The sequence below is a fragment of the Bordetella pertussis 18323 genome (assembly GCF_000306945.1).
Classification (GTDB): Bacteria; Pseudomonadota; Gammaproteobacteria; order Burkholderiales; family Burkholderiaceae_B; genus Bordetella; species Bordetella pertussis.
The window spans coordinates 3,305,658-4,043,846 of record NC_018518.1; the positions used below are offsets into that span (position 1 = coordinate 3,305,658).

697 protein-coding genes, 13 tRNA genes, 3 rRNA genes, 2 other RNA genes, 48 pseudogenes and 5 riboswitches (1 of these 768 cut by a window edge) are annotated in these 738,189 nt (G+C 67.4%); of the genes and pseudogenes, 355 read left to right on the top strand and 408 right to left on the bottom strand.

All coding sequences use genetic code 11. The annotated features are described in order from the left end of the window. Both prfA and hemA read right to left on the bottom strand, forming a co-directional pair. Positions 1–419, bottom strand: partial view of a peptide chain release factor 1 gene (prfA, locus tag BN118_RS15565; protein ID WP_003807618.1) — the beginning only. The gene continues 664 nt to the left of window position 1, outside the view; only the first 419 of its 1,083 coding nucleotides appear in the window; it begins with the start codon at positions 417–419; its stop codon lies beyond the left edge, outside the window. Between the two features lie 86 nt (positions 420–505). Next, positions 506–1,780 carry a glutamyl-tRNA reductase gene (hemA, locus tag BN118_RS15570; RefSeq protein ID WP_010929957.1) on the bottom strand — a complete coding sequence of 425 codons (1,275 nt, stop codon included), beginning with the start codon at positions 1,778–1,780 and terminating at the stop codon, positions 506–508. Positions 1,781–2,034: 254 nt separating this feature from the next. On the opposite strand from hemA, the gene BN118_RS15575 reads away from it, so the two are divergent. Beyond that, positions 2,035–2,110, top strand: a tRNA-Phe gene (locus BN118_RS15575). A 392-nt stretch (positions 2,111–2,502) separates the two neighbouring features. Here the strand turns inward: BN118_RS15575 and BN118_RS15580 are convergent. Next, complete coding sequence (locus BN118_RS15580) at positions 2,503–3,453, bottom strand: IS481-like element IS481 family transposase (protein WP_005013747.1); 951 nt, start codon at positions 3,451–3,453, stop codon at positions 2,503–2,505. Positions 3,454–3,470: 17 nt separating this feature from the next. Here BN118_RS15580 and BN118_RS21100 point away from each other — a divergent pair, with 17 nt between their 5' ends. Beyond that, positions 3,471–3,602 (top strand): hypothetical protein, encoded by a 132-nt coding sequence (locus BN118_RS21100; RefSeq protein WP_255033505.1) that lies wholly within the window; start codon positions 3,471–3,473, stop codon positions 3,600–3,602. Positions 3,603–3,648: 46 nt separating this feature from the next. On the opposite strand, the gene mgtE is transcribed toward BN118_RS21100, so the two are convergent. From mgtE to BN118_RS15595, 3 genes are all read right to left on the bottom strand, one after another. Then, positions 3,649–5,121 (bottom strand): magnesium transporter, encoded by a 1,473-nt coding sequence (gene mgtE, locus BN118_RS15585; protein ID WP_003814555.1) that lies wholly within the window; start codon positions 5,119–5,121, stop codon positions 3,649–3,651. 10 nt (positions 5,122–5,131) lie between these two features. Continuing rightward, positions 5,132–5,542: an acyl-CoA thioesterase gene (locus BN118_RS15590; RefSeq protein ID WP_003814554.1), complete on the bottom strand. Its 411-nt coding sequence runs from the start codon at positions 5,540–5,542 to the stop codon at positions 5,132–5,134. 63 nt (positions 5,543–5,605) lie between these two features. Next, positions 5,606–6,652: a YeiH family protein gene (locus BN118_RS15595; protein WP_014906006.1), complete on the bottom strand. Its 1,047-nt coding sequence runs from the start codon at positions 6,650–6,652 to the stop codon at positions 5,606–5,608. A gap of 106 nt (positions 6,653–6,758) precedes the next feature. On the opposite strand from BN118_RS15595, the gene BN118_RS15600 reads away from it, so the two are divergent. After that, positions 6,759–7,637 carry a LysR family transcriptional regulator gene (locus BN118_RS15600; RefSeq protein WP_003814552.1) on the top strand — a complete coding sequence of 293 codons (879 nt, stop codon included), beginning with the start codon at positions 6,759–6,761 and terminating at the stop codon, positions 7,635–7,637. A gap of 13 nt (positions 7,638–7,650) precedes the next feature. Here BN118_RS15600 and BN118_RS15605 read toward each other — a convergent pair whose 3' ends face one another. Further along, a complete protein-coding gene (locus BN118_RS15605; RefSeq protein ID WP_014906007.1) occupies positions 7,651–8,832 on the bottom strand; it encodes a M20 aminoacylase family protein in 1,182 nt (393 codons plus the stop codon). A 76-nt stretch (positions 8,833–8,908) separates the two neighbouring features. On the opposite strand from BN118_RS15605, the gene BN118_RS15610 reads away from it, so the two are divergent. Beyond that, the gene (locus BN118_RS15610; RefSeq protein ID WP_023852727.1) at positions 8,909–10,585 is read left to right on the top strand and encodes a long-chain-fatty-acid--CoA ligase; all 1,677 of its coding nucleotides are present in this window, start codon (positions 8,909–8,911) and stop codon (positions 10,583–10,585) included. On the opposite strand, the gene BN118_RS15615 is transcribed toward BN118_RS15610, so the two are convergent. From BN118_RS15615 to BN118_RS15625, 3 genes are all read right to left on the bottom strand, one after another. Next, positions 10,582–11,532, bottom strand: a complete 951-nt coding sequence (locus tag BN118_RS15615) for an IS481-like element IS481 family transposase (protein ID WP_010930048.1) — start codon at positions 11,530–11,532, stop codon at positions 10,582–10,584. The genes BN118_RS15610 and BN118_RS15615 overlap by 4 nt on opposite strands. 98 nt (positions 11,533–11,630) lie before the next feature. After that, on the bottom strand, positions 11,631–12,581 hold the full coding sequence (locus tag BN118_RS15620) for an IS481 family transposase (protein ID WP_014486105.1): 951 nt from the start codon (positions 12,579–12,581) through the stop codon (positions 11,631–11,633). A gap of 108 nt (positions 12,582–12,689) precedes the next feature. Further along, on the bottom strand, positions 12,690–13,586 hold the full coding sequence (locus tag BN118_RS15625; RefSeq protein WP_023852715.1) for an inositol monophosphatase family protein: 897 nt from the start codon (positions 13,584–13,586) through the stop codon (positions 12,690–12,692). Positions 13,587–13,716: 130 nt separating this feature from the next. Between BN118_RS15625 and mnmC the strand changes: the two are divergent. The 6 genes and pseudogenes from mnmC to BN118_RS15655 all read left to right on the top strand — a co-directional run bounded on the left by mnmC (position 13,717) and on the right by BN118_RS15655 (position 21,002). After that, positions 13,717–15,569: pseudogene (gene mnmC, locus BN118_RS15630) on the top strand (bifunctional tRNA (5-methylaminomethyl-2-thiouridine)(34)-methyltransferase MnmC2/FAD-dependent 5-carboxymethylaminomethyl-2-thiouridine(34) oxidoreductase MnmC1). 294 nt (positions 15,570–15,863) lie between these two features. After that, positions 15,864–18,089, top strand: coding sequence for a glycoside hydrolase family 31 protein (locus BN118_RS15635; protein ID WP_003814547.1), 2,226 nt, complete (start codon positions 15,864–15,866; stop codon positions 18,087–18,089). 164 nt (positions 18,090–18,253) lie between these two features. Continuing rightward, a complete protein-coding gene (locus BN118_RS15640) occupies positions 18,254–19,342 on the top strand; it encodes a methionine ABC transporter ATP-binding protein (RefSeq protein ID WP_003814544.1) in 1,089 nt (362 codons plus the stop codon). Continuing rightward, on the top strand, positions 19,299–19,952 hold the full coding sequence (locus tag BN118_RS15645; RefSeq protein WP_019247918.1) for a methionine ABC transporter permease: 654 nt from the start codon (positions 19,299–19,301) through the stop codon (positions 19,950–19,952). The genes BN118_RS15640 and BN118_RS15645 overlap by 44 nt, the downstream gene beginning before the upstream one ends. A gap of 47 nt (positions 19,953–19,999) precedes the next feature. Next, positions 20,000–20,797 carry a MetQ/NlpA family ABC transporter substrate-binding protein gene (locus tag BN118_RS15650; protein ID WP_010931144.1) on the top strand — a complete coding sequence of 266 codons (798 nt, stop codon included), beginning with the start codon at positions 20,000–20,002 and terminating at the stop codon, positions 20,795–20,797. A 129-nt stretch (positions 20,798–20,926) separates the two neighbouring features. Then, a tRNA-Lys gene (locus BN118_RS15655) sits at positions 20,927–21,002 on the top strand. Positions 21,003–21,009: 7 nt separating this feature from the next. Here the strand turns inward: BN118_RS15655 and BN118_RS21105 are convergent. Further along, positions 21,010–21,135 carry a hypothetical protein gene (locus BN118_RS21105; protein ID WP_023852737.1) on the bottom strand — a complete coding sequence of 42 codons (126 nt, stop codon included), beginning with the start codon at positions 21,133–21,135 and terminating at the stop codon, positions 21,010–21,012. Positions 21,136–21,304: 169 nt separating this feature from the next. On the opposite strand from BN118_RS21105, the gene BN118_RS15660 reads away from it, so the two are divergent. Continuing rightward, entirely contained in the window at positions 21,305–22,459 is a 1,155-nt protein-coding gene (locus tag BN118_RS15660) for an iron-containing alcohol dehydrogenase (protein ID WP_010931145.1), read from the top strand. A 56-nt stretch (positions 22,460–22,515) separates the two neighbouring features. Here BN118_RS15660 and BN118_RS15665 read toward each other — a convergent pair whose 3' ends face one another. The 5 genes and pseudogenes from BN118_RS15665 to BN118_RS15685 form a co-directional block, all read right to left on the bottom strand. Continuing rightward, positions 22,516–22,821 carry a putative quinol monooxygenase gene (locus BN118_RS15665; RefSeq protein ID WP_003814535.1) on the bottom strand — a complete coding sequence of 102 codons (306 nt, stop codon included), beginning with the start codon at positions 22,819–22,821 and terminating at the stop codon, positions 22,516–22,518. A 28-nt stretch (positions 22,822–22,849) separates the two neighbouring features. After that, positions 22,850–23,284 (bottom strand): aconitase X swivel domain-containing protein, encoded by a 435-nt coding sequence (locus BN118_RS15670; RefSeq protein ID WP_003820797.1) that lies wholly within the window; start codon positions 23,282–23,284, stop codon positions 22,850–22,852. 1 nt (position 23,285) lies between these two features. Continuing rightward, positions 23,286–24,531: pseudogene (locus tag BN118_RS21260) on the bottom strand (aconitase X). Beyond that, the gene (locus BN118_RS15680) at positions 24,528–25,238 is read right to left on the bottom strand and encodes a FadR/GntR family transcriptional regulator (protein WP_003820799.1); all 711 of its coding nucleotides are present in this window, start codon (positions 25,236–25,238) and stop codon (positions 24,528–24,530) included. Before BN118_RS15680 ends, BN118_RS21260 begins: the two are co-directional and overlap by 4 nt. Positions 25,239–25,252: 14 nt before the next feature. Further along, the gene (locus BN118_RS15685; RefSeq protein ID WP_033446288.1) at positions 25,253–26,164 is read right to left on the bottom strand and encodes a Bug family tripartite tricarboxylate transporter substrate binding protein; all 912 of its coding nucleotides are present in this window, start codon (positions 26,162–26,164) and stop codon (positions 25,253–25,255) included. Between the two features lie 374 nt (positions 26,165–26,538). Between BN118_RS15685 and BN118_RS15690 the strand changes: the two genes are divergently transcribed. The 10 genes from BN118_RS15690 to BN118_RS15735 all read left to right on the top strand — a co-directional run bounded on the left by BN118_RS15690 (position 26,539) and on the right by BN118_RS15735 (position 35,494). After that, entirely contained in the window at positions 26,539–27,489 is a 951-nt protein-coding gene (locus BN118_RS15690) for an IS481-like element IS481 family transposase (RefSeq protein ID WP_005013747.1), read from the top strand. Between the two features lie 85 nt (positions 27,490–27,574). Further along, the gene (locus tag BN118_RS15695; RefSeq protein WP_010931149.1) at positions 27,575–27,979 is read left to right on the top strand and encodes a hypothetical protein; all 405 of its coding nucleotides are present in this window, start codon (positions 27,575–27,577) and stop codon (positions 27,977–27,979) included. Beyond that, positions 27,976–28,434: an MmgE/PrpD family protein gene (locus BN118_RS15700; RefSeq protein WP_019247890.1), complete on the top strand. Its 459-nt coding sequence runs from the start codon at positions 27,976–27,978 to the stop codon at positions 28,432–28,434. Before BN118_RS15695 ends, BN118_RS15700 begins: the two co-directional genes overlap by 4 nt. A 15-nt stretch (positions 28,435–28,449) precedes the next feature. Then, positions 28,450–29,349 (top strand): MmgE/PrpD family protein, encoded by a 900-nt coding sequence (locus BN118_RS15705; protein WP_224019489.1) that lies wholly within the window; start codon positions 28,450–28,452, stop codon positions 29,347–29,349. Then, entirely contained in the window at positions 29,346–30,212 is an 867-nt protein-coding gene (locus tag BN118_RS15710; RefSeq protein ID WP_010931150.1) for a carbohydrate ABC transporter permease, read from the top strand. The genes BN118_RS15705 and BN118_RS15710 overlap by 4 nt, the downstream gene beginning before the upstream one ends. Beyond that, entirely contained in the window at positions 30,199–31,026 is an 828-nt protein-coding gene (locus BN118_RS15715) for a carbohydrate ABC transporter permease (protein ID WP_003814524.1), read from the top strand. Before BN118_RS15710 ends, BN118_RS15715 begins: the two co-directional genes overlap by 14 nt. 10 nt (positions 31,027–31,036) lie before the next feature. Then, positions 31,037–32,164, top strand: a complete 1,128-nt coding sequence (locus BN118_RS15720) for an ABC transporter ATP-binding protein (protein ID WP_003820806.1) — start codon at positions 31,037–31,039, stop codon at positions 32,162–32,164. A 4-nt stretch (positions 32,165–32,168) separates the two neighbouring features. Then, positions 32,169–33,431: an FAD-dependent oxidoreductase gene (locus BN118_RS15725; RefSeq protein ID WP_014906008.1), complete on the top strand. Its 1,263-nt coding sequence runs from the start codon at positions 32,169–32,171 to the stop codon at positions 33,429–33,431. A gap of 41 nt (positions 33,432–33,472) precedes the next feature. Further along, positions 33,473–34,735, top strand: a complete 1,263-nt coding sequence (locus BN118_RS15730; protein ID WP_014906009.1) for an ABC transporter substrate-binding protein — start codon at positions 33,473–33,475, stop codon at positions 34,733–34,735. 6 nt (positions 34,736–34,741) lie between these two features. Beyond that, positions 34,742–35,494 carry an IclR family transcriptional regulator gene (locus BN118_RS15735; protein ID WP_010931153.1) on the top strand — a complete coding sequence of 251 codons (753 nt, stop codon included), beginning with the start codon at positions 34,742–34,744 and terminating at the stop codon, positions 35,492–35,494. A gap of 51 nt (positions 35,495–35,545) precedes the next feature. On the opposite strand, the gene BN118_RS15740 is transcribed toward BN118_RS15735, so the two are convergent. Then, positions 35,546–35,731: a hypothetical protein gene (locus BN118_RS15740; protein WP_019248355.1), complete on the bottom strand. Its 186-nt coding sequence runs from the start codon at positions 35,729–35,731 to the stop codon at positions 35,546–35,548. A 275-nt stretch (positions 35,732–36,006) separates the two neighbouring features. On the opposite strand from BN118_RS15740, the gene soxR reads away from it, so the two are divergent. The 3 genes from soxR (at position 36,007) to BN118_RS15755 (ending at position 39,415) form a co-directional block, all read left to right on the top strand. After that, a complete protein-coding gene (gene soxR / locus BN118_RS15745; protein ID WP_003820813.1) occupies positions 36,007–36,471 on the top strand; it encodes a redox-sensitive transcriptional activator SoxR in 465 nt (154 codons plus the stop codon). Between the two features lie 31 nt (positions 36,472–36,502). After that, positions 36,503–37,162 (top strand): DNA-3-methyladenine glycosylase I, encoded by a 660-nt coding sequence (locus BN118_RS15750; RefSeq protein ID WP_003820814.1) that lies wholly within the window; start codon positions 36,503–36,505, stop codon positions 37,160–37,162. A 144-nt stretch (positions 37,163–37,306) separates the two neighbouring features. After that, on the top strand, positions 37,307–39,415 hold the full coding sequence (locus BN118_RS15755; RefSeq protein WP_010931154.1) for an AsmA family protein: 2,109 nt from the start codon (positions 37,307–37,309) through the stop codon (positions 39,413–39,415). A gap of 1 nt (position 39,416) precedes the next feature. Here the strand turns inward: BN118_RS15755 and BN118_RS15760 are convergent, their stop codons facing one another. Continuing rightward, positions 39,417–40,037, bottom strand: a complete 621-nt coding sequence (locus tag BN118_RS15760; RefSeq protein ID WP_010931155.1) for a TetR/AcrR family transcriptional regulator — start codon at positions 40,035–40,037, stop codon at positions 39,417–39,419. A gap of 103 nt (positions 40,038–40,140) precedes the next feature. Between BN118_RS15760 and BN118_RS15765 the strand changes: the two genes are divergently transcribed. The 4 genes and pseudogenes from BN118_RS15765 (at position 40,141) to BN118_RS21270 (ending at position 41,822) form a co-directional block, all read left to right on the top strand. Next, complete coding sequence (locus tag BN118_RS15765; RefSeq protein ID WP_041166302.1) at positions 40,141–40,881, top strand: glucose 1-dehydrogenase; 741 nt, start codon at positions 40,141–40,143, stop codon at positions 40,879–40,881. A 116-nt stretch (positions 40,882–40,997) separates the two neighbouring features. Further along, positions 40,998–41,073, top strand: a tRNA-Lys gene (locus tag BN118_RS15770). A 125-nt stretch (positions 41,074–41,198) separates the two neighbouring features. Further along, positions 41,199–41,443, top strand: a pseudogene (locus BN118_RS21265) (hypothetical protein). A gap of 202 nt (positions 41,444–41,645) precedes the next feature. Then, positions 41,646–41,822 carry an integrase core domain-containing protein gene (locus tag BN118_RS21270; protein ID WP_306317648.1) on the top strand — a complete coding sequence of 59 codons (177 nt, stop codon included), beginning with the start codon at positions 41,646–41,648 and terminating at the stop codon, positions 41,820–41,822. Positions 41,823–42,015: 193 nt separating this feature from the next. On the opposite strand, the gene BN118_RS15775 is transcribed toward BN118_RS21270, so the two are convergent. From BN118_RS15775 to BN118_RS20425, 6 genes are all read right to left on the bottom strand, one after another. Continuing rightward, a complete protein-coding gene (locus tag BN118_RS15775) occupies positions 42,016–43,140 on the bottom strand; it encodes an MORN repeat-containing protein (RefSeq protein ID WP_019248356.1) in 1,125 nt (374 codons plus the stop codon). 45 nt (positions 43,141–43,185) lie between these two features. After that, complete coding sequence (locus tag BN118_RS15780; RefSeq protein ID WP_019247402.1) at positions 43,186–43,554, bottom strand: hypothetical protein; 369 nt, start codon at positions 43,552–43,554, stop codon at positions 43,186–43,188. A gap of 241 nt (positions 43,555–43,795) precedes the next feature. Continuing rightward, complete coding sequence (locus tag BN118_RS15785) at positions 43,796–44,746, bottom strand: IS481-like element IS481 family transposase (RefSeq protein ID WP_005012067.1); 951 nt, start codon at positions 44,744–44,746, stop codon at positions 43,796–43,798. Beyond that, positions 44,733–45,773: a hypothetical protein gene (locus BN118_RS15790; RefSeq protein WP_227914956.1), complete on the bottom strand. Its 1,041-nt coding sequence runs from the start codon at positions 45,771–45,773 to the stop codon at positions 44,733–44,735. The genes BN118_RS15785 and BN118_RS15790 overlap by 14 nt, the downstream gene beginning before the upstream one ends. Before the next feature lie 8 nt (positions 45,774–45,781). After that, the gene (locus tag BN118_RS15795) at positions 45,782–46,393 is read right to left on the bottom strand and encodes a hypothetical protein (protein ID WP_227914954.1); all 612 of its coding nucleotides are present in this window, start codon (positions 46,391–46,393) and stop codon (positions 45,782–45,784) included. A 128-nt stretch (positions 46,394–46,521) separates the two neighbouring features. Further along, on the bottom strand, positions 46,522–46,692 hold the full coding sequence (locus BN118_RS20425; RefSeq protein WP_162471243.1) for a hypothetical protein: 171 nt from the start codon (positions 46,690–46,692) through the stop codon (positions 46,522–46,524). Between the two features lie 17 nt (positions 46,693–46,709). Between BN118_RS20425 and BN118_RS15800 the strand changes: the two genes are divergently transcribed. Continuing rightward, positions 46,710–47,660 carry an IS481-like element IS481 family transposase gene (locus BN118_RS15800; protein WP_005013747.1) on the top strand — a complete coding sequence of 317 codons (951 nt, stop codon included), beginning with the start codon at positions 46,710–46,712 and terminating at the stop codon, positions 47,658–47,660. Here the strand turns inward: BN118_RS15800 and BN118_RS15805 are convergent. From BN118_RS15805 to BN118_RS15825, 5 genes are all read right to left on the bottom strand, one after another. Beyond that, a complete protein-coding gene (locus BN118_RS15805) occupies positions 47,657–48,445 on the bottom strand; it encodes an ABC transporter ATP-binding protein (RefSeq protein WP_003809019.1) in 789 nt (262 codons plus the stop codon). The two genes, BN118_RS15800 and BN118_RS15805, sit on opposite strands and share 4 nt — an antisense overlap. An 11-nt stretch (positions 48,446–48,456) precedes the next feature. Further along, complete coding sequence (locus BN118_RS15810) at positions 48,457–49,347, bottom strand: ABC transporter substrate-binding protein (protein ID WP_224019461.1); 891 nt, start codon at positions 49,345–49,347, stop codon at positions 48,457–48,459. 223 nt (positions 49,348–49,570) lie between these two features. Next, a complete protein-coding gene (locus tag BN118_RS15815; protein ID WP_003809022.1) occupies positions 49,571–50,005 on the bottom strand; it encodes a PaaI family thioesterase in 435 nt (144 codons plus the stop codon). After that, the gene (locus BN118_RS15820; RefSeq protein ID WP_010931167.1) at positions 50,002–51,012 is read right to left on the bottom strand and encodes a zinc-binding dehydrogenase; all 1,011 of its coding nucleotides are present in this window, start codon (positions 51,010–51,012) and stop codon (positions 50,002–50,004) included. The genes BN118_RS15815 and BN118_RS15820 overlap by 4 nt, the downstream gene beginning before the upstream one ends. 43 nt (positions 51,013–51,055) lie before the next feature. Further along, complete coding sequence (locus tag BN118_RS15825) at positions 51,056–51,982, bottom strand: VOC family protein (protein ID WP_041166216.1); 927 nt, start codon at positions 51,980–51,982, stop codon at positions 51,056–51,058. 284 nt (positions 51,983–52,266) lie between these two features. Between BN118_RS15825 and BN118_RS15830 the strand changes: the two genes are divergently transcribed. Then, on the top strand, positions 52,267–52,635 hold the full coding sequence (locus tag BN118_RS15830; protein ID WP_003809026.1) for a cupin domain-containing protein: 369 nt from the start codon (positions 52,267–52,269) through the stop codon (positions 52,633–52,635). A 52-nt stretch (positions 52,636–52,687) separates the two neighbouring features. Here BN118_RS15830 and BN118_RS20265 read toward each other — a convergent pair whose 3' ends face one another. After that, complete coding sequence (locus BN118_RS20265; RefSeq protein WP_154698394.1) at positions 52,688–52,834, bottom strand: hypothetical protein; 147 nt, start codon at positions 52,832–52,834, stop codon at positions 52,688–52,690. Positions 52,835–52,851: 17 nt separating this feature from the next. Between BN118_RS20265 and BN118_RS15835 the strand changes: the two genes are divergently transcribed. The 5 genes from BN118_RS15835 (at position 52,852) to BN118_RS15855 (ending at position 59,356) form a co-directional block, all read left to right on the top strand. Then, entirely contained in the window at positions 52,852–53,802 is a 951-nt protein-coding gene (locus tag BN118_RS15835) for an IS481-like element IS481 family transposase (protein WP_014905668.1), read from the top strand. A gap of 44 nt (positions 53,803–53,846) precedes the next feature. Then, positions 53,847–56,273 carry a heavy metal translocating P-type ATPase gene (locus BN118_RS15840; protein WP_014906012.1) on the top strand — a complete coding sequence of 809 codons (2,427 nt, stop codon included), beginning with the start codon at positions 53,847–53,849 and terminating at the stop codon, positions 56,271–56,273. Between the two features lie 48 nt (positions 56,274–56,321). Beyond that, entirely contained in the window at positions 56,322–57,014 is a 693-nt protein-coding gene (locus BN118_RS15845; protein ID WP_010931164.1) for an HD domain-containing protein, read from the top strand. Positions 57,015–57,086: 72 nt separating this feature from the next. Beyond that, positions 57,087–58,286 (top strand): amino acid aminotransferase, encoded by a 1,200-nt coding sequence (locus BN118_RS15850; protein ID WP_010931163.1) that lies wholly within the window; start codon positions 57,087–57,089, stop codon positions 58,284–58,286. A 119-nt stretch (positions 58,287–58,405) separates the two neighbouring features. Next, the gene (locus BN118_RS15855; RefSeq protein ID WP_014906013.1) at positions 58,406–59,356 is read left to right on the top strand and encodes an IS481-like element IS481 family transposase; all 951 of its coding nucleotides are present in this window, start codon (positions 58,406–58,408) and stop codon (positions 59,354–59,356) included. On the opposite strand, the gene BN118_RS15860 is transcribed toward BN118_RS15855, so the two are convergent. After that, positions 59,353–60,282, bottom strand: a complete 930-nt coding sequence (locus tag BN118_RS15860; RefSeq protein WP_014906014.1) for a LysR family transcriptional regulator — start codon at positions 60,280–60,282, stop codon at positions 59,353–59,355. The two genes, BN118_RS15855 and BN118_RS15860, sit on opposite strands and share 4 nt — an antisense overlap. A gap of 126 nt (positions 60,283–60,408) precedes the next feature. Between BN118_RS15860 and panB the strand changes: the two genes are divergently transcribed. Further along, positions 60,409–61,245, top strand: coding sequence for a 3-methyl-2-oxobutanoate hydroxymethyltransferase (panB, locus tag BN118_RS15865; protein ID WP_003815281.1), 837 nt, complete (start codon positions 60,409–60,411; stop codon positions 61,243–61,245). A gap of 512 nt (positions 61,246–61,757) precedes the next feature. Then, on the top strand, positions 61,758–62,867 hold the full coding sequence (locus BN118_RS15870; protein ID WP_010931158.1) for a porin: 1,110 nt from the start codon (positions 61,758–61,760) through the stop codon (positions 62,865–62,867). Positions 62,868–62,928: 61 nt separating this feature from the next. Here BN118_RS15870 and BN118_RS15875 read toward each other — a convergent pair whose 3' ends face one another. From BN118_RS15875 to BN118_RS15895, 5 genes are all read right to left on the bottom strand, one after another. Beyond that, a complete protein-coding gene (locus BN118_RS15875) occupies positions 62,929–63,879 on the bottom strand; it encodes an IS481-like element IS481 family transposase (protein ID WP_005012067.1) in 951 nt (316 codons plus the stop codon). A gap of 162 nt (positions 63,880–64,041) precedes the next feature. Further along, positions 64,042–64,854, bottom strand: coding sequence for an SDR family NAD(P)-dependent oxidoreductase (locus BN118_RS15880; RefSeq protein ID WP_003819553.1), 813 nt, complete (start codon positions 64,852–64,854; stop codon positions 64,042–64,044). Positions 64,855–64,867: 13 nt separating this feature from the next. Further along, a complete protein-coding gene (locus BN118_RS15885) occupies positions 64,868–65,617 on the bottom strand; it encodes an SDR family NAD(P)-dependent oxidoreductase (protein WP_010931160.1) in 750 nt (249 codons plus the stop codon). A gap of 27 nt (positions 65,618–65,644) precedes the next feature. Continuing rightward, entirely contained in the window at positions 65,645–66,991 is a 1,347-nt protein-coding gene (locus BN118_RS15890; protein WP_010931161.1) for an MFS transporter, read from the bottom strand. Positions 66,992–67,016: 25 nt separating this feature from the next. Continuing rightward, complete coding sequence (locus BN118_RS15895; protein WP_014906015.1) at positions 67,017–67,946, bottom strand: alpha/beta hydrolase; 930 nt, start codon at positions 67,944–67,946, stop codon at positions 67,017–67,019. A 115-nt stretch (positions 67,947–68,061) separates the two neighbouring features. On the opposite strand from BN118_RS15895, the gene BN118_RS15900 reads away from it, so the two are divergent. Beyond that, complete coding sequence (locus tag BN118_RS15900) at positions 68,062–68,967, top strand: LysR family transcriptional regulator (protein ID WP_003819549.1); 906 nt, start codon at positions 68,062–68,064, stop codon at positions 68,965–68,967. Here the strand turns inward: BN118_RS15900 and BN118_RS15905 are convergent. Further along, positions 68,964–69,914: an IS481-like element IS481 family transposase gene (locus tag BN118_RS15905; protein WP_010929956.1), complete on the bottom strand. Its 951-nt coding sequence runs from the start codon at positions 69,912–69,914 to the stop codon at positions 68,964–68,966. The two genes, BN118_RS15900 and BN118_RS15905, sit on opposite strands and share 4 nt — an antisense overlap. Positions 69,915–70,025: 111 nt before the next feature. On the opposite strand from BN118_RS15905, the gene BN118_RS15910 reads away from it, so the two are divergent. Then, positions 70,026–70,808, top strand: a complete 783-nt coding sequence (locus BN118_RS15910; protein WP_010931170.1) for an ABC transporter permease — start codon at positions 70,026–70,028, stop codon at positions 70,806–70,808. Between the two features lie 3 nt (positions 70,809–70,811). Here the strand turns inward: BN118_RS15910 and BN118_RS15915 are convergent, their stop codons facing one another. Next, on the bottom strand, positions 70,812–71,903 hold the full coding sequence (locus BN118_RS15915; protein WP_010931171.1) for a M14 family metallopeptidase: 1,092 nt from the start codon (positions 71,901–71,903) through the stop codon (positions 70,812–70,814). 105 nt (positions 71,904–72,008) lie between these two features. On the opposite strand from BN118_RS15915, the gene BN118_RS15920 reads away from it, so the two are divergent. Then, the gene (locus BN118_RS15920; RefSeq protein WP_010931172.1) at positions 72,009–73,484 is read left to right on the top strand and encodes a class I adenylate-forming enzyme family protein; all 1,476 of its coding nucleotides are present in this window, start codon (positions 72,009–72,011) and stop codon (positions 73,482–73,484) included. A gap of 141 nt (positions 73,485–73,625) precedes the next feature. After that, positions 73,626–74,174 (top strand): cysteine dioxygenase family protein, encoded by a 549-nt coding sequence (locus BN118_RS15925; protein ID WP_010931173.1) that lies wholly within the window; start codon positions 73,626–73,628, stop codon positions 74,172–74,174. Positions 74,175–74,189: 15 nt separating this feature from the next. On the opposite strand, the gene BN118_RS15930 is transcribed toward BN118_RS15925, so the two are convergent. Beyond that, a complete protein-coding gene (locus BN118_RS15930; RefSeq protein ID WP_003809010.1) occupies positions 74,190–74,651 on the bottom strand; it encodes an Lrp/AsnC family transcriptional regulator in 462 nt (153 codons plus the stop codon). Between the two features lie 100 nt (positions 74,652–74,751). Then, positions 74,752–75,741 (bottom strand): Bug family tripartite tricarboxylate transporter substrate binding protein, encoded by a 990-nt coding sequence (locus BN118_RS15935; protein ID WP_014906016.1) that lies wholly within the window; start codon positions 75,739–75,741, stop codon positions 74,752–74,754. Positions 75,742–76,039: 298 nt separating this feature from the next. On the opposite strand from BN118_RS15935, the gene BN118_RS15940 reads away from it, so the two are divergent. Beyond that, on the top strand, positions 76,040–76,741 hold the full coding sequence (locus BN118_RS15940) for a riboflavin synthase (RefSeq protein ID WP_010931175.1): 702 nt from the start codon (positions 76,040–76,042) through the stop codon (positions 76,739–76,741). 38 nt (positions 76,742–76,779) lie between these two features. On the opposite strand, the gene BN118_RS15945 is transcribed toward BN118_RS15940, so the two are convergent. Both BN118_RS15945 and BN118_RS15950 read right to left on the bottom strand, forming a co-directional pair. Next, complete coding sequence (locus tag BN118_RS15945) at positions 76,780–78,153, bottom strand: amidase (RefSeq protein WP_010931176.1); 1,374 nt, start codon at positions 78,151–78,153, stop codon at positions 76,780–76,782. Between the two features lie 38 nt (positions 78,154–78,191). Next, positions 78,192–79,175, bottom strand: a complete 984-nt coding sequence (locus tag BN118_RS15950) for a tripartite tricarboxylate transporter substrate binding protein (protein WP_014906017.1) — start codon at positions 79,173–79,175, stop codon at positions 78,192–78,194. Positions 79,176–79,315: 140 nt separating this feature from the next. On the opposite strand from BN118_RS15950, the gene gcvA reads away from it, so the two are divergent. Beyond that, positions 79,316–80,218: a transcriptional regulator GcvA gene (gene gcvA, locus BN118_RS15955; RefSeq protein WP_003808997.1), complete on the top strand. Its 903-nt coding sequence runs from the start codon at positions 79,316–79,318 to the stop codon at positions 80,216–80,218. On the opposite strand, the gene BN118_RS15960 is transcribed toward gcvA, so the two are convergent. Genes BN118_RS15960 through BN118_RS15970 form a run of 3 tightly spaced genes read right to left on the bottom strand, consistent with a single transcriptional unit; the run spans position 80,166 to position 82,577 of the window. Beyond that, positions 80,166–81,386, bottom strand: a complete 1,221-nt coding sequence (locus BN118_RS15960; RefSeq protein WP_010931178.1) for an MFS transporter — start codon at positions 81,384–81,386, stop codon at positions 80,166–80,168. The genes gcvA and BN118_RS15960 overlap by 53 nt on opposite strands. Continuing rightward, the gene (locus tag BN118_RS15965) at positions 81,383–81,892 is read right to left on the bottom strand and encodes a nucleoside deaminase (RefSeq protein WP_010931179.1); all 510 of its coding nucleotides are present in this window, start codon (positions 81,890–81,892) and stop codon (positions 81,383–81,385) included. The genes BN118_RS15960 and BN118_RS15965 overlap by 4 nt, the downstream gene beginning before the upstream one ends. After that, the gene (locus BN118_RS15970) at positions 81,882–82,577 is read right to left on the bottom strand and encodes an ankyrin repeat domain-containing protein (protein ID WP_010926062.1); all 696 of its coding nucleotides are present in this window, start codon (positions 82,575–82,577) and stop codon (positions 81,882–81,884) included. Before BN118_RS15970 ends, BN118_RS15965 begins: the two co-directional genes overlap by 11 nt. 70 nt (positions 82,578–82,647) lie before the next feature. Between BN118_RS15970 and BN118_RS15975 the strand changes: the two genes are divergently transcribed. Continuing rightward, the gene (locus BN118_RS15975) at positions 82,648–83,517 is read left to right on the top strand and encodes a LysR family transcriptional regulator (RefSeq protein ID WP_010931181.1); all 870 of its coding nucleotides are present in this window, start codon (positions 82,648–82,650) and stop codon (positions 83,515–83,517) included. A gap of 10 nt (positions 83,518–83,527) precedes the next feature. Here BN118_RS15975 and BN118_RS15980 read toward each other — a convergent pair whose 3' ends face one another. The 10 genes and pseudogenes from BN118_RS15980 to BN118_RS16025 form a co-directional block, all read right to left on the bottom strand. Beyond that, complete coding sequence (locus BN118_RS15980; RefSeq protein ID WP_005013747.1) at positions 83,528–84,478, bottom strand: IS481-like element IS481 family transposase; 951 nt, start codon at positions 84,476–84,478, stop codon at positions 83,528–83,530. 98 nt (positions 84,479–84,576) lie between these two features. Next, positions 84,577–85,659, bottom strand: coding sequence for an NADH:flavin oxidoreductase/NADH oxidase (locus BN118_RS15985; RefSeq protein ID WP_014906018.1), 1,083 nt, complete (start codon positions 85,657–85,659; stop codon positions 84,577–84,579). 18 nt (positions 85,660–85,677) lie between these two features. Continuing rightward, positions 85,678–86,367, bottom strand: coding sequence for an ABC transporter ATP-binding protein (locus tag BN118_RS15990; RefSeq protein ID WP_014486089.1), 690 nt, complete (start codon positions 86,365–86,367; stop codon positions 85,678–85,680). Then, positions 86,360–87,147, bottom strand: a pseudogene (locus BN118_RS15995) (ABC transporter ATP-binding protein). Before BN118_RS15995 ends, BN118_RS15990 begins: the two are co-directional and overlap by 8 nt. Next, positions 87,144–88,106 (bottom strand): branched-chain amino acid ABC transporter permease, encoded by a 963-nt coding sequence (locus tag BN118_RS16000; protein WP_003818691.1) that lies wholly within the window; start codon positions 88,104–88,106, stop codon positions 87,144–87,146. The pseudogene BN118_RS15995 and the gene BN118_RS16000 overlap by 4 nt, the downstream one beginning before the upstream one ends. Positions 88,107–88,109: 3 nt before the next feature. Further along, complete coding sequence (locus BN118_RS16005) at positions 88,110–88,970, bottom strand: branched-chain amino acid ABC transporter permease (protein WP_014486091.1); 861 nt, start codon at positions 88,968–88,970, stop codon at positions 88,110–88,112. Further along, the gene (locus tag BN118_RS16010; protein WP_003808978.1) at positions 88,964–89,356 is read right to left on the bottom strand and encodes a RidA family protein; all 393 of its coding nucleotides are present in this window, start codon (positions 89,354–89,356) and stop codon (positions 88,964–88,966) included. Before BN118_RS16010 ends, BN118_RS16005 begins: the two co-directional genes overlap by 7 nt. Before the next feature lie 30 nt (positions 89,357–89,386). Next, positions 89,387–91,018 (bottom strand): acyl-CoA synthetase, encoded by a 1,632-nt coding sequence (locus BN118_RS16015; protein ID WP_014906019.1) that lies wholly within the window; start codon positions 91,016–91,018, stop codon positions 89,387–89,389. 16 nt (positions 91,019–91,034) lie between these two features. Continuing rightward, positions 91,035–91,514, bottom strand: coding sequence for a MaoC family dehydratase (locus tag BN118_RS16020; protein ID WP_014906020.1), 480 nt, complete (start codon positions 91,512–91,514; stop codon positions 91,035–91,037). Positions 91,515–91,518: 4 nt separating this feature from the next. Further along, a complete protein-coding gene (locus BN118_RS16025) occupies positions 91,519–92,712 on the bottom strand; it encodes an ABC transporter substrate-binding protein (RefSeq protein ID WP_227914952.1) in 1,194 nt (397 codons plus the stop codon). A gap of 253 nt (positions 92,713–92,965) precedes the next feature. On the opposite strand from BN118_RS16025, the gene BN118_RS16030 reads away from it, so the two are divergent. Continuing rightward, complete coding sequence (locus BN118_RS16030; protein WP_014486094.1) at positions 92,966–93,763, top strand: IclR family transcriptional regulator; 798 nt, start codon at positions 92,966–92,968, stop codon at positions 93,761–93,763. A 33-nt stretch (positions 93,764–93,796) separates the two neighbouring features. Here the strand turns inward: BN118_RS16030 and BN118_RS16035 are convergent, their stop codons facing one another. The 11 genes from BN118_RS16035 to BN118_RS20275 form a co-directional block, all read right to left on the bottom strand. Next, positions 93,797–94,576 (bottom strand): short-chain dehydrogenase/reductase, encoded by a 780-nt coding sequence (locus BN118_RS16035; RefSeq protein ID WP_014486095.1) that lies wholly within the window; start codon positions 94,574–94,576, stop codon positions 93,797–93,799. A 28-nt stretch (positions 94,577–94,604) separates the two neighbouring features. Further along, positions 94,605–95,477, bottom strand: a complete 873-nt coding sequence (locus tag BN118_RS16040) for a polysaccharide deacetylase family protein (RefSeq protein WP_003818697.1) — start codon at positions 95,475–95,477, stop codon at positions 94,605–94,607. A gap of 21 nt (positions 95,478–95,498) precedes the next feature. Next, on the bottom strand, positions 95,499–96,248 hold the full coding sequence (locus BN118_RS16045; protein ID WP_003818698.1) for an ABC transporter ATP-binding protein: 750 nt from the start codon (positions 96,246–96,248) through the stop codon (positions 95,499–95,501). Between the two features lie 7 nt (positions 96,249–96,255). After that, positions 96,256–97,113 (bottom strand): ABC transporter permease, encoded by an 858-nt coding sequence (locus BN118_RS16050; protein ID WP_014486097.1) that lies wholly within the window; start codon positions 97,111–97,113, stop codon positions 96,256–96,258. A 40-nt stretch (positions 97,114–97,153) separates the two neighbouring features. Then, a complete protein-coding gene (locus BN118_RS16055; protein ID WP_019247597.1) occupies positions 97,154–97,717 on the bottom strand; it encodes an ABC transporter substrate-binding protein in 564 nt (187 codons plus the stop codon). Between the two features lie 30 nt (positions 97,718–97,747). Beyond that, positions 97,748–98,044: a substrate-binding domain-containing protein gene (locus BN118_RS16060; protein WP_019247598.1), complete on the bottom strand. Its 297-nt coding sequence runs from the start codon at positions 98,042–98,044 to the stop codon at positions 97,748–97,750. 80 nt (positions 98,045–98,124) lie between these two features. Next, entirely contained in the window at positions 98,125–98,928 is an 804-nt protein-coding gene (locus tag BN118_RS16065) for an enoyl-CoA hydratase (RefSeq protein WP_014486098.1), read from the bottom strand. A 20-nt stretch (positions 98,929–98,948) separates the two neighbouring features. Continuing rightward, entirely contained in the window at positions 98,949–100,145 is a 1,197-nt protein-coding gene (locus tag BN118_RS16070; protein ID WP_003818702.1) for a CaiB/BaiF CoA transferase family protein, read from the bottom strand. Positions 100,146–100,147: 2 nt separating this feature from the next. Continuing rightward, entirely contained in the window at positions 100,148–101,116 is a 969-nt protein-coding gene (locus BN118_RS16075) for an amidase (RefSeq protein ID WP_230306698.1), read from the bottom strand. After that, positions 101,029–101,505, bottom strand: a complete 477-nt coding sequence (locus BN118_RS20920; RefSeq protein WP_230306697.1) for an amidase family protein — start codon at positions 101,503–101,505, stop codon at positions 101,029–101,031. Before BN118_RS20920 ends, BN118_RS16075 begins: the two co-directional genes overlap by 88 nt. Next, positions 101,502–101,672 carry a hypothetical protein gene (locus BN118_RS20275; RefSeq protein WP_019249309.1) on the bottom strand — a complete coding sequence of 57 codons (171 nt, stop codon included), beginning with the start codon at positions 101,670–101,672 and terminating at the stop codon, positions 101,502–101,504. Before BN118_RS20275 ends, BN118_RS20920 begins: the two co-directional genes overlap by 4 nt. 94 nt (positions 101,673–101,766) lie before the next feature. Between BN118_RS20275 and BN118_RS16085 the strand changes: the two genes are divergently transcribed. The 3 genes from BN118_RS16085 (at position 101,767) to pagP (ending at position 104,039) form a co-directional block, all read left to right on the top strand. Beyond that, complete coding sequence (locus BN118_RS16085; RefSeq protein ID WP_014486100.1) at positions 101,767–102,429, top strand: GntR family transcriptional regulator; 663 nt, start codon at positions 101,767–101,769, stop codon at positions 102,427–102,429. A gap of 102 nt (positions 102,430–102,531) precedes the next feature. After that, positions 102,532–103,482: an IS481-like element IS481 family transposase gene (locus BN118_RS16090; protein ID WP_005012067.1), complete on the top strand. Its 951-nt coding sequence runs from the start codon at positions 102,532–102,534 to the stop codon at positions 103,480–103,482. A gap of 8 nt (positions 103,483–103,490) precedes the next feature. Continuing rightward, entirely contained in the window at positions 103,491–104,039 is a 549-nt protein-coding gene (gene pagP / locus BN118_RS16095) for a lipid IV(A) palmitoyltransferase PagP (protein ID WP_010931248.1), read from the top strand. Here pagP and BN118_RS16100 read toward each other — a convergent pair. The 4 genes and pseudogenes from BN118_RS16100 to BN118_RS16115 form a co-directional block, all read right to left on the bottom strand. Next, on the bottom strand, positions 104,036–104,644 hold the full coding sequence (locus tag BN118_RS16100; RefSeq protein ID WP_003814557.1) for a gamma-glutamylcyclotransferase: 609 nt from the start codon (positions 104,642–104,644) through the stop codon (positions 104,036–104,038). The two genes, pagP and BN118_RS16100, sit on opposite strands and share 4 nt — an antisense overlap. Before the next feature lie 182 nt (positions 104,645–104,826). After that, a complete protein-coding gene (locus BN118_RS16105; RefSeq protein ID WP_023852720.1) occupies positions 104,827–105,285 on the bottom strand; it encodes an Lrp/AsnC family transcriptional regulator in 459 nt (152 codons plus the stop codon). Positions 105,286–105,303: 18 nt separating this feature from the next. Continuing rightward, the gene (locus tag BN118_RS16110) at positions 105,304–106,563 is read right to left on the bottom strand and encodes a D-amino acid dehydrogenase (RefSeq protein WP_010931250.1); all 1,260 of its coding nucleotides are present in this window, start codon (positions 106,561–106,563) and stop codon (positions 105,304–105,306) included. Between the two features lie 84 nt (positions 106,564–106,647). Further along, positions 106,648–107,428 (bottom strand): annotated as a pseudogene (locus BN118_RS16115) (SDR family oxidoreductase). Positions 107,429–107,542: 114 nt separating this feature from the next. Here BN118_RS16115 and BN118_RS16120 point away from each other — a divergent pair. Beyond that, positions 107,543–108,097 carry a cysteine dioxygenase family protein gene (locus BN118_RS16120; RefSeq protein ID WP_003814561.1) on the top strand — a complete coding sequence of 185 codons (555 nt, stop codon included), beginning with the start codon at positions 107,543–107,545 and terminating at the stop codon, positions 108,095–108,097. 9 nt (positions 108,098–108,106) lie between these two features. Here the strand turns inward: BN118_RS16120 and BN118_RS16125 are convergent, their stop codons facing one another. From BN118_RS16125 to BN118_RS16140, 4 genes are all read right to left on the bottom strand, one after another. Continuing rightward, positions 108,107–109,096, bottom strand: coding sequence for a tripartite tricarboxylate transporter substrate binding protein (locus BN118_RS16125; protein ID WP_023998380.1), 990 nt, complete (start codon positions 109,094–109,096; stop codon positions 108,107–108,109). A 179-nt stretch (positions 109,097–109,275) separates the two neighbouring features. After that, entirely contained in the window at positions 109,276–109,995 is a 720-nt protein-coding gene (locus tag BN118_RS16130) for a VOC family protein (protein ID WP_003814563.1), read from the bottom strand. 16 nt (positions 109,996–110,011) lie between these two features. Next, the gene (gene secA / locus BN118_RS16135) at positions 110,012–112,747 is read right to left on the bottom strand and encodes a preprotein translocase subunit SecA (protein ID WP_003814564.1); all 2,736 of its coding nucleotides are present in this window, start codon (positions 112,745–112,747) and stop codon (positions 110,012–110,014) included. 179 nt (positions 112,748–112,926) lie between these two features. Next, a complete protein-coding gene (locus BN118_RS16140) occupies positions 112,927–113,913 on the bottom strand; it encodes a M23 family metallopeptidase (RefSeq protein ID WP_003814565.1) in 987 nt (328 codons plus the stop codon). 128 nt (positions 113,914–114,041) lie between these two features. On the opposite strand from BN118_RS16140, the gene BN118_RS16145 reads away from it, so the two are divergent. Next, positions 114,042–114,449 (top strand): flagellar hook-length control protein FliK, encoded by a 408-nt coding sequence (locus BN118_RS16145; RefSeq protein WP_010931255.1) that lies wholly within the window; start codon positions 114,042–114,044, stop codon positions 114,447–114,449. 111 nt (positions 114,450–114,560) lie between these two features. On the opposite strand, the gene lpxC is transcribed toward BN118_RS16145, so the two are convergent. The 16 genes from lpxC to rnpB all read right to left on the bottom strand — a co-directional run bounded on the left by lpxC (position 114,561) and on the right by rnpB (position 133,515). After that, a complete protein-coding gene (lpxC, locus tag BN118_RS16150) occupies positions 114,561–115,484 on the bottom strand; it encodes a UDP-3-O-acyl-N-acetylglucosamine deacetylase (RefSeq protein WP_003814567.1) in 924 nt (307 codons plus the stop codon). Between the two features lie 228 nt (positions 115,485–115,712). After that, complete coding sequence (ftsZ, locus tag BN118_RS16155) at positions 115,713–116,897, bottom strand: cell division protein FtsZ (RefSeq protein ID WP_003814568.1); 1,185 nt, start codon at positions 116,895–116,897, stop codon at positions 115,713–115,715. A gap of 188 nt (positions 116,898–117,085) precedes the next feature. After that, positions 117,086–118,312: a cell division protein FtsA gene (ftsA, locus tag BN118_RS16160; protein ID WP_003814569.1), complete on the bottom strand. Its 1,227-nt coding sequence runs from the start codon at positions 118,310–118,312 to the stop codon at positions 117,086–117,088. A 4-nt stretch (positions 118,313–118,316) separates the two neighbouring features. After that, positions 118,317–119,138 carry a cell division protein FtsQ/DivIB gene (locus BN118_RS16165; RefSeq protein ID WP_003814570.1) on the bottom strand — a complete coding sequence of 274 codons (822 nt, stop codon included), beginning with the start codon at positions 119,136–119,138 and terminating at the stop codon, positions 118,317–118,319. Between the two features lie 12 nt (positions 119,139–119,150). Then, positions 119,151–120,101 carry a D-alanine--D-alanine ligase gene (locus BN118_RS16170; RefSeq protein WP_003814571.1) on the bottom strand — a complete coding sequence of 317 codons (951 nt, stop codon included), beginning with the start codon at positions 120,099–120,101 and terminating at the stop codon, positions 119,151–119,153. Continuing rightward, complete coding sequence (murC, locus tag BN118_RS16175) at positions 120,098–121,504, bottom strand: UDP-N-acetylmuramate--L-alanine ligase (RefSeq protein WP_010931256.1); 1,407 nt, start codon at positions 121,502–121,504, stop codon at positions 120,098–120,100. The genes BN118_RS16170 and murC overlap by 4 nt, the downstream gene beginning before the upstream one ends. Next, entirely contained in the window at positions 121,501–122,574 is a 1,074-nt protein-coding gene (gene murG, locus BN118_RS16180; protein WP_014906022.1) for an undecaprenyldiphospho-muramoylpentapeptide beta-N-acetylglucosaminyltransferase, read from the bottom strand. Before murG ends, murC begins: the two co-directional genes overlap by 4 nt. Further along, the gene (ftsW, locus tag BN118_RS16185; RefSeq protein WP_010931258.1) at positions 122,571–123,764 is read right to left on the bottom strand and encodes a putative lipid II flippase FtsW; all 1,194 of its coding nucleotides are present in this window, start codon (positions 123,762–123,764) and stop codon (positions 122,571–122,573) included. The genes murG and ftsW overlap by 4 nt, the downstream gene beginning before the upstream one ends. After that, the gene (gene murD / locus BN118_RS16190) at positions 123,761–125,293 is read right to left on the bottom strand and encodes a UDP-N-acetylmuramoyl-L-alanine--D-glutamate ligase (RefSeq protein WP_014906023.1); all 1,533 of its coding nucleotides are present in this window, start codon (positions 125,291–125,293) and stop codon (positions 123,761–123,763) included. The genes ftsW and murD overlap by 4 nt, the downstream gene beginning before the upstream one ends. Then, positions 125,290–126,459 carry a phospho-N-acetylmuramoyl-pentapeptide-transferase gene (mraY, locus tag BN118_RS16195; RefSeq protein ID WP_019247664.1) on the bottom strand — a complete coding sequence of 390 codons (1,170 nt, stop codon included), beginning with the start codon at positions 126,457–126,459 and terminating at the stop codon, positions 125,290–125,292. Before mraY ends, murD begins: the two co-directional genes overlap by 4 nt. After that, positions 126,449–129,286 (bottom strand): bifunctional UDP-N-acetylmuramoyl-L-alanyl-D-glutamate--2,6-diaminopimelate ligase MurE/UDP-N-acetylmuramoyl-tripeptide--D-alanyl-D-alanine ligase MurF, encoded by a 2,838-nt coding sequence (gene murF, locus BN118_RS16200; RefSeq protein WP_014906024.1) that lies wholly within the window; start codon positions 129,284–129,286, stop codon positions 126,449–126,451. The genes mraY and murF overlap by 11 nt, the downstream gene beginning before the upstream one ends. Next, on the bottom strand, positions 129,283–131,013 hold the full coding sequence (locus BN118_RS16205) for a peptidoglycan D,D-transpeptidase FtsI family protein (protein WP_014906025.1): 1,731 nt from the start codon (positions 131,011–131,013) through the stop codon (positions 129,283–129,285). Before BN118_RS16205 ends, murF begins: the two co-directional genes overlap by 4 nt. After that, complete coding sequence (gene ftsL, locus BN118_RS16210) at positions 131,010–131,288, bottom strand: cell division protein FtsL (RefSeq protein ID WP_014906026.1); 279 nt, start codon at positions 131,286–131,288, stop codon at positions 131,010–131,012. Before ftsL ends, BN118_RS16205 begins: the two co-directional genes overlap by 4 nt. After that, complete coding sequence (gene rsmH, locus BN118_RS16215) at positions 131,288–132,382, bottom strand: 16S rRNA (cytosine(1402)-N(4))-methyltransferase RsmH (protein ID WP_003814582.1); 1,095 nt, start codon at positions 132,380–132,382, stop codon at positions 131,288–131,290. The genes ftsL and rsmH overlap by 1 nt, the downstream gene beginning before the upstream one ends. An 8-nt stretch (positions 132,383–132,390) precedes the next feature. Then, entirely contained in the window at positions 132,391–132,819 is a 429-nt protein-coding gene (gene mraZ / locus BN118_RS16220) for a division/cell wall cluster transcriptional repressor MraZ (RefSeq protein WP_010931263.1), read from the bottom strand. Positions 132,820–133,097: 278 nt separating this feature from the next. Further along, positions 133,098–133,515, bottom strand: an RNA gene (gene rnpB / locus BN118_RS19305) — RNase P RNA component class A. 106 nt (positions 133,516–133,621) lie between these two features. Here rnpB and BN118_RS16225 point away from each other — a divergent pair. Further along, entirely contained in the window at positions 133,622–135,430 is a 1,809-nt protein-coding gene (locus BN118_RS16225; protein WP_014906027.1) for an ATP-binding cassette domain-containing protein, read from the top strand. A 39-nt stretch (positions 135,431–135,469) separates the two neighbouring features. On the opposite strand, the gene pyrC is transcribed toward BN118_RS16225, so the two are convergent. Together pyrC and BN118_RS16235 are read right to left on the bottom strand one after the other, a co-directional pair. After that, the gene (gene pyrC, locus BN118_RS16230) at positions 135,470–136,549 is read right to left on the bottom strand and encodes a dihydroorotase (protein ID WP_010931265.1); all 1,080 of its coding nucleotides are present in this window, start codon (positions 136,547–136,549) and stop codon (positions 135,470–135,472) included. Next, positions 136,546–137,739 (bottom strand): M20 aminoacylase family protein, encoded by a 1,194-nt coding sequence (locus BN118_RS16235; protein WP_003820761.1) that lies wholly within the window; start codon positions 137,737–137,739, stop codon positions 136,546–136,548. The genes pyrC and BN118_RS16235 overlap by 4 nt, the downstream gene beginning before the upstream one ends. 149 nt (positions 137,740–137,888) lie before the next feature. Here BN118_RS16235 and BN118_RS16240 point away from each other — a divergent pair, with 149 nt between their 5' ends. Next, positions 137,889–138,167 (top strand): SWIB/MDM2 domain-containing protein, encoded by a 279-nt coding sequence (locus BN118_RS16240; RefSeq protein ID WP_003814592.1) that lies wholly within the window; start codon positions 137,889–137,891, stop codon positions 138,165–138,167. Positions 138,168–138,495: 328 nt separating this feature from the next. Here the strand turns inward: BN118_RS16240 and BN118_RS16245 are convergent, their stop codons facing one another. From BN118_RS16245 to BN118_RS16275, 7 genes are all read right to left on the bottom strand, one after another. After that, positions 138,496–138,888, bottom strand: a complete 393-nt coding sequence (locus BN118_RS16245) for a DUF4870 family protein (protein ID WP_003814593.1) — start codon at positions 138,886–138,888, stop codon at positions 138,496–138,498. Between the two features lie 564 nt (positions 138,889–139,452). Beyond that, a 5S ribosomal RNA gene (rrf, locus tag BN118_RS16250) occupies positions 139,453–139,565 on the bottom strand. A gap of 175 nt (positions 139,566–139,740) precedes the next feature. After that, positions 139,741–142,622, bottom strand: a 23S ribosomal RNA gene (locus BN118_RS16255). Between the two features lie 314 nt (positions 142,623–142,936). Then, positions 142,937–143,012, bottom strand: a tRNA-Ala gene (locus tag BN118_RS16260). A 20-nt stretch (positions 143,013–143,032) separates the two neighbouring features. Next, positions 143,033–143,109, bottom strand: a tRNA-Ile gene (locus tag BN118_RS16265). Between the two features lie 97 nt (positions 143,110–143,206). After that, a 16S ribosomal RNA gene (locus BN118_RS16270) occupies positions 143,207–144,737 on the bottom strand. The 16S, 23S and 5S rRNA genes sit together here with 2 tRNA genes alongside, the layout of an rRNA operon. Positions 144,738–145,612: 875 nt before the next feature. Further along, positions 145,613–146,089 (bottom strand): Lrp/AsnC family transcriptional regulator, encoded by a 477-nt coding sequence (locus tag BN118_RS16275; RefSeq protein WP_003820758.1) that lies wholly within the window; start codon positions 146,087–146,089, stop codon positions 145,613–145,615. A gap of 152 nt (positions 146,090–146,241) precedes the next feature. Here BN118_RS16275 and hppD point away from each other — a divergent pair, with 152 nt between their 5' ends. Beyond that, positions 146,242–147,354, top strand: coding sequence for a 4-hydroxyphenylpyruvate dioxygenase (hppD, locus tag BN118_RS16280; RefSeq protein WP_014906029.1), 1,113 nt, complete (start codon positions 146,242–146,244; stop codon positions 147,352–147,354). A gap of 67 nt (positions 147,355–147,421) precedes the next feature. Here the strand turns inward: hppD and msrA are convergent, their stop codons facing one another. The 3 genes from msrA to ilvD are packed head-to-tail and all read right to left on the bottom strand — an operon-like array spanning position 147,422 to position 150,010. Then, the gene (msrA, locus tag BN118_RS16285) at positions 147,422–147,982 is read right to left on the bottom strand and encodes a peptide-methionine (S)-S-oxide reductase MsrA (protein WP_010931268.1); all 561 of its coding nucleotides are present in this window, start codon (positions 147,980–147,982) and stop codon (positions 147,422–147,424) included. A gap of 23 nt (positions 147,983–148,005) precedes the next feature. Beyond that, positions 148,006–148,338, bottom strand: a complete 333-nt coding sequence (locus BN118_RS16290) for a c-type cytochrome (RefSeq protein WP_010929235.1) — start codon at positions 148,336–148,338, stop codon at positions 148,006–148,008. Further along, positions 148,322–150,010, bottom strand: coding sequence for a dihydroxy-acid dehydratase (gene ilvD / locus BN118_RS16295; RefSeq protein WP_010931269.1), 1,689 nt, complete (start codon positions 150,008–150,010; stop codon positions 148,322–148,324). The genes BN118_RS16290 and ilvD overlap by 17 nt, the downstream gene beginning before the upstream one ends. A 119-nt stretch (positions 150,011–150,129) precedes the next feature. On the opposite strand from ilvD, the gene lgt reads away from it, so the two are divergent. Beyond that, complete coding sequence (lgt, locus tag BN118_RS16300; RefSeq protein WP_003820749.1) at positions 150,130–150,918, top strand: prolipoprotein diacylglyceryl transferase; 789 nt, start codon at positions 150,130–150,132, stop codon at positions 150,916–150,918. On the opposite strand, the pseudogene BN118_RS16305 reads toward lgt, so the two are convergent. Next, positions 150,893–151,528 (bottom strand): annotated as a pseudogene (locus BN118_RS16305) (SIMPL domain-containing protein); the annotation flags it as partial. The gene lgt and the pseudogene BN118_RS16305 overlap by 26 nt on opposite strands. Positions 151,529–151,625: 97 nt before the next feature. On the opposite strand from BN118_RS16305, the gene BN118_RS16310 reads away from it, so the two are divergent. Further along, the gene (locus BN118_RS16310) at positions 151,626–152,576 is read left to right on the top strand and encodes an IS481-like element IS481 family transposase (protein WP_005012808.1); all 951 of its coding nucleotides are present in this window, start codon (positions 151,626–151,628) and stop codon (positions 152,574–152,576) included. A gap of 212 nt (positions 152,577–152,788) precedes the next feature. Here the strand turns inward: BN118_RS16310 and ssrS are convergent. From ssrS to BN118_RS20430, 4 genes are all read right to left on the bottom strand, one after another. Beyond that, a non-coding RNA gene (gene ssrS, locus BN118_RS19695) (6S RNA) lies at positions 152,789–152,974 on the bottom strand. 46 nt (positions 152,975–153,020) lie between these two features. Next, positions 153,021–153,332, bottom strand: a complete 312-nt coding sequence (locus BN118_RS16315) for a cell division protein ZapA (RefSeq protein ID WP_003814611.1) — start codon at positions 153,330–153,332, stop codon at positions 153,021–153,023. Then, on the bottom strand, positions 153,332–153,862 hold the full coding sequence (locus BN118_RS16320; protein WP_003820745.1) for a hypothetical protein: 531 nt from the start codon (positions 153,860–153,862) through the stop codon (positions 153,332–153,334). The genes BN118_RS16315 and BN118_RS16320 overlap by 1 nt, the downstream gene beginning before the upstream one ends. Then, the gene (locus BN118_RS20430) at positions 153,819–154,007 is read right to left on the bottom strand and encodes a hypothetical protein (protein WP_162268687.1); all 189 of its coding nucleotides are present in this window, start codon (positions 154,005–154,007) and stop codon (positions 153,819–153,821) included. Before BN118_RS20430 ends, BN118_RS16320 begins: the two co-directional genes overlap by 44 nt. A gap of 17 nt (positions 154,008–154,024) precedes the next feature. Between BN118_RS20430 and BN118_RS16325 the strand changes: the two genes are divergently transcribed. The 5 genes from BN118_RS16325 to BN118_RS16345 all read left to right on the top strand — a co-directional run bounded on the left by BN118_RS16325 (position 154,025) and on the right by BN118_RS16345 (position 160,071). Then, positions 154,025–154,975 (top strand): IS481-like element IS481 family transposase, encoded by a 951-nt coding sequence (locus BN118_RS16325; protein WP_010929577.1) that lies wholly within the window; start codon positions 154,025–154,027, stop codon positions 154,973–154,975. A 289-nt stretch (positions 154,976–155,264) separates the two neighbouring features. Beyond that, positions 155,265–155,729: a tripartite tricarboxylate transporter TctB family protein gene (locus tag BN118_RS16330; RefSeq protein ID WP_003820744.1), complete on the top strand. Its 465-nt coding sequence runs from the start codon at positions 155,265–155,267 to the stop codon at positions 155,727–155,729. A gap of 14 nt (positions 155,730–155,743) precedes the next feature. Further along, a complete protein-coding gene (locus tag BN118_RS16335; protein ID WP_010931270.1) occupies positions 155,744–157,249 on the top strand; it encodes a tripartite tricarboxylate transporter permease in 1,506 nt (501 codons plus the stop codon). Between the two features lie 253 nt (positions 157,250–157,502). After that, on the top strand, positions 157,503–159,110 hold the full coding sequence (locus tag BN118_RS16340) for a gamma-glutamyltransferase family protein (protein ID WP_010931271.1): 1,608 nt from the start codon (positions 157,503–157,505) through the stop codon (positions 159,108–159,110). A 55-nt stretch (positions 159,111–159,165) separates the two neighbouring features. Further along, complete coding sequence (locus BN118_RS16345; RefSeq protein WP_003814620.1) at positions 159,166–160,071, top strand: NAD(P)-dependent oxidoreductase; 906 nt, start codon at positions 159,166–159,168, stop codon at positions 160,069–160,071. A 48-nt stretch (positions 160,072–160,119) separates the two neighbouring features. On the opposite strand, the pseudogene BN118_RS16350 reads toward BN118_RS16345, so the two are convergent. Both BN118_RS16350 and BN118_RS16355 read right to left on the bottom strand, forming a co-directional pair. After that, positions 160,120–160,524 (bottom strand): annotated as a pseudogene (locus tag BN118_RS16350) (FMN-dependent NADH-azoreductase); the annotation flags it as partial. Then, positions 160,512–161,462: an IS481-like element IS481 family transposase gene (locus BN118_RS16355; protein ID WP_005013747.1), complete on the bottom strand. Its 951-nt coding sequence runs from the start codon at positions 161,460–161,462 to the stop codon at positions 160,512–160,514. The gene BN118_RS16355 and the pseudogene BN118_RS16350, both read right to left, overlap by 13 nt. Positions 161,463–161,600: 138 nt before the next feature. On the opposite strand from BN118_RS16355, the gene BN118_RS16360 reads away from it, so the two are divergent. The 3 genes from BN118_RS16360 to BN118_RS16370 all read left to right on the top strand — a co-directional run bounded on the left by BN118_RS16360 (position 161,601) and on the right by BN118_RS16370 (position 165,595). Continuing rightward, positions 161,601–162,353, top strand: a complete 753-nt coding sequence (locus BN118_RS16360) for a uracil-DNA glycosylase (protein ID WP_003818450.1) — start codon at positions 161,601–161,603, stop codon at positions 162,351–162,353. A gap of 238 nt (positions 162,354–162,591) precedes the next feature. Further along, positions 162,592–164,316: a DEAD/DEAH box helicase gene (locus tag BN118_RS16365; protein ID WP_010931273.1), complete on the top strand. Its 1,725-nt coding sequence runs from the start codon at positions 162,592–162,594 to the stop codon at positions 164,314–164,316. Positions 164,317–164,335: 19 nt separating this feature from the next. Further along, positions 164,336–165,595, top strand: a complete 1,260-nt coding sequence (locus BN118_RS16370; protein WP_004566001.1) for a class I SAM-dependent methyltransferase — start codon at positions 164,336–164,338, stop codon at positions 165,593–165,595. Positions 165,596–165,609: 14 nt separating this feature from the next. Here the strand turns inward: BN118_RS16370 and BN118_RS16375 are convergent, their stop codons facing one another. Further along, the gene (locus BN118_RS16375; RefSeq protein ID WP_014906030.1) at positions 165,610–166,704 is read right to left on the bottom strand and encodes a CCA tRNA nucleotidyltransferase; all 1,095 of its coding nucleotides are present in this window, start codon (positions 166,702–166,704) and stop codon (positions 165,610–165,612) included. Continuing rightward, complete coding sequence (locus tag BN118_RS16380; protein ID WP_080019452.1) at positions 166,701–168,827, bottom strand: lytic transglycosylase domain-containing protein; 2,127 nt, start codon at positions 168,825–168,827, stop codon at positions 166,701–166,703. The genes BN118_RS16375 and BN118_RS16380 overlap by 4 nt, the downstream gene beginning before the upstream one ends. Before the next feature lie 12 nt (positions 168,828–168,839). Between BN118_RS16380 and BN118_RS16385 the strand changes: the two genes are divergently transcribed. The 4 genes from BN118_RS16385 to BN118_RS16400 all read left to right on the top strand — a co-directional run bounded on the left by BN118_RS16385 (position 168,840) and on the right by BN118_RS16400 (position 173,227). Continuing rightward, a complete protein-coding gene (locus BN118_RS16385) occupies positions 168,840–169,520 on the top strand; it encodes a 5-formyltetrahydrofolate cyclo-ligase (protein WP_010931276.1) in 681 nt (226 codons plus the stop codon). Positions 169,521–169,797: 277 nt separating this feature from the next. Continuing rightward, positions 169,798–171,171, top strand: coding sequence for an MFS transporter (locus BN118_RS16390; protein WP_014906032.1), 1,374 nt, complete (start codon positions 169,798–169,800; stop codon positions 171,169–171,171). Position 171,172: 1 nt separating this feature from the next. After that, positions 171,173–172,192 (top strand): histone deacetylase family protein, encoded by a 1,020-nt coding sequence (locus BN118_RS16395; RefSeq protein ID WP_003818444.1) that lies wholly within the window; start codon positions 171,173–171,175, stop codon positions 172,190–172,192. Positions 172,193–172,255: 63 nt separating this feature from the next. Next, positions 172,256–173,227, top strand: a complete 972-nt coding sequence (locus tag BN118_RS16400; protein ID WP_003818443.1) for a LysR family transcriptional regulator — start codon at positions 172,256–172,258, stop codon at positions 173,225–173,227. Between the two features lie 64 nt (positions 173,228–173,291). Here BN118_RS16400 and BN118_RS16405 read toward each other — a convergent pair whose 3' ends face one another. Further along, a complete protein-coding gene (locus BN118_RS16405; protein ID WP_014905391.1) occupies positions 173,292–174,242 on the bottom strand; it encodes an IS481-like element IS481 family transposase in 951 nt (316 codons plus the stop codon). 98 nt (positions 174,243–174,340) lie between these two features. Continuing rightward, on the bottom strand, positions 174,341–174,901 hold the full coding sequence (locus BN118_RS16410) for a cob(I)yrinic acid a,c-diamide adenosyltransferase (RefSeq protein ID WP_003807159.1): 561 nt from the start codon (positions 174,899–174,901) through the stop codon (positions 174,341–174,343). Between the two features lie 424 nt (positions 174,902–175,325). Between BN118_RS16410 and BN118_RS16415 the strand changes: the two genes are divergently transcribed. Next, entirely contained in the window at positions 175,326–175,631 is a 306-nt protein-coding gene (locus BN118_RS16415) for a copper-binding protein (protein ID WP_003807161.1), read from the top strand. Between the two features lie 13 nt (positions 175,632–175,644). On the opposite strand, the gene hslU is transcribed toward BN118_RS16415, so the two are convergent. After that, a complete protein-coding gene (gene hslU / locus BN118_RS16420; protein ID WP_003807162.1) occupies positions 175,645–176,979 on the bottom strand; it encodes an ATP-dependent protease ATPase subunit HslU in 1,335 nt (444 codons plus the stop codon). Between the two features lie 131 nt (positions 176,980–177,110). Between hslU and BN118_RS16425 the strand changes: the two genes are divergently transcribed. Further along, entirely contained in the window at positions 177,111–178,061 is a 951-nt protein-coding gene (locus BN118_RS16425) for an IS481-like element IS481 family transposase (protein WP_005013747.1), read from the top strand. Here BN118_RS16425 and hslV read toward each other — a convergent pair. From hslV to BN118_RS16445, 4 genes are all read right to left on the bottom strand, one after another. Next, entirely contained in the window at positions 178,041–178,589 is a 549-nt protein-coding gene (gene hslV, locus BN118_RS16430; protein WP_041166222.1) for an ATP-dependent protease subunit HslV, read from the bottom strand. The genes BN118_RS16425 and hslV overlap by 21 nt on opposite strands. 147 nt (positions 178,590–178,736) lie before the next feature. Next, positions 178,737–179,201 carry an RNA polymerase-binding protein DksA gene (gene dksA, locus BN118_RS16435; protein WP_003807164.1) on the bottom strand — a complete coding sequence of 155 codons (465 nt, stop codon included), beginning with the start codon at positions 179,199–179,201 and terminating at the stop codon, positions 178,737–178,739. Between the two features lie 142 nt (positions 179,202–179,343). Then, positions 179,344–180,453 carry a CobW family GTP-binding protein gene (locus BN118_RS16440; RefSeq protein WP_003818423.1) on the bottom strand — a complete coding sequence of 370 codons (1,110 nt, stop codon included), beginning with the start codon at positions 180,451–180,453 and terminating at the stop codon, positions 179,344–179,346. Between the two features lie 276 nt (positions 180,454–180,729). Further along, the gene (locus tag BN118_RS16445) at positions 180,730–181,233 is read right to left on the bottom strand and encodes a Fur family transcriptional regulator (protein ID WP_003807166.1); all 504 of its coding nucleotides are present in this window, start codon (positions 181,231–181,233) and stop codon (positions 180,730–180,732) included. Between the two features lie 173 nt (positions 181,234–181,406). Between BN118_RS16445 and BN118_RS20300 the strand changes: the two genes are divergently transcribed. Genes BN118_RS20300 through BN118_RS16480 form a run of 7 tightly spaced genes read left to right on the top strand, consistent with a single transcriptional unit; the run spans position 181,407 to position 187,887 of the window. Beyond that, entirely contained in the window at positions 181,407–181,571 is a 165-nt protein-coding gene (locus BN118_RS20300; RefSeq protein ID WP_019248127.1) for a hypothetical protein, read from the top strand. After that, on the top strand, positions 181,562–182,284 hold the full coding sequence (aztA, locus tag BN118_RS16455) for a zinc ABC transporter ATP-binding protein AztA (RefSeq protein WP_010931288.1): 723 nt from the start codon (positions 181,562–181,564) through the stop codon (positions 182,282–182,284). Before BN118_RS20300 ends, aztA begins: the two co-directional genes overlap by 10 nt. After that, a complete protein-coding gene (locus tag BN118_RS16460) occupies positions 182,281–183,177 on the top strand; it encodes a metal ABC transporter permease (RefSeq protein ID WP_010931287.1) in 897 nt (298 codons plus the stop codon). The genes aztA and BN118_RS16460 overlap by 4 nt, the downstream gene beginning before the upstream one ends. Continuing rightward, complete coding sequence (locus BN118_RS16465) at positions 183,174–184,109, top strand: metal ABC transporter substrate-binding protein (protein WP_010931286.1); 936 nt, start codon at positions 183,174–183,176, stop codon at positions 184,107–184,109. The genes BN118_RS16460 and BN118_RS16465 overlap by 4 nt, the downstream gene beginning before the upstream one ends. Positions 184,110–184,156: 47 nt before the next feature. Next, complete coding sequence (locus tag BN118_RS16470; RefSeq protein ID WP_010931285.1) at positions 184,157–184,738, top strand: DUF1007 family protein; 582 nt, start codon at positions 184,157–184,159, stop codon at positions 184,736–184,738. After that, the gene (locus tag BN118_RS16475) at positions 184,729–185,697 is read left to right on the top strand and encodes a nickel/cobalt transporter (protein WP_003818434.1); all 969 of its coding nucleotides are present in this window, start codon (positions 184,729–184,731) and stop codon (positions 185,695–185,697) included. Before BN118_RS16470 ends, BN118_RS16475 begins: the two co-directional genes overlap by 10 nt. Positions 185,698–185,745: 48 nt before the next feature. After that, positions 185,746–187,887, top strand: coding sequence for a TonB-dependent receptor domain-containing protein (locus BN118_RS16480; RefSeq protein ID WP_014906033.1), 2,142 nt, complete (start codon positions 185,746–185,748; stop codon positions 187,885–187,887). 12 nt (positions 187,888–187,899) lie between these two features. Here BN118_RS16480 and xerC read toward each other — a convergent pair whose 3' ends face one another. Genes xerC through BN118_RS16505 form a run of 5 tightly spaced genes read right to left on the bottom strand, consistent with a single transcriptional unit; the run spans position 187,900 to position 192,309 of the window. After that, positions 187,900–188,880, bottom strand: a complete 981-nt coding sequence (gene xerC, locus BN118_RS16485; RefSeq protein WP_010931282.1) for a tyrosine recombinase XerC — start codon at positions 188,878–188,880, stop codon at positions 187,900–187,902. 14 nt (positions 188,881–188,894) lie between these two features. Further along, positions 188,895–189,587: a DUF484 family protein gene (locus BN118_RS16490; RefSeq protein WP_010931281.1), complete on the bottom strand. Its 693-nt coding sequence runs from the start codon at positions 189,585–189,587 to the stop codon at positions 188,895–188,897. 26 nt (positions 189,588–189,613) lie between these two features. Then, on the bottom strand, positions 189,614–190,525 hold the full coding sequence (gene dapF / locus BN118_RS16495) for a diaminopimelate epimerase (RefSeq protein WP_003807183.1): 912 nt from the start codon (positions 190,523–190,525) through the stop codon (positions 189,614–189,616). Between the two features lie 42 nt (positions 190,526–190,567). Beyond that, positions 190,568–191,458, bottom strand: a complete 891-nt coding sequence (locus BN118_RS16500) for a lysophospholipid acyltransferase family protein (RefSeq protein ID WP_014906034.1) — start codon at positions 191,456–191,458, stop codon at positions 190,568–190,570. Further along, positions 191,455–192,309 carry a lysophospholipid acyltransferase family protein gene (locus tag BN118_RS16505; protein WP_014906035.1) on the bottom strand — a complete coding sequence of 285 codons (855 nt, stop codon included), beginning with the start codon at positions 192,307–192,309 and terminating at the stop codon, positions 191,455–191,457. Before BN118_RS16505 ends, BN118_RS16500 begins: the two co-directional genes overlap by 4 nt. A gap of 283 nt (positions 192,310–192,592) precedes the next feature. On the opposite strand from BN118_RS16505, the gene metK reads away from it, so the two are divergent. The 12 genes from metK to cuyB all read left to right on the top strand — a co-directional run bounded on the left by metK (position 192,593) and on the right by cuyB (position 203,108). Continuing rightward, entirely contained in the window at positions 192,593–193,756 is a 1,164-nt protein-coding gene (gene metK, locus BN118_RS16510) for a methionine adenosyltransferase (RefSeq protein WP_010925730.1), read from the top strand. Between the two features lie 110 nt (positions 193,757–193,866). Continuing rightward, entirely contained in the window at positions 193,867–194,118 is a 252-nt protein-coding gene (locus BN118_RS16515; RefSeq protein ID WP_003818441.1) for a DUF1289 domain-containing protein, read from the top strand. Positions 194,119–194,197: 79 nt separating this feature from the next. Continuing rightward, positions 194,198–195,238 carry a glycosyltransferase family 4 protein gene (locus BN118_RS16520; protein WP_003807194.1) on the top strand — a complete coding sequence of 347 codons (1,041 nt, stop codon included), beginning with the start codon at positions 194,198–194,200 and terminating at the stop codon, positions 195,236–195,238. 57 nt (positions 195,239–195,295) lie between these two features. Then, positions 195,296–195,416, top strand: a riboswitch (S-adenosyl-L-homocysteine riboswitch). A gap of 101 nt (positions 195,417–195,517) precedes the next feature. Beyond that, the gene (gene ahcY, locus BN118_RS16525) at positions 195,518–196,936 is read left to right on the top strand and encodes an adenosylhomocysteinase (RefSeq protein ID WP_010931278.1); all 1,419 of its coding nucleotides are present in this window, start codon (positions 195,518–195,520) and stop codon (positions 196,934–196,936) included. A 70-nt stretch (positions 196,937–197,006) separates the two neighbouring features. Beyond that, positions 197,007–197,342 (top strand): phage holin family protein, encoded by a 336-nt coding sequence (locus tag BN118_RS16530; RefSeq protein ID WP_010931277.1) that lies wholly within the window; start codon positions 197,007–197,009, stop codon positions 197,340–197,342. After that, positions 197,342–198,184 (top strand): methylenetetrahydrofolate reductase [NAD(P)H], encoded by an 843-nt coding sequence (gene metF, locus BN118_RS16535; RefSeq protein WP_003807199.1) that lies wholly within the window; start codon positions 197,342–197,344, stop codon positions 198,182–198,184. Before BN118_RS16530 ends, metF begins: the two co-directional genes overlap by 1 nt. A gap of 98 nt (positions 198,185–198,282) precedes the next feature. Next, positions 198,283–199,233 (top strand): IS481-like element IS481 family transposase, encoded by a 951-nt coding sequence (locus BN118_RS16540; protein ID WP_005012808.1) that lies wholly within the window; start codon positions 198,283–198,285, stop codon positions 199,231–199,233. A 93-nt stretch (positions 199,234–199,326) separates the two neighbouring features. Beyond that, the gene (locus BN118_RS16545) at positions 199,327–200,226 is read left to right on the top strand and encodes an amino acid ABC transporter substrate-binding protein (protein WP_010929594.1); all 900 of its coding nucleotides are present in this window, start codon (positions 199,327–199,329) and stop codon (positions 200,224–200,226) included. Positions 200,227–200,305: 79 nt separating this feature from the next. Next, the gene (locus tag BN118_RS16550; RefSeq protein ID WP_023852650.1) at positions 200,306–201,067 is read left to right on the top strand and encodes an amino acid ABC transporter permease; all 762 of its coding nucleotides are present in this window, start codon (positions 200,306–200,308) and stop codon (positions 201,065–201,067) included. Next, entirely contained in the window at positions 201,064–201,753 is a 690-nt protein-coding gene (locus tag BN118_RS16555) for an amino acid ABC transporter permease (RefSeq protein WP_003817737.1), read from the top strand. Before BN118_RS16550 ends, BN118_RS16555 begins: the two co-directional genes overlap by 4 nt. 24 nt (positions 201,754–201,777) lie before the next feature. Then, entirely contained in the window at positions 201,778–202,368 is a 591-nt protein-coding gene (locus BN118_RS16560) for an amino acid ABC transporter ATP-binding protein (RefSeq protein WP_019247224.1), read from the top strand. A 5-nt stretch (positions 202,369–202,373) separates the two neighbouring features. After that, the gene (gene cuyB / locus BN118_RS16565) at positions 202,374–203,108 is read left to right on the top strand and encodes a cysteate racemase (protein WP_010929592.1); all 735 of its coding nucleotides are present in this window, start codon (positions 202,374–202,376) and stop codon (positions 203,106–203,108) included. A 57-nt stretch (positions 203,109–203,165) separates the two neighbouring features. Here the strand turns inward: cuyB and BN118_RS16570 are convergent, their stop codons facing one another. From BN118_RS16570 to metX, 5 genes are all read right to left on the bottom strand, one after another. Further along, positions 203,166–204,230, bottom strand: coding sequence for a porin (locus BN118_RS16570; protein WP_014906036.1), 1,065 nt, complete (start codon positions 204,228–204,230; stop codon positions 203,166–203,168). Positions 204,231–204,341: 111 nt separating this feature from the next. Then, positions 204,342–205,598, bottom strand: coding sequence for a muropeptide transporter (locus BN118_RS16575; RefSeq protein ID WP_029443813.1), 1,257 nt, complete (start codon positions 205,596–205,598; stop codon positions 204,342–204,344). Between the two features lie 42 nt (positions 205,599–205,640). Next, positions 205,641–206,591, bottom strand: a complete 951-nt coding sequence (locus BN118_RS16580) for an IS481-like element IS481 family transposase (protein ID WP_010930048.1) — start codon at positions 206,589–206,591, stop codon at positions 205,641–205,643. 135 nt (positions 206,592–206,726) lie between these two features. Then, a complete protein-coding gene (gene metW, locus BN118_RS16585) occupies positions 206,727–207,341 on the bottom strand; it encodes a methionine biosynthesis protein MetW (RefSeq protein WP_003817748.1) in 615 nt (204 codons plus the stop codon). Continuing rightward, entirely contained in the window at positions 207,338–208,585 is a 1,248-nt protein-coding gene (gene metX / locus BN118_RS16590) for a homoserine O-succinyltransferase MetX (protein WP_010929590.1), read from the bottom strand. The genes metW and metX overlap by 4 nt, the downstream gene beginning before the upstream one ends. Continuing rightward, a riboswitch (SAM riboswitch) is annotated at positions 208,575–208,655 on the bottom strand. Its footprint overlaps the gene before it by 11 nt. 93 nt (positions 208,656–208,748) lie before the next feature. Here metX and BN118_RS19705 point away from each other — a divergent pair. Further along, a pseudogene (locus BN118_RS19705) lies at positions 208,749–209,667 on the top strand (Ldh family oxidoreductase); the annotation flags it as partial. On the opposite strand, the pseudogene BN118_RS16600 reads toward BN118_RS19705, so the two are convergent. Continuing rightward, a pseudogene (locus BN118_RS16600) lies at positions 209,646–210,323 on the bottom strand (AEC family transporter); the annotation flags it as partial. The pseudogenes BN118_RS19705 and BN118_RS16600 overlap by 22 nt on opposite strands. A 127-nt stretch (positions 210,324–210,450) precedes the next feature. Between BN118_RS16600 and BN118_RS16605 the strand changes: the two are divergent. Then, positions 210,451–210,687, top strand: a complete 237-nt coding sequence (locus BN118_RS16605; protein WP_014906037.1) for a helix-turn-helix domain-containing protein — start codon at positions 210,451–210,453, stop codon at positions 210,685–210,687. Here the strand turns inward: BN118_RS16605 and BN118_RS16610 are convergent. Beyond that, positions 210,659–211,207, bottom strand: a complete 549-nt coding sequence (locus BN118_RS16610; RefSeq protein ID WP_010929589.1) for a hypothetical protein — start codon at positions 211,205–211,207, stop codon at positions 210,659–210,661. The genes BN118_RS16605 and BN118_RS16610 overlap by 29 nt on opposite strands. A 112-nt stretch (positions 211,208–211,319) precedes the next feature. On the opposite strand from BN118_RS16610, the pseudogene BN118_RS16615 reads away from it, so the two are divergent. Beyond that, a pseudogene (locus BN118_RS16615) lies at positions 211,320–211,794 on the top strand (alpha/beta fold hydrolase); the annotation flags it as partial. On the opposite strand, the pseudogene BN118_RS16620 reads toward BN118_RS16615, so the two are convergent. Next, positions 211,794–212,744: pseudogene (locus tag BN118_RS16620) on the bottom strand (IS481-like element IS481 family transposase). The pseudogenes BN118_RS16615 and BN118_RS16620 overlap by 1 nt on opposite strands. Positions 212,745–212,761: 17 nt before the next feature. On the opposite strand from BN118_RS16620, the gene BN118_RS21110 reads away from it, so the two are divergent. The 4 genes from BN118_RS21110 to BN118_RS16635 are packed head-to-tail and all read left to right on the top strand — an operon-like array spanning position 212,762 to position 215,245. Next, positions 212,762–212,884 carry a hypothetical protein gene (locus tag BN118_RS21110; protein ID WP_257792198.1) on the top strand — a complete coding sequence of 41 codons (123 nt, stop codon included), beginning with the start codon at positions 212,762–212,764 and terminating at the stop codon, positions 212,882–212,884. After that, complete coding sequence (locus BN118_RS16625) at positions 212,881–213,798, top strand: reductase (protein ID WP_014906038.1); 918 nt, start codon at positions 212,881–212,883, stop codon at positions 213,796–213,798. Before BN118_RS21110 ends, BN118_RS16625 begins: the two co-directional genes overlap by 4 nt. Continuing rightward, positions 213,795–214,043, top strand: coding sequence for a glutaredoxin family protein (locus tag BN118_RS16630; protein WP_003815842.1), 249 nt, complete (start codon positions 213,795–213,797; stop codon positions 214,041–214,043). Before BN118_RS16625 ends, BN118_RS16630 begins: the two co-directional genes overlap by 4 nt. Beyond that, complete coding sequence (locus tag BN118_RS16635; protein ID WP_003815840.1) at positions 214,040–215,245, top strand: CaiB/BaiF CoA transferase family protein; 1,206 nt, start codon at positions 214,040–214,042, stop codon at positions 215,243–215,245. Before BN118_RS16630 ends, BN118_RS16635 begins: the two co-directional genes overlap by 4 nt. Positions 215,246–215,317: 72 nt before the next feature. On the opposite strand, the gene BN118_RS16640 is transcribed toward BN118_RS16635, so the two are convergent. From BN118_RS16640 to BN118_RS16665, 6 genes are all read right to left on the bottom strand, one after another. Next, the gene (locus BN118_RS16640; protein ID WP_014486045.1) at positions 215,318–216,313 is read right to left on the bottom strand and encodes a tripartite tricarboxylate transporter substrate binding protein; all 996 of its coding nucleotides are present in this window, start codon (positions 216,311–216,313) and stop codon (positions 215,318–215,320) included. Positions 216,314–216,335: 22 nt separating this feature from the next. Continuing rightward, a complete protein-coding gene (locus tag BN118_RS16645) occupies positions 216,336–217,556 on the bottom strand; it encodes a CaiB/BaiF CoA transferase family protein (protein ID WP_014906039.1) in 1,221 nt (406 codons plus the stop codon). Then, the gene (locus tag BN118_RS16650) at positions 217,553–218,197 is read right to left on the bottom strand and encodes a cysteine dioxygenase family protein (protein ID WP_014486047.1); all 645 of its coding nucleotides are present in this window, start codon (positions 218,195–218,197) and stop codon (positions 217,553–217,555) included. The genes BN118_RS16645 and BN118_RS16650 overlap by 4 nt, the downstream gene beginning before the upstream one ends. Next, the gene (locus BN118_RS20925; protein WP_019248028.1) at positions 218,194–218,514 is read right to left on the bottom strand and encodes a rhodanese-like domain-containing protein; all 321 of its coding nucleotides are present in this window, start codon (positions 218,512–218,514) and stop codon (positions 218,194–218,196) included. Before BN118_RS20925 ends, BN118_RS16650 begins: the two co-directional genes overlap by 4 nt. Then, complete coding sequence (locus BN118_RS16660) at positions 218,475–219,827, bottom strand: rhodanese-like domain-containing protein (protein WP_049787733.1); 1,353 nt, start codon at positions 219,825–219,827, stop codon at positions 218,475–218,477. The genes BN118_RS20925 and BN118_RS16660 overlap by 40 nt, the downstream gene beginning before the upstream one ends. Positions 219,828–219,927: 100 nt before the next feature. Beyond that, a complete protein-coding gene (locus BN118_RS16665) occupies positions 219,928–220,737 on the bottom strand; it encodes an IclR family transcriptional regulator (RefSeq protein WP_010929483.1) in 810 nt (269 codons plus the stop codon). Positions 220,738–220,954: 217 nt separating this feature from the next. Between BN118_RS16665 and trxB the strand changes: the two genes are divergently transcribed. The 7 genes from trxB (at position 220,955) to BN118_RS16700 (ending at position 228,130) form a co-directional block, all read left to right on the top strand. Beyond that, positions 220,955–221,995 (top strand): thioredoxin-disulfide reductase, encoded by a 1,041-nt coding sequence (gene trxB, locus BN118_RS16670; RefSeq protein ID WP_014906040.1) that lies wholly within the window; start codon positions 220,955–220,957, stop codon positions 221,993–221,995. Between the two features lie 98 nt (positions 221,996–222,093). After that, on the top strand, positions 222,094–223,044 hold the full coding sequence (locus tag BN118_RS16675) for an IS481-like element IS481 family transposase (RefSeq protein WP_005012067.1): 951 nt from the start codon (positions 222,094–222,096) through the stop codon (positions 223,042–223,044). A 100-nt stretch (positions 223,045–223,144) separates the two neighbouring features. After that, positions 223,145–223,966: a phosphodiesterase gene (locus BN118_RS16680; protein ID WP_003815921.1), complete on the top strand. Its 822-nt coding sequence runs from the start codon at positions 223,145–223,147 to the stop codon at positions 223,964–223,966. A gap of 105 nt (positions 223,967–224,071) precedes the next feature. Next, a complete protein-coding gene (locus tag BN118_RS16685) occupies positions 224,072–225,112 on the top strand; it encodes an ABC transporter ATP-binding protein (protein WP_010929634.1) in 1,041 nt (346 codons plus the stop codon). 42 nt (positions 225,113–225,154) lie between these two features. Next, positions 225,155–226,447 carry an ABC transporter substrate-binding protein gene (locus BN118_RS16690; RefSeq protein ID WP_003815926.1) on the top strand — a complete coding sequence of 431 codons (1,293 nt, stop codon included), beginning with the start codon at positions 225,155–225,157 and terminating at the stop codon, positions 226,445–226,447. 10 nt (positions 226,448–226,457) lie between these two features. Then, the gene (locus BN118_RS16695) at positions 226,458–227,333 is read left to right on the top strand and encodes a carbohydrate ABC transporter permease (protein ID WP_003815927.1); all 876 of its coding nucleotides are present in this window, start codon (positions 226,458–226,460) and stop codon (positions 227,331–227,333) included. After that, positions 227,330–228,130, top strand: coding sequence for a carbohydrate ABC transporter permease (locus tag BN118_RS16700; RefSeq protein ID WP_003815929.1), 801 nt, complete (start codon positions 227,330–227,332; stop codon positions 228,128–228,130). The genes BN118_RS16695 and BN118_RS16700 overlap by 4 nt, the downstream gene beginning before the upstream one ends. A gap of 75 nt (positions 228,131–228,205) precedes the next feature. Here BN118_RS16700 and BN118_RS16705 read toward each other — a convergent pair whose 3' ends face one another. The 3 genes from BN118_RS16705 to BN118_RS16715 all read right to left on the bottom strand — a co-directional run bounded on the left by BN118_RS16705 (position 228,206) and on the right by BN118_RS16715 (position 230,256). After that, the gene (locus tag BN118_RS16705; protein ID WP_014905678.1) at positions 228,206–229,222 is read right to left on the bottom strand and encodes an IS110-like element IS1663 family transposase; all 1,017 of its coding nucleotides are present in this window, start codon (positions 229,220–229,222) and stop codon (positions 228,206–228,208) included. A 278-nt stretch (positions 229,223–229,500) separates the two neighbouring features. Beyond that, a complete protein-coding gene (locus BN118_RS16710; protein ID WP_003815930.1) occupies positions 229,501–229,818 on the bottom strand; it encodes a hypothetical protein in 318 nt (105 codons plus the stop codon). 90 nt (positions 229,819–229,908) lie between these two features. Further along, complete coding sequence (locus BN118_RS16715) at positions 229,909–230,256, bottom strand: DUF1840 domain-containing protein (RefSeq protein WP_003815933.1); 348 nt, start codon at positions 230,254–230,256, stop codon at positions 229,909–229,911. 287 nt (positions 230,257–230,543) lie between these two features. On the opposite strand from BN118_RS16715, the gene argS reads away from it, so the two are divergent. The 3 genes from argS to BN118_RS16730 all read left to right on the top strand — a co-directional run bounded on the left by argS (position 230,544) and on the right by BN118_RS16730 (position 233,610). Beyond that, the gene (gene argS, locus BN118_RS16720) at positions 230,544–232,226 is read left to right on the top strand and encodes an arginine--tRNA ligase (protein ID WP_023853376.1); all 1,683 of its coding nucleotides are present in this window, start codon (positions 230,544–230,546) and stop codon (positions 232,224–232,226) included. A gap of 9 nt (positions 232,227–232,235) precedes the next feature. Continuing rightward, on the top strand, positions 232,236–232,919 hold the full coding sequence (locus tag BN118_RS16725; RefSeq protein WP_010927242.1) for an SPOR domain-containing protein: 684 nt from the start codon (positions 232,236–232,238) through the stop codon (positions 232,917–232,919). A 61-nt stretch (positions 232,920–232,980) separates the two neighbouring features. Then, entirely contained in the window at positions 232,981–233,610 is a 630-nt protein-coding gene (locus BN118_RS16730) for a thiol:disulfide interchange protein DsbA/DsbL (RefSeq protein ID WP_010929628.1), read from the top strand. Between the two features lie 81 nt (positions 233,611–233,691). On the opposite strand, the gene metC is transcribed toward BN118_RS16730, so the two are convergent. Further along, on the bottom strand, positions 233,692–234,885 hold the full coding sequence (metC, locus tag BN118_RS16735) for a cystathionine beta-lyase (protein WP_010929627.1): 1,194 nt from the start codon (positions 234,883–234,885) through the stop codon (positions 233,692–233,694). A 173-nt stretch (positions 234,886–235,058) separates the two neighbouring features. Between metC and BN118_RS16740 the strand changes: the two are divergent. After that, a pseudogene (locus tag BN118_RS16740) lies at positions 235,059–235,683 on the top strand (LysE family translocator). 98 nt (positions 235,684–235,781) lie between these two features. Then, complete coding sequence (locus tag BN118_RS16745) at positions 235,782–236,732, top strand: IS481-like element IS481 family transposase (protein ID WP_014906041.1); 951 nt, start codon at positions 235,782–235,784, stop codon at positions 236,730–236,732. A 115-nt stretch (positions 236,733–236,847) separates the two neighbouring features. Here the strand turns inward: BN118_RS16745 and BN118_RS16750 are convergent, their stop codons facing one another. Then, positions 236,848–237,291 (bottom strand): helix-turn-helix domain-containing protein, encoded by a 444-nt coding sequence (locus BN118_RS16750; RefSeq protein ID WP_003807452.1) that lies wholly within the window; start codon positions 237,289–237,291, stop codon positions 236,848–236,850. A 62-nt stretch (positions 237,292–237,353) separates the two neighbouring features. On the opposite strand from BN118_RS16750, the gene BN118_RS16755 reads away from it, so the two are divergent. Continuing rightward, a complete protein-coding gene (locus BN118_RS16755) occupies positions 237,354–238,148 on the top strand; it encodes a response regulator transcription factor (RefSeq protein ID WP_010925762.1) in 795 nt (264 codons plus the stop codon). Positions 238,149–238,313: 165 nt separating this feature from the next. On the opposite strand, the gene proB is transcribed toward BN118_RS16755, so the two are convergent. The 4 genes from proB to rplU form a co-directional block, all read right to left on the bottom strand. Then, a complete protein-coding gene (gene proB, locus BN118_RS16760; RefSeq protein WP_041166305.1) occupies positions 238,314–239,450 on the bottom strand; it encodes a glutamate 5-kinase in 1,137 nt (378 codons plus the stop codon). A 70-nt stretch (positions 239,451–239,520) separates the two neighbouring features. After that, entirely contained in the window at positions 239,521–240,654 is a 1,134-nt protein-coding gene (obgE, locus tag BN118_RS16765; protein WP_003807459.1) for a GTPase ObgE, read from the bottom strand. A 149-nt stretch (positions 240,655–240,803) separates the two neighbouring features. Beyond that, complete coding sequence (gene rpmA / locus BN118_RS16770) at positions 240,804–241,064, bottom strand: 50S ribosomal protein L27 (RefSeq protein WP_003807460.1); 261 nt, start codon at positions 241,062–241,064, stop codon at positions 240,804–240,806. A gap of 33 nt (positions 241,065–241,097) precedes the next feature. Next, positions 241,098–241,409 carry a 50S ribosomal protein L21 gene (gene rplU / locus BN118_RS16775; protein WP_003807462.1) on the bottom strand — a complete coding sequence of 104 codons (312 nt, stop codon included), beginning with the start codon at positions 241,407–241,409 and terminating at the stop codon, positions 241,098–241,100. Between the two features lie 424 nt (positions 241,410–241,833). Here rplU and BN118_RS16780 point away from each other — a divergent pair, with 424 nt between their 5' ends. From BN118_RS16780 to BN118_RS16790, 3 genes are all read left to right on the top strand, one after another. After that, complete coding sequence (locus tag BN118_RS16780) at positions 241,834–242,982, top strand: fumarylacetoacetate hydrolase family protein (protein ID WP_010929987.1); 1,149 nt, start codon at positions 241,834–241,836, stop codon at positions 242,980–242,982. Positions 242,983–243,096: 114 nt separating this feature from the next. Beyond that, the gene (gene ispB / locus BN118_RS16785; RefSeq protein WP_003807467.1) at positions 243,097–244,062 is read left to right on the top strand and encodes an octaprenyl diphosphate synthase; all 966 of its coding nucleotides are present in this window, start codon (positions 243,097–243,099) and stop codon (positions 244,060–244,062) included. A gap of 46 nt (positions 244,063–244,108) precedes the next feature. Next, positions 244,109–244,185: transfer RNA gene (locus BN118_RS16790), tRNA-Pro, on the top strand. 145 nt (positions 244,186–244,330) lie between these two features. On the opposite strand, the gene BN118_RS16795 is transcribed toward BN118_RS16790, so the two are convergent. Further along, a complete protein-coding gene (locus BN118_RS16795; RefSeq protein WP_014906043.1) occupies positions 244,331–245,197 on the bottom strand; it encodes a LysR substrate-binding domain-containing protein in 867 nt (288 codons plus the stop codon). 130 nt (positions 245,198–245,327) lie between these two features. Here BN118_RS16795 and BN118_RS16800 point away from each other — a divergent pair, with 130 nt between their 5' ends. The 7 genes from BN118_RS16800 to hprK all read left to right on the top strand — a co-directional run bounded on the left by BN118_RS16800 (position 245,328) and on the right by hprK (position 254,134). Continuing rightward, positions 245,328–247,376: a hydantoinase/oxoprolinase family protein gene (locus tag BN118_RS16800; RefSeq protein WP_014906044.1), complete on the top strand. Its 2,049-nt coding sequence runs from the start codon at positions 245,328–245,330 to the stop codon at positions 247,374–247,376. A gap of 17 nt (positions 247,377–247,393) precedes the next feature. Next, positions 247,394–249,391, top strand: coding sequence for a hydantoinase B/oxoprolinase family protein (locus BN118_RS16805; protein ID WP_014906045.1), 1,998 nt, complete (start codon positions 247,394–247,396; stop codon positions 249,389–249,391). A gap of 34 nt (positions 249,392–249,425) precedes the next feature. Then, positions 249,426–250,763, top strand: coding sequence for an NAD(P)/FAD-dependent oxidoreductase (locus tag BN118_RS16810; protein ID WP_014906046.1), 1,338 nt, complete (start codon positions 249,426–249,428; stop codon positions 250,761–250,763). 262 nt (positions 250,764–251,025) lie between these two features. Beyond that, complete coding sequence (locus tag BN118_RS16815) at positions 251,026–251,976, top strand: IS481-like element IS481 family transposase (protein WP_005012067.1); 951 nt, start codon at positions 251,026–251,028, stop codon at positions 251,974–251,976. Between the two features lie 142 nt (positions 251,977–252,118). Beyond that, positions 252,119–252,457: a ribosome hibernation-promoting factor, HPF/YfiA family gene (hpf, locus tag BN118_RS16820; RefSeq protein ID WP_014906047.1), complete on the top strand. Its 339-nt coding sequence runs from the start codon at positions 252,119–252,121 to the stop codon at positions 252,455–252,457. 276 nt (positions 252,458–252,733) lie between these two features. Then, positions 252,734–253,189 (top strand): PTS sugar transporter subunit IIA, encoded by a 456-nt coding sequence (locus tag BN118_RS16825; protein WP_010929966.1) that lies wholly within the window; start codon positions 252,734–252,736, stop codon positions 253,187–253,189. Positions 253,190–253,207: 18 nt separating this feature from the next. Next, on the top strand, positions 253,208–254,134 hold the full coding sequence (gene hprK / locus BN118_RS16830) for an HPr(Ser) kinase/phosphatase (protein WP_003815180.1): 927 nt from the start codon (positions 253,208–253,210) through the stop codon (positions 254,132–254,134). 53 nt (positions 254,135–254,187) lie between these two features. On the opposite strand, the gene BN118_RS16835 is transcribed toward hprK, so the two are convergent. Together BN118_RS16835 and BN118_RS16840 are read right to left on the bottom strand one after the other, a co-directional pair. Further along, the gene (locus tag BN118_RS16835) at positions 254,188–255,474 is read right to left on the bottom strand and encodes a cytochrome c (RefSeq protein ID WP_014906048.1); all 1,287 of its coding nucleotides are present in this window, start codon (positions 255,472–255,474) and stop codon (positions 254,188–254,190) included. A gap of 10 nt (positions 255,475–255,484) precedes the next feature. Next, positions 255,485–256,233: pseudogene (locus tag BN118_RS16840) on the bottom strand (c-type cytochrome). Positions 256,234–256,404: 171 nt separating this feature from the next. Between BN118_RS16840 and rapZ the strand changes: the two are divergent. The 3 genes from rapZ to BN118_RS16855 all read left to right on the top strand — a co-directional run bounded on the left by rapZ (position 256,405) and on the right by BN118_RS16855 (position 259,273). Continuing rightward, complete coding sequence (rapZ, locus tag BN118_RS16845; protein ID WP_003815183.1) at positions 256,405–257,277, top strand: RNase adapter RapZ; 873 nt, start codon at positions 256,405–256,407, stop codon at positions 257,275–257,277. Continuing rightward, on the top strand, positions 257,274–258,224 hold the full coding sequence (locus tag BN118_RS16850; protein WP_010929963.1) for a septal ring lytic transglycosylase RlpA family protein: 951 nt from the start codon (positions 257,274–257,276) through the stop codon (positions 258,222–258,224). Before rapZ ends, BN118_RS16850 begins: the two co-directional genes overlap by 4 nt. 98 nt (positions 258,225–258,322) lie before the next feature. Further along, on the top strand, positions 258,323–259,273 hold the full coding sequence (locus tag BN118_RS16855; protein ID WP_005012067.1) for an IS481-like element IS481 family transposase: 951 nt from the start codon (positions 258,323–258,325) through the stop codon (positions 259,271–259,273). Here BN118_RS16855 and BN118_RS16860 read toward each other — a convergent pair. Beyond that, positions 259,273–259,614 (bottom strand): annotated as a pseudogene (locus BN118_RS16860) (acyl-CoA dehydrogenase family protein); the annotation flags it as partial. The gene BN118_RS16855 and the pseudogene BN118_RS16860 overlap by 1 nt on opposite strands. A gap of 207 nt (positions 259,615–259,821) precedes the next feature. After that, the gene (locus BN118_RS16865) at positions 259,822–260,196 is read right to left on the bottom strand and encodes a MerR family transcriptional regulator (RefSeq protein WP_003818201.1); all 375 of its coding nucleotides are present in this window, start codon (positions 260,194–260,196) and stop codon (positions 259,822–259,824) included. A 74-nt stretch (positions 260,197–260,270) separates the two neighbouring features. Here BN118_RS16865 and BN118_RS16870 point away from each other — a divergent pair, with 74 nt between their 5' ends. Then, on the top strand, positions 260,271–261,329 hold the full coding sequence (locus tag BN118_RS16870) for an MBL fold metallo-hydrolase (protein ID WP_010929807.1): 1,059 nt from the start codon (positions 260,271–260,273) through the stop codon (positions 261,327–261,329). 23 nt (positions 261,330–261,352) lie between these two features. Here BN118_RS16870 and BN118_RS16875 read toward each other — a convergent pair whose 3' ends face one another. The 7 genes from BN118_RS16875 to BN118_RS16905 form a co-directional block, all read right to left on the bottom strand. Beyond that, on the bottom strand, positions 261,353–262,303 hold the full coding sequence (locus tag BN118_RS16875; RefSeq protein ID WP_014905388.1) for an IS481-like element IS481 family transposase: 951 nt from the start codon (positions 262,301–262,303) through the stop codon (positions 261,353–261,355). 98 nt (positions 262,304–262,401) lie between these two features. Further along, positions 262,402–264,777 carry a molybdopterin-dependent oxidoreductase gene (locus tag BN118_RS16880; protein WP_014906049.1) on the bottom strand — a complete coding sequence of 792 codons (2,376 nt, stop codon included), beginning with the start codon at positions 264,775–264,777 and terminating at the stop codon, positions 262,402–262,404. Between the two features lie 19 nt (positions 264,778–264,796). Next, positions 264,797–265,633: an IclR family transcriptional regulator gene (locus BN118_RS16885; RefSeq protein ID WP_010929954.1), complete on the bottom strand. Its 837-nt coding sequence runs from the start codon at positions 265,631–265,633 to the stop codon at positions 264,797–264,799. After that, positions 265,630–266,427 carry a citryl-CoA lyase gene (locus tag BN118_RS16890; protein ID WP_010929953.1) on the bottom strand — a complete coding sequence of 266 codons (798 nt, stop codon included), beginning with the start codon at positions 266,425–266,427 and terminating at the stop codon, positions 265,630–265,632. Before BN118_RS16890 ends, BN118_RS16885 begins: the two co-directional genes overlap by 4 nt. Beyond that, positions 266,424–268,613 carry an acetate--CoA ligase family protein gene (locus tag BN118_RS16895; protein ID WP_010929952.1) on the bottom strand — a complete coding sequence of 730 codons (2,190 nt, stop codon included), beginning with the start codon at positions 268,611–268,613 and terminating at the stop codon, positions 266,424–266,426. The genes BN118_RS16890 and BN118_RS16895 overlap by 4 nt, the downstream gene beginning before the upstream one ends. A 51-nt stretch (positions 268,614–268,664) precedes the next feature. After that, a complete protein-coding gene (locus tag BN118_RS16900; RefSeq protein ID WP_014906050.1) occupies positions 268,665–269,651 on the bottom strand; it encodes a Bug family tripartite tricarboxylate transporter substrate binding protein in 987 nt (328 codons plus the stop codon). 81 nt (positions 269,652–269,732) lie between these two features. Next, a complete protein-coding gene (locus BN118_RS16905) occupies positions 269,733–271,535 on the bottom strand; it encodes a DNA alkylation response protein (protein WP_010929950.1) in 1,803 nt (600 codons plus the stop codon). 257 nt (positions 271,536–271,792) lie between these two features. Here BN118_RS16905 and BN118_RS16910 point away from each other — a divergent pair, with 257 nt between their 5' ends. Continuing rightward, the gene (locus BN118_RS16910) at positions 271,793–273,910 is read left to right on the top strand and encodes a 3-hydroxyacyl-CoA dehydrogenase NAD-binding domain-containing protein (RefSeq protein ID WP_014906051.1); all 2,118 of its coding nucleotides are present in this window, start codon (positions 271,793–271,795) and stop codon (positions 273,908–273,910) included. 29 nt (positions 273,911–273,939) lie between these two features. Continuing rightward, positions 273,940–275,124: an acetyl-CoA C-acyltransferase gene (locus BN118_RS16915; protein ID WP_010929948.1), complete on the top strand. Its 1,185-nt coding sequence runs from the start codon at positions 273,940–273,942 to the stop codon at positions 275,122–275,124. A gap of 21 nt (positions 275,125–275,145) precedes the next feature. Here the strand turns inward: BN118_RS16915 and BN118_RS16920 are convergent, their stop codons facing one another. After that, the gene (locus tag BN118_RS16920; protein WP_003815701.1) at positions 275,146–275,634 is read right to left on the bottom strand and encodes an Lrp/AsnC family transcriptional regulator; all 489 of its coding nucleotides are present in this window, start codon (positions 275,632–275,634) and stop codon (positions 275,146–275,148) included. Positions 275,635–275,783: 149 nt separating this feature from the next. Between BN118_RS16920 and glmS the strand changes: the two genes are divergently transcribed. After that, positions 275,784–277,616 (top strand): glutamine--fructose-6-phosphate transaminase (isomerizing), encoded by a 1,833-nt coding sequence (gene glmS, locus BN118_RS16925; protein WP_010929946.1) that lies wholly within the window; start codon positions 275,784–275,786, stop codon positions 277,614–277,616. 197 nt (positions 277,617–277,813) lie between these two features. Here the strand turns inward: glmS and BN118_RS16930 are convergent, their stop codons facing one another. From BN118_RS16930 to BN118_RS16940, 3 genes are all read right to left on the bottom strand, one after another. Continuing rightward, positions 277,814–278,794, bottom strand: a complete 981-nt coding sequence (locus BN118_RS16930; protein WP_010929945.1) for an NAD-dependent epimerase/dehydratase family protein — start codon at positions 278,792–278,794, stop codon at positions 277,814–277,816. 56 nt (positions 278,795–278,850) lie between these two features. Continuing rightward, entirely contained in the window at positions 278,851–279,870 is a 1,020-nt protein-coding gene (locus tag BN118_RS16935; RefSeq protein ID WP_010929944.1) for a Bug family tripartite tricarboxylate transporter substrate binding protein, read from the bottom strand. A gap of 63 nt (positions 279,871–279,933) precedes the next feature. Next, the gene (locus BN118_RS16940; protein WP_014906052.1) at positions 279,934–280,827 is read right to left on the bottom strand and encodes an ABC transporter substrate-binding protein; all 894 of its coding nucleotides are present in this window, start codon (positions 280,825–280,827) and stop codon (positions 279,934–279,936) included. Between the two features lie 398 nt (positions 280,828–281,225). Between BN118_RS16940 and BN118_RS16945 the strand changes: the two genes are divergently transcribed. The 3 genes from BN118_RS16945 (at position 281,226) to BN118_RS16955 (ending at position 285,238) form a co-directional block, all read left to right on the top strand. Further along, on the top strand, positions 281,226–282,005 hold the full coding sequence (locus tag BN118_RS16945) for an enoyl-CoA hydratase/isomerase family protein (RefSeq protein WP_010929943.1): 780 nt from the start codon (positions 281,226–281,228) through the stop codon (positions 282,003–282,005). Then, positions 282,005–284,146: an acetate--CoA ligase family protein gene (locus BN118_RS16950; RefSeq protein ID WP_014906053.1), complete on the top strand. Its 2,142-nt coding sequence runs from the start codon at positions 282,005–282,007 to the stop codon at positions 284,144–284,146. Before BN118_RS16945 ends, BN118_RS16950 begins: the two co-directional genes overlap by 1 nt. Before the next feature lie 147 nt (positions 284,147–284,293). After that, the gene (locus tag BN118_RS16955; protein ID WP_010929941.1) at positions 284,294–285,238 is read left to right on the top strand and encodes a LysR family transcriptional regulator; all 945 of its coding nucleotides are present in this window, start codon (positions 284,294–284,296) and stop codon (positions 285,236–285,238) included. 83 nt (positions 285,239–285,321) lie between these two features. Here BN118_RS16955 and acuI read toward each other — a convergent pair whose 3' ends face one another. Beyond that, the gene (acuI, locus tag BN118_RS16960) at positions 285,322–286,305 is read right to left on the bottom strand and encodes an acrylyl-CoA reductase (NADPH) (protein ID WP_010929940.1); all 984 of its coding nucleotides are present in this window, start codon (positions 286,303–286,305) and stop codon (positions 285,322–285,324) included. A gap of 364 nt (positions 286,306–286,669) precedes the next feature. Between acuI and BN118_RS16965 the strand changes: the two genes are divergently transcribed. From BN118_RS16965 to BN118_RS16995, 7 genes are all read left to right on the top strand, one after another. Beyond that, complete coding sequence (locus BN118_RS16965) at positions 286,670–287,944, top strand: flavin-containing monooxygenase (RefSeq protein ID WP_014906054.1); 1,275 nt, start codon at positions 286,670–286,672, stop codon at positions 287,942–287,944. Between the two features lie 30 nt (positions 287,945–287,974). Continuing rightward, positions 287,975–288,403, top strand: coding sequence for a RidA family protein (locus BN118_RS16970; RefSeq protein WP_010929939.1), 429 nt, complete (start codon positions 287,975–287,977; stop codon positions 288,401–288,403). A 10-nt stretch (positions 288,404–288,413) separates the two neighbouring features. Next, the gene (locus BN118_RS16975; protein WP_003815682.1) at positions 288,414–289,088 is read left to right on the top strand and encodes a DUF1028 domain-containing protein; all 675 of its coding nucleotides are present in this window, start codon (positions 288,414–288,416) and stop codon (positions 289,086–289,088) included. Further along, positions 289,081–290,253, top strand: a complete 1,173-nt coding sequence (gene argE, locus BN118_RS16980; RefSeq protein WP_014906055.1) for an acetylornithine deacetylase — start codon at positions 289,081–289,083, stop codon at positions 290,251–290,253. Before BN118_RS16975 ends, argE begins: the two co-directional genes overlap by 8 nt. Positions 290,254–290,385: 132 nt before the next feature. After that, complete coding sequence (locus tag BN118_RS16985; RefSeq protein ID WP_014906056.1) at positions 290,386–291,405, top strand: Bug family tripartite tricarboxylate transporter substrate binding protein; 1,020 nt, start codon at positions 290,386–290,388, stop codon at positions 291,403–291,405. A 180-nt stretch (positions 291,406–291,585) separates the two neighbouring features. Further along, entirely contained in the window at positions 291,586–292,776 is a 1,191-nt protein-coding gene (locus BN118_RS16990) for an acyl-CoA dehydrogenase family protein (protein ID WP_010929936.1), read from the top strand. A gap of 13 nt (positions 292,777–292,789) precedes the next feature. Beyond that, entirely contained in the window at positions 292,790–293,920 is a 1,131-nt protein-coding gene (locus tag BN118_RS16995; protein WP_010929935.1) for an acyl-CoA dehydrogenase family protein, read from the top strand. Positions 293,921–293,963: 43 nt separating this feature from the next. On the opposite strand, the gene dld is transcribed toward BN118_RS16995, so the two are convergent. Together dld and BN118_RS17005 are read right to left on the bottom strand one after the other, a co-directional pair. Continuing rightward, entirely contained in the window at positions 293,964–295,685 is a 1,722-nt protein-coding gene (gene dld, locus BN118_RS17000; RefSeq protein ID WP_014906057.1) for a D-lactate dehydrogenase, read from the bottom strand. Positions 295,686–295,803: 118 nt separating this feature from the next. Continuing rightward, positions 295,804–296,766, bottom strand: coding sequence for a LysR substrate-binding domain-containing protein (locus BN118_RS17005; RefSeq protein WP_003815672.1), 963 nt, complete (start codon positions 296,764–296,766; stop codon positions 295,804–295,806). Positions 296,767–296,872: 106 nt separating this feature from the next. On the opposite strand from BN118_RS17005, the gene BN118_RS17010 reads away from it, so the two are divergent. The 3 genes and pseudogenes from BN118_RS17010 (at position 296,873) to BN118_RS17020 (ending at position 299,535) form a co-directional block, all read left to right on the top strand. Continuing rightward, positions 296,873–297,844 (top strand): Bug family tripartite tricarboxylate transporter substrate binding protein, encoded by a 972-nt coding sequence (locus BN118_RS17010; protein WP_003815671.1) that lies wholly within the window; start codon positions 296,873–296,875, stop codon positions 297,842–297,844. A 50-nt stretch (positions 297,845–297,894) separates the two neighbouring features. Beyond that, a pseudogene (locus BN118_RS20930) lies at positions 297,895–299,131 on the top strand (aconitase X). After that, a complete protein-coding gene (locus BN118_RS17020; RefSeq protein ID WP_003815668.1) occupies positions 299,128–299,535 on the top strand; it encodes an aconitase X swivel domain-containing protein in 408 nt (135 codons plus the stop codon). The pseudogene BN118_RS20930 and the gene BN118_RS17020 overlap by 4 nt, the downstream one beginning before the upstream one ends. Here BN118_RS17020 and BN118_RS17025 read toward each other — a convergent pair. The 4 genes and pseudogenes from BN118_RS17025 to BN118_RS17040 form a co-directional block, all read right to left on the bottom strand. Further along, positions 299,532–300,482, bottom strand: a complete 951-nt coding sequence (locus BN118_RS17025; RefSeq protein ID WP_005013747.1) for an IS481-like element IS481 family transposase — start codon at positions 300,480–300,482, stop codon at positions 299,532–299,534. The genes BN118_RS17020 and BN118_RS17025 overlap by 4 nt on opposite strands. A gap of 98 nt (positions 300,483–300,580) precedes the next feature. Further along, positions 300,581–301,036, bottom strand: coding sequence for a PaaI family thioesterase (locus BN118_RS17030; protein ID WP_014906058.1), 456 nt, complete (start codon positions 301,034–301,036; stop codon positions 300,581–300,583). A 12-nt stretch (positions 301,037–301,048) separates the two neighbouring features. Continuing rightward, a pseudogene (locus BN118_RS17035) lies at positions 301,049–302,222 on the bottom strand (CaiB/BaiF CoA transferase family protein). Positions 302,223–302,224: 2 nt separating this feature from the next. Beyond that, positions 302,225–302,932: a haloacid dehalogenase type II gene (locus BN118_RS17040; protein ID WP_003815479.1), complete on the bottom strand. Its 708-nt coding sequence runs from the start codon at positions 302,930–302,932 to the stop codon at positions 302,225–302,227. 228 nt (positions 302,933–303,160) lie between these two features. Between BN118_RS17040 and BN118_RS17045 the strand changes: the two genes are divergently transcribed. Next, positions 303,161–304,105: a LysR family transcriptional regulator gene (locus tag BN118_RS17045; RefSeq protein WP_014906059.1), complete on the top strand. Its 945-nt coding sequence runs from the start codon at positions 303,161–303,163 to the stop codon at positions 304,103–304,105. A 15-nt stretch (positions 304,106–304,120) separates the two neighbouring features. Here BN118_RS17045 and BN118_RS17050 read toward each other — a convergent pair whose 3' ends face one another. Further along, positions 304,121–305,089 carry a Bug family tripartite tricarboxylate transporter substrate binding protein gene (locus BN118_RS17050; protein ID WP_014906060.1) on the bottom strand — a complete coding sequence of 323 codons (969 nt, stop codon included), beginning with the start codon at positions 305,087–305,089 and terminating at the stop codon, positions 304,121–304,123. 362 nt (positions 305,090–305,451) lie between these two features. Here BN118_RS17050 and ctaD (BN118_RS17055) point away from each other — a divergent pair, with 362 nt between their 5' ends. Together ctaD (BN118_RS17055) and BN118_RS17060 are read left to right on the top strand one after the other, a co-directional pair. After that, positions 305,452–307,047, top strand: a complete 1,596-nt coding sequence (ctaD, locus tag BN118_RS17055; protein ID WP_014906061.1) for a cytochrome c oxidase subunit I — start codon at positions 305,452–305,454, stop codon at positions 307,045–307,047. Positions 307,048–307,074: 27 nt separating this feature from the next. After that, on the top strand, positions 307,075–307,620 hold the full coding sequence (locus BN118_RS17060) for a DUF2244 domain-containing protein (RefSeq protein WP_003815472.1): 546 nt from the start codon (positions 307,075–307,077) through the stop codon (positions 307,618–307,620). Between the two features lie 31 nt (positions 307,621–307,651). Here BN118_RS17060 and BN118_RS17065 read toward each other — a convergent pair whose 3' ends face one another. Beyond that, on the bottom strand, positions 307,652–308,362 hold the full coding sequence (locus BN118_RS17065) for a GntR family transcriptional regulator (RefSeq protein WP_014906062.1): 711 nt from the start codon (positions 308,360–308,362) through the stop codon (positions 307,652–307,654). Positions 308,363–308,560: 198 nt separating this feature from the next. Here BN118_RS17065 and BN118_RS17070 point away from each other — a divergent pair, with 198 nt between their 5' ends. The 4 genes and pseudogenes from BN118_RS17070 to BN118_RS17085 all read left to right on the top strand — a co-directional run bounded on the left by BN118_RS17070 (position 308,561) and on the right by BN118_RS17085 (position 312,354). After that, positions 308,561–309,757, top strand: a complete 1,197-nt coding sequence (locus BN118_RS17070) for a pyridoxal-phosphate-dependent aminotransferase family protein (RefSeq protein WP_014906063.1) — start codon at positions 308,561–308,563, stop codon at positions 309,755–309,757. A gap of 8 nt (positions 309,758–309,765) precedes the next feature. Next, a pseudogene (locus tag BN118_RS17075) lies at positions 309,766–310,515 on the top strand (serine hydrolase domain-containing protein); the annotation flags it as partial. Between the two features lie 97 nt (positions 310,516–310,612). Then, a complete protein-coding gene (locus BN118_RS17080) occupies positions 310,613–311,305 on the top strand; it encodes a Crp/Fnr family transcriptional regulator (protein WP_004567894.1) in 693 nt (230 codons plus the stop codon). Between the two features lie 98 nt (positions 311,306–311,403). After that, positions 311,404–312,354, top strand: a complete 951-nt coding sequence (locus BN118_RS17085; protein WP_005013747.1) for an IS481-like element IS481 family transposase — start codon at positions 311,404–311,406, stop codon at positions 312,352–312,354. On the opposite strand, the gene BN118_RS17090 is transcribed toward BN118_RS17085, so the two are convergent. The 7 genes from BN118_RS17090 to BN118_RS17120 form a co-directional block, all read right to left on the bottom strand. Continuing rightward, on the bottom strand, positions 312,351–312,716 hold the full coding sequence (locus BN118_RS17090; protein WP_041166307.1) for a hypothetical protein: 366 nt from the start codon (positions 312,714–312,716) through the stop codon (positions 312,351–312,353). The genes BN118_RS17085 and BN118_RS17090 overlap by 4 nt on opposite strands. Before the next feature lie 5 nt (positions 312,717–312,721). Beyond that, the gene (locus BN118_RS17095; protein ID WP_014906065.1) at positions 312,722–314,401 is read right to left on the bottom strand and encodes an ATP-dependent acyl-CoA ligase; all 1,680 of its coding nucleotides are present in this window, start codon (positions 314,399–314,401) and stop codon (positions 312,722–312,724) included. Positions 314,402–314,410: 9 nt separating this feature from the next. Then, positions 314,411–315,427: a tripartite tricarboxylate transporter substrate binding protein gene (locus BN118_RS17100; protein WP_010929742.1), complete on the bottom strand. Its 1,017-nt coding sequence runs from the start codon at positions 315,425–315,427 to the stop codon at positions 314,411–314,413. Between the two features lie 12 nt (positions 315,428–315,439). Then, a complete protein-coding gene (locus BN118_RS17105; protein WP_010929743.1) occupies positions 315,440–315,853 on the bottom strand; it encodes a Zn-ribbon domain-containing OB-fold protein in 414 nt (137 codons plus the stop codon). Next, the gene (locus BN118_RS17110; RefSeq protein ID WP_010929744.1) at positions 315,850–317,046 is read right to left on the bottom strand and encodes a thiolase domain-containing protein; all 1,197 of its coding nucleotides are present in this window, start codon (positions 317,044–317,046) and stop codon (positions 315,850–315,852) included. Before BN118_RS17110 ends, BN118_RS17105 begins: the two co-directional genes overlap by 4 nt. Positions 317,047–317,132: 86 nt before the next feature. Further along, positions 317,133–318,017, bottom strand: a complete 885-nt coding sequence (locus BN118_RS17115) for an MBL fold metallo-hydrolase (RefSeq protein ID WP_010929745.1) — start codon at positions 318,015–318,017, stop codon at positions 317,133–317,135. 12 nt (positions 318,018–318,029) lie between these two features. Continuing rightward, on the bottom strand, positions 318,030–319,007 hold the full coding sequence (locus BN118_RS17120; RefSeq protein ID WP_014906066.1) for a tripartite tricarboxylate transporter substrate binding protein: 978 nt from the start codon (positions 319,005–319,007) through the stop codon (positions 318,030–318,032). A 104-nt stretch (positions 319,008–319,111) separates the two neighbouring features. On the opposite strand from BN118_RS17120, the pseudogene BN118_RS20935 reads away from it, so the two are divergent. From BN118_RS20935 to BN118_RS17135, 4 genes and pseudogenes are all read left to right on the top strand, one after another. After that, a pseudogene (locus tag BN118_RS20935) lies at positions 319,112–319,252 on the top strand (helix-turn-helix domain-containing protein); the annotation flags it as partial. A gap of 79 nt (positions 319,253–319,331) precedes the next feature. Beyond that, positions 319,332–320,066, top strand: coding sequence for a LysR substrate-binding domain-containing protein (locus tag BN118_RS17125; protein ID WP_019248014.1), 735 nt, complete (start codon positions 319,332–319,334; stop codon positions 320,064–320,066). A 109-nt stretch (positions 320,067–320,175) separates the two neighbouring features. Next, positions 320,176–321,495 (top strand): DUF3300 domain-containing protein, encoded by a 1,320-nt coding sequence (locus BN118_RS17130; RefSeq protein WP_014906067.1) that lies wholly within the window; start codon positions 320,176–320,178, stop codon positions 321,493–321,495. Continuing rightward, on the top strand, positions 321,492–322,322 hold the full coding sequence (locus BN118_RS17135; RefSeq protein WP_010929747.1) for a DUF2950 family protein: 831 nt from the start codon (positions 321,492–321,494) through the stop codon (positions 322,320–322,322). Before BN118_RS17130 ends, BN118_RS17135 begins: the two co-directional genes overlap by 4 nt. A 9-nt stretch (positions 322,323–322,331) precedes the next feature. On the opposite strand, the pseudogene BN118_RS17140 reads toward BN118_RS17135, so the two are convergent. The 4 genes and pseudogenes from BN118_RS17140 to BN118_RS17155 form a co-directional block, all read right to left on the bottom strand. Continuing rightward, positions 322,332–323,470, bottom strand: a pseudogene (locus BN118_RS17140) (GGDEF domain-containing protein). 94 nt (positions 323,471–323,564) lie between these two features. Further along, positions 323,565–324,152, bottom strand: coding sequence for a methylated-DNA--[protein]-cysteine S-methyltransferase (locus BN118_RS17145; protein WP_010929749.1), 588 nt, complete (start codon positions 324,150–324,152; stop codon positions 323,565–323,567). Positions 324,153–324,172: 20 nt separating this feature from the next. Next, positions 324,173–324,823: a DNA oxidative demethylase AlkB gene (gene alkB / locus BN118_RS17150; RefSeq protein ID WP_003815451.1), complete on the bottom strand. Its 651-nt coding sequence runs from the start codon at positions 324,821–324,823 to the stop codon at positions 324,173–324,175. An 11-nt stretch (positions 324,824–324,834) separates the two neighbouring features. Beyond that, positions 324,835–325,557, bottom strand: a complete 723-nt coding sequence (locus BN118_RS17155; protein WP_010929750.1) for a 2OG-Fe(II) oxygenase — start codon at positions 325,555–325,557, stop codon at positions 324,835–324,837. 144 nt (positions 325,558–325,701) lie between these two features. Here BN118_RS17155 and BN118_RS17160 point away from each other — a divergent pair, with 144 nt between their 5' ends. Continuing rightward, on the top strand, positions 325,702–326,202 hold the full coding sequence (locus BN118_RS17160; RefSeq protein WP_003817864.1) for a 2-thiouracil desulfurase family protein: 501 nt from the start codon (positions 325,702–325,704) through the stop codon (positions 326,200–326,202). A gap of 3 nt (positions 326,203–326,205) precedes the next feature. Here BN118_RS17160 and BN118_RS17165 read toward each other — a convergent pair whose 3' ends face one another. From BN118_RS17165 to BN118_RS17200, 8 genes are all read right to left on the bottom strand, one after another. After that, the gene (locus tag BN118_RS17165; RefSeq protein ID WP_014906068.1) at positions 326,206–326,994 is read right to left on the bottom strand and encodes a heme ABC transporter ATP-binding protein; all 789 of its coding nucleotides are present in this window, start codon (positions 326,992–326,994) and stop codon (positions 326,206–326,208) included. Positions 326,995–327,008: 14 nt separating this feature from the next. Further along, positions 327,009–327,953 carry a FecCD family ABC transporter permease gene (locus BN118_RS17170; RefSeq protein ID WP_041166308.1) on the bottom strand — a complete coding sequence of 315 codons (945 nt, stop codon included), beginning with the start codon at positions 327,951–327,953 and terminating at the stop codon, positions 327,009–327,011. Between the two features lie 43 nt (positions 327,954–327,996). Continuing rightward, entirely contained in the window at positions 327,997–328,866 is an 870-nt protein-coding gene (locus BN118_RS17175; RefSeq protein ID WP_014906070.1) for a heme/hemin ABC transporter substrate-binding protein, read from the bottom strand. Continuing rightward, a complete protein-coding gene (locus BN118_RS17180) occupies positions 328,863–329,909 on the bottom strand; it encodes a hemin-degrading factor (RefSeq protein ID WP_010929754.1) in 1,047 nt (348 codons plus the stop codon). The genes BN118_RS17175 and BN118_RS17180 overlap by 4 nt, the downstream gene beginning before the upstream one ends. Positions 329,910–329,944: 35 nt before the next feature. Next, entirely contained in the window at positions 329,945–332,557 is a 2,613-nt protein-coding gene (locus tag BN118_RS17185; RefSeq protein ID WP_029443809.1) for a TonB-dependent receptor, read from the bottom strand. A 132-nt stretch (positions 332,558–332,689) separates the two neighbouring features. Then, positions 332,690–333,607: a DUF4880 domain-containing protein gene (locus BN118_RS17190; protein ID WP_010929756.1), complete on the bottom strand. Its 918-nt coding sequence runs from the start codon at positions 333,605–333,607 to the stop codon at positions 332,690–332,692. Positions 333,608–333,642: 35 nt separating this feature from the next. After that, a complete protein-coding gene (locus BN118_RS17195) occupies positions 333,643–334,152 on the bottom strand; it encodes a sigma-70 family RNA polymerase sigma factor (RefSeq protein ID WP_003815434.1) in 510 nt (169 codons plus the stop codon). A 173-nt stretch (positions 334,153–334,325) separates the two neighbouring features. Beyond that, complete coding sequence (locus BN118_RS17200; protein WP_010929757.1) at positions 334,326–334,496, bottom strand: hypothetical protein; 171 nt, start codon at positions 334,494–334,496, stop codon at positions 334,326–334,328. 334 nt (positions 334,497–334,830) lie between these two features. On the opposite strand from BN118_RS17200, the gene BN118_RS17205 reads away from it, so the two are divergent. Genes BN118_RS17205 through BN118_RS17220 form a run of 4 tightly spaced genes read left to right on the top strand, consistent with a single transcriptional unit; the run spans position 334,831 to position 336,716 of the window. Further along, a complete protein-coding gene (locus BN118_RS17205; RefSeq protein ID WP_003815429.1) occupies positions 334,831–335,148 on the top strand; it encodes a 2Fe-2S iron-sulfur cluster-binding protein in 318 nt (105 codons plus the stop codon). 1 nt (position 335,149) lies between these two features. Further along, on the top strand, positions 335,150–335,449 hold the full coding sequence (locus BN118_RS17210) for a hypothetical protein (RefSeq protein ID WP_004567880.1): 300 nt from the start codon (positions 335,150–335,152) through the stop codon (positions 335,447–335,449). Positions 335,450–335,467: 18 nt separating this feature from the next. Beyond that, on the top strand, positions 335,468–335,773 hold the full coding sequence (locus BN118_RS17215; RefSeq protein WP_003815425.1) for a 2Fe-2S iron-sulfur cluster-binding protein: 306 nt from the start codon (positions 335,468–335,470) through the stop codon (positions 335,771–335,773). A gap of 10 nt (positions 335,774–335,783) precedes the next feature. Continuing rightward, positions 335,784–336,716, top strand: a complete 933-nt coding sequence (locus BN118_RS17220; RefSeq protein WP_010929758.1) for an ornithine cyclodeaminase family protein — start codon at positions 335,784–335,786, stop codon at positions 336,714–336,716. Here the strand turns inward: BN118_RS17220 and BN118_RS17225 are convergent. After that, positions 336,713–337,663, bottom strand: a complete 951-nt coding sequence (locus BN118_RS17225) for an IS481-like element IS481 family transposase (RefSeq protein ID WP_010930179.1) — start codon at positions 337,661–337,663, stop codon at positions 336,713–336,715. The genes BN118_RS17220 and BN118_RS17225 overlap by 4 nt on opposite strands. Positions 337,664–337,737: 74 nt before the next feature. Between BN118_RS17225 and BN118_RS17230 the strand changes: the two genes are divergently transcribed. Next, positions 337,738–338,682, top strand: a complete 945-nt coding sequence (locus BN118_RS17230; RefSeq protein WP_039251062.1) for an IS481 family transposase — start codon at positions 337,738–337,740, stop codon at positions 338,680–338,682. Here the strand turns inward: BN118_RS17230 and BN118_RS19715 are convergent. From BN118_RS19715 to BN118_RS20940, 5 genes are all read right to left on the bottom strand, one after another. Continuing rightward, positions 338,662–338,838 (bottom strand): nuclear transport factor 2 family protein, encoded by a 177-nt coding sequence (locus BN118_RS19715; protein ID WP_227914948.1) that lies wholly within the window; start codon positions 338,836–338,838, stop codon positions 338,662–338,664. The two genes, BN118_RS17230 and BN118_RS19715, sit on opposite strands and share 21 nt — an antisense overlap. A gap of 57 nt (positions 338,839–338,895) precedes the next feature. Continuing rightward, entirely contained in the window at positions 338,896–339,975 is a 1,080-nt protein-coding gene (locus tag BN118_RS19720; RefSeq protein WP_227914947.1) for an aromatic ring-hydroxylating oxygenase subunit alpha, read from the bottom strand. A gap of 74 nt (positions 339,976–340,049) precedes the next feature. After that, positions 340,050–341,000, bottom strand: a complete 951-nt coding sequence (locus tag BN118_RS17240; protein ID WP_010930048.1) for an IS481-like element IS481 family transposase — start codon at positions 340,998–341,000, stop codon at positions 340,050–340,052. A 166-nt stretch (positions 341,001–341,166) separates the two neighbouring features. Further along, positions 341,167–341,757, bottom strand: coding sequence for an IclR family transcriptional regulator (locus BN118_RS19725; RefSeq protein WP_227745256.1), 591 nt, complete (start codon positions 341,755–341,757; stop codon positions 341,167–341,169). Positions 341,758–341,817: 60 nt separating this feature from the next. Beyond that, a complete protein-coding gene (locus BN118_RS20940) occupies positions 341,818–341,964 on the bottom strand; it encodes a helix-turn-helix domain-containing protein (protein WP_227914946.1) in 147 nt (48 codons plus the stop codon). A 297-nt stretch (positions 341,965–342,261) separates the two neighbouring features. Between BN118_RS20940 and BN118_RS19730 the strand changes: the two are divergent. Beyond that, positions 342,262–342,495: pseudogene (locus BN118_RS19730) on the top strand (DUF1348 family protein); the annotation flags it as partial. A gap of 165 nt (positions 342,496–342,660) precedes the next feature. Here the strand turns inward: BN118_RS19730 and BN118_RS17245 are convergent. The 5 genes and pseudogenes from BN118_RS17245 to BN118_RS17265 all read right to left on the bottom strand — a co-directional run bounded on the left by BN118_RS17245 (position 342,661) and on the right by BN118_RS17265 (position 346,861). Then, positions 342,661–342,734 (bottom strand) — tRNA-Gly (locus tag BN118_RS17245). Between the two features lie 97 nt (positions 342,735–342,831). Next, positions 342,832–343,659: a Bug family tripartite tricarboxylate transporter substrate binding protein gene (locus BN118_RS17250; RefSeq protein ID WP_014906071.1), complete on the bottom strand. Its 828-nt coding sequence runs from the start codon at positions 343,657–343,659 to the stop codon at positions 342,832–342,834. Positions 343,660–343,706: 47 nt separating this feature from the next. Continuing rightward, complete coding sequence (locus BN118_RS17255; protein ID WP_010931596.1) at positions 343,707–344,654, bottom strand: hydroxymethylglutaryl-CoA lyase; 948 nt, start codon at positions 344,652–344,654, stop codon at positions 343,707–343,709. Further along, positions 344,651–345,846: pseudogene (locus BN118_RS17260) on the bottom strand (CaiB/BaiF CoA transferase family protein). The gene BN118_RS17255 and the pseudogene BN118_RS17260 overlap by 4 nt, the downstream one beginning before the upstream one ends. Positions 345,847–345,961: 115 nt before the next feature. Continuing rightward, positions 345,962–346,861 (bottom strand): LysR family transcriptional regulator, encoded by a 900-nt coding sequence (locus tag BN118_RS17265; RefSeq protein WP_010931595.1) that lies wholly within the window; start codon positions 346,859–346,861, stop codon positions 345,962–345,964. A gap of 93 nt (positions 346,862–346,954) precedes the next feature. On the opposite strand from BN118_RS17265, the gene trmB reads away from it, so the two are divergent. The 4 genes from trmB to lysM all read left to right on the top strand — a co-directional run bounded on the left by trmB (position 346,955) and on the right by lysM (position 349,439). Beyond that, on the top strand, positions 346,955–347,719 hold the full coding sequence (gene trmB / locus BN118_RS17270) for a tRNA (guanosine(46)-N7)-methyltransferase TrmB (protein ID WP_010931594.1): 765 nt from the start codon (positions 346,955–346,957) through the stop codon (positions 347,717–347,719). Beyond that, positions 347,720–348,637 (top strand): prolyl aminopeptidase, encoded by a 918-nt coding sequence (gene pip / locus BN118_RS17275; protein ID WP_014906072.1) that lies wholly within the window; start codon positions 347,720–347,722, stop codon positions 348,635–348,637. It abuts the gene before it with no gap. A gap of 10 nt (positions 348,638–348,647) precedes the next feature. After that, a complete protein-coding gene (thiS, locus tag BN118_RS17280; protein ID WP_003807812.1) occupies positions 348,648–348,848 on the top strand; it encodes a sulfur carrier protein ThiS in 201 nt (66 codons plus the stop codon). 141 nt (positions 348,849–348,989) lie between these two features. Beyond that, on the top strand, positions 348,990–349,439 hold the full coding sequence (lysM, locus tag BN118_RS17285; protein WP_041166227.1) for a peptidoglycan-binding protein LysM: 450 nt from the start codon (positions 348,990–348,992) through the stop codon (positions 349,437–349,439). Positions 349,440–349,564: 125 nt separating this feature from the next. Here the strand turns inward: lysM and ffh are convergent, their stop codons facing one another. Next, a complete protein-coding gene (ffh, locus tag BN118_RS17290) occupies positions 349,565–350,974 on the bottom strand; it encodes a signal recognition particle protein (protein WP_014906074.1) in 1,410 nt (469 codons plus the stop codon). A gap of 105 nt (positions 350,975–351,079) precedes the next feature. Here ffh and BN118_RS17295 point away from each other — a divergent pair, with 105 nt between their 5' ends. The 5 genes from BN118_RS17295 to BN118_RS17315 all read left to right on the top strand — a co-directional run bounded on the left by BN118_RS17295 (position 351,080) and on the right by BN118_RS17315 (position 354,546). Continuing rightward, positions 351,080–351,922, top strand: a complete 843-nt coding sequence (locus BN118_RS17295) for a cytochrome C assembly family protein (RefSeq protein ID WP_010929606.1) — start codon at positions 351,080–351,082, stop codon at positions 351,920–351,922. A 1-nt stretch (position 351,923) separates the two neighbouring features. Continuing rightward, complete coding sequence (locus BN118_RS17300; protein WP_003807805.1) at positions 351,924–352,175, top strand: PP0621 family protein; 252 nt, start codon at positions 351,924–351,926, stop codon at positions 352,173–352,175. An 88-nt stretch (positions 352,176–352,263) separates the two neighbouring features. Then, positions 352,264–352,845, top strand: coding sequence for a 1,6-anhydro-N-acetylmuramyl-L-alanine amidase AmpD (gene ampD / locus BN118_RS17305; protein WP_003807804.1), 582 nt, complete (start codon positions 352,264–352,266; stop codon positions 352,843–352,845). 98 nt (positions 352,846–352,943) lie between these two features. After that, a complete protein-coding gene (locus tag BN118_RS17310) occupies positions 352,944–353,894 on the top strand; it encodes an IS481-like element IS481 family transposase (protein ID WP_005015810.1) in 951 nt (316 codons plus the stop codon). Between the two features lie 31 nt (positions 353,895–353,925). Next, complete coding sequence (locus BN118_RS17315) at positions 353,926–354,546, top strand: glutathione S-transferase family protein (protein ID WP_010929605.1); 621 nt, start codon at positions 353,926–353,928, stop codon at positions 354,544–354,546. 161 nt (positions 354,547–354,707) lie between these two features. On the opposite strand, the gene htpG is transcribed toward BN118_RS17315, so the two are convergent. Next, a complete protein-coding gene (htpG, locus tag BN118_RS17320) occupies positions 354,708–356,615 on the bottom strand; it encodes a molecular chaperone HtpG (protein ID WP_010929604.1) in 1,908 nt (635 codons plus the stop codon). 161 nt (positions 356,616–356,776) lie between these two features. Here htpG and BN118_RS17325 point away from each other — a divergent pair. After that, positions 356,777–356,861: transfer RNA gene (locus BN118_RS17325), tRNA-Leu, on the top strand. A 158-nt stretch (positions 356,862–357,019) separates the two neighbouring features. Here BN118_RS17325 and BN118_RS19295 read toward each other — a convergent pair. From BN118_RS19295 to BN118_RS17335, 3 genes and pseudogenes are all read right to left on the bottom strand, one after another. Continuing rightward, positions 357,020–357,802, bottom strand: a pseudogene (locus BN118_RS19295) (IS3 family transposase); the annotation flags it as partial. A 5-nt stretch (positions 357,803–357,807) separates the two neighbouring features. Continuing rightward, positions 357,808–358,122 carry a DUF1153 domain-containing protein gene (locus BN118_RS17330; protein ID WP_003816713.1) on the bottom strand — a complete coding sequence of 105 codons (315 nt, stop codon included), beginning with the start codon at positions 358,120–358,122 and terminating at the stop codon, positions 357,808–357,810. A 93-nt stretch (positions 358,123–358,215) separates the two neighbouring features. Further along, the gene (locus BN118_RS17335; RefSeq protein ID WP_005012808.1) at positions 358,216–359,166 is read right to left on the bottom strand and encodes an IS481-like element IS481 family transposase; all 951 of its coding nucleotides are present in this window, start codon (positions 359,164–359,166) and stop codon (positions 358,216–358,218) included. A 102-nt stretch (positions 359,167–359,268) separates the two neighbouring features. Here BN118_RS17335 and BN118_RS21115 point away from each other — a divergent pair. Continuing rightward, positions 359,269–360,603 (top strand): annotated as a pseudogene (locus BN118_RS21115) (dipeptide ABC transporter ATP-binding protein); the annotation flags it as partial. Between the two features lie 6 nt (positions 360,604–360,609). Here BN118_RS21115 and BN118_RS17345 read toward each other — a convergent pair. Together BN118_RS17345 and BN118_RS17350 are read right to left on the bottom strand one after the other, a co-directional pair. Next, entirely contained in the window at positions 360,610–361,518 is a 909-nt protein-coding gene (locus BN118_RS17345) for a TPM domain-containing protein (RefSeq protein WP_014906075.1), read from the bottom strand. Continuing rightward, complete coding sequence (locus BN118_RS17350; RefSeq protein WP_003815889.1) at positions 361,496–362,125, bottom strand: LemA family protein; 630 nt, start codon at positions 362,123–362,125, stop codon at positions 361,496–361,498. Before BN118_RS17350 ends, BN118_RS17345 begins: the two co-directional genes overlap by 23 nt. Positions 362,126–362,407: 282 nt before the next feature. Here BN118_RS17350 and BN118_RS17355 point away from each other — a divergent pair, with 282 nt between their 5' ends. From BN118_RS17355 to BN118_RS17370, 4 genes are read left to right on the top strand one after another with little or no spacing between them, the layout of a single operon-like run. Next, a complete protein-coding gene (locus BN118_RS17355; protein ID WP_010929660.1) occupies positions 362,408–363,838 on the top strand; it encodes a DEAD/DEAH box helicase in 1,431 nt (476 codons plus the stop codon). 33 nt (positions 363,839–363,871) lie between these two features. After that, the gene (locus tag BN118_RS17360; protein ID WP_010929661.1) at positions 363,872–364,501 is read left to right on the top strand and encodes a LysE family transporter; all 630 of its coding nucleotides are present in this window, start codon (positions 363,872–363,874) and stop codon (positions 364,499–364,501) included. A 48-nt stretch (positions 364,502–364,549) separates the two neighbouring features. Then, positions 364,550–366,136, top strand: a complete 1,587-nt coding sequence (locus tag BN118_RS17365; RefSeq protein WP_041166228.1) for a peptide chain release factor 3 — start codon at positions 364,550–364,552, stop codon at positions 366,134–366,136. Between the two features lie 24 nt (positions 366,137–366,160). Beyond that, the gene (locus tag BN118_RS17370; RefSeq protein WP_003815897.1) at positions 366,161–366,844 is read left to right on the top strand and encodes a hypothetical protein; all 684 of its coding nucleotides are present in this window, start codon (positions 366,161–366,163) and stop codon (positions 366,842–366,844) included. 81 nt (positions 366,845–366,925) lie between these two features. Here the strand turns inward: BN118_RS17370 and bfr are convergent, their stop codons facing one another. Next, complete coding sequence (gene bfr, locus BN118_RS17375) at positions 366,926–367,402, bottom strand: bacterioferritin (RefSeq protein ID WP_003815898.1); 477 nt, start codon at positions 367,400–367,402, stop codon at positions 366,926–366,928. A gap of 206 nt (positions 367,403–367,608) precedes the next feature. Here bfr and BN118_RS17380 point away from each other — a divergent pair, with 206 nt between their 5' ends. From BN118_RS17380 to BN118_RS21120, 7 genes and pseudogenes are all read left to right on the top strand, one after another. Beyond that, positions 367,609–368,559, top strand: a complete 951-nt coding sequence (locus BN118_RS17380; RefSeq protein WP_005012067.1) for an IS481-like element IS481 family transposase — start codon at positions 367,609–367,611, stop codon at positions 368,557–368,559. 90 nt (positions 368,560–368,649) lie between these two features. Continuing rightward, positions 368,650–369,078 carry an Lrp/AsnC family transcriptional regulator gene (locus BN118_RS17385; protein WP_010931297.1) on the top strand — a complete coding sequence of 143 codons (429 nt, stop codon included), beginning with the start codon at positions 368,650–368,652 and terminating at the stop codon, positions 369,076–369,078. Next, a pseudogene (locus tag BN118_RS21385) lies at positions 369,075–370,957 on the top strand (TonB-dependent receptor domain-containing protein); the annotation flags it as partial. The gene BN118_RS17385 and the pseudogene BN118_RS21385, both read left to right, overlap by 4 nt. Before the next feature lie 33 nt (positions 370,958–370,990). Next, positions 370,991–371,215: a hypothetical protein gene (locus BN118_RS21390; protein WP_229203111.1), complete on the top strand. Its 225-nt coding sequence runs from the start codon at positions 370,991–370,993 to the stop codon at positions 371,213–371,215. A 15-nt stretch (positions 371,216–371,230) separates the two neighbouring features. Continuing rightward, positions 371,231–371,710 carry a membrane protein gene (locus BN118_RS17400; RefSeq protein ID WP_010931296.1) on the top strand — a complete coding sequence of 160 codons (480 nt, stop codon included), beginning with the start codon at positions 371,231–371,233 and terminating at the stop codon, positions 371,708–371,710. A 151-nt stretch (positions 371,711–371,861) separates the two neighbouring features. After that, positions 371,862–372,161, top strand: a complete 300-nt coding sequence (locus tag BN118_RS17405) for a DUF4148 domain-containing protein (RefSeq protein ID WP_004566249.1) — start codon at positions 371,862–371,864, stop codon at positions 372,159–372,161. A 45-nt stretch (positions 372,162–372,206) separates the two neighbouring features. After that, entirely contained in the window at positions 372,207–372,329 is a 123-nt protein-coding gene (locus BN118_RS21120) for a hypothetical protein (protein ID WP_003816327.1), read from the top strand. Positions 372,330–372,421: 92 nt separating this feature from the next. Here the strand turns inward: BN118_RS21120 and BN118_RS17415 are convergent, their stop codons facing one another. Then, positions 372,422–373,003 (bottom strand): CGNR zinc finger domain-containing protein, encoded by a 582-nt coding sequence (locus BN118_RS17415; RefSeq protein WP_010931294.1) that lies wholly within the window; start codon positions 373,001–373,003, stop codon positions 372,422–372,424. A gap of 87 nt (positions 373,004–373,090) precedes the next feature. On the opposite strand from BN118_RS17415, the gene BN118_RS17420 reads away from it, so the two are divergent. The 4 genes from BN118_RS17420 (at position 373,091) to modC (ending at position 376,689) form a co-directional block, all read left to right on the top strand. Further along, positions 373,091–373,975, top strand: a complete 885-nt coding sequence (locus BN118_RS17420; protein ID WP_010925959.1) for an alpha/beta fold hydrolase — start codon at positions 373,091–373,093, stop codon at positions 373,973–373,975. 135 nt (positions 373,976–374,110) lie between these two features. Further along, entirely contained in the window at positions 374,111–374,866 is a 756-nt protein-coding gene (modA, locus tag BN118_RS17425; RefSeq protein WP_003808340.1) for a molybdate ABC transporter substrate-binding protein, read from the top strand. Between the two features lie 21 nt (positions 374,867–374,887). Next, on the top strand, positions 374,888–375,568 hold the full coding sequence (gene modB, locus BN118_RS17430; protein ID WP_003808339.1) for a molybdate ABC transporter permease subunit: 681 nt from the start codon (positions 374,888–374,890) through the stop codon (positions 375,566–375,568). A gap of 11 nt (positions 375,569–375,579) precedes the next feature. Next, the gene (gene modC, locus BN118_RS17435; protein WP_010931293.1) at positions 375,580–376,689 is read left to right on the top strand and encodes a molybdenum ABC transporter ATP-binding protein; all 1,110 of its coding nucleotides are present in this window, start codon (positions 375,580–375,582) and stop codon (positions 376,687–376,689) included. Between the two features lie 6 nt (positions 376,690–376,695). Here the strand turns inward: modC and BN118_RS17440 are convergent, their stop codons facing one another. Together BN118_RS17440 and BN118_RS17445 are read right to left on the bottom strand one after the other, a co-directional pair. Continuing rightward, a complete protein-coding gene (locus BN118_RS17440) occupies positions 376,696–378,270 on the bottom strand; it encodes a phospholipase D family protein (protein WP_014906077.1) in 1,575 nt (524 codons plus the stop codon). A gap of 216 nt (positions 378,271–378,486) precedes the next feature. Further along, the gene (locus BN118_RS17445) at positions 378,487–379,437 is read right to left on the bottom strand and encodes an IS481-like element IS481 family transposase (RefSeq protein ID WP_005012808.1); all 951 of its coding nucleotides are present in this window, start codon (positions 379,435–379,437) and stop codon (positions 378,487–378,489) included. A gap of 147 nt (positions 379,438–379,584) precedes the next feature. Between BN118_RS17445 and BN118_RS17450 the strand changes: the two genes are divergently transcribed. Beyond that, a complete protein-coding gene (locus BN118_RS17450) occupies positions 379,585–380,055 on the top strand; it encodes a LysR family transcriptional regulator substrate-binding protein (RefSeq protein WP_230456776.1) in 471 nt (156 codons plus the stop codon). 183 nt (positions 380,056–380,238) lie between these two features. Here BN118_RS17450 and BN118_RS17455 read toward each other — a convergent pair whose 3' ends face one another. The 3 genes from BN118_RS17455 to BN118_RS17465 all read right to left on the bottom strand — a co-directional run bounded on the left by BN118_RS17455 (position 380,239) and on the right by BN118_RS17465 (position 383,177). After that, positions 380,239–381,465, bottom strand: a complete 1,227-nt coding sequence (locus tag BN118_RS17455; protein WP_010929595.1) for a type II toxin-antitoxin system HipA family toxin — start codon at positions 381,463–381,465, stop codon at positions 380,239–380,241. Then, positions 381,465–381,884: a helix-turn-helix domain-containing protein gene (locus BN118_RS17460; protein WP_010929596.1), complete on the bottom strand. Its 420-nt coding sequence runs from the start codon at positions 381,882–381,884 to the stop codon at positions 381,465–381,467. The genes BN118_RS17455 and BN118_RS17460 overlap by 1 nt, the downstream gene beginning before the upstream one ends. A 183-nt stretch (positions 381,885–382,067) precedes the next feature. Beyond that, complete coding sequence (locus BN118_RS17465; protein ID WP_019248277.1) at positions 382,068–383,177, bottom strand: hypothetical protein; 1,110 nt, start codon at positions 383,175–383,177, stop codon at positions 382,068–382,070. Between BN118_RS17465 and BN118_RS20015 the strand changes: the two are divergent. Continuing rightward, positions 383,067–383,310 (top strand): annotated as a pseudogene (locus BN118_RS20015) (integrase core domain-containing protein); the annotation flags it as partial. The gene BN118_RS17465 and the pseudogene BN118_RS20015 overlap by 111 nt on opposite strands. Before the next feature lie 122 nt (positions 383,311–383,432). Here the strand turns inward: BN118_RS20015 and BN118_RS19740 are convergent. From BN118_RS19740 to BN118_RS17500, 8 genes are all read right to left on the bottom strand, one after another. Beyond that, positions 383,433–384,407 (bottom strand): tripartite tricarboxylate transporter substrate binding protein, encoded by a 975-nt coding sequence (locus BN118_RS19740; protein ID WP_050849198.1) that lies wholly within the window; start codon positions 384,405–384,407, stop codon positions 383,433–383,435. Between the two features lie 56 nt (positions 384,408–384,463). Further along, entirely contained in the window at positions 384,464–385,045 is a 582-nt protein-coding gene (locus BN118_RS17470) for a DJ-1/PfpI family protein (protein ID WP_010929599.1), read from the bottom strand. 12 nt (positions 385,046–385,057) lie between these two features. Next, positions 385,058–385,375: a Rieske 2Fe-2S domain-containing protein gene (locus BN118_RS17475; RefSeq protein WP_080019454.1), complete on the bottom strand. Its 318-nt coding sequence runs from the start codon at positions 385,373–385,375 to the stop codon at positions 385,058–385,060. A 103-nt stretch (positions 385,376–385,478) separates the two neighbouring features. Beyond that, the gene (locus BN118_RS17480) at positions 385,479–386,537 is read right to left on the bottom strand and encodes an FAD-binding oxidoreductase (RefSeq protein WP_029443770.1); all 1,059 of its coding nucleotides are present in this window, start codon (positions 386,535–386,537) and stop codon (positions 385,479–385,481) included. 34 nt (positions 386,538–386,571) lie between these two features. After that, entirely contained in the window at positions 386,572–387,843 is a 1,272-nt protein-coding gene (locus BN118_RS17485) for a TRAP transporter large permease (protein ID WP_019247832.1), read from the bottom strand. Positions 387,844–387,873: 30 nt separating this feature from the next. After that, positions 387,874–388,242: a TRAP transporter small permease gene (locus BN118_RS20960; RefSeq protein ID WP_235094350.1), complete on the bottom strand. Its 369-nt coding sequence runs from the start codon at positions 388,240–388,242 to the stop codon at positions 387,874–387,876. 230 nt (positions 388,243–388,472) lie between these two features. Then, the gene (locus BN118_RS17495) at positions 388,473–389,654 is read right to left on the bottom strand and encodes a TRAP transporter substrate-binding protein (RefSeq protein WP_010929603.1); all 1,182 of its coding nucleotides are present in this window, start codon (positions 389,652–389,654) and stop codon (positions 388,473–388,475) included. 20 nt (positions 389,655–389,674) lie between these two features. Continuing rightward, the gene (locus BN118_RS17500) at positions 389,675–390,058 is read right to left on the bottom strand and encodes an aromatic-ring-hydroxylating dioxygenase subunit beta (protein WP_080019455.1); all 384 of its coding nucleotides are present in this window, start codon (positions 390,056–390,058) and stop codon (positions 389,675–389,677) included. Between the two features lie 17 nt (positions 390,059–390,075). On the opposite strand from BN118_RS17500, the gene BN118_RS17505 reads away from it, so the two are divergent. From BN118_RS17505 to gcvP, 6 genes are all read left to right on the top strand, one after another. After that, complete coding sequence (locus tag BN118_RS17505) at positions 390,076–391,026, top strand: IS481-like element IS481 family transposase (RefSeq protein WP_014906080.1); 951 nt, start codon at positions 390,076–390,078, stop codon at positions 391,024–391,026. Positions 391,027–391,128: 102 nt separating this feature from the next. Further along, positions 391,129–391,764 (top strand): superoxide dismutase, encoded by a 636-nt coding sequence (locus BN118_RS17510; RefSeq protein WP_010929673.1) that lies wholly within the window; start codon positions 391,129–391,131, stop codon positions 391,762–391,764. Then, on the top strand, positions 391,761–392,654 hold the full coding sequence (locus BN118_RS17515) for a ZIP family metal transporter (RefSeq protein WP_010929674.1): 894 nt from the start codon (positions 391,761–391,763) through the stop codon (positions 392,652–392,654). The genes BN118_RS17510 and BN118_RS17515 overlap by 4 nt, the downstream gene beginning before the upstream one ends. An 80-nt stretch (positions 392,655–392,734) precedes the next feature. Beyond that, a riboswitch (glycine riboswitch) is annotated at positions 392,735–392,827 on the top strand. A 21-nt stretch (positions 392,828–392,848) separates the two neighbouring features. After that, positions 392,849–392,968: riboswitch (glycine riboswitch) on the top strand. A gap of 80 nt (positions 392,969–393,048) precedes the next feature. Continuing rightward, entirely contained in the window at positions 393,049–394,149 is a 1,101-nt protein-coding gene (gcvT, locus tag BN118_RS17520) for a glycine cleavage system aminomethyltransferase GcvT (protein ID WP_014906081.1), read from the top strand. 81 nt (positions 394,150–394,230) lie between these two features. Further along, positions 394,231–394,605, top strand: coding sequence for a glycine cleavage system protein GcvH (gene gcvH / locus BN118_RS17525; RefSeq protein WP_010929676.1), 375 nt, complete (start codon positions 394,231–394,233; stop codon positions 394,603–394,605). A 59-nt stretch (positions 394,606–394,664) separates the two neighbouring features. Beyond that, the gene (gene gcvP, locus BN118_RS17530; RefSeq protein WP_014906082.1) at positions 394,665–397,529 is read left to right on the top strand and encodes an aminomethyl-transferring glycine dehydrogenase; all 2,865 of its coding nucleotides are present in this window, start codon (positions 394,665–394,667) and stop codon (positions 397,527–397,529) included. Positions 397,530–397,673: 144 nt separating this feature from the next. Here the strand turns inward: gcvP and BN118_RS17535 are convergent, their stop codons facing one another. After that, the gene (locus BN118_RS17535; protein WP_014906083.1) at positions 397,674–398,414 is read right to left on the bottom strand and encodes a FadR/GntR family transcriptional regulator; all 741 of its coding nucleotides are present in this window, start codon (positions 398,412–398,414) and stop codon (positions 397,674–397,676) included. Between the two features lie 69 nt (positions 398,415–398,483). Between BN118_RS17535 and BN118_RS17540 the strand changes: the two genes are divergently transcribed. From BN118_RS17540 to BN118_RS17550, 3 genes are read left to right on the top strand one after another with little or no spacing between them, the layout of a single operon-like run. After that, positions 398,484–399,695, top strand: a complete 1,212-nt coding sequence (locus tag BN118_RS17540) for a CaiB/BaiF CoA transferase family protein (RefSeq protein ID WP_010929679.1) — start codon at positions 398,484–398,486, stop codon at positions 399,693–399,695. 28 nt (positions 399,696–399,723) lie between these two features. Then, positions 399,724–400,692 (top strand): Bug family tripartite tricarboxylate transporter substrate binding protein, encoded by a 969-nt coding sequence (locus BN118_RS17545; RefSeq protein WP_010929680.1) that lies wholly within the window; start codon positions 399,724–399,726, stop codon positions 400,690–400,692. Between the two features lie 17 nt (positions 400,693–400,709). Next, entirely contained in the window at positions 400,710–401,207 is a 498-nt protein-coding gene (locus tag BN118_RS17550; RefSeq protein ID WP_019249674.1) for an enoyl-CoA hydratase/isomerase family protein, read from the top strand. Here BN118_RS17550 and BN118_RS17555 read toward each other — a convergent pair. The 3 genes and pseudogenes from BN118_RS17555 to BN118_RS17565 all read right to left on the bottom strand — a co-directional run bounded on the left by BN118_RS17555 (position 401,204) and on the right by BN118_RS17565 (position 404,925). Continuing rightward, positions 401,204–402,154: an IS481-like element IS481 family transposase gene (locus BN118_RS17555; RefSeq protein WP_010930048.1), complete on the bottom strand. Its 951-nt coding sequence runs from the start codon at positions 402,152–402,154 to the stop codon at positions 401,204–401,206. The genes BN118_RS17550 and BN118_RS17555 overlap by 4 nt on opposite strands. Positions 402,155–402,252: 98 nt before the next feature. Next, a pseudogene (locus BN118_RS17560) lies at positions 402,253–403,870 on the bottom strand (ArnT family glycosyltransferase). Continuing rightward, on the bottom strand, positions 403,867–404,925 hold the full coding sequence (locus BN118_RS17565; protein ID WP_003814720.1) for a glycosyltransferase family 2 protein: 1,059 nt from the start codon (positions 404,923–404,925) through the stop codon (positions 403,867–403,869). Before BN118_RS17565 ends, BN118_RS17560 begins: the two are co-directional and overlap by 4 nt. A 129-nt stretch (positions 404,926–405,054) precedes the next feature. Here BN118_RS17565 and BN118_RS17570 point away from each other — a divergent pair, with 129 nt between their 5' ends. The 3 genes from BN118_RS17570 to BN118_RS17580 all read left to right on the top strand — a co-directional run bounded on the left by BN118_RS17570 (position 405,055) and on the right by BN118_RS17580 (position 408,479). Next, positions 405,055–405,570 carry a GNAT family N-acetyltransferase gene (locus BN118_RS17570; RefSeq protein ID WP_014906084.1) on the top strand — a complete coding sequence of 172 codons (516 nt, stop codon included), beginning with the start codon at positions 405,055–405,057 and terminating at the stop codon, positions 405,568–405,570. A 195-nt stretch (positions 405,571–405,765) separates the two neighbouring features. Continuing rightward, positions 405,766–406,971: a sodium/glutamate symporter gene (gene gltS / locus BN118_RS17575; RefSeq protein ID WP_010929785.1), complete on the top strand. Its 1,206-nt coding sequence runs from the start codon at positions 405,766–405,768 to the stop codon at positions 406,969–406,971. Next, positions 406,968–408,479, top strand: a complete 1,512-nt coding sequence (locus BN118_RS17580) for a TAXI family TRAP transporter solute-binding subunit (protein WP_010929786.1) — start codon at positions 406,968–406,970, stop codon at positions 408,477–408,479. The genes gltS and BN118_RS17580 overlap by 4 nt, the downstream gene beginning before the upstream one ends. 15 nt (positions 408,480–408,494) lie before the next feature. Here the strand turns inward: BN118_RS17580 and BN118_RS17585 are convergent, their stop codons facing one another. The 6 genes and pseudogenes from BN118_RS17585 to BN118_RS21125 form a co-directional block, all read right to left on the bottom strand. After that, a complete protein-coding gene (locus BN118_RS17585) occupies positions 408,495–409,808 on the bottom strand; it encodes a short-chain fatty acid transporter (protein ID WP_003814726.1) in 1,314 nt (437 codons plus the stop codon). A gap of 190 nt (positions 409,809–409,998) precedes the next feature. Further along, the gene (locus BN118_RS17590) at positions 409,999–410,178 is read right to left on the bottom strand and encodes a hypothetical protein (RefSeq protein WP_003814728.1); all 180 of its coding nucleotides are present in this window, start codon (positions 410,176–410,178) and stop codon (positions 409,999–410,001) included. Between the two features lie 275 nt (positions 410,179–410,453). Continuing rightward, positions 410,454–410,528, bottom strand: a tRNA-Val gene (locus BN118_RS17595). Between the two features lie 59 nt (positions 410,529–410,587). Continuing rightward, a complete protein-coding gene (gene dnaQ, locus BN118_RS17600) occupies positions 410,588–411,322 on the bottom strand; it encodes a DNA polymerase III subunit epsilon (RefSeq protein ID WP_003814730.1) in 735 nt (244 codons plus the stop codon). 8 nt (positions 411,323–411,330) lie between these two features. Beyond that, positions 411,331–413,679: pseudogene (locus BN118_RS17605) on the bottom strand (efflux RND transporter permease subunit); the annotation flags it as partial. Then, positions 413,615–413,749, bottom strand: a complete 135-nt coding sequence (locus BN118_RS21125; protein WP_257792199.1) for a hypothetical protein — start codon at positions 413,747–413,749, stop codon at positions 413,615–413,617. The gene BN118_RS21125 and the pseudogene BN118_RS17605, both read right to left, overlap by 65 nt. 17 nt (positions 413,750–413,766) lie before the next feature. Here BN118_RS21125 and BN118_RS17610 point away from each other — a divergent pair, with 17 nt between their 5' ends. Continuing rightward, the gene (locus BN118_RS17610) at positions 413,767–414,717 is read left to right on the top strand and encodes an IS481-like element IS481 family transposase (protein ID WP_005012067.1); all 951 of its coding nucleotides are present in this window, start codon (positions 413,767–413,769) and stop codon (positions 414,715–414,717) included. Between the two features lie 170 nt (positions 414,718–414,887). Here the strand turns inward: BN118_RS17610 and BN118_RS17615 are convergent. The 4 genes and pseudogenes from BN118_RS17615 to BN118_RS17630 all read right to left on the bottom strand — a co-directional run. Next, positions 414,888–415,247: pseudogene (locus BN118_RS17615) on the bottom strand (GTP-binding protein); the annotation flags it as partial. Between the two features lie 410 nt (positions 415,248–415,657). After that, a complete protein-coding gene (locus BN118_RS17620) occupies positions 415,658–416,128 on the bottom strand; it encodes a universal stress protein (RefSeq protein ID WP_003814701.1) in 471 nt (156 codons plus the stop codon). An 88-nt stretch (positions 416,129–416,216) separates the two neighbouring features. Further along, positions 416,217–416,561: a protein tyrosine phosphatase family protein gene (locus BN118_RS17625; protein ID WP_003820700.1), complete on the bottom strand. Its 345-nt coding sequence runs from the start codon at positions 416,559–416,561 to the stop codon at positions 416,217–416,219. A gap of 99 nt (positions 416,562–416,660) precedes the next feature. After that, the gene (locus BN118_RS17630) at positions 416,661–418,061 is read right to left on the bottom strand and encodes an aminotransferase-like domain-containing protein (protein WP_014906085.1); all 1,401 of its coding nucleotides are present in this window, start codon (positions 418,059–418,061) and stop codon (positions 416,661–416,663) included. Positions 418,062–418,086: 25 nt separating this feature from the next. On the opposite strand from BN118_RS17630, the pseudogene fusA reads away from it, so the two are divergent. Further along, positions 418,087–419,853 (top strand): annotated as a pseudogene (fusA, locus tag BN118_RS17635) (elongation factor G); the annotation flags it as partial. Here fusA and BN118_RS17640 read toward each other — a convergent pair. Next, complete coding sequence (locus tag BN118_RS17640; protein ID WP_010929789.1) at positions 419,850–420,368, bottom strand: MgtC/SapB family protein; 519 nt, start codon at positions 420,366–420,368, stop codon at positions 419,850–419,852. The pseudogene fusA and the gene BN118_RS17640 sit on opposite strands and share 4 nt — an antisense overlap. Positions 420,369–420,478: 110 nt before the next feature. Here BN118_RS17640 and BN118_RS17645 point away from each other — a divergent pair, with 110 nt between their 5' ends. The 4 genes from BN118_RS17645 to BN118_RS17660 all read left to right on the top strand — a co-directional run bounded on the left by BN118_RS17645 (position 420,479) and on the right by BN118_RS17660 (position 424,478). Further along, entirely contained in the window at positions 420,479–421,234 is a 756-nt protein-coding gene (locus tag BN118_RS17645) for a TerC family protein (RefSeq protein WP_003814694.1), read from the top strand. Positions 421,235–421,429: 195 nt separating this feature from the next. Further along, positions 421,430–422,662 (top strand): CaiB/BaiF CoA transferase family protein, encoded by a 1,233-nt coding sequence (locus BN118_RS17650; protein WP_003814691.1) that lies wholly within the window; start codon positions 421,430–421,432, stop codon positions 422,660–422,662. After that, on the top strand, positions 422,655–423,440 hold the full coding sequence (locus BN118_RS17655) for a crotonase/enoyl-CoA hydratase family protein (RefSeq protein ID WP_010929791.1): 786 nt from the start codon (positions 422,655–422,657) through the stop codon (positions 423,438–423,440). The genes BN118_RS17650 and BN118_RS17655 overlap by 8 nt, the downstream gene beginning before the upstream one ends. Before the next feature lie 66 nt (positions 423,441–423,506). Continuing rightward, the gene (locus BN118_RS17660; RefSeq protein ID WP_014906086.1) at positions 423,507–424,478 is read left to right on the top strand and encodes a Bug family tripartite tricarboxylate transporter substrate binding protein; all 972 of its coding nucleotides are present in this window, start codon (positions 423,507–423,509) and stop codon (positions 424,476–424,478) included. Between the two features lie 10 nt (positions 424,479–424,488). Here the strand turns inward: BN118_RS17660 and BN118_RS17665 are convergent, their stop codons facing one another. Further along, a complete protein-coding gene (locus tag BN118_RS17665; protein ID WP_010929255.1) occupies positions 424,489–425,406 on the bottom strand; it encodes a LysR family transcriptional regulator in 918 nt (305 codons plus the stop codon). A gap of 185 nt (positions 425,407–425,591) precedes the next feature. Between BN118_RS17665 and BN118_RS17670 the strand changes: the two genes are divergently transcribed. The 3 genes from BN118_RS17670 to BN118_RS17680 all read left to right on the top strand — a co-directional run bounded on the left by BN118_RS17670 (position 425,592) and on the right by BN118_RS17680 (position 429,033). Then, entirely contained in the window at positions 425,592–426,764 is a 1,173-nt protein-coding gene (locus tag BN118_RS17670; protein ID WP_041166230.1) for an acyl-CoA dehydrogenase family protein, read from the top strand. Positions 426,765–426,790: 26 nt separating this feature from the next. Next, complete coding sequence (locus BN118_RS17675; protein WP_014906088.1) at positions 426,791–427,774, top strand: acyl-CoA dehydrogenase family protein; 984 nt, start codon at positions 426,791–426,793, stop codon at positions 427,772–427,774. Positions 427,775–427,839: 65 nt separating this feature from the next. Next, positions 427,840–429,033, top strand: coding sequence for an acetyl-CoA C-acyltransferase (locus BN118_RS17680; RefSeq protein ID WP_003814674.1), 1,194 nt, complete (start codon positions 427,840–427,842; stop codon positions 429,031–429,033). 48 nt (positions 429,034–429,081) lie between these two features. Here the strand turns inward: BN118_RS17680 and BN118_RS21130 are convergent, their stop codons facing one another. The 5 genes from BN118_RS21130 to BN118_RS17700 all read right to left on the bottom strand — a co-directional run bounded on the left by BN118_RS21130 (position 429,082) and on the right by BN118_RS17700 (position 433,148). Continuing rightward, entirely contained in the window at positions 429,082–430,176 is a 1,095-nt protein-coding gene (locus tag BN118_RS21130) for an AMP-binding protein (RefSeq protein ID WP_250645281.1), read from the bottom strand. Further along, positions 430,067–430,714, bottom strand: coding sequence for an AMP-binding protein (locus BN118_RS21135; RefSeq protein WP_250637162.1), 648 nt, complete (start codon positions 430,712–430,714; stop codon positions 430,067–430,069). Before BN118_RS21135 ends, BN118_RS21130 begins: the two co-directional genes overlap by 110 nt. Positions 430,715–430,814: 100 nt before the next feature. Beyond that, entirely contained in the window at positions 430,815–431,765 is a 951-nt protein-coding gene (locus BN118_RS17690; protein WP_014905499.1) for an IS481-like element IS481 family transposase, read from the bottom strand. Positions 431,766–431,863: 98 nt separating this feature from the next. Continuing rightward, on the bottom strand, positions 431,864–432,769 hold the full coding sequence (locus BN118_RS17695) for a LysR family transcriptional regulator (protein ID WP_014906089.1): 906 nt from the start codon (positions 432,767–432,769) through the stop codon (positions 431,864–431,866). A 175-nt stretch (positions 432,770–432,944) separates the two neighbouring features. Beyond that, positions 432,945–433,148, bottom strand: coding sequence for a cold-shock protein (locus BN118_RS17700; protein ID WP_010929795.1), 204 nt, complete (start codon positions 433,146–433,148; stop codon positions 432,945–432,947). A gap of 510 nt (positions 433,149–433,658) precedes the next feature. Here BN118_RS17700 and BN118_RS17705 point away from each other — a divergent pair. Next, entirely contained in the window at positions 433,659–434,099 is a 441-nt protein-coding gene (locus tag BN118_RS17705; RefSeq protein WP_010929796.1) for a hypothetical protein, read from the top strand. Between the two features lie 29 nt (positions 434,100–434,128). Here BN118_RS17705 and BN118_RS17710 read toward each other — a convergent pair whose 3' ends face one another. The 3 genes from BN118_RS17710 to BN118_RS17720 all read right to left on the bottom strand — a co-directional run bounded on the left by BN118_RS17710 (position 434,129) and on the right by BN118_RS17720 (position 437,911). Beyond that, complete coding sequence (locus BN118_RS17710; protein ID WP_010929797.1) at positions 434,129–434,788, bottom strand: GntR family transcriptional regulator; 660 nt, start codon at positions 434,786–434,788, stop codon at positions 434,129–434,131. Between the two features lie 85 nt (positions 434,789–434,873). Then, a complete protein-coding gene (gene pruA / locus BN118_RS17715) occupies positions 434,874–436,490 on the bottom strand; it encodes an L-glutamate gamma-semialdehyde dehydrogenase (protein WP_041166312.1) in 1,617 nt (538 codons plus the stop codon). Between the two features lie 20 nt (positions 436,491–436,510). Beyond that, complete coding sequence (locus BN118_RS17720; RefSeq protein ID WP_023995398.1) at positions 436,511–437,911, bottom strand: short-chain fatty acid transporter; 1,401 nt, start codon at positions 437,909–437,911, stop codon at positions 436,511–436,513. Between the two features lie 146 nt (positions 437,912–438,057). Between BN118_RS17720 and BN118_RS17725 the strand changes: the two genes are divergently transcribed. Next, positions 438,058–439,008 (top strand): IS481-like element IS481 family transposase, encoded by a 951-nt coding sequence (locus tag BN118_RS17725; RefSeq protein ID WP_014906091.1) that lies wholly within the window; start codon positions 438,058–438,060, stop codon positions 439,006–439,008. On the opposite strand, the gene BN118_RS17730 is transcribed toward BN118_RS17725, so the two are convergent. Then, positions 439,005–440,174 (bottom strand): S1C family serine protease, encoded by a 1,170-nt coding sequence (locus BN118_RS17730; protein ID WP_020699655.1) that lies wholly within the window; start codon positions 440,172–440,174, stop codon positions 439,005–439,007. The genes BN118_RS17725 and BN118_RS17730 overlap by 4 nt on opposite strands. Positions 440,175–440,194: 20 nt before the next feature. Between BN118_RS17730 and BN118_RS17735 the strand changes: the two genes are divergently transcribed. Next, positions 440,195–440,971: a Nif3-like dinuclear metal center hexameric protein gene (locus BN118_RS17735; RefSeq protein ID WP_010927226.1), complete on the top strand. Its 777-nt coding sequence runs from the start codon at positions 440,195–440,197 to the stop codon at positions 440,969–440,971. Between the two features lie 24 nt (positions 440,972–440,995). Here the strand turns inward: BN118_RS17735 and mscL are convergent, their stop codons facing one another. Then, positions 440,996–441,454: a large conductance mechanosensitive channel protein MscL gene (gene mscL / locus BN118_RS17740; RefSeq protein ID WP_003815814.1), complete on the bottom strand. Its 459-nt coding sequence runs from the start codon at positions 441,452–441,454 to the stop codon at positions 440,996–440,998. Positions 441,455–441,593: 139 nt separating this feature from the next. On the opposite strand from mscL, the gene petA reads away from it, so the two are divergent. The 6 genes from petA to BN118_RS17770 all read left to right on the top strand — a co-directional run bounded on the left by petA (position 441,594) and on the right by BN118_RS17770 (position 445,938). Continuing rightward, entirely contained in the window at positions 441,594–442,235 is a 642-nt protein-coding gene (gene petA, locus BN118_RS17745; protein WP_003815815.1) for a ubiquinol-cytochrome c reductase iron-sulfur subunit, read from the top strand. 64 nt (positions 442,236–442,299) lie between these two features. After that, positions 442,300–443,682, top strand: a complete 1,383-nt coding sequence (locus BN118_RS17750; RefSeq protein ID WP_003815816.1) for a cytochrome b — start codon at positions 442,300–442,302, stop codon at positions 443,680–443,682. Positions 443,683–443,701: 19 nt separating this feature from the next. Next, positions 443,702–444,556 (top strand): cytochrome c1, encoded by an 855-nt coding sequence (locus BN118_RS17755; RefSeq protein ID WP_019247426.1) that lies wholly within the window; start codon positions 443,702–443,704, stop codon positions 444,554–444,556. Between the two features lie 158 nt (positions 444,557–444,714). Further along, the gene (locus BN118_RS17760; RefSeq protein ID WP_003815819.1) at positions 444,715–445,326 is read left to right on the top strand and encodes a glutathione S-transferase N-terminal domain-containing protein; all 612 of its coding nucleotides are present in this window, start codon (positions 444,715–444,717) and stop codon (positions 445,324–445,326) included. A gap of 9 nt (positions 445,327–445,335) precedes the next feature. After that, positions 445,336–445,785 (top strand): ClpXP protease specificity-enhancing factor, encoded by a 450-nt coding sequence (locus BN118_RS17765; RefSeq protein ID WP_003815821.1) that lies wholly within the window; start codon positions 445,336–445,338, stop codon positions 445,783–445,785. 77 nt (positions 445,786–445,862) lie between these two features. Next, positions 445,863–445,938: transfer RNA gene (locus BN118_RS17770), tRNA-Thr, on the top strand. Positions 445,939–446,303: 365 nt separating this feature from the next. On the opposite strand, the gene BN118_RS20505 is transcribed toward BN118_RS17770, so the two are convergent. From BN118_RS20505 to BN118_RS20560, 3 genes are read right to left on the bottom strand one after another with little or no spacing between them, the layout of a single operon-like run. After that, positions 446,304–446,444, bottom strand: a complete 141-nt coding sequence (locus BN118_RS20505) for a site-specific integrase (RefSeq protein ID WP_010929719.1) — start codon at positions 446,442–446,444, stop codon at positions 446,304–446,306. A 7-nt stretch (positions 446,445–446,451) separates the two neighbouring features. Next, positions 446,452–446,706, bottom strand: coding sequence for a DUF4224 domain-containing protein (locus BN118_RS20970; RefSeq protein WP_225975617.1), 255 nt, complete (start codon positions 446,704–446,706; stop codon positions 446,452–446,454). 20 nt (positions 446,707–446,726) lie between these two features. After that, a complete protein-coding gene (locus BN118_RS20560; RefSeq protein WP_173651708.1) occupies positions 446,727–446,873 on the bottom strand; it encodes a hypothetical protein in 147 nt (48 codons plus the stop codon). Positions 446,874–446,890: 17 nt separating this feature from the next. On the opposite strand from BN118_RS20560, the gene BN118_RS17785 reads away from it, so the two are divergent. Next, entirely contained in the window at positions 446,891–447,841 is a 951-nt protein-coding gene (locus BN118_RS17785) for an IS481-like element IS481 family transposase (protein ID WP_005012067.1), read from the top strand. Here BN118_RS17785 and BN118_RS17790 read toward each other — a convergent pair. The 4 genes from BN118_RS17790 to gpmA are packed head-to-tail and all read right to left on the bottom strand — an operon-like array spanning position 447,838 to position 452,422. Beyond that, positions 447,838–448,632 carry a HesA/MoeB/ThiF family protein gene (locus BN118_RS17790; RefSeq protein ID WP_010929912.1) on the bottom strand — a complete coding sequence of 265 codons (795 nt, stop codon included), beginning with the start codon at positions 448,630–448,632 and terminating at the stop codon, positions 447,838–447,840. The genes BN118_RS17785 and BN118_RS17790 overlap by 4 nt on opposite strands. Then, positions 448,629–450,074, bottom strand: coding sequence for a protease CptA (cptA, locus tag BN118_RS17795; protein WP_010929911.1), 1,446 nt, complete (start codon positions 450,072–450,074; stop codon positions 448,629–448,631). The genes BN118_RS17790 and cptA overlap by 4 nt, the downstream gene beginning before the upstream one ends. Before the next feature lie 26 nt (positions 450,075–450,100). After that, on the bottom strand, positions 450,101–451,666 hold the full coding sequence (locus tag BN118_RS17800; RefSeq protein WP_010929910.1) for a murein hydrolase activator EnvC family protein: 1,566 nt from the start codon (positions 451,664–451,666) through the stop codon (positions 450,101–450,103). 3 nt (positions 451,667–451,669) lie between these two features. Further along, on the bottom strand, positions 451,670–452,422 hold the full coding sequence (gpmA, locus tag BN118_RS17805; RefSeq protein ID WP_003807430.1) for a 2,3-diphosphoglycerate-dependent phosphoglycerate mutase: 753 nt from the start codon (positions 452,420–452,422) through the stop codon (positions 451,670–451,672). Positions 452,423–452,574: 152 nt separating this feature from the next. Here gpmA and BN118_RS17810 point away from each other — a divergent pair, with 152 nt between their 5' ends. The 5 genes from BN118_RS17810 (at position 452,575) to BN118_RS17830 (ending at position 455,995) form a co-directional block, all read left to right on the top strand. Next, entirely contained in the window at positions 452,575–452,997 is a 423-nt protein-coding gene (locus BN118_RS17810) for a rhodanese-like domain-containing protein (RefSeq protein ID WP_010929909.1), read from the top strand. Positions 452,998–453,030: 33 nt separating this feature from the next. Then, the gene (grxC, locus tag BN118_RS17815) at positions 453,031–453,291 is read left to right on the top strand and encodes a glutaredoxin 3 (RefSeq protein WP_010929908.1); all 261 of its coding nucleotides are present in this window, start codon (positions 453,031–453,033) and stop codon (positions 453,289–453,291) included. Between the two features lie 53 nt (positions 453,292–453,344). Further along, positions 453,345–453,872 carry a protein-export chaperone SecB gene (gene secB, locus BN118_RS17820; RefSeq protein WP_003807422.1) on the top strand — a complete coding sequence of 176 codons (528 nt, stop codon included), beginning with the start codon at positions 453,345–453,347 and terminating at the stop codon, positions 453,870–453,872. 15 nt (positions 453,873–453,887) lie between these two features. Continuing rightward, positions 453,888–454,943 (top strand): NAD(P)H-dependent glycerol-3-phosphate dehydrogenase, encoded by a 1,056-nt coding sequence (locus BN118_RS17825; RefSeq protein WP_010929907.1) that lies wholly within the window; start codon positions 453,888–453,890, stop codon positions 454,941–454,943. A gap of 86 nt (positions 454,944–455,029) precedes the next feature. Continuing rightward, the gene (locus tag BN118_RS17830; protein WP_029443792.1) at positions 455,030–455,995 is read left to right on the top strand and encodes a Bug family tripartite tricarboxylate transporter substrate binding protein; all 966 of its coding nucleotides are present in this window, start codon (positions 455,030–455,032) and stop codon (positions 455,993–455,995) included. Positions 455,996–456,013: 18 nt separating this feature from the next. On the opposite strand, the gene BN118_RS17835 is transcribed toward BN118_RS17830, so the two are convergent. Both BN118_RS17835 and BN118_RS17840 read right to left on the bottom strand, forming a co-directional pair. Continuing rightward, positions 456,014–456,484 (bottom strand): tRNA (cytidine(34)-2'-O)-methyltransferase, encoded by a 471-nt coding sequence (locus BN118_RS17835; RefSeq protein ID WP_010929906.1) that lies wholly within the window; start codon positions 456,482–456,484, stop codon positions 456,014–456,016. Positions 456,485–456,558: 74 nt separating this feature from the next. After that, positions 456,559–457,290 (bottom strand): ComF family protein, encoded by a 732-nt coding sequence (locus BN118_RS17840; protein ID WP_020699687.1) that lies wholly within the window; start codon positions 457,288–457,290, stop codon positions 456,559–456,561. Positions 457,291–457,326: 36 nt separating this feature from the next. On the opposite strand from BN118_RS17840, the gene BN118_RS17845 reads away from it, so the two are divergent. Then, entirely contained in the window at positions 457,327–458,304 is a 978-nt protein-coding gene (locus BN118_RS17845) for a methyltransferase domain-containing protein (RefSeq protein ID WP_019247635.1), read from the top strand. A 15-nt stretch (positions 458,305–458,319) separates the two neighbouring features. Here BN118_RS17845 and BN118_RS17850 read toward each other — a convergent pair whose 3' ends face one another. The 10 genes from BN118_RS17850 to BN118_RS17895 form a co-directional block, all read right to left on the bottom strand. After that, complete coding sequence (locus BN118_RS17850) at positions 458,320–459,561, bottom strand: YbdK family carboxylate-amine ligase (RefSeq protein WP_003818939.1); 1,242 nt, start codon at positions 459,559–459,561, stop codon at positions 458,320–458,322. Positions 459,562–459,909: 348 nt separating this feature from the next. Further along, positions 459,910–461,568, bottom strand: coding sequence for a TRAP transporter large permease (locus BN118_RS17855; protein WP_014906093.1), 1,659 nt, complete (start codon positions 461,566–461,568; stop codon positions 459,910–459,912). Between the two features lie 2 nt (positions 461,569–461,570). Continuing rightward, on the bottom strand, positions 461,571–462,200 hold the full coding sequence (locus tag BN118_RS17860) for a TRAP transporter small permease subunit (protein WP_010929901.1): 630 nt from the start codon (positions 462,198–462,200) through the stop codon (positions 461,571–461,573). 39 nt (positions 462,201–462,239) lie between these two features. Next, on the bottom strand, positions 462,240–463,013 hold the full coding sequence (locus tag BN118_RS17865; protein WP_003807400.1) for an ABC transporter permease: 774 nt from the start codon (positions 463,011–463,013) through the stop codon (positions 462,240–462,242). After that, positions 463,010–463,798, bottom strand: coding sequence for an ABC transporter ATP-binding protein (locus BN118_RS17870; protein ID WP_003816301.1), 789 nt, complete (start codon positions 463,796–463,798; stop codon positions 463,010–463,012). Before BN118_RS17870 ends, BN118_RS17865 begins: the two co-directional genes overlap by 4 nt. Beyond that, on the bottom strand, positions 463,795–464,823 hold the full coding sequence (locus BN118_RS17875) for an ABC transporter substrate-binding protein (protein WP_014906094.1): 1,029 nt from the start codon (positions 464,821–464,823) through the stop codon (positions 463,795–463,797). The genes BN118_RS17870 and BN118_RS17875 overlap by 4 nt, the downstream gene beginning before the upstream one ends. 34 nt (positions 464,824–464,857) lie before the next feature. Further along, the gene (locus BN118_RS17880; RefSeq protein WP_010929899.1) at positions 464,858–466,045 is read right to left on the bottom strand and encodes a xanthine dehydrogenase family Fe-S subunit; all 1,188 of its coding nucleotides are present in this window, start codon (positions 466,043–466,045) and stop codon (positions 464,858–464,860) included. After that, on the bottom strand, positions 466,042–466,878 hold the full coding sequence (locus BN118_RS17885) for an FAD binding domain-containing protein (RefSeq protein WP_010929898.1): 837 nt from the start codon (positions 466,876–466,878) through the stop codon (positions 466,042–466,044). The genes BN118_RS17880 and BN118_RS17885 overlap by 4 nt, the downstream gene beginning before the upstream one ends. Next, positions 466,875–469,247, bottom strand: a complete 2,373-nt coding sequence (locus BN118_RS17890) for a xanthine dehydrogenase family protein molybdopterin-binding subunit (RefSeq protein ID WP_014906095.1) — start codon at positions 469,245–469,247, stop codon at positions 466,875–466,877. Before BN118_RS17890 ends, BN118_RS17885 begins: the two co-directional genes overlap by 4 nt. A gap of 29 nt (positions 469,248–469,276) precedes the next feature. Further along, on the bottom strand, positions 469,277–470,380 hold the full coding sequence (locus tag BN118_RS17895; RefSeq protein WP_014906096.1) for a TRAP transporter substrate-binding protein: 1,104 nt from the start codon (positions 470,378–470,380) through the stop codon (positions 469,277–469,279). A 469-nt stretch (positions 470,381–470,849) separates the two neighbouring features. Between BN118_RS17895 and BN118_RS17900 the strand changes: the two genes are divergently transcribed. From BN118_RS17900 to BN118_RS17915, 4 genes are read left to right on the top strand one after another with little or no spacing between them, the layout of a single operon-like run. Further along, positions 470,850–471,161, top strand: coding sequence for a non-heme iron oxygenase ferredoxin subunit (locus tag BN118_RS17900; protein ID WP_003807389.1), 312 nt, complete (start codon positions 470,850–470,852; stop codon positions 471,159–471,161). 2 nt (positions 471,162–471,163) lie between these two features. Continuing rightward, positions 471,164–472,426: an NAD(P)/FAD-dependent oxidoreductase gene (locus BN118_RS17905; protein ID WP_010929895.1), complete on the top strand. Its 1,263-nt coding sequence runs from the start codon at positions 471,164–471,166 to the stop codon at positions 472,424–472,426. Between the two features lie 35 nt (positions 472,427–472,461). Continuing rightward, positions 472,462–473,751, top strand: a complete 1,290-nt coding sequence (locus BN118_RS17910) for an aromatic ring-hydroxylating dioxygenase subunit alpha (RefSeq protein ID WP_010929894.1) — start codon at positions 472,462–472,464, stop codon at positions 473,749–473,751. A gap of 14 nt (positions 473,752–473,765) precedes the next feature. Then, positions 473,766–474,281, top strand: coding sequence for an aromatic-ring-hydroxylating dioxygenase subunit beta (locus BN118_RS17915; protein ID WP_003816293.1), 516 nt, complete (start codon positions 473,766–473,768; stop codon positions 474,279–474,281). Between the two features lie 70 nt (positions 474,282–474,351). On the opposite strand, the gene BN118_RS17920 is transcribed toward BN118_RS17915, so the two are convergent. The 6 genes and pseudogenes from BN118_RS17920 to BN118_RS17945 all read right to left on the bottom strand — a co-directional run bounded on the left by BN118_RS17920 (position 474,352) and on the right by BN118_RS17945 (position 479,597). Continuing rightward, the gene (locus BN118_RS17920; RefSeq protein WP_010929893.1) at positions 474,352–474,969 is read right to left on the bottom strand and encodes an isochorismatase family protein; all 618 of its coding nucleotides are present in this window, start codon (positions 474,967–474,969) and stop codon (positions 474,352–474,354) included. Positions 474,970–474,984: 15 nt separating this feature from the next. After that, positions 474,985–476,016 (bottom strand): M29 family metallopeptidase, encoded by a 1,032-nt coding sequence (locus BN118_RS17925; protein ID WP_010929892.1) that lies wholly within the window; start codon positions 476,014–476,016, stop codon positions 474,985–474,987. Positions 476,017–476,043: 27 nt separating this feature from the next. Continuing rightward, a pseudogene (locus BN118_RS17930) lies at positions 476,044–476,863 on the bottom strand (alpha/beta fold hydrolase). Between the two features lie 19 nt (positions 476,864–476,882). Next, positions 476,883–477,635 carry a maleate isomerase gene (locus tag BN118_RS17935; protein ID WP_010929891.1) on the bottom strand — a complete coding sequence of 251 codons (753 nt, stop codon included), beginning with the start codon at positions 477,633–477,635 and terminating at the stop codon, positions 476,883–476,885. A 25-nt stretch (positions 477,636–477,660) separates the two neighbouring features. Then, positions 477,661–478,623: an amidohydrolase family protein gene (locus tag BN118_RS17940; protein WP_010929890.1), complete on the bottom strand. Its 963-nt coding sequence runs from the start codon at positions 478,621–478,623 to the stop codon at positions 477,661–477,663. Positions 478,624–478,946: 323 nt separating this feature from the next. Next, the gene (locus BN118_RS17945) at positions 478,947–479,597 is read right to left on the bottom strand and encodes a nucleotidyltransferase family protein (RefSeq protein WP_023995228.1); all 651 of its coding nucleotides are present in this window, start codon (positions 479,595–479,597) and stop codon (positions 478,947–478,949) included. Between the two features lie 82 nt (positions 479,598–479,679). On the opposite strand from BN118_RS17945, the gene BN118_RS17950 reads away from it, so the two are divergent. Next, positions 479,680–480,675 (top strand): XdhC family protein, encoded by a 996-nt coding sequence (locus BN118_RS17950; RefSeq protein ID WP_010929888.1) that lies wholly within the window; start codon positions 479,680–479,682, stop codon positions 480,673–480,675. A gap of 7 nt (positions 480,676–480,682) precedes the next feature. On the opposite strand, the gene BN118_RS17955 is transcribed toward BN118_RS17950, so the two are convergent. The 7 genes from BN118_RS17955 to rsmB form a co-directional block, all read right to left on the bottom strand. After that, complete coding sequence (locus BN118_RS17955; RefSeq protein ID WP_010929887.1) at positions 480,683–481,150, bottom strand: MarR family winged helix-turn-helix transcriptional regulator; 468 nt, start codon at positions 481,148–481,150, stop codon at positions 480,683–480,685. A gap of 145 nt (positions 481,151–481,295) precedes the next feature. Beyond that, positions 481,296–482,765, bottom strand: coding sequence for a TrkH family potassium uptake protein (locus BN118_RS17960; protein ID WP_014906097.1), 1,470 nt, complete (start codon positions 482,763–482,765; stop codon positions 481,296–481,298). Between the two features lie 48 nt (positions 482,766–482,813). Continuing rightward, a complete protein-coding gene (gene trkA / locus BN118_RS17965; RefSeq protein WP_003818498.1) occupies positions 482,814–484,193 on the bottom strand; it encodes a Trk system potassium transporter TrkA in 1,380 nt (459 codons plus the stop codon). Then, on the bottom strand, positions 484,190–484,879 hold the full coding sequence (gene plrR, locus BN118_RS17970; protein WP_014906098.1) for a two-component system response regulator PlrR: 690 nt from the start codon (positions 484,877–484,879) through the stop codon (positions 484,190–484,192). Before plrR ends, trkA begins: the two co-directional genes overlap by 4 nt. A gap of 10 nt (positions 484,880–484,889) precedes the next feature. Next, positions 484,890–487,199, bottom strand: coding sequence for a two-component system sensor histidine kinase PlrS (gene plrS / locus BN118_RS17975; protein WP_010929884.1), 2,310 nt, complete (start codon positions 487,197–487,199; stop codon positions 484,890–484,892). Next, complete coding sequence (locus BN118_RS17980) at positions 487,196–487,807, bottom strand: DUF4390 domain-containing protein (RefSeq protein WP_014906099.1); 612 nt, start codon at positions 487,805–487,807, stop codon at positions 487,196–487,198. Before BN118_RS17980 ends, plrS begins: the two co-directional genes overlap by 4 nt. A gap of 18 nt (positions 487,808–487,825) precedes the next feature. Next, positions 487,826–489,160 carry a 16S rRNA (cytosine(967)-C(5))-methyltransferase RsmB gene (gene rsmB / locus BN118_RS17985; protein ID WP_010929882.1) on the bottom strand — a complete coding sequence of 445 codons (1,335 nt, stop codon included), beginning with the start codon at positions 489,158–489,160 and terminating at the stop codon, positions 487,826–487,828. Positions 489,161–489,267: 107 nt separating this feature from the next. Here rsmB and BN118_RS17990 point away from each other — a divergent pair, with 107 nt between their 5' ends. Next, complete coding sequence (locus BN118_RS17990; RefSeq protein WP_010929881.1) at positions 489,268–489,897, top strand: LysE family translocator; 630 nt, start codon at positions 489,268–489,270, stop codon at positions 489,895–489,897. 45 nt (positions 489,898–489,942) lie between these two features. Here BN118_RS17990 and BN118_RS17995 read toward each other — a convergent pair whose 3' ends face one another. After that, complete coding sequence (locus BN118_RS17995; RefSeq protein ID WP_014906100.1) at positions 489,943–490,719, bottom strand: aspartate dehydrogenase; 777 nt, start codon at positions 490,717–490,719, stop codon at positions 489,943–489,945. A gap of 133 nt (positions 490,720–490,852) precedes the next feature. Here BN118_RS17995 and BN118_RS18000 point away from each other — a divergent pair, with 133 nt between their 5' ends. Beyond that, the gene (locus BN118_RS18000) at positions 490,853–491,701 is read left to right on the top strand and encodes a VOC family protein (protein ID WP_010929879.1); all 849 of its coding nucleotides are present in this window, start codon (positions 490,853–490,855) and stop codon (positions 491,699–491,701) included. 134 nt (positions 491,702–491,835) lie between these two features. After that, the gene (locus BN118_RS18005) at positions 491,836–492,786 is read left to right on the top strand and encodes an IS481-like element IS481 family transposase (protein WP_005013747.1); all 951 of its coding nucleotides are present in this window, start codon (positions 491,836–491,838) and stop codon (positions 492,784–492,786) included. Here the strand turns inward: BN118_RS18005 and BN118_RS18010 are convergent. The 3 genes from BN118_RS18010 to BN118_RS18020 form a co-directional block, all read right to left on the bottom strand. Next, entirely contained in the window at positions 492,783–493,439 is a 657-nt protein-coding gene (locus BN118_RS18010) for a GntR family transcriptional regulator (protein WP_224019279.1), read from the bottom strand. The two genes, BN118_RS18005 and BN118_RS18010, sit on opposite strands and share 4 nt — an antisense overlap. Before the next feature lie 102 nt (positions 493,440–493,541). Continuing rightward, on the bottom strand, positions 493,542–494,537 hold the full coding sequence (locus BN118_RS18015) for a tripartite tricarboxylate transporter substrate binding protein (protein ID WP_004566010.1): 996 nt from the start codon (positions 494,535–494,537) through the stop codon (positions 493,542–493,544). 154 nt (positions 494,538–494,691) lie between these two features. Beyond that, the gene (locus BN118_RS18020; RefSeq protein WP_023853430.1) at positions 494,692–495,912 is read right to left on the bottom strand and encodes an NAD(P)/FAD-dependent oxidoreductase; all 1,221 of its coding nucleotides are present in this window, start codon (positions 495,910–495,912) and stop codon (positions 494,692–494,694) included. A gap of 320 nt (positions 495,913–496,232) precedes the next feature. Here BN118_RS18020 and BN118_RS18025 point away from each other — a divergent pair, with 320 nt between their 5' ends. Together BN118_RS18025 and rimO are read left to right on the top strand one after the other, a co-directional pair. Then, positions 496,233–496,424: a 4-oxalocrotonate tautomerase gene (locus BN118_RS18025; protein ID WP_003807315.1), complete on the top strand. Its 192-nt coding sequence runs from the start codon at positions 496,233–496,235 to the stop codon at positions 496,422–496,424. 106 nt (positions 496,425–496,530) lie between these two features. After that, a complete protein-coding gene (rimO, locus tag BN118_RS18030) occupies positions 496,531–497,850 on the top strand; it encodes a 30S ribosomal protein S12 methylthiotransferase RimO (RefSeq protein WP_003807313.1) in 1,320 nt (439 codons plus the stop codon). Positions 497,851–497,920: 70 nt separating this feature from the next. On the opposite strand, the gene BN118_RS18035 is transcribed toward rimO, so the two are convergent. Beyond that, a complete protein-coding gene (locus BN118_RS18035) occupies positions 497,921–498,490 on the bottom strand; it encodes a ferritin-like domain-containing protein (RefSeq protein ID WP_010929869.1) in 570 nt (189 codons plus the stop codon). 180 nt (positions 498,491–498,670) lie between these two features. On the opposite strand from BN118_RS18035, the gene BN118_RS18040 reads away from it, so the two are divergent. Genes BN118_RS18040 through BN118_RS18055 form a run of 4 tightly spaced genes read left to right on the top strand, consistent with a single transcriptional unit; the run spans position 498,671 to position 501,143 of the window. Next, on the top strand, positions 498,671–499,258 hold the full coding sequence (locus BN118_RS18040) for an LOG family protein (RefSeq protein ID WP_010929870.1): 588 nt from the start codon (positions 498,671–498,673) through the stop codon (positions 499,256–499,258). Between the two features lie 6 nt (positions 499,259–499,264). Continuing rightward, on the top strand, positions 499,265–499,867 hold the full coding sequence (locus tag BN118_RS18045; protein ID WP_010929871.1) for a hypothetical protein: 603 nt from the start codon (positions 499,265–499,267) through the stop codon (positions 499,865–499,867). Continuing rightward, positions 499,864–500,520: an HAD hydrolase-like protein gene (locus BN118_RS18050; RefSeq protein WP_003818481.1), complete on the top strand. Its 657-nt coding sequence runs from the start codon at positions 499,864–499,866 to the stop codon at positions 500,518–500,520. The genes BN118_RS18045 and BN118_RS18050 overlap by 4 nt, the downstream gene beginning before the upstream one ends. Next, the gene (locus tag BN118_RS18055) at positions 500,517–501,143 is read left to right on the top strand and encodes a pyridoxamine 5'-phosphate oxidase family protein (RefSeq protein WP_010929872.1); all 627 of its coding nucleotides are present in this window, start codon (positions 500,517–500,519) and stop codon (positions 501,141–501,143) included. The genes BN118_RS18050 and BN118_RS18055 overlap by 4 nt, the downstream gene beginning before the upstream one ends. A gap of 22 nt (positions 501,144–501,165) precedes the next feature. On the opposite strand, the gene fmt is transcribed toward BN118_RS18055, so the two are convergent. The 3 genes from fmt to kynU all read right to left on the bottom strand — a co-directional run bounded on the left by fmt (position 501,166) and on the right by kynU (position 504,034). Next, the gene (gene fmt, locus BN118_RS18060; protein WP_010929873.1) at positions 501,166–502,104 is read right to left on the bottom strand and encodes a methionyl-tRNA formyltransferase; all 939 of its coding nucleotides are present in this window, start codon (positions 502,102–502,104) and stop codon (positions 501,166–501,168) included. A 65-nt stretch (positions 502,105–502,169) separates the two neighbouring features. Further along, the gene (gene def / locus BN118_RS18065; protein WP_003807300.1) at positions 502,170–502,682 is read right to left on the bottom strand and encodes a peptide deformylase; all 513 of its coding nucleotides are present in this window, start codon (positions 502,680–502,682) and stop codon (positions 502,170–502,172) included. 101 nt (positions 502,683–502,783) lie between these two features. Next, positions 502,784–504,034, bottom strand: a complete 1,251-nt coding sequence (kynU, locus tag BN118_RS18070) for a kynureninase (RefSeq protein ID WP_003818477.1) — start codon at positions 504,032–504,034, stop codon at positions 502,784–502,786. A 136-nt stretch (positions 504,035–504,170) separates the two neighbouring features. On the opposite strand from kynU, the gene BN118_RS18075 reads away from it, so the two are divergent. From BN118_RS18075 to BN118_RS18090, 4 genes are all read left to right on the top strand, one after another. Beyond that, positions 504,171–504,656, top strand: a complete 486-nt coding sequence (locus BN118_RS18075; RefSeq protein WP_023853429.1) for an Lrp/AsnC family transcriptional regulator — start codon at positions 504,171–504,173, stop codon at positions 504,654–504,656. 100 nt (positions 504,657–504,756) lie between these two features. After that, the gene (gene dprA / locus BN118_RS18080) at positions 504,757–505,869 is read left to right on the top strand and encodes a DNA-processing protein DprA (protein ID WP_010929874.1); all 1,113 of its coding nucleotides are present in this window, start codon (positions 504,757–504,759) and stop codon (positions 505,867–505,869) included. A 113-nt stretch (positions 505,870–505,982) separates the two neighbouring features. Next, entirely contained in the window at positions 505,983–506,891 is a 909-nt protein-coding gene (locus BN118_RS18085) for a hydroxymethylglutaryl-CoA lyase (RefSeq protein WP_003807291.1), read from the top strand. A 142-nt stretch (positions 506,892–507,033) separates the two neighbouring features. Then, positions 507,034–507,510: a membrane protein gene (locus BN118_RS18090; protein ID WP_010929875.1), complete on the top strand. Its 477-nt coding sequence runs from the start codon at positions 507,034–507,036 to the stop codon at positions 507,508–507,510. Positions 507,511–507,544: 34 nt separating this feature from the next. Here BN118_RS18090 and BN118_RS18095 read toward each other — a convergent pair whose 3' ends face one another. Continuing rightward, positions 507,545–508,561, bottom strand: a complete 1,017-nt coding sequence (locus tag BN118_RS18095) for an amino acid ABC transporter substrate-binding protein (RefSeq protein ID WP_003807287.1) — start codon at positions 508,559–508,561, stop codon at positions 507,545–507,547. Positions 508,562–508,674: 113 nt separating this feature from the next. Beyond that, the gene (locus tag BN118_RS18100; RefSeq protein ID WP_010929876.1) at positions 508,675–509,916 is read right to left on the bottom strand and encodes an aminotransferase-like domain-containing protein; all 1,242 of its coding nucleotides are present in this window, start codon (positions 509,914–509,916) and stop codon (positions 508,675–508,677) included. Positions 509,917–510,138: 222 nt separating this feature from the next. Here BN118_RS18100 and BN118_RS18105 point away from each other — a divergent pair. Both BN118_RS18105 and BN118_RS18110 read left to right on the top strand, forming a co-directional pair. After that, positions 510,139–510,892: pseudogene (locus tag BN118_RS18105) on the top strand (YggS family pyridoxal phosphate-dependent enzyme). Between the two features lie 98 nt (positions 510,893–510,990). Further along, positions 510,991–511,941 carry an IS481-like element IS481 family transposase gene (locus tag BN118_RS18110; protein WP_005012067.1) on the top strand — a complete coding sequence of 317 codons (951 nt, stop codon included), beginning with the start codon at positions 510,991–510,993 and terminating at the stop codon, positions 511,939–511,941. Here the strand turns inward: BN118_RS18110 and BN118_RS18115 are convergent. The 7 genes from BN118_RS18115 to BN118_RS18145 all read right to left on the bottom strand — a co-directional run bounded on the left by BN118_RS18115 (position 511,938) and on the right by BN118_RS18145 (position 519,882). Further along, positions 511,938–512,999, bottom strand: a complete 1,062-nt coding sequence (locus tag BN118_RS18115) for a glycosyltransferase family 4 protein (RefSeq protein WP_010931619.1) — start codon at positions 512,997–512,999, stop codon at positions 511,938–511,940. The genes BN118_RS18110 and BN118_RS18115 overlap by 4 nt on opposite strands. Then, positions 512,996–514,318, bottom strand: coding sequence for a UDP-glucose dehydrogenase family protein (locus tag BN118_RS18120; protein ID WP_014906101.1), 1,323 nt, complete (start codon positions 514,316–514,318; stop codon positions 512,996–512,998). The genes BN118_RS18115 and BN118_RS18120 overlap by 4 nt, the downstream gene beginning before the upstream one ends. Before the next feature lie 111 nt (positions 514,319–514,429). Continuing rightward, positions 514,430–515,380, bottom strand: a complete 951-nt coding sequence (locus tag BN118_RS18125; RefSeq protein WP_005013747.1) for an IS481-like element IS481 family transposase — start codon at positions 515,378–515,380, stop codon at positions 514,430–514,432. A 98-nt stretch (positions 515,381–515,478) separates the two neighbouring features. Further along, positions 515,479–516,864 (bottom strand): MFS transporter, encoded by a 1,386-nt coding sequence (locus tag BN118_RS18130; protein WP_003815720.1) that lies wholly within the window; start codon positions 516,862–516,864, stop codon positions 515,479–515,481. Then, the gene (glmU, locus tag BN118_RS18135) at positions 516,861–518,234 is read right to left on the bottom strand and encodes a bifunctional UDP-N-acetylglucosamine diphosphorylase/glucosamine-1-phosphate N-acetyltransferase GlmU (RefSeq protein ID WP_003818080.1); all 1,374 of its coding nucleotides are present in this window, start codon (positions 518,232–518,234) and stop codon (positions 516,861–516,863) included. Before glmU ends, BN118_RS18130 begins: the two co-directional genes overlap by 4 nt. A gap of 74 nt (positions 518,235–518,308) precedes the next feature. Beyond that, positions 518,309–519,022 (bottom strand): PhaM family polyhydroxyalkanoate granule multifunctional regulatory protein, encoded by a 714-nt coding sequence (locus tag BN118_RS18140; protein ID WP_003815722.1) that lies wholly within the window; start codon positions 519,020–519,022, stop codon positions 518,309–518,311. A 215-nt stretch (positions 519,023–519,237) separates the two neighbouring features. Next, positions 519,238–519,882: a glycine zipper 2TM domain-containing protein gene (locus BN118_RS18145; RefSeq protein ID WP_003815724.1), complete on the bottom strand. Its 645-nt coding sequence runs from the start codon at positions 519,880–519,882 to the stop codon at positions 519,238–519,240. Between the two features lie 127 nt (positions 519,883–520,009). Between BN118_RS18145 and BN118_RS18150 the strand changes: the two genes are divergently transcribed. Continuing rightward, complete coding sequence (locus BN118_RS18150) at positions 520,010–520,231, top strand: DUF3717 domain-containing protein (protein ID WP_003815725.1); 222 nt, start codon at positions 520,010–520,012, stop codon at positions 520,229–520,231. A gap of 171 nt (positions 520,232–520,402) precedes the next feature. On the opposite strand, the gene BN118_RS18155 is transcribed toward BN118_RS18150, so the two are convergent. The 5 genes from BN118_RS18155 to BN118_RS18175 are packed head-to-tail and all read right to left on the bottom strand — an operon-like array spanning position 520,403 to position 524,379. Further along, positions 520,403–521,005 (bottom strand): SCO family protein, encoded by a 603-nt coding sequence (locus BN118_RS18155; RefSeq protein ID WP_003815727.1) that lies wholly within the window; start codon positions 521,003–521,005, stop codon positions 520,403–520,405. 19 nt (positions 521,006–521,024) lie between these two features. Beyond that, the gene (locus tag BN118_RS18160; RefSeq protein ID WP_014906103.1) at positions 521,025–521,918 is read right to left on the bottom strand and encodes a heme o synthase; all 894 of its coding nucleotides are present in this window, start codon (positions 521,916–521,918) and stop codon (positions 521,025–521,027) included. Positions 521,919–521,928: 10 nt separating this feature from the next. After that, positions 521,929–522,960, bottom strand: a complete 1,032-nt coding sequence (locus BN118_RS18165) for a COX15/CtaA family protein (protein WP_010931623.1) — start codon at positions 522,958–522,960, stop codon at positions 521,929–521,931. A 2-nt stretch (positions 522,961–522,962) separates the two neighbouring features. Beyond that, complete coding sequence (locus BN118_RS18170) at positions 522,963–523,583, bottom strand: SCO family protein (RefSeq protein ID WP_010931624.1); 621 nt, start codon at positions 523,581–523,583, stop codon at positions 522,963–522,965. 25 nt (positions 523,584–523,608) lie between these two features. After that, the gene (locus tag BN118_RS18175; protein ID WP_023995706.1) at positions 523,609–524,379 is read right to left on the bottom strand and encodes an SURF1 family protein; all 771 of its coding nucleotides are present in this window, start codon (positions 524,377–524,379) and stop codon (positions 523,609–523,611) included. Positions 524,380–524,415: 36 nt separating this feature from the next. Here BN118_RS18175 and BN118_RS18180 point away from each other — a divergent pair, with 36 nt between their 5' ends. After that, positions 524,416–524,616 carry a twin transmembrane helix small protein gene (locus BN118_RS18180; RefSeq protein ID WP_003815736.1) on the top strand — a complete coding sequence of 67 codons (201 nt, stop codon included), beginning with the start codon at positions 524,416–524,418 and terminating at the stop codon, positions 524,614–524,616. A 109-nt stretch (positions 524,617–524,725) separates the two neighbouring features. Here the strand turns inward: BN118_RS18180 and BN118_RS18185 are convergent, their stop codons facing one another. From BN118_RS18185 to coxB, 5 genes are all read right to left on the bottom strand, one after another. Continuing rightward, positions 524,726–525,601 (bottom strand): cytochrome c oxidase subunit 3, encoded by an 876-nt coding sequence (locus tag BN118_RS18185; RefSeq protein ID WP_003815738.1) that lies wholly within the window; start codon positions 525,599–525,601, stop codon positions 524,726–524,728. Between the two features lie 36 nt (positions 525,602–525,637). Further along, positions 525,638–525,862, bottom strand: a complete 225-nt coding sequence (locus tag BN118_RS18190; protein ID WP_003815740.1) for a DUF2970 domain-containing protein — start codon at positions 525,860–525,862, stop codon at positions 525,638–525,640. A gap of 13 nt (positions 525,863–525,875) precedes the next feature. Further along, positions 525,876–525,998: a cytochrome oxidase small assembly protein gene (locus BN118_RS20975; protein ID WP_003815743.1), complete on the bottom strand. Its 123-nt coding sequence runs from the start codon at positions 525,996–525,998 to the stop codon at positions 525,876–525,878. Between the two features lie 34 nt (positions 525,999–526,032). Then, complete coding sequence (gene ctaD / locus BN118_RS18200) at positions 526,033–527,640, bottom strand: cytochrome c oxidase subunit I (RefSeq protein ID WP_014906104.1); 1,608 nt, start codon at positions 527,638–527,640, stop codon at positions 526,033–526,035. Positions 527,641–527,750: 110 nt separating this feature from the next. After that, positions 527,751–528,908 carry a cytochrome c oxidase subunit II gene (coxB, locus tag BN118_RS18205; protein WP_003815748.1) on the bottom strand — a complete coding sequence of 386 codons (1,158 nt, stop codon included), beginning with the start codon at positions 528,906–528,908 and terminating at the stop codon, positions 527,751–527,753. Positions 528,909–529,176: 268 nt separating this feature from the next. On the opposite strand from coxB, the gene BN118_RS18210 reads away from it, so the two are divergent. Next, positions 529,177–530,010, top strand: a complete 834-nt coding sequence (locus BN118_RS18210; RefSeq protein WP_010931628.1) for an NUDIX hydrolase — start codon at positions 529,177–529,179, stop codon at positions 530,008–530,010. Between the two features lie 103 nt (positions 530,011–530,113). Here the strand turns inward: BN118_RS18210 and BN118_RS18215 are convergent, their stop codons facing one another. Beyond that, positions 530,114–532,657: a cation:proton antiporter gene (locus BN118_RS18215; protein WP_014906106.1), complete on the bottom strand. Its 2,544-nt coding sequence runs from the start codon at positions 532,655–532,657 to the stop codon at positions 530,114–530,116. 177 nt (positions 532,658–532,834) lie between these two features. Between BN118_RS18215 and BN118_RS18220 the strand changes: the two genes are divergently transcribed. Next, positions 532,835–533,647: a phosphodiesterase gene (locus tag BN118_RS18220; RefSeq protein ID WP_003815754.1), complete on the top strand. Its 813-nt coding sequence runs from the start codon at positions 532,835–532,837 to the stop codon at positions 533,645–533,647. A gap of 393 nt (positions 533,648–534,040) precedes the next feature. Here BN118_RS18220 and rpoH read toward each other — a convergent pair whose 3' ends face one another. The 4 genes from rpoH to BN118_RS18240 all read right to left on the bottom strand — a co-directional run bounded on the left by rpoH (position 534,041) and on the right by BN118_RS18240 (position 537,777). Beyond that, on the bottom strand, positions 534,041–534,964 hold the full coding sequence (gene rpoH, locus BN118_RS18225) for an RNA polymerase sigma factor RpoH (RefSeq protein WP_003815756.1): 924 nt from the start codon (positions 534,962–534,964) through the stop codon (positions 534,041–534,043). A 107-nt stretch (positions 534,965–535,071) separates the two neighbouring features. Next, positions 535,072–535,710 carry a hypothetical protein gene (locus BN118_RS18230; protein ID WP_014906107.1) on the bottom strand — a complete coding sequence of 213 codons (639 nt, stop codon included), beginning with the start codon at positions 535,708–535,710 and terminating at the stop codon, positions 535,072–535,074. A gap of 110 nt (positions 535,711–535,820) precedes the next feature. Further along, positions 535,821–536,669, bottom strand: coding sequence for an S-formylglutathione hydrolase (gene fghA, locus BN118_RS18235; RefSeq protein ID WP_003818100.1), 849 nt, complete (start codon positions 536,667–536,669; stop codon positions 535,821–535,823). 1 nt (position 536,670) lies between these two features. Then, positions 536,671–537,777, bottom strand: a complete 1,107-nt coding sequence (locus tag BN118_RS18240) for an S-(hydroxymethyl)glutathione dehydrogenase/class III alcohol dehydrogenase (protein WP_003815761.1) — start codon at positions 537,775–537,777, stop codon at positions 536,671–536,673. A 183-nt stretch (positions 537,778–537,960) separates the two neighbouring features. Between BN118_RS18240 and BN118_RS18245 the strand changes: the two genes are divergently transcribed. From BN118_RS18245 to BN118_RS21395, 28 genes and pseudogenes are all read left to right on the top strand, one after another. Next, on the top strand, positions 537,961–538,725 hold the full coding sequence (locus tag BN118_RS18245; protein ID WP_010931632.1) for a hypothetical protein: 765 nt from the start codon (positions 537,961–537,963) through the stop codon (positions 538,723–538,725). Positions 538,726–539,069: 344 nt separating this feature from the next. Continuing rightward, on the top strand, positions 539,070–543,809 hold the full coding sequence (locus BN118_RS18250) for a glutamate synthase-related protein (RefSeq protein WP_014906108.1): 4,740 nt from the start codon (positions 539,070–539,072) through the stop codon (positions 543,807–543,809). An 8-nt stretch (positions 543,810–543,817) separates the two neighbouring features. Continuing rightward, positions 543,818–545,284 (top strand): glutamate synthase subunit beta, encoded by a 1,467-nt coding sequence (locus BN118_RS18255; RefSeq protein WP_010931634.1) that lies wholly within the window; start codon positions 543,818–543,820, stop codon positions 545,282–545,284. Between the two features lie 291 nt (positions 545,285–545,575). Further along, entirely contained in the window at positions 545,576–546,214 is a 639-nt protein-coding gene (locus tag BN118_RS18260) for an OmpW/AlkL family protein (RefSeq protein WP_003815769.1), read from the top strand. A gap of 81 nt (positions 546,215–546,295) precedes the next feature. Next, positions 546,296–547,279, top strand: a complete 984-nt coding sequence (locus tag BN118_RS18265; RefSeq protein ID WP_010931635.1) for a Bug family tripartite tricarboxylate transporter substrate binding protein — start codon at positions 546,296–546,298, stop codon at positions 547,277–547,279. 154 nt (positions 547,280–547,433) lie between these two features. Beyond that, the gene (locus BN118_RS18270) at positions 547,434–548,270 is read left to right on the top strand and encodes an ABC transporter ATP-binding protein (protein WP_010931636.1); all 837 of its coding nucleotides are present in this window, start codon (positions 547,434–547,436) and stop codon (positions 548,268–548,270) included. Next, positions 548,267–549,052 carry a lipid asymmetry maintenance ABC transporter permease subunit MlaE gene (gene mlaE / locus BN118_RS18275; protein ID WP_010931637.1) on the top strand — a complete coding sequence of 262 codons (786 nt, stop codon included), beginning with the start codon at positions 548,267–548,269 and terminating at the stop codon, positions 549,050–549,052. Before BN118_RS18270 ends, mlaE begins: the two co-directional genes overlap by 4 nt. 12 nt (positions 549,053–549,064) lie before the next feature. Beyond that, positions 549,065–549,571, top strand: a complete 507-nt coding sequence (gene mlaD / locus BN118_RS18280; protein ID WP_003815777.1) for an outer membrane lipid asymmetry maintenance protein MlaD — start codon at positions 549,065–549,067, stop codon at positions 549,569–549,571. A 99-nt stretch (positions 549,572–549,670) separates the two neighbouring features. Beyond that, entirely contained in the window at positions 549,671–550,462 is a 792-nt protein-coding gene (locus BN118_RS18285; protein ID WP_010931638.1) for an MlaA family lipoprotein, read from the top strand. A 33-nt stretch (positions 550,463–550,495) separates the two neighbouring features. Then, positions 550,496–551,119 (top strand): MlaC/ttg2D family ABC transporter substrate-binding protein, encoded by a 624-nt coding sequence (locus tag BN118_RS18290; protein ID WP_003815780.1) that lies wholly within the window; start codon positions 550,496–550,498, stop codon positions 551,117–551,119. Positions 551,120–551,223: 104 nt separating this feature from the next. Further along, positions 551,224–552,036 (top strand): ABC transporter ATP-binding protein, encoded by an 813-nt coding sequence (locus BN118_RS18295; protein ID WP_033446832.1) that lies wholly within the window; start codon positions 551,224–551,226, stop codon positions 552,034–552,036. Further along, entirely contained in the window at positions 552,033–552,848 is an 816-nt protein-coding gene (locus tag BN118_RS18300; RefSeq protein WP_010931639.1) for an ABC transporter permease, read from the top strand. The genes BN118_RS18295 and BN118_RS18300 overlap by 4 nt, the downstream gene beginning before the upstream one ends. 5 nt (positions 552,849–552,853) lie before the next feature. Beyond that, positions 552,854–553,099, top strand: a complete 246-nt coding sequence (locus BN118_RS18305) for a BolA family protein (protein WP_023853613.1) — start codon at positions 552,854–552,856, stop codon at positions 553,097–553,099. Beyond that, on the top strand, positions 553,099–554,367 hold the full coding sequence (murA, locus tag BN118_RS18310) for a UDP-N-acetylglucosamine 1-carboxyvinyltransferase (RefSeq protein ID WP_014906110.1): 1,269 nt from the start codon (positions 553,099–553,101) through the stop codon (positions 554,365–554,367). Before BN118_RS18305 ends, murA begins: the two co-directional genes overlap by 1 nt. Further along, positions 554,364–555,035 carry an ATP phosphoribosyltransferase gene (hisG, locus tag BN118_RS18315; protein WP_010931640.1) on the top strand — a complete coding sequence of 224 codons (672 nt, stop codon included), beginning with the start codon at positions 554,364–554,366 and terminating at the stop codon, positions 555,033–555,035. The genes murA and hisG overlap by 4 nt, the downstream gene beginning before the upstream one ends. A gap of 50 nt (positions 555,036–555,085) precedes the next feature. After that, the gene (gene hisD / locus BN118_RS18320; protein ID WP_010931641.1) at positions 555,086–556,390 is read left to right on the top strand and encodes a histidinol dehydrogenase; all 1,305 of its coding nucleotides are present in this window, start codon (positions 555,086–555,088) and stop codon (positions 556,388–556,390) included. Beyond that, positions 556,387–557,484, top strand: a complete 1,098-nt coding sequence (gene hisC, locus BN118_RS18325) for a histidinol-phosphate transaminase (RefSeq protein WP_014906111.1) — start codon at positions 556,387–556,389, stop codon at positions 557,482–557,484. The genes hisD and hisC overlap by 4 nt, the downstream gene beginning before the upstream one ends. A 1-nt stretch (position 557,485) precedes the next feature. Beyond that, entirely contained in the window at positions 557,486–558,073 is a 588-nt protein-coding gene (gene hisB, locus BN118_RS18330) for an imidazoleglycerol-phosphate dehydratase HisB (protein WP_003815795.1), read from the top strand. 31 nt (positions 558,074–558,104) lie between these two features. After that, a complete protein-coding gene (gene hisH, locus BN118_RS18335; protein WP_010931644.1) occupies positions 558,105–558,782 on the top strand; it encodes an imidazole glycerol phosphate synthase subunit HisH in 678 nt (225 codons plus the stop codon). Positions 558,783–558,845: 63 nt separating this feature from the next. Continuing rightward, a complete protein-coding gene (hisA, locus tag BN118_RS18340) occupies positions 558,846–559,586 on the top strand; it encodes a 1-(5-phosphoribosyl)-5-[(5-phosphoribosylamino)methylideneamino]imidazole-4-carboxamide isomerase (RefSeq protein ID WP_010927224.1) in 741 nt (246 codons plus the stop codon). Then, entirely contained in the window at positions 559,583–560,392 is an 810-nt protein-coding gene (gene hisF / locus BN118_RS18345; protein ID WP_003815802.1) for an imidazole glycerol phosphate synthase subunit HisF, read from the top strand. The genes hisA and hisF overlap by 4 nt, the downstream gene beginning before the upstream one ends. Then, on the top strand, positions 560,389–560,793 hold the full coding sequence (hisI, locus tag BN118_RS18350; RefSeq protein WP_003815804.1) for a phosphoribosyl-AMP cyclohydrolase: 405 nt from the start codon (positions 560,389–560,391) through the stop codon (positions 560,791–560,793). The genes hisF and hisI overlap by 4 nt, the downstream gene beginning before the upstream one ends. Next, positions 560,790–561,137 carry a phosphoribosyl-ATP diphosphatase gene (locus BN118_RS18355; protein WP_003815805.1) on the top strand — a complete coding sequence of 116 codons (348 nt, stop codon included), beginning with the start codon at positions 560,790–560,792 and terminating at the stop codon, positions 561,135–561,137. Before hisI ends, BN118_RS18355 begins: the two co-directional genes overlap by 4 nt. A gap of 14 nt (positions 561,138–561,151) precedes the next feature. Beyond that, positions 561,152–561,520 (top strand): histidine triad nucleotide-binding protein, encoded by a 369-nt coding sequence (locus BN118_RS18360; RefSeq protein ID WP_003815807.1) that lies wholly within the window; start codon positions 561,152–561,154, stop codon positions 561,518–561,520. A 15-nt stretch (positions 561,521–561,535) separates the two neighbouring features. Further along, entirely contained in the window at positions 561,536–561,763 is a 228-nt protein-coding gene (gene tatA / locus BN118_RS18365) for a Sec-independent protein translocase subunit TatA (RefSeq protein WP_003815808.1), read from the top strand. Positions 561,764–561,835: 72 nt separating this feature from the next. Beyond that, positions 561,836–562,279 (top strand): Sec-independent protein translocase protein TatB, encoded by a 444-nt coding sequence (gene tatB, locus BN118_RS18370; protein WP_014906112.1) that lies wholly within the window; start codon positions 561,836–561,838, stop codon positions 562,277–562,279. 98 nt (positions 562,280–562,377) lie between these two features. Continuing rightward, a pseudogene (gene tatC, locus BN118_RS18375) lies at positions 562,378–562,923 on the top strand (twin-arginine translocase subunit TatC); the annotation flags it as partial. Positions 562,924–562,931: 8 nt separating this feature from the next. Beyond that, a pseudogene (locus BN118_RS21395) lies at positions 562,932–563,639 on the top strand (helix-turn-helix domain-containing protein); the annotation flags it as partial. An 88-nt stretch (positions 563,640–563,727) separates the two neighbouring features. On the opposite strand, the gene BN118_RS20330 reads toward BN118_RS21395, so the two are convergent. Continuing rightward, positions 563,728–563,865, bottom strand: coding sequence for a hypothetical protein (locus tag BN118_RS20330; protein WP_154403049.1), 138 nt, complete (start codon positions 563,863–563,865; stop codon positions 563,728–563,730). Between BN118_RS20330 and BN118_RS18385 the strand changes: the two genes are divergently transcribed. The 16 genes from BN118_RS18385 to BN118_RS18460 all read left to right on the top strand — a co-directional run bounded on the left by BN118_RS18385 (position 563,858) and on the right by BN118_RS18460 (position 576,722). Further along, complete coding sequence (locus BN118_RS18385; protein WP_010931647.1) at positions 563,858–564,838, top strand: Bug family tripartite tricarboxylate transporter substrate binding protein; 981 nt, start codon at positions 563,858–563,860, stop codon at positions 564,836–564,838. The genes BN118_RS20330 and BN118_RS18385 overlap by 8 nt on opposite strands. A 266-nt stretch (positions 564,839–565,104) precedes the next feature. Next, on the top strand, positions 565,105–565,914 hold the full coding sequence (gene ptxA, locus BN118_RS18390) for a pertussis toxin ADP-ribosyltransferase subunit S1 (RefSeq protein ID WP_014906113.1): 810 nt from the start codon (positions 565,105–565,107) through the stop codon (positions 565,912–565,914). A 39-nt stretch (positions 565,915–565,953) separates the two neighbouring features. Further along, the gene (gene ptxB, locus BN118_RS18395) at positions 565,954–566,634 is read left to right on the top strand and encodes a pertussis toxin binding subunit S2 (RefSeq protein WP_014906114.1); all 681 of its coding nucleotides are present in this window, start codon (positions 565,954–565,956) and stop codon (positions 566,632–566,634) included. Further along, the gene (ptxD, locus tag BN118_RS18400; RefSeq protein ID WP_014906115.1) at positions 566,628–567,086 is read left to right on the top strand and encodes a pertussis toxin binding subunit S4; all 459 of its coding nucleotides are present in this window, start codon (positions 566,628–566,630) and stop codon (positions 567,084–567,086) included. Before ptxB ends, ptxD begins: the two co-directional genes overlap by 7 nt. 11 nt (positions 567,087–567,097) lie before the next feature. Beyond that, a complete protein-coding gene (gene ptxE / locus BN118_RS18405; protein ID WP_023853616.1) occupies positions 567,098–567,460 on the top strand; it encodes a pertussis toxin binding subunit S5 in 363 nt (120 codons plus the stop codon). Positions 567,461–567,542: 82 nt separating this feature from the next. Further along, positions 567,543–568,226 (top strand): pertussis toxin binding subunit S3, encoded by a 684-nt coding sequence (ptxC, locus tag BN118_RS18410; protein WP_010931651.1) that lies wholly within the window; start codon positions 567,543–567,545, stop codon positions 568,224–568,226. A 55-nt stretch (positions 568,227–568,281) separates the two neighbouring features. Continuing rightward, the gene (gene ptlA / locus BN118_RS18415; protein ID WP_010929493.1) at positions 568,282–568,590 is read left to right on the top strand and encodes a type IV secretion system protein PtlA; all 309 of its coding nucleotides are present in this window, start codon (positions 568,282–568,284) and stop codon (positions 568,588–568,590) included. An 18-nt stretch (positions 568,591–568,608) separates the two neighbouring features. Further along, positions 568,609–568,923, top strand: a complete 315-nt coding sequence (ptlB, locus tag BN118_RS18420; RefSeq protein ID WP_010929494.1) for a type IV secretion system protein PtlB — start codon at positions 568,609–568,611, stop codon at positions 568,921–568,923. Beyond that, the gene (gene ptlC, locus BN118_RS18425; RefSeq protein WP_014906116.1) at positions 568,920–571,394 is read left to right on the top strand and encodes a type IV secretion system protein PtlC; all 2,475 of its coding nucleotides are present in this window, start codon (positions 568,920–568,922) and stop codon (positions 571,392–571,394) included. The genes ptlB and ptlC overlap by 4 nt, the downstream gene beginning before the upstream one ends. Positions 571,395–571,401: 7 nt before the next feature. Beyond that, the gene (gene ptlD / locus BN118_RS18430) at positions 571,402–572,793 is read left to right on the top strand and encodes a type IV secretion system protein PtlD (protein ID WP_010931653.1); all 1,392 of its coding nucleotides are present in this window, start codon (positions 571,402–571,404) and stop codon (positions 572,791–572,793) included. Then, entirely contained in the window at positions 572,790–572,975 is a 186-nt protein-coding gene (gene ptlI / locus BN118_RS18435; protein ID WP_010929497.1) for a type IV secretion system protein PtlI, read from the top strand. Before ptlD ends, ptlI begins: the two co-directional genes overlap by 4 nt. Then, positions 572,954–573,655, top strand: a complete 702-nt coding sequence (ptlE, locus tag BN118_RS18440; RefSeq protein ID WP_010929498.1) for a type IV secretion system peptidoglycanase PtlE — start codon at positions 572,954–572,956, stop codon at positions 573,653–573,655. The genes ptlI and ptlE overlap by 22 nt, the downstream gene beginning before the upstream one ends. Further along, positions 573,652–574,473: a type IV secretion system protein PtlF gene (gene ptlF, locus BN118_RS18445; RefSeq protein ID WP_010931654.1), complete on the top strand. Its 822-nt coding sequence runs from the start codon at positions 573,652–573,654 to the stop codon at positions 574,471–574,473. The genes ptlE and ptlF overlap by 4 nt, the downstream gene beginning before the upstream one ends. Then, on the top strand, positions 574,454–575,578 hold the full coding sequence (gene ptlG / locus BN118_RS18450; RefSeq protein ID WP_010931655.1) for a VirB10 family type IV secretion system protein PtlG: 1,125 nt from the start codon (positions 574,454–574,456) through the stop codon (positions 575,576–575,578). The genes ptlF and ptlG overlap by 20 nt, the downstream gene beginning before the upstream one ends. Beyond that, positions 575,571–576,590: a type IV secretion system protein PtlH gene (gene ptlH, locus BN118_RS18455; RefSeq protein WP_010929500.1), complete on the top strand. Its 1,020-nt coding sequence runs from the start codon at positions 575,571–575,573 to the stop codon at positions 576,588–576,590. The genes ptlG and ptlH overlap by 8 nt, the downstream gene beginning before the upstream one ends. Positions 576,591–576,646: 56 nt before the next feature. After that, positions 576,647–576,722 (top strand) — tRNA-Asn (locus tag BN118_RS18460). Between the two features lie 73 nt (positions 576,723–576,795). On the opposite strand, the gene BN118_RS18465 is transcribed toward BN118_RS18460, so the two are convergent. After that, positions 576,796–577,686 (bottom strand): DMT family transporter, encoded by an 891-nt coding sequence (locus tag BN118_RS18465; RefSeq protein WP_010931656.1) that lies wholly within the window; start codon positions 577,684–577,686, stop codon positions 576,796–576,798. A gap of 142 nt (positions 577,687–577,828) precedes the next feature. On the opposite strand from BN118_RS18465, the gene BN118_RS18470 reads away from it, so the two are divergent. From BN118_RS18470 to BN118_RS18505, 8 genes and pseudogenes are all read left to right on the top strand, one after another. Then, positions 577,829–578,722 carry an AraC family transcriptional regulator gene (locus tag BN118_RS18470; RefSeq protein ID WP_014906117.1) on the top strand — a complete coding sequence of 298 codons (894 nt, stop codon included), beginning with the start codon at positions 577,829–577,831 and terminating at the stop codon, positions 578,720–578,722. Between the two features lie 82 nt (positions 578,723–578,804). Next, positions 578,805–579,179 (top strand): YkvA family protein, encoded by a 375-nt coding sequence (locus BN118_RS18475; protein WP_003815873.1) that lies wholly within the window; start codon positions 578,805–578,807, stop codon positions 579,177–579,179. Continuing rightward, on the top strand, positions 579,157–580,566 hold the full coding sequence (locus BN118_RS18480; RefSeq protein ID WP_010931658.1) for a DUF2868 domain-containing protein: 1,410 nt from the start codon (positions 579,157–579,159) through the stop codon (positions 580,564–580,566). Before BN118_RS18475 ends, BN118_RS18480 begins: the two co-directional genes overlap by 23 nt. Continuing rightward, on the top strand, positions 580,559–581,941 hold the full coding sequence (locus BN118_RS18485; RefSeq protein ID WP_014906118.1) for a GTPase/DUF3482 domain-containing protein: 1,383 nt from the start codon (positions 580,559–580,561) through the stop codon (positions 581,939–581,941). Before BN118_RS18480 ends, BN118_RS18485 begins: the two co-directional genes overlap by 8 nt. Positions 581,942–582,275: 334 nt before the next feature. After that, positions 582,276–583,880 carry an ABC transporter substrate-binding protein gene (locus tag BN118_RS18490; RefSeq protein ID WP_003815878.1) on the top strand — a complete coding sequence of 535 codons (1,605 nt, stop codon included), beginning with the start codon at positions 582,276–582,278 and terminating at the stop codon, positions 583,878–583,880. A 77-nt stretch (positions 583,881–583,957) separates the two neighbouring features. Next, a complete protein-coding gene (locus BN118_RS18495) occupies positions 583,958–584,929 on the top strand; it encodes an ABC transporter permease (protein ID WP_014906119.1) in 972 nt (323 codons plus the stop codon). Positions 584,930–584,939: 10 nt separating this feature from the next. Then, positions 584,940–585,866, top strand: coding sequence for an ABC transporter permease (locus tag BN118_RS18500; RefSeq protein WP_014906120.1), 927 nt, complete (start codon positions 584,940–584,942; stop codon positions 585,864–585,866). 7 nt (positions 585,867–585,873) lie between these two features. Further along, a pseudogene (locus BN118_RS18505) lies at positions 585,874–586,257 on the top strand (ATP-binding cassette domain-containing protein); the annotation flags it as partial. On the opposite strand, the pseudogene BN118_RS18510 reads toward BN118_RS18505, so the two are convergent. The 14 genes and pseudogenes from BN118_RS18510 to BN118_RS18575 form a co-directional block, all read right to left on the bottom strand. After that, a pseudogene (locus BN118_RS18510) lies at positions 586,257–587,207 on the bottom strand (IS481-like element IS481 family transposase). The pseudogenes BN118_RS18505 and BN118_RS18510 overlap by 1 nt on opposite strands. A gap of 98 nt (positions 587,208–587,305) precedes the next feature. Next, a pseudogene (locus tag BN118_RS18515) lies at positions 587,306–588,332 on the bottom strand (gamma-glutamyltransferase family protein); the annotation flags it as partial. A gap of 4 nt (positions 588,333–588,336) precedes the next feature. Then, complete coding sequence (locus tag BN118_RS18520) at positions 588,337–588,882, bottom strand: tripartite tricarboxylate transporter substrate binding protein (RefSeq protein WP_041166231.1); 546 nt, start codon at positions 588,880–588,882, stop codon at positions 588,337–588,339. After that, positions 588,858–589,208, bottom strand: a complete 351-nt coding sequence (locus BN118_RS21140; protein WP_019247923.1) for a tripartite tricarboxylate transporter substrate-binding protein — start codon at positions 589,206–589,208, stop codon at positions 588,858–588,860. The genes BN118_RS18520 and BN118_RS21140 overlap by 25 nt, the downstream gene beginning before the upstream one ends. Positions 589,209–589,376: 168 nt before the next feature. Next, entirely contained in the window at positions 589,377–590,171 is a 795-nt protein-coding gene (locus BN118_RS18530; protein ID WP_003814657.1) for an ABC transporter ATP-binding protein, read from the bottom strand. Then, positions 590,168–591,217, bottom strand: a complete 1,050-nt coding sequence (locus BN118_RS18535; protein WP_010931416.1) for a FecCD family ABC transporter permease — start codon at positions 591,215–591,217, stop codon at positions 590,168–590,170. Before BN118_RS18535 ends, BN118_RS18530 begins: the two co-directional genes overlap by 4 nt. After that, on the bottom strand, positions 591,217–591,906 hold the full coding sequence (ybgF, locus tag BN118_RS18540; RefSeq protein WP_003814652.1) for a tol-pal system protein YbgF: 690 nt from the start codon (positions 591,904–591,906) through the stop codon (positions 591,217–591,219). Before ybgF ends, BN118_RS18535 begins: the two co-directional genes overlap by 1 nt. A gap of 86 nt (positions 591,907–591,992) precedes the next feature. Continuing rightward, on the bottom strand, positions 591,993–592,490 hold the full coding sequence (gene pal / locus BN118_RS18545; protein WP_003814650.1) for a peptidoglycan-associated lipoprotein Pal: 498 nt from the start codon (positions 592,488–592,490) through the stop codon (positions 591,993–591,995). 31 nt (positions 592,491–592,521) lie between these two features. After that, the gene (gene tolB, locus BN118_RS18550) at positions 592,522–593,838 is read right to left on the bottom strand and encodes a Tol-Pal system beta propeller repeat protein TolB (protein ID WP_010931417.1); all 1,317 of its coding nucleotides are present in this window, start codon (positions 593,836–593,838) and stop codon (positions 592,522–592,524) included. A gap of 16 nt (positions 593,839–593,854) precedes the next feature. Then, complete coding sequence (gene tolA / locus BN118_RS18555; RefSeq protein ID WP_014906121.1) at positions 593,855–594,985, bottom strand: cell envelope integrity protein TolA; 1,131 nt, start codon at positions 594,983–594,985, stop codon at positions 593,855–593,857. Between the two features lie 36 nt (positions 594,986–595,021). Beyond that, positions 595,022–595,480: a protein TolR gene (gene tolR, locus BN118_RS18560; RefSeq protein WP_003814643.1), complete on the bottom strand. Its 459-nt coding sequence runs from the start codon at positions 595,478–595,480 to the stop codon at positions 595,022–595,024. After that, positions 595,480–596,160: a protein TolQ gene (gene tolQ, locus BN118_RS18565; protein WP_003814641.1), complete on the bottom strand. Its 681-nt coding sequence runs from the start codon at positions 596,158–596,160 to the stop codon at positions 595,480–595,482. Before tolQ ends, tolR begins: the two co-directional genes overlap by 1 nt. A 2-nt stretch (positions 596,161–596,162) precedes the next feature. Next, the gene (ybgC, locus tag BN118_RS18570; RefSeq protein WP_010931419.1) at positions 596,163–596,591 is read right to left on the bottom strand and encodes a tol-pal system-associated acyl-CoA thioesterase; all 429 of its coding nucleotides are present in this window, start codon (positions 596,589–596,591) and stop codon (positions 596,163–596,165) included. Positions 596,592–596,643: 52 nt separating this feature from the next. Further along, positions 596,644–598,374: a proline--tRNA ligase gene (locus BN118_RS18575; RefSeq protein WP_003814636.1), complete on the bottom strand. Its 1,731-nt coding sequence runs from the start codon at positions 598,372–598,374 to the stop codon at positions 596,644–596,646. 65 nt (positions 598,375–598,439) lie between these two features. On the opposite strand from BN118_RS18575, the gene BN118_RS18580 reads away from it, so the two are divergent. From BN118_RS18580 to BN118_RS18595, 4 genes and pseudogenes are all read left to right on the top strand, one after another. Next, positions 598,440–599,012: an RNA pyrophosphohydrolase gene (locus tag BN118_RS18580; RefSeq protein WP_003814635.1), complete on the top strand. Its 573-nt coding sequence runs from the start codon at positions 598,440–598,442 to the stop codon at positions 599,010–599,012. Beyond that, positions 598,993–599,679, top strand: coding sequence for a response regulator (locus BN118_RS18585; RefSeq protein ID WP_010931420.1), 687 nt, complete (start codon positions 598,993–598,995; stop codon positions 599,677–599,679). Before BN118_RS18580 ends, BN118_RS18585 begins: the two co-directional genes overlap by 20 nt. Next, positions 599,676–599,951: pseudogene (locus tag BN118_RS18590) on the top strand (sensor histidine kinase N-terminal domain-containing protein); the annotation flags it as partial. The gene BN118_RS18585 and the pseudogene BN118_RS18590, both read left to right, overlap by 4 nt. 83 nt (positions 599,952–600,034) lie before the next feature. Beyond that, positions 600,035–600,706: an SOS response-associated peptidase gene (locus BN118_RS18595; protein WP_010931421.1), complete on the top strand. Its 672-nt coding sequence runs from the start codon at positions 600,035–600,037 to the stop codon at positions 600,704–600,706. 6 nt (positions 600,707–600,712) lie between these two features. Here the strand turns inward: BN118_RS18595 and BN118_RS21290 are convergent, their stop codons facing one another. Further along, on the bottom strand, positions 600,713–600,913 hold the full coding sequence (locus BN118_RS21290) for a hypothetical protein (RefSeq protein ID WP_019247783.1): 201 nt from the start codon (positions 600,911–600,913) through the stop codon (positions 600,713–600,715). Positions 600,914–601,035: 122 nt separating this feature from the next. Between BN118_RS21290 and BN118_RS20440 the strand changes: the two genes are divergently transcribed. Both BN118_RS20440 and BN118_RS18605 read left to right on the top strand, forming a co-directional pair. After that, on the top strand, positions 601,036–601,257 hold the full coding sequence (locus BN118_RS20440; protein WP_010931422.1) for a hypothetical protein: 222 nt from the start codon (positions 601,036–601,038) through the stop codon (positions 601,255–601,257). Continuing rightward, positions 601,257–601,538: a hypothetical protein gene (locus BN118_RS18605; protein WP_010926433.1), complete on the top strand. Its 282-nt coding sequence runs from the start codon at positions 601,257–601,259 to the stop codon at positions 601,536–601,538. The genes BN118_RS20440 and BN118_RS18605 overlap by 1 nt, the downstream gene beginning before the upstream one ends. Here the strand turns inward: BN118_RS18605 and BN118_RS18610 are convergent. The 8 genes from BN118_RS18610 to BN118_RS18640 are packed head-to-tail and all read right to left on the bottom strand — an operon-like array spanning position 601,535 to position 605,402. After that, positions 601,535–602,068 (bottom strand): DUF2514 family protein, encoded by a 534-nt coding sequence (locus BN118_RS18610; protein WP_080019457.1) that lies wholly within the window; start codon positions 602,066–602,068, stop codon positions 601,535–601,537. The two genes, BN118_RS18605 and BN118_RS18610, sit on opposite strands and share 4 nt — an antisense overlap. Further along, the gene (locus tag BN118_RS18615) at positions 602,050–602,601 is read right to left on the bottom strand and encodes a lysozyme (RefSeq protein ID WP_010931424.1); all 552 of its coding nucleotides are present in this window, start codon (positions 602,599–602,601) and stop codon (positions 602,050–602,052) included. Before BN118_RS18615 ends, BN118_RS18610 begins: the two co-directional genes overlap by 19 nt. After that, entirely contained in the window at positions 602,580–602,822 is a 243-nt protein-coding gene (locus tag BN118_RS18620) for a holin (RefSeq protein WP_010931425.1), read from the bottom strand. The genes BN118_RS18615 and BN118_RS18620 overlap by 22 nt, the downstream gene beginning before the upstream one ends. 4 nt (positions 602,823–602,826) lie before the next feature. After that, a complete protein-coding gene (locus BN118_RS18625; protein ID WP_010931426.1) occupies positions 602,827–603,639 on the bottom strand; it encodes a hypothetical protein in 813 nt (270 codons plus the stop codon). Next, positions 603,639–603,902 (bottom strand): spike base protein, RCAP_Rcc01079 family, encoded by a 264-nt coding sequence (locus tag BN118_RS18630; RefSeq protein ID WP_010926428.1) that lies wholly within the window; start codon positions 603,900–603,902, stop codon positions 603,639–603,641. The genes BN118_RS18625 and BN118_RS18630 overlap by 1 nt, the downstream gene beginning before the upstream one ends. 40 nt (positions 603,903–603,942) lie before the next feature. Then, positions 603,943–604,140, bottom strand: coding sequence for a hypothetical protein (locus BN118_RS20020; RefSeq protein ID WP_126967226.1), 198 nt, complete (start codon positions 604,138–604,140; stop codon positions 603,943–603,945). Then, the gene (locus BN118_RS18635) at positions 604,121–604,537 is read right to left on the bottom strand and encodes a hypothetical protein (protein ID WP_010931428.1); all 417 of its coding nucleotides are present in this window, start codon (positions 604,535–604,537) and stop codon (positions 604,121–604,123) included. The genes BN118_RS20020 and BN118_RS18635 overlap by 20 nt, the downstream gene beginning before the upstream one ends. 4 nt (positions 604,538–604,541) lie before the next feature. Continuing rightward, complete coding sequence (locus BN118_RS18640) at positions 604,542–605,402, bottom strand: DUF1983 domain-containing protein (RefSeq protein ID WP_167321123.1); 861 nt, start codon at positions 605,400–605,402, stop codon at positions 604,542–604,544. Between the two features lie 17 nt (positions 605,403–605,419). Here BN118_RS18640 and BN118_RS18645 point away from each other — a divergent pair, with 17 nt between their 5' ends. After that, a complete protein-coding gene (locus BN118_RS18645) occupies positions 605,420–606,370 on the top strand; it encodes an IS481-like element IS481 family transposase (RefSeq protein ID WP_014905922.1) in 951 nt (316 codons plus the stop codon). Here BN118_RS18645 and BN118_RS18650 read toward each other — a convergent pair. Beyond that, positions 606,365–607,483, bottom strand: a pseudogene (locus BN118_RS18650) (acyl-CoA dehydrogenase family protein); the annotation flags it as partial. The gene BN118_RS18645 and the pseudogene BN118_RS18650 overlap by 6 nt on opposite strands. Positions 607,484–607,592: 109 nt before the next feature. Between BN118_RS18650 and BN118_RS18655 the strand changes: the two are divergent. Next, entirely contained in the window at positions 607,593–608,495 is a 903-nt protein-coding gene (locus BN118_RS18655) for a LysR family transcriptional regulator (RefSeq protein ID WP_014906122.1), read from the top strand. A gap of 1 nt (position 608,496) precedes the next feature. Here BN118_RS18655 and purU read toward each other — a convergent pair whose 3' ends face one another. The 6 genes and pseudogenes from purU to BN118_RS18685 form a co-directional block, all read right to left on the bottom strand. Continuing rightward, the gene (gene purU / locus BN118_RS18660; RefSeq protein WP_003814312.1) at positions 608,497–609,351 is read right to left on the bottom strand and encodes a formyltetrahydrofolate deformylase; all 855 of its coding nucleotides are present in this window, start codon (positions 609,349–609,351) and stop codon (positions 608,497–608,499) included. Positions 609,352–609,397: 46 nt separating this feature from the next. Next, positions 609,398–610,507, bottom strand: coding sequence for an NAD(P)/FAD-dependent oxidoreductase (locus tag BN118_RS18665; RefSeq protein WP_010931373.1), 1,110 nt, complete (start codon positions 610,505–610,507; stop codon positions 609,398–609,400). Between the two features lie 10 nt (positions 610,508–610,517). Further along, positions 610,518–611,036, bottom strand: a complete 519-nt coding sequence (locus BN118_RS18670) for a flavin reductase family protein (protein WP_010931372.1) — start codon at positions 611,034–611,036, stop codon at positions 610,518–610,520. A gap of 29 nt (positions 611,037–611,065) precedes the next feature. Further along, entirely contained in the window at positions 611,066–611,698 is a 633-nt protein-coding gene (gene pdxH, locus BN118_RS18675; RefSeq protein ID WP_003814302.1) for a pyridoxamine 5'-phosphate oxidase, read from the bottom strand. Positions 611,699–611,769: 71 nt separating this feature from the next. Continuing rightward, positions 611,770–612,429: a gamma-glutamylcyclotransferase gene (locus tag BN118_RS18680; protein ID WP_014906123.1), complete on the bottom strand. Its 660-nt coding sequence runs from the start codon at positions 612,427–612,429 to the stop codon at positions 611,770–611,772. Beyond that, a pseudogene (locus tag BN118_RS18685) lies at positions 612,426–613,645 on the bottom strand (MFS transporter). Before BN118_RS18685 ends, BN118_RS18680 begins: the two are co-directional and overlap by 4 nt. A gap of 268 nt (positions 613,646–613,913) precedes the next feature. Between BN118_RS18685 and BN118_RS18690 the strand changes: the two are divergent. Next, on the top strand, positions 613,914–614,786 hold the full coding sequence (locus BN118_RS18690) for a tRNA threonylcarbamoyladenosine dehydratase (protein WP_019247745.1): 873 nt from the start codon (positions 613,914–613,916) through the stop codon (positions 614,784–614,786). 155 nt (positions 614,787–614,941) lie between these two features. Here BN118_RS18690 and BN118_RS18695 read toward each other — a convergent pair whose 3' ends face one another. Together BN118_RS18695 and BN118_RS18700 are read right to left on the bottom strand one after the other, a co-directional pair. Next, entirely contained in the window at positions 614,942–615,679 is a 738-nt protein-coding gene (locus tag BN118_RS18695; RefSeq protein ID WP_010931370.1) for a GntR family transcriptional regulator, read from the bottom strand. 2 nt (positions 615,680–615,681) lie between these two features. After that, positions 615,682–617,313: an AMP-binding protein gene (locus BN118_RS18700; protein ID WP_010931369.1), complete on the bottom strand. Its 1,632-nt coding sequence runs from the start codon at positions 617,311–617,313 to the stop codon at positions 615,682–615,684. A gap of 95 nt (positions 617,314–617,408) precedes the next feature. On the opposite strand from BN118_RS18700, the gene BN118_RS18705 reads away from it, so the two are divergent. Both BN118_RS18705 and BN118_RS18710 read left to right on the top strand, forming a co-directional pair. Next, positions 617,409–618,398: a Bug family tripartite tricarboxylate transporter substrate binding protein gene (locus tag BN118_RS18705; protein WP_010931368.1), complete on the top strand. Its 990-nt coding sequence runs from the start codon at positions 617,409–617,411 to the stop codon at positions 618,396–618,398. After that, entirely contained in the window at positions 618,395–619,105 is a 711-nt protein-coding gene (locus BN118_RS18710) for an SDR family NAD(P)-dependent oxidoreductase (RefSeq protein WP_010927020.1), read from the top strand. The genes BN118_RS18705 and BN118_RS18710 overlap by 4 nt, the downstream gene beginning before the upstream one ends. Positions 619,106–619,197: 92 nt before the next feature. On the opposite strand, the gene BN118_RS18715 is transcribed toward BN118_RS18710, so the two are convergent. The 4 genes from BN118_RS18715 to uvrA all read right to left on the bottom strand — a co-directional run bounded on the left by BN118_RS18715 (position 619,198) and on the right by uvrA (position 628,018). Beyond that, on the bottom strand, positions 619,198–620,214 hold the full coding sequence (locus tag BN118_RS18715) for an IS110-like element IS1663 family transposase (RefSeq protein WP_014905865.1): 1,017 nt from the start codon (positions 620,212–620,214) through the stop codon (positions 619,198–619,200). A 271-nt stretch (positions 620,215–620,485) separates the two neighbouring features. Then, positions 620,486–621,112, bottom strand: a complete 627-nt coding sequence (locus tag BN118_RS18720) for an aminotransferase class IV family protein (RefSeq protein ID WP_003814287.1) — start codon at positions 621,110–621,112, stop codon at positions 620,486–620,488. A gap of 55 nt (positions 621,113–621,167) precedes the next feature. Continuing rightward, a complete protein-coding gene (locus BN118_RS18725; RefSeq protein ID WP_010931367.1) occupies positions 621,168–622,295 on the bottom strand; it encodes an aminodeoxychorismate synthase component I in 1,128 nt (375 codons plus the stop codon). A gap of 5 nt (positions 622,296–622,300) precedes the next feature. Beyond that, the gene (gene uvrA, locus BN118_RS18730) at positions 622,301–628,018 is read right to left on the bottom strand and encodes an excinuclease ABC subunit UvrA (RefSeq protein WP_014906124.1); all 5,718 of its coding nucleotides are present in this window, start codon (positions 628,016–628,018) and stop codon (positions 622,301–622,303) included. 370 nt (positions 628,019–628,388) lie between these two features. Here uvrA and BN118_RS21145 point away from each other — a divergent pair, with 370 nt between their 5' ends. Beyond that, positions 628,389–628,517 carry a hypothetical protein gene (locus BN118_RS21145; protein ID WP_006226408.1) on the top strand — a complete coding sequence of 43 codons (129 nt, stop codon included), beginning with the start codon at positions 628,389–628,391 and terminating at the stop codon, positions 628,515–628,517. Between the two features lie 68 nt (positions 628,518–628,585). Here BN118_RS21145 and BN118_RS18740 read toward each other — a convergent pair. Next, positions 628,586–629,593: pseudogene (locus BN118_RS18740) on the bottom strand (LysR family transcriptional regulator). A gap of 125 nt (positions 629,594–629,718) precedes the next feature. Here BN118_RS18740 and BN118_RS18745 point away from each other — a divergent pair. From BN118_RS18745 to BN118_RS18755, 3 genes and pseudogenes are all read left to right on the top strand, one after another. Next, positions 629,719–630,654, top strand: a complete 936-nt coding sequence (locus tag BN118_RS18745; RefSeq protein ID WP_003814275.1) for a glycosyltransferase family 2 protein — start codon at positions 629,719–629,721, stop codon at positions 630,652–630,654. A gap of 117 nt (positions 630,655–630,771) precedes the next feature. Then, complete coding sequence (locus BN118_RS18750; protein WP_010931365.1) at positions 630,772–632,343, top strand: ABC transporter substrate-binding protein; 1,572 nt, start codon at positions 630,772–630,774, stop codon at positions 632,341–632,343. A gap of 79 nt (positions 632,344–632,422) precedes the next feature. Then, positions 632,423–633,400 (top strand): annotated as a pseudogene (locus BN118_RS18755) (ABC transporter permease); the annotation flags it as partial. 100 nt (positions 633,401–633,500) lie between these two features. Here the strand turns inward: BN118_RS18755 and BN118_RS19780 are convergent. Further along, positions 633,501–634,016 carry a hypothetical protein gene (locus BN118_RS19780; protein ID WP_003814261.1) on the bottom strand — a complete coding sequence of 172 codons (516 nt, stop codon included), beginning with the start codon at positions 634,014–634,016 and terminating at the stop codon, positions 633,501–633,503. A gap of 112 nt (positions 634,017–634,128) precedes the next feature. On the opposite strand from BN118_RS19780, the gene BN118_RS18760 reads away from it, so the two are divergent. From BN118_RS18760 to BN118_RS18780, 5 genes and pseudogenes are all read left to right on the top strand, one after another. Then, positions 634,129–635,046 carry a DMT family transporter gene (locus tag BN118_RS18760; protein WP_019247693.1) on the top strand — a complete coding sequence of 306 codons (918 nt, stop codon included), beginning with the start codon at positions 634,129–634,131 and terminating at the stop codon, positions 635,044–635,046. Between the two features lie 94 nt (positions 635,047–635,140). After that, positions 635,141–636,761, top strand: a pseudogene (ettA, locus tag BN118_RS18765) (energy-dependent translational throttle protein EttA). 20 nt (positions 636,762–636,781) lie between these two features. Beyond that, positions 636,782–637,321 (top strand): isochorismatase family protein, encoded by a 540-nt coding sequence (locus tag BN118_RS18770; RefSeq protein WP_014906125.1) that lies wholly within the window; start codon positions 636,782–636,784, stop codon positions 637,319–637,321. A 197-nt stretch (positions 637,322–637,518) separates the two neighbouring features. After that, complete coding sequence (locus BN118_RS18775; RefSeq protein ID WP_014906126.1) at positions 637,519–637,740, top strand: glycine zipper 2TM domain-containing protein; 222 nt, start codon at positions 637,519–637,521, stop codon at positions 637,738–637,740. Positions 637,741–638,070: 330 nt separating this feature from the next. Continuing rightward, positions 638,071–639,087: an IS110-like element IS1663 family transposase gene (locus BN118_RS18780; RefSeq protein ID WP_010930525.1), complete on the top strand. Its 1,017-nt coding sequence runs from the start codon at positions 638,071–638,073 to the stop codon at positions 639,085–639,087. A 120-nt stretch (positions 639,088–639,207) separates the two neighbouring features. Here the strand turns inward: BN118_RS18780 and minE are convergent, their stop codons facing one another. From minE to BN118_RS18800, 4 genes are all read right to left on the bottom strand, one after another. Next, complete coding sequence (minE, locus tag BN118_RS18785) at positions 639,208–639,459, bottom strand: cell division topological specificity factor MinE (protein ID WP_003814252.1); 252 nt, start codon at positions 639,457–639,459, stop codon at positions 639,208–639,210. A gap of 3 nt (positions 639,460–639,462) precedes the next feature. Beyond that, positions 639,463–640,278 (bottom strand): septum site-determining protein MinD, encoded by an 816-nt coding sequence (gene minD, locus BN118_RS18790; RefSeq protein ID WP_003814250.1) that lies wholly within the window; start codon positions 640,276–640,278, stop codon positions 639,463–639,465. Positions 640,279–640,390: 112 nt separating this feature from the next. Next, complete coding sequence (minC, locus tag BN118_RS18795; protein WP_010931362.1) at positions 640,391–641,269, bottom strand: septum site-determining protein MinC; 879 nt, start codon at positions 641,267–641,269, stop codon at positions 640,391–640,393. A 111-nt stretch (positions 641,270–641,380) separates the two neighbouring features. Continuing rightward, positions 641,381–643,144 (bottom strand): glutamine--tRNA ligase/YqeY domain fusion protein, encoded by a 1,764-nt coding sequence (locus BN118_RS18800; RefSeq protein ID WP_003820957.1) that lies wholly within the window; start codon positions 643,142–643,144, stop codon positions 641,381–641,383. A gap of 115 nt (positions 643,145–643,259) precedes the next feature. Here BN118_RS18800 and BN118_RS18805 point away from each other — a divergent pair, with 115 nt between their 5' ends. Together BN118_RS18805 and BN118_RS18810 are read left to right on the top strand one after the other, a co-directional pair. Continuing rightward, positions 643,260–644,600 carry a cytochrome ubiquinol oxidase subunit I gene (locus BN118_RS18805; RefSeq protein WP_010931361.1) on the top strand — a complete coding sequence of 447 codons (1,341 nt, stop codon included), beginning with the start codon at positions 643,260–643,262 and terminating at the stop codon, positions 644,598–644,600. Further along, positions 644,597–645,654: pseudogene (locus BN118_RS18810) on the top strand (cytochrome d ubiquinol oxidase subunit II). The gene BN118_RS18805 and the pseudogene BN118_RS18810 overlap by 4 nt, the downstream one beginning before the upstream one ends. A gap of 16 nt (positions 645,655–645,670) precedes the next feature. Here the strand turns inward: BN118_RS18810 and risK are convergent. Next, positions 645,671–647,095 (bottom strand): sensor histidine kinase RisK, encoded by a 1,425-nt coding sequence (gene risK / locus BN118_RS18815; RefSeq protein ID WP_010927010.1) that lies wholly within the window; start codon positions 647,093–647,095, stop codon positions 645,671–645,673. Beyond that, the gene (locus BN118_RS18820) at positions 647,095–647,802 is read right to left on the bottom strand and encodes a response regulator (RefSeq protein ID WP_014906127.1); all 708 of its coding nucleotides are present in this window, start codon (positions 647,800–647,802) and stop codon (positions 647,095–647,097) included. The genes risK and BN118_RS18820 overlap by 1 nt, the downstream gene beginning before the upstream one ends. 157 nt (positions 647,803–647,959) lie before the next feature. Between BN118_RS18820 and BN118_RS18825 the strand changes: the two genes are divergently transcribed. The 4 genes and pseudogenes from BN118_RS18825 to recQ all read left to right on the top strand — a co-directional run bounded on the left by BN118_RS18825 (position 647,960) and on the right by recQ (position 652,357). Next, positions 647,960–649,225, top strand: coding sequence for a fimbrial protein (locus BN118_RS18825; RefSeq protein WP_227914943.1), 1,266 nt, complete (start codon positions 647,960–647,962; stop codon positions 649,223–649,225). 81 nt (positions 649,226–649,306) lie between these two features. Next, on the top strand, positions 649,307–650,257 hold the full coding sequence (locus BN118_RS18830; RefSeq protein ID WP_005012067.1) for an IS481-like element IS481 family transposase: 951 nt from the start codon (positions 649,307–649,309) through the stop codon (positions 650,255–650,257). Then, positions 650,254–650,460: pseudogene (locus BN118_RS18835) on the top strand (fimbrial protein); the annotation flags it as partial. The gene BN118_RS18830 and the pseudogene BN118_RS18835, both read left to right, overlap by 4 nt. Positions 650,461–650,536: 76 nt before the next feature. Then, on the top strand, positions 650,537–652,357 hold the full coding sequence (recQ, locus tag BN118_RS18840; protein ID WP_010931467.1) for a DNA helicase RecQ: 1,821 nt from the start codon (positions 650,537–650,539) through the stop codon (positions 652,355–652,357). A 4-nt stretch (positions 652,358–652,361) separates the two neighbouring features. On the opposite strand, the gene ruvB is transcribed toward recQ, so the two are convergent. Further along, a complete protein-coding gene (gene ruvB / locus BN118_RS18845; protein ID WP_010931466.1) occupies positions 652,362–653,435 on the bottom strand; it encodes a Holliday junction branch migration DNA helicase RuvB in 1,074 nt (357 codons plus the stop codon). Between the two features lie 122 nt (positions 653,436–653,557). On the opposite strand from ruvB, the gene BN118_RS18850 reads away from it, so the two are divergent. Together BN118_RS18850 and BN118_RS18855 are read left to right on the top strand one after the other, a co-directional pair. Further along, positions 653,558–654,526, top strand: a complete 969-nt coding sequence (locus BN118_RS18850) for a threo-3-hydroxy-L-aspartate ammonia-lyase (RefSeq protein WP_003814230.1) — start codon at positions 653,558–653,560, stop codon at positions 654,524–654,526. Positions 654,527–654,599: 73 nt separating this feature from the next. Continuing rightward, positions 654,600–655,511 (top strand): complex I NDUFA9 subunit family protein, encoded by a 912-nt coding sequence (locus tag BN118_RS18855; protein WP_010927008.1) that lies wholly within the window; start codon positions 654,600–654,602, stop codon positions 655,509–655,511. 18 nt (positions 655,512–655,529) lie between these two features. Here the strand turns inward: BN118_RS18855 and ruvA are convergent, their stop codons facing one another. From ruvA to BN118_RS18885, 6 genes are all read right to left on the bottom strand, one after another. After that, positions 655,530–656,102 carry a Holliday junction branch migration protein RuvA gene (gene ruvA, locus BN118_RS18860; RefSeq protein WP_003814226.1) on the bottom strand — a complete coding sequence of 191 codons (573 nt, stop codon included), beginning with the start codon at positions 656,100–656,102 and terminating at the stop codon, positions 655,530–655,532. A gap of 80 nt (positions 656,103–656,182) precedes the next feature. Continuing rightward, positions 656,183–656,731 (bottom strand): crossover junction endodeoxyribonuclease RuvC, encoded by a 549-nt coding sequence (gene ruvC / locus BN118_RS18865; RefSeq protein WP_010931465.1) that lies wholly within the window; start codon positions 656,729–656,731, stop codon positions 656,183–656,185. After that, a complete protein-coding gene (gene purH / locus BN118_RS18870) occupies positions 656,731–658,320 on the bottom strand; it encodes a bifunctional phosphoribosylaminoimidazolecarboxamide formyltransferase/IMP cyclohydrolase (protein ID WP_014906128.1) in 1,590 nt (529 codons plus the stop codon). Before purH ends, ruvC begins: the two co-directional genes overlap by 1 nt. 69 nt (positions 658,321–658,389) lie before the next feature. After that, a complete protein-coding gene (locus BN118_RS18875) occupies positions 658,390–658,629 on the bottom strand; it encodes a helix-turn-helix domain-containing protein (protein WP_003814221.1) in 240 nt (79 codons plus the stop codon). 40 nt (positions 658,630–658,669) lie between these two features. Then, entirely contained in the window at positions 658,670–659,695 is a 1,026-nt protein-coding gene (gene dusB / locus BN118_RS18880) for a tRNA dihydrouridine synthase DusB (protein ID WP_023995141.1), read from the bottom strand. Positions 659,696–659,760: 65 nt separating this feature from the next. Beyond that, a complete protein-coding gene (locus BN118_RS18885) occupies positions 659,761–660,948 on the bottom strand; it encodes a UbiH/UbiF/VisC/COQ6 family ubiquinone biosynthesis hydroxylase (protein WP_014906129.1) in 1,188 nt (395 codons plus the stop codon). A 96-nt stretch (positions 660,949–661,044) separates the two neighbouring features. Here BN118_RS18885 and BN118_RS18890 point away from each other — a divergent pair, with 96 nt between their 5' ends. After that, on the top strand, positions 661,045–661,497 hold the full coding sequence (locus tag BN118_RS18890; protein WP_010931463.1) for a TM2 domain-containing protein: 453 nt from the start codon (positions 661,045–661,047) through the stop codon (positions 661,495–661,497). Positions 661,498–661,506: 9 nt separating this feature from the next. Here BN118_RS18890 and BN118_RS18895 read toward each other — a convergent pair whose 3' ends face one another. Beyond that, positions 661,507–662,847 carry an aminopeptidase P N-terminal domain-containing protein gene (locus BN118_RS18895; protein ID WP_010931462.1) on the bottom strand — a complete coding sequence of 447 codons (1,341 nt, stop codon included), beginning with the start codon at positions 662,845–662,847 and terminating at the stop codon, positions 661,507–661,509. A 79-nt stretch (positions 662,848–662,926) separates the two neighbouring features. Continuing rightward, positions 662,927–663,120, top strand: a riboswitch (yybP-ykoY riboswitch). Positions 663,121–663,163: 43 nt separating this feature from the next. On the opposite strand from BN118_RS18895, the gene BN118_RS18900 reads away from it, so the two are divergent. The 4 genes from BN118_RS18900 to BN118_RS18915 all read left to right on the top strand — a co-directional run bounded on the left by BN118_RS18900 (position 663,164) and on the right by BN118_RS18915 (position 667,257). After that, positions 663,164–664,201 (top strand): sodium:calcium antiporter, encoded by a 1,038-nt coding sequence (locus BN118_RS18900; RefSeq protein ID WP_010931461.1) that lies wholly within the window; start codon positions 663,164–663,166, stop codon positions 664,199–664,201. A gap of 381 nt (positions 664,202–664,582) precedes the next feature. Then, positions 664,583–664,942, top strand: a complete 360-nt coding sequence (locus BN118_RS18905; RefSeq protein ID WP_003814209.1) for a hypothetical protein — start codon at positions 664,583–664,585, stop codon at positions 664,940–664,942. A 257-nt stretch (positions 664,943–665,199) separates the two neighbouring features. Further along, positions 665,200–666,294, top strand: coding sequence for a porin (locus BN118_RS18910; RefSeq protein ID WP_014906130.1), 1,095 nt, complete (start codon positions 665,200–665,202; stop codon positions 666,292–666,294). An 81-nt stretch (positions 666,295–666,375) separates the two neighbouring features. Continuing rightward, the gene (locus BN118_RS18915) at positions 666,376–667,257 is read left to right on the top strand and encodes a cytochrome c oxidase assembly protein (RefSeq protein WP_003814205.1); all 882 of its coding nucleotides are present in this window, start codon (positions 666,376–666,378) and stop codon (positions 667,255–667,257) included. Between the two features lie 21 nt (positions 667,258–667,278). Here the strand turns inward: BN118_RS18915 and galU are convergent, their stop codons facing one another. Continuing rightward, positions 667,279–668,118 (bottom strand): UTP--glucose-1-phosphate uridylyltransferase GalU, encoded by an 840-nt coding sequence (gene galU, locus BN118_RS18920; protein ID WP_003814203.1) that lies wholly within the window; start codon positions 668,116–668,118, stop codon positions 667,279–667,281. Between the two features lie 75 nt (positions 668,119–668,193). Here galU and BN118_RS18925 point away from each other — a divergent pair, with 75 nt between their 5' ends. Continuing rightward, entirely contained in the window at positions 668,194–669,711 is a 1,518-nt protein-coding gene (locus BN118_RS18925) for a M48 family metalloprotease (protein WP_003814201.1), read from the top strand. Positions 669,712–669,807: 96 nt separating this feature from the next. Here BN118_RS18925 and BN118_RS18930 read toward each other — a convergent pair whose 3' ends face one another. From BN118_RS18930 to BN118_RS18945, 4 genes are read right to left on the bottom strand one after another with little or no spacing between them, the layout of a single operon-like run. Continuing rightward, a complete protein-coding gene (locus BN118_RS18930; RefSeq protein ID WP_010931458.1) occupies positions 669,808–670,908 on the bottom strand; it encodes a YheT family hydrolase in 1,101 nt (366 codons plus the stop codon). A 16-nt stretch (positions 670,909–670,924) separates the two neighbouring features. Continuing rightward, positions 670,925–671,347 carry a YybH family protein gene (locus tag BN118_RS18935; RefSeq protein ID WP_010931457.1) on the bottom strand — a complete coding sequence of 141 codons (423 nt, stop codon included), beginning with the start codon at positions 671,345–671,347 and terminating at the stop codon, positions 670,925–670,927. Between the two features lie 22 nt (positions 671,348–671,369). After that, positions 671,370–671,582: a zinc-finger domain-containing protein gene (locus tag BN118_RS18940; RefSeq protein ID WP_003814195.1), complete on the bottom strand. Its 213-nt coding sequence runs from the start codon at positions 671,580–671,582 to the stop codon at positions 671,370–671,372. Positions 671,583–671,628: 46 nt separating this feature from the next. Next, a complete protein-coding gene (locus BN118_RS18945; RefSeq protein ID WP_010931456.1) occupies positions 671,629–672,549 on the bottom strand; it encodes a branched-chain amino acid transaminase in 921 nt (306 codons plus the stop codon). A gap of 182 nt (positions 672,550–672,731) precedes the next feature. Between BN118_RS18945 and BN118_RS18950 the strand changes: the two genes are divergently transcribed. The 3 genes from BN118_RS18950 to BN118_RS18960 all read left to right on the top strand — a co-directional run bounded on the left by BN118_RS18950 (position 672,732) and on the right by BN118_RS18960 (position 675,453). Further along, positions 672,732–673,481, top strand: a complete 750-nt coding sequence (locus BN118_RS18950) for an AzlC family ABC transporter permease (RefSeq protein WP_010931455.1) — start codon at positions 672,732–672,734, stop codon at positions 673,479–673,481. A 2-nt stretch (positions 673,482–673,483) separates the two neighbouring features. Further along, positions 673,484–673,813: an AzlD domain-containing protein gene (locus tag BN118_RS18955; protein ID WP_003814188.1), complete on the top strand. Its 330-nt coding sequence runs from the start codon at positions 673,484–673,486 to the stop codon at positions 673,811–673,813. 206 nt (positions 673,814–674,019) lie between these two features. Then, positions 674,020–675,453 carry a DEAD/DEAH box helicase gene (locus BN118_RS18960; protein ID WP_010931454.1) on the top strand — a complete coding sequence of 478 codons (1,434 nt, stop codon included), beginning with the start codon at positions 674,020–674,022 and terminating at the stop codon, positions 675,451–675,453. Between the two features lie 11 nt (positions 675,454–675,464). On the opposite strand, the gene BN118_RS18965 is transcribed toward BN118_RS18960, so the two are convergent. Beyond that, positions 675,465–675,848, bottom strand: a complete 384-nt coding sequence (locus BN118_RS18965; protein ID WP_003814185.1) for a thioredoxin family protein — start codon at positions 675,846–675,848, stop codon at positions 675,465–675,467. A 61-nt stretch (positions 675,849–675,909) separates the two neighbouring features. On the opposite strand from BN118_RS18965, the gene BN118_RS18970 reads away from it, so the two are divergent. The 5 genes from BN118_RS18970 to dnt all read left to right on the top strand — a co-directional run bounded on the left by BN118_RS18970 (position 675,910) and on the right by dnt (position 684,229). After that, the gene (locus BN118_RS18970; protein WP_010931453.1) at positions 675,910–676,710 is read left to right on the top strand and encodes an EI24 domain-containing protein; all 801 of its coding nucleotides are present in this window, start codon (positions 675,910–675,912) and stop codon (positions 676,708–676,710) included. A gap of 98 nt (positions 676,711–676,808) precedes the next feature. Next, entirely contained in the window at positions 676,809–677,759 is a 951-nt protein-coding gene (locus tag BN118_RS18975) for an IS481-like element IS481 family transposase (protein WP_005015810.1), read from the top strand. Positions 677,760–677,814: 55 nt separating this feature from the next. Continuing rightward, positions 677,815–678,627: a competence/damage-inducible protein A gene (locus tag BN118_RS18980; protein ID WP_014906131.1), complete on the top strand. Its 813-nt coding sequence runs from the start codon at positions 677,815–677,817 to the stop codon at positions 678,625–678,627. Positions 678,628–678,785: 158 nt separating this feature from the next. Continuing rightward, positions 678,786–679,634, top strand: a complete 849-nt coding sequence (locus BN118_RS18985) for an IclR family transcriptional regulator (protein ID WP_003814178.1) — start codon at positions 678,786–678,788, stop codon at positions 679,632–679,634. A 200-nt stretch (positions 679,635–679,834) separates the two neighbouring features. Continuing rightward, positions 679,835–684,229, top strand: coding sequence for a dermonecrotic toxin (gene dnt / locus BN118_RS18990; protein ID WP_010931478.1), 4,395 nt, complete (start codon positions 679,835–679,837; stop codon positions 684,227–684,229). Positions 684,230–684,322: 93 nt separating this feature from the next. Here the strand turns inward: dnt and BN118_RS18995 are convergent, their stop codons facing one another. Next, positions 684,323–685,300 (bottom strand): tripartite tricarboxylate transporter substrate binding protein BugD, encoded by a 978-nt coding sequence (locus BN118_RS18995; protein WP_010931479.1) that lies wholly within the window; start codon positions 685,298–685,300, stop codon positions 684,323–684,325. A gap of 386 nt (positions 685,301–685,686) precedes the next feature. On the opposite strand from BN118_RS18995, the gene phaP reads away from it, so the two are divergent. Next, positions 685,687–686,265: a TIGR01841 family phasin gene (phaP, locus tag BN118_RS19000; protein ID WP_003814172.1), complete on the top strand. Its 579-nt coding sequence runs from the start codon at positions 685,687–685,689 to the stop codon at positions 686,263–686,265. A gap of 147 nt (positions 686,266–686,412) precedes the next feature. On the opposite strand, the gene BN118_RS19005 is transcribed toward phaP, so the two are convergent. The 5 genes and pseudogenes from BN118_RS19005 to BN118_RS19020 form a co-directional block, all read right to left on the bottom strand. After that, complete coding sequence (locus BN118_RS19005; protein WP_003814170.1) at positions 686,413–687,462, bottom strand: quinone-dependent dihydroorotate dehydrogenase; 1,050 nt, start codon at positions 687,460–687,462, stop codon at positions 686,413–686,415. Between the two features lie 40 nt (positions 687,463–687,502). After that, positions 687,503–688,237: an arginyltransferase gene (locus BN118_RS19010; protein ID WP_003814165.1), complete on the bottom strand. Its 735-nt coding sequence runs from the start codon at positions 688,235–688,237 to the stop codon at positions 687,503–687,505. A gap of 27 nt (positions 688,238–688,264) precedes the next feature. Continuing rightward, positions 688,265–689,027: pseudogene (aat, locus tag BN118_RS19785) on the bottom strand (leucyl/phenylalanyl-tRNA--protein transferase). A 4-nt stretch (positions 689,028–689,031) separates the two neighbouring features. After that, positions 689,032–689,613 carry an NUDIX hydrolase gene (locus tag BN118_RS19015; protein ID WP_014906132.1) on the bottom strand — a complete coding sequence of 194 codons (582 nt, stop codon included), beginning with the start codon at positions 689,611–689,613 and terminating at the stop codon, positions 689,032–689,034. Then, complete coding sequence (locus BN118_RS19020) at positions 689,610–690,503, bottom strand: LysR family transcriptional regulator (protein WP_003814158.1); 894 nt, start codon at positions 690,501–690,503, stop codon at positions 689,610–689,612. The genes BN118_RS19015 and BN118_RS19020 overlap by 4 nt, the downstream gene beginning before the upstream one ends. 133 nt (positions 690,504–690,636) lie before the next feature. On the opposite strand from BN118_RS19020, the gene BN118_RS19025 reads away from it, so the two are divergent. After that, complete coding sequence (locus BN118_RS19025; protein WP_014906133.1) at positions 690,637–691,038, top strand: DoxX family protein; 402 nt, start codon at positions 690,637–690,639, stop codon at positions 691,036–691,038. A 17-nt stretch (positions 691,039–691,055) separates the two neighbouring features. Here the strand turns inward: BN118_RS19025 and BN118_RS19030 are convergent, their stop codons facing one another. The 9 genes and pseudogenes from BN118_RS19030 to BN118_RS19070 all read right to left on the bottom strand — a co-directional run bounded on the left by BN118_RS19030 (position 691,056) and on the right by BN118_RS19070 (position 698,050). Continuing rightward, the gene (locus BN118_RS19030) at positions 691,056–691,658 is read right to left on the bottom strand and encodes a DUF2946 family protein (protein WP_010927005.1); all 603 of its coding nucleotides are present in this window, start codon (positions 691,656–691,658) and stop codon (positions 691,056–691,058) included. 57 nt (positions 691,659–691,715) lie between these two features. Continuing rightward, positions 691,716–692,099: a hypothetical protein gene (locus BN118_RS19035; protein WP_014906134.1), complete on the bottom strand. Its 384-nt coding sequence runs from the start codon at positions 692,097–692,099 to the stop codon at positions 691,716–691,718. 112 nt (positions 692,100–692,211) lie between these two features. Beyond that, a tRNA-Cys gene (locus BN118_RS19040) sits at positions 692,212–692,285 on the bottom strand. Positions 692,286–692,345: 60 nt separating this feature from the next. Beyond that, a tRNA-Gly gene (locus BN118_RS19045) sits at positions 692,346–692,421 on the bottom strand. A 122-nt stretch (positions 692,422–692,543) separates the two neighbouring features. After that, positions 692,544–692,801: pseudogene (locus BN118_RS19050) on the bottom strand (LysE family translocator); the annotation flags it as partial. Next, on the bottom strand, positions 692,798–693,748 hold the full coding sequence (locus tag BN118_RS19055; RefSeq protein WP_005012067.1) for an IS481-like element IS481 family transposase: 951 nt from the start codon (positions 693,746–693,748) through the stop codon (positions 692,798–692,800). The gene BN118_RS19055 and the pseudogene BN118_RS19050, both read right to left, overlap by 4 nt. A gap of 98 nt (positions 693,749–693,846) precedes the next feature. Continuing rightward, on the bottom strand, positions 693,847–695,052 hold the full coding sequence (locus BN118_RS19060) for a BaiN/RdsA family NAD(P)/FAD-dependent oxidoreductase (protein WP_019249381.1): 1,206 nt from the start codon (positions 695,050–695,052) through the stop codon (positions 693,847–693,849). A gap of 75 nt (positions 695,053–695,127) precedes the next feature. Further along, positions 695,128–697,398 (bottom strand): arginine/lysine/ornithine decarboxylase, encoded by a 2,271-nt coding sequence (locus BN118_RS19065; RefSeq protein ID WP_003808393.1) that lies wholly within the window; start codon positions 697,396–697,398, stop codon positions 695,128–695,130. 154 nt (positions 697,399–697,552) lie between these two features. Beyond that, positions 697,553–698,050 carry a hypothetical protein gene (locus BN118_RS19070; RefSeq protein WP_003808391.1) on the bottom strand — a complete coding sequence of 166 codons (498 nt, stop codon included), beginning with the start codon at positions 698,048–698,050 and terminating at the stop codon, positions 697,553–697,555. A gap of 52 nt (positions 698,051–698,102) precedes the next feature. Here BN118_RS19070 and BN118_RS19075 point away from each other — a divergent pair. From BN118_RS19075 to BN118_RS19085, 3 genes and pseudogenes are all read left to right on the top strand, one after another. Further along, positions 698,103–698,623: pseudogene (locus BN118_RS19075) on the top strand (N-acetyltransferase family protein). Positions 698,624–698,651: 28 nt separating this feature from the next. Beyond that, positions 698,652–699,071 (top strand): VOC family protein, encoded by a 420-nt coding sequence (locus BN118_RS19080; RefSeq protein WP_010929671.1) that lies wholly within the window; start codon positions 698,652–698,654, stop codon positions 699,069–699,071. A gap of 27 nt (positions 699,072–699,098) precedes the next feature. Next, the gene (locus BN118_RS19085; RefSeq protein ID WP_003808385.1) at positions 699,099–699,521 is read left to right on the top strand and encodes a VOC family protein; all 423 of its coding nucleotides are present in this window, start codon (positions 699,099–699,101) and stop codon (positions 699,519–699,521) included. A 7-nt stretch (positions 699,522–699,528) separates the two neighbouring features. Here the strand turns inward: BN118_RS19085 and dcd are convergent, their stop codons facing one another. The 4 genes from dcd to apbC are packed head-to-tail and all read right to left on the bottom strand — an operon-like array spanning position 699,529 to position 706,757. Then, a complete protein-coding gene (gene dcd, locus BN118_RS19090; protein WP_010929670.1) occupies positions 699,529–700,092 on the bottom strand; it encodes a dCTP deaminase in 564 nt (187 codons plus the stop codon). A gap of 60 nt (positions 700,093–700,152) precedes the next feature. Beyond that, positions 700,153–703,767 (bottom strand): translocation/assembly module TamB domain-containing protein, encoded by a 3,615-nt coding sequence (locus tag BN118_RS19095; protein WP_014906135.1) that lies wholly within the window; start codon positions 703,765–703,767, stop codon positions 700,153–700,155. Next, positions 703,764–705,668, bottom strand: coding sequence for an autotransporter assembly complex protein TamA (locus tag BN118_RS19100; RefSeq protein ID WP_010929668.1), 1,905 nt, complete (start codon positions 705,666–705,668; stop codon positions 703,764–703,766). Before BN118_RS19100 ends, BN118_RS19095 begins: the two co-directional genes overlap by 4 nt. A 3-nt stretch (positions 705,669–705,671) precedes the next feature. Further along, complete coding sequence (gene apbC, locus BN118_RS19105) at positions 705,672–706,757, bottom strand: iron-sulfur cluster carrier protein ApbC (RefSeq protein WP_041166235.1); 1,086 nt, start codon at positions 706,755–706,757, stop codon at positions 705,672–705,674. Between the two features lie 101 nt (positions 706,758–706,858). Between apbC and BN118_RS19110 the strand changes: the two genes are divergently transcribed. Further along, positions 706,859–707,131, top strand: a complete 273-nt coding sequence (locus BN118_RS19110) for a hypothetical protein (RefSeq protein ID WP_003808374.1) — start codon at positions 706,859–706,861, stop codon at positions 707,129–707,131. 249 nt (positions 707,132–707,380) lie between these two features. After that, entirely contained in the window at positions 707,381–709,459 is a 2,079-nt protein-coding gene (metG, locus tag BN118_RS19115; protein ID WP_010929666.1) for a methionine--tRNA ligase, read from the top strand. Between the two features lie 37 nt (positions 709,460–709,496). On the opposite strand, the gene BN118_RS19120 is transcribed toward metG, so the two are convergent. The 3 genes from BN118_RS19120 to BN118_RS19130 all read right to left on the bottom strand — a co-directional run bounded on the left by BN118_RS19120 (position 709,497) and on the right by BN118_RS19130 (position 711,726). Next, a complete protein-coding gene (locus BN118_RS19120) occupies positions 709,497–710,231 on the bottom strand; it encodes a sulfurtransferase (protein WP_003808370.1) in 735 nt (244 codons plus the stop codon). A 60-nt stretch (positions 710,232–710,291) separates the two neighbouring features. Next, a complete protein-coding gene (locus BN118_RS19125; protein WP_010929665.1) occupies positions 710,292–711,107 on the bottom strand; it encodes an META and DUF4377 domain-containing protein in 816 nt (271 codons plus the stop codon). Between the two features lie 91 nt (positions 711,108–711,198). After that, entirely contained in the window at positions 711,199–711,726 is a 528-nt protein-coding gene (locus tag BN118_RS19130) for an META domain-containing protein (RefSeq protein WP_010929664.1), read from the bottom strand. Positions 711,727–712,037: 311 nt separating this feature from the next. On the opposite strand from BN118_RS19130, the pseudogene BN118_RS21295 reads away from it, so the two are divergent. Beyond that, a pseudogene (locus BN118_RS21295) lies at positions 712,038–712,845 on the top strand (response regulator transcription factor). Here the strand turns inward: BN118_RS21295 and BN118_RS19140 are convergent. After that, positions 712,842–713,792: an IS481-like element IS481 family transposase gene (locus tag BN118_RS19140; protein ID WP_005012067.1), complete on the bottom strand. Its 951-nt coding sequence runs from the start codon at positions 713,790–713,792 to the stop codon at positions 712,842–712,844. The pseudogene BN118_RS21295 and the gene BN118_RS19140 sit on opposite strands and share 4 nt — an antisense overlap. Positions 713,793–713,923: 131 nt before the next feature. Between BN118_RS19140 and BN118_RS19145 the strand changes: the two genes are divergently transcribed. Further along, complete coding sequence (locus BN118_RS19145) at positions 713,924–715,363, top strand: catalase (RefSeq protein WP_003816030.1); 1,440 nt, start codon at positions 713,924–713,926, stop codon at positions 715,361–715,363. 60 nt (positions 715,364–715,423) lie between these two features. Here BN118_RS19145 and BN118_RS19150 read toward each other — a convergent pair whose 3' ends face one another. From BN118_RS19150 to BN118_RS19195, 10 genes are all read right to left on the bottom strand, one after another. Further along, positions 715,424–716,305 (bottom strand): ABC transporter permease, encoded by an 882-nt coding sequence (locus BN118_RS19150; protein WP_010927255.1) that lies wholly within the window; start codon positions 716,303–716,305, stop codon positions 715,424–715,426. Continuing rightward, positions 716,302–717,117 (bottom strand): ABC transporter ATP-binding protein, encoded by an 816-nt coding sequence (locus BN118_RS19155; RefSeq protein WP_010931681.1) that lies wholly within the window; start codon positions 717,115–717,117, stop codon positions 716,302–716,304. The genes BN118_RS19150 and BN118_RS19155 overlap by 4 nt, the downstream gene beginning before the upstream one ends. A gap of 1 nt (position 717,118) precedes the next feature. Beyond that, positions 717,119–718,162 carry an ABC transporter substrate-binding protein gene (locus BN118_RS19160; RefSeq protein ID WP_010931682.1) on the bottom strand — a complete coding sequence of 348 codons (1,044 nt, stop codon included), beginning with the start codon at positions 718,160–718,162 and terminating at the stop codon, positions 717,119–717,121. Positions 718,163–718,205: 43 nt separating this feature from the next. Continuing rightward, positions 718,206–719,129, bottom strand: coding sequence for a TauD/TfdA dioxygenase family protein (locus BN118_RS19165; RefSeq protein ID WP_003816037.1), 924 nt, complete (start codon positions 719,127–719,129; stop codon positions 718,206–718,208). Between the two features lie 129 nt (positions 719,130–719,258). Beyond that, positions 719,259–720,458 (bottom strand): M20 aminoacylase family protein, encoded by a 1,200-nt coding sequence (locus BN118_RS19170; RefSeq protein WP_003816039.1) that lies wholly within the window; start codon positions 720,456–720,458, stop codon positions 719,259–719,261. A gap of 57 nt (positions 720,459–720,515) precedes the next feature. Continuing rightward, on the bottom strand, positions 720,516–721,532 hold the full coding sequence (locus tag BN118_RS19175) for an ABC transporter ATP-binding protein (RefSeq protein ID WP_003816041.1): 1,017 nt from the start codon (positions 721,530–721,532) through the stop codon (positions 720,516–720,518). Further along, positions 721,529–722,530, bottom strand: coding sequence for an ABC transporter ATP-binding protein (locus tag BN118_RS19180; RefSeq protein WP_014906137.1), 1,002 nt, complete (start codon positions 722,528–722,530; stop codon positions 721,529–721,531). The genes BN118_RS19175 and BN118_RS19180 overlap by 4 nt, the downstream gene beginning before the upstream one ends. A gap of 26 nt (positions 722,531–722,556) precedes the next feature. After that, positions 722,557–723,477, bottom strand: coding sequence for an ABC transporter permease (locus BN118_RS19185; RefSeq protein WP_014906138.1), 921 nt, complete (start codon positions 723,475–723,477; stop codon positions 722,557–722,559). Continuing rightward, complete coding sequence (locus BN118_RS19190) at positions 723,474–724,448, bottom strand: ABC transporter permease (protein ID WP_014906139.1); 975 nt, start codon at positions 724,446–724,448, stop codon at positions 723,474–723,476. Before BN118_RS19190 ends, BN118_RS19185 begins: the two co-directional genes overlap by 4 nt. A 19-nt stretch (positions 724,449–724,467) precedes the next feature. After that, the gene (locus BN118_RS19195; protein ID WP_014906140.1) at positions 724,468–726,054 is read right to left on the bottom strand and encodes an ABC transporter substrate-binding protein; all 1,587 of its coding nucleotides are present in this window, start codon (positions 726,052–726,054) and stop codon (positions 724,468–724,470) included. A 116-nt stretch (positions 726,055–726,170) separates the two neighbouring features. Between BN118_RS19195 and mnmE the strand changes: the two genes are divergently transcribed. Then, on the top strand, positions 726,171–727,523 hold the full coding sequence (gene mnmE, locus BN118_RS19200; RefSeq protein WP_010931687.1) for a tRNA uridine-5-carboxymethylaminomethyl(34) synthesis GTPase MnmE: 1,353 nt from the start codon (positions 726,171–726,173) through the stop codon (positions 727,521–727,523). Here the strand turns inward: mnmE and BN118_RS19205 are convergent. After that, positions 727,468–728,742 (bottom strand): MFS transporter, encoded by a 1,275-nt coding sequence (locus BN118_RS19205; protein ID WP_019248780.1) that lies wholly within the window; start codon positions 728,740–728,742, stop codon positions 727,468–727,470. The genes mnmE and BN118_RS19205 overlap by 56 nt on opposite strands. A 557-nt stretch (positions 728,743–729,299) precedes the next feature. Here BN118_RS19205 and BN118_RS19210 point away from each other — a divergent pair. The 5 genes from BN118_RS19210 (at position 729,300) to BN118_RS19230 (ending at position 734,617) form a co-directional block, all read left to right on the top strand. Then, positions 729,300–729,980, top strand: coding sequence for a response regulator (locus tag BN118_RS19210; RefSeq protein WP_003816057.1), 681 nt, complete (start codon positions 729,300–729,302; stop codon positions 729,978–729,980). A gap of 22 nt (positions 729,981–730,002) precedes the next feature. Beyond that, positions 730,003–731,430 carry a sensor histidine kinase gene (locus tag BN118_RS19215; RefSeq protein WP_041166236.1) on the top strand — a complete coding sequence of 476 codons (1,428 nt, stop codon included), beginning with the start codon at positions 730,003–730,005 and terminating at the stop codon, positions 731,428–731,430. Positions 731,431–731,550: 120 nt separating this feature from the next. Next, positions 731,551–732,555 carry a Bug family tripartite tricarboxylate transporter substrate binding protein gene (locus BN118_RS19220; RefSeq protein ID WP_010931690.1) on the top strand — a complete coding sequence of 335 codons (1,005 nt, stop codon included), beginning with the start codon at positions 731,551–731,553 and terminating at the stop codon, positions 732,553–732,555. A 104-nt stretch (positions 732,556–732,659) separates the two neighbouring features. Continuing rightward, entirely contained in the window at positions 732,660–733,097 is a 438-nt protein-coding gene (locus BN118_RS19225; protein WP_033446144.1) for a tripartite tricarboxylate transporter TctB family protein, read from the top strand. Continuing rightward, positions 733,094–734,617, top strand: a complete 1,524-nt coding sequence (locus tag BN118_RS19230; protein ID WP_010931692.1) for a tripartite tricarboxylate transporter permease — start codon at positions 733,094–733,096, stop codon at positions 734,615–734,617. Before BN118_RS19225 ends, BN118_RS19230 begins: the two co-directional genes overlap by 4 nt. Positions 734,618–734,692: 75 nt before the next feature. On the opposite strand, the gene BN118_RS19235 is transcribed toward BN118_RS19230, so the two are convergent. Next, positions 734,693–735,859 carry a pyridoxal phosphate-dependent aminotransferase gene (locus BN118_RS19235; RefSeq protein ID WP_014906142.1) on the bottom strand — a complete coding sequence of 389 codons (1,167 nt, stop codon included), beginning with the start codon at positions 735,857–735,859 and terminating at the stop codon, positions 734,693–734,695. A 399-nt stretch (positions 735,860–736,258) separates the two neighbouring features. On the opposite strand from BN118_RS19235, the gene BN118_RS19240 reads away from it, so the two are divergent. Beyond that, the gene (locus BN118_RS19240) at positions 736,259–736,465 is read left to right on the top strand and encodes a cold-shock protein (protein ID WP_010931694.1); all 207 of its coding nucleotides are present in this window, start codon (positions 736,259–736,261) and stop codon (positions 736,463–736,465) included. Positions 736,466–738,189 lie beyond the last annotated feature (1,724 nt).

A 738,189-nucleotide genomic window follows, 5' to 3' on the forward strand; every position in this document is an offset into this window, starting at 1 on the left:
TCCGCGTAGCGCGTATACATGCGCAGCAGGTCGCCGGAGAACAGCGCGCTTTCGTCGCCGCCCGTGCCGGCACGGATTTCCAGGAACAGGCTGCGGCCATCGTCGGGGTCGCGCGGCAGCAGCAGCAACTGCAGCGCCGCCTCCATCTCCTCGATGCGCGCGCGGCCGGTCTTGATCTCGTCCTCGGCCATGGCCTTCATGTCGGGATCGGACAGCATCTCCTGCGCGGTGGCCACATCGGCCTCGACGCCCAGGAACGCATTGAACGCCTCGACGACCGGCTCCAGCTCGGCGCGCTCGCGCGACAGCTTGCGAAAACGGTCCATATCGGCCGCCGTTTCCGGCTCGGCCAGCAAGGCGTCGACTTCGATGAGACGGTGGGCCAACTGCTCGAGTCGGCTGCGCATGGACGGTTTCATGGGCGTTCGGTATCAGGAAAGAATGGACACAAGCGGACGCCCGGCGCACGAACGCCCGCCGCGAAGGCGGGGTCTGGCGCGCGCAGCTAACGGCGGGAATCGCGGCCGGGAAACAGGCGCGGCACCCAGGCCAGCAGCTGGCGGCGTTCGTCGCCCTCGCTGCGGTTGAGCGCGGCCAGCGGGCCATGCAGGTACTTCTGCGTCAGCCCGTGCGCCAGCTGTTCCAGCACGGCCTCGGGCGACTCGCCGCGCGCCAGCATGCGGCGCGCGCGCTCGAGCTCGGCGGCCCGCACGTCGTCGGCGGCCTGATGCAGGTCGCGGATCACGGGCACGACTTCGCGCGACTGCATCCAGTGCATGAAGCCCTGCACGCGCGTCTCGATGATGGCCTCGGCCTGCACCACCGCCGCGCGGCGCGCGTCGGTGCCGCTTTGCACCAGCCGGCCCAGGTCGTCCACCGAATACAGATACACGTCGTCCAGGCGGCCCACTTCGGGCTCGATATCGCGCGGCACCGCCAGGTCGATCATCACCATGGGGCGATGCCGGCGCTGGCGCGTGGCGCGCTCGACCATGCCCAGCCCCAGGATGGGCAGGGAACTGGCCGTACAGGAAACAATGACGTCGAACTCGGCCAGCCGTTCGGTCAGGTCGGCCAGCTTCATGGTCTGGGCCGAGAACCGGCCCGCCAGGGTCTCGGCGCGCTCGATGGTGCGATTGGCCACCACCATGCTGCGCGGGCGCTGGGCCGCGAAGTGCGTGGCGCACAGTTCGATCATCTCGCCGGCGCCGATGAACAGCGTGCGCGCGTCTTCCAGCTGGCCGAACACGCGCTCGGCCAACCGCACCGCGGTGGCGGCCATCGACACCGAATGTGCGCCGATGGCGGTCTGCGAACGCACTTCCTTGGCCACCGAGAATGTGCGCTGGAACAATTGATGCAGCAGCGTGCCCAGCGCGCCGGCCTCGTTGGCCGCACGCACCGCGTCTTTCATCTGGCCCAGGATCTGCGGCTCGCCCAGCACCATGGAATCCAGGCCGCTGGCCACGCGGAACGCATGGCGCACGGCATCGTCGTGCTGGTGGCGGTACAGGTGCGGGCGCAAGGCCGCGGCTTCCAGCCGGTTGTGCTCGGCCAGCCAGGCTGGCAGATGCTCGGCCACCTGGCCCTCGGCCGCGCAATAGAGTTCGGTACGATTACAGGTCGACAGGATCGCCGCCTCGCGCACCGCGCCGCCGAACGTCGCGCGCAGGCCTTCCAGCGCGGGCTTGACCAAGTCCACGGGCATGGAAACGCGCTCGCGCACCGAGACCGGGGCGGAGGTGTGATTCAGACCGAAGGCAAGAACGGCGACTGACATGAAAGGCTGGGATGGGCAAGCGCCCGGCGCAAAGCTGCTAATTTTGTAACAGCGACCGCCAAGGATTATACCCCGTACCCCCTGCCCGGCCCCCTATACCCCTGCGTCCGGCGCGCCGGACGCGGCGGCCCCGCCACAGCACCTGGGGTGCGCCGCTTTTGCGCAATCGCTGCGCAAGTGCGCGGCTTTTTTCACACAAGCGGGCGGTGCGCGTGCACAGCCGCGAAAAATTGTGTATAGTTGCGGACTTCGTTGGCCTGGTAGCTCAGTCGGTAGAGCAGAGGATTGAAAATCCTTGTGTCGGTGGTTCGATTCCGCCCCAGGCCACCAAGAATTCGATGCCCAGCCCTTGCACTGGGCATTTTCATTTGTGCGCCAGGGGCTTGGGTGAAAAGTCTCGCCCATAACGTCCCAAGTCGTGCCGCTACATCCCGCTTGCTAAACGGGTGACAACTTCTACGTGTGTGCGATAAGGCCAAGCCTGGATCTGGTAGACCCCATAAACTCGGCATAGGGCCATATCTAGAGACCACACTCGCCCAAACTCGAGCCTAAGCATACTAAGCCAACAGTCACAACAGTCGACGACCAAAACCCAATAGAAGTCCGCGAACAGCAGGAGGAGCAGGCGCGCCTGGCCCGCCTGCGCACCTTCGAACTGAGCCTCGAGGAGCCGCCCCCTGTCTCCCAGAAGGTCCGCCAGTCAAGCATGACCACTTCGACTAGGTGTGAACTGTCAATAGGTTGTATTCGTCCAGGTTGAGTCTGGAGATGGGTACAGCGCGCCCGATGCCTTGGTGGGGTCGATGCCAGTTGTAGTGGTGTAGCCAGGATTTCATGGCATCGGCTCGGTGTTGGGAGTTCTGGTAGGTGTGAGCGTAAGCCCACTCACGCAAGGCCGACTGGATGAAGCGTTCGGCCTTGCCATTGGTCTGTGGGCGGTAAGGTCGGGTAAAGCGGTGCTTGATGCCCAGCTCATGGCACAGCGCGGCGAAGGCGCGGCTGCGAAAGGCCGAGCCATTGTCGGTGAGCAAGCGCTGGATGGTCACGCCCAGGCGCTGGTAGTAGGCCACTGCGTCCTTGAGGAACTGGACGGCGCTGGGGAAGCGCTCGTCGGGGTGGATGTCGGTGAAGGCCACGCGGGCGTGGTCATCGATGGCCACGAAGACGAAGTCCCAGCCGGCCCCCTCAACGGTATCGCGTCGGTTGCCCGTGACCCGGTGGCCAGGGCGCTGGATACGTCCCAGCTTCTTGATGTCGATGTGCAGCAGATCGCCGGGGGCCTGATGCTCGTAGCGCACCACCGGCTCGGCCGGCTCCAGGTCGGCCAGGTGCGACAGACCGGCGCGGGCCAGGACGCGGCTGACGGTGCTGGCTGACACGCCCAGCGCCTGGGCGATGCGCGCTTGGGTCAGCCGCTTGCGGCGCAGCTCCACGATAGCCAGCGCCTTGGCCGGCGCAATCGCTCGGGGCGAGACCGTCGGGCGCGAGGACGCATCGGCCAAGCCCGCCTGGCCCTGAGCCAGGAAGCGGCCCAGCCATTTGCGCACAGTCGGCGCGGTGACCCCATAGGCGCGGGCCGCTTCAGGCACACAAACTTGATGGGCGATCAATTGCTGGACCATTTCGAGTCGACGTAGGAAGGTCAATCGGGCATGCTTATGGGTGTTCATCCGGCCGGGCTCCTTGAGTGAACTGGGGAGTTGGCGATTTCCAGTTTCTCAAATCCGGTTCGGATGAACCATGCATACAACCTATTGAATCTTCACAGCTAACGGGAAAAAGTGCAAACCGACACCTTAACCGATGGCGCAACATATAGCCTTTCAGGGAGCTGTCAAGGGAAATGGCCTACCTGGAATGCGGAGCTACAGTAGGAAGATCGTGGCCAGCCCAAGGAAAATGAAAAAGCCGAGCGAGTCGGTGGCGAAGGTCAGCAGCACCGACGAGCCGATGGCCGGGTCCTTGCCGAAGCGCGCGCGCAACATGGGCACCATGACGCCTACCGAGGCGCCGACCAGCATGTTGCAGATCATCGCGGCCATCATGACGACGGCGATGGACAGCGAATCGGAAATGGCCCAGGCGAACAGGGCGGCCACCAGGCTGCCGCACAATCCCACCAGCAGCGTGACCAGCATTTCGCGCTTGACCAGTTGCCAGAGGTTGCGGCCGGTGATGCGGCCGACGGCCAGCGCGCGGATGATCATGGTCATGGTCTGGTTGCCGGAGTTGCCGCCGATACCCGCCACGATGGACATGAGAAACGCCAGGATCACGATGTGGCTGACGGTATCCTCGAAGCGCGAAGCCACGAACGAGGCGGTGGCCGCGGTACAGAGGTTGAACAGCAGCCAGGGGGCGCGGTTGCGCAAGGCCATGAGCACGGGCGCGAAGATGTCTTCTTCCTGCAGGCCGGCGCGCGACAGCGCCTGCTCCTGCGAGTCTTCCTGGATCACGTCCACCACGTCGGCAATGGTGACGCGGCCGATCAGCCGGCCCTGTTCGTCGGTGACCGGGGCCGAGACCAGGTCGTAGCGTTCGAACGCGCTGGCGGCGTCGGCGTCGGAATCCAGCGGGCCCAGGGTCAGGAAATCCGAGTTCATGACCGCGCGCACTTCGGTATCGGGCTCGCTGACCAGCAGCGTGGCGATCGGCAGGACGCCTTGCAGCTTGTCCTGGCGGTCGACCACGAAAATCTGGTCGGTGTGGTCGGGCAGTTCGTGCAGGCGGCGCAGGTAGCGCAACACCACCTCCAGCGACACGTCCTCGCGCACCCGGACCATTTCGAAGTCCATGATGGCGCCGACGCTGTCCTCGGGGTAGCCCATGGCCTCGAGCAGCTGGGCACGCTCTTCCTCGGTCAGGCCCTTCTGGACTTCGGCCACCACGTCGGGCGGCAGATCGGGCGCCAGGTCGGCCAGCTCGTCGGCGTCCATGCTGCCGGTGGCGGCGACCAGGTCCTGGCGGTCCATCGCCTCGATCAGCGATTCGCGCACCCAGTCTTCGACTTCGATCAGGACATCGGCATCGTGCTCGGTACTGACCAGCCGCCACACCGTCTGGCGTTCGTCCTTGGGCAGCGATTCCAGGATGAAGGCAATGTCGGCCGGGTGCAGCCCGTTGATCAGGGTCGCCAGCTCCGCCTCATGCTGGCGGTGCACCAGGTCTTCCACCAGGTGGGCCTTGTCGTCGCCCTGTTCCTGGCGATGGACCAGGTCTTCGACCAGATGTTGCCGGCGCAGGCACTCCTGGACCTCGGCCAGTGCGTGCTGGGCGTCTTCGGGGTCGAGCCGGCGGGGCGTCGCGGGCGGCTTGGGCGTGGCGGAGGACTGCGTCATGCAACAGGACTCAAAGGGTGGGCAGCGGGCGGCTGCGCCGGGCTTCGTCGGTGGCGACGTAGGTGAGCACCGCTTCGGTGACCTTCACGACTTCGGCGTCCAGGCGCTGGCGTTCAGCATACACTTCGACCGACACCGTGACCGAGGTCGTGCCGGTGCGCGTGATGGAGGTATAGAAACTGAGCAGGTCGCCGACGAATACCGGTTGCTTGAACTGGAATGCGTTGACGGCCACGGTGGCCACGCGTCCGGCGGCGCGCCGGGCGGCAGGGATCGAGCCGGCGATATCCACCTGCGCCATGATCCAGCCGCCGAACACGTCGCCATGGATATTGGCATCGGCGGGCATGGGCATGACGCGCAGGACCGGCTCGCGCCCGCTGGGCAGGCTGGTGAAGGGGGATTTGGGTGGGTTGGTCATGCGGGCCGGCTCCTGAAGGGACCCGGCCGATTATGCAGGAAAAACGTGTCCTAAGCGCGCGGCTCAGGTCGCCAGCTTCACGATTCCGTAGCCGCCGAACACCAGCCAAGCGTACAGGACCAGTCCCAGCGCCATGACGCGCGGTCCGGCCTTGCGGATCTGGGCGAAGCGGGTTTCGATTCCCAGCGCCGTCATGGCCATGGTCAGGACGAACACATCCAGCTTGCGGATGGCGGTGACCAGGTCGGACGGCAGGATGTCGAGGGAGTTGACGATGGCCAGGACCAGGAAGCCGATCGCGAACCACGGCACCGGCAGCTTGGCGTGGGATTTGCCGTCGGCGCCGGCGGCGGCGCTGGCGCGCAGCCAGAAGCCCAGCACCAGCAGGACGGGCACCAGCAAGGCGACGCGCGTCATCTTGACGATGGTGGCGACCTCGGTCGTGGCCGGATCGATGTTGCTGGCCGCGCCGACCACCTGGGCAACCTCGTGCACGGTGCCGCCGATATAGATGCCCAGCGCCTGGGTGTCGAAGGGCAGCCAGCCGGCGTGGTAGATCACCGGGTAGAGGAACATCGAGAGCGTGCCGAACAGGACGACGGTGGCGACCGCCACTGCGCTCTTGTGAGGGGCGGCGCGCAGGGTCGGTTCGAAGGCCAGCACGGCGGCGGCGCCGCAGATCGCGCTGCCGGCGGCCGTCAGCATGGCGGTGTCGCGGTCCAGGCCGAGCAGCCGCTGGCCGGCCACCGTGCCGATGAGCAGGGTGGAGGCGACCACGCCGACCGACACCGCCAGGCCGGGCAGTCCTACCGCGGCGATTTGCTGGATGCTGATGTTCAGGCCGTAGAAGGCGACGGCGATGCGCAGCAGGCGGCGCGCCGTGAAGTGCACGCCGGCGCCCCAATCGGCCGGCATGGTGCCGCGCAGGAAATTGCTATACAGCATGCCACAGACGATGCCGACCACCAGGGGCGAGAAGCCGAATTGCCGGATGAACGGCAGGTCGGCCAGTTGCACCACGGCCGCCGCCATCAGGGCGACGAACAGGATGCCATTGAGCTTGTCGCGCCACGGGGTGGGCAAGGGCAGGGTAGAGGTAGTGGTGGTCATAGCGCCGTCAGCGATAACTAAATAACTGGCAGAAATATTACGACCCGGACTATTATCTGAAAAATCTTTATTTTTAATATCTATCATCAGGAATTACGATATCGGCATGACACCGGAGCAATTGCTTACCTTCGCCAGCGTGGCCGATGCCGGCAATATCAGCCGCGCCGCCGAACTGCTGCACCTGTCGCAGCCGGCGGTGTCCGGCCAGTTGCGCATGTTGCAGGACTGGTTCGGCGAGCCGTTGTATCGGCGCAGCGGCCATGGCATCGTCCTGACCGCGGCCGGCGAGCGGCTGGCCGAGCACGCGCGCCAACTGCGCCAGGTATACAGCCAGGCCGGCGCGCTGCGCGACGCCTGGCGCGGCCTGGAAACCGGTTCGTTGCGCCTGGGCGCCAGCACCACGCCGGCCAGCTACCTGCTGCCCGGCCTGGTGGCCGCCTTCCGGGCCCGCTACCCGGCCGTCGGCGTGCATCTGTCGGACGGCAATACGCGCCAGATCGTCGAGCGGCTGCCGTCCCTGGACCTGGCTTTCATCGAAGGCGAAGTGCCGGCCGGCCTGCCCGCCGATACGGTGGTGCACCCCTGGCGCCAGGACGAGGTGGTGGCGATCGTGCGCTCCGACCACACGCTGGCGGGCAACGGCGCGGCCACGCTGCGCGACCTGGCGGCCTGGCCCCAGGTCACGCGCGAGCCGGGTTCGGGCGTGCGCGGGCTGGTCGAGCGCGCCTTCGCCAGCGCGGGGCTGGCGCCGGCCGTGGGGCTGGAGCTGGCGGGCGTGGAAGGGGTCAAGCAGGCGGTGCGCGCCGGCCTGGGCGTGGGCTTCGTCTCCATCATGTCGGTGCGGCACGAAGACGGCTCGCTGGCGACGCTGCGGCTGCTGCCGCGGCCGCTGACGCGCACGCTCAGCATCCTGGCGCCGCACGCCAGCGCCGCGGCGCGCGCCACCCAGCGCTTCCTGGACGCCTGCCTGGCGCTGCCCTAGGGGCCTGGCCGGCTCAGGGGCGCGCCAGCTCTACCCAGTAGGTGGCGCCCAGCGGCAACAGTTCGTCGTTGAAGTCGTAGCTGCCGTTGTGCAGCATGCAGGGGCCGGCGCCATGGCCGGCGTCGCGGTGGTCGCCCGATCCGTTGCCGATCCAGACGTAGCAGCCGGGCTTGTCCTGCAGCATGAAGGCGAAGTCCTCCGCGCCCATGGTGGGCTGGACGTGGTCGTTGACGTTCTCCGCGCCCACGATGCCGCGCATGACGCCGGCGCAGAACGCCGATTCGGCGGGGTGGTTGATGGTGGGCGGATAGTTGCGCCGGAATTCCAGCTCGCCCTCGCAATCGAGGGCGGCACAGGTCAGGCGCGTGATTTCGCCCATGCGGCGCTCGATCAGGTCGAGCGTTTCCAGCGTGAAGGTGCGCACCGTGCCGCGCATGACGGCCTCGTTGGGCACCACCTTGTCGGCGCTGCCGGTGTGGATCTGGGTGATGCTGAGCACGGCGGCGTCGAGCGGGTTGCGGTTGCGCGTGACGATGGTCTGCAGCGATTGCGCCAGCTGCACCGCCGCCATGACCGGATCGACGCCCAGGTGCGGCATGCCGGCGTGCGTGCCCTTGCCCTTGATGTGGATCGCGAACTCGTTGCTCGAGGCCATGATGGGCCCGGCGGTCAGGCCGAACTGGCCGACTTTCATGCCCGGCCAGTTATGCATGCCGAATACCGCTTCCATGGGGAAGCGGGTGAACAGGCCATCGTCGATCATGCGCTTGGCGCCGCCGCCGCCTTCCTCGGCCGGTTGGAAGATCACGTACACGGTGCCGGCGAAATCGCGCTGCTGCGACAGGAAGCGCGCCGCGGCCAGCAGCATGGCGGTATGGCCATCGTGGCCGCACGCGTGCATCTTGCCCGGATTGCGGCTGGCGTGCTCGAAAGTGTTGGCTTCCTGCATGGGCAAGGCGTCCATGTCGGCGCGCAGGCCGACCGCCCGCGGGCCTTCGCGCGTGCCGCGGATGATGCCGACCACCCCCGTGCCGCCCAGGCCGCGGTCGACCTCGATGCCCCATTCCTGCAGCCTGGCCGCCACCACGTCGGCGGTGCGAAATTCCTCGAATGCCAGTTCGGGGTGCGCGTGTATGTCGCGGCGTATGGCGGCGATATCCTGGCGCCACGCGACGATGGGTTCGATCAGTTTCATGCCGTGGGCTCCATGCGGAAGTCCGAGGCAACAAGGTTATCATCAAACAAAACTCGAATTAATGGAGGCAAACACCATGCTGCGCCCCTGGCTCGCCCACTATCCCGCGGGGGTTCCCCACGAGATTTCGCCGCAGGACTACACGTCGCTGACCGACCTGCTGGACCAGGCCTGCCGGCGCCATGCCGGCCAGGTGGCCTGCCGCTCGATGGGCTCGGACATGACCTATGCGCAACTGGATGCCCATGCGCGGCACTTCGCCGCCTGGCTGCAGGGGCGCGGCCTGGCGCGCGGCGCGCGCGTGGCGCTGATGATGCCCAACGTGCCCGCCTACCTGGTGTGCCTGCTGGGGACGCTGCGCGCCGGCATGGTGGTGGTGAACGTCAATCCGCTCTACAAGGCCGACGAATTGCAGCGCCAGCTGCTCGACAGCGGCGCCGAGACGATCGTCATCCTGGAGAATTTCGCGCACACGCTGCAGGCGGTGCCCGATCGCGGCGCGCTGTCGCATGTCGTGGTGGTCGGCCCTGGCGACTTGCTGGGAGGCCTGAAAGCGCCGCTGGTCAACCTGGCGGCGCGCTATGTGAAGAAGTTGATTCCGCCGTGGCGCATCGACGGGGCGCACCGCCTGCCGGATGCCTTGCGCGACGGCGCGCGCGCCACGTTCACGCCGCCCGCACTGGGCATGGACGACCTGGCCGTGCTGCAGTACACCGGCGGCACCACCGGCGTACCCAAGGGCGCCATGCTGTCGCATGGCAACCTGGTAGCCAACGTGCTGCAGACCGAAGCCGTGGCGCAGCCGGTGCTGCACGACCTGCATGGCCGGCAATTGACGATCATCAGCGCGCTGCCGCTGTACCACGTGTTCGCCATGACGGTCTGCGGCCTCTACGGCATGCATGCCGGCATGCGCAATCTGCTGGTCATCAATCCGCGCGACCAGGCGGCGCTGATCGTTGCCTGGCGCCAGGCGCCGATCAATATCTTCCCCGGCGTCAATACCTTGTTCAACGCCCTGGTCAACAACCCGGATTTCGCCAAGCTGGATTTCACCGACCTGCGCCTGACCCTGGGCGGCGGCATGGCGGTGCAGCGCCAGGTCGCCGAGCGGTGGCTGGAGCTGACCGGCCATCCGCTGATAGAAGGGTACGGCCTGTCGGAGACCTCGCCGGTGGCCACCGTGAACCCCACCGACGCCAAGACCTATTCGGGCTCCATCGGCCTGCCGCTGCCATCGACCGACGTGGCCATTCTCGATGATGACGGTGCGCCGGTGCCGCTGGGCGAGCGTGGCGAGGTTGCGATCCGCGGCCCGCAAGTCATGCTGGGGTATTGGCAGAAGCCCGAGGAAACGCGCAACGTCATGACGGCCGACGGATTCTTCCTGACCGGCGACATCGGCATCATGGACGAGGCCGGCTACACACGCATCGTCGACCGCAAGAAAGACATGATCGCGGTGTCGGGCTTCAAGGTGTATCCCAATGAAGTCGAGGCCGTCATCGCGGCGCATCCGGGTGTCCTGGAGTGCGCGGTCATCGGCGTGCCCGACGAGCATTCGGGCGAGGCGGTCAAGGTATTCGTCGTGAAGAAGGATCCGGCCCTGACGGCCGAAGCGGTGCTGCAATGGTGCGAGGAGCGGCTGACCGGCTACAAGCGTCCGCGCCACGTGGAATTCCGCGACGAACTGCCCAAGAGCAACGTGGGCAAGATCCTGCGGCGCGAACTGCGGCCCGAGGCGGGAAGCTAGCTGTGAACTGTCAATAGGTTGTATTCGTCCAGGTTGAGTCTGGAGATGGGTACAGCGCGCCCGATGCCTTGGTGGGGTCGATGCCAGTTGTAGTGGTGTAGCCAGGATTTCATGGCATCGGCTCGGTGTTGGGAGTTCTGGTAGGTGTGAGCGTAAGCCCACTCACGCAAGGCCGACTGGATGAAGCGTTCGGCCTTGCCATTGGTCTGTGGGCGGTAAGGTCGGGTAAAGCGGTGCTTGATGCCCAGCTCATGGCACAGCGCGGCGAAGGCGCGGCTGCGAAAGGCCGAGCCATTGTCGGTGAGCAAGCGCTGGATGGTCACGCCCAGGCGCTGGTAGTAGGCCACTGCGTCCTTGAGGAACTGGACGGCGCTGGGGAAGCGCTCGTCGGGGTGGATGTCGGTGAAGGCCACGCGGGCGTGGTCATCGATGGCCACGAAGACGAAGTCCCAGCCGGCCCCCTCAACGGTATCGCGTCGGTTGCCCGTGACCCGGTGGCCAGGGCGCTGGATACGTCCCAGCTTCTTGATGTCGATGTGCAGCAGATCGCCGGGGGCCTGATGCTCGTAGCGCACCACCGGCTCGGCCGGCTCCAGGTCGGCCAGGTGCGACAGACCGGCGCGGGCCAGGACGCGGCTGACGGTGCTGGCTGACACGCCCAGCGCCTGGGCGATGCGCGCTTGGGTCAGCCGCTTGCGGCGCAGCTCCACGATAGCCAGCGCCTTGGCCGGCGCAATCGCTCGGGGCGAGACCGTCGGGCGCGAGGACGCATCGGCCAAGCCCGCCTGGCCCTGAGCCAGGAAGCGGCCCAGCCATTTGCGCACAGTCGGCGCGGTGACCCCATAGGCGCGGGCCGCTTCAGACACACAAACTTGATGGGCGATCAATTGCTGGACCATTTCGAGTCGACGTAGGAAGGTCAATCGGGCATGCTTATGGGTGTTCATCCGGCCGGGCTCCTTGAGTGAACTGGGGGGTTGGCGATTTCCAGTTTCTCAAATCCGGTTCGGATGAACCATGCATACAACCTATTGAATCTTCACAGCTAGCTGTCGATTCTCAATAGGTTATTCACATCTGGGATACGCGTGATGGGTGGCTGATGTCCGAGAGCGGAGTGTGGCCGATACCAGTTGTAGCGGTCAATGAAGGGCTGCAAGGCAGCCTGTCGTTCGGCTGAGCTCGTGTAGGGCCTGGCGTATGCCCACTCCCGTAAGCAGGTCTGCACGAGGCGCTCGGCCTTGCCGTTGGTCTTGGGGGTGTAGGGGCGGGTGCGGATGTGACGGATTCCCAGCTCCACGCACACCGCCCGAAAGGTCCTGGAGACGTAGCCGCTGCCGTTGTCGGTCATCACGCGGTCGATGCGCACGCCCAGACTGGCGTAGTAGGCGGTGGCTTGGCGCAGGAACTCAGCGCACTGATCGCCGCCTTCATCGTCGAGGATGCGAGCAAAGGACACGCGCGAGAAGTCATCGATGGCCAGGTGCACAGCGTCCCAGCCAATGCCGCGGTTGCGGTTCTGGGCCCGATCGCCGGTGATGCGATGGCCCACGCCCCGGATGCGGCCCAGCCGCTTGGTGTCGATGTGCAGCAGCTCGCCTGGGCTGGCGCGTTCATAGCGGCGCACCGGCGCCGGCGGCTCCAACGAGGCGAGTCGACTCAGGCCGATGCGTTCCATATACCGCGCCACGGTGGCCAGGCTGCGGCCGGCTTCACGCGCGATGCGCCACAGCGGCAGACGCTGGCGGCGCTGCTGGGCGAAGTGCTCAACCTGCTCGGGCGCACAGGCCTTCGGGCTGCGGTGCGGGCGAGAACTGCGGTCAAGCAGGCCGTCCAGACCTTCGCTTCGGAAGCGGGCAAGCCACTTGTAACCGGTGCGCAGGCTCACCCCTGCCGCCTGGCTGGCCTGCCTCATCGTCCAGTTCTGTTGCATCACCCTGTTAACAAGAAGGGCTCGACCTAGGCGGGTCAATCGCGCATGCTTATGGTTGTTCATCCAGTGTCCTGCCCTGAGTTGCGATGGCGTGGTAACCACAGCATCCCAGGTCCGGCCTGGATGAACAACCTATTGAGACATCACAGCTAGCGCGGGCCGCGCGGGCGCTCAGGCCTGGCTGGAATCGGGCGCGGGCGCGTCCAGGTGCGGGCTGACCATGTCGAACAGCGCGCCGTGGATGTGCCGGTTGCCGGCCACCACGCGGCCGCCGCTGGGCCACGACTGCTGTCGCATCATGTCGGTGCACACGCCGCCGGCCTCGCGCACGAGCAAGGTGCCGGCCGCGACATCCCACGGCGCCAGGCCCATTTCCCAATAGCCGTCGTAGCGGCCGCAGGCCGTCCAGGCCAGGTCCAGCGCCGCCGCGCCCATGCGGCGCACGCCGCGGGTGCGGCGGATGGCATCGTGCAGCATCGGCATGTACTGGTGGGCGAAGGAAAAATCGCGGAACGGAAAGCCCGTGGCCAGCACGGCATCGTCGAGCGTCGACGTGCGCGAGCACGAGATGCGATGGCCGTTGAGCCACGAGCCGATGCCATGGACGGCGGTGAAAAGCTCTTCGCTGCTGGGGTCGTAGACCACGCCGATGACCGGCGTGTCTTCCTGCAGGTCGGCGCCCGCCACCACGCGCGTGCCCGCGTGGGCGACCAGCGCGATCGACACCGCGTAGTGCGGGATGCCGTGCAGATAGTTGGTGGTGCCGTCCAGCGGGTCGATGTACCAGGTGGTTGCCGGCCCTTGCGCCGCGCCGCCGGTTTCTTCGGCCACGATGCCGAACTGCGGCGTGCGCTCGCGCAATACGCTGATGACGGCGGCCTCGGACTCGCGGTCGGCCTGCGAGACCAGGTCGTTGCGCGCCTTGCGGTCGATGACCAGATCCGAGCGATGGTGCGCGTACGACTGCAGAATGGCGGCGCCTGCATGGGCCGCTGTGACGGCTGCGTCGACGGCCGCGCCGAGGTCCAGGGTGGCGGAGGCAGGGGAGCGTTGGGCGGAGGTCTGCATAGCCCAAGTGTAAGCCCATGCTCGCAACGCATTCCGCAACCAGGGAGAATTCGGGCCCGCTGCCAGGTATTTCGTTGCAACGGCGTGGTGCTTATCCAACGGCCGGCGATGGCTTTATAGTGGCAAACCTTTGAATAGTCGGATCTTTCCTGCCGCCATGTCTGCCCCGTATGCGCCCCTGCAGCCCGCCGTCGTCGTCCATGACGAACAGGGCCGCCTGTACAGCGCCGCCTATGGCGATGTCTATCACTCGCGCGACGACGCGGCCGGCCAGGCGGAGCATGTTTTCCTGCGGGGCAACGGCCTGCCGCAGCGTTGGCGCGGCCGGGCGCGCTTTACCGTCTGCGAGACGGGCTTTGGCATGGGGCTGAATTTTCTCACCCTGTGGCAAGCCTGGCGTGACGATCCGGCGCGGCCGCGCCGCCTGCACATGCTGTCGCTGGAGGGACACCCGTTTGCGCGCGAGGATCTGCTGGCCGTGCTGCGCGCCCATGCGCCGGCGGGACTGCAGGCGCTGGCCACCCAGTTGGCCGTGCAGTGGCCCCCGCTGCTGCCCGGGCTGCACCGGCTGGAGTTCGAAGGCGGCGCGCTGACCTTGACGCTGGGCTTCGGCGCGGCGCAACAGCTGGCGCCGCGCCTGACGGCGCGCGTCGACGCCTACTTCCTGGACGGCTTCGCGCCGCGCGGCAATCCCGCCATGTGGGACCCGCACATGCTGCAGGCCCTGGCGCGGCTGGCAGCGCCGGACGCCACGCTGGCCTCCTGGTGCAGCGCCGGGCAGGTGCGACAGGCGCTGCAACAGGCAGGCTTTGCCGTCCGGCGCGCGCCGGGCTTTGGCGGCAAGTGGCACATGACGCTGGGCCAGCGCCTGCCTGGGGTGGCGACACCCGACGATGCGCCCGATGATGACGGCGCGCCGGTGCTGGTGGTCGGCGCCGGGCTGGCCGGCGCGGCGGTGGCGCATGCGCTGGCCTTGCGCGGCCGGGCCGTGACGGTACTGGATGCGGCGCGGCTGGCGGGCCTTGCGTCGCACGCCGGCCATGCCGCCGCGGCCCTGACGCCGGTCATCGCGCGCGACGACAATCCGCGTGCGCGCCTGTCGCGCGCGGGCAGCCAGCGCGCCTGGCTGCGCTGGCGCGACCTGCCGGCGCCGGCCGCGCGGCGGCGCTGGCGCAGACGCTGCAGATCCTGCAATTTCCGGCCGACTGGGTGCGCATGGTGGACCGCGACCAGGCGGGGGCGCTGGCCGGCTTGCCGGTGGCGCGCGGCGGCGTGTTCTTCGCCGACGGCATGCTGGTGCAGCCGGGCGCGCTCATCGATGCGCTGCTGGCGGGCGAGGGCATAAGCACGATCGCGGCGCAGGCTGCGCGGCTGCGGCGCCACGGCGCCCAGTGGCAGGTGCTCGACGCGCAGGGACGGCAGGTGGCGCAGGCGCCGGTGGTGGTCCTGGCCAATGCGGCCGACGCGCCGCGCCTGCTGGCCGACAGCGGCCTGCTCGAACCCTTGCCGCGGCTGGCCCGGATGCACGCGCTGGCCGGCGAAGTGACCCTGCTGCCGGCCGAGGCCCTGTCCGGCGGGCCGCGCTGCGTCGTCGGCGGCGAGGGATACCTGCTGCCCGCCGTGGACGGCTGGTACGTGGCCGGCAGCACCTATGTGCATGGCGCCGCGCAGGCGCTGACCGGCGCCGAAGGCCAGCGCGTCAACCTGGACAAAGCCGCGGGCCTGCTGGGCCAGGCGCCGGCCGCCTTCGCGTCCCTGCAGCCCGGTTCGTTGCCCGGCTGGGCGGGATGGCGCGCCGTGCTGCCGGGCCGGTTGCCGGCGGCCGGGCCGGTTGCCCATGCGCCGGGGCTGTGGCTGGCGGCGGGATACGCATCGCGCGGGCTGAGCTGGGCGGCGCTGATGGGCGACGTGATCGCGGCGCGCCTCTGCGGCGAGCCCGGGCCGCTCGAAACCGACTTGCTGGCGCAAATCGCGCCACGATGAAAATAAAATGGTGTCGCATCTATTGCCGACCACGCGCGGCGCAGTGGGCGCATAATCGGCCGGGGTTGGCGGCAAAATAGGGCCCGAAACACCGATATAAGCTGAACGATAGTGGTGATTGGCGATTTTGCGGGGGTTGGAAGTAAGTGACTGCTCAGGCCGCAAAATGGCGCCTGAAGCGCCGCCTACGGCATGCCGGCACCCTCAAAATGAGGGGGCGAGTTTATTTCAGGGCCCAAATCCGTCAAAATAGCGTCTTTTAATGGTTTTTTGGCTAAAGCCGGGGGATGCTCTGTGCCGCCGAAGTTCGACTTTGCTCATACTACCCAGCTCGACACCGTCGAGTTGTTGACGTCCCGCCCTAGCCGCATCGACTTCGACGCGGGCGACGGCTTGCACCTGGTAGTCGAAGCGCACGCGCCGGGCGTATACCGCCTGCGTTGTGGCGAGGCGAGTCTCCTCACCGATGAAAAATCCAGCGCGCGTGCGCGCGCCGTGGCTGAAATGTTGCTGGCGCGCCAGGAGGCCGTGGGCGAGGCGACGTTGACGCCGCGCGACGACGGCGGCGGCTGGCGTATCGCCCAGGGCGATACCACGCTTGAGGTGCTCTCCGATCCCGTGCGCGTGAAACTGTATCGCGGCGACCAGGAAGTCTTTGCTTCCGAAGTGTCCGCGCATACGCCCGCGTTCGGCCACAACGCGCTCGACGAAACCGACGAGGCCGTGTGGACCGTGGGCCTGGGCCTGGAGGGCGCCGAGCCCGTCTATGGCCTGGGCGAAACGCCGGGAGATCTCAACCGCCGCGGCGAAGCCGTGGTGTCCGATGACCCCGAGCATCGCGCCTTGCCGCTGGCCTGGAGCCCGCGCGGCTGGGGCGTGTACGCCAACACGATGCGGCGCGTCGAGCACGCGGTGGGCCTGGAGCCCGCCGAGGGCGCCTATGTGCTCACCATCGACGACCCGGTGCTGGACCTGTTCCTGTTCGTCGGCGAGCCGGCCGAGATCCTCAACCAGTACACCGCGCTGACCGGCCGCGCCGGCCAGCCGGTGCTGTGGGCGATGGGCGCATGGCTGCAGCAGGCCGACGGCCAGATGCCGACCGAGACGGCGGCCCTGGTGGCGCGCCTGCGCGATCAGCAGATTGCGCTGGATGCCGTGACGCTGGCCTTGCCGGCGGCCTGGAGCTTCCAGGCCGACAAGCCGGTGCTCGAGTGGGATGCCCAGCGCTTCCCCGACGCGCGCCAGATGCTGGCGCTGTTCCACAAGCATCATGTCCATGTGGCGGCGAGCGGTTTTCCGGGCGTGCTGAAATCCAGCCTGTTGTTCGAAGAGCTGGAAGACCGCGGTTGGCTGCTGACGCGCGACGATGGCAGCGCCCAGGTGTTCGACGGCAACGCCGCCACCGGCGGGCAGCCCTACGGCCTGCTGGATCTGTCGTATCGCGACGCTTACGCGATGTGGGTGGAGCGGCACCGCCAGTTGATCGAGGACGGCCTGGACGCGCCGGCCTGCGACGCGCAGATCGCGATTCCCGATGGCGTGTCGGCGCGCAACGGCGAAACCGGCCCGGCGCTGCGCACCATGTATCCACTGCTGGCCCGCCGTGCGCTGTTCGACGCGGTGGCCGGCCTGAAAGTGCCGCCCGAGGGCGTGGTGCCCAGCACCGACCTGTTCCCGGCGGCGCAGCGCCTGCCGTGGCAGGTGGGCCCGCGCGTGACCAACGACTGGGCCGGGCTGGAGCACAGCCTGCGCACCGCGCTGTCGATCGGCGCGAGCGGCGTGCCGGTGCAGGTGCATGCGCTGGGTTCGGCGCAGGCGCCGCTCGAGGGCATGACCGCCGAGCTGTACCTGCGCTGGCTGGGGGCCTGCGTGCTGTCGGCCAATTTCAGCTTCCAGGGCGTCCCTGGCCTGCTGCCCGACGCCTTCGGCGAAGAAGCCCTGGCGCATGCCCGCACCTGGATGCAGTGGCGCTACCGCCTGATTCCCTACGTGCTCGGCGCCATCGAGGACTCGGCGCGTACCGGCCTGCCGGTGCAGCGTTCGATGGCCATGTCGTTCCCGCACGATCCGCATGCGCATGCCTGGGACCTGCAATACCTGCTGGGGCCGGCCTTGCTGGTCGCGCCGGTGACGCAGCCGGGCAAGCAGGTGCGCGTCTACCTGCCCAAGGGCGACGCCTGGTGGGACCTCAACACCGGCCACCGCTACGAGGGCGGCACGACCTGGACCGTCGAGTGCGAACTGGACCGCTACCCCGTGTTCGGCCGCGAAGGCCACATGCTCTGTCTCGGCCCGGCCGCGCAGCACACGGGCGAGTTCAACTCGGCGCGTATCCTGGACGAGGTCTGGATGTTCGGCATGCCGGTCCACAATCCGGTGGTCATGCGCAATAAAATCCGCGTAATGCAAATGCAGGGTTCCAGCTATATCAAGGGGCTGGAAGGACTGCGCATCCTGCCTTCCGAAGGGCTGGAAGTGAAGCGCCGCGGCGCTGAAGTCCGCATCTCGCGCGCTCGTTGACGCCTGCCGGGCCTGGTGCCCGGCGCGTTCCCTTCCGACCCGATGCGTCGCCGGCCCGTTGCCGGCACGCATCGGGTCTTATCCATTTTATATAACTAATAGTTATAAAAAGAGGAATAAACAGTCGTTCTCTTAAGAAGAGCGGCGATTCACAATCGCATGCCATGATTCATATCGAAAATCTATCCAAGACGTACGCCACCCCGCATGGCCGCTTCGAAGCGCTGCGGGGCATCAACCTGCACATCCAGCAGGGCGAGGTATTCGGCATCATCGGGCCGAGCGGCGCGGGCAAAAGTACGCTGGTTCAATGCATCAACCTGCTCGAGCGCCCGGACCAGGGCAGCATCGCCATTGGCGGCCAGGCCCTGGTGGGGCTGGGCGAGGCGCAGCTGCGCAACCAGCGCCGCCGCATCGGCATGGTGTTCCAGGGGTTCAACCTGCTGGCGCGCCGTACCGTGTACGGCAACGTGGCCCTGCCGCTGGAGATCGCCGGCGTGGCGCGCGCCGAGATTCCCGCCAGGGTCGAGCGGCTGCTGGCGCTGGTCGGCCTGGAGCACCTGCGCGACCGCTATCCCAGCCAGATCAGCGGCGGGCAGAAGCAGCGCGTGGGCATCGCGCGCGCCCTGGCCAATGACCCCGACGTGCTGCTCAGCGACGAGGCGACGTCGGCGCTGGACCCCGAGACCACCCACAACATCCTGGCGCTGCTGCGCGATATCAATCGCAAGACGGGCGTGACGGTGGTGATGATCACCCACCAGATGGAAGTGGTGCGCGAGATCTGCGACCGGGTCGCCGTGCTGTCGCATGGCGAGGTGGTGGAGCTGGGCAGCACGCGCGAAGTGTTCGCCGCGCCCCGGCACGAAGTCACCCGCGCCATGGTCTCGGCCGCGACCGCGTCGGATCTCAGCGAGGCCACCCTGGCCGCCGTCAAGCAGCGCATCGACGCGCTGGCGGCCGCCGAGCCCGGCCGCGCCGTGCGCCTGTGGCGCCTGTCGCTCAAGGGCGTGGCCGCCGGCGAGCCGCTCTGGTCGGACCTGGCGCGCGAGTTCGCGCTGGACGTGAGCCTGGTGCAGGCGCGCGTCGAGGACATCCAGGGCGTGGCCGTCGGCACGCTGTTCGTACTGGCGCAAGGCGCGCCGCACGCGGTCAAGGACGCGCTCGCCGCGCTGGCCGCCCGTGAAATCACCGTAGAAGAAATCGCCCATGAGCCCGCAACTGATCGATCTGCTTATCACGTCGCTGCATGAGACCCTGCTGATGGTCGGCGTGTCCGGCGCCATTTCGGTGGTGGTCGGCATTCCGCTGGGCGTGCTGCTCATCGTCACCGGACGCGGCGGCATGCTGCAGAACCTGGCGGTCAACCGGGTGCTGGCGGCCGTCGTCAACGGCACGCGCTCGGTGCCTTTCATCATCCTGATGGTGGCCATCATCCCGTTCACCCGCCTGCTGGTGCAGACCTCCATCGGCACCACCGCAGCCATTGTTCCGCTGGCGGTGGCGGCGATTCCCTTCATGGCCCGCGTTGCCGAGAACGCCATGCGCGAAGTGGATCCAGGCCTGATCACCGCGGCGCGCGCCATGGGCACCTCGCCCTTGCAGATCATCTGCAAGGTGCTGCTGCCCGAGGCCCTGCCTGGCCTGGTGGCCGCCACCATCGTCACCATCGTCAGCCTGATCGGCTACTCGGCCATGGCCGGCGCCATCGGCGGCGGCGGCCTGGGCGATCTGGGCATCCGTTATGGCTACCAGCGCTTCCTGCCTGAAGTCATGCTGGCTGTCGTGGTCGTGCTGATCGCGCTGGTGCAGGTCGTCCAGAGCCTGGGCGACTGGCTGGTGCGCCGCATGTCGCACCGCTGAATCCCGCACGATTCTTTTCATCACTCCGTATCTGGGAATATCGCAACATGAGCACCAAGTTCCTGAAAACCCTCGCCGCGTTCGCCCTGGGCGCCGCCGTGTTTGCGCAGCCTGCGCTGGCGCAGGACAAGCCGCTGAAGATCGGCGTGACCGCCGGTCCGCACGCGCAGATCTTCGAGGTGGTCAAGCAGGAGGCCGCCAAGCAGGGCCTGAATATCCAGGTCATCGAGTTCTCGGACTACGTGCAGCCCAACGTGGCGCTGGCGTCCGGCGACCTCGACGCCAACAGCTACCAGCACCAGCCGTACCTGGACAACGCCAATGCCGACCGCGGCTACAAGCTGGTCAGCATCGCCAAGACCGTGATCTTCCCCATCGGCGTCTACAGCAAGAAGGTCAAGAACCTGAACGAGCTGAAGGACGGCGCGCGCATCGGCATCCCCAACGATCCCACCAACGGCGGGCGCGCCTTGCTGCTCTTGCAGGAGCATGGCCTGATCAAGTTGCGTCCGGAAGCCGGCCTGAAGGCCACGCCGATCGATGTGGTGGAGAATCCGCGCAAGCTGCGCTTCATCGAACTGGACGCCGCCCAACTGCCGCGCTCGCTGGACGACACCGACGCCTCCGCCGTGAATACCAATTTCGCGCTGGAAGCCGGCCTGGATCCGAGCAAGGACGCGCTGGTGCGCGAATCGGCCGAGTCGCCTTATGCCAACGTCCTGGTGGTGCGCGAGCAGGACAAGGACCGCGCCGACCTGCGCAAGCTGGTTTCCATCTACCAGAGCGCGCCGGTCAGGGAGTTCATCCTCGGCAAGTACAAGGGCGCCGTGGTCGCCGCCTGGTAAGCCTCGGCAGCACGCGTCCGGCGCTGGCCGGGCCTGCATCCCGCCAAGCCGCCCTCGGGCGGCTTGGCTTTTTCACCCGGCCGATTTTGACACGGGGCTGGAAATCCGTCATAATTCCTGACTTCGGTCGGGTCGTTAGCTCAGTTGGTAGAGCAGCGGACTTTTAATCCGTTGGTCGCGCGTTCGAGTCGCGCACGACCCACCAACCAGATTCAGCAAGCAAGGCCAGCAACAAGGCCAGCAAGAAAAAAGCCGCTCATGGAAGCGGCTTTTTTCTTGCTGGTTTTTTTCTTGCTGGCTATTTTCATGCGGTGCGCCTGGTTGTTGCGCGCGGCCATTATCCCGCCTTCGATATCCGTTTGCCGTGACGCGGTTTCCCGACAATTGGGAAACCGCCGCGCCTGCCTGCCTGCGCGATCCCGCAGCCTGCTAAGCTGGTTTTCCGAGTCGCGCCGCGCGGGCGGATGCCGTGCGTCGGCGTGCGGACTTCAGCCTGTTCTGAGCGAGGTGGCGATGTTTGAGTTCTGTACGCATGCGAGGACGCTGGTTGGCGCTGGCGCCAGCGACGCCCTGGGAGAGACGCTGGCGGCCCGGTGGGGCGCGAGCCGCGTCCTGCTGGTGACGGACGGCGCGCTGGTTTCACTGGGCCTGGCGGGCCGGCTGCGCGACGCGCTGACCAGCGCGGGCCATACGGTGGCCATGTTCGATGAGGTGGTCGCGGATCCGCCGGAGTCGGTGGTCGAGCGCGCCATCACGGCGGCGCGCGATGCCCGGGCCCAGATGATCGTGGGCTTTGGCGGAGGTTCTTCGATGGATGTGGCCAAGCTGGCTGCCGCATTCGCCGGGACGACGCAGGACTTGCGCCAAGCCTATGGCATAGGCCTGGTCGCGGGGCCGCGCTTGCCGCTGGTGCAGGTGCCGACCACGGCGGGCACCGGCTCGGAGGCCACGCCGATCGCCGTCGTGACGACCGGCGAGGGCGCCAAGGCCGGCGTCATCTCGCCCGTGCTGTACGCCGACCTGGCCGTCCTGGACGCCTCCTTGACGCTGGGCCTGCCGCCGGCCATCACCGCGGCCACCGGTATCGATGCCATGGTGCACGCGACCGAAGCATATACCAGCCGGGTGCTCAAGAATCCCATTTCCGACGCCCTGGCGCGCGAAGCGTTGCGGTTGCTGTTTCGCGCGTTGCCGGTCGCTTGCCGCGACGGCGGCGACCTGGCGGCGCGGCAGGACATGCTGCTGGGCGCGATGCTGGCGGGCCAGGCGTTCGCCAATGCGCCGGTGGGCGCCGTGCATGCGCTGGCCTATCCGTTGGGCAGCGCATTCCATGTGCCGCACGGGCTGTCCAATTCCCTGGTGCTGGGGCCGGTGCTGCGGTTCAATTCGCTGCGTTGCGAGACCCAGTACGCGGAGCTGGCGGACGTGATCCTGCCGGGGCATGCCGGCGGCGTGGCGGAAAAGGCCGCCGCGTTCGTGCAGGCGATGGCCGAGGTGGCAGGGGCGCTGGAACTGCCGACGCGGCTGGCGCAGGTCGGCGTCACGGCGGCGGACATCCCGGCGCTGGCCGGGCTGGCCCTGCAGCAACAGCGCCTGCTGGCGAACAATCCGCGCGATGTCACGCTGGCCGACGCCACGCGACTCTACGAAGAGGCGTTCTGACGCCGCTGGCGCCGCGCGCACCGCCGTCGCGGCGGCGCGCGCGAATCCCTGGAGATCTAGCTGTCCGGGGTGACCATGTGGCTTTCGACCTCGCGCCTGGCCAGCAGGGGAATGATCTGGCCGATGCCGATTGCCTGGAAATGCGCGGTCTGGCGATGCTCATCCAGGCCGTGCATGTCGCGATATTTTTCCAGGATGACGAAGTGGCACGGATCGCTTCCCGACTGGAAGTACTCGTAATACAGATTCGCCGGTTCGGTGCGGGTGTGTTCCGCCAGCCGGGCAAGCAGCGCACCGACTTGCTCCTGGGCGCCCGGCTGGGCGTGATAGTGCGCGATGACCTGCAGATAGGGTTGGGACATAGGGGTACCTTTGGTGGAGGGGACGGTATCAGGCTTGCCCGGGGGTGAGGGTGATCGTACCGTTCTCGCCGTCTATCCGCACCAGGTCTCCGTCCTGGATCTGCTCGAACGGATCGAATCCGCTCGCCTGCAGCAAGGGGATGTTGTTGACGAGACAGCCCATGACGGTCACGGGGTCCATCTCTACCTGGATCATCGCCGCGGGCGCGTGGCCGGCGCGCGTCGCCAGCGAGAGCATGCCCGATGTCCCGGACGAGCCTTTCGAGGACAGCAGGATCAGGACGCAATCGGAGATGTCGCGTCCGCGCAGGGAGGAGTAGGGGTCCACGATCCTGCCGGTCTGCGGGTCGAAGCCGCCCCAGAACGAGATCCGTTCGCGAGCGATGACCGCCTTGCCCTGTGTCTGGCCCGTCACCCAGGTCTTGCAATGGAAAGTGCGGGAAGCCGTATCGATAGTGAGCATGTCAAAGTCCTTGCCAAGTGCCGGTCATCGCCGCGGAAACCACGTCGGTCAGTTTGCCGACGGCGACCTCGTGGCCGGTCATTCCCTGTAGATAGTTGCCTTGCTTGACCGCATTGGTGACCATGCGGCGGCCATGGCCGGAGCGGGTGATCGAGGGGCACGAGTCGGTCAGCACCTTGCCGCCGGCCCGTTCGATCACATCGACCAGCCCCATGCGCTGCGCGACCGCGCGCACTGCCCAGGCCGTCCAGACTTCCAGGCGCACGTTCGGGGATACGCGGCGGCCCTCCAGCTGGCTGGCGATGACCTGGATCTCGTGCAAGGTGGCGTGCGGACAGCCCAGCACGACGTAATCGATCCGTTCGCTCGTCAGGGTGTTCAGCTTGGCAGCGATGCGCGCGCGGTCCGCCGCCGTGTAGCGGATGCGCTCCAGCGGGCGCCTGGCCACGGCGTCCAGCGTGGGGGCCTCGGGGGGTGACGCCGGCGATATGAAACATGGTGCAGCCGCCGCCGGTGGCCACCGCGGCGGACAATTGCTTGGCTTCTTCCAGGGACGGCGCGCGCAGCTGATCGAGGACCGGGGTTCGCAGGCCCGATACTTCGCCGGCGAAATAGCCCAGGAAGCCCCAGTCGCACAGTTCCTCGGAAGGGGCGGCCTCGACTTCCACGATGAGATCGGCCTGGCGGTTTTCTTCCAGCAGCACGCCGAACTCGGGGAACCAGCCGGACATGGCCGCCGCGATGGCGCTTTCGGTGCCGTTGCGGGTGGATCGGGCTCCGACCATGGCGTTGATGTAGACGACCGCCGAGGACTCGGTCCAGGCGCAGATCTGGTTCTTGCTGGGCAGTATGCCCGCGATGTACGGCGCGCAGGTCCAGGTCAGCTGGATGCCCGCGTCGCGCGCCCGGTCTATCACCAGCTTCTGGAATTCCTGGTCTTCCGCCGACAGGCCGCCGCCCTTGTCGTCCTCCACGCATACGCGCGCCACGTGGGTGGCAGTCGGCGCTCGCATGCGGACGCTGGTGAACTCGATGACCTGTTCGAGGGTTTTCTTGCGGGCTTCGGGGCTTACCGCGCCGGCGACCCTGCCTTGCGCGGTGATGCCGGAAGTGTGCACGCTGTCGACCTTGACCAGTCGTTGCGCGCCCATCAAGCGTCCCCATTCGACCAGCCAGGTGAAGTACTTCGCAACGACGTCGCCGGCGTCGCCGTTCAACAGACCTTGTTGTTCGTCCGTCAGTATCATGATTTCTTCTTCACGTATTTCGAGTCCCAGAAGCGTTCCGCGCTGTTCAGGTGGGTCCGGATGGCCGTGCTGACGGCATCCGTGTCGCCTGACGCCACGGCGTTGAGGATCTCCTGGTGCTCGATGATTGATTGTTTACCCAGCTTGGGCTGCGAGAAATACTCGACGCGCCGGCGCCATGACAGGCGCAGGAACAGATCCAGCACCTGGCTCAGGGTGACATTGCCGGCCGCGTCCGACAGCGCCCGGTGGAACGCCTCGTCGGCCTCGGCGGCCTCCAAGCCCCGCGCGCCGGTGGCCGCCAGCCGCTCGATTTCGGCCGCCATCCGGTCCAGGTCCACCTGCCGGTGGTTGAGCGCGGCCAGGCGGCCGGTTTCCAGTTCCAGGATCGCGCGCACCGACATCGCTTCGGCGATGGAGCGTGGCGACAGCGGCGCCGATTGCTCCAGCAGCACCAGCGCTTCGGGGCTGCGCTTTTCCGGCGCAACGATGTAGAGGCCGGAACCCTGGCGGCGCGTCACCATGTTGAGCGATTCCAGTCTCGAAAGACTCTCGCGTATCACCGGACGGCTGATACCCAGCTGGGCGGCCAGCTCCATTTCGGTCGGCAGTTTCGCGATTCGACGGGCGTCGGCCAGTTGAATCATCCGCACCAGTTCCTGGGTGATTTCGTCAGCGCGGGAGGCAGGTCGTTTCGTCGAGCTCAAGTGGGAATCCTTTGTTATTCGGGCTTGGCGTTGGTCGCGATGATGATCTCCCGCCAGCGTTTGATTTCGTCCTGGATGTGCTGCTTGAACACTTCCGGGGGGCCGCCATGCAAGGTAGCACCGACCTCAGCATAACGGGTGCGCAGTTCGGGATCCTGCAGCGCCTGGTTGCCGGCCTGGTTCAGCACGGCGACCACGTCCGCGTCCATGCCCGCGGGGCCTACCAGCCCGAACCAGCCGTAGGCACTGTAGCCCGGGAGGGTTTCCGCCACGGCAGGGATGTCGGGCGCGCTCGGTATGCGTTCCGGGGAAGTGACGCCCAGCGCCTTGATGGTGCCGCGGCGGATGTGCTGGATGGACGACGGATATCCGTCGCACAGCGTCTGCACGGTGCCGCCGATCAGATCCTGCAAGGCCAGCGCGCCGCCGCGGTACGGGACGGTGGTGAATTGGGTGGCCGTGACGTGGCACAGCAATTCGGCGGCCATGTGCTGGCTGCTGCCCAGGCTGCCCAGCGCCATCATGACCGCGGGGCCTTGCTGCCTGGCGATGTCGACGAAATCGGCAATCGTGTCGCCCGGGAAGTTCTTGTTCGCCACGAACAGGTTCGGCGAGGAGGAACAGTACAGGATGGGCGTGAAGTCGCGTTCGGCATCGAAGTTGATGCTCTTGAACAGGGTGGGGTTGATGCCGTGCGTGGCGGAGTTGTTGAAAAGAATCGTGTAGCCATCCGGCGCGGCATCGGCCACGTATTTGGCAGCGATATTGCCCGCCGCGCCCGGCTTGTTCTCGGGAATGATGGTCTGCCCGAGTTCCTCGGCCATTGCCGCCGCCAGCAGGCGCGCCGAAATGTCGGTCACGCCGGCGGCGGGAAAGGGAATGATCATGCGGATGGGCTTGCCCGGATATTTGCGTGGGCTGGCCATCGCGCGTCGGGCCAACAGCGGCGCCGCGATACCCGCGGCCAGGCCGCCCAATAACAACCTGCGTCTTTCCATAATCGGATCCTCAAAAGTTATATTACCAATTGCGCATTTTCATCTTACCAAATAAACTCGCTGCAACACTGAGGGTTATCCAGAAAGCGGTGGAAATATCGCCGCGGCGAGGGCGTCAGCCGGCGTTCGAGGCGGGGTCATGAACAGCGCAAGCATCCGGCGCGACGGGATGCGCCACGCGCGCGGCAAAACAGACTAGCCTAGCTGTGAAGATTCAATAGGTTGTATGCATGGTTCATCCGAACCGGATTTGAGAAACTGGAAATCGCCAACCCCCCAGTTCACTCAAGGAGCCCGGCCGGATGAACACCCATAAGCATGCCCGATTGACCTTCCTACGTCGACTCGAAATGGTCCAGCAATTGATCGCCCATCAAGTTTGTGTGCCTGAAGCGGCCCGCGCCTATGGGGTCACCGCGCCGACTGTGCGCAAATGGCTGGGCCGCTTCCTGGCTCAGGGCCAGGCGGGCTTGGCCGATGCGTCCTCGCGCCCGACGGTCTCGCCCCGAGCGATTGCGCCGGCCAAGGCGCTGGCTATCGTGGAGCTGCGCCGCAAGCGGCTGACCCAAGCGCGCATCGCCCAGGCGCTGGGCGTGTCAGCCAGCACCGTCAGCCGCGTCCTGGCCCGCGCCGGTCTGTCGCACCTGGCCGACCTGGAGCCGGCCGAGCCGGTGGTGCGCTACGAGCATCAGGCCCCCGGCGATCTGCTGCACATCGACATCAAGAAGCTGGGACGTATCCAGCGCCCTGGCCACCGGGTCACGGGCAACCGACGCGATACCGTTGAGGGGGCCGGCTGGGACTTCGTCTTCGTGGCCATCGATGACCACGCCCGCGTGGCCTTCACCGACATCCACCCCGACGAGCGCTTCCCCAGCGCCGTCCAGTTCCTCAAGGACGCAGTGGCCTACTACCAGCGCCTGGGCGTGACCATCCAGCGCTTGCTCACCGACAATGGCTCGGCCTTTCGCAGCCGCGCCTTCGCCGCGCTGTGCCATGAGCTGGGCATCAAGCACCGCTTTACCCGACCTTACCGCCCACAGACCAATGGCAAGGCCGAACGCTTCATCCAGTCGGCCTTGCGTGAGTGGGCTTACGCTCACACCTACCAGAACTCCCAACACCGAGCCGATGCCATGAAATCCTGGCTACACCACTACAACTGGCATCGACCCCACCAAGGCATCGGGCGCGCTGTACCCATCTCCAGACTCAACCTGGACGAATACAACCTATTGACAGTTCACACCTAGCGGATGGCGAGGCCGGTCCCATAGGGGAGTAACCGCGGTTTCATGGAAATTCCCAGAAACTGCGAAACTCTCGCCGCGCACAATTGTGCCGTGCCGCGTTGTCCCCAATACTCCGGCCATCTTTTGCCACGGGAAACGCGCCATGTTCTTCGAAGACATAGAAAGAATCCGCAGCGCCTTGCAGCGCAGCGGACGTAAATACCTGACACCAAGGCTGGAAGCAGTATTGGGCACGGTCTATCAGCTCAAGCGCGGCGAAGAGTCCGTGTACCTGTGCGTGGAGCCGTCCATGGCCGTGCGCAAGCACGCGCATCGGCCCCATTGCACGATCGAGCTCGGCGCGCCCGACTGGGATACGGTGCTCAGCGGCGAGCGTTCCATCATGAGCAAGGTGCTGGCCGGGAAGTGCGGCTTCCTGAAGCACGAACGTCGCTACATCATGCATTTCTCCATGTTGCTGCAGGCCGTCCTGCTCGAGGAAAAACAATGAACAGCTCGGCTCCCCTCATCGATTTCGCCCATGACCTGCGCTACGAGGATATTCCCGTCCACGTGAGGTCCATCGTGCGCGAACAGATCATCGCCACGGTGGGCTCGATACTGGGCGGCGCGCAATTGCCGGTCGCGAAGTCCTTCGAGCAATCCATCCTGGCGACGTTCGGCCGCGGCGAAAGCTCGGCCTTCGGCGCGGGCACGGGCATGTCCGCCGCTTCGGCGGCGCTGTACAACTCGGGCCTGGCGCAGATCCTGGACTGGGAAGACTGGGTGCTCATCAGCCACGTCGGCGCCGCCGTCGTGCCGGTGGCATGGGCGCTTGCCGAAGAGCGCGGCCTGCGGCTCAACGACGTGATCGTGGCCGTGACGATCGGCAATGAAATCGCCGGCCGTACGTCGCGGGCGATCCAGCGCGGCGCTTACCTCGGCAACGGCCTGCCCAACCATTAGATCGAGTTGCCGCTGGTGGCCGGCCGGTTGCTGGGGCTGGACCGGCGGCAGCTGGGCTATGCCTTGGGCCATAGCTGCTACATGGCGATGGAAAACTGTCCGGTGGGCTGGACGACCGATTCCAAGCTGCTGGTCAATGGCCTGTCCGCGATGTGGGCCATCGCCTCGGCCAACATGGCCCGGCAGGATATCGTGGGCCGCGGCGACATCGTGGAACACCCGGCGGGCTATCTCGCCACGGTGTCCGAGTCTATCGATTTCAAGGAGCTGACGCGGGATATCGGCGTCAAGTGGTACACCGAAACACTGTCGACCAAGAAGCACGCGGGTTGCGCGTACAACCTGCCCGCGGCCGAGTGCGCCATGTCCATCCGCGAAGAGATCGCGCCCGAGGACGTGAAGCGGATCGTGGTCGAATGCAGCACGGCCACGCTGTACGTGGGCGGCCGCTACGACGACTTCGAACCCGGCGTCCTGGACGCTTACGAGCAGGGGCTGCTGACGCACGTGAGCCTGTGTTTCGACACGAAGTTCTGCGTCGCCGCCGCCTATGTCCATGGCGATCTCATCCACGAGCAATACCTGGTCGAAAACGCCACCGACGCGCGGGTCAAGGCCCTCTACGGCAAGATCAGCCTGGTTCCCAGCGAGCGCCTCCAGAAGGCGCAGTTCCAGGACTTCAAGTACGGCGCGACGGTGACCGTGCATGGCCGGGACGGGCGCACGGCTACCCGGACCGTCGAGCAGATGCTCGGCGGCTACGACCGTCCTTTCGACCATGCCACCAAGCTGGCCGACGGCGCGCGGGGCTTGCTGCCGCCCGAGGCGGTCGACGGCATCGTGGCGCGTCTGCGCGACGAAACCGGCAACCCGCTGGCAAGCGAAATCTCGACACTGATCAATGGCGCGCCATGAAGGAGAACCGGCTGGGAATGCTGCTGCTCAGCCCCGCGCTGCTGGTCCTGACGGCGCTGGTGATCGTCCCCTTGCTTGCCACCATTGCGTTCTCGTTCTTCGACCTGAGGCTGGGCGAGTCGAGCGCGAAGTTCATCGGCTTGCAGAACTACGGCGATCTGCTGGCCAGCGAGCCGTTCTGGCGATCGCTCAGGATCACTTTCCTGTGGATCGTGCTGTCGGTCATTCCACAGCTGGCGCTCGGCACCATCATCGCGGTGCTGCTCGATCGCGTCACCCGGTTCAGGGCGTTCCTGCGGGGCGCGATCTTCCTGCCCTGGGTGATACCCGTCGCGGTGGTGGCGTACATGTGGCAATGGCTGCTGACACCGGAGACCGGCCTGGTCTCCGGCATCGCGGGCGGCGCGGGGCTGGAAGGGCTGGCGCGGTTTCCCTTCCTGTCCTCGCCCGACACGGCCTTCGCGACGGCGCTGATCGTGAGCGCATGGCGCGGGATTCCGTTCGTCGTGATCATGGTCTTCGCGGCCTTGCAGGGGATCAGCGACGAGGACTATCACGCAGCCAGGGTCTCGGGGGGCAATTCGATCCAATGCTTCGTCTACGTGACGCTTCCGTATCTCAAGGGCCTGCTGCTCATTCTTGCCGTGATCCGCACGATGCAGATCGCCAACAACTATTCCCTGATGGCCTTGCTGACCAACGGCGGACCGGCGGACAGCACGCGGATCCTGCCGCTGATGATCTACGAACTGGCCTTTCGGGAGTTCGCGTTGGGCAAGGCTTCCGCCCTGGGCGTCATCGCCCTGGCGCTGACCTGCCTATGTATCGCTTTCATGATGAGACGACGCCATGCGGATAATTAACCGATTCCCGCTTCCGGCCGCGATGGCGTGGCTGGTCGGCGCGGTGCTATTCGTTCCGATCGCCTGGATGGTGCTGACCGCGATCCGGCCGGAACACGAGCTCTACCAGGTGCCGTTGCGCATCCTGCCCGGCGCGCTCGACATGGCGAACATCCAGTCGGCCTGGTACGAGAAATCGTTCGGCCAGTTTTTCTTCAACAGCGCGGTCAACTCGGTGCTTTCGGTGCTGTTCTCCATGCCGATCGGGATCCTGGCCGGTTATGCCTTTTCCCGGTTCGAGATCCGCCACAGCAAGTACTACCGGGCCTATGTGCTGTTCGCGTACATGGTGCCGATCATCATCCTGGTCGTGCCGTTCTACCTGATCGCGGTCTGGCTGAACATCTACAACACGCGCATGGGCCATGTGCTGGGGCTTTCCACCTATGCCATACCGTTCGCGACCTGGGTCATGATCGGGTATTTCGAGCAACTGCCCAAGGAGGTGGAGCATTCCGCCGCCATCGATGGCGCGGATCGGATGAAGACGCTGATCTACATCCTGGCTCCGATGATCAAGCCCGGCGTGGTCGCAACGGCCTTGCTGACGTTCATCCTGGCCTGGGACGATTACATATTCGCCCTCATCCTGCTCGATTCGGAAACCCTGCGAACCCTGCCGCTGGCGATTGGATACCTGTCGTCCGATTATGAACTGACCGACGGCCTGATGATGGCGATGGGTACCATCACCACGCTGCCGATCCTGCTGCTTTTCGTCTTCTTCCAGAAGTATTTCGTGGGCGGGATGACGTCGGGCGCAGTCAAAGGATGAGAACCACTCTATGAAGTCAACAAGCACGGCAATCCAGCTGAATTCGGTATCGAAGTCGTATGGCGGCTCGCCCATACTGGACGATATTTCCCTGGCGATCGCACCGGGGGAGTTCGTGGTGATACTCGGCGAGTCGGGGTGCGGCAAGAGCACGCTGCTCAAGATCATCGCCGGCCTCGAGCAACCCACATCCGGAGCCGTTCGCATCGGCGATGCGGTCATGACGGACGTGCCGCCGAAGGACCGGCGCCTGGCGATGGTCTTTCAAAGCTACGCCCTGTATCCGCATCTGAAGGTCTGGGAGAACATCTCGTTTCCCATAAAGATGAGCCTGTGGAAGTATGCGTACTCGCTTCCCCTGCTCGGCCGGCTGTTTCCGAACCGCAAGCGTATCCTCAAGACCATGCGCGAGGCCGCCGAGCGGGCGGCCGGAAAAGTCAGGCTGACGCCCTTGCTCGACAGGAAGCCGCGCGCGCTGTCGGGCGGGCAGCGGCAACGCGTGGCGCTGGCCCGGGCCATCGTCGATGGCCGGGAAATCTGCCTGATGGACGAACCGCTTTCCAACCTGGATACCCAGCTCAGGGCCTCGACACGGCGCGAGATCGCCGACCTGCACCGAGACCTCGGCCACACCATTGTCTACGTGACCCATGACCAGACCGAGGCCATGACGATGGGCACGCGGGTCATTCTCATGCGGGAAGGGCGCATCGAGCAGGATGGCGCGCCGGCCGAACTGTACGAACAGCCGGCCACCACGTACGCGGCGGAGTTTCTTGGCTCGCCCCGGATCAATTTCATGCGTGTCGCGAGCGCGCAGTTTTCCCAAGCCGCGGCGCAGGCCGTCGTGACGCTGGGCGATGGACGTTGCCCGCTCGATCCGCACGGCGACCTGCTCATTGGGGTCAGGCCCGACCACCTGGAGATCACACCCGACGCCCAGGGGGAGTTCCTGTTTCTTTCTTCCGAGTATCTCGGCGGAAAGACCATTGTTTCCCTCAAGCGCGAGTCCGGCGAGACGATGGTCCAGGCCTTCGGCTCGGACCGGCTCGACCGGGCGCAGCGCTACAGCGTCCGCTTCGAGGGCAGGCATGCAATGTGTTTCGATCCGCAAAGCGGAAGGAGGATTCGTGAGTAAGAATATGGATAGTCCACAGGACAGTTATGACCTGGTCGTCGTGGGCGGCGGCACCAGCGGCGTCTTCGCGGCCATCAGCGCGGCCCGCAGGGGGCTGCGCGTGGCGCTCGTCGAGGCATCCGGGATGCTCGGCGGGACGCTGACGCAGGTGACCCTGGGCGGCATCTGCGGGGCCTGGACGGGCGCGGCGCATACCCAGGTCGTGCATGGCCTGTTCGACGAGTTTGTCCACGCGATGCGCAAGGCGCAGGCGTGCGATGGCCTGTATTCGTACGGCCATGTCACGGCCTTGCCTTACGAGCCGGTCAAGGTGCGATACCTGCTGGATCAACTCCTGCCGCCCAACGTGACGACTTTCTTCCATTCGCGGCTGTTCGCGGTCGACATGGAAGGCGAGCGGATCGCGCGCGTTCACCTGGCCGGCGTGGAAGGCCCGTTCTCCCTTGCGGCGCGCGCGTATGTCGACGCGACCGGCAACGCCTCCCTGGCAGGCCTGTGCGCGACGCCCTTGCGCCGCGGCGAGAACGGCACCGTGCAGGCGGCATCGTCGATGTTCCGCGTCATCGGGGCCGAAGTGGACCCGCGCGTGCGCGACGTGCGCACGGAAATCAGGCTGGCCATCGAGAAGCACAATGCCAGCGGCCAGGCGGAGGCGTTCAAGCGCAGCGCGGTCGCGGTCTATGTGCATCCCGACCAGCGGCTGCTGCATTTCAACGCGACCAGGGTGTATTTCGAATCGACCGCCGATGATGCGCTGGCCGCCGCGCTGGACATGTCCCGGGTGGAGACCGAGGCGCGCAAGGAAGCCTTCCGGCTGGTCGAACTGCTGAAGCGCGAGGTCGACGGCTTCGCCAATATCGAGATCGTCGACCTGGGGGCGTCGGTGGGCGTGCGGGACTCGCGCAACATCGTCAATGACCATCCCCTGACCGAAGCCATGGTGCGCGACGGGGACAAGCCGGCCAACTCGGTCGCCTATTCAGCCTGGCCGATCGAGTTCCACGGCTCGAATACGCAGATGCACTGGGAGCCCCTGGAAGGGGACCGCTACTACGGCATACCCTACGAGTCGTGTTTGCCGCAGGACATCCAGAACGCCCTGGTCGTCGGCCGCGCGATCAGCAGCACGCCGTTGGCGCAGGCCTCCTGCCGTGTCACTGCGCCGTGCATCCAGATGGGCGAGTCGGCCGGGATCGCGGCCCATGAGCTCGTTGCCAGCTCATCCAGGACAGCGTTTTCCGAGCTGGCTTCCATGAAGTTCATATAGACAGGCGTCGACCTGTCTCAACCAGAATCGTCGAAGGGGACATGATGAAACGCGTTGCTTCACTGTTGGTGTCGTCGCTGCTGTATTCCGGCTGTGCGATGGCTGATGGTTCCATCGTCGTGTGGATGACGGACTCCCGTCCAGGCTACAAGAAATGGCTCGAAACGGAGGCCGCCGCGTTCAAGGCCAAGCATCCCGGCGTCAAGGTTAGCGTGGTGCAGATGTCTCCCAACGACGCTTACCTCAAGATTCCCGCCGCGGCGGCGGCGGGCGGCTTGCCCGATGTCATCTGGACGACCTATGGGCTGGCGCCCTGGCTTGACGGGATGAAAGGCGGAAAGCTGGCGGATGTGTCGGACCTCATCGACCGTCTGGGGAAAAACCGCTTCGATGAAGACGCGCTCAAGCAATGGAGCTACCGGGGCGCGGTGGCCTGCGTGCCGGTGGCGCGCACGCCGACCTACCTGATGCACCGGGCCGACCTTTTCAAGAAGGCCGGCCTGGCGGCTCCCGAGAGCTGGGAGGACGTGATCCGCGCGGCGCAGAAGCTGAATGATCCCGCCAATGGCAAGTACGGCATCGCCATGCCGGGCAAGACCGATTTCTCGCCGCGTTTCGCCTACGGCATGATTCTCTATTCCATGGGCGGCAGCACGTTCGACACGCAGGGCAACCCCATCTTCGAGTCCCCTGCGTCCATCGATGCGCTGAAGGTCTACAAGCAGCTGTATGCCTACTCGCCGCCGGGGTCGTTGAATTTCGGCTTCTCGGAGATCCAGCGCGCGCTGGCGCAGGGCAGGGTGGCCATGACCATCTCCAATCCCTCGTCGATGGCAACCTTCCAGCGCACCAATCGCGACGAGGGCTCCACCCTGGCCCTGGCCTTGCCGGGCAAGGTGAACCGCACGATCCAGAACCAGCGCGGCTGGTGCATCGCCGACGGCAAGAACAGCCAGGACGCCAAGGCGTTCGTCGAGCATCTGTTCTCCACCAGCTCGTTCGCCGCCTACCTGGATGCCGCGTCCATCAGCTCGTTTCCGGTCTACCACGACCAGGCGGCCTACGACCAGTTCCAGGCGTCGAACGAGACGGTCAAGCGCTTTCCCGGCGCCACCGATTTCATCCGCCGCCATACGGTCGGCACCATGCCGGGGATCGACGGGGTCGGGCTGACGCCGAAGTCCGGCGATCTGATCAGTTCCGGCCAGATCGAGAGCGCCATCAACAGAATGCTGGCCAATGACATGTCGGAGCAGGAGACGGCGGCGGCGATGCAGAAAGAAACCCTGCGGCTGCTGAATTGACCTGACATGGCGCCATTTTCGATCTGCGTGTCGATACTGCTGCTGGTGGGCGACAGCAACCGCGCCGGGGTGACGGCCCGCTACGTCAGCGAGCAGCTCGGCCTGTCGCTATCGACGGCGTATCGCTGGATAGACATGCTGCGGCAGTCGGGCCTGGTCGTGCGCCACCCCAATACGCGCAAGCTGCACTTGGGCCCGGTGGCGTTCGACCTGGGGGTGCAGGCGGTCGCGCGTCCGTACGTGCCGCCCGCCATCGAGGAGGTGCTCAAGCCGATTGCCTCCCGGCATGCATGCCGCCTGCATCTGGTTCGCTGCTCGGGCGATTATTCGGTCCTGCAGCGGACCTACTTCGACCGTGCCGAACTGGAGATCGTGCCGAGCAAGGTGGCGGCCATGCGCCTGCTCGGCATCGGCCCCGCCGGCGTCTGCCTGCTGTCCCGTTGGCCGGACTACGAAATAGACCGCTACCTGGTGCGCAACCAGGACGGGCTGCTCGCCGCCGGCTACCAGGGGGCGGATATCCGCGAGCGGGTCCGGCAATGCCGCAAGCTGGGGTGTTTCGTGACCCGGAGCGTGCTGACGCCCGGTTATACGGCCGTGGTCATCGATTTCGAGGTCGACGGGGTGGTCTATGGGGTCAGCGCGGCTTCCGCCGGCAGCGAGGGCGGCAAGCAGTTTCACGCCATACGCGAAGCCCTGGATCGGGCGCGGGCGTCGTTGGCGACCCAGGCGATTCCGGAGTTCGCGTTGCACGGATAAAGACGGGCCGCGACGGCTGGCGCGCCAGGACGAGGCTGTCCTGGCCGTTTTCTATGACACGTTGCTCCAGGCGCGCACCAGTTCGTGCTCGATCGCATCGCGCGGCCGGCCGGACGCGTTGGCGCCAGCGCGCGCCGCGGGGCGCGAGCGCGGCGCCTGCCGCGGGGCCATCGGCTCGGCGGCGGACGAGGCTGGCTGCTTGCCCGGGCGGGAGGCGGTGCGTACGGGTTCGGACATGGGTACTCCTTGGTGTGGCGGCGCGGCGCATGCTGCCGATGCTCGAAGCATTAGGATCGTCCGGCCGGGCATAAGTTCATTGCACCGTGGTGACCGGGCAACGCGCCCTGGATGTCTACACTGCCCGGCGTGCGGACGTATCGACGACGGACACCACTATGGACCCTCAAGCTAGCTTGAGGTCAAGCGCAAAGCCCCTGCGTGTCGCGGGGTTGTGGGCGTTCGGCGCGGGCGCGCTGTTAGCATTTCGCGATGACCAGGATTTGGGGTGGGTGATGATGCGATCCGCGCAGGCCGTCCGGCGTCCGGACTTGCTGTCGGTGGGCGAGGTGGCCGCGCGCACCGGGCTGGCCGTATCGGCCCTGCATTTCTACGAAGCCAAGGGGTTGATCGCCAGCACCCGCACGGCCGGCAATCAGCGCCGCTACGCGCGCGCCGTATTGCGGCGGGTGGCGGTGATACGCGTGGCGCAGCGCATGGGTTTGCCGCTGGCCGCGATCGCGCAGGCGCTGGCCACCCTGCCGACCTCGCGCGCGCCCACCGTGGCCGACTGGCGGCGCCTGTCGCGTGCCTGGCGCCAGGAGCTGGACCAGCGCATCCTGGGGCTGACGCAACTGCGCGACCAGCTCGATGGCTGTATCGGCTGCGGCTGCCTGTCGCTGCGGGAGTGCCCGTTGCGCAATCCCGACGACGCCATGGCGCGCCTGGGCGCGGGGCCGCATTTCCCGCCGCACGAATGATGCCGGGCAGGACAGGAGTTTTCCGGAAGATTTGCTAGCATCGGTGGTTCCGGAACTTGCCTTTCTGTCTCCCCGCATCATGGACCCTCGTACCGATTTTGCCGATGGCCTGACCCGCTGCGGCTGGCTGGATCATTCCGTCGATTATGTGGCCTACCACGACCACGAATGGGGCCGGCCGCAGGCCGACGATCGCGCCCTGTTCGAGCAACTGAGCCTGGAAGGCTTCCAGTCCGGCCTGAGCTGGCGCACCATCTTGAACAAGCGCGCCGCCTTCCGGCGCGCCTTCGCCGACTTCGACATGGAGCGGGTGGCGGCTTTCGATGAGCGCCGGGTCGAGGCGCTGCTGCAGGACGCCGGCATCGTGCGCCACCGGGGCAAGATCGAGGCGGTGATCAACAATGCGCGGCGCGCCCTGGCCCTGCGCGACCGGGAAGGTTCGCTGGCGGCTTTCTTCTGGCGCTACGAGGCGCCGCCGCGCGGCGCGGATGCCCCTTTCGAGGTGCTGGCCTGCACCGCCGAGTCCGAGGCCCTTTCCAAGGCGCTCAAGAAGCAGGGCTGGTCCTTCGTGGGGCCCACCACCGTCTACGCCTTCATGCAGTCGGTCGGCATGGTCAACGACCATCATCCCCAGTGTCATCATCACGCCGCCTGCGAGCAGGCGCGTTATCGCTTCCAGCGCCCCGATTGAGGGGGCGTCGAGTACACGTAAGGCAGTATTGCCGGCTGTATCCCGATGGTGCGCCGGTCTTTGCGCCCGCGCATGCCTGCGCTACCCTAAGCAAGGATAAACAGCCGGATCCGCCCCGGGCGGCAAGGCAAAGGGATCCGCGGGATGACGCGCAAGAAGAAGATTTTCCTGGGAGTGGCCGGCGCCGTGCTGGTCCTGTTGGCGGCCGTGCTGGTGGTCCTGGCCACGCTGGACTGGAATCGCTTGAAGCCGACCATCAACGAGCAGGCGAGCGCCGCGCTGGGCCGGCCGTTCGCCATCCAGGGCGACCTCAGCGTGCAATGGGCGTGCGAACCCGGGCAGGGCGGCTGGCGCGGCTGGGTGCCGTGGCCGCATTTCGTCGTCCATGATGTCGCCATCGCCAACACCGTCTGGGCCCGCGATCCCAACCTGCTGACGCTGCGCCGCGGCGAATTCCGCCTGGCGCCCTTGCCGCTGCTGCGGCAGCGCGTGGTCATCCGGCGCATCCAGCTGAGCGGCTTGCGCGCCGACCTGCAGCGCCGCGCCGATGGCGTGGCCAACTGGGAATTCACCATGCCCGATACGGGCGAGCCCTCGCCCTGGAAGGTGGATATCGACGCGATCGGCTTCGACCAGGGAGCCATCCGCTATGCGGACGCCATTGCGCAGGCCGACCTCGACGTGCTGGTCGACCCATTGGGCAAGCCCGTGCCGTTCGCCGAGCTGGCCGGAGCGCCGGCCGCCGGCGGCGCCGCGGACCAGGCGGCCGGCAAGGCGGACAGCGGCAAGGCGGCGGATGCCGCCGCGCCTGCCGCGCCGCCCGATTACGCGTTCGGCTGGCAAGTGAACGGCCGCTACAAGGACCTGCCGCTGGAAGGGACGGGCAAGGTCGGCGGCATGCTGGCGCTGCGCGACGCCCGCCAACCGTTTCCGGTGCAGGCCGAGGTGGCCATCGGCTCGACCCGGATCGCGGTGGCGGGCACCCTGACCGACCCCATGAGCCTGGGCGCGCTGGACCTGCGCCTGAAGCTGGCCGGCGCTTCGATGGCCAACCTGTATCCCCTGACCGGGGTGACCTTGCCCGATACGCCGCCGTACTCCACCGACGGCCGCCTGGTCGCCCGGCTCCAGGACTCCAAGGGCGCGCGCTTCGAATACCGCGATTTCAATGGCAAGGTGGGCGCCAGCGACCTGCACGGCGACATCACCTTCGCCTTGCAGCAACCGCGCCCCAGGCTGAGCGGCAAACTGTCTTCCCGCCTGCTGCGCATGGCCGACCTGGGGCCGCTGATCGGCGTGCAATCGGGCGGCGCCAAGTCCGTCAAGGCCGAAGGCGAGAAGGCCGTCGCGCAGCCGGCGGACAAGGTCCTGCCGGTGCAGGAGTTCCGCACCGACCGCTGGCGCGTTATGGACGCCGACGTGGAATTGCGCGGCGAACGCATCGTGCACAGCGACAGGCTGCCCATTAGCGACCTGACCGCGCATGTGCTGCTCGACGACGGCATGCTGACCCTGGCGCCGCTGCGTTTCGGCATGGCGGGCGGCAGCCTGGACGCCACGCTCAAGCTGGACGGGCGCGAGGCGCCCATGAGCGGCAATGTGCACCTGGCCGTGCGGCGGCTGCGCCTGAAGCAGCTGTTTCCGAACGTGCAGGCCATGCAGAAGGCGCTGGGCGAGGTCAACGGCGACGTGGCGCTCTCCGGCCAGGGCAACTCCGTGGCGGCCCTGCTGGGCAGCGCCAGCGGCGAGACCAAGCTGCTGGTCAACGACGGCGTGATCAGCCGCGCGCTGATGGAGATCGCCGGTCTGAATGTCGGCAACTACGTCGTCAGCAAGCTGTTCGGCGACGACGAGGTCAAGATCAATTGCGCCGCGGCCGACATGGGCATGACGTGCGGGGTCATGACGCCGCGCGTGTTCGTGATCGACACCGAGAACGCCGTCGTCAACATCACCGGCTCGATCGACTTCCGCAAGGAACTGCTCAACCTCGATATCGATCCCGACAGCAAGGGCTTTCGGCTGTTCTCGCTGCGCTCGCCGCTGTACGTGAAAGGCAGCTTCAAGAAGCCCGACGCCGGCGTGCATGTCGGGCCGCTGGCCGCCCGCGGCGCCGGCGCGGTGGCCCTGAGCGTGCTCTTGACGCCGGCGGCCGGCCTGCTGGCGCTGATCGCGCCCAGCACCAACGACGAGAATCACTGCGCCACCCTGCTGACGGAAATGCGCAAGCCCGCCCGGGCGCCGCGCCGCTAGGTCAGCGGGCGGCGGCGGGCGGGTGCGCCAGCGCGTCCCAGGCGTGCATGGCCTGCCGCGCCACCGCTTGCAGCGCCGCGCGGTCGGCGCCGTCGCGGGCCTGGATCGACATGCCATGCAGGACGGTGGCGTAGAAGGCCGCCAGCGCGGCCAGGTCGGCACCCGGGCCGATCTCGCCGTCACGGCGCCCCTGCTCCAGCCGCTGCAGGATCAGGTCCTGCATCGTGCGGCGGTGCTCGCACAGCCAGCCGCGCACCGGCGCATGCTGCGCCGGGCCCGCGGTGGCGCCCAGCACCATCAGGCAGCCGGGCGGCTTGCCGTTCAGCGTGCAGGTCTGCGCGCCGGCCAGCAGCATGCCTTCGATGGCGGCGCGCGCGTCGGGCGCCTCCAGCAGGGCGCGCCGCGTGCGCGCGCCCTCGGTGTCGGCGTAGCGTTGCACCGCTTCGCGGAACAAGGCCTCTTTCGAGCCGAACGCCGCGTACAGGCTGGGCGCATTGATCCCCATGGCCGACGTCAGGTCGGCCAGCGAGGCCCCTTCATATCCCTTGGACCAGAAAACTTCCATTGCCTGGCGCAGCGCTTCGGTCCGTTCGAAGCTGCGCGGGCGACCACGTTCTGCCATGCCTGGATTCTACCCGTGGGGCCCGCTATCGCCGGGGTATTGACAGACCGGGTGGCCCGCCTTCATTATATATGTATCGATCACTACACAAATGGAGCTGGCCATGGCCGCACTCGACGGAAAAGTTGCTTTCATCACCGGCGCAAGCCGCGGCATCGGCGCGGCCATCGCGCGCCGCCTGGCCGCCGACGGCGCGGACATCGCGCTGACCTACGTCAGCGCCGCCGACAAGGCCCACGCGCTGGTGGAAGAACTGCGCGCCGCCGGGCGGCGCGCCCACGCCTACGCCGCCGACGCGGCCGATGCCGGGCAGGTCCGCGAGGCCGTGGCCCGGGCCGCCGCCGACCTGGGCCGCCTCGATATCCTGGTCAACAACGCCGGCATCTTCCTGGCCGGGCCGGTCGAGGACATCTCGGCCGACGACTACGACCGCTCGATGGACATCAACGTGCGCGCCGTGTTCGTCGCCACCCAGGCGGCGCTGCCGCACCTGGGCGAGGGCGGGCGCATCGTCAACATCGGCAGCTGCCTGGCCGGGCACACCGGCCGGCCGGGCGTGGCCCTGTACGCCGCTGGCAAGGCCGCCGTCGCCGCCTTCACGCGCGCGCTGGCGCGCGAACTGGGCCCGCGCGGCATCACCGCCAACGTGGTGCGCCCCGGGCCCATCGACACCGACATGAACCCCGCCGGCACCGACCAGGCCGCGGCGCTGGTCCAGATGCTGGCCGTGCCCCACTACGGCGAGCCGGCCGACATCGCCAACATGGTCGCCTACCTGGCCGGGCCCCAGGCGCGCTACGTCACCGGCGCCGAGCTGTCGGTCGACGGCGGCTACGCCGCCTGAGCACAAAGAAAACCGGGCGCGGCTGGACAGGTCCGAAAATTCGTGTACAATGCGCCCTCTTGCAATTGCATCAGAACTGCAAACCGGCTGGCCCGGAATGACAGGCAGCAATCGCCGGGCTGTTAGCTCAGTTGGTAGAGCAGCGGACTCTTAATCCGTAGGTCGAGTGTTCGAGCCACTCACAGCCCACCATGATTTGTAAGGCCGTTAGTGATAGTAGTCACTAACGGCCTTTTTGCTTTTCGGCTTCATGTAGGCGCTGTGCAGGCATTCTGAGTCTGCATCGATCAATTCAGGTCATGGTGAGGCGGTAGGCGATGCCCGAACATGGAACACGAACGGAGCCGGGTGGCAGTGACGAAAGCAAGAGCGCGCTGGTGCTGGGCATTATTCAAGGCAAGACCATCGTGGCCGAGGCCAGCCCCCAGTACGACCTGTCGCCCTCGGAAGTCGAGCAGTACGAATGTCATCTCAAAGACCTTCAAGAAGCGTACGGCGAGGCGATGCTGGAGCCACGCGCGAGAAAAAACTGCAGTCCCTGCTGGACGAGGACGAGAAGTGATCGAGACGATCCGCCAGGGACTGCAAGCCGACGGCATCACCGTCTCGATCGCCAAGCTGTGCCGCTGGTTCAACGTGCCGCGGCGCACGGTCTACTATTCGACAACGGGTTGGTCTGCACGTCTCGCAGCTATACCGCGTTGGTGCGAGGCTACGGGCTGCGCCAGGATTTCATCACGCCGCATTGCCCGCAGCAGAACGGCATGATCGAACGCGTGATCCGCACGTTGAAAGAACAATGCGCACATCGGCATCGCTTCGAGACCATCCACCACGCCAGCCGCGTCGTAGGGGACTGGATACGCTTTTACAACCGCCGGTGCCCGCACCGGGCGCTTGGCATGAAGACTCCGGCTCAGGCATTTGCATTAGCCGCTTAACCTGAGCAGGTTCCGCTGGGTCATTACATTCGACAGGAATGACACCTTCCGCCATTTTTAAAAGGCCTTGCAACGCATCGAGTTGCAAGGCCTTGGTTTCTAGAGCCGGAAGTAGGACACGCCGCCAATCGACAGTTCGCGCCCGTCGTAGCTGCAGGCGACAGTGCCGCCGGGCATGCGGGTACGCTGCATTTCATTGCCCGTCGCATCGCGGTAGACGGCTTCGTCGCATCTTGGAATCAGTGCTCGTCCAACGGAAATCGACGTCAAAGGTATAGGCGCGCGCGCCACCATATGTTTTTTGCCAGAAATGCCCGCGTCCGCCGGCATCGAAAGACACCTTGCTCAAACCCGTGGTGGTGGAAAACCGGCCCGCTACCCGCGCGCAACCGCTGGCCGCTGGCGCGGCATTCGATAGTTGCGGGCGATCGAGTTTGCCGTCGACAGCGGGCGCGTCCTGATGACGGGCCTGGTTTTCCTGGGCGGCGGCAACCGCCGCGGCAAGGCCTTGTTTACTCATGGGATCGGTTCGCGAGGCCGGCTGGCTTTGCCGGGCAACCTCGGCCAACTCGCGCGCCTGCGCAACCTCACGCGCTGTCGCGGCCTGCCGCGCCTTGTCGCGACGCTTGTATTGCGCAAGAGAAGCCTGTCTTTCGCCCTCGAAATAAGCGCAGTTGACGGTGCGGCCGCTCGGCGCGGTGCATTCGTACTCGCCGTCAAATGCCGACTCGTCGATGCCCGGCACATCGTGAACCACCGTACCGTCGGGCAACGTCAAATCTCCGTTGCCTGCCGGCTGTCCATTGCTCACCTTGCCCGTCCACGTCCTGCCATCGGTCAGGGTCAACTTGCCTGTGTCGGGTTCCGTGCCGGTATAGCCGCCCTGGAAAACACGGCCGTCCGGAAAACGCATGACGCTGCCCTCGGCCAGGCTCCTGCCCTGCCAGCGGCCCGCCACTTGCCGGCCGTCGTCAAATACCGGCACGCCCTCGAAACCGCTTCGCGCACCCGGCAATGCCAGGGCATTTTCGAGGCGAGCCACGCGAGACTGGGCTCGGAAGAGCTCCAGCCTACCCGTACCGCGAGCCTGTCCATCGCCCCTGGGGCCATGCCAGCGCCCCTCCAGACCGCCGTCGAATACCAGACGAAACGGGCTGAAAGTCTGCGCCAGACCCAGATCCCGGGACAGCGCCAAGGACTCGGCAAGACGTTTCAGGGCATCTTCGCCATGCAGGACTAGAACGTCGTCCATCACGACGCCCAAGTCCACATGGATGACAGTGTACCTTCCGGCCTCGACCGCCACCCACTGGGACAAGCGTGTCTCGCCACGCAAAGACACCCGGACCTGGTATTGATCCGGCTACAAGGTCAGCTTGAGGTGATAGCCCAACCTGGCATCGGACTGCAAAGGGATGAAGCCAGCCGTGGACTTGGCCGCCAACGCCTCGAAACGCCAACCCTCCGTACCCCAGGGGGAATCGGGCAGGACGAAATGCAGGAAACCCGGCGCGAGAGGATCCTCGGCGGATTCGTCGGCAGGGCCAGCCGACGAATCCGCCACGGAAGTCCCGGGAGCCGGCGGGGCCTCGACCGCCGCATCGCTTTGAGGCGCCGGCGCAAAGGCATCGCGCACGCTGGTCGCCATATTGGTCAGCGTTTCGCACCCCGAAAGCGCCAGGCTTGCCAAGGCTACCAGGGCCAACCGCCGCGCGGCATGGATGATATTCATTCGACACACTGCGGCGAACCGCAGCCCTGTGCGCATTGCCGCGCGACTTGTTCAAACTCGCCCACCAGATTGCAAGCGTAGACGCGCGCCATTTCCTGCTTGGCCGCGAGGCAGGAAGCGCTTTTGTATGGAATGGGCACCGTGCTGGAATGCCCCGCCGGGCAGGTGACACGGTATTGCTGGGTGCGTTCGGCGCCGCCGCGGGCGGGCGTATTGCCGGCGGACGCAATCGCGGCTCCGTCTAGCTGTGAACTGTCAATAGGTTGTATTCGTCCAGGTTGAGTCTGGAGATGGGTACAGCGCGCCCGATGCCTTGGTGGGGTCGATGCCAGTTGTAGTGGTGTAGCCAGGATTTCATGGCATCGGCTCGGTGTTGGGAGTTCTGGTAGGTGTGAGCGTAAGCCCACTCACGCAAGGCCGACTGGATGAAGCGTTCGGCCTTGCCATTGGTCTGTGGGCGGTAAGGTCGGGTAAAGCGGTGCTTGATGCCCAGCTCATGGCACAGCGCGGCGAAGGCGCGGCTGCGAAAGGCCGAGCCATTGTCGGTGAGCAAGCGCTGGATGGTCACGCCCAGGCGCTGGTAGTAGGCCACTGCGTCCTTGAGGAACTGGACGGCGCTGGGGAAGCGCTCGTCGGGGTGGATGTCGGTGAAGGCCACGCGGGCGTGGTCATCGATGGCCACGAAGACGAAGTCCCAGCCGGCCCCCTCAACGGTATCGCGTCGGTTGCCCGTGACCCGGTGGCCAGGGCGCTGGATACGTCCCAGCTTCTTGATGTCGATGTGCAGCAGATCGCCGGGGGCCTGATGCTCGTAGCGCACCACCGGCTCGGCCGGCTCCAGGTCGGCCAGGTGCGACAGACCGGCGCGGGCCAGGACGCGGCTGACGGTGCTGGCTGACACGCCCAGCGCCTGGGCGATGCGCGCTTGGGTCAGCCGCTTGCGGCGCAGCTCCACGATAGCCAGCGCCTTGGCCGGCGCAATCGCTCGGGGCGAGACCGTCGGGCGCGAGGACGCATCGGCCAAGCCCGCCTGGCCCTGAGCCAGGAAGCGGCCCAGCCATTTGCGCACAGTCGGCGCGGTGACCCCATAGGCGCGGGCCGCTTCAGGCACACAAACTTGATGGGCGATCAATTGCTGGACCATTTCGAGTCGACGTAGGAAGGTCAATCGGGCATGCTTATGGGTGTTCATCCGGCCGGGCTCCTTGAGTGAACTGGGGGATCGGCGATTTCCAGTTTCTCAAATCCGGTTCGGATGAACCATGCATACAACCTATTGAATCTTCACATCTAGCGTGCTGGGCGCGTATGCGCCTCGACCACTTCGCGCAATGGCGGCGCGCCTGTGTTTGGCCGTCGGTCATCACGTCTTGGAACAAGGCCGCGCCGATCTGGGCGACATCCGCCCCGGGAATATCGGCCGACGACAAAATCAAGCCACCCAGGCCCAGCGCCAGCAAGGCCCCGAATCCGTCGCCGCCGCCAGAGGCCTCGGCTTGCCGCCGCTGGCGCTCCGACTCGCGGAAAGACGCCACCTGATCGGCGTAGCGCTGCTCCATTTGGGCAAGATAGGCAGGCGTGGCCCTGGTGAATTTCAACGCGTGATTGCCATTGCCAAAATTCGCCACGTAAATGCCAGGTTCCCGCACGCCATCGTGACGGACAAAGGTGCCAATCATCACGTAAGACCCCGTGCGAATGGCCGGGTCGGTCAATTCCAATTCCTGGTCAAGCTTGCTGGGCGCCTGCAGGAACATGTTGAAATCACCCTGGTACTGCCCATTGAATCCAGCCGGCGCCTGGTTCAAGCCCGATGCAGGACCGAGGTAGGTGGATGCCGGCGAGGAATGATACGTACCTTTGTGATAGGTGAGCGCCAGTTTATGGGTGTATGCATCGCGCACCAGGCTCATTTGCCCGTCAAAGCGATCAAAGTCGCCGCGAACGCGCACCCCCTCGAACAGCGATGTATCCCCTGAGCGCATGCGGTACGCCAGCATTTCATCGGCAACGGTTTCCAGCGCTGCGTTGTTTGCCTTCTCTTGCGTGAACTGCTGATGGAAGGCAGCGAGGCGAGCATTGTCGTCCGCCTCAATCTTGGCTCGTTCCGCGGGCGCATAACCCGCGTAAGGGTCGTGGTCCCCCATGCAACCAGCCAATACGCCGCACGCCAGCAGGATCAGTCCCGCGCTAATTTTGTTTTTACATTGCATCGTCATCCCGTGCCTCAAAGGTCGGCGCATTCGGTCGCATGGATTTGCACGGCATGTTGGTAGCACACGCTATTCCCGCGTGGCTTGAGGTATTCGTACCAACCATGCAAGACGTATTGCCCGTCCATTTTTCTGGCCCGAAAGCGCCTGACGGGCTCGCCATCCTCATAAATCGTGACGACTCTGCGCGATGCGTCAGGGTATGCGGCCACCGTGATCGTGGTTTTGAGAGGCTGTGCCAGCCAGTCCGGAGAAAAGAAATCGACCGTCCCGCCAACGGGCGTTCCGGCCAGCTCCGGCGCGCCGCCGCCTCCGTAGCTTTGGTAGTAGACGGAATACATGGGTTTGCCGGCGTCACGGCCTGCCGCTCGCATCTCCATGACCTCCCCGGAAAACAGGCGACGATAGTGCTTGTGCCATGCGCGCCCGAATTCCTTGTGCTCACCGACGGGCATGCCCCCGGCGTAAACCCCCACGCGGCGCTCCTGCGACAGAATGTCGTCATGGTCGTCGCCCGTGGTCTTCTTGCGTTTGTGCGTGACCAGTATGTAATCCACCGGCCCTTCGAACTTGAAATCCTCCGCGCTCGATCCCTGGCTGGGGCAAGCGCCCGAGACGACATTCAAGGCTTATACCAGCGGTGGCGCCTCTTCCGGCGACCCGTTGGCGCGCAAGCGCCTGTTAACCGCTTCCAACGGGTAAGAAACCGGGCACGAAACACCCTGCTCCGGAGCGAACAGGGCTTCGCCTTGCGTCAGCAGATGGTTGATGTCCCGCAAGGCACGGGCTTGCAGCGCAGCGGCAGGATCGGGAACCGGCCCCAGCGAACGCAGTTGGCCGCTAGCTGTGAAGATTCAATAGGTTGTATGCATGGTTCATCCGAACCGGATTTGAGAAACTGGAAATCGCCAACTCCCCAGTTCACTCAAGGAGCCCGGCCGGATGAACACCCATAAGCATGCCCGATTGACCTTCCTACGTCGACTCGAAATGGTCCAGCAATTGATCGCCCATCAAGTTTGTGTGCCTGAAGCGGCCCGCGCCTATGGGGTCACCGCGCCGACTGTGCGCAAATGGCTGGGCCGCTTCCTGGCTCAGGGCCAGGCGGGCTTGGCCGATGCGTCCTCGCGCCCGACGGTCTCGCCCCGAGCGATTGCGCCGGCCAAGGCGCTGGCTATCGTGGAGCTGCGCCGCAAGCGGCTGACCCAAGCGCGCATCGCCCAGGCGCTGGGCGTGTCAGCCAGCACCGTCAGCCGCGTCCTGGCCCGCGCCGGTCTGTCGCACCTGGCCGACCTGGAGCCGGCCGAGCCGGTGGTGCGCTACGAGCATCAGGCCCCCGGCGATCTGCTGCACATCGACATCAAGAAGCTGGGACGTATCCAGCGCCCTGGCCACCGGGTCACGGGCAACCGACGCGATACCGTTGAGGGGGCCGGCTGGGACTTCGTCTTCGTGGCCATCGATGACCACGCCCGCGTGGCCTTCACCGACATCCACCCCGACGAGCGCTTCCCCAGCGCCGTCCAGTTCCTCAAGGACGCAGTGGCCTACTACCAGCGCCTGGGCGTGACCATCCAGCGCTTGCTCACCGACAATGGCTCGGCCTTTCGCAGCCGCGCCTTCGCCGCGCTGTGCCATGAGCTGGGCATCAAGCACCGCTTTACCCGACCTTACCGCCCACAGACCAATGGCAAGGCCGAACGCTTCATCCAGTCGGCCTTGCGTGAGTGGGCTTACGCTCACACCTACCAGAACTCCCAACACCGAGCCGATGCCATGAAATCCTGGCTACACCACTACAACTGGCATCGACCCCACCAAGGCATCGGGCGCGCTGTACCCATCTCCAGACTCAACCTGGACGAATACAACCTATTGACAGTTCACACCTAGTGCGCCACGTTGGAGAACAGCGAGCGCAGCTCGGCGCACAGCTGGGCGAACTTCGGGCTGGCAAGCGTTTCCTCGGTCCGCGGGAAAGGCAGGTCGATGTCGATCTCGCGCAGCACCCTGGCCGGCCTGGGTCCCAGCACCACCACCTTGCTCGATAGGAACACCGCCTCGGGAATGGAGTGGGTGATGAACATGACCGACTTGCGGGTCTCGCTCCAGATGCGCTGCAGCTCCACCATCATGGTCTCGCGCGTCATCGCGTCGAGCGCGGCGAACGGCTCGTCCATCAGCAGCAGGCTGGGGTCGTGAATCAGGCCGCGCGCGATGCCCACCCGCTGCTGCATGCCGCCGGAGAGTTCGTGCGGATAGTGCTGCTCGAACTTCTCCAGCCCCATGGTCTTGAGCAGGGCATGCGCGCGCGCGGTGCCCGCCGCGATGTCCATGCCCATGGTGCGGATCGGCAGCAGCACATTGTCCAGCACGTTCTGCCAGGGCAGCAGGGTGGCGTGCTGGAACACGATGCCGACGTCGCGCCGCGGGCCGTCGATGGCCTGCCCGCGCAGCTCGGCCACGCCGGCCGAGGGCTTGAGCAGGCCGGCGGCCACCTTGAGCAGGGTGGACTTGCCGCAGCCCGAGGGGCCCAGTATGGACAGGAATTCGCCTTCGGCGACCGTGGTGCTGAATCCCTCGAGCGCCGTGGTCGGGCCGCGCGAGGACCGGTAGGTCACCTCCAGGCCCTGGACGCGGAAGACCGGTGCGCTGCCATTGTGTTGTGCCTGATTCACGCTGCCGGCTCCTAGTCCTTGAACGCCTTGGCCTGCGCCTGCACGGCAGCCGTGTCGAAGTCGGAGAACTTGTCCACGAACGCATTCGTATAGACGCTGTCCAGGTCCACGTCGAGCGTTTCGAGCTGCCCGCCTTCGTGCAGGGCGGCGGCGAAGTCGCGCCAGGTATCCGGGTTGTACTGCCCCCACTGGCGCGGCTTGCCTTCCGGGAACACCAGCATCTTGTTGAAGCGCGCCGAGAACACCTTGACGCTGTCGGCCAGCACCTTGGCGTCGTCGCCGGCCGGCTTGGTGTTGGGGTACTCCTTCCAGAACAGCCGCACGCAGGCCTCGCGGTTGGTCTCGCAGAACACGGTGGCCTTGGCCATGGCCCGGCCGAATCCGGCCAGCACCTCGGGCTTGTCGCGGATCATGTCCTCGTGCGCCACCATGCCGTTGCTGAACAGCGCCTCGTAGCGCGGCAACTGCGGCAGGCGCCGGATGGCGGTGCCCTGCGTCTCCAGCGTGGCGTGCTGCGAATCGAACAGGTTGAGCGCGTCGATCTGCTTGTTCTGCAGCGCCAGGAAGGCGGCGCTGCCGATGCCCACCGGCACCATGCTCGCGTCGATGCCCAGTTCCTTGAACTCGGCCTTGGTGATGGGCACGTTGCCGAAGGTCATCGCGCCCACGCCGACCTTGCGGCCGTCGAGGTCCTTGAGCGACTTCAGGGGCGAATCCGCCAGCACGGCGAACTCCCACCCCGAGGCGCGGGTGGCGTTGTAGAAGAACTTCAGCGGCAGCTTGTCCTTGCCCGGCGCGCGCGAAATGATCAGCGTGTCCGGGTTGGGGTAGCCGATGTCCACCCGCTTGGCGAGCATCTGCGGGATCAGGGTGCCGGTGCCCTTGAAGCCCATCAGCTCCACATCCAAGCCCCTCTTCCTTGAAGTAGCCGAGCTGCTTGGCGGCGACCATGGGCGCCTGGGACAGCGTCATGTCGGTGACGTTGCCGTATCTCAGCTTGGTCAGTTCGGCATGCGCCGGGGAGTACAACACCGTGGACATCACAATGGCGCAGGCGGCCCGCGCAAGGTTACTCGGTACAAGCAGCATGTTCGGCTCCTTCAGGTTCGGTCGGTTTGCGGAAATTCAGCCCGTGATCGGCACATAGGTGCCGCGCCCGATGGCCACCAGCTTGCCGGCCGGGCACAGGATGTCGATATCGACCACCGCGGCCGACTTGCCGGCCTTGCGGACCACGGCCACGCCGTCCACGTAGTCGCCCACGGCGGGACGCAGGTAGTCGATGCGCAGGTTCATGGTCGGCACGCCGCCGCCCACCAGCATGCCGATGGCGAAGTCGCCGACCACGTCGATCAGCGCCGCCAGCGCGCCGCCGTGGAACTGCTTGGTGCCGGGAGCGCCGCGCTCGTAGGTGTCCTGCAGCGGCATGCGCACGGAGAAGCGCGAGCCGGCATGGTCGATGTCGAGGATCTCCAGGTTCATCGCGCTGATGAACCGGGAACGGGCGAAGATGGCCTCGATGTCGGCCTTCTCCAGTTTGCGTGCGGCTTGCTGACTCATGGTTTCACCAGGATTTTGCCGAAGACCTGGCGGTCTTCGAGTTGACGGAACGCGTCGTTGATATCGGCCAGTCCGTAGGTGCGGTCGACGATGGGTTGCAGCTTGCCGGCGCGCACCTGTTCGAGCAGGGCGATCAGTTCGTCGCGGGTCCAGCCGTTCGAGCCCAGGATCTGCAGCTCGTAGCTCCAGATGAAGCGCAGGTCTTCCTTGGGGTCGTAGCCGGCGGTGGCGCCGCAGGTCAGCACGCGGCCGTTGCGGTGCAGCGTGCGCAGCGACTTGACCCAGGTGTCGCCGCCGGTGAAGTTGACCACCACGTCCACGCCGTTCTCGTAGAGGCGGCGGTGCGGCTTGCCGAACTTGGCGAAGATCGCCTTCATGAAGTCTTCCTGCTTGTAGTCGATCACGTGATCGGCTCCCAGCTCGGTCAGGCGCGCCAGCTTCTCGGGGCTGGAGGCCGCCGCGACGACCTCGGCGCCGGCCATCTTGGCCAGCTGCACGCAGCAGGTGCCGACCCCGCCGGAGGCTCCCAGGATGAGCACGCGTTCGCCGGACTGGATCTTGCCGATGGTCTGCATCATGCGCCAGGCGGTGCCGTAGGCCACCGGCAGGCAGACGGCGGTCTCGAAGCTGACGTCGTCGGGCAGGCGCACCAGGTGGTGATCGGGCACCGCGCAGTACTCAGCCAGCCCGCCGTGGCGCGCTTCGCCGATGACGCCGCCGAAGGTCTTGCGGTCCGAGGGGTCGACCAGCACGCGGTCGCCGACCTTCCAGTCCTTGACGTCCGCGCCGACCTCGACGACTTCGCCGGCGAAGTCCAGGCCCATGATGATGGGCATGGGCACCGTGATGCCGGGCATGCCGTTGCGGGTGAACACGTCGTGGTAGTTCAGCGTGGCCGCGCCGACCTTGAGGATGACCTCGTCGGGCTTGGCGACCGGGTCGGGGAAGGCGGTCTCGTACTTGATGCTGCCGGGACCACCGTGTTCGTAAATGACTGCTGCTCTCATTGCTTTTCCTGTCAGGAAGGGGTTATTGGGTGTTATTGGAAGGTTATCGGGCTTGGATGAATTGCAGCGCCGCGCAGCTGGCCTGCGCGGGCGCCACCCAGATGGACGGCGCGGCCCCGTCCAGGTAAGGGGCGGCGACGTAATCGATCTGGCGGGCTTGCAGGTATTCCTGCAGCGCCGGCAGCGACCGGACCTCGATGCAGGCGGCGGCGACCCGGTGCACGGGGCCGTCGACCAGCACCGGACAGTGCTCGCGCATGGCCGCCTCGGACATGACCCAGAAGCGGCCGCGCCGCAGCTCGAAGCAATAGGCGTCGCCGTGCGCGCTGGGCGTGCCCAGCAGGCGCTGGAAGCGCTCCAGCGTGGCCGACAGGTCGGCGGCGGCGAAATACATGGCCGCCAGGCCGGTGGCGCCGTTCGGGTGGTCGAGCAGGTGGGGCTGCCACAGCACGTCGCGCGTGCCGTGCTCGATGACGATGAAGCGCGCCTCGGGATAGGCCTCGCCGTCCAGGTTGATGTTGCGAAAGCGCGCGCGCCGGGTCTGGTCGTTGGCCGGCCCGAAGGCCGCGTCGCGCTCCAGCGTGGCCGGCGCCGGCGCCGGCACGCCCGCCGCCGTCAGCTGCGGGTGCATGGCGTCGGCCGACTCGCAGTCCATGGCCACGATGTGCAGGCCTTCGTAGCGGTCCAGCATGCGGCGCGCGGTGCTGGGCTTGTCCGGCTCCACCAGTCCCAGCAGTTCGAAGTAGCCGTTGCGGAACATGGCGCAATGGTTGCCCGATCCCCAGGGCACCACCGGGCCGCCCGGGGTCAGCGCGCCGGCGTGCATGCTGCGCGGCGTGAGGGTGAAGCCCAGGCGTTCGAAGGCCTGGCGCGCGTCTTCCAGCTTGAAGACGATCAATCCGGTATGGTCGAGGCTGAGGTTCAGGTTGGGCATGCCGATGGTGTCGTGGTCGGTAGAGTGCGAGGTCAATCGCGGGCAGCAATGATGGTACGCGGCGCGCGGCGAAATAACGTGCTCATGAAAACTGCGAAATCCCGGAAAAGTAGTTTTTTTTCCAGAACGGAGTTTGACCTGAGTTTTGCATACTAAAACTAGGGTTTTCCATGAAATTTTAGGCTGGTGTTTATACGCTTTAGGCATATAGAGGCCCGCGGCGGGCGCGCCGCGCCTGTCGGAGCCGTGATTGGCTATAGTCCGATTCCGGGCGCCGCAGTGGCGGCGCTGGCCTTCCAGTGAACTTGCAAAGGGAACCCATGCCGCAACACGACAAATCGCGCCTGGTCCGCATCGATACGGGCCCCATGATCAACCCGGTGGCGGGCAAGCCCAGCCGGCCCATAGCCGGCGACGCGTCGTTTCGCACGGTGACCGCCTTCGAGGGCGGGCAGGGGAAGGTCGAGTCCGGCGTGTGGGAGAGCACCAGCGGCAGCTTCCAGTCCAACACCACCGGCTACATCGAGTACTGCCACATCATCGAGGGCGAGGCGCGCCTGGTGGACCCGGACGGCACGGTCCACGCGGTCAAGGCGGGCGACGCCTTCATCATGCCCGAAGGCTATACCGGCCGCTGGGAAGTGGACCGCCACGTCAAGAAGATCTATTTCGTCACGCATCTGGCGTAGGGCGCACGGCGCCGCGCGCCGCGGACGCTTGACCTTCCAATCATGGCAAGGTCTACAGTGGAGTCATGCTGTCGAATCCCATTGTTTGAAGGAGCCATGATGAATGCCAGTTCCCTAGCTGTGAAGATTCAATAGGTTGTATGCATGGTTCATCCGAACCGGATTTGAGAAACTGGAAATCGCCACCCCCCCAGTTCACTCAAGGAGCCCGGCCGGATGAACACCCATAAGCATGCCCGATTGACCTTCCTACGTCGACTCGAAATGGTCCAGCAATTGATCGCCCATCAAGTTTGTGTGCCTGAAGCGGCCCGCGCCTATGGGGTCACCGCGCCGACTGTGCGCAAATGGCTGGGCCGCTTCCTGGCTCAGGGCCAGGCGGGCTTGGCCGATGCGTCCTCGCGCCCGACGGTCTCGCCCCGAGCGATTGCGCCGGCCAAGGCGCTGGCTATCGTGGAGCTGCGCCGCAAGCGGCTGACCCAAGCGCGCATCGCCCAGGCGCTGGGCGTGTCAGCCAGCACCGTCAGCCGCGTCCTGGCCCGCGCCGGTCTGTCGCACCTGGCCGACCTGGAGCCGGCCGAGCCGGTGGTGCGCTACGAGCATCAGGCCCCCGGCGATCTGCTGCACATCGACATCAAGAAGCTGGGACGTATCCAGCGCCCTGGCCACCGGGTCACGGGCAACCGACGCGATACCGTTGAGGGGGCCGGCTGGGACTTCGTCTTCGTGGCCATCGATGACCACGCCCGCGTGGCCTTCACCGACATCCACCCCGACGAGCGCTTCCCCAGCGCCGTCCAGTTCCTCAAGGACGCAGTGGCCTACTACCAGCGCCTGGGCGTGACCATCCAGCGCTTGCTCACCGACAATGGCTCGGCCTTTCGCAGCCGCGCCTTCGCCGCGCTGTGCCATGAGCTGGGCATCAAGCACCGCTTTACCCGACCTTACCGCCCACAGACCAATGGCAAGGCCGAACGCTTCATCCAGTCGGCCTTGCGTGAGTGGGCTTACGCTCACACCTACCAGAACTCCCAACACCGAGCCGATGCCATGAAATCCTGGCTACACCACTACAACTGGCATCGACCCCACCAAGGCATCGGGTGCGCTGTACCCATCTCCAGACTCAACCTGGACGAATACAACCTATTGACAGTTCACACCTAGCCGGCGCGCCCGCGGCGGGCGCCATCAGCCTGCCTATCGAGGGCATGACTTGCGCCTCGTGCGTGGGACGTGTCGAGCGCGCGCTGAAAGCCGTGCCGGGCGTCAGCGACGCGGTGGTCAACCTGGCTACCGAGCGCGCCGACGTGCGCTTTGCCGGCGCGCCGGATGTCGGCGCGGCGGTGCAGGCGGTCGAGCAGGCCGGCTACGCCGTGGCCGCCAGCACCATGGAATTGGCCGTCCCCGGCATGACCTGCGCTTCGTGCGTGGGGCGGGTCGAGCGCGCGCTGAAGGCGGTGCCGGGCGTGCGCGCGGCCAGCGTCAACCTGGCGACCGAACGCGCCCATGTCGAAGTCGCGGGTGCGGTGGCGCCGCAGGCGCTGGTCCAGGCGGTGGCCGCCGCCGGCTACGAGGCCCGCCCGCTGGATCCGGGGGGCGCCGCCGCCGATGCCGCGGCCCGGCGCCAGGCGGCCGAACTGCAGGGCCTGCGCCGCGCGCTGATCGTGGCGGCGGTGTTCGCGCTGCCCGTGTTCGTGCTGGAAATGGGCTCGCACATGATCCCGGCCTTCCACCATGCCGTGGCCGGCAGCATCGGCGTGCAGAACAGCTGGTACATCCAGTTCGTGCTGGCCTCCATCGTGCTGTTCGGCCCGGGGCTGCGCTTTTTCCGCAAGGGGGTGCCGGCGTTGCTGCGCGGCGCGCCCGACATGAACTCGCTGGTGGCCGTGGGCACGGCGGCCGCCTATGCGTATTCGGTCATCGCCACTTTCGCCGCCGGCGTATTGCCGCCGGGGACGGTCAACGTCTATTACGAGGCCGCCGCGGTCATCGTGGCGCTGATCCTGCTGGGCCGCTACCTGGAGGCGCGCGCCAAGGGCAACACCTCCGAGGCGATCAAGCGCCTGATGGGCCTGCAGGCCAAGACGGCGCGCGTGCGGCGCGACGGCGCCACCGTGGAAGTGCCGATCGCGCAGGTGGCGGCGGGCGACGTGGTCGAAGTGCGGCCGGGCGAGCGCGTGCCGGTGGACGGCCAGGTGACCGAGGGCACCAGCTTCGTGGACGAGTCCATGATCAGCGGCGAGCCCGTGCCGGTCGAGAAGCAGCCGGGCGCCGAGGTCGTGGGCGGCACGGTCAACCAGAACGGCGCGCTGGCGCTGCGCGCCACCAAGGTGGGCGGCGATACCGTGCTGGCGCAGATCATCCGCATGGTCGAGCAGGCCCAGGGCTCCAAGCTGCCCATCCAGGCGCTGGTGGACCGCATCACCATGTGGTTCGTGCCGGCGGTCATGGCCGTGGCCCTGGCGACCTTCGCCATCTGGTTCGTGTTCGGCCCCGATCCGGCGCTGACCTTCGCGCTGGTCAACGCGGTCGCGGTGCTCATCATCGCCTGCCCGTGCGCCATGGGGCTGGCCACGCCCACCTCCATCATGGTGGGCACCGGGCGCGCCGCGCAGCTGGGCGTGCTGTTTCGCAAGGGCGAGGCGCTGCAGGCGCTCAAGGACGCCCGCGTGGTGGCGGTGGACAAGACCGGCACCCTGACCAAGGGCCGCCCCGAGCTGACCGACCTGGTGCTGGCCGAAGGCTTCGAGCGCGCGGCGGTGCTGGGCAAGGTGGCCGCGGTCGAGGCCAAGTCCGAGCACCCCATCGCGCGCGCCATCGTCGACGCCGCGCAGGTCGAGGGCGCCCGGCTGGGCGCGATCGAGGCGTTCGAGTCGATCACCGGCTACGGCGTGGCGGCGCGGGTCGACGGCGCGCGGGTCGAGATCGGCGCCGACCGCTACATGGCGCGGCTGGGGCTGGACGTGGCCGTGTTCGCCGCCGAGGCGGCGCGCCTGGGCGACGAGGGCAAGACGCCGCTGTACGCCGCCATCGACGGCCGCCTGGCGGCCATGATCGCGGTGGCCGATCCCATCAAGGACACCACCGCCGCGGCCATCCGCGCCCTGCATGGCCTGGGCCTGAAAGTGGCCATGATCACGGGCGACAACCGCCGCACCGGCGAGGCGATCGCGCGCCAGCTGGGCATCGACGAGGTCATCGCCGAAGTGCTGCCTGACGGCAAGGTCGACGCGGTCAAGCGCCTGAAGGCCGAGCATGGCGCGCTGGCCTACGTGGGCGACGGCATCAACGATGCGCCGGCGCTGGCCGAGGCCGACGTGGGCATCGCCATCGGCACCGGCACCGACATCGCCATCGAGGCGGCCGACGTGGTGCTGATGTCGGGCGACCTGGGCGGCGTGCCCAACGCCATCGCGCTGTCGCAGGCCACCATGGCCAACATCCGGCAGAACCTGTTCTGGGCCTTCGCCTACAACGTGGCGCTGATCCCGGTGGCCGCCGGCGTGCTGTATCCGGTCAACGGCAGCCTGCTGTCGCCGGTGTTCGCGGCCGGCGCGATGGCGCTGTCCAGCGTGTTCGTGCTGAGCAACGCGCTGCGGCTGCGCCGCTTCGCCGCGCCGTTCGCCGCGCGTTAAGATCCTCGTTTCGGGCCGCCGCGGCGGCCCCGCACGGAGGTCCGGACGATGACAAACCCTGGCGATGGCGCGGCCGGCGCGGCGGATCGCGCCACCCTCGACCACTGGCGGCCGCGCCTGGCCGCCATTGCTGCGGCCGCCGGCCAGGACGACGCCGCGCATGACCTGGGCCACCTGCGGCGGGTGTGGGACGCGGCGCGCGCCATGCTGCAGGCGCATCCCGAGGCCGACGCGCTGGTCGTGCTGGCCGCCAGCTACCTGCACGATCTGGTCAACCTGCCCAAGAACCATCCCGAGCGCCACCTGGCGTCGCGCCAGGCCGCCGCGGCGGCGCGCGAGCGCCTGGCGCGGGCGGGCTTTCCGGCCGCGCGGCTGGACGCGGTGGCGCATGCCATCGAAGCGCACAGTTTCTCGGCCGGCATCGCGCCGCGCACCATCGAGGCGCGCATCGTGCAGGACGCCGACCGCCTGGACGCGCTCGGCCCGGTGGGACTGGTGCGCATGTTCCATGTGGGCGGCAGCCTGGGCCGCGCGCTGGCCCATCCGTCCGATCCGCTGGCCGCGCAGCGCGCGCTCGACGACAGCCGCTATACCCTGGACCATATCGAGGCCAAGCTGGCCCGCCTGCCGCACGGCATGCAGACCGAGGCCGGCCGCCGCCTGGGCGAGCAGCGCCTGGCGTGGCTGCGCGACTTCCGCGCCGCCTTCTCGGCGCAGTGGGGCGGCGGCCAGCTTCGATAAAATCCTGTTACCGTGTCGGTATCCGCGGGCGCGGGCGTGCCCGCGCCGTTATTCATTGTAGGAAGCCGTTCCATGTTCGAGCACGTCCAAGCCTATCCGGGCGACCCCATCCTCAGCCTGAACGAGGATTTCCAGAAAGATCCCCGTGTCGGCAAGGTCAACCTGACCATCGGCATCTATTTCGACGAAGCCGGCCGCATCCCCGTCATGGCCGCCGCCCGCGAGGCCGAGGCCGCGCTGCTGGCCGACATCGGGCCGCGCCCCTACCTGCCGATGGCCGGCCTGCCGGCCTATCGCGACCTGGTGCAGGAACTGGTGTTCGGCGCCGGCAGCGCCGCGCGCCGCGCCGGCCGCATCGCCACCGTGCAGACGCTGGGCGGGTCGGGCGCGCTGAAAGTGGGCGCCGATTTCCTCAAGCGCTATTTTCCCAAGTCGGAAGTCTGGGTCAGCGACCCGAGCTGGGAAAACCATCGCACCATTTTCGAGGGCGCCGGCTTCGCGGTGCACACATATCCCTATTACGACGACGCCAGCGGCGGCCTGCGCTTTGACGAGATGCTGGCCACGGTGGGCGGCCTGCCGGCCGGCAGCGTCGTGCTGCTGCACGCCTGCTGCCACAACCCGACCGGCGTGGACCTCGATCGCGCCCAGTGGGACGCGCTGATTCCGGTGCTGCGCGAGCGCGGCCTGATCGCCTTCGTCGACATGGCCTACCAGGGCTTCGGCGATGGCCTGGACGACGACGCCTATGCTGTGCGGGCCCTGGCCGAGGCGGGCGTGACCTGTGTGGTGGCCAACTCGTTCTCGAAGAATTTCTCGCTGTACGGCGAGCGCTGCGGCGGGCTGAGCGTGGTCTGCGAAACCGCCGAGCAGGCCGGCTGCGTGCTGGGCCAGCTGACCAGCACCATCCGCGCCATCTACAGCAACCCGCCTACCCATGGCGCGCGCATCGTCGCCCAGGTGCTGGGCACGCCGGCGCTGCGGCAATCGTGGGAGGCCGAGCTGGGCGCCATGCGCGAGCGCATCCAGGCGATGCGGCGCGCCATCCACGACGGCCTGGCCGGCCGCGTCGAGCCGCGCATGCTGCAGCGCTACCTGTCGCAGCGCGGCATGTTCACCTACACCGGCCTGGGCGCGGAGCAGGTCGAGACCTTGCGGCGCGACCAGGGCGTGTATCTGCTGCGCTCGGGCCGCATGTGCGTGGCGGGCCTGAACCGCGACAACGTGGCGGTGGCCGCCGACGCCATCGCCAGCGTGCTGGCGCGCGGCTAGGGCGGGGCGCGCCGGGCCTAGCTGTGAAGATTCAATAGGTTGTATGCATGGTTCATCCGAACCGGATTTGAGAAACTGGAAATCGCCACCCCCCCAGTTCACTCAAGGAGCCCGGCCGGATGAACACCCATAAGCATGCCCGATTGACCTTCCTACGTCGACTCGAAATGGTCCAGCAATTGATCGCCCATCAAGTTTGTGTGCCTGAAGCGGCCCGCGCCTATGGGGTCACCGCGCCGACTGTGCGCAAATGGCTGGGCCGCTTCCTGGCTCAGGGCCAGGCGGGCTTGGCCGATGCGTCCTCGCGCCCGACGGTCTCGCCCCGAGCGATTGCGCCGGCCAAGGCGCTGGCTATCGTGGAGCTGCGCCGCAAGCGGCTGACCCAAGCGCGCATCGCCCAGGCGCTGGGCATGTCAGCCAGCACCGTCAGCCGCGTCCTGGCCCGCGCCGGTCTGTCGCACCTGGCCGACCTGGAGCCGGCCGAGCCGGTGGTGCGCTACGAGCATCAGGCCCCCGGCGATCTGCTGCACATCGACATCAAGAAGCTGGGACGTATCCAGCGCCCTGGCCACCGGGTCACGGGCAACCGACGCGATACCGTTGAGGGGGCCGGCTGGGACTTCGTCTTCGTGGCCATCGATGACCACGCCCGCGTGGCCTTCACCGACATCCACCCCGACGAGCGCTTCCCCAGCGCCGTCCAGTTCCTCAAGGACGCAGTGGCCTACTACCAGCGCCTGGGCGTGACCATCCAGCGCTTGCTCACCGACAATGGCTCGGCCTTTCGCAGCCGCGCCTTCGCCGCGCTGTGCCATGAGCTGGGCATCAAGCACCGCTTTACCCGACCTTACCGCCCACAGACCAATGGCAAGGCCGAACGCTTCATCCAGTCGGCCTTGCGTGAGTGGGCTTACGCTCACACCTACCAGAACTCCCAACACCGAGCCGATGCCATGAAATCCTGGCTACACCACTACAACTGGCATCGACCCCACCAAGGCATCGGGCGCGCTGTACCCATCTCCAGACTCAACCTGGACGAATACAACCTATTGACAGTTCACAGCTAGCGGCCGCGCTGGGTGCACTCCCAGACCGCCTCGGCCAGCGCCGACAGGCGGGTACGCGGCCGGTACAGGCGCACCTCGAAAGCGATTTCCTCGGCCCGTCCGCCCAGCGCGGCCAGGGCGCCGCGCCGGCAATCCCCGGCCACCATCGACCACGGCAGCCAGGCGATGCCCAGCCCCTTCTGCGCCATGCCGTGCGCGGCATCGAGGGAGTCGCAGCGCACGAACGGCGCCAGCGCATAGGGAAAGGTCTCGAGCCGGTCGCCGGCGATGCGCGCCATGGCCAGTCCGCCCGAATACGTGATCAGCGGCGCGGCCGGCCCGCCTTCGCTCAGGGCATGGCGCGGGCGGCCGCGCGCATCGGCCTGGCATACCGGCACCAGTTTGTCGATGCCCAGGGTCATGTAGCGAAACCGTCCCGGCGTCAATTGCACCGACAGCGCCGGATGCTCATAGCAGCACACCAGGTCGACACGGCCCTGCTCCAGCAACGCCGCCATCTCCTGCATCACGCCGGTAGACAGTTCCACCTGCGCGCCGTCCAGCAGGCGCGCGGGGCGCTGGCGCAGGCGCGCGGGGCGCTGGCGCAGCCGCGCTATCCAGTCGGCCACCAGGGTACGCGCCAGGCTGCGGCCGGTGCCGATGCGCAAGATGCGCTCTTCCTGGCGGCCAGCGCTGCGCAGCTGTTCGCGCACCCGATCGACCTGCTCGACGACCTGGCCGGCCGCCTGCAGCAAGGCTTCGCCCTGCGCCGTCAGCACGACCGGCGTGCGGCCGCGCTCGACCAGCGGCGCGCCGGCCCAGGTCTCCAGCGCGCGGATGCGCCGCCCGAAGGCCGGATGCGTGACGTGGCGCAACTCGGCCGCGCGCACGAAGCTGCCGGTCTGCGCCAACGCGATCAGGTCTTCGAAGAGTTTCAGGTCGGACATGGAAAACCGCCGCACAAGTCGCTGCGCCGATACAATCGGCTTCTGATCCGGCACCATGCCGGGCCATCGCGCAGCAGAGTGCTCTTGTAGCATGCGACGCGCGCGTCAACCCCTTACGGAGACATCATGAGCGTGCCCACCGCCGCCAAACGCATCACCACCCGCCAATTGCGCATGCGCACGCCGGACGAGCCCATCGTGGCGCTGACCGCCTACACGGCTCCCATCGCCGGCCTGCTGGATGCGCACTGCGACCTGCTGCTGGTGGGCGACTCGCTGGGCATGGTCATCTACGGCATGGAAACCACCCTGCCGGTTACCGTGGACATGATGATCCAGCACGGCCGCGCCGTGATGCGCGGTTCGCAGCGTGCCTGCGTGGCGGTGGACATGCCGTTCGGCAGCTACCAGGAAGACGAGCGCCAGGCCTATCGCAACGCCGCCCGCATCATGGCCGAGACCGGCGCAAGCTGCGTCAAGCTGGAGGGCGGCGCGGAAATGGCCTCGACCGTGGCGTTCCTGGTCGAGCGCGGCATTCCCGTGATGGGCCACGTCGGGCTCAAGCCCCAATCGGTGCACGGCCATGGCGGCTTCCGTACCGTCGGCCGCGGCGCCGAGGCCGAGCAGGTCATGGCCGACGCACAGGCCATCGCCGCGGCGGGCGCCTTTACGGTGGTCATCGAAGGCACGCTGGAACCCGTGGCGCGCGCCATCACCGAGGCCTTGCCCGTTCCCACCATCGGCATCGGCGCCTCGCCCGCCTGCGGCGGACAGATCCTGGTGTCGGACGACGTGCTGGGCCTGTTCTCGGATTTCACGCCGCGCTTTGTCAAGCGCTACGCGCAGCTGGGCCCCATCATCGAACAGGCCGCCGCGGCCTACGCCAGCGAGGTCCGCGCGCGCACGTTCCCGGCGCCGGAACACTGCACCGGCATGCCGGCGCCCGACGGCCGCCCGGCCTGAAGCCGGGCACAGGAAGCGGCCGCCGCCAAGCGGCTGGCCGGCTCCTCGGGCCGCTCGGACTCCTGCGCACGGCCAAACGGCCAGCGCTGCGGCCTGACGGGAGGCGTGGCGGGAGGTTGATCGGTCATTGCTCAATCCCTTGCTATAGATGGGCCGAGCATAGCCGCTATGCCGTGCCATGATTGTCAACAATTGCCAATGATGTGCGCGGATCCTGCAAACCCGCTCCCGCGCGCCGTAGGGTTTTCGCCACAGGCAAACCCGGCCACGGGCTGCCCCGCGCCGCGCCCATGGCGCCATCCCGCGTGCTACGCGCAGGCGCGGCGCGCCCGCGATAGCAAGGCAATATGACAGCACCACGCACGCATTGCCTCAGTGCATGGAAATGTCAATTCGCGCACCGCGTAACACTCCGGCACATATAGCGCCCCTAGACTTCGCCGGGTCCACGTTCCAGCACGAACCGTGCCGGACGTATGTCGGACCTTCTGCAGAAATTTGGGAGCATCACAATGAAGAAAACCTTGCTTGCCGTCGCCCTGGCCAGCGGATTCGCGGGCACGGCGCAAGCCGCCGCCACCAGCGTCACGCTGTATGGCCTGATCGACTCGGGCATCGGCTATGAACAGGTCAAGGGACCCGACGGCTTCAAGCAAAGCCATGTCGGCGCGACCAGCGGCGTCAGCAGCGGCTCGCGGTGGGGCCTGAAAGGCGCCGAAGACCTCGGTGACGGCCTGCAGGCCGTGTTCACTCTCGAGGCCGGCTTCAACAACCAGACCGGCAACTCCGAACAAAGCGGCCGCCTGTTCGGCCGCCAGGCCACCGTCGGCCTGTCCAGCAGCGCCTGGGGCAAGCTGGAGTTCGGCCACCAGACCAATATGGCGTCCAAGTACATGGCCGACATCAGCCCGTTCGGCACCGACTACGGCATGGCCGGCATCGGCAGCACGTTCGGCGCGACCAAGTCGCTGCGCCTGGACAACATGGTGATGTACCAGTCGCCCGACTTCAGCGGCTTCCGGTTCGGGCTGGGCTATTCGTTCAACGCCGACACCACCAAGGGCGACAACTTCAGCACCAGCGACAATCCGCGCGTCGTGACCGCCGGCGCGAAGTACGCTTCCGGCCCGCTGACCCTGGTCGCCACCTACGACCGCCTCAGCCCCAACCACGCCGCCACCAACGGCGAATCGCAAAGCGTGCAGGAATACGCCCTGGGCGGCATGTACGATTTCGAGGTCGTCAAGCTGCACGCGGCCTGGGGCCAGACGTTCGACGGCTGGTTCTCCGGCTACTCGATGGGCACCAACCCCAGCTTCGCCGGCTACAGCAAGCTGCCTTCGCTGGCGTACAAGGACGGGGCCAAGGTCGATTCCCTGATGCTGGGTGCGACCGTGCCGCTGGGCAAGACCAAGGTATTCGGCTCGTGGCAGCGCGCCGATCCGAAGAACGACAAGCTGACCGGCGGCGACAAGACCTACAACATCTTCGCCCTGGGCGCCACCTACGACCTGAGCAAGCGCACCAACCTGTACGCCTATGCCGCCTACGGCGACAACTACGCGTTCCATGACGAAGTGCGCAACACCGCCGTGGCCGTGGGCCTGCGCCACCGCTTCTGAGCCGTTGCATGATGGGCCGGCCCCCCGGGGCCGGCCCCGCGAGGCATGCGAGTCCAGCGTCCTAGCTGTGAACTGTCAATAGGTTGTATTCGTCCAGGTTGAGTCTGGAGATGGGTACAGCGCGCCCGATGCCTTGGTGGGGTCGATGCCAGTTGTAGTGGTGTAGCCAGGATTTCATGGCATCGGCTCGGTGTTGGGAGTTCTGGTAGGTGTGAGCGTAAGCCCACTCACGCAAGGCCGACTGGATGAAGCGTTCGGCCTTGCCATTGGTCTGTGGGCGGTAAGGTCGGGTAAAGCGGTGCTTGATGCCCAGCTCATGGCACAGCGCGGCGAAGGCGCGGCTGCGAAAGGCCGAGCCATTGTCGGTGAGCAAGCGCTGGATGGTCACGCCCAGGCGCTGGTAGTAGGCCACTGCGTCCTTGAGGAACTGGACGGCGCTGGGGAAGCGCTCGTCGGGGTGGATGTCGGTGAAGGCCACGCGGGCGTGGTCATCGATGGCCACGAAGACGAAGTCCCAGCCGGCCCCCTCAACGGTATCGCGTCGGTTGCCCGTGACCCGGTGGCCAGGGCGCTGGATACGTCCCAGCTTCTTGATGTCGATGTGCAGCAGATCGCCGGGGGCCTGATGCTCGTAGCGCACCACCGGCTCGGCCGGCTCCAGGTCGGCCAGGTGCGACAGACCGGCGCGGGCCAGGACGCGGCTGACGGTGCTGGCTGACACGCCCAGCGCCTGGGCGATGCGCGCTTGGGTCAGCCGCTTGCGGCGCAGCTCCACGATAGCCAGCGCCTTGGCCGGCGCAATCGCTCGGGGCGAGACCGTCGGGCGCGAGGACGCATCGGCCAAGCCCGCCTGGCCCTGAGCCAGGAAGCGGCCCAGCCATTTGCGCACAGTCGGCGCGGTGACCCCATAGGCGCGGGCCGCTTCAGGCACACAAACTTGATGGGCGATCAATTGCTGGACCATTTCGAGTCGACGTAGGAAGGTCAATCGGGCATGCTTATGGGTGTTCATCCGGCCGGGCTCCTTGAGTGAACTGGGGGGTTGGCGATTTCCAGTTTCTCAAATCCGGTTCGGATGAACCATGCATACAACCTATTGAATCTTCACACCTAGACGCGGAATCGGCCCCTCAGCGTTCCAGATACAGAACGCTGGGGGGGACCGTCCGCCGTTTCAGAGATTGCCCGTGGCCTTGCCGATACGCCAATAGATGCCGCCGCCGGTCATGCCGCCGTCGACCGGCAGGTCGGCGCCGGTGATGAACGAAGCGTCCGGCCCGAGCAGGAACACCACCGCCGCGGCGATCTCGTCGGGGTCGGCGCCGCGCCCAAGCGGCGTGGCGTCGCGGTTGCCGTCGTGGAACAGGCGCGCCCGCGCCGCGTCGTGCACCGCGTTGGGCTGCATGATCATGGGCGTCTCGACCAGGCCCGGGCACACGGTATTTACCCGCACTCCCTGGTCGGCCAGCTCCAGCGCGGCTGCGCGGGTCAGCCCGCGCAGCCCCCATTTGCTGGCCGTGTAGGCGGCGCTGAAATAGCCGGTCAGGCCGGCCGTCGACGACGTATTGACGATCGCCGCGCCGCGCGGCATCAGCGGCGCCAGCGCCCGGATCGCCAGGAACGGCCCGTCCAGGTTGATCTCCAGCAAGCGCCGCCATTCGTCGGGCGCGGTTTCGGTGACAGTCTTGCGCAGCGTGATGCCGGCGTTGTTGACCAGCCCGTAGAGCGGCGCGCCGGCCGCGGCCAGGTCGGCCGCCAGCGCGCTCCAGGTTGCCTCGCGCGCCACGTCGGCCACGCGCGGATGCAGGCGACTCGCCGCCGGCCCGGCGGCCTCGGCCAGCTCGCGCCAGCACGCGTCATCGGCCGGCAGCACGTCCAGCGCGTATACGATGGCGCCGGCGGCGAGCAGCCGCAGCACCTCGGCGGCGCCCTGCCCGCGCGCCGCGCCGGTCACCACCACGGCCTTGCCTTCCCAGTATTGCGTCATGATGTGCTCCTCCTCAGGCCTTGGAGACGCCGCCATCGGCCATCAGCACATGGCCGGTGACATAGGACGAAGCCTGCGACGCCAGGTACAGCGTGGCCGCGGCGATGTCCTCGGGCTGCCCCAGCCGGCGCGACGGGATGCGGGCGATGTACTCGGTGTAGGTCTGCGCATCGCCGTGCATCCAACTGCTCATGGGCGTGTCGATGAAACCCGGCGCGATGGCGTTGACGCGCACGCCCAGCGGGCTCCACTCCAGCGCCAGACACTGCGTCAGGTGCGCCACGCCGGCCTTGGCCGACGCATAGTCGGCGCAATTGGGGCGCGGCTTGATGCCCGCGTAGCTCGACAGGTTGATGATGGCGCCGCTGCCCTGGCGCGTCATGTGGCGCGCCGCCGCCTGGGCGCCGAAGAACGTGCCCTTGAGGTTGATGTCCAGGGTGCGCTGCCAGGTCTGCTCGTCGAGCTCCAGCGCCGGCATGCGTGCCATGAAGCCGGCATTGTTGACCCAGATGTCGAGCACGCCGTACTGCTGCGCCACGGCATCGGCCAGCGCGCGCGAGGCGGCCGGATCGGCGACGTCCAGGGCGCGGCAATCGACGTCCTGGCCCGATTCGCGCATGGCCTGAGCCAGCGCCTGCGGGTCCAGGTCGGTGGCCACCACCCGTGCGCCCTGCTCGCGCAGGGCCGCCACGATGGCGCGCCCGATGCCGCCGCCCGCGCCGGTCACCACGGCGATTTTTCCTGCCAGATCCTGATATTGCATGTTGTTCTGCTGCATGAGAGTCGAGGTTCAGTTGTAGGCGGCGCGCCGCGAGACGGCCGCATTGTCCGGTTCGCCCGGCAAGGGAATGTCGTTCAGGTCCAGGCCCGCGGTTTCCCGGATCAGGAAGGCGCCGATGAATGCCATCACGCCCAGCGCCGCGACATAGGCGGTGTAGACCCAGCCCAGGTCGTGCGCGCCCAGCCAGGCGTTGATATAGGGCGCCGTGCCGCCGAAGATGGCCACCGACAGCGAGGAGATGAAGCCCACGCCCATGGCGCGCGCCTGGGTCGGCACCTGTTCGGCGATGAAGGCCGGGAAGATGGCCGCCAGCAGCGCCCACACCAGCAGGCCGATCAATTGCGCCACGAACAGCGTCCAGGGCTGCGCGGTCACGATGTGCGCCACCGGGAACACGGCCAGCGCCACGCCCAGCCCGAACGCCATCACGATGGGCTTGCGGCCGTAGCGGTCGGCCAGCCACCCGCATACGGGCAGCCACAGCAGGCACACCAGTTGCGCGATCAGGCTGGCGGTGTAGGCGCCGGACGGGTCCATGCCCCGCGTGGCGATGGCGGTGGCCGGCGCGAACGTCACCCAGGTGTAGTAGGTGGCGTTGGAGGCGACGGCGATCATCACGATGTTGCGGGCGATGCGCAGCGCCTGGCCGCGCGTCATGGCAGGGCCGGCCGGCTGGCCGCCGGCCTGGCGCGCATGCTCCTCGAACACTTCGCTTTCGCTGGCGCTGCGGCGCATGTACAGCGCATAGACGCCCAGCAGCGCGCCGACCCCGAAGCCGACCCGCCAGCCCCAGGCCTCCATGGCCTCCTTGCCCAGCATGGAGGTCAGCAAGGCGGCCAGCGCGGTGGCCGCCATCACGCCCAGCGTCACGCTGATGAACACCGAACTGGACCACAGGCCGCGGCGCGCCGGCGGCGCGATCTCGGCTACATAGGTATACGCCACGCCCGACTCGCCGCCGTGCGCCAGGCCCTGGGTCAGGCGGCACACGAACAGCAGGACCGACGCATAGACGCCCGCCTGCTCGTAGGTGGGCAGCAGCGCAATGGCCAGGCTGGTCAGGGCCAGCAGGCACATGGTCAGCACCAGCGTGAACTTGCGCCCGTAGCGGTCGCCGATGCGGCCGAACAGCCAGCCGCCCACCGGGCGGGCCAGAAAGCCCCCGGCGAACACGCCCAGCGTGGCCAGCAGCGCCGAGGTCGGGTCGGCCGGGTCGAACAGGTTCATCGCCAGGTAGGCCGAGAACGTGCCGTACAGGGTCCAGTCGAACCACTCCAGCGCGTTGCCGACGGCGGCTGCCCGCAGCGACGTCAGGCGGCGCCGCAGGTCCTGTGTCTCCATGATCTGTTGTGTCATTTTCTTGTATTCCGGTGTGCGCGCGTCAGCGCAGGTGAAGGGCAAACCAATCGGCCGCCGCCTGGCTGGTGCGGTCGAAGTGGTCGGTATAGACGGAGTAATGTCCGCCAGGCAGCAGCAGCAATTCCTTGGGCTGCTGCGCGTTGTTGAAAGCGTCCTGCTGCAGGTCGGCCGGGGTCAGCCCGTCGCTGGCGGCCACGATCATCAGCAGCGGCGTGGGCGCGATGCGCCGTGCATACACGCCCGGCTCGTAGGTGCGCGCCAGCTCCAGCGAACGCAGCGTCACCGCATTGACCCATTGCGGGCAACGGCGCGCCTCGCCGGTCATGTAGCGGTAGGAGTCGGGGCCGGGATACGCGACCGGCGCCTCCGGATCGGGGTCGACCATGCGCAGCGTGGCCGGCTCCGCGCCGGCGAAGCGCGCTTCGCGGTCGGCCTCGAAGGCGGCCTGCAGCGCCTGCGCCTTGTCGTAGCGCACGCGCCGCTGGGCGGCCGAGAAGCCGCTGGTCGTCGGCACCTGGCTGACCACGCATTTGACGCGCCGGTCGATCGCCGCCACCGTCAGGGCGTGGCCGCCGCTGTAGCTGCTGCCCCAGATGCCGATGCGCTCGCGATCCACCTCGGGACGGCCGCGCACGTACGAAATGGCGGCGCGGAAATCCTCGACCTGGCGATACGGATCGATCTCCTGGCGCGGCAGGCCGCCGCTCTTGCCCAGGTTGCGAAAATCGAACGTCAGCGCGGCCAGACCACGATTGACCACCGCCGCGGCATAGTCTTCCAGGTCGCCGCCGGCCACCATGGACCAGCCATGCGCCAGCACCACGGCCGGCACCGGCGCGCCGGCGCCGGCCGGGCGGTAGAACGTGCCCCGGATGCAATCGCCGTCGAGCATGAATTCAATCGGCTCCGCCGATCCATTTGGCGCCGCACGCCCCTGCCAGGATTCACTCATTATCTGGCTCCTCCCTGGAAACAAAGCTAGAATGGGCAGATTCTGCCCAGCCGCCAAGCCGGGAACAAGCGGTATTATTCATTCAATCAATCGTCAATCCCGATCAATCAACCTCATGGACCTGCGCCAACTCGATTGTTTCCTGGCCGTGGCCAGCGAGCTGCACTTCGGCCGCGCCGCCGAAAAGCTGTACATGAGCCAGTCGTCCGTCTCGGAAGCCGTCAAGGCGCTGGAGCGCGCGCTGGGCGCGCCGCTGTTCGACCGCACCAGCCGCCGCGTGGCGCTCACGCCGCTGGGCGAGACGCTGCGCCAGGGCGCCGCGCCGGCGGTCATCATGCTCAAGGCCGCGCTGGACGATTGCCGGCGCCAGGCCAGCGGCAAGCAGCGCCGGCTGAGCATCGGTTTTCTGGGCGGGGGATTCTACGAGCTGTACCGGCCGCTGGTGGCCGAATTCACGGCCGCGCATCCGGGCGTCGAACTGGACTTCACCGAACTGACCTACGTCACGCACTACGCCGCCGTGGCCGACGGCTCGGTCGATGTCGCCTTCTGCCGCCTGCCGCTTGGCGCCGATGGCCTGTGCCATGGCCCCATCGTGCTGCGCGACCAGCGCATGCTGTGCGTGCCGCACGACCATCCGTTCGCTGCGGCCCATTTGCTGGACCCCGAACTGCTGGCGCGCGAGCGCCTGGTGCGCATGGTGCCGGGCTCGGTCAACCAGGAGTGGCAGGACTATCATTTCCCGCGCCATACGCCGCGCGGCAAGCCGATCGGCGACGGCCCCATCGTGCGCACCGTGCGCGAGGGCATCGAGGCGGTCAACGCGCGCCAGGGTCTGCTGATGCTGACCAAGCGCGCCGCCAGCTATTACGCCACGCCGCAGATCGCCTTCGTGGAGATCGACCTGCCGGCCATGCCGTCGGCGCTGGTGCGGCGCATCGATGACCACCGCCCCATCCTGCAGGAGCTCGATGCGCTGCTGCTGCGCATCGCGATGCGCTACGGGGTGGCGCCGGGCTAGGTGTGAACTGTCAATAGGTTGTATTTGTCCAGGTTGAGTCTGGAGATGGGTACAGCGCGCCCGATGCCTTGGTGGGGTCGATGCCAGTTGTAGTGGTGTAGCCAGGATTTCATGGCATCGGCTCGGTGTTGGGAGTTCTGGTAGGTGTGAGCGTAAGCCCACTCACGCAAGGCCGACTGGATGAAGCGTTCGGCCTTGCCATTGGTCTGTGGGCGGTAAGGTCGGGTAAAGCGGTGCTTGATGCCCAGCTCATGGCACAGCGCGGCGAAGGCGCGGCTGCGAAAGGCCGAGCCATTGTCGGTGAGCAAGCGCTGGATGGTCACGCCCAGGCGCTGGTAGTAGGCCACTGCGTCCTTGAGGAACTGGACGGCGCTGGGGAAGCGCTCGTCGGGGTGGATGTCGGTGAAGGCCACGCGGGCGTGGTCATCGATGGCCACGAAGACGAAGTCCCAGCCGGCCCCCTCAACGGTATCGCGTCGGTTGCCCGTGACCCGGTGGCCAGGGCGCTGGATACGTCCCAGCTTCTTGATGTCGATGTGCAGCAGATCGCCGGGGGCCTGATGCTCGTAGCGCACCACCGGCTCGGCCGGCTCCAGGTCGGCCAGGTGCGACAGACCGGCGCGGGCCAGGACGCGGCTGACGGTGCTGGCTGACACGCCCAGCGCCTGGGCGATGCGCGCTTGGGTCAGCCGCTTGCGGCGCAGCTCCACGATAGCCAGCGCCTTGGCCGGCGCAATCGCTCGGGGCGAGACCGTCGGGCGCGAGGACGCATCGGCCAAGCCCGCCTGGCCCTGAGCCAGGAAGCGGCCCAGCCATTTGCGCACAGTCGGCGCGGTGACCCCATAGGCGCGGGCCGCTTCAGGCACACAAACTTGATGGGCGATCAATTGCTGGACCATTTCGAGTCGACGTAGGAAGGTCAATCGGGCATGCTTATGGGTGTTCATCCGGCCGGGCTCCTTGAGTGAACTGGGGGATCGGCGATTTCCAGTTTCTCAAATCCGGTTCGGATGAACCATGCATACAACCTATTGAATCTTCACAACTAGGGGGCCGACATGAAAGAGCGCACCAAATCCATCGTCTATCCCCTGCTGCTGCTGGCCGCGCTGCTGGTGCTGTGGTTCATCGCCAACCGCTACCTCGGCGTGCCGTACTACGTGCTGCCGCCGGTCGAAGGCGTGCTGGCGGCGCTGTACCGCGGCTATGTGCAGGGCGATTTCTGGGGAGATTTCGGCTTCACGCTGGCGTCCATGGCGATCGGCTACGTGGGCGGCTGCACGGCGGCCTTCATCATCGGCGTGCTGTTCGCCGAATACCGCTGGCTGGAACGCCTGCTGTATCCCTTCGTGCTGGCCCTGCAGTCCATGCCCAAGGTCGCCCTGGCCCCGCTGATCCTGGTGTGGTTCGGCTTCGGGCTGGAGTCCAAGGCCATCATGGTGGCCCTGGTCTGTTTCTTCCCCATGTTCATCAACACGGCGGTGGGCCTGGAGGCCACCGATCCGGCCCTGCTGGACCTGATGCGGGCGTTCTCCGCCAGCCGCTGGCACATCCTGACGCGCATCAAGATCCCGTCGGCGGCCAGCCACATCTTCGCCGCGCTGCAGATCTCGGTGGTGCTGGGGCTGATCGGCGCGGTGGTGGCCGAGTTCGTCTCGTCGTCGAAGGGGCTGGGCTACCTGATCAACGCGGCGACGACCACGCTGGACACCAGCACCATGTTCGCCGCGCTGATCAGCCTGGCCGTGCTCGGCATCGCCGGCAGCCAGCTGATCAGGGTCCTGCATCGCAAGCTGGTGTTCTGGGACCGCGGCGAAGCCGGACGGACCCTCACCGAGTAGGCGCTAATCTTGCCCAAGTCCCGCCAAGGCGCGGTCGAAGATCTCGCGCGATTGCACCAGCACCCCGGCGCGCCAGTCCGGCGCGCTGGGGTAGAACGCCTCGCGGATGTCGCGCATCAGCATGGCGCGCAGCGCGCCGTCGGCGTCCTGGTGCTCCCACAGCCAGCGCGCCGCCATCGAGGCGCGCTGCATGCGCGGACGCGGCAGCGTGCCGAACTCCACCACTACCGCCGTGGTCTCGGCCTCGGGCAGCATGGCCACGAAGGCATCGACCAGCAGGCCCTGGTAACGCGCCACGGCCTTGTGCGTCACGCCGTCGCGGTTGACCGCGCGCTCGCCCCACCAGCGCCGCGCCCGTTCGTAGGCCGGGCTGCCGGCCTCGTGGAAACACAGGAACACGTGGCCGCGCTCGGGACCGATGCCGGTATGCAGGTCGATGAAGGCGGCCTGGCGCACGCCCGCCAGATGGGTGGCGATGGCCTCGCGCAAGGCGCGGTTGGACCATTGCTGGCGCATGCCGCCATAGAAGATGCCGGTCGGGTGGCTGTACTGCCCGCCGTTGAAGGCATCCGAATAGACCTGCTCGCCCACCGATTCGCGGAAATCCGACAGCTTGCGGAATATCGCCTCGACGTCCTGCTCGTCCCAGTGGTCGCGCGCGATCAGCGCATGCACCTCGGCGTAGCGCGGATTCTGCGGCAGGGGCTGGCTGAAGTCGACGAAGTTGCGGTTCAGGTCGACGTTTTCCTCGGTGAACCGCAAGGCATGCGCGAACCCCCACGGGTTGTGCGCGTGCAGCAGCAGCACGCCGGTGTCGCGCGGCAGGCGCGACGGATCGAGACGGCGCAGCCAGTCGGTCTGCGCCGCCGAGCCGCTGTAGCCTTCGATGCCATGCGTGCCGCAGCCCACCACCACCATCCGGCTGGCCTGCGCGCCGCCCAGGCGCGCCACGTCGAGATACAGCGCTTCACCGTCGGGGCCGCGCTGTGTATCGTGGCAATAGGAATGGATATCGGCCCCGGCGGCGCGCGCCGCCTCCAGGAATTTGGCGCGGGCCTGCGCATAGGTTTCGGAGAAAGGATCGGACGCGTGCACATTGGCTCCTAGACATGGGTTGGCAAATTCAATCCCATTCTACGGAATGGTTCTGGAATTTTTTTTCGTTTTCCCGCTCGAGATATGCCGTTTACAGGTGAAATCATGTCGTTGAATCTGGGCCAGCTTACTGACCCGAACAAGAACCCCGCCGCCATTGCGCTGATCGACTGCCTCGACCACGAGGCGCCGCGGATCTACACCCACGGGGACCTGGACCGGCTGGCCAACGCCTGCGCGCGCGGCCTGTTGCGCAAGGGCCTGAAAACGGGCGACGCCGTCGCCCTGATGGGCATCAACCGCGCCGAGTTCCTGATCGCCTACCTGGGCATCATGCGCGCGGGCATGGTGGCCGTGCCGGTCAACTACAAGCTGGCGCCCGACACGCTGTCGTTCCTGCTGCAGGACTGCCAGGCGCGTCTGGCCTTCGTCGACAAGCCGCGCGCGGCGCTGGCGCCGGCCGGGCTGGACACGGTGCGCTTCGACACCGCGCAATGGGACGAATTTCTCGACCCGGGTCCGTTCGAGACGTACGCGCCGCCGCTGCGCACCACGGCCATGATCCTCTACACCTCGGGCTCGACCGGCCGCCTCAAGGGCGTGCAGCTGTCGCACGACGGCCAGCTCTGGACCATCCGCTCGCGCTTCCTGAACCGCAAGGACTTCGACGACGAGCGCTTCATCGTGGCCGCGCCGATGTTCCACATGAACGCGCTGGCCAACTGCAAGTTCGCGCTGGCCGCCCACGCCAGCATCGTGCTGCTGCCGCAGTTCGACACGCATCGCTTCATCGAGGCGCTGGGACGGCACGAAGTGACGTGGATCACCTCGGTGCCCACCATGATGGCGCTGGTGGTCAAGGAAAAGCAGGCGCTGGCGCAGATCGACACCGCCCGCGTGCGCTATATCCGCATGGGCTCGGCGCCGGCCACCGACCAGCTCTACGAGGCCGTGCGGCGCGCCTTCCCCAATGCCGCGATCGCCGGCGGCTACGGCACGACCGAGGCCGGCCCCATCGTCTTCGGCCCCACCCAGGGCCGCGCGCTGCCGGGCGGCGGCGGGCTGGGCTGGGTGCTGCCCGACGTGGAAGTGCGCCTGGTGGACGCGCAAGGCCGCGACGCCGACGAAGGCGAGCTGTGGATGCGCACGCCCGCCAACATGCTGGGCTACCTGAACCTGCCCGACAAGACCCGCCAGGTCCTGACCGAGGACGGCTGGTATATCTCGGGCGACGTGTTCCGGCGCGACAGCGACGGCTGCTACTACTTCATCGGCCGCGCCGACGACATGTTCAACTGCGGCGGCGAGAACATCTACCCGGGCGAGATCGAGCAGGTCATCGAGCGCCTGCCCGCCGTCATGCAGGCCTGCGTGGTGCCGGTGGCCGACGAGATCAAGGGCCACAAGCCGGTGGCGTTCGTGGTGCTGCAGCGGGGCATGAGCCTGTCGGAACAGGACGTCAAGTCGTACGTCCTGGCCAATGCGCCGGCCTACCAGCATCCGCGCCGCGTGTTCTTCGTCGAGTCGCTGCCGCTGGCGGCCACCAGCAAGGTGGACCGGCGCGCCCAGGCCGAGGCGTAGCGCAAGAAGACTGTGCCGATCGGCAATGGGCTGCTCCATGAGCAGCCCATTCCAATTCCGGGCCCGGACACGCCCGAGAAGGCACTTATTTTCCACGCGCCGGCGCGTAGCATGGATCCATCGCATCAATAAGGTGGAGACATGCGCTTCAATGCCACATCGGTTGCCGGCGCCGCGCAGCCGCAACGCCTGCACGGCCTGGCGGCCGACATCGACCGCGCCGTCGCCGCGGCCAGCACGGCCCAGACCCCGGCCGCGGTGGCCGGCGTGCTGGCCGCCTACCGCGAACCCGACGAACTGCTGACGCCGGCCCAGCAGGCCGGCAACGCCGAGCACTACGCCCGCCACCTGCTCTACGCCCATCCGCTGGGGCGCTTCAGCATCGTGGCGCTGGCCTGGCAGCCGGGGCAATGCACGCCGGTGCATGGCCATTTCACCTGGTGCGCCTACGCCGTGCTGCGCGGCGCCATGCAGGAGGAACAATACGACTGGGACGCGGCCGGCCAGTGCGCGCTGGCCACGCGCGTGGTCGCGCGCGCGCCGGGCGATTGCGTGGCCAGCCTGGCGGGGCTGGACGCCATCCACCGGCTGCGCAATGTCGGCGCCGGCACGGCGATCTCGCTGCACGTCTACGGCGTCGAGGGCGACCGGGTCGCCACCCACGTCAACCGCATCGCCCGCGCCGCGTGAGGGCGGCCGCGGGCGCTACGACGCGTAGTCGACCGGCAGCGCGGTGGTGTACTTGAGCTGCTCCATGGCGAACGACGAGCTGACGTCGTGCAGGTCGGCGATGCGGATCAGCTTCTTGTAGACCGTGTCGTAGGTGGAGATATCGGGCACCACCACGCGGATCAGGTAGTCGATGTCGCCGCTCATGCGGTAGAACTCGACCACCTCGGGGATGTCGGTCACGTGGTCGGCGAAGCGGTCCAGCCAGGCCTGCGAGTGCTGGTTGGTCTTGACCGAAATGAAGACCGTCACGCCCACGTTGAGCGCGACCGGATCGCACAGCGCGACCTGGCGCCGGATCACCCCGCTTTCCTTCAGCTTCTGCACCCGCCGCCAGCATGGCGTGGTCGATAGGCTGACCTGGTCCGCAATGGACTGGATCGGCGTCTCCGCGTTCTCCTGGAGAATCGCAATGATCTTCCTGTCTGTGGCATCCATGTTCGCACCGCCATGAAAAGGCGCGGCGGCCTCCCGCGAGGGAAGCCGTCCGCGCCGGGATGAGCGGCGGGCGCGGCTGCGCCCGCCGCGGCCGTACTGCTCAATCGATGGTGACCTTGGCGTCCTTGATGACCTTGCCCCAGCGCGCGGTCTCCTGCTCCACCAGCCGGGCCAGTTCCTCGGGCGTGGACGGCGCCGGCTCGGCGCCCTGCTTGGCGATGCTCTGCTTGACGTCGGGCAGGGCCAGCAAGGCGTTCACGTCCTTGTTGATCTTGGCGATGATGGGCTGCGGCGTGCCGGCCGGCGCGAACAGCGCCCACCAGGTCGTGACGTCGTAGCCCTTGACCCCGGCCTCGTCCATCGTCGGCACGTCGGGCAGGTCGGGCGAGCGCTTGGGCGAGGTCACCGCCAGCGCGCGCAGCTTGCCCGCCTTGATATGCGCCAGGGCGGCGGGAAGATTGTCGATCGCCATCGGCACCATGCCCGCCATCACATCGGTGAGCGCCGCGTTGCTGCCCTTGTAGGGCACGTGCGTGATGGGCGTATCCGTCATGCGCTTGAACAGTTCGGACGACAGGTGCGGCGAGGTGCCGGCGCCCGGGCTGGCGTAGAACGCCTTGGACGGGTCGGCCTTGAAATAGGCCAGCAGTTCGCTGACGCTTTTGGCCGGCACCGACGGATTGACCACCAGCACGTTCATCACGGTGGCGATCTCGGAGATCGGCGCGAAGTCCTTGATGTGGTCGTAGCCCGGGTTCTGGTACAGGCCCGGATTGATGGCGTGCGTGTTGATCGAGCTCATGTAGAGCGTGTAGCCGTCGGCCGGCGCGTGGGCGCCCGCCTGGGCGCCGATATTGCCGCCGGCGCCGGGCCGGTTCTTGACCACCACGGGCTGGCCCCACATCTTGCTGAGATTGTTGGCAACCAGGCGCGTGAAGAAATCCGAGCTGCCGCCCGGCGGGAACGACACGATCATCGTCACGGGCTTGGTGGGATACGCGGCCCCGCTCGCCACGGCCGGGCCGGCCAGCATGCCCGCGGCGGCGCACACGGCCCAGGTCGCCAGCAGGCGGGATTGAATGGACTTCATTGGAAATTCCCTTATAGATGTGTTGTATGGCTGCGCCTTGCCAGCATCAGCCCCCGTTCCCGGCATTATGGAAGTCGCGCAGGAAAATATATTTGCGACTTCTGGCTCGAAAACGGCCAAACCGGGAATTAATTTCTAATATATCCCGGGTTGCAGGGTAATTTCTTACAATTATTAGTTATATCGTGCGGCTATTTTTCTCTATAGGCGGCCTGGACGCGCCGGCCGCCGGCGGCGAAGTCGGTTACTCTCGTCGTTTGTCCAGGCGCCCCGCCGCCTCGCCCGCATCAGGAGCTGTATGTTTACTGGCATCGTCCAAGGCACCGCCACCATCGCCGGCATCGCCGACCGGCAAGGCCTGCGCACCTTCACCATCGATTTCCCGGCCGGTTTCTGCGTCGACCTGGCCATCGGCGCCAGCGTATCGGTCGACGGCGTCTGCCTGACCGTCACGCGCATCGTGTCGGCCGACACCGCCACCTTCGACGTCATGCTGCAAAGCCTGGACATCACCACGCTGGGCGGGTATGCGGTCGGCGCGCGCGTCAACGTCGAGCGCGCCGCCAGGGATGGCGCCGAGATCGGCGGCCACCCGCTGTCGGGCCATATCGATTTCGCCGCGGCCGTCGAACGCGTCCGGAGCATGGACAACAACCGCGTGCTGCGCATCGGCATCCCGCCGGCGTTTCGCAAGTATGTGTTCGCCAAGGGCTATATCGCCGTCAACGGCGCCAGCCTGACCGTCTCGGAAGTCGACCGCGGGGAAGGCTGGTTCGAAGTCTGGCTGATTCCCGAAACGCGCCGCATGACGGTGTTCGAGGAAAAGCAGGCCGGCGATGCGCTGAACATCGAGATCGAGCGCAGCACCCAGGTGGTGGTCGACACGGTGCGCGAAGCCGTGCAGGAAAGCCTGGGCAAGCTGCAGCCCGTGCTCGAGGCCATCCTCAAGGAGAAGGGCCTGAGCCTGGAAGACTTCGTGCGCCCGCCGGCGCTCAAGTAAGGCAAGCCGCCCGGCCGGCACGGCCGGCCAGGCGCCGCTCAGCGCGGCGCGGCCAGCAGCGCGTGCAGCCAGCGGCCGATAGCCGTGACCTGCTCGTCGCCATGCGGCTGGCCGATCACCTGCAGGCCCACCGGCATGCCGTCCACGCCCAGCGCCGGCACGCTGATCGCCGGCGCCCCCAGCAGCGAGGACACGCAGCTGAACGAATAATCGCCGGTGGGATAAGGCGTGCCGCGCAGGTCGGCGATGCGCGGGGCCGGTCCGCTCGAGGCCAGGCTGACCAGCGCGTCGCACTGGGTGGCCAGCGCCGCCAGCCGCTGGCGCGCCGCCTCGCGCTCCAGCATGTCGTGGCGATAGCGCTCCAGCGTCATGGCCTGGCCCAGCTCCAGCTGGCGCACCAGGCTGGGGCCGAGCGTGCCGGGATGCTGCTCGGCCATGTTCTTCAGGCTCCAGTGGTGCTCCCAGGAAATCAGGCGCATCGACAGCGCGCCCGCTTGCGCGATGGCGCGTTCCAGGCCGTCGACCAGCGAGCAGTCGGCGCGGCGCACGATCCGCACGCCCTGCCCGGCGATGCGCTCGAGCGCCGCCTCGAAGGCGGCGCGCGAAGCGGCGTCCAGGCGCTCCCAGCCCTCGGTCTCGAGCACCGCCAGCCGCGCGGGCTTGCGCCCGGCCGGCGGCGCGGCCTCGCCATACAGGCCCGGATGGCCGGGGTCGCCGCCGACGCGCCGCACGATCTCGATCGAAGTGGTCCACATGTCCTGCGCGCAGCCGGCATGGATGCCGACGTGCGACTGGCTGAAGCCCTGGCGCTCGCCGCGGTTCATGCCGCCGTAAGTGGGCTTGAGCACCCAGTTGGCGTTAAAGCTGGCCGGCCGCAGCATGGAGCCGACCAGTTGCGAGCCGACCGCCACCGGCACCATGTTGGCGCCCACCACGGCGCCCGAGCCGCTGGACGAGCCGCCGGGGGTGCGCTCGGGGTCGAACGCATTGGTGGTGGGCCCGGGGTCCAGGAACCCCAGCGCGGTGGTTACCGTCTTGCCCAGCACGATCGCGCCGGCCTCGCGCAGGGCGCGCACCACGGCGCTGTCGCGCTTGGGAAAATTGCCGGTGTAGGCGGGGCTGCCCATCTGGGTGGGCATGTCGCGGGTTTCGATCAGGTCTTTGATGCCCACCGGCATCCCGTCGATGGCCGACAGCGGGCGGCCTTCGCGGTAGCGGCGCGCCGAGGCGTCGGCCGCCTCGCGCGCGCCCGCCTCGTTGAGCACCACCCATCCCTGCACCACCGGTTCGCGCCGGGCAATCGTGTCCAGGCAGCGCTCCAGGTAGTCGCGCGGCGAATCGCCGCCATCCAGGAACGCCTGCGTGCGGTCATGGAAAGTCAGGGGAGTGTGCGTACTCGGGTGGTAATTCAAGGTCTGCTCCTGGGTAATGAACCAGGCGGTCGGCCGGCTCAGTTGATCTGTATGCCGGCGTCTTCGATGAGACGCGTCCAGCGCTGGTATTCGTCATGGAAGAACGCGTCGAACTGCTGCGGCGTGCCGGGCTGCACCTGCATGCCGAACGACACCAGGCGATCGCGGATATCCGGCATGGCCAGCACCGTGGCCAGGTCGCGGTTCAGTTTCTCCACCCGCTCGGGCGGCAGGCCGGCCGGCGCGAACAGGCCGTACCATGCCTCCAGCTGCAGCCCGGGCAGGCCGGCCTCGGCGGTGGTCGGCACGTCGGGCAGCGCGGCCAGCCGCTGCGGCGAGGCCACGGCATAGGCCTTGGCCTTGCCGCTGGTCACGTAGCCGATGACGTTGCCATTGCCCAGCTGCACCAGCAGGTCCACCTCGCCGCCCAGCACGGCGCGCGAGGCTTCCAGCGCGCCGCGGTACGGCACGTGCATGATGTCGACCTTGGCCGCTTGGCGGAACATCTCGGTGTAGAGCTGCAGCGCCGAGCCGATGCCGTTGGAGGCATACGAATACTTGCCGGGGTCCGCGCGCAGGCGGGCGACCAGCTCGTCCATGGTGTTGGCCGGCATCGACGGATGCTCGAGGATCAGCACCGGCAGGCTGCCGATCTTGCCCACCCGCGTGAGGTCCTTGACCACGTCGATGCGCGCGTTCTTGTTCAGCGCCGGCAAGGTCGCCAGCTCCGAGTAGGTGATCATCAGCGTATAGCCGTCGGGCTGGGCGCGCGCGGCGAACTCGGTGTCGATCAGCGTGCCGGCGCCCGAGCGGTTTTCCACCACCACAGGCTGGCCCCACAGCGCGGTCAGCTTGGGCCCGATCAGGCGGGCCAGGATGTCCGCCGTGCCGCCCGCGGTGGTCGGCACGACGATGGTGACCGGGCGCGCCGGATACGTTTCGGCCACGGCCGCCGCGCCCGCCAGCGGCGCCATGCAGGCCAGCAGCCATCTGGCGCAGGCAAGCCTCAATCCACGACTCATTTGAACCCCCTTTGTGCTTGTGATCGTCCGGCTGCCGACGGCGCCGGATGCGGGGCCATAGTGAGGGTTGGCGACATTGCGCTCAAACGACTTTATCGCTAGGATGGTTTACATTTTCTTAAGCGAACGCGGGATCGGGCATGGATGGTTTGCCGCCTCTCAATGCAGTGCGGACGTTCGAGGTAGCGGGCCGGCTGTGCAGCATCACCGAGGCGGCCGCCGAGCTGTGCGTCACCCCGTCGGCGGTCAGCCGGCAAATCCGGCTGCTGGAAGAACACCTGGGCCGCAAGCTGTTCATCCGGCAGCATCGCGGCGTCGTCCTCACCACCATCGGCCACCAGTACCTGGGCGATATCTCCAAGGCCCTGGTGGAGGTGCGGCGCGCCACCTCGGAGGCGGCCAAGCCGCGCCAGCGCGCGGTCTTCACCGTGCGCGCGCCGCACAGCATCGCAATGCGCTGGCTGCTGCCGCGGCTGGCCCGCTTCCATGCCGCGCACCCGCACATCGACGTCAAGCTGCACACCTCGCTGACGCCGCCCGACTTCGAACGCGAAGACCTGGACGCCGGCGTGATGCTGGGGCGCGGCCAGTGGAAGGGCCTGCTCAGCCACATGCTGATCCGCAACGAGCTCATCCCGGTCTGCGCGCCGCACAAGGCCCGCGCGCTGCGCACCCCGGCCGACCTGGCCGACGAGACGCTGCTGCACGTGTTCGGCAGGCCCGACGATTGGGTGGCGTGGCTGGGCGCGGCCGGCGTCGAACACGTGGACGTGCACCGCGGCATGAAATACGAATCGTCGGCGCTGGCCTACGAGGCCGCCCTGGAGGGCTATGGCATCGCCATCGCGCAGAAGGCCCTGATCGACAAAGACCTGCAGGAGGGCCGCCTGGTCACGCCCTTCGACCTGAGCGTGGACCAGGGCGACTACACCTATTACTTCGTGCTGCCGCCCGAGGGCTACAAGCGCCGCTCGCCGGCGCTCGATACCTTCAGGCGCTGGGTGCGCGACGTGTCGCTGCCGCGCCAGGCTGCGCCGCCATGACCTGGGCATAGCTGGCGGGATCGAGCCGCTGGATCAGCAGGCACGCGATCGCCACGCACGCCAGGTGCATCGTCCAGCCGCCGGTGGCCGCGCGCAGCGCCGCGACCGCGAACGGCGCCAGCCCGGCGATGAGAAAGCCTCCGCCCTGCATCAGGGCGGCCAGCACGCCGGCCGGCTCGGCCTGCGAAAAGTGATCGAGCGCGGCGATGAAGGTCAGGGCGAAGCAGCCGCCCAGGCCGGCGCCGCCGATGAGCGCCCAGGCCAGCGGCGCCGCCGCCGGCCAGAACGCCATGCCGGCAAAGCCCATCGCCTGCATCGCCAGCGTCGCGTACAGCCACGGCCGGCGGTCGGGGCGGCGCGCGGCCAGGGCCGGCAGCGTGAGCGCCGCGGCGGCCTGCGCGATGGTCATGGCCACCATCAGGTCGCCGCTTTGCGCGATGCTCCAGCCCTGCGCCTGCACGGCCGGAGCCAGCCACGCCACCATCGACGAATAGCCGCCGTTGACCAGCCCGAACGCCGCGATCAGCAGCCAGGTGCGCGGCCGGCGCATCAGCGTGCCGGCCAGCGCGCCATCGCGCCGCGCCGCCGGCGTCTCGGCCAGGTGGCGCCAGGCCGCGGCGAAGGCGATCAGCGCCGGCACGGCCAGCCAGGCCAGGGCGGCGCGCCACGAGTCGCCGGCGCCCCCGGCCAGCCGCGAGGTCAGCCGCGCGCCGAGCGCGCCGCCGCCCATCATCATGGCCGAGTACACGCCCATGACGGCGGCCATGCGGCCGGGGAAGCGGTCCTTGATCACGCCGGGAAACACCGCCTGGATGTAGGCCACCCCCAGGCCGCACAGCGCGGCGGTGGCGACCAGCAGCGCGCCGTCCCAGGCCGCCAGCCGCAGCGCCGACCCCAGGGCCAGCGCCAGCAGCGCGGCCAGCACGCCGCGCCGCGTGCCCACGCGCGCCTGGACCGCGGGCGCGAGGAAGGCGCCCACGCCCATCAGCAGCATGGGCAGCACGGTCAGCATGGACGCGCCCAGGTGGCCCAGCCCGGTGTCGGCTTCGATGCCGGCCAGCACCGTGCCGGGGCCGGTCAGGAAGGGACGCAGGTTCAGGCCGATCAGCGCCACCAGCGCCAGCATGGCCCAGGCGCGCGGCGCGGCGCCCAAGCGCGGGGCCGTCATGGCGCTTGCGGCCCGTCCTGCCACTCGCGGTACAAGTCGGCATCCGGCGCGGCGGCGCCGGGCCGGTGCTCGAAGGCGAAGCCGGGCTGGCGCTGCGGCGGCAACGCCAGCTCGACGGCCAGCGCCGCGGTGGACAGGCCATAGGGCTCGGCCTGCTCGTTGGAATAGGCGTAGACCGCGCGCGCCACGCCGCTCATGCGCATGGCCGCCAGGCACATCGGGCAAGGCTGGCCGCTGGCGTAGACCACGCAGCCGTCCAGCCGCGCCGAGCGCAGCGCCCTGCCCGCCTCGCGCAGCGCCAGCAACTCGGTATGCGCGGTCGGATCGTGGTCGGCCAGCATGCGATTGACGCCGCGCGCCAGCACCACGCCGTCCTTGGCCACCAGCGCGCCGAACGGCCGGCCGCCGGCGCGCGCGTTGGCGCGCGCCAGCGCGATCGCTTCGCGCAACAGGGCGTCGTCGTCCGGCGTCGCGGCGCCCGGGTTCGAGTTCGAATTAGCGCGCATGGGCGGCCTCCAGCAGTTGGACGATGGCGGCCTGGCCGCGCTGGCGGGCGTGGCGCAGGGGCGAGACGCCATCGCCGTCGGCCAGGTTCACGTCGGCGCCGCCCTCGATCAGGCGCGCCACGATGGCCTGGTGGCGCGTGCCGCCGTCGCCCAGGATGATGGCTTCGAGCAGGCCGGTCCAGCCCAGCCGGTTGACGTGGTCGGGGTCGACTCCGGCGCGCAGCAGCATGTCGACCACTTCGACATGGCCGCGCTCGCAGGCCGGAATGAGCGCCGTGCCGCCGTAGCGGTTGGTGCTTTTCAGGTCGGCGCCGTGCGCCAGGGTCAGGGCCAGGATTGCGCGGTAGCCGCGCGCGCCGGCCAGCAGGTAGGCGCTGTCCTGGATGCCGTTCTGCGCGTTGACGTCGGCGCCGGCCTCGATCAGCGCGCCGGCCGCCTCGGCATGGTTGCCCTGCGTGGCGCGCAGCAGCGGCGTATTGCCTTGCGCGTCGCGCGCCTCCAGCGGCGCGCCGCCGGCCAGCAATGTCTTCACGCGCGCCGCGTCGCCGTCGGCGGCCGCCTGCAGCAGCGCCTGGCCGGCATCGCCGGCCGCCACGGACGCGCCGCCCAGCGACACCAGACACGCGGCCAGCCAGCATCGATAAAACCGGATGATGGGCATACCCAATCCTCCTTGCTTGAACATGCTGCCAGTATCGGGGTTTGTTCAAGTATTATGAAATTAATTGGTTTAATGAATATCAGTGGGAAACGCGATGCTCGATCCCGTACTGCTGCGCAGCTTCGTCACGGTGGTGGATACCGGCAACTTCACGCGCGCCAGCGAACACCTGCACCTGACCCAGTCCACGGTCAGCCAGCACGTGATCCGCCTGGAGGAAAACCTGGGCTGCCGGCTGCTGGACCGCGGCCAGCGCCACGTGCTGCCCACCGAGGAAGGCGAGCGCCTGCTGGGCTATGCGCGCAGCATCCTGCGGCTGGCCGACGAGGCGCGCGAAAGCGTGGCCGCGGCCCAGGGCAACGCCGTGCTGCGGCTGGGCGCGCCGGAGGACTTCATGGGCGCGGCGCTGATGCCCGTGCTCGCGCCGCTGCTGGCGCGCTATCCGCTGCTGCGGCTGGAATTCGACAGCGGCCTGAGCCACCAGCTGCTGCGGCGCTACCGCGATGGCGAGCTCGACCTGCTGCTGGTCAAGCAATGGGAGGTGGACGCGGACTGCCAGGCGCACTGGCCCGAGCCGCTGTGCTGGGTGGCCGCGCGCGACGGCCCCACCCTGCCCGCCGGCGAGGCGGTGCCGCTGGCGGTGTTCCCGGCCGGCGCGCTGTACCGCCAGGAGATGACGCGCACGCTGGAAGCTAGCGGCCGGCCCTGGCATATCCGCTACGCCAGCACCAGCCTGGCCGGCCTGGTAGCGGCGGTCGGCGCCGGACTGGGCGTAAGCCTGATGCCGGCGGCCAGCGCCGGCGGCGAGCTGCGGGTGCTGCGCAAGCGCGACGGTTTCCCGGCGGTCGACGGCCTGCAGCTGGGGCTGTACGCACGCGCCCGGCTGGGCGCGGCCGGACGCGACCTGCGCGACGCCCTGGCCGCCCATTGCGGGCGGCGCGCCGCGGCCATGAACCAGGCCTGATGCCGGCGCGCTAGGTGTGAACTGTCAATAGGTTGTATTCGTCCAGGTTGAGTCTGGAGATGGGTACAGCGCGCCCGATGCCTTGGTGGGGTCGATGCCAGTTGTAGTGGTGTAGCCAGGATTTCATGGCATCGGCTCGGTGTTGGGAGTTCTGGTAGGTGTGAGCGTAAGCCCACTCACGCAAGGCCGACTGGATGAAGCGTTCGGCCTTGCCATTGGTCTGTGGGCGGTAAGGTCGGGTAAAGCGGTGCTTGATGCCCAGCTCATGGCACAGCGCGGCGAAGGCGCGGCTGCGAAAGGCCGAGCCATTGTCGGTGAGCAAGCGCTGGATGGTCACGCCCAGGCGCTGGTAGTAGGCCACTGCGTCCTTGAGGAACTGGACGGCGCTGGGGAAGCGCTCGTCGGGGTGGATGTCGGTGAAGGCCACGCGGGCGTGGTCATCGATGGCCACGAAGACGAAGTCCCAGCCGGCCCCCTCAACGGTATCGCGTCGGTTGCCCGTGACCCGGTGGCCAGGGCGCTGGATACGTCCCAGCTTCTTGATGTCGATGTGCAGCAGATCGCCGGGGGCCTGATGCTCGTAGCGCACCACCGGCTCGGCCGGCTCCAGGTCGGCCAGGTGCGACAGACCGGCGCGGGCCAGGACGCGGCTGACGGTGCTGGCTGACACGCCCAGCGCCTGGGCGATGCGCGCTTGGGTCAGCCGCTTGCGGCGCAGCTCCACGATAGCCAGCGCCTTGGCCGGCGCAATCGCTCGGGGCGAGACCGTCGGGCGCGAGGACGCATCGGCCAAGCCCGCCTGGCCCTGAGCCAGGAAGCGGCCCAGCCATTTGCGCACAGTCGGCGCGGTGACCCCATAGGCGCGGGCCGCTTCAGGCACACAAACTTGATGGGCGATCAATTGCTGGACCATTTCGAGTCGACGTAGGAAGGTCAATCGGGCATGCTTATGGGTGTTCATCCGGCCGGGCTCCTTGAGTGAACTGGGGGGGTGGCGATTTCCAGTTTCTCAAATCCGGTTCGGATGAACCATGCATACAACCTATTGAATCTTCACAGCTAGGCCCGCAGCCCGGCGCCCAGCCGGTACTGCGGCGCATAATAGGCCGGCGCGCCCAAGGTCTCGGCGGCCCGCCACACCCAGCGCGGATCGGCCAGGAACGCGCGCGCCAGCGCCACCTGGTCGGCCTGCCCCGTCTCGATGATGGCCTGCGCCTGGCGCGGATCGGCGATGCCGCCGACCGCGCGCACCGGCATGCCGGTGCGGCGGCGCACTTGCTCGGCCAGGCCGGCCTGGTAGCCGGGGCCGAACGGAATGCGCGCCCCGCGCACCACGAAACCGCTGGTCACGCACACATAGTCCACGCCGGCCTGGCGCAGCTGGCCGGCCAGCGACACCGCATCCTCGATGTCCAGGCCGCCGGGCAGCCAGTCAGTGCCGGTGATGCGCGCGCCCAGCACGCAGCCGGCCGGCAGGGCCTCGCGCATGCGTCGCGCCACCGCCAGCGCCAGGCGCTGGCGCGCGGCCGCCGTCCCGCCCCAGGCGTCGGTGCGCGCATTGGCCAGCGGCGACTGGAACTGGTGTAGCAGGTAGCCGTGCCCGGCGTGCAGCTCGACCACGTCGAATCCCAGCCGGGCCGCGCGCCGCGCGGCCGCGCCGAAGGCCTCGATCACGCCGGCGATGCCCTCCTCGTCCAGCGCCTGCGGCGTCGGCCAGCCCTCGGCGAACGGCGTGGCCGACGGCGCCACGCAGCGCCAGGCGCCGGCTTGCGGCGCCAGGGGCCGGTCGCCCAGCCAGGGCGCATCGGCCGACCCCTTGCGCCCGGCATGGGCCAGCTGGATGCCCAGGCGCGCATGCGGCGCGGCCACGGCGCGCGCGGCGGCCAGCACCCGCGCCAGCGCCGCCTCGGTCGCGTCGGAATACAGGCCCAGGCAGCCGTGGCTGATGCGCCCGCGCGGCTCGACCGCGGTGGCCTCGACCATCACCAGGCCGGCGCCCGACAGGGCCAGTTGCATCAGATGCTGCATATGCCACTCGTTGGCCTGGCCCTCGCGCGCCGAGTATTGGCACATGGGCGACACCACGATACGGTTGGGCAGCTCCAGGGCGCCGATCTGCAAGGCAGAGAACAATGCCGACATGCTTTCCTCCGGGCGAAATCAGAGATAGGAGGCGCGTATGGCCTCGGAATGCGCCAGCTCGGCGGCCGGCCCCGCCAGCGTGATCGCGCCGGTCTCCATGACGTACCCGTACGATGCCGCGTCCAGCGCCAGCGCCACGTTCTGCTCCACCAGCAGGATGGTGGCGCCGTTGGCGTTGATCTGGCGGATGATGCGGAACATGTCGTCCACCAGTTGCGGCGCCAGGCCCAGCGAAGGCTCGTCGAGCAGCAGCAGCCTGGGCCGCGCCATCAGCGCGCGGGCGATCGCCAGCATCTGCTGCTCGCCGCCGGACAGCGTGCGGGCCGGCTGCGCCGCGCGTTCGCGCAGGCGCGGAAACTGGTCCAGCAGCGACTCGTAGTCGCGCCGCGCCTGCGCCCGGTCGCGCTGCAGGTAGCCGCCCAGCAGCAGGTTGTCGGCCACGCTCATGCTGGGGAACAGCTCGCGCTGCTCGGCCACCAGCGCCACGCCGGCGGCCAGCGCCTGGTCGGCGCGCCGGTTGGGCATGGGCGCGCCATCGAGCTCGATCGCGCCGGCCGTGGGCTGCACCAGGCCCACGATGGCCTTGAGCGTGGTGCTCTTGCCCGCGCCGTTGGCCCCCAGCAGGGTCACGATGGCGCCCTGCGGCACCGTCAGGCTGACCGACTTCAGGACCGTCTTGCCGCCGTATCCGGCGTCTACGTTATGCAAGGACAGCATCGCGCCCCCTTTCCCCAAGATAAGCCTTGATGACCGCCGGCGACCGGCGCACTTCCTCGGGCCGGCCCTCGGCGATCTTCTGGCCGAAGTTCAGCACCGTGATGCGGTCGGAGATCTTCATCACCAGCGCCATGACGTGGTCGATCACCAGGATGGACAGGCCGCGCTCGCGGCGCACGCGCAGCAGGATGTCGTTGAGCCCTTCGATCTCGGCGGCGCGCAGTCCCGCCGCCGGTTCGTCCAGCAGCAGCAGGCTGGGCCGGTGGCCAGCGCGCGCGCCACCTCCAGCCGGCGCTGCTTGCCGAACGGCAGCGCGGCGGCCGGCGTGTCGCCGTCCTGCGCCAGCCCGACCAGCTCCAGCAGCTCCATGGCCTGCGCGCGCAGGGCGCGTTCGCCGCGCGCGTAGCGCGGGCCGTGCAGCAGCGCGCCGGCCATGCCGTACGGCGGCGCCAGGTGGAAACCCACCTGCACGTTCTCCAGCGCCGACATCTCGCCGAACAGCTCGGTGTTCTGGAAGGTGCGGCACACGCCCAGGCGGCAGATGCGATGCGGCGGCAGGCGATCGAGCTGCCCGCCCTGCAGGCGCACCGCGCCCGAGGTCGGACGGTAGATGCCGGTGATGACGTTGAGCAGCGTGCTCTTGCCCGCGCCGTTGGGACCGATGACCGCGTGGATGTCGCCCTGGCGCACCTGCAGGCTGACGTCGTTGAGGGCCACGATGCCGCCGAAGCGCATGGTGACGCGCGCCACCTCGAGAATGGGATGGGTCATTTGCTCGCCTCCCCGGGCGCGGTGGAAAGCGCGGCCGGCGCGGGGCGCGGGCGCACGATGAAACTGGCCAGCCCGGCCGGGCGCAGCATGATGAAGGCCAGCAGCAGGAGCGCGAACACCAGGCCCAGGTACGACTGCAGGCCCTGCAGCACTTCGGGGATGAACACGAAGATGGCGCTGCCGATCAGCGCGCCCAGCGGGCTGGCCATGCCGCCCACCACCGCGATGGCCAGGTAATACACCGTCTGCGTGATGCCGTACTGCGACGGATCGAGATAGGACGACAGCGCGCCCAGCAGCCCGCCGCCCAGCGCGCCGAGGAACCCGCTGGCGGCAAACGCGCTGGCCTTGTAGTGCAGCACGTTCACGCCCATCGCGGCCGCCGCGATCTCGCCCTGGCGCACCGCGCCGAAGGCGCGCCCGATGCGCGAGCGCATGAGGTTGCGCACCAGCGCATACGACAGCGCGAACACCGGCACGATCACCAGGTACAGCGAGGCGCCGTTGTCCAGCACGTGGCCGGCGATCTCCAGCGGCGGCATGGGCATGCCCGCCGCGCCGCCGGTCAGGTCGTCGAGGTTGATGACGGCCAGCTGCACGATAGCCGTCACCGCCATGGTAGCCAGCGCCAGGTAGTGGCCCGACACGCGCAGCGTGGCCAGGCCCAGCAGGTAGCCCAGCAGCGCGCATGCCGCGGCCGCCAGCGGTATGCCGGCGTAAAGCGGCACGCCCAGGCGCGTGGCCAGGATGGCGGCGCCATAGCCGCCCAGCGCCACGAAGGCGGCCTGGCCCAGCGAGATCTGGCCCGCGATGCCGCACACCACGACCAGGCCCAGCACGATGATGGCCGTGGCGGCGATCAGGCTGACCTGGTAGAGCTGGTACTCGGGCAGGTATCGATAGGCCAGGCCGAACAGCAACGCGGCCGCGGCGTACGCCAGCAGTTTTTTCGCAAGCATGTTCTACACCTTTTTGACGATGAGTTTTCCAAACAGCCCGTGCGGCATCAGCAGCATCACCAGGATGAGCACGGCGTAGCTGATGACGTCCTTCATGGCGCTGGACACGTACGCGCCGGCCAGGCCTTCGAGCACGCCCAGCAGCAGCCCGCCCAGCACCGCGCCGGGCAGGCTGGCAAAGCCGCCGATGACCGCCGCCGTGAAGCCCTTGATGGCGATGATGCCCATGTCGGGCGAGAGCGTGAGCTGCGACGCGATCAGGATGCCGGCCACCGCCGCCAGCAGCGAGGCCAGGATCCAGATGGTCAGGTACACGCGCGAGACGCGGATGCCGACCAGGCTGGCGCCTGTGCGGTTCTCGCACGCCGACAGGATCGCCTTGCCGCGCAGGGTGCGCTCCAGGAACAGGGCCGCCAGGATGAGCACCGCGATGCCGGCGATCGCGAGGATGGCGGGCACCAGGTAGATGCCGCCCACCTCGAAGGCCTGCTGCGACAGCAGGAACGGGAACGGCCAGGCGGTCGGCCCCATGTAGGCTCGCAGCCCCTCGCGCAGCGCGATGCCGATGGCCAGGGTGGCGATGATGCGGGTCCACAGCGTGGCGTGGCGCAGCGGCCCGGCGAACAGGCCGAAGATCAGCCAGCCCAGCAGCGCCGAGGCCGCCAGCGCGAACAGCAGCGCCAGGCCGAACGGCAGCCCCAGCAGCGACTGGCCGATCAGCGCCATGTAGGCGCCGAAGGTCAGTTGCTCGCCGTAGCCGAAGTGCACCACGCCGGTGCCCTTGTAGATCAGCACGAACCCGAGCGCGACCAGCGCGTAGACCGCGCCGGCCGTGAGCGAGCCGATCAGGATTTGCATCAACATGATGGCAGCACTCCGATGGCCTTGATCTCGATCAGCGCGTCGGGGCGGATGAGGCCGGCCACCACGACGCCGGTGGCCGCCGGCCAGGGATCGCCGAACACTTCGCGGCGCACGCGCGCGGTCTTGCGGTACTCGTCCAGCGACAGCACGTAGTCGGTGGTCTCGACGATGTCGCGCAGCGACCCGCCCACGCTGCGCATGATGAGGTCGAACTTGCGGTAGATCTGCCGGGTCTGGGCTTCGATGTCGCCCGGGCCGACCAGGTTGCCCTGCTCGTCGGTCGCGGTGGTGCCCGACAGGTAGACGGTATTGCCGATGCGCACCGCCGGCGAGTACGTGTAGCCGGGATGCCAGGGATAGGGAACGATGGCTTCGATTCTGGACATGCTGGATTTCCTCGTAGTGGTTGCAAGGCCCTAGGCGCGCTGGCGCAACGCGAAGCGCTGGATCTTGCCGGTGTCGGTCTTGGGCAGGTCGGGCACGAACTCGACGATGCGCGGGTACAGGTGCGCGCCGCAGTGGGTCTTGACGAACAGCTGGATCTCCTCGGCCAGCCGCGGGCTGGCCGCATGGCCGGGCAGCAGCACGATGTAGGCCTTGACCAGTTCGCCGCGCAGGGCGTCGGGCACGCCGACCACGGCCGCCTCGGCCACCGCCCCGTGGGCCAGCAGGGCGCTCTCGACTTCGAACGGGCCGATGCGATAGCCCGCGCTCTTGATCATGTCGCCGGCGCGGCCGTCGAACCAGTAGTAGCCCTCGGCGTCGCGGTGCGCCAGGTCGCCGGTGACGATCCACTCGCCGCGCTCCAGTTCGGCGGTGGCGCCGGCGTCGTCCCAGTAATGGCTCCAGTACAGCCGGTCGGCGCTGCGGCGCTTGGCCAGCCAGCCGCTGGCGTGCGCGCCGGCCAGCGGCTGGCCGGCGTCGTCCAGCACGGCGATCTCGTAGCCGGGAAACGGCAGGCCCATGGAGCCGGCCTTGGCCGGCACCGCGACCGCATTGAAGTTGCCCACCGGCAGGCCGTACTCGGTGGCGCCGAAATGGTCCATCGGCGTGCGGCCCCAGGCCTGCTGGAAGAATTCCACCACCTCGCCGTTGAGCGGCTCGCCGCAGCTGGATATGGCCCGCACCGCGTTGGGCCGCGCGCGCACGGCGTCCATGCCCAGCGCCATCACGCCGCGCAACAGGGTAGGCGTGGTCGCGAAGTTGCTGACCCGCTGGCGCGCCAGCACATCCAGGCACACCTCGGGCGTCGGATTGGCCGCCAGCGACACAATGGTCGCCCCCATGGCCAGCGCGCCCAGATAGCACACGAAGCCGTATCCCCAGCCCGGATCGCCGGTGGGCCAGACCACGTCGTCGGCGCGCATGTCCGCGCCGTAGGTCAGGTAGGGCCAGACCGCGGCCAGGAAGTTGACCGCGATGGCGCCGCCCTTGGGCCGGCCGGTCGAGCCCGAGGTATAGATCAGCGCGGCGATGTCCTCGCGCTCGCGCGGCTGCGCCGCGAAGCGCGGCTCGGCCTCGCGCAGCGCCGCGGCGAAATCGATATCGCCCGCGGCCGTGTCGGCGGCGCCTGCCGCCACGGTCACGCAGCGCGCCTGGCCCGGCAGCACGGCCGACAACTGGCCGCGCAGCGCCGCGTGGGCGAAGACCACGCGCGCGCCGCTATGGCCCAGGCGGTATTCGATGGCGTCGCGCTTGAAACCGGTGAAGATGGGTACGTAGATCGCGCCGATCTTGATGGCCGCCAGCATCGCGACCAGGATTTCCGGGCCGCGCGGCAGCAAGCCCGCCACGCGGTCGCCCGGCCGCACGCCCAGCCGGGCCAGCAGGTTGGCGGCGCGGTCGCTTTGCTCGGCCAGTTCCGCGTACGAGTGGCGCGACTCGCAGCCCTGCTGGTCGATGAAGACCAGCGCCGTGCGCCCGCTGTCGCGATGGCGGTCGATGATGGCGTGCGCCAGGTCCACGGCGTGGGCTTCGCCCCAGCCCAGCGCGCCGCGTACCGCGCGCCAGTCGAACCGTTCAAGCGCGGCGGTGTATTCGGGAGTCATGCTTGGTGATCCTCTGTCAGGTGTCCGGTTGCATCCGGACCAGGTACGTGTGCTTGCCTTGCATGACGGTGTCGCCCGCGTCGTTGGTCAGCCACATGTCGAAGCGCAGCAGCGACAGGTTGCGCGCCGGCTTGTGCTCGATCTGCGCCACCTCGAAATGGCTGGTGACGGTATCGCCGATGAAGACCGGCTTCAGGAAGGAGAACTGGCTGTCGACGAAGGCGACCATGGCGTCCTCGATCCGGCGCGACAGCGGCGTGGCGCCGAACGCGCCCAGCGAGGCCAGCAGCAGCCCGTGCACCACGCAGCGTCCATGGCGCGTGCGCGCCGCGAACGCCTCGTCGTAGTGGATGGGATGGCTGTCGCCGGTGAGCGCGGCGAAGCCGAGGTTCTCGGTGCGGGTGATGGTCGCGGGCGAGCCATGGCTGGCCAGCCCGGGACGCAGGTCCACGCCGTACAGCTGGGCGGATTGCCCGTCCTGGGTGGCCGTGTTCATTGCTTCACGCCATCGACGCTGACCACGATGGGCAGGATGCTGCGCGACAGATCGTCGCCGACCTCCACGATGCGCGTGGCGCGGTTGCCCTCGCGTACGCCGGGACCGAAGGTGGTGGGCAGCGGAAGCCCTGCAGCGACTCCAGCGCCTTGACCAGGCCCTGCTGCGTGGGCTGCGCGCCGGCGCGCTTGATGCCTTCCAGGAACGCCAGCGCGCCGCCGTAGCCGAGCGCGCCGCCCAGGTCCGGACGCCCCTGGCGCGCCAGGTCCGGGAAGCGCGCCACGAACGCCTCGCGGAAGGCCTGCGCCTGCGGCGTGCTGGACGACTCGGGCAGGATCTCCAGCGTCATGATGTTCTGCGTGCCGGCCGCGGCCTTGCCGACGATCTCCGGATACTTGCGGCTGCCGGCCGAGTTCGAGCCCAGGACGACGCCCTGCACGCCCAGCTGGCGCGCCTGGCGCGTGATGATGGCCGAGGGGTTGGGATAGCCGTACACCACCAGCACATCGGGCCTGGCCGCGGCGATCTTGGTCAGCTGCGCGTTGAAGTCGGTGTCGTACACGTTGAACACTTCCAGCGCCACGGGCTCGGCGCCGCGCGCCTTCAGGCGCTGCAGCACGCTTTCGCCGCCGCTCTTGCCGTACTCGTCCGACTGGCGGATCAGCGCCACGCGCTTGGCCTTGAGGTGGTCGAGCGCGTAGTTGGCGATGGCCACGCCCTGCTCGCGGTCGTTCATCGGCCCGGTGCGAAACACATTGGGCAGCGGCGGGTCGGTGACGATGGGCGTGGAGAACACCGAGATGAACGTCGGCGTGGTCGAGGTCTTGAAGGTCTGCACCATGGCCTGGCCCACGGCGCTGGCCGACGGGCCGAACACGGCGAACACCTGCTCGGGGCCGACCAGCCGCTTGTAGGCCGCGATGCCCTTGGGCGGCGAGGACTCGTCGTCCAGCGACAGCCACTCCAGCTTGCGGCCGTGGATGCCGCCGGCGGCGTTGGCCTGCTCGAAGGCCAGCGTGGCGCCGGCCAGGTTGCCCGAGCCGAAGATGGCGAACGGGCCGGTCAGGCTGCCCAGGATGCCGATCTTGAGGCTGTCGGCAGTCACGCCGGGTTCGGCGGCGGTGGGCGCCATGCCGGCCGCCAGGGCCAGCGGCAGGGCGACGAGCGCCAGGCGGCGCATGAGGGAAGTGGGAAGCATAAGGTCCTCGCTAGGGTGGCGCCGCGGGCGGCGCATGGGTTGCGCTTCGAAAACCAGGTGCGTCCGGCCGGGCCGCCCCCTGAAAAAAATAAGTCTCGATTTTCGGAACTTTGTCTCTATTTTCGATTATGATAAGAACAGAGCCGACGTGAGAACATTGGTGTTTGCACCAATGCCGCCCCAGAAGGGGTACGCTGCGCGGCCAGACCAGAACCCTTCCGGCCCGCCCGCGCGGGCGTTCCTATCCGAACCCATGGCTACAGAGAAACTTCCCCCGCTCGAACGCTATATCCGCATGCTGGAACTGCTGACCGCGTTCCCGGACGGCCTGGCGCTGAGCGAACTGTCGGCGATGATCGAGCTGCCCAAGGCCAGCGCGCACCGCCTGATCAAGACCCTGCAGGAACTGGAGCTGGCCGCCACCAGCAGCCCCGGCTCGGCCACCTACGTGACCGGCCCGCGCCTGCGCAAGCTGGCGTTCATGAGCGCCGACGCGCAATGGGTGGTGGCCATCCTGCGGCCCTTCCTGCGCGAGCTGACCCAGGAGATGGGCGAAACCGCTTTCGTGGCGCGGCTCGAAGGCGCCTCGGTGCGCACGATCGCGTTCGAGGCGCCCGAGACGCCCTGGCGCGGCTTCATCCTGCCGGGCTACGAAATGCACCCCAACGCGGCCGCCTCGGCCAAGGCCATCCTGGCCTTCCAGGACGCCGCCACGCTCAAGCGCGCCTTGCGCGAGCCGTTCGAGAAGCTGACGCCGCAGACCAATCTGTCCAAGGAGCGCTTGCTGGAGGAATACGCGGCGATCCGCCAGTCGGGCGTGGCGACGTGCATCGGCGAAATCGACGAAGGGCTGGCGGCCGTGGCCGTGCCCATCGAGGTGGGCGGCGCGGCCGGGCTGTACAGCCTGGGCCTGACCGGCCCGATGAACCGGGTCATGGCGCTGGGCGTGGAACGCGCCGCCGAGCGCATGATGGCCTACGCGGCGCGCATGGCCAGCGGCCTGTCGGCCGGCTTGTCGGCCGAAAGCACGCGCGCCGCCGGCCTGTCCTGAAGCGGCGGCGCCGCGCGGACGCGGCGCGCCGGATTACGCGGCGCCGCGGTACTGCTCGCCGCCGTCCAGGTCGATCACCGTCGCGCTCAGGTAGCCCGCGCGCGGCGAACAGCCGAACACCACGACGTCGGCCACTTCGGCCGGCTCCATCAGCCGGTCGAACGGCAGGCCGCTGAGGGTCTCCTGCCAGCGGTCCGGATCGTTCCAGCGCGCCTGGGCGCGCTGCTGCGCCAGGCCCAGCACGCGGTCGGTGCGGGTGCGCGACGGGTTGACGCCGAACACCCGCACGCCATGGCGCGGCCCCTCGCCGCCCAGCGCGCGGGTGAACGCCACCAGCGCCGCGTTGGCCGCGGCGCCGCAGACGTAGTCGTGGCGCGGGCTGGAAGCCGCCATGCCGATCACGTTGGCGATCACGCCCGCGCCGGCGGCGCGCATGCGCGGATAGTAGACGCGCGCCAGGTTGATATAGCCATGGACCTTGAGCTCCCAGCCGGCGCGCCAACGCTCGTCCTCGACCTGGTCGAGCGCGCCGCCGGGCACCGCGCCGGCGTTGTTGACCAGGATATCGATCGCGCCGGCGCGCGCCGCCAGCGCCTGGGCGGCGCCGGGCAGCGCCAGGTCCTGCGCGTGGGTCTCGGCCGCCTGGCCGGTCTGCTCCCGCACCGCGTCGGCCGCGCGCGCCAGCGCCTGCGCGTCGCGCGCGACCAGCACCGGCGTGGCGCCCTCGCGCGCGAACGACAGCGCGCAGGCCAGCCCGATGCCCTTGGAAGCGCCGGTGATCAATACGCGCTTGCCCGCCAATTGCAGATCCATATGTGCTCCGGTTGTACAGGGTGGCCCGTCAGGGGGCAGGATACTGGGACTTGAACCAATCCGCGATCTGGCCGCCGTTCATGAACACCACGTCGGGGTGGCCGGCCAGCAGGTCCAGCATCTGCTCGAAATAGCCGTAGCGGTGCGGCACGCCCATCAGGTGCGGGTGCAGGCCCAGCGCCAGCACCCGCGGCCAGCGCCGGCACTCGCGCTCGAACAGGGCCAGGGTGCGCTCCAGACGCAGCAGGAATTCGGGCGAGGAATGCTTTTCCACCGCGTAGATCACCGAGTCGTTCAGCTCCAGGTTGTACGGCATCTGGATCAGCGCGCCGCGCTCGACGCGCATCCAGTTGGGCAGGTCGTCGACCACCCAGTCGCACACGTACTCCACCCCCGCGGCCGCCAGGATGTCGGGCGTATCCACGGTTTCGCGCAGGCCCGGGCTGAGCCAGCCGCGCGGGCGCGCACCGGTGAAGGCGCGCAGCTTGTCCAGGCATTGCGCGATCAGCTCGGCCTCGCCGCCGCCATGGTTGAGCGACTGCTGGTGCATGCCGTGGCCGATGAACTCCCAGCCGGCCCGCAGCATGGCCTCGGCCGCGCGCGGGTAGGCGTCGATGACGCTGGCGTTGCAGCTGGTCGAGGCCGGCAGCCCGCGCTCGCCGATGGCCTGCAGCATGCGCGCCAGGCCGGCGCGCATGCCGTAGTCGACCCAGCTGAAGTTGGGCACGTCCGGCACGGTCTCGCGGCCATGCGGTGGCGTGATGAGCGTGCGCGGCATGGGCTGGTCGAAGCGCCAGTTCTCGACGTTGACGACCAGGTGCACCATGATGCGCCCGCCGGCCGGCGGCGCGCACGGCGCGCGGTCGTCGGGAAAGGCGTGGGCAATGCGGGGGTTGGCCATGGCGGGCTCCGGCGTGGCGGCTCAGTGCCGCATCTGTTTGAGGATTTCGCGCTTCAACCCGTTGAACACCTCGCCGGTGATCAGGTCCAGCGAGCGCGGCCGCTCGATGGGCACCTCGATGCGGGTGGCGATGCGGCCCGGGCGCGCCGACATGACGTAGATGGTGTCGGCCAGCAGGATGGCCTCGTCGATGTCGTGGGTGACGAACACCACCGTGGTGCGCAGCGTCTGCCACACCGACAGCAGCAGCTCCTGCATGGTCAGGCGCGTCTGCGCGTCCAGCGCGCCGAACGGCTCGTCCATCAGCAGGACCCTCGAGCCCAGCGTCAGCACGCGCGCGATGCCCACGCGCTGGCGCATACCGCCCGACAGCTGCACCGGCAGGTGCCGCTTGAAGGCCGACAGCCCGGTGATCTCCAGCATCTCCTCGGCGCGCGCGGCGTACTCGCGCCGCGACAGCCCGGCGATCTTTGGGCCGAACACCACGTTCTCCCAGACGTTGAGCCAGGGAAACAGCGCCGCCTCCTGGAACACCACGCCGCGCTCGGGGCCGGGCCGCGCGACCGCGCCCCCGCCCACGCGCAGTTCGCCGCCCGACGGCGCCTCGAACCCGGCGATCAGGTTGAGCAGAGTCGATTTGCCGCAACCCGACGGCCCCAGCAGCGCGACGAACTCGCCCTCGGCGACCTGCAGGTCGATCTGGTCCAGCGCATGCACCGGGGTGACGCCGGGATAGGTCTTGCTCAGTTGCGTAACGGAGATGTGCGACATGGCGGCCTCAGTGGTTTTGCAGCATGCGCCACGCCAGGACGCGGTGCTCGATGGCAACGATGAGCCGGTCGCTCAGAAAGCCCATCATGCCGATGGACACCATGTTGGCCAGCACGATGTCCATGCGGCCCACGTAATAGGCGTCCCACAGCACATAGCCCAGGCCCGACTTGACCGCCACCATTTCCGAGACGATCACCGCCGTCCAGGAAATGCCCAGGCCGATGCGCAAGCCGGTGAAGATCGACGGCATCGCCGCCGGCAGCACCACGCGGCGCATCAACTGACCCGACGAGGCGCCCATCATGCTGGCCGCGCGCACCAGGTTGCGGTCCACGTCGCGCGCGCCCTGCGTGGTGTTGACCACGATGGCGTAGAAACCGCCCAGGAAGATCAGGAAGATCGAGCCCATGTCGCGGATGCCGAACAGCGCGATCGAGAACGGCAGCCAGGCCGTGATGGGAATCGGCCGCAGTCCCTGGATGAGCGGGTCCAGCAGCTGCGAGGTCAGGCGGCTCCAGCCGATGGCCAGGCCCAGCGGTATGCCCGTGGCCATGGCCAGCGCGAAGCCCTGCGCCACGCGCATGGTGGAATACTGCACGTTGCTGACCCAGGTGCCCTGGTAGGGATTGAGCCCCATGCCCGGATCGCCGAAGATCCACGCATACCAGGCGCGCGCCACCTGCACCGGCGTGGGCACCACGCCGGCCATCGCGGCCGACTGCCCTACCAATTGCCACACCACGAGGATCAGCACGGGCACGGCCAACCCCAGCCCGAGACGCCGCAGGGCCCGCCCGGCCGGCGCGCCGGCCGGCGCCGCTGGCGCGGGAGCCGCGGGACGCTTCAATATGGAAGAACTCACCGCCATCTCCTTGGCGCCGGCGCGCCGGCGCGCCACATGCCTACCTGACTTCCCGGGCCAGCGTCGGGTCCCAGACCTTGTCGATCTGGCCGCTGACATCCTTGGGGATGACGCCCAGCTCGTTGAAGGTCTTGGCCTGGCGCCGCAGCTGGTCGAGATCGAGCACGCCGCCCAGCTTGATCAGCTTGACCGACTCGCGCGTCACCGACAGCGGCAGGTTGGTGTACTTGGAATAGGCCTGGGCGAACGCCTCGGGATCCTGTTCGAGCTGCTTCTCGGCGCGCTGGTAGGCCCACAGGAAGCACTTGACCGCCTCGCGCTTGGTCTGCAGCGCCTCGCGCGTGGCCGCCAGCAGGCCAAGCTCGGCGCCCACCGCCTTGGACTGGCTGTATTCCAGGTTCTTGGCGAAGAACGCGGTGCCGCCGCCCTGGATGTTGACGGCCGTGAAGCTGTTGTACGGAATGCCCTTCTCGGCCAGGGTGGCGGCCCACTGGAACCACACCGCCGAGCCCGGCGCGATGCCCACGCGCTTGCCCGCCAGGTCTTTCCAGTCGTCCATCTTCACGCCCTTGCGCGTGACCAGGTACTTGGGCGATGACGCCACGCCGGCCAGGCCGACGATCTTGTCGCTGCCCTACGCCAGCGCGATGGCCAGGTCGGCCGGGCCGATGCCGGACACGTCGATCGAGCCCGACAGCAGCGCGGTGCGCGCGTCGGCATAGCGCACGAACTCGACCGGCTTGACCTCCACGTTGCAGGCCTTGAGCGGCTCGGAGACAAAAATCATGGGCGACAGATGGCCCACCTTCACATAGCCGATGGTCAGCACTTGTTTCTGCGGCGCGGCCGGCGGCTGCGCGGACTGCGCCGCGGCGACCGCGGCATACCCGGAAAACAGGACAGCCAGGGCCGTCCGATGGAGCGTTTTCATGCGATTTCCCCTTGTGCTTGCTGCATGGTGGCCAAAGCAGACTGCGGGCGGCCGTTCGATGGCGGGAGTTCGGCGCGGGCCTACCTCCCCTTGAAAACCGGTGGGCGCTTTTCGCGGAAGGCCGCCTGGCCTTCCTGGTAATCCTCGCTGTCGAAGCAGGTCCGCACGGCCTGGTCCACGCTGTCGGCCGACGGCGCATGCGCGCCGCCCAGCAGGTGGCGCAGGGCCAGCCGCGCCGCGCGCAGCGTCAGCGGCGCGTTGCCCGCCACCGCCGCCACGCGCTCGGCCGCCGCCTGCGTGAAGTCGGCGTCGGCGAACACTTCATGCGCCAGGCCGATGCGGCCGGCCTCGGCGCCGCCGAAGGTGCGGGCGGTAAGAAACAGGTCGGCGGCGCGCGCCGCCCCCAGCATGTCGCACATGCGCTTGACGCCGTCGAGCGCGTAGCCCAGGCCGAGCCGCGCGGCCGGCATGCGAAAGCGCGCGCTCTCGTTGCAATAGCGCAGGTCGCAGGCCAGCGCCAGGCCCATGCCGCCGCCCATGCAGATGCCGCGCACCAGCGCGATGGTGGGCACGGCGCTCTCGGACAGGGCCTGCTGCGCCTGCGTCACCGCGCGGTCATAGCGCGCGATCTGCGCGGGATCCTTGCGCTGCGAGGCGAACTCGGAAATATCGGCGCCGGACACGAAGGCGCGCTCGCCCTCGCCTTCGAGCACGATGGCGCGCAGATCGTCGCGGCCCTGCGCGTCGCGCACCGCCTGGCCCAGCGCTTCCCACATGGACAGCGACATGGCGTTGTAGCGCGCCGGGTTGACGATGCGCACGCGCAGCAGCCCGTCGGCGTCGTCGATGGCCAGGCGGCCGGGAGGATGGGTGTCCGTGCTCATGGATCGGGTTCCTTTGTGGTTCAGACCGCGCCTGCCGCGCGCAGCTTGTCGATTTCGTCTTCGCCGTAGCCGGCTTCGCGCAGCACTTCGTCGGTGTGCTCGCCCCAGCCCGGCGCGGTGCGGGCGATGTCGGCCGGCGTGCGCGCCAGCGTCACCGGCTGCGTGATCATCACGCGCTCGCCGCCCTGCCAGGCTTGGCAGCGGCGCGCCACGTCCAGGTGGCGCACCTGCGCGTCGTCGAACATCTGCGGCACCGTGTAGACCGGCCCGGCCGGCACGCCGGCCTCGTTGAGCAGGCCGACCCAATGCGCCACGGTGCCGCCGGCGAACACCTCGCCGATCAGGGCGTTGAGATCGCGCCGGTTGCGCACCCGCAGCTTCTCGGTCTGGAAGCGCGGATCGGCCAACCACCCGGTCTGCCCCAGCACCTGGCAGAAGCGCTTCCAGTTGCCTTCGCCCGAGGCGCCCAGGTTGAACATGCCGTCGCTGGCGGCGAACAGCCCCATGGGGCTGCTGGTGGGATGGTCGTTGCCTTCCTGCGCGGGCACGTCGCCGTCGTTCAGGTAGCGCGCCGCCTGGAAATCCATCATGGCGATCTGCGCATGCAGCAGCGAGGCATGCACCCATTGCCCCTGCCCGGACTGCTCGCGTTCGAGCAGCGCGGTCAGGATGCCGATGGCGGCGTACAGGCCGGTGCTGGAATCGGCCACCGCCAGCCCGGCGCGCACCGGCCCCTGGCCGGGCAGCCCGGTCACCGACATCAGGCCGCCCATGCCCTGCGCGATCTGGTCGAAGCCGGGCCGGCCGGCATACGGGCCGCTTTGCCCGAAGCCGGAAATGCTGGCCAGGATGATGCGCGGGTTGATGGCGCGCAGCGATTCATAATCCACGCCCAGGCGCGCTTTCACGTCCGGGCGCCAGTTCTCCACCACCACGTCGGCGCCGGCCACCAGGCGCCTGAGCACCGCCATCCCTTCGGGCTTTTTCAGGTTGAGCGTCAGCGACCGCTTGTTGCGGTTCAGGTTCTGGAAATCGCCGCTCCAGCGGTCGGCGGCGAACATCGCCTCGTTGGGATCGACGCCCGGCGGCGGTTCGATCCGGATCACGTCCGCGCCGAAATCGGCCAGCATGCGCACACAGGTCGGGCCGGCCCGCACGCGCGACAGGTCCAGGACGCGGAAGCGCTGCAGTGCCGGCGATGCGGATAGCTGGGGCATGGTCAGACTCGCTCTCGGGAACGGGCAAGGGGAAGGCCGGGCTGCTGCGCGAAGCCCCGGCCGCCGAAACGGCTATGCCCGGCCTGGCGCGCCAGCGCCAGCAGCATGGCCTCGCCGCCGGGGCGCGCGATGGCCTGCACGCTGATCGGCCGCCCGGCCGCGTCGCGGCCGATCGGGAACACGATCGCCGGCAGGCCCAGGTAATTGACGAACGACAGCCAGCAGAACAGGTCCAGCAGGCGCCACGCCTCGAAACCGGGCGAGCTGGTGAGCACCTGCGACCAGTCGGGCACCGGGCCGGGCAAGGCGGGCGTCAGCAGCACGTCGCTGTCGGCCAGCGCCTCGGCCACGAAGGCGTCGACCTGCGCGCGGCGTTGCGCCAGGGCGGCATGCGCCCAGGCCGGCGGCATGGCCGCGCCGGCCAGCGCCAGGTTGCGCGCCAGCGCGCCCAGCGCCGGCGCCTGCCCGCGCAGGGCCTGCGCATGCGCGGCGGCGCTGCCCGCATACAGCAGCGTCTGCGCCAGGCGTATCCATTGCGGCAAGGCCGCCAGGCGCGCCTCGCGGCGCCGGCCGCGCGCGCTGCACTCGGTGGCGTAGTCCTCCAGCGCGGCATGCACGGCCGGGTCCAGGCGCACCGCGGGGTCGGGATGGATCCAGCACGTGGCGATGCGCCACCGCTCCATGGCCGGCGTGGCCGCCGCGTCCAGCGCGGCCGCCTGCGCGGCGTCGAGCGCGGCGTGCAGCACCGCTTGCGCGTCGTCGGCGCAACGCGCCAGCAGGCCCACCGTATCCAGTTCGCCGGCCAGCGGCGCCACGCCGTCGCCCGGAAGCAGGCCGCGCGTCGGCATCAGGCCCACCACGCCGCAGGTGGCGGCCGGAATGCTCACCGACCCCGCCGTGTCCGTGCCCAGCGAGCCATAGCAAAGGCCCGCGGCCACCGCCACGGCCGAGCCGCTGGACGAGCCGCCCACCGCCGCGTCCGCGTCGAGCGGATTGCGCGGCAAGGGATAGCGCGGGTTCTCGCCGCCAGCGCCGCCAGGGGCCGGCTGCCGGCGGCGGCCAGGCGGCGGATCACCGTGGCCGCCCGCACCGGCGCATCCGGCCAGGGATGGCGCGCGCCGCACTCGGGCACGCGGCCGGGCAGCACGAAGATATCTTTATGGGCCAGGCCCACGCCGGCCAGCGGCAGGGATGCCTGCGGCGGCTCGCCCGCGTCGTCGGGCAGCGCCACCACGCAATGCCAGCCATCGGCCTCGCAGGCCTGGCGCTGCAGCGCCAGCGCCTGCGCCACGTCCAGCGCGCCAGCAGCCAGTTGCGCGCGCAGGCCGGCAATGCCGTCGGGCAGGCCGGCCGGGGTCATGCCGAGCCTCCCGGCGCGGCGCCCGCCAGCCGCGCCAGCGCCCTGGCCACCGCGCGCGCCTCGCGCTCGCTGGCGGCGATGCCCTGGCTCGCCAACAGGGCGCGCACGGCGGCTTCGTCGGGCGGCGCAACGGCCGGATCGGACGGCGCCAGTGGTTGATCCTGCATACCCAAACACCCCTTGATGTATTATTTAATCAGAGTATAAATATATTTATAGACCACCGAATAATTTCATGCAAGCCACGTTTGCCCCTATGCCATGAAGGTCAGCGACCGCATCCGGCTGGCGCTCGAAGCCGATATCCGCAACGGCGTCCTGCTGCCGGGCGATGCCATCGACGAACAGGCACTGGCCGCCCGCCACCAGGTTTCGCGCACCCCGGTGCGCGAAGCGCTGCTGCAGCTCAAGGTCCAGGGCATCGTCGACAGCCAGCCGCGCGGCGGCGCGGTGGTGGCGCGCATGGACGTGCAGGAACTGTTGGCGATCTGGGAGCTGATGGCGGAGATGGAAGGCGTGTGCACCCGCATGGCGTGCCAGCGCATGACGGCCGAGGAGCGGTCCGAGCTGGCCCGCGTGCATCGCGAGGCCGCGCCAGTGGTGCAGGCCGACGACGCGCAGGCCTGGCGCAAGGCCAACCACCGCTTCCATGAAGTGCTGTACCGCGGCTGCCGCAACCCTTACCTGCGCGAGCAACTGCTGGCGCTGCGCGCGCGCACCGGCGCCTATCTGCGCCACGCCTTCATCGCCGTCGGCCGGGTGCGCGCCTCGTACGAGCAGCACGGCGAGCTGGTCCAGGCCATCCTCGACCACGATCCCGAGCGCGCGCACCGGATGATGATGCGCCACATCAGCCTGGCGCAAGGCGCCAAGGGCCTGGCCGACTTCCTCATCAACCTGCCCCGCTCGATGGTCAAGCCCTAGCTAGCTGTGAAGATTCAATAGGTTGTATGCATGGTTCATCCGAACCGGATTTGAGAAACTGGAAATCGCCAACTCCCCAGTTCACTCAAGGAGCCCGGCCGGATGAACACCCATAAGCATGCCCGATTGACCTTCCTACGTCGACTCGAAATGGTCCAGCAATTGATCGCCCATCAAGTTTGTGTGCCTGAAGCGGCCCGCGCCTATGGGGTCACCGCGCCGACTGTGCGCAAATGGCTGGGCCGCTTCCTGGCTCAGGGCCAGGCGGGCTTGGCCGATGCGTCCTCGCGCCCGACGGTCTCGCCCCGAGCGATTGCGCCGGCCAAGGCGCTGGCTATCGTGGAGCTGCGCCGCAAGCGGCTGACCCAAGCGCGCATCGCCCAGGCGCTGGGCGTGTCAGCCAGCACCGTCAGCCGCGTCCTGGCCCGCGCCGGTCTGTCGCACCTGGCCGACCTGGAGCCGGCCGAGCCGGTGGTGCGCTACGAGCATCAGGCCCCCGGCGATCTGCTGCACATCGACATCAAGAAGCTGGGACGTATCCAGCGCCCTGGCCACCGGGTCACGGGCAACCGACGCGATACCGTTGAGGGGGCCGGCTGGGACTTCGTCTTCGTGGCCATCGATGACCACGCCCGCGTGGCCTTCACCGACATCCACCCCGACGAGCGCTTCCCCAGCGCCGTCCAGTTCCTCAAGGACGCAGTGGCCTACTACCAGCGCCTGGGCGTGACCATCCAGCGCTTGCTCACCGACAATGGCTCGGCCTTTCGCAGCCGCGCCTTCGCCGCGCTGTGCCATGAGCTGGGCATCAAGCACCGCTTTACCCGACCTTACCGCCCACAGACCAATGGCAAGGCCGAACGCTTCATCCAGTCGGCCTTGCGTGAGTGGGCTTACGCTCACACCTACCAGAACTCCCAACACCGAGCCGATGCCATGAAATCCTGGCTACACCACTACAACTGGCATCGACCCCACCAAGGCATCGGGCGCGCTGTACCCATCTCCAGACTCAACCTGGACGAATACAACCTATTGACAGTTCACAGTTAGCGCAGCATATGACCCAGTATTTCCGGTCCCTGGCTTTCTTTCTTTTGCCGGTGCCGGCAACGGCCATGGCCTGTGACGGCTGGCCTTCCTGGGCGCGTGGCGCCTGCCAGCGCGTGGACCAGATATGGAATGAGGGCGGCAACGACCTCTACCTGACCGGCTACTCGTGGCACAACCGGGCCATGTACAGCAGCGACAAGATCCGCAGCTTCAACGAGCTGGCCTGGGGCGGCGGACTGGGCAAGAGCATCTACGACGAGGACGGCGACTGGCAAGGGCTGTACGCCATGGCGTTTCTCGATTCGCACAGCGACATCGAACCGATAGCCGGCTATGGTTTCCAGAAAATCGGCCGCATCGGCGCCGATACCCGCCTGGGCATCGGCTACACCGTCTTCCTGACTTCGCGCTCCGACATCATGAGCCGGGTGCCGTTTCCCGGCATCCTGCCGCTGGTCTCTGCCGGCTACAGGGATGCCACCCTCTACGCCACGTATATCCCGGGCGGCAAGGGCAACGGCAACGTGCTGTTCATGTTTGGCCGCTGGGAGTTCTAAGGCTGCGCCAGCCTGTCGACCAGCGCCCCCAGGCGCCAATCGACAATGCCATGCTCGTTGAGCGCCCGATGGGTTTCCCGCACGTAATCCAGGCATGCGCCCGAACGCCCCACCGCCTGGCGTACGGCGCGTATCAGGAGCTCGTCGCTGAGCGCGCCCGCGTAGTGCCGGCAACGCCGGTCCGGCACGAAGGCCAGCCCGCGCACCGGCGCCTGCCCGGTATGGCAGCGTAGCCAGCGCGGCTTGTATGCCCCGCCGCTCATTTCGCGATGCCATAGCGCCTGGAAGACCTCGGGCACGTCGCGCCCGGCCACCCGGAACGCCACGCCCCGGCAGCATCCGCCACGGTCCAGGCCGAACACCAGGCCCGGATTGTCGGGCGAGCCGCGATGATCGTGCGACCACAGGCACAGCGAGCGATGGTACCCGCGCACCGTCGCCAGCCGGCGCTCCTGCCAGGCGAAGTCGGGTCGCCAGATCAGCGATCCATACGCAAATACCCAGACGTCCTCGCCGCCGTTCCACTGCGCCAGCAGGTCGCGCGCCGAACCGGCCAGCGGGCCGGCCCCTGCGTCCGCCGCGGCGGCGGACTCCCGCAATGACATAACCAAAACCACCTCTGCCTGTGCGCCGGCACGCGCTGCGCGAGCCGGATAGCGAGCTATGCTACGCTGGCGCCGAAGAAATTACCTTGCGAGATGACGGGCCTGGCATGCCCCGCCAGGCAAAACCCGTTCACGGCGCACGCCCGCGGCGAAAAATTTTTGCACGCGCTCGGCGCCCCCCTCTACACAGCGTCCAGCGGCAGTTCCGTGGTGCTCTTGATGACTTCCATCGAAAAGCTGGCGCTGACGTCCAGCAAGTCGACCGCTTCGATGAGACGCCGGTAGAACCGGTCGTACGCCGCCATGTCCTCGACCACGACCTTGAGCAGGTAGTCGATATCCCCCGCCATGCGGTAGAACTCCACCACATTGGGCAGCGACATGACCGCGTTGATCAGGTTGTCGGTCCATTTGGCATTGTGCTGGTTGGTCTTGATGGACACGAAGACGGTCAGGTTCAGCCCCAGCGCCTTGGGGTCGAGCAGCACTGCGTTGCGCGCGATCACGCCGTCGTCCTTCAGCTTCTGGATGCGGCGCCAGCATGGCGTCACCGACAGGTTCACCTGCTCGGCGATCTCGGCCACCGAGCAGGTGGCGTCTTTCTGCAGCAGGCGCAGAATCTTGATATCGGTTTGATCCACGGGAACCCCCAAATAGCGTCAGGTGTAGCGGTCGGCGGTCAAGCCATCCAGGTCAATCTGCGGCGTGCGGCCGGCAACGATGTCTGCGACGATCCTGCCGGTACCGCAGGCTTGTGTCCAGCCATTCGAGCCATGGCCGCAGTTCAGGTAGAGATTGGCGTAGCGGGTCGGCCCCAGTATGGCCGGGCCGTCCGGCGTCATGGGCCGCAGGCCGGCCCATGCCTGCGCCGCGTCGTAATCGGCGCCTTGCGGAAACCACTCGCGCACCACGCGCTTGAGAAACGCCACGCGGCCTGGGTCGATCGCCAGGCCGTACCCTTTCAGTTCGGCCATGCCGGCCGCGCGCAGACGCGGGCCCAGCCGGGAAATCATCACCTTGTTGTATTCGTCCATGATGGCCGCCCGCGGCGCGCGCGCCTCGTCGGCGATCGGCGCGGTGATCGAGTAACCCTTGACCGGGTAAATGGGCAGCTTCAAGCCCAGCGGCCGCAGCAGGAAAGGTGTGCTGCCGCCCAGGGCGATCACATAGGCGTCGGCCTGCAGCAATCCCTGGTCGGTGTGCACGCCCGCGATCGCCCCGCCGGCTTGCGCCAGGCTCGCCACGGTACAGCCGTAACGGAACGCCACGCCCTGGCCGGCCAGCCAGGCGCCTATGCCGCAAACGAATTTGTAGCAATCCCCGGAGCCATCGAGCGGCAGGAACAGGCCGCCCGCCACCGGCGCGCCGGCGCCGGCCAGCGCCGGCTCGCGTGCGGCGGCCTCGGCGCCGCTCAAGAACTGCCATGGCACCTCGAACTCGTCGAGCGCACGCGTGATATTGGGCACGGCCTTCAGGTCGGCCTCGCCGCGAAACAGCTGTAGCGTGCCATCCTGGTGGAAGTCGAACGAAATCGGCAGCCCGGCTGCGGCGATCTCGCGCAGGCAGGCCTGGCTGTAGTGCGCCACGCGCTGCATGCGCAGCTTGTTGACACGAAAGCGCTCGGCGGAGCACTCGCCCAGCCAGCGTGCCAGCCATGCCAGCTTGCGCGGCCGCGGCGCCAGCGAGAAACGGATCGGCGCATTGCGCTGCAACGCCATGCGCAGCACCTTGGCCACCATGCCGGGCGCGGCCCACGGCCCGGCGAAGCTGGGGCACAGCCCGCCGGCGTTGCCGAAACTGGTTTCGCGCGCCGGGCCGGCCTGGCGCTCGACCACGGTCACGGCATGGCCATCGCGCCACAGGTAGTAGGCTGCGGTCATGCCGGCCACGCCCGCCCCCAGGACCAATACACGCATCAATGGCTTCCTTGTGTGAGAGGCCGCGTGGCCGCCCTTTTCGATAAGGGGCGCATTATGCCGCAGCGCCCGCGCCGCGCGTGCGCGTCAATAGGTGCCTGGATAGCCCCCCGCCGTCGATCAGAATATTCTGACCGGTCATGTAGCCGGTATGCATCGAACATATGTAGGCGCACAACGCGCCCAGTTCCTCGGGCTGGCCGTAGCGGCCGGCCGGATTGGCACGGCCGCGCTCTTCCCACAGTTTCTCGAACGGCTGGCCCGACTGCTCCACCAGGCCCTGGATGTGGCGCACCTGGGCATCGGTCGCGAAGGCGCCGGGCAACAGGTTGTTGATGGTGACGTTATGGCGCACGGTCTGCCGCGCCAGGCCCGCGACGAACCCGATCAATCCGGAGCGCGCGCCATTGGACAGGCCCAGCTCCGCGTGCGGCGCCTTGACGCTGCGCGAGACGATATTGACGATGCGGCCGAAGCCGCGCTGCGTCATGCCATCGACCACCCGGCGGATCATGTCGATGGGTCCCAGCATCATCGCGTCCAATGCGCTGATCCAGTCATCGCGGCTCCAGTCGCGGAAGTCGCCCGGCAAGGGGCCGTCGGCATTGTTGATCAGGATGTCGGGCGCCGGACAGGCCGCCAGCGCGGCCTCGCGACCCTCGGCGCGGGTCAGGTCGGCGGCCACCCAGCCCACGCCGATGCCGGCTTCGCGGGTGATCTGCGCCGCGGCCTGCTCCAGCGTTTGCGCCGTGCGCGCCGCCAGCGTCACCTTGACTCCTTCCAGCGCCAGTTGGCGGGCACAGGCCCGTCCCATTCCACGGCTGCCGCCGAACACCAGCGCCGTCCTGCCTGCGATACCCAGATCCATGCCGACTCCTGATGAAATATTTTTCTAATCCGTCCCCTGCCGGCCTGCCATTTGGCAAACCCATTCCGGAACGTAGCCCCTAGGATAGGAAGACTGTCAGCATTCGTCCATCCCATGCGCACGCCACCGCTTGTATCCGTCCCTATTTCACCCAGCCTGCAGAATTTGTGCGCCTCGGTGCAGTCCGCGCAACTGAACGCGGCGCAGGCCTTGCTGCGTGAACTGGCCGCCAGCGTGGCCGGCGCGAACGGCGCGCTGGCCGACCTGCCGCCCGAGCTGCGCGCCGGGCATCCCGATCACTACAGCCGGCACGTCGCCTACGCCGACCCGCACGGCAGCTTCACCATTGCCTACCTGATCTGGCGTCCGGGACAGTTCAGCCCGGTGCACGGCCACAAGACCTGGTGCACCTACCGGGTCCTGCAGGGCGAGCTCACCGAATCCCATTACCGCTGGGACCCCGAACTCGGGCTGGCCCTGCGCACCGGCGCCGTGGCGCGCCGCCCGGGCGACATCGTCACCGCCACCCCCGGCCTGGCGCAGATCCACCGGCTGGGCAACGCCGGCGACGAGGTTGCCATTTCCCTGCACATCTATGGCGTGGCCCAGAGCGATATCGCCACCGGCGTCAACCACGTCGTGCAGGAAGCCGCGCCACGCCCGCACTAGGCGCCGCCGTCAGTTCTCGAGGCTGATGTTGTTGGCCTTGATGAACGAATCCCAACGCTCGTACTCGCTGCGCACGTACTGTTCCAGCGCCGGACCGTCCGAGGCGACGATTTCGAAGCCCGCCTCGTTCAGCTTGCGGCTCACCTCGGGGTCGGCCAGCACCGTCTGGAACGCCGCGGTCAGCTTGCGCACCGTATCGGCGGGCGTGCCGGCCGGCGCGAACATGCCGCTCCAGGAGTAGGCGACAAAACCGGGAAAGCCCGATTCGATCACCGTGGGCACCTCGGGCAAGTCGCTCAGGCGCTTGTCGCCGGCCACCGCCAGCGGCTTTATCTTGCCGGCCTGGATCTGGCCGCGCAACGCCGCGTAACTCAGCCAGGTCATGTTCGCCTGCCCTCCCACGACCGCCTGCACCGCCGGCCCCGCTCCGCCGTAGGGTACGTGCAGCAGTTCGACCTTGGCGCGCCGCTTCAGCTCTTCGGGCACCAGGTGATTCAGCGAGCCCACGCCCGTGGAGGCGTAATTGAAGGTGTTGGCCGGCCGCTTGCGGGCGGCGTCCAGGAACTCGGCCAGCGTCTTGCCCGGCACCGACGGATTGGCCCCCACCACCAGCGGGAACCGCACGGTCTGGCTGATCGCCACGAAGTCCTTGAAGGTGTCGTAGGGCAGCTTGGGCTTGACCGCCGGGTTGATCGCATGATTGTCGAAGCTGACCAGCAGGGTGTTGCCGTCCGGCTCGGCACGCGCCACGTACGCGGTGGCGATCTGGCTTGCCGCGCCGACCTTGTTCTCGACCACGACCGCGCGCCCGCCCAACTCCTTGGACAGGCGCGGCTGCATGATGCGCGCCAGGATATCGGTGCTGCCGCCCGGCGGATACGGGACGACCAGCACGAGCGGCCGTTCGTCGGCGTGCGCGGGCGCGTAGGCTACACCCGCGCCCAACAGGGCCAACGCGCACAGGCTGGCCGCAAAACCCTTCAGTATTCGAGGTTTCATAGATTTTCTGCCCCATAAGGTCAGTGAAAACGGCCTGCCGGCCATCCATGGATCACGCATGCGGATCGCCGGCCGCCTTGCGCGGCCTCGGCCCGACCCAGGCCATGCTCAGCCACTATGATGCGCCATCGGCGCGCGCCGCGCATGCGCCGGCGCAAAGCCGGCGGCATGCGTGCCGCTCAGACGCCGGTATCCAGCGTGTAATGCGCGCCGTCGCGGTTTTCCAAGGTCAGCGTGCGCAGCCGCGGCGTGGCGCAGGCCGGATCCTGCCGCACCCGCAGCCGCAGGTTGCCCAGGGGTACGTCCCAGCCGCCGGCGACGGCCTCGGCCGGCACGTCCACCACCGCTGCCAGGCGCTGCGCCACGGCCTGCGCGTCGGCGGCGTCCGCCTCGATGCTGACGATGCCGCGGGCGCCGTTCGGGTGGGACAGGAGTTCATCGTTCCAGACCAGCTCGGGCGTGAGATGGCGGCAGAAGTACATCCGGATTCCCGGGATGGGCTGCTCGGCGAAACGCACGGTATGGAAGCGCGCCTGGACCTCGCGGCCCTGCCACTGCGCCGCGCGCGTCAGTTCCTGCACGGGATTGACGGCGAAACCTGCCTCGAGCAGGCGCCGGTACGTCGCCTCGGCGTCGTAGGTGCGAAACACCAGGGCCTCCAGGCCCAGCGGCGAGTCGGCGATTTCCTTGCGCGCCGGCGGCGCGCCGGGCGGCCAGCCCAGCAACTCGACGTAGGTGCCTTCCAGCACGATCAGGCGATTGCACGACCCCAGGTTGTGCACCGCCTTCTCGCTGAGGTGAAAGCCCTGGCGCTCGAAATGCGGCGCCAGCGCATCCAGCCGGTCGCGCACCATGACCACGGCATGGTCGAATTCGGTGCGGCCGACGGCATGCAGCATGGCGTTCTCCGGTGCGTCAGGCCAACTGGCCGTGGCAATGCTTGTACTTCTTGCCGCTGCCGCACGGGCAGGGTTCGTTGCGGCCGACCTTGGGCAGCACATTGCGCACCGGCTGCGCGCCCTGCGGCTGGCCATCGTCGGCCAGCGCCTCGTCGTAGTCGGAGTGGTGGTACTGCACGTTCTGCACGTGGGGTTGCGCCGCATCGGCCTCGGCCTGCTCGACCTGCTCGGCCGACTGCACCCGCACCGTCATCAGCACCCGCACCACGTCGTCGCGGATACGGTCCAACATGCCCGAGAACAGCTCGAAAGCCTCGCGCTTGTATTCCTGCTTGGGGTTCTTCTGGGCGTAGCCGCGCAGGTGGATGCCCTGGCGCAGATAGTCCAGCGCAGACAGGTGCTCGCGCCAATGCGTATCGATCGACTGGAGCATGATCGAGCGCTCGAACTGCGCCCACGACTCGGCCCCGACCTGCTCCACCTTGGCCGTGTAGATCTGGCGCGCGGCCGCCACCACACGCTCGAGCAGTTCCTCGTCGGTCAGGTTGGGCTCCTGCTCCAGCATATCGGTCAGCGGCAGCTGGATGTGCCAGTCGCCCGCCAGCGCCTTTTCCAGCCCGGCGACGTCCCATTGCTCCTCGACCGATTCCTCGGGGATGAAGCCACGGAACATTTCGGCCACGGCGGCATCGCGCAGGCCCTCGACGGTCGCGCCGATGGAAGCGGCTTCCAGCACCTCGTTGCGCTGCGAATACAGTACCTTGCGCTGGTCGTTGGCCACGTCGTCGTATTCGAGCAGCTGCTTGCGGATGTCGAAGTTGCGGCCCTCGACCTTGCGCTGGGCAGTCTCGATCGAACGGGTCACCATGCCGGCCTCGATGGGCTCGCCCTCGGGCAGCTTGAGGCGCTCCATGATGGCACGCACGCGGTCGCCGGCGAAGATGCGCATCAGCGGGTCTTCGAGCGACAGGTAGAAGCGCGACGAGCCCGGGTCGCCCTGGCGCCCCGCGCGGCCGCGCAGTTGGTTGTCGATACGACGCGACTCATGGCGCTCAGTGCCGATGATGCGCAGGCCGCCGGCCTGCTTGACGCGCTCGTTGAGCGGTTTCCACTCGGCACGCAGCGTTTCGATGCGCGCCTCCTTCTCGGCCTCGCTCAGCGCCTCGTTGGCGTGGATCAGGTCGACCTGCTTGTCGACGCTGCCGCCCAGCACGATGTCGGTGCCGCGGCCGGCCATGTTGGTGGCGATGGTGATGTGGCCCGGCTTGCCGGCCTCGGCGACGATCTCCGCCTCGCGCGCGTGCTGCTTGGCGTTGAGGACCTCGTGCGGCAGCTTGGCCTGGCGTAGCAGGCCGGCCAGCAGCTCGGAGTTCTCGATGCTGGTGGTGCCCACCAGCACCGGCTGGCCGCGCTCGTGGCAGTCGCGGATGTCGTTGAGGATCGCCTGGTATTTCTCTTGCGTCGTCTTGAAGACCTGGTCGTTCTGGTCCTTGCGGACCATCGGCTTGTTGGTCGGGATGATGACGGTTTCCAGGGTGTAGATCTCCTGGAATTCGTACGCTTCGGTATCGGCGGTCCCGGTCATGCCCGACAGCTTGTCGTACATGCGGAAGTAGTTCTGGAAAGTGATCGAGGCCAGCGTCTGGTTCTCATGCTGGATCTTGACGCCTTCCTTGGCCTCGACGGCCTGGTGCAGCCCATCGGACCAGCGGCGGCCAACCATGAGGCGGCCGGTGAATTCGTCGACGATCACGACCTCGTCGTCCTGCACCACGTACTGCTGGTCGCGGAAGAACAGCGTATGGGCGCGCAATGCCACCATCATGTGGTGCATCAGGGCGATGTGGCGCGGGTCGTAGAGCGACTCGCCCTCGGGCAGCAGGCCCACGCGCGTGAGGATCTTCTCGGCGCTCTCGTGGCCGGCCTCGGACATGTAGACTTGCTGGCTCTTCTCGTCAACCCAGTAGTCGCCTTCGGGCTCGGGCTCGTGCGGCTTGGGTTCGGACGCCATGCGCTTGAGCAGCGGCGGCACCGCGTTCATGCGCACGTAGAGCTCGGTGTGGTCCTCGGCCTGGCCGGAGATGATCAGCGGCGTGCGCGCCTCGTCGATCAGGATCGAGTCCACTTCGTCGACGATGGCGTAGAAGAGGCGGCGCTGGCGGCGGTCCTCGACGCGATACTCCATGTTGTCGCGCAGGTAGTCGAAGCCGAATTCGTTATTGGTGCCGTAAGTGATGTCGGCAGCGTAGGCGGCGATCTTCTCGTCGTTGGGCTGCTGCGGCACCACCACGCCGGTCGACATGCCCAGGAAGCGGTACAGCCGCCCCATCCACTCGGCGTCGCGGCGGGCCAGGTAGTCGTTGACCGTCACGACGTGCACACCCTTGCCGGCGATGGCGTTCAGGTAGACCGGCAGCGTGGCCATCAGCGTCTTGCCCTCGCCGGTACGCATTTCGGCGATCTTGCCGTTGTGCAGCGCGATCCCGCCCAGCATCTGGACGTCGAAGTGGCGCATCCCGAACACGCGCTTGCCCGCCTCGCGGACCACCGCGAAGGCTTCCGGCAGCAGGTCGTCCAGCGACGTGCCCTGCTGATGCCGATCGCGAAACTCCTGAGTCTTTGCCGACAATTCCTCATCGGAAAGAGCCGAAATCTTGGGCTCCAGGCTATTAATCTGAGCTACCTGCTTGCGATATTCCTTCAGCAAGCGGTCGTTACGACTACCAATGAGTTTTTTGAGCAGAGAAACCATGCGTGTCGTTGGCGGCACCGGCCGGTTTGCGCCGCAACGGCGGCGGACAGACCCGTGACTGGATTGTTGTTGTCTGGTTGAGCGGGCAAACCCGCCGGGAAACGATCCAGTTTAACGCACCTGGACCGCAACGGCCTGCCGTGCGCACGGCGGCCCCATCCGGCCTCGCGACGCGCCGTTCAGCGGGTCGCCGAAGCCGCGGGCGCCGTGGCTGGCGCCTGGGCCACGGTGGGCGGCGCCGTCTGCTGGGGCCCCAGGAACAGGCGCGGATCCAGCGGCTGGCCGGCCAGCCGCACCTCGAAATGCAGGTGCGGCCCGGTGGAACGGCCCGACGAGCCCACGCGGGCGATCTCCTGGCCGCGCTCGACCACGTCGCCCGGCTTGACCAGCAGGCGCGAGGCGTGGGCGTAACGTGTGATCAGGCCGTTGCCGTGGTCGATTTCCACGCTGTTGCCGTAGCCGCTCTGGTATTTGGCCACCAGCACCACGCCCCCCGACGCCGCCAGGATGGGCGTGCCGCTGGGCGCCGAGAAATCGAGCCCTTCGTGCATGGCGTAGCGGCCCGTCACCGGGTTGCGGCGCCAGCCATACGATGAACTGAGGTAGGGGTATTCAGTGATGGGCATGGCCGAAGGCAGCAGCGCCTTGTCCGCGGAACGGCGCGTCAGGGCTGCATCCAGCAGCCGCAGGTTGTCGGCCTGCTGCGCCATGCGTACCTGGATCTCGTCGAGCTGCTGCGCCAGGTCGGCGGCCGTGGCCGGCGACGGCGGCTGCCGGTCGGTGAACAGGTCATCCATCACGTGGGTGGCTTCCTCGGGCATGCCCTGCAGCTGGGTGGCCAGTTCCGGGTCGGTATAGGCGACCCCGGCCACCTGGGCCACGCGCCGCCCCAGCCCGTCGATACTGGCCAGCTTGGCCTGCAGCGTGCCGACCTTGGTGGCAAGCATGGTAACGTTCTCACGCACGAACGCCGTATCCCGGTCGGGGCTGACGGCCTGGGCGTAGGCAGGCCAATCGACCGCGTACGCGGCCGGAGCCGACGGGGACATATAGCGTTGCACGGCCGCGCCCACGATGGCGGCGGTCAGCAAGGTGGCGCCCACCAGCAATGCCAGGCGCCCGCCCCCGAGAGTGAAATGCCCTTCCCGCCCGGGCTGGGCATGCATAATCACGATCTTCAAGCTTGCATCCTGTTATTTGAGCCGGCATGGCCAGTCGAAACACATACCGTCCTCCGCGTTCTTCCACCAACCGCCCCGGCGACCGTAGCGCCCTGGGGTGGCTGGGTCATGACATGCGCGGCGCCGGCGTATTGGCCACGGCGCGCAAGCACCTGCAGATACAGCACGCCGTGGCGGCGGTCCTGCCGCCGGCGCTGGGAGCGCTGTGCGTGGTCGCCAAGCTGGAGAACCAGCATCTGCAGTTGGCAGTGCCGGGCCCGGCCCACGCGGCCAAGCTGCGCCAGATGGCGCCGCGCATTGCCCAGACCCTGACAGGTCAAGGTTGGAACGTAAACGAAATCAGCGTCCGGGTGCAAGCCGGCATGCCGCGGCCGGGACAAAAAGCGCCACGCCCGCCCAAGCTGGCCCAGCCCCTGGGCTCGACTGCCCTGGATGCCTTCGAGACGCTGCATCGGGGCTTGCGCCCCGGCCCCCTGGCCGACGCCGTGGCGCGGCTGCTGAAACACCACAAGAACCGCTGACGCGGGGCCGGCCAGCGGCCGGCAAACCGGGGACGCCTGAGCATCCCCACCAAAAAGCCTATGGCCGCTCAGCGCGGCCATAGGACGAAAACCGATATCGGCAAGGCCTGGTCAGGCCAGCTTCCATTCGTGCCGGAACGCCTGCGGCGCCTCGGCTTGGGATTCATACGTCACCAGCTCCCAGGCATCCTGCTGTTCGAGCAAGGCGCGGGCCAGCTGGTTGTTCAGGGCATGGCCCGATTTGTAGGCAACGTAGCGCGCCACCAGCGGCTTGCCCAGCAGATACAGGTCGCCGATGGCGTCCAGGATCTTGTGCTTCACGAATTCGTCATCGTAGCGCAGGCCGTCGCTGTTGAGCACCCGGAACTCGTCCATGACGATGGCGTTGTCCAGGCTGCCGCCACGCGCAAGGCCCATCGAGCGCAGGGCCTCGACCTCGTTGACGAAGCCGAAGGTGCGCGCGCGCGCGATTTCGCGCACGTACGAATGGGTGGCGAAATCGATTTCGGCGAAATTGGCCGTGGAATCGATGGCCGGATGGCGGAAGTCGATCGAGAACGCCAGCGCGAAACCCTCGTGCGGCTCCAGGCGGGCCCATTTTTCGTTGCGGCCCTCGCCTTCGCGCACCTCGATGGGCTTCAACACGCGGATGAAGCGCTTGGGCGCATTCTGCTCGACGATGCCGGCCGAACGCAGCAGGTACACGAACGTGGCCGCGCTGCCATCCATGATGGGAACTTCTTCGGCCGTCAGGTCGACATGCAGGTTGTCGATGCCCAGGCCGGCCAGTGCCGACATCAGGTGCTCGACGGTGGAAACGCGCACGTTGCCCTGCTGCAGCACCGACGCCATGCGCGTGTCGCCCACGCCGATGGCCGAGGCCGGCAGGTCCACGACCTGGGGCAGGTCGACGCGGTGGAAGACAATGCCGGTATTCGCCTCGGCCGGACGCAGGGTGAGTTCGACCCGGCGACCCGAATGGACGCCCACGCCTATCGTGCGTACGAGATTTTGAATACTGCGCTGTCGGAACATGACGACTCTATTATTCTTGCGAAAGCCGGAAATCTACCAATAGACACCGGCATAACCGGGCTATTGTAACCTCCAGGGAACAATGCTGCCAGCCAAGTCCATTGCCAATAAATAATGCGTCCCTTTTATTGGCGGACAGGCGGACCGCTCCGACTCCGGCCCGCCGGGGAAAGGGCGGGCCGGAGTTGAGGGAGTTAGAGCCGTAGGACGGCTCTTTGGTTCACTACGTCAATCGGCTTGCTTGCGCAGGAAGGCCGGAATGTCGAAGTGGTCCATCCCGGAGCTTTCCAACGCGCGCACCTGGGCCGAAGCCTGGCTGCGCGGGTTGCGCATCACCGACGGCATGTCCAGCCCGCGGTAATCGCCCTGCTGGCCAGCCAGCATGTTGCCCACCGGCATGTTGTCGGTGCCGGTACGCAACGCCTCGCTGGTGTGCTGCACCAGTTGCGGACGGACGGCCTCGCGGCCCAGGCCGGTGGCCACCACGGTCACGCGCAGCTCTTCGCCCATCTGCTCGTCGTAGGCGGTGCCGAAGATCACGGTGGCGTCGTCCGAAGCGTAGCTGCGGATCGTTTCCATGATTTCGCGCGTTTCGCGCATCTTCAGCGTGCGGCTGGCGGTGATGTTGACCAGCACGCCGCGCGCGCCGTTCAGGTCCACGCCTTCGAGCAGCGGGCAGGCGATCGCCTTTTCCGCCGCCACGCGCGCGCGGTCCGCACCGCTGGCCGCGGCCGTGCCCATCATGGCCTGGCCCTGCTCGCCCATGATCGTCTTGACGTCTTCGAAGTCGACGTTGACGTTGCCCTCGACATTGATGATCTCGGCAATGCCCGCGCAAGCGTTGTGCAGGATGTCGTCGGCCGCCTTGAAGCAGTCTTCCTGCGTGGCGTCGTCGTCCATCAGCTCGTAGAGGTTCTCGTTGAGGACCACGATGAGCGAATGCACGTGCTTGCCCAGCTCGCCGATACCGTCTTCGGCCATGCGCAGGCGTTTGTTGCCTTCGAAGGTGAACGGCTTGGTGACCACGCCGACGGTCAGGATGCCCAGCTCCTTGGCCACTTCCGCGACCACGGGGCCGGCGCCCGTGCCGGTGCCGCCACCCATGCCCGCGGTGATGAACACCATGTGCGCGCCGTTGAGCGCCGCGCGAATCTCCTCGCGCGCCGTCTCGGCCGAAGCACGGCCCTGCTCGGGCTTGGCGCCCGCGCCCAGGCCGGTGCGGCCCAGGCGGATCTGCACCGGCGCATTGGTAGCCGCCAGCGCCTGCGCGTCGGTATTGGCGCAAATGAAGTCCACGCCGCTGACACCGCTGCGAATCATATGCGCGACGGCGTTGCCGCCCGCGCCCCCAACACCAACGACCTTGATTACGGTCCCCTTGGCGTTGTTCTCAAGCATCTCAAAGTTCATCATGATGACTCCCTCACAAGTCCGAATTGCAAATCACAAAAATTCCCCAACAACCTATCTTTTGTGAATCGCCTCAAAGCCGAAGCCGACCGTGGTCCGCAACGGGTTTGAGACGCCTCCCCTTTCCGGTCCGCCCGGCAATACCGCCGCCGCGCGCACCGAGGAACAGGCCCCGACCTGTCCCTTCCTGATCAGTTCATGAACCATTCCTTCATGCGCGCCAGCAGGGTCTTGAAGTTGCCGGTCTGCGCCGCCACCTTGCGGCCGCGCAGACGCTGCATGCGCGCTTCCTGCAGCAAGCCCATCACCGTCGAGAAGCGCGGGTTGCGCATCACGTCGGCCAGGCTGCCTTCATATTCGGGTACCGCCACGCGCACCGGCTTGAGGAACACGTCCTCGGCCAGTTCGATCATGCCGGGCATCTGCGCCGAACCGCCGGTGAGCACCACGCCCGAGGCCAGCAGATCCTCGTAGCCGGAGTCGCGCACCACCTGCTGGATCAGCGTGAACAATTCCTCGACGCGCGGCTCGATCACCGCCCCCAGGGCCTGGCGCTTGACCTGGCGCGGGCCGCGATCGCCCAGGCCCGGCACTTCGACCGCCTCGTCGGGACGCGCCAGCACTTGCTTGGCCACGCCGTAGCGCAGCTTGATTTCCTCGGCATCGGGCGTGGGCGTGCGCAGCATCGCCGCGATGTCGTTGGTGATCTGGTCGCCCGCGATCGGGATCACGGCCGTGTGGCGGATCGCGCCGCCGGTGAAGATGGCGACGTCGGTGGTGCCGCCGCCGATATCGACCAGCACCACGCCCAGCTCCTTCTCGTCGGCGGTCAGGCACGCCAGGCTGGAGGCCAGGGGCTGCAGGATCAGATCCTGCACTTCCAGGCCGCAGCGGCGCACGCACTTGACGATGTTCTGCGCGGCGCTGACCGCGCCCGTGACGATGTGCACGCGCACTTCCAGGCGCAGGCCGCTCATGCCGATGGGCTCGCGGATGTCTTCCTGGCCGTCGACGATGAACTCCTGCGTCAGCACGTGCAGCACCTGCTGGTCGGTGGGAATGTTCACCGCCTTGGCGGTTTCGATCACGCGGGCGACGTCGGTGGCTGTGACTTCCTTGTCCTTGACGGCCACCATGCCGCTGGAATTGAAGCTGCGGATATGGCTGCCGGCGATGCCGGCGTACACGTCGCGGATCTTGCAGTCGGCCATCAGCTCGGCCTCTTCGAGGGCGCGCTGGATGGAGTTGACCGTGGTTTCGATATTGACGACCACGCCCTTGCGCATGCCGCGCGATTCATGCTGGCCCAGGCCCAGCACTTCGAAGCGCCCTTCGGGCAAGATCTCGGCCACGACAGCCACCACCTTGCTGGTGCCGATATCGAGGGCGACGATAAGGTCCTTGATGTCACGGGTCATGGCGTTAGCGTTTCTTGGCAGGTTTCGATTTGGAATGTGATGCATGCTCGGGCGGCAGCGGCGCCAGCGCCAGGGCAAATCCGGTTGGGTAGCGCAGGTCGGCCTGCGTCACCGTGCGTCCTTCGAGCCGGCTGCTGACCACCGGCCAGGCCTGCACGAAGCGCTGAATGCGCGCGGCGAACGGCAAGGCGCCGGGCAGGCCGTGCGGATCGGGCGCATCGGCACCCGGATCGCGGCCCAGGTCCAGCTTCATGCCGTTGGACAGCGTCACGGCCCACGCATAGCGCGGGTTGAGCACCAGCTCGCGCACATGCATGTCCAGCGGCGCGAACCAGCGCGCCAGCTCGGCGTAGCGCTGCACCACCAGGCTCTCCGTGCCTTCCGGCCCGGTGAAGTGCGGCAGCACCATGTCGTCGGCCAGCTCGCCCGTGTTGGCGGTGAACGCTTCGCCCCAGGTGTTGATCATCTGGTTCTCGTTCCACAGCGCCAGCGGCTGCTGCTCCTCGACGCGCACGCGCAAGGTATTGGGCCAGATGCGCCGCACCGTGGCATGGCGCACCCAGGGCACCGACTCGAACGCCTCGCGGGCTTCGTCCAGGTCGACGGTAAAGAAATTGCCCCCGAAGCGCCCCGCGATCGCCGCGCGCACGGCGCCGGTCGAGACATAGTGCATCTCGGTCTCGGGCATGGACTCGATCTCGATGGCCGCCAACGTGAAATAGGGACGCTGCGCCACCCACGCCACGCCGGCCAACAGCATGGCGGCTACCGCCAGCACGGCCAGCGTGTTGGCGATCAGGTTGATGGTGCGAGCGTCGTTCCACACAGAGCGTCCCGTTCAATCTTGTCGCGCCGGGCTGCGCACTTTGCACGCGGCCTCGGCCAGGATGGCCACGCACAGGTCGGCATAGCTCATGCCCACCGCGCGCGCCGCCATCGGCACCAGTGAATGGCCGGTCATGCCGGGCGAAGTATTCATTTCCAGCAGCCAGGGCCGGTTCTCCCGGTCCAGGATGAAGTCGACCCGGCCCCAACCCTCGCAACCCAGCGCGGCGTAGGCGCGCTCGGCGACGGCGGCCACGTCCGCGGCCACGTCCGCGGGCAGGTCGGCCGGGCAGAAGTACTGCGTGTCGTCCGAGAAGTACTTGTGTTCGTAGTCATAATTGCCGCCGGGCGCGACGATCTCGATCACCGGCAAGGCGCGCGCCGCGGCGCCCGAGCCCAGCACGGCGACGGTCAGTTCGCGGCCCGTGATGAACTGTTCGGCCAGCACCTCGGCGTCGAAACGCGCGGCCAGCTCGTACGCCGCCTTCATGTCCGAATAGCCCGCCACCTTGGTGATGCCGACGGTCGAGCCCTCGTGCGGCGGCTTGAGTATCAGCGGCAGGCCCAGGCGGTCGGGCACCAGGCGCAGTTCGGTGCTGCCGCCCAGCACCTCGAAGGCCGGCGTGGGCAAGCCGTGCTGCAGCCACACCCGCTTGGTCATGATCTTGTCCATCGACAGGCTGGAGGCCAGCGGCCCGCTGCCGGTGTAAGGAATGCCCAGCAGCTCCAGCGCTCCCTGCAGCGTGCCGTCCTCGCCATAGCGGCCATGCAGGGCGATGAACACGCGCTCGAAACCCGCCGCGGCGAGGTCCGCCAGGCTGCGCTCGCCGGTGTCGAACAGGTGCGCGTCCACGCCGGCGCTCAGCAGGGCTTCGTGCACGCCCTTGCCGGACATCAGCGACACTTCCCGCTCGGCCGAACGGCCGCCGTACAACACGCCGACTTTGCCGAATTGCTTGCTCATGCCAGTTCTCCCACGAGGGCCGGCGTCTTGCTGATCGAGCCTGCTCCCATCACCACCACGACGTCGCCGTCGCGCACGAAATCGAGGATGGCCTGCGGCAATTCGCCCACGTCCTCGACGAAGACCGGCTCGACCTTGCCGGCCACGCGCAGCGCGCGCGACAGGGCGCGGCCGTCGGCCGCCACCAGCGGCGCCTCGCCCGCCGCGTAGACCTCGGTCAGCAGCACGCCGTCGGCCGAGCCCAGCACACGCACGAAATCCTCGAAGCAGTCGCGCGTGCGGGTATAGCGGTGCGGCTGGAAAGCCAGCACGATGCGCCGCTGCGGCCAGGCGCCGCGCGCCGCGGCCAGCGTGGCCGCCATTTCCACCGGGTGATGGCCGTAGTCGTCGACCAGTGTGAAGATGCCGCCGCCATGCGCGGCCGGCACCGGCAGGTCGCCCCATTGGGTAAAGCGCCGCCCGACGCCCTTGAAGGCGGCCAGCGCCTCGCGGATCGCGGCGTCGTCCACGCCCAGCTCGGTGGCCACGGCAATGGCCGCCAGCGCATTGCGCACGTTGTGCAGGCCGGGCAGGTTCAGCTCGACCTGCAGCGCGGGCAGTACCACGTCGCGGTCGCGCCGCTGCACCGTGAAGCGCATGCGGGTGCCGTCGGCCTGCACGTCCTGGGCGCACACCTGCGCGTCGGGGCTGAGTCCGTAGGTGGTGATCGGCCGCGACACGAACGGCATGATCTCGCGCACGTTGGCGTCGTCGGCGCAAAGAATGGCGCTGCCATAGAACGGCAGGCGCTGGGTGAATTCGATGAAGGCGCTCTTCAGGCGCGCCACGTCGTGGCCGTACGTATCCATGTGATCGGCGTCGATGTTGGTCACGATGGCCATCACCGGCAGCAGATTCAGGAACGAGGCGTCCGACTCGTCGGCCTCGACGACGATGTACTCGCCCTGGCCCAGGCGCGCGTTGGCGCCGGCCGAGGTCAGCCGCCCGCCGATCACGAAGGTCGGATCGAGGCCGCCGGCCGCCAGCACGCTGGCCACCAGACTGGTCGTGGTGGTCTTGCCATGCGTGCCCGCGACCGCGATGCCGCGCTTCAGGCGCATCAGTTCGGCCAGCATCACGGCGCGCGGCACGACCGGGATGCGCGCGGCGCGCGCGGCCAGGACTTCCGGGTTGTCGCCGGCCACGGCGGTGGAGGTGACGATGGCGCCGGCGCCGGCCACGTTGGCGCGGTCGTGCCCGATGGCGATGCGCATGCCCAGCTCGGCCAGGCGGCGCGTCACGGCGGATTCGTTCAGGTCGGAACCGCTGATGGTATAGCCCAGGTTGAGCAATACCTCGGCGATGCCGCTCATGCCCGAGCCGCCGACGCCGACAAAGTGTATGTGTTGGATGCGATGTTTCATGATGCCCGCCTCGCTGCCTGCTCGCAAACGTCGGCGATATGGGCCGCGGCGCGCGGCAGCGCATGCGTGCGCGCCCGGCCGGCCACGGCCTGGAGTTCTTGTCGGGTACGCTGGCCCAGCCACTGCGCCAGCCACTGCGGCGTCAGGCTGGCTTGCGGCTGCAGCCAGGCCGCCTGCGCGTCGCTCAGGAAGCGCGCGTTGGCGGTCTGGTGGTCGTCGATGGCGTGCGGGAACGGCACGAACAGGGCCGCGACGCCGGCCGCCGCCACTTCCGACACCGTCATGGCGCCGGCGCGACAGATCAGCAGGTCGGCCTGGGCCATGGCGTCGGCCATGTCGTCGATGAAGGCGCGGCAATCGGCCTGCACGCCCGCTTGCGCATAGGCCTGCTGCAAGGCGGGCAGATGCTGCTCGCCCGCCTGGTGCACCACCTGGGGCCGCGCCTGCTCCGGCAACAGCGCCAGCGCCTGCGGCACGGTGGTGTTCAGCGCATGGGCGCCGAGACTGCCGCCAACCACCAGCACGCGCAACGCGCCGCTGCGGCCGGCATAGCGTTCGGCGGGCTCGGGCAGCGCGCACAGATCGGCGCGCACCGGGTTGCCCAGCGCCTCGCCGCGCGGCAACACGCCGGGAAAACCGCTGAGCACGCGGCGCGCCAGCCTGGCCAGCCAGCGGTTGGCCGTGCCGGCCACCGCATTCTGTTCGTGCACGACCAGCGGCGTGCGGCGCAGCGCTGCCATGACGCCGCCCGGGAAAGCCACATAGCCGCCCATGCCCAGCACCACGTCCGGCCGGATATCGGCCAGCCTGCGCCAGGCCTGCGCGCAAGCGCACGCCAACAGGAACGGCAGTTTCAGCAGCGCGGCGGCGCCGCGCCCGCGCACGCCCTGGAAGCGCAGGGGAACCAGTTCGATGCCGCGCGGCGGCACCAGCCGGCCTTCCATCTTGTCGGGATTGCCCAGCCACAGCACGCGCCAGCCGCGCTCGCGCAGCACTTCGGCCACCGCCAGGCCCGGCATGATGTGGCCGCCCGTGCCGCCCGCCATGATGAGGATGGTCGGTGCGCTCATACCCGGCCTCCCCGCATCATGACGCGATTCTCGACGTCCACGCGGATCAGCATCGCCAGCGCGCACAGGTTCATGACGATGCCCGAGCCGCCGTAGCTCATCAGCGGCAGGGTCAGGCCCTTGGTGGGCAGCAGGCCCAGGCACACGCCCATGTTGATGAAGGCCTGCACGCCCACCCACATGGCCACGCCGTGCGCCACCAGCCCGGCGAACGTGCGCTCCATCGCGATGGCCTGCCGGCCGATGTCGAAACCGCGGTAGACGATGATCGCGAACAGCGTGATCACCAGCATGACGCCGGCGAACCCCAGCTCCTCGCCCACCACGGCCATCAGGAAGTCGGTATGGGCCTCCGGCAGGTAGTGCAGTTTCTCGACGCTGGCGCCCAGGCCCACGCCGAACCACTCGCCGCGCCCCAGGGCGATCAGCGAATGCGACAACTGGTAGGCGCTGCCGTAGGCATTGGCCTTGTTCCAGGGGTCCAGGTAGGCGAACAGGCGCGCGCGCCGCCAGGGCGACACCCAGATCAGCATCAGGAAGGTGCCCACCAGCACGGCCAGCAGGCTGCTGAAATACTTGCCGTTGATGCCGCCCAGGAACAGGATGCCGATGGCGATCGCCACGATCACCATGAACGCGCCCAGGTCCGGCTCCAGCAGCAGCAGCATGCCCACGCCGCCCAGCGCGCAGGCCATCGGCAGGAAGCCGCGCGAGAACGCCTGCATGTGCTCCTGCTTGCGCACGGTGTAGTCCGCGGCATACAGGAGAGCGGCCAGCTTCATCAATTCGGAGGGCTGGAAATTCAGCGGTCCCAGCGGGATCCAGCGATGCGCGCCGTTGACCTCGCGGCCGATGCCGGGAATCAGCACCGCCACCAGCAGGATCAGCGCGAACATGAACAGCGGCACGGCCAGGCGCTGCCATACCCGGATCGGCACGCTCAGCACGACGGCGGCGGCCAGCAGGCCGGCCGTCAGGAACAGCCCGTGGCGGATCACGAAGTAATAGCGGCCGTAGGAGGCGTAGCGCGGCCCGTCGGCCAACGCGATGGAAGCCGAATACACCATCAACAAGCCCAGCAGCAGCAGGGTCGACGCGGCGACGATCAGCGGCATGTCGTAATTGCGCATGCGCGTGCGGCCGGGCCGTACGGCGTTCACACTGGCGGTGAGTTCGGCGAACAGGCTCATGCCACCTCTCCCCGGTCGAGCGCGAGTTCCCGCACCTCCGCGGCGAATACTTCGCCACGGTGCGGGTAATTGCGGAACATGTCGAAGCTGGCGCAGGCCGGCGACAACAGCACGGCATCGCCGGGCTGCGCCAGCTCGGCGGCGCGGCGCACGGCCTCGCGCATGTCGGCAGCGGCCACGCAGGGAACGCCGGTGGGCTCGAGCACCTTGCCGATAGCCGCCCCGTCGACGCCGATCAGCACCACGGCGCGCGCGTGGCGGCGCACCACCGGCACCAGCGGCGAGAAATCCTGGCCCTTGCCCTGTCCGCCAGCGATCAGCACGACCTGCTGGCCCAGGCCTTCCAGGGCGGCCACGGTGGCGCCCACGTTGGTGCCCTTGCTGTCATTGATGTAGTCGACATCGCCGATCGAGCGCACCAGTTCGGCGCGATGCGGCTCGCCGGCATAGTCGCGCAGGGTGCGCAGCATCGGGCCCCAGCCCAGGTCGAGCGAGCGGGCCAGCTGCATCGCGGCCAGGGCATTGAGGGCATTGTGCACGCCACGGATGCGCAGGACATCCACCGGCATCAGGCGGCTCATGCGGCCACCGGCGCGGGTGGGCGGCGGCGCGTCCTTCTTGCGTCGCGGCGCCGGCGCCGGCTCGTCGAAATCGTTGGATTCGCAGGCGGTCAGCCACGCAACGCCCTGACCCAGCTCCAGGCCCATGTCACCGACCAGGGCGGGCACGTCGCGGCCGAAGCTGCGTACATTCAAGGCTTGCAGGCTCTCGACCATGGCGACCGTCAACGGATCGTCGCGGTTGACGATGGCCAGGCGCGCCGGCTTGAGGATGCGGGCCTTGGCTTGCGCATAGGCCTGCATGTCGCCATGCCAGTCGAGGTGGTCCTGGGTCACGTTCAGCACGACCGCGGCGTCGGGCGCCAGCGTCCGCGTGGTTTCCAGCTGGAAGCTGGAGAGTTCCAGCACCCACACCTGAGGCAGATCATCCTGGTCCAGCGCATCCATCAGCGCGGCCAGCGCGGCGGGGCTGATATTGCCGGCCGCGCGCGCGCTCATCCCGCCTGCCTCGATCAGCTGCCGGGTCAGCGCGGTGACGGTGGTCTTGCCATTGGTGCCAGTGATCGCCAGCACGCGCGGACGATACTCTCGGGATTCGGCCAGGCCGGCCAGCGCGCGGGCGAACAGCTCGATCTCGCCCACCACTTCCACGTTGCGCTCACGGGCCTGCTCCAGCAGTTCGCGGGTAGGCGACTCGTGCGGCACCAATCCCGGGCTCAGCACGATCTGCGCCACACCGTCGAGCAGGTCCGGGGGGAACTGCTCGCCGCAGCCCAGCCGGTATTCGACCGTGGCATCGGCCAGCGCCGCTTGCAGCGCGGCCAGCCCTCCCGGTTGCGCGCGCGAGTCCGTCACGCGCAGGGGCGAACCCTGGCGGGCGTACCAGCGCGCGGCGGCCACGCCCGTCTCGCCCAATCCGAGGATCAGGACAAGCGGTGCGGCGGCACGGGAGGTTTCAGTCGTATTCATCGCAACTTCAGTGTGGAAAGGCCGACCAGCACCAGCATCATGGTGATGATCCAGAACCGCACGACAACCTGGGTTTCCTTCCAGCCGCCCACCTCGAAATGGTGATGCAGCGGCGCCATGCGGAATATCCGCCGGCCCTGGCCGTACTTGCGCTTGGTGTATTTGAACCAGGTGACTTGCACCATGACCGAAAGGGTTTCGACCACGAACACGCCACCCATGATGAAGAGCACGATTTCCTGGCGCACGATCACCGCGATGGTGCCCAGCGCGCCGCCCAGCGCCAGCGCGCCGACATCGCCCATGAACACTTGCGCCGGATAGGCGTTGAACCACAGGAAGGCCAGGCCCGCGCCCCCGATGGCGGCGCACAGCACCATCAGCTCGGCCGCGCCGGGAATGTACGGGAACAGCAGGTACTTGGAATAATCGACGCGGCCAACCACGTAGGCGAAGATGCCCAGGGCGCTGCCGACCATGACCGTAGGCATGATGGCCAGGCCGTCCAGGCCATCGGTCAGGTTGACGGCGTTGCTGGTGCCAACGATGACGGCCCAGGTCAGGGCCACGAAGCCCAGCACGCCCAGCGGATAGCTGACCGACTTGAAGAACGGCACGATCAGGTCGGCCCGCGTCGGCAGCGGCATCGTGAACCCGCTACCCACCCATGCCTTGAAGAGCGGCCACAGTTCGGTATTGGCGGGTGCCGAGACGGCGAAGGCCAGATACACGGCGGCGACCAGCCCGATGGTCGCCTGCCAGAAGAACTTCTGCCGGGCCGGCATGCCTTCGGGATCGCGGTAGACGACCTTGCGATAGTCGTCCATCCACCCGATCCAGCCAAAGCCGAACGTCACCAGCAACACCACCCAGACGAAGCGATTGGTCCAGTCCGCCCACAGCAGCGTGCTGATGGCGATCGCGATCAGGATGAGCGCGCCGCCCATGGTCGGCGTGCCCGTCTTGACCAGGTGCGACTCCGGGCCGTAGGCGCGCACGGCCTGGCCGATCTTCATTTCGGTCAGGCGGCGGATCACGCGCGGCCCCGCCACCAGGCCGATCAGCAGCGCCGTCGCGCACGCCAGCACGGCGCGCAGCGTGATGTACTCGAATACGCCAATGGCGCGCACGTCGTCGGACAGCCACCGGGCGATCTCAAGCAGCATGCTTGTCCCCCTGCCCCGAAGGCGCCTGATTGTTGCCGCTGAAAGCCGTCACTACCCGCTCCATGCGCATAAAGCGCGAACCCTTGATCAAAATGCTGGACGGGCGCAGGCCGCGCAACGCGGCCACGACTTCGTCAACCGATGCGCAGGCGCGCGCCGCCGGACCGAATGCGTGTGCGGCATCCCGGCTGGCCTCGCCTAGCGTGATAAGCGCGTCGATGCCATGCTCGCGCGCGTAATCGCCCACCTCGCGATGCATGGCGGGCCCGTTGTCCCCGACTTCGCCCATGTCGCCGAGCACCAATGCGCGCGGCGCGGGCAGCCGCGCCAGCACGTCGATGGCGGCGCGAGCCGAGTCAGGATTGGCATTGTAGGTGTCATCGATGAGCACGGTTCCGTCACTCATTTGCCGATGCTGCATGCGCCCGGCGACGGCCTGGAAACCGGCCAGCGCCGCGATGCAGGTATGCAGGGGCGCGCCGGCCGCCAGGCCGCAAGCAATCGCCGCCAGCGCATTGCGCAGGTTGTGCAGGCCCGGCACGGGCAGGTCCAGCCCGGCGCTGCCGGCCGGGGTCACCACGCCGCATTGCGTGCCATGCGCCTGCGTCACGACACGCTCGGCGTAGACATCCAGGCCCGGTTGCAGGCCGAAGCGCAGCACCCGGCGCGCGCCCGCCAGCTTGTCCCAGATGGCGGCGTAGGGTTCGTCGCCCGGATAGACGGCCACGCCGTCCTCCGGCAAGGCGCCGATGACCGCGCCGTTCTCGTGCGCCACCGCCTCGACGGTATGCATGAATTCCTGGTGTTCGCGCTGGGCATTGGTCACCAGCGCAACCGTCGGCGCCGCCATCGCGGCCAGGCGTTCGATCTCGCCGGGATGGTTCATGCCCAGCTCGAAAACGGCGGCGCGATGCCGCGCGCGCAGGCGCAGCAGGGTCAGCGGCACGCCGATCTCGTTGTTGAAATTGCCAGCCGTCGCCAGGCGGCCGTCGTCGCCCTGCCACTGCGCCAGGATGGCGGAAATCATTTCCTTGGTGGTGGTCTTGCCATTGCTGCCCGTCACGGCGACGACCGGCAGCGTGAAACTGGAACGCCAGGCCGTGCCCATGCGGCCCAGCGCGGCCAGCGTATCGCCCAGCACCAGCTGGGGCAGCGCCACATCCGCCACGGGATGCGCCACCACGGCGGCGCAGGCGCCGGCCGACTGCGCCTGCGGCAGATAGTCGTGGCCGTCGAAATTTTCGCCCGACAGGGCCACGAACAGCTCGCCGCGGCCGATGCGGCGCGTATCGGTCGACACCGCGCCCGCATGCGGCAGCAACAGCGCCAGCCGGGCCCACTGGCGATCGTCGAACGGCAATTTGCGGCCGCCGATGTCCTGGTAGGTTTCATGTCCCTTGCCGGCCAGCAGTATCACGTCGTCGGGAGCCGCGCTCCACAGCGTCTGCATGATGGCCAGCGCGCGGTCAGGCTGCACCGCCGCGCGCATGCCGGCGGGGATGCCGGCCAGAATCTGGTCGATGATGTCCTGCGGCGATTCGCTGCGCGGATTGTCGCTGGTGACCACCACCCGGTCGGCCCGCTCGACGGCGATACGGCCCATTTCGGGTCGCTTGCCGGGGTCGCGCTCGCCGCCGCAGCCGAACACGCACACCAGGCGCCCGCCGCGCGCCTGCGCCACCGGGCGCAAGGCGGTCAGCGCGCGCGCCAGGGCGTCGGGCGTATGGGCGTAATCGACCACCACCAGCGCCCCTTGGGCGCCCGCGGTCAGGTGCTGCAACGGCACCGGCGTCACGGCCTGCAGGCGGCCGTCGACCGGCGAAATCGCCGCCAGTTCGCGCGCGATCTGCGGCAGCGGCCAGCCCAGCTTGCTCAGCGCGCCGGCCACCAACAGCAGATTGGAGATATTGTGCTGGCCGAGCAGGCGCGTGACGATCTGCGCTTCGCCATCGGGCAGCGCCAGCGTGAACACCTGGCCATGCGCGGTGGCCTGCAGGTCGCGCGCGTGGACGTCGGCGGGAGCCCCTTGCAGCGAGTAGCCGGTCTTCAGCGCGGCCGGCAGGGACGCCAGCAACCGTTCGCCGGCGGGATCGTCCGCATTGACGACGGCGGCCTGCAGGTCCGGCCATTGGAACAGCGCCGCCTTGGCCTGCTCGTAGCGCTGCATGGTGCCGTGGTAATCGAGATGATCGCGCGTCAGGTTGGTAAAACCCGCCACCGCGATGCGGATATGGTCCAGCCGGCCCTGCTCGATGCCGATGGACGAGGCCTCCAGGGCCACCGCGCGCGCGCCCGCGGCACGCATCCGGGCCAGCGTGCGGTGCATGGTCAGCACATCCGGCGTGGTCAGGCTGCCGCCCAGCGACTGGCCGTCGGGCAGCAGCGCGCCCAGGGTGCCGATGCTGCCGCACGGCTTGCCCATGCGCGTGAGCACCTGCGCCAGCCATTGGGTGCACGAGGTCTTGCCGTTGGTGCCGGTTATCGCCACCACGCTCAGGTCCTGCGACGGACGGCCATACCATTCATCGGCCAGCGCGCCAAGCAAGGTGCGCAGCTGCGCGACCGGCAAGGCCTGCGCGCCCACGGGCGCGACCGACGCGCCTTCGGTTTCGTACAGGATGGCGCTGGCGCCACGCGCCAGCGCCTGATCCATGAATTGGCGACCGTCGCTGGCCAGGCCGGGGCAGGCGACGAACACATCGCCCGGCTCGATCTCGCGCGAATCCAGGCGCAGATCGGCCGTCGGGGCGACGCATCCGCGCAGCCACGCCAGCGCCTGGTCCAGGTGCTGCCGTTGCACGGCGTTCAGGCGATTCGTCGGGCTCATCGCGCGCCCTCCGGATTGCCGGCCACGATGGTCGACTCGAACGGCGCGTCGGGCTGCACGCCCATCAGCCGCAGGCTGCCGCCCACGATGCGCGAGAACACCGGCGCGGCGATGGCGCCACCGTAATAACCGCCCACCTGCGGCTCGTCGATCGAGACCGCCACCACGATCTTGGGATTGGAGACAGGCGCAAAACCCACGAACGAGCTGCGGTGGCGCTGAGCGCTGTACTTTCCGTCGACAATCTTGCGCGCGGTGCCGCTCTTGCCGGCCACCCGGTAGCCCTGAACCTGGGCGCGCTTGGCCCCGTCGGGCCCGGCTGCGGCCTCCAGCATGGCGCGCACGGTGGCGGCGGTCTTGGGGTTGTAGACCCGTACGCTGGTGGGCGCGCTTTCGCGCTTGACCAGCGTCAGCGACACCATGTCGCCATCGCGCGCGAAAACGGTATAGGCACGAGCCACCTGCAGCAGCGACACGGACAGCCCGTAGCCGTAGGCCATGGTGGCCTTCTCGATCAGGCGCCAGCGGTCCCACGGACGCAGGCGGCCGGGCGCAGCACCGGGAAAGCCCAGCTGGGGCGCCTGCCCGAGCCCCAGCCCTGTGAACAGATCCCACATCTCGCGCGACTGCAGCTTCTCGGAGATCATGGTCATGCCGATATTGCTGGACTTCAGCAGCACTCCGGCCAGATCCAGCGTGCCGTTGCGGCTGACATCGCTGATCGTGCTGCCCTGGTATTGAAAGCGGCCGTTACCGGTCTCGAACATGGTCGCGGTCGAGATGCGGCCCAGATCCAGCGCCAGCGCGGCGGTGAACGGCTTCATGATCGAACCCGGCTCGAATGTATCGGTGATCGCCTGGTTGCGCAGCGTCGAGACCTGGAACGTCTCGCGATGGTTCGGATCGAACGAGGGCAGGTTGACCAGCGCCAGGACCTCGCCGGTATGCACGTCGATCACCACGGCCGTCGCGCTCTTGGCCTGGTGCGCGACGCGCGCGTCCTGCAGTTCCTTGTACACCAGGTACTGCAGGCGCGTGTCGATGGACAGGCGCAGGTCGCGGCCGTCGACCGGCAAGGCCACCGCCTGCACGTCCTCGATGACGCGGCCCAGGCGATCCTTGATGACGCGGCGCGAGCCCGGCTGGCCCGACAATTGCTGGTTGAACGTCAGCTCGACGCCCTCCTGCCCCTGGTCCTCGACATTATTGAAGCCCACGATGTGGGCCGTGACCTCGCCTTCCGGGTAGTAGCGGCGCGACTCCGGCTGCTGGTGGATTCCGGGCAGGGCCATTTGCTTGATCTTGTCGGCAACGTCCATCGGCACCTGACGCTTCAGGTACACGAAATTGCGGTCTTCGTCGGCCAGCCGGCGACGCAGCTCGGCCACCGGCGTCTGAAGCAGTTGCGCCAGCGCGGCCACCTGCTCGGGCGGGATCGGCTTGGCGTCCTCGGGAATCGCCCATATGGCGCGCGCCGGCACGCTGGATGCCAGCACCACGCCGTTGCGATCCAGGATCTTGCCGCGCGTGGCGGCCAGGGTCAGCGTGCGCTCGTAGCGGCGCTCGCCCTGCTGCTGCAGGAACTCGGTCGACAGGCCCTGCAGGAACAGGGCGCGCCCGGCCAGCACGACAAAGCCGCCGAACAACAGTATCAGCACCAGACGGGCGCGCCACATGGGCAGCTGCCCGCGCAGCACGGGATTGTCGAAGAAAGGCACCCGCCTCACTGGGCGCCTCCGGCGGGCTGGTTCATATAGAGCGTGCGGTCGGGCACGATCGGAATCATCTGCAGGTCGTCACGCGCGGCACGGTCGATGCGGGCGTTGCGCGCCAGCTCGGCCCGCTCCAGCTGCAGGCGGCGCCAGTTCGTATCGAGATCGCGCGCCTCGGCCTGGCTACGCCCCAGTTCGATGAAGAGCTGGCGCGACTGGTAGCGGCTGGTGACCAGGGAAATGGCCGACAGCATCAGCAACGCGGCAACGATGAGACTGATGCGCCCCATTAGCGACGCCTCCCCTTGGAACCGGCGCGCGTGCCGCGCACCGGCTCGCCGGGCACCCGGCCGGCCTTGACGAAACCAGCCCCGCCGCCAGGCGGCAGCGGCTCGCCCGTGCGTTCGGCCACCCGCAGGATGGCCGAACGGGCGCGCGCATTGCCGGCCACTTCGACGTCGTCGGCGACAACCTTGCCCAGCGAGCGCACCAGCGGTTGCGGCAATTCGCTTTCACGCAAGGGCAGGCGCGCGTGCGCGGCGGCCGGACGAGCCGCCGCCGCGATGCATTGCTTGACCATGCGATCTTCCAGCGAATGAAAACTGATCACCGCCAACCTCCCCCCCGGGCCAAGCAGGTCTAGAGCTGACGCGAGGGCGCGAGCGAGCTCTTCGAGCTCCCGATTGATGTAAATCCGTAGAGCCTGAAAGGTGCGTGTGGCCGGATGCTGCCCCTTTTCGCGCGTGCGGACGGCGCCGGCGACGCACTCGGCAAGCTGGAGCGTGGTGTGCAGCGGCCGTGTTGCGCGGCAAGCAGCAATCGCTTTTGCAACCTGAAAAGCAAACCGTTCTTCGCCATAATCTGCTATGACCTCCCGCATCTCATCCACGCTGGCTTGCGCCAGCCAATCCGCCACCGTGGGGCCGCGGGTCGTATCCATCCTCATGTCGAGGGGACCGTCCCGCATGAACGAAAACCCCCGTTCGGCATCGTCAATCTGGGGCGATGACACGCCCAGATCCAGCATCACGCCATCGACCTGCTCGATGCCGCGCGCCGTCAATTCCTCGGCCATGGTGGCAAAGCCGCCATGCACCACTTCCACCCGCCCATCGCCGGCGGCCAGTTCCCGGGCCACCGCGATCGCCTGCGGATCCTTGTCGAACACCACCAGGCGCGCCTGCGCGCCCAGCCGGGCCAGCAGCGCGCGGCTGTGTCCGCCGCGGCCGAACGTGCCGTCGACGAAGACGCCGTGCTGCAGGCGCGTGGCCGCATCCGGCCCCGGCTCGCCGGCCTGACGGTGGGCGCCCTTGCCGCCGAAATCCGGCAGCACCAACGCGTCAACCGTCGGCTCCAGCAGCACGGGCCGATGTTCGAATTCCATATCCGGCTTCAGAACGAAAACTGATTCAACACATCCGGCATTCCCTGAGCCAGGTCCTCTGCCTCTCGGCGGGCCAGGGAAGCGGCATCCCAGAGCTCGAAGTGCGCGCCCATACCGAGCAGCATCACATCGCGCGTCATACCGGAAGCGTTGCGCAGCTCAGGAGCGATCAGAACCCGACCCGACCCGTCGATGTCCACGTCCTGCGCGTTGCCCAACAGCAGACGCTGCAGCGCACGCGCCGACATGGGAAACGCCGCGATCTGCGCGCGCTTCTCTTCCCACTCGGGACGCGGATACACCAACAGGCAGCCATCGGGATGACGGGTCAGGGTCAACCGGCCTTCGGCACGGTCCATGAGCGCGTCACGATGCCGGGTCGGAATCGAGATCCGCCCCTTAGCATCCAACGTGAGTGCGCTGCTTCCCTGGAACACCCGTTTGCCCCACTTAGTTGCACAAATTCCTACTTTTTCCCACTCTACGGGAAGCAACTTCATGGGTCAAGGCCGTGGTTGCAATTTTTTCAATCACAACAAGGACTTAGAGCCAATTGTAAAAACGGCGCGCGGAAAACTTGCTGATAAATCAGCAGCTTGCGCCGACTATTAAATGTCATTCATCAGAAGTAGGGCCTGGGCGCGTGCTTTCATTGTTTTACGTAGGGCGCCGTAAGCCAGCCGGCCGGATTCCGGCCGGCTGTCATGAAAATGCAGTGCAGAGCAGATCTATAGGCCGGATTCTGTACGCCGGGTTTCCCCGGCGGGCAATCATTCCTCTTGGCGAACCATTGCTGGACCGCTCCAGCCACCTACCCGCATGCTTGGACGGAGCCGCCCTTCCCGGCCTTACGGCCGTACGCATGCCTATTTGATGTTGCTCCGGATAGAGGTTGCCGCGTTTCACCCTGTCATGCCGCCGCCCGTTTCCGGACGGCGCGGCACGGAGATGGCCGTGCCGGTGCGCGCCAGGCGCGCCCTCATGACAGACTCGTCTCTGTGGCCCTGTTCCTCGGCTTTTCCGGCGGGCAAGCCCGCCAGCGTCGCCGGACGGCCGTTAGCCGCTATCCCGCCCTGTGGAGTCCGGACCTTCCTCGAAGGATTTGCATCCCCCGCGATTGCCCGATCTGCCCTGCGAGCGGCATTTTAGTACAGTCGGCGCCCCGGCTCCCGGCCGCGCGCTGCCCGCCCCGCGCGTTCCTGCGACAATACAGGCCAATACGCATCACTCTGTCTGTCCATGGCCCTCGCTTCCCTTATTACGCTTACCGACGTTCAACTGGCCTACGGCCACCACCCCTTGCTGGACCACGCCGATTTCGCCATCCAGGAAGGCGAGCGCATCGGCCTGATCGGGCGCAACGGCGCGGGCAAATCTTCGCTGCTGCGCCTGCTCGATGGCCGCACGCAGCCCGACGACGGCGACATCGCCCGCAGTTCGGGCCTGCGCGTGGCCACGGTCGAGCAGGAACCCGCACTGGATGAAACCGGCACGGTGTTCGACGTCGTGTGCGACGCCCATGCCCATCCCGAAGACTGGCAGCGGCCGGCGCGCGTACGGGCCGCGCTCGAACGCCTGGGACTGCCGGCCGAAGCGGCGATCGCCAGCCTGTCCGGCGGCATGCGCAAGCGCGTCGCGCTGGCGCGCGCCCTGGTCGACGAACCCGACCTGTTGCTGCTGGACGAACCGACCAACCACCTGGACTTCGACGGCATCGCATGGCTGGAAGCCATGCTGCGCAACTGGAAGGGCGCGGCCGTCATCATCACCCACGACCGGCGCTTCCTCGACGCGGTGGCGACCCGCATCGTCGAGCTCGACCGCGGCCGCCTGCTCAGCTTTCCCGGCAATTTTTCGCAGTGGCAGGAGCGCAAGGCGCAGTGGCTCGAAGCCGAGCGCCTGGAGCAGGCCCGCTTCGACAAGCTGCTGGCCCAGGAAGAAGTCTGGATCCGCAAGGGCATCGAGGCGCGCCGCACCCGCAACGAAGGCCGCGTGCGCCGGCTCGAACAGCTGCGCGTCGAACGCGCCGAGCGCCGCGAACGCGTCGGCAACGTCAGTCTGGCGCTGGCCCAAGGCCAGCGTTCGGGCAAGCTGGTCGCCGAACTCCAGGACGTCGGCAAGGCGTTCGGCGACAAGGTCGTGGTGCACGACTACTCGACCACCATCCTGCGCGGCGACCGCATCGGCATCGTCGGCCCCAACGGCGCGGGCAAGACTACCCTGCTCAAGCTGCTGCTCGGCGAACTGCCGCCCGACAGCGGCACGGTGCGCCAGGGCAGCAACGTCTCGGTGGCCTATTTCGACCAGATGCGCGCCCAGCTCGACGAGAACGCGACGCTGGTGGACATCATCAGCCCAGGCAGCGAGTGGGTGGAGATCGGCGGCGCGCGCAAGCACGTGATGAGCTATCTCGGCGACTTCCTGTTCTCGCCGGCCCGCGCCGGCTCGCCCGTCAGCAGCCTGTCCGGCGGCGAGCGGGCCCGCCTGCTGCTGGCGCGCCTGTTCGCGCGCCCGGCCAACGTGCTGGTGCTCGACGAACCCACCAACGACCTGGACATCGAAACGCTGGAACTGCTGGAAGAACTGCTGCAGGAATACGCCGGCACGGTGCTGCTGGTCAGCCACGACCGGGCCTTCCTGAACAACGTCGTCACCCAGACCATCGCCGCCGAAGGCGACGGCCGCTGGCGCGACTACGTCGGCGGCTACGACGAATGGCAGGCGCAACGGCCCGCCCAGGCCGCCGCGCCCAAGGCCGAGAAACCCGCCGAAACCGCCAAGCCCGCCGCGGCGCGCCCCAAGCCGGTGCGCGCGGCACGGCTGAGCGCCTGGGATCTGCGCGAACTGGAAGCCCTGCCCGATGCCATCGCCACCATCGAGGCCCGTCAGGCCGAATTGAGCGGCAAGCTGGCCGACGGCAGCCTGTACCGCGACGCGCCGGACGAAGTCGAACGCATCAACGCGGAACTGGCCACCCTGGAAAGCGAACTGGAAGAAAAATTCGCGCGCTGGGAACTCCTGGAAGCGCGTCGGGGCGACTCCGCCTGACACGCAGGCCGGGCCTCGCAAGGTCCGGCCTGCCCTGGCTCAGGCCAGGGCCCGCCAGCCGAGCGACTCGCCGCCGGACAGCGGCACCAGGGTCGTATCGCCGAACGCGACCTCCGCCGGAATTTCGTAGGCTTCGCGCCGCAGCGTGAGCGTACCCGTATTGCGCGGCAGGCCGTAAAAATCCGGGCCGTGGAAGCTGGCAAAGCCTTCCAGCCGATCCAGGCGGCCGACCGCGTCGAACGCGGTGGCGTAAAGCTCCATTGCATGCAGGGCCGTATAGCAGCCCGCGCAACCACAGGCATGTTCCTTCAGGCCGCGCGCATGGGGCGCGCTGTCGGTACCCAGGAAGAAACGCGGACTGCCGCTGGTGGCCGCCTCGACCAGGGCCTGGCGATGCACCTCGCGCTTGAGGATCGGCAGGCAATACCAATGCGGCCGCACGCCGCCCGTGAAAATCGCATTGCGGTTGTAGAGCATGTGCTGCGGCGTGATGGTCGCGGCGGTGGGTCCTTCCGCGTCGCGCACGTAGTGGGCGCCTTCCCGGGTCGTGATGTGCTCGAACACCACCTTCAGGCCGGGATACGCGCGCCGCAGCGGCTGCATGACACGTTCGATGAACACCGCTTCGCGGTCGAACACGTCGATCGCCGGATCGGTCACCTCGCCGTGCACCAGCAGCGGCATGCCGCAGCGCTCCAGCGCAGCCAGCGCGGCGCCGCACTTGCCCAGCAGGTCGGTCACGCCGGCATCGGAGTTTGTGGTGGCCCCGGCCGGATACAGCTTGACCGCGGCGACCTGCCCGGACTCATGCGCGCGCACGATTTCCTCGGCCGGCGTGTTGTCGGTCAGGTACAGCGTCATCAAGGGCGTGAAGGCAGCCGTATCGCCACCCGCCTTGCGCAGCGCCGCTTCGATCCGCGCGCGATAGACCAGCGCCTGCTCGGTGGTGGTCACCGGCGGGCGGAGGTTGGGCATCACGATGGCGCGCGCGAACTGCCGCGCCGTATCCAGCACCACCGCCTCGAGGGCGCTGCCATCGCGCAGGTGCAGGTGCCAATCGTCCGGGCGGGTGATGGTAAGTTCTGTAGCGTGTTGGTTGGACATGGAAGCGGGCCTCAATCGGCCAAAGGCATGCCGCGCTCGGCCAGCGCGCTGAACATTGCGCTGCCCAGGGGAATCACGGCATCGTTGAAATCGAAATGGCTATTGTGCAGCACACAGCCCGACTCGGCGCCGCCCTGGCCGAGCCGGAAATACGCGCCGGGCCGCATCTGCAGCATAAACGAAAAATCCTCCGAGCCCATCGAGGGCACCAGATCACGCACCACGTTCTCGCGGCCGATCATCTCGGTGGCGATATCGGCGACCAGGTTGGCGTGCTGCGGCGTATTCAGCGTGGCCGGGTAAATGCGCTCGTAGAGCACTTCCGCCGTGGCGCCGAACGCGCTGGCGATGGCGCTGGCCAGTTCACGCATGCGGGACTCCACCATCTCCTGGACGGAACGGCGGAACGTGCGCACCGTGCCCACCATCCGGGCCTCGCGCGGAATCACGCTCATCGCGCCCGGGTGGCCGGCCTGCACCGAACCGATCGACAGCACCGCCGAATCGAGCGGATTGACGTTGCGCGACACGATGGTCTGCAGCGCGGTAATCAGGTGCCCCGCCACCGTGACCGGATCGATCGTCTGATAAGGATGCGCGCCATGGCCGCCGCGGCCGTTGATCGTGATCTCGAAACGATCGGCCGCCGCCATCATCGGACCCGGATTGATCCCCACCGTGCCCGGCTTGAGGCCCGGCCAGTTGTGCAAGGCGTAGATCGCGTCGCAGGGAAACGTATCGAAGAGCCCGTCGTCGATCATCGCCTTGGCGCCGCCGCGCCCTTCCTCCGCCGGCTGGAAGATCAGTACGGCCGTGCCATCGAAATTGCGGGTTTGCGCAAGATACTTCGCCGCCCCGATCAGCACCGCCGTGTGGCCGTCATGGCCGCAACCATGCATCAGGCCCGGTTTCGTCGATTTGTGCCCGAAATCGTTGTCCTCGGTCATCGGCAGCGCGTCCATGTCGGCACGCAGGCCGATCATGCGGCCGCTGTCACATGTACGGCCACGGATGACCCCCACCACGCCCGTCTTGCCTATCCCGCGATGCACCTCGATGCCCAGCGCTTCCAGCGCGCCGGCGACAATGCCCGAAGTACGGACCTCCTCGAACCCCAGCTCGGGGTGGGCATGCAGATCGCGCCTCAACGCCGTCAATTCGTCATGAAACAGCCGGATGGATTCGAGCGGGGAACGGGCGTACATGGGCAGTTACAGGTTGCTGTCCCGAGGGGGACCGATCAGTAATTTTAGTTGCTACAGAGGATAAATGGCTTTGTCTTTAGGGGAGAGACACGTTATGCTGCGGCCCGCAGGACTATTTTTCCAACAAGCCAGAGAAGGAGCGCCGCATTATGGCCACACCCTCCAAAACCGCGACCGCACGCAAGCCGAACGCCGCGTTCATGAAGCCCCTGACCCCCAGCGCCGAGCTGGCCGCTGTCATCGGCTCGGAAGCCGTGCCGCGTACCGAGGTCACCAAGAAGATCTGGGATTACATCAAAAAGCACAACCTGCAGGATGCCAGCAACAAGCGCAACATCAACGCCGACGCCAAGCTGCGCCCCATCTTCGGCAAAGACCAGGTCACGATGTTCGAACTGACCAAGCTGGTCAACGCGCACCTGAAGTAATCGATCGGGCCAAAGGGCGTACGGCGTACGTCCCTTCCCGTCTCAGTGCCGGGCCTGCCGCAACAGCGGGCATTCGGTTGGCACAATCCGCTTCAAGCAATCTCCGCACGCGCTGGCCCACATCCGGTCCGCACTGCCTCGCAGCTGTTCCCCTGCCTCCCCCCCCCCCACGCGAACATCCGCAGCACCGCCAGACGGCCCCTGCCGCACCCCGCTGCACCCTGCTGCATCCTGCTTCTGCTGCGAGCTGTACACACCAGCCGCCTGCAAACGAAAACGGCTGGCACGAAGCCAGCCGTTGCGAGCGGAACCGCGGCCTGCACCCGATTCAGGTGTAGCTCGACGGCGCATTGCCTTCGAGCAAGGCCAGCCAGCCCTTGATCAGGCGATACAGCACCCATACCACCGTTGCCACCACGCCGATCCAGCCGATGAAAATCAACGTGGCGATGGCGCTGATGGCCAGCCACAGCAAGGCCCACCAGAAGGTGCGCAGCAGCCAGTCGAAATGACTCGCGTACATCGTGCCCGCGGTGTCGCCGCGCTTGACGTACATCAGCACTACGGCAGCCAGCGTGGCTATACCCAGAAAACCGCCGGTCAAAAAGCCCAGCGCGTACAGACCGTAAGCCACATGGGTAAGCGTGCGCAGATCCGGGGCACCGCCCGGCTGAAGGGTCTGGGGGTCACTCACGATTACTGCTCCATCGAATAAGTTCACAGCAATCTTACCGCAAGATGCACACCCGCCTCGGCCGGCGTTGTTATTTGTAGACGGCGTCCTGTTCAACGCTGTTGACGGCGGTTCACTCCGTATTGACGACGACTCGCGAGCCTTGGAAGAATTGCCGCCGTGCGTGGGCAAGGCGCTTGAAAGTGCACGGCACGGCCAGGCCAGCAACACCTCATCCGCATCGCCGTGACCTCGTCCGGACATCGCTTCGGCCTTGCGTTGCCACGCCTGAGGCATCCGGAATACCTTGCCTGTCTCGCATCCGGTGGAGTCACGGTTGGCGGGAGTGATGCCGAGGCAGGATTCCACAGCGTGTGTCTGTCCCCGCAGGGGGACTGACACACGCTGCAGGCGGTTCGTCAGAAGATGGGGATGTCTGCAGGTGCCTGTCCCCCTGCGGGGACAGGCACCCGGGCCGCAGGTATCCTTCCCCCCGCAGGGACAGGCCCCCCGGCCGCGGCTGTCGTGCCCGTTGCGGGGCCAGCCGCCTGGGCGTACCCCCAAAAACAAAACCCCGCGAGCCGTGAGGCTGCGGGGTTTTGAGCAATAAAAGCCTGACGATGACCTACTTTCACAGATGTACATCCACTATCATCGGCGCGAAGGCGTTTCACTGTCCTGTTCGGGATGGGAAGGAGTGGGACCACCTTGCTATGGTCGTCAGGCGTAACCGGCTAAGCGGTTGACGCAGGGTCAACGGCTTGAATTTGGAAGAAGCACAGCGTGCGCCTGGCAGTCGGTTGGGACTGGCAGCGACGCGGGTTGCGTGTGTATGTTGTGTTGGTATGAACGGCGCTGGCGCTTACTGTCCAGCGGTAATAATTAAGACTTGAGAGTTATAGGATCAAGCCTCACGGGCAATTAGTATCGGTTAGCTTAACGCATTACTGCGCTTCCACACCCGACCTATCAACGTCCTGGTCTCGAACGACCCTTCAGGGGGATCTAGTCCCCGGGATACCTAATCTTCAGACGAGTTTCCCGCTTAGATGCCTTCAGCGGTTATCTCTTCCGTACTTAGCTACCCGGCAATGCCATTGGCATGACAACCGGTACACCAGAGGTACGTCCACTCCGGTCCTCTCGTACTAGGAGCAGGCTCCGTCAAGTATCCAACGCCCACGGCAGATAGGGACCAAACTGTCTCACGACGTTTTAAACCCAGCTCACGTACCTCTTTAAATGGCGAACAGCCATACCCTTGGGACCGGCTACAGCCCCAGGATGAGATGAGCCGACATCGAGGTGCCAAACACCGCCGTCGATATGAACTCTTGGGCGGTATCAGCCTGTTATCCCCAGAGTACCTTTTATCCGTTGAGCGATGGCCCTTCCATTCAGAACCACCGGATCACTATGTCCTGCTTTCGCACCTGTTCGACTTGTCAGTCTCACAGTCAAGCACGCTTATGCCATTGCACTATCAGCACGATTTCCGACCGTACCTAGCGTACCTTCGAACTCCTCCGTTACGCTTTGGGAGGAGACCGCCCCAGTCAAACTGCCTACCATGCACTGTCCCCGATCCGGATAACGGACCAAGGTTAGAACCGCAAACAAACCAGGGTGGTATTTCAAGGATGGCTCCCTCGAATCTGGCGACTCGAGTTCTGCGCCTCCCACCTATCCTACACAGGCCGGTTCACAGTCCAATGCAAAGCTACAGTAAAGGTTCATGGGGTCTTTCCGTCTAGCCGCGGGTAGATTGCATCATCACAAACACTTCAACTTCGCTGAGTCTCAGGAGGAGACAGTGTGGCCATCGTTACGCCATTCGTGCAGGTCGGAACTTACCCGACAAGGAATTTCGCTACCTTAGGACCGTTATAGTTACGGCCGCCGTTTACCGGGGCTTCGATCAAGAGCTTGCACCCCATCACTTAACCTTCCGGCACCGGGCAGGCGTCACACCCTATACGTCGACTTTCGTCTTTGCAGAGTGCTGTGTTTTTAATAAACAGTCGCAGCCACCGATTCTCTGCGACCCCTTCATGCTCAGCGCGCAGGCGCTTCACACTACCAGGGTATACCTTCTCCCGAAGTTACGGTATCAATTTGCCGAGTTCCTTCTCCTGAGTTCTCTCAAGCGCCTTGGAATATTCATCCCGTCCACCTGTGTCGGTTTGCGGTACGGTCTCGTACAGCTGAAGCTTAGAGGCTTTTCTTGGAACCACTTCCAATCACTTCGCGAGACTTGCTCGCTCGTGCCACACCCTTGATTCTCGCGCCCGGATTTGCCTAAGCGCCATCTTCAATGCAGCAACAGGGACGTCCAACACCCTGATGACCTTCCGCGATCCGTCCCCCCATCGCACTGTACGACGGTGCTGGAATATTAACCAGCTTCCCATCAGCTACGCATCTCTGCCTCGCCTTAGGGGCCGACTCACCCTGCGCCGATGAACGTTGCGCAGGAAACCTTGGACTTACGGCGAGGGGGCTTTTCACCCCCTTTATCGCTACTCATGTCAGCATTCGCACTTCTGATACCTCCAGCAGCCTTTACAAGCCACCTTCGCAGGCTTACAGAACGCTCTCCTACCGCGCGCACTAAAAGTGCACACCCGCAGCTTCGGTTTATCGCTTAGCCCCGTTACATCTTCCGCGCAGGACGACTCGATCAGTGAGCTATTACGCTTTCTTTAAAGGGTGGCTGCTTCTAAGCCAACCTCCTGACTGTCTATGCCTTCCCACTTCGTTTCCCACTTAGCGATAATTCGGGACCTTAGCTGGCGGTCTGGGTTGTTTCCCTCTTGAGTCCGGACGTTAGCACCCGGTGCTCTGTCTCCCAAGCTGTACTTGCAGGTATTCGGAGTTTGCCATGGTTTGGTAAGTCGCCATGACCCCCTAGCCATAACAGTGCTCTACCCCCTGCAGTAATACTTGAGGCACTACCTAAATAGTTTTCGGAGAGAACCAGCTATTTCCAGATTTGTTTAGCCTTTCACCCCTATCCACAGCTCATCCCCTAGTTTTTCAACACTAGTGGGTTCGGTCCTCCAGCACGTGTTACCGTGCCTTCAACCTGGCCATGGGTAGATCATCTGGTTTCGGGTCTACACCCAGCGACTGGACGCCCTATTCGGACTCGCTTTCGCTACGCCTTCCCTATTCGGTTAAGCTCGCCACTGAATGTAAGTCGCTGACCCATTATACAAAAGGTACGCCGTCACCCCATAAAGAGGCTCCGACTGTTTGTATGCATACGGTTTCAGGATCTATTTCACTCCCCTTCCGGGGTTCTTTTCGCCTTTCCCTCACGGTACTGGTTCACTATCGGTCGATCACGAGTATTTAGCCTTGGAGGATGGTCCCCCCATCTTCAGACAGGATTTCACGTGTCCCGCCCTACTTCTCTTACGCCTAGTTCCACACTCTGCATTTCGTCTACAGGGCTATCACCTGCTACGGCCGGACTTTCCATTCCGTTCGACTATGCAAAATGCTAAATCGTAAAGGCTCTTCCGATTTCGCTCGCCACTACTTTCGGAATCTCGGTTGATTTCTTTTCCTCGAGCTACTGAGATGTTTCAGTTCACCCGGTTCGCCTCCACTGGCCTATGTATTCAGCCAGGGATACCGCTTGCGCGGTGGGTTTCCCCATTCGGATATCTGCGGATCAATGCTTGTTTGCCAGCTCCCCGCAGCTTTTCGCAGGCTACTACGTCCTTCATCGCCTGTGATCGCCAAGGCATCCACCATATGCACTTAGTCGCTTGATCCTATAACACTAAAGTCTTATAGGTGCTGTTCATTCGCGCTTGTGCCGTTCATAAGTTCAAAGCATCTGACCAAACGCTTGCGCGCCCAGCCAGTTCTTGAGACTTGGAACAAAATCATGCAATCACAACCCGTATCCGTCTTCATCGACTCGCGCCGACTACTAAACGAACACTTTACGTTGTGCTTCTTCCAAATTGTTAAAGAACATATATAGCTGTCGGGCCAAAACCCAACGCTTAACACTGACTCGCAGCACTAAGCGTTGCTCTCTCGCCTTCTGGTCTCGCCCCACACCCATCCTCTGGACAGGCTTTGGTGGAGGTGAACGGGATCGAACCGATGACATCCTGCTTGCAAAGCAGGCGCTCTCCCAGCTGAGCTACACCCCCATTTCCCTCTCAGGAAACCTTGGTGGGTCTGGTTGGATTCGAACCAACGACCCCCGCCTTATCAAGACGGTGCTCTAACCGACTGAGCTACAGACCCGCGAAACCTTTCTCTCTCGGATCAGCAGCCACCGATCCAGCAGCTATATAACAACAACCGATAAGCGTGGACACTTGACACGAGCACTCAAGCTCTTAAAGGAGGTGATCCAGCCGCACCTTCCGATACGGCTACCTTGTTACGACTTCACCCCAGTCATGAATCCTACCGTGGTAATCGCCCCCCTTGCGGTTAGGCTAACTACTTCTGGTAAAACCCACTCCCATGGTGTGACGGGCGGTGTGTACAAGACCCGGGAACGTATTCACCGCGACATGCTGATCCGCGATTACTAGCGATTCCGACTTCACGCAGTCGAGTTGCAGACTGCGATCCGGACTACGACCGGGTTTCTGGGATTGGCTCCCCCTCGCGGGTTGGCAACCCTCTGTCCCGACCATTGTATGACGTGTGAAGCCCTACCCATAAGGGCCATGAGGACTTGACGTCATCCCCACCTTCCTCCGGTTTGTCACCGGCAGTCTCATTAGAGTGCCCTTTCGTAGCAACTAATGACAAGGGTTGCGCTCGTTGCGGGACTTAACCCAACATCTCACGACACGAGCTGACGACAGCCATGCAGCACCTGTGTTCCGGTTCTCTTGCGAGCACTCCCAAATCTCTTCGGGATTCCAGACATGTCAAGGGTAGGTAAGGTTTTTCGCGTTGCATCGAATTAATCCACATCATCCACCGCTTGTGCGGGTCCCCGTCAATTCCTTTGAGTTTTAATCTTGCGACCGTACTCCCCAGGCGGTCAACTTCACGCGTTAGCTGCGCTACCAAGGCCCGAAGGCCCCAACAGCTAGTTGACATCGTTTAGGGCGTGGACTACCAGGGTATCTAATCCTGTTTGCTCCCCACACTTTCGTGCATGAGCGTCAGTGTTATCCCAGGAGGCTGCCTTCGCCATCGGTGTTCCTCCGCATATCTACGCATTTCACTGCTACACGCGGAATTCCACCTCCCTCTGACACACTCTAGCCCGGTAGTTAAAAATGCAGTTCCAAGGTTAAGCCCTGGGATTTCACATCTTTCTTTCCGAACCGCCTGCGCACGCTTTACGCCCAGTAATTCCGATTAACGCTTGCACCCTACGTATTACCGCGGCTGCTGGCACGTAGTTAGCCGGTGCTTATTCTGCAGGTACCGTCAGTTGCACAGGATATTAGCCCGTGCCGTTTCTTTCCTGCCAAAAGTGCTTTACAACCCGAAGGCCTTCATCGCACACGCGGGATGGCTGGATCAGGGTTGCCCCCATTGTCCAAAATTCCCCACTGCTGCCTCCCGTAGGAGTCTGGGCCGTGTCTCAGTCCCAGTGTGGCTGGTCGTCCTCTCAAACCAGCTACGGATCGTCGCCTTGGTAGGCCGTTACCCCACCAACTAGCTAATCCGATATCGGCCGCTCCAATAGTGCGAGGCCCGAAGGTCCCCCGCTTTCCCCCGTAGGGCGTATGCGGTATTAGCCACGCTTTCGCGTAGTTATCCCCCGCTACTGGGCACGTTCCGATACATTACTCACCCGTTCGCCACTCGCCACCAGGCCGAAGCCCGTGCTGCCGTCCGACTTGCATGTGTAAAGCATCCCGCCAGCGTTCAATCTGAGCCAGGATCAAACTCTTCAGTTCAATCTCTGTGTGTGGACCCTGATCGAAACCAGGATCCGTATCGCTTGCTCAAAGGAAGTGAGGTTTAAAAAACCTTACTTCATTCAGTGAGCACTTGATAATGCTTTGCTTTCGATGACGACCGTAGCCACCACCGTGCGCTCGCACCAAGTGCCCACACTTATCGGTTGTTAAATTGTTAAAGAGCGGTCCTGCCAACCGGCCTTCCGACCGGCGCTGCGTTTTCAGCAGCAGAGAAACGAGATTATGAAGAAGTTTTTTCAGCTTGTCAAGTCGGCCTCGCCTGCTCCGCACCTGACTCACCCCCTTCCTCAAGGCCTGCGCCTCTCACCTGGCACTTCTCGAAACCCCAGCACCCGCGCCGATCGGCATCAGGGTTAACCCTTAGGTTTCGGCAACTGCCAAGCCCGAAACTATAACACGACTTTTGCAGAATTTGCAACCCGAAGGCAGCGATTCGTTAACCGTCGTGCAACAACACCTGCCAGAACCCCGGGAACCGCCACATCGGCATAATCCCGCCCGCCCTGCCCCGGTGCTGCCCGCGCCTCCTGCCCTGGCTTGCCGGCTCCCGCACCTGGGCGGAGATCCTGCAAACCGCATGATTCGCGGTTCCGGCTTCGTCGCGCTGAAAGATCAGTGCGGCGAAGAAGCGAGACTATAGCACAGAAAAAATTCGTACGCTGGCGCTATGACACCAATTTTGCAGTTTCATTAATTATTTTGTGCGCCCGCGCTGTTTTCCCTCTGGAATGAACCGCCCCCCTTTTTATCAAGGGCCGGCCGATGGCGACCGCGCGGCGCCCTGCCATGGCCCTATATATATGGACAGGCCGCGGCGCGCGGCGCCATGCCCCCTATATATACAGCGCCCGCTATATGCGCAGCTCGGTGGTTTCCTTGATCTGCTGCAGTGCGAAGTAGGATTTCATGTCGACCACGGCCGGATGCTGCATCAGGGTGTCCATGGCGAACCGGGAGAAGTGCGCCAGGTCCGCCACCTGGATGCGCAGCAGATAGTCCATGTCCCCCGACATCGCGTAGCACTCCACCACTTCGGGCCATAATTGGACATCCCGGGCGAAATTGCCCATTGGCGCGTGGCTGCCGCCGCTGTGCTTGTTCAGCTTGATGGTGACGTAGGCCAACAGACCCAGCCCGACTTTCTCGGCATCGACCAGCGCCACGTAGCGCTTGATATAGCCCTGCTCCTCCAGGCGCCGTACCCGGCGCAGGCACGGACTGGGAGAAAGCGAAACCCGTTCGGCCAGCTCCTGGTTGCTGAGCCGCCCGTCGCGCTGCAATTCGGCAAGAATTCGCCGATCTGTCCTATCCAACTCAACTCCTAGCATCATCAGCCCCAAATTTGATCAGTACGGCAATATTATTGCCGATAATAGACTTTTCCAGGGCATATTTGCAATCGCCTGCCCGCCTTCGCTGCCTACAATCTGCGTTCTGGTTTCAAGCAAATTGATTGCACAACATACAAGGGAGAGCAGCCATGGCTGAGAATTTCCAACCCTGGGAAAATCCGATGGGTACGGCCGGTTTCGAGTTCATCGAATACACCGCCCCCGATCCTGTCGCGTTGCGCAAGGTTTTCGAACTGCTGGGCTTCAAGGCCATCGCGAAGCACCGGCACAAGGATGTGACGCTGTACCGTCAGGGCGGGGTGAACTTCCTCATCAACGCCGAACCCGATTCGTTCGCCCAACGCTTCGCGCGCCTGCACGGCCCGTCGATCTGCGCCATCGGCTTTCGCGTGCAGGACGCCAACAAGGCCTACAAGCGCGCGCTCGAGCTCGGCGCGTGGGGGTTCGACTCGCATAGCGGCCCGATGGAGCTGAACATACCGGCCATCAAGGGCATCGGCGACTCGCTCATCTATCTGGTGGATCGCTGGCGCGGCAAGCAGGGCCATGGCGGCATCGGCGACATCAGCATCTACGACGTCGACTTCGAGCCGATCGATCGCGATACCGCGCAGACCGACCTGAACCACACCGGCGCCGGCCTGACGCTGGTCGACCACCTGACGCACAACGTACACAAGGGCCGCATGGCCGAGTGGTCCGAGTTCTACGAGCGCCTGTTCAATTTCCGCGAGATCCGCTACTTCGACATCGAAGGCAAGGTGACCGGCGTGAAGTCGAAGGCCATGACCTCGCCCTGCGGCAATATCCGTATCCCGATCAACGAGGAAGGCACCGAAGAGAAGGGGCAGATCCAGGAATACCTGGACCTGTACCGCGGCGAAGGCATCCAGCACATCGCGATGGCCACCGACGATATCTACCAGACGGTGGAAGCGCTGCGCCGCAACGGCGTGGTGTTCCTGGATACGCCGGACACCTACTACGAATTGCTGGACCGCCGCCTGCCCGACCATGGCGAGGACGTGACGCGCCTGCGGAAGAATCGCATCCTGCTCGACGGCGCGCCCGGCGGCGGACTGCTGCTGCAGATCTTCACGGAAAACCAGATCGGCCCGATCTTCTTCGAAATCATTCAGCGTAAGGACAACGACGGTTTCGGCGAAGGCAACTTCAAGGCGCTGTTCGAATCGATCGAACTCGACCAGATGCGCCGAGGCGTGGTCAAGCAGGTCGACTGAGCCCTGCCTGGCGCGAGTAAGGCCCACCCTCGCGGTGGGCCTTGTCATTTCGGGCGCGGCGGCGCGCTCAGCGTGCCAGGCGGTCCTGGAACTGCTTGCGGAACTTGGCGACCTTGGGCGCGATGACGAACTGGCAATAGCCCTGCTCCGGATGCAGGGCGTAATAGTCGCGGTGATAGTCTTCGGCCGGCCAGAACTTCGCCGGCGCGAGCAGGCGGGTCACGATGGGGGCATCGAAGACCTGTTGCGCACGCAATTCGTCCATGACGGCTTGCGCCTGCTCGCGTTGCCGTTCGTCCTGCCAGAAGATGGCGGACTCGTACTGCGGCCCGACGTCATTGCCCTGGCGCCCCGGGGTGGTAGGATCATGGGTGGCGAAGAAGACCCGCAACAGATCGCCGTACGACAGCACGGCGGGGTCGAACTCGACGCGCGCCACTTCGATATGGCCGGTGTCCTTGCCGCAGACTTGTTCGTAGGTGGGATGCTCGACGTGGCCGCCGGCATAGCCGGGTTCGATGCCGGTCACGCCACGCAGGTCCTTGAAGACGGCTTCGACGCACCAGAAGCAGCCGCCCCCGAGAACGGCTGCTTCGGTGGCCGCGCCGGCCGGTTGGGATGAAGACATGGCTTTCGCTCCGGAAAGAATGCTCAGGGCTTGGCGGGCAAGGACAGGATCCACTCGGCCAGCGCATGCGCGTCGGCGTCGCTGACCTGCGGCTGGGCCGGCATGGGCACCGCGCCCCAGGCGCCGCGCCCGCCGCCACGGATCTTGCCCGCCAGATAGGCCGCGGCCTCGGACTGCCCCGCGTAGCGTTCGGATATGCTGCGCAAAGGCGGCCCCACCCGCTTGCTGTCGACCTGATGGCAGGCCATACAGTTCTTGTTGCGCGCCAGCGCCTCGCCCGCCGGCTGCGCGCCGGCGCTACCGCCGGCCAGACAGGCCAGGACCGCCCACGCGGCCAGACTACTCTTCAAATGCATCGGTTACTGCCCCACGGCTGGCGGTACAGGCCAGCTTGCCGAACTTGGCAAGCACGCCGCGCACATAGCGCGGCTTGGGCTGGGCCCAAGCCTTGCGACGAGCCGCCATTTCCTCATCGCTGATGTTGAGCAGCAGCAGCAGCAGCTGATGGGCATCGATGGTAACCGAATCGCCCTCGCGAATCAGCGCGATCGGCCCGCCAACGAACTCCTCGGGCGCCACGTGCCCGACCACCATGCCCCAGGTGCCGCCGGAAAACCGCCCGTCGGTGATCAGGCCGACGGTTTCGCCCAACCCCTGGCCGACCAGCGCGGAAGTCGGCGCGAGCATCTCGCGCATGCCTGGACCGCCCTTGGGGCCCTCGTAGCGTATCACCACCACATCGCCATCGCGGATGCGGCGGTCCATGATGGCGGCCATGGCATCGTCTTCGGAATCGAACACGCGCGCCGGGCCGGTAATGACCGGATTCTTCAACCCGGTGATCTTGGCCACGCAGCCTTCCGGCGAAAGATTGCCCTTGAGTATCGCCAGGTGCCCCTGTGGGTAGAGCGCGCGTTCGATGGGCATGATGACGTCCTGCCCGGGCGGCGGCGCATCAGGTACGTTCGCCAGCGTCTCGGCCACGGTCTTGCCGGTGATGGTGATGCAATCGCCATGCAACAGGCCGGCGTTCAGCAGGATCTTCATCACTTGTGGAATGCCGCCGGCGCGATGCAGGTCGGTCGCCACGTACCTGCCGGACGGCTTGAGATCGCAGATGACCGGCACGCGCTTGCGGATGCGCTCGAAGTCGTCGATGTTCCACGGCACTTCCGCCGCGTGGGCGATGGCGAGGAAGTGCAGCACGGCGTTGGTCGAGCCGCCCGTGGCCATGATCACCGCCACGGCGTTCTCGATGGAGGCGAGGGTGATGATGTCGCGCGGCCGCAGCTGGCGCCGCACCGCCTCGACCAGCACGCGCGCCGATTCCGCCGCCGACGCGACTTTCTCCTGGTCCTCGTTGGCCATGGTGCTGGAATAAGGCAGGCTCATTCCCATGGCCTCGAAGGCCGAGCTCATGGTGTTGGCCGTGTACATGCCGCCGTAGGAACCCGACCCGGGGATGGCGCATTGCTCGATGGCCTTGAAGTCGGTTTCGTCCATGCGGCCCATGGTGTATTCGCCGACGGCCTCGAACACCGATACGATGGTCAGGTCCTTGCCCTTGTAGTGGCCGGGCTTGATGGTGCCGCCATACACGTAGATGCCGGGCACATTCATGCGCGCGAGCGCCATCATGCCGCCGGGCATGTTCTTGTCGCATCCGCCGATGACCACCACGCCATCCATCCACTGCCCCTGCGCGGCGGTCTCGATGCAGTCGGCGATGACCTCGCGCGACACCAGCGAATACTTCATGCCTTCGGTGCCCATGGACATGCCATCGGAAATCGTCGGCGTGCCGAACACCTGGGGGTTGGCGCGGGAGACGCGGATGGCCTCGATCGCCGCGTCGGCCAGGCGCTGCAGCCCGCTGTTGCATGGCGTGATCGTGGAATGTCCGTTGGCCACGCCGATCATCGGATTCTGGAAATCCGCCTCGGTGTAACCCAGCGCGTAGTACATGGCCCGATTGGGCGCGCGCGCCACGCCCTCGGTAATGTGACGGGAACGATTGTTGTCGGACATGGTCTTGTCTCCAGGTGCGTAGGCCCATGCCGGGCCGGCCAGATCGCTGTCGGAAGGCAGCGCTACGGAACAACACGCTCGCCGGTTATTATCGGACATCTTCTTGCGCCAGGCGGAACATGCTTCAGTACCCTCAAATCGACCCCGTAGCCCTGCGTATCGGCCCGCTCGCCATCCATTGGTATGGATTGATGTATCTGATCGGCTTCGCGCTGGTCTATGCGTTCGGCCGCCGTCGCATCACGTCAGGCCATACGACCTCGATGACGGTGCGCGACCTGGAAGACCTGATTTTCTACAGCGTGCTGGGCGTGGTGCTGGGCGGGCGGCTGGGCTATGTCCTGTTCTACAAGCCCGCCCACTATCTGGCCAACCCGCTGGAGATTTTCTATCTGTGGGAGGGCGGCATGTCGTTCCACGGCGGCCTGATCGGCGTCATCGTGGTGATGCTGCTGTTCGCCCACAAGAAGCGGCTGGGCTTTTTCACCGTGAGCGATTTCATCGCGCCGCTGATTCCGCTGGGTCTGGCCGCCGGCCGCCTGGGCAATTTCATCAATGGCGAATTGTGGGGCCGGCCGACCGACGTACCCTGGGCGATGATCTTCCCGCAATCGGGCGACGGGCTGCCGCGGCACCCGTCCCAGCTCTACGAACTGGGCCTGGAAGGCATCGTCCTGTTCGCGCTGCTGTGGTGGTATTCGAGCAAGCCCCGCGCGGCGGGGCAGGTAAGCGCCATGTTCCTGATGGGTTATGGCGCATTCCGGTTCCTGGTGGAGTTCACGCGCGAACCGGACAACTTCCTGGGGCTGCTGGCGGCCGGACTCAGCATGGGGCAATGGCTGTCGATACCCATGGTGCTGGCCGGCGCCGGCCTGTACCTGTTTACTGCAAGGCCACCGTCCCGTTGACGGCGATGCTGACGGTGACTTCGCCCGCCTCGAGGGGAGCCTCGGGGTTGGGCGCGCCGCCGCCGGCATCCTTGGCCATCATCATCTGCGCGCCCACCGCGCGCGGGACGGGCGCCCCGCCGCTGCCGCCCAGGTCCAGCTTGATCAGGCGATAGCCCGAAAAGCCGAAGGCATTGGCCGCGGCCAGCGCGCGCTCGCGAAACGCCGTGGCGGCCTGGCTGAGCAGCTTGCGCTCCTCGGCTTCGCGGCCGGCGCGCGACAGCTGGAAACTGATGTTGGTGATGGCGGTCTTGTCGCCCAGCTTGGCAGCCAGCGCCGAGGCCGCCTGGAAGTCCTTGGACTCGAGCACGACCTCGCCCTGGCCGCGCCAGTTGATGACCTTGCCCTTGGAGTTGGTATTGGGCCACACGTTGTAGCCGCCGGTGCGCACGTCGATGTTCTTGGCGCCGCGCGCGCGCTTGACGACGTCCTCGAGCGCGGCCGACAGCTTCTTGCCGGCGCCCGGCTGGTCATTGGCCTCGACCTCGGCGGACAGGGTGATGCGCACCGTATCCTGCTTGACCTCGGAAGACGCGGTTGCCTGCAGCGTCAGCTCGGGCGCGCGGCTAGCTGTGAAGATTCAATAGGTTGTATGCATGGTTCATCCGAACCGGATTTGAGAAACTGGAAATCGCCAACCCCCCAGTTCACTCAAGGAGCCCGGCCGGATGAACACCCATAAGCATGCCCGATTGACCTTCCTACGTCGACTCGAAATGGTCCAGCAATTGATCGCCCATCAAGTTTGTGTGCCTGAAGCGGCCCGCGCCTATGGGGTCACCGCGCCGACTGTGCGCAAATGGCTGGGCCGCTTCCTGGCTCAGGGCCAGGCGGGCTTGGCCGATGCGTCCTCGCGCCCGACGGTCTCGCCCCGAGCGATTGCGCCGGCCAAGGCGCTGGCTATCGTGGAGCTGCGCCGCAAGCGGCTGACCCAAGCGCGCATCGCCCAGGCGCTGGGCGTGTCAGCCAGCACCGTCAGCCGCGTCCTGGCCCGCGCCGGTCTGTCGCACCTGGCCGACCTGGAGCCGGCCGAGCCGGTGGTGCGCTACGAGCATCAGGCCCCCGGCGATCTGCTGCACATCGACATCAAGAAGCTGGGACGTATCCAGCGCCCTGGCCACCGGGTCACGGGCAACCGACGCGATACCGTTGAGGGGGCCGGCTGGGACTTCGTCTTCGTGGCCATCGATGACCACGCCCGCGTGGCCTTCACCGACATCCACCCCGACGAGCGCTTCCCCAGCGCCGTCCAGTTCCTCAAGGACGCAGTGGCCTACTACCAGCGCCTGGGCGTGACCATCCAGCGCTTGCTCACCGACAATGGCTCGGCCTTTCGCAGCCGCGCCTTCGCCGCGCTGTGCCATGAGCTGGGCATCAAGCACCGCTTTACCCGACCTTACCGCCCACAGACCAATGGCAAGGCCGAACGCTTCATCCAGTCGGCCTTGCGTGAGTGGGCTTACGCTCACACCTACCAGAACTCCCAACACCGAGCCGATGCCATGAAATCCTGGCTACACCACTACAACTGGCATCGACCCCACCAAGGCATCGGGCGCGCTGTACCCATCTCCAGACTCAACCTGGACGAATACAACCTATTGACAGTTCACAACTAGCGCCGTCGGCCTGGGCCTGCGGCGCTGCCGCGGGCGGCTGCGATTGGGCAAGGACGGGCTGCGCGGCGGCCAGGGCCAGGGCGGCAGCGCATGCGGCACCCAGCCGGGTCAGCGAAAACGCGGAATGTCGAAGCATGGTGGACCTGTGAGGGAACGTGGGGGGAGGGAGAGAGACATCCGAAGGCAGGCCTGCGATACAGGCCTGCCTGGATAGATGCCCCGCCTGTGCCGTCAAGGCCGGCATCTCGAACCCTGAGGTTCAAGGTGGTCGCGATCCGAAGAGCATCGGGTTCGTCTACGAGTAGACGATCACTCCAACTCTACACTCCCGCAACCCATATGCCGTAAGACATAGGTTCAGAGAATGTATGGCCAAGTCACGAGCACGGCAGGGACAAACCATGAATACTGCATGAATACTGCGCGCGAGTTACCGCGTTGATGCTAGAGCAGCTTTTCCTGTCCGGACAGCGCGTCGTCCAGCATCAAATTCATTTCCTCGATTCTACGCTTGAAGTCGCCCACCGCCAAACCACCCAGCGGACCATCCGGCGCCTTCATGGCGAGCAGTTCGCCAGCGACTTGCAGCGCCGCCATCACGGCGATGCGCTCGTTGCTGGATACCTTGCCCGACCCCTGGATGCGCAGCATGAGCTGGTCGACATGGCGAACGGCGGCCATGAGCACGGGTTTTTCTTCAGCGGAACACGCCAGCGAGTAGTCGCGCCCCAGAATCGTGACGTCTACACGTTCCATTACGGTTGCTCCCCGGCCGGCGCGCCCGGCAAGCGGGCCAGCACGGCGTCGATACGTTCGCGCGCCGTCGAGGCAGCCACGCGCAGGCGCTGCAGATCGGTGTCGCGCGCCCGCAGGTTGCCCTGCAGCTCGGCCTCGCGCGCACTGACGCGGGACTCCAGCGCCTGGCGTTCGGCAGCTTCGCGCGCCAGCTGCTCGCGCAGCGCGACTTCGGTCTGCTGCGCCTCGGCCAACTGGGTCGCGGTGGCGCCGTCGTGCTCGCGCAAGCGGGCCTGCAAAGCCTGGAGCTCAGTCTCGAAATCGGCGCAACGCTGCTTGAGCTTGCGCTGTTCGGATTCGCTGTCGTTCAGGCGGACACGCAACGCGTCACGCTCGGCATGCAGATGCCGGGTGCGTTGCACCAATTGCCCGATGCGGGCGGCGAGTTGGTCGAGGTCTTGCAGCATGGGCGCTATCGTAAACCATCCGGGAACCGAACGGGCCTCTTCACGCAAGCTGAGAAACACGGCAATATTCGGTAGAACCTGCATCTGCCGCTTTGCGGCGCGGCCCAGGCGCCATAAGCGCCCGCCAGCCGGCTTGGCTTTCGGCTAGCTGTGAAGATTCAATAGGTTGTATGCATGGTTCATCCGAACCGGATTTGAGAAACTGGAAATCGCCAACCCCCCAGTTCACTCAAGGAGCCCGGCCGGATGAACACCCATAAGCATGCCCGATTGACCTTCCTACGTCGACTCGAAATGGTCCAGCAATTGATCGCCCATCAAGTTTGTGTGCCTGAAGCGGCCCGCGCCTATGGGGTCACCGCGCCGACTGTGCGCAAATGGCTGGGCCGCTTCCTGGCTCAGGGCCAGGCGGGCTTGGCCGATGCGTCCTCGCGCCCGACGGTCTCGCCCCGAGCGATTGCGCCGGCCAAGGCGCTGGCTATCGTGGAGCTGCGCCGCAAGCGGCTGACCCAAGCGCGCATCGCCCAGGCGCTGGGCGTGTCAGCCAGCACCGTCAGCCGCGTCCTGGCCCGCGCCGGTCTGTCGCACCTGGCCGACCTGGAGCCGGCCGAGCCGGTGGTGCGCTACGAGCATCAGGCCCCCGGCGATCTGCTGCACATCGACATCAAGAAGCTGGGACGTATCCAGCGCCCTGGCCACCGGGTCACGGGCAACCGACGCGATACCGTTGAGGGGGCCGGCTGGGACTTCGTCTTCGTGGCCATCGATGACCACGCCCGCGTGGCCTTCACCGACATCCACCCCGACGAGCGCTTCCCCAGCGCCGTCCAGTTCCTCAAGGACGCAGTGGCCTACTACCAGCGCCTGGGCGTGACCATCCAGCGCTTGCTCACCGACAATGGCTCGGCCTTTCGCAGCCGCGCCTTCGCCGCGCTGTGCCATGAGCTGGGCATCAAGCACCGCTTTACCCGACCTTACCGCCCACAGACCAATGGCAAGGCCGAACGCTTCATCCAGTCGGCCTTGCGTGAGTGGGCTTACGCTCACACCTACCAGAACTCCCAACACCGAGCCGATGCCATGAAATCCTGGCTACACCACTACAACTGGCATCGACCCCACCAAGGCATCGGGCGCGCTGTACCCATCTCCAGACTCAACCTGGACAAATACAACCTATTGACAGTTCACAGCTAGCTGTCTGCAAACTTTCAATTTGCTTTCATTCCGGCTTCGCCACCGCGATCCCGTTACACATTCAAGCCCCTGCAGGTGCATTTCTAGGGAAAACCCCGAGCAACTGGCGGAAAACCAGGGTTTCCAGCGCCCTTGCCCTCCATTACCATTCGGCCTTCAAAAATACGCAAGAGCCGATTTACAGAAAACCAAACGGCACCACCAAGTGCCTTTTTTGTGCCCGCCACCCAGCACGAGCCGGAGCAGGCAGTCTTTTAAATACATGCTGTAAAACAGGAGCCAACCAATCATGCAGCTACGCAATCGACAGGACTTCTGGTCGGGGGTGATGTTCATCGTCCTCGGACTGGGATTTTCCTGGCAAGCCAGCAGCTACCAAATGGGTACTGCCGCCCGCATGGGGCCGGGATACTTTCCTTTCTGGCTGGGGCTCGTCCTGGCTTTGTTGGGCGCCATCGTGCTGATCAGCGCGCTGTCCAAGAAAGCCACAGAGACAGCGGTCGAAGGCTTCGATTGGCGCATCGTTTTCCTGGTGGTGGGCTCGGTCGTCCTGTACGCCCTGATCCTCAAGCCGCTGGGTGTCTATCTGTCCGTCTTCATCCTCGTGGTAGTCAGCAGCCTGGCCAGCCACGAATTCAGTTGGAAGGTGGCCGTTGCCAACGGCATCTTCCTCGTGGTCTTCAGCTATCTGGCGTTCATCAAGGGACTCGGCCTGATTTTCCCGCTGTGGCCGTCGTTTCTGGGCATGAACTAAGGAGACCATGAATCATGGAATTGTTTGACAACCTGATGCTGGGTTTCTCGGTGGCGTTCACCCCCGAGAACCTGGCGTACGCATTGCTCGGCTGCATCCTGGGCACCCTGATCGGCGTGTTGCCGGGCATCGGCCCGGTTCCGACCATCGCCATGCTGCTGCCCATCACCTATGTGCTGCCGCCGGTGGCCGGCCTGATCATGCTTGCCGGTATTTACTACGGCGCCCAGTACGGCGGCTCGACCACGACCATCCTGGTCGCGCTACCCGGCGAGACGTCAGCGGTGGTGACCGTGCTCGACGGCCACCAGATGGCCCGCAATGGCCGCGCCGGCGCCGCCCTGGCCATCGCCGCCCTGGGCTCGTTCTTCGCCGGTTGCGTCGCCACGCTGCTGCTGGCTGCCTTCGCGCCCCCGCTGGCCGAAGTCTCCTTCAAGTTCGGCCCGGCCGAATACTTCTCGCTCATGGTGCTGGGCCTGGTGGGTGCGGTGGTGCTGGCTTCGGGCTCGCTGCCCAAGGCCATCGCCATGATCATCCTCGGCCTGCTGCTGGGCATGGTCGGCACCGACGTGAACTCCGGCGTGGCCCGCTATGACTTCGGCATCCCCGAGCTGCAGGACGGCATCGACTTCGCCATCGTCGCCATGGGCGTGTTCGGCTTCGCCGAAATCATGACCAACCTGGAGCAGAAGGAAAACCGCGTCGACATCACCGACAAGATCGGCTCGCTGTATCCGAACTTCCAGGAATTCAAGGAAGCCGCCCCGGCCGTGGTGCGCGGCACCGCCCTGGGTTCGGCCCTGGGCATCCTGCCGGGCGGCGGCGCCGTGCTGTCCTCGTTCGCCTCCTACACGCTCGAGAAGAAAATCTCGAAGAACCCGGAGCGCTTCGGCAAGGGCCACCCGGCCGGCCTGGCCGGTCCCGAGTCGGCCAACAACGCGGCCGCGCAGACCTCGTTCATCCCGCTGCTGACCCTGGGCATCCCGGGCAACGCGGTGATGGCGCTGATGGTCGGCGCGATGACCATCCACAACATCCAGCCGGGCCCGCAGGTCATGACCAGCCACCCCGAGCTGTTCTGGGGCCTGATCGCCTCGATGTGGATCGGCAACCTGATGCTGGTGGTGCTGAACCTGCCGCTGATCGGCCTGTGGGTCAAGCTGCTGAAAGTGCCCTACCGCATCCTGTTCCCGGCCATCCTGGTGTTCTGCACCATCGGCGTGTACTCGTTGAACTACAACACGTTCGACATCTTCATGACCGCGGCCTTCGGCGTGGTGGGCTACGTGTGGGCCAAGCTGAAATGCGAAGGCGCGCCGCTGCTGCTGGGCCTGGTGCTGGGCCCCATGATGGAAGAGAACTTCCGGCGCGCGCTGCTGCTGTCGCGTGGCGACTTCAGCACCTTCGTGACGCGCCCGCTGTCGGCGACCCTGCTGGCCGTCGCGCTCTTCCTGGTGGTGCTGGTGGCGCTGCCGGCGATCCGCAAGAAGCGCGAGGAAACCTTCGTCGAGGAAGAATGATCCCTCGATGCAGCCGGCGCCTGCCGGCCGGCGCGAACCGGGCCCTCGGGCCCGGTTTTTTTTTGCCTCGGCTTCGCAGTGCCGCATGCCTGTCCTGCCCCGACGCGCGGGGTGCCGGTCCCCGCAGGGACGGGCGCCCCATACGCCATGGGCACCAGGCCGTAAGATTTCAAACTGCAACCAATCACAACAAATTTGACATGAATCGGCCGCGAGTGCGTTAAGCTACGGGTTTACCCGTGTCTATCGGCTTGTGATGAAGTTCGATTGGAACAACCCCTACCCCAGCACCCGGATTCCTGTTTTCGCGCGCAACGTGGTCGCCACGTCCCACCCGCTGGCGGCGCAGGCCGGGCTGCGCATCCTGGCGCTCGGGGGCAACGCCGCGGATGCGGCGGTGGCCAGCGCCGCGACGCTGGCGCTGGTCGAGCCAGCCAGCAATGGCCTGGGCTCGGATTGTTTCGCCCTGGTCTGGGATGGCGCCCGCCTGCATGGCCTGAACGCCTCGGGCACCGCCCCGGCGGCGTGGAGCCCCGGCTATTTCCAGCGCAAGCATCAGGGCGCGATCCCGCTGCGCGGCTGGGACAGCGTGACCATACCGGGCTGCGTGGCGGGCTGGGCCAGCCTGCACGACAAGCTGGGCAGCCTGCCCTTCGCCGACGTGCTGGCGCCCGCCATCGAATATGCCGAGCGCGGCTTCGCGGTGCCCCCGACGGTGCAGCGAAGATGGGCTGACCAGGTGGACCCGCTGCGCAGCCTGCCCGGATTCGCCGAACACTTCCTGCCGCATGGACGCGCGCCCGAGGTGGGCGAGCATTTCGTGCTGGCGGGCGCGGCCGCCACGCTGCGGCGCATTGCCGCCAGCGGCGGACGCGATTTCTACGAAGGCGAAACAGCGCAGAAGCTGGTGGCGCACGCGCAGGCCCACGAGGCGGCGCTGACGCTGGGCGACCTGCGCGATTATGCGCCGCAATGGGTCGAGCCCATCAGCCAGGCCTACCGCGGCCATGCGTTGCACCAGCTGCCGCCCAATGGGCAGGGCCTGGCGGCCCTGATCGCGCTGGGGATCGTCGAACACTTCGACCTGGCATCGCGCCCCGCCGAACATCCGGATACCCAGCACATCCTGATCGAAGCCATGAAGCTGGCGTTTGCCGATGTCCATGCGCACGTGGCCGACGCGGCGCACATACGCATTCGCGTCGAACAGCTGCTGGACCCGGCCTACCTGGCCGAACGCGCGCGCCTGATCGACCTGCGCCGCGCTCGCGTCTACAACGCCGCGCAGGCGCCGCAAGGCGGCACCGTCTACCTCGCATGCGCCGACCGCAATGGCATGATGGTCAGTTTCACCCAGTCCAATTACATGGGGTTCGGATCCGGCATCGTGGTGCCGGGCACCGGCATCAGCCTGCAGAACCGCGGCTGCTGCTTCAGCATGGACCCCGATCATCCGAACGTCGTGGGCGGCGGCAAGCGTCCGTTCCACACCGGCATTCCCGCCTTCCTGACGCAGGATGGCGCGCCACTGATGAGTTTCGGCATCATGGGCGGCAACATGCAGCCGCAGGGACATCTGCAGGCGCTGGTGCGCATGCTCGACTATCGGCAGCAGCCGCAGGCGGCATGCGATGCGCCGCGCTGGAAATGGAACCGCGGACTCTCGGTCGATATCGAGGCCGCCATGCCCGCGCAGGTGACCGACGCCCTGCGTGCCCGCGGCCATATCGTGGAGGTCGCGGCGCCGGCCGACAAGGATTTCGGTTCGGGCCAGTTCATCTGGCGCCTGGGGGATCCGGCGGTCGATGGCTATGTCGCGGCCAGCGACAGCCGCCGCGACGGACTCGCCGCGGGCTTTTGATTGCGTTAAGGTTACTGTCCTGTATCCCAACAGCGCCCTTTAACGGAGATCCGGCATAGCCACCATCGGCTCGAAGACGTACGACACCACCACCCCGCGCAACGTCGCTTTCCTGGGCCTGGGCGTCATGGGCCTGCCCATGGCCGGTCACCTGGCCCGCGCGGGCCATCAGGTCACGGTCTACAACCGCACGGCAGCCAAGGCGCAGGCCTGGGCCGCCGAATTCGGCGGCAAGGCCGCCGCCACGCCGCGCGAAGCCGCGGCAGGCGCGCAAATCGTGTTCTGCTGTGTCGGCAACGACGACGACCTGCGCAGCGTGGTGCTGGGCGCGGACGGCGCCTTCGCCGGCATGCAGGCCGGCGCGGTCTTCGTCGACCACACCACCGCCTCGGCCGATGTGGCGCGCGAACTCTATGCGGCGGCGCGCGAACTGAATCTGCAGTTCATCGATGCGCCGGTCTCCGGCGGCCAGGCCGGCGCCGTCAATGGCGCGCTGACCATCATGTGCGGCGGCGACAGCGCCACGTTCGAGGACATCAAGCCCGTGGCGCACGCCTTCGGCCGCGCCGTGACGCTGGTGGGCCCGCCGGGAGCCGGCCAGCTGGCCAAGATGGTCAACCAGGTCTGCATCGCCGGCGTGGTGCAAGGCCTGTCCGAAGCCATCGCTTTCGGCCAGACCGCGGGATTGGACATGAAGCTGGTGCTGGATGTGATCAGCAAGGGCGCCGCGCAAAGCTGGCAGATGGAAAACCGCGGCGCCACGATGGTGGACGACCAGTTCGATTTCGGTTTCGCCGTGGACTGGATGCGCAAGGACCTCGGCCTGGTGCTGGCAGAGGCGCGCAACAATGGCGCACGCCTGCCGCTGACCGCCCTGGTGGACCAGTTTTACGGCGATGTGCAGAAAATGGGCGGCAACCGCTGGGATACGTCCAGCCTCATCAAGCGGCTGCGCGACTGAGGCCGCGGCGCCGGCCGCTCGCAGCCCGGGCGGCCGGCGCCCGTTCGATCAGGCCGCCGCCAGACCCTGGCGCGCATCAAGCGACAGCGCATCGATGCGCTGCCTGGCCAGGGCCAACCCTTCCTGGGCGGCCAGCTCGCCCATCGCCATGCCTTCGGCCGCGATGAACGTCACGTCGGTCATGCCCAGGAAGGCCAGCATCTGCTTCAGGTAGGGCGTCATCGTGTCGTCGGGCGTACCCTCGGACTTGCCGCCGCGAGCGATCAGCACCAGCACCTGCTTGCCCTGCACCAGGCCTTCGGGCTTGCCTTCGGCCGTATAGCGGAACGTCACGCCGGCGCGGGCGATATGGTCGATATAGCTCTTGAACTGGGCCGGCAGATTGAAGTTGTAGACCGGCACGGCGAAGACGATGCGATCGGCATCGAAGAGTTCGGCGACTAGGTGTGAACTGTCAATAGGTTGTATTCGTCCAGGTTGAGTCTGGAGATGGGTACAGCGCGCCCGATGCCTTGGTGGGGTCGATGCCAGTTGTAGTGGTGTAGCCAGGATTTCATGGCATCGGCTCGGTGTTGGGAGTTCTGGTAGGTGTGAGCGTAAGCCCACTCACGCAAGGCCGACTGGATGAAGCGTTCGGCCTTGCCATTGGTCTGTGGGCGGTAAGGTCGGGTAAAGCGGTGCTTGATGCCCAGCTCATGGCACAGCGCGGCGAAGGCGCGGCTGCGAAAGGCCGAGCCATTGTCGGTGAGCAAGCGCTGGATGGTCACGCCCAGGCGCTGGTAGTAGGCCACTGCGTCCTTGAGGAACTGGACGGCGCTGGGGAAGCGCTCGTCGGGGTGGATGTCGGTGAAGGCCACGCGGGCGTGGTCATCGATGGCCACGAAGACGAAGTCCCAGCCGGCCCCCTCAACGGTATCGCGTCGGTTGCCCGTGACCCGGTGGCCAGGGCGCTGGATACGTCCCAGCTTCTTGATGTCGATGTGCAGCAGATCGCCGGGGGCCTGATGCTCGTAGCGCACCACCGGCTCGGCCGGCTCCAGGTCGGCCAGGTGCGACAGACCGGCGCGGGCCAGGACGCGGCTGACGGTGCTGGCTGACACGCCCAGCGCCTGGGCGATGCGCGCTTGGGTCAGCCGCTTGCGGCGCAGCTCCACGATAGCCAGCGCCTTGGCCGGCGCAATCGCTCGGGGCGAGACCGTCGGGCGCGAGGACGCATCGGCCAAGCCCGCCTGGCCCTGAGCCAGGAAGCGGCCCAGCCATTTGCGCACAGTCGGCGCGGTGACCCCATAGGCGCGGGCCGCTTCAGGCACACAAACTTGATGGGCGATCAATTGCTGGACCATTTCGAGTCGACGTAGGAAGGTCAATCGGGCATGCTTATGGGTGTTCATCCGGCCGGGCTCCTTGAGTGAACTGGGAGGTTGGCGATTTCCAGTTTCTCAAATCCGGTTCGGATGAACCATGCATACAACCTATTGAATCTTCACAGCTAGCCGGAACGCCGACCGGCCTGTGCCACAATCGCGTCCATGCCGAACGACAACCGCCTCGCCCCCGCCGCGCTCGCCGCCCAGGCGGCCGCCCTGCCCGCCGCCTGGCGCCACGTCCTGGAACAACCCGCCGTGGCGCGCGCCTTCGCATCCGTTCTCGGACACGTCGAACAACGCCTGGCCGAGGGCGCCGTGGTCTACCCGGCCGCGCCCTTTCGCGCCCTGGACCAGCTCGCCCCGGCGGACGTGCGCGTCGTGATCCTGGGCCAGGACCCTTACCACGGGCCCGGCCAGGCCCAGGGCCTGGCCTTTTCGGTGCCGGACGACTGCAAGTGCCCGCCCAGCCTGCGCAACATCTTCAACGAGATCGCGGTGGACTATCCGCGCCCGACGCGCCATGACCTGTCGGCCTGGACGCGCCAGGGCGTGCTGCTGCTCAATACCTCGCTGACGGTGGAAGACGGCCAGCCCGGCTCGCATGCCAAGCGCGGCTGGGAAACCGTCACCGACGCCCTGATCGCCGAGGTGGCACGCGACCCGTCCCCCAAAGTCTTCCTGCTATGGGGCGCGCATGCGCAGGCCAAGCAGGCGCTGGTGCCGGCCGACGCCGGGCACCTGGTGCTGGCGGCCAACCACCCGTCGCCCCTGTCGGCGCGCCGCCCCCCGGTGCCCTTTGTCGGTTGCGGCCATTTCCGCCAGACCAATGCGTGGCTGCAACAACGCGGCCAGAAACCGGTAGATTGGTCGGGTGAGCAAAATAATGCTTCCCGTCAAGGGGAATTCGCGTTATGATCGCTGCACTGCACAAACCAGATTCGGCATACACGCGCTTTTGATGCGCATTCGACGCAGTCTTTCCGGCACGGCTACACGCTGCCGGCCCATGCCGAAGCTCATCGCTTCCTGACCTCTTTCCTTTCGCCCCGCGCTTGAAGTTGCAAGCGCAATCCGCGCACGGTTGATTCGGTCGGCACGATGCTCCATCAACCGCTGCCCGGACCGACACCTTTTCCCTTGTTCGGCCTGGCGCATGCATATGCGCCGCTATATGCGGCAAGGAAAAGCTATGTCTTTCGAAGACTTGGGCTTGGCGCCCACTATTCTCTCGGCCCTGAGCGAGGCCGGTTTCACCGAACCCACTTCGGTGCAAGCCGCTGCCATTCCCCAGGCCATGGCCGGCGCCGACCTGATGGTCTCTTCGCAAACCGGTAGCGGCAAGACCGCCGCGTTCATGCTGCCGGCGCTCAACCGCATCGCCCACCAGCCCGGCAACAAGGGCGTCGGCGTGCAAGTGCTGGTGCTGACCCCGACGCGCGAACTGGCGCTGCAGGTCGCCGACGCCACGGCGTCGTATGGCCGCAACCTGCCCGGCCTGCGCACCGCCACCGTCGTGGGCGGCATGCCCTATGGCGCGCAGCTCAAGGCGCTGTCGCGCCGCGTCGACGTGCTGGTGGCCACCCCAGGCCGCCTGATCGACCACCTGAAAGCCGGCCGCGTCAAACTGAATACCGTGCACACCCTGGTGCTGGACGAAGCCGACCGCATGCTGGACATGGGCTTCATCGAAGATATCGAAACCATCATCGAGCGCCTGCCGAAAGAGCGCCAGACCCTACTGTTCTCGGCCACCCTGGACGGCAGCGTGGCGCGCCTGGCCGAGCGCATGATGCGCGAGCCACAGCGCATCGAAATCGCCGGCCATCGCCAGAAGCACGCCAACATCACGCAAAGCCTGCTGTACGCCGACGACGCCGCGCACAAGATGCGCCTGCTGGACCACGTGCTGCGCGACGCGCGCCTGGACCAGGCCATCGTGTTCACGGCCACCAAGCGTGGCGCCGACGACCTGGCAGACCGCCTGGCCGACCAGGGCTTTGCCGCCGCGGCGCTGCATGGCGACATGAACCAGCGCCAGCGCACCCGTACGCTGGGCCAGCTGCAACGCGGCCAGCTGCGCGTGCTGGTGGCGACCGACGTGGCCGCCCGCGGCATCGACGTGCAAGGCATCAGCCACGCCGTCAACTTCGACCTGCCCCTGCAGGCCGAGGATTACGTGCACCGCATCGGCCGCACCGGCCGTGCCGGCCGCGACGGCCAGGCCTTCACGCTGGCCACGCACGCCGAACGCCACAAAGTGCGCCGCATCGAGCACTACATCGGCCAGTCGATCAACGCCGAAGTCATCGCCGGCCTGGAGCCGCAGCGCACTCCGCGCCCGAGCACGGGCGGCCCGCGCCGCGGCGGCAAGCCGATGGGCGGCAAGCGTCCCGGCGGCTACGGCGCGCCGCGCGAGTTCGGCGATCGGCCCCAGCGCCCCTATGGCGACCGTCCGCAACGCGACTTCGGCGATCGGCCCCAACGCGACGCCAGCGACCGCCCGCAGCGCAGCTTCGGCGATCGTCCCCAGCGCGATTTCGGTGACCGGCCCCAGCGCCCCTACGGCGACCGTCCGCAACGCGACTTCGGCGATCGTCCGCAACGCGATTTCGGTGACCGTCCCCAGCGCCCCTACGGCGACCGTCCGCAGCGCGACTTCGGCGATCGCCCGCAGCGCAGCTTCGGTGACCGTCCGCAACGCGACGTCGGTGACCGTCCGCAACGCGACTTCGGCGACCGCCCGCAGCGCAGCTTCGGCGACCATCCCCAGCGCGAAGGCGGCTGGCATGGCGCCCCGCGTGAAGGCCGTTCGTTCGACAAGCGCCCCGGCGGCCCCGCCAAGCGCTTTGCCAAGCCGGCCGCGCCCCGCCGCGGCTAAGGCCTGACCCAACCGGACCATGCGGCGCGGGCCTGCCCGCGCCGCTGCGCTCCACCGGGCGTTTTCCCTTCATGGGAAAATAGCAGTCATGCAACGCCCTGCTTCCTCTTCGCTTCCCCCTCTCGACCCCGCCGCCAGCGCGCATAGCGCGAGCGTGGCCCGGCACCTGCGTGCGGCCATCGCCGCCGCCGGCGGCTGGCTGCCGTTCTCGCAATGGATGTCCGCCGCGCTGTACGCGCCCGGGCTGGGTTATTACACCGCGGGCGCCACCAAGCTGGCCTCGCCCGCCGATGCGCAAGGCCCGGCCCTGCCGGCCGGCGACTTCGTCACCGCCCCCGAACTGACTCCGCTGTTCGCCGCCACCGTGGCGCGCCAGGTCGCGCAGGTCCTGCGCGCAACCGACACCGCCAGCGTGCTCGAATTCGGCGCGGGCACCGGCGCGCTGGCCGAAGGCGTGCTGCGCGCGCTCGCTGGCATGGACTGCCCGGCGCGCTACCTGATCGTGGAAGTCTCGGCCGATCTGCGGCAACGACAGCAGTCCCGCCTGGCGCCATTCGGCGATCGGGTGCAATGGCTGGACCAGCTGCCCGATGCGTTCGCCGGCTGCGTGCTCGGCAACGAAGTGCTCGACGCCATGCCGGCCACGCTGTTTCGCTGGAGCGAGACCGGCACGGTGCAGGAGCGTGGCGTCACCGTGGACGCCGACGGCGCATTCGCCTGGCAGGATCGCGACGCCGACGCCCCCCTCGCGCAAGCCGTGGCGCAACGCATGCCGCCGCTGCCCGGCTACGTATCGGAAATCAACCTGCAAGCCGAGGCCTGGGTCCGCGGCATGGGCCTGTGGCTGCAACGCGGCGCGGCGCTGCTGCTGGACTACGGATTTCCGCGCAGCGAGTACTACCATCCGCAACGCGCCGGCGGCACGCTGATGTGCCACCTTCGCCACCATGCCCACGCGGACCCATTCGTCGCGCCGGGCCTGCAGGACATCACCAGCCACGTCGATTTCACCGCCATGGCCGATGCCGCGCTGGCCGGCGGCCTGCAGGTGCTGGGCTATCTCTCGCAGGCGCGCTTCCTGGTGAACGCCGGCCTGCTCGACGCGCTTTCGCAGCTGGATCCGGCCGATGCGCGCGCCTACGCGCAAGCCGTGGCGCCGGTGCAGAAACTGCTGTCCGAAGCGGAAATGGGCGAACTGTTCAAAGTGCTGGCCGTGGGCCGCGACATGCCCGAACCCTTGCTGGGCTTTGCCCGCGGCGACCGGCGCGGCACCCTGTAGCGCCGGCGCAATTCCTACGCGCCGCCCAGCGCCTGCAAGCGCGCCTGGCGCAGCGCCGGCTTGATGCGCGCCGGATCGCCGGCGCATTGCCGCGCGATCGCGCCGGCGTCGATGGCGCGCACGGCCTGCACGCGCGCGCGCCAGGCGGACAGGTCCACCGGCGCCACGATCGCCGCCGCCTGCAGCAGCGCGTCGAAACGCTCGGGCTTGCGCAAGGCGTCGCAGCGCTCGATCAGGTCCAGTTGCGCGGCCGGCGTCGCGCTGGCGGCCAGCGCGTCGACCGCCAGCGGCAGCAGGCGAGCCTGATCCATGCATTCGACCGGCGCGCGCAGCCGGCGGCCCAGCGCGTCGCGCTCGGGCGTATGGCGACACAGCAAGGCATAGCGGCCGGCCAGCGGCAGGCCCGCGGCCGCGGCGCGATCGATCTCGGCGCGCACCGCCGTGTCGTCGTGCAACTCGGGCATCACGCGCGCCAGCGCGCCGGCCCGGGCCAGCACATCCAGCATGCGCGACGGCGCCTGCGCCATCAACCCGCGCGACACTTCTTTCCAGACCCGCTCGGGCACCAGCGCATCGGCCTCGCCGGCCTCGACCATGCGGCGGCACAGCTGCATGGTTTCCGGCGCGATGCTGAAGTCGCCAAAGCGCGCGGCAAAACGGCCCAGACGCAGGATGCGCACCGGGTCCTCGGCGAAGGCCTCGCCCACGTGGCGCAGCACGCGGGCCCGTACATCGGCCACGCCATCGAGCGGGTCGACCAGTTCGCCCTGCGGCGTGCGGGCGATCACATTGACCGTCAGGTCGCGCCGCTGCAGGTCCTGCTCCAGCGTAACGTCGGCGCCGGTGTAGAAGGTGAACCCCTTGTAGCCGCGTCCCGACTTGCGTTCGGTGCGCGCCAGCGCGTATTCCTCTTTCGTGCGCGGATGCAGGAACACGGGGAAATCTCCGCCCACCGGGATGAAGCCGCGCCGCGCCATGTCCTCGGGCGTGGCGCCCACCACGACCCAGTCGCGATCGCCGGCCGGCAGGCCAAGCAGGTCGTCGCGCACCGCGCCGCCGACGATGTAGACCCGCAGCCCGGCAACGCCTGGATCGTCGGTCCTGCTCATCGCTGGTTGGTGGCCAGGGCCGCCTGCGGCGGCACGATGCTGCCCAGGCGCTCTTTCAGCGATTGCGGTTGTCCGCTGAACATGGCGGCGTAGTACACGGCGTTGGACATGACGTTCTTGACGTACAGGCGCGTCTCGTTGAACGGGATGGTTTCGGCGAAGATGGCGCCTTCGACCGGGTGGCCGAACGAGGCGCGCCAATTGCGCGGACGGCCCGGCCCGGCGTTGTAGCCGGCGCTGGCCAATACCTGGGAACCATCCAGCCCCTGCAGCACGATGTTCAGGTACTGCGTGCCGAGCTCGGTATTGACGTCGAAATCGTTGACCGAGCCAGGCCGGAAATCGCTCATGCCGATCTTGCCCGCCACCCATTTGGCGGTGGCCGGCATCAGCTGCATCAAGCCGGACGCGCCCGCGTGCGAGCGCGCATCCATGATGAAGCGCGATTCCTGGCGGATCAGGCCATACACCCAGGCCGGGTCCAGGTCGATGGCGCGCGCCTTGGCGCTGACCCGGCCTTCGAAGGGCGCGATGAAGCGCTGGCTGAAATCGAACTGCTCGGCGGTGCGCTCGGAGGTATTGACCACGCGGTCGTAGATGCCCTCGGCGCGCGCCAGCTCGGCGGCGGCGAACAGCTGGCGGTCGGACATGCCGCGCAGCGAGAAATTCCACTCCGGCACGGCTTCGGCGCGCCAGCCCAGGCGGAACAGGTAGATCGCGCGGCGCAGGCCGGGATGCGCGCGGGCCTCGGCGATCTCGGCATCGGTGACCGGCGCGGGCGCCGGCGGCACGGTGATGCGGCGGCCCAGTTCCTCGGCGGCCAGCTGGCCATAGAAATTGAACTGGTCGGCGATGCTGGCATAGGCCTGGCTGGCCTGCTGGGCGCGGCCCAGCGCGGCCTGGCCGCGGGCCTTCCAGTACACCCACACGGGCTCGGCCTGCTGCGACGGCGGCATGCCCTCGATGGCCTCGATGACCCATTTCCAGTCGATGCGCGGCTGGCGCAAGGCCGAGCGCACTTTCCAGGCATGGCTGTACTCGGTCATGCGCACCGCGCCCGCTTCGCGGTACCACTCGTAGGCGCGCGGATCCTGGTTGAGCACCGCCACCAGCGCGTACTGGCTGCGCACCCAGGCCAGGTTCTGCCTGGGCAGGTGGCGCGACCATTCGCGCCGCAGGTACGAGTCCGCCACGCTCACATCCGGCTTGTTCAGGCGGGCCAGGGCCAGCGTGACCAGCTCCTTCTCGTTGCGCCCGACCGGCGACTTGTCCTGGCGGACCAGCCACTTCATCGGGTTTTTCATCATCTGGTCGTAGCTCTTCTGGTCTTTCGGCTCGAAGATGTATTGCGCCAGCTTGCGCGCATCGGACAGCTTGCCGGCCTCGATGGCGTCGCGCAGCTGCGGCTGGATCTCGTCCCAGCCCAGCACCCCGTCGGCCACCAGTTGGTCGTACAGGGCCCAACAGGCCGTGCCCGGCGCGAACGCCGCCACGGCCTCGGCGGCGCTGGCGCGCTGCCCGGTCATGTGGCGCGCGTCGAGCCCGGCGCAGGCGATCTGCGCATTGCCCTGCTTGACCGGCCCCAGGCGGCGCACGGTCTCGAAGTCTCCGGCGCGCGCCGCCGCCTGGATCCAGTCGCCGCGCAGGCGGTCCTCCAGGTAGCTGCCGGCATGCGCGGCCAGGAACCGCTGCAGTTCCGCGTCCGGCCGGCGGCCGCCGGGCGGACTCCAGAGCTGGTAGCGCAGCAGCCAGTACTCCGGGTACATGCCCAGCGGATCCGTCCTGGCTTGCGGCGCCAGCGCGCCGAGCACGGACCACTGCTTGCGCTGGGACGCTTCGCGCGCGGCCACCACGGCCTGCTGGGCGGGAGTCTGCGGCGCCGGCGGCAAGCCGGCCAGCACCGCCGGCGGCACCGCGATGGGCCGCCTGGCCTGTTCGGCATCGGGCGCGGCCTGCATCGGCACCGCGGCAGGCGCGGTGCTGGCCGCGGCGCGTTGCTGCGCGTCCACCGGCGCACAGGCCGCCGTGAAAAGCGCCAGCACCGGCAGCCAGCCACGCATGCCGTCGGCCGCGTCACGGAGCGCCAATTTCTGATACCGTCTTGCTTCAAGCACTCGTTTCATCGCCAGGCCCGCATGCACACTCAAAATACCGCCAAGAATACCGCAGCCGCGCTGCGCGCGCGATTGCGGCAGTCCCGGGCCGAGCTGACCAGCAGCCAGCGCAGCCGCGGGGCGCTGTTGATGCGCGGACGTCTGTTCACCTGGCTCAACCTGGCCTGCGAACAGGCCGCCGCCCAGGGCCGCCCCCTTTCCCGCGTGGCCGCCTTCTGGCCCATGGAAGACGAACCCGACCTGCTGCCCCTGCTGGAGCAATGGGTCGAATCCGGCATCGCCGTCTGCCTGCCCGCCGTCCAGGAGCGCGACGCCCCGCTGGTGTTTCGGGACTGGACGCCCGACAGCGCCATGCGCACCGGCGCGTATGGCGTCCAGGAGCCCGCAGCCGGCCCGGCGGTGGTGCCGGACGTGGTGCTGGTGCCGACGCTGGGCTACACCCTGGACGCCGCTCGCCTGGGTTACGGCGGCGGCTACTACGACCGCACGCTGGCTGCCTGGCAGGCCGCCGGCGCGTCGCCGACCACCATCGGCATTGCCTGGTCGGAAGGGCTGCTGCCGGATGACTACCAGGCTGCCGCGCACGACATCGCCCTGGACGCCATTCTCACGCCCGACGGCTGGGTGCCGGGCGCTCCCCTGGTGGCCAGCGGCGCCGCGGCCGGCCACCGCAGCGCCGGCAGCCGTTTCCTGCTGCGCTGAACACGCCAACCCGGGCGGCCCGTCCTCCCGGGGTTTTCCCTAGGGTCGACACTCCCCCCGTCTCCGACGCCGGCCGCGGCCGGAGTCGGGGCCAGGCCGGCGGAAACATCGCAATTCATTGATTCATAAGCAGTTCTTGGCCGATCATGGCGCAAAACAGCCACCACGGCGGCGCGCCACGCGCGTCACGTAAATCAAACGAATATGGCGAATAAATAAATAGAATTTTTCTTATGTGCAGTGGTGGCCGTATAACAACGGCGGCCACCGGGCAATCGTGCCGGCCATCCGCCAGTCATACGAGAGAAACATGCAGGGGAATCACCAAACGGCTACCCATCAGCCGGTGCGCGCGTCCATCGCCGCATTCGTCGGCACCATGATCGAGTGGTACGACTTCTATATCTACGCCACGGCAGCCGCCCTGGTATTCGGCAAACTGTTCTTCCCGTCGGTCGACGGCTTCTACGGCACCCTGGCCGCGTTCGGCACCTTCGCCGTGGGCTTCCTGGCGCGTCCGCTGGGCGGCGCGGTGTTCGGCCATATCGGCGACCGCATCGGCCGCAAGAAGTCGCTGGTCATCACGCTGCTGCTGATGGGCACGGTCACGGTGCTGATCGGCCTGCTGCCCACCTATGCCTCCATCGGCATCTGGGCCCCGATCCTGCTGGTGGCGCTGCGCTTCATCCAGGGGATTGCCGTGGGCGGCGAGTGGGGCGGCGCCGTCCTGATGGCCGGCGAACACTCGCCCGACCGCAGCAAGCGCACCTTCTTCGCCTCGTTCGCGCAGCTGGGCAGCCCGGCCGGCCTGATCCTGTCGATGCTGATGTTCAAGCTGGTGACCTCGCTGGACGACGCCGCCTTCATGGACTGGGGCTGGCGCGTGCCGTTCCTGTTCAGCGCCGCGCTGCTGGTGGTGGGCTTCGCGATCCGCCTGAGCGTGAACGAGTCGCCCGACTTCCTGGCCGAGCAGGCCGAGAAGGCGCGCCTGAAGGACGCCGCCGCGAAGCAGGCCGCCGACAAGGCGCCCATCGTGGAAGTGCTGCGCGGCGCCTCCGGCCTGCTGGCCCTGGCCGTGGGCGCCAACGTGCTGGGCATCGCCGGCTTCTACTTCACCAACACGTTCATGCTGGCCTACACCACGCAGTACGTGGGGCTGAGCCGCGGCGTCATCCTCGACTGCCTGCTGGTGGTGTCGGTGATGCAATTCATCATCACGCCGCTGTCGGCCTACATCGCCACCCGCATCGGCAGCCGGCGCTTCCTGCTGATCACCTCGTTCCTGTCGATCTTCACGCCGTACGTGATGTTCAACATGGTCGACCAGGGCACGCTGACCAGCCTGACGCTGGGCGTGGGCCTGGCCGTGGTCTGCCTGGGCGCCTACTATGCGGTGATCGCCGGCTACGTGAGCGACAGCTTCCCCACCCGCATCCGCTATACCGGCATTTCCATGGCCTACCAATTGTCGGGCGCCATCTTCGGCGGCCTGACGCCCATCCTGGGCACCATCCTGGCCGAGAAGTTCCAGGGCCACTGGTGGCCGCTGGCCCTGCTGTTCAGCGGCATCTCGCTGCTGTCGATGATTTCGGTAATCTTCCTGGCCAACCATCGCACCGATGCGATGACGGCCCCGCTGCGGAGCGCATGACATGAAAGCCTTCTACCATCCCGACCAGAAGCTGCACCACCCGCAAACCTATTTCTCGCGCGGCAAGATGCGCACGCCCCAGGAAGTGCCGGCGCGCCTGGACGCCCTGGCCGAGGCCGCGCGCAAGCTGAAGTTCGACGTGCGCGAACCGGTCGACGCCGGGGCCGGCGCGATCGGTGCGGTCCATTCGCTGGACTACCTGCGCTTCCTGCGGGAGGCGCATGCACGCTGGAAACAGTTGCCCGACGACTGGGGCGACGAAGTGGTGTCGAACGTCTTCGTGCGCGAGCCCAACGCCCTGCGCGGCGTGCTGGCGCAGGCGGCCCGCTACCTGGCCGACGGCAGCTGCCCGGTCGGCCCGCATACCTGGCAGTCGGCCTACTGGGCGGCGCAATGCGCCATCTCCGGCGCGCAGACCCTGCTCGACGGCGAGCGCCATGCCTACGCGCTGTGCCGCCCGCCCGGCCACCATGCGCGGCGCGACGCCGCCGGCGGCTTCTGCTATCTCAACAACGCCGCCATCGCCGCGCAGATGCTCACGCAACGCTACAAGCGCGTGGCCATCCTCGATACCGACATGCACCATGGCCAGGGTATCCAGGAAATCTTCTACGAGCGCAGCGACGTGCTGTACGTGTCCATCCATGGCGATCCGGAGAACTTCTATCCGGTGGTGGCGGGCTTCGAGAACGAGCGCGGCGCGGGCGAAGGCTATGGCTACAACGTCAACCTGCCCATGCCGCACGGCTCGCCCGAGCCGGTGTTCTTCGACCGCCTGCAGCAGGCGCAGCGGGCCATCGAACTGTTCCAGCCCGACGCCCTGGTGTTGTCGCTGGGCTTCGATGTGTTCGAGAAAGACCCGCAAGCCATGGTGGCGGTCAGCGCCAATGGCTTCGAGCGCCTGGGCCAGGCGATCGGCGCCTTCAAGCTGCCGACGTTGATCGTGCAGGAAGGCGGCTACTATATCGAGGGCCTGGAGGACAACGCCGAGCGCTTCTTCGCGGGCCTGGCCAAGGCCTGAGGTCCCGCCTGTCCATCCGGAAAAGGCGGCCGCGGCCGCCTTTTTTCATGCCTTCCACAAACCATGTCCGCCAGCCCTGCTCCCAAGAAATCCGCCGCGGCGCTCGCTCCCGAGCGCCTGGACTGGAACCTGTTGCGCACCTTCATGTTCGTGGTGCAGGAACGCGGCGTCGGCCGCGCCGCGACCGCGCTGCACCTCAGCCAGCCCGCCGTCAGCCAGGCGCTCAAGCGGCTGGAGCAGGCGGTGGGCGGGGTGCTGCTCTACCGCCGCAGCGGCGAGTTCCGCCTCACCAACCTGGGCGAGGAAATCTATCGCCTGGCGCGCGAAATGTACGGCATGGTGGCGCGCGTCGAGGAAGCCGCCATCCAGGACGAGGACGATATCGCGGGCACCTTGCGGCTGCTGGTGATGAGCAAGATCCAGAGCACGGCCTACGACGATTTCCTGGCGCACTTCCACCGCCGCTATCCCAAGGTGGAGTTCTCCGTCGACGTCATGCAAAGCGCCGCCATTCTCGACGCGCTGGCCAAGCGGGTGCCGGCGCTGGGACTGTGCCTGTGCCGCAAGGCCATCGACACGCTGGAACGGCGCCTGTTCCTGCGCCATCGCTACGTGGTGGTGTGCGGCCGCCACCATCCCTTCTTCTCGCGCCGCAACGTGCGCGTCGAGGACCTGATGGACCAGAACTTCGTCTGCTTCGCCAGCGACCAGCTGGGCGACACGCTCTCGCCGCTGACGATCTTCCGCGACCAGCAGGGCTTCACCGGCCGTATCGTGGGCACCTCGCCCTATCTCGAGGAAATCCGCCGCATGGTCGTGGCCGGCGTGGGGCTCAGCTTCCTGCCCGAACACCTGATCCGCCAGGACGTGCTGGCCGGCGAACTGCGCCGCCTGCCGCCCGAGCACAACGTGGCCGAGATCGATGTGTTCCTGGCCTGGCACCGGCAGCGCAAGCTGAGCGCCGCCGAACAGGCCTTTCTGGCCGCGTTCGAGCGCTTCCTGCACCGCACCCCGCTGGAGATGCGGGCGCGCTGAGCCGGTCCTCTCGGGGCAATCCCCATCCGGTCCGCGCCAAGCGCGCCCAAGGGCGCGCCGGGCGCTAGGTGTGAACTGTCAATAGGTTGTATTCGTCCAGGTTGAGTCTGGAGATGGGTACAGCGCGCCCGATGCCTTGGTGGGGTCGATGCCAGTTGTAGTGGTGTAGCCAGGATTTCATGGCATCGGCTCGGTGTTGGGAGTTCTGGTAGGTGTGAGCGTAAGCCCACTCACGCAAGGCCGACTGGATGAAGCGTTCGGCCTTGCCATTGGTCTGTGGGCGGTAAGGTCGGGTAAAGCGGTGCTTGATGCCCAGCTCATGGCACAGCGCGGCGAAGGCGCGGCTGCGAAAGGCCGAGCCATTGTCGGTGAGCAAGCGCTGGATGGTCACGCCCAGGCGCTGGTAGTAGGCCACTGCGTCCTTGAGGAACTGGACGGCGCTGGGGAAGCGCTCGTCGGGGTGGATGTCGGTGAAGGCCACGCGGGCGTGGTCATCGATGGCCACGAAGACGAAGTCCCAGCCGGCCCCCTCAACGGTATCGCGTCGGTTGCCCGTGACCCGGTGGCCAGGGCGCTGGATACGTCCCAGCTTCTTGATGTCGATGTGCAGCAGATCGCCGGGGGCCTGATGCTCGTAGCGCACCACCGGCTCGGCCGGCTCCAGGTCGGCCAGGTGCGACAGACCGGCGCGGGCCAGGACGCGGCTGACGGTGCTGGCTGACACGCCCAGCGCCTGGGCGATGCGCGCTTGGGTCAGCCGCTTGCGGCGCAGCTCCACGATAGCCAGCGCCTTGGCCGGCGCAATCGCTCGGGGCGAGACCGTCGGGCGCGAGGACGCATCGGCCAAGCCCGTCTGGCCCTGAGCCAGGAAGCGGCCCAGCCATTTGCGCACAGTCGGCGCGGTGACCCCATAGGCGCGGGCCGCTTCAGGCACACAAACTTGATGGGCGATCAATTGCTGGACCATTTCGAGTCGACGTAGGAAGGTCAATCGGGCATGCTTATGGGTGTTCATCCGGCCGGGCTCCTTGAGTGAACTGGGGGGTTGGCGATTTCCAGTTTCTCAAATCCGGTTCGGATGAACCATGCATACAACCTATTGAATCTTCACAGCTAGTCGGCCGGCCGGGCGTGGCGGCTGGCCCAGTACACGTCGCGCGCGCCCTGCGCCTGGTTGACGTGGCGCGCCAGGACGAACAGCAGGTCGGACAGGCGGTTGAGGTACTGGCGGACCGGCGCGTTGACCACTTCGGCGCGCGCCAGCGCCACCACGCTGCGCTCGGCGCGGCGGGCCACGGTGCGGCCCAGGTGGCACAGCGCCGCGGCGCGCGAGCCGCCGGGCAGGATGAACTCGCGCAGCGGCGCCAGGCCGGCGTTGTAGTGCGCCAGCCGCGCATCCAGGTGGGCGACCTGCTCGTCGGCCAGCGCGATGTGGCCCGGGATGCACAGCTCGGCGCCCATGTCGAACAGGTCGTGCTGGATGGTCGACAGGTCGGCGTCCATCTCGGCGGGCAGGGTTTCGGCCCGCAGCAGGCCGAGCACGCTGTTGAGCTCGTCGACATCGCCCAGCGCCGCGATGCGGGCGGTGTCCTTGCCGACACGCGAGCCGTCGCCCAGGCCGGTGCTGCCGTCGTCTCCGGTACGGGTGGCAATTACGGACAAGCGGTTGGCCATGGCGGGAAATCCTGGAGGTGGAAAATGTCAGGCCGCTATCCTAGCATCGTGCCCGCCGCTGGGGCGGCGGACACAGGGCACGGAAGCGCCGGCTTCAACCCGCCAGGGCCGCGTGGCGTCCAGTTCCACCGGCGGCGGGCGTACGGCGGCCCATTGGAGGGCGTCGGACTTCCAGGCGATCGCGGCCTGCATGGCCGGAATCATGGGAAGCCGCTGGCAAGCGGCGCGTATGCTTACGTGCCGGGAACCGACTGGCACAGCATGCGTCGATCGGTAAGCGCGCCGCCTCGCATGGGCCCAGGCCGCGCAGAAATGTCAGGATTGTTGCAATTTGCCCCTGGCGTGCCCGCGTCGGCGCGGTATCCTGGCGATGATGCGCGTGCAGGGCCGGCAATCGCGGCCCCGCGCGACTTTGGAGGAATACATGGCTTTTTCCCGCAAATACTCGTCCCGGATGGCCGTCGCCACGGCCATGGCCGTGGTATCGCTGGCCACTCCGCTGGCATTTGCGCAGCAGGCCGACGCGACCGGCGAGGTGCGGCGCGTCGATGCCGCCGCCGGCAAGGTGTCGATCAAGCACGACGCGATCAGCGCGCTGGACCTGCCGGCCATGACGCTGGTCTATCAGATAGATCCTGCGCTGCTGGCCGGCATCAAGCCGGGCGACAAAGTGCGCTTTACTGCCACGCGCAAGGACGGGCGCTACGTCGTCACGGCCATATCCAAGTAAGGGAAAGGCCGCGCTACAGCACGTAGCGGGCCAGGTCCTGGCTGCCGGCCGTCTCGGCCAGTTGCAGGTCGACGTAGGCGGCGTCGATGGTGATCACTTCGCCCGAGTTGGCGCTGGCATCGAACGACAGCTCTTCCAGCAGTTTTTCCATCACCGTGTACAGGCGTCGTGCGCCAATGTTCTCGGTGCGCTCGTTGACCGAGAATGCCAGTTCGGCCAGCCGGCGGATGCCGTCGTCGGTGAATTCCAGCTTCACATCCTCGGTGCCGAGCAGGGCGGTGTATTGCTTGATCAGCGAAGCGTCCGTCTCGGACAGGATGCTGACGAAGTCTTCGGCGCTCAGCGAATCCAGTTCGACCCGGATGGGGAAGCGTCCCTGCAATTCAGGGATGAGGTCCGAGGGACGGGCCAGATGGAAGGCGCCCGAGGCGATGAACAGAATATGGTCGGTGCGCACCATGCCGTAGCGGGTGTTGACCGTGGTGCCTTCGACCAGCGGCAGCAGATCGCGCTGCACGCCCTGGCGCGACACGTCGGCGCCGCCTGTCTCCTGGCGTGCGGCGATCTTGTCGATTTCGTCCAGGAACACGATGCCGTTCTGTTCGACGTTGGTGATCGCGGCCGCGCGCAGATCGTCTTCGTTGACGCGCTTGGCGGCTTCTTCCTCGACGATCAGCTTGAAGGCTTCCCTGACCTTGATCTTCTTGGATTTCTTCTTGTCGCGCGCCAGGCCGGCGAACATGCCGCGCAACTGCTCGGCCATTTCTTCCATGCCGGGCGGCGTCATGACGTCCATCTGCGGCATGGGCTGGGCGATCTCGATCTCGATCTCCAGGTCGTCGATCTTGCCCTCGCGCAGGCGTTTGCGGAAAGTCTGGCGCGCGCTGTTGTCCTCGCCGCGCTCGGGCTCGCCGGAGGCGCCGCGCGGCGGCGGCACCAGCGCGTCGAGGATGCGGTCTTCGGCCGCGTCTTCGGCATGGCTGCGCACGCGGCGCATTTCCAGCTCGCGTGTCTGCTTGATCGAGTATTCGGTCAGGTCGCGGATGATGGTGTCGACGTCGCGGCCCACATAGCCCACCTCGGTGAACTTGGTCGCTTCGATCTTGATGAACGGCGCATTGGCCAGCTTGGCCAGGCGGCGGGCGATTTCGGTCTTGCCCACCCCGGTCGGCCCGATCATCAGGATGTTCTTGGGGTGGATTTCATGGCGCAGCGGCTCGGCGACCTGCTGGCGCCGCCAGCGGTTGCGCAGCGCCACCGCGACCGCGCGCTTGGCGCGATTCTGGCCAATGATGAATTTGTCGAGTTCGGAGACGATCTCGCCGGGGGTCATGTGATTTGCGGACATGGGGTCGGTCCTTCGTGACAGCTACGCGCCTAGCTGTGAAGATTCAATAGGTTGTATGCATGGTTCATCCGAACCGGATTTGAGAAACTGGAAATCGCCACCCCCCCAGTTCACTCAAGGAGCCCGGCCGGATGAACACCCATAAGCATGCCCGATTGACCTTCCTACGTCGACTCGAAATGGTCCAGCAATTGATCGCCCATCAAGTTTGTGTGCCTGAAGCGGCCCGCGCCTATGGGGTCACCGCGCCGACTGTGCGCAAATGGCTGGGCCGCTTCCTGGCTCAGGGCCAGGCGGGCTTGGCCGATGCGTCCTCGCGCCCGACGGTCTCGCCCCGAGCGATTGCGCCGGCCAAGGCGCTGGCTATCGTGGAGCTGCGCCGCAAGCGGCTGACCCAAGCGCGCATCGCCCAGGCGCTGGGCGTGTCAGCCAGCACCGTCAGCCGCGTCCTGGCCCGCGCCGGTCTGTCGCACCTGGCCGACCTGGAGCCGGCCGAGCCGGTGGTGCGCTACGAGCATCAGGCCCCCGGCGATCTGCTGCACATCGACATCAAGAAGCTGGGACGTATCCAGCGCCCTGGCCACCGGGTCACGGGCAACCGACGCGATACCGTTGAGGGGGCCGGCTGGGACTTCGTCTTCGTGGCCATCGATGACCACGCCCGCGTGGCCTTCACCGACATCCACCCCGACGAGCGCTTCCCCAGCGCCGTCCAGTTCCTCAAGGACGCAGTGGCCTACTACCAGCGCCTGGGCGTGACCATCCAGCGCTTGCTCACCGACAATGGCTCGGCCTTTCGCAGCCGCGCCTTCGCCGCGCTGTGCCATGAGCTGGGCATCAAGCACCGCTTTACCCGACCTTACCGCCCACAGACCAATGGCAAGGCCGAACGCTTCATCCAGTCGGCCTTGCGTGAGTGGGCTTACGCTCACACCTACCAGAACTCCCAACACCGAGCCGATGCCATGAAATCCTGGCTACACCACTACAACTGGCATCGACCCCACCAAGGCATCGGGCGCGCTGTACCCATCTCCAGACTCAACCTGGACGAATACAACCTATTGACAGTTCACACCTAGCGTTTCGATCACGTGATTCTGGTTCGTGTAGATGCACAGGTCGCCGGCGATCTCCAGCGACTGCTTGACGATGGCTTCGGGCGGCAGTTCGGTATTGCGCAGCAGCGCCAGCGCGGCCGATTGGGCGTATGCCCCGCCCGAGCCGATGGCCGCCAGCCCGTGTTCGGGCTCCAGCACGTCGCCGTTGCCGGTGAGCACCAGCGTATGTTCGGTGTCGGCCACGATCAGCATGGCTTCCAGGCGGCGCAGCACGCGGTCGGTGCGCCAGTCGCGCGTCAGTTCGACGGCGGCGCGCATCAGGTGGCCCTGGTGTTTTTCCAGCTTGGCTTCGAAACGTTCCTGCAGCGTGAAGGCATCGGCGGTGGCGCCGGCGAAACCGGCCAGCACCTTGTCGTGGTACAGGCGGCGGATCTTGCGGACCGTACCCTTGATGACGATATTGCCCAGCGTGACCTGGCCATCGCCGCCCAGCGCGACATGGTTGCCGCGCCGTACGCACACGATGGTGGTGGCGTGAAATTGTTCCATTCGTTCCTTCCTTTAAACGGTTCAGATGGGGGTGGCGAGGCCGATTTCAAGCCGGCCCGGTCCGAAAACAAAAGGGCTATGCCGTGGAGCATAGCCCTGGTAATGCGTTCGGCCGGTGACCGAAGAATACGGGACGGGTTTGGAGCCTCAGTCGCCGTACAGCTTCTGGCGCATTTCACGGCGTTCCTGCGCTTCCAGCGACAGGGTGGCCGTGGGGCGTGCCAGCAGGCGCGGAACGCCGATGGGCTCGCCGGTTTCCTCGCACCAGCCGTATTCGCCGCTGTCGATGCGTGCGATCGCCTGCTGCACCTTCTTCAGCAGCTTGCGCTCGCGGTCGCGCGTGCGCAGTTCCAGCGCATGCTCTTCCTCGATGGTGGCGCGGTCGGCCGGATCCGGGACGAACTGCGTTTCGCGCAGGTGCTCGGTGGTTTCGCCCGCGTTGGCCAGGATGTCCTGTTCGAGTTGTTTGAGCCGTTCCTTGAAGAACGCCAATTGGCGATCGTTCATGTAGTCGGCCTCGGGCATGGCCAGCAATTCCTGTTCGCTGGGCAGATCAATCGCCGTATCGCTCGTCGACTTGCTTGATTTTTTCGTTGCTGCCTTCGTAGCCATGTAAATACTCCACTATGAATCGATCCGGGCGCGGCCCGAATATTCGCGCCTGGCTGGCCGTATAACCGTTGTACTTGCGCTAGCTTGTCCTCGCAGTACGGTTTTTACTCTGGGTTTCGCATACGCTTCGATCAGAGGTGCGTTATCCGACCAGGCACTGCTCAAGACCCCGGGTGAAAATCTCCTGGGGCAGCTTGCGGCCGATGAACACCATCTTGGTGGATGGCTTTTCGGCCGCGGTCCATGCTTTGCCGGGTTCGGCGCCCATCATCATGTGCACACCCTGGAACAACATGCGGCGGTTGATGCCCTTCATGTACAGGATGCCCTTGTAGCGCAGCAGGTCGGGACCATAGACCTGCACCACGCCGCCCAGGAATTCTTCCAGCCGGGCTGGATCGAAGGGCTTGTTCGAGCGAAACACGAACGCGCCGATTTCGTCATCGTGGTGGGCGTGGTGATGATGGTGGTGATGGTTGCAATGGGCCCCGCATTCGCCTTCGTGATCATGATCGTGATCATGGCCGTGGCCATGGTCGTGGTCATGATGGTCGTGGGCGGCGTCGGGGTGCTCGTCGGCCAGGAAGGCCGGGTCGATGTCCAGGATCGAGTTCAGGTTGAAGCCGCTGATGTCGATGATGGACTTGAGGTCGGCTTCGCCGAAATGCACCGGCGTGATCGGCGCGCGCGGGTTGATGCGCACCAGGCGCTGGTGCAGCGCCGCGTAGTCGACGTCGTTGACCAGGTCTTTCTTGGAAACCAGGATGCGGTCGGCGAAGCCCACCTGCTTCTGGGCTTCTTCCTGGGCGTCCAGGGTCGCCATGCCATGCTTGGCGTCGACCACCGTCACCACCGCGTCCAGGCGGTAGTACTCGGCGATGTCGTCGTCCATGAAGAAGGTCTGGCACACCGGGCCGGGGTTGGCCATGCCGGTGGTCTCGATGATGACGCGCTCGAACGACAGTTCGCCCGCTTCGCGCCTGGCGCGCAGGTCCGACAGCGTGCGCATCAGGTCGCCGCGCACGGTGCAGCAGACACAGCCGTTGGACAGCTCGATGATTTCTTCGTCGCGATCCTGCACCAGCAGGTCGTTGTCGATGCTCTCGGGCCCGAATTCGTTTTCGATCACCGCCACGCGCCGGCCGTGGTATTCGGTCAGGATGCGCTTGAGCAGGGTGGTCTTGCCCGCACCGAGAAAGCCGGTGAGGATCGTGACGGGAACCATTTTGTCCAGACTGCGCGCGGTGTTCATGGGCGAAGCGAAAGCTAAGGTCGAGTCGCGCAGGCCGCGGCTCGGATGTTGGGGCTGCGAGGGGCCGCCATTCGCGGCCGGACGCAGGATTACAGCACAGACGGGGGCCAGGGGCAAACCCCGGAGCAACCCTGGCGCGAGGGCCGAAAATCAGGCCTGGCGCGCCGCTGTGCGGGCATCGCTTATCGATGCAATGAAAGAAGATGGGGGCGGAATTTCCATCTTCAAGAGGGGACGGAGCGACGGCGGGAATTGTTACTTGTCGTCGCCGTGTTTTCAGTGATGCGAATGCGTGTGGCCGTGCGCCTGCGCCGGGCGGTTCTGCTGGCACTGCGGGCACAGGGCGCGGATTTCGGTTTCGTGCGTCGCCAGTGCGAAGCCGGTGCGGGCCACGCGCTCGGCCAATTGCCGGCTCATGTCGGGATCGCTGATTTCGGCCACCGCGCCGCATCCGGTACATACCACCAGCAGGTCGTGCGGTTCGCCGGCCGCGTCGTGGCAGGCGCTCCATGCGTTGACCGCGTCCAGGCGGTGGATCAGGCCTTCGTCCATCAGGAAATCGAGCGCGCGATAGACCGTGGGCGGCGCCGCGCCGGGATGTTCGGCGCGCATCGCCTCGAGCAGCTCGTACGCCTTGAGGCTGCGGCCGTGGACCAGCAGCAGCTCCAGCACTTTGCGGCGGATGGGCGTCAGCCGCCGGCCGCGCTGCGTACAGAGGGATTCGGCCAGATCGAGCTGGGCGCCGACGGTATCGGCGCGGGTAGGGCGAGAGGCGGACATAACGGTCAAAAGGCGTAGTAAGTGGCCAATTCGGGCCGCAATGCGTTGAAGGTATCAGAAATCCGCCAACGGCGTGCCGCGCAATCGGCCACGCCATGGCGCGCCGCATTGATTGTTATGATATAACATAATGATTCTTGCGCCACCCGGCCCGAACCCACCGCGCCCTGCCCGTGTCCCTGTCCCGTCTTTCCCGCTTCTACACCCCGCTGCGCCGCGGGCCGCGTCCGCCGCATTCGGTGCTGCGCGCCGGGGCCGGCGCGCGGCTGGCGGCCGCGGTGCTGGCCGCCGCCGGGCTCTGGGGCCTGACCCTCTGGGCCCTGGGGGCATGGCCATGACCGCGCCGTGCATCGCCTTGCGGGGCGCGGCCTTCGGCTGGCACGGCCGCCCGGCCGTGCATGGCCTGACCGGCGAGTTTTCCCGGGGCTCCATGACCGCCATCGTCGGCCCCAACGGGGCGGGCAAGTCGACCTTGCTCAAGGGGCTGGCGGGCGTCTTGCGGCCGTTGGCCGGCGCGCTCGAGTGCGAGGCGGACCTGCGGCGCCGGCTGGCCTGGCTGCCGCAGGCCAGCGAACTGGAGCGCGGCTTTCCCATCACGGTAGCCGACATGGTGGCCCTGGGTGCCTGGGGCCGCGTCGGCGCGTGGCGGCGTTTCGATGCCGCCGAGACGGCGCGCGTGCACGCCGCGCTGCGTCGCGTCGGCCTGCAGGAACTGGCCGGACGGGCGCTTGCAACCCTGTCGGGAGGCCAGATGCAGCGGGCGCTGTTCGCGCGCCTGCTGTTGCAGGACGCGCCCCTGTTGCTGCTGGACGAGCCCTTCAGCGCGATCGACGCGGCGACCACGGACGTGCTGCTGGCCCTGTTGCGCGAGCAGCATGCCGAAGGCCGCACCGTCATCGCCGTGCTGCACGATCTCGACCTGGTGCGGCGGCATTTCCCGCGCACCCTGCTGTTGGCGGGGCGGCAGGTGGCCTGGGGCGAGACCGGCCAGGCGCTGGGCGATGCCAACCTGGCGCGCGCCCGCGGGCTGGCCATGCGGGAGGCGGCATGACATTGGCCGAATGGCTGGCCGGCCCGTTCGCCGACTATGGCTTCATGCGGCGCGCCCTGGCTGGCGCGGTGGCGCTGTCGGCGGGCGCGGCGCCGCTGGGCGTGTTCCTGGTGCTGCGCCGCATGAGCCTGATGGGCGATGCGATGGCGCATGCCATCCTGCCCGGCGTGGCCGCCGGCTACCTGCTGTCGGGCCTGTCGCTGGGCGCGATGATGGCCGGCGGCCTCCTCACCGGGCTGGCCGTGGCCTTGCTGGCGGGCCTGGTGGCGCGCCTGACGCCGCTGCGGGAGGACGCCAGTTTCGCGTCCTTCTATTTGATATCGCTGGGGCTGGGCGTACTGCTGGTTTCGCTGCGCGGCTCCAACATGGATTTGCTGCACGTGCTGTTCGGCACGGTGCTGGGCCTGGACGATGCGGCCTTGCTGCTGGTGACGGCCGTGGCCAACGCCACCCTGTGCATCCTGGCGCTGGCGTACCGGCTGCTGGTGGCCGAGTGCCTGGATCCGGGTTTCCTGCGCGCGGCCGGCGGGCGCGGGGCCTGGGTGCACATGCTGTTCATGGGCCTGGTGGTGCTGAACCTGGTGGCAGGGTTCCAGGTATTGGGCACGCTGATGGTGGTGGGCCTGATGATGCTGCCGGCCGCCGCCGCCCGGTTCTGGGCCGGGTCGGCGCCCGGGCAGATCGCCCTGGCCGCCGTTTCGGCCTGCGCGGCCAGCGCCGTCGGCCTGCTGGTTTCGTTCCACGCCAATGTGCCGGCCTCGCCCGCCATCATCCTGGCCGCCGGCGCGTTCTACCTGTTTTCGGTCGCGTGCGGGCCGCACGGCGGGCTGCTGGTCGCGGCCCGGCGCGCGCGCCGCGCGCGGCCATGGCAACCCGAAGGAGATCTTCCATGAAATCGCGCATCCTGGCGTTGGCGGCCGCTGTCCTGCTGGCCCCGCTCGTCGCCGCGGCCCAGCCCTTGCAGGTCGTCGCCAGCTTTTCCATCCTCGCCGATATCGCCGCCCAGGTGGGCGGTCCGGACGTGGCCGTGCAGAGCCTGGTAGGCCCCGATGGCGACGCGCACGAATACGAGCCGACCCCGGCCGACGCCCGCAAGCTGGCTGCCGCGCAGGTGCTGGTGGTCAACGGACTGGATTTCGAAGCCTGGCTGCCGCGCCTGCAGAAGGCCGCCGGCTTCGCGGGCCGCACCGTCGTGGCCTCCGAGGGCATCGAGCCACGCCGGCTCGATGACGCCCACGAGGAGCATGGCGATCACGATCATGGCCATCATGGCGAGCATGGCCATCATCATCATGGCGACCTTGACCCGCACGCGTGGCAGGACCTGGCCAATGGCGCGACTTATGCGCGCAATATCGCGCGCGCCTTTGCCGAGGCCGACCCCGCGCATGCGCAGGCCTACCGGCAGCGCGCCGATGCCTACGTGGCGCGCATCGAGGCGCTGGACCAGCGCGTGCGGCAGCTTTTCGGGGCCATCGAGCCGGCGCGCCGCAAGGTCGTCAGTTCGCACGACGCCTTCGGCTACTTCGGCCAGGCCTACGGCGTGCGCTTCGTTGCACTGGCTGGCGTGTCCACCGACGCCGAGCCGTCGGCCGCCGACATGGCGCGCATCATCGAGCAGGTGCGCCGCGAACGCGTGCCGGCGGTGTTCGTCGAAAACATCGCCAACCCGCGGCTGGCGCAGCAGTTGGTGCGCGAAACGCAGGCCCGGCTGGGGGGCACCCTGTATTCCGATGCGCTGGCCCAGCCCGGCAAGCCGGCCGGTACCTACCTGGGAATGTTCGAATGGAACGCGCAGCAACTCGCCGCCGCCTTGCGGCCCTGACGGCGCTGGGCGCGCTGTGGGCGGCCGGCGCCGGTGCGCATCCGCATATGTGGATCGACGCCCGGGCCGTGGTGGAGTTCGATGCCGCCGGCCGCATCGCGGCGGTGCGCCAGGTATGGCGCTTCGACGACATGTTCGGCGCCTACGCCACCCAGGGCCTGTCCAGGAAGCCCGGCGGCGGGCTGCCGCCCGACGTGCTGCGGACCATGGCCGAGGACTGGATGAAGGCGCTGGGCGAGCCGGTGTCGCACTATTTCACGCGGGTCACCCAGGGCGCGCGCACCCTGCCGTTCGGCCCGCCGCGCGATGCCGCCGTCAGCTTCGAGGATGGCCGGCTGACGCTGGCCTTCACGCTGCCGTTGGCGGAGCCGGCGCCAGCAGGCGGGGCGACGGCGGTCGATATCTACGATCCCACTTATTTCGTGGCCTATGCCTTCGACGAGGTGGGCGCGACCGCGTTGCGCGGCGCGCCCGCCGGATGCAGCCAGGCTTACCGGCCGCCGCGTCCGCTGGATTGGGCCACCATGCAGCAACTGGCGGCCATCCCCGCCGACCCCGAGGCGTTGCCGGAAGAGCTGTTCGCCATCACCAAGGGTTTGACGCATCGTATCGAGGTGACATGTCCGTAGTTCGAGCAGGCGCGCTGGCCGTGCTGGTATTGGGTTGTCTGGCGGCGCTGCCGGCCGCCGCGCAAGGGGCGCATCCGTTCGGGGTGCCCGAGGCCACGGGCGCGCCCGGCTGGCTGGCCGGCTGGTTCGGGCAGGTCGCGATGTGGCAGGCGCATTTCTACCGGCAGTTGACCGGCGCGGTGCGGGCCTGGCAGGCCGAGGGCGGCGCGGCCTGGATGCTGATCGGCCTGTCGTTCGCGTATGGCGTCTTCCATGCGCTGGGCCCCGGCCACGGCAAGGCGGTGATTGCTTCGTACGTGCTGGCCAATCGCCAGACGGCGCGCAACGGCGCGTGGCTCGCCCTGTTGTCGGCGCTGGCGCAGGCGCTGGTGGCCGTGGCGCTGGTTACGGTGCTGGCGGTGGCCCTGGGGGCCACGGCCGCGGCGATGAACCGTGCGACGCAATGGCTGGAAACCGCCGCGTACGCGGTGGTAAGCCTGCTGGGCGCGTGGCTGGTCTGGCAGAAGGCGTTGCGGCCGTGGTGGGGGAGCAAGGGTGGCCACGGCCATGGCCATCACGCGCATCACCACGCGCCGGGCTGCGCTTGCGGACACGCGCACGCGCCGTCGGCGCGGCAGGCGGCCGGTCCGCTGAACGCCCGCAAGGCGTGGGCCGCGATTCTGGCGGTGGGGTTGCGGCCGTGCAGCGGTGCGCTGATCGTGCTGGTGTTCGCGCTGGCGCAGGGTTTTTTCCTGGCGGGCGTGGTGGCCACCCTGGCCATGGGGCTGGGCACGGGCTTGACCGTGGCCACGCTGGTGGCGCTGGCGGCTGGCGCGCGCGATGCCGCGACCCGGCTGGGCGCGCGCCTGTCGACCCGCCGCGCCGCGATGCTGCGCCAGGCCATCGAGGCCTTGGCGGCCGTGGCGGTGCTGCTGCTCGGGCTGTCGTTGCTGGGAGGGCAATTGGCGGCCTTGCGCTGAGGCCGGCGGCAACGGGACGAATTTTGCACGCCCGGGTGCCGGATTCAATTGATATGTTATATCGTTTCATTTAATGAGAATGGCACATCGTTTTATAGGGAAGGGAACATGCGATTCGAACGGCATCCGCTGAGCGCCGCCCTGGCGCTGGCATTGGCTTGGCAAGGCGCGCACGCGCAGGCAAGCGCGGACGGTACCCCCGAGGCGGCCACGCTGGCGCCGATCACGGTTTCGGCCAGCCCGCTGGCCGGCGATCTCGACAGCATGACGGCGCCGGCGGCGGTGCTGGAAGGCGATCAACTGCTGCTGCGCCGCCAGGGAACCCTGGGCGATACGCTCGACGGGCTGCCGGGCGTGCATGCCGATACGTTCGGCGGCGGGGCGAGCCGGCCGGTCATCCGCGGCCAGACGGCGCCGCGCGTCAAGGTGCTGTCCGATGGGTCCGAGCTGATGGACGCCTCGGCCATTTCGCCGGACCATGCCGTCACCACCGAGCCGCTGCTGGCCGACAAGATCGAGGTCCTGCGCGGGCCGGCCACGCTGCTCTATGGCGGCGGCGCGATCGGCGGGGTGGTGAATGTGCTGGACCGCAAGATCCCCACCGCCGTGCCGCAGCAGGGCATCGAGGCCGAGGCTGAACTGCGCGGCGCCACCGGCACGAAGGAGCGCGCCGGCGCCATTGGCATCACCGCCGGCAGCGGCAATTTCGCGGTCCGGGTCGAGGGCCTGAAGCGCCGCAGCAGCGACTATCGCGTGCCCGACTGGCCCGACGGCAAGCTGGCCGGCTCGTACAGCGAATCGGGCCAGGGCACGGTCGGCATGTCATGGATCACGCTGCGCGGCTACGTCGGCGTGGCATTCACCCATCTCGAAAGCAAGTACGGCCTGCCCGGGCACAACCACGAGTACGAGGGCTGCCATCCGCACGGTTCGCACCTGCACTGCGGCGGCCATGACGACCACGGCCACGGTCACGACGAGCACGAGGAGGGCGAGGCGGAACACGATCATGGGCACGAGCACGGCGCGGGCGACGTGCCGTATGTGAAGCTGCGCAGCAACCGTACCGACCTGCGCGCCGAATACACCGACCCGTTCGCCGGGTTCGAGAAAATCCGCTTTCGCGGCGGGCTGACCGATTATCGCCATGACGAGATCGAAGGCGGGCAGCTGGGCACGCGCTTCCAGAATCGCGGCTATGACGCACGCCTGGAGCTGACGCACCGGCCGCTGTACGGCTGGCATGGCGTGGTGGGCGTGCAGACGTCGTACAGCGACTTCCGCGCCACGGGCGAAGAGGCGTTCCTGCCGCGCAGCAAGACGCGCGCCCATGGGCTGTTCCTCCTGGAAGAGTATCGCTGGGCCGACTGGCGCTTCGAACTGGGCGCGCGCCAGGACTGGCAGCGCGTCTCGCCGCAGAGCGGCGCGCCGGCGTCCCGCACCGCCGGCACGTCGCTGTCGGCGGCCGCCATCTGGGACTTCGCGCCGCAGTACTCGCTGGCCCTGTCGGTGTCGCGCTCGCAGCGCCTGCCCTCGGCCCAGGAGCTGTATGCCGACGGCGTGCACCTGGCCACCAACACCTACGAGATCGGCGACCCCGGGCTGGATCGGGAAACCTCGCGCAACGTCGACCTGACGCTGCGCAAGCACAGCGGCGACACCACCTTCAGCGTCAGCGCCTTCCACAACCGGGTGAAGAACTATATCTACGCCAATACGCTGGACCGCTACGAAGACTTCCGCCTGATCGAGTACACGCAGCGCGACGCCGAGTTCACCGGCGTCGAGGGCGAAGTCCGGCACCGCTTCGGCAAGGTGTTCTCGGCGGCCGTGTTTGGCGATTATGTCCGCGGACGGCTCACGGGCGGCGGCGGCAACCTGCCGCGTATCCCGGCCGCGCGCCTGGGCGTGCGCGCCGATGCGCAATGGCAGAACTGGGCGGGGGGCGTCGAGTACTTCCATGTCTATCGCCAGGACGATATCGCGGCCTACGAGTCGTCCACGCCCGGCTACGACATGGTCAACGCCACCATCCGCTATCGCGGCAAGCTGGACCGCACCGCCTACGAGATCTACCTGCGCGGCAACAACCTGCTGAACAAGCTGGCGTTCAACCATGCGTCGTTCATTTCGACCGTGGCGCCGCTACCCGGGCGCAGCGTGTTGCTGGGCGTGCGGCTGACGTACTGACCGCAGCCGGGTTCAGCGCGAGGTCTTGCGGCCGGCGCGCGGGTGCGCCTGGTCGTAGGCGCGCGCCAGGTGCTGGAAATCCAGCCGCGTGTAGACCTGGGTGGTCGATATGTTGGCATGGCCCAGCATTTCCTGGACCGCGCGCAAGTCCTGGGCCGATTGCAGGACGTGGCTGGCGAAGCTGTGGCGCAGCACGTGGGGATGCACATGCGCCGGCAGTCCGGCCGCCTGGGCCAGGCGCGCCAGCTGCAGCTGCACCACGCGCGGCGCGATGCGCCGGCCGCGGGCGCCGACGAACAGCGCCGCCGCATCCTGCGCACCGGCGCCGGCGGCAGCCAGTTGCGGGCGCGCCTGCAACCATTTGTCCAGCGCGGCCAGCGCGCTCTGCCCGACCGGCACCGAGCGCCGCTTGCCGCCCTTGCCGACGACGATGACCTCGGCGTCGTCGCGGTTGAGCCAGCTGCGGGATTCGTACTCGGGCGTGCGCTCGTAGCGCAGGTCCAGGCTGACCAGTTCGGCCAGCCGCAGGCCGCTGGAATACAGCAATTCGAACATGGCGTGGTCGCGCAGCGCGGCCGGCTCGGTGGCCAGGCGCGCGGGGGCGTGGTCCAGCAGCACCTGGGTCTGTTCGACCGAGAGCGCCTTGGGCAGGCCGCGCGGCGCCTTGGGGGCGCGCACGCCGGTGGCCGGATTGCCGGGCAGGCCGGCGGCCGGGGCCCACCATTGATAGAAGCCGCGCCACGCCGCCAGCGCGCGCGCCAGGCTGCGCGGGCCCAGGCCTTGCGCATGCAGGCGGGCGACGAAGTGGCGGATATGGCCGTTGGCCACGCGCTCCAGCGGCAGCCCGGCCGCGGCGGCCTGTTGCGCCAGTTGCCGCAAGTCGCGCGTATAGCCGTCCAGCGTGTGCGCCGAATAGCGGCGGTGCGCCTGCAGGTGCCGCAGCCAGTCCGCCATGGGCTGGGGCAGGGGGCTGGCGGCGGGGGCGGCGCTCATGCGGTGCGCAAGAGTCAGGCGGCGGCCAGCGGTGGCGTACCCAGGCGCCGCAGCGCGGCCGAGGCCAGCTTGCCGATGGCCTCCAGGAAGGCGGTGCCCATGTCGGGGGCAAAGCGCTCGGCATCGTCCGAACCCAATACGAGCAGACCGAAGGTCGGCGCGTCGGCGTCCGGACGCAGCGCCACCAGCGCCAGCGACTTGGGCTTGGCGTCCAGCCAGCTCACCGCTTCGAATTCGGTGTCGGTGCCGCAATAAGGCGTCTTCAGGCTGTCGGCGAAGGTGCGCACGTCGTCGGAGACGGGTTCGCCGTAGCCGCTTTCCGGCAGGCCTTCCAGGCGCCACAGGCGCAGCGCCACGTGGTTGAGGTCGAACTGCTCGGCCAGGCCCAGGGCGATTTCTCCCGGGACGTGCTGCGCATCGGCCTCGGCCAGCATGCGGCAGCACCACTGCGACAGGTGGTCGCCGATGGTTTCGTTGCTGTTGGCGTTGCGGATCAGTTCACTCAGGCGCCATTCGAGTTCGCGGGTGCGTTCGCGCAGCGTCTGGATCTGGCGCTCGCCCAACGAAATGGCGCGCGAGCCGTGCGGGTTGGGAATCTGCAGCGTGGCGAACACGTCGGCGTGTTCGATGAAGAAGTCGGGGTTGTGTTGCAGGAATTCGGCAACAGCGTGGGCGTTCAGGGGTTCGGTAGGGGTGTGCGCAGTCATGGGGACGCTGATCTCGTACTCGCTGGCTAACGGTGCAGGCCGCTGGTGAACACCAGGCGGTCGATATCGACCTGGCCGCTGAAAACGGAAATGGCCGGACCGGTCATGCGCAGGCGCTCGCCGTTCCAGTCCACGGTAAGCATGCCGCCGCGCGTGTGTACGCGCACCGGCGAATCGAGCAGGCCGCGCCGCACGCCCGCGGCGACGGCCGCACAGGCGCCGGTGCCGCAGGCCAGCGTTTCGCCGGCGCCGCGTTCGTAGACGCGCAGACGGATCTGGTGGCGGTCGACGACCTGCATGAAGCCGACGTTGACGCGGCGCGCGAAGCGCGGGTGCGATTCGACCAGCGGGCCGATCACACCGACCGGCGCGGCGTCGACATCGTCGACCACCTGCACGGCGTGCGGGTTGGAAATGGCCACGGTCGAGATCGCCACGCTGCGCGGCAGGCCGGCCGGCGCGTCGATCTCCAGGTTCCAGACCGTATCCTGGCCCTGCGTCTGGGCGCTCAGGCCGGTGGAGTCGAACGGCAGGGACGGCGGGTCGAAGCGGGTGCTGCCCATGTCGACGGTGACCTGCTCGTCTTCGCCCTCGTCCAGCACGATGACGCCGGTCACGATCTCGGCGCGCAGCGGATTGCGCGCCGACAGGCCTTGCTCGTGCACGAAACGCACGAAACAGCGCGCGCCGTTGCCGCAGTGTTCGACTTCGCTGCCGTCGGCGTTGAAAATGCGGTAGCGGAAATCGGCGTCGGCCCGCGTGGCGGGTTCGACCAGCAGGATCTGGTCGGCGCCGATGCCGAAATGGCGGTCGGCCAGCGCGCGGGCGCGCTCGGGCGTCATCGCTATGTCTTGACGGACGCCATCGAGCACGACGAAGTCGTTGCCCGCGCCGTGCATTTTGGTGAAGTTCCACATCATGCATGGATTATCACCCATTCCGACGCGGAAAGCCCCTGGACGCCCGGGATGGCCGCCGTTTCAGTACAGCTTGGGCTCGCCCAGCGGGCGCGTCTTGAAGCGGCGGTGCACCCAGTAATACTGGCTGGGGCAGCGCAGCACCCAGGACTCCAGTTCGCGGTTCAGGCGCGTCGTGGCGTCTTCCAGCGAACCGTCGCCCGGGAAGTCGGGCAGTTCCGGCAGGACTTCCACGTGATAGCGCCCGGTGCGCGGATCCCAGAAGTCGAGAATGGGCAGCACCGCGGCATTCCATTTGCGCGCCAGCTGGGCGGTGGCCAGCAGGGTCGCGGCCGGCACGCCGAAAAAAGGCACGAAGATCGATCCGGCGCGTCCGAAATCCATGTCGGGCAGGTAGTAGACCGGCCGCGGTTCGCGCAGGTGGCGCACCAGGTCGCGTACGCCGTCCTTGCGGCTGACCAGGAATACTTCGTTGAAGCGCGCCCGGCCGGCCCGGACGATGGCGTCGACCGCGGGATCGCTTTGCGGCGTGTACATGGTGGCGCCGCTGGGCACCTCCATGGTCAGGCGCGTGGCCGCCGCGTCCAGCGCCACGAAATGGGGCGCGAGCAGGATGACGGGGCGGCCTGCCGCGATCAGGGCATTGATGCGTTCGGCGCCGGTCTGGGTGACCATCTCGCGCACGGCTTCGGGCGAGCCGTACCACAGCACGCCGCGGTCGACGATGGATTGGCCCAGGGCGCGGAAATGCTCGCGCGTCCAGCGTTCGCGCACGGCTTCGGGCTGGCCGGGAAAGCACAGCTCCAGGTTGCGCCGCACGATGCGCACGCGCGAGCGCGCCAGCCGGTAGCTCAGCCAGCCCACCAGGGCGCCGGCCCGTTGGCGCGTGGCCGGGCGCATGCGTGCGAAGCCGCGCAGCATGGCGGTCAGCGCGCGGGTCTTGAATTGGCTCATCGTTCGGGTTCCTGCCGCGCGCTGTCGGGCGCCGGCGGTGCGCCACGCGGGACTTTGTAGCGGTTGTATCCCCACAGGTATTGCTCGGGGAAGCGCCGGATCAGCGACTCCATGGCGCTGTTGATCAGGGCGGCCTGCTCCTGCGGGCCGTCGGGCAGCGGCTCGGGCACGCGGGCATAGTGGATACGCCAGCCGCGCCCGCCCGGCAGGCGTTCGCCGGCGGTCAGGATGACGGCCACGCCGGTCTGGCTCGCCAGCTTGCCGGGCAGCGTCATGGTGTAGGCCATGCGGCCGAAGAACGGCGCCCAGACGCCGTCGCCCACGCCCGGCGCCTGGTCGGGCAGCATGCCCACCGACTCGCCGCGCCGCAGGGTGCGCACGCCCTGCATGGTGGCGGGCACGGCGTTGACCGCCGAGGTGTTGCGCGCCGTCTCCAGTACCGGGGCCAGCGCGGCCTTGCGCGGTGGGCGGAACATCACCGTCATGGGCATCTGGCGCGCCAGGTAGCGCGCGGTGATTTTGAAGCAGCCCAGGTGCGGCGTCAGGAACAGGATGCCGCGCCCCTCGGCGCGCGCCGCCTCGACGATGGCGTAGTCATCCGACACCACTTTTCCCAGGCTTTGTTCGTTGCGAAACCACACCTTGGGCATTTCCAGGATCATGGCCCCGATTTCGCCGGCGGCGCGCCGGGCGAAGGCGGGCTGGGGATAGCCGGCCTGGGCGGCATTGGCCCGCAGGCGGTCGCGGTATTTGCCGGGAAAGGCATACGCCAGCCGTCCCAGCAGCCGGCCGGCCGCATGCAGGAACGGCAGCGGCAGGGCCGCGGCCATACGTAACAGGGTGACGAGCATCGATGCGAATGAAAGGGCGGTACGTTGGGCGTTGGCCTGGCGTGTCCGCTATTTGTATAGAAGGACTCAGCCAAGCATAAAGTGCGCATTTTCGCCTAAAATGCTCGGGTCGCCGAGTTAACCGACAACTTGCGGGGCGACAGCGGGGGTGGCGCAGGTGCGCCAAGTCCGCGCAAAATCCGCTAAAGCGTCGCGCCCAGATCTTCCGTACATAGCGATCCCGGGGTGCAGCGCGCCTCGTAACCTATGCGCCGGCTTCAGGCCGGTACGTGAGGAAGTATCTGTGGCCAATAACGATTTTCTGTTTACCTCCGAATCCGTCTCCGAAGGGCACCCCGACAAGGTCGCCGACCAGATTTCGGACGCGATCCTCGACGCCATCTTTACGCAGGACCCCAACGCCCGCGTAGCCGCCGAAACGCTGTGCAACACCGGCCTGGTGGTGCTGGCCGGCGAGATCACCACCACCGCCAACGTCGACTACATCCAGGTCGCCCGCGACACGATCCGCCACATCGGCTATGACAACACCGAGTATGGCATCGACTACAAGGGTTGCGCGGTGCTGGTCGCCTACGACAAGCAGTCGCCCGACATCGCCCAGGGCGTGGACCGCAGTTCGGAAGACTATCTGAACCAGGGCGCCGGCGACCAGGGCCTGATGTTCGGCTATGCATGCGACGAGACCCCCGACCTGATGCCGGCGCCGATCTGGTATGCGCACCGCCTGGTGCAGCGCCAGAGCGAATTGCGCAAGGACGGCCGCCTGCCCTGGCTGCGTCCCGACGCCAAGTCGCAGGTGACGTTCCGCTACGTCGACGGCCGCCCGGCCGAGGTCGACACCGTGGTCCTGTCCACCCAGCACTCGCCCGAGATTTCGCAGGCCTCGATCCGCGAGGCGGTGATCGAGGACATCATCAAGCCCAGCTTTCCCGAGGGCCTGATCACGCCCAAGACCAAGTTCCTGGTCAACCCGACCGGCCGCTTCGTCATCGGCGGCCCGCAGGGCGATTGCGGCCTGACCGGCCGCAAGATCATCGTCGACACCTACGGCGGCGCGTGCCCGCACGGCGGCGGCGCGTTCTCGGGCAAGGATCCGTCCAAGGTCGACCGCTCGGCCGCCTACGCCGCCCGCTACGTGGCCAAGAACGTGGTGGCCGCGGGCCTGGCGCGCCAGTGCCAGGTGCAGGTCAGCTACGCCATCGGCGTGGCCGAGCCGATCAACATCACGGTGTACACCGAAGGCACCGGCGTGATTCCCGACGAGCAGATCGCCAAGCTGGTGCGCGAGCACTTCGACCTGCGCCCCAAGGGCATCGTCAACATGCTGGACCTGCTGCGCCCCATCTACACCAAGACCGCTGCCTACGGGCACTTCGGCCGCTCGGAGCCGGAGTTCTCCTGGGAAGCCACCGACAAGGCCGCCGCGCTCAAGCAAGGCGCCTGAGCCGTTCTCCCGTGTCGCGAAACGCCCCGCCTGGCGGGGCGTTTTGCTTGGCCGCGCCGGCGGCAGGGATATCGGAACCGGGACGGGGTCCCGATGCTAAGCTGTTGCCCATGACTGATGCTTCTTTTCCCGTCGCGCCACGGGTCGAGTCCGATGAGACGCCCGACCGGCCGGCGCGGGTCTTCACCGCTACCGACTCGCCCTGCGTGGCGGTCTGCTCCACCCTGTTCGACGATATCTGCCGCGGCTGCGGCCGCACGGCGATGGAAGTCGCCAACTGGGTGTTCATGAGCGAAGAGGAAAAGCGCGAGGTCTGGGTACGCATCCAGGCCCAGGGGTATCCGCGCCGCAACAACTACTGAGGGGCGCACGGCGGCCTGTCTTGGCCATGTCACATCGCGCGGGCTAAATCGCGGCATTGTCCACCTGCCGTCCCGCACCATGCGCATCGTCCTCGTCACGGATGCCTGGCATCCGCAAGTCAACGGCGTGGTCCGTACCTGGACCACCATGCAAGGCCTGCTGCAGGATTGGGGGCACGAGTTGATCGTGGTCAGCCCGCAGGGCAGCCGTACCGTGCCGGCGCCGTCCGAGCCGGACCTGCGCCTGTGCCTGCAGCCGGGGCGCCAGTTGCGCCGCGTGCTGGGCGATGTCGTGCCCGATGCGCTGCACATCGCCACGGAAGGGCCGCTGGGCCTGGCCGCGCGCCGCATGGCGCTGCGCCGCGGCTGGCGCTTCACCACTTCGTTCCACACGATGTTTCCCGACTACCTGCAGGCGCGCATGGGCATTCCGGCGGGCCTGCCGTGGCGCTACCTGCGCTGGTTCCACCGGCCGTCGCAGCGGGTCCTGGTACCCACGCCCACCGTGCGCGACATCGTGGCGCGGCGCGGCCTGGGCAATCTGCAGGTATGGTCGCGCGGCGTCGATGCGCGCCGTTTCGCGCCCGGGCCGCGCGATTTCCTGCCCGAGCTGCCGCGCCCGCTGTTTCTCTGCGTGGGCCGCGTGGCGCGCGAGAAGAACCTGGATGCCTTCCTGTCGCTGGCGCTGCCGGGCAGCAAGGTGATCGTGGGCGGCGGCCCCGACGAAGCCCGCCTGCGCAGGAAGTTTCCGGCCGCGCATTTCGCCGGCCCGCAGGCCGATGACCGCCTGGCGGCCTACTACAACGCCGCCGATGTGTTCGTCTTTCCCAGCCTGACCGACACGTTCGGCCTGGTGATGCTGGAGGCCATGGCTTGCGGCACGCCGGTGGCGGCCTTTCGCAGCGAAGCGCCGCTGGCCGTGGTGCAGCAGGGCGCCACCGGCTTTCTCGACGACGACCTGGCGCAGGCCTGCCGCGCCGCGCTGGCGCTGGATCGCGACGAGGTGCGGGCGCATGCGCTGACGCGTACCTGGGACGCGGTGGCGCGCGACCTGCTGGCGGCGTTCACGCCGCTGGTCGAGGCGCCGCTGGCCTTGCCGCCGGCCGCCCAGCGCATATGACGCGCCTTGCATGCGTCACCGTTTGCGGGGCCACGGCGAGCCGGTACAATGCCGCCTATCCCTGAGGAGCGCTGCGACGACCCGGGCCGTGTCCACGGCATGCCGGTCGCCAGGCTCAGGAAATCCTTGTTCACGCGCCGCACATCGCGCGGCGCCGCAGCAACGGCGCTCACCTTTGTCGCATGAAGCGGGAAAGGCGAGTACGCGCCGTGCGGATCATGGTGCTACGCGTTGTCCGGCTTCATTGCGCGCCGTTCGACTTTCACGTGGAGCCACACCATGAATGCTGTAACCGATAAATCCGTTGCCGACTATATCGTCGCCGATATGGCGCTGGCCGGCTGGGGCCGCCGCGAGCTGGCCATTGCCGAGACCGAGATGCCCGGCCTGATGGCGATTCGCGACGAGTACGCCGCCAGCCAGCCGCTCAAGGGCGCGCGCATCGCCGGCAGCCTGCACATGACGATCCAGACCGGCGTGCTGATCGAAACGCTGGTGGCGCTGGGCGCCGAAGTGCGCTGGGCCTCGTGCAACATCTTCTCGACCCAGGACCACGCCGCTGCGGCCATTGCCGCCACCGGCACGCCGGTGTTCGCCATCAAGGGCGAAACCCTCGAGGAGTACTGGCAGTACACCCACAAGATCTTCGAATGGCCCGAAGGCCGCCATGCCAACATGATCCTGGACGACGGCGGCGATGCCACCCTGCTGCTGCACCTGGGCGCGCGCGCCGAGCAGGACATCTCGGTGCTGGCCAAGCCCGGCAGCGAGGAAGAGCGCGTGCTGTTCGCGGCCATCAAGGAAACCCTGGGGCGCGATCCCAAGTGGTACTCGACCCGCCTGGCCCAGATCAAGGGCGTGACCGAGGAAACCACCACCGGCGTGCACCGCCTGTACCAGATGTCGCAAAAGGGCGAGCTGGCCTTTGCCGCCATCAACGTCAATGACTCGGTCACCAAGTCGAAGTTCGACAACCTGTACGGTTGCCGCGAGTCGCTGGTCGACGGCATCAAGCGCGCCACCGACGTGATGGTGGCCGGCAAGATCGCGGTGGTGGCCGGCTATGGCGACGTGGGCAAGGGCTGCGCCCAGGCGCTGGTCGCGCTGCGCGCGCAAGTGTGGGTGACCGAGATCGATCCGATCTGCGCCCTGCAGGCCGCGATGGAAGGCTTCAAGGTCGTCACCATGGAAGAGGCCGCTGCGCACGCCGATATCTTCGTGACCGCCACCGGCAACTACCACGTCATCACGCGCCAGCACATGGAAGCCATGAAGGACCAGGCCATCGTGTGCAACATCGGCCACTTCGACAACGAGATCGACGTCGCCGGGCTGGAAAACTGCCAGTGGGAAGAGATCAAGCCGCAGGTCGATCACGTGATCTTCCCCGACGGCAAGCGCATCATCCTGCTGGCCAAGGGCCGCCTGGTGAACCTGGGCTGCGCCACCGGCCACCCGTCCTTCGTGATGTCCTCGTCGTTCGCCAACCAGACCATCGCGCAGATCGAGCTGTTCACGCGCAACGAGGCCTACACCACGGGCCAGGTCTACGTGCTGCCCAAGCACCTGGACGAGAAGGTGGCGCGCCTGCATCTGAAGAAACTGGGCGTCAAGCTGTCGACGCTGAGCAAACAGCAGGCCGACTACATCGGCGTGCCGGTCGAAGGGCCCTTCAAGCCGGACCACTATCGCTATTGATGGATGTAGCACAATAGGGGCGGGGCCGCGCCATCGTGGCGCTGCCCGCCTCATACCAAGGAGATCGAACATGGCTCTGATTCTGGTCTGGATCCTCAATGCAGTCGCGCTGCTGGCGGTGGCCTATCTGCTGCACGGCATCACGGTGGCCAGCTTCGGCTCCGCGCTGGTGGCGGCGCTGGTGCTCGGCTTGCTGAACATGCTGGTCAAGCCGGTGCTGGTCCTGCTGACGCTGCCTATCACCATAGTCACGCTCGGCCTGTTTCTGATCATTCTCAACGCCCTGTTGTTCTGGTTCGCCGGCTCCGTGCTGCGCGGCTTCCAGGTCAACGGGTTCTGGTGGGCCGTGGCGGGAGCGATCCTGTACAGCATCATCGCCGGCCTGCTGACCAAACTGATCCCCTGATGACCCAATCCACTGCTCCCGCTTTCAGCCTGGAGTTTTTCCCGCCGCGCGACATCGCCGCCCAGGAGCGCCTGGTGCGCGCGGCCAAGCAGATGCTGGCGATCCAGCCGCGCTACGTCAGCGTCACCTTCGGCGCGGGCGGTTCCACGCGCGCCGGTACGGCCGACACCGTGCGCACGCTGCGCAATCTCGGCTGCGACGCGGCGCCGCACCTGTCCTGCATCGGCGCCACGCGCGACCAGCTGCGCGACATCCTGGCGGCCTACCGCGAGCAGGGCGTGCGCCGGCTTGTCGCGCTGCGGGGCGACCTGCCTTCGGGCATGGGCGGCGACGCGGGCGAACTGCGCTACGCCAGCGATCTGGTGGCCTTCATCCGCCAGGAAACCGGCGACTGGTTCCATATCGAGGTGGCCGCCTACCCCGAGATGCATCCGCAAGCCGAAAGTCCGTCGGCCGATCTGGCGCATTTCGTCAACAAGGTGCAGGCTGGCGCCGACGCGGCCATCACGCAGTACTTCTTCAACCCCGACGCGTATTTCGATTTCGTCGAACGCGCGCAGGCCAAGGGTGTGGCCATACCCATCGTGCCGGGCATCATGCCCATCACCAACCACACCCAGCTGGTGCGTTTCTCGGAGATGTGCGGGGCCGAAATCCCGCGCTGGATCCGCCTGCGCCTGGCCGAGTACGGGGACGACAAGGCCTCGATCCGCGCCTTCGGCCTGGATGTCGTGTCCGAGCTGTGCCAGACCCTGCTGGAAAACGGCGCGCCCGGCGTGCATTTCTACACGCTCAACCACGCCGAAGCCACGCTCGGCATCTGGAAGGCGCTCAACGCCTAGCTGTGAAGATTCAATAGGTTGTATGCATGGTTCATCCGAACCGGATTTGAGAAACTGGAAATCGCCAACCCCCCAGTTCACTCAAGGAGCCCGGCCGGATGAACACCCATAAGCATGCCCGATTGACCTTCCTACGTCGACTCGAAATGGTCCAGCAATTGATCGCCCATCAAGTTTGTGTGCCTGAAGCGGCCCGCGCCTATGGGGTCACCGCGCCGACTGTGCGCAAATGGCTGGGCCGCTTCCTGGCTCAGGGCCAGGCGGGCTTGGCCGATGCGTCCTCGCGCCCGACGGTCTCGCCCCGAGCGATTGCGCCGGCCAAGGCGCTGGCTATCGTGGAGCTGCGCCGCAAGCGGCTGACCCAAGCGCGCATCGCCCAGGCGCTGGGCGTGTCAGCCAGCACCGTCAGCCGCGTCCTGGCCCGCGCCGGTCTGTCGCACCTGGCCGACCTGGAGCCGGCCGAGCCGGTGGTGCGCTACGAGCATCAGGCCCCCGGCGATCTGCTGCACATCGACATCAAGAAGCTGGGACGTATCCAGCGCCCTGGCCACCGGGTCACGGGCAACCGACGCGATACCGTTGAGGGGGCCGGCTGGGACTTCGTCTTCGTGGCCATCGATGACCACGCCCGCGTGGCCTTCACCGACATCCACCCCGACGAGCGCTTCCCCAGCGCCGTCCAGTTCCTCAAGGACGCAGTGGCCTACTACCAGCGCCTGGGCGTGACCATCCAGCGCTTGCTCACCGACAATGGCTCGGCCTTTCGCAGCCGCGCCTTCGCCGCGCTGTGCCATGAGCTGGGCATCAAGCACCGCTTTACCCGACCTTACCGCCCACAGACCAATGGCAAGGCCGAACGCTTCATCCAGTCGGCCTTGCGTGAGTGGGCTTACGCTCACACCTACCAGAACTCCCAACACCGAGCCGATGCCATGAAATCCTGGCTACACCACTACAACTGGCATCGACCCCACCAAGGCATCGGGCGCGCTGTACCCATCTCCAGACTCAACCTGGACGAATACAACCTATTGACAGTTCACAACTAGGCTGTCCGTCCGGACAGCCGAGCATTCAACACAGGGGCGCCATCTCCTGATCGCGGCCGGCAGAGCCGCAGGCGCCCCACAGGAGACAAGAGAATGAAGATAAGTACGGTATTTTTTGCCGCGCTCGTCGGCGTCGCGGCAAGCGCGCCCGCCCATGCCGAGGGCCGGCTCGACAAGATCAAGTCCTCGGGCACCATCACCATCGGGCATCGCGACGCCTCCATCCCGTTTTCGTACCTGGACGACAAGCAGAAACCGATCGGCTACTCGATGGAAATCTGCGAGAAGGCGGTCGAGGCCATCAAGGCCAAGCTGGGCATGGCGCAGATCAAGGTCAACCTGGTGCCGGTGACCTCGTCGACGCGCATCCCGCTGGTGGCCAACGGCACCGTGGACCTGGTCTGCGGCTCCGCCACCAATACCGTGGAGCGCCAGCAGCAGGTCGCGTTCGCGCCGACCACCTTCGTGACCGCGACGCGCTTCGCGGCCAAGAAATCGTCCAACCTCAAGAAGCTGGATGACATGAAGGGCAAGACCGTGGTCTCCACGGCCGGCACCAGCAATATCCGCTGGCTGACGCAGGCCAACGAAAAAGATAGCCTGGACATGCGCATCATCCCCACCAAGGACCACCCCGCCGCCATGCTGACGGTCGCCAACGGCCGGGCCGCCGCGTTCTTCATGGACGATGTGCTGCTGGCAGGGCTGGTCGCGACCGAGCGCAAGCCGGACGAGTGGATGATCAGCGAGGACACCTACACGGTGGAGCCCTACGCGCTGATCCTGCCCAAGGATGATCCCGCATTCAAGAAGGTGGTCGACGACACCGTGACCGGCATGATGCGCGATGGCAGCCTGGCCAAGCTGTACAAGAAATGGTTCGAATCGCCGATTCCGCCGCGCAACGTCAACCTGCACCTGCCGATGAGCGCGGCGCTGCAGCGCGTCATCGCGAATCCGACCGATTCGGCGGACCCTGCCACCTATCGTTGAGCGCGGGCCGGGGCCAGCCCCGCGCCCCGCGCTCGCCGCGTCCGCCGTGCCGTCCCGCCTGCGCAGCCTGGATACAACCATGAACTACAACTGGAATTGGCATATTTTTCTTGAGATGTCGCCGACCGGCGGCATCTACCTGGGCACGCTGCTGACCGGCATGGCGTGGACGCTCGGCACCGCGGCGCTGGCCTGGATCCTGGCGCTGGGCATCGGCATCGTGGTGGGCGTGGCCCGCACCACGCAGTCGAAATGGGCGCGCATCCTGGGCGCCACGTACGTCGAGTTCTTCCGCAACATTCCGCTGCTGGTGCAGATGTTCCTCTGGTACTTCGTCGTGCCCGAAATCCTGCCGGTGCAGCTTGGCGACGCGATCAAGAGCATCCCGCCGCCATGGGGCATCTTCATCCCGGCGGTCCTGTGCCTGGGCTTCTACACCTCGTCGCGGGTGGCCGAACAGGTGCGCGCCGGCATCGAGTCGCGTCCGGCCAGGCAGCGCATGGCGGCCACCGCGCTGGGCATGCGGCCCAGCCAGGTGTACCGGTACGTGCTGCTGCCGACCTCGTTTCGCATCATCCTCCCGCCGCTGACCTCGGAACTGCTCAACCTCATCAAGAACACCTCGGTGGCATTCACCATCGGCCTGCTCGAACTGGTCGGCGCGGCCCGCTCGATGCAGGAATTCAGCTTCCAGGTCTTCGAAGCCTTCGCCGGCGCGACGCTTTGCTACTTCCTGCTCAACCTGATCGTGCTGCGCGCAATGCGATACATTGAAACGCGGCTGGCCGTGCCGGGCTTCATCGGCCCCGTCTCCGCCACCACCAAACTGGCTCCGACATGAACGAATTCGACTTCGACGTCATAGGACGCTCCCTGGGATACCTGTTCCGCGACGGCATGGTGTTCACGCTCAAGCTGACGTTCCTGTCCACGGCCATGGGGCTGGCGCTGGGAACCCTGCTGGCGATGTGCCGCCTGTCGGGCATCAAGCCGCTGAGCGCGGTCGCCGCCGCGTACGTGAACGGGCTACGCGCCTTGCCGCTGATCCTGGTCATCTTCTGGTTCTACTTCCTGGTGCCCTACATAGGCGGCTGGCTGACCGGCGCCGGCAGGCCGCTGCAGGTGGGCGGCTTCACCTCGGCGCTGATCACCTTCACCCTGTTCGAGGCCGCCTACTTCTGCGAAATCATGCGCGCCGGTATCCAGTCCATTCCGCGCGGCCAGACCTCGGCCGCCTACGCCATCGGGCTCAATTACTGGCAGACGATGGCTTATGTGGTCCTGCCCCAGGCGCTGCGCAACATGGCGCCGGTCCTGCTCACCCAGACCATCGTCCTGTTCCAGGACACCTCGCTGGTCTACGTGCTGTCGCTGACCGACTTCCTGGGAGCGGGCATCAACGTCGCCCAGCGCGACAACCGGCTGGTGGAAATGTATCTCTTCGTCGCGGCGGTGTACTTCGTCATGAGCTTCGCGGCATCGCGATTCGTGCACTACCTGCAGCAACGCAACACCATGGCCGCGTAAGCGCGGCGAAGAACAGGACGTCACATGATAGAAATCAAGAATGTCAGCAAGTGGTATGGCGCGACGCAGGTGCTCAATGACTGCGTGACCAGCGTGGCCAGCGGCGAAGTCGTGGTCGTCTGCGGCCCGTCGGGCTCGGGCAAGTCCACGCTCATCAAGACCGTCAACGGGCTGGAGGCCTTCCAGAAGGGCGAAATCATCGTCGACGGCGTTTCGGTGGGCGCGCACGCCATCGCCCTGCTGGAGCGGGTCGGCCTGCAGGCGCACCAGCACAAGTATCCCGGCCAGTTGTCCGGCGGGCAGCAGCAGCGGGTCGCCATCGCCCGCGCGCTGGCCATGCAGCCCATCGCCATGCTGTTCGACGAACCCACCTCGGCCCTGGACCCGGAAATGGTCAACGAAGTGCTCGACGTGATGATCGACCTGGCGCGCGAGGGCATGACCATGATGGTGGTGACGCACGAGATGGGCTTTGCCCGCAAGGTCGCCGATCGCGTCATCTTCATGGACGCCGGCAGTATCGTCGAAGACTGCCGCAACGACGACTTCTTCCAGAACATGGATCAACGCTCCCCGCGGGCGCGGCATTTCCTGTCCAAGATCATTTCCCACTGACCGCCATGCCTAGCGACGACGACAAGCAATTCGAGGGCCGCTTCCTGGGCGTGCTGGGCGGCATGGGGCCGATGGCCGGCGCCAGTTTCATGCAACGGCTGGTGGCGCTGACCGAAGCCGCCTGCGACCAGCAGCATGTACCGGCCATCCTGTGGAACGACCCGCGCGTGCCGGACCGGCCCGCTGGGCAATCCGGACAGGGCGCCGATCCGCTGCCGTGGATGCGCCACGGCATACGGCGGCTGGAGCAGGCCGGCGCCACCGCGATCGCCATCCCCTGCAATACCGCTCACGTCTGGTATCCGCAACTGGCGCAATCGGCGAGCGTGCCCGTCCTGCATATCGTGGAGGCGGTGCTGGACGACCTGCGGCGCCAGGGCATCCATGCGGGCCGCGTCGGCCTGCTGGCCACCGCCACGACGCTGCGGCTGGGCCTGTACCAGCATGAAATGCTGGCGCAAGGCTACGAACCGGTCGTGCCGCCCGTCGACCTGATAGATGGCCTGTGCGCGCAATCGATACGCCTGGTCAAGCAGAACCTGCTGCCGCAGGCACTGCCGCCGGCGCTGGCGTGCATCGACAGCCTGCGCGCCATGGGCGTGGACGCCATCGTGCTGGGGTGTACGGAGTTGCCGCTGGCGCTGCCGCACGCGTTGCGCGCGGAGCTGGGCGTCGCGATGACCGACTCGATCGACGCGCTGGCGCTGGCCGGGCTGGGCTGGTATCGCCGCGGCGGCTGAAGTTCCGGCCGCCGGGGCTGGTGAGCGGGGAGCTCTTGCGGGCGCCCCGCCGCCGCATCAGAAGATGTGGCGGATTCCCACCGCGGCGCCGATCTGCTTGTCGTCGCCCTGGATTTCGCCGGTGGCAGCGTCCTTGACCTTGTTGTAGTCGATGGTGCCGTAAACCTGCGTGCGCTTGGAGAGCGCGTACTCGGCCACCCCGACCAGCGCGTAGCGCTTGCCCTTGTCGCCTTCCTCGACCAGGTTCTTGCTGGTGTCGTAGTACGCGGCGCCCGTCAACGCCCAGCGCGGCGTGGCCTGCCAGGTGACGCCGGCGAAATAGCCGTTGTCCTTGCGCTCCAGGCCGCTGTCCGGCAGGCTGGTATTGCCCATCACGGCATTGACGAAACCGGTCTCATCGCGGCCATTGAAGTACCCGATGAACACCTTGGCGGTCTCGAACTTGTACGAGGCGTTGAGGTTCCAGACCCGCTGCTGGTAGTCGGAGTTGCTGGCCGAGTGCGTCAGCATGTAGCCGCCGCCGATCGAGAACGGGCCGGTCGTATAGGACAGCGTGCCGCCATACTGTTCGCCCAGCTTGTGGTCCTCGAAGCTGTCGCTGAACGCATACGACAGGATCATGTCGAAACCGGCCAGCTTGTCGTTGCGATAGCGCACCGAGTTGGAGCTGCGCGCGCGCGACATCGCCACCGGCAGCCACGAGTTCTGCGCATAGTTGCCGACGGTCAGCGGGTCGTACGAATCGGCCAGGATCGTGAACAGGGGCGTGTCCTGGCGGCCCAGCGAGATCGCGCCGATCTCGCCGCCGTCCAGGCCGACGTAGGCGTGGCGGTTGAAGAAGCTGTCGGGATCGGAGCGCTCGCCGTTCTGGACATTGAACCCGCTTTCCAGGCGGAAGAAGGCCTTCATGCCATCGCCCAGGTCTTCCACGCCGCGCAGGCCCCAGCGGCTGTTGGAGATGGCGCCGTTTTCCATCGACACGCGGCTGTTGCCGTTGTCGTTGCCGGTGCTCAGGTAGCGGACGCTGACGTCGGCGATTCCGTACAGCGTGACACTGGTTTCGGCGTGGGCGGTACCCACGAACATGCCTGCCAGCGCGACGGCTGGGATCAGTCGCTTCATTTTCCAGTCTCCTCTTTTTCGGACGTGAGTTGCCCGAATTGTTATCAATACCGCCACTGCGGGCGGCTTGCGCGGGTAGCGCTGGCCGTAACCTTAGCACCATCGCCACGCTCAGCGCGCGGTTTGGGCGTCCAGTTCGTCGATAACGTTGCGCCGCAGCCGCAGCAGCCATAACCCGGGCAGCGCGATGAGGACGGTGACGATGAAAAAGCCCGGCCAGTCGAGCCACTCGACCAGCACCGGCGTCAGCGGCCCGGCCAGGTAGGTGCGGCCCACCGCGGCCAGCGCCGACAGCAGCGCGAACTGCGTGGCCGAGAACTGCTGGCGGCACATCGCCATCAGCAGCGCCACGAAGGAGGCCGTGCCCAGGCCGCCGCACAGGTTCTCGACGCCGACCGCCAGCCCCATCAGGTAGAGGTTCTTGGGGCTGACGGCGATCAGCCAGTAGCCCAGGTTGGAGACGGCCTGCAGCAGGCCGAACGCCATCAGCGAGCGGTACAGGCCCCAGCGCGTCATGATGGAGCCGCCGGCCAGCGCGCCGACGATGGTGGCGGCCAGGCCCAGCACCTTGTTGACGGTGCCGACCTCGGTGGCGCTGAACCCGGCGCCGCGCAGCAGGAAGGTGGTGGACAGCGCGCCGGCGAAGGCGTCGCCCAGCTTGTACAGGACGATCAGCAGCAGCATGTCGATGGCGCCGCGGCGGCTGAAGAACTCGCGAAAGGGTTCGACCACCGCCGCGCCGAGATCGCGCGGCGGGTTGGCCGGCCGCTCGGGCTCGGGCGCCCATAGCGTGCCCAGCGCGCACGCCAGCATCAGGCCGCCCATCAGCACATAGGTGTTGCCCCAGCCCAGCCAGCGATCGGCCACGATGAGCGCCAGGCCGCCGGAGACGATCATGGCCAGCCGGTAGCCCATGACCCGCATCGCGGCCCCGGCGCCGCGCTCTTCCTGGCGCAGCACATCGGTGCTGTAGGCGTCGAAGGCGATGTCCTGCGACGCCGACAGGAAGGCCACCAGCACCGCCACCAGGGCCAGCGGCAGCAGGGCCGAGCCCGGCGACAGCATGCCCATCACCATGATGGCGGCGGCCAGCAGCACCTGGGTCAGCAGCATCCAGCCGCGGCGGCGCCCCAGGAACGGCGGCACGTAGCGGTCGATGAGCGGGGCCCAGAGGAATTTCAGCGTATAGGCGGTGCCGGCCAGCGTCAGGAAGCCTATGCTCTGCAACGAGACGTTCTCGACCGTGGCCCAGGCCTGCAGCGTGCCGCTGCTCAGCGCCAGCGGCAGGCCGCTGGCAAAGCCCAGCACCAGCAGCGGCGCCACGCGGCGGTTGGTATAGACCTTGGTGGTTTCGGTCGCGGCGGTAATGGCGGATCTCCCGTGGAACGACCGGTAGGCGCGCCGGTCCTGCTAGCTGTGAACTGTCAATAGGTTGTATTCGTCCAGGTTGAGTCTGGAGATGGGTACAGCGCGCCCGATGCCTTGGTGGGGTCGATGCCAGTTGTAGTGGTGTAGCCAGGATTTCATGGCATCGGCTCGGTGTTGGGAGTTCTGGTAGGTGTGAGCGTAAGCCCACTCACGCAAGGCCGACTGGATGAAGCGTTCGGCCTTGCCATTGGTCTGTGGGCGGTAAGGTCGGGTAAAGCGGTGCTTGATGCCCAGCTCATGGCACAGCGCGGCGAAGGCGCGGCTGCGAAAGGCCGAGCCATTGTCGGTGAGCAAGCGCTGGATGGTCACGCCCAGGCGCTGGTAGTAGGCCACTGCGTCCTTGAGGAACTGGACGGCGCTGGGGAAGCGCTCGTCGGGGTGGATGTCGGTGAAGGCCACGCGGGCGTGGTCATCGATGGCCACGAAGACGAAGTCCCAGCCGGCCCCCTCAACGGTATCGCGTCGGTTGCCCGTGACCCGGTGGCCAGGGCGCTGGATACGTCCCAGCTTCTTGATGTCGATGTGCAGCAGATCGCCGGGGGCCTGATGCTCGTAGCGCACCACCGGCTCGGCCGGCTCCAGGTCGGCCAGGTGCGACAGACCGGCGCGGGCCAGGACGCGGCTGACGGTGCTGGCTGACACGCCCAGCGCCTGGGCGATGCGCGCTTGGGTCAGCCGCTTGCGGCGCAGCTCCACGATAGCCAGCGCCTTGGCCGGCGCAATCGCTCGGGGCGAGACCGTCGGGCGCGAGGACGCATCGGCCAAGCCCGCCTGGCCCTGAGCCAGGAAGCGGCCCAGCCATTTGCGCACAGTCGGCGCGGTGACCCCATAGGCGCGGGCCGCTTCAGACACACAAACTTGATGGGCGATCAATTGCTGGACCATTTCGAGTCGACGTAGGAAGGTCAATCGGGCATGCTTATGGGTGTTCATCCGGCCGGGCTCCTTGAGTGAACTGGGGGATCGGCGATTTCCAGTTTCTCAAATCCGGTTCGGATGAACCATGCATACAACCTATTGAATCTTCACAGCTAGCGGATAGTAGCAATCCGCGCCGGCTTGCGGATGTCAGGACGCAGCGAAACGATACAGCGCCAATGTACTGCGCCAACTGGGGAATACGCGGACTTCCCTGCCCTCGTTGAACGTGGCGCGCTGCAGGATGCGCAGGCCCAGGGTGCCGGCCAGATCCTCGAAATCGCGCAGCGTGCAGAGGTGGATGTTGGGCGTGTTGTACCACTGGTACGGCATCTGGCCGGTCACGGGCATGCGGCCGCGCAGGATCGACCAGCCATGCGGCCAGTAGCCGAAGTTGGGAAACGACACCACGCCATGGCGCGCCACCCGCGCCATTTCGCGCAGGATGTGCTCGGTACGGTGCATGGACTGCAGGGTCTGCGACAGCACCACGGTGTCGAACTGCTGGTCGTCGAACAGCGCCAGGCCATCTTCCAGGTTCTGCTGGATGACCTCGACGCCGCGCTGCACGCAGGCGATCACGTAGTTGTCGTCGATCTCGACGCCGGCGCCGCGCACCTGGCGATGGTCGCGCAGGTACGCCAGCAGCGCGCCGTCGCCGCACCCCAGGTCCAGCACGCGCGAGCCGGGCTCGATCCAGCCGGCGATGCGCGCCAGGTCGGGCCGCAGGGCGGCGGGTTCGAAACGGGCCGAAACGGGGCTCATGCGGAATTTCCCTCCGGCGCGACGGCGCCGTTCAGGCCCAGTTCGCGCGCAATCCGTTCGTAGTAGCCGCGCACTACCGCGTGATAGCGCGCGTCATCCAGCAGGAAGGCGTCGTGGCCGTGCGGTGCGTCGATCTCGGCATAGGTGACCGGGCTGCCGTTCTTGAGCAGCGCGCGCACCATTTCGCGCGAACGCTCGGGCGGAAAACGCCAGTCGGTCGAGAACGAAACCAGCAGGAAATCGGCCGTGGCCGGCGCCAGCGCGCGCGCCAGGTCGCCACCGGTGGCGCGCGCCGGGTCGAAATAATCCAGCGCGCGGGTGATCAGCAAATAGGTATTGGCGTCGAAATAGCGCGAGAATTTCTCGCCCTGGTAGCGCAGGTAGGACTCGACCTCGAATTCGACATCGTAGCCATAGCGATAGGCGCCGTCGGCGGCCGGCTCGCGGCGCGTGCGGCCGAATTTCTCGGCCATGTCGTCGTCGGACAGGTAGGTGATATGGCCGATCATGCGGGCCACCGACAGGCCGCGCCCCGGCACCGTGCCGTGCGCGTAGTAGTCGCCGCCATGGAAATCGGGGTCGGTGATGATGGCGCGCCGCGCCACCTCGTTGAAACCGATGTTCTGCGCCGACAGGCGCGGCGTGCTGGCGACGACCACGCAATTGGCCACCCGCTGCGGGCAGGTGATGGCCCAGCTCAGGGCCTGCATGCCGCCCAGCGAACCGCCCATGACCGCGGCGAAGCGCTCGATGCCGAAATGATCCGCCACGCGCGCCTGGGCGCGCACCCAGTCTTCCACGGTCAGGACCGGGAACGCGGCGCCCCAGGGGCGGCCGGTGGCCGGATTGATGCTGGCCGGCCCGGTCGAGCCGAAGCACGAGCCCAGGTTGTTGACGCCGATGACGAAGTAACGATTGGTGTCTACCGGCTTGCCGGGCCCCACCATGTTGTCCCACCAGCCGACATCCTTGGGGTTGTCGGCGGACACGCCGGCCACATGGTGCGAGGCATTGAGCGCGTGGCAGACCAGAACCGCGTTGGTGCGCTGCGCATTGAGCGTGCCGTAGGTCTCGATGGCCAGTTCGTAGCCATTGAGGGTCTGGCCGCTGGCCAGCGGCAGCGGTTCGTCGAAACGCAGGAATACAGGAGCAACGATGCCGGCGGAACCCACGGCCGAAGGCGTGGCGGCGACAGGGGCGGCGGCCATGGCAGGCAACGCCGGATTCAGGACAGGATTGGTCATTCAGACCTCTTTAGCTGGATTTATAAGAGGCGCCCGCAAGCGGATCAGGCAAATCGGCGCCGAACAATGTGCGCAATTCTAGCACTGGCCGGAATCCGATGTTCGTGGCAGCATCGATATCTGCGATGCCTGCCGCGACGCGGCGCGTTTCCGGGACCTTCCGATGGCCCATATCTACCTGGACGAACTGCAGCACCTGGCCGCCGCCGCGCTGGCGGCGGCGGGCGCCAACCCCGACATGGCCGAGAGCACGGCGCGCGCCCTGGTGCACGCCGACAGCCAGGGCCTGGTGCCGCAAGGCGTGGCGCGCGTGCCCGGCTACGCCGCCCACCTGCGCGTGGGGCGCGCCAAGGGCGCCGCCCGGCCCAGGCTGGCGCGCGAGCACGGCGGCACGGCGCTGGTCGACGCGGGTTCGGGCCTGGCCTATCCGGCCTGCGCGCTGGCGGCCGCGCTGGCCATCGAACGGGCGCGCCAGCACGGCGTGGCATTCGTGGCGGTGGCCAACAGCCATCATTTCGGCGCCGCCGCCTACCACCTGGAGACCGTCGCCGCGGCCGGCCTGGTGGGCCTGGCCTTCGGCAACTCCCCGGCGGCCATGCCGGCCTGGGGCGGCCGGCGGGCGCTGCTGGGCACCAACCCGGTCGCGGCGGCCTTCCCGCGCCGCCGCGCCGCTGGAGATCAACCTGGCCCCGGGCGAGGCCACGCGCGGCCAGCTGATGATCGCCGCGCGCGACGGCGAGTCCATTCCGGAAGGCTGGGCGCTGGATGCCGAAGGCCGGCCCACCACCGACCCGCGCGCCGGCCTGGCCGGCACCATACTGCCCGCCGCGGGCGCCAAGGGAACCATGCTGGCGCTGATCGTCGAACTGCTGGTGTGCAGCCTCTCCGGCGCGCGGTTCGGCTTCGAGACCGAATCGCTGTTCGACGACGACGGCGAGCCGGCGCGACTGGGCCAGGCCTTCCTGGCCATCGACCCGGCCGCGCTGGCCGGCACCGACACCTACCTCGAACGCGTGGAAACCCTCATCGAGGCCATGCTCCACGACGATGGCGTGCGCCTGCCCGGCGAGCGCCGCAGCGCGGCCACCACCGCGCCGGCGCGCATGCCATTGGCGGGAATCAGCGCCAGCGCGTGGCCCAGGCTCAGCAGCATCAGCGGCACCGTCACCGCCCCCAGCATGCGGCTGGTCGCGACCAGCCAGTCCGGCACCGGAATGTCCAGCGCGCGCAGGGTCACCGCGGCCACCGAGGCCAGCAGGACCGGGCTCTTCCAGCTGCCGGGCGTGTTGGCGCCGGGCAGCATGCGCACGGCGATCGTGTGCGTCACGAAGGAGTTGACCGCGAAGAACGCCACCGCCGCCGACAGCCCGGCGTCGCCGAACGCCAGTTGCGAAACCGGCAGGCCGAGATTGCCGGCGTTGGGCACGAAGGCGGTGGGCAGCAGCGTGCGCACCGGCAGGCCGAACAGCCGCAGCAGGCCGGCGCACGCCAGCGCGCAGGCCAGCAGCGCCAGCAGCGAGGCGCCGGCGATGGCCAGCAGCGCGCGGTCGTCCAGTTGCGTGGTGACGAAAGTGTGGAACACCAGCGCCGGGGTGGTCACCGTGGTGACCAGCATGGTGATGAACGTGCCGCCGAAGGGGTAATCGCGCTTGGCCCAATAGGCGCCGATTCCCGCGCATGCCAGCAGGGGCAGCAGCAGCACGACGGCAGACCAGTAGAACTGTACGACGGCAAGCATGAACGAGGCTGGGCCTATTCAGATATGGATAAACGGCTTGATGCCGCCACGAATCGAGACTTGGCATGCCGGCGCGGCGCGCCGCATGATGGCCGGCCGCCCCTCATGGGCAAGGACGGGGTCCGCCATGCCGCAACGCACCACCCTCACCCCGCGCGAGCTGGACTGCCTGCACTGGTCGGCGCTGGGCAAGACCAGCTGGGAAACCGCCCGCATCCTGGGCATCGCCGCGCGCACGGTCGATTTCCACCTGGCCAATGCCTGCGCCAAGCTGGGTGTGGCCAACCGGCGCGCCGCGGTGGCCCACGCCGTGCAATGCGGGCTGCTGCCGGCGCTCACCGCCGCAGCTCCACCGCATCGATGAATTCGCGCGCCCGCTCGGCGGGCAAGGTCTGGCGGGTGCCGGCGGCCACGGCCTCGATCAGCATGTCGTCGGTCGCCCACACCCGCGCCAGCAGCCAGTCGTCGCGCTCGCCCGGCGGGGCATGGATCTCGATGTCGGCGCCCGGCGCGGGCAGCGGGTCGGGCGGCTGGACTCCCAGGTTGGCGTACAGCGAGCGCGCCAGCGCCTCGCCCAGCGCGCGCCGGCGCGCCGGATCGGCCGCCACCTCGGGCGGCAGCGGCGCATGGCCGATGGCGAATACCGCCTGCTCGACCCGCGCGGAGGTCAGCGAAAACCGCAGCGGCACCTCGGCCAGGGCCAGGTCGCGGGTGTCGGTCTGCACCCGGCCGGGGAACGCCGCGCGCACGCGGCCATCGGCCACGTCGATCTCGCGCCAGTTGTAACTGGGCGAACAGGCGGCCAGCAGCAGCGCGGCGCAGCCGGCCTGCCACAGGATCCGCACGCGTTTCTTGAGCATGAAACGAAACAGCGTTGAAATCATGGGTATGGGTTCGCTATCGACCTGCAGAGGCCTGAAATTGTCGCCGATTTCATTTACTCCCGCCGCGGACGGCGTCAGCCTGGCCAATTACGCCTGGCCGGCGGCCCCGGGCGTGGCCGCGCCGCTGCCCGGCCCGGGCACGCCCAGCATATACCTGCTGCATGGGCTGAGCGAGCACGCCGGCCGCTACGAGCGCCTGGCCGGCTGGCTGGCCGCGCGCGGCTGGCGGGTGGGCGCGCACGATCACCGCGGCCACGGCCGCTCGGGCGGCCCCCCCGGCCGGCCTGGCCCGACCCGACGACCTGGTGCGCGACGCCACGCAGCGGCTGCTGGACTGGAGCCGCGACTGCGGACGCCCGCCCATCCTGCTTGGCCACAGCCTGGGCGCGCTGGTGGCGGTGCGGTTGGCGCAGCGGCAATGGGCGCCGCTGGCCGGCCTGGTGCTCAGTTCGCCGCCGTTTCGCCTGCGCATCCCGGCCTGGTCGCGCCCGGCGCTGACCTGGCTGGCGCGCCGCCAGCCCGAACTGCGCGTGCCGCACGGCCTGGCGCCGGCCTGCATTTCGCATGACCGCGCGGTCGTGGCCGCCTAGCTGTGAACTGTCAATAGGTTGTATTCGTCCAGGTTGAGTCTGGAGATGGGTACAGCGCGCCCGATGCCTTGGTGGGGTCGATGCCAGTTGTAGTGGTGTAGCCAGGATTTCATGGCATCGGCTCGGTGTTGGGAGTTCTGGTAGGTGTGAGCGTAAGCCCACTCACGCAAGGCCGACTGGATGAAGCGTTCGGCCTTGCCATTGGTCTGTGGGCGGTAAGGTCGGGTAAAGCGGTGCTTGATGCCCAGCTCATGGCACAGCGCGGCGAAGGCGCGGCTGCGAAAGGCCGAGCCATTGTCGGTGAGCAAGCGCTGGATGGTCACGCCCAGGCGCTGGTAGTAGGCCACTGCGTCCTTGAGGAACTGGACGGCGCTGGGGAAGCGCTCGTCGGGGTGGATGTCGGTGAAGGCCACGCGGGCGTGGTCATCGATGGCCACGAAGACGAAGTCCCAGCCGGCCCCCTCAACGGTATCGCGTCGGTTGCCCGTGACCCGGTGGCCAGGGCGCTGGATACGTCCCAGCTTCTTGATGTCGATGTGCAGCAGATCGCCGGGGGCCTGATGCTCGTAGCGCACCACCGGCTCGGCCGGCTCCAGGTCGGCCAGGTGCGACAGACCGGCGCGGGCCAGGACGCGGCTGACGGTGCTGGCTGACACGCCCAGCGCCTAGGCGATGCGCGCTTGGGTCAGCCGCTTGCGGCGCAGCTCCACGATAGCCAGCGCCTTGGCCGGCGCAATCGCTCGGGGCGAGACCGTCGGGCGCGAGGACGCATCGGCCAAGCCCGCCTGGCCCTGAGCCAGGAAGCGGCCCAGCCATTTGCGCACAGTCGGCGCGGTGACCCCATAGGCGCGGGCCGCTTCAGGCACACAAACTTGATGGGCGATCAATTGCTGGACCATTTCGAGTCGACGTAGGAAGGTCAATCGGGCATGCTTATGGGTGTTCATCCGGCCGGGCTCCTTGAGTGAACTGGGGGGTTGGCGATTTCCAGTTTCTCAAATCCGGTTCGGATGAACCATGCATACAACCTATTGAATCTTCACAGGTAGCCGGGCGCTGTCTTGACACCGTCCGGCGGCAATCGTGAACATGGCTGCTCACTGCCAGGAGCCATGCATGGGAACGCCCGTTCGCTATATCGACAAGACCCGCGATTACTACCTGCCCCAGGGATACGAAAAACCATATCAGTGGGCGCAGTACGACGACGTGCCGTTCACCCCGCTGGGCAAGCCGCTGTCCGAATGCCGTGTCACGCTGATTTCGACCAGCGAGATCTCCATCGTCGGAGACACGCACCCCGAGGACGAAACCCGCATGGGCATCGTCGGGGGCACGTACACCATCCCGTCCAGCCTGCCGGCCAGCCAGCTCTACAGCCCGTCGCGCAGTTTCGACCAGGCCGCCACCACCCTGGAGGACGTGGACGCCTTCTTCCCCACCACGCACCTGCATGCGGCCGCGCAGGCCGGGCGCATCGGCGGGGTGACGCAACGGTTCCATGGCGTGTTTAACGCCTACAGCCAGCGCCGCACGCGCGAGCGCGACGCGCCGCTCGTGCTGGAGCGCTGCAAGGAGGATGGCGCGGACGTGGCCATCCTGGTGCCGGTCTGCCCGGTCTGCCACCAGACCATCAGCCTGGTCAGTCGCCATCTCGAGGCCAACGGCATTCCGACCGTCATCCTGGCCGCGGCGCGCGATATCGTCGAGCATGTCGGCGTCGCGCGTGTCGTGCATACCGATTTCCCGCTGGGCAATCCGTGCGGCGAGCCCGGCAACGCCGCGCAGCAGCGCGAGATCCTCGAATACGGCTTCCAGCTGCTCGAACGCGCTTTCCTGCCGCGTACCACCGTGCAATCGCCCATGCGCTGGTCGGCCGGCGAGGCCTGGAAGGACCTGGTCTTCACGCCCGAGCAGCCGTGGAAGAGCGGTGAAACCGAACAGGACTGGCTGCGCAAGAAAGAGCTCTACAAGAAACTCAAACAGGAAGGCAAGGTATGAACATGGCCCACGACATCGTTGTCTACGCCACGCCGTTTTGCGCGCCATGCGAACGGCTCAAGAAATTCCTGCAGGAAAAGCAGGTGCCGTTCAGGTCGGTCGACCTGATGATGGATGAAGAGGCCGCCGAGAAGCTGGAGGACCTTGGCATCCGGTCCTCGCCGGTGCTGGAGGTGGACGGCCGCTATTATCACGGCGGCCAGTTGCAGCCCGACACCTTGGCCGCGCTGCTGGGCCTGCCATGAAAGGGCCGCTCGATGGCGTGAGAATCGTCGACCTGACGACGGTGCTGATGGGGCCGTTCGCGACCCAGATGCTCGGCGACATGGGCGCCGACGTCATCAAGATCGAGGCGCCGCACGGCGACGTGTCGCGCCAGATATGGCCCTATCGCCATCCCGGCATGGGCCATATGTTCATGAACGTCAACCGCAACAAGCGCTCGGTGGTGCTCGACCTCAAGCACGCCGAGGCGCGCAAGGCCCTGTTCGCGCTGCTGGCCGGGGCCGACGCGCTGATCTACAACATCCGGCCGCGCGCCATGGCGCGCATCGGGCTGTCGTACGACGAGGTGGCGCGGCACAACCCCCGCCTGCTTTACGTGGGCGCGTTCGGCTACAGCCAGCGCGGGCCCTATGCCGCCAAGCCCGCCTACGAAGACTTGATCCAGGGCGCGGTGGGCCTGCCGCATCTGTTCCAGCGCCAGGGCTCGCAGTGGCCCCACTACGCGCCGATCAATCTGGCCGACCGCACCGTGGGCCTGCAGATCGTCAATGCCGTGTGCGCGGGCCTGTTCTGCCGCGAGCGCACCGGCCAGGGGCAGCGCATCGATGTGCCGATGTTCGAGGCCATGCTCGCGCTGGTCATGGGCGAGCACCTGGGCGGCGCCGGTTTCGAGCCGCCGGTCGACGGGCTGGGGTACAACCGCATCCTCACGGCGGATCGCCGGCCGTTCGCGACCCGAGACGGCCACATCTGCGTGCTCATCTACAACGACAAGCAATGGCAGGGGTTCTGCCGGCTGATCGGACGGCCGGAACTGGCCGCCGATCCGCGCTACGCGACCGCCGCGAGCCGCAGCCAGCAATATTCCGAGATCAACGGCCTGCTCGCGTCGGAGTTCGCGCAGCGCGATACGCAGGATTGGATAGCGGCGTTCGAGGCGGCCGATATTCCGGTGCAGAAGATGAACGATCTGCAGGACATCCTGGACGATCCGCATCTGAACGCCATTGATTATTTCCAGGAACACCCGCATCCCACCGAAGGCACGATACGCACGACCGCGCCGCCGGTCGAATGGTCGGGCACGCCCGGCGGGTATCGCCGCCACGCGCCGCGGCTGGGCGAGCACACGCTCGAGGTATTGCGCGAAGCCGGCATCGGCCAGGGCGATATCGATGCGCTGCTTGCCAGTGGCGCCGCGCGGTGCGCCGTGTCCGGCTGAGCGCCGGCCCGGGTGCCTGTCCCCGCGCGGACAGGCACCGGTTTTCCTGCGGGGACAGGCGCCGTCCGGACTTCAGTCGAAACTCATGTTGCGCTGGCGCGTGAACGCCAGCCATTTCTCGTAGTCGCCGCGCTCGAAATCGCGTAGCGCCTGCGGGCTGCTTGCCACCACTTCGACACTGAGCTTGCGCAGTTTCTGCTCGATCTCCGGATCCCGCAGCACGGCCACGAAGGCCTGGTTCAGCCGCTTGATCTCGGCGGCCGGCGTTGCCGCCGGCACGTAGATGCCGACCCAGGAATAGGCCTCGAAGCCCGGGAACCTCGATTCCTGCAGCGTGGGTACGTCCGGCAATTCGGGCAGGCGCTTGGCGCCTGTCACGGCCAGCGGCTTGATACGCCCTTCCTGGATGAAGTTGCGCAGGGCGCCATAGGAAAAGAAGCCGTAGGCCACCTCTCCGCTGCGGATCGCGGTGGTGGCCGGGCCGCCGCCGGCGTACGGGACGTGGACGATATCGACCCCTGCGGTGGCGTTCAGCAACTCGGCGTGCAGGCGGTTCGAGCTGCCCACGCCGATCGAGGCGAAGTTGTACTTGCCGGGGTTGCGCCTGGCCAGTTCCAGCAGGCCTTGCAGGTTGTCGACCGGCAGGCCGCCCCACGCGCCCATGATGAGCGGCATGCGCACCATCAGGGTCACCGGGGCAAAGTCGCGGAAGATGTCGTATGGCAGGTCCTTCATCGCGATCGAATTGATCGTATGCGAGTCCCACGACAGGAACAGCGTATGGCCATCCGGCTCGGACTTGGCCACGTAGCTGGTTGCCACGACACCGCCGGCGCCGGGGCGATTGCTGATGACCACGGTCTGGCCCAGCGCCTCCGACAGGCGCGGCTGGATCAGGCGCGCGATGAGGTCGGTGACGCCGCCCGGGGCGAACGGGATCACAAGCTGGACGGCGCGGCCCTGGGGATTCGCGGGCGCGGCCGTGGAGGCGGTGCACGACAGGCCCAGCGCGGCGGCCAGCCCCAGGTGCGCGGTCGTTGCATAGATCTTCTGGAGGATCCTGGACATGCTTTTCTCCCTTGTGTTGGAATCAGGTTCCGTCGCGCGGCGATCCCTTGAGGACGCGCCGCAGGCGCAGTGCTTCGTAGGTGTCGCCGTCCATGCCCAGGTCCCGCAGGATTGCCTGGGTGTCGGCGCCGTGCGCGGGCGCGGGCGCGCACGGCATGGCCGGAATCGCGGAAAACGCCACGGGCAGGCCGACGACCTCGATCTCGCCAAGGTCGGGATGCGCCATGGGTCGCAGCGCGGCCAGCTGCGCCGCCTGCGGATCGGCCAGCGCCTGGGCGACCGAGTTGACGGGGGCCGCCGGCACGCCGGCCTGCCGACAGCGCTCCAGGGCGTCTTCCAGCGGCAACGAGGCGAAGCAACCGTCGAGCAGTTTCAACAGCTCGCGCCGGTGCGCGACGCGATCGATGTTGCGCAGGAAGCGCGGATCGTCGGCCAGGTCCGGCTGTCCGATGGCGGTGGCCAGCCGACGCCACAGGCGGTCGTTGCCGGCGGCCACGAAAATCCAGCGATGGTCGTGGCACAGAAAGCACTGGTAAGGGACCAGCGAAGGATGGGCCGAGCCCATGGGGGCGGGCTTCTGGCCGCACAGCAGGTAGTTCTGCGCCTGGAAGTTGAGCAAGCCCACGGCGGAGTCGAACAGCGAGGCGTCCAGCCGCTGGCCGACGCCGCTGGTCTGCCGCATCAGGATGGCATTGCTCACCGCGAAGCCGGCCAGGGTGCCGGTGAAGATGTCCAGGGCGGAGACGCCGCACCTGACCGGCGGGCGGCCGGGTTCGCCGGTGATCGACATGACGCCGCTGAACGCCTGCATCAAGGCCTCGTAGCCTGCCTCGTCGGCGCGCGGACCTTGCCGGCCGAAGGCCGCGATCGAGCAATAGACGAGGCGCGGGTTGCGCGCCGCCAGGGTGTCGTAGCCCAGGCCCAGCCGCTCCATGGCGCCGGTGCCGAAGTTCTCGATCAGCACGTCCGCCGTGTCGATGAGGGCGGCGACAATGTCGCGGCCTTCCGGCGCCTTCAGGTCGACCGCGATCGAGCGCTTGTTGCGGTTGTTGGCCACGTATACCGGAGAATGCCCTTCGCGCTGGGGCGCCCAGTGCCGCGATTCGTCGCCGCCCTCGACGTCCTCGACCTTGATCACGTCGGCACCCTTGTCGCCCAGCAGCGCGCCGCACACGGGGCCGGCCAGCACCCGGGACAGGTCGATGACGCGGATTCCCGCCAGCGGCAGCCTGGCGCCGTTCATGCCAGGCCGCCGCGCAGGGCGCCGTGCGCGGACACGACGCCCGTGGCCGCGGGAAACGTCCTGGAGGTGCCCTTGGACAGGCTGTACATGCGGCGATCGTGGCAATGCTCCACGCTCATGCCATACAGGTGCAGGCTGCCGTGCGGGCCGTCTTCGCCGAGCGCGATCGAATGGATGTCTTCCGGCATCAGGACCACGGCCGTGCCTGCGACGATGTCGAGCTCGCCGCTGACTTCGAGGCGCGCCTGGTCCGGATCCGAGCCGTCGTCGAGGCGCCGGTACAGCTTGTTGCGCTCGCGGCCATACATGCCCGCTATGACCGCCCAGGTGCGATGATCGTGCGGCGGCGCGAAACCGCCCGCGGCCGGGGCGACGACATAAAGGGCATAGCGATGGTCCGGATCCTCGGCCAGGCAATACATGCTGGAGTTGCCGCCTTCGATCGGCGGAAACTCCTCGATGGGAAACAGGTCGCGCTCGGCCGCCAGGGCCAGCAGTTCGTCGCGGATGCGCGCCAGGCCCGCGCGCGTGATTGCCGGTTCGGCGATCTTGCGCACGCGCGCCAGCATGGCGCGGATCCTGCCGTTGCGCGCCGCCAGCAAGGCGTCGCGCGCGGTGCGGGTGCCGGGTTGCGTGGTCATGGGGCCTCCTGGTCTTGTTCCATGTCGGCTGCCGGCGGCCGGGGCACCCGGTACGCCGTGTACAGCGGGAGCGTGGGAATCGCTTGCCGCGTCAGGGCCTGTTCCCACTCGAGGTAATCGCGCATGGCCTGCAGGCCGGCGTCATACGGTTGCACGACGACGTCGGCGGCTTGCGCGACGCCGCCGCCAGGCCCGCTCGCCAGCGGCAAGCCTTGCGCCTGCCAGGCTGTTACGCCACCGGCCAGCACGGCCGCGTCGAAGCCGGCCAGCCGGGCATTCAGCGCGGCGGACCTGGCCAGCGACTCGTCGTGCGCCATGAGCACGACGGCGCGCTCGTCCTGCCGTTTGGCGCGGGCGGCGAGCCACGCTTCCAGGCCGCCGAACGGCACCCATTCGGCCGCGTCGGGGCGGCCGGCGAGAAAGCGGGCCTGCGTATCGACGTAGACGCGCTGCATGCGCGCGCCCGCTTCGTGCACGTCGTGCGCCGGGCACGGCCGTGCCGCCATCGCGTCGGCATGGTCGGCAGGCCGTGGCCCAGGGCGTATCCGGCGGCGTTCCAGGCCGGCAGCCCGCCCGCCAGGACGGCCACGCGGGGCAGGCCCATGGCGCGCAGCCAGTATCCGGCCAGCGCGGCGCGCGCTTCGTCGTCATCGACCAGCACGACCTGGGCTGCCCGTACCGGCAGGAATTCATCGGTGCGTTGCACGGCCAGGCCTCCGGGCAGCGCGATCGCGCCGGGCAGGTGCCCGGCCCGGTATTCGGCGACCTGGCGTATGTCCAGCACGTAGAGATTGGTGCGCCCCGCGTCGCGCTCGTCGAGCCAGCGCGCCAGCATCGCGGCCTCGACGCTGGCGACCCCGGCCGCGCGCGCCAGGGCCTGCGTGCGGCGAGCGCCGTCGCGCCGGCTTGCGGCGCTTGCCGCCAGGCTGCCGGAACCCGGACCGCGCTCCAGGGCCAGGCCGGCCAGGCGCCAGCCCATGGTGCCATTCTCCAGCGCATAGGCGTCCTGCACGCCCAGCAGGCGCAGGCTCTCGCAGGCGATGATGCTGCGGGTGCGTCCCGAGCAGTGCACCACTACCGGCTGGCCCGCGCGGCGCAGGTCGTCGGCGTGCCAGGCCAGGTCGCTGCCGAATGCGCCGGCCGCGCCCGGAATGCGTGCGCGGCCGTATTCCTCGGGAGAGCGGATATCGCAGATCCGATGCGCGCTGCCGGTTTCGCGCCAGGCCTGCAGGGTCGCGATCGGCAGGGCCGGCGTGGCCGCATGCGCATGGACCGTTTCGCCGAACCATTTGCTTGGCACATTGCTGCCGCGGCATGGCGCTTCGCCTTGGGCCAACCATGTCCGCAGGCCGCCATCGAGCACGCGCACACCGGTGTAGCCAAAGCGGGCCAGCGTCTGCGCGGCCAGCCGCGCGCGCGGGTCGGGCCCGCCCTCGTCGTACAGCACGATGGGCGTGGACCTGCGCGGCACCAGGCTGGCGATGCGCGCCGCCAGCATGCGGCGCGGCAGGAAGGTTGCGCCGAAGATGTGGCCTTGGTGCGCCTGCGCGCTTTCGCGCACATCGAACAAGGCGTATTCGTCGGAGGTTGCGCGCAAGTCCCGCAGCTCGGAAACAGTGGACAGTTCCATGCAGGCAGTATCTGTGATCGAACCGGCGATCACAACGCGATTGCCATGCCGCGCGCCTAAGGTTCACATACTGAAAGCTAGTGGCGCGTGTGGCGCGGACTCAATCTTCCAGCGCGCGCCGGATGGCGTCGACCATGTCGAGCAGGCGCGGTCCCACCACGTCGATGAGATGCAGGCCCAGCTCCTCGGCCTGCCTGTTCTTCACGCGCACGGCGCAGTTGAACACCAGCAGTTCCTGGCTTTCCGGCACACGCATGGGCGCCGCGACCGCCCAGGTGCCGCGGTCGTAGTCGCCGCGTGACAGGCAGAAGCCGTATGCGGCGTAATCGGCGCGGCTGTGTTCGAGTTCTTCGGCCTGTTCTGCCATCAGCTCGGGATGGTAGATGCGCAATTGGTTCATCAGCCGTTCGCGCTCGGAGGGCTGCGAGGCGGCCAGATAGGCGCGGCCCATGGCGGACACGAGCATCGGGAAAGTTTGTCCGATATCCGGTTTGACGTCCAAGGCATTGCGGGCCCTGGCCGTCTCCAGGTACACCATGCTCAACCGCTCGCGCGCGCCCAGCGACACCCAGCCGTGGGCGTACTCGGCCAGCTCGCGCATCGGTACCCGCGCAACCTGGCGCACATTGACGTTGGCCAGCAAGGGGTGGGCCAGCGAAAGCACGGCATTGCCCAATTCGTACTTGCCGTACTTGCCCAGATGGCGGTGATGCTTGAGGTACCCCATGAGCGTCAGGGTATAGGTCAGGCGCGATACGGTCGGGCTGGGAATCCCTGTCCGGGCGGAGATTTCCTTGTTGGTCAGAAACGGTTGCCGGACGTCGAAACAGGCCAGCACCAGCAAGCCTCGTTGCAGCGTCGTCGCGAACTGCCGGTCCGTGGTTTCCATTGCGTCGATGAGCTGGTCCATGTCATCCGGCCTCCTTCGCTACCGACGACCTGTCGGCCCTGGGCCAAGCATAGCCGTCCCCTCATCCGGCCGGCGCTTGTTGCGCTGCGATCGTTCGCTATGCGAAATCTTCGCCCCGGCGGCGCCGTTGCGCAGGGCGCTCCGAGTGTACTTGAGCCGCGCCTGCGCGGGCGCTCGGCCCGGGTTTTCCCGCCTCGCGGCCGGCGTGCATTTCGCCATGCAAGCGCTAGGCGCGCGCTGGCCTGCGCGGCCGTTTCGCGTACCTATAATCGCCGGCGTTGAACACACCGCCGGAGGCTGGTTCGTGAATCCACCCAAGCATGCCAAAGTCCTGATCCTGGGTTCCGGCCCGGCGGGATATACCGCCGCCATCTATGCCGCCCGCGCCAATCTCGCGCCGCTCGTGGTCACCGGCCTGGCGCAAGGCGGACAGTTGATGACCACCACCGACGTCGACAACTGGCCGGCCGATCCCGACGGCGTCCAGGGCCCGGACTTGATGCAGCGCTTCCTGCGGCACGCGCAGCGCTTCGATGCCGGCGTCGTGTCGGATGCCATACATACGGTCAGGCTGGACCGGCGCCCGTTCGCGCTGACGGGCGACCAGGGCGCCTATACCTGCGACGCCCTGGTCATTGCCACCGGCGCCTCTGCGAAGTATCTGGGCCTGCCTTCCGAGCGCGCGTTCATGGGCAAGGGCGTGTCGGGCTGCGCCACCTGCGACGGCTTTTTCTATCGCAATCGGGATGTATTGGTCGTCGGCGGCGGCAATACCGCCGTCGAGGAAGCGCTGTATCTCTCGAACATCTGCCGCACCGTGACCGTGGTGCACCGCCGCGACCGGTTCCGGGCAGAGCCCATCCTCGTCGATCGCCTCCAGGCCAGGGCGGCGCTGGGCAAGGTGAAGTTCGAGTACTTTCACGAACTCGACGAGGTGCTGGGCGATGCGTCCGGCGTGACGGGCGCGCGCCTGCGCGACAACCGCGACGGGACCGCCAGGGACGTCGCGGCCAAGGGCGTTTTCATCGCCATCGGCCACGCGCCCGACACCGGCCTGTTCGAGGGCCAGCTGGCGCTGCGCAACGGCTATATCGTCACGCGCGGCGGCTTGTCCGGCCTGGCGACGATGACCTCGATACCGGGCGTGTTCGCGGCGGGCGATGTCCAAGACCAGATCTATCGCCAGGCTGTCACCAGCGCCGGCACGGGCTGCATGGCGGCGCTGGATGCGCAGCGCTGGCTGGAAGGGGCCGCCTAGCTGTGAAGATTCAATAGGTTGTATGCATGGTTCATCCGAACCGGATTTGAGAAACTGGAAATCGCCACCCCCCCAGTTCACTCAAGGAGCCCGGCCGGATGAACACCCATAAGCATGCCCGATTGACCTTCCTACGTCGACTCGAAATGGTCCAGCAATTGATCGCCCATCAAGTTTGTGTGCCTGAAGCGGCCCGCGCCTATGGGGTCACCGCGCCGACTGTGCGCAAATGGCTGGGCCGCTTCCTGGCTCAGGGCCAGGCGGGCTTGGCCGATGCGTCCTCGCGCCCGACGGTCTCGCCCCGAGCGATTGCGCCGGCCAAGGCGCTGGCTATCGTGGAGCTGCGCCGCAAGCGGCTGACCCAAGCGCGCATCGCCCAGGCGCTGGGCGTGTCAGCCAGCACCGTCAGCCGCGTCCTGGCCCGCGCCGGTCTGTCGCACCTGGCCGACCTGGAGCCGGCCGAGCCGGTGGTGCGCTACGAGCATCAGGCCCCCGGCGATCTGCTGCACATCGACATCAAGAAGCTGGGACGTATCCAGCGCCCTGGCCACCGGGTCACGGGCAACCGACGCGATACCGTTGAGGGGGCCGGCTGGGACTTCGTCTTCGTGGCCATCGATGACCACGCCCGCGTGGCCTTCACCGACATCCACCCCGACGAGCGCTTCCCCAGCGCCGTCCAGTTCCTCAAGGACGCAGTGGCCTACTACCAGCGCCTGGGCGTGACCATCCAGCGCTTGCTCACCGACAATGGCTCGGCCTTTCGCAGCCGCGCCTTCGCCGCGCTGTGCCATGAGCTGGGCATCAAGCACCGCTTTACCCGACCTTACCGCCCACAGACCAATGGCAAGGCCGAACGCTTCATCCAGTCGGCCTTGCGTGAGTGGGCTTACGCTCACACCTACCAGAACTCCCAACACCGAGCCGATGCCATGAAATCCTGGCTACACCACTACAACTGGCATCGACCCCACCAAGGCATCGGGCGCGCTGTACCCATCTCCAGACTCAACCTGGACGAATACAACCTATTGACAGTTCACAGCTAGCAGTTCGCCGCCATCGCGGCGCCCGACAGCACCTATCAGACCGGCCAGTCCGTCAGCGTGGTGCTGGCGGCCCATTGAATTTCCTGGAACATCGAACGCCATGCTTATCGCCCAAATCAGCGACCTGCACATCCGCATGCCGGGCCAGAAGGCCTATCGCGTGGTCGAGACCGACCGCTACCTGCCGCCGGCCGTGGCGGCGCTCAACCGCCTGGAGCCAGCGCCGGACCTGGTCATCGTCAGCGGCGACCTGACCGACTTCGGGCGCCCGCAGGAATACGCGCACCTCAAGCAGATGCTCGACGCGCTGCGCGCGCCTTACCATGTACTGCCCGGCAATCATGACGACCGCGTCCAGCTTGCCGCCACCTTCGCCGATCACCCTTACTTGCGCGAGGCCGGCGAGTTCGTGCAATACACCATCGAGGACCAGCCGCTGCGCTTCATCGTGCTCGACACGGTGGTGCCGCAGCAAAGCCACGGCGCATTGTGCGAACGCCGCCTGCAATGGCTGGCGCAACGGCTGGCCGAACAACCCGGCCGTCCGACCGTCATCGTGATGCATCATCCGCCGTTTCGCACCGGCATCGCCCACATGGATGCCATCGGCCTGCTGGCCGGCGCGCCCGAGCTGGAGGCCCTGGTCGCACGCCATTCCAACGTCGAACGCATCATGTGCGGCCATTTGCACCGCACCATTTTCCAGCGTTTCGGCGGCACGATCGCTTCCACCTGCCCCAGCCCGGCCCACCAGGTCGCGCTGGATCTGCGGCCCGACGGCCCGTCGGCGTTCGTCATGGAACCGCCCGGCTTTCACCTGCACGAATGGCGCGATGGCGCGCTCGTGACGCACCATGCCTATATCGAGAGCTATCCGGGGCCGTATCCGTTCCACGAGGGCGGGGAACTGATCGACGAGTGAAACAAGCGCCGCCGCTGACATGGCGGCGTCATGTTTGCACCGCAGAATGAAAAGGATTTCATTTGCGGCCAGAATTGAGCTTCCGCGCAACAAACAAGAAATGGCATGTCTCATCTCGTTCTGGACGACCTTACCAAGCAATACGGCGAAGCCGCGGCGATCTCCGGCGTCAGCTTCACGGCGCCGGCCGGCAGCTTCACGGTTCTGCTCGGTCCCTCGGGATGCGGCAAGTCGACCACGCTGCGCATGATCGCCGGGCTGGATACGCCCACCTCCGGCCGGATCCGCATCGGCGACCGTGACGTCACCGACCTGCCGCCAGCCAAGCGGCGCATCTCGATGGTGTTCCAGTCGTACGCATTGTTCCCGCACCTGAGCGTGCGCGAGAACATCCTGTTCGGCCTGAAGGTGCGCAAGGAGCCCGCGCGCGACTACGAACGGCGGCTTGCGCGCGTGGCCGGGCTGCTGGGCCTGCAAGCCTTGCTGGACCGCAAGCCGGCCCAGTTGTCGGGCGGCCAGCAGCAGCGCGTGGCGCTGGGGCGCGCGGTAATCTCGGAGGCGCCGGTATGCCTGATGGACGAGCCCCTGTCGAACCTGGACGCACAGCTGCGCCATGACATGCGGCGCGAAATCCGCGCGCTGCAGCAGGAGCTTGGCATCACCATGGTCTACGTCACCCACGACCAGACCGAGGCCATGAGCATGGCCGACCAGGTGGTGCTGATGCGCGGCGGGCGCATCGAGCAGCTCGATACGCCGGATGGCCTGTACGCGCGGCCGGCCACCGAATTCGCGGCGCGCTTCATCGGTACGCCCCCCATGAACCTGATCGCCCTGGACACGCACGACGGCCGGCCCGTCGTCGCCGGCACCCAGGGGCCGGCCCTGGCGAACGCGCCGGCCGGCGCCGTCACGCTGGGCCTGCGGCCCGAACACATCCGCATCGATGCCGACGGCATGCCGGCCGTCATCGAAAGCGTGGAATATTTCGGCGCCGATTCGGTGGCGGTATGCCGCTTGGGTTCGTGCGGCGGCGTGGCGGTGCGGGTCAATGGCCACCTGCGCAGCGCGCCGGGCACGGCGGTTGGCCTGGCCTGGCCCGACGAACGACAGCATTTCTTCGCCGCCGACGCGGCGGTTCTGTGAACCACCGGACGCACAGCGCGCCGATTTTTTAGGAAAGCCCCCATGCGACGCATTGTTCTCAAAACCCTCGCCGCCGGCCTGGCCGGTGCCTTCCTGGCGCTGCCGGCGCAGGCGCAACAGCCCGTCGAAGTCGAGTTCTACTATCCGGTGGCCGTGGGCGGCCCCATCACCAAGATCGTCGACGACATGGTGGCGGATTTCCACAAGGAAAATCCCGATATCCGCATCAAGCCGATCTACGCCGGCACCTACCAGGATTCGATCGCCAAGGCGTTGACCGCGTTGAAGGGCGGCACGCCGCCGCAGCTGGCCGTGCTGCTGTCGACCGACATGTTCACGCTGATCGACGAAGACGCCATCGTGCCCGTCGACGGCCTGGCCAAGAGCGATGCCGACAAGAAATGGCTGGGCGGCTTCTACGACGCCTTCATGCAGAACAGCCGCACCGGCGGCCACGTGTGGGGCGTGCCGTTCCAGCGCTCGACCATCGTCATGTACTACAACAAGGACCTGTTCAAGGAGGCCGGCCTGGATCCCGAGCGCGCGCCGGCCACCTGGGACGAACTGGTCGAGTACGGCAAGAAGCTGACCAAGAAGGACGCCAACGGCAACGTCTCGCAGTGGGGCATCAAGATCCCGTCGGGCGGCGCCTTCGCCTATTGGCTGTTCCAGGCGCTGACCACGCCCAACGACGCCATCCTCATGAACGAGGAAGGCAGCCAGGTGTACCTGGACAAGCCGGCCGTGGTCGAGGCGGCGCAGTTCTGGCAGGATCTGTCGGTCAAGCACGGCGTCATGCCCAAGGGCACCATCGACTGGGGCACCACGCCCAAGGACTTCCTCGAGAAGAAAGCCGCCATCGTCTGGACCACCACGGGCAATCTCACCAACATCCGCAAGAACGCCGACTTCCCGTTCGGCGTGGCGATGATGCCCAAGAAAAAACGCGGCGGCAGCCCCACCGGCGGCGGCAACTTCTACATCTTCAAGAGCGGCACGCCGGCGCAGCAGCAGGCCGCGCTGAAGTTCGCCCAATGGGCCACCACGCCCGAGCGCGCCGCCGACTGGAGCATCGCCACCGGTTACGTGGCGGTGACGCCCGCCGCCTGGCAGACCGAGCGCATGAAGAAGTACGCCCAGGAAGTGCCGGCAGCCACGGTGGCGCGCGACCAACTGGAGGTCAGCGTGGCCGAGTTCTCCACCCACGAGAACCAACGCGTGACCAAGGTGCTCAACGATGCGCTGCAGGCCGCGCTGACCGGCTCCAAGACGCCGCAGCAGGCCCTGACGGACGCGCAGCGCGAAGCCGATCGCGTGCTGCGCTCGTACAAGTGATGCGCAGCGCATGAGCCGCACGACGCAAGCGGTGTACGGCTGGCTGCTGTTGCTGCCAGCCGTCGTCCTGCTGGCCGCCTTCACCCACTACCCGGCGCTGGCCACGCTGTGGCACAGCTTCTTCTCCACTCCCAAGGGCAGCCGGCCGGCGCGCTTCGTGGGGCTGGAGAACTACGCGCTGCTGCGCGACGACCCGGTGTTCTGGCAGTCGCTGTGGAACAACCTGTGGTTCGCGCTGGGTACGATCCCGACCTCGATCGCCATCGCGCTGGCCATGGCGCTGTGGGTCAACGGCAAGCTGCACGGTCGCGGCTTCCTGCGCATGGCGTACTTCACCCCCACCGTGCTGCCCATGGTGGCGGTGGCCAATATCTGGCTGTTCTTCTACACGCCGCAGTACGGACTGATTGCGCAAGTCATGCAGTGGTTCGGCCTGGCCGGCCCCAACTGGCTGGGCAGCCGCGACACCGCCTTGCCGGCGTTGATGATGGTGACCGTGTGGAAGGAGTCGGGCTTTTTCATGATCTTCTACCTGGCCGCCCTGCAGACGGTGTCGCCCTCGCTGCGCGAGGCCGCCATGCTCGAAGGCGCCTCGCGCTGGCAGTATTTCCGGCGCGTGCTGTGGCCGCTGCTGATGCCCACGACGCTGTTCGTGCTGGTCAACGCCCTGATCAATGCGTTCCGGCTGGTCGACCACGTCGTGGTCATGACACGCGGCGGCCCCGATAATGCCAGCACGCTGCTGCTGTTCTACATCTATCAGGTCGGTTTCAGCTTCTGGGACACCGCCTACGCGGCCACGCTGACCGTGGTGCTGCTTGCCGTGCTGGCGGCCACCGCGCTCATCAAGTTCCGCTGGCTGGACCGCAGGACACACTATCAATGAACCGCACGCTGGATACGCTCGGGGCCTGGCTGCTGGGCCTGCTGTGGATACTGCCGCTGGCCTACGCGGCCTGGGCGGCGTTTCATCCGCCGGCCTACGCCACGCGCTTCGACCTGCTGGCCCCGCTGACGCTGGAGAACTTCGCGCGTGCCTGGAACGCCGCGCCGTTTCCGCGCTATTTTCTCAACACCTTCCTGCTGGTCACCATGGTGCTGGCCGCGCAGCTGGTGCTGTCCACGTTGGCGGGCTACGCCTTCGCGCGCTTCGAGTTCCGCGGCCGCGACTTCGTGTTCATGCTGGTGCTGCTGCAGCTGATGGTGATGCCGGACGTGCTGCTGGTGGAGAACTACCGCTCGATGAGCCTGCTGGGGGTGCGCGATACGGTGTTCGCGGTCGGCTTGCCGTACTTCGCCTCGGCCTTCGGCATCTTCCTGCTGCGCCAGACCTTCAAGACCGTGCCGCGCGAACTGGAGGAAGCGGCGCGGGTCGAGGGCGCCAGCCCCTGGCAAGTGCTCATGAAAGTCTATGTGCCGCTGGCGCGTCCCATCTACGTGGCCTACGGCCTGGTATCGGTCAGCCACCACTGGAACAACTTCCTGTGGCCGCTGATCATCACCAACTCGGTCGAATCGCGCCCGCTCACCGTCGGCCTGCAGGTGTTCTCGTCGACCGACCAGGGCATCGACTGGTCGGTCATCACCGCCGCCACGCTGCTGTCGGCCGCGCCGCTGCTGGTCGGCTTCCTGCTGTTCCAGCGCCAGTTCGTGCAATCGTTCATGCGCGCGGGGATACGCTGAAGGAGGACGGGTGCCTGTCCCCGGATGGAGCATGGGCGCCTGTCCCCGGAAGGGGGACAGATACCGTCTTGGCAGTCAACCGTTCATGGCGTAATTGGGCTGGTAGGGGATGCGGTTTTTGAGGACCCCGAAGCACAGATGCACCAGTTTTCTCATGGCCGCGCCCAGCGCGGCCTTTTTGCTTTTTCCTGTTTTGAGCAGGCGCTGGTAAAGGGCGCGGATGTGGGGGTTGTGGCGGGTCCCAACCAGGGCCGCCATGTATAACGTGGCGCGCACCTGGGAGGGGCCGGCTTTGGACAGGCGTGCGCAGCTGTTCAGACTGCTGCCGGATTGGCGCTGCACAGGGACCACCCCGAGATAGGCGGCCAGGCTCTGGGCGGAGTCGATATGCCGATTGTGCATGACGGCCAGGATGGCGTTGCCGGCCTGAGGCCCGATGGCGGGGATGGAGTTCAGCAGCTCGCAGTCTTGCTTGAGGTCGGGGTGGTTGTCGATGTGCTGATCGATCGCCCGCTCGATTTGTTTGATCTGTTCGCGCAAGAACGCGATGGCCTTGTCGATGGAACCATCGACCAAGGGCGCCGAGGGGCTGAACTGGCTCTTCTCTTTGCGATTGAGCTCACGCAACAGATCCTTGCTCAGCGCCTCGCGTCGCGTCAACAAGGCGCGCAGTTGACGCGCATGCAAGGGCGCCGGGTGCCACAGCGCCGGGCTCAGCGTCTGTCCATAGCGAGCCAGCACGTAGCTGTCGAGCGCATCATTTTTGGAGCGCAGCGCCAAGGCCTTGGCAAAGTCCCGGGCCTGGGCGGGATTGACCAAAGAGACCCGGACCTGGGGCAGCGCCGTGGCCGCTTGCTCGTGATACAGACCCGTAGGCTCCAGGATGGCGTGCAACTGCGCCGGCTGTGCGCCGTGTTTGGCGCACCACGCCAGCAGGGCTTGTACGCCCGCGGCGGTGTTGACCACCACCTTGGTCTTACGCTTGTCAGCCTCAGCCGTCAGCAACGTGCAATCCAGCTTGGCCTTTGATACATCAATACCTATGAAAACATGGACTTGGCCTCCTGCAGATAACAAACTGCTGTCAGCCACTGCGCCCACTTGCCTTGTACATACAGGGTCCTCGCCCTACGATACCGTCCAGTGTCTCGCCGGCCCAGCAGTGCGCTGCCGAGCCGCTATCTGTCCCACAAAGTCCTCGCTTTGGGCACCAACTCGCGGTCATCGGCGCGCGGTGGTGATAGCTAATCACCACCGGAGGAAAGATACAAGGCACCCATGCAACCCGCGGGAGCCAGTCCCCCTGCGGACACAGGCTCCCCAAGTTTGCGGGAGCCAGTCCCCCTGCGGGGACAGGCTCCCGGGTATGGTTAATGGCCTACCATCAGCCCGGGCAGATCCACCACGATGCGGGCCTTGCCCAGGGCCAGCGCGGCCTGTTCGGCGAACTCGCGGCTTTCCTTGGCGTCGCCCGACAGGGTGTCGTAGCCCAGCGCATCGGCCACGCCCAGGATCTTGTCCAGCAACAGCACCTTGCCGCTGGGGCGCAGCGGCTCGCAGCCGAGCATTTCCCAGGCACTGTCGAACCAGTCGCGCGCGGCGGCGGCCGCCTGCACCGAGGGTTCGACGTCGACGCTCAGGTCGACGGTGCGGCGGGCATCGAAAACAACGGTCACTTCGCTGCGCATCGACGGATCTCCTGGTGGTGGCGCGGGGGCATCCCTGCGCACAGTATGCGCAAGAACCCGCGCGGAAAATGTCAGGCTTGCGATATTGCGCTACCAGCCGCGCGAGACTTCCCAGGTCAGGTCGGCCCCGGCCGCGGCAGTCTTCCTCATCATGTCCAGCAGCGGAAAGGCGCGCTGGTGCAGGCCCACGGCGAGCTCGATCGGATGCACCGGCTCCTTGTCGGGATGAGGCTCGTCATCGTCGGGCGGGCTGCGATCGGCGGCGGCAATGGCGCGCTCCAGCCCGGTGATGGCCGATTGCAGCTGGTCCGCGGTGAACACGCCGCGCTCCGGAATGGCGTCGCGAAAGCTCTTGCCGGCGGCGCGCAGCAGGGGCGCAGCATCGTCGGTGCGCATGAGAACCTCGGCCGCGACCTTGGAATGGAATGTAATGAGCATGTTGCGGACTCCCATACGGATAATTTCATACACTACCGCAAGCTGCGCGGACTGCCAACTGCACGGCCCGACACCCCGATGCGGTCCCGGACGGCCGGATTGCAGCCCAATTCAGCTATGATCTAGGCATCTTCCATGACCGTCATGACTGCCGGTACGTCCCGCGTCGCCGACCGTCCCGCTTGCGCGGACACCTCCGCCAGACGCCAGGGCGGCCGCCCGGCGGCTCCGCCCGCCCCGCGGCGCGCCAGACCTGCCGCCGCCACTTACCATTCTGCCGATTACCCATGCTCCTCGAGCAACAAAAACAACTGATTTCCCTGATCCAGGCCGCCGTCGCGCAATGCCTGCCCGAGGCGCAAGCCCAAGTCCAGCTCGAGCGCCCCAAGGTCGCGGCGCACGGCGATATCGCCACCAACGTGGCCATGCAGCTGGCCAAGCCGGCGCGCCGCAACCCGCGCGAGCTGGCCCAGGGCATCGTCGATGCGCTGATGGCGCAGCCGCAGGCGCGCGAACTGATCCAGGATGCCGAGATCGCCGGCCCGGGCTTCATCAATTTCCGCCTCACCCCAGCTGCCCGGCAGGCGGTGGTACAGGCAGTGGCCAGCCAGGCCGACGCCTACGGCCGCGCGCCGCGCAATGGCGAGAAAGTACTGGTCGAGTTCGTCTCGGCCAACCCGACCGGCCCGCTGCACGTCGGCCATGCCCGCCAGGCAGCGCTGGGCGATGCCATCTGCCGCCTGTATGACGCCAGCGGCTGGGACGTCACTCGCGAGTTCTACTACAACGATGCCGGCAACCAGATCGACAACCTGGCCATCAGCGTGCAGGCGCGCGGCCGCGGCATCGCGCCGGACGCGCCGGACTACCCCGCCGACGGCTACAAGGGCGACTACATCGTCGAAATCGCGCGCGATTTCGCGGCGCGCAAGTCGGTGCAGGCCTCCGACGGACAGCCGGTCACGGCCACCGGCGATCTCGACAGCCTGGACGATATCCGCGCCTTCGCCGTCGCTTACCTGCGCCGCGAGCAGGACCTGGACCTGCAGGCTTTCGGCCTGGCCTTCGACAACTACTTCCTGGAAAGCAGCCTGTACGCCTCGGGCCGCGTCCAGGAAACGGTCGACACGCTGGTCGCCAAGGGCCACACCTACGAGGAAGGCGGCGCGCTGTGGCTGCGCACCACCGAGCTGGGCACCGGCGACGACAAAGACCGCGTGATGCGCAAGAGCGAGGGCGGCTATACCTACTTCGTGCCCGACGTGGCCTATCACAAGGTCAAGTGGGAGCGCGGCTTTCACCACGCGGTCAATATCCAGGGCAGCGACCACCACGGCACCGTGGCGCGCGTGCGCGCCGGCCTGCAGGGGCTGGCCGGCATCCCCAAGGATTTCCCGGCCTACGTGCTGCACAAGATGGTCAAGGTGATGCGCGGCGGCGAGGAGGTCAAGATTTCCAAGCGCGCCGGCAGCTACGTCACCATGCGCGACCTGATCGACTGGGTCGGCCGCGACGCGGTGCGCTATTTCCTGATCCAGCGCCGCGCCGATACGGAGTTCGTGTTCGACATCGACCTGGCCCTGTCCAAGAGCGACGAGAATCCGGTCTACTACATCCAGTACGCGCACGCCCGCATCTGCACCATGATCGGCAATTCGGGCGCGAGCGCCGCAGAGATCGCGCAGGCCGACACGGCGCTGCTGACCGCGCCGTCCGAATACGCGCTGCTGCAGCGCCTGGCCGAGTTTCCCCAGGTGGTGGCGCTGGCCGCGCAAGAGCTGGCGCCGCACCACGTGGCGTTCTGGCTGCGCGATTGCGCCTCCGACTTCCACGCCTGGTACAACGCCGAACGGGTGCTGGTCGACGAACCAGCCCTGAAGCTGGCGCGCCTGCGGCTGGCCGCGACCACGCGCCAGGTGCTGGCCAACGGCCTGGCCCTGCTGGGCGTCTCGGCCCCGGACCGGATGTAACCCCCGCACATGGCCACCAAGCGTAAATCGACCCGGCGCTCCAAGGAGCGCGGCAGCACCATGTACGGTGTGCTGGCCGGCCTGCTGATCGGCCTGATCGTCGCCGCCGCTGTCGCGTTCTACGTGACCAAGGCGCCCATGCCGTTCGTCGACCGGGCCACCCGCCAGCCCGACCAAGGCAAACTGCCCGATCCGCGCAACGCGCCCGACCCCAACCAGGGGTTGTACGGACGGGACGGGGCAGCCGGCACGCCGCCCACCGGACCGACCGCCACCGCGCCGTCGCCGCTGCCTGGCGTAACGCCCGGCGCGCCGTCCAGGCAACCGGACGACCTGGGTGCGCTGATCGCCACCCTGCCCAACCTGGACCGCGCTCCCGCCCCCGCCGCCACGCCCGCCCCGGCGGCCAAGTCCGCCAAGCCGGCCGCCCCCGCGGCCAGCGCAACGCCGGCCGCGCCGGCATCCGGCACCTATTTCCTGCAGGCCGGCGCCTATCGGGTGCTCGAAGACGCCGAAGCCCTGCGGGCGCGCATCATCCTGCTGGGATTGCCGGTGGTCATGCAGCGCGCCGAAGTCAACGGCGTACAGGTCAACCGGGTGCGCGTCGGTCCATTCGGACGCCTGGACGACATGAATCGCGCCCGCAGCAGGCTGGGCGAGAACGACATCAAATCCGCGGTGGTGCGACAATGAATCGCCATGGAACTTCCCCGCGGCATCCGCAGTCTGTAACGCTTTAACTCAGGAATTCGAGATGCAGTCGACCACGTTTACCCGTCTCCTGGCCGCCGCCGCCCTGGGCGCGACGACCCTGTTCGCGCCCGCCACCCAGGCCCAGGGCGCGCAGCAGTACGTGAACATCAACCCGCCGATGCCGTCCGACACCCCGGGCAAGATCGAAGTCCTGGAGTTCTTCGCCTACACCTGCCCGCACTGCGCCGCCATCGAACCCATGGTCGAGGACTGGGCCAAGACCGCGCCCCAGGACGTGGTGCTCAAGCAGGTGCCCATCGCCTTCAACGCCGGCATGAAGCCGCTGCAACAGCTCTACTACACGCTGCAGGCGCTCGAGCGCCCCGACCTGCATCCCAAGGTCTTTACCGCCATCCACACCGAGCGCAAGCGCCTGTTCGACAAGAAAGCCATGGGCGAATGGGCCGCCAGCCAGGGCGTGGACCGCGCCAAGTTCGATTCGGTATTCGATTCGTTCAGCGTGCAGACGCAGGTGCAGCACGCCTCCCAGCTGGCCGAGGCCGCCCATATCGATGGCACCCCGGCTTTTGCCGTGGGCGGCCGCTACATGACTTCGCCCGTGCTGGCCGGCAACGACTACGCCGGCGCCCTGAAGGTGGTGGACCAGCTCATCGTCCAGTCCCGCAAGTAGGCAGGGCGGCCCCGGCCGCCCCCGACGCCACAAAGCCTCCGTCCATGCGGAGGCTTTGTCGTTGATGGGGCCGCGCCGTTCTCAGGCCGAGGCTGCGCGCGCCAGCGCCTGGGTCAGGTCGGCAATGACATCCTCGGGCGACTCCAGCCCGATATGCAGCCGCACCAGCGCATTGCCGCCGCCCTGCCAATAGCGGTGGCGGGCCAGCTCCCCGGGCGTGACCAGCTGCACCAGGCTTTCGAAGCCGCCCCACGAGAAGCCGATGTCGAACAGCTGCAGCGACTCGACGAACACGCGCGCCGCGGGCTGCGACAGGCGCAGCTCGACCGTCAGCATGCCGTTGGAGCCGGAGCAGTCGCGCAGCCACAGCGCGTGGCCGGGGTCCTGAGGCCAGGCCGGATGGTAGATGCGCGCGACCTCGGGACGGCCCTGCAGGAACTCGCACACGCGCTGGGCGTGGCGCGCGTGCTGGGCCATGCGTATCGGCAGCGTACGCACGCCGCGCAACGCCAGCCAGGCATCGTCGGCGCTGACCGAGTAGCCCATGGCGTACTGCGTGCGGTTCAGGCGCTGCGCCACGGCCTCGTCATTGGTAACCACCGCGCCCAGCATCAGGTCGGAGTGGCCGCCCACGTACTTGGTGCCGGCGATCACCGAAACCTGCGCGCCCAGTTCCAGCGGGCGATAGATGTAGCCCGAGCCCCAGGTGTTGTCGGTGGCCAGCACCAGCTGGTTGCGGCGCGCGAACTCGGCCAGCGCGGGCAGATCCAGCATCTGGAACAGCAGCGACCCCGGCGACTCGACATACAGCAGGCGGGTGTTGGGACGCACCAGCGCCTGCAGGTCGTCGCCGGGCGCGAAGAAGGTCAGCTCGATACCCATGCGCTTGAGCACCGCGTTGTCCAGTTCGTAGACCGGGCCATAGACGCAATCGGCCACCAGCGCATGCTCGCCGGCCGACAGCAGCGACAGAAACGCCATCGTGACGGCGCCCATGCCCGAAGACGCCAGGTAGCAGTGCGTGCCGGCTTCCAGCTCCTTGAACACGTGTTCCAGCGCCGCATGCGTATCCATGCCCATCCGGCCATAGGTCACGGCCCGGTCGCCGCCGGCCTTGCGGCGCTGCGCCTGTTCCAGCGCGGCCAGGTCACGAAAGCGCACCGTGCTGGCGCGCATCGACGGCAGGTTGACCGGGGCGGCGCCGGTATCGGGGTCGAAGGGCGCGGTGCCCAGGTGCTGGAGCAGGGTGTCGATGTGGCGGGATTCGTCGGTCATGTTCGGGTAGGCAAGTAGCGGGCGGGACGAGGGCGGCGGCGGCCGGCCTTTGAATGCGAAGCGTACCGCACCCCGTCATTACCGCGGGCAATTAGCTCATGCGGCAGCGGGTTTGCCCGTATGATGCCAGTGACGGCCCGCCACGGGCGGGCGCTTGCCCTCGAGCCGCCACCATGCTGCCTTTCGACACCTTGACCGCGTTTTTCGGCATCGCCGTCCTGCTGGCGCTGACGCCCCGGCCCGGACAATCTGTTCGTGCTGATGCAATCGGCCATCTGGGGCCGGGCCGCGGGGCTGTTCGTCGTGCTGGGGCTATGCACCGGCCTGCTTGGCCACACCGCCGCGGTGGCGGTCGGGCTGGCCGCCGTATTCGCCGCCTCGCCGGCCGCCTTCACGGCGCTGAAGCTGGCGGGGGCCGCCTACCTGGCCTACCTCGCCTGGCAGGTATTGCGCGCGCCCGCGGGCGGCGGCGGACAGCGGCCCGAGCCGCTGGCGCGCGGCGCGCTGTACCGGCGCGGCATCATCATGAACCTCACCAATCCCAAGGTGCTGTTGTTCTTCTTCGCGTTCCTGCCCCAGTTCACGCGGCCCGAGGCCGGGCCCATGGGCTGGCAGATCGTCGAGCTGGGCGCGGTCTTCATGCTGGCCACGCTGCTGGTGTTCGGCGCGATCGCCGTGTTCTCGGGCGGCTTCGGCCGCTTGCTGCAGCGCTCGGCGCGCGCCCAGCGCTGGCTCAACCGCCTGGCCGGGCTGGTATTCATCGGCCTGGCGCTGCGGCTGGCAACCGCCAGCCGCTAGCTGTGAAGATTCAATAGGTTGTATGCATGGTTCATCCGAACCGGATTTGAGAAACTGGAAATCGCCACCCCCCCAGTTCACTCAAGGAGCCCGGCCGGATGAACACCCATAAGCATGCCCGATTGACCTTCCTACGTCGACTCGAAATGGTCCAGCAATTGATCGCCCATCAAGTTTGTGTGCCTGAAGCGGCCCGCGCCTATGGGGTCACCGCGCCGACTGTGCGCAAATGGCTGGGCCGCTTCCTGGCTCAGGGCCAGGCGGGCTTGGCCGATGCGTCCTCGCGCCCGACGGTCTCGCCCCGAGCGATTGCGCCGGCCAAGGCGCTGGCTATCGTGGAGCTGCGCCGCAAGCGGCTGACCCAAGCGCGCATCGCCCAGGCGCTGGGCGTGTCAGCCAGCACCGTCAGCCGCGTCCTGGCCCGCGCCGGTCTGTCGCACCTGGCCGACCTGGAGCCGGCCGAGCCGGTGGTGCGCTACGAGCATCAGGCCCCCGGCGATCTGCTGCACATCGACATCAAGAAGCTGGGACGTATCCAGCGCCCTGGCCACCGGGTCACGGGCAACCGACGCGATACCGTTGAGGGGGCCGGCTGGGACTTCGTCTTCGTGGCCATCGATGACCACGCCCGCGTGGCCTTCACCGACATCCACCCCGACGAGCGCTTCCCCAGCGCCGTCCAGTTCCTCAAGGACGCAGTGGCCTACTACCAGCGCCTGGGCGTGACCATCCAGCGCTTGCTCACCGACAATGGCTCGGCCTTTCGCAGCCGCGCCTTCGCCGCGCTGTGCCATGAGCTGGGCATCAAGCACCGCTTTACCCGACCTTACCGCCCACAGACCAATGGCAAGGCCGAACGCTTCATCCAGTCGGCCTTGCGTGAGTGGGCTTACGCTCACACCTACCAGAACTCCCAACACCGAGCCGATGCCATGAAATCCTGGCTACACCACTACAACTGGCATCGACCCCACCAAGGCATCGGGTGCGCTGTACCCATCTCCAGACTCAACCTGGACGAATACAACCTATTGACAGTTCACAACTAGCCGATTGAATCTTGCCAATCCATTACGATGGTAGTTGGAAAATTACCTTGGTGTTGATATGCTCGGGCTTCGGTTCCAGGCAGGCGGGCGGCGCACACCGGCATCAGCATTTGCATCAGTGCTTGCGCGCGCGGCCGCGGCCGTCGGCGTATTCGGCATGGCAGGCTTCGACAAAGCTGCGCAGCATCTGTTCAAGCAGGCGTTTGTCGCGGGCGGCCAGTGCTTCGTACTGCGCACGCGCAATGGTCGTGAACGGCCACGGCGGCAGCGCGCGCGGCGGCGCTTCGCCACTGCCCGGTTCCATCAGGTAGTAAGCGCCGCCAGCGGGCGAAGCGCTGTAGTCGGCCAGGCTTTCCATCGAGCCCTTGCCGGTCTCCAGCCAGTCCAGGTTCACCTGCAGGGCGGCCGCCAGCTTGCGAACCGAACGGCTGGATTGCCGTTGGCCGTTCTCGTAGCTGGCTACCGCGCTTTGCGACAGGCCGCTGGCGCGCGCCAGATCCTGTTGCGTTAGCGAACGCAGTGCCCGCGCATGTTTCAATCGGTCTGAGAATGTCTTCACGGCCTGATTGAATCGTGCGAATCAAGCACTATGGTGGTTGAATTTATTACGTTAGTGTTGAAATGTCCACCTATTCCATTCCTGACGATTCCTGCGCCGGCCGCATATTGTTGGCGTTCAGCAGCGTGATGATCGAAGCGCGCGTCCAGCTCGAGGCTGGCTGGCGGCAGGCCGGCTGGATCGTCGACTGGTGCGAGGGCCAGCATGCGCTGGCGCGGCTGCTGGCCATGCACCCGCCCGATGCGGTGGCTCTGTGCGGCGTGGCCGGCACGCTGTCCGGCCTGGTTCGCACCACCCGCACCAGCGTGCCCGCCGCGGTGGTGGTGGCCTTGCTGTCCGAGGGCGGCCTGCCGGAGCGTATCGCCATGATGCGCGCCGGCGTCGACCTGTGCTGGCCGATCGAGACGCAGGTCGAAGAGGTGGCCGCGATGGTGGATGCGTTCGCGCGCCGGGGCACGGCCTCGGCCGCCGCGGCCAGCGCCTGGTACCTCAGCAATGCCGGCCGGGTCCTGGCCGGGCCTGGCGGCGTGCGCCTGCCCCTGACCGTCGCCGAGCGCGAGTTCATGGCGCGCTTGCTGGCCGCTCCCGGCCATCGCCTGGCGCGCCAGCAGCTTGCCTGCGGTTTCAGGCAGCGCGGCGTTCAGGATGGCGCGCCTGTCTCGTCCGAGGTGCTGCCTTCGTGGACGGCCAATTCTTCGCATGCCGCGTCGTATGACGCGGCCGCGGGCCTGTCGCGCAACGTCGACGTCATGGTCTCGCGTCTGCGCGCCAAGGCGCAGCGCATGGGCATCAATCTGCCCTTGCTGTCGGTGCGCCGCTGGGGGTACCTGTTCATCGCCGACAGCGACGCGGGCTGACTTGCTGCGCGAAGCCGCCGCTCGTACTGCCTGATAAACAATCCGGGGCATCGGGCGCGCACGGAACTGGCCTACACCTGGCACGCCATGGACGGTCAGGAATACAGGACAAATCGGAGGGGCTTGTCCGGCATGTTGGTTGGTGTTGCCGGACAGTCCAGCGGCTCAGGTGACGACCAGGTTGTCGCGGTGCATCAGTTCCGGGTCTGTCATGCTGCCCAGGATGCGCGCGATCTGGCTCGACGGCTGGCGCAGGATGCGCCGGGTATCGGCCGACGAATAATTGATCAGGCCGCGCGCGCACTCGCGTCCATGCATGTCGACGCAGGCCACGACGTCGCCGCGCTCGAACTCGCCCTGGACTTCGGCCACGCCGATGGGCAGCAGGCTCTTGCCCTCGTGCAGCAGGGCATGCACGGCGCCATCATCGAGCACCACGCGGCCGCGCAGGCGCAGGTGGTCGGCCAGCCATTGCTTGCGCGCCGACCATACCGGCAGGACCGCGCGCAATTCCGTGCCGATGCATTCGCCTTGCGCCAGGCGGGTCAGCACATTGCGTTCGCGGCCTGATGCGATGACGGTATGGGCGCCGCTGTGGGCGGCCCGCTTGGCCGCCAGGATCTTGGTGAGCATGCCGCCGGTGCCCACGCCGCTGCCGGCGCCGCCGGCCATGGCTTCCAGGGCGGCATCGCCGGCTTGCGCATGCGCCACGAAGCGCGCGGCCGGGTCGCGGCGCGGGTCGGCTTCGTACAGGCCGCGCTGGTCGGTCAGGATGATGAGCGCATCGGCTTCGATCAGGTTGGTGACCAGGGCGCCCAGGGTGTCGTTGTCGCCGAAGCGGATTTCGTCGGTGACGACGGTGTCGTTTTCGTTGACGATGGGCACTACGCCCAGGCGCAGCAGGGCGAACAGGGTCGAGCGCGCATTCAGGTAGCGGTGCCGGTCGGCCAGGTCTTCGTGGGTGAGCAGGATCTGCGCGGTGCGCAGGCCGAACTCGGCGAAGGCGGCTTCGTAAGCCTGGCACAGGCCCATCTGGCCCACGGCGGCGGCGGCCTGCAATTCGTGCATGGCCGAAGGGCGCTTGCGCCAGCCCAGCCGCGCCATGCCTTCGGCAATGGCGCCGCTGGAAACCAGCACGACCTGCTTGCCCTGCTGGTGCAGGGAGGCGATCTGGGCTGCCCAGTGGCCTACCGCGGCGCGATCGAGGCCCCGGCCTTCGTTGGTGACCAGCGAGGAACCCACTTTGGCGACCAGCCGATTGGCCGCGGAAATGACAGAAACGGCAGAGGTTTGGGCAGTCATGGCGATGACCGGCGTGGCGTTTCGAGGGCTGCCGCGCGATGCGCGGCGGGTGACGGAGTGCGGGAAAGGGTTATTCGTCACCGCCAGGCGGCGTGGCGGGCGCGGCGCCGCCACGGCTGGCGTCGAAACGCGGATCTTCGAACACATAGGTGCCGTCGGCCTGGTCCTGGGCGTCCTGGTCCTTGCGCTTTTCGGCGTCGAGGTAGTCCTGCAGGGCCCAGATCAGGTCCTGGGTGCCTTCGCCGTTGAGGCCGGAGATCGCGAAGACCGGGCCGGTCCAGCCGAATTCGGCGCAGAAGCGCTGCTGGGCGTCCTGGGCGTCGGGCACCATGTCCAGCTTGTTGAGCACCAGCCAGCGGGGCTTGGCGGCCAGCTCGGGATCGTAGCGGCGCAGTTCTTCGACGATGGCGTTGGCATCGACGACCGCCTGCTCGATGGGATCGGCTTCCGGGTCGGGGCTGGAGATATCGACCAGGTGCAGCAATACGCGCGTGCGCGCCAGGTGGCGCAGGAACAGGTGGCCCAGGCCGGCGCCCTCGGAGGCGCCTTCGATCAGGCCGGGAATGTCCGCCACCACGAAGCTGCGCGAGGGCGAGGTGCGCACCACGCCCAGGTTGGGGTGCAGCGTCGTGAAGGGGTAGTCGGCGATCTTGGGCCGCGCGTTCGAAATGCGGCTGATCAGCGTCGACTTGCCGGCATTGGGCAGCCCGAGCAGGCCGACGTCGGCCAGCACCTTGAGCTCCATGCGCAGGCGGCGCTGTTCGCCTTCCTTGCCGGGCGTCCATTGGCGCGGCGCGCGATTGGTGCTGGACTTGAAATGGATGTTGCCCATGCCGCCGGCGCCGCCCGCGGCCAGCGTGACCTTCTGGTCGTGCCGGTCCAGGTCGAACAGCACCTCGCCGGTATCGGCGTCGTGCACCACGGTGCCCACCGGCACGCGCAGGGTGATGTCGGGGGCCGCTGCCCCGTATTGGTCCGAGCCGCGGCCGTTCTCGCCGTTCTTGGCGCGATGCAGGCGGGCGTAGCGGAAGTCGATCAGGGTGTTGATATTGCGGTCGGCCACGGCATAGATGCTGCCGCCGCGCCCGCCGTCGCCGCCGTCCGGGCCGCCCTTGGGGATGAATTTTTCGCGCCGAAAGCTGGCCACGCCATTGCCGCCCTTGCCGGCGATGACTTCAATGGTGGCTTCGTCTACGAATTTCATGATCTTTGGTGGCTATTCGGTGTCTGCCCGCCAGGCGGGCGGATGTTGCGCCGCGGCGGCGCGGCCGTGCGGTTCCGGCTATTCTGCCTGAAAACAAAAAGCCCTGCCGCGTGCGGCAGGGCTCGCCGTTCCGGGGAACGCGCAGCCGATTACTCGGCGGCGACCACCGAGACGGTGGGTTTGTTCAGGGCGCCCTTGACGCTGAAGTGCACCTTGCCGTTGGCCAGGGCAAACAGGGTGTGGTCCTTGCCCACGCCGACGTTCACGCCGGGGTGAAAGCGGGTGCCACGCTGGCGCACGATGATCGAGCCAGCCAGGATGCTTTGGCCGCCATACACCTTGACGCCCAGTCGTTTCGATTCCGAGTCGCGGCCGTTCCGGGTAGAACCGCCGCCCTTTTTCTGTGCCATGTTTAGCTCCTGCTAATTAGGTACCGGGCCGTATCAAGCCGTGATGGCTTCGATGCGGATCTCGGTGTAGTTCTGACGGTGGCCTTGGTGCTTCTGGTAGTGCTTGCGACGGCGCATCTTGAAGATCTTGATCTTGTCGTGCCGGCCATGTGCAAGAACCGTCGCCTTGACCACGGCGCCGGAGACGAGCGGCGTGCCAACTTTCAGCTGGTCGCCTTCGCCCACGGACAGCACTTGGTCCAGGGTGATTTCTTGCCCAATGTCAGCAGGTATCTGTTCTACCTTGAGTTTTTCGCCGGTGGCAACGCGATACTGCTTGCCGCCGGTTTTTATGACCGCGTACATGGGATATATCCTTAAATTGAAATGTGGATTGCAGGCATTTGCATGGCCTGCGGTGCAACACTGGCTCTCGCAAGGTGCGCAAGGCTTGGCCGGCGCACCCGCGTGTTTCCCAGTAATGCCCATCCAGGCACCGTGCGGTGCGGGCAATCCAGGCGCAATTCGGCCAAAGACCGAATCGACGATTCTAGTCCGCGCCTGTGGAAAAGTCAAAAAGCCGTGCTGGGCTAAGGGCTTAGGGCGGCGGGAGAGGGCTGCGGCGGCCCGCGCGCTGTGGCGTGCGGGCCACAGGCGCGGCGTCCAATCGCCGCGGGCGCGGTCTTGCGCGGCGCCGGGTGCGGCCCTAGACTCGCGCGATTCTTCCTGGCGGCCCTGCCGTTTGCAACGGCCCGGCGATGCCCCGGCGTCCTCTTGGAGATTGCTGGCCATGGCGGTACCTCATGACGACTTGCCCGAAGACCTGGAGCGCGCCTTGCTGGTTGGCCGCGTGTGGCAGCCGGCGCCCGTCGACGGGCCATGCGTGGTGGCGGTGCGGGGCGGGCGGCTGTACGACCTGACCGCGGTGACGCCGACGCTGGCCGACCTGCTCGATCGCGGCGACCGCGTTGCGCTGGCGCGCAATGCCGCCGGCGAATGCCTGGGGCCGGCGGCCGATTGGCTGGCCGGCCGCGCCGCCGGGGCGATGCTGGCCCCGTGCGACCTGCAGCCGGTCAAGGCCGCCGGCGCGACCTTCGCGGCCAGCCTGGTCGAGCGGATAGGCGCGGAACAGGCCGGCGGCGACGCCGGTCGCGCCGCGGCGGTGCGCGAGCGCATCGCCGGGCTGATCGGCACCGACCTGTCGCAGTTGCGGCCGGGTTCGCCCGAGGCGGCGCGCCTGAAGGCCGTCCTGTGGGCGCGGGGAATGTGGTCGCCATATCTCGAAGTGGGACTCGGCCCCGATGCCGAGGTGTTTTCCAAGGCGCCGCCCATGGCCTCGGTGGGATATGGGTCCTGGATCGGGCTGTTGCCGGAGTCCGAGTGGAACAACCCGGAGCCGGAGATCGTGCTGGCGGTGGACGCGCGCGGCCAGGCGGTGGGCGCGACCCTGGGCAACGACGTCAACCTGCACGATGTCGAGGCGCGCAGCGCGCTGCTGCAGAACCGGGCCAAGGACAACAACGGCTCGTGTGCCATGGGGCCGTTCGTGCGCCTGTTCGACGCCAGCTACGGACTGGGCGATGTGCGCCGCGCCGACGTGCGGCTGCGCATCGAGGGGCAGGAGGACGGTTTCGTGCTGGACGCCACGAGCCACATGCGCGAGATCAGCCGCGACCCGCTCGAACTGGTGCGCCAGACCTGCGGCGGCCATCATCAGTATCCGGATGGGTTTATGCTTTTCCTTGGCACCATGTTTTCGCCCACCCAGGACCGCGCCGCCGCCGGCCGCGGTTTCACGCACCGCCCGGGCGACCTGGTACGCATTGCCTCGCCGCGGCTGGGGGCGCTGGTCAATCGCGTAGGCCTGGCCACCGCCATCGCGCCCTGGACGTTCGGCGTGCGGGCGCTCTATGCCAATCTGCGCCGCCGTGGCCTGTAGCGGTCCGGCGGGTCCTGGGCAGACCGTATAATTCGGCCGACGTGTGCCGGCGCTGCGTGCGCCGGGTATGAGTGTGCGAGCCGCCGGCCGGCTCCCTTACCTGTCGGATACGCCTTGAATCTCCCTGAGTTGATTGCCCCTATTGCCGACGACATGAAGGCTGTCGACGCGGTCATCCGCGACCGGCTGAATTCCGATGTCGTGCTGATCCGCACCATCGGCGACTACATCATCGGCGCCGGCGGCAAGCGCATGCGGCCCGCCATGGTGCTGATGGTGGCGCGCGCGCTCGGCTACCAGGGCACGCACCACCAGTTGCTGGCCGCGGTCGTCGAGTTCATCCACACCGCCACGCTGCTGCATGACGACGTGGTCGACGAGTCGGACCTGCGCCGTGGCCGCGACACGGCCAACGCCGTGTTCGGCAACGCCGCCAGCGTGCTGGTGGGCGATTACCTGTATTCGCGTTCGTTCGAGATGATGGTCGAGGCCGACTCGATGCGCATCATGCAGATCCTGTCGCAGGCCACCACGGTGATCGCCGAAGGCGAGGTGCTGCAGCTGCTCAACGTGCACGACCCCGATGTGTCGCAGGAGCGCTACCTGCAGGTGGTGCGCTACAAGACCGCCAAGCTGTTCGAGGCCGCAGCCCAGGTCGGCGCGGTGCTGGCTGGCGCCAGCCCCGAGCAGGAGACCGCCGCGGCCGCCTATGGGCGCCACGTCGGCACCGCCTTCCAGCTGGTCGACGACGTGCTGGACTACAGCGGCGATGCCCACGCCTTGGGCAAGAACGTGGGCGACGACCTGCGCGAGGGCAAGCCCACGCTGCCCCTGATCCGCGTCATGGAGACGGGCACGCCCGAGCAGCGCGAGCTGATCCGCGAGGCGATCAAGACCGGCCAGGCCGACTTCGCCGCGGTGGCCCAGGCCATCCAGGCCACCGACGCCCTGGCGCATGCGCGCCAGGCCGCCGAAAACGAGGCCGAACTTGCCCGACAGGCGCTGTCGGCCTTCCCGGTTTCCCTTTATCAAAAATCTCTGCTAGAATTCTGCGCTTTCGCGGTGAATAGAGATCGTTGATCGAAATCCAGGCGCCGGGGAAGAAAAAAAGCAAGACAGCAAGAATCGGGGCGTAGCTCAGCCTGGTAGAGTACTGCGTTCGGGACGCAGGAGTCGGAGGTTCGAATCCTCTCGCCCCGACCAACTTCCGTTGGTCGAATTTCCCGGGTGGCGCCATGTGCGTTGCCAGCCCACAAGCCGTACAGCGAAGGGGCGCATAGCGAAAGCCGATACCGCAAACGTGGTGTCGGCTTTTTTGCGTTCGCGCCGCGTCTTCGGCGCGGCGGGCTCAGCCCGCCTGGCGCCGCGCCCGCTTGCGGCCGGCGCTGATTTCATAGCATTCGCAGAAGGTCTGGGCCAGCAGGCTCAGCGGGCTGCTGGACGGATACACCAGGTACGTCGAGAAGCGGATGTCCGGCGCGAACGGCTTGATGGCGATGTCCAGCGAGCGAAAGCCGTCGGCCACGTCCGGGTTGGCGATGCTCACGCCCAGTCCCAGGCCGACCATGTGGCAGATGGCGGCGGCGAAGACCTTGTCGATTTCCTTGCGCATGGCGTCGTTGGGCGAAAGCGATAGAAAGCGCTCGCCGGCCAGGTCCGCCGGCGCGAGGGCGCGCGGCATCCCGGCCAGCCGGTGGCCGGCCGGGACGATGCATACGCCCAGCGCTTCGCTGGCCACGTGGTGGCCGATGCCGGGGCTGCTGAATATGTCCGAGGCCACGCCGATGTCGCTATAGCCCGCGGCGGTCCATTGGCAGACCGTGATCGAGTCGGCCACGTGCATGGACACCGTGACGTCGGGGAAGCGCTCGGCGAACAGCTGCATGGCCTCGGGTACCGTGACCAGGGCGGGCGAGGGCACGGCCGAGATGTGCAGGTGGCCGGTGCCGCGCCTGCGCAGGGTGGCGGCGGAGCTTTCCAGGCTGCGCAGGCCCGCGAACGTCATCTCGACGTCGCGAAAGAACACCTCGCCTTCGCGCGTGGGCACCAGCTTGCCGGCCACGCGCTCGAACAGGCGCAACCCGATGCGCGCCTCCAGCTGGGCGATGACCCGGCTGACGTTGGGCTGCGTGGTATGCAGGTCCTTGGCCGCCTGTGTCATGGAGCGCGTCAGCATGACTGCCCGGAAAGTCTCGACCTGGCGAAAGTTCAGCATGGGTCATATCAATTTTGCATGGACCATGATGATAATCCAATTAGTCATATGGGGTGCGAGTCCATAACATGGCCGCATCGACATCAGGGAGGCCGCCACCGGGCCTCCCGACTTTAAGGAACGTGCCCCAATGAGCCTTCGGATCGGAGTGGACATCGGCGGGTCCTTCGCGGACTTTGCCGTGCTGGATGAATCCACGCGAACAATTCAAACCCTGAAAGTCTTCTCCCGCCCGGACGCGCCGGGCAGCGAGGTCCTGGCTGGCATCGAGCAGCTGAAGGCGCGGCATGGCCTGGATCCGGCCCAGGTGTCGTACTTCACGCACGGCACGACGGTGGGGGTCAACGCCGTGGTGCAGCGCCGCGGCTTGAAGCTGGCGCTGATCACCACGCGCAACTTCGAGGACGTGCTGGACATCGGCCGGCTGAAGATTCCCGACATGTACCACCTCATGTCCAAGCGGCCGGCGCCGCTGATTTCGCGCGACCGGGTGTTCGGCGTGGACGAACGGCTGGGCGCCGATGGCAGCGTGGTCGCGCCGGTGGACGAGGCCAGCGTGCTGGCGGCGGCCGAGGCGCTGCGCGAGGCCGGCTGCGAAGGCGTGGTCGTCTCGCTGCTGCATGCCTACCGCAACCCGGCCCATGAACGGCAGGTCAAGGCGATCCTGCAGCGCGCGCTGCCGGGAATGTTCGTGTCCTGCTCGCATGAGGTCTGGCCGATCATCCGCGAATACGAACGTACGCTGACCGCCACCATCGGCGGCTATGTGCAGCCGCGCGTCTCGCATTACCTGGAAAGCCTGCAGGGCGCGCTGCGCGAGAGCGGGGTGCCGGTGGACCTCAAGGTCACCAAGTCCAACGGCGGCGTGATGAGCGCCGAGCATGGCAAGGCCAATTGCGTACAGATGATCCTGTCGGGCACCGCCTCGGGGGTGATCGGCGCGGCCTACATCGCCGATCTGTGCCATATCCCGAACTGCATGAGCCTGGATATCGGCGGCACGACTGCCGATATCGCCCTGATCGTCGACGGCAAGCCGCAGTTCGCCACGGGCGAGTACATCGGCGACTTCCAGATCCATATTCCCTCGGTATCGGTGTCGTCGGTGGGCGACGGCGGCGGGTCGATCGCCTGGGTGGACGAACTGGGCGTGCTGAAGGTGGGGCACCAGAGCGCGGGTTCCACGCCCGGGCCGGTGTGCTACGGCAAGGGCGGCACCCAACCCACCATTACCGACGCGTTCGCGGTCATGGGCGTGATCGGCTCGCAGCAACTGGGCTACAACGCGGTCCAGGTCGACGTCGAGGCGGCGCGCCGGCCGATCGAGCCGCTGGCCGAAAAACTGGGCACCGACGTGCTGCGGACCGCCGAGGCCATCGTCAACGTGTCGGTGTCCAGCATGTACGCGGGCGTGAGCCGGGTGATTTCGCGCTTCGGCATCGATCCGCGCGTGTTCAGCCTGATGCCGTTCGGCGGCGCCGGCCCGATGCTGGCCTGCTACCTGGCCAAGGCCCTGAAGGTGCAGAAACTGCTGGTACCCACCACGCCGGGCGTGCTGAGCGCGCTGGGCGGGCTGATCGCGGATGTGAAGAACGATTTCGTGCGCACCACGTACTGCGACCTCAATGCCGCCACCGTGGGCTCGCTGGCCCAGGCGGCCAGCGAGCTGGAGGCGCAGGCACGCGCGTGGCTGGTGGCCGAGGTCGGCACCGACGCGGACGCCGAGATCGATATTTCCGCCGACATGCGTTATCGCGGCCAGTCGTTCGAGATCGATACCCCGGTCGAGCGGGCATGGCTGGAGGCGGGCGCCATCGACAGCCTGAGCCAGGCCTTTCACAAGGAGCACGAACGGCTGTACGGGCACGGCGACGCCAGCGCGGGCGTGCAGGTCGTGGCGATGCGGCTGGTCATTACGTCCAGGACGCCCAAGCCCGAGCTCAACCATATCGCCCAGGGCGCCGGCGTGCCGCCGCGCGAATCCACCCTGCGCATCTGGCTGGAGGGCCAGTACCGCGACGTGCCGCTGTACCGGTGCGAGAAGCTGCTGGCCGGCCAGGCCTTCAGCGGTCCCGCCATCGTGGCCCAGGACGATTGCACCACCTGCGTGCTGCCCGGCTTCGACGCGCGCGTCGATACCTACGGCAACCTGGAACTCACCGCGCTCGCGCTGAACTGACCTGGACAGGGCATCACATGAACTTCGACAAAACCGTACTGCAGATCTTCGCGAACTACTGCGTGGCCGCCGCGGAAAGCATGGCGCATACGCTCATGCGCACCGCGCACTCCGCGTTCGTGAAGGAAACCGAGGACTTCTCCTGCACCATCATGACGCCGCGGGGACAGACGTTCGCCTCGCCCAAGACGTTGGGCGCGACCTGGTACCCGGGCCTGGATTTCAGCGGCGCCATCGACATGATCGACGGCTACGAGCCGGGCGACATCTGCATGACCAACGACGCGTACAGCGGCTATGTGGCCACGCATACGCCCGACATCATGATGTGGAAGCCGGTGTATTACCAGGGCGAGATGGTGTGCTTCGTGGGCGGCCATATCCACAACACCGACATGGGCGGAGCGGTGCCGGCGTCCCTGTCGCGCACCCTGACCGAGGTGCACCAGGAAGGGATACGCTTCCCGCCCACCAAGATCGTGCGCCGCGGCGTGCTCAACGAGGAACTGATGCGCCTGATGGAGCTCAACGTGCGCTCGCCCGACCAGAACCGGGGCGACCTGCAGGCGCAGACGGCCATGCTCATGACCGGCGAGCGCCGCATCGTCGAGATCATCGAGCGCTTCGGACTGCAGGCTTTCAAGGAAGGCATGGCGGCGATGCTCGATTATTCGGAGCAGCAGGCGCGCGCCATTGTGCGTGCCATGCCTGACGGCGAATATTTCTTCGCCGAGTACGCCGACGAGGATTCGCTCAACGGCAAGCCGCTGCGCGTGGCGATCACCCTGCGCATCCGCGGCGACGAGCTGGAGTTCGACTTCACCGGCAGCGATCCGCAGCTGACCTCGTCGCTGAACATGCCCACCGGCGGCAAGGAGCGCCACGTGCTGGCCCTGGTCGGCCTGAACTACGTGCTGTATTCGCTCAACCCGGAGATCCTGCTCAATGCCGGCATGCTGCGCGTGGCGCGCTGCATCCTGCCGGAGGGCTCGGTGGTCAATCCGCTGGCGCCGGCGGCGGTGGGCATGCGCAGCCTGACCTGCAAGGTGGTGCAGTACGCCACCATGGGGGTGTTCTCGCAAGTGGTGCCGGACCGCCTGCCCGCCTCGCCCGCCGGCGGGATGAGCATCGTCAACGTGAAGACGACCGACCGCGACGGCAAGACCATCATCGCCGCCATCGAGCCGGTGGGCGGCGGCGCGGGCGGCGATCCGTACAGTGACGGCGCCGACGCGTCCGGGGCCATCGTGGCGTTCCTGCGCAATACGCCGGTCGAGATCAACGAAACCGAAGTTCCCATCCGCATCACCCGCTACGGCATGGTGCCCGACAGCGGCGGCCCGGGACGCTACCGCGGCGGCCTGGGCACATGCATGGAGTTCCAGGTGTACACGCCCAATTCGGCGGTCACCGCGCGCAACCGCGACCGGTCCCGTTTCGCGTCCTGGAGCGTGCTGGGCGGCAAGGCCGGCACCGTGTCGCGCTTCCTGCGCAACCCCGGCACCGCGCACGAGGAGGACCTGGGCGTGCACGATTTCATCCACTGCCAGCCGGGCGATGTGATCCGTCTGGAGGGCTGCGGCGGCGGGGGCTACGGCTCGCCCTGGGAGCGCGATCCGGCCAGGGTGCTGCACGACGTGCGCTGCGGCTACGTGTCGGTCGAGAACGCCCGCGGGCAGTATGGCGTGGTCATCGAGGGCGGCGAGGTCAGCCGGGATGCCACGGCGCGGTTGCGCGCCGAACTGGCTGGGCGCGATCCGGCCGTCGCGCACTATGACCACGGCGCCGGCCGCGACGCCTTCGAGGCGGTCTGGACGCTGGCCCGCTACGAACGCATGACCCATCACCTTGCCGGCGTGGCGCCGATCTGGCGCCACTTCCTGAAGATCAAGATCTTCGATGCGCTGGAGCAGCGCCTGGGCGGCAACGTTGCGGACACACGGCCGGAAATCGTCGACGAGATTTTCGCGCAACTGCTCAAGGCCTGTCCGCAGTTGCAGGCCGCCAGCGCCTGAGGCGCCGATCGCAACGCTACCGATACATACCGTCATGCAACAACTGAAACAGGCATTGCTGCGCATCGACACGCCCCACACGCCGCCAGCCGAGGTGGATGTGGCCATCATCGGCGCGGGCGCGGCCGGGGTCGCGACCGCGCACGAACTGACGCGGCTCGGCGTGCGGGTCGCGGTCATCGAGAAGGGCTGGGTGGCCGCCGAGCAGAGCAGCCGCAATTGGGGGTGGTGCCGCACGCTGGGGCGCGATATCCGCGAGCTGGAGCTGGCCAGGCTGAGCGTCGACCTGTGGCGCAGCGTGCAGGCCGATACCGGCGTGGATGCGGGCTTTCGCGAGACCGGCGTGGTGTTCGTGACCGACGATCCGTCCGAGCTGCGGACCTGGGAGCGCTGGCAGCAGGCCGCCGCCGCGCGCGGCGTGCCGGCCCGGATGCTGTCGGCGCGCGAGGCCAACGCCACCCACGCCTGGGGCAAGACGCCCTGGATAGGCGGCATCCGTACCGAGCGCGATGGCTATGCGGAACCGGCGCGCGCGATTCCGCTGCTGGCGCGCCACGCCATGGACAACGGTGCGCAGGTCATCCAGCAATGCGCGGTCAATGAACTGCTGGTCGAGGGCGGCCGCGTGGCCGGTGTGCAGACCGAGTGCGGCCTGGTGCGCGCCAGCCAGGTGGTGGTGGCCGGCGGCGTCTGGTCGTCGCTGTTCTGCCGCAAGCACAAGCTGCCCTTGCCGATCCTGCAGGTGCATTCCTCGGCCTCGCGCAGCAGGCAGTTCGACACCGGCGGGGCGGCGCCGGCAAGAGCGACGCATTTCTCGTTCCGCCACCGCGAGGATGGCGGGCTGACGCTGGCCAAGAGCGGCCGGGGCACCATGCACGTCGTGCCCGACCTGTTGCGCTACGGCATGAAATTCCGCTCGCTCTACCGCGCCCGCAAGGCCAACGTCAGATTGTCGATCGGCAGGCAGTTCTTCGCGCAGTGCTGGGACGAGTTTCGCTACTTCCACCTCGACAGGCCTCCCTATGCCCGCCATCGGGTGCTGGATCCCGGGCCGGACATGGCCCTGGTGCGCAGCGCCTACGAGGACGCAGGGGCCGTGTTTCCCGGCATGGGGCCCGACCTGATCGACCAGGCCTGGGGCGGCGTCATCGACAACACGCCAGACGGCATCCCCGTCATTTCCGACGTGGCCCGGATGCCGGGCCTGTATTTGTGTACCGGTTTCAGCGGCCATGGGTTCAGCTCCTCCCTGGGAGCCGGCCGCTGCCTTGCGCAATGGATCGCGCGGGGGCGCTCCGACCTGTCGCTGGACGCGTTCTCGTACGCGCGCCTGGTCGACGGGCGGCGCCTGCAACCCAGCATTCTGTATTGAACGGCCCGCACGTACCGGCGGTCTTGGGCAGTCATCACTTCTGCAAGGGGAATACCAATATGCGATACAACCGAAGAGCCTTCCTGGGCGCGATGGCCGCGCTGCCGGCGGCATTGGGCGCCGCACGCCTGGCATCGGCGGCGCCGGCCGGCGAGGCCGGCTATCTGTGAAGATTCAATAGGTTGTATGCATGGTTCATCCGAACCGGATTTGAGAAACTGGAAATCGCCAACCCCCCAGTTCACTCAAGGAGCCCGGCCGGATGAACACCCATAAGCATGCCCGATTGACCTTCCTACGTCGACTCGAAATGGTCCAGCAATTGATCGCCCATCAAGTTTGTGTGCCTGAAGCGGCCCGCGCCTATGGGGTCACCGCGCCGACTGTGCGCAAATGGCTGGGCCGCTTCCTGGCTCAGGGCCAGGCGGGCTTGGCCGATGCGTCCTCGCGCCCGACGGTCTCGCCCCGAGCGATTGCGCCGGCCAAGGCGCTGGCTATCGTGGAGCTGCGCCGCAAGCGGCTGACCCAAGCGCGCATCGCCCAGGCGCTGGGCGTGTCAGCCAGCACCGTCAGCCGCGTCCTGGCCCGCGCCGGTCTGTCGCACCTGGCCGACCTGGAGCCGGCCGAGCCGGTGGTGCGCTACGAGCATCAGGCCCCCGGCGATCTGCTGCACATCGACATCAAGAAGCTGGGACGTATCCAGCGCCCTGGCCACCGGGTCACGGGCAACCGACGCGATACCGTTGAGGGGGCCGGCTGGGACTTCGTCTTCGTGGCCATCGATGACCACGCCCGCGTGGCCTTCACCGACATCCACCCCGACGAGCGCTTCCCCAGCGCCGTCCAGTTCCTCAAGGACGCAGTGGCCTACTACCAGCGCCTGGGCGTGACCATCCAGCGCTTGCTCACCGACAATGGCTCGGCCTTTCGCAGCCGCGCCTTCGCCGCGCTGTGCCATGAGCTGGGCATCAAGCACCGCTTTACCCGACCTTACCGCCCACAGACCAATGGCAAGGCCGAACGCTTCATCCAGTCGGCCTTGCGTGAGTGGGCTTACGCTCACACCTACCAGAACTCCCAACACCGAGCCGATGCCATGAAATCCTGGCTACACCACTACAACTGGCATCGACCCCACCAAGGCATCGGGCGCGCTGTACCCATCTCCAGACTCAACCTGGACGAATACAACCTATTGACAGTTCACAGCTAGCGCAACTTGTATTGGCCAATAGAGTCTATACACTAGTACTCAAGGATCCCGCACGCGGATCCACCTGCCCTACAGGAGGACGCCCCCCATTTACCCGCGCTCATGCGCACCCTTTTTTCTCTTTTCGGAAGGAGAGCAGACTATGAACCTGAGCATCTGCGGTCGTCACCTCGACGTCACCCTGGCAATCCGGGAATATGTCATGAACAAGCTGGCGCGAGTGCTGCGGCATTTCGATCATGTTATCGATACCCAGGTCATGCTTTCGGTAGAGCCCCTGCGGCACAAGGCCGAAATCACCATGCGTCTGCGCGGCAAGGATATCCATTGCGAAGCCGTCGACGAGAACCTCTATGCAGCCATCGATCTACTGGTCGACAAAATAGACCGTCAGGTCATCAAGCACAAAGACAAGGTTCAGAGCCACTCCGCCGAGTCCGCAAAGCGACAAGCCGCTGCGCTGGCCGCGCAGCAACCGTAGTCCCGCGCCTTGCGAACGCTCGTAGCGTGAGCTTGCCCCCATCGTGATCCGGACCACCGGATCCGTTATCGCGACCGATGTCCCAGGAAGTACTCCGCGGGACATCGGCAAGCAAACTCCCCCATCTGTCCCTCAATTGGTCCTCGTCATGCCGCGTTGCATGCATGCGTCCGCCCTCCCATAATTGCCCGGTTCGGACTATGCTTGCGCAGTCCCGGCAGGGCAGGAAAGGCAACGATTTTTTGCACTGCGACATATAACCATATAATGACCCGCATGAATCACTTGTCGCGCATCCTACCCGCCGGCAATGTCGTGCTCGACATGCTCGCCACGAGCAAGAAACGGGCGTTCGAACAGGCCGGCCTACTTTTTGAAAACCATCACGGATTGGCCCGCTCGGTCGTGTTCGATAGCCTGTTCTCGCGTGAGCGGCTGGGCTCGACAGCGCTGGGCCAGGGCGTCGCCGTGCCGCATGGCCGGGTCAAGGGCCTGGACCAGGCGCTGGCCGCGTTCATCCGCCTGGCCCAGCCCATCCCCTTCGACGCGCCCGACGGCCAGCCGGTTTCCATGCTGCTCTGTCTGCTCGTTCCCGAAGCCGCCACGCAGCAGCACCTGGACATCCTGGCCGAACTGGCCCAGCTCATGTCCAACAAGCCGCTGCGCGAAGCGCTGGCCAGCGAAACCGATCCGGCCGCGGTGCACCGCATGCTGACCACCGGCCAACTCTGACGCCACGCGAAACTTGCCATGCTTACGGTCCAGGAACTGGTCGACGACAACGCCGACAAAATCCCCTTCAGCTGGATCGCCGGCCATGACGCCGCCGACCGGGCCATCCCCGACGACGGCATGGCCGCCGCCGACCTGGTAGGCCACCTGAACCTGATCCACCCGTCCCGCATCCAGGTGTTCGGCCAGGAAGAACTGGCGTACTACACGCGCTTCGACCTGCGCCGCCGCATGCACCACATGGACGAGCTGCTGATCGGCGGCGTGCCGGCCATCCTGCTGGCAGACGGCCTGACGCCGCCGCAAGACCTGATCGACCAATGCGCGCAGCACCAGGTGCCGCTGCTGTCCACGCCCGTGGCGGCCGCCCAGCTGATCGACCTGCTGCGCATCTACCTGGGCAAGAAACTGGCGCCCACCACGACCGTGCACGGCGTCTTCCTCGACGTGCTGGGCCTGGGCGTGCTGATCACCGGCGAATCGGGCCTAGGCAAGAGCGAACTGGCGCTGGAACTGATCTCGCGCGGCCACGGCCTGGTGGCCGACGACGCGGTCGAACTCTCGCGCACCGCCCCCGGCGTGATCGAGGGCCATTGCCCGCAACTGCTGCAGAACCTGCTGGAAGTGCGCGGCCTGGGCCTGCTCGATATCCGCACCATCTTCGGCGAGACCTCGGTGCGCCGCAAGATGCGCCTGAAGCTGATCGTGCACCTGGTGCGGGCCACCGCGCAGGACAAGTTCGAGCGCCTGCCGCTGCAGGACATCACCCAGGACATGCTCGGCCTGCCGATCCGCAAAGTCATGCTGCAAGTGGCCGCCGGCCGCAATCTCGCCGTCCTGGTCGAAGCCGCCGTACGCAATACCATCCTCAAGCTGCGCGGCATCGACACGCTGGGCGAATTCATGGAACGCCAGGCCATGGCGATCCTGCAAAGCAGCAAGTAACGCCACGGTGCCTGTCCCCCTTGCGGGGACTGGCACCCACACCGAACCCCGCCCTACCGCCCCGCTCCGCTCTCCCGCGTGCGTTTCACGTCCAGCGGCGTGACCGCGTCGGCCTGGTTGCCCCAGCTGTTGCGCACGTACGAAACCAGCATGGCGATGTCGTTGTCCGGCAGCGCCTGCGCGAACGGCGGCATGCCATGCGGGCGCGGGTTGGCCGCGGTCGCTGGCGCGAAGCCGCCATCGAGCACCATGCGTATCACGTTGGCCGGTTCGGCCGCGATGACGCTGGGGTTGCCGGCCAGCGCGGGCCAGGCGGGGAAACTGCCCTTGCCGTCGGCCTGGTGGCACTGCGCGCAATGCTGGCCGTACAGCTTGCCGCCCAGCTCCATCACCGTCGCGGACGGGGCGCCGCGCCTGGCGGGCGGCGACGCCGCCGCCGGCAAGGACTTGAGGTAGGTGCCGATGGCCAGCGCGTCGTCGCCGCTGAGATACTGCGTGCTGCCCAGCACCACTTCGGCCATGGGGCCGGCCACGGTCGAGTGCGGCGCGATGCCGGTCGTCAGCAGCGCGGCGATGTCCTGCGCGCTCCAGTCGCCCAGGCCGGTGCCCGGCTGGCCGGTCAGCGGCGGCGCGTACCAGCCCAGCCCGTCGATCATGCCTCCGCCCAGCGCCTCGGCGGCGCGGGTGGCCCCCAGGCTGTTGCGCGGCGTATGGCAGGCCGCGCAGTGGCCCAGCCCTTCGGTCAGGTAGCGCCCGCGATTCCACTGCAGCGACTGCCCGGGATCGGCCTGCGGCCCGCCCGGCTCGAAATACAGCGCCCGCCACGCCGCCAGCAGCAGGCGCTGGTCGTACGGCGACGCCAGCTCGTGCGGGCGACTGGCCTGGCGCACCGGCTCGACCGTGCGCAGGAAGGCGTACAGCGCATCGGCGTCGGCGCGCGTCATGCGGGTGTATTCGGTGTACGGAAAGGCCGGGTACAGCAGCCGTCCGCCGGGGCCTTTGCCGTTGTGCAATACCTGCCAGAAATCGTCGGCGCTCCAGCCGCCGATGCCGGTTTCGGCGTCGGGCGTGATGTTCGGTCCATACAAGGTGCCGAACGGCGTGGGAATGGGCGTGCCGCCCGCGTAGGCCTGCCCGCCGCGCGCGGTGTGGCAGGCCATGCAATTGCCGGCCCGCGCCAGGTAGCGCCCTTGCTCGACCAGCTCGTCGGCTGATCCGGTGGCCGGCGCGGCTTGCGGGCCGGCGGGCACGTGGTCGCGGGTGCCCAGCCAATACAGGGTGGCGACGGCGGCCAGCAGGGCCAGGATGGCGACGACGAGGACGCGCTTGATGATCTTCATGGCCGCCTCCTCAATGCCCCGCCTGGCTGCCGCACTCCAGCGGCAGCGTCAGCGAGCCGGCCGGTTGCGGCGTGTACGGATGTCCCACCGGCTGGCCAGCCAGGCCGACACCGCGCCGATATCCTCGGGCGTCAGCTTGAGCGAGACCTGCGCCATGCAGTCGGGCTCGGCGGCGCGCCGCAGGCCGTTCTGCCAGCTGCCGATCTGCGCCACGAGGTAATCGCGCGGCAGGCCGAGCAGGCCCGGGATGGCCGGCGCGACGCCGGCCAGCGATGCGCCATGGCAGGACGCACAGGAAGGGATAGCGCGGGCCGGGTCGCCCTCGCGCACCAGCAAGCGGCCGCGCTCGACCAGGGCGGCCGAGGCTTCGACGCGCGCCGGCGGCGGATAGGGCACGTCCTGGCCGGCGAAGTATACCGCCATCTCGCGCAGATACGCATCGGGCAGGCCGTTGAGCAGATGCGCCATGGGCGGATACTGGCGCCGGGCATCGCGAAAATTCAGCAACTGGTGGTACAGATAATCCTGCGGCTTGCCCGCCAGGCGCGGATAGTAGCCGTCGGGGCCGGCGCGGCCCTGTTCGCCATGGCAGGCCGTACAGGCGGCGACCCGGGCGGCCATGGTGTCGGGCCGCAGCGCGGCCTCGCCCTGGGCCACGGCCTGGGACATCGCCAGCATGCCCGCGGCTGCGGCCAGCACGCCACACGCGGCGCGCCAGGCTCGCATTGCAATACGCAAATCGGATTTGAAGGCTAACATCGGACTGTCGAAGTTGACGCGGGCCCGGCCCGCCGGAACGTCGGCCGCTTGGCCGACTGCCAGGATACCCGCCTGCCCGCCATCGGGACAGGCGCAGATCCGGCAGCCGAGACCATAGCAGATGCCGGCCGGCGCGCACGGGCGATCGAATTCCATGCCACAATCACAGCCATGTTGAGAGTCGTCCTTATTACCGGCATTTCCGGCTCCGGCAAGTCGGTCGCCCTGCGCCTGCTCGAAGATGCGGGATTCACCTGCATCGACAACCTGCCGGTGCGCTTTCTGGCCGAATTCATCGCCAATGCCCGCGATGACGCCATGGAACGGGTCGCCGTCGCCATCGACGTGCGCTCACCCGGCGAGCTGGCCGAACTGCCCGATGTCATCACCGCCTCGCGCGCCATGGGCACCAGCCTGAGCGTGATCTTCCTCGACGCCAACACCGACACGCTGGTGCAGCGCTATTCCGAGTCGCGGCGCCGCCACCCGCTGACCGACCGCCTGGCGCGCGGCGGCAAGACCCCGTCGCTGGCCGAGTGCATCGCGCTGGAACGCGAGCTGATGGCGCCGCTGCGCGACCAGGAACACGTCATCGACACCTCGGATCTCACGCCGGGCCAGTTGCGCGCCTGGATCCGCGACCTGATCCAGGCCGACCGGCCGCCGCTGGTGCTGACTTTCGAATCGTTCGCCTACAAGCGCGGCGTGCCCAGCGACGCGGACCTGATGTTCGACGTGCGCTGCCTGCCCAACCCCTACTACGACCGCACCCTGCGCCCCCTGACCGGCCGCGACGAACCGGTGGCCACCTGGCTGGGCGGCTTCGATATCGTGACCCAGATGATCGACGATATCGCCGCGTTCATCCGCCGCTGGCTGCCCCAGTACACGCAGGACACCCGCAACTACCTCACCGTCGCCATCGGCTGCACGGGCGGGCAGCACCGCTCGGTATACGTGGTCGAGCAACTGGCGCGGCGCTTCTCCGACCACGACCCGCTGCTGGTGCGCCACCGCACCCAACTGCCCGACGACCCCGCATGATCCGTTCGCGTCCGCTTGCCCTCCTGTCGACACTGCTGCTGGCGCTGGCCATCGCAGGCTGCTCCACGCCAGGCAAGAAACGCGGCGGCTACTACAAGGACGACGGCCCCGACGCCAACCCGCCGTCCAACCTCGACAACGTGCCCGACGCGACGCCGCGCCTCGAACCGCTGGCCAGCGGCCCGAACCGGCCCTATGTGGTGTTCGGCAAGCGCTATGTGCCCGACACCAGCGAACGCCCGTTCCGCCAGCAGGGCCTGGCCTCCTGGTACGGCAAGAAGTTCCATGGTAACTCGACCTCCAACGGCGAGTCGTACGACATGTACGCCATGACGGCGGCGCATCCGACGATGCCGATTCCCAGCTACGCGCGCGTCACCAGCAAGATCAACGGGCGCACGGTCATCGTGCGGGTCAATGACCGCGGACCGTTCCACAGCGACCGCATCATGGACCTGTCCTATGTGGCGGCCCACAAGCTGGGCATCATCGGCCCGGGCAGCGGGCCCGTCACCGTCGAGCGCATCCTGCCTGCCGAGATCCTCGCGATGAATGGCGGCGCGGCGGCGCCACGGCCCGGGCCCGCCTCGGCCACCGGGCCGCTGCCCGTTGCCGCGCCCAGCGCGGCCGCCGCCGTCGAGCTGCACCCCGCGACCCAGCTCGCCTCGAACGCGCCGACGCCGCCGCGCCCGGCCGCGGGCGCGGGCAGCGGCGTCTACCTGCAACTGGGCGCCTTCAGCCAGCCGGCCAACGCCGAATCGCTGGTCAGCCGCATCAACGGGCAACTGGATCCGGCCAGCGGCATTCCGCCGGCGGTGGTCGAGCAGGCCAACAACCTGTACCGCGTACGCATCGGCCCCTACGCCACGCGCGAAGCGGCGCTGGGCGCGGTGCAGCCGGTGGCCGACCGCACCGGCATCCTGCCCAGTCTCAGCGCCACGCCCTAGGTGTGAAGATTCAATAGGTTGTATGCATGGTTCATCCGAACCGGATTTGAGAAACTGGAAATCGCCACCCCCCCAGTTCACTCAAGGAGCCCGGCCGGATGAACACCCATAAGCATGCCCGATTGACCTTCCTACGTCGACTCGAAATGGTCCAGCAATTGATCGCCCATCAAGTTTGTGTGCCTGAAGCGGCCCGCGCCTATGGGGTCACCGCGCCGACTGTGCGCAAATGGCTGGGCCGCTTCCTGGCTCAGGGCCAGGCGGGCTTGGCCGATGCGTCCTCGCGCCCGACGGTCTCGCCCCGAGCGATTGCGCCGGCCAAGGCGCTGGCTATCGTGGAGCTGCGCCGCAAGCGGCTGACCCAAGCGCGCATCGCCCAGGCGCTGGGCGTGTCAGCCAGCACCGTCAGCCGCGTCCTGGCCCGCGCCGGTCTGTCGCACCTGGCCGACCTGGAGCCGGCCGAGCCGGTGGTGCGCTACGAGCATCAGGCCCCCGGCGATCTGCTGCACATCGACATCAAGAAGCTGGGACGTATCCAGCGCCCTGGCCACCGGGTCACGGGCAACCGACGCGATACCGTTGAGGGGGCCGGCTGGGACTTCGTCTTCGTGGCCATCGATGACCACGCCCGCGTGGCCTTCACCGACATCCACCCCGACGAGCGCTTCCCCAGCGCCGTCCAGTTCCTCAAGGACGCAGTGGCCTACTACCAGCGCCTGGGCGTGACCATCCAGCGCTTGCTCACCGACAATGGCTCGGCCTTTCGCAGCCGCGCCTTCGCCGCGCTGTGCCATGAGCTGGGCATCAAGCACCGCTTTACCCGACCTTACCGCCCACAGACCAATGGCAAGGCCGAACGCTTCATCCAGTCGGCCTTGCGTGAGTGGGCTTACGCTCACACCTACCAGAACTCCCAACACCGAGCCGATGCCATGAAATCCTGGCTACACCACTACAACTGGCATCGACCCCACCAAGGCATCGGGCGCGCTGTACCCATCTCCAGACTCAACCTGGACGAATACAACCTATTGACAGTTCACAGCTAGCGGGCCTTCTGGGCCTCGCTGCCGTTGCGGAAGATCTGGTTGACGCACAGGTTGGAGTGCGCGCCATAGGACAGCGCCACCGAGGCGCTGGCGCGCGAGATTTCCTCCATGACCAGCATATGGGCCAGGTAGCCCAGCCCGGTTCCGCCGTATTCGTCGCTGACCGTCATGCCCAGCACGCCCAGGTCGCCGAATTTGCGCCACAGGTCCATGGGGAACTGATCGCTGCGGTCGATCTCGGCCGCGCGGGGCGCGATCTCGGCGTTGGCGAAAGTGCGCACCGCGTCGCGCAGCATATCCAGGTCTTCGCCCAGATTGAAATTAAGGCCGGGAATGTCCATGGGTGTCTCCGTGATAGTGAGCACTTACACCTTTAGCGGGGCCGGGTGCACCCCGGATCGGGATTGCAGCTAGCCACATCATGCGCCGCCGCGTGGGCCCGGGCAATGATGCAGTGCAAATATTACGTTTACGTAAACGTAAAGTTGAGTCGGGTTTTCCCTAGCAGTTTCATGCGCGGGCACCGCCATGGGCACGGCCGTGCGGGCTTACTGTTTTTGCGCCAGCAGGCGCTGGCATTGCAATTCCTGCTGGGCGATTTCGGCCAGGGTATCCTCGATGTCGCGCTGTTGTTGTGTCAGGGTGGCGCGGTGCTGGGCGAGTATGGTCAGGTAGTGGCGCAGTTGCGGGGCGGTGTCGCCCGGGCCATCGTACATGTCGATCAGGCTGCGGATCTCCGACAGCAACAGGCCCAGCCGCTTGCCGCGCAGGGCCAGCTTCAGGCGCGCGCGGTCGCGCGTGCTGTAGACGCGGTTGCGGCCATCGCGCAAAGGGCTGACGATGCCCTGGTCTTCGTAGAAACGAATCGTGCGTGGCGTAATGTCGAACTCGCGTGCGAGTTCGGAGATGGTCCAGGTAGACATGAGCGTTTGGCAGTTTACGTAAACGTAAATTATGATGAGTTGAAGCAGGCGTCAAGCCAATACAGGGAGAGGCAATGAATCCGAACGAGCAGAAACTGCAGTATCCGTGGGACCAGACACAACCCGAGCCCGGCGTGGCCCTCGTGGTGGCCGAAGGGGTGAAGTGGATACGGATGCCGCTGCCGTTCGCCCTGGACCACATCAACCTGTGGCTGCTGCGTGACGAGATCGACGGCCGCCAGGGCTGGACCATCGTCGATTGCGGCATCGCGCGCGACGAAGTGAAGACGATCTGGGAGCAGGTGTTCGAGAACGAACTGGAAGGCCTGCCGGTGCTGCGCGTGCTGGTGACCCACATGCACCCCGACCACATCGGGCTGGCGCACTGGCTGTGCGAGCGCTGGAATGCGCCGCTGTGGATCAGCATGACCGATTTCATGGTGGCCAGCCTGTGGTCGCGGCGTACCGATGGCGGCGCCTCGGGCGGCCAGGCCGCGGTCGAGCACTTTGCCCGCCACGGGCTGACCGACACGGATGCGCAGGAGCAGATCCGCCAGCGCGCCGGCTATTACCCCAACCTGGTGTCCGCCGTGCCGTCGCGCTACACGCGCCTGCTGCATGGCGACGAGGTCGCCATCGGCGGACACCCCTGGCGCGTCATCGTGGGTTATGGGCATGCGCCCGAGCATGTGTCCCTGTTCAGCCCCGCGCACAAGGTGCTGATCTCGAGCGACATGGTGCTGCCGCGCATTTCGACCAACGTCAGCGTGTTCGACCACGAGCCGGACGCCAATCCGCTGCCGCTGTACTTGCGCTCGCTCGATCGCTACGACGATCTGCCGGCCGATACCGTGGTGCTGCCTTCGCATGGCCGTCCGTTCGTCGGGCTGCACGAACGCATCGCCCAGCAGCACGCGCACCACGACGAGCGCCTGGCTGAAGTCCTGCAGGCCTGTGCGACGCCGCAGTCGACGGCCGATATCGTCCCGGTACTGTTCAAGCGCAAGCTGGACCTGCATCAGCTGACCTTCGCCATGGGCGAGGCGCTGGCGCACCTGCACGCGCTGTATTTCGAAGGCAAGCTCAAGCGCCGCACCGATGCCGACGGCATCGTGCGTTTCCAGGCGGCGTAGCGGGCGCGCCTGCTGCGGGCAGGCTAGCTGTGAACTGTCAATAGGTTGTATTCGTCCAGGTTGAGTCTGGAGATGGGTACAGCGCGCCCGATGCCTTGGTGGGGTCGATGCCAGTTGTAGTGGTGTAGCCAGGATTTCATGGCATCGGCTCGGTGTTGGGAGTTCTGGTAGGTGTGAGCGTAAGCCCACTCACGCAAGGCCGACTGGATGAAGCGTTCGGCCTTGCCATTGGTCTGTGGGCGGTAAGGTCGGGTAAAGCGGTGCTTGATGCCCAGCTCATGGCACAGCGCGGCGAAGGCGCGGCTGCGAAAGGCCGAGCCATTGTCGGTGAGCAAGCGCTGGATGGTCACGCCCAGGCGCTGGTAGTAGGCCACTGCGTCCTTGAGGAACTGGACGGCGCTGGGGAAGCGCTCGTCGGGGTGGATGTCGGTGAAGGCCACGCGGGCGTGGTCATCGATGGCCACGAAGACGAAGTCCCAGCCGGCCCCCTCAACGGTATCGCGTCGGTTGCCCGTGACCCGGTGGCCAGGGCGCTGGATACGTCCCAGCTTCTTGATGTCGATGTGCAGCAGATCGCCGGGGGCCTGATGCTCGTAGCGCACCACCGGCTCGGCCGGCTCCAGGTCGGCCAGGTGCGACAGACCGGCGCGGGCCAGGACGCGGCTGACGGTGCTGGCTGACACGCCCAGCGCCTGGGCGATGCGCGCTTGGGTCAGCCGCTTGCGGCGCAGCTCCACGATAGCCAGCGCCTTGGCCGGCGCAATCGCTCGGGGCGAGACCGTCGGGCGCGAGGACGCATCGGCCAAGCCCGTCTGGCCCTGAGCCAGGAAGCGGCCCAGCCATTTGCGCACAGTCGGCGCGGTGACCCCATAGGCGCGGGCCGCTTCAGGCACACAAACTTGATGGGCGATCAATTGCTGGACCATTTCGAGTCGACGTAGGAAGGTCAATCGGGCATGCTTATGGGTGTTCATCCGGCCGGGCTCCTTGAGTGAACTGGGAGGTTGGCGATTTCCAGTTTCTCAAATCCGGTTCGGATGAACCATGCATACAACCTATTGAATCTTCACAGCTAGCCGGCTGGCGGCGCAAGCGGGCCCGGCGGTCCGGGCCGCGTGGCGATGGCCGGCGGGCAATAGGCGCGAACATCCCTGAGCGGGCCCAGGTACTTTTCGATCTGCACCGCCGTCAGCTGCCCCGAGCAGCCCTGGGCCAGGGACGAGGTGCCCGCGTCGCGGGTCACGGCATTGGGATTGCCGTGCACGCACATGGGCAACCCGCGCTCGTCCTGCTCCGGGTCGTACCAGGCGCCGGTAGGCAGGCGCACGACGTCCTCGCGGATATCCGTGGACAGGGTCGCCGCCGCGAGGCACGATCCGCGCGGGCTGTAGATGCGCACGATGTCTCCCTCGCCGATCTCCCTGGCGCGCGCGAGCGCCGGATGCAGCGTGCAGACCTCGCGGCCCTCCCGCTTCGATGCCTGGCTGTAACCGCCGTAGTCGAACTGGCTGTGCAATTTGTTGGCAGGCTGGTTGGCGACGAGATAGAGCGGGTAGGCCGCCGAGACGGGGTCGGCGGGAGGCAGCCAGGCCGGGTGCCCGGGGCAATCGTCATAGCCGAACGCCGCGATCTGTGCCGAGGCGATCTGTATCCGGCCGCTCGGCGTGGGCAACGGGTGTGCCGCAGGGTCCAGCCGGAATGCCCGTTGCGCGCCGCCATCGTCCGGGCGCTGGGGCAGCCTGAGCTCGCCCTTCTCCCAGAACGCGTCGAACGACGGCGCGTCGAGGCCTTTGGCTGCCAGCTGCTCGCGGGTTGCCGCGTAGATCCATTGCAGCCAATCGGACGCCGAGCGCCCTTCGGTCATTGCGGCGCCGCAACCCATGCGCTGCGCCAGGTCGCTGAAAATATCGTAATCGTTCCTGGCATCGGCGTAAGGCGGGACGACCTGCTGCATCGCGACCATCAGATCGTCGGTCGGCGAGGCGCCGATATCGTCGCGCTCCAGTGTCATGGTGCAAGGCAGGACGATGTCGGCATGCCTGGCGGTCGCGGTCCAGCCGATTTCGTGGACGACGAAGGTGTCGAGCCGCTGGAATGCCTGGGCCAGGCGGCCGAGGTCCTGGTGATGGTGGAAGGGATTGCCGCCGGCCCAGTACGCGAGCCGGATATGCGGGTAGCGCAGCGTCCTGCCGTTGTATGGGAACGTCTCGCCTGGCGAAAGCAGCATATCGGCGATGCGCGCGCAGGGGATGAAGCGTTTCTCGTGGTTGGCGCCTTGTGGCAGCGCCGCGATCGATACGGCATTCTTGCGCCGCCCGTACTTGGAGATCGAGCCCAGCGCATAACTGTATCCGCCGCCTTCCAGTCCCACTTGCCCCAGCAGCGCGGCGAGCACCAGGCCCATCCAGACCGGCTGTTCGCCATGGTCTGCGCGCTGCAGGGAGTGGGCCACGGTCACGAGGACCCGCTTGCCCGCCAGTCCCAGGGCGAGCTCCGTGATGGCCGCAGCGTCGATGCCGCACAGGGCGGCTGCCCATGCCGCGTTCTTGGCCAGGCCATCGGCGCGGCCGAGCAGATAGTCTTCGAATACCGGCCAGCCGTCGCAGAAATCGACGACGAAATCCCGGTCATGCAGGCCCGCTGCGACCAGCGTGTGCGCGATGCCCAACATCAGCGCGACATCCGTGCCCGGCACCACCGGCAGCCAGGTCGCGGCCGCCTCCGTGGGCAGATCGTCCCGTTGCGGGCCTATCGTATAGAAGCGGCAGCCGCGTCCGGCGGCCTGCGCCATGGCCTGGCGTTCGATGTGCCGGCTGACGCCGCCGGCGGCCACGCGCGAGTTCTTCAGCGCCATGCCCCCAAATGCCAGCACGACGTCGGTATGCCGGGTGATCTGTTCCCAGGAGACGTTGCACAGCGTGACTTCGTCGAAGCCGCCAACCACGTGCGGAAGCACCACCTGCGCGGCACCCGAACTGTATGAATGGACCGAGCGGACATAGCCGCCCAACGCGACATTGAGAAAACGATGCAGCTGGCTTTGCGCATGGTGGAAGCGCCCCGCGCTGGACCATCCGTATGAGCCGCCAAACACGCCGGCGGTGCCATGGTGATCGACCACGCGGCGCAATTTACGGGCAAGACGATCCAGTATCTCGTCCCACGACATCGGCACATAGTCGTCGCTGCCGCGCCGGGTGTCCGGCCCGGGGCCGTCGCGCAGCCAGCCCAGCCTGGCCATCGGTTCCGGAACGCGCACGCCATGGCGGATGGCGTCCGGCAGATTCTCGATGAGGCGGTTCGGATCGGGATCGCCCGCAAACGGACGGACCTTCAAGCGGTCGCCGGTGTGCGCGGCGTCGAAGACTCCCCAGTGCGAGCTGTGCCGCCGCCATTGCACAGGTGGCTCGCCATCCGGACGAGCCGCGTTCGTGTCGCGTTCTTTCATGGACGTATCCTTGGCGGAATTACGATTGGTCGCCTGCGTTGCCCAGGTGCGGGAGATACTGCCCGATGCCCTCCCTGAGCAGCGACGCAAGTTCGGCGGTGCGCGTGCGTATCGTCACGCTGGGGCCGCCGACGGCCACCGCCATGGGCCGGGTGCCTTCGCGTTCCGGCAGCAAGGCCGCGATGATGCCTACCCCTGGCACGAGCCGGTCTAGCGATGTGGCATAGCCGTTCTTGCGTATCTGGGTGGCGTCGCGCGTGACGGTGGACAGATTGATCTCGGGCTCGTTGGCGCCGCGCAAGGCGTTGTGCCGGAATACGGCGCGCCGCACCTGGTCGGGCTCCATCGTTGAGACGAACAGCCTGCCGGTTCCGGAGGTCAGCAAAGGGCGTACGTCTCCGACGTTGACATGCAGGCGTACGCGCTGCGTCGAGGGAATGATGTGGATGTAGCGGGCGCCGGCATCCACTTGCAGGGCCAGGATGATGGTTTCGCCCGTTGCCTTGGACAAATGGCTCATCAGCGCCATCAGGGGGCCGTCGTGGGCGAGCAGCGGGTCGATCCAGCTGCCCAGCAATGTCACGCGCGGGGTCGGACGATAGAGCCGTTGCTCGTCCTGGACCAGGTAGCTGAGCCGCTGCAGGCTGCGCAGGATGCCGGCCGTGCTGGACGCCGGGAAACCCAGTGCGCGCGAAATCTCCAGTACGCCGGCCTCGCGGCGCACGGTGTCGAAGTATTCGAGGATCTGGATGACACGGACGGCCGATTTGACTTCGTTGGTCATGGTTTGGAGACCCGAAAGAACGAACGCCGCGGCGCGCGAACCAGGGCAGGCATGTCGCAGCGCGCCGATCATGACGGCATGGGCCCGGTGTAGTGCACGCACTCCTGGGGGACATGACGCCACTTCGTATTCTGCCCCTTTTCTTCCAGGTAGTGCGTCAGGACGCTGAACTTCCTGGCGATCATCACCAGCGCGGCGGCGCAGCCGTCGGGCAATCCCAGGTCGAGTGCCAAGGCCGCCACGATGCCGTCGATGTTGATGGGGATATCCCTGCCCTTGGCGGCGGCGAGATGGCGTTCGGCCGCGAGCAGCAGTTCGCAGTGGATGCCCGCGGTGCCGGCGCAGCGCGCTACCTCCAGCAGGACGCGCGGGCGCGGATCCCTGGCGTGCGGCGGATTGCCGAAGCCGGGCATGCGCCCGCCGGCCCGCAGGGCCGCGGCGACCAGGTTCCCGGCGGCGGCATCGACGTCGTGCTCGCCGGGTGCGCCGTTGCGCGCGCCGGCTTCGGCGATGGCCTGCTTCATCATGGCAGCCAATGGGTCGCCGACGCCGCCGGCCACGTCGCCGTACAGCAGCGCCGCGCCCGCCATGGCCTGGGCGATGGGCGCCCCGTAGGAGGCGAAGGTGCGGCCGATGGCCGCCGCCGGCGTCACGCCATGGTCCACGCACGCGGTCAGCACGGCATCCAGCGTACGCGCTTCGCCCGCGTCGGGCAGCCGGCCGGTCAGGAGCAGGAAGGCCGATGCCACGAACGGCTGTTCGCGAATGAGGTCGGACAGGCGATGTCCGCGGATGATGGTCTCTTCTTCCTGTGGCGTGCTGACGATCTTCGAGATGGCGGTCGTGAAGTGATGCATGTCGTTCATGAGTGCGCTTCCTGTGCAGGACAAACCGTCGCTTCGCCGGGCTCCGTCGGATGCCGTACGGTCGTGGCCAGCGCATCCAGCGCCACGACGCCCTGGCCCGCGGGAAGTACCCGCAATGGATTGATCTCCAGGCTTTCGATGTGGCGACGATTGGCATACGCGTAGACCGAAAGCATCGCAACGGCCTGCGCCAGGGCATCGGTGTCGGCGCGTGGCATGCCGCGCGCACCGTCGAGCAGCGGCGCGCCTTTGAGCTGCGCGATCATCGAGCGGGCCGTCGCGGCGTCGAAAGGCGCCCGCCGGATCACGGCATCGGCAAGGATCTCGGTGTAGACGCCACCGCTGCCCAGCATCAGGCAGGGCCCGAAGGTCGGGTCCTGGATGCAGCCCAGGATCAGATCCACGCCAGGGCGCGCCATCGGGGCTATCGCGATGCCGTCGATGCGCGCTTGCGGACAGTTGCGCCGCACTCGCGCCATCATGGATGTGTAGACGGAGCGCGCCTCGTCGGCTGTCTGCACGGCGAGCTGCACGCCGCCGACGTCCGATTTGTGGAGAATCTCGGGCGACACGATTTTCAGCGCCACCGGAAAGCCCAGCTCGGTGGCGATTGCCGCGGCTTGGGCGGGATCCTGCGCGATACGCTCGGGCAGGGTCTGGATGCCGATCGACCGTACCAGGCGCTTGGCCTCGGTCTCGCTGTATTGCATGCCGGGCGTGACGGCATGGGCGGTATCGGGTAGCCGCGGCAGCGTCCGCGCCGGGCGCGCCTGCGCCTGTGCCGTCGCAATCTCCATCAAGGCCGCCACGGTGCGGATAGCCCGGGTCGGATCCTCGAACACACTGAAGCCCAGGGCCTCCAGTTCCTGGCGCACCTCGTCGCAGGCCAGCAGGCAAGCCACGCGCACCTGAGGGCCCGGCCGCTTCGAGAGCGCAGTCAGGGCTGGCATCAGGCGCCGCATCATCGCGGCGTTCAGCCCGAGGTGGGACAGGAAAAGCAGCAAGGAGCCGACCGTCCCGGAGGCCAGCAGCGCGTCGAGCATGGGCCCCAGAATCTCCGGCGTGTTGGTGATCTGCGCGGTGACGTCGACCGGATTGCGCGTGCCTGCATAGGGCAGCAATTCACGGATGCGAGCCTGGGCGATCGCGGGCAGCTCCGGCATGTCCACGCCCAGCCGCTCGGCTTCGTCGGCCAGCAGCACGCCTACCCCGCCCGACGTGGTAACGACGGCCAGCGAGCGGCCGCGGGGGCTCTGGTGTACGGTCAGTGCATAGGCGACGTCGAGCATGTCTTCGATCGAATGCGCGCGGTACACACCGAACTCGCGCAGCACGGCGTCGAAGACCTGATCGGAGCCCACCATCGATGCCGTATGCGACGCCGCGGCGGCCGCGCCGATCGGCGATGATCCTACCTTCATCATCACGATCTGCTTGCCGTGCGTGCGCGCCAGTTCCAGCGCCTCGATCAGGCGGCCGGCGTCGCGCACGCCCTCGATGCAAGCCACGATCACGTGGGTGCCCGGGTCGGTCGCCATGTAGGCAATCAGCTCGGCCACATCGATGTCGCTTTCGTTGCCGCTGGTCGCCCAGACGCTGAAGGCGATGCCGCGGCGTTCGGCCAGCACCAGGCAGTGGGCGCCCAGTGCGCCGGACTGGCTGGCCAGCCCTATGGATCCGGGCCTCGGGGGAGCATGTCCCACCGCGCCGCTGAACGTGGCGATCAGCTTGCTGCGGGTGTTGATCACGCCCAGGCAGTTTGGCCCCAGTACGCGCACGCCGCTGGCGCGCGCCCGGGCCGTCAATTCGGCCTGTACCTTGACACCCTCGGCGCCGATTTCGGCAAAGCCGGAGGTGTAGACAATGGCCGCGCGCGCGCCAGCCGCAACGACGTCGTCGAATGTGGCCAGGACATGCGCCGCCGGCACCGCGACGATGGCCAGATCCGGCCGAGTCGGCGTTTCGGTGATACGGGCGTAGGCGTCCAGTCCCTGCACCACGCTGCGCGCGGGATTGACGGGGTAGATCGGTAGCGCGAAGCGCGCCGCCTTCAACAGGTGCAGGGGGCGGCCGCCGATTTTCGACGGATCGTCCGATGCGCCCACGACGGCGACCGAGCGGGGCTCGAACAGGGCGGTCAACGTGTGCCCGGAACCGGGACGGCGGGATTGGGATGGGGTCGGCATGCGGCAGGGGCGTTGGATGAGTCGGAGTCGTCGCGGGTGGGGAGGGACTGGCTATTTGGCCGGCTTGAGGCCGGCGGCCCTGACCGTTGCTCCCCAGTCGGCCATCTCGGAGGCGATGAACTTGTCGTAGGCGTCGGGGCCGAGTCCGGCGACGGTCATCCCGAGGTTCTCGAAACGGGTTTGCATGACAGGTTCGGCCAGTTGGCCCAGGATCTCCGCCGCCACGGCGTCGATGGCCGCGCGCGGGGTGCTGCGTGCCGCCGAAATGCCGAACCAGGAGAAGACGTCGAAATTCTCGATGTCGGACTCCTGGATGGTGGGGACGTCCGGGAAGTTGGGCGAGCGCTCGGCGGTGGATACCGCCAGCAGCCGCAGGCGCCCTTCCTTGACCAGGGCCGCGAAGGTGGGAATGTTCTCGATGGTGAAGAACACATCGCCCTGCAGCAGGCCCAGCATGTTGCCCGCGGCGCCCTTGAAGGGAATGTGCAGCAGATCGATGCCCAGGCGCTGGCCCAGCATCACGCACGAAAGGTGCGAGGTCGTGCCGATCGCCGCGGAGCTGAATACGCGTTTTTCGGGATCCTTGCGCAGCGTGTCGAACAGCTGCTGCGCGCTGGTGATGCCGGTATCCGAGCGCACGAACAAGCCGTTGGGCAGCGTGCAGCACCGCGCCACGCCCGGCAGGTCGGTATGCCAGTCGAACGGCACTTTCTCGTACAGCAGCACACTCAGTACGTTGGAGGCCAGGTTCGAGACGAAGAAGGTGTGGCCGTCGGTGGCCCGCGCGGCGTTGCCGGCGCCGATCAGGCCGCCGACCCCCGGCATGTTCTCGATCACCACGGACTGTCCGAACTTGCTTTGCAGCGGTTCCTGCAGGTTGCGCGCCACGATGTCGCTGGTGCCTCCCGCGGCGCCGCCGGAGATGAAGCGCAGATGGCGGGTCGGCCACGCCGGCCCCTGGCCGAAGGCCTGTCCGGCCAAGGCCGGGAACGCACTGGCGCCAAGCAGGGACAACAGCGCTCTACGTTTTTTCTGCATGGATGGCTCCTGATCGGAAAATGGGTGCGGCGGAAATCTCGTGGGCCAACGGGTGGCTGCTGGCGATGCGTTTGCAGGCGTTCATGCGGCGTTGGCGTCGAGCATGCCGGTCACGGCGTGCAGGGCTTCCAGCGTCACGGGTCGGTCGACGTCCAGCAGCAGGTCGGCGGCGCGCGACTCGCGCCGGGCATGCTCGCCATCGAATGGCTCGGCATGTTCGATGCGATGCATCAGCACCATCCAGCTCAGGAGCAGCCTGCGGGCATCGCCGGTCCTGGCGGCCAGCATGGCGCCTTCGTGGGCGAGCAGCACGGCGGTCATCACGTGATAAAGACGCGAGGAGGCCGACCGCGCAAGGTGTTCGAGCTGTGGATCGGCGGCGATCGCGGCGATACGCGCGACGGCTTCCTCTACGGCCTGCGTCAGCGCCGCGCCGTGGCGTGGCGGCACGCGGGCATCGCGAGCCAGCTCCATGAGGCGCTGGCGCAACGCCTCATGGGCGGCATCCCTGGCCACCGCGCGGGTGACGATGTCGAGCGCGTTGATGTTGCTGGTGCCTTCCCACAGCAGCCCGGTCTGGGCATCGCGCACCAGACGAGCATTGATCCATTCTTCGATGTAGCCGCTGCCGCCGCGCACTTCCATCGCTGCGGTGGCGACCGTCGCGTTGTCGCGGCAGGCTCGGAACTTCAGCAGCGCGGTGGCCAGCCGCACGATCTTCCTGTCCCGCGGATCGTCCGCGCCGGCGCGGTGCATCGTCGAGGCAACAAACATGCATGCCGACAACGCCTGCTCGGTGGGCACCATGATCTTCAACAGGCTGCGTTTCATCAGCGGATGCGCGATCACCGGTTTGCCGAAGGCGGCGCGACGGCGGGCGAAATGCAGGGATTCGTTCAGGCACCGGCGCATCATGCCGGCTGCGCGCACGCCGTGCGAGAGCCGCGAGGCGTTGATGGGCAGGACGGCGTACCGTATGCCGTCCCTGCCCTGGCCGATGGCATGGGCGAGGGCGCCGTCGAAGACGACCTCGCCGGTGGCCATCGAACGGGTGCCCAGCTTGTTCTTGAGCCGCGCGATGCGGTAGCGATTGCGAGTGCCGTCTTCCAGCAAGCGAGGGACGACGAACATGCCAAGGCCGCGCGTTCCCGCCGGGGCGCCTTCCGGACGCGCCAGCACCAGCACGTAATCGGCGTCGATGGCGCTGTAGAACCATTTCTCGCCATATATCTTCCATGCGCTCCCGTCGAACCGGGCATGGGTGCCGATCCCGGCGAGGTCGGAGCCGCCGGTGCGCTCTGTCATGAAATGGCCAATTTTCAGCAGGGTACGCATATCCTGGCTGAGCATGCCGGCCATGCGTTGCTTGAGTGTGTCGTCGGCGTAACGCTGGATCATGCCGACCGCCGCATCGTTGCCATTGACGGGGCACAGCAAGCCGAACTCCGCCTGCGAGAACAGGTAGGTCAGCGTGTACTTGACCAGTGGCGACGCGTGGCCAGGCCAGCCGAGCACGCCGGGCTTGTGGCCGATCGCGGCCATGCCGAACTCGCTGAACGCGATCCGCTCCATTTCCCGGTATGCCGGGTGGTAGTCGATGCGGTCGACGTCGCGGCCGTGGCGGTCGCGCGGCGCCAGCGTCGGCGGATGCTTGTCCGCGGCGTCCGCCAGTTCGTCCAGCGTGTTGCCGGCCAGCTCGCCGAGCCGGTCGAAGTGCGGCGTGAAATGGCGCAACTCTTCGGTATCGGCGCAAAGCGCCAGCAGTTGGCGCAGCGATGGATCGAGGCGCCAGAAGTTCTGGCCCCGGCAGTCGTTCGGAATCGATTCGGCCGCGTCCGCGGTGCGGGGCCGTGATGGTGAAACTTCATGATTCGCCAGCGGCATGCGTGTTGTCTCCGTGTATGCGACCGGCTTCGAGGTATGCGCCAGTTCTGATGGAACGAAGAGTACCCAGGCCGCGAACATCGAATCAACGGCTGAGCGCAGTATTCATGCTTATGAATGAATAATTCGAATATGCGAATACTTGGCCTGATTGCGGCGAGGTTAGGCGTGTAGATTTCATGCTGTCCACGTTGCCCAGGCCAACGTGGCGATTTCCCTACACGTAGCATTTCCAACCAGCTGGAGGCAGGTCGAGAATGACGAACCCGGACTTCGAACACATCAAGCCGGTGGTGAGCGTTGCCCGGCATCGGAACGTAGCCGTCCTGAGCGTCGACAATCCGCCGATCAACGCACTGTCGGATACGGTACGTGCCGGCCTGTGCTCGGCGCTGCGCGAGGCGGAAGCGGACCCCGCAGTGCGGGCGGTGGTGCTGGCGTGCGAGGGCAACACGTTCGTCGCCGGCGCGGATATCCGGGAGTTTACGCGTGCGAAGGGCGCTGCCGAGGCAATCGATGTGCCCGCCGTGATCGAATCGTGCCGCAAGCCTGTCGTGGCGGCGCTGCATGGCCAGGCGCTCGGTGGCGGACTGGAACTCGCGCTTGCATGCCATGGCCGCGTCGCGCTGGCGGGATGCCGGCTCGGACTGCCGGAGATCACCCTGGGGCTGATTCCTGGCGGAGGCGGCACGCAGCGCCTGCCCCGTCTCATCGGATTGGAGGCGGCCGCCGAACTCATCCTGTCCGGCGCGACGATCGATGCCGAGACGGCGCGCGAGTCGGGCCTGCTCGACGCTGTCTGGCCGGACAGGCTGCGTGAACGGGCCATTGAATTCGCGGCATCCCTGGCCGACAGTCCTGCAGGCGTGCGCCGTGCCAGCACGTTGGCGCATCCGCCCATGTCGCCGCAGACCGGGCAGGACCTGCGCAAGATTGCCGAGTCCCGTCCTGCCGCGTTGCGCGCACCCCAGGCGGGCGCGGCGGCCGTGGAGGCCTTGTCGGCAGCGGCGCAGCCGGACTTTGCCCGCGGCCGGGCGCTCGAACGCGAGCTGTTCGCCCGATTGCGCGACGGCGAAGAGTCGCGCGCGTTGCGCGCGCTGTTTTTCGCCGAGCGTTCAGCCAGGCGCGTCGGGCTCGATGACGCCACGTCCGCGCCGCCGATGGCGCACGATGCCGCCGTGGTCGGCGCGGGGACGATGGGCCGGGGCATCGCCATCGCGCTGGCCGATGCGGGATTGCGCGTGCGATTTATCGATGTCGAGCAGGCCAGCCTGGACAGGGCGCTTGAAGCGATTCGCGCGCATTACCGGTCGCTTGCTGCGCGCGGCCGCATGACGGAGGCGGCGGCACGGGATGCCGTGGCACGGATCTCGCCTGCCAGCGACATGCAGGCGGCAGCCGAGGCCGACGTGGTGGTCGAGGCCGCCTTCGAGGATCTCGCGATCAAGCAGGCGATTTTCCGCCAGCTCGATAGCATTGTGCGGCCCGGGGCTGTCCTGGCGACCAACACGTCCACGCTCGATGTCGACGCGATCGCCGCCGCGACCCGGCGGCCGCAGGATGTCGTGGGCACCCATTTCTTCAGCCCGGCCAACGTGATGCGCCTGCTGGAGGTGGTGCGCGGCGCGCGCACCGCGCCACGGACGCTGGGAGCGGTGCTGGCATTGGGCCGCCGCATGGGCAAGGTATGCGTAACGGTTGGCGTATGCGATGGATTCGTCGCCAACCGCATGTCGGCCCACCGCGCCCGTCAGATAGAGTTGCTGCTACAACACGGCGCGTTGCCGCAGGACATCGACCAGGCCGCGCGCGAGTTCGGGTTCAGCATGGGGCCGTGCGCGGCCACCGACCTGGCGGGCCTGGACATCAGTTGGCGCATCCGGCGTGGCAAGGGAGCACGCTCCCCCATTGCCGATGCCCTGTGCGAACTTGGCAGGTTTGGCCAGAAGGTTGGCCGCGGATATTTCTCCTATGCGCCTGGCAGCCGCGTCGCCGTCCCGGACCCCGAGGTCGAAGCGCTGATCCGGCGCATGGCGGAACAACTGGGCATACGCCGCCAATCGTTCGATCTCGCCACGATTACCGACCGGCTGATCCTGCCGGTGATCAACGAAGGCGCGCGTGTATTGCAGGATGGCGTTGCGCGGCAGGCCCGCGACATCGACCTGATCTGGGTCCACGGCTTCGGCTGGCCGGCACGGCGCGGCGGGCCCATGCTCCATGCCGAACGGGTAGGGTTGGCCAGCGTGTGCGACCGGCTCGCCCGCCTGGCCGACGCCCTGGAGGACGCTTCGTTGCAGCCGGCGCCGCTGTTGCGCGATCTCGCTACCCGCGGTGCCGGGTTTGCCTCGCTGCATGCCGCGCGCCAGGCATGACCGGCACATTCTCGACAGGAGACTCGAAGATGCTTGATGCAGTCATCGTATCGACGGCCCGCACGCCGATCGGCAAGGCCCGCCGCGGGGCGCTCAATCTGACGCACGGCGCCGACCTTGGCGCCCATGCCATACGCCATGCCGTCCTGCGGGCCGGCCTGGAGGCGGGCGAGGTCGAGGATGTCATTCTCGGATGCGGCTACCCGGAAGGCGGGACCGGCAGGAACGTCGCCCGGTTGAGCGCGCTGCGGGCCGGCATGCCGGTCACGGTTTCAGGCATGACGGTGCAGCGCGCCTGCAGCTCCGGCCTGCAGGCGATCGCAATCGCGGCCGGCCGGATCCGTACCGAAGGCGTGCCGGCGATCGTGGCCGGCGGTGTCGAGTCGGTCAGCCTGGTGCTGGACCATATCAACAGGTCGTCGCACCGCAACGAATGGCTGTCGGCGCACTTGCCGGGCATAGACATGACCATGATCGAGACGGCGGATCTGGTCGCGCAACGCTACGGTATTTCGCGCGAGGCCCAGGATGAATACGCGTTGCGCAGCCAGCGCCTGACCGCGGCCGCGCAAGAGGCGGGCAGATTCGAGCACGAGATCGCGCCGATCCGCACGACCATGCGCACGATCGACCCGGCCACCGGCGAGGCCGTGCTGCGACAGGTGGAGTGCGCGCGGGACGAGGGCGCTCGTCCGGATACCTCGCTCGACAATCTTGCCCGGTTGGCGCCTGTGCGTGGCGACGGGCAATTCGTGACCGCAGGCAACGCCAGCCAGTTGTCCGATGGGGCCGCGGCCTGCGTCCTGATGTCCGGCCGCGAGGCTGCCCGACGCGGCCTGGAACCGCTGGGGGTGTTCCGCGGCTTCGCCACCGTCGGATGCGAGCCGCAGGAAATGGGTATCGGGCCCGTGCTGGCGGTGCCCAGGCTACTCGAACGCCATGGCCTGACGGTCGACGACATCGATCTGTGGGAACTCAACGAGGCCTTTGCCTGCCAGGTGCTTTATTGCCGGGACCGGCTGGGTATTCCCGACGCCCGCCTGAACGTCGACGGCGGCGCGATCTCGATCGGCCATCCATTTGGCATGAGCGGCGCCAGGATGGTCGGCCACGCACTGATCGAGGGCCGCCGCCGGGGGGCGCGCTACGTGGTGGTGACCATGTGCGTGGGTGGCGGCATGGGGGCGGCCGGCCTGCTGGAAGTCCAGCAGTGATTGGTACGGCCGGCCCGTGGCCTACCCGCCGATCCCGATGCGCGTCTCGAACTTGGCGCGGTGCACCGAGAAAAAGGTGCGCACGTTGCGCACATTGGCCTGGGCGGTGAACACCCGGTGGGCCAGGGCGTGGTAGGCCGGCATGTCGGCCACCTGTACGATCACCACGAAGTCCGGGCCGGGCGAGACGCGGTAGCACTGCAGCACCGCCGGTTCGTCCAGCAGGCTGGCCTCGAATTCGGCCAGGCGTTCGGCCGCCTGCACGTCCAGCGTGATTTCCACGATGGCCGTCAGCGTGCTGCCCACCTTGGCCGGCGCGACGATGGCCACCTGCTTTTCGATCACGCCTTCGTCCACCAGGCGGCGCACCCGGCGCAGGCAGGTCGGCGGCGAGGCGTGCACGCGCGCGGCCAGTTCCTGGTTGGTCAGGGCGCAGTCACGCTGCATTTGGTCGAGGATGCGGCGGTCCAGGTCATCCAAAGGGACGGAAGGATTAGGCGTGTTTTGCATGATTAATTCAAAATAACGCTCCGGAAGAAATTATATTTAATCACGTTTCTGTAAGAAAATAACCTTCCAAAATTCGTAGAATTAAGAAATCTAATTTCTTGGCGGGCAGCGCACAATGCGTCCGAACCTGAATTCTTAGGAGTCCACCCATGTGCGGCATTGTTGGCGCCGTCGCCCAGCGCGACATCACCCCGATCCTGATTGAAGGCCTCAAGCGCCTCGAGTACCGCGGCTACGATTCGTGCGGCGTCGCCCTGTATATGGACGGCCACCTGCGTCGCACGCGCAGCACCAAGCGCGTGGCGGAACTGTCCGAGCAGGTCGCCGAAGACAAGCTGGGCGGCTTCACCGGCATCGCCCACACGCGCTGGGCCACGCACGGCATTCCCGCCACCTACAACGCCCACCCGCATTTCTCGGCGCAGGGCAAGGACGAGCCGCGCATCGCGCTGGTGCACAACGGCATCATCGAGAACCACGAAGAGCTGCGCCAGGAGCTGCAGGGCGTGGGCTACGTGTTCGAAAGCCAGACCGACACCGAGGTCATCGCGCACCTGGTCAACCACCTGTATGCGGGCGATCTGTTCGAGGCGGTGCAGCAGGCCGTGCGCCGCCTGCAGGGCGCCTACGCCATCGCCGTGTTCTGCCGCGACGAGCCGCACCGCGTGGTCGGGGCCCGCCAGGGTTCGCCGCTGGTGGTCGGGCTGGGCCAGAACGAGAACTTCCTGGCCTCCGACGCGCTGGCCCTGGCCGGCACGACCGACCAGATCATCTACCTGGAAGACGGCGACGTAGTCGACCTGCAGCTGGCCCGCGTGTGGATCGTCGACCAGGCCGGCAAGCAGGTCGAGCGCAAGGCGCACACGGTGCAGGTGCACACCGGCGCGGCCGAGCTGGGCCCGTACCGCCACTTCATGCAGAAAGAGATCTTCGAGCAGCCGCGCGCCGTGGGCGACACGCTGCAGGACATCGAGTCGATCACGCCCGAGCTGTTCGGCGACGGCGCGTACAAGGTCTTCAAGGAGATCGATTCGCTGCTGATCCTGGCCTGCGGCACCAGCTACTACGCCGGCCTGACCGCCAAGTACTGGATCGAGTCCATCGCCCGCATCCCGGTGGCGGTGGAAATCGCCAGCGAGTATCGCTATCGCGACAGCGTGCCCAACCCCAATGCGCTGGTGGTCACCATCTCGCAGTCGGGCGAAACCGCCGACACCCTGGCCGCGCTCAAGCATGTGCGTTCGCTGGGCATGCAGCACACGCTGACGGTGTGCAACGTGGTCACCAGCGCCATGGTGCGCGAGTGCGAGCTGGCGTACATCACCCGCGCGGGCGTCGAGATCGGCGTGGCGTCGACCAAGGCCTTCACCACGCAGCTGACCGCGCTGTTCCTGCTGACGCTGGCCCTGGCGCAGACGCGCGGCCGCCTCACCGAGGAGCAGGAGGCCGAGCACCTGAAGGCCTTGCGCCACCTGCCCGCGGCCATCGGCGCGGTGCTGGCGCTGGAGCCGCAGATCATGGCCTGGGCCGACCGCTTCGCGTCCAAGGAAAACGCGCTGTTCCTGGGGCGCGGCATGCACTATCCGATCGCGCTGGAAGGCGCGCTCAAGCTGAAGGAAATCAGCTATATCCACGCCGAGGCCTATCCGGCCGGCGAACTCAAGCACGGCCCGCTGGCGCTGGTGACCGAGCACATGCCGGTGGTCACGATCGCGCCCAAGGACGCGTTGCTGGAGAAGCTGAAATCCAACATGCAGGAAGTGCGCGCGCGCGGCGGCGAGCTGTATGTGTTTGCCGATGCCGACAGCAAGATCGCCAACGCCGAGGGCATGCATGTGATCCGCATGCCCGAGTACTACGGCGCGCTCTCGCCCATCGTGCATACGATCCCGCTGCAGCTGCTGTCGTACCACACGGCGTGCGTGCGCGGCACCGACGTGGACAAGCCGCGCAACCTGGCCAAGAGCGTGACGGTGGAGTAAGGGGAAAAGCCGGCGGCCGGTCAGGGAGGCTGTCCCCGCATGGAGACCGGCGCCTGCGGCATGGTGTGCCTGTCCCCGCTGGGACAGGCACACCGGTCTACGCCATGAGCGCTTGACGGCCAAGACGCGGGGACAGGCACACCACGCGATGCGGGTCTGGCTCTCCGTGCATCGGCACGGGTCAGGCTGCGGCGGATTCAGGCGATCCTGCCCACCGCCGCCCGCCAGGCCAGGTAGTCGTCGAAGGCGCGCTCCAGCATGTACAGCGGTTCGTAGCCGGTATCGCGGCGCAGGCGGGCGATATCCATCGGCGCGCGCTGCACGGCCTTGTCGCGCCCGATGGTGCATTCGTCCAGGTTGTCGGCCATGCGATAGGCGAAGCGCGGGAAGCGCTCGCGCAGGCGTTCGCACCAGTCCCGCACCGACCAGCGCGCGCCGGCCGACAGGTGGTAGACCGGGTCGGGCGTCTGCCCGCGGTCCAGCACGGCGAGGATGCCGCGCGCCACGTCCACCGAGTAGACCCAGTCATCGGCCGCCAGGCTATGCACCACGGCCTGTCCGCCGGCCTCGGCGATGCCCGACAGCTGCAGGGGCAGGCTCAAGGTATCGCGTACGCCCGTGTCGTACTCCCAGCGGCCGAAGACCGTGCCCAGCCGCAGCACGGTCAGGTTCAGGCCGCGCGTTTTCCGGTAGCGCACGCCGGTGCGTTCGGCGGCGAACTTGCTGATGCCGTACAGCGTTTCGGGCAGCACGGCGCTGGTTTCGTCCAGCATGCCTTCGACCTGGCCGGCGGCGCCGAACACCGAGCCCGTGCCCAGTTGCACCACCTGCCGCACGCCATGGCGCAGGCCGGCCTCCATCACTTTCACGGCGCCGAGCAGGTTGACGGTGAAGATATCCGCGGCCGCGTTCTTTTCGCGCTCCAGGCCGGCGGTGACGGCCGCGCCATGCACCACGCGATCGACGGCATGCTCGCGCAAGGCGGCGTCCAGGTCCGCGCCGCGGCGTACGTCGCCAAGTACGGTGGACAGTCGCCCCGGCAGATGCGCCATGGCCGCGGTGGCCGCGTCCGGCAAGGGGGCGGGCCCGAACGCCACGACGTCTTCGCCGCGTTCAAGCAGTTGCTCGATGAGGTTCAGGCCGACAAACCCCGCCCCACCCGTGACCAGTACCGACATGATTTCCTGCTCCGTATCGGGCGGCCGTTCCACCTGGGCGCGGCCGCCTGTGTCGATCAATCGACGCTGATGTCGGCGACGTTGGCGATGGTTTGCCACTTCTGCGTTTCGGCGGCGATGAAGTCGCGGGCTTCCTGGTCCGTCAGCACCAGGGGCTGCACGGCCAGTTCGGCCAGGCGCGCGGCGTAGTCCGGGTTGGCGACGATCTTGCTGTTGGCCGCCTGGAACCTGGCCTGGATGTCGGCGGGCGTGGCCTGCGGCAGCGCGATGCCCCACCAGGTGCTGGAGACCATCTTGGGCAATCCGAGTTCGGTAAAGGTCGCCACGTCCGGCAGCAGCGCCAGGCGGTTCTTGTCGGCCACCGCCAGGGCGCGCAGCTTGCCGCTGGCGATGTGGTTCTTGATGGTCGTCAGGTCGTTGACCGTCATGTCGACTTCGCCGCCGAGCAGCGCCAGCGTGGCCGGCCCGCCGCCCTTGTAGGGCACGTGCATGAGGTTGATGCCCGCGGTGTACTTGAGCAGTTCGCCGCCCATCTGGACGATGGTCCCGATGCCGGAGGTGGCGAAGGTGTATTTGCCGGGGTGCTGCTTGGCCAGCGCGATCAGTTCGGGCACGGTCCGGGCGGGAAAGTCCGCGCGCACCGCCAGGACGTGCGGCGCGTTGGCGATCAGGCCGACCAGCGAAAAGTCGCGGAAGAAGTCGTACGGCAGCTTCTTGGAGATGATCTGGTTGATGACCATGGTGCTGGTCGTGCCGAATACGATGGTATAGCCGTCGGGGGCGGCGCGCGCGGCTTCGTTGGTGCCGATGATGCCGCCGGCGCCGTCGCGGTTCAGCACTACCACGGGCTGGCCCATCAGGTCGGACAGGTGCTGGGCGTAGAGGCGGCTCACGATGTCGGCGGGTCCGCCGGCCGAGAAGGGCGCGATCATCCGTATGGAACGGTTGGGAAACGCGTCGGCGGCCGACGCGGCCGGCGATGCCAGGCTGGCCAGCAGCAGGATCGATGCGCTCAGGGCCAGGCGCGGCAGGCGGCACAGGCCGCGCGCGAAGTTCAGGGGGTGCAGAATGGCCATCGTGATGATTTCCGAGAAAGATGGTGGGCAACGCAATCGGGCGCCGTGCATGGCCGTCCCGCGTCAGTGGTCGAAATTGTGGACACAGGCCTCATAGCCTATGCGCGACGAAACGAATCCGCCGCTGTGCAAGCTGCAGGCAAGGCGATCGAAGCCCTCCTTGTTCACGTGGGTGGTTTCGGACCAGATGCCGTTGCGCCGGTAGCGCTCGATGGCCGCGTGGAGGATGTCCGGCGCAAGTTCGGTGAAGAACGGCGCGGTGAGGCGGGCAAGGTCGCGCGCGTCGTGCGCGTGGATCCATGCCTGCGTCGCGCGCAAGGCGCGATCCAGCGCGGCCAGGGCGGCGCCGTTGCGCGCCAGGCCGTCGCGGCTGCAGATGAAGGTGGTGTAGACCGTGGGGCCGCGGCTGGCGGCGTCGTAGAGCAGCCGGCCGCCGGCCGCGAGCGCCTGGCTGGCGCACGGCTCGAACAGCTGCGCGACGTCCAGCGTTCCGTCCGCCAGGGCCTGCACTTGCTGCGGCATGGTCAGGGCCTCGACGAGCCGCCCGTCGCGCGCGATATCGATGCCGCGGTCGTGCAAGTCGGCCCGCAGGCAATACCAGGGCGTCGGCACTTCCGACACCACGCCCAGGCGCAGCGAGGGCAAGTCGTGGAGGCCGCGAGCGGCCAGGCCGGCCCGGCCGACCAGGCTGAACGGATCGCGCCCGACCGCTTCGCCGAAGGACCGCAGCGAGGCGCCGTTGTCCGGCGCGCTGTCGTGGTCCTTGATGACGCGCATCGGGCCGCCCCAGGTCAGGTCGACCGCGCCCGCTTTCACCTCGTCGATCGCGCCGCCGGGGCCGGCGGGGGGCAGCCATTCGATTTCCAGGCCCTCGCGCCCGGCGTGGCCGAGCGCCTTCAGGGCGTAGAACGGCGCATAGAACACGGCTCGAAAGTTTTCGGCCAGACGCAGTTTCATGATGTCCGGACCCAGGCGGGATGCAGGCGAGCGCCGCGCAGGCGCATGGCGGTCGCGGTCCGGACGGATACGCGGGCTTCGGGCGGGTTCACCATATTCTCCCCTGCATAATTTATTATTAAATGAATTATAAATATATTTATAGGGCGTTGCCAATGTCTTGTCAAGGCACGCCGCGGGCCGTGCGGGGTCCGCGCGCAGGCCCTGGCGTCCCGCAATCCCGGCAGTCCCGGCACAGCTTTGGATTTCTTGATGCGCTGGCGCGGAATTTGAAGATTTACAGCTTGCCGCAAGCCCGTGAACATGGAGCCCAGCGATCAGGAGGCCGCCCGGCGGGCTGTGCGGCTCCGTGCAAGCACTTCCAGATTCTTTCCCCCATATCAAAAAGGAGACGTTGGATGGCCGGGACGATTGACATTACGCATGAGGGCGCCGTCAGCACAATGACGATCAACGCGCCTCCCTTGAACGTATTCTCGGTCGAGATGCTGCACGCATTGCTCGAGGGGCTGCAGGCGCTGGAGCAGCGCGAGCAGACGCGCGCCATCGTGATCCGCGGCGCGGGCAGCCGCGCGTTCTCCGCCGGGGCCAACCTGAACGACCAGGCCGATTTCTCGGAGCACGACGCCCGCATGCTGCGCGTGATCGGCCGCGAGGTCGTCGAGCGAATCGAAACGCTGGAAAAACCCGTGATCACCGCCATCGAGGGCTGGTGCATCGGCGGCGGCACGGGCATTGCGTGGATCGGCGATATCCGCATCGCCTCGGACACCGCCAAGTTCCGCGCGGGGGACGCCTATCTCGGGATCATCCCGACGTGGAGCATCGGCATGGTGCGCCTGGTGCATTTCCTGGGCCGCAACCGTACGCTGGGCCTGCTGCTGCTGGGCGAGGACATCGATGCCGCGGCGGCGCTGGAGCTGGGCCTGGTGACCCGGGTCGTGCCGGCCGGGGAGTTCAATGAGCAGGTGGCGCAGATCGCGGCCCGGCTGGCCACCGCCGCGCCCATGTCGGTCAAGGCCATCAAGCTGGCCGTGCGCGCCCAGTATCGCGACAACACCGACCGGGCCGCGCAGCTCGAAGAGGAATGGTGCACCCGCATCTGGGCGTCCGAAGACAAGAACGAGGGCATTGCCGCGTTCAAGGAAAAGCGCCAGCCGCGCTTCAAGGGCAGGTAATGGACAACGCTTCCGTATCGCCCGGTTTTACCAGGCCGCCCCGGTTGAGCGTGGCGCGCATCGTCGCGCCGGGTTCGATCGCCGTCGTGGGGGCCTCCGACGACCTGAAGAAGTTCGGCGGCCGCATCATCCACTACGTCACGCGCAACGGCTACCGCGGCACCGTGATACCCGTCAACCCGCGCAGGGCCGAAGTGGCGGGGCTGCTGGCGGTGCCGAGCATCGCCCACCTGGGTCCGGTGGATGTCGCCATCCTCGCGCTGCCGGTGGACATGATCGAGCAGGCCATCGGCGAATGCGCCGCGGCGGGCGTGGGCGCCTGCGTGATCGTGTCGGCGGGGTTCGCCGAGCTGGGCGACGAAGGCGTCGCGCGGCAGGACCGGATCGTGCGCATTGCGCGCGAGGCGGGCATGCGGCTGGTGGGTCCGAACTGCATGGGCATCATCAATCCCCACCATCGCATGGCGTTGACGTCCTCGCTGGTGGTGGAACAGGGCGAGCTGCTGCCGGGCAACATCGGCCTGATCAGCCAGAGCGGCGCGCTCATGGTGTCGATGTACGACCGGGCATGCCGCGAGCAGATCCGCTTCAGCGCCTGCGTGTCGCTGGGCAACCAGTGCGACCTGGAGATCTGCGACTTCTTCGAGTACATGATCGACGATCCGCTGACGCGCGTCATCACGATGTATGTCGAAGGTTTCGTCGATACCGGCCGGTTCGCCAAGCTGGCGCGCCGCGCGCAGCGCGCGGGCAAGCCCGTGCTCCTGACCAAGACCGGCCGCACCGCCGCCGGCGCCGAGGCCGCGCGCTCGCATACCGCCAGCCTGGCGGGCAACTACCGGGCGCTCGAAGCGCTGTGCGAAGCCACGGGCGTGACGATCGTCGACGACCCCGACGGGATGCTGCAGCTGGCCGCGATCCTGGCGCGATTCGGGCGATGCGCCGCCGAAGGCGTGGGCATTGTTTCCCCGTCGGGCGGCGCCATCGGGATCGGGGTCGACCGCCTGTCCGACGTGGGCATCCGGCTGGGCAGGCTGGACGCCGCGTCCCAGCAGTTGCTGGGCACGGTGATGAACCCCAGCCATGCCTTCAATCCGGTGGACCTGGGCAATCGGACCACGGAAGAGATGAGCCAGCTGCGCACCATCGTGCAGGCATACAACCAGGCGCCCGATATCGGCGTCATTTTCGTCATTCTCACGACTTCGCCGCACTTCGAGCAGGTGACGCTGGCGCTGGGCCAGGCCATGGCGCAGGCGGGCGGCAAGCCGGTGCTGTTCCTGGTGACGCCCGGGGGCGTGGCCGACAACTGCCGGACCTTGCTGCAGGATCTGGGCCTGCCTTATGTCGATCGCATGGATGATGCGACCCGCATCCTGCGGCACTACGTGCCGAAGGCCGACGCCCTGCCCGCCCGGGACGCGCCGCGGCCCGCGTCGTGGCCGATGCCCGAGGGCGCCGGCCGCATGCTGGGCGCGCGTCCCGGCGAATCCGAGGTCAAGGCGCTGCTGCGCGCGTACGGGATCCCGCTGGCGCAAGAGCGTTTCTGCCGCACGGCCGAACAAGCCGTCGAGGCCGCGCGGGCCATCGGCTTTCCCGTGGTACTCAAGGCTGTCAGCGCGCAACTCGTGCACAAGAGCGATATCGGGGCGGTCAAGCTGAGGCTGGCGGACGACGCGGCCGTGCGGCGCGCCTGGGCGGAGATCGAACAGGCCCTGTCCAGCCAGGTCGACGGCGCCGTGCTCGATGGCTGCCTGGTGGCCGAGATGGTGACCGCGCAAAGCGAGCTGCTGGTTGGCGCGATCAACGACGCCCAGTTCGGCCCGATGATCATGGTCGGGTTCGGCGGGGTCACCGTGGAGCTGGTGCCGGATACCCAGTTGGCGGTGGCGCCCGTGGACACGGAACAGGCCATGGCGCTATTGCGGCGGCTCAAGCAATGGCCGCTGCTCGATGGCTACCGAGGCATGCCCAAGGCGGATGTGGCGGCCGTGGCCGAGGTCGTCAGCCGGGTCAGCTGGCTGATCGCGGACTTGCGCGACCAGATGGCCGAGCTCGACATCAATCCGTTGCTGATCCGGGCCGGGGACGGCAAGCCGATCGGCGTGGATGCGCGGGCCGCCATGCTCGGCCCGGGCTGACAGTAGGCGGCCCAGGCTGGCGCGCATGCGTCGCGGCAAGGCCTTGCCGCGACGCGCCGCCGGCATGCTGTTGGCTTGTCATGGTGACTGAATTGGTGAATGATCCGTGACGAAGTATTTTTCACTTTCGCTGACGGTTCATTCTCCATGCTCTCCCGAATCACGTTACGCCAGCTGGAATACTGTCTCGCCGCCGGCGACTACAAAAGCATTGCCGAAGCCGCGGCCTGCATACATGTGTCGCCGTCATCCATCTCGGCGGCGATTGCGCATATCGAATCCGAGCTGGATGCCCAGGTGTTCGTGCGGCACCATGCCCAGGGCCTGTCGACGACGCCGCTGGGCGAGGACCTGCTCAAGCAGATGCGCGGCGTGCTGGACCAGACCGCCGGCCTGTACGGCATCGTCTCGGACGCGCAGTCGAGTATTCGGGGGCCTTTGCGGGTGGGATGCTTCACCACGCTGGCCGCGATGGTGACGCCGGAGCTGTGCCAGGGTTTTTCGCGCGCCCATCCGCAAGTCCAGGTGACGCATGTGGAAGACCATCACGAAGGCTTGATCGAGCGCCTGTACAAGGGCCAGATCGACGTGGCGGTGACCTATGACCTCGAAGTGCAGGGCACCGATATCACGTTCGAGCCCTTGGCCACCCTGCCGCCGCATGTCATCGTCGGCGAGACCTCGCCGCTGGCCCAACAGCGCGTGGCGGACCTGAAGGGCCTGGCCGAGCATCCCATGGTGCTGCTGGACCTGCCGAGAAGCCGCGAGTATTTCTTCGGACTGTTTCACGCCCAGCAGCTCGAACCGCTGGTGGCCGCGCGCTCGGGCAGCCCGGACGTGGTGCGTTCCCTGGTTGCCAACGGCGTGGGCTATTCGCTGGTGAACGTGCGGCCGCGCATGAGCCATTCGCTGGACGGCAAGCGCGTCTTGAGCCTGCGCCTGGCCGGCAAGCACCAGCCCATGCGCCTGGGCATGGCGTGGATCCCCGTGCCCAGGCCGCGTCGCGTGCTGGAGGCCTTCATGCAGCGATGCCGGACCTATATCTCGGACGAGCACGTGCCGGGGATGGTCGCGCCTTCGCACTTCATGTGAAGCCCGCAGGCCGACCCTGCATCCGGCGATACGGCCTAGGGCCATGGCGGGTCCGCGCCTTGGGCGGCGGACCCGCGCAGTCGTCAGGCGTTGCCGGTGCCGACCAGGATCCGGCCTCGCACCCTGCCGGCCATCAGCTCGTGCGCTGCCGGGATGGCCTCGGCCAGCGCAATCTCGCGCGTCAGCGTCTCCAGCATGGCGAGGTCCAGGTCCTTCGCCAGGCGTTGCCAGGCCTGGTTGCGGATTTCAAGCGGCGCCATGACGCTGTCCACCCCGATCAGCGACACGCCGCGCAGGATGAAGGGCATGACGGTGGCCGGCAGGTCCGCGCCCTGGGCAAGCCCGCAGGCCGCGACCGCGCCGCCATAGCGCGTCTGTGCCAGCACATTGGCCAGCGTGTGGCTGCCCACCACATCGACCGCCGCGCTCCAGCGCTCTTTCTGCAGGGGCTTGCCCTGGCCGGACAGTTCGGCCCGGTCCAGGATCTCGGCGGCGCCGAGGCTGCGCAGGTAAGGCGCCTCGCTGGCCTTTCCGGTCACGGCGACGACCTGGTGGCCCAGTTTCGCCAGCAGCAGCACCGCGATGGAGCCCACGCCGCCGGTGGCACCCGTGACCAGCACGGGTCCATCTCCGGGACGCACGCCGTTGCGCTCCAGCGCCATCACGCACAGCATGGCGGTGTAGCCGGCAGTGCCGATGGCCATCGCCTGCCGCAGGCTCAATCCCTCGGGCAGGCGCACCAGCCAGTCGCCTCGCAGGCGCGCGCGCTGGGCCAGGCAGCCCTTGTGTTTCTCGCCCACGCCAAAGCCGTTGAGTATCACGGCGTCGCCGGGCCGCCAGGCGGGGTTTTCGCTGGCGCGGACGATGCCCGCGCCATCGATGCCGGCCACCATCGGCCAGTCGCGCACCACGGGAGACCGATTGGTGATGGCCAGGCCGTCCTTGTAGTTGAGCGTGGAGTAATGGATGTCGACGGTCACGTCGCCGTCGGGCAGGAAGCTGTCGTCGACCTGGCGTACCGAGGCGTTGAAATCGTCATTCTTTTCAAGGACAAGCGCGTCAAACATGCATCGACTCCTCAATGTGCGGTGGTGTCAGTGGGGTTGGGCGGCGGCCGGTCGAAGCGGCGCCATTGGCCAGATCTTATAGACACCCACGGATGCACTGCTTCGTATTTGTCGACGTTCGGATTCGTATATGCCGACGCAACAGGCATCGCATGCGCCTCGCATCGTCCGGCATGGCATTTTTCGGCATTACTGGTGTACGCCATCAGTAAATCCAACGCAGCGCGCGGGCTTTTTTCGCTGTAATGCTGCCAAGCCAGCGGGTGCACGTTGTGGCACCCCGATGCCGATGGCGACGTTGCGCGGTCTCCCATCCGCCGCGCGCCCACGGCATGAAACCCTTGACGTCGATTACAGAGAAGACGTGACTGTTGATAGCCCCATTTTGACCGACACCCTCGTCGTCGGCGGTGGCCAGGCGGGCATCGCGATGAGCGAGCACCTGACTGGGCAGGGAGTGCCTCACATCGTGCTGGAGCGTGACCGCATCGCGCAGCGCTGGCGAACCGGGAGGTGGGACTCCCTGGTGGCGAACGGCCCCGCCTGGCACGATCGCTTCCCCGGCCTGGAATTCGAAGGGCTCGATCCGGACGGTTTCGCGTCCAAGGACGCCGTGGCCGACTACCTGGAGGCTTATGCGCGCAAGTTCAATGCGCCCATCCGTACCGGCGTGGAAGTGGTGCGCGCCGAGCGCAATGGCGGCAGGTACGGCTTTACGGTGGAGACGTCGGCCGGCACCTACGAGGCGCAGCGCATCGTTGTCGCGACCGGGCCGTTCCAGCGGCCGGTGATCCCGGCCATCGCGCCGCGGGACCCCGCGCTCACGCAGATCCATTCGGCCGATTACCGCAACCCCGGGCAACTGCCCGAGGGCGCCGTCCTGGTGATCGGCGCGGGGTCGTCCGGGGTGCAGATCGCCGATGAACTCCAGCGCGCCGGCCGCGAGGTCTATCTTTCCGTCGGGCCGCACGACCGTCCGCCCTGGCGCTACCGCGGCCGCGATTTCTGCTGGTGGCTGGGCGTGCTCGGCCTGTGGGACCAGGAGACGGTCCAGCCCGGCCGCGAGCACGTGACCATTGCGGTCAGCGGCACGGATGGCGGACGCACCATCGAGTTTCGGGCGCTCGCGCACCAGGGAATCACGCTGGTGGGCGTGACGAAGTCGTTTCGCGATGGCGTCGTGGCGTTCGAGAACGATCTGGCCGAGAACGTGGCGCGCGGCGACGCCAATCACTTTGCCTTGCTGGACGCCGCCGACGCCTACATCGCGCGCAACGGCCTGTCGCTGCCGGACGAGCCGCAAGCCCGCCGGGTGCCGCCCGACCCCGCATGCATGACCGAGCCCATTCTGCAGCTCGACCTGGCCGCGGCCAACGTGACGTCGATCATCTGGGCAACCGGATATGCCGCCGAGTACGGCTGGTTGAACGTCGACGCGTTCGATGCCAACGGCAAGCCCCGCCACCAGCGCGGCGTCTCCAGCGAGCCGGGGGTGTATTTTCTTGGCCTGCCCTGGCTGTCGCGGCGTGGCTCGGCCTTCCTCTGGGGCGTCTGGCACGACGCGAAGCACATTGCCGGCCACATTGCGATGCAGCGCAACTACCTGTCGTATCCCGATTTCGGCCAGTCCCAGCAGTGAGTGTGAAACCCGCCTACAGGAATGCTATCGATGCCTACGCATACACGCGTACGCATGTTCAACACCAAGGACACGTACCCGAACCAGACCCTGGACAATGATCTTTGCCAGGCTGTCCGTGCCGGGCAGACGGTCTACGTGCGCGGCCAGGTCGGCACGGATTTCGAGGGCCGGCTGGTCGGCCTGGGGGATGCGCGCGCCCAGACCGAGCAGGCCATGAGCAACGTCAAGCAGTTGCTCGAGGAAGCCGGCAGCGACCTGTCCCACATCGTCAAGACCACGACCTATCTGGTGGATCCGCGCTACCGCGAACCGGTGTACCAGGAGGTGGGCAAGTGGCTCAAGGGAGTGTTTCCGATCTCCACGGGCCTGGTGGTAAGCGCGCTGGGCCAACCGCAATGGCTGATGGAGATCGATGTGATCGCGGTCATTCCGGACGGTTGGCAGGCCCAGCGCTAGGGAGGGGAACATGACATTCTCGATCATCGGGCTGTGTCCCGACACCGGGCAGCTCGGCGTTGCCATCAGCTCGTCCAGCATCGCGGTCGGCGCCCGCTGCCCATGGCTCAAGCCCGGCGTGGGCGCCGTGTCCACGCAGAACATCACCCTGCCGTCGCTGGGTCCCGCCATCCTGGACCTGCTGGCCGCGGGCGCCGCCCCGCGGCAGGCCCTGGAGCAGGCGCTCGATGCCGACCCCTGGCGCCAGCACCGGCAGGTCACGGTCATCGACGCGCAAGGACGCACCGCGTCCTTCACCGGCTCCGGCGCCCTGGGCGTGCATCACGTCGTCGAGGCGGAAAACTGTGTCGCCGCGGGCAACCTGCTGAGCAATACCGCCGTGATCGGCGCCATGGCCAGCGCCTTCGAGCGCGCCGCCGGTCCCCTGGCGGATCGCCTGCTGGCGGGCATGGCCGCCGGCGTGGCCGCGGGCGGCGAAGCCGGCCCCGTGCATTCGGCGGCGTTGAGCCTGGCCGGCGAGGTCAGCTGGCCGATCGCCGACCTGCGCGTCGATTGGGATGAGGGCTGCCCCATCGCCTCGCTCGACGCGCTGTGGCAGGCCTATCGCCCCCAGATGCAGGACTACCTGGCGCGGGCCTTGAACCCGACTGTCGCGCCCACCTATGGCGTGCCGGGCGATGAGTAGCGCCACCGGCGACCTGCTGGCGCGATTGGTCGCGTTCCCGACCGTCAGCCGCGAGTCGAACCTGGCGTTGAGCTCGTTCGTGCAGGACTACCTCGCACAGGCCGGCGTGGCCAGCGAACTGTTCTACAACGAAGCGGGCACCAAGGCCAATCTGTTCGCCACCATCGGGCCGCGCGACCGGGCCGGCATCGTGCTGTCCGGCCACACGGATGTCGTGCCGGTGGACGGGCAGCCGTGGACCACCGATCCGTTCTGCCTCACGGAAAAGGACGGACGTCTCCATGGCCGCGGCACGGCCGACATGAAGGGTTTCATCGCCGCGGTGCTGGCGGCGGTGCCGGCCCTGGTGGAACGACCGCTGCGGATTCCGGTCCACCTGGCGTTTTCCTATGACGAAGAACTTGGCTGCCTGGGCGTCGGGTCCATGCTGGCCGAGATCGAAAAACGCGCGCCGCTGCCGTCCATGTGCCTGATCGGCGAGCCGACGCTGCTGCGGCCCGTCCTCGGCCACAAGGGCAAGGCCGCCATGCGTTGCCAGGTAAAGGGACACGCGTGCCATTCCGCATATGCGCCTTCCGGCGTCAACGCCATCGAGTACGCTGCCCGGCTGATCGGCAAGCTCAACGAGATCGGCGAGCGCCTGGCAAGGCCGCAGCACCACGATGGCCGCTTCGATCCGCCGTTCTCGACGGTGCAGACCGGGACCATCGCCGGCGGACGCGCGCTCAATATCGTCCCGGCCGAATGCGAATTCGACTTCGAGGTGCGGGCCTTGCCGGGCTTCGACCCCGGCCTCGTGCAGCGCGAATTGCGAACCTATGCGGACCGCGAGCTGTTGCCCCGCATGCAGGCGGTCAATCCGGAAACCGGCATCGAGATGCGGCCGTTGAGCGCCTATCCGGGGCTGGCCACCGAGGCGCACAGCGAAGCGGCGCGCCTGCTGGCGCAATGGTGCGGTTCGGACGATTTCGGCACCGCGGCCTATGGCTCCGAAGGGGGGCTGTTCAGCCGTTCGGGCATCCCCACGGTGATATGCGGGCCGGGCAGCATGGACCAGGGGCACAAGCCCGATGAGTTCGTGTCGCTGCAACAGCTTGCGCAATGCGACGCGATGCTGGCGCGCCTGGTCGCGCATGTGCGGGAGCCGGCCGCGCAAACAGAGTAAGCGGCAGCGGCGAGGCTGCCATGACGCGTTTTCGGTAGTGGTGATGTACCCCCCCGTCACGAACGCCGGGCTTTCGGATCCGGTCCATGACGGTGGCGCTTTTTCTACAACTATGAGACAAGGAGAAATCATATGTGCATTCAAATCGCTGCAAGAACAAGCCGTCTGTTGCGCAGGCTGTTGTTTTCGCTGTCCGCGCCGCTGCTGTTGGGCGCGTGGGCGCCGACGGCGATGGCCGCGGATGTGGCGTGGCCCGGCCTCAAGCCGGTGACGCTGATCGTGGGCTATCCGGCCGGCGGCGGCGCCGATACGGTGGCCCGCCTGGTGGCGGACCGGCTGGGCAAGAAGTACAACCAGCGCTTCATCGTGGAAAACCGTTCCGGCGCCAGCGGCACGATCGCGGCGACGGTCGTCGCGCGGGCCCCGGCCGACGGCTATACCTTGCTGGCGTCGGCCTCCTCGGAATTGACGGTCGTGCCCACCATCAGGACCTCCCTGCAATACGATCCGGCGAAGGATTTCGAACCCGTCGCGGTCACCAGCCAGACGACCTATCTGCTGGTGTCGAACCTGGAGTTCCCGGCCAATACGCTGCAGGAGCTGGTCGCTTACGCCAAGAAGAATCCGGGCAAGGTCAGCTACGGCTCGTATGGGCAGAACACCTTCACGCACCTGACGGGCGAGTATCTGCAGTTGCTGACGGGCACGAAGCTGCTGCATGTGCCCTACAAGGGCGGCGGCGACCTGATTCCGGCGCTGCTCGGCAACCAGATCGAGATCTCGTTCAATTCGCCGGCCGAAGTGCTCAGCCAGGTCCAGGCCGGCCGCATGAAGGCGCTGGCCGTGCTGTCGCCGCAGCGCCTGAAGGAAATGCCTTCGTTGCCGACCAGCGCCGAAGCGGGCTATCCCGATCTGACCGCGCGCGGGTGGAACGGCCTGATGGCGCCCAAGGGCACGCCGACCCAGGTGCTCGATGAACTGAACGCCGCCGTCAACGAGATCATGTGTTCCGAGGATGTCGTGCGCGACCTGCAGGCGCGCGGCATCGAGCCCGGCGGCGGCACGCGCCAGGCCGCGCGCGAGCGGATCGACAACGAGCTGCAGCGCTGGCGCGACGTGGTCGAGAAGGTCGGATTGCAGCGGATCGACTGATCGCGGCGGGCGCCCGCGGCCCGGGCGCCCGTTGTGCCGTGTCGGTTCGGTTCGATGCCGGCCTTCTGCGCGAGCAGTTCGCCGGATATTTTTTCCCTCAATCCGCAATGAGGAGGCTATCCTGGCTGGACGTGGACGCGTTGGGCGTTCCGCTCTCCACCTACAAGAAAGAGATATCTCATGGATCTGCGCTTCACATCAGAGGAACAGGCATTTCGGGAGGAGGTTCGAGGCTTTCTTGCGCAGGCCCTGCCAGGGGAGTTGAGCGAGAAAGTGCTCGCGCACCAGCATCTGCTGCGCGATGACTACATCCGCTGGCACCGCATCCTGCATGCGCATGGCTGGGGCGCGCCGGGATGGCCGGTCGAGTTCGGGGGCACGGGCTGGACGCCGTTGCAGCGACTCATCTTCGACATCGAGTGCGGACGCGCCGGCGCGCCGCGCCTGCTGCCATTCGGCTTGAGCATGATCGCGCCGGTGTTGATGAAGTACGGCAGCAGCGCGCAGCAGCAGCGCTTCCTGCCGCGCATGCCGGGCGTGGAGGATTTCTGGTGCCAGGGCTACTCCGAGCCCGGGGCCGGCTCGGACCTGGCCTCGCTGCGCACGCGCGCCGAGCGCAAGGGCGACCGCTATGTCGTCAACGGCCAGAAAACCTGGACCACGATGGCGCATTGGGCCGACTGGATCTTCTGCCTGGTGCGTACCGACGCCGAGGCCAAGCCGCAGGCCGGCATTTCGCTGCTGCTGATCGACATGAAGACGCCTGGCATCACCGTGCGTCCGATCAAGACGCTGGACGGCGGGCACGACATCAACGAGACCTGGTTCGAGGACGTGGAGGTGCCGGTGGAGAACCTGGTCGGCGAGGAGAATCGCGGCTGGACCTACGCCAAGTACCTGCTCGGCCACGAGCGCACCGGCATTGCCGGCATTGGCAATTGCCACCGCGAGCTGGCGCAGCTCAAGCGCTATGCCGCTGCCACCGCCGACGGGCATGGCCGCACGCTGATCGAGGATCCCCGGGTGCGCGACAAGATCGTGCGCATCGAGATGGACGTGATGGCGCTGGAGATGCTGTTGCTGCGCGTGGCCACGCAGGCGGCCGGCGCTCCGGGGCCGGAGGCGTCCATCGTCAAGATCCGCGGCTCGGAACTGCAGCAGGACCTGGCGATGCTGCAGATGGAGATCGCAGGGCCCGATGCCTGGCCCTTTGACAGCGCATGGTTGGACGGCGGCGGCCAGGCCGTGGACAGCCCCGCGTGGGCCGCCTGCGCCACCGCGACGTACTTCGACATGCGCAAGACCACCATCTTCGGCGGCGTGACCGAGGTGCAGAAGAACATCATTTCCAAGGCCATCCTGGGACTTTGAGCGAGAGGCGGATATGGACTTCAGTTACAGCGAAGAGCAGCGCATGCTGGCCGACAGCCTGCGGCGCTTCATCGAGACCGGCTACACGTTCGAGAAGCGCCGCGCCATCGTCTGCGGCGACGCGGGCATGGACCCCGCCATCTGGGCAGGCCTGGCCGAGCTGGGCATACAGGGCCTGAATGTGCGCGCCGAGCATGGCGGCTTCGGCGCGGACGCGGCCACCCAGCTGGTGGTGCAGCACGAGCTCGGCCGGGGCCTGGTGAGCGAGCCCATCACGCCGAGCGCGGTGATCGCCACCACGATCATCCAGGGGCATGGCAACGACGAACAGCGACGGGCATGGCTGCCCGGCCTGGCGGCCGGCGCATGCATCGCCGCGACCGCCTATCTGGAACAGGGCGGCCGGTCCAACCCCGAAGCGGTGCAGACCGTGGCCGAGCGCGCGGGCGAGGCCTATGTGCTCAATGGCGCCAAGACCCTGGTCTGGCATGGCGCGGCGGCGGACGTGCTGGTGGTCAGCGCCAGGCTGGCCGGCACGGACGGGCTCAGCCTGTTCCTGGTTCCCACTCGCGGCACGGCCGGCCTGGCGCTGGCCAGCCAGCCCACCATGGACGGCCAGCGCGCGGCCAGCGTCAGGCTGGCCGATGTCCGGCTGCCGGCGTCGGCGCTGCTGGGCGCGCCGGGCGCGGGCCTGGCCGCATTGCAGGCCGGCCTGGACTGGGGCATCGCCGCGCTGTGCGCGGAGGCCGCCGGCGCCATGGAGCGCCTGATCGAGCTGACGGCGGAATACCTGCGCACGCGCAAGCAGTTCGGCGTACCGCTGGCCAGCTTCCAGGCCCTGCAGCATCGCATGGCGGACATGCTGGTACAGAAAGAGCTCGCGCTTTCAATGGCCTACGTGGCCGCCCAGGCGCTCGATGAGGCCGACGCGGCCGCGCGCCAGCGCAAGCTGTCGGCCGCCAAGGTCGTGGTCGCGCGCGCCGGCCGCTATGTGGGCGAGCAGGCCATCCAGCTGCATGGCGGCATGGGCATGACCGACGAGATGGCGCCGGGCGATTACTTCAAGCGGCTGGCCATGATCGACCCCCTGCTCGGCGGCACCGACCATCATCTGGACCGGTACGCCGCGTTGCTGCAAGCCTGAACCGCGCACGGGCGAGGGCAGCCCTCGCCCGTGCGCATCCGCCCTAGCGCCATCCCTGCAGTTTCGAGGTGCGGCCGATGCCCGGGTTGAACTGATTGCACGGATCGAGGCCGCGATAGAACGCCTTCAGTTCGGGCTTGGCGTCGTACAGGTGGCCGACGTTGTGTTCGGCGGGGTATTCGGCGCCGCGCTCGTCCAGCAGCTTCCACATCCGGTGTTCCAGCGCCAGGCAATCTTCGCCCTTCTTGACGATATAGTCCTGGTGGAATACGTGGCAGAAAAAATGCCCGTAGTACAGCTTCATCAGGATCGGCGCCTCGACGTCGGGCGGCAGCTGTTCCAGCCAGTCCCGGTCATTGCGCTTGAGCGCGATATCGAGCGCGACGATGTCTTCCACCTGGCCGGCATGCACGGCGCGATACCGCACGGCGGCGCCGGCCGCCGCGAAGCGCAGGAGAAAGGCCGCCTTCCCTTCCTCGGGCGTGCATTCGAAGCTGGCGCCGGTGGCGTCGTCGAAGTAGGCCTGCAGGAAACGCCGGGTCTGGTCGCCGATCTTGCCCGGCACCTTGATCATCAGGTGGTGCGCGTAGGCGTCGCGGTATTCGCGCAGCCGCCTGGGCAGGTGGTCGGGGAACAGCCGGCTGGCAAATTGCAGGACGCGGTCGCTGAGGTACTTCGGCAGCAGCGGGACGCGCTCGCAGAAGCTGTCGATCCGGGCCTTGATCGCGAACAGCCTGGGCAGGCGGGCGGTGCCCAGCTGGCGTATCGCCAGGAAGGTGTCCTTGCCGTAGACGTCGGCGATATCGAACGCGTCGCGGTGCAGGTACTCGCCGGCGATCGGCAGCGCCGGCAGCCTGGTCAGCATGTGGCGGCGTATCGCCGTCAGCTCGCCGGGATCGTTGGTGCCGATATAGAAGACGCGCGTCTGGGTTTCGGCGGGAAACGTGTCCAGCCGCACCGCGAAGAGAATCAGCTTGCCGGCGCTGCCCGAGGCCTCGAACAGGCGACGCGGGTCGGCGTTGTAGCGCGCCGGCGAGTCCGCGTCGACGGCGCGCACGTGCTCGGCGTATTCGTGGTCCGAGCCGCTGCCCACCGCGGTCTCCACGTCGTTCGCGCCGAATTGGCCCTGGTCGAGGCGGCCCAGGATTTCCTCGGGAGAGTCGCCCAGCGCGACGCCGAGATGGTTGACGAGCCGCAGCCGGCCGTCTTCGCCCAGTTGCGCATAGACCGCCAGTTCGGTGTAGGCCGGGCCGCGCTGGATCAGCGAGCCCCCGGAGTTGTTGCATATGCCGCCGAACACCGAGGCGCCCAGGCACGACGAGCCGATCAGCGAATGCGGTTCGCGCCCCAGCGGCGCGAGCGTCTGTTCGAGCTGGTCCAGGGTCGATCCGGGAAAGCAGATGACCTGGCGGCCGTCCAGGATGAGCTGGATCTTCTTCATGCGCATCGTGCTGATGATCACGATCTCGCGGTCATAGTCATTGCCGTCCGGCGTCGATCCGCCGGTCAGGCCGGTGTTGGCCGCCTGCATGATGACGATCTTGCCGTGCGCCACGCAGGCCTGGACGATGCGCCACTGTTCCAGCAGGCTGCCGGGCCGGACGACCGCGATGGCGCGCCCGAAGCCGAAGCGAAAGCCGGCGCGGTAGCGGCGGGTGCGATGTTCGTCGGTCAGGACGTGCGCGGCGCCGACGATGCCGCGCAGTTGCTCGACAAAGCCGCGGCTGTCGCCCGGGCCGGGCGTGGGGGGCGTGGCGTGTACCACTGAAACTCCGGAGAAAAGGGGCGGGATCGGGCCAGGCGCATAGTGTGCATCAAAGATCATTCCCCGGTGATCAGTTATTGGGCGGAGGTGATAAACACCAGTGATCACCGGGCGCTGTTCAGGCCTGGCCGAGGTCCCGGGCGGCCCGCAGGACGATGGCCTCGAACTGCCGCACGACGGGCGGCTGCTCGAAGTCCTGGCGCGAGATCAGGCTGATCGGGGCGAACCGCGCCCGCTCCGCGGGGGAAAGCCTGGCGATGTCGCCCTGCGCCTCGCCTTGCAGGGCGACGGAGGTGGGCAGCAGCCCGATCAGCTGGCTGCCCGCGATGACGTAGCGCATCTGGTGGAAACTGCTGTACTCGACCGAGACGACGGGGCGCAGGATGCCGCGGCCGGTGAACAACTGCTCGGCCATGTCGCGCAGCGGCGACCCGGTTGCCGGCAGGATCCAGCGTGCCTGGCTCAGGTCTTCCCAGCTGACGCGCGCCTTGCGCGCCAGCGGGTGGCCCGCCGCGCTGACCACCTCGAAGGACTCGGTATAGACCTCGACCACGCGCAGCTCGGAGATGCGCGCCCGGTCCAGGATGCGGCCGAAGATGAGGTCGAGATCGTTACGCCGCAAGCCCTCCATCAACCGGTCGGTGGCGCCTTCGGTCAGTTCCAGCCGCACGTTGGGGTGGGCCGACAGCAGGTCGTCGGTAATGCGCGCAAGCAGCTGCGCGGACAGCGACGGGACGATGCCCAGCCTGACCACGCCCGCGCCGCCGCTGGCGTACAAGGCCAATTCGTCGCACATATGGCCGACATCGGACATCACCACGTTGAAGTGCCGCTTGATCAGATCCCCATGCGCGTTGGGGCGCATGCCGCGCCGGTCGCGCTCGAACAGCGGGACGCCGAACATGCTTTCCAGCTCCTGGATCAGCTTGGTCGCCGCCGGCTGCGTCATGCTGGAGGCCTCGGCGGCCTTGCGCAACGAGTGCAGCTCGCAGAGATTGCGAAAGAGTTCCAGGTGCTTCATCCGCAGCCGTGATTTGAATACGGCCGGCACCGAACCGCCCGCCAGTCGTTGCTGTGCCATGGCCTTCTCCACGGGGTGATAACGAAAATATGTCACATAGCCTGTTTTCGTGATTATCCAAGAATGCCTGGAGCGCGCATAGTCACGTCCAGCAAGAGGAGACATCATGAAACTCAGAAACCTGATCGCCGGCGGCCTGGCCGCCACGGCACTGGGCCTGGGCAGCGTGGCGGCCGCTGCCTATCCCGACAAGCCCATACGCATCATCGTGCCCTTCCCGGCCGGCGGCGCGACGGATGTAGTGGCGCGCATGCTGGGCGCCCGCCTGGGCGAGGAGCTGGGGCAATCCGTCATCGTCGAGAACCGCTCCGGCGCCGGCGGCAATATCGGCGCCGACACGGTGGCGCGCTCGCCCGCCGATGGCTATACCTTGCTGGTCGGCTCGCCCGCCGAGGTGGCGATCAACCCGCTGCTCTACGCCAAGATGCCCTATGACCCGGCCAAGGATCTCGTCGCGGTGGCGCGGGTGGCGTCCGCGCCCCTGGTGCTGGTGGTCAACGCGCGCAGCCCCGCCCATTCGGTGGCCGACCTGCTGGCCCAGATCAAGGGCAAGGACGGCGCGGCGAACTATGCCTCGTCCGGTACTGGCGGGCCGCAACACCTGGCCGGCGAATGGTTCCGGCTGGAGTCCAGGGCGGGCATTGCCCATATCCCGTACAAGGGCGGCGCGCCGGCGATGACCGACCTGCTGGGCGGCCAGGTCGACATGTTCTTCTCCGGCCTGCCGCCGGCGCTGCCGCACCTGAAGGCCGGCAAGCTGCGGGCGCTGGCCGTCACCACGCCCCAGCGCTCCGCGCTGTTGCCTGAGGTGCCGACCATGGCTGAGCAGGGCTTTGCGGGTTTCGCCATCGAGAACTGGCAGGGCGTGTTCGCGCCGGCCGGAACGCCGCCGGAGGTGATCAAGCTGCTGTCCGGGAAGATCGGCGCGATTACCCGCGAGCCGGGTTTCGCCGAGCGCCTGCAGGCGCAGGGCGCCAGCCCCGCGTTCATGGACGCCGGCGATATGGCCCGGTTCGTTGACGCGGAACGGCGGAAGTACGGCAAGTTGGTCAAGGAATCAGGCGCGAAAGCGGACTGAACAACGAAGGAAAGGCGATGAGCAACACAACTACGTTGGATCAAGGGACCATGCGGCTGAGCGAGGAAGAACTCGCGATGCTGCGCGGCGACAAGGGCGCCGCGGTGCAGGAAGCGATCGAATTCCAGATTCAGGTCGGCAACTTCTTCGGCGCCGAGCGCTTCGTTCCCATCACCCATGCCCATGTGATGGGCGACATCGAGGTGATGGGCGATGGCGGGCTGCAGCATCTGCGGCACATGACCGACCAGCATGCGAGCTGTGCCGTGCCCGCATCGAGCAATGCGCAATGCATGCATTTCCACGCCGATCCCAGGATGGCGCAGGACGCCGAGGAAGAGGAAAAAGAGAAGGATATCCTCTCGCGCTACAAGACGATGCGCATCGCGGCCACCGATTCGTGCATCCCGTATCAGCACGTGTACCAGCCGAAGATCGGCGAGCACGTGGCCTGGGGCGACACCGGCACCGTCATCTACGCGAACTCGGTGCTGGGCGCGCGCACGAACTTCGAGGCCGGCAAGTCCAGTTTCGCCGCGGCGCTGACCGGCCGCACGCCGGAGTACGGCTTTCACCTCGACGCGGCGCGGAACCCTCCATGTCAGGCTGCAGGCGCAGATGCGCGACTTCGCGGACTGGGGCGCGCTGGGCAAGATCATCGGGCATCCCAACCAGGACTATTTCGCGGTTCCCGTGATCGACGGCTACGGCAAGACGCCGATGTCCGACGAACTGAAGCATCTCGGCGCCTCGCTGGCGAGCTACGGCTCGATGGCGATGTTCCACATGGTCGGCGCGACGCCGGAAGCGCCGACGCTGGAGGCCGCCTTCGGCGGCGTGGCGCCCGCCGCGGCCATGACCGTCACGGATGCCGACCTGCAGGCCGTCTTCGACGCCTACCAGTACAAGGACGGCGGCGCGAACATCGTGGTCTTCTCGGGCCCGCAGCTTTCGTTGTACGAAATGCAGTCGCTCTCCGAGCGGTTCGCGGGGCGCCGCGTGGCGCCGGGCATGACCGCGGTCGTGACGACCAACCACATGATCTACAGCGATGCGAAACGGCTGGGCTATGTCGACGTGCTGGAAGCCGCCGGCGTGACGATCCTGCAGGGCGTCTGCTTCTACATCCTGCAGCGCCTGTCGAAGATCCGCGAGGAAAACGGCTGGACCAACCTGATCTCCAATTCGGGGAAGCTGGTCAACACCATTACCGCCCATCGCTTCAACACCATCTTGCGCCGCACGGCGGATTGCGTGGACATTGCCTGCACGGGAGAACTCCGATGAGTGAAGTTTTTGCGGTCGATCGCGCCTGGGGGCCGGTCGTCGAGGGCCAGGCCCTGGTCATGCGGGAGGGGTTCAGCCCGCGCTACGACCTGGACCGCTGGAGCGGCGTGATCTCGCGCATCGGGCACAGCGCGGAAGGCGAATCCATCAAGGATCGCATCCTCGTCATCCCGACCGCCAAGGGTGGCGTGGCGGGCGGCTGGGCGTTCTACGACCTGCTGCACAAGGGCATCGCGCCCAAGGCCCTGGTGTTCGGCAAGCTCAACCCGGTCATGGTCCAGGGAGCGGTGCTGGCCGGCATGCCCATCATGGAAGGCTTCGACGCGCGCCTGCTGCAGGCCATCGCCAGCGGAGCCGCCCTGCGCCTGGACCCGGCGGCCAAATCCATCGCGCTGCTCGGCTAGGTGTGAACTGTCAATAGGTTGTATTCGTCCAGGTTGAGTCTGGAGATGGGTACAGCGCGCCCGATGCCTTGGTGGGGTCGATGCCAGTTGTAGTGGTGTAGCCAGGATTTCATGGCATCGGCTCGGTGTTGGGAGTTCTGGTAGGTGTGAGCGTAAGCCCACTCACGCAAGGCCGACTGGATGAAGCGTTCGGCCTTGCCATTGGTCTGTGGGCGGTAAGGTCGGGTAAAGCGGTGCTTGATGCCCAGCTCATGGCACAGCGCGGCGAAGGCGCGGCTGCGAAAGGCCGAGCCATTGTCGGTGAGCAAGCGCTGGATGGTCACGCCCAGGCGCTGGTAGTAGGCCACTGCGTCCTTGAGGAACTGGACGGCGCTGGGGAAGCGCTCGTCGGGGTGGATGTCGGTGAAGGCCACGCGGGCGTGGTCATCGATGGCCACGAAGACGAAGTCCCAGCCGGCCCCCTCAACGGTATCGCGTCGGTTGCCCGTGACCCGGTGGCCAGGGCGCTGGATACGTCCCAGCTTCTTGATGTCGATGTGCAGCAGATCGCCGGGGGCCTGATGCTCGTAGCGCACCACCGGCTCGGCCGGCTCCAGGTCGGCCAGGTGCGACAGACCGGCGCGGGCCAGGACGCGGCTGACGGTGCTGGCTGACACGCCCAGCGCCTGGGCGATGCGCGCTTGGGTCAGCCGCTTGCGGCGCAGCTCCACGATAGCCAGCGCCTTGGCCGGCGCAATCGCTCGGGGCGAGACCGTCGGGCGCGAGGACGCATCGGCCAAGCCCGCCTGGCCCTGAGCCAGGAAGCGGCCCAGCCATTTGCGCACAGTCGGCGCGGTGACCCCATAGGCGCGGGCCGCTTCAGGCACACAAACTTGATGGGCGATCAATTGCTGGACCATTTCGAGTCGACGTAGGAAGGTCAATCGGGCATGCTTATGGGTGTTCATCCGGCCGGGCTCCTTGAGTGAACTGGGGGGTCGGCGATTTCCAGTTTCTCAAATCCGGTTCGGATGAACCATGCATACAACCTATTGAATCTTCACAGCTAGCGCGCCGCGGCGTCGGCGCCCGGCGCGCGCGCCGGCGACAGCGCCTTCCAGGTGGAGGTGGCCATGGCCAGCGGCTCGCCTTGCGCGTCGGTCAGGGTCGACTTCAGGAACGAGATGCTGCGCCCGCGCTGCAGGAACTCGCCGCGGCAGTACACCGTGCCCTGGCGTACGGCCTTCAGGTACTGGGTCTTCATTTCCAGCGTCAGGCCGGCGCCCTGTACGTGGTTGAGCAGGTGTCCCATCGAGATGTCCATCACGGTGGCGATGATGCCGCCGTGCAGGCTGCCCTGCGGATTGAACAGGAAATCCTGGGGTTCGAAGACGATCAGGCACTGGCCGTCGGGGTAGCTGATGTCCAGGCCCAGCAGGCGGGCCAGGAAAAACTGCCCGAACTCGGGGCGCTGGGTGCGCAATGCGTCCTGGAAGGCGCGCAGGGCGGCGCTTTCGTCCATCGATGATTCTCCTCAGTTGCTGGTGGCGTGGGTGCGTATGATGCCGCGCGCGGCCAGGTCCGCCACGCGTTCGGGCCGCAAGCCGGCATGTTCGCACAGGATCGCCGCCGTATGCTCGCCCAGCAGCGGGGGCGCGCGATGCGCCGCCGTCCCGGCCCCGTCGAAGCGGAACGGGCTGGCGATGTTGCGCACCTGTCCGGCGCTCGGGTGCGGCATGTCGAACACCATGCCGCGCGACACCAGTTGCTCGGCCTCGCAGACCTCGGCCACCGAGCGTATGTCGCCGCACGGCACGCCGGCTTCGCGCAGCGCGGCGATCCAGTATGCGCGCGGTTTCGCGGCGATCAGGGCGGCGATGCGCGGCACCAGTTCGGCGCGCAGCGCGACGCGGTCGGCGGCGCGCGATCACGCCGCAGAACAATTGCCAGAACTTGTCGTTGGCCACGCCGATGTTCAGCCAGCCGTCGGCGGCCTGGAACGTCTCGTACGGGGCGATGGTCGGGTGCGCGTTGCCGCGCCGCGTGGGGCTGGCGCCGGTGGTGAAGTAGATGCCGGCGTTGAAGGTCAGCAGCGACGCCATGCAGTCGAGCATGGCGATGCCGACATGGCGGCCCTGTCCGCTGGACGCGCGTTCCAGCAGCGCCGCGGTGATGGCCTGGGAGGCGAACTGGCCGGTGATCAGGTCGGCGATGGAGGTGCCGATCTTGGTCGGCAGGCCGGCCGGGTCGCCCGTGATGTCCATGATGCCCGATTCGCCCTGGATGATCAGGTCGTAGCCGGGCCGCTGCGCGTCCGGGCCGCTGTCGCCGAAGCCGGTGATCGAGCAGCTGACCAGGCGCGGGTTAGCGGCCCGCAGCGCGTCGTATCCGAGGTCGAGCCGCTCCATCGTGCCGGGCCGGAAGTTGTCGATGACGACGTCGCTGGCGCGCGCCAGCGCGCGCAGCAGCTCCTTGCCTTCGGGCTGCTTGAGGTCGATGGCGCAGCTGCGCTTGTTGCGGTTGACCGAAAGGAAATAGGCGCTTTCGCCGCCGCTGAACGGAGGCCCGAAGGCGCGGCTGTCGTCGCCATGGACCGGCTCCTCGATCTTGATGACCTCGGCGCCCAGGTCGCCCAGCAGCATGGTGCAGAACGGGCCGGACACCACGCGCGTCAAGTCCAGGACGCGTATTCCGTGCAGCGGCGACATGCTCAGCCCACCATCGCGTCGGCCAGCGACTTCATGTCGTCGACCCACAGGTCGGGCTGGTGCGGCGTGCCGCCGAACGGACGCTTGCGGCGGTCGATGAAGGCGCTGTGCATGCCGGCCGATTTGGCGCCCAGGCAGTCGAACGCGTGGTTGGCCACGAACAGCACCTCATCCATGCGTACCCCTTCGATTTCGGCGGCCTTGGCGTACGTGGCCACGTGCGGCTTGAACGAATTGGCCTCGGCCACCGAGATGACGTTGTCGAACGGGATGCCGTGATGGCGCTTGGCGGTTTCCAGCATGTCGCGGTCGCCGTTGGACAGCACCACGATGCGGTAGCGGGTCTGCAGGCGCGCCAATGCCTCGGGCACGTCCGGGAAGGGCTTGAGCTGTTCGATGCAGCCGACCAGGTAGCGCACCTCCTCGGCGGTGTGCGCGATGCCGGCGCGCTCCAGCGTGTAGGCCACGGCGCGGTGGCCGATTTCGCGGTACGGCGTGTGTTCCTGGTGCAGCAAGGCGTCGATCATCGAGTTCTCGAAGTGCGTGCGGCGCCACCAGGTCACGAACGAATTGGGGTTGCCGGTCCAGCCCTTTTCCTTGAGATAGGGGGCGGCGATCTCCACCAGCCCTTTCTGCATGTCGACCACCGTTCCGTACTGGTCGAACATGACTACCTTGATCTTTTGCTTGAGAGTTTCTGCGGTCGCCATGTGGTTTCTCCTGGTTGGCGTGAAAGCGCGTGTGTCGCGGCCCTGCCATGTTCGGTTCCGGCTATATATTCGTCCAATGGATAGTCATTATGGAATTATTCTTTATTTCAATAATTGTCCTGGGCAGGCTGGAATAACGCTGGTCACGAGGAATCGTTGCGATAGAACGCGCCGGCGCGGCGTCGCCTGCATTAGAATTCGGCAGTCTTTTCCGCTACGGGAACTGTCATGCGCGCCGCCGTCAATCTGCGATCGGTCGATCTGAACCTGCTGGTGTTTTTCGACGCGCTCATGACCGAGCGTCATGTCACCCGCGCCGCCGACCGCATCGCGGTCAGCCAGCCCGCGATGAGCAACGCGTTGTCGCGGCTGCGCATGGTGTTCAAGGACGAGCTGTTCGTGCGCACGGCCAAGGGCATGGAGCCCACGCCGCGCGCGCTGGAGCTGGGCGAGAGCGTGCACGCCACGCTGCAGCAGGCCGCGCGCCTGATGACCAGCGACATCCAGTTCGATCCATCCAGCACGCAGCGCCAGTTCAGCCTGCGCATGTCGGACCTGGTGGGCACGCTGGTCCTGCCGGCCCTGATGGCGCGGGTGGACGCGGCCGCGCCCGGGCTGGCCATCGATACCGTGCATCTTTCGCCCGAGCAGACCATCGAGGCGCTGGAGGCCGATCGCCTGGACCTGGCCGTCAGCATGGAGCTGCAGCACACCAGCGCGATCCGCGCCGAGGCCCTGTTCAGCGACAGGATGGTGTGCGTGCTGCGCAAGGGGCACCCGCTGGCCGGGCGCCGGTTGACGCTCAAGCAGTTCCTCGCGTACCGCCATGTGCGCGTTTCGATGAGCCCTACCGACATCCGCTTCGTCGACAGCGTGCTGGCCGGCCAGGGCCTGCGCCGCGAGGTGGCGCTGAACGTGACGCACTGGCTGCTGGTGCCGGCCGTGCTGCGCGACACGGACCTGCTGGTGGTGAAGTCCGAGCGGGCGGCGCAGCGCATCGCGGGGCCGGACACCATGATCCGGCCCTTGCCGTTCGCCACGCCCGGCTTTCAATGGACCTTGTACTGGCATCGGCGCTACGAGCACAGCCGCGCCCATCAATGGCTGCGCGAGCAGGTGCGGGCGGTGGCGCCGCAGGGCCAGGGCCTGTCCACGCCCGGCGCGGCGGGGTGAACAGGCCGCCGGCGGTCAGCCGATCTTGATGCCCAGTTCGCGCACCGCTTTCTGCCAGCGCTGGTTCTCGGCGCGCACGTAGTCCTGCAGGGCGGCCGGCTCCATGGCCGGCGGGACTTCGGCGCCCTGGCTGCGCCAGGCCTCCAGCACCGCCGGGGCCTGCAGCGATTGCGCGATGCCGGCGCGCAGGCGCGCCAGTACGTCGGCCGGCGTGCCCGCCGGCGCCCACCAGGCATACCAGATCGATGCATCCATCGCCGGTCCGCCGGCTTCCTTGAGCGTGGGCGCATCGGGAAAGGCCGGGCTGCGGGCGTTGGAAGTGACGGCCAGCAGCCTGATGTTGCCGGTCCTCACCTGCGGCGCGGAGGTGCCCAGCCCGTCGAACATCAGGTCGCACTGGCCGCCGATCAGGTCCTGCATGGCGGGCGCGGTGCCGCGGTACGGAATGTGCGTCATGGAAACGCCGGCCAGCTGGCTGAAGGTGGCGGCCACGATGTGCTGCGCCGTGCCGCTGCCCGACGAGCAATAGTTCAGCTTGCCGGGGTTCTTCCTGGCATATGCGATCAGCTCCTCGACGTTGCGAAACGGCGCCTTGTTGGTGACCACCAGCACGTTGGGCACTTTGGCCACCAGCGCCACCGGCACGAAATCGCGGTCCATGTCGTAGCCGCGGTTCGGATAGAGGCCCTCGGCCATCATCTGGTGCACGCCGCCGGCCAGCAGGTGATAGCCGTCGGGCGGCGCCGTGGCGGCGCGCTGCACGCCGATGGTGCCGCCGGCGCCCGGGCGGTTGTCCACCACCACCGTCTGGCCCAGTTCCTCGCCCAGCTTGGCGGCCACCGGGCGCGTGAACGTATCGACGCCGCCGCCCGGGTTGTACGGCACCACGACTTGCACGGGCTTGTCGGGCCAGGCCGCCGTCGCCGCCGCCGTGGCGCAGGCCAGCGCGAGGATGCCGGCCGCTTGGCATACCTTCTTCTTCATCTCGTTGTCTCCTTTGTGCCGGCCCGCCGGTGTGCAGGGGGTGGTCCGGCCGCGCGCGCTTGGCGCTGGCGGTCCGGGCGGGCTTGACAAAATGGTAGGTAGCCGGCGCAGATACGACTAATGGATAGTTGGTATGGATATATTGACCGCGTCAATGATGCGGCGCGGCCGCGCGGTGCGCGCGGCCTGCCTTATGGGGCCGCATCAAAGACCATGCTGGCGGTGTGCTTGCGGTGGCGCAGCGGCGCCATAAGGCGTACAACTGAGCGCTGGAGCCGATCCGGCTCCCGGCCGCCACCCTGGCGGCGGGCTCGGCAGCATAGGCCCGGCCGGTGGCGCCGCCATGTTCCCGGAGGCGCGACATGAGTACCATTGTCCACGATCACAGTCCTTCGGCCGGCCATGCCGACCATCACGCCGCGCCCAGCGGGTGGCGACGATGGTTGTTCGCGACCAACCACAAGGACATCGGGACGATGTACCTGATCTTTTCGCTGGTGATGCTCATGGTGGGCGGCGTGCTGGCGCTGGCCGTGCGCACCGAGCTGTTCGAGCCGGGCCTGCAGTTCTTCCGCCCCGAACTGTTCAACCAGTTCACCACCATGCACGGCCTGATCATGGTGTTCGGCGCCGTCATGCCGGCGTTCGTGGGCTTCGCCAACTGGATGATCCCCTTGCAGATCGGCGCCTCCAACATGGCGTTCGCCCGCATGAACAACTTCAGCTTCTGGCTGCTGCCGGTGGCTTCGGTGCTTCTGCTCAGTTCGTTCTGGGTCGACGGCGGCGCCACCGCCGCCGGCTGGACGCTGTATGCGCCGCTGTCGGCCCAGATGGGCCCGGGCATGGACCTGACCATTTTCGCGCTGCACATCATGGGCGCCTCGTCCATCATGGGCGCGATCAACATCATGGTGACCATCCTCAACATGCGCGCGCCCGGCATGACGCTGATGCGCATGCCGCTGTTCTGCTGGACCTGGCTGATCACCGCGTTCCTACTGCTGGCCGTGATGCCGGTGCTGGCGGCGGGCATCACCATGCTGCTGGCCGACCGCCATTTCGGCACCGGCTTCTTCAACGCGGCGGCGGGCGGCGACCCGGTGATGTACCAGCACGTGTTCTGGTTCTTCGGGCATCCCGAGGTCTACATCATGATCCTGCCGGCCTTCGGCATCGTATCGGCGGTGGTGCCGGCGTTCTCGCGCAAGAAGCTGTTCGGCTATGCGTCCATGGTGTACGCCACGGCGTCGATCGCGGTGCTGTCGTTCCTGGTGTGGGCGCACCACATGTTCACCACGGGCATGCCGGTGACCGGGCAGCTGTACTTCATGTACGCCACCATGCTGATCTCGATCCCGACCGGCGTGAAGGTGTTCAATTGGGTGGCCACCATATGGCGCGGCTCGCTCAGTTTCGAGACGCCGATGCTGTTCGCGGTGGGTTTCATCTTCGTGTTCACGGTCGGCGGCTTCACCGGCCTCATCCTGGCGGTGGCGCCGATCGACATCCAGGTGCACGACACCTACTACGTGGTGGCGCACTTCCACTACGTGCTGGTGGCGGGCTCGCTGTTCGCGCTGTTTGCCGGCGCGTATTACTGGCTGCCCAAATGGACCGGCCGCATGTACGACGAGAAGCTGGGCAAGCTGCACTTCTGGTCCACCATGATCTCGTTCAACGTGACCTTCTTCCCGATGCACTTCCTGGGCCTGGCCGGCATGCCGCGCCGCTACGCCGACTACGCCGCGCAGTTCACCACCTTCCACCAGGTGGCCACCATCGGCGCGATCTGGTTCGGCCTGTCGCAGTTCATCTTCGTCTGGGCGGCGCTGCGCTGCTACCGCGGCAAGGGCGAGGCGGCCACGGCCAAGCCGTGGGACGGCGCCGAGGGGCTGGAGTGGACCGTGCCGTCGCCCGCGCCGCATCATACGTTCGTGACCCCGCCCGAGGTCAAGTAGGCCCCGGAACCCCCAGGCTGGCAGGCCATGCGCGACACGCTTTCCCATCCTCTTCTGCCGCAGGCCGGCGCGCAGGGCGCCGCGCCGTGCCGCTGGAGCCTGCGGCGCAGCAGCGTGGCGCCGGCCCAGTTCATGGCCGGCATGGGCATCATGGCGGCCATCGCCGTGCTGGTGGGGCTGGCGGGCGCGGCCTACGGATTGTGGGCGATCACCGCCTGGTGCGTGGTCGAGCTGGCGTTCATCGCGCTGGCCGGCTGGCATTTCGCGCGCCATGCGCGCGATGGCGAGGACATCGAACTGCGGGCCGACGGCACGCTGGTCGTCGAGGTCCACGACGGCGAACGCGTGTCGCGCCATGTCTTCGACCGCGGCCGCGCGCGCGTCATCCGCCACCGCGCCTGGTCGGCCGCGGACGAATCGCTCTGGCTGCATTGCGGCCGCCGCCAGGTGCGGCTGGCGCGCTACCTGGACCGGCGCCGCACCTGTGCGTTCGAGACCGACATCCGCCAGGCGCTGGGCACGGGCCCATCCAGGGCGCCGCGCCTGGGCGCGGCCGATACGCTGTTTGAATGAGCAGGATCCTGGCGCCGGGGGACCGCGGCGATCAACGGATCCCGGACGCCGCCGCCAGGCTGCGCAGCGCCGCCTCGCACTTGCGCCGCAGGTGGCCGCGCATGAGGTCGGCCAGCCGTTCGGCGTCGCGCGCCTGCAGGGCGTCGGCCATCGCCATGTGCTCGCGCATCGCCTCGTCCCATTTGTGGCGGTCTTCGTTGGAAACGAAGCGCAGGTTCTGGATGCGCGCGTTCTGCGCGTCGTACAGCTGCTTGAGCAGGGCGTTGCGCGCGGCCAGGCCGATGCGTTCGTGGATGGCGCGGTTGGTGCGGAAGTACGACGGCAGGTCGCGCCGCGCGTGGCTGGCCATCATCTCGTAGGTCAGCGCGCGGATCTCGGCGATCTCCCGGTCGGTGGCGCGCGCGCAGGCCAGGCGGCACGACATCTCTTCCAGGCCGCCGATGACTTCGAAGGCTTCGCGGATATCGGCGGCGGACAGGGCCACTACCTGGGCGCCGCGCTTGGGTTCGATGCGCACCAGGCCCTCGGCCGCCAGCGCGCGCAGCGCCTCGCGCAGCGGCGTGCGCGATACGCCCAGCTGGTCGCACAGCGCGCGTTCGTTGAGCCGCGCGCCGGGCGGGAAATCGCCCTGGATGATGCGTTCGCGCAGGCGTGCGGCCACGGCGGCAGGCAGGGTGCCAGCGCCGGCAGCGCCGTCGGCGCAGGCGCTGGCCGAGGGCGGCTGGCTGACTTCTAGGCTCATTGGTATACCAGGTTTCGGCAGTCTGCCCACGACTATACGTGTCTCGGCCGCGCCGCGATCATGCGTGAATACCCTAGGCCATCGCGCCAATTCAATAGGCTAGAGTGGCATGAGCCCGGCGCGGGATGGCCGGGCCTGTATCGCCCGCCCGCGTCGCGGCTTGAGTTGGTATACCAATAATCCAATGCGAGGCCCTGCATGTTCGCCCTGAACCCGCATCCGTCCGGTCGCCACTTCCTGCAGATTCCCGGCCCCACCAATGTGCCGGATCGCGTGCTGCGCGCCATCGACCAGCCCACCATCGACCACCGCGGCCCGGTGTTCGGCCAGCTGGGGCTGGCGGTGCTGGACGGACTGAAGCACGTCTTCCGCACCGAGTCGCCGGTGCTCATCTTCCCCGCGTCCGGCACCGGCGCGTGGGAGGCGGCGCTGGTCAATACGCTGTCGCCGGGCGATGCCGTGCTGATGGCCGAGACAGGCCATTTCGCCAGCCTGTGGCGTCGGCTGGCCGGCCGCCTGGGCCTGGAGGTCGATTGCCTGGAAAGCGACTGGCGCCATCCGGCCGACCCGCAGGCCATCGGCGCCAGGCTGGCGCAGGACACGCAACACCGCATCAAGGCCGTGTGCGTGGTGCACAACGAAACCTCCACCGGCGTCACCAGCGACATCGCGGCGGTGCGCGCGGCCATCGACCAGGCCGGCCATCCCGCCCTGCTGATGGTCGACACGATATCCTCGCTGGGCTCGATCGATTATCGCCACGACGAATGGGGCGTGGACGTGACCGTGGCCGGCTCGCAGAAAGGCCTGATGTTGCCGCCCGGGCTGTCGTTCAACGCCGTCGGCCCGCGTGCGCTGGCCGCCGCCGGGCAGGCCCGCCTGCCGCGTTCGTACTGGGACTGGCGCGAGATGCTGGCGGCCAACGAGCGCGGCTACTTCCCGTACACGCCCGCCACCAACCTGCTTTACGGCCTGCACGAAGCGCTGGCGATGCTGCGCGAGGAGGGCCTGCCGCAGGTCTACGCGCGCCATCGCCGCCACGCGCACGCAACGCGGCTGGCGGTGGCCGCCTGGGAGCTGGAGCTGCTGTGCCTGGATCCGGCGCAATGCAGCCCGGCGCTCACGGCGGTCCTGATGCCGGGCGGCCACAGCGCCGATGCGTTTCGCCAGCGGGCGCTGGCGCGTTTCGATATCTCGCTGGGTCAGGGCCTGGGCAAGCTGGCCGACCGCGTATTCCGCATCGGCCACCTGGGCTATTTCAACGACTTGATGCTGTGCGGCACGCTGGCCGGCGTCGAGATGGGCCTGGCGGCCGCGGGCGTGCCGCACCGCGCCGGCGGCGTGCAGGCCGCCATGGCGTTCCTGGCCCAGACCCCGGTCGGGCAGCCTGCCTGAACCGCATCATGGAGAGGATAGCGATGAACCCCCTCATGCAGCAGGCGATCCAGTTCGCCAACGATCACGAAACCGCCTGGGACCGCAGCGTCCAGGGCAACTTCGGCGTGCATCTCGAGGATCCGCCGCCCTGGAACCGCCTGCTGGGTCCGGTGCACGATCGCGGCCCGGTCTCGGGCGTGGTCGTGGTCGACGGCCAGACGCTGGCGTCGTGGGGCGAGCCCGAGCGCGCCGACCTGACCTTCAGCGTGGCCAAGCTGTACCTGTCCATCCTGGCCGGCGTGGCGCACGACCGCGGATTGCTGCCGGACGTGGACGAGCCGGTGGGCCGGCGCGTGCCGGGCATCGGTTTCGACGCCGGCCGCAATGCGCGGATCACCTGGCGCCACTTGCTGCAGCAGACCAGCGAATGGGAGGGCGAGCGCTTCGGCGTGCCCGACCAGGCCGACCGCTACCGGGCGGTGGCCTTCGGCATCCCGCCCGACGGCAGGAAGGGCGACGCACGGCCGCTGCAGGAGCCCGGCACCTACTGGGAATACAACGACGTACGCATCAACCAGCTGTCGTATGCGCTGCTGCATGTGTTTCGCCGGCCCTTGCCCGAGGTGTTCCGCGAGGCGGTCACGCGGCCGCTGGGCGCCAGCGAGGACTGGCAGTGGGTGGGCTACGACAATGCCTGGGTGGACATCGACGGCGTGCGCATGCCGTCGGTGCCGGGCGGCACGCAATGGGGCGGCGGCATGTCGATCAGCGCGCGCGGCGGACCACCCGGGAAAGCGATGATGCCGGTCCGCGCGCTTTGCCTTGCCAAGGGGTCCGCCGCGGGCTAAAACCGGCGGCATGGAGGAGGCGAGGATGTGGGATACGGCGCTTGAAGGTCTGTCCGAAACCGAGCGGCAACGCATCGAGGCGTGCATGACGCGGCGCCAGCTTGCGCCCCGCCGCATGCTGCTGCGCCAGGGCAGGAAGGCCGGCTGCATCAGCGTGATCCTGAGCGGCCGGATACGCAGCGCCCAGCTTGCCTGGGACGGCCGGGAGTCGAGCAATGTGTTCGGCAAGGGCGCCATGCTGGGCGTGATCTCGACCATGCTGGACGAGCCGGCCTTCGCGTCGCTGGAAACCCTGGACCGGGCCGAGGTGGCGCAGCTGGACCGCGCCAGCCTGCTGCGCCTGATGCAGGCCATCCCGCGCCTGTCGCTCAATATCGCCATGACGCTGGCGCGCTTTGGCGCCACCAGCGTGCAACGCCGCTACCGCGCCGAAGAACAGACGCCCCTGCGGCTGGCGCAGGTGCTGTGCGAACTGGCCATGCTGGATGAGGCCGGGGAGCGCGGCGAAATCCGCGGCCTTACCCAGCAGGACCTGGCCACCATGGTCAATGCGTCGCGCAGCTGGGTGGCGCTGAAGCTGGGCTGCCTGGAAAGCCAGGGCCTGATCGATTACCGGCGCGCCATCATCGTCATTCCCGACCTGCCGGCGCTGGCGCGCTACAGCCGCGGGCAGGCGGACATGGCCGAGGCGGCGCGCCCGCGCCGCGCCGCCGCCTAGTTGTGAAGATTCAATAGGTTGTATGCATGGTTCATCCGAACCGGATTTGAGAAACTGGAAATCGCCACCCCCCCAGTTCACTCAAGGAGCCCGGCCGGATGAACACCCATAAGCATGCCCGATTGACCTTCCTACGTCGACTCGAAATGGTCCAGCAATTGATCGCCCATCAAGTTTGTGTGCCTGAAGCGGCCCGCGCCTATGGGGTCACCGCGCCGACTGTGCGCAAATGGCTGGGCCGCTTCCTGGCTCAGGGCCAGGCGGGCTTGGCCGATGCGTCCTCGCGCCCGACGGTCTCGCCCCGAGCGATTGCGCCGGCCAAGGCGCTGGCTATCGTGGAGCTGCGCCGCAAGCGGCTGACCCAAGCGCGCATCGCCCAGGCGCTGGGCGTGTCAGCCAGCACCGTCAGCCGCGTCCTGGCCCGCGCCGGTCTGTCGCACCTGGCCGACCTGGAGCCGGCCGAGCCGGTGGTGCGCTACGAGCATCAGGCCCCCGGCGATCTGCTGCACATCGACATCAAGAAGCTGGGACGTATCCAGCGCCCTGGCCACCGGGTCACGGGCAACCGACGCGATACCGTTGAGGGGGCCGGCTGGGACTTCGTCTTCGTGGCCATCGATGACCACGCCCGCGTGGCCTTCACCGACATCCACCCCGACGAGCGCTTCCCCAGCGCCGTCCAGTTCCTCAAGGACGCAGTGGCCTACTACCAGCGCCTGGGCGTGACCATCCAGCGCTTGCTCACCGACAATGGCTCGGCCTTTCGCAGCCGCGCCTTCGCCGCGCTGTGCCATGAGCTGGGCATCAAGCACCGCTTTACCCGACCTTACCGCCCACAGACCAATGGCAAGGCCGAACGCTTCATCCAGTCGGCCTTGCGTGAGTGGGCTTACGCTCACACCTACCAGAACTCCCAACACCGAGCCGATGCCATGAAATCCTGGCTACACCACTACAACTGGCATCGACCCCACCAAGGCATCGGGCGCGCTGTACCCATCTCCAGACTCAACCTGGACGAATACAACCTATTGACAGTTCACACCTAGTCCCGCAACGTGATGCCGCCCGCGCCATCGGGCGCGAACACGGGTGTGGCGGCGGTGAACACGTAGGCCAGACGCTGCTCGGCCAGCGCATCGGACATGCGCATGGCGGCCGTGTCCGGGCGCGCCATCAGGTCGTCCAGCGTGGCCTGCAGATCGTCGGTGTCGATCTCCAGGATGGTCAGGTAGCGCCACGTCTGGGCGTGCGGCTTGGCCTGTGCGTGCGCCCAGGTGAAGCGCTGCCCGGAAACAAAGCCCGGCACGCGCATGACGTCCGGCATGTGGGTATTCATGTACCAGTCGTCGAACTCCTGTTCGCGTCCTTCGACCGGGTTGGTCAGGACCACCAGTTTGTGCCTGGGCATGGCGTTCATCCTCCGGTTGCCGCCGCGCGGGCCGTCCCGCCGGCGTGTTGCTGGCTATCCCACAGCGCGGCCGGATCGGCTTCGGCGCGCGCCCGCAGCTTGTACTTCTCCACCTTGTTGGTCAGCGTCAGCGGCAGCTCGGCCACGAACTCGACAAAGCGCGGCACCATGAAACTGCTCATGTTGTCGCGGCAATGCAGCACCAGGGCCTCGGGCGTGAGGGCCTGGCCGTCGTGCAGCACGATCGAGGCGGCCACTTCGTCCTCGGTGAACTCGGAGCGCACCGGGTAGACGGCGGCCTGGCGCACGGCCGGGTGGCCGAGGATGATGGCCTCGACCTCGTAGGCCGAGATGTTCTCGCCGCGCCGCCGGATGGCGTCCTTCTTGCGATCGGTGAAATGCAGGTAGCCGTCGGCGTCGAGGCGGCCGCGGTCGCCGGTGTGGAACCAGCCGTTGCGGTGCGCGGCGAGGGTGGCCTCGGGCATCTTGTAGTAGCCCAGCGGCGTGCCCCACGGCTGCTCGACGCGCAGCAGGATCTCGCCGGGCGAGTCGGCGGGCAGGTCGAAGTCGTCGTCGTCGACGATGCGCACCCGCACGCTGTCGCGCGCCAGGCCGGCGCTGAAGACCTTCTGCGGCGGTGCGTCCAGCGGGCTCCAGGTGGCGGCGCAATAGTCGCTCAGCGCATAGCCGTTGAGCACCTTGATGCCGAAGCGGCGCTCGAAGTCGTGCACGAACGGCGGCGGCGGCGCCAGCGAGCACAGCCGCACCTTGTGGTCGCGGTCGCGCGGGTCGGGGGGCTGCGAATACAGGAAGTTGCCCACGGCGCCGATGGCGTTGAAGCGCGTGGCGCCCGCCGTGCGTACGTCGCTCCAGAACCGGCTGGTCGAGAAGCGGCGCGCCAGCGCCACCGTGGTGCCGGCCATCAGCGCCGAGGTGACGCCCAGCAGCAGCGCATTGGCGTGGAACAGCGGCAGGAAGACATAATCCACCTCGCCAGGCAGGAAGTGGCGGTAGCGGATGTTCTGCTCGCCCCAGAAGTGCGCGCAGGCGTGCGTGATCATGATGGCCTTGGACGGGCCGGTGGTGCCCGAGGTGTACAGCAGGTAGGCCAGGTCGTCGAACCGCACCGGGACGCGCGGCGCGGCATCGCTGCCGTCCACGTCCGGAAAGGGATGCACGGCGACGCCGTCGGGCAGTCCTGCCGCCGCGGCGCGCGCCTGGCCCAGCACGATCACGCGTTGGAGGCGCGGCAGGGCCGCGATGATGTCGGCCAGCTGCGCGGCCAGCGTGTCCGAGACCACGATGGCGGTGCAATCGGCATGGTCCAGGTAGTAGCGCAGCAGCTGGCCCTTGGCGGCCGTATTGATGGGCACCGAGACCGCGCCCAGCTTGCCGAGCGCCACGTAGCTGAACACCTGTTCCGGACAGTTCTCCAGCATGACCGCGACGTGGTCGCCATGGCCGATGCCCAGCGCCGCCAGCGCCTGCGCGATGCCGTTAGTCTGGCGATGCAGGTCCAGGTAGGTATGGCAGCGGCCGTCGGCCATATTGCGCAGGAAAGTCTGCGAGCCCGACAGCGCGGCGCGCCGGGCCACGATGTGGCCGGTCGTCCAGTGGCGCATTTCGCCGAAGGCGGCGTGCACGTCGATGGCCGCCGCCGGGGGAGTTGGCTGGGTTTGCTTCATGGATGGTGGTCAGCCCTGTTTCGGTTTGATGAGTCCTGCTTCGCGCAGCAGTCCGGACCAGCGCGCCTGCTGGTCGGCGGCCTCGGCCGGCCAGGCGTCGGGGCCCATGAACGCCGGCTCCACGCCCTGCTCGCGCGCGAATTCGCGGAACTCGGCGCTGGCCGCCACGGCGCCCATGCCCTCGGCCAGGCGGGCGATGGCGGCCTCTGGCGTGCCGCTGCGCACGAAGGCGGCGTTCCACGACACGAATCCGAAGCCCGGCGCGCCGGCCTCGGCCAGGGTGGGAATCTCCGGCACGGCCAGCGAACGCGTCGGGCCGCTTACACCCAGCGCGTTGAGCATGCCCGAGCGCACCAGCGGCGCGACGCCGGCGATGGCCGCGGCCACGGCGTCGACATGGCCGGCGGCGGCGTCGGTGATGGCTTGCGAAGTGCTGGTATAGGGCACGATGTTCAGCCGCGCCCCGGTGGCGTTCTTGAGCGCGGTCGCCACCGCCATGGCGGCCGAGCCCGAGACGGCGATGTCGGCCGCGCGGCCCTGGCGCTTGTCCAGCGCGATCAGTTCGGCCAGGTTGGCGAACGGCGCCTGCCTGCCGGCGGCGAACAGCCACATCGCGCTGGAGACGCGCGCCACCGGCTGGAAGTCGCGCAGCGGAACGTACGGCGCGGTCTGCAGCATTTCGGTGTTGTAGAGAAAGGGCGGGCCGGTGAACAGCACCATGTGTCCGTCGGCGGGCGCCTGCAGCACGGCGCGCGTGCCCACCACGCCGTCGGCTCCGGCCTTGTTCTCGACCAGCACGGTGGTGCCCCACAGCGCCGTCAGCTTGGCGGCGATGAAGCGCGCCACCGCGTCGGCCGCCGTGCCGGCCGTGTAAGGCACCAGCAGGGTGACGCGATGCGCGGGGTAGGCGGCGGGCTGCGCGCGCGCAACGGCGCCCAGCATCAGGCCGGGGATGGCCGCCAGCAGCGAGCGGCGGACGGCGTCGGGGCCGGCGGCCCCGGCGCGATGGACAGGCATGGGTTTCATGGTGAGTCTCCTTCAATCCGCCAGCGCGACGAAAACCGGCGCGCTGCGTCCTTCCTGGGTACGCTGGAACGCGACCCGCACCGGTTGGCCGATGCGCAGCCGCTCGAGATCGCTGTCGACGATATTGGTCAGGACCAGGGGGCCTTCGGCCAGCTGCACATAGGCAATGGCATAGGGCTGCGGCGCGGCGCGCATCACGCTGTACGAATACAGCGTGCCCGTGCCCGCGGCGTCCTGCCATTCGAGCGCGGTCGAGCCGCACAGCGGGCACAGGCCGCGCGGGTACCAGTGACTTTGCCCGCAGTCGCGGCAGCGCGGCAGCACGAACCGGCCTTGCGCCGCGGCCTCCCAGAAGGCGCGGGTTTCCGGATACGCCTGTACGTAAGGATCCTGGTCCAGGATCGGGGCGGGGTTCTCGATATTCATTCGCGCTCCAGGATGACGGTGGCGTGCGAGTGGCCGACGCCGAACACCAGGCCGGGGCCGGCGGCCAGCGCCAGGTCGCAGTTGGGAACTTGCACGGATGGATGCGCTTCGCCGCGCAACTGGCGCACCGCTTCGATGGCCTTGGTGATGCCGCCGCGATTGGCCGGATGGTTGTTGCACAGTCCGCCGCCATCGGTGTTCCAGGGCAGCCGGCCCGTGCCGGAGATCAGGTTGCCGTCGGCGACGAAGCGGCCGCCGGCGCCTTTCTCGCAAAAGCCCAGGTCTTCGAGCTGCATGATCACCATGATGGTGAAGTTGTCGTAGACCGATGCGTACTTGATGTCGGCGGGCGTGACGCCGGCCTCGGCAAAGGCGGCCGGGCCGGAGCGCTGCGCGCCGGTGTGCAGCATGTCGGCGTGGTGGCCGCCGTTGTTGGTGCGTATGGTCTCGCCGCAACCCAGCACCCGGATGCGCGGGCGGGCGAGGCTGCGCGCTACCTCGGGCGCGGCCAGCACCAGCGCGCCGCCGCCGTCGGTGATGACGCAGCAGTCCAGCCGGTGCAGCGGGTCGGCGATCATGGGCGAGGCCAGCACGTCCTCGACGCTGTAGACTTTGCGCAGCAGCGCGTGCTCGTTGTGCTGGGCGTGGTGCGAGGCCGCCACCTTGACCCAGGCCAGTTGTTCGCTGGTGGTGCCGTACTCGTGCATGTGGCGGCGCGCGAAATTGCCGTAGATGCCTGCCACCGTCCAGCGATAAGGCGCCTCCCAGGCCGAGGCCGGACGGTCCGGTCCCGGCTGGCGCGCCTCCGTGCCGGTGGCCTGGCCGGCGCTGCGCGGCTTGCCCGCCAGCGTGATCAGCGCCACGCGGCACTTGCCGCTGGCGATGGCCTGGGCGGCGTGGCCGATCAGCGCCAGGTACGAGCCGCCGCCGATTTCCGTGCCATCGACGTGGCGCAGCCGCAGGTTCATGTGGTCGACCAGCGTGGCCGGACTGGCCCCGGCGTCGCCGGCGCAGAAATAGCCGTCCACGTCGGCCAGGGTGAGGCCGGCGTCGGCCAGCGCGCCCAGCGCGCATTCGGCATGCAGTTGGGCCACGGAATGCGCTGGCGCGTAGCGCAGGGGGTGTTCGAAGGCGCCGACGATGTAGGCTTTGCCGCGTATGCTCAAGTTGGTCTCCCGCTGTTCGCCGCCCATCCGGGGATGGGCGGGCGTGTCGGGAGCAATCTACGCGGGTCGGCCGCGCGCTGTCTGTTTACTTGTCGACAGATCGGCGCGCGGCTTCAGTCCAGCCGGGTCTGGCGCGGACCGGCGAAGGGGATCTCCATGCCGTCCTCGCCGAAGAAGATATTGCCCCGGTAGATCTCCCCGACTTCGCGCACGATCCGCTCGCGCATGCCGGGGTGGTCGAACTGTTCGGTCACGTGCGAGATGACCAGGTTGCGGACGTTGGCCTCGGCGGCCAGCTCGGCCAGCTCACGGTGCCCCATCGTGAACGCGGCGAAGGTCTTGCTGGGGGCGGTGCCCGAGACGTAGTGGCACATATGGACCAGCACGTCGCAATCCTGGGCCAGTTCGCGCAGCGCGCGGCTGGGGCCGGTATCGCCGGAATACACGAAGGACTGTCCGTCCGCGTCCAGGCGGTAGCCATACGACACCAGGTGCGGCGCGAAGTGGTTCACGGGCGCCACGCGCACGGTCCAGCCCGGCGTGCGCACCACCGCATCCGCGGCCAGTTCGTGCAGGTGGGGCTGCGGGCGGGCGCGCATGCCCGTGCCGCCGCGCGCCTGGTACACGTCGATGCTGCACTGGTTCTCCGTGCGCGAGATCAGGTCCGGGCCGAAGGCGCCGTCGTCGCCGATCAGGCGCTCGGTGATCAGCTTCAGCGGCGGCGGTCCGTAGACGTCCATGTCGTCGATCCTGCCCACGCCCTGGTCCCAGCGGGTCAGCAGTAGGCGCGGATAGTCGCCCATGTGATCGTAATGGTGATGGCTGAAGAAGGCGTGCGAGACCTGGGTGGCGCGCACGCCCAGTTCGAGCATGCGATGGTGCGCGCCGAACCCGTGGTCGAAGACCAGGTATTCGTCGCCGACGCGCACGAGATAGCCCGAACACATGCGCCACAAGGACGGCGTGGGCGTTCCGGTGCCCAGTAACCACAGATTCATGCTTGTTCCTCGTTATTCGGCCGCGATGCCGAGTTCGTCGATGAAGCGCGCGTACTTCTTCTGTTCGGCGGCCACGAAGTCGCCGAAGGCCTGCGCGCTCATCGGCCGGGTTTCCACGCCCTGCACGGCCAGCGCCTGCCTGATGTCGTCGGCGGCCAGGGCGGCGGTGATGCGGTCGTGCAGCGCAGCCTGCACCGGCGCCGGCACCTCGCGCGGCGCGAAAAAGCCGAACCAGCCGGCCAGGTCCAGCCGCGGGTAGTCCTGCGCGGCCAGCGCCGGCACATCGGGCAGGGCGGGGCTGGGCTGGCGGGCGGTGACGCCCAGCGCCGTCAGCTTGCCGTTCTTGACGAACGGAACCGCCGGCGGCATGCCCGAGAAGTAGATGCTGACCACGCCGCCCACCGTGTCGGTGACCGCCTGGCTGCCGCCCTTGTATGGGACGTGCAGCAGCTGTATGCCTGCCTCGCGCGCCAGCAGCGCGCCGGCGATATGGGCCGGGCTGCCGGGGCCTGCCGAGGCATACGAAAGGCGGTTGGGCTTGGCCTTGGCCAGCGCGACCAGCTCGGCGATCGAGTTGACGCCGACCGTCGGGTTGGCTACCAGCAGCAGCGGCGTCGAACCCGCCAGCGCCACGGGCGCGAAGTCGCGCGCCACGTCGTAGCTCACGCCTTTTTGAACGATGGGGTTGATGACCATCTCGGAGGTGTAGCCCAGCAGCAGGGTATTGCCGTCGGCCGCCGCGCGGGCCACGGTCGACGCGCCGATCGAGCCGGCCGCGCCGGGCTTGTTCTCGACCACGACCGATTGCCCGGATTGCTCGCCCAGTTTCTTCGCGACCAGCCTGGCGATGACGTCGCCGGTGCCGCCGGGCGCGTAGGGGACGACGATGCGCAGGGGCTGGTCGGACGGCGCGGCGCCGGCCTGCGCGAACGCGGTGGTGATGATGGCTATCGCGCCCATGAGCCGCGTAGGTCTGTGTAGATGCTGCATGGCATTCCCCGTATGGTGGTTTTCCTGAGTTGCATGATTTTCGTGTGATTCCGTTGTTTGAAGTGATACCATTTTTGTTATGCAAAACCCAGGGTTTACCCGCAATGCACGATTCCGCCCCTAGCGACCCGGTTCCGTTTGCCCGGCTGCGGTTTCGCGATCTGCAGTTGCTGCGCGAGATCGCCGCGGCCCGCTCCCTGACCGCCGTGGCCGAACGGCGCGGGCTCACGCAGCCGGCGCTCAGCCGTACCTTGCGCGACATCGAGGCGGAACTGGGCGCCCAGGTGTTCTCGCGCGAGCGGGGCGCGGCTGGCGCCCACCGCGGTGGGCCGGCACATCCTGGCGCGCGTGGACCTGCTGATGGCCGACGCCGGCGCGCTGCACAGCGAGTTGCGCGCGTTCGAGGAAGGGCGCGGCGCCCACCTGCGGCTGGGGGTGATTCCGTTCGTGTCCAACGCCCTGATGCAGGAAGTGCTCAAGACGCTCACGGGCGAGCCCTTGCGCATGTCGGTGAGCACCTTCGAAGGGGCCACGGACCAGTTGGTGCTTGCGCTGCGGCGCCAGGAGCTCGACATCGTGATCGGGCGGCTTTCGGCGGACGCCGGCGCCGACACGTTGGCGCAGGAGGGCCTGTTCTCGCAGACCGCGTCCATCGTAATGAGCGAGGCGCTGTACGAGCGGCGCGCCAGCCTGACGCTGGCGTCGCTGCACGGCCATCCATGGGTGCTGCCGCCCGCGTCCAGCCCGACGCGCATGGCGTTCGTGGAGGCCTTCGTCAGCCGCAATGCCGTCGCGCCGGTGGCGCGCATCGAAACCACCTCGGCGCGCCTGGTCCACTCCGCCATCAGCAGCAACATGGCGTCGCTGGGCCTGCTGCCGCTCGATATCGGGCAGGAGCTCGAGCGCTGGGGCGGCGTGCGCTGCATGGCGTTTCCCGTCCCGTTCCGCATGCCGACCGTGGGCCTGATCGTGCTGGCCGAACGCCGGGCGCTGGCCATGAACCGGGTGGTGCGCGATGTGTTGCATCGCTGCATTGCGCGGGTGGCGGCCTACGCCTGAGCGCCACGCGCTGCTTCTCAAATTGCGCGCCAGCCGTTACGCTGGCAAGCGGCGTTCCTCGGACCGGGGGGCACCGGCCGTCCGACGGGCAAACTCCTGGGAGTGGGATATGTTGCGATTGCGCTATCTGCTTGTGAGTCTGCTGTATCTGGGGGCGATATGGGCCAGTCCGGCGCAGGCGCAGGCGCAGGCCAAGCTGGACAACGCCCGGCTCGACCAGTTGCTGGCGCCGGTGGCCCTGTATCCCGATTCGCTGCTGTCGCAGGTGCTGATGGCCGCCACCTATCCCGACGACGTGGCCGCCGCGGCCAAATGGTCCGCCGATCATCCCAAGGATTCGGGCGACGCCGCCGTCAAGGCCGCCGAAGGCCAGCCGTGGGATCCCAGCGTCAAGTCCCTGGTGGCGTTTCCGTCGGTCATGGATCTGATGGGGCGCCAGCCGCAATGGGTCAAGTCGCTGGGCGATGCTTTCCTGGCGCAGCCCGACGACGTCATGGATTCCGTGCAGCGCCTGCGCGCCGAGGCCAGGAAGGCCGGCACGCTGAGCAGCAACAAGCAGCAGAAAGTCACCACCACCGAAAGCGCCGGCAAGACCGTCGTGGTGGTCGAGCCGGCCGATCCGCAAGTGGTCTACGTTCCCAGTTACAACCCCACCGTGGTGTACGGCGCCTGGCCGTATCCGGCCTATCCGCCCTATTACTATCCGCCGCCGCCCGGCTCGGCCTTCGCGACCGCCCTGGTCGGCGGCATCGGCTTCGGCCTGGGCGTGGCGGCGGTCGACGCCATGTGGGGCGGCTTCGACTGGGGCCACAATGACGTCGATATCGACGTCAATCGCTACAACAACGTCAATATCAACCACCGTATCGACACCAGCAACACGCGGGTGGACTGGCAGCACAACGCCGCCAATCGCGGCAGCGCGGCCTACGCCGACAGCGCCAGCCGCCAGCGCTTCGACGCGCAGCGCCAGGCCGGCCAGCAGCGCCGCGCGCAGGCCGGCCAGCGCGCGGGCGGAGGGTCGATCGACGCCGAGCGGCAGCGCGCCGCGCAGGCGTTCGAAGGCCATACCGGCCATGCCGTCGCCGGTTACGGCGGTCCCGGCCATGGCGGCGAGCGCGCCGGGGCGCCTGGGCTCGACGCCCGGCCGACCGGCAGCCGGCCGGGCCAGGCGGGCGCCGGGCAGCGCCAACCGGGCCAGCACAATCCGGCTCACGCGGACGGCATGCAACGCCAGCGCGCCGACCAGGCCGCGGCGCGCGAGCGAGCCGAGCAATTCAACCGCACGCCGGCGCTGCACGACGCCGGCGACGGCGCGCGCATGCGCCAGCAGACCCAGCGCGGCGACTTCGCGCAACAGCGCGGCGGCTTTGGCGGCCGCGGCGGCACGGGCGGCGGCGCCCACCATTTCGGTCATGGCCGGAGATGAGCATGCACAACAAGCATTCGATGGTCCGGCGCGCCCTGGGCGCCCTGGCGCTGGCCTGGGCGACCGCCGGCGCGGCCATGGCCCAGGCGCCTTACCCCACGGCCCAGGCCGCCGGCGATGCGCTGGTCGACGCCATCGCCACGTCCGACGACGTGGCGATGGCGCGCGTGCTGGGCGCCAATTACCGCCAGGTGTTCCCGGCCGGCGATCACACGCAGGCGATCTACCGTTTCCTGGCCGCGTGGGCCGATCGCCACGACATCCAGAGCGAGGGCGACCGCCGCGCCTGGCTGGCGGTGGGGCTCTCGGGCTGGACCTTCCCGGTTCCGATGGCGCGCGGCGGCCAGGGGCAATGGCGCTTCGACCTGCAGGCGGGCGTGGCCGAAATGCGCCGGCGCACCATCGGGCGCAACGAACTGGTCGCCATCGACGGCGTGAGGCAGTTGGTGCAGGCGCAGGCGCGCTATGCGCAGGGGCCGGGGCAGGGACGCTACGCAAGCCGGCTGGTCAGCCGGCCCGAGCATCGCGACGGCCTGTACTGGCCGGCGGCGGACCAGGCCGACGCGCCGCCCTTCGGGCCCGACGCCCTGGCCATGGGCGCGGACACGCCGCTCGACCAGGCGTATGCCGGCTACCGGTTCCGGGTGGAGGCTGCGCCCGACGGCAAGGATTTCCGCGTGGTGGCCTGGCCGGCCCAATACCGGCGCAGCGGCGTGTACACCTTTGCCGCCGACGCCAGCGGCCAGGTGCTGCAGCGCGACCTGGGCGGCGCGGGCGCGGTGGGCATGCGCACCGACCTGGCCGGCTGGCAGCCGGTCGCGCAGTAGCCCGGCCGCTCAGGCGGCCAGCGCGGTACGCGACTTGCCGGCCGACTTGGCCAGGTACAGCGCCCGGTCGGCGGCCTTGAGGATGGCCGTCATCTCCTGGCCATGGCGGGGCACCAGCGCGATGCCGACGCTGCCGCCAATGCGGACCGGGCGCGGCGTCCCCAGGTCGTAAAGCTCGCAGATCCGCGCCACGATGCGATCGCCCAACGCGGTGGCGCAGGCCTCGTCGCAATCCCGCACCAGCAGCACGAACTCGTCGCCGCCGATGCGCGCGATCGCCGCGTCGGCCGGCGCCAGCTCCGTCAGCCGCGCCGCCACGTCGCGCAGCAGCCGGTCGCCGGCGGCATGGCCGTGGGTGTCATTGACCGACTTGAAACCATCCAGGTCCAGGTACAGCAGGGCGAACTCGTTTCCGTCGCGGCGCGTCGCCGCCACGGCGCGCTCCAGCGCGAAGCCCAGGCCGAAGCGATTCATCAGCCCGGTCAGCGCGTCGCACCGCGCCAGCCGGTCGCTGTCGCGCTCGGCCTGCATGGTCGCCACCAGCATGCGATTGAAGCGGTACGCCGCCACCGTCATGCTGGCCAGGTAGAGCGGCAATTGCACGCTGACGATCCACAGGCTGTGCTCGCCGGTGAACCAGGGCAGGGTAGTGCAAGGCCCCAGGCTCACGCAGATCATCAGCGCGGTCAGGCGCGGCGCGCTGAAATTGCGGAAACAGATGCCGCCCACCATGGCGGCGGCGGACAGGCAGGCCAGGATCGCCGCGACCCAGTCGCCGCTGGCCACGCTGATGAGCGTGCCGTAGCCCACGCTGCACGACCACAGCACGGTCAACACGATATAGGCGTCGGTATGGGTGGGCCGGCCGCGGCGGCGCGGCGCGCCGACACCAGCACGACGGCGCGCGCCAGGCAGCAGGCCAGCTCGAACGCCAGCCATGCGATGAACGGCGCCTGCGGCAGGCGGATGGCGATGATCAGCGCCACCAGCACGCTGTTGAGCACGCCGCCCACGAAGATCGAAATCGTGCCGAACAGGCCTCCGAGCAGCGCCTGGCGGATGTCGTCCGGCACGTTCCGTCCGGGATCGGCCAGCCAGCGGGTCACAGGCCAGGCAGGGGGGCTGTAGAGGCGGTCGGTGCGGTACATGCGGCGGGCGCCAGGGTGCGGGAGAAGAAGTTCCGCGACGGTACAACGTCCTTGCCCGCTTGTATATGGCGCCGTTGCCGGCGTTGCAAACGGCTCAGCCGGCCTCGCGCAACAGCCCCGCCGCGGCGTTCTCGTGCGCCAGCAGCCAGCGCTTGCGCTCCAGCCCCCAGGCATAGCCCTTGAGCGCGCCATCCTTGCCGATGACGCGGTGGCACGGCACGATGAGGGCGATGGGGTTGGCCGCGTTGGCGCCGCCGATGGCGCGCGCTGCCTGGCGGTCGTCATGCCCCAGTTGCCGCGCCAGCGCGCCGTAGCTGGTGACCTCGCCGGCCGGAATCCGGCGCAGCGCCTGCCAGACCCGCTGCTGCAGCGCGCTGCCGCCGGTGGCGGTGGCAATGCCGTCCAGCGCGTCGCACTGCCCCGAGAAGTAGTGCGCCAGCGCAGTGACGATGGCCGCCGGGGCCGGCGCCTCGCGCAGGGTGTATGTCCCGTAGTGCAGATGCAGCAGCCGCTGCAGGCGTTGCGGCGAGTCGGCGAACTCCAGCGCGCGTACCTGCTGCCGGTCGTCGGTGACCAGGCTCAGGGCGCCGAGGGGCGATTCGAGTTGGGCCTGAAAGAATTGCATGATGCGCTCCTGGTTTGATGGCGCCTTGACTGTATGCGGCGCGCGCGTGCCGCGCATCCCGGCACTTGCGGCCGAATTCAGGCGCCGGCGCGGCGCAGCGTGAAGTTGATGCGCTGGCGGCCCAGCAGCGGATGTTGGCCCTCGGCCAGCGGCATCACGCCGTGGTAGCGCAGCCGGTCCACGCCGCCCCATACGGCCACGTCGCCGTGCAGCAGCGGTATGCGGGCGGGCCGCTCGTCGCGCCGCGCGCCGCCGAACAGGAACATGGCGGGCAGGCCCAGCGACACCGACACGATGGGCGCGCCGAAGTCGCGCTCGTTCTTGTCCTGGTGCAGCGACATGCGCGCGCCGGGCGCATAGCGGTTGACCAGGCAGGCGTCGGGATCGAAGCCGGCAAAGCCCGCCTGCGCCGCCGCCTCGCGCGCCAGTTGCGCGAACGCCTGCGGCATCGGCGGCCACGGCAAGCCGGTCTGCGGATCGTCGGGCCGGTAGCGGTAGCCGTGCGCGTCGGTGGTCCAGCCCAGCGCGCCGCAATTGGTCAGCGCCACCGACATGGTGAAACCGCCTGGCGTGGCCATATGGCGCAGCGGCGCCTGCGCGATGACCGCGCGCAAGGCGGGCAGCAAGGCGTCCAGCCAGGGCAGGGCGAAACCCCGCAGCACCCACGCCTGCTCGCCCAGGCGCGTGCGGATGCCGGTTTGCTCGGCGTCGAAGAGGTCGGCTTGCATGGCGCTGCGTCTCAGGTGGCGTCGTGGAAGATGATGCCTATCGTATAGCGTTGGCCGGCCCGCAGTTCGCTCACCCCATGGCGCAGGCTGGCCTGCACCGGCCCGCGCGCGCCTTGCGCCGGCCGCCGGTTGACCGCGAAAACCAGCGCGTCGCCCTGCGCCAGCGGCATGACCTCGGCGCGCGCCGCGTGTCCGGAGCGCTGCTCGGTCATCACGAACTCGCCGCCGTCGAAGTCGCGGCCGGGCCGCGACAGCAGGATGGCCACCTGCAAGGGGAACACCCGTTCGCCGTACAGGTCCTGGTGCAGGCAGTTGTAATCGCCCGGCCCATACTTGAGCAGCAGCGGCGTGGGGCGCGCCTGGTCGGCCTGGTGGCAGGTATGCAGCCAGTCGGCATGCCGCGCCGGATAGCGCATGGGATCGCGCAGCGCCGCATTCCAGCGGTTGGCCACGGCCGCCAGCGGCGGATAGAACGCCGTGCGCAGCTGCGCCACCAGCGGCGGCAGCGGATAGGCGAAATACTGGTACTCGCCGCGGCCGAAGCCGTGCCGGGCCATGACGATGCGGCTGCGGAACAGCCGCGGCTGTGCGTACAGGGCGGCCAGCTCGCCGCATTCGCGCGCATCCAGCAGGCCGTGCGCGACGGCGGCGCCGCGCGCATCGAGCGCGGTTTCCAGGGCCGGCCAGTCCAGCGCGCCGATGCGCGCCTGCACCGTGTTCGGGCAAGTATCCATACCGGCCAGTCTAGCGCCGCGCGGCCGCGCCGGCCTCCGGCGGCTTGCGTCCGAATTCGGCCGTGCCCCCGCGCCCGCGCCGGGGGCGGCGCGACAGCGCTACAGTAGCGGCTGTAGCGCCCGCCGGGCGCCGGGAGAGCCGCGATGGAATGGGTCTTGGTCAGTGCCTGCCTGCTGGGCCGGCCGGTGCGCTACGACGGACGCGATGCCGCGACCGGGCATCCGGTGCTGGCGCGCTGGCAGGCCGAGCGGCGCGTGGTGGCGGTGTGCCCGGAAGTCGCCGGCGGCTTGCCCACGCCGCGTCCGCCGGCGGAAATCGCCGCCGGCGCCGGGGGCGCCGCGGTGCTCGACGGCCTGGCGCAGGTGCGCGAGGCCTCGGGCGTCGACGTCAGCGCCGCTTTCGTCGAGGGCGCGCGGCAGGCGCTGGCGCTGGTGCGCGAGCGCGGCATCCGCGTTGCCGTGCTCAAGGAGGGCAGCCCGTCGTGCGGCAGCGGGTACACGTACGACGGCAGTTTCAGCGGCGCGCGCATCGCGCGCGAAGGCGTGACGGCGGCCAGCCTGAGGCGCGCCGGCGTGCGCGTGTTCAGCGAGCACGAGCTCGACGCCGCCCAGGCCTGGCTGCGCCACCTCGAAACCGGCGCCTGAGGTTCAGCGCGCCAGCACCAGCAGGCGGCCGGGCAGGGTGGGATGCGCCAGCACATCGGCCTCGATGCCATAGACGCGCCGCATGTGGTCCGGCGTCAGCACGTCGGCGGGCGGCCCCAGCGCGGCCAGCCGGTCATCGGCCAGCAGTGCCAGCGTGTCGCACCAGCGCGCCGCCTGATTGATGTCATGCACGATCACCAGCACCCCCATGCCGGCCTCGTGGGCCAGCGCCCGCGCCGTGGCCAGCAATTCCATCTGGTGCCTGGGGTCCAGGTTGGAAATGGGTTCGTCCAGCATCAGGTAGCGGGTCTGGCCGGGCGCGTGCATGGCATGGCACTGCGCCAGCACGCGCGCGAACTGCACGCGCTGCTGCTCGCCGCCGGACAGCTGCGGATAGCGCCGCTGCGCCAGGTGGGTCACGCCCGCCTGCTCCAGCGCGTCGCGCACCAGCTGGCGCACGGCGGCCGGATCCAGTTCCGGAAACGGATAGGCGCCCATGCCGACCACGTCGCTGACGCCCAGGTCGAACGACAGCGAGGGTTTTTGCGGCAGCACGGCGCGGCGGCGCGCCAGCTGCCGCGCGCTCAACGTCGCCAGGTCTGCATCGCCCAGGAAGACCTGGCCCGAGCGCGGCGCCAGTTCGCCGGCCAGCGCCGCCAGCAGGGTGGACTTGCCGGCGCCATTGGCGCCCAGCAGGCCCACCAGCGCGCCGGGCGCCAGCGTCAGCGACACGTCGGTGAGGATGGGCGCGCCGCCGCGCGCCAAGGTCAGATTGCGGGCTTGCAGGGTCATGGGCGTTGCTGCGGTCAGAGACGGCGGCCGCGCGCCAGCAGCCACAGGAAAAAGGGGCCGCCCACCAGGCTGGTGACCAGTCCGATGGGCAGTTCCGCCGGTACGATGACCACCCGCGCCAGCCAGTCCGCCAGCGTCAGGGCCAGGGCGCCGGCCAGCATCGAGGCGGGCAGCAGCCAGCGGTGGTCGGCGCCCAGCGTCATGCGTATCAGGTGGGGCACGACCAGGCCGACGAACCCGATGCCGCCGGTGGCCGCCACCAGGGGGCCGACGATCAGCGCGGTGGCCAGCACCAGTTGCCGCCGTACCGAGCGCAGCGCGAGACCGAGGTGGTGCGCCTCGCGCTCGCCCAGCAGCAGTGCGTTCATGGCGCGCCACTGGCGCATCAGCCACCACGACCACAGCAAGGTCCAGGGCGCCAGAAACGCCAGCAACGACCAGCGCGCGCCGGCCAGGCTGCCCATGCTCCAGAACGTGAGGTCGCGCAGTTGCGCGTCCGAGGCCATGAAGGTCAGCAGGCCGATCACGCTGCCGGCCACCGTGTTGATGGCGATGCCGGCCAGCAGCAGGCCCGCCACGCCATGCGCGCGGCGTCCCAGCACGTAGGCGCAGCCGGTAGCCAGCAGGCTGCCGGCGAAGGCCGCGGGCGCCGTGATGGCGAAGCCGCCGGAGGTCAGCACGATGGCCAGCACCGCGCCCATCGCGCCGCCGGCCGAAATGCCTACCAGCCCGGGCTCGGCCAGCGGATTGCGAAACAGCGCCTGCATGGCCGCGCCGCAGATCGCCAGCGCCGCGCCCGCGGTGGCCGCGAACAGCACGCGCGGCAGGCGGATGTCGAACAGCACGTTGCGCCACAGCGCATCCCGCGGCGTACTGTCGCCGCCGATCAGGCGCGCCAGGTCGGCCAGCGGAATATGCACCGCGCCGCTGGCGGCGGCGAGAATGCCCACCGCCAGCAGGGCAGCGCCCAGCGCCAGCAGCAGCGCGACCGGATGGCGCCGGCTAGCGGGCGGGCGGGGCGCCGTGGCCAGCGACACAAGGCGTCTCCTTGAGTTGGCGGATCGCCTGCGGCAGGCGCGGGCCGGTTCCCAGCGCCAGCAGGTCGTCCATGACCACGATGCACTGGCGTTGCGCGGCGGGCGTGGCGGCGATTCCTGGTTGCGCGCGCAGCTTCTCCAGGCCGCCCGATGCCGCCAGCGAGGCCGCGGTCACCACGATGACCTCGGGCGCCAGCGCCCCGAGCGCTTCGGCCGACAAGGGCTTGTAGCCCTCCTGGCCGGCCAGCGCGTTGGCCAGCCCCGACAGGCGCAGCAGCAGGTCCGCCGCGGTGTCGCGCCCGGCGCCCAGGGGTGTGCCGGTGCGGTTCATCAGCAGCAGCGCGCGCGCGCCCGAGGCCGGCAGCGCCTCGGCCCGGGCCAGCTCGGCATCGAGCTGGGCGGCCAGGCGCTCGCCTTCTGGCACGGCATCCAACGCCTGGGCGATGGCGCGTATGCGCGCATGCAGCGACTTCACCGACGCCTGGTCGGAGACGACCGCGACACGGACGCCCACCGCCTTCAGGCGCTCGATGGCGTCGGGCGGTCCGGCCTGTTCGGAGGCCAGCACCAGGTCGGGTTCGAGCGCCAGCACGCCCTCGACCGGCACCGCCCGGTAGTAGCCGATGCGCGGCAGTTGCGTGGCCGCCTGCGGGTACAGGCTGGACAGGTCGTCGCCGACCAGGCGGCCGCCCTGGCCCAGCGCATAGACGATTTCGGTAACGGTGCCGCCCAGCGTGACGACGCGCTGCGCCGGCGCGGTCTGCGCCGCGGCCGCGGCCCCGGCGCAGGCCATCGCCAATAGCCATGCCAGCAAGCGCTTCATGGCCTGCCTCACTCGGCCAGCGGCTGGCCGCACAGGCCAGACAGCAGTTGGCGCCAGGCGGTCAGTTCGGGCTTGCCGGGCTTGCGCTCGCCGAAGAACTGCACGATCAGCTCGCCGCCGGCCGTGTACAGCTCCAGCGAGGTGACCCAGCCGTCGCTGGTGGGCTTGCTGACCACCCAGGCCGAATCGACGGTCTCGGTGTTCAGGTGCAGGTTGAAGCGCGGGTCCAGCACGTTGTACCAGGGGCCGGTACGGCGCAGCTTCTCGACCGGGCCGGTATGGATCTGGATCATGCCACGGTTGCCGACGAAGCACATGATGGACAGGCCGCTGGCCGCGGCCTGCGTCAGCATGTGCTCGACCGTCTCGGCCGGCACCTGTTGCGCCAGGTCGGCGCCGGCGGCCTTCAGGGCCGCCAGCCGCCCGACCTTCAGCCTGCGCAGCAGCGGGAAGAACTCGTGCGTGTCCTGCATGGCCAGCCAGTCACGCCGCAGCGCGGCCGGATCGTCCACGGCGGCGGCGTCGGCGGCGGGCGGATAGGGCTGCGGCTCGGGCCATTCGGGCTCGCCCGCGTAGCGGGCGACCAGCGCCTCCCAGGCCGCGCCGTCGGTCGCTTCGGTGCGGTACACCTTGTGCACCGCCACGCCCGCGCCGTCGAAGAATTGCAGGCTGGTGTGGCCGTCCTGTTCGACGGCCCAGGCGCTGGCCCAACAGTTGAAGAACACGCGCAGGTCGATATCCGGCCCCAGCACCAGGCCCACCGGCCCCTCGGCCTGGATGTCCTCGTAGCGGCCGTGCCGTTCATGCACGCACCAGTCGTTGCGGGTGAGGGCCATGACTTCGCCCAGCTCGCCCAGGTCGCGGAAGATGGCTTGCGGCTTGCCGCGCAGCGCGGTGACGCGCGCGCCGTTGCAGCCGGCCGCGATCCATTCGGCTTCCGAGACGCCGAGCGCCTGGGCCAGGTTGCGGGCACGCTGGCCGGGCTGGCTGGCGGCCAGCTCGTCGTTGCGCTGGCGCAGCGCCGCGGCGCGGGTGGCAAAGGTCGGTTCGGTCATTGCATTCTCCAGGGTATGGTTCTGGCGCGCCGGGTTCAATACTGGTAGGTCAACGATACGCGCACGCTGCGGCCTGGCTCGTTGTACCAGTCTAACGGTCGCGGAATCGCAATGGCACCCGCCGTGGGCACGTTGATGGCTTCCCAGTATTTCTTGTCGAACAGGTTGAACACGCCCGCCTGCAGCTGCAGGCCCTTGACGGCGGCCGGGCGCCAGTAGGCGGACAGATCCACCACGCCGTAGCCCGGGGCCTGGAAATCGGCGTAGCGCGCGCTGGCGGAGGCCTCGGGGTATTGCACGTCGTCGCGGCGCGTGGCGGCCGTCAGCATGGCGTCGATGCCCCATTCGTCGCGCTGGTAGCCCAGGCCGAGGATGGCCTTGAGCGGCGGCACCGAATTCAGGTGCTGGCCGGTGTTTTCGTCCTTGCCCACGGCCCAGGCCAGCGAGCCCCAGGTGCGCCAGTTGGGCGCGAACCGCCAGTGCGCCGAGGCTTCGGCGCCATAGATGCGCACGCGCGCCCGGTTGGCCAGCCCGGTGACGCCCAGCGGGTACTGGCCGTCCCAGGCCGGCTGCCATTGCGGCGAACCCTTGCCCAGCGGCACGTTCTTGTCGATGAAGTTCTGGTAGCGGTTGTCGAACAGCGATACGGCGCCTCCCAACTGGTCGTCGCCCAGGCGGGCGCCCAGTTCCCAGCCCTTGCTGGTCTCGGGCTTCAAGGAGGGATTGCCCACGCGCAGATAGGTTCCCGGGCCGCCGTAGTTGGTGTACAGCTCGGTGGCCGACGGCGCCCGGTAGCCGAAGCCGTATTGCGCATACAGCGTCAGCGCCTCGCGCGCCTTCCAGGTGCCCAGCAGCTTGGGCGAGAAGCGGCCCCCCGACGACGACGGCGGCAGCGCGCCGGCGTTGGGGTTGTTCTGGTAGCCGCCGCCTTGCTGCGGCTTCTGCTCGTAATGGTCGTAGCGCAGTGACGGGGTCAGGATGTAGCGCCCGTCGGCGAAGGCGATTTCGTCCTGCGCCCAGATGGCCCACTGGCTGCCCTTGACCCGGGGCATGTCGGCCTGGTTGGTATGCAGCATGTCGCACAGGCGCGGCCCCATCGGCGCGGGCGTGCCGGGCGGGATGGCGGGGCAGTTGTCGTAGCCGTCCGAGTACTGCTCGGTGCGGTTGCCGTACCATTCGCCGCCTATCGTCACGCGCTGCGACACCATGCCTTCGAAGCGGCTGGAGAGCTCGCCGTTGACGCCGAGGATCGATTCCTGGATCGAGTTGCTGCGCCCGTAGGGGCCGCTGGGGTAGCCGTAGAAGTACGGGTCGCCGGGGCGGGCGTAGGCGCGCCCGTCGCGCGTGCGGCGGGCGTCCTGCGAGCTGTCCAGCCGCAGCCGCTGCCAATACACCATGGCCCGGGCGCTGTCGATCGCGGCGCCGGCCTGCGGGGCGTTGTACTGGTAGTCCAGCGAGACGCGCTTGCGCGTGGTTTCCTCGTGGGTGCGGTTGGCGCCGTACTGGTAGCTGGTGCCGGCGCCCTGCTGGTACATCTGGTCGAGGTCGGCGCGGCGCTTGAAGTATTCGCCCGTCAGGCCGAGGCGATGGCCGCCGTCGATGCGCTGCTGCAGCTTGAGCAGGAAGTTGTTCTGGGCGTAGTCCTCGGGGCTGGGCTGGCTGCGCTTGCTGCCGTAGCCGCCCGTGTCGGCGCGGTTGTCCAGGTCGTGCCCATTGCGGGTGCCCGCCTGCAACAGCCAGCTGGTGTCGTCGTGGACCTGCCCGGCCAGGGCCGCGTTCAGGCCCCAGCTGGCGTCGGCCGAGTCATAGTCGGACTTGGCCAGCGCGCCGAAGCGGCGCCCGTCGCGCAGCAGGTCGGCGGGTTCGAGCGTGCGCAGGTCGGCCAGGCCGCCCAGCGCGCCGGAGCCGGCCGCGCTGGAGTCGGCGCCGCGCACGACGTCCAGGCGCGACAGGGTGTTGAAGTCCACCGCGTTCAGCCCGCCCTGGATGCCGCGCGCGCCGTCGTCGAGCCAGGGCAGGCGGATGCCGTCGATGCGCGTGACCACGCGGTTTTCGTCCAGGCCGCGGATGTTGATGCTCTTGGTGCGGCGGTTGTAGTTGACGCCGGGATCGACGCGCTTGCCGATATCGCTCCAGTCGAGCACCTGGCGCGCGTCGAGCTCGCGGCGCGTGGCGGTGCGGGCCCAGGCGGGATCGGCGCGCACGCCGTCAGCCTCGATGGTGACCGGCGCCAGCTGGGCGACCGGGCCGGCGGGCAGCGCCTGCAGCACGTAGGTGCCGGCGCCGCGCTGGCGCGCGTCCAGGCCGCTGCCATCGAGCAGGCGCGCCAGGCCGTCGGGCACCGAGTACACGCCTTGCAGGCCGGCGCTGGCGCGGCCGCGCACCGCGGCGGGGTCGTACAGCAGGGTAATGCCGGCCTGGTCGGCAAAGCGCGCCAGGGCCTCGCCCAGGGGGCCGGCGTCGATGTGCCAGGCGCGCGCGCCCGCCGATGCGGGCGCCGCCGTCGGCTGCGCGGCGGCGGGAGCGGCCGCCAGCGTACCGGCCAGTGCGCATGCCGCCAGCGCGCCGCGCATGGCCAGTGCCGTTTGGGGGCGCCTTGGCGGCGCGGGACGGGCGCGGCGGGCGCCCTGATCGCAAGCGTAAACCATGATCTTCCTTTCCCATCGAGAGCAGGCACGAGCGTGCTTGTGCTGTCGATGACCACCGGCGCGTCGAAACCGGACAGGGAACAGGAATTTTTTTTGCCGAGGGACGTTCTGCGCTCATGGCTGGCCGCTTCTTCACGTCGTGGCGCCGGCGGGCCGGGGCCCGACGGTGATCCAGTACGGCGTTACATAGGACAGTTGCACCGGCAGCAGCGCCGGCAGGGCGCGCAGGATGTCGTCGGTGTGGGCCAGCTGGAACACGCCGGACAGACGCAGCCCGGCCACCCTGGGGTCGCAGCGCAGCGTACCCGGGCGGTAGCGGCTCAGTTCGCGCAGGAAGCGGTCCAGGCGCATGGCATCGGCGCGCAGCACGCCGCGCAGCCAGTCCGGCGAGCCATCCAGCGTTTGCGCCGCGCCCTGCAGGGCGCCGTCGTGCCACGCGATGCGTTGTCCGGCCGCAACCGAGTGGGTGCGGTTGTCGGCGCCCTGCCAGAAGGCCAGCCCGGCCACCACGCCGAGCAGGCCGTCGGCATCGTCCTGGCGCAGCCAGAGGTGCGCCGCCTGCGTGCGGATCATGCCGCCGCGGGTCAGCACGCGGCAGGGGCGGTCGGCTTCGAGGTAGATTTCGCCGCGGTGCAGGCGCAGGCTGAGCAAGCCGGAGCCGTCGTCCAGGCTGACGGCGGTGCCGGTATTCAGGCGCAACTGCGTGCCCGGGCCCAACGCCACCGTGCGGGTTTCGCCGGTGCCGGTGCGCAGGTCGGCCAGCCAGCCGCTGTTCCGGGCGCCCCGCAGCGCGGCCCAGGCGGCCGGCGGCGCCGCCAGCAGTGCGACCAAGGATTTCAGCATCGCGCGGCGGTCCCGCGCGCGGCCCAGGGCGGCCTGGCCCACGGCCGGCGGGATGCGGTCGAACATGCTCGTCAGCCGGCGGGCGCGCTGCCAGGCGCGTTCGTGCTCGGCATGGCTGGCGCGCCAGTGGTCGCAGGCCTGGATTTCGTCGGCGCTGGCCTGGCCGGAGCCCAGCCGCACGAGCCAGCGGGCGGCCTCGCGCGCCACCCGGCGCTCGATCGGCGCGTCGTCGCCGGGCGGATTCAGGGGGCCAGCAGGATGCATTGCTCGTAGCCCTGCGCGATGTAGCGCTGCACGGTGCGTACCGATACCTGCAGGCGCCGGGCGATGTCCGCATATGGCAGGCGTTCCAGCTGGGCCAGCAGGAACGCCTGGCGCACTTTCGGGGCCAGGCTGTGCAGAAAGGCATCGATCTGGTCCAGGGCTTCCAGGATCAGGGCGCGTTGTTCGGGCGAGGGGGCGTGCGCCGGCGGCAGGCTGGCCAGGGCCTCGAGGTAGGCCCGTTCGAGCGAGCGGCGCCGGTAGTGGTTGACGACCAGTCGGCCGGCGATGGTCAGCAGGTAGGCGCGCGGCTCGCGCAGCGTGGCGAGTTCGGCGCGGTGGCGCAGCACGCGCACGAAGGTGTCCTGCGCCAGGTCGGCGGCGTCGTAGGCATCATTCAGCTTCTTGCGCAGCCAGCTTTGCAGCCAGCCGTGATGTTCGCGGTACAGCGCGTGGACGGCGTCCTGGGGGGCGAGGGAGGTGAGGGGCACGGTAGGCAGGCGTGATGATAATGCAAACCACTATCATTTTAGATAAAAACCGCGCGCATGCAACCGGTGCCTGCCGGCGCGCCAGCGCCGACGGCCCGACGCCGGGCAGGCGCGGGCCAGGTCATGGCAGGGAAATGGGCCGGGGCGCCGGGCCAGGCCGGCCGGCCCGGCGCTCAGCGGGCGTCGAGCGCGGGCTCGTCGGAGCCGGGGCGGTTGGTGGTCTTGCGGCGCAGCGGGGCCAGCAGTTCGGCCAGCGTGAACGGAAACAGCGGGATCGTGCGGCGCAGTTCGGCGCGCTGGGCGAAGTGCGGCAGCAATTGCTGGCCGATACGGGCGTGTTGCATACGAGGCGTAACGGTTTTCATGGTTAGTACCTATTGCTTTATTTACCAAGCAATTGTACATCGAATACCGTTTCGATGCAGCCCTGGCCCGCTTTGTACAACAATGGCCGTGATTTTTGCCGTCTATATGCCTGATTCAATAGACTAATCAAGCAATTGGCGCGGTTTGCAGGCGCGCGATGCAGAACTGTCCGCCTATCGGTGAATTCCCTAGGTCGGCACAAACGGCATACGATATACAATGTTCATAACGGTCGCCGAGTATCGGCGCCGGCACGAGCCGGGCCGCCCATGGCGGCCCGGCATTCCAGGACATTGTGAGCGCGAACCGGCCATGCCTATCGTTGTATTCCACAAGGGCGACGAAACCTTTACCGATGAGGTGAAGGACAACACCAATCTGGTGGTGCGCGCCGGGATCAAGCAGTTTCCCTATCCGAACCTGCGCTACCAGTGCGGGATGGGCAAGTGCGCCACCTGCGCGTGCCGCATCCTCGCTGGCGGCGAACACCTGCCCGAGCCGAACTGGAAAGAGAAAAAGCAGCTGGGAGACCGGCTGGCCCAGGGCTACCGCCTGGCTTGCCAGCTGTGGATTACCCACGATATAGAGCTGCGCCAGGACGCGGCGGCGCCGGCCGGCGGCGGAGACTGATATGTACGTGATCCTGACCAACAAGCCGGGCCAGTTCCATACCGAGGCGGGGCCCGAGTTCGAGGTGGTGGAGGAGTACGACTACCTCTTCTATGGGCAGCGCAAGGCCATCTACCAGATCGCCGCCCTGCGCGGCGAGGCCAAGGTGGCCATCGTCGAGGAAGGGCCCGGCGCGGTGGTCAACCACGTGCCTTCCAAGTTCCTGGAGAAATTCGAATCGCTGCAGGGCGCGCGCGACGCGCTCACCGATCTGACGCGCTTTGGCAGCATGCAGGCCGAACTGGTTCGGCGCGACGCCTGAGCCGCCGACAACCCAATCGTGAACACCATGGTCGAAATCACCTTCATCACCAACGGCGGCAAGGTCGTCACCGCGCCCGAGAACAGCAATCTGCTGCGCGTTTCCCTCAAGGAGCAGGGCGGCATTCCCTTCAAGTGCGGCGGCGGGCTGTGCGGGACCTGCAAGTGCCTGATCGAATCGGGGCTGGAGCATACCGATGCCATCAAGCCCAAGGAGCGCCGGCACCTGACGCCGGAAGACTTCGAGCGCGGCTACCGCATGGCGTGCCAGACGTTCGTCAACGGCGACATCAAGGTGTCGTGGCAGAAACCCAAGCCCGTTTGAGGGAGCGCGCATGCTGCACATCGACGACGCAATGATCGAGGACGCGGTCACTCCGCAGGCCGCGCAGGAGGTGCTGCACGCCGCATTCCTGGACTTCGGCCGGGGCTCGGCCGCCATGCAGCGGCGCGTGCGCACCGAGGCCGGCGGCGTGAAGCTGTCGACCCTGGGCGCGGTGATTCCCGGCCAGGGCGTGGCCGGCGCCAAGGTGTACACCACGATCAAGGGGCAGTTCCAGTTCGTGATCCTGCTGTTTTCGGCCGCCGACGGCCGGCCGCTGGCGACGTGCGACGCAGGCACGCTGACGCGCAAGCGCACCGCGGCGTGCACGGTGCTGGCCGCCGGCGCGCTGGCCCGTCCGCGTTCCAGCGTGCTGGGGCTGTTCGGCGCCGGCACCCAGGGCGCCGAGCATGCGGCGCAGCTGAGCGCGCGCTTTGCCCTGGAGGCCATCCTGGTCCATGACCCGTATGCGTCGCCCGAGATCCTGGAGCGCATCGGCCGGCGCTGCGGCGTCCCGGCGCGCATGGCCGCGCCCGCCGACATTGCCGCGCAGGCCGATATCGTGGTGACCGCAACGCGCTCGACCACGCCGCTGTTTGCCGGGCAGGCATTGCGCGCGGGCGCGTTCGTGGGGGCGATCGGGTCCAGCCTGCCGCATACGCGGGAACTGGACGACGAGGCCTTGCGCCGCGCGCGGGCGGTCGTGGTGGAGTGGCGCGAGCAGACGCTGTCCGAAGCGGGCGACCTGGTGCTGGCCGCGCCGGATACCGGCCTGGACGCCAAAGTGGTCGAACTGGCCGATGTGCTGGCCGGGCGGGCGGCGGCGCGCCAGGCGGATGAAGATATCGTGATCTACAAGTCGGTGGGCGTGGGGCTGGAGGACGTGGCCCTGGCCGGGTACGCCTACCGCCGCCTGGCCGCCCAGCGCGGCTGGCCGGCGCCCTAGCTGTGAACTGTCAATAGGTTGTATTCGTCCAGGTTGAGTCTGGAGATGGGTACAGCGCGCCCGATGCCTTGGTGGGGTCGCTGCCAGTTGTAGTGGTGTAGCCAGGATTTCATGGCATCGGCTCGGTGTTGGGAGTTCTGGTAGGTGTGAGCGTAAGCCCACTCACGCAAGGCCGACTGGATGAAGCGTTCGGCCTTGCCATTGGTCTGTGGGCGGTAAGGTCGGGTAAAGCGGTGCTTGATGCCCAGCTCATGGCACAGCGCGGCGAAGGCGCGGCTGCGAAAGGCCGAGCCATTGTCGGTGAGCAAGCGCTGGATGGTCACGCCCAGGCGCTGGTAGTAGGCCACTGCGTCCTTGAGGAACTGGACGGCGCTGGGGAAGCGCTCGTCGGGGTGGATGTCGGTGAAGGCCACGCGGGCGTGGTCATCGATGGCCACGAAGACGAAGTCCCAGCCGGCCCCCTCAACGGTATCGCGTCGGTTGCCCGTGACCCGGTGGCCAGGGCGCTGGATACGTCCCAGCTTCTTGATGTCGATGTGCAGCAGATCGCCGGGGGCCTGATGCTCGTAGCGCACCACCGGCTCGGCCGGCTCCAGGTCGGCCAGGTGCGACAGACCGGCGCGGGCCAGGACGCGGCTGACGGTGCTGGCTGACACGCCCAGCGCCTGGGCGATGCGCGCTTGGGTCAGCCGCTTGCGGCGCAGCTCCACGATAGCCAGCGCCTTGGCCGGCGCAATCGCTCGGGGCGAGACCGTCGGGCGCGAGGACGCATCGGCCAAGCCCGCCTGGCCCTGAGCCAGGAAGCGGCCCAGCCATTTGCGCACAGTCGGCGCGGTGACCCCATAGGCGCGGGCCGCTTCAGGCACACAAACTTGATGGGCGATCAATTGCTGGACCATTTCGAGTCGACGTAGGAAGGTCAATCGGGCATGCTTATGGGTGTTCATCCGGCCGGGCTCCTTGAGTGAACTGGGGGATCGGCGATTTCCAGTTTCTCAAATCCGGTTCGGATGAACCATGCATACAACCTATTGAATCTTCACACCTAGGTCGAGCCCTTCTTGTTAACAGGGTGATGCAACAGAACTGGACGATGAGGCAGGCCAGCCAGGCGGCAGGGGTGAGCCTGCGCACCGGTTACAAGTGGCTTGCCCGCTTCCGAAGCGAAGGTCTGGACGGCCTGCTTGACCGCAGTTCTCGCCCGCACCGCAGCCCGAAGGCCTGTGCGCCCGAGCAGGTTGAGCACTTCGCCCAGCAGCGCCGCCAGCGTCTGCCGCTGTGGCGCATCGCGCGTGAAGCCGGCCGCAGCCTGGCCACCGTGGCGCGGTATATGGAACGCATCGGCCTGAGTCGACTCGCCTCGTTGGAGCCGCCGGCGCCGGTGCGCCGCTATGAACGCGCCAGCCCAGGCGAGCTGCTGCACATCGACACCAAGCGGCTGGGCCGCATCCGGGGCGTGGGCCATCGCATCACCGGCGATCGGGCCCAGAACCGCAACCGCGGCATTGGCTGGGACGCTGTGCACCTGGCCATCGATGACTTCTCGCGCGTGTCCTTTGCTCGCATCCTCGACGATGAAGGCGGCGATCAGTGCGCTGAGTTCCTGCGCCAAGCCACCGCCTACTACGCCAGTCTGGGCGTGCGCATCGACCGCGTGATGACCGACAACGGCAGCGGCTACGTCTCCAGGACCTTTCGGGCGGTGTGCGTGGAGCTGGGAATCCGTCACATCCGCACCCGCCCCTACACCCCCAAGACCAACGGCAAGGCCGAGCGCCTCGTGCAGACCTGCTTACGGGAGTGGGCATACGCCAGGCCCTACACGAGCTCAGCCGAACGACAGGCTGCCTTGCAGCCCTTCATTGACCGCTACAACTGGCATCGACCCCACCAAGGCATCGGGCGCGCTGTACCCATCTCCAGACTCAACCTGGACGAATACAACCTATTGACAGTTCACATCTAGCCAGACCATCTCCTTGCCCAATTCCGGGCTGAACGCGCTTACCTGGTAATGAAAGTCAGCGTCGCACAACGACAGAAAATCTTCGTATAACTCTTCGTCCAGCTTTTCCGATAGCAGATAGAGAAAATCACCAATCTCTTCGCGATAATCGCTCATTAATCACAACCCCAGATCGTTAAAATTTACGGAAACTTATAAAGGAAAATAGACGAATCAACCCAAGGGATTGCTGGCTGGCTTGCCCATCATGCGTCCCCAGACTCGATAATAGGCGCGCATGATTTCATCGTCCTGGGCCTTGAGCCCTTCATGCCGAGCGAATAATCCCCACTTGGATGCTTCGCGGCGATGCGTTTCCGAAACGGTTTCAACGAAAATGACGTCTTCGGCCAGATTTCTTCCTAATGGGCCCCATATTTCGTTGTGATGCTTGACTCGCACCTTGCGATCTTGCTCTGACTCACCGAGAATTCCCAAACCGCGCTGCTCAAGCAAGGTGATACCTGGCGCAATTGGCGTGCTTGTATCTATACGGATCGCTGTCGCCCGCACCAGAATGGTTGTGTTGGGGAAGAGATCAACCATACGCAATTCGCCGGGCCCCAAGCCAGGTAAAAGATGACCGCTTCGAGTTTCCCAACCCTTGTAGTTGTCATACGAAACCTCCATGGGATCCAGTGTTCCGTGACCGTTCTCGTGGATGCACCAGGTACGGTTGTGATAGCCATCGGCAGCGATAGCAGTGGATCTGTTCACGATGTGCCCCCATTCGTGATATAGCTCCATGTTCGTTTCATGCCATTGCTTCCAATTGGCGTTCATCGTGACCTGGTGATGATGGAAGACCTCCAGGGGCTTGGTTGTCATCACCTCTTCCAAGCAATCCATGACATTTCCAACGTGCTGATCAAAATCGTCAGCATCGTCATCTAGATTAATAAAGAGCATGCCAAATTTGTTATGGCATCGGATCCGGCGAAGCCCTTGCTCGCCCTTACAAACACCCGACTGGGCATAACCGTCTTCGCGCGTAATCTCAATGCATCGCCCCTTATCGTCAAATGTCCACAGATGAAAGAAGCAAGCCAGATTCTTCGCATTACCGCGAACATCCGTGACCAGCTTGGATCCTCGATGCGGACAGGCGTTAACAAAGGCACGTACGCTGCCATCCTCACCCCGGATAACGAAGACGGGAATGCCCGCGTGATTCAATGCTCGATAGTCGCCGAGATTAGGAATTTCGCTTTCATGACATGCAAATTTCCAGGTCTTTGCGAAAATATTCTTCAACTCGTCGTCAAATATCTGCTGCGACGTGTAGATGTCGACATCAACATAATGGTCATCGGGGAGGTCCGGGCGAGCTAACTGTGAACTGTCAATAGGTTGTATTCGTCCAGGTTGAGTCTGGAGATGGGTACAGCGCGCCCGATGCCTTGGTGGGGTCGATGCCAGTTGTAGTGGTGTAGCCAGGATTTCATGGCATCGGCTCGGTGTTGGGAGTTCTGGTAGGTGTGAGCGTAAGCCCACTCACGCAAGGCCGACTGGATGAAGCGTTCGGCCTTGCCATTGGTCTGTGGGCGGTAAGGTCGGGTAAAGCGGTGCTTGATGCCCAGCTCATGGCACAGCGCGGCGAAGGCGCGGCTGCGAAAGGCCGAGCCATTGTCGGTGAGCAAGCGCTGGATGGTCACGCCCAGGCGCTGGTAGTAGGCCACTGCGTCCTTGAGGAACTGGACGGCGCTGGGGAAGCGCTCGTCGGGGTGGATGTCGGTGAAGGCCACGCGGGCGTGGTCATCGATGGCCACGAAGACGAAGTCCCAGCCGGCCCCCTCAACGGTATCGCGTCGGTTGCCCGTGACCCGGTGGCCAGGGCGCTGGATACGTCCCAGCTTCTTGATGTCGATGTGCAGCAGATCGCCGGGGGCCTGATGCTCGTAGCGCACCACCGGCTCGGCCGGCTCCAGGTCGGCCAGGTGCGACAGACCGGCGCGGGCCAGGACGCGGCTGACGGTGCTGGCTGACACGCCCAGCGCCTGGGCGATGCGCGCTTGGGTCAGCCGCTTGCGGCGCAGCTCCACGATAGCCAGCGCCTTGGCCGGCGCAATCGCTCGGGGCGAGACCGTCGGGCGCGAGGACGCATCGGCCAAGCCCGCCTGGCCCTGAGCCAGGAAGCGGCCCAGCCATTTGCGCACAGTCGGCGCGGTGACCCCATAGGCGCGGGCCGCTTCAGACACACAAACTTGATGGGCGATCAATTGCTGGACCATTTCGAGTCGACGTAGGAAGGTCAATCGGGCATGCTTATGGGTGTTCATCCGGCCGGGCTCCTTGAGTGAACTGGGGGGGTGGCGATTTCCAGTTTCTCAAATCCGGTTCGGATGAACCATGCATACAACCTATTGAATCTTCACAGCTAACCATTGCTGGGAGGATCTGGACATTCTAAGTTTCCTTCAAATAGGAGCGAATATTGATGAAATATCAAAAGAGCCAGTCATGAAGCAGTTTCAGCGAACCGGAAACGGTCTGAATGCTTTTCACGCAGCGCAACATTTCTTCAATCAGGAATGCTTCACGACTCTCATTTAGCGATGCACTGTCTACCGTTAATGTGATGCAACCCACGGTTTTCCCGAGTACCACCACCGGATAGCCGAAAGCAGACACGCCCTCATAGCCCTCATTCTTGGAAACACAATAGTGTTGTCTCCGGATGGCCTGAATTTCCGCCACCATCTCTTCATACGTCGTAATGGTGGAAGGCGTGTGGGCCTGGTAAGGCTCATGGCCGATTAAATCGACCCAATTATTCTCAGGAACCGTGCTGAGCAGCAGTTTTCCAGATGCGGATCCGTGCGTTGGGCTTCTCAGCCACGTCTGGTAGTTAGGACTCAAAAGCCGTTGACCGATTACAAAATCCTGCACCAGCCGTTCGTATCCAATAAACAGCACAAACGCGGAAGTTTCCCCAGTTCGCTCACGCAGCTCTTCGATTGCCGATCGACACGCCAGCCGCACCAGGGTAATCGGGTGCTGGAAACTCAGTGATGCCAAGACTTGGGGGGCGGCCAAATAACGCTTACCTCGAGGCTCCCGTACAACCTGACCAAGCTTTGTCAGTGTCCCCAACAGTCAGTGCACGGTACTGGGTCCTAGCGCTAACTCGTGTGCGAGCTCTGCCAGGCTCATTGGACCTGGCGCATCCAATAAGACACGGATGATCAGGAGGCCTCGCTCCAGGGAGCCCACTGCACTTTCTTTCTCATTTTGTTCAGACATTTTTTACAATTCCGTATATCGGAATAAATATTCCAACATTAGAAAAAAGTATGCCAGTTTTAGCGATGGCAGTCACATCCGGGTTATCCCTGGATATGCAAAATCGCGATATTCGGCGGAATTTCGCCCTGAAAATCGGGCAGTTGAGGGCTAGGAGGGTTCAGGCGAAACGAGCCCAGAGAGGACATCGCCATGAAACAGTCAACGTTCACGCAAGCGCGGATGGCGTTCGACACCACGGCGCCACTCGAGGAGGTCTGCCGCAAGATGGGCATGTTCGAAGCGGCGTTCTATGCGTGGCTGCATGAAGGCAACCGGATCGCAGTTCGTTATGCGTATGAGTGGCACGACGATGCGGGGAATTGGTTCCGGTCGTACGGGAACGAGAACTGGGAATTCGAGGCTAACGCCCTCATGCACCGTCGCTCGGCATGCATCAACGACATGCCTATCCAAGAATCGGAGCGGAAGTTCCACTGGCCGCTTGGTCGTGGACCCGACGGCCATCCCGGACTATCTGACCTCGGTCTGCAGGGAAAAACTTCGGGCTGCAGCGCGGTGAGTTCACCGAGGCGCCCACGCTCGCCAGCGGCACACATGGCCCACGATTCACCGACCCAACCAAAGTGGGCGGTCCGCTTTCGGATCACACTTGGACTTACATCTCAAAGTGACAAGATGGATGTGAGCCGTAATTGGAGCGGGTGATGGGAATCGAACCCACGCTTGAGGCTTGGGAAGCCGCCGTTCTACCATTGAACTACACCCGCTCTGGATGCCGCCGGCCCGCAAGGGGCCGGGGAAGTTGCGCATTATAGCGCCCAGCGGCGCCGCGCGCACGCGCGGCGGGCGGGCGATCGCGCAGCCTCAGTTGGCGCTGATATGGGCGGCCTTGACGACCTTGCCCCAGCGGTCCAGTTCTTCCTGGGTGTAGGCGCCCAGTTGCTTCGGATCCATGTAACGCGCCTCGGCGCCCTGCTCGGCGGCTTTCTGGCGAAAGGCCTCGGTGGCCATGATTTTCCGGATTTCGCCCGACAGCTTCTCGACGATGGCGGGCGGGGTGCCAGCCGGGGCGTACATGGCGAACCACGACGAGACGATGAGGTCGGGGTAGCCGGCTTCGGCGGCGGTGGGCACGTCGGGCAGGCTGGGCAGGCGCTTGTCGCCGGTGACGGCCAGGGCGCGCAGCTTGCCGGCGGCGATGTGGCCCAGCAGCGGCGGCGGGGTGGTGATGGTGAGGTCGACGGCGCCGCCAAGCAGGTCGTTCAAGGCCGGCCCGGTTCCCTTGTAGGGAATGTGGGTGATCTGGATGCCGGCCATCTGGTTGAGCAGTTCGGTGGCCACCTGCTGCAGCGAACCGTTGCCGGAGGAGGCGTAGTTCAGCTTGCCCGGGTTGGCCTTGGCGTAGTCGACCAGGTCCTTGAGGGTCTTGATGGGCAGGTCGGGCCGCACGACGACGACTTGCGGGGCCGAGAGCACGTTGGCGACGGGCGCGAAGTCCTTGATGGGGTCCCAGCCGAGGTTGCTGGAGACGTGCGGAGTGATGGCCTGGAAGCCCGAGTATTGCAGCAGCAGGGTGTAGCCGTCGGGCTGGGCGCGCGCGACCATCTGGCCGGCGATGCCGCCGGAGGCGCCGGCGGCCAGGGTGGCGGCCAGGGCGGCGCCGCGCAGCAGGCGTAGCTTGGCAAGGTGCATGGTGGGTCTCCTGTTTGTTATGGGTACTGAGGTGACGATGGCCGCCGTCAGGCGGCCGGGAAACGCTCGGCCAGCCAGGCCGGCGGCTGGTGGGTGGCCAGGCGTGGGCCGGCCGCCAGCAAGGGGTTGGTCAGGGCGCGCTGCACCAGGCCGGGCAGGCCGTGCACGATGTCGAGCAGGGGCGCCAGCGCGACGCCGGTGGCCACGCCCATGCACGCGAACATGTGGACGATTTCCTCGGTGTTGACGTTGCCGCTGGCGCCGGGCGCGTAGGGGCAGCCGCCCAGGCCGCCGGCGGCGGCGTCAAAGCGCGTGACGCCGGTCTGCCAGGCGGCCACGGCGTTGACCAGGGCCATGCCGCGCGTGTTGTGCAGGTGCACGGTCAGCGCGGCGCCGGGCAAGGCGCGCTGGAAGGTCTCGCACAGCTGCGCGACCTGGGTGGGATAGGCCATGCCGGTGGTGTCGCACAGGGTGATGCCCTGGGCGCCGGCGTCGGCCAGCCGGCGCGCCAGCCGCATGACGTCGCCGGCGGGCACGTCGCCGTCGAAGGGACAGCCGAAGGCCGTGGACAGCGAGACGTTGCACGGCACGCCGGCCTCGCCGGCGCGGCGCAGGATGGCGGCCAGCTCGTCGAAGGACTGGTCGCGCGTCATGCGCAGGTTGGCGCGGTTGTGGGTTTCGCTGCACGACATGACGAGGTTCATCTCGTCGGTGCCGGCTTCCAGCGCGCGTTCCAGCCCGCGGATGTTGGGGATGAGCGCGGTGTAGACGACGCCGGGCCGGCGCGCGATGCGGCGCATGACGTCCTGGGCGTCGGCCAGGGCCGGAATGGCCTTGGGCGAGGTGAAGCTGGTGACTTCGATGCGCGCGAAGCCGCAGGCCGACAGGGCGTCGACAAAGGCGACTTTGTCGTCGGTGGCGACCAGGGCGCGCTCGATCTGCAGGCCGTCGCGCGGGCCGACTTCGTTGATTTCGATGCGTGGCGGGCCTTTCATGCGATCACTCCACGGGCGCGCAAGCCGGCGCGCGCCGCGTCGTCGAGGCCGGCCTCCTCCAGCACGGCGTCGGTGTGCTCGCCCAGCAGCGGGGCGCGCTCGCGGATGGCGCCGGGGTTGTCGGACAGGCAGGGAAAGACCGCCGGCATGTCGACGTCGATGCCGCTGGCCGCGCGCAGCCGGGCGATGGCGCCGCGGGCCTGGTAGTGCGGGTCTTGCGCGATATCGGCCACGCTGTAGATGCGCCCGGCCGGCACGCCGGCCGCGCGCATGGCCTCGAGCACGCTCTGCCGATGTCGCGCTGGGCGGTCCAGGCGCCGATGGCGGCATCCAGCTCGTGGGCGCGGCGCGCGCGGCCGTCGTTGTGCGCGAGCTCGGGGTCGTCGCCCAGGTCGGTGCGCTCGATGCGCTGCATGAGGCGCTGGAAGATGGCGTCGCCGTTGCCGGCGATGAGCACGTAGCCGTCGCGGCACGGATAGGCGTTGGACGGGGCGATGCCCGGCAGCGCGGCGCCGGCCGGCTCGCGCACGGCGCCGAACACGGAGTACTCGGGCAACAGGCTCTCGCTCAGGTTGAAGATGCTCTCGTAGAGCGCGGCGTCGATGACCTGCCCTTGCCCGCCGCGCGCATCGCGCTGGTACAGGGCCAGCAGCACCCCCATGGCGCCGTGCAGGCCGGCAATGGTGTCGCCCAGCGACAGGCCGGCGCGCACCGGTGCGCGGCCGGGCTCGCCGTTGAGATAGCGCAGCCCCGCCATGGCTTCGCCGATGGCGGCAAAGCCGGGCTCCTGCGCCTTGGGGCCGGTCTGGCCGTAGCCCGAGATGCGCAGCATGATCAGACGCGGGTTGAGGGCGTGCAGCGCCTCCCACGACAGGCCCCATTTCTCCATGGTGCCGGGGCGGAAGTTCTCGATCAGCACGTCGGCCTGGGCGGCCAGCTGGCGCGCCAGGTCCTGGCCCTCGGGCTGGCGCAGGTCCACGCACACGGATTGCTTGTTGCGCGACTGCGCTTCCCACCAGACCGAAGTGCCTTCATGCAGCAGGCGCCACTTGCGCAGCGGGTCGCCCTGCCCGGGCGGCTCGATCTTGATGACCTGCGCGCCGAAGTCGGCCAGCGTCTTGGCGGCAAAGGGCCCCGCGATCAGTTGCCCGAGCTCCAGCACCCGTATGCCGGCCAGTATCTGCCCCGCCATGTCGTCTCCGTATTCGTGACTTGATATGGAGAAGCAGTGTGCGGGCAATCGCCGCGCGGCAGGTATGGGCAAATGGGCAAGGGGGCTTTCGTGGATGGAGAAGGCCGGCGGCGCCTCAGGCCGCTCCTTCGGCCAGGCTGCGCACCAGCAGCCGCGCGGCCACGGGCAGGCTGTCGAGGTCGCGCACGCCCAGCAGCAGCCAGCGCTGGGCCCAGTCGTCGGCCAGCGGTATCAGCCGCACCTGCATCGAGCGCGCGTGCGGCTCGGCGGCGATGCGCGGCAGGATGCCGACGCCGCCGGTGGCCACCACCATGCGGCAGATCGCGTCGAAGCTGCGCACCTGGATGCGCAGCCGGATGCGCTTGTCGAGCCGGGCGCTCTCGTCGGCCAGGCGGGTGGCCAGCGAGGTGGCGGGCGGCAGCCCGACGTAGTCGCAGTCCAGCGTATCGGCAAACGCCACCTGCGCGCGGGCGGCCAGCGGGTGGCGCGGCGGCGTGATCAGCACCAGTTCGTCCAGCCGGTACGGCACGGTGGTCAGCCCGGCGGCGGGCGTGCGGTCGGCGAAGATGCCGACGTCGGCGCGGTTCTCGGCCACGGCGGTGACGATGTCGCTGCTGTTCTGCTCTTCGAGGTGGATGCGCACCGCCGGATGGCGCTGCATGAAGCCGGCCAGGTCTTCGGGCAGGAACTGGGTGATCGACGAGGTATTGGCGGCGATGCGCACCTGGCCGCGCACGCCCTGGGCGAAGTCGGACAGCACGCCGGCCATGTGCTCGACCTCCTGCAGCACCCGCACGGCGTGCGCCAGGCAGGCCTGGCCGGCGTCGGTCAGCTCGACGCCGGCCGCGGTGCGATACAAGAGCGGCGTGCCCAGCGCGCTCTCCAGGTCGGAAATGCGCTTGCTGGCCGCGCCCACCGCCAGGTGCGACTGGCGGGCGCCGGCCGAGATGCTGCCCTGGCGCGCCACCGCGACAAACAGCGCCAACGTGACCAGATCGAAGCGGGCTGGGTTCATGGATGGGGTGTCGTGACAGATACGCAGTGATGAACTATACCTGTAGCCAGCGGCCCGCCCGGCCGGGGTCACGGCCCTACTACAATTCAGCCTATGAATACGAACACCCCCGCCCATCCCCCCGAAGGCGCCCCGCTGAGCGAGGCCACCCAGGCCGCGCTGGCCAGCGCCGAGCACGCCCCCGACAGCCCGGGCGCCACCCATATCCGCAGCTTCGTGCACCGCCGCGGCCACATCACGCAGCGCCAGCGCGACGCGCTGGAGCAGCTGATGGGCAAATGGTCCGTGCCGTACGCGCCGCGCCCCCTGGACATGGCCGCCGCCTTCGGCCGCCAGGCGCCCACCATCCTGGAGATCGGTTTCGGCATGGGCGAGACCACCGAGAAAATCGCCCTGGCGCGCCCGGGCGACAATTTCCTGGGCGTGGAAGTCTTCAACGCCGGCGTGGGCTCGCTGCTGCACCGCATCGAGGAATCGGCCATCTCCAATCTGCGCATCGTCCAGCACGACGCGGTGGAAGTGGTGCGCGACATGATCGCGCCCGACTCGCTGGCCGGCGTGCACGTGTATTTTCCCGATCCGTGGCCTAAGAAGCGCCACCACAAGCGCCGCCTGCTGCAGCCGCCCTTCGTGGCGCTGCTGGCTAGCCGGCTGGCGCCGGGCGGCTACCTGCACTGCGCCACCGACTGGGAAGACTACGCCGTCCAGATGCTGGAAGTGCTGGGCGGCGAGCCGCTGCTGCGCAACACCGCCGACGGCTACGCGCCGCGCCCGGATTTTCGTCCGCAAACCAAGTTCGAGACGCGCGGCCTGCGCCTGGGCCACGGCGTCTGGGACCTGATGTTCAAGCGAGCCTGAATGCTCTACCCACCGATCGAACCCTATCGCCAGGGCACCCTGGATACCGGCGACGGCCACCAGGTCTATTGGGAGCTGTGCGGCAACCCGCAGGGCAAGCCGGCGGTATTCCTGCATGGCGGCCCGGGCAGCGGCTGCTCGCCGGTGCGCCGCCAGCTGTTCGACCAGCGCGGCTGCGGCCGCTCGCTGCCGCACGCCAGCCTGGAGAACAACACCACCTGGCACCTGGTGGCCGACATCGAGCACCTGCGCGCCGAAGTGATGGGCGCCGAGCGCTGGCTGGTGTTCGGCGGCTCGTGGGGCTCGACCCTGGCGCTGGCTTACGCGCAGGCCCACCCGCAGCATGTCAGCGAACTGGTGGTGCGCGGGATTTTCGGGCTGCGGCGCGCCGAAGTGCAGTGGTTCTACCAGGAAGGCGCGTCGTGGCTGTTTCCCGACCGCTGGGAAGAATACGTGGCGCCCATCCCGCCCGAAGAGCGCGGCGACCTGATCGCGGCCTACCACAGGCGCCTGACCGGCGACGATCCGGCCGAACAATTGCGCGCGGCCAAGGCCTGGAGCCGCTGGGAAGACCACACCATTACCCTGCTGCCCAGCCCGCGCTACCAGCAAAGCCATGCGGTCGACCGCGCGGCGCTGGCCTTCGCCCGCATCGAGAACCACTACTTCGTGCACGCCGGCTTCATGGAAGAAGGCCAGCTGATCCGCGATGCGCACAAGCTGCACGGCATACCCGGCACCATCGTGCAGGGCCGCTACGACGTGTGCACGCCGGCGCGCATCGCCTGGGACCTGCACCGCGCCTGGCCGCAGGCGCAGTTCCACCTGATTCCGGACGCGGGCCACGCGTTCGACGAACCCGGCATCCTGGCCCGGCTGATCCAGGCTACCGATACTTACGCAGCCAACCCCGCTTGAGGAGATTCGTATGCACATCACATTGAACGGCGAGGCACGCGAGTTCCCTCTGCAGACCACCGTCGTCGAACTGCTGGAAACCCTGGGCTACCAGGGCAAGCGCGTGGCGGTCGAGCGCAACGGCGAAATCGTGCCCAAAAGCAAACATGGCGATACCCTGCTGGACGATGGCGACCAGATCGAAATCGTCGTGGCGGTGGGTGGCGGCTAAATCGCGAGGCCGCCCATCCGCGGGCGCCGCGGCGGCAGCATGAAGCTGCAAGACGTTACATCTTGCTGCATCACCCACGCCGCCGCTGCACCCATAATCGTTTTCGCGATCAATGCTTTTTTCAACGCACAAGGAAGAAAAATGGGCTTGCTCAACTTCATCAAGGAAGTCGGAGAGAAACTGTTCGGCGCCAGCGAAGCGAAGGCCGCGACCGCCGACGAGCTGAAAAAGGAATTGGACAAGCACGGGCTGTCGGCCGAAGGGCTGGACATCTCCGTCGATGGCGACAAGGTCACGGTCAAGGGCAGCGTGGCCTCGACCGAGGCGGCCGAGAAAATCGTGCTGGCCCTGGGCAACACCGTGGGCGTGGCGCAGGTGGACAACCAGCTGCAGACCGCGCAGGCCGCCCCCGCCGCCGTGATGTACACGGTACAGAAGGGCGACACCCTGTGGAAGATCGCCGAAGCCAACTACGGCAAGGGCAAGGGCGCCAAGTACCCGACGATTTTCGAGGCCAACAAGCCCATGCTCAGCGACCCGGACAAGATCTACCCGGGCCAGGTGCTGCGCATTCCGCCGCTTGCCGAGTAACAACCAGGACAGACCGGCAAACCCCGCAGCGTTTGCCGGTTTGTATCGGGGCGGCTATCCCCGCTTAGCCCCGATCGATTCGGCCAGACGCAAAGTCTGGCCGTTTTTTTACTGCGCGCTCGCCGCTAGCGCATGCCGCCAAAGCGGCCCAGGCCCTTCATGCCGCCCATGGCGCGCATCATCTTGGCCATGCCGCCTTTTTTCATCTGCTTCATCATGCCCTGCATCTGCTCGAACTGAGACAGCAGGCGGTTGACTTCCTGCACCGGCACGCCGGCGCCGGCGGCGATGCGGCGCTTGCGCGAGGCCTTGATCAACTCGGGCTTGGCGCGCTCGCCCGGCGTCATGGAGTTCAGGATGCCCTCGGTGCGGCGCAGCTGCTTCTCGGCCTGGCCGCCCTGCAGCTGGCCGGCTGCCTGCTGGAGCTGCGCGGGCAGCTTTTCCAGCAGCGAGCCCATGTCGCCCAGCTTCTTGACCTGGCCGAGTTGGTCGCGGAAGTCGTTCAAGTCGAACTTGTTGCCGGACTTGATCTTCGAGGCCAGCTTCTGCGCCTCGGCGATGTCGATGTTCTTCTGCGCCTGCTCGACCAGCGACACGATGTCGCCCATGCCCAGCACGCGCTGCGCCATGCGCTCGGGGTGGAACGGCTCGAGGCCGTCCAGCTTTTCGGAGACGCCGACGAACTTCAGCGGCTTGCCGGTGACGTGGCGCACCGACAGCGCCGCGCCGCCGCGCGCGTCGCCGTCCAGCTTGGTCAGCACCACGCCGGTCAGCGGCAGCGCGTCGCCAAAGGCCCGCGCGGTATTGACCGCGTCCTGGCCCTGCATCGCGTCGACCACGAACAGCGTCTCGATCGGCTTGACCAGGTCGTGCAGCGCGCGGATCTCGCGCATCATGGCCTCGTCGATGCCCAGCCGGCCCGCCGTGTCGACGATCAGCACGTCGTAGTGGTGGCGGCGCGCATGGTCGATCGCGTTGCGGGCGATGTCTTCCGGCTTCTGGCTAACGTCCGACGGCAGAAAATCCACCCCGACCTGGGCGGCCACGGTCTTCAGCTGCTCGATGGCGGCCGGGCGATACACGTCGGCGCTGACCACCAGCACCTTCTTCTTGCCCGTCTTGCGGCCGCCCTGGACGTGCTGCCCCTCGGACAGCCAGCGCGCCAGCTTGCCGGTGGTGGTGGTCTTGCCCGCGCCCTGCAGGCCGGCCATCAGGATGACCGCGGGCGGCTGGGTGGCCAGCGACAGCTCGCCGGCGTGCTCGCCCAGGTCGCCGCCCATCAGGCTGGTCAGCTCCTTGTGAACCACGCCCACCAGGGCCTGGCCGGGGCTGAGGCTGCCGGCCACTTCTTCGCCCAGGGCCTTTTCCTTGACGCGCGCCACGAAATCGCGCACCACGGGCAGCGCCACGTCGGCCTCCAGCAGCGCCATGCGCACTTCGCGCAGCATCTCCTGGGTGTTGGCCTCGGTCAGGCGGGCTTCGCCGCGCAGCGTCTTGACGACGCGCGACAGCCGTTGAGTCAGGTTATCGAGCATGAGAGGCGTTTCCGCTTACACTAGTTGATTGAACGAGGCCGCCTGGGCGCAGCTAGCCGCCGGCGGGCGACAAGCGCCCATGGCCCCATCCAGACAACGGTTTTTATGTCATCAGGCATTGTATTTCACGCCGTGGCCGCGCTGGCTTATGCGGTACTCGCAGGGTCGCTGTGGCGACGCCTGCAAGGCCGCGGCAGCGTGGATCAAGCAAGCAAGCTAACCCGAACCGGCCTGCTGGGCGCGCTGGCCCTGCACGGCGTGGCCCTGCAGCAAGCCATGCTGGGGACGCAACACCTGTACATCGGCTGGGCGCTGGCCCTGTCGGCCGCCGTATGGCTGGGCCTGGTCGTGTTCTGGCTGGAAAGCCTGCTGATCCGCATCGACGGCCTGCAGCTGCTGTTGCTGCCGGCAGCCGCTATCGTAACCGCAATAGCCGCGCTGTTCCCGCAGGCCCAGCTGGTGCCCCATGCCAACAACCCCTGGCTGCGCGCCCACCTGCTCATCGCGCTGGCCGCCTACGGCCTGATCACCATCGCCGCGCTGCACGCCATGCTGATGGCCCTGCTCGACCGCCACCTGCACCGCCCGCTGGATGCGCCGGCCGAGCGCAGCATCGTCGGCCGCGTGCTGGACGCCCAGCCGCCGCTGCTGGTGCAGGAGCGCCTGCTGTTTCGCGTCATCTGGATCGGCTTCGTGGTCCTGACCCTGGCGGTGGGCTCCGGCTCGGTCGCCTCCATCACCCTGACCGGCAAATTCCTGCCGTTCGACCACAAGACCATCTTCACGCTGCTGTCCTGGGCCACCTTCGGCGTGCTGCTGCTGGGCCGCCACATCTGCGGCTGGCGCGGCCGCGTCGCGCTGCGCTGGACCCTGACCGGCTTCGCGTTCCTGATCCTGGCCTACACCGGCAGCCGGTTCGTGCTGGAAGTCATTCTGCATCGAGGTTGAAGTGGGCAAGCTGATCTTCTGGTTCGTCGTCATTCTGGCCGTGCTGTTCATCGCGCGCCTGGCCGGCGCCCGCGCCGCCTCCAAGCGCGCCCCGCGCGCCGAGCCGCCCCGCCCCGCCCAGGACGCCGCCAGCCAGCCCATGGTGCGCTGCGCCCATTGCGGCGTGCACCTGCCGCGTTCCGAGGCCGTGCTGCTGGGCGGGCAGACCTGGTGCAGCAGCGACCACGCCCGCCGCGGCGCCGAGCGCGGCTGAACGGCGGCCGCCGCAAAACCCCACGGGCTGGAGGATCCGGCCCCATCCTGCATAATGCAGGGTCACCCGCAACAAGCCTGACCCCATCATGCAACGATTGCTACTGGACCGCCACGGCTGGCTGATCCCCGGGCCCGCGGTCACCCGCGCCCCTTCGCCCAACGTCAACGCCCGCCCCGCGGGCACGCAGATCAGCCTGCTGGTCATCCACAACATCAGCCTGCCGCCCAGCCAGTTCGGCGGCCCGTACGTCGCCGACCTGTTCCTGAACCGCCTGGATTACAGCGCCGACCCGTGGCTCGAGCGCCTGCGCGGCCTGCATGTCTCGGCCCACTTCTTCATCCGCCGCGACGGCGCCGTCATCCAGTTCGCCGCCACCGAAGCGCGCGCCTGGCACGCCGGCGTATCCCGCTTCAGGGGCCGCGACAACTGCAACGACTTCTCGATCGGCATCGAACTGGAAGGCACCGACATCCTGCCCTACGCCGACGCCCAGTACGCCACGCTGGCGCGCCTGGCGCAGGTCCTGCGCGCGCGCTACCCGCTGGCCGACGCGCGCGGCCACGAACACATCGCCCCGGGCCGCAAGACCGACCCGGGACGCGCCTTCAACTGGGTGCGCTTCGGCCGCGAAAGCGGGTTCCCGCGGCGCAACCTGCCGCCCGTATAGCTGTGAAGATTCAATAGGTTGTATGCATGGTTCATCCGAACCGGATTTGAGAAACTGGAAATCGCCACCCCCCCAGTTCACTCAAGGAGCCCGGCCGGATGAACACCCATAAGCATGCCCGATTGACCTTCCTACGTCGACTCGAAATGGTCCAGCAATTGATCGCCCATCAAGTTTGTGTGCCTGAAGCGGCCCGCGCCTATGGGGTCACCGCGCCGACTGTGCGCAAATGGCTGGGCCGCTTCCTGGCTCAGGGCCAGGCGGGCTTGGCCGATGCGTCCTCGCGCCCGACGGTCTCGCCCCGAGCGATTGCGCCGGCCAAGGCGCTGGCTATCGTGGAGCTGCGCCGCAAGCGGCTGACCCAAGCGCGCATCGCCCAGGCGCTGGGCGTGTCAGCCAGCACCGTCAGCCGCGTCCTGGCCCGCGCCGGTCTGTCGCACCTGGCCGACCTGGAGCCGGCCGAGCCGGTGGTGCGCTACGAGCATCAGGCCCCCGGCGATCTGCTGCACATCGACATCAAGAAGCTGGGACGTATCCAGCGCCCTGGTCACCGGGTCACGGGCAACCGACGCGATACCGTTGAGGGGGCCGGCTGGGACTTCGTCTTCGTGGCCATCGATGACCACGCCCGCGTGGCCTTCACCGACATCCACCCCGACGAGCGCTTCCCCAGCGCCGTCCAGTTCCTCAAGGACGCAGTGGCCTACTACCAGCGCCTGGGCGTGACCATCCAGCGCTTGCTCACCGACAATGGCTCGGCCTTTCGCAGCCGCGCCTTCGCCGCGCTGTGCCATGAGCTGGGCATCAAGCACCGCTTTACCCGACCTTACCGCCCACAGACCAATGGCAAGGCCGAACGCTTCATCCAGTCGGCCTTGCGTGAGTGGGCTTACGCTCACACCTACCAGAACTCCCAACACCGAGCCGATGCCATGAAATCCTGGCTACACCACTACAACTGGCATCGACCCCACCAAGGCATCGGGCGCGCTGTACCCATCTCCAGACTCAACCTGGACGAATACAACCTATTGACAGTTCACATATAGCGGTACCGACAATCAAACCAGGGGTTTCGACATGCTGAAGATCTGGGGCCGGCTGAGTTCGGTCAACGTGCAAAAAGTCATGTGGGCCGTGCGCGAACTGGCGCTGCCGCACACCTTCATCGAGGCCGGCGGCCAGTTCGGCGGGCTCGACACCCCCGAATACCTCCGCATGAACCCCAACCGCAAGGTACCGCTGATCGACGACGGCGGCTTCATCCTGTGGGAATCCAACGCCATCGTGCGCTACCTGGGCGCGCGCTACGGCGAAGGCGCCATCAGCCCCGCCGACCCCTGCGTGCGCGCCGACGCCGACCGCTGGATGGACTGGCAGACCACCGAATGGCAACCCAGCATGCTGGCCGCCTTCATGGGCCTGGTGCGCACCGCGCCCGAACAGCGCGACGCCGCCGCCATCGAAGCCTCGGCCCGCCAGGCCGGCAAGATCGCCCTGATGCTGGAAAACGCCCTGGCGGGCCGCGACTTCATCGCCGGCCCGCAATTCAGCATGGGCGACATCGCGCTGGGCTGCGCCGCGCACCGCTGGCTGGGCCTGCCCGTCGAACGCCCCGCCACGCCGCACATCTCGGCCTGGTACCGCCGCCTCATGATGCGCCCCGCCACCCAGGGCATCCTGACACTGCCGCTAACCTGACACTTCGGTGCCTGTCCCCGAACGGGGACTGGCACCAGCCACCTCCTCCGCGTGCCTGCCCCCGCAGGGACAGGCACCCCGTCGTACGCCCTCAATGCCAGCCTGCCAAAACGGTGTCAGCCCCCCGCGCGGGGACAGCCACCCCTTGATCGAGCGCATCCTCAAGCCTTCAACAGCAACCCATTCAAGCGCTTCACGAAGGCCGCCGGGTCGGCGATCTGCGCGCCTTCGGCCAGCAGCGCCTGGTCCAGCAGCAGCGCGGCCCAATCGCCGAACTCCGCATCGCTGGCATCGCGGATCCGCGCGACCAGCGCGTGGTCCGGGTTGATCTCCAGCACCGGCTTGACCTCCGGCGCCTCCTGGCCGGCCGCCTTCAGCATGCGCAGCAGATGCGGGCTGAGCTCGTTCTGGCCCACCACCACGCAGGCCGGAGAATCCACCAGGCGCTGCGTCACCCGCACCTCCTTCACCTGCTCGGCCAGCGCCTGCTGCAGGCGCTCGACCAGCGGCTTGAACGTCTCGGCCACCTCGGACTGACGCTTCTTCTCTTCTTCGTCCGCCAACTCCGCCAGATCCAGGCCGCCCTTGGCCACCGACACCAGCGACTTGCCGTCGAACTCGCGCAGATAGGACAGCATCCACTCGTCCACCCGATCCGACAGCAGCAGCACCTCGATGCCCTTCTTCCGGAAAATCTCCAGGTGCGGACTGTTCGCCGCCGCCGTGAACGTATCCGCCGTCACGTAGTAAATCTTGTCCTGGCCATCCTTCATGCGGCCCACATAATCCGCGAACGACACCGTCTGCGCCTGCTCGCCATCGTGCGTCGACGCAAAGCGCAGCAGCCTGGCGATGCGCTCGCGGTTGGCCGCGTCCTCGCCCGTGCCTTCCTTCAGCACCTGGCCGAACTCCGTCCAGAACGTCGCGTAATCCTCCGCCTTGTTCTCCGCCATGTCCTCCAGCAGCGACAGCACCCGCTTGGCCGAACCCTCGCGGATCGCCCGCACATCGCGGCTCTCCTGCAGGATCTCGCGCGACACGTTCAGCGGCAAATCCGCCGAATCGATCACCCCGCGCACGAAACGCAGATACGACGGCAGCAACTGCTCCGCGTCGTCCATGATGAACACCCGCTTCACATACAGCTTCACCCCGCGGCGCGCATCGCGGTCCCACAGATCGAACGGCGCATGCTTGGGCACATACAGCAGCTGCGTATACTCGCTGCGGCCCTCCACCCGGTTATGCGTCCACGCCAGCGGATCGTCATAATCGTGCGACACCGTTTTGTAGAACTCGCGATACTGCTCGTCGGTAATATCCGATTTGTTGCGCGTCCACAGCGCATTCGCCTGGTTCACCGTCTCCAGCTCATCGCCCTTGACCTGCTCGCCCTTCTCCGCGTCCCAATCCTCCTTGGCCATGCGGATCGGCAGCGAAATATGGTCCGAATAGCGGCGCAGGATCTCGCGCAGCTTCCAACCATTGAGCAACTCGTCCTCGTCGGCGCGCAAGTGCAGCACCACATCCGTACCGCGCCCGGCCTTCTCGGCCGGCGCGATGCTGAACTCGCCCTGCCCGTCCGACTCCCAGCGGATCGCCTCATTGGCCGCCAGGCCGGCGCGGCGGCTCAGCACCGTCACCTTGTCGGCCACGATGAACGAGGAATAGAACCCCACCCCGAACTGGCCGATCAGCTGCGCGTCCTTCTGCTTGTCGCCCGTCAGCTGCGAGAAAAACTCGCGCGTGCCCGAGCGGGCAATCGTGCCCAGATTGGCCACCGCCTCGTCGCGCGACAGGCCGATACCGTTATCGGAAATCGTGATCGTGCGGGCGGCCTTGTCGTAACCCACCCGGATCGCCAGCTCCCCGTCGCCTTCCAGCAAGCCCGGCTGGTCGATCGCCTCGAAGCGCAGCTTGTCGCACGCGTCCGACGCGTTCGACACCAGCTCGCGCAGGAAGATCTCCTTGTTGCTGTAGAGAGAGTGAATCATCAGGTGCAGCAGCTGCTTCACCTCGGCCTGGAACCCCAGGGTTTCGGATGCGGAAGTCGTGGTGGTCTGGCTCATCGTGGTACGTAACTGGTCAGAAAATGAACAATCGCGGGCCGGCGCACGGCAGCGGCCCCGGGCGTGCCCCTACACATGAGGGCACAAGCGAAGATTTTCAAGACCGCATATAATCGCAACCTTCCTTCCAGACGGCCTTCGCTCGAAGCCCGTTCCCCCGTGCCCGGGTGGTGAAATTGGTAGACGCAGGGGACTCAAAATCCCCCGCCGCAAGGCGTGCCGGTTCGATTCCGGCCCCGGGCACCATCTGCAAAATTCCCCTGTATTTCGTTCGAGCCGGTCTTGCCCTTGCCGGGCCATGGTCGCGTCTTCGCCATGGGTCTACGGTTCGTGTGGGTGACTCCTGCCGTGTATTGACCCAGCGAAACCTGCTCAGGTTCGGCTAAAGCGTATGCCTCGGCCGGAGTCTTCATGCCCAGCGCCTGATGCGGGCGCCGGTCGTTATAAAAGCGTATCCAGTCGCCGATCACGCGGCTGGCATGTTGGATGGTCTCGAAGCGATGCCGATGTACGCACTGCTCTTTCAGCGTCCGGATGACGCGTTCGACCATGCCGTTTTGCTGTGGGCAGTGCGGCGTGATGAACTCCTGGCGCAGACCATATCCCCGCACCAGCGCGGTATAGCTGCGCGAGGTGAAGACCAAGCCGTTGTCCGATCGCAGCAGGAACGGCGCCGGCACGCGGCCCAACGTCCCGAAGCGCGCTATCAGGGCATGCTCGAGGGCACTGCCCGCAGTGCAAGCTTTACCGCTACGCGACAGGTGCCAGCCCAGCAGTTCACGGGTGTGGCAGTCGATCACCAGCGCCAGCGTCGCCCAGCCGTTCCGACCCGCCCACACCCGGCACAAATCCGTGGACCAGCGCTCATTGGGCATCGTTGCCACTGATGGCAGCGCCTGGATGCGAGGCCTGAAGCCGATTGGACGTTTACGAACCTGCCAGCCCATCAACTGGAACACGCGCTGCACGGTGTTCTTGTTGAATCCCAACAGGTGCGCGACCGTACGGTAGCCAAATGACGGCGACTCTTCGATCATCGCCTTGATCGGCGTCGCGAACTTCGGATCAACCTTGGGCGGGACCTTCACCGGCTTGTAGTACACCGTGCGGCGCGGCACGCCGAACCAGCGGCACAGCTTGACGATCGAGACGGTGATGCCGTCGGCTTGCAGTCCCTGGCGGATCATCTCGATCACTTCTCGTCCTCGCCCAACAGGGACTGCAATTTTTTTCGCGCGCGTAGCTCCAGCATCGCCTCGCCATACGCTTCCTGCATGTCCTTGAGCTGCCGCTCGTACTGCTCTCGCACATCCTGCGGATTGGCCCGCAGGGCGTTCTCCATGCCCCGCTTGCCGTCGTCGACCCACTGCTCGACTTCCGATGGCGACAGGTCATATTGACGGCTCGCTTCGGCCACGGTGGTCTTGCCCTGGATGATGTCCAGCACCAACGCGCTCTTGCGCTTGGCCGTCCATCGTTTGATGTCTTCTTCCATCTTCATGCTCAACGTCGTTTCCTCGATTATGACGTGAGCAGGTTTTCACTGGGTCAATACAGCCGTTGCGCCATGCGTCCATGCTTGATGCGGTCCGAAGTCTGACTAGTTGTGAACTGTCAATAGGTTGTATTCGTCCAGGTTGAGTCTGGAGATGGGTACAGCGCGCCCGATGCCTTGGTGGGGTCGATGCCAGTTGTAGTGGTGTAGCCAGGATTTCATGGCATCGGCTCGGTGTTGGGAGTTCTGGTAGGTGTGAGCGTAAGCCCACTCACGCAAGGCCGACTGGATGAAGCGTTCGGCCTTGCCATTGGTCTGTGGGCGGTAAGGTCGGGTAAAGCGGTGCTTGATGCCCAGCTCATGGCACAGCGCGGCGAAGGCGCGGCTGCGAAAGGCCGAGCCATTGTCGGTGAGCAAGCGCTGGATGGTCACGCCCAGGCGCTGGTAGTAGGCCACTGCGTCCTTGAGGAACTGGACGGCGCTGGGGAAGCGCTCGTCGGGGTGGATGTCGGTGAAGGCCACGCGGGCGTGGTCATCGATGGCCACGAAGACGAAGTCCCAGCCGGCCCCCTCAACGGTATCGCGTCGGTTGCCCGTGACCCGGTGGCCAGGGCGCTGGATACGTCCCAGCTTCTTGATGTCGATGTGCAGCAGATCGCCGGGGGCCTGATGCTCGTAGCGCACCACCGGCTCGGCCGGCTCCAGGTCGGCCAGGTGCGACAGACCGGCGCGGGCCAGGACGCGGCTGACGGTGCTGGCTGACACGCCCAGCGCCTGGGCGATGCGCGCTTGGGTCAGCCGCTTGCGGCGCAGCTCCACGATAGCCAGCGCCTTGGCCGGCGCAATCGCTCGGGGCGAGACCGTCGGGCGCGAGGACGCATCGGCCAAGCCCGCCTGGCCCTGAGCCAGGAAGCGGCCCAGCCATTTGCGCACAGTCGGCGCGGTGACCCCATAGGCGCGGGCCGCTTCAGGCACACAAACTTGATGGGCGATCAATTGCTGGACCATTTCGAGTCGACGTAGGAAGGTCAATCGGGCATGCTTATGGGTGTTCATCCGGCCGGGCTCCTTGAGTGAACTGGGGGGGTGGCGATTTCCAGTTTCTCAAATCCGGTTCGGATGAACCATGCATACAACCTATTGAATCTTCACAGCTAGCGCGCCGTCGAACTGCTGCGCCAGGTCGGCATCGACGAGCCGGAACTGCGGGTCAAGCAGTATCCGCACCAATTCTCGGGCGGCATGCGGCAACGGGTGGTGATCGCCCTGGCGCTGTCGTGCGGGCCGGAAGTCATCATCGCCGACGAGCCGACCACCGCGCTGGACGTGTCGATCCAGGCGCAGATCCTCGACCTGTTGCGCAAGCTGTGCAGGGAGAAACAGGTCGGGATGATCATCATCACGCACGACATGGGCGTGATCGCCGACGTCACCGACCGCGTGGCCGTACTGTACCGCGGCAAGCTGGTCGAACAGGGGCCCACCGCCAAGATACTCGGCAACCCGGACCACCCCTACACGCGCAGCCTGATCTCCGCCGTGCCGCGCCCCGACGTCAAGCTGCGGCGCTTCCCCGTGGTGACCTATATCGAGGACGTCAAGCGCCCGACCGTGGAACTGGACATCGCCACCCACTGGCTGGGCCAGCGGCGCGAGTTCGCCCGGCGCGCCGCAGGGCCGCTGGTGGAAGTGGAAGACCTGGGCATGCGCTTCGTGCTGCGCAACGCCTTCCTGGCGCGCAACCGGCGCACGCTGGACGCGGTCAAGCAGGTCAACCTGTCGATCAACGAGGGCGAAGTGTTCGGGCTGGTGGGGGAGTCGGGTTCGGGCAAATCCACCGTGGCCCGCCTGATCGCCGGCCTGTACACGCCCACGAACGGGCGCGTGCTCTTTAACGGCGTCGACCTGACCGGCCTGAAGGACGAGAAGCGGATGAACGCGTTCAGGCGCCAGATCCAGATGGTGTTCCAGGATCCCTATTCGTCGCTCAACCCGCGCATGCGGGTGCAGGAAATCGTGGCCGAGCCGATCCGCTTTCACCGCCTGGCTGAAGGCGAGGCGCAGACCCGCCGCGTGGTGGCCGACCTGCTCGACGTGGTCGGCCTGGGCGCATCCGCCGCGCAGCGCTATCCGCACGAATTCTCCGGCGGCCAGCGCCAGCGCATCTGCATCGCGCGCGCGCTGGCCACCCGGCCGCGCTTCCTGATCTGCGACGAACCGACCTCGGCGCTGGACGTGTCGATCCAGGCGCAGATTCTGAATCTGCTCAAGGATCTGCAGGAACAGCTGGGCCTGACCATGCTTTTCATCAGCCATGACTTGCCGGTCATCCGCCAGATGTGCGACCGGGTCGGCGTCATGCTGCACGGCCAACTGCTGGAAACGGCGGCCACCGAGACCCTGTTCACGCATCCGGAGCACGATTACACCCGGCACCTGCTCAGCCTGATGCCGCGGCTGCAGTCTCTGCAGCCGGTGCCGTCGGCCGGGTAGGCCGGCCTACCAGCGGCCCGAGGCGCCGCCTCCGCCGCTGCGCCCGCCGCCCCCGCCACGAAAGCCGCCGAAGCCGCCGCTGCCCGACCCGCCGCGCCAGCCGCCGAAACCGCCCCCGCCGCTGCCGCCGCCTCCGCCACCTCCACCTCCACCTCCACCGCCGCTGGGCAAGGCCTTGATGATGACCTTGATGCCCAGCACCAGCAGCGCCATAGCCAGGCCGGCGGAAATGCTCTGCATGTAGATCGCCACGCCCACGCCGGCCAGCGCCGCCGCGATCGGCCCCGGCAGGATGAGCAGCACCACCAGCGCCGCGATGCCGTTCTCGCCCAGCCAGCCGCGTATGCCGGCCAGCCGCGAGCCCTCGTCGCGCCCGCTGGCGGCGGGCGGCGGCAACTCCTCGCCTTCGATGCGCCGCTCGAGCGCCGTGACGCCGGCCTGCACCGCGCCGGGCCAGTCGCCGGCGCGCAGGCGCGGCACGATGTATTCATTGATGATGCGGCCGGCCGCGGAGTCCGGAATCGCGCCCTCCAGGCCGTAGCCCACCTCGATGCGCAGCGCGCGGTCGTCGCTGGCCATCAGCAACAGCACGCCGTCATCCACTTTGTCGCGGCCTATCTTCCACTTCTCGAAGGCGCGCGTGGCGTACTGCTCGATGGTTTCCGGGGCAGTGCTCGGCACGATCAGCACCGCCACCTGCGCGCCCTTGCGCTGTTCCAGCGCCGCCAGCTGGGCCTCCAGCCGTTGGCGCTGCGCCGCGTCCAGTACGCCCGATTGGTCGACGACGCGGGCGCCGAACTCCGGCACCGGCGCCAGCTGCTGCGCCTGCGCCAGCAGCGCCCAGCCCGCCAGCCACGCGCCCAGCCACAGCGTCCGCAGGAAGCGCCAGGCGTTACTGGGCCGGACGTGGGGCACTGCCGCCCTCGTTGCTGAACTTCACCTCCGGCGCGCGGGTGATCTCGGCCTCGTTGTCCACGCCGAAATTGGCCTTGGGCGCATAGCCGAAGACCTTGGCCGTGATCACTTCGGGGAACTGCCGCACCAGCACGTTATAGGCCTGCACCGAGCGCACATAGCGCTCGCGTTCGACCGCCAGCCGATTCTCGGTGCCGGCCAGCTCGGTCTGCAGATCGCGGAACAGGCCCTCGGCCTTGAGCTGCGGGTAGTTCTCGGTCACCACCAGCAGCCGCGACAGGGCCGAGGACAGCTCGCCCTGCGCCTGCTGGAAGCGCTGCACCGCGGCCGGATCGTCGAGCTGGTCGGCCGTCAGCTGCACGCGGCCCACCTTGGCGCGCGCCTCGGTCACTTCGACCAGCACCTGGCGTTCGTGCGTCATGTAGGCATCCACCACCTTGACCAGCCGCGGCACCAGGTCGGCGCGGCGCTGGTACTGGTTGAGCACCTGCGACCAGGACGCCTTGACCTGCTCGTCGGCGGCCTGGATGGCGTTGTATCCGCAGCCCGACAGCAACGTGGTCAGCAGCGCCAGCAGGCCGGCGCCCAGCCAACGGGTAATCGTCATGGCATGTCTTCCTGTAACAATGGATCGCCGGCATTACAACAGGTCGGAGCCGGCTTGCCTATGACTGGACGCGGCCGAGCTGTTACAGGTTATGGCCAAACAGGGCGCCTCCCGGGGCCGGCATGGGATACAATCATTCTCCGTGTGCATAGCCAATCGGCACACGTCTGCTGGCGCTTTCACCGCCATGCCCGTGAAAACGGGTTTCCTGTATCTCCTCACATTCGTCCGCCTGGATTGGAGTCTCTCAACTTTGAGCGACAGGCTACCGCTGGAGTTGTTTTGACTACCTCTATTTCCTTTGCCGACCTCGGGCTGGCCGATTCCCTGTTGCGTGCGATCGCCGATACCGGCTATACGGCGCCCACCCCCATCCAGGCGCAAGCCATCCCGCTGGTGCTGCAAGGCGGCGACCTGCTGGCCGCCGCGCAAACCGGCACCGGCAAGACCGCGGGGTTCACCCTGCCCATCCTGCACCGGCTGATGCAGACCAAGCCCGCCGCGCGCAAGCCTGGCCGCCCGCGCTGCCTGATCCTCACCCCCACCCGCGAGCTCACCGCCCAGGTGGCCGAATCGGTGCAGACCTACGGCAAGTACGCCAGCCTGAGCTCCATGGTGATGTTCGGCGGCGTCAACATCAATCCGCAGATCAGCGCCCTGAAAAAGCCGCTCGACATCCTGGTGGCCACGCCCGGCCGCCTGCTCGACCATGCCGGCCAGAAAACGGTCGACCTCTCCGGCGTGGAAATCCTGGTGCTGGACGAAGCCGACCGCATGCTGGATATGGGCTTCATCCGCGACATCCGCAAGGTACTGGCGCTGCTGCCCAAGCAACGCCAGAACCTGCTGTTCTCCGCCACCTTCTCGGACGAAATCCGCTCGCTGGCGCGCGGCGTGCTCAACGATCCGGGCGAAGTCTCGGTCACGCCGCGCAACACCGCCACCGAACTGGTCACCCAGACGGTGCACCTGGTCGAACAGCACCACAAGCGCGACCTCGTCAGCCACCTGATCCGCGAAAGCGGCTGGCACCAGGTACTGGTGTTCACCCGCACCAAGCACGGCGCCAACCGGCTGGCCGAGAAGCTGGTCAAGGACGGCCTGAGCGCGGTCGCCATCCATGGCAACAAGAGCCAGTCGGCGCGTACCCGCGCCCTGTCGGGCTTCAAGGACGGCAGCGTGGCCGTGCTGGTTGCCACCGACATCGCCGCGCGCGGCCTGGACATCGACCAACTGCCGCAAGTGGTCAACTTCGAACTGCCCAACGTCCCCGAGGACTACGTGCACCGCATCGGCCGCACCGGCCGTGCCGGCGCCACCGGCGCGGCGGTCTCGCTGGTGGACGATAGCGAGATCAAGCTGCTCAAGGCCATCGAACGCCTGATCAAGAAGCCCATCGAACGCCGCGCCGTCGACGGCTGGACGCCGCCTGCCGGCGGCCCGACCGCCGAGGACCGCGCCGATCGCGGCCAACGCGCCGGCGGCGACAACCGCGCCCCCCAGGCGCGCGACGGCCAGCGCCGCGCCACGGGCGCCCATCCGCAAGGCAGCGCGCCGCGCAACGCCGCCGGTCCGCGCGCCGACGCCAAGCGCAACGACGCTGGCCGCCCCCAGGGGCGTGCCCCCGGCGAAACGGGTGCGACCCGCGCGCCGGCCCCGGCGCGCAACCGGCCCGTCGGCAACGGCACGCGCGGCGTGTTGCTGGGCAAGTAATCCCGCTCACGCGGCATCGACAGGAGCCAGCGCATGACGCTCTCGACGTGGTTGACCTTTTTCGTCGCATCATGGGCGATCTCATTCTCGCCCGGGGCGGGCGCCATTTCGGCCATGTCCTCGGGCCTGAAGTACGGGTTCGCGCGCGGCTACTGGAACACGGCCGGGCTGATCCTCGGCATCCTGTTCCAGTTCCTGATCGTCGCCGTCGGGCTGGGCGCGGTGCTGGCCACCTCCGAGCTGGCCTTCACCCTCGTCAAGTACGCCGGCGTGGTCTACCTGATCTACCTGGGCATGCGCCAGATCCGCACCGACGCCGCGCCGGTGACGGTCGATGCCGGCGATCCGCATCGCGCCTCGATTCGCGAACTGGTGGGCCGCGGCTTCCTGATCAACACCATGAACCCCAAGGGCACGGTGTTCCTGCTGGCGGTCGTGCCGCAGTTCGTCGACCCCGCGCAGCCGCTGACCCAGCAATACCTGGCGCTGGCCGGCACGCTGGCCTTCACCGACCTGGTGGCCATGGACGTGTATACGCTGCTGGCCGCCAAGGTGCTGCGGATGTTGCGCAAGGCGCACCACATCCGCTGGATGAACCGCGTCTTCGGTTCGCTGTTCATCCTGGCCGGCGTATTCCTGGCTACATTCCGTCGCCACTCGTAAAGACACCCCGCTGGCGCGCCCGCGGTGCGCCAGTACAATCCACCCGCCATGAACATTCCCCAAGAAGTCGCGCGGCGACGCACCTTCGCCATCATTTCCCACCCGGACGCCGGTAAAACGACGCTGACCGAAAAACTGCTGCTGTTCGCAGGAGCGATCCAGATCGCCGGCAGCGTGAAGGCGCGCAAGGCCTCGCGCCATGCGTCGTCGGACTGGATGGAAATCGAAAAGCAGCGCGGCATCTCGGTGGCATCGTCGGTCATGCAGATGGAGTACCGCGACTGCGTCATCAACCTGCTTGACACCCCGGGCCACCAGGACTTCTCGGAAGACACCTACCGGGTGCTGACGGCGGTGGACGCCGCGCTGATGGTCATCGACGCCGCCAATGGCGTCGAACCGCAGACGATCCGCCTGCTGCAGGTCTGCCGCGCGCGCAACACGCCCATCATCACCTTCATCAACAAACTCGACCGCGAAGTCCGCGAGCCGCTCGAGCTGCTGTCGGAAATCGAAGGCCACCTCGGGTGGCCGGTGGGCATGGGCAAGGCGTTTGGCGGCGTGTTCGACATCCGGCGCAACCGCATGCGCATTTTCCGCGCCGGGCAGGAGCGCCGCGGCGAGGACGACGAATTCATCGACGGCCTGGACAACCCCGAGATCCCGCGCCGCTTCGGCGCCGCCTTCGCGCAGGCCAGCGGCGAGATCGAGCTGATCAACGAAGCCGCGCCGGCGTTCGACCGCGAGGCCTTCCTGGCCGGCAAGCAAACGCCCGTGTTCTTCGGTTCGGCCATCAACAACTTCGGCGTGCAGGAAGTCCTGGACGCGCTGGTCGACCAGGCGCCGGCCCCCGGCCCGCGCCAGGCGCTGGAGCGCGAAGTCCGCCCCGACGAACCCAAGTTCACCGGCGTGGTCTTCAAGGTGCAGGCCAACATGGATCCGGCGCACCGCGACCGGGTCGCCTTCGTGCGCGTGAGCTCGGGCCGCTTCGAACGCGGCATGCGCCTGAAGGTCGCGCGCACCGGCAAGGAAATGCGGCCCAACAACGTGGTGTCGTTCCTGTCACAGCGCCGCGAGCTGCTCGACGAAGCCTATGCCGGCGACGTCATCGGCATTCCCAACCACGGCGTGCTGCAGCTGGGCGACGTGCTGACCGAAGGCGAGAGCCTGCGCTTTACCGGACTGCCGTTCTTCGCCCCGGAACTGTTCCAGGCGGTGGAAGTCAAAGATCCATTGCGTACCAAGCAATTGCGCGTGGGCCTGACGCAGCTGGGCGAGGAGGGCGCCATCCAGGTGTTCCGCCCCGAGGCCGCCGGCGGCGCGCTGCTGCTGGGCGCGGTGGGCCAGCTGCAGTTCGAAGTGGTCGCGCACCGGCTCAAGACCGAGTACGGCGTGGACGCCCGGATGATGCCTTCGCGCTACACCAGCGCGCGCTGGATCACCTCCGACGACCCGCGCGCGCTGCGCAAGTTCATGGATGCCAATGCAGCCCATATCGCCTATGATGTGGTCGATGCGGCGGCGTTCCTTATCACTTCGCCCGCGCAATTGCGCGTGGCCGAAGACCTGTATCCGAATGTGAAATTCCACGCCTTGCGCGAGCATGGCGGCAAAGTCTTCGGAGACAAGGCGTAAGCCGGGTCGGAGACCGCACGGCAGATGAGGGTAGCAATGTCTTGGCGTTTATTGATCGCAACGCTTCTGGTCGCCCTGGGCGCAGCCGCCTGGGGCGGTATTCAACTGGGTGACTGGCTGGTGGCGCATGCCCCGCAGGCCGCGCCCGCGCCTGGCCAGGAAGGCGACGCATCGCAGCAACCCGTCCTCGACGCCAATGGCCGGCCGTATGTCGCGCAGCCTCCCCAGCCGCGCGTCGACGGCACGCTGGGCGTGCCGGACCAACCCGCCAGCCGCGACTGGGCGGTGAACACCGTCTCGCTGTTCGACACCACCGGCGACCCGGCGGTACAGATCTCCCGCGACAGCATCACCATGGACCGCGCGCGCGAGATCGCCGCCAATTCCGATGTGCCGCTGCCTTCGGGCAACTCCGACATCACCACGCTGGACTTGCAGGCGCTGGGCGGCCAGGCGCCGATCGTGCCGCAGGAAGCCATCCCCGCGTCCGGCATGCAGCAGAATCCCGCGGCGGTCGCGCAGGTCGCGCCGCAAACCAACCGCGCCGGCGGCGGCAACTGGCAGGACGCGCTGCGCCGCGAACTGGCCCACTGCGCCACGCAGGGCTTTTTCGAGCGCCCCAGTTGCTCCTGGGCGGCACGCAACAAGTACTGTGCGCCCAACCGCGCATGGGGCACCATGGCCGAGTGCCCGCGCCGTCCCGACTGACCGCACCCAGCCGCAATGCAAAGGGCGCACCGCATGGTGCGCCCTTTTTCATGCCATGGCCGCCGAAGCGGCCACGATGCCTCAGCCGTCGACTTCCATCTGGCTTTGCAGGTAGTTCTGCAGCCCCACCTGGTCGACCAGGCCGATTTGCGTTTCGAGGTAATCGATATGCTCTTCGGTGTCGTCCAGGATGTCCTGGAACAGATCGCGCGACACATAGTCGCGCACCGATTCACAGTGCGCGATGGCTTCCTTGACGGTCGCCTGCGCGGCCTGTTCCAGCTTCAGGTCACAGGCCAGCAGTTCCGGCACGTCCTCGCCGATCAGCAGCTTGTGCAGGTCTTGCAGGTTGGGCAGGCCATCGAGCATGAAAATGCGTTCGATGAGACGGTCGGCGTGCTTCATCTCGCCGATGGACTCTTCGTATTCATGCTTGCCCAGTTTGTTGAAGCCCCAGTGGCGCAGCATGCGGGCATGCAGGAAATATTGGTTGATTGCCGTCAGTTCGTTGGTGAGTTGCTTGTTGAGGAACTGGATGACGGTTTTATCGCCTTTCATGATGTACTCCTGGCAGACAGGCGCGTAAAGCTGGCGCGCAGTGACGCGCATGCGCCCAGCACATGCGCAACCCCGGCAGACTACCATCGCTTGCGCCTTGACTGCTAGCTGTGAAGATTCAATAGGTTGTATGCATGGTTCATCCGAACCGGATTTGAGAAACTGGAAATCGCCAACCCCCCAGTTCACTCAAGGAGCCCGGCCGGATGAACACCCATAAGCATGCCCGATTGACCTTCCTACGTCGACTCGAAATGGTCCAGCAATTGATCGCCCATCAAGTTTGTGTGCCTGAAGCGGCCCGCGCCTATGGGGTCACCGCGCCGACTGTGCGCAAATGGCTGGGCCGCTTCCTGGCTCAGGGCCAGGCGGGCTTGGCCGATGCGTCCTCGCGCCCGACGGTCTCGCCCCGAGCGATTGCGCCGGCCAAGGCGCTGGCTATCGTGGAGCTGCGCCGCAAGCGGCTGACCCAAGCGCGCATCGCCCAGGCGCTGGGCGTGTCAGCCAGCACCGTCAGCCGCGTCCTGGCCCGCGCCGGTCTGTCGCACCTGGCCGACCTGGAGCCGGCCGAGCCGGTGGTGCGCTACGAGCATCAGGCCCCCGGCGATCTGCTGCACATCGACATCAAGAAGCTGGGACGTATCCAGCGCCCTGGCCACCGGGTCACGGGCAACCGACGCGATACCGTTGAGGGGGCCGGCTGGGACTTCGTCTTCGTGGCCATCGATGACCACGCCCGCGTGGCCTTCACCGACATCCACCCCGACGAGCGCTTCCCCAGCGCCGTCCAGTTCCTCAAGGACGCAGTGGCCTACTACCAGCGCCTGGGCGTGACCATCCAGCGCTTGCTCACCGACAATGGCTCGGCCTTTCGCAGCCGCGCCTTCGCCGCGCTGTGCCATGAGCTGGGCATCAAGCACCGCTTTACCCGACCTTACCGCCCACAGACCAATGGCAAGGCCGAACGCTTCATCCAGTCGGCCTTGCGTGAGTGGGCTTACGCTCACACCTACCAGAACTCCCAACACCGAGCCGATGCCATGAAATCCTGGCTACACCACTACAACTGGCATCGACCCCACCAAGGCATCGGGCGCGCTGTACCCATCTCCAGACTCAACCTGGACGAATACAACCTATTGACAGTTCACAGCTAGCGAAAAGCCAGAAAAATGGCAATCCTGAGGCAATATGGAGCAGATCGCCAGCTACGGCTGGCGATCTGCCCAAACGGCCTGGAGACTGCCATGGATCATGCGCTCGACGCCCTGGACCGCCGCCTGCTGGCGCTGCTGCGCGCGGACGCCCGCCTGCCCACCGCCACGCTGGCCCGCCAGCTGCACGTGTCGCGCGGAACGGTGCAGAACCGCATGGCGCGGCTCGAGCGCAGCGGCATCGTGGCCGGGTACACGGTGCGCCTGCGCAACGAGGACGAGCACGGCATACGCGCCATCACGCTGATCGAAGTGCGCGGCGCGGCCACCGATGCCGTGGTCGCGGCGCTGCGCCGCATCCCCGAGGCGCTGCAGGTGCATTCCACCAACGGCCGCTGGGACCTGGTGGTGGAGCTGCGCGCCGCCGACCTGCCCGCCTTCGACCGCGTGCTGCGCGACCTGCGCAGCATCGACGGCGTGGCCAACTCGGAAAGCAACCTGCTGTTGACGGCCCACCGATGAACACGCTGCGACGCCTGCGCATCCTGGGCGCCGCCGCCACGCTGGGCGGGCCGGCCGCCGCGCAGGAGGCGCCCGCCATGCTGGAGCCGGTGCGCATCAGCGGCACGCGCACCGGCACCTCGGTGCTCGATACGCCCGCGTCCGTGGACGTGGTCGATGGCCACGAGCTGCGCGCGCGCAACCTGCAGGTCAACCTGTCCGAAGGCTTGGCCGGCGTGCCCGGACTGCAGCTGCAGAACCGCCAGAATTACGCGCAGGACCTGCAGCTGTCGATACGCGGCTTCGGCGCGCGCTCGACCTTCGGCGTGCGCGGCGTGCGGCTGTACGTGGACGGCATCCCGGCCACCATGCCCGACGGCCAGGGCCAGACCTCGAACATCGACATCGGCTCGGCCGGCCGCGTGGAAGTGCTGCGCGGCCCGTTCTCGGCCCTGTACGGCAATTCGTCGGGCGGCGTGGTGCAGGTGTTCACCGAACAGGGCAGCGATCCGCCCGAGGCGACGGGCAGCGCGGCGGCGGGCAGCTTCGGCACCTGGCGCTACGGCGCCAAGCTGCGCGGCGCCAGCGCGGCAGACGGCCTGGATTACGTGCTGGACTTCAATCGCTTCACGACCGAGGGCTATCGCGACCACAGCGCCGCGCGCAAGAACCTGGGCAACGCGCGGCTGGGCCTGCGCATGGACGACGGCAGCCGCCTGACGCTGAGCGCCAACCACGTGGACCTGACCGCGCAGGATCCGCTGGGCCTGACGCGCGAGCAATTCGAGGACGACCCGCGCAGCGCGCCGGTGGCCGAGCGCTTCGATACGCGCAAGACCGTGCGCCAGACCCAGGGCGGCCTGCTGTACGAGCGCGCCTTCGACACGCGCAACGACCTGCGCGTGATGCTGTACTACGGACAACGCCGCACCACGCAATACCAATCCATCCCGGTGGCCGTGCAGCAAAGCCCCACGCAGGCCGGCGGCGTGATCGACCTGGGCCGCGACTACGGCGGCGCCGACCTACGCTGGACCTCGCGCCAGCAGGTGGCCGGCCTGCCGCTGACCCTGATCGGCGGACTGGCCTATGACACCATGAAGGAGCAGCGCCGCGGCTACGACAACTACACCGGCCCGCCCGCCGCGCCCACCGGCCATGGGCGTCAAGGGCGCGTTGCGGCGCGACGAGACCAACACGGTCTACAACCTGGACCCGTACCTGCAGGCCTCGTGGCAGTTCGCCGAGCGCTGGACGCTGGACGCGGGGCTGCGCTACAGCACGGTGCGCTTCGACTCGGACGATCATTACCAGGCGCCGGGCAACGGCGACGACAGCGGACGCGCCACCTATCGCAAGGCCTTGCCGGTGGCGGCGCTGCGCTATGCGGCCAACGAGAACCTGAGCCTGTACGCCTCGTACGGACGCGGCTTCGAGACGCCCACGCTCAATGAACTGTCGTACCGGCCCGACCAGGCCCCGGGACTGAACTTCGGCCTGCGGCCAGCCGTCAGCACCAACCTGGAGGCCGGCGTCAAATGGCGCACCGGCGCCGGCCTGGTGACCGCCGCGCTATTCCATACGCAAACCGACGACGAAATCGTCTCGGCTGGCAGCCTGGGCGGGCGCGCCACGTACCGCAACGCCGGCCGCACGCGGCGCGACGGCGTGGAGCTGCAATGGAACGGCGAGTTCGCCCGCCACGCGCGCGCAGCTGGCCTATACCTGGCTGGACGCGCGCTATCGCGACGACGGTCCGGGCGCCATCCGGGCCGGCAACCGCATCCCGGGCGTGGCGGCGCAGGCGCTTTACGCCGCGCTGTCGTGGGCCCCGCCGCAAGGGTGGCAGGCCGGCATCGAAGCGCGCTACCTGGGCCGCATCGAGGTCAACGACGCCGACCAGACCCTCACCATCGAAGCGCCCCTGACCGAAGTGCGCTATCGCAACCCGCACGCCGAAGTCAAAGTGGATTATCAGGGCGCCAGCTGGGAAGTGGTGCTGGCGCCCGTTTCGCGCATGGAGTCGCGCGGCCTGGCCAAGGATGCGCTGGCGGTCGGCAAGACGGTCACCATCGTCGGTTATCCGCGCAAGGACGGCACGCACGAGGTGCGGGCCGAGCGCATCACCGTCGATGGCAAGACCATAGAGCTGCGCTGAAGCGGGCCGGCCGGCATGGATCCGCCTGCCTGGGCCGCGCTGCTCGAAGCCTGCGCGCTGGGCGCGTGGATGCGCGGCTCGTCCTGGGCCTATCCCGCGGCCAACCTGGCCCACCTGCTGGGCCTGGTGCTGCTGGTGGGTGCCATGCTGCTGCTGGACCTGCGGCTGCTGGGACTGGGCCGCCGCTTTGCGCTGGCCGATGTGTCGGCCGTGCTGACGCCGCTGGCCGCGGGCGGACTGCTGCTGCAGCTGGCCAGCGGCGCGCTGCTGTTCAGCGCCGACGCCGTGCCCCTGTCGGGCAACGCGCTGATGCAATACAAGGCGGCGGGCATCGCCCTGGGCGTGGCCAACGCCCTGCTGTTTCGCGCGCTGTGGGGCGCCCGCCTGGCGGGCTGGGACAGCCGCCCGCCGCCCTGGGGCCGCCTGCAGGCGGCCCTGTCGCTGCTGCTGTGGCTGGCGGTCGCCACGCTGGGCAGGCTGATCGCCTACGCCTGAGATTGCTATCGGCGGAATACGAAAAAACAATGGGGCCATGACTTGCCTATCTATCTACTAGTAGATAACATGCAGTCCATGAACCACCGCCTTCCGGCGTTTTTATTTCCCTCGACATCTATCTAGTAGTAGATAACTTTCTGGAGCCATCATGAGAACCTTCACGTCCGCCGCCCTGCTCGCCGCCGCCCTGTTCGGCTTCAACGCCTTTGCCGGCTCCGGCGAGCTGGACTATCCGCCCGCCGGCGCCCAGGGCGGCAGCCTGACGCGCTCGCAGGTGCAGCACGAACTGGCGATCGCGCGCGCCGCGGGGCAACTGGTGTTCGGCGAAGCGCAGGAACCCGCGGCCCGGCCGGCCGGCGACGCCGCCACCCGTGCGCAGGTCCAGGCCGAACTGGCCCAGGCGCGCGATGCGTCGGCCGCGTCCGAGTACGTCGAAACCGGCGCATAACCCCGCCATCGCGGCCCGCCGCCCATCCCTCGCAAGGAGCCCATCATGAAGCAGTTTGCCGTTACCTTGTTGGCCCTGTTCGGCGTCGACGCCCAGGCCAGCGTCGCCGGGCCCCAACGCCTGTTGCCCATCCTGTCCGGCGAACCGACGCGCACTGAGCGACGCTAAGCGCCGCGACGTCGGTCTCGCCCCATGACGGCCGCCCCCCGGGGCGGCCGCGTCCTTTTGCGGTACGCGCCGGCGCCCTGCCCGGCCCGGCGTCAGCCGGCGCCCTGCCTGCGGGAACGGAACGCCGCCACCTTCATCCGGTTGCCGCACAAGGCCATGCTGCACCAGCGCCGGCGGTGCGACTTGGTGACATCCAGGAAAACCAGCGTGCAATCGTGCGCCTCGCACCGGCGCACATGCCGCAGCGCATCGCCGGCGAGCAAATCGGCCAGCGCGGCGGCCACCGGTTCGAGCAGGCTGGCCGCGCTGTGGTCGCGCGGGCATTCGGCAAGCGTGTAGCCGCCCTGGCCGTTGTCCCACGCCAGCTTCCTGGCCGGCCGGCCCGCCTCGAGGACTTGGTTCACCAGCGCCGCGTCGCCGCCCTGCCCGGCCTGGGCGGCCCGCACCATGCGCGCCGCCGCCTCGCGCAGCGCGCGGGCCAGTTCGGCCAAACCCGCGGGCGGGCCCGCCAGGCCGGCCGGCACATGTCCCGCCGCCTCGAGCCAGGCGAGGGCGCTCTCGTCGTCGCCCAGGCAGTCATGGCTGGCCGGCCCGACGCCGAACGCGCTGTTGATGAAATCCAGCGCCAGGTTGTTGGCGATGAAATGCGGGGGATGCGTGGCAGGCGTCGCCATATTCGTAACTAGTGAATTTGAGATTGACAGGTTACACCGGATCCACGTAACCTTCAAATTCAATTTTCAATGGTTACCAAGGAGGCCATGATGCCTGGCAACGCCGCCCCACGCCCCGTCCACTATCGCCATGAGCAGGTCGGCGACGTGAAGATCTTCTACCGCGAGGCGGGCGACCCCGCCTCGCCCGCCGTGCTGCTGCTGCACGGGTTCGCGGCCTCGTCGTACATGTACCGCGACGTGATCGCGGCGCTGGCCGACGGCTATCGCGTCGTGGCGCCCGACCTGCCGTCCTTCGGCTTCACGGAATCGCCGGCACGGGACGCCTACGCCTATACGTTCGACAACATCACCAGGACCATGGACCGGTTCACCGAACAGCTGAAGCTGGACCGCTATGCGTTGATGGTGCACGACTACGGCGCGCCGGTGGGCTGGCGCCTGGCGAGCGCGCATCCGGACCGCGTCACCGCCCTCGTTTCCCAGAACGGCAACGCCTATGAAGAAGGCCTGGCGCAAGGCTGGGATGCGATCAGGCGATACTGGGCGTCGCCGACGGCCGAGAACCGCGCCGCGTTGCATGGCTTTCCCACCCCTGCGTCGATCAAGTGGCAGTACCTGGAAGGAGTGCCCGACCCCAGCCTGGTCGCCCCGGACGGCTACACGCTGGAAGGGCTGCAGGTATCCCGGCCGGGCAATGCCGAGATCCAGCTGGACCTGCTGCTCGACTACGCGTCCAACGTGCAGCGCTATCCGCAGTTCCAGGCCTATTTCCGCGACAGGCAGCCGCCGCTGCTGGCGGTCTGGGGCAGGAACGATCCGTACTTCCTGCCCGCCGGCGCCGAGGCCTGGAAACGCGACATCCCCGCGGCCGAGGTGCGCTTCTACGACACCGGCCACTTCGCCCTGGAGACGCACGGCGCGGAAATCATCCCGGCGATCCGGGCCTTCCTGGACGCCAAGGTCCGCTAAGCGGGCGGGGCGCGGGCCTGCTTTTGTGGGCGCGACGCATTTCGTTATATATTCCACTACATAACGCTCTGCTGCGCGCTATGCGGGCCTGCCGCGACGGGCGCGCGAACCTTCTCACCACAAAGGCAAAGTTCCATGAAAATCCGTGCCATTCCGACGCTGTGGGCCCTGGCCGCCACCCTGCTTGCCGCCCCCGCGCTCGCCGGCGAGGTGCAGGTGGCGGTCGCCGCCAATTTCACCGCGCCCATGCAGGCGATCGCCAAGGCGTTCGAGGAAGACACCGGCAACCGGGCGGTGGCCTCCTTCGGCGCCACCGGCCAGTTCTACGCGCAGATCAAGAACGGCGCGCCGTTCGAAGTGTTCCTGGCGGCCGACGACAGCACGCCGGCCAAGCTGGACGCCGAGCAGGAAACCGTGCCCGGCTCGCGCTTCACCTACGCGACCGGCGCGCTGGCGCTGTGGTCGGCGCGCGCCGGCTATGTCGACGACCAGGGCGCCGTGCTCAAGCAAGGCGATTTCAAGCACCTGTCCATCGCCAACCCGAAGACCGCGCCATACGGCCTGGCCGCCACCCAGGTGCTGGCCAAGCTGGGCCTGGCCGACAAGCTGGCGCCGCGCATCGTCGAAGGGCAGAGCATCTCGCAGGCGTACCAGTTCGTCGCCAGCAGCAATGCCGAGCTGGGCTTCGTGGCCCTCTCGCAGATCTACAAGGATGGCAAGCTGACCGGCGGCTCGGCCTGGATCGTGCCGGCCTCGATGCACGAGCCGATCCGCCAGGACGCCGTCATCCTGAAGAAAGGCCAGGACAACGCCACCGCGCGCGCCTTCGTCGAGTACCTGAAGTCGCCCCGTTCCGCGGCTATCATCAAGTCCTTCGGCTATCAGCTGTAACCCCTTGCAGGAGTCCCGCCCTTGTCGCTGACCAGCGCCGACTGGGCCGCCATCTGGCTGACGATAGAACTGGCCTCGCTGACCACGCTGCTGCTGCTGGTGATCGGCACGCCCATCGCCTGGTGGCTGGCGCGCACGCGCTCGCGCCTGAAGGGGCCGGTGGGCGCCATCGTGGCGCTGCCGCTGGTGCTGCCCCCCACGGTGATCGGCTTCTACCTGCTGGTGGCGATGGGACCCAACGGCTATGTGGGGCAACTGACCCAGAGCCTGGGGCTGGGCACGCTGCCGTTCACCTTCGCCGGGCTGGTGGTGGGCTCGGTGTTCTACTCCATGCCGTTCGTGGTGCAGCCGCTGCACAACGCCTTCGAGGCCATCGGCCGCCGTCCGCTGGAGGCCGCCGCGACCCTGCGCGCCGGCCCGTGGGACCGGTTCGTCTCGGTAGCCCTGCCGCTGGCGCGGCCCGGCTTCGTGACCGCCGGCATCCTGGGCTTTGCCCACACGGTGGGCGAGTTCGGCGTGGTGCTGATGATAGGCGGCAACATCCCGGGCAAGACCCGTGTCGTATCGGTGCAGATTTTCGACCACGTCGAGGCGCTGGAATATGCGCAGGCGCATTGGCTGGCCGGCGGCATGGTCGTGTTCTCGTTCATCATCCTGCTGTTGCTGTACTCGCGCCGCCAGCGCGCCACGGCGGCACTCTGAGCGCATACCGCATGCCATCCGATTTCCCGCCGGGCCAGGCCGGCATCCACGCCCGCTTCCGGGTGGACTATCCCGAGTTCTCCCTCGATGTCGATCTGCGGCTGCCCGGCCGCGGCGTCACGGCGCTGTTCGGCCAGTCGGGCTCGGGCAAGACCACCTGCCTGCGCTGCATGGCCGGGCTGGCCCCGGTCAGCGACGGTTACCTCGACATCAACGGCGAGGTGTGGCTGGACAGCGCGGCGCGCCGCGCCGTACCCACGCACAAGCGCGCGCTGGGCTATGTATTCCAGGAAGCCAGCCTGTTCGAACACCTGGACGTGCTGGCCAACCTGCGCTACGGCATGAAGCGCGTGCCGCCCGCGCTGCGCCGCGTCGACCTGGAGCAGGCCACCGGGCTGCTGGGCATCGGCCACCTGCTGGCGCGCATGCCGGCCGGCCTGTCGGGCGGCGAACGCCAGCGCGTGGGCATCGCCCGCGCGCTGCTGACCAGCCCGCGCCTGCTGCTGATGGACGAGCCGCTGGCGGCGCTGGACGTGCAGCGCAAGCGCGAAATCCTGCCCTACCTGGAGCGCCTGCACGACGAACTGGACATCCCGGTGATTTACGTCAGCCATTCGCCCGACGAAGTGGCGCGGCTGGCCGATCACCTGGTGCTGCTGGAGCAGGGCCGCGCGGTGGCCAGCGGCCCGCTGGACGCGCTGCTGACGCGGCTGGACCTGCCCATGGCGATGACCGACGACGCCTCGGTCGTGGTGACCGGCGAGGCCGCCGGTTTCGACCCCGGCTATGCCTTGCTGACGCTGCAGCTGCCCGGCGGGCGGGCGCGGCTGCGCTTCGTGCACCAGGCCGCGCCGGCCGGCCAGCGCCTGCGCGTGGTGGTGCATGCGCGCGATGTCAGCCTGGCGCTGCAGCAGCCGCGCGAGGGCAGCATCCTGAACGTGCTGGCGGTGCGCGTGCTGGAGATGGCGCCGGCGGCCAACCCGGCCCATGTCATGGTGCGCCTGGACGCCGACGGCACGCCGCTGCTGGCGCGCATCACCCGCTACTCGCGCGACCGGCTGGCGCTGGCGCCCGAGATGCAGGCCTGGGCGCAGATCAAGGCCGTGTCGCTGCTGGCCTGAGCGCGCCTACAGCAGCGGCTCGAGCGGCAGCAGCGAGAACAGCCACACGCTGAAGCGCCGCCACAGGCTGACGCCCGGCTCGCTGTCGTGCCGCACGGTGGCGCCGTCGCGCTGTTCCAGCCAGTACAGGCTGCCGTCGTCGTCCAGGCGCACCTCGTAAGTGGCGGCGGGAATATCCTGGTCGAACGTGGCGGCGATGTGGCGCGCCATGTCGGGGCTTTCGATCACGAAGCCCAGTTCGGTGTTGAGATTGGCCGAGCGCGGATCGAAGTTGAACGAGCCTATGAAGACGCGCTCGCCGTCGACGCCGAAGGTCTTGGCGTGCAGGCTGGACCCGGAGCTGCCGAATCGGCCCCTGCCCTGCGGCTTGGGCCCGGCGTAGCTGCGCCGCATTTCGTAAAGCCGCACGCCCGCCTGCAGCAGCGCCTTGCGGCGCTTGGCGTAGCCGGAATGCACCACGGCCACGTCGGTCGCTTCCAGTGCATTGGTGAGCACGCGCACCTGCGCGCCGCCCCGGGCCAGCGCGGCGAACGCCTGCGTGCCGGCCTCGGCAGGCACGAAATACGGCGACACCAGGTCGAGCGTGCGGCGCGGCTCGCCCAGGATGTTCCTGAGCTGCTGCGTCAGCAGGCCGGCCGGCGGCGCCTTGCCCAGGCCCTTGGCCGGATCGTCGCTGACCATGCGGGCCGGCGCCCATTGCAGCGGCAGGCGGCCGGCCATCAATTCGCGGATGAAGGGCAACTCGCGCAGCGCGCTCATGTAGTCGCCGGCGGCCGGGTCCTGTTCGATGCGCGCGGCGCGCTCGGCCAGGGCGCGCAGTGTCTGCGCGCCCGGCGCGGGCAGCAGCGGGCCGGCCGGCCAGGCGGACTCGCTGGCCCAGTAGGCGTCGAACTCGGCGGACACATCGCCCACCACCGGCCCCACCGCCAGCACGTCCAGGTCGGCGAACAGCACGCCGTCGGTCGCGCCGAAGTACTCGTCGCCGATATTGCGCCCGCCGATGATGGTGGCCTGGTTGTCGACGGTGAATGATTTGTTGTGCATGCGCCGGTTCAGGCGCGAGAAATCCGTCAGGTAGCCCAGCGCCTTGAACGAGCGCGTGGGAAACGGATTGAACAGCCGCACTTCGGCGTTGGGATGCGCGTCCAGCGCGGCCAGCGCGTCGTCCAGGCCGGAGATGCCGTTGTCGTCGAGCAGCAGCCGCACCCGCACGCCGCGCTCGGCGGCCGCGTGCAAGGCCTGCAGCAACAGGGTGCCGGTCATGTCGTTGCGCCAGATGTAGTACTGCACGTCCAGCGTGCGCGTGGCCGCGCGCGCCAGCAGCATGCGCGCGGCGAAGGCGTCCTGCGCGTCGCCCAGCACATGAAAGCCGCTAAGCCCCGGATGCGCGTCGGCCAGCTCGCCGACGCCCTGGCCCAGTGGCGTGGCGCGCGCCTGCGTGGCGTCCAGGGCGTGCGAGGCGGTGCGGTCGACAGGCGGCGGCAAGGTACAGGCTCCCAGCAGAATGGCGCAGCCGGCCAGCGCCAGCAGCGCGGCCGCCCGCGCGCGGGCGGCCCGGATACGCGAGAGGAGACGAGGCATGGAACTCCGGAGGGCCTTGAAACGGAATCGGACGCGGCAGGGCCGGCCGACGCAGGCCACGATTATGCAAAAGATCACCGGCAGGCGAAAGCGCGCCGGCCGCGTGCATTGATACATAAAGACGCAATATTCAAATCCAGAAACGCAATAAAGCGCAACAATCGGCATTGGCGCCGGCCCGTACGCGGGCGCGCCGTCCTGATCTCAAGCTGGTCGCTAGTTGTGAACTGTCAATAGGTTGTATTCGTCCAGGTTGAGTCTGGAGATGGGTACAGCGCGCCCGATGCCTTGGTGGGGTCGATGCCAGTTGTAGTGGTGTAGCCAGGATTTCATGGCATCGGCTCGGTGTTGGGAGTTCTGGTAGGTGTGAGCGTAAGCCCACTCACGCAAGGCCGACTGGATGAAGCGTTCGGCCTTGCCATTGGTCTGTGGGCGGTAAGGTCGGGTAAAGCGGTGCTTGATGCCCAGCTCATGGCACAGCGCGGCGAAGGCGCGGCTGCGAAAGGCCGAGCCATTGTCGGTGAGCAAGCGCTGGATGGTCACGCCCAGGCGCTGGTAGTAGGCCACTGCGTCCTTGAGGAACTGGACGGCGCTGGGGAAGCGCTCGTCGGGGTGGATGTCGGTGAAGGCCACGCGGGCGTGGTCATCGATGGCCACGAAGACGAAGTCCCAGCCGGCCCCCTCAACGGTATCGCGTCGGTTGCCCGTGACCCGGTGGCCAGGGCGCTGGATACGTCCCAGCTTCTTGATGTCGATGTGCAGCAGATCGCCGGGGGCCTGATGCTCGTAGCGCACCACCGGCTCGGCCGGCTCCAGGTCGGCCAGGTGCGACAGACCGGCGCGGGCCAGGACGCGGCTGACGGTGCTGGCTGACACGCCCAGCGCCTGGGCGATGCGCGCTTGGGTCAGCCGCTTGCGGCGCAGCTCCACGATAGCCAGCGCCTTGGCCGGCGCAATCGCTCGGGGCGAGACCGTCGGGCGCGAGGACGCATCGGCCAAGCCCGCCTGGCCCTGAGCCAGGAAGCGGCCCAGCCATTTGCGCACAGTCGGCGCGGTGACCCCATAGGCGCGGGCCGCTTCAGGCACACAAACTTGATGGGCGATCAATTGCTGGACCATTTCGAGTCGACGTAGGAAGGTCAATCGGGCATGCTTATGGGTGTTCATCCGGCCGGGCTCCTTGAGTGAACTGGGGGGGGTGGCGATTTCCAGTTTCTCAAATCCGGTTCGGATGAACCATGCATACAACCTATTGAATCTTCACACCTAGCCGCCTTGCGGCCGCGCGTGCACGTCCAGCTGATCGAACGCCCCGTGCCCGAACTGTTCGCCGCGCTCCAGGAAGGCGACGCCGACGCGCTCGTCACCACCTACGCGCCGCAGCACATCGAAGCCGTCAAGATGCCGTTGCACCAGGAAAAACTCTACGAATCGACCTACCAGCTCGTCGCGCCCCCGGAACATCGGTTCGCCAGATCGCGCCGGCCCGTGCCGCTGGCGAAACTGGTCAACGAAGACTGGATCCTGCCCGCCCAGGACTCGATGCTGCGCAAGGAGATAGACTGGGTCTTCCGCCGCGCCGGGCTGCTGCCCCCGGTGCCCGTGGTCGAAGCCAACAACCCCACCACCAGCATCCAGCTGGTCGTGGCCGGCATAGGGCTGGGTTTCGCGCACGGCGAAACGCTGCAGAACGTCCCCCCCCGGCACCGTCGCCCCCATCCGCATCTCGCCCTCCCCGGCCAGCGCGCAGGTCGCGCTGATCTATCGCGCCAAGCGGGTCAATGAAAAGGTCCAGGCATTGCGGGCGGCGCTGGGGTTGTAGAGGGATTTCAAAGGCTGCGCAAAGCGCTGCGGCCACATCGCAAGCAATGGCTGGACCATCGCTGTCTGCACCCACTCTTTCACGCACGACCGCAGCGACGATTTACGGCAATTCGTGCCAGTTTGATGGGCCTGGATAGTACGGCCCTACGCAAATGCGGGCTCGAAATCCACCAGATCAGTGCCTTGCATGCCGAGCCCCCTGGCCACGACGCGCCAGCTGCCTACGGCCTGAGCTACCTCCGTCCAGATTGCGGCCGCTTCTTCCGCAGCCAATCTGAAGTAAGGCGCCCCTTCCATCAACATGTCCCGGCTCTCAATCGGCCCGGAATCCTCCGTCAACCATGTCTTGCTCTCGCGGCGATCCCCTGGCATCGGATTGAGGTCGAATGCTGGCGACAGACGCCAGCCATGGTTACGCGAGTCATACAGGAACCCGGTATTCCGCAAATGGTCATCGGTATTGCAGATCAGAAAATTGAGGACCAGCCGGCGCCACAACTGATGTATGTCGGCAATCGGGTCCGCACCTTCCCGCAGCAGGACATCGACCAGTTCCGTATAGGCGTGCACGGTGTCCCGGCCATCAGACTGCAGCATCGTCGCGGCCGATACATAGGGAATACGGCCGCCATCGTCGGTACGATCGAACCGCCGGATGATGGCAACCGCCGTCCCGCCGATCAACTCCACACGCGCCGCTGCCACCTTGATGCCTGCTTTGGCAGCAAGATGCATGGCCAGCACTTCGCCTCGGATGACATCGCGTCGGTCAGCCTGGCTGGGAAACTTGCCCAATGCCAGGCGGCCATCCGTATCCCGCACGCTCGATTTGGGCCGAGCTCCGCCCAGCGAAGTCCCTTGCCCGAGCAGATATTGCAGGTCGCGCGCGGTCTCCGTTCCAGCCTCCAACGCTCGAGCCGCTTGCACGACCTTATCCAGCTCCACCAACGGCGGCACATGCCCGGGCGTTGCGCCTGAGCGCAAATAGACTTTGGCGTGAGGATCGAAAAGCCGCAGCGCGCCGACACGAGCCTCGTCATCGACCCACATCAGGAAGTCGACAGGCTCCAGCGGAGGCGTCTCTCCGTCCTGCTGTCGCAACCTCGCATGCGCACGCCGGATCACGCGTTCGCCCCACGAGTCCGGCGCAGTGTCCTCCAGCGCGCGAAAGAATACTTCCTGAGGGTGCTGTACGCTGAGGACGGGCAGCAAATCAGGCGACAGCGTGAAGAACCTCGCATCGCGCAACCAGCGCTCGTCGTAGCTGAACGCACTGCGCTTGCCGCTGCCCAGATACAAGCGCCCGACAACCTGGCCGGTAGATCCCAGATGCACTTCCAGGTCCTGACGCCTCAAGGACTTGGTCGCCATCAGAAACCCTCCAGTTCATCGGCGTCATCGGACGCACCTTCCTTGACTGCAGCGGAATGACCGACTCGCGGCTTGCTGCCGCGAACCGTACGCACTCGTTGCGGCAGTTGCTCCCGCACCAGTTCCATCCCCAGCACATCATTCTCGGTGGCCATCACGCGCAGCACATCGTCAAGACGGCCAAGCACATGCAAGGCGCGCAGGAAAGTATGCAAGGCAGTGCCGGGATGGCCGTCTTCCATACGCCTGACTGTACTGAGCGAAGTGCCAACACGCTGCGCCAAGTCTTCCTGGCTCAAGCGACGCACACGGCGCGCGGTGGAGATGTCCTGTCCAAGGCGTTGCAACGCACGCTCCACAGGCCGAGGCATCGCGACCCGCGGGCTGCAATTTCTCTGTTCGGAAGTCGGCATGCGCACACCTGCTCAGATATGGATGAAAATCGCCACTAGGCGCTCATATTTGAACATATCGACACAGCACAATCAACGAGGCGACTTAACAATAAAAATTCAAATATGAATGTTTAATTTAGTTAAAGGCTTATAAAAGAACGAAGTACTCTGCAAGCCCTGTAATCAGCGAAGCGAGCGACGGATCAGTTAAGTACCAACCTCGTTAAACCAATGAACTACTTCGAACAAATGTGGCTCAGTGGTCAACAACATCCGAACGGCTTCAAGCACACGGTGTGACACGACAGGATTACGCGCGCCCGCACGTGCTTCGCCGATAGTGAAGCCGCAGAATCGCTCGCCGTTGTTTGACAGCGTCAGCGCGATCACTCGGTAACCGACCTCTACCGGCAGGCCTAAAGCAAGCACTCTACCTTCTTGCCGCCTGGCACTGGCCAGAGGGAAAGGGTCGAATATAAAGTACTCACCTGTTTCTATCAGCTCACCATTCGAGCCCGCGATGTCAGATATCTCTGGAACCTCCCAGTGCATATGCGAGGGCATAGACTCCGGCACAGAGATATGTACTAAACCCACAAATGGGAAACCATAGCACAGCAACCCTCTTACCTGTGCTCTCCCCATTGTGTTTGCATTCCGCCCCGGATTGCTAATTGATGGACGAACGATCTTGGCTTCAATGGCAATCGTCCGTTCTAAGAGGATTTCGTTGTCAGAGAACGGAACGATCAAACAGTCAACGTCTCCTGGCCGTTGATCAGGAGAAAGCTGCAGCTTGGCTCTTGGAATGTTGATCCCGACGTAAACGCTTTGAGCGAAGGCATGTTCAGGATAAGGAAATGCGGAGTCAAGCGCAAAGTACATCGTGCTGGCAAGCGCTTGCCGATTAGCAACAATACGCTTGAGAACTTCTGCCTCGGAGCTAAGCCAATCAAGCATAAGTGCCGCTATCTGACGGATTCGGAACGCACCAAGCAGTCTTGGGCGCGAAACGAGCCTGCTGTCCCAAAGAAAATCGCATCGAAATTCAGCTTCGGGCATCCGGAATGCCCGGGTCAGTTCCGGAACAGCACCGCCTATAACTGCCCCACCGTCCGCATGCTCCAAGGACGGAAGTTCGGTATCCATATGGGTTTGCGGTGAAAGTTGGAACGGGTGATGGCGTAAAAGGGCATAGCGATCCGCTATATCCAGCCTGGCAAGCCAAATCAGAACGCCTTTATCGAGCGCTTCAATCGAACTTATCGGACCGAGGTGCTCGACGCGCACCTGTTCGCCAACCTTGAGCTGGTCCAAGCGATTACCGATCAATGGCTGGTCGATTACAACCAGTACCCGTCCGCACAAATCGCTGGGCGGCCTCCCGCCGATGCAATTCATGCCCCGGTTAACCCTCGCTCCGGTCGTCTATCAGACAATGTCTACTTGACAGGGGGGGCTTACGACAGCAAACGCTCATGGCCCACTGCCTCTGCCTCGATCAAGGGCCGTTTGAACGACCATCGTGGTCCCTATTTTGAGTTGCATAAAGAGACGTACAACCGGCTCACATCACTCGTCTTCTTTCAGCGCTTCGGTGGCGGAGGCTCCCCAAGCGCGTACATTTTCATTAAATAGCGCCTGCCACTCTCCGGGCGATGTAGACGGTGTTATCGGAACAGTGCCGCTTGCAACGACTAATTTTTGCATCTCGGGCTTAGCCAAAATTTTATTAACCGCCACGTTCAGGATTTGCGTTATCGCTGGTGACAGGCCTGCTGGAGCAAACAAGCCAAACCAACCTACATCATCATACGAAATGCCAGCCTCGACAAGCGTTGGCACATCTGGCAGCGCCTGAGCCCGCACAGGTCCTGTTATGGCCAATGCTTTCAATTTCCCATCTTTGACCATGGGCATCATCGATATAACATCGAGAATGCCAATGGACACCTGCCCGGACAGCAGCTCGGTGATTGCCTCGCTGCCACCCTTGTATGGAATGTGCAGCATTTTCATGCCTGCCAACTCCTGTATTTTCTGCCCGGCGAGATGGGGTGGAGAGGCGACGCCAAAGGTAGCAAAAGAAATACTATCTTCATTTTGTTTTGCCGCTGCGACAAGATCTGAAATCGAGTTCAGTGGTGAGTTCGCACGCGTTACCACCAGCAACGGCACCATGGATATCTGCGTTATTGCAGTAAAGTCCTTGATGGGGTGAAAGCTGAGATCTGGAAAAATGGCGGGAGCGATGGCAAATGGAGCGGATGTCATTAATAGTGTATAGCCATCATTATCCGCACGCGCCACGGAAGCCGCCCCAATATTACCGGCAGCTCCACTCCGATTTACCACAATGACCGGCTGCTTTAACTCCCTGCCTAACTGTTCTGCAAGGGCGCGGCCCATGATATCCGTGCCCCCACCGGGTGGGAACGGTACGACCAGTGTAATAGCTTTGTCGGGATAGGCCGCAGCATTCGCACCCCCCCATGCCCCTAAGATACCGAGCGCCGTTCCCACTACCGTCTTAGCAATCCAGTTCATTTGTCTCTTCCTTTATTTTTAATATGATTTATTTTTACTGGAAAGGTCGGCCCTGCTTAATTGTGAGTAATTTTTGTTCCCAGCAACGTTGCAAACTGAGCAATCCACGCCGGGTGTGAAGGCCAGGCAAAGGCGGTAACCAAGTTTCTATCGGTAATCGCTTCATCCATGGGAATATCGACATACGTCCCCCCCGCGGCTGTCACCTCGGGGGCGCAGGTGTTATAGCAGGCGCATTTATACCCTTCCAACACACCCGCAGTACTGAGAATTTGAATGCCGTGGCAGATACAGGCAACTGGCTTTTCGGCTTCAAAGAAATAACGAACCAACGCCAACAATTTCGAGTTGAGACGCAAATACTCGGGCGCCCTGCCTCCCGGGATCACCAGTCCGTCGTACTTCTCCATCTCTATCTGATCGAATGAAGCATTCAATGTGAACCTGTGGCCCGGCTTTTCACTATAGGTTTGCGCTCCTTCGAAGTCATGAACGGCTGTCATGACGTAGTCCCCAGCAGCCTTGTCCGGGCACACAGCATCCACCTGATACCCGAGCGCCTGAAAGGCCTGAAAAGGCACCATCACTTCATAATCTTCAACGTAGTCCCCTACAAGCATCAGCAATTTCCTGGCCATACTGTTCTCCTATTAATTATCCACACCTACGTAGACGACACCTTCTTTTACAGTCGTCTTGTATATCTGAATCGGCTTCTCTGCGGCGCCCAAGGGTTTCCCCGTTTCAAGATCCCACTGCCAGAGATGCTTGGTACATATCAATTTTGTTTTCTTGAACAATCCATTGCACAGCTTTTCATCCATATGTGGACAGATAGCCTGGGCCGCGAAGAACTGCTCTCCATTTCGCATCAATATGATATCGAGCCCGTTAATTTTCTTTTCAACTATATCGCCTTCTCTTATCTCATTTTCTTCGCAGGCTTTAACCAAGTTAGCGCCCGTCACAGAGAACCTTTATTTAAATATGCAGTGATCGTTTTCACTGCTCTTTGAAAAAATATTTCCAGGGCTTTCGGAATTTGGGCTTTCAATGATAATCGCTGCAACTTCAAACAAAACTATCGCACTCGATATCAAGCGCATCGATCTCTGTGTTGATCATCAGCTGCCTAATCGTATGATCCACCATCGGCGGTGGCCCTGAAATATATACTTCCTTGCCTTCCCAGCTTATGCTCGCATCATTAACGATGTGATCAGCGGGATACCCTGTAAAAAACTCGATATACGGGAATCGGCCCCTGTCCTGTACGCTTGGCGATATATCGCTGCATACGGCAACCCGGAGGTTGGAATGAACCGCCGCATATCGATTGAACACTCCGATAAGGTCGATGGGCGATGTGTCTCGAACACCCCAGAATATCGTCAGGTGCCGATCATCTATGTAATGGGAGGAAATGGCCCACTCCAATGTGGACAGAGCCACCGACACGCCCGACCCGCCGACTAACATGACAAGTTCGTTATCTTTCTTGGGACGGATGTAGGCTTTACCCAGTGGCCCATATCCCTGCAATTGCATACCGATATTGTTGATATCACAGAGCTGCGGCGACATCGCTCCATTTGGGTTGCATGAAAGAATGAATTCCAACTGGCGGGAATCCTGCGCAAAATTTGCGACGGAATATGCGCGCGCCCGCCCCCCCGCCTTTGTAGCCAGCATCACATACTGGCCAGGTAAAAAACGAATGCTATCGTCAAGATCCACCAATAAACGATACAAGCCAGAACCCAACGGCCGTACATCGTTAAGCGACGCGGCGTAATGTTTTGGCGCTGCCAAATCAGGCGGTACATTCTTGTCGTATAAGGCCTCGAATACGCAATCAGACACGGCGTGGCTTTGACACAAATGCACCTCGGGGCATTCGCATGCTTGGCCCGCTGAATGCGAAACCTGTATGAAGTCGGTACCGGTATAGACTTTCAACGCTCCTTGAATGAGACGCGCCTTGCAAGAACCGCAGCTACCACTTGCGCAATGATAATTAAGCGGAACCGACTGCCGCAGCCCAGCTTGCAGTACCGATTCTTCTCCTGCAGCTACTGCAGCGTAATCGCCGACATCGTTCTTGAATAATATGCGTTGTTCTTGCTGCATCAATTTTTACCCTTCAAATAAGCCAGCATCTCATCTATACAAAAACAAGGCTGATATATGGGAAAGCGGCAACGATAAGCCAGGCAACAAGAATTGGAATAATCATTCTCACAATCTCGGCCATCAACTCCCCGTAATCTATTTTCATTGTCATCGACGTAATGAACAGATTCAGGCCATGCGGAGGGCTAATAAATCCTATCGACGCGCCAATAATAAAAATCATGCCCCAGTGCACACCATTCATGCCAATTTCTGTTGCGATAGGAGCAAATATCGGCGCCAAAATCAGTATTACTGCAATGACTTCCATGAACGTGCCGAAGAGCAAAACAATGCCCATCATTACCGCTAGCGTAACCGTTGCGCCATAAGCAGATGAAAGTTCTACCAACTGAACCAATATCAAGTCTGGAATTTCCATTACGGAAAGAATCTGTTGAAACTGGATGGAAAAAACAACGATCGGCCCGATGATTCCGGTCACCGAAGCGCTTTCCATAAGTATTTTTGGTATGTCTCGAATGCCAAACTGGCTAGACCAATATAGTCCGATCACCGCGCAGTAAATCGTGACGACGCCCGCGGCTTCGGTCGGGCTAAACAGGCCCGAATACAGGCCGACAAACAAAAGCGCGATAGCGATAAAGGCTGGGGTTGCCCCAAGCACCGAGGTTCCTACTTCTTTAAAGTAGCCATCTGTGGATTTCGATGCGGGCTCATACTGACGCGTACGCATGATCGACACGAAAAATATGAACAGCAGTATGAGTATGCCTGGCAATATCGCTGCCAGATTCAGCTCAACCGGAGAAACGTTAACCGTCAAGCTATAAATGATGATGATGGTGCTTGGCGGAATGAGTCCGCCAAGGATTCCGCCGGCGGCTACCGTCGCGCCTCCTCGTCGCATGGGAATTTGGGCCCGTTTAAATTCCGGAGCCATCAACTTGCCCATGGTCGCTGCAGCGGCTGCACTCGAACCACTAATGGCGCAAAACATGCCACTGGCCAGCACCGAGGTGGCTGCCGTTCGACCTGGCACGGCACGGATAACCGCGCGCGAAAATTTGATCAATTGTTGTGAAACGCCGCCCGCGGTGAGTAGATCCCCCGTAGCAATAAATAAAGGTACTGCCAGGAATGTATAGTTCTTTAACGAATCAATGGACGTCAATCCCATACTCATCAAAGGATAATCAATTACCCAATAAGATGTTGCCGCCACCCACACAGCAAGCAAGAGGACCATCGGCGTGCCGAGAATGAACAGCGCTATACAAAAAAATGAAATTAGTAAGAGCATAAATAGTCCCGACAATTAATTTCAGCTGACTCAAGCGCTCAAATAATTATTAATTCGCTCGTTTTCAAGAAAGTCCCACTGAAACAGAACCAGCCATAACCGCTGAACAATTCTCAACATTGAAAAGGCCCAACCCAGGGGTACCCCCAAATTGATGATCCATGCGGGAATAGGCGTACTCATGACCATTTGCTCGGTCACAAAATTGCTCGAGATAAGTTCGGCCGTACTCCAGAACACGACGGCGCCAATGGCCAGCCATAGAATTGCATCGATGACTTCCAATACTCTTCTGACAGGCGCAGGAAGGGAGTTTCTGATCTTTGTGAAGCCCAGGTTGGTTCCGTAGCGACAATGCCTTGCCATGGCAAACCAAGATAGCCAGATAAATGAGTACATCGCAATCTCAGGCCCCCACAAGTTGCTTGCTCTTGGAAAATGGCTCTGCGAATAGTCTCTCCGCCCACCAGACAGATGAGTATGAGATAAGTGACTATCATCACCGAGTTCTCTATTCTCAGGAGAACCCGGTCAAGATTGGCGTTTGTGCAAATCTTCTTCAGCGTCATCTTTTCCCGCCGCTTTTAGTATTCAAATTTTTGATGCATTGGCGAATTGCAGAGACGTGCTTATGTCCACCACTTCTCGGCCATTAATTCTGTACTTGATGTATTTTTGGCATACTCGCTCAGGGCACCGTAGACATCGATTCCTGCAATGTCATCAAGTTGCTTTCTCAGATTTGCATACAACTGTGAGTTGTTTTCAACCGAGCCGCTCTCCTTGAACGCTGCGTGCTGCTCGTGGCTCAGTTTTATCTGGCGGATTTTGCCTCGTTGATACGCGGAATCAGGAGATGGGTTGGGGCCAATACCTACTAGCGTAGACTCGGCAATAATCGAAGTTTGGTATGCTTCGACCATGCTCTCGTATGCAGATTCGTAGATCAGCTCTTGCAAGCGCTCAGGCAGTTTGTCAAAAGTCTTGGCTGCCATGAAAATCATCGAATAGCCTGGACAAAACTGAACGTCAATATCCTGAGACAAGACCGAGTACATACCGAACCCCGCGGCAGCGCTTGGGTAGGTTTCTGTCGCGTCCACCAACCCAGACTTCAAACCCTCCAGCAGTTCTCCCCAGGCTAATGGGATGGGTGCCATCCCCATACTCTTGGCGAAATTGCTGATCATCTCGCTATTCGTAATTCGGATCTTGGCGCCGTTGAGTGCATCGGGCGATGTGATATCCGCTGCCTCGGAATATTTTTTGCCCATCATAATGTTGCGCATACTTCCGCTTGCATACAGAGGCACCACGCCGTATTTGTTTCGCAGCACGTCGCGATACAGGCGATTCGATTCTTTACTCAACAAAAAATTATGATAGGCGACTCGGCTTTTCCAAAGAAATGGCCAGTCCAACGCGACGGAATACGGCATGGTTGCGCCGGTATTCTGAAAGGTCGAGGAACCCATGTGCAGAATGCCACTCATTACTCGCTGAGCACACTGATCTTCAGAGCACGCCTGGGCTTTATCAATCAGCTGAATTGCAATCTCGCCATCCGATTTTCGCTGGACGCGCTCCACGAAGTCGTAAATACCAGGAGCTGTATACTCTGCCGCTGACGGAGTATAAATAGTGCCGAATCTGAATCGGTAAGCCGCCTTTGCTTCCGATTTGGCAAAAGAATTAAACGGTGCGAGGACCGCGGCGGCACCGGCTCCAGCCGTCAGAATGGTGCCCATGCCAAGACCAGTCAACTTGCGCAGCGTGCTACGGCGCATACTGTTGTGATTGCTGTGTGTCATACCTCGTCTCCGTTAATTTATTAGATAGGCACATGAATGCCTGAGCCAAGATCACGGGTATTCAAATACACCTTGCGCTCCAGCAGCCGCAGTTGATCCTGTTTACGTGTGACTTTGTCTGTATAACTACCTACTGCAAACAACTTGGTGGTTCCGCACTGGTCGGTGTGCATGACCATGATCTGCGAGCGGACCTCATAGCAGTTCTCCTCAGCAGCTCTAATGCGCACCATGCTGATATTTCTGGTGAAATCTCCCTTCATCCGAACATGCTGATAAATCAGCAGCATCAGATTACGTATTTCCTTGTAATCATGATCTAGCTGTGAAGATTCAATAGGTTGTATGCATGGTTCATCCGAACCGGATTTGAGAAACTGGAAATCGCCGACCCCCCAGTTCACTCAAGGAGCCCGGCCGGATGAACACCCATAAGCATGCCCGATTGACCTTCCTACGTCGACTCGAAATGGTCCAGCAATTGATCGCCCATCAAGTTTGTGTGCCTGAAGCGGCCCGCGCCTATGGGGTCACCGCGCCGACTGTGCGCAAATGGCTGGGCCGCTTCCTGGCTCAGGGCCAGGCGGGCTTGGCCGATGCGTCCTCGCGCCCGACGGTCTCGCCCCGAGCGATTGCGCCGGCCAAGGCGCTGGCTATCGTGGAGCTGCGCCGCAAGCGGCTGACCCAAGCGCGCATCGCCCAGGCGCTGGGCGTGTCAGCCAGCACCGTCAGCCGCGTCCTGGCCCGCGCCGGTCTGTCGCACCTGGCCGACCTGGAGCCGGCCGAGCCGGTGGTGCGCTACGAGCATCAGGCCCCCGGCGATCTGCTGCACATCGACATCAAGAAGCTGGGACGTATCCAGCGCCCTGGCCACCGGGTCGCGGGCAACCGACGCGATACCGTTGAGGGGGCCGGCTGGGACTTCGTCTTCGTGGCCATCGATGACCACGCCCGCGTGGCCTTCACCGACATCCACCCCGACGAGCGCTTCCCCAGCGCCGTCCAGTTCCTCAAGGACGCAGTGGCCTACTACCAGCGCCTGGGCGTGACCATCCAGCGCTTGCTCACCGACAATGGCTCGGCCTTTCGCAGCCGCGCCTTCGCCGCGCTGTGCCATGAGCTGGGCATCAAGCACCGCTTTACCCGACCTTACCGCCCACAGACCAATGGCAAGGCCGAACGCTTCATCCAGTCGGCCTTGCGTGAGTGGGCTTACGCTCACACCTACCAGAACTCCCAACACCGAGCCGATGCCATGAAATCCTGGCTACACCACTACAACTGGCATCGACCCCACCAAGGCATCGGGCGCGCTGTACCCATCTCCAGACTCAACCTGGACGAATACAACCTATTGACAGTTCACATCTAGCCTGGCGGGCACGGCGCATGCGGGCAGGGCCGCGCGCCTATTGTTTTGGTAAATGGAAATGACTATCATTTGTCTTTACCAAATGCAAATGCCGGAGACCGCATGCCATACGTCCTGCCTGCCCTTTCGTATGCCTACGATGCGCTCGAGCCGCATATCGATGCACGCACGATGGAAATACACCATACGCGCCATCACCAGACCTACGTCAACGGCCTGAACGCCGCGCTCGAAGGCGCCGGCCTGGACAGCGAGGAGCCGGTCGAGCAACTGTTGCGCCGCATCCCGGCGCTGCCGCCGGGCATCCACGGCGCGGTGCGCAACCACGGCGGCGGCCATGCCAACCACAGCCTGTTGTGGACCGTCATGTCGCCGTCGGGCGGCGGCCGCCCGGATGGACGGCTGGCGGCCGACATCCAGGCCCAGCTGGGCGGGCACGACGCCTTCCAGGCGGCCTTCACGCAGGCCGCGCTGGGCCGATTCGGCAGCGGCTGGGCCTGGCTGACCGTCACGCCTGCCGGCCGCCTGCGGGTCGACAGCAGCGCCAACCAGGATTCGCCGCTCATGGAGGGCAACACCCCGATACTCGGCCTGGATGTCTGGGAGCACGCGTATTACCTCCAGTACCAGAACCGCCGCCCCGAATACATCGAGGCCTTCTACCGGGTGGTGGACTGGGCCGAAGTGGCGCGCCGCTACGAGATCGCCCTGGCCGAGCTCGGCCGGGAGGCCGCATGAATACCCACAGCCGCCACCGCGTCCGTCCGGCGCTCACCAGCGTCAGCGCCATGACCCTGGCGGTGCTGGTGGCCTGCCTGGCCTGCTACCAGCTGTGGGAGTTCCTCGACCGGCGCTGGCCGCACGTCGCCCTGGCCATGGCCGGCGGCATGGTGGCCGCCGGCGCCACCGCCCTGGGCGCGGTGCCGGTGCTCTTCTCCCAGACCCTGTCGCAGCGCGTGCAGGACTGCATGTTCGGCTTCGGCGCCGGCGTCATGCTGGCGGCCAGCGCCTTCTCGCTGGTGGTGCCGGGCATCGCCGCGGCCGGCGCGCAGGGCTACGGCCCCTGGGGGGCGGGCATCCTGGTGGGGGCGGCCATCCTGCTGGGCGGCGCGGTCCTGCTGGCCAGCGACAGGCTGCTGCCGCACGAGCACTTCATCAAGGGCAAGGAAGGGCGCGCCTCGCGCACCCTGCGCCGCACCTGGCTGTTCGTCTTCGCCATCATGCTGCACAACGTGCCCGAAGGCCTGGCCATCGGCGTGGGCTACGCGGGCAGCGACAGCCTGCGCGGCGCGGCGCTGGCAACCGGCATCGCCATCCAGGACGTGCCCGAAGGGCTGGTGGTGGCGCTGGCCTTGCTGGCCGCCGGCTACAGCCGTGCGTTCTCGGTGGCGCTGGGCATGCTGTCCGGCCTGGTCGAGCCGCTGGGCGCCATCGTGGGCGCGGCGGTGGTGGGCTGGTCGGCGGCGATGCTGCCGTGGGGGCTGGGTTTCGCGGCCGGCGCCATGCTGTTCGTCATCAGCCACGAGATCATCCCCGAGTCGCACCGCAAGGGGCATGAGGTGCCGGCCACCGCCGGCCTGATGCTGGGGTTCGTGCTGATGATGCTGCTCGATACCGCGCTGGGCTGAGGCGCCGAAACAGGGGCGGATCGGCGCCCATCCGGACGCTTTGCGGCATGGCGCTTTCGATGTATGCTTTGCGCGCTGTCACGCATGTCGCGGGAGAGAGCGGCCGATTGCGGCTGCCGCCGAAGGCGCAATTCGCCCGGAATCGCTCAGGTAACCCATACCGCGACTGCATCGAGTAGCGCCTGGCGCGCTCGAAACAGCACTCTGGAGAGACCTGGCGCGGCCACCTTCGCGGTGCGCAAGCAGCCCAGGCGCCGAAGGTGCAAACCCGCTCGCGCGGGGCAACTCTCAGGCAAAAGGACAGAGGGGCGGAAAATTCGACCGGTTCCCGGACGCTTTCCGCATCGGGGCCGGCATTCCGTAATCCTGGCAATGCTGCCGCTGGAGCCCTCGCATGTCCGCACCGCTCAAACGCACCCCCTTGGCCGAAGAACATCTTGCCGCCGGCGCCTGTATGGTCGACTTCGGCGGCTGGAACATGCCGCTGGCCTATGGCTCGCAACTGGAAGAGCACCACGCGGTGCGCCAGGACGCCGGCATGTTCGACGTCTCGCACATGCTCAACGTCGATGTCGGCGGCGCCGACGCCACCGCCTTCCTGCGCCGCCTGGTGGCCAACGACGTGGCCCGCCTGGCCACGCCGGGTAAGGCCCTGTACAGCTGCATGCTGAACCCGCAGGGCGGCATCATCGACGACCTCATCATCTACTACTTCGCGCCCGACCAATGGCGCGTGGTGGTCAACGCCGGCACGGCCGACAAGGACATCGCCTGGATGCAGCGCGTGGCCGCCGCCGACGGCTTCGATGTCGTGATCGCGCCGCGCCGCGACCTGGCCATGGTGGCGGTGCAGGGCCCCAACGCCCGCGCCAAGGTGTGGGCGGCCCGTCCCGCGTGGCAGGCGGCGTCCGAGCCGCTGGCGCCGTTCTCGGCCGCGGCCGTCGAGGCCGGCACGCTGGTGGCGCGTACCGGCTATACCGGCGAGGACGGGTTCGAAATCGTGCTGCCCGCCGACGCGGTGGTCCAGCTGTGGCGCGACCTGCTGGCGCAGGGCGTGCGGCCCTGCGGCCTGGGCGCGCGCGACACGCTGCGCCTGGAGGCGGGCATGAATCTCTACGGCCAGGACATGGACGAACTCGTCCATCCCGACCAGGCCGGCCTGAGCTGGACCGTTGCGCTCAAGGACGAGGCGCGCCGCTTCGTGGGGCGCGATGCCATCGAGCAGTTCGCCGTGCCGCGCGCCTTCGTCGGCCTGAAGCTGCAGGAGCGCGGCGTGATGCGCGCCCACATGCCGGTGCGCTGCGCGCAGGGCATGGGCGAGCTCACCAGCGGCACCATGTCGCCCACCCTGGGCGTGTCGGTGGGCTTTGCCCGCATGCCGGTGGGCGTGCAGCCCGGCGACGCCGTCGAGGTGGAAATCCGCGGCAAGTGGGTGCCCGCCCTGGTATGCAAATTGCCGTTCGTGCGTCACGGCAAAGCCGTCGAACACTCGTAAACTCGAGGCTTCCGCGCGGCCGTTGGCCGCCGGAGGCGCGCAAACTTTCTCCATTCCCACTGAATTGCCAGAGGAGCTCCCATGAGCCTGCCCACCGATCGCAAGTACACCGAGTCCCACGAATGGGTCCAAGCCGAAGGCGATGTGTTCGTCGTCGGCATCACCGACAACGCCCAGGAGCAGCTGGGCGATCTGGTCTTCGTCGGCGACGTCAAGGTCGGCGCCACGCTGAAGGCCGGCGAAACCGCCGGCGTGGTCGAGTCGGTCAAGGCCGCCTCGGACATTTATGCGCCGGTCGACGGCGAGATCGTCGCGTTCAACGACGAACTCGAAGCCAACCCCAGCCTGATCAACGAATCGGCCTATACCGCCTGGATCTTCAAGATCAAGCCGGCCAACGCGGCCGACCTGGACAAGCTGCTTGACGCGGCCGGCTACCAGGCCGTCGCCGGCTGACAGGCCGCAACGGGCCGGCCCGCGGGCCGGCCCCGCCTCCCCGTTATTTCGAGAAAACCATGTCGCGCGCCCCTGACACCCATTCCGATTTCATTCCCCGCCATATCGGCCCCTCCGACGAGGACCAGGCCACGATGCTGGTCGCCATCGGCGCAGCCAGCCTGGATGCCCTGATCGACGAAGTCGTGCCGCCCCGCATCCGCAGCCGCGCGCCACTGGCGCTGCCCGCCGCGCGCAGCGAAACCGATGTGCTGCAGGACCTGAAGCGGATTGCCGCGCGCAACCAGATCTATCGCAACTACATCGGCCAGGGTTACTACGGCACGCACACGCCCAACGTGGTGTTGCGCAATGTGCTCGAGAACCCGGCCTGGTACACCGCCTACACGCCGTATCAGCCCGAAATCTCGCAGGGCCGCCTGGAGGCGCTGCTCAATTACCAGACCATGGTCGCCGACCTGACCGGCCTGGACATCTCCAACGCCTCGCTGCTGGATGAAGGCACCGCCGCGGCCGAGGCCATGACGCTGGCGCGCCGCGGCAGCCGTTCGTCCAGTCCGGTGTTCTTCGTGTCGCAGCACTGCCACCCGCAGACGCTCGAAGTGGTGCGCACGCGCGCCGAGGGCCTGGGCATCGAACTGGTGATCGGCGACGAGTCGCGCGGGCTGCCCGAATGCTTCGGCGTGCTGCTGCAGTATCCGCACAGCCTGGGCGGCGTGGCCGATTACCGCGAACTGGCGCAAGCCGCGCACGCGCAGGGCGCCGTGGTCGCCTGCGTGACGGACCTGCTGGCGCTGGCGCTGATCGAGCCGCCGGGACAATGGGGCGCCGACATCGCCGTGGGTTCGGCGCAGCGCTTCGGCGTGCCGTTCGGCTTCGGCGGCCCGCACGCCGGCTTCATGGCCTGCCGCGATGCGTACAAGCGCAACATGCCCGGCCGCCTGGTCGGCGTCTCGAAGGACGCCCAGGGCAACCCGGCGCTGCGCCTGGCCCTGCAGACGCGCGAGCAGCACATCCGCCGCGAGAAGGCGACCTCCAACATCTGCACCGCCCAGGTGCTGCTGGCCGTGATGGCCGGCCTGTACGCCGTGTGGCATGGCCCGCGCGGCGTGCGCCGCATCGCCGAGCGCGTGCAAAGCCTCACCGGCGCGCTGCGCGCCGCGCTGGCCGGGCTGGGCGTGAAAGTCGCCAACGACACCTGGTTCGACACGCTGTCGCTGGAAACCGGCGCGGCCACCCCGGCCATCCTGGCCGCCGCGGATTGCGCCCGGATCAACCTGCGCCAGGTCGATGGCGCGCGCCTGGCGGTGTCGCTGGACGAAACCGTGACCCTCGCCGACCTGCAGGCCTTGGTCAATGTGTTCGCGGCCGGCCTGGGCAAGGACGAGGTGGCGCTGGCGCCGCCGCAGGCGTCGCTGGACGGCATCCCCGCGGCGGTACGCCGCCAGGGGCCCATCCTGTCGCATCCGGTGTTCTCCAGCGTGCAGTCCGAGACCGACATGCTGCGCTACCTGCGCAAGCTGGCCGACAAGGACCTGGCGCTGGACCGCACCATGATCCCGCTGGGCTCGTGCACCATGAAGCTGAACGCCACGGCCGAGATGATCCCCATCACCTGGCCCGAGTTCGCGCTGATCCACCCGTTCGCGCCGGCCTCGCAGACGCCGGGCTATCGCGAGCTGATCGAGGGCCTGTCGGCGCAGCTGTGCGAGATCACCGGTTACGACGGCATCAGCCTGCAGCCCAACTCGGGCGCGCAGGGCGAGTACGCCGGCCTGCTGGCGATCCGCGCCTACCACCAGGCCAATGGCCAGCCCCAGCGCAATGTCTGCCTGATCCCGGCCTCGGCGCACGGCACCAACCCGGCGTCGGCCCAGCTGGCCGGCATGGACGTGGTGGTGGTGGCGTCCGACGCCAACGGCAACGTCGACCTGGCCGACCTGCGCGCCAGGATCGCGCAAGTGGGCGAACGCCTGGCGGCGCTGATGATCACCTATCCCTCGACGCACGGCGTGTTCGAGGAAGCCGTGACCGAAATCTGCGATGCGGTGCACGAGGCCGGCGGGCAGGTCTACCTGGACGGCGCCAACATGAACGCCATGGTCGGCGTGGCGCAGCCCGGCAAGTTCGGCTCCGACGTCTCGCACCTGAACCTGCACAAGACCTTCTGCATTCCGCACGGCGGCGGCGGGCCGGGCGTGGGCCCGGTGGCGGTGCGCGCGCACCTGGCGCCCTACCTGCCGGGCGTGCTCGACGCCCGGGGCCGCCTGGACCCCGAGGCCAAGGTCGGCCCGGTCTCGGCCGCGCCGTACGGCTCGGCCGGCATCCTGCCGATTTCCTACGTGTACATCGCGTTGATGGGCGCCGAGGGCCTGCGCCGCGCCACCGAGGTGGCCATCCTCAACGCCAACTACATCGCCACGCGCCTGCGCGGCCACTACCCGGTGCTGTATGCGGGCCGCAACGGCCGCGTGGCGCACGAGTGCATCCTGGACGTGCGGCCCCTGAAGGAAACCAGCGGCATCAGCGCCGAGGACATCGCCAAGCGCCTGATGGACTACGGGTTCCATGCGCCGACCATGAGCTTCCCGGTGGCCGGCACGCTGATGGTCGAGCCCACCGAATCCGAAGGCCTGGCCGAGCTGGAGCGCTTCATCGAGGCCATGATCGCCATCCGCGCCGAGATCGCACAGGTCGAAAGCGGCGAACGCGACCGCGACGACAACGTGCTGCGCAATGCGCCCCATACGGCCCAGATGCTGCTGGCCGAGGAATGGCACCACGACTATCCGCGCCAGCAGGCCGCCTATCCGGTGGCGTCGCTGCGCGAGAACAAGTATTGGCCGCCGGTGGCGCGGGTGGACAACGCCTATGGCGACCGCAACCTGGTGTGCGCCTGCCTGCCGGTGGAAGCCTACGCGTAAGCGGTGCGCGCTCATGGCGCATGACGAGGTGCCTGTCCCCCCATGGGGACTGGCACCTGCAAGATTTCATGGCGTCTGCCCGTGCGTGCGCCTGTCCCCGCTGGGACAGGCACATTGCCGTACGCCATCGACGCTTGCCGGCGATCACGCCGAAGGCGTGAGGCCCAGCCGCTCGTAGTGTTCCTGGTAGCCGGCGACGTGGCGCTCCATGCGGCGGCGGGCGGCCGGCGCGTCGCCGGCGATGACGGCTTCGACCACGCGGCGGTGCGACTGCAGGATGAGGCGCCGGGTGGGTTCGGGCGTTTGCCCTTCGCGGCTGGTCGCCGTCAGGATCAGGCCGGCGATGGACACGATGAACGCGCGCAACAGGTCGTTGTGGCAGGCGTCGGCCAGCGCGAAGTACCAGCGCACGTTGAGATCCAGGAACTGCTCCACGTGCGGCAGGGCCTCCTGCAGCAGGTCGGTCGCCTGTATCAGCGCCTGCAGGTCTTCGGGCGTGCGGCGCAGCGCGGCGAGTTCGGCGATGGTCGGCTCGATGGAGACGCGGGCTTCGATCATCTCCTGCAGCGAGATGCCGCGCGCGCGGGCAAACAGCGCCACGGGGCGGGCCAGCGCGTCGTTGGCCGGCAGCTTGACGACCGAGCCGCCATAGCGCCCCTGGCGGGTTTCGATCAGGCCTTCGCTTTCCAGCACACGCAGCGCGTCGCGGACGGCGGCGCGGCTCAGGCCGGTCTCTTCGGTGAGCTCCCGTTCCGAAGGCAAGGCCACGCCGCTGGGGCGGGCGCCGCTGAGGATCTGTTCGCGCAGGGCGTCGGCCAGCAGGTCGCGCGAACGCACGGCCTTGATCGGACCCAGCGGATTAGGGTTTGTCTCTACGGTTTTCATCGCTGCAGCCATTGTACAGCGTTTGGTTATCCATATAATGGTCAACCATTGAACTTTTAATCGAGCATCATGGCTGCAGTCTCTTCTTCCGTGCCGCCCACTCCGCTGGGCGGCGTGCGCGTGCTGGACCTGTCCAAGGTCCTGGCCGGGCCGCTGTGCACGCAATACATGGCCGACATGGGCGCCGACGTGATCAAGGTCGAAGCGGCCGGGCAGGGCGACGATACGCGCGGCTGGCCGCCGTTCCAGGATGGCCAGGCGGCGGTGTTCCTCAGCTGCAACCGCAACAAGCGCAGCATCGCGCTGGACCTGAAATCGGCGCACGGGCGCGCCGTGGTGCAGCGGCTGGCCGCCTGGGCCGACGTGGTGGTCCACAGCTTCGGTCCGGGCGTGGCGCAAAAGCTGGGCGTCGATTGGGAGGCCCTGTCCGAAATCAATCCCCGCCTCGTGTACTGCGCCATCTCCGGCTTCGGCCCGGTCGGCAGCCTGAGCCACGGCAAGGGGTTCGATGTGGTGCTGCAGGCGTTCTGCGGCATGATCTCGATCACCGGCGAGACCGAGGGCGGCGCGGTGCGCAGCCCGTTCTCGCCGGTGGACCAGGCCACCGGCCTGCATGCCCTGATCGGCATCCTGGCGGCCTTGCGCCAGCGCGACGCCAGCGGCCGCGGCGTCACCGTGGACGCCTCGCTGTTCGATACCGCGCTCGGTTTCATGGGCTACTTCATGCAGGGTTACTGGGCCCGCGGCACCGAGCCGGCGCGCGCGGGCGCCGGGCACGAGTCGCTGTGCCCGTACCAGGATTTCGCGACCGCCGACAAGCCCATCATCCTGGGCATCGCCAACGATGCGCTGTGGCGCGCCTTCTGCGCCCTGGCCGAGCGTCCCGAACTGGCCAGCGACCCGCGCTTTGCCACCAACGCGCAGCGCGTGGCCAACCGCGCGCAGACCCTGGCGGCCACGCGCGCACTGCTGGCGGCGCGCACGCGCGGCGAATGGCTGCCCGCGCTCGAGCAGGCCGGCATTCCCTGTTCGCCCATCCATACGCTGGTCGAGGTCGATGCGCATCCGCACACGCGCGAATCGGGCATGGTGTTCGACTACCCCGAGACCGGTACCGATGCCGGGCCGCTCAAGGGCGTGGCCCAGCCGGTGCGCTTTGACGGCATGCGCCTGACCACGCCCAAGCGGCCGCCGAGCCTCAATCAGGACTGGGCGTCGGTGCTTGCCGACGCCGGCTACTCCGATCCGGAAGTCCGGGATCTATTGCAACAGATGGCCTGAAAGAGCCATCCCACTCGTACAAGGAGACATGATGAATGTTTTGATACGCCGCGCCCTGTGCGCCGCCATCGCCTCGCTGGCGGCAGCCGCCGCGCACGCCGCCTATCCCGAACAGCCGGTCCGCATCGTGGTGGCGTTCGCGCCCGGCAGCGGCACCGACAACGTCGCCCGCTACTACGCGACGCGCCTGAGCGAGGAACTGAAGCAGCCCTTCGTCGTCGAGAACAAGCCCGGGGCCAACGGCAGCATCGCGGCCACGCAGGTGGCCCGCACGCAGCCCGACGGCTACACCCTGTTCCTGGGGTCGAACTCCACGTTGTCGGCCGCGCCGTTCCTGTTCAAGAAGCTGCCGTACGAGCCGCTCAAGGATTTCACGGCCGTCGCGCGCCTGTCCGATATCCCGTCCATGCTGGTGGTCGGCGCCGACTCGCCGATCCGCGACTTCGACCAATTCATCGGCAAGGCGCGCGCCGAGCCGGGCAGGGTGACCTGGGCCAACGCCAATACGGCCCACCTCGCCGCCGGCATGGCGCTGACCAAGCAGGCGCAGCTGGACATGATTTCGGTGCCCTACAAGAGCAGCCCCCAGGCGCTGACCGATGTGATCGGCGGCCAGGTCACGGCCATGGTCGTCGATACGTCCGCGGGCACCGCGTTCGTGCAGCAGGGCAAGGTGCGCGCGCTGGCCGTGACCACGGCCCGTCCGGTGGCGGCCATGCCCGGCGTGCCCAGCATGAGCGAGCGCTTTCCCGGCATCGACGTCTATTCCTGGCTGGGCATCGTGGGCCCCGCCGGCATGCCCGACGAGGTGGTGACCGTGGTCAACAAGGCCATCCTGAAGATCAACGCCAGCGAGGACACGGTCCGCTTCCTGCGCGAGAACGCCGGCGCCGAGCCGCCGCCGTCCTCCAGCCCGGCCGAGTTCACGCAGTTCATGCACGCGCAGCTCGAGGTGTGGCGCAAGCTGTTGCGCGACGCCAACGTGGAACCCATGTGACCCGGCAGGAGAGCCGCATGTCCGCACCCGCCTGCGTGTCCGAGTTCGTCCGCTACGACGTCGACGCGGGGGTGGCCCGCATCACGCTCGACCGGCCGGATCGCCGCAACGCCATCGACGTTCCCATGCGCGCGGCCCTGCTGGCCGCGGTCCAGGCCGCCACGGCCGACCCGGCGGTGCGCGCCGTCGTCCTGGCCGGGGCGGGCGGCCATTTCTGCAGCGGCGGCGACGTCTCGACCATGCGCGGCGCGTCCATGAGCGCCGAGCAGGGACGCGACCGGATGGCGCCGATCGGCGCCTGTGCGCGGGCCTTGCTGGAAATGCCCAAGCCGGTGATCGCCGCCGTCGACGGGATCGCCTTCGGCGGCGGCTTCGGCCTGTGCCTGTGCGCCGACCTGGTGCTGGCCACGCCAGCGGCGCGCTTTTGCCTGTCGTTCATGCGGATCGGGCTGGTGCCCGATTTCGCCGCGGCGTTCACCTTGCCGCGCCTGGTCGGCCTGCAGCGCGCGCGCTAGCTGTGAACTGTCAATAGGTTGTATTCGTCCAGGTTGAGTCTGGAGATGGGTACAGCGCGCCCGATGCCTTGGTGGGGTCGATGCCAGTTGTAGTGGTGTAGCCAGGATTTCATGGCATCGGCTCGGTGTTGGGAGTTCTGGTAGGTGTGAGCGTAAGCCCACTCACGCAAGGCCGACTGGATGAAGCGTTCGGCCTTGCCATTGGTCTGTGGGCGGTAAGGTCGGGTAAAGCGGTGCTTGATGCCCAGCTCATGGCACAGCGCGGCGAAGGCGCGGCTGCGAAAGGCCGAGCCATTGTCGGTGAGCAAGCGCTGGATGGTCACGCCCAGGCGCTGGTAGTAGGCCACTGCGTCCTTGAGGAACTGGACGGCGCTGGGGAAGCGCTCGTCGGGGTGGATGTCGGTGAAGGCCACGCGGGCGTGGTCATCGATGGCCACGAAGACGAAGTCCCAGCCGGCCCCCTCAACGGTATCGCGTCGGTTGCCCGTGACCCGGTGGCCAGGGCGCTGGATACGTCCCAGCTTCTTGATGTCGATGTGCAGCAGATCGCCGGGGGCCTGATGCTCGTAGCGCACCACCGGCTCGGCCGGCTCCAGGTCGGCCAGGTGCGACAGACCGGCGCGGGCCAGGACGCGGCTGACGGTGCTGGCTGACACGCCCAGCGCCTGGGCGATGCGCGCTTGGGTCAGCCGCTTGCGGCGCAGCTCCACGATAGCCAGCGCCTTGGCCGGCGCAATCGCTCGGGGCGAGACCGTCGGGCGCGAGGACGCATCGGCCAAGCCCGCCTGGCCCTGAGCCAGGAAGCGGCCCAGCCATTTGCGCACAGTCGGCGCGGTGACCCCATAGGCGCGGGCCGCTTCAGACACACAAACTTGATGGGCGATCAATTGCTGGACCATTTCGAGTCGACGTAGGAAGGTCAATCGGGCATGCTTATGGGTGTTCATCCGGCCGAGCTCCTTGAGTGAACTGGGGGGTTGGCGATTTCCAGTTTCTCAAATCCGGTTCGGATGAACCATGCATACAACCTATTGAATCTTCACAGCTAGCCGCCTGTGGGCGTTCCGTCACAGACACGCCCCTTGAAGGCTTCGTCCACCAGCACCAGCCAGAGGCTGCGCCGCGCGTCGGCAAAGCGCGCCGCCTGGCCGCGCAGCGGCGCGTACGCCTCTTCGTCGGCCGCCGTGCCCCAGACCCAGTAACGGCTGCCCTCCGGCGCCTGGCACAGGCGCTGCTGGAAAGTATCTGCCGAGACCAGCAGCCGCTCGCCCAGGGCCGGCTCGAACTGGACCGCGTCGTAGAGCTCCCTGCGCCAATTGTCGCGCTTGGGAATTTCGGGGTTGCTCCAGTCGTCGACCACCCACATCGGCCGGGCCGCATGGGCATACAGCTGCAGGTCGAACGGATAGGTATGCAGGGCCACCAGCGTGTCGTCCGGCCGCAGCTCGCCGCGCAGCGACAGGGCCAGCTCGCGCGAACTGCCGCGGGCGTTGAACGACGCCACGAACACCGCGGTCACGCAGATGGCCACCGCCACCAGGGCGCTGACGCGCGCCATGCGGCGCGTGGCCCGCGCCACCGCCGGGTCGCGCAAGGCGCCCATCACCACTTCGGCCAGCAGGAAGGCCAGCGGCGGCAGCACCGGCATGATGTAGCCGACCAGCTTGGACTGCGGCATGGAGAAACGCCACGATGACCGCCAGCCAGACCAGCGCCAGGCGGCGCAAGCCGTCCGGGTCGGCGTCGGCGGCCCAGAATTGCTTGCGCAGCAAGCCGCCGGCCCACAACGACCACGGCAATGCCAGGCCCGCGATGACGGGCAGGTAGAACCAGAACGGCTGCACATTGTTGAAGCCGGTCTGCGCGAAACGCTCGAAATGCTGGTGGACGAAGAAGTACTGGAAAAAGCCCGGGTAGCGTACCTGCATCAGCCAGAACCAGGGCACGGCCACCACCGCGAACGCCAGGATGGCGGGCGGCCACAGCAAGGCCCGCAGGCCGCGCCAGTCGCGCCGCCACGCCAGCCAGGCCAGCAGGATCGCGCCCGGCAGCACCAGCCCGATCAGCCCCTTGGCCAGCATGGCCAGCGCGGCGCACACGCCGGTGGCCAGCGCCATGGCGCGCCAGGCCTGCCCGCCGCGGACACGCAGCGCCGTGTCGGCGCCGGCCAGCACGCACAGCGTGATCATGCCGGCCACCAGCATATCCATGTTGGCGTACTGGGCGCCGCCGAAAAACAGCGGCAGCGTGGCCAGCACCAGCACGCAGAGCGTCGCGGACGCGGCGTCGCGATGGCGGCGCACGAACAGGTACAGCGCGACGGCGCTGGCCCAGGCGGCCAGCGCCGAGGGCAGGCGCGCCGCCCATTCGTTGACGCCGAACAGGCGGAACGACAGCTCGGCCAGCCAGTAGTACAGCGGCGGCTTGTGGAAATACGGCATGCCGTCGATGAGCGGCACCGCGAACGAGCCGTTGCGCAGCATGTCCCAGGCCACGCCGGCGTAGCGCCCTTCGTCGGGCAGCGCCAGGGGCCGCATCCAGGACAGGAAGGCCAGCCAGACGCCGACCGCGAGAAGCAGCCAGCCCGCCGCGGGCAGGGGCCAGGACCTGGCCTGGCCAGGGGAAACCGCATGGGGTTGCATGGATCGGGTAGCGAGAGTCATTGGGAACGCGCCTTGGCCGCGCGCTTGGCGCGCCCGCGGCGTTGACGGGCGATGAACAGGGGCCGGCCTTTCACTTCGTCGAAGATCCGGGCCACGTACTCGCCCACCACGCCCAGCGAAATCAGGTTGATGCCGGCAAAGAACAGCAGCGCGGTGACGATGGTGGTCCAGCCGGACACCGCGTTGCCGCTGATGAGATAGTCGGCCACCAGGTAACCGCCGTAGGACAGCGACAGCAGCGCGAACAGCACGCCGATGAGGCTGACCAGCCGCAGCGGCCAGGTGGTGAAGGCGGTCAGGCCGTCGCAGGCCAGGCGAAACAGCTTCCAGGCGCTGAAGTGGCTGGCGCCATGGCGGCGCGCTTGCGGGGTGTAGGGCACGGCCTGCGACTTGAAGCCCACCCAGGCATACAGCCCCTTCATGAAGCGGGTGCGTTCGGGCAGCGCCACCAGGGCCTCGACCACGCGGCGGTCCATCAGGCGGAAGTCGCCCGCGTGCGGCGGCACCTCGACGCCGCGCGCCGTGCTCAGCAGGCGGTAGAACGCGCGGGCGCCGACACGCTTGAACCACGGCTCGTCGTCGCGCTGGCGCCGCACCGCGTAGACCATGTCGGCGCCGTTGCGCCAGGCCGCCAGCATGTCGCCTATCAGTTCGGGCGGATGCTGCATGTCGGCGTCCAGACAGATGACGGCGTCGCCGTCCGCGGCTTCCAGGCCGGCCGTCAGGGCGGCCTCCTTGCCGAAATTGCGCGACAGCTGCACGTAGCGGATGCCCTCGACCGCGGACCATTGCGCCATCAGCTCGGCGGTATCGTCGGTGCTGCCGTCGTCGACGACGATGATTTCCCAGCTGGCACACCATTGCTCCAGGCAGGCGCGCAGGGCCGGCACCAGCACCCGCAGGTTGGCCGCCTCGTTCAGGCCCGGCACCACGCAGCTGACCTGCACGCCGGTGGCGCCGTCCCCCGCCAGCACCGCCATGCGCGCGGACTGCCCGGCGGCGGACGTGCCGGCGCCGGCAAGCAGCTGGGATCGGAATTCGGTATACATGAACACACCACGGCGAAATTGACGGGAACGGCCGCCAGTATTCGTGAAGCCCCGTCAAATTTTCATCAAATCCGCTGCCGTTGGGAGCGTTCGCCGGGCTTCGGTAAAATCGCCGCACCCCGAACGGAGAAGTACGTGCCCCAAAGTTACATTGTGCGAACAATGCGGCCGGCCGACGTGGAGGCAGTGCTGCGAGTCCAGGCCGCTGTGTACCCGGCCAGCCTGCTCGAGAGCGCCGCCCTGTTCCAGAACCGGATCGAGATCGCGCCAGCCACCTGCCAGGTCGCGCTGGACGGCCAGGATCTCATCGGTTACCTGATCGCCTATCCCTGGGACGCCGGCCTGCCGCCGGCCCTGGACCGATCGCTCGAGCGCCTGCCGGGCGCCGCCGATACCTGGTTCGTCCATGATTGCGCCGTGCTGCCCGCCGCCCAGGGCGGCGGCGTGGCCGCGGCCTTGCTGGCCGGCGGACGCGCGCAGGCGCGGCGCCTGGGCCTGCGGCGCGCCAGCCTGGTGGCGCTGGCCCAGGCCGTCGGCTACTGGCTGCGGCACGGCTACCAGCCCCTGGCGGATTCGGACGCGCTGCGCGCCAAGCTGGCCGGCTATGGCGACGGGGCCCGCTACATGGTGCGCGCCGACCTGGCCGGCTGAAATATTGAGCCCGGCGGTCAACTGGCCCACAATAGGCCATCAGCGAGACTGCCCGCCGCCCGGAAATCCGGCCAGCGGACAGGCCGGTCATGGAGCAGCCGGCCAGGCGCACGCGCCGTTGCGCCCGGCCACGGCTTTCGCGCAGCGCTAGTTCGTCCTGAGGTTTCAACCGGCCCCGGAGGGCCAAAGGCTCGCATGATTTCCCTCACGCCCGTTCAGTCGCTTCTGGCCTGCTGCCTGGTGCTGGTCGCAGGCCGCATTCTGACCACGCGCATCGGCGTGCTGTCGCGCTACAGCATTCCCGACCCCATCGTCGGCGGCCTGCTGTTCGCGGTCCTGGCCACCGCCCTGGACACCTGGGGCGGGATCCAGATCTCGCTCGAGACCAACATCAAACCCACCCTGCTGCTGATCTTCTTCGGCTGCATCGGCCTGACCGCCGACCTCAAGCTGCTGGCGCGCGGCGGGCCGCGCCTGATCGCCTTCCTGCTGGCGCTGATTCCCTTCCTGGTGCTGCAGAACGCCGTCGGCCTGGGCCTGGCCTGGCTGCTGGACATGCATCCGCTGATGGGGCTGATCGGCGGCACCATCACCCTGGTGGGCGGGCACGGCACCGGCGCCGCCTACGCGGCGCGCTTTGCCGACATCAACAATATCCAGGACGTCATGGCGCTGGCCATGACCGCCGCCACGATCGGCCTGGTGCTCGGCGGCATCATCGGCGGCCCGGTGGCCGAATGGCTGATCCGCCGGCACAAGCTGGACCCGCGCATGGCCGGCAAGGACGCCAACCAGGTACTGCCCGAAGTCGAGACCACCGCCGAGGCGCCCACCGCCACGTCGTTCATCACCTCGCTGACGGCGGTATTCGTGACGGTCGTGGTCGGCACCTACCTGGCGGGCCTGGTCGAGGACGCCCCGATCAGCCTACCGAATTTCCTGTGGTGCCTGGCCACCGGCGCGATCATCCGCAACTTCGGCGGATACGTCGGCATACGGCTGGACGACCGGGTCTCGGAAATCATCGGATCGATCTCGCTGTCGCTGTTCCTGGGCCTGACCATGATGACGCTGGACCTGTCCAGCGTGGTGCGGCTGGCCGGCCCGCTGGCGCTGATGCTGGTGGCGCAGGCGCTGGTGTGCGCGCTGTATGCCGGCTGGGCGGTGTTCCGGATGCTCAAGCGCGACTACGAGGCGGCCGTCATGGCGGCGGCGTTCTGCGGTTTCGCCATGGGCGCCACCGCGACGGCCATCGCCAATATGCAGGCGCTGACGCGGCGCCACGGCCCGGCGCCCGAATCGTTCATCGTGGTGCCGGTCACCGGCGCGTTCCTGGTCGACATCCTGAACGTGATCGTCCTGACCTCGCTGATCGCCCTGCCGTTCGTGGGAGGCATGTGACCATGTTCATCCGCTGGCTCATTCTCTCCGCCTGCCTGCTGCTGGCCGCCTGCAGCCGCGCTCCCGATACCGAGATCCTGCAGCGCGATGTCGGCCAGACCCTGGCCGCCACGTACGGCCCGGACCTGTTCGACATCGTCGCGCTGCGCCGCATGGGCTCGGCCACCGACAGCACGGCCCCGCCGGGCCAGACGCGCCGGGTGGTCTATTACGATGTGGTGCTGGGCCTGAAGAAGGACCTCACCCTGGGCGCCTGGGACCAGCCCGGCGCCGCCGCGCTGGTCAGCCTGCTGGGCGCCGGGCCGCGCAGCATCTCGGGGGTGAAATCCAGCGGCAATGCCGCCGGCGACCAGATCGTCGCCCACGCCAGCGCCATCTACCAGCGCGACGCAGAGCAATGGGTGCACGTCGCCCCGGCCAGCTTCACGGCCACCGAAGCGCCCTCGCTGGACACCGGCGCGCCGCCGCCGGTGACGCGCCAGCTGCTCCAGACGCTGGAGCAGATCACGCGTTCCGTGCCCTACAGCGCCTCCAGCACCGCCCAGCACGTGGTGCAACAGGAGCTGGAGCGCTCGGTGGCGCGCATCAATGGCCGGCTTGCCCGCCTGCAAAAGGGCTACCCGCTGGCGACCGGCCCCGACAAGGGCGAGTACCTGGCGTTCGGCCAGGCGCTGGCCGCGATCGGGCGCAACGAGCAGGTGCGCGTCATTCCCCTCATTACCGGCGGCAGCGCGGACAACATGGCCATGCTGCGCAGCGGCGCGGCGGTGGCCGCCCTGTCGCAGGCCGACATCGCGCAACTGGCCTACGAGGGCAAGGGGCCGTTCGAAAGCCAGGGACCGTTCTCCGGGTTGCGCGCGCTGGGCAGCCTGTATCCGGAGCTGGTGCACATCGTGGTGCGCCAGGGCGATGGCATCGCCACGGTGGGCGCGCTGCGCGGCAAGAAGATTGCCCTGGGCCCGTCGGGCTCGGCGGTACGCACCACGCTGGAGACCGTGCTGGCAGCCCATGGGCTGCAGCCGGGGCGCGACTATGCAGTCATCGACACGCCGGCCGCCGCGGCCCTGCCGCAGCTGAGCGAAGGACGGGTCGACGCGGTGGCGCAGGTCATCGGTACGCCGGCCGCGCCCTTGCGCGCGGCGCTGACCCAGGCGCGCCTGGCGCTGCTGCCGCTGGACCGGGCTGCGATCGACAAGCTGGTGCAGGCCGATCCGACCCTGATGGCGCTGGACATCCCGGCCAACACCTACCCCAGCCAGGCCGCGGCCATCCCCACGGTGGGCATGGCGGCGCTGCTGGTCACCACGGCCGATCTGACGCGCGACGAGGCCGCGCATATGGTGGACGTGGTATACCGGGCCGGGCAGGACCTGCTGGCCGCCGGGTCCGCGCAGGGCGCGCAGGTATCCGCGGCCAACGCCGGGCGCGGATTGAGCATTCCCCTGCACGACGGCGCCGTGGAAGCCTTCGAGAAACTGGGCGCGCCGCCCCTGCCCGAGGGCAGGTAGGCGGCTGGCGCCGGGCTAGAAGAAGCTCAGTCCCACCGAAATGATGACGCCGGTCACCAGCAGCTGGATGATGCAATAGCCCATGATGTCCTTGGCCTTCAGGCCGGCAATCGCCAGCACCGGCAAGGCCCAGAACGGCTGGAGCATGTTGGTCCAGGCGTCGCCCCAGGCAACGGCCATCGCCACCCTCGGCATATCCGCGCCGAGCGCCTGCGCCGCGCTGATCACGATGGGGCTTTGCACCGCCCATTGCCCGCCGCCCGACGGAATGAAGATGTTCACGATGCCGGCGCTGATGAAGGTCCAGAACGGCAGCGTGGCGGCCGAGGCGATCGACACGAACCACTCGGACAAGGTGGCGGCCAGCCCCGAGTCCATCATGATGGCCATGATTCCCGCATAGAACGGGAACTGGATCACGATGCCCGCGCCTCCCTTGATGGCTTCGTCCAGGCTGGCCAGCAGGCGGCGCGGCGTGCCGTGCAGCAGGATGGCCAGAATCAGGAAGCTGAAGTTGATGACATTGAGGTTCAGGCCGGCGCCGCGCACGACGTAGTAGTCGAACATGTAGGCCAGCCCGCCCGCGGCGATCAGCCAGGCCAGCAGCCTGCTGTTCTCCAGGCGCGCGGCCGGACGCTTGTCGTCGTCCGAGGCCGGCACCGAGGCCTCTTCCAGGCGCGCCGGATCGACATAGACGCTTTCCTTCTCGTCGGGCAGCATCAGCCGGTTGACCAGCGGCACGAGGATGAACATCGCCACCACGATCACCAGGTTGAATACCGCGAAAATCGTATCGCCGGTGGGAATGATGCCGATCTTGTCGGCGGAGAAATGCCCCTCGGTCGCGATGGTCAGCGGAATCGAGCCGGCCAGACCGCCGTGCCAGATGATGAAGCCGGAATAGGCGCTGGCCACCAGCAGCCGGTAATCGACCCGCACCTGGCGGGCGATCTGCTTGGCGAACAGCGCGCCCACCACCAGCCCGAAGCCCCAGTTGATCCAGCTGGCGGCCAGCGACACCACGCTGACCAGGATGATCGCCCCGCCGGCGCTGGTGGCCAGGCTGGCCAGCCGCGCCAGCATCCGCTTGACCAGCGGCGTGCTGGCCAGCATGTAGCCGGTGACCAGCACCAGCAGCATCTGCATCGCGAAAGTCAGCAGCCCCCAGAAGCCGTTGCCCCACCAGCGCACGACGGCCATGGGGGTCTGGCCTTCGATGATCATGGCCGCGCCGGCGGCGACCAGCGTCAGCAGCACCACGAATACGTAAGGGTCGGGCAAATAGCGCTCAACCATTTTCACGGCTGAACGAGACATCAGTTTGAACACATCATCCTCCTGTTGGCTGGCCAGGCGCCACGGAGGTCCATGGATAATGAACGGGCGGCGCGCAAGCCATGGTCGTTGTTCGACGATAGCCCAGGCCTGGCGCGCAGGCCCGGGGATGCGCACAGACAGCACCCGGCCGTCCGCACGCGGCGCATCCTAACATGCCGCGCGTGCCGGCCCCGCGGCCGGCTCAGTAGTAGAAAGAGTTGAAGGTAATGTATGCCTTGTAGGCGATCGTCGCGAGCGCGGCGATCAGGCCGATGCCCAGCAGGCCCAGGCCAAGGTTGCGGTCGCGCAGGCCGAAGCCCACGATCATCAAGGCGACGGCCGCCGCGATGATGATCAGCATCGTGTTCGTATCCGGGTGCATGCTTTTGTTCTCCCTGGTTGACCTGGCCGCGGCCGCCCCGCGACGATGCGGCCCGCGCGCGCCACCGGCGCCTCCCCAAAACGGCAACCCCGCCCCATCTTAGCTGCCGTGCCTGCCTTGCGGACTCTACCGCATGGCGCAGGCTTGCGCCAAATCAACGGCGACGGCCCGCCCGCGCCACAAGACGCAGCACGCGCTCGCGCAAAGGTAGAAAAAAGGAAGCGGAAATGAAGAAGGGCCGGTGCTTTTGCAAGCGACCGGCCCTTCTGGGATGCTGGTGGGTGGTACAAGTTTCGAACTTGTGACCCCTGCCGTGTGAAGGCAGTGCTCTACCACTGAGCTAACCACCCCGAAAGAGGCGAAATTCTAGCACGAAAAAAACATTGTGTGCAAACGACCGCCCGCAGGCTCAGCCAGGCTGCCCGGATTCCGCGGGCAGCGGCTCGATCGCGCGCCAGGCGCAGGCCCCGCCGACCGCCTTGTCCAGCGCCTGCAGATAGGCCGCATGCTCGGCCAATTCCGCTTCGCTGGCGGCCAGCACGGTCAGCACCGAGGCATCGAACTTGCCCAGCACCAACGCGCCGTTGGCGTTCGCGCCCTGGTCATCGACGTCGATCAGCAAGGCGTCCTGGCCGCGCGTCATCGCCAGCCAGACCTCGGCCAGCAGCTGCGAGTCGAGCAAGGCGCCGTGCAGGGTCCGGTGGGCGTTGGAGATGCCGTAGCGGTCGCACAGCGCGTCGAGCGAGTTGCGCTTGCCGGGGTGCAGGCTGCGCGCATGCAGCAGCGAATCGACAATGTTCTCGCAGTGGGTGTTCAGCGGATCGCGGCCGATGCGCTGCAGCTCGGCGTTGAAGAACTTGACGTCGAACGCGGCGTTGTGGGCGATCAGCTCGGCGTCGGCGATGAAAGCCAGGAATTGCTCGGCCACTTCGGCAAAGCGCGGCTTGTCGGCCAGGAACTCGGTGGTCAGGCCGTGCACCGCCAGCGCCTCGGGGTCGCTGTCGCGGTCGGGGTTCAGGTAGAGGTGCAGATTGTTGCCCGTGACCATCCGGTTGACGATCTCGACGCAACCGATTTCGACGATGCGATGGCCCTGGGCCGGGTCCAGGCCGGTGGTTTCCGTATCGAAAATGATCTGGCGCATAAGCGGTGCTACTCCGAGGCGGGCGGCACGACGGCCGGCCCGGTATGGCTGGCGCCGGTGCGCTGCCCTTGCGGGCGCGCCGCGGCGATCATCGAATACGCCACCGGCACCACGAACAAAGTCAGTAGTGTACCCAGCATCAGCCCGCCGACCAGCACCCAGCCGATCTGCTGGCGCGATTCGGCGCCCGCGCCCTGCGCCAGCGCCAGCGGCACGGTGCCCAGCACCATGGCGCCGGTCGTCATCAGGATGGGACGCAGGCGCAGCACGCTGGCCTCGACCACGGCCTCGTGCATGGCCTTGCCCTGGTCGCGCAGCTGGTTGGCGAATTCGACGATCAGGATGCCGTGCTTGGTGATCAGCCCCACCAGGGTGATCAGGCCGATCTGGCTGTAGATGGACAGCGTGCCGCCGGTCAGCCACAGCGCCAGCAACGCCCCGGTCATCGACAGCGGCACCGACAGCATGATGATGAAGGGATTGCGCCAGCTCTCGAACTGGGCCGCCAGCACCAGGTAGATGAAGGCCAGCGCCATGGCAAACACCAGGTAGATGCTGCCCGACGAGTCGCGGAACTCGCGCGACTGGCCATCGAGGTCGGTGATCACCGTATTGGGCAGCACGTCGCGCGCCACCCGGTGCATGTGGTCGAGCACTTCGCCCAGCGCATAGCCCGGCGCCACCGCCGCGTCGACCTTGACCGCGCGCAAGCGGTTGAAGTGGTTGAGCGACTGCGGCGACACGCTTTCGCGCACCGACAGCAGGTTGTCCAGCTGCACCATGCTGCCATCGCGCGCCCGCACGTAAATGCCCGAGATGTCGGTGGGCGTGGCGCGGTCGCCCTGCACCACCTGCACGATCACGTCGTACTGTTCGCCCTGGTCCTTGTAGCGCGTAACCTGCCGCCCCCCCAGCATGGATTCCAGGGTGCGCCCGACCACTTCGACGCTGGCCCCCACGTCGGCCATCTTGTCGCGATCGACGTGCACGCGCAGTTCGGGGGTGTTCAGGCGCAGGTCGGTATCGATGTTCTGCAGGCCGGGATAGTCGCGCAGCGCATTGGTGAACACGCCGACCAGCTTGGCCAGCTCGGGATACGAGGCCTGGCTCATGATGATGAATTCCACCGGCTTGGAACGGGCCGACTGCCCCAGCGAGGGCGGATTGGTCGGGAACGCCCGCACGCCCGGCAGCGACGCGAACTTGGGCTGCAGCTCCTGGGCGATCTGCTGCTGGCGCCGGGTGCGCTCCTCCCAGGGCGTCAGGCGCAGGATGGCCGTGCCGTCGGTGACCGTCGGAAAGCCCACCGTCACCTGGGCGGTGGCGGCCTCCGGGATGGCGGCGTAGAACTGTTCGATACCCAGCATGCTGTCGAGCGTGTAGTTCAGCGTGGCGCCTTCGGGCGCACTGACGATGCCGAACACGACGCCGCGGTCCTCGATCGGGGCCAGTTCGCTCTTGACCACCGAGAACAGCACCCCGCTGGCGGCCGCCACCACGGCGCCCACGCCCACCACCGTCCAGCGATGGCGCAAGGCCAGCTCCAGCGCGCGCCGGTAGCCGCGCCCCAGCGCTTCCAGCCAGCCCTCGATCAGGTTGTACCAGCGATTGTGGCTGTACTGGTGCCGCAGCAGCACCGAGCACATCATGGGGGTAAGCGTCAGCGCCACGAAGCCCGACACCAGCACGGCGCCCGCCAGCGCCAGCGCGAATTCGATGAACAGCCGCCCGGTGCGGCCGGTGGCGAACGCCAGCGGCGCGTACACCGTGACCAGGGTCAGGGTCATCGCCACCACCGCGAAGCCGATCTCGCGCGACCCCTGGAACGCCGCCTGCTTGCGCGGCATGCCTTCCTCGATGTGCCGGAAGATGTTCTCCAGCACCACGATGGCGTCGTCGACCACCAGCCCGATGGCCAGCACCATCGCGAGCAGGGTCAGGGTGTTGATCGAAAAGCCGAACAGGTACATCAGGGCGCAGGCGCCCACCAGCGATACCGGGATGGTGACGATGGGGATGATGCTGGCGCGCAGGTTGCGCAGGAAGAAGAAGATCACCAGCACCACCAGGATGATGGCTTCGCCGATGGTCTTGAACACCGAGTCGATCGAGCGCTCGATGAACACCGACGAGTCATAGGCGATGTTCAGCTTCATTCCGGCCGGCAGGCTCTGGTTGAGCTGCACGATCTCGGCGCGCACCGCCTTGGAGAGCTCCAGCGGATTGGCGGTGGACTGGCGCGTCAGGCCGATATTGATGGCCGAACGCCCGTTGTAGCGCGACAGCACGCGATCATTGGCCGCGCCGATCTCCACCTTGGCCACGTCGCGCAGGCGCACCGGATAGCTGTGAAGATTCAATAGGTTGTATGCATGGTTCATCCGAACCGGATTTGAGAAACTGGAAATCGCCAACCCCCCAGTTCACTCAAGGAGCCCGGCCGGATGAACACCCATAAGCATGCCCGATTGACCTTCCTACGTCGACTCGAAATGGTCCAGCAATTGATCGCCCATCAAGTTTGTGTGCCTGAAGCGGCCCGCGCCTATGGGGTCACCGCGCCGACTGTGCGCAAATGGCTGGGCCGCTTCCTGGCTCAGGGCCAGGCGGGCTTGGCCGATGCGTCCTCGCGCCCGACGGTCTCGCCCCGAGCGATTGCGCCGGCCAAGGCGCTGGCTATCGTGGAGCTGCGCCGCAAGCGGCTGACCCAAGCGCGCATCGCCCAGGCGCTGGGCGTGTCAGCCAGCACCGTCAGCCGCGTCCTGGCCCGCGCCGGTCTGTCGCACCTGGCCGACCTGGAGCCGGCCGAGCCGGTGGTGCGCTACGAGCATCAGGCCCCCGGCGATCTGCTGCACATCGACATCAAGAAGCTGGGACGTATCCAGCGCCCTGGCCACCGGGTCACGGGCAACCGACGCGATACCGTTGAGGGGGCCGGCTGGGACTTCGTCTTCGTGGCCATCGATGACCACGCCCGCGTGGCCTTCACCGACATCCACCCCGACGAGCGCTTCCCCAGCGCCGTCCAGTTCCTCAAGGACGCAGTGGCCTACTACCAGCGCCTGGGCGTGACCATCCAGCGCTTGCTCACCGACAATGGCTCGGCCTTTCGCAGCCGCGCCTTCGCCGCGCTGTGCCATGAGCTGGGCATCAAGCACCGCTTTACCCGACCTTACCGCCCACAGACCAATGGCAAGGCCGAACGCTTCATCCAGTCGGCCTTGCGTGAGTGGGCTTACGCTCACACCTACCAGAACTCCCAACACCGAGCCGATGCCATGAAATCCTGGCTACACCACTACAACTGGCATCGACCCCACCAAGGCATCGGGCGCGCTGTACCCATCTCCAGACTCAACCTGGACGAATACAACCTATTGACAGTTCACAGCTAGGAGGTGACATGGGAAAGATTTGCCTCTGGATGGGAGAAAGCGGCCGGCCGGGCTTGCCGTGCCGGCGCATTGGTGTCACTCTACGCATAGATATCGGTACAGTACCGGTACACTTTTTCATGTCACTTTAATCACTGGCCTGGTAAAACCACCATGACAGTTGCGACTTCTTGCACGCCGCCCACCGAGTCGTAGACCATGCAGGCGCCGTCGAGCACCCGCATCGAGCGCTCGACCTCGATGGTGAAGTCCACGTGCCCCGGGGTGTCGATGATGTTGATGCGGTGTTCGGGATAATTGCCGGCCATGCCGCGCCAGAACGCCGTGGTGGCGGCCGACGTGATGGTGATGCCGCGCCCCTGCTCCTGCTCCATCCAGTCCATGGTCGCCGCGCCTTCGTGCACCTCGCCCAGCTTGTGGGTGATGCCGGTGTAGAAAAGGATGCGCTCGGTGGTGGTGGCCTTGCCCGCGTCGATATGGGCGCTGATGCCGATGTTGCGGTAGCGTTCGATGCTCGTCCTGCGAGTCATGATGGCCTCTTGATGGCAAGGGATCGTGGTTTTTCCACGCGTCGCGGAGGTCGTCCGCGCCGCCTTGCGCACCTGCGCTGCAATCGGCTGTGGCTGGATCTGGCGCCGATGCGCTATTGCAGACAATACTACGACTGGCGCCGCCCATGGCAGATATCCCTGGCGTCGCCGGGGTGGCTTGCCGCAAGGCGCGGGACATCTCCCGCGCCTGTCCCGTCCTGTCGCCGGAGGTGCCTGTCCCCGCCGGGACAGGCACCCGGGCCCAGGAAAACCCCCACGCTGCGCCCGCTGTGCGGGCGTGCCTGTCCCCGCCGGGACAGGCACACTGTCGTACGCCATCGACGACAGGCCGAAAAAAAGCCCCGCGGCCTGCGGCCGGCGGGGCGTGTACGGCGCCGGGACTGCCGGCGCTATTTCTTGTCCTTGTCTTCCTTGACCCGGTACACCAGCACGGCCGTGTGGGCCAGCGACAGCACCTTGGCGGTCACGCTGCCCAGCAGCAGGCGCGACAGGCCGCTGCGGCCGTGGCTGCCGATGAAGATCAGGTCGCAGCCGGCCTCGCCGGCGGCCTGGACGATGCCGTCGGCCACGTTGAAATTGGACACCGCGCGCGACTCGGCCTTGACCCCGGCGGTTTCGGCCCGGTCGAGGATCAGCTTGAGGTATTTCTCAGCCTGTTCGGCCGAGGCCTTTTCGTAGTCTTCGTCGGTAATGGCGTAGGCGGCGGCCATGCCATCGAACCCGATGGTGGCGGCAAACGGCTGCGTGACATGCAGCGCGACGACTTCGGCGCCGGTGGAGCGGGCAAAGCAGATGCCCGCATTGGCTGCTTGCGCGGACAGCGGGGAACCGTCCGTGGGAATCAGGATCTTCTTGAACATGCTGCCTGCTCCTGTCTGGTAAGAGACTCCATGCTAACGGAAAACCACCCGCCGACGCACCCCGGGGGAGACCCGCCCTTGACCCGCGTCAACCCAGTTGCTGGGCGGCCGCGAACAGGTTGGTGCAACGGGTGCCGGTACGGCAGTAGGCGAGCACAGGGCCCGGCATCGTGCGCAACAGCTCGGCGAAGCGCGCGACGTCGGCGGCGGTCATCGCGCTGCCGACCACCGGCTGGTACTCGACCTGCAAACCCAGCGCCTGGGCGGCCTGCGACACATCGGCGGCGGTCGGCTGGTCGGGGCCGCCTTCGAAATCGGGCCGGTTGATGATGACGCTCTTGTAACCCGCGGCGGCCACATCAGCCATGTCGGCCGGCCCCAGCTGGGGCGCGACGGCGAAATTCTCGGTAAGGGGCTTGATAGCGGCGGACATGGTTGCAACCTCGAATGGTGAAACGCCGGACAGGCGGGATCTGTGGAAAGTATATTCAGTTCTGCGGATCGGCGTATGCCCGGCGCGGCTTCGTCGGCCCTATTGCGCCATCACCGCGGCGATCGATTGCCAGATGCCCGGCGTATCGACCATGGCGACCGAGAACCGCAGCATGGTCGACGGCGCGCCGCTGGGCGAGAACAGGGTGCCCGGCGCCAGCAGCATGCCGCGCTCGGCCGCGTTGCGCGCCACCGGCTCGGAATCGCGGCCGCAGTCGGCCCAGACGAACATGCCGGCGTGCGGCTCGTGCGGGACGGACAGCCCGAGCTGCTGCAGGGCCTGGATGCTGCGCAGGCGCGCTTCGTTGACGCGCGCGCGCACGCGCTCGATGTGGCGCTGGTATTGCCCTTCGACCAGCACCCGGTGCACCACCCGCTCGCCCAGCTCCGGCGAGGTCAGCCCGGCCAGCATTTTCAGGTCGGTCAGGCGCTGCAGCGTCTCGGCCCCGGCCGCGATATAGCCCACGCGCAGACTGGCCGCCAGCATCTTGGAAAAGCCGCCCACCAGGATCACGCGCTCGAGGCGGTCGAGCGCGGCCAGCTTCATGGCGCCGCCCGGGTGCAGGTCGGCATAGGTGTCGTCCTCGACCACCATGAAATCATGGCGCTCGGCCAGGCGCAGGATGTCGTAGGCCGCGCCGGCCGACAAGGTATGGCCGGTGGGATTGTGGACCGCGCCGTTGATGATGTACAGGCGCGGCTTGTGCTCGGCCGCCAGGCGGTCGAGCATGGCCAGGTCCGGGCCATCGGGGCCGCGCGGCACCCCGACGGGACGCGCGCCGAATGCAGCCAGGCGCCCGAAGATGACGAACCACGCCGGGTCTTCGACCAGCACCGTGTCGCCTGGCTTGATCAGATGGCGCGCCACGATGTCCAGGCCATGCGTCACGCCATTGGTGGTGAGCAGATTGCGCTCCGGATGGGCCGGCACGCCATCGGCCTGCAGCATGGAAGCCAGCTGCTGGCGCAGCGGCGCGTAGCCTTGCGGGCTGCCGTACGACACCAGGTTGCCGCGCACCGTGCGGCCCACCGCCCGCACCGCCGCGGCCACCATGTCGGGGTCGAGCCACTCGGGCGGCAGCAGGCCGGCGCCGCCCGGCATGCCGGCGGCGGTTTCGCGGAACATGTTGCGCAGCAGCCAGCTCACGTCCACCCGCACCGGGGTTTCGGGCGCGGCCTGCGGCACCCGTGCGCTCGCCAGGGCGGTCAGGGAGGCGCTGCGGGCCCGCACGAAGAATCCGGCGCCGTGCCGGGATTGCACCAGCCCGCGCGCCACCAGCCGGTCATAGGCCTCGACCACGGTGAAGCGGCTGACACCGCTTTGCTCGGCCATCCGACGTATGGACGGCAGCCGGGTGCCCGGCCGCAGGCCGTGCTCGTCGATGCGCCGCGCCAGGTCATCGGCCAGTTGCGTCACCAGGGTGGCATCGGCCTGCCGCACCGGCTGCCACCCGGCGCCGGAGGGGGAAGAGCAGTCCGAGACGGTCTGGCGCCAGGCCAACAAGTATGGCGTGCCGCGCATCGCCTTCGTCAACAAGATGGACCGTGTCGGGGCCGACTTCTTCCGCGTGCAGCGCCAGATCGTCGAGCGCCTCAAGGGCGACGCCGTGCCGATACAGATCCCGGTCGGCGCCGAGGACCATTTCGAGGGAGTGGTGGACCTGGTCAAGATGAAGGCCATCATCTGGGACGACGCCAGCCAGGGCGTGCGTTTCGAATACCGCGACATTCCGCCCGAGCTCCAGGCGCAGGCCGAGCAGTGGCGCGAGAAAATGATCGAAAAGGCGGCCGAGGCCAACGAAGCCCTGCTCGAAAAATACCTGTCGGGCCAGCCGCTGAGCGAGGACGAAATCAAGAGCGGTCTGCGCGCCCGCACCGTCGCCAACGAGATCGTGCCCATGCTGTGCGGCAGCGCATTCAAGAACAAGGGCGTGCAGGCCATGCTGGACGCGGTCATCGACTACCTGCCCTCGCCGGCGGACGTGCCGGCCATCATCGGCCACGACGAGCGCGACCGCGAGATCGAGCGCCATCCCGCCGACGACGAGCCGTTCTCGGCGCTGGCGTTCAAGATCATGACCGACCCCTTCGTGGGCCAGCTGGTTTTCTTCCGGGTCTACTCGGGCGTGGTCAAGTCGGGCGATTCGGTGCTCAACCCGCTCAAGAGCAGGAAAGAGCGGCTGGGCCGCATCCTGCAGATGCACGCCAACGAACGGCGCGAAATCAGCGAGGTCTACGCCGGCGACATCGCCGCCGCGGTCGGCATCAAGGAAATCACCACCGGCGACACGCTGACCGACCCGGCGCACGTCATTATCCTCGAGCGCATGACCTTCCCCGAACCGGTGATTTCGCAGGCCGTCGAGCCCCGCACCAAGGCCGACCAGGAAAAAATGGGCATTGCGCTCAACCGGCTGGCGCAGGAGGATCCGTCGTTCCGGGTGCGGACCGACGAGGAGTCCGGCCAGACCATTATTTCGGGCATGGGCGAGCTGCACCTGGAAATCCTGGTCGATCGCATGAAGCGCGAGTTCGGGGTCGAGGCCAACGTGGGCAAGCCCCAGGTCGCCTACCGCGAGACCATCCGGTCCACCGTCACCGACGTCGAGGGCAAGTTCGTCAAGCAGTCGGGCGGGCGCGGCCAGTACGGTCATGTGGTGCTCAAGCTGGAGCCGCAGGAGCAGGGCAAGGGCTACGAGTTCGTCGACGCCATCAAGGGCGGCGTGGTGCCGCGCGAGTTCATCCCCGCGGTCGACCGCGGGGTGCGCGAGACGCTGAACACCGGCGTGCTGGCGGGCTATCCGGTGGTCGACGTCAAGGTCACGCTGGTGTTCGGCTCGTACCACGACGTGGACTCGAACGAGAATGCGTTCCGCATGGCGGCGTCGATGGCCTTCAAGGAGGGCATGCGGCGCGCCAAGCCGGTGCTGCTCGAACCCATGATGCACGTGGAGATCGAGACGCCGGAGGATTTCACGGGCAACGTGATGGGCGACCTGTCGTCGCGGCGCGGCATGGTGCAGGGCATGGAGGACATCGCCGGCGGAGGCGGCAAGCTGGTGCGCGCCGAGGTGCCCCTGGCCGAGATGTTCGGCTACTCCACGTCGCTGCGTTCGCTGACGCAGGGGCGCGCCACCTACAGCATGGAGTTCAAGCATTACGCCGAGGCGCCGCGCCAGGTGGCCGAGCAGATCATCGCTGCCCGCGGTTCGGGGGCGGCGGCGCGGGGCTAGGGCGGCGGCTGCGCGACGACCCGCTTGTCGTCGCGGGCCGCGATGCGCTTTTCCAGGCGGCGCAGCGCCGCCAGGACGAACAGGGCGATCAGCGTGCTGGCCAGCGCGGTGGCCTCGCGCCCCATGCCGGCGGCCACGCCGATTGCGGCGGTCAGCCAGATGCCGGCCGAGGTGGTCAGGCCGCGGATCTCGCCCTCGTTGCCCAGCTTGATGATGACGCCCGCGCCCAGGAAGCCGATGCCGGCGATCACGCCCTGCAGCACGCGGCTGAGGTCGCCGACCTCCATGCCGCCTTGCAGCGGCACCAGGACGAACAGCGCCGCGCCCAGGGCCACCAGCATGTGGGTGCGCAGCCCGGCCGCCTTGCCGCTGCGCTCCCGCTCGTAGCCCAGCAGCCCGCCCAGCGCCACCGCCATGCCCAGGCGCAGTACGATGCGGGTGGCCTCGGCGACATCCGGAATGTCGGCGAATTCGTTGCGCACGGTGGTCCAGATTTCCATCCAGACAGTGTCCATGGCTGCGTGCTCCCGGAAAAGGGAATTCCAGCATAGCAGGGCCACGCGGCGCTGTGCACGGCGGCCGGGGGTCGTTATGATCGGCAAACCCGCCTGCGTTGGAGACGCCGATGGACTATCTTGTTTCGCTGGCCCAGCAACCCGCCGCCTGGGCAGCCCTGGCTACCCTCATCGCCATGGAAGTCGTGCTGGGCATCGACAACCTCATATTCATCTCCATACTCACCAACAAGCTGCCGCCCCAGCACCAGACCAAGGCGCGGCGCATCGGGATCGGCATGGCGCTGATCCTGCGGCTGGCGCTGCTGGGCACGGTGGCGTTCATCGTGCAGCTGACGCAGCCGGTGTTCGAACTGTTCGGCCACGGGTTTTCGTGGCGCGACGTCATCCTGGTGGCCGGCGGCCTGTTCCTGGTGTGGAAGGCCACCAAGGAAATCCACCACCATGTCGATCCCAACCCGGGCGACGACATGTTCGGCGGCAAGGCCGCCACGCTCGGCTTTGCCGCGGCGGTGGCGCAGATCCTGATGCTGGATCTGGTGTTCTCGATCGACAGCATCATCACCGCCGTGGGCATGACCGAGCACATTCCCATCATGTTCGTGGCGGTGATCGTCGCGGTGGCCGTCATGCTGCTGGCGGCCGAGCCGCTGGCGCGCTTCATCGAACGCAATCCGACCGTGGTCATGCTGGCGCTGGCCTTCCTGATGATGATAGGCATGACGCTGATTGCCGAAGGGTTCGGCGCGCATGTGCCCAAGGGCTATATCTACGCCGCGATGGCGTTCTCGGCCCTGGTCGAGGGGCTGAACATGATGGCGCGCCGCGCCCGCGAAGGGCGTGGCGCGGGGGCCGCCGGCGGATGACGCCGCGGCCGCGCGGCGGCAATACCTGCGATGTATCGGCCGACCCAAATATAGTATTTCCGCGGCGCGCCCTTCTTGCCTAGGATGTTCGCAAAGAACATCCTGGGCAGGAGTCGTGATGCAAGAAGGCAATACAGGAAAGCGCATGGCCGGGCGCCCCGCGCGCGCCGGAGCGGGGCATGGCGGAGGCGGCGCATGAGCGGCCCCTTGGAGGGCGTACGCATCCTCGACGTCACGACCGTGTTGATGGGGCCGTACGCGACGCAGATACTGGGCGACCTGGGCGCCGACGTCATCAAGGTCGAACCGCCCGCCGGCGACAATGTGCGCGGTATCGGGCCCGGCCGCCACGCGGACATGGGCGGCATCTTCCTGCACGCCAACCGCAGCAAGCGCAGCATTGCCCTGGACCTGAAAAACCCCGCCGGCCGGGAGGCGCTGCTCAAGGTGGCCGCCACCTGCGACGTGCTGGTCTACAACGTGCGTCCCCAGGCGATGGCGCGGTTGGGGCTGTCGTACGCCGAAGTGGCGCAGGCCAATCCGTCGATCCTGTATGTCGGCATGTACGGCTACGACCAGCGCGGCCCCTACGCCGCCCGGGCGGCCTATGACGACCTGATCCAGGGGGCCGTGGGGATTCCGTCGCTGTCGGTCGAGGCGGGCAGCGACATACCGCGCTACGCGCCCAGCGCCATGGTCGACCGCATCGTCGGCATCAGCGCCGCCAACGCCGTCACCGCCGGCCTGTACCACCGCGCCCGCACGGGCCAGGGGCAGGCCATCGACGTGCCCATGTTCGAGACCATGGCGCACCTTATCCTGGGCGACCACATGATGGGCCAGACCTTCGAGCCGCCCCTGGGGCCGCCCGGCTATCCGCGCATCCTGAACGCCGACCGGCGGCCCTACGCCACCCGAAACGGCCACATCTGCGTCCTGCTCTATGCGGACAAGCACTGGAAGGCGTTCTTCGAGCTCATCGGCCAGCCTGGCCGCGACGCGGCCGACCCGCGGTTTCGCGACATCGGCACCCGCACCCAGCACATCCACGCCATTTATCGCCTGGTGTCGGACGCCATCGCCAGCCGCACCACCGAGGAGTGGCTGGCCGCGTTCGAGGCCGCCGATATCCCGGCCATGCCCGTGCACACCATGGCCTCGCTGCTGCGCGACCCGCATCTGGAGGCCATCGGTTTCTTCGGCATGGTGGACCATCCCAGCGAAGGCGCGGTGCGCATGATGGCGGTGCCGTCGCGGTGGTCCGGCACGCCGCCCCAGCCGCGCGGCCATGCGCCGCGCCTGGGCGAACACAGCGTCGACGTGCTGAAAGAAGCGGGATACGACGACGAGGCCATTGCCGCGCTGGTGCGGAACGGGGCGGCCATCGCCGCGGCCCGCCAGCTTCCGGAGGGAACCGATCATGACTGATTTCCTGCGCCACGAACGGCACGGCGGCGTGCTGCTGTTGACCATGGACCGCGAACGCACCCGCAACGCCCTGTCCGATGCCGACGCGGTCGAGGCGCTGGTCCAGGCCTGCGCGCGGATCGGCGCCGACCTGTCGGTGCGGGCCGTGGTGCTGACAGGCTCGCATGGCGTGTTCTCGTCCGGCGGCAATCTCAAGACGCTGTCCGATACGGTGGGCGCCGGGCTGGGCGAGCCGGTGCACAGCCTCCAGGCCTATCGCAGCGGCATCCAGCGTATCCCGCTGGCGCTGTACAACCTGGAGGTCCCGACCATTGCCGCGGTCAATGGGCCGGCCATCGGCGCCGGCTGCGACCTGGCCTGCATGTGCGATATCCGGCTGGCCGCCCGCCAAGCCAGCTTTGCCGAGAGTTTCGTCAAGCTGGGCCTGACGCCGGGCGACGGCGGCGCCTGGCTGTTGCCGCGCATCGTCGGCATGTCGCGCGCTTGCGAGCTGGCGTTCACGGGCCGCAGCATCGACGCCGCGCGCGCCCGCGAACTGGGGTTGGTCTCGGAGGTGTTCGACGCCGACGCGCTGCTGCCGGCGGCGCTGGCGCTGGCCCAGGAGATTGCCCAGCATTCCGGCCATGCGCTGCGCCTGACCAAGCGGCTGTTGCGCGAGGGCCAGCATACGCGGCTGGATACCTTGCTGGAGCTGTCGGCGGGCTTCCAGGCGCTGGCGCATCACACGCAGGAGCATGCCGGCGCGCTCGACGCCCATCTGAGCCGCAAGCGAGGCTGACGCGGCTGCGCGCCGGCCTTGCGGCCGCCGCGGCATCCGACAAGCACCAACAGAACGGAGACGACCATGCATTCCAGGACCCTGGCCCTTGCGCTATTGTTCGTCGCGGCGTTGGCGCAGGGTGGCAGCGCCCGCGCGGCGTCCGACTATCCCGCGCATCCGGTGAAGATCATCGTGTCCCTGCCGCCGGGCAGCGGCGCGGACACGACCGCGCGGTTCCTGTCCAAGCATCTGGCGGAGCGTTTCAAGCAGCCTTTCGTGGTGGAAAACCGGCCCGGCGGCAACAGCTTCATTGCCGCCCAGGCCGTGGCTACCGCGCCGCCCGATGGCTACACCCTGTTCGTCGCCAGCAATTCGCCCATGACGACCAACGCGGCTGTCTTCAAGAACCTGCCCTACGACGCGGTCAAGGACTTTGCCCCGGTCGCGCCGATCGCGCGCTTTCCGATGGCCCTGGTCGTGCCGGCCAATTCGCCCTACCGCAGCGTTGCCGATCTGGTGGCCGCCGCGCGGGCGGCGCCCGGCCAGCTGAACTTTGCCAGCGGCACCGCGACCTACCAGGTCGTGCTGGAGCTGTTTCACGAGCAGAACGGAATCAAGGCCACCCACGTGCCGTACAAGGGTACGTCGGCCGCGCTGGCCGACGTGGCCGGGGGCGTCGTGCAATACAGCGTGGCCGACGTCAGCGCCGCCTTGCCGTTGATCCGCGGCGGCAAATTGCGGCCGCTGGCGGTGACCAGCACACGGCGCATCAAGGACCTGCCCGACGTTCCCACCATGCAGGAAAGCGGCAACAAGGGGTTCGAAGCCTATGCCTGGACCGCCGCCTTCTTTCCCGCGAAGGTCGATCCGGCCATCGTCGCGCGCGTGTCCGACGCCGTCCAGGCGCTGGTGCGCAGCCAGGAAGGCAAGGCGTTCATGGAGCAATTGGGCGGCGAGCCCTTCGTCGGCGGCCCCGATACCCTGGCGGCGTTCCAGCGCGACGAGCTGGCGTCCATGCGGCGCATCGCCAAACTGGCCAATATCCAGCAGGAATAGCGATCGGGGCTCAGCGCGCCTGGCCGGCGGCCGGCTCGGTCTGCATCAGGCGGCACGCCATGTCGACGAAGTTGGCGGTGGTCGGCGTGGCGTTGTCGGGATGCACGGCCAGGGCGATGCCGACCTTGATGGTTTCGGCCAGTTGCGGCACATTGACCAGCCGCACGCCGCTGCCGGCCTGCCGGCATGCCACCTTGGGCACGATGGCCAGGCCCAGCCCGCTTTCCACCAGGCTCAGGATGGTCTGCACCTGGATCGCCTCCTGCGCGATGTGAGGCACCACGCCATACTGTTGAAACGCGTACATGATCAACGCGTGCATGCCCGGCACGTGCGTGCGCGAATAGCCGATGAACGGTTCGTCCGCCAGCTCGTCGAGCGCGACGTCGTCGCGCTGCGCGTAGCGGCTACCGGCCGGCACCGCCAGCATCAGATGATCGGCCTGCAGCAGCGTGATGCGGGCCGTCGACGGTTCCAGCACCGGAAAGCGCACCAACGCGACGTCCAGGGTGTGCGCATCCAGGCGGCGCAGCAGGTCCACCGTGGTGGACTCCTCGATGACCAGGTCCACGCGCGGGTAGTCCTTGCGGAACGCCGACAGCAGCTGCGGCATCAGCGAGTAGATCGACGAGCCGACAAAGCCCACCTTGAGCATGCCCTGCTTGCCGCTGGCGCCTTCCTGGGCAGCGCGCTGGATTTCATCGGCGTAGAACAGCGTGGCGCGCGCATAGCGCAATACCACCTCGGCCGCCGGCGTGGGTTGCAGGCCCGCGGGCAGCCGCTCGAACAGCTGTACGCCCAGTTCCTGTTCCAGTTTCTTGATCGCGGTGGAAAGGGGCGGTTGCGCCATATGAAGCCGCTCGGCCGCCCGATGGAAATTGAGCGTTTCGGACAGGACCAACAATTGCTTGAGCTGGCGTAGCTCCACGGCGCGCCTCCAGTGATGCGCCGGGCTGGCGATATGCACGATGTATTGCCCGGTCCACATCTAATATTAGACCGTGATATGGGCTGCGTGTAGATTGTCGTGATGCCCGCGCAGCCGCGCGGGCCATGGGTTTCACGGCATCTTCAAGAACCGGCGCGCGTGCGCGGTGCCGTGCCGCCGCACGTATGGGAGCCATCTTGGGCACGATCATCGAGGCGCTGCAGCTCGCCGCCATTCCCGCGCACGACGAGGCCCTGCGTCCGGCCGTGCGCGCCTTCCTGGACGAGGCGCTGCGGGAAATGCCGGCGGATCGGCGGGCGCGCTCCTGGATGGGGCATGACGCCGAATTCAGCCGCGCGCTGGCGCGGCAGGGCTGGCTGGGCCTGACGCTGCCCGTCGAGTACGGCGGCGCGGGCCGCAGCAATTTCGCGCGCTTCGTGCTTAGCGAAGAACTGCTGGCCGTCGGCGCGCCGGTGTCGGCGCACTGGATCGCCGATCGCCAGACCGCGCCATTGATCCTGCGCTTCGGTTCGCCGGCGCAGCGCGCGTTCTACCTGCCCAGGATCATCCGCGGCGAGGCCTTCTTCGCCATCGGCATGAGCGAACCCGACACCGGGTCGGACCTGGCCAGCGTGCGCACGCGCGCCACGCCCGTCGCCGACGGCTGGTTGCTGAACGGACGCAAGATCTGGACGACGAACGCCCACCGTTCGCACTACATGTGCGCGCTGGTGCGCACCTCCGGCGCGCCGGAAGATCGCCACCGCGGGCTGTCGCAGATGATCTTCGACCTTGCCCTGCCGGGCATCGAGATCCGGCCCATCCGCGACATCGCCGGCGATGCGCATTTCTGCGAGGTGCTGTTCGACAACGTGCTGCTGCCGCACGATGCGCTGGTGGGCGAGGAAGGCAGCGGCTGGCGGCAGGTGATGGCCGAGCTGGCGCTCGAACGCAGCGGTCCGGAGCGCATCTACTCCAGCATGGTCCTGCTCGATGGCTGGCTGGCCCATCTGCGTTGCGACGCCGCGCCCCAGCGGGCGCAGGTCTGCCTGGCGGGCCGCCTGGCCGCGCGGCTCGCGGTGCTGCGCTCGATGTCGCTGGCGGTATCGCAGCGGCTGGAGCAGGGCGCCGACGCCAGTCTCGCCGCCGTATTGGTGAAAGACCTGGGCACCGAGTTCGAGCAGGCGGTTCCCGAGCTGATAGGGCAGGCGCTGCACGCCAGTCCGCAGCCGGCGCCCGACGATGTGCTGATGCGTACGCTGGCCTACCTGACGCTGATCAATCCGACATTTTCCTTGCGCGGCGGAACGCGCCATATCCTGCGCGGCATCATCGCGCGCGAGCTCGGGCTGCGCTGAGGCGGACCTACATCGAGGGGGAGTACATGGTGTCCACCATGCAGCAGGATCTATACGAAACGTTTGCCCGGGCGCTGGCCGGCCTGTGTCCGCTGGAGCGGGTGCGCGAGCTCGAAGCCGCGGCCGATCCGCGCGCCGGCGCCGCGCGCGCCTGGAACGAGGTGGACGCCCTGGGCTATGGCGACGCCTTGTCGCCCGCCGAACACGGCGGCGCCGGCCTGTCGCTTGCCGATGCCGAAGGCTTGCTGCGGGCCGCCGGGGCCATGGCCTTGCCGTTTCCGTTTGCCGACACCTTGCTGGCGCGCGCCTTGCTGCGCGCCGCCGGGCAGGCCGTGCCGGACGGGCCGATCGCCCTGGGCGTGGCGCTGCCCCATGGCGCCGGCTGGCGCTGCGCGCCCATCGCGGGCGTGGCGCTGGCGCAGGCCGTGGCGGTCGAGCACGATGGTTGCCTGGCGCTGTGGCCGGCGCCGGACGCGGTCCAGCCCGGCTTGTTCCGGCCGCGCGCCAGCGGCGCGCCCGCCGGCGCCGTGCAGGCCTGGCGCAATGCGGCCGACGCCGCGGGCATGGCAGGGGCCATGCAGGCGGTGCTGGATCGCTGCGTGGCCTATGTGCAGGAGCGGCAGCAGTTCGGCCGGGCCCTGGGGCGGTTTCAGGCGGTCCAGCAGGACATCAGCATGCTGGCCGAGCAAGTGGCGGCCGTGGCCATGGCCGCGCGGCTGGCATGCGCCAGCGGCGTGCTGTTTCCCGATCCCGCGCTTGCCGCCTGTGCCCGGCTCAGGGCCTGCGAGGCCGTGCCCGTTGTCTGCGCGCTGGCGCATGCGGTGCATGGCGCCATCGGTATCACCGAGGAATTGCCGCTCGGCCTGTACACGGCGCGGCTGCACGAGTGGCGCGCCACCGGGATGAGCGAAGACGATTGCGCCGAGCTGCTTGGCCGGCGCGTGCTGGCCGATGGCGAGCGGACGCTGCTGGACGTGGTGCGCGGGATGGTGTCCGCCGCCCACGCCTAGCGTCGTCCGCACGCCGCGCCGCCGGCGCAGCGATTTTTCCCCTTGTCTCCTTTCCGAGGTCCATCATGTCCGTCCATCCAGATCCCGTAGTCATCGTCGCGGCGCGGCGCACACCCATCGGCGCGTTCCAGGGCGCGCTGGCGCACTACAGCGCGCCGCAACTGGGCGCCCATGCGCTGGCCGCCGCGGTGCGGCAGGCGGGCCTGCAGCCCGACGCGGCGCAGGAGGCGCTGATGGGATGCTGCCTGTTCGCCGGGCTGGGGCAGGCGCCGGCCCGCCAGGCCGTGCTCGGCGCAGGGCTGCCTACCGACGTGCAGGCCACCACCCTGAGCAAGATGTGCGGCTCGGGCATGAAGGCCGCCATGCTGGCGCATGACATGTTGCGCGCCGGATCGGCCGATGTGGTGCTGGCCGGCGGCATGGAGTCGATGAGCAATGCGCCGCATCTGATCCCCAAGGCGCGCCAGGGATATCGGCTCGGTGACGGCCAGTTGCTCGACCACATGTACCGCGACGGCCTGCAGGATGCCTACGAAGGCCGGCTGATGGGGCATTACGCCGACCTGGCCGCGCGCGAATACGGCTTCTCCCGCGAACAGCAGGACGCGTATGCGCACGAGAGCGTCCTGCGGGCGCAACGCAGCGTCGCCGAAGGCGAATTCGCCGAGGAAATCGCGCCCATAGCCGGCCTGGCGCGCCGTGGCGCGCCGGCCGCCATGGTCGCTGTCGACGAGACGCCCGGCCTGTGCGACGTGTCGCGGCTGGCCAGCCTCAAGCCGGTCTTCAATGCCGACGGCACGGTGACTGCCGGCAACGCCTCTTCGATCTCCGACGGCGCGGCCGCCCTGGTGCTGACGCGGCAGGCGCACGCCGAGCGCCTGGGGCTGGCTCCCCAGGCGCGCATCGTCGGCCATGCCACCGCGGCGCTGCCACCGGGCCAGTTTCCGGCCGCGCCCGTGCGCGCCATCGCGCGGCTGTTCGAGCGGGTGGGCTGGGACCGCGACTCGGTCGACCTGTTCGAGATCAACGAGGCTTTCGCGGTCGTGACGATGATCGCCTTGCGCGAACTGGGCCTGCCGGCCGAACGGGTCAATGTCAACGGCGGCGCCTGCGCCTTGGGGCATCCGGTCGGCGCCACGGGCGCGCGCCTGATCGTCACGCTGATGCACGCGCTGCGGCGGCGCGGCCTGCGTCGCGGCGTGGCCTGCCTGTGCCTGGGCGGCGGCGAAGCGACGGCGATCGCCGTCGAGCGCGCCTGAGGCCGCGGCCGCCCGCCGGCCCGCTTGCCGGGCGGCGGGCGCGGCGCGCTACGCCCTGGCGCTTGCGCGCGAGACGACGATACCCGCCGCCTCGCGGTCCCACAGCGGAGATAGCCGCTGCTCGGCGCGCTGCTTGAGCTTGAACTTCTCGATCTTGCCGGATTCGGTCAGCGGCAACGCATCGACGAATTCCAGGAAGCGCGGCACCATGTAGTAGCTCATGTTTTCCACGCAATACCGGGTCAGGTCCTGGTAGCTCAGCGCGCTGCCCGGGCGCAGCAGCACCGAGGCGCCGACTTCATCCTCGGGCAGATCGCCGCGTACGGGGTAGACCGCGGCATTGACGACTTCGGGATGCGACATGAGGACGGCCTCGACTTCCTGCGAGGAAATATTCTCGCCGCGCCGCCGTATGGAGTCCTTCTTGCGGTCGACGAAGTACAGATAGCCGTCCGCGTCCAGGTAGCCCCGGTCGCCCGTGTGGAACAGGAAGTTGCGCCGCGCCTGCAGCGTCGCCTCGGGCATCTTGTAGTAGCCCGAGGCCGTGCTCCAGGTTTCGTGGCTGCGCAACGCGATCTCTCCGGTCTGGCCGGCGGGCAGTTCGATGTCGTTGTCGTCGACGATGCGCAGGTCGATGCCCGGGCGCGGCTTGCCGCAACTGAAGGCCTTCTCGGCGGGATCGTCCAGCCGGGTGGAGGCCGCCAGGCAATAGTCGCTGAGCCCGTAGCCGGTGAAAACCTTGACGCCGAAGCGGGCCTCGAACTCGTGCACATAGGGCGGGACGGGCGCCATCGAGCACAGCCGGACCTTGTGGTCGCGGTCCTGCGGCGTGGGCGGCTGGGTCCACAGGAAATTGACGATCGCGCCCAGCGAGTTGAAACGGGTGGTGCCGCACTGGCGGATCTCGCTCCAGAAGCGCGTGGTCGAGTAGCGGTCCGTCAACGCCACGGTGGCGCCCGCCACGAACGCCGTCCAGGTACTGTTGAGCAAGGCGTTGGCATGGAACAGCGGCAGGCAGACATACTCCACGTCGTCATGGGCGACCCAGCGGGCCATGGCGTTCTGCGCCGCCCACACATTCACCCCCGCCTGCGGCCACATGACGGCCTTGGACGGCCCCGTCGTGCCCGACGTGAATAGCAGCGCGCCAAGCTGCCAGGGGTCGGCGTCGAACGCCTGGTCCTCGCGGCCATCCTGCTCCAGCGCGGCGTAGCGGATGGCCCGGGGGGCCTGCTGCGCGGCATGTCCGGCCATCGTCGACGACGACGATCCGCTGCAGCCTGGGAAGTTCGTGCAGGCACGCCGCGATCAGGGCCAAATACTTCTCGTGCACGATCAGCGTCGTGATGTCGGCGAAATCCAGGTAATAGACCAGCAGCTTTCCCTTGGCCGCGGTATTGATCGGCACCCACACCGCGCCGATCTTGGCCAGCGCGAATACCGCCAGGATCATCTCCGGGCAATTGTCGAGAATCAGCCCGACATGCGCGCCGGCCTGCACGCCATGGGCTTTCAGGCCCCGGCCGACGGCGCTGCTGCGCCGGTCGAACCCGGCATAGCTGATCCTTTCGTCGCGCGGCAGGAAATGAAGAAAGGTCTTCTCGCCATGCCGCCGGGCCTGCATCGCGGTGATTTCCGCCATGCTGCGTTGCTTGATATCGTCCAGCGTGAAGTCTGCCATGTGGGCCTTGATGTCGTTGCCGCCGTGCACATTCGGTGCGGAGAGCGCCGCGCGCCGGGGTTGCCCGGTCGGCGTGGCGCCGGCCGGGTGATGGGCTCGTCTAGTTGTGAACTGTCAATAGGTTGTATTCGTCCAGGTTGAGTCTGGAGATGGGTACAGCGCGCCCGATGCCTTGGTGGGGTCGATGCCAGTTGTAGTGGTGTAGCCAGGATTTCATGGCATCGGCTCGGTGTTGGGAGTTCTGGTAGGTGTGAGCGTAAGCCCACTCACGCAAGGCCGACTGGATGAAGCGTTCGGCCTTGCCATTGGTCTGTGGGCGGTAAGGTCGGGTAAAGCGGTGCTTGATGCCCAGCTCATGGCACAGCGCGGCGAAGGCGCGGCTGCGAAAGGCCGAGCCATTGTCGGTGAGCAAGCGCTGGATGGTCACGCCCAGGCGCTGGTAGTAGGCCACTGCGTCCTTGAGGAACTGGACGGCGCTGGGGAAGCGCTCGTCGGGGTGGATGTCGGTGAAGGCCACGCGGGCGTGGTCATCGATGGCCACGAAGACGAAGTCCCAGCCGGCCCCCTCAACGGTATCGCGTCGGTTGCCCGTGACCCGGTGGCCAGGGCGCTGGATACGTCCCAGCTTCTTGATGTCGATGTGCAGCAGATCGCCGGGGGCCTGATGCTCGTAGCGCACCACCGGCTCGGCCGGCTCCAGGTCGGCCAGGTGCGACAGACCGGCGCGGGCCAGGACGCGGCTGACGGTGCTGGCTGACACGCCCAGCGCCTGGGCGATGCGCGCTTGGGTCAGCCGCTTGCGGCGCAGCTCCACGATAGCCAGCGCCTTGGCCGGCGCAATCGCTCGGGGCGAGACCGTCGGGCGCGAGGACGCATCGGCCAAGCCCGCCTGGCCCTGAGCCAGGAAGCGGCCCAGCCATTTGCGCACAGTCGGCGCGGTGACCCCATAGGCGCGGGCCGCTTCAGACACACAAACTTGATGGGCGATCAATTGCTGGACCATTTCGAGTCGACGTAGGAAGGTCAATCGGGCATGCTTATGGGTGTTCATCCGGCCGGGCTCCTTGAGTGAACTGGGGGGTCGGCGATTTCCAGTTTCTCAAATCCGGTTCGGATGAACCATGCATACAACCTATTGAATCTTCACAGCTAGCCGGGCGCGGCGATGGGGTCTTGCCGGGCCCCGCAGATCTCGTGCACCAATGCGCGCACCTGGGCGATGTCGTCGCCGGCTTCTTGCGAGCGCCGGGTGGCCGTCACCAGCTCGCGGGTAAGCGCCGGATCGCAGACAGGGGTTGCCGACAGCAGCCCCTGTTCCATTTCCAGCCGGTACACCATGGGCGCCAGCAGGGTGTACGCCACGCCTTGGGAGACCAGGTGCTTGATCTCGGCGATCGAGTCCAGGGTCGTATGGTGCCGCAGCTCGACCCCCTGCGCGCGGGCCTGGGCCTGGATGTGGCGCGTCAGGCCATGCTTGGCATTGGGCAGGATCAATGGGTAGCCCGTCAGGTCGCGGAACGCGACCGGCCGCTGGGCATCCAGCGCGCCCGGCGGGCCGACCAGGTCGATCGAGTCCGCCGTCAGCCGGCGCACCTCCAGCTGCCTGAGCGGCTGGCTGGCGAACAGCACGGCGATATCCGGGCGCCCCGACTTCAGCCATTCGAGCAGGTGGCCCGACATGCCCTCGATGAGCTCGATGTCGAAGCTGCACTGCTGCCGGGCGCGCTCGATCAACTGGCCGGCGAAGGTGCGCGTCATGCCATTGGGGATGCCGATCTTCACCGCGCGGCCGGAATGGGCAGCCGCGGCATGGCGCCGCTTCAGGTCGTCCACCGCCCGCAGGATGGCCACGGCGTCGCGCAGTACGGCCTCGCCGTCGACGGTAAGGCTGACGCCGCGGGCCGAGCGCTCCAGCAGCTGGGTGCCCAGCTCGTCTTCAAGCGCCTTGATCTGCGCGGTCAAGGCCGGCTGCACGATGTGCAGGGCCGACGCCGCCTTGGTGATGCTGCGGCGGTGGGCGGTCTCGACGAAGTAGCGCAGCTGGCGAAGTTCCATAGCCTGGGGAGTTGGCAAACATGGAGAGATCAGCCCGCATCGTATCAAGTTACGCCGCCGCCGTAACGATGCACGGAACGTTGCGCGAACCGGCGCAGCCAAGGCCCTGCTGCGTTGCGCCAAAGACAAAGGCCGCCCGGCATGCCGGGCGGCCTTTGCGGGCAGCGCGCCTAGATCACAACGGAGTGATCTTGGTGGCCATCGGCCCCTTGGGTCCGTGGCCTGGGACGTAGCTCACTCGCTGCTGTTCGACGAGGACTTTGTGGCCTTCGCCCTGGATTTCAGAGTAGTGAGCGAAAAGATCGGGGCCGCCGTTTTCCGGCATGATGAAACCAAACCCTTTCTCGTCGTTGAACCACTTGACTATGCCTGTTTGCATGAACTTTCCTTGGATATGGGGGCACCTCTCCCCAAATAGAGAGGCTGATCAAGGAAAGGATGGTGAACCATAGGGCACGCAAGGGCGCTTACCGTACAGCGATCTCGATGCTTGACGAGCCATTTTCACTATGGGCTGTCGTGGCGGTCACGTCAAGCACAATCGCGCCATCGAGCCACTGTTTCTATTGATTGACAGGGCAATCCGGCAATAGCGCAGTCCGGCGTATCCTCCGCAGGGGCTCTGGAGAAAACACGCACAAAATTTCGCTGAACGAAGATGAGGCCCGGGTGGTGGCCGCCGCCTCCCGCTTCCACACGAAGCGCAGGGCGTGCAGCGTTGCGTCGGCTTGTTTCAATTAAACCGTAGGTACAGCCTGTCATTGCGCGTACCGTGGGTCAGGGACGCTCGCCGCGACAACCATGGACGCGCGAGCCGGTGTAAGGCGATGCATCCATCCGCCTTGCGCCACCTGCCCTGCCATGGCCTCAATCCATTCGGTTTTCCATCATGAAGCGCTTGAAGAAGGCCCTTGCACGCGTGGCGAATGCCTGCCTCGGGATTCTGCCACCGGCAACAACCGCCGAACGCCCCAACAAGGCCCACAACCGGCATCAGCCAGGCACGCATGCGGCGATCCTGTCGCCTTGGCGCGTTTACCGGATATATGCTCGCCCGGGGCACCTGTTGCTTCGAAACGATCAAGGCCGAATCTATGACCTGGGCATCATGAAGGGCGTGGAACCTCATCTGACTTATCGCCTGTTCACGCGAGGGCTCAAGGGCCAAGGTTTTGCCTCGCGCACGCTGCTGCTGGACGATATCGCCCGCCGGATCGAGGATGGCGAGATATCGGATGAATTGCTTACGCTTTCCGAATGCACGGCCGAACCCGGCGCCGATCTGGATCGCGGCACCCACACCGACGTTTCAATGAGGCTGGCACGCTGACGAGACACCCGCCACGCCCCGATTACCGCTCAAAGCGCCGCGGCGAACAGCGGTTTCCACGATTCGATGTGGCGGGTGATCAGCGCCACGATGGCGTCGGGTTGCTGCTTGACAGCCAGGTCGATCATTTCGTAGTGCTCTTCCACCGAGGCGCGCTGGCGCACGCGGCCCTCTTCGGAATTGATGCCGTAGAGCCGCATGTCGGCGCGCAGATGCATGATCATCCGGGTGAGCAAGGGGTTGCCGGCGCGCGAGACCAGGGCCTCGTGGAAGCTGCGGTCGGATTCGATGTACTGCCCCACGTCCTGGTCCTTGACCGCCTGGGCGACCTCGTCGGCCAGCGCGACCAGCGGCGCGGTGTCGGTCAGGCCCTGGCGCGCCAGGGTGGCCAGTGCGCCGGATTCCAGCATGACGCGCACGTCGAAGTGGTTCTCCAGGTCCTGCAGCGTAATGGCCTGGACCCGGAAGCCGCGATTGCGCAGGGGTTCGACCAGGCCCGAGCGGCTCAATTCCAGCAAGGCTTCGCGCACGGGCGTGGTGGAGATACCCAGCTCGTTGGCCAGGCTGGGAACCGAATAGATCATGCCCGGCGCCGCTGCGCCCGACACGATCTGGGAACGCAATTGCGCAATAACGGATTCCCGCAAATTCGCGGGCGGCACCATCCTCGCCATTCGGTTTACCTCCATGCTGGTTCGTGCGTTGTCGTAGCCCTCACTTTAACAAAACCGATGATGTAGCGCGTGACGCGCCGCCGTGGGAGGCGGCGGTTTTTCAGGCTGCATCGTCCATGGACGGGTAGCCGTAATGGCGGGCCGGCACCCAGGTTTCCTTGACGGTGCGCGGCGACACCCAGCGCTGCAGGTTCAGCATCGAACCCGCCTTGTCGTTGGTGCCGCTGCGGCGGGTGCCGCCGAAGGGCTGCTGGCCGACCACCGCGCCGGTGGGCTTGTCGTTGACGTAGAAATTGCCCGCGGCGAACCGCAGCGCGGCGGCGGCCTGGCCGATGGCCTGGCGGTCGTTCGCGAACACCGCGCCGGTCAGGGAATAAGGGCTGGTCTGGTCGACGAGCGCGAGCACGTCGTTCCAGCCGGCGTCGGGATAGACGTGGACGGACAGCACCGGGCCGAAGATTTCTTCCTGCATGGTGGCCGCCTTGGGATCGGCGGCTTCGATCACGGTAGGCTGGACGAAGTACCCGACGCGGTCGTCTCCCCTGCCGCCGGCCAGCACCGTGGAGCCCTGCGCCGGCGCGCGGTCGATGTATCGCATGACGCGCTCATAGGCCTTGCGGTCGATCAGGGCGCCCATGAAGTTGCCGAAATCGGCGACGTCGCCCATGCGCACCGTGGCCAGGTTATCGAGCAGGGCTTGCCGGGCGCGCGGCCACAGCGAGGCCGGAACATAGGCGCGCGACGCGGCGCTGCATTTCTGGCCCTGGTATTCGAAGGCGCCGCGTAGCAAGGCCACGCCCAGCGTCTCGGGGTCGGCCGAGGCGTGCGCAAGCACGAAGTCCTTGCCGCCCGTCTCGCCGACCAGCCTGGGGTACGTCCGGTACCCCGGCAGGTTGCGCGCCACCTGTTGCCACAATCCGTCGAAGACCGCGGTCGAGCCGGTGAAATGCAGGCCGGCGAAATCGGCCGAGCGCAGCACGGCGGCCGAGACCGCGGCGGAATCGCCGGGCACGAAGTTGATGACCCCGGGCGGCAAGCCGGCGGCTTCGAGCAGTTCGAGAATCAGGTAGTTGCTCAGCGACGCCGTAAACGCGGGCTTCCAGACCACGGTATTGCCCATGAGCGCGGGCGCGCACGGCAGGTTGCCGCCGATGGCCGTGAAGTTGAACGGGGTGACGGCATAGACGAATCCCTCGAGCGGACGGTAGTCGAGCCGGTTGAGGGCGCCGTGGGTCGAGAGCGGCTGCGATTGCTGCAGGCGTTCGGCGAAGGCGACGTTGAAGCGCAGGAAATCGATCAGCTCGCAGGCCGAGTCGATTTCCGCCTGGTGCACGGTCTTGCTCTGACCCGCCATGGTCGCCGCATTGAGCGTCTGGCGCCACGGCCCGGCCAGCAGCTCGGCCGCGCGCAGGAAAATCGCCGCGCGCTCGCCAAACGGCATGGCGGCCCATTCGGCCTGGGCGGCCACGGCCGCCTGTACCGCGGCGCCGGCCGTAAGTTCGTCGGCCTGCTCGACCATGCCCAGGGTGTGCCCGTGGTCGTGCGGGCAATGCAGCGCGCGGGCGGCGACGCCGCGCTGGCGCTGTCCGCCGATGACCAACGGAACGTGCGATTGGGCGACGCGCAGCGCATCCAGCGCGTTGGCCAGGCACTGGCGCTCGGCGCTGCCGGGGCGGTAGTCCAGGACGGGTTCGTTGGCGATGTACGAGGTATTCATCAGGCTGTTCACGGATGGCCTCACTGTCCCGGGATGACGGGCGGAACATAGCTGAAGGTGTGCATCAGGATCGCGCCGGCGGCCACGACGATGGGGAAGTGCACCAGGAACTGCATGGCGGTATAGCCGACCAGGTCCTTGGATTTGAGGCGCAGTATCCCCAGCAGCGGCAGCATCCAGAACGGGTTGATGAAGTTGGGCAGCGTTTCGGCGATGTTGTAGACCATGACGGTCCAGCCCAGGTGGGCCTGGATCTGGTTGGCCGCGTCCATGATGTACGGCGCCTCGATCACCCACTTGCCGCCGGCCGACGGGATGAAGAAGCCGAGGAACGCCGAATAGATGCTGACCAGTATCGAGAACACGCTGCTGTCGTGCGCCAGGCTGACGAACCAGTGCGCGATCGCATCCGACAACGTATGCCCCTGCACGTTGGCGACCTTGGTGAGCACGTAGCCGATGCCGCCGTAGAACGGGAACTGCAGCATCACGCCGCCGATGCTGGGCATGGCGCGGCCGAAACTCTCCAGGAAGCTGCGCGGCCGCCAGTGCAGCAGCAGGCCCAGCAACAGGAACACGAAGTTGTAGGTGTTCAGCTGCGACATCGTGATGAAGGGGTTGCCGCTGCGGAAGGTGAGGTACAGCCATCCCGACGCCAGCCCGACAACGGCCACGGTCAGCCAGGGGCTGAACTCCAGGTAATCGCCGGGGCGCTGGCGTTGCGCCGCCTGCGCCTCGGGTTCCGTCAGGTCCACGCCAAGGTCCTGGGCGGTCAAGGAGCGCTCCGGGCTGGGCGCCGTGAAGTAGCACACCAGTCCCGAAACCACGGTAACCAGGATCACCACCACCAGGTTCTGCCAGGTCAGTATGGTTTCGGAGAAGCCGATCACGCCGGTGATGGGCATCAGCGACGCCGGAATGCTGGCCGGCGTGGCCTGCAGCTGCGCGGCCGACGAGCTCATGCCCAGCGTGAACCCGCAGCCCAGCCCCAGGTACCCGGCGGCGCCGGCTGCCCGGTAATCCAGGCGCAGGTCGGTGCGACGGGCCATTTCGCGCACCAGCAAGCCCGAGAAAATCAGGCTCAGGCCCCAGTTGACCAGCGACAGCAGGATGCTCAGGGTGCCGATGAACACCACGGCGCCGCGCGGGGTCGAGGGCACGTGCGCCAGCGCCCGCAGCAGCCGCGCCACGGGCGGGGACAAGGCCAGCACGTAGCCGGTAATGGCCACCATGGCCATCTGCATCGTGAAGGGGATGATGCTCCAGAAGCCTTCGCCGAAGGCCTTGCTGACGGCCAGCGGGTCGCCGCCGTGCAGGACGGCGCCGAGCGCGACCACCGCGCACGCCACGACCACGAAGACGTAGGCATCGGGAAACCATTTCTCCGCCCAGGCGACCATGGCCTGGGAGAAGCGTTCCATGGGACTGGCTATGGCCTGCCTGCCCTGTGCGGGGGCAGCGGCGGCTAGATGTGAAGATTCAATAGGTTGTATGCATGGTTCATCCGAACCGGCTTTGAGAAACTGGAAATCGCCCCCCCCCCAGTTCACTCAAGGAGCCCGGCCGGATGAACACCCATAAGCATGCCCGATTGACCTTCCTACGTCGACTCGAAATGGTCCAGCAATTGATCGCCCATCAAGTTTGTGTGCCTGAAGCGGCCCGCGCCTATGGGGTCACCGCGCCGACTGTGCGCAAATGGCTGGGCCGCTTCCTGGCTCAGGGCCAGGCGGGCTTGGCCGATGCGTCCTCGCGCCCGACGGTCTCGCCCCGAGCGATTGCGCCGGCCAAGGCGCTGGCTATCGTGGAGCTGCGCCGCAAGCGGCTGACCCAAGCGCGCATCGCCCAGGCGCTGGGCGTGTCAGCCAGCACCGTCAGCCGCGTCCTGGCCCGCGCCGGTCTGTCGCACCTGGCCGACCTGGAGCCGGCCGAGCCGGTGGTGCGCTACGAGCATCAGGCCCCCGGCGATCTGCTGCACATCGACATCAAGAAGCTGGGACGTATCCAGCGCCCTGGCCACCGGGTCACGGGCAACCGACGCGATACCGTTGAGGGGGCCGGCTGGGACTTCGTCTTCGTGGCCATCGATGACCACGCCCGCGTGGCCTTCACCGACATCCACCCCGACGAGCGCTTCCCCAGCGCCGTCCAGTTCCTCAAGGACGCAGTGGCCTACTACCAGCGCCTGGGCGTGACCATCCAGCGCTTGCTCACCGACAATGGCTCGGCCTTTCGCAGCCGCGCCTTCGCCGCGCTGTGCCATGAGCTGGGCATCAAGCACCGCTTTACCCGACCTTACCGCCCACAGACCAATGGCAAGGCCGAACGCTTCATCCAGTCGGCCTTGCGTGAGTGGGCTTACGCTCACACCTACCAGAACTCCCAACACCGAGCCGATGCCATGAAATCCTGGCTACACCACTACAACTGGCATCGACCCCACCAAGGCATCGGGCGCGCTGTACCCATCTCCAGACTCAACCTGGACAAATACAACCTATTGACAGTTCACATCTAGCCGGGCCTGATGGCTGGCCAGGGCGGGCAGCGAAGCGGCATGCATGCGGGCAACAGTCGATCCGCCGGCTTGCCGGCGCGCAGCACGCTGGCCACCGCCTGCTGGCCGGGCTGCAGCGACGCAATCTGGCCCAGCAGGCCACGCGTGTCGATCACCGGCGCGCCGTTGAGCGCCTGCACGATGTCGCCCACCCGCATGCCGGCCTTGCCCGCCGGCCCGTCGCGCATGACGCCCGCGATAATCACGCCGCGCGCCTCGCGCGGCAGCTGGAAGGCCCGCGCCAGTTCGGGCGTCATGTCCTGCGGCTCGATGCCGAACCAGCCACGCCGCACGGCGCCCGTGCGCACGATGTCTTCCATCACGCGGCGCGCGCTGTCGACCGGGATGGCGAAGCCTATGCCCAGCGAGCCGCCGGTCTCGGAGTAAATGGCCGTATTGATGCCGACCAGGTCGCCATGGGCGTCGATCAGCGCGCCGCCCGAATTGCCGGGATTGATCGCCGCGTCGGTCTGGATGAAATTCTCATAGGTATTGATACCCAGGCCATTGCGCCCCAGCGCCGACACGATGCCCTGCGTAGTGGTCTGGCCCACGCCGAAGGGGTTGCCGATGGCCAGCACCACGTCGCCCACCCGCGGCGCGCGCTTGTCGGCGAAGGTCGCGACCGGCAGCTCGCCCAGCTTGCCCGCCAGCTTGAGCACCGCCAGGTCGGTCTCCGGATCCGCGCCCACCACCTTGGCCGCCGCCTGGCGCCCGTCGGCCAGGGCCACCTCGATGGCGTCGGCGGCTTCGACGACGTGATAGTTGGTCAGCACATAGCCCTCGGCGCTGACGATCACCCCCGAGCCCAGGCTGGTGGACGCCTCGCGGCGGCTCAGGCCGGGCACCTGGCCGAACAGCTGGCGCAGCACGGGATCGTCGGGCAGCGGCACCAGCGGCACGTTGACATGCTTGGTGGTGTATACGTTGACCACCGCCGGCGCGGCGCGCGCCACCGCGTCGGCATACGACGCCCCTGCCTGGCCGGACGCGGCCGCCGCGGGCGCGCGCGTGGCCGGCGCCGGACCCGACAGCCGCAGCCAATCGGGGCGCAGGGTGGTGACGACGAATAAAATGGCCAGACTGACTGTCACGGCCTGAGCAAATATCAGCCAAAGACGGCGCATGATTTTCGATAGGGCGAGTAATGAAAACGATCCATATCCGCGAGCTGGCCGACTGGCTGGACGGCGCGCTGCAAGCGGCGCGATTCAAGGACTATTGTCCCAACGGGCTGCAGGTCGAAGGCAAGGCCGAGATCGCGCACATTATCACCGGCGTGACGGCCTCCGAGGCGCTTTTGCGCGCGGCGATCGAGCGCGGCGCCGACGCGGTGCTGGTGCACCACGGCTGGTTCTGGCGCAACGAGGACCGCCGCGTGCTCGGCCCGCGCCGCACCCGCCTGGCGCTGGCGCTGGGCCACGAACTGAACCTGCTGGCCTATCACCTGCCGCTGGATGCCCACCCGCAATGGGGCAACAACGCCCAGCTGGCGCGCGTGCTGGGCCTGCAGGCCGAAACCGGCCCGGACGGCGCGCCGCGCACCTGTGGCGCCGACAACCTGGTGTGGCTGGGCAGCGCGCCCGGCGTGCAGACCGTGGCGCAACTGCAGCAGCGCGTGGCCGAGCGGCTGGGCCGCACGCCGCTGGTGGTGGGCGAACCGGACCGCCCGGTACGGCGGGTGGCCTGGTGCACCGGCGGCGCGCAGGGCATGCTGGCCGATGCCGTGGACGCCGGCGCCGATGCGTACATCACCGGCGAGGCGTCCGAATCCACCGTGCACCTGGCGCGCGAGACGGGCGTGGCGTTCGTGGGAGCAGGGCACCACGCCACCGAACGCTATGGCGTGCAAGCGCTGGGCGAAGCCGTGGCGCGACAGTTCGGCATCCGGGTCGAATTCATCGATATCGACAACCCGGTCTGAATGGCCGTCCCGCCGCGCATGCCGTCACGACCCCTGCTTGTCCTTGAGCAGGTCGCGGATCTCACGCAGCACGGTGACATCTTCCGGCGGCGCGGCGGGCGCTTCCGGCGCGGCCTCTTCCTTGCGGCGGGCGGAATAGATGGCCTTGACCATCCAGAAGATCACGAACGCCAGCAGGACGAAGTTGATGATGATGGTAATGAAGTTGCCCCAGGCCAGGACGTTGGCGCCGGCCTTGGTCAGGTCGGCGTACGTCATCGGGCCGGTATAGCCGTCGGGCATCGACAGCACCAGGAATTTGTTGGAGAAATCGACCGAGCCACCCAGGATGAAGTTGACCAGGGGCATCACCACATCCTTGACCAGCGAGTCGACAATCTTGCCGAACGCCGCGCCGATGATCACACCGACGGCCAGATCGATCGCATTGCCCTTGACCGCGAAATCGCGAAATTCTTTGATAAAACCCGTGGCTTTGCTCATGCGTACTCCTTAAGTAACATGCCCGGCATTAGGCAGGCGCTATAATACGCGGTTGCTATGTTGTTACATGTTCCCACAAAACCGGATGCTGCAAGCCCGATCCTACATGCAGAAAGGACACATCAACAAGGATAGGAAGATGAGTCAGGATACGCTGGTGCACGATGATGATGGCGCAGTTGACCCCAACCTGCCACCTGACCCATCGCGCCGTTTCTGGGTAACAACGGCCTGTGCCGTGGGCGGCGTTGCCGGCGTCGCGACCGCAGTGCCGTTCGTGAGTACCTTTGCACCGTCCGAGAAGGCCCGCGCCGCAGGCGCGCCGGTCGAAGTCGACGTGGGCGACCTGGCGCCGGGCCAGATGCGCACCGTCGAGTGGCGCGGCAAGCCGGTCTGGATCATTCGCCGGACCGATGACCAGCTCAAGGGCATCAAGTCGCAGGACGGCCTGATGGCCGACCCCAATTCCGAGCGTCCCGGCTTCACGCCGGCCTACGCCAAGAACGAGTACCGCTCGCGCAAACCCGAGCTCTTTGTCTGTGTCGGCATCTGCACGCACCTGGGCTGTTCGCCCACGGCGCATTTCGAAACGGGTGGCGGGGCAGGCATGCCCGGCAACTGGCAAGGCGGCTTCCTGTGCCCCTGCCACGGTTCCACGTTCGACATGGCCGGCCGCGTCTACAAGGACAAGCCCGCGCCGGACAATCTGGAAGTTCCGCCGTACCAGTACCTGAGCGACACCCGCATCATTGTCGGTGTCGACGAAGACAACAAGGCCTGACGCCCGCGTCGCCTTATCCTGACCTACGCAGAATACGCCACGTATAAAGAGAAGGAGCCGTTTCATGGCTGGCGAGAAAACCGTCGAGACGACAGGCTTGTTGGGCTGGCTGGACCAGCGCTTCCCGGTGACCTCCACCTGGAAGGCGCATCTGTCCGAGTACTACGCCCCGAAGAATTTCAATTTCTGGTATTTCTTTGGCTCCCTGGCACTGCTGGTGCTGGTGATCCAGATCGTGACCGGCATTTTCCTGGTCATGCATTACAAGCCCGATGCCGAACGCGCGTTCCAGTCGGTTGAATACATCATGCGCGAAGTCCCGTGGGGCTGGCTGGTGCGCTACATGCACTCCACCGGCGCCTCGATGTTCTTCGTGGTGGTCTACCTGCACATGCTGCGCGGCCTGTTCTACGGCTCGTACCGCAAGCCGCGCGAGCTGGTGTGGATCTTCGGCGTGGCCATCTTCCTCTGTCTGATGGGCGAGGCCTTCTTCGGCTATCTGCTGCCCTGGGGCCAGATGTCGTACTGGGGCGCCCAGGTGATCGTGAACCTGTTCTCGGCCATCCCGTTCATCGGCCCGGAACTGTCGATCTGGATCCGCGGCGACTACGTCGTGTCCGACGCCACCCTGAACCGCTTCTTCTCGTTCCACGTCATCGCCATCCCGCTGGTGCTGATCGGCCTGGTGGCCGCCCACCTGGTGGCGCTGCACGAGGTCGGCTCGAACAACCCCGACGGCGTCGAGATCAAGAAGGGCCCCAAGGACAAGTACGGCCGCCCCAAGGACGGCATCCCGTTCCACCCGTTCTACACGGTGCACGACATCATGGGCGTGGCGGGCTTCCTGATCATCTTCGCGGCCATCGTGTTCTTCGGCCCCGAGATGGGCGGGTACTTCCTGGAATACAACAACTTCCTCCCGGCCGATCCGCTCAAGACGCCGCCGCACATCGCCCCGGTGTGGTATTTCACGCCGTTCTACTCGATGCTGCGCGCCACCACCGACGTGTTCACCTGGGTGCTGGCCGGCGCGGCCATCCTGGGCGCCATCGCGCTGCTGCTGCGCGCCAAGGGCGCCATGCGCATCGTGGCGCCGGTCATCCTGGTGGTGGTCGCGGTCCTGCTGCGCACCATCGACGCCAAGTTCTGGGGCGTGGTGGCCATGGGCGGCGCGGTCGTGATCCTGTTCTTCCTGCCCTGGCTGGACCACTCCCCGGTCAAGTCGATCCGCTACCGGCCGACCTGGCACAAGTGGCTGTACGGCATTTTCATCGTCAACTTCCTGGTGTTGGGCTATCTGGGTACGCAACCGCCTAGCGATGCGTTCAACCTGACCTCGCAGATCGGCACGCTGATCTATCTGGGCTTCTTCTTCCTCATGCCCGTCTGGAGCCGGCTTGGCACGTTCAAGCCCGTCCCCGACCGCGTGACGTTCCATGCCCACTGAGCCAACTATCCATAACGGAATGACCATGATCAAAAAGCTGATTGGTGCCGTCGCGTTGATGCTCACGTGCACCGCCACCCTGGCTGCCGAAGGCGGCTTCCCCCTGGAGAAGGCGCCCGATCGCATCAACGACGTCGCCTCGCTGCAAAACGGCGCCAAGCTGTTCGTCAACTACTGCCTGAACTGCCACAGCGCGCAGTCGATGCGGTACAACAAGCTGCAGGACATCGGCCTGACCGACCAGCAGATCCAGGACAGCCTGCTGTTCACCGGCGACAAGGTCGGCGACCTGATGAAGATCGCCATGACGCCGCAGGACGCCAAGAAGTGGTTCGGCACCACGCCGCCCGACCTCTCGGTGATCGCGCGCGCCAAATCGGTCAACGCCGGCCCCAGCGGCGCCGATTACCTGTACACCTACCTGCGTACGTTCTACCGCGACACCTCCAAGGCCACCGGCTGGAACAACCTGGCGTTCCCCAACGTGGGCATGCCGCATGCGCTCTGGGATCGCCAGGGCCCGCGCGAGCTGACCACGGTTGCCGTGCACCAGGTCGAAGCCGCCGACGGCACCAGGAACTGGGAGCGCGTCACCACGGTTTATGATGCGCAGGGCTACGCAACCGCCAAGACCGAACCCCTGGCCGATTACCGCGGCCACGGCTCGCTGGAGACCCGATTCAAAGCTGTCAATCCGGCCCAATCCGCCGACTACGACCAGGACGTGGCCGACCTGACCGCGTTCATGTCCTGGATGGCCGAACCGGTCCAGCTGTACCGCAAGCAGCTTGGCGTCTGGGTTCTGCTGTTCCTGGGCTTGTTCCTGGTGGTGGCCTGGCGCCTTAACGCCGCTTACTGGAAACACGTGCGCTAACCCGCATTGCCCCGCCAGGTCCGAACCCGCGCTGAGTTTCCCGGTAAGGTTCGGCATGTACCGATAGGGCTGTACGCCTATCCCGCCTGGCAATCGGGGCCAGCGCCTGCTAATTTGGCGGCGCTGGCCTTTCGCTTTTCATACAAGGACTTATCGCCATGATGGTGCTCTATTCCGGAACCACCTGCCCGTTCTCGCAACGCTGCCGTTTCGTGCTGTTCGAGAAGGGAATGGATTTCGAAATCCGCGACATCGACCTGTACAACAAACCCGAAGACATTTCGGTCATGAACCCGTACGGTCAAGTGCCCATTCTGGTCGAACGCGACCTGGTGCTGTACGAGTCCAACATCATCAACGAGTACATCGACGAGCGCTTCCCGCACCCGCAGCTGATGCCGGCCGACCCGGTCATGCGCGCGCGCACCCGCCTGTTCCTGTACAACTTCGAGAAAGAGTTGTTCGTGCACGTCTGCGCCCTGGAAGACCGCAGCGCCAAGCCGGACGACAAGAAGATGGTGCAGGCCCGCCAGAGCATCCGCGACCGTCTCGCGCAGCTGGCCCCGATGCTGCTGAAGAACAAGTACATGCTGGGCGATGAATTCTCGATGCTCGACGTGGCCGTGGCCCCGCTGCTGTGGCGCCTGGACCACTACGGCATCGAACTGCCCAAGAACGCCGCGCCCCTGCAGAAGTACGCCGAACGCATCTTCTCGCGCCCGGCCTATATCGAAGCGCTGACGCCTTCCGAAAAAGTCATGCGCCGCTAAAGGAAGTCCATGGGCGAAACTTCGACCAAACCGTACCTGATCCGCGCACTGCACGAGTGGTGCACGGACAACGGCTACACGCCGTACATCACCGTGCAGGTCGACGAGCACACCATGGTGCCCGTCGCCCATGTGCGCGATGGACAGATCACCCTGAACGTCGGCACGCTGGCCACCAACAAGCTGTCGCTGGGCAACGAATTCATCGAATTCCAGGCCCGCTTCAGCGGCGTCACCGAGAACGTCTACGTGCCGGTGGGCGCCGTCAGCGCCATCTACGCGCGCGAAACCGGCGCCGGCATGGGCTTCGAGGTGCAAGCCTACGAAGCGCCCGAGCACGCGGACGCCGCCCCCCCGCCGCCCGAGTCGGCCGAGGCCGGCGATGCCGCCGCCTCGCCGGCTGGCGACGATGGCGACGGCGACGAACCCAAGCGGCCGCATCTGACCATCGTCAAGTAGCCTGTCCGAAAGACTGCGGCGCGAAGTTTCACTACAATGCAGTCCCTCGCAAGCGGCCATGCGCCGCTTGCGTTCATGCCGGTGTAGCTCAGTTGGTAGAGCAGCTCACTTGTAATGAGAAGGTCGAGGGTTCGATTCCTTTCACCGGCACCAGCCAAATCAACGATCTAGGCCGTTTCCTCTGGAGACGGCTTTTTCGTTTATGTAGTTTAGGTGTAATCGTGCCGGAGATCCGGCCTTCCAAGTTGCTCATGGCGGCACGAATGTGGTCGCCGTTCTGGTGGGCATAGCGCGCCACAATTGCCAGCCTTGGCCCACTCATGCGCTGCACGGTGGACAGGCTCACGCCTACCTGTACCAGATGAGACACGGCAGTATGACTGACCACTCGCGCGATGTTCAGGCCGGCCCGCCCCACGGCGAGTCTGAAAGGGTTTTCGATAGCGACTGTGTACCCCGATCGGGAGCCTCTGGAAGACGGAAAGAGCCAGGGGGATATCGGCGGGACACCGACTCCTTCAGAAAGCGTCCAGAAATTCAGCCAGTGCCGCCGTAATGGGTTGCTCCCTGGCACCCGCCTTCGCCTCGGGCAGATAGATCATCCGGCGTGGCAAGTCGATATCTGCCTTCCAGATTCTCAGCACCTCGCTCTTGCGCACGCGGCTCCTAATGCGGGATACCCAGGCTGGTCCGGAACACCAAAAGTGTACCGTCTGGCCGAATCTGAAGGCGGATGCCCAGCGCCTTCAGCACCTTGGCCTGTGCCTGGCGGCGCTTCTTACGGGTGACCTGCTCGATTTCGTCGCCGGTGACGGTTAGGATACCCATCACAAAAAGACAGCAACGCGAAAAGTACTGTAAATTTAGACAGCACAATACAACTGTTGCGAGTAAAATCCAAGCATGGACCTCCCAGAACAATCCGCCTCCCAATTCCTGTTCTACGCCTCGGCCGATGGCGACGTTCGTGTACAAGTCGTAGCAGAGGACGAGACCGTCTGGGCTAGCTGTGAAGATTCAATAGGTTGTATGCATGGTTCATCCGAACCGGATTTGAGAAACTGGAAATCGCCACCCCCCCAGTTCACTCAAGGAGCCCGGCCGGATGAACACCCATAAGCATGCCCGATTGACCTTCCTACGTCGACTCGAAATGGTCCAGCAATTGATCGCCCATCAAGTTTGTGTGCCTGAAGCGGCCCGCGCCTATGGGGTCACCGCGCCGACTGTGCGCAAATGGCTGGGCCGCTTCCTGGCTCAGGGCCAGGCGGGCTTGGCCGATGCGTCCTCGCGCCCGACGGTCTCGCCCCGAGCGATTGCGCCGGCCAAGGCGCTGGCTATCGTGGAGCTGCGCCGCAAGCGGCTGACCCAAGCGCGCATCGCCCAGGCGCTGGGCGTGTCAGCCAGCACCGTCAGCCGCGTCCTGGCCCGCGCCGGTCTGTCGCACCTGGCCGACCTGGAGCCGGCCGAGCCGGTGGTGCGCTACGAGCATCAGGCCCCCGGCGATCTGCTGCACATCGACATCAAGAAGCTGGGACGTATCCAGCGCCCTGGCCACCGGGTCACGGGCAACCGACGCGATACCGTTGAGGGGGCCGGCTGGGACTTCGTCTTCGTGGCCATCGATGACCACGCCCGCGTGGCCTTCACCGACATCCACCCCGACGAGCGCTTCCCCAGCGCCGTCCAGTTCCTCAAGGACGCAGTGGCCTACTACCAGCGCCTGGGCGTGACCATCCAGCGCTTGCTCACCGACAATGGCTCGGCCTTTCGCAGCCGCGCCTTCGCCGCGCTGTGCCATGAGCTGGGCATCAAGCACCGCTTTACCCGACCTTACCGCCCACAGACCAATGGCAAGGCCGAACGCTTCATCCAGTCGGCCTTGCGTGAGTGGGCTTACGCTCACACCTACCAGAACTCCCAACACCGAGCCGATGCCATGAAATCCTGGCTACACCACTACAACTGGCATCGACCCCACCAAGGCATCGGGCGCGCTGTACCCATCTCCAGACTCAACCTGGACGAATACAACCTATTGACAGTTCACAGCTAGGCGCAATGCGCCGCGTCGCCGCGCGCGTGCTCGGCGGCCTGCCCGCCCTGCCCGCACACCGCGCAGTCCGGATCGCGCGGCACGTTGACGCTATGCCATTGCATGCTGCGCACGTCCAGCTGCAGCAGGCGCCCGGCCAGGCTCTGGCCGATGCCGGCCAGCAGCTTCAAGGCCTCGGCGGCCTGCCCGCTGCCGATGATGCCCACCAGCGGCGCGAACACGCCGGTGGTGGCGCAGTTGAGTTCCTCGACATCGTCGGCCTCGGGGAACAGGCAGTGATAGCACGGCGCCTGCGCATCGCGCAGGTCATACACGCTGACCTGGCCATCGAAGCGAATGGCCGCGCCCGACACCAGCGGCTTGCGGTGCCGTACACAGGCGCGGTTGATGGCGTGGCGGGTGGCGAAGTTGTCCGAACAGTCCAGCACCACGTCAGCCTGCGCCACGGCGGCATCCAGGGCGGCGCCGCCCAGGCGCTCGACGCGCGCCTCGACCTGCGTTTCCGGATTGAAGCGGGCCAGCATGTCGCGGCCCGATTCGGCCTTGGCGCGGCCCACGCTGTCGCTGGCATGCAGGATCTGGCGCTGCAGGTTGCTCAGTTCGACCACGTCGTCGTCGACCAGGGTGATATGCCCCACGCCGGCCGTGGCCAGGTAAAGCGCGGCCGGGCAGCCCAGGCCGCCTGCGCCGATGATCAGCACACGCGCCGCCAGGAACCGCTCCTGCCCCTCGATGCCGAGTTCGTCGAGCAGGATATGGCGGGCGTAGCGCAGCAGCTGCTGGTCGTTCATTTGCTCTTGGCGGGCTCCACACCAGTCGGCGTGATCGTCATGCGCTGGGTCTTGCCTTCGCTGGGTTTGATGTCGGCCTTGGCCTGCGCGCGGGCCGAACCTTTCTGTACCGGCTTGCCGGCCAGCAGGTTCAGCGCCTGTTGCAGCTGGAAGTCGTCCTTGCCGCCGAACTCGAACGCCTTGCCGGCCACTTCGGTGTTGTCGTCGTTGTTCGACTTGACCTCGGCGTCGGGGCTTTGCTGGTTCGACAGGTGGCGCTGCAGGTCGGCTTCGCGCGGCAGGCGGAACAGATCGCCGTCGGCGGTATCGGCCACGACGTAGTCGGGTTCGATGCCGGTGGCCTGGATCGAGCGGCCGCTGGGCGTGAAGTAGCGCGACGTGGTCAGCTTGACCGCCGTGCTTTCGCTCAACGGCAGGATGACCTGCACCGAGCCCTTGCCGAACGTGCGGTTGCCCAGCACCTTGGCGCGCTTGTGGTCTTGCAGCGCCCCCGCCACGATCTCGGAGGCGGAAGCCGAACCCACGTTGACCAGCACCACCATCGGCACGGTCTTGACCCAGCCCGGCAGGTCGTTGAGGTAATTGCCTTCGCCGCGCGCGTATTCGCTGGGCGTGGCGCGGTACTTGTGGCGCGAATCGGGCGTGCGGCCGTCGGTCGACACCACCAGGGCGTCGGGCGGCAGGAAGGCGCCGGCCACGCCGATGGCGCTGGTCAGCAGGCCGCCCGGATCGTTGCGCAGGTCCAGCACCAGGCTCTTGGGCGCACCCTTGGCGCCGAGTTCCTTCAGATGGCGCGCCAGATCGGGGCCGGTCTTCTCCTGGAACTGCGCGATGCGCAGGTAGGCCACGTTGCTGTCCAGCATCTTGCTGCGCACGCTGCGCACCTTGATGATGTCGCGCACGATCTTGACCACGATGGGCTGCGGCCGGTCGGCGCGCATGATCGTCAGCGTGATGGGCGACTTGGGCGCGCCGCGCATCAGCTTGACCGCGTCGTTGAGCGACATGCCCTTGGTGGGCGTGTCGTCGATCTTGATGATCAGGTCGCCCGCCTGGATGCCGGCGCGCGCGGCCGGCGTGTCCTCGATGGGCGAGATGACTTTCACGAAGCCGTCTTCGGCGCCGACCTCGATGCCCAGCCCGCCGAACTCGCCCTGCGTGGCCGTCTGCATTTCCCGGAAAGCGTCGGCATCCAGGTAGGCAGAGTGCGGGTCCAGGTTGGACACCATGCCGGAGATCGCGTTGCCGATCAGCGTCTTGTCGTCGACCGCCTCGACATAGTTGTTCTTGATGGCCGCGAACACATTGCTGAGCTGCCGCAGTTCATCGAGCGGCAGGGGACTGCCGCGCTGTGCGACCGCGGACACGCCCACGCTCAGCAGGATGCCCGCCACCGCACCGATGGCTACCAGACCGAAACCACGAAACTTGCGAGTGCTCATGCACACTTCCCGATATTTATGCCGGATTATTGGGCCAGCCACTGGGCCGGGTCCACCGGTGCGCCACGATGGCGAATTTCAAAGTATAGGCCCGATTCCACTTGGCCGCCGGTCGCGCCTACCGTAGCAATAGTATCGCCTGCCGCCACCCGGTCGCCCACCCGTTTGAGCAGGCTCTGGTTGTAAGCGTATACCGTCAGGTACTGCTGTCCATGGTCGACAATGATGAGATTGCCAAAACCCCTCAGCCATTCGGCGTAGACCACGGTGCCGGGAGCCACCACCTTGACCGGCGTGCCCTCGGCGGTGCGCAGTACCAGCCCGCGCCACACGCCGCCATCGGGGCGGTCGACGCCGAAGCGGCCCTGGATCGTCCCGCGCACCGGCATCGGCAGCCCGCGCCGCAGGCCATTGCCGCCGCCCACCGGGGCGGCGGACGCCGTACGGGCAGGCGCGGCCTCGCGCGGCGCCGGCTCGGCCGGTTCGGCGCGAGCCGCCGGGCGGGTTTCGCGCGGCGGCGCGGCCTGCGGATCGACCAGCCGGCCGCCCTCGACCTGGCGCAGGCCAGCGGCGTCAGGGTCGGCCAGCGCCACCGGGCCGCGCCCCTGGCGGGCCGCCGCCTCGGCCTGCTCGCGCGCGGCGGCGGCGTCGCGCGCCTCGGCATCGCGCGCCTGCTGCGCCTGGCGGGCCGTCTCGGCCTGGCGCCGGGCGTCGGCCTCGCGGGCCGCGGCGGCCTGACGGGCCGCCTCCTGCTGGCGCGCCGCCTCGGCGCGGCGCGCGGCCTCGGCCTGGCGGGCTTCCTCTTCCTTGCGGCGGGCCTCCTCGGCGGCGCGCCGGCGGGCATCTTCCTCCGCCTGGCGCGCGATGGCGCTTCCCAGGTCGTCGATCAGGTGCGACAGCCGCTGGTCGTCACGGCCCAGCTTGCCGGCCTCGGCGCGTTGCGCCGCAATCTGTCCCTCTAATTTCGCCAACAGGGTGGCGCGGGTTTTCTGCTGTTCGACCAGCGCGGCCTTCTGGCTGGACGTCTCGGCCACCAGCGTCTGGATGTCGTCGCGGCGGGCATCGGCCTGCCCCTGCAGCGCCGCGAGCCGGGCGATATCCTCGCGCAACGCATGCACCGCCTGCGCGCGGGCGCGCGATACATAGTCCAGGTAGCCCAGGTTGCGGCCCAGCTGCTGCGGGTCGTCGCCCGACAGCAGGGCCGTCCAGGGCGACAGGCCGCTGGTGTACTGGGTGCGCAGCTGGTCGGCCAGCTCGGCGCGGCGCTTTTGCAGCACCGCCTGCTGCGCCACCACCTGCTTTTCCAGGCCGGCGAGTTCGGCTTCGGCCTTGCGGCTGGCCTCGCCCAATTCACGCAGCCGGAGATTGATGCGCGAAATGGCTGATTCGGATTCCTTCAACGCGTCGGCGGCCTCCTTGCGGGCGGCCTCGCGCGTGTCGATCTCTTTCTGCAGCGCGTCGATGCGGTCGCGCAGCGCGGCCTGCTGTCGTTCGGCTTCGGACTGGCGACCCGCCAGGTCCGAAACCGCCCAGGCCGCCGGTGGCGCTACCGCCACCGCCGCCCACACCAGCAAACCCGCCGCGACCCGCATGAATCAGTCCTTTTTCGCCTTGCCCTGCGCCGCCACGGCAGCCATCGCCGCCTCGATCTCGGCGGCATCGCCCAGATAATAGTGGCGAATCGGCTTCAGGTCCTCATCCAATTCATACACCAGAGGCTGGCCGGTCGGAATATTCACGCCCACGATGTCATCATCGGAAACATTGTCGAGGTGCTTGATCAGCGCGCGCAGGCTGTTGCCATGCGCGGCCACCAGGACGCGGCGGCCGGCGCGGATGGCCGGGGCGATCGATTCGTTCCAGAACGGCAGCACGCGCGCCACCGTATCCTTCAGGCATTCGGTGGCCGGCAGCTGGTCGGCCGGGATCTTGGCGTAGCGGCCGTCGAAACGCGGGTGGCGCGGATCTTCCAGGTCCAGCGGCTCCGGGGCGATCGCGTAGGCGCGGCGCCAGATCAGCACCTGCTCGTCGCCGTACTTGGCGGCGGTCTCGGCCTTGTTCAGGCCTTGCAGCTGGCCGTAGTGGCGCTCGTTCAGGCGCCAGTTGATGCCCACCGGGGTATACATGGCGTCCATGGCGTCCAGGGCGATCCAGAGCGTGCGGATGGCGCGCTTGAGCACCGAGGTATAGGCCAGGTCGAAGGCGTAACCCTCGCGCTTGAGCAATTCGCCCGCCTTGCGGGCCTGCTCGCGGCCGGTTTCGGTCAGGTCCACATCGGTCCAGCCCGTGAAACGGTTTTCCAGGTTCCACTGGCTTTCGCCGTGGCGCATCAGAACAAGTTTGTACATGGTGTAGGCCGCAACCTGAGCGGGTTAAAGTTGAACAATGCGGTCATTTTATAATTGACTGGTTTTTCTCTGCTTTTCCCCCTGGCCCGCCCTGTTTCGCGGCGCGGCCGGGCCGTTGTTTCCAGGCTCGCGCCGCCCCCCTAGGATGCCCTGTGGATTTACTGCAATTCTTGATCGATAAAAACAACGTCTTCATCGTCGCCGTGGCCGTGGTGTCGGGCATCATGCTGATGCTGCCGGCCCTGCGCAAGGGCCGCGCCGGCGCCGCGGTGGGTACGTCCGAAGCCATCCAGATGGTCAACCAGCGCCAGGCCGTCTGGGTCGACGTGCGCCCGACCGAGCAGTTCCAGGCCGGCCACATCGCGCAGGCCCGCAGCCTGCCCGCCGCCGACCTCGAGAAAAAGGCCGGCGCGCTGCCCAAGAACAAGCCCCTGATCGTCGTGTGCGAGCAGGGCCGCGACGCCGCGCGCATCGCCGCGCGCCTGCGTTCGCAGGGCTTTGCCGAAGTGTCGGTGCTCGAGGGCGGCATGCGCGCCTGGTTTGCCGCCGGCCTGCCGGTCACCCAGAAAGGCTGAGTGCCCGCCATCCCATCCCCACCCGGAGCGACCATGCAGAAAGTAGTGATGTACAGCAAGGACTATTGTCCCTACTGTGCGCGCGCCCAGGCGCTGCTCAAGCAGCGCGGCGTCGCCGATCTCGAAATCATCCGTATCGACCAGGATCCGTCGCAACGCGACATCATGATCGAGCGCACCGGCCGGCGCACGGTCCCGCAGATTTTCATCGGCGAGACCCATGTCGGCGGGAGCGACGACCTGCAGGCGCTGGACCGCTCAGGCGGCCTGCTCCCGCTGCTCAACGGCGGCTGAAGGCGCTCGCCGCGCCGCCATTCCACTCGTTTTTCATTCACCCGGAAATTCTCATGGCTGATCAGGACCAAACCAACCAGCAAGCGGGCTCGGACGCGCCCTCGTTCAATCTGCAGCGCGTCTACCTGAAGGACTTGTCGCTGGAAATGCCCAATGCGCCGCACGTGTTCCTGGAACAGGAAGCGCCGCAAGTCGAGGTCAGCATCAACGTGGGCGGCCAGCGCCTGGCCGAGACCGTGTTCGAGTCGACCGTGACCGTGACCGTCACCACCCGCGTCAACGACAAGGTGCTGTACCTGGTCGAAGGCACCCAGGCCGGCATCTTCGAACTGGCCAACATCCCGGCCGAGCAGATGGACCCGCTGCTGGGCATCGTGTGCCCCACCATGCTGTATCCGTACCTGCGCGCCAACGTGGCCGACGCCATCACGCGCACCTCGCTGCCGGCCCTGCACCTGGCCGAAGTCAACTTCCAGGCCCTGTACGAGCAACGCCTGGCCGAAATGGCCCAGCAGCAACCGGACGCCGCCAACGGCAACGACTCGGGCATCATCCTGCCCCCGGGCGCCACGCGCCAGTAAGTCCGCGGCCAAGCCATGAGCCAAGCACGCCCCGCCACGCTGCGCGTCGCCGTGCTGGGCGCCGGCAGCTGGGGCACCGCCCTGGCGGCCGCGGCCAGCCGGCGCCACCCCACTGTCCTGTGGGCGCGCGACGGCGCCCAGGCGCAGGCCATGGCGGCCCGGCACGAAAACACCCGCTACCTGCCTGGCGTGGCGCTGCCGCACGCCCTGCAGGTCAGCGCCGACCTGGCGCAGGCGCTCGCGCACCTGGCGCACGATCCCGCCCACGCCCTCATCATCCTGGGCGTGCCGGTCGCCGGCATGACGCCGCTGTGCACCGAACTGGCCGCCCGCCTGCCGGCCCTGGGCCTGCAGGCCGTGCCGCTGGTATGGACCTGCAAGGGGTTCGAGGAACAGACCGCCCGCCTGCCCCATGAAACCGTGCAGGCCGCGCTGGGCGCCATGCCCGGCCTGGCCGCCGGCGTTCTTTCCGGCCCGTCGTTCGCGCGCGAGGTCGCGCAGGGGCTGCCCGTGGCGCTGACCGTCGCCAGCGGATCGTCCGCCGTGCGCGACGCCGTCACGACCGCCCTGCACGGCGCGGCGGTGCGCATCTACGCCAGCACCGACGTGGTCGGCGTCGAAGTCGGTGGCGCGCTCAAGAACGTCATCGCCGTGGCCTGCGGCATCTGCGACGGCCTGGCGCTGGGCACCAACGCGCGCGCCGCGCTGATCACCCGCGGCCTGGCGGAGATGGCGCGCTTTGGCGCCGCGCTGGGCGCGCAACAGGAAACCTTCGCCGGCCTTACCGGCCTGGGCGACCTGGTGCTGACCGCCACCGGCGAACTGTCGCGCAACCGGCGGGTCGGGCTGGAAATCGGCGCCGGCCGCAAGCTGGCCGACATCCTGGCCAGCGGCATGACCGCCGAGGGCGTACGCTGCGCGCGGGCCGCGCGCGACCGCGCCCGCGCACTGAACATCGAATTGCCGATCACCGAGGCCGTCTGCGCCGTGCTGTTCGAGGGACTGTCGCCCATGACGGCGGTATCGGCCCTGCTGGCACGCGAGGCGCGCCCCGAAAGCCCGACGCCATAACGCCCGCACTCCCGAAAACCGCTCGTATCGCCCTGAAAACCAAGGAGTCCCTTCATGCTCTTGAACGCCTTGCCCGGGCTGGCCGCCTGCTGCGCCGTCTGTGCGCCCCGCTGGCCGTCGCCGCCCTGCTGCCCGCCGCCGCCCACGCCGCCTGGCCCGAACGGCCCATCCATCTGGTGGTGCCGTTCCCGCCGGGCTCCTCGCCCGACCTGCTGGCGCGCACCATCGCCGAGCCGCTGTCGCAGGCGCTGCAGCAATCCATCGTGATCGACAACAAGCCGGGCGCCGGCGGCAATATCGGCACCCGCATGGTGGCGCAGGCAAAGCCTGACGGCTACACCCTGCTCTACACCATCAACGGGCCGCTGGTCACCGCCCCGACCCTGTACAAGCGCACGCTGGGCTACGACCCGCTGAAGGACCTCGCGCCGGTCACGCTGGTGGCCACCAGCCCCAATGTGCTGACGGTGCCGGCCAGCCTGCCCGTCGACAACGTGCAGGATTTCGTCAAGCTGGCGCGCGAGCGCGCCGGCGCGCTGAATTATGGCTCGGTCGGCCCCGGCAGCTCGGCCCACCTGGCCATGGAAATGTTCAAGCACGAAGCCGGCATCGACCTCACGCAGATCCCGTATCCGGGCTTTCCGCAGGTAATCACCGCCATCATCGGCGGCGACGTGCACGCCGGTTTCATGGTGCCCGCCATCGCCATGCCGCACGCACGCGACGGCAAGGTCAAGACGCTGGCCGTCACCAGCCTGGAGCCCAGCGACGCGCTGCCCGGCATCCCGACCATGGCCTCGCAAGGCTATCCCGGCTTCGAGGCCATTTCCTGGAACGCCATCCTGGCCCCGGCCGGCACGCCGGCGCCCATCGTCGAGCGCCTGAACCGCGAACTGGCCACCATCATCGACAGCGACGCGGTGCGCAAGCAACTGGCCGCGCAGTACTTCACGCCCGCCCCCTCCAGCCCGCAGGCGCTGACCGAACGCATCCAGGCGGAGAAAGCGCGCTGGGACCAGGTGATCGGCCGCTTGAACCTGTCGCTGGACTGAGCGGGCGCCTGTCCCGCCTCAGATACTGCCGGCGTACCCCGACTGGCGCCAGGCCTCGAACACCGTCACCGCCACCGCGTTGGACAGATTGAGGCTGCGCTGGCCCGGCCGCATGGGCAGCCGCAGTTGCTGGGCTGGTCCGAACAGCGCCATGTGCGCCTCGGACAGCCCGGCGGTTTCCCGCCCGAACACGAACACATCGCCCGCCTGGAACGCCATGTCGGCCAGGCTGGTGCGCGCGCGCGTGGTCAGCGCGAAGATGCGCGGCGCAGCCGCGCCGGTGGCCGCCAGCGCCTGCGGCAGCGTGTCGTGCACCTGCACCGGCTGCCATTCGTGATAATCCAGCCCGGCGCGGCGCAGGCGCGCATCGTCCAGCTCGAACCCCAGCGGGCGCACCAGATGCAGCTGCGCGCCGGTATTGGCGCACAGGCGTATGGCATTGCCCGTGTTGGGCGGGATTTCCGGAGAGACCAGGACGACGTGGAACATGGCGGGATGGGCGCGCGGGCGCCGCGTGCATGACGGGAAGACCGCCATTTTGCCAGCCTTGGCCTGGGCGGACTTCAGCCATGGCTGGCCGGCGTGCGCGCCGCGGCCAGCACGATGACGCGGCCGGCGCCGGCGGCCAGCAAGGCGCGCGCGGCGCAATGCGCCGTGGCGCCCGTGGTGACCACATCGTCGACCAGGGCCACGGTGGCGCCGGCCGGCACCGGCAAGGCGCGCCACCGGCCCGTGGCGCCCCGGAGCCGGTCGCGGCGGCCGCGCAGGGTCTGGCGGCCGGCAAGCACCCGGGCCGGGCGCAGCTGGGTACGCGCCAGCGGCCAGCCCAGGCGCGCGGCCAGCGCGGCCACCAGCTCCGCCGCCGGATTGAAGCCCCGCCGGCGCAGCGACGCCGCGCTGGCCGGCACCGGCACCAGCAGGCAAGGGCCGCGCAGCGGCGGATCGGCCTGCCGGATGGCGCGCAGCATCAGGTCGGCCAGCGCCACGGCCAGCTCATGCCGGCACGCGGTCTTGTAGCGGGAGATCAGCCCGCGGTAGGGCCCGGCGTAATCGAGCGCCGCCACCACGCGCTGGTAGGCGGGCCGCAGGCGCAGGCAATCGGCGCAATGGCGCGCCCGCGGCGCCAGGCGCACCGCGCAGCAGGGGCAGCGCGGCGTGGCCGGCCCCAGGGCCGCCATGGCCTCGGCGGCGCAGGGCTCGCACAGGCGGCCGCCGGCGGCGCGCAGGCCGCACAACGGGCAGTCCGACGGCAGCCGGGCAAGCCAGCGCCGCGAATGCGCAATAATGTGGGTCATGGGCCGCCTGGCTTCCTCGATGCGGGCGTGCGCCCGATGGCCCTGATCACATCATGCCTGCCCGCGCCCGTGGGCGGCACCGCGATACAAATGTCCTTGCCTTCTTCCCTGCCTTCGCTTCCCATCGTGGCCGCCGACGTGGTGCGCCAGTTCTCCCGCCGCGGCGATCTCGCGCAGGCTCAGTTCCTGTATGGCGAAGTCGCGCAGCGCATGATGGGCCGGCTGCGCTATATCAGGCTGCAACCGGCCGCGCTGCTGGACGCCGGCTGCGGCGCGGGCGCCAGCCTGCCGCTGCTGCGCGACCGCTTTCCGAGCGCCGCCTATACCGGGCTGGACGCCGCCGAGCCGCTGCTGGCCCACGCGCGCCAGGCCTGGACGCCGGGCGGCGTGGCCGCCTGGCTGGGACGCCTGGCCCAGCGCGGCAAGCCCGCCGTCTCTTTCGTGCGCGCCGACCTGGCCGCCAGCGGGCTGCCGCCCGAGCAGCTGGACCTGGTGTGGTCCAACCTGGCCCTGCACTGGCATCCCGAGCCGCACGCGGTCCTGGCCGAATGGCGCCGCATCCTCAAGGTGGGCGGGCTGGCGATGTTTTCCTGCCTGGGTCCCGGAACGCTGCGCGAGCTGCGCGAGGCGCTGGCCGATGCCGGCCTGCGCACGGCCACGCCGACCTTCGTGGACATGCACGATTTTGGCGACCTGCTGGTCGAGAACGGTTTTGCCGATCCGGTAATGGACCAGGAAACCCTGACGCTGACCTACGAGACCCCCCAGCGCCTGCTGGAGGATGTGCGCGCCCTGGGCGGCAACCCGGCGCGCGACCGGCGCGCCGGCCTGGCCGGGCGCGCCTGGCTGGATCGCCTGCATGCGGCGCTGGAGGCCCGGCGCGGCCCGCAAGGCCGCATCAGCCTGAGCATCGAAGTGGCCTACGGCCACGCCTGGCGGGCGCCGGCGCGGCGCGCCGCGCCCGGCGAAACCCATCTCTCGGTCAGCGCCATCGGCGGACGCCGGGCAGGCTGACGCCGCCGGCCTGCGTCAGTGCAGGCGCTCGGCCCAGCCGGGCAGCGGATCGCCCTGCGGCGTGCTCAGGGCGCACACGCCTCCCACTGGCTCGGAGGTCGCGCGGATGCGGCGCCGCACCGCCGACGGGGGGGTGTCCTGGACGCCCTGGCCGCGCCAGTTTTGCGCCATGGACTCGACCACCAGGGGCAGTTCGCGCACCTTGAGGAATTGGCCGCGCAGCCAGCGCGCGTCGTTGCCATTGCGCAGGATCTCGTCGCGCAGGGTTTGCAGCATGTCGCCGGTGCCCAGTTCTTCGGCCACCGGCGCCAAGCGCTCGAACAGCGCGCGCAGGTGGTCCACCAGCCGCACGCGCTGCCCGTCCGGCGTGACGTAGCTGCCGTGCAGGCCGAAACGGCAGGCCTGGAAATGGTTGCTGCGATAGGCCAGCCAGGCCTGCTGGCTGGGTTCGGGGTCGCGCGCCACCTGCACCGCCAGCGCCTGCGCGAAGGCAGCCAGCTGGCAGGCCCGCTCGACGGTCAGCGGGGTGTCGCAGACCCGGATCTCGACCGTGCCGTACTCGGGCTTGGGCCGGATGTCCCAGTACAGGTCCTTGATGCTCTCGGCCAGGCCGCTGGCGCGCAGCTGGGCCAGGTGGGCCTCGAAGCGGTACCAGTCGGTCACGTCGGCGGGCATGTGGCCAGCCAGCGGGAAACTGTTGACCGCGTTGAGGCGGCAGCACGAAAACAGGGTGTCCACGCCTTCGCAATAGGGCGAGGCGGCCGACAGGGCGATGAAATGCGGGACATACGGCGACAGCCCGCGCACCATGCGCACCGCCGCGTCGCCGGAGGGCACGCCCAGGTGGATATGCTGGCCGAACACCGTGAACTGGCGCGCCAGGTAGCCGTACATCTCGGCCAGGTACTGGAAGCGCGGCGTATCGGAAATGGCGCGGTCCTGCCAACGCATGAAGGGGTGGGCGCCACCGCCCGTGACGCCAACGCCGACCGCGTCGGCGGCTTCGCAAAGGACATCGCGCATTTCGCGCATTTCGGCCAGCAAGCCGGCCGGGTGCTCGTGCACCGAGGAATTCAGCTCGATCATCGATCGGGTGATTTCGGGTTTGACCCGATCGGCGATGGGATGGTTGGCCAACTGGGCCAACAACTCGTCAGACGCGGCAGCCAAGTCAAAGCTGCGGGGATCGACCAACTGCAATTCGAGCTCGATACCCAAGGTGTTGGGGGCTGACGAAACGAAGGGGATCTGTTCCATCTCCGACTCCTTGCGTGTTCTTTCGATTGAGGGAACGCGCCATTCGGCTTTGAAGCCCGGAAACTGCCCGGGGAGCACTCGACGGCGTCTTATGAAGGCATGATAGCCGCAACTTTGTGGCAAGAAGATTGAAATTCGTGACATTTATGCGCAACATCATGAATCGGAGATTTTTTACCTGTGACAATCATGTGAGCAACCACTCACACTCAAGTATTGGCGCGGATGAGCGGGCAGCGAGGTACGCAAAGGGCCGCGTAGCGCGGCCCTCGGGGGGTCAGGGGAAACCCGAATCAAGGGTTTTCCCTTAGATAAAACGGGCGTTACCAAACGCCCGGCAGGTAACCACTATTTGAATGGCGTGGCGTCGCCTCCCCCGTATACGCTGCCGCCGTAGCCCCCCTCCACTTCGATCTTCACGCTGGCCGGGTCGACGGTGGACTGGCCGCCCTTGTAGTGCATGACCATGCCGGGAAACAGCATGACGGCGGCCACCATGAACAGCTGGATCACGATGAACGGCACCGAGCCCCAGTAGATCTGGCCGGTGGTCACCGGCTGGATGACCTTGCCGGTGATCTTGTCCTTGTAGGCGTCCTTGGGCGCGACCGAGCGCAGGTAGAACAGCGCGAAGCCGAACGGCGGGTGCATGAACGAGGTCTGCATGTTCACCGCCAGGATGATCCCGAACCAGATCAGGTCGATGCCCATCTTGTCGGCCACCGGGCCGAGCAGCGGCACGATGATGAACGCCAGCTCGAAGAAGTCCAGGAAGAACGCCAGCACGAAGGTCAGCACGCTGACCACGATCAGGAACCCCCACTCCCCGCCCGGCAGCCCGATCAGCAGGTGCTCGACCCACAGATCGCCGTTGACCCCGCGGAAGGTCAGCCCGAACACCGTCGAGCCCACCAGGATGAACACCACGAAGCACGACAGCTTGGTGGTCGTGTCCATCGCCTGCTTGAGCAGGTCCAGCGTCAGGCGCCGGCGGATCAGCGCCATGATGATCGCCCCCACCGCCCCCATCGCCCCGCCCTCGGTGGGCGTGGCCACGCCGATGAAGATCGTGCCCAGCACCAGGAAAATCAGGAACAGCGGCGGGATCATCACGAAGGTCACCCGCTCGGCCAGCGCCGAGAGCATCTTCAGGCGGAACACCTTGTTGGCGATCGCGATCACGAACGCCGTCAGCCCCCACAGCAGCAGGCTCACCACCACCTGCTCGTCGACCGGCGCCGTGTCGTTCTCCAGCCACTGCCCCAGCACATAGGCCGACAGCGAGGAAATCAGCATCAGCACCAGCAGCGAACGCCCCCCGCGCGAGCCGTTGGGCTCGCGAAACCTGCGCGCCTCCTCGGGCAGCGCCGGCGCCGCCGAGGGCTTGACCAGCGAGACGATCACCACATAGGCGATGTACGCCCCCGCCAGCACGAACCCCGGCACCATCGCCGCGCGGTACATGTCCCCGATCGAGCGCCCCAGCTGGTCGGCCAGGATGATCAGCACCAGCGAGGGCGGAATGATCTGCGACAGCGTGCCCGAGGCCGCGATCACCCCGCTGGCCAGCCGCCTGTCATACCCGTAGCGCAGCATGATGGGCAGCGAAATCAGTCCCATCGAGATCACCGAGGCCGACACCACGCCGGTGGTCGCCGCCAGCATCGCGCCCACGAACACCACCGCGATCGCCAGCCCCCCGCGCAACGGACCGAACACCTGGCCGATCGTCTCGAGCAGGTCCTCGGCCATGCCCGATCGCTCCAGCACCAGCCCCATCAGGGTAAAGAACGGCACCGCCAGCAGCGTGTCGTTGGAAATAATGCCGAACACCCGCTGCGGCAAGGCCTGGAACAGCGCCGGGCTGAGCAGGTCCAGCTCGATGCCCACCAGACCATACAGAATCCCGTTGGCCGCCAGCGCGAACGCCACCGGAAAACCCAGCAGCAAGAACAGCACCAGCGTCGCGAACATGATCGGCGCCAGATTGGCTATCAGAAACTCCATGATCAGCGGCCTTCGTGGTTATTACGTTGTTCTTGCACGCTCGCCTCGCGCTCCAGCGCCTCGCGGGCGATCTCCTCGGCCAGCAGCTCCTCGGCGCTCTTGCTGCCCTCGCGCGCGGTCGGGTCCGGACACTGCCCGCGCAAGAACCCGATGCACTTGATCAGGTGCGACAGCCCCGCCAGCACCAGCAGCGCAAACCCCACCGGAATCAACAGCTTGACCGGCCAGCGGATCAACCCGCCCGAGTTCGACGACTGCTCGCCGCTCAGGTACGAATCCATGAACACCGGCCACGACAGAACCATGATCAGGGTGCACGCCGGCAGCAGAAAGAACACCACCCCGAAAATCTCGATCCAGATCTGCTTGTGGCGCGGCAGCCGCGAGGACAGAATGTCCACCCGCACGTGTTCGTTCTTCAGCAGCGTGTAGCCCGCGGTCAGCAGGAACATCGCGCCGAACATGTACCACTGCAGTTCCAGCCAGGCGTTCGAACTGCTATGAAACACCTTGCGCACCACGGCATTGCCGGCGCTGACCAGCACCACCAGCAAGGTGACCCATGTCACGGCCCGGCCGACCCGCAGGTTCAGCGCGTCTATGCCGCGCGATAAGGCAAGCAATGCCCACATGTATTCCCCGATATAAATATGTAGGTATGGAAAACCGGCTCAATGGCCCTCGACGGGCGTGCGCCACGGCGTGGCCTTGCGCTCGAACCACACCAGCAGCGCGAACAGGGCCATGCCCATGACCGCCAGCACCGTCAGGGCCGCGAACACGCGCACGGTGTCGAAGGTGCCTTGCGCGCTCATGATCACGTAGCCCAGCCCGCGCTGCGAGGAAACGAACTCGCCGACGATGGCGCCCACCAGCGCCAGCGACACGGCGACCTTCATGCCGGTCACGATGGACGGCAGGGCGCCAGGCAGGCGTACCTTGAAGAAGAAATCGCGCCGCGACCCCTTGAGCACGCGGCCCAGGTCCAGCACGTCCTGCGGCACCGACTTCAGGCCGTGCACGGTGTCGACGATGACGGCGAACACGGCGATCAGGAAGGCGATGGCGATCTTGGGCTCGGCGCCGGTGCCCAGCCAGATGACAAAGAGCGGCGCAATCGCCACCTTGGGCACGCTGTTGAGCGCCACGATCAGCGGGTACAGGAAGCTCTCGCACCAGCGCGAACTGACCAGCATCACGGCGATCAGCACGCCGCCCACCACCGCGACCGCGAAGCCGGCCACGGTGGTCATCAGCGTGTACCAGGCCTGGTCGGCGTACCAGCGCCATTCCGCGGCCAGCTCCAGCGCTATCTGCGAAGGCAGCGGCAGCATGATGGGCCGCACCTCCAGCGCCCGCCCCAGCCCTTCCCACAACAGCAGGAACACCGCCAGCGATACGGCGCCCGCTGCCGCATGCAAGCATTTGCGACCCGTGGCTGTCATGGCGCACGCCCTCCCTCGTCGATCAGGCCCATCTGCTCGAACAGGCCGCGTATATGGCGCACATAGCGGCCGAACTCGGCCGTCTCGCGCACCGCCAGCGGCCGCGGACGCGGCAGGTCGATGCGGATGGTCTCGAGCACCCGTCCGGGACGCGGCGAGAACACCATCACTTCGTCGCCCAGGAACACCGCCTCGGCGATGCCATGCGTGACGAACATCACGGTGTTGCGCGTTTCCATCCAGATGCGCTGCAGTTCCACATTCATCTGGTCGCGCGTCAGGGCGTCCAGCGCGCCGAACGGTTCGTCCATCAGCAGCAACGCCGGGTCGTCGACCAGCGCGCGGCAGATGGCGGCGCGCTGGCGCATGCCGCCGGACAGTTCGCGCGGATAGTTGTCCGCGAACGCCGCCAGGCCCGTCAACCGCAGCAGCGCGTCGACCTTGTCGCGGTAGCGCGCCACCGGCTTGCCGGCAAACTCGACCGGCAGCAGGATGTTGCGGCGAATGTTGCGCCATTCAAGCAGCGCGTCGCGCTGGAACACCATGCCTATGCCATCCGGCGGCCCTTTGACGGGCTGGCCGGCCACGCGCAGTTCGCCCTCGCTGATCGTCTCCAGGCCGGCCACGCAGCGCAGGAAGGTGCTCTTGCCGCAACCGCTGGGGCCGAGAATGCTCACGAAACGGCCCGCGGGCACATCGATCGAAATGGTTTCCAGCGCCTGCACCCCGCGTTCGCCGGGGTATTTCTTGCGCACCCCGGCCGCGCTGACAGCCGCCACGCTCACGGTTTCACCAGCGCGTCGTAGCGTTGCGGCCGGGCCAGGTCCGGCACATAGAAGTCGGCCGCCTTGGCGTCGGCGCGTACCAGGCCCACCGACGACAGCGTCTTGACCGCCTGCTCCCAGTCGGCCGGCACCGGCGCGCCCACGCGCTGGCCGGCCGCCAGGCCGAAGTAGCCGCGCAAGGCATCGATCTGGCCGCGCAGCACCGTACGGTCCAGGCGCGCCTGCGGCCGCTGCGCCAGGATGGCGGATACGGCCTCGTCCTCGTGGCCCGCGTAGATGTATTCCCAGGCGCGCGCGCTGACGCTGGCAAAGCGTCCGATGGCCTCGCCGCGCTCGCGCAGCTTGTCCTCGCTGGCGAACAGCCCGAAGCTGGGCATGTCCAGGCCGAAGTCGGCAAAGCGCACGGCCCGCGACGGGCGGTTCTGCGATACCACGGGCAGGAAGAACGGGATGGTCGAGAACGCCGCGTCGGCACGGCCCACCGCATAGGTGGAGGCCTTGCTGGCGGCATCGACGTTGATCAGCTCCAGATCGCTTTTCTTCAGCTTGCCGCGCGCCAGGAAGGCGTCGATGAACGGCGCCTCGAGCGAGCCGGCGGTATAGGCCACCTTGCGTCCCTTGAGCTGTTCGGGCCCGGCAATGCCGGAATCGGCCGGCACCAGCAGGCCAATGTCGCTGTGGCGCGCGAACACGGCCACCGCCTTGACCGGCAGCCCCTTGTCGCGCGCAATCATCATGGACGCCAGGGCGGCGTGCCCCAGGTCGAAACGGTCGCTGCCGCCCACGATCTGCACCGTCGTGACCGAACCGTTGCCGTCCTCCAGCGTGACGTCCAGGCCCGCCTGCTTGTACCAGCCCTTCTGCTGCGCCAGGTGGAAAGCCGCCTGCACGCCCCAGGGCGTCCAGTCCAGCCGCACCCGCAACGGCTCCGGCGCCTGCGCGCCGGCCGTACCCGCCGCCGCCAGCAGGGCGATACCGCCCATGGCCCGGCGCCACCACTTCCCGATTGCCTTCTGCATCTCCATCCCCCTGGAATCGCGCGCGACGCCGGCGCGCCGTTCAGCCGCCGTGGCCGAACCAGCGCTTGATCCGCATCCACAACACGCTGAAGAACATCGCCACCGGGTTGAACTGCGCCTGCGGCAACGCCTCGCCGCCAGGCTGGCGCAGGCGCGCCGTCACGTTCTTGCCGAAATCGGCGATCATGCGCCGCACGAAATCCTGCACCAGCCCCGAGCGCGAGAACTGCGCCAGCGGCCCCTGCAGGGCGTACTGCAGATCCACCTTGACGCGCGTCTCGTTCTCGGACACCGCCTCGACCTGGTAGGCAATATCGCCGGTGGCGCGCGACTGGCTCAGCGAATCCTGGCCGGCGCCGCGAAAAACCGCGCGCATGGCCGCTTCGTCGCGCTCCAGGCGAGCCGCGCCGTTGAACGCGGCAGCCATGGGGCCGAACTTGATGGCGATCTTGCCCTTGACGCGCTGGCTGTCGGTTTCCTCGATGACCGCGCCCGGCAGGCAGGCCGCCACGGCCGGCAGGTCCACCATGAAGGCCCACACCTCGGCCGCGGGAAACGGCACGGTGAACGCGTCGACGATCTGGTTGCCCTTGCCGCCGACCGGGCTGGCGGCCGCGGCCGGCCGTGGCTCCGCCTGGGCAGCCGTCGGCGCGCTGGGCGTGAAAGGCTGGAAAGCGATGGGCTGCTCGCCGCGCGGCGCCGGCAGGCGCCCGTCGGCCGCGGCCGCGCGCAAGGCCTGCACGGCCGCGTCGGGTTGCTCGCGCAGGTCGCGCAGCACCGACATCACGGCGCCCACGATGCCCATGTAGCCGGTGCAGCGGCACAGGTTGCCCGACAGTTCCACGCGCACGCGCGCTTCGTCGGCATCGGGCATGCGCAACACGATGTCGCGCGACGTCGTCAGCATGCCCGGGGTGCAATAGCCGCATTGCAGCGCATGGTACTTGGTGAAGGCGGCGCGCAGGCGCGCCATGACCGGATCGCCGTCATAGCCTTCGATGGTGGTCACCTGGCGGCCTTCGCACGCCACCGCATAGGTGATGCACGAACGGACCGGCTGGCCGTCGACCAGCACGGTACAGGCGCCGCATACGCCGTGCTCGCAGCCCAGGTGGGTGCCCGTCAGGCGCGCCTGGTCGCGCAGAAAATCGCCCAGGTGCATGCGCGGCGACGCCTCGTGGGCCACCTGCCTGCCGTTGACTTCCAACGTTACTTGAACCATCGTCATTCCTGTACGCCCAGCGCCTGCTTCAGGCAGCGCGCCACGGCGGTTGCATGCAATTTGCGATGCAGGGCATCCTTGCCGGGCATGGCCTGCGCCACCGCTTCATCGATCCGCTCGGCCTGCAGCGCGGCCGCGCCCTGGCGCGCCACGGCGTCGGCCAGCCCCGGCAGCAGGCAGGGCGCGCCGTCGAGCGCGCCCACCGCGATGCGTGCCACCCACCGCGCGGGCTCGAACCAGGCCGCGCAACTGGCCTCGGCGAACTCGCCGGCCTTGCGGCAGAACTTGTAGTAGCCCCAGCGCGCGCCATCGGTCATGGCCGGTACGTGCACGGCGGCGATCAATTCGCCCTCGCCCACCACCGTGGTGTAGGCGCCCTGCATGAAGGATTCGGCCGGCACCATGCGCTCGCCGTCCACGCCGGCGATCTCGATGTCGGCGCCCAGCGCCACCATGGTCAGCACCCAGTCGGCCGCCGGATCGGCGTGCGCCAGGCTGCCGCCGATCGTGCCGCGGTTGCGGATGGCGCGATAGGCGATGCCCGTCGCCACCTGCTGCAAGGCCGAGCCGCGCAGCGCCGCGTGCACGCCGTCCTCGATCTCGGCGTGGGTGACCGCGGCCCCCACGCGCACGCGGCCGCCGCGCTCGCCTACCTCGCGCAGCGCCGGCACCCCCGAGATGTCGATCACCACCGGTGGACGCGCCAGGCGCAGATTCAGCATCGGGCCCAGCGACTGGCCGCCGGCCATCAGCTTGGCGCGGCCGTCGTGCTGGCGCAGCCACTGCAGCGCCTGCTGCATCGACTCGGCGCGGAAATATTCGAACTGCGCCGCTTTCATGCTGCCTCCCCGGCGCCTTGCGCAATGGCCTGCAGCACGCGGATCGGCGTCAGCGGGGTGCGCGACAGCTCGGCGGCGCCCAGGCCGCGCAGCGCATCGTTGACTGCGTTGAACAGCACCGCGGGCGGCGCGATCGCACCGCCCTCGCCCATGCCCTTGGCGCCGAATTCCGTATGCGGCGACGGCGTCTCGAAATGGTGCAGCCGCATGTTGGGCACCTCGGTCGGGCCGGGCAGCATATAGTCGGCCAGCGTCGAGGCCAGCGGCTGGCCATTGGCGTCGTAGGGCGTCTCTTCGTAGAACGCGGTGCCGATGCCCTGCGCGATGCCGCCGATGGTCTGGCCTTCCACGACCATGGGGTTGATCATGGTGCCGCAATCCTCGACGACCACGTAATCCAGTATCTCGACCGCGCCGGTGTCCGGATCCACCGCCACCACGGCGGCGTGGCTGGCGTAGGTGAAGCAGCCGGTGTCGACCTTGGGCTTGTAGCCCACGTTCACTTCCAGGCCCGCCGGGTCCACGTCGGGCGGCAGCAATTGCGGCCGCAGGTACCAGGCGTCGGCAACGTCGCCGGTGGCGACCGATTTCTCGCCGGCCCGGTAGATGCCGTCCTGCAGCGTCACCGCGTCGTCGGCCACGCCCAGCATGTGCGCGGCGATGTGCCGCATGCGCGGCAGCAGGCGCTTGCATGCCTGCGACACCGCGCCGCCGGACATGACCAGCGAGCGCGATGCGTAGGTGCCGGTGGAGAACGGCGTCTGGCCGGTATCGCCATGCAGCACCTTGATGCGCGCCACGTCGATGCCGAGAATCTCATGGGCGATCTGGGCGAAGGTGGTTTCCATGCCCTGGCCGTGCGAGTGCACGCCCACGCGCACTTCCAGCCCGCCATCGGGCGTCACGCGCACCGTCGCCTGGTCGAAGCCCGGAATCACGGGCGTGCCCCAGGCGGCGAATACCGAGGTGCCGTGCGCGGCCTGCTCGGTATAGGTGGCCACGCCCACGCCGATGCGCCGGCCGTCGGCCTCGCCGCGGGCCTGGCGGGTCCGCACGCCGTCGATGTCTATCATCTCCAGCGCCTTGCGCAGGCTGGCCGGGTAGTCGCCGCTGTCGAAGTGCTTGTTGGTCACATTGACGTAAGGCATCTGCTCGGGTTGCACCAGGTTCTCCAGGCGCACTTCCCAAGGCTCGCGGCCCACTTCGCGCGCCACGGCGTCCATCGTCAGCTCGATGGCGAAGCACACGCCGGTACGCCCGCGATATGGCACGAAGCCGGGTTTGTTGGTAGCCACGCAGCGCGTCTCGCAGCGGTAGCCGCGAAAGCCATAGGGCCCGGGCAGGTTGCCGACCGCCTGGCCAGGCTCGAGCCCGATGGTGAAGGGCCACACCGAATAGGCGCCGCCGTCTATCGTGATCCGGGCGTCCAGCGCCAGCAGCTTGCCGCGCTTGTCCGCATAGGCGGTCATTTCGTAATGGTGCTCGCGCGAATTGGCGCCGGCCGTCAGGTGTTCACGGCGGTCCTCGATGAAGCGGAACGGGCGCTTGTAGGTCTTGGCCAGCCAGGCCACACAGAGCTCTTCCTGCTGCAGCACGCACTTGTAGCCGAACGCGCCGCCCACGTCGGGCGACACCACCCGCACGCGGCCCTGTTCGAGGTCCAGGCACTGGGCCAGCACGCTGCGTATCATGTGCGGCACTTGCGTGGCGCTGATCACCACCAGCTGGTCGGCCTGGTGGTCCCAGTAGGCCAGCACCGCCTTGCCTTCCATGGGAACCATGCATTGCCGCGCCAGGTCGATCTTGCGCCTGACCACCACCTCGGCGCGCGCGGCATGTTCGTCGAAGTCGCGGTCGGCGTTCAAGGTGACGAACACGTTGTCGCGCCAGTGCTCGTGCACCAGGTCCGACGTGGCCTGCTGCGCGCCGGCCACGTCGGCATAGACCGGCAGGTCGTCATAATCGACTTCCACCAGCTCGGCATGGTCTTCCGCCTCGGCGCGCGTCGGCGCGAACGTCATGGCCACCGGCTCGCCGACGAAGCGCACCTTGCCGCTGGCCAGCGGCGGCTGAACCGAGGGCTGGTAGGTCGGCAGGGTCGAATCGGCCGCGATATCGCGCGCATCGCCCATCATCGAGCGCAGCACGACCTTGTCGCGCACGCTCTCGGGCACCCGCACATCGGTAATGCGCGCATGCGCCAGCGGACTGCGCAGGAATGCCACCTCGCACAGCCCGGGCATGGCCATGTCGGCCACGAAGTTGCCCTTGCCATGCAGATGGCGCGCGTCCTCCTTGCGGGGAACGCGCGCCCCGACTCCTTGCCGTGAACCGGCGCCAACCTCGGCGCCGGTATGTTCTGTCGTCATGACTGCCCTTTGAAACTGAATGACGTCGATTACTTGGCCTGCGCCCGCGCCACGGCCGCGAAGGTGTAGTTGTCCAACGCGTTCTCCGCGACGCGGAACCAGCCCGCCTCGTCTTCCTGGAATTTCTTCCAGCCGGGATAAATGGCCTTGAAGTCGGGATTCTTTTCCGACAGCTCGGTCCACAATTGCTGTGATGCCTTGTATACCGCGTCCATGACTTCCTTGGGGAAGAAACTGACCTTGGCGCCGCCGGCGATCAGCTTGCGCAGCGCAAGGGGGTTGCGGGCGTCGTAGTTCGCCAGCATTCTCATGCTCTGCTCGCCGCAGGCGGCCTCGAACGCCGCCTGGTAGGCCGGCGGCAGCGCTTCCCAGGCCTTGTCGTTGACCATGGAGGTGATCGAGGCGCTGCCTTCGAACCAGCCCGGCGAGTAGTAGTAGGGCGCCACCTTGTTGAAGCCCAGCTTTTCATCGTCGTACGGCCCGATCCACTCGGCCGCGTCGATGGTGCCCTTCTCCAGCGCGGGGTAGATGTCGCCCGGCGGAATCTGTTGCGGCACCACGCCCAGCTTGGACAGCACCATGCCGCCGATGCCCCCGATACGCATGTTCAGGCCATTGAGGTCGGCGGTAGACTTGATTTCCTTGCGGTACCAGCCGTCCATCTGCACGCCCACGTTGCCACAGACGTGGTTGACGATGTTGTATTTCTTGTACAGCTCGCGCAGCTGCTGCAGACCCCCGCCGTAGTGGATCCAGGCGTTGTGCTGGCGCGCGTTCAGGCCGAACGACAGGCCAGTATCGAACGTCAGCGCCGTGTTCTTGCCGATGTACATCGTGCTCAGCACATGGTTGCATTCCACGGTGCCGTTGCTGACCGCGTCCATGTTCTGCGCGGAAGGAACCAGTTCACCGCCGGGAAATGCGCGGATCTCGAACTTGCCGTCGGTCAGCTGGCCGACACGCTTGCACAGCTCGTCGGCCGAGCCGTAGATCGTGTCCAGGCTCTTGGGCCAGCTGGTCGACATGCGCCAGCGGACGGTCGGGTTGGCCTGCGCCATGGCGGGCATGCCCACCGCGGCCAGGCCGGCGCCGGCAGCGCCGGCGGCTTGTGCGAGAAAACGGCGTCGTTGCATGACTTGCTCCTGAGCTGTCGAATCGAATGCGAATATCTGCTTGTCTGGACACGGCCGGCCGTGTCCGGGGAATCCCGGCCGTCGGCGCGCCGGGTTGTACCGCCAACTGCATCCGGGAGCTGAAGCCCGGTTTGGAACGACTTGCCCGCATGCCCGCTTCGGCCGCCTGAAACGTGCCGAAAAAAAGTAAGTATGCTGACGTTTTATTCAGCATACTGATAGTGTTTTTGAGTGTCAACGAGGTTTTCCCCGGTGTTCCTGCCGGGCTCGCGTCCGCGTTTTCGCGGGCCGGTGCGGCGAGCGGCAAGTCCAGCAATGGCGCGGCTTGGCGCGTGATCGGCGCGTGCCCGCCGGGGCGGGCCGGCCAGCCCCGCGACCGGGCGGCGCGACCAGGGAAATCCCTAGGATAAATTTCCGTTTTATAGGAAGTACACTGCGCATACTTACTCAGTACACTGAATATTTAGCCATGAACTGGATCAAGATCGCGACTACCGACCAACTCGAGGACGACGAGGTCATGCCCGTTACCGCCGGCGAGGCGAAATTGGCCCTGTATCGCAGCGAAGGCGAATACTTCGCTTCGGACAATGTCTGTACCCACGCCTATGCCCTGCTGTCCGACGGCTATCTGGAGGATGGCTGCATCGAATGCCCGCTGCATCAGGCCAGGTTCGACATCAAGACCGGCAAGGCCATGTGCGCGCCGGCGACGGCCGACATCCGCATCTATCCGCTGAAGATCGAGAACGACGACATCTACGTCGATCTGCAAGCCTGATCATGGACGAGATCCAATCCATCGTGATCGTGGGCGCGGGCCAGGCTGGCGCGGTCGCCGCGGCCAGCCTGCGGCAGCTGGGCTATCGCGGCGGGCTGACCCTGGTCGGCCAGGAGGCCCACCCGCCCTACGAGCGCCCGCCGCTGTCCAAGGCGGTCTTGCAGGGTACGGCCACGCATGCCGAGGCCGCCGTGCACCCCGCCGGCTTCTATGCCGAGAACGACATCGCGCTGCTTACCGAGACGGCGGTCGCCGCGCTCGATCCGGCCGCGCGCACGGTGCGGCTGGCCGACGGGCGCACGCTGCCATACGACCGCTGCCTGCTGGCCACCGGCGGCCATGCGCGCGAATTGCCGGCCCTGCCGCGCGGACGCGCCGGCGTGCACTACATCCGCACGCTGGACGACGCCCTGGACCTGCGCGCGGCGCTGCGCCCGGGCGTGCGCGCAGCCGTCATCGGCGGCGGCTTTCTGGGCCTGGAGGTGGCCTCCACCGCCCGCGAACTGGGCGCCAAGGTCACGGTAATCGAAAACGGGTCCCGCCTGCTCGAGCGCGCCCTACCGGCCATCGTGTCGGACTGGCTGGCCGAACGCGTGCGCGCCAGCGGCGTCGACCTGCGCCTGGGCGGCGCGATCGCCGCCATCGGCGACGGCCCGCCCTATGCCATCACCCTGGCCGACGGTACGCAGGTGAACGCCGACCTGATCGTGGTCAGTATCGGCCTGGCGCCCGAGGTCACGCTGGCGCGGCAGGCCGGCCTGCCGCTGGACGACAACGGCGGGATTTGCGTCGACAGCCAGGCGCGCACGGCCGACCCCCAGGTCTATGCGGCCGGAGACTGCGCCAGCCAGCCGCGCGCCTGCCTGGGCACGGCCGCGCGCTTCGAATCGTGGCAGAACGCCAACGAACAGGCGCGCGCGGCGGCCGCGGCCATGCTGGGCCTGGCGCCCGCCGCCGAACCCTATCCGTGGTTCTGGACCGACCAGTACGGCTGCAACATCCAGATCCTGGGCTTGCCGCAACCCGGCCTGCGCTATGTATGCCGCCCGCAAACGGACCCGCAGGCCGCGCCGCGCGTGCTGTGGATCGGCTTGCGCGATGGCGTGCCCTGCCATGGCATCGCCGTCAACGCGGGCGGCGACCTGCGCCAGCTGCGGGTGCTGTTCGAACGCGGCATCCCCGTCGATCCGCACCGCCTGGCCGATCCGGCCGAAGCGCTCAAACCCCTGGTCAAGGCCTGGCAGGCCGCCATCGCCGTGGCCTGACCGCACTCGATAACGCCCACACAGGAGCTGTCTCCATGTACCAATCCCAAACCGTCATCGGCCGTACTCTGGCGGCCAAGGACGCCCCGCTGTCGGAATGCGCGTGGCCGCAGTATGCCCTGCACTTCATCCCCGACTGGGTCTACACGAACAACGCGGTCTACGAGCAGGAGCTGGAAAAGATCTTCCGCGGCAAGACGTGGAATTTCGTCGCCCTGGAAGCCGAGCTCCCCAATGCCGGCGACTACAAGCGCTCGTACGTGGGCGCCAAGCCCGTCGTGGTGTCGCGCGCCGAGGACGGCTCGATCAACGTGTTCGAGAACCGCTGCGCGCACCGTGGCGCCGAGTTCTGTCGCCACAACCAGGGCAACGCCAAAGAGTTCGTCTGCCCCTACCACCAGTGGTCGTACGATCTGAAGGGCAACCTGCAAGGTATCCCGTTCAAGCGTGGCGTCAACCGCGAAGGCGGCATGCCCAAGGATTTCAAGAACGACGAGCACGGCCTGCGCCGCCTGCACGTGACCACGCGCAACGGCGTGGTATTCGCCTCCTACAGCAGTGAAGTCGAACCGATCGCGGAGTACCTCACGCCCGAGATCCTGGCCGATTTCGACGCCGTCTTCCCCGGCAAGAAGCTGAAGATCCTCGGCTACTACCGCAACGAGTTGCCCTGCAACTGGAAGATGTACCACGAGAACCTGAAGGACCCGTACCACGCCACGCTGCTGCACTCCTTCCTGGTGGTGTTCGGCCTGCTGGTGGCCGGCAACAAGTCCGCCATGCTGGTCGACTCGGTCCATGGGCGCCACGGCACCATGGCCTCGGCCAAGAGCGAGGACAAGTACGCCACCGTCAGCGAAGAGAACAAGAAGGAAATGCGGTCGTTCCACGATGGCCTGCGCCTGCGCGACGACCGCTTCCTGGAATTCATCAAGGAATTCGACTCGCCCTGGTCGGTGACGATGCAGACCATCTGGCCCAACCTGATCGTGCAGCGCGAAATGAACACCCTGGGCGTGCGCCACATCATCCCCAACGGCCCCGACAGCATGATCATGCAATGGACCATGTTCGGGTACGAGGACGACACCGAGGAGATGCAGCGCCACCGCCTGCGCCAGGGCAACCTGATGGGCCCGGCGGGCTTCCTCGGCCTGGAAGACAACGAAGCCATGAAATTCGTGCAGGAGGGCGTGCGCCGCGCCAGCACCGACGTCAACGTGATCAAGCTGGAGTCGGGCAAGCAGGGCACCTCGAACACGCTGATTTCCGAAGCGGCCATCCGTTCGATGTACAGCTACTACCGCGAAGTCATGGGCTTCTGAATCAGGACAGCATAATGAGCCAGACGTTCTTCCCTCCCCGTACGATCGACCCCGCCCGCGCCATTGCGCTGAAGCTGGAGGTCGAAGAGTTCAACGCCGACTACTGCGCCGCCCTGGATGGCGGCCAGGTCGAATCGTGGCCGGATTTCTTCACCGAAACCGCGCTGTACCGCGTGACGGCGCGCGAGAATGCCGAGCTGAACCTGCCGGTGGGCCTGGTTTATGCCGAAGGCCGCGACATGATGCACGACCGCGCCGTGGCGATTTCGCGCACGCAGATGTTCGCGCCGCGCTATATGCTGCACATGGTGAGCAACACCCGCGTCACCAGCGAAACGCCAGACGGCGAGATCGCCGCATCCAGCACTTTCCTGCTGATGCAGACCCTGGTCGAGGGCCCCACCACCCTGCACCTGGCCGGCAGCTACCACGACCGCTTCGTGCGCGAGAACGGCACCCTCAAGCTGCAGGAACGCCAGGTCATCTACGACACCGCCATCCTGGCCAACGACCTGGTCTATCCCGTGTAGGCAGCGGGGAGGACGGGCTCCCAGGGTTCGGCAGGTGCCTGTCTCCCGTGCGGGGACAGGCACCTGAGTGTCACTTTGTCTTTGCCAGCGCCTCGTCATGCGTCATCACGGCGGCGTATTTCTGGCGCATGTCGAACAGGTTGGCCTCGTGCGGGCCCAGCGCGCGATCGCCCACGCAATCGGACAGCACCAGCGGCCGAAAACCCGCCGACATCGCGTCGACCACGCTGGCGCGCACGCACCCGCTGGTGGTCGCCCCGGCCACCAGCAGCGTCTGCACCCCGCGCTGCGCCAGCCACGCCGCCAGCATCGTCCCGTAGAACGCCGACGGCGTGCTCTTGCGCACCACGTACTCGCCGGCCTGCGGCGCGAGCTGCGGCACGATCGCGCTGGCCGGCGCGTGCTCCTTGAGCGTGAGCATCCCCGGCACCTTGATGCTGAAGATATTGCCGTCGGCATCGTCGTCGGCATACACGATGCGGCTGTGCGCCACCGCCCAGCCCCGCTCGCGCGCGGCCGCCAGCACCGTGCGCGTGGTCTCGATCGCCGCCGCGATGTTGCCCCCGCCAAACTGCGCCGGGTCCGCGAACCCGTTGACGAAGTCCACGATCAGCAGCCCGTACGGCGCCTTCAACGGCAGCGCCGCCCCGAACCCCTGGCGCTCGTAGCTGCCCAGATCATTGCTCATGTCCCTGCCCCTTCCTCAGTCCAGTACCTTGCCCTCGCGCACCACTTCGCGCCCGTCCAGGCGCACCGTGCAGCGGCGCAGCGGAATGTCGATATGGCAGGCCGTCGTGCGGCTGCCCCCCGCCTCGTTGTTCGGCCCCAGCGAGAACAGGAAATTGCCCTCGTAGGCCCGCGCATCCATGCCGATGGTCGCCTCCCGGTCGTACAGCCCCAGCGTGGTCCAGCTCGCCCGCGGCTGCAGGCCCCAGCCGATGTGCGAGATCGCGTACGCCTGCGGGTCCTTGAACGTGGCCACGTACTCGCGCAGCATCTCCGCATCCAGCCCCCCTTCGATGCGCGTCGCGTAGCCGTTTTCCACCGTCAGCACGATGGGCTCGCTCACGTACGACTTCTGCGGCAGCAAAATGTCGCCCCGGTCGATCACGATCGTGCCGTTGGCCGAGCCCTCGTCGGGCCAGGTCAGCGCAAACCCGCTGGGCCAGTGGTCCCACCGCCCCGGCTCGTCCACGTAGCCGTACTCGCTGATCGCCGGAAACTCCCCCAGCCCGCAGCGCAGCCGCGTGCCCGCCTCCGACTCCACCGTCATCTCGCGTGCGCCCGCGATGCGAGCCGCCGCCGCCTTGACCCGCTGCCGGTCGCCCTCGGTGGGCACCAGCCGCGCCAGCACCTCCGGCGGCTCGACCGCCAGCAAAATCCGCGTGCCCCCCTGCAGGATCTCGTGCTGCTCGGGCGAGAACAGCAGCGTCATCAGGTCCAGCACCAGGTCGCTCGCCTTGAGCATCGCGATCGCCGCCTTGTTGCCCGTCAGCGGCGTGGTCCCCAGGTACGCCAGCGCATCGCGGCTGAGCGCCTTCTCCCCATTGACCGGCGGCAGGTCCAGCCGATTGACCACCGCCCCCAGCGACTGCGCCGCCACCAGCGCCGTGCCCAGCGTCTGCGGGTGCGTGGCCGCGCTGGTCAGCACCGTCACCGTCTGCCCCGCCTGCAGCCTGGACAGGCGCAGCACCTGCGTCCAGGCCCGGATCATCTCGTAATCGCTCACCGGCATCGCTACTCTCCTTGTGTCCTCGCGGCCTCAGCCCGCCCGCAGGCGCGCGCCCAGAAAATCCCCGAACGCCGCGTAAAAACCTTCCTCGTTGTCCCACGGAATCATGTGCCCCGCGCCCGCCACCCGCACGTGCACCGTGCCCGGCGCCAGCGCCTCGATCTCGGCCACGTCCGCATCGAGCACCACCTCGCCGCGCGGCCGTCATCAGCAGCCGCGCCGCCCGCACCCGCGGCAGGTCCGCGTGCACGTCGTCCTCGTGAAACCCCTCGAAGCTGGCGATCACCGCCCGCTCCTCGCACGTGTGCAGCCACTCGGCGCGCAGCTGCAGCTGCTCGGCCGTCCAGCTCGGGCAGTACGCCTTCATCTGCTCGCCCGTCATCCCCTGGCGCGCCTGCGCCATCGAGTCCACGTACCACGGCAGCTTCGACGGGTACGCCCGCCGGCCCGGCCCCGACACCGGCGGATCCACCATCGCCAGCCGCGCCAGCCCCGCCTCGCCCGTGCGCGCCGCACGGATCCCGATGCGCGCGCCCATCGAGTGGCCCACCACGCTGTAGCGCGACAGCCCCAGCGCGCGCGCAAACGCCAGCAGGTCCTCGGCCTGCACATCCAGGCCATAGTCCAGCTGCGGCCCCGACTGCGACAGCCCGCGCCCGCGCACATCCAGGATGTAGGTGTCGAACTGCTCGCCAAAACGCTCGCCCACGAACCCCCAGGTCACCGCCGGGCTGGTGATCCCCGGCACGATGATCACCGGATCGCGACCGGCCCGCTCGCCCCCATAGCGCAGGTAGTGCTGCCGGATCCCGTTGGCCTGCACGTTGCCGCCATACCGAAAATTGCTCATCGCTCGCTCCTTCTCCGGCTCAGTACGCACCCGACAGCAGCGCGCCCGCACCGGGCACCACCGCCTCCAGCCCCAACGCCTTCAGCATCGCGTACGTCGTGGCCACCGCCGCCGTCACCACCGGCTTGCCCGTCTGCGCCTCCACCTTCGCAATCGCCCCCAGCGACGGCATCTGCACGCACGCCGACAGCACGATCACGTCCGCCTCGCGGTAATCCAGCCCCGCCACGATCTCCGGCAGCCGCCCCGCATCATGGCGTCCCACCTCCAGGTTGTCCGCAATCTCCAGCGCCCGGTAATCCACCACCTCGTAGCCCTCGTTGCCGATGTAGTCCACCACCAGCTCGGTCAGCGGCTTCATGTACGGCGCCACCACCGCGATCTTCCGCGCTCCCATCACCTTCAACGCATCGACCAGCGCCCCCGCGCTGGTGATCACCGGCGCCTCGCCCCCGTTGGCCGCCGTGTGCGCCGTCAGCCGCGCCTGCGACTGACGGTGATACCCACGGCCCATCGCCATGATCGCCACCAGGCACGCATAACCCAGCACGTCCACCCGCGCATCGCTCAGCTCCACCGCGCACCGATCCGACTCCGCGTCCATCGCCGCCAGCTCCTCCTTGACCACCTTCTTCATCCGCATCCGGCTCGAATGAAAGGTGAAACGCTCCCCCCGAATCTGCTGGCGCGCCAGCAACATCGCCGGAATCTCCGTCTCCATCGTCGTATTCGAACTCGGCACGATCTGGCCAATGCGGTAGGTCTTCTGCATTACTCGTTTCTCCAAGACAGGGGCGTCACAGTTTGAACAGGCGCGCGGCGTTGCCGTAGCAGACCAGGTCGCGCGTCGCCGCGTCCAACGGCGCGGATTCGATGAACTCGACCGCCAGCGCGGTCGACTCGTACGGATAATCGATCGAGAACATCACGGCCTCGGCGCCCATCTCGGCGATCGCGCCGACCAGCGTCGGGTGGGAACAGACGCCCGAAGTCGTGATCAGGATATTGGAGCCGATGTACTCGGACGGCGCGCGCTGCAGCTTGACGCCGTACGGGTAGGCGGCGAAACGGCTGTCGAAGCGCCAGCGCTGGAACGGCAGGCCTTCGCCCATGTGTCCCAGGATGATCTTCAGCTTCGGGAAACGGTCGAACACGCCGCCGAACAGCAGCCGCAGCGCATGCGTGCCGGTTTCCACGCCCCAGCCCCAGGTCGCGCCGGCCAGTTCCGGGTGGCCCTTGTAGGCATGCGGCAGCACGTAGGCGTCGAACGGATGCAGGTACAGCGGCACGTCCAGCTCCTGCATCTGCTCCCAGAATGCATCGTAGGCGGGGTCGTCGTAATACACGCCGTTGGTGTGGCCATTGACCAGCGAGCCCTTGAAGCCCAGTTCGCGCACCGCGCGCGTCAGTTCGGCGGCGGCGGTCTTGGGATCGTGCATGGGCAGGGTCGCGAATCCGCCGAAGCGGTCCGGATGCCGGGCAATGCGTTCGGCCAGGAAATCGTTGTTCTCGCGCGCGCGGCGCAAGGCCACGGCGGCGTCGGGCTCGCCCTGCACGCCCGGGCCTGTCTGCGACAGGATCGCATAGTCGATGCCGGCGGCGTCCATTTCGGCCAGGCGCCCCGCGCCGAAGTCGGTCAGGCGCGCGCCCAGTTCGGCGGCAAAGCCCGGATCGAGATGCTGTACGAATGCCTTGGAGTAATCGCCAAAGCCGACCGCCGTGAAATGCTCCTCGAAGGCGATCTTGCGCACTTTTGTCATACGTCTGCTCCCTGGATGATGAGTCGGGTGAAGGCGCGGTTTCCAGGCCGTCCTTTTTAATCAGTATACTGACTATATGGACTCAAGTCCGCACCGCCAGGCTTTGCGATCGGGGCGTGGGCGCCGTCTCGCGGGACGCGCCGAAACCCTTGCCATGCGGGACTTTACGCGCCCGGCCAGCGACCCGCGGCAGTCCGGCCGCCCACGGCGGCACTTATATCAGTACACTGATTTTATAGTCAGTATACTGACAATTAAAAGAAAAATCTACGCCTCCTAGGGGCAACCCTGAGCCGGCCCCGCAACACCCGGGCCGGCGCCGCTCAGGCGCGATCGCCCGCCAGGTCCCCTGGCGTATCCACGTCCGCCGCCACGCCCGGGTCATCCACCGCGACCGCGGCGACGCGGTGGCGCCGCAGCAACTCCCGCGCGCCGACGTCGCCGCGCAGCGCCGCCAGCTCGCCCCACAGCGACCGCCCGAACGCCACCGGATGGCCGCGCCGCCCCTGGTGAACCGGCACCGTTATGCCATCGGCACACGCCGCCGCGCGCACGGCCGACAGCGTATCGCGCCGCACCCATGGCATATCGGCCAGCGCCACCAGGCAGACATCGGCCCGCTGCGGCATATTCGGAACCGGCCCGGCCAACAGGAAGCGGGCCGCCGCCGCCAGGCTGGCGCCCATGCCCTCGCTGGCCTGCTCGCTCTCCAGCACATGGCAGCCCTGCCCGCGCAGCAAGGCGGCCAGGGCGGCGCTTTCCGGTCTGACCATCGCCACCACGGCGTCGGTCGCCTCGCGCAAGGCCGCCGCGGCGCGCACCGCCACGGCCGTGCCGTCGGCCAGCCTGGCCAGGAGTTTGTCCTGCCCCCCGGAGGCGGCGGCGAACCGTCGGCCCTGGCCGCCCGCGAGCAAAATGCCCACGCAGGGCGCGGGCGGACCAGCCTGGGGAGAACCATGATCGACGCGTGGCATAGTATTCAGTATAGTGAGTAAATTCCAGGCGCATGCCGGCGCGTTGCTGGCCGCGCCGCCCGTCCGCGAGTAGAGTAGCCCCATGAACGCCCTGGATCTGGATGTATTGCAGCACGCCCGCGACTGGCTTGCCAGCGGCCGGCGCGTGCACCTAGTCACCGTCGTGCAGACCTGGGGGTCGGCGCCGCGCCAGGCGGGCGCCATGCTGGCGGTGCGCGACGACGGCCAGGTCGTGGGCTCGGTGTCGGGCGGCTGCATCGAAGACGACCTGATCGCGCGGGCGCGCGCCGGCACCCTGCCCGAGCGCGCCGAACGCCTGACCTACGGCGTCACGCGCGACGAAGCCACCCGCTTCGGCCTGCCCTGCGGCGGCACGCTGCGCCTGGTGGCCGAGCCGCTGGCGCCGCGCGATGCCTGGCTGGACGAAGTGCTGCAGGCGATTGCCGAACACCGCCTGGTGCGCCGCACGATCGACCTGCACACCGGCGCGGCCGCGCTGGAAGCCGCCGCGCCGGCCGAAGGGCCGGATTTCGACGGCCGCATGTTCCGTGCCGTGTACGGCCCGCACTGGCGCCTGCTCATCATCGGCGCCAACCAGACCGCGCAGGTGCTGGCCGATATTGCCGCCACCCTGGATTTCCAGGTGATCGTGTGCGACCCGCGCGAGGAATTCCATGCAGCCTGGCATGCGCCGCACGCCACGCTGGTCGCCACCATGCCGGACGACATCGTGCTGGAGATCGGCACCGACGAACGCACCGCCATCGTGGCGCTGACCCACGATCCCAAGCTGGACGACATGGTGCTGCTCGAGGCGTTGAAGTCGCGCGCGTTCTATGTGGGCGCGCTGGGATCGCGCGCCAACCAGGAAAAGCGGCGGGAAAGGCTGCGCCTGTTCGACCTGGGCGACGAGGACATCGCCCGGCTGCGCGGGCCGGTCGGGCTGCCCATCGCCAGCCGTACGCCGGCCGAGATCGCCGTGGCGGTGGCCGCCGAACTGGTCTGGGTGCGCAATACCCTGGGCGATCGCGAACCGTCCGGCGCGCCATTGCCGGCGGCGTTGGCGCCGGCGCGCTGAAGCCCGGCTACATGGCCTTGAGCGCCGTGCGGCTGTACTGATTGTTGGCGTCGACCAGCGTCGACAGCAGCTTCATGAAGATTTCGCGGTTGCACGGCGACAGGGGCTCGAGCAGCCGTTGCTGCGCGCGCGCCATGCCGCCTTGCAGCAGCCCCATGATGCGCAGGCCTTCCTGCGTGATCACGGCCTGGCGCGAACGCTTGTCGTTGGGGTTGACGCGGCGCTCGACCAGCCCGCGCTCCTGCAGCCGCTTGATGACGTCGGCGGTGGTGGTGCGGTCCAGCCCCAGCTCCATGCCGATCGCGGTCTGGTCCAGCCAGGGGCTCAGCGACAGGGCCGTCAGCACGCCATATTGCACCGGCGTGACGTTCTGCGTCTTGCACTCTTCGTAGAACAGCGCGTAGTGGATCTGGTTCAGGCGCCGCACAAGGTATCCGGGCCGCGACCACAGCACCTGCTTGGCAGGATCGAACACCGTACTGTCCGTCAGGGAGGACGTTGTGCGCTTCTTTCTCGTTGCTTGCTTGTCTGGTTCTGGCATGGGAGAGAAAGGCCTTACGCCAAATTTAGTGAGTACACTGAATAGTACACCACCGCGCGGGCAGCGGCCGCGCGCGCCGCTATTTGCGCCAGAACAGCGGCGTGAACAGCACCAGCACCGTCAGCAATTCGAGACGCCCGATCAGCATCGCGAACGTGCATACCCAGGTCTGGAAATCATTCAGTACCGAGAAGTTGCCCATCGGCCCCACCGGCCCCAGCCCCGGCCCGGTATTGTTGATCATGGCCATGACGGCCGAAAAGGCCGTGATCAGGTCCAGCCCTGACAGCAGCAGCAGGCTGCTCAGCACGCCCACCGACAGGCCGTACACCAGCATGAAGGCGAGCACCGACGCCATGACGCGCTGGTCCACCACGCGCGAACCGATGCGCACCGGGCTGACCGCGTGGGGGTGCAGCATGGTGACCAGCTCGTTGCGCGCCTGCTTGACCAGCAGGATGATGCGGATCATCTTGATGCCGCCGCCGGTCGAGCCGGCCGAGGCCACGAACGCCGACAGCAACAGCATGGTCAGCGGCGCGAACAGCGGCCAGGACGCGTAGTCCACATTGGCGTAGCCGGTCGTGGTAGCCACCGAAATGGTGTTGAACATGCCATAGCGCAACGCCTCCCAGGGGTCTCCGTATACGCCCTTGATATAGAGGAATACGGAGATCACCAGGCCCGCGCCCAGCATGACCGTGAGGTACGGAATGGTCTGCGGGCACACCACGTAGGCGCGCCAGTTGCGCTGGCGCAGCGCGTTGAAGTGGGTGGCGAAGTTGATGCCCGAGATGGTCATGAAGACGATGGCCACCAGCTCGACCGACAGCGAGTCGAAATGCGCGAAGCCATCGTCATAAGTCGAGAACCCCCCCAGCCCCATGGTCGTGGCCATATGGCACCAGGCGTCGAACCACGACAGGCCGACGGCCCGATAGGCCAGCAGGCATACCATGGAGAAACCGAAATACACCGCGTACAGCGCCTTGGCGGTGCTGGCGATGCGCGGCGTGAGCCGCTCGTCCTTCATGGGCCCGGGCGTCTCGGCCCGCACCACCTGGTGTCCGCCCACGCCCAGCAAGGGCAGGATGGCCACCGCCAGCACCAGGATGCCCATGCCGCCGATCCAGATCAGCGTGGCGCGCCACAGGTTGATCGAGGCCGGCAGGGCGTCGAGCCCGCTCAGAACCGTGGCGCCGGTGGTGGTCAGGCCGGACATGGCCTCGAAATAGGCATCGGTGAACGACAGCGGTATGCCCACGTCGTCGTAGTAGAGCAGCAGCGGGATGGCCGCCAGCGCGGGCAGCGCGGCCCATACGGTGGACACCAGCAGGAAGCCGTCGCGCGCGTGCAGCTCGCTGCGGCCGCGGCGGGTCGCCAGCCAGGTGCCCGCGCCGATGCCCAGCGCCAGCAGGAAACCTTCGAGAAAGGCGGTGAAGCCGGCGTCCTGGCCGATGTAGGCGACCGCCAGCGGAATCACCATGGTGAGCGCGAACACCACCATGGTCAGACCCAGCACGTAAAAGGTCGCCAGCAAACGCTTCATGAATACCGCTCGACGTCATGGCCCGGCGCCCGAGCGCGGCCGCGTGGTTCAGAAAAAGGAGGCCGACACCTGGAACAGTTTCTCGACGCGCGGCATCTGCCGGCGCGAAGGCACGAAAACGATGACATGGTCGTCCGACTGGATTTCGGTGTCGGCGTCGGGAACGATGATCTCGTCGCCACGCACCAGCACGCCGATGCTGGCGCCCTTGGGCAGCCCGATCTTGCCCACCGCGCGGCCGACCACCCGCGAGTTGGAGCGGTCGCCATGGGCGACGGCCTCCAGGGCCTCGGCCACCCCCTGGCGCAGCCGGTGCACCGCCACCACGTCGCCGCGCCGCACATGCCGCAGCAGCTCGCTCATGGTGGCCTGCGACGGCGAAACCGCCACGTCGATATGGCTGCCCTGCATGAGTTCGCCATACGCCTGCCGGTTGATCAGGGCGATGACCTTGCGCGCGCCCAGCCGCTTGGCCAGCAGCGAGGACATGATGTTGTCCTCGTCGTCGCTGGTCAGGGCCAGCCAGGTGTCCATGTCCTCGATATTCTCGCGCTCGAGCAGCGCTTCGTCGGTGCCGTTGCCATGCAGCACCAGTACGTTGTCGGGCAGCTCGGCGGCCAGGTATTCGCAGCGCTTGGCATCGTGCTCGATGATGCGCACGCTGTAGCCTTCCTCGGCCAGCTGGCGCGCCAGCCGCAGGCCGATGTTGCCGCCGCCCGCGATCATGACCCGGTGCACGGTCTTCTCGGCCTCGCGCAGCTGGCGCACAGCGCGCCGCGCGTGCCGGGTGTCGACGGCCAGCACGACCTCGTCGCCCGGCGCCACCACCGTGCCCGTCCCGGCATGCAGCGGGCGTCCGTCGCGCAGCACGTCGACGATGCGGGCCGTGACGTCCGGCCAGACCTCGCGCAGTTCGTCGACCGGGTGATGCGCCATGGGACTGCCGTGGCCCACCCGGACCGTGATGACGCTGACGCGCCCGCCGGCGAACTCGACCACCTGCAGCGCCTCGGGAAACTCGATCAGGCTGTGCAGGTAGGTGGTGACGCTGCGCTCGGGACTGATGAGCGCGTCGATGGCGAAACCCTCGTCGCTCATCAGCTCGGGATGGTCGGCGAACTCGGGCATGCGGATGCGGGCGATGCGGCGCGGCACGTTGAAGACTTCGCGCGCGATCTTGCACGCCACCAGGTTGGCCGCGTCGGAAGCCGCGCAGGCGATGAACAGGTCGGTGTCGTCGGCGCCGGCCGACTCCAGCACCGATACCTGGATGCCGTCGCCCTGCACCACGCGCAGGTCGAAGCGATCCTGCAGGTAGCGCAGCTGGCCGACGTCGGTATCGATGACCGTGATGTCGTTCTGCTCGGACACCAGGTTTTCGGCCACGCTGGTGCCAACGCGCCCCGCCCCCATGATGAGGATCTTCATGTGCCTCGCTTGCGCGCGGATTCGATGCCCAGCTGCTTGAGCTTGCGGTACAGGTGGGTGCGTTCCAGCCCGGTGCGTTCGGAGATGCGCGTCATGCTGTGATTCTCGCGCACCAGGTGGTATTCGAAGTAGATGCGCTCGAATTCGTCGCGCGCCTCGCGCAGCGGCTGGTCGAGCGAGATGCTGCCCAGCTGGCCGTTGGAAGCGGCCGGCGCCTCGACCGGAGCCTGGAATGGCTGCGGCGGGTCGAGCTCGTCCTCGAGCGCGACGGCCACCGGCGCCGCGGCGGCATGCGCCAGCGGCGGCGCGGCGCGCGGCGCGCGGACGCGCGCCAGGCCGGCTTCGATGGTCTTGAGCAGGCGCTGCAGCGTAATGGGCTTTTCGAGAAAGTCCATGGCGCCGATGCGGGTCGCCTCGACGGCCGTGTCGATGGTGGCGTGGCCGCTCATCATGATGACCGGCATGTCCAGCAAGCCCTGCGACGCCCACTCCTTGAGCAGACTGACGCCGTCGGTATCTGGCATCCAGATGTCGAGCAGGACCAGGTCCGGGCGCATGCGCAAGCGCGCGGCGCGAGCCTGCGCCGCGTTCTCGGCCAGTTCGACCGTGTGCCCCTCGTCGTATAGGATCTCGGACAGCAGCTCGCGAATGCCAACTTCGTCGTCGACCACCAGAATTCTGGCCATAACCTCTCACCTATTGCGTAGCCGCATTATCCTTTTTTTGCGCGGTCGCGTCCATAGTATCGGACGGCAAAGCCAGGCGGGTCAACAATATGGAGATCCGCGCGCCCCCTTCCTTGCGATTGGCGAGATCGATGCGGCCGCCATGTTCTTCAATGATCTTGCGCACAATGGCTAATCCTAACCCAGTCCCGTGCGCCTTGGTCGTCACGTAGGGCTCGAAGGCGCGCTGCATGACCTGCGGCGGAAAGCCCGGTCCGGTATCGGCCACGGTGAAACGCACCGCGCGCTGCTGCCCGCCGTCGGGCTGCTCGCTTTGCACGATCTGCGTGGTGACCTTCACGCGCCCCTCGCCGCCCTGCTCGGCGACCGCGTCGCGGGCGTTGGACAGCAGGTTGTGGATGACCTGGCGCAGCTGGGTCGGGTCGCCCTCGATGTCCGGCAGGCCGGGCGCCAGCTCCACGTCCAGATTGAGCACGCGCGCCGCGCCGCGGCCGCCGCCGTCGCCCGGATCCCACCCATACAGCGACAGCACGTCGGCCACCAGCGCATTGAGGTCGATGCGCTGCATGACAGCCGGCGGCGTGCGGGCGTACTCGCGGAAGTCGTCGACCATCTGCTTGAGCGAGCCCACCTGGTTGACGATGGTGTTGGTGGAGCGGATTAGCATCTGCGCGTCGGCCGGCTGCAGCCGGTCGGCCAGCTTCATGGCCAGGCGCTCGGCCGACAGCTGGATCGGCGTGAGCGGATTCTTGATTTCGTGGGCCAGCCGGCGCGCCACCTCGCCCCAGGCCACGGTACGGTTGGCCGAAATGACCTCGGTGATGTCGTCGAACACCACCAGGTAGCCGTTGCCGCGGCCGTCCACGCGCAAGTGGGTGCCGCGCGCCAGCAGCGTCACCGGCTGCCCGCCGGTTTCGTCCAGCCCCGGGGTAATCTCGAACTGCTGCTGCCAGTGCAGGCGTTCCGAGCCCACCGCCGCGTGGGCCGCGAAGGCCTGGCGCACCACCTGGGCGAACTCCAGCATGCCGTCCACGGTTTCCAGCGGCCGGCCGATGACCGAGCGCAGGTCGGCCTGCAGAATGGTCTGGGCGCCCTGGTTGACCGTGGTGACGCGGAACCCTTCGTCGAAGGCGATCACCCCGGACGACAGGTTGGACAGCACGCTTTCCAGGTAGACGTTGGAGCGCTCCAGCTGGCGCCGGTTGCTTTCCACCATCTGGCGCGCCTCCTCGAGCTGGCGCGTCATGGCGTTGAACGAGCGGGTCAGTTGCCCGACTTCGTCGCGTTCGGGCGGCTCGGGCAGCGGCCGGAAATCGCCCACGCCCACCGCCTGGGTACCGCCGGCCAGCCGCAGCAGGGGCCGCACCAGCCGCTTGGACAGCGACAGCGCCACCGCGATGGCGGCGAACACCGCCAGCAGCAGGGCCAGGGTCAGGGTGATGCCGTACAGCTTGCGCAGGCCCAGCCGCGACAGCGCCAGCTCCTGGTAGTCGCGAAAGCCCTGCTGCACCCGGTTGGCGTTATGGGCGATCTGGTCGGGCACGGCATGCATCAATTGCAGCCAGCGCGGCTCGGCCGAGCCGCCCAGGATGCCGTCGAAGCGCGCCGGCGCCGACAACGGGATCACCACGCGCAGGTGCAGGCCGCCCTCGGCGCCCGGAATCGCCGGGTCGTCGGCCTCGGCGGCCGAGTAGCCGCGCGCCAGCCGCAGCTGGTTCAGCAAGGTGGCAGGCAAGCTGGGCGGCAGCAGCTGCCCGTAGGTATTGGTGGAGAAGGCCAGTATCCGCCCGCTGCCGGTGAATACGGTGGCCTCCTGCGCCCCGTTGGCCTCGCGCAGCCGCGTCAGCGCCAGCGGAATGTCGTTATCGGACATGTTGTTCAACTCGGCCGCCATGGCGCGGGCGCGCACATCCATGTCGGCCAGCTGCGAGTCGAGCGCGGCGCGGCCCAGATTCAGGCCCGACTCCAGCGCGCTGTCGACGCGGACGTTGAACCACGACTCGATCGAGCGCGACATGAACTGCACCGACAGGGTGTAGATCAGCGCGCCCGGCACCACCCCGATCAGGGCGAAGGCCAGCGCAAAACGGGCCGTCAGGCGGGCGCCGAACTGGCGCCGGCGGATCTGGCGCGCCAGCCGCACGGTCAGCGCCACCACCCAGACGAACAGCGCGAAGGCGAAAATACCGTTGAGAATCAGCAGGGTGTCGTAATAGCGCGCAAAGCGTGACGCATTGCCGGTGGACCAGGCCAGCAGGCCCAGCAGGGCCAGGCCGCTGACGCCGCCGACCACCAGGGCAAGGCGTAGAAACATTCTCATGAGGGGTCCCGCGCGGGCTCGGCCAGGGCGAAGGAGAACTCCGCCCACGGCGTGGCCGGCGACCACGAGCTGCTGTTGAGGGCGTTGACCTGGAACGGCCGCGCCAGTTGGGAGGTATCCAGGCGTACGCGCAGCTGGCCGCCATAACGCACGCCGGGGTCGAACTCGGACGCGTCGGCCACCTGCCAGTTGCGGATATGGCGCACCAGGTCCATGGCGTCGTCCAGCGAGGCGACCGGCAGCGAGAGCTCGCCCGCGCCGGCCCGCCACTGGCGGGTCAGGGCGTTGTAGGCAATGCGCCAGGTAATGCTTTTGTCGACCAGCGTGTGATCGAACCACCACCAGCGCGACCGGGTGATCTGCAGGTCGGCGGTGAAATAGAGCGGCACGCCACGCTGCGCCGCGTCACGCAGCTGGTCGTTGAGCTCGAAATGGACGTCGGCGCTCAGCTCCAGCTTGCCGTCGCGCACCAGCGGCTCGATGCGCTGGACGTGCGGATCGGCGGCATGGGCAAGCCCGCTCGTAATCGGCGAGAACGAGCCAAATACCAGCAACAACGCGACAAATAGGCGAAGAATCATCGACATACGGCAAATGCGCAGCAGCATGACCCTATTCTTGGCGATTCAGGTCCGCTTGGCAAACAAGGCATAGAAAAAACCGTCGTGTTGCGCCTGCGGTGTTGCATCGATGGCAACAGGCAGCAGCTGCCCGGGCGCGTCCAGGGGCGCGGCGTCGGCATGGCGGCGCGCGAAGGCCTCGGCCTGCTCGCGCCCTTCGGCCGGAAACACCGAGCAGGTCACGTAAAGCAGGCGCCCGCCCGGGGCGACCGTGCGCCACAGGGCGTCGGCGATGCGCGCCTGCAGGGCGGCGGTGCGCGGCACGTCCTTGGCGCGGCGCAGCCAGCGGATGTCCGGGTGGCGGCGCACGATGCCCGACGCGGTGCACGGCACGTCGGCCAGCACCGCATCGAAGGGCCGGCCGTCCCACCAGGCGTCCAGGTCGCTGGCGTCGGCGGCCGCCAGCCGCACCCGCGGCGTGCGCAGGCCCAGGCGTTCCAGGTTCTGGTCCACCCGCTCCAGGCGTTGCACGTCCGCGTCCAGGGCCAGCAGGTCGATATCGGCCAGTTCCAGCAGGTGGGCGGTCTTGCCGCCCGGCGCGGCGCAGGCGTCCAGCACTCGCATGCCGTCGGCCGGCGCCAGCAGCGGCGCGGCCAGTTGCGCGCCTGCATCCTGCACCGACCACCAGCCCGCGCCATAGCCCGGCAACTGCGGCACCGGGCGCGGCTCGGCCAGCACCAGGCCGGCATCGCCCACCGGCGCGGCGGCCACGCCGGCCTGCGCCAGCGCCTGGCGCGCCTGCTCTACCGTGGCGCGGCGGCGGTTGACCCGCAGGGTCAGCGGCGCGGGCACATTGGCCCCGGCCAGGATGCCGCGCCATTGGTCCGGATAGGCGCGCTCCAGCAGCTCCACCCACCAGCGCGGGTGGTTCCAGCGCGCCGCGGGGCGCTCGGCCACGCTGTCCTGCAAGGCTTCCCGCTCGCGCAGGAAGCGCCGCAGGCTGGCGTTGAGCAGGCCCTTGTAGGCGGCCAGCTTGCGCTGGCCGGCCGCCGCCGTCACCGCCTGGTCGACCACCGTATGCGGCGCATACTGCGGCGCGCCGGGCTGCGCCGCGGCGCCGGGCGCGGGACGCAGCAGGCTCAGCGCCACCCGCAGCAGCGCGTCGAACAAGGGTCCGGGCGAGCGCCGCACCAGCGTTTCGGCCACGGCGTCGGCCCAGCCCAGCTGCCGCATGGCGTGGAAACTGATCGCCTGCACGGCCGGCCGCAGCGCCGGCGGCGTCTCGGCCAGCGCATCGGTCAGCGAGCGTCCCTTGCGCACCGCCTGCACGGCGGCGGCGGCGCCCAGCAGCACGGCCGACAGGGGCGGGGCCAGGACGGAGGAATCGACAGAGGAAGGCATATGAAACGTTTCTGACGGCAGGACCGATATGGTAGCCGGACACTGGACGCGACCGGCGGCCGGCGTCACACTGCACGCTTGCCCGGCCATGCCGCGCGGAGCCCGCCATGACGCTTGCCACCCTCGCCCTGTTTGTCCTCGCCTCCGGCCTGATCATCGTCACGCCCGGCCCGACCGTGCTGCTGGCGCTCAGCAACGGCTCGCGCCACGGGGTGCGGCGGGCCTGCTGGGGCATGGCCGGCGCGGTGCTGGCCGACCTGGTGCTGGTGGCCGCCGTCGCCGGCGGCCTGGGCATGCTGCTGGCGGCGTCCGAACCGGCCTTCCAGGCCCTCAAATGGATCGGCGCTGGCTATCTGGCCTATCTGGGCTGGCGGCTGCTGCGCAGCGACGCCGCCCTGGTGCTTCCCGCGCCGGCGGCGGGCGGCGGCGACAGCGGCGCCGGCGCGCTGTTCTCGCGCAGTTTCCTGGTCGCCCTGACCAACCCCAAGGCGCTGCTGTTCATGTCGGCCTTCCTGCCGCAGTTCATCGACCCGGCCGCGGCGCTGGCGCCGCAGTACGGCGCGCTGGCGCTGGTGCTGGCCGTGCTGAACCTGGCCGCTATGCTGGGCTATGCCGCGCTGGGCGCGCGCCTGGTCCGGGCATTGCGCACCGGCGGCCTGCGCTGGATCAACCGCCTGTGCGGCGGCATGCTGGTCGTGCTGGCGGGCACGGTGGCACTGTACCGGCGCGCCGGCTGAGGCAGACCGCCCGGCGCGGCTCGCGCTTGCGCCGCGCCCGCCCCGTCAGGACAGGGCGAGAAAACCCGAGCCCAGCGCCGCCTGGGCCAGGCTGCCGGCCACGATGCGCGACGACGGCGACGATTCGGATATCCGCAGGCCGCTGACGCGCGCGTGGAAATCGCCGAACTCGCCCCGCGCGAGCAATTCGTGGACGTTGGCCGTCGCATCGGGATCGATCAGCATCTCGACCCGCGTACGGTCAAAGCCGATGCCGGCCAGCGCGATCGTGCCCGTCAGGTTGGCGTTCTTGGGAAACCGGGCCACGGCCTCGCGCGCCGAGCCGGCGAACGCCAGCCCGCGCTCGGGCAGGGGCCCGCTCACATAGCGCTGCAGCGCCACCGGCGGCATGGTGCCCCGGTACAGGACTTCCGCCACGCCCACGTGCCGGGCGGCGGCCAGGCCGTCGATGCCCACCATGGCGCCGCTGGGGATGCGGATGCGCGCGCCGGCAGCGGCCGCGGCCTCGAGCAACGCGCCGCGCAGCGCGTCATCGGCCAGGGCGCCGACCGAGGCCGGCACCAGGTCCACCCCGGCGGCCAGGATGGCCTGGGCGTATTGCGCCAGCGCGGCCTGGCCCGCGCATTCGACCACCACGTCCGGCCGTTGCGCCAGCAACGCCTCCCAGCTGCCGTGGCAGGGCAGCGCGCCGCGTGCGCGTCCCGGGTCGCGCACCAGGCAGCCCACGATCTCCACTGGCCGGGGCTGGCGGGCCAGATGGCCGGCCATCGCATTGGCCAGCACGCCGCATCCCACGATGCCCACGCGCAACGGTGTATTCATAGTCGATTCCCCTCGCTGGATGGCCGCCGGCGCCACGCCGTGGCCCATACGCAAAATTAGTATACGATAATATTTAATAGTATAATCTTAGCCACACAGGCGGGCAGCCGCCCGCGCATGAACAGGAGTGGAAATGACCGCCAGAGTCGGTAGAGTTGATCATCCGGTCGTAGCCGTGCACGACCTGGACCGGACCAGCCAGCAATACAGGAAGCTGGGGTTCGTCGTGCCGCCCAGTGGCAAGCACCAGGAATGGGGCACCGAGAACCTGTGCATCATGTTCCCCGGCGACTATCTCGAAATCCGCGGCATCGGCGACCCGAACAAATTCCTGGCGGGCGTGGACAAATTCCTCGCCAAGGGCGAAGGCCTCTACAGCGTGGCGTTCAACGCGGCATCGGCCCAGGAAAGCTACCAGGCCGGTCTCGCGGCCGGCCTGGAGATCGAACCGCCGCGCCACCTGAACCGCAAGCTGGTGCTGGAAGACCGTACGCTGGACCTGCACTTCGAGACGGTCATGCTGGGGCACGACCTGTATCCCGGCCTGACGCACGCCAATCTGTGCCAGCACCTCACGGCCGACACGCTGCGCCAGCCCGGCTGGACCGATCACCCCAACGGCGTGGTGGCGTTCGGGCGCCTGGTGGGCATGGTGTCCGATTTCGACGCGGCCGCGGCCGCCTACACCCGGCTGATCGGGGCGGAGAACGTCACGCGCGGGGACGACCATATCCTGCTCGACTTCGGCGCAGGCGCCGACATCGAGCTGATCGGCCCGGCCGAGGCGCAACGCCGCGGCGATGCCCAGCCCCAGCTCGGCGACGCCTACCTGGCCTCGGCCACCTTGCTGGTCAAGGATGCGGCCGCCACGGCCGCCCTGTTCGAAGCCAACGGCGTGCGCTTTACCCGCCAGCCCGGCGGCGAACTGAAGGTCGACCCCGCCGACGCCTGTGGCGCGCACCTGTATTTCAAGCAGGCCTGAAACCGCATCCGGCGCCCGGCCCAGGCCGGGCGCTAGGTGTGAAGATTCAATAGGTTGTATGCATGGTTCATCCGAACCGGATTTGAGAAACTGGAAATCGCCAACTCCCCAGTTCACTCAAGGAGCCCGGCCGGATGAACACCCATAAGCATGCCCGATTGACCTTCCTACGTCGACTCGAAATGGTCCAGCAATTGATCGCCCATCAAGTTTGTGTGCCTGAAGCGGCCCGCGCCTATGGGGTCACCGCGCCGACTGTGCGCAAATGGCTGGGCCGCTTCCTGGCTCAGGGCCAGGCGGGCTTGGCCGATGCGTCCTCGCGCCCGACGGTCTCGCCCCGAGCGATTGCGCCGGCCAAGGCGCTGGCTATCGTGGAGCTGCGCCGCAAGCGGCTGACCCAAGCGCGCATCGCCCAGGCGCTGGGCGTGTCAGCCAGCACCGTCAGCCGCGTCCTGGCCCGCGCCGGTCTGTCGCACCTGGCCGACCTGGAGCCGGCCGAGCCGGTGGTGCGCTACGAGCATCAGGCCCCCGGCGATCTGCTGCACATCGACATCAAGAAGCTGGGACGTATCCAGCGCCCTGGCCACCGGGTCACGGGCAACCGACGCGATACCGTTGAGGGGGCCGGCTGGGACTTCGTCTTCGTGGCCATCGATGACCACGCCCGCGTGGCCTTCACCGACATCCACCCCGACGAGCGCTTCCCCAGCGCCGTCCAGTTCCTCAAGGACGCAGTGGCCTACTACCAGCGCCTGGGCGTGACCATCCAGCGCTTGCTCACCGACAATGGCTCGGCCTTTCGCAGCCGCGCCTTCGCCGCGCTGTGCCATGAGCTGGGCATCAAGCACCGCTTTACCCGACCTTACCGCCCACAGACCAATGGCAAGGCCGAACGCTTCATCCAGTCGGCCTTGCGTGAGTGGGCTTACGCTCACACCTACCAGAACTCCCAACACCGAGCCGATGCCATGAAATCCTGGCTACACCACTACAACTGGCATCGACCCCACCAAGGCATCGGGCGCGCTGTACCCATCTCCAGACTCAACCTGGACGAATACAACCTATTGACAGTTCACACCTAGGCCTTGCGGAAATACGCCTGGACTTCGCGCTGGGTGTGCTCGATGTGCTTGCGCAGCAGCGCCACGGCGCGCGCGGCATTGCCTTCCTCGCAGGCCGCGAGGATCTTCAGGTGCTCCTGGTGCGAGCGGTCATGGCCCGCGGCCTCGGTCACGCGCAGCCGCATCAGCTTGCCCATGTGGTCGCGCACCGACCGGATCATGGCCAGCAGGCGCGGCCGGTTGGCCGGCGCATACAGGCAATCATGGAATTGCGCGTTCAGCTCGCTCCATTCGGACGCGTTCTCGTGCCTGCTGTAGGCATCGAGCAGGCGGCGCGCCTGCGCCAGATCGGACGGCGCCATGTTGGGCACCGCCAGCTCCAGCGCCCGGCATTCGATGGCCAGGCGCAGGTCCAGCATCTCGACATAATCGGCCGCGGTCAGTACCGCCACCGTCGCCCCGGCGTTGGGCGTGAAGACCACCAGGCCCTCCGACTGCAGCCGCACCAGGGCTTCGCGAACCGGAATCTTGCTGATGCCCAGATCGGCCGCCACCTCGTCCTGGCGGATCGGCGCGCCCTCGGCCAGGCTGCCTTCGAGAATGCGCTTGCGCAGCTCGCCATACGCGCGCTCGGTGGCTGTACCGGCGACTTTTCTCTGAGCGGTTTCGGGCATGGGGGCAACCAGGTTCATGACGAAAGGGATTCTAACAACAGCCCGCCTGGCCGGCGGCGGCGCCGGCTGCCATCGGCCAGGCGCCGCCGCCCTGTCGATCGCTCAATTCCCGCTCAGGCTGGCATTGCCGATCAACGTCTTCTGGGCAGCCAGGTCGGACTGCACGAAAGCCGTGAACTCGTCCACCGTATTGGCCTGGAACGCATCGGCGCCCAGGTCTGTCATGCGGGCCTGGACGCGCGCATCGGCCATCACCTTGTTGACCGCCTGGTTCAGCCCGGCCACCGCCTGCGCGGGCGTGCCCGCCGCGACGAACAACCCCAGCCAGGTGCCGTGCGAATAGCCCGGCACGCCGGCCTCCGCCACCGTGGGCACGTCCGGCAGGGCGCCGATACGCTTGTCGCCCGATACCGCCAGGGCATGGAAACGGCCGCCGTTGACATGCGGAATGGCAGACGCCGCGCCGGAGAACATCGACTCCACGTGTCCGGCCATGACGTCGGTTTCGGCCAGGCTGCTGCCCTTGTATGGCACGTGCAGCATCTGCACGTTGGCCTGGCGCATCAGCAACGCCATGGACAGATGGTTGCTCGACCCGACGCCGCCCGAGCCATAGGTCAGCTTGCCGTCGGCCTTGCGCGCGCCGTCCAGCAGCTCGGCCAGCGAACGGTACTTGCTGTTGGCCGAAACCACCAGCACGTTGGGCAGGCTGGTCACGCGCGCCACCGGCGCGAAATCCTGGATGGAATACGAGAGCTCGGGCGAGATCAGCGTGTTGGTGATCAGGCCGGGCGGCGACAGCAGCACCGTGGCGCCGTCCTTGGCCGAGCGCGCCACCGCGGTGGCGCCGATCGCGCCGTTGGCGCCGGCCCGGTTCTCGACGATGACCGATCGATTGAGCGAGTGCCCCAGCTGCTCGGCCAGGATCCGCGCGATCACGTCGGTGTAGCCGCCCGCGGAAAAGCCCACGATCAGCCGGATGGGCCGCTTGTCCGCGCCGGATTCGTCGGCATGCGCCGTTCCGCCGGCCAGCAGGCAGCCGGCCAGCGCCGCCGCCAGCAGCGTGCGGCGCCTGTTTTCCCTTGCATATCCTTTCATTTTTTTTACCCCCGGTACTGCGTTGAAGAAGTGTCATGCGCAGGGCCGCGCGTGCGCGCGGCTGCCCCGACTACATCGCCAGCCTGTCCTGCAGCCGCTTGTAGCGGGTCGCGGCGGCGACCCCCAGATGACGGAACCCGTGCAGGCGCACCGATCACAGATCGCTCACCGGCACCGACAGCGATTCGGCCGGCGCGCCCAGCACCCGCTCGGCCAGCTCGATGTCCAGCGCGGTCGAAATGGCGATGCCGCGGCCGTTGCACCCCAGCGAAACGTGCATGCCCGCGGCGGGCTCGTGCACATGCGGCAGGTGATCGGTGGTGACCGCGAAGTAGCCGCTCCAGTGGTACTCCCAATCCAGCTTGCCCAGGTGCGCGAACAGCTCCGCGCCCGCGCGATGCAGGAACGGCACGATGCGTGCGTGCTCCAGGCCCGCGGTCGCGCCAGCGCCCCCCATCACCAGGCGGCCGTCCGGAGACAGCCGGAAGGAGGTCAGCAGCTGGCGCGTATCGCTGGACACGTGCCCCTGCGGCAGGATCTCGCGGCGCATCGCCTCGGGCAGCACACGCGTGGCGACCTGCGCCGTGCGTACCGGCACGATGGACGTGCGCAGGCCCGGCACCAGCCGGTCGGCATAGCCGCCGGTGGCCACGATCACGCTGGGCGCCCTGGCCTCGCCGGCCTGGCAGCGTGCCAGCCATTGCCCGGCTTCGCGGCGCAACGCCTCGACACGCGCGCCGCCGCAGATCGTCGCGCCCAGCGACAGGGCCACGCGCGCCAGGCCACGCGCGTAGGCCAGGGGCTGCACATGGCCGCCGCGCGGATCCAACCAGCCCAGCCGATAGCGCGGCGTGCCCAGCAGGCGCGCCAATTCGTCGGCCTGCAGCAGGCGCGTGGCCACGCCACGTTCGCCCCAGGCCTGGCAACGGCGCTCGACCGCGCGCAGGCCGCTGCGGGTGAACGCGGGCTGGATCCAGCCCTTGTTGCCGGCGGCGCAATCGATGCCGAATTCGTCGATCAGCCTGAATACGACGCCCGGCGCCTCGCTGCCGAAGCGCACCAGCCGGCGGCCGGCCTCGCCCGGGTAGAGCGTCTCGATTACCTCGGGATCCTGCTTCAGGCCGGCGATCACCTGCCCGTTGTTGCGCCCGGACGCCCCCCAGCCGGGCTCGGCCGCATCCAGCACGATCACCCGCCTGCCTTCGCGGCACAGGCGTATGGCGGCCGACAGGCCGGTGAACCCGGCGCCGATGATCAGCACGTCGGCGGCATGGCGCCCGTCCAGGGACGGGAGCGCCGGCGCCGCCGGCGCGGTGGCCGCCCACAATGAATCGGGCAACCGCAAGGGTTCGCCCAGCAGTCGGTCGGGATTCATCGCGCCTGCGCCCCCGCCACCGCGCCGCAAGGGCGGGTTTGCCGTGGCGCGGTGCGCCGGGCGGTCCATCCGTATTTCGTCTTGCTGTCAGCCATGATGCCTGAGTGGTCCGTGCGCGGCGCCTTGCGCAACGCGCGGCGCCCTGTATCCGTATCTCGATTCATACGTATACGTAAATCTTATATCGTATACGAATATAGGCGCTGCTGGTGAAATCCCTAGGGCGGCACGATGTCATGATATGTATATCATTTAATATAATCGTATACGAATATAGCGGCCGGGCGGCCTTGCCCGGCGGCCCTTCCTGGATCCTGCACATGCCCACCGTACGCGTCGAACTCTCCCCCGGCCGCAGCGCCGAACAGAAAACCCGCTATATGCAGGAAGTCACGCGCCTGACGGTGGAGATCCTCAAGTGCCCGGTCGAAAGCGTGGATGTCATCTTCATCGAAATCCCGCCGACCGAATGGGCCCACGGCGGAAAGTTCTACGCCCAGCCCCCGGCTTGAGCATCGGCGCGGCCCGCCTCGGGATGCCAAGGCCGCGGCCGCGCCGCGCCACGGTAAAATCGACGGTTTTCGACCGTGGCGCAGGCGCGCCCATCGAGGTTTTCCCATGTCTTCCCCCAAAGTCGGCTTCGTCAGCCTCGGCTGTCCCAAGGCCCTGGTCGATTCCGAACGCATCCTGACCCAGCTTCGCACCGAAGGCTACGAGGTCACGCCCGAATACAACGACGCCGATGTCGTGGTGGTCAACACCTGTGGCTTCATCGACAGCGCCAAGGCCGAATCGCTCGAAGCGATCGGCGAGGCGATCGCCGAGAACGGCAAGGTCATCGTGACCGGCTGCATGGGCGTGGAAGAATCCGTCATCCGGCAGGTGCATCCCAGCGTGCTGGCCGTGACCGGACCGCAGCAGTACGAGGAAGTGGTGCGCGCGGTGCACGGCGTGGCGCCGCCCCGCCAGGACCACAACCCATACCTGGACCTGGTCCCGCCGCAAGGCGTCAAGCTGACGCCGCGCCATTATGCCTACCTGAAGATTTCCGAAGGCTGCAACCATCGCTGCAGCTTCTGCATCATTCCCTCCATGCGCGGCGACCTGGTGAGCCGGCCGGTGGGCGACGTGCTCAGCGAGGCCGAGCGGCTGGTGCGGGCCGGCGTCAAGGAACTGCTGGTCATCTCGCAGGACACCAGCGCCTATGGCGTGGACATCAAGTACCGCAGCGGTTTCTGGAATGGGCGGCCGGTCAAGACGCGCATGACCGAGCTGTGCGCCGCGCTGTCCGAGCTGGGCGTGTGGACCCGCCTGCATTACGTCTATCCGTATCCGCACGTGGACGAAGTGATCGGCCTGATGGCCGACGGCAAGGTGCTGCCCTATCTGGACATCCCGTTCCAGCATGCCAGCCCGCGCATCCTGCGCGCCATGAAGCGCCCGGCGTTCGAGGACAAGACGCTGGCGCGCATCAAGCGCTGGCGCGAAGAGTGCCCCGACCTGACGCTGCGCTCGACCTTCATCGTGGGCTTTCCGGGCGAGACCGAGGAAGACTTCCAGTACCTGCTGGACTGGATGAGCGAAGCCCAGCTCGACCGCGTCGGCTGTTTCCAGTACTCGCCGGTCGAAGGCGCGCCGGCCAACACGCTCGACAATCCCGTGCCGGACGAGGTCAAGCAGGAGCGCTGGGAGCGCTTCATGGAACACCAGCAAGCCATCTCCACCGCGCGCCTGAGCACGCGGGTAGGCCGGGAGATCGACGTGCTGATCGACAGCGTGGACGAAGAAGGCGCGGTCGGCCGCTCCAGCGCCGACGCGCCGGAGATCGACGGCTGCGTCTACGTCGACAGCGAGCAGCCGCTGAAGGCCGGCGACATGGTGCGGGTGCGCGTCACCGACTCCGACGAGTACGACCTCTGGGGCGAGCGGATCGCCTGATCGAAAGCACAGGTGCCCGTCCCTGTCGGGACAGGCACCGAATCAACACGGCGCCTCCTTCATGGCGGGATCACAGAAGGTCCGACAGGTCGTCGGCGTGCTCCTCTTCCATGGCGAGGATGTCCTCCAGCAGCCGGCGCGTGGTCGGATCGGCCTCGCCGACATAGTCGACCATCTGGCGATAGCTGTCGATGGCGATGCGTTCGGCGATGAGGTTCTCCTTGATCATGTCCTTGAGATCCTTGCCTTCCACATATTCGGCGTGGCTGCGTTCGAGCAGGCCGACCGGCGAGAGATCGGGCTCGCCGCCGAGCTGCACGATGCGTTCGGCCAGACGGTCGGCGTGCCCCTGTTCCTCGGCGGCATGCTCGGCGAATTCGGCGGCGACCGGCTCGGCGCTCAAGCCGCGCGCCATGAAGGCGTGGCGCTTGTAGCGCAGCCAACAGACCACTTCGGTGGCCAGGGCTTCGTTGAGCAGGCGCAGCACGGTCGCGCGATCGGCGCGGTATCCCTCGGTCACGGCGCCGGACTCGATGTCGCGGCGGACCTTGGCCCGGATGGCCTTCACATCGACGGCGAACGCGCGGTGTGGCTGGGTGGCTGACTGTTCCATATCGCTGACTCCCAAAATAGAAGACAAAACGACGCTGTATGTTCAAGCGCCCCTCTCGATCCAGTGTACAGACCTGGGCGCGCCGCGCTGTGTCAAGACATTGCCCATGGCCGTCCGCGGCAGGCCTCGTCCCAGTTTGCGTAAACTAGGGCCTGGCCCGCGCTCGCGATGCAACTGGTAACGAGCGCATGGACTCTTGAACGAGTTATGAAAATTCAGAACATCTGTGTGTACTGCGGCTCGAACAGCGGCCGCCAACCCGAGTACATCGAGCACGCGCAAGGCTTCGCACGCGAGCTGGTCAAGCGCGGCCTGGGACTGGTGTACGGCGGCGCCAGCGTCGGCATCATGGGCGCGGTGGCCGATACCGTGATGGCCGAAGGCGGCCGGGTCATCGGCATCATTCCCGAGGCGCTGATGAAGAAGGAGCTGGCGCACCGCGGCCTGACCGAACTGCATGTGGTGCAGTCGATGCACGAGCGCAAGACGCTGATGGCGCAGAAGGCCGACGGTTTCGTCGCCCTGCCCGGCGGCGCGGGCACGCTGGAAGAGATCTTCGAAATCTGGACCTGGGCGCAATTGGGCATGCACCAGAAGCCATGCGGCCTGCTCAATATCGCCGGCTATTACGACCTGCTGGGTCAGTTCCTGAATCACACGGTGGATGAAGCCTTCATGCGCCCGCAACATCGCGCCATGCTCGCCATCGACCACGACCCGGCAGCCCTGTTGGACCACTTCGCCAGCTACGTCGCGCCCACGGTTTCCAAGTGGATCGCGCCGGGCGAACACTGACCCGCGATGACCCACGCCATGCCGACCCAACCCGCCGCTCCACGCACCACGGCCTGCCTGCTGCGCGACTACTTCCGCGCCAAGGACGAAAACCGGCCGTTGTACATGGCCCGCGCCTTCGCGCCCGACGCCGTGCTGAAAATGGCGCTGCGCACACAGGCCATCGCCTTTCCGCCCGAGTCGCACGGATTGGCGGCCATCGCCGACACGCTGTCGCGCAAGTTCGGCCAGACCTACGACAACGTCTACACCTTCTACCTGGCGCATCCGGGCGAACACGCCGTGCTGCCCGAGTTCTCGTGCGACTGGATAGTGGGCATGACGGACAAGGCCAGCGGCGAGGTCCGCGTCGGGTGCGGCAGCTATGACTGGGTGTTCCAGGCCGAGCCGCACCTGGTCAAGCGGCTGACCATCACCATCGAATCGATGCTGACGCTGCCCGCCGACACGGCCGGCCCCGTGTTCGGCTGGCTGACCGCGCTGCCCTACCCGTGGACCGACGCGCAGCGCGTGGTGGCCAGCGCGCCGCCCATCGAGAGCCTGGCGCCGATCATGTACTGGCTGCGCCGCGACGTGCGCCGCGCCGATCCCACCGGCGGCATGGCATGAAATACCGGCTGGCCGCGTTCGATTTCGATGGCACGCTGGCCGATACCCTGCCCTGGTTCGAATCCGTCATGGACGGGGTAGCCGACAAGTACGGCTTCCGCAAGGCCAGCGCCGCCGACAAGGCGCAGCTGCGCCACCGCAGCACGCGCGAGATCATGGCGTTCCTGGAAGTGCCGGTCTGGAAGCTGCCGGCCATCATGGCCCATGTGCGCCAGCTGATGCGCGAGATCGATCCGGCGGTGCGCATGTTCGCCGGCGTGCCGGCCGCGCTCGCGCAACTGAAGGCGGCCGGCCTGCGCCTGGCCGTGTGCAGCTCGAACTCGCTCGACAACGTGCGCCGCGTGCTGGGTCCGCAGACCGGCGCGCTGATCGACGACTACGAATGCGGCGCCGACCTGTTCGGCAAGCCCGCCAAGCTGGCGCGCCTGATGGCCCGCCATGGCGTGGAGCGGACCCGCTGCATCCTGATCGGCGACGAAATGCGCGACATCGACGCCGCGCGCAAGGCCGGCGTGATGGCGGGCTCGGTGGCCTGGGGCTACAACCACGTCGACGCGCTGCGCGCCCGTGCGCCAGACGAAATCTTCGAGCAGGTGGCCGATCTGGCCGCCGTGCTCGCGCCCGGCTTTCCCTCCTTCCCACCGACGCCATGAGCTCCGATCCCACGCATCGCATCACCGACCTCGACACCCTGCAGGCCCGGTACGGCACGCCGGCCCCGAACTCGCTGACCAAGGAAGTCGATTACCTGCACCCCCATTACCGCGCCTTCGTCGAAGCGGCGCCGTTCGTGGTGCTGGCCACCAGCGGCCCGCAGGGGCTGGACGCCTCGCCGCGCGGCGACGGCCCGGGTTTCGTCGTCATCGAGGACGACCGCACGCTGCTGCTGCCGGATCGACGCGGCAACAACCGCATCGACAGCCTGCGCAACATCGTGGCCGATCCGCGCGTGGCGTTGCTGTTCCTGGTGCCGGGGGTGGGCGAGACGCTGCGCGTGAACGGGCAGGCCGAGATCAGCGTCGAACCGGCGCTGCTGGCGCGCTTCGCGGTCGACGGCAAGCCGCCGCGCAGCGTGCTGCGCGTGCGCTTGGAAACGGTGTTCTTCCAGTGTTCGCGCGCCATCGTGCGGTCGGCGCTGTGGAACCCCGATGCCCGCGTGGACCGCGCCAGCCTGCCCAGCGCCGGCCAGATCCTCGGCGCGCTGAGCGCCGGGATGCTCGACGGCGAACGCTACGACCGCGAGCTGCCCGAGCGCGTGCGCGCGACGGTGTACTAGCAGGCTGGCGGCGGCGGACGCCTCAGGGCTGCCAGCCGCGCACGAAGACGTCCACCGGCTGGCGCTTGCCGCCGGCCTTCTGCAATTCCAGCAGGCGCAGCACGCCCTGCCCGGTGGCGATATCTATGCCTTGCGCATCGGCACGCAACACGGCCCCGGACGTGCCGCCGGCAGCCTGCTCCAGCGCCTGGGCGCGCCACACCTTGACCGGATCGTCCAGGCCGGGCAGGCGGATGGTCGCGCCCGGCACGGGGTTGAAAGCGCGCACACGGCGCGCCAGCACCGCGGCCGGCAGGCTGCAGTCGAGCGCCGCCTCGGCCTTGTACAGCTTGGCCGCGTAGGTCACGCCGGCGTCGGGCTGGCGGCGCGGCGCCAGGCCGCCCTGGGCCAGCGCGGCCAGCGCGTCGACGATGGCCTGCCCGCCCACGCGGGCCAGTTCGTCGTGCAATTGCGCGGCGGTCTGCTGCGCGCCGATGGGCACGGCGCGCTCCAGCAGCATGTCGCCGGTGTCCAGGCCCGCGTCCATCTGCATGATGGTCACGCCGGTCTCGGCGTCGCCCGCCTCGATGGCGCGCTGGATGGGCGCCGCGCCGCGCCAGCGCGGCAGCAGGCTGGCGTGGATGTTCAGGCAGCCCAGGCGCGGCAGGTCCAGCGTCCATTGCGGCAGGATCAGGCCGTAGGCGGCCACCACCATGACATCCGGCGCCACGCGCTCCAGTTGCGCGCGCGCGGCGGCCGCCTCGTCCGGATAGCGGCCGTCGAGCCGCAGGCTGCGCGGCTGGGCGACCTCGATGCCGGCGGCCAGGGCCGCCTGCTTGACCGGGCTGGGCGTCAATTTCAGGCCGCGGCCAGCCGGCCGGTCGGGCTGGGTCAGCACCAGCGGCACGTCGTGGCCGGCGGCAAGCAGCGCATCGAGCGCGATACGGGCGAATTCGGGAGTGCCGGCGAAAACAAGGCGCATGGGACGGTCGGAAACGGGTCAGGGCGCGGCGCGCGCGCCGCGGACATCAAGAACGGGCGCGCCGCCTAGGCGCGCTCGGCCTCGCGCTCGGCCTTCTTGAGCTTGGTCTTGATGCGGTTCTGCTTGAGGTTGGACAGGTATTCGACGAACACCTTGCCATCGAGATGGTCGATCTCGTGCTGCACGCACACGGCCAGCAGGCCGTCGGCCTCGAACTCGTAGGGCTGGCCTTGCTGGTCCAGCGCCTTGCAGCGGATGCGCGCGGCGCGCTCGACCTCGTCGTAGATGCCGGGCACCGACAGACAGCCTTCCTCGTAGGTCTGGCGTTCGTCGCTCTTCCAGGTGATCTCGGGGTTGATCAGCACGCGCAGGTCGTTGCCCTCTTCCGAGACGTCGATCACCACGACGCGCTCGTGCACGTCGACCTGGGTGGCCGCCAGCCCGACGCCCGGCGCATCGTACATGGTGTCGGCCATGTCGCGAACCAGCTGCCGGATGCGGTCGTCCACCACCGCGACCGGCTTGGCCGTCTTGTGCAGGCGCGGGTCGGGATAACGAAGGATGGAAAGCAAAGCCATGAGGAATCAAGCGCCAAAGTCTATGTATGCAGACTCATATCATAATTCATTAGACACTTGATTTCTAATAGGTTTCTCCTAAGTCCGGGATATGCCGGGCTTCAGGTCACCGCGGCGCGCTCGCGGTATTGGGGACGGTCCCAGGCGCGGGTGTCCAGCACCTCCCGGAGGATCTCGACGGCATCCCAGATATCGGCGTGGCTCAGGTACAGGGGCGTGAGCCCGAAGCGCAGCAGCTCAGGTTCGCGATAATCGCCGATGACCCCGCGCGCGATCAGCGCCTGCATCACGGCGTAGCCCTGCGGATGCAGGAAGCTGACATGGCTGCCGCGGCGCGCATGCTCGCGCGGCGTCGCCAGGGTCAGGGGATGGTCGGCGCAGCGGCTTTCCACCAGCGCGATGAACCGATCGCCCAGCGCCAGGGACTTGGCGCGCACCTGCGCGATATCGGCCCGCAGGGCGATATCCAGGCCGCATTCGGCGGTGGCCAGCGAGACAATCGGCTGGGTGCCGCACAGATAGCGGCGTATGCCTTGCGCGGGCACGTAGGTGTCGGCCATTTCGAACGGCTGGCGATGCCCCCACCAGCCCGACAGCGGCTGCCAGAAGTCGTCGCGATGGCGCGGCGCGACCCAGATGAAGGCCGGCGAGCCCGGGCCGCCATTGAGGTACTTGTAGGTGCAGCCCACGGCGAAGTCCGCGCCATCGGCATCCAGCGCCACGGGCACGGCGCCGGCCGCGTGCGCCAGGTCCCAGATGATGAGCGCGCCGCGGGCATGCGCCCGCCGCGAGACGGCGGCCATATCGTGCATGGCGCCGGTGCGGTAGTTCACGTGCGAGAGCAGCACCACGGCGACGTCGTCGTCCAGCGCCTGCTCCAGCGACAGCCCGGCGTCGACCAGGCGCAGTTCGTAGCCCTGCCGCAGCAGGTCTATCATGCCCTGGATCATGTACAGGTCGGTCGGGAAGTTGTCGCGCTCGGACACGATCACCTTGCGCTGCGGCGCGGCGCGCTGCGCCAGCCGCAAGGCGGCGGCCAGCGCCTTGAAAATGTTCAGCGAGGTGCTGTCGGTCATGACGACCTCGTCCTGTCCGGCGCCGATCAGCCCGGCCAGCTTGTTGCCCAGCCGCGCCGGCAGCTCGAACCAGCCTGCGGTGTTCCAGCTGCGGATCAGGCCCTGCCCCCATTCCTGGCCGATGACCTGCGCGGCGCGCGCCGCCGCCCCCCTGGGCAGCGCGCCCAGCGAATTGCCGTCCAGGTAGATCAGGCCGGCAGGCAGTTCGAACTCGTCCTTGAAGGCGGCCAGCGGATCGCGGCGGTCGGCCTCCAGGCAAGCCTGGCGCGTCGTCATTGCTTCTTCCCGATACTTGAAATATCAAATATGGTAGCAGCGGGCGGCCCGGGGTTGATTGCAAAATCACCATGACAGCGAGGCCGATTTGCACGAATATGCGAACCAATTCGAACAGCACGAAAGAAAATTGCCCATGCAACTGGACGCCATCGATCGCCGCATCCTCGACATCCTGCAAACCGAAGGCCGCCTGAGCAACCAGGACCTGGCCGACCGGGTCGCGCTATCGCCGTCGGCCTGTCTGCGGCGCGTGCGCGCCCTGGAAGACGGCGGCGTCATCCAGGGCTACCGGGCGGTGCTGGATCCGCGCTGCCTGGGCCTGGACTTCGAGGCCATCGTGCACGTATCGCTGGATCAATCCCAGGCTGGCTGGCACGAGGCCTTCGTCGCGCGCCTGGCCGGGCTGGAGGAAGTGCGCCAGGCCAGCATCGTGACCGGCTCGTCGAACTATGTGCTGCAGGTGCGCACGCGCGACCTGGCGGCGTTCTCGGCCTTCGTGGTGGACAAGCTCAACGGCATCGCCGGCGTGCGCGAGATCCACTCGCACATCGTCATGCGCAAGGTGAAGGATTGCGGCGGCGTGTTGCCCGTGGGCCCGGCCGGCCTGGCCGGGCCATAGCGGCTCGGCAGCAGCCGAGCGTGGCGGCAAAGTCGCGCATCCGTCCGCGCACGCCGCGCACGCATGCGACACTACGGCCGTCCGATTTCTTTCTCACGCCATGCCGCTCACGCACACCCGCGCCGAACTCTCCGCCTGGCTGCGCCTGTCGCAGGAACCCGGCGTCGGTCCCGCCGCCGCCTATGCGCTGCTGGCCGCGCTGGGCATGCCCGAGCAGATCTACGCCCAAGGCAGCGCCACGCTGGCGCGCCATGTGCCGCAGGACGTCGCGCGCCAGCTGCGCGCGCCACTGTCCGACGAGGCCGCGGCGCTGATCGAACAAACGCTGCAATGGGCCGAGCAACCCGGCCACCACATCCTGACCCTGGCCGACCCCGCCTATCCGCAACAGCTGCTGACCATCGCCGACCCGCCCATCCTGCTGTACGTCAACGGCGACCCCGCCTGCCTGCGCCGGCCCGCCATGGCGGTGGTGGGCGCGCGCAACGCCACGCCCGGCGGGCAGGACAACGCACGCGCCTTCGCGCGCCACCTGGCCGGCCAGGGCTGGTGCATCGTCAGCGGCCTGGCCCTGGGCATCGACGCGGCGGCCCACGAAGGCGCGCTGCTGGCCGGCGAGCAGGGCGCCGGCACGGTGGCCGTGATGGGCACCGGCATCGACCGCATCTACCCCGCCGCGCACCGCGACCTGGCGCACCGCATCGTCCAGCACGGCGCGCTGGTCAGCGAACTGCCCCTGGGCACGGGCGCCCAGCGCCACCATTTTCCGCGCCGCAACCGCCTGGTGGCGGGCCTGGCGCGCGGCGTCCTGGTGGTCGAGGCGGCGCGCCAGAGCGGCTCGCTCATCACCGCGCGGCTGGCCGGCGAAAGCGGCCGCGAAGTGTTCGCCATCCCCGGCTCCATCCACTCGCCCCTGTCGCGCGGCTGCCATGCCCTGATCCGCCAGGGCGCCAAGCTGGTCGAAACCGTGCAGGACATCGCCGACGAGCTGGGCGGCGCGGGCCCGGCCGCCTCGGCGCGGACCGCCCCGCCGGCCCGGCCGGCGCCGCCCCACCCCCTGCTCGATGCGCTGGGCTTCGATCCCCTGCACCTGGATGCGCTGCAAGCCCGCACCGGCATGGACGCCGCCAGCCTGAACGCCCAGCTGCTGGAGCTGGAACTCGATGGCCGCGTCGCGCGCGTCGAGGGCGGCCGGTTCCAGCGCCTGCGCTAAGGCCGCTGCCCGCAAGCGGGGCGGCGCCCGCCGCGCGGAACGTACTAATATTGTTCGTTGATCGCGAATCACGGCCGCCCGCGCGGGCGGCCGACCCATCCACAGGAACAGCCATGTCCCAGCCCAGCCGCGTCAAGATCGTCGAAGTCTCGCCCCGCGACGGCTTGCAGAACGAGAAGGAATTCATCGCCACCGACATCAAGGTGGAACTGGTCGACCGCCTGAGCGCAGCCGGCTTCCAGAATGTCGAGGCCGCGTCGTTCGTATCGCCCAAGTGGGTGCCGCAAATGGCCGACGGCGCCGAGGTGATGGCGCGCATCGCGCGCCGGCCGGGCACGATTTATTCGGTGCTGACGCCCAACATGAAAGGGCTGGAAGGCGCCCTGGCCGCCCGCGCCGACGAAATCGTGATTTTCGGCGCGGCCAGCGAGGCGTTTTCGCAGAAGAACATCAACTGCTCGATCGCCGAATCCATCGCGCGCTTCGAGCCGGTGGCCGCCGCCGCCAGGCAGGCCGGCGTGCGGGTGCGCGGCAGCATCAGCTGCGCGCTGGGCTGTCCCTACCAGGGCGAAGTGCCGGTCGAGGCCGTGGTGGATGTGGCCCGGCGCTTTCTGGCGCTGGGCTGCGACGAAATCGACGTCGCCGACACCATAGGCGTGGGCACGCCGCGCCGGGTGCGCGAGGTCATGGACGCCGTCACGCGCGTGGTCGACCCGGCGCGCGTCTCGGGCCATTTCCACGACACCTACGGCCAGGCGCTGGCCAATATCCTGGCGGCCCTGGAGACCGGCATCGCCATCTTCCACGCCTCGGCATCGGGCCTGGGCGGATGCCCCTACGCCAAGGGCGCGACCGGCAACGTCGCCACCGAGGACGTGCTATACATGCTGCGCGGCCTGGACATCGAGACGGGCATCGATTTCGACGCCGTGGTCGATATCGGCCAGTGGATTTCGGGCCACCTGCAGCGCAAGGGCTCCAGCCGCGCTGGCAACGCCGTGGCGGCCAAGCGCGCGGCCTGAGCCAGGGACCAGCCCGCGTAGAATGCACGACCCGCAGGAGCTCCCGCGCCAGGCCCCGCGCCGGAGCCCCGCGGCAACGACGCCAGGGCGCCCATACGCCCTCCTCATGCTACGCGGCCTCGCCGCATCGCCCGTTCCATTCATGAACAATCTATTCGCCGCACCGACCCCGGAAGAACACGCCGCCTTGCTGCAGGAAATCGGCCCGTTGCCGCTGTCCGGCCAGGCCTGGCCCGATTGGGTGCGCATCCTGGCCTGGATCGTGCTGGCCGTGATCGGCGTGCAGATCGTGACGACCGCCATCGGCCTGCCGCCCGGCCAGGTCAACCCCATACTGGCCGGCACCATCATCCTGTGCTTCCTCGGCCTGGCGCTGGTGTCGTGGCACATGCAGATTTCGGTCACCCGCATCGACGAGTCGGGCCTGCGGCAGACCTGGATCACCCGCCGCGAAGTCGCCTGGCAGGACATCCAGTTCGCCAAGTTCGTGCCCTTGCTGTTTTCCAAGCGGCTGGTCGTCTTCACGCGCCATGGCCGCCCCATCGTGTTCCAGGGCGGCACCCGCGACCTGCAGGTCGCGTTCGCCAAGATTTCGCTGCTGTACCGCCGCAAGCGCTGAGACGGCGGCCCGCCACGGACCGCCGGGCGCTGCGTCAGCGGATCGGCAGTGCGTACATCAGGCCGCCCTGGGTCCATTGCGCGTTCAGGCCGCGCTGGATCTTCAACGGGCTGCCCTGGCCGACGTTGCGCTCGAAGCTCTCGCCGTAGTTGCCGACCTGCTTGATGATGTTGTAGGCCCACTTTTCATCCAGGCCCAGGTTGGCGCCGGCGCCCGGCGTCACGCCCAGGATGCGGCGCACGTTGGGGTTTTCGCTCTTGAGCTGCTCGTCCACGTTGGCCGTGGTCACGCCGTACTCCTCGGCCTCGATCATGGCCGACAGCGACCAGCGCACGATATTGAGCCACGCGTCGTCGCCCTGGCGCACGAAAGGCCCCAGGGGCTCTTTCGAAATGATCTCCGGCAGCACGACGTAGTCATCGGGCTTCTCGAGCCGCGAAATGCGGATCGACGCCAGGCCCGACGCATCCGTGCTGAACACGTCGCAGCGCCCCGAGGCAAAGGCATTGACCACTTCGTTGAAGGTTTCGATCACCACCGGCTTGTAGCTGACCTGGTTGGCGCGCGCCCAGTCGGCCAGCGTGTTCTCGTTGGACGTGCCCGTCTGCAGACAGATGGTGGCGCCGTTGAGTTCCTTCGCGCTCTTGACGCCCAGCGACTTGGGCACCATGAAGCCCTGGCCGTCGTAGAAATTGATGCCGGCGTGGATGATGCCTAGCGCGGTGTCGCGTTGCTGCGTCACCGTCGTGTTGCGGGTCAGCACGTCCACTTCGCCCGATTGCAGGGCGGTGAAGCGCTGCTGCGAATTCAGCGGCACGACCTTGATCTTGCTGGCGTCGCCGAACACCGCCGCGGCGACGGCACGGCACAGGTCGACGTCCAGGCCGCGCCAGGTGCCTTGCTTGTCGGGCGCCGAGAACCCGGCGAAACCGGTTGTGGTGCCGCACACGACCGTGCCGCGTTTTTTCACCACATCCAGCGTGGCGCCCTGCGCGCCGGCCACCATGCCGGCCAGCAGCGCGGCCGCGGCCAATCCTTGTGCGATCTTCATGTTCCTGCCCTCCGTTGCGTTGCGGCGCCCCCGGCGCCGACCAAACCCGCAAGATTACCCAGCCCGCCAGGCACCGGCAAATAACCGGGCGTTCGAACCATATGCCGGCGGCCTCAGGCCGCCAGCGAAATCGATACCGGCGCGTTGGCCTCGCAGGCCTGCAGCGCGCGGCCCAGGCGCACGATGCCCTGCGCGATCTGCGTCTCGTTCATGGTGGCGAACGACATGCGCAAGGCATGGGGATCGGCCTGGGCCGGGTCGGCGTAGAACGCCTTGCCCGGCACATAAACGACTTCGTGCTCGATAGCGTAGGGCAGCAGGCGCGTCGCGTCGATAGCGCCGTTCAGGCGCGCCCAGAAGAACATGCCCCCCTCGGGTTTGCGAAACACGACCCGGTCGCCCAGCTCGCGTTGCAGCGCCGCGGCCATGGCGTCGCAGCGCGCGCCGTAGGCGGCGCGAATGCGCGGCACATGCTGCGCATAGCGGCCGTCGGCCAGGTACTGGGCCACCATTTCCTGGGTCCAGGCCGAGCAGGCCATATCGTCGGCCGCCTTGGCCCCGACCACGCGGCGGCGCACCTCGGCCGGCGCCACCACCCAGCCGATGCGCAGCGCCGGCGCCATGGTCTTGGACATGCTGGAGATATACACGGCCCAATGGCGCGCCTGCCCCTCGGCCAGCGCCGCGATGGGCGGCACCGTCTCGCCGGCAAAGCGCAGTTCGCCATAGGGGTCGTCCTCGACGATCAGGAACCGATGCCTGACCGCCAGCTCCAGCAGCCTGAGGCGGCGTTCGCGGCTGATGGTGGCCCCGCATGGATTGGAAAACGAAGCCACGACGCAGACCATCTTGGGACGCACCCGCGCGGCCAGCGCATCGAGCGCATCGAGATCGATGCCGCTCGGCCCGGACGGCACGGTATGCACCGCGGCGCCGGTGTAGCGCAACGCCTGTACCGAATTGGGAAAGGCCGGCGTCTCGATGACCGCGGCGTCGCCCGGCTGCAGCATCACCCGGGCAAGCAGCGCCAGCGCCTGCTGCGACCCGCCCGTGACCGCCAGTTCGGTGTCGGCGTCGCAGTGCAGGCCGCGCGCCGCGCTCAGGCGCGCCAGCTCGTGCCGCAGGCTGGCCTGTCCGTCGATGTTCGAATACTGCAGGCAGGCGCCCAGGCGTTCGAGCACCTGGCGCGAAGCCGCGGCCAGCCCCTCGACGTCGAACAGCTCCTGGGCCGGGTAGCCTCCCGCCAGCGAAATGGTGCCCGGCCGCATGGCATAGGGCATGAGCGAGCGGATCGGCGAGGCGGGCGGATGCTGGAAAGGCGCGGCAAACGCATAATCGGGCGCGGCGAGGGGCATGGGAGGCGGAGGCGGAAAGAGTAAGGAGGGCGCGGCGCCGGGCAGGCCGGCGGCGGGCCGCGCCAGAACGTTGAAATCTAAACAAATACCCGACGATTCTAAGAGGGGGACAAAGCAGGGTCAACGCACGGCGGCCCGGATGCGGCATCGGCGCAACCCGCGCCGCCCGCTCCCGCAGCGCCAGGCGCGGCCAGGCCCTAAACTATGGGTGCTATGGGTGACATGGCCGCGCAACGCCGCGGCGCATACGAGAGATACCGCATGACAGAAGTAGATTCGATGCCGCACCGGCTGGCCGCCATCCAGGCCCGCATCAAGGCCGCCTGTGAACGCGGCGCACGTCCGCCCGAAAGCGTGGCGCTGCTGCCGGTAAGCAAGACCTTTCCCGTCGAGGCAATCCGGCACGCCGCGGCGCTGGGCCTGCGGCGTTTCGGCGAGAACAAGACCCAGGAAATCCGCCACAAGGCGCCGGAGCTGGCCGACCTGGACCTGCAGTGGGTCATGATCGGACACCTGCAGACCAACAAGGCCAAGGACGTGGCGCGCGATGTCGCCGAAGTCCAGTCGCTGGACCGGCTGGAACTGGCCGACGCGCTGCAGCGCCGCCATGGAAATGGAGGCGCGCTCGCTCGACGTGCTGGTGCAGGTGAAGACCTCGCCCGAACCCAGCAAATATGGACTGGCGCCCGAACTGCTGCCTGGCTTCCTGCGCACCCTGGTCAGCGACTTCCCGGCCTTGCGCGTGCAGGGCCTGATGACCATGGCCGTCAACGACGAGGATCCGCGGGCCGTGCGCGCCTGCTTCCGCCTGTTGCGCGAACTGCGCGACCGCGCGCGCGACAGCGTGCCCGGCGTGGCGCTGGACCGCCTGTCCATGGGCATGAGCGGCGACTTCGAAATTGCCATCGAGGAAGGCTCGACCGAAATCCGCATCGGCAGCGCCCTGTTCGGCGCGCGCCCGGCCAGCGCGCCCTAGGTGTGAAGATTCAATAGGTTGTATGCATGGTTCATCCGAACCGGATTTGAGAAACTGGAAATCGCCACCCCCCCAGTTCACTCAAGGAGCCCGGCCGGATGAACACCCATAAGCATGCCCGATTGACCTTCCTACGTCGACTCGAAATGGTCCAGCAATTGATCGCCCATCAAGTTTGTGTGCCTGAAGCGGCCCGCGCCTATGGGGTCACCGCGCCGACTGTGCGCAAATGGCTGGGCCGCTTCCTGGCTCAGGGCCAGGCGGGCTTGGCCGATGCGTCCTCGCGCCCGACGGTCTCGCCCCGAGCGATTGCGCCGGCCAAGGCGCTGGCTATCGTGGAGCTGCGCCGCAAGCGGCTGACCCAAGCGCGCATCGCCCAGGCGCTGGGCGTGTCAGCCAGCACCGTCAGCCGCGTCCTGGCCCGCGCCGGTCTGTCGCACCTGGCCGACCTGGAGCCGGCCGAGCCGGTGGTGCGCTACGAGCATCAGGCCCCCGGCGATCTGCTGCACATCGACATCAAGAAGCTGGGACGTATCCAGCGCCCTGGCCACCGGGTCACGGGCAACCGACGCGATACCGTTGAGGGGGCCGGCTGGGACTTCGTCTTCGTGGCCATCGATGACCACGCCCGCGTGGCCTTCACCGACATCCACCCCGACGAGCGCTTCCCCAGCGCCGTCCAGTTCCTCAAGGACGCAGTGGCCTACTACCAGCGCCTGGGCGTGACCATCCAGCGCTTGCTCACCGACAATGGCTCGGCCTTTCGCAGCCGCGCCTTCGCCGCGCTGTGCCATGAGCTGGGCATCAAGCACCGCTTTACCCGACCTTACCGCCCACAGACCAATGGCAAGGCCGAACGCTTCATCCAGTCGGCCTTGCGTGAGTGGGCTTACGCTCACACCTACCAGAACTCCCAACACCGAGCCGATGCCATGAAATCCTGGCTACACCACTACAACTGGCATCGACCCCACCAAGGCATCGGGCGCGCTGTACCCATCTCCAGACTCAACCTGGACGAATACAACCTATTGACAGTTCACAGCTAGCGCCGCGCCAGCAATTGCTCGAATCGGGCCAGGTAGCGCCGGCCCATTTCCGTGACGTCGTGTTCGGTGCGCACGTAATCGTAGGCGCGCTGGGTGACGTCGGCGCGAAACGCCGCGTCGTCCAGGCAGCGCGCCATGCCGGCGGCCAGCGCATGATGATCGCCCACGGCGCACAGGACGCCGCGGCCGTCGGCCAGGCTTTCCTTCAGGCCGCCGGCGTCGGTCGATACCACCGGCACCCGTTGCAGGAAGGCATCCAGCACGCTGCTGCCCAGCGCCTCTTCGAGCGAGCTCATGACGAATACGTCCATGATGCTGTAGAAGTCTTCGACGCCCTTGCGAAAACCCGCGAACACGTACACGCCGTCCAGGCCCAGGGCTTGCGCCTCGGCACGCGCCTGCGCCTCGCGGTCGCCGCCCGCGCCGAAATGCAGGAACACGAAGTCCTGCCGCTGGCGCGCCAGCTCGCCGACCGCCCGCACCAGCGTCAGCGGGTCCTTGTCGTGGATCAGCGCCGCCGAGGTGGCCAGCACCTTCTTGCCTTGCAGGGCGAACTCGCGCGCCAGCCGCTCGACGTTGACCGGATCGATGACGTGCGGCTCGACCGCGCTGCGGATGATGACCGGTTCGATGCCCAGGCGGCGCGGCTCGCCGGCGGCCATCTCGCTGATCGCCACGAACAGGTCGACCCGGCGCCATTTGAAGCCGGTCTTCCACTCCTCGCCCGGTTCGACCACGAACGAAGTGCGGCGCGAGAACGCCACCGGCCGGCGGTGCAGCGCCTTGGTCAGCACGGCCCAGGTCACGGTGTTGGCGGTCTGGGCATGGATGATGTCGTAGCTTGCGCCGGCGCTGGCCAGAAAGCCCAGCTGGCCGGGCACGTTGCGCCGGCCATGCGTGACGAAGCCTTCCTCGGCGGCGCGCGCCTGCAGGGGCCCGCCGGCGCGGCATAGCAGCTCGACATCGTGGCCGGCCTTGCGGAAGGCGCGCATGCAGTACAGCGTCTGGCGTTCGCCGCCGCGCCAGCCTTTCTCGAAGTTGAGCTGCAGTATCCTCATGCGCGGCCTATGCCCTGGTAATCGAAGCCCTGCGCGCGCATGTCGGCCGGCACATAGAGGTTGCGCCCGTCGATGATCAGCGGCGCCTTGAGCAATTGCTTGACGCGGGTCAGGTCGGGCGCCCGGAACACCTTCCACTCGGTGGCGATCAGCAGGCCGTCGGCGCCGTCGAGCGCCTGGTACATGTCGTCGACCAGTTCGACCGCGGGGTTGTCGTCCAGGACCTTGGCGGCCTGCGGCATGGCCACCGGGTCGTAGGCCCGGATGCGCGCGCCGCGCCGCGTCAGGTCGGCGATGGTGCTCAGGCTGGGCGCCTCGCGCATGTCGTCGGTATTGGGCTTGAAGGCCAGGCCCCACAGCGCGAACGTGCGGCCCTGCAGGTCCGCGCCGTAGCGCGCGACCACCTTGTGCGCCAGCCGCAGCTTCTGCGCCTGGTTGGCCGTCTCGGCGGCCTCGATCACGCGCATGGGCAGGGCGTGCTCGCCGGCGCTGCGCATCAGCGCCTGCACATCCTTGGGGAAGCACGAGCCGCCATAGCCGATGCCCGGGTACAGGAAGTGGTAGCCGATGCGCGGATCGGCCCCGATGCCGCGCCGCACCTGTTCGATGTCGGCGCCCAGCGCCTCGGCCAGGTTGGCCATCTCGTTCATGAACGAGATGCGCGTGGCCAGCATCGCGTTGGCGGCGTACTTGGTCAGCTCGGCCGAGCGCACGTCCATCACCATCACGCGCTCGTGGGTGCGCTGGAACGGCGCATAGATGCGTCGCATGGTGTCGATGGTGTGCTCGTCGTCGGTGCCCACGATGATGCGGTCGGGGCTCATGAAGTCGTTGATCGCCGCGCCTTCCTTGAGAAACTCGGGATTGGAGGCCACGCTGAACGGCACCTCCACCCCGCGCTCGGCCAGCACTTCCTGCATGGCCGCCCGCACCTTGTCGGCGGTGCCCACCGGCACGGTGGACTTGTCCACCACCACCTTGCGGGCCGTCATGTGGCGGGCGATGCTGCGCGCCGCCGCCAATACGTACTGCAGGTCGGCCGAGCCGTCCTCGCCGGGCGGCGTGCCCACGGCGATGAACTGGACGTCGCCGAACGCCACGCTGGCGGCGATGTCGTCGGTGAACTGCAGGCGGCCGCCCGCCACGTTGCGCTTGACCAGGTCTTCCAGGCCCGGCTCGTAGATGGGTATGTGCCCTTCGCGCAGCATCGCCACCTTGGCGGCGTCCGTGTCCAGGCACAGCACCTCGTTGCCCATATCGGCCAGGCACGCGCCCGACACCAACCCGACATAGCCGGTACCAACGACTGTGATTTTCATGCCTGCAACCTCGCAATACGCGGCGTCAGCGGACCATCCGCCGCACTGCGGGCATTATAGAAGTAGTGGAGCGCCGCTCCCGCCCGGGCCGGCGCCCGCCCTGGGCGGCCCCTAGGTGTGAACTGTCAATAGGTTGTATTCGTCCAGGTTGAGTCTGGAGATGGGTACAGCGCGCCCGATGCCTTGGTGGGGTCGATGCCAGTTGTAGTGGTGTAGCCAGGATTTCATGGCATCGGCTCGGTGTTGGGAGTTCTGGTAGGTGTGAGCGTAAGCCCACTCACGCAAGGCCGACTGGATGAAGCGTTCGGCCTTGCCATTGGTCTGTGGGCGGTAAGGTCGGGTAAAGCGGTGCTTGATGCCCAGCTCATGGCACAGCGCGGCGAAGGCGCGGCTGCGAAAGGCCGAGCCATTGTCGGTGAGCAAGCGCTGGATGGTCACGCCCAGGCGCTGGTAGTAGGCCACTGCGTCCTTGAGGAACTGGACGGCGCTGGGGAAGCGCTCGTCGGGGTGGATGTCGGTGAAGGCCACGCGGGCGTGGTCATCGATGGCCACGAAGACGAAGTCCCAGCCGGCCCCCTCAACGGTATCGCGTCGGTTGCCCGTGACCCGGTGGCCAGGGCGCTGGATACGTCCCAGCTTCTTGATGTCGATGTGCAGCAGATCGCCGGGGGCCTGATGCTCGTAGCGCACCACCGGCTCGGCCGGCTCCAGGTCGGCCAGGTGCGACAGACCGGCGCGGGCCAGGACGCGGCTGACGGTGCTGGCTGACACGCCCAGCGCCTGGGCGATGCGCGCTTGGGTCAGCCGCTTGCGGCGCAGCTCCACGATAGCCAGCGCCTTGGCCGGCGCAATCGCTCGGGGCGAGACCGTCGGGCGCGAGGACGCATCGGCCAAGCCCGCCTGGCCCTGAGCCAGGAAGCGGCCCAGCCATTTGCGCACAGTCGGCGCGGTGACCCCATAGGCGCGGGCCGCTTCAGGCACACAAACTTGATGGGCGATCAATTGCTGGACCATTTCGAGTCGACGTAGGAAGGTCAATCGGGCATGCTTATGGGTGTTCATCCGGCCGGGCTCCTTGAGTGAACTGGGGAGTTGGCGATTTCCAGTTTCTCAAATCCGGTTCGGATGAACCATGCATACAACCTATTGAATCTTCACACCTAGGCCTCGGCGCGGCGGCGCACCACGTTGACCACCACGCCCAGCGAGGCGCATACCGTGCCCAGCGCCAGGGCCAGCGTGGGCCCGTGCTGGGGATAGACGCTGAAGGCAATGGCCACCAGCGCGGTGCCGAAGCTCTGGCCGAACACCCGGGTGGTGGCCTGCACGCCACCGGCCGCCCCGCTGCGCTGGCGCGGCGCCGACGACAGCATGGCGCGGTTATTGGGCGTCTGGAACAGGCCGAACCCCAGCCCGGTCAGGAACATGCCGGCCATGATCCACGGGTTGGACACCGTGGTCGGCAGCAGGGTCAGGCAGGCCATGCCCAGCGCCATGATGCCGGCCCCCGCGCCGCTCAGCGTCGAGGCCGCGTAACGGTCGGACAGCCGCCCGGCCACCGGCGCCACCACGGCGGTGCCCACCGGCCAGGCCGCCATCAGCAGGCCGATCTGCAGGTAGGGGCGTTCAAGCACCTGCTGGAAATAGAAGGGCAGCGCCACGTACGAGGCCATCTGCGCGGCGAAGGTACAGGCCGAGGCGGCCACGGCGTACGCCACCGCCTGGATGCGCAACAGGTCCACCGGCACCAGCGGCGCCGTCTGGCCGCTGGCGCGCCGCACCAGCAGCCAGCCGATGGCCACAGCCACGGCGATCATCCCGATGCCGCGCAGCACGTCGTGCCCCAGCAGGTCCACGCCGGAAATGAAAATGCCCAGCGTCAGCATGGCCAGCAGCGCGCTCAGCCAATCCAGCGGCATCTTGTTGCGCGGCACCTCGGGCAGGAAACGCAGGCCGCACATGATGACGATGCCAATGGGCAGGTTGACGGCGAAAATCCAGCGCCACGACGCCACCGACAGGATCAGCGAACCCAGCGTCGGCCCCAGCACCGACATGACGGCCACCGTCGTGGCGTTGATGCTGATGCCGCGGCCCAGCATGCGCAGGGGGTAGATGTTGCGCACCAGCCCGCCGAACATGCACATCAGCGTCGCCGCCCCCACGCCCTGGCAGACCCGCGCCAGCGTCAGGTGCCATAGCTGCCCGGCGAAGACACAGGCCAGCGACGACAGGGTGAACAGCAGCAGGCCGAAGGTGAACATGCGCCGGAAGCCCACGCGCTCGGCCAGCGCCGACATGGGCAGCAGCATGACCACCACCGCGACGTTATAGGCGTTGATCACCCACACGGCATCGGAAGGCGCGGCATTCAGGTCGCGCGCGATCGTCGGCAGCGCCACGTTGGCGATGGTGGCATCGAGCACCGCCAGGCTCATGCCGGTCAGGACCGTAGCGGCGGCCCAATACCGGCGCGGCGTGGGCAGCCCGTCGGGCGGCGAGTTGCGGGAGCCGCACCGGGCGGCGGACGCATCCTCGCCGATCACGATTTCTTGACCGGGCGCTTCCAGCCTTCGATGGTGCTCTGGCGCGCCCGCGAAATCGTCAACTGCCCGGCCGGCGCATCCTTGGTGAGCGTCGTGCCGGCCCCCAGGGTCGCGCCCTTGCCCACGCGCACCGGGGCCACCAGCTGGGTATCGGAACCGATGAAGGCATCGTCCTCGATCACCGTGCGATGCTTGTTCACGCCGTCGTAGTTGCAGGTGATCGTGCCCGCGCCGACATTGACGCGCGCGCCGATGTCGGCATCGCCGATATAGGCCAGGTGGTTGGCCTTGCTATCGGCCTGCAGCACGCTGTTCTTGATCTCGACGAAGTTGCCCACATGCGAGCGCTCGCCCAGGTCGGCGCCGGGACGCAGCCGCGCATACGGGCCGACCACGGCTTCCTGGCCCACCTTGGCCTGCTGCAGGTGCGAGTATGCCTCGATGCGCGCGCCGGCCTGCACGGCCACGTCGCGCAGCACGCAGTGCGGGCCCACCCGCACGCCGTCGCCCAGCGTAACCGTACCCTCGAACACGCACCCCACGTCGATGAACACGTCGCGGCCACAGCTCAGCGTGCCGCGCACGTCGAAGCGGGCCGGATCGGCCAGGGTGACGCCGGCCTCCAGCTGGCGGCGCGCCAGCTCGCTTTGCCAGGCGCGCTCCAGCTGGGCCTGCTGCACGCGGCTGTTCACGCCCAGGGTCTCCCAGCTGGCGCCAGGCTGCGCGGCGCCCACCGGCACGCCGTCGCCCACCGCCAGGCCGATCACGTCGGTCAGGTAGTACTCGCCCTGGGCGTTGTCATTGGTGATGCGGCCCAGCCAGTCCTTCAGGCGCGCCGTGGGCGCGGCCAGGATGCCGGTGTTGACTTCCTTGATGGCGCGCTCGGCCTCGCTGGCGTCCTTGTGCTCGACGATGCGGCACACCTGGCCCTGCGCATCGCGCACGATGCGGCCGTAGCCGGTCGAATCGGCCAGCACCTCGGTCAGCACGGCGACGCCGCGGCCGCGCGCCTGCAGCAGGTTCTGCAAGGTGGCCGGCTGCACCAGCGGCACGTCGCCATAGAGCACCAGGGTGACGTCGTCCTCGCCATCGCCTTCCAGCAATTGCGGCACCGCCTGCTGCACGGCATGGCCGGTGCCATGCTGCGGCTGCTGCAGCGCGAACTGCAGGCCGGGCTGGCCCTCGAAGGCCGCCTTGACGCGATCGGCGCCGTGCCCGACCACCACGATGATGCGCGCCGGCTGCAACTGCCGCGCGCTGCCGATGACGTGATCGAGCATGGGCCGGCCGGCCAGGGTATGCAGCACCTTGGGAAGATCGGACTGCATGCGCTTGCCCAGTCCGGCGGCGAGTATCACTACATTAAGCATAGAAATCTGAGATATCCAAAGTCAGTAAACGCGAAGGTTCGATAAGCGCGACGATTCCAGGGCGTGCCGGCGCGCTACGGCTTGTCCGCCGCGCCCTTGGCGGGCGCCCGCTTGCGCGGCGCCCGCGGCTTGGCGGCGCTCTTGCGCGCCGCCTTGGGCTTGCCGGCGGCGGCGGGCGGGGCATCCGCCGCGCCCGGCGGCGGCGTTTCGCCCGCCGGGGCCTGCATCGACGCGGCCGTGGCCGCGGCCAGGTTGTTGAATTGCTGCTGCATCAGGTCCCACCAGGCCTGCGACGCCGACTGGGCCGCCGCGTTGATGGAGGGAGGAACGGCGCCAGCTTCCGCAGCCGGCGCGGCGGCCTGGCCACCCGCTTGGCCGGTCGGCGCGCCGCCGCCCTGCGGCGCCGGCTTCAGGCCCAGCGCCACTTCCAGCGGCGAAGCGCCGCCCGCGGCCTCGTCGGCGCCGACCGACGACACGCTGTCGACGAACGAGCGCAAGGTGGCAATGGTGGCGCGCTGCACCTCCAGCCCCTGGATCGAGCTCGACAGCATCGACAGGTTCAGGCGCAGCCAGTTCTCGACGCTGCGCAGTTCGTTGATCCGGCGGTCGAGGTCTTCCAGGTTCATGGGCACCGCCATGGGCAAGGCCTGGGTCAGGCCGCCCGGGCCCGCCAGCCCGGCCCACGCCTGGCGCATCATTTCCATGCTCGCCAACAGGGGATTGCCGGACAGATCCGAATTCTGGCCCATCCCGGGCAGCACGAACGGATTGGTGTGCGAGTCGCTCATTCGGTCTCCTGCGATGGCTGGGGCGCGCCGGCCCGTTATCGACATGCGGCGGGCCGGTATGCGACCCGCATTATCGCTGCCCGATATTACGCTCGATTCCAGCCCCTGCCAAAACGCCGGATGACCTACGCCGCTGGCCGCAAGTCTGCCACGGAACGGCCGCTCGCCATGCTGCGAATTCTTTGCACCTGTATCCGGGCGCGCCGGCCGCGCGCTCAACCCGGCAGCAGCTGGTCGTTCTCGACCCGCACCCGGTCGCCCGAGGCGAACGCGAAGGGCTGGGCGCTGCGGAACTGGCGCCGGCTGCCATCGCTCATGCGCACGGTCAGCTCATAATGCGTCACCGTCTGTTGCTCACGGATATTGCGCTCGACTTCACGGCCAGCCAGCGCGCCGCCCACCGCGCCCAGCACGGTCAGGGCGTCGCGCCCGTGGCCGCCGCCGAACTGGTTGCCCACCACGCCGCCGACCACGCCGCCGGCGACCGTGCCGATCAGATGGTTGCTGTCATCGCGCACCGGCACCTGCACGGTGCGGATGCCCTCGACCACGCCGCAGGTGGCGCAGGCCGGCGCGCCCGCCTGGGCGGGCTGCTGGGCAGGTTGCGCCGATTGGGCCGGCTTCTGGGCCTGCTTGGGCGCCTGCTGCGGCGCGGAAGCCACATTGGCGGCCTCCGGCCCGGCCAGCGCGGCCTCTTGCGCCGAGGCGGCCGCCTGCGGCGACGACCCGGCCGACAGGTTGGGCAAGACCCCCGTCATGGCCGCCACGGCGACGGCGCTGAGAATGATGACGGAAACGGCCGCGGCGCCCAGCAACGGGTGCAGCCTGCGCCTGGGCGCGGATTCTGAGGGACGATTCATGTCGGTTCTCCGGCAACGACTACGGCCCGTTGTATAGCACCGCCGCCGCGTTTCCGCGTATTGCGATGGTGACCCTTTGCAAAGAATACGCCATTCGCCGCGCTGGCAATTCTGGGACAATGCCACGATGGATACGCCGATCACCCTGCCCGAGCTGGAACAAGCCATCAACTACTGGCGCCACCGCGCGCCTTCGCAGGGCGACGAGTCCCGCCTTTGCGCCCAGGCCGCCGCGCTGGCCACCCCCTATGCGCTGATGATCATCGGCCATCGCCGCGACATCACCCCCGCCGAGCTGAGCCAGGCCGCCCGCGCCGCCTACCAGGCGTGGCTGGACAGCCGGAAATAAGGCGCGCGGCCGGGCGCTTTGGGCGTCCACAGATATCGGCCCCCCATGCGGGGACAGATACCGTCTTGGCAGTCAACCGTTCATGGCGTAGCGCGGTGTGCCCTGTCCCAGTGGGGACAGGCACACCCTGCCACAGATGTCAGTCCTCATGCGGGGATGGACACCCCGCGTCTACAGCAAGGCCTTGATGTCGTGCGCCAGCGCTTCGGCGCCGGCGGTATTGGTGGCCAGTACGCGCGATTCGCCCTTGCCGTCGAACAGGTAGAAGGCGGCGGTATGGTCCATGGTGTAGTTGGCCCCGTCCTGGGTCGGGACCTTGGCGTAATAGGCCTTGAACGACGCGGCGGCCTGCTTGATCTGCTCGGGCGTGCCGGTCAGGCCCAGGAAGCGCGGATCGAACGTCGTCACGTACTGCTTGAGTATTTCGGGCGTGTCGCGCTCGGGGTCCACGGTGACCAGCAGCACCTGCACGCGGTCGGCGTCCGGCCCGAGCTGCTTCATGACCTGCGACAGCTCGGCCAGCGAGGTCGGGCAGACGTCGGGACACTGGGTGAAACCGAAGAACACCACCACCGCCTTGCCGGCGAAGTCCTGCAGGGTGCGCGGCTTGCCGTTGTGGTCGACCAGCGCCAGCTTCTTGCCCAGTTGCGTACCGGTGATATCGCTGCCCTTGAAGGCCGGCGCGCTTTCGCCGCAGGCGGCCAGCAGCGCGGCCACGCCCATCGCGGCTACGGCTTGCAGCGCACGGCGGCGTGCGGAAGTAAAGGCGAACATCGAAACAACCCTCCTACAGTCAGCGCAGCAGGCCGACCCAGTGATCGATCAGCAGCGCGCCGAACAGCAGCGCCAGGTACAGGATCGAGAAGCGGAACAGGCGGCGCGCCAGCGCATCGCTGTATTCGCGATACAGGCGCCAGGCATACCAGACGAACATACCGCCCAGGGCCAGCGCGCTGGCCAGGTACAGCGCGCCGCTCATGCGGATGGCGTACGGCAGCAAGGTGGTGGCGAGCAGGGCGAAGCTGTAGAGCAGGATATGCAGCCGCGTGAATTGCTGGCCGTGCGTCACCGGCAGCATGGGCAGGCCGGCCTTGATGTAGTCGTTGTTGCGGTACAGCGCCAGCGCCCAGAAATGCGGCGGGGTCCAGATGAAGATGATGAGCACCAGGACCCAGGCCTCGGCCGGCACGGAATCGGCCACCGCGGCCCAGCCCAGGGCCGGCGGCATGGCGCCCGACAGGCCGCCGATCACGATGTTCTGCGGCGTGCGCGGCTTGAGGATGACGGTGTAGATGATGGCGTAGCCGACGAAGGTGGCGAAGGTCAGCCACATGGTCAGCGGGTTGACCAGGTGGTACAGCACCAGCATGCTCGCGCCGCCCAGCAGGCCCGACAGGCTCAGCACCTGGATGTCGGAGATGGTGCCGCGCGCCGTCGCGCGCCGCGCGGTGCGCAGCATGCGGGCGTCGACCTCCTGCTCGATCAGGCAGTTGATGGCGAATGCCGCGGCGGCCAGCAGCCAGATGCCCAGGGTGCCAAACACCACGTGGCTCAGATCTGGCATGCCAGGCGCGGCCAGGAACATACCGATCACCGCGCAGAATACCGCCAGCTGCGTGACACGCGGCTTGGTCAGGACGAGGTATTGGCGCAGCAATCCGGTTTGGGGGGCAGCAAGACTGGACATGGTCGCTATTCTAAACGCGATCGAATTGGGGCCGGATCACCCCGGCGGCTTGCGGCGCGTCGGCCAGGCGCACCAGGATGACCACGGCGGCCAGGGTCAGCCCGGCCGCCCCGCCATTGTGCAACACCGCGATCAGCAGCGGCCACTGGAAGAAGATGGTGGTCAGCCCGGTGAACAGCTGGGCCGCCAGCAGCGCCAGCATCAGCGTGGCCGGCCCGCGCAGGCCCGGCTCGCCGCGCAGGCGCCAGGCCAGCACGCCGACGTAGGCGAACACCACGAAAGCGAAATTGCGATGCGTCCAGTGGATGGCGGTCAGCGCGTGCTGGGAAATCATTTCCCCCGAGGGCAGCTCGCCCAACGCGCGAATCAGCGAAAAACCGCCATGGAAATCCATCTCCGGCAGCAACTGGCCATGGCAAGTCGGGAAGTCCATGCAGGCCAGCGCCGCGTAATTGGTGCTGACCCAGCCGCCCAGGGTGATCTGCGCCAGCAGCAGCAGAAACCCGACCGTCATCCACGGCCGCCAGCGCCGTGTCTGCGGCGACAGGGGCGCGTGCGGCCGTTCGCGCGCCGACAGCCAGGTCATCAGCGACAGCACCAGCAGGCCGAACACCAGGTGCGCGGTCACCACCACCGGCATCAGCTTGTGGGTCACCGTCCAGGCGCCGAACGCGCCCTGCACGCACACCGCGATCAGCGCGCCGACGGCCAGGGCCGGCGAGCGGCCCAGCTCGCGCCGGTAGCGCCAGGCCATCCAGACGATGGCGATGATCAGCATGCCCAGGAAGGCGCCGACGTAGCGGTGGATCATCTCGATCCAGGCCTTGGACAGAGTGACCGGCCCGAACGGCATGCTGCTGGCGGCCTGATGGATGTCGGACATGGCGCCCAATGGAGTCACGCTGCCGTAACAGCCCGGCCAGTCGGGGCAACCCAGCCCGGAATCGGTCAGGCGCACAAAGGCGCCGAACATGATGAGGTCCAGCGTCAGGAACCAGGTGAAGAAGACGAGTTTGCGATAGCGCTGCTTGATGCGGTCCATGGTCAGCCGATGCGCGAGTTGTACAGAAGCCTGCTGATGTCCTTGCGCACCTTGACGCCATCGGCGTCGGGAGGGAACTGCAACATCAGGTTGCCCAGCGGGTCGATGACCCACATGGGCCCGAACAGGGCCGCCGACGCGGCGGCGTCCTGCCCCAGCAGATAGCGACCCAGCTGTTCGGGACGGGCGCGCAGCATCAGGGTGCCGCGATAGGCGTCCAGCACTTTCTGCGGCACCTCCCCGTCGTCGGTGATGAACCAGACGCGCTGCACGCGGTCGACGTTCTTGCCCTGGCTGGCGTGGCTGTTGCGGGTGATGAACAGCTTGCGGGCGCAAGATTCGGGGCAGGCGGCCTGGTCGGCCACGCCCAGCAGCCACTTGCCCTTGAGCCCGGCGGGGTCGAACGGCTTGCCGTCCAGGGTGGTCAGCTGCAGCTGCTGCGCCGTCGGCATGGGCCGCTGCGGCTGCACCAGCGTGCCGTAGTTGCTGCTGTCCTCGGGCCACCACTGGGGATTGTTGTACACGATGACGGCCGCCAGCACGGGGGCCAGCGCGCACAGGAACACCAGCACCAGGGGCAGCATCGAGCGCTTGGGCGCGGAAGGAGCAAAAGAGCGGGCCACGTATGTTTTCCTGTATCGGGAGGGATCAAGCCTGGCGCCGGCGCCGCCAGGCGCGCGCGGCCACGACCAGCCAGGCGATGGCGGCGATGCCGGCAAACGCGAACCATTGCATGGCATAGCCGATGTTCTGGTTGTAATCGACCGAGGGCTGCGGCCAGTCGCGCGCCAGGCCGTCGTTGTGCTCGCCGGTCTGCATCAGCACCGTCGGCAGCAGCGTCAGGCCGCTGGCGCGCGCGTAGTCGTCGAGCTGCAGGTTCTGCACCACCGGCGGCAGCGCCCCGGATGCCGGCAAGGTGTCGGGCAGCTTGCCGGCGCGCGCGTCGCCGAACGACCACAATTCGAACAACCTGGGCACGCGCGGCATCAGTTCGCCGGTGACCGCCTGCGGGCCGGCCGGCGGCGCCGGCACCGAAAGCGTCTGGCCGGCGCCCAGCGCGCGCGGCAGCCAGCCGCGCAACACCAGCACGGCCGCCCCGCCGGCGTGCAGCCGCAGCGGCGTGGCCAGCCAGTAACCGGGCCGCCCGCCATGGTTGCGATTCTCCAGCAGTACACTGAACTGCGGCAGCCATTGGCCCTCGGCGCTGGCGGCGCGCCATGCGGTCAGCTGCGGCGCCGGCGTATCGGGCGCCAGGGCCAGCGGCGCCAGCGCGCGCCCGCCCTCGATGGCGGCCAGCACGGCGCGGCGCTCGTCGGCGCGATGCAGCTGCCAGCGTCCCAACGATGCGAGAATGGCAGCCGCGATACCCAACAGCAACAAGGCTGCCAAGGTCAATTTCCACGAGTGCGGTCGAGCCATGTCTGCAATAATTTCCGTTTTGCGCCGGAGGCCTGCATGCGCGTCATAGTCATAGTGGCCTTCATCGGTATTCTCGCCAGCCTGGCATCCGCCCTGGTCTACCTGATGAAGGACAAAGGCAGTACCAACCGCACGGTCAATGCGCTGACGGTGCGCATCGGGCTGTCGGTTGCCCTGTTCCTGTTCGTGCTGCTGGCCCATCACCTGGGCTGGATAGAAAGCACGGGATTGAGATAGCGCACGGCGGCGCGAGTTCCCGCGGCCGCGCCCTGCATGATAGCCCTGCCGGCGAACGAATGCCCCCTTGCGGGGGCATTCGTCGTCAAGGCTCGCTGCGGCGGCGGGTCTAGAACCAGTACACGAACAGGTACAGGCCCAGCCACACCACGTCGACGAAGTGCCAGTACCAGGCCGCGCCCTCGAAGCCGAAATGGTTGTCGGCGGTGAAGTGGCCGCGGATCAGGCGGATCAGGATCACGGTCAGCATGGTGGCGCCCACGATCACGTGAAAGCCGTGAAAGCCCGTCAGCATGTAGAACAGCGACCCATACGCGCCCGAATTGAACTTCAGGTTCAGGTCGGCATAGGCATGGATGTACTCGGCGGCCTGACAGGCCACGAAGATGAAGCCCAGCGTCACCGTCGCGAACAGCCAGAAGATGGCCTTGCCGCGCAGGTTCTCGCGCAGCGCGTGGTGCGCGATGGTCAGCGTCACGCCCGAGGACAGCAGCAGGGCGGTGTTGATGGTGGGCAGCCAGAACGGGCCGACCGTCTGGAAGTGCTCGACCACGCCGGCCGGGCCGAAGTTGGGCCAGGTGGCGTTGAAGTCGGGCCACAGCAGCAGCTTGTGGTCCAGGTCACCCAGCCAGGGCGTGGTGATGGTGCGCACATACCAGAGCGCGCCGAAGAAACCGGCGAAGAACATCACTTCCGAGAAGATGAACCAGCTCATCCCCCAGCGGTACGACGCGTCGATACGCTTGCTGTACAAGCCGCTCTCGGACTCCTGGATGGCGTCGCCGAACCAGAAGTACAGGGTGAGGAACAGGCCGATCACGCCGGCCAGCACCACCCACTTGCCCCACACGGCGCCATTGACCCAACCGGCCGCGCCCAGGCCCATGGCCAACAGTGCCAAGGCGGTCCGCACGGGGTGCCCGGAATCTGCAGGCACGTAGTAGTACGGGGCCTCTTTGCCTTGAACCGAGTGGCTCGCACTCATGGTCTTCTCCCTGGTACAGATTGTTGAATTATTGCTTCATGCCAGGCCGGCGACGGCCCAGCGCACGATCGCCACCAGGGCGATCACGAAAATTGCAGCAGCCAGCAGGCCGGCCACGATGACATGCACCGGATTCAGCCTGGCGATGTCGTCCTGGTAGCCCGCACCCTTGCGCACCCCGAAAAAGCCCCACAGCACGGCTTTCATGGTCTGGAAAAAGCTCAGCTTGCGCTGGCTGAGCTTGTGCAGGTCGTCGGTCATGTCATGCCCTCCGTCAGCCCGTCACGCCGGCAAACAGCACGGCGCCGCGGATAAAAGTCCAGACGAACACCGCCGCGACCAGCGCCAACAGGATGAGGGCGACGTTGCGATTGCGGCGGCGTTGTTCAGGAGTCATGTTACTGCCTTGCTACGTAGGGGGTGCGATGACCTTACTTTACTTCGGGCGGGGTTTCAAAGGTATGGAACGGCGCCGGCGACGGCACGGTCCACTCCAGGCCTTCGGCGCCTTCCCAGGGCTTGGCCGAGGCCACTTCGCCCTTGCCGCGGTAGCAGCGCAGCACGGCCCACAGGAAGATCAGCTGCGACAGGCCGAACCAGAACGCGCCGATCGTGGCCAGCTGGTGGAAGGTGGTGAACTGCGCGGCGTAGTCGGCGTAGCGGCGCGGCATGCCGGCCAGGCCCAGGAAGTGCATCGGGAAGAAGGTGATGTTGAACGAAATCATCGACGACCAGAAATGCAGCTTGCCCAGCTTCTCGCTGTACATGCGGCCGGTCCACTTGGGCAGCCAGTAGTACGTGCCGGCGAACAGCGCGAACAGCGAGCCCGCCACCAGCACGTAGTGGAAGTGCGCCACCACGTAGTAGGTGTCGTGCACCTGGATGTCGATCGGCGCGACCGACAGGATCAGGCCGGTGAAGCCGCCGATGGTGAACACGAAGATGAAGCCCACCGAGAACAGCATCGGCGTCTCGAAGGTCATCGAGCCGCGCCACATGGTGGCCACCCAGTTGAACACCTTCACCCCGGTCGGGATCGAGATCAGCATGGTGGCGTACATGAAGTACAGCTGCCCGGTCACCGGCATGCCCGTGGTGAACATGTGGTGCGCCCAGACGATGAACGCCAGGATGGCGATGGCGGCGGTGGCGTACACCATCGACGCATAGCCGAACAGCTGCTTGCGGGCAAAGGCCGGCACGATGGCCGACACGATGCCGAACGCCGGCAGGATCATGATGTAGACCTCGGGGTGCCCGAAGAACCAGAACACGTGCTGGTACATCACCGGGTCGCCGCCGGCGGCCGCGTTGAAGAAGCCGGTGCCGAAGTGGCGGTCGGTCAGCACCATGGTGATGGCAGCGGCCAGCACCGGCAGCACCGCGATCAGCAGGAACGCGGTGATCAGCCAGGTCCAGCAGAACAGCGGCATCTTCATCAGCGTCATGCCGGGCGCGCGCATGTTCAGCACCGTGACGATGATGTTGATCGCGCCCATGATGGACGAGGCGCCCATGATGTGCAGCGCGAAGATGGCCAGGTCCATGCCGGGGCCCATCTGGGCCGACAGCGGCGCATACAGCGTCCAGCCGGCGGCGGTGGCGCCGCCGGGCACGAAGAACGACACCGTCAGCATGATGCCGGCGACCGGCAGCAGCCAGAAGCTGAAGTTGTTCATGCGGGCGAACGCCATGTCGGAGGCGCCGATCTGCAGCGGGATCATCCAGTTGGCGAAGCCCACGAACGCCGGCATGACGGCGCCGAACACCATGATCAGGCCGTGCATGGTGGTGAACTGGTTGAACAGTTCGGGGCGGAAGAACTGCAGACCGGGCTCGAACAGCTCGGTGCGCAGCAACAGGGCCAGCACGCCGCCTTCCATCAGCATGAAGAACGAGAAGATGAGGTACATCGTCCCGATATCTTTGTGGTTGGTAGCGAAAAGCCAGCGGCGCCAGCCGCTCGGCATGGCGTGGTGGTGGTCATCGTGACCGTGGCCGTGGCCCGGCGACACGTGGTCTACAGTGACGCTGCTCATGATGGACTCCTTCCTGCTGATTGCCGGCCTCGGTCCAGGAGGCCGGCAGGGATCTCGATCGAACGTAACGGTGGAAACTGCCAACTACAGGAACAGCAGCGGGGCGCGCTTCAGCGCGCCGCCACCACGTCCTTGGGTTGGACCACCGGGTCCTGGCCCTTGCCTGCATTGCTCCAGGCATTGCGCGTGTAGGTGATGACCGCTGCGACTTCGACATCGTTGAGCTGGCCGCCGAACGCCGCCATGGCGGTGCCGGGCTTGCCCTTGAGCACGGTATTGATCTGCGCGGCCTTGGGGCCCAGCACGACGGGATCGCCGTCAAGCGGAGGGAACGAGCCCGGAATGCCCTTGCCGTTGGCCTGGTGACAGGCCACGCAATTGGCGGCAAACACCTTCTCGCCGCGCGCAACCAGTTCGGCCTGCGTCCATTCCTTGTTGGGATCGTCCGCCGAAGCCGCCATCTTCTTTTTCTGATCGGCGACCCACTTGTCGTACTCGGGCTGCGCCAGCACTTCCACCACGATGGGCATGAAGGCGTGGTCCTTGCCGCACAGTTCGGCACACTGGCCACGATAGATGCCGGGCTTCTCGGCGCGGAACCAGGCATCGCGCAGGAAGCCGGGGATCGCGTCCTGCTTGACGCCGAAGTCCGGAACCATCCAGGAGTGGATGACGTCGCCGGCGGTCAGCACCACGCGCACCTTCTTGTCGACCGGAACCACCATGTGGTTGTCGACTTCCATCAGGTAGAACTGGCCCTTGGGCTCGCGGTTCTCGATCTGCGCGCGCGGCGTGGACAGGGTGGAGAGGAACTTGATGCCGGCGGCTTCGCCGTCAAGGTACTCGTAGCCCCACTTCCATTGGTAGCCCGTGACCTTGACGGTCACGTCGGCGCTGGAAGTGTCCTTCATGGCGACCACGGTCTTGGTGGCCGGCAGCGCCATGGCGATGACGATGAGGAAAGGAATGACCGTCCACGCGACTTCCACGCCCAGGTGCTCGTGGAAAGTGGCGGCCTTGTGCCCGCGCGACTTCCGGTGCGCCCAGATCGAATAGAACATCACGCCGAACACGCCGATGAAGATCACGATACAGATCGCGAGCATCATCCAATGCAGCCACACGACGTCTCGCGAGATCTGCGTGACGCCTTCGTGCAGGTTTAGCTGATTGACCCTTGGGCCCCCGGGCATGTCTTGCACTTGCGCCGCGGCCGCGCTGCCAATCAGCAGCGCACAAGCGCCCAGTATCCCTCTCCACTTCTTCATGCTTACCTCGAAACACGGCACGATGCCCGTTCCTTGATACGCCGTACAGGCCGTCCTAAAGGCGGGCAAACGCGCGATTTATTAGACGGTAGGGCAAGGCAGGGTAGAAGCAGCCCCGTCGATCCCACTCGAATTCACAAAGAAACCGCGGAATTATAGCGGACGCGCAAACGAATGTAATTTTGCTCACTTGAATTCGTTCCGCAGCGCCCCCATCTGTGCGCCCGCCATCGGGTCCCCGGCGCGCGGCTGAACTAAAATCCATCGCATGCCAGACACTCACTATGCAAGCCAGCAGCGGCTCACGAGGCTGTATGCCGAGCTCGGCCAACGCGCCCAAGCCCTGCCGCCCGACCAGGCCCGGCCGCTCTACATTGCCGGCCATTGTTGCGGCTGGGTCACGCATGCCGCGTGCGACGCCCTGCGCGCCAGCGGCCTGGCCGACCTGCAGCCCGACGCCGACGGCCTGCGCATCGGCGCCGATCTCGCGCCTGGCCCGACGCTGGACGCCTTGCTGGCCCAGGTTGCGCAATCTTTACGCGATGCCCGTTGCCTGCGTGGGTGGCGCGACGAATTGCTGGACGTCTGCGCCGGCGATCTGCGCCTGGGCGCCATCGAGCGCGCCGCGGTGCGGCCGCTGGGGCTCAATACCCGCGCCGTGCACCTGAACGCCTGGACGCCGCAAGGCGAACTGTGGATCGCCCGCCGCGCGATGACGAAGTCCACCGATCCGGGCATGTGGGACACCCTGGTGGGCGGCCTGGCCGGCAGCGGCGAAAACCTGGAAACCGCGCTGGTGCGCGAATGCGGCGAAGAAGCCGGCCTGGATCCGCACCAGCTGGAACAACGCACCCCGCTGCGCACCATCCTGCACATGCACCGGCGACTGCCCGAGGGCTACCAGGTCGAAGACCTGCTGACCAGCACGTGCGTATTGCCGGCCGACGCACGGCCGGCCAACCGCGACGGCGAAGTCATGGAAATCGCCACCACCAGCGTCGACCACGCCGTACGCCGCATCGAAGCCGGCGAATTCACCCTGGAAGCCGCGCTGGTCATCGTCGAGGACATCATGCAACGCAGAGCCGAAGGCACAACCTGACCCCCGGGTGCCTGTCCCCGCAGGGGGACTGGTACCCGCCGACTTCCCGGTGCCTGTCCCCGCGGGGACAGGCACACTGCCGTACGCCATGCCACTCGGCCGCCTACGCCGGCGCCGAATCCTCCGAGGCCGTGCTGGCGGCGGCCGCCGCCGCGGCTTGCGAGTATTGCTTCCACACCTCGATGGCGCGCATGCGCTGCTTGGCAACGGTCTGGATGCGCTCGTGCAGGTGCTCGTCGCGCGCCAGCAGGGCATGGAAATCGCGCGCCGACAGCATCAGCAGCTTGCTGTAGCCCAGCGACGTGACATCGGGCACCAGTTGCTCCTCGCCCAGCAGGGCGAGCTCGCCGAAGAACTCCCCGCTGCCCAGTTCGATGGTGGTGTGGTCGGGCAGATGCACCACCACGGCCCCGGACGCCACGATGCACATCTCCTGGCCATGGCGGCCCTCGGTCAATATATGCTGGTCGGGCAGGGCCAGGCGCGGCTTGAGCAGGCGGCAGATCGCGCGCAGCGAATCCTGGCTCAGGCCCTCGAACAGCGGCACGCGCTTGACCAGTTCGGCCGAGCCCAGCTCGATGTCCAGTGGCGGATGCTTGTCGATGTGCTGCCAGCGGGCTTTCAACTGCGCCATCAAGTCGGCATAGACTTCGCCGCTGATGAGGAACTGTTCCAGCATGTCGCGATAGCGCCGGCGCTCCAGCTCGCGCGCCACCCGGCCCAGGTGGCTTTCCTGCAGCCAGAGCGAATACGACGGGTACTGCAGCGTCAGCGCCTGCAGCGCGTTCTCGATCAGGTCCAGGCGGCGCTGGTGCGCGGCGATGATGCGGTCTGCGGCCTCTTCGCCCAGCAGGGGGGCCACCTGTTCGCGCGCGAACTTCATCAGGTCCCGCGCCACCGACCGCTTGGTCAGCAGGCTGGCGAAACGCTTGCCCAGCTCGCGCGCCAGCCAACCCTGGAAGCCGAACATGTAGTGCGTCCGCAAGGCCATGCGGAACAGCCGCGAATAGCGCACGTCGGCAACGATGCCCGCCTCGAAGCCGGCCAGCCCGCCGGCGCGCACCGCGTCTTCCAGGCGCTCGGCGCGCGCCAGCAGGCCTTCGGCCAGGCGCCAGTCGACGATCTGCGCCTTCAGGATATCGAAGAACATTTCCTCTTCGCGCCGGGCCACGATGGACAGGCCGACCGCCACCCGCTGGTCCAGCGTCATCTGGCCGACCTGCCCGTCGTGCACGCTGGTCAGGCTGGCATCGAACACCGCCCGGATGCGGTCGCGCGCCTCGGGATTGACATGGTCGACCTTGGCGATCTCCTCGGTGCGGCCCTGCAGGTCCTCCAGCGCGGCCGCCAATACCTGGTTGCGGATGGTGCGCTCCACCGGGGACAACTGGTTCAGGCCCAGCATGCGGATCAGCGGACGCAGGCTCACGCCGTTGATCATCAGGGTCATCAGCACGAAACCGGTGGTCGCCACGGCCACGAACTGGCGCGCCTGCTCGGGCACCGAACTCTGCTCGGTCACCGCCAGGGCCAGCGCCAGCGACACGGCGCCGCGCAGGCCGCCCCACCACATGACGCTCTTGTACGGGTTGCTGACCTCGGCGCCGATGCGCGCCACCCGCAGCAGCGGCAGCAGGCCGAACACCACGATGGCGCGCGCGGCCAGGGTGGCGGCGAACACCACCAGCACCAGCAGCAGCTCCTGCCAGTCCGCCTCGGCCATCAGCTTGGGAATCAGCATGGCCGCGAACAGGAAGATCAGAGAATTGGCCCAGAAGCCGAACTGCCCCCAGGCGCTGGACAGGAACTCGAACGTGGTGGGCGACATGCGCGTGCGCCCGGTCGAATCCACCACCAGTCCCGCGATCACGGTGGCCACCACCCCGGACACGCCCAGGTAATGCTCGGAAATGAAGAACGACAGATAAGCCAGCGTCAGCGTCAGGGTGATTTCGGCGGTCGGAAAGCCGCGCAGCCAGGCAAACAGCGCGCATGCCAGGCGCCCCATCAGGAAACCGGCCAACCCGCCGCCCACGAAATGGAAAATGAAATCGTTGAAGACCGCGCCCACCGACAGCTCGCCGCTGCCGCCCAGCGCCGCCAGCAGCACTGAATACAAGGCGATCGAGGCCGCGTCGTTGAACAGGCTCTCGCCCTCGACCAGCGTGGTCAGCCGCTTGGGCGCGCCCACTTCGCGGAAGATGCCCACCACCGCGGCCGGGTCGGTCGTGGCCACGATGGCGCCCAGCAGAAGGCAGACGATCAGGCCATACGACGAAACGGCGTCGACCGCGAAACCCACCACCAGGGTGCACACCACGACCGCCACGATGGCCATCATCAGGATTGGACCGATATCGTCGATCAGCCGGCGCACGTTCATCGACAACGCGGTCTCGAACAGCAGCACCGGCAGGAACACCATCAGGAAGGTTTCGGATGAAATCTCGAAATGCTCGATGGTGTCGAGCAGGTCGCCCAGCACGGGCGGGGCCCAGCCGTGCAAATGCACGCCGATGCCCAGCAGGCAGCCGACCAGCGCCAGCAGCACCGAATAGGGCAGCTTGAGGCGGCCGGCAAGCGGCGGCATGAAACAGACCAGCGTCAGCAGCCCAGCCAGTCCAAACACGAGAAAACCGATATCCATGGGCGTGACTTCTTGTCCTGGCTGCCTTATAAAGAGCAACAAGAATAGCGTTTTTTTCCGGAAAACCGACGCTGGCCGGCGGCCGGGCGCACACTTGGTTACGCGGCCGGCATGGCGCGCCCGGCCTGTGCCGGGAAATTTCGGTATGGTGAAAACCCCGTTTGCCCTGGAGCCATCTTGTCCGATTCCGCCGCCCCCGTTCGCGCCGACGCGCCCGCCGTGCTGGTGCAATTGACCGACATGCACCTGTTCGACGAACCGCATACGGCGATGCTGGGCGTGGATACCGAAGCCAGCCTGCAGGCCGTGCTGCGGCAAGTCGGCGAGGATGGCTTGAACCCCGACGCGCTGCTGCTCACCGGCGACCTGTCGCAGGACGGTTCGCCGGCCTCGTACCAGCGCCTGCACGCCCTGCTGGCGCAGACCGGCTTGCCGGTGCGCTGCCTGCCCGGCAACCATGACGCGCCTGCCACGCTGCGGGCGGAACTGGGCGCGTGGAGCGACCCGGTGCTCGACCTGGGCGCCTGGCGCATCGTGCTGCTGGATTCGACGGTGCCCGGCTCCAACGGCGGGCATCTCGCAGACGATCAGCTCGACTTGCTCAGCCGCGCCGCCCGCCTCGCCGGCGACCGCCCGCTGCTGGTGGCCGTGCACCACAACCCGGTGCAAGGCGACCCCGACTGGCACGACACCATGATGCTGGACAACGCGCAACTGCTCTTCCAGCGCCTGCAGCGCCTGCCGCAGGCGCGCGTGCTGCTGTGGGGGCACGTGCACCAGGAATTCGACTGCCGCCGCCACAACCTGCGCATGCTGGCCACGCCGTCGACCTGTTTCCAGTTCGTCGTGCGCGACGGCAAGCATTGCGTGGACGACGCCGCGCCGGGCTATCGCTGGCTGAAGTTGTATGCGGATGGATCGCTGGCGACCGGCGTGCGGCGCCTGGACGGCGACCGGTGGCGCGCCTTGCTGCGCCAGAACGCCGGTTGAACCGGGCCGCCGCGGGCGGCTTGCGCAACGAGCAGGCAAAAAAATGGGGCACCGATATGCTAGGTGCCCCGCAAGCATCCGTCTCATAGGGGAGGGGAAAGAGGAGAAGCCGAGACGGATGACAAGACTGCAACCGTTGGCATGGCCAAGTTCGCGGTCTACGTATGTTTAGGCGCACGAGCCGCGATTTAGTTTCCAGCGTGCCAGGGTGGCGGACAAGTATTTTGTATCTGAACGTATCAAAAATGCGGGGTTCCCCGTCGAGGCCCGCATGTCATGGCGTAGGAGGGTGTGCCTGTCCCAGCGGGGACAGGCACACCCTGCCGCAAAGGCCCCCAAAAAAACAGACCGCCGTAGCGGTCTGTCTTGCATGCGCGGGCGCCGCGTACGGCGTCAGGCGGGGGTCAGCGCACCGCGCATTTTCTTCAGCGCCGCTGCTTCGATCTGGCGCACCCGTTCGGCCGATACGCCGAACTCCTGGGCCAGTTCGTGCAGGGTCAGGCCGCCGTCGTCCTGCAGCCAGCGGGCCTCGATGATGCGGCGCGAACGCGCGTCCAGCGCTTCGAGCGCCCGGCCCAGGCCGGCGCCCTGCAGGTCGTCGTGCGCCATGCGGTCCAGCACGCGGCTCGGCTCTTGCCGGCCCTCATCGGACAGATAGGCGATCGGCGCGAAACTGTCGTCATCGTCGTCCTGGCTTTCCAGCGACAGGTCGCGCCCGGACAGGCGCACTTCCATCTCGCTGACGTCCTCGCGGCGCACATTGAGCTCGCGCGCGATGTGGTCGACCTGCTCGGGATCCAGCGTCTGGCCGTCGGGGCGCATGCTGCGCAGGTTGAAGAACAGCTTGCGCTGCGCCTTGGTGGTGGCCACCTTGACCAGCCGCCAGTTGCGGATGATGAATTCGTGGATTTCGGCCTTGATCCAGTGCACGGCGAACGACACCAGCCGCACCCCGCGCTCGGGGTCGAAGCGCTTGACGGCCTTCATCAGGCCGACATTGCCTTCCTGGATCAGGTCGGCGTGCGGCAGGCCGTAACCCAGGTACTGGCGCGCCACCGACACCACCAGACGCAGGTGCGACACGACCAGTTCGCGCGCGGCCTCGAGGTCGCCTTCGTCGCGCAGGCGGCGCGCGAGCTGGCCTTCCTGTTCGGCGGTCAGGATGGGCAGGCGGTTGACGGCGGAAATGTAGGCATCGATGGTGCCAAGCGCACCCGGGTTGGCCACCGCCAACGCCAGGGCGTTGCCGGAAAGGGCCAACGAACTACTGGGTTGAGTCATGTTTGCGGCCTCCAGGGGAAGGTTGTCTACAGGCATGGAACGATGTTAGCACTCCACGCAATCGAGTGCTAATACGACTGCTGCGCCGCGCCAAAGTTCCGGAATTTCCCAGTACGCAGGATATTTTTCTATGCGTCCCTTATTTACCAGCCCAATTGCTTCAGGCGCTCGGCCGTGGCCGCGTCCGCCGGCCGGATGAACAGCGCGCCGCGCGGGTCCAGGTACACCTGGTAGCGCGCGCCGTCGAACATGGGCATATATGCTGCGCTGCCAAACTGGACATCCACGAACGGCAGCCAGTTGGGCACCAGCCGCTTGACCTGGGCCAGGTCCGGCGCCGGCCAGTCGTCCAGGGCATGCACCGAGCGGGGCGCCGAGCGTTCGCGCGCCGTGTCCTGGTAGCGCCCCGACAGGCGCTCCAGCCGGTACAGCGGCGGGACGCCCGCCAGCAGCGCCGGCAGCCGCCAGCGCACCACCTTGGCATCGATCTGCCATTGGTCGCCGTACAGGGTGTAGTCGCGCATCCGCTGGTCGGGGGTGCGCGTGGCCAGCTGGAACTGGCCATCGCCCTGCTGGCGCACCATGACCTTGGCCACCGGCTTGTCGTCGGTCAGGCGGACAAACTGCACCAGCGACAGGGCCAGCAGGCCCGAAACGCCGGCCAGGGCCAGCAGCAGCAGGCCGAACAGCCGGCGCACCGGCCGCAGCCGGAACACGCGGCGGCCGGCCTCGTCGCGCGGGCCGCCGCGTCCGAACAACATGGCCAGGCCCGGCAGCAGCACGATCAGCGCCGCCAGGCCGATCCAGGCAAAGGAGCAAGAGCGTCGATCACTGGGGTCCTTGCGCGGGCATCCGGGCCGCCCAGTATATAAAGCGGCCCGGGCCCGGCCTGTTACCCCAGCCGCTCGACGTGAAACCGGATGTGATCCTCGATGAAGGTCGAAATGAAGTAATAGCCGTGGTCGTAGCCCTCGTGCCGGCGCAGCGTCAGCGGCTGGCCGGCGTGGCGGCACGCCGCTTCGAACAGCTCGGGACGCAGCTGCTCGACCAGGAAACCATCGGCCAGGCCCTGGTCGACCAGGATGCCTTCCGGATAGGGCTGGCGCAGCGTGCGCATCAATGCGCTGGCGTCATAGGCCTCCCAGGCCTGGCGGTCGGGGCCCAGGTAGCGTTCGAAGGCCTTGTGGCCCCACGGCACCTGGGCAGGCGCGACGACCGGCGCGAAGGCCGAGACCGAGCGGAACTTGTCCGGATTGCGCAGGGCCAGCACCAGGGCGCCATGGCCGCCCATGGAGTGGCCGAAGATGCCCACCCGTCCCGCGTCGCCCGGCAGCTCGCCGGTGACGATGCCATGCAGCTCGTCGACCACGTAGCTGTACATCCGGTAGTGGCTGCGCCACGGCTCGGCGGTGGCATCGAGGTAGAACCCCGCGCCGACGCCGAAGTCCCAGTGCTCGTCCTCGCCGGGGAGGCCGGCGCCGCGCGGGCTGGTGTCCGGCGCCACCAGCATCACGCCGTGCTGGGCGGCCAGGCGCTGCGCGCCGGCCTTGATCATGAAGGTTTCCTCGGTGCAGGTCAGCCCGGCCAGGTAGAACAGCACCGGCACCGGGCCGTGCGCGGCCTGGGGCGGCACGAAGACCGAAAAGCGCATGGGCAGGCCGATCTCCTTCGAGGCATGGCGATAGTAGCGTTGCCAGCCATCGAAGCAGCGATGCTGCGATACGAGTTCCAGGACCGCCATGTCAGTACACCACGACGGAGCGGATGGACTCGCCGCGCTTCATCAGGTCGAAGCCTTCGTTGATGCGGTCCAGGGGCAGGGTGTGCGTGATCAGGTCATCGATGTTGATCTTGCCTTCCATGTACCAGTCGACGATCTTGGGCACGTCGGTGCGGCCGCGCGCGCCGCCGAACGCCGAGCCTTTCCACTCGCGGCCGGTCACCAGCTGGAACGGACGGGTGCTGATTTCCGCCCCGGCCTCGGCCACGCCGATGATGACGGACTGGCCCCAGCCCTTGTGGCAGCACTCCAGCGCCTGGCGCATGACCTTGGTGTTGCCGATGCACTCGAACGAATAGTCCGCGCCGCCGTCGGTCATCTGGATGATGTGGTCGACCACGTTCTCGACTTCGCTCGGGTTGACGAAATGGGTCATGCCGAACTTGCGCGCCATGGCTTCGCGCGCCGGATTGAGGTCCACGCCGATGATCTTGTCGGCGCCCACCATCTTCGCGCCCTGGATGACGTTCAGGCCGATGCCGCCCAGCCCGAACACCACCACATTGGCGCCGGCCTCCACCTTTGCGGTGAACACCACGGCGCCGATACCGGTGGTGACGCCGCAGCCGATATAGCAGATCTTGTCGAACGGAGCGTCGGGGCGCACCTTGGCCAGCGCGATCTCGGGCACCACGATGTGGTTGGCGAAGGTGGACGTGCCCATGTAATGGAACAGGGGCTTGCCGTCGATCGAGAAGCGCGAGGTGCCGTCCGGCATCAGGCCCTTGCCCTGGGTGGTGCGGATGGCCTGGCACAGGTTGGTCTTGCGCGACAGGCAGAATTTGCACTGGCGGCACTCGGGCGTGTAGAGCGGAATGACATGGTCGCCTTTTTTCAGCGTGGTCACGCCCGGCCCCACGTCCATGACCACGCCCGCGCCCTCGTGGCCCAGGATCGCCGGGAAAATTCCCTCCGGATCAGCACCTGACAAAGTGTAATAATCGGTGTGACAGATGCCGGTGGCCTTTATCTCCACCAGGACCTCTCCGGCCTTGGGGCCCTCGAGGTCGACGTCTTCGACCGTCAACGGGGCACCAGCTTTCCAGGCGATAGCGGCTTTCGTCTTCATATATTGCTCCTGATGTCCTAGGGAAACCTGCGGGTATTGATCCTTGACTTCGGATGTTAACCTGCGTGAATCTAGCCTGATCTGTCCACTGGCTTCCCATACAGGCTTGACCGAAGGCAATAGCGGCACTATTTATATAACCGTGGCACTCCATCCAACCCGTTAGCGCGAAGCCCCCAGCTTATGGCCCGTCTGCCCCGCTTGTACGCCCCCGGGCTGCCCCAATTGGTGCAGGCCAATTTCGTCCAGCCGCTGGTGCCGCCCTCGCAGCCGGCGCCGCAAGACATCCTCAACCAGCTGGGAAGCTGGCTGGGCGAGTCGGCCCAGCGCCATCGGGTCGGCGTGCACGCATGGGTGCTGGCCAATGACCGGATCCTGCTGCTGGCCACGCCGGCCGACGAGGAAGGCCTGCCGCGCCTGATGCAGACGCTGGGCCGCAATCTGGCCGCGCGCCTGCGCGGCGGCCGGGTGTTTGCCGGCCGCTACCGCTCCGCGCTGCTCGAGCCGGGCGCCTGGGTGCTGCCATCGCAAGTCTGGCTGGAAACCTACCCGGTGCGCAGCGGCGCCGCCACGGAGCCGGACGGCTGGCCCTGGTCGTCGGCCGGCAGCCACACCGGCAACACCGGCGCGCCCCCGGCGCAATGGCAATCGGATCACGCCGATTACTGGGCCTGCGGCAATACGCCGTTCGACCGCCAGGCCAATTACCGCCGCCTGCTGCACGACGGCCTGTCGCGCGAACAGACGCAACGCATCGAGCAGGCGGTATCGGGCCAATGGGCGCTGGGCAGCCCGGCATTCATCGCCAGCCTGGCCCACACCGCCAGCCGCCGCGTGGCCCCCGGCCAGCGCGGCCGGCCTCGCAAGAAGCCCGCGCCGGCCGCGGCCGACACCCCCGATACCCCCGGTACGGTCCACACACCGACCACGCCGAATACCTCGAACTGAAGCGCCGCCCCGGTCGGGGCGTTGCATGCTGCCCACCCGGCCCCTGTGCCGCGTGGGCATTTTGCTGCGCCCGCCGGGCCGGCTCCGTGGCGCAGAAACAATAGGGGACACATAAAGACTGAACGGCCTCAAGCGGGAGGCAAGGCCGTGCTTTCCTGGGCATCCGGGCCGGCCGGCGCCGCGATCGGCCATTGCAATTATATGTCCCCAATAATTTCATCTATGAGAAACAATGGATTAAATTAGGGTCATACCCCATATTTTTGGCTTGCATGCGCACATCCTGCGCAGTATTGTCCCTTTGCACTGCAACATTCTCGACGCAGGCAACTACGGAGCGCGTTATGCCCTATACCAAGTCTTCCGATTCCTGTCGCCCGGTCGCGGCGACCCCCATCGACGCAAGCCGTATCGGCCTGCCCGCCCCCCAGGGCCTGTATCACCCGCACAACGAGCACGACGCCTGTGGCGTCGGCTTCGTGGCCCATATCAAGGGCCGCAAGAGCCACTCCATCATCCAGCAAGGCCTGAAGATCCTGGAAAACCTGGATCACCGCGGCGCCGTGGGCGCCGACAAGCTGATGGGCGACGGCGCCGGCATCCTGATCCAGATTCCCGACGCGCTGTACCGCGACGAACTGGCCCAGCAAGGCATCGTCCTGCCGCCGCCGGGCGAATACGGCGTGGCAATGGTGTTCCTGCCCAAGGAAACCGCCTCGCGCCTGGCCTGTGAACAGGAGCTGGAGCGCTCGGTCCGCGCCGAAGGCCAGATCGTGCTGGGCTGGCGCGACGTGCCGGTGGACGTCGAAATGCCGATGTCGCCCGCGGTGCGCGGCCTCGAACCGGTCATCCGCCAGCTGTTCATCGGCCGCGGCGCCGACGTGATGGTGCCCGACGCGCTGGAACGCAAGCTGTACGTGATCCGCAAGACCGCCAGCCACGCCATCCAGAACATGCGCCTGGCGCACAGCAAGGAATACTTCGTGCCCTCGGCCTCGGTGCGCACCGTGGTCTACAAGGGCCTGCTGCTGGCCGACCAGGTCGGCCGCTACTATCGCGACCTGGCCGATCCGCGCACGGTATCGGCGCTGGCGCTGGTGCACCAGCGCTTCTCGACCAACACGTTCCCCGCCTGGCCGCTGGCCCACCCGTACCGCATGATCGCCCACAACGGCGAAATCAACACGGTCAAGGGCAACTTCAACTGGCTGCGGGCCCGCGAGGGCATGATGCAGTCCGCGGTGCTGGGCGACGACCTGAAGAAGCTGTACCCCATCGTCTACGAAGGCCAGTCCGATACCGCCACGTTCGACAACTGCCTCGAACTGCTGGTGAACTCCGGCTATTCCCTGGCGCACGCCATGATGATGATGATCCCGGAAGCCTGGGAACAGCACACGCAGATGGACGAAAGCCGGCGCGCCTTCTACGAGTACCACGCCGCCATGATGGAGCCCTGGGACGGGCCGGCCGCGGTCGCCTTCACCGACGGCCGCCAGATCGGCGCCACGCTGGACCGCAACGGCCTGCGTCCGGCGCGCTACCTGATCACCGACGACGACATGGTCATCATGGCGTCCGAGGCGGGCACGCTGTCGATCCCGGAAAACCGCATCGTCAAGAAATGGCGCCTGCAACCGGGCAAGATGTTCCTGATCGACCTGGAGCAGGGCCGCATCATCGACGACGGCGAGATCAAGCTGCAGCTGGCCAACAGCCGCCCGTACCGCCAATGGATCGAACGCCTGCAGGTCAAGCTGGAATCGCTGCCCGCGCCCAGGACCGCCTCGCCGGCCACCCAGACGGCCGTGCCGCTGCTCGACCGCCAGCAGGCGTTCGGCTGGACCCAGGAGGATTTCAAGTTCATCCTCGAACCCATGGCCGCCAGCGGCGAGGAAGTGATCGGCTCGATGGGCAACGATGCCCCGCTGGCCGTGCTGTCGAACCGCTCCAAGCCGTTCTACAACTACTTCCGCCAACTGTTCGCGCAAGTGACCAACCCGCCGATCGACCCGATCCGCGAGCAGATGGTCATGTCGCTGGTCTCGTTCATCGGCCCCAAGCCCAACCTGCTCGACATCAACAACGTCAACCCGCCGCTGCGCCTGGAAGTGACGCAGCCCGTGCTGGATTTCGCCGCCATGGCGCAGATCCGCGACATCGACCAGGTCACCGGCAAGAAATTCCGCAGTTATGAGCTGGACATCACCTATCCGGCCGCCTGGGGCTCGGAAGGCATCGAGGCGCGCGTGGCGGCGCTGTGCGCGCGCGCCGTCGACGCGGTGCAAAGCGGCTACAACATCCTGATCGTGTCCGACCGCCTGGTCGACGCCGACCGCGTGGCCATCCCGGCGCTGCTGGCGACCTCGGCGGTGCACCAGCACCTGATCCGCGCCGGCCTGCGCACCAACGCCGGCCTGGTGGTGGAGACCGGCTCGGCGCGCGAAGTGCACCATTTCGCGCTGCTGGGCGGGTACGGCGCCGAAGCCATCCACCCGTACCTGGCGCTGGAGTCGCTGGGCCACCTGGCCGACCCCGACAAGGCGATCAAGAACTACATCAAGGCCATCGGCAAGGGCCTGAACAAGGTGATGTCCAAGATGGGCATCTCCACCTACATGTCGTACTGCGGCGCGCAGATCTTCGAAGCGGTGGGCCTGCAGCGCGCGCTGGTGGACAAGTACTTCACCGGCACCGCCTCCAACATCGAAGGCATCGGCATCTTCCAGGTGGCCGAGGAAGCGCTGCGCATGCATCACGCCGCGTTCGGCAACGACCCGGTGCTGGCCAACGATCTGGATGCGGGCGGCGAGTACGCCTTCCGCATCCGCGGCGAAGAGCACATGTGGACGCCCGACTCCATCGCCAAGCTGCAGCACGCGTCGCGCTCGAACAACTACCGCACCTACAAGGAATACGCGCAGATCATCAACGACCAGAGCCGTCGCCACATGACGCTGCGCGGCCTGTTCGAATTCCGTTTCGACCCGACCCGCGCCATCCCGCTGGACGACGTCGAGCCGGCCAAGGAAATCGTGCGCCGCTTTGCCACCGGAGCGATGTCGCTGGGCTCGATCTCGACCGAGGCCCACTCGGTGCTGGCCGTGGCCATGAACCGCATCGGCGGCAAGTCCAACACCGGCGAGGGCGGCGAGGACGAACTGCGCTACCGCGCCGAGATGCGCTCGGGCGGCAGCGCCATCAAGGACGGCGACACGCTCGCCTCGGTGCTGGGCAACGACCGCGTCGAGGCCGACGTGGCCCTGCGCGCCGGCGACTCGCTGCGTTCGCGCATCAAGCAGGTGGCCTCGGGCCGCTTCGGCGTCAGCGCCGAGTACCTGTCCAGCGCCGACCAGATCCAGATCAAGATGGCCCAGGGCGCCAAGCCCGGCGAAGGCGGCCAGCTGCCGGGCCACAAGGTCTCCGAGTACATCGCCAAGCTGCGCTACTCGGTGCCCGGCGTGGGCCTGATCTCGCCGCCGCCGCACCACGATATCTACTCGATCGAGGACCTGGCCCAGCTCATCCACGACCTGAAGAACGTCAATGCCCGGGCCTCGGTCTCGGTCAAGCTGGTCTCGGAAGTGGGCGTGGGCACGGTGGCCGCCGGCGTGGCCAAGGCCAAGGCCGACCACGTCGTCATCGCCGGCCATGACGGCGGCACCGGCGCCTCGCCGGTCTCGTCCATCAAGCACGCCGGCACGCCCTGGGAGCTGGGCCTGGCCGAAACGCAGCAGACGCTGGTGCTCAACCGCCTGCGGTCGCGCATCCGCGTGCAGGCCGACGGCCAGATGAAGACCGGCCGCGACGTGATCATCGGCGCGCTGCTGGGCGCCGACGAATTCGGCTTCGCGACCGCCCCGCTGGTGGTCGAAGGCTGCATCATGATGCGCAAGTGCCACCTGAACACCTGCCCGGTGGGCGTGGCCACGCAGGATCCGGAACTGCGCAAGAAGTTCCAGGGCAAGCCCGAGCACGTGGTGAACTACTTCTTCTTCGTCGCCGAGGAAGTGCGCGAAATCATGGCCCAGCTGGGCATCCGCAGGTTCGACGACCTGATCGGCCGCACCGACCTGCTGGACATGCGCGCCAGCGTCGAGCACTGGAAAGCGCAAGGCCTGGATTTCTCGCGCGTGTTCCATCGGATCGTCTCGGACGCCGACGTGCGCCAGACCGAAGAGCAGGACCACGGCCTGGCGGGCGCGCTGGACCACCAGCTGATCGAGCGCAGCAAGCCCGCGCTCGAGCGCGGCGAGAAAGTCTCGTTCATCGTGCCGGTGCGCAACCGCAACCGCACCATCGGCGCCATGCTGTCCGGCGCGGTGGCCGCGCGCTACGGTCACGACGGCCTGCCCGACGACACCATCCACATCCAGTGCAACGGCACCGCCGGCCAGAGCTTCGGCGCGTTCCTGGCGCACGGCATCACGATGGACCTGGTGGGCGAAGCCAACGACTACGTGGGCAAGGGCCTGTCGGGCGGCCGCATCGTAGTGCGCTCGCCCAACGACTTCCGCGGCTTCGGCCCGGACCACATCATCGCCGGCAACACCGTGTTGTACGGCGCGCTGTCGGGCGAAGTCTTCTTCAACGGCGTGGCGGGCGAGCGCTTCGCGGTGCGCAATTCGGGCGCGGCCACGGTGGTCGAAGGCACCGGCGACCACGGCTGCGAATACATGACGGGCGGCACCGTCGTGGTGCTGGGCACCACCGGCCGCAACTTCGCCGCCGGCATGTCGGGCGGCGTGGCGTATGTCTGGGATCCGGATCGTACCTTCCGCGAGCGCTGCAACAGCGCCATGGTCGAACTCGAGCCGGTGCTGCCGCACGCCGAGCAGCAATCGGCCAACGAGATCGAATCGTGGCACAGCGCGCAGCGCGGCGGCGAGCGCAGTACCGACGAAACCATTCTGCGCCGCCTGGTCGAAGACCACTTCCGCTATACGGGCAGCTTCCGCGCCCGCGAGATCCTGGGCGACTGGGAAGCGTCGCGCGGCAAGTTCGTCAAGGTCATGCCGACGGAGTATCGCCGCGCATTGGGTGAATTGTGGCGTGCAGCCAACCCGCAACAAATGGCTGCGTGAGGATTAGCATGGGAAAGATCACTGGCTTTATGGAATTCCAGCGCCTGCAGGAGGCCGCCGAGGCCCCGCAGAAGCGCCTCAAGCACTGGCGCGAGTTCGTCCTGCACCTGAACGACGAACAGGCCAAGCAACAGGCGGCGCGCTGCATGGACTGCGGCATCCCGTTCTGCAGCAACGGCTGTCCGGTCAACAACATCATCCCCGACTGGAACGACCTGGTCTACCGGCAGGACTGGCGCCGCGCGCTGGACGTCCTGCACTCGACCAACAACTTCCCCGAATTCACCGGCCGCATCTGCCCCGCGCCGTGCGAGGCCGCCTGTACGCTGAACATCAACAGCGACGCCGTCGGCATCAAGTCGATCGAGCACGCCATCATCGACAAGGGCTGGGCCGAGGGCTGGGTGACGCCGCAGGTACCGGTGCGCAAGACCGGCAAGAAGGTTGCCGTGGTGGGCTCGGGCCCCGCCGGGCTGGCCTGCTCGCAGCAGCTGGCGCGCGCCGGCCATTCGGTCACCCTGTTCGAGAAAAGCGATCGCATCGGCGGGCTGCTGCGTTACGGCATTCCCGACTTCAAGCTGGAGAAGTCGCAGATCGACCGCCGCATCGCGCAGATGGAAGCCGAGGGCGTGGAATTCGCTCCCTCGACCTACATCGGCAACCCGGATGACGCCGCCGCCGATGGGCTGACGGTGCGTACGCCGCAGTCGCTGCTGGCGGACTTCGACGCCGTCGTCATGACCGGCGGCTCGGAAACCCCGCGCGACCTGCCGGTGCCGGGCCGCGAGCTGTCCGGCGTGTACTACGCCATGGACTTCCTGCGCCAGCAGAACAAGGCCGTCGCCGGCGATCGCCTGAGCGGCCAGACGCTGGCCAAGGACAAGCACGTGGTCGTGATCGGCGGCGGCGACACCGGGTCGGACTGCGTCGGAACCAGCAACCGCCACGGCGCGGCCTCGGTCACGCAATTCGAACTGCTGCCCCAGCCGCCCGAATGCGAGGACAAGCCCATGGTCTGGCCGTACTGGCCGCTCAAGCTGCGCACCTCGTCCTCGCACGATGAAGGCTGCGAGCGCGACTGGTCGGTGGCCACCAAGGCGTTGGCCGGCAGCGACGGCCAGGTCGAGAAGCTGGTCGGCGTGCGCGTCGAGTGGTTCAAGGACGAAGCCACCGGCCAGATGAAGATGCGCGAGATCGAAGACTCGGAATTCGAAATCCCGGCCGACCTCGTCCTGCTGGCCATGGGCTTTGTCTCGCCGGTGGCCACGGTGCTCGACGCGTTCGGCGTGGACCGCGACGCGCGTGGCAACGTGCGCGCCAACACCGACGATTACCGAACCAATGTTGACAAGGTGTTCGCCGCCGGCGACATGCGGCGCGGCCAGTCGCTGGTCGTCTGGGCCATACGCGAAGGGCGCCAGTGCGCGCGCTCGGTCGACGAGTACCTGATGGGCGCATCCGAGCTGCCGCGTTGAACGGGAGCCTGTCCCGGCGGGGTGCCTGTCCCGCGTGGGAGCGGCACCTGCGACAAGAGTGCCTGTCCCCGCGGGGACGGATACCGTCTTAGTACGTACGGCAGTGTGCCTGTCCCAGCGGGGACAGGCACACGCGCAGACGCCGGTCACCATGCGCGGACAGGTAGTCCGATCCCTTGACGTACCGCAAACAACCCGTGCGCGCGGTCCGGCCCGCTTGACCTGGGTCAAGCTGCCGGCGCGGCCGAACTGTCACGATTTCCACACACTCAACGCAGATGGAGATCGTGCATGTACACGCTTTACCGGCAGGGCCGCGCCACCCTTGGCGCCGCGCTGCTCGCCGCCGGCCTGCTGGCCGCGCCGGCCCGGGCCCACGAGGCCGGCGACTGGCTGCTCAAGGTCGGCGCCTCGCAGGTCCGCCCCAAATCGAACAACGGCAGCGTCCTGAACGGGTCGGTGGACCTCGACGCCAACAATAGTGTCCGGCCGTCGTTCACCGTCACCTACATGGCCACCCGCAACATCGGCATCGAACTGCTGGCGGCCTGGCCTTTCGAACACGATATCCGCGGCAGCGGCCTGGGCCGCATCGCCAGCACCAAGCAACTGCCGCCCACGCTCAGCGTGCAATGGCACTTCCTGCCGGACAGCACGGTGCAGCCGTATGTCGGCGTCGGCCTGAACTACACCACCTTCTTCGACACCAAGACCCACGGCGCGCTGGAGGGCTCGGACCTCAGGCTGGGCGATTCCTGGGGCCTGGCGGGACAGCTGGGGGTGGACGTCAAGCTGAACGAGCGCTGGTTCCTCAACGCGGACCTGCGCTACATCGACATTTCGTCCAAGGTCAAACTGGACGGCCAGCGCATCGGCACCGCCCGCATCGATCCGTGGGTCGCCACCGTGGCGGTGGGCTACCGCTTCTGAGGCGCCCGCCCCCCGGGCCGGCAGGGGCGCAAGGCATAATGCGGGATTCACGCGACCATGAAACCAACGAGGAGCCCGCGCATGAAATCCTTCCGCCCCCTCGCCGCGGCGCTGCTCGCCGCCGCCACGCTGGCCGCCGCCGGCCCGGCCCGCGCCCAGGCCGACAGCTGGCCGTCCAAGCCCATCACCCTGATCGTGCCGTACGCCCCGAGCGGATTCGCCGACACGCGCGTGCGCCTGCTGGCCCGCAAGCTGGGCGAATCGCTGCAGCAGAGCATCGTGGTCGAGAACAAGGCCGGCGCCGGCGGCGTCATCGGCACCAACCTGGTCGCCAAGGCCGCTCCCGACGGTTACACCATCGGCACCGGGAACCTGGCGCCGATGGCGGTCAACCCCACGCTCATGCCCGCCATCCCCTACGATGCGCAGAAAGACCTGGCCCCGGTCGTGCTGATCGAGAACAGCCCGCTGGTGCTCAGCGTGCACAACACGCTGCCGGTCAAGAACCTGCAGGACCTGATCGCGCTGGCCCGGCAGGAACCGGGCAAGCTGACCTTCGGCTCGTCCGGCGTGGGCGGCGCGCACCATCTGTCCGGCGAGATGTTCCGCGAGCAGGCCGGCATCGATATCGTCCATGTCCCCTATAAGGGCGGCAGCCTGGCGGCCACCGACCTGATGGGCGGCCACATCACCATGATGTTCGAAATGGGCTATTCGGCGCTGCCGTCCATCCAGAGCAAGAAAGTCCATCCCATCGCGGTCACCTCGCTCAAGCGGCTGGACGTCCTGCCGGATGTGCCCACCATGGCCGAATCCGGGCTGCCGGGCTTCGAGTCCTACAACTGGCAGGGCATCGTCGCACCGGCCGGCACGCCGGCTCCCATCATTGCCCGCTTGAACGCCGAGTTCAATAAGATCCTGAAAGATCCCGAGGTGGTGAAGGCAATTGCCGATACCGACAGTCAGGCAGGCGGAGGAACGCCTGAAGAATTTGGCGCTTTCATCAAGTCCGAGACGGAAAAATGGGCCAAGGTCATCAAGGCGGGCAATATCTCGCTGCAATGAAGGATGGATGCGTCCCTGATTATATTGACCCATAGGCGGACTTCACTTTCCCATTTGCGCACCAACGGCCGGCGACCATTGCGCTCGCGATACAATGGCCGTTTCGCCCGGCGCGGGCCGCCCGTGGGCGGCCCCCAACCTTTTACCGCTGCCTATGCCCGTTCATACCCGCAATAGCTCGGAACTCGCCCTGTCCCTGGAAGACGTGGCGCTCGGTTATGGCGACTTCACGGTACTGGACGGCATCTCCATGCAGGTGCACGCCGGGCAGGTCGTGGCGGTGATGGGCGGCTCCGGGTCCGGCAAGACGACGCTGCTGCGCGCGGCCACCGGCCAGATCGTCGCCCAGCGCGGCTCGGTCCAGGCCTTCGGCACCGATGTCGGCAGCGTCAGCCAGGACGGCCTGCAATCCCTGCGCAAGCGCATGGGCGTGCTGTTCCAGCAAGGGGCCCTGTTCACCGACCTCAACGTCTTCGAGAACGTCGCCTTCCCGCTGCGCGAGCACACCGCGCTGGACGAGGCGGAACTCACCGCGCGCGTGCTCGACAAGCTGGACGCGGTGGGCCTGCGCACCGCCGCCCACCTGCGGGTGGCCGAAATCTCCGGCGGCATGGCGCGCCGGGTGGCGCTGGCCCGCGCCGTGGTGCTGGAGCCCGAACTCATCCTGTACGACGAGCCGTTTGCCGGGCTGGATCCGATTTCCATGGGCATCACCGCGCGCCTGATCCGCAGCCTGGCCGACCGCCTCGGCTGCGCCACCGTGCTGATCACCCACGACGTGCAGGAATCCTTCGCGATCGCCGACCAGGTCTACCTGGTTGGGCAGGGCCGGCTGGCCGCGGCCGGCACGCCGCAGCAGCTCGCGGCCTCGCAAGACCCCTACGTCAAACAATTCCTGAACGGCGAGCCGGACGGGCCGGTGGCGTTCCAGTATCCGGAAACGCCGGCCTTCCGTGCCTGGCTCGCACAACAAGAAGGACGCAAGCCATGAGCGCGCACAAGGCGCTGAACGGCCTGGGCGGCTGGGTGCGCGGCCAGATCGGCGGCATCGGCTATTTCACGCGGTTCCTGGGCGCGCTGCTGGCGCGCAGCGGCATCGCCGTGCGCCGCCCCGGCCTGGTGTCGCAGCAGGTTCACTTCATCGGCAACTATTCGCTGCTGATCATCGCGGTCTCGGGCCTGTTCGTGGGCTTCGTGCTGGGCCTGCAGGGCTACTACACCCTCAACCGCTACGGTTCCGAAGAGGCGCTGGGCCTGCTGGTGGCGCTGTCGCTGGTCCGCGAGCTGGGGCCGGTGGTCACGGCGCTGCTGTTCGCCGGCCGCGCCGGCACCTCGCTGACGGCCGAAATCGGCCTCATGAAGGCCGGCGAGCAGCTCTCGGCCATGGAAGTCATGGCCGTGGACCCGATGCGCCGCGTGCTGGTGCCGCGCTTCTGGGGCGGCATCATCGCCATGCCGGTGCTGGCGGCGGTGTTTTCCATGGTCGGCATCCTGGGCGGCTGGATCGTCGGGGTGCTGATGATAGGCGTGGACGCCGGCGCCTTCTGGTCGCAGATGCAAAATGGCGTGGATGTGCTGGACGACGTGCTCAACGGCGTGATCAAGAGCCTCGTGTTCGGCGTGACCGTCACCCTGGTGGCGCTTTACGAAGGCTGGCAGGCCCGGCCGACGCCCGAAGGCGTGGGCCGCGCCACCACCCGCACGGTGGTGGTCGGCTCGCTGGCCGTCCTTGGACTGGACTTCATCCTCACCGCCCTGATGTTTGGCAATTGATACGGATTCATCATGTCACGAGAAAAAACCGATTTCTGGGTAGGGCTTTTCGTGCTGCTGGGCGCGGCCGCCTTGCTGTTCCTGGCGCTGCGCGCGGGCAACCTCAGCACCTTCTCCTTCGCGCCCACCTATCAGCTGACTGCCAATTTCGACAACATCGGCGGGCTGAAGGTGCGCGCGCCGGTCAAGAGCGCCGGCGTGGTGGTCGGACGGGTTTCCAGGATTGCCTTCGACGACAAAACCTTCCAGGCTGTTGTAACCTTTGACCTGGAAACCGCCTACCGATTCCCCACCGATTCGTCGGCCGCCATCCTGACCTCGGGCCTGCTGGGCGAGCAATATGTCGGCCTGGCGCCGGGCGGCGAGGAAGAGGATTTCGCCGAGGGCGGCAAGATCCGCTATACCCAGAGCGCCGTGGTATTGGAACAACTGATCAGCCAGTTCCTGTACGGTACCGCTGAGAAACAGGGCTCCAGCGCAGCGCCGGAAACGGGCGCGGAACCCAAACCTCAGCAATAATCGCTGACACAGACCCGCGGGCGCCGGCCTATCGCAGCCGGCGCCGCGCCCAGAACAACAACGGGCACCGTTGCGTTGCCCCCACAGGTTGACCTTGCCATGACGAAGCACTCTGCCGCTCGAATCGCCACCATCGCCGCCGCAGGCGTCCTGCTGGCCGGCTGCGCAGCGCCCAAGAATCCTGATCCGCGCGATCCCTGGGAAGGCTTCAACCGGGGCGTCTACAAGTTCAACGACACGGTCGACCGCGCGCTGTTCAAGCCGGTGGCCCAGGCCTATACCTTCGTCACCCCGCAGCCGGTGCGCAGCTGCGTGCACAATATGTTCAGCAACGTGGGCGACCTGTGGTCGGCCACCAACAGCTTCCTGCAAGGCCGCGGGCACGATTTCGTCAACACGATCGGCCGCTTCCTGTTCAATACCACCATGGGGATCGGCGGCTGCTTCGACGTCGCGTCGACCACCGGGGCGCGCAAGATCCCCAACGACTTCGGCGTGACGCTGGGCGTCTGGGGCTTCGGCCAGGGACCGTACCTGGTGCTGCCGATCTGGGGCGCCAGCAGCCTGCGCGACGGCGTCGGCCTGATCGGCGACTGGACCGGCAACCAGGGCGCGACCATCGGCGCGATCGACAACGTGCCGCTGCGCAACTCGCTGTGGGGCCTGGAGGCCGTCGACCTGCGCGCCAGCCTGCTCGATACCACCGACACCGTGGACCGCGTGGCGCTGGATCCCTACAGCTTCGTGCGCGACGCCTACCTGCAGCGCCGCGCCGCCATGGTGCGCGGCACCAAGACGGGCGACGACACGCTGCCCACCTATGAAGACGAGGGCGATGACGACGCGGCCCCCGCCGCGCCGGCCGCCCAGCCGGCCGCCCAGCCGCAGTAAGGCCGGCCACCGCCCGATTCGCAAGGAGATTTCATGCGTTTTTCCATCGTTTCGCTGCTGCATCGACTGTTCCTCGCCGGCGCCCTGGCCCTGGCCGCCGGCGCCCAGGCCGCGCCCGACCCCATGGGCCCGCCCGACAAGTTCGTGCTCGACGCGGCCACCCAGACCATCGACATCCTCAAGAGCGACCAGAACGTCAAGGCCGGCAACTTGGCGCACATCAACCAGGTCGTCGACGCGCATATCCTGCCGTTCGTGAATTTCCAGAAAACCACCCGCCTGGCGGCCGGCCGCTACTGGCGCCAGGCGACCGACACCCAGAAGGCCGAGCTGGCCAAGGCGTTTCGCGGCACCCTGGTGCGGACCTACAGCGGCGCGCTCACCAAGGTCGACAACGGCACCACCATCAAGCTGCTGCCGTTTCGCGGCGACCCCAACGCCGACGACGTCGTGGTCCGTTCGCTGATCAGCCAGAGCAACAGCCAGCCGGTACAGGTCGACTACCGCCTCGAGAAGACGCCGCAGGGCTGGCGCATCTACGACATGAACGTCGAGGGCATCTGGCTGATCGAGAACTATCGCAACCAGTTCGCCCAGCAGATCAACCAGAACGGGATCGACGGCCTGATCCAGGCGCTGAACCAGCGCAACCAGTAAGGCCGCGACGGCAAAACCCCGGCTGGCCAGGGACATTGCCCGGCAACGGCGAGGCCCCCTCTATAATGGGGAATTCGCTCTTTTTTCCGGGCACTTCCCGCTTTATGTCAGCCGTCAGCCTCGAACACGTCTCAAAAATCTACCAGCCGCGCCGGCGCGGCTGGAAGCAGCTTTTCGGCCAGCCGGCCGCCCCGGGCTTCCAGGCGCTCAACGATGTCAGCCTGCAGATCGAGCACGGCGAGTTCTTCGGCCTGCTCGGCCCCAACGGCGCCGGCAAGACCACCCTGATCTCGATCCTGGCCGGCCTGGCGCACGCCACCACCGGCCGCGCCAGCGTGTGCGGCTACGACGTCGTGGCCGACTACAAGACCGCCCGCCGGGCCCTGGGCGTGGTGCCGCAGGAGCTGGTCTACGACCCATTCTTCACCGTGCGCGAGACGCTGCGCATCCAGTCCGGCTATTTCGGCCTGCGCCGCAACGACGACTGGATCGACGAAATCCTGTTCAACCTGGGCCTGGCCGACAAGGCCGATACCAACATGCGCGCGCTGTCGGGCGGCATGAAGCGCCGCGTGCTGGTGGCGCAGGCCCTGGTGCACCGCCCCCCGGTCATCGTGCTGGACGAGCCGACCGCCGGCGTGGACGTGGACCTGCGCCGCACCCTGTGGGAGTTCATTTCGCGCCTGAACAAGGCCGGCCACACCATCATGCTGACCACGCACTACCTCGAAGAGGCCGAAGCGCTCTGTACGCGCATCGCCATGCTCAAAGGGGGACGCATTGTCGCCCTGGACACCACGCAGGCGCTGCTGGCGCGGGTCGGCGGCGTGGATCTCGAAGACGCGTTCGTGCGCATCATGCACCAGGACGACCCGGCCGAGCCGCGCGCCCTGAACCCGGAAGAGGCCGCATCGTGAGCCAGTCCGATACCTCCGCCGCCAGCCGCCCCCTGGTACAGCCGCGCCTGGACGCCGGCTCGGGCTTTCCGACCCTGCTGCGCAAGGAGCTGCTGCGTTTCTGGAAAGTCAGCTTCCAGACCATCGCCGCGCCGGTCATTACCGCCTTGCTGTACCTGCTGGTGTTCGCCCATGTGCTGGAAGGACGCCTGGTGGTCTATGGCAGCGTGCCGTACACCGCGTTCCTGATCCCCGGCCTCATGATGATGAGCATGCTGCAGAACGCCTTCGCCAACCCGTCCTCGTCGCTGATCCAGAGCCGCGCCACCGGCAACCTGGTGTTCATGCTGCTGCCGCCGCTGTCTCACCGCGAGATTTTCGCCGCCTACGTGCTGGCGGCGGTGGTTCGCGGCATGGCGGTCGGGCTGTGCGTGTGGATCGTGGCGCTGTTCTTCATCCCGCTGCCGCCGCAGAACCTGGCCTGGGTGCTGCTGTTCGCGATGCTGGCCTGCGGCATCATGGGCGTGCTGGGCCTGATCGCCGGGCTGTGGTCCGAGAAATTCGACCAGCTCGCCGCCTTTCAGAACTTCCTGATCATGCCCGCCACCTTCCTGTCCGGCGTGTTCTATTCCATTCACACCCTGCCGCCGTTCTGGCAGGCGGTGTCGCACTGGAACCCCATTTTCTACACGATCGACGGCTTCCGTTACGGCTTCTTCTCGGTGTCCGATGTGTCGCCATGGCATAGCCTAGCGGTCGTGGCCGGCGTCTTCGTCGTGTTGTCGCTCTACGCGCTGCGCCTGCTGGGCAGCGGCTACAAACTCAGGAACTGATGTCCATGCTTCCCACCCCCGAGCAGGTCCGCCAGTACATTGCCGACGGACTCCCGTGCGAACACCTCGACGTGCAGGGCGACGGCTCGCACTTCGACGCGGTGATCGTCAGCGCCGCCTTCGAGGGCAAGCGCCTGATCGCGCGCCACCAGCTGGTCTACGCCGCGCTGGGCGATCGCATGAAGGCGGAGATCCATGCGCTGTCGATGCGCACGCTGACCCCCGCCGAGTACGCCAAGGCAGGAAGCTGATGGACAAACTGCGCATCACCGGCGGCTCGCCCCTGCGTGGGGAAGTCACCGTCTCGGGCGCCAAGAACGCGGCCCTGCCCATCCTGTGCGCCAGCCTGCTCACCGCCGAGCCGCTCGTGCTGGGCAATGTGCCGCAACTGAACGACACCTCGACCACGCTGCGCCTGCTGGGCCGCATGGGCGTGCGCGCCGAACGCGCCGGCGACGGCACCGTCACCCTGCAGGCCGACCAGGTCGACAACCTGGAAGCGCCGTACGAGCTGGTCAAGACCATGCGCGCCTCGATCCTGGTGCTGGGCCCGCTGCTGGCCCGCTTCGGCCAGGCCCGCGTCAGCCTGCCGGGCGGCTGCGCGATCGGCCAGCGGCCGGTCGACCAGCACATCAAGGGGCTGGCGACGCTGGGCGCCGAGATCGAGATCGAGCACGGCTTCGTGGTGGCGCGCGCCACGCGCCTGAAGGGCGCCTCGATCCGCACCGACATGGTCACCGTCACCGGCACCGAGAACCTGCTGATGGCGGCGGTGCTGGCCGAAGGCCAGACCGTGCTGGAAAATGCCGCGCGCGAACCCGAAGTGGTCGACCTGGCCGAGCTGCTCATCAAGATGGGCGCGCGCATCCAGGGCCACGGCACCGACCGCATCGTCGTCGATGGCGTCGCGCGGCTGCACGGCGCGCGCCACGACGTCATTGCCGACCGCATCGAGGCCGGCACCTTCCTGTGCGCGGTAGGCGCGGCAGGCGGCGACATCACGCTGCGCGGCGCCGCGCCCGACACCATGGGCGCCACGCTGGACAAGCTGGTCGAGGCCGGCCTGACCATCGAAACCGGGCCGGACTGGATCCGCGGCGCCATGCACGGCCGCCCTCGCGCCGTCGGCGCGCGCACGCACGAGTATCCCGGTTTCGCCACCGACATGCAGGCCCAGCTGATGGCGCTGGACACGGTCGCCGACGGCACCGCCGTCATCGTCGAGAACATCTTCGAGAACCGCTACATGCATGTGCAGGAGCTGTGCCGCCTGGGCGCCGACATCGACATCGACGGCCATACCGCCGTCGTGCGCGGGGTCGCCCGGCTGTCCGGCGCCACCGTCATGGCCACCGACCTGCGCGCCTCGGCCAGCCTGGTGATCGCCGGCCTGGCCGCCGAGGGCGAGACCCTGGTCGACCGCATCTACCATCTCGATCGCGGTTACGATCGGATGGAAGTCAAACTGCGCGCCCTGGGCGCGAGCATTCAACGCGTAACTGGCAAGGAAACGGCATGAACCCCGCCGCCGCCCCCCTGACGCTGGCCCTGTCCAAGGGCCGCATCTTCGAAGAAACCATGCCGCTGCTGGCCGAAGCCGGCATCGAGGTCCCCGAGAACCCGGAAAGCTCGCGCAAGCTGATCCTGCCGACCAGCGACCCGGGCCTGCGCCTGATCATCGTGCGTGCCTCCGACGTGCCTACGTACGTGCAGTACGGGGCGGCCGACCTGGGCATCGCCGGCAAGGACGTGCTGATCGAGCACGCCGCCCAGCAATCGGGGCGCCTGTACCAGCCCATCGACCTGAACATCGCCAAATGCCGCCTGTGCGTGGCGGTGCGCCAGGACTTCGACTACCAGGCGGCCGTGCACCAGGGCGCGCGCCTGCGCGTGGCCACCAAGTACGTGCAGTCGGCGCGCGAGCACTTCGCCGCCAAGGGCGTGCACGTCGACATCATCAAGCTGTATGGCTCGATGGAGCTGGCCCCGCTGGTCGGCCTGGCCGACGCCATCGTCGACCTGGTCTCGACCGGCGGCACGCTGCGCGCCAACGGCCTGGCGGCGGTCGAGGACGTCATGCCGATCTCCTCGCGCCTGATCGTCAACCAGGCCGCGCTCAAGACGCGCGGCGCGCGCCTGCAGCCGCTCATCGACGCCTTCCGGCGCGCCAGCGAACGCATCGCCTGAACCCCGCCGCCCGCGCCGGCGGGCGGCCTTCCTTGCAGTACCATGACGCCATGGCCTTGATCAATCGTCTCGACTCCCGCGATCCCGGGTTCAAAACCGCCCTGTCCCAATTGCTGGCCTTCGAGGCCGAGCAGGACGAATCCATCGACCAGGCCGCCGCCGGCATCCTGGCCGACGTGCGCCGCCGCGGCGACGCCGCGCTGCTCGAATACACCCAGCGCTTCGACCGCCTGGCCGTCGACGACGCCACGGCCCTGGAAATCCCCCAGGCCGATTGGCATGCGGCGCTGGATTCGCTGCCGGCCGCCCAGCGCCAGGCGCTGGAAGCCGCCGCCGCGCGCGTGCGCGCCTATCACGAGCGCCAGCGCGGCGAGACCTGGACCTACACCGAGGCCGACGGCACCATGCTGGGCCAGCAGATCACGGCGCTGGACCGCGTCGGCCTGTACGTGCCCGGCGGCAAGGCCGCCTATCCGTCGTCGGTGCTGATGAACGCCATTCCGGCCAAGGTTGCCGGCGTGCCCGAGCTGATCATGGTCACGCCCACGCCGGACGGCGTGCGCAACCCCATCGTGCTGGCCGCCGCCGCCATCGCCGGCGTCGACCGCGCCTTCGCCATCGGCGGCGCCCAGGCCGTCGGCGCGCTGGCCTACGGCACCGCCACGGTGCCGGCGGTCGACAAGATCGTCGGCCCGGGCAACGCCTATGTCGCCGCCGCCAAGCGGCGCGTCTTCGGCACCGTCGGCATCGACATGATCGCCGGCCCGAGCGAAATCCTGGTGATCTGCGACGGCAAGACACCGGCCGACTGGATCGCCATGGACCTGTTCTCGCAGGCCGAGCACGACGAACTGGCCCAGTCCATCCTGCTCTGTCCCGACGCCGCCTTCCTGGCCGAGGTCGAGGCCGCCATCGAACGCCTGCTGCCGGGCATGCCGCGCGCCGACATCCTGCGCGTCAGCCTGGCCAACCGCGGCGCGCTCATCCTGGTGCGCGACCTCGAAGAGGCCTGCGCCATCGCCAACGACATCGCCCCCGAACACCTGGAGATCTCCACCGAGCAGCCGCAGCGCTGGACCGCCCTGATCCGCCACGCGGGCGCGATCTTCATGGGCCGCTACAGCTCGGAGGCGCTGGGCGACTACTGCGCCGGCCCCAACCACGTCCTGCCGACCTCGCGCACGGCGCGCTTCTCGTCGCCGCTGGGCGTGTACGACTTCCAGAAGCGCTCCAGCCTGATCCAGGTCTCGCGCGAGGGCGCCCAGACGCTGGGGCGCATCGCCGCCGAACTGGCCCTGGGCGAAGGCCTGCAGGCCCACGCCGCCAGCGCCCAGTACCGGCTCGACCAGCCATGACCGGCGTCGCGGCGCCCGAGCGCATCGCCCGCGCCGTGCGGGCCGACATCCGGGCGCTGACCGCTTATCCGGTGGCCGATGCCGCCGGCTGTATCAAGCTGGACGCGATGGAATGCCCGTACGAGCTGCCCGCCGAGGTGCGCGACGATATCGCCCGGGCCGCCCGCGAGACGCCGCTCAACCGCTATCCGGCCGCCGCCAACCCGGCGCTGCAGGCCCAGGTGCGCCAGGCGTTCGAGGTACCGGCCCAGGCAGGCCTGCTGTTCGGCAACGGCTCGGACGAACTCATCCACCTGATCATCCAGGCCTGTTGCGAGCCCGGCGACACGGTGCTGTCGCCCTGGCCTTCTTTCGTGTATTTCGACATGGCGGCGCGCCTGTCGCACGCCCGTTTCGTCGGCGTGCCGCTGACCGCCGGGCTGGAGCTGGACCTGCCGGCCACCCTGGCCGCCATCGAGGCGCACCAGCCCAAGGTCGTGTTCCTGGCGCTGCCCAACAATCCCACCGGCGACCTGTGGCCCGACGCGGCGGTGCGCGCCATCCTGGACGCCGCCCCCGGCCTGGTGGTGCTGGACGAGGCCTACCAGCCGTTCGCGGGGCACACCTGGATGCCGCGCATCATGGACGAGCCCAACGCCGTCGTGATGCGCACCGTATCCAAGATCGGCCTGGCCGGCCTGCGTTTCGGCTACCTGGCCGGCCATCCGGCGTGGATCGCCGAATTCGACAAAGTGCGTCCCCCCTACAACATGGACGTGCTCAGCCAGGCGGTGCTGGCGGCAGTATTGCGCCACAAGCCGGTACTCGACGCGCAGGCCGACCGCCTGCGCGCCGACCGCCAGCCGCTGGCCGACGGCCTGGCCGCATTGCCCGGCGTCACCGTGTTTCCGAGCACCGGCAACTTCGTACTTGCGCGCTTTTGCGGCAAGCTGGACGGCAACGCCGTGCATCTTGCGCCGAAAACGCGCAAAATACTGGTTAGAAACTTCTCGAATGCTCACCCGCTGCTGGCCGACTGCCTGCGTATCTCCGTAGGCACGCCTACCGAGAACGCGGCGGTCCTGTCAGCGCTGCAAGACATCCTGAGTGCTTAACATGCGTACCGCTGAAATTACCCGCAACACCAATGAAACGCGCATCCGCGTGGCCGTCAACCTGGATGGCACCGGCAAGCAGACCATCGACACCGGCGTGCCGTTCCTGGACCACATGCTGGACCAGATCGCCCGCCATGGCCTGATCGACCTGGACATCAAGGCCGACGGCGACCTGCACATCGACGCCCACCACACGGTCGAGGACGTCGGCATCACGCTGGGCATGGCCATCGCCAAGGCGGTCGGCAGCAAGGCCGGCCTGCGCCGCTACGGCCACGCCTACGTGCCGCTGGACGAGGCGCTGTCGCGCGTGGTGATCGATTTCTCGGGCCGTCCGGGCCTCGAGTACCACATCGACTTCACACGCGCGCGCATCGGCGACTTCGATGTGGACCTGACCCGGGAGTTCTTCCAGGGCCTGGTCAATCACGCCCTGATGACCCTGCACATCGACAACCTGCGCGGCTTCAACGCCCACCACCAATGCGAAACGGTGTTCAAGGCCTTCGGCCGCGCGCTGCGCATGGCCCTGGAGGTCGATCCCCGCATGGGCGATGCCGTGCCGTCCACCAAGGGCGTGCTGTAACGCCCCGTACCCGCACCAGGCAGACACACTCGTGAGCACCATTGCCATTGTCGATTACGGAATGGGCAACTTCCATTCCGTCGCCCGCGCGCTGCAACATGCCGCGCCCGACGCCGACATCCGGATCTGTAACCGCCCCGAGCAGATCGACGCGGCCGACCGCGTCGTCTTCCCCGGCCAGGGCGCCATGCCCGACTGCATGCGCACGCTGAACGAATCCGGCCTGCGCGCCGCGGTCGAGCGCGCCGCCGCCAGCAAGCCGCTGATGGGCGTGTGCGTGGGCGAGCAGATGCTGTTCGAGCGCAGCGAGGAAGGCGGTACGCCGTGCCTGGGCATCTTCCCGGGCGAGGTGCGCCGCTTCGCCGGCCCGCAGTTCGCCGACCCGGTCGCCGCCGACCAGGCCGCCGCGGCGCCCCCCGCTGCCGCGCGGGAACGCCTGAAAGTCCCGCACATGGGCTGGAACCAAGTGCGGCAAACGCGCTCCCATGCATTGTGGGAGGGCATCCCGGACGGCACGCATTTCTATTTCGTGCACAGTTATTATGCGGCTCCATCCGATCCGGCCCTGACCACCGGCGTCACCGATTACGGGGTCGCCTTTACCTGCGCCGTGGCGGCCGCTAACATTTTCGCGGTGCAGTTCCACCCCGAGAAGAGCGCCGAGCACGGTTTGCGCCTGTACCGCAATTTTGTAGACTGGCAACCGTAAACGCCTGTCGCGACGGCCTTGGGCCGATATTTCCAACGACTTTTTCAACGCTCGCTATCCACCATGCTGCTGATCCCCGCCATCGATCTCAAAGACGGGCGCTGTGTGCGCCTGCGCCAGGGTGACCTGGACGATGCTACGGTGTTCTCCGAAGACCCCGCCGCCATGGCAAGCCACTGGCTCGACCTGGGCGCCCGCCGGCTGCACCTGGTCGACCTGAACGGCGCTGTCGCGGGCAAGCCCAAGAACGAAGCGCCGATCAAGGCCATCCTGCAGGCCGTCGGCGACGACATCCCGGTGCAGATCGGCGGCGGCATCCGCGACCTGGACACCATCGAGCGCTACCTGGACGCCGGCATCTCGTACGTGATCATCGGCACGGCCGCGGTCAAGAACCCGGGGTTCCTGCAGGACGCCTGCGGCGCGTTTCCCGGCCAGATCATCGTCGGCCTGGACGCCCGCGACGGCAAGGTCGCCACCGACGGCTGGAGCAAGCTGACGCGCCACGACGTGCTCGACCTGGCCAAGAAGTTCGAGGACTATGGCTGTGAAGCCATCATCTACACCGACATCGGCCGCGACGGCATGCTCTCGGGCGTGAACGTCGACGCCACGGTGCGGCTGGCGCAGCACGTGCGCATCCCGGTGTTCGCCTCCGGCGGCATTGCCGGCCTGTCCGATATCGAAGCCCTGTGCGCGGTCGAGGACGACGGCGTGGAAGGCGCCATCCTGGGCCGCAGCATCTACGAAGGCGCGCTCGACTTCCAGGCTGCCCAGGCCCGCGCCGACGAACTCGCCAAATGAATGCCAGCCGCATTGCCGCCGCCGGCGCCAGCACGCTGACGCGCCGCATCATCCCCTGCCTCGACGTGACCGCCGGCCGCGTCGTCAAGGGCGTGAACTTCGTCAACCTCACCGATGCGGGCGATCCGGTCGAGATCGCGCGCCGCTACAACGAGCAGGGCGCCGACGAGCTCACCTTCCTCGACATCACCGCCACCAGCGACGGGCGCGACCTCATCCTGCCCATCATCGAGCAGGTGGCCTCGCAGGTCTTCATTCCCCTGACAGTGGGCGGCGGCGTGCGCCAGGTCTCCGATGTACAGCGCCTGCTCAATGCCGGCGCCGACAAGATCAGCATCAACAGCGCGGCGGTCGCCAACCCCGAGCTGGTGCGCGCGGCGGCCGACTACCATGGCTCGCAATGCATCGTGGTCGCCATCGACGCGCGCCGCAGCTCGGCCGAGGGCGAACCGGCCCGCTGGGAAGTCTTCACGCACGGCGGCCGCAAGGCCACCGGGCTGGACGCCGTGGCCTGGGCGCGCCGCATGGCCGCCTATGGCGCCGGCGAAATCCTGCTGACCAGCATGGACCGCGACGGCACCAAATCGGGCTTCGACCTGGAGCTCACCCGCGCCGTCTCCGATGCCGTACCCGTGCCCGTCATCGCCTCGGGCGGCGTGGGCAACCTGCAGCACCTGGCCGATGGCGTGACCACCGGCCGCGCCAGCGCCGTGCTGGCCGCCAGCATCTTCCACTTCGGCCAACACACCGTGCGCGAGTGCAAGCAGTACATGGCCGAGCGCGGCATTGCCGTGAGACTGACATGAATACCGAACCCACCTGGATGGCCGAGGTCGTCTTCGACGAGAACGGCCTGATCCCGGCCATCGCCCAGGATGCCGAAACCGGCCAGATCCTGATGGTCGCCTGGATGAACCGCGAAGCGCTGGCCGAGACGGCCGCCACCGGGCGCGCCGTGTACTGGTCGCGCTCGCGCCAGCGCCTGTGGCGCAAGGGCGAAGAGTCCGGCCATGCCCAGGACGTGCACGAACTGCGGCTGGACTGCGACGGCGACGTCATCCTGCTGAAGGTTCACCAGAACGGCGGCATCGCCTGCCACACCGGGCGCGCCAGCTGCTTCTACCGCCGCCTCGAAGGGACCGCCAGCCAGGCCGAGTGGATCACCATCGACCCGGTGCTGAAAGACCCGGAGCTGATCTACAAATGACCACCCCGACCGCCGGCGACGACATCCTGTCGCGTATCGCCGATACCCTGGCCACGCGCCGCCCCGAGGCCGGCGGCGATCCGCAGTCGTCCTACGTCGCGAAGCTGCTGTCCAAGGCGCCCGACGCCTTCCTGAAGAAGATCGGCGAAGAAGCTACCGAGCTGGTCATGGCGGCCAAGGACGGCCAGCCCGACCGCATCATTAGTGAAACCGCTGATCTCTGGTTCCACTGTCTGGTAGCCTTGACCCATTACAATCTGCGACCCGAGGACGTACTGGCCGAGCTGGCGCGCCGCGAGGGATTGTCCGGCCTCGAGGAAAAGGCCCGGCGGCCGCGAGACTGAGCACGGAACCTGACATGAGCGACAACTGTATCTTCTGCAAGATCGCCCGCGGCGAAATCCCGGCCAAGAAAGTGTTCGAGGATGACGAATTCGTCGCCTTCCACGACATCAACCCGGCCGCGCCGGTGCACCTGCTGCTGATCCCGCGCCGCCACGTCGTGTCGCTGCAGGACATCGCCGAGGGCGACGCCGGCTGGTTGGGTAGAATGACTGTACTGGCGTCGCGCCTGGCGGCCGGCAACGGCTGCAACCCCGGCCCCGACGGGGGCTTTCGCCTGATGGCCAATTCCGGGGCCGAAGGCGGCCAGGAAGTACCGCATCTGCATTTCCATATTCTGGGTGGTCCGCGTCCCTGGAAAGGCCGCGTGGCTCCCGCCGCATAATTTCGGAGAACCGTCATGGGTAGCTTCAGTATCTGGCATTGGTTGATTGTCCTGGTCATCATCGCGCTGGTGTTCGGCACCAAGAAACTGCGCAACGTCGGCTCGGACCTGGGAAGCGCCGTCAAGGGCTTCAAGGAAGGCATGAAGGACGCCAGCGCCGACAAGCCGGCCGATCAGGTCACGCAGCAACGCGTGTCCGACGACACCATCGACGTGCAGGCCAAAGAGAAAAGCAACTCCTAGTCCCGGCCCGGGACCGGCCCATGACGGCGCCGGTCCTTTCCTATCGTTCCAGTTCTTACAAGCGGCAGCCGCATGTTTGATGTCAGCTTCACAGAGCTGATGGTGATCGGCGTCATTGCGCTGGTCGTCATCGGCCCCGAACGCCTGCCCAAGGTGGCGCGCACCATCGGCCATCTCCTGGGCCGGGCGCAGCGCTATGTCAATGACGTGAAGTCCGATATCCGGCGCGAGATCGAACTCGACGAACTGCGCAAGTTCAAGGACGAAATGGACGAGACCGCGCGGTCGATGCAGACTTCCTTGCGCGAGACCGAGGATACGCTGCGCGACAGCACCCAGGCGCTGCGCGCGGAGCTCGACGACACCGCCCGCGACGCCTCCAAGGCCGTCAACGGCGCCGACGCCCCGGCCGAACCCGCGCCCGCCGTCGCCAGCGACACCGACACGCGCAGCATCGCGCCTCCCGCGGCGGCCACGCCCGCCGACAAGACCCCGCCTACCGGTAGCGCAACGTGAGCCAGGACGCCTCCAACGACAATCCCGACCAGCAGCAGGACAGCTTCATCTCGCACCTGGTCGAACTGCGCAGCCGCCTGCTCAAGGCCGCCGGCGCCGTGGTCGCCGTATTCATCGTGCTGTTCCTGTATCCCGGCGCCTCGGCCATCTACGACGTGCTGGCCCAGCCCATGCTGGCTTCGCTGCCCGAAGGCACCCGCATGATCGCCACCGGCGTCATCACGCCGTTCATGGTGCCCGTCAAGGTCACCATGATGGCCGCCTTCGTGGTGGCCCTGCCGGTGGTGCTGTACCAGGCCTGGGCCTTCGTCGCCCCCGGCCTGTACAAGCACGAGAAGCGCCTGGCGCTGCCGCTGATCCTCTCCAGCACGCTGCTGTTCATCATCGGCATGGCGTTCTGCTATTTCTTCGTGTTCCGCACGGTCTTTCACTTCATCGCCACGTTCGCGCCGCAGTCGATCACGCCGGCGCCCGACATCGAGGCCTATCTCAGCTTCGTCATGACGATGTTCATGGCCTTCGGCATCACGTTCGAGGTTCCGGTGGCCGTGGTGCTGCTGGTCAAGACCGGCATCGTCGAAGTGGCCAAGCTGCGCGCCGCGCGCGGCTACGTCGTGGTGGGCGCCTTCGTCATCGCGGCCGTGGTCACCCCGCCCGACGTGGTCAGCCAGTTCATGCTGGCCGTGCCGCTGTGCCTGCTGTACGAGGTAGGCCTGCTGTGCGCGCGCCTGGTCACGCCCAGACGCCGCGGCGAGGAAGAATCCGAAGACGACCAGGCCCTGACCGAGCGGCACTGAGACGGACCGGCCGCGCTCGTGAAAAAGTAGACGGTTTCACGCTTGCCGCGGCCGCCCGGCATGCCTACATTGCCGGCATGAGCCAAGCAGACCGTCTGCGCGCCTTGATGCGATGGCGCGGAATTTCCAGCCAGAACCAATTGGCGCGCATTTCCGGCGTGCCGCAATCCACCATTCACCGCATCCTGGCCCGCGGCGACGCCTATGCGCCCACCCGCGCCACGCTGGAGCGGCTGGCGCGCGCGCTGCACACCACCGTACCCTGGCTCAGCGACGGCATGCTCGGCACCAGCGCCGCGCTGTGCCATGAGCTGGGCATCAAGCACCGCTTTACCCGACCTTACCGCCCACAGACCAATGGCAAGGCCGAACGCTTCATCCAGTCGGCCTTGCGTGAGTGGGCTTACGCTCACACCTACCAGAACTCCCAACACCGAGCCGATGCCATGAAATCCTGGCTACACCACTACAACTGGCATCGACCCCACCAAGGCATCGGGCGCGCTGTACCCATCTCCAGACTCAACCTGGACGAATACAACCTATTGACAGTTCACAGCTAGCGTTCGCATACCAAATCCTTGCCGGCGCCAAGATTTCAGTATGAGAAAGATAGACGCCTATCCGCTGCCCGCCGTTGCGGACGCACGGTCAATGCCAGATACTGATTTCGACCGGATGCAGGCGGTCGACGGCGCGCAATGCGGCGCGGACCGGCACCGAACCACAAGGCTCATGGCCATATAAAAGTTCGCGCAGGCGACGACCCGAGGAGACTTCCATGAACATGACCAGGCTGCTCGCCGTGATCGGCATTTTCATCGCCACGGCGGGCATCGCGGCGCCTGTCTCGGCCGACACCTATCCCGCCCGGCCAATCCAGATGATCGTGCCGTTCCCGCCCGGCGGCAGCACCGACGTGATGGCGCGCGTGCTGGCCCGCACGCTGCAGGATTCGCTGGGCCAACCCGTCGTGGTGCAGAACCGTGCCGGCGCCGGCGGCGTGATCGGCACCGACGCCACGGCGAAGTCGGCCGCCGACGGGTACACCCTGTTGCTGTCGTCGTCGTCGGCGCCGCTGGCGGTGGGCCTGAGCCTGATGCCCAGCATCCCGTACAAGGTGCTCGAGGACCTCGTGCCGGTGTCGATGGTGGGCGACGTGCCCCTGGTGCTGGTCACCAACCCCAAGCTCAAGCTGGACAGCCTGGACGCGCTCATCGCCCAATGCAAGGCCAGGCCGGGCGAGGTCGCGTTCGCGCTCAACGCGCTGGGATCGCAGGCGCACCTGCTGACCGAACTGTTCCAATTGCGTACCGGCGCCGCCATCAACATGATTCCCTACAAGGGATCGGGCCCCGCGGTGGTGGACCTGCTGGGAGGCGTCGTGGCGGCCGACATCGAGAACATGCCCGCGGTGCTGGAACATATCCGCTCCGGCAACCTGCGCGCGCTGGCCATCCTGTCGTCGGATCGCTCGACGCATTTCCCGGCCGTACCCACCATGGCGGAGCTGGGATATCCCGAATTCGTCGCCTCGCCCTGGTTCGCCGTCATGGCCCCCAAGGGAACCGACCCCAAGATAATCGTCCTGCTCAACCGCCACATCAACGAGGCGCTGCAGTCCAAGGCGGTCGTCGAGGCCTTTGCCGCCCAAGGCGCCACGCCGGTCATCGCCACGCCGGATCAGACCCGCGGCTTCATCGCAGACGAGATCCAGCGCTGGGCCGGCGTCGTGCGCGAAACCGGCGCCAAGCTGAAGTAGCAGCGCAGCCCTCCAACGCGCCATCCCCGTCCGGCCGGCACCATCCCGCATACGTGTTGGCAACCGCCAACGCGTATGCGTGCGGATGCGTCGTACAAAACCCTCGATTATTCCGTACATCCCGCTACTGCAATCCAACACGGCGTAAACGCTCCTTCGGCGCAAAGTCGCGCGATGGTACCGGTCACCGTCCGGACCGTGCTGACCCCCCTGCCATGGTGTGATCCGTAAAATAGGCACCACCGAAACGCAGAGGGGAAGACGGGATGCGTTGCACTCGGGCAATTCGCCAAACCGCAAGAACAGGCTGGCTGACGTGGCTGGCGATTCTTGCCGTCACGGCGCCCGTGACTTCGCCGGCATGGGCCGACGATCCTCCCGCCACCGTATACCGCTATGACTCCCGCCCGCCGGAGGACGTTTTCCAGAACGGATTCACGGCGTGGGGAAACAACGACAATGTGCTCGAACATCTGACCGGACGTTCCTGCCAGGTCGGCAGCAGCAACAGCGCTTTCGTCTCCACCAGCAGCAGCCGGCGCTATACCGAGGTCTATCTCGAACATCGCATGCAGGAAGCGGTCGAGGCCGAACGCGCCGGCAGGGGCACCGGCCACTTCATCGGCTACATCTACGAAGTCCGCGCCGACAACAATTTCTACGGCGCCGCCAGCTCGTACTTCGAATACGTCGACACTTATGGCGACAATGCCGGCCGTATCCTCGCCGGCGCGCTGGCCACCTACCAGAGCGAATATCTGGCACACCGGCGCATTCCGCCCGAAAACATCCGCAGGGTAACGCGGGTCTATCACAACGGCATCACCGGCGAGACCACGACCACGGAGTATCCCAACGCTCGCTACGTCAGCCAGCAGACTCGCGCCAATCCCAACCCCTACACATCGCGAAGGTCCGTAGCGTCGATCGTCGGCACATTGGTGCGCATGGCGCCGGTGATGGGCGCTTGCATGGCGCGGCAGGCCGAAAGCTCCGAGGCCATGGCAGCCTGGTCCGAACGCGCCGGCGAGGCGATGGTTCTCGTGTACTACGAAAGCATCGCGTATTCGTTCTAGACCTGGCCCAGCCCCGCCCAACTCCGGTAATTGAACAGCATGCCGATCGACCGCAAGACGCTCTGCCATCTCCTGTCCGTTCTGCCGTTGGCCCTCCTCGGATCTCACGTGGCGCGGGCCTCCACGCCAGGCATCGTCATTCCGCCGCAGGAACAGATTACCCAGCATGGCAGCCCCTATGGACGCTGCGCGAACAAGACCCGTGCCCTGACCGTGGCGGAATTGCGCGGCAGCGGCGATCTGCAGGAGTACCTGCGTCATGTGACGCGCGGCTGGTCAATATTTGCGCTCTACGATGGCACCTATCTCGGCGGCGAATATGGCGGCGTGATCAAGGACGGAACACCCGGCGGCGCATTCGACCTGAAAACGACGTTCTGCATCATGACCACGCGCAATACGGGTCAACCCGCAACGGATCACTACTACAGCAACGTCACCGCCACTCGCCTGCTCTCCAGCACCAACAGCAGGCTATGCGCGGTCTTCGTCAGAAGCGGGCAACCGGTCATTGGCGCCTGCACCAGCCCGTATGACGGCAAGTACTGGAGCATGTACAGCCGGCTGCGGAAAATGCTTTACCTGATCTACGTGGCCGGCATCTCCGTACGCGTCCATGTCAGCAAGGAAGAACAGTATTACGACTATGAGGACGCAACGTTCGAGACTTACGCCCTTACCGGCATCTCCATCTGCAATCCTGGATCATCCTTATGCTGAGACGCTTCCCCACTCGAACCACCGCCCCGGGACAGGGCGGCGCCCGGCGGTCGCGCGTGCGCGCCCTGTCGTGGTTGCTGGCATCCGGCGCGATGACGCATCTTTCCCCCGCCCTGGCCGACGTTCCTTATGTGCTGGTGAAGACCAATATGGTGGTCACCAGCGTAGCCATGAAGCCGTATGAAGTCACCCCGACGCGCATGCTGGTCTGCGGCATCGCCGCCAAACTGGGCGCCGCGGCCAGCAGCCCGGACGCGCACGTGCCGTTCTGCTTCGGCAAGGATCTCAAGCGTCCCGGCAGCAGTCCCATGGAAGTCATGTTGCGCGCCGTCTTCATGCAACAACGGCCGCTGCGCATGTTTCTGGGTCCCAAGCAACTCACTTTCGAAGGCAAGCCCGCGCTCGAACTGATCCGGATGGTCGAATGCAGCGGCAAGCAGGATTGCCCCTGAAGGCGAACCCCATGCATACCATCGCATCCATCCTGTTGTCCGTGCTCGGCATATACAGCCCGGCTGACGTCGCCGGCTTGCCGACCCATCTGTACAAGAACTTCACTGTCCAGGAGCTGGCCTTGAAACTGAAGGGCAAGAATCAGGAGTTCTGCCTGACCGCCTTCATGTCGGGCAGAAGCCTGGTCCGGGCGTGCCTGTCCGACGCGGGACACGAGCACGACACGTGGTTCGACACCATGCTTGGCTTTGCCATATCCGCGTATGCGCTCAAGAGCCGGATCGCGCTGACGGTGGAAGACTCGCCGTATCCGGGCACTCCCGGCGATCTGCTCGAACTGCAGATCTGCCCGCTCAACGGATATTGCGAATGAACCCTTCCGGAGGTTTCGACGTTTCCGCGCAATCCGCTTGAGACGATCTTCCGCCCTGGTTCCATTCCGGGAACACCGCAACATGCTGATCAACAACAAGAAGCTGCTTCATCACATTCTGCCCATCCTGGTGCTCGCCCTGCTGGGCATGCGCACGGCCCAGGCCGTTGCGCCAGGCATCGTCATCCCGCCGAAGGCACTGTTCACCCAACAGGGCGGCGCCTATGGACGCTGCCCGAACGGAACCCGCGCCTTGACCGTGGCCGAACTGCGCGGCAACGCCGAATTGCAGACGTATTTGCGCCAGATAACGCCCGGCTGGTCCATATACGGTCTCTATGACGGTACGTACCTGGGCCAGGCGTACGGCGGCATCATCAAGGACGCGCCGCCAGGCGCGGGGTTCATTTATCGCGAAACTTTCTGCATCACGACCATATACAAGACCGGGCAACCGGCTGCGGATCACTACTACAGCAAGGTCACGGCCACGCGCCTGCTCGCCAGCACCAACAGCAGGCTGTGCGCGGTATTCGTCAGGGACGGGCAATCGGTCATCGGAGCCTGCGCCAGCCCGTATGAAGGCAGGTACAGAGACATGTACGACGCGCTGCGGCGCCTGCTGTACATGATCTATATGTCCGGCCTTGCCGTACGCGTCCACGTCAGCAAGGAAGAGCAGTATTACGACTACGAGGACGCCACATTCCAGACCTATGCCCTCACCGGCATTTCCCTCTGCAACCCGGCAGCGTCGATATGCTGAGCCGCCGGCTCGGATCTGTTCGCCTGCCCATGTTTTTCCTTGACGGATACCGCGAATGAATCCCTTGAAAGACTTGAGAGCATCGCTACCGCGCCTGGCCTTCATGGCAGCCTGCACCCTGTTGTCCGCCACGCTGCCCGACCTCGCCCAGGCCGGCGGCGGGCTGCAGCGCGTCAACCACTTCATGGCGAGCATCGTGGTCGTACTGCGCGGCGCGTCAGTGGCCACGGTGACCATCGCCATAATCTGGGCGGGCTACAAGCTGCTGTTCCGGCACGCCGATGTGCTGGACGTGGTGCGAGTGGTGCTGGCGGGACTGCTGATCGGCGCATCGGCCGAAATCGCTCGTTATCTGCTGACCTGAATCCTGGACGTATCGAACATGCGTGATCCGCTTTTCAAGGGCTGCACCCGGCCCGCGATGCTGATGGGCGTACCCGCCACGCCGCTGGCCGTGTGCAGCGGCACCATTGCCCTGCTGGGCATCTGGTTCAGCATCGCCTTTCTGGCCTTGTTTCCCGTGGCATTGCTGGCGATGCGGATCATGATCCGGCGCGATGACCAGCAGTTCCGCCTGATCTGGCTTTACCTGCGCATGCGTTGGCTGAGCCGGGACCGCACGCATGCGTTCTGGCAAAGTACCGTCTATGCGCCGCTGCGTTACGCCGAGCGCCGCCGGCGCCTGCGCAAGCCATGAACCGGCGCGGCGGCCAGACCGCATTTGCGGCCATTGCGCGCAACGAGCGCGCCATCGCTGCGTTCATCCCCTACAGCAGCCACCTGACGGACACGACGCTGATCACCCATGGCGCGGACCTGGTCCGCACCTGGCGCGTACAGGGGATCGCCTTCGAAAGCGCCGAGCCAGAGCTGGTTTCGCAGCGCCATGAACAGCTCAACGGCCTGTGGCGCGCCATCTCGTGCGAGCAGGTCGCGCTTTGGATCCATTGCATCCGGCGCAAGACGCAGGCCGGGTTGGATGCGCGGTACGAAAATCCGTTCTGCCGCGCGCTCGACGCCTCGTACAACGCCCGGCTGAACGCGCGGCAGGCAATGACGAACGAATTCTACCTCACCCTGGTATATCGGCCTGGCCACGCCGCGCTCGGCAAGCGTGCGCATCACGGCCAGGCCGAGGTCCGCCGGCAACTGCTGGCCCATGTACGACGCATGGACGAAATCGGATCCCTGATCGAAACGACGCTGCGCAGCCATGGCGAGAACCACGAGCAGGCCATCACCGTGCTGGGCTGCGAGACGGACAGCGCCGGCCGGCGATACTCCCGGACGCTGACCCTGCTCGAATTCCTGCTCACCGGCCACTGGCAGCCGGTACGTGTGCCGGCCGGGCCGGTGGACGCGTATCTCGGTTCGAGCCGGATCCTTGCCGGCGCCGAAATGATGGAGTTGCGTTCTCCGACCTGCCGCCGCTACGCGCAGTTCATCGATTTCAAGGAATACGGCACGCACACCGAACCAGGGATGCTGAATGCCTTGCTGTACGAGGATTACGAATATGTGATCACGCATTCGTTCAGCGCGGTCGGCAAGCGACAGGCGCTGGCCTACCTGCAGCGGCAGCGCGCCCAGCTGGCCAACGTGCAGGACGCCGCGTACTCGCAGATCGACGACCTCGCGCATGCCGAAGACGCCCTGGTCAATGGCGATTTCGTGATCGGCGAGTATCACTTCTCGATGATGATCCTCGGCGCCGACCCCCGGCAACTGCGGCGCGATGTCAGTTCGGCCATGACGCGCATCCAGGAGCGCGGCTTTCTCGCCACGCCGGTGACGTTGGCCCTGGATGCCGCCTTCTATGCGCAATTGCCTGCCAACTGGGCATACCGGTCGCGCAAGGCCATGTTGACCAGCAGAAACTTCGCCGGACTGTGCAGCTTTCATAATTTCTACGGCGGCAAGCGCGATGGCAACCCCTGGGGCCCGGCCCTGAGCCTGCTGTCCACGCCTTCCGGCCAACCGTTCTACTTCAATTTCCATCACTCCGGGCTCGACGAGGATTGCCGCGGCCAGATGATGCTGGGCAACACGCGCATCATCGGCCAGTCCGGCAGCGGCAAGACCGTGCTGCTCAATTTCCTGCTTTGCCAGCTGCAGAAATTCCGATCCGCGGATGCCGATGGCCTGACGACGATTTTCTTCGACAAGGACCGGGGCGCGGAAATCTGCATCCGCGCCCTCGATGGCCAGTACTTGCGGATACGCGACGGCGAACCGACCGGCTTCAACCCCTTGCAGCTGCCATGCACCGACCGCAATGTCATGTTCCTGGACTCGCTTCTGGCGATGCTCGCGCGCGCTCATGACTCGCCGCTGACGTCGGCGCAGCACGCGACGCTGGCCACCGCTGTGCGCACGGTGCTGCGCATGCCGGCGTCGCTGCGGCGAATGTCCACGCTGCTGCAAAACATCACCCAGGCCACGTCCGAGCAGCGGGAACTGGTCAGACGCCTGGGGCGCTGGTGCCGCGACGACGGCGCCGGTGGCACGGGAATGCTGTGGTGGGTCTTCGACAATCCGAATGATTGCCTCGATTTTTCGCGGCCGGGCAACTACGGCATCGACGGCACCGCGTTCCTGGACAATGCCGAGACGCGCACGCCGATCTCGATGTACCTGTTGCATCGGATGAACGAGGCCATGGATGGACGGCGCTTCGTCTATCTCATGGACGAAGCCTGGAAGTGGATCGACGACCCGGCCTTCGCCGAGTTCGCAGGCGACCAGCAGCTGACCATACGCAAGAAGAACGGGCTGGGCGTCTTCTCCACGCAAATGCCAAGCAGCCTGCTCGGCGCGAGGGTCGCCGCATCGCTGGTACAGCAATGCGCAACCGAGATCTATCTGCCCAACCCCAGGGCCGATCGCGCCGAATACCTGGATGGTTTCAAATGCACCGAAACCGAGTACCAGTTGATCCGCTCCATGGCGGAGGACAGCCATCTTTTTCTCGTCAAACAGGGCAGGCAGGCAGTCGTCGCACAACTCGACCTCTCCGGCATGGATGACGAATTGGCCATCCTGTCCGGCAACGCCAGGAACCTGCGCTGTTTCGAGCAAGCGCTGGCACTGACGCGGGAGCGCGACCCAAACGACTGGATCGCGGTATTCCATCGGCTTCGACGCGAAGCCAGCGCCGGCCTCAGGTGAAACCAGCATGGCCGGCCTGTCACGAATCCTGCTGTCCTGCACGCTTGCATGCCTGCTCGCCGGGCAGGCCGCCCAGGCCTCCGTGGACGACCCCACCCGGGCTGGCGGCGACAATCGGGTACGGGCGCTGCGCGCCGACCAGGCGCGACGAGACGTCCTGCTCACCGCCTGCCGCGACGACCCCGGCCACCGGCGCGGTGAGCCGGATTGCGTCAACGCCGAGCGCGCCCAGGCGCTGCAGCAGTGGCAGGCCGCCGCCATGACCAGCGTGGATGCCGCCTTCTCCGATTTGGCTGGTGCGCTGCGCAATGCGGCGCCGCGGCGGATGGAGGCCGCGATCGTACGGCTGACGCGCCAGCTCCAGCCGCTGGTCTATTCCATGATGACGCTGCTGGTACTGTTGACTGGCTATGCACTGCTGGCGCGACGCGACCGCCCGTTCGAATGGCATATCCGGCACGCCCTGCTGGTTGCGGTCGTGACCTCGCTGGCACTGTCTCCCGACCGCTACCTGTCCACCGTGGTGGCAGGCGTCCAGGACGTCGCGGGCTGGCTGAGCGGGCCCTGGACAGCGCCGGACGGCGCGGCGGGGCGCGGCGGACTCGCGCAACTGGACCAGTTCGCCGCCCAGGCCCAGGCCTGGGTCGCGCAACTGGCCGGCCAGGCCGCCAACGACGCCAACCCGGGCAGCGCCGTCAACTGGCTGCTCTGCGCCATGATCGTGGCCGCCAGCGCGGGAGGCTGGCTTTGCCTGGCGGCGTCCCTGCTGATCGTGCCGGGCCTGATAGTCACGCTGCTGCTGTCGTTGGGGCCGCTCTTTCTCGTGCTGCTGCTGTTTCCCGCGCTGCAGCGCTGGACCAACGCCTGGCTCGGCGCGCTGGTCCGCGCGCTCGTCTTCATGGCGCTGGGCACGCCGGCCGTCGGCCTGCTGTCCGATGTACTGGCTGGCGCCTTGCCGGCCGGCCTGCCGCAGCGGTTTGCCACCGACCCGCTGCGCTCGACCATGCTGGCGGCAACGCTATGCGCCACGGCGACACTCATGCTGCTGACCCTGGTCCCGCTGGCCAGCAGCGTCAACGCGGGCCTGCGGCGCCGCCTGTGGCCTAACGCGGCCCATCCCGGGCTCGCGCAGGCTCATCGGCAAGCCGCTGCGCGCCAGTACGCCCCCCGTCCGGCCGCGGCGGCCGCCGCCGCGGGACCGCACCAGGCCGGTACGTACGCAGCCTCGGCCACGCCGGCGCCGGCGCCGGCCCGCCCGGCCCCATCCTTCCCGGCGCACGCCTATAGGCAGTACGCCCTGGGCGGCGCGAGAAGGCCGCCGCCCAGGGTGCGACGCGACGACCGGCCCGCGCCGGCGCCGGACCGACGGGTTCTTCCCCGCAAACCCAACCTGCCATGATCCACGCACATTCCAACGCCAGATTATTGCGATGGGCCATCCTGGCCATCGCCCCCGTCACGCTCGGCGCCTGCGCCCCGAACGGGCCGCCCGGCTTGCCGTATCCCGATGGCAAGCCCCTGATTCCCATCAACACCGCCGCCCCGGAGCAAGGATCGTCATGCCAGACCCGCGCCCCTTGACGCCTGACCAGACGCATGGCCGCGGGCATGCCGAGGCCGCGGTGGACTGGGAAGCGTCCCGCCTGTACCGGCTGGCGCAGTCGGAACGCCGTGCATGGACGGTGGCGTGGGCGGCGCTCGCCGTGACCGCGCTGTCATTGATCGCCATCGCGACGATGCTTCCGCTCAAGACCACCATTCCTTACCTGATCGAGGTCGAAAAGAGCAGCGGCGCGGCCTCGGTCGTCACGCAATTCGAACCCCGAGATTTCACCCCGGACACCTTGATGAACCAGTACTGGCTGACGCGCTATGTCGCGGCGCGCGAGCGCTACGATTGGCACACGATCCAGCACGATTACGACTACGTGCGCCTGCTGTCCGCGCCCGCCGTCAGGCACGATTACGAAACCAGCTACGAGGCGCCCGATGCGCCGGACCGCAAGTACGGCGCTGGCACGACCCTGGCCGTGAAAATTCTCAGCGCCATCGACCATGGCAAGGGCGTCGGCACGGTGCGCTTTGTCCGGACACGGCGCGACGCGGACGGGCAGGGCGCCGCCGAATCCTCGATATGGGTAGCGACCGTGGCATTCGCCTACGATCAGCCGCGCGCGCTGACCCAGGCCCAGCGCTGGCTCAATCCGCTGGGCTTTGCCGTCACCAGCTATCGCGTCGACGCGGAGGCTGGACAGCCATGATGGCGGCACGGATGATGGCGGCCGGCCTGGCGGCCACGGCGCTTTCGGCGCATGCGTTCCGGATACCCACGCCAGGAGAACAGGACGCCCGCATACAGACCGTGCCGTACCACCCGGAGGAGGTGGTGCTGGTGCGCGCCTGGAACGGCTACGTCACCCGGATCGTATTCGACGAGCAGGAGAAGATCATCGACGTCGCCGCGGGGTTCGCCGACGGCTGGCAATTCAGCCCGGAAGGCAATGTGCTGTATATCAAGGCCAAATCCTTCCCCGCGCAGGGCTCGCCCGCGCAGGCGCCGGAGCCGGGATTGTGGAACACCAATCTGCTCGTCAAAACCGACCGCCGGCTCTACGACTTCGACCTGGTGCTGGCCAGCGCGGACGCGGCGACACCGCAGGCGTTGCAGCGTTCGCGCATGGCCTATCGCCTGCAATTCCGCTACCCGGCCGCGCCGCAGGCGGCATCCCGCGCCAGCCCCGTCGGCCCGGCTGTTCCCGCCGGCGCATTGAACCGGCGCTACGCCATGCAGGTGGGCAACGGGTCGGACGGCATCGCACCCATCGCTGCGTACGACGACGGCCGGCATACCTGGCTCACGTTCAGACCGGGTCAGCCGTTTCCGGCCGTATTCGCGGTAGCGCCGGACGGAACGGAAACCCTGGTCAATCTGCATATCGACAACCAATCACTGGTCATACACCGGGTAGCGCCGGTCCTGATGCTGCGGTCCGGCGCCAGCGTCATCCGGATCGTCAACCAGAACGGCGATGCGTCCGAGTCCCCAGCCTTCGAATGCCATGCTGAACCGGCCCTCTAGTCCCGATGGCGGCGAAGCGCACGCTTGGCCGCCGGACCCCGAAATCCCTGTTTTCGCCAATGCCGAGCATGCGCATCGGCGTCCGCTGCGCTGGATGTTCGCCCTTGTCGCCGTGGCCCTGTCATGCCTGCTGGCAACGGGGATATGGCGCAGCCGCGCCGCGCCGCCGCACGCCGCGACGCAGACCGTCGCGCCGGCGGGGCAAGCCCTGCCGCCGGGGCGCATATTCACGGTCCACCCACGCGAACCCGAACCGGCGCCGCTTCCGGACATGCCGGCGGCTCCCGACCCGATCCTGCCGCAGCCGCGGCCGGCGCCACCCGTCCCGCCCCCGCCAATCCGCGCGCCGTACGACTACGATGAACCGGCGCCCCGGCGCGACAGCGCGGCGCTCAAGTCCGGCCCGGCCATGATGGTCGCCACGGCCGCGCGCCTTGGACAAACCGAGCGGGCGGGCATGGCGGACGACGGCGTGTCCGCGGATGCGGCCACCCTCATCGGCAGGAACGTCAGCCGCGCAACCCGCTCCGGGGGCCGCGATTACCGGCTGCTGCCCGGCACGTTTATCGATTGCATCCTGCAGACCCGGATCGTCACCAACGTCCCGGGGCTGACGACCTGCATCGTATCGCGGGATGTCTACAGCGCCAGCGGCAAGCGCGTCCTGGTGCCGCGTGGCACGACAGTGGTGGGCGAATACCGCGCCGACCTGGCGCAGGGCTCGCAACGCATCTACGTCGCATGGAGCCGGCTTTTCATGCCGTCCGGGCTCACGATAGAGCTGGCATCGCCGGCCGTGGACGGAACCGGCGCCGCGGGGCTGCCCGGCGTGGTGGACGACAAATTCGCGCAGCGTTTCGGCGGCGCCCTGCTGCTGAGCGTATTGGGCGATGCCACCTCGTACATGCTGGCGCGCGCCACCGATGCGCGCCACGGCGTGAACGTGAACCTTACCGCCGCGGGAACGATGAATTCGCTGGCCGCCAGCGCCCTGAACAACACGATCAACATCCCGCCCACGCTCTACAAGAACCACGGCGACCAGATCGGCATCCTGGTCGCCCGTCCATTGGACTTCTCCATACTCAGGGGGACGAATGAATGATGCCGCGCCGGATCGACAGGCATCGGTCGACTTCCACCTCCAAGCGCTGCATCCGTGGCTGAGCCGGCAGGATATAGCGGAAATCTGCGTGAACCGTCCGGGGCAGCTCTGGTATGAAGACCGCAACGGCTGGAACCGCCAGGAGTCGGGCGCGCTCACGCTTGATCATCTGCACGCCCTGGCTACCGCGACGGCCCGGTTCTGCGACCGCGACATTTGCCCGGAGCGTCCCTTGCTGGCGGCGTCCCTGCCTGGCGGCGAACGGGTGCAGATCGTCGTCCCTCCAGCCTGCGAACCGGGCACGCTGTCGCTGACCATCCGCAAGCCCGCCCGGCGCATCTGGCCACTATCGGAACTGTTGCGCGATACGCTCGACCTGCCAGGCGTCCCGGGCGCCAGCCAAGCGCGGCCAGACCCCTTGCTCGACCCGTGGAGGCGCGGCGCATGGGACGACTTCCTGCGGCTGGCCGTGCAGGCGGGCAAGGCCATACTCGTCGCCGGCCAGACCGGTTCGGGCAAGACCACATTGATGAACGCGTTGAGCGGGGAGATTCCGCCCCGCGAACGCATCGTCACGATCGAGGACGTGCGCGAGTTGCGGCTGGATCCGGCAACCAATCACGTACACCTGTTGTACGGCACTCCGACGGAAGGCAGGACGGCCGCCGTATCGGCCACCGAGCTGTTGCGCGCGGCGCTGCGCATGGCGCCCACGCGCATCCTGCTGGCGGAGCTGCGCGGGGGAGAAGCCTTCGACTTCCTCCAGGCATGCGCGTCCGGACACAGCGGCGGCATCAGCACCTGCCATGCCGCCAGCGCCGATATGGCGCTGCAGCGGCTGACGCTGATGTGCATGCAACACCCGAATTGCCAGATGCTTCCCTACTCGACGCTACGCGCGCTGGTCGAATCCGTGATCGATATCGTCGTGGTGGTGGAGCGCCGAGCCGGGCAGGGGGCCCGGCGGCGGGTCGTCGACATCTGGTACCGGGATGGCCTCCCGGCGCCATGACGCCTGCCGCCTGCACGCATTGCGATTTTCGTGCATAATTGCGCCCCTCTACCTTTTCCCCGATAGCTCAGTCGGTAGAGCGACGGACTGTTAATCCGCAGGTCGCTGGTTCGAGCCCAGCTCGGGGAGCCAGATTCCAGAAAGCCCGGTTCATGCGAACCGGGCTTTTTGCTGCCTGCCCGGACGCCGGCGCCCGATGCCCTTGTCAGGCCGCCCTGGCAGTCCGGGCGCGCCAGCGCGCGAACACCAGCACGTTGCCCAGCATGACCAGCGCCAGGCCCGCCAGCGCCTGCGGCGTCCAGCGATAACCCTCGACGAACGTGGAAATGGTCAGCGCCACCACCGGAAACAGCACCGTGCAATAGGCCGCACGCGCCGGCCCCATGCGCCCGACCAGGGTCAGGTACGCGGTGAAACCGACGATGGAGCCCGGCACGGCCAGGAACAGCAGGGCGCCCACATAGGTGGGCGAGGGGTCGAACGCGAACGGCACGCCGGCCGCCAGCGTGCCCGCCAGCAGGATCAGCGCGCCATAGGTCATGCTGTAGGCGTTGCCGGTCAGCGGCCGGATGCCGGCGCGCTGCTGGGCGGCCGACAGCATGTTGCCGGTGGAAAAGCACAGCGTGCCCAGCAGGGCCAGCCCCAGCCCCTTGAGCGTGCCGGCCTCGGCGGCGTGGCTGGCCAGTTCGGGCCAGAACAGCAGCAGCAGGCCGGCCAGACCGCAGGCACCGCCCAGCATGACGCGTGGCGCGATGGGCGTGCCGAACCACAGGCGCGCGTTCACCGCATTCCAGATCGTGGCCGCGGAGAACACCACCGAGACCAGGCCGCTGGGAATCCATTGCGTGGCCGCGTAAAAGCACAGGAAGTTCAGGCAGAACAGGAACAGTCCCTGGCCCAGGCACAGCAGGTGGCCGCGCAGGTCCAGCTTCTGCAATTTGCGCAGCAGCGCCAGCGCCGCCATCATGATCAGCGCGGCCAGCGCGAAGCGGTAGAAGATGGAAACGGGGATGGCCACCACGCCAAGCTGCAGCTTGATGGCGATCCAGGTCGTGCCCCAGATGAGCACGGTGAGCAGGTACAGGGTCAGGTTCACGATAGTGGGCAGGACAGGGCGCCGCCAAAGCGGACGGCGCCCGCAAGTATGCGCCAGGCGCGGCCGGCGCGATTGCCGGATCTTGCGCTTCTTTGCCCGGGAGCGCGCGCCGGCGCCCGGACAATGGCGTAGCATAGGGCGCATGAGTCTCGCCGCATCCGATCCGGCCGGATTTTCGGTCTTTCGCACCCTGGCAGGCGCCGGCGCGGCGCGGCTGGAGCGCGCCGCCACGCTGGGCGACGGCGTGGCGGCGGCCCAATGGCGCCGTGCCGGCCACGAAGTCGTCGACTACGACCATCCCGGCCATCACACCTTGTCGCTCTACCTGCATGGCGGCGAAAAATCGTTCCGGGCCGGCAACGACGGCTATGGCGGCGCGGGCAAGTTCTGCGTCCTGCCATCCGAGCACCGCTCGCGCTGGAACATGAACGACACCGTGCGCTTCCTGCACCTGTACATCGCGCCGCAGCGGCTGGCGCGCGAAGCCGTCTGGCGGCTGGACTGCGAGCCGCGCGAGCTGGCATTGCGCGACCGCACCTATATCCAGGATCCGGCGCTGGGCCAGGCCTGCCACATCCTGCTGGACGCCGATTGGACCGATCCGTCGCAACGCCTGGCCGCCAGCGCCGCCTCCGAGACCGTGCTGCACCATCTGCTGGTCCAGGGCACCGGGCGACGCCCCGGCATGCCCGCGCGCGGCGGGCTGGCGCCGGTGGTGCGGCGGCGGATGCGCGACTACATCGAGGCCCATCTGCACGAGCCGCTGACGCTGGAGCGGCTGGCCGCCCAGGCCGCCCTGTCCACCTACCATTTCGCCCGCATGTTCCATGTTTCGTTCGGGGTTCCGCCCCACCTCTGGGTGCAGGCCCGGCGGCTGGCGCGGGCCCAGGCCCTGCTGCGCGCGCCCGGCCAGGCGGGGCTGGACGCGGTGGCGCAGGCCAGCGGGTTCGGCAGCGCCAGCCACTTGAGCAGGGTGTTCCGCCAGGCCACGGCCGCTACGCCGGGCCAGTACCGGGCCGGCGCGCGGGCCCATTGAACCCCTCGCCCGCGAGGCAGTCTAAAATGCAGACATCGCCCGTAGGCGCGGCCCGCCGCGCCCACCCTGTCCGGGAGACGACATGCCTATTGCCACCTCTGCTTACGAACACGCCTATTCCGACCGGCGCTTCTGGCGCAAACTGCGCGGCCATGCCGCCGGCGCGGGCCGCCAGGCGCTCGAAAAGGCGCTGTGGCTGTACTTCGCCGTGCAAAACCCCGCCACCCCCAAGTGGGCGCGCCGCGTCATATACGGCGCGCTGGGCTACTTCGTGCTGCCGCTGGACGCCATCCCCGACCTGGCGCCGCTGGTGGGGTACACCGACGACCTCGGCGTCATGACCGCCGCGCTGGCCACGGTCGCCTTTGCCATCACCGACGATGTCAAGGCGCAGGCGCGCGGCAAACTCGATCAATGGCTGGGCCCCGCCGCCAATGATGCCGCCGGCAACGGGTAGCACGCACCGGTCGGCCGTCTGGCTGGCCGAGACCGTCCGCCTGCGCGAAGAACACTGGGGCCCCCTCGAAGACGCCGACGCCGTGCGCCAGGCGCGCCAGCTGGCGCCCGATTTCACGCTGCGCATCCTGGCGCGGGCCCAGGCGCTGGGCCGCCGCGAAGGCTTGCAGGACCTGCTGGTCCACTGGCGCCAGGGCGCCGCGCTGACGTTCGTGGTGCTGGCCGTCGCCGCCCTGCTGGCCGGCGTCGGCGTCGCGCTGGGCGCGCTGGGCTCGGGCGCGCGACCGGTCAACGTGCTGTGGGCGCTGGATGCGCTGCTGGGCCTGCATGCGCTGACCTTCGTCCTGTGGCTGGCCAGCTTCGCGTTGCGCCCCCGCGCGGCGGGGCTGGGCGGCATCTGGCTGTGGGCCACGCGCAAGCTGGCGCGCGGTCCCGACGCGGCCCTGATCCCGCAGGCGCTGCTCGATCTGCTGGCGCGCGCCGGCGCCCTGCGCTGGCTGCTGGGCGCGGTCAGCCACATCCTGTGGCTGGCCGCCTTGTGCGCGGCGCTGGCCACCTTGCTGATCGTGCTCTCGACCGCCAGCTACCGCTTCGTGTGGGCCACCACCCTGCTGCAGCCCGAGACCTTCGTGACCCTGACCCAGGCGCTGGGCTGGCTGCCGGGCCAGTTGGGGTTCGCGCTGCCCGATGCCGCGCTGGTGCGCGCCAGCGACGGAGCGCAGGTCCTGCCCGCCACCGCGCAGGTGCAATGGTCGATCTGGCTGCTGGGCGCCCTGGTCTGCTATGGCATCGCGCCGCGCCTGCTCGCCGCGCTGTACTGCCTGGCCATGGCCGCGCGCGCCCTGCGCGGGCTGCGCCTGGACACCAGCCTGCCCGGCTATGCCGTCCTGCGCGACCGCCTGCTTCCGCCGGCCGCATCGACCGGCATCGACCGGCCGGCCGATCCCCTGCATGCACCGCGCATGATCGCCGCGCAGGTGCTGCCCGACCTGGCCAACCGGCCGGTGCTGGCCGCCCTGGAGCTGGCGCCCGACCAGCCATGGCCGCCGGCCGGCCTGCCTGCCAACGTATTCGACGCCGGCAATCTGGACACCCGCGAACAGCGCAGCGCCTTGCTCGACGCGCTGGCGCGTAGCGCCGCCTCGCGCCTGCTGATCGCCTGCGACGCGCGCCAGACGCCGGACCGCGGCACACTGGCCCTGCTGGCCGAACTCTCCGACAAGGCGGCGCAGACACGCGTATGGCTGCTGCAGGCCGGCGCGGCCGGCGCCGGGCAGGGACGCGGTTCGTTGTGGCAGGCGCGCCTGCTCGACGCCGGCCTGCCCGAGGCGGCCATCCTGCGCGACGCCGACCATCCCTTGCGATGGCTGGAGGCCGCGCATGACTGAAGCCGCGCTGCGCATCGCCGTCGTCGGCCACACCAACACCGGCAAGACCTCGCTGTTGCGCACGCTGACGCGCAACCCCGATTTCGGCGAAGTGGCGGATCAGCCCGGTACGACACGCCACGTCGAAGGCGCGCGCCTGGCCATCGACAATGCGGCCGCGATCGAATGGTTCGACACGCCCGGCATGGAAGACAGCATCGCCTTGCTGGAATACCTGGAGCGTCTGCAGGCGCCCGGCGAGCGGCTCGACGGACCGGCGCGCGTACGCCGCTTTCTCGAATCGCCCGAAGCGCACCGGCGTTTCGAGCAGGAGGCGCGCGTGCTGCGCAAACTGCTCGAATGCGACGCCGGCCTGTATGTCATCGACGCGCGCGACCCGGTGCTGGGCAAGCATCGCGACGAGCTTGCCATCCTGGCATCGTGCGCGCGGCCGCTGTTGCCGGTGCTGAATTTCGTCAACGCGCCCGAACACCGCGCCGACCAGTGGCGCGAAGCCATGGCCCGCCTGGGCCTGCACGCGGTGCTGGAGTTCGACACGGTCGCGCCGCCGCTGGATGGCGAAGCGCAACTCTATGCGCGGCTGGCGGCGCTGCTGGACCGCCACGCGGCGATGCTGCAACGCCTGGCCCAGGCCCTGGCGCAGCAGCGCGAGCAACGCCGCCAGGCCGCCTGCGTCCTGGTCGCCGACCTGCTGGTCGACGTCGCGGCGCTGCACGTGTCCAGCCCGGGCAACGAGGCCGCGCTGCAGGAAGCGGCCGCCACGCTGCGCGAGCAGGTCCGGCGGCGTGAGCAGGCCTGCGTCGACGCCTTGCTGGCGCTGTACAACTTCCATCGCGACGATTACGACGGCGCCGAGCTGCCGCTGCAAGGCGAACGCTGGGGCATGGACCTGTTCCACCCGCAGGCGCTCAAGGACATGGGCGTTCAGCTTGGCGTAGGCATGGCCGCCGGCGCCATGGCCGGCGCCGCGGTCGATCTGCTCAGCGCCGGCCTGAGCCTGGGCACCGGCATGCTGATCGGCGCGGCCGCCGGCGGCCTGTGGCAAGGCGTGGAACGGCTGGGCAAGCGCGTGGCGGGCAAGCTGCGCGGCTATCGCGAACTCAGCGTCGACGATCCCATCGTGCGCCTGCTGGCGTTGCGCCAGCGCCAGCTGATCCATGCCCTGGAGCGGCGCGGACACGCGGCGCGCACGCCGGTGCAGCTGCAGCGGCCCGACGACCGCGCCTGGCAAAGCGGCCCGCTGCCCGACGGCCTGAAAGAAGCGCGCAGCCGGCCGGAATGGTCCGCGCTGGGCGATCGCTACCAGGAAGACGAACGCCGCAAGCGCGTCGTCGCGCAGCTCGCGCGGCAACTGGCGCAAGCCGGCGACGCCTGATCCCGCCCGCCGCGCCACGCCGGCGCGCTACCGGGTGATAACCCCAATCCAAAAAGATTGACGCTTAAACGATGGCGTCTATAAGATTCGACTACGCCGCGTAAGGCGGCCGCTGCATCGACACCCCCTGGGAGCTGGTCCATCGTGAAGCCGAAGTCCCGCATTCTGATGTGCCTGCTTGCTTTGCGCACCGGCGTCCATCGCGCCGCGCCGCAATCTTCCCACCGCCTTTCGCCTCACTAAGCAGTACGCCTTACCCCGGCCGCCTTATCCAACGACCGGGGCCCTGTCACTTCCGGCGCACACCGCGCGCCGCACACGGAGCACGAGGGCTATGCGTATTTCTCCATTCATCAAGCACACGGCACTGGCGCTGGCCATCGCCGCGGCCGGCCTGTCGGCCACGGCGAACGCCAAGACTTTCCGCTGGTCGTACCAGGGCGACGCGACGTCGATGGACCCGATGGCGCTGAACGAAACCTTCACGCTCGGCTTCCAGGGCAATATCTACGAGACGCTGGCCGGCTACGACGGCGAACTGAAGCTGGTGCCGCTGCTGGCCGAAAGCTGGGAGAACACCGAGCCGACCAAATGGGTGTTCAAGCTGCGCAAGGGCGTCAAGTTCCACGACGGCTCGCCGTTCACGGCCGACGATGTGATTTTCTCGTGGAAGCGCAGCCTGACGCCGGGCTCCGACATGAAGGGCTACGGCGCCAAGGCCTCCGAGATCCGCAAGATCGACGACCACACCATCGAAGTCATCACGGCCACGCCCAACCCCATCCTGCCGCGCGAATGGGTGTTCCTGTACATCATGAGCAAGTCGTGGTCGGAAAAGAACAAGACCACCGAGGCGACCAACGTCAAGGGCGACAACCAGGGCAACTACGCCAACCTGCACACCAACGGCACCGGCCCCTTCATGGTCACCGAACGCCAGCCCGATGTGAAGACGGTGCTCAAGCGCTTCGACGGGTATTGGGACAAGAACATCAAGACCAATATCGACGAGGTGGTCTTCCAGCCGATCTCGCAGGAAGCCACCCGCGTGGCGGCCCTGATATCGGGCGAGATGGACCTGGTGCAGCCGGTGCCCGTGCAGGACTGGAAGCGCCTGGACGACGCGCCGGGCGTCAGGCCACTGACCGCGCCCGAGGCGCGCGCCATTTTCATCGGCATGGACCAGGCGCGCGACGAACTGCTGTTCTCGGACGTCAAGGGCAAGAATCCGTTCAAGGACGCCCGGGTACGCGAGGCTGTGGTGCTGGCGGTCGATACCAAGGCCATCAACGACAAGATCATGCGCGGCGCGGCCAAGCCGCTGGGCTCGCTGATCGCCACCGCCATCAACGGCTACGACGACTCGTTCGGCGCGCCCATCAAGCCGGACGTCGAGCGCGCCAAGAAGCTGCTGGCCGAGGCCGGCTATCCCAAGGGCTTCACGGTGACGCTGGATTGCCCCAACGACCGCTACGTCAACGACGAGAAGGTCTGCCAGGCGGTGGCCGGCATGCTGGCGCGCGTGGGCATCAAGATCAATCTGCTGGCGCAGACCAAGTCGAAGTACTTCGGCAAGATCCTGCTGCAGGCGGGCAACCAGACCAGCATGTACATGCTCGGCTGGACGCCGAGCTCGATCGACGCGCACAATGCGCTGCTCAACCTGGCGGCCTGCCGCGACGCCAAGACCGCCGCGGGGCAATTCAACCTGGGCGGCTATTGCAACAAGAAGGTCGACGAGCTGACCGCGCAGATCGGCGTGGAGACGGACCAGGCCAAGCGCAACGCCATGATCAAGGAAGCCTTCGAGATCGTGCGCAAGGAGTACGGCTACCTGCCGCTGCACCAGCAGCCGATGTCCTGGGGCGTCAAGGACAACATCAAACTGATCCAGCGCGCCGACGACGTGCTGGACCTGCGCAACGTCGTGATGCCGTAACGTGAGGACCGGCGCGGGCCATCGCGGCCCGCGCCATGGGCGACCCGCGCCGTACACGCCAAACCAGGGCACCCGATATGCTTGCTTTCATAGCGCGACGACTTTTTCAGTCGCTGCTGGTCATGCTGACCGTGGCATTGATCGCCTTTTCGATGTTCCGCTATGTGGGCGATCCGATCGCCAGCATGGTCGGGCAGGACACCACGCCGCAGCAGCGCGCGCAGCTGCGCGTCGACCTGGGGCTGGACGATCCGTTCGTGGTGCAGTTCGCGCGCTTTGTCGGCAACGCCGTGCAAGGCGATTTCGGCATTTCGTATCGCCAGCGCCGCCCGGTCGCGGAACTGCTGGAAGAACGCCTGCCCGCCACGCTCGAACTGTCGTTCGTCTCGGCCCTGATGGCGCTGGTCTTCGGCATTCCCATGGGCATCTATACGGCGCTGCGGCGCCACGGCGTGCTGTCCAAGACGTTCATGGCGCTCTCGCTGGCAGGCATCTCGCTGCCCACGTTCCTGATCGGCATCCTGCTGATACTGGTGTTCGGCGTGCAATTGCGCTGGCTGCCCAGCTTCGGGCGCGGCGAGGTCATCTCGCTTGGATGGTGGTCCACCGGGCTGCTCACGCGCTCGGGGCTGGCGGCGCTGATCATGCCGGCCATCACGCTGGCGCTGTTCCAGATGACGCTCATCATGCGCCTGGTGCGCGCCGAAATGCTGGAGGTGCTGCGCACCGACTTCATCAAGTTCGCGCGCGCCCGTGGCCTGCCCGAACGATTGATCAACTTCCGCCACGCGCTGAAGAACACGCTGGTGCCGGTGATCACGATCACCGGCCTGCAGCTGGGTTCCATCATCGCTTTCGCCATCATCACCGAAACGGTCTTCCAGTGGCCGGGCATGGGCCTGCTGTTCATCCAGGCCATCAGCATGGTGGACATCCCGGTCATGGCCGCCTACCTGGTGCTGATCGCCTTTTTCTTCGTCGTCATCAACCTGATCGTCGACATGCTTTATTTCGCCGTCGATCCGCGCCTGCGCGTGCAAAGCAAATGAAGGACGCGCCATGATTGCCCGTCTCGCTCCCTATTTCGCCCGCGCCAGCGACAGCGATCTCTGGCACAGCTTCAAGCGCTCGCCCGGGGCCATCATCTCGGCCGTCGTCACGCTGATCATCGTGCTGGGCGCGCTGGCCGCCCCCCTCGTGGCGCCGCACAATCCGTTCGACCTGGCGTCGCTGAACATCATGGACGCCAACACGCCGCCGGCCTGGGAAGCCGACGGCAACAGCGCCTTCGTGCTGGGCACCGACGACCAGGGCCGCGATATCCTGTCGGCCATCCTGTATGGCTCGCGCGTCTCGCTGCTGGTGGGCTTTGCCTCGGTGCTGTTCGCCATGGTCCTGGGCGTCACGCTCGGGCTGATCAGCGGCTATGCGGGCGGACGGGTCGACAGCATCATCATGCGCATCGCCGACGTGCAGCTCTCGTTTCCCGCCATCCTGGTGGCGCTGCTGATCGACGGCGTGGCGCGCGGCCTGCTGCCGCGTGACATGCACGACAAGCTGGCGCTGTACGTCCTGATCTTCGCGATCGGCATTTCGGGCTGGGTGCAGTACGCGCGCACGGTGCGCGGCTCGACACTGGTCGAACGCAACAAGGAATACGTGCAGGCCGCGCGCCTGATCGGCATCGGCCCCTTCACCATCCTGCGCCGCCACATCCTGCCCAACGTCATGGGCCCGGTGCTGGTGATCGCCACCATCCACCTGGCCATCGCCATCATTACCGAAGCCATGCTGTCGTTTCTCGGCGTGGGCGTGCCGCCCACCGCGCCGTCGCTGGGCACGCTGATACGCATCGGCAACAGCTACCTGTTCTCGGGCATGTGGTGGATTTCGATCTTCTCGGGCATCGCGCTGGTGGCGCTGGTGCTGTCGGTCAACCTGCTGGGCGACTGGCTGCGCGACGCCCTCAACCCCAAGCTGCGCTGAGACGCTCATGGCATTGTTGGACATCGACAGCATACGCATCGAATTCCCGAGCCGGCGCGGCACGCTGGTGGCCGTCGACGGCGTTTCGCTGTCGCTGGAGAAGGGCGAGATCCTCGGCGTGGTGGGCGAGTCCGGCGCCGGCAAATCGACCATCGGCAACGCCGTCATCGGCCTGCTGGAGGCGCCCGGCCGGCTGGCTGGCGGCGAGGTCCTGCTGGAAGGACGCCGCATCGACACCTTGAGCAACGCCGAGCAGCGCAAGGTGCGCGGCCGCCGCATCGGCATGATCTTCCAGGATCCGCTGACTTCGCTCGACCCCTTGCAGACGGTGGAAAGCCAGCTGGTGGAAACCATGCAGGTGCACCTGGACCTGAACCACGAACAAGCGCGCTAGCTGTGAAGATTCAATAGGTTGTATTCGTCCAGGTTGAGTCTGGAGATGGGTACAGCGCGCCCGATGCCTTGGTGGGGTCGATGCCAGTTGTAGTGGTGTAGCCAGGATTTCATGGCATCGGCTCGGTGTTGGGAGTTCTGGTAGGTGTGAGCGTAAGCCCACTCACGCAAGGCCGACTGGATGAAGCGTTCGGCCTTGCCATTGGTCTGTGGGCGGTAAGGTCGGGTAAAGCGGTGCTTGATGCCCAGCTCATGGCACAGCGCGGCGAAGGCGCGGCTGCGAAAGGCCGAGCCATTGTCGGTGAGCAAGCGCTGGATGGTCACGCCCAGGCGCTGGTAGTAGGCCACTGCGTCCTTGAGGAACTGGACGGCGCTGGGGAAGCGCTCGTCGGGGTGGATGTCGGTGAAGGCCACGCGGGCGTGGTCATCGATGGCCACGAAGACGAAGTCCCAGCCGGCCCCCTCAACGGTATCGCGTCGGTTGCCCGTGACCCGGTGGCCAGGGCGCTGGATACGTCCCAGCTTCTTGATGTCGATGTGCAGCAGATCGCCGGGGGCCTGATGCTCGTAGCGCACCACCGGCTCGGCCGGCTCCAGGTCGGCCAGGTGCGACAGACCGGCGCGGGCCAGGACGCGGCTGACGGTGCTGGCTGACACGCCCAGCGCCTAGGCGATGCGCGCTTGGGTCAGCCGCTTGCGGCGCAGCTCCACGATAGCCAGCGCCTTGGCCGGCGCAATCGCTCGGGGCGAGACCGTCGGGCGCGAGGACGCATCGGCCAAGCCCGCCTGGCCCTGAGCCAGGAAGCGGCCCAGCCATTTGCGCACAGTCGGCGCGGTGACCCCATAGGCGCGGGCCGCTTCAGGCACACAAACTTGATGGGCGATCAATTGCTGGACCATTTCGAGTCGACGTAGGAAGGTCAATCGGGCATGCTTATGGGTGTTCATCCGGCCGGGCTCCTTGAGTGAACTGGGGAGTTGGCGATTTCCAGTTTCTCAAATCCGGTTCGGATGAACCATGCATACAACCTATTGAATCTTCACAGGTAGCGCGCCTCGGCGGGGTCGATCGCGCCGGCGCGCGTGGCCAGGTAGGCGCGGTCGAGCAGCATCTCGGCCGAGACCTCGCGCATCGAGGCAGGGTCGGCCACATAGCGGTTGATGTCGGCGAAGGCCAGTTTCATGGCCTCGATCTGGTAGTGATAGAAGTCCGTGCTGTCGGGCTGGCCCAGCTTGCCCGACAGGCCGTCGAGCATGCCCAGCTCCATCAGCGCGCCGATGCCCTGGCCGCTGGGGCCGATTTCGTGCAGCGTCAGTTCGCCGTACTGCGCGCCGATCGGGTCCACCCAATCCGCCTGGTGCGCGGCCAGGTCGGCCTCGGTCAGTGCCCCGCCGGTCTCGCGCGCGAACGCGGCGATGCGGACGGCCAGCGCGCCGCGGTAGAACGATTCGCCGTGCGTGTCCGCGATATCCTGCAGCGTATCGGCTTGCCCAGGGCAGATGAACCGTTCGCCGGGCTGAGGCGTGCGGCCGTTGGGGGGCGAAGGCATCGCGAAAGCCGGGGTCCTGCATGATCGGCTCGGCCTGGTCCGCCCACTGGCGCGCGGTGATGGGCGTGACCAGGAAGCCGTGGCGCGCGTAGTGCAGGGCCGGCTCGAACAGGCGGGCGAAATCCAGCTTGCCGAATTTGCGCGACAGCGCCACCCATCCCGACACGGCGCCCGGCACCGTCACGGCGTCCCAGCCGCGCGCGGGCATGGCGTCATGGCGCGAGAAGTATTCCCGCGTCCAGGCCTGCGGCGCCCGTCCCGAGGCATTCAGGCCATGCAGCTGGCGTCCGTCCCAGATGATGGCGAACAGATCGCCGCCGATGCCGTTCATGCACGGGCCCACCACCGTCATGGTGATGGCCGCCGCGATCGCCGCGTCGACGGCGTTGCCGCCAGCCGCCAGCATGCGCATGGCGGCCTGGTTGGCCAGCGGCTGCTCGGTGCAGACCATGTTCTCGCCCAGCGCGGGCATGCGCTGCGATACGTACGGGAAAGTCCAGTCCAGGGGGAGGGGGGCGGTCATGCGATTACTCCTTCTTGGCGCCGACGCGGCGCGCCATTCCGGGCCAGAACGCCAGGTCCTCGGCGGCGATGCGGGCGATATCCTTGGGCGGCTGGAACGCCGGCACCATGCCGGCGCGCGTCAACGTCTCGATGATCTTGGGGTCTGCCAGCGCGGTGCGCACCGCATCGGTCAGCACCGCGATCACCGCCGGCGGCGTGCCGGCCGGGGCGACGAACGCGAATGGGTTGTCGGCCTTCAGGTCGGCGATGCCCAGTTCCGCCATCGTGGGGGCATCGGGAAACTGCGGCACGCGGCCGCTGGCGCTGGTGCCCAGGGCCACCAGCTTGCCGGCCGCCACCGATGCGACGCTGTCGAACATGAACGCGGTCTCGCCGCTCATCAGGCCGGGCAGGGCTTCGGCGCTGCCCTTGTACGGGACGTGCTCGGCCTGCGCCTTCGATCCGTCCAGGAACAGCGCCGACTCCAGGTGCGACAGCGAGCCCACGCCCTGCGAAGCGTAGTTGTAGCGGCCGGGCGCGGCCTTCAGCCGGGCGACGAGTTCGGCCACGGTGGCCGACTGATGGCCACGCCCGTGACCGGCAGCAGCGCCATGGTGTAGCCGTCGGGCTGGTCGCGCACGACGGCGCGCAGGCCCAGCAGCGTGGCCGCGCCGGGGCGGTTTTCCACGATGACCGGCTGGCCCAGCTTGGCGCCCATGCCTTCGGCGATGGCGCGCGCGCTGATGTCGCCCGCGCCGCCCGGCGGCGCCGGCACGACCAGCTTGATCGGACGGCTGGGAAAATCCGCGGCGCTGGCGGGCGCGGCGGCCAGCGCTGCGGCCGCGAAGACGGGCGCGATCAGGCGCGCCAGCGTAAAACAGCGGAAACCGGACATGAATGCATCTCCTGGGCGGATATGGGCGGGGGAAGTCAGCGGAAAACGCGCCGCGGCCGGGCTGGCGGCGGGCGAGGTGCTCATCCTATGAGCATATAGTTGCTATGTCAACGTTTTGTGCCGCCGTGTACGGCCGGCCACGCGTCACCGATGGCGCTGGGGTTGCTTCTACCTGACGGGGCCGGCCACGCCGTCCACCAGCACATGGGGGTGGCCGCGCGAGCAGCGTTCCACGCGCGCCTGGATGCCGTAGACACGCGCCAGCATCGGCGCGTCGATCACGGCGGCCGGCTCGCCGGCCGCCGCCAGCTCTCCGGCGCGGATCAGCAGCGCCTGGTCGGCATGGCGCAGGGCGATATTGATATCGTGCAGCGCCGCGATGGTGATCAAGCCATGGTCGCGGGTTTCCTGGCACAGCAGGTCCATCACATGGAACTGGTAGTTCGGGTCCAGCGCCGATAGCGGCTCGTCGAGCAGCAGCACGCGCGGGCGCCGGATCAGCGCCTGCGCCAGGCCCACCAGCTGCTTCTGTCCGCCGGACAGTTCGTCGAGGAATTGCAGCGCCAGATGGCCGATGCCCAGCCGTTCGAGCAGGGCGGCGATGGCCGGCGGCCCGATTTGTCCGGCCGCCTCGCCACCATGCGCGCGCGCCGCGACCAGCACCGATTCGAACACGCGCAAGTGGACATCGGCCGGCAGGCCTTGCGGCAGATAGGCGACCTGCTGCGCCCGCTGCGCCAGGTCGGCCTGGTCCAGCCTCTGCCCGTCCAGGGCGATCGCGCCGCCGCGCGCGGGCAGCAGTCCCGCCACCGCCTTGAGCAGGGTGGATTTGCCGCTGCCGTTGGGGCCCAGCAGCGCGGTGAGCGTGCCATGCGGCAAGGGCCCCAGGCTCAGCCCGGCGATGACCGTGCGCGCGCCATAGGCCACGCCCAGGCCTTCGATGGCCAGTCCTGGCGCGTTCACGGGCTTTGCGGGCGGCGCAGCAGCACCGCCACGAAAAAGGGAATGCCCACCAGCGAGGTCACGATGCCCACCGGCACGATCACCCCCGGCACCAGGCTCTTGGACACCGAGGCGGCCAGCGACAGGATCAGCGCGCCGGTCAGCGCGCTGCCAGGCAGGTAGAAGCGGTGATCCTCGCCGAACAGGCGGCGGGCGATGTGGGGCGCCACCAGCCCGATGAAGCCGATCGTGCCGGCGAATGCCACCGCCAGCGCCGCCAGCAGGCTGATGCGGCACAGGGCGGCCAGGCGCAGCCGGCGCACGTCCACGCCGAAGCTGGCCGCGCGCGTTTCGCCCAGCCGCAGGGCGGTCAGCCGCCAGGCGTGGCGCAGCGCCAGCGGCAGGGCCAGCGCGCAGGCGAGCGCCAGGATGCCCACGCTGGCCCAATCGGCGCGCGCCATGCTGCCCATGGTCCAGAACACCAGATTCTGCAGCGCCTGGGCGCTGGCGGTGAACTGGATCAGCGAGATCAGCGCATTGAAGGTGAAGACCAGCGCGATGCCGAACAGCACGATGGCCGGCGCGCCGATCGCACGGTGCCGCGCCACCTGGTCCAGCAGCAGGCCGGCCAGCGCGGCGAACAGGAAAGCGTAAAGCGGCACCAGCCAGGGCGCGGCCACGCCGGGCACGCCGACGTGCAGCACGATGGCCAGCGAAGCGCCCAGCGCCGCCGCGGAGGAAACGCCAAGCGTGAACGGACTGGCCAGCGGATTGTTCAGGATGGTCTGCATCTCGGCCCCCGCCAGGCCCAGCGCCATGCCGACGATGGCGGCCATGGCGGCCTGCGGCAGGCGGATGTCCCAGACGATGACGCGGGCCGCCGTATCGGCGGCGCCGGGTTGCAGCAGGGTGCGCCAGAGGTCGGCCAGGGTCAGGCCGGCGGGACCCAGCGCGGCGTCGGCGGCCAGGGCCGCGCAGGCCGCCGCCGCCAGGGCGGCCATCAGCCACCGGCGGCGCCGCAGCAGGCGGCCGTAGGCCCGCACCGCGTCGGGAGCGGCCTCGGCCATTACTGCAGCAGTTGCAGGCGGCTCTTGGCCGTGTTGGCGGCCGGCGTGGTGGGATAGTCGCGCACGATGCGCTGCAGCGTGGCCTTGGCGCCGGCGCGGTTGTTCAGCTCGATCTGGCTGCCGGCGATCACCAGCAGGGCGTCGGGGGCGCGGGCGTTGGTCGGCGCGTTCTGCACCAGATTGTTGAGCTGCTCGATCGCGCCCTTGAAATCCTTCATGGCGTAGCGGCTGCTGCCCAGGTAGAACTGCGCCGTCGGCGCCAGCTGGCTGTTCGGGTACAGCGCGATGAAGGCGGCCAGCGATTCGGCGGCGTCCTTGTACTGGCCCTTGCGGAACAGATCGATCGCGCCGTCATAGGCGGCCTGTTCCTGCTGGTCGACCGCGGTCACGCCGGGCGGGTTGCCGGCGTGCTGGGGCTGGCCGCCCTGGGCATTGGGCTGCTGGCGCGAAATCAGTTCCAACTGGTCGCGCAATTGGGCGATTTCCTGTTGCATGGCCTGCAACTGATCGGCCAATTGCAGCCGCGCGCGCTGGTTCTGCTCATTCTGCTGTTGCACCTGCTGGCGCAGATCCAGGATGGCGCGGCGCGCTTCATCGTCGGCAAAGGCATGGGCGGGAGCTGCCATGGCCGCAAGGGCCAGGCTGGCGGTAATGACCAGAGTACGCAGGGGCAGGGCTTGATCGCGCATGAAAATATCCAGGTCTGAAACGAAAACGTCGGGACGGCCGGATGACCGTCCCGACGCGTGGTGGGGCTGCTTGGCGTCGCGAGGACTTAGCGCTGATAAACGATATCGGCGCGGCGGTTCTCGGCGAAATCAGCCTCGCTCGAACCCGTCGCCTTCGGCTTTTCCTTGCCGAAACTAATGGTTTCGATCTGGTTGTCCGACACACCCAGCAGGGTCATCATGCGACGGACAGCGTCGGCACGGCGTTGGCCCAGTGCGAGGTTGTACTCGGCGCCGCCGCGTTCGTCGGTATTGCCTTCGATCTTGATGCGCTGCTGGTTGTTCGAAGCCAGGTAGCGGGCGTGGGTTTCGACCAGGCCGCGATACTGTTCCGACACCGTATAGCTGTCGAAGTCAAAGTACACCGAGCGCTGTTGCGCCAGAATGCTTTGCGGGTTGAAGGGATCCAGGATCTGGCCGGAGGCCGAACCCTGGCCGGAGCCTCCAGCTTGACCTGCCTTGTCGTCGAGAGGGACGGAACTGCAGGCTGCCAGCGTGGCGGCCAGCGCAGCTATGGTTAGGCTTTTGGCAATGCGCGACTTCATGATAGTTCCTTTGCAAAGAGAGTCACACGTGTTAACGGGTAAAAGGGCCCCACGTTGGTTCACGTATTTCCCCGTTCAGGACGGACAAGGTCTGCCGCACGCGCCCATCGCTCGAGACACCGGCAAGCACGCTACGACCATTCTGGATTGCGGCGTAGAGCACTTGCATGCCGTTGGGCGCGAAACTGGGAGACTGATCGTCACGACCGTCAGTCAGCAGCGTTTCGGATCCTGAGGACAGGTTGAGCGAAGCGATACGAAACGCGCCGTCGCGTCTTGCAACGTACAGCAGCGTCGATCCATCGGGGGAAATTCGGGGTGAAATGTTGTAACCACCATTAAACGTCAGGCGGCGGGCATCTCCACCATCCAGGCCGGTCTGGTAGATTTGCGGCCCACCACTGCGGTCACTGGTAAAGATAATGGAACGGCCGTCGGGCGTAAAGTTCGGCTCGGTGTCGATGCCCGGAGAGCGCGTAATACGGCGCATATTCGAGCCGCCGCCGGCGCTAACGATGTAAATTTGCGACAAACCATCGCGGGTCAGCGCCACCGCCAGCTGGCTGCCATCGGGCGACCACGCGGGCGCGCTGTTGTTGCCCTTGAAGTTGGCCACCGGAATGCGCGCGCTGGTTGCCAGCGTGTGCACGTAGACCACCGGCTTGCCCGACTCGAAACTCACGTAGGCCAGCCGCGAGCCATCGGGCGACCAGCTGGGCGAAATGATGGGCTCGCGCGAGCGCAGGGCGACCTGCGGATTCTGGCCGTCGGCGTCGGCGACCTGCAGCTCGTAGGTGCTGCCGCGCTTGAGCACGTAGGCGATGCGGGTCGAGAACACGCCGCGCACGCCGGTGATCTTCTCGTAGATGCGGTCGGCGATCTGGTGCGCCACGCGGCGCAGCTCCTGCTCCGTCCCCGAGAACGCCACGCCGTCGAGCTGGCCTTTCTTGACCGTGTCGGCCAGGCGGTAGCGCACGTCGTAGCGGCCGTCGGGGCCGCGGGTGATGCTGCCGTAGGCCAGGAAGTCGGCGCCCTTGGCGCGCCAGTCGTCGTGGGCGACCTGCGAGTCCACATTCAGGCCGGAGCCGGCCGCGTTGATCAGGCGGAACTGGCCGGTGCGGGTCAGGTCGGCGCGGATCACTTCGGCAAGCGCGCGTCCGTGCGTGTCGTCGACCGCGAAGTCGGCGATCGCCACCGGGTACTGCGTGGCGCCGGTGCCGGAAATGTCCACGCGCAACTGCGCCTGGGCGGGTTGCCAGGCCAGCATCGCTGCCAGCAGCAGAATGAGCGCGGCGCCGTAGGTGCGCAGGAACCCCGTCAGGTCTGCGCGGCGGAAGGCGGGTGTCATAGCGGGCAATCTCCTGTCAATCGTACATGCGGTACACAACATCGATAATGGGCTCGTAGCGGCCGGTCGATGGTTTGGGGAAAGGGTTGCAGCGGCGGATGCCGGTTTCGACCGCCCGGTCGAAACCCGGGTTGCCCGAAGAACTGGTCAGCGTGACACCATTGACCTTCCCATCAGAACCCAACTGTACCCGGTATTGTGCCGTGGGATTGGCCGAGCCGGCGCGCGGCGGCGGCGGATAGGCCACGCCTGGCTGCACGCAGGCGCGCACCTTGGCGCCATAGCCGCTGTCGCGTCCGCCGCCGGCCTGGTTGCGGTCGGCCGTGCCGCCCGGGATGCCGGCCGCGCCCAGGGCGTCGTTGCGGAAGGCATCGCGCAGGGCCTTGTCGGCGGCGGCCTTCTTGGCGGCCTCTTCCTTGGCTTTCTTCTCGGCGGCCGCCTTCTCGGCAGCGGCTTTCTCGGCGGCCGCCTTCTTGGCCGCCTCTTCCTTGGCTTTTTTCTCGGCCTCGGCTTTCTTCTCGGCCTCGGCCTTCTTGGCGGCCTCTTCCTTGGCCTTCTTCTCGGCGGCCTGCTTCTCGGCGGCGGCCTTCTCCGCCGCGGCTTTCTCGGCCGCGCGGCGCTCCTGTTCGAGGCGTTGCTTTTCCTTCAGCTCGGCCTGGCGGCGCTCTTCTTCCAGGCGCGCCTTTTCCTTGGCGGCCTCGGCGGCCTGGCGGGCCTTTTCTTCCTGCTCGCGCTTCTTGCGCGCTTCTTCCAGCGCGATCTCCGGGTCCGGCTGTTCCTTGGGCTGGACTTCCGGCTGCGGCGGAGGGGGGGGCGGAGGGGGCGGCGGCGGTTCGGGCTCCGGCTCGGGCTCCGGCTCGGGCTCGGGCTCGGGCTCGGGCTGCGGTTGCGGTTCAGGTTCCGGCTGCGGTTCCGGCTTGGGCTGCGGCTTGACTTCGTCGGGCGGCGGGTTGACTGGCGAGTCGCCGTCGGCCCACAGTTCGACCTGCACCGGCCCGGGGTTTTCCGAACGCCAGTTCACACCGAAGATCAGCACCAGCAACAGCAGCAGGTGCACCAGTACCGCCAGGCCCAGGGCCTTGCGGTTGTCCTGGGTGGCGGGCGAGGGAGGCGCCGAACGGTCGCTTCGAATAAGGGGTGGGGTCATGTGTCTTGCTGTGCCGGCTTGTCCGCAAGCGGCGCGTTAGCGTTTCCGGGCAGGTTGCTGCGTCTCGGCGCCGGCGCCCTGGTCGACCAGCAGGCCCAGGCGCGTGATGCCGCTGGAACGCAATTCGTCCATGACTTTCACCACCGACTCGTACGGCACCTTGCCGTCGGCGGCGATCACCACCGGCGTTTCGGCGGTAATGCGCGAACGGACCTGGTTGACCAGCTCGGTGCGCGCGATGTCCTGGGGCGTGGCGCCCGGCTCGCGCATGCGCAAGGCAATCTTGCCGTCTTCCGAAATCTGCACTTCCAGCGGCTTGGCCGGCACATCGGCGGCCTGCCCCACCGAGGGCAGCTCGATCAGCCCCGGCGTGATCAGGGGCGCGGTGACCATGAAGATCACCAGCAGCACCAGCATGACGTCGATATAGGGCACGACGTTGATGTCGGCCTTCATGCGGCGGCCGGCCCGGCCGTTGGAGCGTACCGAAGGCATTAGCGCACCTGCCGCTGCAGAATGTTCAGGAACTCGTCGACGAAGCTGTCGAACCGGATCGACAGGCGGTCGATGTCGTTGGTGAAGCGGTTATAGGCCACCACGGCGGGGATGGCCGCGAACAGGCCGATGGCCGTGGCGATCAGGGCCTCGGCGATGCCGGGCGCCACCGCGGCCAGCGTGGCCTGCTGCATGTTCGACAGGCCGATGAAGGCGTGCATGATGCCCCACACCGTGCCCAGCAGGCCGATGTACGGGCTGACCGAGCCCGCCGAGGCGAGGAAGTTCAGGTGCGATTCGAGAGAGTCCATTTCGCGCTGGTAGGCCGCGCGCATGGCCCGGCGCGGGCCATCGAGCACCGCGTTGACGTCGCCGGCGGCGCTGGTGCGGCGCGCCTTGAGGAATTCGGTCATGCCGGCGTCGAAAATGCGCGCCAGGGCGCCCTGTTCGTCGCGGCGGGTGGCCACCGCCTGTTGCAGCATGGCCAGGTCGCCGCCCGACCAGAAGTCGTCCTCGAAGCGGCGGGTCTGCTGGTGCGCCCGCTTGATTGCCAGGCGCTTGGCGAAAATATAGGTCCAGGACATGATCGAGATGCCCAGCAGCAGCAGCATGATCAACTGAACCGGCACGCTGGCGTGGGAGATCAGCGAAAGCAACGACATGTCGTTGGTGACTTGCATGTTTATTCCTGAATCTGGATGAATTTCAGTTTTGCGCGAATATCGTCCGGCAGTTCGGCCGGACGCATACGGATCGAATCGACGCAGCAGATTTGGATGTTGCCCTGGGCAAGCAGTTCCCCATTGCGCTCGGCGCGCTGCGCGAAGTGTATCGAAGCCCGGCCGATTCGTGTAATCCGGCTGCGTATGGTAATCAGGTCGTCCAGCCGGGCGGGCTTGCGGTAGGACATGTCCAGCGAGTGGACACCGAACAGGCGGTGCTCGCGCTCGGCGAGGTCCGACTGGTTCACGCCCAGGCCACGCAGCCATTCGGTGCGGGCCCGTTCCAGGAACTTCAGGTAGTTGGCGTAGAAGACGACTCCGCCGGCGTCCGTGTCTTCATAGTAGACACGGATATCCAGCACGGATTCGGAGAACTTCGGGTCGGTCACGATCGATAGGAGCCCTGTGGCTGCCGGGGCGGGCTGGCGCCCGCCCTGGGGACTATAGCAAGTCGAGTTTGGCCAGCGTCTGCGCCAGGGCCTGGTCCACCGGGACCTTGGCCGCCTCGGCTTCGCGGCGGGCCTGCAATTCCACCACACCCTCGTTCAGGCCGCGTTCTCCAACTGTTACGCGCAGGGGCACGCCGATCAGCTCCCATTCGGCGAACATGACGCCCGGACGGCTGTCGCGGTCGTCGAGCATGACGTCCACGCCGCGCGCGCGCAGCGCCTCGTACAGCGCCAGCGCGGTGTCACGAACAGTTTCACTTTTGCCCCAGCCCACCGGGCAGATCACCACCTCGTAGGGGGCGATGGCGCGCGGCCAGATGATGCCGCGGGCGTCGTGGTTCTGCTCGATGGCCGCGCCCACGATGCGGGTGACGCCGATCCCGTAGCAGCCCATCTGCAGCACGGCCGGCTTGCCGTTGTCGTCCAGGAAAGTGGCCTTGAGCGCTTCCGAGTACTTGGTGCCCAGGAAGAACACGTGGCCGACCTCGATGCCGCGCTGGATGGACAGGGCGCCCTTGCCGTCGGGCGAGGGGTCGCCCTCGACCACGTTGCGCAGGTCCGCGACCAGCTCGGGTTCGGGCAGGTCGCGGCCCCAGTTGGCGCCCTGGTAGTGGTAGTCCTCGCGGTTGGCGCCACAGACGAAGTCGGCCATGTTGGCGACTGTGCGGTCGGCCACCACGTGCACCGGCCTGGCCGTCTTGATCGGGCCCAGGTAACCGGGCTTGCAGCCGAAATGGTCGAGGATTTCCGTCTCGGTGGCGAAGCGGAAGCCGGCCAGCCCGGGCAGCTTGCCCGCCTTGATTTCGTTGAGTTCGTGATCGCCGCGCAGCAGCAACAGCCAGACCTGCGCCGGCCCCTCGGGCTGGTCGACGGCCAGCACGATGGATTTGATGGTGCGCGCCAGCGGCAGGTCCAGCAGCTTGGCCACGTCCTCGCACTTGGCCGCGCCGGGCGTGGGCACCGCCTCCAGGTCTTGGCCGGGAGCGGCGCGGGTGGCCAGCAGGGCGGGCGCTTCGGCCAGCTCGATATTGGCGGCGTAGTCCGACTCGGGGTTGTACACGATCAGGTCCTCGCCGGTGTCGGCGATGACCTGGAACTCATGGCTGCGCGATCCGCCGATCGAGCCGGTGTCGGCCGCCACGGCGCGGAACTCCAGGCCCAGGCGCTGGAAAATGCGCTGGTAGGCGGCGTACATGATGTCGTAGCTGCGCTGGGCGCCGGCCTCGTCGCGGTCGAACGAGTAGGCGTCCTTCATGGTGAACTCGCGCCCGCGCATCAACCCGAAGCGGGGGCGGCGTTCGTCGCGGAACTTGGTCTGGATATGGTAGAAGTTCAGCGGCAGCTGGCGGTAGCTCTGGATCTCGTTGCGCGCGATGTCCGTGATCACTTCTTCCGAGGTCGGCTGCAGGACGAAATCGCGCTGGTGGCGGTCCTTGATGCGCAGCAGCTCCGCGCCGTACTGTTCCCAGCGGCCGGACTCCATCCAGAGTTCGGCCGGCTGCACCACCGGCATCAGCAGCTCGATGGCGCCGGCTGCGTTCATTTCCTCGCGGACAATGCCCTCGATCTTACGGATGACCTTCAGCCCCAGCGGCATGTAGGTGTAGATTCCGCCCGCCAGCTTGCGAATCATGCCGGCCCGCGTCATCAACTGGTGGCTGGCGATCTCGGCCTCGGCAGGGGCTTCTTTCAAAGTGTTCAGGTGGTACTTGGAGGCGCGCATAGTTAAAGGTGGCAGCAGATACGTATAATCGACCGTAATTGTATTGAATTCGGTGGGGGTGGCCCATGCTTGATCGCGAAGGCTACCGTCCCAATGTCGGCATCATTCTCGTAAACGGTAAAAACGAGGTCTTCTGGGGCAAGCGAATCCGGGAACATGCCTGGCAGTTCCCGCAGGGTGGCATCAAGTACGGCGAAAGCCCGGTGCAGGCCATGTATCGCGAACTCCATGAAGAGGTGGGCTTGAAGCCCGAGCATGTCCGCATTTTGGGGCGTACACGTGATTGGTTGCGTTATAACGTGCCGGATCACTTCGTCCGGCGAGAGTGGCGTGGCCACTATAAAGGACAAAAGCAGATCTGGTTCCTGTTGCGCCTGGTAGGGCGCGACAGCGACGTATGCCTGCGCGCCACGCAGCACCCGGAATTCGACGCCTGGCGCTGGAGCCAGTATTGGGTGCCCCTGGACGCGGTCATCGAGTTCAAGCGCGACGTCTATACGCAGGCCCTGAACGAGCTGGCTGTCATTCTATTCCGCCGGCACCACGAAACGCGCTATCTGCGCCAGCGGGTGCATGGGCCGCGTTCGACCGACAGCCCGTCCTCCGAGACGGATGGCCATGCGCATATTGCTGGTTGAAGACGAGCGCGACATGGCGGCCTGGCTGATGCGGGCGCTGGCGCAGAGCGGGTTCACGCCCGACCACGCGCCGGACGCCCGTACGGCCGAAGGCCTGATGGTGGGCAACGAATATGATGCGGTGGTCATGGACCTGCGCCTGCCCGACAAGCACGGGCTGGTGCTGCTGCGCGAAATGCGCAACCGGGACGACCGTACGCCGGTGCTGCTGCTGACCGCCCAGGGCGCGCTGCAGGACCGGGTGCGCGGGCTCAATCTCGGCGCCGACGATTTCCTGACCAAGCCGTTCGCGCTCGAAGAGCTGGAGGCCCGCCTGACCGCCCTGGTGCGGCGCAGCCGCGGCCGGCAGCCCCCCCGCCTGCAATGCGGCTCGCTGTCGTACGACGGCGAAAGCCGCGCCTTCACCCTGGACGGTGCGCTGCTGTTCCTGACGCCGCGCGAGCATGCCGCCCTGGCGGCGCTGCTGACCCGCAGCGGCTATCCGGTCGACAAGTCGCAGCTTTTCGGCAAAGTGTTCACGCACGAAAGCGAGGCCAATCCCGACGCCATCGAAGTGGTGCTGCACCGCCTGCGCAAGAAACTGACGGGCAGCGACGTGCGCATCGTCACGGTGCGCGGCCTGGGATACATGCTGGAAAGCACCGTCAGTGAATCCTCCGAAAGCTGAGCGTTCGCGCGCATCGTCGCGCACGCCGCTGGTGGGCCCGGGCGCTGCTCATCTCGCTGTTGCTGCCGGGCGTGGTGGTATTGCTGGTCATCGACAGCTGGAACGACTACCGCACCCTGGCGGCCATCACCAACGAAGCCTATGACTCGGCGCTGCTGGAGCCGGCGCGCGTGCTGGAGAGCAGCCTGGAGTTCGCGGCCGACGGCACGCTGCAGGTGGCGACGCCGCTGTACGCCCAGGTCATGCTCGAGTCCAAGGGCGGGACAGCGAAACGACGCATCTACGCCATTTGCAGCGCCCTTAGCGTAAATTTGGCGGACTCCGAATACGGGCCGCCAGGACCTGCGGAGGTCATATGTGCGGCCGCATCGCCCAGAAGTCAGCGCCTGAAGACTACGTCGAGATCCTCTGGCCGAATGCGCGGCTGATCTTCGATGACGTGGCAGGGCCGCGGTACAACATCCCGCCCGGCACCAGGCCGCTGACGATGCACCGGCTGGTAGACCAGGCCGAGGCGCTGGCCAGACTGCCCTGGGGATACAAGCCGCACGGCTCCCGGTTCTTCATGGTCAACGCCAAGCTGGAGACGATCGAGCGCCACGGCTGGCCCTGGAAGCTGATGATCGGGGTCGGCCGCATCCTGGTACCGGCCGACGGCTGGTACGAATGGAGGGCGCTCGATAGCGGCCCGAAGCCAGCCAAGCAGTCCTACTACATCCATGGCGACGCCCCGCTACTCTTCGCAGGTCTGAGCGCGTGGCGCCGCGGTGCCGAGCTGGACGAGGCCCACGGCTTTGCCATCGTCACGAACGACGCCCTGGGCGGCATGGTCGACGTGCACGACCGGCGCCCGGTGGCGCTGCCGCCTGAGCTGGCCAGAGAATGGGTGGACCCGGCAACGCCAGTGGCCAGGGCAAAGGAGATCCTACGCGCCGGCCTGCCCGAAACGGCCTTTTCGTGGTACCCAGTCCGGCAGGAAGTCGGATCCAGTAAATACCAGCTGCCCGATGCTGTCGACCCGCTATGACGGCGGCTACCGTGCCGCCTGTTGCTCATACAGCGCCTGAGCAGCCGCGAGCGTAGCGCGAGATCCGACCAGGGTGCCGACATCTCCCCGGCTCTGCCAGAGTTCATGTCGGTATCCGCCATCGACCCAGACCCGACAGATCGTCCAGCCCGGCGGGCCGGACCAGTAGTAATCGTCCCTCTGCTGCCAAGCCGCCGCATCCACCATGATCCGCCCCCTTCTCGGCCAGAAACGGGGCCAAGTTGAACGGATTCTATGCTCGCATACACTGTATGTCCATACAGTTTTTTTGGGCCACAATTGGCCTTCGAGCATGACCGAGTTTCAATTTGAGCTGGTCGCGCGCCTACTCGGCACGCCCGGGCCTGCACGCGCGGCGGCGCGCCGGCGGCTACTACCAGGGCATCATCATTGAGCAGCTGGTGAAAGCCAGCCGCTTTCAGGCTGGCGACCGCGTGCTGTTCGGCGAGGATCAGGTGCAGGCGCCGGCGACCGAAGCCGATCGCGCGCGCCGGCCGATACGAACGCCCCGCCGCTACCGGGGGTGGTGATGCCTTTCCGCGCCCCCCTCACCCACGACGAGCTGCGCGCCATCCGCGAGCGCCAGCCCTGGAACCCCGACGTGCTGACCCTCCTATGGGAGGTCAAGCGCCTGCGCTCGATGATGCTGCGCGCCTATCAGCTCTCGGGCGAATTCCACCGGCCTGTCGGCGTCCTCGCCAACTGCTACGACGAATACATGGCTCAGCTGGTGGTCGAGCCCTGTGTGCTCGAGCGCGACGCAGACGTGGCCGAGATGCTGAACGCGCCGGCCCAGCCTCGCAAGGGCTAAGGGCGCACGTTGCCGCGCACCGCCTCGTAGGCGCGTTCGCAGGTCAATCCGGCGATGCGGGCACGGTCCGCAACTCCTGCAAGCGCTTCAGCTCGGCCGCTAACCCTGCTGAGCATGTAGGCAAGCAGATCGACGGCGCTGGCCCCTGTCGGGCTTCCATCGGCAGCATCGGGATCTCGGGCGACTGCGGCGCGAGCCAGCGCGTTTGCGTGGGTGCGCAGCCGGTCACGCTCAGCACGAGCGCCAACAGCATTAGCGGCCGCAGCGGCGGCCAATTCTTGAGCGTCATCACGAGCTTTCTCCACAGCGGCAGTGCGCCGCCTGCCCTCCTCTCGAACCGCTTCGAGTGCGGCAACGGTGGCCTGCGCTTGGCGGTCGCGCTCCAGCGCGAAAGCCGCCGCCTGGCGGGCGATTGCGGCATCCTTGCGCCAGCCCTGCGCAGTCCAAGCTGCACCAGCAGCCAACGCAGCGCTGAGCAACGCCACGACCGCAGAGCGCCGCCAAGCGCCCACTACAGCCCTGAGAGACATAGCGCTCGCTCCTCCAACCGGCGGTTGCGCAGGCCCTGAACGAAGCGCTTGCGCCCCCGTTGATCGGTGACATAGGACCAAACCGGCGCGCCGTCGGGCGCGTTGGCCAGGGCATTGCATCCCTCGGCCAGCCTGCCAGCATTGATCAGGCCCACGGCACGGCTGGCGCAGGTGGACGGTACTCCGAAGTTATGCGCGTGGCTGCTGAGTGCGTCGAAGATCGGCTGGCTGATGGCGACGTTGATGCACCGAGCCAGCTGAAGCTGGCCCTTGCTCACCACCATGCGCTCGACCTCCGCGCAGCGCTCGGGCGACCAATAGTCGCCCACGACGACAGGGTACGGGCTGGTGTGCTTGGTGACCCCCTTGCACATCGTCGGCAGACCGCGCGCGAGTCTGTCGGCATACACGACTTGCTGCCCCTGCCCCTCCCAACGGCCCAAAAAATCCATCAATCTGACCGACGCCAGAACCAGCACCCCAGATGCAACAAGGGCGGCAACGCCGCCCTTTATTCTTCTTCCAGGTCGCATGATTCTTCATCCTCGTGCTGCTTCCTGGTGGCTGCAACCGTCCGTGCTATTCGCAGATGTTGCCACTTAAACCACAAGTTAACTAACAGGCCCACAACAGCAACTGCCGCACCCACGAGGGCGGCAAATTCATTGGCGGATAGTCCGAAAATCACGGCCCACCCGCTACCGACATACGTGACGTTCGCCGCCACTTTATCCACGATTGGCTGTGGCTCCATGGCTTCACTCCAAAACCGTCGCGCCATCATTGACAATCATCCGATGCGGCAGCGCATAACCATGCTTGTCCAGTGCGGCCCCTGCTCGCACCTTTATCAATCCGTTGCGCCCGAAGGCCAACGGGTGTCCTATCCGTACCGTTCCCGACTCGACAGTCGTTGTACCGATATAAGTATTTGCCCCGCTCACCGTCAAAATCACATCTGAATCCAAAGCGTAAGTCAGAAACACATACTCTTGAATGCCAACCAGTGAGATTGCAGCACACCCGTACCCGATCTCGCTCTCAGCCGTAGCAATCTCCTGGCTACGCGCTTCAATGATGTCAAAGTCCAGCCCCAGCTGTGAACCCTCAACATAGCGCGCATACATTACACCGGCCTTGATACCATCACGGTCGTCGTAGAAGCGCACCTTGACCGCCTTCGTATACTGGCCCGCCACGATCTGCAGCTGTACCTCCTTCTGATCGTCGATTTTCCGAAAGTGAAAAACTTGCGCCCGGCGCCCGCTCCCTACCGAGGTGCCTCCCATCCAGGCATCGGACACACCCGTAAGTTCGGCTACCGAAGAAAACCGCGCCACCAGCTTCCCATCTGGCAAAGCAGGCAAGTAGCCCTTGACACGACGAGCCGGCCCTCCGGCCAAAGGGCCAGACAGGCTCTCATCCCCCCTGCCACCGCTGATCCGTGCCTGCGTGCCAAGCGAAAGCGGAGCTCGTGTGTCGAACGGCTTACCGTCAAGTAGCAACCGACTGGCATGCCCTCCACTCTGTAGAGTCGAATCGGCCCACAGACATACACCAACCCCTATCATCAGACCTCCCCCGTGATATCCGTTGCCGTGGTGCCGGTCGAGAACACTCGCACGACACGCAAAGGATGTCGCCCAGCAGCCAGCGCGGCATAGGTGTGTTCCGTACCGTCGGCGAAGCGCACTCGCATGGATCCCGCCGCTCCAAGGTACAAGGCTCGCGTCACTTCACGAAGGTCTTGCGTATCGCTCGGAGTGACGGCGAAGGCGCTATTGACAGGCCCACCTAAGCTCGGCTGATACAGGATAAAGCGATCTTTCATCATGCTTCACTCTCAACACAAAAAAAGCCCCCTATGGGCCCGTTCATTCATTGGATTTCGGGTACCTATGCTTCACTGCCTTGCACTGATCGATCCAGCGAGCCACCTCATCGGGCAACGGCACGCCTGCCACCTGCAGCGCAGCCGCCAGCTTCATGGCAGCATCCAGCTGGTCACCAATAGGTGGGTATGCACGCGCACGGCGCTCAACGTGAGACGCCTTATAGCTGATCTTCTGCATGCTCAATCGTCCCTACCCAGTCCTTGTATGGCCAGCGCTTTACTGTGATCTGGTGTGTCCCCTCCTCCCCAAACTCCAGCTCCACGCGGCTGTCCGTCACCTCGTAGTAGCCGTCCTGGCCGATCATCAGATCCGCCGGCGCCTCGGGCGTGGCCGGCACGCCTGATAGCACCAGGCCACGCCGAGTGATAGGGCTCGCTGGACGCGGCACTACCTTTCCATCGACCACCATGTAGTGATCGGGGCTGTACAGATCGTCTACTTCCAGGACCTGCAGCCCCATCGAACGCGCATCAGCCTGCGTACGGTGGGCCTGACCTTTTGTGGCCTGGTGAATGCGTCCGATCTGGTCGTACATAACAAAATTCCCCATGCGGGGCTTAACAAATCCACTCATCTCATCACCGCTGGATCGCCAGTACTGCTACGCGGCCGCTTATGTAGTACGTACCATCGACAGGATGTCTGGCTTTGATCGAACAAGAGATCGTTTTCCCCTCCGGCAAGGTATCGCTGATCCAGGTAATCATGGCAACCCCATCGGGAGGATTCGACAAAGCATTCGGGATGATCTCTCCGTCGATGGAAACAATGGTGTTACGCCCAAATGGAAACCGTCCTCCCGATTGCGCGTACTGCATAAAGACTACTACCGAACCGCCATAAGGCAGGTACAAGCTACCGATCGCGACAGTCGCCAACTCCGATCCCCCTCGCCACAAAGACTTGGAGATGATGCTGTGAGAGCCTGTCACAACAGCACCAGATGCGAGGCGCAGCGTATCGACCTGCGCAACACCTATATGGGCAGTCTTGACGTAGGCCGTGGTGAAGCTGGCCAGCTTCGCTATCAGAGAATTGGCGTTGATCCGATCGGCGCTCATGACACCAGCCACGATCTTGCCCACGTCCAGGCTCTCGACCTGCGCGCTCTTAATCCACGCCTTCCCGATGAACGCTTGGTTCAAGAAGGTCTGCCCGTTCTGGATCACGAAGGGGCTCGATACCTTCCCGTTGGCTAGGTTCAGAAAGGCGAAGCGATCAGCCAGGAAGTACACCGACGTTTGAACCTGCCCACCTTCGCCGGCATAAGCACCGAGCGCCATGCCAGCCGCGTATACCTTGCCGTCTTGGGCGACCTGCGCCTGGACAGACCAGGTGGCCCGCAGACGTCCATCTAGGTGTGAAGATTCAATAGGTTGTATGCATGGTTCATCCGAACCGGATTTGAGAAACTGGAAATCGCCACCCCCCCAGTTCACTCAAGGAGCCCGGCCGGATGAACACCCATAAGCATGCCCGATTGACCTTCCTACGTCGACTCGAAATGGTCCAGCAATTGATCGCCCATCAAGTTTGTGTGCCTGAAGCGGCCCGCGCCCATGGGGTCACCGCGCCGACTGTGCGCAAATGGCTGGGCCGCTTCCTGGCTCAGGGCCAGGCGGGCTTGGCCGATGCGTCCTCGCGCCCGACGGTCTCGCCCCGAGCGATTGCGCCGGCCAAGGCGCTGGCTATCGTGGAGCTGCGCCGCAAGCGGCTGACCCAAGCGCGCATCGCCCAGGCGCTGGGCGTGTCAGCCAGCACCGTCAGCCGCGTCCTGGCCCGCGCCGGTCTGTCGCACCTGGCCGACCTGGAGCCGGCCGAGCCGGTGGTGCGCTACGAGCATCAGGCCCCCGGCGATCTGCTGCACATCGACATCAAGAAGCTGGGACGTATCCAGCGCCCTGGCCACCGGGTCACGGGCAACCGACGCGATACCGTTGAGGGGGCCGGCTGGGACTTCGTCTTCGTGGCCATCGATGACCACGCCCGCGTGGCCTTCACCGACATCCACCCCGACGAGCGCTTCCCCAGCGCCGTCCAGTTCCTCAAGGACGCAGTGGCCTACTACCAGCGCCTGGGCGTGACCATCCAGCGCTTGCTCACCGACAATGGCTCGGCCTTTCGCAGCCGCGCCTTCGCCGCGCTGTGCCATGAGCTGGGCATCAAGCACCGCTTTACCCGACCTTACCGCCCACAGACCAATGGCAAGGCCGAACGCTTCATCCAGTCGGCCTTGCGTGAGTGGGCTTACGCTCACACCTACCAGAACTCCCAACACCGAGCCGATGCCATGAAATCCTGGCTACACCACTACAACTGGCATCGACCCCACCAAGGCATCGGGCGCGCTGTACCCATCTCCAGACTCAACCTGGACGAATACAACCTATTGACAGTTCACAGCTAGCGCCTGGGCGGTCTGGAACATGACGCTGCGCGCCTGCTCGGCGCGCATGGCCATCTTGGCCAGTTGCCGGCGCATCAGCGGCATGTCGATCAGGCGCTTGCCGAAGGCGCACCGCTGCTGGGCGAAGAACACCGCCTCGGTCAGCGCGCGGCGCATCAGGCCGGCGGCGCGCATGCCGTTGGACAGGCGCGAGTTGTTGATCATGTCGGCCATGTGCTTGAATCCCTGGCCGCGCTGGCCGACCAGCCATGCCAGCGCGCCTTCCAGGCGGATTTCGCCGCTGGCCATCGAGCGCGTGCCCAGCTTGTCCTTCAGGCGCAGGATGCGGTAGTGGTTGGGGCTGCCGTCGGGCAGGCGGCGCGGCAGCAGGAACAGCGACACGCCGCGCAGGCCTGCGTCCGGCTCGCTGCGCGCCAGCACCATGGCAAAGCCGGCATCCGGGTTGGAGCAGAACCACTTGTCGCCATGCAGCGCCCAGCGCCCGTCGGCCTGCGCCTGGGCGGTCACCGTGGTGGCGCTGACGTCCGAGCCGGCGCCTTGTTCGGTCATGAACATGGCGCCTTGCTGCAGCTGGTCGAAATCCTGCGTGATGACTTGCGGCAAGACCTGTTCCACCAGCGCGGGGTCGCCGAACTTGCGCAGCGTGCGCGCCAGCGAGTCCGTCATGCTGACCGGGCAGCACAGGCCGAATTCGGCCTGCACGAACAGATGGCTGAGCGCGTACTTGGCCGCGGCGGGCATGGGGTCCGGCCAGCCGAGCACGCCGCCGCGATGCGACAGGGCCGCCAGGCCGAACTCGCTGTAGGCCAGGCGCTCCAGCTCCACATAGGCGGGATGCTTGTCGATGCGCGATTCGTCCGTGCCGGTGCGGTGCCGCACCGACAGCGTGGGCGGGTGGCGGTCGGCCGTCATGGCCAGTTCGTCCATGCGGCCGCCGGCCAGCGCGCCCAGGCGATCCAGGTGCGGCAACAGGTGGTCGCAGAGATCGGCGGGCAGGTAGCAGCGCGCCAGGCCGGCCGCATACGGATCGGCGCGGAACAGGTTCAGGCCGCGCGCGTCGGGCACCGGGCTGGCCGCCGTGGCGGACGTGTCGGTGGAGGAAAGCGTATCCATGGTGTCTCCCTTGCCGGATTCTTTGCCGCCATGGTCGCCCGTTCGATATATCTATACAAATATCGTTTTGGTGTAGAACAATACAATTAAAGTATGAATAGGAGGAGGCATGGACCTGGAGCCCCGTTTGCTGCGCTATTTCATCGCCGTGGCGCAGGAGCGCAATTTCAGCCGCGCCGCCCAGCGCCTGCATATCTCGCAGCCGCCGCTGAGCTACGCCATCCGCCAGCTGGAAATCCAGCTGGGCGCGCGCCTGTTCGAGCGTTCCAGCCGCCATGTGGCGCTGACCGACGCCGGCCGCGTGCTCTATGGCGAAGCGCTGTCGCTGCTGCGCCAGGGCGAGGAGGTGGGGCGGCTGGTGCGGCGCGCCGAGGCCGGGCTGCAAGGCCGCCTGCGCATCGGCTTCGTGGGGTCCATGCTGTACCGGGGCCTGCCCGACCTGCTGGCGGCCTTGCGCGCCGAACTGCCCGATGTGGAGCAGGTGCTGGCCGAGCGCAATTCGCACGACCAGCTCGAGGCGCTACGGTGCGGCGAGCTCGACCTGGGTTTCATCCATGCCAATCCGCCGCCCGAGGGTGTGAGCGCGCGCGACCTGGTGGCCGAGCCGTTCGTCGTCTGCCTGCCCGACACGCACCGCCTGGCAGGCCAGCGTTCGCTGCGCCTGGCCGACCTGGCCGGGGAGGATTTCGTGTTCTTCGCGCAGGCCGCCTCGCCCAGCTATTACGAGACGGTGTTGTCGCTGTGCGTGGCGGCCGGCTTTCACCCGGCGGTGCGCCACGAGGTGCGGCATTGGCTCAGCGTCGCGGCGCTGGTGGCCAGCGGGTTGGGGGTGTCCATCGTGCCGGCGTGCCTGGCGCGGGCCGGGCTGGCCGGCACCTGCTATGTGGCGTTCGAGCACCAGGCGCGCTCGGTGTGCCAGATCGCCTGGCCCAGCCTGGCGCCCACGTCCCTGCAGGCAACGGCCTTGCAGGCGGCCTTGCGCCATTTCGCGCCGCCGCCCGTGCGCGCCTAGTTCAGCGGAACACGACGGTCTTGCTGCGGTTGAGCAGGATGCGGTGCTCGACGTGGCTGCGTACCGCGCGCGACAGCACCAGCGATTCGATGTCGCTGCCCACCTGGGTCAGGTCGGCGGCCGTCATGGTGTGGTCCACGCGCTCGATGTCCTGCTCGATGATGGGGCCTTCGTCCAGGTCGGAGGTCACGTAGTGCGCGGTGGCGCCGATGATCTTGACGCCGCGCGCGTGCGCCTGGTGATAGGGGCGCGCGCCCTTGAAGCTGGGCAGGAAGCTGTGGTGGATGTTGATGGCGCGCCCGGCCAGCGCCTGGCACATGTCGGCCGACAGGATCTGCATGTAGCGCGCCAGCACCACCAGGTCGATCTGCTCGCGTTCCACCAGCTCCAGCACCTGGCGCTCCTGCGCGGCCTTGGTGTCGGGCGTGACGGGCATATGGTGGAACGGGATGCCGTATGACGCCGCCAGGCTGGCATAGTCGTTGTGGTTGGACACGATGGCGGCCACTTCGGCGCGCAGCTGGCCGCTGCTGACGCGAAACAGCAGGTCGTTCAGGCAGTGGCCCTGCTTGCTCACCATGATGAGCAGGCGCGCCTTGCGATGCGCGTCGTGGATCTGCCATTGCATGTCGTAGCCGTTGGCCAGCGCCGCGAACTGCTCGCGCAGCGCGCTTTCGGCCGCTGCGCGCGGCAGGTCGAAGTGCACGCGCAGGAAGAAGCGCCCCGTCTCTTCGTCGCCGAACTGCTGCGAATCCCGGATGTTGCACCCCAGTTCGAACAGCAGGCCGCTGACGCGGAACACGATGCCGGTGCGGTCGGGGCAGGACAGGGTCAGGATGTAGTCGTTGTGCTGCATGGTCGGAGAATATGGGGCAGGGGTTGGTACGGGCCGGCCGGCGCGCTCAGGCGGCCAGGCGGGCCAGGGTTTCTTCGGCGATGGCCAGGCTGGCCGTCAGCCCGGGCGATTCGATGCCGTACAGGTTGACCAGGCCGGCCACGCCATGGCTGGCGGGGCCGGCGATGGCGAAGTCGGCGGCCGGTTCGTGCGGGCCGGAGATCTTCGGGCGGATGCCAGTGTAGCCGGGCGCCAGCGCGCCGTCGGGCAGGGCCGGCCAGTAGCTGCGCACGGCGGCGTAGAAGACGTCGGCGCGGCGCGGGTCCAACGTGTAGTCTTCGGTGGCTATCCACTCGGTATCGGGACCGAATTTGGCCTGTCCGCCCAGGTCCAGCGTCAGGTGCACCCCCAGCCCGGCATGCTGGGGGACGGGGTAGATGAGGCGCGAGAACGGCGCCCGGCCGGCCAGCGTGAAATAGCTGCCCTTGCACAGGTATTCGGGCGGAATGCTGTCCCGCGGTATGCCCTCGATGCGGCGCGCCAGGCCGGGGGCGTGCAGGCCCGCGGCATTGATCAGCACCCGGCAGCTCAGCGTCATGGGCTCGGCGCCGCCGAAATCCAGCTCGAAGCCGCCCTCGGGGCGCACCCGGCCGGCTATCAGCGGAGTATGGAAAACCAATTGCGCGCCGTCGCTCTCGGCGTCGCCCTGATAGGCCAGCATCAGCGCGTGGCTGTCGACGATGCCCGTGGACGGCGATACCAGGGCCGCCGTACAGTGCAGCGCCGGCTCCAGCCGGCGCGCGGCGGCGCCGTCGATGTGCTGCAGGTCGTCGACGCCGTTGGCGCCGGCGCGCCGCGCGATGCTGTCGAGCTGGCTGGCTTCCGCGTCGGAGGTGGCGACGATCAGCTTGCCCAGCCGCTGGTGCGGCACGCCGCGCGCGGCGCAGTATTCGTACAGCAGGTGCTTGCCGCGCACGCACAGGCGCGCCTTGAGGCTGTCGGCCGGATAGTAGATGCCGGCGTGGATGACTTCCGAATTGCGCGAACTGGTGCCGGTGCCGATGCCCTCGGCCGCTTCGGCCACCAGGACCTCATGGCCGCCGGCGGCCAGGGCGCGCGCGATGGCCAGGCCGACCACGCCGGCGCCGATGACGATGCAATCGATGTCGGTGCTCATGGAGATTCTCTCAGCTGGAAGCGCCGCCATGCGGCGGCGTGAGATCGAAGCCGCCCGCGTGGAACACCAGCGGCGGCACGCCGCTGTGCCCGCAGTGCTCGACCTGCCCGACCATGATGATGTGGTCGCCTTCTTCGTAGCGGCTGCGGTTGCGGCACTCGAACCAGGCGGCGCAGCCTTCGCCCAGCATGGGCGTGCCGGCCGGCGCCTGCGCCAGCGTCAGCCCGGCGAAGCGCTCGGGCGTCTTGCCGGTGGCGAAGCGGCGCGCCAGCGCGATCTGGCTGGCCGAGAGCACGTTGACCACATAGCGCTGGCAGCGCTCGAAGGCCGCCAGCGAGGACGAGGTGCGCGCCAGGCTCCACAGGATCAGCGGCGGGTTGAGCGACACCGAGTTGAACGAGCTGACGGTCAGCCCGACAGGCTGGCCGTCCGGCCCGGCCGTGGTGGCGACCGTGACGCCGGTGGCGAAACGGCCCAGCGCGGTGCGGAAGAAGGCGGCGTCAAAGGCGGGGGGGAAAGCTGCGGACATTCAGGCGGCGATGGCGGCAAAAGGGCGCGTCAGGGCGAGAGGCGATCGATGGTCCAGCCCTGTTTGCCGTCGGGCTCGTAGCGCAGCCGGTCATGCAGGCGCGACGGGCGGCCCTGCCAGAATTCGAAGCGGTTCGGCTTGAGGCGGTAGCCGCCCCAGTGCGGCGGACGCGGCGGATGCTCGCCGTAGCGGTCGCGGAACTCGCGCTCGCGCGCTTCCAGCTCGTCGCGGGTAATGGGCTGGCTCTGGCGCGAAGCCCAGGCGCCCAGGCGCGAGCCGAGCGGGCGGCTGTGGAAGTATTCGTCCGATTCGGCCGCGCTGACTTTCTCGATCACGCCTTCGATGCGCACCTGGCGCTCCAGCGGCTGCCAGAAGAACAGCAGGCTGGCGCGCGGGTTGGCGTCCAGGTCCAGGCCCTTGCGCGATTCGTAATTGGTGAAAAACACGAAGCCGGCGTCGTCGTAGCCCTTGATCAGCACGATGCGGGCGCTGGGCTGGCCCTCGGCGTTGACCGTGGCCAGGGTCATGGCGTTGGGTTCGGGCACCCGGGCCGCGACGGCTTCGTCGAACCAGCGCGCGAACTGCTGGAACGGCGAGGCGGCGGCCTGCTCTTCGACGAGAACGCCTTTTTCGTAACTCTGGCGCAGATCGGACACGGACATGGCTGTTGCGGAACCGGCTGGATGGAAGGCTGTCAGTGTACCGCCAACGCCGCGCCCGCGTGGGCGCGGCCCTATACGCCCAGCGGATGGACGTCGGCCTCCAGCTGGCGCGCGATCTGCTCCAGGCGCGCATCGCGGATGCCGGCCTGGCGCAGCGCCTGCGCCGTCTGCACCACGTACTCGGTGCAGGGGCCGTAGCGGCCCGAGGCGCGCCGCACGATGGCCAGCAGTTCGGGTTCGGGCAAGACGCGGATATAGGCCGGGTTGGCGCGGTTCATGATGAACACCAGCGCGTTGACCGGACCGTGCTCGGTGGCGCAGCGCAGCCAGCGCGGCAGATAGGCGCCGGTGGACATCTCGCGGTCCCACAGCGCGGGGAAGTAATCGGGCACCTGCCGGCCGGCCAGGCGGTAGACCACGCCGCGGCACGAGCCGCCGCGGTCCAGCCCGAACACCAGCCCGGGGCATTCCGGCGTGCCGCGGTTCACGCGCGACCACAGGCACAGCGCCCGGTGATGACCGTGCAGGGTGGCCAGCCTGCGCTCGACGAAATCGAAGTCGGGCCGCCAGATCAGCGATCCATAGCCGTATACCCAGACGTCTTCGCCGTCGCGCCATTCGCGCAGCGCGGTGTCGAGCGAGGCGCGCCGCTCCTCGGCAGTCCAGAGGCGAAAGGGCAGCGCGGCGGCGCCGTGCGGATCGTGCGGGGACGGAGGGGACTGCGTATTCACGAAGACTTGGAGGAATCGGATTCTTGCGGGGGATTGCGGTTGGCCCAGCCGCCCGCCACCAGGGCGAGCGCATAGGCCCAGAACAAGGGCGCCACGCCAATTACCGCACCGAGCGCGCCGAACGTCAACGGCAGCGATACCTGCGAGGCGTTGATCAGCGCCATGCGCAGGCCCACGGCCTCGGCTGCGCGGCCGGGCGGCGAATACTGGTGCAGCAGGGACAGCATACTCGGCTGGCAGCAACCCAGCGCCAGTCCCAGGACGAACGACAGGCCGATCAGCATGCCTACGTCGGTGAAAAACGGATAAAGCAGGAAATCGATGGCGGCGGTGGCCATGGCGGCGCGCACCAGCGTCCACGAGCGCACGCGCGTCTGGATGAACGGCAGAACCAGGCGGATGACGAACGTTGCCGCCGCGAAGGCGGCAAGTATGACGCCGATGGTGGTGGCGGACAGGCCGATCGCCACGCCGAAGATGGGCACCACGAACAAATGCGTATCCCAGGCCCCCGACAGGATGGTGTTGACCATCAGGATGCGGCGCAGCGGCGGCACTGCCAGCAGCTCGGTGATGCGGCGCCGCTCGGCGGGGCGGTTGCTGCCCCCGGTCAGCGCGCCGTTCATGGTGCGCAGCGGTTGGCGCAGCAGGTACAGGCCCACCAGCGACAGCATGGGGCCGAGCGCCAGCATGCCGAACGCCAGGCGCGTGCCCAGGTGGTCGATCGCCAGGCCGGCGATCAGCGGACCGGAGAACCCGGAGGCGGCCAGCGCCAGCGACATCCAGGAGAAGTTGCGCAGCCGCTCGCGCGGCTCGGCGTGTCCCAGCAGGTCCTGCGTCGCTACCTGATGCAGCATGAAGCCGATACCGATGCAACACGACGCCACCAGCAGCGCCGCCTGGGTTTGCGAGACGAAGGGCAGGGCCGTGCCGAAGGTGACCAGCGAGGAGCCGATCACCAGCGGCCGCACGACGCCGATCTTGTCCACCCAGCGCCCGGCATGCACCGAAGCGAACTAGGCAGCACGGCGAACACCGCCACCAGCATGCCGACCGTGAAGGTCGACAGGCCCAGTTTCAGGGCGGTCAGCGAGACGGTGATGCGTCCCCCGGTAAGGGCCATGTGATTGAGCATGGCCAGCAGGCACAGATACCCTGCTCCCGAAAGTTCGGGGCCATGGGTCGGGCGCGAGGGGGTAGGGTCGGAGGTAGACACGGCGTAACTGCTTTCATTCTGTCCCTAACTTCGGCCTATGTCGAGCAGCCCGCCTCGCGCGCTCCGGCGCGCATGGCGCGAGGTAGGCGGCCTGTATGGCGCAGGTGGCGGCCAGTTGGCGGCATTTGGCAGCAGTTGGCGCAAGCCTCGCCGTGGGCATGTCCTGGCCTGGCGGCGGCTTTCGGCGCGGTAATGTGTCGTATGTGCAACGTAACCGCCTCGGCGGCGAGTCCGGCCTATCGTCCCGCGTCGGGGCCGGCATGGGAAAATGGCGCCCATGAACTCTCAGCCTTCTGTGATCGCGCCGGCCTGCGAGGCCGATGCCGAACGCCGCTTCGGCGGCTTGGCCCGTCTGTATGGCCCGGATGCGCCGGCCGCCCTGCGCGGGGCCCATGTCGCGGTGGCGGGCCTGGGCGGCGTCGGCTCCTGGACCGCCGAAGCGTTGGCGCGTTGCGGCGTGGGCGCCCTGACCCTGATCGACCTGGACCATATCGCCGAATCCAACGTCAACCGCCAGATCCATGCGTTGTCGGACACGCTGGGGCAGGCCAAGATCGAGGCCATGGCGCAACGCATCGGCCAGATCAACCCGGCCTGCGCCGTGACCCGTGTCGACGAATTCGTCGCGCCCGATAACGTGATGCAAGTGCTGGGCGGTCCCTATGCCGCGATCGTCGACTGCACCGACCAGGCGGCGGCCAAGATCGCCATGATCCTGCACGCGCGCCAGCGCGGCGTGCCGCTGCTGCTGTGCGGCGGCGCCGGCGGCAAGACCGACCCGCTGGCGCTGCGCGCCGGCGACCTGTCCGAAGCCGTCAACGACGCGCTGCTGGCCAAGCTGCGCAACAAGCTGCGGCGCGAGCATGGCTTCCCCCGGGCCTCGGACGCCAACGGCAAGGTCCGCAAACGGGTGCCGCGCATGGGCGTGCGTGCCTTGTGGTTCGACCAGCCCGCCATCCTGCCCGACGCCTGGACCCGCGCCGTCGAGGGCGAGGACGATATGGGCGCGGCCGGGACCCGCGCGGCCCCCCAGGGCCTGTCGTGCGCCGGCTACGGCTCGGTCGTCACCGTGACCGCCGCCATGGGCCTGGCCGCGGCCAACGAAGTGCTGCGATGGGTGGTGGGCAAGCCGGGCGCTTGAGCAGTGGCGCCGGCGCGCCGGTACGCTGCGGTCAAGCGTGCTGGCGTATGACGGGGTGCCTGTCCCCGCTGGGACAGGCACCCGGATTCCTGCGGGAAGAGGCACCCCGGTAAGTTGGCGGGCGCCTGTCCCCATACGGGGACAGGCACGCCTTCTTATGGAAGGAGGTCGAATTCCATCCGCACCTTGTGGAAGGGGAATTCCAGGCGGGCGAAGTAGACGACGCGCGCGTCGATGCAGACGTAGCGGCGCAGTTCGGCCACCGGCGCGGATACGGGAATGCGCAGGACCTGGGCCGACGCGGCGCCGGCCTCGATGACGTTGAGCACCTGGCGCGCGTGGCTGAGCCGTGCCCGGTAGTGGCGGTCCAGCACGGGCGCGACGGTGCTGGCGCGGATCTCGGCGCGGTGCTTGCGGAACAGCGCGCTTTCCAGGTAGACCTCGCTGAAGCAGAACGGGCCGGCGGCGGCGGTGTGCAGGCGGCGCAGGTATTGGAAGCGGCCGTCGCGGGCGAAGTCGCAGGGTATGCCCAGGTCGTCGGGCAGCGGCTGCTGCGCACTGGATTCGTGCAGCGCCACGGTGCCCAGCTGCCTGCTCAGGGCCACGGTCTCGGCCCAGTTCTTGGGGATGAGCAGCGTGGGGGTTTCGGGCAGGGTGTCCTCGACGAAGGTGCCGCTGCCGCGCGAGCGGCGGATCAGGCCGTCGGCCTCCAGCAGGCCGAGCGCCTGCCGCACGGTCGAGCGGGCGATGCCGTAGCGGGCCGCCAGCGCATCCAGCGGCGGGATCTGCCGGCCGGGCCGCCAGACGCCGGTCTGGATGTGGCCGCGGAATACCGCCGCGGCTTGCAGGTACAGCGGCTGGGGACTGCGGGCAAAGAGCCGGGCGGCGGACATGGTCAGGCGGCAGGCGCGGCGGCGAGCAAGGCCTCGGCCTGTTCGCGCAGCTTGTGTTTCTGGATCTTGGCCGAGTTGGCGCTTTCGACCACCGGAAACGCCTCCAGCACCTGGAAGCCGGCCGGCACCTTGAAACCGGCCATGCCCTGTCTGCAGGCGGCCATCCAGCCGGGCGGATCGGGGCTCGCGCCTGCGTCCAGCAACACGAAGGCATACGGCACGGTCTTGCCGTCGCGGGTGGCGCCGACGACCTGGCAGGCCCGTATGCCCGGCAGCGCCTCGACGGCCTGTTCGATTTCGGCCGGGTTGACCAGGAACCCGGACAGGCGCAGCGAGTCGCCCATGCGGGTCTGGAACACGAACTGCCGCGTACCCAGGGTGTAGCCGAGATCGCCGGTCCTGAAATAGCCGTCGTCGGTCAGGGCGCCGGCGCTGGCCTGCGGGTTGTCCAGGTAGCCGCGCATCAGGCTGGGCGCCAGGATTTCGATTTCGCCCGATTCGCCATCGGTCAGGATCCGGCCGTCCTGCGGATCGCGGGCGCGCACGCGCGCCTCGGGGTGGATCAATGCGCCGCCGGGCTCGTAGCGCACCGAGACGTCGCCATCGGCCGGTTCGCGCGGCTGCGCCGCCACCAGCGCGATCAGTTCGCTGGAGCCATACAGGCCGGTCAGCGGTACGCCTTGCGCCCGGGCCAGCGGCAGCAGGTCGCCCAGGGCCGGCGCGAAGCTGGCGAAGCCGAACAGCCGCGCCGTCGCGAAGTCGGCCCGTTCGCCGAGGCGGAACATCTGCACCAGGGCCTCGTTGTTGGCGTAGGTATGGGTGACGCGGTGGCGGCGGACGGCCGCCACCGAGCGCGCCGCGTCGAACGCGGGTTCGCATATCACCGGCACGCCGCGCGCCAGCGCGCCCACCAGGGTGGCGAAGCCGAACGCGCCGCAAAAGGGGGCGCTGGCCAAGATGCGGCTGTCGTCGTCATAACCGTACGAGCGCGCGATGGCGTCGCCATGGCGCAGCAGGGTGTCCTGGTCGTGCAGGACGAACTTGGGCAGCGACGTGGTGCCCGAAGTGGTAAAGCACAGCACGCCGGCATTGGGCGCCGGCAAGGGAGCGGGGCCGTGCAGCGCGGCCAGGGCGTGGGCCGCCAGGCCGGCGGGGCCGGGGGTAGCCTGTGCGCCGCTCCCGTCCACGACGATGGCGCCGCGCAGGCGCGCGCGTGCGGCGGGCGGCACGGCGGCCAGGATGCCGGCGAAGTCGATGCCCTTCAAGCCCGGCCAGTAGACCAGCCAGTCGGCCTGGCCGCGCCCGAGAATGTCGCCCAGCTCCTGGGCGCGAAAGCGGGTATTGACCGCGAGCGTCAGCGCGCCCAGGCGGGCGCAGGCCAGGAACATCGTCACCCAGTGCGCGCAATTGGGCAGCCACAGCGCGACGCGCTCGCCGCGGCACACGCCCAGCGCCGCCAGGCCGCCGGCCAGGTCCAGCACGCCGGCGCGCAGCGCGGCATGCGTGACGGGGCGGTCGCGGTCGATCAGCGCGACGGCCTCTGGGCGCTCGCGGGCATGCGTGTCGAGCCTCGTGGCGAACAGTTCAGCGGCGGGCATGGCGGCCTCCGGAAGGGGCGCAAGCGCGGCACGCATGCGGTTGTCTGCCCTGGACGTTTATGTTTAGATGAATAAAGTACGTATTTACGTACTTTAGAAAAAGCCGGCGACGGATACAAGTGGAGGCAGGCATGAAGCGAACACCTGGGCAGTGGCGCGCGTGCAGGGCGGCAGTCCGCGCCCTTATTGCCGCGTGCATGGCGACGCTGGCGGCGCAGGCAGGCGCCGCGGGCTACCCCGAGCATCCCGTGACGGTCGTGGTGCCGTATCCGCCCGGCGGCGCGGCGGACATCTTCGGGCGCGCCATCGCCCATGCGATGCAGCCGCACCTGAAGCAGACCGTGCTGGTGGAAAACCGGCCGGGCGCCGGCGGCAACGTCGGCATGACGTACGTCACGCGCAGCAAGCCCGACGGCTACACGCTGGGCCTGGGCACCATCGGTACGCAAAGCATCAACCAATTCCTCTACGCCGACATGCCGTACGACCCGGGCCGGGACCTGGTGCCGGTCGCGCTGGTGTCGACCACGCCCAACGTGCTGGCCGTCAGCGCCAGGTCTCCCTACCGCACACTGGCCGACGTGATCGAGGCGGCCCGCCAGCGCAAGGACAACAAACTGACCTACGCGTCGCCGGGCGTGGGCTCGTCGGTGCACCTGGCCGGCGCCTATTTCGAGGCCGTGGCCGGAATCAGCCTGCTGCACGTGCCGTTCAAGGGCACTTCGGCCTCCCTGCCGGCGGTCGCGGGCGGGCAGGTCGATCTCCTGTTCGACAACCTGCCCGGCGCGCTGGCGCAGATCAAGGACGGTTCGCTGGTGCGCGGCATCGCCATCACCTCGGCGCAACGCGATCCCTCGGTGCCCGACCTGCCCACTTTCGCCGAGGCCGGCGTCGCCGGTTTCGATGTGACGGCGTGGTTCGCGCTGTACGCGCCGCGCGGCACGCCGCAGCCGGTGGCGGCGGCCCGCCAGGGGTTGCAGGCGCCGGAGCTGGCGCGCCAGTTCGGCGCCATGGGCGCGCGGCCGGGCGACAAGTTCGGCGCGCAATTGGGCCAGTTCGAGCAGGCCGAACGCCAGAAGTGGGGCGAGCTGATCAAGCAACGCGGGATCCGCGCGCAATGAGCCGGCCCGTCGTCCTGGTCACCGGCGCGAGCCGCGGCATCGGCCGCGCCATCGCGCAACGCCTGCTGGCCGATGGTTATGACGTCGTGAACTTCAGCCGCGGCAAGCCGGCCGATGTGCTGCCGGGCGAGCGCTTCGTGCCGGTCGATCTGTCCGATACCGAAGCGGCGCGCCGCGCGGCCACCGAACTGGCGGCGCAGCGAGAAGTGCTGCATCTGGTCAACAACGCCGGCCTGATCGAAGTGGCCGGGATCGACCAGGTGGCGCCGGACGCCATGCAGCGCACGCTGGCGCTGAACCTGGTGGCGCCGCTGGTGCTGCTGCAGGCGCTGCTGCCGGGCATGCGGGCGCGCGGTTACGGGCGGGTCGTCAATATCGGCAGCCGCGCCGCGCTGGGCAAGCCCGGCCGTTCGGCCTATGGCGCCAGCAAGGCAGGGCTGGCCGGCATGTCGCGCACCTGGGCGCTGGAGCTGGCGCCGGCCGGCATCACGGTCAACGTCGTGGCGCCCGGTCCGATCGCCACGGAGCTGTTCAACCAGTCCAACCCGCCGGGCGATCCGCGCACGCGGCAACTGGAAGCCGCCATTCCGGTGGGCCGCGTCGGCCGTCCCGACGAAGTGGCCCATGCGGTGGCCAGCCTGCTCGACCCGCGCGCCGGGTTCATCACCGGGCAGGTGCTGTATGTGTGCGGGGGCATGACGGTGTGAGCGTGGCGGCCAAGTGCGCATGGTGTATGACGGGGTGCCTGTCCCCGCGGGGACAGGCACCCTCCCTGCGGGGACAGATACCGTCTTGGCAGTCAACCGTTCATGGCGTAATTGGGCTGGTAGGGGATGCGGTTTTTGAGGACCCCGAAGCACAGATGCACCTGTTTTCTCATGGCCGCGCCCAGCGCGGCCTTTTTGCTTTTTCCTGCTTTGAGCAGGCGCTGGTAAAGGGCGCGGATGTGGGGGTTGTGGCGGGTCCCAACCAGGGCCGCCATGTATAACGTGGCGCGCACCTGGGAGGGGCCGGCTTTGGACAGGCGTGCGCAGCTGTTCAGACTGCTGCCGGATTGGCGCTGCACAGGGACCACCCCGAGATAGGCGGCCAGGCTCTGGGCGGAGTCGATATGCCGATTGTGCATGACGGCCAGGATGGCGTTGCCGGCCTGAGGCCCGATGGCGGGGATGGAGTTCAGCAGCTCGCAGTCTTGCTTGAGGTCGGGGTGGTTGTCGATGTGCTGATCGATCGCCCGCTCGATTTGTTTGATCTGTTCGCGCAAGAACGCGATGGCCTTGTCGATGGAACCATCGACCAAGGGCGCCGAGGGGCTGAACTGGCTCTTCTCTTTGCGATTGAGCTCACGCAACAGATCCTTGCTCAGCGCCTCGCGTCGCGTCAACAAGGCGCGCAGTTGACGCGCATGCAAGGGCGCCGGGTGCCACAGCGCCGGGCTCAGCGTCTGTCCATAGCGAGCCAGCACGTAGCTGTCGAGCGCATCATTTTTGGAGCGCAGCGCCAAGGCCTTGGCAAAGTCCCGGGCCTGGGCGGGATTGACCAAAGAGACCCGGACCTGGGGCAGCGCCGTGGCCGCTTGCTCGTGATACAGACCCGTAGGCTCCAGGATGGCGTGCAACTGCGCCGGCTGTGCGCCGTGTTTGGCGCACCACGCCAGCAGGGCTTGTACGCCCGCGGCGGTGTTGACCACCACCTTAGTCTTATGCTTGTCAGCCTCAGCCGTCAGCAACGTGCAATCCAGCTTGGCCTTTGATACATCAATACCTATGAAAACATGGACTTGGCCTCCTGCAGATAACAAACTGCTGTCAGCCACTGCGCCCACTTGCCTTGTACATACAGGGTCCTCGCCCTACGATACCGTCCAGTGTCTCGCCGGCCCAGCAGTGCGCTGCCGAGCCGCTATCTGTCCCACAAAGTCCTCGCTTTGGGCACCAACTCGCGGTCATCGGCGTGCGGTGGTGATAGCTAATCACCACCGGAGGAAAGATACAAGGCACCGGAGGAGTTTGCCGGAGCCAGTCCCTCTGCACGGCAGGCACGGAAGTTTGCCGGTGCCAGTCCCCCTGCGGGGACAGGCACCGGAGTCAGTGGTATTGCACCTCTATCCATCCGCGCAGGGCGTTGGACAGGCGGATCGATTCGGCGCTGCGCAGGTCCGACATGGTGAGGGTGCGTTCCTGGACTTTGCCCTGGTCGATCAGTTCGGCGCGCTGCACGCCGGGCAGGCAGCCGCTGGCGATGGGCGGGGTGTACCAGCGTCCGCCCAGTTCGAGGTAGACATTGCTGCGGCTGCCTTCGCACAGTTCGCCGTGCTGGTTCAGGTACAGCAGGTCGAACACCCGGGGATGGGATGGCAGCCATTCGATGGTGTGGGCGTACCAGGGGCGGTAGGTCGTCTTGTAGCGCAGCAGCGGCTCGTCGGCATCCAGCGCCTCCGGCGCCAGCATCACTTCCTGGTCGGGCGGCAGCGGCGCCAGCGGCGCGGTCTGGATGTCGTGGCTGCCGTCGCGCGCCAGCAGCAGGCGCAGCCGGTGCGGACCGGGGGCGTGCAGGCCGCGCACGGCGGCCATGATGGCGGATTCGACGGCCGGCTCGTTGCAGCGATACCGCAATGCCTGGCAGGAGGTCAGCAGCCGCGCGAGGTGGCGCCCCAGCAGCGGCAGCTGGCGGTCGGCCGTGACCAGGATGGTTTCGATGAGCTCGGGTTGCATGCGGTTCCTTGCGGCGCGGTGCCCCAGCTAGTGTAGGCCAAGCGGCGCGCCGGCGTCAGCCCAGGATGCGCGCTTTCCAATGGCATTCCTGCCATTCCTGCGCGGCGTCCGAGTCGTGCACGATACCGCCGCCCACGCCGTACACGCCGTGGCCGGCGCGATCCAGCACCAGCGTGCGGATCGCCACGTTGAGCGAGAAATCGCCATCGGGCGCCAGCCAGCCGATACTGCCGCAATACAGCCCGCGCGGCGCCGCCTCCATCTGGCGAATGCGCCGCATCGCGGCGATCTTGGGCGCGCCGGTGATCGAGCCGCAGGGAAACAGCGCGCGCAGCACGTCGGCCAGGCCGGCGTGCGGCGCATGGGCCGAGACGGTCGAGGTCATGGTCCACACGGTGGGGTAGCGTTCCAGCGAGAACAGGGCATCGACCTTGACCGAGCCCGGCGTGGCCAGGCGCCCCAGGTCGTTGCGCAGCAGGTCGACGATCATGAGGTTTTCGGCGCGGTTCTTGTCGCTGGCCAGCAGCTCGCGCCCCAGCCGCGCGTCTTCGGCCGGATCGGCGTGCCGCGGCGCGGTGCCTTTCATCGGGCGCGTCACCAGGCGTTCGCCCTGGCGCGCCACGAACAGTTCCGGCGAGAACGACAGGATGGTGCGTTCGCCGTCCTCGATGTAGGCGCCGTTCCCCACGGGATGGCGCGCCGCGATCTGCCGGTACAGTAGGCGGGGGTCGCCCTCGATGCGCACGTCCAGCGGCTGGGTGTAGTTGACCTGGTACAGCTCGCCCGCGGCGATCAGCTCGCGGATGGCGTCGACCGCGCGCAGATAGTCGTCCCGCGCCATACGCGGCGCGACCGAGACGATGCGCGCCGCCGGCGTGGCGGGCGCGGGCCAGGGCGCTTCGACCTCGGCGCGCTCGAAGGCCAGCGCGGTCAGGCGCGCCCGGCCGTCCTCGCGGGGCGCGGGCGCCGCCCCGGACGCGGGCGCCCGCAAGGCCTCCGGCAGCAGCCATTCGCCCAGTTCGTAGTCGAGCAGCAGCGCGATCCAGCGGCCGCCGGCGCGCGCCCGCTCGATCTCCCGCAGGGCGGGCGCCACGGCGTCGACGCTGCGCGCCTCGATGCGGATCGGGTCGCCGGCCAGGCGCAGGGCGCGTCCGGCCAGCCGGTCTTCAAAACGGCATTCCATTGCTTCTACTGCTGCAGGAACTCACTGAGTACGCGCCCGGTGTGCGAACGCTCGCGCAAACTTACCACGTGTTCGGGCGAACCCTCGGCCACCAATTGGCCGCCGCCGCTGCCCCCTTCGGGCCCCAGGTCGAGCAGCCAGTCGGCTTCGGCGATCACGTCCAGGTTGTGTTCGATCACCACCACGGTATTGCCGGCTTCGACCAGCCGGTGCAGCACATGGATCAGCTTCTCCACATCGGCCATCGACAGGCCCACCGTGGGTTCGTCCAGCACATACAGCGTGTGCGGCGCGCGCGAGGCGCGCCCGGTGGTGATGACGCCTTCGGTCAGGCGCGCCTTCGACAGCTCCGTGACCAGCTTGATGCGTTGCGCCTCGCCGCCGGAGAGCGTGGGCGAGGGCTGGCCCAGCGTCAGGTAGCCCAGGCCGACGTCCTGCATCAATTGCAGCGGACGGTGGATTTTCGGATGCGCGGCGAAGTAGCCGATGGCGTCGTCCACTTCCATGGCCAGCAGTTCGCCGGCGTTCTTGCCGCGCATCTGCACGCTCAGGGTATCGCTGCTGAAGCGCGCGCCGTTGCATGCGTCGCAGGGCACCTTCACATCGGGCAGGAAACTCATTTCGATGGTGCGCATGCCCTGGCCCTCGCAGATCGGGCAGCGGCCGTCGCCAGTATTGAACGAGAAGCGCGCCGCGGTCCAGCCGCGCATGCGCGCCTCGCGCGTATCGGCGAATTGCTTGCGCACATCGTCCCAGAACCCGACATAGGTGGCGGGACACGAGCGCGGCGTTTTGCCGATGGGGGTCTGGTCGACCTCGAGCACGCGATCGATGACCTCCCAGCCGGTGATGCGTTCGCAGCCGCTCCAGCCCGGCGCCTTGCCCTGCGACACGGCCTGGACCAGGTTGTCCAGCAGCACTTCGCGCGCCAGGGTGGATTTGCCCGAACCGGACACGCCGGTCACCACGCTCAGGCGCCCGATCGGAATGCTGGCGTCCACGCTGCGCAGGTTGTGCAGGCGCGCGCCGTGCACGCGGATCATGGGCGTGTCCGCGGTGACGGCGCGGCGGCCGTTGAGCGGGTGCGCCAGCGGCTTGGCCAGGTAGCGGCCGGTGACCGACTCGGGGGCGTCGATCAGGTCCTGCGCGCTGCCCTGCGCCACCACACGGCCGCCGCGGATACCCGCGCCTGGGCCGATATCGATGATGTGCGAGGCGCGCCGGATGGTGTCGTCGTCGTGTTCCACCACCACCAGGGTGTTGCCATTGCCTTCCAGGCGCGCCAGCGCGTCGAGCAGGATGCGGTTGTCGCGCGGATGCAGGCCGATGGTGGGTTCGTCCAGCACGTAGCACACGCCCTGCAGGTTGGAGCCCAGTTGCGCGGCCAGCCGGATGCGCTGCGCCTCGCCGCCCGAGAGCGTGGGCGCGGCGCGGTCCAGCGCCAGATAACTCAGCCCGACCTCCTGCATGAAATTGAGCCGGCCGCGGATTTCCGCCAGGATGTCGCGCGCGATCTCGCCTTCGCGGCCGCGCGTGACCAGGCCGGTGAAGAAGGTATGGGCGTCGGAGACGGGCAGCGCCGCCAGCTCGGCGATCGAGCGGTCGCGCCAGCGCACCGCCAGCGCGACGCGGTTCAGGCGCTGGCCATGGCATACCGTGCAGGTCCTGGCTTCGCCTTCGTACCAGGCGTTCCAGGCGGTTTCCTCGCCGGTCTGTTCGGCGTCGAAGCCCTGCAGCTGCAGGCCGGTGCCGAAGCAGCCGCCGCACCAGCCGTGCTTGGAGTTGTACGAGAACAGGCGCGGATCGGGCTCGGGGAAGCTGATGCCGCACGACGGGCAGGCGCGCTTGACCGAGAAGTGCTGCTGTTGCAGATCGCCATCCAGGCCTGCGCGCAGCCGGTCCAGCGGGTACACCACGCTCAGCACGCCCTGCCCATGCTCCAGGGCCTGCCGCACGGCATCGCGCAGCGCCGCTTCGTTGCCGGGGTCGACCACCACATCGGCCACCGGCAGTTCGATGGTGTGTTCCTTGTAGCGGTCCAGGCGCGGCCAGGGGCTGACCGGGATGAAGGCGCCGTCGACGCGCAGATGGGTGTGGCCCTTGCTGCCTGCCCATTTGGCCAGGTCGGTGTAGTAGCCCTTGCGCGCCGTCACCAGCGGCGCCAGCACGCCGATGTGCTGGCCCTTGTGTTCGCGCAGCAGGCGCGCCACGATCTGGTCGGCGTTCTGCGGCTCGACCGCCACCTTGCAATCGGGGCAGTACTGGGTGCCCAGCTTGACGTACAGCAGGCGCAGGAAGTGATGGATTTCCGTCATGGTGGCCACGGTCGACTTGCGTCCGCCGCGGCTGGTGCGCTGTTCGATCGCCACGGTGGGCGGGATGCCGAAGATGGCGTCCACGTCGGGCTTGCCGGCAGGCTGCACGATGGCGCGCGCATAGGCGTTGAGCGATTCGAGGTAGCGCCGCTGGCCTTCGTTGAACAGGATGTCGAAGGCCAGGGTCGACTTGCCCGACCCGGACACGCCCGTGATGACCGTGAACTTGTCGCGCGGGATCTCGACGTTGACGTTCTTCAGGTTGTGCTCGCGCGCGTTGCGGATCTCGATGGACTGGGCCGCCTGGCGGCGCCGGCGCATCAGCGATTGCAGCGGCGTGCCGGCTTCCTCGCCATAGGCGGCGGCCGGCTCGGCCAGCGCGCTGACCGGCGCCACGGGCAGGATGCTGCCTTCGTAGTCGCGCAGCGCCAGGCCGGTATGCGAGCGGTCATTGGCCATCAGGTCCTGCGGCGTGCCCACGCCCACCACTTCGCCGCCGGCGTCGCCGCCTTCCGGGCCCAGGTCGATCAGCCAGTCGGCGGCGCGGATGACGTCCAGGTTGTGTTCGATCACCAGCAGCGTATGGCCGGCGGCCAGCAGCTTGCGGAAGGCGCGCATCAGGCGCGCCACGTCGTCGAAGTGCAGGCCGGTGGTGGGCTCGTCGAACAGGAACAGGCTGCCCTTCTTGGCAACCTTGGCGGTGGAGATGCCGCTGCGCGCCGCCTCGGCCAGGTGGCCGGCCAGCTTGAGCCGCTGCGCCTCGCCGCCCGACAGCGTGGGCACGGGCTGGCCCAGCCGCACGTACTCCAGGCCCACGTCGGCCAGCGGCGCCAGGCCGGTCTGCACGTCGCGCAGTCCCTTGAAGAATTCCAGCGCCTCGCTGACCGTCATTTCCAGCACCTGGTCGATCGAGGCGCTCTTGCCCAGGTGCTCGACGCGCACCTCCAGCACTTCGGGGCGGAACCGCTTGCCGTCGCAATCGGGGCAGCGCAGGTAGACGTCGGACAGGAACTGCATTTCGACGTGCTCGAAACCGGTGCCGCCGCAGGTCGGGCAGCGTCCGTCGCCGCTGTTGAAGCTGAAGGTGCCGGCGGTGTAGCCGCGCTCCTTGGACAGCGCCGCCTGGGCGTACAGCTTGCGGATCGCGTCGAATGCGCCGACGTAGCTGGCCGGGTTGGAGCGCGCCGTCTTGCCGATGGGCGTCTGGTCCACCATCACCACGTCGGCGATCTGCTCGGCGCCCAGCAGGCGATCGAACGCGCCGGGCGCTTCGGACGGCTTGCCCTTCTGCTTGAGCAGGGCGGGGTAGAGCACGTCCTGCACCAGCGTCGATTTGCCCGAGCCGGACACGCCCGTGACGCACACCAGTCGGCCCAGCGGCAGTTCGATCGACACGTTGTTCAGGTTGTGCGCGGTGGCGCCTTCGAGGATGAGCCGCGGCGTATTGTTGGCCACCGGCATGGGCCGGGGGGCCTCCACGCGCTGGCGCCCGCCCAGGTAATCGCCGGTCAGGGTATTGGCGGCGCGCAGCTGTGCCGGCGATCCGTCGAACACGATGCGTCCGCCGCGCTCGCCGGGGCCGGGGCCGATATCGATGATGCGGTCGGCGGCCACCATGACCTGCGGGTCGTGCTCGACCACCACCAGCGTGTTGCCGGCGTCGCGCAGGCGGTGCATGACCTCGACCACGCGATGCATGTCGCGCGGATGCAGGCCGATCGAGGGCTCGTCCAGCACGAACAGCGTGTTGACCAGCGAGGTGCCCAGCGCCGTGGTGAGGTTGATGCGCTGCACTTCGCCGCCCGACAGCGTACGGCTCTGGCGGTCCAGCGTGAGATAGCCCAGCCCGACGTCGCACAGGAACTTCAGGCGCGCGCGCACTTCGGTCATCAGCAGGTCGGCCGCGGCGTCCAGCACGCCCTCGAAGCGCAGGCCGTCGAAGAAGCGGCGCACGCGTTCGATGGGCAGCTGCATCACATCGTGGACGGACAGGCCGTCCAGCGCCTCGAGCTGCGGCCGGCTCCAGCTGGTGCCGGCCGGCATGAAGCGCTGGTAGCGGCCTTCGCCTGGCGGCAGCACCGCATCGGCCTCGGCGCGGCTGCCCAGGCGCCACAGCAGGGCGTCGGGTTTCAGGCGCGCGCCGTGGCAGGTGGGGCAGGGGGTATAGCTACGGTATTTCGACAGCAGCACCCGCACATGCATCTTGTAGGCCTTGCTCTCCAGCCACGCGAAGAACTTGTGCACGCCGTACCACTGCGTCTTCCAGGCCTGGTTGCCGCCTTTCCAGTCGGGGTCGCCGTGCAGCACCCAGCCGCGCTGTTCGGGCGTCATGGATTTCCATGGCACCGACAGCGGGATGCCGGCGCGCGGCGCGTACTTGATCATGTCGTCCTGGCATTCCTTGAACGAAGGCGTCTGCCACGGCTTGATCGCGCCTTCCAGCAAGGTCTTGTTCTCGTCGGGAATCACCAGCCCGATGTCGATGCCGATCACCCGCCCGAAGCCGCGGCAGGCTTCGCAGGCGCCCAGCGGCGAGTTGAACGAGAAGCTGCTGGGCAGCGGATCGGTGTATTCGATGTCGCAGTCGGCGCAGTGCAGCCGGTCGCTGTATTTCCAGACCGCCTGGTCGGCGCCGCCTTCCTCGCCCATGGCGTACACCGCCAGATGGCCCGCGCCCATGCGCAGCGCGGTATCCAGCGCCTCCATGACGCGCTCGCGCTCGGCTGCGGCAAAGCGGAAGCGGTCCTGCACGACGTGCAGGATGCGGCGCGCGACCGGCGCGGCGCCGTCCTTGGCGCCCTTGGCGCTTTTGCCGCGGCGCGCCTTGGGCGCGGGCGCGGCGGCGCTGGCGGCTTCCTCGGCATGCACGCGCGTGTAGCCCTGCTGGTCGAGGAAGCCGCGCACCTCGTCCTCGGTGAAATTGGCCGGCACCGCGATGGGGAAGGTCACCACCAGGCGCGGATCTCCCAGCGCGGCCGCGCGCCCGGCCAGCGAATGGAACACCGACTCGGGTGTATCGCGCCGCACCTGCTTGCCGCAGCCGCGACAGTACAGCCGCGCGCCGCGCGCGAACAGCAGCTTCAGGTGATCGTTGAGCTCGGTCATGGTGCCGACCGTGCTGCGCGAGCTGCGCACCGGGTTGGTCTGGTCGATGGCGATCGCCGGCAGGATGCCTTCGATGCGGTCGACCTGCGGCTTGTCCATGCGGTCGAGGAACTGGCGCGCGTAGGGCGAGAAGGTCTCGACGTAGCGGCGTTGTCCTTCGGCATACAGGGTGTCGAAGGCCAGCGAGCTTTTGCCCGAGCCGGACACCCCGGTTACCACCACGAGTTCGCCGGTGGCGATGGTCAGGTCGAGGTTCTTGAGATTGTTCTGGCGGGCGCCAACGATGCGGATCTGGGAGCTCATGGGGCGTAATCGTAGCCTGAGGGAGGACAGCGGCGGAGTACGGGCTGCGCCGCCATGCGGGAACGCGGCGCCGGCGGGCAGTCAACGGCCGGACCGTTGCCTTGCCAGCGCCGCAGCGTCCGGATTTTCGTGCTGTATAAATAAACAGTATCGCAGATTTTCCTGATGTCTTGCTGGCCAGGATCCAGGAAGACTGTCCGATGGGGCGTGACCGCCGGTGGCGCCGGCCTGGCCGGGCCCATGCTCCCTCGCGGCTTGGCGGCCCCGCCTGTTTCAGGCTAAAATGCCGAGTTATTCAGATTTTCGCCGTCGCCTTTTCGCGCCTGCAATGGCAGGGGCGGGCGCGGCGGCCACCCCACTGGAGATCATCATGGCCGAACGCAAACGCGTGCGTCGCAACACCCTGGAACGCCGTTGCCTGGGCAAGGCTTTCAAGCGTCTTTTCGTGAAGTCGCCCAAGGGCGTTTTCAAGATGCTGGAAAAGATCAAGCGCGTGTAAGTTGCGTTGCTTGCAGGTAAAAAAACCGCTGGCCCTTGCCGGCGGTTTTTTTATGCGCGGCGCCGGGGTCAGGCGCGCGGCTGCGGGCCGGTCGGCGCGGGTCCGAGCATCGGCCGGACGAAATCCATGAACACGCGCGTGCGGCCCGGCAGGATCGGCGAGGGGTACACCGCGTAGATGGAGATCGGCTACACCCGCCACTGGGGCAGTACGCGGCGCAGCGAGTTGCGTTCGATCACGGGATCGAGCACCTGGCAATGCGGCAGGCGCGTGATGCCCAGCCCCAGCCCGGCCAGCGTGCCGACCACGCTGATGTTGTTGCCCGCCACGTGGCCGCTTACCTCGACGCGCTCGGTGCGTTCGCCATTGTGCAGCGTCCAGTGCGAATGTTCCGGGTCGATGGCCGTGCGCAGGCATTCGTGGCGGCCCAGGTCGGCGGGGTCGCGCGGCTCGCCGTAGCGGGCCAGATAATCTTCCGAGGCGTACAGGTAGCTGTCGAGCGAAATGATTTCGTCGACCACGGTATTGGGATCCGGCGTTTCGTCGTCGCCGCTGTCGCGCCCGAAGCGCAGGATGACGTCGAAGGGGGCGCCCTGCGAGGTCGCGCTGGCATTCAGGTTGAGATCGAATTCGCAATCGATCTCGGGGTAGCTGTCCAGGAATGCGCCCAGCGAGGTCGGCAGCAGCCAGATCGCCAGGCTGTACGGCATGGATATGTTCAGCCGGCCCTTGGGGCGGCCCGTCAGCGATTCCAGTTGTTCGCGCGCCAGCCGCGTTTCGTCGATCAGGCCCTGGCAACGTAGCAGATAGACCGTGCCGGCGTCGGTCAGCTCCAGGCGCCGGGTATTGCGGTTGATCAGCCGCAGGCCGATGGCCTTTTCCAGCTGGTTGATGCGCCGCGACAGCGTCGACGTCGGCATGTCCAGCGCGCGGGCGGCCAGGCTGAAGCTCTTGCGCTTGGCGACTTCGACGAACAGGGCGATATCGTTGAGCTGGACGGTTTGCGCTTGCATGACGGGGTCGGACAGGTACGGCGCGAGTGTACCGCGTCCTATAGCGAAGTAAGAATATGCCAATAGATGACATATTCAATTGCAAAATGAGAGGGAGTGCGCGTGTGCCTGCGAGGCTTATCCCATACACTGCAACTCTCGCGCCACCCCCATAACCGACTCGTCCGTTGCGTACCGGCTAAACGAGCATGATCGATTCGCAATTCCAATTCACGGTGCTGACGCCCACGTATAACCGGGCCGTCACGTTGCACCGAGTGTTCCAGTCACTGCAACGCCAGACCTGTCGGGATTTCGAATGGGTCGTCGTCGACGATGGTTCCACCGACAATACGCACGAGGTGGTGCGGGCCTGGCAGGCGCAGGCGGATTTTCCCATCCGCTATGTGTGGCAGCACAACCAGCACAAGAAAACCGCCTTCAACCGCGGCGTGCGCGAAGCGCGCGGCATGCTGGTGGTGGGCCTGGACAGCGACGACGAAATCCCGCCCGACGCCCTGGCCATACTCAAGGACGCCTGGGAGGGCATACCCGCCGACCGGCGCGAGACCTATGTGGCGGTCACCGGCCTGTGCGCGCGGCCCGACGGTTCCATCGTGGGCGACCGCTTCCCGCAGGATGTCTTCGACAGCACGGCGGTGGACATGTACTTCCGCTACCGCGTGCAGGGCGAGAAATTCGGCGCCATGCGCGCCGATGTGCTGCGCCGCTTTCCGTTTCCCGAGGACGTGGCCGGCTTCGTGCCGGAAAGCCTGGTGTGGTGGGCGATCTCGCGCGCCGGCTATCTCAGCCGCTTCATCAACCGGGTCGTGCGTGTGTACCACGACACGCCGGGCGGCCTGAGCCAGGGCGGCGTGTCCCTGAGCAGCAATATCCAGGGCCTGTACCTGCTGGCCTGGGACATGCTGCAGCATCACCTGGACTGGTTTCGCTACCGGCCGCGGGAGTTCATCATGGCGGCGGCGCGCTACACGCGTTTTCGCCTGCACCTGGACAACTCCGGCCTGCCCACCGCGGTGCAGGCGTACCGGCTGACCCAGCCGTCCGCGCGGCTGCTGGTCCTGCTGATGTGGCCGCTGGGCTATCTGCTGTATCGCCGCGATCGCCGCCGCGGCGTGGCCTGAGCGCCTGCGCCCGCGGCGGCGGGTGCCCCCCGGTATCGGCACAAACCCCTAATTGACGCGCGAAGCGGCGCTACGGCAATATCCGGCGGTCATTCAGATATCTGTCAGGAGCTAACCATGCGCCGCACCATGATTGCTATCGCGATCGCCGCTGCTTGCGCCCTGCCGTCGATCGGGCAGGCGAAGACTTTCCGCTGGGCTTCGCAGGGCGACATTCTCACGTTCGACCCGCATTCGCAAAACGAAGGCATGACGATTGCCGCCAACAGCTATGTGTACGAACCGCTGGTGGCCTATGACAAGGATTTCAAGGTGGTGCCGGCGCTGGCCACCGAATGGACCCAGGTCTCGCCCACGCTGTATCGCTTCAAGCTGCGCGAGGGCGTGAAGTTCCACGACGGCGCGCCGTTCACCGCCGAGGATGCGGTGTTCTCGATCCATCGCGCCATGGCGCCCACCTCGAACTACAAGGCGTACATCACGGGCATCAAGGAAGCGCGCAAGATCGACGACTACACCATCGAGATCGAAACCAGCGCGCCCAACCCGGTGCTGCTGCGGCAGCTGCCCAACGTGTTCATCATGAACAAGGCCTGGTCGGAGAAGCACAACGTCGCCAAGCCGCAGGACTTCGTCAACAAGGAAGAAACCTTCGCGGCGCGCAACACCAACGGCACCGGCGCCTACAAGCTGAAGTCGCGCGAGGTGGACGTGCGCACGGTGTTCGTCGAGAACACCGAGTGGTGGAACAAGGACAGGAAGATCGGCAACGTCACGGAAGTGGTCTTCACCCCGATCAAGCAGAACGCCACCCGCACCGCCGCGCTGCTGTCCGGCGAGATCGACTTCGTGCTCGATCCGGCCGCGCAGGACCTGGAGCGCCTGCGCCAGCAGGCCAAGGTGGTGGAGGGCAACGAGTACCGCACCATCTATTTCGGCTTCGACCAGAAGCGCCCGGAGCTGCTGTATTCCAGCGTCAAGGGCAAGAACCCGTTCGCCGACGTGCGCGTGCGCGAGGCGCTGTACCGCGCCATCGACGTCGAGGCGATCAAGCGCGCGGTCATGCGCGGCTTGTCGGCGCCGACCGGCACCATGATCGCGCCGCAGGTGCATGGCTGGACCGAAGCCCTGCACAAGCGCGTGCCCTACGACCCCGAGAAGGCGCGCGCGCTGCTCAAGGAGGCGGGCTATGACGGTACGCTCAGTTTCACGCTGGACTGCCCCAACAACCGCTACATCAACGACGAGGCGATCTGCCAGGCCGTGGTGGGCATGTGGGCCAAGGTGGGCGTGAAGGCCTCGTTGAACGCCATGCCGCGCGCCACCTATTTCCCCAAGGTGCAGTCGCGCGACACCAGCGCCTTCCTGTTCGGCTGGGGCGTGCCGACCTTCGACGCCATGTACACGCTGCAGAACCTGGTGCGCACCAAGGGCGAGGGCGCCGACGGCATGTACAACCTGGGCGACTACAGCAACAAGGAAGCCGACGCGATCATCGACCGCATCAAGACCGAGACCGACCCGGCCAAGCGCGACGCCGACATCGTCCGCGCGCTCGAAATCCATGCCCAGGAGTTCGGCCATATTCCGCTGCACGACCAGGTCATTCCCTGGGCCATGCGCAAGAACGTGACGGTGATCCATCGGGCCGACAATCGCCTGTCGGCCGACTGGGTGCGTATCGACTGAGGCCCGCGAGGGACGCTGCGCGCCGGCGTCCCGTCCCGGGTGCGGCGCCTGGCGGCGCCGCACCCCGTATCGAGTTGCCATGCTTGCATTCATTCTGCGCCGCATCCTGCAGGCCGCGGCGGTCATGCTCACCGTCGCCCTGCTGGCTTTCGTGCTTTTCCAATACGTCGGCGATCCCGTCACCATCATGCTGGGGCAGGACGCCACCGACGCCGAGCGGGTCGAGCTGCGCGAGCGCCTCGGCCTGGACGACGCGCCGCCGGTCCAGTTCGCCCGCTTCGTCGGCAACGCCCTGCAGGGCGATTTCGGCATTTCGCTGCGCCAGAGCGAGAAGGTCTCCAGCCTGATCCAGGCCCGCCTGCCCGCCACGCTGGAGCTGTCGCTGGTGGCGGCGGTTCTCGCGCTGGTCGTCGGCCTGCCGCTGGGCGTGTACACGGCGCTGCGCCGCCACGGCCTGCTGGCGCAGCTGGTGCTGGCCGGGTCCCTGCTGGGCGTATCCCTGCCCACCTTCCTGATCGGCATCCTGCTGATCCTGGTGTTCTCGGTGCAGCTGGGCTGGCTGCCCAGCTACGGCCGCGGCGATACCGTCAGCTTCGGCTGGTGGACCTCGGGGCTGTTCACCGCCACGGGGTGGAAGCACCTGATCCTGCCCTCGATCACGCTGTCGCTGTTCCAGATGACGCTGGTGCTGCGGCTGGTGCGTTCCGAGATGCTGGAAGTGCTGCGCTCGGACTACATCAAGTTCGCCCGCGCGCGCGGCCTGCGCCAGCGCGCCATCCATTTCGGCCACGCGCTGAAGAACACCATGGTGCCCGTCATTACCATCACCGGCCTGCAGCTGGGCGGCATCATCGCGTTCGCCATCGTCACCGAGACCGTATTCCAGTGGCCCGGCATGGGGCTGCTGTTCATCCAGGCGGTGCAGTTCGCCGACGTGCCCGTGATGGCGGCCTATCTGTGCCTGATCGCGCTGGTGTTCGTGGTGATAAACCTGATCGTCGATCTGCTGTATTTCGTCGTCGACCCGCGCCTGCGTTCCGGGCTGTCGCGCAACGGATCGGCCGCGCGGCCTGGGCCGGCCGGCTGGCGGGACGGTTGCTGCATGGCCGCCCGGACAGAAGCCAGACTACCGCAAAATCCGCCCGATGCCTGCCCGCTTAGTGACGGTGTGTATCGCCGTTGTGGCCGGGACCGTCGTCGTCGGCCCCGTCCTCGTCGTCCTCGTCGTCTTCGTCGTCGTCCGGCGGCAGCTCGTCTTCGCTCAGCGCGAACGGCAGCACATCGGTGAGCTGGTCCGACCAGGCGCATTCGTCGCCGTCCTGGTCCAGCTTGATGAAACGCTCGCCTTCGACGAGCGAAATCTGCACCGCCCACAGATACAGGCAGTCATAGCTTTCCGTGTCGGAGTCGGGCAGGCCGCCGCGCCCGCCCAGCAGGCGCGCGCCGGCGCCGCCCATCTGGACATGCGGCGCGGCGTCGTCGGTTTCGTCGGCGTCGGTATCCAGCGCGACCCCGAACGTGACCCATTCGGTGCCTTCGTCGCCGAGCGCCACTTCGGCCAGCACCGGCTTGCCCAGATAGGCGCTGAGCGCGTCGGCGGTCTTGGCCAGCATGTCCAGTTCGGCGGGACTGAAATGCGTGAGCGAGGCGGGCGGCTGGGCGGAGGCGGACATGGTGATTCCTGGTGGGACAACGAAAGGCAGCCCGTATTGTCGCGCTTTCCGCGGCCGGGCGCATGGCGGCTCTGCGCTAACATCGCGGGGTTTCCCCAATTCCGGATTTTCGATGCGCAGCATCCCTTCGCCGCCCGGCGCCGCCCAGCCGCAGCCGCGCCACATGGCGTTTCCCCTGCTGGCGACGACGATCTGGTCGGTCAACATGGTGGTAACCAAAATGGCGGCCGACGTGATCGCGCCAGCCTCCATCGGTTTCTACCGCTGGGTGCTGGCCGGCCTGCTGCTGGCGCCGTTCGCCCTGCCCGGAGTGCTGCGGCAATGGCCGCAGATCCGGCCCAACCTCGGCAGGTTGGCGGTCCTGGGCGGCCTCGGCATGGCCTTGTACCAGGGCCTGATGTACGTGGCGGCGGGCACGACCACCGCCACCAACATGGGCATCATCACCGCCATGGTTCCCTTGCTGACGGTCGTGGTCGGCTCGCTGGTGCTGCGCGAACGGCCGGCGCTCACCGCCATCCTCGGCGCCGTGGTCTCGCTCGCGGGGCTGGGCATCCTGCTGGGCGAGGGCAATCCGCTGCGCCTGCTGGCGCTGGGCGGCAGCCGCGGCGACGCGCTGATGGGGCTGGCGGCGCTGGCGTATGCGCTCTACGGCGTGCTGTTGCGCAAGTGGCCGATGTCGGTCGGGCCGTGGCAGTCGCTGTTCGTGCAGGTGCTGTTCGGCATTGTGTTCCAGTTGCCGGCATTCCTGCTGACGCCGGCCTCGTCCCTGAATGCGCAGAACATCCCGCTGGTCCTGTATGCAGGCATTTTCCCGTCGCTGTTCGCGCCATTTCTGTGGATGCAGGGGGTGCGCTACCTGGGACCCAACCGGGCCAGCATCTTCCTCAACCTGATGCCGGTCGTCACGGTCGCCATCGCCGCCGCCTTCCTGGGCGAAACGCCGCACCTGTATCACATTGCCGGCGGCCTGATGGCGCTGGCCGGCGTCAGCCTGGCCCAGTGGCGCCCCGCGCGGCGCCGCGCCTGAGGCCGTTGCGGCCGGCCTGCGGTGGGCCGGCGGGTTCCGGCCTACAATCAGGGCTTGTTCCGGTATATCACTGTCTTTTTCCGACCCTGAGTCCATGGCCCAATACGTCTACACGATGAACCGTGTCGGCAAGATCGTGCCGCCCAAGCGGCAGATCCTGCGCGACATCTCCCTTTCCTTTTTTCCTGGCGCCAAGATCGGCGTGCTGGGCCTGAACGGCTCGGGGAAATCCACGCTGCTCAAGATCATGGCCGGCGTGGACAAGGAAATCGAAGGCGAAGCCATCCCCATGCCGGGGCTGAACATCGGCTACCTGCCGCAGGAGCCCGAACTCAACCCCGAACATACGGTGCGCCAGTCGGTGGAAGAGGGCCTGGGCGCCGTCTTCAACGCCAAGCAGCGCCTTGACGAGGTCTACGCCGCCTACGCCGAGCCGGATGCGGATTTCGATGCCCTGGCGGCCGAGCAGGCCGAGCTGGAGGCCGTCATCGCCGCCGCCGCGTCCAGCGGCGCCGACGATATCGAGCACCAGATGGAAATCGCCGCCGACGCCCTGCGCCTGCCGCCCTGGGACGCGATGGTGGTCAAGCTGTCGGGGGGGCGAAAAACGCCGCGTGGCGCTGTGCCGCCTGCTGCTGTCCAAGCCCGATATGCTGCTGCTGGACGAGCCCACCAACCACCTCGACGCGGAAAGCGTGGAGTGGCTGGAGCAGTTCCTGCACAAGTTCCCTGGCACCGTGGTGGCCGTGACCCACGACCGCTACTTCCTCGACAACGCGGCGGAGTGGATCCTCGAACTGGACCGCGGCTACGGCATCCCCTGGAAAGGCAACTACAGTTCCTGGCTGGAGCAGAAGGAAGACCGCCTCAAGCAGGAAGAGGCCACCGAGTCCGCGCGCCAGAAGACCATCAAGAAGGAACTGGAGTGGGTGCGCCAGAACCCCAAGGGCCGCCAGGCCAAGGCCAAGGCGCGTATCGCCCGCTTCGAGGAGCTGTCCTCGTACGAATACCAGAAGCGCAACGAAACCCAGGAAATCTTCATTCCGGTGGGCGACCGCCTGCTGATCGACGACCTCAGCTTCAAGGTGCCGGCCGGCGCCATCGTCGGCATCATCGGCCCCAACGGCGCGGGCAAGTCCACGCTGTTTCGCATGCTGGCCGGCCGCGAGCAGCCCGATTCGGGCGAAGTGAAGCTGGGCCAGACGGTCAAGCTGGCCTACGTGGACCAGTCGCGCGATTCGCTCGAGGGCAACAAGACTGTGTTCGACGCGGTGGCCGACGGCGCCGACCTGCTGACCGTGGGCAAGTTCGAAATGCCCTCGCGCGCCTACCTGGGCCGCTTCAACTTCAAGGGCGGCGACCAGAACAAGATCGTCGGGCAATTGTCCGGCGGCGAGCGCGGCCGCCTGCACCTGGCCAAGACCCTCATCGCCGGCGGCAACGTGCTGCTGCTGGACGAACCGTCCAACGACCTGGACGTCGAAACGCTGCGCGCGCTGGAAGACGCGCTGCTCGAGTTCCCGGGCAGCGTCATGGTGATCAGCCACGATCGCTGGTTCCTGGACCGGATCGCCACCCACATCCTGGCGTTCGAGGGCGATTCGCAAGTGGTGTTCTTCGACGGCAACTACCAGGAGTACGAAGCCGACAAGAAGCACCGCCTGGGCGAGGAGGGCGCCAAGCCCAAGCGCCTGCGCTACAAGGCCCTCAAGTAAGGCCGCAACCGGAGGTCCGCATGTCCGCACTGCTGCAAGCCAACCAGGCCACGCTGCTCATCGTGGACATGCAGGGCCGCCTCATGCCCGCCATCCACGACGGCCAGGCCGTGCTGGCCGCCGCGCACAAGCCGGCGCAGGCGGCCCGCCTGCTGGATGTCCCCGTGGTGGCCACCGAACACCATGCGCGCATGCTGGGCGTCACGGTGGCGCCGCTGGACACGCAGATCCAGGCCCGTTTCCCCAAGATGCATTTCTCGGCCACGCGCGAGCCCGGTTTCACCGCCTGGCTGCCGCCGGCCCGCAAGACCATACTCGTGGCCGGCTGCGAAGCGCACATCTGCGTGCTGCAAACCGTGCTGGGCCTGCTCGAGGAAGGCTACCGCGCCTTGCTGGTCTCGGATGCCGCCGGCTCGCGCAAGCCGGCCGATCACCATGCGGCCTTGCGCCGCGCGCGCGGCGCCGGCGCCGAAATCGTCACCACCGAGATGGCGATTTTCGAATGGATGGAAACTTGCGAACATCCCAAGTTTCGCGACGTGTTACGTTTGGTCAAATGAACGCGCGTTCCGGCAACAACCTGCCTGCATCCGGGCGGGATTGCCTACCCATTGACACAATTCCTGGGCAAACCTAACAGCATCCGGTGCAGTATTTTGCGATTCTGTAGGCTCTAAGTTTCATGGGACGCGCTTTGTGCGTGTTGCGCTCGCTTCGCTGCTGGTGCGCTATCCCGGCACAAGAATAGGAGCTTGTTATGAAGATCGGTACCCTCTCCAAAGCCTGCATGGCCGCCTTGCTGGCCGTTTCCATGGCCGGCTGCTCGTCCTGGGACAGCATGAGCCGCCGCCAGAAGAGCACCGTGGGCGGTGCCGCACTGGGTGGCGTGGCGGGCGCCGTGATCACCAACGGCGGCATTCTCGGCACGGTCGGCAGCGCCGCCATCGGTGGCGTGATCGGCGACCAGGTCGGCAAGTAGATCCGCGCCCCGCGCCTCAACTCCGCGCCTCAACGAGAAACCCGGCTTCGGCCGGGTTTTTCGTGGCTGCCGAGGCGCCGTCGGGGGAGGCGGCCGGCATGGGTTCAGCGGGTGGCTGTCCCGCGTGCGGGAGCAAGATTCAGCGGGAGCCTTGTATCTTTCCTCCGGTGGTGATTAGCTATCACCACCGCGCGCCGATGACCGCGAGTTGGTGCCCAAAGCGAGGACTTTGTGGGACAGATAGCGGCTCGGCAGCGCACTGCTGGGCCGGCGAGACACTGGACGGTATCGTAGGGCGAGGACCCTGTATGTACAAGGCAAGTGGGCGCAGTGGCTGACAGCAGTTTGTTATCTGCAGGAGGCCAAGTCCATGTTTTCATAGGTATTGATGTATCAAAGGCCAAGCTGGATTGCACGTTGCTGACGGCTGAGGCTGACAAGCGTAAGACCAAGGTGGTGGTCAACACCGCCGCGGGCGTACAAGCCCTGCTGGCGTGGTGCGCCAAACACGGCGCACAGCCGGCGCAGTTGCACGCCATCCTGGAGCCTACGGGTCTGTATCACGAGCAAGCGGCCACGGCGCTGCCCCAGGTCCGGGTCTCTTTGGTCAATCCCGCCCAGGCCCGGGACTTTGCCAAGGCCTTGGCGCTGCGCTCCAAAAATGATGCGCTCGACAGCTACGTGCTGGCTCGCTATGGACAGACGCTGAGCCCGGCGCTGTGGCACCCGGCGCCCTTGCATGCGCGTCAACTGCGCGCCTTGTTGACGCGACGCGAGGCGCTGAGCAAGGATCTGTTGCGTGAGCTCAATCGCAAAGAGAAGAGCCAGTTCAGCCCCTCGGCGCCCTTGGTCGATGGTTCCATCGACAAGGCCATCGCGTTCTTGCGCGAACAGATCAAACAAATCGAGCGGGCGATCGATCAGCACATCGACAACCACCCCGACCTCAAGCAAGACTGCGAGCTGCTGAACTCCATCCCCGCCATCGGGCCTCAGGCCGGCAACGCCATCCTGGCCGTCATGCACAATCGGCATATCGACTCCGCCCAGAGCCTGGCCGCCTATCTCGGGGTGGTCCCTGTGCAGCGCCAATCCGGCAGCAGTCTGAACAGCTGCGCACGCCTGTCCAAAGCCGGCCCCTCCCAGGTGCGCGCCACGTTATACATGGCGGCCCTGGTTGGGACCCGCCACAACCCCCACATCCGCGCCCTTTACCAGCGCCTGCTCAAAGCAGGAAAAAGCAAAAAGGCCGCGCTGGGCGCGGCCATGAGAAAACTGGTGCATCTGTGCTTCGGGGTCCTCAAAAACCGCATCCCCTACCAGCCCAATTACGCCATGAACGGTTGACTGCCAAGACGGTATCTGTCCCCCGTGCGGGGACCAAGATTCAGCGGGCGGCTGTCCCGTGTGCGGGGACCAAGATTCAGCGGGTGCCTGTCCCCCGTGCGGGGACAGGCACCCGAGTATTCAGTTTTGCGGCATTTCGATCTTGACCTCGAGCACTTCCAGGGTGTCCTGGCGTTCGAGGTGGACCTTGATGTCTTCGGGGTCGATCTTGACGTATTTCGAAATGACGGCAACCAGCTCCTGCTGCAGTTGCGGCAGGTAGTCCGGCGAGTCGCCGCGGCCGCGCTCGTGGGCCAGGATGATCTGAAGACGTTCTTTGGCGACGCTGGCCGAGGACTTCTTCTGACCGAGCAGAAACGACAGGAAGGACATTGCTTACTTTCCCCCGAACAGCCGCTTCAACAAGCCAGGCTTTTCATAGTCGGTAAAGCGCAGCGAGCGTTCTTCGCCCAGGAAGCGCGCCACGACGTCCTTGTAGGCTTCGGAGACGTCGGTATCTTTGAGGTGGATGGCGGGCAGGCCCTGGTTGGAGGCCTGCAGCACGGCTTCGGATTCCGGGATCACGCCGATCAGCTTGATGCGCAGGATATCCTCGATGTCGCTCAGCGACAGCATTTCGCCGTCGTTGACGCGCTTGGGGTTGTAGCGGGTCAGCAGCAGGTATTCCTTGACCGGCTCGTCGCCCTGCACGGCGCGGCGCGACTTGGCGGCCAGGATGCCCAGGATGCGGTCGGAGTCGCGCACCGACGATACTTCGGGGTTGGTCACGACCAGCGCGTCGTCGGCGAAATAGGCGGCCATCAGCGCGCCCGCCTCGATACCGGCGGGCGAGTCGCAGACGATGTAGTCGAAGCCCATTTCCTTGAGCTCGTCGATCACCTTCTCGACGCCTTCCTGCGTCAGCGCGTCCTTGTCGCGGGTCTGCGAGGCGGGCAGGATGAACAGGTTCTCGAGTTGCTTGTCCTTGATGAGCGCCTGCTTGAGGGACGCCTCGCCCTGGATCACGTTGACGAAGTCGTAGACGACGCGGCGCTCGCACCCCATGATGAGGTCCAGGTTGCGCAAGCCGACATCGAAGTCGATGACAGCGGTCTTGTGGCCTCGCATTGCGAGGCCAGCGGAAAAGCTGGCGCTGGTGGTGGTCTTGCCCACCCCGCCCTTGCCGGAAGTCACCACAACAATACGTGTCATGACGCTCGAACCCTTATTTATGTGCGTACAAATCGCGTTATCGTAAAGCAAAAAGCGTATGAAGGCTTCTTACAAGATGTAGGCAGTCGTATGCCGTTCGCCTGGTGTCGTTTCAACCCTTCAGCGCCTCGATGCGCAAGGTGTCGCCGTCGAGCCGCACCAGGGCCGGCTGGTTATGCAACGCCCGGTCCAGTTTGTCCTCCACCACCCGGTACACGCCGGCCACGGCCAGCAGTTCGGCATCGAGCTGCGTGGTGAAGATGCGCGCCGAGGTGTCGCCGCGCGCGCCGGCCATGGCCTTGCCGCGCAGCGGGCCGTACACGTGCACGTTGCCGTCGGCGATGACTTCGGCGCCCTGGCTGACCATGCCGATCACGATCAGGTCGGTATGGCGCGCATAGACGCGCTGGCCCGAGCGCAGGGGCTTGGTGATGACCAGCGCCGACGAGGACTGGGGCGGCGTGGCGGTAGGGCGGTTGGCTTCGGTGGTCTCGCGCGCCGCGCGCGTCGGCACCGACTCGGGGTTGTGCGCGGGCGCTTCGTCGGCCTGCTCGCCGTCCGCTTCGTCGTCCTGCGGGCCGGCCTTGGCCGTGGCCTCGGCGGTCGCCTCGGGCACGGACGGCACCGGCGTGGCCACATCGTTGGGCGGCGCCGTGTCGATCACCTGGGGCGCGCGGGCCACCGAGGTCGACAGCTCGACCGGCACCAGTCCGGCATCGCGGGCGCCCTGCAGGTTGGCGCCCTCGGCCACCACGCCGATGGGCGGCAGATTGTGGTCGGCCAGGGCCTGCAGCAGGGCGGGCCAGTCCACCGGCGCATCGACGCGGGTGGCATCGATGACCACCGGCTCGTTCTCGAAGAAGCTGCCGGCATCGGCCATGCGCTTGTCCAGCGCGGCGCGCAGGCGAGTGGTGTCGGCATCGTGCAGCACCACGCGAATGGCATAGAGCGTGGCGCTCTTGAAGTCCAGGGCGAGGGATTCAGTGTTCATGGATTGGAATGGAAGCGCCGGCCGCCGGCCCGAAGCGGAGGGCGGCCGGCGACAGCGGATTGTCGGGCATGATAACCCGGCCAGCGCCGCGCGGAGCGTCCTGGCGCGCGGTCAGGCCGCCTGCCAGGAGTCGCGCAGGGTCACGATGCGGTTCAGGACCGGCGCCTCGGGGCGGGAGTCCTTGCTGTCCACCGTGAAATAGCCCAGCCGCTCGAACTGCCACGTGGCGCCAGGGACGGCCTCGATGCCCGGCTCCAGCCAGGCCTGCACGGTCTGCTTGGAATTGGGGTTCAGGCAGGCCAGGAAGTCCTTGTCGCCGCCGTCGGGATGCGCGTCGGCGAACAGCCGGTCGTACAGGTGTACCTGGGCCGGTACGGCGTGGGCCGCGCTCACCCAGGTGATATTGCCCTTGACCTTGACGCTGTCGGCGCCCGGCGTGCCGCTCTTGGTGTCCGGCAGGTATTCGGCCTGCACTTCCACGACCTTGCCTGATTCGTCCTTGGTAAAGCCGGTGCAGCGCACCACGTAGCCGTACTTCAGCCGCACCGTGTTGCCGGGAAACAGGCGGAAGTACTTCTTGGGCGGCTCTTCGCGGAAGTCGTCCTGCTCGATCCACAGCTCACGCGTGAACGGGAATTCGCGCACGCCGGCCTGCGGATCGTGCGGGTTGCGCGGGGCCGAGCAGGTCTCGCTGCGGCCTTCCGGGTAATTGGTGATCACCAGCTTGAGCGGGTCCAGCACCGCGACCGAGCGCGGCGCCACCGGGTCGAGGTCGTCGCGCACCGCCTGCTCGAGCAGGCTGTAGTCGATGCGCGAATCCGACTTCGATACCGCGGTGCGGTCGCAGAACAGCCGGATCGAGGACGGCGTGTAGCCGCGCCGGCGCAGGCCGAACAGCGTCGGCATGCGCGGGTCGTCCCAGCCATCCACGTAGCCTTCGCGCACCAGTTGCAGCAGCTTGCGCTTGCTGGTGACCACGTAGGTCAGGTTCAGCCGGGCGAACTCGTACTGGTGCGGCAGCGGGCGCGCCAGCTTGCCCAGCTCGGCCAGGCGCGCCAGGATCCAGTCATAGAACGGCCGCTGGTCTTCGAATTCCAGCGTGCAGATGCTGTGGGTGATGCCTTCCAGGGCGTCTTCCACCGGATGGGCCCAGCTGTACATCGGGTAGATGCACCATGCGTTGCCGGTGCGGTGGTGGGTGGCATGGCGCACGCGGTACATGACCGGGTCGCGCAGGTTGATGTTGGGCGAGGCCATGTCGATCCGGGCGCGCAGCACCAGGCTGCCGTCGGGATGCTTGCCGTCGCGCATCTCGCGCAGGCGCAGCAGCGACTCGTCGGCCGGGCGGTCGCGCCATGGCGAGTCGGTGCCCGGCTCGGTCAGCGTGCCGCGGCTGGCGCGGATCTCTTCGGCGCTTTGCTCGTCGACGTAGGCGTGGCCGGCCTGCACCAGCGCCTCGGCGAACTCGTACATGAATTCGAAGTAGTCGCTGGCGAAATACAGGTTGTCATTGCCATCGGCCTGCCAATCGAAGCCCAGCCAATGCACGGCCTCGATGATGGCGTCGACGTACTCCTGCTCTTCCTTCTCGGGGTTGGTGTCGTCGAAGCGCAGGTGGCAGACGCCGCCGTAGTCGCGCGCCAGCCCGAAGTTCACGCAGATGCTCTTGGCGTGGCCGATGTGCAGGTAGCCGTTGGGCTCCGGCGGAAAGCGGGTGCGGATGCGCGCCGGGTCGGGCTGTCCCTGTGCCTGCAGCGCGGCCGGGCCGGGTTTGCCGGCCCACAGTTTGCCCTGGAAGCGGTTCGCTTGCAGGTCGTCTTCGATGATCGGGCGCAGGAAATTGCTGGCGGCAGGCGGCGTCGGGGCGTGGGTCATTCTGAAAGAATAGGAAAAAGCGGCGACAAAGAGTCAATTTTGCCACGTTCGCGCGGAAACACTGTTGCAAGCCGTCCCCCACATGCCGGAAACAGGCTCTAAACTACCGCCCATCATGAATATCCCTCCACTCCTGCTGGCACGCGCGCAGTTCACGGCAAGCCTGGGCTTTCTGGCGCTGTTCCTGGCGATATCGCTGGCGCTGGCCTGGCTGCTGCTGTTCTTCAAGCTGCGCGCCCGCTGGTCGGGACAGTCCGGCTGGACGGCCGCCTACCGCTTCTGGGTGCGCATCTTCGCGCTGGCGTTCGTGCTGGCGCTGGCCTGCGCGGTGCCGGTGCTGATCCAGCTGGGCAGCCTCTGGTCGGGCCTGATGGACAAGATCGGCAACCTGGCCGGTCCCTTGCTGGGCTACGGCGTGCTGTCGATCTTCATCGTCAAGTCGTGCTTCCTGGGCGTGATGCTGTTTGGCCAGCGCCGGGTCTCCGACGCCGCCCATACGCTGGCCGTGCTGATGGTGGCGATCGGGCAGCTGGTGGCGGTGGGCTGGGTGCTGGCCCTGTTTTCCTGGCTGCAGACGCCTGACGGCGCGGTCCTGATCGACGGCCGCTACCAGGTATACGACTGGCGCGCGGTGGTCCTGAATCCGTCGTTCGGCTGGCGCCTGGGCCTGACCGTGCTGGGCGCTTTCCTGACGGCCGGGTTCCTGATGCTGGGCGTGACCGCCATGCAGGCCCTGCGCCGCCCGCTGGACGACGGCGAGCGCCACGCCTTTCGCGCCGGCCTGACCGTCGCGCTGCTGGCCTCGCTGCTGCTGGGGCCGGTGGCCGCCGGCATGGGCGAGGTCACGGCGCGCCTGCAGCCGGCCAAGGCCGCCGCCGCGGCGGGCTTCTGGCACAGCGGCGCCGAGCCCGAGCTGGTGGTGTTCGGCTGGCCCAGCGCCCGCGCCCAGGCCAACCTGGCCGCGGTCTCGCTGGCCGGGGCGGGCGGGCGCTGGCTGCACCGCGACGCTTCGCTCGGCTACCTGGGCCTGGACAAATTCTCCGGCATGCAGCCGCCCGTGGCCTTCACGTTCTGGTCCTTGCGGCTGGCGCTGGGACTGGGCCTGCTGATGCTGGCGGCCTCGTGCGCCACCCTGGCGCTGACCTGCCGGCGCGGTTTCGATCCGGTGGCCCTGCCGCGCTGGTGGCTGCGCGTGCTTTCGCTGCTGATGTTCGCCGGCGCGCTCGGAGTCGTGGCCACCTGGTGCTACGACCTGGCCGGCATGCAGCCGTATGCCGTCAATCGCGCCGTGACCCAGTCCGAAGTGCTGGGGCCGGTGACCACGCCCGCGCTGCTCTACAGCCTGGCCGGCCATATCGCGCTGTACGCCGTGCTGCTGGCCGCGTTCGTGGGCATGCTGTTTCACGCCGCGCGCTATGGCGTGGTGCCCGTGCGCAAGACCGGAGGATCCTCATGATCGCGACCCTGGCCGCCTCGCTGGGCCTGAGCCCCGACGATCCCTCGTTCTGGATGCCGCTGGTTTTCGTCGGGCTGTTGCTGCTGCTGATGGCGGCCGGCATCGTGCTCGACGGATTCGACATCGGCGTCGGACTGCTGCTGCAGCTGGCGCCCTCGGAAGAGCGCGGCCGCATGATGGGCCTGCTCAGCCCGTGGCGCGATGCCAACGAGTTCTGGCCGCTGCTGGGGCTGGGGCTGTTCGTCTCGGCGTTCCCGTTCGCCTGGGGGGGGGGGTGCTGGGCAAGCTGTTCGGGCCATTGACCGTGATGGCGCTGGGCATGGTGTTGCGCAGCGTGTCGTTCGAGTTCCGTATCCGCGCCCGCACCGAGATCAAGCCGCGCTGGATCTTCGGGTTCTGGGTGGGGTCGCTGCTGACCGCGCTGGGCCAGGGCATGGTGCTGGGGCGCATCGCCACCGACTACCAGGCCGACTCCGGCTACGGCTGGTTCGCCTTCTTCGTCGGGCTGTGCGTCATGGCCGCGTATGCGCTGCTGGGCGCGTGCTGGCTGGTCATGCGGGTCGACGGCGAGCTGCAGCGGCGCGCCGCCGGCTGGGCGCGGCACTCGATCCGCTGGACCGCCGCCGGCATGGTGGCCATCGCCGTGACGCTGGGCCTGGCCAACGCCGGCATCTTCTACAAATGGAGCAATACGGCCCACCTGGGCGTGGCCGCCATGGTCTGGGCCCTCATGCTGCTGGGCTTCGTGGCGGCCGAGATGCTGCTGGCGCGGCTGCCGGGCAAGGCCGACGGCTTCAGCTGGCTGCCGTTCGTCCTGTGCGTGATGCTGTTCGTGCTGATGCTGTGCGGCCTGGCCTACAGCTTCTTCCCGTACCTGATCCTCGACGACATGACCATCTGGGATGGCAGCGGCGCGCTGGATTCCATGCGGCTGGTGCTGGCCGGCACCATGATCGGGGTGCCCGTGGTGCTGGTATTCAACATCCTGGCGTACCGTTCGGTGTTCGGCAAGGAACGCCGGCCGGTGCCGCTCTTGCCGCCGCCGGGCGCCTGACGGCGCGGCCGGCGGGTCAAGCCTTCGCAAGCGGCAGGGTAATGCGCACCAGCAGGCCGCCCGAGGGCGCCTGGCGCAATTCGAGCCCGCCGCCGTGGGCGCGCGCGATGGCCTCGGCCAGCGCCAGCCCCAGGCCGACGTTGCCGGTGCGCGTGCGGGCGTCGTCCAGCCTCGCGAAGGGCCGCAGCGCCTCGGTGCGCCGCTCGGGCGCGATGCCGGGCCCGTGGTCCGACACTTCCAGCACCGCCATGTCCGCGTCGCGCCGCAGGCTGACCTCGACCGGCGGCGCGCCATGATGCAGGGCGTTGCCGATCAGGTTGTCCAGCAGGCGGCCCAGCGCCACCGCGTCTGCCTGTATGCCCAGCGCGCCATTGTCGGGCGCCTGCAGGCGGATGTCGGTGCCCGCACCCTGCCATGCGCCCACGCGCTCGGCCAGCCATTCGCCCAGCGCCAGCGGCGCGTAGCGGTAGGCGGCCGGGTCGGTGCCGCGCACGAAGCCGATGAACTGGTCGACCATGTGCTGCATGTCCTGCAGGTCCTTGCGCAATCCTTCCTTGAGCGTCGGGTCGTCGGCCATTTCGATGCGCAGCCACATGCGCGACAGCGGCCCCTTCAGGTCGTGCGGCAGCCCTGACAGCAGCGTGCGCCGCACCGAGTCGGACTCGGCCAGCGCGTCCAGCATGGCGTTGAAGCGTTCGCCCAGCACGCGCGTTTCATGCGGCCCCGAGGGTTCGACGCGCTGGGGCTGGCCGGCGGCCAGCTGGTCGGCGGCGTCGGCCAGGCGCGTGAGCGGCCGCGTGATGTGCCACGAAAACCAGGCGGCCAGCAGCAGCACCAGCCCGATCCCGCCGACCCAGAATGCGATCAATGGGGTGGCGACGGGCGGATCCAGGCGTTCGAGCGGGATGACCAGCCATTCGCGCAGCGGCGGCGCGTCGTCGGGCGAGGGGCTGGGCGCCAGCGAGATGAAGATTTCCGGCCGGGGGCCGCGCGACAGCGCCACACGGGTGCCGTCGCTGAGACGCTCGTTGAGTTCGCTGACCAGGCCGCGCAGGTCGCGCCGGATGTCGTCGGGCGGCGGATGGCGGCGTTCGTACTCGCGCCGCATCCGCTCGCGCTCGGCCTCGTCTTCCTGGGGGCCGCGATGCCAGCGCTGCAGCCGCGCGTCGGCCGGCAGCGAGCGCGACCAGAGCCGCCACTGGTTGCCGGAAGCCTGGCGCACGAACTCCGCGCGTTCGTCGGTCGGCACCTGCGACAGCGAGGCGCGCAAGGTGCGGATGGTGGTGGCGATGTAGTCGATCGCCACGTCTTCCATGAATTTGTGCCGGAAATAGGACACCGTGGCCAGCGTGGCGGCCTGCGCCAGCAGGACCGAACCCAGCACCAGCAGGATCAGGCGCATGCGCAGCGAGCGCGGCGCCGGCAGGCGGAGCAGTTTCATCAGGGCGAAAACCGGTAGCCGATGCCCCACACGGTCTGGATCCAGCGCGGCTGCTTCGGGTCTTCCTCGATGGCGCGCCGCAGGCGCAGGATGGCGATATCGATGGCGCGGTCGTTGCGCTCGCCGCCGTCGTCGTCGCGCGCCAGCGCCAGCGCCAGCAGGCGTTCGCGCGAGAGCGGCTTGCCGGCATTGCGTACCAGCGCTTCGAGCAGGTTGATTTCGCCGCCGGTCAGCTTGACCGGCGTGTCATCGCGCAGCAATTGCCGCGTGGCAGGATCGAATACGAAGGGCCCGAAGCTGACCGGGGCGTCCTTGGTCAGGGCCGAGGGGCCGCGCTTGCGCCGCAGCACGGCTTCGATGCGCGCCAGCAGCTCGCGCGGGTCGAAGGGCTTGCCGAGGTAGTCGTCGGCGCCGGCTTCCAGGCCGATGATGCGGTCCACGGCTTCGTCGCGCGCCGTCAGCAGGATGACGGGGATGTCTTCGCCCTGGTCGCGCAGGCGGCGGCAGGCGTCGGCGCCGTCGCCGCCCGGCAGCATGCGGTCCAGGACGAGCAGGTCGGGGGCGTAGCGCGTGATGCGCGCGGCGAGGTCGCTGGCGTCGGGCGCCAGCAGGGTGTCGTAGCCATGCCGGTTGAGGTAGTCGGCCAGCAGTTGCCGCAAGGCGGGGTCGTCGTCGACGACCAGCAGCTTGGTATGAGGATTGTCCATGTTCGCATAGTGACGCGGCGCCCCGGGCGCCGCAAGAGGCGGGAAATCGACTGAAACGGACAGCGCCGGCGAAGCCGGCGCGCGCGGACGTAAAATCAGGCCCGTTGGCCGCCGCGCCGGGTCAGTTCCCGTGCCGATTTATCAAGAAAGTTTACAGATGCCTCGCTCGGGAATTCCTACACTGGTGCGCGTGATGCTTGCCTGCGAACGCGAACACAGAGGCGTCTCGCGCGTGGCGGTGGCCGCTGTCCTGGCCGGCAATATGGCGCTGGCGGCCTGCGCCATGCCCGATCCGCCGGATATCTCCAGGGCCCCGGCGGGCCTCGAGGCCGGCCCCGAGCCTGCCGCGATCGACACCACCCCGCCCGAGACGGCGGCCCCCCGGCCCGCCGGGCGGGCCTATGCGCGCGCGGCCGACGACGTCGCCCGCTACGGCATCTCCGTGCTGGCGCCGGCCAGCTCGCAGCCGGTCGCGCTGGCGCCGGTGCTGCAGGAGCGCGCCATTCCCGAACCCTGCCGCATGCTGCCGGCGGAAACCGGCGCCGACGCCTCGGTGCACGCGGCCGCGCCGGCGCTCGGGCATGACCCCGCCGTGCCGTTGCCGCCTGCCGGCGACGGCGCCGATGCGCCCGCCAGCATGCCCCTGGGCTGCGAGGACTTGTTTCCCGACGTGCCGCCGGCCGAGCCGAACTACTCCTTCGGTCTCGAAACCGACGACCTGGCGGGCAAGCGTTCGGTCTACCTCATGACCGGCGTGGCCCAGCCGCGCAGGCCCTGGTTTTCCTCCGCCAGCGCCGTGCCCACCGTCAGCTACGGCGACCGCAGCTGGGTCTACCGGCCCGTGACCGGCCCTTCGCTGGCCATGGGCAACGTCGTTTCCAAGGCGCCGGGCTGGGGCAGCACGGCGCCGATCGGCGGCGTGCAACTCAGCGACCGGCTCTCCCCCGGCGGGCTGCTGCCCGAGGGGCAACTGGGTTATTCGTCGGTGTTCGGGCGCCTGAACAACATGGATCCGGCCGCCACCTCGGGCGCGGTCGACTATGGCGCCTCGGCGGGCAGCGGCATGGTCCGCTACGGGCTGACCCCCAGCCTGACGCTGGAAGGGCAGATGCAGTCGGCGCCTTCGCTGACCACGCGCGGCGTGGGCACCACTTACGCGGCGGGCGAACTGGGCACCTTCCAGGCCGGCGCCACCCAGAGCACCTTCGACGCGGTCAACGCCTGGCGCTACCGGTTCGGCTACAACGTCAACCTGGCCGACGACGCGGTCACGCTGGGCGTGGCGACCGAGGAAGTGGGCGCCGGCTTCGGCGACCTGGCCAGTTTCCAGGACGGCGGCTTCGCCCATCGGCAGATGCGCAATACCTTGTCGGCCGGCGTGCCGATCAGCGGGTGGGGCACGCTAAGTGTGAAGATTCAATAGGTTGTATGCATGGTTCATCCGAACCGGATTTGAGAAACTGGAAATCGCCACCCCCCCAGTTCACTCAAGGAGCCCGGCCGGATGAACACCCATAAGCATGCCCGATTGACCTTCCTACGTCGACTCGAAATGGTCCAGCAATTGATCGCCCATCAAGTTTGTGTGCCTGAAGCGGCCCGCGCCTATGGGGTCACCGCGCCGACTGTGCGCAAATGGCTGGGCCGCTTCCTGGCTCAGGGCCAGGCGGGCTTGGCCGATGCGTCCTCGCGCCCGACGGTCTCGCCCCGAGCGATTGCGCCGGCCAAGGCGCTGGCTATCGTGGAGCTGCGCCGCAAGCGGCTGACCCAAGCGCGCATCGCCCAGGCGCTGGGCGTGTCAGCCAGCACCGTCAGCCGCGTCCTGGCCCGCGCCGGTCTGTCGCACCTGGCCGACCTGGAGCCGGCCGAGCCGGTGGTGCGCTACGAGCATCAGGCCCCCGGCGATCTGCTGCACATCGACATCAAGAAGCTGGGACGTATCCAGCGCCCTGGCCACCGGGTCACGGGCAACCGACGCGATACCGTTGAGGGGGCCGGCTGGGACTTCGTCTTCGTGGCCATCGATGACCACGCCCGCGTGGCCTTCACCGACATCCACCCCGACGAGCGCTTCCCCAGCGCCGTCCAGTTCCTCAAGGACGCAGTGGCCTACTACCAGCGCCTGGGCGTGACCATCCAGCGCTTGCTCACCGACAATGGCTCGGCCTTTCGCAGCCGCGCCTTCGCCGCGCTGTGCCATGAGCTGGGCATCAAGCACCGCTTTACCCGACCTTACCGCCCACAGACCAATGGCAAGGCCGAACGCTTCATCCAGTCGGCCTTGCGTGAGTGGGCTTACGCTCACACCTACCAGAACTCCCAACACCGAGCCGATGCCATGAAATCCTGGCTACACCACTACAACTGGCATCGACCCCACCAAGGCATCGGGCGCGCTGTACCCATCTCCAGACTCAACCTGGACGAATACAACCTATTGACAGTTCACAGCTAAGCGGCACCTACCAGGCCAGCGGCATGGGCGTGGACAGCGTCACCGAGCGGCGCTTCGGCCTGCAGCACAGCATGCTGCTGGCGCCCAGCGTGAAGTTCGCGGTGGGCGCGGACCGCGACGTCATCTCCGGCGACTACGAAATGCGGGCCAATATCAGCATGCCGGTGGACGCCTTCATGCGCGGGCGCTGGCTGGGTTTCTAGCCGGCGGCCGGGGCGATTAGGGACAGGCCGGCGCTGGGGCTTAAAATCCCCGCCATGATGCATCTGCCTGCTACCCATGTCTGACCCGCGCGCCCTGGGCGTGCTTGCGCGCGTTTTCGGTTACGAATCCTTCCGTGGCGACCAGCAAGCCATCGTCGAGCACGTCATCGGCGGCGGCGACGCGCTGGTGCTGATGCCTACCGGCGGCGGCAAGTCGTTGTGCTACCAGGTGCCCGCGCTGGTGCGCGAAGGCACCGGTATCGTGGTTTCCCCCCTGATCGCCCTGATGCAGGACCAGGTCGACGCCCTGACCGAACTGGGGGTGCGGGCCGCGTTTCTCAATGCCACCCAGGATTGGCGCGTGGCGCGCGAGGTCGAGCAGGCATTCCTGGCCGGCGAGCTGGACCTGCTCTACGTGGCGCCGGAGCGCCTGCTGACCGACCGCTGCCTGCAATTGCTCGAGCGCGGGCGCATCGCCCTGTTCGCCATCGACGAGGCGCACTGCGTCTCGCAATGGGGGCATGATTTCCGGCCCGAATACCTCGGGCTGTCGATGCTGCACGAGCGCTGGCCCGAGGTGCCGCGCATCGCGCTGACGGCCACCGCCACCGCGGCCACGCGCAGCGAGATCGCGCAGCGCCTGGCCCTGGACGAAGCCCGCCATTTCGTGGCCAGCTTCGACCGTCCCAATATCCGCTACCGCATCGTCGAGAAGAACGAAGTGCGGCGCCAGCTGCTGGATCTCATCCGCAGCGAGCACGAAGGCGAATCGGGCGTGGTGTACGGCCTGTCGCGCGCCCGCGTCGAGGAAACCGCCGACTTCCTGTGCGCCAATGGCGTCAACGCCTTGCCCTACCATGCCGGTCTGAGCCCGGCGGTGCGCGCCGCCAACCAGGCGCGCTTCCTGCGCGAGGATGGCATCGTCATGGTGGCCACCATCGCCTTCGGCATGGGCATCGACAAGCCCGACGTGCGTTTCGTGGCGCACATCGACCTGCCCAAGTCGGTCGAAGGCTACTACCAGGAAACCGGCCGGGCCGGCCGCGACGGGCTGCCGGCCTCGGCGTGGCTGGCCTATGGCCTGCAGGACGTGGTGCAGCAACGCCGCATGATCGACGAGTCGCCCGGCGACGATGCCTACCGGCGCCGGCTCGGCCAGCAGCTCGATGCCATGCTGGGCCTGTGCGAAACCGTCGAATGCCGGCGCGTGCGCCTGCTGGCTTACTTCGGGCAGACCATCACGGCTTGCGGCAACTGCGACGTCTGCCTCGAACCGCCGCAGGCCTGGGACGGCACGGTCGCCGCGCAGAAAGTGCTGTCGGCCGTGTACCGCCTGTGGAAGGAGCGCGGCCAGCGCTACGGCGCCGGCCATATCATCGATATCCTGCGCGGCAAGAGCACCGACCGCACGCGCCAGCACGACCACGAAACCCTGAGCGTATTCGGCGTGGGCGCCGACCTGTCCGAGAATGCCTGGCGCGGCGTGCTGCGCCAGCTGCTGGCCCAGGGCCTGCTGGCGGTCGATCACGAGGGTTTCGGCACCCTGGCGCTGACCGAGGGCAGCCGCGCCGTGCTCAAGGGCGAGCATCAGCTCATGCTGCGCCGCGAGGCCGAGAAAAAGCCGCGCAGCTCGCGCGCGGGCGCCCGCGCGCGGCCCGACCCCATCGACCTGCCGGCCGAGGCCAAGCCGGTGTTCGAGTCGCTGCGCAGCTGGCGCGGCGAGGTTGCCAAGAGCAACGGGGTGCCGGCCTATGTGATCTTCCACGATGCCACCCTGCGCGAGATCGCGCTGGCCCGGCCGGAGTCGCTGGACGATCTCAGCCACATCAGCGGCGTGGGGGCGCGCAAGCTGCAAGCCTACGGCGAGGAAATCCTGCGCTGCGTGCAGCGCCCGTAGCGGCCTACTTGCTGAACAGCTCGCCCGTGCCGCCGCTCGCCGCGGCCGGCGGGGTCAGCCCCAGGTGGCGCCAGGTCGTCAGCGTGGCGGTGCGGCCGCGCGGCGTGCGCTGCAGGTAGCCGTGCTGGATCAGATACGGCTCGATGACGTCTTCGATGGTGTCGCGCTCTTCGCCGATCGCCGCCGCCAGGCTGTCCACGCCGACCGGGCCGCCGTCGAACTTGTGCACGATGGCTTCGAGCAGCTTGCGGTCCATGACATCCAGGCCCTGCGGGTCCACATCCAGCATGGCCAGCGCGCGGCCGGCGGCGTCCTGGTCGATCACGCCGTGAGACTTGACCTGCGCATAGTCGCGCACGCGCCGCAGCAGGCGGTTGGCGATACGCGGCGTGCCGCGCGAGCGGCGCGCCACTTCGTGCGCGCCGTCGGCGGTGATGTCGGCGTTGAGCAGGCTGGCGCTGCGCGTGACGATGCGGGCCAGTTCGTCGGTGTTGTAGAACTCCAGCCGCGACACGATGCCGAAGCGGTCGCGCAGCGGATTGGTCAGCATGCCGGCGCGGGTGGTGGCGCCCACCAGCGTGAAGGGTTGCAGGTCCAGCTTGACGCTGCGCGCGGCCGGGCCTTCGCCGATCAGGATGTCGATCTGGAAGTCTTCCAGCGCCGGATAGAGGATTTCCTCGACCACCGGCGACAGGCGGTGGATCTCGTCGATGAACAGGACGTCGTTGCGTTCCAGGTTGGTCAGCAGCGCCGCCAGGTCGCCCGGGCGCTCCAGCACGGGGCCGGACGTCTGGCGCAGCTGCACGCCCATTTCGTGCGCGATGATGTGCGCCAGGGTGGTCTTGCCCAGGCCCGGCGGGCCGAACAGCAGGACATGGTCGAGCGCCTCGCCGCGCTTGCGCGCGGCCGCGATGAAGATCTCCAGCTGTTCGCGCGCGCGCTGCTGGCCGACGTATTCTTCCAGCGCCTTGGGCCGCAGGGCGCGTTCGATCGACTCCTCGTTGGGCGACACCGGTTGCGGCGCGACAATGCGGGGAGAATCGGGCAGGGAAGAGAGCGAGTCGGACTGAATGGCCATAAATTCGGATCTGGGCGTGCGCGAAAGGCATCGTACACCACCCGGGCAGGCCTTGCGCCCGCCGGGCGCCGGCGATAGCGATATGATGCGGCAATCGCAGTCCGCCCATCGAGGATTCCCCCATGCAGCCCCAATTGCCCACTTACGCCGACGTCGAGCAGGCGGCCGCCACGCTGGCTGGCGTGGCCCATCGCACGCCCGTGCTGACCTCGGCCACCGCCGACGCCATGGCCGGCGCGCAGGTCTTTTTCAAGTGCGAGAACTTCCAGCGCATGGGGGCGTTCAAGTTCCGCGGCGGCTACAACGCCATCGCCCGCCTGACGCCCGAACAGCGCCGCGCCGGCGTGGTGACATTTTCGTCGGGCAACCATGCCCAGGCCATCGCCCTGGCCGCGCGCCTGCAGGGCGTGCAGGCCACCATCATCATGCCGCAGGACGCGCCGGCGGCCAAGCGCGCGGCCACCGAGGGCTACGGCGGCCGGGTCGTCACCTACGACCGCTACAGCGAGGACCGCGAGGCCATCGCGCGCCGCTTGCACGAAGAAACCGGCGCCACGCTGATCCCGCCCTATGACCACGCCGACGTGATCGCCGGGCAGGGGACCGCCGCCAAGGAACTGTTCGACGAGGTCGGCGAACTCGACTTCCTGTTCGTGTGCCTGGGCGGCGGCGGACTGCTGGCGGGCTCGGCCCTGGCGGCGCGGGCCCTCAGCCCGGCCTGCCGCGTCTACGGCGTCGAGCCGGCGGCCGGCAACGACGGCCAGCAATCCTTGCGCAAGGGCGAGATCGTCACCATCGCCGCCCCCAAGTCGATCGCCGACGGCGCGGTCACGACGCACCTGGGCCGGCTGACCTTCGCCATCATCCAGCAGCAGGTGGCGGACATCCTGACCGTCAGCGATGCCGAACTGGTGCAAAGCATGAGGTTCTTCGCCGAGCGCATGAAAATGGTGGTCGAACCCACCGGCTGCCTGGCCGCCACCGCCGCGTTGCGCAAACTCATCCCCGAGGCGGCCGGCAAGCGCGTCGGCGTCATCATCAGCGGCGGCAACGTCGACCTGCCGGTCTACGCGCGCCTGCTGGCCGACTGAGCGCGCCCTTGCGGGCGCGCCCGGGGCAGGGCAGAATGGGCCGGTCGACAATGATGCTACAGGGGGCTGCGCGATGCGTATCCTTGTCATCGGCGGAACCGGCTTCATCGGCCGTCATCTGGTTGCGCGCCTGGCGGCGCAAGAGCACAAGGTCCTGGTGCCGACGCGCCGCTACAACAAGGGGCGGGACCTGCAGGTGCTGCCCACGGTCACCCTGATCGAAGCGGACGTGCACGACGACGCCGAGCTGGACCGGCTCATGCACCGGTGCGATGCGGTCGTCAACCTGGTGGGCGTGCTGCATGGGGGCCGCGGACGTCCCTACGGCGCCGGCTTCGCCCGCGCGCACGTGCTGTTGCCGGAGCGCATTGCCCAGGCCTGCGTGCGCAACGGCGTGGCGCGCATGTTGCACGTCAGCGCGTTGGGCGCCGACAGCGGCGGCCCCAGCATGTACCTGCGCTCCAAGGGCGACGGCGAGGCCGCCATCCAGCGCGTGTTCGGCGCCACGGGCGGCTGGACGCTGTTCCGGCCCTCGGTGGTGTTCGGTCCCGACGACAACTTCACCCGGATGTTCGCGCGGCTGGCGCGCCTGTTCCCCGTCCTGCCGCTGGCCGGCGCGCGTTCGCGCATGCAGCCGGTCTATGTGGGCGACGTGGCCGACGCCATGATGGCGGCGCTGGCCAACGGCCATACGGCCGGCAAGATCTACGAGCTGTGCGGCCCGCAGGTCTACACCCTGGGTGAAATCGTGCGTTTGTGCGCGCTCTGGAGCGGCCACCCGCGGCCGGTATGCGAAATGCCGATGGCGCTGGGCCGGATGCAGGCGCTGTTGTTCGAATGCCTGCCCGGCGATCCGCTGGTCTCGCGCGACAACCTGGATTCGCTCACGCGCGACAACGTGGCCAGCGGCGCCGCGCCCTCGGGGTTGGCCGCGCCGCCCGCCGCGCTGGAGGCGGTCGCGCCGGCCTACCTGGCGCGGCGCTAGGGGCGCGGCCCGCCGGTCCTAGCGGACCAGGGCCTTGAGCGCCAGGCGGATGCCTTCCGACACGTCCACCCCGTCGGGCAGCTTCTTGAGCGCCGCCTGGGATTCCTTGTCGGAGTAGCCCAGCGCCAGCAGCGCGTTGAGGATATCGCTCTGGTGGCCGCTGGCCGCGTGCGGGGTGGCGCCGATGTCCGCGCCCAGCTTGCCGCGCATCTCCAGCAGCAGGCGCTCCGCGGTCTTCTTGCCGATGCCCGGCACGCGCGTCAGGCGCCCGGTCTCCTGCAGCGTGATGGCCTGCGACAGCTCGGCCACCGAGAGCCCCGACAGGACCGCCAGCGCGGTGCGCGCGCCGATGCCGGTCACCTTGATCAGCTCGCGGAACGTGCTGCGCTCGGCGCTGCTGCCGAACCCGTACAGCAGCTGCGCATCCTCGCGCACCACCAGGTGGGTGAACAGGGTGACCCGCGCGCCGGTCTCGGGCAGCGCATACAGGGTGCTCATGGGGACATCGATTTCATAGCCCACTCCGTTGACGTCGACACAGACGACGGGCGGCGATTTCTCGATGAGGGTTCCGGTAATGCGTCCGATCATGGGGTGACAGGCCAGGATGAGGGCGCCGCCACGGCGGCGGCGTTTGCCCGCATTCTATACGCAGCGCCGCCGCGCCGCGCTCAGCCGACCAGGCGGCCGTTGCGCAGGCGCGGGCGGCTGCCCAGTTGCGCGGCCGTGCCCAGGCGGTCCAGCTTGTCGTGCAGCGGGCCGACGTGGGCATGGCAAATGGCGCAGGCCAGCGCGTCGGCCGAATCGGGCGCGGGCGTGCCGTCCAGCGACAGCAGGCGCTGCACCATCATCTGCACCTGCTCCTTGGCCGCGCGGCCGGTGCCCATGACGGCTTTCTTGATCTGCAGCGCGGTGTACTCGTGCACGTCCAGCGCGCTGTCGGCCAGCGCGCACAGGGCCGCGCCGCGCGCCTGTCCCAGCAGCAGCGTGGAGGCCGGGTTGGTGTTGAGAAAGACGATTTCCAGCGCGGCGACGTCGGGCCGGGTCTCGCGCGCGACTTCGCGCAGGTTGTCGAGGATGACCTTCAGGCGTTCGGGCAGCGCCAGCGCCGGCGGGACCACGATGGTCCCGCTGGCGACGTAGCGCAGGCGCATGCCCTCGGCATCGATGACGCCAAAGCCGGTGCGGCGCAGGCCGGGGTCGATGCCGAGTACGCGCATCAGTGGCGGAAGTGGCGCGTGCCGGTCAGGACCATGGCGATGCCATGCTCGTCCGCCGCCGCGATCACTTCGTCGTCGCGCACGCTGCCGCCGGGCTGGATGACGCAGGTCGCGCCCGCCGCCACCACCACGTCCAGGCCGTCGCGGAAGGGGAAGAAGGCGTCCGAGGCGACCGCCGAACCGCGCAGGGTCAGGCCCGCGTTCTCGGCCTTGATCGAGGCGATGCGGGCCGAGTCGATGCGGCTCATCTGGCCGGCGCCCACGCCCAGCGTCATGCCGCCGCCCACGAACACGATGGCGTTGGACTTGACGTACTTGGCGACCTTCCAGGCAAACGCCAGGTCGTTCATTTCCTGCTCGGTGGGCTGGCGCTTGCTGACCACTTTCAGCGCGTCGCGCGGCACGTTGTAGGCGTCCGGGCTCTGCACCAGCCAGCCGCCGCCCACGCGCTTGATGTCGAAGGCATTCTGGCCCGGGCCGGCCGGCACTTCCAGCACGCGTACGTTCTTCTTGGCCGCCAGGATGGCCAGCGCCGCGCCGTCGTAGGCGGGGGCCAGCAGCACTTCCAGGAACTGGCCGCTGACCGCTTCGGCGGTGGCGGCGTCGACCGGGCGGTTGAAGGCGATGATGCCGCCGAAGGCCGAGGTCGGGTCGGTCTTGAAGGCCTGCTGGTAGACGTGCAGCGTGCCGTCGCCGATCGCCACGCCGCACGGGTTGGCGTGCTTGACGATGACGCAGGCGGTGCTGTCGAAGCTGCGCACGCATTCCCAGGTCGCGTCCGCGTCGGCGATGTTGTTGTACGACAGCTCCTTGCCCTGCAGCTGGCGATAGTTGCCCAGCAGGCCCGCCGGACGCTGCGCGTCGACGTAGAACGCCGCGGTCTGGTGCGGGTTCTCGCCGTAGCGCAGCGCCTGCTCCTGGCGCACCTGGATGGTCAAGGTGCCCGGCCATTCGTTGCGCGCGGGCACCGCGTCCTGGGCCGGCGCGGCCTCGGCCAGGCTGGTCAGGTAGGCGGCGATGGCGCCGTCGTAGGCGGCGGTATGGCTGTAGACCTTGGCCGCCAGCTCCAGGCGCAGCGCGTACGAGGTGCTGCCGCCCTGGTCCATCTGGGCCAGCACGCGCGAGTAGTCGGCCGGATCGATCACGACCGTCACCCCGCCGGCGTCGGTGCCATGGTTCTTGGCGGCGGCGCGCAGCATGGCCGGGCCGCCGATGTCGATGTTCTCGATGGCGTCGGCGAAGGTGCAGTCGGGCTTGGCCACGGTTTCGCGAAACGGATACAGGTTGACCACCAGCATATCGATGCGATCGATGCCGCAGGCGGCGATCGTATCCATGTGCTCGGCGCTGTCGCGCCGCGCCAGCAGGCCGCCGTGGATCTTGGGATGCAGCGTCTTCACGCGGCCTTCCAGGATTTCCGGCGAACCGGTGTGCTGGGCGACCTCGGTGACGGCCAGGCCGGCTTCGGACAGCAGGCGGGCGGTTCCTCCGGTCGACAGCAGGCGCACGCCGCGAGCGGTCAGGGCGCGGGCGAATTCGACGATGCCGGTCTTGTCGGACACCGAGAGCAGGGCGGTTTCGATTTTCATGTCAGCAGGCAGGTGGGGCGCCGCCGTCGCGGGCGAGCAGGGCGCGGGATACGGGAAAAGGGCGATGTTCTACGGCTGGATGTTGTGCGCCAGCAGCTTCTTGCGCAGGGTGTTGCGCGTGATGCCGAGCATTTCCGATGCCCGCGACTGGTTGCCGCCGGAGCGTTCCAGGGCCACTTCGAGAACCGGGCGCTCCACGCAGCGCATCACCATGTCCCACATGTCGTGGGGCTCGGAATCGCCCAAGTCTTCGAAATAGCGCTCCAGGCTGGCGCGCACGCATTCTTCCAGGACATCTTTCTTGCTCATTTTGAGTGCAGAGTGTTTTTATGTTGGTGGTGACTGGCGGTCATGCCGCCAGCAGGGGTTGCGCCACAAAGGCCTGCTGGTCGCGGCCCTCGCGCAAAATGGTGTCGAACCAGTCGGCCACCGCGCGCCATTGCTCGCGCGTGTTGTCGATCTGGTTCATGCGGGCGCAGAACGCGGCTGCGCCCGGCAGGTCGTCCAGGTACCAGCCTATGTGCTTGCGCGCCGTGCGTACGCCGGTGTGTTCGCCATAGAAGCGGTAGTGGTCGTCTAGGTGTTCGAGCAGCAGGTCGCGCATCTCGCCGTACGACGGCGGCGCCAGCCTGGCGCCGGTGCGCAGGTAGTGGTCGATCTCCCGGAATATCCAGGGACGCCCCTGCGCGGCCCGGCCGATCATGACGGCGTCGGCGCCAGTGTAATCCAGGACCTGGCGCGCTTTCTCGGGCGAATCGATATCGCCGTTGGCGATAACGGGAATCTTCAGTTCGGCCTTGACGGCCCGTATCGTGTCGTACTCGGCCTGTCCGGTGTACAGGTCGGCGCGGGTGCGGCCATGCAGGGTCAGGGCGGCGATGCCCGCCTGTTCGGCCAGGCGGCCCACCCGCAAGGCGTTGCGGTGCTCGCGGTCCCAGCCGGTGCGGGTCTTGAGCGTCACCGGCACGCCCAGCGGCGCGCAGGCTGCCACCACGGCCTCCAGGATGCGGACGATCAGGTCTTCGTGGCGCAGCAGCGCCGAGCCGGACGCCACGTTGCACACCTTCTTGACCGGGCAGCCCATGTTGATGTCGATGATGCGGGCGCCCTTGGCGACATTGAAAGCGGCGGCTTCCGCCATCATCGTGGGGTCAGCGCCGGCGATCTGCACCGAAATCGGGTCTATCTCGCCCTCATGGTTCAAGCGGCGCGAGGTCTTGACGCTGTCCCACAGCCGCGGGTTGCTCGCGGCCATTTCCGAGACCGCATAGCCCGCCCCCAGCCGCTTGCAGAGCTGGCGGTAGGGACGATCCGTCACCCCGGCCATCGGGGCGACCAGAACGTTGTTGGGAAGGGACCAGGGACCGATGCGCATGCGCACATTTTAACCGCCTTGCGTCCATCCCCATTTTTCCAGATCGCGCGGGCCCTGTTTCAGGGTCAGACCCTGAGGCCTTGCAACAGATGGCGAGCCAGCGGCGCGCGCAATGGCGCGGCGATGTCCAGCCCCAGCAGGGCCAGTCCGCAGGCGTGTTCGACCGGAGCCAGGCCGGTGGCGAAAATGCGCGGCATCAGGTCGGTCAGGCCGGCGGTCACCCAGCGGTCGGCCAGCCGGGCGCGGGCAAAGGTGGCCAGCAGGGGGGATGGGTCGGCCTGCGGGGCGGCCAGCCAGTCGGGCAGGGCGTGGGCCAGCTGCGCGGCGTCGCGCAGCCCCAGGTTGAGGCCCTGGCCGGCCACCGGGTGCAGCGTCTGGGCGGCGTTGCCTATCGTGGCGAGGCGGCCGTGCGCCTGCGCATGGCGCGCCTTGAGCTCCAGCGGGAAAACGTGGCGCGGCGCCGCGCTGCGCAGGCGCCCCAGCCGGGTGCCGAACGCTTCGGTCAGTTCGCGCGAGAACGCCTCGTCATCCAGGCCGGCCAGCCGCCGGGCGCGCGGCGGCGCGCAACACCATACGACCGAGTAGGCCTCCGGCGTCTGGGGGTGCGGCAGCATGGCCAGAGGACCTTCGTTGGTAAAGCGCTCCCAGGCCCAGCCGGACCGCGGCAGCGTGGCGTGGGCGCTGGTCAATACCGCGTGCTGGGCATAGTCGCGCCGCACGTCGCTGCCCCCGGCGCCGTCGCACTGGACGGCCAGCCGGCAATGCAGCGCGGCGTCGCCCTGGCGCACCGTCAGGCCTTCGCCATCCTGGCCGTCGACGCGGGCAGGCGGGCCGGACAAGACCGTAACGCCGCAGTCCTGCACCGCCTGTTCCAGCTGCGCATGCAGGGCCGCGTAGGCGACCACATTGCCCAGTTGCGGCACGTCGAAATCCTCGCGGTCGATGACCGTGCGGCCGAGGCGGCCGCGCTGCGAAACGTGGATATGGCGGATCTCGGCGGCATGGGCCGGCCAGGCGCGCAGCGATTCCAGCAGCACCCGGCTGCCGTGGTTCAGCGCCAGCACGCGCGGGTCGGCCGCCGGGCCGAGCGTGCCCGCCGGCGTCGGGGGCAGGCCCGCGCCGCCTTGCAGCAGGGCGATGCGCTGCGGCTGCGGCTGCGGCGTCAGGCGCGCCAGCAGCAGGGCCAGCACGCGGCCGACCGGGCCGGCGCCCAGGATGGCGATATCGTAGGCGGGCAGAGTCATGCAGCGCATTCTACCCGTTCCCTCCGGGGCTTCCCTTGGCCGCGCCAGCCCCTAAAATGCCCCTGTCCGGCACGCGCCGCTTTTCCGATTTCCTCACAATCCGACATGACGCAGGCACACCTTTCCGTTCCCGGCGCCGCCCGCCGGCCGCGCAGCAAGATCGCCCTGGGCCTGCTGGCCTGCGCATTGGGCTGGATCGGCGCGCACTGGTGGTATCTGGGGCGGCGCCGCGCCTGGATGGTCACCCTGGCGGCCATCCTGTGCCTGGCGGCCACCCAGTGGTTTCCGGTCTGGTACGACAACCCGGCGTTCTTCCTGCTGTTCATTCCCATGATCGACGGGTTCATCGAAGGGGTGGTGTTCAGCCTGATGCCCGACGAGAAATTCGATCGCCTGTACAACCCCGGGCTGGGGCAGGTCTCGCGCACCGGCTGGGGGCCGGTGCTGGTGGCAATATCCGGTGTGCTGGTGGGCGCCATCGCGTCGATGTTCGCCGTCGCGATGGTCGTGGTCTACACCTGGGTCGCCATGGGCTGGCTCGACGGCTACGTGTTCTAGGGCGCGCCGCTATTCGCGCATCAGGGCTTCGATCTCGCGCGCCTGCACCGGCACGCCGCGGGTGATGAGTTCGCAGCCTTCCTCGGTCACCAGGGCGTCGTCCTCGATCCGGATGCCGATATCCCAGAAGCGCGCCGGCACGTCGTCGGCCGCGCGCACGTAGATGCCCGGCTCCACCGTCAGCATCATGCCCGGCTCGAGCATGCGCCACGGGCGTTGCGCGCCGGCCGGCCCGGCGCCGCGGTAATCGCCCACGTCATGCACGTCCAGGCCCAGCCAATGCCCGGTGCGATGCATGTAGAAGCGGCTGTAGGCGCCCGATTCCAGCACCCCGTCCAGCGATCCCGTCAACAGTTTTTCGTCCAGCATGCCCTGGGCCAGCACGCGTACCGCCGCTTCGTGTCCGTCGTTCCAGCTGCGGCCCGGGCCGGTGGCCGCCACGGCCGCCTCCTGGGCGTGCGCCACCAGGTCGTACAGCGCGCGCTGCGGTCCGCTGAACCGGCCGTTGACCGGGAAAGTGCGGGTAATGTCGGCGGCGTAGCTGTCGTATTCGCAACCGGCGTCGATCAGCACCAGGTCGCCGTCGCGCAGTTCGGCGTCGCCGGCGGGGTAGTGCAGCACGCAGGCATTGGCGCCGGCGGCCACGATGCTGTTGTACGCCACCGATTGCGCGCCCTGGCGGCGGAATTCGTACAGCAGCTCGGCCTCCAGCTCATACTCGCGCATGCCGGGACGGGCCGCGCGCATCGCGCGCTGGTGCGCGGCGGCCGAAATCTTGGCCGCGCGGCGCATGGCGGCGATCTCGGCGGCGTCCTTGACCAGCCGCATGCCGGCCAGGACGGGGGCGGGGTCGCGCAGCACGGCCGGCGCCAGGCGGCCGCTGCGGCCCTGCGCGCGCGCCGCGGCCAGCCAGCTGCGCACCCGCTCGTCGAGCGCCGCGCTGGCCGCCACGGGCGTCCACAGGGCGGGCTGGTCCAGCAGCAGGGCGGGCACCAGTTCGTCCAGCGTGCCGATCCCGTGGGCGTCGTCGAAACCGAAGCGCGCCGCGGCCGCCTCGGGGCCGAAGCGGAACCCTTCCCAGATCTCATGCTCGGGATGCTTGTCGCGGCAGAACAGCAGGGCGCGATCGGTGGCGCCGGCGACCAGCACCAGCCAGGCCTCGGGCTCGGTGAAGCCGGTCAGGTAGAAGAAATCGCTGTCGTGCCGGTACGGATACTCGGCGTCGCGATTGCGCAAGGCCTGCGGCGCGGTGGGCAGGATGGCGATGCCGCCGCCCGCGGCGCGCATGTGATCCATCAGGCGCCGGCGGCGCGCGGCAAACGGGGCGATGTCGTCGGGAGGCAGGCTCATTGCGTGGCGCGCTCGGATACGGGGCTTTTTACTTTACCGCGCCCGCGCGCCGGCCAGGCAGATTGCCTGCTACAATCCGCGCACTGTCATTGGGGAGTAGCCATCTCTATCCCCGGATCCGTCTCCGAACAGAGGCCGGCTCCAGAGAGTCAGCGTCAACACACTTGGTGGTTTCGTACCCCATGGCGCTGACGGCCCGCACGCACGGATCATCCGCGCGCAGCAGCCCGGCGAGACCTTTGGCCGCGATGCGTTCACCCTGCCGGGCGAGCCGCGTCGTCGTGCCATTGGGATCTGCTCGTCCGGCCGCGTCATCATGTTCATCACCCTGCTGTTGTTCTTCCTCTCGGCCGCGATCATCTATTTCGCGTGCGAGTTCTTCGTCAACGGCGTCGAATGGGTCGGCCACCGCTTCAAGCTCGGGGCCACCGCGACCGGCACCGTGCTGGCGGCCTTCGGCACGGCGCTGCCGGAAAGCGCCGTCACGTTCATGGCCGTGGTGTTCGGCACCACGCCCGAGCAGAAGGATATCGGCGTGGGCGCCGCGATGGGCGGACCGCTGGTGCTGGCGACGCTGGCCTATGCCGTGGTGGGGCTGACGCTGGCGCGCACGCGCCGCGCCGGCTCCAGCCAGGTGGAGGCCGCCATCAATGCCGACCAGCGGCGCCTGGCGCGCGACCAGGCCTGGTTCATGGGCGTGTTCGTGTTCAAGGTGGCGCTGGGCCTGCTGGCATTCGCCTGGAAGCCCTGGCTGGGCCTGCTGTTCCTGGCGGTCTACGGACTGTACGTCAAGCGCGAACTGACCCGCGAGGAAGAGTGCCTGGATTGCGAAGACCTTGAGCCGCTCAAGCTGCGGCCGCGCGATCCCAGCCCCAGCCTGTTCTGGGCCTGTGCGCAGACGGTGCTGGCGCTGGCCGTGATCGCGCTGGCTTCGCACGTGTTCGTGCGCCAGATCGAGCTGCTGGGCCTGGCCATGGGCGCCTCGCCGCACGTGGCGGCCCTGCTGCTTGCCCCGGTGGCCACGGAACTGCCGGAAATCATGAACGCCCTGATCTGGGTGCGGCAGGGCAAGGAGCGCCTGGCACTGGCCAATATTTCCGGCGCCATGATGATCCAGGCCACCATTCCCAGCGCCATGATGATCCAGGCCACCATTCCCAGCGCGCTGGGCATCTTCCTGACGCCGTGGCTGCTCGACGCCCCCTTGCTCGCCGCCGGCGGCTTCACCCTGGCGGCGATCCTGCTGCTGTGGCTGCGCTTCCGGCGCGCCGCCATGAGCGTGCCGGCGCTGTCGGCGGTGGGCGGCCTGTACGCCCTGTTCGCGGGATACCTGGGCTGGCATTTCTACGCTTGAGCCGCATGACGCCGCCACGCTGGCCGTTTCAGCGCGGCGGCGGCCCAAAAGTGTTGTTTATTAGTAGAAACCCGAGTAGAATCGACGTGTTTATATCCCCTGGAGTTGTTCTGTGAATACCGATTCCGGCGACAGTAGTCGATCTTGCATCGACGCTATTGCCTGACAGGACGCAAGCAGAGCACCCATCTGCCGCATCCTGTCATGCAGGGTGCGGTATGTCCGACGCGCAGCGCGCCGGGCCTTCCCACCAAATCCGCCAGAACCGCCGCCTGCCGCCAGCGTAAGTCCGCGCGCGTATCGTCGTGCGCCGCCTTTGCTGCGTGGTTGTCGCGTGCGCGCGTATCCGCAGTCCGATTCCGCTCAGTAACGGAGGTCGACATGCGTTTCTTTGACTTGTTCCTGCGCCGTGCCGGGGTTGATCGCACCCATGCGCTCAGCCAACGCCGCGGCACCTCCCGCCTTACCTTCGTCTGCCCGCGCGATGCGCTGGGCGCCGTGCGCAAGCAGATCTGCCTGGATTTCTCGGCCGCCGGCCTGAGCGTGGCCCAGTTCCAGGTCGACAGCGGCCGCGACGCCGAGCTGGCGTCGGCCTGCATCACGGTCAGCTGCCCGCCCGAGCTGCGCGCCGAGCTGATGTCGCAGGCGCGCCGCCTCAGCGCCAACCCGGCGGTACAGCAGCTGCGCTTCGGCGCCGCCGAGCCAGCCGGCGCGCGCGCCTGTGCCGAGGCCGTGGCCTGAACCGCGCGGGCCATGCGCGCTTCCTCCCTCCAGCCGCGCCGCGCGGCCGGCGCCATACCGGCGCAGCCGCGCACGCCGGCGGTCTAGGCGCTTTTCTTCCATTCTTGTATCTCCGCGTGCGGTTTGGCTCCGGGACAGGTGAATGTTTGCGGGTTTTGGCATCGGACCAGTCTGCTTTTCTTCTTGGCTAACCTCCGGGTACGACGCGGCGCGCTAGGCTGAACCCTGTTTTCACCCTTGATTCGGGAGTTCCAGGCATGCGTCGTCTTCTCGTCGTGGCCGCCATGGCGGCCGGCTCTTCCAGCGTTTTCTGGTCCGTCGCGCCAGCAAGGGCCGCCAACCAACTCGAGTTGTATGGGGTGGTGGACGTGGGGCTGGCCACCACGCGCGTGTCCGGCCTGGGCACGCGGCAGCAGGTGCTCGGCGGGGGGCAGACCGACAACCTCTGGGGCCTGCGCGGCACCGAGGAGCTGGACGGCGGCTGGCGGGCGTCGTTCGGCCTGGAAAGCGGTTTCGACGCCGCCAACGGCACCCGCAACGACGACGCCCGGCTGTTCGACTACGGCACCTGGGTCGGCCTGGGCCACGCCGGCGTTGGCGAATTGAGCCTGGGCCGCCAGCAGTCCATCGGCCTGCAATACGGGGGCCAGCTCGAAATCGCCTCGTGGCGCGACATGGGCATGGGGGCGCTGTTCAAGGCGTCCGACAACTATCGCGTCAACAACCTGGTCAATTACCTGTCGCCGGAGTTCTCCGGCTGGCAATGGGGGGTGGGCTACGCCTTCGACGTCGAAAGCGGCGACACCGGGCGGTTCGACCGCAGCCCGGCTTTCAGCACCGGTCTCAAGTACGAGGATGGCCCGCTGCTGGCCGCCTTCACCTGGGACAAGCTCAACCTCCACGACACGTCGGCAACCGGCGGCCGCTCGCCGCAAGCCTTGCAGGCCGGTTTCACGTACGATTTCGAGGCGCTCAAGATGGCGCTAGCCTGGTCGCGCCAGCGCAACGGTTTCGTGGGCCTGAACGGTGGCGGCCAGATCGGCCTGGGCCCGGAGCCGTTCGCCCATGGTGGCGCCATCAATGCATGGCTGCTGGGTCTGGAAGTGCCCGTGCACGGCAATGGCGCATGGCTGGTGCAGGGCTCCATGGCCCGCCCCGACTGGCATTGGGCCAATGGCCAGCAGGCAAGCAAGGCCTATGTCGTGACGCTGGGCTATCGCCAGGATCTTTCCGCGCGCACCAGCCTTTATGCCTATGGCGGGTATATGAAAGGCTACGATCTGGAAGACCCCTTCGCCTCCGACGTGGGCCGCGCCACGCGGTTTGGCGTGGGAATGACCCAGCGCTTCTGAGCATTCCCGGCCTTTCAGCGCGTCGTCAACTACAATCAGGTGGCGAGGCGTCGCGCCTCGCCACCTGCTGGCTGTTTTCGGATGACGCGCATGGATTGGCTGGAGTGGCTCATACCTTGGGAATTTTCGCCCACGCTGGTGGCGGCGTTTGTCGTCGCCATTGTGTTGTTCGTGCGTGGACAGCGCGTGCATCACGTGACCGCGGCACGCCAATGGCTGTTCTGGTCGGGCATGGTGCTGCTGTACCTGTCGATGCATACGCGGCTGGACTATTACGCCGAGCGCATGTTCTTCATCCACCGCGCCCAGCACCTGGTGCTGCACCATCTGGGGCCCTTGCTGGTGATGGCGGCTTTCCCCGGTTCGGCGATGCGTGCCGGCCTGCCCATGGCGTGGCGCGTGCGCTTGCGCGACTTCCTGCGTACCGGCACGGGGCGGGCGCTGGCGGCGGTGCTGACCCACAAGGTGTTCGTGCCGACGCTGTTCGTCTTCCTGGTGCTGGTGTGGCTGCTGCCTTCCGTCCAGTTCTATTCCATGCTCGACTGGCGCCTGTACCGGCTGATGAATTGGTCGGTCGTCATCAGCGGTTTCATGTACTGGAACCTCATTCTTGATCGCCGCCCCAGTCCTCCCGCGGCCATGACGCCGGGCGGGCGTGTGCTGTCGCCGGCGCTGACCATGGCGCCGCAAATGGTGGCCGGCGCGGTCATCGCCTTTACCGAGCGCGACCTGTATCCCCTGTTCGAACTGTGCGGCCGGGCCATCGCCATGTCGGCACAGACCGATCAGACCATAGGCGGGCTGACCATGTGGATACCGGCGGCGCTGGTCGAAGTGGTGGGCCTGCTGGTGGCGCTGGGCACCTTGATGCGCCTGTCGGGCAAGGGCCGCCTGCGGCCGCAGGACCGCGCGGCGCGGGCCCGGCAGCGGGCCGCCGGGAGTCCGACCAGTCCGGCCGCCTGAGCGCGGCTTCGATACCCGGCCTTATTCCGGAATCAGGCCGTGGTATTTGCGGCCCAGGGCCACGGTGGCCTGGAACATGCCCGCCTTGCTGCCGCAGTCATAGCGCTTGCCGTCATAGCGGTGCGCATAGACGTCGCGTTCGCGCAGCAGCGCGGCGATACCGTCCGTCAGCTGGATTTCATTGCCCGCCCCGACCGTGGTGGCACGCAGATGGTCGAAAATGGCTGCCTCCAGCACATAGCGGCCGACGACCGCCAGGGTGGTGGGGGCTTGCTCGGGGGCGGGTTTCTCGACGATGTGGGTGACACGCTCGGTGCGCGCATCGACTGGCTGGCTGGCCACGATGCCGTATTTGCGCGTGTCTTCGCGCGGCACCTCCTGTACGCCCAGCACGCTGCCCTGGCGCGCCACCGCCACGTCGATCAGCTGCTTGAGCACCGGCGTGTCGGCGTCGATCAGGTCATCGGCCAGCAGCACCGCGAAGGGCTCGTTGCCTACCGCCGGCGCGGCCGTCAGCACGGCATGTCCCAGGCCCAGCGGGGCCGATTGGCGGATGTACAGGCAGTTCACGTGCGCGGGGAGGATGTCGCGGACCAGCGCCAGCAGTTCGTGCTTGCCCTTCGCTTCCAGGTCGGTTTCCAGCTCGGGGGCGGCATCGAAATGGTCTTCGATGGCCCGCTTGTTGCGGCCCGTGACGAAGATGAGGTCGGTGATCCCAGCGGCGACGGCCTCTTCGACGGCATATTGGATCAGGGGTTTGTCCACGACCGGCAGCATTTCCTTCGGCATGGCCTTGGTGGCGGGCAGAAAACGGGTGCCCATACCGGCCACGGGAAAGACGGCTTTGCGGACAACTTGCATGAAAACTCCAGGGGGAAGTGCGGGAAAATTTGTCGAAGCGGCAAACTTTTTACCACCTCTGGCTATCATAGTGCCATGAACCGCTGGAACCTGACATTTTCGCCATCGCTGGGCAGGCGCGCGCTTGCCGCGGCGTTGAGCCTGGCGCTGGGCTTGCCGGTCGCGCCGGCGGTGGGGCAGCCTTCCGGCCTGCCTTCAATGGGCGCGGCGTCCGCCTCCGAGCTTTCGCCCATGCTGGAGCGCCAACTGGGCGACGCCATCATGGCCCAGGGCCGGCGGGACCCCACCTATATCAACGATCCCGAACTGCGCCAGTACCTGACCACCATGGGGCGCAAGCTGGCTTCGTTCGCTCCAGGCGCCGCGCCGCACGTCGAGATGTTCGGCGTGCGCGATCCGGAAATCAACGCTTTCGCGATGCCGGGCGGGTATATCGGCGTCAACACGGGCCTCATCGTGTCCTCGGCGAGCGAATCGGAACTGGCGGCGGTGCTGGCGCACGAAATCGGCCACGTTGCCCAGCGCCATATCGCCCGGGGGATGACGCAGCAGAACCAGAACAGCATGGTGATGCTGGCCAGCCTGGCCGGCGCCTTGCTGGCGGCGCTGGCCGGCGGCGGAGGCAACCTCGCCATGGGGGTGGCCGCGTTCGGCCAGGCGGCGGCGATCAATCGTCAACTGGGTTTTTCGCGCGATGCCGAGCGCGAAGCCGACCGCACCGGGTTGCAGATGCTTGCCAAGGCCGGCTACGACCCCGACGGCATGGCCCAGATGTTCTCGCGCCTGATGAATGCGTCGCGCCTGAACGAAGGCATGGGCGGCGGCGCATGGGCCAGTACTCACCCCTTGTCGATCGATCGGATGTCCGACGTACAGAACCGCATCCGCGGCCTGCCGGGCTCGCGCCATGTGGACAGCGACGATTTCTGGTTCATCCGCGCCAAGATGCGGGTGGCGCAGGGGCGCGATGCGCTCAGCCTGCGCACCGCGCAGCAGCAGCTGCAGGACGAGTCGCGCGCGCTGTCGGGCGTGCGGCAGGCGGCCGCTTTCTATGGGTTGGCCTTGTATGCGTTCCAGCGCAACGACCTGGCCCAGGCGCGCGCCTTCCTGGAGCAGGCGGGGGCGGGCGGCCGTTCCTCGCCCCAGATGGCCCGCCTGGCGATCGACGTCGCCGTGGCTGCCAAGGACAATGACCAGGCGCTGGCGCTGGCGCAAGCCGCCGTCAAGCGCTGGCCGGATCGCAAGGCGCTGGGCATTGCCTACGCCCAGGCGCTGCAGGCTGCCGGCCGGCATGCCGACGCGCAGGCCTATTTGCGCGAGCGCGCCAGGCAGTGGGGCGGCGACGAGCCCAGCCTGTACCAGCTGCTTGCGCAAAGCGAAGAACGCACCGGCCACCCGGTGGATGCGCGCCGCAACATGGCGCGCTACTACGACCTGACCGGCGCCTATGCCTCGGCCGAGTCGCAGCTGCAGCAGGCGCGCGGCCTGTCGAACGATTTCTACGAGCAGTCGCAGATCGACGTTTCGATCCGCGAAATCAAGCAGAAGCTGGCCGACGAGCGGCAGCTGCTGGAACGGTTCAAGTCGGGCTGAGGCGGGCAAGCATGGATGCCGGCAGCGTTGCGCGGCCAGCCGCGCGATTGCTGGCTGTATGCCCAGTGGCGGAGGACGCTCGCCGAGGTCCGGGCCTCAGCTGCCCATCTCGAAGAAGCGTCCCAGCCGCTGCGGCAGCCAGTTCAGGTGCGCCGGGAACGGCCCGGTAGGGAACCCCGCGTGGCCGCCTTCGGCCGGCTGGTGCAGCAGCACGCTGTCCGAGCATTCGGCCGGGATGGGCAGGGCGCTTTCGGGCAGGAACGGATCGTTGCGGGCGTTGAGCACCAGCGTGGGCGTCTTGATATGGGCCAGCCAGGGCTTGCTGGACGCGCGCGTCCAGTAGTCCAGCGCATTGCGGTAGCCATGCATGCGCGCCGTATAGGCATCGTCGAAGTCGCGCAGGTCGCGCGCGTGGGCGATGCGTATGACGTCGATGGCGCCCGGAAAGCGCTTGGCCTTCTCCAGTACCTTGCGCCGCATGGTCTTCAGGAAGTACGCGGTGTAGATGCGCCGTGCGATGAAGCCGGTGCACAGGGCCTTGCCGCCGGCCACCAGGTCCAGGGGTACCGACACGCCGGCCGCGGCGGCCAGCCAGCTGGCCTCGTCGTGGTGTTCGCCCAGGTACTTGAGCAAGGCATTGCCGCCCAGCGAAACGCCCACCGCGTGCCAGCGCGCGTGCGGGATGCGCGCGCGCACGGTATCGAGCATGAAGCCGACTTCGGCCGAGTCGCCCGAATAATAGGCGCGCGCCAGCCGGTTGGGGACCCCGGAGCAGCCGCGGAAATGGGCGATGACGACGATCCAGCCGCGCGCCCGGAAATAATGGGCGATCGACTGCGCGTAGCGGCTGGCGCTGCCGCCTTCCAGCCCATGGAAGAGGATCAGCGCCGGCGTGTCGGCCGTTTGCGGCAGCGAGGCCCAGTCGGTCGCGGTGATCCAGCGCGCCGCCGCGATGCGGCCATTGCCTTGCGGCGCCGGGCCGGCGGGCGCGGCGCCTTCGGCGGTCTTGTGCGGGAACAGGCCAGGGCCGGTCCAGTCGAAGTCGACGAAATCGGTATCGGGGGTGTCGACCCGCTCGCGCACGAAAGCGATGCGGTGGTATTGGGCCAGCGCCGCCGCGTATACCGTCTGGCTATGCCGGTCGGGCAGCCAGGGCGGAACGGGGCAGGGCGTCAGGTCGATTCTGGAGGCAGCCAACGAGATCCACCCGCCCTTAGTGGAGACGGTCGGGGAAGTCGTGCAGGTCGAGCACCCCGGCCTCGGCCGGCGCCTGCGAGGCATGGTGCAGCACCATGCGCCAGCCGGCCGGCCCCTTGTGATAGGCGTTGGTGGCGTAGCAATTGGCGAACTGCGCGCCTTCGCGCGTCATTACCGTCACTTGTTCGACCAGCACATGCACGGCGCACATCATGCTTTGCATGACCAGCGGCCGCAGCGGCCGCAGGTGCAGCGGCCCGTTGGCCAGGACCTGCTGCCACGACTCATGGACGGCCGTGTGCCCGACGATACGCAGGCCGCCTGGATGGATGCAGGCGATTTCCTCGTCGTCGGACCAGACCTGCATCAGACGATCCAGGTCGGCATGTTCCAGTGCTTCGTAGAACGCGTGTTCGGCTTCGTCGGGCGTGGCAAACATGGTGGCGATGGCGGTAGGGATTTCAGTGGCCGTGGACGACCGTGCCGGGCTTGAGGCGGTAGGCGGCGCCACAGTACGGGCAGCTGGCCTGGCCGGTATGGGTGACGTCGAGGAAGACGCGCGGATGCATGCTCCACAGGGGCGCTTTCGGGCCCGGGCAGTACACGGGCAGGTCTTCGGCCCCGACTTCGATGGCGTCGTGGGCGGGGACGGCGGCTTGGGCGGCGGCGGTCATGAGTGATTCCTGAAAAAAAAGACAGCGTGGACAGCGTGGCTGGCGGTCATACCGGGGTCAGCCAATGCTGGTATTTGGGGTTGCGGCCGTTGACCAGGTCGAAGAAGGCCTGCTGCAGCTTCTCGGTGACCGGGCCGCGGCGGCCGGCGCCGATCTGCCGGTTGTCGACCTCGCGGATCGGCGTGACCTCGGCCGCGGTGCCAGTGAAGAAGGCTTCGTCGGCAATGTAGACGTCATCGCGTGTGAGGCGCTTGGTGACGACGCGCAGGCCGAGGTCGGCGGCCAGCGCATGGATGGTGGAGCGGGTGATGCCCGTCAGCGCCGAGGCGATCTCGGGCTCGCACAGCACGCCGTCCTTGACGATGAAAATGTTCTCGCCGGCGCCTTCGGCCACGAAACCCTCGGTATCGAGCAGCAGGGCCTCGTTGTAGCCATCCTGCAGCGCTTCGGCATTGGCGATGATGGAATTGGCGTACGTGGTGGCCACCTTGGCGCGCGGCATGGTGACGTTGACGTGCTGGCGCGCGAACGAGGACACCTTGACGCGGATGCCCTGCGCCAGGGCGGTCTCGCCCAGATAGGCGCCCCAGGGCCAGGCGGCGATGGCCACGTGCACCTGGGCGCCCTTGGGCGAGACCCCCATTTTTTCCGAGCCATAGAAGGCCAGCGGGCGCAGGTAACACGATGCCAGGCCGTTGGCGCGCACCACTTCGCGCTGGGCCTCGTTGAGGGTGTCGCGGTCGTACGGCAGCGGGATCTGGTAGATGTGGGCCGAATTGAACAGGCGGTTGGTGTGGTCCTGCAGCCGGAAGATGGCGGTGCCGGCCGCGGTTTCGTAGGCGCGCACGCCTTCGAAGACGGACAGTCCGTAGTGGAGGGAGTGGGTCAGCACGTGCGTGGTGGCCTCGCGCCAAGGCACCAGCTTGCCGTCATACCAGATGAAGCCGTCGCGGTCCGACATCGACATGATGTTCTCCCTCTATAGAGGCGCGTATTGTATCAAGCAGCGAGGTTACAATGATGTCGTGCTGGCGGCGTGGCCGCCCGTCGCGCGGTTTGCGCGCCGCCTGGCGTCTGCCTGGCCGGTCGCGCGTTTCGTTTCTCCTGTGAGTCCCATGTCGTCCTGTCCGTATCGCCAGGGGCTGCGCCTTGGCTTCTGATCCTGCCACTTCCGCGCTCGAAGACGCCCGCCAGGCCCGGCAGGAACGCGCGGACGCCTTTCGCGCCGGCGTGCGCGCCATTACCCCCGCCCTGATCGCCACCGGCACCTGGGGCATGGTCACGGGCGTGGCCATGGTCAAGTCCGGGCTGACCGAGTCCATGGCGCTGGCCATGACGCTGCTGATGTACGCCGGATCGGCGCAATTGACCTCGCTGCCGCTGATCGCCACCGGCGCGCCGCTGTGGCTGATTTTCGCCGCCGGCTTCGTGGTCAACCTGCGCTTTCTCATCTTCGGCGCGGCCCTGCATCCCTATTTCCGCCATATGTCCTGGCCGCGGCGCCTGGGGCTGGGCTATTTCACCACCGACATGGGCTTCGTGCTGTTCATGCCGCGCTTTGGCGACGCCGCCGAACGCGGCACCCGCGAGCAACTGTGGTTCTTCCTGGGCACGGTGGCGCCCGGCTGGATGGTCTGGCAGGTGACCTCGATCGTCGGCATCTACCTGGGGTCGCTGGTGCCGGAAGCCTGGTCGCTGGACTTCGCCGCGGTGCTGGCCTTGCTGGCCATCACGGTGCCGCTGGCCAATTCCAAGCCCATGCTGGTGTCGATGCTGGCGGCGGGCATGGTGGCCTGGGTGGGCCAGCTGCTGCCATTGCGGTTGGGCCTGGCGGCCGCCGTGGTGGCGGGCATCGTGGCCGGCATCTGGGCCGAACGCTTCTTCAAGGGGCGCACCTGACCATGTCGGACAGAGATCTCTACGTCTACGGCGCCATCCTGTTGCTGACGCTATGCAGCGTGCTGACGCGGGCCGGCTTCATGCTGTTCGGCGACTACATTCCCCTGCCCGATGGCGTCCGGCGGGCCTTGCGCTACGCGCCGGCGGCGGCCTTGACGGCGATCGTCGTGCCGGACCTGCTGCCCTGGAAAGCCGGCCTCGGGCCGGCGTTCGACTACAAGCTGGTGGCTGGCGTTCTTGCCATCATGGCGTTCCTGCGTACGCGCAGCGCGGTGCTGGTGATCGTGGTCGGGATGGTGGCCCTGTGGGGCCTGCGCTGGCTGGCCGGCTGAGGGTAGAAAAGCCCCCACGCTGCGCTCGCTGCGCCAGCTTGCTGCCCCCCAGGGGGGCTTTTGCCTTGGGGCGGCCCGGCGGCAAAAAAGCCCGCGTGGGCGCCCCGGGCCGCCGGTGCGCTAAAATAAATTATCCACAAGCAATCCGGGCCTGGCCGTACGTCCGTTCTTGTTCTTTTTGCAGCCCCCGGCATCTGCCCATCTTAATGACTGAATCTACCTCCTCCGACGCGCCTGTTACCGACGCGCCTACGCGCACTTTCGCAGACTTCGGCCTGCATCCGTTACTGCTCAAGTTGATTGCCGACACCGGCTATACGAATCCCACGCCGATTCAGGCGCAGGCGATTCCGGTCGTAGTGGAAGGCCGCGATGTGATGGGCGCCGCCCAGACCGGCACCGGCAAGACGGCGGCATTCACGCTGCCGATCCTGCATCGCCTGATGCCGCTGGCCAATACCAGCGCATCGCCGGCGCGCCACCCGGTGCGGGCCCTCATTCTCACGCCCACGCGGGAACTGGCCGACCAGGTTTACGAAAGCGTCAAGCGCTACAGCCTGCATACGCCGCTGCGCAGCGCCGTGGTGTTCGGCGGCGTGGACATCGGTCCGCAGAAGGAAGCCCTGCGGCGCGGTTGCGAAGTCCTGGTGGCCACGCCGGGGCGCCTGCTCGATCACGTCGAGCAGAAGAACGTCAACCTCAGCCAGGTCGGCATCCTGGTGCTCGACGAGGCCGACCGCATGCTCGACATGGGCTTTCTGCCCGATCTCGAACGCATCATCCGCCTGTTGCCGGCGCAGCGCCAGGGGCTGCTGTTCTCGGCCACGTTCAGCAATGAAATCCGCAAGCTGGGCCGTTCGTACCTGAACCACCCGGTGGAGATCGAAGTCGCCGCGCGCAACGCCACGGCCGACACCGTCACGCAGATCGCCTACCAGATGCATGGCGATACCAAGCGGGCGGCGGTGGTGCACCTGGTCAAGTCGCGCGGCCTGAAGCAGGTCATCGTGTTTTCCAACACCAAGATCGGCACCGCGAGGCTGGCGCGCCAGCTCGAGCGTGACGGCGTGAAGGCCGAGTCGATCCACGGCGACAAGACCCAGGGCGACCGCATGAAGGCGCTCGAGGCGTTCAAGGCCGGCGATCTGGAAGTGCTGGTGGCGACCGACGTCGCGGCGCGCGGCCTGGACGTGGCCGGCGTGCCCTGCGTCATCAACTACGACCTGCCGTACAACGCCGAAGACTATGTCCACCGGATCGGCCGCACCGGCCGCGCCGGCGCGTCGGGCGAGGCGATCGCCCTGTTCACCGCCGACGAAGAGCGCTATCTGCTCGACATCGAGAAGCTGATCAAGCGCCAGGTGCCGCGCGGCAAGCTGGAACTGCCGGCCGACCTGGTTGCGCGCAGCCATGGCCGCGACCGCGACGCCCCGCGCGAGCGTGGCGCCGACCGCCACCGCGGCGAACGCTGCACTTCAGGCGCGGCCGCGCCGCGCCAGCCGGTCGACGAACTCTTCTACAAGCCTTACGAGCCTGCCAACGGCCAGCCGGCCTCGCCCGAGACGCCCGAGCAGGAAGGGCGCAGCAACGCGCCCAAGCGCCAACTGGCAGTGCTGCTGGGCGGCAGCCGCAAGGGCTGAGCGGCGCCGCTTCAGGCTGCGGCCAGCAGCCGCGCCACGTCGGGCAGGCCGGTTGCCACGGGCCTGCCTTGCGGATCCAGGCTGTCGAGCAGGCGCTCCAGATGGCCGATATGCGGCAGCATCGGGCCATAGAACAGCACCTTGCCATGCGCCTGCACCAGCAGCGTCGGGAAGTTCTCGACGTCTTCCTCGCCCAGCAGGTCCGGGTGGTCCTCGATGTCGATCCACGCAAAGGTATGTCCTGGCCGAGCCCGCGCCAGCTCCAGCAGCTTGGGCCGGTATTGCTGGCAGGTATCGCACCAGGCGGCGCAGAAGCAGGCAACCAGCCAGGCGTCGGAGCGCGCCAGGGCGGCGCGCAGGGTGGGGATGTCGGAACCAGGTACGTGTAGCGGCATTGTGGGCAAATCGCAGCGTGTTTGACTATCATAGCCGGCATATCCGTTCTCCGGCCGCGCCATGACTGTACCCCGTCCCGAATCGATCATCCCGCCCGCCGGCAACGCCGCCACGGGCGCCGCCGGCATCGCGCGGGCCTTCAAGCGGGCGCTGGTATCGCAGTGCCATCCCAATATGCTGTTCGCGGTGCTGCTGCCGTTCCTGATCGCGCTGCTGGGCGCCATCCTGTTGCTGTGGCTGTTCTGGACGCCCCTGAACGAGTGGCTGCGCTTCGAGGCATCGCAGTGGCAGGCCATCAACCAGGTCGACGACTGGATGGTCGCGGCGGGGCTGTTCTCGCTCAAGATCTACCTGGTGCCCGTCATCGCGGCGGCGATCCTGCTGCCGATCTCCGGCATCCTGGGCCTGGCCATCGCGGCGGTGTTCGTCATGCCGCTGGTGCTGCGGCATGTCGGCGGCCGGGAATATGCCGGCCTGGCCCGCCAGGGCAGGAACGCCACGGCGGTCAGCGTCTGGAACGCGCTATGGGTCAGCCTGGCGTTCGGCGCCGGCTGGTTGTTGACGCTGCCCTTCTGGCTGATCCCGCCCATGGTGGTGATCCTGTCGGTGTTCTGGTGGGCGTTCGCCTTCACCCGCATGCTGCGCCTGGATGCCATCGTCGAACACGCCAGCCCGGCCGAACGCGCCATCCTGCTCAAGCGCCACAACAGCGGGTTCTGGCTGATCGGACTGGTCTGTTCGCTGCTCAACCTGCTGCCGCCGGCCTGGATCATCCTGCCCGTGTTCTCGGGGCTGGTGTATGCGCACTATGGCCTGGACGCCCTGCAGCGCCTGCGCCAGGAACGCGCGATCGACGTCTAGCTGTGAAGATTCAATAGGTTGTATGCATGGTTCATCCGAACCGGATTTGAGAAACTGGAAATCGCCAACCCCCCAGTTCACTCAAGGAGCCCGGCCGGATGAACACCCATAAGCATGCCCGATTGACCTTCCTACGTCGACTCGAAATGGTCCAGCAATTGATCGCCCATCAAGTTTGTGTGCCTGAAGCGGCCCGCGCCTATGGGGTCACCGCGCCGACTGTGCGCAAATGGCTGGGCCGCTTCCTGGCTCAGGGCCAGGCGGGCTTGGCCGATGCGTCCTCGCGCCCGACGGTCTCGCCCCGAGCGATTGCGCCGGCCAAGGCGCTGGCTATCGTGGAGCTGCGCCGCAAGCGGCTGACCCAAGCGCGCATCGCCCAGGCGCTGGGCGTGTCAGCCAGCACCGTCAGCCGCGTCCTGGCCCGCGCCGGTCTGTCGCACCTGGCCGACCTGGAGCCGGCCGAGCCGGTGGTGCGCTACGAGCATCAGGCCCCCGGCGATCTGCTGCACATCGACATCAAGAAGCTGGGACGTATCCAGCGCCCTGGCCACCGGGTCACGGGCAACCGACGCGATACCGTTGAGGGGGCCGGCTGGGACTTCGTCTTCGTGGCCATCGATGACCACGCCCGCGTGGCCTTCACCGACATCCACCCCGACGAGCGCTTCCCCAGCGCCGTCCAGTTCCTCAAGGACGCAGTGGCCTACTACCAGCGCCTGGGCGTGACCATCCAGCGCTTGCTCACCGACAATGGCTCGGCCTTTCGCAGCCGCGCCTTCGCCGCGCTGTGCCATGAGCTGGGCATCAAGCACCGCTTTACCCGACCTTACCGCCCACAGACCAATGGCAAGGCCGAACGCTTCATCCAGTCGGCCTTGCGTGAGTGGGCTTACGCTCACACCTACCAGAACTCCCAACACCGAGCCGATGCCATGAAATCCTGGCTACACCACTACAACTGGCATCGACCCCACCAAGGCATCGGGCGCGCTGTACCCATCTCCAGACTCAACCTGGACGAATACAACCTATTGACAGTTCACATCTAGCGCATTGCCCTGCACGCCCCCCCGGGGGGGGCCTCATTTTTTCCGGAAACCAGACATGGCAGCCGAATCCGCCCGCCGCATCGGGCTCATCATCGTAGGCGACGAGATCCTCTCCGGCCGTCGCCAGGACAAGCATTTTTCCAAGGTGGTCGAACTGCTGGGCGCACGCGGCCTGAAGCTGTCCTGGGCCGAACTCCTGCCCGACGATCGCGCCACGCTGGCGGCCGTCTTGCGGCGCAGCTTCGCCAGCGGCGATATCGTCTTTTCGTGTGGCGGCATCGGCGGCACGCCCGACGATCACACGCGCCAGGCCGCGGCCGAGGCGCTGGACCTGCCGCTGGCCCTGCATCCCGAGGCCGAACAGGCGATCGCGCTGCGCGCGGCCGAAATGGCCGCCAAGGGGCAGGGTACGGCCGACATGGGCACGCCGGAAAACCAGCAGCGCCTGCAGATGGGAATGTTCCCGCGAGGCTGCGAGATCGTGCCCAACCCGTACAACCGCATTCCTGGCTTCTTCGTGCGCGACCATACGTTCGTGCCGGGCTTTCCCGTGATGGCCTGGCCCATGCTGGAATGGACCCTGGATACCCGCTACCGCGCGTTGCATCACCAGGTGCGGCATGCCGAACATTCGTTCCTGGTGTTCGACATGCCCGAGTCGCGCATCACGCCGGCCATGCTGGAAATCGAGCAGCGCTGGCCGGGCGTGCGCGCCTTCAGCCTGCCCAGCGTGGGCGAGACGGGCGGGCCATCGCATATCGACCTGGGCGTCAAGGGCGAACCCGAGGCGGCGGCGCAAGCCTTGGCCTTCCTGCGCGCCGAGGTGGTGCGCCTGGGCGGAAAACTGGCTCCGCCAGCTCAAAACTGACGATGAGTTGACGTCATGCTGACGTTCTGCTGAAAAATAGGGGGCGAGAAAAATAGCGGTTGCCAAACGGCTTTATAGATTTCACAATACGATAAATCTGCTCCTTGTTGCGGTGCCGCATCGGCGCCGCCCCGGGGCGGCATCTATCCGCAACCACTATGTCCCGTATTCCGAACGCTACAGCCAGGGGGCCGGGGTCTCACTCCGACGACGGCGCCGGCCAGCATCCCATCGCCATCCAGGTGATCGACCGCGCCATGCGCCTGCTCGATGCGCTCGCGGCCCAGCCCGAACCCGTCACGCTCAAAGAACTGTCGGCCACTACCGGCCTGCATGCCTCCACCGCGCACCGCATTCTCAATGACCTGGTGGTAGGGCGCTATGTCGAGCGGGTCGACAACGGCCTGTACCAGCTGGGCATGCGCCTGCTGGAGCTCGGTTCGCTGGTCAAGGGGCGGCTGAATGTGCGCGAGGCGGCCATCGGCGCCATGCGTTCGCTGCACAAGCAGACCGGGCAGACGATCAACCTGTCGGTCCAGCAAGGCGACGAAATCGTCTATATCGACCGGGCCTGGAGCGAGCGCTCCGGCATGCAGGTGGTGCGCGCCATCGGCGGGCGGGCGCCCCTGCACCTGACCTCCACCGGCAAACTGTTCCTGTCCACCTACGATACGCGGCTGGTGCGCGCCTATGCGCTGCGTACCGGGTTGGCCGGGCACACCCGCAACAGCCTGACCGAGCTCGACCGCCTCGAGCGCGAGCTGGCCCTGGTGCGCCGGCACGGCTACGCGCGCGACAACGAAGAGCTGGAACTGGGCGTACGCTGCATCGCCGCCGGCATCTACGACGACACCGGCAAGCTGGTCGCGGGCCTGTCCATCTCGGCCCCGGCCGAGCGCCTGCAGGACGAATGGATACGCCTGCTGGTCGATGCCGCCGCCAGCATTTCCGAGGCGCTCGGCTACGAGCCCGGCGTCAACGGGATCCACGCGCCAGCGGCTGCCTGAGTCCGGCCTGGCCTGGCGATAAGGCGGTGCGTGCAGGCGTGGCTGCGATCGCACCGTAACCGTTGGTGCGGCGTCCTGATCTCCGGAGCGTTCGGCTGGGAGATGGCTGCGCATCCGATGGGCCGGTTCTTGTGTGTTTGCTAGCCTGACTAACAGGCGACCTGGGGTCGTTTCCGGTTTCCGGTCAGGGGCAAACAAACGTGGATAAAGATGAATCGGCATTGCGGCAACTTGTCGACATGGCGCTTGTAGGCTACGACGGCGTGGTGGAAGAGTTGCTGGCGCTGCCCTCGGAAGAGTCCGGGGATCTTGCGGGTGGACGGGCCAAACGAGAGAAGGCCGAATTCGCGCTGTTTAGCGAAGCGCCCAACGGGGATGAACCCATCGGCCAGGATGCTCGTACATGGTTCTATTTTCCCAAGTACCGCCCGGTGGCGGTTTCCAATTTGAAGAAAATGCAGGTGGCGATTCGTGCTCGTCTCGAGCCTGAGTCATTGATCCTGCAGTGGTTGATCGCACTCGATGTCTATCTCGGCGTGTTGATCGCCGCCTTGTCCCGCACTGTGATCAGCGACCTGGTATTCGAGTATGTCAAGGCGCGCTACGAGATCTACTACCTACTGAATCGCGTGCCGCATCCGCTGGCGACGGCGTACCTCAAGCGCCGCCGCCAGCGTCCGGTGGATCGTTCGGGACGTCTGGGCTCGGTGTTCGAACACCCGCTATGGTTCGCCTACGACGAATTGGCCGGCACCGTCGATCTGGATGCCGACATCTACGAGCAGGCGCTCGCCGAAAGCATCGAACGCCGCATGGACGGAGAGCCGGACGACGGCAGTCTGGATACCGCCGAACACGACGTATGGCGTTTGTGCCGCGACGGCATCAATCGGGGCGAGCAGGCGATTTTCCAGGCATCCGGCCCATATGGCGTGGTCGCGGATGCAGGGTATATGCGCACCGTTGCCGATCTGGCGTATGCCGATGCATTGGCGGATTGCCTGCATGCCCAACTGCGCATCCGGGCGCAAGGCTCGGTCGATAGCCCGGGAGACGAGATGCCACGCAAACTTGATGCGTGGGAAATCGCCAAGTTTCATCTGGCCGCGACCCAGCAGGCGCGGGTTGATCTGCTCGAGGCGGCGTTCGCGCTCGACTACGCCGCCTTGCGCGATGTGCGCGTCTACGGCGATTACCGCAATGCGCTGGCTCTTCGGTTCATCAAGCGCGAGGCCTTGCGGTTGCTGGGGGCGCGGCGCGGCAACGCCTCTACGATGCCGGCGGTTGCGGCTGGCGAGTACGACGAAATCGTGGCCAGTGGAGCAGCCAATGACGCGGCTTATGTATCCATGGCCGCCGCGTTGATCGCGGGCGTGCTCTGCGATCTCGAGAGCGCGCAGCGCACGTTGCCCGTCGTATTGGCCAGGTTTCGGCCCCTTGGCGTGCTTGCGCGATTCAGAAGGCTGGAGCAGGAAACCGCGGGCATGCTGCTTGGCGACCAGGAGCCGGAGCCTCGGGGCTTCATCAGTTTTACCGATTTTCGCGATAGCGACGCGTTCGCCAGCTACGCGGAGTATGCGGCCCAGTTCAACGACTATATCGATCAATACAGCATACTCGAGGCGCAGCGGCTGGCGCGGATTCTGGCCCTGGGCTCGCGGATGACGGTCGATCAATGGTGCCTTCCCCTGCAGAAAGTACGGCACTACAAGGTGCTGACATCGCAGCCAGGGCTGATCGCGCGTGGAATCGAAAATCACAACAGGGGCATTGAATATTGCCTGGGGCGGCCGCCGCTGACCGATCTGCCGGGTCTTTTCACCATGTTCCAGCTCCATGATTCCAGCTGGCTGTTGGTATCGAACATCAACGGTGAGCTTTGGTCTGATGTCCTTGCGAACGCTGAGGTGATGCAGAATCCTACGCTGGCCGCCCTTGCCGAGCCGCAAGGCCGCTTTCGAACCGGCCGTCGAACGGGCGGGTGGTTTCTCGGCGGCCCCGCGACTGAAGGGCCAAGTCTGCGCGACAACTACCTCCTCAAATTGAGGCAGAGCAATCCGGGGCTGGATGTCAAGAAATGCTGGTATTTCGGGTATCGGCAAGAGTACAGGCTGCCCGCAGGCGCGCTGGGTGTGCCGCTATTCGCTGTTTCCGTTGCCCTGAGGCACAGTCTGGACGACCTCGCGGCGCACGCGAAGTCCGCTTTGTACAAACCCAGCGAATGGCAGAAGTTCGCCTTCTGGATCGTGCCGTTCTACCGGGAAATATTCTTTTCGACCCAGGATCGTTCCTATCGGGTCGATGTGGGGAGCATCGTCTTTGATTCGATTTCCTTGCTTGCCTCGGTGTTCAGCATAGGAGGGAAGTTGGGCAGTTTCACCCGTACCCAGTATGGCAACCTGCGCAATTTCGTGGTGCGGCAACGCATCGCGGGGTTGAGCGGGCAGCGCTTGTGGCGTTCGGTGCTCAAGGAGCTTCCGGCATTGATCGGAGCCAGCGGGTTGCGCCTGTCGCGTTCGCTGCTCGTCGATCTGTATGAGATCTTCGAGCCCGTGCCTATCCGTCGGCTTGTCGCGGGATTCGTGAGCGCCACTACGGTCGGCGGGCGTAACCAGGCCTTCCTGCGGCAGGCATTCTCCGCTGCCAGTTCCTCGGCCGGGCGCACGGGGGGCCAATTGGCAAGCGAATGGCGGATGGCCGGCGTGGACGCCACCGGTTTGGTCGAGTCCACGTCGGGCGGCAGGTTTGAGGGCATCTACACGCGCGGCTTGGGACCGTTGAGCGAGTGCACCGAGCACTTCATCGTCGAATCCGGGAATGCCTACAGAGTCATCTGGGATGCATACACGCATGGTTGGCGCGTGGTCAATGGGCGTTTGCCGCCGAGGCTGACCTATACCGTTCCGGTTCGGCTGAACGGGCAAGGCCACTGGGAGACGCATCTGGATGTCCCTGGCCGGGGTGGGGCGCCGGAAATCTTCGGACGCATCCGCACGCGTAATCTGGTCGCCCTTGCCGCCGAGCAGGCCGCGCCGATGCGCCGCCTGCTCAACCAGGCGAGGCGTGTGGCGCTCAGGCATATCGATACCTGCAGGAGCAGGCTTGCGTTGCCGCGCGCTGAATCCGATATGGACGCGGCGATCCGGATTTTCTTCGGCGAGCCGGACGCCGGCCTTCGCCAGCGTATCGGGCGACGCCTGCAGGAGGTCAGGGCCTATATCGGCGATCTGAGTCCGGTCAATGACGTGCTGTACCGGGCGGGATATGACCTCGACGATGTCGCAACGCTGTTTAACGCAGTGGACCGGAACACGTCGCTGGGCAGGCAGGCTCGGATGGAGTTGTATCTGGATGCCATTGTCGATTTGCATGCCAGGCTCGGCTATGAAAATGCGCGTTTTGTCGACCTGATGGCGTTCCACCTGCTCAGCCTGGGCCATGCCGCGACGGCCAGTGAGGTCGTGGAGGCCGTTTCGCCCCGGCTGCTGGGCAATGTGTTCGATATCTCGAACGTCGCCCAGCTCGAACGCGGTATCGGGAATCCCGCCAGCACCGGTCTTTTCGTCATGCTGGGCGCCTATTCGGAATCGTCGCCCGCGATATTCCAGTCGTTCGTGAACGATATATTTCCCGCATGGCGACAGGCTTCCGGCGGGGGGCCGCTGGTATGGAACTTCGGTCCTGCCGCCATCAGCCCGACGCGCCTGGATTACGCAAATACCGATATCGGATTGCTCAACCATGGGGATATTTCCCCGCTGCGCGCCAGGCCGCCATTGGGCGGCAGGCGCGACATCGATCTTCCTCCGGGGCTGGATATTTCGTTCGTGCGTTACGACCGCCCGGTGCGCATGTCCGCGCCGCGTGCGCTCGACGCCAGCGTCTTCAGGCCGGTCGACGGGCCTGTCCATGGCTATATTCAATCGTGGACGGGGGCTGAGATCGAATATGCGTACGGCGCGCCCGCAGCGGCACGCGAGGTCATGCTGACCGACAATGTGCGGATCATCAGCATCGAGAACGGCGATGAAGGGGCGATCGGGGTGCGCGTGAGGCTCGACACTGTTCCCGTCGCGACGCCGCTCATCCTGACTGGCGGCTCCTTGAGCGGGTGCACGACGATGGTTGGGGTCAAGGAGGGCTACCTGGCCTTCTACCACACTGGCAAGTCGACCGAACTCGGGGATTGGGCGACTGCGCGCGAAGGCGTACAGGCGCTTTACCAGGCCCATTTGGCGATGGGGTACGCGCCGATCTCAATCCCGGCGCCGATGCGCAATGACGACTTGGTCAGCATCGCCGCGACCTACGACCGGGCGGTCATTGCCTATCTGGGCAAGGATGTGCCGGGAGGCGGCAGTACGCGCATAACGCGTCACGATGAGGGGGCGGGCAGTGTGGTTTCGTTCGACTACAACGCAGCAGTCCAGGCGTCGGCCGTTCCCCGCCTCGGCCAGGTATACGTTCTGATTTCCAACGACGGACAAGGGGCGCGAGCCGTCCTGCTGGCGGAGGATCTGGCCTGGGCAGGCAGCGGCAGTGCCTTGGATGTGTTGAACGAACGATTGGTGACGTTGTTTCCGGCGCCGGTCTGAATCGCATTCCGCGAAACGGCGGGCGCGCAGGCCTCGCCCGATCGGCCGGCCGGGCCGCGCGATGCGCGGCCCGGCCGCATTGGGACGCGGCCTTTATTGCTTTTCCACGCCCGCCTTCTTGAACAGCTCGGCCCATTGCGGCACCTGCTGCTTGACCTTGGCTTGCAGCGCCTCGGGATTGGCCTCGTTGGTCAGCACCTCGGCGCCCAGCTGCTTCATGCGCTCCTGGAACTTGGGATCGGCCAGGCCGGCCTGCAGGCTCTTGACCAGCTTGTCGACCACCGGCTTGGGCGTGCCCTTGGGGGCCCACATGCCGTGCCAGATACCCACTTCGAAACCCTTGTAGCCGGACTCGTCCATGGTGGGCAGGTCGGGCAGGGTGGGCACGCGCTTGAGGCTGGTGACCGCGTAGGCCTTCACCTTGCCGCTGGTGATCTGCTGCGTGGTATTGGTGGTCTGGTCGCACATCAGGTCGACCTGCTTGCCCAGCAGATCGTTCATGGCCGGCGCCGTGCCCTTGTAGGGAATGGTCAGCAGGTTGACGCCCAGCGCCTCGACCAGCATGGTGCCGCACAAGTGGCTGGCCGCGCCGATGCCGGCATTGGCCAGTGAAATCTTGTCGGCGTTCTTCTTGACGTACTCGGCCAGTTCCTTGATGTTGTTGGGCGGGAAATCGCCGCGGGCAATGATGGTCATCGGCACGTCCACCACCAGGCCGATGGGCTCGAAGCTGGTGTAGGGCTCGTAGCCGGGGTTCTTGTACAGCGAGGGCGCGGTCGAGAAGCCGGCGTGCATGAGCAGGATCGAGTAGCCGTCGGGCTGGGCGCGCGCCACCTGGGTGGTGCCGATGGTGCCGCCGGCGCCGCCCTTGTTCTCGACCACGACGGTTTCGCCCAGGGTCGGCCGCATGGATTCGGCCAGCGAGCGGGCCACGTTGTCGGTAGGACCGCCTGCCGCGAACGGCACGACCATGTTCACGGGGCGCTCGGGATACTCCGCCAGGGCAGTGTCCGCGCCGGTCAGGGCGACGGCGGCGAACAGGGCCGAGAGCTTACGGGAAATGGGGGGCATGAGGTCTCCAATGCAGTTGGTATGGCTGCGGTTGATTCGGGCCGGGTTGGCCTTTCTTGTTATGTCTGACGGTCGATGAGGGTAATGCCGTCAGGCTGTCGGAAGTGTAGAAAACAATCGAAACAGCGTCATTGCGGGTATCCCCCAACCGGATTAATCCTGGCTGCAGAAAAAGGGGGACGCAGGTTGCGCCACGGGGAGTCCGGCAAGCAATTGTTGCGACGCACAAAAAGTGCTTGACAAGACTTTTTAGGTCCGTAGAATGGCAATTGTGCAATGCAGCAAACGCGCCGGCGGTGAATTTTCCTACCAGATCCGCGCACGTTTTGTCGTCACAGACCGTCGTGAAATTTTCCGGCCCGGCCGGACCCTGACAGGAGATACCTATGAGCGCCATCCCCCAACAAGTTCTGGCCCGCCAGAAAGCCACCGTCAACTCGCTGGTCGCCGCGCAATCGGCCATGTTCGCCGGTTTCGAAAAGCTGGTCGACCTGAATCTGAAGGTCGTGCGCGCCACGCTGGACGAAGTCGCCCAGCAGTCGCAGCAAGCGGCTGAGCTGAAGGATCCGCAAGACGTTGCCTCGTTCACCAGCGGCTTGGTGCAGCCGGGCGCCGAAAAGGCGCTGGCCTATGGCAAGCATGTGTACGACATCGTGGCCGGCGTGCAAGCCGAACTGGCCCAGCTGGCCGAGGCCCAGATCGCCGAAGGCCAACAGCAGCTGACCGAAGCGGTCGAGCAGTTCTCCAAGAACGCGCCCACCGGCTCGGAAAGCGCCGTGGCCCTGATCAAGTCGTCGCTGGCGACGGCCAACAGCGCCTACGATTCGCTGACCAAGGCTGCCAAGCAGGCCGCCGAAGTCGCCGAAAGCAACCTGAACGCCGCCGCCAATGCCTCTTTCAAGGCTGCCAGCGACGCCGCCGAGGTCGCGACCAAGGCCGCGGGCCGCAATCGCCGCGCCGCCTGATCGTACCAGGGGGCTGTTGCGACAGCCCATACTGTAGTACTGTTGAGTGACAGAGCAGAGCTGGAATTCGGGCCACCTTCGGGTGGCCTCTTTTTTTGCCCAAGGCAAAAAGCCCTCTTGGGGCCCATGCCCGCTCGGGATCCCGCCTCAGCGGCTGCCTTGGGCCAGTGCCCGCACGCATTCGCCGACCAGCGCCGGCCCGCGGTAGATCAGCCCGGTATACAGCTGCACCGCCTGGGCGCCGGCGGCCATTTTCTCGCTGGCCTGGCGGCCAGAGAGAATGCCTCCCACACCGATGATGGCCACCGCGTCGCCCAGGCGGCTGCGCAGCCGTTCGATGACACGCAGCGACAGTTCATGGACCGGCGCGCCCGATACGCCGCCGGCTTCCTCGGCGTGCGGCAGGCCTTGCACGGCATCGCGCGCCAGCGTGGTGTTGGTGGCGATGACGCCGTCGATGCCATGGCGCGGCAGGATCTCGGCGATGGCGTCGATCTGGTCGTCGCTCAGGTCAGGGGCGATCTTGACCGCCAGCGGCACGTGGCGCTGGTGCTGGTCGGCCAGCGCGAGGCGCCGCTCCTGCAGTTGCCCCAGCAGCGCCGACAGTTCGTCGCCGCCCTGCAGCGCGCGCAGGTTCTTGGTATTGGGGGAGGAAATGTTCACGGTCACGTAGTCGGCGTGCGGATAGACGCCGGCCAGGCCGATCAGGTAGTCCTCGGCCGCGCGTTCGATGGGCGTGTCGGCGTTCTTGCCGATGTTCAGGCCCAGGATCCCGCCCTGCGAGCGCCACTGGCTGCGCTGCACATTGGCGATGAAGGCATCCAGCCCCTGGTTGTTGAAGCCGAGGCGGTTGATCAGCGCGTTGGCGCGCGGCAGCCGGAACATGCGCGGCTTGGGGTTGCCGGGCTGGGCGCGCGGGGTGACGGTGCCTACTTCCACGAAGCCGAAGCCCAGGTTGCCCAGCGCGTCGATGTGGGCGCCATTCTTGTCCAGGCCGGCCGCCAGCCCCACCGGGTTGCGCAGCGACAGGCCCATCAGCGTGGCGGGCGCCTCGGGCTGGGCGTGCAGCAGCTTGCGGGTCAGGCCGCAGTCGTAGGCGCGCTGCAGCTGGGCAAGCGTGACTTCGTGCGCGGTTTCCGCGTCCATGGCGAACAGCGCCGGGCGGGCCAGGGGGTAGGCGTGGAAGAGGATAGACATGGGGCGGAATTGTAGATCGACTTTGCCGCCCCGCGCGTGCTCAGGGCGGCGTTTCGCGCCAGGCGCCGTCCACGTGCATCTGCAGCGGCCGGAAATTGGCCTTGTAGGCCATCTTGCGGCTGTCGGCGATCCAGTAGCCCAGGTACAGCCAGGGCAGGTCCAGCGTGCGGCACTGTTCGATCTGCCACAGGATGCTGTAGGTGCCCAGGCTGCCGGCCATGTCGGGGTCGTAGAAGGTGTAGACCGACGACAGGCCGTCGTCGAGCACGTCGATGATGGAGATCATGGCCAGCTGGCCCTGCGGCGCGCGGAATTCCACCAGGCGCGTGTTGACGCGCGTGGTCAGCAGGAACTGCGCATACTGGGTGCGGCTGTCTTCGTCCATGCCGCCGCCGGGGTGGCGCCCTTGCTGGTAGCGGGTGTACAGGTCGTAGTGCTCGGGGGACCAGGCCAGTTCGGCCACGAAGGCGCGCAGCGCCTGGTGGCTGCGCCAGGCGCGGCGCTGCGTGCGGTTGGGCTCGAAGCGGGCCGCATCGACGCGCACCGGCACGCAGGCGTGGCAATTGTCGCAATGGGGCCGGTAGGTGAACAGGCCGCTGCGGCGAAAGCCCTGTTCCACCAGTTGCGAGTACGTGCCGGCGTTGATCAGGTGCCCGGGCGCCGCCACCTGCGAACGCGCCTGCCTGCCTGGCAGGTAGCTGCAGGGGTAGGGGGCAGTGGCATAAAACTGCAGCGTGGAGAAGGGGAGTTCTTTTAGCTGGCTCATGTCGGGCATGCCGGCGTCTGGTCGCCGGCACGTGGCTTACATCATAACGCCGTTGGCCGGCGGCAGCGGATGCAGCATGCCGGCGCTGTCGAGCCGGCCGCTGCGCCACGGCAGGCGGGGTTGCGCGACGGCATGGGCGATGTGTTCGATGAAGCGCGCGCGGCACCGGACGCGCGCCCAGGCGCGCCAGGTGGCCGGTCTGCTGCTGGCAATCGATCCAGGCCACCTGGTGGCGGCGCAGGAAAGCCACCAGGTGCGCCAGGGCGATCTTGGAGGCGTCGGTGGCGCGCGCGAACATCGATTCGCCATAGAACATGTGCCCCAGGCTGACGCCGTACAGGCCGCCGGCCAGCTCGCCGTCGATCCAGGTTTCGATGCTGTGCACGAATCCCGCCGCATGCCAGCTGCGATAGGCTTGCTGGACGGCCGGGCTGATCCAGGTGCCGGGCTGGCCGTGGCGCGGCGCGGCGCACTCGTGCAGGACCCTGGCGAAGGCCGTGTCGACGCGCACCTGCAGGCGCGCGGCGGGGTCGTGTTCGGTGCGGGCCAAGGCGCGCAGGCGCTTGCGCAGCGAGTGCGAGGGCGCGAAGTCGGCGCATGCCAGCACCATGCGCGGGTCCGGGCTCCACCACAGGATGGGTTCGCCCTCCGCGTACCAGGGGAAAATGCCGTGCGCATAGGCCTGGGCCAGCCGTTCGGGCGACAGGTCGGCGCCCGCGGCCAGCAATCCGTCGGGATCGCGCAGCGCTTGTTCGACCGGGGGAAACGGCGTGTCGGCGGCCAGCCAGGGCAGTTTCAAGGGATCAGCGGTGCGATTCGAGGCTGTAGTGGTGGGTGGGGAATTCGCCCTTGCGCCGGTCTTCCAGATAGCGCCTGAGCGTGGTGACCACGGTGCGGAACGACAAATCGTCCCAGGGGATTTCCGCCTCGTCGAAATAGCGCGCCTCCAGGCTTTCCGGTCCGGGGTCCAGGCCCGGCCCGAGCGCCTCGGCCAGGTAGAAGAAGTGCACCTGCTCGACCTGCGGCACGTCGATCACCCTATACAGCTGGCCCAGCCGGATGCGGGCGCCCGATTCCTCGAGGGTTTCGCGTTCGGCGCCCTGGGCGGTGCTTTCGCCCAGCTCCATGAAGCCCGCCGGCAGCGTCCAGGTATCGTAGCGCGGCTCGATGGCGCGCCGGCACAGCAGGATGCGGTTCTCCCAGACGGGAACGGTGCCCACCACCATGCGAGGATTCTGGTAATGAATGGCGCCGCAGCGGTCACAGATGTCGCGGGCGCGGTTGTCGCCCTCGGGCACGCGGTGATCGACCGGCGAGCCGCATTGGCTGCAAAAGCGCGCGCGGCGCGGCGCGGGGAAATACTGGAGGGACTGTTGGGCGCTCATGAACGCGATTCTAACGGTTGGCGCGCGCCGCCGAAGCGCTTTTCCAGGTGCTCGACGAACGAGCGGACCTTGGGCGACAGGAAACGCCGGTGGGGGTAGACGGCCATCATCGTGATGAGCGAATGGCGGTAGTCGGTCAGCAGCGCCGTGAGGCGGCCGGCGCGCAGGTCCTCGCCCACCAGGAATTCGGGCTGCAGGATGATGCCGTGGCCGGCCAGCGCGGCGGTGCGCAGCACATCGCCGTTATTGGCGCGGAAGGTGGCGTTGACGCGCACCACGTGGGTCTGGCCGTCCTTTTCGAAGTGCCAGTCGTTGCCGGTGCTGGCATAGGCATAGTGCAGGCAGCGATGGCGGCGCAGGTCCTCCGGTTGCGCAGGCGCGCCGTAGCGTTCGAGATAGGCCGGGGCGGCGCAGGCCACCAGCTGCTGCGGCGCCAGCGGCCGGGCCACCAGCGAGGAGTCGACCAGCGGGCCGATGCGTACCGCCACGTCGTATCCTTCCTCCACCAGGTCGACGACCCGGTCGTTGAGATCCAGGTCGATGACCACTTCGGGGTAGCGCAGCAGGTAGTCGGCGATGGCCGGGCCCAGGTGCAGTACGCCGAACGACACCGGCGCGCTGATGCGCAGCCGTCCGGCAGGCTGGCTGCCCTGGGCCTGCAAGGCCAGGTCGAGCTCGGCCAGTTCGGCCAGCACCGGCCGGATGCGGTCGTAGAACGCCCGTCCTGCGTCGGTCAGGCTCAGCTTGCGCGTGGTGCGGTTGAGCAGCCGTACCCCGTACTTCCGCTCGAGAAAGGCGACCTGGCGCGTCACCACCGAGCGGGCCTGGTCCGTCTTGTCGGCGGCCGCGGCGAACGAGCCGAGTTCTACCACCCGGGCGAAGGTCTGCATGGCAGTGTGCGTGTCCACTATTGTTCCTACTTTGACAACAATAATTTGCTATTTTGCATGTTTATCTTCATTTCGGGAATCGAGACAATGCCCGGGCTTGGCGCGCCGTCCGGCGCGCTCATTGGAGAAAGACATGATCGATTCCCGTACGGCTCCCTATGCCGTCCTGTTGCTGAGACTGGCGCTGGGCGTGATGTACCTGGCCCATGGCCTGACCAAGCTGCTCGTGTTCACGCTGCCCGGCACGGCCCAGTTCTTCGCCAAGGTGGGGTTTGCCGGCTGGCTGGCCTATCCCGTGACGTACTTCGAGATCGTTGGCGGGGTGCTGCTGATCCTGGGTATCTACCCGCGCTGGGTTGCGGCCATTGCCGCCGTGCAATTGCTGGCTGCCGCCACGGTGCACGCGGGCAATGGCTGGGTGTTCGGCAATCCGGGCGGGGGCTGGGAGTATCCGGTTTTCCTGGCGGTCGGTGCCGCGGCGCTGGCGCTGCTGGGCAATGGCAAGGCCGCGCTCCTGCCACGTCCGCGCGCCTGAGGACGGCGCGGCAGGCCCTAGGCGGGCTTGGCCGGGTTGGCCACGAAGCCCAGGCGGCGCGCGACATCGCCGCTGGCCACGCCATGCAGCGGCGCGGCGTTCGGCCAGGCAGGGTGCGACACCATGAGGGGCGGCCGGCCCGGTTCGGGCCAGCCTGTTTCCAGCACGTCGGCCAGCGCCTGGCCGTCCACGTGCAACTGCGCCAGCAGCGGCGCCAGTTCGCGGTCTTCGACCAGCCCGGGGCCCGCCGCCGTGGATGCGTACAGGCGCCCCTCGTCGTCCAGCCACCACTGCCGCACGGCGGTGACGGCCTGGCCGGTATGGGTCTGCAGGCCGGAGAATTCGTCGGCGCGGCGCAGGATCAGCGGCGCCGCATCCAGGCGCACATACACACGCTGCGGGCCGTTCTGGAAAAACCAGTTGCCCTGCGCATCGCATTCGTAGTTGCGGCCGATGAAGGCGAGGATCTGCGGGCTGGTGATGGACTCTCCCGGGGCGCCGCGCGCCGCGTCGCCTTGCGGATGCAGGTGCCAGCGGCCGCGGGCGTCCAGCGACAGCCAGCCGTACACTGCCGGCACGTCGGGCCAGCGGGCCAAAGCGTCTTTTACCAGTTGATCCATAGCGCCACGGGACGGATTCCGGCCGCCATTATAGGCAAGCGCGCGCGCCGGGCCGCGCTACGGCCGGATCACCATGGGCGGCGCGCTGATGATGATGGCAGGGTTGGCGGGGATCATCGGCACCATGGCTGGCTGCGCATAGCCATAGTCATAGCCGGACCGGTAGCCCGGGCATTTGCGCTTTTCGCGGTACTCGCCGTTGCGTTTCCACTTGCGCTCGACCTTGCACGCGCCGTCCCAGTATTTTTCCTTGTATTCGCGGCGCGGGCGGTAATCGTCATCGTCGTCATCGTCGTCGGCGCGCGCCATCATGGGCGCGCAGGCCAGGGTCAGCGCAACCAGCGCCAGCAGCAGGCGGGCTCCGTGGCGCGCCGACGGACGGGGAAAATGCAGGGTAGGCATGGGCGTGCGGACGTAATTGCGACGGCCACACGTTAGCAACGCGCGCGCAAATCTTGGGTACGCAGGGTAGGGAAGGGTAACCAGATGCGCAGGGCGCCAAACCCGCATCCTGGAACAAGAAGGCCCGCGACGCGGCGGGCCTTGAAGTGTTTGGAGGCGCAAGCCGGAATCGAACCGACGTACACGGATTTGCAATCCGCTGCATAACCACTCTGCCATTGCGCCGGCAGGCTACAAGAAAAAAGGAAGCACGGCAGGTAACCGCTAGCTTCCCTTTTTGGTGTTTGGAGCGGGAAACGAGTCTCGAACTCGCGACCTCAACCTTGGCAAGGTTGCGCTCTACCAACTGAGCTATTCCCGCATGGGTACTGCTTAAGGCCAAGCAACGCAGAAGTCTCCCGTCTGGAAAATTCCCACATGCTGCTCAACGAAGAAAAAAATTATACACGATTTCGGCTGTCGGGTTCAAGTCGCAGGCGGCGCTTACGTGCCGGGCAGGGCGATCCCCATGGCGGCGAACATGCCGCCGCAGGTCTTGTTGAAACGCCGGCCGGCCCGCTGCAGGAAGGGCCTGACCTTGTGGGCCGCGCGCGCCAGTCCGTACTCGACCACGAATTCCATGGCGGCGAAGGTGGCGGCCATGACGGCGAATTGGGTAGCCAGGCTGCGCGCCGGGTCGATGAACTGCGGCAGGAACGCGCCAAAGAAAAGCAGGGCCTTGGGATTGGAGACGGCGGCTAGCTGTGAACTGTCAATAGGTTGTATTCGTCCAGGTTGAGTCTGGAGATGGGTACAGCGCGCCCGATGCCTTGGTGGGGTCGATGCCAGTTGTAGTGGTGTAGCCAGGATTTCATGGCATCGGCTCGGTGTTGGGAGTTCTGGTAGGTGTGAGCGTAAGCCCACTCACGCAAGGCCGACTGGATGAAGCGTTCGGCCTTGCCATTGGTCTGTGGGCGGTAAGGTCGGGTAAAGCGGTGCTTGATGCCCAGCTCATGGCACAGCGCGGCGAAGGCGCGGCTGCGAAAGGCCGAGCCATTGTCGGTGAGCAAGCGCTGGATGGTCACGCCCAGGCGCTGGTAGTAGGCCACTGCGTCCTTGAGGAACTGGACGGCGCTGGGGAAGCGCTCGTCGGGGTGGATGTCGGTGAAGGCCACGCGGGCGTGGTCATCGATGGCCACGAAGACGAAGTCCCAGCCGGCCCCCTCAACGGTATCGCGTCGGTTGCCCGTGACCCGGTGGCCAGGGCGCTGGATACGTCCCAGCTTCTTGATGTCGATGTGCAGCAGATCGCCGGGGGCCTGATGCTCGTAGCGCACCACCGGCTCGGCCGGCTCCAGGTCGGCCAGGTGCGACAGACCGGCGCGGGCCAGGACGCGGCTGACGGTGCTGGCTGACACGCCCAGCGCCTGGGCGATGCGCGCTTGGGTCAGCCGCTTGCGGCGCAGCTCCACGATAGCCAGCGCCTTGGCCGGCGCAATCGCTCGGGGCGAGACCGTCGGGCGCGAGGACGCATCGGCCAAGCCCGCCTGGCCCTGAGCCAGGAAGCGGCCCAGCCATTTGCGCACAGTCGGCGCGGTGACCCCATAGGCGCGGGCCGCTTCAGGCACACAAACTTGATGGGCGATCAATTGCTGGACCATTTCGAGTCGACGTAGGAAGGTCAATCGGGCATGCTTATGGGTGTTCATCCGGCCGGGCTCCTTGAGTGAACTGGGGGGGTGGCGATTTCCAGTTTCTCAAATCCGGTTCGGATGAACCATGCATACAACCTATTGAATCTTCACAGCTAGAGGGCGTTGCCGCAGGCGTACCCCGACGCCCAGGCCCACTGGAAGTTGTAGCCGCCCAGCCAGCCCGTCACGTCGACCGCCTCGCCGATGAAGTACAGCCCTGGCACGCCGCGCGCCTGCATGGACTTCTGGTCCAGGGCGCGCGTGTCGACGCCACCGCGCATCACTTCGGCCTTCTTGTAGCCGGCCGTGCCGCTGGGCACCAGGCGCCAGTCATGGATCAGCGCCGCCAGCGCCCGCAGCGTGCGGTCCGGCACGTCGGCCAGGCGCGCGGCGGCCAGGTCCGCGCCGACGGCGCGCCCGGCCACGTCCAGCCAGGTATCGGCCAGCCGCCGGGGCCACAGGCCGGCCAGCACGGTATGCAGCTGCTGCCGGTTGCCCGGCTTGGCGCCTATCAGTTCGGCGGCCAGGTCGCGGCCGGGCGCCAGGTCCAGCACGATGGGCTCGCCCGGCTTCCAGTAGCTCGATATCTGCAGGATGGCGGGGCCGGACAGGCCCCGGTGGGTAAACAGCAGGTCTTCCAGGAACGCCGCGCGCCCCTTGCCCTGCCCGGTCGACAGCGTGACTTCCAGGGCGACGCCCGACAGCGCGGCGAACGGCTGCCATTGCGCGGGATCGAAGGTCAGCGGCACCAGGGCCGGCCGCGGCTCGACGACCTTCAGGCCGAACTGGCGCGCCACCTTGAGCGCGTAGTCGGTCGCGCCCAGTTGCGGGATCGCCATGCCGCCGGTGGCTACCACGACCGCGCGCGCGTCGATCGCGCCGGTGCTGGTACGCAGCGTGAAGCCGCCGCCCTCGCGGCGGGCGATCTCGTCCACGCGGCACGGCATGCGCCAGGCCACCCCGCCCTGCCCGCACTCGGCGCGCAACACCTCGATGATGGTTTCGCTGCTGTCGTCGCAGAACAGTTGCCCGCGATGCTTTTCATGCCAATGCACCCGATGGCGGCGCAACAGGCCGAGGAAATCCTGCGGGGTGTAGCCGGCCAGCGCCGAGCGGCAGAAATGCGGGTTGTCGGACAGGAAATTGGCCGGGCCGGCGCCCAGGTTGGTGAAGTTGCAGCGCCCTCCGCCGGAGATGCGGATTTTCTCGGCCAGCTTGGCGGCATGATCGATCAGCACCATGCGCAGGCCGCGCTGGCCCGCCACGGCGGCGCACATCATGCCGGCGGCCCCGGCGCCGATGACGGCGACATCGAACATCGAAACGGGATACTCCCTCGAAGACAACGCCGCGCCGGGCCGCCCCCTCGGGCGGCGCGGCGCGGCGCGTCGGATTTACTGCTCGCCGGCGTCCTTCAGGCAGTCGACGTAATAGCGCTTGGCGCCATCGGGGCCCTCTTCGTCGGCCAGGCCGTGGATGTAGGTCTCGAAGCCGGGGAAGCGCTCGTTGAACTCGCGCGCGAACTGCAGGTATTGCACGATGGTCCGGTTGAAGCGCTCGCCCGGGATCAGCAGCGGAATGCCCGGCGGGTACGGCGTGAGCAGCACGCCGGTCACGCGGCCTTCGAGCTGGTCGATCTCGACGCGCTCGACTTCGCGGTGCGCCATGCGGGCGAAGGCGTCCGAGGGCTTGAGCGCCGGCACCATGTCGCTCAGGTACATCTCGGTGGTCAGGCGCGCCACGTCGCGTTCGCGATAGGCCTCGTGGATCTGCTGGCATAGGTCGCGCAGGCCCATGCGCTCGTAGCGGCGGTGACCGCGGCAGAACTCGGGCAGGATGCGCCACAGGGGCTGGTTGCGGTCGTAGTCGTCCTTGAACTGCTGCAGCGCGGTCAGCAGGGTGTTCCAGCGGCCCTTGGTGATACCGATGGTGAACAGGATGAAGAACGAATACAGGCCGGTCTTCTCCACCACGACGCCGTGCTCGGCCAGGTACTTCGACACCAGCGCGGCCGGTATGCCGCTTTCGCCGAAGCTGCCCGACATGTCCAGGCCCGGGGTGATGATGGTGGCCTTGATCGGGTCGAGCATGTTGAAGCCCGGCGCCAGGTCGCCAAAGCCGTGCCAGTGGTCGCCCGACTCCAGCACCCAGTCGTCGCGATGGCCGATGCCCTCGGGCGCGAGGCGGTTGGGGCCCCACACCTTGAACCACCAGTCGTCCTTGCCGAACTCGGAGGCCACCTTGCGCATGGCGCGGCGAAAGTCCATGGCCTCGCGGATGCTTTCCTCGACCAGGGCGGTGCCGCCCGGCGGCTCCATCATGGCGGCGGCCACGTCGCACGACGCGATGATCGCGTACTGCGGCGAGGTCGACGTATGCATCAGGTAGGCCTCGTTGAAGAGGTTGCGGTCCAGCTTGCGGCTCTCGGACTCCTGCACGATGATCTGCGAGGCCTGCGAGATGCCGGCCAGCAGCTTGTGCGTGGAGTGCGTGGCGAACACCATGGCGTCCTGGCTGCGCGGGCGGTCCGGGCCGATCGCGTGCATGTCGCGGTAGTACTCGTGGAAGGCCGCGTGCGGCAGCCAGGCCTCGTCGAAATGCAGCGTGTCGACGTAGGTGCCCAGCTTTTCCTTGATCATCTCGACGTTGTAGATGACGCCGTCATAGGTGCTCTGCGTCAGCGTGAGGATGCGCGGCTTCTTGTTCAGCGCCTCGCGCGCGAACGGGTTGGCCTCGATCTTGCGGCGGATGTTTTCCGGGTCGAATTCGTCGAGCGGGATCGGTCCGATGATGCCCAGGTGGTTGCGCGTGGGGCGCAGGAACACCGGGATCGCGCCGGTCATGGTGATGGCGTGCAGGATCGACTTGTGGCAGTTGCGGTCCACCACCACCACGTCGCCGGCGGCCACGTTGGCATGCCAGACGACCTTGTTCGACGTCGAGGTGCCGTTGGTGACGAAGAAGCAGTGGTCGGCATGGAAAATGCGCGCGGCATTCAGCTCGGACTCGGCCACCGGGCCGGTGTGGTCCAGCAGCTGGCCCAGCTCGTCGACCGCGTTGCAGACGTCGGCGCGCAGCATGTTCTCGCCGAAGAACTGGTGGAACATCTGGCCCACCGGGCTCTTGAGGAACGCCACGCCGCCCGAGTGCCCCGGGCAGTGCCAGGAATACGAACCGTCCTGGGCATATTTGACCAGCTCGCGGAAGAACGGCGGCGGCAGGCCGTCCACGTAGCTGCGCGCTTCGCGGATGATGTGGCGCGCCACGAACTCCGGCGTGTCCTCGAACATGTGGATGAAGCCGTGCAGCTCGCGCAGGATGTCGTTCGGGATGTGTTCCGACGTGCGCGTCTCGCCGTACAGGTAGATGGGGATGTCGGCGTTGCGGAAACGCAGCTCGCCGATGAACGTGCGCAGGTTCTTGATCGCGCCCGCCACGTCTTCCGGAGAATCGACGTCGAACTCCTCATCGTCGATCGACAGGATGAAGGCGCTGGCGCGGCTTTGCTGCTGGGCAAACGAGCTCAGGTCGCCGTAGCTGGTCACCCCGATGACCTCCACGCCCTCGGCCTCGATCGCCGAAGCCAGCGCGCGAATGCCCAACCCCGAGGCGTTCTCGGAGCGATAGTCTTCGTCGATGATGAAAATGGGGAAGCGGAATTTCATGCGGGCGCTCCTGGGCGGGCAAGGCAAAACGGACGCGAGTGTACTGCCAGACGGGGTCGGGCTGGTGACAAAAAAGCAACCGGCCCGACGAGCGGGCCGACCTCGGGGAATTGTAGGACGGATTGAAAGCGGGTGCGCCCGCCGGCGCGCGGCGTCAGCGAATGATGTCGGGCCGGCGCGCCGCGACGGCCTGCTCGTAGCGGCCGAAAAACGGCCGCAGGTCTTCCTGCGGGCCGGCGTCGATGCGGCGCTCGACCTTGGCGATGGCGCACAGGCAGACGTCGAACTCGGGCTCGCCGGTCACCAGCACCACCGGATCGTCATCGTCGCAGACCTCGTACAGCCCGCCGTGGCGACGCCGCGCCACCTCGTACAGGTAGGCGGCCGCCCCCACCCGTTGCACCGGGTCCAGCGCCAGGGCGCCCAGGTGGGCCTGTTCGAGCACGGCGTCGAGCGCGGCGATGCTGGCCGGCGAGTAGTCCAGCCCCGCCCCGGCGGGGACGGCGGCCACGAAATCGCGCGCCGCCGCGGCGACCCGTTCAACGAAGGCGTCCTGCGCCTCCTGGTCGTACTGCTGCGTGTCTTTCCTGCGGAAACCGAACATCTGGGGCTCCTGCGCCGCGAAACAGCCGCGCTTTTCACGTATCTTCATTATATTTGGCGCAACCCTGCCGCCACCCTGCGCGTACGCTGCGGAGCCAGACGTGAATCTTTCCACCATACGCCCTTTGACGCCCGAGGATGCTGCAGAATTTTTCAACGCGTTCGCCTGGCCGCCCTGCGCGAGGCGCCCGAAGCCTTCGGGTCCAGTTACGAAGAAGAAAGCGTTGACACAATCGCGCAATGGCGCGCCCGCCTTGCCCCGCGCGAGGGTTACGTGCTGCTGGGCGCCTTCGTGGACGGCGCCCTGGCCGGGGTCGGCGGCGTGGCGCGCGGGCACACAATGAAACAACGTCACAAGGCTGAAATCTGGGGTATTTACGTTGTACCCGCGCAACGCCGCGGCGGCCTGGCGCGCCAATTGACCGAGGCGCTGCTGGCACGGGTGGCCCGGATGACCGGGGTACGCCACGTGCTGCTGAGCGTGGGCGCCGACAACGGCGCCGCGCACGCGCTGTACGCCAGCCTGGGCTTCGCCGAGTATGGCCGCGAGCCCGACGCGATGCTGGTGGGCGGCCGCCTGCTGGCCAATATTCTCATGATCCGCCCGCTGGCCGCGCGCTGAGGGCCGGTCCCGGACTGGAGCCGACACCATGCAGGCACAGGTACTGATCAATATCGACGTTCCCGACGCGGCGCGGGCCGCGCTGTTCTACGAACGCGCCTTCGGCCTGCGTCCGCAGCGCCGGCTGGGGCCGCAGGCCATCGAGATGGCGGGCGCCGCCGTGCCCATCTACCTGCTGGAGAAGGCAACCGGCTCGCAGGCGGCCACGGGCACGAGCCAGGGGCGCGACTACGCGCGCCACTGGACGCCGGTGCACCTGGATTTCGTGGTGGACGATTGCGACAGGGCGGTCGCCACGGCGGTGGCCGCCGGCGCTATGCTGGAAGATCCGCCGCACAGCCACGCCTGGGGCCGCATCGCGCATCTGTCCGACCCCTACGGCAACGGCGTGTGCATCCTGCAGTTCCTGGGCGAGGGCTACGACGCCCTCGCCGCCGCGGCGCCCTGAACGCGCCGCGCCGAACCGGAGACCGCCATGCCAGCCCCAGCCACCGTCGCCTCACCCGTCGTGACCTGCTTGCGCTACCGCAACGCCAGCGCCGCCATCGAATGGCTGGTGCACGCGTTCGGGTTCGAGGCGCAACGCATCGTGCCCGGCCCGGCCGATACCATCGTGCATGCCCAGCTGACGCTGGGCAGCGGCATGATCATGCTGGCGTCGGTGACGGACACACCGTTTTCCCGCTACATGAAGCAGCCCGACGAGGTCGGCGGCGTGGAGACGCAAAGCGTGTACCTGGTGGTGGCCGACCCCGACCAGGCCTACCGGGACGCGCAGGCCGCGGGCGCCGAGATACTGATCGATATTGCCGACGCCGATTACGGCGGCCGCGGCTTTTCGTGCCGCGACCCGGAGGGGCATATCTGGAGCGTCGGCTCGTACGACCCCTGGCAATAGCCGCCGCTCAGGTGCGCGGCAGGGTGACGCCGCGCTGGCCCTGGTACTTGCCGCCGCGGTCGCGATACGAGGTCTCGCACACCTCGTCGCTTTCGAGGAACAGCATCTGGGCGCAGCCCTCGCCGGCGTAGACCTTGGCCGGCAGCGGCGTGGTGTTGGAGAACTCCAGCGTGACGTGGCCTTCCCATTCGGGTTCGAGCGGCGTGACGTTGACGATGATGCCGCAACGCGCGTAGGTGCTCTTGCCCAGGCAGATCGTCAGCACGCTGCGCGGGATGCGGAAGTACTCGACCGTGCGCGCCAGCGCGAACGAGTTGGGCGGGATGATGCAGACATCGCCCTTGAAGTCGACGAACGACTTCTCGTCGAACTGCTTGGGATCGACGATGGTGGAATTGATGTTGGTGAAGATCTTGAATTCGTCCGCGCAGCGCACGTCGTAGCCGTAGCTGCTGGTGCCGTAGCTGACGATGCGGTTGCCGCCCGCGGTGCGGACCTGGCCCGGCTCGAAGGGTTCGATCATGCCGGCTTCGGCCGCGCGGCGGATCCAGCGGTCGCTTTTGATGCTCATGGTTGGGCGCCTCGATTGAATGAAGGGTATTCTACCCGCCGCCGGCCGCCGCCTTGGCGCTCAGTCATCCAGCAAGATCCGATATACCAGCGCGATTCCGTTGACCGAGCCGGCCTTCAGGTCCAGCGACAGGCCGCGCGCCAGGCGGTAGCTGGCGCGCCCGACCGTTTCGCTGCCGGCCAGCGCCTGCTCGACGCTGAGCGTGATACCGTTGGCGAAGCGCTTGCTGGCCACCAGGAACTGCGTCGCCAGGTCGGCGTCGCTGTCGCGGTTGACGCCGGCGGCCACGGTGCGGTCGGGCAGCAGGCTGCCGGAGCTGCCGATCGCGCCGGACCGCACACTGACGTCGTCCAGGCCGAACTGCTTGTAGAACGGCTGCCCGCCGCCCAGCAGCGCCGTGCCGACCGACAGCAGCAGCGCCGTGTCGCCGCCGCTGGCGTCCGGGCCGCGGCCCAGCACCAGCCACGACAGCTTCTCGACGTCGCTGACATCCGGATAGGACACCAGGTCGATGCGCGGCCGCTGCGCCGTGCCGGCCACCCGCACGCCCGCCTCGACCTGTTCGCCGGTGCGCAAGGCCTCGATGTCGAGCAGCGGGTTGTCCAGCCGGCCCTGGAAGGTCAGCGTGCCGCGCCGCAGGCGCAGCTTCTGGCCGTAGGCCTCGATGCCCCCGCCGCGCGTGCGCAGCGCGCCATAGCCGGTCAGCCTTCCCTCCTGAAGGCGGATCTGGATCGAGCCCAGCAGGCCGGCATCCAGGCCCATGCCGGTGATGTAGAAGCGCGGCCCCATGTCGACCTTGAGGTTCATGTCGATCTGCAGCGGCGGACCGTCGCCTTGGGCGTTCTTCTGGCCGGCCCGCACCACCTTGACGTCGTCGTCCAGGGTCGGCACGCCCTGCAGGATCTCCAGGCTGACCCAGCCGGCGTCGGCGGTGATGTCGCCATTGATGGAGATGCGCGGCAGCGCGGCATCCAGCGTCACCACGCCGGACACCATGCCGTAGCGGTCCGAGCGCTGCAGCGCCGGGAAGCGATGCAGTTGCAGCCGCACCTGGCCGCGCGCGGCCGACAGCTCCCATTGGCCGGTGGCCTCCAGGTAGCCGCCCTTGGCGTCGGGATTGGTGCTGACCCACTCGCGCGTGCGCCATTCGGCCGGCATGACGCGCAGCGAGGCCGGAAAACGCAGGGAATCCAGGATGACGCGATCGTCCTGCAGGCGCGCGCGCAGCATGCCGTCGATCAGCCGCACGCCGTCGTCGATGCGCACCACGCGCAGCTTGTCGCCGTTGACCGTGCCGCTGGCGTTCCATTTGCCGTCGAGCGAGCCCTGCGCGCGCACATTGGCCTTGAGCATGCCGCCGACCTCCAGCGTGTCGCCGACGAACAGACCCAGCCAGGCCAGGTCGGTCACGTCGGCATCGAGGGCGACGCGGATCGGCTGGCGCGGGTCCAGCGCCAGGCCGCCCAGCGTGGCGCTGGCGGTGCCGTTGATGGCGCCCATCCTGGCGGTCGCCATGTCCAGCCGCGCGTCGAGGCGGCTGGCCTGCCCGCCGGTGGGCGTGGCGTTGGCCTCGAGCACCAGCGTGCGCAGGCCCAGCGGGATCGGCGGATCGCCCGGAATGCGCAGGTCGCCGTCGCGCCGCGCCACCCGGACCTTGCCGGCCAGCGCGCCGGCGAATTTGAGGTCCCACGAGGCGTCGAGCGAAATGCGGCGCTGCGCCGCCGGCACCGGGGCGTTGACCGGACTGCCGCTGTCGCGCTCGGCGCGCGCCACGGCCTCGGGATCCAGCGCCACCAGTATCTGGCGCACCATGGCCGCGGTGATCACCAGCGCGTCGGCGCGGCCCGCGGTTTCCCAGCGCCCGGCGCCGCCGCGCGAGGCGGCATGCGCCAGCGCGACGCGCTGCTTGTCGGGGAAGGTCAGCGCCAGGGTGGTGGCGCCGACCTGCCACTGCCATTGCGGGGCAAGCGCCTCGGGCACGTAGGCCAGCGTGACGGGACGCTCGAGGGCCAGCGCGAAGCCGGCGCTGTCGGCCGTCAGGCGCGATACCGAGCCGCGCCAGCCGGCGGCGGCGCCCTCGGCGGCCGGCCCCGCCCCCCAGCCGCCGCTGAACTCCAGCTGCGCCTGCGCACGCGCGCGGCCCAGCACGCGCGCGCGGGCGTCGGCCGGCGTATAGGCGGCCTCGATGCGGCCGCGATGACGGGCCAGGGCGCCATCGAGCGCGGCCTTGACGCTGGCCGCGCCCGGAATGCCGGGCCAGAACGCGTCCAGGCGCGGCGCCTGCGCGTCCAGCTTGAGCGCGCCGGCGCGTTCGTCCAGCTTGCCCTGGGCGCGCACCCGGTTCGGGCCCAGTTGCAGGTCGACGTCGAGCTGGTCGACCCACAGCCCGCCCGGCAGCGCGTGCGGCTGCGCCGGCGCGGCCGTGGCGAAAGCCCCCGGGGGATCGCCCAGCGCGCTCACGCTGGCGGCGACCTTGCCGGCCAGGGGGTGGCGGTTCCAGCTGCTGCCCTTGGTCACGTCCAGCGTCAGCGTGGCGCGGTGCAGGCTGCTGAGATCGTCGACTTCGGCGTCCAGGCCGCCGCGCGCGCTCAGCATCGCCGGCGGGATGGCCTCGCCGGCCAGGCGCTGCAGGTCCAGCCGCTCGGCCTCGAACGTGGCGACGACGCGGTCGCGGCCGGGCTGGCCGGGCTGCGGCTGCCAATCCAGCGTGGCGGCCAGGCTGGACTTGTCCTCCCGCGTCAGTTTCAGGCTGGCCGTGCGCAGCGGAAAGGGCGCCTGCGGCAACAGGCCGGCGCGCGCCTCCAGGGCCAGCCCCTGGCCGGCGCCGGTCAGTTCGGCCTCCAGCTGTTCGAGCGTGCCCTGCGCCTGGACCTGCAGCGCGAGGCCGCACGGGTCGGCCGGCTCGTCCGGCTTTTCCCCGGCGTCGTCCTTGCCCTTGTCCTTGCCCTTGTCCTTGGCGGCCTTGTCCTTGGCCGTTTTGTCCCTGGCGTCGAGCAGCGGCGCCAGGCACAGCGGCGATTCGGGGCCGCTGCCCTGCGCCTGCAAATCCAGGCTGGCCGTCAGCGGCCACGGCTGGGCGAGGCTCGCCACATCGAGGCGGCCTTGCGCGCGCAGCGTGCCCACGGCATGGGTCACGCGCAGGCTGTCCAGGGTCAGGCGCGCGCCGTGGCGGCCCGCCGCCAGGCTGGCCTGCAGCTCGCCCGCGCTCACGGGCAGCGGCTCGCCATCCTGGCGCAGGACGAATTCGCCCAGGCTGAGACGGTCCAGCGCCAGCTCCACCGGCAGGCGCAGGGCGAACGGCTCGTCGCTGTCGGGCGGCGGCGTGGCCGGCGTATGCAGGCCGACCTCGACGCGCGTGGCCGCCAGCTCGCGCACATGCAGCAGCCGCTGGCCCAGCGCCCGCCACGCCACGTCCAGCCGCAGGTCGTCGACGGCCACATCCACGTCGGCCACCGACAGGCGGATACGGTCGACCCGCAGGCCGCGCAGCACGCTGCCGCGCACGCCCGCGATCTCGCCGTCGAGCTGCCGGGCCACGGTGTCGAGCAGCAGGCGCGTGCCGTTTTGCGACGCCACGGTCCAGAACACGAACCCGCACGCCAGCGCGGCCAGCATGGCCACGCCCGGCACCCACCAGACCAGGATGTGGCGCACGACGCCCCATATCTTGCTCAAAACGCGATCCCCAACGAGAAGTGCAGCCGCAGGTCGCGTTCGCGCTGGCCGTACGCGACGTCCAGGAACAGCGGGCCGGCCGGCGTGCGCACGCGCGCGCCGACGCCATAGCCCACGGCGATGTCCATGTCGCCGAAGGATTCGGCCGCGTCGCCCGCGTCGACGAACACGCCTATGCCCCAGCGTTCATTGAAATAGTGGTCGTATTCCACGCTGGCCACGGCCAGCGTGGGCGCGCCGACGATGGCGTCGTCCTGCTCCACGCCGATACTCTGGTAGCGGTAGCCGCGGATCGAACGCGCGCCGCCGGTGCGAAAGCCGAAGTCGTCGGGCACGCGGGTGCGGCCGTTGGACCAGAGCCGGCCGACCTCGCCGCGCAGGGTCAGCACGTCCAGCTTGCCGATCGGCCACCATTTCTGGCCGCGCAGCCGCAGGCGCATGTAGGGCTGGCCATCGTCGAGCGTGGCGCCCACCCCGCCGCCGACGGCGATCAGGTTGCCCTCGCGCGGGTCGTACTTGCTGTTGACGTCGCGCCGCAGCCACTCGGCCGTGAGCGTGGCGGTGGGCAGGTCGTACTCGTCGCCGCCATCGATCTTGACGTGGTCGTGCGCCAGCAGGCCGCCCCAGCGCGTCTCGTATTCGACCCGGCTGTCGCCGGCGCCCTTGCGCTCCTGCAGGCGCGTGACACCCAGCGCATAACGCGTGACGTCCAGCTCCTGCACGTCGGAGTGGTCGAACAGCAGGCCGAAGGAATCCTTGCGCCCGCGCTCGTCGGGCGGCAGGTTGAAGTCCAGATAGGCGCGCTGGCGCAGCCGGTCCACGCCCAGGCCGGTTTCCATGGTGACCGGCTGGCCGAACACGACGTTCTGCCGGTAGATGGTCTCGAAGCGCACGCCGGCCTCGTCGTCCACGCCCAGCGATACCGCCAGGCGCTTGGGCGGGGCCTCGACCACGCGCACGTCCACCGGCAGGGTGATCTCGCCTTGCGAGTCGAGCACGGGCGCGGCGGCCGTCGGCCCGCCCGCCACCTCGGCATCGCCGGCCGGCGCCACCGAGGCCAGGCCGCTGGAGCCGGGCGCGCGGGCGCTCGCGCCCGGCGCGGTCACCTTCACGTCGTCCTGGCCGCCGCGCGCGCCCTGGTCCAGCGTGACGAACGCGCCGCGGAAGAACGCCGTGGACTGCAGCTCCTGCTGCCACTGGTCGAGTTTGTCCTGGTCGTAGGCCGCGCCCTCGGAATACTTCACATAGCGGCGCACCAGGCTTTCCGGCACGCGCTGCAGGCCGTCGGTCTGCAAGGCGCCCATGCGCACCGCCGGGCCGCTGTCGATCTCCACCGACAGGCGCACCTGGGCGGTTTCGGCGTCCACCTCGGCCAGCGAATGGGTCATGTGCGCCAGCAGGAAGTCGCGCGTGGACACGGCGTCGAGCAGGCCGGACTTGGCCTTGTTCCAGTCGCCGTTGATGAAGGGCTGGCCGGCCTTCAGGGCCCAGTCGTCGCGCCACTTCTGGATGCGCGCGGCGTATTCCGGGCGCGCGACCCGGCCGGTGAATTTCAGGTCGACGCTGGCGACCCGGGCGCGCGGCCCCGGCTCGATGGCGATGTCCCAGGTTTCGCCGCCCACGTCGGTGCCCGGCGTCAGGGTGACGGTGGGCGTGAAATAACCCTGCGTCGCCAACGCGGCCAGCGTCGCGTCGCGCGCCCGGCGGCGCAGGCGGTCGATTTCGCCGCCGTCCTGGTCCTCGGACAGGCGCGCGATGGCGTCGACCGCGCTGTTGATGGCCTGCAGCGCGGCCGGCGGCACGCCGCCGGGATCGACGATCACCTCCGGCAGCTTGGCATGGACCTGTCCCGCGGCAAGCGCGAACAGGAGAGCGGGGCAGACACGCAATATCCGACGCATGCGTCAGGCGGGCCGGACCACCACGGCGGGCAGCTTGCCCGCCATGTCGCGCGGCAGGGCCGCAATGCGCGCCGCCACCCGGCGGGCGATGTCGCGATAGATGCCGGCAACCTCGCTCTCCGGCTCGGCCGCCACGGTGGGGTTGCCGGCGTCGGTCTGCTCGCGGATGGCGCGCTGCAGCGGCAGGCTGCCCAGCCAGGGCACCTCGTACTGCTCGGCCACGCGGCGGCCCCCGCCTGCGCCGAAAATGTGCTCGGCATGGCCGCATTGGGGGCATATGTGCACCGCCATGTTCTCGACCACGCCGAGGATAGGCACATGCACCTTCTGGAACATGCGCAGGCCCTTGCGCGCATCGAGCAGCGCGATGTCCTGCGGGGTGGTGACGATGACCGCGCCCGCGACCGGGACTTTCTGCGCCAGGGTCAGCGCGATGTCGCCGGTGCCCGGCGGCATGTCGACGACCAGGTAATCGAGGTCGCGCCAGTTGGTCTGGCGCAGCAATTGCTCCAGGGCCTGGGTGACCATCGGGCCGCGCCAGATCGCCGGCGCGTCGGCGTCGATGAGCAGGCCGATGGAATTGGCCTGCAGGCCGTGCCCGACCAGGGGCTCCATGGTCTTGTTGTCGCGGCTTTCGGGACGGCCGGCCAGGCCCAGCATGGCGGGCACGCTGGGGCCGTAGATGTCGGCATCGAGCAGGCCGGCCCGCGCGCCCTCGGCCGCCAGCGCCAGCGCCAGGTTGACCGCCGTGGTGCTTTTGCCCACGCCGCCCTTGCCCGACGCCACGGCGATGATGTTGCGCACCTGCGGCAAGGGCTTGAGGCCAGGCTGCACCGCGTGCGCGATGATGTTCCAGGTAACCGCGACGCGCACCGCGCCCAGGCCCGCGGCGGCCAGCGCGGCGCCGGCCAGCGCGCGCACGGAATCGGCCACGCCGCCGGCCGGATAGCCCAGCTCTATCGTGAGGGCGGCCGGGCCCGCGGCCAGATGGATGTCACGATCTTTTACACAAACATTCAGCTCCAGGCCGGTCTGCGGATCGGCAACGCCCGCCAACGCGCCGCGGATTTGTTCTATCGTTATACTCATCACACTATGGTTCCCAGGGTCATCGCGCCATTACGCGAGCCGTTACTCGAAGGATAGCGGATACGCGGGAACCTTTAGCCTGGTTTTACATCCATATCTACATGGTCAATACACTGTTCCGCTTTTTCAGCGCCGCGCTATTTGCCCTCCTCGGCCTCATCGGGATGATGATGGCCCTGGTGTTCATGGCCTCCACGGCCATCGCGGTGGGCGTGCTGTACCTGGTCGCCAAGGTACGCGGCAAGCCGTTCGGCGTGCGCGCCTACTGGAGCCAGCGCCAGGCCGCCCGGCCGGGTCCGTTCCAGGCCGCCAGCGCCCCGTTCGGCCAGCCACGCGGCGACGTCATCGACGTCGAAGCCCGCGAAGTGCGCTGACGCCGGCGTCCCGCCGGCCCCTGCAGCGCCGCCGTGGCACGGCCTGGCGGCGCGTTTTCATGCCTGAGCCCCCCGTCATGCCCAGCCGGCCTGGCCCGGCCTGAGGCCAGCCCGCGCACGCCGCCCCCCGGCACGGGCCATACCTTTCCCCCTCCAGTCGAGCGCCGGCGCGGCCGCGCCCGGGCGCCCGCGCGGAAAGGCCCTAAAATAGCCGGCTTGTCCGTTCCTTCCCCCTGAGCCTCCTACGACATGTCACGCACGCTCTTCGTCACCACTGCCCTGCCCTACGCCAACGGATCGTTCCACATCGGCCACATCATGGAGTACATCCAGGCCGACATCTGGGTCCGTTCGATGCGCATGGCGGGCCACACGGTGCATTTCGTGGGTGCCGACGACGCGCACGGCGCGCCGATCATGCTCAAGGCCGAAAAGGAAGGCATCACGCCGCAGGCGCTGGTGGCCCGCTACGCCGCCGAGCGGCCGCGCTACCTGGACGGCTTCCATATCCGCTTCGACCACTGGCACAGCACCGATACGCCCGAGAACGTGGCGCTCTCGCAGGAAATCTATCGCGCGCTCAAGAGCGAGGGACTGATCGAGACACGCTCGATCGAGCAGTTCTACGACCCGGTCAAGGGCATGTTCCTGGCCGACCGCTACATCAAGGGCGAATGCCCGCGCTGCCACGCCAAGGACCAGTACGGCGATTCGTGTGAAGTGTGCGGCGCCGTGTATGCGCCCACCGAGCTGATCAACCCCTATTCGGCCCTGACCGGCGCCGCGCCGGTACTGAAGTCGTCCGATCACTTCTTCTTCAAGCTGTCCGATCCGCGCTGCGTCGAGTTCCTGCAGCAATGGACCACCGGCGCCAACCGCCAGGGCGTCAAGCACCTGCAGGCCGAAGTGCAGGCCAAGACGCGCGAATGGCTGGTCGGCGACGACGGCGAGGCCAAGCTGGGCGACTGGGATATCTCGCGCGACGCCCCCTATTTCGGCATCGAGATTCCCGACGCGCCGGGCAAGTATTTCTATGTCTGGCTGGACGCGCCGGTGGGCTACCTGGCCTCGCTGAAATCCTATTGCGCGGCCAAGGGCCTGGACTTCGACGCGCTGCTCGACCCGGCCGGCCCGACCGAGCAGGTGCACTTCATCGGCAAGGACATCATTTACTTCCACGCGCTGTTCTGGCCGGCGATGCTGAAGTTCGCCGGGCGCAAGACGCCCGACCAGCTGAATGTGCACGGTTTCATCACCGTCAGCGGCGAGAAGATGTCCAAGAGCCGCGGCACCGGCATCTCGCCGCTGCGCTACCTGGAAATCGGCATGGACGCCGAATGGCTGCGCTACTACATGGCGGCCAAGCTGAACGCGCGCGTCGAGGACATGGACTTCAACCCCGAAGACTTCGTGGCGCGTGTCAACAGCGACCTGGTGGGCAAGTACGTCAACATCGCCAGCCGCGCCGCCGCCTTCATTACCCGCCACTTCGACGGCGAACTGGCGTACGACGGCGACACGGACGCGCTGGCGGCCGAGTTCGCGCAGCAGGCCGAATCGATCCGCGCCGCCTTCGAGGCGCGCGAGTACAACCGCGCGGTGCGCGAAATCATGGCCCATGCCGACCGCATCAACCAGGCGTTCGACGCGGCGCAGCCCTGGGTGATGGCCAAGGGCATCGGCGCCGCCGACGCGGCCACGCGCGCCCGCCTGCAGGACATCTGCTCGCGCGCGCTGGCCGGCTTCAAGGCCCTGTCGGTGATGCTGGCGCCGGTGCTGCCCGCGCTGGCCAGCCGCGTGGCGCGCGAGCTGTTCGGCGCGAACGCCGACTTCGCCTGGGGCGACGCGCAACAGCTGCCGCAGCGGGTGGCGCCGTTCAAGCACCTGATGCAGCGCGTCGATCCCAAGCTGCTGGACGACCTGTTCGAGCCGCCCGCCGCCGAAGCCAGCGCGCCGGCCGCCCTGCCGGGCGGCGAGGCCCTGGCCGACACCATCACCATCGACGACTTCGCCAAGATCGACCTGCGCATCGCGCGCATCGTCAATTGCGAAGAAGTGGAAGGCTCGACCAAGCTGCTGCGCCTGACCCTGGACGTGGGCGAGGGACGCCATCGCAATGTGTTCTCGGGCATCAAGTCGGCCTACCAGCCGCAGGACCTGGTCGGCAAGCTGACGGTGCTGGTGGCCAACCTGGCGCCGCGCAAGATGAAATTCGGCGTGTCCGAGGGCATGGTGCTGGCCGCCAGCCACGCCGACGAGAAGGCCGAACCCGGGATCTACGTGCTCGAACCCTGGCCGGGCGCCCAGCCCGGCATGCGGGTGCGCTGAGCGCGCCGCCGCCGGCCCGCCACGCGGGCCGGCCGTTTCAGGCCTGCGGCGCCAGCGCCGCGTCGAGCGCGACGCGCTCGTCGAATACGAAACAGGCGCCGTCGAAGCCGGCGCCATCGGTCTCTTCGAAGTATTTCAGGATGCCGCCTTCGAGCTGGTAGACATGCTCGATGCCGGCCTCGGCCATGTAGATGGCCGCCTTTTCGCAGCGGATGCCGCCCGTGCAGAAGCTGACCACCGTCTTGCCCGCCAGCGCGGCTTGGTTGTCGCGCACCGCCTGCGGGAACTGCGTGAAACGCTCGATGCGCCAGTCCAGCGCGCCGCGAAACGTCCCCACCTCCACCTCGAACGCATTGCGCGTATCCAGCATCACCAGCTCGCGGCCCTGGTCGTCGCGGCCCTGGGCCAGCCAGCGCCGCAGCGTCGCGGCGTCGACCGCGGGCGCGCGCCCCGCTTCGGGCCGGATGGCCGGGTGGTCCATGCGAATGATCTCGCGCTTTACCTTGACCAGCAGCTTGCGAAACGGCATGCGCGCGGATTCGCTGTACTTGGCCTGCAGGTCGGCAAAGCGCGCGTCGGCGCGCAGCCAGCGCAGAAAGCCTTCGATAGCGTCGGCCGCCCCGGCCAGGAACAGGTTGATGCCCTCCGGCGCCAGCAGCACCGTGCCCTTGAGCTGGCGCTGGCCGGCCTGTTCGAGCATGGGCTCGCGCAGGTCGGCCGGGTTGGCGATGCTGACGAATTTATAGGCGGCGATATTGACGACGGCGGTCATGGCGGAAAAGCACGAACGAAGGAAAAACAGGGCGTAATAGTAAACCGCCCCGCCAAGGCGCTACGGCGCGGGGGCTGGACGCGGCGCCGCCACGCGCTGCTCGACCACGCTGTCGAGCACCCAGCGCACCCCCGACGCGTCGGCCGGCGGATTGGGGTCGCGCACTTCCACCACGCGCAGCCGGTATTCGATGCCGGGCTGGAAGGCGAAACCGGTGATGTCCCCGTACCACAGCAGCCAGGGCTGGGAGGCGCTGTCGCGCACCTGGTAGCACTGGGCCCGGCCCGCGCCGGCGCTGCAAGGCGCCTTGCTCGACGCGACGTACACCAGCTTGGCCGCGCCGGGCTGGCCACCGGCCAGCGGATCGGCGCGGCGCGCGAAGTCCAGCACGTCGCCCGAGCGCAGCGCCAGCGTCAGCCGCTGCGGCCGCGTGTCATGGTCGAGCCGGCTGGCGGTCACGGCGGTGAGGCCGGCCAGGTAATCCTGCTCCAGGCGGGCCAGGTCGGCATTCGCGCAGGCCATGCGGGTGCTCACCGGCGGCGCGGTGACGATCAGCAGGCCGTTGGCGATGGTGTACTGGCCCGAGTAATTGTTGCAGCCGGCAAAGCCGGCCAGCCGGGCGGCGCCGCGCTGGTGCGTGAACGACAGCGTGATCGGCGCCGTCTTGCCGGCGCCGCCATGCGGAACCGGCCGCAGCGCGCCGCCGGGGCGGGTCCAGCGGGCCAGCTCCCAATTGGTCTGGGCCAGCATGTCGCTGTGCCGCTCGGGCGCCTGCGCCCGGCTGGCGCCGCCGCCGGCCGGATCGGCAGCGCAGGCGGCCAGGGCCAGCAAGAGGGAAAAAGACAGCGCCACGCGCCCCGGCGAGATTGCGGACATGACAGGACTCCTGGGAACCGGCGGCCCAGCCGGGCCGCGCCACGGGAGCGATTTTAGGGCCTGCCCGCGCGGCACGCGCCCGCGCCGCGGCTTATTCCGGCGTGGGAGGATCCTGGCGGCGCATGAAATCCAGCACGTCGCCGCCCTGCACGTTGAACGTCAGGTGGCGCGGGGCGCCGCCGCTGTCCAGCGTGAACGAGCGGATCTGCGCCAGCGCGCGCAGGTAGTCGGCTTCGAGCCGGGCGCGCTCGGGCTGCGGGCAGGCCATGCGGGTACTGGCCGGCGCGGTGATCTGCAGCTTGCCGTCGCGCAGCCGGTAGGCGCCCGTGTAGCGGTTGCAGCCGGCAAAGCCGCTGACCCGGTACTGCTTGCCCTGCGCGAAAAAGGTCAGGAAGATCGGCTCGCCGTTGTCGCCGTGGGAAATGACCCGGTAGCCGCCATCGGCCTTGGTCCAGCGCACCAGCTCCCAGGTCGTCTGGGCGAAGGAATCGGCGCTGGTGGCGGCGTTGGCGGCCGCGGCGCCTTCGGCCTGCGCCTGGCCGGTGTTGCTGGCGCAGCCGGCCAGGACGGCGCCCAATGCCGCAACCAGGCAGGCGCGCGTGAACGGGCGGATCGGCATGAGGGAGGTCTCCGGGCTTATCTCACAACCGTTACTGTAACCGCCCGTGCGCCCCATTCGGCCCCCTTTGCCCGGCCGCTTGGTAAGCAGGCTATACGCGGCGGCACGGGCGCTGCGTGGCGGCCACGCACGGGAGCATCCCGCGTGCAGGGATGTTTTGAAATATATATTCACAAATGAAAACATGCATGTTTAAATGCAACATTGGTGCCGCGTCCCGGCGCGGGTTGCGCGCGTGCGGCTTGACGGCGCCGCCGGTGCGCCACGCCTTTCCGCGCGCCCGGCCTTCAGTCGATTCGGAAGCACCACTCATGAACAGTACGCTCGATGTCATCTTTCTGGTCAGAGACGATGCCGCGCACCAAAAACAGCTGGAACACCTTGCCTATCTCGGCTTCAAGATCCGAGCCTGCACGGAGCTGATCGAGGTCTACGACAACTGCGCGGCGCACGCCTGCCCCCTGGTGATACTGAGCGCGCCGCTTGCCGACATCCATATCGCCGCGGCGCGGCTGCGCGCCATCGACCGGCGGGTGGGGATCATCGCGATGGAAGCGTTCGCCGACAGCGAAAGCCGTATCCGCACCCTGCTGTGCGGCGCCGACGCGCCTGCCCACGGACGTCAGCGGACTGGAGCTGGCGGCCGTGCTGCAGGCCCTGCTGCGCCGCATCGTCGCGCTGGCGCCTCTGCCCGAGACCGCCGAGCTTGCGCGCGGCTCCGAGCCGGGCATCGACCTGGGCATGGAGGCGCTCGCCCTGGAGCCGGCCATGGCGCCGCCCGACAGCAAATGGCATTTGACCAACCAGGGATGGACGCTGGTCAGCCCGGGCGGGCGCACGCTGGGCCTGACCACGGGCGAGCGCGAGTTCCTGTCGCGCCTGATGCGCGCGCCCGAGCGCAAGATCAGCCGCGAGGCGCTGATCGCCGACGACCTGTCCGCCCCCGGCGCAGCGGACCAGGGCGCGCAACGCAGCCGTTTCGTGGACGTGATGATCAGCCGTTTGCGCCGCAAGGCGGCGCATCACCAGATGCCCCTGCCGATCCGCGCCCTGCATGGCTGGGGCTATATGTTCGCCGCCGAAGTGGCCGACGAGGCCGGCGCGCGCGGCAGGCCCTAGCTGTGAACTGTCAATAGGTTGTATTCGTCCAGGTTGAGTCTGGAGATGGGTACAGCGCGCCCGATGCCTTGGTGGGGTCGATGCCAGTTGTAGTGGTGTAGCCAGGATTTCATGGCATCGGCTCGGTGTTGGGAGTTCTGGTAGGTGTGAGCGTAAGCCCACTCACGCAAGGCCGACTGGATGAAGCGTTCGGCCTTGCCATTGGTCTGTGGGCGGTAAGGTCGGGTAAAGCGGTGCTTGATGCCCAGCTCATGGCACAGCGCGGCGAAGGCGCGGCTGCGAAAGGCCGAGCCATTGTCGGTGAGCAAGCGCTGGATGGTCACGCCCAGGCGCTGGTAGTAGGCCACTGCGTCCTTGAGGAACTGGACGGCGCTGGGGAAGCGCTCGTCGGGGTGGATGTCGGTGAAGGCCACGCGGGCGTGGTCATCGATGGCCACGAAGACGAAGTCCCAGCCGGCCCCCTCAACGGTATCGCGTCGGTTGCCCGTGACCCGGTGGCCAGGGCGCTGGATACGTCCCAGCTTCTTGATGTCGATGTGCAGCAGATCGCCGGGGGCCTGATGCTCGTAGCGCACCACCGGCTCGGCCGGCTCCAGGTCGGCCAGGTGCGACAGACCGGCGCGGGCCAGGACGCGGCTGACGGTGCTGGCTGACACGCCCAGCGCCTGGGCGATGCGCGCTTGGGTCAGCCGCTTGCGGCGCAGCTCCACGATAGCCAGCGCCTTGGCCGGCGCAATCGCTCGGGGCGAGACCGTCGGGCGCGAGGACGCATCGGCCAAGCCCGCCTGGCCCTGAGCCAGGAAGCGGCCCAGCCATTTGCGCACAGTCGGCGCGGTGACCCCATAGGCGCGGGCCGCTTCAGGCACACAAACTTGATGGGCGATCAATTGCTGGACCATTTCGAGTCGACGTAGGAAGGTCAATCGGGCATGCTTATGGGTGTTCATCCGGCCGGGCTCCTTGAGTGAACTGGGGAGTTGGCGATTTCCAGTTTCTCAAATCCGGTTCGGATGAACCATGCATACAACCTATTGAATCTTCACACCTAGCGTGCCGTACCCCGAGAAGGATGAACGCAATGACCAACAAGACCCTCACTACCGCCGCCGGTGCGCCGGTTGCCGACAACAACAACACCATGACGGCGGGGCCGCGCGGCCCCGCCCTGCTGCAGGACGTCTGGTTCCTGGAGAAACTGGCCCACTTCGACCGTGAACGCATTCCCGAGCGCGTGGTGCACGCCAAAGGCTCGGGCGCCTATGGCACCTTCACGGTCACGCATGACATTTCCCGCTACACGCGCGCCAGGATCTTCGCCGAAGTCGGCAAGCAGACGCCGTTGTTCCTGCGCTTTTCGACCGTGGCCGGCGAGCGCGGCGCGGCCGACGCCGAACGTGACGTGCGTGGCTTCGCCATCAAGTTCTATACCGACGAAGGCAACTGGGACCTGGTCGGCAACAACACGCCCGTGTTCTTCATTCGCGATCCGCTCAAGTTCCCCGACTTCATCCATACCCAGAAGCGCGACCCCAAGACCAACCTGCGCAACGCCACCGCCGCCTGGGACTTCTGGTCGCTCAACCCGGAATCGCTGCACCAGGTCACCATCCTGATGAGCGATCGCGGACTGCCGCAGAACTATCGCCAGCAGCACGGCTTCGGCTCGCATACCTACAGCTTCGTCAACGACGCCGGCGAGCGTTTCTACGTCAAGTTCCACTTCAAGTCGCAGCAAGGCATCGCCTGTTATACGGACGGCGAAGCCGCCGAGCTGGTCGGCCGCGATCGCGAAAGCGCGCAGCGCGACCTGTTCCAGAACATCGAGCAGGGCCAGTTCCCGCGCTGGACGCTCAAGGTGCAGGTAATGCCCGAAGCCGAGGCCGCCACCTATCACATCAACCCGTTCGACCTGACCAAGGTGTGGCCGCATGCCGACTACCCCTTGATCGAAGTGGGCGTGCTGGAACTGAACAAGAACCCCGAGAACTATTTCGCCGAAGTCGAACAGGCCGCGTTCACGCCGGCCAATGTGGTGCCGGGCATCGGCTTTTCGCCCGACAAGATGCTGCAGGGTCGCCTGTTCTCGTACGGCGACACCCATCGCTACCGCCTGGGCATCAACCACCATCAGATTCCCGTCAATGCGCCGCGCTGCCCGTTCCACAGCTTCCATCGCGACGGGATGGGCCGGGTCGACGGCAATGGCGGCGCCACGCTGAACTACGAACCCAACAGTTTCGGCGAATGGCGCGAAGCCAAGCACGCAGCCGAACCGCCGCTGGCGCTGGACGGACAGGCCGCCGACCGCTGGAACCATCGGGTCGACGAGGACTACTACTCGCAGCCGGGCGCGCTGTTCCGTCTCATGAACGACGACCAGAAACAGCAGCTGTTCGGCAACATCGGCCGCCACATGGCCGGCGTGCCCGAGGAAATCCAGCGCCGCCAGCTCGAGCACTTCCGCCGTGCCGACCCGGCCTATGCCGCGGGCGTGGCCAAGGCCCTGGGCCTGAAGTAAACGCGTAGACGCCGCGACACAAGGCGGCCGCGCCCGCAACGGGCCGGCCGCCGGCGGCATTCAGCGCTGCATGCCCCAACGGCGCACCGTCACGCGCTCCAGCGTGTCGAACACCAGGTTTTCCACAGCCAGGCCGATCAGCACCACGGCGGCCAGGCCGGCGAAAACGCGATCTGTGTATAACTCGTTGCGATTCTGGAAGATGTACCAGCCCAGCCCGCCTTTGCCGCTGGACGCGCCGAACACCAGCTCGGCGGCGATCAACGTGCGCCAGGCAAAGGCCCAGGCAATGCGCAGGCCCGACAGGATCGAAGGCAGCGCGGCCGGCACCAGGATCCCCAGCACATAGCGCAAGCCCGTCAGTCCGTAGTTGCGCCCCGCCATGCGCAGGGTTTCCGACACCGTCAGGAAGCCCGAGTACATATTCACAGCCATTGCCCACAGCACGGAATGAATCAATACGAAAACCAGGCTGCCCTGGCCCAGGCCGAACCACAGCATGGCCAGCGGCAGCAAGGCAATGGCCGGCAGCGGATTGAACATCGCCGTCAGCGTGGAGAGCAGATCGCGGCCAAAGCGCGTCGATACCGCCAGCGTGGTCAATACGAAGGCCAGCGCCACGCCGGCCGCATAGCCCTTGAACAGCACGGAAAACGAGAGCGCGGCGCGCGCCGGCAATTGTCCGGAGCCCAGCTCCTGGAAGAATGCCCGGGCAGTCTGCCATGCGCCTGGCAACAGCAGATCGTTGTCGGTATAGCGCGCCATGGCTTCCCATGCCAGGGCCAGCAAGAGCAGGATCAGCACTTTGCGCAGCCACGCATGGCCCAGCAGGCGTTCGTGCCATGGCAACGGCGCCTGTATCGCGATATCGGCCGGCAAGGGCGCCAACGATTGTTCGTATTCGGGCCGCGCAATGGCCAAGGGCAGGGTAGCGTTCGTCATGCGGCGGCCCGTTGCGGCACGGCTTGCGGCTCGACGTCGAACAGCAGGCCGTGGATGCGGGCGGCGGCCGCCTGGAAGGCGGCCGAACCCATGCTGTGCAGTCCGAACTGCTGCGCGTTCAATTCCGCCCGCACGCGCCCTGGATGCGGCGACAGCAACAGGATGCGGTTGCCCAGCACCAGCGCTTCTTCGATCGAATGGGTAACGAACAGCAGCGTGAACGATGCGTCCTCCCACAAGCCCAGCAGCTCTTCCTGCATGCGCCGGCGCGTCAAGGCGTCGAGCGCGGCGAATGGCTCGTCCATCAGCAGAATGCGCGGCTGCATCGCCAGGGCCCGCGCGATCGCCACCCGCTGCTTCATGCCGCCCGACAAGGTATGCGGATAGGCATCGGCGAACGCGCCCAGGCCGACCTTCTCCAGATAGTGCGTGGCGCGCTCCAGCGCCTGCGCACGCGGCAGGCGGCGCGCCGCCACCAGGCCGAACGCCACGTTTTCCCGCACCGTCTTCCAGGGCGGCAGCTGGTCGAACTCCTGGAACACCACCACCCGGTCCGGTCCCGGCGCGTCTATCGGCCGTCCGTCGAGCAGGAACTGTCCCTCGCTTGGCGCCAGAAAACCGGCCGCGGCCTTGAGCAGGGTGGATTTTCCGCAGCCCGACGGCCCCAACAGGATGAAGCGATCGGCCGGCAGCATGTCGAAGCTGACGCGATGCGTGGCGCGCACGCGGCGCCGTGGCGTCTTGTACTCCAGCGTCACGCCGTCGGCGCGCAGCAGCGGTTCGGCCGAGGAATCGAAACGATGCGCGCCCATCTCAGCTTCCCTGCGCGGTGGCCGCGTCGTCGAAGAAGTAATCGCGCCAGCTTTGCGGCTTGTTCTTGATCGCGCCCACCTTGTGCATGAATGCCGCCAGCGCATACGTGTTCTGTGGCGCCACCTTGAACTGCACCTCGGGATTGCTGATGATGCGGATCAGGAAGTCGCGGTCGATCTTGGCGCCGGCCAGCCTGATGTAGATGTCGGCCGCCTGTTCGGGGTGTGCGCTTGCGAACTGCGCGGCCTCCTGCAATGCGACCTGGAACGCCGCATAGGTCTTGGGATTTTCGCGGCGGAATTTCTCGGTGGCGAACAACACCGTCGATGAGCCCGGCCCGCCCAGCACGTCATAGGATTTCAGCACGATGCGCGCATTGGCATTGCCGGCCAGCTCTTGCTCCTGGAACGGCGGATTGCCGAAATGGCCGGTGATCTCGGTGCCGCCGGAGATGATCGCCGCGGCGGCATCCGGATGCGGCAAGGCCACCGAAATGGCATCCAGCCTGTTGTAGTGTTCGTCGTCCCACAGCTTGGCCGACGCAAGCTGCAACACGCGCGCCTGCACCGAAACGCCAACGGCGGGCAGCGCGATGCGGTCCTTGTCGGTGAAGTCGGCAATCGTCTTCACACGCGGGTTGTTGCTGACCAGGTAATAGGGAAAGTTGCCCAGCGACGCCACGCCTCGCACGTTCTGGCGTCCCAGGGTACGGTCCCAGATCGTCAACAGCGGCCCCACGCCGGCGCCGGCGATATCGATGGCGCCCGAAAGCAGGGCGTCGTTGACGGCAGCGCCGCCCGACAGGCGCGTCCATTGCACATCGATGTCCACGCCGGCCTGCCTGCCGTGCTTTTCTATCAGTTGCTGGTCGCGCGCCACATTGAGCAGCAGATAAACGATGCCGTATTGTTCGGCGATGCGGATGCGGCCCTCGGCCAGCGCAGGCGTGGGCGAGGCCAGCGCCAGGACGGCGATGAAGGCTCCAAGCAAGGACGCGGATACATAGCGGGCAAGGCGTTGGCGAACGGTTTCGTGGGATCGCATGAGGAATTCCTGGCTGATGTCGGGTGGGTGCGGCAGACGCGCGTCAGAACGGCGCGTCGCCTTCGATCGTGGTGCGGTACAGCTTGCGACGCAGCTCGGGCGGACAACCGGCGGCCAGGTGGATCAGCGAACGGTTATCCCAGAACACCAGATCGTGGTCGCGCCACTGATGGCGATAGATGTGCTCGGAGCGGGTGCTGTGCGCGAACAGCTCGTCCAGGATCTGCCGGCTCTCGTCCGCAGCCACGCCTTCGATGCGCGTCGTGAAGCCCTCGCTGACGAACAGCGCGCGCCGGCCGGTTTCCGGATGCGTGCGCACGACCGGGTGCGCCACCTCCTGCACCTGCGCCAGCTGGGCCGCGCTCAACGTCGGGCGCCAGTTTCCTTCCTTCTGCAGCTGGCCGTACTTGGCCAGATAGGAATGCACCGCGCGCCGGCCATCGACCGCCTCGCGCAATGCGCGCGGCAGCGTTTCGTAGGCGCGATGCATATTGGCAAACAGCGTATCGCCGCCGATGGCGGGCAGTTCCTGCGCATGCAGCAGCGAACCCAGGCTGGGCAGCGGCTTATACGAGATATCCGAATGCCAGTATTTGCCGGCGTCGCCCAGGCCGACCGGCGCGCCGTTCTCGACGATGTTGGACACCACCAGGATTTCCGGGTTATGCGCAAGGTGGAACTGATGCAGCACATGGATCATCAGGCGGCCGAAGCGGCGGCTGAAATCGATGTGCTGCCGGGGCGTGATGCGCTGGTCGCGAAACACCACCAGGTGATGATCCAGGTGCGCACGGCGCACGCGGGCAAAATCGGCGGCACTCAGCGCACGCGCCAGGTCGATGCCGACGATCTCCGCGCCCAGCGCGTCGTTCAACGGCCGGACCGTGAAGTCCTGGGACGGGCCGTGCGCGAGCACGTCGGGAGGGAAAGCGATGGAAGGCTGGCGCAGTGCGTTGGCATGGGACATGGAACCGCTCCTTGTTCAGGAGCGATCCATTATGAAAACGCGCAAGCCCTATACCAACGATTTAATCGGCCTTTGCACAAAGCCTGGTGTCATATGCCATTGCCGGCCATATGCATATAACCCGCCGCATCAGGCGCTCGGCAGATAGGCCTGCACCAGCTTGACCCAGTAGCTGGCGCCCACCGGCAACAGTGCATCGTTGAAGTCGTAGTTGGAGTTATGCAGCTGGCACGGCCCCATGCCGTGGTAGGTTTCCAGCCGATGATCGCCATCGCCGTTGCCCAGGAACAGATAGCAGCCCGGCACCTTTTCCAGGAAGAAGGAAAAATCCTCGGCGCCCATGAACGGCGGAATATCGCGGTCCACCTGGCCGCTGCCGAAGGACTGCTCGGCCACCTGCGCGGCGAAAGCGGTCTCCGCCTCCCAGTTCACCAGCGGCGGATAGGCGCGCACGAAATCCAGGTCGCCGGTTGCGCCATACACCTGCGGCAGCGTCGTGGCGATGCGCCGCATGTCTTCCTCGATGCGGTCGAGCGCCGCCACCGTATAGGTACGCACCGTACCGCGCAACACCGCGCTGCCGGGAATCACGTTGTAGGCGTCGCCGGCATGGATCTGCGTGATCGACAGTACCGCGGAATCCAGCGGATCCTTGCTGCGCGAAATGACGGTCTGCAGGGACTGCACCATTTCGGCCGCGATCACGATAGGATCGATGGAGCGATGCGGCTGCGCGGCATGGCCTCCCACGCCGTTGATGACGATGTCCCAGCGATTGCTCGACGCCATGGCCGGCCCGGCGCGGAAGCCGAATGTGTTGGCCGGCATGCCGGGCATGTTGTGCATGCCGAACACGGCGTCGCACGGAAAGCGATCGAACAGGCCGTCCTCCATCATGGCGCGGGCCCCGGCGTTGCCGCCTTCCTCGGCCGGCTGGAAGATGAAATGCACCGTGCCGTCGAAATCGCGATGCGCGGCCAGGTACTGCGCCGCGCCCAGCAGCATGGCCGTGTGGCCGTCATGGCCGCAACCGTGCATGCGGCCCTCGATGGTGGAGCGATGCGCGAAGCGGTTGTGCTCGGGCATCGGCAAGGCGTCCATGTCCGCGCGCAGCCCGATGCGCTTGCCGCCCGAACCCGCGCGCAGCACGCCGACCACGCCGGTCTTGCCCAGCCCCGTATGCACCTCCAGCCCCCATTCGCGCAATTTTTCCGCCACTAGGGCAGACGTGCGCGTCTCGTTGAACGCCAACTCGGGGTGGGCATGGATATCGCGGCGCAACGCGGTGAGGTCGGCGTGCGCGCGTTCGATGGCTTCGATGGTCTTCATGGCAAGGATCCGGACAGTTGGACGTTTCCGTTTCTTTTAGCACAGCGCGCGGCGCGCTCAGGCCTGCTGCGCCGCGGCAATGTCATTGAGGTGGCAGGCGCTGGTATGGCCCGGCGCGATCTCGCGCAGCAAGGGCCGTTCCACGCTGCAGCGCGGCATGGCATGCGGGCAGCGCGGATGGAACGCACAGCCAGGCGGCGGCGCCAGCGGCGACGGCAGTTCACCCTTGATGGGCCGGTACTGGCGCCGTTGCACCCGCAGCGTGGGCAACTCGGCCAGCAAGGCCTGCGTGTACGGATGGTTGGCATGCTCGAACACCTGGATGGTCGGCGCCAGCTCGACGACACGCCCCAGGTACATGATGGCCACCCGGTCCGATATATGGCTGACCACGCTCAGGTTGTGGCTGATGAACAGATACGTCAGCCCCAGATCTTGGCGCAGTTGCGCGAACAGGTTGATCACCTGTGCCTGGATGGAAACATCCAGCGCCGCCACGGCCTCGTCGCAGACGATGACCGCGGGCTTGAGCGCCAATGCGCGGGCGATACCGATGCGCTGGCGCTGTCCGCCCGAGAACTGGTGCGGATAGCGCTGCGCATAGGCCGGGTCCAGGCCCACCTGGCGCATCAGGCCGGCCACGTATTCGGCCTTGTCGCGGGAAAGCACCATGCCATGGGCCACGGGCGCCTCCCCGATGATGTCCCTCACGCGCATGCGCGGATTGAGCGACGCATACGGATCCTGGAAGATCATCTGCACACCCAGCTCGTAGGCGCGGCGCTGCGAGGCCCCCATCTGCGCCACCGGCGCGCCGCGCCACGCGATCGTGCCGCCGGAAGGCCGCAGGATGCCGGCGGCCATGCGGCCCAGCGTGGATTTTCCGCAGCCGGACTCGCCGACAATGCCCAGGACCTCGCCGGGGGCCACATCCAGATCGACGTCCGCCACCGCGTGCACCACCTGCGTGCGCAACCCGGCGCCAAACAGGTTGGCGATGCGTCCGGCAAGATCGACCGATTGCACGAAGCGCATCTCCAGGTTCCTCAAGGCAAGCACCGGCGCGTCCATCATGCCTCTCCCGCGTGCCAGCAACGTACCCAGTGCGCCGGACGCACCTCGACCGGTTCCGGCGCCTGCAGGCAGGCCTGCGAAGCACGCGGACAGCGCGTGCGAAACGCACAGCCGGCGGGCAGGTTCAACAGCGATGGGGTCATTCCCGGTATCTGGTCCAGCGGCTTGCCGCGCGTATCCGGCGTGGGAATCGACGCGATCAGGCCGTGCGTGTACGGATGCATCGCGTGCTCGATCACATCGGCGGCGCTGCCCGTCTCGACAATGCGCCCGGCATACATCACCGCCACGCGATCGGCCAGTCCGGCCACCACGGCCAGGTCATGCGTGATCCATATCAAGGCCGTGCCGGTTTCCTCGCACAGCTTACGCATCTCGTAGAGGATCTGGCCCTGTATGGTCACATCCAGGGCGGTGGTCGGTTCGTCGGCGATGATCAGGCGCGGCGAATTGAGCAAGGCAATGGCGATCGCCACCCGCTGGCGCATGCCGCCCGACAGCTGGTGCGGATAGGCGCGCAGGCGCTCGCGCGGCGCGGGTATGCCGACCATGGTCAACACTTGCAGGGCGCGCTGGTAGGCTTCGCTACGGCTGACGCGCCGGTGCGCCAGCACCGTCTCGACCATCTGCGTATCCACCCGCAGTACCGGATTGAGCGTCATCATCGGGTCCTGGAAGATCATGGCCATGGCATCGCCACGCAGCGCGCGCCAGCGTGCCGGCGCCGCCTGGCGCAGGTCCTCTCCGTCGAACCTGATCTCGCCTTCCACCACCCGTCCTGGCTCGTCCAGCAAGCCGATCAGCGAGAATCCGGTGATGCTCTTGCCCGAACCCGACTCGCCCACCAGGCCCAGTATCTCGCCGTGGCGCAAATACATGTCCACTCCGTCCACAGCCTTGACCACGCCGGCGCGCGTGGCGAACTGCGTTTTCAGGCCCTTGACCTCCAATACCGGCCGGGTGGCCGATTCGGGCGGGCTGGACAGGCTTGCTTGCATGCGTGGGCTCTTGTTCGTGGCGGGCCTCAGCCCGCATTGCGAGGATTCAGGACATCGCGCAGATGGTCGCCCACCAGGTTGATGGCGATGATGGCAATCGCCAGCGCGATACCCGGAAAGAACGAGATCCAGTAATGGCCGGACAGCAGGTATTCGAAACCGTTGGCGATCAGCATGCCCAGCGACGGCTCGGTCACCGGCACGCCGACGCCCAGGAACGACAACGTGGCCTCCAGCGCGATCGCATGCGCCAGGTCGATCGTGGCGATGACGATGAGAGGCGGCATGCAATTGGGCAGCACATGGCGCAGCAACACGCGCCCCCAGCCCAGCGACAGGCAGCGCGCCGCCTCGACGTATTCCTTGCCGCGTTCGACCAGCGCGGCGCCGCGCGCGGCGCGCGCGAAATAGGCCCATTGCACCACCACCAGCGCAATGATCACCTTGTCCACGCCCTTGCCCAGGATGGCCAGCAGGATCAGCGCCACCAGAATGGCCGGGAACGAAAGCTGGATATCCACGATGCGCATCAGCAACGCGTCGATGCGGCCGCCGAAGTACGCCGCGATCAGGCCCACGGTGGCGCCGATGGCGAACGCCGCCAGCACCGACACCGTGCCAACGATCAGGCTGGTGCGCATGCCATAGATGATGGCCGACAGCACATCGCGCGCCAGGCCATCGGTACCCAGCCAGTAGCGCATGCTGCCGTCGCCGGCCTCGCTGCCTGGCGGCAGTTTCGAATCGAGGATATCCAGCCCGCCGATATCGTAGGGATTCTGCGGCGCGATCCACGGCGCGAACACCGCCGCCCCCACCACGACCAGCAACAGCGCCAGGCCCAGCAGTGCCAGCTTGCTGGCGCAGAAATCGCTCAGGAAGCGCCGCAGCGGCGCCTCTTCGCCAACTGGCGCCGGGACGGGGGAAAGTTGGACAGGCACGGTCATTGGCGGCTATCCAGGCGTACGCGCGGATCCAGCACCGTATAGATGATGTTCACGACGAGATTGAGCATGACCAGGAAGAACACGATCAGCAGCAGGTAAGCCACCACCACGGGGCGATCCAGGTTGATGATGGAATCGATCAGCAGCTTGCCCATGCCCGGCCACGAGAAAACGGTTTCCGTCACCACCGCGAACTCCACCACCTGGCCGAACTCCAGGCCGGCGACCGTCACGATGGGAATCAGGATGTTCTTCAGCAAATGCACGCCCAGCACACGCTTTTCCGGCAGGCCCTTGGCGCGCGCGAACTTGATGTAATCCTGCGGCAGGCTCTCGCGCGTGGCCGCGCGCGTCACGCGGATGATCATGGCGCATTTCGCCAGCGCAATGGTGGCCGCCGGCAGGATCAGGCTGGCCCAGCCATCCAGCGTCAGGACGCTGAGCGACAGGCCTGCCACGCTGACGGTCTGGCCTCGTCCGCTGGCCGGCAACCAGCCCAGCGTCACCGCGAATATCATGATCAGCATCAGGCCGACCCAGAAATTCGGCAGCGAAAACCCCAGCACCGAACCCGTCATGATGACGCGCGAGGCCGGCGCCTTGGGCTTGAGGCCCGCGCGTATGCCCAGCGGCACGCCGATCAGCACCGACAGCAGCATGGCCACGCAAGCCAGCTCCAGCGTGGCCAGCATGCGTTCCAGGATGAGCCGCATGGCCGGTTCGCCGGTCAGGAAGCTGTTGCCGAAGTCGCCGCGCACCGCCTGGCCCATGAAGATCAGGTACTGCTTCCACAGGGGCTGGTCCAGCCCCAGCGACACGCGGATGGCCGTGCGCTGCGCTTCGGTGGCTTCCGGGCTGGCCAGCATCGACACGGGGTCGCCCACCATGTAGATGCCGGCAAACACCAGCGCCGACATCACCAGCATGACCACGACTGTCTGCAGCAGCCTGCGTATGATGGTTGCCAGCACGCGCGGCTCCGCGTCTCGCCTATTTCTTCACCGTGGCGTACTGCACCAGCGTGGTCTGGTCGGGACGCCCGGTATAGCGGATGTCGTTCTTCATGGCCCACACCGACAGCTCGAAATGCACCGGCAGCATGGCGTAGTCGTCCATGGCCAGATTGCTGGCCTTTTGCAGCAACTCGGCGCGCTTGGCGTCATCCATGGTCGATGAAGCCTGCTTGACCAGCTCGTCCATCGCCGGGTTCGAATAGCGGCTGCGGTTCGTGGTACCCAGGCCAGCCTCGGGGTTGCGCGTAACCAGCAGCGAGGTCAGGGCGTTGGACATCTCGCCGCTGGTCACCGACCAGCCCGCCAGATAGGCGCTGAACGCATAGCTGTCGCGGTTCTTGAAGAACACCGGCGGCGCCATCGAATCCACGCTGGTCTTCACGCCGATACGCGTCCACATCGACGCGATGGCCTGCGCCACCTTGGCGTCGTTGACATAGCGGCCGGACGGCGAACCCAGCGTGATGGAAAAGCCATTGGGATAGCCTGCTTCCTTCAACAAGGCCTTGGCCTTTTCCACATCGGCCTTGGGCGCCTGCGAATGCTCCTTGGAAGAACCGAACATCGGATAAGGCAGCAGATTGCCGGCCGGTTTGGCCACGCCGCCCATCACGCGATCGACGATCGCGTCGCGGTTCAAGGCCAGCGACAACGCTTCGCGCACCCGCTTGTCCTTCATCGGATTCTTGTCCGTGCCCTGTACGCCCGGACTGGGCTCGGCATACTGGTCCAGCGCCAGATACACCACGCGCACCGACGGCGTTTCCTCGACGTACAGTTTCTTGTCGGCCTTCAACTTGGGCAGGTCATCGGTGGGCGGATCCTCGATCATGTCGACGTCCCCGGCCAGCAAGGCCGCCACGCGCGCCGCCGCATTGGTCATGGGCCGGTAGGTCACCTTGTCCCAGGCGGGCGGCTTGCCCCAATAGTTTTCGTTGCGCGCCAGCACGAATTCGGCGCCGCGCTTCCACGACACGAACTTGTACGGTCCGGTGCCGATCAGTCCATTGCCGCTGTTGAGCTCCGTCGTTGTCTTGCCTTCCGGCGCCGGGCCCGAAGCGGCCTTCTTCGACATGATGGGCAATTGCGCCAGGTTTACCAGCAGCAGGGGCGTCACATCCTTGGTGGTGATACGCACCGTCAGCGGATCGACCGCCTCGGTCTTGGCCACCGCCCCCAGGTACAGCGTGAACGGCGACGGACTGTTGGAAACCTTGGGAATGCGGTCATAGGTGAAGACCACGTCCTCCGCCGTGAACGGCGTGCCATCGGAGAACTTCACATCCGGGCGCAGCTTGAACGTCCACACCTTGCCATCGACGGTCCACGACTCGGCCAGCGCGGGCTGCGGCTTGAGCTGCTCGTCCACGCGCACGATGGGATCGAAGATGGTCTGGGAAATCTGGGTATTGGGAGTCAGCGCGTGGTACTGCGGATCCATCGAACTGGGCTCCGTCTTCAACGCCACCACCAGATCGCGGGCCAGCGCGGCGCTTGCCCCGCCCAACGCCAACGCCACGATTACCGAGCCGCAGGTCACTACACGTGAAAGCCGAGAAATCATCTTGCTCTCCCATGGATGTTCGGGTTCAGGACCAACGGCCCACGTTAACCAGCAAACATCGGGCGGCGCAACAGTTATATTCCCTTATTGTCCTTACCTTTACGCAGATGCTTGCCATGTCCCTGTACGCCCCCATTGCTGCAATCGCCACGGCCCCCGGCCGCGGGGGCATCGGCGTGGTGCGCATATCCGGGCCCGATCTCGCCGAACTTGCACAACGGCTGTTCGGGCGTCCGCTGACGCCGCGCCACGCGCACTACCTGCCGTTTCGCGCCGCCGACGGCGAGGTGATCGACGAAGGGCTCGCCATCTACTTCCGTGCTCCGCACTCCTATACCGGCGAAGACGTACTGGAGCTGCAGGGACATGGCGGCCCCGCCGTGCTGCGCCGCATCCTGGCGCGCTGCCTGCAGGCGGGCCACGACCTCGGACTGCGTCCGGCCGAACCCGGCGAGTTCACCCGCCGCGCCTTTCTCAACGAGCGCCTCGACCTGGCTCAGGCCGAGGCCGTGGCCGACCTCATCGACGCCTCCTCGGAAGCCGCCGCGCGCGGCGCCATGGCGTCGCTGTCGGGCGAGTTCTCGCAGCGCGTCAACGACCTGTCCGACCGCATCATCCACCTGCGCATGCTGGTGGAAGCCACCCTGGACTTTCCCGAAGAAGAAATCGACTTCCTCGAGAAATACCAGGCGCGGCCCACGCTGCAGGCGCTCACGCACGACCTCGACACGCTCATTGCCCAGGCGCGCCAGGGCGTGATCCTGCGCGAAGGCCTGCACGTCGTGCTGGCCGGCAAACCCAATGTGGGCAAATCCAGCCTGCTCAACGCCCTGGCCGGCGACGACATCGCCATCGTCACGCCCATCGCGGGCACCACGCGCGACAAGGTCGTGCAGGAGATCCACATCGATGGCGTACCGCTGCACATCGTCGACACCGCCGGCTTGCGCGACACCGACGACGCCGTCGAAAGCATAGGCATCGAACGCACCTGGAAAGAGATCGAGCGCGCCGACCTCATCCTGCACCTGCAGGACGTCACCCAGCCGCCCGATCACCTCGACGCGCAAATCGTCAGGCGCCTGCCCGCGCGCACGCCGGTGCTAAACGTCTTCAACAAAGTCGATCTGCTCGACGCGGCGTTCCAGGGCCAGCCCGACAGCCTGGCCATCTCCGCGCGCGGCGGCATCGGCCTGGACGCATTGCGCCAGCACCTGCTGCAACTGGCCGGCTGGAACCCCGGCGCCGAATCGCCATGGCTGGCGCGCGAACGCCATCTGCATGCGCTGCAACAGGCCGCGCAGCATCTCGAGATCGCCACCGAACACGCCCGCGAGGACGACCGCGTGCTGGACCTGTTCGCCGAAGAGCTGCGCCTGGCGCACGAAGCCCTGACCGGCATCACCGGCAAATTCACCAGCGACGACTTGCTGGGCGAGATCTTTTCGAGTTTCTGCATCGGCAAGTAGCCCGCCCGGCCAACAGGCAGGCGATGGCCGCGGCCTGCAGCGCCGCCGCGGCCACGAACAGCCATGGCGCCGACGCCGCGTCCGAGACGCCGCGCAACATCCCGAAGACCGCCGGTGCGAACGCGTAGGCGGCTTGCGACAAGGCGACGATGAGCGGCACCACGCGCCGCACGCTGGCCGGATCGAACTCGTTTTGCGCGATCAGCGGCGGCAGCGAGGTGGCGTTGCCGATACCCGAGCCGAACAGCAGCAGGCCCAGCCAGACCAGGGCCGGCGTGTCGCCGGCCGCCAGCAGAAGCAAGGCCCCCAGCGCCTGGATGGCATAGGCATGCGACGCCAGCAGGCGGCGATCGGACCCCGCGCCGGCGATGCGGCCCACGATCGTGCGGCCTGCTATCGCGCAGCCGGTTGCCGCGCCCATTGCCAGCCCGGCCGTGCCCGGACCCAAGGTAGGAACGAGCAGCGAGTACAGGTGCGCGACCAGGCCCATCTGGGCGAACAGACCCAGCGACATGGCCGCGGCCAGGGTGACGAAGCGCCGATCCTCGCGCAGGCGGCCCGCAGGCCTGGCGGGCGGCGCCGGGTTTGCGGCCGGGCGGGGCGCGACCGCCTCGCCGTCCGGCGCCTGCCCCGTATTGGCCGGCGTGCGCGTAAAGACCAGGCTGGCCAGCACGGCGATCACCAGCACCATGGACGCGCCCACCACGCCCGCGGCCCAGGCGAACCCCCAGGCCTGGATCAGCAGCGCCCACAATGGGGAGAAGACAATGCCGCCTACGCTCGCACCGTTGTACGCCATGCCCAGCGCGGCGGGCCGCCGGACCACGAACCACGGTTCGATCAGGGCGTTGATCGCCGCGGCCCCCAGCGCCGCCCAGCTGGCGCCGCTCACCAACGCGGCAATGGCCAATTGCCACGGCGTGGCCGCCACGGCCCAGCCGAATGTGCCCAGCGCGCTTCCCAGCGCCCCGCAGAACGTGACCATGGGAATGCCGGCAAGGCGGTACAGCCGCCGCAGGTTGGCCACGGCCAGCGCCCCCTCCACGAAGTGCAGCGTGACCATGCCCGCCACCCATTGCAGCGGCCAGCCGGTGCGTTCGACGACGGCATGCAGGAATACTGGCGGCCCATAGAAGCCCATTCCCCAGCCGTAGATGGCCATGACGAAACTTGCCGCCAGCACCTGGCGTCCGGCGAAGGGGGTCGAGTGTCGGGTCATGCTGCCTCGGGTTGATGTCGCGCGAACCGCAGTATGGGTTGGCCAGCTCCCGCTTGCGTCATGCCTGGCCGAAGCATGGAAGGCGCCGTCCGAGACCGGATTTCCTGCTCAATTTTTGATCACGGCGTCCAGGAGACGCCATCATCGGGCGAGGCCCGCGCGCGCTTGCCGCGCCGCTGATTTACGCTGTATGGGCCTGCCAGCAGGCTGGAAAACGGGGTTGGGAAACCGTATTTCGGGCCGGACATCCCCCGGATCCAGGCCATGGCGCCCTATGGATAACCACTGGGAGGCAAGCTTGTGCACAGTATGTGGACCCGGGTTGAACAAGCTTGCTTTTCGGCCATGGTCCGAAATGTTGTCCAACTTCGGCTCTCCAGCCAAACAGACCTAGTGCACAGCCTAAAAGCTTCGCAAGCGTATGAAATAAAATCCCTTTTCAGGGTTAAGGTAGTTATCCACAGCCCTTATTAATCATTAGTCTTTATATAAAGAACACTATAAGGAAAAACATCAAACATGCCAGCCACCAGCCGTTCGCGCTGCAAAATCCAGCCATGCGCATTCTGTTGATCGAAGACGAAGCCGAACTCGCCCGCTGGCTATCGCGCAGCCTTGCCCGCCATGCCGGGTTCGTGGTCGAATGGGCCGATGACGGCCTGCTGGCCGAACGCCGCCTGGCCGTGGAAGAGTTCGATGCCATCATCCTGGACCTCGGCCTGCCCGGCATGGACGGCCATACCCTGTTGACCCGCATCCGCGCCCGCGACGACCGTACGCCAGTCCTGGTCCTGACCGCGCGCGATTCGCTGGCCGAAAGAGTGGGTACCCTGCACCAGGGCGCCGACGACTTCCTGCCCAAGCCTTTCGTGCTGGAGGAGCTCGAAGCCCGCCTGACCGCACTGATCCGCCGCAGCCGCGGACGGGAACATCCCCGCCTGACGCTGGGCGACCTGGCACTGGATACCGCGTCACAGCGATTCACCGTCAAAGGGCAGCCGCTGGCGCTTTCGCCCCGGGAACATGCGGTGCTGCGCGCCCTGATCCAGCGCAGCGGCGAACCGTTGAACAAGCAACAGATCCTCGATCGCATCCAGTCCAGCGACAGCGATGTCAACCTGGAGGCCATCGAGGTCCTGGTCCATCGGCTGCGCAAGAAGCTGGCCGACACCGGCGTACAGATCGTCACCATGCGCGGCATGGGCTATTGCCTGGAGAACGCTGTTGACAACCCGTAGGCAGGAAAAAACCCGCCATCGCATGCTGAAGACGGTGTTGCTGTGGTGGCTGATTCCCGCGCTGGTTTTCGTCATGACCGGAGCCTTGTGGCTGTCCAACCAGCAACTGCGCAACCAGGTCGACATCGCCTACGACCGCTCGCTTTCCGGAGCGCTGCGATCCATCGACCACAACATATCCACAGCCAGCGGGGGACTGTCGCTCGAACAGCCCTACCTGATGCTGGAGTTCTTCGAACTGACCGCCAACGGCAACGTGTACTACCGGGTGGCGACCGAAGACGGCCTGGCCGAGATCGGCAACCCCCAGTTGCCGCTGCCGCCGCAGCCGCTGGTCTCCGGCCAGCCGCAGTTTTTCTACGCCGAGTACCTGGGCCAGCCGGTACGGGTGGCGGCGCTGGCGCGGCCGATGGATCCGCCGCTTTACAACGATAAAGGGGGACGTATAATCGTCCAGGTCGCCGAAAGCCTGGAGACCCGGCAGGACTTCCTGCATCGGGCGCTGGTGCGCTCGGTGGAACGCGACCTCGCGGTGGTGATGATCAGCGTGTTGGTGGTCATCTGGAGCGTTTTCATGGCGCTGCGGCCGCTCGAACGGTTGCGCGAGGAAGTTGCAAGCCGTTCTGCGGACGATCTAAGCCCCGTGAGCGCGTCGGAGATGCCAGGGGAGGTCCAGCCCCTCATCCACGCCGTAAACCTCCACATGGCCCGATTTACGGCCTTGGCGAGGGTGCAGCGGCAGTTCCTCGACGACGCGTCGCATCAATTGCGCACGCCGCTGTCGGTATTGCGGACCCAGACGGCCTATGCCTTGCGTGAAACAGACCCCCAGGAGGTCCGTACAGCCCTCCTGGCGATGCAGGACGGCCTGGACAGGGCGGTACGCACCACCAACCAGATGCTCGCGCTGGCGCGCGCCAAGGACGCCTCGCTGGCCGAGGGCGGCCTGCCGCTGGAAACGGTCGACCTGGCCGAGCTGGCCGACGGCGTCATCCGGGCCTTGTTGCCGGCTGCCCGGGCCAGGCAACTGGACCTGGGGCTGGATGTGCAGGCCGCGCCGGTCCGGGTACAGGCTGTCGAGTGGCTGTTGCGCGAGGCGCTGAGCAACCTGGTCGACAACGCCATCCGGTATACGGCGCGCGGCAGCGAAGTCACGGTCAAGGTCCATGCCGAGGGTGGCCATGCCTGGCTGGTGGTGGAAGACAACGGGCCCGGCATGTCGGCCGAGGACATTGCACGCGCCAGCGTACGGTTCCGCCGGGGCGCAGCCGGCAAGAACAAGTCGGGGGCGGGCCTGGGGCTGGCCATTGTGCGGACCATCATCGAAATCCACGGCGGCCAGCTGGTGCTGGAAAACCGCCAGCCGCAGCCGGGTTTGCGCGCGGCACTGGTGTTTTCCCTAGGTTTCAAGGGAAATGCTGCGCTGCCGCACGAAATTGTGGTGATCTGAAAGGTTCCGGAAAGGCAGGGTTGGGTACGGTGCTCATCCGTTGGCCTGCGATCTGCGCGATCGTTCCATGGCCATCCATGTCCGCACGACATGCCAACAACGATCTCGGAGACCGCATCGATGCATACCCTGGCGAAATTCCGCGCGACTGCTGCCGCCCTGGCTGGCCTGTGCGCCCTGTTCATTGGCAACGCCGCCCATGCGGCCGGCGACGAGCCGCGTCGGCCCGAGTGCATTGCCCCGGCCCAGCCCGGCGGCGGCTTCGACCTGACCTGCCGGCTGGCTACCGAAGGCCTGAAGCAATCGGGCGCGCTCAAGGCGCCCATGCGCATCGTCTACATGCCTGGCGGCATTGGCGCCGTGGCCTACAACAACATCGTGGCCCAGCACCCGGGCGAGGCCGGCACCATCGTTGCCTTTTCCGGTGGTTCGCTGCTCAATCTGGCGCAAGGCAAGTTCGGCAAGTATTCGGTCGACGACGTGCGTTGGCTGGCCGGTATCGGCGCCGATTATGGCGTGGCCGTGATCCGCAACGATTCGCCCTATACCGACCTCAAGGGCCTGATGGAGGCCTTCAAGCAGGATCCCACCAAGATCGTGCTGGGCGCCGGCGGCACCGTGGGCAGCCAGGATTGGATGAAAGCGGCGCTGACGGCCAAGGCGGCCGGCGTTGATTTCAAGAAAATGCGTTTCGTCGCGTTCGAAGGTGGCGGTGAGGCGGTGACCGCGCTGCGCGGTGGCTACATCCAGGCCTACATGGGCGACGCCGCCGAGGCTTTCACCATGCTCGAAGGCGGCGCGCCGATCCGTGTGCTGGCGGTCTTCAACAGCGAGCGCCTGCCGGGCAAGCTGAACAACGTGCCGACGGCCAAGGAGCAGGGCTACGACATCGTATGGCCGATCATCCGCGGTTTCTACGTCGGTCCCAAGGTCTCCGACAAGGACTACCAGTTCTGGGTCGACGCGTTCGACAAGACGATGACTTCGCCCGAATACGCCAAGCTGCGTGAACAGCAGGGGCTGTTCCCGTTCAGCAAGACCGGCAAGGACCTGGACGACTACGTCAAGCAGCAGGTCAAGAACTACGCCGAGCTGGCCGACAGCTTCGGCCTCATCAAGAAGTAAACCGATCGCGCGGCCGGCGGCATGCGCCGCCGCCGCGCATCTTCCCAACGGTGCGCACGCAATCGGGGCGGTCCGCGCCGTGTTCTCGAATTGGATACGGGATCATGAATGATCGAATGTTGGGCGTATTCGCCCTGATCCTGGCCGCCTTCATGACATGGGCGGGCTGGGACATCGAAGCGCCGTTTGCCTACGAACCTGTAGGGCCGCGCGCATTTCCGATGCTTGTCGCACTCATCATCGGCCTGTGCGGCCTGCGCCTGGTCTACAAGGGCAGCCACCAGGTCGAGACCAACTCCGCCGGCGCCAACGCGCGCATCGCCCTGATGATCGCGTATGCGGCCGCCTATGCGTTCCTGTTCCAGTGGCTGGGGTTTGTCATCGCCACGGCGCTGATGACCGTCGCGGTCGGCCGCCTGTTCGGCGGCAACTGGATCAAGTGCGCCATCGGCGGCCTGATCATGGGCGTGCTGTTCTTCCTGTTGTTCGACAAAGTCCTGGACGTGGTGTTGCCGGCCGGGTTGCTGGAGGGTCTGCTATGAGCGGCATTCTCGATCATCTTGCCATCGGTTTCGGCGTTGCCTTCTCGCTGACCAACGTACTGGTCGCGGCTATCGGTTCGTTCTTCGGAACCATGGTGGGCGTGTTGCCCGGGCTTGGCCCGATCAACGGCGTGGCCATGCTGATCCCGATCGCATTCGCGATGAACCTGCCGCCCGAAATGGCGCTCATCCTGCTTGCGGCGGTGTACGTGGGCGCCGAATATGGCGGCCGCATCACCTCGATCCTGCTCAACGTGCCGGGCGAGGCCAGCGCCATCATGACCACGCTGGATGGTTATCCGCTGGCGCGCCAGGGCCTGGCCAACGTGGCGTTGTCGCTGTCGGCGTGGTCCGCCTTTTTCGGCGCCATCGTGTCGGTGACCGGCATCATCCTGCTGGCGCCGCTGCTGGCCAAATGGGCGCTTGCCTTCGGGCCGGCCGAATACTTCGTGCTGATGGTGTTCGCCTTTTGCTGCCTGACCAGCCTGCTTGGCAAGCAACCCGTCAAGGGCGTGCTGGCGGCGATGATAGGGTTGGGCATTTCGGTGGTCGGGGTCGATTCGAACTCGGGCGTATACCGCTATACCTTTGATTCGGTGCACCTGTCCGACGGCATCGATTTCGTTGTCGTGGTGATCGCGCTGTTCGCCGTCAGCGAGATGCTGGAGATGCTGGAGAAGGTCGTGGCCGGACACAGTATCGAGGTCAAGCCGAGCGGCCGGAAACTGTTCAACCTTAAAGAATTGTCGTTCACGTGGTGGAGCGTGGTGCGCAGTTCACTGGTGGGCTTCGGCGTGGGCGTGCTGCCCGGAGCCGGCGCCAGCGTGGCGGCGGCCGTTGCCTATTCGCAGGAAAAGCGCATCATCGAGAGCAAGGATCCCGACGCCAAGTTCGGCAAGGGCGATATGCGCGGCCTGGTGGCGCCCGAATCGGCCGCCACCGCGTCGGCAATCGGGTCTTTCGTGCCCATGCTGACGCTGGGCGTGCCAGGCTCGGGCACCACCGCCGTGATGATGGGCGCGTTGACGCTCTACAACATCACGCCCGGTCCGGTGCTGTTCGACAGCAAGCCCGAACTGGTGTGGGGCCTGATTGCCTCGCTGTTCATCGCCAACGTCCTGCTGTTCATCATGAACGTGCCGATGGTGCGAGTGTTCTCGAAGGTGCTGGCCGTGCCGGCGTGGATGATGGTGCCCGGCATCCTGTGCATCAGCTACATCGGCGTCTATGCGATCAATGCCGGCACGTTCGACCTGCTGATGGTGGTGGCCATTGGCGCGCTGGGCTACTTCCTGCGCAAGTTCGGCGTACCGATGGCGCCGCTGGTGCTGGGCGTGGTGCTGGGCGACATGATGGAGCAGAACCTGCGCCGGGCGCTGTCCATCACCAATGGCGATCCCGTGGTGCTGTATTCCAGCCCGGTATCGATAGGCCTGTGGATCGCGGCTGCCGCGGTGGTGATCGTTCCGCAATTGATGCGCCGCCTGAGCGCGCGCCGCAGGCAAGCCGCTCAGTCGTAGTCGATCGGCCGATTGAAAAATGCCGCGGTTCGCACCGCGGCATTTTTCTTGGGCGCACGCGGCGTCCTGGCGCGTTCAGACGTGGGCCAGACGCTCGATGGCGGCGTCCAGCGTAGCGTCCTGCTTGGCGAAACAAAAGCGCACCAGATGGTGGTTGGATTCGGGCGCGGCGGGATTCTGGTAGAACGCCGATACCGGGATCACGGTTACGCCATGGTCGATGGTGAGATGGCGCGCGAAATCGGCTTCGGCGTGCTTGGTTATCTCGCTGTAGTCGGCCAGCATGAAGAATGTGCCGGGGCTGGGCAGGGGGCGAAAACGCGTGTTGGCCAGGCCGGCCGCGAGGCGATCCCGCTTGGCCTGGTAGAACGCAGGCAGGTCCAGGTAGGGCTTGGGGTTGGCCATGTACTCGGCCAACGCGAATTGCATCGGCGAGGACACGGTGAACACCATGAACTGGTGGACCTTGCGCAGCTCGGCGCTGAGCTGGCGCGGCGCGCAGCAATAGCCGACTTTCCAGCCAGTGGTGTGATACGTCTTGCCAAATGACGAGATGACAAACGCATGTTCGGCCAGCAAAGGGCGGCGCGACAGGCTGGCGTGCGGCTTGCCGTCGAACACGATGTGTTCGTACACCTCATCGGACAACAACAGCACGCCCGTTTCGCGCACGATGGATTCCAGGGCGTCCAGGTCGCTTTCGTCGAGTACTGCGCCGGTCGGGTTGTGCGGGAAATTCAGCATGAGCAGCCGCGTGCGCGCGCCGATGGCGTCGCGTACGCGCTGCCAGTCGATGCGGTAGTACGGATCGTCGCGGGTGGGGGCGCGCAAGGGCACGGGCACGGCGGTGCCGCCGGCCAGGCGTATCGCCGGCAGGTACGAGTCGTAGCAGGGTTCGATCACCACGACTTCGTCGCCAGGGCCTACGGCCGCCAATACGGTGGCCATCAACGCTTCCGTGGCGCCGCTGGTTACGGTTATTTCGGTTTCCGGGTCGTAGGCATGGCCGTAGAGGGTCTTGACCTTGGCGGCGATAGCCTCGCGCAATGGCGCCACGCCAGGCATGTAGGGATACTGGTTGTGCCCGGCAGCCATGGCCTTGCCGACCAGGGCGCACAGTTCGGGGTCGGGATCGAAATCCGGGAAGCCCTGGCCCAGGTTGATGGCCTTGTGCTCGATGGCGAGCCGGCTCATGACAGTGAAAATCGTGGTGCCGACATCGGGCAGCTTGGATCGGATCATGGCAATGGTAGGAATGTGGACAAGCAATGGGAATGCGTTTCTCGTAAGTATCCCACTAACTCATCGCGTTCTTCGGCGCCCCGCCGGCGCCCGCGTGCGGGGCTTGCCGATGGACCGGTGGCCGCGGTCTTTTACGCGGTCGCCATGGCGGCCTCGGTTACTTGTGAGACAAGTGAAAAAAAAGCCACATAGGGGTAAACAACTATTTGTTCGCCTCGGAGGCGATGCGTATGCTGATCCTGCAGTTGATTCAAGCAGTGCGCAAACCCGGTTACTGTTGTAGATGGCAAGCCACAAACGCAACGTTGAAGCGGGTGCGTGTGCCCGCCGGTTGGTCAGTTGGTCAGCGTCCTTGATTCACTTGCATTTCTTTTTTTCGATATCAGGACGCTATAAAAAATGGCTCAAAAGGGCAAGGTCAAGTGGTTCAACGCCGACAAGGGTTATGGATTCATCACTCCGGACAGCGGCGGTACTGACGTATTCGCACATTTCTCTGCGATTCAAGGCCGCGGTTATCGCAGCCTGAACGAAGGTCAGGAAGTCGAGTTCGAAGTGAAGGATGTTCCGAAAGGACCTCAAGCGGCCGAAATTCGCCCGCTCTGAATCGGGAAATCCCGTTTTTCCCGCATACCAGGCCCAAGTGCCTGGTTACAACGCCCCAGGAACATAGCTTCTGGGGCGTTGTTGCTTTTGCCATCGCCGCACGGCATGCAGTTAGTGTTTACTAACATCACTACGGGCTTGGATAACTTTGTGGATAAGCCTCCGCCCGGCACCTGGGTCGGACAGGCTTGCGCGCGCCGACGCCGGACATGGTGCTGGAGTTTTACACAGCGGATGACATCGTTATTTCGCGCCACGGGTGGGACGATGGTGCGAGTCGCCCCGGGCAGCTTCTTTCGTTGATCTACGCTTGCCAGGGAAAATCTCCTGTAAATCCACGGTGTTACGCGATCAGATATGCATGCTGGGGTTTCCGGCGCAGCTCCGGACGTCACGGTTTGGCGACTTCGGGCCCACCTCCATTACGGGTCGGGCCCGATTTGTTCACAAAGATATCCCCAATTTTCTTGCCTGTATCGAGACATATTCCAGGAGGATTCCTGATCGAAAAATTTGTGGATACTTCTGGGGATTGATCCCCAATTCAGCACGGTTGTGTACCGGCGCCATGGTTGTTCTTCGCCAGTGCCGGCATCGACGCCAGTCTCGAGTCGGTCATCAACCAACACGGGTGGATTCGACGGAGGGCATTGATGCGGCAACGGCACGCGTATCCCGATGCCCCGCCGGGCGATCGGGTTGTCCACAGGGGGCGGTGGATAAGATGGTGATGCAGGCCGCACAAATTTCCGCGTCCACGTATGAATGTTGCCTTGGTGTTACCAGTCTCAGGCGGGTCCTAGCCGAAAGTATTAAGCCGTTGGATGGTAGCGTTTTCCCTGCGTGATCGATGCGGCTCGACGGACCTGAACGAGACACCGGTCTTATATTTCTGCTCCTCGGTGTTGGCAGTATTGAGTCGCGATGTTTCACGTGAAACGAAAATTGCCATTCGATGCCATGGCCCGTGACCACCTGCTTTGATTACATGCTTCGTGGTGGGCATGCCGCTTGCGCTATATCGGATTTGTCCGGCCCCCCGCTCAACGAGTCCAGGACATTCCGCAAGTCGGAGAAATCCTTGAGCCCAGCAACGGGCATGCGGCGTGTTGACGACGCCCGCGAGATTTCCTGGACGAGCCATCCCATTGGCCCTGCGTTTCGAGATCTTGTCCCGTGCGCGGGGGCCCGCGCAGTCCGGACATTCTGCCGGCACACGAAACGGGATGCGGATCGAGCCTGGAGATCGAATGTTGGGCGTAGCCGGCCGTGCGCGTGTAGCGGAGAAGGGACAGGCGTTGGCGAGCGCAGTGTACGGAGGAGTGCGGTACTTGCCTGATCGGGATCATCCAAATCGCGGCAGCCGGGAAAGCCGGCTTGCTTCTGGTCATTCCGCCATGGCCGTTTGACGACAAAACTGCGCTTGTTTTGGCCTAGGGGTAGGGTAGGGGTAAAAACATCGTTGTTTTTGGCTGCCCGGAACCCCGTGGCAGACAGCTCATGCTGCCGTTGTTTCACGTGAAACATGTAATCGCATTATTGAGGGTCGGAACAGGCGCCGCATGTTTCACGTGAAACATTGCTAGGCCTGGCGTTTTGGACAGAGGCCGTGGCGCATAAGCCGCATAGATCGTACGGATTACAGGGCTTACGATGTTTCACGTGAAACGCCGAACGAGGTGCCACTATAATGGCCTCGGAACGCTCTTTCATCTCTCCCCATC

Coding starts and splice junctions, on each gene's coding strand:
- BN118_RS18485 (WP_014906118.1), top strand. CDS start 580,559: ATGACTGAAGCCGCGCTGCGCATCGCCGTCGTCGGCCACACCAACACC.
- BN118_RS15970 (WP_010926062.1), bottom strand. CDS start 82,577: ATGTTCAAGCAAGGAGGATTGGGTATGCCCATCATCCGGTTTTATCGA.
- BN118_RS16505 (WP_014906035.1), bottom strand. CDS start 192,309: ATGCTCGTCACCCTGTTACGTATGGCCGCGGCCCTGCCGCTGCCGTTC.
- BN118_RS16970 (WP_010929939.1), top strand. CDS start 287,975: ATGCCTACGCATACACGCGTACGCATGTTCAACACCAAGGACACGTAC.
- BN118_RS16650 (WP_014486047.1), bottom strand. CDS start 218,197: ATGACCACGCAACCCGGCACCCGCACCGCGCGCGACGCCTTGCTGGCG.
- BN118_RS19165 (WP_003816037.1), bottom strand. CDS start 719,129: ATGTCCCATGCCAACGCACTGCGCCAGCCTTCCATCGCTTTCCCTCCC.
- BN118_RS19080 (WP_010929671.1), top strand. CDS start 698,652: ATGCAGGCACAGGTACTGATCAATATCGACGTTCCCGACGCGGCGCGG.
- rplU (WP_003807462.1), bottom strand. CDS start 241,409: ATGTACGCGGTCATAAAAACCGGCGGCAAGCAGTATCGCGTTGCCACC.
- BN118_RS16380 (WP_080019452.1), bottom strand. CDS start 168,827: ATGAAACGAGTGCTTGAAGCAAGACGGTATCAGAAATTGGCGCTCCGT.
- ptxA (WP_014906113.1), top strand. CDS start 565,105: ATGCGTTGCACTCGGGCAATTCGCCAAACCGCAAGAACAGGCTGGCTG.
- BN118_RS18805 (WP_010931361.1), top strand. CDS start 643,260: ATGAATATCCCTCCACTCCTGCTGGCACGCGCGCAGTTCACGGCAAGC.
- BN118_RS18175 (WP_023995706.1), bottom strand. CDS start 524,379: ATGGCTCGACCGCACTCGTGGAAATTGACCTTGGCAGCCTTGTTGCTG.
- BN118_RS16910 (WP_014906051.1), top strand. CDS start 271,793: ATGACGAACCCGGACTTCGAACACATCAAGCCGGTGGTGAGCGTTGCC.
- BN118_RS16950 (WP_014906053.1), top strand. CDS start 282,005: ATGGACAACGCTTCCGTATCGCCCGGTTTTACCAGGCCGCCCCGGTTG.
- BN118_RS16875 (WP_014905388.1), bottom strand. CDS start 262,303: ATGAACACCCATAAGCATGCCCGATTGACCTTCCTACGTCGACTCGAA.
- BN118_RS17880 (WP_010929899.1), bottom strand. CDS start 466,045: ATGACGATGGTTCAAGTAACGTTGGAAGTCAACGGCAGGCAGGTGGCC.
- BN118_RS19205 (WP_019248780.1), bottom strand. CDS start 728,742: ATGACCCGACACTCGACCCCCTTCGCCGGACGCCAGGTGCTGGCGGCA.
- BN118_RS18490 (WP_003815878.1), top strand. CDS start 582,276: ATGCGTATTTCTCCATTCATCAAGCACACGGCACTGGCGCTGGCCATC.
- BN118_RS16385 (WP_010931276.1), top strand. CDS start 168,840: ATGCACACTCAAAATACCGCCAAGAATACCGCAGCCGCGCTGCGCGCG.
- cptA (WP_010929911.1), bottom strand. CDS start 450,074: ATGAGCACTCGCAAGTTTCGTGGTTTCGGTCTGGTAGCCATCGGTGCG.
- gcvP (WP_014906082.1), top strand. CDS start 394,665: ATGTCGCGCGCCCCTGACACCCATTCCGATTTCATTCCCCGCCATATC.
- BN118_RS15815 (WP_003809022.1), bottom strand. CDS start 50,005: ATGAGTCAGCAAGCCGCACGCAAACTGGAGAAGGCCGACATCGAGGCC.
- petA (WP_003815815.1), top strand. CDS start 441,594: ATGAGTCAGGATACGCTGGTGCACGATGATGATGGCGCAGTTGACCCC.
- BN118_RS17895 (WP_014906096.1), bottom strand. CDS start 470,380: ATGCAACGACGCCGTTTTCTCGCACAAGCCGCCGGCGCTGCCGGCGCC.
- BN118_RS18770 (WP_014906125.1), top strand. CDS start 636,782: ATGTCCGCACTGCTGCAAGCCAACCAGGCCACGCTGCTCATCGTGGAC.
- BN118_RS17070 (WP_014906063.1), top strand. CDS start 308,561: ATGTTCGCCCTGAACCCGCATCCGTCCGGTCGCCACTTCCTGCAGATT.
- BN118_RS17505 (WP_014906080.1), top strand. CDS start 390,076: ATGAACACCCATAAGCATGCCCGATTGACCTTCCTACGTCGACTCGAA.
- BN118_RS16370 (WP_004566001.1), top strand. CDS start 164,336: ATGCGGCGCGGGCCTGCCCGCGCCGCTGCGCTCCACCGGGCGTTTTCC.
- BN118_RS15975 (WP_010931181.1), top strand. CDS start 82,648: ATGCTCGATCCCGTACTGCTGCGCAGCTTCGTCACGGTGGTGGATACC.
- BN118_RS17735 (WP_010927226.1), top strand. CDS start 440,195: ATGAAAACGATCCATATCCGCGAGCTGGCCGACTGGCTGGACGGCGCG.
- dnaQ (WP_003814730.1), bottom strand. CDS start 411,322: ATGCGCCAGATCATTTTCGATACGGAAACCACCGGCCTGGACCCGGCC.
- BN118_RS16755 (WP_010925762.1), top strand. CDS start 237,354: ATGTCCACCTATTCCATTCCTGACGATTCCTGCGCCGGCCGCATATTG.
- BN118_RS17920 (WP_010929893.1), bottom strand. CDS start 474,969: ATGAGCAATGATCTGGGCAGCTACGAGCGCCAGGGGTTCGGGGCGGCG.
- BN118_RS17265 (WP_010931595.1), bottom strand. CDS start 346,861: ATGAACCCAGCCCGCTTCGATCTGGTCACGTTGGCGCTGTTTGTCGCG.
- BN118_RS17255 (WP_010931596.1), bottom strand. CDS start 344,654: ATGAAAGGCCCGCCACGCATCGAAATCAACGAAGTCGGCCCGCGCGAC.
- BN118_RS16890 (WP_010929953.1), bottom strand. CDS start 266,427: ATGAACGACATGCATCACTTCACGACCGCCATCTCGAAGATCGTCAGC.
- BN118_RS18955 (WP_003814188.1), top strand. CDS start 673,484: ATGTCGGACAGAGATCTCTACGTCTACGGCGCCATCCTGTTGCTGACG.
- gltS (WP_010929785.1), top strand. CDS start 405,766: ATGATTTCCCTCACGCCCGTTCAGTCGCTTCTGGCCTGCTGCCTGGTG.
- BN118_RS19110 (WP_003808374.1), top strand. CDS start 706,859: ATGGTCAATACACTGTTCCGCTTTTTCAGCGCCGCGCTATTTGCCCTC.
- dcd (WP_010929670.1), bottom strand. CDS start 700,092: ATGAGCATCAAAAGCGACCGCTGGATCCGCCGCGCGGCCGAAGCCGGC.
- BN118_RS16415 (WP_003807161.1), top strand. CDS start 175,326: ATGGCTTTTTCCCGCAAATACTCGTCCCGGATGGCCGTCGCCACGGCC.
- BN118_RS18985 (WP_003814178.1), top strand. CDS start 678,786: ATGTCCCGTATTCCGAACGCTACAGCCAGGGGGCCGGGGTCTCACTCC.
- BN118_RS18615 (WP_010931424.1), bottom strand. CDS start 602,601: ATGCGACCTGGAAGAAGAATAAAGGGCGGCGTTGCCGCCCTTGTTGCA.
- BN118_RS17010 (WP_003815671.1), top strand. CDS start 296,873: ATGAAACTCAGAAACCTGATCGCCGGCGGCCTGGCCGCCACGGCACTG.
- tolB (WP_010931417.1), bottom strand. CDS start 593,838: ATGACACCCGCCTTCCGCCGCGCAGACCTGACGGGGTTCCTGCGCACC.
- BN118_RS16990 (WP_010929936.1), top strand. CDS start 291,586: ATGGATCTGCGCTTCACATCAGAGGAACAGGCATTTCGGGAGGAGGTT.
- BN118_RS17415 (WP_010931294.1), bottom strand. CDS start 373,003: ATGGCGACGCCTGCCACGCATCCCCCGCATTTCATCGCCAACAACCTG.
- BN118_RS17295 (WP_010929606.1), top strand. CDS start 351,080: ATGTCATCAGGCATTGTATTTCACGCCGTGGCCGCGCTGGCTTATGCG.
- BN118_RS18585 (WP_010931420.1), top strand. CDS start 598,993: ATGCGCATATTGCTGGTTGAAGACGAGCGCGACATGGCGGCCTGGCTG.
- BN118_RS16170 (WP_003814571.1), bottom strand. CDS start 120,101: ATGAGCAAGCAATTCGGCAAAGTCGGCGTGTTGTACGGCGGCCGTTCG.
- rpoH (WP_003815756.1), bottom strand. CDS start 534,964: ATGCCTGTAGACAACCTTCCCCTGGAGGCCGCAAACATGACTCAACCC.
- BN118_RS17025 (WP_005013747.1), bottom strand. CDS start 300,482: ATGAACACCCATAAGCATGCCCGATTGACCTTCCTACGTCGACTCGAA.
- BN118_RS15885 (WP_010931160.1), bottom strand. CDS start 65,617: ATGCAATATCAGGATCTGGCAGGAAAAATCGCCGTGGTGACCGGCGCG.
- BN118_RS19225 (WP_033446144.1), top strand. CDS start 732,660: ATGAATGATCGAATGTTGGGCGTATTCGCCCTGATCCTGGCCGCCTTC.
- hisD (WP_010931641.1), top strand. CDS start 555,086: ATGGCCTTGATCAATCGTCTCGACTCCCGCGATCCCGGGTTCAAAACC.
- BN118_RS18720 (WP_003814287.1), bottom strand. CDS start 621,112: ATGCAACCCGAGCTCATCGAAACCATCCTGGTCACGGCCGACCGCCAG.
- BN118_RS16375 (WP_014906030.1), bottom strand. CDS start 166,704: ATGAGCAGGACCGACGATCCAGGCGTTGCCGGGCTGCGGGTCTACATC.
- BN118_RS18185 (WP_003815738.1), bottom strand. CDS start 525,601: ATGAGTGCGAGCCACTCGGTTCAAGGCAAAGAGGCCCCGTACTACTAC.
- BN118_RS16630 (WP_003815842.1), top strand. CDS start 213,795: ATGAACATGGCCCACGACATCGTTGTCTACGCCACGCCGTTTTGCGCG.
- BN118_RS16120 (WP_003814561.1), top strand. CDS start 107,543: ATGCGCACGCCACCGCTTGTATCCGTCCCTATTTCACCCAGCCTGCAG.
- BN118_RS20330 (WP_154403049.1), bottom strand. CDS start 563,865: ATGTTCATGGAAGTCTCCTCGGGTCGTCGCCTGCGCGAACTTTTATAT.
- BN118_RS17950 (WP_010929888.1), top strand. CDS start 479,680: ATGAACGCCCTGGATCTGGATGTATTGCAGCACGCCCGCGACTGGCTT.
- BN118_RS17135 (WP_010929747.1), top strand. CDS start 321,492: ATGAGCATGCACAACAAGCATTCGATGGTCCGGCGCGCCCTGGGCGCC.
- BN118_RS19160 (WP_010931682.1), bottom strand. CDS start 718,162: ATGCGATCCCACGAAACCGTTCGCCAACGCCTTGCCCGCTATGTATCC.
- BN118_RS16060 (WP_019247598.1), bottom strand. CDS start 98,044: ATGAAAACGCTCCATCGGACGGCCCTGGCTGTCCTGTTTTCCGGGTAT.
- ruvA (WP_003814226.1), bottom strand. CDS start 656,102: ATGATCGGACGCATTACCGGAACCCTCATCGAGAAATCGCCGCCCGTC.
- ruvB (WP_010931466.1), bottom strand. CDS start 653,435: ATGGCCATTCAGTCCGACTCGCTCTCTTCCCTGCCCGATTCTCCCCGC.
- BN118_RS15920 (WP_010931172.1), top strand. CDS start 72,009: ATGTCGTTGAATCTGGGCCAGCTTACTGACCCGAACAAGAACCCCGCC.
- tolA (WP_014906121.1), bottom strand. CDS start 594,985: ATGACCCCACCCCTTATTCGAAGCGACCGTTCGGCGCCTCCCTCGCCC.
- BN118_RS16545 (WP_010929594.1), top strand. CDS start 199,327: ATGAAGATAAGTACGGTATTTTTTGCCGCGCTCGTCGGCGTCGCGGCA.
- BN118_RS15965 (WP_010931179.1), bottom strand. CDS start 81,892: ATGCGCGCTAATTCGAACTCGAACCCGGGCGCCGCGACGCCGGACGAC.
- BN118_RS18245 (WP_010931632.1), top strand. CDS start 537,961: ATGGCCCGTCTGCCCCGCTTGTACGCCCCCGGGCTGCCCCAATTGGTG.
- BN118_RS17350 (WP_003815889.1), bottom strand. CDS start 362,125: ATGACGATTACCCGTTGGCTGGGCGCCGGCCTGCTGGCGCTGCTGACC.
- BN118_RS16745 (WP_014906041.1), top strand. CDS start 235,782: ATGAACACCCATAAGCATGCCCGATTGACCTTCCTACGTCGACTCGAA.
- mlaD (WP_003815777.1), top strand. CDS start 549,065: ATGTCACGAGAAAAAACCGATTTCTGGGTAGGGCTTTTCGTGCTGCTG.
- plrS (WP_010929884.1), bottom strand. CDS start 487,199: ATGAGAATGTTTCTACGCCTTGCCCTGGTGGTCGGCGGCGTCAGCGGC.
- BN118_RS17935 (WP_010929891.1), bottom strand. CDS start 477,635: ATGCAGAAGACCTACCGCATTGGCCAGATCGTGCCGAGTTCGAATACG.
- BN118_RS18290 (WP_003815780.1), top strand. CDS start 550,496: ATGCGTTTTTCCATCGTTTCGCTGCTGCATCGACTGTTCCTCGCCGGC.
- minC (WP_010931362.1), bottom strand. CDS start 641,269: ATGAACACTGAATCCCTCGCCCTGGACTTCAAGAGCGCCACGCTCTAT.
- BN118_RS16560 (WP_019247224.1), top strand. CDS start 201,778: ATGATAGAAATCAAGAATGTCAGCAAGTGGTATGGCGCGACGCAGGTG.
- BN118_RS17165 (WP_014906068.1), bottom strand. CDS start 326,994: ATGACCCTGCAAGCCCGCAATCTGACCTTGGCGCGCGGCGGCGCGCCC.
- BN118_RS18775 (WP_014906126.1), top strand. CDS start 637,519: ATGAAGATCGGTACCCTCTCCAAAGCCTGCATGGCCGCCTTGCTGGCC.
- BN118_RS18480 (WP_010931658.1), top strand. CDS start 579,157: ATGATGCCGCCGGCAACGGGTAGCACGCACCGGTCGGCCGTCTGGCTG.
- ilvD (WP_010931269.1), bottom strand. CDS start 150,010: ATGTCCGACAACAATCGTTCCCGTCACATTACCGAGGGCGTGGCGCGC.
- BN118_RS18020 (WP_023853430.1), bottom strand. CDS start 495,912: ATGAATCCCGACCGACTGCTGGGCGAACCCTTGCGGTTGCCCGATTCA.
- BN118_RS18115 (WP_010931619.1), bottom strand. CDS start 512,999: ATGAGGATACTGCAGCTCAACTTCGAGAAAGGCTGGCGCGGCGGCGAA.
- hemA (WP_010929957.1), bottom strand. CDS start 1,780: ATGTCAGTCGCCGTTCTTGCCTTCGGTCTGAATCACACCTCCGCCCCG.
- purU (WP_003814312.1), bottom strand. CDS start 609,351: ATGCAGCACAACGACTACATCCTGACCCTGTCCTGCCCCGACCGCACC.
- BN118_RS19085 (WP_003808385.1), top strand. CDS start 699,099: ATGCCAGCCCCAGCCACCGTCGCCTCACCCGTCGTGACCTGCTTGCGC.
- BN118_RS16425 (WP_005013747.1), top strand. CDS start 177,111: ATGAACACCCATAAGCATGCCCGATTGACCTTCCTACGTCGACTCGAA.
- BN118_RS15580 (WP_005013747.1), bottom strand. CDS start 3,453: ATGAACACCCATAAGCATGCCCGATTGACCTTCCTACGTCGACTCGAA.
- rimO (WP_003807313.1), top strand. CDS start 496,531: ATGTCTTCCCCCAAAGTCGGCTTCGTCAGCCTCGGCTGTCCCAAGGCC.
- dapF (WP_003807183.1), bottom strand. CDS start 190,525: ATGGGTGATAATCCATGCATGATGTGGAACTTCACCAAAATGCACGGC.
- BN118_RS17945 (WP_023995228.1), bottom strand. CDS start 479,597: ATGCCACGCGTCGATCATGGTTCTCCCCAGGCTGGTCCGCCCGCGCCC.
- BN118_RS16310 (WP_005012808.1), top strand. CDS start 151,626: ATGAACACCCATAAGCATGCCCGATTGACCTTCCTACGTCGACTCGAA.
- hisG (WP_010931640.1), top strand. CDS start 554,364: ATGAACCCCGCCGCCGCCCCCCTGACGCTGGCCCTGTCCAAGGGCCGC.
- secB (WP_003807422.1), top strand. CDS start 453,345: ATGGCTGATCAGGACCAAACCAACCAGCAAGCGGGCTCGGACGCGCCC.
- BN118_RS18885 (WP_014906129.1), bottom strand. CDS start 660,948: ATGCGCTGCATGACTCTGCCCGCCTACGATATCGCCATCCTGGGCGCC.
- BN118_RS18695 (WP_010931370.1), bottom strand. CDS start 615,679: ATGTCCGCCGCCCGGCTCTTTGCCCGCAGTCCCCAGCCGCTGTACCTG.
- murA (WP_014906110.1), top strand. CDS start 553,099: ATGGACAAACTGCGCATCACCGGCGGCTCGCCCCTGCGTGGGGAAGTC.
- BN118_RS17860 (WP_010929901.1), bottom strand. CDS start 462,200: ATGTGGGCATTGCTTGCCTTATCGCGCGGCATAGACGCGCTGAACCTG.
- BN118_RS19210 (WP_003816057.1), top strand. CDS start 729,300: ATGCGCATTCTGTTGATCGAAGACGAAGCCGAACTCGCCCGCTGGCTA.
- BN118_RS17905 (WP_010929895.1), top strand. CDS start 471,164: ATGGACGAGATCCAATCCATCGTGATCGTGGGCGCGGGCCAGGCTGGC.
- BN118_RS17670 (WP_041166230.1), top strand. CDS start 425,592: ATGGGAGCCATCTTGGGCACGATCATCGAGGCGCTGCAGCTCGCCGCC.
- BN118_RS18475 (WP_003815873.1), top strand. CDS start 578,805: ATGCCTATTGCCACCTCTGCTTACGAACACGCCTATTCCGACCGGCGC.
- minD (WP_003814250.1), bottom strand. CDS start 640,278: ATGACACGTATTGTTGTGGTGACTTCCGGCAAGGGCGGGGTGGGCAAG.
- BN118_RS16470 (WP_010931285.1), top strand. CDS start 184,157: ATGTGGATCGACGCCCGGGCCGTGGTGGAGTTCGATGCCGCCGGCCGC.
- BN118_RS18155 (WP_003815727.1), bottom strand. CDS start 521,005: ATGTTCGCCTTTACTTCCGCACGCCGCCGTGCGCTGCAAGCCGTAGCC.
- minE (WP_003814252.1), bottom strand. CDS start 639,459: ATGTCCTTCCTGTCGTTTCTGCTCGGTCAGAAGAAGTCCTCGGCCAGC.
- BN118_RS15700 (WP_019247890.1), top strand. CDS start 27,976: ATGAACAGCTCGGCTCCCCTCATCGATTTCGCCCATGACCTGCGCTAC.
- BN118_RS18630 (WP_010926428.1), bottom strand. CDS start 603,902: ATGATGAAAGATCGCTTTATCCTGTATCAGCCGAGCTTAGGTGGGCCT.
- BN118_RS17885 (WP_010929898.1), bottom strand. CDS start 466,878: ATGAAAGCGGCGCAGTTCGAATATTTCCGCGCCGAGTCGATGCAGCAG.
- BN118_RS16985 (WP_014906056.1), top strand. CDS start 290,386: ATGTGCATTCAAATCGCTGCAAGAACAAGCCGTCTGTTGCGCAGGCTG.
- BN118_RS16605 (WP_014906037.1), top strand. CDS start 210,451: ATGCCGCAACGCACCACCCTCACCCCGCGCGAGCTGGACTGCCTGCAC.
- BN118_RS18800 (WP_003820957.1), bottom strand. CDS start 643,144: ATGACCCACGCCCCGACGCCGCCTGCCGCCAGCAATTTCCTGCGCCCG.
- BN118_RS17185 (WP_029443809.1), bottom strand. CDS start 332,557: ATGGTTTACGCTTGCGATCAGGGCGCCCGCCGCGCCCGTCCCGCGCCG.
- BN118_RS16045 (WP_003818698.1), bottom strand. CDS start 96,248: ATGTCGCACATCTCCGTTACGCAACTGAGCAAGACCTATCCCGGCGTC.
- BN118_RS19170 (WP_003816039.1), bottom strand. CDS start 720,458: ATGAAGACCATCGAAGCCATCGAACGCGCGCACGCCGACCTCACCGCG.
- BN118_RS19740 (WP_050849198.1), bottom strand. CDS start 384,407: ATGAACTGGATTGCTAAGACGGTAGTGGGAACGGCGCTCGGTATCTTA.
- BN118_RS16330 (WP_003820744.1), top strand. CDS start 155,265: ATGCAGCTACGCAATCGACAGGACTTCTGGTCGGGGGTGATGTTCATC.
- BN118_RS18980 (WP_014906131.1), top strand. CDS start 677,815: ATGGCAGCCGAATCCGCCCGCCGCATCGGGCTCATCATCGTAGGCGAC.
- ahcY (WP_010931278.1), top strand. CDS start 195,518: ATGAATGCTGTAACCGATAAATCCGTTGCCGACTATATCGTCGCCGAT.
- pip (WP_014906072.1), top strand. CDS start 347,720: ATGCTCTACCCACCGATCGAACCCTATCGCCAGGGCACCCTGGATACC.
- coxB (WP_003815748.1), bottom strand. CDS start 528,908: ATGAAGAAGTGGAGAGGGATACTGGGCGCTTGTGCGCTGCTGATTGGC.
- BN118_RS19120 (WP_003808370.1), bottom strand. CDS start 710,231: ATGACCGCCGTCGTCAATATCGCCGCCTATAAATTCGTCAGCATCGCC.
- BN118_RS16955 (WP_010929941.1), top strand. CDS start 284,294: ATGCTCTCCCGAATCACGTTACGCCAGCTGGAATACTGTCTCGCCGCC.
- BN118_RS19060 (WP_019249381.1), bottom strand. CDS start 695,052: ATGTTCGATGTCGCCGTCATCGGCGCCGGGGCCGCCGGCATGATGTGC.
- BN118_RS18260 (WP_003815769.1), top strand. CDS start 545,576: ATGTACACGCTTTACCGGCAGGGCCGCGCCACCCTTGGCGCCGCGCTG.
- BN118_RS16100 (WP_003814557.1), bottom strand. CDS start 104,644: ATGTCATTGCGGGAGTCCGCCGCCGCGGCGGACGCAGGGGCCGGCCCG.
- trxB (WP_014906040.1), top strand. CDS start 220,955: ATGCAAGCGCTAGGCGCGCGCTGGCCTGCGCGGCCGTTTCGCGTACCT.
- BN118_RS16130 (WP_003814563.1), bottom strand. CDS start 109,995: ATGCTGCATGCCGTCGGCCGCACCGAATTCGACCATGCCGTGGTCATG.
- BN118_RS18960 (WP_010931454.1), top strand. CDS start 674,020: ATGACTGAATCTACCTCCTCCGACGCGCCTGTTACCGACGCGCCTACG.
- BN118_RS18295 (WP_033446832.1), top strand. CDS start 551,224: ATGTCAGCCGTCAGCCTCGAACACGTCTCAAAAATCTACCAGCCGCGC.
- BN118_RS17960 (WP_014906097.1), bottom strand. CDS start 482,765: ATGAAGCGTTTGCTGGCGACCTTTTACGTGCTGGGTCTGACCATGGTG.
- BN118_RS16465 (WP_010931286.1), top strand. CDS start 183,174: ATGAAATCGCGCATCCTGGCGTTGGCGGCCGCTGTCCTGCTGGCCCCG.
- BN118_RS18305 (WP_023853613.1), top strand. CDS start 552,854: ATGCTTCCCACCCCCGAGCAGGTCCGCCAGTACATTGCCGACGGACTC.
- BN118_RS17590 (WP_003814728.1), bottom strand. CDS start 410,178: ATGCACCCGGATACGAACACGATGCTGATCATCATCGCGGCGGCCGTC.
- BN118_RS18385 (WP_010931647.1), top strand. CDS start 563,858: ATGAACATGACCAGGCTGCTCGCCGTGATCGGCATTTTCATCGCCACG.
- BN118_RS19025 (WP_014906133.1), top strand. CDS start 690,637: ATGATCGATTCCCGTACGGCTCCCTATGCCGTCCTGTTGCTGAGACTG.
- BN118_RS18620 (WP_010931425.1), bottom strand. CDS start 602,822: ATGGAGCCACAGCCAATCGTGGATAAAGTGGCGGCGAACGTCACGTAT.
- BN118_RS17990 (WP_010929881.1), top strand. CDS start 489,268: ATGACGCTTGCCACCCTCGCCCTGTTTGTCCTCGCCTCCGGCCTGATC.
- mlaE (WP_010931637.1), top strand. CDS start 548,267: ATGAGCGCGCACAAGGCGCTGAACGGCCTGGGCGGCTGGGTGCGCGGC.
- BN118_RS18605 (WP_010926433.1), top strand. CDS start 601,257: ATGCCTTTCCGCGCCCCCCTCACCCACGACGAGCTGCGCGCCATCCGC.
- BN118_RS16290 (WP_010929235.1), bottom strand. CDS start 148,338: ATGCATTTGAAGAGTAGTCTGGCCGCGTGGGCGGTCCTGGCCTGTCTG.
- BN118_RS20940 (WP_227914946.1), bottom strand. CDS start 341,964: ATGTCTGAACAAAATGAGAAAGAAAGTGCAGTGGGCTCCCTGGAGCGA.
- BN118_RS18725 (WP_010931367.1), bottom strand. CDS start 622,295: ATGGAATGCCGTTTTGAAGACCGGCTGGCCGGACGCGCCCTGCGCCTG.
- BN118_RS16680 (WP_003815921.1), top strand. CDS start 223,145: ATGCTTATCGCCCAAATCAGCGACCTGCACATCCGCATGCCGGGCCAG.
- BN118_RS18005 (WP_005013747.1), top strand. CDS start 491,836: ATGAACACCCATAAGCATGCCCGATTGACCTTCCTACGTCGACTCGAA.
- BN118_RS18110 (WP_005012067.1), top strand. CDS start 510,991: ATGAACACCCATAAGCATGCCCGATTGACCTTCCTACGTCGACTCGAA.
- ftsZ (WP_003814568.1), bottom strand. CDS start 116,897: ATGATGAACTTTGAGATGCTTGAGAACAACGCCAAGGGGACCGTAATC.
- BN118_RS17910 (WP_010929894.1), top strand. CDS start 472,462: ATGTACCAATCCCAAACCGTCATCGGCCGTACTCTGGCGGCCAAGGAC.
- BN118_RS19715 (WP_227914948.1), bottom strand. CDS start 338,838: ATGAGCGATTATCGCGAAGAGATTGGTGATTTTCTCTATCTGCTATCG.
- BN118_RS21105 (WP_023852737.1), bottom strand. CDS start 21,135: ATGGCCGCGCGCAACAACCAGGCGCACCGCATGAAAATAGCCAGCAAG.
- BN118_RS16395 (WP_003818444.1), top strand. CDS start 171,173: ATGAAAGCCTTCTACCATCCCGACCAGAAGCTGCACCACCCGCAAACC.
- BN118_RS16695 (WP_003815927.1), top strand. CDS start 226,458: ATGAGCCGCACGACGCAAGCGGTGTACGGCTGGCTGCTGTTGCTGCCA.
- BN118_RS18910 (WP_014906130.1), top strand. CDS start 665,200: ATGCGTCGTCTTCTCGTCGTGGCCGCCATGGCGGCCGGCTCTTCCAGC.
- BN118_RS17765 (WP_003815821.1), top strand. CDS start 445,336: ATGGGCGAAACTTCGACCAAACCGTACCTGATCCGCGCACTGCACGAG.
- uvrA (WP_014906124.1), bottom strand. CDS start 628,018: ATGAGCTCCCAGATCCGCATCGTTGGCGCCCGCCAGAACAATCTCAAG.
- BN118_RS17240 (WP_010930048.1), bottom strand. CDS start 341,000: ATGAACACCCATAAGCATGCCCGATTGACCTTCCTACGTCGACTCGAA.
- BN118_RS18025 (WP_003807315.1), top strand. CDS start 496,233: ATGCCCACCGTACGCGTCGAACTCTCCCCCGGCCGCAGCGCCGAACAG.
- BN118_RS18875 (WP_003814221.1), bottom strand. CDS start 658,629: ATGAGCAAGAAAGATGTCCTGGAAGAATGCGTGCGCGCCAGCCTGGAG.
- metX (WP_010929590.1), bottom strand. CDS start 208,585: ATGACCAATCCTGTCCTGAATCCGGCGTTGCCTGCCATGGCCGCCGCC.
- BN118_RS15685 (WP_033446288.1), bottom strand. CDS start 26,164: ATGGCCAGCCCACGCAAATATCCGGGCAAGCCCATCCGCATGATCATT.
- ptxE (WP_023853616.1), top strand. CDS start 567,098: ATGCATACCATCGCATCCATCCTGTTGTCCGTGCTCGGCATATACAGC.
- cuyB (WP_010929592.1), top strand. CDS start 202,374: ATGCCTAGCGACGACGACAAGCAATTCGAGGGCCGCTTCCTGGGCGTG.
- modA (WP_003808340.1), top strand. CDS start 374,111: ATGAAAATCCGTGCCATTCCGACGCTGTGGGCCCTGGCCGCCACCCTG.
- BN118_RS16710 (WP_003815930.1), bottom strand. CDS start 229,818: ATGCGCAGCGAAGTGACCGTTGTTTTCGATGCCCGCCGCACCGTCGAC.
- BN118_RS16780 (WP_010929987.1), top strand. CDS start 241,834: ATGGCGGTACCTCATGACGACTTGCCCGAAGACCTGGAGCGCGCCTTG.
- BN118_RS19005 (WP_003814170.1), bottom strand. CDS start 687,462: ATGTCTATCCTCTTCCACGCCTACCCCCTGGCCCGCCCGGCGCTGTTC.
- BN118_RS17205 (WP_003815429.1), top strand. CDS start 334,831: ATGCCTATCGTTGTATTCCACAAGGGCGACGAAACCTTTACCGATGAG.
- gpmA (WP_003807430.1), bottom strand. CDS start 452,422: ATGTACAAACTTGTTCTGATGCGCCACGGCGAAAGCCAGTGGAACCTG.
- ptlG (WP_010931655.1), top strand. CDS start 574,454: ATGCTGAACCGGCCCTCTAGTCCCGATGGCGGCGAAGCGCACGCTTGG.
- BN118_RS17620 (WP_003814701.1), bottom strand. CDS start 416,128: ATGTTCAAGAAGATCCTGATTCCCACGGACGGTTCCCCGCTGTCCGCG.
- BN118_RS16025 (WP_227914952.1), bottom strand. CDS start 92,712: ATGCTTCCCACTTCCCTCATGCGCCGCCTGGCGCTCGTCGCCCTGCCG.
- BN118_RS19780 (WP_003814261.1), bottom strand. CDS start 634,016: ATGTCCGCCTCCGCCCAGCCGCCCGCCTCGCTCACGCATTTCAGTCCC.
- BN118_RS18015 (WP_004566010.1), bottom strand. CDS start 494,537: ATGAAAGGATATGCAAGGGAAAACAGGCGCCGCACGCTGCTGGCGGCG.
- BN118_RS18120 (WP_014906101.1), bottom strand. CDS start 514,318: ATGAAAATCACAGTCGTTGGTACCGGCTATGTCGGGTTGGTGTCGGGC.
- BN118_RS15940 (WP_010931175.1), top strand. CDS start 76,040: ATGTTTACTGGCATCGTCCAAGGCACCGCCACCATCGCCGGCATCGCC.
- BN118_RS18500 (WP_014906120.1), top strand. CDS start 584,940: ATGATTGCCCGTCTCGCTCCCTATTTCGCCCGCGCCAGCGACAGCGAT.
- BN118_RS17555 (WP_010930048.1), bottom strand. CDS start 402,154: ATGAACACCCATAAGCATGCCCGATTGACCTTCCTACGTCGACTCGAA.
- BN118_RS19235 (WP_014906142.1), bottom strand. CDS start 735,859: ATGATCCGATCCAAGCTGCCCGATGTCGGCACCACGATTTTCACTGTC.
- BN118_RS17200 (WP_010929757.1), bottom strand. CDS start 334,496: ATGCAACACGCCCGTATCGGCCAGCAATTGCTGCCGCACTTCGCCCAG.
- ptxC (WP_010931651.1), top strand. CDS start 567,543: ATGCTGATCAACAACAAGAAGCTGCTTCATCACATTCTGCCCATCCTG.
- BN118_RS18655 (WP_014906122.1), top strand. CDS start 607,593: ATGGACCTGGAGCCCCGTTTGCTGCGCTATTTCATCGCCGTGGCGCAG.
- BN118_RS15600 (WP_003814552.1), top strand. CDS start 6,759: ATGACACCGGAGCAATTGCTTACCTTCGCCAGCGTGGCCGATGCCGGC.
- BN118_RS17545 (WP_010929680.1), top strand. CDS start 399,724: ATGATGAATGTTTTGATACGCCGCGCCCTGTGCGCCGCCATCGCCTCG.
- BN118_RS17840 (WP_020699687.1), bottom strand. CDS start 457,290: ATGACCCACATTATTGCGCATTCGCGGCGCTGGCTTGCCCGGCTGCCG.
- BN118_RS18830 (WP_005012067.1), top strand. CDS start 649,307: ATGAACACCCATAAGCATGCCCGATTGACCTTCCTACGTCGACTCGAA.
- BN118_RS17640 (WP_010929789.1), bottom strand. CDS start 420,368: ATGGACACTGTCTGGATGGAAATCTGGACCACCGTGCGCAACGAATTC.
- BN118_RS15765 (WP_041166302.1), top strand. CDS start 40,141: ATGGCCGCACTCGACGGAAAAGTTGCTTTCATCACCGGCGCAAGCCGC.
- tatB (WP_014906112.1), top strand. CDS start 561,836: ATGTTTGATGTCAGCTTCACAGAGCTGATGGTGATCGGCGTCATTGCG.
- BN118_RS15715 (WP_003814524.1), top strand. CDS start 30,199: ATGCGGATAATTAACCGATTCCCGCTTCCGGCCGCGATGGCGTGGCTG.
- BN118_RS17420 (WP_010925959.1), top strand. CDS start 373,091: ATGATGCCTGGCAACGCCGCCCCACGCCCCGTCCACTATCGCCATGAG.
- BN118_RS17825 (WP_010929907.1), top strand. CDS start 453,888: ATGAGCCAAGCACGCCCCGCCACGCTGCGCGTCGCCGTGCTGGGCGCC.
- BN118_RS18580 (WP_003814635.1), top strand. CDS start 598,440: ATGCTTGATCGCGAAGGCTACCGTCCCAATGTCGGCATCATTCTCGTA.
- ptlH (WP_010929500.1), top strand. CDS start 575,571: ATGAATGATGCCGCGCCGGATCGACAGGCATCGGTCGACTTCCACCTC.
- BN118_RS16715 (WP_003815933.1), bottom strand. CDS start 230,256: ATGCTCATTACATTCCATTCCAAGGTCGCGGCCGAGGTTCTCATGCGC.
- BN118_RS18360 (WP_003815807.1), top strand. CDS start 561,152: ATGAGCGACAACTGTATCTTCTGCAAGATCGCCCGCGGCGAAATCCCG.
- ffh (WP_014906074.1), bottom strand. CDS start 350,974: ATGCTCGATAACCTGACTCAACGGCTGTCGCGCGTCGTCAAGACGCTG.
- BN118_RS15950 (WP_014906017.1), bottom strand. CDS start 79,175: ATGAGTCGTGGATTGAGGCTTGCCTGCGCCAGATGGCTGCTGGCCTGC.
- hpf (WP_014906047.1), top strand. CDS start 252,119: ATGAACCTGAGCATCTGCGGTCGTCACCTCGACGTCACCCTGGCAATC.
- tatA (WP_003815808.1), top strand. CDS start 561,536: ATGGGTAGCTTCAGTATCTGGCATTGGTTGATTGTCCTGGTCATCATC.
- BN118_RS15855 (WP_014906013.1), top strand. CDS start 58,406: ATGAACACCCATAAGCATGCCCGATTGACCTTCCTACGTCGACTCGAA.
- aztA (WP_010931288.1), top strand. CDS start 181,562: ATGGCCATGACCGCGCCGTGCATCGCCTTGCGGGGCGCGGCCTTCGGC.
- BN118_RS19195 (WP_014906140.1), bottom strand. CDS start 726,054: ATGATTTCTCGGCTTTCACGTGTAGTGACCTGCGGCTCGGTAATCGTG.
- BN118_RS15610 (WP_023852727.1), top strand. CDS start 8,909: ATGCTGCGCCCCTGGCTCGCCCACTATCCCGCGGGGGTTCCCCACGAG.
- BN118_RS20920 (WP_230306697.1), bottom strand. CDS start 101,505: ATGACCCCGGCCGGCCTGCCCGACGGCATTGCCGGCCTGCGCGCGCAA.
- BN118_RS16225 (WP_014906027.1), top strand. CDS start 133,622: ATGGCCCTCGCTTCCCTTATTACGCTTACCGACGTTCAACTGGCCTAC.
- dusB (WP_023995141.1), bottom strand. CDS start 659,695: ATGCGCATCGGTCCCTGGTCCCTTCCCAACAACGTTCTGGTCGCCCCG.
- BN118_RS17445 (WP_005012808.1), bottom strand. CDS start 379,437: ATGAACACCCATAAGCATGCCCGATTGACCTTCCTACGTCGACTCGAA.
- BN118_RS18970 (WP_010931453.1), top strand. CDS start 675,910: ATGACTGTACCCCGTCCCGAATCGATCATCCCGCCCGCCGGCAACGCC.
- BN118_RS16035 (WP_014486095.1), bottom strand. CDS start 94,576: ATGGATCTGCAATTGGCGGGCAAGCGCGTATTGATCACCGGCGCTTCC.
- BN118_RS15860 (WP_014906014.1), bottom strand. CDS start 60,282: ATGTCCGACCTGAAACTCTTCGAAGACCTGATCGCGTTGGCGCAGACC.
- metF (WP_003807199.1), top strand. CDS start 197,342: ATGACCCAATCCACTGCTCCCGCTTTCAGCCTGGAGTTTTTCCCGCCG.
- BN118_RS17720 (WP_023995398.1), bottom strand. CDS start 437,911: ATGGAACGCTTCTCCCAGGCCATGGTCGCCTGGGCGGAGAAATGGTTT.
- BN118_RS17180 (WP_010929754.1), bottom strand. CDS start 329,909: ATGACCGAACCGACCTTTGCCACCCGCGCCGCGGCGCTGCGCCAGCGC.
- BN118_RS15725 (WP_014906008.1), top strand. CDS start 32,169: ATGGATAGTCCACAGGACAGTTATGACCTGGTCGTCGTGGGCGGCGGC.
- BN118_RS16020 (WP_014906020.1), bottom strand. CDS start 91,514: ATGAACACGGCCACCCAGGACGGGCAATCCGCCCAGCTGTACGGCGTG.
- ftsL (WP_014906026.1), bottom strand. CDS start 131,288: ATGGGGCGCATCAGTCTCATCGTTGCCGCGTTGCTGATGCTGTCGGCC.
- BN118_RS18760 (WP_019247693.1), top strand. CDS start 634,129: ATGCGCAGCATCCCTTCGCCGCCCGGCGCCGCCCAGCCGCAGCCGCGC.
- BN118_RS17100 (WP_010929742.1), bottom strand. CDS start 315,427: ATGAAACCCATGCCTGTCCATCGCGCCGGGGCCGCCGGCCCCGACGCC.
- BN118_RS19180 (WP_014906137.1), bottom strand. CDS start 722,530: ATGCAAGCAAGCCTGTCCAGCCCGCCCGAATCGGCCACCCGGCCGGTA.
- BN118_RS16235 (WP_003820761.1), bottom strand. CDS start 137,739: ATGTACGCCCGTTCCCCGCTCGAATCCATCCGGCTGTTTCATGACGAA.
- BN118_RS15985 (WP_014906018.1), bottom strand. CDS start 85,659: ATGTCGGCATTGTTCTCTGCCTTGCAGATCGGCGCCCTGGAGCTGCCC.
- BN118_RS16515 (WP_003818441.1), top strand. CDS start 193,867: ATGACTGATGCTTCTTTTCCCGTCGCGCCACGGGTCGAGTCCGATGAG.
- BN118_RS15960 (WP_010931178.1), bottom strand. CDS start 81,386: ATGACGGCCCCGCGCTTGGGCGCCGCGCCGCGCGCCTGGGCCATGCTG.
- BN118_RS18000 (WP_010929879.1), top strand. CDS start 490,853: ATGACCGCCAGAGTCGGTAGAGTTGATCATCCGGTCGTAGCCGTGCAC.
- BN118_RS17800 (WP_010929910.1), bottom strand. CDS start 451,666: ATGCGGGTCGCGGCGGGTTTGCTGGTGTGGGCGGCGGTGGCGGTAGCG.
- BN118_RS18855 (WP_010927008.1), top strand. CDS start 654,600: ATGCGTATCCTTGTCATCGGCGGAACCGGCTTCATCGGCCGTCATCTG.
- BN118_RS18925 (WP_003814201.1), top strand. CDS start 668,194: ATGAACCGCTGGAACCTGACATTTTCGCCATCGCTGGGCAGGCGCGCG.
- ptlC (WP_014906116.1), top strand. CDS start 568,920: ATGAACCGGCGCGGCGGCCAGACCGCATTTGCGGCCATTGCGCGCAAC.
- BN118_RS18125 (WP_005013747.1), bottom strand. CDS start 515,380: ATGAACACCCATAAGCATGCCCGATTGACCTTCCTACGTCGACTCGAA.
- BN118_RS17750 (WP_003815816.1), top strand. CDS start 442,300: ATGGCTGGCGAGAAAACCGTCGAGACGACAGGCTTGTTGGGCTGGCTG.
- BN118_RS16905 (WP_010929950.1), bottom strand. CDS start 271,535: ATGCCGCTGGCGAATCATGAAGTTTCACCATCACGGCCCCGCACCGCG.
- BN118_RS18055 (WP_010929872.1), top strand. CDS start 500,517: ATGAGCTCCGATCCCACGCATCGCATCACCGACCTCGACACCCTGCAG.
- BN118_RS16315 (WP_003814611.1), bottom strand. CDS start 153,332: ATGGAACGTGTAGACGTCACGATTCTGGGGCGCGACTACTCGCTGGCG.
- BN118_RS18045 (WP_010929871.1), top strand. CDS start 499,265: ATGACCCACGCCATGCCGACCCAACCCGCCGCTCCACGCACCACGGCC.
- BN118_RS18625 (WP_010931426.1), bottom strand. CDS start 603,639: ATGATAGGGGTTGGTGTATGTCTGTGGGCCGATTCGACTCTACAGAGT.
- BN118_RS15670 (WP_003820797.1), bottom strand. CDS start 23,284: ATGCTCACTATCGATACGGCTTCCCGCACTTTCCATTGCAAGACCTGG.
- BN118_RS16550 (WP_023852650.1), top strand. CDS start 200,306: ATGAACTACAACTGGAATTGGCATATTTTTCTTGAGATGTCGCCGACC.
- BN118_RS17705 (WP_010929796.1), top strand. CDS start 433,659: ATGAAGCGCTTGAAGAAGGCCCTTGCACGCGTGGCGAATGCCTGCCTC.
- BN118_RS17690 (WP_014905499.1), bottom strand. CDS start 431,765: ATGAACACCCATAAGCATGCCCGATTGACCTTCCTACGTCGACTCGAA.
- lysM (WP_041166227.1), top strand. CDS start 348,990: ATGGGCTTGCTCAACTTCATCAAGGAAGTCGGAGAGAAACTGTTCGGC.
- BN118_RS16000 (WP_003818691.1), bottom strand. CDS start 88,106: ATGCTTGCGAAAAAACTGCTGGCGTACGCCGCGGCCGCGTTGCTGTTC.
- BN118_RS16145 (WP_010931255.1), top strand. CDS start 114,042: ATGCGCGGCGCCGGCGTATTGGCCACGGCGCGCAAGCACCTGCAGATA.
- BN118_RS18165 (WP_010931623.1), bottom strand. CDS start 522,960: ATGGACCGCATCAAGCAGCGCTATCGCAAACTCGTCTTCTTCACCTGG.
- BN118_RS16530 (WP_010931277.1), top strand. CDS start 197,007: ATGGCTCTGATTCTGGTCTGGATCCTCAATGCAGTCGCGCTGCTGGCG.
- msrA (WP_010931268.1), bottom strand. CDS start 147,982: ATGTCTTCATCCCAACCGGCCGGCGCGGCCACCGAAGCAGCCGTTCTC.
- BN118_RS16810 (WP_014906046.1), top strand. CDS start 249,426: ATGCAACAACTGAAACAGGCATTGCTGCGCATCGACACGCCCCACACG.
- panB (WP_003815281.1), top strand. CDS start 60,409: ATGAGCGTGCCCACCGCCGCCAAACGCATCACCACCCGCCAATTGCGC.
- mraY (WP_019247664.1), bottom strand. CDS start 126,459: ATGCTGCTTGAGATCGCCCGGTGGCTGTCCGACGACGTGCGCGCCATT.
- BN118_RS18075 (WP_023853429.1), top strand. CDS start 504,171: ATGCAACTGGACGCCATCGATCGCCGCATCCTCGACATCCTGCAAACC.
- BN118_RS15980 (WP_005013747.1), bottom strand. CDS start 84,478: ATGAACACCCATAAGCATGCCCGATTGACCTTCCTACGTCGACTCGAA.
- BN118_RS15755 (WP_010931154.1), top strand. CDS start 37,307: ATGACGCGCAAGAAGAAGATTTTCCTGGGAGTGGCCGGCGCCGTGCTG.
- galU (WP_003814203.1), bottom strand. CDS start 668,118: ATGCAAGTTGTCCGCAAAGCCGTCTTTCCCGTGGCCGGTATGGGCACC.
- BN118_RS20925 (WP_019248028.1), bottom strand. CDS start 218,514: ATGGCGCACGACGAGTCGCTGGCCAGGTCCGCCGCGCTGAATGCCCGG.
- proB (WP_041166305.1), bottom strand. CDS start 239,450: ATGACTGCCCAAACCTCTGCCGTTTCTGTCATTTCCGCGGCCAATCGG.
- hslU (WP_003807162.1), bottom strand. CDS start 176,979: ATGTCCGCAAATCACATGACCCCCGGCGAGATCGTCTCCGAACTCGAC.
- BN118_RS16915 (WP_010929948.1), top strand. CDS start 273,940: ATGCTTGATGCAGTCATCGTATCGACGGCCCGCACGCCGATCGGCAAG.
- BN118_RS19130 (WP_010929664.1), bottom strand. CDS start 711,726: ATGCCGATCCGCCCGTTCACGCGCGCCTGCCTGGTTGCGGCATTGGGC.
- BN118_RS20275 (WP_019249309.1), bottom strand. CDS start 101,672: ATGCAGGATCAACCACTGGCGCCGTCCGATCCGGCCGTTGCGCCGCCC.
- recQ (WP_010931467.1), top strand. CDS start 650,537: ATGTCTGACCCGCGCGCCCTGGGCGTGCTTGCGCGCGTTTTCGGTTAC.
- BN118_RS17835 (WP_010929906.1), bottom strand. CDS start 456,484: ATGTTCCACGTCGTCCTGGTCTCTCCGGAAATCCCGCCCAACACGGGC.
- ptlB (WP_010929494.1), top strand. CDS start 568,609: ATGCGTGATCCGCTTTTCAAGGGCTGCACCCGGCCCGCGATGCTGATG.
- BN118_RS17220 (WP_010929758.1), top strand. CDS start 335,784: ATGCTGCACATCGACGACGCAATGATCGAGGACGCGGTCACTCCGCAG.
- BN118_RS16090 (WP_005012067.1), top strand. CDS start 102,532: ATGAACACCCATAAGCATGCCCGATTGACCTTCCTACGTCGACTCGAA.
- BN118_RS19020 (WP_003814158.1), bottom strand. CDS start 690,503: ATGCAGACCTTCGCCCGGGTGGTAGAACTCGGCTCGTTCGCCGCGGCC.
- murF (WP_014906024.1), bottom strand. CDS start 129,286: ATGAGCCCGACGAATCGCCTGAACGCCGTGCAACGGCAGCACCTGGAC.
- grxC (WP_010929908.1), top strand. CDS start 453,031: ATGCAGAAAGTAGTGATGTACAGCAAGGACTATTGTCCCTACTGTGCG.
- BN118_RS17405 (WP_004566249.1), top strand. CDS start 371,862: ATGAGAACCTTCACGTCCGCCGCCCTGCTCGCCGCCGCCCTGTTCGGC.
- tolR (WP_003814643.1), bottom strand. CDS start 595,480: ATGCCTTCGGTACGCTCCAACGGCCGGGCCGGCCGCCGCATGAAGGCC.
- BN118_RS18180 (WP_003815736.1), top strand. CDS start 524,416: ATGCGCGTCATAGTCATAGTGGCCTTCATCGGTATTCTCGCCAGCCTG.
- BN118_RS18705 (WP_010931368.1), top strand. CDS start 617,409: ATGAAGCGAACACCTGGGCAGTGGCGCGCGTGCAGGGCGGCAGTCCGC.
- BN118_RS20020 (WP_126967226.1), bottom strand. CDS start 604,140: ATGCAGAAGATCAGCTATAAGGCGTCTCACGTTGAGCGCCGTGCGCGT.
- BN118_RS17050 (WP_014906060.1), bottom strand. CDS start 305,089: ATGAAGAAGAAGGTATGCCAAGCGGCCGGCATCCTCGCGCTGGCCTGC.
- BN118_RS18535 (WP_010931416.1), bottom strand. CDS start 591,217: ATGGCCGAGGCCGCTCCCGACGCGGTGCGGGCCTACGGCCGCCTGCTG.
- BN118_RS20960 (WP_235094350.1), bottom strand. CDS start 388,242: ATGTACTCATTTATCTGGCTATCTTGGTTTGCCATGGCAAGGCATTGT.
- BN118_RS17785 (WP_005012067.1), top strand. CDS start 446,891: ATGAACACCCATAAGCATGCCCGATTGACCTTCCTACGTCGACTCGAA.
- BN118_RS16490 (WP_010931281.1), bottom strand. CDS start 189,587: ATGACTGCGCACACCCCTACCGAACCCCTGAACGCCCACGCTGTTGCC.
- BN118_RS18995 (WP_010931479.1), bottom strand. CDS start 685,300: ATGCCCCCCATTTCCCGTAAGCTCTCGGCCCTGTTCGCCGCCGTCGCC.
- BN118_RS18945 (WP_010931456.1), bottom strand. CDS start 672,549: ATGTCGATGTCGGACCGCGACGGCTTCATCTGGTATGACGGCAAGCTG.
- BN118_RS17755 (WP_019247426.1), top strand. CDS start 443,702: ATGACCATGATCAAAAAGCTGATTGGTGCCGTCGCGTTGATGCTCACG.
- BN118_RS16275 (WP_003820758.1), bottom strand. CDS start 146,089: ATGCTAGGAGTTGAGTTGGATAGGACAGATCGGCGAATTCTTGCCGAA.
- BN118_RS17115 (WP_010929745.1), bottom strand. CDS start 318,017: ATGAATCTGTGGTTACTGGGCACCGGAACGCCCACGCCGTCCTTGTGG.
- ptxD (WP_014906115.1), top strand. CDS start 566,628: ATGCTGAGACGCTTCCCCACTCGAACCACCGCCCCGGGACAGGGCGGC.
- BN118_RS17710 (WP_010929797.1), bottom strand. CDS start 434,788: ATGGAGGTAAACCGAATGGCGAGGATGGTGCCGCCCGCGAATTTGCGG.
- BN118_RS21145 (WP_006226408.1), top strand. CDS start 628,389: ATGGCCGAACGCAAACGCGTGCGTCGCAACACCCTGGAACGCCGTTGC.
- BN118_RS18470 (WP_014906117.1), top strand. CDS start 577,829: ATGAGTCTCGCCGCATCCGATCCGGCCGGATTTTCGGTCTTTCGCACC.
- BN118_RS16070 (WP_003818702.1), bottom strand. CDS start 100,145: ATGCCCCAGCTATCCGCATCGCCGGCACTGCAGCGCTTCCGCGTCCTG.
- BN118_RS17700 (WP_010929795.1), bottom strand. CDS start 433,148: ATGCAAACAGGCATAGTCAAGTGGTTCAACGACGAGAAAGGGTTTGGT.
- BN118_RS17625 (WP_003820700.1), bottom strand. CDS start 416,561: ATGTCCGCCGCTATCAAGCCCCTTACCGAGAATTTCGCCGTCGCGCCC.
- lpxC (WP_003814567.1), bottom strand. CDS start 115,484: ATGTTCCGACAGCGCAGTATTCAAAATCTCGTACGCACGATAGGCGTG.
- BN118_RS18645 (WP_014905922.1), top strand. CDS start 605,420: ATGAACACCCATAAGCATGCCCGATTGACCTTCCTACGTCGACTCGAA.
- BN118_RS17650 (WP_003814691.1), top strand. CDS start 421,430: ATGAGCGGCCCCTTGGAGGGCGTACGCATCCTCGACGTCACGACCGTG.
- BN118_RS19175 (WP_003816041.1), bottom strand. CDS start 721,532: ATGATGGACGCGCCGGTGCTTGCCTTGAGGAACCTGGAGATGCGCTTC.
- BN118_RS17360 (WP_010929661.1), top strand. CDS start 363,872: ATGACGCTCTCGACGTGGTTGACCTTTTTCGTCGCATCATGGGCGATC.
- BN118_RS15850 (WP_010931163.1), top strand. CDS start 57,087: ATGTTCGAGCACGTCCAAGCCTATCCGGGCGACCCCATCCTCAGCCTG.
- BN118_RS18940 (WP_003814195.1), bottom strand. CDS start 671,582: ATGACCGCCGCCGCCCAAGCCGCCGTCCCCGCCCACGACGCCATCGAA.
- tolQ (WP_003814641.1), bottom strand. CDS start 596,160: ATGCAAGTCACCAACGACATGTCGTTGCTTTCGCTGATCTCCCACGCC.
- BN118_RS19140 (WP_005012067.1), bottom strand. CDS start 713,792: ATGAACACCCATAAGCATGCCCGATTGACCTTCCTACGTCGACTCGAA.
- BN118_RS18160 (WP_014906103.1), bottom strand. CDS start 521,918: ATGTCCAGTCTTGCTGCCCCCCAAACCGGATTGCTGCGCCAATACCTC.
- BN118_RS17455 (WP_010929595.1), bottom strand. CDS start 381,465: ATGGCGACCAAGTCCTTGAGGCGTCAGGACCTGGAAGTGCATCTGGGA.
- BN118_RS15820 (WP_010931167.1), bottom strand. CDS start 51,012: ATGAGAGCAGCAGTCATTTACGAACACGGTGGTCCCGGCAGCATCAAG.
- BN118_RS16555 (WP_003817737.1), top strand. CDS start 201,064: ATGAACGAATTCGACTTCGACGTCATAGGACGCTCCCTGGGATACCTG.
- BN118_RS16520 (WP_003807194.1), top strand. CDS start 194,198: ATGCGCATCGTCCTCGTCACGGATGCCTGGCATCCGCAAGTCAACGGC.
- BN118_RS19155 (WP_010931681.1), bottom strand. CDS start 717,117: ATGGGCGCGCATCGTTTCGATTCCTCGGCCGAACCGCTGCTGCGCGCC.
- BN118_RS15845 (WP_010931164.1), top strand. CDS start 56,322: ATGACAAACCCTGGCGATGGCGCGGCCGGCGCGGCGGATCGCGCCACC.
- apbC (WP_041166235.1), bottom strand. CDS start 706,757: ATGAGTATAACGATAGAACAAATCCGCGGCGCGTTGGCGGGCGTTGCC.
- BN118_RS16940 (WP_014906052.1), bottom strand. CDS start 280,827: ATGAAACTGCGTCTGGCCGAAAACTTTCGAGCCGTGTTCTATGCGCCG.
- BN118_RS21135 (WP_250637162.1), bottom strand. CDS start 430,714: ATGGCAGACTTCACGCTGGACGATATCAAGCAACGCAGCATGGCGGAA.
- soxR (WP_003820813.1), top strand. CDS start 36,007: ATGATGCGATCCGCGCAGGCCGTCCGGCGTCCGGACTTGCTGTCGGTG.
- BN118_RS15875 (WP_005012067.1), bottom strand. CDS start 63,879: ATGAACACCCATAAGCATGCCCGATTGACCTTCCTACGTCGACTCGAA.
- BN118_RS19070 (WP_003808391.1), bottom strand. CDS start 698,050: ATGAAGATACGTGAAAAGCGCGGCTGTTTCGCGGCGCAGGAGCCCCAG.
- pruA (WP_041166312.1), bottom strand. CDS start 436,490: ATGAATACCTCGTACATCGCCAACGAACCCGTCCTGGACTACCGCCCC.
- BN118_RS18850 (WP_003814230.1), top strand. CDS start 653,558: ATGCAGCCCCAATTGCCCACTTACGCCGACGTCGAGCAGGCGGCCGCC.
- murG (WP_014906022.1), bottom strand. CDS start 122,574: ATGAGCGCACCGACCATCCTCATCATGGCGGGCGGCACGGGCGGCCAC.
- BN118_RS17645 (WP_003814694.1), top strand. CDS start 420,479: ATGGACTATCTTGTTTCGCTGGCCCAGCAACCCGCCGCCTGGGCAGCC.
- purH (WP_014906128.1), bottom strand. CDS start 658,320: ATGAAAATCGAAACCGCCCTGCTCTCGGTGTCCGACAAGACCGGCATC.
- BN118_RS18595 (WP_010931421.1), top strand. CDS start 600,035: ATGTGCGGCCGCATCGCCCAGAAGTCAGCGCCTGAAGACTACGTCGAG.
- BN118_RS18095 (WP_003807287.1), bottom strand. CDS start 508,561: ATGAAGATCGCACAAGGATTGGCCGCGGCCGCGCTGCTGGCCGGCATG.
- BN118_RS16085 (WP_014486100.1), top strand. CDS start 101,767: ATGAAGGTCAGCGACCGCATCCGGCTGGCGCTCGAAGCCGATATCCGC.
- BN118_RS15650 (WP_010931144.1), top strand. CDS start 20,000: ATGAGCACCAAGTTCCTGAAAACCCTCGCCGCGTTCGCCCTGGGCGCC.
- hppD (WP_014906029.1), top strand. CDS start 146,242: ATGGCTGAGAATTTCCAACCCTGGGAAAATCCGATGGGTACGGCCGGT.
- BN118_RS19125 (WP_010929665.1), bottom strand. CDS start 711,107: ATGTCCGCAATCTCGCCGGGGCGCGTGGCGCTGTCTTTTTCCCTCTTG.
- hisA (WP_010927224.1), top strand. CDS start 558,846: ATGCTGCTGATCCCCGCCATCGATCTCAAAGACGGGCGCTGTGTGCGC.
- pal (WP_003814650.1), bottom strand. CDS start 592,490: ATGAAGTCGCGCATTGCCAAAAGCCTAACCATAGCTGCGCTGGCCGCC.
- mscL (WP_003815814.1), bottom strand. CDS start 441,454: ATGAGCAAAGCCACGGGTTTTATCAAAGAATTTCGCGATTTCGCGGTC.
- BN118_RS17675 (WP_014906088.1), top strand. CDS start 426,791: ATGGTGTCCACCATGCAGCAGGATCTATACGAAACGTTTGCCCGGGCG.
- alkB (WP_003815451.1), bottom strand. CDS start 324,823: ATGCAAGCCGACCTCTTCGACGCCGAGCAAACCGGCATCCGCACGCGC.
- BN118_RS18090 (WP_010929875.1), top strand. CDS start 507,034: ATGAACAATCTATTCGCCGCACCGACCCCGGAAGAACACGCCGCCTTG.
- ftsW (WP_010931258.1), bottom strand. CDS start 123,764: ATGAGCCTGTTCGCCGAACTCACCGCCAGTGTGAACGCCGTACGGCCC.
- BN118_RS17730 (WP_020699655.1), bottom strand. CDS start 440,174: ATGCGCCGTCTTTGGCTGATATTTGCTCAGGCCGTGACAGTCAGTCTG.
- BN118_RS15790 (WP_227914956.1), bottom strand. CDS start 45,773: ATGACGATGCAATGTAAAAACAAAATTAGCGCGGGACTGATCCTGCTG.
- ptlE (WP_010929498.1), top strand. CDS start 572,954: ATGCCAGACCCGCGCCCCTTGACGCCTGACCAGACGCATGGCCGCGGG.
- rapZ (WP_003815183.1), top strand. CDS start 256,405: ATGTTGAGAGTCGTCCTTATTACCGGCATTTCCGGCTCCGGCAAGTCG.
- pdxH (WP_003814302.1), bottom strand. CDS start 611,698: ATGTCCGTGTCCGATCTGCGCCAGAGTTACGAAAAAGGCGTTCTCGTC.
- BN118_RS18975 (WP_005015810.1), top strand. CDS start 676,809: ATGAACACCCATAAGCATGCCCGATTGACCTTCCTACGTCGACTCGAA.
- hprK (WP_003815180.1), top strand. CDS start 253,208: ATGCTTACGGTCCAGGAACTGGTCGACGACAACGCCGACAAAATCCCC.
- BN118_RS18495 (WP_014906119.1), top strand. CDS start 583,958: ATGCTTGCTTTCATAGCGCGACGACTTTTTCAGTCGCTGCTGGTCATG.
- BN118_RS16640 (WP_014486045.1), bottom strand. CDS start 216,313: ATGTCCAGGATCCTCCAGAAGATCTATGCAACGACCGCGCACCTGGGG.
- BN118_RS18895 (WP_010931462.1), bottom strand. CDS start 662,847: ATGAGCCTGCCTCCCGACGACATCGCCCCGTTTGCCGCGCGCCGCCGG.
- BN118_RS18820 (WP_014906127.1), bottom strand. CDS start 647,802: ATGGACAATCCTCATACCAAGCTGCTGGTCGTCGACGACGACCCCGCC.
- BN118_RS17225 (WP_010930179.1), bottom strand. CDS start 337,663: ATGAACACCCATAAGCATGCCCGATTGACCTTCCTACGTCGACTCGAA.
- BN118_RS16895 (WP_010929952.1), bottom strand. CDS start 268,613: ATGCCGACCCCATCCCAATCCCGCCGTCCCGGTTCCGGGCACACGTTG.
- BN118_RS17110 (WP_010929744.1), bottom strand. CDS start 317,046: ATGGGCGGCGAACAGCGGGAGACCAACTTGAGCATACGCGGCAAAGCC.
- ybgF (WP_003814652.1), bottom strand. CDS start 591,906: ATGCGCGATCAAGCCCTGCCCCTGCGTACTCTGGTCATTACCGCCAGC.
- BN118_RS17845 (WP_019247635.1), top strand. CDS start 457,327: ATGGCCCTGATCACATCATGCCTGCCCGCGCCCGTGGGCGGCACCGCG.
- BN118_RS16440 (WP_003818423.1), bottom strand. CDS start 180,453: ATGAACACCGCGCGCAGTCTGGACAAAATGGTTCCCGTCACGATCCTC.
- BN118_RS15800 (WP_005013747.1), top strand. CDS start 46,710: ATGAACACCCATAAGCATGCCCGATTGACCTTCCTACGTCGACTCGAA.
- BN118_RS18215 (WP_014906106.1), bottom strand. CDS start 532,657: ATGGATATCGGTTTTCTCGTGTTTGGACTGGCTGGGCTGCTGACGCTG.
- plrR (WP_014906098.1), bottom strand. CDS start 484,879: ATGGCCAGAATTCTGGTGGTCGACGACGAAGTTGGCATTCGCGAGCTG.
- BN118_RS16325 (WP_010929577.1), top strand. CDS start 154,025: ATGAACACCCATAAGCATGCCCGATTGACCTTCCTACGTCGACTCGAA.
- BN118_RS16900 (WP_014906050.1), bottom strand. CDS start 269,651: ATGCAGAAAAAACGTAGAGCGCTGTTGTCCCTGCTTGGCGCCAGTGCG.
- BN118_RS16825 (WP_010929966.1), top strand. CDS start 252,734: ATGAATCACTTGTCGCGCATCCTACCCGCCGGCAATGTCGTGCTCGAC.
- modC (WP_010931293.1), top strand. CDS start 375,580: ATGCCATCCGATTTCCCGCCGGGCCAGGCCGGCATCCACGCCCGCTTC.
- BN118_RS19030 (WP_010927005.1), bottom strand. CDS start 691,658: ATGGATCAACTGGTAAAAGACGCTTTGGCCCGCTGGCCCGACGTGCCG.
- BN118_RS18670 (WP_010931372.1), bottom strand. CDS start 611,036: ATGTCCGCAGCTTTCCCCCCCGCCTTTGACGCCGCCTTCTTCCGCACC.
- BN118_RS16010 (WP_003808978.1), bottom strand. CDS start 89,356: ATGTCCAGAATCGAAGCCATCGTTCCCTATCCCTGGCATCCCGGCTAC.
- BN118_RS16580 (WP_010930048.1), bottom strand. CDS start 206,591: ATGAACACCCATAAGCATGCCCGATTGACCTTCCTACGTCGACTCGAA.
- ptlA (WP_010929493.1), top strand. CDS start 568,282: ATGAATCCCTTGAAAGACTTGAGAGCATCGCTACCGCGCCTGGCCTTC.
- argS (WP_023853376.1), top strand. CDS start 230,544: ATGCTCCTCGAGCAACAAAAACAACTGATTTCCCTGATCCAGGCCGCC.
- BN118_RS17080 (WP_004567894.1), top strand. CDS start 310,613: ATGTGGGATACGGCGCTTGAAGGTCTGTCCGAAACCGAGCGGCAACGC.
- BN118_RS15835 (WP_014905668.1), top strand. CDS start 52,852: ATGAACACCCATAAGCATGCCCGATTGACCTTCCTACGTCGACTCGAA.
- BN118_RS15900 (WP_003819549.1), top strand. CDS start 68,062: ATGGACCTGCGCCAACTCGATTGTTTCCTGGCCGTGGCCAGCGAGCTG.
- BN118_RS16675 (WP_005012067.1), top strand. CDS start 222,094: ATGAACACCCATAAGCATGCCCGATTGACCTTCCTACGTCGACTCGAA.
- BN118_RS16685 (WP_010929634.1), top strand. CDS start 224,072: ATGTCTCATCTCGTTCTGGACGACCTTACCAAGCAATACGGCGAAGCC.
- metW (WP_003817748.1), bottom strand. CDS start 207,341: ATGAGCCCCGTTTCGGCCCGTTTCGAACCCGCCGCCCTGCGGCCCGAC.
- BN118_RS15625 (WP_023852715.1), bottom strand. CDS start 13,586: ATGCAGACCTCCGCCCAACGCTCCCCTGCCTCCGCCACCCTGGACCTC.
- BN118_RS16005 (WP_014486091.1), bottom strand. CDS start 88,970: ATGTTGATGCAAATCCTGATCGGCTCGCTCACGGCCGGCGCGGTCTAC.
- BN118_RS15910 (WP_010931170.1), top strand. CDS start 70,026: ATGAAAGAGCGCACCAAATCCATCGTCTATCCCCTGCTGCTGCTGGCC.
- BN118_RS18040 (WP_010929870.1), top strand. CDS start 498,671: ATGAAAATTCAGAACATCTGTGTGTACTGCGGCTCGAACAGCGGCCGC.
- BN118_RS16945 (WP_010929943.1), top strand. CDS start 281,226: ATGGCCGGGACGATTGACATTACGCATGAGGGCGCCGTCAGCACAATG.
- BN118_RS17900 (WP_003807389.1), top strand. CDS start 470,850: ATGAACTGGATCAAGATCGCGACTACCGACCAACTCGAGGACGACGAG.
- BN118_RS15740 (WP_019248355.1), bottom strand. CDS start 35,731: ATGTCCGAACCCGTACGCACCGCCTCCCGCCCGGGCAAGCAGCCAGCC.
- BN118_RS17865 (WP_003807400.1), bottom strand. CDS start 463,013: ATGACAGCCACGGGTCGCAAATGCTTGCATGCGGCAGCGGGCGCCGTA.
- BN118_RS17385 (WP_010931297.1), top strand. CDS start 368,650: ATGGATCATGCGCTCGACGCCCTGGACCGCCGCCTGCTGGCGCTGCTG.
- BN118_RS15930 (WP_003809010.1), bottom strand. CDS start 74,651: ATGGATGCCACAGACAGGAAGATCATTGCGATTCTCCAGGAGAACGCG.
- BN118_RS17065 (WP_014906062.1), bottom strand. CDS start 308,362: ATGAGCCTAGAAGTCAGCCAGCCGCCCTCGGCCAGCGCCTGCGCCGAC.
- fghA (WP_003818100.1), bottom strand. CDS start 536,669: ATGGCGGTCCTGGAACTCGTATCGCAGCATCGCTGCTTCGATGGCTGG.
- BN118_RS16730 (WP_010929628.1), top strand. CDS start 232,981: ATGCAGTCGACCACGTTTACCCGTCTCCTGGCCGCCGCCGCCCTGGGC.
- BN118_RS15925 (WP_010931173.1), top strand. CDS start 73,626: ATGCGCTTCAATGCCACATCGGTTGCCGGCGCCGCGCAGCCGCAACGC.
- BN118_RS16920 (WP_003815701.1), bottom strand. CDS start 275,634: ATGCAAAACACGCCTAATCCTTCCGTCCCTTTGGATGACCTGGACCGC.
- BN118_RS18190 (WP_003815740.1), bottom strand. CDS start 525,862: ATGACCGACGACCTGCACAAGCTCAGCCAGCGCAAGCTGAGCTTTTTC.
- BN118_RS15645 (WP_019247918.1), top strand. CDS start 19,299: ATGAGCCCGCAACTGATCGATCTGCTTATCACGTCGCTGCATGAGACC.
- BN118_RS17980 (WP_014906099.1), bottom strand. CDS start 487,807: ATGCTGCTGCGCATTTGCCGTATGTCGATGATTCTTCGCCTATTTGTC.
- dksA (WP_003807164.1), bottom strand. CDS start 179,201: ATGGCTACGAAGGCAGCAACGAAAAAATCAAGCAAGTCGACGAGCGAT.
- BN118_RS15735 (WP_010931153.1), top strand. CDS start 34,742: ATGGCGCCATTTTCGATCTGCGTGTCGATACTGCTGCTGGTGGGCGAC.
- BN118_RS17760 (WP_003815819.1), top strand. CDS start 444,715: ATGATGGTGCTCTATTCCGGAACCACCTGCCCGTTCTCGCAACGCTGC.
- BN118_RS16885 (WP_010929954.1), bottom strand. CDS start 265,633: ATGATCGGCGCGCTGCGACATGCCTGCCCTGGTTCGCGCGCCGCGGCG.
- BN118_RS16995 (WP_010929935.1), top strand. CDS start 292,790: ATGGACTTCAGTTACAGCGAAGAGCAGCGCATGCTGGCCGACAGCCTG.
- BN118_RS16365 (WP_010931273.1), top strand. CDS start 162,592: ATGCATATGCGCCGCTATATGCGGCAAGGAAAAGCTATGTCTTTCGAA.
- BN118_RS17440 (WP_014906077.1), bottom strand. CDS start 378,270: ATGCCTCGTCTCCTCTCGCGTATCCGGGCCGCCCGCGCGCGGGCGGCC.
- BN118_RS15595 (WP_014906006.1), bottom strand. CDS start 6,652: ATGACCACCACTACCTCTACCCTGCCCTTGCCCACCCCGTGGCGCGAC.
- BN118_RS16040 (WP_003818697.1), bottom strand. CDS start 95,477: ATGGCCAACCCCCGCATTGCCCACGCCTTTCCCGACGACCGCGCGCCG.
- BN118_RS16665 (WP_010929483.1), bottom strand. CDS start 220,737: ATGGACCAGCTCATCGACGCAATGGAAACCACGGACCGGCAGTTCGCG.
- BN118_RS15640 (WP_003814544.1), top strand. CDS start 18,254: ATGATTCATATCGAAAATCTATCCAAGACGTACGCCACCCCGCATGGC.
- BN118_RS15830 (WP_003809026.1), top strand. CDS start 52,267: ATGCCGCAACACGACAAATCGCGCCTGGTCCGCATCGATACGGGCCCC.
- hisI (WP_003815804.1), top strand. CDS start 560,389: ATGAATACCGAACCCACCTGGATGGCCGAGGTCGTCTTCGACGAGAAC.
- BN118_RS21270 (WP_306317648.1), top strand. CDS start 41,646: ATGATCGAACGCGTGATCCGCACGTTGAAAGAACAATGCGCACATCGG.
- BN118_RS18750 (WP_010931365.1), top strand. CDS start 630,772: ATGCGCCGCACCATGATTGCTATCGCGATCGCCGCTGCTTGCGCCCTG.
- mnmE (WP_010931687.1), top strand. CDS start 726,171: ATGTCCCTGTACGCCCCCATTGCTGCAATCGCCACGGCCCCCGGCCGC.
- rsmB (WP_010929882.1), bottom strand. CDS start 489,160: ATGCCTTCCTCTGTCGATTCCTCCGTCCTGGCCCCGCCCCTGTCGGCC.
- BN118_RS17120 (WP_014906066.1), bottom strand. CDS start 319,007: ATGCAGCATCTACACAGACCTACGCGGCTCATGGGCGCGATAGCCATC.
- pagP (WP_010931248.1), top strand. CDS start 103,491: ATGACCCAGTATTTCCGGTCCCTGGCTTTCTTTCTTTTGCCGGTGCCG.
- BN118_RS16125 (WP_023998380.1), bottom strand. CDS start 109,096: ATGAAACCTCGAATACTGAAGGGTTTTGCGGCCAGCCTGTGCGCGTTG.
- BN118_RS17105 (WP_010929743.1), bottom strand. CDS start 315,853: ATGAATATCGAGAACCCCGCCCCGATCCTGGACCAGGATCCTTACGTA.
- BN118_RS17480 (WP_029443770.1), bottom strand. CDS start 386,537: ATGCAGCAAGAACAACGCATATTATTCAAGAACGATGTCGGCGATTAC.
- BN118_RS18210 (WP_010931628.1), top strand. CDS start 529,177: ATGCCAGACACTCACTATGCAAGCCAGCAGCGGCTCACGAGGCTGTAT.
- BN118_RS17925 (WP_010929892.1), bottom strand. CDS start 476,016: ATGCCGGTGAGCGATTACGAGATGATCCGGGCCTGGACGCAGGTGCTG.
- BN118_RS18250 (WP_014906108.1), top strand. CDS start 539,070: ATGCCCTATACCAAGTCTTCCGATTCCTGTCGCCCGGTCGCGGCGACC.
- def (WP_003807300.1), bottom strand. CDS start 502,682: ATGGCTTTGCTTTCCATCCTTCGTTATCCCGACCCGCGCCTGCACAAG.
- BN118_RS17875 (WP_014906094.1), bottom strand. CDS start 464,823: ATGGAGATGCAGAAGGCAATCGGGAAGTGGTGGCGCCGGGCCATGGGC.
- BN118_RS20975 (WP_003815743.1), bottom strand. CDS start 525,998: ATGACTCCTGAACAACGCCGCCGCAATCGCAACGTCGCCCTCATCCTG.
- BN118_RS15665 (WP_003814535.1), bottom strand. CDS start 22,821: ATGTCCCAACCCTATCTGCAGGTCATCGCGCACTATCACGCCCAGCCG.
- BN118_RS16410 (WP_003807159.1), bottom strand. CDS start 174,901: ATGGCCAACCGCTTGTCCGTAATTGCCACCCGTACCGGAGACGACGGC.
- BN118_RS15880 (WP_003819553.1), bottom strand. CDS start 64,854: ATGACGCAATACTGGGAAGGCAAGGCCGTGGTGGTGACCGGCGCGGCG.
- mgtE (WP_003814555.1), bottom strand. CDS start 5,121: ATGACGCAGTCCTCCGCCACGCCCAAGCCGCCCGCGACGCCCCGCCGG.
- BN118_RS17060 (WP_003815472.1), top strand. CDS start 307,075: ATGCGCGACACGCTTTCCCATCCTCTTCTGCCGCAGGCCGGCGCGCAG.
- BN118_RS21140 (WP_019247923.1), bottom strand. CDS start 589,208: ATGTCCGGTTTCCGCTGTTTTACGCTGGCGCGCCTGATCGCGCCCGTC.
- BN118_RS18150 (WP_003815725.1), top strand. CDS start 520,010: ATGGATACGCCGATCACCCTGCCCGAGCTGGAACAAGCCATCAACTAC.
- rsmH (WP_003814582.1), bottom strand. CDS start 132,382: ATGGAATTCGAACATCGGCCCGTGCTGCTGGAGCCGACGGTTGACGCG.
- BN118_RS16635 (WP_003815840.1), top strand. CDS start 214,040: ATGAAAGGGCCGCTCGATGGCGTGAGAATCGTCGACCTGACGACGGTG.
- ctaD (WP_014906104.1), bottom strand. CDS start 527,640: ATGAGCAGCGTCACTGTAGACCACGTGTCGCCGGGCCACGGCCACGGT.
- BN118_RS18265 (WP_010931635.1), top strand. CDS start 546,296: ATGAAATCCTTCCGCCCCCTCGCCGCGGCGCTGCTCGCCGCCGCCACG.
- BN118_RS17040 (WP_003815479.1), bottom strand. CDS start 302,932: ATGGCGACCGCAGAAACTCTCAAGCAAAAGATCAAGGTAGTCATGTTC.
- BN118_RS16880 (WP_014906049.1), bottom strand. CDS start 264,777: ATGAAAGAACGCGACACGAACGCGGCTCGTCCGGATGGCGAGCCACCT.
- BN118_RS19215 (WP_041166236.1), top strand. CDS start 730,003: ATGCTGAAGACGGTGTTGCTGTGGTGGCTGATTCCCGCGCTGGTTTTC.
- BN118_RS16320 (WP_003820745.1), bottom strand. CDS start 153,862: ATGCAGGTTCTACCGAATATTGCCGTGTTTCTCAGCTTGCGTGAAGAG.
- ampD (WP_003807804.1), top strand. CDS start 352,264: ATGCAACGATTGCTACTGGACCGCCACGGCTGGCTGATCCCCGGGCCC.
- BN118_RS19220 (WP_010931690.1), top strand. CDS start 731,551: ATGCATACCCTGGCGAAATTCCGCGCGACTGCTGCCGCCCTGGCTGGC.
- BN118_RS17020 (WP_003815668.1), top strand. CDS start 299,128: ATGAGTGAAGTTTTTGCGGTCGATCGCGCCTGGGGGCCGGTCGTCGAG.
- BN118_RS16805 (WP_014906045.1), top strand. CDS start 247,394: ATGAACTTCGACAAAACCGTACTGCAGATCTTCGCGAACTACTGCGTG.
- BN118_RS15780 (WP_019247402.1), bottom strand. CDS start 43,554: ATGAATATCATCCATGCCGCGCGGCGGTTGGCCCTGGTAGCCTTGGCA.
- ptlD (WP_010931653.1), top strand. CDS start 571,402: ATGGCCGGCCTGTCACGAATCCTGCTGTCCTGCACGCTTGCATGCCTG.
- BN118_RS16865 (WP_003818201.1), bottom strand. CDS start 260,196: ATGTCTACCTGGACCATCTCCGAACTCGCACGCGAGTTCGACATTACG.
- BN118_RS17045 (WP_014906059.1), top strand. CDS start 303,161: ATGCGCGCCGCCGTCAATCTGCGATCGGTCGATCTGAACCTGCTGGTG.
- BN118_RS16475 (WP_003818434.1), top strand. CDS start 184,729: ATGTCCGTAGTTCGAGCAGGCGCGCTGGCCGTGCTGGTATTGGGTTGT.
- argE (WP_014906055.1), top strand. CDS start 289,081: ATGAGTAGCGCCACCGGCGACCTGCTGGCGCGATTGGTCGCGTTCCCG.
- BN118_RS17370 (WP_003815897.1), top strand. CDS start 366,161: ATGAGGGTAGCAATGTCTTGGCGTTTATTGATCGCAACGCTTCTGGTC.
- BN118_RS15840 (WP_014906012.1), top strand. CDS start 53,847: ATGACTTGCGCCTCGTGCGTGGGACGTGTCGAGCGCGCGCTGAAAGCC.
- BN118_RS17210 (WP_004567880.1), top strand. CDS start 335,150: ATGTACGTGATCCTGACCAACAAGCCGGGCCAGTTCCATACCGAGGCG.
- BN118_RS17495 (WP_010929603.1), bottom strand. CDS start 389,654: ATGACACACAGCAATCACAACAGTATGCGCCGTAGCACGCTGCGCAAG.
- BN118_RS17695 (WP_014906089.1), bottom strand. CDS start 432,769: ATGGAACTTCGCCAGCTGCGCTACTTCGTCGAGACCGCCCACCGCCGC.
- BN118_RS19100 (WP_010929668.1), bottom strand. CDS start 705,668: ATGCGTCGGATATTGCGTGTCTGCCCCGCTCTCCTGTTCGCGCTTGCC.
- gcvA (WP_003808997.1), top strand. CDS start 79,316: ATGGATGGTTTGCCGCCTCTCAATGCAGTGCGGACGTTCGAGGTAGCG.
- obgE (WP_003807459.1), bottom strand. CDS start 240,654: ATGAAATTCGTAGACGAAGCCACCATTGAAGTCATCGCCGGCAAGGGC.
- BN118_RS18900 (WP_010931461.1), top strand. CDS start 663,164: ATGTTCATCACCCTGCTGTTGTTCTTCCTCTCGGCCGCGATCATCTAT.
- BN118_RS17510 (WP_010929673.1), top strand. CDS start 391,129: ATGCCATACGTCCTGCCTGCCCTTTCGTATGCCTACGATGCGCTCGAG.
- xerC (WP_010931282.1), bottom strand. CDS start 188,880: ATGAGCGCCGCCCCCGCCGCCAGCCCCCTGCCCCAGCCCATGGCGGAC.
- BN118_RS17130 (WP_014906067.1), top strand. CDS start 320,176: ATGTTGCGATTGCGCTATCTGCTTGTGAGTCTGCTGTATCTGGGGGCG.
- BN118_RS16815 (WP_005012067.1), top strand. CDS start 251,026: ATGAACACCCATAAGCATGCCCGATTGACCTTCCTACGTCGACTCGAA.
- BN118_RS18935 (WP_010931457.1), bottom strand. CDS start 671,347: ATGTTTGCCACGCCCGACGAAGCCGAACACGCGTTCTACGAAGCACTG.
- BN118_RS18010 (WP_224019279.1), bottom strand. CDS start 493,439: ATGCCCGAAACCGCTCAGAGAAAAGTCGCCGGTACAGCCACCGAGCGC.
- BN118_RS15895 (WP_014906015.1), bottom strand. CDS start 67,946: ATGAGTGAATCCTGGCAGGGGCGTGCGGCGCCAAATGGATCGGCGGAG.
- BN118_RS18665 (WP_010931373.1), bottom strand. CDS start 610,507: ATGAGCACCGACATCGATTGCATCGTCATCGGCGCCGGCGTGGTCGGC.
- BN118_RS16660 (WP_049787733.1), bottom strand. CDS start 219,827: ATGGAACTGTCCACTGTTTCCGAGCTGCGGGACTTGCGCGCAACCTCC.
- BN118_RS21290 (WP_019247783.1), bottom strand. CDS start 600,913: ATGGTGGATGCGGCGGCTTGGCAGCAGAGGGACGATTACTACTGGTCC.
- BN118_RS17540 (WP_010929679.1), top strand. CDS start 398,484: ATGGCTGCAGTCTCTTCTTCCGTGCCGCCCACTCCGCTGGGCGGCGTG.
- BN118_RS16610 (WP_010929589.1), bottom strand. CDS start 211,207: ATGATTTCAACGCTGTTTCGTTTCATGCTCAAGAAACGCGTGCGGATC.
- BN118_RS16015 (WP_014906019.1), bottom strand. CDS start 91,018: ATGACTCCCGAATACACCGCCGCGCTTGAACGGTTCGACTGGCGCGCG.
- BN118_RS19010 (WP_003814165.1), bottom strand. CDS start 688,237: ATGCCCGACATGAGCCAGCTAAAAGAACTCCCCTTCTCCACGCTGCAG.
- BN118_RS15905 (WP_010929956.1), bottom strand. CDS start 69,914: ATGAACACCCATAAGCATGCCCGATTGACCTTCCTACGTCGACTCGAA.
- BN118_RS16855 (WP_005012067.1), top strand. CDS start 258,323: ATGAACACCCATAAGCATGCCCGATTGACCTTCCTACGTCGACTCGAA.
- metG (WP_010929666.1), top strand. CDS start 707,381: ATGTCACGCACGCTCTTCGTCACCACTGCCCTGCCCTACGCCAACGGA.
- BN118_RS16445 (WP_003807166.1), bottom strand. CDS start 181,233: ATGTCCGCCTCTCGCCCTACCCGCGCCGATACCGTCGGCGCCCAGCTC.
- BN118_RS17515 (WP_010929674.1), top strand. CDS start 391,761: ATGAATACCCACAGCCGCCACCGCGTCCGTCCGGCGCTCACCAGCGTC.
- BN118_RS17155 (WP_010929750.1), bottom strand. CDS start 325,557: ATGGATACTTGCCCGAACACGGTGCAGGCGCGCATCGGCGCGCTGGAC.
- dprA (WP_010929874.1), top strand. CDS start 504,757: ATGCCGCTCACGCACACCCGCGCCGAACTCTCCGCCTGGCTGCGCCTG.
- bfr (WP_003815898.1), bottom strand. CDS start 367,402: ATGAAAGGCGATAAAACCGTCATCCAGTTCCTCAACAAGCAACTCACC.
- BN118_RS19065 (WP_003808393.1), bottom strand. CDS start 697,398: ATGAAATTCCGCTTCCCCATTTTCATCATCGACGAAGACTATCGCTCC.
- BN118_RS16930 (WP_010929945.1), bottom strand. CDS start 278,794: ATGTCGGTACTGGTCACGGGTGGGGCGGGGTTTGTCGGCCTGAACCTC.
- BN118_RS16540 (WP_005012808.1), top strand. CDS start 198,283: ATGAACACCCATAAGCATGCCCGATTGACCTTCCTACGTCGACTCGAA.
- BN118_RS15760 (WP_010931155.1), bottom strand. CDS start 40,037: ATGGCAGAACGTGGTCGCCCGCGCAGCTTCGAACGGACCGAAGCGCTG.
- BN118_RS15890 (WP_010931161.1), bottom strand. CDS start 66,991: ATGACACAACAGATCATGGAGACACAGGACCTGCGGCGCCGCCTGACG.
- gcvT (WP_014906081.1), top strand. CDS start 393,049: ATGTCCGCACCGCTCAAACGCACCCCCTTGGCCGAAGAACATCTTGCC.
- murC (WP_010931256.1), bottom strand. CDS start 121,504: ATGAAACATCGCATCCAACACATACACTTTGTCGGCGTCGGCGGCTCG.
- hisB (WP_003815795.1), top strand. CDS start 557,486: ATGCGTACCGCTGAAATTACCCGCAACACCAATGAAACGCGCATCCGC.
- BN118_RS17725 (WP_014906091.1), top strand. CDS start 438,058: ATGAACACCCATAAGCATGCCCGATTGACCTTCCTACGTCGACTCGAA.
- BN118_RS15785 (WP_005012067.1), bottom strand. CDS start 44,746: ATGAACACCCATAAGCATGCCCGATTGACCTTCCTACGTCGACTCGAA.
- BN118_RS19145 (WP_003816030.1), top strand. CDS start 713,924: ATGACCAACAAGACCCTCACTACCGCCGCCGGTGCGCCGGTTGCCGAC.
- BN118_RS18270 (WP_010931636.1), top strand. CDS start 547,434: ATGCCCGTTCATACCCGCAATAGCTCGGAACTCGCCCTGTCCCTGGAA.
- trmB (WP_010931594.1), top strand. CDS start 346,955: ATGAATACGAACACCCCCGCCCATCCCCCCGAAGGCGCCCCGCTGAGC.
- BN118_RS18100 (WP_010929876.1), bottom strand. CDS start 509,916: ATGCCCCTCGCCGCGCCCGATTATGCGTTTGCCGCGCCTTTCCAGCAT.
- BN118_RS16335 (WP_010931270.1), top strand. CDS start 155,744: ATGGAATTGTTTGACAACCTGATGCTGGGTTTCTCGGTGGCGTTCACC.
- BN118_RS17610 (WP_005012067.1), top strand. CDS start 413,767: ATGAACACCCATAAGCATGCCCGATTGACCTTCCTACGTCGACTCGAA.
- BN118_RS18140 (WP_003815722.1), bottom strand. CDS start 519,022: ATGAGCGACTCGCACACCAATCCGTTCGTGCTGCCCGGGATGGGCCAG.
- BN118_RS15690 (WP_005013747.1), top strand. CDS start 26,539: ATGAACACCCATAAGCATGCCCGATTGACCTTCCTACGTCGACTCGAA.
- BN118_RS17030 (WP_014906058.1), bottom strand. CDS start 301,036: ATGGACGAAAGCGCCGCCCTGCGCGCCTTCCAGGACGCATTGCGCACC.
- BN118_RS16975 (WP_003815682.1), top strand. CDS start 288,414: ATGACATTCTCGATCATCGGGCTGTGTCCCGACACCGGGCAGCTCGGC.
- glmS (WP_010929946.1), top strand. CDS start 275,784: ATGTGCGGCATTGTTGGCGCCGTCGCCCAGCGCGACATCACCCCGATC.
- BN118_RS16140 (WP_003814565.1), bottom strand. CDS start 113,913: ATGCATGCCCAGCCCGGGCGGGAAGGGCATTTCACTCTCGGGGGCGGG.
- BN118_RS16935 (WP_010929944.1), bottom strand. CDS start 279,870: ATGGCCATTCTGCACCCCCTGAACTTCGCGCGCGGCCTGTGCCGCCTG.
- BN118_RS18690 (WP_019247745.1), top strand. CDS start 613,914: ATGGCGCCCATGAACTCTCAGCCTTCTGTGATCGCGCCGGCCTGCGAG.
- BN118_RS18240 (WP_003815761.1), bottom strand. CDS start 537,777: ATGAAGACGAAAGCCGCTATCGCCTGGAAAGCTGGTGCCCCGTTGACG.
- BN118_RS18255 (WP_010931634.1), top strand. CDS start 543,818: ATGGGAAAGATCACTGGCTTTATGGAATTCCAGCGCCTGCAGGAGGCC.
- BN118_RS18700 (WP_010931369.1), bottom strand. CDS start 617,313: ATGCGTGCCGCGCTTGCGCCCCTTCCGGAGGCCGCCATGCCCGCCGCT.
- BN118_RS16690 (WP_003815926.1), top strand. CDS start 225,155: ATGCGACGCATTGTTCTCAAAACCCTCGCCGCCGGCCTGGCCGGTGCC.
- fmt (WP_010929873.1), bottom strand. CDS start 502,104: ATGCGCCTTGTTTTCGCCGGCACTCCCGAATTCGCCCGTATCGCGCTC.
- BN118_RS16065 (WP_014486098.1), bottom strand. CDS start 98,928: ATGAGCACGGACACCCATCCTCCCGGCCGCCTGGCCATCGACGACGCC.
- acuI (WP_010929940.1), bottom strand. CDS start 286,305: ATGTTTGACGCGCTTGTCCTTGAAAAGAATGACGATTTCAACGCCTCG.
- metC (WP_010929627.1), bottom strand. CDS start 234,885: ATGACCGACGAATCCCGCCACATCGACACCCTGCTCCAGCACCTGGGC.
- BN118_RS15870 (WP_010931158.1), top strand. CDS start 61,758: ATGAAGAAAACCTTGCTTGCCGTCGCCCTGGCCAGCGGATTCGCGGGC.
- BN118_RS17315 (WP_010929605.1), top strand. CDS start 353,926: ATGCTGAAGATCTGGGGCCGGCTGAGTTCGGTCAACGTGCAAAAAGTC.
- BN118_RS16400 (WP_003818443.1), top strand. CDS start 172,256: ATGTCCGCCAGCCCTGCTCCCAAGAAATCCGCCGCGGCGCTCGCTCCC.
- kynU (WP_003818477.1), bottom strand. CDS start 504,034: ATGACGACGCGCCAGGCTTGCCTGGAGGCCGACCGCCGCGATCCGCTG.
- thiS (WP_003807812.1), top strand. CDS start 348,648: ATGCACATCACATTGAACGGCGAGGCACGCGAGTTCCCTCTGCAGACC.
- BN118_RS16850 (WP_010929963.1), top strand. CDS start 257,274: ATGATCCGTTCGCGTCCGCTTGCCCTCCTGTCGACACTGCTGCTGGCG.
- BN118_RS18965 (WP_003814185.1), bottom strand. CDS start 675,848: ATGCCGCTACACGTACCTGGTTCCGACATCCCCACCCTGCGCGCCGCC.
- BN118_RS15730 (WP_014906009.1), top strand. CDS start 33,473: ATGATGAAACGCGTTGCTTCACTGTTGGTGTCGTCGCTGCTGTATTCC.
- ruvC (WP_010931465.1), bottom strand. CDS start 656,731: ATGCGCGTACTCGGCATCGACCCCGGCCTGCGCCGCACCGGCTTTGGC.
- BN118_RS16405 (WP_014905391.1), bottom strand. CDS start 174,242: ATGAACACCCATAAGCATGCCCGATTGACCTTCCTACGTCGACTCGAA.
- BN118_RS17790 (WP_010929912.1), bottom strand. CDS start 448,632: ATGAACGACCAGCAGCTGCTGCGCTACGCCCGCCATATCCTGCTCGAC.
- BN118_RS16645 (WP_014906039.1), bottom strand. CDS start 217,556: ATGAACGGCGCCAGGCTGCCGCTGGCGGGAATCCGCGTCATCGACCTG.
- BN118_RS15620 (WP_014486105.1), bottom strand. CDS start 12,581: ATGAACAACCATAAGCATGCGCGATTGACCCGCCTAGGTCGAGCCCTT.
- BN118_RS16725 (WP_010927242.1), top strand. CDS start 232,236: ATGGCCACCAAGCGTAAATCGACCCGGCGCTCCAAGGAGCGCGGCAGC.
- BN118_RS18905 (WP_003814209.1), top strand. CDS start 664,583: ATGCGTTTCTTTGACTTGTTCCTGCGCCGTGCCGGGGTTGATCGCACC.
- BN118_RS18825 (WP_227914943.1), top strand. CDS start 647,960: ATGCCTCGCTCGGGAATTCCTACACTGGTGCGCGTGATGCTTGCCTGC.
- phaP (WP_003814172.1), top strand. CDS start 685,687: ATGAGCGCCATCCCCCAACAAGTTCTGGCCCGCCAGAAAGCCACCGTC.
- BN118_RS18575 (WP_003814636.1), bottom strand. CDS start 598,374: ATGCGCGCCTCCAAGTACCACCTGAACACTTTGAAAGAAGCCCCTGCC.
- BN118_RS17335 (WP_005012808.1), bottom strand. CDS start 359,166: ATGAACACCCATAAGCATGCCCGATTGACCTTCCTACGTCGACTCGAA.
- BN118_RS17915 (WP_003816293.1), top strand. CDS start 473,766: ATGAGCCAGACGTTCTTCCCTCCCCGTACGATCGACCCCGCCCGCGCC.
- BN118_RS18710 (WP_010927020.1), top strand. CDS start 618,395: ATGAGCCGGCCCGTCGTCCTGGTCACCGGCGCGAGCCGCGGCATCGGC.
- BN118_RS17090 (WP_041166307.1), bottom strand. CDS start 312,716: ATGCCCAGGCACAAACTGGTGGTCCTGACCAACCCGGTCGAAGGACGC.
- BN118_RS15605 (WP_014906007.1), bottom strand. CDS start 8,832: ATGAAACTGATCGAACCCATCGTCGCGTGGCGCCAGGATATCGCCGCC.
- BN118_RS17680 (WP_003814674.1), top strand. CDS start 427,840: ATGTCCGTCCATCCAGATCCCGTAGTCATCGTCGCGGCGCGGCGCACA.
- BN118_RS17095 (WP_014906065.1), bottom strand. CDS start 314,401: ATGAAGCAAACCCAGCCAACTCCCCCGGCGGCGGCCATCGACGTGCAC.
- BN118_RS16360 (WP_003818450.1), top strand. CDS start 161,601: ATGCCGAACGACAACCGCCTCGCCCCCGCCGCGCTCGCCGCCCAGGCG.
- BN118_RS15935 (WP_014906016.1), bottom strand. CDS start 75,741: ATGAAGTCCATTCAATCCCGCCTGCTGGCGACCTGGGCCGTGTGCGCC.
- BN118_RS19240 (WP_010931694.1), top strand. CDS start 736,259: ATGGCTCAAAAGGGCAAGGTCAAGTGGTTCAACGCCGACAAGGGTTAT.
- BN118_RS15590 (WP_003814554.1), bottom strand. CDS start 5,542: ATGACCAACCCACCCAAATCCCCCTTCACCAGCCTGCCCAGCGGGCGC.
- BN118_RS18285 (WP_010931638.1), top strand. CDS start 549,671: ATGACGAAGCACTCTGCCGCTCGAATCGCCACCATCGCCGCCGCAGGC.
- BN118_RS17470 (WP_010929599.1), bottom strand. CDS start 385,045: ATGGCCAGGAAATTGCTGATGCTTGTAGGGGACTACGTTGAAGATTAT.
- BN118_RS17365 (WP_041166228.1), top strand. CDS start 364,550: ATGAACATTCCCCAAGAAGTCGCGCGGCGACGCACCTTCGCCATCATT.
- risK (WP_010927010.1), bottom strand. CDS start 647,095: ATGAAACTGCTCCGCCTGCCGGCGCCGCGCTCGCTGCGCATGCGCCTG.
- BN118_RS17890 (WP_014906095.1), bottom strand. CDS start 469,247: ATGACGACAGAACATACCGGCGCCGAGGTTGGCGCCGGTTCACGGCAA.
- BN118_RS18915 (WP_003814205.1), top strand. CDS start 666,376: ATGACGCGCATGGATTGGCTGGAGTGGCTCATACCTTGGGAATTTTCG.
- BN118_RS19230 (WP_010931692.1), top strand. CDS start 733,094: ATGAGCGGCATTCTCGATCATCTTGCCATCGGTTTCGGCGTTGCCTTC.
- htpG (WP_010929604.1), bottom strand. CDS start 356,615: ATGAGCCAGACCACCACGACTTCCGCATCCGAAACCCTGGGGTTCCAG.
- BN118_RS17310 (WP_005015810.1), top strand. CDS start 352,944: ATGAACACCCATAAGCATGCCCGATTGACCTTCCTACGTCGACTCGAA.
- BN118_RS16835 (WP_014906048.1), bottom strand. CDS start 255,474: ATGAAGATCATCAAGCGCGTCCTCGTCGTCGCCATCCTGGCCCTGCTG.
- ftsA (WP_003814569.1), bottom strand. CDS start 118,312: ATGACCCGTGACATCAAGGACCTTATCGTCGCCCTCGATATCGGCACC.
- BN118_RS18635 (WP_010931428.1), bottom strand. CDS start 604,537: ATGAGTGGATTTGTTAAGCCCCGCATGGGGAATTTTGTTATGTACGAC.
- BN118_RS16870 (WP_010929807.1), top strand. CDS start 260,271: ATGAATCCGAACGAGCAGAAACTGCAGTATCCGTGGGACCAGACACAA.
- ptxB (WP_014906114.1), top strand. CDS start 565,954: ATGCCGATCGACCGCAAGACGCTCTGCCATCTCCTGTCCGTTCTGCCG.
- BN118_RS18745 (WP_003814275.1), top strand. CDS start 629,719: ATGATCGATTCGCAATTCCAATTCACGGTGCTGACGCCCACGTATAAC.
- glmU (WP_003818080.1), bottom strand. CDS start 518,234: ATGCTTAATGTAGTGATACTCGCCGCCGGACTGGGCAAGCGCATGCAG.
- BN118_RS17400 (WP_010931296.1), top strand. CDS start 371,231: ATGGATCCGCCTGCCTGGGCCGCGCTGCTCGAAGCCTGCGCGCTGGGC.
- BN118_RS15615 (WP_010930048.1), bottom strand. CDS start 11,532: ATGAACACCCATAAGCATGCCCGATTGACCTTCCTACGTCGACTCGAA.
- BN118_RS19185 (WP_014906138.1), bottom strand. CDS start 723,477: ATGACCGTGCCTGTCCAACTTTCCCCCGTCCCGGCGCCAGTTGGCGAA.
- BN118_RS16460 (WP_010931287.1), top strand. CDS start 182,281: ATGACATTGGCCGAATGGCTGGCCGGCCCGTTCGCCGACTATGGCTTC.
- BN118_RS16795 (WP_014906043.1), bottom strand. CDS start 245,197: ATGCTGAACTTTCGCCAGGTCGAGACTTTCCGGGCAGTCATGCTGACG.
- BN118_RS17160 (WP_003817864.1), top strand. CDS start 325,702: ATGGAATGGGTCTTGGTCAGTGCCTGCCTGCTGGGCCGGCCGGTGCGC.
- BN118_RS17550 (WP_019249674.1), top strand. CDS start 400,710: ATGTCCGCACCCGCCTGCGTGTCCGAGTTCGTCCGCTACGACGTCGAC.
- BN118_RS18050 (WP_003818481.1), top strand. CDS start 499,864: ATGAAATACCGGCTGGCCGCGTTCGATTTCGATGGCACGCTGGCCGAT.
- BN118_RS17940 (WP_010929890.1), bottom strand. CDS start 478,623: ATGACAAAAGTGCGCAAGATCGCCTTCGAGGAGCATTTCACGGCGGTC.
- ptlF (WP_010931654.1), top strand. CDS start 573,652: ATGATGGCGGCACGGATGATGGCGGCCGGCCTGGCGGCCACGGCGCTT.
- BN118_RS17380 (WP_005012067.1), top strand. CDS start 367,609: ATGAACACCCATAAGCATGCCCGATTGACCTTCCTACGTCGACTCGAA.
- BN118_RS18610 (WP_080019457.1), bottom strand. CDS start 602,068: ATGTCTCTCAGGGCTGTAGTGGGCGCTTGGCGGCGCTCTGCGGTCGTG.
- BN118_RS17485 (WP_019247832.1), bottom strand. CDS start 387,843: ATGCTCTTACTAATTTCATTTTTTTGTATAGCGCTGTTCATTCTCGGC.
- BN118_RS18085 (WP_003807291.1), top strand. CDS start 505,983: ATGTCCCAGCCCAGCCGCGTCAAGATCGTCGAAGTCTCGCCCCGCGAC.
- BN118_RS19150 (WP_010927255.1), bottom strand. CDS start 716,305: ATGACGAACGCTACCCTGCCCTTGGCCATTGCGCGGCCCGAATACGAA.
- BN118_RS16355 (WP_005013747.1), bottom strand. CDS start 161,462: ATGAACACCCATAAGCATGCCCGATTGACCTTCCTACGTCGACTCGAA.
- murD (WP_014906023.1), bottom strand. CDS start 125,293: ATGAATACGACTGAAACCTCCCGTGCCGCCGCACCGCTTGTCCTGATC.
- BN118_RS17655 (WP_010929791.1), top strand. CDS start 422,655: ATGACTGATTTCCTGCGCCACGAACGGCACGGCGGCGTGCTGCTGTTG.
- ptlI (WP_010929497.1), top strand. CDS start 572,790: ATGATCCACGCACATTCCAACGCCAGATTATTGCGATGGGCCATCCTG.
- BN118_RS17850 (WP_003818939.1), bottom strand. CDS start 459,561: ATGGAACAGATCCCCTTCGTTTCGTCAGCCCCCAACACCTTGGGTATC.
- BN118_RS15710 (WP_010931150.1), top strand. CDS start 29,346: ATGAAGGAGAACCGGCTGGGAATGCTGCTGCTCAGCCCCGCGCTGCTG.
- BN118_RS17085 (WP_005013747.1), top strand. CDS start 311,404: ATGAACACCCATAAGCATGCCCGATTGACCTTCCTACGTCGACTCGAA.
- hisC (WP_014906111.1), top strand. CDS start 556,387: ATGACCGGCGTCGCGGCGCCCGAGCGCATCGCCCGCGCCGTGCGGGCC.
- gcvH (WP_010929676.1), top strand. CDS start 394,231: ATGAGCCTGCCCACCGATCGCAAGTACACCGAGTCCCACGAATGGGTC.
- BN118_RS18890 (WP_010931463.1), top strand. CDS start 661,045: ATGACGCAGGCACACCTTTCCGTTCCCGGCGCCGCCCGCCGGCCGCGC.
- BN118_RS18355 (WP_003815805.1), top strand. CDS start 560,790: ATGACCACCCCGACCGCCGGCGACGACATCCTGTCGCGTATCGCCGAT.
- BN118_RS16570 (WP_014906036.1), bottom strand. CDS start 204,230: ATGAAGCGACTGATCCCAGCCGTCGCGCTGGCAGGCATGTTCGTGGGT.
- hisF (WP_003815802.1), top strand. CDS start 559,583: ATGAATGCCAGCCGCATTGCCGCCGCCGGCGCCAGCACGCTGACGCGC.
- BN118_RS16240 (WP_003814592.1), top strand. CDS start 137,889: ATGGCCACACCCTCCAAAACCGCGACCGCACGCAAGCCGAACGCCGCG.
- BN118_RS16500 (WP_014906034.1), bottom strand. CDS start 191,458: ATGAGCCAATTCAAGACCCGCGCGCTGACCGCCATGCTGCGCGGCTTC.
- ctaD (WP_014906061.1), top strand. CDS start 305,452: ATGAGTACCATTGTCCACGATCACAGTCCTTCGGCCGGCCATGCCGAC.
- BN118_RS17005 (WP_003815672.1), bottom strand. CDS start 296,766: ATGGCACAGCAACGACTGGCGGGCGGTTCGGTGCCGGCCGTATTCAAA.
- rpmA (WP_003807460.1), bottom strand. CDS start 241,064: ATGGCACAGAAAAAGGGCGGCGGTTCTACCCGGAACGGCCGCGACTCG.
- BN118_RS17660 (WP_014906086.1), top strand. CDS start 423,507: ATGCATTCCAGGACCCTGGCCCTTGCGCTATTGTTCGTCGCGGCGTTG.
- BN118_RS17855 (WP_014906093.1), bottom strand. CDS start 461,568: ATGGAGTTTCTGATAGCCAATCTGGCGCCGATCATGTTCGCGACGCTG.
- BN118_RS18145 (WP_003815724.1), bottom strand. CDS start 519,882: ATGAATCGTCCCTCAGAATCCGCGCCCAGGCGCAGGCTGCACCCGTTG.
- BN118_RS21120 (WP_003816327.1), top strand. CDS start 372,207: ATGAAGCAGTTTGCCGTTACCTTGTTGGCCCTGTTCGGCGTCGACGCC.
- BN118_RS17535 (WP_014906083.1), bottom strand. CDS start 398,414: ATGAAAACCGTAGAGACAAACCCTAATCCGCTGGGTCCGATCAAGGCC.
- BN118_RS19055 (WP_005012067.1), bottom strand. CDS start 693,748: ATGAACACCCATAAGCATGCCCGATTGACCTTCCTACGTCGACTCGAA.
- secA (WP_003814564.1), bottom strand. CDS start 112,747: ATGGTTTCTCTGCTCAAAAAACTCATTGGTAGTCGTAACGACCGCTTG.
- hslV (WP_041166222.1), bottom strand. CDS start 178,589: ATGGAACAATTTCACGCCACCACCATCGTGTGCGTACGGCGCGGCAAC.
- BN118_RS17250 (WP_014906071.1), bottom strand. CDS start 343,659: ATGCACCTTGCCAAGCTACGCCTGCTGCGCGGCGCCGCCCTGGCCGCC.
- BN118_RS16700 (WP_003815929.1), top strand. CDS start 227,330: ATGAACCGCACGCTGGATACGCTCGGGGCCTGGCTGCTGGGCCTGCTG.
- trkA (WP_003818498.1), bottom strand. CDS start 484,193: ATGAAGATCCTCATCATGGGGGCGGGGCGCGTTGGCACCAGCGTGGCC.
- BN118_RS17145 (WP_010929749.1), bottom strand. CDS start 324,152: ATGCGCGGCACGCGCGCGCCGCATACAGTCAAGGCGCCATCAAACCAG.
- BN118_RS17995 (WP_014906100.1), bottom strand. CDS start 490,719: ATGAATACACCGTTGCGCGTGGGCATCGTGGGATGCGGCGTGCTGGCC.
- BN118_RS19015 (WP_014906132.1), bottom strand. CDS start 689,613: ATGAGCGCCCAACAGTCCCTCCAGTATTTCCCCGCGCCGCGCCGCGCG.
- BN118_RS15720 (WP_003820806.1), top strand. CDS start 31,037: ATGAAGTCAACAAGCACGGCAATCCAGCTGAATTCGGTATCGAAGTCG.
- BN118_RS16030 (WP_014486094.1), top strand. CDS start 92,966: ATGGCTACAGAGAAACTTCCCCCGCTCGAACGCTATATCCGCATGCTG.
- lgt (WP_003820749.1), top strand. CDS start 150,130: ATGCTTCAGTACCCTCAAATCGACCCCGTAGCCCTGCGTATCGGCCCG.
- BN118_RS16800 (WP_014906044.1), top strand. CDS start 245,328: ATGAGCCTTCGGATCGGAGTGGACATCGGCGGGTCCTTCGCGGACTTT.